The organism is Micromonospora sp. WMMD735, assembly GCF_049178995.1.
GTDB lineage: Bacteria > Actinomycetota > Actinomycetes > Mycobacteriales > Micromonosporaceae > Micromonospora > Micromonospora wenchangensis.
Genome location: NZ_JBMHMJ010000002.1, coordinates 1,444,849 through 2,367,594, shown reverse-complemented (window position 1 = coordinate 2,367,594; position 922,746 = coordinate 1,444,849). Strand labels below are relative to the sequence as shown.

Genomic DNA, 922,746 nt, shown 5'->3' with positions numbered 1-922,746 from the left:
CAGGACCTGTTGGGCTGGACGTACCAGGCCACCGCCGACGGCTGCACCGCGCTCGCCGACGGGGTTCCCGCCGCCGATCTGCGGTTCGGTCCTGCCCCGGCCCGCTGGTGGACTGTCTTCGGCGCCGCTGACGAGGCCACCGTCCGGGCCGCCGCCGGCGCAGCCGGCGCCCGGCTGACCGGCGACGAGGTGCACGACCCGCTGGGCGGGAGCTTCCGGCTACGCACCGCATCGGCCCCGGTGGCCCCGGGCCTCGGTCGGCCCTGCTGGTACGAGTACATGACGACCGACCCGGCCGGAGTGGACCGGTTCCACTCCGCCGCCCTGGGCCTGCGGTCCAGCGTGCCACCCGGTGCCCCCGACGACTCGTACGCCCTGCTCGTCGGCGACGTCGCGCCGGTCGCCGGCCGGCTCGCCACGCCTGCGCCGCTGGATACCCTGCTGCCCGCCGGCTGGATGGTCTATCTGGCCGTGACGGACCCGGACGACGTCGCCGAGCGGGCCCAGCGGGGCGGTGGCCGACTGCTGGTGCCACCGCGCGACGTGGTGACCGGTCGGGTCTGCGCGCTCGCCGACCCGGCGGGAGCCGTCTTCACCGTCATTCGACCGGCCCACACCGGTAGCTGACTGCCAGGCGCTCTCCCGCAGGTCGTCGTCACCCTGGCGTCCCGAGACCGGCACCGAGGCACGGCCGAACCCGGCATCTTGCCTTCAGGCATCAGCGGCCGCACCCCCACTCACCCGGGACGGAACTCGCTCAGTGCGGCGAGGCGACTCAGCTCGCGGCGGATGGTCAGGTTGTTGCGGCGCAGCAGGCGGTGCAACGCCTGACCGCACAGGTGGTCGTAGCGGATGTCCTCCGGTGAGATGCCGGCGATCTTGCCCAGGGCGAAGGCCGCAGCGGCATCCTCGTTACGACGGGCGTGGAGAAAAGCCAGTGGAATGAAGAACCGCGCCTGGCGGTCGGGCGGATAGTCGTCGGGGATGTCCACCTCTGCGGCCAGACGCATCGCCTCGGCGATGCGACCGAGACGGATCTCGGACTGCACGGCGCTGATGCCCACCTCGGTCATCCCGAACGGGATCATGTGGGGCTGCAGATCGTCCGGAACGTTCCGGGCGATGCGGCGGGCGTCCTGCAACAACTGGAAGCAACGCTCGACATCGAGGTCCGCCGCGGCAGCCTCCGCAGCCACCAGGAGCAGCGCTCCACGCAGCGACAGCAGATTGTCCGCCCGGGCGTCGCCGGGCGGTTCGTGGGCCGCCGCAGCGAGAGCCAGCCGCTGCGCCTCCTCGTAACACCCCTGCCGCAGGTAGCTCGACGCCCCGTGCCAGGCCGCAGCCAACAGCGATTCCCCGCCGACCCGCCCGGCGGCCACCAACGCCCGGTCGGCCATGATCCAGGCGAGCTGCTCCTCGTTCACCCGGGACAGGATCGTGCGCGCCAGATAGTGCACCGACAGCGCGGCAGCGATCGGATCGGCGGTGACCTCGGTACGCAGCCGCGCGGACGCGTCCTGGATCAGTTGGGGCAGCAGCAGGAAGGTCCGCTGGTAGCGGTTCGCGTGACCAGTCCAGATCCGCCAGGCTTCCTCGACCTCCCGCTCCAGGGAGACGACCTGCGGGCGGCGCTGCGCCTCGTCACCGAGAAGATCGGTGCCCACCGCACTGAGGATCGCCGCCCGGGTCCGCGCCACCGCGCTCGCCGGCCGCGATGTCCGTGACGCGTGCGCCTCGGCAAGACCGAGCTCCGTCAACAGGTCGCCGATGTCGAGAACGTCGCTGATGCGTATCGCGTATTCGATGCTGTCCAGGCGACGCTTGCCGTTTTCGATCTGCCGTAGCCACTCTTCACTGCGACCGATCAGGTCGGCTAACACCCGTCGGGACATTCCGCGTCTGCGTCGTGCCGAAGCTATCCGGTCGCCCACGGATGGCGGCTGCCTACCGGGCACGTTTCTCGGCCCCATCACGCTACGTTATCAGCCGTATAGAGCGACTCCCGGATAGTTCAGGGAGCTGACTGCCATTGCCGAAAAAACGCACAAACCTCAGCCATTGGTGGTCAACAGGCTGGAATTTCCATCGTGTTGCGGGGCACTGCGGATCAGGAGCTCCCGGTCGAATACCCGTGATCTGCAAGTCGCAAAGAAACCACCCCACCGCGCGGTCAGTTCAGCCTGTTAGGAGGATCTTGCCGGTGAGCCCGGCTCGTTGGGCATGGGCGACGGCCGCGACGACCTCGGTCAGGGCATACCGGCGTGTGACGGAAGACGGCAGTGTCCCGTCGAGAGCATCGGCAATGATGTGCCGGCCTATCCGGGCAATCTCGTCCGGCGGCATTCCGCCCAGGTAGTGAGGCAGCCAGAATCCCTCGACGGTAAGACCCCGGAAGATGAGGTGAGCCGGTGACACGGCGACCGGTTGACCGCAGAGCAGTCCGAAACTGACCATAAGACCGCCCGTGCGAAGACACCGCAGCGCGTCGGTTCCCGTTTCCCCGCCGACAGCGTCCAGCGCCGCAGAGGCACCGACGCCATGCGTCAGTGTGCCCACCACGGAAAGCAGATCCGCACGGCTGGTGTCGACAAGATGATCGGTCGACGGAAGACCCTCGACGTTCACCGGGCCGCTGCCGCGATGGGTGCTGACGGTATTGACCCCCTGTGCGTGCGCGAGATGCGCGATCATCCGTCCCACCGCGGACAGCCCGGCGGTCTGGACAAGCCACGCCCCGGGCGGGAGCGCGACGCGGTGCAGCAGCAGACGGGCGGTGAACGGATTGATCATCAGCTGCGCGCCGACATCGTCGTCGATGCCGTCAGGAAGCACCAGGACGTCGGCGGCGGGCACCACCACGCTTTCCTGCCAGGTGCCGAACGCCGAGACGGCAACCCTGGTGCCGGCGGCGAGACCGACGTCGGCGCCCGTGGCGTCGACGCGACCGACGCCCTCGAAGCCGGGAACGGCAGGAAGCACAGGACGTCGACCGTAAGCCCCGTTGATGTAGAGCAGGTCCGACGGATTGACCGGCCGGTGTGTCAACCGCACCCGGACCTCACCCGGCCCCGGTTGCGGCCGGGGAAGCTCGACCTGCCGGAGCACGGCCGCCGGCTCGCCGTGACGGCTGAACTGAATCGCGTACATCCGAGCCCCCCTGTTCCATCCGCGCCGATCCTCAGCGGTGACCGTCGCAGTGCCGGATGGCGTCGGACACGCTGTGGATGCCGCGGTGGAAGATGGTGTTGGCGAGCGTGTAGGCGGCACCGGCCCGGGACCGGGCGGACACCATGTGCGCGGGTTCGCCGCAACCTCCCGACGCGATGACCGGAACACCCGCGGCATCAACCACCGCCCTGGTGAAGCGGATGTCGTACCCCTGCTCGGTGGCGCCCTCCCGCTCCAGGCAGTTCGCCAGGATCGCGCCAACTCCGGCGGCCGACCAGGCCGCCACCCAGGACAGGGCGTCGATACCGGTGGCCCGCCGACCCCCGTCCACGTGCACCTGCCAACCGTCGCCGGCGCGGCGGCAGTTCATCACCGCCAGGACGCTGGCCGAACCGTGACGTCGTACCGCCCTCGACACGAGATCAGGTGAGTCCACGGTGGTGGTGCTCAGCGCCACCGCCGCAGCCCCGGCTCCGAGGACCGCCTCGACGTCGTGGTCGTCGCGGGCCCTACCGTTGTCGACGGACACCAGCAGCGAGCCGCCACCCCTGCACAGCTCCCGCAGCAGCGGCAGGAACCGGCTGTCGTCCCGCCAGCCGTCCTGGATGTCGAGGAAGATCTTCTCCGCCCCCTGAGAGCGGTACCGGTCGAGGATCTCGACCGGGTCGTCGCAGGCACGTCCGTCGTGCCACGCCGACGGGTTCGCCCTGCCACCGCGGATGTCAAGGCACGGAACGACGTACGGGTGGTCGTCGCTGGACCAGCGTATCCCGGTCATGCCTGCCGTCCCTGCTGGTCGTGGCCGACCTCCTCGGTGAGCATCCGTAGTCGGTGACTGGCGGGAGCGAGCCGGGCGGCGATGTCGATGGCACTGTTCACTGCTGTCTCCTGGGAGTCGATGTCGGCGAGGTGGTGTCCGGCGAACCAGATGCCGTCGCGGCCCTGGTGATCGGCCAGCACCCGGCGGCCGCGGACCGCCATGGCATCCGGATAGAGCTGTTCGAAGTCCGCGGTGGCCACCAGGCGCTCGGGCAACCGGGGCCGGTGGGTGAGCTGACTTCGGAAGACCCGGGCCCCGGTGATCGGCCCGTACCAGGCCGTCGAGTCGGCGTGTTCCCGGTAGACGGTCAGGTTGGAGGTGGACCACTGGTCCGCCCGTGCCGGCAGATAGACCGGATCGAGGTGCAGGCCGGTCGTCGAGGGCAGGTACCGGAAGCCGGCGAGAGCACGGCTGAGCCGATCGGTGTGGGGGAACTGCCGGATGAGCCGGAGGCAGCGCGGCGGTGGCACCGCCAGCACCACCTGGTCGGCCTGGTAGACCTGCCCGCCGGCGGTGCTCAGCGACCACCGCCGGTCACCGGACTCCATCCTGGTGATTTCCGACCCGGTGCGGATGGTCGTGGCCAGCAGGTCCACCGCGATCGCCCGGACGAGCCGCGCCAGACCACCGACCAGGTTCTGCCAGCCGACGGACCCACCCACAGCGGGCGCGGCGCTCCGCGCGAGCACGGCGGTGGCCGCCCGCCCGGACACCTGCCGGGCGTCGTCGATGCTGCATCCGTACAGCGCGGCGACCGGCGCGTACAGGACCGTTCTCTTCAACCCGTCACTGACGGGAAGCGGCTCGACGAGATCGGCGTAGCTCCTCTCCCAGGAGACCCCCTCGGTGTCCCAGGCGACCGCGGCCCGCGTCAGCAGGGCAAGTGCCTCCCCGGCGGCACCGAGGATCCCACTGCGCGTGCCGTCCGGCGTCACCAGCAGCGGGACGGGCATGTCCGGCACCTGGATCGTGACGGTCGTGGGTACCTCCACGACCTCCGCCGCCAGCCCCATGAGTTGGATCAGCCGTGCGTGGCGGGGAAACAGGGCGGCGGAGAAGTCCTGCGCACCCAGGTCGACAGCGCACTCCACACCGTGGTGGAGGGTCGTCGCCGACCTGACGTGACCCCCCAACTCGGCCTGCGCCTCCAACAGGGTGGTCTCGTGGTCGTGCTCCAACAGCCATGCGGTGGTCAGACCAGCCAGCCCGCCACCGACCACGACGATCCGCATGAGCCTGCCCCTTCCAGCGGTCAGGCCGCCGCCACCTCGGCCCAGAACAACCGCAGGTACTCGTCCATGAACCGTCCGGCCGCGACGGCGCACGCCGGATCGTCACCCCGGTCCAACGCGTCCTGCAGCGTCGACTGGGTCACGGCGTAGAAGTCGCTGATGTCCCCGGGCCGGTAGTACTCGACAACCTCTGCAGGCAATGCGATCCCGTCGCGCTCTGCACTGGCGACGATGGCGTCGCACACGCCGAAGTACGAGTCCATGTCCGACAGCAACGCCATGCAGATCTCCGCCTGGGTGCCGTGCAGCGCCAGCCAGGACACGTATCCGTTGAACGTGTTCTCCAGGGGCGTGGCGTACCGGCGGGAACGGTCCTGCTCGCTCACACCCAGCAGGTCGGCACAGCGGTGCAGCTTCGGCCCCGCCGCGATCACCATCGAGTAGAACGCCAGGAAGGTGTTCCCGGCCGGCGGCCGGGCGAACCGGCCCATCATCGCCGCGTACGCGCCGAGTTCGGCCCGGTGCGCGCGCAGTTCCGCGCAGATCTCCCGCTGGATCTGCGCGGTCGTGAGCGAGTCGGCGGCGGCGATCGCGAGCAGTTCGTTGGACGGGTCGGACGTGCGTAGCCGGACGATCTCCTCACGCAGGGACCCGGCGGTGGGCCCGACAACTTCGCGGTCCATCTGAATCACCTTCTCCTCGGGACATGGTGGCGGTCGACAGCCGCCAGAGCCGATCGGGCTGCCCGGCATCAGACAACCCGGCGGGACATGGGGGAGCAGGGCCGAGCACCGGATTCCCCGCGCGGGAGCGCGGATCCGGCGATGGCGGTCAACTCCCACGAGCGGTGCTCGCGTCGCCGACCGTCACCCCGGCGGGTCGGGGATGAACCCCACTCGCGCGAAGTAGTCGAGGTAACGGTCGAGCATGGCGGAATCGGTAGGGGGACAGGCCAACGGCAGGTCGGTGAGATCCCGCTCGGCGTGTGACCGGTCGAGCTCCGGAAACACGCGGCGCGTGTACAGCTCCTTCACGGTGAGGTCACGGCCCGTGGCCGGCAGGGTGAAGACCGGCACGAAGGCGGCGATGGGATGTCGTGGTTGCGCGTCGACGAAACCGACCAGTTCCTTGACCCACTGGTCGTAGCGGATGACGGTGATGCGGTGCCCCCGCGCCCGCATCCGGTCGACCATGTCCGACAAGCCTCCCGGCCGGGGATTGGTCAGGTGGTACGTCCGGCCCGCCGAATCAACGCTGCCGGTCAGGAAGGCGATCGCCGCCGCCAGGTAGTCGGCGGGCACGAAGTCGAGCGGCAGGTCGATCTCCGGCGCGCTGCCCATCTCCACGATCGCCTTGAACAGGGCGCAGATGGCCGCCTCCGTGTTCCAGGTCCCGGTACCGCTGTCACCGGTGATCTCGTACGGGCGGTGCACGACGACGGGTAGTCCTTCGGCCGCGGCCCGCCGCAGCAGCTGTTCGGCGACGAACTTGCTCTCCGGGTAGCCCATGGACAGCCGACCGAAATGCTCCAGGGGCTCGTCCTCACCGACCCGGCGGGCACCGGCGGAGCCGAAGCCGGCCAGCACGGCGATGGTCGACACGTAGTGCAACGGGACACCCCCACCGCTCATCGCGAACTCGACGAGGTTGCGCACGCCGTCGACATTCGTCGGGCGCAGCTCCTCGTACGGGTACACGAAGTTGACGTGCGCCGCGCTGTGGTGAATGGCGTCCACGGTGCCGGCGAGCTCCCGCCACCGCCCGTCGGACCAGCCGAAGTGACGTCGACGCAGATCGCCCGCGACCGCGATGACCCGCCCCGGCGGCAACGCGCCGGGGTGCCCGTACCGTCGCTGGGCGTCGCGGACCCGCGCGAGGGCATGGCCGTCGTCGTCCGCCCGGGCCAGGCAGACGACGTTCGCACCGGTGTGCCGCAGAATGCCACGCAGCAGGTACGAGCCGAAGAACCCGGTGGCGCCGGTCAGCAGGATCCGGCTCGGCGGACGCCGGGACGCAGCCACGCCCGCCCGCTCGTGCTGCCGCACCGTCGGGTGCAGGTACAGGTCGCGCTGCCACCGGTCGTCGGTGGGGTCCTCGACGTCCAGCGCGCCGTGCACGGCATCGGACACGGCGCCGGTGAACGAGGCGAGTCCCGGGTCGGCGAGCAGCCGGTGCAGCAACGGCCGGCTCTGCGCCAGATCGATCCCCAGGGCCGTCACGATCCGATTGACCAGTTGAGCGGCACGCAGCGAGTCCCCGCCCTGGCCGAAGAAGTCCTCGTCGGACGCCGGATCACCCTGCGGCAGGATCAGCGACCAGGCGTGCACCACCCGCGCCGCGACGTCCTCGCCGTCCGCACGCGCGGTCTCCCCGGTGGGAGGAGCAGCCACGGTGGCCAGGTGCCGCAGCCGGTCGAGGTCGACCTTGCCGGTCGGGGTCAGCGGCAACACGGGTAGCCGGTGCAACGCCGACGGGATGGCATACCTCGGCAGGTCACGGGCCAGGTGACGGCGGAGCCCGGCCCTGTCCGGGGCGGGATCGGTGCACGTGTAGTACGCCACGACGTGCCGACTGACCGCGTCCTCGACCGTGACCACCGCGCTGTCGATCACAGCCTCGTGCGCGTTCAGGACATGCCTGATCTCGTCGAGTTCCAGCCGGTTGCCGCGGACCTTCACCTGATCGTCCCGACGGCCCCGGAAGTGCAGCACACCGTCGTCGTCACGGCAGACGAGATCCCCCGTGCGGTAGAGCCGCTGCGCGACGCCATCGACGAGCACCGTCACGAACGAGCGGGCGGTCTGCCCGTCGTCGCCCAGGTAGCCGAGGGCCAGACCGTCGCCGCCGATGTGCAACTCGCCCACGACACCCGGCGGCACCGGCCTGCCCTCGGCGGAGAGAACCAGGCAGGAGGTGTTACCGATCGGCAGCCCGATGGGAACGTCCGGGGCGTCCTCGGCGACCGCGGCGATGGTGTGGGTGGTGGCGAAGACGGTGGCCTCGGTCGGGCCGTAACCGTTGACGAACCGGCCCGGCGGGCCGTGTCGCAGAATCTGCCGCACCAGCCGCGGATTCAGCGCCTCGCCCCCGGTGAGCAGATGCGGCACGCCGGCGAAGATCCCGGGCCGCTCGTGCGCGAGCTGATGCAGCAGCCCGGTGGTCAGGAAGACAGCCGTCGGCTCGTTCTCGCCCAGCCACCGCTGGAACCCCGCAGCCGACAACAGGGTTGCGTTGTCGACGATCAGGACGCTGGCACCGTTGAGCAGGGGCAGCCACAGCTCCAACGTCGCCGCGTCGAACGAGATCGTCGCGCCGTGCATCATCCGCTCGCCCGGGCCCAACTCCAGGAACAGATTGTCCACCGCCGTGCGCAGCACGGCGCGATGCGGAACGATCACCGCCTTCGGCCGTCCGGCGGTACCCGAGGTGAACATCAGATACGCGGGATCGGCGCCGGTGTGAGCCGGGCGCGTCGGGGTCACGGGTCGGTGCGCCGCGAGCACCGGGTAGTCGACGCAGCGCACCATGTCGCCCACGACGTCCCGGCTGCCGGGCAGCCGGACCGCCACGACCGGCCGGGCGATCTCGACCATGCGCGCCAGCCGTGCCGGTGGCAGCTGGTCGTCCAGCGGGAGGTACGCGGCACCCGACTTGAGAACGCCGAGCATCGCCGCACAGGCCTCCGGCGAACGGTGGCCGACCAGCCCGACCACGGATCCCCGGGTCACCCCCAGAGACGTCAACGCGGCACCGATCCGGTCGGCGGTCACCCGGAGCCGCTCGTACGTCCACCTGACGCCGCCCGCCCGCACCGCCTCCGCAGCCGGCGTCCGCCGGGCGGTCCGGTCGAACAGCCCGTCGACCGTCGTGGCCGCCGCACGAGTGGCCGTCACGTCGTCGACCGTGTGCCGACGTGGATGCCGGTCACTGTCGACAGGGCCGCCCGCCGGAGCGTCACCGGGGCTTGTCGCACCCGCCATCGTCCCGCTGGGAGCTTTATCGTCAGTGGACATCCGTCACCATCCGGTCGTTGGAGAAGTCGGTGTGCCCGTCAGCCGGGCGGCACGCCGTGCAGAACCGCGGCGTGGGGCCCGAGCGTCCGGGCCCGGCAGCACTGGCAGATGCCACGGTAGGAACGGACCGGCTCCCGGCCGGCACACCCGGTTGGACCCCGATACCGGGCAGGATTTGCTTCCAACGGGAATTGGTCCCTGCCACCGCAGCCGACACGTACCGTCGCAGCCACGGCCGGACCGGCATCGCCGCCCGCCGGTTACGGCACGACCACCTGGCAGCCCGACCTCCCGCCCCGACACCTCACCTGTCGTGGCCGTCGTCGACCTGCCCGACGCAGGGGAGGAACCAGTGACCCGGACACCGGTCGAGGTGGCGGGAATCGTCGGCCGACATCTCATCTACACCTACGCCAACGGATGGCAGTACGAGATGTACGTGAAGAACGCCACCACCATCGACTACCGGATCCACTCCGGGATGGTCGGCGGACGGTGGGTCAAGGACCAGAAGGTCGACCTGGCGTCCCTCGCACCCGACGTCTACGCAGTGTCGTGGACCGAGCCCACCGGCACGTCGGTGTGCGTCACCATCATGCCGGAGCGGCGGCGACTGCGCGGCGTCATCTTCTTCCCCAGCTGGGTACACGAACACCCGGAACGTACGGTGCTCTTCCAGAACGACCACCTGGAACGCATGCGTCGATACCGCGACGACGGACCGACGTACCCCGTACACGTCGTCGCCGAGTTCGCCGACATCACCTTCGTCGAATCCTGCGGCACCGACGACGACACCGTCATCGACCGCCCTCCCCACCAGCTTCCCGCCGGGTACGCCGACCGCCGCAACCCGTGAGGGGGAGCCATGGACGCGGAGAAGTCAGCGGCCTTCCTGCTCGACGAGGGCCTGAGATACGTGTTCTCCGGGGCCCTGCGGGTGGCCGCCCAGACCGGTGTCGCCGACCACCTCACCGACGGCCCCCGCACGGTCGAACACCTGGCCACCCGGACCGCCACCCAGGCCGACGGGCTACGCCGGGTGCTGAGACTCCTGGCCACCCGCGGCATATTCCACGAGGACGCGGCCGGCCGCTTCCACCTCACCCCGCTCGGCGAGGCGTTGCGCAGCGACTGCCCCACCTCCGTGCGGGAAGCCATGGTGTTCGTCACCAACCCCACCTTCTGGCAACCGGTCGGGCGGCTCGGCAGCGTCGTGAGCACCGGCGTGCCCGCCGTGGAACAGATCTTCGGACGGCCACTGTTCGACTACCTCGCCGCGAACCCCGAGGCCGCCGCGGAGTTCGACCCGGGGATGGCGCAGTACTCACAGCTGGAGAGTCGCGGCTTCGCCACCACCTACGACTTCGCCGACACCGGGGTGCTCGTCGACGTCGGCGGCGGCCGGGGACGCCTGCTGCTGGAGGTGCTCAGGAGGCACCCCGGCTGGCGCGGCGTGCTGTTCGACCAGCACCATGTGGTCGCCCGACACGAACTCGCCGCGCTGGGCGCCGACCACCGCTGGACGGCCGTCCCCGGCGACTTCTTCGACGAGGTGCCGACCGGCGGGGACGTCTACGCGTTGCAGTACATCCTGCACGACTGGGACGACGAGCGGTGCGTACGAATCCTGCGCAACTGCCGACGGGCCATGAACTCCGACGGCCGGGTGGTGGCACTGGACACCGTCCTGCCCGACGGTGACGCCGCCCATCCGGGCAAGAGCATCGACCTGGTCATCCTGGCCTCGTTCACCGGCCGGGAGCGAACCAGGGCGCAGTTCACCGCCCTGTTCGCGGCGGCCGGCCTCCGGCTGACCCGGGTCATCGCCAAACCGGAGCCGGGCTGGCTGTCGATCATCGAGGGCCGACCGCGCTGAGCGGTCGAGAAACGACCGGGCGGTCCTGGCCCGGGTCTGCTGGTGACCGTATGGGTCCCGGCCGCGCGTCGACCCCCCGGACACCGACGGCCCCAATCTCATGGCCTACTACGGGCGCGGGAGTCGGCCAGAACCTTCGTGGCCAACGGCACCTGGCAGACACCCACCCTCGTGCGCCTGCGTACCCGGTACCTCGTCGACGCCCCGAAATACCGGCAGTACCCCGGTTCCGCCCTGATGCCTCCGAGGAGCAAGCCGGGCGCCAGGACGTTCTCACGACCTTCGACGGCCTGCCGGCCACGACACACGAGACCTACCGCAAAGCGTACGAGCGCTGCAGACGCATGGTCGACATCTTCCACGCCGCCAACGTGTCCATGATGACCGGCACCGACGGGCAGGGCGCCACCCCGGGCCAGACGATGCGCCTGGAGTTCGGCGAGTGGGCGACCGCCGGGATTCCGGCGCTGGACGTCCTGCGCGCCGCCGCGACCGGTCCGGCGGCCTACCTCGGCCGGTCTGGCCGGATGGGCCGGATCGCGCCCGGGATGGATGCTGATTCCTGCTGCTGGACGCCGACCCGCTCACCGGATCAGCTGCGGACAACGGCTGCACGCGGCGCAGGGCAGGGGCGCTGTCGTGTCGAAACAAGTGTGCTGCCTTCCAGGACGGCTGCACAGCCCAGGCGGCTCTCCGGCCCGGGAGTGAACACGCGTCGATGTCGTTGGCCCAGCCGGCGCACCGGAATCCGCCGGGATGGTCGCGCCAGGCGGTGCCGGCCTGCCCGCAGCAACCAGCACCTGAAATCAGTGCGCCGTGTGGTGGTCCGCTGGACTGAGACGCGACCCCCTTTCCCAGCCCGGCGGGCCGCCGGTTCCTGAAGGGCGGCGACGAGGGTCACCATCACTGTCAGCCGCACCAGGACCCTGAGGGCGTCAGCGCGCCTCTTCGCACCGCGGGACGCCACAGTGAAGGCTACGGCAAGGCCAGCGATACCCCCACGAGTGCCCGCACCGTACGGGAACGCCGCCACCCCGTTCGGAGGACGACCTTGCCCCGTGCCGGGCGGGGCCGTAAGTTGCATTGATGATCCTGAGTGGGGGGCCGTGCCCCGACCCTCCTGGCAGCGCCGATCACGCAGGCCCACGACCCGAGGACCTCGGTGGGATCGCCTACCTGCGAGGGCTCACGAGACGCGGGTTCATCACGAGCGTCGCGCTCGCGGCGTCGGGGGTGTCGGCGGCCTTCGCGTTGCTGCCCGACACCGCTCGGGCCGCCGGCAGCTACCAGCGGCCGTGCGGGAACGTCCGGATCTCCAGTTCGTGGCAGGACCACCGCAACCGCACGCCGCCCTCGGGCGAGCCGGGCACCGACTACGCGGTCGGCGCTGGAACTCCCGTCGTGGCCGCGGCGAACGGCACGATCCGTCTCGTGAAGACCGACACCTCCACCGCGACCGGACGCGTGGTGGGGATGGCCCACGACGACGGCAACTACACCCGGCACCTGCACCTGTCGCGGATCGCCGTCGCCCCCGGCCAACGCGTGTCCCGGGGCCAGACGATCGCGTACTCCGGCTCCTCGGCGAACGGCAGCGAGTCCGGTGTGGGACCGCACGTGCACACCAGCCTGTGGCTGAACACCGGCGCTCCGACGAACTTCGGCGCGACCGTCGACTTCGAGAACCACGTCGGGGACGCCACCAACCCGAACCCACCGGACCAGGAGGTTGATGAAGTGTTCATCGCGAACGTGCGGGGCAGCTGGTATCTCGTCGTCCCACAGGGCAGTGCCAAGCCGCGGGCGGTGGTCCTCGGAGGCGACAGCAATGCCGCCGCCTCCGGCCTGCCCGTCCTGAACTTCACCTGGGATCCGTCGATCAACGCGCTCCGGGCGGCGGTCGACGGCATCGGTTGATCTCCACCGGCGTTCACCGGTCGCTCGGCCGAACGGGAGAGGTCGCCCGTGCGGTCCGCTCACCGGTCGAGGCCGGGGTGCACCACCGCCGGGTGATGGCGGCCCAGCGGATCATGGCTTCGGAGGTGGCCGTGGTTCTGGCTCAGGCGACGGTGGGCGGTGAGCCGGGCCGGGGGCACATCCGCCAGCCGGGGCGGGGCTCGCCGCGAACCGGGAACTGCCGGATCAACCTGCGGTCTGCGGGGCGGGGGAGAGGGGGTCGCTCATCAGTTCCTGGACCACCGCCCACAGGTGGCCGGCACTGGAGAACAGCGCGGGGTCGAGCACCTCGTCGCCGAAGTCGACACCGAACTCGTTCTCCAGCTCCGTCAGGAGCGCTGTCGCTCGCAACGAGTCCAGGCCCAGGTCGAGAAGCGGCTCCGCCGGGATGTCCTCGTCCACGGAGAGCGCCGCCAGGTAGCGGCGCAGGATCGCCTCGAACGACGCCGGCCAGGTGGTGGGTGACGACATCTAGGTCTCCGTTCCGGGCGGGGCCGCGTCGGCATGGTCGAGGAACCGTCGGGTCAGCGCCGGATAGTCGACCTTGCCGTTGCTGTTCGTGTCGATCGCCTCCACCGCGAGCCACCGCGTCGGCAACATGTACGGGGGCAACGTCCGGGCCAGTGCGGACCGTACCGCCGCGTGGTCCGGCGGCCGGTCGCCGGCGGCCACGTAGGCGAGGCCGATCTCGCGCCCGGCGGCCTCGGGGGAGTCCACCGCCACGATCGCGACGTCGGCGAACTCCGGCAGTTGCCGCGCGACCCGGGCGATCTCGTCCAGTTCGATCCGGTAGCCGCGGGACTTGATCTGCCGGTCACCGCGACCGTGGAAGTGGGCGAGCCCCTGCTCGTCGATGCTGGCCCGGTCCCCGGTGCGGTACCAGCGGGTGGTGTCGTCCCCCTCGACGGTGCCGAACGCCGCCGCCGTCTCCGCCGGGCTGCGCCAGTACCCCGGGCTGAGCCCGACCCCGGCGATGTGCAGGTCACCGACCACGCCGGCCGGCACCGGCCGCCGGTGTTCGTCGAACACCCCCAGGCGCTCACCTGGCAGCGCGGTGCCGATCGGCACCGCGGCACCCGACGCCGGCATCGACCCGACGTCGTGGTAGCTGCTCGCGACGGTGGTCTCGGTGGGCCCGTAGAGGTTGGTGAACCGGACGTGCGGCAGGTTCGCCATCCAGTGGCGTAGGCCGTCGACCGGAAAGACGTCCCCGCACCAGACCACCCGGCGCAGCTCCGGCATGTCCCGCACCACACCACGGTTGGCCATCGCCATGAGGACCGACGGCACGGACGACCACTGGGTCAGCCGCGAGTCCCGGATGAAGCGTGCCAGCAGGTCGGGTACGAGGTTGTAGTGCGCCGGCACCAGGTGCAGCGACGCGCCGGAGGCCACCGCCGAGTAGATGTCGAGCACGGAGAAGTCGAACGACAACGCCGAGTGGCAGGAGAGCCGGTCCGTGCTGGTCAGCCGGAAGTGCTCCCGTGCCCAGGAGGCCAGACACAGCACGCTCCCGTGCGTGATCGGCACTCCCTTCGGCGTTCCTGTCGAACCCGAGGTGAAGAGCAGGTACGCGAGGTCGGTGGGGTCCGGTCCGGTGGCCGGTGGTGTGGCCGGTGCGGCGGAGACCTCGGCCACCAGGACGTCCTGCGGTCGCCGCGCGTCCGGCGGCGGGTCGGTGAGCCAGACCGTCACCGCCGACGGATCGTCCCAGCACCGCCGGAGCAGACGGTGGGTGGTGGCATCCCCGATCAGGAACCGGGGCTCGGCCGCGACGATCCGGGGCCGCAACCGGGCCGGCGGGCTGGCGGTGTCCAGCGGAACGTAGACCCCACGGCATTTCAGGACCGCGAAGATGGCGCAGATCGCCGCGGCGGACCGGGGGAGCAGGAGGACGACCCGGTCGCCCGGCCGGAGCCCACGGGCCGCCAGGACGTGGGCGAGGCGGCTGCTCTCCCGATCCAGGTCGCCGTAGGTCAGCACACCGCCCTCGTCGACCACCGCCACGCTCGACGCGTCACGGTCGGCCTGTTCCCGGACGAGATCGACGAGGCTGCCAGGTGCCACGGCCCGTATCCCCATGTCGGGCTTCCCCTCCGAAACCTCGTAGTCGGTGCCGCCGACGAAAATTCCAGCCTTTCTACCACACGATCATTGCCGCACGAGGACGCAGATTCACGGTGAAAGGGCACCGAAGCAACTGCCCGGACTCCTGTTCGGACAGGCCCGCACGCCGACCGCTGCCGCCCGCGCCACCGGGCCCGGGAACCCTGCTTGACACCCGGCACCGGCTCGCCGATTCTCTAGGTGATCACTGGTCGATGCCGTTCCTCCGGTCGATCCCACTGCCGGCTGCCACCGGTGCGGCCCCGTGACGCAGGGTCGCCACGGGGAAAGGAGTCCCACGGTGACGGCCGTCCTCGACGAACAGCTCATCGACGACCGGGAAACCACCCCGGAGAGCCTGTACCTGCGCTGGGAGCGGCAGAACTGGTCCACCCAGGACCTGCCGATGGCCGCCGACCGACCGGCGTGGCAGGCGCTGCGACCCTTCCTCTACCAGGAACTCAAGGCCGCCCTCGTCGAACTCGCCGTCGGCGAGGTCGCCGTCGCCCGGCTGCTGACCCCCCTGGTGTACGCGGCACCCACCCAGGCCGCCCAGTTCTACCTCTCCAGCCAGCTCGTGGACGAGAGCCGGCACAGCATCTTCTTCCTCGGCTACCTCCGGGCGGTGGAAGGATCCACCGAGCCACCCCACGCGTACGCGCTGCGGTGCCGCGCGGAGGCCTCCGATGCCACAGTGGAACTGTTCGACGCGTACCTGCTGGAACAGACCGAACGGGTGCGGCGTGACCCGGACGACCGCGACGCCTGGTACGCCGCGGTGACCACCTACCACGTGGTGGCCGAGGGTGCGCTCGCGCTGGTCGTGCTCCGCTCGGTCGCCGAGGCGGTCCGCCGCTGCGGCCAGCTGCCCGTGCTGGCCGAGGGACTGCGCAACGTGATCCGCGACGAGTCCCGGCACGTCGGCTTCGGCGTCTGGGCGATGCGCCACGCGGTGGACAACGGCCGCGCCCAGCTCGTCGGCGACCAGGTCCTCGACGCCGTCCCGTACGTGGTGCACGTGCTGGTCGGCCCGGAGCGACGCAACCCGTCGGCGCTGCCGATGGTGGTCCGGGCCCGCGGCCGGCAACTGCGCGACCAGTGGGACACCGGCCGGGACGCGCTGCTGCGCCGCGTGCGCGCCACCGGTCTCGACGACGTCGACGCCCAGGTCACCGAGGTGTGGCGGGCCGCCGAGGAGCGGGCCGTCGCCGACTACGAGAACCGGCACGGCGTGCCGCATCCGATCCGGAGCCTGAACTGAGGAATCCGGAGCCCGAGCTGAGGAAACCGGAGCCCGAACTCAGGAAACCGGAGCCTGAACTGAGGAAAAGGGAGAAAGCCCGATGGCAGAGCCCGTCGAGGTGACGGTCCGCCAACTGGTGGCCAGCATGGCACCCCACCCGGCCGGGGACGTCACCGACGGCCAGCGACTCGTCGAGGACCTGCACTTCGACTCGCTCACGCTCATCGAGCTGGCCGTCGCGTTGGAGCGGCGGTTCGACCTGCCACCGATCTCCGACGACGAGGCGATGGACGTCGTCACGGTCGCCGACGTGGTGGCGCTGGTCAGCCAGGCAGCCGGATGACGACGCCGTGAGCCTGACCGGCTGGCTCAGCGAGCCGCGCACCGGCCACGGGCTACGGGTGGCCACCGACGCCGCCGGTTGGGCCCGGCACGACTTCCCCTCACTCGCCGCCGCCGCACTGAACGTGGCGGGACTGCTGCGCGGCACGGGACTGCGCCGGGGTGAGGTGGTCTCGCTCCTGCTGGTGTCCCCGGAGACGTTCCTGGCCGGCTTCTTCGGAACGCTGGCGGCCGGCGGGGTGGTCAACCCGATGCCGCCGCCCGCCGGGCTCGGCGCGGGTGCGGCGTACCCGGAGCAGTTGACCCACCTGATGCGGGTCGCCGGCACCCGCACCGTGCTCGTCGACCCGCACCTGGCCGGGACCGCCCGTAGCGCCGCAGCCGCCGCCGGTCTGGCGGTGACCGTGCTGACCGTCGCGGGCCCGGACCAGCCGGGCGACGCGGGGCCGGGCCGTCCCGTCGCACCTGCCGCCGACGACCCGACGCCACCGGCCGGGGACGAGGTGGCGCTGGTCCAGTTCACCTCCGGATCGTCGGGCCACCCCCGGGCGGTCGCGATCCGCGCCGACAACCTCCTGGCCAACATCACCGCGATCCGCCACTGGCTCGACATGGGCGCCGCCGACGTGACCGCCACCTGGCTGCCGACCTACCACGACATGGGACTGATCGGCTGCACCCTCGCTCCGGTGCTCAACCAGAGCGACATCCTCGCCATGCGCCCGGACCAGTTCGTCCGCTCACCCCGACGCTGGCTGTCCTGCTTCGGCGAACAGGGGGCGACGCTGACCGCCGCACCCACCTTCGGCTACGCCTACGCCGCCCGGCGGATCGGCCCGGACGAGCTGGCCGGGATGGACTTCAGCGGCTGGCGGGCCGCGATCGTCGGAGCCGAACGGGTCAGCCGGCGCACCCTGGAGTCGTTCGCGGCGCTGCTCGGCCCGTACGGGTTCCGCAGCCGCGCCTTCCTCCCCGCGTACGGGCTGGCCGAGAACACCCTCGTGGCGACCGGCCTGCACCTGGCCCCACCACCGGTGGCGCTGCGGGTCGCCGGTGAGCTGCGTCCCGGCGAACCGGTCGAGGTGACCGCCGTCGAGGAGGTCGGGACGGACCCGGCGGCCGACGACGACTGGTTGATCGGCTGCGGCGACGCCCGCGACGGCGTCGCGGTGACCGTCGTCGACGACGAGGGCAGTCCGCTGCCGCCCGGGGTCGTCGGGGAGATCGCGTTGACCGGCCGGTCGGTGGCCGCCGGATACCACGGGCCCGCCGCACCTGACGCCGCCTTCGCCGACGGCCGGCTGCGCACCGGCGACCACGGCTTCCTCCACGACGGCCAACTGTTCGTCCTCGGCCGGGCCGGCGACAGCCTCAAGGTACGCGGACGCAACCTCTACGCGGAGGACCTGGAGGCCCGCCTCGCCGGCGTCGACGGTCTCTCCCCGGAACGGGTCGTGGTCCTGGCCGGGTCCGCCGGCCACACACCCGTACTGCATGCGCTGATCCGGCAGCGGCCGGGTCCGTGGGCCGCGGAGGTCGCGCGGATACTCGGCCGGGAGGGCGGCCCCGGCGTACGGGTCCGGGTGCTCAGCGTGCCCGCGCCGGCAGTGGCGCGTACCACCAGCGGCAAACCACGACGGCGGCCCATGTTCCGCGCCGCCACGGACGGCTCCCTCCCCGGCGAGGTGCTCTACGACTCCGCCGGGCCCGCAGCGTGGCCGCGATGAGCGCCGTCACCGCGGCGCAGACCGACAGGTGGCTCGCCGCGCTGCGCCGCATCACCCTCGTCCCGCCGGCCCACCGCGAGTCCACCGTCGACCGGGCGGGCGCGCTGGGGCTGCTCCGGTGCCCCGCCGAGACGCTGGAGCTGCTGGTCGAGGCCGGGCTGCCGGTCACCGGCGCGGGCGACGAACGGCGGTTCTGCCACTACGACCTCATCAACCTGGGTCTCTACTCGGGAAGCGGGAACAGCCTGCCGGAGATCGGCTGGGAGTTCGCGTTCCGGTTCTCCCTGAAGCCCGCCGCCACCTGGACGGAACCGAGATCCTGGCGGATGACCGCGACGATGCGGTGTCCGGACGGCGGATGCGGCACCGACCCCGGCTGGCTGCTGCACCGACCGGTTCCGGAGCTGACCGGTGGCGCGGCCTCCGGCTGGGCCAGCGCCGCCGGGCCGGTGACCGTGACCGACGACGAGGTGCGGCTGCCGGCCGTACCCGACCTGGTCACCGTCGAACTGGACCTGGTCACCGCGGGCCGGGCGGACCGGATCGTCTCCCCCCGGCTGGCCCGGCTCTTCGCCGACATCCGGCACGGCGGGCCGCGCTTCCAGATGCTGCCGTCGAGTTGGCAGGTCGACCCGGACGACACGCTCGCCAACGGGGTGGTCGACTGCGTCTCCGCCAGCCTGTACCTCGAACGGGAGTGCCGGGCCATGGGGTACGAGGCGTACGCCCGAGGGGGTTGGCTGATCGGCATGATGGACCTCGACCACGCCTGGCTGGAGGTGCGCGACGACGACGGCCGGATCAAGGCGGTGGACCCGGTGATGGCGCTGCTGGCCCGCCTGCTTCCCGGCGACCGGACCGCCTTCGAGGAGTTCTGCATCGGCTCCAGCCTCAACCGGGTGTTGCCCTGCGCGTGCCGGGCGGAGGGTCCGATGGCGGTACACCACTGCGGGGGTCGGACCCGTCCGCTCGCGGTGGGCACCACCATCAAACCACTGCGGCCCGGCCGACCCCGGGCTGATGGACCACTGCCGTGACCGTCGGGTCCAGGGTTTACCGCACGGGCACCGAGGCCCGCTATCCGGCCATCACCCAACGGGGCACCCTGAAACCGACCCAGCTGGTGCACCTCCTCGACGAGGTCTCCGCCGGCTGGTGGCGAGAGACGGCCGGACTCGACCGCTGGTCCTACTTCGAACGGCACCGGGTCCGCGCCGTGGTGCGGTACGTGCAGGCGTACACCCCGCCGGTGCGGGTGCTGCCCGGAGCGCCGCTCGACGCCGAACTGGCCGTCACCCTCGGCGTTGACCGGCGTGGCTGGTACGGCGGGCACGACGAGCTGACCCTGCGCGCAGCCGACGGCACCGTGGTGGCGGTGTGGACCAGCCGGTGGACCTGGTTGGACGCCGGCGCCGGGGCACGACCCACACCGCGCACCGAGGCACCCCCGGGCTTCGGCGGCGACTCGCCGCTGCTGCCGGAGCTGCCGCGACGACCCCGCAGCGGCGGAACCGAGACGGCGGCTTTCACCTTCAGCGACCGGGAGACGGATCTGAACGACCACGTCTTCTTCGCGTGCTACCTGGAGCGCGGCGAGAACGCGCTGGCCGACGCGGGGGTGCCGGCCGGCCGCACCGACACCAGCCGGTGCTGGTACCTGCGACCGGCGCAGGCCGGTCAGTCGATCACACCGGCGGTCACCGAGACCGCCCATGGGCACGTCGTCGAGCTGCGCTTCGGCGCGGGCGGCTTCCCGGCGGCGGTCTGCGAGTACGCCAGCATCGGGCGGTGACCGAACCGAGCCCAGGCCGGTCGGGATCGGACCGGTGTCAGCCGCTCACCGCCGCCGAGAGCGTCGTCGTGCTCCTCCGGCCGCACCGGAGTCCAGCGACCGGAGGGCCTCGTGGTTGGGCCTGACCGCCGGACACCTCGGCGAGGACGTCGCACACCCCGGCGTCCACGTGGACGCCGGAACACGGGGACCCGCTGCGTGTGCTGTCGGGCCGGGCCGTGGCCGGCCGGCGTCGGTGGTGCGGGTTAGCATCGGCAACGGCATGATCGTGCGAGGTGCCCCGCGCACGCGGGGAGAATCGGGAAGCCGGTGTGAATCCGGCACGGGCCCGCCGCGGTGACCGGGGAGCGACCGTCCAGGCGCGAGGAGCGCAGCCACTGGCCCAAGGGCTGGGAAGGCGGACGGGTAGGCGTTGATCCGGGAGTCCGAAGACCGGCCTCGCGTCGAGCGCCCACCCGTCGGGGGTGGGCCGAGCGCAGCGGGAGCCTGCCTGTGGAACTCTACGACGCTATCCACCGCCGCCGGGACGTCCGGGCCGAGTTCACCGGGGAGCCGGTGCCGGCCGACACCCTGCACCGGATTCTCGACGCCGCGCACACCGCGCCCAGCGTCGGCAACTCGCAGCCGTGGGATTTCGTCCTGGTCCGGGACCCGGCCGTCCGTCGCCGGTTCCATCGGCACGTGCAGGCCGAGCGGGCGACGTTCGCCGCCACTCTGGACGGTGCGGCGGCCGAACGGTTCGCGCGTATCAAGATCGACGGGGTGCTGGAGTCGACGCTGTCGGTGGTCGTCACCTACGACCCACAGCGCGGCGGCCCGGCGGTGCTCGGGCGGCACGCCATCGCCGACGCGGGCCTCTACTCGGTCTGCCTGGCCATCCAGAACCTCTGGCTCGCCGCCACCGCCGAAGGGCTGGGCGTCGGGTGGGTGTCCTTCTACCGGGAGCCGTTCCTGGCCGAGCTACTGGGTGTGCCGGCCGGCATCCGGCCGGTGGCCTGGCTCTGCGTCGGGCCGGTCACCCACCTGGAGGCCGTGCCCGATCTGGAGCGACACGGGTGGCGGCGGCGCAGGCCCCTCACCGAGGCGGTCCACCACGACCGGTGGCTACGGCGGGGGACCGACCAACCGAACAGCTAATTCGGGTACGTCGATGCGACGGCTAGGCTGGCGTCGCACTGAGTCATCGCTCGGCTACGTTGGGAGGAGTTTCATGCGTACCACCGTCACGGTGCTGGCGGCGTCCGCGCTCGCCGCCCTGAGCCTCGCCGCCGCCGGCGCCACGCCGGTTCTCGCCGCCGCCCCGGCGCCCTTCTGCGAGTCCGGCGCGTCGCAGTTCTACTGCGACGCCAGCAGCACCGGCACGACGACCTGGAGCATCACCTGGTACTCCGGCAGTGTCGGCACCTTCACGACCGCCGGGCCGACCCTCTTCGCCACCTGCCCGGCCAGCAACCTCGGCCACCCCGTGCGGGCCAGCTACAGCTACGTCGACGGCGGCACCACCCAGTACAGCGGCACCACCCAGTTCATCTGCCGCAGCGGCTCCTGGCAGTAGGGCCGTCCGGCGTCCGGCGTACGCGTCACCCGCGCGTACGCCGGACGGGCTCATGCTGCGGCCGCAGCTACTCCGCGACCGCCGGACCCTCATGCCCGCGATGAGCATCGCACGGTGCTGGAACGAGGCCCGATGACAGCCGAGCCGGTCCGCGAGGGGAAGTACGCGCGCATCGAGCGGGAGCGGCGGTTCCTGCTGGCCGGACCGCCGCTGCCGGCCATGGTCACCGCCAGCCGTCGCATCACCGACCGGTACCTGGCCGGCACCCGACTGCGCCTCAGACGTTCCGAGAGCCTCACCGGCGGATCCCGCGAGTTCAAGCTCACCCAGAAGGTGCCCGCCGCCCGGCCGGGCCACATCCAGGGGCTGATCACGAACGTCTACCTGTCCCCGGCCGAGTACGAACTGCTCGCCCGCCTGCCCGCCGCGACGCTGTCCAAGACCCGCCTGAGCGTCCCACCGCTGGGCATCGACATCTTCGACCAGCCCCTGCACGGTCTGGTCCTGGCCGAGGCCGAGTTCACCACCGACGCGGCGGCACGCTCCTTCCTCCCACCACCGCAGATCGTCGCCGAGGTCACCGACGACCCCCGCTTCACCGGCGGCTCACTCGTCCACGCCAACCGCGAGGCCCTGCTCGGCTGGCTCGCCGGCTACGGCATCACGCCAGCCCCCACCACCCCGTGGACCGCCTGAACCCCCTCGACCACCGGCGCCGACGACTGCGCAGGTGCCCAATCCGCAGACGGTCCCGTGGGCGGTCGACGGCCGCGGTCCGACCGGACGTCGGTCACCGCCGGCTACCGCGCCGAGCGCGGCGAGCCGAGGTGACGAGGTGCGGCGGGTGGGGGAGTTGTTCCAGCGCTCCGCGCACGAGGGGCTGCGGTCTGCGGGGGTCTTCGCGGTGGGCATGGTGCAGCGGACGCAACGGGCGCAGGATCTCCGCGACGCGCCGGAGACGGTGAAGTTGCGGCAGTTCAACCTGGCCGCCGCGGTCCCCAGGCTGCTCGCTGCCTGTGCGGAGCACCAGGTCACCGTCACGGGGTAGCCATGGAGGTGGGCGTCGCCGCGACCTGACGGGCCGCATCCGGACAGGGGCGGTCCCGCTCGCGCCGGACTCACCCTTCCGACACAACCTGACCGTTCGAGGTCGGCAGCCCTTCCAGTTCGGCCCGCACCGTCGCGAGTGCGGTGTCGATGATGTCGCCGAGCCGGCGACCGTCGTCGGTGTCGAGCCATGCGGCGACGGACACGTACATCAGGGTTCCCGCCGTCTCGGCGAGCAGGTCGGCCCGGAGATGGTCGAGGCCGCGTGCGCGGAAGCCGTCCCGCATCACCTGGGCCAGCATCGCGCGCTTGTGCTGGTCGCGTTCACGCAGCCCCGGGTCGGACGCCACGATGGCGCGCCGCTGCCGCAGGTCGTCCTTGCGGCCTTCGAAATACGTCTCGGCGAGCGTGCGCAGGCCCGCGACGATGAACGTCAGCGGTTCGTCGGCGGGTGCCGTGGCCATGAGCTGCTTGGCGAAGGCGCCGATCTCGGCCTCGTCCGCGAAGAGCACCTCGCGCTTGTCGGCGAAGTGCCGGAAGAACGTGCGCGTCGTCAGTCCGGCCCGCGCGGTGATCGCCGGCACCGTGGTCGCGGCGAAGCCCTGCTCGGCGAAGAGTTCGAGCGCCGCCTGCCGCAGCCGCTCGCGGGCATCCGGTCGCCATCGGGCCATGATCCCAGTGTAGCCGTGATGACATCGCGTGTCGTCGGCGATATGGTGATGACACGGCGTGTCGTCACTGGGACGGCTGCCGCACCAGGGCGGAGCTGTGCCATGACCGACGTATGGATCCTCGGCGGCACCGGACGCAGCGGGCGCGCCATCGCGGCCGAACTGCGCCGACAGGGCATCGAGCCGATGCTGGTCGGCCGGGACGCCGAACGGCTCGAGGCCGCCGCCGGCGGGCTGCCGACGATCGTGGCCGGTACGGTCCGCGAGACCGCGGCCGCGATCCGCCGGGAGCGGCCGGCCGTGGTGGTCAACACCGTCGGACCGTTCATCGAGACGGCCCTGCCCCTGCTGGACGCGTGCCTCCCGACCGGCCACTACCTCGACCTCGCCAACGATCTGGCCGCGGTGTCGGCGGTCCTCGGCCGGCACGGCGAGTTGACGGCAGCGGGACGCACGGCCGTCACGGGAGCCGGCTTCGGCGTGACCGCCACCGAGAGCGTCGTGGTGAAGCTCTGCGAGGGGCGACCGACACCCCGGCGGGCCCGGGTCGACATGGTGCCCTCGTTGGCCACCGAGGACGGCGTCGTCGGCGACGCCCTCGCCGCCACGATCGTGGAGGGCATCCCCGGGGTCGAGGGCGGTGGGCGGTTCCAGGGCCGCCGGTACCGCGACGGACGACTCACCCCTGCCCCTCTCGCCGGCGACCCGATGAAACTGGTCCTGCCCGACGGGTCCACGGTGACCACCGCCGGCATGCCGCTGGGCGAGCTGATGGCCGCCCAGCGCGCCAGCGGCGCAGCGGACGTGCTCGCCGCATCGAGCGAGGCCCCGTCCTCCCCGGTCATGCGCGCGGTGCTGCCCGTGGCGACCGCCCTGCTCGCGATCGGCCCGGTGCGCGCCCTCCTGCGGCGACGGCTCGCCACGGTGCCGACCAGGGCCCGCCCGAAGCCCCGCGAGCACTCCTGGGGCCACGCGGTCGTCCAGTGGCCGGACGGCAGCAGCCGCGAGGGCTGGCTGCGGGTCGGCGAGGCCCAGTCCTGGACGGCTACGGTGCCCGCCGAGGTGGTCCGGCGGCTGCTCGACGGGCAGGGCAAACCGGGCGCGTACACGCCGGCGGCGCTGTTCGGGTCGACCCTCGCCGAGGCATGCGGCGGTACGTACCAGGTGCAGTGAACCCTGACGGGTCCCCGTGACCGGCCAGCCGCCGACCCGTCGTGCGCGGTCCGACGAGACCGCTCGTCCCGTGTCCGGTTGCATCCGGCTTCTGTCCGGCGTCGTACTGGCACCGGAGGCGGTCGGTCGTGAGGATGGGGGTGTGAGTTCACCGAAGCCTCTCGCCGGCCCCGGGTCCGCGCCGCAGCCGACCGTGGGCGGGCGGGTCGACCCGGCGGGCGGGGAGTCAGGCCTCCCGGCACCGCGCCCCGGCGGGTCCGCCCCGGATCGCCGCTATCTGCTCGACAACGCCCGGGTGGAGGCCGGCGAGCGGTTCACCTGGTTGGCTGAGCTGTTCGACGGTGTCACCCGCGGGCACGTCGACCGGCTCGGGATACGGGCGGGCTGGCGCTGCTGGGAGGTCGGCGCCGGTGGCCCCGGCATCCCGCAGGCGCTGGCGGCGGTCGTCGGATCCTCCGGTCACGTGCTGGCCACGGACATCGATCCCGCCTGGTTGGGCCCGCGAGGTGGGTACGAGGTGGTCCGGCACGACGTGAGCGCGGATCCGCCGCCGCAGCCGGGGACCTTCGACCTGGTGCACGCCCGGCTGGTGCTCGTCCACGTGGCCGACCGTGCCCGGGCGTTGGCGACGATGGTGGCCGCGTTGCGGCCCGGCGGTTGGCTTCTCGTCGAGGACGCCGACACCGAGTTGCAGCCGATGGCCTGCCTCGACGAGGTCGGCCCGGCTCAGCGGCGCGCCAACCGGCTACGCCGGGCGGTCCGGGAGTTGTTGACCCGTCGGGGCGCGGACCTGCGGTTCGGCCGTACCCTGCCGGGGGCGTTGCGGGCGGCCGGCCTGGTCGGTGTCGGCGCATCCGGCCACTTCCCGGTCGGCGGCGTGGCCTGCGACCGGCTGGAGACCGCGACGGTGCGGATGGTCCGCGCCGAGCTGCTCGCCGCGGGGTTGGCCACCGACGCCGAGATCGACGCCCACCTGGCCGCCGTCGGGGCCGGCGACCTCGACCTCACCCTCGCACCGCTCATCTCGGCCTGGGGACGCCGACCGGGGTAGTCCCACGGCGGCGCGGGTCAGGGTCGGACCTCGGGAAGCGGGACAGGTCCGTGCGGCGGGTCGGCCTGCCCGGATGCGGCCGGAAGGCGAAGGGTGAACACCGCTCCCGTCCCGGCGGCGCCGGAGACCGCCGAGGTGCCGCCGTGTGATTCGGCGATCTTGCGGACGATGGCGAGCCCGAGACCACTGCCGCCCGTTCGCCGGTTGCGGGACTTCTCGGCCCGCCAGAACCGTTCGAAGACGAGCTCACGCTGTTCCTCCGGAATCCCCGGCCCGGTGTCGGCTACGACGATCTCGACGTACGCTGCCCGGTGTCGGGCGGAGAGCGTGACCCGGCCGTCGGCGGGGGTGTGCCGGATCGCGTTGGTGATCAGGTTGCCGATGGCCTGCCGGAGCCGGATCGGATCGGCGTCGAGCGTGCCGGGTGCGGCATCGACGACCAGCGCGACCCCGGCGGACTCGGCGGCGGGAGCGAAGGCGTCCGCGACCTCGCGCAGCAGCCTGGGCAGCTCGACCTGTTGCCGGTGCAGTGTCAGCTCGCCCGCGTCGGCTGCGGCGAGATCCTGGAGGTCGTCGATGACGTGCTGGAGTAGGAGCGCCTCGTCCAGCAGCGAACTGACCAGGTCCACATCGAGTTCGACCACCCCGTCCTCGGCTGCCTCCAACCAGCCGCGGATGTTCGTCACCGGCGTACGCATCTCGTGGGCGATGTCGCCGACCATGTCGCGGCGCAGTTGCTCGACCCGGCACCGCTGTTCGGCCATCTCGTTGAACGCGGTGCCGAGCCGGGCGATCTCATCGCGTCCGGCGACCCGCACCCGTGCCGTGGTGTCGCCGTTGCGCATCCGCCCGGCCGCGGCGGTCAACGCGTGTAGTGGTCGGACCAGGCGTACCCCCACCAGCACCGTGACGCCGACCGCGACGAGCAGCACCACCCCGGCCACCCCGAAGATCCGCAACCGGTTGGCCGGGGTGAGGTCGAACGCGCCGACCGGCACCGGGGTACCCGGGTCGGTGACGAACAACAACACGGGTGGCGCGACGTGGCCGGCGATCTGGGTGCGTCGGGCCGCGGCGACACAACCGTCGACGTCGTCGCGTCGTTCGGCGGTGATCGGGCCGGACCCGGCCGGGGTCCACTGTCCGTCGAGGTCGGTTCGCACCGCCGGAATCCGCTGGCGGCCCAGGCAGGTGTTGACGAGGTCGTCGAGCTGGTCCAGCGCTTGTCGCTCGGTGGCGGTCGGCTCGGCCAACGCGTCGAACTCCCCGGCGCACCGCGCGTCGCTGATGACGGTGGCGCCTCGGGACACGATGCGGGGCCTGCCGCTGGGGGCGACGACGATCTCCGCGTCGGTCCGGACCGGAAGCAACCCTTCCGCCGCGGTCAGCGGGGCCGGTTCGAGCGGACCGTGCAGACAGTCCAGTGCCCGCACCGCCAATCTGCGCAGCGCGGTCCGTTCGGCGTCCGGGAGCTGGTACGGGCCGGTGGCCCGCGCGTCGATGCCGCCGGCTCCCGCCGTTCCCGCCAGATCGGTGTCGACGGCGAGCGGGTCGACGGTGGCGGAGGCCCGTTGCGGCAGGGCTCCCGCACCGGACGCGGCGAGCGGGGTGCGGTTGCGGTCGGTCAGGACGATCCGTCGCTCGGTGTCCGCCGCGAGGGACCGCACCAGTGGCGACACGCCTGTCCAGTCGTGGTGCGTCGCGGCGTGCCCGAGCAGGGCGTCGTAGATCCGCGCGTCGTCGGCGAGCGCCCGGCCGCGCTCCTGTTGCAGTGCCCGGGTCGTGTCACGTACGGCGAGCCAGGCGGTCGCCGAGATCGAGAGTACGGAGATGACCACGCTGAGGGCGAGCAGCCGGACCAGGAGGCTGCCGCGTCCGCACCACTCAGCCATCGGCGAGTTTGTATCCGATGCCGTATACGGTGAGCAGCCGTGCCGGGCGTCGCGGATCCGTCTCGATCTTCCGGCGCAGGTTCATCACGTGCACGTCGACCGTGCGGGCGGTGACGTACGAGTCGAGCCCGTGCAGCCGGCGGAGCAGTTGGTCGCGGCTGAACGCCCTGCCCGGCTCCGCAGCGAACGCGCTCAACAGGGCGAACTCGCCCGGGGTGCACACCACCGGGCTGCCCGCGACGGTGACCTCGTGGCGTACCGGATCAATGAGGAGGTCGCCCACCCGCAGCACCGGCGTGACAGGCAGCGCAGCCGCGGACCGGGTCCGGCGGAGCAGGGTGCGCACCCGCGCCGCCAGTTCCCGCGGGCTGTACGGCTTCGTCAGGTAGTCGTCGGCGCCCAGGTCCAGGCCCAGCAGCAGGTCGTCCTCGGTGCTGCGGGCGGTGACCATCAGCACCGGCACCTCCGAGTCCCGACGCAGGATGCGGCACACGTCGAGGCCGTCGACGCGCGGCATCATGACGTCCAGCACCAGCAGGTCCGGCGGACAGTGGCGGATCTCGTCCAGCGCGGCCCGGCCGTCGTGGACCACCGACACCCGGTGGCCCTCGTGCTCCAGATACCGCCGGAGCAGTTCGGCCTGCTTGGGGTCGTCCTCGGCGACGAGCACGTTCGCGTTCACGGCGGCGAGTCTAGGAGGCGTCAGAACATCGAAACAGGTGGAGAACGGGACCACTACCGGATCACCACAGGTTCCTGACAAGGGTTCGCCAGGATGTGGCACGTAACAGCCCCCGGTCCCCGTGAAGGAGAAAAGGTTGTCATTGCTGAAGGGCCTGGCCGCAGTGGCCCTGGTCGCCGCCGGCCTCGTGCCCACGTCACCCGCCCAGGCCAAGGACCGCACCTATCCGGTCAGGTCGCTCGACTACACCCTCGGCGACCGCGCGTTCACCGTCGCCGGTTTCCACACCGACGGCCCGGACTCGTCGACCCTGGCACCGATCGAGCTGACCGGCAACGTGCACTACCCGGCCGCCGGCAACGGGCCGTTCCCGCTGGTGGTGCTCTCGCACGGCTACTGGTCCACCTGCGCCGACCGGGCTGCCGACGCCGAGGCGGCCCGGATCGAGAAGGAGTCGCCGGCCGACTACTACGACGACCCGCGCTGGTTGGACGCCATCCACCGGCTCTGGCAGTGGCCCTGCGCGCCCGGTGTCGCCGCACTGCCCAGCTACCGGGGCTACGACTATCTCGCCCGACAGCTCGCCGCCCAGGGAATGGTCGTCGTCTCGATCAGCGCCAACGGGATCAACGCCGGCCAGATCGGCACCGAGGCCGACAACGCCCGCGCGAAGCTCATCAACAAGCATCTCGCGCTCTGGACCGAACTGGCCCGCACGGGCCGTGGTGCCCTGGCCGGCCACTTCAACGGCCCGACCCCGGACCTCAAAGGCAGGATCGACTTCTCCCGTACGGGGACACTCGGCCACTCACGCGGCGGCCGTGCGGTGGCCTGGCACGCCGCCGACGTCCACCGCGCCGACCTCCCGGCAGGCGTACGCGTGGCCGGCGTCCTCGCCCTCGCCGCCGCCGGCTCGGGCACCGCCACCAACCCCGGTTCCCCGGATGCCAAGCTCTACCGGGTGACCTCGGCACCGCTCGCGGTCTGGGTCGGCGGCTGCGACAGTGAGCAGGGTCTCGACTATGCGAAGCTGGCGATCGGCCACACGCGGAAGCCGGTCTACACCTGGCATGTCCGTGGCGCGAACCACAACTTCCTCAACACCCAGTGGTCTCCCGGGAGCGGGCAGGTCGGCGCCATCGACGACCAGGGCTTCGGTCCGGCACCGGGCTGGTGTGGCACCCCGACGTTCCCGGACTGGGACCCGGACAGCGGCACCCCCGAACCGCCGATCGAGTGGTCACACGTGACCCGCAAGCTGACCGAGACCGAACAGCGCCAGGTCAGCGCCGGATACGTCACCGCGTTCTTCCGTTCGGTGCTCCTGGGCGACCGGCAGGCCGAGGCGGTCGTCAGCGGCGGCGTCCACCCGTACGCCTCGTTCACCGTGGTCGACGCCGAGAAGATCGTCCCCCGACCCCGGCGGGGCCCGCGGTAGCGCCGCACGGCGGTGAAGCCCCCGTCGGTCACGACTGGTAGGTGGCGATGTCCAGGGCCGGGGCTTCCGTCGCCGACCGGGCGGGCTGCCGTATCGGCGGCCCGCCCTCGGCGAGGCCCTGCGCCGGATCACGTCGGCCTCACCCCCCGATCGGCGCGACGGTCCGCTCATCCACCGGGCACCACCACGGGGCCGGTCGGGTGGGGCGGTACGACTCGGGGAACACCGCTGGCGTGCCCGTCACCGGGTCGGGCACGATCGGCGGCGCAACCCGAACACGTCGGCGACGAGGTCCGGGGTGAGCACCGTCGACGGGTGACCGGTCGTGGCGACCCGGCCGTCGCGCAGCACCACCAGGTCGGTGGCGTAGCGGGCCGCCTGGTTGAGGTCGTGCAGGACGGCGACCACGGTCCGACCCCCGGCGAGCAGGTCGAGGACCTCGTACTGGTGGGCGATGTCGAGGTAGGTGGTGGTCACAACGTCCGGATGACCGACACCGAACTCGCCCAGTTCGCCACCCAGGTGTACAGCTCCATGCACCGGGCGATCCAGCCGTTCCACACCATCGCCGACGGCGACACGCTGTTTCGCCCTGACCACCGACGAGGTGGCGGTGCCCGCCCCGTCGCTGCGGCTGGGCACGGTCGCCGCCGAACTGGCCTGGGACGCCGTCCGCACCAGCGTCAACGCCGCCTGACGACGACCCCGCCCACGTCGCCCGGACGGTCAGACCGGGTTCAGTCGATTCCGTCGACCCCGCTGACGCTCTTGATCCAGCCGGCCAGGAAACCGGTGGGAACGGACAGTCCGCCCAGGGCGTCGTCGGAGTGGGTGAACACGGCCTGGACGCGGTTGTTCTGCCAGACCGCTGCCCCGGAGTCGCCGTCCAGGGGAACCCCGTCGAGTCCTTCCAACTCCAGTTCCGACCCGATGGATCGCTCGACCCGCAGGCTGCACACCCGCAGGGTCGATGCCGGTGGCCCGTTCGTCTCGGTCTGCCCCCAGCCGCGGATGGCTACGGTGACCCCGGTCTTGAGCAGAGCCGTGTCTCTGCTGTAAGGAACGACGAGATTGCTTTGGGTGACGTTCGACGCCAGATGCAGGACTGCCATGTCGTAGCCCTTCGGTGCCACCGCCGTGCCGTCCACGATGATGCGCTGACCGCTGCCGAGACGCTTGTCGCCCGCCTTGATCACGAGACGGCTGTTGTGGAGGCAGTGTGCCGCGGTGAGCACGTAGTGCACATGGATGAGCGAGCCGGTACAGCGGAAGTTGGCCCCTCCGTTGTTCCAGATCTGTACCTGCCCGTGCAGTGACGACGTGGTGGTGCCGCCGGTGATCGCCGATGCGGGGGTCTGCGGGCCGACCACCAGCACGGCTCCGCACAGCACGGCGAGAACAGCTCTCCGGAACGGCTTCACCGGCACTCCTCGGTGCATGTGGAAACAGCAGATTCGCGGCAGAAATCGGGAGACGCGGATGGTGTGACGTGCTGTTGTCCCACTACAGCAGGCACATCCCCGCCCGCCCGACGCGGTCCGGGCACTCTCTCTGCACCCCGATGAGCCGAACGGCCCGACCGGTGTCAGCATGCCCGATCCAGGCACTGTCCACAATCACCATCGCGACCCGACGCGCAACACGAGTGCTCCCGTCGCGGGAACCAGGCCGCGGGTTCCCGGCCGCCGTCGTCGCGGCCGGCCGGTGACGAAGGCCCGCGAGACGCGTCTGCGGGACTACCGTCGTTCCGTATGACCCGAAGGGGAGCGGAGATCACCGCGGAGCTGGTCCAGGAGTTGATTCGGGACCAACACCCCGACCTCGCCGGTCTTCCCGTTCGGCTGGCCGCACGCGGGTGGGACAACCAGATGTGGCGGCTCGGTGACGAGCTGGCCGTCCGGCTCCCTTGGGCGACCGACCGCGCGGACGCGCTGCTGCGCAAGGAATTCACCTGGCTGCCCACCCTGGCCCCGCACCTTCCGCTACCGGTCCCGGTGCCGCAGCGCATCGGCACACCGTCCGACCGCTTCCCCCGGTGCTGGCTCGTCACCACCTGGGTGCCGGGTGTCCCCGCCGACCGGCAACCCGTCACCCGGGCCACCGACGCGGCGCACTCCCTGGCCGCCTTCCTGACCGCACTGCACCAGCCTGCCCCCACCGGCGCTCCTAACGGCGGCAGTCGGGGCGGCCCGCTGACCGACCACACCGGGGGATTCACCGCAGCGCTCACCGACGCCACCGAACGGGGCCTGATCCCCGACCCGGACACCGTGCGCGCCGTCTGGCACGACGCCGTCACCGCCCCCGGCTGGACGGGCCCGTCGCTCTGGTTGCATGCCGACCTGCACCCGGCCAACGTCCTCACCACCGACGGCGCCCTCCGCGGCGTCATCGACTTCGGCGACCTCGGCACGGGCGACCCCGCCTACGACCTCGCCGCCGGGTGGCTCCTGTTACCCGACCACGGCATCGACCACTTCCTCGCCGCCTACCGGCCGACACCCGACCCCGCCACCATCCGCCGTGCCCGGGGATGGGCCCTGGCACGCGCCCTCGGCGGCATCCTGATCGGCGACGCCGGCGTCCACGGCCGCCCTGGCGGCAAACCGTCCTGGGGCCCTCCCGCTCAGGCCGCCGTGCGACGCCTCACCGCCACCACCGGTACTCCGCCGCCGGACCAGCGTCACGGGACGAAGCTGGCGTGGTAGGACGCCGCCATGTCCTCGCCGCCGTGCCCCTGCTCGGCCGCGCGCCGCAACCGTTGCGCACCGGCGGCCAGGACGTCGAGGCGTACCCCGTGGTCCTCGCCGGCCGCGACGATCAGCCGGGCGTCCTTCTCGGCGGTCTCCACCGCGAAGCTCGCCGGCGACAACCGGCCCTGCCGCACCAGGTCGGTCTTGGCGCGCAGGTAGCCCATGTCCAGCGGGCCGCCCTCGATCACCTCGAAGAAGCGGTCCGGGTCGACGCCGAGCGCCCCGGCCAACGCCAGCATCTCGACCGCGCCGTGGGTCACCGTCAGGACCCAACTGTTCGCCACCAGCTTCAACCGGGTGGCGTCGCCCCGCGCGCCGTCCTCAGCCAGCCACACCACCCGGGCCGCGATCGCGTCGAACACCGCGGTGAGCTTCTCCCGGCCGGTCTGCGGACCGGCGGCGAGCACGGTCAACCGGCCGGCCTCGGCGGGCTGCCGGGTGCCGAGCACGGGCGAGTCGTAGAACGCCACCCGGTGCTCGGCGGCGATCTCGGCGAGCCCGGCCGTGTCGGCCAGGCCCACGGTGGTGGTCTGCAGCCAGGCCGCGCCCGCCTTCAGCCCGGGTGCGGCCCGCCCGATCACCTCGCGGACGGTCGCCCCGTCGTACAGCATCGTGATGATCACGTCGGCGTCGCGTACGGCGTCGGCCGGGGTCTGCGCCACGGTCGCGCCGGTCCCCGCCGCCTTCTCCGGGGACCGGTTCCACACGCGGACGACGTGCCCGGCCCGGACGAGATTGCGGGCCATGGCGGCACCCATGATGCCCGCGCCCAGCACCCCCACGGTCAACTCATCGGTCATCGGTCCCTCCTCTCGCCCACGACCGACGGCCTGGGCAGGCTGGTGGTGAGCTGGTAGTCGGCCCCTCCTACTGCCGGTAGGTGGACAGGAAGGTGCGGATGCGCCCGATCGCGTCGTCGAGGACGTCGGTCGGGGCCAGGAACACCATGCGCAGGTGGTCCGGGGTGTCGATGTTGAAGCCGCTGCCGTGCGAGATCAGCAGATGCTGCTGCTCCAGCAGGTCGATCACGAGCTTCTCGTCGTCGTGGATCTTGTGGACGGCCGGGTCGAGGCGGGCGAAGAGGTAGAGCGCCCCCTCCGGCTTGACGCAGTCGACGCCGGGGATCGAGACGACCTCGCGCCAGGCGTGGTCGCGCTGTTCCAGCAGCCGCCCGCCGGGCCGGATCAGCTCGTCGATGCTCTGGTAGCCGCCGAGCGCGGTCTGGATGGCGTGCTGGGCCGGCACGTTCGGGCAGACCCGGAGGTTGGCCAGCAGTTGCAGCCCGTTCAGGTAGTCGGTGTCGGTGCCGGTGAACCCGCTGGTGGCGAGCCAGCCGGAGCGGAAGCCGGCGGCCCGGTAGACCTTCGACAGGCCGCCCATGCTGACCACCGGCACGTCCGGGGCGAGCGCCGCGAGGGTGTGGTGGGTGGCGCCGTCGTACACGATCCGGTCGTAGATCTCGTCGGCGAAGATCATCAGGCCGTGCCGGCGGGCCAGTTCGATCATGCCGAGCAGGGTCTGCTCCGAGTACACCGCGCCTGTCGGGTTGTTCGGGTTGATCACCACGAGGGCGCGGGTGCGTTCGGTGATCCGCGAGGCCAGGTGCTCCAGATCGGGCTGCCAGCCGGCGCTCTCGTCGCAGCGGTAGTGCACGGCCTGCCCGCCGCACAGGTTCACCGCGGCGGTCCAGAGCGGGTAGTCCGGGCTGGGCACCAGCACCTCGTCGCCGGAGTCGAGCAGCGCCTGCAACACCATCATGATCAGCTCGGAGACCCCGTTGCCGAGCAGCACGTCGTCCGGCTGGACGCCGGTCACGCCCAGGTTCTGGTACCGCTGGGCGACGGCGACCCGCGCCGAGTAGATGCCCCGGGCGTCGCTGTAGCCCTGCGCCTCGACGAGGTTCTGCACCACGTCGGCGACGATCGGGCCGGGAGTGGCCAGTCCCCAGGGCGCCGGGTTGCCCAGGTTCAGCTTGAGGATCCGGTGGCCGGCGGCCTCCATCTCCTGTGCCCGCCGCAGCACCGGCCCACGGATGTCGTACCGGACGCTCTTCAGCCGTTTGGCCTGCCGCATCGGACCTCCTTGCCCCACCCGGACACTTTGCCCCGGAAAGCACCCTAGTACGACCGCCGGAAGGGTGGCTGCTCCGGCCCACCACCGCAGCCCTCCGGGGTAACGGAGCGTAGCGGTGCCCGCACCGATATTCATGTACGATCGTCTATCTCATTCGTGCGAGGATGGGGATGCTTGTGCTGCTTTTTCGTCATCGGATTCGACCCGTACGGCGCACGACCGCCGGCATGGGACCCACGGCACCCGCCTGCCGGATCCGACCGTGACCGGCACCACCCCCTGATTCCGTCGGCGGCCCCGGTGGCCGCCGGGGAAACGCGCGTCGTCGTGCACCATTCCTGCGTGGCTACGGCCGGAACGGCAAGGTGGCAGAGACATGAAGGTCCTCGTGATCGGTGGTGGCCCGGCCGGGAGCACCGCGGCAACGGCGATGGCCCAGGCCGGCCTCGACGTGCGGCTCGTCGAGAGCGCGCACTTCCCGCGGTACCACGTGGGGGAGTCGCTCACCCCGTCGTGCCGGGTGGTGCTGGACGTCATCGGCATGTCGAAGACCCTCGACGACCACGGCTTCGTGAAGAAGAACGGAGGCGTCATTCACTGGGACGACGACCAGTGGACGTTCGACTGGCAGGCGCAGTCCGGGGTGCAGTCGTGGCAGGTCGACCGCAGCGAGTTCGACGCGCTGCTGCTGGAGCACGCCCGCCGCAACGGGGTCGCCGTCACCACCGGTGTCACCGGCCGGTCGGTGCGCTTCGCCGACGGCCGGCCGGTGGCCGTGGAGTGCTCCCCGGACGACGGCGAACCGTTCACCATCGACGACTTCGACTTCCTGGTCGACGCCACCGGACGCAACGGGCTGCTCAGCGCCCGGCACTTCGGCAACCGCGAGCCGCTGAACAACCTGCGCAACGTCGGCATCTGGGGCTACTGGACCGGGGCCACGCTGCTGCCCGACACGCCGTCCGGAGGGATCAACATCATCTCCTCGCCGGAGGGCTGGTACTGGGTGATCCCGATGGCCGGCGGGCGGATGAGCATCGGCTACGTCACCACCAAGGACGCCTTCGCGCGTGACCGTCACGAGCACCCGTCGTCGGACGACCTGTACCGGCACCTCATCGCGGCCTCGCCGACCATCACGAAGCTGACGGCAGAGGCCGAGTTCCTCGGCGTGACGAGGGTCGAGACCGACTACTCGTACATCGCCGACCAGTTCTGCGGGCCGGGTTACGCGATCGTCGGCGACGCGGCCTGCTTCCTGGACCCGCTGCTGTCCACCGGCGTGCACCTCGCGCTCTACAGCGCGTTGACCGCCGCCGCGTGCGTCGCCTCGGTGGACCGTGGCGAGGTCGACGAGACGGAGGCGCTGCGGTTCTTCGAGTTCGCCTACCGGCGCGCGTACATGCGGCTGTTCGCGCTGGTGACCATCATGTACGAGCGCTACCTGGGCAAGGACGGCTTCTTCCGCACCTCCGACCGGTTGATCGGCGACGAGCAGTCCGCGCAGCCGGACGCCGACGTCTCCTCCCGCTCCTTCGCCGAGATCATCGGTGGCCTGTCCGACCTGCGGGAGGCGGCCGACTCGTCCACCCGCGTCATCACCGACCGCCTGCGGGAGGAAGCGGTGCGGGCGCAACTGCAGGTGGTGCACGCACCCGGCTCCGACGGACCCGACTTCACCCCGGTCCGGGGCGACCCCCTGTCCGACGCGGAGTCGGCCGACTTCCGCCTCGTCACCAGTCCGCGACTCGGCCTCGAACGGGTGCGTGCGACACACCCCTGAACCCGGTCCGCCGCGCACCCCGGCCGCACGGCACCGGCCGGGGTCGCGGCGACGGGGTTGCCCCGGCCGTCCGGCCAGGGCAACCCTGCGGGAACCCGCCGACCTATCCGTCCAGCTGACCGGTGGCGACCAGCCGGCGGTACCAGTGGGCGCTGTCCTTCCAGCGGCGTTCCTGCGTGTCGTAGTCGACGTGGATGATGCCGAACCGTCGGTCGTAGCCGTAACCCCACTCGAAGTTGTCCAGCAGCGACCAGACGAAGTAGCCCCGCACGTCCACGCCCTGCGCGCGGGCGTCGGCCACCGCACCGATGTGCCGACGCAGGTAGTCGATCCGCCGGTCGTCGTGGATCCGCCCGTCGGCCGACACCACGTCGTCGAACGCCGCGCCGTTCTCGGTGATCATCAACGGCTGGCCCGGGTGGTCGCGCCCCAGCCGCACCAGCAGCTCGGTGAAGGCCGGCGGGTCGATGTTCCAGCCCATCGCCGTGTACGGGCCGGGCTGCGGCAGGAAGTCGACGTCCTCGGCACCCACCCACGGCGAGTGCACCGACGCCCCGTGCCCGTCGGCGGCCGAGCGGGCCGAGTGCCCGTCCCAGGCGCGCACCAGGGTGCTGGAGTAGTAGTTGACCCCGAGCACGTCCAGCGGCACCGCGATCAGCTTCTCGTCACCGGGGCGCACGAACGACCAGTCGGTGACGGCGGCGGTGTCGGCCAGCAGGTCGGTCGGGTACGCCCCGTCCAGCATCGGGCCGAGGAACGCCCGGTTCGCCAGCGCGTCGATCCGCCGGACCGCGTCGGCGTCGGCGGCCGACCCGGACGCGCCCCGCACGACGTGCAGGTTCAACGTCACCGACAGCTCGGCGCTCGGCGTCAGCTCCCGCACCACCCGCCCGGCCAGGCCGTGCGCCAGGTTCAGGTGGTGCACCGCCGCCAGCGCCGCCGCCGGTTCGGTGCGGCCGGGCGCGTGCACGCCGGAGCCGTACCCCAGGTAGGCCGAGCACCACGGTTCGTTGAGCGTCGTCCAGGTGTGCACCCGGTCCCCGAGCGCGCCGACGATCCCCGCCGCGTACTCCTCGAAACGCCGCGCCGTGTCCCGCACCGGCCACCCGCCGGCGTCCTCCAGCTCCTGCGGCAGGTCCCAGTGGTACATGGTCGCCACCGGCCGGATGCCGCGCTCCAGCAGACCGTCGACCAGCCGCGCGTAGAAGTCCAGGCCGGCGGGGTTGAACCGGCCGGAACCGCCCGGCTGCACCCGGGGCCAGGAGACCGAGAAACGGTACGCGCCCAGCCCCAGCTCGGCGAGGTGGTCCAGATCCTGCGGCCACCTGTGGTAGTGGTCGGCGGCCACGTCACCGGTGTCACCGTTCAACGTCCGCCCGGGGGTGTGGCTGTAGGTGTCCCAGATGGACGGACCCCGACCGTCCTCGGTGGCCGCACCCTCGATCTGGTACGCCGCCGTCGCCGACCCCCAGACGAAGCTCTCCGGGAAGTTGCGTGCCGTCATCGTCCCGCCCTCTCCGCGCCGACCACCGCGCAGTGGTACGCCGACGACTCACCCGACACCAGCTCGGCGGTCGCCAGCCCGCCCCGGAACCCCACCTCGAACCGCGCACCCGGCCCCCCGTCGGGCGACGGGATGCGCACCTGCTGCCGTTGCCCCTCCGCCGGAGCGTAGAGCCGCAGCTCCACCCCGTCGGCCCAGGCGTAGTCGGGCCGGTCGCAGCGCGCCCCGAACCCGATGACCGCGCCGGGCCGGGCGAGCACCGGCAGGCTGTCGTACCCGTGCTTCTCGGTCACCCAGGTCGGGCCGGTGAGCTGCGCCCCGGTGACCAGGTGGGTCCAGGTGCCGGCGGGCACGTAGAAGGTGACCTGCCCGTCGGCGCTGAGCACCGGCGCGACCAGCACGTCCGGGCCGAGCATGTACTGCCGGTCGAGATGCGCCACGGCCGGATCGTCCGGGAACTCCACGATCATCGGTCGCATCATCGGTATCCCGTCGCGGTGCGCCTCCTCGGCGGTCGCCGCCAGGTACGGCATGAGACCGAGCTTGAGCCGGGTGAAGTGGCGCAGCACCTCCACGGCCTGCTCGTCGTACGCCCACGGCACCCGGTACGAGCCGGAACCGTGCAGCCGCGAGTGCGACGACAGCAGGCCGAACGCGATCCACCGCTTGAACACCGCCGGGTCGGGGGTGCCCTCGAACCCGCCGATGTCGTGACTCCAGTAGCCGAAGCCGGACGACGCCAGGGACAGCCCGCCGCGCAGCGACTCGGCCATCGCGACGAACGTCGACTCGCAGTCGCCGCCCCAGTGCACCGGGAACTGCTGGCCGCCGGCGGTGGCCGAGCGGGCGAACAGCACCGCCTCGCCCTCGCCCCGCTCGGCCTCCAGCAGCTCGAAGACCGCCTTGTTGTAGAGGTAGGAGTAGTAGTTGTGCATCCGCTGCGGGTCCGACCCGTCGTGCCACACCACGTCGGTCGGGATGCGCTCCCCGAAGTCGGTCTTGAAACAGTCGACGCCCATGTCCAGCAGCGCGCGGAGCTTGTCGGTGAACCAGGCCACCGCGTCGGGGTTGGTGAAGTCGACCAGCGCCATGCCGGCCTGCCACTTGTCCCACTGCCACACCGACCCGTCCGGGTTGCGCACCAGGTAGCCGGCCTGGCGGCCCTCCTCGAACAGGTACGACCGCTGGGCGATGTACGGGTTGATCCACACGCACACCTTCAGGCCCCGCTCGTGCAGCCGGTGCAGCATGCCCTCCGGGTCGGGGAAGGTCGCCGGGTCCCAGACGAAATCCACCCAGTGGAACTGGCGCATCCAGAAGCAGTCGAAGTGGAACACCGACAGCGGCAGGTCCCGCTCGGCCATCCCGTCGACGAACTCGGTCACCGTCTTCTCGTCGTACGACGTGGTGAACGACGTGGACAGCCACAGCCCGTACGACCAGGCGGGTACCCGGGCCGGCCGGCCGGTCAGCGCGGTGTAGCGGCGCAGCACGTCCTTCGGGGTGGGCCCGTCGATGACGTGGTAGGTCAGCGACTGGCCCTCGACGCTGAACTGGGTCTGCGCGACGACCTCCGAGCCGACCTCGAACGACACGTGCTCCGGGTGGTCCACGAACACCCCGTAGCCGGCGCTGCTCAGATAGAACGGCACGTTCTTGTACGCCTGCTCGCTGGCGGTGCCGCCGTCGGCGTTCCAGATGTCGACCGTCTGCCCGTTCTTGACGAACGGGCCGAACCGCTCGCCCAGCCCGTACACCGTCTCGCCGACGCCGAGCGCGAGCCGTTCGTGCACGTACCGGCGTCCCTCGCCGTCGGTGACGATGCCGATGCTGCGGCCGGTGGACGCGGTGACCAGCCGGTCGCCGTGCTTGAACTCGACCCGCCAGCCGTCGACCAGCGCGACCCGCACGGTCAGTTCGCCGGTGGTCAGCGACGCGCTGATCCCGGTGATGTCGACGGTGACCGGGTGCGTGCCGTCGGTGGCCAGCCCGAAGCGGGGTTCGCGGGGCAGTCCGCCGCTGTGGTGGCCGATGGTCACCCCGACCACGCCGGGGGCGGGGGAGAAGAACCGGACGGTGACGACCGGCCGGTTGAGCGTGTCGCCCCGGCCGTTGATCTGACCGGCCGGCGCGAAGACGGTGAAACCGCGGTCGTCCGGTTCGACCGATTCGACAGTGCCGGGGCGCAGCACGCTGACCCCGGGGCGCAGTTGCCAGTACCCGTCGGTGAACTTCACTTCTCGGCTCCTGCCGTGATGCCGCGCGCCAGGGTGCGCTGGAAGATGAGGAAGAACAGGATGGCCGGCACCAGGCTGATCAGGGCGCCGGCGTTGGTGGTGGGGGCGTCCATCAGCCGGTCACCCTGCAACGACGCGAGGGCGACCGGAATGGTCTGGGTCTGGTTGTCGATCAGCATGACCAGCGGGATGAGGAACTCGTTCCAGGTCCAGATGAAGAAGAAGATGAGCAGCACGGCGAGGGTGGGCCGCAGGTTGGGGAAGACCACCCGCCACAGCACCGTCCACTTCCCGGCGCCGTCGAGCGCGGCGGCCTCCAGCAGCGCCCGGGGGAACGTGCCCAGCACCGAGGCCAGCAGGTACGTGCCGAACGCGCTCTGGATGACGGTGAAGATGATGATCACCGACAGTCGGGTGTTGTAGAGACCGATCTCCTTGGCGACGTAGTACAGCGGATAGATCAACGCCTCCTGCGGCAGCATGTTGGCCAGCAGGAACACCCCGACGATCCACAGCCGCCCCCGGACCCGGCCGATGCCCAGCGCGTACGCGTTGAGCAGCGACACGACGACGCCGAGCACCGCCACCGACCCGGCGATGAGCGCCGAGTTCCACAGCTTGAGCGGGAAGTTCACCTCCGACCAGTACGTCCGCAGACCCGTGGTGTAGAACTCCGACGGCCAGCTCAGCGGGCCGCCCGACGAGTAGTCCCCGGGCGACTTGAACGCGTTGAGCAGCATGAACGCGAACGGCACCAGCATGACCAGCGCGCCCACGGTGACCAGTGCGAGCACCACCCAGCGGCTGACGCCCCGGTGGTGGCGGTCGCGCACCTTCGTCCGGTGGACCGGGACCTTGGCGATCGTCACGGTCATCTCAGATCCCCCGGTCCCGGCGTTCGCTGCGGGCCTGTACGGCGATGAAGACCACGGCCACCACCACGATTATCACGGTGAGCACGGTGGAGATCGCCGAGCCGTAGCCGACCTGGAGCTTCTTGAAGAACGTGTAGTACGCGAAGTACGACGGCACGTTGGTGGCGTTCTCCGGGCCGCCCCGGGTCAGCGCGAAGATCGGCCCGAACACCTTCAGAGCGGCGATCGTGCAGGTCAGCGCCACCACGAAGGTCTCCGGCCGGATCTGCGGCAGGGTGATCGCCCCGAACCGGCGCAGCCAGTTCGCCCCGTCGACCTCGGCGGCCTCGTACAGCTCCGGGTCGACCCGCTGCAACGCCGCCATGAACACGACCACCGGGTAGCCGATCTGCACCCAGATCATCACCGCCATCACCGCCGGCAGCGCGGTGTCCGGGTCGCCCAGCCAGTCGTGGCGCAGCGCGCCGAGACCGACCGCGTCGAGCACACTGTTGAACGCGCCGTCGGGGCGCAGGATCCAGCCCCACACGATGCCGGCCACCACCACGGGCAGCACCTGCGGCAGGTAGAACGCGGCCCGCAGGGCCGCCGCCGTCCGGGGCCGGAACCGCCGCCCGACGACGTCGAAGAGCACCGAGGCGAGCAGCAGCCCGAGCAGCGTCGGCACCACCACCATCGCGACGATCATCGCCACGGTGTTGCGGAACGACGCCCAGAACACCTCGTCGTCCAGCAGCCGCCGGTAGTTGTCCAACCCGACGAAGGTGGGGTCACCGACGCCCGACCAGCGGGTCAGCGACAGGTAGCCGGTGCCGACCAGCGGCACGCCGATGACCAGGACGGACAGCACCGCCCCGGGGAGCAGGTAGAGCCAGTACGCCGCGTCGCGGCCGTCGCGTCGGCGGCGGCGCGGGGACGCGGGGGAGGGGGTGGGGGGCGTCGCCTGCGGTGTGCCGGCGACGGTGTCGGGGACTGTCATCCAGGATCCTTCCCGGCGGGCTGGGCGGGCGCGCCGGTCGTGCCGGTCGCGCCCGCCGCTCGCCGTGTCACTTGCCGGTGATCTCCTTGACGCCGTCGGCGTACGGCTTGGCGATCGTGTCGAGCACCTGGTCGGGGGACTTGGATCCGTTGATCAGCGCCTGGAACCCGCCGACCAGCACGTCGTAGTAGCCGGGCACCGGCCAGTCCGGGTAGAAGGCCAGACCGTCCTGCTTGCTGACCGTGTTGAAGTCCTCGATGAGCTTGCGGTCCTTCGGGTCGGTGATCTTCGCAGGGTCACCGGCCACCGGGATGCCACCGTTGTTGCCGATCAGGTCCTGGATCTCCGGGCGCAGGGTGATGTCGATGAAGTCGTACGCCAGGTTCTTGGCCTTGCTGTTGGTCGGGACGACCCAGAGGTTGCCGGACGAGCCGGCGGTGAGGGTGTTGCCCGGGAACAGGAAGGTGTCCCAGTTGGCCTTCATCTCGGCCTTGAACCGGCCGTACCACCAGCTGCCCGAAACGATCATCGGGGTCTTGCCCGCGATGAACGCGGTGCCCATGTCCTCGGCCTTGAGGCTCGCCGAGTCCTTGGCGACGTAGCCCTTGCGGACCCAGTCGGCGAAGGTGTCCGCGCCGTACTTCAGCGGGTCGGCGCGGAAGTCGACCGGGTTCTTGTAGAGCTGGTAGTCGTCGACGAACTGCCGGTCGGCCTTCGACAGGGCCAACTGGTAGAACAGCTGCCCGGCCGGGTACTCGGCGCCGGCCATACCCAGCGGGGTGATGCCCTTGCCGACGAAGGTGTCCATCGCGGCGGTCAGCTCCGCCATGGTGGTGGGCACGGTGACGCCGTTGCGGTCGAACAGGTCCTTGTTGTAGTAGACCGTGACGTACTCGCCGTAGTTCGGCACCCCGAACCAGTTGCCCGACCCCATCACGCCCTTGTCGCTGTACCGGGCGGTGGTCTGCAGGCTGGGGCTGAGCTTGCCGGCCCAGCCGCGCTTGTCGGCCTCGCCGCTGAGGTCGGTGAGCAGGCCCTGGGACGACAGCAGGCCGGCCGTCGCGTTGCCCTTGTTGTACTCCATGATGTCCGGGCCCTCGGACGAGTTGATGATCATGCCGGCGTTCTGTTGGATCTGCTCGAACGCCTTGCGCTCGAAGCGCACCTCGACGCCCGGGTGTTCGGTCTTGAAGATCTCGATGGCCTTTGCCCAGCCGACCCCCATCGCGCTGTTCTCGCCCTCGTAGTGCCAGAGCTTGAGGGTCGTGGCCCCGCTGTCGTCACCGCTGTCGCCGCCGCCGCACGCGGCCACGGTGGTCGTCGCGGTGGCCGCCAGGGCGATCGCGGCGACGATCCGGCGGAATCGCTGCATTGCTATCCTCCTCGTTGAGTATCGAGCCCGGTACTTCACTGGGTCCGTCGTCGCGTTGCCGCGCGGCGACGGGCCGTTTTACCTGGTCAACCCCCATCGGGGTGACGGCTTCGGGGTGCTGCGGTCGATCCCCGGATCTCCAGCGCGCACGGCAGCAACTGCTGGTGGCGCTCGTCGCCGGCCCCGTCCAGGTGGCGCACCAGCGCCTCGATCGCGATCCGGCCCATCGCCGAGCCGGGTGACGTCATCGCGGTCAGCGCCGGGGTGGCCAGCTCGGCGACCTGCGGCGAGGTGACCATCGAGACCACCGACACGTCGTCGGGCACGCTCAGCCCCCGAGCGGTCAACTCGCCGAGGATGCCGAAGATCGCCGTCTCGTTCATGGCCAGCACGGCCGTCAGGCCCGGCGCCCGCGCGACGGCGGCGGCCAGCGCGGCCCGCCCACCGGCGGCGCTGTCCTGCGCCGGGATCATGACCGGCTCCAGGCCGTGGCCGGTCATCGCCGTGACGAACGCGTCCCGGGTCCGCAGCGCCGGCCCGTAACCACTGGCCAGGGTCTCGGCCGAGTGGTTGACGTAGACGATCTGCCGGTGCCCCAGGCCGACCAGGTGCGCCACCGCCTCCCGCACCGTCTGCTCGAAGTCGATGTCGACGTAGGACAGGCCGTCGGTGTCCCCGGTCCGCCCGATCAGCACCAGCGGCACCCCGGCCTGCGCAAGGGCGTCGACCCGCTCGTCGACGAGCTGCACCTCCATCAGCACCACACCGTCGAACATCCGCTGGCTGGCCAGCCGGCGCAGCTCGTCGAGGTCGCCGCCCCCACCGACGGGCGACAGCACCAGGTGGTAGCCGACGGCGCTGGCCGCCGCGGCGGCCCCGGTGACGAACGCCGCCTCGGTCGCGCCGAGCCCGCGCTCGTCCATCGGCAGCAGCAGGCCCAGGATCCGGCTGCGCCGGCTGGCCAGGCCCCGGGCCATCGCGTTGGGCTGGTAGCCGAGCTGCGTCATCGCGGCGAGCACCTTGGCCCGGGTCGCCTGGGAGATCGGCCGGGCCCCGGTGAGGACGTAGGACACGGTGCTGACCGAGACCTGCGCCAGGCGGGCGACGTCGTGCATGGTGGCCATCGCGCACCTCCTGCGGCCAGGCGGGGGAACCGCACGTGAGTGATCGTCGAAGCGGTTCGACGAAGCGGTTCGACAGACGCTAAGCCCCCTGTTACGGCGACGTCAATAGCCGATGTCGAACGGGGGTCACCGCCCGGGCGGGGTGGACCGGCGCCGGGGCCGGCGGGCGCGCGGGGATATCCGGCATGATCCTGGTCCGCAGTAGGTGCCACACCCTGTCACCTACCGCTGCGACTCTTGTGCTCGAGCCAACCCCATCGGGAACAACCCCAAGGAGCCCTCATGGCCATCACCACGACCACGCACCTGAACTTCCGCGGCGACGCCCGCGCGGCGCTGGAGTTCTACCGGTCCGTCTTCGGCGGTCACCTCACCGTCGTCGCCTACCGCGACTTCGGCATGCCCGGCGACCTGCCCGACGCCGACCGGGTCGTCTTCGGCCAGGTCGCCGCCGACAACGGCTTCACGATCATGGCCTACGACGTCCCCGGCCCAGGGCCCGCCGTGGTACCGGCCACCACCACCCGCGAGCACGGCATGACCCTGACCGGTGAGCGGTTCTTCGTTTCCGTCCGCGGCGAAACCGCCGACGAGGTCGGCGCACTGTGGGACGGGCTCGCCGACGGCGCCGCCATCATCGAGCGGTTCGGCCCCTCCCCGTGGTCCCCGGGCTTCGGGATGCTGACCGACCGGTTCGGCGTCACCTGGATCCTCGACGTCGCCGTGGCCCACTCCCGTTGACCCCGCCCGTGGTCCGGGGCCGTCGAACCAGGCAGCCCCGGACCGTCCCCCGTCTTGGACGGGGCAGCACATGCGCCTGCTCCCTCGACCGCGCCGGCATCCAGGTTAGCGCCTCATCGAACGCTTCTGACCGTGCGGAGGTGCGGGCTGCTGCGGGCGGACGGGGCCGTCCGCATGCCTCCGGCTGATCGGTGGACCGTGCCGCACGGTCCACCGATCAGGGACGTCACTCGCCGAGGATGATGAGCACCTGTTGGCAGCGATCGAAGTAGACGCCGCCGGCGGGGACCTGCGCCCGGACCACCAGCGGATACGGGTCCGCCGACCGACCGCCCTTCTGTACGTGAACCTCAACATCGTTGAACCCGAACCGGTGGAGCCGATCCAGGGCGTCCTGCTCGGACATCTCCAGGACGCCCGGCACCTGCGCCGGTCCGCACAGGCCGGTAGAGGTGGCGAGAGGCTTGGCGGCTGCCGGCGCGCCGGCGAGCGAGGCGACGGCGAGGCCGACGACGGCGGCAGCGGTGGCGAGACGATGGATGACCGGACGCAGCATGGGCAACTCCCGAGGGTAGCGGAGCCGTCACTGCATCGATGGGCGTATTGATCGATGGCCCGGATCCGGGTGAACGCCCACATCATGGCCGAAAGGTGGATGCCCGGTCATCTGTTCGGCTCGGATCGTGGCTCACTGGCAGGCTGAAGGCACGTCCACCCAGGATCGTCCTGGGAGGTCGACGGCTGGTGACCGACCGGTTCGACGGGTACGTCCCTGTCGGCCAGGACCCGCTCGGAGCGGGTCCTGGGCGGCTGATGACCAGGCGGCAGCAGGGAAGGCGGCCGGAGCCGGGATGGTCGGGGCCGGCCGTCCGGGGTCGCGGCGTTCGACCTCGGCCGTCAGGCGGTGGGCGGAGCGGTGCTGTGCCGTACCGCGAGCGTCGTGGCCAGCTCGATCCCGGTCTGCGCGGGCCGCTCGCCCCGGCCCAGCGCGAGCACCATCTCGGTGGCGGTGACCGCCATCTGGCCCAGCGGCCGGTGGACCGTGGTCAGCGGCGGGTCCAACTGGGCGGCGACGGGCAGGTCGTCGAAGCCGATGACGCTGAGATCCTCCGGGATGCGCAGGCCGGCTGCCCGCGCAGCCTGGTAGACCCCCACCGCCTGCAGGTCGTTGCCGGTCACGACTGCGGTCGGCCGGTCCGGACGGGCCAGCAGGTCGCGGGCGGCCGACCGGCCGCCCTCCCGGGTCAGGTCCCCCCGGATCACGGGCGCCGGCTCCCCGGTGAGACCGGCCTCCTCCAGCGCGGACCGGTGGCCGTCGAAGCGCGCCCGGTAGGACAGCACGTGGTCGGGCCCGGTGACCGCCGCGATGCGGCGGTGCCCCAGGCCGAGCAGGTGCCGGGTGGCCGCCCGGCCGGCCGACCAGTTCGTCGCCCCGACGAACGGCACGTCCTCGGGCAGCTCGTGGGTGGGGTCGACGACCACGAAGGGGATCGCGTGCCGACGGAGCTGGTCCTGCGCGTCGGCGTCGAGCTGCGCGACGGCCACCACGCCGAGGGAACGTCGCGACACCGCGTGGTCGAGCCAGTACCGTCCCGGGTCGCCGCCGGGACCCGACCCGGACAGCACCACACCGAGCTGGTGCCGGCGGGCTACCTGCTGGACGCCCTGGATGATCTCGATGCCCGGCAGCTCCCCGCCCTGCCCGAGGACCAGCTCGATGGTGGTGCCGCCGGCCGGCGGAGCGGACTTGCGGTAGCCGTACTCGCTGATCAGCGACTCGACCCGGGCCCGGGTCCCGGGTGCCACCCCGGCCCGGCCGTTGATCACCTTCGACACGGTCGGCACGGACACGCCGGCCGTCCTGGCGATGTGCGAGATGGTCACCGGTCGCGGTGGGTCGGCTGCCGACCGCCTCGACATGCCCGGTCCCCTTCCTGCCGGCGCGCGGGTCCGACCGGCGCAAGCCGCCCCGGGCGGACGCCGGCCGTCGGGGCGAGCGTATCGGGTCCGACGCCCGGACCGCCGGTCGGCGCGAGAGGGGCAGGTGGGTGCGGTCCGCTGTGGTTCACCTCGCGGGACCGATCCGGCACCGTCATCAGCTCGGGCGATGGAAAGTTTCTGGCTTCGAGTCCGATACTTTCTATGCGCCAGCCCGCTCGTCATTGACGAACATCCATGTCAAGCGTAGTGTCCGCTGTGGAAATGTTTCTTGGCGGGGCCCATTTGCCGGTTCCGTGTCCCCGTTGCGAGAAAACCGGGCAGCGCGGCGAGCGACATGGAAGGGCCCGTCGGGACCAGTGCGGTCCCGCGCCACGGCCAGCGGTCGCGCCGGTGCCGACCCGCCTGTGGCGGGCGGTCGTCCGGGCGTACCCAATCCATCCCCCGAGAAGGGTCCCCATGAAGAACAGACGCCTCGCGATCTGGGCAACGATCGCTCTCCTCGCCGTCGGCGGTGTCGCGACGGGCGCGGTGGTGGCACCGGTCCACGGTGCGACCGCGGCAGCCGCGAACGACTCGTCAGGTGCGGCCGCCGGCGGCTGCGTCGCCGATCCCGCCCTGCGTGGCGCGACGAAGAGCACGCTCTACACCGTCACGGCGGACGCCACCCCGCTGTTCGTCGAGAAGATGACCAAGTACGCCCCGGAGATGCAGGTGCACTACGCGCACTGCTCGATGGCGGCGGCGGGAACCGCCCAGTTCTCGGTCACCGTCGCGGAGGGCTTCAGCTCGTACACCGTCAGTCCCAAGAGCCGGAAACTCGCCGTCGCCCGCACCGGCAACACGATCAGCTTCACCAGCGGTCCCAACTACCTGATCGTCCAGTTCGACGCCAAGGAACTGCTGTTCGTCCTGATCGACGCGCCCGAGGCGGACGCGCCACAGGTGGGCGACGCCGACGTCAAGAGCCTGGCCGACTACGGCGTCGACAACACCGGGGGGACGCTGGTCACCTCCAAGATCCAGAGCGCGATCAACGCCGCGTCCGGGGCGACCCGGAACATCCTGTACGTGCCGCCGGGCCGGTACCAGGTCGGTGAGCTGTGGATGAAGAGCAACATGACCCTCTACCTGGCCGCCGGAGCGGTCCTCTACGGCTCGAACCAGAAGGCGGACTTCAACACCGGCAGCGGCGGGGTGAACATCGAGGGCATGCAGCACGCCTCGCTGCGGATGTACCAGGTGCGCAACGCCAAGCTGCTGGGCCGTGGGGTCATCGACGGCAACGGCAAGTACCTGCGGGCCCAGGGCATCAACCTGGCCGTGCTGAAGATCGAGGAAAGCTCCGACATCCTGGTCGACGGCGTCACCGTCCGCGACTCCAGCTACTGGAACACCCTCGTCTACCGCAGCGACCGGGTCACCATCAGGAACTACAAGCTGATCAACTGCCGGCCGAACTCGGGGTACAACAACACCGACGGCGTGGACTTCGACGAGTCGACCAACAGCCTGCTGTCCAACGCGTTCCTCTACACGGGCGACGACAACATGGCGACCAAGAACGAGTTCGCCAGCGGCATCGTCAACACCAGGAACGTCGTCCACGAGCACGTCGTCTGCTACAGCAACTCCGCCTGCGCGAAGATCGGCACCAAGACCGAGGGAACGTCGATGGACGGGATCGTCTTCCGCGACATCGACGTGGTGAAGGCGGGACGCTCGATGGTGATCGACGCGGTCGACACCGCCGTCGTGTCCAACACCCGGTGGGAGGACGTCCGGGTCGAACAGACCGACAGCCTGATCGACCTCCAGGAGGACCGTCCGCCGTCCTGGCGGACGGTGAAGAACACCTCGACGATCCGCAACGCCTACTTCACCAACGTCTCGTCGGACGTGAAGAAGGTCGTCAACCTGCACGGGCGGTCCTCGACGGTCAACATCAGCGGTGTTCACTTCACCAACTTCACCGTCCAGGGGCGGCCGGTCACCAGCCAGACCGATGCGGACGCGAGCTGGAACATCAACTCGTACGTCTCGAACATCACCTTCACCACGACGCCGCCGACCACCCCGCCCCCCACGACGCCGCCCCCCACCACCCCGCCCCCGACGACGCCGCCGCCCACCACTCCGCCCCCCACCACTCCGCCCCCGACTACCACGCCGCCGCCGGGCCAGTCCGGTGACTGCGCGGTGGGCTACACGATGAACTCCTGGAACGACGGGTTCACCGCCAGCATCCGCATCACCAACCGTGGCACGTCGGCGATCGACGGGTGGACCCTGGCGTTCACCCTGCCCGCCGGGCAGACGCTCACCAACGGCTGGAACGCCACCTACACCGGCTCCAGCGGTCAGGTCTCCGCCCGCAACGTCTCGTACAACGCGACGCTGGCGGCCGGGGAGTCCACCGACATCGGCTTCCAGGCCACCCACACCGGCAACACCGGCCGGCCCGCCTCCTTCACCCTCAACGGGGTCAGCTGCGCCGTCTCCTGACCCGACCATTCCACCGGCCGGTGTGGCCGCCTCCCCTCGGGGTCGCGGTCACACCGGCCGTCCGTGTGCACGCGGGTCCCGTCGTCCACCCGGTCTCCCGTCCGGCCCGGTCGCCCCGACGGACGGCCCGGCCGCAAGCCCGACCCGGGACGCCTCCGTCAGGCGACGGTTACCCGTTGCGCCCGGTCGACTACTCCACAAGGTCCCTCCCGTCAGGTGGGACGACATTGCAAGCCTACTAATCCTATCGGCAGGATAGGAAATCGAGAGGCTGGCGTTGACGTGCTGGTCATTCGTCTGCCGGCGTCGAGGACGACGCGGCCCGCGTACCGAAGGATGGGATGTCGATGACCGTCACGCACCCCGTCGGCGTCGAGGAGGTCGTGCTCGGCGGCGGGCGGTCGCCCGCACCGCCGGACCGCCCACCCGTCACCGGCGTCGCCGCGCGCCTCACCCGGCCCCTGCCCGCGCTGCTGCTCGTCGGCCTGCTCGCGGCCGGCTGGCAGCTCATGGCACGCACCTCCGGCAGTGCCCTGATCCCCGGCCTCGGGGAGATCGCCCGCAACCTGGCCGACATCACCACCAGCGGCGCGCTCGCGGAGAACGTCCGGGTCACCCTCACCCGCGTCGTGCTCGGCTTCGCGGCGGCGTTCGTCGTCTCCGTCGCCGCCGGCATCGCGATGGGCCGCAGCGCGTGGCTGCGCCGCTTCCTGGAACCCGCCGTCCTCATCGGACTGGCCACCCCCGGACTGGTCAAGGCCCTGCTGTGCGTCATCTGGTTCGGGGTGAGCCTGCTCAACCCCGTCCTCACCGTCGCGCTCGCGGCAGCGCCCGCGCTGACCATCAACGTCGCCCAGGGCGTCCGCTCGGTCGACCCGGCGCTGAGCGAGATGGCCCACGTCTACCGGTTCGACGCGCTGACCCGACTGCGCTACGTGTGGCTGCCCGCCATCGTCCCCGACCTGTTCACCGGGGCGCGGCTGGGCATCGCGATGGCCTGGAAGGTCATCGTGCTGGTGGAGATCTTCGGCCTCGCCGACGGCGTCGGCTACCAGCTCAACCTGGAGTTCTCCCAGCACAACGTGGCCGGGGTGCTCGCCTGGACCGTCGCCTTCGCCCTGGTCATGGCCGCCATCGAGTACGGGCTGCTGCAGACCCTGGAACGCCGGGCGGTGCGCTGGCGGCGGGTGGCCCTGCGATGAGCGTCCGGATCAGCCTCGACGGCGTCGACAAGGCGTTCACCAGCCGGCGCACCGGCGAACGGCAGCAGATCTTCCGCGACTTCTCCCTCACCCTCGCCCCCGACGAACTGGTCGCCGTGGTCGGCGGCTCCGGCACCGGCAAGACCACCCTGATGCACCTGATCGCCGGCCTGGAACGCCCCGACGCGGGCACCGTCTCCACCGGCGGCGCACGACCCCGCCTCGGCATGGTGTTCCAGCAGCCCCGGCTGCTGGACTGGACCTCCGTCGAGACCAACGTGCGGCTCGCCGCCACGGCGGCCGGCGTCGACCCCGTCGAGGTCGCCCCGATCCTCGACGCCGTCGGCCTGACCGACTACGCCCGGTCGTACCCGTCGGTGCTCTCCGGCGGGCAACGCCAACGCGTGGCCGTGGCCCGCGCGTTCGTCGTCCGACCCGAGGTGCTGCTGCTCGACGAGCCGTTCAGCGCGCTGGACGAGCTGACCGCCCGCCGCCTGCGGCTGCTGCTGCAACAGCTCTGGCTGCGCACCCCGCGCACCGGCCTGCTGGTCACCCACAACGCGCTGGAGGCGGCGTTCCTCGCCGACCGGGTGGTGGTGCTCGGCGGACGCCCCGCCGAGGTGGTCGGGGAGTACCGCATCGACCGCCCCCGCCCCCGCAGCCCCGAGGACCCCGACCTGTTCGACGTGCACCGCCGCATCGTCGCCGCCCTCACCTGAACCCGCCCCACCCCTCGGCGCGGCCACCGGCCCGCCGCCATCACCCGCGCGCCGGGCACCCACCCCTGAACCACCCGGAAGGAACCCCCGTGTCCACGACACCCCTCACCCGACGCTCCCTGCTGCGCGCCGCCGGGCTTGTCGCCGGCAGTGCCGGCGCGGCCACCCTGCTCAGCGCCTGCGGCGTCGACGAGCCGGCCGCCGCCGGCACCCGCAGCGCCAAGGTGCAGCCCCGCAGCCCCGGCACGGCGGGGGCGATCCGCGATTCGGTGGCCGAGCAGTTCGGCCTGGAGGCCAAGCACGGGCTCCACCTCGACCGCAAGGCCGGCGGCGGCCCCGGCGCGGGACAGGAACAGCTGCTCACCGGCGTGCTCGACATCTACGCCTTCGGCCCGCTGGGCGCGACCGAGGTGAACACCAGCGGCCACGACGTGGTCATCGTCGGGCCGTCGCTGTGGAACCACGGCCGCTGGATCGTCCCCGCCGACAGCCCCTACCAGAGCATCGCCGACCTCAAGGGCAGGAAGGTCGGCGTGCAGCCGCCCAGCAGCGACACCTACCGGGCGGCGGCGCTGGCCGCAGCCGTCAACGGCATCCGCTTCGACCGCGAGTTCAAGCTGTTCACCGGGCAGCCCATCGCCAACCTCGCCCTGTACGAACGCGGCGACCTCGACGCGATCATCGCCATCGAACCCAACGCCACCCGCCTGGTCGGCTCCGGCAACCGGCAACTCGCCTCCGTCGACGAACTGTGGCGCACCGGCACCGGCGACAGCAGCCCGCTGTTCCTCAACGGCACCGCCGTGCGCCGCGACTGGCTGGCCGCCAACCGGGAGACCGCCAGGGCGTACGTCGACTTCACCCTGGAGGCCTGGCGACTGGTCAAGAAGGACCCGACCCTGATCGGGAGGTACCACGCCGACTACGGCGTCCCCGCCACCGAGAAGAAGGCCATCGAACTGCTGCCGGAACGGCTCGTCCCGGTCTACGCCGACGTGTGGGACGACACCGTCTTCGCCAACCTGGAGAAGCAGATCGACCTGGCCGTCGAGGTCGGCGTGCTGAAGAAGCGGGCCGCCAAGCCGGTGTACGAGAAGCTCTGAGCCGGCGATGTCCCTGCCCCGGCGCAGCCGCGCCGCCCTGCTGGTGTGCTGCGGGACGCTGTTCCTCGGCGTCCTCGACGGCGCGGCGTTGAACCTGGCCCTGCCGTCGGTGCACCGCGAACTGCGACTGGGCACGACCGAGTTGCAGTGGGTGGCGACCAGCAACGCGCTGGTGCGGGCCAGCCTCACCCTGCTCTGCGGGGCGGTCGCCGACCGGTACGGGCGGCGGCGGACGTTCCGGGTCGGGCTGCTGGTGTTCGCGGCGGGATCGGTGCTGTGCGGGGCGGCCCCGCACGCGCCCGCCCTGATCGCCGCCCGGGGCGTGCAGGGCGTCGGGGGAGCGTTGATGGCCCCGCCCGCCCTCGCCCTCATCGCCAACCTGTTCCCCGACGCGGTACGACGCGGCCGGGCGCTGGGCACCTGGAGCGCGACGGCCGGAGTGTCGGCCGCCTGCGGGCCCCTGGTCGGCGGGGTGCTGGTGCAGGCCGCCGGCTGGCGCAGCCTGTTCGCCGTGAGCGTCGGGGGCGCGGCGCTGCTGTACCTGGGCACCCGGCTGCTGCCACCGGGTCTCGTCGACGGCCCACCCCGCCGCCTCGACGCGCTGGGCAACACCCTGGCCGCCCTGGTCCTGGTGGGCTTCACGTTCGCGCTGATCGACGGCCCCAGCCGGGGCTGGCTGACCGGCCCGGTCCTGGTCGCGCTGGCCGTGGCGGTCGCCGCCGCCGTCGGCTACCTGCCGGCGGCCCGCCGCCGCCCCGACCCGGTGCTCGACCCGCGCCACCTGACGGTCCCCGCACTGCGCGGCGCGGTGCTCACCGCGGTCGTGGCCTACCTGACGCTTGGCGGTTTCAACTTCGTCAACACCTTCTACCTGCAACAGGTCCGCGGGTTCAGCCCGCTGGCCACCGGACTGCTCACCCTGCCCACCACCCTCGGCACGCTGGTGCTCGCCAACGTCTCCGGCCGGATCGTCGGCCGGCACGGCGGCCGGCTGCCCGCCACCGTCGGGCACCTGTCGTTCGTGGCGTCGATGACCCTGCTCGCCCTGACCGTCACCACCGACGCCGGCCTGGCCCCGCTGCTCGTCGGCTACCTCCTGCTCGGCGCCGGCATGGGCCTGGTCAACCCGCCGGCCACCAACACCGCCGTGAACAGCCTGCCCCGCGACCGGGCCGGGGTGGCCAGCGCCATCACCAGCGCCTCCCGCCAGATCGGCACCAACCTCGGCGTCGCCGTCCTCGGGGCGGTGGTGGTGTCGGTGCTGGCCCTGACCGGCCAGCCCACCGACGACGCCGCCCGGGTCGCCGCCGAGGCGCCCGACGACTTCACCACCGCCCTGCGCGTCGCGTACGGACTCGTCGCGGTCACCGCCGCGTCCTGCGCGTACGCGACGTGGCGGCTGTTCCGACCCCCGTCCGACCCGACCCCGGGAGGGGAGGTGGTGGGGACCGGGGACACCTCGACGGCAGCACCGACCGCCACACCCGCCCGATAACCACAGCACGACAACAGCACAGAAAGGACCACCACGGTGGCACTCACGAAGGTCAAAAGCGTCCGCAGCGGCGCCATCTTCACCCTGCCGTACCTCGTCGGCCTGGAGCACGGCTACTTCGCCGAGGAGGGCATCGACCTGGAACTGGTCGCCCCCGGCTCGTACGACGCGGTGCTCAAGCCGATCGAGGAACACGAGCTGGTCAGCTCGTTCGGTGGCATCTCCAAGCCGTTCGAGAGCGGCGACGTCTCCCTCTACCGGGCCTGCGAGTGGGGGCAGATCCGCCGCTCCCACGACAGCGGGCGCGGCGGCCAGATCATCGCCAAGCGGGCCTCGGTGGCCAGCCAGGCGATCTTCGTACGGCCCGACTCCGGCATCAAGCACCCGCAGGGCCTGGCCGGCAGGACCGTCGGCGTCAACTTCCACCACGGCTCGCACTACCTGGCCATCCAGTCCCTGGAGGGCTTCCTGGACCCCGACGAGATCAAGGTGGTGCACGCCGGCGGACCGGCCGAACGGTTCCGCAAGCTGCGCGACGGCGAGATCGACGCGGTGGCGCTGATGGAGCCGTGGACCACCGCCGCCGAGAAGCTCGGCTACGTGCTGATCACCGAGGCGTTCTACGTCGGCTCGGAGATCGCCAGCGCCGACGTCGACCCGGCGACCTTCGCCGCCGTCGACCGGGCCGTCCGCCGGGCCGTTGCGAAGATCAACGAGGACATCCGGCCGTACCTGCACCACTTCGTCGCCGAGGTGCCCGAGGACCTGGTGAAGCTGGAGCCGGCGGACTTCCGGCTGGGCCGGTTGCGCTACGTCGACCCGCAGCCGTACCCGGAGGCCGAGTTCGAGCGCACCTACCGGTGGATGGTGAAGTGGGGCCTGATCGCTCCCGAGTCGACGTTCACCTCCATCGTGGACAACCGGGTCGTCACGGTCTGACCCGGCTCGGGGCCGGCCCGGTCGACGACGGCCGGGCCGGCCCTTGGCTGCCTGCTCGGCGGGGCCGGCCCTTGGCTGCCTGCTCGGCGGGGCCGGCCCGTCGGTCGCCTCCGGTCAGCCCGGCGGCAGGTCGACCAGGCGGTGCAGGAGGCGGCGCAGCCGGGCGCGTTCGGCCGGGGTGAATCCGTTGAGCAGTTCGTCCTGGGCGGCGTCGACCAGGGCGTCCAGCTCGCGCATCCGGGCGGTTCCGGCGGCGGTTATGTGGACGACGTTGCGTCGGCGGTCCGCCGGGTCCGGCTCGCGGCGCAGCAGCCCCTCGGCCGCCATCGCGTTGAGGGTGTCGACGGCGTCGCCCCGGTCGATGCCGAGCCGGCGGCACAGGTCCGCCTGGCTGATGCCGCCGAACTCGTCGAGCGCGGCGAGGATGGCGTACCGCATCCGGTCGGCGGGCCGGTCCAGGTGCCGGGTGACGACCCGGTTGGCGCGGGCGGCCGCGTGGTGGAGCAGCCAGCTGGTCAGCCGCGGCAGCCGGGCCGGCGGCGCTCCCGGTGTCGGTTCGCTGCGCTCTGTCACCCACCCAGTGTACCTAAACGTTGGACCTCCAACGACTTTACCGATATCGTTGGAGGTCCAACAATTCTCGGGTCGGGGGTGGCGATGACGGCAGCCGGCGGGAACGCCGACCCGGCCGCCACGACGGGACGTGTCCCCACCACCGCCGTGCCGGCCTCGGTGTGGTGGCTCGCGGCCGTCCTCGCCTTGGGCTCGGTGCTCACCGGCATCGACACCTCGCTGGTCAACGTCGGCATCGAGGTCATCGGGCGCGACCTGGGTGCCTCGTTGACCGAGGCGCAATGGATCAACAGCGGCTACCTGCTGGCACTCGCCGCGACACTGCCGGTCTGCGGCTGGCTCAGCCGGCGGATCGGGCCCGGTCGGCTCTGGCTATGGTCGCTGGCCGGGTTCACGCTCACCTCCGCATCGTGCGCACTCGCCCGCAGCGCCGACACGCTCATCGTCGCCCGGGTGCTCCAGGGGCTCACCGGCGGACTGCTCATCCCCGCCGGAATGGCCATCCTCGGCCAGGCCGCCGGCCGGGAGCGGATGGGTCGGGTCATCGCCGTCGCCAGCGTCCCGTCGATCCTGGCCCCGGCCTTCGGGCCGATCATCGGCGCCCTGCTCGTCGACAACCTCTCCTGGCACTGGATGTTCCTGGTCAACGTGCCGATCGGGATCGTCGGACTGCTGCTGGCCCTGCGGGTGGTCCCACGCGGCGAGGCCGGCCGGGCCGGCCGGCTCGACCTGCCGGCCCTGCTGCTGGTCGCACTCGGGCTGCCGTTACTCACCTACGCCGTCACCCGGGCGATGGACCACGGCGAACTGCTCGCGCCGCCGGTGCTGGTGCCCCTGGTGGCCGCGCTCGTCGCGTTGGCGCTCTTCGTCCACCGGTCGCTGCGCGCCGACGAGCCGTTGATGGACCTACGCCTGGCCCGGGACCCCGTCTACGCCGCCGCGGCGGGCACCATCGTCTTCTCCGGTGCCGCCCTGTTCGGTGGGCTGATCGTGATGCCGCTCTACTTCCAACTCGGGACTGGCCGGGACATCGTCGACACCGGGCTGCTGCTGATGGCGTTCAGCCTCGGTGCCGCGGTGACCTTCCCCCTCGCCGGCCGGTTGGCCGACGAACACGGTGGCGGCGTCGTGGCCCTGGTCGGCCTGATGGTCGTCGTGGTCGGCACGATTCCGATGACGCTGCTGCCGGCCGACCCCGACCTGGTGCTCGTCGAGGCACTCCAGGTGGTCCGGGGTGTCGGTCTGGCGCTGGCCGGGTCACCCGTCGTCTCCGCCGCGCTGGCCCGGGTGCGGCCCGACCAGATATCGGACGCCAGTTCGCAGGTGAACACCCTGTCCCGGGTCGGCGGTGCGCTCGGCAGCGCGCTGTGCGCGGTGGTGCTTGCCGGCGCGCTGGCCGACGCCGGCTCCGACGCCGAGGTCGCCGCGGCCTTCCGGGTCACCTTCCGGTGGCTGACCGGCATGGCGCTGGTCGCTCTCGTCCTCGCCGCCCGGCTGCACCGGGCGCAGCGACGCGCCTGACGTGCACAGGCCCGGTGACCGGAACCCCACCGGGCACATCCTACCGATCAGGAGGTCATCTCATGCGTACCGCCATCATCATCGGCAGCACCCGACCGGGACGACGGGGCGCGGCGGTGGCCCGCTGGGTCCACCGGCTGGCCGCCGAGCGGGGCGACGCGGTCTACGAGGTCGTCGACCTGGCCGACCACGACCTGCCGCACCTCGACGAGCCGGTCCCGGCCGCCATGGGCCCCGAGCACTACACCGCCGCGCACACCCGCCGCTGGGCCGAGACCGTCGCTTCCTACGACGGGTACGTCTTCGTCACGCCGGAGTACAACCACTCCTGTCCCGGCGTGCTGAAGAACGCGATCGACTACCTCTACACCGAGTGGCACCACAAGTCGGCGGGTTTCGTCGGGTACGGCCTCAACGGCGGTGTCCGGGCCGTCGAGCACCTGCGGCTGGTGCTGGCCGAAGTGCACGTCGCCGACGTCCGCGACCAGGTCGGCCTGCACTGCTTCGCCGAGTTCGACGCCGACGGCGAGGTGCGGCCCACCGGCAACCAGGTGGACGTCCTGCACCGGATGCTCGACGAGGTGACGGCCTGGGGCGGTGCCCTGGCCACGGTGCGTCGGCGGTGACCGGCCGCCGGGGGACGGCGGCACACCCGCAGACTCCCGCTACGCGAGAACCAGCTGTCCGAGTTCCTGGGTGCATCGGGTGAGCGCGACGTAGAGGCCGTTCCATCCACGCGGCCCGGCGGCGATGCCCTGGGGGTCGACGAGGAGCGCCGCATCCCATTCCAGTCCCTTGGCCTGGACCGCGGTGAGCACCGGTACGTCACCCAGTACGGCGTGGAGTTCGGCGATGCGGTCGGCGGGGGCGATGACGCCCACCGTGCCGCCGTGCCACCGTTGCTGCAACTGCCGCACCGCCCGGGCAGCGGTGGCGGCAAGCTCCGCCGGGGCGACCGTGCGTATCCAGGGGTCGATGCCGCAGGAACGCACCGCCCGGGGCGGGGAGTTGTGGCTACCGGCCTGCTTCAGGACGGGCCCGGTGAGGTCCATGACCTCGCGCGGGGTGCGGTAACAGATGGTCAGTTCCGCCGCGGTCCACCGCTCGCCGAAAGCTGCCCCTACCGCCTGTGCCCAGGTGGTGTGCCGGTGCGCCGCCTCCGTCTGATCGATGTCGCCCACCGCCGTGACGGATCGGCTGGGACAACGCCGTAGCACCATCTGCCACTGCATCTCGGACAGCTCCTGCGCCTCGTCGATGACGACGTGGCCGTACACCCAGCCGCGCTGCCGGCGGGCGTGGTCGGCGACGAAATCGCCAGGCGGCGGCGGGGCCTCGGTTTCGCCCAGCAGGTCGGCGACGGCGTCGAGCAGGGGGATGTCGCTCGAAGCCCACGGTGCGGTGGGCTCGGTCGATACGGCGGTGATCTCCGCTGCGGACAACCGGGGAACGAAGCGGGCGAGCAGGGCGGGGTCGGTCAGGAGATTCCTCACCAGCTCTTCGGCGTCGAGGGTGGGCCACCAGGCCTCGACGAACCGGGCGATGGTCGCGTTCTCCCCGATCCGACCCCGGAGAATGTCGATCTCCTCCTCGGAGAGCAGCCCGTCGACGTCACTGCCGGTCGGCCCACCTCCGGGCCGGTGGTCCTGCTCCATGCTCCGGTCGACGCGGGCGAGGATGTCCTCGAAACCCTCCTCCATCGCGTGCATCAGCGCCTCGCGTCGGTCGACGACGGCTTCGGTCAGGAGGTGGTGCAGCTGCTCGGCGCACGCCTCGCGGGCCCGGTGATAGGGACGCCCCCGCACCGAGGCGAGTATCTGGGCGACCGTCCCGGCGGGAATGACGTAGAACTCGCCCTCCCAGCGCAGCTTCAACTCACGGGGCCGGGGGAACAGCGAGCCGACATAGTTCTCGAGCGCGGCCTGCCACAGGGCGCGGCCCTTGATCTCGGCGAGAGTGCGGCTCTCGTCGCGGCCCACGCGGATGTCGGGCAGCAGGGTGTCGCAGGTCGCCGAGACGACGGCGGTCTCACCGAGCGCGGGCAGCACCTGGGCGATGTACCGGAGGAAGCGCGGGGAGGGGCCGAGGACCAGGACCGCCTGGTCGGCCATTGTCGAGTGGGCGAACAGCAGATAGGCGACGCGGTGCAGGGCCACCACCGTCTTGCCGGTGCCGGGACCGCCCTGCACGATCAGCGGGCCCGTCGCCTCCGCCCGGATGATGTCGTCCTGTTCGCGTTGCAGCGTGGAGATCGCTGCCGACATGTGACCGGTGCGCCGCTGGTCCAGGGCGGCCAGCAGTGCGCCCTCACCGACGAGTTCCGCTGTCATGGTCCCGTCCAGCGGCTCGTCGTCCACCCCGACGACCACCGGTCCCGCCGTACGGATGTGCCGACGCCGTGCCTGCCCCTGCGGGTCGACAGCCGTCGCGGTGTAGAACGGCCGGGCCGCGGGAGCGCGCCAGTCCAGCAGCAGCGGCTCACCGTCCTCGTCGTCGTTGCGCAGGCCGACCCGGCCCACGTGTCGCACGGTGCCGTCAAGACCGTCGAGGCGGCCGAAGACCAACCGTTCCTGCGCCCGCCGCAGCTGCTCGTACTGCTGGCGGAGCATGCGCAGCCGCGCCCGTTCCAACACGTCCAGGGCAGCTGAGGAAAGCTCTGCCCGCAGGTGGTCGACGAGAGCGTCGCGCCTGGCCATGGCCGAGTCGAGAAACTCCTGTTCCTCGGCGACCGCGGATCGGCGCGCGGCGTCCGCTGCGGGGGAGGTTGACGTTCCACTGCGGGTAATTGCTGTGGTGACGTCAGTGATGCCATTGTCCAGAGCAGATTTCCGACGCATTCGCAGATCCTCGGACTGGTGCTTTCTCCTGCCACCCGACCGGCCGCAGGTATTCCGGCGACAAGCATAGGGTCGCTTTCTCCTCGTCGTGCCCCGATGCTGTCGACGGAGATGAGCGTCTCAATAGCTCGCAGTTCCTTGCCGATCGTGGCCCTGTCCCATCGTGGTGGGTCGTGCCGCCCCTTCCGGGGCGGACATCGGTGGCAAGCTCGCTGCGTGGGCGGGCGTCGACACCGTGGTGCGGGGCCCGCCGGGCCGGTTCGTCGCGACCCCATCGGCGCGGGCCGCCCGGGAGCGTCGGCGGGTGGGGAGGGTAGCGCCAGACGTTGACATGCCTCGATGTGTGCGTTAGCTTCGGGGAAAACACGAATGCAATGATCCCGACATTTTTGTCGATGTCGCGTCGGCATCACGCTGCCCGACGCCCGACCCAGGGAACTGTCGTGACCACTTCGCTCGGCTCCGTACAGAATGCGTCCACCCTCCGCCGGCTGGCGTCCGTCTGCCTGTCGGTCGTGCTGATGGCCGCCGGCATCGCCGGAGGATCACCGTCGGCGTCGACGGCCGCGCCCCGGGTGGCGGCGACCCCCACCACGCCACCCGCGTCCTACCCCGGCCCGGGCCGGGTCACCGGCGACGTCGGGGTGCACGACCCGACGATCGCGATCCGCCCCGGTGGCGGCTACCTGCTGGCGCACACCGGCGACAACATCGCGCTCAAGACCTCCAGTGACCGGATCGCGTTCCGCAACGCGGGAACGGTGTTCCCCGGCGGCGCACCGTGGACGACGACGTACACCGGGGGCAGCCGTAACCTGTGGGCACCGGACCTGACCTACCGCGACGGCCGGTACTGGCTGTACTACTCCGCCTCCACGTTCGGCTCCAACCGGTCGGCGATCTTCCTGGCCACCAGCACCACCGGCGCGTCGGGCAGTTGGACCAACCAGGGCCTGGTGATCGAGTCCCGCACGTCCGACAACTTCAACGCCATCGACCCGAACCTGGTGGTCGACGCCACCGGCAGGTGGTGGCTCAGCTTCGGGTCGTTCTGGTCCGGCATCAAGATGGTGGCGCTGAACCCGGCCACCGGGAAACGCTCCGACACGACCGTGCACAGCATCGCGGGACGCAACGGCGGCGCCATCGAGGCCCCGGTGATCGTCCGGCACGGCAACTACTACTACCTGTGGGTGTCGTTCGACCGCTGCTGCCAGGGTGCGGCGAGCACCTACCGGGTCATGGTGGGCAGGTCCACCTCGGTCACCGGCCCGTACGTCGACCGCAACGGGGTGGCGATGACCGCCGGCGGTGGCACCCAGGTGCTCGCCGGGCACGGCAGCATCCACGGACCCGGGCACCAGGCGGTGTTCACCGACACCGACGCCGAGGTCCTCGTCTACCACTACTACGCCGACAACGGCACGTCGCTGCTCGGCATCAACCTGCTCGGCTACGACACCGCCGGCTGGCCGTTCGTCTACTGACCGGGGCAGGGCTGCGACGAGATGTCGCCGTCCGCCCGCCGCACCGCCGCCGGGACGGCGTCCGCCACGGCGGCGGTGAGGCGGGCGGCGAGCGCGGCCACCGCGGCCCGCAGTTCGGGCCCCTCCTCGACGGTGAACCCGAACGGGACGGCGGCCAGCCACTCCCCGGCGTACATCCGGGTGTTGGTGGTGCTGCCGGTGAGCACGCAGCGCTCACCGGCGGGCTCCAGCCGGCCCATCGTGGGCCCGACCCAGGGGGCCACCCGTTCGTAGGACTCGTGGAACACCACCCGGGTCGGGTACTTCCACCCGGAGCCGAGGTGCGCCTCCAGGGTGGCGACGGGGTCGAGGTCGGCGGGTGGGGTGAACGGCTGCGGCAGGTGCCGCACCGCCCCGATCCGGTCGATCCGGTACGTGCGGACCGCGTCCGCCCGGTGCGAGTGGCACAGCAGGTACCAGCGGCCGTGACGCACCACCACCGCCCACGGATCGACCTCGGCCTCCCACGACGTACCGCTCTCGGTGGTGTAGCCGACGGCCACCCGGCGACGGTCGGCCACGGCCGTGACCAGCGCGCTCGTCGTGATCGGGTCGGCGTGCACCGCCCGCCGGTCGGCGGCGGCCGCCGCGTACGTGCGCAGCGCCGCCGCCTGCCGTCCGACGCTGTCGGGCAGCGCCCGGATGAGTTTGCTCAACGCGGCACCGACCAGCCCGTCGGCGTCGCTCGCGGCCGGCCGCCCGTCGAGCACGGCCATCACCAGGCCGAGGACCTGCTCCTGGGTGAACACGACGGCCGGCAGCCGCGCGCCCCGGCCGAGCCGGTAACCCCCGTAGGGCCCCCGGACGGACTCGACCGGGATGCCGGCCTCCCGGAGGACCCCGACGTAGCGGCGCGCGGCCCGCTCGGTCACGCCGAGGCCCGCGGCGAGCTGGGCGGCCGTGGTGCCGGGCCGGTCGCGCAGGATGTCGAGCGTCCGCAGGGCGCGGGCGGTGGGGCTGACGTTCTCCACGCCACGGACGGTACCGGAAGGAAAACGTCCGGAACCGGCTCTAGGTTGACCCCTATGACGGATGAACGGATCGTCCTCGTCGGTGGTCTCTGGCTCGACGCCCCGGTGTGGGACGGCGTGGTGGCCGAACTGGCGACGCGCGGCCGGCACGCGGTGGCGGTACGCCTGCCCGGCCAGGGGGACGGGAACACCACGGCGACGCTCGACGACCAGGTCGACGCGGTGCTGGCCGCCGTCGACGCGGCACCGGGCGGGTCGGTGGTGGTGGGGCACTCGGCCGCCTGCTCCCTGGCCTGGCTGGCCGCCGACGCCCGGCCCTCGACGGTGCGCAGGGTGGTGCTGATCGGCGGGTTCCCACCTGCCGACGGGGACTCCTACGCCGACTTCTTCCCGATCGAGGACGGCGTGATGCCCTTCCCCGGCTGGGCGCCCTTCGAGGGCCCGGACGCGGCCGACCTCGACGACCGGGCCCGGCGGGAGTTCGCCGCCGCCGCCGTCCCGGTGCCCGAGCGGGTCGCTCGGGGGACCGTGCGGCTGACCGACACCCGGCGCTACGAGGTGCCGGTCGTGCTGGTCTGCCCCGAGTTCTCCCCGGCCCAGGCGCAGGCCCTGATCGACGCCGGTGACCTGCCGGAACTCGCCAAGGCCCGGCACGTCGACCTGGTCGACATCGACTCCGGGCACTGGCCGATGCTCAGCCGGCCGGTCGAACTGGCCGGCCTCCTGGCCGGCCTCTGACGGGTCCGGCGCGCACCCGGCGGACCCTGCCGGCGCGACGGTGACCCGGCGGTACCGGGCGACGGTGAACGGGGGCGCACCGGTGCGGTCGGGTGACCGGTGCCCGGTGGGGCGCGCGGGAGCACCGCCGGGGCCGGCCCGCCCGGGGTCGCCGGCGTCGGTCGGCGGCCCCGCAGCGGCACCCCGTGGCGTGCCACCGGGCCGGCCGGTCGGGTGGTCAGGGCGTGGTGGTCGCCCCGGCGGCCTCGCGGATGAGGTCGACCAGCATGCCTGCCTCCGGGATGGCCACGGTGTGCGAACCGCCGGGCACCTCCACCGTCCGCCGGGAGCCGGCCCGCTCGGCCATGAACCGGTGGGCCGCCACCGGGATGTTGAGATCCTCGCTGCCGAACAGGAACCAGGACGGCAGCGACCGCCAGGCCGGCTCCCCGGACGGCTCGCCCAGCGCCGCCTCGGTGATCGGCCGCTGGGTCACCGCCATCACCGCGGCCTGCGCCGCCGTCGAGTCGGCGGCGAACTGCTGGTGGTAGCGGTCCTGCCGGATGTAGAGGTCGGTCGCCCCGTCGGGCAGCGTCACCGGGGCCAGCGTGTCGCCCAGGGTGCTGCCGGGGAACCGGCCGGCCAGGTCGGCGGCGCTCTCCCCGGCCAGGGGCGCGAACGCCCCGACGTAGACCAGCGCGGTGACGCCCGTGCCCGCCACCGGCACGTTGGAGATCACCATGCCGCCGTAGGAGTGGCCCACGAGCAGCACCGGCCCGTCGATCCCGGTGAGCACGGCGCGCAGGTAGTCGGCGTCGTGCCGGACACCGCGCAGCGGGTTGGCCACCGCCACCGCGGGACAGCCGTTGTCGACCAGGGCGGCGATCACCCCCGCCCAGCTCGCCGATTCGGCGAACGCGCCGTGGACGAGGACGACCGTCGGGGTGCCGGGCCGTGTGGTAGTGAGGGACATTGCCGGGTACCTCCGGACAGTGGCGTGGATGTCCGTTCCATTCTGCTGTCGTCGCCGCGCCACATCGTGCCCCGGGCGGCCGGCTCACCCGGCCGGGGTAACCGGGGCGGGCCGTCACGGCGACGGTCCGGGTACCGTGGCCGGCGAGTCGAGAGGAACGCCGCGTGCAGGATCAGCCCGAGCCGCTCACCGCGACCACGGTGGGGATCAATCCGGCAGCCCCGCCCAGCGGGACCGGCTGCGTCGAGTGCGAGTCGTCCGGTGGGTGGTGGTTCCACCTGCGTCGCTGTGCGGCCTGCGGCCACGTCGGGTGCTGCGACTCGTCGCCGGGCCAGCACGCGACGGCGCACGCCACCGGCGAGGGGCATCCGGTGGTGCAGAGTTTCGAACCGGGCGAGGACTGGTTCTGGGACTATCCGGCCGACCGGTTCCACCCGCAGGGCCCGGAGTTGGCCCCGCCGCACTCGCGTCCGTCCGACCAGCCGGCCCCCGGCCCCGAGGGCCGGGTACCGGAGGACTGGAAGCGTCGACTGCACTGACGGGCACGCCGGCGGGACGGCCCGTTTAGCCCGGTGACCTGCCGGGCAGGTCACTGCGGTGACCGCCGCCGACGAACCGCACACCATCGAGTTCCGGCGCTCCCGCAGGCGTCAGGTCGCCGTCCTGGCGGCGGGCCTGCCGACGGCGGTGCTGGTGGTGGCGGTGGTCAACCTGGCCACCGGTGACCCGTGGTGGGACGGGCTGTGGATCGCGGCGTGGATCCTGGCCTTCGGGCTCCTGCGCGGGGCGGCCCGTCCGTCGTCCACCGGTCACCAGCCCCGGCTGCCGCTGCGGCTCACCGCGGACCATATCGAGGTGACCGGGCCGGGGGAGCGCACCCTGGTCATCGGGTGGTCGAACGTCGCCCGCGCGGAGATCACGGGGCGGCTGTACCCGGTCCTGGTGGTCGAGCCGGCCGACCCGGACCGGACCGTCCCCCCGCTGGCCCGGTGGGAGTGGGCGGTCGCCGGGCAGAGCCGGCCGTACGAGATCCGGGTTCCACTGGTCTACCTGAGCCCCGGCCGTGACCGGCTGCGGCGCGAGCTGTCCCGTCGCCTGCCCGGCCCCGCCGCCGGCAGCCGGCCCGCCCCGTAGGGCCTGCCCCCGCGATCGCGGATCACCCGTCCACGGGAGACCCGACACCCGGCCACCGCACCGACCGCTCGGGTGCGCGGGTCGGTGCGGCGGCCGGGTCGGGGCGGGGCGTCAGACGGCAGTGCGGGACCACTGCTGGTTGGCGCCGGTGTTGCAGGTGTACTGCTTGAGCACCTGGCCGTCGGCGGTCGACGAGGCCGGCACGTCCACGCACTTGTTGCTGTGCCGGGCCCGCAGCTGGAAGTAGCTGCCGTTGGTGACCATCTGGAACTGCTGGTTGGTGCCGCTGCCGCAGGTGTACTGGATGAGTTCGGCACCGTCGGCGGTGGAGGCGCTGGTCACGTCGAGGCACTTTCCGCTGTGCCGGCTGACGATGCGCCAGTAGCCGCTGCCCGCGTCGACGAACTGCCACTGCTGCCAGGCGTTGCCGGCGTAGGTGTACTGGCCGACCCGCGCGCCGTTGTCGGTGTTCGGCTGCTGGACGTCCATCGCCTTGCCGCTGTGCCGCACGGTGAGCCGGTAGTACGTTCCGGTGCTCGGGGGCGGCGTGGTGGGGCCGTCGCCGACGGTGTCGCCCCACCCGTAGCGGACCCGGTCGGCCCCGGAGGGGTTGCGGATGCTCAGGTTGAGGTCGGTGCCGCTGCCGCTGAGCGCGTACATCGAGTACCAGTCGTAGCCGATGGTGCCGGGCTTGCCGCCGAGGGCGGGCCAGTAGGTGCCGCCCATCTGGTTGTCCCGCATCACCTGGGCCATGGCCCGGATGTGCCGGACGAAGTTGTCGGTGCTGTTGGCGTCGGCGTAGTTGCGGCCGTCGTTCATCGGCGCGCCCCACTCGGTGGCGACGGCGCGGGAGGCGCAGTTGCCCAGGCGGGTCTGGATGTGGCTGCGGAAGGCGTCGTAGCTCATCTCGCCGTAGAAGAACGCGTAGTGGTGGAAGGAGAGCAGCGTCGCGTTGAACCGGCTGTCGTTGCAGACGTCCCGCAGGTCCTGGCTGAAGCCGGTGCCGCCGATGAGCACCCGGCCGGGCACCGCCGAGGGGTGGGAGCTGAGCCAGTTCGCCGCGACGTTGCGCCAGTCCGCCGAGCTGTAACCGTGCGGCTCGTTCATCGGTTCGAAGTAGACGTTGGGGTTGGTGCCGTACGTGTTGGTCACCGTGGACCACATCGCGTTCCAGGCGGCGAGGTTGGTGATCCGGCCACCGGAGGCCGCGCCGTCCTCCCAGTACGCCAGGATGACCTTGAACCCGCGTGCGGTGGCGGCGTCGATGGCCCCCCGGTACGCCTCCCACCACGCCGTCCCGACGGTGTGCGTGTTGATCGGCAGCCGGACGGTGTTGACCCCCATGGTGGCGGCCATGTCGTCGTAGAGGGCGTTGGCCTTGGCCCGAACCGTCGCGTTGCTGTCGGAGGCGCTGAGGCCCTGCACGACGAGCGGGCCGGTGCTGAAGTTGTCGCCCAGCACGGCCCAGTTCATGCCACGGAACCCGCTGGTGGCGGCGGTGGCCGGGGACGACACGACGACCGCGCCGCCGACCATCGCGGTCGCCACGGCGGCCAGCGTGACCAGCAGCCGGCGGAGCGGACGGTGTCGCCGCGACGCCGCTGAGGGCGACGTGATCCGGGTCGGGGAGTGGTCGGTCACGTGATCGGGCCTCTCTGGTCGGGACATCGCGCCGAGATCGCTGTTAGCGCTAACATTGGTGCGTCGCGACCGGTGCCCTGATTGTTGCCTGCGTGTTGCAGACAAGTCTCAGCGATCGTTTCCGGGGTGTCAATAATCGACGAGCATCGTTTGATGTGGGGTGGTGTCATCGTCGGGCGGCACCCGGTCACGGTGGATCGACACGCCCTGGCGTGCTCGCGTCGTCGGCCCGCGACCTCGCCCCGCCCCGTCCCGACCGGCCGTGCGCCGACGGTGCCGCAGCTCCACCGGCAGACAGCCCACCGCCGTCGCGGCGGCGACGAGCAGCAGCACCACGGCGAGGTTGCGGCCGTACGGCAGCGGCAGCACCGAGGGGTCGTCCGGCGGCCGACCGAAGCCCAGCACCAGCGGCAGCGCCACGACGGTGAGCGCGGCGGCACCGATCGCCCCGGCCCGCACCACCGGCCGGTGCCGGCGCGGGACGAACCGGGCGAGCAGCGCCCCGACTGCCAGCACCCCGGCCATCCAGACGAGGTCGTGCCCGACCAGCACCCCGGCCAGGAACACCAGCACCCCCGCCGGGTCCAGCTCCGGGTCGGTCAGCGCGCCCGCCACGGCGTACCCGATGAGCAGGGTGCCGGCCGCGACGAGCGCCACCCGGGTCCTCACCCCGCCTCCCGCACGACGATCCGGCCGACCCACTTGGTCTGGAGCACGCCCGGCCGGTTCGGCGCGATCAACCGGGCCGGGTAACCGTGGTCGGCATGCAGGGGTTCCCCGCCTAGCCGCAACGCGATAAGCGTCGCCGGGTCACCCACGTGCGCCGGGCCGACCGTCGACGCCCGGTAGCGGCCGGCCGCCTCCAACGACTCGACGCGGACGCTCGCCCGGTCCGGGTCCGCCCCGACCAGCGCGACCAGGTCCCGCAGCCGCACCCCGGTCCACCGCCCCGTCGCGCTCCACCCCTCCACGCAGGCGATCGGCAGGTCGGCGGTGTGCTGCGGCAGGGCGTGCAGGGCGGCGAGATCCAACGCGACCCGCCCGCCCGGACCGTCGACCACCAGCCGGTGCGCCGGATCCCCGACGTCCACCCCGGCCCGGCGGGCGGTCCGGTTCACCGGCAGCCCCTGCGGGCCGACGTCCGGCCGGCGCGGGGCGAGCACCGCCAGGCCGGACAGCGGCCGGACGGTCTGCCCGACCGTGGTCAGGGTGATCAGTCCGGCCGCGGCGGCCACCCCGGCGAGCAGCCCGCGCCGGCTGAGCCGCTCCTGCGGCGACTCGACGTCCGGGCGGGCCAGCGCGGCCCGGACCGCCGGCAACTGCACCCCGATGTGCACCAGCAGCGCACCCACCACCAGCCACGCCACCCGGTAGTGCCCGGCGGTGAAGAAGAACGGCATCGGCGCGTACCAGCGGGCGACGTTCAACACCCCGCCGACCACCTCGAACAGGGCCGCGGCGACCAGCACACCGACGCTCGCGCGTTCGAGCGCGTGCGCGACCGACCGCACCGGCGGCCAGCGGAACAGGTGGTGGTAGACCGACCACAGCTTGGCCCCGAGCAGCGGCACCGTGGCCAGGCCGGTCGCCACGTGCAGCCCCTGGGTGAACCGGTAGAGCCCCACCGGCCGGGCCGGCCACCGCAACCAGCCCGGCGGATGCTGGATCAGGTGGCTGAGCAGCCCGGTGAGGAAACACACGGCGAACGCCACCCCGAGCGCGACGCCGAGCTGGCTGGTCAGCCGGGTCGACCGCAGCGGGGACCCGAACCGGTCGGGGGCCGCCGGCGGTGCCGACCACCGTCGGGCGGGCCGCCGCGGCACCACCGGCCGGCCGCTCACGCCGGACCGAGGGTGGCGAACCACCGGCCCGCCTCGGTCCAGGTGTCGCGCACCCGCAACGCCGTCTGTCCGGCCAGCGTCGACAGACCGTCCAGGGGTACGCAGGCCCAGGGCAACGGGCCGTCCGCACCGTCCGGCGTCCGCACCGTGGCCGTGCCGGACCAGGCCGGCGTGCCGGGTGGCGCGCACTCGACGTGCAGCCGACCGTCGGCGGCCAGCAGCCGGCGGCACCGGCGCAGCAGCCGGTCCGGGTCGCCGCCGATGCCCACGTTGCCGTCGGCCAGCAGCAGGTGCCGCCACCGCCCGGCCCCCGGCACCGGCCCGAACACGTCCCGGCGCAGGGCCACCGCGCCGCGCCGCCGGGCCAACCGGACGGCGGTGGCGCTGACGTCGATGCCGAGCGCGGGCCGCCCGGCGTCGATCAGCGCGCCGGTGAGCCGGCCCGGTCCACACCCGACGTCGAGGGTGGGTCCGGTGCAGCGGGCCAGCAGCGACGCGTCCCCGGCGACGGCGTCCCGGCACCAGAGCGCCGGGTCGAACCGCAGCACCCCGCCGCTGGGATGCCGGGCGGTGAACGCGGCGGGGACACCCGACGCGGCACGGTCGAACGCGGCGTCGAACAGCGCCACCGCGTTCATCAGGCCACCGCCGTGGGCGACGGGACGTCGACGGCGACCGCGCGGGCGAACCGGCTGCCCGGTGGGCACAGCGCCGCCACCGCGTGGGCGTCGACGGCGGTGTCCACGTCCCGCAGCCGGGGCAGCAGGTGCACCCGCAGGCCCCGGCGGCGCAACGCGGCCAGGGTGCGCGCGCCGGTGCTCGCCACTGAGGTGGGAACCGTCCGCAGCACCGTGGCGTGGCCGGGGTCGCGCAGCCCCAGCGTCCACCAGCCGCCGTCGTCCGCCGGCCCGAGCACCGCGTCCGGCCCGTCCGCCCGGCCGAGCAGGTCCCGCGCGGTGTCCAGGTGCGCGGCGGTGAGCTGCGGGGTGTCCATGCCGACCAGCAGGGTCGCCGCGCCCGCCGTACGGGTGTCGACGAACGCGTGGGCGAGCCGGTCGGCGAGCGGGCCACCGCGCTGGGCGAGCCGCGTCCAGCCCGGCGGGGCCGGCAGGTCACCGTCGACGACCAGCACCCGGGCGTCGACGGTGGCCGTGCCGACGGTGTCCAGGGTGTCGGCCAGGGCTGCCGCGGCGACCCGGGCGGCCTGCGCCGGGGTGCAGGGCGGGCAGAGCCGCGTCTTGACCCGGCCGGGCACCGGCGTCTTGGCCAGCACCAGCACCCGCAGGGCGGCCGGTGGACGGTGGGCGTTCACCGGGCCAGCACCGTGCCCATGTCCCGCACGGCGCGGGCGGTGCCGAGCACCGTGCCGGTCACCTTCGACCGGGTACCGGCCGCCCGGGGGTGGTAGTCGACGTCGACCTCCACCACCCGCCAGCCCGCCCGGCCGGCCGCGATCAGCAGCTCCAGCGGGTAACCGAAGCGGCGGTCGCGCAGCCCCAACGCCAGCAGGTCGTCGCGGCGGACGGCCCGGATCGGCCCGATGTCGTGCACGTCGAGGCCGGTGGTGCGGCGCAGCCGGTGGGCCAGCACCGCGTTGCCGACCCGGGCGTGCCACGGCCACACCCCACGTCCCGTCGGCCGACGCCGGCCGGTGCCCAGGTGCGCCGCGCCGGACCGGACCGGATCGGCCAGCCGGGGCAGCTGCGCCGGGTCGAACGACCCGTCGGCGTCCAGCACGCACACCACCCCGTCGACCGGGTCGGCCGCCAGCACCCCGGCGTGCACGGCCGCGCCGTACCCGGGCTCGGCCACGCTGATCACCTCGGCCCCGCAGGCCCGGGCCACCGCCGCCGACCCGTCGGTCGAGCCGTTGTCCACCACGATCGGCCGGTAGCCGGCCGGCATCCGGGCCAGCAGGTCGGGCAGGGCCGGGGCCTCGTCGCGGCAGGGAAGAACCACATCGGTCATGCAGCGGGACGCTAGGGCACCACCGGCCCGGAAATTCTTACCTGACGATGACGGAATCCCCGGCCGCCGCGCAGTTCTTACGAACCCCTGACGGCTGGTCGCGGCCGGCGTACGACGGCGGTCACCGGCCCTACCGTCGGCGGGTGACCCACGTACTCGTCACCGGCGGTGCCGGTTTCATCGGCACCCATGTGGTGACCGCCCTGCACGATGCCGGCCACCGGGTGACCGTGGTGGACTCCGGCCACCCCGGCGCGCACCGCGGACCGTTGCCGGACACCGTGGCGGGCGCACCGCTCGTCCGGCTCGACGTCCGGGACCGGCCGGCCCTCGCCGCCGTCCTGGCCGACGGGGTCGACGCGGTGGTGCACCAAGCCGCCATGGTGGGCCTCGGCGTCGACCTCGACGACCTGCCGGAGTACGTCGGCTGCAACGACCTCGGCACCGCCGTGCTGCTCGCCGCGATGGCCCGGGCGGGCGTGCACCGGCTGGTGCTGGCCAGCTCCATGGTGGTCTACGGCGAGGGCGCGTACGCCTGCGCCGGGCACGGTCCGGTGCGCCCCGCGCCGCGTACCGTCGCCGACCTGGCCGCCGGCCGGTACGAGCCGACCTGCCCGCGCTGCGCCGCCCCGCTCACCCCGGGGCTGGTCGACGAGGACGATCCGCTGGATCCGCGCAGCGTGTACGCCGCCAGCAAGGCCGCCCAGGAGCACCTGACCGCCGCGTGGGCGCGCCAGACCGGTGGCGCGGTGGTGGCGCTGCGGTACCACAACGTCTACGGGCCGGGGATGCCCCGCGACACCCCGTACAGCGGGGTCGCGGCGATCTTCCGGTCCGCGCTGCAGGCCGGCCGCGCGCCCCGGGTCTTCGAGGACGGCGGCCAGCGCCGCGACTTCGTCCACGTCCGCGACGTGGCGGCGGCCAACCTCGCCGCGCTGGACGCGACCGGCACCGGCACCGGCTGGCGGGCGTACAACGTGGCCTCCGGCCGGCCGGTCACCATCGCCGAGGTCGCCACGGAGCTGGCCCGCGCCGCCGACGGGCCGCCGCCGGTGGTCACCGGCGAGTTCCGGCTGGGCGACGTGCGGCACGTGGTCGCCTCGCCCGCCCGGGCGGAGACCGAACTCGGGTTCCGGGCCGCCGTGGGACTCGCCGAGGGGATCGCCGAGTTCGCCCACGCCCCACTGCGCGGTTGAGCGGCACCCCCGGCAACCGTCCGGCTCCGCCCGAGGGCGCAGGAGGACTCCGAACGGAGCCGGACGGTGGCCCGCGCCGTCGCCCGCCGCGTGCCGACGTGCTCGCCGCCGCTGCCGCCGTCGGCCTGTTCGCGGTGGCCGCCGTCACCGGCGGGGTGCTCTACCTGCTCGGCCACCCGGTGCACGCCAGCGCCGCGCCGCTGTTCGCGCAGTGGCTGCCGCACGTCGGCATCGGCACCCCGGCGGCGCTGCTGGTGGCCGCGCTGGTCTGCTGGCGCGGGCCGGCGGTGGCCGCCCGGCTGCCCTGGCGGCCGCTGCTCGCGCTCGGCTACCTCACCGCCGTGGCCTGGACGCTGTCGCTGGCCCTGGTCGACGGCTGGCACCGGGGCGTCGCCGGGCGGCTGACCACCCGCCACGAATACCTGCACGAGGTGCCCGGCGTCACCGACGTCCCCGCCATGCTGGCCGGCTTCGCCGGTCGGATCCTCGACGGGCAACCGGACTCCTGGACCACCCACGTCTCCGGCCACCCGCCGGGGGCGCTGCTCGTCTTCGTCGGGCTCGACCGGGCCGGGCTGTCCGGCGGGGGGTGGGCGGGGGCGCTGTGCATCCTGGTGGCGGGCCTCGTCGCCGTCGCCGTGCCGCACACCGTACGACTGCTCGGCACCGAGGCGGCGGCCCGCGCGGTGCTGCCGTTCGTGGTGCTGTTCCCCGGGGCGGTCTGGGCCGGGGTGTCGGCCGACGGGCTGTTCGCCGGGGTGACCGCCACCGGGATCGCCCTGCTGGCCCACGGCCTCACCCGGGGGCGTGCGGTGGCGGCCCTCGCCGGTGGGGCCCTGTTGGCGTCCGGCTGCTACCTGTCGTACGGGCTGGTGCTGATGGCTCCGCTCGCGCTGGCGGTCGTCGTGCTGGCCGGCCGGCACCGGCGCACCGTGGGGTGGGCGTTCGTCGGGGCGCTGCCGGTCGTCGCCGGGTTCACCGCCGCCGGGTTCTGGTGGCCCACCGGCTACCACCTGGTCGTCGAACGCTACTACCAGGGGATCGCCGCCGACCGGGCGTACGGCTACTGGGTCTGGGCCGACCTGGCGCTGGTCGTGGTGGCCGCCGGCCCGGTGGCGGCGGTGATCCTGCGGCGGGCGGTGCCGGCCGGCCGGCGGGCCCTCGCGGCGCGGCGGCCGGACGCGGAGCACGCCGCCTGGCTGCTGCCGCTCGCCGCCACCGTGATGATCGTCGCGGCGGACCTGTCCGGTTACAGCAAGGCCGAGGTGGAACGCATCTGGCTGCCCTTCACCGTCTGGCTGACAGCCGGCGCCGCCCTGATCCCCGCGGCCGACCGGCGCGGCTGGCTCGTGGTGCAGGCGGCGGTCGCGCTCACGGTCAACCACCTGCTCCTGACCACCTGGTAGCCCACCGCCTCCCCACCCTTCGACGACGCCGGGCACCCGCGGCGGCCGGTGACCCCGTCACCCGGCCGCCGCGTCCGGTTGTGCCCGGCCGGGTCGGGACTTCTTACCGAACCATGACGTACCCGGCCGACGGTGACCGTTGCCCACCCGCCGGGCCGTACCCCCGGCAGACAGCACATCACCGGAGCCGGTTTCCGGCTTGGAGGAGAATTCCGATGAACCGCAGACCCGACGGGACCCCGCTGGTCCACACCCGGCCGGCCCGGATCGCTCTGGCCGCGCTGGTGCTGGCGGCCACCGGTGCGCTCACCGTCACCTTCGTCTCCGGTGGCGGCCGGGGCACCGCGGACGCCGCCACCAGCCTGGACCAGTTCGTGCCGATCGAGAAGGTGCCGCCGAACGTGCGCGTCCCGCAGCCGGCGGCGGGCGCGTCGACCGGCCGGTTCACCGTGGACTGCGGCACGAACGGCAACGGCAAGTTCAGCCCGGACAACCCGGTGGCCCAACCCGGCATCCGCAACGGCGCGGAACACGTCCACGACTTCGTCGGCAACCTGGCGATCACCGCCAACTCCTCCAACGCCGACCTGGACGCCTCCGGCACCACCTGCCGCAACGGCGACAAGTCGTCCTACTTCTGGCCGGTGGTGCGCATCGACCGGAGCGTCCGCAACGACGACCAGGTGCGGCAGGCCCTCGCCCAGACCCAGCCGATGGTCGTCTGCCCCTCGGTCGGCAAGCGGCTGCGCGCCGTCCCCACCGGGGCCCGGGGCACCGTCGACCGGCTGCTCGCCGACCTGGACCGCCAGCAGGCCGCCGCGAACCAGCGGATGACCGCCAGCCGGGGCCGCATCGACGCCGCGTTCAACCGGGAGGTCACCGACACGTTGCGGGCCCGCCGCGCCGCGACGATCAGGCAGATCAGCAGCACGGTCACCGCCGCCGGCGGCAACCAGCCCGGCCTGGTCTCGCTGGTCGAGTGCGACGTCAGCTACGACGACATGCACGCCCGGATGCCCGCCGGCGCCCACCGCGCCAGCGTCACGGCGGCCCAGGCGGCCAACCCGCGCATCCAGTGCCCGACGGTGCGCGACAAGCTGCCAGGAGTCCCGGCCGGGGCGCTCGCCGAGGTGAACCGCAACCTCGACGAACTCGACAGGCAGCTATCCGAGGCCAACGAACGCCTCGTCACCAGCCGTGGCCAGGGCGGCCCGGCCTTCGTCGACAACGCCATCCTCGGCCCGCTGCGCGCCAAGCGGATCGCGGTGCTCGACCGGATCGCCATCGCGATCGGCAGGCAGGCCGCCCGCCCGCAGGGCCTCGACGCGTTCGCCACCTGCACCCTGGACCAGGCCCCCGGCACCCCGGGCAGCGCACCCACGACCGCTGCGCCTGCCACCGCCACCGCGCTGCCCGACCCGCAGGGTCCCGACCTGGAACTGCCCGGCAACACCGGCGGCATCGTCCGCCCGGCGCAGGTGCTGATCGAGTACCGCGGCAACCCCGCCAGCAAGGTGGTGCCGATGCCGAAGTTCCTCCGGGCGCTCACCGGTGACGCCAAGCCCACCAGCCGTGGCCCGGCCAACGCCCGCGCCACCTGGACCTGCTCGGGCTTCGCCGACCGGCTGGCCGACAAGTACCCGATCTGCCCCGCCGGCAGCCAGGTGCAGCGGGTGCACGACTTCCCCGGTTGCTGGGACGGCCGCAACGTCGACAGCGACAACCACCGCAACCACGTCGCGTTCGCCGACCGGGCCACCGGCGCCTGCCCGCAGGGCTTCCGGGCGATCCCGCAGCTGAGGATCACCGTCGGCTACGACATCCCCCGGGACGTGCAGCTCAAGGGCCAGTACGCCCTCGACTCGTTCCCGGAGGAGAACCACAACCCGTTCTCCGACCACAACGACTTCGTCAACGTCAACTCCGCCCAGACCATGCAGCGCATCGCCACCTGCATCAACAAGGGCAAAAACTGCTCCTGACCGTCGGGCCGCCCGGCACGGGGCCGCGCGACACCACCGCCACGCCGAGGGCGGTGGTGTCGCGCTGACCCGTGGCTGTCCCGGCTGGCCGGGACAGCCACGGGCCGGTCGGGCGGTCGGTTACGGGGTCACGGAGAGCAGGTGGGCGCGGTAGCCCTCCCCGTAGCTCTTGGTCGGGGTGCCGTTGTAGTCCTCGATGAGCACGTTGCCGCCGCTGCAACCCCACGGGTTCCAGGTCCACGCGGTGTAGCCCAGCCGCTTGCTGTCCAGCCAGGTCATCAACCTGTCGATGTAGTCGTGGGCGCAGGTGTCCTGGCCGATCTCCCCGGCGTGCACCGGCACCTGCGCGGCCACCGGCGCGATCTGGGTGTCCCAGCAGGTCTCGGTGACGCAGGCGTTGAAGTTGTACGAGTGCCAGGAGGCGACGATGTTGTTGCGCGGGTCGGTCGGCTTGTAGGCCAACCACTGGGTCAGGTCGTTGGTCCAGGTCAGACCGGGGACCAGCAGGACGTTGGTGGCCCCGGTGGCGCGGACGGCGTCGACCAGGCTCTGCATGCCGGCCACCGGGTACTCGATGCCGGTGCAGGTGCCGCCGTCACGCAGGCAGCGCCACGCGGCCGTCATGTCCGACCAGTTGTTGGCGGCGTCCGGGTACGGCTCGTTGAACAGGTCGAACAGCACCGCGTCGTTGCCCTTGAACGCGGTGGCGACCCCGGTCCAGAACTGGGGCGTGTACTGCCTGCTCGGCATCGGCTTCTGGCAGGTGGCGTTCACGTCGGTGCAGGCCGAGATGTTGCCGGTGTACTGGCCGTGGGTCCAGTGCAGGTCGAGGATCGGGTTGATCCCGTTGGCGACGAGCAGGTTCACGTACGCCTTGACCGCCTGCTGGTAGGCGGGGCCGCTGGGCGACCCGGACAGCCCGAGCCAGCAGTCCTCGTTGAGCGGGATGCGCACCGCGCGGATGTTCCAGGCCTTCATCGCGTCGACGGAGGCCTGGTCGACCGGCCCGCTGTCCCACATGCCCTTGCCCTGCACGCAGGCGAACTCGCCGCTGGCCCGGTTGACGCCGAGCAGGCGGTAGGTCGCCCCGGCGGCGGTCACCAGCCGGTTGCCCGACACCCGCAGGCTCGGCGCGGCCCCGCCCGGCGGCGGGGTGGTGGTCGGTGGCGGGGTGGTCGGCGGGGGAGTGGTGGGTGGCGGCGTGGTGGGCGGTGGGGTGGTCGGCGGCGGCGTCGTGGGCGGGGGTGTCGTCGGGCCGACCACGCCGGTGCAGGTCGTCCCGTTGAGTGCGAACGACGTGGGTACGGGGTTGGTCCCGTTCCACGCGCCGTTGAAGCCGATCGTGGTGGACGCGCCGGTGTTCAGCGCGCTGTTCCAGCTCATGCTGGCCGCCGACACCCGGGCGCCGGACTGCGACCAGGTGGCGCTCCAGCCCTGGGTGACCCGCTGGTCGGTGTCCGGGAAGTCGAACGTCAGCGTCCAGTCGGCCAGCGCCGAGCCGAGGTTGGTGATGGCGACGTTGCCGCTGAATCCGCCGTTCCACTGGCTCTGCACGGTGTAGGTGACGGCACAGCCCGAGGCGGCGGCCGAGGCGGGCAGGGTGGCCGCGGTCAGGCTGGCGGCCACCAGCGTGCCGGCGGCTGTCGCCGCCAGCAGGGCATGACGACGTGTCATGAAGCTCTCCTAGGCATAGAGGGGAGCGTCGATGGGAGCGCGCCTGCGAGCTTTCTTTATTCGCCTTACTAAGTCAAGCGCATCGATGCCGTTTCGACGGATCGCCAGGCGGAACGCATCCCCGTGCTACCGGGGCGGGCCGGTCGTGCCCCGGGCGACCACCGTCTCGGTTGCACACCAGCGCTGCGGCACCGATTCGCCGGCGACCAGCCGCAGCACCGCCTCACCGATCGACTCGCCGAACGAGTGCACGTCGAGGCTCATCGTGGTCAGCGCGGGCGACGCCAGCCGGCAGAGACTGGAGTCGTCCCAGGCGATCAGGCTGACGTCCCGGGGCACCCGGTGACCCCGCTCGGTGACCGCGTGCAGGCCCGCCACCGCCATCAGGTCGTTGTCGTAGATGATCGCGGTGGGCGGTTCGGGCCCGTCCAGCAACCCGGTGGTCAACCGCGCCCCCGACTCCGCCGAGTAGTCACCCGCCACCACCACGGCGTGCACGGCCGACTCCGCCGCCGCCGTCAGCATCGCGGCCGTACGGGTCCGGGTGTGCAGCAGCGCGTCCGGTCCGCTGATCCGGGCCACCCGCCGGTGCCCCAGGGCCACCAGGTGCGCCAGGGCCGCCCGCATCGACCCGGCGTCGTCCCGGCGTACCGCCGGGTTGTCGCCGGTGGGCTCACCCGCGACCACCACGGGCAGCCGCAGGTCCCGCAGCACCGCCGGCCGGCGGTCGTCGACCGACGGGTTCACCAGCACGACCGCGTCGACCAGCCGCTGTCGCGCCCACCGGCGGTACGCGGCGATCTCGGCGTCGTGGTGCGCGACGACGTGCAGCAGCACCGACCGGCCGTGCGCGGCCAGCCGCTCCTCGATGCCCGCGATGAACTCCATGAAGAACGGCTCGGTGCCGAGCAGGCGGGGTGGCCGGGCCAGCACCAGCCCCACCGCGCTCGTGCGCCACGTGTCGTCCATCGCGTACCCCCGGGTCCCTCAGCCTGCCGATTCGGTGAGCCGGACCCGCTGGCCGGCCACCTGCTCGGGTGGGCGTGGCCCGTGCCCCGGCGGGACCAGCTCGGATTCGAGGACCAGCGCGGCCGCGCCGACGGCCGAGGCCGTCGCGGCGGAACGGGAGAGCCGGACGTCGACGGTGTGCGTGCCCCGGGCGAAGCAGGCGCGCAGTTCGTGCCGGACGATCGGCAGGTACACCGACCCGGCGGTGGCCAGGCTCGGCCCGGTCAGCACGAGCACCTCCAGGTCCATCAGGTTCGCCAGCGTCCGGGCGGCGGTCCCGACGTGCCGGGCCGACCGCTCCAGCAACGCCAGCGCGTGCGGCTCGCCCCGGCGGGCGGCCCGGCTGATCGCGGCGAAGTCGGCGACCACCGAGGGCCGGCGGACGCCGGGGGTGAAACCCACCGCCCGTGCCGTCGCCGGCTCCGACCGGGCGGCGGCGACCACCGCGGCCGGCCCGGCCAGCGCCTCCACGCAGCCCCGCGCCCCGCACCAGCACCGGGGCCCGTCGGCCGACACGCACACGTGCCCCAACTCGCCGACGTTGCCGCTCGGCCCCCGGTAGGTGCTGCCGTTGATGACCAGCCCCGCGCCGATGCCGGTGCCCATGTAGAGGGCGGCGGCCGAGGCCGCCGTGCCGAACCCGCCCGTCCAGTGCTCGCCCAGCGCCGCCGCGGTCGCGTCGTTGTCCAGCGCCACCGGCAGGGCCGTCACCTGTTCCAGCGCCGCGCCCAGCGGGAACCCGTTCCACTGCCGCATGGCGGGGGCGAGCCCCACGTCCGGCGGGCCACCCATGCCCCGGGTCGCGTTGACCGGCCCGGGGAACACCAGGCCGACGCCGAGGATGCGGTCCCGCTCCACCCCGACCCCGTCGATCAGCGCGGCGATCTCGGTGGCGATCCGGGCGACCACCGCCGCCGGCTCCTGCGCGCCGGCCCCCGGGCGGGAGATCCGGGCCACCACCGTGCCGCCCAGGTTGGTCAGGGCGTACGTGATGACGCCGTGGTCCAGGTGGACGCCGACGGCGTACCGGGAGGCGTGGTTGAGCTGGAGCAGGACCCGCCGCTTGCCGCCTGTCGACTTGGCGTGGCCGGTCTCGACCACCAGGTCCTCGTTGATCAGCTTGCGGACCAGGGTGGAGATGGTCGGCGCGGTGAAGCCGGTGGCCCGGATCAGGCCGACCCGGCTGATCGTGCCGGCCGCGCGGATCGCGTCGAGAACGACCGACCTGCTGCTCACCTGGGGTTTGCTCGCTGCTGGTCCGCTCACTGCTTCTCTGCCAGGGGCTGTTAGGTCGGCGGACCAGAGTATACAAGTATCCCGATGGCACAGGTTCGTGGTCGAACCGGCCATGTCCGGTGGTCCGCACCCGGACCGGTGGGCCGGGTGGCTCAGCCGTCGGCGGCCGGTTCCGTCCCGAGGCACCCGAGCACCGTCGCGTCGTCGGTGGCGACCCCGTGCCGGGCCTCGGCCGCCCGGACCCGGCGGATGATCCCGCCCGGCCCGGCGGTGTCCAGCAGGCGCAGCAGGCCCGCCCAGTCGGTGAGCCCGAAGGTGTCCACGAGCCGGCTCGCCCCGTTGCTCAGCAGCGCCGCCACCGTCACCCCGGCCGCCGGGCAGTCGCCGGTGACCGCCTCGTCGACCACCCGTGGATCGTCCTTGGCCACCCAGAAACCGCCCGGAGCGTTGCGGTGCCCCCGCAGCTCGGCCAGCAACCGGCGGTGCTCCCCGCTGCCCTCGGCGACGCCCACCAGCCGCTGCTCGAAGGACCGGGCGATCACCACCTCGCGGGGGTCGTGGGCGACGAGCGGCCCGCCGGCCACCCGGCCGACGACCGCCACCGCGTCCCCGAGGACCAGGTGCTCGACCAGCCCGCCGGCGCACCGCAGCACGGCCACGGCCGCGTGCGGGCTGCTCGGGTGGGTGACGTCGCAGGTGCCCCGGTGCGCGTCGGTGACCTGCCCGATGCCCTCGGCCAGCACCGACCGCAGGCTCCCGCCCGTCGACAGCCCGCCCAGCAGCGCGCCGCCGAGCCGTCGGGCGTACCAGGCCACGCCGTGCCGGCAGACCTCGCCGGCCCCGGGGACGCCGCCCGCGCCGTCGACCAGCACCAGGCCGGCCGGCACCGCCCCGGCGAAATCCTCGTTGGTCCGCCCGGGGTGCCCCGCATCGGTCGCCAGCACCACCCGCACCCGCCGATCATCACACGGCCGGGCTTCACCCCGTGACGCCACAGTCGACGAGGATCTTCACCTCGCCACCGGCGGCGAGCGCCCGGAACGCCTCGGCCACCTCGGGCAACGGCACGACCCGGGTGATCAGCCGCCCGGCGGGCACCAGCCCGGCGTGCACCAGCCGGACGGCCTCGGTGTAGTCCTCCCGCTCGTACACCCGCACCCCGATCAGCTCCAGCTCGCGCCAGAAGACGCGGTGCAGGTCCACCTCCCGGGGGGTGGGGTGGATCGCCACGACGACCAGCCGGCCGCGTGCGGCGAGCAGGTCGGTCGCGGTACGGACCCCGGCGGCGGACCCGGACACCTCGAAGGCCACGGCCGCCCCGGCCCCACCGGTCGTCTCGTGCACGTGCCGGGCGACGTCGACCGTCGCCGGGTCGACGGTACGCAGCCCGAGTTCGGTGGCGAGGGCCCGACGGCGCGGGTCGGGTTCGAGCACCGTCACCTCGGCCCCCCGTGCCCGGGCGACCGTCCCGATGAGCAGGCCGACCGGCCCGGCACCGACGACCACCGCGTGTTCCCCGGCGGTCAGCCGGGACCGGCGTACGTCGTGCACGGCGACGGCGGTCGGCTCGATCAGCGCGGCATGGGTCAGCGGCAGGTCCGCCGGCAGCGGCACCACGATGCGTGCGGGCACCGTCCACGAACGCTGCATCGCGCCGGGGGAGTCGATGCCGACGAAGGTGAGCCGGTGGCAGATGTGGCTGTTGCCGGCCCGGCAGGCGGGGCAGTCGCCGCACCACTGCAGCGGCATCACGGTCACCGGGTCGCCCACCCGGTGCCCCTGCACCCCGGGACCCACCTCGGCGATGCGTCCGGACATCTCGTGGCCGATCACCGCCGGCGGCCGGACCCGCTGGTCCATCGCGCCGTGCGCCACGTGCAGGTCGGTGCCGCAGATCCCGGTGTACGCGACGTCGATGCGCACCTGGCCGGGGCCGGGCGGCACGACTGCGGTCCGCTCGACGACGAAGGTGTGGTCGCCGACGTAGTGCGCGCTGTGGTTCACGACTCCTCCTCGGACAGGTGCCAGACCTCCCGCATCGGCGCCCACCAGTGCCCCGAGCCGGGCTCGGCGACCGACTCCTGGCACGGGTCGGTCAACGTCCACCACTCCTGCGTGCGCGGGTCGGCGGCGATGCGCCGCTGGTCGGCGTCGTGGTCCTCGCCGACGTACTCGTAGTAGCCGAAGAGCAGGTCGCCGTGCAGGAAGATGCTGTAGTTGCGGATGTTCGCCGCGCGCAGCGTGCGTTCGACGTCGGGCCACACGGCGGCGTGCAGGCGCAGATAGGTCTCGCGCTGCTCCGGTCGGAGCCGGATCAACCAGCCGTAGCGCTGCACGTCACGCCCCTCCGGTACGGGTGGTGGCCGCCGGTCCACGGCGGCGGACCGTGGGACGGCCGCCGTCAGGGAAAACATCGGATGTCTCTATATTGGTGGGGGTCGCCGCCGGCCGCCTCAGCCGCAGCGGCCGGGACGACGCGCGACCGGCCGGCCGGAGGGGGACGTGATGGCACTGACCGACGACGCGATCGCCAAGATCCGGAGCATGGTCCAGAGCGGTGAACTGCCGCCGGGTGCCCGACTGCCCCCCGAGCCGCAGCTGGCCGAGCAGATGGGCCTGTCGCGCAGCGGGGTCCGGGAGGCGGTGAAGGTCCTCGAGTCGGCCCGGGTGCTCGACGTCCGCCGGGGCGACGGGACGTACGTCACCAGCCTCGCCCCCCGGCTGCTGCTGGAGGGGCTGGGGGTCGCGGTGGAGCTGCTGCGCGACGACACCCTGCTGGAGGTCATGGAGGTCCGGCGGCTGCTGGAACCGATGGCCACCGGGCTGGCGGCGCTGCGGATGACCGACGCCCAGCTCGACGACCTCGGCGGCATCCTGGAGGAGATGCGGGCGGCGGCCGACGACGCCGAGAAGCTGATCCGGTTCGACACGGCGTTCCACCACACCGTCGTCGCCACCACCGGCAACGAGACCCTCACCTCGCTGCTGGACGGGTTGTCCAGCCGTACCCTGCGGGCCCGGGTGTGGCGCGGGCTGATCGAGGGCAACGCGGCGCACACCACCATCGACGAGCACCACGCGATCTACCGCGCGCTGCGCTCGCGTGACCAACTGCTCGCCCAGGCGAGCGCGTTGATGCACGTCAACACCTCCGAGGCGTGGCTGCGGACGGTGCTGGCCGCCAAGGTGGGGGCCGCCTGACCCGGCCGGCCTCACGCGGGCCCCGCCGGGCGGGTCGCGCCGACCCGGTCGGCCAGGCCGTAGGTGCGTACGGCGGTGCCGGCGAAGATCTCCCGGTGTTCCCGCTCCGACAGCGGTGGCAGCGCCGCCGTCAACGCCCGCAGCACCCCGGGGTAGTCCGACCGGAGCAGGCAGACCGGCCAGTCCGAGCCGAACATCAGCCGCTGGGCGCCGAACTCGGCGACGGCCACCGCGACGAACGGGCGCAGGTCGTCAGGGGTCCACGTCGGGGCGGCCTCGGTGACCAGGCCGGACAGCTTCGCGGTGACGTTGGGGTTGGCGGCGAGGGCGGCCAGCGGGCCGCGCCAGCTCCGCAGCCCCACGTCGCCCTCGTCGATGCGGGGCTTGCCCAGGTGGTCCAGGACGAACCGCAACCCCGGCACCGCGCGGGCCGCCCGCGCCGCCGCCGGTAGCTGGTCGGCGCGGATCACCAGGTCGAACGCGAGCCCGGCGTCGGCGAGCGCGGCGAGCCCGCGCCGCACGTCGGGCCGGTCCAGGTAGTCCGGGTCCGGCTCGCCCTGCACCTGCGAGCGGACGCCGGCCAGGTACCCCCCGCCAGGTAGCTGGCGGTAACGGGCCACGGTGGCGGGCACGTCGTCGGCGGCGACGTCGAGCCAGGCCACCACCGCCAGGATCGGCGCGGTGTCGGCGGCGTAGCCGAGGAACTCGGCGGCCTCGTCGCGATGGCAGCGCCCGCCCTCGACCAGCACGGTGCCGGTGACCCCGGCGGCGGCGAGTTCGGCGGTCAGGTCCGCCGGGGTGAACGGCCGTCGGATGGTCGCCAGCCCGGGCGCGTCCAGCCAGGTGTACCCGCGTTCGGGTCGCCACAGGTGGTGGTGCGCGTCGATGATCACGGAGTCACCGGGGCCGGGGTCGCGGCGGCGGCGGCCCACTGCGGGCCGTCCGGGAACCGGTACGCGGCCAGGGACTCCGGCCGGATCTGCCCGCTCATGCCCGGCGCGGTGGGGGCCAGGTAGCGCCCGCCGGTGACCCGCACCGGGTCGACGAAGTGGTCGTGCAGGTGGTCGACGTACTCGATGGCCCGGTCCTCGGTGCTGCCGCTGACCGCGACGAAGTCGAACATCGCCAGGTGCTGCACCAGTTCGCACAGCCCCACCCCGCCGGCGTGCGGGCAGACCGGCACCCCGAACCGGGCGGCGAGCAGCAGGATCGCCAGGTTCTCGTTGACCCCGGCGACCCGGCAGGCGTCGATCTGCACCACGTCGACGGCGTCGGCCTGGAGCAGTTGCTTGAACACCACCGCGTTGTGCACGTGCTCGCCGGTGGCGACCCGGATCGGGCTGAGCGCCTTGCGGACGGCGGCGTGCCCGAGGACGTCGTCCGGCGACGTCGGCTCCTCGATCCAGTACGGGTCGAACGCGGCCAGCTCCCGCATCCACCCGATCGCCTCGGGCACGCCCCAGATCTGGTTGGCGTCGACCGCGAGGTGGACCTGCGGCCCGACGGCCTGCCGGGCGATGCCCATCCGGCGTACGTCGTCGGCCAGGTCACCGCCGACCTTGAGTTTGATCAGCCGGTAGCCGTCGCGGACGGCCTCCGCGCAGAGCCGGGCCAGCTTCTCGTCGTCGTAGCCCAACCATCCGGGCGTGGTGGTGTACGCGGGGTAGCCCTCGGCCAGCAGCCGCCGTTCCCGATCGGCCCGGCCGTCGGCGGCCCGCCGCAACAGGGTCAGCGCCTCGTCCTCGGTGAGGGCGTCGCGCAGGTAGCGGAAGTCGACCTGGGCGACGAGCTGTTCCGGGGTGAGGTCGGCCAGCAGCTTCCACAGCGGCTTGCCGGCCCGCCGGGCGGCGAGGTCCCACACCGCGTTGACCAGGCCACCGGCGGCCATGTGCACGACCCCCTTGGCCGGGCCGAGCCAGCGGATCTGGCTGTCGCCGACGAGCCGTCGCGCCAGCGCCCCGGGGTCGGCGGTCAGCTCGTCGACGGGTTGGCCGACGACCATCGCGGCCAGCGACCGTACGGCGGCGACCTGGATCTCGGTGCCGCGTCCCACGGTGAAGACCAGCCCGTGTCCCTCGTCGCCCGCCGACGTCCGCAGGACGACGTAGGCGGCCGAGTAGTCGGGGAACGGATTCATCGCGTCCGACCCGTCGCGGTGCACGGAGGTGGGGAAACGGACGTCGATCGTGTCTACCGCGGTGATGCGCTCAGTCAACGGAACTCCTGGTTGAGGGGATCGGGGGCGTCGGCGGCCCGCCTCGTGGGCGGGGCGCGCGGGGTCGGGCCGGCGGGGGCGGTTCAGGTCTGCGCCTTGCCGCCGGTGATGCGGGAGACCACCAGGGCGATCAGGATGACCGCGCCGTTGAGGAAGTTCGTCCACTGTGCGGGTACCCCGGCCAGGGCCAACACGTTGATGATCATGAAGAGCAGCAGGACGCCGGTGAACGCGCCGAAGACGCTGCCCCGGCCGCCGTTGAGGCTGACCCCGCCGATCACCGCCGCCGCGAACACCTGGAAGATCGCGCCGTCGCCCTGGGCCGCCGGCACCGCCGCCAGCCGGCCGCTGATCAGCAGGCCGGCCAGGGCGGCGAGCACGCTGGCCACGACCAGCGCGACCCACAGCACCCGGTCGGTGCGGATGCCGGCGGCGCGGGCCGCGTCGGCATTGCCGCCGATGGCGTACAGCGCGCGGCCGGCGCGGGTGTGGCCGAGCACCACGATCCCGGCGGCGAACAGCAGCAGCGACACCCAGATCGAGGCCGGCGCCCCGAGCCAGCTCGTCGAGCCGAGGTACGTCATCGAACCGGGCAGCGCGAAGAAGGTCTGCCCGCCGGAGATGCCGGTGAGCAGGCCGCGCAGGATGATCAGCATGCCCAGCGTCACGATGAAACCGTTGAGGCCGAACCGGACGATGAGCAGCCCGTTGAACGCCCCGACCAGCGCCCCGACCAGCAGCACCACCGGCACCGCCCAGGCGTCCGGGAGCAGGCCGAGCCCCAACCCCCGGGTCAGCTCCGGGTCGACGACCAGCCAGGCGGCGATGCCCGGGGCGAGCCCGAAGGTGCTCTCCAGCGACAGGTCCATCTTGCCGGTGATCAGCACGATGGTCTGGGCCAGCACGAGGATCGCGATCTCCGACATGCTCTGCAGCACGTTGAGGACGTTGTCGGTGCTGAGGAAGACCGGGCTGATGATCCACCCGACGATCGCCACCGCGACGATCGCCGGCACCAGCGCCAGGTCCCGCAGCCGGGCGACGGCCAGGTGCCGCGACGACGGGCGGGTCGGCGGGGGCACCGACGCCGGCACCGCGCCGGTGGACAGCGTGTCAGACATGGTGGAGGTCCACCCCTTCCATGGCGGCTACCAGATCGTTGTCGCTCCAGCCGTGCGCCATCTCGGCGACCACCCGGCCCTGGAACATCACCAGCACCCGGTCGCAGATGCGCAGGTCGTCCAGCTCGTCGGAGACCACCAGCACGGCGGTGCCCCGGCGGCGGACGTCCTCGACGACGCCGAGCAGGGTCTGCTTGGACCGCACGTCGACCCCGGCGGTGGGCGTGATCAGCACCAGCAGCCGCGGATCGTTGGCCAACGCCCGGCCCATCACGACCTTCTGCTGGTTGCCGCCGGACAGGTCGGCCACCGGCGTCTGCGGCCCGGACGCCTTGATCGTCAGCGCGGCGATGGTCTCCCGGGCCAGCGCGTCCCGGCGGGCCCGGGAGATGAGTCCGTGGCGCCCGATCCGCTGCGGCACGGTCATCGTGACGTTCTCCGCGATCGACAGTCCCGGCACCAGGCCCTCCCGGTGCCGGTCCTGCGGCACCAGCCCCACCCCGGCGGCGAGGGCGTCGGGCACGCTGCCCGGCCGCAGCACCCGGCCGGCGAGGGTGACCGACCCGGCCACCGGGCGGGTCAGACCGACGACGGCCTCGGCGACCTCGACCTTGCCGCTGCCGCCACCCCCGGCGATGCCGACCACCTCGCCCGCCCGGGCCCGCATCGACAGCCGGGCCCCGGACGCGGTGACCAGGTCCCGCACCGACAGCAGCACCGGCGCGTCGGACGCCGGCGGCCGGTGGTCGGCCTCCGGCATGCTCACGTCCTCCCCGGTCATCGCGGCGACCAGCGCCTGCCGGCTCAACCCGGCGACCGGGGCGGTGAGGATGTGCCGGGCGTCGCGGAAGACCGTCACCCGGTCGCACAGGTCGTAGATCTCCTGCAGGTGGTGGCTGATGAACAGGAACGTCACCCCCTGCGCCCGCAGGTCGCGGATCCGGGTGAACAGGCGGTCGATGCCGGCGGCGTCGAGCTGGGCGGTCGGCTCGTCGAGGACGATGAACCGGGCGCCGAAGGACAACGCGCGGGCGATCTCCACGAACTGCCGCTGCTCGACCGAGAGCGTCGCGGCCGGCTGCCGGACGTCGACGTCGACCGACCACTGCGCCAGCAGGTGCTGCGCCTCCCGCCGCAGGCTCGACCAGCGGATCAGGCCGGCGCGGGAGCGGTGGTGCCGGTTGAGGAACAGGTTCTCCGCCACGGTGAGGGTGGGAATGATCGTCGACTTCTGGTAGACGCAGGCCACCCGCCGCCGCCAGGCGTCCCGGTCGGCCAGCGGCGGTGCCGGCCGGCCGTCGAAGGCGACCGCCCCGCCGTCGGCGGCCTGCAGCCCGGTCAGGATGCCGACCAGCGTCGACTTGCCGGCGCCGTTGCGGCCGACCAGGGCGTGCGTCTCGCCGCGCCGGACCATGATCCCCGCCCCGGACAGGGCGAGCGTGGAGCCGAAGCGTTTGGTGACGTCGACCGCCTCGACGACCGGTGGGTCGTCGTCGCGGGGGTGGTGCGGGGCGGTGGTCATCCCTGCCGGCCCCACAGCGAGGGGTCGTCGTACTTCACCGTGGGCTGCCCGGCGACCGGTGCGCCGTCCAGGGTCACCAGGGGTGCCGGGAGTTGGTCCTCCAGCAGGCCGTCGCGCACCTGGATGATGGTGCTGCCGTGGTCGGTGGGGCCGGGCTGGAACGTCTTTCCCTCGATCGCCGCCTTGGCGTACTCCAGCCCGTAGCGGGCGTACAGGTCGGCGGGTTGGCTGACGGTGGCGTCGATCAGGCCGTCGCCGATGTTCTTCAGCTCCTCGGGGATGCCGTCGTTGGACACCACGAAGACGTGCTTCGGGTCGGTCGGCGGCACCTGCAGGCCACGCTGCTTGAGGATCTGCAGGGTGCCCGACAGCGCGAACGACGACTGCATGTAGACGCCCCGGATGTCCGGGTCGGACGCGAAGCGGGTCTGCAACTTCGACGCCGCGACGTCGGCCTTCCAGTCGGTCGCCTCCCCGAAGACCTTGATGCCGGGGAACTCCTTGGCCATGCACTCGTTGAACGCCTCGGTGCGGTCCCGGCCGTTGATCGAGTCCAGGCCGCCCTGGAGCATGACGACCTTGCCCCGGCCGCCGAGCTTGGTGCCCAGGAACTGGCAGGCCTTGGTCCCGTACGCCCGGTTGTCGGCGCGGACCACCATGAACACCGTGCCGGTGTCGGGCCGGGTGTCGATGGTGACCACCGGGATCTTGCGGCTCTCCAGTTGGGCCAGGGTCGGGGCGATCGCGGCGGTGTCCTGCGGGGCCATCACCACCCCCTTGACGCCCTGGCTCATGAAGGTCTGGGCGTTCGAGATGAGGTTCGCGATGTCGTTCTGCGAGTTGGTGGTCTTGAGGTCGATCCCCAACTGCCCGGCGGACTGCGGCACGTATTTGATGTAGGAGTTCCAGAAGTCGGTGTCCGAGCGGGGGTAGTCGACCCCGATGAGCGGCTTGCCGCCGCCCGTGCCGGTCCCGGCACCCCGGTCACCGCAGCCGGCGCTGAGGGCGACCGTCGCGCCGAGCAGCACCGTCAGCCCCGCGCTCACCAGACGTCCGTGGTTCATCGTGTTCGCTCCGTTTCTGCGGAAGTGCTCCGGCGGGCACGGCCGTCGCGTGGGGCGGCGGCCGTACGCCCGGACGGCGCACTGCGGGTCGGGCGTGCTGGAACCTTGCGCCGGCTGCCGGGTCGGGGGACGGCACACGGAAGGCTCCTCCCTGGGTGGGAGGTGGATGGTGCGACATGCACGGTCGAGACATCAGACGTTAGAGTTTCCATTGTGTAACGTCAATGCCCTGCAGGTGACTGCGGGGAGCGGCACGGGGCGGCCGGTCGGCGGGGTGGAGCCCCGATCGCGGCACCCAGACGTCCTACCAATGCCGCGTCCGGTCGGGCGGCCCCTGCCCGGCGTTGCGCCGCAGGTGGCGGCGGCCGGACGGCCCGTCGATCAACGTTAACATCGAAGCCTGTAGTTCTCTGCCGTGCCGGGTCGTCCGCGCCGGCCGGACCGTCGCGCGCCCGATCGAGCCGTGCGACGGGCGGCGGCCCGCCCGCACCCCGCCCGCCGCGCCCCCTCCCGATCCGAACAGCCGTGCGCCGACGCGCGCCGGTGCCGCCCCGGACGGCCGCCGCGCCCCGGATCTAAGAGATTTCCCATCTCCATTGGCAAGCATCGATTCCGATCGCCGCGCAGGGCGGCCGGTCAGAACAGGAGCGGCCCATGTCCGTACGACAGACCACCGACGACACCGCCAGCCACCCGGTCAGCACCCTCCCGGCCGGGCCGGACGGCTGGCGGTCAGCACTGCTGGACCACCTCCCACCGCGCGACCGGCGGCAGTTCCACCGGTTCGGCCAGGGCCCCCGGGTGCCCGCCCCCGACCTGCGCATCCACCAGGCGTTCGCCAGGTGGGCCGCCACCACCCCGGACGCCGTCGCCGCCGAGCACCTCGGGGTACGGATCGGCTACCGCGAACTGGACCGCCAGGCCAACCGGCTCGCCGCCCACCTCGTCGCCCTCGGCGTGCGCACCGGCGACACCGTGGGCGTGTTCACCAGCCGGTCCCTGCCGATGCTGGTGGGCATCCTGGCCACCCTCAAGGCCGGGGCGGCCTACGTCCCGCAGGACGTCCGGATCGCCCCCGCCGGGCAGTTGCGGCAGGTCGCCTCGACCGCCCGCTGCCGGGTGCTGCTGACCACGTCGGCGACCCTGGACGCGGTGCCGGCGTCGCCCGGTGTGCCCCGGCTCGCGGTCGACGAGATGATGGCCGAGCCGCTGCCCCCCGGCGGGTACCTCACCGCCCCCGTCCCGGACCGTCCGGTACGCGCCGACGACGGCTGCTACGTGCTGTTCACCTCCGGCACCACGGGCACCCCCAACGGCGTCACCGTCACCCACGGCAACGTCGCCAACATCCTGCTCACCGCCCCGGGCGACCTGGGGATACGGCCCGGCCGGACGGTCGCCCAACTGCTCAACGTCGCCTTCGACATGGCCGCCTGGGAGATCCTCGGCTGCCTCGCCAACGGCGGCACCCTGCTCGTGCGCGACCGGGACCTCACCGCCACCGCCGCCCGCGCCGACGTGGTGGTCGCCACCCCCTCGGTGCTCGCCCGGATCGACCCGGACCGGTGCGCCGGGGTGCGGGTGGTCGCGGTGGCGGGGGAGCCCTGCCCGCGTCCGCTGGCCGACCGGTGGGCCGCCGGCCGGATCTTCTACAACTGCTGCGGCCCGACCGAGACCACCATCGTCAACACCATGCACCGGCACCGGCCCGGTGCGCCGTTGACCATCGGCCGGCCGACCCCGAACAACACCGTCTACGTCCTCGACGACGACGGACGGCCCTGCCGCATCGGCGAGGTCGGCGAGATGTGGGCCGGTGGCGACTGCGTCTCCGCCGGCTACCTGGACAACGACGCGCTCAACACCGAGCGGTACGCCCCGGACCCGTTCCTCGGCGGCGGCCGGCTGATGTTCCGTACCCGCGACCGGGGCCGCTGGCGCGCCGACGGGGAACTGGAACATCTCGGCCGCACCGACGACCAGGTGAAGGTCCGGGGTTTCCGGGTGGAGCTGGACGCGGTCTCGACCGTGCTGGAGACGGTGCCGGGCTGCCGGCGCGCGGTCACCCTGCGGGTCACCGACCGGGACCTGGTCTCCTTCGTCGTCCCCGCGGAGCTGGACCCGCAGCGGTGCCGGGAGACGGTGGCCGCCGCGCTGCCCTACTACTGCGTGCCGGCGGCCGTGCACCCGCTGCCGGAGCTGCCGATGACCGGCCGGGGCAAGGTCGACCGGGACGCGTTGCACCGGCTCGCCCTCGACCTGCGGTGGCAGTTCGCCCACGTCGAGGAGGCGGCGGCGTGACCACCACCGGTCTGCGACCCGCGTCGACGCCGCCGCGCTCCGGCCCGGCGGGCCACCCCGACGACATGCTTCCCCCGCCGGTGTCGACGCTGCGCCGGGTCCTGGCCCATCCCCGGTTCATGCACCACCACCGGCTCGTCGCGGCGGTGCTCGCCGGCAACGCCGCGCTGCTGGCGTACGGGCTGTCCGCCGGCTGGTGGCACGGCCCCGGGGCCGCCGACACGTTGGGCGTCGCCGCGCTGGCGAACGTCGCGCTGGCCGTGCTGATCCGCCAGCAGTACGTGATCAACCTGCTGTTCCGGCTGGCCACCCGGGCACCCACCAGCTGGCCGCTGCGGGTGCGGGCCACGTTGGGCAAGGTCTACCACTTCGGCGGGCTGCACGTCGGCGCGGCGCTGGCCGGCACCGCCTGGTTCCTCGCCCAGCTCGGCGCGTTGGCCGTGCGCGGCGGCCCGGCGGGGGCGCTGGTCACCGGGTACGCGGCGGCCGCCCTGCTGCTGGCCGTCGTCGGCACCGCGCTGCCGCCGGTGCGCTCGCGCAGGCACGACCTGTTCGAGCGCACCCACCGCCTCGGCGGCTGGGCGGCCCTGCTGCTGCTCTGGGCGCAGGCCGGTTTCCTGGCCGGCGGGCCGGTCGCGCTGGCCACCTCCCCGCAGGGGTGGGTGCTCGCGGTGCTGACCGCCAGCATCGCCCTGCCCTGGCTGCGGCTGCGCCGGGTGCCGGTGGTGGTGCGGCGTCCGTCGTCGCACGTGGCGCTGGTCCACTTCGACCACGGGGTGACGCCGTTCCCCGGCTCGTCCACGGCGGTCAGCCGCAGCCCGCTGTGGGAGTGGCACTCCTTCGCCAACGTGCCGACGCCGGGCCGCAGCGGGTTCCGGTTGACCGTCAGCCGGGCCGGTGACTGGACCGGCCGGTTCGTCGACGACCCGCCGCGCCGGCTCTGGGTGAAGGGGATCAGCACCGCCGGGGTGGCCAACATCGAGACCCTGTTCCGCCGGGTGCTGTACGTGGCGACCGGCAGCGGGATCGGCCCGGTGCTGCCGCACCTGCTGGCCGGGCAGGTGCCGGCCCACCTGGTCTGGGTGGCCCGCCGGCACCGGGAGACCTTCGGCGACGACCTGGTCGACGAGATCCTCGCCCACCAGCCCGACGCGCTGCTGTGGGACACCGCCCGCGACGGCAAGCCCGACATGCTGCGGCTGGCCTGGCAGGCGTGCCGCCGGTACGACGCGGAGGCGGTCATCTGCATCTCGAACCGTCCGCTGACCTGGCAGGTGGTGCGGGGCATGGAGGAACGCGGGGTGCCCGCGTACGGCGCGATCTGGGATTCCTGAGGAGAGGGAGGCGACGATGAGGATCACCGTGGAGAAGGACGACCGGGTGGTGACGGTGCGGTTGTGCCGGCCCGAGGTGCGCAACGCGCTGGACACGGCGCTGCTGACCGAGCTGGTCGAGACGCTGCGACCGCTGGACCGCGACCCAGGGGTGGGCTGTTTCGTGCTCACCGGCTCCGACGAGGTCTTCGCGGCCGGGGCGGACATCCGGGAGATGGCCGGGAAGTCCTTCCTGGACGTGGCGTTGGACGACCACTTCGCCGGTTGGGACGCGTTCGCCGCGCTGCGTACCCCGAAGATCGCGGCGGTGGCCGGCTACGCCCTCGGCGGCGGCTGCGAGCTGGCGATGATGTGCGACCTGGTCTTCGCGGCGGACAACGCCCGGTTCGGGCAGCCGGAGCTGCGGCTGGGGGTGATGCCCGGCATCGGCGGCACCCAGCGGCTGACCCGGCTGATCGGTCCGGCGCGGGCGATGGACCTGGTGCTCACCGGGCGGCAGCTCGACGCGGCGCAGGCGTACCGGTGGGGCCTGGTGTCCCGGGTGGTGCCGACGGACCGGCTGCTGGCCGAGGCGAAGGCCGCGGCGGCGGTGGTGGCCGGGTATCCGAAGCTCGCGACGATGCTGGCCCGGGAGGCGGTCCGGCAGGCCGAGGAGGTCGGTGTGCAGGCCGGGGTGCTGTTCGAACGGCGGGCCTTCCACGCCCTGTTCGCCACCGAGGACCAGCGCGAGGGGATGGCCGCCTTCCTGGAGAAGCGTCCGGCCCGGTTCGCGGGGCGCTGAGCCGCCGCGCCGCCCGGGGCCCGTCGGGGTCCCGGGCGGCCGGCTCACAGCGCGCCGATCTGGTAGCCGAGGCCGTGCACGGTGCGCACCACCCCGTCGCCGAGCTTGCGGCGCAGGTAGTGCACGTACGTGTCGACGACCGCCTCGGTGCGGTCCGCGCCGAACACCCGCCCCCGGAGCTGGCTGCGGCTGTGCACCATCCGGGGGTGGCTGGCGAGCAGCCGGATCAGCTCGAACTCCCGGCCGCTGAGCGTCACCTCCCGCCCGTCGGGCAGCCGCACCCCGCGCTGGGCCAGGTCGAGCTGACCGGCCCCGATGGGGATCAGCTCGGCCCCGTCGAAGCGGCGGCGGGTCAGCGCCCGGACCCGGGCCATCAGCTCGGTCACCTCGAACGGTTTGGGCAGGTAGTCGTCGGCGCCCGCGTCGAGGCCCCGGATGCGTTCGTCGAGGTCGCCGAGCGCGCTGAGCATCAGCACCCGGGCGGCGACGGAGCGCCGCCGCAGCCGGATGAGCAGGTCGACCCCGTCGATGGCCGGCAGCCGCCGGTCCAACATGATCACCTGGTAGGGGCCGCGCAGCGCCAGGTGCAGGCCCCGCTGACCGTCGCGGGCCAGGTCGATCCGGTACCCCGCCCGGTGGAACAGCTCGACCAGCATGTCGGCCAGTTCCGCGTCGTCCTCGACGAGGAGCAACGGGCCGTGCGCCGGGGGTGACGGGTCGGTCATCCGTTCATGGTCGCACCGAAACGGCAGAAGGTTGACCGGTGGAATTTCTCGCCGGTCAGAATCTGCTGGTCGCGCGGTCCCCGCCCGCCCGGTCCCGGCCCGCCCACCAGCGCAGGGGCCACCGGCCACCGCCCGGGTCGCCGTCCGTCGGCGGACCACCGGCCCGCCCCCCGTCGCACACCGGCAGCCGTACGGTGAAGGTGGCGCCCGCCCCGGGCCGGCCGGTGGCGTCGATCGTGCCGCCGTGCGCGGTGACCACCTCGCGGACCAGCGCCAACCCGAGCCCGGACCGGCGGTCCCCGGCGTCGGGGCCCCGGTGGAACCGGTCGAAGATCCGGCCGGCGTGCCGGGGGTCGAACCCCCGGCCGGAGTCACTGACCACCAGCTCGACCCGGTCCGCGCCCGCCGGACGCAACCGCACCTGCACCCGCCCCCCGGCCGGGGTGTGGTGCAGGGCGTTCGCCAGCAGTTCCGCCACCACCCGGAGCAGCGCGGGCCCGACACCGCGCACCGGCACCGGGTGGTCCGCGCCGGTCACCCCGAGCGTCACCCCGAGGGCGGCGGCGCGCGGCGCGTCGGCCCCGATCGCCTCGACGACGAGCGCCGCGAGGTCGACAGTGGCCGGCGGCCCGGTCATCGCCGCCGGATCGGTCAACCGGGCCGACAGGAGCAACTCGTCGACGATCTCCCCGAGCCGTCGGGTGGTGTGCAGCAGCCGGTCCAGGTCCTGCCGGTCCGCGTCGTGCGCCGCGCCGGTCGTCCGCTGGGCCAGCAGTTGGGCCGCCGTGTGCACCCGGGTGATCGGGGCCCGCAGCTCGTGGCTCGCGTCGGCGACGAAGCGGCGTTGCCGGTCGAGCGCCTCGGTCAGCGGCAGCACCGACCGGCGGCGCAGCCGCAGGTCCGTCGCGGTCGCCGCGACCAGGACGGCCAGCGCGGCGGTCGACACCGCCCACAGCAGGTAGCGCCGTTCGGCGAGCTGGAAGCGGGCGTCGAAGACCACCTGGACGACCTCGCCGTCGCGCCACTGGGTCCGCACGTGGTAGACGGTGCCGTTGCGGGCGACCTGGCCGACCTGCGGGCGGCCGGTGCGGGCCACGGTGTGGACCGCCCCGTGCTCCGGGAACCCGGCCGGCGGCGCGCCGCCGTGACCGGTGTCGCTCGCGCCGCCGAAGATCCAGGTGCAGCCGGACGGGTCGGCCGGTCGGCCGTGCACCATCGCCCAGTCCAGCTCGTGGCGGATCCTGGCCTGCTGGACGTGCACCAGGGCGGCGTAGCCGACCCCGCCGGCCAGCGCCAGCAGGGCGACGACCAGCAGCCCGACGGCCAGCCCGGTGCGCGGCCGGGCGTGGGTCGCCCGTATCCGAGGCATCCGGCCGGGGTCACCGCCGGCGCGTCGGCCGGATGCGCCGGTCAGCGGCATCGCGCCGCCACCCCGTGCCCGCGGGTCCGACCTCGTCCGCCTGCCCGGCAACCGACCCGCATCCATCGAAGATGACACATCACGCACCGGATCGGAAGGGATCACCATCGCCTCCCGGATGCCGGGCCGGGCCGGCGTTCCCGGGACCGGGGACGCGAAGGGTGAACGTTAACACCCGGCCGGGAAGGTTGACCCGGCAACGGGTCGTACCCGGTGGTGGTGGGGTGGGCAGGTGCCCGGGGCGCGACTCTTGAGCGGCCCGAAACGCTCTGGTAACATCGCCGGATCTGAATGGAGCCCCTGCCGGTCCGTTCGCCCCCACCAAACCGATCATGCACCCGTTCGACCCGCACCGATCGATGTGAGCGTTCACACTTGCCGGTCGGCTCCGTTTCGACCACGGAGTGTCGGTCGGTCGGACCACCTGAGGCCCTCGGCGACCACGTCACCGGGGGCCGCCGCGCAGGGGCCACCCGTCCTTGAGAAGGAGCACCCCCATGCACCTCCCGACTGAGCATCCCGGCCCGGCTCTGCGCCGTCCCGGCCGACGGCGCTGGCTGCTGTCGGCGGCCACCGCGCTCGTGACCGCCCTGAGCGGCGGTGCCGTCGTCGCGGCCACCGCGACGGAAGCCGCCGCGGCCACGATCGACACCGGCGCGTCGTACGTGCTGGTCAACCGCAACAGCGGCAAGGCCCTCGACGTCTACAACCTGGCCACCAACGACGGGGCCCGGATCACCCAGTGGACCCGCAACGACGGCAGCCAGCAGCAGTGGCAGTTCGTCGACTCCGGTGGCGGCTACTACCGGTTGAAGTCGAAGCTGTCCGGCAAGGTGCTCGACGTGTCCGGCAAGTCGACCGCCGACGGCGGGTCGATCGTGCAGTGGACCGACAACAACGGCACCAACCAGCAGTTCAGCATCCAGGACATCGACGGCTACATCCAGCTGATCAACCGCAACAGCGGCAAGGCCATCGAGGTGCAGGGCGCGTCCACCGCCGACGGCGGCAACATCGTGCAGTACGCCGACTGGAACGGCACCAACCAGCAGTGGCAGCTCGTCAAGCTCGGTGGCACCACCCCGCCGCCCACGACCCCGCCGCCGAGCGGCAACTGCACGCTGCCGTCGTCGTACCGCTGGTCGTCGACCGGTCCGCTGGCGCAGCCGAAGGCCGGCTGGGCGTCGCTCAAGGACTTCACCATCGCCCCCTACCAGGGCAAGCAGTTGGTGTACGCCACCACCCACAGCAGTAGCGCCACCGGTGGCTGGGGTTCGATGAACTTCGGCCTGGTCGACAACCTCAACCAGCTCGCCACGGCCCCCCAGAACACCATGAGCCAGGGCACCGTCGCGCCGTCGCTGTTCTACTTCGCGCCGAAGAACATCTGGATCCTCGCCCACCAGTGGGGTCCGACGTCGTTCTCGTACCGCACGTCGACCAACCCGGCCAACGCCAACGGCTGGTCGGCCCCGCAGCCTCTGTCGACCGCGTCGATCACCGGTTCCACCACCGGCGTGATCGACCAGACGATCATCGGCGACGACCAGAACATGTACCTGTTCTTCGCCGGTGACAACGGCAAGATCTATCGCCAGATCATGCCGATCGGGAACTTCCCGGGCAGCTTCGGCTCCAACTACACGACCATCATGAGCGACACCTCGGAGAACATCTTCGAGGCGCCGCAGGTCTACAAGGTCGCGGGCCGCAACCAGTACCTGATGATCATCGAGGCCCGGACCAGCTCCTGGGAGCGCTACTTCCGCTCGTTCACGGCGACCAGCCTGGGCGGCACCTGGACGCCGAACGCGACGACCTACAACAACCCGTTCGCGGGCAAGGTCAACAGCGGTGCCACCTGGACCAACGACATCAGCCACGGCGAGCTGCTGCGTACCAGCGCGGACCAGACGAACACGATCGACCCGTGCAACCTGCAACTGCTCTACCAGGGCCGTTCGCCCAGCTCCGACGGCGTGGACTACGGCCTGCTGCCCTACCGGCCGGGCCTGCTCACCCGGCAGCGCTGAGAACGCGCACCGGCGGACCTCGGGGGCTCCTGAGGTCCGTCGGTGGCCCGGGACGGACCGGGCCGTCGGACCACCTGAACGGCATGTGCACCACCGATCGGCAGGGCCCGCACCTCGGGCCCTGCCGATCACCGTTTCCGCACCGGGGCCCGGGGCGGGGCAGTACCGACCTGTCGGCCGGGACCGTCAGGTGACGTCCACGACCGGCAGTCGCGTCAGGTGACCGCCCGGCGGTGATCCGACGTCCCGCTGACCACCGCGCCGGCCCGAGACCGGGACGGTCCGCCCACCGCCCAGGGTGGGCGGGGCCCCGACACGACCGCAGAGGGCCGGCTCCGACATCCGGAGCCGGCCCTCCCGGCCTACCGCCGCCGCGACGGCGGCGGACCGTGCGTCACACCTGGGTGAACCGCCACTGCTGGTTGCTGGCGCTGTGGCAGGTCCACTGCAACAGCCGCGCGCCGTCGGCGGTGGAAGCACCGTTGACGTCCAGGCAGAGCCCGCTCTGCACGTTGCGCACCGTGTAGACCCCGGCGGTCGTGGTCGCCGTCGCGGTGAACTTCTGCTGGTTGCCGTTGTTGCAGGTGGCCTGCTGGAGGAACGCACCCGCCGTGGTGGAACCGCCGATCACCTCGGCGCACTTGTTGCTGTGCACCGCCCTGAGGTAGACCGCGCCGTTGCCGGCGTCCACGGCCTGCCACTTCTGGTTGTTGCCGCCGGTGGCCGCCCACTGGGTGAGCTGCGCGCCGTCGGCGGTGGAGACGCCACTGACGTCCATCAGCTTGCCGCTGTGCAGCGCGGTGAGCGTCCAGGTCTTCCCCGCCACGCCGGTGCCGGTTCCGGTGCCGGGCTGGCCGACACCCGCCCCGCCGAAGGTGTGCGAGTCGAGGTCGAACCAGTTGTTCGTGCTGCCCTTGAACACCAGGTAGAGCGGGTGCGTCCCGGACAACGCGGCCACGTTCACCGGCGCGGTGGACTGGTAGTTGTTCCAGCCGCCGGTACTGGGCACCGGGGTGGTGGCCAGCAGCATGCCGGTCGGCGAGTCGGCCCGCAGCTCGATCGTGCCGCCACCGGACGGCGACGACAGCCGGTAGCTGACCGTCGAGATGCCCGACAGGCTCATCGGGTTGAACGCGATCCAGTCGTTGTTGGAGATGTCACCGACCCGCTTGGTGCTCTCCGCGGCGGCCTGGTCGACGACCCGGACGCCGGAGCTGCTGCTGAAGTACTCGGCCTGCTTGTGCTTGGGTTGCAGGATCGCCTGCGCCGTGCCGGTGAGCGGGGACGAGCCGCCCGGGCCACCGCTGTCGGTGTAGCGGGCGTTGAGCACGTAGAACAGGTTCGCGCCGTCGGGGTGCCCGCCGAGCAGGTCGGTGGAGATGGTGCCCGAGCAGCCCGGGTACTCGGTGGTCTCGTGGGCGTGGTCGTCGTGACCCAGCGCCGGGTTGACGACCACCTTGGTGCAGTCGACCGTGCCGCCGTCCGGATCGGTGACGCTGATCTGGTACGACACCTTGTCCCCGAAGGTGAGCATGCCACCGTTGGCCGGGGTGGTGATGGTGACCACCGGCGCGGAGTTGCCGACGGTGATCTGGACGTTGGCGAAGCCCGTCTTGCCGGTGTTGTCGGTGACCTTCAACTGCGCCGTGTAGTTGCCGTTGGTGGTGTAGACGTGCGACGGGTTGGCCGCCGTCGAGGTGGTGCCGTCACCGAACGTCCACTGGTAGCTCAGCGTGTTGCCCGGGTCCGGGTCGGTGGTGCCGGCGCTGCTGAACTGGACGTTGAGCGGGGCCAGACCGCTGGTGGGCGTACCGACGGCCTTGGCGATCGGCGACCGGCCGCCCTGGATGTAGTCGATCCGGTAGAGCCCGGAGTCGCTGTTGCCGCCACCGAAGTTGGTGCCCCACTCCAGCACGTAGAGCGAGCCGTCCTTGCCGAACTCCAGGTCCATCGGCTTGTTGAACCGGCCCCCGGGCAGGAACGTGTTGGTGCGGGTCACCGCCGTCGCGGAGTCGAAGTGGACCTCCTTGATGTAGCTGCGGGACCACTCGTAGAAGAAGTGCACGCCGTCGTAGTAGGGCGGGAACTTGGTGGCCGACGGGTTCGCCGGGTCGTACCGGTAGACCGGGCCGCCCATCGGGCCGGAGCCGCCGGAGCCCAGCTCCGGGAAGGTCGACGAGGTGCCGTAGCCGTACCACATGTTGGGTGCGACGACCGGCTTCAGGCTGGTCAGGCCGGTGTTGTTGGGGGAGTTGTTGACCGGGGCGTTGCAGTTGAACTTGGCGCCGACCACGCCGGTGTCCGGGTTGTACGGCGCGTAGGGCTGGTTGTCGCCGTGGCAGAACGGCCACCCGTAGTTGCCGGGCGACTTGATCACGTTGAGTTCGACCAGGCCCTCGGGGCCCCGGTTGGTGGTGGGCGGGTTGCGGTCCGGCCCGTAGTCGGCCAGGTAGACCCAGCCGTTGGCCGGGTCGATCGAGAACCGGAACGGGTTGCGGAAGCCCATCGCGTAGATCTCCGGCCGGGTCTGCGCCGTACCCTGGGGGTAGAGGTTGCCGCTCGGGACGGTGTAGCCGCCGGTGTCCGACGGGCGGATGCGCAGCAGCTTGCCCCGCAGGTCGTTGGTGTTGCCGGCGCTGCGGGCGGCGTCGAGGTTGGACTTGCCGGAGCGCCAGTCCAACGGCGCGTAGCCCTGCCAGTTGGGGTCGAGGTTCGGCGGGGTGTCGTCACCGGTGCCGATGTAGAGGTTGCCGTCCGGGCCGAAGTCGATGTAGCCGCCGGTGTGGCCGGGCTCGGGGAAGGTGCGGTCCCGGTACGCCGGGATGTCGATGATCCGCGCCTCGGTGGAGAGGTTGAGGGTGTCACCGGACAGCGTGTAGCGGGAGACGCGGTTGACGTCGGTGCTGCTGCTCGCCGGCGAGTGGTACAGGTACACGTAGCCGTTGGTGGCGAAGTTCGGGTCGATCGCCATGCCGGTGAGACCGTCCTCGCCGCCGGTGTAGACGCTCAGGGTGGCGGCGGTCACGGTGCTGTTGGTGCTCGGCTTGAAGATCTTGACCTGGCCGCCGCGCTGGACGTACATCACCCGGCCGTCGGGCAGCACGTTCAGCGCCATCGGGTCGACCGTGTTGTCGTCCAGGGTGCGCTTCTCGAAGTTGCCCCACACGGTGCCGCCGCAGTCGCCGGGCAGGTTGCCGGCGGCCCACTTCACGCCGCCGAGGACGTGGTTGCGGAAGTTCGTCTCGCTGTAGGAGTCGATCGCGTGGCCCATCGCGGTGGCCCACACCCGCCCGCCGGCGGCGCTGCGGCACCAGGAGATCGGGTGGTCCGGGCCCATCGCCCGGGACCCCGGGTTGTACGTCCGCTCGTCGGCGGTCACCAGCACGTGCACGTTGCCGCGCGGGTTGCTGTCGAAGTTGTACCACTCCTCGCTGCGGTTCCACCGGTCCGGCAGACCCGTCGTGGACGGGTGCTGCTTGTCGGCGACGATGGCGGTGCCGGGCAGCACGCCGGGGGAGTGCTCGGGCATGTGGGCGCCGCCGTTGAGGGTCTGGTCCCACCAGGGGTACTCGCCCTCGATGCCCATGTCCAGGGCGTTGTGGATGCCGACGATGCCCTTGCCGCTGGCGAGGTAACCCTCCACGGCCTGCCGTTGGGCGGCCGAGGTCCAGACCATGCCGGAGGTCTGGAACATGATGATCACGTCGAAGGTGGCGAGGTTGGCCGCGGTGAAGACGCTGGAGTCCTCGGTTTGCACCAGCTCGAAGTTGTTCGCTGCCGCCTGCTGCTGGAACATGCTGATCCCGGCGGGGATCGAGTCGTGCCGGTAGCCCACCGTCTTGGTGAACAGCAGGGCGCGGAAGGCCGGAGCCGCCGACGCGGGTGGTGCGAGGCCGAGCGACAGTAACAACCCGGCGATCATGCCGATGAGCAACGTGGTACGACGCATGCCGTCTCCTAGGTGTCGGCGGGAACTTCCGGTGGCGACCACGGCCCGCCCGCGCGTCCGGTGGACGCCGGGACGCGCAGCGGGCGCGGGCGTGCTGCCCGGGGTCGGCGTGCCGTCCGCCGCAACGGCCGTCCGCCCCGCATCACGTCACGCAGAGTGACGTCGGTGATGTGCTCGCCCGGTGGGCCGCGAGGCCAGGATGGGTCAGTCATCGATGACTGTCAATGGAAGGGGCAAGGTTCGATGTTTCGACGGTTCGACCGTGGGCGCGCGGCGACCCCCCGGCCCGGCATCGACGCCGCTCGGGTGCTCGAACCGGCGACCCGTGAAGATCGAGGATTGTGGACAGGCATCGAAACATCTATCTTCATACGTGTGATGTTTCGTCGATGTCAAGGAAAGTTTGCTCCTTGACGACGTAAGCGCTCACGAGCGACAGCGAAAGTTCACCGGCCGGCAGCTCGACCGTGCCGGACGCGGAACATCAACCACGCCGATGACTACTTACTGTGAGGGTTTCCGGGATGCCCGATCCGCCGCCGGCACCGCTGCTGACCCTGCGGGGCATCGGCAAGTCCTTCCTCGGGGTGCGTGTGCTCGACGGGGTAGACCTCGACGTCGCACCGGGCGAGGTGCACGCCGTCGTCGGGGAGAACGGGGCCGGCAAGTCCACCCTCATGAAGATCGTCTCCGGCGGGTACGCCCCGGACGCGGGCACCGTCGAGGTCGCCGGTGAGCGCCGGGTCTTCCGGGGCCCCCGTGACGCGCAGCGGGCCGGGATCGGCATCATCCACCAGGAGTTCAACCTGCTGCCGGAGCGCACCGTCGCCGAGAACGTCCACCTCGGGCACGAACCGGTCCGGCGCGGGCTGGTCGACCGGCGGGCGATGCGGGAACGCACCCGGGACCTGCTCGCCTCGATCGGGGAGGCCGACCTGGCCGCCGACACCCGGGTGGGGCGGCTCGGTGTCGCGCAGCAGCAGGTCGTCGAGATCGCCAAGGCGCTCGCCCTGGACGCCCGGCTGCTCATCATGGACGAACCCACCGCCGCCCTGGCCGACCACGAGGTCGAGCTGCTCTACGGACTGGTCCGCCGGCTCCAGCAGCGGGACATCGGCGTGCTGTACGTCTCGCACCGCCTCACCGAGGTCTTCGACCTGTCCGACCGGATCACGGTCCTCAAGGACGGCCGCCGCGTCACCACCGTCGCCACCGCCGACACCTGCACCGACGACCTCGTCCGGCACATGGTCGGCCGGGAACTGTCCAGCTACTACCCCGACCGGGCCGGCCCCGACGACCTCGGCCCGGTACGCCTGACCGTCCGGGGCGCGGGCAACCGGAAGCTACGCGCCGTCGATCTGGACCTGCGGGCTGGGGAGGTGCTCGGTGTCGGCGGCTTGCAGGGCTCCGGACGCTCGGCGCTGGCCCGTGCGCTGTTCGGCGTCTCCCCGTTCACCACCGGCGACGTGAGGCTGGACAGCCGGCCGGTGCGGCTGCGCTCGCCCCGTACCGCGATGCGGGCCGGCATCGCCTACGTCACCGAGGACCGTAAGGGGGAGGGGATCGTGCCCCGGCAGTCGGTGCTCGACAACGCGCTGCTCGCCGGGCGGGCCGTCTTCCCGGCCCGCTCCGGGCACGCCGCCCGCGCCCGCCGGGTCCGTGACCTGCTCGCCACCGTCGAGGTCCGTGCCGCCGGCGACGACCAGGAGATCCGTTTCCTGTCCGGTGGCAACCAGCAGAAGGTCGTGCTGGCCCGCTGGCTGGCGCTCGACCCCCGGGTGCTGCTGTTCGACGAGCCGACCCGGGGCATCGACGTGGGGGCGAAGTCGGCCATCCACGACCTCGTCCGCCGGCTGGCCCGCGACGGCGCGGCGGTGCTGATGATCTCGTCGGACCTGCCCGAGCTGCTGGGGATGAGCGACCGGATCGTCGTCATGCGCGACGGCCGGATCGCCGGCGAACTCCCCGCCGGCGCCACCGAGGAGGACGTCGTCGCCCTCGCCGTCGGCCACACCCCGCAGCCGCGAACGGAGATCGACCGGTGAGCGCGAGGAGCGCGTCGGGCGTGCTGTCGTTGCTGCCGGCCCGACGCCCCGTGCCGGGGGTGTTCGTGGCGCTGGCCCTGACCCTGGCGGTCGGCTGGCTGGTCGTCCTGGTCGACGGCGGGCAGCTGTTCAACCAGGCCACGACGGTGAGCCTGCTGCACGTCGCCGCCGGTCTCGGGCTCGTCGCCGTCGGTCAGACGCTTGTCATCCTCGGCGGGTCGCTGGACCTCTCGGTGGCGTACGTGATCAGTCTGAGCACCCTGGTCGCGGCCGAGACGATGAACGGCAGTGATGGCGCGCTGCTGCCGGCGGTCGGCCTGGCGCTCGCGGTCAGCGCCGGGGTCGGGCTGCTCAACGGGCTGCTCGTGACCCGGTTCCGGGTCAACGCGTTCATCGCCACCCTCGGCGTGGGGTTGCTGCTCAAGGGGTACCTCGACAGCAACTACGACGGACCGGCCGGGGCCACCTCGCCCGCGCTGGTGCAGTCGTTGGGCTACCAGCGGGTCGGTCCGGTGCCGTTGTCCTTCCTGCTGCTGCTGGCGTTGACCGGGGCCGTCTGGTTCGCGCTGTCGCGGACCCGCTTCGGGCACCACCTGGTCGCCGTCGGCGGTGATCCGGAGGTGGCCCGGCTCTCGGGGGTCCGCAACGACCGGGTCCTCGTCACCGCCCACGTGCTGTGCTCGCTGTGTGCCGGGCTCGCCGGGATCTACCTGGCCAGCCGGCTCGGTTCGGGTGCGCCCCGGGTGGGCACCGAGGGCCTCTACGACCTGGAGTCGATCGCGGCGGTGGTGATCGGCGGGACCGCGCTCGCCGGTGGGCGGGGCGGGGTCGTCGGCACGGTCGGTGGGGTGCTGCTGCTCGCCAGCATCGACGCGATCTTCAACCAGCTCGAGGTGGACGCCTTCTTCAAGCAGGTGATCCGGGGCGTCATCATCATCGCCGCGGTCGCCGTCTACGCCCGTCGGGCCCTGCGGAAGGCGGCGTCCTGACCATGCCGACCGTCGCGCGTCGTGCGCTGTCCCCGATCCGCCCACGGGTACGCCCCGGCGGGGTGCTGCCGATCCTGGCCCTCCTCGCGGTGCTGCTGGTGCTCGTCGGCATCCGGCAGCCCGACTTCCTCGACCCGCCGTCGCTGATGTCCTTCCTGGGCCGCTCGGCGCCGGTCATCCTGCTCGCCGCCGGCCAGTACTTCGTGATCGTCTCCGGTGAGTTCGACCTGTCGGTGGGTTCGCTGGTCACCGCGCAGGTGGTGGTGGCGGCCCGGCTGATCGACAGCGACCCGACCCGCACCTGGCCGGTGGTGCTGCTCCTGTTGGCCTTCGGCGCGCTGGTCGGGCTGGTCAACGGGCTGGTCACGACGCGGCTGCGGGTGCCGTCGTTCATCACCACCCTGGGCATGTTCCTGATCCTGGTCGGCGCGGTCTACCTGTGGTCCGACGGCGCGCCGAAGGGCGGGCTCTCCGAGGAGTTCCGCCGGTTCGGCCGGCGGGCGATCGAGGACGTGCCGCTGCTCGGCCGGGTGCCGTACGCGCTGCTGGTGTTGCTGGTCGTCGCGGCGCTCGCCGTGCTGCTGATGCGGTCGGACTTCGGCCGGACCCTGGTCGCCGTCGGCGACAACGCGCGCACCGCGCAGCTGAGCGGGGTACGCGTCTGGCGTACCCGGACGGTCGCCTTCGTCCTCAGCGGGCTCGCGGCGGCGGTGGCGGCGATCCTGCTCGGCGGCTACAGCGGGGTGTCGTTCCAGGCCGGGGCGGGCCTGGAGTTCGGGGCGATCACCGCGGTGGTGCTCGGTGGTGTCGCGCTGGGCGGGGGCCGCGGCTCGGTCGTCGGCGCGATGCTCGGCGCGCTCTCCCTGGAGCTGCTCTTCGCGCTGATGAACTTCTACGGCGTCTCCGGCGCCCTCAGGTCCACCGTCCAGGGCGCGATCATCCTGCTCGCCGTGGCGGTCTCGGCTACCCGTTCGTCGTCTCGATAAGGGGAAACATAGTGCGACGTTGCCTGGCGGCGCTGGCCGCCGTCACCCTGCTGTCCCTGACCGCCTGCGCCACCGACGAACCGGGCGGGGGGCCGGCGGGCGGTTCCACCTCGGCCGCCGGGTCGGGCACCGGGGAGCAGTCGAAGTTCTTCGTGCAGGCCGACTACGACGCCGAGTTGGCCCTGCTCGGCGCGACTCCGACCGGCCCGGCGGACAAGCCGTGGGAGCAGATGCTCAACCCGACCATGGTGGACACCGCGAAGTTCAAGAAGGCCGGGCCGCACAAGCTGTGCTTCTCCAACGCGGCGTTGAACAACCCGTGGCGGCAGGTCGGGTTCAAGACCATGCAGGCCGAGGTGGCCGCGCAGGGCAGCCGGATCAGCGAGTTCGTGCACGTCGACGCCGAGGGCAAGGACCAGAAGCAGATCGCCGACATCAACGACCTGCTCGGCAAGGGCTGCGACGCGCTGATCGTCTCGCCGAACACCACCGCCACGCTCACCCCGGCGGTCGAGGCGGCCTGCAAGGCGGGGCTGCCGGTGGTCGTCTTCGACCGTGGGGTCAGCACGAAGTGCCCGGTGACGTTCGTCAACCCGATCGGCGGCTACGGCTTCGGCCACGTCGGGGCGGAGTTCGTCAGCCAGCGGATGAAGCCGGGCGGCAAGGTCCTCGCCCTGCGCATCCTGCCCGGCGTCGACGTGCTGGAGACCCGCTGGTCGGCGGCGAAGGTGGCGTTCGACAAGGCGAAGGTCGACGTGGTGGGGGTCGAGTTCACCGACGGCGACCCGGCCAAGACCAAGAAGATCGTCGACGACTACCTCCAGCGGTACGGCACCATCGACGGCGTGTGGATGGACGCGGGCGCGGTCGCCGTCGCGGCGGTCGAGGCGTTCCAGGACGCGGGCAAGCCGGTGCCGCCGATCAACGGCGAGGACCAGCTCGACTTCCTGAAGGTCTGGAAGGACAAGGGCCTCACCGCGATCGCGCCGACGTACCCGACGTACCAGTGGCGTACGCCGGTCATCGCCGCGCTGCGCATCCTCGACGGGCAGCAGGTGGCCAACCCGTGGAAGCTGCCCCAGCCGACCATCACCCAGGAGAACCTGGACCGGTACCTCGACCCGGGCATGCCGCCGCTGCACTACGCGATGTGCGGCTGCACCGACCTGCCCGGTTACCCGCAGCGCTGGAAGTAGGCCCGGTGTACGCCTTCGGCGTGAACCCCTGGGTGTGGGCGTCACCCGTCGACGACGAGGCCCTCGCCACGCTGGTGCCGCGGATCGCGTCGTTCGGCTTCGACGCGGTGGAGCTGCCGATCGAGCAGCCTGGCGACTGGGACCCGGCCCGGACCCGGGACCTGCTGGCCGCGCACGGTCTGGTCGCGGCGGCGGTCTGCGCGGTCACCCCGCCGGGGCGGGAGCTGGTCGACGCCGCCCCGGCGGTGGTGGAGTCGACGCTCGACTACCTGCGGGGGTGCGTGGCGAGCGCGGCGGCGGTCGGCGCACCCTGTGTGGGCGGCCCGGTGTACGCCTCGGTCGGGCGTACCTGGCGGATGTCACCGGCGGCGCGGGCGGCCTGCCACGCGGACTTCCGGCGGGCCCTGGCACCGGTGGCCGAGCAGGCTGGCGAGTGCGGCGTGAGCATCGGGGTGGAGGCGCTGAACCGGTACGAGACGAGCGTGGTCAACACCGTCGCGCAGACGATCGAGCTGATCGACGGGTTGCCGTCGAGCGTCGGCATCATGATCGACACGTATCACATGAACATCGAGGAGTCCGATCCGTACGCGGCGCTCGCCGCCGCCGGCCCGTACGTCAAGCACGTCCAGGTCAGCGGCACCCATCGGGGTGCCCCGGGCTCGGACCACTTCGACTGGCCGCGGTTCTTCGCGGTGCTGGGGGCCACCGGCTACCGGGGTGCGGTCTGCATCGAGTCGTTCACGGGGGAGAACGACACGATCGCCACGGCGGCGGCGATCTGGCGTCCGCTGGCCCCCTCGCAGGACCGGCTCGCCACCGACGGTCTGCGGCACCTGCGGGCGGTCACGGCGGGCGTCCCCGCCGGGGGATAGGGCCTTCGGGGCGGCCCGTCGGGACGTCCCGTCGGGGTGGCGGGACCATCGTCCGGCCACCCCGACGTCCTGCCGGCGGCAGGACTCTCTGCCTTGTCTTGACAAGGCGGAGAGAGCCGCAGGACAGTCGTCATACCTATTGATACTCAACGATTTATGGCGGGGTGTGGCATGCGGAAATCGCTGACGGCGGTGGTCGCCGTCGTTGTTGCCCTGGTCGCGACGATGGCGGCGGTCTCGCACGCCGGTACGGCGAGCGCCGCCGCCGGGTGTCGGGTGGACTACGTCGTCACCAGCCAGTGGACCGGTGGCTTCCAGGCCGACCTCGCGGTCACCAACCTGGGCGCGCCGGTCAACGGCTGGACGCTACGGTTCGCGTTCCCCGCCGTCGACCAGCAGATCGCGCAGAGCTGGAGCGCCACCTGGGCCCAGACCGGCCAGCAGGTCAGCGCGACCAACCTCGGCTGGAACGCGGCCCTCGGCACCAACGGCTCGACGACCATCGGTTTCGTCGGCTCCTGGTTCCTCAGCAACCCCAAGCCGGCGGCGTTCACCCTCAACGGGGTCGCCTGCACCGGTGGGGTCCTGCCCAGCATGACACCGACCGGGCCGACCACCTCGCCGCCGGTCGCCGACTACCCGGCGATCGTCACCTGGATCAGCCCGGCCGCCGGGGCGGTCCACACCGCGCCGGGCCCCATCGCGCTGGCGGCGACCGCGACGGTGGGAGGCGGCCACTACATCACCTCGGTGTCGTTCCGGGTGAACGGCGTCACGGTGGCCCAGGGGACGAGGTCCGGCGGTGACCGGTTCGACGCGTCGTGGACGCCGCCGGTCGGGGCCCCCGGCACCGGCACCACCTACGTGCTGAACGTCTCCGCCGGCACCGACCAGTCGCTGTCCGGCGGTGCCCCGCCCCGCCTGATCACGGTGGTCACGCCCCCGACCAGCGGCGTCAACCAGCCGCCGGCCGTGGCGCTGAGCACCCCCGGCGGGCAGACGTACTTCCTCGAACCGACCACCGTCACGCTGGTCGCCGACGTCACCGACGCCGACGCCGGGGACGTGGTCGACCGGGTGGAGCTGTACCTCGGCGGGACCCGGGTGGCCGCGACGCCGACCCGCAGTGGACAGCGCTTCCAGTTCCAGCTCGACCTGGCGGCGGCCACCACGTCCACCTTCACCGTCCGGGCGTACGACACCCACGGCGGTGTCGGCATCTCCAACCCGCTGACCTTCACCATCCGCTAGTCCGGCGCGGCGTCCGCGCCCGGGAGGCACCCGGCCAGCGATGTCCTAGGATGCTTTAGGGGTCGTGCCCCGCGTCACCGGCGCGGGGCACGACCATGACCACGCGACCACACGGGAGTAGGGGTTCCGGATCGGGCCCCGCCCACTACCATGGGTGCTGCGCCGGAAGCGGCGCGGCGACGTTTCTGTTCTGGTGGCTCTTGTTTCGTTGGGTGGTGGTCGCGGTGGCGGTCGGTACGATTCTCAGCTTCGACGACGTGAAGGGGTACGGCTTCATCAGCCCGGAGGGCGGTGGTGAGGACGTCTTCGTGCACGCGAACGACTTCGGCGACCAGCGTCCGTCGGTCGCGCCCGGCATGCGGGTGGAGTTCGAGTCGGTGGAGGGCAACCGCGGGGTCAAGGCGCTCTACGCGCGCCTGCTCAACCCCGGTGCCCCGGTCGCGTCCCGCGCGGCGGCGTCCGCCGCGCCGACCGTGACCCGGCTGCCGGTGACCGACCGGGGCGACGACGAGGAGTGCGACGTCCTGACCGCGTTCACCTTCCGGTCCAACATCACCGACCTGCTGGTCGAGCAGGTGCCGACGCTCACCGGCGCCCAGATCAGCCAGATCCGGCAGCACCTCACGCAGTTCGCCCGTTCCCACGGGTGGATCGAGGACTGACCCCGTCCGGTGCGGGCCCACCCTGCGGTGGACCCGCACCGGCGTCAGCCGGCGGCGTAGGCGTACCGCGAGGTCCGCTCGGCGAGCCAGAGCCACCGACGCCGTACCTCGCCGCTGGTGGCCGCGACCATGCCGAGCGCGTCGGCGGACACGGCGGCCAGCGCCGCACCGGTCGCCGCCGGATCGTCGAGCAGCGCCGCGCCGTCGCGGAACGCCTCCGCCTCGGCCCCGCCGCCGAACCGGGGCGCGACCTCGTCACGCCAGAAGTCCGCCCAGGTCAGCTCCGGGTTCCAGGAGAACCGGGCGTACGCCAGGTAGCTGATCTCGTTGGTCGGGTGGTACGCGGACGGCTCGGCGAAGATGGTCAACCCGCGCATCCCGGCCGCCCCGGACCGACCGGCCATGTCGGCGTACATCTCGGGGACCCAGGAGTGGCGCTGCCGGTTCCACTGTGAACCGGCGTGGGTGCGCAGCACGTTCGTGGTGTGCGGGAGCCGCTCGACGTGCTCGGCGGTCAACCGGTCCCGCTGGTCGTACCAGAAGGCGCGGTTCACGCAGTACTGGTAGGCGACGTCGTCGGGCAGGTCGGCCAGGGGCTTCTGGGCGTCGAGGTCGAAGATGTTGTCCCAGTACACCTCGACGAGGTGGCGCAGCGGCACGCCGGCCGGGCCGGGTCGCCGGGCCGTCGCCAGCAGCGTCGGGTACACCGACCGCATCGCCTCGTACGACCAGGAGGTGCGCTCGCCCCCGGTGCGGGCGGCGCACCGGGCGCAGGCGCAACTGCCGTAGTCGCCGGTCTCGAAGTTGATCCCGCCCACCGGCAGGGTGTCGAGCAGCCAGTCGATGGCGTCGCGGTGCCAGGCCAGGTTGTCCGGCTGGGACGGGCAGGCCGCCATCATGTACTCGCTGGCCGGGAAGTGCAGGTCGCCGAACTCGTCGATGTCGAAGCCGACCTTCTTCGGCAACTCGGCGGCGAGGTCGGGGCGTTGCCGCAGCCAGGTGGCCAGGTTGTAGCGGTGCCGGCCGTCGAAGTAGATCCCGCCGTAGGCGTTGATCCCCACCCCGGCGATGATCCGCACACCCCGGGCGTTGGCGTACCCGCACAGGTCACGGGCCGCGGCGACGCCGCCGTGGGCGTCGCGCAGCAGCCCGTACACGACGATGCCGCCGATGCGTTCCCGGGAGCAGAAGTCGACCAGGCGGCGGTAGTCGGCGCCGAACGCGTCGGCGGACTTCGCGTACGGGTTGAGCGCGCCGATCTCCTGCTGACCGAGCTGACGGGTGTCCCAGTTGGTGGAGTGGTCCCAGGTCCACAGGGTGCGCAGCGGCAGCCCGGGGGCGCTCACCCTGCTGCCCACCGGCAGCCCGGCCGGGGTGGCGGCGGCGACCAGGGCGCGGGCGGCGTACACCAGGCCGGCGAACGGGTCGCCGACCAGCCGGATCTCGCCCTGTTCCGGCACCTCGACGCGGTGGCCGCCCTCGGGCAGCGTCGGGTCGGCGACGAACCGGACCGGCACCGCGTCGGCACCGCCCTCACCCCACGCCGCGCGGAGCAGGTCGGCGGCGAACGGGGCGTGCTCGTCGCCGAGCACCCGTACCCCGGAAAGCTGGCGGAACGACGTCATCATGACCTCCCGATGGTCGGTGCGGTGGCGGCCAGGTAGTCGACCACGTCGATCGCGGTCCACACCCCGTGCCGCCAGTAGGGGTCCTGTTCGAGGTGGGCGCGGGCGGCGGGCGCGTCGGCGGCCCGCAGCACCAGCACCGAGGCGCGCAGGTCGGCGCGGGCCCCGACGACGAGGGCGGTGCCGTCGGCGAGCAGGTCACGCATGTGCGCCAGGTGCGCGGCCCGGTACGGCTCCCGCCGGAGCGCGGCGTCGGCGGCGAAGGTGGCGGTGACCAGGTAGGTCGGTGTGAAGCGCAACTCCCCGGTGACGGTGTGGCTCACGTGTCGGCTCCGATCGCGCCGAGCAGCCGCTGCATGGCGACCCGGTAGACGGTCTGCGGGCGGCCCGCGCCGGTGCTGACGTGCACCCCGACCTCCTCGGCGAAGCCGGCCGCGCGCAGCGCGTTGAGCAGCCGGCGGGCCGAGCGGGCCTCCACCCCGTACGCGTCGGCGAGGCCCCGGGCGGTGATCTGGTCGGGGTCCATCTGGTGCAGCGCCTCCAGCAGCCGCCGGGTGGACAGCGGGCCGATCCGGAGCTGTTCGGAGACGCGCAGCATGCCCGGCCCGGTTTCGCGCAGCCGGGGACGCACGGTGGTCTGCCGGCTGGAGTGGACCTCCCCGTCGGGGAAGACCACGTGGGTGTCGCCGCTGTGCCGGCCCAGCGCGAGAGCCTTGCGGGCGTTGTCCTCGGCAGCGGCGATGGTGGTGCCGGCACCGAAACCGACGGCGTGTTCGACGTCGACGCCGCGCAGGGTGAGCAGGGAGGCGTGCCCGTCGCGGTGCCGGGCCAGGGCGCTCTCCACGGTGCCCCGGGTGGTGGTGATCAGCATCGTCCGGTCGTCGACGGTGGCGAGCCGGCCGCGCATCCGTTCGGCGTGTTCCAGCAGTGCCTCGCGGACCCGTAGCCGCTGCCGTTCGGCCTGGTACGGGTCCTGGGCCCGCTGGGTGGGGGCACCCAGGTCGACCATCATGACCGCGATCTGGGTGGCCCGGGACTGGCGTACCTCGGCGGCGAGCCAGGCCCGGCGCAGCGCGTCGCGGACCGACGCCCGGGTGTGCTCGACACGCCACACCGGCACCCCGCTGTCGGCGAGGTCCCGGTGCACCGCGCCGAGGCAGGTCAGGCACGCCTCGACCGCGCCTGAGGCGTACCGTTCCCGGTGGTAGGCGGTGATCTCGTCGAGGCCGGAGAAGAGCAGCCCGGACGAGTCGGCGATGGGCAGGATCTCGGTGGGCGGCTCGACCTCGATGTCGTGGTACGTCTCCCGGACGGTCTCCGCCTCGATGGTGTCGACGCTGACCCGGGGCAGTCGTCCGCCGGTGGCCAGCAGGATCCGGGACAGCGTGCGGTAGAGGTCGATGCCGGCGTGCCGGACGTAGTCGATCTCGGCGCGCAGTTCCCCGGTGGCCGTGGCGAAGGCGTACGGGATGCGCCCGGTGAACAGCAGCACCTGACACATCTCGTCGAGTTCGCGGGCCAGGTCGGGGGCCTGCTCCGGCCGGGTGTACGCGCGGGTGGTGATCGACTCCGCGCGGCCCTCCCCGGCCGCGACCTCCCGGACGAGCCGGATCGAGTCCTCCGGGCCGATGATGCCGATCACAATGCCTCCACGTGGTGTGCCGCTGCCCTGGTGGGTGGGGTGCTCAGCCGGTACAGACCGTGCCGGTGAGGCCGGCGCTCGCCGACGACGCCAGCAGGACCAGCGCCGAGGCGACGTCCTCGGGGCGGCCCAGCGCGGCCTCGACGGCGGCGATCCGTCCGCCGTCGGCGCCGTTGGCCCGTGCCTCGGTGAGCGACCGCCGCATCAGTGGCGTGTCGATGTCGCCGGGGCAGAGCGTGTGCACCCTGATCCCCTGTGGACCGAGTTGGCGGGCCAGTGTGAGCGCCAGACCGTGCAACCCTCCCTTGCTCGCGCCGTAGGGTACCGAGCCGGAGCCGGTCTGCACGCCCGCCTTCGAGCCGACCAGCACGAGCACCCCGCCGTGGGGGAGCAGGTGCCGGGTGGCGTGCTTGGCGACCAGGAACGGCCCGGTGAGGTTGACGGCGATGACCTGGGCCCAGAGCGCGACCGGTACGTCCCGGACGTCGAGGCCCTGCCCGCGCATCACCCCGGCGACGTGCAGCACGGCGTCGATCCCGCCGAGGTCGGCGGCGGCGGCGTCGAGCGCCGCGGCGACCTCGGTCTCGACGGTGACGTCCACCCGGTGCGCGTAGGCCCGGCCGCCGGTGGCGCGGGCCTGCCCGGCGGCGGTGTCCGCACCGGCGGCGTCGGCGTCGAGCACGGCGACCGCCGCGCCGGCCGCGGCGGCGGCGGTGACGGTGGCCCGGCCGATGCCGGACGCGCCGCCGACGACCACCACCCGCCGGCCGGCGAGCAGGCCGGCGGGTGCGGCACCGGTGCTCTGCGCGCCGGCCGGCGGGTGTCCGCCGGGTCTGCCGGTGGCGGCGGTTGGGACCGTGTCGTTCACGCCCGGACCGTCCGGCGGACGGCGTCGGCGACGGTCGCCGCCTCGGGCACCACGACCGCCTGGAGGGCGGGTGCGGCGGGCATCGGCACGTCCGGGGCGGCGACCCGGGCGATCGGGGCGCGCAGGTCGGTGAAGCACTCGGTGGCGGCGCGGGCGGCGATCTCCGCGCCGAAGCCGCCGGTCAGGTTCGCCTCGTGGGCGACGACCAGCCGGCCGGTGCGGGCCACCGACGTGGCGACGGTGTCGAAGTCGAGCGGGTTGAGCCAGCGCAGGTCGACCACCTCGACGTCGATGCCCTCCTCGGCGAGGGTGCCGGCGGCGTCGAGGGCGGCGGAGACCATCCGGGACCAGGCCACGACGGTGACGTCGGTGCCGGGGCGGACCACCCGGGCCCCGCCGACGGGCTCGACCGGGGCGTCGGTGCGGACCTGACCCCGGGTCGGATAGAGCATCCGGGCCTCGGCGACCACCACCGGGTCGTCGCTGACCACGGCGGTGCGCAGCATCTGGTACGCGTCGTCGGGGGTGGCCGGCAGGGCGACCCGCAGGCCGGGGGTGTGGGCGAAGTACGCCTCCGGGGAGTGCGAGTGCTGGGCGCACGCGCCGGGGGAGTAGCCCTGCTGCATCCGGATCACCAGCGGGGCCTTCCACCGGCCGGCGCTGGAGTAGTGGATGGTGGCGATCTGGTTGACGATCTGGTCCATCGCGACGAACGAGAAGTCGGCGTACATGATCTCGGCGATGGGGCGCAGTCCGGTCATGGCCGCGCCGAGGGCCATGCCGAGGAAGCCGGTCTCGGAGATCGGGGTGTCGAAGATCCGTTCCGAGCCGAACCGCTTGTGCAGCCCCTTGGTCGCGCCGAACGGCCCGCCGGGCAGTGCGACGTCCTCGCCGAAGTAGATGGTGTCGGTCCGGCTGTCCAGGGCCCAGGTGAGGGCGGCGTTGACGGCCTGGATGTAGCGCAGCGACTCAGACATAGACGTGCTCCTCGGCGGTCGCCGGGTCCGGGTGGGGGACGGCGCGGGCGGCGGTGACGGCGGCTTCGATCTCGGCGGCCACCTCGGCGTCGACGGCGTCGAGCCGGGCGGTCAGGTCGGCGTCGGCGGCCTGGCGGATGCGGGCCAGGGGTTCGCGTTGCCGGGCGGCGGCGATCTCGCCGGCCGGGCGGTAGTGCTGCGCGTCGCCGCTGTAGTGGCCGACGAGGCGTTCGGTCATCGCCTCCACGATGGACGGGCCGGAGCCCTCCCGGGCCCGGTCGACGGCCTCGGTGACCGCCTCGGCGACGGCGTCGGGGTCGTTGCCGTCGACCACCCGGGCGGGCAGGCCGTAGCCGGGGGCCCGTTCGGCGAGCTGCCGGACGCGCACCATGTCGGAGATCCGGGACATCTCGGAGTAGACGTTGTTCTCCACCACCAGCACCAGTGGCAGGTCGAGCACGGCGGCGAGGTTGAGCGCCTCGTGCACGTTGCCCTGGTTCATCGCGCCGTCACCGATGCTGACCACGCTGACCGCTCCGCTGCCGGTGCGCTGGGCGGTGAGCGCCGCGCCGGTGGCGATCGGCACCCCGGCGCCGACGATGGAGTTCTCGCCGACGAACCAGCGTCCCGGGTCGGACAGGTACGGCGAGGCCGCCCGTCCGCCGCACAGCGCGGAGTCGCGTCCCATCATCTCGGCGAACAGGCCGGCGAGGTCGACGCCGCGGGCGATCGCCCAGCCGTGGCCGCGGTAGGTGGCGGTGACGTGGTCGCCGTCGCGCAGCGCCCGGCACGCGCCGACCGGGATGGCCTCCTGGCCGTTGCACAGGTGGATCGAGCCCGGGATCTCGCCGGCGTCCTTGAGGGCGGTCAGCCGCTCCTCGAACCGGCGGATCCGGGCCATCAGCCGATAGTCGTCGAGCTGCCCCATCACACCCCCAGAGATAATTGAGCCCTATTCCGACTCGTTGGTTGAGGAGCCTAGACCAGCAGTCCAGGGCTATGGAAGAGTGCACAAGCAAGTTTGTGGCCGTTATTGGTCTCTAATTGGGGGAGTCGGCATGGAGATCGTCGAGGTGGAGTCGGCGGTACGCGGGGACGCGCACTTCGTCCAGGTACGCACGTCCGACGGACGGACCGGGGTGGGCCAGTCCGCGTGCTGGGGATACCCCGACGCGGTGCACGCCGTGGTCCAGACGTTCCGGCCGTACCTGCTCGGGGCCGACCCGGACCGGATCGAGCACCACTGGCACCACCTCTACCGGATGGGCCCGTTCCGGGGCTCGGTGCTCACCGCCGCCGTCTCCGCCGTCGACCTGGCGCTGTGGGACCTGCTGGGCAAGCGGCTCGGGGTGCCGGTGTGGCAGCTGCTCGGCGGCCGGGTCCGCGACCGCATCCGGCTGCACCTGCTGCTGCCCGGCACCGGCGCGCAGGCGCTCGCCGAACAGGCCGCCGCCGCGGTCGCCGACGGCTTCACCGCCGTGAAGTTCGACCCGCTGCCGGCCGCCTACGGCGACCTGTCCCAGGCCCGGCTGGTGGCCGAGACCGAGGCCACCACCGCCGCCGTCCGCGACACCGTCGGCCCGGACGTCGACCTGCTCATCGAGCTGCACCGCAAGCTCACCCCGTTGCAGGCGCAGGCGGTGGTGCCGGCGCTGGCCCGGCACCTGCCCCTGCTGGTCGAGGACCCGATCCAGATCGACAGCGTGAGCAGCCAGGCCGAGGTGGGCCGGCGGGCGCCGCAGGTGCCGATGGCCAACGGGGAACGGCTGCACACCATCTGGGAGTTCAAGGAACTGCTGGCCCAGGGCGGCGCGCAGTACGTCCGGCCCGACGTCGGCCTGGCCGGTGGGCTCAGCCACGCCCGTAAGATCGCCGCGCTGGCCGAGGCGCACCACGCGGCCGTGGTCACCCACAACTGCCTGGGTCCGCTGCTCACCATGGCCTCGGTGCAGCTCGACACGGTCATCCCGAACTTCGTCACCCAGGAGTACTCGCCACTGGACGACCAGCTCGCCGACGGTCCGGCGCGGGCCTGCGTCCGCCGCGAGGGCGGGTTCCTGCCGGTGCCGCAGGAGCCCGGCCTGGGCGTGACCCTCGACCTGACCGGGACCGGGCCGCTGGACCTGACCGGCCGGCCGCTGACCCGCATCCCGCTGCGCGCCGACGGTTCGGTGGCGTACGCGGTCTGACGGCGGGCACCGCGACGGCCCGGCGGGGACCTCCCCACCGGGCCGTCGCGGCAGGGTCGCGCCGCTCACGGCGGCGGCTGCCCCGGATGGTGGAACACCGGGTACGCCCACAGCGGCTCGCCGTCGGCGTCGGCGATCTCGGCGAACAGCTCCGACAGCGACGCCGTCCAGCGGGCCTGCACCGGCGAGGCGGCGGTCACCGCGCGGGCGTGCGCGAACCCCCGGCGGGTACGCAGCACGCAGATCAGCAGCAGGTCGTGCCGGTAGATGTGGTAGTCGTAGACGCCCGCCTCGTCGAGCAGCGCGGACAGCTCCGGCCACACCCGGGCGTGCCGCCGCTCGTACTCGGCCTGCGCGCCGGGGCGCAGCCGGTACAGGTGGCACACCTGCTCACCCGGCCCGGCCGCCCCGCTCACCGTCGCCCCCGCCGCAGCGGACCGGCCGGCGTCACCCGATTGCGCCCGGTGGGCGTCACCCGGCTGTGGCCGGCCGGCGTCACCCGGCTGCGCCCGGTGGGCGTCACTTGCCGGAGCCGGCGAGTGCGCCGGAGACGAGTTGCCGTTGGAAGACCAGGTAGACGATCAGCACCGGCAGCAGCGCCACGATCAGCCCGGCGCTGACCAGCGGCACCGACACGTCGTACTGGCCGCTGAGCAGGGAGACGCCGACCATCAGCGTCTTGCTGTCCGAGCCGCCCATGATGACCAGCGGCAGCAGCAGGTCGTTCCACATCCAGACGAAGTTGAAGATGGCCAGCGCCGCGATGGCCGGGGTGGCGATCGGGGCGAGCAGCCGGAACAGGATGGTCAGGTGTCCCGCGCCGTCGACCCGGGCCGCCTCGATCAGCTCGTCGGGCACCTGCTGGAAGTAGCCGGCGAGCTGGTAGGTGCCCAGCGGCAGCCCGAACGCCGCGTACGCCAGGATCAGGCCCTGGTACTGGCCGGACATGCCCAGGTCGAGCACCGTCTGGTACAGCGGGTAGATGATCGCCTGGCTGGGGATGGTCAGCGTCACGATGATCAGCAGGAAGACCACCTTCCCGCCCCGGAACCGCAGCTTGGTCACCGCGTACGCGACCAGCAGGGCGGCGAGCACCGACAGCACCAACCCGCCGAGCGTGGTGACCAGCGAGTTGAGCAGCAGCCGGGGCATGTCCATCCGGCGGAACGCCTCCAGGTAGTTCTCGAAGGTGATCCCGGCCGGCAGGCCCAGCGGGTCGTCGGCGAAACCGGACTGGGTCTTCACCGAGCTGACCACGGTGAACAGCAGCGGGTAGATCGCCGCGACGGCGACGACGACCAGCGCGAACGTCAACAGGTAGCGCCCGATCCGGGCGAAGTGGCGCGGGTTCATCGCGGCTTCCGGGTCCCCTCGGTGAACATGTGCCGGACGCTGAAGATGGACAGCACGGCGACGAAGACGAACAGGGCGATGCCGATGGCCGAGCCGTAGCCACGGTCCAGGAACTGGAAGGTGGTGAGGAAGACCAGGTACTCGGGGAGCATGGTGGCGTCCCCCGGGCCGCCCTGGGTCAGCGCGTAGATCAGCGGGAACAGCCAGATCAGCACGCCGGAGGCGCACAGCACGCTCCAGTACGCCACGGTCGGGCGCAGCATCGGCACGACCACCGACCACAGCCGCCGGAAGAACCCCGCCCCGTCCAGGTAGGCCGCCTCCAGGGTCTCCTCCGGGATGGTCGCCAGGCCGGCGAGGTAGGTCATCACGCCGAGCCCGAAGAAGCTCCACAGGGCGACCGCCACCAGCGAGAACAGTGCGCTGTAGCGGCCGTTGAGCCACTCGATCGCCAGCGGTTCCAGGCCGACGAAGCGCAGCAGGGCGTTCAGCGGCCCGTCGGGGGCGAGGATCTGCCGGAACATGATGCCGACCACGATCGGCGCGATGGTGTACGGCACGAAGTACACCGCCCGGAAGAACTTCCACCCGGGCGAGCGCTGGTGGATCAGCAGCGCCAGGATCAGCGGGAGCACGATCCACACCGGCAGGGTGGCCACCACCAGCAGCGCGTTGCGGAAGCTGGTGAGCACCATCGGGTCGTCGAACATCCGGGTGTAGTTGTCCGCCCCGGCGAACTCGCTGCCACCGAAGCCGCTGGACGACTCGAAGCTGGTGACCACCCCCCGGACCAGCGGCACCAGCTTGAACAGGACGGCCAGCACCACGGCCGGGAGCACCAGCGCGGCACCCAGCCACCACTCCCGGGCGTGCCCGGGACGTCGGCGGCGGGTCGGCGCGGGTGGGGCGTCGGTGGCCACCGGGTCCGACACCGGCGCGGTGGAGATCGTCATCAGGGTTCCTCTCCCCGGGTCGGGCGGGCGGGGCGACACGGTGCCGCCCCGCCCGCCGGTGGTTACTTGCCCTGCTTCTTCGTGGGGCTGCGCTCCAGCGCCTGCTGCATCTGGTCGGCCCACTTGTCCACGGTGAGCTGGCCGAGGGTGACCTGCTGCCAGCCCCGGGCCAGGGCGTCGGCCTCCGGGCCGGAGAGCATCACGCCGGCGTGCAGGGTCGGCTGGGCGACCAGTTCCTGGATCTTGAGGAAGGCCGGCGACGACGGCAGCAGCGCCTTGTCGACGGTCCTGTTCAGCGGCTGGCCCTTGCCGTACTTCACCCAGAGCTCGCCGTTCTCCTTACCGGCGAGCCAGCTGATGAACTCCAGCCCGGCCTGCTTCTTCTCGCTCCACTGGGTGACCCCGTAGACCGCGCCCTCGATGCCGGAGAACTTGCCGGCCAGCGGCGCGGCCGGGTCGATCGCCGGCCACCGGGTCACGCCGAGCTTGTCGTCGCCCAGGGCCTTGCCGAACGCCTCCCAGTTCACCGCGTCGGAGATGATGGTGCCGGCGAACGCGGCGTCGCCGCGCTGGAAGATGTCCGCGCCGTCGGGCAGCATGGTGATCGACGGGGCGTTCTTGTTGGCCCAGCCCTTGGTGGTGATCTCGGCCAGCTTGCCGAGCACCGACACCAGCTTCGGGTCCTTCCAGGACAGCTTCCCGGCGAGCAGCGCCCGGATGTCGTCCTCGGTGAGGTAGTTGCGGGCGATCTCCGGGAAGTCCCAGTACGCCGGGAAGGTGCCGGACAGGCCCAGCGCCAGGCAGGTCTTGCCGGCCTTCTTCACCGCCTCGCAGGCGGCCCCGAACTCGTCCCAGGTGGCCGGGGGCTGCTCCGGGTTCAACCCGGCGGCGGTCAGGACGGCCTTGTTGTAGTACAGGACGTTGCCCTGGTAGGAGAACGGCACCCCGTAGCAGGTCTTGCCGGTGTCGAAGCCCTCGCAGGCCCCGCTGTAGGTGACCAGGTCCTTGGTGATCTCGGCGGCCTTGTCACCCAACGGCACGTACGCGCCGCGCCTGTCGAACAGCTCCAGCCCGGCGTTGTTGGCCATCACGTCCGGCCCCGACTGCGAGGTGATGTACGGGCCCTGCACCTCGGGGTACTTGTCGAACGGGACGGACTGCATCTCCAGCTTGATGTCCGGGTGGCTGCCCTCGAAGCTGGTCTTGACCTGCTTCCAGTACTCGGCGCCACCCGGCTCCCAGGTCAGCACCTTGAGGGTGACCGGGCCGTCGGCGGCGTCGTCGCCACCGCATCCGGTCAGCAGGGCGGCGGCGGCCATGCCGGCGGCGAGGACGCCGGCCAATCTCCGTCGAAACATCGGTTAGCTCCTGTCACAGGTGGGGGGCTCAGGGGAGTCGGCGGACCGCGCCGCCGCTGTCGGCGCTGCCGGCCACGGCCTCGGCGACCTGCACCACGTGCAGTCCGTCGGCGAGTGGGACGACCGCCGTCGGTGCGGTGCCGTCGATCCGGCTCAGGAAGTGCCGCAGCTCGGCGGCGAGCGCGCCGCCGCCGTCGACCGGGGACAACAACCAGTCCGGTGCCTCGGTCGGCTCGCCCTGGACGAGCAGCGTGGGGTGGCCGAGGTCGACGTGGGCGACCCCGTCGGTGCCGTACACCTCGACCAGGTCCGAGGTGTGGTGGGGGGTGCTCTCGGGAAGCAGGTAACTGTTGCGGATCGACGACACGACGTCGTTGGCGTGTCGCAGCTCCGCCCACACCAGGACCGGGGTCGCCGATCCGGGTCGGGTCCGGGCCGCCGCGCGGACCTCGACCACCGGCGCTCCGGCGTACCAGAGGGCCAGGTCGATGTCGTGGACGGCGGTGAGCAGCGCGGGGTGTTCGCGCGGGAAGAGCCGGCTCAGGGTGCGGGGCCGGTCGCGGCGGGACGACACGGCGAGCACGTCGCCGAGCCGGCCGGCGCGAATCGCGTCGTGCAGGGCCCGGTGCGGCGGGCTGTGCCGCAGAATGTGCCCCGGCTGGCAGAGCACCCCGGTGCGTGCGGCGGTGTCGACGATGGCGGCGGCGTCGGCGACGGTGGTGGCGAGCGGCTTCTCCACCAGCACCGGCACCCCGGCGTCGAGCAGCGCCACGGCCACCGTCCGGTGCGCCGGGCCGGGCACGCAGACCGACGCGGCGTCCGGTGTGGTGTCGGCGAGCAGGGCGGCGACGTCGGCGTACGCCTGCGGCACCTGGTACTGCGCGGCCACCCGGGCGCGGGTCGCGGGGTCCGGCTCGACCAGGGCCGCCACCGGCACGCCGAGCGACCGGTACGCGGCCAGGTGCCGGACCCCGAACGCCCCGGCCCCGATCACGGCCACCGACGGGCGGCTCACGCCCCGACCGCCTCGACGGCGTCGGTCCGGTCACCCGGACCGGGCCGACCGGGCCCGGCGTCCCCGTGACCGTCGGGAGCGGCCAGCCGGCCGTCGAGCACCGCCCGGGTGAGCCGTTCCAGGGCGGCCACCCCGGCGCTGAGGCAGCGTTCGTCGACGTCGAAGGCACCGGAGTGCAGCGGTGCGCCGCCCTGCTCGCCGGTGACGCCGAGCTTGACGTACAGGCTGGGGCCGAGCGCGGCGAGCAGCGCGAAGTCGTCGGTGGTCAGTGGGGGCTCGGTCAGGTCGGCGACCCCGACCACCCCGGGCAGTTCGGCGCGGGCGAGCGCCACCAGGGCCGCCGCGTTGCGGACCGGGGGCATCTCGTTGGCCCAGGTGAACCGCAGCCCGAGGTCGAGCGCGGCGGCCTGCTGCCGGGCGATCCGCTCGATGACCTCCTTGAGCCGGGCGCGGGTGGCCTCGTCGTGGGTGCGCAGCGTGCCGGTGGCCTCGGCCCGCTCGGCGACCTGACTCTGGCTGGCCCCACCGGCGATCGTGCCGATGTTGAAGGCCACCAGCTCGTGCGGGTTGCGGGAGCGGGCCACCCCGGCGTGCAGCAGGTTGACGATGCCGGCGAGGCCGAGGATCGCGTCGCGACCCAGGGCCGGGGTGGCGGCGTGCGCGGCCCGGCCGGTCACCTCGAACCGGAAGGCGTCCTTGGCCGCCATCGCGGTCACCCGGTCCACCCCGATCGTCCCCACCGGCAGGTCCGGCCAGCAGTGCAGGCCGAGGACGGCGTCGAAGCGCCTGTCGCGCAGGGCCTCGTCGGCGAGCACCGCGGCGGCGCCGGAGGTCGCGCCGAACGGGATCTCCTCGGCCGGCTGGAACAGCACGGTCACCGAGCCCCGGGCGGGCGGGTCGGCGGCGAGCCGGGCGGCGACGCCTGCCATCACGGTCATGTGCACGTCGTGCCCGCAGGCGTGACAGACCCCCGGGTTGGTCGACGCCCAGGGCACCTGCTTGGCGTCCTGAACCGGATAGGCGTCCATATCGGCCCGAAGCAACACCGAGGGTCCCTCGGTACGTCCTTCGATCTCCGCGAGCAGGCCGGTGCCGGCGACGCCGGTGCGCACCCGGGCGATCGGCGCGAGCCGCCCGGCGAGCACGGTGGCGGTCTGCTGTTCAGTGAACCGCAGCTCGGGGTGCTGGTGGAGCTGCCGACGCAGCCGTACCAGATCGTCAACGTCCTCGTGCGCCTGCACCACGCGGTTCACTCCTCGCCTACGTCCGATAATCCGGACCTAATTGAGACAAGAACCTAAGCGAGGGGTCCTCCCGCGTCAATGGGCAGCTCAGAATCGGTTAGGGTCCGCCCATGGAACGCGCCGACGCCCACCTGCACCTGTTCGCCGACGGTTACCCCGGCCGGTACGGACGGTCACCGGCCGGCGGTGACGAACTCGCCGTCTACCGGACGTTGCGCCACGAACACGGCATCGCGCGGGCCCTCGTGGTCGGCTACGAGGGCGGCCCGGAGTTCACCGGCAACAACCGTCACCTCGCCCGGCTCGCCGCCGCGCACGACTGGATCGCCCCCCTGGCGTACGTTCCGGTCACCGGCGTCGACCCCGCCGGGCTGGACCGCATCCGGTCGGCGGGATTCGCCGGCCTCGCCGCGTACCTGCCGGACCCGGCCGCCGCCGGCACCTTCGCCGGGTGGCTGACCCGGACCGCCGCGACGCTCACCGGCACCGCGACGCTGCTCAGCCTCAACGCCCCACCCGAGGCCGCCGGACGGCTCGGCCGGGCGCTGGCCGCCCTCGACGGGTGCCCCGTGCTGTTCAGCCACCTCGGCCTGCCCGGCCGGCAGGCGACCGTGCCGGACCTCCCGGCCGCCGCCGACCGGCTCGCCCCGCTGACCGACCTGGCCCGGCTGCCCCACGTCGGGGTCAAGGTCTCCGGCCTGTACGCGGTCAGCGACCCCGCCGAGGGCTACCCGCACCCCGCCGCCCGGCCCTTCGTCGAGACGCTGCTGCACCACTTCGGCGCGCGCCGGCTCTACTGGGGTTCCGACTTCGCCCCCAGCCTCGACCACGTGTCCTTCGCCCAGACCCTGCACCCGGTCGGCCTCGACGGACTCTCCACCGCCGAGGCGGCCGACGTGTTCGGCGGCAACCTGCTGCGCGCCCTGGACGGCTGAGCGGGAGTCGACCGGCCCGGGGCGCGATGCGTCCGACCTGCGGGGCAGGAGGGCTCGGGCCCGCCGAGACACTTGACGTCATCGATGTCAGCGATAACGTACGGGGACCACCGCCACCCCGCCTCCACCACCCCGAGGTGACCCGTTGAAGCGTCGTACCCTGCTGTCCGCCACCGGCGCCGCCCTCGCCGGCGCGACCCTGCTGCGTCCCGCCACCGCGTCCGCCGCCCCCGGCGACGGCTACGTCATGGCCTACTTCACCGAGTCGCCGAACATGACCGCCGCCAACTACGGACTGCACCTCGCCGTCAGCACCGACGGCCTGAACTGGACCCCGCTCAACCAGAACCGCCCCGTCGCCACCCCGACGCTGGGCAGCCGGGGCCTGCGCGACCCGTTCGTCCTGCGCAGGCAGAACGGCGGCTTCGTGGTGCTCGCCACCGACCTCAACGGCACCGACTGGAACTACCAGAGCCAGTACCTGCACGTCTGGGACTCGGCCGACCTGCGCACCTTCACCGGCTACCGGCTGCTCAAGGTGCACTCCCTGGCCACCCACGCCTGGGCGCCCGAGGCGTACTGGGACCCCGGACGCGGGCAGTACGCGGTCGTCTACTCCGCCGTCACCGGCGGACGCAACGTGCTGATGGTCAACTACACCGGCGACTTCGTGACCGCGTCCGCGCCGCAGACGTTCTTCGACCCCGGCTACGACGCCATCGACGGCAGCTTCGTCAGCGTCAACGGGGTCAACTACATGTACTTCAAGAACAACACCAACAGCACCCTGCTCGGCACCCGCTCCACCAGCCTCGACCCGGGCAGCTTCAGCGTCCACACCGCCGCCATCGGCCCCGGCCGGGGAGTCGAGGCCCCGCAGATCGTCAAGTCCCACACCGCGAACACCTGGTACCTGTGGGGCGACACGTGGAGCCCCAACGGGCGGTTCTTCTGCTGGCAGACCAGCAACGTGGCGGGCGGGGCGTGGAGCCTGCTCAACGACCGGGCGTACACGCAGCCGTTGAACTCCAAGCACCCCGGGATCGCCCCGGTCACCGCGGCCGAACTCACCGCGCTCACCGCCGCCTGGGGGCTGCCCACCTGGAACCGGATCAAGTCGTACAACTTCCCCGACCGCTACGTGCGGCACGGCAACAACGTCGGACGCATCGACACGTACCCGTTCGAGCCGTACCAGGACCAACTGTGGACCCTGGTGCCCGGCCTGGCCGATCCGGCCGGGGTGTCGTTCCGCTCGGTGAACTACCCCGACCGCTACCTGCGCCACTACGACTACACGATCCGGCTGGCGGCCAACGACGGCACCAGCGCGTTCCGGGGCGACGCCACGTTCTACCGTACGGCCGGCCTCGCCGACTCCTCGTGGACGTCGTTCCGCTCGTACAACTTCCCCGACCGCTACCTGCGCCACTACGACTACCTGCTGCGCATCGACCCGCTCACCGGTGGCTCACCGGCCACCGACCGGCAGGACGCCACCTTCCGGATCGGCTACTGACCCACAGCCGGACCTGCGCACGGCACACCGGCGGACGCCGAACCCGCCCGTCGGTGCCGGCACGGCCGGTCCTATCCTGGCGCGATGTCGTACGCCGAACTCCGTGTCGACCAGTGGAACGACCGCTCCGAGGAGGCCGCCGGCCGCATCGCCCGGGAGATCGCGGCGCGGCACGACCTGACCCTGGTGGGCCTGCGGGACACCGGCTACGCGGGACGCCGGCACCGCACCGCACTGTTCGACCGGGGTGGGCTGGGGTTCGCGCTGGTGCCCGGTGGCCGGCCGACGCTCGGCTACGACGCGACGCGGTTCCACCCCGGCGCGGGCCAGGCGGCCAGCTACGCCGACAGCGCCGAGGAGTACGGCCTGCCGCCGCTGACCGAGTACGTCGACGCGATGACCTCGCCCGTGCGCGACGTCGACCTGCCGGCGATGCTGGTCGCGGTGGAGGCGTTCGAACCCGGCGAGATGCCGGTGCCGCCGGACGACCCGCGGGTCGGTGAACTCGTCGCGTCCCTCGACCACCGGGGCGACGGGGGGGCCACCGTGCGCTCCGCCGACGGGCTGACCGTCGAACTGGACGCGGCCGGCCGGGTGACCCGCGCGGTGCTGGTCGAGGAGTTCGACCACGACGAGGCGATGGCCGCCCTGGCCGACCTCGGCCTGCGGACCACCAGCCCGGACGAGTGGGAGTGGGCCTGCGGCGCGGGCGCGAGCACCCTGTTCCGCTGGGGCGACGACACCCCCGACGACTGCTACCCGGTCGAGCACGGCACCGGGCCGCACCGCACGCCGAACCTGTGGGGGCTGGCGATCGGCCAGGACCCCTACCGGTACGAGGTGACGACCGAGCCGACGGTGGTCTGCGGCGGTGACGGCGGCGTCGTCACCTGCGGCGGCAGCGGCTTCTTCCTCGGCTGGCTCACCCTCGCGACCGCCTACCGCGACGGGGACTTCGGCCGGTGGCTCGCCTCCGACGACGGGTACGCCGACGAGACCCTGACCCGGCCCGTCATCAGCCTGGACTGAGCGGCGGCGGTACCCGGTTACTCGCTCACCGCGGGGCGTACCGGCGTCGACGTGGAGTGCTCCACCCGACCCGCGCCCCGGCCCCGACGGTCGACGACCACGAGCAGCACGGCGACGGCCATCCCGACCGTCGCCAGCACCAGCGCCACGGTGTGCAGCGCCTCGGTGAAGTGCCCCCCGCGCAGGCCGGCGGGACTGGTGACGGCGATGAACGCCCCGGCCGCCGCGATGCTCATGTTCTCGGTGGACAGCCGGATCGTGTTGAACAGGCCGGCCGCCGCCCCCCGGCGACGCTCGTCCGCCTCGGCGACGGCCAGCCGGTCGATGTGCCCGGAGGGCAGCCCGGCACCCGCGCCGACGGCCAGCAGCGGCAACGCCATCGCGGGCAACGTGCTGTCCGACGACAGGGTCACCAGCCCCAGCGCGCCGAGCCCGCAGAGCACCACCGACGTGACCAGGACCGGGGTCACTCCGAGACTCCTGATCAGGATGCCGCCCACCGGCGGCAACGCGATCGTCGGGGCGGTGAGCACCAGCATCCAGGCACCCGCCTCGGTGGGGGACAGCCCCACCACGTTGATCAGGTACGACGGCAGGTAGACCAGGATCGGCACCAGCACCACCATCAACGTGCCCGCGGTGACCGCGATCGCCGTGTACCGGGGGTTGCGCAGCAGCGTCAGATCGGTCACCGGGTGCGCCACCCGGCGCTCCACGCCGACGAACAGCAGCAGGAGCACGACGGAGGCGGTGATGCCGCCCCACAGCAGCGGATGCGTCACCCCGAGCCGCGGGGCCTCGACCAGGGTCGCGATGCCGATCAGCGAGGCCCCGGTGAACAGCAGCGCCCCGGCCCAGTCGAACGGCGGGTGGGCCGACGGACGGCGCCCGGCGGCGGGCGGGCGTGCCGCCAGGGCGAGGCCGATCACCAGCGCGCCCACCATGGCGGGCACCCCGAACACGGCCGGCCAGCCCAATGTCTCCAACGCCAGACCGCTGAGCTGCGGCCCGAACGCCAGTCCCACACCGAGCAGGGTGCCCAGCAGGCCGAAGGCGCGGGCCTGGGCCCGACCGGTCAGCACGACCGACAGCAGCGCCACCCCGCCGGTCACGGTGGCTGCCGCACCGACGCCCGTGACGGCGCGGGTCAGGTTCAGCACCAGCACCGTCGGGGCGAACGCCGAGGCCGCGGAGGCGACCGCGAAGACCCCCACCCCCGACAGGAACACCCGGTAGGGACTCCACCGGTCGGTGACCGCGCCGCCCAGCACCAGGAACGCGGCGAAGGTCGCGTTGTAGGCGTTGACCACCCACTGTGCGGCGACCGTGCTGGTCTGGAGGTCGTGCTGGATGTCGGGCAGCGCGACCGACGCCCCGGTGATGGTCAGCGGGAGGATCGTGGTGGCCAGCAGCACGGCCACCGCGTGGACCTGTGCCCGGCGGTTCGGCCGGCCCCGGTGCGCCGTCGCCCCGGCGGAACCGGGGGTGGAGAGGTGACTAGACATGAAGTTCCGCCAGAGGTGTGGTCCACGGTGCCCAGGTTCCGTGGTGAGGCGATCAGGTCGGGAGGCGTCGCCGGCGACGCGGTGGGTCAACCCAGGATCAAGCGGAGTTCCTTGCGGTTGCCGATGCCGAGCTTCTTGTACACATGGGTCAGGTGTTGCTCCACCGTGCTGATCGTGATGCTGAGATCCCGGGCGATCATCTTGTTCTGCTTGCCCCGGCCGGCCAGGGTGGCGACCTTCAACTCGCTGTCGGTGAGCGTCGACAGGAACGCCACCGGCCGCCGCTCCAGCACGGTCACGGTAGCGTAGTCGCCCCCGTCGAAGTCGAGTGGTTCGGTCTGCAACCGGCGCAGGATCAGGAAGAAGTCGGGGCTCGACGAGAACCTGCTCAGCGTCGTGAGGACCGCCTCGCGGGCGCTGCTGAAGACCTCCCCGACGGTGTCGGTGGTCTGCGCGGCCCGGCTGCGGATCTCGTCGGCGCGGGCCTGGAGCGCCGCATCCACCAGGTGTACGGCGACGTCCTGCTCACCGAGCATCTGGTACCCGGCCGCCGCCGCCAGCCGCCACGGGAACAGATGCTCCAGCGCCATGCCCCACTCGGCCATGCTCCGCCCGCAGCTCATGAACCGGGTCACCGCCCCGCGCGGGTCCCCGGTGCCCAGGCAGAAGTGGCCGAAGCCGTGCCGGTACCAGAGGCTGTAGCTGGACTCGTCCATCAGCGCGGACGGGATGGTGCGCAGATGGTGCACCGCCGCGCCGATCCGGCCCAGGGTGAGGTTGCCCAGGACCACGGTCGCGAGCGGCTCGCCGATCCGGTGCGCCCAGCGCCTCGGCTGCATCATCCGCAGCGCCCGCTCACCCCACTCGACGCCGCCCTGCACGTCGCCGTCGAGCAGCGCGCAGACGGCGTGCAGGCTGGTGAGTCGGGCCCGCCACCCGATCGGGTTCTGCCCGCCGAGGCGCTGCCGGGCCGCCGCCGCGCAGCCGGCCGCGCTGGAGTCCCCGGACAGCAGCAGGATGCGGATCGCGCAGCTCACCAACCACTCGACGCCGGCCGGGATCTGGCCACTCTGGTTCTCCAGGTAGTCGCGCGCCATGCCGACGTGGTCCAGGCCGGGCCAGGCGGCGGTCATCGCGTTGACCAGCCCGAGGGTCATCAGCTGTTCACGGCTCATGTCCGCAAGGGACGTGCCGTGCCGGGACTCGCCGCAGGGATAGAGGTCGGTCAGCCGGTCGAGGGCACCGGGGAAATCGCAGGAGGCCAGCACCAGTGACTTCCACCTGTCGGATTCACGCGCCTCGGGGTGGTCGGCCAGCGGTTCGAGACTCGCCTCGATTCTCCGGAACATCCGGTCGTAACCACCGACCGGCCTGATCAGCCGCCTCGCGGAATCGACATCGGGCCGTAACCACGCCGCCGGGAACTCTTCCGGGTAATCGCCGAATAAGGGTTCGGTTGTCATTGGCCCCCCTGCCGTGCATGTCGTTCCGAATTGCGTGGCCCGCCCCTATGAAAGCACTCCTGTCTGTTCGACCGCCGCTCGTTATCCTGACGTGCCGACCGACGGTGCGGCCGTCAGCGGGAGATCCGCTCCTCTCCCGCGATGACGATCTCCGTGAAGGGGTACGGGGCGACCGGGTGCCCGGCGTTGACGATCCACGCCTCACCAGTGCGTCCCGTCGCGTACGCCCGCTCGGCGGCGGCGGCCACCTCCGCCGGTGTCACCAACCCGACACCCGCGCGCACGAGGGCGTCGCGCCGGTCGGCGAGCATGGGAGTGTCCACCGCGCCCGGACAGATCGCGTTGATCCGGATGTTGACCTGCCCGAGCGGGCCGGCGAGGGACCGGGCCAGCCCGACCACCGCGTGCTTGCTCGCCGAGTACAGCGCGTCCGGCGACGGGCGCAGGCCGGTGGTGCTGGCGGTGACCAGCACCGCGCCGCCGCCGCGCGCCCGCATCGGCGCGTACGCGGCCTGCACCCCGAACACGACGGAGTCGACGTTGGTACGCATCATCGCCCGGTACGCCTGCGGGTCGAACCCGTCACCGATCGCGGTGCCGGCGAGCACGCCCACGTTGAGGTGCACCAGGTCCAGCGCCCCGTACCGGGCCAGGGCCGCCTCGACGTACTCCTGGCAGCCGGCCGGGGTGGTGGCGTCGGCGTGCACGAAGAGCCCGTCGCACCCGTCGGCCACCGACCGCCCCCGCCCGGCGTCCCGGTCCACGATCACGACCCGCCAGCCCCGCGACCGGAAGCGGTGGGCCACTGCGGAGCCGATCCCGCCGGCTCCCGCAGTGACCACCAGGACCTGTCCGGTCACGGAGCCGCCACGCCCAGGACGTGGCTGAACACGTTGAGCGGGTCGTAGGCGGCCTTGGCCAGCTGCAGGCGCGGGTAGTTGTCGCCGTAGAACAACGTCGACCACGACACGCCCGAGGTGTTCTGGGTGCTGTCGAGGAAGTCGATGTCGGGCCAGTTGATGTACGACCCCTCGTTGCGGGCGTCCGGCGCGGGCACCCCGCCGGTCTCGGCGTACACGTCCCGGTAGAGCCCGCGCAGCCAGTCGATGTTCACCGCGTCGGCGCCCGGGTCGTCCCAGTAGCTGGTGAACGACGCGGCGATCACCGACGAGCGGTGCGCCGTCGCCGTCGCCGTCGGGGCCGTGGCGTTGATCGCCCCACCGTACGACAGCAGCGTCAGGCCCGCTGCCGGGTTGGTGTAGCCGCTCGCCGTGAGCCGGTCGAAGACCCGGCCCGCCTGCGTGTCGGTGTAACGCTGCTTCAGCAGGCCACCCTTGCTCTTGGAGCGCAGCGGGCCGGTGATGCCGAACGCGGCGGCCGTGGTCGGCAGGTTCAGCGTGGTGGTGAGCCACGGCCGGGTGCCGGTGTCGAGGATCGACGGCGTCGCGGTGACCCCGGCGGTGATCGCGCTGACGTACGAGCTGCGCAGGGTGTTGTTGCCGCTGACCGTGGGGTCGACCTGGGCGATGACCGACAGTCGGCCGTACTCGCTGCGGTTGGCGGTCAGCGCGGAGAACAGCTTGGTGCCGGTGGCCCCCGGGGCGCTGTTCAGCTCGTGCCAGGTGCCGTAGTTGGCCATGATCCGGACGAAGTCCGCCCGGGACACGTCGGCCCAGTTCCAGGTCAGGATGGTGTTGGCGACCGCGCCGGGCGGCGTCGGCAGCAGGGTGCTCGGGTTGGTGCCGGTGGCCGTGGCGCTGCGCAGCCAGAACCGGGTGACGATGCCGAAGTTGCCGCCCCCGCCGCCGGTGTGCGCCCACCACAGTTCGCGGTTCGGGTCCCCGGTGGCCCGGGTCGCCACGACGGACTTCGCCGTGCCGGTCGCGTCGACGATGACGACCTCGACCGCGTCGATGTAGTCGGCGACGATGCCGTGCTGGCGGGACAGCATGCCGAACCCGCCGCCGGTGGCGTGCCCGCCGATGCCGACGCTCTGGCAGGAGCCGCCGGGGACGGTGACCCCCCACCCCCAGTCCAGCCGCCGGTACAGGTCGCCGAGGGTGACCCCGCCCTGCACGCAGAAGGCGTTGCGGGTGGTGTCGAACGTGACCGACCGCATCTCGACCAGGTCGATGACGATCTTCGCCGCCGGGTCGTCGACGAAGTTCTCCAGGCAGTGCCCGCCGCTCCGGACCACCACCTTCTTGCCGGCCGTCACGGCCGCCTGCACCGCGGCGACGACCTGCTTGGTGGTGCTCACGATCCGCACCGACTCCGGGCTGCCCACGAAACGGCGGTTGAAGCCGCGCTGGAGGGCATCGGCGTAACGGCGGTCGGTGGGGCCGATCGTCACCGGCCCGGGAGTCTTCTGCCCGCCGGCCAGGGCGTCGACCTGGGCGGGTGCGGCGACCGCGTGGTCGCCGATCAGCGTGCTCGCACCTGCGCCGGCGATGACGGTGCCGACACCGGACATCAAGCGCCTACGGCTCAACCGGGACAAGCTTCCCCCTGGAATTGTTTGAATTGGGGTGGACGCCGCGCCCGAAGCGTCGAGACCCGGCGAGGGAACGTCAATGGGGCGCGCGGCGATGCGCTCGCCACCTGTCGAACGGACCGTAACTTTACTATGCGCATTTCACCGTCGCCAACGGTCGGACCGTTCGACAGAACCCCTAGATCCCCCCTAGGGAAATTGTGTCCTGGATCACCTGAGTCGACGCTAATGGATGTGCTGATCTGCACGTCAGGCCGCGTGAGGCATTACGAGAATGCCTGATCAGCGCAGTTCTGCCCGGGGTTGCCGGGAGTGCTCCCGGTCGTATGCCTCCTGCGCGTCGAGCATCTCGGCGAGGTGGTTCTGCGCCCACTCGACGGCCAGGTCGATGGCGGGCAACAGGGTCCGGCCCAGCTCGGTCAGGCCATAGTGGACGCTGCGGGGCGGGCCGGGCTGCTCCACCCGGGCGACGAAACCGTCGCGCTCCAGGCCGCGCAGCGCCGCGGTCAGCACCTTCGCCGTGACCGGGCCGATCTGCGCCCGGATGTCGGAGTACCGCATCGGTTCCTCCGCCAGCAGGGAGATCACCATCGCCGTCCACTTGTCGCCGATGTGGATCGGGGCGATGCCGGACGGGCAGACCGGATCGAAGCGCGAGGTGGAGTCCGTCACCGGTCCAGCCTAACGAGGTTTCCCGGAGGAAACCGTGGCGCTCGTTACCGTGGCACGCCGGTGCTGCTCGCCGGCGTACGGCCGGTACGGGCGGGCGGCATCCGGACCATCGGCATCGTGAGAAGGGACGACCAGTGACCAAGATCGTTGTGTTCGGTGCGGGCGGGAAGGCGGGCAGGGCGATCGTGGCCGAGGCCTCCAGCCGTGGGCACGAGGTGGTCGCGGTCGTCCGTGACACCGCCAGGTACACCGACCTCGCCGGCTCCGGCGTCGAGGTGGTCGCGGGTGACGTCACCGACCGGTCGCAGGTCGCCACCCTGGTCAAGGGCGCGGGTGCAGTGGTGAACGCCGTCGCGCCCGGCGCCGGGGACAGCATGGACACGTTCTTCACCGCTGCCGCGAACGCGCTCGTCGGTGCCGTCGCCGAGACCGGCGGGGGCCGCCTGGTGGCCATCGGCCTGTCGGCCTACCTCGACGCCGCACCCGGCATCCGGGTCATGGACACCCCCGGGTTCCCGGCGCAGTTCCAGGACTTCGCCAAGGCGCACGCGGCTGCGCTGGACGTGTTGCGGGAGGCACCGGCGACGGTCGAGTGGTCGGTGGTGGTGCCGGCGATGGAGTTCGACCCGGAGGGCGACCGCACCGGGACGTACCGCGCGGGCGACACCGGCATGCTGACCGACGCCGACGGCACCAGCCGCATCTCCTACCGCGACTTCGCCATCGCCGTCCTCGACGAGGCCGAGCAGGGCGCACACCCGCGCACGCACTTCGCCGTCGCCTACTGACCTCCGGTCCGGGCGTAGCGTCCTGACTGTTGGCCCGGAACGCCGCGTCCGGGCCGGCAGCGAATGGTAGAGCCGCAGCCGGGGCGTCGCCCGGCCGGCGGTGCGGGACGCGGGCCGGAGCCCGCCCGATCGGCTGCGCGGGATGGGTGCGGCGGCGGATCGGGCGGGTGGCCCCGAGTCACCCCGCGACCGGCCCGGGTCGGGCGTCCAGCACGGACGCGATCACGGTGCCGGCGCGGGACGCAGGTCGGGGCCCGGTTGCGGCCTCCGCCACCGGCTCCCGGTGCGAGGGACGGCCGGTGGCGGAGGCCGTGGCGCACGCCGTCGGTCACCCTCCCCACGCCCCGGACACCATGCCGGCAAGTCATCCGTGCATCCCGGTCGCCGGCCCCGGCCCGTGACCACCCCGGCCCGGTTGCGGGCGCTGAACGCCGGGAGGTTTCCCGCGGTGCTTTCCGTGCCGTGCCGGATTACCGCCGTGTCGACTGCCGGCGGACGTTTTCTCCTCCCGATTGTTCGGCGCCGCCGCACCCTGCGTGCCGAACAGAGAATTGTTTCCATCCGGGAGCGGTCGTGTTTCCTCCGTGGGCCCCATTGTGTGGGGGCTGGTGATCCACTGTCGAGCATATTCCCCCCGTGGTAATTGCACGTCGCGGGTTGGGTGGCGTGGGTCGATGTCCGACGATTGGTGAAACAATACGCGTCCGTTTGTGATCAGCGGCCGTGCCGTTGGTCGCGCGGCCCTCGACGGTGCGGTGCCGGCCACACCCGGACCGCCTCCGCTGCCGCTCCGAACCGACACCCCGGCGGCCTGCTATCCAATGCTTCGCAACGGTTCCGGCTCCGGCCTGTCGGTCGTCGGTCGTGCACCGGCCCGCCGGTGCTCGCCGGGCTGCAGGCGCTCCTCCGGCGGCGGGGCCGCCTGGTCAAGTCACTCGCCCGGTGACCGAAAAGCGACCACAATGCGTTGCCGATAAACATCGATTAAACGGGAAGTTGACGATTCTAGGGGAAACCTAGGGGTTGAAGCCGATCGATTGCTGATCGACTCTGGACGGGTCGTTGGCGGAGCGGATCGACGTCTCCTGTCGGTCACCTGCAATTCCCACACGCTTCGCGTCACCGCACCCACCGCGTCGACCCCGGGGGAAATACGTGGCTGCCCTGCACGGACACGAGTCGGTTGAATCCACGACGGACATCGCAATCACCGGCATCGCCTGCCGTTTCCCCGGAGCTCCGGACCCGACCCGATTCTGGGAACTGCTCGTGGCAGGCCGCAGCGCAGTCCGGGACGTCTCGGACCGCTGGCCCACCGCCACCGGGGCCGCCCGCTTCGGCGCCTTCCTGGCCGAGGTCGACACCTTCGACGCGCCCTTCTTCGACATCGGCGCCCGCGAGGCCGCACTGCTCGACCCCAGGCAACGCCTCCTGCTCGAACTCGGCTGGGAGGCACTGGAGGACGGCCGGCTGCCCGCCGACACGGTGGCCGGCACCCCGTTGGGCGTGTTCGTCGGCACCACCTGGGACGACTACGCCCAGGTGGTGCACCGCCACCGCAGCGCGCTGCGCTCCGGTCACGCGATGACCGGCCTGCACCGCAGCATGATCGCCAACCGGCTGTCGTACTTCCTGCGGGCCAGCGGGCCGAGCGTCACCGTCGACACCGGCCAGTCGTCCTCCCTGGTCGCCGTCCACCTGGCCTGCGCCAGCCTGCGCAGCGGCGAGTCGACGACCGCGCTCGCCGCCGGGGTGAGCCTGGCCCTGCTGCTGGAGAGCAGCCACATCTCCGACGACTGGGGTGGACTGTCTCCCGACGGTCGCTGCCACACCTTCGACGCCCGCGCCAACGGCTACGTCCGGGGCGAGGGCGGCGGCGCGGTCCTGCTCAAGCCCCTCGACCGGGCGCTGGCCGACGGCGACCGGATCTACTGCGTGATCCGGGGCAGCGCGGTCTCCGCCGGTGCGGGCGGCACCCCCACCACCCCCGACCCGGCCGCCCAGGAGGCGACGCTGCGCGCCGCGCACCGGCGCGCCGGCACCACCCCCGCCGACATCCAGTACGTCGAACTGCACGGCACCGGCACCCGGGTCGGTGACCCCGTCGAGGCCGCCGCGTTGGGCCGGGCGCTCGGCGACCCGGCCACGCCGCTGGCGGTCGGCTCGGTCAAGACCAACATCGGCCACCTGGAGGGTGCCGCCGGCATCGCTGGACTGATCAAGACCGCGCTGGCCGTACGGCACCGTCAGCTCCCCGCGAGCCTGCACTTCGCCAGCCCGAACCCCGACATCGACCTGCCCCGGCTCGGCCTGACGGTGGTCACCGACACGACGCCCTGGCCGCGCCCCGACCGGCCCCTGGTGGCCGGGGTCAGCTCGTTCGGCATGGGTGGGACGAACTGCCACGTGGTCCTCGGTGAGGCCGGCACCGACGTACCACCGGTTCCACCGGCGACGCCGCACCTGCCGGTCGTGGCCTGGCCGGTGTCCGCGAAGTCCGCCGCCGCCCGCGACGCCGCCGTGACCCGCCTGCGGGAGCACGACGCCGACCCGGCGGCGGTGGCCTGGTCCCTGGCCACCACCCGTGCGGAGCTGACCCACCGAGCCGTCGTGGTCGACGACCGGGTGGTCACCGGCCAGGCACGCGACACCGCCCTGGGATTCGTGTTCGCGGGCCAGGGTGCCCAACGGATCGGCATGGGACTGCGCCTGCACGCCGCCCATCCCGTCTTCGCCGCCGCGTTCGACGAGGTGTGCGCCCTGGCCCGGGTGGACCTGCGTACGGCGATCAGCACCGGCGACGGGCTCGACGCGACCGGCACCACCCAACCCGCCCTGTTCGCCGTCGAGGTGGCGCTCTTCCGGCTGCTGGAGTCGTGGGGCGTCCGCCCCGACGTGCTCGTCGGCCACTCGATCGGCGAGATCGCCGCCGCCCACGTCGCCGGGGTGCTCGACCTGCCGGACGCGGTACGGCTGGTGTCCGCGCGTGGCGAACTGATGCAGGCTCTGCCCGGGGGCGGGGCCATGGCCCACGTCCGCGCCGCCGACTCCGCCGTACGCCCGTTCCTGCGCGACGGCGTGGTCGTCGCTGCCGTCAACGGCCCCGACGCGACGGTGCTCGCCGGACCCGCCGGGCCGCTGCGCGACGTCACCGGGGAGATCATGCGGGCGACCCGGGCACGGGTACGGCAGCTACGGGTCAGCCACGCCTTCCACTCGCCGCTGATGGACCCGATGCGCGACCGGTTCCGCCGCGTCCTGTCGACGGTGACCTTCCGCCCGCCCACCCTGCCGGTCGTCTCCACCGTGACCGGCACGCCGGCCGAGCTGACCGACCCCGAACACTGGGTACGCCAGGTGCGCGAACCGGTCCTCTTCCACGCCGCCGTCACCTCGGCCACCGCCGCACACCACGTCGGCACCTGGCTGGAAATAGGGCCGGACGGCTCGCTGTCCACCCTGATCGACGGCGTCCCCACCCTGCGCGTCGACCACGACGAGGCCACCAGCCTGGTCACCGCCGCCGGCACGGTGTGGACCCGGGGCCACCCGGTGGACTGGCGGGCCCTGCTCGGCGGCTCCGGCCGGGTCGTCGACCTGCCCACGTACCCGTTCCAACGCACCCGGCACTGGGTGGGTGCCCGGCCGGAACCCACCCGTGCCGCCCGGCCGGCCACCGACCGTGACCTCACCACCGAGATCGAGGCCCTCGTCCGGCGGGTCCTCGGCGAGCGCGCCCCCGCCGTCATCGCACCCACCACGACGTTCCACGACCTGGGGTTCACCTCGCTGCTGGCGGTCGAGCTGCGTGACGAACTCGCCGCCGCCACCGGCCTGGTCCTCCCCGGCGGGCTGCTGTTCGACCATCCCACCCCCGCCGCGCTCGCCGAACGGCTCACGGTGCTGCTCGCCGACGGCAATCCCGTGGCGGAGGACGAGGCCGACGACGACACGTCGACCATGGTGGACGAACCAGTCGCCATCGTCGGCATGGCCTGTCGCTTCCCGGGCGGGGTGACGTCGCCGGAGGAACTGTGGACGCTGCTCGTCGACGGCACCGACGTCATCGGGGAGTTCCCGCAGGACCGGGGCTGGGATCTGACGGCGCTGCGGGACTCCGGCCGGCTCGGCACCGACTCGGGTGGGTTCCTCGCCGACGCCGCCGGGTTCGACGCCGCCTTCTTCGGCATCTCACCCCGTGAGGCGCTGGGCATGGACCCGCAGCAACGGCTGCTGCTGGAGGTCTCGTGGGAGGCGCTGGAACGCGCGGGAATCGCCCCGACCGCCCTGCGGAACAGCCGGGTCGGTGTCTTCGCCGGCGCGACCGGGGGCGACTACGGCCCCAGGATGCACGAGGCCCACCCCGATGCCGAGGGTTACCTGCTCACGGGCGTCAGCCCCAGTGTCGCCTCCGGTCGGATCGCGTACACCCTCGGGCTCACCGGGCCGGCGCTGACCGTCGACACGGCCTGCTCGTCGTCGCTGGTCGCCGTGCACCTGGCGGCGTCGGCGCTGCGCAACGGCGAGTGTTCGCTGGCGCTGGCCGGGGGCGTCACCGTCATGTCCACGCCGGGCATGTTCGTCGAGTTCAGCCGGCAGGGTGGGCTGTCGCCGGACGGCCGGTGCAAGGCGTACTCGGCCGCCGCGGACGGTACCGGGTGGGCCGAGGGCGCGGGGATGTTGGTGCTGGAGCGGCTGTCGGATGCGCGTCGTCTTGGTCATCGGGTGTTGGCGGTGGTGCGGGGTAGTGCGGTGAATTCGGATGGTGCGTCGAATGGTTTGACGGCGCCGAGTGGTCCGTCGCAGGAGCGGGTGATTCGTCGGGCGCTGGCGGTGGCGGGTGTGTCGGTCGACGAGGTGCAGGTGGTGGAGGGGCATGGGACGGGGACGCGGTTGGGTGATCCGATCGAGGCGGAGGCGCTGTTGGGGACGTATGGGCGGGGTCGTTCGGTGCCGTTGTGGTTGGGGTCGGTGAAGTCGAACCTTGGTCATACGCAGCATGCGGCGGGTGTTGCCGGGGTGTTGAAGGTGGTGTTGGGGATGCGGCACGGGGTGGTGCCGGGGTCGTTGCATGTGGGTGAGCCGTCGGGGTTGGTGGACTGGTCGTCGGGTGCGGTGGAGGTGGTGCGGGGGTCGCGGGAGTGGGTGGTGGCTGAGGGTGGGCGTCGGCGGGCGGGGGTGTCGTCGTTCGGGATCAGTGGGACGAACGCGCACGTGATCGTGGAGGAGCCGCCGGCGGAGATTGAGTTGCCGGCGGGCGGGGGTTCGCCTGCGGAGGTGACTGCCGCGCCGGTGGCGGTGACGCCGTGGCCGGTGTCGGCGCGGTCGGTTGCCGGGGTGGGGGAGCTGGTGGGGCGGTTGCGGTCGTTGGTGGCGGGGTCGGAGGGTCCGTCGGCGGTGGATGTGGGGTGGTCGTTGGCGTCGACGCGGTCGGTGTTCGCCGAGCGTGCGGTGCTGCTCGATGGTGTGGTGGTCGCGGATTCGGCGTCGCTGACCCCGGAGGTTCGGGGACTGGCCGCCGGTGATGGCTCGGCGAGCGTTCCGGGCTCCGGTCTGGGTGTGGTGTTCGGGGGTCAGGGTGGTCAGCGGGTGGGGATGGGTGCGGGGTTGTATCGGGTGTTTCCGGTGTTCGCGTCGGTGTTCGACGAGGTGTGTGACCTGTTGGGTGGGGACGTGCGGGAGGCGATTGCTTCGGGTGTGGGTCTGGATGGCACGGGCATCGCGCAGCGGGCGTTGTTTGCGGTGGAGGTGGCGTTGTTTCGGCTGGTGGAGTCGTGGGGTGTCCACCCGGCGGTTGTGGTGGGTCATTCGATTGGGGAGATTGCGGCGGCGCATGTGGCGGGGGTGTTGTCTCTTGCGGATGCGGTGAGGTTGGTGTCGGCGCGTGCTCGGTTGATGGCGGCGTTGCCGGTCGGGGGCGTGATGGTGTCGCTGCGTGCTTCGGCGGAGGCGGTGGGGCCGTTTCTGTCCGGTGGTGTGGTGGTGGCGGCGGTGAATGGTCCGTCGGCGGTGGTGATCGCGGGCCCTGAGCGGGAGACGCTGCGGGCGGCGGAGGCGGTGGCGGCCGGGTTGGGTGTTCGGCAGCGTCGGTTGTCGGTGGGTCATGCGTTTCATTCGCCGTTGATGGAGCCGATGCTTGACGAGTTCCGTGCGGTGGTGGAGGGCTTGTCGTTCCATCCGGCGCGGATTCCGGTGGTGTCGACGGTGACCGGTCAGGTCGGGGATCTTTCGGACCCGGATTACTGGGTGCGGCAGGTGCGCCAGCCGGTGCGGTTCCACGATGCGATCGAGGCGGCCGGTCCTCGGTCGTGGTGGGAGTTGAGCGCGGATGGTGGTTTGTCGTCCCTGTTGGCCGACGGTGTCCCGATGCTGCGTCCGGGTGTGGATGAGGCGGTCAGTGCTGTTACCGGGTTGGCGCAGGTGTGGGTGCGGGGGCATGAGGTCGACTGGCGGGCGTACTACGGCGGTGGGAGGGTCGTCGACCTGCCGACGTACCCGTTCCAACGGCAGCGCTACTGGCTCGACAACCAGCCGGCGATGGGGACCACCGGCACCCGGCACGGTCTGCTGTCCACCTCGGTCGACCTCGCCGACGACGCGGGAGTGCTGCTGACCGGCCGCGTCTCCACCCGCAGGCACCGCTGGCTCGCCGACCACGTCATCGACGGGCAGACGCTGCTGCCGGGCACCGCGTTCCTCGAGGCGGCGCTGCGCGCCGGCAGCGAGTGCGACTGTCCCCGCGTCGAGGACCTCACGCTGCTCACCCCGCTTCCGGTCACCGCCGCACCGGTCGCGCTCCAGGTGGCCGTCGGACCGCCGACCGTCGACGGTCACCGCACCGTCAGCGTGTACGCCCGCGCCGCCGACTCGGCCGACTGGACCCGGCACGCCACGGGCACCCTCACGCCCGCCCGGCCAGCCTCGACCACCCCGCGGCTGCCGGCCGACGCGGCGGAACTGGACCTGACCGACGTCTACGAATCCCTCGCCGCACACGGCTACCGCTACGGCCCGGCGTTCCAGGGACTCCGCCGCCTCTGGCGGACCCGGGACGGCCTGTTCGCCGAGGTCGAACTCGACGCCGGTGAGCCGGTGGAGCCGTACCTGCTGCATCCGGCCCTGCTCGACGGCGCGCTGCATCCGGCCCTGCCCGGCGTGGTCGACGACACCCGCCCGGCCGCGCTGCCGTTCGCCTGGTCCGGCGCCCAGGTGCACGCCACCGGCGTCCGTCGGCTCCGGGTGGCGTACACCTGGACGGGGCCGGAGACGCTGACGATGACGGCGGCAGCCGACGACGGCACCCTCGTCGCCGAGGTCGCCTCGCTGGGCTGGCGGCCGAGGAGCGCGGTGCGGCGTGGCGAGGTGCTGACCCGGGCGTGGGTGCCGGCACCGGCCCCCACCGGAGTGTCCCGGCCGGTCAGGGGCGTGGAGTTGGCCGCCCGGGACACGGACCAGGCTGCCGCCGCACACGCCGTCGCGGAGGACGTCCTCGACGAGATCCACGCCGCGCTCGCCACCGAAGACGGCCCCACCGTGGTCTTCACCGTCGCCGACGACGCCCCGGCCCTGGCCGTCGCCGCCGGGCTCGTCCGCAGCGCCCGCACCGAACACCCGGGCCGGTTCGTCCTCCTGCACCACGACACCGAGGTCGACGCGGCGGACCTGGCGCGGGTGGCCGCGCTCGACGAACCGGAGGTGCGCCTCACCGGTGGCGAGCCGACCGTGCCCCGGCTACACCGCGACGACAACGCCCCGAGCGCCCCGGTCGACCTCGGCGACGGCACCGTGCTGATCACCGGTGCCAGCGGCGCGCTCGGCACCGGGCTCGCCCGCCACCTGGTACGCGACCTGGGCGTACGGGGTCTGCTGCTGCTCAGCCGCCGGGGTGCCGACGCCCCCGGTGCCGCCGGACTCGCCGACGAACTGCGGGCGTACGGCGCGGTGGTGACCCTGGCGGCCTGCGACGCGGCCGACCCGGAGCAGCTCACCGCCGCGTTCTCCCTGATCCCCGCCGACCTGCCGCTCACCGCCGTGGTGCACGCGGCCGGTGTGCTCGACGACGGCCTCGTCGCCACCCTCACCCCCCGGGCGCTGCACGCCGTGCTACGCCCCAAGGTGGACGCGGCGTGGCACCTGCACCGGCTCACCGCCGACCTCGACCTCGCCGCGTTCGTGCTCTACTCGTCGATCTCCCAGCAGATCGGCGCGGCCGGTCAGGCCAGCTACGCCGCCGCCAACGCCTTCCTCGACGCGCTCGCCGCCCACCGGCACGCCGCCGGCCTGCCCGCCACCTCCCTGGCCTGGGGCCTGTGGGAGGCCGAGGGCGGCATGGCCGAGACGCTCGGCGCGGCCGACCTGGCCCGGATGGCCCGCAACGGGGTGGCCCCGCTGCGGCACGACGACGGTCTGGCCCTGTTCGACCGGGCCCTCGGACTGCCCGGTCCGCTGCTGGTCCCGATGCTGCTGGACACCGCCGGGCTGGCCACGGCGGACGACCCCACCACCCTGCCCGCCGTGTGGCGCGGCCTGCTCCGCCCCCGGGCCGCCCGCCCCCGCCCGGTCACCGACAGCAGGTCGCACCGCGACCTGGTGGAGGTGGTCCGCGCCGAGGTCGCCGCCGTCCTCGGCCACCCCGACCGGACGCGGGTCGGTGTGCAGGCCGCGCTCACCGACCTCGGTGTCGACTCGCTCACCTCCGTCGAGCTGCGCAACCGGCTCGCCTCGGTCACCGGGCTGACCCTGTCGGCGACGGTGGTGTTCGACCATCCCACGGTCGCGGCGCTCGCCGACCACCTGCGGGAACTGACCGGCGAGACCGGTACGGACGGCGCGGCCACCGGCACCGTCGCCGACGGCCACGACCCGATCGCCGTGATCGGCATGGCCTGCCGCTACCCCGGCGGGGTCGCCTCCCCGCAGGACCTGTGGCGGCTGGTTGCCGACGGCCGGGACGCCATCTCCGAGTTCCCGGTCAACCGTGACTGGCCGGAGGACCTCTACGATCCCGACCCCGGTCGTCCCGGGCACAGCTACGTCCGCGAGGGCGGCTTCCTGCACGGTGCCGACGAGTTCGACCCGGCGTTCTTCGGCATCTCGCCCCGCGAGGCGTTGGCGATGGACCCCCAGCAGCGGCTGCTGCTGGAGACGGCGTGGGAGGCGGTGGAACGCGCCCGCATCGACCCGTACTCGCTGCGGGGCACCACCACCGGCGTGTTCGCCGGGCAGATGTACCACGACTACGCGCCGCCGGTCGACGCGATGCCCGGCGACCTGGAGGGCATCCTGCTCACCGGCAACACCGGCAGCGTGCTCAGCGGCCGGCTGGCGTACGTGCTCGGGCTCACCGGGCCGGCCGTCACCGTCGACACGGCGTGCTCGTCGTCGCTGGTCGCCACCCACCTGGCCGTCCGGGCCCTGCGTGCCGGTGAGTGCTCGCTGGCCCTCGCCGGTGGGGTCACCGTCATGTCGACCCCCGGCACGTTCGTCGAGTTCAGCCGGCAGCGGGGTCTGTCGCCGGACGGGCGGTGCAAGTCCTTCTCGGCGGACGCCGACGGCACCGGCTGGGGCGAGGGCGTGGGCATGCTGCTGCTGGAACGGCTCTCCGACGCCCGCCGCCACGGGCACCCGGTGCTCGCCGTGCTGCGTGGGACGGCGGTCAACTCCGACGGCGCCTCCAACGGGCTGACCGCCCCCAACGGCCGCTCCCAGCGGGCGGTGATCCGGGCGGCGCTCGCCGACGCCGGACTGACCCCCGGCGACGTGGACGCGGTGGAGGCCCACGGCACCGGCACCCGCCTCGGCGACCCGATCGAGGCGGAGGCCGTCCTCGCCACCTACGGCCACGACCGCGTCGAACCGCTCTATCTCGGCTCGCTGAAATCCAACATCGGGCACACCCAGGCCGCCGCCGGCGTCGGCGGCATCATCAAGATGGTCGAGGCGATGCGTCACGGCACGCTGCCGGCGACCCTGCACGTCTCCGCGCCGTCGCCGTTCGTGGACTGGTCCGCAGGCGCGGTACGGCTGCTCACCACGCCCCGGGACTGGCCCGACACCGGCCGGGTGCGTCGCGCCGCCGTCTCCTCGTTCGGGATCAGCGGCACCAACGCGCACGTCGTCGTCGAGGCCGCCCCGCCGGAGCCGGCACCCACCACGCCCGACCCGGCCACCGCCCCGACGATGGTGCCGCTGGTGCTCTCCGCGGCGACGCCGGCCGGTCTGCGCGCCCGCGCGGACCAGCTCGCCGGCCTCCTCGACGGCGTGACCCCGGACGCCGACCTGGGCTGGTCGCTGGCGGCCACCCGCGCCCACCTGCCCGAACGGGCGGTCGTGCTGGCCGACCACACCACCGCCCTGCGTACCCTCGCCGGCCACGACCCGCAGCCCGGGACGGGCGGTGACGTCGACCCCGCCCTGGTGGTCGGCACGGCCGGCGACCACGGCGGCGTGGTGTTCGTCTTCCCCGGCCAGGGCGGCCAGTGGACGGGAATGGCCGCACCGCTGACGGCGCAGTCGCCGGTGTTCGCCGCGTCGATGCGGGCCTGCGCCGCCGCCCTGGCCCCGTACGTGGACTTCGACGTCACCGACCCGGACCTGGCCCTCGACCGGGTCGACGTGGTGCAGCCCGCGCTGTGGGCGGTGATGGTGTCGTTGGCCGCGCTGTGGCGTTCACTGGGGGTGGAACCCGACGCGGTCGTCGGACACTCGCAGGGCGAGATCGCCGCCGCCGTCGTCGCCGGTGCGCTCAGCCTCGACGACGGCGCCCGGGTGGTGGCGCTGCGCAGCCGGGCACTGCGGGACGTCACCGGCGGCGGGGGGATGCTCTCCGTCGCCCTGCCCGCCGAGGACGTCGCCGACCGGCTGGCCGGCCACGGCGGGCGGCTGTCCATCGCCGCGCTCAACGGGCCGCGCTCCACCGTCGTGGCCGGCGACGCCGACGCGCTCGCCGACCTGCACGCCCGCTTCGCCGCCGAGGCCGTCCGCTCCCGCATGGTCAACGTGGACTACGCCTCCCACTCGGCGCACATCGAACCCCTCGGCGCGTCGCTCACCGCGCTCCTCGCCGACGTCGCACCGAAGCCGCCCCGGGTGCCGCTGTACTCCACCGTCACCGGTCGGCTCCTCGACGAGCCGATGGACGCCGACTACTGGTACCGCAACCTGCGGCACACCGTGCTGTTCCACGACGCCGTCACCGAGCTGACCGGTCAGGGGCACGGCGTGTTCGTCGAGATCAGCCCGCACCCCGTGCTCGCCGTCGGGCTCACCGAGACGGCACCGGACGCCCGCGTCGCCGGGTCGCTGCGCCGAGACCGGGGCGGACTCGACCAGTTCCTCACCGCCGCCGCCACCGTCTACACCTGGGGGGTGCCGGTGGACCTCACCGCGCTGTTCCCCGACGCCCGGGGCGTGGACCTGCCCACCTACCCGTTCCAACGGGAGCGGTACTGGCTGACCCGGCGACCCCGCGGCGAGGTCTCCGGAGCGGGCCTCGACCCGGCGGCCCACCCGCTGCTCGGCGCGGTGACCGCGCTGCCCGACGGCACGGTCCTGTTCACCGGCAGTGTGTCCCGCCGCACCCAGCCCTGGCTGGCCGACCACGTCTTCTCCGGCACGGTGCTGGTGCCCGGCACCGCCCTGATGGAGCTGGCGCTGCGCGCCGGTGACGAGGTCGGCTGCGACGAACTGCGCGAACTGACCCTGGTCGCCCCGCTCGCCCTGCCCGACCGGGCACCCGTGCGGGTGCAGGTCCGGGTCGGCACGCCGGAGGCCGACGGCGTCCGGCAGGTCACCGTGCACGGGCGGGCCGCCGAGGACGACCCGTGGACGCTGCACGCCACCGGCAGCGTCGCGCCCGCCACCCCGCAGACCCCACCGTTCCCGCTGGTGTGGCCGCCCGTCGACACGGAGCCGGTCGACCTGGACGGCGTGTACGACCGGCTCGCCGGCCACGGCTACGACTACGGTCCGGCCTTCCGTGGCCTGCGCGCCGCGTGGACCGGTCCCGGCGGTGACGTCTACGCCGAGGTGGCGCTGCCCACCGGCGACGCCGACCGGTTCCTCGTCCACCCTGCGCTGCTCGACGCGGCGCTGCACCCGATGCTGCCGGGGGTGGTCGGTGAGCGGCCGGCGGGTCTGCCGTTCACCCTGTCGGGCGTGCGGGTGACCGCCAGCGGGGCGACCGCGCTGCGCGTGCACCTGTCGACGGGGGGCGGGGCGGACAACACCGCGCGGGTGGTCGCCGCCGACCCCGGTGGCACCGTCGTCGCGGTGCTCGACGCGGTCGTGCTGCGACCCGCCGCCGCGCCCGCGCCGACCCGTGACGCCCTCTACCGGGTGGAATGGACGCCGCTGGACCTACCCGCCGTCACACCGGCACCGGCCGGCACCGAGGCGCTCGTCGTCCGTCCGGCCGCCACCGGCGACGTCCCCGCCGACGTCCGGGCCACCCTGCGGCAGGTACGCGACGCCGTGCGGACCTGGCTCGCCGCCGAACACCCGCCCGCCGCGCGCCTCGTGGTGGTCACCACCGGTGCCGGCCCCACCGGCACCGACCTGCCCGCCGCCGCCGTCTGGGGGCTGCTGCGTACCGCCCAGACCGAGAACCCCGACCAGCTCGTCCTGCTCGACGTCGACGCCACGGCGACGGTCGACGACCTGCTCGGCCCGGTGCTGGCCAGCGGGGAACCGCAGGTGGCCGTCCGGTCCGGGGTCGCGTCCGTGCCCCGGCTGGCCGCCGCTTCGCCCGACCTGGTGCCGCTGCCCGGCGACGGGCCGCACCGGATGGTCGTCACCCGTCCCGGCACCCTGGACAGCCTGGCCTTCGAGCCCTGTCCGCAGGTGTGGCAGCCGCTGGGTCCCACCGAGGTCCGGGTCGCCGTCCGGGCCGGTGGCCTCAACTTCCGCGACGTCCTCATCGCCCTCGGGCTGGTCCCGCAGCAGCACGCGCTGATGGGTGCCGAGGGCGCGGGTGACGTCCTCGCCGTCGGGTCCGCCGTCACCGACCTCACCCCCGGCGACCGGGTGTTCGGCTACTTCGACGGCGCGTTCGCCCCGGTCGCCGTCGCCGACCGCCGGCTGCTGGCCCGGATGCCCGACGACTGGTCGTACGCCCGCGCGGCCACCGTGCCGGTGGTGTTCCTGACCGCCTACTACGGCCTGGTGGACCTCGGTCGCGTCGGCCCCGGTGACCGGGTGCTCGTCCACGCCGCCGCCGGTGGGGTGGGCATCGCCGCCGTGCAGCTCGCCCGCCACCTGGGGGCCGAGGTGTTCGGCACCGCCAGCCCCGGCAAGTGGGACACCCTGCGCGCGCTCGGCCTCGACGACGACCACATCGCCAACTCCCGCACCCTCGACTTCGCGGCGACGTTCCGCACCGCCACCGGCGGGCGCGGGATGGACGTGGTACTCAACTCGCTGGCCGACGACTTCGTCGACGCCTCGCTCGGCCTGCTCGCCGACGGGGGACGCTTCCTGGAGATGGGCAAGACCGACATCCGGGACCGCGCCGAGGTGCACGCCGCGTACCCCACCGTCGACTACCGGCCGTACGACCTGACGGCCCTCGCGGTCACCGCGCCCGACAGCGAGGGGGCCGAACCGGAGCGGCTCCGCGCGATCCTCACCGAGGTGCTCGACCTCTTCACCGCCGGGGTGCTCGCCCCACTGCCCGTCACCGTCTGGGACGTGCGCCGCGCCCGGGAGGCGTTCCGGGCACTGCAACAGGCCCGCACCATCGGCAAGGTCGTGCTCACCGTCCCGAAGCCGCTGGACCCGGCGGGCACCGTCCTGGTGACCGGGGCCACCGGCACCCTCGGCGGGCTCACCGCGCGGCACCTGGCCGCCACCCACGGCGTACGCGAGATGCTGCTGGTCAGCCGGCGCGGACCGGACGCTCCCGGCGCGGCCGAACTGGTCGCCGACCTGGCCGACCTGGGCGTGCGGGCCCGGGTGGTCGCCTGCGACGTCGCCGACCGTGACGCCCTCGCCGCGCTGCTCGCCGACATCCCCGCCGAGCACCCGCTGACCGCCGTGTTCCACACCGCCGGTGTTCTCGACGACGGGCTGTTCACCGCCCTGACCACGGCACAGTTCGACACGGTGCTGGCGGCCAAGGTGGACGCCGCCTGGCACCTGCACGAGTTGACCGCGCACCGGGACCTGTCCGCGTTCGTCCTGTTCTCCTCGTTCGCCGGGCTGCTGGGCACCCCGGGGCAGGCCAACTACGCCGCCGCCAACGGGTTCCTCGACGGTCTCGCCGCGCTGCGCCGCGCCGCCGGGCTGCCCGCCGTCTCCCTGGCCTGGGGACTGTGGGCGCAGGCCAGCGGCATGACCGGGCACCTGTCGGAGACGGACCTGGCCCGGATGGCCCGCGAAGGGCTGCGCCCCCTGGAAGCCGGGGAGGGGATGAGCCTGCTCGACGACAGTCTGGCCGCCGGCCTGCCCGTGGTCGCGCCCACCAAACTGGGCCTGCCCGCGCTGCGCGCCCAGGGTGACGCGCTGCCCGCCCTCCTCCGCGGCCTGGTCACCCGGACCTCCCGCCGGCAGACCGCCACCACCCAGGCGACGGCCGGCACCCTCGCCGACCGGCTCGCCCCGCTCACCGAGGCGGACCGGACGACCGCCCTGACCGACCTGGTCCGCGCCCAGGTGACCGCGGTGCTCGGCCACGGCGGCGACGGCGTCGTCGACCCCGACCGGGCCTTCCGCGACCTCGGCTTCGACTCCCTCACCGCCCTCGAACTGCGCAACCGGCTCGGCACCGCCACCGGGCTGCGCCTGGCCGCCGGGGTGGTCTTCGACCATCCCACCCTGACCGAACTGGTCACCCACCTGCGCGGCCAGTTGACCCTGGACACCCCGCCCCGACCGGACGGCAGTCCCACCGGCGTCCTGGCCGAACTGGACCGGCTGGAACAGGCGATGCGTCAACTCACCGACCGACCCACCGGTGCCGTCGCCGACCGGCTGCGGGACCTGCTGGCGATGTGCGGCCCGACCCCGGCGACCGTTCCCGACGTGGACCTGGACACCGCGACCGACGACGAACTGTTCGCGCTCGTCGACGAACAGAACTGACCCCCGACCCTGCCTGACTGGGAGTGGACTGACGTGGCGGACGAGGACAAACTGCGCGAGTACCTCCGACGGGCCATCGCCGACGCCCGTGAGGCGCGCGGCCGGCTGCGCGAATGGGAGGAACGCGCCACCGAGCCGATCGCCATCGTGGGCATGGCCTGCCGGTTCCCCGGCGGCGTACGCAGCCCGGAGGACCTGTGGCGGGTGGTCGCCGACGGGGTGGACGTGACCTCCGAGCTGCCCGCCGACCGGGGCTGGGACGTCGACCGGCTCTACCACCCCGACCCGGACCACCCCGGCACCACGTACACCCGCACCGGTGGTTTCCTGCACGACGCGGGGGACTTCGACGCCGAGTTCTTCGGCATCTCACCCCGTGAGGCGCTCGGGATGGACCCGCAGCAGCGGCTGCTGCTCGAACTGTCCTGGGAGGCGGTGGAACGGGCCGGCCTCGACCCGGCGACGCTGCGCGGCACCCCGACCGGCGTGTTCGTCGGGGCCACCGACCAGGACTACGGCCCCCGCCTGCACGAGGCTCCACCCGAGGTGCAGGGTCACCTGCTCACCGGCAACACCGCGAGTGTCGCCTCCGGCCGCGTCGCCTACCAGCTCGGGCTCACCGGCCCGGCGGTCACCATCGACACCGCCTGCTCGTCGTCGCTTGTCGCCCTGCACCTGGCGGTCCGCTCGCTGCTCGCCGGGGAGTGCGACCTCGCCCTCGCCGGTGGGGTGATGGTCATGTCCACCCCGGGCACGTTCGTCGAGTTCAGCCGGCAGCGGGGGATCGCCCCCGACGGCCGGTGCAAGGCGTTCTCGGCCGACGCCGACGGTGTCGGCTGGGGCGAGGGTGCCGGCCTGCTCCTGGTCGAGCGCCTGTCGGATGCGCGTCGGCAGGGGCATCGGGTGTTGGCGGTGGTGCGGGGTAGTGCGGTGAATTCGGATGGTGCGTCGAATGGTTTGACTGCGCCGAGTGGTCCGTCGCAGGAGCGGGTGATTCGTCGGGCGTTGGCGGTGGCGGGTGTGTCGGTGTCCGACGTGCAGGTGGTGGAGGGTCACGGCACCGGTACCCGGTTGGGTGATCCGATCGAGGCGGAAGCCCTGTTGGCGACGTATGGGCAGGGTCGCTCGGTGCCGTTGTGGTTGGGGTCGGTGAAGTCGAACCTTGGTCATACGCAGCATGCGGCGGGTGTTGCCGGGGTGTTGAAGGTGGTGTTGGCGATGCGGCACGGGGTGGTGCCCGGGTCGTTGCATGTGGGTGAGCCGTCGGGGTTGGTGGACTGGTCGTCGGGTGCGGTGGAGGTGGTGCGGGGGTCGCGGGAGTGGGTGGTGGCTGAGGGTGGTCGTCGGCGGGCGGGGGTGTCGTCGTTCGGGATCAGTGGGACGAACGCGCACGTGATCGTGGAGGAGCCGCCGCCGGTGGAGTCGGACGCTCCGGAGCCGGATGCGGTGGTGCCGGGTTCGTCGGTGCCGGTGGGGGTGACGCCGTGGCCGGTGTCGGCGCGGTCGGTTGCCGGAGTGCGGGAGTTGGTCGAGCGGTTGCCGTCGGCGGTGGCTGGGGTGTCGGGGGTGGATGTGGGGTGGTCGTTGGCGTCGACGCGGTCGGTGTTCGCCGAGCGGGCGGTGCTGCTCGACGGTGAGACTGTCGCGGATTCGGCGTCGCTGATCCCGGAGATCCGGGAACTGGCCGCAGGCGATGGTCCGGTGACGGTCCCAGCCGCCGGTCTGGGCCTGGTGTTCGGGGGGCAGGGTGGTCAGCGGGTGGGGATGGGTTCGGGTCTGTACCGGGCGTTCCCGGTGTTCGCGTCGGTGTTCGACGAGGTGTGTGACCTGTTGGGTGCGGATGTGCGGGAGGCGATCTCGTCCGGGGTTGGTCTGGAGGGGACGGGTGTTGCGCAGCGGGCGCTGTTTGCGGTGGAGGTGGCGTTGTTCCGGCTGGTCGAGTCGTGGGGTGTCCGCCCGGCGGTCCTGGTCGGCCACTCGATCGGGGAGATCGCCGCTGCACACGTCTCGGGGGTGCTGTCCCTTGAGGATGCGGTGACGTTGGTGTCGGCGCGGGCCCGTCTGATGGCCGCGCTACCCGCCGGGGGAGCGATGGTGTCGCTGCGGGCTTCGGTGGAGGCGGTGGAGCCGTTCCTGTCGGGTGATGTGGTCATCGCGGCGGTGAATGGTCGGTTGGCGGTGGTGATCGCCGGTCCGGAGCGGGAGACGCTGCGAGCGGCGGAGGCGGTGGCGACCGCGTTGGGGGTGCGACAGCGGCGGTTGTCGGTGGGTCACGCGTTCCATTCGCCGTTGATGGAGCCGATGTTGGATGAGTTCCGGTCGGTGGTGGAGGGGTTGTCGTTTCATCCGGCGCGGATTCCGGTGGTGTCGACCGTCACCGGGCAGGTCGAGGAGCTGGGGGACCCGGGGTACTGGGTGCGGCAGGTGCGCCAGCCGGTGCGGTTCTACGACGCGATCGAAGCGGCTGGTCCCCGTTCCTGGTGGGAACTCAGCCCGGACGGTGGTCTGTCGTCCCTGCTGGCCGACGGCATACCGATGCTCCGTCCGGATGCCGACGAGGCGGTCAGCGCGGTGACCGGGTTGGCGCAGGTGTGGATACGGGGTCACGACGTGGACTGGCGGGGGTACTACGGCGGTGGGCAGGTCGTCGACCTGCCGACGTACCCGTTCCAACGGCAGCGGTACTGGCTCGACGCCGTACGCCGTGGCGACGAGCCGTACCTGATCCAGGAAACCTGGCACAACGTCGACCTGCCGGCGGCCCCGACCCTCGACGGCGACTGGCGCATCGTCACCGACGGCACCGTCGACGCGCGCCCGTTCGCCGACCTGCTCACCGGGCACGGCGCCCGGGTCGAGGTCGCCGACGGCCCCGGCAGCACCCCGGTCACCGGCGTCCTCGCCCTCACCGCCGACCCGGTCCCGCTGCTCACCGCCGGCACCGGCCCGGTGTGGCAGGTCACCGGGGACGCCGCGACCATCGGCCGGGGCCGGGCCCTGGGCTGGACGTGGCCGGACACCTGGCGGGGCACCCTCGACCTGCCCGCCGACCCCGACCCGCACACCGGTGCCCTGCTGGTGGCCGCCCTCGCCGCCACCGGCCCGGTCACCGAGCACCTCGAACTGCGTCCCGGCGGGGCCCGCGCCCGCCGACTCACCGCGGTGCCCGCCGGCGGTCCCGAGTGGACGCCGCACGGCACGGTGCTGGTCACCGGCGACGGCCCGGGTGTCGACCTGCTCACCGACCTGCTCACCGCCGAGGGGGCGACGGTCCGCCGGGTGCACCCGGACGAGCTGCCCGCCGCGCTGGCCGGACCCGGGGTGACCGCCCTGGTGCACGCCGACCCGGGCGTCGACGCCGACGCCCTCGACCTCACCGGCGGGCCGGACACCGTCGTGCTGCTCACCCCGCTCGCCGGCGTCCTCGGCGCGCCCGACCTGCCGGCGGCGGGACAGCGGCACGCGGTCGCCGTCCACACCGCCCGTACGCTGGCCGCGCAGGGCCGGACCGCGAGCGTGGTGGCCTGGGTCGACCCGGCCGACCGGCCGGTGGCGGGGGTGGACGCCGCACCCGCCGACGCCGCCGTCGCCGCGCTGCGGCGCGCCGTCGGCGGCCGGCTGCCGGCCGTGGTGGTCGCCGCCCTCACCCCGGCCACCCTCGGCGTCGCCGACCTCCCCCCGGGCGTACGCGGCGTGCTCGGCGGGTACGTCGGTCCGCCGCCCGAGCCCACCGCCGGGCAGGCCGACCCCGCCGACCTGCTGCCCCTGGTACGTCGGGAGATCGCCGCCGCCCTGGGGCACCCGGACACCGACCGGGTCACCGCCGACCGGCCGCTGGGGGAACTGGGCATCGACTCGATGACCGCGGTGACCATCCGCAACCGCCTCGCCGTCGCCACCGGGATCGACCTGCACACCACCGTCGTGTTCGACCATCCCACCGCCCGTTCCCTGGCCGGGCACCTCGCCGCCGAGGCCGCCGGTACCCGCCCCGGCGACAGCGACGTCCCCACCACGGCGGCTCCGGACGAGCCGCTGGCGATCATCGGGATGGCCTGCCGGATGCCCGGCGGGGTGCGCACCCCCGAACAGCTCTGGCGGCTCGTGCTCGACGGCGTCGACGCCATCTCGTCGTTCCCCACCGACCGGGGCTGGGACCTCGCCAACCTGGTCCACCCTGACCCGGACCATCCCGGCACCAGCTACACCGACCAGGGCGGCTTCCTGACCGGGGTGGCCGAGTTCGACCCGGCGTTCTTCGGCATCTCCCGCCGGGAGGCGCTGGGCATGGACCCGCAGCAGCGGCTGCTGCTGGAAACGGCGTGGGAGGCCGTCGAACACGCCCGGATCACCCCCGAGTCGCTGCGCGGGACCCGGGTCGGGGTGTTCGCCGGCGGCAACGGCAACGACTACGCCACCACGATGACCCGCGTCCCGGACGGCGTCGACGGCTACCTGATGACCGGCAACGCGGCGAGTGTCGTCGCCGGCCGGATCGCCTACCTGTTCGGGCTGGTCGGCCCGGCGCTGACCGTCGACACCGCCTGCTCGTCGTCGCTGGTGGCGCTGCACCTGGCCGGACACGCGCTGCGCGCCGGGGAGTGCACGATGGCGCTGGTCGGCGGGGTCACCGTGATGTCGACCCCGGGCACGTTCGTCGAGTTCAGCAGGCAGCGGGGCCTGGCCCCCGACGGGCGGTGCAAGGCGTTCGGCGCGGACGCCGACGGCACCGGCTGGGCGGAGGGCGCGGGCATGCTGCTCGTCGAGCGACTCTCCGACGCTCACCGCCACGGCCACCGGATCCTCGCCGTGGTGCGGGGCTCCGCGGTCAACCAGGACGGGGCGTCGAACGGCCTCACCGCGCCGAACGGCCGCTCCCAGCAGGCCGTGATCACCGAGGCGCTGCGGACGGCCGGTGTCGCCGCCACCGACGTCGACCTGGTGGAGGCACACGGCACCGGCACCCGGCTCGGCGACCCGATCGAGGCCGAGGCGCTGCTGGCCACGTACGGGCAGGGGCGACCGGCCGACCGGCCGCTGTGGCTGGGTTCGCTGAAGTCCAACATCGGGCACACCCAGGCCGCCGCCGGGGTGGCCGGGATCATCAAACTCGTCCACGCCCTGCGCGACGGTGTACTGCCCCGGACGCTGCACGCCGACGAACCCACCCCGATGGTCGACTGGCGGCGCGGCGCGGTGGAACTGCTCCGCGAGCAACGCCCCTGGCCGGTAGGTGCGGGCCCGCGCCGCGCCGCGATCTCCTCCTTCGGGGCCAGTGGCACCAACGCCCACGTGATCGTCGAAGCCGCCCCGCCGACCGTCGACCCCACCCCCTCGGACCCGCCGACGGTCACCCCGTGGGTGGTGACCGGGCGGGACGAACGCGGCCTGCGCGCCGTCGCCGCCGAGCTGCTCACCGTCGCCGACCGGGTCGACCCGGCCGACCTCGGGTTCTCCCTGGCGACCACCCGCCAGCCACTGGAACGGCGGGCGGTCGTCACCGACACCGCCGGGCTGCGGGCACTGGCCGACGGGGACCTTCCGCTCGTCACGCCCGGCTCCGGCGACCTGGGATTCCTCTTCACCGGGCAGGGCGCGCAGCGGGCCGGCATGGGCCGTGGGCTGCGGGCCGCCTTCCCGGTCTTCGCCGACGCGTTCGCCGAGGTCTGCGCCGCCTGTGACGGGCACCTCGGCCGGTCGTTGGCCGACGTCGTCGACACCGGCGACGGCCTCGACGACACCACCGTCACCCAGCCCGCGATCTTCGCCGTCGAGGTCGCCCTGTTCCGGCTGCTGGAATCCTGGTCGCTGCGACCGGACGTGCTCGCCGGGCACTCCATCGGAGAGATCGCCGCCGCGCACGTCGCGGGCGTGCTCTCGCTGGCCGACGCGGCCACCCTGGTCACCGCGCGGGGCCGGCTGATGGGCGCGCTGCCGACCGGCGGTGTGATGGCCGCCGTCCGGGCCGCCGAGGCCGACGTGGTGCCGCTGCTCACCGCCGAGGTGGGCATCGCCGCCGTCAACGGACCCCGCTCCCTGGTGCTCTCCGGCACCGCGTCCGCCGTGGCCGCGGTGACCGACGCCCTCGGTGTGCCGGGCCGGCCGCTGACGGTCAGCCACGCGTTCCACTCGCCGCTGATGACACCCATGCTCGACGACTTCCGGGCCGTCGTGGACGGACTCGCCTTCCACCCGCCCCGGATTCCGGTGGTGTCCACGGTGACCGGTCGCCCCGCCGACCTGACCGACCCCGACCACTGGGTGGCCCACGTGTCCCGACCGGTGCGGTTCGCCGACGCGGTCGCCACCCTGCGCGACACCGGCGTCGACACCCTGCTGGAGGTCGGCCCGGACGCCGCGCTCACCCCGCTGACCGTCGACCTGCTGACCGGGGACGCCACGGTCACCGCGACGATGCGCCGGGACCGGGACGAGGCGGGCACCCTGGTCGCCGCCGTCGGCGAGGTGTTCGCCCGGGGGCACCGGGTGGACTGGGCGGCCTGCTACCGGGGCAGCGGCGCCCGCGTGGTCGACCTGCCCACCTACCCGTTCACCCGGGAACGGTTCTGGCTCACCGCCCGCCCCACCGGCGGCGTCGACGCCGCCGGCCTCACCGGCACCGACCACGGCCTGGTCGGGGCGCTCGTCGACCACGTCGACGACGACGGGCTGACCCTCACCGGCCGGATCTCCACCGCCACCCACCCGTGGCTCGCCGAGCATGCCGTGCTCGACACGGTGCTGCTGCCCGGCACGGCGTTCGTCGACCTGGCGGTCACCGCCGCCCGTCGCGTCGACTGCGCCGGTGTCGACGACGTCACCCTGGCCGCACCGCTGGTGCTGCCGGCGGGTGGGGCGGTCGACCTACGGGTCACCGTCGCCCCGCCCACCGCCGACGGCCGCCGGGCGGTCGCCGTCCGGTCCCGGCCGGCCGGTGGCACCGGCTGGACCACCCACGCCACCGGCACGCTCACCCCCGACGGCGGCCCGGTGGAGGCGCTGCGCCAGTGGCCGCCGCGCGACGCCACCGAGATCGACGTGTCGGCCGCGTACCCGCAACTCGCCGCCGCCGGCTACCGGTACGGCCCCACCTTCCAGGGGCTGCGCCGGGCCTGGCGACGGGGCTCCGAGGTGTACGCCGAGATCACCCTCCCCGAACCGGCCCGCCCCGACGCCGCCGGGTACGCCCTGCACCCCGCCCTGCTGGACGCGACCCTGCACGCGGTCATGCTCGACTCCCTCACCGCCGCCGAACCGAGCCTGCCGTTCGCGTGGAGCGGGGTCCGGGTGGTGCGCCCCGGCGGCACCGAACTGCGCGCCCGGTTCGTCCCGGTCGGCGAGTCCGCAGTGGCGGTGACCCTCGCCGACGGCACGGGCGAACCGGTCGCCGTCGCCGAACGGCTGGACTGGCGGCCGGTGTCCGCCGCCGCGCTGCGCCCCACCCACCACGAGTCGCTGTACCGGCTCGACTGGACGGAGATCGACGTCGGCGCGGCCGGGGACGACCCGCCGTCCTGGCAGCGCCCCGACGGCCCGGTCCACCTGGTGACCCTGGCCGGCCCGGACGGCACCGACACCGTCGCCCGGACGCACGCGGCCACCACCGCCGCGCTGCGCCTGGTCCAGGAGTGGCTGGCCGCCGACGACGACCGCACCCTCGTCGTGCTGACCACGCACGCCGTACCGACCGCCGGTGGTGAACCCCACGACCTGCCGCTGGCCGCCGCCCTCGGCCTGCTGCGCACCGCCGCCACCGAGAACCCGGGCCGGGTCGTGCTGGTCGACCTCGACGGGTCCGCCGCCGCCCGCCGGTTGCTGCCCGCCGTGGTCGCCGCCGCCGAACCCCAGGCCGTGGTACGCGGCGACCGGGTGCTGGTGCCCCGCCTGGTCCGGTTGGAGACCGTCGACGGGCCGGGCACCACCGTCGACCCGTCCGGCACCGTGCTGCTCACCGGCGGTACCGGCGGCATCGGCGCGGCCCTGGCCCGGCACCTGGTCCGCCGGCACGGCGTGACCCGGCTGCTGCTGACCAGCCGCCGGGGGCCGGACTCCGACGGTGCCGGGAAACTCGTCGCCGAGCTGGCCGAACTCGGCGCCGAGGCCACCGTCGTCGGCTGCGACACCGCCGACCGGGATGCCGTCGCCGCGCTGCTCGCCGGCATCCCCGACGAGCACCCGCTGACCGCCGTGGTGCACCTGGCCGGTGTCTCCGACGACGGGGTGCTCGACTCGCTGACCCCGCAGCGGGTCGACGCCGTGCTGCGGCCCAAGGTCGACGCGGTCTGGCACCTGCACGAGCTGACCGCCGGACTGGACCTGTCGGCGTTCGTGCTGTTCTCCTCGGCCGCGTCGGTGTTCGGGGCGCCGGGTCAGGGCAACTACGCCGCCGCGAACGCCTTCCTCGACGCGATGGTCCACCACCGCCGGGCCCGGGGGTTGACCGCGACCACCCTGTCCTGGGGGCTGTGGGAGGGCGTCGGCGGCATCACCGGGCACCTCACCGAGGCCGACTTCCGCCGGATGGCCCGCTCCGGCGTGGCCGCCATCCCGGTCGCCGACGGCCTCGACCTCCTGGACGCCGCGCTGGCCCAGCCCCGGGCCTGGGTGTTCCCGCTGCGCCTCGACCCGGCGGCGCTACGCGGCCAGGGCGAGGCGCTGCCCGCCGTGCTGCGCGGCCTCGCCCCCGCCACCCGGTCCGCCCCCGGACCCGTCACCCTGACCGTCGACCTGGCCGCCCTCCCGCCCCAGGAACGGGACCAGGTGCTGCTCGACCTGGTACGCGGCCAGGTCGCGGCGGTCGTCGGCCTCACCACCGGTGACGTCGACCCGGGCCGGCAGTTCCGGGACCTCGGCTACGACTCGCTGACCGCAGTGGACCTGCGTAACCGGCTCGGGACGGCGACCGGGCTGCGGCTGCCAGCCACTCTCGTCTTCGACCACCCCACCCCGGCCGAACTGGCCGCCTACCTGGGGGAGCGGTTCGCCGACGATGTCGCGGACACCGGCTCGGCGGTGCTCGGCGGGCTGGACCGGTTGCACGCCGAGGTGCTCGCCGCGGATCTGGCCGCGGCGGCGCGGGCGGCGGCGCGGGCCCGGCTGAAGGACATCCTCGCCCTGCTCGACGAACCCACCGCAGAGACGGGGGAGGGCGTCGACGCGGAACTCGCCGACGCCTCGGCGGAAGAGGTCTACGCCTTCGTCGACCGCGAACTCGGCATCTCCCTGGACTGACCCGACGGGCACACCGACCGACCCCACCTGACGACCAAGGGCGGAAGAGACCGACATGGCCGACGAGAAGCTGCTCGGATACTTCAAGAAGGTCAGCGCCGACCTGTACAAGGCCCGGCAGCGGCTGACCGAGCTGACCGAACGGGACCGGGAACCCATCGCCATCGTCGGGATGGCCTGCCGGTACCCGGGTGGCGTCGGCTCCCCGGAGGACCTGTGGGACCTGGTCGCCGAGGGCCGGGACGCCATTTCCGACTTCCCCACCGACCGGGGCTGGCCGGCGGACCTCTACGATCCCGACCCGGAACGGGCCGGCCACAGCTACGCCCACGAGGGTGGCTTCCTGCACGACGCCGCCGACTTCGACCCCGCCTTCTTCGGGATGAGCCCCCGGGAGGCGCTCGGCGTCGACCCGCAGCAGCGGCTGCTGCTGGAGATCACCTGGGAGGCGTTCGAACGGGCCGGCATCCTTCCCGCCTCGGTTCGTCGTACCCCGGTCGGGGTGTTCACCGGCATCATGTACGGCGACTACGGCCTGCGGGTGCGCGACGTCCCCGAGGAGTTCGAGGGTTACCTGCTGACCGGCAGTGCCGGCAGCGTCGCCTCCGGGCGGGTCGCGTACACCTTCGGCCTGACCGGCCCCGCCGTCACCGTCGACACCGCCTGCTCGTCGTCGCTGGTCGCCCTGCACCTCGCCGCCCGGTCGCTGCGTGCCGGGGAGTGCACGATGGCTCTCGCCGGTGGCGTCACCGTGATGGCGGGCCCCGGCACGTTCGTCGAGTTCAGCCGGCAGCGGGGACTGGCCCCGGACGGCCGGGCCAAGTCGTACTCGGCCGCCGCCGACGGGGTCGGCTGGGCCGAGGGTGCCGGCGTGCTGCTGCTGGAGAAACTCTCCGACGCCCACCGCCACGGCCACCCGGTGCTCGCCGTCGTCCGGGGCTCCGCGATCAACCAGGACGGCCCGTCCAACGGCCTCACCGCGCCCAACGGCCCCGCCCAGCGCGCGGTCATCCGGCAGGCCCTCGAATCCGCCGGCCTTACCCCGGCCGACGTGCAGGTGGTGGAGGGCCACGGCACCGGCACCCGGCTCGGCGACCCGATCGAGGCACAGGCGCTGTTGGCGACGTACGGGCAGGGTCGGTCGGTGCCGTTGTGGTTGGGGTCGGTGAAGTCGAACATCGGTCATGCGCAGGCGGCGGCGGGTGTCGCCGGGGTGATCAAGATGGTGTCGGCGATGCGGCACGGGGTGGTGCCGGGGTCGTTGCACGCCGACGAGCCGTCGGGGTTCGTGGACTGGTCGTCGGGCGCGGTGCGGGTGGCGACCGGGTCGCAGCCGTGGACGGTGGAGGGCCGGCGACGGGCCGGGGTGTCGTCGTTCGGGATCAGCGGCACGAACGCGCACGTCATCCTGGAGGAACCGCCCGTCGTGACGGACCCGCCGCCCGACGCCGGGGCACCTGCCGCCGCAGACCCGTCGGCCGGGAGCACCGGCGGGTCCGACCCCGTACCGGTGACGCCGTGGCCGGTGTCGGCGCGGACGGCCGCCGGGGTACGGGACCTCGTCGAGCGGCTCCGCACGGGGAGCGCCGCCGCCGATCGGACGGTGCCGGCGGCCGACGTCGGCTGGTCCCTGGCGTCGACCCGGACGGTGTTCGACGACCGTGCCGTGCTGCTCGACGGCGACGTCGTCGCGGATTCGGCCTCGGTGCCCCCGGAACTCCGCTGGTCGGCGACGGTCCCACCGGCAGGTGACGCCGAACCGTCGTCCCCGGCCGCGACGGATGCCGATCCCCGGGGGGTGCCCTCCGGTCTGGGTGTGGTGTTCGGGGGTCAGGGTGGTCAGCGGGTGGGGATGGGTGCGGGGTTGTATCGGGTGTTTCCGGTGTTCGCGTCGGTGTTCGACGAGGTGTGTGACCTGTTGGGTGGGGACGTGCGGGAGGCGATTGCTTCGGGTGTGGGTCTGGATGGCACGGGCATCGCGCAGCGGGCGTTGTTTGCGGTGGAGGTGGCGCTGTTCCGTCTGGTGGAGTCGTGGGGTGTCCACCCGGCGGTTGTGGTGGGTCATTCGATTGGGGAGATTGCGGCGGCGCATGTGGCGGGGGTGTTGTCTCTTGCGGATGCGGTGAGGTTGGTGTCGGCGCGTGCTCGGTTGATGGCGGCGTTGCCGGTCGGGAGCGTGATGGTGTCGCTGCGGGCATCCGCGCATGAGGTGGAGCCGTTTCTGTCCGGTGGTGTGGTGGTGGCGGCGGTAAATGGTCCGTCGGCGGTGGTGATCGCGGGCCCGGAACAGCCGACCTTGCAAGCGGCGGAGGCGGTGGCGACCACGCTGGGTGTCCGGCAGCGTCGGTTGTCGGTGGGTCATGCGTTTCATTCGCCGTTGATGGAGCCGATGCTCGACGAGTTCCGCACGGTGGTCGAGGGCTTGTCGTTCCATCCGGAACAGATTCCGGTGGTGTCGACGGTGACCGGGCAGGTCGGGGATCTGGCAGACCCGGAATACTGGGTGCGGCAGGTGCGCCAGCCGGTGCGGTTCCATGACGCGATCGAGGCGGCCGGTCCTCGCTCGTGGTGGGAACTCAGCGCGGACGGTGCTCTGTCGTCCCTGTTGGCCGACGGTGTCCCGATGCTGCGTCCGGGTGTGGATGAGGCGGTCAGTGCTGTCACCGGGTTGGCGCAGGTGTGGGTGCGGGGGTATGAGGTCGACTGGCGGGCGTACTACGGCGGTGGCAAGACCGTCGACCTGCCGACGTACCCGTTCCAACGGCAGCGGTACTGGCTCGACGCCGGGGACGGGCGGGGCGACGTGACCAGCGCCGGACTCCGGGCCACCGGGCATCCGCTACTCGGGGCGACGGTGGAACTGGCCGCCGGTGACGGCGTGCTACTCACCGGACGGGTGTCCCTGCGTACCCACCCGTGGTTGGCCGACCACGCGCTGCTCGACACCGTGCTCCTGCCCGGGACGGCCTTCGTGGACCTCGTCCTGAGGGCGGGCGACCACCTCGGTGTCAGCGTCGTCGACGAGCTGACCATCGCCGCGCCGCTGGTGCTCACCGAGGCACCCGTGGAGATCCAGGTGGCCGTCGGCGCGCCCGCCCCCGACGGCAGGCGACCGGTGTCCGTCCACTCGCGCCCGCACACCACCGGCGACGACCCCGCCTGGACCACCCACGCGGAGGGACAGTTGACCGCCGCGCCCCCCACCGCCCCCGCCGGGCAGGAGACCTGGCCGCCGCCCGGCAGCCGCGAGATCGACGTCACGCACGCCTACCCCCGCCTTGCCGAGGACGGCCACCGGTACGGCCCGGCGTTCCGTGGGCTGCGCCGGCTGTGGCAGCTCGACGACGAGATCCTCGCCGAGGTGAGCCTGCCCACCGACCGGCACGCCGACGCCGACGCGTTCGTGCTGCACCCCGCCCTGCTCGACGCCTGCCTGCACCCGCTGCTACGCGGCGTGCTCGACGACAGCCGCCCCGGCGGCCTGCCGTTCTCCTGGAACGACGTGCGGGTGCACCGCGGCGGCGCGACCACCCTGCGGGTCCGGCTGCGGGAACAGTCGAGCGACCGCCTCACCCTGACCGGCTACGACGAATCCGGTGCGCCGGTGGTCACCGTCGGCGGGCTGCTGTCCCGTCCCGTCTCCGCCGAGGCGCTGCGGTCCGCCGGGCAGCCCCGCCAGGAACACCTCTACGAGCGGGTGGCCGTGCCCGTGCCGGCCCCACCCGTCGACGCCCCGGTGCCGGCCTTCGACGCCGGGCCCGCCCCGGTGACCTGCCACCACCTGACCGTCGACCCCGGTCACCACGACCTGGCCCGCCGTACCCACGCCACCGTCGCCGCCGCCCTCACCCTGGTCCGCACCCTGCTGACCGACGGGTACGCCGACACCCGCGTCGTCGTCGCCGGTGACCGTGTCGCCGACGATCCCGCGCTGGCCGCCGCCTGGGGGCTGCTGCGCACCACGCAGACCGAGAACCCCGGACGGCTCGTCCTGGTCGACACCGACGACCCGGGCACGGTCGCCGCCGTCGCGGCGTCACTCGCCGCCGGTGACGAACCGGAGCTGAGCGTCCGGGCCGACGCCTGGACCGCCACCCGGCTGGCCCGGGTCACCGCCCCACCGGCCGAACCCGTTCACCTTCCCGGCCCGGTGCTGGTCACCGGTGGTACCGGCGGGCTGGGCGCGCTGCTCGCCCGCCACATGGTGACCGCCCACGGCGTACGCGAACTCGTGCTGGTCAGCCGTCGGGGCGCCGGAGCACCGGGCACGGGCGAGCTGGTGGCCGAGCTGACCGGCCTGGGTGCCACCGTCAGCGTCGCCGCCGTCGACGTGGCCGACCGGAACGATCTGGCCCGACTGCTCGACAGCCATCCCGTCCGTTCGGTGGTGCACACCGCCGGGGTGCTCGACGACGCGGTCGTCGGCGCGCTCACCGACGGGCAACTCACCCGGGTGCTGCGCCCCAAGGTGGACGCCGCCTGCCACCTGCACGAGCTGACCGTGGACCGGAACCTGGACGCGTTCGTCCTCTACTCGTCGTCGGCCGCCGTGTTCGGTGGCCCCGGGCAGGCCAACTACGCCGCCGCCAACGCGTTCCTCGACGCGCTCGCCGCCCACCGCCGGGCCCGGGGGTTGCCCGCGCTGTCGCTCGGTTGGGGACTGTGGCACCAGGACGGCGGCATCACCGCCGCGCTCACCACCGCCGACCGGGACCGGATCACCCGGGCGGGAATGATCCCGCTGGACCGGTCGGAGGGCATGGCCCTGTTCGACACCGCACTCACCCTGGCCGCCGCGACCGGCCACCCGCACCTCGTACCGATGCGGATGGACCTGCCGAGGATCACCGGTGAGCCACCGGCGGTGCTGCGGGGGCTGGTCCGTCGCCCGGCCCGGCGGGCCGTGGCGGCGGCCGACCCCACCGCCGTGTTCGCCGGGCTGCACGGCGCGGAACTCACCGCCGCTCTGCTCCAGGTGGTACGGGAACGCGTCGCGGGCGTGCTCGGCCACACCGGCGCGGAGGCGGTCCCCGCCGACCGGCCCTTCACCGAACTGGGCTTCGATTCGTTGACCGCCGTGGAACTGCGCAACGCGCTGTCGGCGGCGACCGGATTGCGCCTCCCGGCCGGGCTGGTGTTCGACCACCCCACCCCGTCGGCGGTCGCCGCCTGGCTGACCACGAAGATCGCCGGCACCCCCGCCCCCGCCCCGGTCGCCACCCCGACCCGTACCGACGACGACCCTGTCGTCATCGTCGGCATGGCCTGCCGGCTGCCCGGCGGGGTACGCAGCCCGGAGGACCTGTGGCGGGTGGTCGCCGAGGGCACCGACGCGATCGGCGACTTCCCGACCGACCGGGGCTGGGACCTGGACAACCTCTATCACCCCGACCCGGACCACCCCGGCACCACGTACGCCGCCCAGGGTGGCTTCGTCGACGGGATCGCCGACTTCGACCCGGCCCTGTTCGGCATCTCGCCCCGGGAGGCGTTGGCGATGGACCCGCAGCAGCGGCTGCTGCTGGAGACCTCGTGGGAGGCCTTCGAACGCGCCGGCATTCCACCCCTTGCCGCCCGGGGTTCGCGGACCGGTGTCTTCGTCGGGGTCAGCAGCCAGGACCACGGCTCGCTGCTCGCCACCGTGCCCGAGTTCGAGGGGCAACTGCTCACCGGCAGCGCCAACAGCGTCGCGTCCGGCCGGCTCGCCTACCACCTCGGCCTGGTCGGCCCGGTCCTCACCCTGGACACGGCGTGCTCGTCGTCGCTGGTGGCCCTGCACCTGGCGGCGAACGCCCTGCGCGCCGGGGAGTGCGACCTCGCCCTCGCCGGTGGTGCGCTGCTGATGTCCACCCCGACCCTGTTCGTCGAGTTCAGCCGGCAGGGTGGGCTGTCGCCGGACGGCCGGTGCAAGGCGTACTCGGCCGCCGCGGACGGCACCGGGTGGGCCGAGGGCGCCGGGATGCTGCTGCTGGAACGGCTGTCGGACGCCCGGCGGCACGGTCATCGGGTGTTGGCGGTGGTGCGGGGTAGTGCGGTGAATTCGGATGGTGCGTCGAATGGTTTGACGGCGCCGAGTGGTCCGTCGCAGGAGCGGGTGATTCGTCGGGCGTTGGCGGTGGCGGGCCTGTCGGTCGACGACGTGCAGGTGGTGGAGGGTCACGGCACCGGTACCCGGTTGGGTGATCCGATCGAGGCGGAAGCCCTGCTGGCGACGTACGGGCAGGGGCGTTCGGAGCCGTTGTGGTTGGGGTCGGTGAAGTCGAACATCGGCCACACGCAACACGCGGCCGGTGCCGCCGGGGTGATCAAGATGGTGTTGGCGATGCGGCACGGCATCGTCCCGGGGTCGTTGCACGCCGACGAGCCGTCGGGGTTCGTGGACTGGTCGTCGGGTGCGGTGGAGGTGGTGCGGGAGTCCCGGGAGTGGGCGGTCGCTGACGGTGGGCGTCGGCGGGCGGGGGTGTCGTCGTTCGGGATCAGTGGGACGAACGCGCACGTGATCGTGGAGGAGCCGCCGGTGGAGGCGGATGCGGGGGTGGTGGGTTCGCCGGTCCCAGTAGGGGTGACGCCGTGGCCGGTGTCGGCGCGGACCGCCGCCGGCGTGCGGGAACTGGTCGGGCAGCTCCACCCGATGACGGTCGGTTCGGAACACGGGACGGAGGCGGACGGCGGTCCGTCGACGCCGAGCGCCGCCGACGGTGATCCGCCGGAGTCGACCGTCGTCGGCGACGTTTCGGCGGCGGATGTGGGGTGGTCGTTGGCGTCGACGCGGTCGGTGTTCGCCGAGCGTGCGGTGCTGCTCGATGGTGTGGTGGTCGCGGATTCGGCGTCGCTGACCCCGGAGGTCCGGGCAATGACGTCGGATGGCGCTCCTGTTCCTGCGGGGTTGGGTGTGGTGTTCGGGGGTCAGGGTGGTCAGCGGGTGGGGATGGGTGCGGGGTTGTATCGGGTGTTTCCGGTGTTCGCGTCGGTGTTCGACGAGGTGTGCGCCTTGTTGGGTGGGGACGTGCGGGAGGCGATTGCTTCGGGTGTGGGTCTGGATGGCACGGGGGTGGCGCAGCGGGCGTTGTTTGCGGTGGAGGTGGCGTTGTTTCGGCTGGTGGAGTCGTGGGGTGTGCGGCCTGTGGTTTTGGTGGGTCATTCGATTGGGGAGATTGCGGCGGCGCATGTGGCGGGGGTGTTGTCTCTTGCGGATGCGGTGAGGTTGGTGTCGGCGCGTGCTCGGTTGATGGCGGCGTTGCCGGTCGGGGGCGTGATGGTGTCGCTGCGTGCTTCGGCGGAGGCGGTGGGGCCGTTTCTGTCCGGTGGTGTGGTGGTGGCGGCGGTAAATGGTCCGTCGGCGGTGGTGATCGCGGGCCCTGAGCGGGAGACGCTGCGGGCGGCGGAGGCGGTGGCGGCCGGGTTGGGTGTTCGGCAGCGTCGGTTGTCGGTGGGTCATGCGTTTCATTCGCCGTTGATGGAGCCGATGCTCGACGAGTTCCGCACGGTGGTCGAGGGCTTGTCGTTCCATCCGGAACAGATTCCGGTGGTGTCGACGGTGACCGGGCAGGTCGGGGATCTGGCAGACCCGGAATACTGGGTGCGGCAGGTGCGCCAGCCGGTGCGGTTCCATGACGCGATCGAGGCGGCCGGTCCTCGCTCGTGGTGGGAACTCAGCGCGGACGGTGCTCTGTCGTCCCTGTTGGCCGACGGTGTCCCGATGCTGCGTCCGGGTGTGGATGAGGCGGTCAGTGCTGTCACCGGGTTGGCGCAGGTGTGGGTGCGGGGGTATGAGGTCGACTGGCGGGCGTACTACGGCGGTGGGAGGGTCGTCGACCTGCCGACGTACCCGTTCCAACGGCAGCGGTACTGGCTGACCCCGGCAGCCCGCACCGACGTGGCGAGCATCGGGCTCGACACGGTGGAACACCCTCTGCTGGGTGCGGCGGTGGAGCTGTCCGACGACTCGTTCGTCCTCACCGGCGTACTCACCGCGACGGCGCTGGCCGAGGCCGGGCCGCACGTCGTCCTGGCGGAGGCGGCGCTGGCCGCTGCCCGGTACGCGGGCGTCACCGGCGTCACCGAACTCGTCCCCGAGCTGCCGCCCGAGCAGCCCGGCCCGCTGCGGGTCACCGTGGACGGTGCCGGCTTCACCATCGCCTCCCGACCCGACGGCACCTGGGTCGAACACGCGACCGGGCACCTGTCCGCCGAACCCGGCGACGGTGGCGCACTGCCTGCCGCCGCACTCCGGTCCGCCCTCGACGACCTCGCCCCCGCCCGGCCGGTCCGGTGGACGAACCTCACCGTGCACCGGGCCGACACCGCCGTGGACGTCGAGATCGTCCACCACGACTCCGGGCACGTCCGGATCGCCCTGGTCGACCATGACGGCACCGTCACCACGGAGGCCGAACTCGAACTCGGCGGCGGGACCGGCCCGTCCGTCGGCGACGCCCTGTTCCACCTGGAGGACCGGCGCGTCCCGACGCGGGAGACGAGCGGCGTACCGGGCGACTGGGCGGTGCTCGGCGACGACGAACCCGGGCTCCTCGACGGGCTGGACGGCCTGCGTCGGCACCGTACCCTCGCGGATCTGCTCGGCTCGCCGCGCGGCCGGCCGGACGTGCTGCTCCACCCGCTGACCTACCCGGACACCGGTGACCCGGCGGCGGATGCGCGCACCATGGCGCAGCGGGTGTTGAAGCTCGCCCAGCACTGGCTCCGCGACGAGGCGCTCGCCCCCTGTCGCCTGGTCTTCGTCGCCTCCGGAGTGGACCGGGACGTCGTGCTGGCCACCGCCTGGGGGCTGATCCGCTCGGCGATCAGCGAGTACCCGGACCGCTTCGGCCTGGTCACCCTCGACGGGGACCGCCGGTCGGCGCGGGCCTTCCCGCACGCCCTGCTCGCGGGCACCACCGAACTCGCCGTGACCGGCGGCGCGGTGACCACCCCCACCCTCGTCCGCAGCCGGGGCCTCGCCCCGGCACCGCGCCGGTGGACGGGCCCGGTGCTGATCACCGGCGGCACCGGGGGCCTGGGGGCGCTCGTCGCCCGGCACCTGGTCACCACCCATGGCGTACGCCGGCTGCTGCTGGTCAGCCGGCGGGGGCCGGCGGCCCCGGGCGCGGCGGAACTGCGCGCGGAGCTGCTCGACCGGGGCGCGGATGACGTCACCGTGGCCGCCTGCGACGTGACGGACCGGGACGCCCTCGCGAAGCTCCTCGTCGGAACCGACCCGGCACACCCGCTGCGCGCGGTGATCCACACCGCCGGGGTGCTCGACGACGGTGTGCTGCCCGCGTTGACCCCGGACCGCCTGGACGCGGTGCTGGCACCGAAGGTCGACGCCGCCTGGCACCTGCACGAGCTGACCCGGGACCTCGACCTCGACGCGTTCGTGCTGTACTCGTCGATCTCCGGGCTGCTCGGCCCGCCCGCGCAGGCCAACTACGCGGCGGGCAACTCCGGTCTGGACGCGCTGGCCCGGCTGCGCCGCCACCTCGGCCTGCCCGCCGTGTCGCTGGCCTGGGGGCTGTGGGCGCAGGACAGCGGCATGATCGGCACGCTGGACGCGCACGACCGGGAACGCGTCGCCCGGACCGGTGTGGTGCCGATGACCGAGGCCGAGGGCATGGCGCTGTTCGACCTGGCGCTGGCCCACGACCGGGCCGTGCAGGCGCCGGTCCGGCTCGACCCGGCCGCGCTGCGGACAGTCGACGCACCGCCCCCCGTGCTGCGCGCCCTGATCCGCACCCCCCGCCGTACGCCGGGAGAGCAGCAGCCGGTCGCCGACCGGCTCGCCGCGCTCGCCCCGGCCGACCGTCGCCAGGCGGTGCTGGACCTCGTCACCACCCAGGCGGCGAAGGTGCTCGGCCACGCCGACCCGGCCGAGGTGGACCCGGGCCGCCGTTTCGCCGACCTGGGCGTGGACTCGCTGGCCGCCACCCAGCTCCGCAACGCCGTCAGCACCGCCGCCGGTGTGCCCCTGCCGGCGGGGGTGGTGTTCGACCATCCCACCCCTGCGGCGCTCGCCGACTTCGTCTGCGGGCTGCGCTGGCCGGACCAGGAACGGGAGGACGGCTCGGCGATGGCCGCCCTCGACCGGCTGGAGGCCGCGCTGCGCACCGGGGACGGCGGCGACGACGAGGTGGTCGACCGGTTGGAACGGCTCCTGATCGAACTGCGTCCCCCCGCCGACTACGACGACCTGGACACCGACGACCTGGACACGATCCCGGTGGACCGCCTCTACGACATCATCGACCAGGGAACGGAGCTGTGATGGCCGAGGACAGCGCCAAGCTCGTGGAGTACCTGCGCAAGGCCACCACCGACCTGCGCCGGTCACGGGCCCGCGTCGCCCAACTGGAGAGCCGGCTCAGCGAACCGGTCGCGATCATCGGAATGGCGTGCCGGCTCCCCGGTGGGGTGAGCGGTCCGGAGGACCTGTGGCGGGTGGTCGCCGAGGGGGTCGACGCGGTCGGCGGCTTTCCGACCGACCGGGGCTGGGACCTCACCACCCTCTACCACCCCGACCCGGACCACCCCGGCACCACGTACGCCACCGGCGGTGCCTTCCTCGCGGACGTCGCCGGCTTCGACACCGACTTCTTCGGCATCTCCCCCCGGGAGGCGCTGGCGATGGACCCCCAGCAGCGGCTGCTGCTGGAAACCTCGTGGGAGGCGATCGAACACGCCCGTATCGACCCGGGCTCGCTCGCCGGCAGCCCGACCGGCGTGTTCGTCGGCACCATGTACCAGAACTACGCCTTCGGCGGTCAGGACGTGCCCGACGAACTCGAAGGGCTCCTGATCAGCGGCAGCGCCGGCAGCATCGTCTCCGGCCGGATCGCCTACCAGTTCGGGTTCACCGGGCCGGCGGTCACCCTCGACACCGCCTGCTCGTCGTCGCTGGTCGCCCTGCACCTGGCGGCGTCGGCGCTGCGCGCCGGGGAGTGCTCGCTGGCGCTCGCCGGTGGCGTGACGGTGATGCCCACCGCCGACCTGCTGGTGGAGTTCGCCAGGCAGCGTGGCCTGGCCCCGGACGGCCGGTGCAAGGCGTTCGCCGACACCGCCGACGGCGTCGGGTGGGGTGAGGGCGTGGGCCTGTTGCTGCTGGAACGGCTGTCGGACGCCCGGCGGCACGGCCATCGGGTGTTGGCGGTGGTGCGGGGTAGTGCGGTGAATTCGGATGGTGCGTCGAACGGCTTGACGGCGCCGAGTGGTCCGTCGCAGGAGCGGGTGATTCGTCGGGCGTTGGCGGTGGCGGGCCTGTCGGTCGACGACGTGCAGGTGGTGGAGGGTCACGGCACCGGTACCCGGTTGGGTGATCCGATCGAGGCGGAAGCCCTGTTGGCGACGTACGGGCAGGGGCGTTCGGAGCCGTTGTGGTTGGGGTCGGTGAAGTCGAACATCGGTCATGCGCAGGCGGCGGCGGGTGTCGCCGGGGTGATCAAGATGGTGTCGGCGATGCGGGCCGGGGTGGTGCCGGGGTCATTGCACGTGGCCGCGCCGTCGGGGTTCGTGGACTGGTCGTCAGGCTCGGTGGAGGTGGTGCGGAACTCGCGCGAGTGGACGGTGGCTGAGGGGGGTCGTCGGCGGGCGGGGGTGTCGTCGTTCGGAATCAGTGGCACGAACGCGCACGTGATCGTGGAGGAGCCGCCGGTGGAGGCGGATGCGGGGGTGGTGGGTTCGCCGGTCCCGGTAGGGGTGACGCCGTGGCCGGTGTCGGCGCGGTCGGTTGCCGGGGTGCGGGACCTGGTGGAGCGGTTGCGGTCGACGGTGGCGGGGGTGTCGACGGTGGATGTGGGGTGGTCGTTGGCGTCGACGCGGTCGGTGTTCGCCGAGCGTGCGGTGCTGCTCGACGGTGTGGTGGTCGCGGACGGGGCGTCGCTTGCTCCGGAGGTCCGTGCGTTGATGTCCGGTGCGGTTCCTGCTTGCGCGGTGGACCCGGTCGTGGGGTCGTCGGGTGGCGCGGCGTTGTCAGGGGCGGTGTCGTCGGGTGGGGTTTCCTCCGGTGGTGTTCCTGCGGGGTTGGGTGTGGTGTTCGGGGGTCAGGGTGGTCAGCGGGTGGGGATGGGTGCGGGGTTGTGTGGAGCGTTTCCGGTGTTCGCGTCGGTGTTCGACGAGGTGTGTGGCCTGTTGGGCGGGGACGTGCGGGAGGCGATCTCCTCTGGTGTGGGTCTGGATGGCACGGGGGTGGCGCAGCGGGCGTTGTTTGCGGTGGAGGTGGCGCTGTTTCGCCTGGTGGAGTCGTGGGGTGTGCGGCCTGCGGTTTTGGTAGGTCATTCGATTGGGGAGATAGCGGCGGCGCACGTGGCCGGGGTGTTGTCGTTGCCGGATGCGGTGAGGTTGGTGTCGGCGCGTGCTCGCCTGATGGCGGCGTTGCCGGTGGGTGGGGCGATGGTGTCGCTGCGGGCTTCGGCGGAGGCGGTGGGGCCGTTCCTGTCCGGTGGTGTGGTGGTGGCGGCGGTGAATGGTCCGTCGGCGGTGGTGATCGCCGGCCCGGAACAGCCGACCTTGCAAGCGGCGGAGGCGGTGGCGACCACGCTGGGTGTCCGGCAGCGTCGGCTGTCGGTGGGTCATGCGTTTCATTCGCCGTTGATGGAGCCGATGCTTGACGAGTTCCGTGCGGTGGTGGAGGGCTTGTCGTTTCATCCGGCGCGGATTCCGGTGGTGTCGACGGTGACCGGGCAGGTCGGGGATCTTTCGGACCCGGATTACTGGGTGCGGCAGGTGCGCCAGCCGGTGCGGTTCCACGATGCGATCGAGGCGGCCGGTCCTCGGTCGTGGTGGGAGTTGAGCGCGGACGGTGGTTTGTCGTCCCTGCTGGCTGACGGTATTCCGATGCTTCGTCCCACCGTCGACGAGGCGACGTCGGCGGTGACGGGGTTGGCGCAGGTGTGGGTGCGGGGCCATGACGTCGACTGGCGGGCCTACTACGGCGGCGGCACCGTGGTCGACCTGCCGACGTACCCGTTCCAACACCAGCGGTACTGGCTCGCCGCCGGTCCGGCGACGCCGCCGCTGTACGCGGTGCGGTGGACGCCGACGGACCTGCCCGCCGGGGAGGCGGCCGTGCTCGACTGCTCCGGCAGCAGCACCACCGAGGTGCTCGCGGTCCTCCAGCAGCGGCTCGCCGATCCCACCGGCGGTCGGCTCGTCGTCGGCTTCGACGGCACCGATCCGACGGCCGACGGGGTGGCCGGCCTGGTGCGTGCCGCCCGGACCGAGCATCCGGGCCGGGTGGCTCTCGTCGACCACGACGGCAGCCCGGCGTCGCTGGCGGCACTGCCGGCCGCAGCCGCCGCCGGCCACGACGAGGTCCGGTTGCGGGCCGGTGCCGCCAGCACTCCGGAGTTGACCCCCGCCACCACCGGACCCCGCCCGCCGGTCGACGGCACGGTCCTGGTGACCGGGGCGGCGGGTGCTCTCGGCAGCGCCGTCGCCCGGCACCTGGCCACCGCGTACGGCGTCCGCGACCTGGTGCTGCTCGGCCGCCGCGGTGCGCCGGACCTGGCCGCCGAACTGACCGCGCTCGGCGTCACCGCCACCTCGGTCGCCGGCGACGTCACCGACCCGGACGCGGTGGCCGCCGCGCTGCGCGGGCGCACCCTGTGCGGGGTGGTGCACGCGGCGGGCGTGCTCGCCGACGGGGTCCTGTCCGGGCTCACCCCCGACCAGCTCGACCGGGCCCGGCAGGCCAAGGTGACGGGCGCGCACGTCATCGACCGGCTCACCCGCGACACCGACCTGGCCTTCTTCGTGCTGTTCTCGTCGGTCGCCGGGCTGTTCGGGGCGGCCGGCCAGGCCGCGTACGCCGCCGCGAACAGCGCCCTTGACGCCCTCGCCGAGCGTCGCCGGGCGGCCGGCCTGCCGGCCACCTCGATCGCCTGGGGGCCGTGGTCCGGTGCGGGCATGACCGGGGACCTGGGCGTCGCCGGCCGGGCCCGGCTCGCCGCCGCCGGTCTCGCCCCGCTGCCGGTCCCCACCGGGCTGGCCCTCTTCGACGCGGCGCTGAGCAGCACCGAACCGGTGGTCGTCGCGGCGGCCCTGCACACCGCGACTCTCGACCCGGCCACCACCCCGGCCCTGCTCCGCACCCTGCTGCCGACGCGGGAACCCACGCCCCCGCCGGTGCTGGACCTGACCGGCCTGGATGCCCAGGGCCGTCGGCAGGCGGTCACCGACCTGGTCCGGGTCACCGCCGCCACCGTGCTGGGTCACCAGCCGGGCACGCTGGTGCCGGTGACGGGCGCCTTCCACGACCTCGGCTTCGACTCGCTGACGTCGGTGGACCTGCGCAACCGGCTGAGCGCGGCGACCGGGGTGCCCCTCGGCGTGGGTGCGGTGTTCGACCATCCCACCCCGGCGGCACTCGCCGCGTACCTGCTCACCCAGCTCGCCACCGCCACCGACACCGACCCGGAGGACGAGCGGATCCGCGCGACACTGCGCGCCCTCCCCGTGGACCGGCTGCGCCGCGCCGGCCTGCTGGACCGGCTGTTGGCCCTGGCCGTCGAGCCGCCACGACCGGACGAGCCGGCGGGGCCGACCGACAGCCCGGACGACCTCGACGCGCTCTCCGGTGAGGAACTGCTGGCGCTGGCCGCGCAGACGGTGGGGCAGCAGTGAGTGCCGGCACCGAACAGTACGTGGCGGCCCTGCGTAACGCGTTGCGCGAGGTCGACCGGCTGCGCGGGGAACTCGACCGGGCCACCACACCGGCCACCGAGCCGATCGCCGTGGTCGGGATGTCCTGCCGGTTCCCCGGTGGCGCGGACACCCCGGACCGGTTCTGGGACCTGCTCGACGAGGGCCGCGACGCGGTCGTCCCGTTCCCCACCGACCGGGGCTGGCCGTCGGACCTGCACGATCCGGACCCGGCCGCCCCGGGGCGCAGCTACGTCGACTCGGGGGGTTTCCTGCCCGACGTCGCCGGCTTCGACGCCGGTTTCTTCGGGGTGTCCCCCCGGGAGGCGTCGGCGATGGACCCGCAGCAGCGGATGCTGCTGGAGTTGGCCTGGACGGCGGTCGAGGACGCCCGCATCGACCCGGAGCGGCTGCGCGCCACCGAGACCGGGGTGTACGTGGGCACCAACGGCCAGGACTATCCGCTGCTGCTCGCGCACGCCGCCGGGGAGACCGAGGGTTTCCTGCTGACCGGTAATGCGGCGAGCGTCGCCTCCGGCCGGATCTCGTACGTGCTCGGGTTGACCGGGCCGTCGCTGACCGTGGACACCGCCTGCTCGTCGGCGCTGGTGGCGGTGCACCAGGCCGTCCGGGCGCTGCGCTGGGGCGAGGTGCCCCTGGCCCTGGTCGGCGCGGCGTCGGTGATGTCGACGCCCGTCGGGTTCACCGAGTTCAGCCGCCAGCGGGGATTGGCTGCCGACGGACGGTGCAAGGCGTTCTCCGCCGCCGCCGACGGGGTCGGCTGGGGTGAGGGCGGGGCGGTGCTGCTGCTGGAACGGCTCGGTGACGCCCTCGCCCACGGACGTACCGTGCACGCGGTGCTGCGCGGCAGCGCGGTCAACTCCGACGGGGCGTCCAACGGGTTGACCGCGCCGAACGGCCCCGCCCAGCGGCGGGTGATCGAACGGGCGCTCGCCGACGCCGGGCTCACCCCCGGCGACGTCGACGCCGTGGAGGCGCACGGCACCGGTACCCGGCTCGGCGACCCGATCGAGGCCGAGGCGATCCTGGCCAGCTACGGCCGGGGCCGGGACCGGCCACTGTGGCTGGGCTCGGTGAAGTCGAACCTCGGCCACACCCAGGCCGCCGCCGGCCTGGCCGGCCTGGTCAAGCTGGTGCTGGCGCTGCGGCACGGGCGGTTGCCGCGTACGCTGCACGCCGCGACCCCGACCACCGCGGTGCGCTGGGACGACTCCCCGGTGCGGCTGCTGACCGCCGCCCAGCCGTGGCCGCGCGGGCCGCGTCCGCGTCGGGCGGCGGTGTCGGCGTTCGGGATCAGCGGCACCAACGCCCACGTCGTCGTCGAGGAACCACCCGCGCCGGCCGCCGACGGGCCGGCGGTGACCCCGCTGCCCGCGGTACCGTGCCTGCTGTCCGCCGCCGACCCGCAGGCCCTGCGGGAGCAGGCCGGCCGGTTGGCGACGCTGGTGCGGGCCGACCCGACGCTCACCCCGGCGGGGCTCGGCCTGGCGTTGGCCACCGGGCGGGCGGCGCTGCGGCACCGGGCGTGCGTCACCGCGACCGACCGTGCCGGGCTGCTCGCCGGTCTCGCCGGGCTGGCCGATGCCGGGGTCGGCGCGGGCACGACCTGCGGCGGTGACCTCGCGGTCCTGTTCACCGGGCAGGGCACGCAGCGGGTCGGGATGGGCCTGGCGCTGGCCGAGCGGTTCCCCGCCTACGCGGAGGCGTTCGCCGAGGTCTGCGGGTACCTCGATCCGCTGCTGGACCGGCCGTTGGCCGACGCCGTCGCCGACGGGGCCGGGCTGGACGACACGGGCACCGCTCAGCCGGCGATCTTCGCGGTGGAGGTTGCCCTGTACCGGCTGCTGGCGTCGTACGGCCTCGCCCCGGCCGCCGTCGCGGGGCACTCCGTCGGCGAGCTGACCGCCGTGCACGTGGCGGGCGCGTTGTCGCTGGCCGACGCGGCCACCGTGGTCGCGGCGCGGGGCCGGCTGATGGCCGCGCTGCCGGCGGGCGGGGCGATGCTCGCCGTACGGGCCACCGAGGCGGAGGTGACCCCGCTGCTCGGCGACGACGTCGAGCTGGCCGCCGTCAACGGTCCCCGGGCGGTGGTGCTCTCCGGCACGGTCGACGGGGTGCAGCGGACCGCCCGGCTGCTGCGGGCGGGCGGGCACCGGTGCCGGCGGCTCGACGTCAGCCACGCCTTCCACTCCCGGCTGATGGAGCCGGCCCTGGCCGGGTTCGCCGACGTGGTGGCGGGGGTACGGTTCACCGCGCCCCGGGTGCCGGTGGTGTCCACCCTGACCGGGGCGGTGCTGACCGTCGAGGATCTGACCGGGCCGGGGCACTGGCTGGCGCACGCCCGCCGGCCGGTCCGGTTTCACGACGCCGTCCGCACCCTGGAACGGCGCGGGGTACGCACCTTCCTGGAGGTCGGACCGGCCCCGGCGTTGACCGCCACGGTGGTCGACTGCCTGCGCACGCCCACCGACGCGGCGGCCGTTCCCACGCTGCGTCCCGACGTGCCCGACCCGCTGGCGGTGCCGGTGGCGATGGGCGCGTTGCTGGTCCGGGGGCACCTGGACCGGGCGGCGGTGTTCGCCGGCACCCGCGCCGCCCCGGTGGCGCTGCCCGGCTACCCGTTCCAGCGGACCCGGTTCTGGCCCGACGCCCGGTTCACCGTCACCACCGGCGGCCCACCGCCGGTGACGTCGGCACCCCCGGCGACCACACCGGCTTCGGGTACGCTGCGTGACCTGGTGCTGCGGCACGTCGCGGCGGTGCTCGGCCACGGTACGGCTCCCGTCGACCCGCACCTTCCGCTGGCCGAACTGGGCCTGACCTCGCTCAGCGCGGTGGAACTGCGCGACCGGCTGGCCCAGGCCACCGGGCTGCCGGTCGGCACCGCCGACCTGCTCACCGCCGTCACCCCGGACGACCTCGCCGGCACCCTCGCCGGTCGGGTCGACGGCGACCCCGACGACGGCGCGGTGCGGGCGGCGTTCGCGGCGGCCTGCGCCCGGGGCGACGTACCCGCCGGGTTGGCCCTGCTCGCCGCTGCCGCGGACCGGGCGTTGGCCGACGGCACCACCGCCCCCGCGACGCCGCTGGTGTTCGCCGAGGGCGACGGCCCGTTGCTGGTCTGCCTGCCGAGCATGGTCGCCCCGGCCAGCCCCTACCAGTACGCCCGACTGCTGGCCTGCCTCGACCGGCCCGCCGTGGTGCTGCCGCTGCCCGGCTACCGGCTGGGGGAGGCGTTGCCGGCCACCCGCGCCGAGGTCGTCGACGCCCAGGTCGCGGCCCTGCGTACGCATCTCGGCGACCGGCCGTACGTGCTGGTCGGCTACTCCTCCGGGGGCTGGCTGGCGCACGCCGTCGCGGCGGCCCTGCACGACCTCGACCGGCCGCCCGGGCGGGTGGTGCTGGTGGACGTGCACGTCCCGGGCGGGTCCTGGTACACCGCGACGATGCCCACCCTGTTCACCCGGATGGCCGCCGACCGGGCCGTCACCGACCTGGTCACCGACCGGCAGTTGCTGGCGATGGGCCGGCACCTGGCGCTGTTCGCCGACTGGCGGCCGCAGCCGCTGGCCGTCCCCGTCACCCACCTGCGGGCCGCGGCGGCGCCGGGCGGCCGGGAACCGGGCTGGGCGGCCGACACCGAGTGGCGCACCGTGCCGGGCGACCACCTGGGCGTCCTCACCGGCGACGCCCCGACCACGGCCGCCGCGCTCGCCGACTGCCTGCGTCCGGACCCGACGAACACCCCACTGATCCCCTCACCGACAGGGCGGAGCCGATGACCATCGGACAGCAGGAAACCACGACCCCCCACCCGACGGACATGCTCACCGAGGAGTTCGCCCAGGACCCGTACCCGGGATTCGCCCGGCTGCGCGACAGCGGCACGGTGGACCGGTTCCGGCTCAAGACCTTCTCCACCGCCGTGTACGCCTGGCTGGTCACCCGGCACGCCGACGCGCGCCGGCTGCTGGCCGACCCGCGCCTGTCCAAGGACGCCGGTCGCATCGCCGCGGTGATCCGCGCCCAGGCCGTCGACCCGGACGAGCACGTCACCGACAACCCGCCGAGCATGCTGTTCAGCGACCCCCCCGACCACACCCGGCTGCGCCGGATCGTCGGCGGCGCGTTCACCGCCCGGCGGGTGCAGAGCCTGACCCCGGTGATCGAACGGTTCACCGACGCCGCGTTGGACCGGATCGTCGCGGGGGAGACGGTCGACTTCGTGACCGACGTCGCGCTGCCCGTGCCGATGGCGGTCATCGGCTCGCTGCTGGGCATCCCCGAGGAGGCGTTCGACGACTTCCGCCGGTGGAGCGCGGAACTCGGCAGCGTCGGCACCTCGCTTTCCGACAAGCAGCAGGTGATCGCCGACGCCTACGGCTACGTGCGGGACCTGATCGCGGTCAAGCGCACCGCACCCGCCGACGACCTGATCAGCGCGCTCATCGCCGCCGACGACGAGGGCGGCCGGCTGGCCACCGACGAGTTGCTGTCCACCGTGTTCCTGATGATGAACGCCGGCTACGAGACGACTGCGGCCATGCTCAGCAGCGCCGTGCTGCTGCTGCACCGGCAGCCGGAGCTGCGCGCGGAGCTGGCGGCCGATCCCGGGCGGGTGCCCGCCTTCGTGGAGGAGGTGCTGCGCTACGAGAGTCCGCTGAACCTGAGCACCATCCGGTTCACCGAGCAGGAGGTGACCGTCGGCGACACGGTCATCCCGGCCGGGGAGATCGTGTTCATCTCGCTGTGCGCGGCCAACCGCGACACCGACCGGTTCGCCGATCCCGACGCGGTGCGCCTCGACCGTGACGGGCACCTGGCGTTCGGGCACGGCATCCACCACTGCCTGGGCGCACCGCTGGCCCGGCTGGAGGGCCGGGTGGTGTTGCAGCGGCTGCTGGCCCGGCACCCGCACTGGCGGCTGGCCGTCGCCGACGACGAGGTCGCCTGGCGGCACAGTCTCCAGTTCCGCGCCATCGAGTCGCTGCCCGTGCGGTTCGGCTGACACCCCACCCACCACCCGAGCAGAGGGGACCCCCATGACCGACACCAGCCCGGTGGCGGCGTTCTTCGCCGCCTGCGACGCCGACGACCTGGATGCCGCCGCCGACTGTTTCGCCCCCGACGGGGTGTGGATCGTCGCCGCCGGCCCCGAGCCGGGCCACACCTACCACCGCAAGGAGATCCCCGGGTTCCTCGCCGAGATCATCGGCAAGCGCGACGAACTCGACGCCGCCGGTGCCCGCATGGTGTACGGCGACCGCATCGTCGTGGCGGACCGGGAGTTCCTGGAGTTCCGCTGCGAGTCCGCGACCGGCGAGGTGCTCGAACGGGGCGTGGACGTGTTCACGCTGCGTGACGGCAAGATCGTGGTCAAGGACGTCTTCCGCAAGGCCTGACCCCCACCACGGAAAAGAGGCGACCATGTACGACAACCTCCACGAGATCCTCACCTCGTTCGGCGCGGACATCGACTTCGAGAACCCCAAGCTCGGGCAGAGCGGGTGGTACAAGGCGGACCTGGTGGTCCCGGACGAGGGTCGGGTGGGCAGCGTCGACGGCGGGTACCGGCTGGTCCTGCACCGTGGGTCCGACGGGATGCCGATGGTGCACCTGTCGGAGACGCTGTCCTTCCCGCAGGGGGACGTGCACGTGCAGGCGTGGGCGGAGTTTCCCAACCTGAGCAACGGCAACTGGTTGTACTGCCCCGCGGTGGGGATCAGCGGGGAGCTGACCGGCCGGCAGGGCTTCCGCCAGTGGCGGCCGGTGGAGCTGGGCAAACTCGCCGAAGCCAAGGTGATCTTCTACACCAGCCCGACCTCGTGACGTCCGCGCGCCCGTTCCGGCCGGCCGCCGCGATCAGCCCTTCAACGGGTACGGGATGAAGGTGCTGCGGTTCTCGTCGAGGTCGAGCCGGCCGGTGATCGGCGCGGCGGCCCGCTGCGGGCAGGTCATCCGCTCGCAGGTCTTGCACCCCGGGCCGATCGAGGTGACGGCGTCGGCGTCGTACAGGTCGATGCCCCGGGAGTAGACCAGCCGGTCGGCGTGCCGGATCTCGCAGCCGAGCCCGATCGCGTAGACCTTGCCGGGCTGGTTGTAGCCGCCGTGGTGCCGGGTGATGGTGCGGGCGATCCACAGGTAGCGTTGCCCGTCGGGCATCGCGGCCACCTGCACCACCACCCGGCCGGGCGCGCCGAACGCCTCGTAGACGTTCCACAGCGGACAGGTGCCGCCGGTGAGTGAGAACGGGAAACCGGTGGCGGACTGGCGTTTGGACAGGTTGCCGGCCCGGTCGACCCGGACGAACGAGAACGGCACCCCGCGCGCCCGGGGCCGTTGCAGGGTGCTGAGCCGGTGGCAGACGGTCTCCCAGCCCATCGTGAAGTGCTGGGTGAGCAGGTCGATGTCGTACCGGTGCTGTTCGGCCGCCGCGAGGAACGGCCCGTACGGCAGGATCAGCGCGGCGGCGAAGTAGTTGGCCAGGCCGACCCGGGTGAGGATCTGGGTCTGCGGGTCGTCGAACCGTTCCTCCTCCACGATCTCGTCGATCACGTCGGCGTACTCCAGCAGGGCGATCTGCGCGGCCATCCGCATCGCCTCCTGCCCGGCCCGCAGCGACGTCGACAGGTGCAGGGTGCGGGTCTGCGGCCGGTAGCGGTGCAGCTCGTCGCCGAGCAGGGTGGCGTCGTCGCGGCGGACCTGCACGCCGTGCCGCTGGGCGAGCCGGTCCTGCAGCGTGGAGCGGACCTCGCCCCGACGCATCCCGATCGTCGCGGCGAGCCGTTCGGCCGCCTCGTCCAGATCCGGCACGTAGTTCTGCCGCCGGTAGAAGAACTCGGTCACCCGGTCGTGCGGGCTGCGTCCGACCGTCTCCCGGTCGCCCAGCAGTTCGGCGAGCTGCTCGTCGGCCTGCCGGTAGCGGCGGTGCAGGTCGAGGACGGCCTCGGCGACCTCCGGCAGCCGGGTGGCGAGTTCGGTGAGGTCGGCGACGCCGGGCCGGCCGGGCAGCGCCTCGCGCAGCCCGGCGACCAGCCGGGGGGTGTCCCGGGGGGCGAAGACCGTCGGGTCGACGCCGAACACCTCGGTGATGCGCATCAGCACCGGCACGGTCAGCGGCCGGGTGTCGTGCTCGATCTGGTTGAGGTAGCTGGGCGAGATGTTGAGCAGCCGGGCCAGCCGGGACTGGCTCAACGCGCGGTCCTCGCGCATCCGGCGCAGCCGGGCACCCGCGAAGGTCTTGCTCACCACGCTCACCTCCCTGCTGCTCTTTCAGCAGCCCAGCACCCCTTGGCAGAGTGCGAATATACCTGTTCGCAACTTCGCAGAACCGGGTGTGAACTTCTCAGAACTTGGCTTCTTCCGTCCCTCGACCACGCCCGCGACACCGTGTGACCGTGGGTGACACGCCGGCCGGGCGACGCGTTCGCACCGCCGGACGCCACGACGGCCGGTGCCGGCGTCACGACATCCGAGGAGACGAGATCATGCAGAACGACGTGGAGCGGTTGCGTACCGAGTGGGAGACCGACCCCCGCTGGCAGGGGGTGCGCCGCAGCTACCGCGCCGAGGACGTGGTCCGCCTGCGGGGGACCGTGCAGGAGGAGCACACCCTGGCCCGCCGTGGGGCGGAGCGGCTGTGGGAGCTGCTGCACACCGAGGACTACATCCACGCCCTGGGCGCGCTCACCGGCAACCAGGCCGTGCAGATGGTCCGGGCCGGACTCAAGGCCATCTACCTCTCCGGCTGGCAGGTGGCCGCCGACGCCAACCTCGCCGGACACACCTACCCCGACCAGAGCCTCTACCCCGCCAACTCGGTGCCCGCCGTGGTGCGCCGGATCAACAACGCGCTGCTGCGCGCCGGCCAGATCACCACCGCCGAGGGCGACGACGGCGGCGTCGACTGGCTCGCGCCGATCGTCGCCGACGCCGAGGCCGGCTTCGGTGGCCCGCTCAACGCCTACGAGCTGATGACCGCCATGATCGGGGCCGGCGCCGCCGGGGTGCACTGGGAGGACCAGCTCGCCGCCGAGAAGAAGTGCGGCCACCTGGGCGGCAAGGTGCTCGTCCCGACCGGCCAGCACGTGCGCACCCTGGAGGCGGCGCGACTCGCGGCCGACGTGGCCGGGGTGCCGTCGGTGGTGATCGCCCGCACCGACGCGCAGGCCGCCACGCTGCTCACCACCGACGTCGACGAGCGGGACCGGCCGTTCGTCACCGGCGAACGCACCGCCGAGGGGTTCTACCGGGTGCGCAACGGCATCGAGCCGTGCATCGCCCGGGGCCTGGCCTACGCCCCGCACGCCGACCTGCTGTGGATGGAGACCTCCACCCCCGACCTGGACGTCGCCCGCCGCTTCGCCGAGGCGATCAAGGCCGAGTACCCGGACCAGATCCTCGCCTACAACTGCTCGCCGTCGTTCAACTGGCGCAAGCACCTCGACGACTCGACCATCGCGAAGTTCCAGCGCGAACTCGGCCACCTGGGCTACCGGTTCCAGTTCATCACCCTGGCCGGCTTCCACGCCCTCAACTACTCGATGTTCGACCTGGCCCGGGGCTACGCCGCCGACGGCATGTCCGCCTACGTGGCGTTGCAGGAGCGGGAGTTCGCCGCCGAGTCGGCCGGCTACACCGCCGTCAAGCACCAGCGCGAGGTCGGCACCGGCTACTTCGACCTGATCAGCACCGTGCTCAACCCGGCCGCCGAGACCACCGCCCTGCGTGGCTCCACCGAAGAGGAGCAGTTCGCATGAGATACGAGATCATCGGCCGGCTGGCCGACCGGTTCGACGAGGTCCTCACCCCCGGGGCGCTGGAGTTCCTGGTGGCGCTGGACAGCGAGTTCGCCGCCCGCCGGGTGGCCCTGCTGGACACCCGCCGGGCCCGCCGGGACCGCTACGCCACCGGCCAGTTCCCCGACTTCCTGCCGGAGACCGCCGCGATCCGGGCCGACCCCGACTGGCGGGTGGCCCCGCCCGCACCGGGCCTCACCGACCGGCGGGTCGAGATCACCGGGCCGACCGACCGGAAGATGACAGTCAACGCGCTCAACTCCGGTGCCCGGGTGTGGCTCGCCGACTTCGAGGACGCCACCGCGCCGACCTGGCACAACGTCATCTCCGGTCAGCTCAACCTGATCGACGCCCTGGACCGGCGCATCGACTTCACCGACCCGCGTGGCAAGCGGTACGCCCTCGGTGCGCAGCTCGCCACGATCGTCGTCCGGCCGCGCGGCTGGCACCTGGTGGAGAAGGGCATCGTGGTGGACGGCCGGCCCATCTCGGCCAGCCTGGTCGACTTCGGGCTCTACCTGTTCCACTGTGCGCAGCGGCAGCTCGACGCGGGCGCCGGGCCGTACTTCTACCTGCCGAAGCTGGAGGGCCACCGGGAGGCGCGGTTGTGGAACGACATCTTCGTCTTCGCCCAGCAGCGCCTCGGCCTGCCCCGGGGCACCATCCGGGCGACCACGCTGATCGAGACGATCACCGCCGCCTTCGAGATGGAGGAGATCCTCTACGAGCTGCGGGAGCACTCGGCGGGGCTGAACGCCGGCCGGTGGGACTACATCTTCAGCGTGATCAAGAACTTCGGGCAGTGGAGCGACTTCGTCCTGCCCGACCGGTCCGAGGTCACCATGACGGTGCCGTTCATGCGGGCGTACACCGAGCTGCTGGTGGCGACCTGCCACCGGCGCGGGGCGCACGCGATCGGCGGGATGGCCGCGTTCATCCCGAGCCGGGACCCGCAGGTCAACGAGGTGGCCCTCGACCGGGTCCGGGCGGACAAGCGGCGTGAGGCCGGCGACGGGTTCGACGGCTCCTGGGTGGCCCACCCGGGCCTGGTCGACACCTGCCGCCGGGAGTTCGACGCGGTGCTCGGCGACCGCCCGCACCAGCTCGACCGGCTGCGCGACGACGTCACCGTCACCGCCGCCGACCTGCTCGCCGTCGACAAGACCCCCGGCCGGGTCACCACCGCCGGGGTGCGGGCCAACCTGGCCGTCGCGGTGCGCTACGTCGACGCGTGGCTCGGCGGCACCGGCGCGGTGGCGCTGGGCAATCTGATGGAGGACGCGGCCACCGCCGAGATCGCCCGGTGCCAGGTCTGGCAGTGGCTGCACCACGGCACCCCGCTGGCCGACGGCGGCTGCGTGACCGAGGACCTGGTCCGGTCGGTCCTCGCGGAGGAGTTGGCCGCCCTGGCCGCCGGACGCGACGGCGTCGACCGGGAACGGGCCGGCTGGGCGGCGCGGATCGTCGAGGAGACCGCCCTCGGCGAGGACCTTCCCGCGTTCTTCACCACCGGCGCGTACGCCCGGCACCTCGGCCCGGCCCGGCGTCCCGTGCCGGTGGGCTGACCCGTCACCGGGTGGCCGGGAGGGATCGACGACCTCTCCCGGCCCGGCGGCAGACGGCGGAGCGACGGCCGCCGCCCGCCGCCTGGACCGGACCCGGTGGGGCAGCAGGCGGTGCCGACCCGTGGGATCGTGGGCGGGTGTCCATCCCGGTCACGATCCCAGGGGGTTGGCGGATGAATCCGGTCGGGGCCGACGCGGTGACCGGGGGTGCGGCCGGTTGGCCCGACGGCACCTTCGCCAACCCGGTGCTGGCCGGCTTCCATCCCGACCCGAGCGTCTGCCGGGTCGGCGACGACTACTACCTGGCCTGTTCCAGCTTCGAGTACTTCCCCGGGGTGCCGCTGTTCCACAGCCGGGACCTGGTGCACTGGGAACAGATCGGCAACGTGCTCGACCGGCCCGGCCAGCTCACCCTGCCGGTCGACATGCCGTCGTCGGGCGGGGTGTACGCGCCGACCCTGCGCCACCACGACGGCCGGTTCTGGCTGATCGTCACCAACTGCGCGGACGGCGGCGGCACCCTGATCTGCACCGCCACCGACCCGGCCGGCCCCTGGTCGGACACGGTCCGGGTGCCCGGGATGGACGGCATCGACCCCGACCTCGCCTGGGACGCCGACGGCACCTGCTGGTGCACGTACGCCGGGATCGCCCAGGTGCGCCTCGACCCGGAGACCGGACGCACCGTCGGCCCGGTCCGGCGGCTGTGGTCCGGTGCCCCGGGCGCACAGGCCCCGGAGGCGCCGCACCTGTACCGGATCGGCGACCACTGGTACCTGCTGATCGCCGAGGGCGGCACCGAACGCGGGCACGCCGTCTCGATCGCCCGCGCGACGAGGCCCGACGGCCCGTACGAGCCGGGTCCGGCCAACCCGATCCTCACCCACCGGGGCACCCACCGGCCGATCCAGAACACCGGCCACGCCGACCTGGTGCAGGGGCCCGACGGGTCGTGGTGGCTGGTGCTGCTCGGGGTCCGCCCCGGCGGCGGCACCCCCGGCTGGCACGTGCTCGGGCGGGAGACGTTCCTGGCCCCGGTGACCTGGGTCGACGGGTGGCCGGTGGTCGGTGACCTCGCCCCGGTGATGCCCGCCCCGCCGTGGGCCGCGCACCCCGTGCCGCCGCCGCCCGTCCGCGACGACTTCGACGCCGACCTGCTGCACCCGCGCTGGGTCTCGGTGCGGTCCCGGCCGGCGGAGGTCTGGTCACTTGCCGAACGGCCCGGCTGGCTCACGTTGCGGGCCCGGGGCGCGTCCCCGGACGCGCCGGACGTCACGGTCGTCGGCCGCCGCCAGCAGCACCCGTCGTGCCGGGTCCGGACCGTGGTCGACCCGGGCGACGGGCACGGTGGTCTGGTGGTGCGCCTCGACGAGCGCCACCACTACGACATCGAGGCGGGCGGCGGCGAGGTACGAGTCGTCGCCCGGATCGGGTCGGTGCGCTCGACGCCGGCCACCCGGCCGGTCGGGGCCGGCCCGGTCCACCTGCGGATCGAGGTGCTCGCCCCGGCCCCCGGCGACTGGCACCCCGCCAAGGAACCCGACCTGCTCCGGCTCGGCGTCGAGCACCCGGACGGGACCTTCGACGTGCTGGCCGAACTCGACGGCAGGTACCTGTCCACCGAGGTTGCCGGCGGTTTCACCGGCCGGGTCATCGGCATGTACGCCGCCCGGGGCGCCGTCGCCTTCGACTGGTTCGACTACGAGCCGCGCTAGCCGCCCACGCCGGGCGTGCGCCGGGCCGCCGGTGCCGGGCGGACCGGGTTATCCTGGTCCGGTCGACCGGGCCGGGCCCGGTTCGACCCAGGCACGTGACAGTTCGACCAGGCAGCCAACAGTTCGACCAGGCAGGGAGTAGATCGTGGCAGGTGACGACGACATCTCCGGGTGAACACCCGGCTGCGGTGACCGACGGCGGATGACCGCCCCGTCGCGTCGCCCCTGTCGTCCTGCCCTGTTCGCCCCCGGGCAGCGCCCGCGCGCCCGGATCACCTGTCTCCGAGGTTCACCATGTCCGACAGTTTCGTCGTCTGCTCCCACCTGTCCTTCTCCTGGCCGGATGACACCCCGGTCGTCGAGGACCTGTCGTTCTCCCTTCCCGGCGGCCGCACCGGCCTGGTCGCGGCGAACGGCGCCGGCAAGTCCACCCTGCTGCGGCTCATCGTCGGCGAGTTGCGTCCCACCACGGGCAGCGTCACCGTCGAGGGGGTGCTGGGCTACCTGCCGCAGCACCTGCCCTTCGCGACGCGGCAGACCGTCGCCGAGGTGCTCGGGGTCGACCGGGTCGTCGCTGCGCTGCACGCCATCGAGGCGGGTGACGCCGCCGAGGAGCACTTCACCACCGTCGGCGACGACTGGGACGTCGAGGAGCGCAGCCGGCTCGCCCTCGACCGCCTCGGCCTGACCGGGGTGGCGTTGGACCGCCGGCTCGGCACCCTCAGCGGCGGCCAGGTGGTCTCCCTCGGCCTCGCCGCCGAGCTGCTCAAACGACCCGACGTGCTGCTGCTCGACGAGCCCACCAACAACCTCGACCGACCGGCGCGGGCGCGGCTGCTCGCCGTGCTGCGGTCCTGGCCGGGCACGCTGCTCGTGGTCAGCCACGACCGTGCGCTGCTGGACGAGATGGACCGCATCGCCGCCCTCGACCACGGCGGGATCCGCTGGTACGGAGGCAACTTCACCCACTACGAGCAGACGGTACGGGCCGAGCGGGAGGTCGCCGAGCGGCAGGTGCGCCAGGCCGAGCAGGACGTGAAGCGGCAGAAGCGGGAACTCCAGCAGGCCCGGGAGCGGGCGGCCCGCCGCGCTTCGACCGCCGCCCGGAACCTGTCCGACGCGGGGCTGCCCCGGATCGTCGCCGGCAACCTCAAGCGGGACGCGCAGGTGTCGGCGGGCCGGACCGACGACGTGCACACCGCCCGGGCCGCCGACGCCCAGGCCCGCCTGGACCAGGCGAGCGAGGCGGCCCGCCGCGACGACCAGCTCGTCCTGGACCTGCCCGACACGACGGTGCCCGCCGGTCGCACCGTCTTCGCCGGCCACGGCCTGCGGGCCGGCTACGCGGGCCGACAGGTGTTCGCCGGTGACGGGGTCGACCTGACCATCCGGGGTCCCGAACGGATCGCCCTGACCGGGCCCAACGGTGCGGGCAAGTCGACGCTGCTGCGGCTGGTCGGCGGCCGGCAGGAGGCGGACGCGGGCACCGTCGCGCGGGCGTCGGGGCGGGTGGCGTACCTGTCGCAGCGCCTCGACCTGCTCGATCCGGCCCGGACGGTCGCGGAGAACCTGGCCGGGTTCGCCCCGGCGCGGACCGAGGCGGAGCGGCTGAACCTGCTGGCCCGGTTCCTGTTCCGGGGTGCCCGCGTCCACCTGCCGGCCGGGGTGCTCTCCGGCGGTGAGCTGCTGCGCGCCACCCTGGCCTGCCTGTTGTTCGCCTCGCCGGCACCGCACCTGCTGCTGCTCGACGAGCCCACCAACAACCTGGACCTGGTCAGCGTGGCCCAGTTGGAGAGCGCGCTGCTGGCGTACCGGGGGGCGTTCGTGGTGGTCAGTCACGACGACCGGTTCCTGGCCGGGATCGCCGTGGACCGGTGGCTCCGGCTGGCCGACGGGCGGCTCACCGAGGCCGGACCCCCGCAGTGATCCGGCCCGCCGTGGTGCCCACCGCGACGGGGCAGAGATAGACGCTCGTGCATGGTAGAAAGGGGATGCACGCTACTGCTACGGGGAGGTAACTGTGCGTCACTTCATGCTGCGAACATTTCGCCGTCGTCCGGCCCGGTGGTCGCTGGCCGTTCCGGTGGTGGCCGCCTGTGCGGCGGCGACCCTGGCCGGCCCGCCGGCGGCGCAGGCCGGGCCGGGCTGTCCGGCGGGAGCGATCATGAACGTGGTCGCCCACCAGGACGACGACCTGCTCTTCCTCAGCCCGGACCTGCTGCACGACGTGCAGGCCAACAGGTGCGTCCGCACGGTGTTCGTCACGGCCGGCGACGCCGGTCGGGACAGCACCTACTGGACCGGTCGGGAGACCGGGGCGCGGGCGGCGTACGCCCAGATGGCCGGGGTGGCCGACAGTTGGACCCAGGCGGACGCCGGGATCAGCGGACATCCGATCCCGGTCTTCACGCTCACCGCCCGGCCCACCGTGTCGCTGGTCTTCCTCCGGCTGCCGGACGGCTATCCCGGCGGAACGGGGCACCCGAACACCGGCTCACAGAGCCTGCAGAAGCTCTGGCTCAACGGCATCTCGTCGATCACGTCGTTGGGCTCCGGCGCGTCCAGCTACAGCCGCGCCGGCCTGATCACCACCCTGGCCGGGCTGATGGCGGCCTACCAGCCGACCTCCGTCAACACCCAGGACCACGCGGGTGGGTTCGGCGACGGTGACCACAGCGACCACCACGGCGCGGCCTACTTCGCCCAGGCCGCCGAGCAGGCGTACGTCGGTTCGCCCACCTTCACCGGTTACCACGACTACAAGATCAAGAACTATCCGGCGAACCTGGGATCGACCGACGTCGCCGGCAAGTCCGCCGCCTTCTTCGCCTACGGCCAGTACGACGACGGGGCCTGCACCAGCCTGCCCACCTGCGCCGGCTACGACTACCCGGCCTTCCTCCAGCGGCAGTACAAGGTCCTCGGCCCCAACCTGGCCCGGACGGCCACCGTCACCGCGACCAGCCAGGACACCGGCAGCGGGCAGACGGCGGCCAAGGCCGTCGACGGGGTGGTCGCCGGCTGGCCCGACGACCCGACCCGGGAGTGGGCGACCGTCTACGGCGGCGTCGGCACCCAGCTCACCCTGAGCTGGCCGGGCCCGCGCACCGTCCGCCGGGTCGTCCTCTACGACCGGCCCAACCCCAACGACCAGATCACCGGCGGCACCCTGCTGTTCAGCGACGGCACCTCCACGGCCGTCGGCGCCCTGGACAACGGCGGCGGCCCGACGGAGATCATCCTCCCGGCGGCGAAGACGGTGACCAGCGTCAAGCTCACCGTCACCGGGGTCGGCGGCGGCACCGTCAACGTCGGCCTCGCCGAGATCGAGGTGTTCGGCAACGCCGGCCCCTGAGCGGACGGCCGGGGCCCGGTCCGGTGGTCGCGTGGGCGACCGCCGGACCGGCCGCGCCGGTCAGAAGTCGTCGTCGAAGGTGACGCTGCCGCTGACCCCCACCTGGTAGGCCGACACCCGACGCTCGAAGAAGTTCGACAGCTCCTGCACGTCCTGCAGGTCCATGAACGCGAACGGGTTCTGCGCGCCGTAGTGCGGCGCGATGCCGAGCTGGGCGAGCCGCCGGTCGGCGACGTGTTCCAGGTAGGCCCGCATGTCCGTGAGCGACAGCCCCGAGACGCCCTGGTCGAGCAGGTCCTCGGCGAACTGCACCTCGCACTCGACGGCCTCGGCGAGCATCTCGGTGACCTGTCGTTCCAGCTCGGCGTCGAACAGGTCCGGCTCCTCCCGCCGGGCGGTCTCCACCACGTCGAAGGCGAACGCCATGTGCATCGACTCGTCGCGGAACACCCAGTTGGTGCCCGACGCCAACCCGTTGAGCAGGCCCCTCGACCGCAGGAAGTAGACGTAGGCGAACGCGCCGTAGAAGAACAGCCCCTCGATGCAGGCGGCGAAGCAGATCAGGTTCAGCAGGAACGCCCGCCGGTCCGCCCGGGTCCGCAGCTCCCGCAGCTCGAAGACCGAGTCGATCCAGCGGAAGCAGAACTCGGCCTTGCGCCGGATCGACGGGATGTTCTCGATGGCGGCGAAGGCGGCGAACCGTTCCTGCTCGTCGGGGACGTACGTGTCGAGCAGGTTCAGGTAGAACTGCACGTGCACGGCTTCCTCGAACAGCTGCCGGGACAGGTAGAGCCGGCCCTCCGGGGAGTTGACGTGCTGATAGAGGTTGAGCACCAGGTTGTTGGCGACGATCGTGTCGCCGGTGGCGAAGAACGCCACCAGCCGGGACACCAGGTGCCGTTCGGCAGGCGACAGCCGTTCCAGGTCGGCCAGGTCGGCGTGCAGGTCGACCTCCTCCACCGTCCAGGTGTTGCGGATGGCGTCCTTGAACCTGTCGAAGAAGTGCGGGTAGCGCATCGGTCGCAGGGTGAGGTCCATGCCGGGGTCGAGCAGCAGCTGCCGCCCGGCGGTGCGGGGTTCGTCGACGGTGGTCACTGGCACGCCTCGCAGCTCTCGGGGTTCTCCAGGGAACAGGCCAGCGCCTCGGCATCGGCCGTGACGACCGGGGCGACGGTGACGGTGGCCTGCTGGATCCGGGTCGCCGGACGCGACCGCAGGTAGTAGGTGGTCTTCAGCCCGGACTTCCAGGCGTACAGGTACATCGAGGACAGCTTGCCGATGGTCGGCGCGCTGAGGAACAGGTTCAGCGACTGCGACTGGTCGACGTACGGCGCCCGCGCGGCGGCCAGGTCGATCAGTGCCCGCTGCGGCAGCTCCCACGCGGTGCGGAACAACTCCCGCACCTCGGCGGGCAGCTCCACGATGCCCTGCACCGACCCGTCGGCCCGCTTGATCCGGTCGCGGATCTCCGCCGTCCACAGTCCGCGCGCCTTCAGCTCGCGTACCAGATAGGTGTTGATCTGCAGAAACTCCCCGGACATGGTCTCGCGCTTGAACAGGTTGGACACCTGCGGCTCGATGCACTCGTAGCAGCCGGCGATCGAGGCGATCGTGGCGGTCGGGGCGATCGCCACCAGCAGCGAGTTGCGCAGGCCGTGCGCGGCGATCCGGGTGCGCAGCGCCGCCCAACGCGCGGTCTGGGTGGGCTCGGCCCCCCACAGGTCCGGGTGCAGGTCACCCCGGGCCGCCCGGGTTTCGGCGTACGCCGGGTGCGCGCCGAACCGTTCGGCGAGGCCGGTCGACGTCTCCAGGGCGGTCAGGAGGATCTCCTCCTGGACCCGGGTGGACAGCTCCCGGGCCCCGGCCGAGTCGAACGGCAGCCGCAGCGCGAACAACGCGTCCTGCAAACCCATCAGCCCCAGCCCGACCGGCCGCCAGCGCGGGTTCGACGCCGCCGCCTGCTCGGCCGGGTAGTAGTTGATGTCGATCACCCGGTCGAGGAACACCACCGCCGTCCGGACCGTCTCGCGCAACCTCTCCCAGTCGACGCCGTCGTCGGTGAGGTGCGCGCCGAGGTTGACCGAGCCGAGGTTGCACACCGCCGTCTCGGTGTCGCTGTTCACCTCCAGGATCTCGGTGCACAGGTTGGACAGGTGGATCGTGTTGCCCGGCACGCCGGTCTGGTTGGACAGCCGGTTCGCCGGGTCCTTGAACGTCATCCACCCGTTGCCGGTCTGCGCCAGGGTGCGCATCATCCGCCCGTACAGGTCGCGGGCCTTGACCGTGCGGACCGCCTTCTTCTCGGCGACCCGGTACGCGGCGTCGAACTCCTCGCCGTAGAGGTCGGGCAGCTCCGGGGCGTCCGACGGGTCGATCAGCGACCAGTCACCGTCGGCCTCGACCCGGCGCATGAACTCGTCGGGGATCCAGTTGGCCAGGTTAAGGTTGTGGGTGCGCCGCGCCTCCTCACCGGTGTTGTCCCGCAGCTCCAGGAACTCCTCGACGTCCGGGTGCCATGGCTCCAGGTAGACGCAGGCCGCCCCCTTGCGCCGGCCACCCTGGTTGACCGCCGCCACCCCGGCGTCGAGGGTCTTCAGGAACGGCACGATCCCGTTCGACCTGCCGTTGGTGCCCCGGATCAGCGCCCCCCGGCCGCGCACCCGCGTGAAGGAGATGCCGATGCCGCCGGAGAACTTGGACAGCTTCGCCACCTGGTGGTAGCGCTCGTAGATCGAGTCCAGTTCGTCGCGCGGCGAGTCGACCAGGAAACACGACGACATCTGGGTGTGCCGGGTGCCCGAGTTGAACAACGTCGGGGAACTCGGCAGGTAGGCCAGCGACGACATCAGCCGGTAGAACCCGACCGCCTCGTCGGGCGTGCCGGACAGCCCGCAGGCCACCCGCAGCAGCCAGTACTGCGGGGTCTCCACCACCAGCCGCGACTGCGGGTGCCGCAGCAGGTACCGGTCGGCCACCGTACGCAGCCCGAAGTACTCGAACCGCAGGTCACCGGCCGGGTCGACGGCGTCGTCGAGTCGGCGTGCGTGCCGGGCCACGAACGCGGCGGTGTCGTCGGCGATCAGGCCGAGGCCGTGGGCGTACCGGATGGACTCGCTGAACGAGGTCACCGCCTGCCCGCGTACCTCCTCGTCCACGTAGGCGGCCAGCAGCCGGGCCGCCAGTCGGGAGTACTGCGGTTCCGTGCCGATCAGCTCCGCCGCCGTCTGGATCGACAACTTGTCCAGCTCGGCCGTGGTCGCCCCGTCGTAGAGGCCGCTGATCGTCCTGGTGGCCACCCGCAGCGGGTCGACCTCGTCCAGGTCGGTGGTCCACCGGGCGACGGCCGTGACGATCCGGTTGACGTCCACCGGCTCGGTGTCGCCGTCGCGCTTGCGTACCCGCATCGCCGGCCGGCGTGGCTCCGCACCGTCGACGTCGGACGGTGGGCTCTGCGCTGTGCTCGTCATGACCTCTCCTCGCTGTCACCGATGGCCATCGGGACGCGGGAGGACGCCGACGGGCGCGGCGACGGCCGGCCCGGGTGCTGGCGTCGGTCGTCCCGCGCGACCTCCGACCGCCGTGCGCAGCAGCGCACGGCGCACTGGCAGGTCTTCGGACTCGCGGGCGTGACCGGGTCGGTCGCCTACTGGCCGTCGCTTCCCAGACCTCGCGGTCCAGTGCTCGATGACGGCGGTCGTTCCCACTTACCGCTGCGGGGCAGTCCCGGATTTCCACCGGGTTCCCTGTTGCCTCGACCGGACCACCGGGCCCGGCCGAACCAGCTGCGTGGCACACCATATATGGCGTGGATGGGGGAGAGGCAACACTAGATGTCGCGTCGGCGTGTCAGATAACTCTCATCCGACCGGCCGGTGGCCCGCAGTGACGCCAGCAGCCGCAGCGCGTCGGCGTCGGCGCTGCCGGGCTCGGCGGTGAAGACCAGCATGACCGGGCCGGGGTTGCCGGGCAGCGGGTAGGTGTCCCAGTCCAGGACGATGTCACCGACCTCGGGGACCTGGAAGGTCTTGGTGCCGCTGACCGACCCGCGCACGTCGTGCCGGGACCACAGCCGCCGGAACTCGGCGCTGCGGATGCTCAGCTCACCGACGACGGCGGTGGCCCGGGGGTGGGTGGGGTCCGTGGCGACAGCGGCGCGCATCATGCCGATGTAGTCCATGGCCTGCTGCTCCCAGGACGCGCAGCGCCGCAGTGGGGCAGCCGCCTCGTCGAACATCAGCAGCAGCATGTTGAGCCGGTCCGGCGGGTGGTCCGCCGGGTCGCCGAGCAGCGCCACCGCCCACGTGTTCCAGGCGAGCAGGTCCAGGTGCCGGCCGAGCACCACCGCCGGGGTGTCCAGCACCCGCAGCAGCCGCCTGGTGCTCTCCGGTACCCGTTCCGGGCCGTGGTCGACCCGGGCGGGCGGCGGCCGGCGGGCGGCGCGGGCCAGGGTGAACAGGTGCCGGCGTTCCGCGTCGTCGAGGCCGAGGGCGGCGGCGAGCCCGTCCAGCACGTCGTCGGACGGGCGCACCTCCCGGCCCTGCTCCATCCGCTGGTAGTAGTCGGTGCTCAACCCGGCCAGCAGCGCCAGCTCCTCGCGGCGCAGCCCGGTGACCCGGCGTCGCCCGCCCGGCTCCAGGCCGACGTCCCGGGGGTGCAACCGGGCGCGCCGGGCACGCAGGAAGTCACCGAGTTCACGGGCGTACGGACGGGTCATGCCGCCAGTGTGGCGCGGCCCGCACCGGCGTGGGTAGGTCTGCGGGACCTAGGTAACCGGGTACGACCGGTCCCGCCCGGCCGGGCCCTAGCGTCGGCGGTCCCACCCGACCGTCAGGGAGCAGCAGATGACCTGGACCGCCGACCACATCCCCGACCAGCACGGCCGTATCGCCGTCGTGACCGGCGCGAACTCCGGCCTCGGCCTGGTCACCGCCACCGCACTGGCCCGGCGGGGGGCGCGGGTCGTGCTCGCCGTGCGCGACACCGCCGCCGGCCGGCGGGCCGCCCACAGCATGGGCGGCGACGTCGAGGTACGCGAGCTGGACCTCGCCTCCCTCGCCTCGGTCCGGGAGTTCGCGGCGGCCCTGGCCGCCGACCGTCCGGTGCTCGACCTGCTGGTCAACAACGCCGGTGCGGTGCTGCTCGGGCCGCGCCGCACCAGCGTGGACGGCCACGAGCTGCACCTCGCCACCAACCTGCTGGGCCACTTCGCGCTGACCGGCCTGCTGCTGGGCAACCTGGCCGCGGCGCGGGCGGCCCGGGTGGTCAGCCTCAGCTCGATCACCCACCGCAACGCACACCTGGACTTCGCCGACCTGATGGTGGAGCGCGGCTACCGGGGTGCCGCCGCGTACGGCAGGTCCAAGCTCGCCACCACCGTCTTCGGCATCGAACTGGACCGCCGGCTGCGCGCCACCGGATCGCCGGTGCTCAGCGTGCTGGCCCACCCCGGTGTCACCCGCACCAACCTGACCCCCCGGGCCTGGTCCCACCAGGGCCGGCGGGGCCGGGTGATCGCCCGGCTCGGCCTGCTGGCCACCCAGCCGGTCGAGCAGGGTGCGCTGCCCCAACTGCGCGCCGCCACCGACCCGCAGGTCCACGGCGGCCAGTTCTTCGGCCCGGCCCGGTTCTTCCAGACCCGGGGGCCGGTCACCGAGGTACGGGCCAGCCGGGAGGCCACCGATCCCGCCGTCGGCCGGCGGCTGTGGACGGCGGCCGAGGAACTGACCGGCGTGCGCTGTCTCTGACGTAGGGCCGCACTAGCATGACTGCGGTCGGTGAGGGCGGCGGAGACGAGGCGACATGGGATGGCTCGGGCGGGTGCTGGGCGGCGGGGGCCGGCAGGTCCAGGACGATCCGGTCCGGCAGGCGGCGCTGTCGGCCGAGGTGCGGCAGCGGTTCGGCGCCCACCTGGCCGTCCGACCTGCCGAGCAGGTGGCGGCGATGGTCGGGCTGCTCGACGACGGCGACGGCCTGGCGGTGGCGGCCGGCATCGTCGGTGAGTTCGCCGACGCGGCCCACGCGGACCTGCTGGCCCAGACGACGGAGCTGTACCGGCGTACCGGGCACCGGTTCCCGGTGGACCGGCGCAACTACCGGCCGTTGTGGCGGGAGGCCGGTGGACGGCTGCACTGGCCGCTGTTCGCGCTGCCGGGCGGCCTGCACCCGTACGTGCACGTCGCCGCCGCCACCACGGTCGTCGGCACCCGGGCGGCGCAGTTCGTCCGGGCGACCGACCCCCATCCGCTGCTCGCCCGCCTGTTCGAGGTGCTCGACCTCACCACCTGCGGCTGGGAGTACGGCCGGGTACGGGTGGACCACGACGGGGCGTCGCTGGTCGGTCGGCTGATCTCGACCACCCGGGACGTCCGGGCGGCGATGAAGGAACCCCCGTCACTGCCGCCGTCGGTGCGGGAACTCATGCGTACCAACCGGACGGTCGACGTCTTCGACCTCACCGGCGACCGGGTGGTCGGCACGATCAACGTGGGCGGTGAACTGCGACCGGCCCTGCTCACCTGAGGTCGCCCGGGGTGGACGGCGTCCACCCCGGGCTGCCGGTCAGGCGACGCGGTGCGGGGCGAACCCGTTGGAGCAGTCGGCGATGGTGACGCTCTGCGAGAAGCGCAGCGCGTCCCGCCGGGCCCACCCGTTGATCCCGGTGCTGGTGTTGCGGACGAAGAACCAGAGGTCACCGGTCAGCGTGGCGCAGTGGACGTCGATGTTCTGGTTCGGGTACCCCTGGCCCCTGGGCTGGCAGTCCTGGTGCGGGTAGGCGCGGATGAAGGTCCCGTCGCCCCAGGAGATCCCGCCCCCGCTGTAGAGGTCCGGGTGCTGCCCGTGGCCGTCGCAGTGTGCGCTGGCCGGGCTGGCGGGTATCAGGGCCAGCACCGAGCCGCTCACGGCGAGGGTCAGCGCGGAGGCGACGGAGAGAATCTTGGATCGCATGGAAGTCCCCTGTCGATAGGTGACGATCACTGTCCACAGAGGATCGCACGGGTGGGGTGCGCCCGCACGGCGAACGGTCCGCACCCGGGCGACGCCGACCCGGCCCGACGGCCCCTCGTCAGGCGAAGAGCAGGTCCAACTGGTGGTCGAGGGCGGCGGTCGCCTGGGCCGGGGTGTACTGCCCGCCGAGCAGGTACACCCCCAGCCCCTCCACCAGAGCCAGCAGCCCCGCCGCGGCGTCCGACGCCGGTGCACGCGGCAGCAGCCCGGCGACGAACTCCACCAGTTGCGCGGTGTCCGGCCGCAGGCCGGGGGCCGCCGCCGGGTGCAGGGCGGTCCAGGACAGGAACGCCAACGCCACCCGCCCGTCCTCGCGCGCCGCCTCGTCCAGCGGCAGCAACGCCGCAAGCAGGGTGCGCAGCAGCAGCCGGGGCTGCGGGTCCGGCCCGAGCGCCGCGACCGCCGCCTCGACCCGGGCCCGACCCCGGTCACGGACGACGGACAGCGCGAAGGCCATCATCTCGTCCTTGGTGGTGAAGTAGTGCTGCACCATGCCGGCGGACACCCCCGCCTCGGCGGCCACGTGCCGCAGGCTCACCGCCTCCAGACCCCGGTCGGCGGCGACCCGCATGAGCGCGTCCGCGATCAGCGTGCGGCGTTGACGGGGATCGACCTTCCTGGGCATCGGGGCCTACCGTGCCGTCGTCACGGTGCCGGCCGCGCCGTCCACGGTGATCACCTGACCGGTGACGATCCGTGAGGTGGCGCCCGGCACGCTGATCACGGCCGGGATGCCGTACTCGCGGGCCACCGTGGGACCGTGCGCCATGATCGCGCCGGTCTCGGTGACCAGCGCCCCGGCGGTCAGGAACAGCGGCGTCCAGCCCGGGTCGGTGGTGGCGGTCACGAGGATCTCCCCGGGTTCGAGGTGCGCGGTGGCCGGGTCAGTGACCACCCGGGCCGGGCCGGTCACCCTACCCGTCGCCGCCCCCACGCCCCGCAGCAGTCCCACCCCGTCGGCGGGGGCCGGCAGGGTGCTCTCCACGTCGGTGCCGTCGGACAGCAGCGCCACCGGCACCACCCGGCGGCGCAGCTCGCGCCGGTGGGTCGCCCGGCGTCGCGCGACCAGCCCGGTCAGGTCGGCACCGTCGAGGGCCGCCTCGACCTCGTCGAGGGTGAGGAACATGACGTCGTCCGCCGCCGGGAACAGCGTCGCCCCGATGAGCAGCAACTGCTCGCGTACGGTCCGGAGCCGGTACAGCCCGGCGAACTTCCCGGCCTCCCGCAGCCCCGCCAGCCGTCGTGCCCGCCGCAGCAGGAAGATCGCGATCCGGCCCCGGACCGGGCGACGTCGGCGGACCCGGGCGGCCAGCTCGTCGAGCGCGGCCCCGGCGGCTGCGGCGGCCCCGGCGAACCGTCGGTCGGGTGCCTGCGTGGGGTCGGTCAGCCGCAGGTAGTTGGCGACGGCCGCGAAGACCGGGGTGGGGTCCTCGGCCCAGCGCGGCACACCGACGTCGGCCTCGGCGGCCGCCCGGTGGCCGTAGCGGGACAGGAAGGCGGACAGGCCGATGTCGGGGAGCGCGCCCCGCTGGTACCGGGCCGCCAGTTCGGCCGGTGGCGTGTCGAGGATCAGCTCGCGGTGCGGGCGGGCGGCGTCGGCCAGCGCCCACAGCGCGAGATCCATCTCGATGGTCACGTTGTGCGGGACGCCGCGCAGCACGGCGTGTATCTCGTCCTCGGCGGCGACCCCCTTGAGCAGGTGCGCGGGCAGCGCCGAGGCGAGCATCCCGGCCACGATCGGCCAGGTGATGTCGTCGGCGGCACCGCCGTCGCCGTCGCCGTGGTCGCGGACGAACCGCAGCCGCTCGTGGGCCGTCCGCAGGTGCGTGGGCGCCGCCGACTCGGCCCGTAGCCGGTCGACGGCCGCGACCAGCCGACGCCGTGCCGCGTCCGGTCGCGCCAGCGCCCGCAGGATGCCCCGCAGCGCCCGCAGCGCCGTGCCCAACGAGGCGTCCGCCGGGCGGCGGCGGGAGCCGTCGCCGGACGGTGCGAACCGGGGGTCGCGCAGGATGTGCTCCATCACCGCCTGGGCGCGTGGCCCGAAGTCGACGGCCATCAGCCGGACGAGCCGTCGGCGGCTGGCGGGCCGGCGGACCAGGTCGGTCAGGTCACCGTAGAGCCGCCCGCCGATGTCGACGATCTCCACCCGCATCCCGAGCGAGGCGACCATGGCGGCGATCATCGCGCGGAGCGTGGCCATGCCCATCGGGGTGACCGGTCGCAGCATCCCCTGCACGTTGCCGAACTCGACGTACACCCGCAGGTCGTCGGTCTGCGGCGGTGCCGGGAACAGCGTGCTGACCGGCCGCGACTGGAGCAACCACAGGGTCCCGTCGTGGTCGGTCGCCCACTCGACGTCCTGCGGCGTGCCGAAGTGCGCCTGCACCCGCCGGCCGGCGGCCCACAGCTCGCCCTGCCACCCGGGGTCCGCGCTGCCTGCCGGATCGGCCAGCACCACGCGCGTCACCTCGGTGCTGCCGTCGACGACCGTCGTGCCCGGCCCGACCTCGACGAGCATCTCGGTGCGGTTGCCGGTGACCGGGTTCGCCGTGTAGAGCACGCCGGCCCGGACCGGGGCGACCATCCGCTGCACCACCACCGCCATGCGCACGTCGGCGGGGTCGGTCCCGCGCGCTTCCCGGTAGGCCGCCGCCCGGCTGCCGTGCAGCGATTCCCAGCACGTGCCGATCGCCGCCAGCAGGTCCGCCTCGCCCTCGACGTCCAGCACCGTGTCGTGCTGACCCGCGAAGCTGGCGTCCGGCAGGTCCTCGTCCGTCGCGCTCGACCGCACCGCCACCGGCCCGCCGCCCAGCCGCGCGTACGCCGCCCGGACCTCGTCCTGTGGAACCACCCCGGCCCGGTGCGCCTCGGTGGTCACGCAGAAGCCCTCGGGCACCCGCTCGCCCGCGCGGATCAGCTCGCCGAGACCTGCCGCCTTGCCGCCGACCAGCGGGACCAGCCCGGCATGTGCCTCCGCCAGGGGGATCACCGACACCTGCGTCTCACTTTTGCAATACGACTGCATTGCAAAGAAGATACGCGGGTTGCAGTGCAACTGCAATGTAAAAAATCCGGCCGCACCCGGAACCAGCCGCCGGTGGGCGTGACTGACGGCTGCGGCGTTCAGCCCCGGGCCGGGACGACGATCGGCAGCCGGACGGTGAAGGTGCTACCCCGACCGAGGTCGCTCTCGACGCCGATCGTGCCGCCGTGCGCCTCGGCGAGCTTGCGGGCGATCGACAGCCCGAGCCCGCTGCCGCCGGTGCTGCGGGTGCGGGAGTCGTCGGCCCGCCAGAACCGGTCGAAGATCTTCGCCTGGTCGGCGGGGGCGATGCCGGTGCCGGTGTCGGACACGGCGATGGCGAGCTGGTCGTCGCGCACCTCTAGGCGCACGGTGACCGACCCGCCCGCCGGGGTGTGCCGTACCGCGTTGGCGACGATGTTGCCGACGATCTGGCGCAGCCGGGCCCCGTCGACCGCCATCTCCAGGTCGACGCCCACCGCGGTGCCCAGCCGGACCCCGGCCGCCTCGGCCGCGCCCCGGTGCGCCTCGACGACCTGCTCCAGCAGGTCGGCCACGAAGTACGGTTCGCGGTGGATTCGCAGGTCACCGGCGTCGGCGGCGGCCAGGTCACGCAGGTCGTCGATGATGTGCTGCAGCAGCAGCGCCTCGTCGAGCAGCAGGGTGAGCAGCTGCGTGTCGAGCTGCGCCAGACCGTCCTGCGCGGCCTCCAACCAGCTGCGCATGTTGGTCAACGGCGTCCGCAACTCGTGCGCCACGTCGCTGACCATGCTCCGGCGCAGCGCCTCGGTCTGCTCGCGCCGGGCGGCGAGATCGTTGAGCGCGGTGGCGAGCATGCCGATCTCGTCACGGGTGGTCACCGGAACCCGGGCCGGTTCGTCCATCGGCTGCCGGGTCGCGTCGGTGAGCGCCCGCAGCGGCCGGACCAGCCGCCGCCCGACCAGCACGGTGATCAGCACGGTGGCCACCAGCACCGCCCCGGTCACCTGGGCGATGCGGACCACGTTCGCCCGGGACAGGTTGAACACCGGCTCGGCGCCGCCCTGCGCCTCGTCGGTGACGAACAGCAACGCCGGTGGCGCCACGTACGCCCGGAGCTGGGCCGTCCGGGCCTGCTGCAGGCAGCCGGCGATCTGCCGGTCGAAGCGGGTGTCGCGGCTCGGTGCCGCGGTCCGGTCGGCGCGGATGTCGACCCGGGTCGGTGCGCCCAGCTCCCTGAGGCAGGTCTTGGTCAGGGTCTCCAACTGGGCGATTCCGGCGGCCTCGCTCGGCATCGGGCGGGTCAGCTCGTCGGGCAGGCAGAACCCGACGATGCCCCGGTCACTCGGGTCGCTCACCTGCACCGAGGCGCGGCCGGCCGGATCCACCACGACCCGCGCGTCCGCCCGGGACTCGGCGCGTACGCAGCCCAGCTGCCGCTCGGCCATCTCCCGGGTGGTGGTGCTCTCCCGCTTGGTCAGCCGGTACGGCCCGACCGCGCGCGGATCGACCCGCTCGGTCCCGCCGGTCAGGCCGAGGTCGACCTGCAACGGATCGACGGTCGCCGACGGCCGGGCGGTCTGCAGCGAGGGACCGTCCGGCGCGGAGTCGGCGATGACCTGGCGGTCCGGGGTCATCAGGGTGATCCGCCGTTCGAGCCGGTCGGCCCGCTCGGCGAGCACCGCGTCGACCCCGGCCCAGTCCCGGTGGGTCGCCGCGTGGTCCAGCAGCGTGTCGTAGATGCTCTTGTCGTCGGCGAGCGAGCGCCCCTGCTCCTGTTGGATCGCCCGGGTGGTCGACTGCACGGCCAGCCAGGTCGTCGCCAGGATCGCGCAGACCGCGACCAGCAGCGAGGTGGCCAGCAGCCGCACCACCAGGCTGCGGTGCAGGGGGACCCGCGGCTGCCGGGTCACGACGCGCCGGCGCTGAGCTTGTAGCCGACGCCGTAGACGGTGAGCAGCTGCTGGGGCCGGCGCGGGTTCGCCTCGATCTTGCGGCGCAGGTTCATCACGTGGACGTCGATGGTGCGTCCGGTCGACTCCCGGTCGACGCCCCGGGTGTGTTCGAGCAGTTGGACCCGGCTGAACACCCGGCCGGGCTGACGGATCATCGCGGCGAGGATGGCGAACTCACCGGCGGTGCAGTCGACCGTGGTGTCCCCGGCGGTGACCAGGCGTCGGGCCTCGTCGACGGTGAGCCGCCCGAGCCGGTGCACCGGCGACTCCTGGGGGGTCGTACGCACCCTCCGCAGCAGGGTGCGCACCCGGGCCACCAGCTCACGCGGGCTGTACGGCTTGGTCATGTAGTCGTCGGCGCCCAGGTCCAGCCCGCGCAGCAGGTCGTCCTCGGCGGACCGCGCGGTCAGCATCAGCACCGGCACGTCCGACTCCTGCCGCAGGATCCGGCAGACCTGCATGCCGTCCAGTTTCGGCAGCATCACGTCGAGCAGGAGAAGGTCGAACGCCTGCTCCCGGGCCTGACGCAGCGCCGTCTCGCCGTCGGCCACGACCGTCGCCCGGTGGCCCGCTGCGGTGAGGTAGCGGCGCAGCGCCTCGGCCTGCCGCGGATCGTCCTCCGCGAGCATCACGTGTGCGCACATGGTGGGGAATATAGAGCAGGTCAGAGGGGTCGCGGATCGGGCGCGAGGCGGTGACACCCGGCACCTCCCGGTCGGTGCGCAGCTCGGCGGGCGGGTGACGGGGAGATCCGACGATCGTGAGAAAAAGGTCATGTCCGGTCCTGACCGGTTCCTGACAAACCGGTGTCACGATCGCCCCGCGGGACGACCGTCGGCGGCGTCGCCCGGGTGGACGACGCCGCCGGGTGGCGCGGTCACTTCCGCTTCGCGGCGACCTCGCGCTCACACGCCGGGGAGTACTTCAGCCCCTTGGAGATCGACTCGGAGTCGTTGTTCTTGCCGCCGAAGGCCCAGCCCGTGCCGTCGGCGCCCACCTCGACGTAGCGGACACCCTTGTCCTTGAGGCACTTCACCACGTCCCGGGCGAAGTCCTTCGCCTCCGGGTTGGCCGGGTCGAACTCCCACGGCGGCAGCGGCATCAGGTGCTCACACGCCTCGGCCGCCCCGCTGGTCCCGTCCGCGCCGGTGCCGTCGCTGCGCCGCCTGGTGACGTCGACGCCGTGTTCGGTCAGGCACTTCATGTACGGCTTGAGGCGTTCCTTCTTGTCCTCCGGGGTGTCGTCGAGGCGTTCCCGTGGCCGCTCGTCCTGCGGCGTCGTCGCCGACGCGGCGGGGGTCGGCGCGCCGGTCCGCAGGGTGGCCACCTCCGCCCCACCGGTGCTACTGGCGGCGGGTGGGGCCTCCTCGGCGGTCGAGCACCCGCCGACCAGCAGTACGCCGCCGCACAACGCAGCCATCAGTTGCTTCCTCATCCTCACGCCTCCGGTCAGCTCTGCGGCGATCCCGCCGGGGCCCAGCATCACCGTCGACTGTCAGGAAGCTGTTTGCCGCGACGGGCCCGCCCGACGGGTGTCGTACCGGTGGGGGAGACTGCCGGGCATGACGGAACGGAGCGATCCGAAGGCGACACTGCTGCACTACCTCCAGACCACCCGCGACGACCTGGTGTGGAAGCTGGAAGGGCTCGACGAACGTGAGGCCCGGCTGCCCCGCACCGTCACCGGCAACAACCTGCTGGGCCTGCTCAAGCACTGCCTCAACGTCGAGGCCGGCTACTTCGGCCTCACCTTCGGCCGGCAGTTCCCCAGCCCCGGCGAACTGGTCCCCGAGCACGTGTACGACGAGGACCCGCAGGCGGACTGGTACGCGCGGGCGGACGAGACGAAGGACGGCCTGATCGACCTGTACCGCCGGGTGGCCGAGTTCGCCGACCGGACGATCGCCGAGTTGCCGCTCGACGCGCCGGGGCGGGTGCCATGGTGGCGGCCGGGGCACCAGGACGTGACCCTGCACCAGATCATCGTCCACGTGACCTGCGATCTCGCCCGGCACGCCGGCCACGCCGACATCCTGCGCGAGCAACACGACGCGACGGTCGGCTGGCGGCGGGAGAGCCCGCAGGTCATCGACCACCAGCAGCGGCTGGCGTACGTCGCCAAGCTGACCGCGCTCGCCGACCGGTTCGCCTGACCCGCCGACCGGCCCACCCCGGGGAGGGGGCCGTCCCGCCCGTCATCCCGTGGCGGCGAGCGTCGCCGGCCGGGCCGCCGCGGCCGGGTTGGGCCGCCGTCTGCGGATCAGCCACTCGGCGACGAGCAGGTTGAGCGTCCAGGCCGCACCCATGAGCAACGCCCGGGACAGTTCGGTCGTCGGCCCCACCACCAGCGCCCAGGTCGACAGCAGCACCCCCTGGGTGCCCGCGCCCTGGGCGATCGCGTAGCCCCGCATCATCCAGGCCCGGTGCTGGGGCAGCCGGCGTCGTCGGACGGCCACGAACCCGGCGGCGACGGCGACGAACATGCCGGCGGCGAACAGGTACCGCAGCACCATGAGCAGCGGGCCGTCACCGGGTGGCAGCGGATAGGTGGCGTTCATCCACCAACCGGACGCGGCCACCACCAGTCCACAGCCGACCAGGGCCCGGCCCGCCCGGCGGTGCCAGGCCCGGTGACGCCGCCGGAACCCCGGCGCGAACTGGAACGCCCCCAGCAGGCTGAACGTGACGGCGGCGGCGATGTGCAGCAGCACCGGGACCGGCGCGGCGAAGAAGCGTTCGTTGGCGGGGGTCACCTCGGCCCCACCGGCGAGGGCGGCCACCCGCAGCGCGCTGCCGAGGGTGGGCAGCGCGCTGAGCGCGATGAGCCCGGTGAGGAGGGGCCAGTCCCGTCGTCGCGTCGTCATGACCCGAGCATGGCGACCGGGGCCCGGCCGATTCATCGGTCCACGGGCCGCCGTCGTGCCGGCCGATGGTCGGGGTCGCCGACCGTACTTTCGGCGGCGTCCACCCTCGACCGTCCCCGCCGGGGCCACGCCACCGCCGGACGTCGGCTCAGCCGCCGCGCAGCCGGTCGGTCTCGTACGCCCACATCGCGACCTCGACCCGGTTACGGGCCCCCAGCTTCGCCATCAGGCTGGCGACGTGCGTCTTGACCGTGCTCAGCGTGATGTGCAGCTCGGCGGAGATCTCGGTGTTGGTGCGTCCCCGGGCCACCGCGCCCAGCACCTGCTCCTCCCGGTCGGTGAGCCGGTCGACCGGCTGGCGGGGCGGGGTGGCCGGACCGGCGTCGGCGAATGCCCGGAGCAGCCGGGTGGTGACCTGCGGCGCGATCAGCGCGTCCCCGGCGGCCGCCGCGTGGACGGCCTGGGTGAGCAGGGCCGGGCCGCAGTCCTTGAGCAGGAAGCCCCGGGCCCCGGCGCGCAGTGCGGCGTAGACGTACTCGTCGAGGTCGAAGGTCGTGATGACCACCACCGCCATCGGGTCAGCGACTCCCGGCCCGGCCAGCAGCCGGGTCGCCTCGATCCCGTCCACGCCGGGCATCCGGATGTCGAACAGGCACACGTCGGGGCGCAGCCGCCGGGCCAGCTCGACCGCCCGCTGCCCGGTGGCCGCCTCGCCGACCACCTCGACGTCGGGCTGGGCGGCGAGGATCATCGCCAGCCCGGTCCGCACGATCTCCTGGTCGTCGGCCACGAGCACCCGTACCCGGGTCCCGCCGTTCATGCCACGGCCCGGGGCAGCGCGGCGGTGACCGTCCACCCGTGGTCCTCCTCGGGGCCGGCGTCGAGCGAGCCGCCGAGCAGGTGGGCCCGTTCCCGCATCCCGACCAGCCCGTAGCCGTCGCGTCCGGGTGCCGGCGGGCCGACACCGTCGTCGTTGACCCGCAGCCGCACCGTGTCCTCGTCGGCCACCACCCGCACGGTGATCCGGGTCGCGTCCCGGGCGTGCCGGCGGGCGTTGGTGACCGACTCCCGGGCCAACCGGCAGATCGTGGCCGCCACCGGGGCCGGCAGGCCGTCCAGGTCGCCGACCAGGTCCACCTCGACGGCCGGCCCGTCACCGGTCCGGCCCGCCAACTGCCGCAGGTCGGCGATGCGGGGGCTCGGCAGCCGGTCGGCCGGCTCGTCGCGGCGCAGGGCCCGGACCAGGGCGCGCATCTCGGTCAGGGCCTGGCTCGCCTCCGTCTCGATCAGCCGCAACGCCTCGGCGGCGGCCGCGGGACGGGTCTCCAGCAGGGCCAGCCCGGCCTGGGCCCGCACGGCTATCGCGGACACGTGGTGGGCGACGGTGTCGTGCAGGTCGCGGGCCAGCCGTTCCCGCTCGCGCAGCGTCACCTGCTCGACCTCCCGTCGCCGGGCCCGTTCCCGCCAGCGCAGCGCGGCCCCGACCGCGAGTGCCGCCGCGACCACCCCGGCCCCGCCCAGGGCGTCGTCCGGGTCGAGGTGACCGACCACAGTGGACCAGATGATCTTCGCGGCGACGAGGGTCGCGCCGAATCCGGCCTCCCGCCCCGACCCCCAGCGGGTCAGCGCGAACACCGCCAGCAGCAGGTAGGCAAGCGTGTGCAGGCCGAGGTCGCCACCGACGACGACCTCGCCCACGGCGCAGACCGGGAAGGCGACGAGCGTCACGAGCAGCGGCCGGCTCCGCCGCCACAGCAGGACCGGGGCGAGACCGACGCCGGTCAGGACCGGCACGGCAGCCGGCTGCGGCAGGCTGCCCCACCGCAGGAGCCCCTCCATCAGCGCCGTCGCCGCGAGCAGGGCGACCAGCGTCGCGTCGCGCCACCCGTGCGGCGTCGGGCGCGCCGGGCGGGGCTCACGCCACCAGGATCGCAGCAGCTCGCGCACGGGGAAATCGTACGGGCGGCGGGCGTCCGTCAGGTGCCCCGGCGGCGCGGGTGGGCAGCGTCGCCGGGGTGCCTTCCCGGGTCAGCCGGCCGGCAGCGGGCGGGCGAGCGCGTTACGGACGGCGACGCCCGCCCGGCTCCCCGGGACCAGCCCCGACGCCACGAGGCCGGTGGTCCGCCCGCGCCGGTCGGTGCGGCGTCGGTGCTCGGCCTCGTAGCGGCGCAGGGCGGCGACGGGCTCGTGCCCGGCGAGGGCGACGGCCAGGGTACGGGCGCCGGCGATGGCCAGGCTCGACCCGTCGCCGAACAACGACACGGAGGCCGCCGCGTCGCCGAGCAGCGTCACCCGCCCGGTGGACCAGCACGGGAGCACCACCCGGGTGACCGTGTCGAAGTAGAGGTCGTCCGCCTGCCGGGCCCGGGCCAGCAACTCGGGGACCCGCCAGCCACGCTCCCGGGCGTACGCGTCGGTGAGGATCTGCCGGTGCCGGGCCGCGTCGGTGTGGTCGAAGTCGACGACGGCGGGGTGCCGGAAGATGAAGGCGACCCCCGCCTCGCCCCGGACCGGGTGGATCGCGACGAGCCGGCCCGGTGTGTTGTGCAGCAGGACGTCGTGGGGGTGCTCCGGTGCCTCGCCGAGCGGTGTGGTGGCCACGTAGAGGCCGAGGTGGCGCACGAGGTCGCGCTCCGGGCCGAAGGTGAGCCGGCGGACCGTCGAGTGCAGTCCGTCCGCGCCGACGACCAGGTCGAAGCGGCGGGGCGGGCCGGTGGCGAAGGTGACGTCCACCCCGTCGGGGTCCTGGTCGAGTCGGGTGACGGTGTCGTCGTACCGGAACTCGGCGTCGTCGCGGGCCGCGTCGTGCAGGATGCGGGCGAGGTCGGCGCGGGGCACCTCGATCTCCGCCGTGCCGGCCGGGCTGCGGGTGGCGGGCATCGCGATGCGGCGACCGGGCCGGCCCGTCGGGTCGACGATCCGCACGCCGGTGGCGTGGGTGGCCGCCGCCCGCAGGGTGTCCACCAGGCCCATCTGTTCGACAACCGGCAGGGCCGGGCCACGGACGTCGACCGGGTTGCCGCTGGACCGCTGTCCGGCCGCGCGTTCGACCACCGTGGGCCGCCATCCCGCGCGGGCCAGCCAGTAGGCGAGGGTCGGGCCGGCCACGCCGGCCCCGGAGATGAGAACGGTACGCACGACCCGAACTTTTCCGCACTCAGTGCAGAATTGCAATGAGTGCGTATTTGCGTCCGGTGCGCTAAGGTGTGCCGATGTCCCTCCGCGAGCGCAAACGGGCCCGTACCCGGCAGGCGCTGGTCGACGCCGCCGTCGACCTGTTCGGACGCCAGGGCTACGAGGCGACCACCATCGCCGAGATCGCCGCCGCCGCCGACGTCGGCACCCGCACCTTCTTCAGCTACTTCCCGAGCAAGGAGGATCTGCTCTTCCCGGAGGCCGACCGTCGGGTGCGCGTCGCGCTCGACGCCATCGCCGGCCGGTCGCCGGACGAGGAACCGGCCGAGGTGCTGTTGCGCGCGCTGCGGCAGGCGAACGACGAGAGCGGGGACATGACCGGTCCGCTCGCCGCACTGCGGATCCGGCTGACCATGGAGGTGCCCGCCGTCCGGGGCCGGGCCCTGCAACTGCAGTGGGAGAGTCAACGCGAGATCGCCAGGCAGCTCGCCGCCGCCTACCCCGACCGCCTCGACGAGGTGAGCGCCGCCGCCCTGGTCGGCGCGTTCGTCGGTGCGGCCACCGCCGCCCTGACCACACTCCTGGAGGACCCGCGACGCCGCGCCGACCCGGCCGCGGTCCGCGCGTCCCTCCAACAGGCCACCGAGGTCGCCCTGCGCCCGTGGACGCCCACGCCCTGAACCCCGGCCCCGGGGCGGCCGCGATCCACGGGACCGATCGTGTCGGCGGAGCCGAGTACGGTTCTCGATGCCCGGCCGGCACGCCCGGCGGGCGGCCCGTGGCCGGGGCGGTCTCGGCCGGCCCGGCCGGCGACGGACCGTGGAGGGAGCGAGCGTGACGCAGCGCAGAGCACTTGTGGTACGTGGTGGCTGGGAGGGACACCAGCCGGTCCGGGCGACGGAGTTGTTCCTGCCGTTCCTTGAGAACAACGGCTACTCCGTACGCGTCGAGGAGTCCACCGAGGTCTACGCCGACGCCGACGCGATGGCCGGCACCGACCTCGTCGTGCAGTGCATGACGATGGCGGAGATCACCGCCGACCAGGTGGCCGGCCTGTGCGCGGCGGTCGTCGCCGGTACGGGCCTGACCGGCTGGCACGGCGGCATCGTGGACGCGTTCCGCGCGTCGTCGGACTACCTGCACCTGGTGGGCGGCCAGTTCGCGACCCACCCGGGGCGGGAGCCCTGCGAGCGGCGCGGCGGCGAGGAGGACAACTTCCTCCCGCACACGGTGACGGTCACCGACCTCGGCCGCCAGCATCCGATCACCGCCGGGATCGCCGACTTCGAGCTGGTCACCGAGCAGTACTGGGTGCTGCACGACGACCTGGTCGACGTCCTGGCCACCACCGTCCACCCCACCCGGGACTGGCACCCCTGGCACCGGCCGGTCACCTCGCCGGCGATCTGGACCCGGCGCTGGGGCGCCGGCCGGGTCGTCGTGACGACCCCCGGGCACAGCCTCGACGTGCTGGAACACCCGTCCGTGCGGACCGTCATCGAGAGGGGCATGCTGTGGGCGACCCGCACCGCGTCGGCATCGTAGGGCTCGGGGTCATCTCCCGCGCCTATCTGGACACCCTGGCCCACCACCCCGAGCTGCGCGTCGTCGCGGTGGCCGACCTCGACGCCGACCGGTCGGCCGTGGCCGCCGCCACCCTCCCCGACGCCGCGGCGACGAGCGTCGCGGGCCTGCTCGACCACCCCGACGTGCAGACGGTGCTCAACCTCACCGTCCCCGCCGCCCACGTGGAGGTCTCGCTCGCCGCGATCGACGCCGGCAAGCACGTGTACGTCGAGAAGCCGCTCGCCGTGGAGCTGCCGCACGGTCGTACGGTCCTCGACCGGGCCGCCGCGGCCGGGGTACGGGTGGGCTGCGCGCCCGACACCGTCCTGGGCACCGGCACCCAGACGGCCCGCGCGGCGATCGACGACGGGCTGATCGGGCGACCGTTGGCCGCCTCGGCCGTCATGGTCACCCCCGGACACGAGCGGTGGCACCCCCACCCCGACTTCTACTACGCCCCCGGTGGCGGCCCGTTGCTGGACATGGGCCCCTACTACCTCTCGGCGCTGATCCACCTGCTCGGTCCGGTGCGCGCGGTGACCGGGGCGGCCAGCCGGCTGCGCCCGGAACGGGTCATCGGCACCGGCCCGCGCCTCGGCCAGCGCGTCCCCGTCCTGGTGGACACCCACGTGTCGGGCGTGCTCGAACACGACAGCGGGGTGCTGTCCACCATCACCACCAGTTTCGAGGGGGTGACCACGACTGCCGCGCCGATCGAGGTGCACGGGGAGACCGGCACCCTCGCCGTACCCGACCCGAACTACTTCGACGGTGAGGTCCGGCTGTGCCCACTCGGCGGCGACGGCTGGCAGGTGCTCGCGCCGTCGGCGGGCTACCGGGATGGCGCGCGGGGTCTCGGCCTGATCGACGCGATCCGGGCCGACGCCACCCGGGCCCCCCGGGCGGGCGGCGACCTGGCGTTGCACGTCCTCGACGCGATGACCGGGCTGCTGCGGTCGGCGGCCGAGGGCCGGCGGATCACGCTGGACACGACGGTGCGGCGACCGGCACCGGTGCCGCTCACCCCGGCCGGGCGGTGGCAGGGCGGCCGGAGGACGGAGGGGGAGGCTGTGGACGCCGGCTGACCGACGCGGCGCTGCCGGCCGCTGCTCCACGTCAGTCCCGGGGCAGCTCCCGGGCGAGGCAGACGGTGCCGTCCGGGCTGGCCACCGGCACCGGTCGGTAGCCCATCCGCTGGTAGAGGTCGATGTTGCGCCGGCTCCGGGTGCCGGTGAACAGCAGCATGCGGCGGCACTGCGGCCCGGCGGTCGCCTCGGCGGCGCGCAGCAACCACCGGCCCAGCCCCCTACCGCGCAGGTCGGGTACGACGGCGAGCCGCCCGAGGTGGCAGTCGGTGCCGTCGGTGCGGGTCCGCACCATGCCCAGCAGCCGACCGTCGCGCCAGAGGCCGATGGTGTGCCAGTCCGCCAGCCACTGGCGCACCTCCGGCACCGACTCGTGCAGCGGGGGGATGGCCAGGGTGTCGTTCACCAGTGCCTCCTCCGTCCAGCAGCAGCGTTGCAGCACGGTGACCTCGGGCGCGTCGTCGCCGGTCAGCCGCCGGGCGTAGGACCCGGGCAGCGGGCCGGGGGTGGCCCGGTCGCGGTCGCGCATCGGCCGCAGGGCGTGGGCGAGCCGGACCACCTCGTCCAGCAGGGCGGCACCGGCCGCGTCGCGGTCGGCGTCGGGCCGCAGCCGGCCGTCGCGGACGGCGTCGCCGATGCGGACGGCGACCGTGGTGCCCGTCGGGACCATGCGCAGGGCGGTCACCACCTGCTTGGCGTGTTCGACGGCGCGGGTGCCGGCCGAGGTGTGGCCGTAGCTGACGAAACCGATCGGCTTCCACGCCCACTCGGCACCGAGGTAGTCCAGCGCGTTCTTCAGCGTCGCCGGCATCCCGTGGTTGTACTCCGGGGTGACGGCGAGGAATCCGTCCGCCGCGTCGACTGTCGCGCTCCACCGGCGGGTGTGCTCGTGCCGGTGGACGCCCGACGACGGCGACTCCTCCTCGTCGAGGAACGGCAGGTCCAGGTCGCCGAGCGCCACCGGGACCACCTCGACGTCGAGTGCCGCCGCCCGGGGGGTGACCGCGTCGAGCAGCCACCGGCTCACGGCGGGACCGAGTGCGCCGGGACGGGTGGCGCAGGTCAGTGCGAGGACGCGGAGCGGTTTCGTTGACATGGAAACGAAGGCTAGATGCTAGATTGATTACATGTCAACAAAGTCGGGGTCGGTGCGGTGGTTGACGCCCGCCGAGGAACGGGCTTGGCGGGCCCTGCGACGGGTGATGGTCGCCGTCCAGGCCGGCACCGCGCACGACCTGGCGGCGATCGGCCTGTCCGAGGCCGACTACGAGGTGCTGAGCACCCTGTCGGAACAGCCCGCGCAGACCAGCACCCTCGGTGTGCAGGCCGACAAGATGGGCTGGTCGCGCAGCCGGCTGTCCCGGCACGCCAGCCGGATGGAAGCGCGCGGACTGCTGCGCCGCGCACCCGATCCGGCCGACGGCCGGGGCTGCCTGCTCGTGCTGACCGGGCAGGGGATGGCCGCCCTGCGCGACGCCGCACCGGTCCACGTCGAGTCGGTACGGCGGCACCTCGTCGACCGGCTCGCCCCGCAGGACCTCGTCGCCCTGGAACGGATCGCCGGTCGACTGGCGCAGCCCCGGCCCGACGACCCCGACGGGCCACCGCCGGCAGGAGCGGGCCGACCCTCGGAGGAGACCCCGGCGAACGGGGCCTAGAGCGGGAACCGGCCGTGTCGCCACTGCCACCAGCTCCGGATCAGCCCAGGGCGTCCTGCATCTGCCGCTCGAAGGTCGCCGGTATCTCCTTCTCCCCCCAGACGGCTGGGTACAGGTTGTCGATGATGACCGAGGAGACCCGGTAGTAGTTCGGTGTGATCGGGCGGGGCCGGGCCTGCTTGACCGCCTCGAGTAGTTGGTCGATGTACGGAATGGTCTGCGCCGCCGGTGACGAGTACGTCGATTCGGTGGTCGGCACGAACCGTCCGTCGAGCAGGAGCTTCTGCTGGATCTCGGCGCTGGTGAGGAACTTGATCAACTCGATCGACTGGGCCTTGTGCCGGCTCTTCGCGGCCACCGCCAGGTTCTGCCCACCCAGGATGCCGGGCCCGAACAACCTGCGTACCTCGGGCTCCGGCTGGATCTCGCCGAACCACACCGGCCAGTTGCGCATGGCGGCGACGGTCTTGTTCTGGAAGGCCCGCGTGGTTTTCGCCTCGGCGGAATCCGCCTTCAGGTCGTCGGGATAGTAGAGCAGGCCCGCCTTCACCTGACCCCGCACCACCGCCAACGCCTCTTCCCACTCGTCCTGGACGATCCTCGGGGAAGTGCCGTTCTCCTCCAACAGCTTCGGATTGACCGCCAGCAACTGCTCGAGGATGTTGACCACGAAAGCCTCGTCCCGGCCGAGTTGGATGGCGATCCGGGGCGGCACGGCGGGGTTGGCGGACAGCGCCCGGGGGAGATCCTCCGCCGTCTGCGGAGGTGTGGTGCCCGCCTGGAAGAACAGCAGACCGACATCCGAGTTGAATGGCAGGGCATACAGCGTGTTCTGCCAGTAGCAGGTCAGCAGCGGGTTACGGAGGAAGATCCGGAGCAGGTCCCCGGTGATCGGGTTGGGGATGTCCGGCGCTTTCGCATCCAGTGCGGCGAGCAGCGGCTGACCTTCCTCCGTGGTGGCTTCGGCGAATTCCGCCAGGTGCGCGGAGTCGAGATTCACGATGTCGATGGGCTCCGGCTCCCGGGGGTCGAGCAGGTTCTTGAACCGGCGACGTTGCGCATCGGTGTCGCCGTCGACCTCGACGATGCGTGCCCGGACGTCCGGGTGCCGACGGTTCCATTCGTCAACCGCCTGTTGCCGGGCACTGTTCCTGCTCTGGTCGATGCCGCTGGCGACGAGCAGTTCCTCCCCGGCCGGAAGTGGCGTGAGCTCGACCGCCGCCGGGTCCGCCGACGAGGTGGGCGTCGGTCCGGTCTCTTCCGGGAGGACCAGCATCGAGAGCGAGGTCATGACGACCCCCACGACCGTCGCCGCGGTGAGTGGGAGGAGGAGGGGCGACGACAGCCGTCGCGGTGGTCGCGTCGGCAGGTTCATGAGGTACTCCGGCGTCCGGCGGTGACGGGTCGGGGGCGAGGGGGTGCCATGCACGCGCCGGTGGTGAAGAAGGCCACGCAGGCCAGTACACCGGTGGCGATCCCGGCACGAAGCGCCCAGACCTCGGAGTGACCGGACCGCACGATCGCGGCGCAGGCGACGCCGACGACGAGTGACCACAGCAGCCCCCAGAACAGGTGCGGTAGCGTCACCTGCTGGCTGCGCGCGGCCGGTTCCGGTTCCGGCTCCGTGAGGCTGTCCAGCATCCCGGCGATGATCGTCGGATGGGCGTAGTTCTTGAAGATCGGCCTCCGTCCGGCGTATCCGTGGGCCTGTCTGGTCGGCAGTGGAAGGTTCTTGGCCTCCAGGCGTTCGTGGGTCCGCGCGGCGATCTCCTCGATGCTGACGAACGGCCCGGCATCCGGGACGCCGTCCTTGCCCAGCACGCCGACCAGCTCGTTGGTGAAGGCCGTGAGCCCGGTCGCGGAGTCGGCGCGGGCGGCCCGGTTCGGACCGGTGGCGGCGAGCACGAACGTGCCCTCGATGGCGAGGTGCCCGTTGAGGGGGCCCATGGCCCGGGTCGCGTTGCCGGCGTAGCAGCAGTCCAGCACCAGGATCTTGTTCGGGGCGCCGCAGTGGATGAGTGCGTCCCGTAGGTGCCGGTACTCCAGCGCCGTCGCCTGCCGGTCCTCGGCGGACCCGGAGTGGGTGAGGTACAGCTCGTCCGGACTCGTCGACGAGCAGAACCCGTGCCCGGCGTAGTAGACGAACAGGGTGCCGCGGCACTGGGCGCCGGCACTCTCGATGGTCGTCAGGATCTCGTCCGCCGATGCCGGGTTCATCACCGCCGTGCACCGTGCCGGCTCCAGACCCCACGGCACGTCCTGTAGCAGTGTCGACCCCAGCTTGGCCACGTTGGCGGAGACCCCGGGGAGGTTCCGGCCACGGTAGGAAGGGTGCCGGTAGACGGCGGTGCCGATGAGCACGGCGTGCGACAGGGTGGGATCGCCGACCGGATCCCGGTCAGCATTCGTCATCGTCGGTCTCCGGCGGCGGTTGCGGCGCGGGCTCGGCCGCCGGCAGTGGGCTTCGACCGGACGCATCCACCTGGTCGCCGTCGTCGCCGACGACGACGGTCTTTCCCTGGTGGACGATCGTGACCACGATATCGGGTCGGCCCCTGATCGCGCGTGCCTCCCGCCACGTCCTGACCGCCATGATCAGTTCGGCCAGCCCCAGCGTCGACTGGAGGATCACCAGCAGGGTGTCCAGGTCGCCGACGCCCATCCGGGTGCCGTCCGGATCATCCTGCGGTCGCAGCCGGGAGACCGGCCAACCGCCGCCGAGCAAGGCGTTACCCCGCAGCCAGCTGGCCAGCGCGTCGAGTTCCCGGTCCGCCCCGCGCCCGGAGATCCGAAGGCGCACGGAATCGCCCTGCTCGGTCTCCTGAATGTCGGACGTCGATGTGTTCGTGCCCATGGTGATCAGCTCCCGAAATGCCGATCTGTACGGATTGTTAACTTATCATCCCATCCTGGGTCAATCGGCGGCAGTGCGGTGTCCACAGAGGCTACCCGCCGTTCGGGGCGCGTTCTCGCGGTGTCGTCACCGATGCCCCCGGGAGGGAATGAGAAGTGGTGCCGGCCGATACGTCGGTGGCCCGAAGTGATGCCGCGTGAGCGTGACGACCGTCGCGCGCACCGGCGCGCCGCCGGCGTGGCGCGACGGTGCGTGGCGACCAGTACCCGCTGCGTGAGTCATCCAATCATCAAAGGGGGACGTTGCCGGCATGATCACGGATCACGGCCCGGGTCGCCGGGGAATGTCGCCAAGGGACTCCATGCCTCACGGATGCGTGACGATGTCGATGAGGATGCTTCCGTACCGGGTCGGAAATCCGACACCTCGCGACGGGAATGCGGTCGGTATTGAATGAAACAAATGAACGCCGACCCACAGCGCCGGGCGTCGGGACACCGCTACATCGGGAAGCGGCCGTGTCGCCAGTGCCAGTGGCCGCCGGCCGCCAGGTGGTCGATGATCGCGCGTTGCAGCACGGTCCGCCGGGGCAGCTGGTCGAGCGGCGTGCTGAGCGTACGGAAGGCGAACCGGCGCACCTCGACGTCGGCGTCCGGCCCGTCGGCCGCCACGTAGGGGAGCAGCTCGAACCGGCGCTGGAACCGGATGATGTTGGAATCCTCGGGGAGGTAGTCGCGCAACTGCGGGTCGAGCAGCCAGGAGCCGCAGGAGAACGTGGTGCGTTGCTCGTCGGGGAAGTGCCGGGGAAAGAACTCGCGAGCCTCGTCGAGCGACGCGTCGACCGCCTCCGGGCTCATCGGCCCCGCGTCGGGGACGTGCAGGCCGATGGTGGTGCCGGCCCGCTCGTGCTGGAGCCGGCCCAGCTCGTAGAGGCTGCCCCGGGCGTGCAGGGTCAGCCAGCTCTGCATGACCGGCCAGCCCTCGCCGTGCATCCGCCTGTCGATCGCCAGGTTACGTCCCAGGTCGGCGAGGGTCGCCCAGGTGACGCCGTCGGCGATGCCGTGCTCGCGGTGGTATCCGCGGACCACGTCGACCAGGGCGAGGTAGGCGTACACGTAAAGATGCCGCCAGGCGGGACCCCGGTCGCGGGGCAGCTCCGGGCCGGGCGACAGCCACTCGTGCCCGCCGAGGTCGGCGCGGACCAGGGCGGTCGAGCGGTCGAGCAGCCAGCGCAGCTCTGGCGTCCACAGGGGAGAGGCGTGGTCCGGCCAGCCGGCAATGATCTCGGCGGCGTCGTCCGGTCGTACCGCCAGCCGGTCGAGGAGCGCGGGCGCGTCGGCGCGGGCGGGCAGCGGGGCCGACGGCCGGTCACCGGCGAGCCGGTGCACCCGCTCGACCTCCTCGACGGGCACCCCGAGCCGGGCGGCCACGACATCCAGGTCCACCGGCCGATCCTACCGGCCGCCGCCCCGCTGCACGGCCCGCCGGGAGGTCAGCGGTGCACCGCACCGCGCGTACCACGAAGGTCGGGTGGGTCCAGCCGCCACCAGGACGGCAGGGGGAGCCGGTCGTGCACCCCCGAGCGTCGGCAGGCGTCAGCGGTGCTGCCCCGGGAGACCGGCCACAGGGCCCTTTCCTCGCCGACGTCGCGTCCTGCCCGCCCGGGTGAGCGTGGCGGCGGCGACGAGCAGGGCCACCACGAGCGCGCCGAGGACGGTCAGGCCGGCCACCCGGGCGGCCCGCGACGGGCCCGCAGCGGTCGGCACGGCGAGCGGCCCGGCCGCGACCGGCACCGGCGGGTCGCCCTGCCGGGGCGCCAGCGCGGCGACCGCCGCGTACGCGTCGAGGGTCCCACCGCCGACCGCCCGGTGTCCACGACGGCGACCACCACCCCGGCCCCCCGGGTCAACGGCCAGCTGGTCTGCGGGGCGAGCAGGCGCAGCACCCACGGTGCCTCCCGGACCGTCACCGGCGACGGCCCGACAGAGCGTCCCGCCGTCGCCGGCAGCGGAGGTGGCTCCCCGGCTGCGGCGGAACCGGCCGGCGGGGCGACGAGAACCCCGAGGCTGCCCACCATCCCGACGATGCCGGCGCGACGGCGGCCGACCCGACCGGTCACGGCAGCGCACCCCGCGTCGCCGTCGCCGGTTTACCCGGTGCCGCCGGCCCGTCCGGCTCCGGCGGCCACGCCGGCCCGGGTGGTACCGCCGGTGCGGCCGACCCGTACGCGACGGCGACCGGGTCCGCCGGGACGGCGGAGCCGACCGAACTGATGGCCGCGCTGCGGGTCGCGACCACGGCCGGGGCCGGGGTGGCGGTGGTCGGCGGATCGGTGGATCGGTGGACACCACCGACAAACGGGTGGTCACGGCGCTGCGCGCGGCGGTCACCCGGGCACCAGCGTGGTGGTGGCGGCGCGCCCGGCGACGGCGGCGAAGGGTGCCGCCCTGCCGCCGGGGGTGCTGCGGGTCGGCGCGGTGGGCCCGGACGACCGGCTGGCGGAGGTGCACCGGCCGGGGGAGGTCGACGTGGTGGCGCCGGGCGTGGACGTGGTGGGTCTCGGGATCGGCTCGGGCTGGTCGCCCTGGTCCGCTCCAGCGCACCCCGGTTGGACGCGGTCGAGGCGGCGGCCCGGATCACGGCCACGGCCGACGGCACGGCGTAACCGGCGGCCGGACCCGACCCGTGGCACGGCTGGGGCATGATCAACCAGGCGGCGGCGGTGAACGCCACCCCGGCCGGAGTCGCCACCACCGTTGAGCGCCGGAGTCCGGCCGGCACGATCACCGGGTTTGCCGGGTGCCGTTGATCGCGGCGCTGCCGGGGTGGGTGGTCCGGGTCGTCCGGCAGGTCGGCACGCCGCCGACCTGCCGGACGTCACCGGGTCGACCCGCTGTTCGCGGCTGTGGGGCTGCGCTGCGCCGCACTCCTCGCGCTCACCGGATGACGATGGTGTCGAGGTAGCCGGTCAGGTTGCGGCGGATCTCGGTCACCGAGTCCCCACCGAACTTCTCCACCGCGGCCTCCGCCAACACCAGCGCCACCATCGCCTCCGCCACCACCGCCGCCGCCGGCACCGCACACACGTCGCTGCGCTGGTTGATCGCCGTCGCCGGCTCCCCGGTCGTGACGTCGACCGTGGACAGGGCCCGGTTCAACGACGAGATCGGCTTCATCGCCGCCCGCACCCGCACCGCCTCACCCGTGGTGATCCCACCCTCCAACCCACCCGCCCGATCCGTCACCCGACGCACCCCGGTCACCGTCGGCACGATCTCGTCGTGCGCCTCCGACCCCCGCGACCGCGCCTGCAACCACCCGTCCCCGATCTCCACACCCTTGATCGCCTGAATCGACATCAACGCCGTCGCCAACCGGGCATCAAGCTTCCGATCCCACTGCACATGACTACCCAAACCCGGCGGCACCCCGTACGCAAGAACCTCCACCACCCCACCCAACGTGTCCGCAGCCTTCTTCGCCGCATCCACCTCCGCCACCATCCGCGCACTCGCCTCCGGATCGAGACACCGCAACGGGTCCGCGTCGATCCGCTCCGCGTCCTCCGGCGTCGGCCGCAAACCCGGCTTCACCGCCACCGACCCCAACTCCACCACGTGCGACACGATCTCGATGCCGAGGGCCTGCCTCACCAGCGCCTTCGCCACCGTCCCCACCGCCACCCGCGCAGCCGTCTCCCGCGCACTCGCCCGCTCCAGAATCGGCCGCGCATCGGTGTGACCGTACTTCTGCATGCCCGCCAGGTCGGCATGACCCGGACGCGGACGCGTCAACGGGGCGTTACGAGCCTGACTCGCCAACTCGTCCGCATCAACCGGATCAGCGGCCATCACCGTCCGCCACTTCGGCCACTCCGAATTACCCACCCGAATCGCCACCGGACTACCCAACGTCAACCCGTGCCGCACACCACCGACAACCTCGACCTCGTCCTGCTCGAACGCCATCCGCGCACCCCGGCCATACCCCAACCGACGACGCGCCAACTCACCCGCGATATCGGCAGTGCTCACCGCCACCCCGGCCGGCACCCCCTCCAACAACGCCACCAGAGCCGGACCATGCGATTCACCTGCAGTCAGCCAACGCAACACCGCGGTCACCCCCGTACGCCGGGCAGGGCGTGCGCCACCCCGGCGACGATCGGGGCCGGGGCGTCGGCGGGGGCCGGGTTCCCGAGGTCGGCCAGGTGGCGGGCGTGGGCGGCGGCGAGGTGACCCCCGGTCCGGGCGGTGCTGATCAGCACCGCCATGTTGGCCCGGGAGGACCGGCCCTGGGTGGCCGCGTCGACGGCGCGCATCAGGTACTTGGTGATGGCGTTGCCGCGTACCCCGTCGCGTCGGGCGGCCACCATCGCCTCCTCGATGGCCCGGTCGACCTCGGCGTCGTCGACGGCCTCCGCGGCGTCGACCGGGGTGGTGATCAGGAAGGAGCTGTGGTTGCCCAGGGCCCAGTGGTTCTCCACCGCGCGGGCGATGACCGTCGCGTCGTCGACCCGGCAGGGGCTGGGGATGCCGCTGGAAACGCAGTAGAAGGCCGGGAAGTCGGCGGAGCGGTAGGAGACCACTGGCACCGAGTGGGTCTCCAGGTACTCCATGGTCAACCCGAGGTCGAGGATCTTCTTGGCCCCGGCGCACACCACGGCCACCCGGGAGCGGGTGAACTGGATGAGGTCCGAGGAGATGTCCATGCTGGTCTCGGCGCCCCGGTGCACCCCGCCGATGCCGGCTGAGGCGAAGAACGCGATGCCGGCCAGGTCGGCGGCGATCAGCGAACTCGCCACGGTCAGCGCGCCCATGCCGCCCTGGGCGAGCGCCACCGGCAGGTCCCGGGCACTGACCTTGGGGATGCCCGGCGTGGAGGCGAACCGTTCGATGTCCGCCGCCGTCATGCCGACCCGGATCACCCCGTCGTCGACGGCGACCGTCGCCGGCACCGCACCGCCCTCCCGGACCGCGTCCTCCACCCGGTGCGCGGTGGCGGCGTTGTCCGGGTACCGCAGGCCGTGGGTGATCACGTTGGACTCCAACGCCACCACGGCCCGTCCCTCGGCGAGGGCGTCGGCGACCTCCTCACTCAACCGCACCTCGACGGTGGAGTGGACCTTGCGTGTCATGCTGGCTCCTCGGTCGGTCCGGTCCGGTGCGTCGGGACCGGTGTCGGGCAGGGCGGGTTCGGGCGGGGTCGGTGCGGGCCGGGATCGGCTCACTCCTCCAGGACCGACTCCAGCGCGACGGACACCGCGTCCTCGTCGCAGCCGAAGGCCCGGGTCATGGCGCGGGTGACGGCGGTCACCAGCCGGTTGTGCTGCTCGTCGGTGAGTGCGATCGGCAGGTGGGAGATGCTCACGTGCGGCCGGACCGGGCGACGCCGGGAGCGGGCGGGCAGCGCCGCCACCACCTGGTGGACCCCCGGTTCGCGCAGCACCCCGTAGTGGTCGGCGGCCAGGTCGACGACGACGGGGGAGAGGTTGCGGCGGGCGACGGCGGTGTCCAGGAAGGACTCCTGGTCGCCCCGGGTACGCAGTACCGTCACCGGGGCCCGCACCGGCCGTCGGGCGAGTTCGGCCTCGGTGTGCCGCAGCCCGTACGTGCGGGCCACGACCCGGGTGATCCGGCGGACCAGCGGCAGGTCCAGGGCGGGGAAGTGCCGCCTGACGAACGCGGCGAAGGTCTCCTCGTCCGTGACGGTGGCCAGGCACTCGTCGATCACCGGACCGGTGACCGTGCCGGCGAACACGGAGCACAGCACCGCCAGGTACGTCGGGTTGGCGAAGCTCGCCGGGCCGTCCGTGGCCGGGCCCTCCGGCACCCGGACCCGGGGTGACCCGGGGGCGATCAGAACGAGCTGGTCCACCTGCTCGCCGGCCTGCTCCAACTGGTACGCGGCCTCCACCGCGACCCGGGTGCCGAACGAGTAACCCCACAGCGTGTACGGGCCCCGGGGTTGCCGTTCCCGGATCGCCCGGATGTCCTCGGCCGCCATCCGGGAGATCGTCCGGTAGGGCTCCTCACCCGGGTTCACGCCGTACGCCTGTACGCCGTGGAAGGGACGCCCGGCGGTGCCGGCCAGCAGCCGCAGGTTCATCGGGTAGCCGCCGAGGCCCGGCCAGCAGTAGACGGAACGCCCCTCCCGGCCCCGCGCCAACGGCACCAGCCGGGATCTGCTCACCTGGTCCCGTTGCGCGACCCGTCGGGCGAGCTGGGCGACCGTCGGGTTGTCGAAGATGACCTGCATCGGCAGCGCCGCGCCGAACACCCGGTTGAGCCGGTTGATCAGGGCGACGGCGATCAGCGAGTTGCCGCCGCAGGCGAAGAAGTCGTCGTGGACGGACACGTCGTCCTGGCGGATCGCCTCGGCCCACAGGCGGGCGATGCGGTGCTCCAGGTCGGTGCGGGGCGCGACGAACGGCCGTTGCGGGCCGGGGTCGTCGGCGACCCGGGCGGCGAGCGCGGTGAGGTCGGTCTTGCCGTTGGCGGTCAACGGCATCCGGTCGAGGATCACCACCTTGTTGGGCAGCATGTAGTCCGGCAGCCGGCCGGCCAGGTCGTCGCGGATCAGCTCCGCCGGGCCCTTCATGTGGACGGCGTCCTCCTTCATTCCCCGACCGGCCACCTGGGCGGCGCTGACCCGCCCACCCACGGCGAAGTACGACGGCCCGTCGGGCAGCCCGTGCCGGCGCAGGATGCCCCGGATGCGGTGGGCCGACGGCAGGTCGTGGCCGGTGTCGGAGCTGTAGCCGGAGGACATGAAGCCGAAGCCGAGGTCGTTCATGGACAGTCGCTGCAGGGCGCGTCCCAGGTCGACGTAGCGTCGCCACCGGGTCGACGTCGTGCTGATCATGCTGATGCCGATCGCGGCCCGGTCGTACACCTGCTGGTTGATGGCGATGACGTGCTGGCGCTGCACGAGGGCGTCGTCGAGGCGGACCAGTTCGCCGCCGTGGTACCGGTACTGCCCGGCGGGCAGGTCGACGCCCCGGTCCGGGTGGACCTGGACGTACAGGTCGATCTCGTCGCAGGGTGGCGGGGCGTACGGCGTCACCGCGAAGCTGCCCAGGTAGAGGTCCTCGGCGGCGCAGTCGAGGTGCCGGATGGTCTGCGGCGCGTGGTCGGTGGCGGTGATGCCCAGCCCGTACCCGGGCAGGACCTGTTCCAGCAGGCCGACCAGGTGGCCGGTCTCGATCTCCAGGACCTCGCGGATGTTGTTCTGGTAGACCGGTTCGATGGCCCGGCGTCGGCCCACCAGGTGCAGCCGGACGGTCGGCTCGGGTCGGGGCGGGGCGGGGCTGATCAGGACCAGCTCGTGGGTCAGCGGGTGGTGGTAGTAGTAGCCGGACGGCTGCCCCCACAGTTGGTGCAGCTCCAGGTAGACCTGGGTGGCGTTGAGCGCCCCGGGTGAGGCGTAGCCGTACTTGGGCAGCAGTCGTTCGTCGCTGACGAACTGCCCGAGGTAGCGGACGATCTCCCCGAAGGTGGCCAGGTCGAGCTGCCCGAGCGGGCGCGGCGGCACCGGGCCGGGCGGGGCCGGGCGCAGCAGCGCCAGCAGGTCGGCGCGGGTGACCGGCGGGCCCTCGTAGAACCGGTACGTCTTGCGGGCGAACACCCGCCGTACCTGCTCCGCGGTGGGTTCGGCCCCGGGCAGCGCGAGCACCGGCCGCCCGGCCAGCTCCTGCGGGGTACGCACCCCGACGTGCGCCAACTGCGCTCGGACCTGGAGCCGGCTCTCCTTCGACCGGTGGTGGGCGCCGTGGCGGCCCTGGTCCATCAGCGCGGCCTCGCGCGGGTTGAGTTCGACGACGGCGAGCAGGTGCGGATGCCCCGTACGCGGATCGTCGCGGACCAGCACCCCCGCGTGCCGGACCCACTGGTGGGCCTCCACGGCGAGGCGCACCTCGTCGAGTTCGACCCGGAACCCGCGCAGCTTCACCTGGTTGTCGACCCGCCCGACGAACCGTACGGTGCCGTCGGCCTGCCAGGCGGCCAGGTCGCCGGTGCGGTAGAGCCGTTCCCCGGTGACCGGGTCGGGCACGAACCGTTGCGCGGTCAACGCCGGCCGGTGCAGGTAGCCCCGGGCGAGCTGGATGCCGCCGATGAGCAGTTCCCCCACGGCGTCCCCGGTGACCGGGGCGTCGTCGGCGTCGACGATGACGTAGCGCAGGCCGGTGACGGGTCGGCCGATCGACACGGACTGCCCGGTGGGGTCGAGCCCGGCCGGGTCGACGGTGAACGCCGAGGAGTTGATCGTGCACTCGGTGGGGCCGTAGAGGTTGACCAGCGTGGCCGGGTGTGCCTTGAGCACGTCGGCGGCCAGCGTGGTGGACAGCGCCTCGCCGCCGGTGAAGACCTGCCGCAGGCTGGTGCAGGTGCCGAGGCGCTCGGTGTCGACGAGCGCCCGCAGCAGGGTCGGTACGCACTGCAGGGCGGTCACGCCGTGCCGGCGGATGCTCGCGATGATGGCCTCGGGGTCGCGGTGCAGGCCGGGGGTGCCGGCGACGACGGTGCCGCCGCAGGCCGGGGCGAGGATCTCCCACTGCGCGGCGTCGAAGCTCATCGGGGTCTTCTGTAGGACGACGGCCTCGTCGAGCCGGTAGGTGTCGCGCAGCCAGCGCAGTTGGCTGACGATGCTGCGGTGCTCGATCATCACCCCCTTGGGTCGCCCGGTGCTGCCGGAGGTGTAGATGACGTAGGCCAGGTCGCGGGGGCGTGGCCGGTGGTCGGGCACGTCGGGTCCGGACGTGTCGTGCCAGGCGCTCAGCGGTACGACGGCGGTGTCGGGCGGGACCAGGTCGGTCAGCCGCTCGACGAGGTCGTCCTGGGCGACGACGAGGCGGATCCGGGCGTCGGCGGCCATGTAGCGCAGCCGCTCGTCGGGGTAGTCCGGGGCCAGCGGCAGGTAGGCCGCCGAGGCGTACAGGATGCCCCAGGCCCCGACGACGAGCCCGACGGACGGCTCGGCGAACAGGCCGACCCGGTCGTCGGGGCCGGCGCCGCGTTCGCGGAGCTGGGCGGCGAGGGCACGGGCCCGGCGGGCCAGTTCCCGGCGGGTGACGCCGTCCGGCCCGTGCCGGACGGCGACCGCGTCGGGGTCCGCCCGGACCTGCTCGTCGAGCAGGTCCGGCAGGGTGGCGGCGGGTGGGTGGTGGGCGTCTTCGCCCGGGTCGTGGGTGTCGGTGGTGGCGGGCGTGGTGCGCATGCTTCCCCCTGTGGTGGGTGACGCCTCACCGGCTGGTCAGCGCGGGTGACGCCACCGGCTCCGCGGCGGGTGGCGGTGCCGGCGGGGACGACCTGCGTTGGGCGAGGGCGACTGCGGCGACGATGACCAGGCCGCCGACGAGCTGGGTCAGGCTGAGCCGTTGGTCGAGGAAGGCGAAGCCCAGCAGGCTGGCGACGATCGGGCTGACCAGGCTGAGGAACGACGCGGCCAGGGCGGGCAGCCGTTCCAGGCCACGGAACCAGACGGCGTAGCCGAACAGCGAGCCGACGATCCCCAGGTAGGCCAGTCCGGCGAGGTTGGGGCCGGTGAGGTGGTCGGGCAGCCCCTCCATCAGCAGGGTGGTGGGGAGCAGGACGAGCCCGCCGGCGGTGAGCTGCCAGCCGGTGAACTGCAACACCCCCACCCCGGGCGGCCGGGCCCAGCGTTTGGTCAGCACGATCCCGCTGGCCATGCTGGCCGCACCGGCCAGGGCCGCGACGACGCCGAGCGGGTCGAGCGCGGCGGTCGGGCGCAGCACCAGCAGCGCGACCCCGGTCGCCCCGAGCAGGCACGCCACGACGTGCAGCGGACGGATCCGGTCACGCAGCAGCAGCGCCGCGAGGATCAGCACCAGCATCGGCTGGAACGACATGATCAGCGCGGCGACGCCGCCGGGCAGCCGGTAGGCGGCGACGAAGAGCAGCACGAAGAACAGGCCGATGTTGAGGGTGCCGAGCACCAGCGCCCGCCAGATCCACGTGCCGCGCGGCACCACCCGGCCGAGCGCCATCAGAGCGAGCCCGGCGGGCAGGGCGCGGGCCAGGGCGGCCAGGTAGGGCCGGCCCGGGGGCAGCAGTTCGGTGGTGACGAGGTACGTGCTGCCCCAGATCGCCGGGGCCAGCGCGGTGAGCCCGACGTCGCCGATTCCGCCGCGCCTCATCGGGGCTGGTCCGTGCCGAAGTAGCGGTCACCGAAGTCGCCGATGCCGGGCACCATGTAGGCGTCGGTGTTGAGGCGTTCCTCGATGGCAGAGGTGACGATCCGGACCCGGGGGTACCGGGCGTGGACGGCGCTGATGCCCTCCGGGGAGGAGAGCAGGGTGACGAAGACGATGTCCTCCTCGAACACCCCGTACTCGCGCAGCAGCCCGAGGGCGGCCAGCGCGGTGCCGCCGGTGGCGAGCATCGGGTCCAGCAGCAGCACCTGGGACGTGGCGATGTCCGGCGGCAGGGCCGCGTAGTGGAAGTGCGGCAGCTTCGTCGTCCGGTCCCGCTGGATCAGGATCTTGCCGATCCGGGTCTGCGGCAGCATGGCCCGCAGTTCGGACTCCATGCTCTCGCCCGCGCGGGCGATGGACACCCCGCAGACAGGCGCGGCCGGGCGCAGCCCGTGGTAGGTCTGCCCGACCGGGGTGCGCACCGGCGTGGGGACGACCGGGAGCAGGTCCAGGGCGGTGTCGAGGAGCAGCCGGAAGATCTGGGCGGAGGTCTGCACGAAGTCGGCCCGGGAGGCGTCGCGGTCCCGGATGACCGTGTGCAGCGCACGCAGCCGGTTGGTCTGCGGCAGCAGGTGCAGCCGGTCGGTCGCGGCGGGGGCGGTCACGGTGTGGGTGGTCACGGTGGGGTCGATGGCGGTGTCGGTCATGGTTCTCAGTCCTGTCCGGCGAGGTCGGCGAACGCCTGGCGGGCGGCGGTGACGAACCGGCGCACCTTGGCCCGGTCCTTGCGACGGTCGGGGCCCTCCAGGCCGGTGTGCGCGTCGACGGCGGCGGGGCGTACCGCCGCGATGGCCGCCGCCACGTTGTCGGGGTTCAGGCCACCGGCGAGCATCAGCGGCCGGGGGGCGATCCGGACCAGCTCGGCGCTGACCGACCAGTCGTGGGTCAGACCGGTCGCGCCCTTGGCCCCGGTGGCAGGGTTGAAGCTGTCGGTGATGTACATGTCGACCCACTCGGCGCTCTCGTCGACGATCTTGGTCAGCTCGTCGATGTTGTCCTCCTTGACCACCAGGCTCTTGAGGACGTAGAGGTCGGGGTCGATCCGGCGCAGCTTCTCCAGCTGGGCGGGCTCGACGTCGCCGTGCAACTGCACGGCGGTGACGCCGAGTTCGGCGCAGAACTGCCGGATCTCGTCGGCCTCGGTCAGGTAGGTGATCAGGACGCCCCGGTGCCGGGGCTGGATCGCCGCGACGATGGCCGCGGCGTCGGCCTCGGACAGGTCCTCGTTCTTCGCCGGCAGCCGCAGGGCGAACCCCAGCCAGTCGGCGCCCTCCGCGCAGATCAGGTCGGCCTCGTCCTGGTCGATGATCCCGGCCACCTGGATCAGTCCCTGCATCTGCTGCTCCCTCTCTGTGTGAAACGCCGGTCGGAATCTCCACCGACGGAAATCCCACGTATGCGTCGACCAATCCGGGGATCCGGGACGGACCCGGCCGCGGTCGACTCGACGAGAGAAACGTACGAAACGAACGGCACCGGGGGACAGGCCCATGTCCGGCCCCGCGTCGGTGCCACTTCCACCGATGGCCCCGCACCGACGACGAAGCGGCCCCACCTGCGCGCGGTGGAGCCGAAAAGGATTCGCCATGTCATTGTTTGAATTCTCGCGAACAATTCATGAATGGCGCCGCCCCGGTGAGCGTGAAACGGCCGCCGATGACGGGACACGCCGTCACGACGATGCCACGGAATTGCCCGGACCCCTTGCTATCACTGTGCCGAGGAGGTCCACCAGTGACAACGAGTTCCACACCCGCCGCGGTTTCCGTCTCCGCGGCCGACCCGCACCCGCGCCGGCGCATCGACCTGTGCGATACCCATCTGTCGTACGTCGACGTGGGGGCCGGCGACCCGATCGTGTTCCTGCACGGCAACCCCACGTCCTCGTACCTGTGGCGCAACGTCATCCCGGCGGTCCGCGACCTGGGCCGCTGCCTCGCCCCCGACCTGGTCGGGATGGGCGACTCCGGCCCGGCGTCCGACGGCGGCTACCGCTTCACCGACCAGGTGCGCCACCTCGACGCCTGGTTCGACGCCGTGGTGGGCGACCAGCCGGTCACGCTGGTGCTGCACGACTGGGGTTCGGCGCTGGGCTTCCACTGGGCGGCCCGGCACCCCGACCGGGTCCGGGCCGTCGCCTACATGGAGGCGATCGTCCAACCCCGCCGGTGGAGCGACTTCGAGGCCGGCCGCGACCAGCTCTTCCGCGCCATGCGCTCACCCGAGGGGGAACGCCTGGTGCTCGAGGAGAACTTCTTCGTCGAGGTGGTGCTGCCCCGCAGCGTGGTGCGCCCGCTGTCGGAGGCGGAGCTGGACCGCTACCGTCGGCCGTTCGGTGACCCCGACTCCCGGCGGCCCACCCTCGCCTTCCCCCGGGAGCTGCCCATCGAGGGCGAACCGGCGGACGTGACCGCCGTCGTCGAGGAGTACGGCCGCTGGCTGGCCGCCTCCCCGGTGCCGAAGCTGCTGGTGGTCGCCGAGCCGGGGGCGCTGCTGACCGGTCGGGCCCTGGCGTTCGCCCGGACCTTCCCGAACCAGCGCGAGGTCACCGTCACCGGCAGCCACTACGTGCAGGAGGACTCGCCGGACGAGATCGGCGCCGCCCTGCGGGACTTCGTCGCCGGCCGGTGAACGCGGCCGTGGGGCGGGCGGTCGGGGAACCGCCCGCCCCACGTGGCTGCTCAGGCCGCCGAGGTGGCCCGCTCCTCCTGCGGCGACTCGACCGTCGCCGACGAGGCGCTCAGCTCCCGCAGGATCGACTGCTCGGTGCGGGTCCGTGCCACGTCCAGCCCACCGTCCTCGTCGGTCAGCAGGAGCTGGGCGAACTGCGCGCGTACCTCGCGCTTGAGCACCTTGCCGGTGACCCCCAGCGGGATCTTGGTGTCCCCCTTGGAGATGACCGTCGCGGCCAGCTCGTGCCTGCCCGCCGCCCGCAGCGCCCGGTTGATCCGGGTCAGCAGCTCCTCGGCGGTGAGGTCCGACCCGTCGATCAGGCGCAGCGCGGCGATCGGGGCGAACGAGGTCGGCTCGACCGGGTCGACCACCCCGACGACGGCGCAGTCCACCACCGCCCGGCACGCCTTGAAGATCTCCTCCTCGAGGGTGAGGCTGTAGACCGGGCCGCGCCGCGTCGTGATCACGTCCGTGGTCCGGTCGTAGTGGTAGAACCGGCCCTTGTCGTCCTTGTAGCCGATGTCGCCGGTGAGCCAGTAGCCGTTGCGGATCGACTTGTGCGTCAACTCGTGGTTGCCCCAGTAGCCCAGGGTCACCGTCGGGGTGTGCACCGCCAGGTAGCCGACCTGGTTGGGGCCGAGCTCCCGACCGTCCTCGTCGAAGACGACCGCGTCCTCGACGATCGGCTCCGGGTAGCCGACACAACGGTTGTAGGCGTTGGTCTTGGGGCCGTGGATGTTGAGGAACAGGGCCATGCCCATCTCCGAGGCGCCCAACCCGTCGAGGTAGTGCGACCCCGGCCGCCAGGTGCCGTTCTCCCGGTGCCGGCCGAGCCGGACCAGCTCCCGCACGTGCGCCTCGTGCGAGGCGTCCGCCGTGCTGATCCAGGTCGTCACGTTCGACGCGGCGGACGGCTCCAGGCCGAGCGCGAGCATCTCGGTGAAGGTGATCGGGAAGCCCGTCACCACGCTGGGCTTCCACCACCGCATCGCCTCGGCCACCGTCGCCCCGTCCTGGGACTCCATGACCAGGGTGGGCAGGCCGATGAGGGTGGCCATCATCATGTAGCTGTAGCCCGACGAGTGCGAGGCCGGGAAGGCCAGCAGCATCTTGTCGTCCGGCCCCGACGGCAGCGTCATGATCCGGGGGCGCTTGCCGGCGAAGAACTGGCGGTGGCCGAACGTGGCGGCCTTCGGCATGCCGGTGGTGCCCGAGGAGTGCGAGATGAGCACCGGGTCGCGGTCGCCGTGCCGGTACGGGTAGACCCCGGGCAGCGGGCCGGCCGGCGGCGCGGCGTGCATCGCCTCCTGCGAGGCGGTGAACCGGAACGGACGCGCGTCGGCCATCCCGTTGAGCAGCGGGCCGAGCTTGTCCGCGTCGACCACCACGCCGACCGCGTCGAGCCGGGAGAGGTACTTGGCGGCGGTGTCGGGCACCATGTTCGGGTTGATCACGGCGGGGATCGCGCCGAGGCTGTTGAGCGCCAGGAAGTGCACGAAGCTCGCCATGCCGTTGCGGGTGAAGACCCCCACCCGGTCGCCGTGGGTGACCCCGGCGTTGTGGTACCACCTGGCGTACCGCTCGGTCTGGTCGCGCAGCGTCGCCAGGCTGTAGACGACCAGGTCGTCCGGGCCGCCGCCGGGCGGCAGGTGGTGGAACAGCGGGGCGTCGTGGTCCTGTCCCCGCTCCAGGGCGTGCCACAGGAAGTCACCCGCGCCGAGCTGACGGGTGGCCAGCAGCTCCAGCCGGGCCCGCAGCCCCCGGTGCGACCGCCCGAAGTGCATACGCGGGACCGATGCCAGATAACGCTGTAGTGACCTGAGCTTCATGGTGCCTCCTCGGTGCTTCGGTGCGGCCAGATGGCCTCGGGGTCGGGCAGGGGTTCGGTCAGCGCGTCGAGATGGGCGCGCCAGTCGTGCAACCGCCGCGCGTCGGCGGGGGCGGTCGGCTCTCCGTTGATCCGGGTCAGGACCCGGATTCCGTGCAGGGCACTGGTGATCCACACCTCGCTGTCGAGCAGCTCCGCCACGCTGGGCAGCCGGTGCCGTACCGGCGTCCCCAGCTCGGCGCAGCGGTCGAGCAGCAGCCGCCGGGTGACGCCGGGCAGGATCCGCCCGTCCTCCGGTGGGGTGTGCAGGACGCCCGACGACCACCAGTAGATGGTGCTGAACGCCCCCTCGCGGACCCGACCGTGCTCGTCGCAGAGCAGGGCCTCGTCGGCGTCCGCGTCGTGGGCGGCGGCTCTGATCTTCTCCAGCTCCTCGAAGTCCGGCCCCTTGAGGTGGGGCAGCCGCCGGGGGTCCGGATGCGGCCACACCCAGCCACGGGCCTCACCGACCCGGGGCGGGGCGGGCCGCAGCCGCAGGGCCAGCCGCTGGGTGGGAACCAGGTGCAGTTCGATGCGGGGAAACCACACCCCGGAACGGGGCAGCGCCGTGGTGACCGACGCCCCGAAGGACGCCACCCGGTGCGCCGAGACCCCGAACCGTCGTACGGCCGCGCCGAAGCGCTGCCAGTGCAGGCGGTACGCCCGGGCCCGGCCGTCGGTCAGGAGCCAGGAGTCGGCCACCACGGGGCGGTACCGACTATCCTCGATCCCTTCGCGGACCCCCGTCTCCCACAGCAGCAGGGGGACGGCCCGAGTCGCCGGCGGCATCTTCTTCTCCGATCCGTGGTGTGTCGCCGATTGGCTGGGCCGACCATAGGGCGGCCGTGAGGTCCCGCTCCAGAGCCACGTTGACGCCGTACTCCGGGCCACTTGTCGCCCGCCGGCTTTGGTCCCGTGCGAACCCCTGATGTGGCCCTGTACCGACCGTGGTCGGGTGCCTATCGTCGCTACCTACCGTGATCGCTGTTCACATTCGTCACCGTCCGTCGGCACGTCCGGCCCGGTGGGGGCGGGGGCACCGACCGCACGGACCGGCAGCCCGAGCCGCCGCGTTTCCAGCCAGACAGAGGGGAGTACGCCGTGACCGCCGTCATCGAACCCACTCAGGACACCTATCGGGTGGACGAGTTCGTCGAGGCCGCCCGAGCGAGGGCGGGAGTTCCGGACTTCGAGTTCGCGCACCTGGACGCCCTCGACCGGTTGCTGCGGTCGTTGGACGCCGAGGGCGGCCTGAACGAGGCCGGTCGCCGGTCGGTCCGGGGCGCCCTGGTCGCCGCGCTGGCCACCCAGGCCGCCGCGCACCGGGCCCGGGTGAAGAACCCGGAGATCGCCTCGGTCGAGATCAACCAGCCGGTGTTCATCACGGGCATGACCCGCAGTGGCACCACGCTGATGCACAACCTGCTCGGCCAGCACCCGGACCTGCGTTCCCCCGACCTGTGGGAGCTGATGGCGCCGGCGACCGACGACCGCGACGAGGCGACCCGGCAGGCGCTCGTGCAGGCCGCGGAGAACTTCTGCGTCGACTACTACACCGTCGCGCCGAAGCTGAAGCCGGTGCACCTGTGGGAGCCGCACCGCCCCGACGAGGACCACCGGCTGACCGCCCCCACGTTCAAGACGATGGCGTACGAGCTGCGCTACACGGTGCCCAGCTACGGCGAGTGGCTGCGGACCCAGGACCAGTACGACGCCTACGACTACCACCGGTACCTGATGCAGCACATCGTCTGGCGGGTACCCACCGACACCCTGGTCCTCAAGGACCCGTTCCACCTGTGGCGGGCCGACGCGCTCGCCCGCACCTACCCGGACGCCCGGCTGATCTACATGCACCGCGCCCCGAGCGTCACCATCCCCTCCACCTGCAGCCTCACCGAGATCATTCGACTCGCGCGCGCCGACCGGGTGGACCGCCTCGCGCTCGGTAAGCTCTGGACCGAGCGCTTCGCCGAGATGCTCGACCTGTTCGCGCGGGCCGAGCAGGAGCAGCTCGCCGGCACCCCGGTGCTCGACGTCGACTACCAGCGCCTGATGGCCGACCCGATCGCCGTGATGGCCGAGATCTGCGACTTCCTCGGTGCCCGCTGGGACGGCGAGGTCGAGAAGGCGTTCCGCGACTACCTCGCCGCGAACCGCAAGGACAAGCTCGGCAAGCACGTCTACCGGGCCGAGGACTACGGCCTGGACGCCGACGAGCTGGACGAGCGCTTCTCCGCATACCTGACGAAGTACCAGATCGGAGGACGGGCGTGAGCACCACGTCGGAGCCCACGGTGCTGCAGACGGTCACCGAGCAGGTCCGCGCCTTCGCCCGTACGGTCGACGGCGCCCCCACGGTCACCGTAGGCATCGTGACCCCGCTGTCCCTGCCGGGCGACCCGACGGCCGGCACGCTGACCGCACGCGGGGCCCTGATCGGCGCGGAGTACGTCCGCGACCACGGCGGCATCCGCGACGGCCTGCAGTTCGACTTCGTCGTCCGCGACGACCAGGAGACCGTCACCCTCGACGGCGGCACGATGCCCCGCTCGGCGGTCGGCGCGCTGGCGAAGGTCGCGATCGTCGACCGGGCGCTGGCCGTGCTCGGGCCCTGGCACCTGCGCTACACCGAGGAGGTCGCCGACCTCGCCGACCGGATCGGGGTGCCGCTGTTCATCGAGAACGCCCACCCCGAGGTCACCGCGCGCAAGCGCCGGGCGGTCTTCCGCACGTTCACCTCGATGGCCGAACGCGCCCCGGTGCTGATCCGGTTCGCCGCCGACCAGGGCTTCCGGCGGGTCGGTCTGATCCACGCCGACACGGTCTTCGGGCGCAGCGCCGCCGCGCTGCTCACCGCCGAGCTGAAGGCGGCCGAGGAGCCCATGGAGCTGTACTCCGTGGAGTTCGACCAGGAGTCGACGACGGACCTGCGTCCCCAGCTGCGCGAGATCCAGCAGTGGGGGCCGGACGTGGTGATCAACGTCGGGGTGGTGCGCACCAACCACCTCATCGTGCAGCAGGCGGCGGAGATCGGGCTGCTGCCGCAGGTGCCCATGCTGGCGCCGTTCCAGTGGCCGCTGCGGGCCCCTGACTACTGGAAGGCGCTCGGCGCGCACGGCCTGCACATGGTGTGGCCGGCCACCCAGTTCAGCCCGAACTGGTCGGGGCTGACCCCGATCGGCAGGTGGTTCGTGGACCGCTACCGCGACACGTACGGCACGATGCCGCCGGACACCGCCCTCAACGCCTTCACCGACATCACGATCATCGCGCAGGCCCTGCGGCAGGCGGACCGGGTCGGCCGGGAGGAGCTGATCGCCGCGCTGGAGAAGGGCACCTTCGACACCTGGCGTGGTCCGGTCAGCTTCACCCGCGGCGAGACCCACTGGCACCACAGCCCGCCTCCGGTGGTGCTGCAGCAGTACCAGGAGATCGACCAGGACATCTCCACCGTGCCGATCGTCTACCCGCCCGAGCTGCGTACCGCCGGGTACGTGCGGCCGGGCTCCTCGACCTGACCGGCCTGACCGGCCGACACCTGTGGGGAGACAACGCCATGGCGTTCACTTCGACCGCATCCGAAACCTCATCCGACCTGCGGATGTCCTACCTCGACGTGCTCGAGGCCGAGGCGGTGCACATCATCCGCGAGGTGGCGGGCACGCTGGAGCGTCCCGTCCTGCTGTTCAGCGGCGGTAAGGACTCCGCCGTCATGCTCCACCTGGCCCTCAAGGCGTTCCTGCCGGGCCAGCTGCCCTTCCCCGTACTGCACGTCGACACCGGGCACAACTTCCCCGAGGTGATCGAGTACCGCGACAAGGTCGTGGCGGAGCACCAGCTCACGCTGCGGGTGGCGCACGTGCAGGACTACATCGACGACGGCCGGCTCACCGAGCGGCCCGACGGCAGCCGCAACCCGTTGCAGACCGTCCCGCTGCTCGACGCCATCACCCAGCACCGCTTCGACGCCGTGTTCGGCGGCGGGCGGCGCGACGAGGAGAAGGCCCGGGCCAAGGAGCGGGTGTTCTCGCTGCGCGACGAGTTCGGGCAGTGGGACCCCCGCCAGCAGCGCCCCGAGCTGTGGAACCTGTACAACGGCCGGCACGATCCGGGCGGGCACGTACGGGTCTTCCCGCTGTCGAACTGGACCGAGCTCGACGTGTGGCACTACATCGCCCGGGAGGAGATCCCCCTGCCGGCCATCTACTTCGCCCACCAGCGTGAGGTCTTCCTGCGCAACGGGATGTGGCTGGCACCGGGGGAGTGGGGCGGTCCGCGCCGCGACGAGCAGGTGCAGGAACGCACCGTGCGGTACCGCACCGTCGGTGACATGTCCTGCACGGGCGCCCTGGAGTCGGGGGCCGCGACCATCGACGAGGTGATCGCCGAGATCAGTCTGTCCCGGATCACCGAGCGCGGTTCGAGCCGGGCCGACGACCGGATGTCCGACACCGCCATGGAGGACCGCAAGCGGGAGGGGTACTTCTAGTGACCACACTCAGCCTCGACACCACGCGCGACGGGGAGCTGCTGCGGCTCGCCACCGCGGGCAGCGTCGACGACGGAAAGTCCACCCTGGTGGGCCGACTGCTCTACGACTCCAAGTCGGTGCTGGCCGACCAGTTGGAGGCGGTCGAGTCCGCCAGCCGTGCCCGTGGCTACGGCCAGGCCGACCTCGCCCTGCTGACCGACGGGCTGCGGGCCGAACGCGAGCAGGGCATCACCATCGACGTCGCCTACCGCTACTTCGCCACCGGCAACCGCCGGTTCATCCTGGCCGACACCCCCGGGCACGTGCAGTACACCCGGAACATGGTCACCGGCGCGTCCACCGCGCACCTGGCCGTGATCCTGGTCGACGCCCGGCACGGCGTGGTGACCCAGACCCGGCGGCACACCGCGGTGGCCGCGCTGCTGCGCACCCCGCACGTGGTGCTGGCGGTCAACAAGATGGACCTGGTCGGTTTCGCCGAGGACCGGTTCGCCGAGATCGACGACGAGTTCCGCCGGCTGGCGGGTTCGCTCGGTGTCCCCGACGTGCGGTCCATCCCGTTGTCGGCGCTGCGCGGTGACAACGTCGTCGACGCCTCGACGGAGATGCCCTGGTACACCGGGCCGACCTTCCTGCAGCACCTGGAGCAGGTGGACCTCGACGAGGACCTGACCGCCCTGCCGGCCCGGCTGCCGGTGCAGTACGTCCTGCCCGACGGGTCGCTCGCCGGTCAGCTCGTCGCCGGCCAGCTCCGTCTCGGGCAGCAGGTCCTGGTCACGCCCGCCGGCCGGCCGGCGGTGGTCACCGCCCTCCAGCGGCTCGGCACGCCGATCGAGAACGCCCGCGCGGGCATGTCGATCAGCGTGAAGCTCGACGGGGCGGGCGAGGTGGGACGCGGCGACATGATCGTCGCGGCGGACCGGATCCCGACCACGACCCGGCAGGTCACCGCGACGCTGTGCCACGTCGCCGAGCGTCGGCTCGGTGAGGGCGCCCGGGTCCTCGTCCAGCACCAGACCCGGGTGGTCGAGGCGACGGTGGCGTCGATCGTCGACCGCCTCGACCTGGCCACCCTGGAGCACACCCCGAACTCCGACCCGCTGGTGGTCAACGACATCGCGACCGTGGTGCTGGACCTCGACGAGCCGATCGCCGCGGACCCGTACCGGCTCATCCGGGGCACCGGGTCGCTGCTGCTCATCGACCCCGCCGACGGGGCGACCCTCAGTGCCGGCCTGGTGGGTCCGGCTTTCCGATGAATCAACCGAAGGATGTACGACGGTGTCCGAAGTGAACCGAATCCTGGTGGACATGTTCGTCGACCCGGTGTGCCCGTGGGCGTGGCTGACGTCCCGGTGGCTGCTCGACGCCGAGCGGCAGCGCCCGATCGACGTGCGGTTCAAGATCATGAGCCTGTCCGCCCTCAACGAGGGACGTGCCGACATCGACGCGTTCTACCAGCGCAACATCGGACCGTGGCGGCGTCCGGTGCGGGTGCTGATGGCGACCGAGCAGCAGCACGGGCCGGACGCCGTCCGGTCGCTCTACGACGCCATGGGCACCCGCCGGCACGTCAAGGGCCAGTCCTACGGGCCGGCCCTGTACAAGGCGGCGCTCACCGAGTGCGGGCTGCCGGGCGAACTGGCCGACGCGGCGGACGACGCCGGGCTCGACGACGCGGTGCGCAAGAGCCACCAGGCGGGCATGCAGCCGGTCGGGCTGGACGTCGGTACCCCGACGATCCACGTGCACGTGCCCGGCGGCGACCCGGTGGCGCTGTTCGGCCCGGTGGTCACCCCCGCCCCGAAGGGCGAGGACGCCGCCCGGCTCTGGGACGGCTTCCTGCTGGTCGCCCAGACACCCGGGTTCTACGAGCTCAAGCGCAGCCGCACGAGTGGCCCGCAGACCCGCTGACGACCGGCCGGGGCGGTGCCATCGATGGGGATGGCACCGCCCCGGCATTTTCCGCACAGAAAGTGAACGTCCCGACATGCAGGAGCCGTCTGTGCCCAGGATCGGTGACGAGGTGGTCCGCCGCTACCTCGCCCGCCTGGACGAGCCCGGCCGGCCCAGGGTGAACCTGGCGACGCTGGTCCGGTTGCACGAGCGTCACGTCCGGCGGGTTCCGTACCACAATCTCGACATCCAGGTGGGGCTGCCCACCGACGTCGACCCGGCCGGCAACGCCGCGCGGCTGGCCGACGGCGACGCCGGCTACTGCTTCCACCTCAACGGCGCGTTCGCCGCCCTGCTGGCCGCGCTGGGGTTCGACGTGACCCTGCACCGGGGGCAGGTGAAGAAGGCGCCCGCCCTGCCCGACGGCGTGCAGTTCGCCAACCACCTGACCACGACCGTCCGGCTGGACGGCCGGCGCTGGTTCGTCGACGTCGGGCTCGGCGACGGGCTGCTGGGTCCGGTGCCGTTACGTCCCGGCGTGGTCCGGCATCCGCCGCTGACCTTCGCCTTCGCCGAGGCGGCGTGGGGGTGGCGGTTCACCCACGATCCCCGCGGGTCGTTCACGGTGATGGACTGGGAGGACCGGCCGGCGTGGCCGCAGGACTTCGTCGCCGCCCACCAGCTGCTCTCGACCGCGCCGAGTTCCACCTTCGTCCGCCGGTTCATCGTCACCAACCGGGGGTCGGGCGAGGTGGTGTGGTCGCTGGTCGACCGGCTGCTGACCCGCATCGACGGCGACGGCGTGCACCGGCGGGAGCTGACCACCTTCGACCAGTGGCGTCGGGAGTTGGAGGAGACGTTCCTCCTACGGCTCGACGACCGGCACACCGCCGGGCTGCGGCTGCTGTGGCAGCGGTTGCCGCAGCGTCCCGGCATCCCCACCGGCTGACCACCGCCGCAGGACAGGAGACGACATGCAGATCAGCACCGGCCCCGACGGCGTGCCGCGCTGCGGTTGGTGCACCGGCACCCCCGTCTACGTCGCCTACCACGACGACGAGTGGGGGCGTCCCGTGCACGGTGACGCCCCGCTCTTCGAACACCTGGCCCTGGAGGCGTTCCAGGCGGGGTTGTCGTGGTCGACGATCCTGCACAAGCGGGACGCCTTCCGGTCGGCCTTCGCCGGCTTCGACCCGGAGACGGTCGCCGGCTACACCGACGCCGACGTGGACCGGCTGCTCGCCACCGACGGCATCGTGCGTAACCGGGCCAAGATCGAGGCGACCATCGACAACGCCCGGCTCGTCGTCGCGCTGGCCGGCGGCCTCGACGCCCTGCTGTGGTCGTACGCGCCGGACACCGTCCGGCCCCGACCCCGCTCCACGTCGGAGGTGCCGGCCCGCACGCCCGAGTCGACGGCGATGGCGCGGGAGCTGAAGCGGCGCGGGTTCCGGTTCATTGGCCCGGTCGGCGCGTACGCCCTGATGCAGTCGACCGGGATGGTCGACGACCACCTGGTGGGCTGCCACCTGGCCGTGGACGGCTGAAACCGCTGCGGGTGCGGCCCCACCGTCGACGACGGTGGGGCCGCACCCGGTCGCATCCTCACGCCGCGACGCCCAGCAACCGCTGCATCGTCGGCAGGTCCCCGCGCAGCTCGGGGGTGGGGCACCGGTGGACGATCCGGCCCCGGACCATCACCGCCGCCTCCTCGGTCACCCCGAGGGCCAGGTGCAGGTCGTGCTCCACGAGCAGCAGCGTCAGCCCCTCCCGCACCACCGCCCGCAGCGCCTCGGCCACCTCGTCGACGACGATCGGCGCCAGCCCCTCGGACGGCTCGTCCATCAGGACCAGCCGCGGGTCGGTGGCCAGGGCCCGGCCGATGACGAGCATCTGCTGCTCCCCACCGGACAGTTGGCCGGCGAGATGCCGACGCCGCTGCGCCAGGCGGGGGAACAACTCGTAGACCCGCCCGGTCGGCCAGGTCCGGCCGCCGTGCCGGGTGGCCAGGGCCAGATGCTCGTGCACCGTCAGCGTCGGCCACACCCGCCGCCCCTGCGGCACCAGCGCCACCCCGGCGCGGGCGAGCCGGTCGGCCCGCCAGCCGGTGACGTCCCGCCCGTCCAGCAGCACCCGTCCGCCGGTGGGCCGCAGCAGCCCGGCGAGGGTGGACACGAGGGTGGTCTTGCCGACCCCGTTGCGGCCCAGCAGGGCCAGCGCCTGCCCGGCGGACAGGTCGAGATCCAGCCCGTGCAGCACCTGCCCCTGCCCGTAGCCGGCGGACAGCTCACGCACCACCAGATCCACCGTGCACCTCCTCCATCCGCCCGCCGAGGTACGCCTGCTGCACCTCGGGACTGCGCCGTACCTGCTCGGGCGTGCCGCTGCACAGCACGGTGCCGAGGTGCAGGACGCTGACCCGGGTGGCGACGTCGAAGACGACGTCCAGGTCGTGCTCGACGAACACGATCGTCACGGTGGGCGGCACGCCGCGCAGCAGCTCCACCAGCCCACCCCGTTCCTCGCCGGACATGCCGGCCGCCGGCTCGTCCAGCAGCAGCAGTTGCGGCCTCGCCGCGAGCGCCACCGCGATCTCCAGCCGCCGGCACTGGCTGTACGACAGCGCCGCCACCGGTACGTCGGCCCGGTCGTCGAGGCCGACCGAGGCGAGCGCGGCGGCCACCTCGGCGCGGCGGTGCCGGTCGGTGTGCCGGGCCAGCACCCGGCCACCGGTCAGCGCCAGGCTCACGTTCTGCGCGGCGGTGAGCGACCCCAGCAGGGTCGAGTGCTGGAAGCTGCGCCCGATGCCCGCGCGGGCCCGGCGGTGGACCGGCTCCCGGGTGACGTCGCGGCCCCGGTAGTGGACGGTGCCCTCGGACGGGCGTTCCTGGCCGGCGATCAGCTTGAGCAGGGTGCTCTTGCCGGCGCCGTTGGGCCCGATGAGCGCGTGCCGCTCCCCGGCGGCCACCGTCAGCCGCACCCCCCGCAGGACGCTCAGCGCGCCGTACCGGTGGTGGACGTCGTGGCAGCGGAGTACGTCGATCATGACGCGGCCCTCCTCAGCCGGATGTGGGCGATCCCCGTGGGCAGCAGGTAGACGACGAGCACGAACAGCAGCCCCAGGGCCAGTGGGCCGTGCCCGTCGAGGGTCGCGCCCAGCGAGTCCCGCACGACGATGACCAGGGCCGCGCCGAGGCAGGGCCCCCACCAGGAGCCGGTGCCCCCGATCACCACGGCCAGCAGGGCGAGCGCCGAGGTCTCGAAGCCGGCGTCGGCCGGGGTGACCAGCCGCTGCTGGGCGGCGAGGAGCCCGCCGGCCAGCCCGGCGACGGCACCGGCGAAGACGAACGCCCCGAGCTTCACCAGCGTGGTCCGGTAGCCCAGCGCCCGCATCCGGTCCTCGCTGTCGCGGATGCCCCGCAGCACCACCCCGGTGGCGGAGGTGGACGCCAGGCGCAGGGCGAGCAGCCCGACGAGGAAGAAGGCCAGCACGTACCAGTAGGTCGTCGCGGGCTGGTCGAGGACCAGCCCGGACAGCGTCGGCGCGGGTACGCCGTACAGGCCGTTCGAGCCGCCGGTGACCGATTCCCAGCTGTCGGCCGCCTGCTGGGTCAGCTCCCCGACCGCCAGGGTCAGCATGAGGAAGAAGACCCCGCTCGCCCGGACGGCGACCGCCCCGGCGACCAGCGCGACCAGGGCGGCGGCGGCCATCCCGAGCAGGAGCGCCGGCACGCCCGACGTGCCGTGCAGGGCGCTGAAGGCCGCCGCGTACGCGCCGACGCCGAAGAACGCGGCGTGCCCGAGCGACGGCAGCCCGACGACGCCGACCAGCAGGTTGAGGCTCGCCGCGAGCAACCCGAAGACGAGGATGCGGGTCAACGTCGTCGTCGCGTACGGGGCGAGGTAGAGCGGGGCGGCGGCCAGCAGCAGGATGCCGGCGGCCACGCCTGTCGCGGTGCGGACGGCGGGACGCAGCCGGGGGCGGGTGGCCGGGTGGGTCGTGGCCAGGGATGTCATCGTCGTCCTCCCGGGGCGAGGGTGAACAGGCCGCGCGGCCGGACGACGAGCACCGCCGCGAGCGTGCCGAAGAGCAGGAAGGAGGCCAGGCCGGGCAGCACCGCCCGGCCGACGGACTCGACCTGGCCGAACAGCAGCGCGGCGATCAGCGGCCCCCTGATGGAGCCGAGCCCGCCGACCACCACGACCACCAGGGCGAGCACCAGGATGGTGGTGTCCAGCCCGGGACGGGCGTGGTAGATGGGTGCGCCGAGCAGCCCGGCGAGGGTGGCCAGCACCGAACCCAGCACGAACACCCCACCGCGGACCAGGCGGGGGTCCACCCCGACGGCGGCGACCATGTCCCGGTCGCCGACGGTGGCGCGGAACAGCGCGCCGAGCGAGGTGCGCTCCACGGTCCAGTACACGGCGGCGGCGAGCAGGGCGGCGACCCCGACCAGGGCGAGCCGGTAGCTGGGGTAGCTCCAGCCGGCGACGGTCACGGTGCCGGCCAGGCCGGCCGGTGGTTCGGTGGCGCGGACGTCGTCGCCGAACAGCGCGGACAGCACGTCGGCGGCCACCAGGGCGATGCCGAGGGTGAGCAGCGCCTGTTCGAGGTGGGAGCGGCGGGACAGCGGCGCGGTCAGCAGGGACAGCAGGCCACCGGCGGCGGCCCCGAACACGACGACGGCGACGACCGCCCGGCCCAGCGACGGCCAGGTCTGCTGCTCACCGCCGATCCACCAGGCCAGGTAGGCGCCGGTGAGGAACAGCGCCCCGTGGGCGAGATTCAGCACGTCCATCATGCCGAAGATCAGGGACAGGCCGGCGGCGGTGATGAACAGCAGCAGCCCGATGGCCAGCCCGTTCACCATCGCGGTCAGCGCGATCTGCGCGGTGGGCATCGTGATGCTCCGTCCGCTGGCCCGGTCAGGCCTGCGGGTCGAGCGGACCGAGGTCCTCGACCACGCCGTTGACCGGTGCGCCGGCCCGGGTCTGCACCCGGCGCAGGTAGAAGTTCTGCCGGGGCGACTGCTCCACGAACGACCACGGGCCGCGCGGGCTGTCGGTGATGACGCCGACCGAGCCGAGCGCCCCGGCGAGGCTGTCGCCGTCGACGGCCTTCGCCTGCGCGATGGCGCGGGAGAGCACCTCGGCGGCGTCCCACGCCTGCACGGCGTAGGCGGTGGGGGCGGCGTCGTAGGCGGCGCGGAACGCCTTGCCGAACGCGGTGTTGGCGGGGTTGTCCAGTTCGGAGGTGTAGTGCAGCGTGGACAGCACCCCGTCGGCCGCCGCGCCCTGCGCGGTGAGCACCCCGCCCTCGACGAGGAACCCGGAGGCGTACAGCGGGATGGTGCGGGAGAGCCCGAACTGGGCGTACTGCTTGACGAAGGCCACCGACTCGGCCCCGCCGAAGAAGCAGAAGGTGCCCTGGGCGCCGGAGGACTGGATGCGGCTGAGGAACGGCTGGTAGTCCTGGGTCTTGCCGAACGGCGGCTGGCTCTGCCCGACGATGGTGCCCCCACCGGCCCGGTACGCGTCGCTGAACCCCTTGATCGCCTCGGCGCCGGCGACGTAGTCGGGGGCGATGGCGTAGACCCGGCGTACGCCGCTCGCGGCCAGGTGGCGTCCCATCGCGGCGGCGACCTGGGCGTTGGTGAACGAGGTGCGCCAGATGTAGGGGCTGCGGTTGGCGGCGGTGATGGCCCCGGCGCCCGCGTTGGCGATGACCAGCAGCCGGCGGGCGCTGGTGACGAGGTCCCGGACGCCGAGCGCGGTGGCCGAGCTGACGATGCCGACCAGCACGTCGACCCGGTCGTTCTGGAGCAGCTTCTGCACCGCCGGCACGCCGGTCTGCGGGCCCTCGCCCTCGTCGGCGACGACGGTGGTGACCCGGCGGCCGCCCAGCCGGCCGTCGTGCTGGCGCAGCCAGAGGTCCCAGCCCCGTTGGATGTCCACGCCCAGCGGGGTGTAGACCCCGGCCTGGGGGATGACGAGGCCGACCTTGACGGTGTTGCTGTCGCCGCCGCTGGCGGCGGTGGCGCCGAGGCTGCTGCCGCAGCCGGTGAGGCCGGCGACGCCGAGGCCGGCGGTGAGACCGAGGAATGTCCTGCGGTTGATTCCGGTCATGGCTTGACTCCCGAACGTATCGAGCAGGATGGGTGGCCTGAAGGTATGGCCGGCCGTCGGGGGCGGCCAGTGCCACATCGCCGCCCGGTCCGGAACCACTCGCCCCGCCGGCCGGGCCCGTTCCCCGACGGCGGCGATTGGCCCCGTCGGGCGGCGTCAAGTGGCCGTTTCCCGTACCGCCGGGCCGTGGCACGCTGCTGGACGCCGTCCGGTCCTGTCCGACCCTTCCCGGGTGCCGGCCGGCGCGTCCGCCCGGACGGCACCCGGCGTCGACCGTCTAATGGGCGGTGCGCCCCGCCGCGGGCGTCGTGCCCGCTGACCCGGAGGGAACCGACAATGCTGACACCCGAGCAGGTACGGGAGTTCGCCCTCGCCATGCCGGAGGCGGTGGAACAGGAGACGTGGGGTCACCCCACGTTCCGGGTGCGCGACCGCATCTTCGCCAGCACCTCCGCCGACGGCGTGGTGGCGATCATCCGGGCCTCCAAGGAGGAGCAGGCCGAGCTGATGGCGGCCGACCCGGACACCTACGACCCGGCGGACTACTTCGGCCGGTACGGCTGGGTCCGCGCCCAGCTCGCCTCGGCCGACCCGGACGAGATCCGGGAGCTGGTGGTGGAGGGTTGGCGGCGGGCGGCGCCGAAGCGCCTGGTGGCGCAGTACGACGGCACGCCCGCGCGGACCCCGGGGCGGTGACCGGGTGGCCGCGATCATCCTGGGCTGGAACCCGCAGCGGTGGAACGGGTGGACGCCGAGCTACGAGGCGTTGACGCCGGGGGTGTCCCCGCAGCGCACCCTGGCCGGGTCGTGGACGGTGGGTCGGCGGGTGAACATCCCGGTCGGCGCGGACGCCTGGCTGTTGCTGCAGGGCCGCCAGCGGGGGCTGGTCGGGCACGCCGTGGTGACCCGCGCCCCCTATCCCGGCCCGCACGACCGGGACCCGTCGGCGACGACGAACTACGTGGACGTGGCGTGGGACGGGCTGCTGCCGGTGGCGGAGCGGATCGTGCCGGAGGTGTTGAAGACGGAGGCGTCCGGGGTCGCCTGGGACTACGTGTTCAGCTCGGGCACCGGGGTGCCGGCCGCCGCCGAGGCGCAGGTCCACCAGCTCTGGCAGCGGTACGCCCTGGACTGATCCGTGGGGCCGGCCCCGGGGGTACGCGGTGCGCGTACCCCCGGGGCCGGCCCCACTGTCGTCACCGGCCGACCGGCACGGGTTCGGCGGTCAGCGCGGGCGTCTCGTCGCTCGACGCGGCGCGGGTGGCCAGCAGCGGTCCGGCCATCGCGGTGGTCACCAGGGCCATGATGACCATCATGGTGAACATCTGTCCGTCGAGGACGCCGAGGGAGACGCCGATGTTGAGCACGATCAGCTCGGTCAGTCCCCGGGTGTTCATGAGCACGCCCAGCCGGCGTGCCTGCGGCCAGGACAGGCCGAAGGCGCGGGCGGGCAGGGTCGCGCCGGCCATCTTGCCGACGCAGGCGACCAGGACGATGGCGGTGAGTTCGAGCAGGTTGGTCGGGCTCAGCGCGGCGATGTCGACGCTCAGCCCGGTGACGATGAAGAAGACCGGCAGCAGGACCAGGCCGATGTTCTCGAAGGGCACCCGGACGTGCTTGATCAGCGCCTCGGCGGGCTGGCGGGGCATGACGAACCCGAACGCGAACGCCCCGAAGATGGCGTGGATGCCGATCCAGGTGGTCGCGTAGGAGGACAGGAAGACGCCGGCGGCGGTGATGGCCGCGAGCTGGTAGGTGTTGGGGCCCACCCGGCGGATCAGGGCGGCCAGGCCGGGGCGGACGGCGAGGGCCATCACCGCGATGTACCCGGCGGACATGAGGACCACCTGGGCGAGGTCGGTGGCGTCGCGGGCGGTGGCGACCGCGGCGACCACCGCCAGGATGCACCAGGCCAGCACGTCGTCGATGGCGGCGCTGGCCAGTGCCAGCACGCCGACCCGGGTGTGGCTGAGTCGCCGGTCGCGCAGGATGCGGGCCAGGACGGGGAACGCGGTGATGGCCATGGCGGCGCCGAGGAAGAGCGCGAACGCCAGGAACGGCACGGGTTTGCCGGCGATCGTGGCGTGCCGGGGGTAGATGAGGTTGGCCAGGCCGACGCCGAGGGCGAAGGCGAGGGCGATGGAGCACACCGACACCGACAGGGTGAGGCTCTTGTGCCGGGAGACCACGCGCCTGTCGAACTCCCACCCGATGAGGAACATGAACAGCAGGAGGCCGACCTGCGAGATGGCCGACAGGTACGGCCGGGCGGCGGCGGGGAAGAGCAGGGCGGTCAGGTCGCCCGGGAGCAGGCCGAGCAGGCTGGGTCCCAGCGCGATGCCGGCGACGATCTCGCCGATCACCACGGGCTGCCCGAGCCGTCTGGCGATTCCGCCGAACAGGTGGGCTACCAGCAGGACGAGGGCGATGTCGGCCATCACGATTGCCACGGTGAGTTCGGCCGGGGTGGCTACGGACTTCATGAGATCTCCGGATCTGAGCGGGAGAGGGCTGGTCCGCCGGCCGGCGCCGTTAATGCGGGGCCTGCGCGGGCCACCGACCGTAGCAGCGGATTCTGCCGCCCGACATGTCCATGTCCGACGGATCGGGGGTGCCATTTGCCAGCCCGGTCGCGGTGTGCGGGGGGTTGGTGGGAAACGCGACCGGTGGGTGTTTCACCGCCGTTTACGGCCGGCTCTCCGCGCCGTCACCGGGTTGAATGCGGAAATCCGACTCGTAACTGGCGGGTCAGGTTGCCGACACCGGCCGGTTAACGCGAAATGATGCATTCCAGCGACCAATGCCGATGATGGACGTCTATAGCCGGGATTCTCCGAGGCCATTTGGTCACCTGCCGTGACGACATGCTCACGACACGACGTCAACGCTGGGCAGTGGACTGCCCAGTGGCACTGTCTGCGGCCAGGAAATGGCTCTGGTTGCCCCGCAAGTGGTGGGTTAGCCTTCCTGACGTTCCGTCCCTCCGGCGACACAGAGAGTGCAACCATGACACCTTCGTCAGCTTTCGGCGGTCATTGCGGCCGGTCCGGGGCGGCCCTGTCCGGTGCGCAGCGGGGGCGGGTCGAGAGGTGACCAGACTGCTGCATGTCAAAGCCACTCCGACGGGCCCGCGAAGCCGATCGGCCGCCGTCGCCGAGGCGTTTGTCGACGCATTCCTCGAGTGCCACCCGCAGGCGACCCTCGATGTGCTGGACCTTTCCGCGACCACCCTGCCCCCGGTGGGGGCGGTGGCGGTGGCGGCCAAGAAAAACGCCATCTCGGGTGCCACCGGCTCCGCCGATGAGGCGATGTCGTGGCAACAGACCCAGGAACTCGTACGCCGGTTCACCGACGCTGACCACTATCTGTTTTCCGTGCCGATGTGGAACTTCGGAATCCCCTACCTGCTCAAGCACTTCATTGATATCGTCACCCAGCCGGGGCTGACGTTCCGCCTCGATCCCCGACACGGTTACCAGGGCCTGCTCACCGGCCGCCGGGCCTGTGTCGTCTACACCAGCGGCGTCTACACCCCCGGGTGCCCGCCGGAGTTCGGCGTCGACTTCCAGTCGGCGTACCTCAACTACTGGCTGCGCACCATCGGCGTCGACCCGGTGATCGAGGTCGCGCTGCGGCCCACCGACTTCACCCGTTCCCTGGCCGCGGACCTCGAACGCGCCCGCGAGGACGCGCGCAAGGCCGCCCACACCATCTGACCACACCGCCGGCCGGCGACCCGTCGGCCCGTGCCACAGGAGGGAAGAAGCATGTCCGTCTGGTTCGTCACCGGCGCCTCACGGGGCTTCGGCCTGGAGATCGTCCGGCAGTTGCTGGAGCGCGGCGAACAGGTCGTCGCCACGGCGCGCAACACCAGCAGCCTGGCCGAACTGTCCTACCCCGACCGGCTGCTCGTGGTCCCGCTCGACGTCACCGACCAGTCCCAGGCCGACCGGGCGGTGCTCGCCGCGGTGGAGAGCTTCGGCGGCATCGACGTGCTGGTCAACAACGCCGGCCGGGGCCTGCTCGGGGCCGTCGAGGAGGCCACCGACGCCGAGACCCGGGCGGTGTTCGACACCAACGTGTTCGGCCTGCTGAACGTCACCCGCAGCGTGCTGCCCGTGCTGCGGCGCCAGCGCCGGGGCCGGATCATCAACATCAGCTCGGTCCTCGGCTTCAGCGCCAAGATGGGCTGGGGCGTCTACGCGGCGACGAAGTTCGCGGTGGAGGGGCTCAGCGAGGCGCTGCGGGTGGAGCTTGAGCCGGTCGGCGTCCAGGTGTGCCTGGTGGAGCCCGGCCTGTTCCGGACCGACTTCCTCGATCCTTCCTCGCTGCACTTCGCCGGCCGCGAGTTCCCGGAGTACGCCGAGACCTCCGGGCGGGTCCGCGCCTGGTCGGTCGGGCAGAACCACGCGCAGGCCGGCGACCCCGCGCGGGCGGCGGCGGCCATCATCGACCTCGGCCGCAACCCGCAACCGCCGTTCCGGCTCCCGCTCGGCGTGGACTCCGTGCAGCGCGTCGGCGAGAAGCTGACCGAGGTGGCGCAGGAGCTCGCGGCCACCCGCGAGATCGGGCTGTCGATGTCCTACCCGGAGCCCGCGGTCGCCGCCCACTGAGGCGGTCCGGCCCATCATCCACCAGACGATCGGCGAGGAGCGAGGATGAACACGTTGACCACGACGGCGGTGGCGTCGAGTCCCGTCGAGACCTTCGACGAGCGGCTCCGGCGGCTGCTGCGATGGCACTTCGACCCCCAGACCGGCTCGCCGTTCTGGCTGCGCCAGCGCGGGCTGCTCGACTTCGATCCGCTTCGCGACATCGACACCGCCGCCGACCTGGTGCGGTTCCCGGATCTCACCGACCAGCTGCGGCACGTCCCGGTCGGCGACCTGATCCCGCGCGGCCTGACCGGCACCGGTTTCCGGGTGTACGAGTCGGGCGGGACCAGTGGCGCGCCCAAGCGCATCGTCGACCGGGACTACCGGCGTCGGCTGCTCTCCTGGGCGATGCAGCGGCTGCGGGCGCACCACATCGCCGACCCCGCGCACTGGCTGCACCTCGGCCCGAGCGGGCCGCACGTCTTCGCCTACGACTGCGCCCGCTACGCCTCCCTGGGCAACGGCCTGTTCCACACCGTCGACTTCGACCCGCGCTGGGTCAAGAAGCTGGTGGCGGCAGGGGAGGCCGACACGGTCAAGCGGTACGTGCGGCACCTGCTGGACCAGGCGGCCGAGGTGCTGCGCTCGCAACCGGTCAAGGTGCTCAGCACGACGCCCCCGCTGATCGAGGCGATCTGCGCCGACCCGGAGCTGCACGCGGCCGTCGAGCGGAGCGTCGAGACGATCATCTGGGCCGGCACCTCGTTCAGCCCGGAGAGCCTGCGTCAGGTGGAGGAGGTGTTCTTCCCGGACACCACGATCGTGGGCATCTACGGCAACACCCTGATGGGTGTCGCCCCGCAGCGGCCCCGGCTTCCCGACGACCGGCACCTGTGCGTGTTCGAGCCGTACGCCGAGGCGGTCTGGATCGACGTGGTCGACGACGCCGGTGCGGTGGTCGACTACGGTCAGCGTGGCCGGGTCCGGCTGAGTCTGGTCAGCGACGAGATGTTCCTGCCCAACGTCATCGAGCGGGACACCGCCGTACGGGTGGAGCCCGTCGGCGACGCCACGGTCGACGGGCTGGCCGAGGTCGGCACCGTGGCCGAGGTGGGCGACGTCCGGGTGATCGAGGGGGTGTACTGAGTGGCCGGCATCGTGGTCGAGCCGATCGTCTGCGGCCGGCCGGTGGCGAGCCTCGACCGGGCCCCGCTGGCCGACGTCCGGGGCGACCTGCTGGGCGAGGTGGGGATGGCGCCACGGCTGATGGCCGTCGGTGCGGTGACCCGGGCCCGGCGGTCCGCCGACGGCACGCCGGTCGGGCACGACCTGCTGCTGCGGGCCGCCGACCTGTTCGCCACCGCCGACCTCGACGGGGAGACCCCGCAGGAGTACGAGCGGCGGGTCGCGCTCGCCGCCGGCCTGCCCCGGGTGACCGTCCGCAACGCCGTGGCCGACATCGTGCGCAGCCTCACCCACCTGCCGGCCACCACCCGGGCCGAGCTGCCCGGCACCCGGCTCGGCGACGGCTACGACACGGCCTGGGTGCCGGCCGGTCGGCTCTTCACGGCCGTGATGGCCAGCAACCACCCGGCCCCCAACGACTCGTGGCTGCACGCGCTGGCGCTGGGCTACAGCGTGCTGGTGCGCCCCGGCACCCGGGAGCCGTTCACCGCCCGCCGGCTGACCCTCGCCCTGCTCGCCGCCGGCCTGGCGGAGCACCGGATCTCCTTCCTGCCGTGCGAGCGCGCGGTGGGGGAGTACCTCCTGGAGGCCGCCGACCGGGGCATCGTGTACGGCGGCAGCGACGCCGTACGGCGGTGGGCCGACAGCGCGACGGTCACCACCCGGGGGCCGGGACGCAGCCGGGTCCTGCTCGACGGACCGCTGACCGACGACGTCCTCGACCACCTCACCGTCAGCGCGGCGCACGACGGCGGGACCCGGTGCAACAACATCTCCCTCGTGTTGACCACCGGTGACCCCCGGCAGGTCGCCGCAGCGCTCGCCGCCCGCTTCGACGCGCTGGCCAGCCCCGAGGTGTCGGCCCCCGACGCCACCCTGCCCGTGGTCGACGCCGCCCGCGCCGAGGGTCTGCGTCGGCAGCTCGCCGGGCTGACCGGGGGTGGGGCGGTGGTGCACACGGCGGCCGGCGCGGACCCGCTGGTGCGACTGCCCGACGGGTCGCACCGGCCGCTGCCCACCGTGCTGTCCACGGACGACCTGCGGCATCCGGCCGTGGGGACGGAGCTGCCGTTCCCGTTCGTCGTGGTGGCGCCCTGGCGGCGGGCGGACGGCACCGCCGCCCTCGGCGACGCGCTGGTGCTCAACCTGCTGACCGACGACGCCGACCTGCGGGCCGCGGTGGTGGCCGATCCGAGCGTCCGTAAGGTCACCTGCGGGCTGACCCTGCCCTGGGACAGCGCGCCCGGAATTCCCCACGAGGGCAACCTGTCGCTGTTCCTGCTGAAGGCCAAGGGCGTCGTGACGACCGGAACGAGGGATCATGCGTTGGCTTGAGGAGTTGCTCTCCGACAGGTGGTGGGCCACCGGTCAGGCGGTGCGGTTCCAGCTGCCCAACCAGAGCGAGTCGTCGATCACCTATGGCGACCTGCTGCGTCAGGCGGCGACGTTGGCCGGCCGGATCGGCGAGCCCGGTGACGGCGCGCAGACCCGGCTGGCCATCCTGACCATGGGCAGCGCGGAGGGGCTGGTCGCCCTGATCGCCGGCCTGATCGTCGGCGCGGTGGTGATCTCGACGCCCATCCAGACGCCGAGCCCCTGGTCGGCCGACCTGCTGGGGGACCCGGACGTGGTGCTGACCGACGCGACGGGCGCGGCGGTGTTGCAGTGTCACGAACGGCTGACCGGGGAGCGTCCGCGCTACCGGGTGCTCGACGTCGACCTGACCGAGCCGGCCAAGGCCAGCGTCCGGCCGGACATCTGCGCCGACCAGGACGACGTCTGCAAGATCGCCTATCTGGACCCGGGGCGCTCGCCGCTGGTGGTGGGGTTGACCGGGTTCGCTCTCGACTCCGCCGTCCGCCAGCCGGAACGCCGGCCGGTGTTCGCGGCGGGTGGGCTCGGCAGCCTCACCGGCCAACTGGCCACCTACCGGACGCTGGCCGCGGGGGGCGTGGTCGACCTGACCACCTCCCGCCCGGCGGGACGGTCCATTCTGGACTCCGCGATGCCGGTGACCCTGCCGCGCCGGCCGGATGACCGGGCGGCCGACTCCAGCACCACCTTTCCGTACATCGTGGACAACGCGGCCCAGTTGGACAAACTTGTGTCAGGAATCGTCCTACCGGCCGGGTCCGTCACGCTTCCGTCGGTAGCTAAGTTGTAGGCATGGTCATTTCCGTTTCTTGAGCCGCCTCGGTCGGGAGATGGATCGTCAGCGCGGCCGGGCCCACAGGTAATCCCGGCCGCGCCCGATCGGGCAAGGACAAATGCATGCCACGTGAGTCTCCCGCGCTGCCGGGAAGCGGTTTCCTCATCGACCGTCATTCAACGGCGCCGCTCTACCAACAGTTGTACGAACAGTTACGGTGGAGCATCGAGGCGGGTCAACTCACCCCGGGCACCCGACTGCCGGCCACCCGCACCCTGGCCAAGGAGTTGGGGGTTTCCCGCAACACCGTGCTGGTGGCCTACGACCGGCTGCTCGCCGAGGGCTACCTCGACGGCCGGGTGGGGTCCGGCACCCGGGTGGCCACCCGGCAGAGCGTGCGGGAGATGGAGTCCCAACTGCCCCGCCCGGCGACCAAGGCCCCCCTGCGGATCACCCGGGCCGCCCGCCGGATGGCCGAGGCGTCGGCCTACTTCACCCCGGCGCACGACCAGCTGCGCTACCCGGACCGGCCGTTCACCCTCGGCATGCCAGCCCTGGACCTCTTCCCGTCGAAGGTCTGGGGCCAGATCATGTTCAGCAAGTCGCACCAGCTCACCAGCGCCCTCTACACGCACCGCGACCCGGCCGGCTACTGGCCGCTGCGCAAGGGCATCGCGGCCATGCTGGGGCTGATGCGGGGCGTCCGGTGCACCCCGGAACAGGTGATCATCCAGCCGAGCGCCCAGATCGCCGTGCACGTGATGGCCCTGACCCTGCTGGAACCGGGGGAGAAGGTGCTCGTCGAGGACCCGGGCCTGCAGGCCATCCGGGGCGCCCTGCACTCCGCCGGCGCGGACACCTGCCCCGTCCCGGTCGACGCCGAGGGCATGTGCGTAGCGGTGGGCAAGGCCCGTCACCCGGACGCGCGGATGGCGGTGGTGACGCCCAACAACCAGTTCCCCCTGTCGGTGCGGATGTCCGCCGCCCGTCGGGCCGAGGTGCTCGCCTGGGCCCGCGACAACGACGCCTGGATCATCGAGGACGACTACGACGGCGAGTTCTGGGCGGAGAATCCCGGCCCGCCGCTGCACCAGGGCGACGAGGACGGGCGCGTCATCTATGTCGGGACCTTCAGCAAGGTGCTCTTCCCCGGGTTGTGCCTGGCCTATCTGGTGGTCCCCCCGGATCTGGTCGACATCGTCACCGAGGTGCAGCGGGCGACGGTCAACTCACTCAACATCCTCACCCAGGCGGCGCTCGCGGAGTTCATCGAGGCGAATCACCTCGCCCGGCACGTACGCCGAATGCGCGACGTCTACCGGGAACGCGGCGACATTCTCGTCGGCGCGTTGCGTGGCCGGCTGGGCGGGTTCGTCACGATCGACACCGCCCCACGGGGCACCCATCTGGTCGCCAGCCTGCCCGACACCGCCGACGAACAACGCCTGGCCCGGCTCGGTCGGGAGGCACGGTTGCGGGTCTATCCACTCTCGTCGTTCGGCGACGAACTCGAGGGGATCGGACGGGGCCTGGTCCTCGGTTACGCGGCCACCCCACCGGAGAAGATCCTCTCCGGCGTGACCCGCCTGACGACGGTTGTGGAGCAGTTCACCGGTCGTTCGCATTCGAACGGCCGGGCTGCATTGAGGAAGAGCGTATAAGTCGTTCCCGCCGGGCCAAAGGTCCATGTAGCCAAATAGTCAGGTGCCAATCCCAGTGGTACTAGCGAGATGGCGTACATGGCCCTGTGCCGATCGTCTCTTGCGCCTATACGGTCCGTACCGGATCGCGGCGCCTTCTTCGGTGACCGGGCCGCCCCGAAGAATACAGGGGGAGAGACTTATGCCATCGCCACAGCTTCTCGTACGGCGCCCCGAGGCGCCCACCACCGACAGCTGGAGCCCCGCCGGTTGGCGGACGCTGCCCATCGCGCAGCAGCCGACCTGGCCGGACCGGGACGAGCTCGACGCTGTCGCCGACTACCTGTCCGGCCTGCCCGCGCTGACCGAGGTCGCGGAGATCAGGCGGCTGAGGGAGGACATCGCCCGCGCCAGCGCGGGTGAGGCGTTCGTGCTTCAGGCCGGCGACTGCGCCGAGCCGCTCGGCATGGCCGCCACCACCTCGGCACGGGCCAAACACCGGGCCATCACGGCCCTCGGCGAGCGCCTGGCCCGCGAGCTGCGCCGCCCGACCATCGGCGTGGGGCGGCTCGCCGGCCAGTTCGCCAAGCCCCGCTCGGAGCCCTTCGAAGCGGTCGACGGCCACCTGCTGCCGGTGTTCCGCGGGCTGATGGTCAACGAGCCGGAAGCCACCGCCGCCGCCCGCCAGGCCGACCCGTACCGGCTGCTGTCCTGCTACTACACCGCCCGACAGGTGGTGGCGGAGCTGTCGGCGGCCGGTGGTGGCGTACGGACCAGCCACGAGGTGCTGATCCTCGAGTACGAGCAGGCACTGACCCGCCTCGACGAGGCCAGCGGCGAGTGGTTCCTACGCTCGACGCACCTGCCCTGGGTGGGTGAGCGCACCCGCGCGGTGGACGGCGCCCACCTGAACTTCCTGGCGGGACTGGGCAACCCGGTCGCGGTCAAGGTCGGCCCCGGCGCCACGGTCGACGAGGTGCTGCGGATCTGCGCCCTGCTCGACCCGCACCGCCGGCCCGGCCGGCTCACCCTGATCAGCCGGATGGGCCACCGCAAGATCGCCGACCACCTGCCGTCGCTGGTCCGGGCGGTGGCCGACGCCGGGCACCCGGTCGCCTGGATGTGCGACGCCATGCACGGCAACACCGTCCGCGGTGCCGGTGGGGTGAAGACCCGCCACCTGGACACCATCGTGGACGAGTTGACCACCTTCGTCGAGGTGCTGCGCAGCCAGGGCCGGGAGCCGGCGGGTCTGCACCTGGAGATCGCCGCGGACGACGTCACCGAGTGCGTCGGCGCGGGCGTGGTCGACGAGAGCCAGCTCGGTCGCGCCTACCGGTCGCTGTGCGACCCGCGGCTGAACCACGAGCAGGCCGACGCGGTCGTCGACGCGCTCGTCACCGCTATGCACCGCTGAACACCACCACAGTCCCCACACACCTCGTGACCCGAGCGGAGGAGGCATCAGTGCGTACCCTGCTGGTCGACAACTACGACTCCTACACCTACAACCTGTTCCAGCTCATCGCCGTGGTCAACGGCGTCGAGCCCACCGTCGTCCGCCACGACGACCCGGCCGTGGCCACCCTGGATCTGCGCCGGTTCGACAACGTGGTCATCTCGCCCGGACCCGGCCGACCCGACCGGGAGAAGGACTTCGGCTTCTCCGCACAGGTCATCGCGGAGTCCCCGGTGCCGGTGCTCGGCGTCTGCCTGGGCCACCAGGGCATCGCCTCGGGGCACGGCGCGGCCGTGCACTCCGCCCCCGTGCCCCGCCACGGGCACCTGGCGTCGATCACGCACGACGGTGACGGCCTGTTCGCCGGCATCCCGCAGCACTTCACCGCCGTGCGGTACCACTCGCTGTGCGTGTCGGACCTGCCCCCGGAACTGGTCGCCACCGCCTGGGCCGAGGACGGGGTGATCATGGGGCTGCGGCACGTCGACCGGCCGATGTGGGGGCTCCAGTTCCACCCCGAGTCGATCTGCACCGAGTACGGGCAGACCCTGCTCGGCAACTTCCGCGACCTGACCCGGGCCCACCAGGCCCGGGAGAGCATCCAGGTGGCCGCCCCGCCGCCCATCGCCGCGCCGACGCACCAACTGCACGTGCGCACCCTCGGCTGGGAGACCGACGCCGAGCAGGCGTTCACCAGGCTGTTCCGGGACTCGACCCACGCCTTCTGGCTGGACAGCGCCCGGGTCGAGGAGGGACTGTCCCGCTTCTCCTACCTCGGCGACGCCTCCGGGCCGCTGTCCGAGGTGGTCCGCTACGACGTCGGCACCGGCGCGGTCGAGGTCGCCACGGCGGCCGGCGCCCCGACCCGGGTGCCCGGCACCATCCTGTCCTACCTCCAGCAGCGGCTGGCCGGCATCCACCTCGACTCGTCGGCCCTGCCCACCGACCTGACCTGCGGCTACGTGGGCTACTTCGGCTACGAGCTGAAGGGCGACCTGGGCGCTGCCGGGCCACACCGCGCCGACACCCCGGACGCGTACTGGATCTTCGCCGACCGGTTCGTCGCGGTCGACCACCGGGACCGGCAGACCTACCTGGTGGCGCTCTCCGACGGCAGCGAGGGCAGCGACGACGCGGCGCGGGACTGGGTCGAGGCCGTCGCCGAGCAGCTCACCGCCATCCCCGAGGCGGGACCGGTCACCCCGCTCACCCCGCCGCCGGTCGACACCAGCTCGCTGGTCGCGTCGCTGGAGCGGGACCGGGAGCAGTACCTGGCCGACATCGCCGCCTGCAAGCAGGAACTGTTCGCCGGGGAGAGCTACGAGATCTGCCTGACCAACGGGCTGCGCCTGCCGCGCCCCCGCGACGGGTTCGCCTTCTACCGGGCCATGCGCCGGTACAACCCGGCGCCCTACTCGGCCTACCTGCGGCTGGGCGACATCGAGGTGGCCTGCTCCTCCCCGGAGCGCTTCCTGCGGCTGACCGCCGACCGGGTGGTCGAGACCAAGCCGATCAAGGGCACCGCGCCCCGGCACCCCGACCCGACGGTCGACGCGGCACTGCGCGACGAGCTGACCACCAGCGACAAGACCCGCGCCGAGAACCTGATGATCGTCGACCTGCTCCGCAACGACCTCGGCCGGGTGTGCGAGGTCGGCAGCGTCACCGTGCCCAAGCTGATGCAGACCGAGTCGTACGCGAGCGTGCACCAGCTCGTCTCGACCATCCGGGGCCGGCTGCGGGCCGAGGCCACCGCCGTCGACTGCGTCGAGGCGTGCTTCCCCGGCGGCTCGATGACCGGAGCGCCCAAGTTGCGGACGCTGGAGATCATCGACGGGCTGGAGACCACCGCCCGGGGCATCTACTCCGGTTCGCTGGGCTTCCTGAGCTGCAACGGCACCGCCGACCTCAACATCGTCATCCGTACCGCGGTGCTGTCCGGCGACGGCATGCGGGTCGGCGCGGGCGGGGCCATCATCCTCGACTCCGATCCGGAGGGGGAGTTCGACGAGATGCTGCTGAAGGCCGCCGCCCCGCTGCGCGCGCTGCTCAGCGGCGGCTACCGGGAGGACGTCGATGTCTACCAGTGATCCGCTGTCGGTGTGCATCGTCGGCATGGGGCCGCGTGGGCTCTGCGTGCTGGAGCGCCTGGTCAGCAACGCCGCCGCCGACCCCGACCGGCCGGTACGCGTCGACGTCGTCGACCCGTACCCGCCGGGGGCGGGCCGGGTGTGGCGGGCCGACCAGTCCGACCGGCTGCTGATGAACACCGTGGCCTCCCAGGTGACCGTGTTCCCCGACTCGACCGTGGAGCTGGCCGGCCTGCTCCGCGAGGGCCCCAGCCTCTACGAGTGGGCCCGGTTCCAGGTGCTGATGGGCGACCTCGGCCAGTTCCCGGCCGACGTCGCCGAGGAACTGCGCGCGGTGGGACCCGACACCTACTCCACCCGCCGGCTGTTCGGCCACTACCTGGCCTGGGTCTACCGGCGGGTGGTCGGTACCGCGCCGGACAACGTCACCGTCCGCGCCCACGCCACGGTCGCCGTCGCGCTGTGGGACGAGTCCGACGGCAAGCAGTGCGTGCAGTTGCAGACCGGCGACCGGCTCCCCGGCCTGGACGCGGTGGTGCTGGCCCAGGGCCACTACCCGGTCACCCCGACCCCGCAGGAGCAGACGCTCGCCGAGTTCGCCGTCGAGCGGGGGTTGACGTACATCCTGCCGGCCAACCCGGCCGACGTGGACCTGTCGATGGTGCGGCCCGGCGAGCCCACCCTGCTGCGCGGGCTCGGGCTCTGCTTCTTCGACTACCTGGCGCTGCTCACCGAGGGACGCGCCGGCCGCTACGTCCGCGCCGACGACGGCCGGCTGACCTACCTGCCGTCCGGGTTGGAACCGCAACTGCTGGCCGGCTCCCGCCGCGGCATCCCGTACCGGGCGCGGGGCCGCAACGAGAAGGGCGCACACGGGCGGCACGAGCCGCGGGTGCTCACCGTCGCACTGGTCGAGCGGCTGCGCGCGGCCCGGGACACCACCGCGATGGACTTCATGACCGACCTGTGGCCGCTGATCGCCAAGGAGGTGGAGACCGCCTTCTACGTGGCGGTGCTGCGCCGGGCCGGCTGCCGCGGCAAGGCCCGCCGGTTCGAGGCCGAGTACCTCCAGGTGCTCCGGGGCGACGCGCGGGAGGAGGAGATCCGCCGGCACTTCGGGATCACCGAGCGGTGGGACTGGGACGCGGTGCTGGACCCGGCCCGCGACGAGACCTTCACCGGGTCGGCGGCGTTGCAGGAGTGGATGCTGCGCTACCTCGACGAGGACGCCCGCACGGCGGAGGAGGGCAACGTCAGTGGCCCGCTCAAGGCGGCCATGGACGTCCTGCGTGACCTGCGCAACGAGGTCCGCCTCGCCGTCGACCACGGCGGTCTGCGGGGCGCCTCGCACCGCGAGCACCTGGACCGCTGGTACACCCCGATGAACGCCTTCCTCAGCATCGGCCCCCCGGCCCACCGGGTCGAGCAGCTGGCCGCGCTCATCCGCGCCGGTGTGCTGCGCATCGTCGGGGCCGAGATGCGGGTGACGCCGTGTCCCGAGCAGGCCGGGTTCCTCGTCGAGTCGCCCCGCACGCCGGAGAGCCCGGACGTGGTGACCGCCATGATCGAGGCGCGGCTGCCGGAGGTGGACCTGCGGCGTACCGCCGATCCGTTGCTCGGTTGGATGCTCGCGCACCGGTCCTGCGCGCCGCACGTGGTGCCCGACCGGGAGGCCGGGCCGCACGTCACCGGCGGGCTGGCGGTGACCGGCCGGCCGTTCCACCCGGTGTCGGCGGCCGGCGAGCGACACACCCGTCGCTTCGTGTTCGGGGTGCCCACGGAGGGTGCACACTGGGCCACCGCGGCGGGCGCGCGGCCGGGCGTCAACTCGGTGATGCTCGGCGACGCGGACGCGATCAGCCTGTCGGTGCTCGCCCTCACCGCGCAGGCGGCCACCACGACGGGAGCGGTGACGACATGACCGAAGGCTTCGACCACGGGCTGCTGAGCCCCAGCAGCGCCGACCGGGGCATCGAGAACGCCGTCCGGGACCGGGCGGTCCTGCAGGCGATGCTCGACGCGGAGGCCGCCCTGGTGCGGGCCCAGGCCCGGCTGGGGGTGGTGCCCGGGGAACACGCGGACACCATCACCGCCGTCGCCGACGCCCGCCGGATCGACCTCGACGCGGTGGCGCGCCGAGCGACCGAGACGGCGAACCCGGTGGTCGCGGTGGTCGCCGCGCTCACCGAGCTGGTCACGGCACTGGACCCGGCCGCCGCGGAGTACGTGCACCGCGGCTCCACCAGCCAGGACATCCTGGACACCGCGCTGATCCTGGTGGCGGAGCGGGCGTTGCGGGTGATCGACGCGGACCTGGCCGCGACCGCCGACGCGCTGGCCACCCTCGCCGACCGGCACCGGGGCACGCCACTTGCCGGTCGGACCCTGACCCAGCACGCCGTGCCGACCACGTTCGGCCTGAAGGCGGCGACCTGGCTCTCCGGCGTCCTCGACGCCCGGCAGGCGATCCACGCCCTGCTCGCCGACGGGCTGCCGGTGCAGCTCGGCGGGGCCGCCGGCACCCTCGGGGCGTACCTGGAGTTCGCCCGGCTGGCCGGGGACACCGACGACGGCTACGCCGAGAAACTGATCCACGCCTTCGCCGAGGAACTGTCCCTGGCCGAGCCGCACGCGCCCTGGCACACCGTGCGGACGCCCCTGCACGCCGTCGCGGGCGTGCTGGGCCTCATCACCGGCGTGCTCGGGGCGATGGCGGCGGACGTGCAGGTCATGGCGCGTACCGAGATCGGGGAGCTGGCCGAGCCGACCGGCCCGGGACGCGGGGTGTCCTCGGCGATGCCGCACAAACGCAACCCGGTGCTGGCGACCCGGATCCGGGCGGCGGCCACCCAGCTGCCGATGCTCGCCGCGACCGTCGCGCACTGCCTCGTCGCCGAGGACGAACGCCCCGGCGGGGCCTGGCACGCCGAGTGGCAGCCGTTCCGGGAGGCGTTGCGGCTGGCCGGTGGGGCCGCCGACGCGGCGGCCGAGCTGGCCGCGGGGCTGACGGTGTTCCCCGACCGGATGCGCGCCAACCTCGACCTCGCCGGGGAGTTCATGGCCTCGGAACGGTTGGCCGTGCGGCTCGCCCCACTGCTCGGCAAGGCGGTGGCGAAGGAACTGCTGACCACCCTGACCGGCCGGGCGGTGCAGACCGGGCAGCCGCTGCGCGACCTGGTGGCGGCCGACCCCCGGGTCACCGCCGTCCTCGATCCGGCCGAGGTCGCCACCCTGCTCGACCCGGCCGGCTACGTCGGTGCCGCCGACCTGCTGGTGGACCGGGTCCTGCACCGCCACCGGACGGTCGGCGCGCGGTCGGCCCTCACGACCGAGGGCCGGCGGCCGTGAGCGGGCCGGGCCCCCTGGCGCGTCCGGTCCTCGGTGCGCCGATGGCGGGGGGAGTCAGCACACCCGCCCTCGTCGCGGCCGTCGGCGACGCCGGGGGGCTCGGTTTCCTGGCCGCCGGCTATCTGCGCCCGGCGGACCTGGCGGCCGACATCGACCAGGTCCGCCGCAGCACCACCGCACCGTTCGGGGTCAACGTCTTCGTGCCGGAGTCCCGGCCGGTGGACCGGGCCGCCGTCGCCCGGTTCCGGCAGGCGTTGCTGCCCGAGGCGACCCACCGGGGGGTGACCCTGCCCGAACCGCCCGAGCGGGACACCGACCACTTCGCCGACAAGATCGAGGTGGTGCTGGCCGCGCGGGTGCCGGTGGTCAGCTTCACCTTCGGCTGCCCGTCCCGGGCGGTCGTCGACCGGCTGCACGCCGCCGGGTCACAGGTCGTCGTCACGGTCACCGACGTCGCGGAGGCGCGGGTGGCCGTCGCGGCCGGGGCCGACGCGCTCTGCGTGCAGAGCGCCGACGCCGGCGGGCACCGGGCGAGCTTCACCCCCGAACGCCGTCCCGACCCGCAGCCGGGCACGGCCGAACTGGTCGGCACGGTCCGGCGGGCCGTCGCGGTGCCGCTGATCGCCGCCGGGGGGATCACCGACCCGGCTCAGGTCGACGCGGTGGTCGCGGCCGGCGCGTCGGCGGTGCAGGTCGGCACCGCGCTGCTGCTGACCCCGCAGGCCGGCACCCATCCGGCGCACCGGGCCGCGCTGACCGAGCCCGGCCGGCCCGGCACCGTCGTCACCCGGGCCTTCTCGGGCCGGCCGGCGCGGGGGCTGCGCAACCGGTTCGTCGACTCCTTCGACGCGCTGGCCCCCGCCGCCTACCCGCAGGTCCACCACCTGACCAAACCGTTGCGCGTGGCGGCGGCGGCACGCGGCGACGCCGAGCACATGGCGCTCTGGGCCGGCACGGGCTACCGGTCCGCCCGGCCGGAGCCCGCCGGTCGGGTGGTCACCCGCCTCGCCGCCGCCGTGGCCGCCGCGACCCCACCGCACCCCGCACCCCGTTGACCAGCCGTACCCCCGAGGAGGATCCGATGCCGCACATCAACATCAAGTTTTTCCCGGTCGACCTGCACCGGGACACCGAGCAGCAGCTCGTCGACGAGCTGACCGAGGCGGTCACCAGCGCCTTCGGGTGCAGCCCGAACGTGGTGTCCATCGCCCTGGAACCGGTGGAGGAGCAGCGCTGGCAGGCGCAGGTCTACCAGCCGGAGATCGTCGAACGGCAGCACCTGCTGCGCAAGGTGCCCAACTACTGACGTCCCGGCCCCTGTAGGAGGTGGAGACCGCCATGGCGCAGCCGACCCGTACCCTCGCACCGAGACCGTTACCCAGCATCGCCGACGGCATCGACGACCTCGTCGGCAACACACCCCTGCTGCGCCTGCCCGTCGCGCACCGGGCACCCGGTGCCGAGGTGCTGGCGAAGCTGGAGTGCGCGAACCCGGCGGCCAGCGTGAAGGACCGCGCGGCGCTCTACATGCTCCGCGCGGCGGAGGCCGACGGGCGGCTGCGCCCCGGCGGCGTCGTGGTGGAGGCGACGTCGGGCAACACCGGCATCGCGTTGGCCGCCCTGTGCGCGGCGCGCGGGTACCGCTGCATCATCGTGCTGCCGGACAACGCCACCCCGGAGCGGATCGGCCTGCTGCGCCGGTTCGGCGCCGACGTGGTGCTGACCCCCCGCGAGGCGCGTTACCAGGGCGCGGTCGACAAGGCCGAGGAGATCTGCGCGATGACGCCGGGCGCGTGGTTCGTCCGGCAGCACGACAACGACGACAATCCCCGGGCCCACCGGGAGACCACCGGCCCGGAGATCTGGACCGACACCGGCGGCCGGGTCGACGTCCTGGTCTGCGGGGTCGGCACCGGCGGCACGCTCAGCGGCACCGCCGGCTACCTCAAGGAGCGCAACCCCGCGCTGCGGGCGGTCGCGGTGGAGCCGGCGGGTTCGCCGTTGCTGTCCGGGGGTACGGCCGGCACCCACGCCATCCCCGGTTTCAACGGCGGGTTCGTCGCCCCCACCACCGATCTGAGCCTGATCGACGAGGTCGTCACCGTCACCGACGAGGAGGCGGCGGACACGAGCAGCTGGCTGGCCCGCCGCGTCGGGGTCCTCGCCGGGGTGTCCTCCGGGGCGGCGACCCACGTGGCGCTGCGGGTGGCCCGTCGGCGCGACAGCGTCGACAAGCGGATCGTCGTCATCCTCCCCGACACCGGGGAGCGCTACCTGAGCATGTGGTCGGAGCGTCCGTGAGACGCCGGAGATTCGGAGGGGACGGTCCCGTGCGGACACTGCTACTCGTCGGTGGCGTCGACGACACCGCCGTCGCGGCGAAGGAACTCGGTCTGCGGGTGCTCCTGCTCCAGCACCCCACCAAGATCACCGAACGGCAGCGGCAGGTGGCCGACGTCGTGGAGGTGCTGGACTACACCGACTGGACGCTGACCGCGCCGGTCGTGACCCGGCTGCACCAGCGGTGGCGCATCGACCAGGTGGTCTCGCTGACCGAGCCGGGCCTGGACATCGCGGCCCGTGCCCGTGACCTGCTCGGCCTCGACGGCACCAGCTACCCGGTGTCCCGCCGGTTCCGGGACAAGCTCGCCATGCGCCGCCACCTGGTCAGCCGCGACGCCGAGGCGGTCGCGGCGGCACCCCTGCGCGACTTCGACGACCTGCGCGCCTTCGGTCTGCGGCACGGGTACCCGTTCGTGGTGAAGCCGACCGCCGCCACCGCCAGCATCGGGGTGTTCCGGGTCGACGACCCGTCCGGCCACGAGGCCGTGTGGGAGCAGGTGTGCCGGTTGCGGGGGACCCGCACCGACCGGGTGTCGACCCTGCTGGTGCTCGACGACTTCCTGATGGAGGAGTACGTCCACGGCCGGGAGTTCAGCGTCGAGACGTTCAGCTTCGCCGGCCGGCACGTGGTCGTCACGATCACCGAGAAGATGACCGACCCGGGCCACTTCGCCGAACTCGGCCACGCCGTGCCGGCCCGGTTGACCGAGGACGCCTGGGACCGGGTCGGCGAGTGCGTCGGCACCTTCCTCGACCACCTGGGCTTCACCGACGGCCCCTGCCACACCGAGGTCCGCCTCAGCGGCACCCGGGCCCGCATCATCGAGGGCCACCACCGCTACGGCGGCGACGCCATCCCCGAACTGGTCCGCGCCGTGTACGGCATCGACCTGGACCGGCTCGCCGTCGGCTGGCCGTTCCGCCTGGTCGACCCGTTGCCGGACAGCCCCGCGCCGCGGGGTGCGGGCTGTGTGCGTGCCGTCGTCGGCCCACCCGGTCGGGTGCTGTCCGTCGAGGGGGTGCAGGAGGCGGCCCGTCAGCCCGACGTCCTGGCGGTGCGGATCAGTGCCCGGCCCGGCGACGAGGTGCGCCCGCTGCGGGACAACTGGGACCGGCTCGGCCTGGTCGCCGTCACCGGCCCCACCGTCGTCGTCGCCGCGCAGCGGGGTGCGCGGCTCGTCGACGAGTTCATCCGCATCCGCATCCGCGACGACCGGGGTGCCGAGCACCTGGCCCGGGTCGCCGAGGTGCACCAGCTGACCGGGGCGGTGGGGTAGGTGAGCGTGCTGATCCTGCACCGCAATCCGCTGGAGCCGTTCCCGTACCGGGACTGGCTGGCCGACCACGACCAGCCGGCGGTGCTGCTCGCCGCCCGCGACAAGATCGAGTCCTTCGGCGAGCAGATCCCGACCGACACCCTCGGCCTGGCCCACCTGGAGGTGCTCGACCACTACGACCGGGACGTGGCGGCCCGCGCCACCGCGCTCGCCGCCCACCACCGGCCCCGGCACGTCGTCGCCCTGCACGAGGCGGACCTGGAACTCGCCGCCGAGCTGCGGGCACGCTTCGGGCTGCCGGGCCCCCGGCCCGCCGACATCCGGCCGTTCCGCGACAAGCTGCTGATGAAGCAGCGGGCGGTGGCCGCCGGCATCGAGGTGGCCCCGCACACCCTGGCGACCACGGCCGGGCAGGTACGGGCCTTCGCGGCCGACCACGGGTACCCGGTGGTGCTCAAGCAGCGGGCCGGCTACAACTCCGTCGGGTTGCGCATCGTGCGCTCCGCCGGGGAGCTGCCCGCCCATCTGGACGAGCTGTACCGCGACGGCGACCGCGACGACCTGCTCGTCGAGCGGTTCGTGCCCGGCCGGATGTGCCACGTCGACGGGTTCGTCCGGGCCGGCCGCACCGTGCTGGCCTGGCCGTCGCAGTACCAGTACGACCTCGCCTCGTTCGGCAGCGACCCCGGCCCGCGCATCGACGTCACCCTCGACCCGGACGACCCGCTCACCGGCCGGCTGCTCGACCTCGTCGACCGGGTGCTGGCCGCCCTCACCCGCTCACCCGGTGCGCTCACCGACCACGCCTTCCACGCGGAGGTGTTCCACACCCCCGACGACCGGCTGGTGCTCTGCGAGATCGCCTGCCGCAGCGGCGGGGCGAAGATCCGCGAGGTGTTCGAGGTGATGTTCGGCGTCAACCTGGCGGAGGCGGAGCTGCGGACCCAGTTGGGGCTGCCCGTACCGGCGCTGGACCGGCTCACCGGCGACGCCCGCCCGCGTCCGCGCAGCATGTCCGGCCAGATGCTGATGATGAAACGTCCCGGGCTGGTCCGCACGGTGCCCAGCCCGCCGACCGAGCCGTGGGTCCGCCGGTTCTGGTGCTGGGCCCGACCCGGGCAGGTGATCCCGCCGGCCGCCGGCTCGGCCGACTTCCTCACCGCCGCCGTCGCCGCCGCACCGACCCGGGTCGAGTGCGAGGCGCGGCTACGCCGGCTCGGCGACCGGGTCGCCGCGCAGATCCAGATCGGGGAGGCGTCGTGACCGGCCGGGGAGTCCAGGCCCGCTACATGGCGGCGATGGTGATCGACGCCACCGGCAGCGGCATGTACCTGCCGCTGTCGCTGATCTACTTCCAGCACAGCACCGGCCTGTCCGTGGGACGGGTCGGCGCGATCGTCAGCGCGGCGGCGGTGCTCGGCCTGATCGCCAACCCGCTGACCGGGGTGCTCGTCGACCGGTTCGGCGCACGGGCCGTGGTGGTGGGCGGCTACCTGCTGCGCGCCGCCGCCTTCGCCTGCTATCCCCTGGTCGACTCGGCGGGGCCGCTGTTCCTGGCCGTGCTGGTGGTGGCGTTCGGTGACGTGTCGTTCTCCCCGTCGGTGCACTCGCTGGTCGCGGAGATCGCCAGCGGCAGCGCCCGGGACAAGCTGATCGCCGCGCAACGGAGCCTGCGCAACGCCGGGCTCGGCGCGGGTGGTCTGCTGGCCGGGGCGGCGCTCACGGTGCGGGCCGACCGGGCGTTCACCGTGATCGTGCTGACCAGCGCGGTCGCCTTCACCGTCGCGGCCGGGCTGATCCGGGCGATCCCCGTGCACCGCCGGTCCGGCGGAACCCCCCGTACGACGCAGGGTCGGGGCTACCGGCTGGTGGCCCGCAACCGTCCGTTCCTCGCCCTCACCCTGCTCAACGTGCCGACCGCGTTCGGCTACATGGTGCTGGCGGTGAGCCTGCCCGTCTACGTGACGCTGCACCTGGGGCAGCCGGCCTCGCTCGTCGGCGCGCTCTACGCGGTGAACACCATCGGCATCGCGGTGGCGCAGATCCCGGTCACCCGGGCGTTGACCCGGTTCCGCCGGTCCCGGGCCGTGGCGGCCGGGGCCGGCGTGTTCGGGCTGTCGTTCGTGTCGTTCGCGGTGCTCGGCGCGACGGCCGGCGGCGCGGTGCTGCTGGCCGGCGTGTTCGCCGCGACCGCACTGTTCACCGTCGGGGAACTCCTGCACGGGGCGACCGCGTCCGCGCTGGTGGTCAACGCGGCCCCCGAGCAGACCCGGGGCCGGCACCTCGCCGTCTACCAGCTGTCCTGGGCGGTGCCGGCCGCGTTGGCGCCGGCGGTGCTGACCGCGCTGCTGTCGCTGTCGCCGACCGGCATGTGGCTCGTGCTGGCGGCCGGAGTGGTGGTGTCGGCCCTCGGCGTGCTGCGCCTCGAACCCCACCTGCCCCCGGCGGCGGTCCGGGCGCCGGCCGCGCCGCAGACGACCGACGGGCCGACCCCGCCGCCGTCCGGGGACACCGCCCCCGGCCCGTACGGCGGCGCGCCCGTCGCCGACCCACCCGGCGGTCCCTCCGCCGCTGATCCCCCCGGCGGCGCGTCCGTCGCCGACCCGCCCGGCGACGCGCCCGCCGCCGGTTCCTCCGACGGTCGCGCCGCCGGCCCCGTACGAGTCAGGGAGAGTCACTGATGGGTGTTGCCAGCTGGGTGGTCCTCACCGGCGACGATCCACGGCACGCGCCACCGGCAGCCGCCGGCCAGTGCGGCTGGGTGAGTCAGATCGCGCCCCTGGTCACCGAGTTCAGTCGGCCGGGGGACCTGGTGCTCGACCCGTTCGCCGGATGGGGGACCAGCCTCGTCGCGGCCTCGGTCACCGGCCGGCGCGGCATCGGCCTGGAGATCTCCCCGGACCGGGCCAAGCAGGCGGCGCGCCGTCTGGAGGCGTACCCCGGCCAGGTGATGATCTGCGGTGACGCCCGCCGGCCCCCGGTGCCCGACCGCAGCGTCGACTTCCTCGTCACCGACCTGCCCTACTTCGGCACCGCGCTCGACACCGACTCCCCGGTCGACGGCCAGTTCTACGCGCTGCGCGACTACTCCGCCTACCTGACCGCCCTCGACCACGCCTTCCACGCGTTGGCCCGGGTGCTCAAGCGGGGCGCGTACGCGGTCGTCGCGGTGCAGAACCGGCGGGTCGGCGACCGGTTCGTGCCGCTGGCGTGGGACGTCGGCCGGGTGCTCGGCGGTCACCTGACCCTCGGCGACGAGCGCATCCACCTCTATCCGCGCCCGGTCACCGAGGGGGACCCGATGGTCAACAACCGGGGGCACGAGTACCTGCTCGTCGCGCGGAAGCGGTAGCCGCCGCTCAGGAACCGGCACCCACGCCCAGGGCGCGCTTGTCCGGCTTGCCGCTCGGCCCCACCGGCACCCCGGCGATCACCTCGACGGTCGTCGGGACGGCGGCCGCGCCCAGGGCCGCCGCGACCCGGGCGCGCAGCCGGTCGACGTCCAGCGGGCAGCCGCCGGCCGGCACCACGTACGCGTGCACCGCCTCGCCGGTGACGTCGTCGGGGCGGCTGACCACGTACGCCTCGGCGACGGCGGGGTCGGTGGCGAGCACCCGCTCGATCGGACCGGCGTACACCAGGTTGGCGTTGACGATGATCACGTCCCGGGCCCGGCCGTACAGGTGCAGGTAGCCGTCGGCGTCCAACCGGGCCAGGTCGCGGGTGCGCACCCAGCCGTCGGTGAACACCTCGGCGGTCTCGGCCGGGTCGCCCCAGTAGGAGCCGGCCTGCGCCGGGGTCCGGACGAACAGTTCACCCTCGGTCGCCGGCCGGCCGTCGGCGTCCCGCACGGACAGGTCGACCACCGCCGGGGCGCGCCCGACCGAGGCGAGCCGGCGCGGGTCGGCCAGCAGCTCGGCCGGGGTGACCATCGCGATCATCCCGGTCTCGGTCTGCCCGTAGCCGTGGAAGACGACCGGGCCGAGCACGTCGAGCGCCTCGGCGAGCCGGGACGCGGTGAGCGGGGAACCGGAGACCACGAGCGCCCGCAGGCTGCCCAGGTCGACCGGGTCGGCGCGCTGGTCCCGGACGAGCTGGTGCAGCTTGCCGACGGTGATCACGCTCGCGGTGGCCCGGTGCCGGGTGATCATGCCGGGGAACCCGGGCGGGCGGGCGGCGACCAGGGTGCCCCCGGCGGCCAGGGTGAGGATGCCGTACTCCAGCATCACCTGGCTGCTCAGCGAGCCGAAGACCAGGTAGCGCCCCAGCCGGGGGGCGAGTTCGGCGATCGCCGGTGGCCACCGGTCGGGGTGGGCCGCCCAGGCCGCGCCCATCGCCGCGTACGTCTGGGCGCAGCCCTTGGGATGGCCGGTGCTGCCGCTGGTCCAGGTGATTCGGGCGACGTCGCCGGGCCGGCCGGCGGCGACCAGCGGGCTGCCGTCGTCGGTGGTCCCCGCCAGCGTGGCGAGCCGGGCGTCGTCGACGAGCAACGCGTCGTCGCTGGCGAGTAGCCGGTCGAGTTGCGCCGGGGTCAGCTCGGGCCGGATGCCGGACACCCGCGCGCCGACGGTGAACGCGGCGAGGACACCGGCGAGCGCCTCCGGGGTGACCCCGATCCGCAACGCCACCGCCCGTCCGGGCCCGATGTCGGCGGCCCGCAGCCCGCTGGCGATCCGCCGGACCAGGTCCGCCAGCTCGGCCGCGCCGACGATCCGGTCGCCGTCCTCGAAGACCGGCCGGTCGCCACCGGTGGTGAGCAGCCGCAGCACGGGCTGCGGCCACAGCTCACCACCGGCGGCGGTCCCGGACCGGTCGCGGTCCGCCGACCCGCGACCGGTCCGGTCGTGCCCGCCGTACCGGCCGGGCCCCGTGGCGCGATGGTCGGCGTCCGCCGCGCCACGGCCGTCGTGGTGGTGCTCAGCCGGCATCGGACAGGACGCCCTTGAGGAACAGCGCCAGGGGCTGCTGGTGCACGCCGGGCAGGTCCCAGTTGTTCTCCAGGTTCTCGGCGAGGTGGTGGGTGGCGACGACCTGCCCGCCCCGGTGCACCCGGACGACGGGGTGCAGGTAGCTGGCGTCGTGGGCGCGTTCGGCGTCGTTCTCGGCGATCCGGGGGACGGTGATGTCGAACGGGTCGACCTGGTCGTGGTCCGGGCCGTACTCCAGGGTGGTCACCACCGCGAACGGCTCGGGCCCCAGGCCGCCGTCGTGCAGGTGGGCCACCGGCACCTCCTCGTGGTAGCGCGCGACACCGTCGGCGATCACGACGACGTCGCCGAGGACGGTGAACTGCTGCCACAGCGCGGAGGTGCGGTTGATCCGGGCGATGATCGCGTCGGTGATCGCCTCCGGGGTGGCGTCCAGTGTGGTGGCCGGCCAGGGCGTGCCGTGGTACCGGGCGTCGAGCATCCGGTGCAGGGCGCGTACGCCGTACCGGAAACCGTGGATGAAGCCGTTGGTGGAGCGCTTGAAGTCGCGTTGCTGGGTGAGGGTGCCGGCGAAGAACAGGCCGGGCACGTTCACCGACTCGAAGCCGGAGGTCTGCTCGGGGAAGCGGTCGTTGATGACCAGCCGGGGCCGGGCCGACGGGTCGAAGATGTCCGCGTCGAACCGGAAGCCGGTGCACAGGATGATCCGGTCGTAGTCGATCTGCCGCAGCGACTCGCGGGTGCGGGCGTACCGGAAGTCGATGCGGTAACCGCCGTCGTCGCGGCGGGCGATCCGCTCGACGGTGCCGTCCAGGACCGCGTTCTGCGACTTGAGCTGGTAGGTGTCGAGGAAGTTGTTGTTCACCGCGCGCAGGTGCCCGACGTAGTGCGTCTGCCAGGCCAGCCGGATCGAGTGCGGTCCGGCGACGTGGATGACGGCGGCGGTCTCGACCAGGGCGTCGGCGGTCTCGAAGGCCGAGTTGCCCTTGCCGATGATCAGGACCCGCTGGTTGGTGAAGTCGTCCGGGTCGACGCTGACGGTGTCGTAGCGTTCGGCGAGTTCGACGCCCTCGATCGGCGGGACGTAGAGCTTCGAGACGCCGGTGGCCACGACGACCCGGCGGGCGGTCAGGGTGTCGTCGCCGGTCTGAACGGTGAACAGGTCACCGTCGCGGGCGATCCGGGTGACCCGGGTGTCGTAGCGGACCCGCAGCCCCTGCGCGAAGGCGGCGAGATAGCGCACCATGTCGTCGGCGTGGGGGAAGTAGCGCCGGCTGAAGTTGCGGAACAGCAGCGCCGGATCGTCGGTGAGCAGCGAGTTCCAGTCGGAGCGCAGGTTGAACTCCGGATCGTCGGACCCGGTCCAGACCTTGTTGATGGAGATCAACTGGCGGTGCCGCGGGTAGCGGCCGAAGAACGTGCCCGGCGCCGGCCCGGCCTCCAGCACCAGATGGTCGCGGCCGTCGCGCTCCAGCAGGGCGGCGAGTTGGAGCCCGGCCGGCCCGGCTCCGATGATCAGGTAGTCGAGCGTCATGCGGCGCACCGTATCGGCCCGATTTCAAAGCGTTCTGAGAATCGCTCTCTAGGGTCCGGTCGCATGACGACAGAGGTTGATCTCGCGGCACCGCTGCGGATCGCCGACCTGAGCGCCGCCCGCGACCCGGTCCGGGTCGTGGTCGGCACTCAGGTCCGCGACCGGGTCACCCGCACCCGCACCTTCCTGTCCGCGGTGCTCGGCGAGGACCGCGCGGTGTACGGCAGCACCACCGGCTTCGGCGCCCTCGTCGGGTACGCCGGCCGCGCCGACCTGCGCGACCAGGCCGACAACACCCTCGCCCACCTCGGCGCGGGCCACGGCCCGGATCTCGCCCCCGAGATCGTCCGGGCGACCGTGCTGGTCCGGGCCTGGTCGCTGGCCCGGGGCGCGTCCGGGGTGTCGCCGCACGTCGTCGACGCGTTGGCGGCGATGCTCGGGACCACCTTCGTGCCCGCCGTGCCGAGGTGGGGTTCGGTGGGCGCGAGCGGGGACCTGATCCCGCTGGGCGCGGCGGCCCAGGCGCTGCGCGGTCGCGGCCACGCCTACCTCGACGGGGTACGCCTGCCGGCCGCGCAGGCGCTGGAGAAGGCCGGCCTGACCCCGCTGCCGCTGGACGGACGGGACGCCCTGGCCCTGGTCAACGGCACCTCGCTGACCACCGCGGCGACGGCGCTGGCGTTGTCGGCCGTACGTGCCGCGCACCGGGCGGCGCAGGTGCTCACCTGCCTGCTGGCCGACCTGCTCGGCTGCGACCCGCAGTTCCTCGACGCCCGGCTGCTGCGCGCGTACGGGCACCCGGGCGCGATCGACGTGGGCGCGCGGATGCGGCAGGTCGGCGCGGGTCTGGTCGCGTCGGGCAGGCGTCCGTTGCAGGAGCCGTACAGCATCCGGTGCGCGCCGCAGCTGCTCGGCGCGGCCGAGGACGCGCTGCGCCACATCGACGGGGTGGTCACCGCCGACCTGGGCAGCGTCAGCGACAACCCGCTGTTCTTCCCCGACGACGACCTCGTGGTGCACGGCGGCAACTTCTTCGGCCAGCCGGCCGCGTTCGCCGCCGACCTGCTGTCGATGGTGGTGGCGCAGGTCGGCAACCTCGCCGAACGGCAACTCGACCTGCTCGTCGACCCGCACCGCAACGGTGGCCTGCCGCCGATGCTGGCCGCCGGCCCGGGTCAGCAGCACGGGCTGCAGGGGGTGCAGCTGGCCTCCACCGCGCTGATCGCCGAGATCCGCCGGGACACCATGCCGGCGAGCATGCAGAGCCTGCCGACCAACCTGCACAACCAGGACGTCATCCCGCTCGGCACCCAGGCCGCCCTGCGGGTCTTCGACCAGGCCGGGCTGCTGCGGCTGATCGTCGGCTCGTTGGCGCTGGGGCTGCGTCAGGCCGCGTACGTGGGGGCCCGGACGCCCACCGCTCCGGGCTGCGCCCGGGTGCTGGCGGCGCTGGTCGCGGCGATCCCCCCGATCGACCCGGACCGGCCGCTCGACGGCGACGTCCGGCGGGCCGCCGACGTGATGGACGCACTGGAACTCCCGTTGACCCCTCTCACCCTGGATGGCCCGTCGTGACCCTCGACTGTCTGATCATCGGAGCCGGCCCCGCCGGCCTGCAACTGGCCGCCCTGCTCGAGGCCGACGGCCGGCGCGACTACCTGGTGCTGGAGGGCGCGGACATCCCGGGCGCGTTCTTCGCCACCTACCCCCGGCACCGGCAACTGATCTCCATCAACAAGCCGCACACCGGCTCCGACGATCCGGAGTTCAACCTGCGGCTGGACTGGAACTCGCTGCTCAGCGACGATCCGGCGCTGCGGTTCACCAGGTACACCGAACGGTACTTCCCGGACGCCGACCAGATGGTCCGCTACCTGGCCGACTTCGCCGCGACGACCGGGGTGAAGGTGCGCTACGGCGCGCGGGTCACCTCCGTGTCCAAGGTGGACGGGGTTTTCGAGGTGCACGCGGGGGAGACCTTCCGGGCCCGGCGGGTGGTCGTCGCCACCGGCGTGTCCCGGCCGTACCTGCCGGACATTCCCGGGCTGGAGCTGGCGGAGCAGTACGCGGACATGCCCGTCGACCCGCGCGACTACCTCGACCAGAAGGTGCTGATCATCGGCAAGGGCAACTCCGCGTTCGAGACGGCGGACAGCCTGATGGAGACCACCACCCTGATCCACCTGGCCGGGCCCAGCTCGGTGCGGATGGCCTGGCGCACCCACTACGTCGGGCACCTGCGGGCGGTGAACAACAACTTCCTCGACACCTACCAGCTCAAGTCGGCCAACGCGATCCTGGACGGCACCGTCCGGCGGATCACCCGCGACGCCGACGGCTACACGGTGACGTTCGCGTTCTCCCGCGCCGACGAGGTGACCAAGGAGCTGCGCTACGACCGGGTGCTCGTCTGCACCGGGTTCGCCTTCGACGCGTCGATCTTCGACGAGTCGTGCCGGCCGGAACTGGCGATCCGGGACCGCTTCCCGGCCCAGACCGCGCAGTGGGAGTCGGTGAACGTGCCCGACCTGTTCTTCGCCGGCACCATCACCCAGCAGCGGGACTTCAAGCGCTCGACCAACGGGTTCATCCACGGTTTCCGGTACGCCGTGCGGGCCCTGCACCGGATCCTCGAACGCCGGTACGGGGACACGCCGTGGCCGGCGGAGAAGCTGGACGCGACCGGGGCGTCGATCGCCGACGCGATCATCGCCCGGGTCAACCGCACCTCCGCGCTGTGGCAGCAGTTCGACGTCCTCGCCGACGTGGTGACCGTCGCCGACGCCGACGCGCGCTACCACGAGGAGGTGCCGGTGGACTACTTCACCGAGACCGGCCTGCGCACCGCCGACCACGACTACTCCGACGCGTTCGTGGTCACCCTGGAGTACGGCCCGGAGCACGACCAGGTGGACCCGTTCGACGTGACGGTGAAACGGGTCGCGCAGGACGTCGTCGGTCAGGCCCACGACGCGGCGTACCTGCACCCGGTCGTGCGCCACCACCGGGACGGCCGGGTCGTCGCGACCCACCACCTGGCGGAGAACCTGGAGAACCGGTGGGACCGGCCACAGGTGCACGTGACGCCGCTCGTCGCCTTCGTCGACAGGTGCCTGCGCGGGGCCGGGGACTGACGTGCCGGCCCTCGACGAGGTGGCGCTGAACCTGGCGGACGTGGCCGCCGCCGCCCGCCGCCGCCTCGACCCGGTGCACTGGGACTTCTTCGCGGGCGGGGCGGGCGACGAACGGAGCCTGCGGGCCAACGAGGCGGCCTTCGCCCGGCGCTTCCTGCTGCCCCGGGTGCTGCGCGCCACCGGCGACCGGGACCTGCGGATCTCGCTGCTCGGCAACGAGGTCTCGATGCCGGTGCTGGTCGCGCCGACCGCGTTCCACCGGCTGGCCCACCCCGACGGCGAGCTGGCCACCGCCCGCGCCGCCGCCGAGGCCGGCACGGTCATGGTGGTGAGCATGGCGGCCACCCGGCCGGTCGAGCAGATCGCGGCGGCCGGCGGGACGCTGTGGTTCCAGCTCTATCCGCACACCGACGTGGAGTTCACCACCACCGTGGTCCGGCGGGCGGTGGCCGCCGGCTGCCGGGCCCTGGTCGTCACGGTCGACTCGCCCGTGTTCGGTCGGCGCGAGCGCGACCTGCGGCACGGATTCGTCGACCTGCCACCCGGCATGGTCTGCGAGAACATGCGTGACGCGAACGGCCGGGTCCGGGACGTCGAGATGAACGCCCGGGCGAGCTGGGAGCTGGTCGCCGTGCTGCGTCGGCTCACCACGGTGCCCATCCTGCTCAAGGGGGTGTTGCACCCCGAGGACGCCCGGCTGGCCGTCGAGCACGGGGTGGACGGGGTGGTGGTCTCCAACCACGGCGGCCGGCAACTCGACGGGGTGACGGCCACCCTGGACGCGTTGCCGGCCGTCGTGGCGGCCGTCGGCGGGCGGCTGCCGGTGCTGGTCGACGGCGGGCTGCGGCGCGGGGTCGACGTCCTTGTCGCGTTGGCGCTGGGGGCGACGGCCGTGCTGGTCGGCCGCCCGGTGCTGTGGGGGCTGGCGGCGGGCGGCGCGGCCGGGGTGCGGCACGTGCTCGACCTGTTGCGCGCCGACCTCGACCGGGCGTTGGCGCTGGTGGGCGTCGCGCGGCCGGGCGACCTGAGTGCCGACCTGGTCACCGTGGGAGCCCCGGCGTGAGCGCGCCGGTGCTGTGCGGCGTGCTGCTCGTGGCGGTGGTCGGCTGGACCCTGCCCCGGTGGCTGCCCCCGGCGGTGGTGCGGCTGCGGCAGTGGGTGTTCGCCCGGGTCAACGGCGAGGAGGGCATCCCGGTGCCCGGTCCGCTCGTCGACGTCGAGCACTTCGAGCGGCTGTACGCCGACCCGGCGGCCGACGGGCGCAGCCGGGGCGCCGGCCTGTCCGACCTGTTCTGGTACTGGCTGTCGCCCGGCCCGCACATGCACCAGGAGCACCTGGAGCCCGGGGAGCGGTACCGGGCGGTGGCGGGGGTGACCCGGCAGGTGCTCGCGCTGCGACCGCAGCGCGTCGACGCGCTCGCCACCGCCGCCACCCGGCGGGTGCTCGACGAGCTGCCGGCCGGGCGGGTCCACGTCCGGTTGCGGGACCTGATGATGCCGGTGTGGGCGGAGGTCTTCCACGAGCTGATCTTCGGTGAGGTGTGCCCGCCGCAGGTCCGGGCGCTGTACGTCGCCAACGCCACCGACGTGGTCGCCGCCCTCAAGTGCACCGGCCTGCGGCACCTGGACCGGCGGGACCCGTTGACCCGCTACCTGCGGGGGCGTCTCGAGGCGGGCACCTGCCCGGTGACGTTGCCACCGCCGTTCACCACCGAGGAGACGGCCTGGTACCTGCACGGCGCGTTCGGCACCACGGCGGTGGTGCAGATGTCCGAGGCGATGGCGCACGTGCTGCTGGCCCTGGCCGCCCGGCCGGACCTGCAGCGGGGCCTGGACGACGACGACGCGTTGGACCGGGTGGTCGACGAGACGCTGCGGGTGCACCCGCTTTTCGGCGTCGCGCACCGGATCACCTCCGCGCCGATCGGGTTGCCCTCCGGGGTCACCCTGCCCGCCGGGTCGGTGCTGCTCTTCAACTACCTGGCGTTCCAGCGCAGCGGGCCGGCCGGCGACGAGCGGTTCGACCCGGACCGGTGGCGCACGCTGCGTCGCCGTGACGCCCGGTTCATCCCGTACGGCGTCACCGCGAACCGGGCCTGCCCGGCGCGCGGGGTGGCGCCGGTGATGTTGCGCGCCGCGACCCGGGAGGTGCTGCGCCGGTACGCCCTGGCGTCCTCGGCCGCGCACAGCCGGTCGCTGCCCAGCCGGGGCCCGGCGTACCTGACCCCGGTCGGGGTGGCCGGCCCGGGGCGGCTGCGGCTGGCCGCGATGCGGTGGCGGGACCGCTGGGCCGACGTGGGTCGCAGCGTCCGGCAACTGGTGTTCGGCGCCTGGATGGTGGTCGACGCCCGGCGACAACGGTTGTGCACCACCTACTTCGAGGAGGCGGTCCGGTGACCCCCACGCAGTTGGCTCCACGGTTCTTCATCGCGGTCGCGGTGATCCTGATCTTCTGTAAGGCGGTGGCCTGGCTGCTCGGCAAGGTGGGGCAACCCGCCGTGGTCAGCGAGATGCTCGCCGGTGTGCTGTTGGGCCCGTCGCTGCTCGGCTTCGTGCTGCCGGACGTGAAGGACGCCCTGTTCCCGACCGCGCTGCTGCCGGTGCTGTACGTGGTGGGCCAGGTGGGCCTGGTGCTGTTCATGTTCCAGGCCGGGTACGCCTTCAGCGCCCACCGGGTGACCGGCCTGGTCGGCACCGCCGGGCTGGTGTCGCTGGCCGGGGTGACCGCGCCGCTGGTCCTGGGGGTGGGGCTGGTCCTGGTCACCGCGGACGCCGTGCCGATGCGGGCCGACGGGACGTCGATCGGGGTCTCGGCGGCGTTCGTCGGGGTGGCGTTGGCCATCACCGCCTTCCCGATGCTGGCCCGGATCATCACCGAACGCGGGCACGCCGGCACCCGGCACGGCACGCTGTCGCTGGCCAGCGGCGCGATCGACGACATGGCCGCGTGGATCATGCTGGCCGTGGTGCTGGCGTTCGCCTCCGGCCGGGCCGGGCCGGCGGTGGTCACCGCCGGTGGGGCGGTGCTGTTCGGGCTGGTGCTCTGGCTGGGCGGGCGGCGGGTGACCACCGTGCTGATGACCCGTCCCGGCCTCAACGACTCCGCCCGGGTGCTCGGCACGGTGGCCCTGCTCTTCCTGGTGGCCTGGTACACCGACGAGATCGGGCTGTACGCGGTGTTCGGCGCGTTCGCGGTCGGCGTGGTGATGCCCCACAACGCCAACACCGACCGGGTGGTGGACACCCTCACCCCGGTCGCCGCGACGGTCTTCCTGCCGCTGTTCTTCACCTATTCGGGGCTGCGGACGGAGTTCGGGCTGCTCGGCAGCCCGCCGGTGCTGCTGTTCGCGGCGGCCTGCGTGACGGCGGCGATCGTCGGGAAGTTCGGTGCCTGCTGGGCGGCGGCCCGGCTGCGGGGCGAGTCGCAGGGCGTCGCGCTGCGGGTGGGCGCGTTGATGAACGCCCGGGGTCTGATGCAGCTCATCGCGCTCAACGTCGGCCTGGAGGCGGGCATCGTGAACGCCTCGCTGTTCACCGTGCTGGTGCTGGTCGCCCTGATCACCACGATGATGACGACCCCGCTGCTGAGTTGGATCGAGCGCCGGGAGGCCCGTCGGGGCGACGGCGTCCGGCCACGGACACTCGCGACGGTGAAATGATAAAAAGATAGCTATCACTTTTTAGGCCCCCGCTGTGCGATCGTGGAGGCATGCACGGGGGAGGACCTAACCGGTTGCTGTTGGTCGAGGACGACGAGGAACTGGCCGACCTGCTCACCGAGACACTGAGCGGTGAGGGCTTCCTCGTCGACCGGGCCGCCGACGGCCAGCGTGGCCTGCACCTGGGGCTGACCCGCAGCTACGACGTGCTGGTCGTCGACCGGATGCTGCCGGCGCTGGACGGCCTCGACCTGGTCGCCCGGCTGCGGTCCCGGGCGGTCCCGACCCGGGCGCTGATGCTCACCGCGCTCGGTGGCGTCGGCGACCGGATCGCCGGGCTGGACGCCGGCGCCGACGACTACCTGGGCAAGCCGTTCGACCTGGACGAGTTGAGCGCCCGGGTCCGGGCGTTGTGCCGGCGCGGCGCGGAATCCACCACCGTGCTGCGCATCGGCACCGGGCGGCTCGACCTGACCTCGCACGACGTGGTGCTCGCCGACGGCACCCAGGTGGCGCTGTCCGCCCGGGAGTTCGAGCTGCTACGGGTGCTGGCGGCCCGGCCGAGCACCGTGCACTCCCGGGGTGAGCTGCGCCGCCGGGTCTTCGACGCGGCCGCCGCGACGTCGCTCGTGGACACCTACGTCTACTACCTGCGGCGCAAACTCGGCCGGTCGGTGATCCGGACCGTGCACGGACTCGGCTACCGACTCGGAGCGCTGTGATGGAGCTGGTGGAGCAGTCGATGGTACGCCGGGCCCGGCTGCGGATCGGGCTGCTGGTGGGGCTGGCCATCAGCGCCCTGCTGCTGCTGGCCGGCGGCCTCTCCTACGCCGTCCTGGTCCGCAGTCAGGAGGCGCAGATCCACCGGGAGCTGGCCTGGGGCGTCCAACACGCCACCATCCCCGGCCCGCCCGCGTGCAGCTGGGTGTTCCGGTACAACGGGCTCACCACCGACACCGGCTTCAACCCGCCACCGGCGGGCTTCCCGCTGACCGGGGCGTTGCGGTCGGTGGCCGCCTCCGGAACCACCGAGGTCACCACCGTCACCCGTAACGGCACCACCTACCACGTCCGTACCGAGTCCCGCAGCGACGGGGTGGTCGTGCAGGCGGTCTTCGACGCCCGGTTCCAGCTGTCCGACCGCCGGCACCTGCTGCTCGCGTTCAGCCTCGCCGCCACGGTCGGGTTGTTCGTCGCGGTGCTGACCGGCGCCCTGGTCGGGCGCCGGGCCGTCGCGCCGCTGGCGGAGGCGCTGACCCGGCAACGGCGGTTCATCGCCGACGCCAGCCACGAGCTGCGGACCCCGATCGCCCAGGTGCACATCCGGGCCCAGTTGATGGCGCGGCGGGCGCGGACCGGGGGCAGCACCACCAGTGTGGAGGATCTCGACAGGCTGATCGGCGGCACCCGCCGGCTGGGCGAGATCGTCGACGACCTGCTGCTCTCCGCCCAGCTCGCCGCCGCTCCCGCCGACCGCCGTCCGTACCCTCCGGTCGACCTGACCGCGCTCGTCTCGGCGGCCGTCGCCGCCGAGACGGAACGGGCCGCCGAGCGGCAGGTCACCCTCGCCGCCGACCTGCCCGACGGGCCGCTGCCGGTGCCGGGGGTCGCGTCGGCGCTGCGCCGGGTGGCCGGTGAGCTGCTGGCGAACGCGCTCGCCCACACCCCGCCCGGCGGCCGGATCGACGTGTCGTTGCGGGCCGGCGGCGACTACGTCGAGTTCGTGGTCGCCGACACCGGGGTCGGGTTCGACCAGGCCGACGCGCGGCGCATCTTCGACCGCTTCCACCGGGGCGGGGGTTCCGGGGAGCACCGGTTCGGGCTGGGGCTGGCCCTGCTCCAGGAGGTCGTGACGAGCCACCGGGGCACGATCGAGGCCGAGGGCCGGCCGAACCAGGGGGCGGCGTTCACCGTCCGCCTGCCCGCCACCCGGGCGTCCGAGGTGCCGGAGCGGACCTCGGGCATCCGCCGCCTGCGGGTACGCCAGCTCGTCGCCAGGTGAGCCACGTCGGGCCGCGACACCCGGGGCGGGAAAAATGTTCCGCCGCCGGTGTCGAGAACGGCAGGCCGGCTCCGTCCCCGGGGTGAACGCGGCCAGAATGGGGGTCGCGCCGGCACCGAGGAGAGACCCGATGGCGAAGTACCTGCTGCTCAAGCACTACCGGGGTGCCCCACCCGCGGTCAACGACGTCCCGATGGACCAGTGGACGCCCGAGGAGATCACCGCCCACGTGCAGTACATGAACGACTTCGCGGCCCGGCTGGAGGGCACCGGCGAGTTCGTCGACGGTCAGGCCCTCGCCCCCGAGGGGACGTTCGTCAGGTACGACGGGCCGGGGCGTCCGCCGGTGACCGACGGGCCGTTCGCCGAGACCAAGGACCTCGTCGCCGGGTGGATGGTGATCGACGTGGACAGCTACGACCGGGCCGTCGAGCTGGCCGGGGAGCTGTCCGCCGCGCCGGGGGCGGGTGGGAAGCCGATCCACGAGTGGCTGGAGCTGCGTCCGTTCCTGACCGCCCCGCCGACCGTCACCGACTGACGGTGGACGGTGACCTGCTGCGCCGGCTCACCCCGGAGGTGCTCGGGGTGCTCGTGCGGCGCGGGGCGGACTTCGCGGCGGCCGAGGACGCCGTGCAGGACGCGCTGGTCCGGGCGCTGGACGTCTGGCCGGCCGACCCGCCCCGGGACCCGAAGGGCTGGCTGGTCACCGTGGCCTGGCACCGGTTCCTCGACGCGACCCGGGCGGACGCCGCCCGTCGTCGGCGCGAGGACCTCGTCGTCGAGGAACCGGGGCCGGGGCCGACGTCGGGGGTGGACGACACCCTCCGGCTCTACTTCCTGTGCGCCCATCCGTCGCTGAGCCCGTCGTCGGCGGTCGCGTTGACCCTGCGCGCCGTCGGCGGGCTGACCACCCGCCAGATCGCCCGGGCCTACCTGGTGCCGGAGGCGACCATGGCGCAGCGGATCAGCCGCGCCAAGCGCACCGTGTCCGGCGTACGCCTCGACCGTCCCGGCGACGTCGCCACCGTGCTGCGGGTGCTCTACCTGGTCTTCAACGAGGGCTACTCCGGCGACGTCGACCTCGTGGCCGAGGCGGTCCGGCTCACCCGGCAGCTCGCCGCGATGGTGGATCATCCTGAGGTGGCCGGGCTGCTCGCCCTGATGCTGCTGCACGACGCCCGGCGCGCGGCCCGGACCACGCCCGACGGCGGGCTGGTCCCGCTCGCGGCGCAGGACCGCAGCCGGTGGGACACCGACGCGATCGCCGAGGGGGTGCGCATCCTGCAGGCGGCGCTGGCCCGGGACCGGCTGGGCGAGTTCCAGGCCCAGGCGGCCATCGCCGCGTTGCACGCCGACGCGCCCGTCGCCGCCGAGACCGACTGGGTGCAGATCGTCGAGTGGTACGACGAACTCGTGCGGCTGACCGACAGCCCGGTCGTCCGGCTCAACCGGGCGGTGGCCGTGGGGGAGGCCGACGGGGCACGGGCGGGGCTGGCGGCCCTCGCGGCGGTGGACCCGGCGGTGCCCCGCCACGCGGCGGTGACGGCGTACCTGCACGAGCGGGCCGGTGATCCGGCGACGGCGGCCCGGTGGTACGCCGAAGCCGCCCACCGGGCCGCCCACCTCGCCGAACGTGACCACCTGATCCGCCAGGCCGCCCGCCTCAACGCCCGTCCGCCCGGCTGAGTTCCGGTGCGCCCACCCGGCACCCGGGGCTGACGGCGGTGCCGTCGACCCGGGACGGGACCCTTTTCATTGATACCCTTGACTGCTCTCGGGGCGACCGCATTCGTGGGTGGCGCAGGGACGGGGGCCGGGCGATGACCGACTGTCGTACCCCTGGGGCGACCGCCGCGCCCCGGGCGGTGGCGGCGCTGGTCGCGTTCTCCCTCTCGGCGTTCTGCTACGTGGCCATGGAGACGTTGCCGGTGGGCATCCTGCCCCTGGTCGCCACCGACCTGGACGTGTCCGTGTCGCACGCGGGGCTGCTCGTCACCGGCTACGCGGTCACCGTCGCGGTCGTCTCGGTGCCGCTGACCCACGTCACCCGGCGGGTGCCGCGTCGCCGGCTGCTGGGTGTCATGCTGGGCGTGCTGGTGGTCGCCACGCTGGTGTCGGCCGCCGCCCGCGACTACCAGGTACTGCTCGGGACCCGGGTGGTCGTCGCGCTCACCCAGGCGCTGTTCTGGGCGGTGGTCGCGCCCGCCGCCGCCGGCATGTTCCCCGCCCGGGTACGCGGCCGGGTCACCTCCGTCGTGTTCGCCGGGGCGTCGCTCGGGCCGATGCTCGGCGTGCCGGCGGGCACCTGGCTGGGTCAGCAGTGGGGTTGGCGGTCGGCGTTCCTGGCCCTGGCCGCGCTGGCGCTGGCCGGGTTCGTGGCGATCGTGACGCTGATGCCGCCGGTCGCGGTCGGGGCGACGCACGCGTCGACCGGCACCACCCCGGACGCCCGCCGGTACGCGGTCGTCGTGGTGGCCACCGCGCTGTCGGTGGGGGGCCTGTTCACGGCGTTCACCTACACCGCCGTCTTCCTCACCGACGTCTCCGGGTTCGCCCCGGGCGCTCTCGGCCTGCTGCTGCTGATCCGGGGCCTCGCGGACTTCGCCGGCATCACCGCCGGGGGGATCGCGAGCGACCGCCACCAGCGGGTGGCGATGGTGACCCCGGTGCTGCTGCTGGTGGTGGCCCTGCTCGGGATGTTCCTGCTGGCCGGGTCGCCGGTGGCCACCGGGGTGCTGCTGGCCGTGTCCGGGTTCGCCATGGGCGCGTTGACCCCCGCCCTGCAGAACCGGGTGCTGGAGGTGGCCCCGGGCAGCGCCGACCTGGCGGCGGCCGGCAACTCCGCCGCCTTCAACGGCGGCATCGCCGGCGGGTCCCTGCTCGGCGCGGTGGTGCTGTCCCGGTCCGGGGTGCAGGGCACGGCGTTGGCGGGCGGACTGGTGGCTGCGGTGGCGCTGGTCGTCCTGCTGGCTGAGCCGCTGGTCGCCCGGGGCGGTGCGGCACGACGGGCCGTCCGGGGACGAGAATAGATCGTATTGCGAGATGGTGTCTCTGTTGACGTTGCGGTGGGCGTTGGTTAGCCTGGACCGATCATCGCCAGCCGCAGGAGAACGCCATGATCCGAGTTCCGCAAGGCTCTGGATTGCTGGTGCGCGGTTACGAGGAGCCGCTGCGGGTCCACCCGCCGCGGGAGGGCATGCGCCCCGGGACCGCCGCCGGGGACCCGCAGACCCCGTTCTGACGGATCGGCGCGCCGTCTCCCGACCGGGACACGGCGGACGCCCACGTCGTTGATCAGCCCGGTGGCGGCACCGCCCCCCGGGACACCGACCCGTTTCCGCAGAACCGAACCTCGGAGCGCATCATCATGACCACCGCAATCGATCTCGCCCCCATCTCCGGTCCGTCCGCCTGGCGCGGTGACGAGCTGCGTACCTCGACCGAGTGGGTCTACCAGCTCAGTGACGCCGAGCGCGCCGAGCTGGAGACCGTCGGCCGCCGGTTCGTCGCCGACAACCCCGACCTGCGTACGGTGACCGCCGCCGACTACCCGCTGCCGGCCTGCGCCGGCCTCAACGAGGAGTGCGCCCGCCAGCTCGACTCCGGACGCGGCTTCATCCTGGTCCGGGGCCTGCGCACGGAGGAGTACGGCGACACCCTCGCCGGGGCGATCTTCTTCCTGATGGGGCTGCACCTCGGCGTGCCGATGGGGCAGAACCAGATGGGTGACGTGCTCGACCACGTCATCGCCACCTCCAACAAGACCCTCGACGACCCGTCGGCGCTGCCGTCGCGGGTCCGCGACCGGCTGCCGTTCCACTCCGACAGCTCCGACGTGGTCGCGCTGATGTGCCTGCGGGCGGCCAAGGCCGGCGGGGCGAGCAGCCTGGTCAGCGGCACCACGATCTACAACGAGATCCTGCGCCGCCGGCCTGACCTCGCGCCGCTGCTGTTCGAGTCGTGGCACTGGGACTGGCACCGGCAGGACCCGGACGCTCCGGCCCGCACCTACACCTCGCCGATCTGCAGCTACGTCGACGGCGTGTTCAGCACCTACGCCGGCAGCTCGATGATCTTCTCGGCCCAGGACTACCCGGAGGTGCCCCGGCTCACCGAGGCGCAGATCGAGCTGCTGCACCTCTACGACGAGGTGTCCCAGGCCCCCGGCCTGGCCCTGGACATGGACTTCCAGCCCGGTGACGTGCAGTGGCTGCTGAACTACGCCGCCCTGCACTCGCGTACCGGTTACGTCGACTTCCCGGAGCCGGAGCGTCGCCGGCACCTGCTGCGGCTGTGGCTCAAGCGTGACGTCGGCCGGCCGCTGGTCAGCGGGTTCGGCAAGCACGTGGTGACCGAGCGCGGCAGCGAGATCGCGCCGGGCGGCCGGTTCCACATCGCCGAGGCGGTCGAGCCCAACTTCGAGTGGGGCAACTGACCCACCGGCCCCTCGTCAGGACGGCCCGCAGCGCCCCAGTGTCGTGGCGCGGCGGGCCGTCCGCGTGCGGGTCACCCGTACGGTCGTGCGGTCATGGTCACGGTCACGGTCACGGTCACGTCGCGGCGAGCGGCCGGACGTCGGCGTCCGGCGCTACCGCGCGGGCCGGGGTCCGGCGGTGCCGGCCGGCGTGCACGAGCAGCCAACCCAGCAGGACGACCTCGCCGACGAAGGTGACCCCGGCGACCTGCACCGGATAGTCGGCCGTGACCAGCGGCCCGGCCGAGTCGGCCAGGTAGCCCGCGCCGGCGACCGCCACCAGCGCCGCCACCCAGGTCGGCACGGTGTCCGACCGCCAGGCCAGCCATACGACCAGCAGCAGGTGGACGCCGAACAGCAGCAGCCCCAGGCTCCAGACCTGCTGGAAGTCGGCGAGCGCAGGGTACCCGTCGGCGCGCAGCCGGTCGGCCCCCGCACCGTCGCGCAGCAGGCCGGCGACGCCGGTCAGGTGGACGACCGCCACGGCGAGGACGACCGCGTAGCCGGTGCGGCACCACGCCGCGAGCAGGGCGACGGTGGGTTGGGCGTGGTCGAGGAACGCCCGCAGCGCCCAGCCGACCAGCACGTCGAGGCAGGCCACCGCGAACAGGGCGACGACGGCCAGGGTGAGCGCCGGGCGCTGGGCGGGCAGCCGGGCGACGGTGTCGGCCGCGTCGGCGGCGAGCAGCGGTTGCACCACGCCGAAGTTGGCCCACCCGGCGAGCACCGCCATCAGCAGCAGTCCCACCCCGGCGACCAGTGCCGCGCGGTGGGCGCGGGAGCCGTCCGGGCCCGCCCCGCCCGCTGCGGTGGCGGCGGTCCCGGCGGCGGTGGTCGGCGGGGTCACGGTGATGGCGGGCGAGTCGGTGGCCGGCGGGCCGGGCGAGGCGGCGGTGGCCGGCGCGAACCCCCGGACGAGCAGCAGCACGCCGAGGGCGATCTCGAACAGCCCGCCCGGGACGGCCAGCGCGACGCCGGTCCCCATCCCGGCCAGCTCGGCTGCCGCGCCGGCCGCCAGCAGCGCGTAGCCGGCGACGCCCCAGCCGGCGAACCACCGGGGCAGCCAGCGTCGCCGGGCCAGTGCCAGGCAGAACGGCAGGCTGCCCAGCCCCAGCGACAGCATGGCGAGCTGGTAGGCCAGCTCGGCGGCGCCGTCGCCGTAGCGGTCGCGCAGCACCAGGCCGGCGGCGAGCAGGAACGCCTCCGCGCCCCGGGCCGCCAGGTAGCCCCAGGCGACGCCGGGGTGCGGCCGGCGCAGCGCCCGGAAGGCCAGCACGCCGATGGCGGCCACCAGCACGGAGTTGGCCAGCACCAGCGCCACCCCGACCGGTCGTCCGGCGAGCGCGCTGCCGACGCCGTAGGCGACGAACGCCGACAGGAAGAACGCGCCGGCCCACCGACCGGCCACACGCAGGGACATCGTCGCCTCCCAGGTCTTCGTACTAAGTACGACTTACTTAGTACGGTACGGTGGGCGGTGCAGGCGGTCAACCGGGTGTCAGGGGAGCGACTGGTGGGCGAACCGGTGCGGCAGCTCAGCCGGGAACGGGTGCTGGGGGCCGCGGTCGCCATCGCCGACGCCGAAGGGCTCGGCGCGCTGACCATGCGCTCGCTCGCCGCCGCGCTGCACGCCAAGCCGATGTCGCTCTACCACTACATCCGCAACAAGGAGGAACTGCTCGACGCGCTCGTCGACGGGGTGTTCGCCGAGATCGACCTGCCCGTACCGGGCGGCGACTGGCGGGCCGAGGTGCGCCGCCGCTGCCTGTCGGCCCGTACCGTCCTGGCCCGGCACCCCTGGGCGCTGACCCTGATCGAGACCCGGACCAGCCCCGGCCCGGCCACCCTGCGCCACCACGACGCCATGCTCGGCGTCCTGCGGGGCGGAGGGTTCTCGCTGCCGATGACGGCCCACGCGTACGCGATCATCGACGCGTACGTGTTCGGGTTCGTGTTGCAGGAGGCGTCGCTGCCGTTCGACACCGGCGACGCCGCCACCGAGGTCGCCGACGCGATCATGGCGTCCTTCGCGGCGGGGGAGTACCCGCACCTGGTCGAGTTCGCGACCCGGCACGTGAACCAGCCCGGTTACCACTTCGGCGGGCAGTTCACCTTCGGCCTCGACCTGATCCTCGACGCGCTGGCGAACGCGGCGTGACGACCACCGGGGACGGACGTCCGGACGGGCCGGCCCCGGGACCCGGGCCGGCCCGTCCGGACAGGACCTACAGGTCCAGCACCAGGCGCTCCGAGCGGCACCGCCCGACGCAGATCATCATGCTGCGTCCGGCCGCACGCTCCTGCTCGGTCAGCAGCGAGTCGCGGTGCTCCGGCGTGCCGGCGAGCACCCGGGTCTCGCACGCGCCGCAGTAGCCCTTCTCGCAGTCGTAGGTCAGGCCCGGCACGACCTCACGCAGCACGTCGATCATGCGGCGGTCCCGGGGCACCCGCAGGGTCGCCCCGGTGCGCGCCAGGTGCACCTCGAACTCGGTGTTCGCCGCCGGGTCGAAGGCGACCTCCAGGTCGTCCCCGGCGGTGAACCGCTCGACGTGCAGCCGCTCCGACCGGCCGGTGGCGGCGCAGACCCGCTCCAACGCGTCGATCATGCCGGTCGGCCCGCAGCAGTAGACGGCCGTGTCCGGGCCGGTGGAGTCGAGCAGCGCCCCCAGGTCGGGCAGGCCCGCCTCGTCCTGCGGCAGCAGGGTCACCCGGTCACCGGCGAGCGCCGTCACCTCGTCGACGAAGGCCATCGAGGCCCGGCTGCGACCGCCGTACACCAGCCGGAACGGCACGCCCCGGCGGTCGGCCTCGCGGGCCATCGCCAGGATCGGGGTGATCCCGATGCCCCCGGCGAGGAAGAGGTAGTCGGGGGCGTCGACGAGCGGGAAGTGGTTGCGCGGGCCGCGCACCGCGAGGGTGACGCCCGCGCGGGCGAGCGCGTGCAGCTCCACCGAACCGCCCCGGCCGGCGGGCTCGCGCAGCGCCGCGATCCGGTAGTGCCGGGTGTCGTCCGGGTCGCCGCACAGCGAGTACTGCCGGACCCGTCCGGACGGTAGCCGCACCTCCAGGTGCGCGCCCGGCGCCCAGGGCGGCAGTTCCGCGCCGGTCGGGTCGGCCAGGCGTACCTCCAGCACCTCGTCGGTGGCGGTGGCGGTGGCCGCCATGACCAGCTCCCGGTCGCCGGTCAGGCTGGCGGTGGGCCGGGTCCCCGCCGCGTCGGCGTCGCGGCGGGGACCCGGGGTGAAGACGGCCGGGATCGCGTCCCAACCGCTCTGGTTGCCCCGGGTGGGATAGGCGACGAGCCCTTCCTCCACCACCCGGAAGTCGGGCAGCCGGGTGAGCACCTGCGTGATCATCTCGCGGAACATCAGCCGGGCCAGGTGCGCTCCGGCGCAGCGGTGGCTGCCGATGCCGAAGCTCAGGTGCCGGGCGGCGTCGCGGTCCAGCCGCAGCTGCTCGGGGTCGGGGAAGACGGCCGGGTCGTGGTTGGCCGCGACCCACGGGATCAGCACCCGCTCGCCGGCGGTGACCGGGCAGCCGCCGACCTCGGTGTCGGTGCGGACGGTGCGGGCCATCGACTGCGACGGGGCGAACACCCGCAGGAACTCGTCGGTGGCGGTGAGCAGCAGGTCGGGGGAGTCGATCAGGCGCTGCCGGTCCTCGGGGTGCCGGCTCAGGTGCACCAGGGTGGAGCCGGTCAGCGAGGTGGTGGTGTCCACCCCGCCCGCGATCAGCAGCCCGATGACCGAGACCAGCTCGTCGGCGTCGAACAGCTCCCCGTCGGGGCGGCGCTGGGCGGCCAGGTAGCTCACCGCGTCGCCGGTCGGGGCGGCCCGCCGCTCGACGATCAGCTCGCGGATGCGCTGGTCGAGGTAGGCCAGGCCGGCGGCTCCGCGGACGGCGCGTTCGCTGCCGGGCAGCGCGGCGAAGATGTCGTGGATCGGGCCGGCGAGCTTGGCCCAGTCGGATTCGGGGAAGCCCAGCCAGTCGAGGGTGACGGCGGCCGGCAGCGGGTTGGTCAGGTCGCGGACGAAGTCCACCGACCCCTCGGCGATGAACGCGTCCACCACGCGGGTGGTGTGCCGGGCGACCATCGGGGCCAGTTCGGCGACCGCGTCCTGGGTGAGCAGCGGGTTGATCAGGTCGCGGTAGCCGGTCGCGGCGGGCGGGTCCAGCTCGATCGGGTACTGCTCCAGGCCGGGGCCCCGGGGGATGACGATGGCGGTGCCGTCACCCCCGGCGGTGGCGCGGGCGGAGGAGAAGGTGTCGTCGTCGCGGGCGATCCGGACCACGTCGGCGTACCGGGTGGTGTAGACGAAACCGCCGTGCGCGTCGGTCCGGCCGACCGGGCAGGTCTGGCGGAACTCCCGGTAGTAGCCCACCGGGTCGGTGTTGCACTCGGCCGAGTGGTGGTCGAAGGGCGCGGGCCGGTCCTCGGTCGCGGTCGGCGCGGCGGCCGGTGCGGTGCGCTGCTGTTCGGTCATCGGGACGTGCTCCACAGGTGCGGGACGCTGCGCGGTGTTGCCCAGCCGCGCCACTGGGTGTGGGTCTGACACCAAGGGTAATGTCGCTCACATTGCGAGACAATGTTTCACGATGAGATACAGCGATGTCGATGGGGCGGTGCCGTCCCTGCTCAGAGCGTCAGGACGGCCTTGCCGACCTCGCCGGAGCGCAGCGCCGCCACCGCCTCGTTGATCTGCGCGAAGGGGAACCGGGTGATCAGGCGGTCCACCGGGAAGTTGCCGGCGGCGTGCAGGTCCAGCAGCCGCGGCAGGAACACCTGCGGCAGGCTGCTGCCCCCGATGATGCCGGTGATGCTGCGGCCGTTGAGCACGCTGCGCCACTCGAAGCTCATCTGCTCGCTCGGGCCGATCCCGACCACGCCGCACCGGCCGAGCGGGCCGAGCGACTCGACCGCGAGGCGCAGCACGTCCTCCCGGCCGGTGGTGTCGATCGCGACGTCGAAGCCGTGCGGGGCGATCGCGGTCAGCAGCTCGCGCGGGTCGCCGTCGGCGGAGTTCACCCCGTGGGTCGCGCCGAGCAGTCGGGCCGTGTCGAGCTTGCCGGCGTTGACGTCGACCGCCGCGACGACGGCGCAGCCGGCCACCCGGGCGGCCAGGATCGCCGCCACGCCCACCGCGCCCGCGCCGAAGACCACGAGCGAGGAGCCGACCTCCGGGCGCAGCACGTTGAGCACCGCGCCGGCCCCGGTGCCGAAACCGCAGCCGAACGGGCCGACCACGCCCAGGTCGACCTCCTTGCTGATCGGCACCACCGCGCGGGCCGGGGCGACGACGTGACTGGCGAACGACGACTGGCCCAGGAAGTGGCCGTTGACGGGCTGCCCGTCGCGGGAGAGCGCCGTGCTGCCGTCCGGTCGCCGGCCGGTGAAGTTGACCGCGTCGAACCGGCGGCAGTAGGCGGGGTTTCCGCCCCGGCACAGCGGGCAGTCGCCGCAGGAGGTGAAGCTCATCGCGACGTGGTCGCCCGGCGAGACGCCGGTGACCCGCTCGCCGACCTGCTCGACGACCCCGCTGCCCTCGTGGCCGAGCACCGCCGGGGTGGGGAAGAAGTTGGCGAACTCCAGGTCGGTGGCGCAGATCCCCACGCTGTGCACCCGGACCAGCACCTCGTCCGGCCCGGGGTCGGCGAGGTCGATCTGCTGGAGGGTGAAGGGCCCTCCCGCGTTCTCCAGCACCGCCGCTGTGATCCGCACGCGCCCTCCCTAGTGACTCACAAAGCGAGATTGCATCTTGACATGCGAAACGTGGAGGGTCAAGGATTCGCACATGGCTGACCTGGACATTCCCACCGCCCGCCAGCTCGTCGACGGCGACTGGACCCCCGCCGCCGACGGCGGTGAGCTACCGGTGCTCGATCCCGCCACCCGGGAGACCATCCAGTCGGTGGCCCGCGCCCGCGCGGTCGACGTCGACCACGCCGTCGCCGCCGCCCGCCGGGCCGCCCCCGGCTGGGCGGCCACCTCGCCCAGCGAGCGCGGCGCGATCCTGCGCCGCTGGGCCGCGCTGATCGGCGAGCACGTCGAGGAACTCGCCGCGTACGAGGCGCGTGACGTGGGCAAACCCCGCTCCGGCGGGCGGCTCAACATGTACATCACCCAGGGCATCGTCGATTACTTCGCCGGGGCCGCCGACAAGCTCACCGGCGTCACCCTGCCCACCCGTACGCCCGACTACTTCGGCTACACCCGGCCCGAGCCGTACGGCGTCTGCGCGGTGATCATCCCGTGGAACGTGCCGGCCGTGCTCACCGCCGCCAACGTCGCCCCGGCGCTGGCCGCCGGCAACACGGTGGTGCTGAAGCCCTCCGAGGTCGCGCCGTTGTCGCCGTTCGCGCTGGCCGAGCTGGGCCGCCGGGCGGGCCTGCCGCCGGGCGTGCTCAACGTGGTCACCGGGCTCGGCCCCGAGGCCGGGGTGGCGCTCACCGGACACGCCGACATCGACCACATCAGCTTCGTCGGCTCGACGGTGACCGGCCGGTCCGTCATGCGTGCCGCCGCGCAGCACCTCGTCCCGGTCAAGCTGGAGCTGGGGGGCAAGTCCCCGAACGTGGTCTTCGCCGACGCCGACCTGGACGCGGCGATCCCGGCGATCATCGCCTCGATCACCGAGAACGCCGGGCAGAACTGCTACGCCGGCTCCCGGCTGCTGGTCGAGGAGTCGATCCGGGCCGAGGTGGTCGAGCGGGTCGCCGCCGGGATGAAGGCCATCCGGACCGGCCCCTGGGACCAGGACCTGGACATGGGCCCGCTGGTCAGCCAGGCCCAGTACGAGCGGGTCCGGGGTTTCCTGGCCGAGGCCCCGGCCGCCGGGGCCCGGCTGGTCGTCGGCGGCGAGCCGGCCACCGCCGCGTTCGACGACGGCTGGTACGTCGCCCCGACCGTCTTCGACCAGGTCGACTCGGACATGCGGCTGGTCCGTGAGGAGGTCTTCGGCCCGGTGCTGGCGGTGCAGGGCTTCCGGGGCGTCGACGAGGCGGTGACCCTGATGAACAGCACCGACTTCGGCCTGCTGGCCTGCATCTGGACCAGTGACGTGTCGCGGGCGCTGCGGGTGGCCGGGCTGGTCCGCTCCGGGCAGGTCGCGGTCAACCAGTTCCACGACGCCGGGGTGATCGGCTTTCCGTTCAACATGCAGAAGGAGAGCGGCTTCAGCCGGGGCGGCGGCTACGCGGCGCTGCGCGAGTACACCCAGGAGAAGGCCGTCGCGGTCCGGCTGCTCGACCGACCGTCGGCGTGAGCCGATCGGGTGAGCTGGCGGCGGCCCGCCCCCGGCTGGCCGTCGCCGCCGCGCCGCCGCCGGCAGCGTTCGCCCAGTGGCTCGCCGAACTCGCGTTCGGCGGCGCCGGCTGGCCGGAGTTGCTGGCCGCGGTGGCGGAGCGGACCGGCACGGCCTGCCGGCTGGTGGCCGAGACGGGCGAACTGCTCGCCGACAGCGACGGCGCGGGCGGTCCCGGGCGCGACGCCGCGCCGGACGACGTCCGCCGCGCCCTGGCCGCCGGTCGGGCCGGCGGGGCGGGACCGCCGGGGGGCGCGCCGGCCACGGTCCGCTGCGCCGACGGGTGGGCCGGCCGGGCGGTGGCGGTCGGCGCGGGGCCCCGGCGGATCGGCGCGTTGCTGCTGGCCGAGCCGGTCTCGGCCGGGCAGTGGGAACTGGCGGCGGCGGCGACCACCGCGCTGTTGATCGAGGCGGTCCGGCACGAGTCGCCGCCGCCGGCCGTACGGGACGCCGCGACGGTGCTGCGGGCCCTGCGCGACGGCCCCGGCGGGCCGGCCGGATCGTCGTCGACGCCCCGGATGGGTGAGGCGGAACTGCTGCGGGCCGGCGCGGCGCACGGGTGGCGGCTGGACCAGCCGCACGCCGTGGCCGGGATCGCGTACACCGGGGAGCAGCAGCGCCGCTGGGCGTCCGCGCTGAGCTGGCTGGACCGGCCGGTGCTGGCCGAGGGGCGGCTGGCCTGGACCCTGCTGCACGGTGACGTGGAGCGCGAGGTGACCCGGCTGCGGGCCCGGCTGGACCAGATCGTCGGCCCCGGGCAGGTCCGGGTGGTCGCCGGGGCACTGGTGACCGGGCCGGCCCGGACGGCGGCCTCGTTCCGCGACGCGGACCGGCTGCTGCGGCTGCTGCTGCGGTCGGCGGACGAGCGGTCCGAGCTGCCGTTCGGGCAGGCCGGACTGGCGCAGGTCCTGCTGGCGGTGCCGGACGAGCGGCTGCGCTGGTTCGTGCACCGGCACCTGGGGCCGATCGCCCACCGCGACGACCTGCTGCGCACCCTGGACTGCTGGTTGGCGACCGGGGGCAGCCGGCAGGCGGTCAGCGAACGGCTGCACCTGCACCGCAACTCGGTGGGCTACCGGGTCGGCCTGATCAAGCGGCTGCTGGGGGTCGATCCGCTCGACCCGCGGACGGTCGCGGTGCTGCGTACGGCGCTCGTCGCGCGGGAGTTGCTGGCCGCGTCCGAGGCCGGTTGATCCCCTGGTGGGTGGCCTGTGAACAGCCTGGACGCCCGGCTTCGTTAACCGTTCCGCCTCTTTTGCGGCAAGCCGTTGACACGCCGCCGCCCCGCAGGCAGAGTACGACCCCAAGCAGCGAGAATCACAATGCAAGACGCCATATTGACTGGTAGACCACGGGGGAGGTTGCGATGCGGGCGATGGTCCAGACCGGTTTCGGCGGCGCCGAGGTGCTGAGCCTGCGGCACCTGCCCGACCCTGAGCCGGGCCCGGCCGACGTGGTCGTCCGGGTGCACACCGCCGCCGTCAACCGCCTCGACCTGCTCCAGCAGCGCACCGCCCTGCTCCCCGGCTTCGAGCTGCCCCACGTCGGCGGCATGGACGTCGCCGGCCAGGTCGACGCCGTCGGGCCGCAGGTCACCACGGTACGCCCCGGAGACCGGGTGCTGATCGACCCGACCATCGGCTGCGGAGCCTGCGCCACCTGCAAGAACGGCCAACCGGGCTACTGCGCGACGCTGGCCGTGGTCGGCGGGAACCGCCCCGGCGGGTTCGCCGAGTACGTCACCGTGCCGGCCACCGTCGTGCACCGGGTGCCCGCCCACGTCGACCTCGCCGAGGCCGCCGCGCTGCCCACCGCGTGGAGCCTCGGCTGGCACGCCGTGCACCGCGTCGGCGGGGTCCGCGCCGGGGAGTGGGTGCTGGTGCAGGCCGCCACGAGCGCGGTCAGCATCGCCGCCATCCAACTCGCCCGCCGGGCCGGCGCCCGGGTGCTCGCGGTGGCGCGGACCGAGGCCAAGCGGGCCGTCGCCGCCGACCTCGGCGCGGACGTGCTCGACCTCGACGGGCGCACCGCCGAGCGGGTGCTGGAGCACACCGACGGCCACGGCGTCGACCTGGCCGTCGACCACGTCGGCACCGCCACCTGGGCCACCTCGCTGGCCAGCCTGCGCACCGGCGGCCGGATCGTGCTGCTCGGCAACACCACAGGCGACCAGGTCAGCTTCTCCCTCTCCGACGTCTACCGGCGGGGGCTGCGGCTGCTCGGGGCCGGGGCGTACCGCCCGGCCGACTTCGCCGACATGCTCGACGCCTACTTCACCGGTGGCCTGCGGGTGCTGCGGGGCGCGGAGTACCCGCTGGCCGACCTGGCGCAGGCGTACGCCCGGCAGGAGTCCGGTGACCTCGTCGGCAAGATCCTCGTCCGGCCATGACCACCACCCCGACGGCGGCCACCGCCGACCCCCGCCCGGCCGACCTGCTGATCGTCGACGCCGAGATCGTCACCATGGCCCCCGACCGGGCGCTCGTCCCCGGCGGCACGATCGCCGTGGTCGACGGCCGGATCGCCGCGATCGGCCCGGCGGCGGCCCTGCGCGCGGCGTACCCGGGCAGCCCCGAACTCGACGCCACCGGCTGTGTGGTCGTCCCCGGCCTGGTCAACGCCCACCAGCACACCACCGCCGACCCGCTGGTGCGCAGCAGCATCCCCGACGACGTGCCGGCCCGGCAGGCCATCTTCGACTGGATCGTGCCGCTGCACGCCGCGGTCACCGGCGACGACGACGAACTGTCGGCCACCCTCACCGCCGTCGAGTCGCTCAGCTACGGGGTCACCACCCTGCTGGAGCCCGGCACGGTGGCGCACCCGCTGCGGGTCGCCGCCGGGCTGCGTACCGCCGGCATCCGGGCCCGGGTCGGCGGCTGGGGTTGGGACGCCGACGACGCGCCGTACGCCATGCCGGCCGCGGACACCCTCGCCGTGCAGGCCGACACCGTCGCCGCCCTGGCCGGCGACCCGCTGGTCACCGGCTGGATCACCCTGGTTGGGCACGACCTGGTCAGCGACGCGCTGTTCACCGGGGCGGCGGCGCTCGCCGAGCGGCTCGACGTGCCGATGACCTGGCACCTGTCACCCGGCCCCGAGGACGCCGCCGCCTACGCCGCCGCCGGCCGGGCCCGGCCCGTACGCCACCTGCGCGACCTCGGCGTGCTCGGCCCCCGGCTGCTGCTCGGCCACGCGGTGTGGCTCGACGACGCCGAGGTCGACGCGCTCGTCGAGACGGGCACCGCCGTCGCCTCCTGCCCGGGGGCCTACCTGCGGCTCGGTCAGGGCTACACCCGGGCCGGCCGGCACACCGCGCTGCACCGGGCCGGCGGCCGGCTCGCGCTGGGCTGCGACTCGCACAACGCCGGGGACACCCCCGACCTGTGGCGGGCCGCCCGACTCTTCGCCGGCCTGGAGCGGGACCGGGGCGTCCCCGACCCGCTGCGCGCCGACGAGGTCTTCGCCCTGGCCACCGTCGACGGCGCCGCCGCCGTCGGGCTCGGGGCGCTGACCGGCTCGATCGAGGTCGGCAAGGCCGCCGACCTGGTGCTGCTCGACACCCGGACCATCCCCTGGATTCCGCGCGGTGACCTGCCCACCCAGCTCGTCTGGGGCGCGGCCGGGCACACCGTCCGGGACGTTCTGGTCGACGGCCGGCTGGTGGTCCGCGACCGGCGGGTCACCACCGTCGACGTCGACGCCCTGCGCGAGGAGGCCGCCCAGCGTCGGGCCGCCCTGCTGCGCCGGGTCGGCATCGACATCCCCCCTCGCTGGCCCACCGTGCCAGCGACCGAGTACTCCGCGCGCCGGTCCGTGCCGGGCGGCGCGCCGACCCCACGTGAAGGGAAAGCACCATGACAATGAGGATTGGTCGGGGTCCGGCGGCGCTGCTCGCCGGGGCGCTGGGGTTCGCCCTGGTCGGTTGCGCGAGCAACGACGCGACCGCGCCGTCGGCGGGAGGGTCGGCCAGCAGCGGTACGGCCCCTGCCGGGCAGCCCGACGCCAACGGTGACGGCAAGGTCGTCATCGGCGTGCTCAGCCCCGGTGACATCAACGACAACGGCTACTACGAGAGCTTCGTCGTCGGTGCCGAGAAGTTCGCCACCGAGAAGGGTTGGCAGGTCATCAAGCGCGGCAACGTGCCGCCGACCGAGGCGCTCAGCGCCGCCCGCGCGCTGTGTCAGCAGGGCGTGGACATGGTGGCGCTCGGGGCCTCCGAGCTCAAGGACGCCATCCCGGCCTCCGAGGAGCCGGTCTGCGCCAAGACCTCCTGGTACGTGCCGTCGTCGGAGAACATCCCGCAGACGCCCCGGGTGACGCTGTCCAGCGACGACCCCAACCAGAGCATGCTCGCCGCCGGGTACGCCACCGGCCTGGTCATGCAGGCCAAGAACGCCACCAAGGCCGGCTTCGTCACCGGCATGGAGGCCGACTTCTCGGTCAACGCCGCCAAGGCGTACAAGGCCGGCATCCGGATGGTGGTGCCGAACGCGACCCTGGTGACCACCTACACGGGTGACTTCAACGACTCGGCGAAGGCCCGGGAGGCCGTCCAGGCGCAGATCAGCCAGGGCGTCAAGGTCGTCTACCCGTACCTGGGCGGGGCCACCGACGCGGCGGCCAAGCTGGCCAACACCGGCGGCGCGCTCACCCTGACCCCGGGCACCGACCGGTGCGACTCGACCGACCCGCGCTTCGACATCTCGGTCATCTTCGACCCGGGCGCGTACTTCGCCGCCGCGCTGGAGCTGTTCGCCAAGGGCGAGATGACCCTCGGCACCACCAAGAAGTGGGAGCTGGGCAAGGACCCGTACCCGGCCGTCAAGATCTGCAAGCCGACCCCGGAGCAGACCCAGAAGATGGACGCCTTCGTCGCCGACGTGGCCAGCGGCAAGACCGACACCGCCGCGACGGTCGCCAAGCTCGGCTCCTGACCCCCGCTGCCCGACGACCAACGAGGTGAAACGGACTGTGGACGTTGACGACCAGCTGACGCCGGCTCTCACCCTGCGCGGGGTCAGCAAGCGTTACGGTCCGGTCGTCGCCTGCGACGCCGTGGATCTCGCCGTACGACCCGGCGAGATCCACGGCCTGCTCGGCGAGAACGGGGCCGGAAAGTCGACCCTGATGAAGATCCTGCTCGGGTTGGTGCACCGCGACGCCGGCACCATCACGCGCGGCACCGAACCGGTCGAGATCGACAGTCCGCAGGTCGCCGCCGACCTCGGCCTGGGCATGGTGCACCAGCACTTCAGCCTGATCGAACCGCTCACCGTCTGGGAGAACGTCATCCTCGGCGACACCGGGCGGATCGACCGGGCGGCGGCCTGCGCCCAGGTCGAGGAGGTGTCCCGACGGTACGGGCTGCCCATCGACCCGCACGCCCGCATCGACCGGCTCTCCGCCGGGGAACGGCAGCGGGTCGAGCTGATCAAGTGCCTGCGCCGTGACCCGTCCATCCTGATCCTGGACGAGCCGACCTCGGTGCTCACCCAGGCCGAGTCGGCGGAGCTGTTCACCGTGCTGCGTCGGGTGGTGCAGGCGGAACGGCGGGCGGTCATCCTGATCAGCCACAAGCTCGCCGAGATCATGGCGGCCACCGACCGGGTGACCGTGCTGCGGCGCGGCGCGGTCGCGTTCCACGGCGCGACGAAGGACACCACCGCCCAGCAGCTCGCCCGGCAGATGGTCGGCCGGGAGGTGTCGTTGCAGTCCGAGAGCGCGGCGCTGGGCCTGCTACCCGTCGAGCGTCCCGAACCGGTCGAGGGCGTCGCCCCGGCGGCCGGGAACGCGACGACGTCGGAGCAGCCGGCGGCGCTGCGGCTGCGCGAGGTGACCCTGCTCGTCGGCGGCCTGCCGGTGCTGGACAAGCTCAGCCTCGACGTCGCCCCCGGCGAGATCGTCGGCCTGTACGGGGTCGAGGGCAACGGCCAGGCCACCGTCGGTGAGCTGCTGTCCGGGCTGCTCGTCCCCGACTCCGGCACCGTCGAACTCGACGGCCGGCCGGTCGACCTGGTCCGCCCCGGCGCGCTGCACACCGCCGGACTCGGCATCGTGCCCGAGGACCGGCACCACTCCGGCGTGGTGCTCGACATGAGCGTCGCCGAGAACCTGGTGATGAAGTCCCTCGCCGGGGTCACCGCACGCGGGGTGCTCAGCCGGCGGAAGATGCACCGGATCGCCCAGCGGCAGATGACCGAGTTCAACATCGTCGCGCCCTCGCCGGACACCCCGCTGCGCAGCCTCTCCGGCGGCAACCAGCAGCGGGTGGTGCTCGCCCGGGAGCTGTCCGCCGGGCCGAAGGCGCTGGTCGCCGCCCAACCCACCCACGGGCTGGACGTCGGCGCGATCGAAGACATGTACGTGCGGCTGCGGCAGGCCGCCGCGGAAGGGGTGGCGGTGTTGCTGATCTCCACGGAGCTGGAGGAGGTGATGGCCCTGGCCAACCGGATCGCGGTGATCTCCTCCGGCCGGATCGTCGGGGTGCTCCCCACCGCCGAGGCCACCGCCGAGCGGCTCGGCATGCTGGTCGGCGGGGTGAGTCACTGATGGCGACCCTCGGTATCGACGGCACCGGCCAGCGGCTGCTGCGCCGGCTCAACCCCGGCCCCGGCGGCTGGCAGGTCGGCCTCGCCACCGTCGCCACGGTGGGCGTCGCGCTCGGCCTGTCCGCCCTGCTGATCGCGGTCACCGGCGGCTCACCGACCGCCTCCACCAAGGCCCTCTACCAGGGCAGCATGGCCACCCCGGCGGCCTGGTCCACCTCCCTGCTGTACGTCGCGCCGCTGCTGCTGGTCGCCGTCGGGGCGTGCGTCAGCGCCCGCTCCGGCTTCTTCAACATCGGCCAGGAGGGGCAGGTGCTGATCGGCGCGCTCGCCGGCGCGTGGGTCGGCCTGCGGCTGGCCGTACCCGGACCGCTGCTGCTGGTCCTGGTGCTGCTCGCCTCGGTGGTCGGTGCCGGCGTCTGGGCCGGGCTCAGCGCACTGATGTACCGGTTCCGGGGCGTCAACGTCGTGGTCAGCACGATGCTGATGACGTTCCTCGCCCAGCAGCTCATCTCGTTCGCGGTGAACACCCCGTGGCTGCTCCAGGAGTCCCGGCTCGGCCGGGGCACGCTGTCCCCGCAGTCCAACCCGGTGCCCGAGAACGCCCGGCTCGCCTCCCTCGGTGACTACCCGAACCTCCAGCTCAACGGGGGTCTGGTGCTGGCCGTCGTGGTGGCGGTCGTGCTGGCGCTGGTGATGGCGCGTACCCGCTGGGGTTTCCGGTTGAAGATGGTCGGTCTCAACCCGGCGGCGGCCCGGCACGCGGGCGTGCGGGTCGGCGCCCTCGGCGGCATCGCTCTCGCGATCTCCGGTGCGCTGGCCGGCCTGGCCGGTGCGCTGCTGCTGACCAGCCCGGTCGGCACCAACCGGTTGCAGCCGGGGATGTCGCTCAACATCGGCTGGGACGGCCTGCTGGTCGCCCTGGTCGCCCGGAACAACCCGCTGCTGGCCATCCCGGTGGCGGTGCTGTTCGGCGTGCTGCGGGCCGGCGGCAGCTTCCTGGCCGCCACCGGCGTGCCGTCGTTCCTGGTCGACGTGGTCAAGGCGCTGCTGGTGCTGGCGTTCGTCGCACCGCCGGTGGTGATCGGCATGCTGCGCCGACGCCGCCTGGCCGACCAGCCGGCGACCCCGACCACCCCGACCACCCCGACCACCGCGGCGGCCTCGCCCGAGCCGACCGACCCGTCGGCCCCGGCCACCCCGACCGCGTCGGTGCCCGGCCCCCGCAGCACCGCGCCGGAACCGGCGGACCCCGGCGACGCCGGGACCGCCGGCACCAAGGACGCCATGGAAGGCAGGTTGGCATGAGCGCCGCCGACAACATCGCCACCATCCTCTCCAGCGGGGCCCGGCTCACCGTGCCCCTGGCCTTCGCCGCCTGCGGGGAGTACGTCGCCCAGCGCGCCGGCACCCTCAACATCTCCGTCGAGGCGATGATGCTCGGCGCGGCGTTCGGGTCGATCGCGGTCGCCAGCGCCACCGGCAGCGCCACCATCGGCCTGGTGGCCGGCGCGCTGGTCGGGGTCGCGGTGGCGTTCGTGCACGGCATCCTGTCGCACCGGGTGCAGATCAACACGTTCGTCGTCGGCCTGGTGCTCAACGCGCTGGTGCTCGGCCTGACCAGCTACCTGATCACGGTGAGCACGTTCACCGGCCACCAGGTCTGGCAGGTGGACATCCCGGTGCTGCGCGACATCCCGATCATCGGCCCGATGCTGTTCGTGCAACGCTGGCCGGTCTACCTGCTGCTGGCGGTGATCCCGCTGACCTGGTGGCTGGTCGAGCGCAGCCGGTGGGGGCTGGAGCTGCGGGCGGTGGGGGAGAACCCGCAGGCCGCCGACGTCAGCGGGATCGAGGTCAACAAGCGGCGGCGGCAGGCGCTGCTCTGGTGCGGGCTGCTCGCCGGGCTCGGCGGGGCGTACCTGGCCGTCGGCGAGGTCGGCTCGTTCAACCAGAACATGACCGCCGGCCGGGGCTACCTGGTCATCGCGGCGGTCATCTTCGGGGCCTGGCGGCTCGGCCGGACCCTGGTCGGCTGTGTCGTCTTCGGCCTCGCCGACGCGATGCGGCTGGCGCTGCCGGCGCTCGGGGTCACCATGAACTCGCAGCTGCTGATCGCCGCGCCCTACCTGCTGGCCCTGCTGGCGATGCTGGTGTTCGCCACCGCGCACCGCGAACCCCGGGCACTGGCCCAACCGTTCCAACGCGGCACCACCTGACGGGGGATTCCCCGACTCCGGTCCGCCCGCACGGCGCAGCGGCCACCCTCCTCCGGTGGCGGTCGCTGCGCCGTGTGGGTCCCGGGTCGGCAGCCGCCCGCCGTGGGGATCTCGTTTGCGCACGAGAACCCGGGGGCCCACGGGGCATACCATGACTTTTTGTCACGATCGGTCGTGACAGCGGGACACTTCCGCAGCGCCTCGCGCGCTTGATTGGCTGGTCAGGCATCACGGGAGTGATCCGGATGCGCCGCCGATCCGAAAGAAGAACCCATGCGAAAGCCCGTGCGAGTCGTGCTCACCACCCTCGGTGTCCTGATCGCCGTGCCGGTGCTCCTGCTCGCGACGACCGCCGTGGTCAACGTCGTGGCGACGCGCTCGGAAGCCTCCTCGATCACCCGGTACGGGCAACCCGTGCCCGTGGACGGTAAACGGATGAACGTGGTGGTCGCGGGCAGCGGTGCCGAGACGATCGTGCTGCTGCCCGGCCTCGGCACCGCCGCCCCCGCGCTCGACTTCCAGCCGCTGATCACGGAACTCCAGCGCACGTACCGGGTCGTCGCGGTCGAACCGTTCGGCACCGGCCTGAGCGACCCCGCCGACACCGACCGCACCGCCGCGAACATCACCCGGGAGGTGCACGAGGCGCTACGGCACCTCGGCATCGACCGGTACGTGCTGATGGGCCACTCGATCGCCGGCATCTACGCGGTGACCTACGCCGCCAGCTACCCCGACGAACTCGTCGCCTTCGTCGGCATCGACAGCAGCGTCCCCGACCAGCCCGGCTGGGACGACCCGATCCCCACCGGCGTGATCGTCGGCCTGAGCAGGCTCGGCGTCACCCGGGCGCTGGCGGCGGTCGCCGACGACCCGTACGCGGGCCTGCCCTACGACGAGCGGACCCGGGAACAGTTGCGGATGCTCACCGCGAAGAACACGGCCGCCCCGACCATGGTGAACGAGATGGAGCACGCCCCGGCGAACTTCGCCGCGGTCAGCGGGAAGACCTTCCCGAAGGGGCTGCCGGTCCTGCTGTTCGTCCGGTCGGAGGACCATGACGTGGCGGACTGGGTCGCCCTGCACGAGCAGCAGGCGGCGAGCGTCGACACCGGTCAGGTGGTCACCCTGGAGGGCGACCACTACCTGCACCACACCCTGTCGCCGGAGATCGCCCAGCGGACCAGGGCTTTCCTGGCGGCCCGGTCGCTACGCTGAGCCGGTGACGGACACCTGGCAGGGTGCGCCGCGAGTGGCCGCCGACCTGCGGGCGATGCGCCTGTTCACGGTGCTCTCGCTGGGGCTGGGCATGCTGATCGGTGGCGTCGTGCAGGTGCTGCTCGGCGTGGGGGTGGCAAGCGGCCCCCGGACGGTCGTCCTGCTGGTCGCGACGACCGCCGCCGTCCTGGCCGGGCTCGCCGCGATTCCCCTGCTGCTGCGGGGCCCCGACGAGGTGCCGCCCGGCCATCCGCTCGTCCTGGTGCTGCTGGCACTGTCCGGCGCGGTGTGGGTGCTGGCCGTCGTGCCGCCGTTCGCCGGCTGGGGGTGGGCGTTCACCCTGGCGATGGCGGGCGGGGTGCTCAGTTGTCTGGTCCGGGGCCGGTGGCGGGCGACGGTGATCCTCGGCTCCTGGGCCGTGATCGGTTTCGGCGGCCTGGTCGGCGTGCTGGCCCCGTCGCGCGTCGGGCCGCCGCCCGACGCGGCAGCCGACGCCATCGTGCTCGGCACCGTCGCGGTGTTCACGCTGCTGCCGCTGAGCGCGGTCTGGGTGCAGCAGGTGGTGCTGCGGCTGGAACACGCCCGCCGGCTCGCCTCCGACCTGGCGGTGGCGCGGGAGCGGCTCCGGTTCGCCGCCGACCTGCACGACATCCAGGGCCACCACCTCCAGGTGATCGCGTTGAAGAGTGAGCTGGCGGAGCGCCTGCTGACCGGCCAGCCCGGGCGGGCCGGTCGGGAGATCGCCGAGATCCGCCGGATCGCGCGGGTGGCCCTCGACGACACCCGCGCCGTGGTGAACGACTACCGCACCGTCACCGTGGCGACGGAGGCGCGCAACGCGGCGGCGGTGCTGCGGTCCGCCGGCATCCGCTGCACGGCACGCATCGACACGCCGGACCTGCCCGTCGCTCTCGGCGCGGTGTTCGCCGTCGCGATCAGGGAGGCGGTGACGAACGTGCTGCGGCACAGCAGGGCGACCGAGGCCACCATCGAACTCGTCCGCGTCGGCACCCCCGACCCCGCGCACCCCGGGGCCGACGCGGTGGAGTACCGGCTGACCGTCACCAACGACGCCGCCGGGGTGCCGCGCGGTGACGGCACGGGCCTGGCCGGCCTCGCCGACCGCGTCGCGGCCCAGCGCGGAACTGTCGAGACCACCCGCGAGGGGGAAACGTTCGTGCTGGTCGTCCGCATTCCCGCGCCGGATGCCGCAGGGCCTGCCCCACCGGAGCCCACCGCGCCGGGAAGACGACGGGGGACCGGCCGGTGATCCGGATCGTGATCGCCGACGACGAGGAACTCATCCGGGGCGCGCTCGTGGCGCTGCTCTCCCTGGAGGCCGACATCGAGGTCGTCGCGGACGTCGCCGACGGCGAGGCCGCCGTCGCCGCCGCCGTCGCCCACCGACCCGACCTGACCCTGCTCGACCTCGAAATGCCCGGACTCGACGGGGTCGACGCCGCCCGCCGGCTGCTGCGGCTCGTCGCGACGCAGGTGGTCATCGTCACCCGGCACGCCCGGCCGGGCACCCTGAAGCGGGCGCTGAACGCCGGGGTGCACGGCTTCGTGCCGAAGTCCACCCCGGCGGCGGAGCTGGCCAGGATCATCCGGTCGGTGGCCGCCGGGGAGCGCTACGTCGACGCGCGCCTGGCCGCGTCGGCGCTCACCGAGCAGGAGAGCCCGTTGACGCCGCGCGAGATCGACGTGCTGCGGCTGACCCGCGACGGCCTGCCCACCAAGCACATCGCGCGGCAGCTCGGCCTCGCCCACGGCACCGTCCGCAACCACATCTCGGCCGCGATGGCGAAACTGAACGTCGGTTCCCGCACCGACGCCGCCGCGATCGCCTGGGAACAGGGCTGGATCTGACCGCCCCGTCGACGCCTTTCGCCGGGTCGCGGGGACGCCCCGTCGACGCTTTCCGCCGGGTCGCGGGGACGCCCCGTCGACGCTTTCCGCAATTTCGCCGATGTGGCGGTATCAAAGTGACTTCGACCCCCCAACATCGGCGAAATTGGATCGATCCGAGCTGTTACCCGAAGGCCGGCGGGCGACGTCTCGGCGTGGAACAAGGGGTTATGCGGTGGCGGGATGGTCGGTAGCGTTGGCGTGACGGCGGCCGGTTGGTCGGCGGTGCATCCTGCACTGACGAGGAGGTCAGGGTGGATTCCTTGCCGGAGTTGACGTTCGGGCAGCGGTTGAAGGTCTACCGGGAGCGCTCCGGAAAAACCCGCGCGGTACTCGGTGGGCTGGTCGGCCGGAGCGCCGAGTGGGTCAAGGCGGTGGAGACCGATCGCATCCTGCCGCCGCGCATTCACATGCTGGATCGGATCGCTCGTGCCCTCAAGATCGACGTCTCTGTCCTCGCTGGCGAATTGGGCAACCGGTCAGCGGTTGTCAACGGTCCCGAGCATCCGGCGCTGGCGTCGGTGCGGGACGCGGTGAACCGCTTCGTGGTCCTCCCGGACGCCCCGGCTGAGTCGTTGTCCAGCCTGCGGGACCGGCTCGCGGCGGCGTGGCGGGCGCGTCATCAGGCATCCGATCACCGGACGGTGCTGGGTGCGTTGCTGCCTGGGCTGCTGCGGGATGTGCAGCACGCCGCTCTGGTGTGCGAAGGGGCGCAACGGCGACAGGCACAGGCGTTGTTGGCCGAGACGCTCGGACTGGTGCAGATGTTCCTCGCCTACCAGCCGGCTGCGGAGCTGATCTGGCGGGTCGCGGATCGGGCGATGGTGGCGGCACAGGAGTCGGGTGACTCCGAGGCGATCGCCCGTGCGGGATGGTTCCTGGGGCAGGTGCACCGCGATACCGGCGATTGGGATACCGCGATGGTGGTGACGCTGGACGTCATGTCGGCTCTGGAATCGCGGGTAGCCGAGGGAGGAACTGGTCTGCTGGCCCTGTGGGGAGCGCTGAACTTCGAGGCCGCGTACACCGCCGCTCGGGCGGGAGAGGAAGGCCGGGCGTGGCGGCACTGGGATCGGGCGGACCGGGTGGCGCAGCGCCTGCCCGAGGGTTATTACCAGCCGCAGACGTCGTTCTCCCGGGTCGTCATGGGCGCTCATGCGGTGACCGTGGCCGTGGAGTTGCAGAAATCCGGTGAGGCGGTGCGGCAGGCGCGCCGACATGAGGCGGCGGCGATTCCGTCGAGGCCACGCCGGGCGCGGCACCTGATCGAGGTCGCCCGGGCGTACTACGGGAAGGCCGACAGGGAGACGACCGTGGTGACGCTCCGGCAGGCTTACGAGTCAGCGCCGGAGACGATCCGCTTCAACGGGTACGCCCGCCAGATCACCCTGGACCTGCTCGATGGTCCACGGTCCACCCGAGACGAGGCCCGTGACCTCGCGGTGAAGGTCGGACTCGTCCCGTAGACCGAGGGTAGGAACCCTACCCGTTCCCCATCGTGACCTTGCGTAGCTTCTCCGGCACGGGATGTGGTGGGTGGTGCGGCTTCGCCTGCTCGCCACGTCTCCCGGCACGGGGGCGGAACCGTCCCTGTGACCCGGGCGCGGCGGTGGTGGCCTCTCGGTACGCCGTCGCGTCCTTGCGAAGGGGACGTAGGTGGGCGACGAAGAACGTGATCCGGGTGAGAGCCGGGGTGAGCGGATTCAGGCGGTCGAGCGGGAGGCGGCGCGGCGGCGGTTGCTCGCGCAGGCTGAGGCGGAGCGGATTCCGGTGGAGGAGACGACGCGGGCGGTGCCGGATCGGCGGTGGCGTCGTGGCGGGCGGTGAGTTGTTGCCGGTCGGTCGGCGGGTGGCGCACTGGCGGGGGCGGCGTGGGTTGTCGCAGCAGATGTTCGCCGATCGGTTGGGTAAGTCGAAGAGTTGGGTGGACAAGGTCGAGCGGGGTGTCCGGACGCTGGACAAGGTGTCCACGCTCCAGGACATCGCCGCTGTCCTGCGCATCGACCCGGGTGTGCTGCTCGGCCGGGACCTCCAGGCAGCGGACGTGTCCGGTCCGGTCGAGGGGGTCGCGCAGATCCGGGAAGCCCTGTCGACGTACGACGTCGTGGTGGGAAGGCCGTCAGCGCCGGGCCGGGTCGTGCCGGCGGATCGTCTGGGGCGGGACGTCGCCCACGCGTGGGTCGCCTTCCAGCATGCCCGCTATCCGCAGGTGACCGGGATGCTCCCGGGGTTGGTGGGTGGCGCGCAGCGTGCCCGTGCCGGTGATCCGGTCGGGGGCCGGCCGGTGCTGGTGGAGGTGTACCGGCTTGCCGCAGCGCTGCTGGTCAAGCTCGGTGAGGTGGATCTGGCGTGGTTGGCCGCCGATCGGGCGATGACCGCCGCAGTCGGTGAGGTGATGCCGGTTGCCGCCGCGACCGTGCAGCTCAGTCAGGTGTTGCGGGCGTCGGGGCGGGCACGGGTGGCCCGGTCGACGGCGCTGGCCGCCGCGTACCGGATCGCCCCGCCCGACCCCGGCGCTGCGTCCGCCCCGGAGTTGTCGCTGTGCGGGACGCTCGTCGTGCAGGCGGCGTTGGCCGCCGCCCGCGACGGCGACGACCGCGCCACGGCTGCGTTGCTCGACGAGGCCGCCGACATGGCCGCCCAGGTCGGCGACGGCCACGACCACCACCGGACCGGGTTCGGAGCGGTGGCGGTGGATCTGGCCCGGGTCACCGCCGCCCTCGACCTGGGCGAGGCGGGAGAAGCGGTGGCCTGGCACGAGAAGACCACCGCCCGCGACGGCTGGCGGTGGCTACCCGCGGAACACCGCGCCGGGCACCTGCTCGACGCCGCCCGCGCCTACCTGGACGCCGGTGATCCGGGCAACGCCTGCCGGGTCCTGGTCGCGGCCGAGCGTACCGCTCCCTGCGAGGTACGCCTGCGGCCCGCGGCCCGCGCGCTCCTCGCCCGGCTGGTCCGCGACCCGTACGCCCCCGCCACGATCATCCACCTCGCCGCCACCCTCCGGGTGACCTGACCACGACCGCGCCACCATTAGGCGCTGTTGTGCCGGTGTGGCGGTATCAGAGCGCTCCGATACCGCCACACCGGCACAACAGCGCCAACGAGCGCCAACGACGGCCGCCGACGGTCGACCTCAGGGGCGGCGGCGGAGGGTGGGGTCGGTCAGGGCGGGCAGCCGGTAGCCGGCGTCGGCCGGGTTGACGTCGTGGCCCGGCCGGACCAGCTCGTCGATCCGGTCGAGCACGTCGGCCGGCAGCCCGGCCGGCTCCCCGGCGGGTAGTTGGCTGCGCAACTGGGCGAGGGTACGCGGGCCGATGATGGCGCTGGTGACCGCCGGGTGGCTCAGCACGAACCCGAGCGCCAGGTCGATCAGCGTCAGGCCGCTCTCGTCGGCGAGGGTGGCCAGCCCGTCGACCAGGGCGAGCTTGCGGTCCCGGGCGGCGGCGTCGCGGAAGTCGAAGTGGTCGCCGTTGCGCCCGGCGCGGGAGTCCGCCGGTACGGCAGTCGACCGGTACTTGCCGGTCAGCCAGCCGCCGTTGAGCGGGCTGAACACCAGCACGCCGAGCCGGTACCGGGCGCTGGTGGGCAGGGCGGCGGCCTCGACGCCCCGGGTCAGGACCGAGTAGCCGAGCTGTTCGGTGGTGAAGCGTTCCCGCTGCCGGCGTTCGGCCACCCACTGTGCCTCGACGATCTGCTCGGCGGGGAACGCCGAGGTGCCGATCATCCGGACCTTGCCCTCCCGGACCAGGTCGGTCAGCGCGCCGAGGGTCTCGTCGACGTCGGTGAGCGGGTCGGGGCGGTGCACCTGGTAGAGGTCGATCCAGTCGGTGCCCAGCCGGCGCAGGCTGCCCTCGACCGCCTGCCTGATCCAGCGGCGGGAGTTGCCCCGGCGGTTGCGGTCGTCCCCCATCGGCTCGTGGAACTTGGTGGCCAGCACGACGTCGTCGCGCCGGCCGCGCAGCGCCCGGCCGAGGATCTCCTCGGACTCGCCGTGGGCGTACACGTCGGCGGTGTCGACCAGGTTGATCCCGGCGTCGAGCGCCTCGGCGACGATCCGGTGGCACTCCTGCTCGTCGGTGTTGCCCCAGGCGCCGAACATCATGGTGCCCAGGCAGAGGGTGCTCACCTCGACGCCGGTCCCGCCCAGTCTGCGGTACTGCATGATCCGATCGTCCTCCCGTACGCGATGTGCCCCCACGCTGGCACGCGGGCCGGCCGCCGGCACCGTCCCGGCGCGTCGAACCCGGCGTGCCGGCTTTGTGTCCCCGGCACATCGACCCGGCCGCCGAACAGTGAATAGGCTGGTGGACGCGATAGCGATGGACATTTCGGTACGGTGGAGGTAACAGTGGCGACCGGCCTGACCCAAGCCCGATGGACGCATGTGGCGTTGCCTACCGGCGACCTCGACAAGGCGATCTCGTTCTACACCACGCTCACCCCGCTGGTGGTCGTGGAGCGGTTCGCCGACGCCGACGGCGAGAGCGTCTGGCTCTCCAACGACAAGCAGGTCGAGACCCCGTTCGTGCTGGTGCTCGTCTCCTTCAACAAGGACAAGGGCGGCCAGCTCGGCCTGCTGCACCCGTTCGCGCACATCGGCATCGAGGTGCCGCAGCGGTCGGACGTCGACGAGATCGCCGGGCGGGCCCGTGAGCTGGGTTGCCTGCACTGGGAGCCGCGTCAGATGCCGCCGCCGGTCGGCTACATCTGCGCGCTCAAGGACCCCGACGGCAACGTCATCGAGATCTCCCACGACCAGCAGGTCTTCGACACCGTGCGGCGTCGGTGGGGGAGCTGACCGCAGCGTCCACCCGCGCCGCCGTGCAGCGGTACCTGGCGGCGCTGAACGCCCACGACGCCGATGCCGTGGCCGGCTGCGTGAGCGTCGACTTCGTCAACGAGCACACCGCCGCCCTCGGTCGGACGGTGGTCGGCCGGGCCCGCTACCGGGCCCGGCTCGACGGTTTCCTGGCCGAGTTCGTCGACCTGCGTTACGAGGTGGAGGAACTGCTCGCCGACGCCGACCGGGCGGCGGTGGCGTACCGGATGTCGTTCCGGCTGGCCTCGGCCGGCCGGGCCCCGGTGCGCATCCGTGGCGTGTTCCGGTTCCGGGTCGACGCCGACGGCCTGATCGCCCACCGGGTCGACTACTGGGACAGCGGCGAGGTCCACCGTCAGCTCGCGGGAGCACCCGAACCGCCGCCCGTCCCCGGTTCGGGGGCGGGCGGCCCGGCGTAGCCGGCTTCCGGATCCGGCGTGCGGTGGTGTCCGTGTCGCCGGATCCGGCCCGTGCTCGGTAGAGTTCGCCTTTCGGCGGACGGCGAGTGCGAGGTGGCGCGGTGACGGGCGGAGTCGACGAGTCGGCAGGTGACGCGCCGGCGATCCAGACCGTGCAGCGGGCCGCCACGATCCTCCAGGCGTTCTCCGTGGAGCGGCCCCGGCTCACCCTGGCCGAGCTGACCGCCGACCTGGCCATCAGCCGGGCCACCGCGCACCGGTACGCCCGCGCGCTGCGCGCGGCCAACCTGCTGCGCTTCGACACGGCCACCGCCACCTACACGCTGGGTCCGCAGGTGCTGGCGATGGAGGCCGCCGCCCGCGCGGCGCTGCCCATCGTCACCGCCGCCGAGCCGCACCTGGACCGGCTCACCCGGCTGACCAACCAGACCTCGGTGCTCAGTGTCTGGAACGGTGAGGCGCCGACGGTGGTCCGCTGCATGGACAACACCAGCGGTGACGTGCGGCTCAGTGTGCGCACCGGTTCGCCGTTGGATCTGCTCCGCTCGGCGCAGGGCCGGGTCTTCTGCGCCTACCTGTCGGCCGCCGAGGCGCCCGCGGTGGCCCGCCAGTTGCGGCTGTCGGCGGGCCTGCGGGCCGTCGTCGAGCAGGTCCGCCGGGACGGTTTCGCGGTCAACTCCCCGGAGGATTTCGGGGTACGCGTGCTGGCCGCGCCGGTGTTCGAGCGGACCCAGGTGGTGGCCGCCCTGGCCGTGCTGGGCACCAGCACGGCGCTGTCCGGCGCGGTGGAGGCCGCCGCGGCGGACAGCCTGCGGTTGGTGGCCCGGGAGTTGTCCGAGGCGCTCGGCGCGGGCTGACGCCCCGGCGGCCCGCCGTCAGTGGTGACCGTTGCCGTTGAGGTGCGGGTGGTGGCCGTTGCCGCCGCTGCCCAGCTCGGCGGTGACCAGGGCGGCGACGCGTTGCAGGGCGATGGCGAGCGGGCTGTCGGTGCCCTCGGGGACCGAGGTCGTGGTGCCGACGATGGCCATCGCGGCGATCAGGGTGCTGCCCCGGAAGATCGGCGCGGCGATGCTGCGGACCCCGTTGGCCGAGGGCGTGTTGGCCGAGATGCCGGTCCGCCGGATCTTCTCGACCTCCCGGCGCAGCTCTGCGGAGGCGGCGATCTCGGCGGCCAGCCCCGGGACGTCGGCCTCGGGGAGGAACGCGCAGAACACCCGACCCTGGGCGGATTCGGTGCGCGACAGCCGGGAGCCGGTCCGCACGCTGACCCGGATCACCCGGTCGGTGTTGTCGTCGGCGCGGACCACCACGGCGGTGTCGCCGTCCCAGACGCTGAGCACCACCGTCTCGTCGATCTCGCGGACGAGCTGTTGCATGCGCGGGCCGGCGATGCTGATCACCGGCATCGCCGCGCGGGCGGCGGCGGAGAGGGTCAGGATCTGCGGGCCGAGGGAGTAGAGTCCCTCCCGCTCGTCGTAGCGCAGCAGGTTGCTCTCCCGCAGCGCCTTGGTGTAGCGGTGCGCGGTGGCCTTGCTGGTGCCGAGGCTGGCGGTGAGTTCGTTGAGGCTCAGGCGCGGACGTGCCGCCGTGAACGCGTTGAGGATGACCGCCGCGCGCTGCACGGTCTGGATCGCCGGTGAGCTGGGGTCAGCGCTCTTGACCGGCGAAGGGGCATCGTCCGCCATCTGGATTCCTTTGTGCGCAGAGTGAGACAGTATCATGGCATATGACACGTCAGCCTGTCGATGCCTGCTGGTGGCGCAGCGCGATGTCCGCGTACAACCGGGCGAAACGCACCAGTTCCGACAGGGCGTACCGTTCCCGTCGCGGGTCGGCCGGATCGGGCGGTAACGCCGGCGGGCCCAGCCGTACGGTGGGCACCCCCCGGGCGCGCAGCACCACCCCGTCGGTCGACCCGGTCCACCCGCGCAGCGGCACCGGCGGCCGGCCGTACGCGGCGAGCCAGGCGGCGTCGGCGTGCCGGCAGATCGGCGCGGTGGGCGGGGTGGCCGCGGCCGGGTGCGCCGGATGGCCGGCCACCGCCAGCCCGCAGTCGGCCAGCGGGGTGTCACGCAGTCGCCGGGTGAGGGTGGCCCGCAGCGCGTCGGTGATCTGCGTCGGGTCGTCGCCGGGCACCGTGGTCAGGTAGAGGTGCAGGTCGACCACCCCGGGCAGCAGGTCGGGCTTGCCGGGCTGGCCGGCGCGGACCGCCCCGAGGCCCAGTTCCGCCCCGACCAGGGCGTCCGGGTCGGCCCGCCGGGCCAGATGGGCCCGGCGGAACTCCTCCAGCGCCTCGACGACCACGCCGAGGTGGGCGAGCAGCCCGCCGGGGGGTGTGGCGGTCTCCCGGAACAGTGCGGGGTGGAAGCCGCTGGACAGCCGTACCCGCAGGAACATCGCTCCCGGTTCGGCGGTGAGGATGCCCGGCGGGCTGGTCTTGGCCACGATCGCGGCGGCCGGTCGGGGCCGCCCGCGCAGGTGGTGCAGGACCCCGCCGGTGGTGGGGGCCGGCGCGACGCCGTCCTGCGGCCCGGCGGCGGGGTCGTCGCGGTGGGTGCCGGTGGCGGCGAGCAGCAGGGTCAGCCGGTGCGGCCGGTCGGCGGCCCGCAGGGCCTCGGCGGCGGCGGCGTAGCCGACCAGGGCGGCGGCTGCCGCCGCCCGCGCCACCGACAGGCCGAAGCCGCTGACCACCTCGCCGCCGGGGCCGGACAGTTCCAGCGCGGGGGCGGGGGAGTGCCGGCCGGTGATCGGGGCGTCGAAGTCGGTTCCGCCGGTCAGTGAGGTGTCCAGGTGCGAGTAGATCAGCAGTTCGGGGCGGTCGCCCAGGTCGGAGCCGCCGACCAGGTTGGCGCTGTCGGGCGTGGTCGCCGTGCGCTCCAGCGGGTCGACCCGCCAGGGCAGCTCCGGCCAGCGACCGGTGGCCCAGTCGGCGACCCGGTGCGCGGTGGCCCGCTCCCGACCGTACGGGCTGGGCTGGGCGGTGAGCGCGGCCAGGGCGTCGACCAGGGTGGCCTCGTCGACCGCCCGCGCGGCGGCGTGGCGCAGGGGCGCCGGTACCTCGTCGTCCATCCGCTCCCTCTCGCCAGCGTGACTTCATTCAAGATGACGTCTCGTATGTTGACATACTCTGGGCCGGGTCTCTAGCGTGGCCTGACACCAAACGACATCGCCCCGCATCCGGCGACGTCGCGGAACGGGCCCGGCACCCCGGATCGGCCAGTGCGCCCGGACCTGCCGCTGCGGCGCGGATGCGGCCGGCCGACCAAACCGCAGGAGGACCGATGACCTACGTGGTCACCGACGAATGTGTGGACGTACAGGATCGGTCCTGCGTCGAGGAATGCCCGGTGGACTGCATCTACGAGGGCGACCGGATGATGTACATCAACCCCGACGAGTGCGTCGACTGCGGGCGCTGCGAGCCGGTCTGCCCGGTCACCTCGATCTTCCACCTCGACGACCTCCCCGCCGACCGCGCCCGGTTCGGCCCGATCAACGCGGAGTTCTTCACCGAGATCGGCACCCCGGGCGGCGCCCGCAAGATCGGCCGGGTCGGCCACGACCACCCGGCCATCGCGGAAAGCGCCAGCTGATGGCCGAGCGGCACGAGGTCGATCTCGCGATCATCGGCGCCGGCCCGGCCGGCCTCTACGCCACCTACTACGCCGGTTTCCGGGGGATGAGCGTGGCGGTGATCGACTCGCTGCCGGAGGCCGGCGGGCAGATCGCCGCCCTCTACCCCGAGAAGGCGATCTACGACATCGCCGGGCTGCCCGCCGTGCGGGGTCAGGAACTCGTCGACGCCCTGCTCACCCAGGCCGCCACCGCCAAGCCGACGTTCCTGCTCGGGCAGAGCGCGACCGAGCTGACCTGCGCCGAGGACCACGTGCTGATCGGCACCGACACCGGCACCCAGGTCCGGGCGGCGGCCGTGCTGCTGACCGCCGGCATCGGCACCTTCACCCCCCGCGAACTGCCCGTCGGCAGCGACCACCTCGGCCGGGGCCTGCGCTACTTCGTCCCCCGGCTGGAGGAACTCGCCGGGCAGGAGGTCGTGGTGGTCGGCGGCGGCGACTCCGCCGTCGACTGGGCGCTGGCCCTGGAGCCGTACGCCAGCAGCGTCACCCTGGTGCACCGCCGCCCGCAGTTCCGCGCCCACGAACGCAGCGTCACCCAGCTGCACGAGTCGACCGTGCGGGTGCTCACCCCGTACGAGGTCAGCGGGATCGACGGGGAACAGCACGTCGAGGCCGTACACCTGACCGAGGTGCGCGGCGAGGGCCGGCAGACCCTGCCCGCCCAGGCGGTGGTCGCCGCGCTCGGTTTCATCGCCGACCTGAGCGCGATGGAACGCTGGGGGCTGGAGATGCGCCGCCGCTACGTCGCCGTGGACCGGTCGATGCGCACCAACCTGCCCCGGGTCTTCGCCGCCGGTGACATCACCGACTACGACGGCAAGGTACGGCTGATCTCGGTCGGCTTCGGTGAGGCCGCCGCCGCCGTCAACAACCTGGCCCCGCTGGTCAACCCGGCGCTCGGCACCGTCCCCGGCCACTCCTCGGACGCCGCATGACCGCCCCCGCGCCCACCGACGCGCACCTCGTCGTCACCCGGTACGGGCTGGGCCGGATCACCGGCGACGACGTCGAACTGCTCGACCTGCCCGCCCCGGACGTGCCCGCCCTGCTGCGCGCCGGCCGGGGGCTCGCCCCCGCCACCGAGGCCCGGGTCCGCCGCCGGCTGCCGCTGGAGACCCTCGTCGGCGACCTGCGCCCACCGATGGCGAGCACCCGCGCGGTGTGGGGCGTCGGGCTGAACTACCACTGCAAGGCCCGGACCACCGGCCGGGCCCTGCCCACCCAGCCGGTGCTCTACCTGAAGTCGCCAAGCGCCGGCTCCGGCCCGGGGGACACCGTGCCGCTGCCCGGCTCGGTGAGCAGCCAGCCCGACTACGAGGGCGAGGTCGCCCTGGTCGTCGGCGCGCGGATGCACCACACCCCGGCCGAGCGGGTCTGGGCGCACCTGGCCGCCGTCACGGCCGCCAACGACCTGACCGCCCGGGACGTGATGGCCGCCACGGGCAACCCCACCCTGGCCAAGAGCTTCCCCGGGTTCGGTGCCCTGGGCGCCTCCGTGCTCGGCCTGGGCGCGGTCGCCGACCGCGACGCCATCGGCGTCCGCACCACCGTCAACGGCGAGCTGCGCCAGCAGGCCAGCACCGCCGACCTGATCTTCCCGGTGCCCGACCTGCTCGCCTGGATCACCCGGTACGTGGTGCTGGAGCCGGGCGACGTGGTGCTCACCGGCACCCCGACCGGCACCGGCCAGGACCGGGGTTGCTTCCTGAGCCCCGGCGACCAGGTGGAGGTCACCGTCGCCGGGGTGCTGCCCCTGCGTACCCGGTTCCGTGCCGAGAGCCCGGACCACCCCGCGCCGGCCGCCGTCGACGCGTCGACCCACTCGCTTCGCACAGAGAGCCCGATGTCATGAGTGAGAATTCCGAGCGGTACGACCTGGTGCTGGCCGGTGGCCAGGTGTTCGACGGTCAGACCGGAGCAAGCCGGGTCGCCGACGTCGCGGTGACCGGCGACCGGGTGGCCCGGATCGCGCCCGACCTCGCCGCCGCCGCCGACCGGGTGATCGACTGCGCCGGGCAGTACGTGCTGCCCGGCCTGGTCGAGGCGCACACCCACATCTTCGCCGAGGTCTCCAAGGTCGGCGCGCCGCCGGACGAGGCGCACCTGCACCGGGGCGTCGTCGCCGCCTGCGACGCCGGCACCGTCGGCGCGTCCACCTTCGCCGCGTTCGAGAAGTACGTCGCCGCGCCGGCCCGGATGCGGCTGGTGAACTTCCTCAACGTCTCGGTCCTCGGCCTGATCGACTTCCGGTTCGGTGAGCTGATCAACCCCGGCACGCTGGTCCCCGAGGACGCCCTGGCGGTGGCCGAGGCGAACCCGCACCGGGTCCGCGGCTTCAAGATCCGGCTCTCCGAGGACGTCGTCGGGCTGGACTGGCGTCCGCTGCTCAAGCGTTCCCTGGCCCTCGCCGGCGAGGCCGGTCTGCCGCTGATGATCCACATCGGGGAGACGCCGGAGCCGCTGCCGGTGATCCTGCCGCTGCTGCGCCCCGGCGACGTGGTGGCGCACTGCTACACCGGCAAGCCGTACGGCATCCTCAACGACGGCGCCGTGCTGCCCGAGGTCCACGCCGCCCGCGAGCGCGGGGTGCTGTTCGAATCCGCCCACGGCAAGAGCAACCTCAGCTTCGCCGTCGCCCGCCCGGCGATCGAGCAGGGCTTCCTGCCCGACGTGGTCACCTCCGACACCAGCGCCCGCAACTGGCGCGGCCCGGTGTTCGACCTGGTCACCAGCATGGCCAAGCTGCGGGCGATGGGGATGACCCTGGAGCAGCTCGTGCCCCGGGTGACGACCGCGCCGGCCCGGCTGACCGGTCTGGACGCCGAGGGCTACGGCACCCTGGTCGAGGGCGGCCCGGCGCACGTCACCGTGCTGGCCGAGGCCGAGGAGGCGGTGCTGCCCGACGCCGCCGGCAACACGATCACCGCACCCCGGCTGGACCCGGCCGTGGTGCTGCTCGGCGGCGAGCAGGTGCCGACCGTGCCGTGGCGCGGGCTGCCCGCCACCGGGGCGTGAGGCCCTGATGTCCGCCGTCGGGCCGGTGTCCGGCGAGCCGGGGCCGGCGCAGCCGACCCCGTCGACCTCCGTCGGGCAGACCCCGTCGACACCCGTCGGGCAGACCCCGTCGACACCCGTCGGGCAGACGCCGCCGACGTCCGTCGGGCCGACCCCGCCGGCCGGGGTGCACGGCCACCGCGCCCGGCTGCGGGCGGCGCTGCGCGCCGGTGGGCAGCTCGCCGGCACCTTCGTTAAGCTCCCCGGGGCCGACGTGATCGCCCTGGCCGCCCGCTCGGGACTCGACTTCGTCGTGATCGACCTGGAGCACTCCGGCCTGGACGAGCGGACCGCCACCGACCAGCTCCGGCTCGCCGCCCTGGCCGGCCTGCCGGCGCTGGTGCGGGTGCCGGCCGTCGACCCCGGCCAGGTCAACCGGCTGCTGGAGGCCGGGGCCGTCGGGATCCAGTTGTCGACCGTGCGCCGCCGGGCCGACGTCGAGGCGCTGCGCTCGGCCAGCCGGTACGCCCCGCACGGGCGGCGCAGCATCAGCCTGGCGCACCCGTCGGCCGGGTACGGCGGCGACGGCCTGGACCGGTACCTCGCGGCCGAGGCCGGGCACCCGCCCGTACTGGTGGCCCAGATCGAGACGGCGACCACCGACGACCCGCTGCCCGCCCTGCTGGCCGGGGTGGACGTGGGCTTCGTCGGGACCACCGACCTGGCGGTGAGCCTGGGCCTTTCGACCACCGACGACCCGGGGCCGCTGTTGCGGCGCACCGGGGACATCGCCGCCGCGGCCCGCACGACCGGGACCCACCTCGGCGGCTGGGTGCCCGAGCGGTCCGCCGCGGCGCTGGACCGCTGTGGCCTGACCGACGCGCGCTACCTCGTCGTCGGCTCGGACCTGCACCTGCTCGGCACCGGCCTGCGTCGGCTCGCCGCACCCCTCTGACCCGCCCGAGAAGGGACGCGTTCACATGCTCAACCCGCAGCTCTACCGCACCTCGGTCAACTGGGACGACATCCCGGCCACCGACGTCCGGCCCGGGGTGCGCCGCAAGGTGTACGCCACCGACGAGGTCCTCTTCGCCTGGCACGAACTGGCTGTCGGGATGGACCTCAACCCGCACCACCACGACGACTTCGACCAGCTGGTGCTGATCCTCGGCGGCCGGTGCAACTACTACGTCGACGGCGTGCCGCACCCGATGGGGCCGGGCTCGATGCTGCTGGTGCCGCGCGGCGCGGAGCACTACATCGAACCGACCGAGGGCCCGTGCATCAACGTGGACGTCTTCGCCCCGCCCCGGGCGGACTTCCTGCCGCACGCCTGGCGCCCCGGGCAGGGCTGACCGGCGATGACCGACATCGTGGTGGTGGGCAGCCTCAACGTGGACGTGGTGGTGCCGCTGCACGAGCTGCCCGCCCCCGGGCAGACCGTGCTCGGCGCGGCCGACCACCGGCGGGCCGGCGGCGGCAAGGGCGCCAACCAGGCCGTCGCCGCCGCCCGGCTGGGTCGCCGGGTGGCGATGGTCGGCGCGGTCGGCATCGACGCCGACGGCGACTGGCTGCTCGGGCTGATCGCCGCCGAGGGGGTGGCCACCGAGGCGGTGCTGCGCGCCCCCCGGCCCACCGGGCAGGCGATCGTGCTGGTCACCGCCGACGGCGACAGCACCATCGCGGTCAGCTCGGGGGCGAACATGTGGCTCGCCGCCGAGCATCTCGGCCCGCTGCGTGACCTGCTCGGGTCGGCGCGGGCGGTGCTGCTGCAACAGGAGGTCGACGCGGCGGTGGTGGCCGAGGCGGTCCGGCTGGCCGAGGGGCTGGTGGTGCTCAACCCGGCACCGGCCCGCCCGGTCGACCCGGCGACCCTGGCCCGGGTCGACGTGCTGGTGCCCAACCGGGGTGAGTTGGCCGCCCTGGCCGGTGCGCCGCCGACGGACGCCGGGGTGGAGGGGCTGGCCGCGATGGCCCGGTCGCTGGGCACCCGGGGGCCGGTGGTGGTGACCCTCGGCGGTGACGGCGCGCTGGTGGTGACCACCGACCGGCAGTGGCTGATCCCGGCGGAGCGGGTCGACGCGGTCGACGCGACAGGCGCCGGGGACACCTTCTGCGCCGCGCTGGCCGACGCGCTGCTCGACGGCGCGGCGATCGACGAGGCGGCCCGGTGGGCGAGCCGGGCGGCAGCGGTGACGGTCACCCGGCCCGGGGCGATGGAGGCCGCACCCCGTCGCGTCGAGGTGCCCACGGCCGCCTGAACCCCGCCCTGCCACGCCGGCCGGCGCGTCCCTGCCCGGTCCGGCTGCCGCCGCAGCGTGCCAACCTGCCGCCCGTCGCCTGCTGCCTGTCGGCGACGGCGCGGCCCGGCTCCGGCCGGCTGCGCCCGCTGCCCCCGGCCCGTCCCGGTCGGGGGCAGCGGCGTGGCGGCGACCCCTGCGCGCGTCGGTGCGCCGCCCGGCTGCCGCCCGCCCCGGCCCGCGCGGCACATCGCCCCGGGCCGGGACGCGTCGTCGGTCAGAAGTGGGCGGGGAAGTCGGCCTTGCGGATCAGACAGTGGATGCCCTTCACCCCGTCGACGACCTGGCTCACCTCGAAGTCGGCGGCGGCGCTCAGGTAGGCCAGCGCGGTCTGCGGGGGCATGCCCTGGGTGCGGACGAGGAAGTCGACGGCGGCCCGGACGGCCCGCCGCATCGCCTCGTCGAGGTCGCTGTGCAGGCCGACCGGCAGCCAGTGGGTGGCGGTCTCGCCGAACGGCCCGTCGACGGCCCCGAGCAGGCCACCGGCCTGTGCCCGGGGGATCACCGACAGCCGCAGGGTGGCCCGCAGCGGTGCCTCCAGGGCGGTCAGCGCCACCTCGCCGTCGCCCTGGGCGTAGTGCGGGTCACCGGCGTAGAAGCCCGCCCCGGGCAGTTGTACCGGCAGGTAGAGAGCCGAGCCGACCTGCAACTCGTTGATGTCGAGGTTGCCGCCGAACGCGCCGGGCGGCACCGAGTGGACCGGCTCGTCGGTGTCCACGGCGACGCCCATCAACCCCAGGAAGGGGGCGAGCGGGAAGCGGGCCGCCCGGCCGTCGCCGTACGGCAGGGTGCCGAACAGCCGGCCGCCGTGGTGGATCACCTCGGTGAAGTGGCTGACGGTGCCGTACTCCCGGGGACCGTCGCCGTCCGGGCCGGTGTCGGTGGGGGTGAGCGGGTACTCCCCGGGCAGCGCGCCGTAGCCGTGCCGGCTGCTGATGAAGCCGTACGGGGCGCGGATCAGCAGGTCGAGCACCTCGATCCGGAGCAGGTCGCCGGGTTCGGCCCCGGCCACCGCGATCGGGCCGGTGACCACGTGCGGGCCGTCGGCGTCGTAGTCGTGGGCCACGTCGGAGGCGGCCAGGTCCCGGGCGTCGGTGAGCACCCGGTCGCTGGGCACGTCGAACTGCTTGAGGAAGCCGACCGGGTCGCGGCCCTGGTCCTCCAGGATGCCCTCGTGGCTGAGCGTGTCGATGGTCACGGTCTCGCCGGAGCCGACCCGGAGCACGGGTTCGTGCCGCCGGTCGGGCAACCGGCCCCACAGGCAGGTGTCGGGGGTGCTCGGCAGGTAGTGGGTTCCACCGATCGGGCCATCGTGCGGCTGGAGCATGACATCCTCCGGAAGGGGTGACACCGGCTGGCGGTGCGACGGGACGGCGCGGCCCGGTGCGGGGGCCGGCGGCCGGCGACGGGATGCGCGGGCCGCGTCCGAGGGCCGGCGATCGGGGTCGGGCGGATCGGCCGGGCCACGTCGGATGCAGGGGATCGTGACCGGCGAAGCAACCGTTGCGTGTTGCGTTCGTATTAACAGCGAGTAACCCGGTGCCGGAGTCTGCCCTGCTCTTGACAGTTGCCATGGCCGAGTAGCAGCATCGTGTAGCGAGATGCTGTCTCGCATGACGTAGAAGGCGGTGAGGTGATGGCGCAGCAGACGCCGGTACGTCCGCTCGGTGCCACCGGTGACGGCGCGATGATCGACGAGGACTGGGAGGCGCTGCGGTTCCGGGTGCACCGCTCGGCGTACCGCGACCCCGAGGTGTTCCGGGCCGAGGTCGACCGGATCTGGAATCACACCTGGCTCTATCTCGGCCACGAGACCGAGATCCCGAAGGCGGGTGACTTCAAGACCCGCACCCTCGGCGGTCGACCGCTGATCTTCTGCCGGGACGCCGGGGGCCAGGTGCGGGCGTTCTTCAACGCCTGCACCCACCGGGGCACCGTGCTGTGCCGGCACAGCGAGGGCAACACGAAGTTCTTCCAGTGCTTCTACCACGCCTGGGCGTTCAGCAACTCCGGCGAACTGGCCGCGCTGCCCGGCGACGACGCGTACCCCGACGATCCGGCCTTCCGGGCGTCGATGGCCCTGCGCCAGGTGCCCCGGCTCCAGATCCACGAGGGTTTCGTCTTCGTCGCCTTCGACCAGGACGTCCCCGACCTGCTGACCCACCTCGGGCCGGCCGCGCACTACATGTCGCTGACCGCGAAGATCGGCGAGCACGGCATGACCACCCTGCCGGGCGTGCAGCTCTACAGCGTGAAGGGCAACTGGAAGCTCGCCGTCGAGAACGCGATGGACGGCTACCACTTCGCCCCCACCCACAACACCTTCGTCGGCTACCTGCGGGAGACCGGCTTCGCCGTCACCGACGACGACCAGTACGCCTACGACCTCGGCGGCGGCCACGGGCTGCTCGTGCTCACCGGGCACAACGGCCGGATCGGGATGGTCTGGGAACCCCGCTTCGGCGACGAGGAGAAGGCCCGCACCGTCGCCAAGCGCCGCGAGCTGGAGGCCCGCCTCGGCCCCGAACTCGCCGCCGAGGTGGCCGACGCCAGCCGCATCCTGTTCGTCTTCCCCAACCTGCTGCTGTTCGACCTGGAGGCGCTGACCATCCGGCAGCTCGAACCGGTCGCCGCCGACCGCACCGACGTGCGGGCGTGGCAGTTCGTCGAGGTCGGCGAGCCGGAGTCGGTCCGCGCGCTGCGGATCAAGACGATGGTCAGCTTCGTCGGGCCGGGCGGCCTGGCCACCCCCGACGACATCGAGGCGTACGAGGCGGTGCAGCGCGGCATCACCGCGACCGCCGACTCGGTCGACCCCGCCCACGACTGGAGCGACATGTCGCGGGGCATGGCCAACGAGAAGCAGGGCAACCAGGGCCGCTCGATCGACGAGGGCGCGATGCGCAGCTTCTGGCGGCGCTGGGCCGAGGTGGTCGGGGCGGGCACCAGCGTGGCCGGCGACCCGCCGGCCGGTACGCCCGCCGCCGGACCCGCCACGGGGGGTGCGGGCAAGTGAGCGCGTCGACGACGGCAGGCAGCCGTGGGGGAGTGGTCAGTGTGGCATCGCGCGAGGTGACCCGGGCCGAGGTGGAGGAGTTCCTCTACCGGGAGGCGCAACTGCTCGACGAGTGGCGGCTCGACGAGTGGCTCACCCTCATCGAGCCGGGTGGCCGGCTGGAGGTCCCCACCACCGACTGGGCCGGCTGGGACGCCACCACCGCCGGGTACTTCGTGGCCGACGACTACGAGCTGATCCAGGCCCGGGTCAAGCGGCTCAAGAGCCGCAAGGCGCACGCCGAGAACCCGCACTCGCGGACCCACCGGATGGTCTCCAACGTGCTGCTGCTGGAGGCCGGCGCGGAGACCGTCTGGATCAGCGCCAACTTCATCATCCACCGGTACCGCGACAACGGCGCCTACACCTACGTGGGCCGCTACGAGCACGTGCTCAAGGTCGACCCGGACGGGCTGCGGTTCCGGCTGCGCCGGGCCGTGCCGGTGATGGAGTCGATGGACCCCGGCGCCCGACTCAGCTTCATCCTCTGAGCCGGCCGCCATGATCACCCACATGCTGGTCTTCCGGTTCCGCGACGACCTGCCGCCCGGCGCGGCCGAGTCCGTCCTGGCCGAGCTGGAGACCTTCCCGAGCCGCTATCCCGCGATGCGCAACTGGCGCAGCGGGGTCAACGTCAGCACCCGCGACACCAGCATGACCCACGGCTTCGTCGTGGAGTTCCCCACCGAGCAGGACCTGCTCGACTACCTGCACAGCGACTCGCACGAGCGGTTCGTCCGGGAACGCTGGCGGCCGGTCATCGAGCGTCAGGCCATCGTCAGTCTCCCCACCGCCGGGGACGCCCAGCCCATCGAGAGGGGTCACAGATGACCACCGAGGCCACCGCCCGCCGCCGTGGGCCCTACGGCATGGAGTACGCCCGGATCGAGGTGCCCGACCTCGCGGCCTCCATCGAGTTCCTTCAGTACCACGTCGGGCTGCAACTGGAGCAGCACGACGACGAGTACGCGTTCCTGCGCGCCGACCTCGAACACCACAGCATCGAGCTGGTCGCCGCGCCGCAGCGTACCGAGTCGTGGACCACGGCGGTCGGGTTCAGCGTCGAGAACGACGCCGTCCTGGACGACCTGCGGGAGCGGGTCACCGCCGCCGGGCACGAGGTGTTCGAGCTGGCCGACCGGGTCAAGGGCCTGGTCCAGCGGGGCTTCGCCGTGCGCGACCCCAACGGGCTGATCGTCGAGTTGTTCACCGAGTTCCAGGAGTACGCCGAGCCGCCGCTGATCGAGCTGCGCCCGCTGGACCTGGTGCACCCGTTCCTCGCCACCGACAAGTACGACGAGACGCTGGCGTTCTACACCAAGGTGCTCGGCTTCCTGGAGTCCGACCACGTCGGCGACGTCACGGTCTTCCTGCGCAGCGAGGACCGCTACCACCACAGCCTGGCGATCCAGCGCAACAACGAGTTCTACGTCGCGCACCTGTGCTTCATGATGAAGAGCTTCGACCACGTGATGCGCGGCCGGGCGCGGGCCCAGTACAAGCAGGTCCCGATCGCCTCCGACCTGGTCAACCACTCGGCGTCCACGTCGATCGCCTTCTACATGCACGACACCCGGCACGGCCCGCGCTACGAACTGTGCGACAGGCACCGGGTGTTCACCCCCGAGGAGCACGAGACCCACCGGGCCCGCCGGATGGCGGTCGACCCGCGCAACATCGACGTGTGGCGTCCCGCCGCCGACGACTGGGCGCGTTTCTGACCCGCGCCCCCGTCAGGACCGGCCGGCGGGGTGTCGTACCCGCCCGCCGGTGAGGGGTGCGAACGCGGGGTGGCCCGGTCAGGGGGCCACCCCGCCTCCCTGCTCCGCCGGGCCCGGCACGTCAGGTGTCCGGGCGTGTCCAGCCGCGTCCAGCATCCCCCTCCCCTCCCACCGCCCGTTGCGAGGATTGCCGTCCGGTCGGCCCATGGTCCGGCCGACGGGTCCTCTCGTGATGGGAGTGGTGAATGTCAGAACGTGTCATCAGCCGGCCGGACAGGAGAACACCGAGCCGTAGGTCCCTGCTCGCCGTGGCACTGGTCGCGGTGTCGTCGGTGGCCCTCGTCCCGACGGCCGCGGCGGCGGGGCCGGTCGACCGGCCGGCTCGCCCCGGGGGCGCGGCGGATCCGGCCCGCGCCGACGGCCGGGCCGCCCCGGCGTCCGCCGCTGCCGTCGCCGGGTCGGGCCGGGCGACCGGGGCGGCGGACATGGCCGAGGCGATCGCCGCGCAGCGGGGCATCAGCCGCGACGCCGCCGAGAAGCTGCTGCGCGCCGAGGACGCCCACGTACGGCTCGCCAACCGGTTGACCACCGAGCTGGGTGCCAGCTCGGGCGGGGCGTACCTGTCCGACGGCGCCCTCGTCGTCACCGTCACCGACGCCGCTGCCGCCGCGAAGGTGACCGCCGCCGGCGCGACGGCGCGCCTCGTCGCCCGGGGCGAACGGCAACTGCGCACCATCCAGCGGACGCTGGAGGCCGCAGCGAGTGAACCCGGCACGACGTGGGGGGTGGACCCGGCGACCAACCAGGTGGTGGTGAGCCTGCCGGCGTCGGGAGCGAAGAACGCCGTGCAACGCTCGGCGGCGCGCCGGTTCGGCACGGCGGTCCGGTTCGAGACCGGCACCGGCCCGATCCAGCCGAACGTCGGGATCTCCAGCGGGGACTCGTTGGGTGGCTGCTCGGCCGGCTTCACCGCCACCGACTACACCTTCAACTACATCATCACGGCCGGCCACTGCACCCAGGGCTACCCGCACTGGACGCTGCCCAACGGCCAGGACGTCGGGCCGTCGCTGGAGAGCAACTACCCGGAGAACGACTTCGGCCTCATCTGGATGAACGGTCCGTCGGTCTGGGCCACCGGCACCATCAACCTGTGGAACAACACCAGCCGCAGCATCCACGGCTGGGCGACGGCCGTGAGCGGGCTGTCGGTCTGCAACTCGGGCAGGACCACCGGGTTCAGGTGCGGCTCCGTGCTCAAGACCAACGTGACGGTCAACGGCGCGGGCGGCACCGTACGTCAGATGATCGAGACCAACATCTGCACCCTCGGCGGTGACAGTGGTGGGCCGCTCTTCGCCGGCAACACCGGGTACGGGCTGAACTCGCACGCCAACCGCAACGGCAGCCAGTGCAACTCCTCGCCGCGCACCTGGCACCAGCCGGTGGGAGAGGCGATCACCACGTACCAGGTCGTCATCTACGGTGCGCCGTGACGTGCGGCGACGAGCAGAGGAGTCAGCGATGAGAACCGCACTCACCCGGGCCGTACGCCTCACCGCCGCGGCCGTCGCGGCGACGACGGTGGCCCTCACCGTGGCCGTCAGCCCCGCCCAGGCGGACCTCTGGCAGCACACCGACGGGTTCGAGAGCAGCCCGGCGGCGGTGTGGGAGTTCCACCGCTCCGGTGCCGGCAGCGGTGCCTTCGAGCTGGGCGCGGGGAAGGCCCACTCCGGTGCGAACAACGCCATTCTCACGACGTCGGCCGGCGGCTGGTCCGGGGTGGGCAAGCTGCTCACCGTGCGGCCGCGTACCGCCGGGCACAACACCACCTGCGGCGGTGGGTTCTTCGTCCAGGCGGTCAGCGGGCCGGCGGTGCTCAACGTCGAGGTGATCGATCCGGCAAGCTGGACCTACCTCGCGCTGCGCACCGTCCGGATCACCGACACCGTCTGGCGACGGCACGACGTGGCGAGCTACGCCAACGGCCCGAGCCAGGTGTTCGTCCGGGTCTCCCTGCTCGGTGGCAGCGGCCCCGTACGGGTGGACGACATGGCGTTCCAGTGCACCTTCTTCAGTAACTGAGCAGGTCGACGACGGCGGGGCCGGCGCTCGTGGCGTCGGCCCCGCGACGCCCGCGGGCTGCGTCGCCGTGCCGGTGCGGGGCCGGAGGCCCTGTCGACGCGCCTCCCGGGCCGGTGCGGTGCGGGTTGTCGCGGCGTCGCCTCAGGGTAGCGGCACGACGTAGGAGTCGACCCGGGCGATCAGCCCGTCGCGGAAGGTGAACAGGTCGTTGAAGGCGAAGCGGAACGGCCCGTGGTCGACGCTGACTCCCCGGCCCTCGCCCGTGACGACGACGACCGGGCCGTCCTCGTGCACGCGGTGGACGTCGAGCGTCGGACTGCCGGTGAACGCGGGGTTCTCGATCTCCCCATCGAACTCCGTCCTGCCGTGGGTGCTCCGGTGACCGTGGATGACCCACTCGACGTCGTCGGTGAGGGTCGCGAGGATGCGCGGGTGGTCGCTCGTCCGGAACCCGGCGAAGTACTCCGCGACGAGGTCGCGTTGGGTCTGTGGCGTCATGGTTGCTCCGTCGTCACGTGGTCGGGTGCCGGCGTCGGGCCGGGCTGGCGCAGGTGTGCGGCGAGGGCGTCGAGGATCGCGGCGAGCCCGTCGACGGCCTGGGCGGTGCGTAGCTCGGGGGGAAGCCGTCGCTGGTGGACGGTGAGGTCCGTGCCGTCGGCGGCGGGGCGGAGGGTGACGCTCGTGCGTAGGCCGGTGGCCGGTTCGTCGAAGACGAGTTCGTGCGGTGCGGTGACGCGCACGTAGACGAACCGGAGCCGACGGGTGCGGCCGTCCGGCGCGCGGGTGTCGAGCGCGAACTCTCCGCCGGGGCGCAGGTCGACGGTCACCGACCCGGATGGCACGGTGGCGTGCGAGCCGCCCCAGAAGGCGGTGATGCCGGTCGGCGAGGTGAAGGCGGCCCAGACCCGTTCGGGCGGCGCGGCGAGCCGCCGTCGGGCGATCAGTTCGTCGCCCCGCAGGTGCGCGTCGGTCACCGGGCCGTCCCGTCGTCGGTGAGGTGGTGCTCCAGGGCGTCGAGCCGGTCGTTCCAGGTGCGCCGCTGCTCGTCGATCCAGGTGCCGAGCAGCGAGAGCTGATCGGTCCTGAGGCGGCAGGGGCGACGGGTGCCCTCGCGTCGCTGCTCGACCAGGCCGCAGCGGCGCAGCACCCCGACGTGGTGCGAGATCGCCTGTGGGGTCAGGTCGAACGGCGCGGCTAGCTGTCCCACCGTGGCGTCACCGTGGGCGAGGCGGGCCACCAGGGCGCGTCGGACCGGGTCACCGAGCGCGGCGAAGGCCGCGTCGAGATCCGGACCGGGTGCGACGGGTACGGGAGCGGGGGGCACAGCTCCACGATAACGGAAACAGTCGTTTGCGCAAGCGATCACTTGCTGATTGGTCGCCCGGGTGTCGCGGCGGGTACCCGGCGTCGTGCCGGCCGGGCGAGCAGCAGCACGATCGTGAGGACGGCGGCGGCGACCGGTAGTCCCCAGGGCCGCCGGGCCGCCGCCACGGTGAACGCGAGCGGCCGACCGGGCACCGCGATCCGGCCGTCCACCTCGTACCGGCCGAACGGGGCCGCGTCGGTGGGCACCGCGACGTGGTACTCCCGGGTCTGCCCGGCGGCGATGGTGCCCACCGCCGGGGCGGCCACGATGGTCCGGGCCCGGCCGGGCGGCCCGACGGTGAGCCGCAACGGCGGGTCGGTGACGTCCTCCGTGCCGGGGTTGTGCAGGGTGATCCGCACCGCGAGTTCGCCCGGCAGGCCGAACCACCCGCGCGGCCCGGACCGGTCGACGGCCCGCACCGTCACCAGGGTCAGCCCGGGCGGGGCGGTCGGCGCGGCGGCCGGGGCGGTCACCCCGGCCAGCGTCAGGTCGGCCACGGCGATGGCCGTGCCGGTCGGCGTCCGGACCCGCAGCACGCACGGGCAGGCCACCGGTGGGGCGGCCACCAGCACCGGCAGGGTGGCCCGGCCGGCCGGCGGCACCTGGCCGTGGGTGGCCGCCCCGGTTGCGCAGTCGAGCGCGCCGCGCCGGGCGGCGTTGCCGCACACCTCGGCCTGCACGGTGCCGGCGGGCCAGCCGTCGAGGCCGACCAGCACCCGCTGCCCGATGCGCAGCGTCCCCGCCGGCACGGTGACGCCGGGACCACCGCCCGCCGGGGTGCCGGCCGGGGCGGGTGCCCCCGGGGCCGGCGCCAGCGCGGCGGCCACGGCCAGCAGGGTGACGGCACGCAGCGGCCCGGTCATCGGGCGGGCGGGGCGTCGGGACGCGGGTCGGCACCCGGGGCCGGCCCGGTGGCGGCAGCCGGAGTCGGCCCGGTGGCGGCAGCCGGGGTCGGCCCGGTGGCGGCAGCGCCGGTCGCGGCGGAGACGGTTGCGGCCGGTCGCGGGGTGTCGGCCGGGTCCGGGGTGGACGGTCGACCGACGGCGGCCTTCCGTCGCCACCACCGTAGCCCGGCCCAGCCGGCCGCCCCGGCGAGCAGGGCCAGCAGCAGCCACGGCGGGGCCCACACCCCGGCGGTACGGACCACCGGCGGCAGCGCGGTGTCCGTGCTGGTGGCCGCGATGTCGACCTCGGCGGTCAACCGCAGCAGCGGTGGTACGCCGGTGATCCGCTCGGTGACGGTGAAGGTGGCCCCGGGCAGCAGCTCAGGCAGGTCGGTGGGGGCGGTGCGGGCCTGTTCCCGGCCGAACGGCGCGCGTACGGTCACCGTGCCGCTGCCGCCGACCCGGACGTTGCCGTCGTTGCGCAGCCGGTAGCGGACCACCAGGTCGCCGCCGCCGAAGGGGTTGACCGGGTTGTCGTAGGAGACGTCGACCGCCTCCACGGTGACGGCCGGCCGGACCGGGCCGGTGACCCGCAGGTAGACCCGGGCGGCGAGCCGCTGGTCGACCAGGACGCGCTGCCCGTCGGCGGTGGTCCGGACCCGGGCGACGGCACCGATCACCCCGCCGGTGTGGTCGCCCGGGGTGGCGTTGGCCGGCACGGTGAGCCGGAACGGGATGTCGACCCGCTTACCCGCCGGAATCGTCCATTCGCGCCGGTCGACCCTGATCCAGGAGCCCACGTCGGTGGCCGGCCGATCCGCCGGCAGCAGGGCGAACGCGCCGTCGGTGGAGGTGTAGGCGTCGGTGCCGTACACGTCGAAGGTGACCGGGCCGTCGCCGAGGTTGGTGACGCCGACGTGGTCGGTCAGGGTGCTGCCCGGGGCCAGGTCGTAGATGAAGTAGTTGCGCCCGGTCGGGCCCTTGGCGCTGGACGGCTGGACGGCCCAGCGCGCCGCGCCGGTCTCGGCGGCCCCGGCCGCCGGGCCGGGCGACGGGGCGGGCGCGGCGGGGGCCGGTGCGGGCGGGGCCGCCGCCACCAACAGCGCGGCGGCGAGCACGACGCTCGCCCGGATCAGGGTGGTACGCAGGGACATGCCGGGCTCCGGAGGGGTGATCGGGTCCGGTGGGACGGGTGGCGAGCCCGTCCCACCGGGGTGTTGCCGGATCAGGAGAGGGTGAGGGTCAGCACCGCGCTGTAGTCGCCCGCCGCAGCGGACGCCGGAACCCCGAGCTGGAGTTCGGCACCGCAGGTGAAGGTGCCGTTGCTCGCGCCGGTGGCCGAGGTGCACAGCGCACGTGCCGTGCCCAGGCCGGCACCGGGCGCGGCGGGCGCGCCCGGGGTGACCACGCCGGGGGTGCCGGCGAGGCCGTCGGTGCCGACGGCGGCGTTCGGCGTCCAGCCGAGGTTGTCCGCGGCGATGGTGCCGCCGGTGGCCGAGGCGAAGTCGGCGACCTGCCCGACCAGGCTCCAGCCGGCGTTGGTGCCGCGCAGGTCGGCCACGGTGGCGGCGTTGAGCGCCCCGGTGGTGACCTGCCCGTTGCTGACCGCCGGCAGGGCGACCGAGGAACCGGTCACGCCGAGGGTCAGCGCGCCACCGGTGACGGTGGTGGTGATCTGCTGGCTGGCGTCGCCGCCACCGGCCGGGGTGCGGCTGAACGTCACCGGGGTGAAGGTGTCCTGGCTCCGGTCGGCCGCGCCCCGGGCGGCGAAGGTGATCACATAACACTGGACCTTCGTGCAGTCCACGGATGTCCCGGTGCGGTCGGTGTAGACCGCGCTGATCGGCAGGGTGGTGCGGAACGTGCCGTCGGCGTTGAGCCGGTCGCGCGCCTCGGTCGGCTCGTTGGACTTGTTGACCCACTTGGTGACCTGGAGGACACCGGCGTTCGTCCAGTGCTCGTCGACCTTGCGGCCGAAGGAGACGTAGATCCCCGCCGCCCCGTTGGCCTCCGGGTCGAAACCGCTGCCGCTGACCGTGATCGTCGCCCCGGCCGGGTCGAGCCCGGTGGCCGGGGTGACGCCGACCGTCGGTGCGGCCGGTTCGCCGCCGCCACCGGTGGAGAGGGTGAACGACAGCGGGTCGAGCGCGGAGCCGGCGGAGTAGAAGCCGTTGAACGCCGAGGCTCCCTCGGCGGTCAGCGTCGCCGCCAGGTCGGTCGCGGTCACCGTGCCGCCGCTGCCACCGGGGTTGCCGTCGCTCGTGGTGACGGTGGCGATGGTGGCCTGGCGGACCGAGACCGGCTCGGCCGCCGTGGTGGTGAGGTCGACGTCCGCCTTGACGGCGGCGGTGCCACCGGTCACGACGACCGTCGGGTTGGCCAACGCGATGGTGAAGAAGTGCGCCGGGTACGAGAAGACGATCTTCCCGCCGTACCTGGCGTCGATGGCGCCGGTGCCGTCGTCGTACGTGCCGCCCTTCGCCGGGAAGGTGAAGGTGCCGTCGCTGTTGATGGTGGCGCCGTCGCTGGCGGCGATCGGCGGGTTGCCGTTGCCGGTGTTCACGTAGGCGCGGAACGACGCCTTGAAACCCCAGGTCAGGCTGCCGGAGTGGACCTCCGCCCCGGCGGCCTGCGCGGGGCCGACCCCGATGAGGACGGTCGACGCGCCGAGCAGGGCGACCGCCGCCCAGCGCGACCTGCGCCACCGGCCGGCATTGGTGCTGGATCTGACCATGCTGCTCCCTCTCTGGTACCCAATACGGACAGTGGTTGAGGTTAGGCAAACCTAACTACTGCGGCACCCGGCGAGCGGTTGAAGATCTTGGGCCGAAGAACCTCTTGTGAACAGCGGATCGGTCGCTTAGGTTAGGCAAACCTTAGCTACGGTCGGTGTGGCAGCCGGCCCGATCCGTCATGGGAGGAGCCTGATGCGGGCACTGCCTCGCGCCATTCTGACCACCATTCTGATCACTGTCAGTATCGGTGTGGGGTCGACGCCGGCCCACGCCGGCACCGGCCGGGGCCCCGCCGGGCAGACCCTCACCGCCACCCCCACCAGCGGGGTGGCCCGCACCGGGGCCACGGTGACCGTCACCGGCAGCGGATACGACGTCACCAAGGGCATCTACGTCGCCTTCTGCGTGGACAACGGGGCCGGCGTCGCCCCCAGCCCGTGCGGTGGCGGGGCCGACACCACCGGCAGCACCGGCGCGTCGCACTGGATCTCCTCCGACCCACCCTCCTACGGGGAGGGACTGGCCGCCCCGTACGGGCCGGGCGGCTCGTTCCGGGTGACCCTCACCGTGAACTCCCGCATCGGCACGGTCGACTGCACCGTCAGCCGCTGCGTGGTCGCCTCCCGCGCCGACCACACCCGCGCCGCCGACCGCTCCCAGGACGTCCGGGTACCGGTCACCTTCGCTGCCGCAGCGGTGGCCACGCCGACCCGTACCCAGGCCGTCGCCGCCCCGGCGACCACCGGCGGTGCCGCCCGGACCACCCCACCGGCGGCGGCCCCGGCCGGCGCGGCCGGCACGCCCACCGGTGGCGCACCGGCACCGACCGCCACCGCCGTCGCCCCCGCCGGCACCGGTGGAGCGGCCGGGCCGGTGGGCCCGGCCGACGCGGACGGGCAGGCGCAGGTGACCCGGGTCAGCGCCGCCTCCGACACCGGTCGCTGGTGGCTCGTGGCGCTGGTCGTGCCCCTGCTCGGGGCGGCCCTGCTCGCCGGCCTGCGCCGGCGTCGTCGACGCCGGGCCACGTCGTGACCCGGCGCGCGCTGCCGCTCGTCCTGGTGTTGCTCGCCGGGGCGCTGGTCGGCTGCACCGACCCGGCCGCCGAGGCCCGGCCGGGGACACCGGCCTCCTGCGGCCCGGTCACCGCCGCCGTGGGCGACACCGACGTCACCGGGTTGACCCCGCCGCCGGCCCCGGCCCTGCCGGTCACCGTCACCTCCACCGACGGCGTCGTCACCACGGTCGCCGACGCCACCCGCATCCTGCCGGTCAACCTCTACGGGTCGATCGCCGAGATCGTGTTCAGCCTCGGCCTGGGCGGCAACGTCGTCGGCCGGGACACCTCGACCACCTTCCCGGCCGCCGCCCACCTGCCGGTGGTCACCCCGGCCGGGCACGACCTGTCCGCCGAGGCGGTGCTCGCGCTGGCCCCCACGGTGATCCTCGCCGACGACAGCATCGGTCCACCCGAGACGCTGCGGCAGCTACGCGCCGCCGGCATCCCGGTGGTCCTGGTCGCCGCCGAACAGACCCTCGACGCCGTCCCCGGGCACGTACGGGCCGTCGCGGCGGCGCTCGGTGTCGGCGCGGCCGGCGACCGGCTGGTCACCCGGATCGAGGCCGACATCGCCGCCGCCCGCGCCGGTGCGCCCGCCGACGCCGCCCCCCGGGTCGCCTTCCTCTACCTGCGCGGCACCGCCGGGGTCTACCTGATCGGCGGGCGGGGCGCCGGCAGCGACGCCATGATCGAGGCCGCCGGGGGAGTGGACGCCGGCAGCGCGATCGGCCTGGCGAAGTTCCGCCCGCTGACCAGTGAAGGGCTGATCAACGCGGCCCCGGACGTGATCCTGGTGATGAGCGGTGGGCTGGAGTCCGTCGGCGGCGTCGACGGCCTGCTCAGGCTCCCCGGGGTGGGGCAGACCCCGGCCGGGGCCGCCCGCCGGGTCGTCGACATGGACGACGGCGTCCTGCTCACCTTCGGCACCCGCTCCGGGCAGGTGGTCCGGGCGCTGGCCGACGCGCTGCACTGCCGGGGCCCGCGATGACCGTCACCGGCACCCGCCCGGCCACCGGCGACACCGGGACCGGCCGCCCCCGCCGTCGGGTCCGGCGCGGACCGGTCCTGCTCACCGGGCTGACGGCCGGCCTGCTGCTGGTCGCCCTGGTCGCCGCCGGCCGGGGGCAGGTCGCCGTCGCCCCGGCGGAGGTGCTCGGCTCGGTGCTGCACCGCCTCGGCCTGGACCTCGGCCCCCGGCCCGCCGCCGTGCACGGTGAGAGCGCACTGTGGCTGGTCCGCTTCCCCCGGGTCGCGCTCGCCGCCGTCGTCGGTGCGGCGCTCGGCTGCGCCGGTGCGGTCATGCAGGGGGTGTTCGGCAACCCGCTGGCCGAACCGGGCGTCATCGGCGTCTCGGCCGGCGCGGCGGTCGGCGCGGCGCTGGCCATCGTCAGCGGCGTCACCGTCCTCGGCGGCTGGACGGTGCCCGCCGCCGCGTTCGCCGGTGGCCTCGCCACCACCTGGCTGGTCTACCTGCTGGCCCGCTCCGGCGGCCGGACCGAGGTGGTCACCCTGGTCCTCACCGGCGTCGCGGTCAACGCCGTGGCCGGTGCCGCCATCGGGCTGCTGATGTTCGTCGCCGACGAGTCGGGTGTGCAGGCCATCGCCTTCTGGAACCTGGGCAGCCTGGCGCAGGCCAACTGGTCGGCGGTCTCGCTGGCCGCGCCGTGCCTCGCGGTCGGGCTGCTCGCCACCCTCGCCGACGCCCGGCGGCTGGACCTGCTGGCCCTGGGCGAGCGGTCCGCCCGGCACCTCGGGGTCGACGTGGAACGGCTGCGGGTCCGGATGATCGTGGTCACCGCGCTGCTCGGCGCGGCGGCGGTCGCCTTCACCGGCATCATCAGCTTCGTCGGCCTGGTCGTGCCCCACCTGGTGCGGATGGTCGCCGGCCCCGGGCACCGGCTGCTGCTGCCGGCCAGCGCGCTCGGCGGCGCGATCGTGGTCGTCGCCGCCGACCTCGCCGCCCGTACCCTCGTGGACTATCAGGAACTACCGTTGGGGGTGCTCTCCGCCGTCGTGGGTGGACCCGCCTTCTTCTGGCTGCTGCGCCGCACCCGCGACCGCGCGGGAGGCTGGGCGTGAGCGGGCAGCCGGCGGGCACGCACGGTGGGAGGGCGTGGTGAGCGTACGGGAACGCCGGCGTCGGGGGCCGCTGCGGCTGCTCGGCCGCCGGTCGACGCCCCGGGTGCCGGCCCCCACCACGCCGGGTTCCACCCGGGTCCGGGCCACCGGGGTACGGGTCGAGCGGGCCGGCCGGCCGGTGCTCGACCGGGTCGACCTCGCCATCCGCGCCGGTGAACTGCACGCCCTGGTCGGCCCGAACGGGGCCGGCAAGTCCACCCTGCTGGCCGCCGTCAGCGGTGACCTGCCGCTCGCCGCCGGCACCGTCGAGGTCGACGGCCGGCCGCTGGCCGAGTGGTCGGCGGTGGAACTGGCGATGCGCCGCGCGGTGCTGACCCAGCGCAGCGCCCTGAGCTTCCCGTTCGCCGTGGCCGAGGTGGTCCGGATGGGCCGGGCGCCCTGGGCCGGCCGACCCGAGGAGGCCCACGACGACGCGGTGGTGGCCGAGACCATGCGCCGCTGTGACGTGATCCGGTTCGCCGCCCGGCCCTTCCCGTCACTGTCCGGTGGTGAGCAGGCCCGCGCCGCGCTGGCCCGGGTGCTGGCCCAGCGGGCCGGGGTGCTGCTGCTCGACGAACCGACCGCCGCCCTCGACCTGCACCACCAGGAGCTGGTCATGCGGATCGCCCGGGACCGTGCCGCCGCCGGGGACGCCGTCGTGGTGGTGCTGCACGACCTCGCCCTGGCCGGCGCGTACGCCGACCGGGTCACCCTGCTCGCCGACGGGCGGGTCCGGGCCGCCGGACCCCCCGACACGGTGCTGACCGCGCCCCTGCTCAGCGAGGTCTACCGGCACGACATCGAGGTCGTGCCGCACCCCGACACCCGCCTGCCGCTGGTCGTGCCCCGCCGTCGGGGCCCGGCCCGGAACACCTGCGTCACGGAGGAATAGATGGACACCCCACCCCTGCCGTTCTCGGCCCGGTTGCGGGCCGCTACCCAGGGCGCCCACGCCGCCGCCGAGGGCCAGCGTTACGTCACCGCCCTGGTCGCCGGTGAGCTGGACCTCGCCGGATACCTCGACCTGGTGGTCCAGCACCACGCCCTCTACCAGGCGTTGGAGTCGGCCGCCGAGGCGATGCGGTCCGACCCGGTCGCCGGGGGTTTCGTCGACGACGCGTTGACCCGGCTGCCGGCCCTGGAGGCGGACCTCACCGAGCTGGCCGGGCCGGACTGGGCGCTGCGCACCGCGCCGCAGCCGGCCACGGTGGCCTACGCCGACCGGATCCGGGCCGTGGCCGGCACCTCCCCGGTACGGTTCATCGCCCACCACTACACCCGCTACCTGGGTGACCTCTCCGGCGGGCTGTACATCGGGCGGGCGGTGGCCCGACGGTACGGGCTGACCGACGGGTCCGGGGTGGCCTTCTACGCCTTCGACCTGATCACCCGGCCGAAGGCGTACAAGGAGGCGTACCGGGCCCGGTTGGACGCGCTGGCGCTGAGCCCGGCCGACGAGGCGGCGCTGCTCGACGAGGTGCTGGTGGCGTACCGGCACAACACGGCGGTGTTCGCGGCCCTGGCCCGGCACGTGCCGGACGGCCCGGAGATCACGGAGGCGGTGGCGTGACCGGGCAGCCGTTCGACGCGGACACGGTGACGGCGGTCAGCCGGCACATGAACGACGACCACGCCGCGGACTCGCTGCTGATCTGCCGGACCCTCGGCGGCTGCCCGGACGCCACCCGGGCCCGGGTGACCGGGCTCGACGCCGACGGGATGGACTTCGCCGTCACGATCGACGACATCGAGGTGCCGGTGCGGCTGCCGTTCGCCCACCGGCTCACCGAGCGGGTCGAGATCCGCCGCGAGGTGGTCCGGATGTACGAGCAGGCGTGCGCCGCGCTCGGCGTCCCGCCCCGTGGTGCGGGCTGAAGCCCGGCGTCCCGCCCCGTGGTGCGGGCTGAAGCCCGGCGTCCCGCCCCGTGGGGCCGGCTGAACCCGCCGGCTCAGTCGCGGGTGAGCTGCTCCGGCAGCGGCTTGCTGTGCAGGATCACCAGCTCTCCGATGGCCCGGGTCAGGGCGACGTAGAGCCGGTTCATGCCCCGGGGTTCGGCGGCGACGATGTCGGCGGGTTCGACCAGCACCACCCGGTCGTACTCCAGGCCCTTGACCTGGCTGACCGGGACCGCGTGCAGGGCTTCGGCCAGGTGGTCGGGGGCGATGACGGTCCCGGTCTCCCCGGCCACCGCCGCGGCCAGGTCGTCGACCCGGCGGATCTCCAGGCTGCCGCCGGGCCGGAACGACCGGGTCGGGGCGATGCCGGGCGGCAGGGCGCGGGCCGCGAAGTCGGCGATGACCTCGGGCACCCGGTAACCGGTGGGCAGGTCCAGCGTCCGGGCGGTCCGCTTGCCGAGCCGTCGCACCAGCTCCGGCCACGAGCCGGCGGCCAGCGGGTGGGTCGCCTGACCGAGGTCACCCACGATGGTCATCGAGGCGTACTCGGCCCGGCGGGCGATCACCCGGCACTCCATCGGCGACAGGTCCTGCGCCTCGTCGAGGATGACGTGCTGGTAGGCGTCCGCGACGGGCTCCTCGGCCTCGGCCACCGGTAGCGGCTCGGCCAGCACCGGAACGTAACCCTCTTCGCCGTACGGGTCGACGCCGTCGACCCAGCCCACCACCTGGTGACCCTCCCGGAGGATGATCGCCGCCGCCCAGCGCTGGGCACCCCAGTGGCCGCTGTCCAGCGACTGCCCGGACTGCGCCATGGGGGTGGCCAGGCCGGGGGCGAAGAGCTGCCACCCGTCGGCGAGGCTCGGGCTCAGCACGAAGGTCTCCGCCAGCCGGATGCCGCTGCGCAGTTCCCGGCGCTGCCACTCGGGCTGGACCTCGGCGACCCGTGGCGGTCGGCCCAGGATCTCGGCCAGCTCGTCGAGCAGCGGGACGTCGTCCACCGACCACTCGCCCCGCTGGGCGGGCAGGACGTCCTGCGGGGTCAGGGTCGGCCACCAGGCGGTCAGGAAGGCGTCGGGGACCTCCCGGCCGGGCAGCAGTTCCGCCAGCACCGTCGCGGCCTGCGGCCGGGCGGCGTTGGGGGTGATCCCGGCGGCCTCGCACCGGCGGCGGACCTCCCGGCGGGCCCGCGCCAGGTCGTCGGCGTCGAGACCCCACAGCCGGTCCGGCACGTTCGGCGGGGTGTCCCAGGCCAGGTCGGTCAGCACCCGCACCATCCGCAGGTCACCCTTGGTGCGGGCCACCTCGGCGCGGTCCCGCCGGGTCGCCACGACACCGTCGAACAGCTCACCGACGGCGCGCAGGTGGACGCTGTCCTCGCCGAGGCCGGGCAGCACCCGCCCGATGTACTCGGTGAACACGGTGGACGGGCCGACCACCAGCACCCGGCCGTCGGCGTACCTGCCCCGGTCGCGGTAGAGCAGGTAGGCCGCCCGGTGCAGGGCCACCTGCGTCTTGCCGGTCCCCGGACCGCCGGTGATCAGGGTGACGCCGTGGGTCGGCGCGCGGATCGCCTCGTCCTGCTCGCGTTGGATGGTCGAGACGATGTCGCGCATGTGCGCGCCGCGTTCCCGGGTCAGCGACGCGAGCAGGGCACCCTCGCCGACCACCCCGTCGACGGGCGTGGCCGACAACACCTCGTCGTCGAGGCCGACCACGGTACGCCCGGCGCAGGTGATCACGCGGCGACGGGTCACCCCGAGCGGCTCGCCGGGGGTGGCCCGGTAGAACGGGGCGGCGGCGGGGGCCCGCCAGTCCACCACCAGCGGTTCCCGGTCGGCGTCGCGGACCCCCAACCGACCGATGCGGTACGTCTCGTCGTCGTCGTAGTCGAGCCGGCCGAAGACGATCCCCTCCTCCTGACCGTCGAGGTCGGACATCCGGCTGGCGGCGCCCAGCACCATGGCGTCCCGCTCGACCAGCCCGGTGGCCGGCCCGCCGCCGGCCCGCCGACGCCCCTCCTCGCCGAGCTGCCGGGCCTGCGCGCGCATGACCTCCAGGCGGGCGTACACCTGGTCGACCACCTGCTGTTCGATGGCGATCTGCCGGGTCGTCTCGGACACGGGCCCCCCGTTCTCCCGCCGGGCCCCGCAGCCCGGACCGGTCGAGAGTAGGCCCGGTACGGGGTGGCAGAAATCGTCATCCGGGACGATCCGGACGGCTTGACCGGCCTATATGATGAATGTGGCGCACCCGGGAGGACGACGTGATCCGGTGCCGGTCGGGGTCGCGGAACCGGCCGGACGGTCCTCCTCCCGGCGGGGTCGCGTCGCCTACGCTCGCTCTCGCGCCGGACCGGTGGCCGGGGAGCACCCCCGACCCGACGCGGTACGGCGTGCCGCCGCCCACCGTGGTGACCGGCGGTCACGGGTACCGGGCGGGAGGCTGGGCATGGTGGTCACGGGTGGTCCGCAGGGCGGAGTGGCGGTGCCGGCGGTCAACCGGCGCAGCGGCGTGGCGGCCACCGTCGGCGCGGTGGTGGCGGTGCTGCTCCTGGTCGCGCTCGCCCTGGCGGTGGCGCTGGTCGGGATGTTCCTGCCGATGGCGGCCGACGGCTGCGGCACCGAGGGCACCGAGGGCCTGCTGATCTGCGGGCCGGCCGGTCAGCTCGTGGTGCTGGGCGCTCCCACCGGGGGTGCCCTGCTCGGGGTGCTGCTCGCCCTCGTCGGCTTCCTGCCGATGCCGTTGCGGCACCGGCGGGCCCTGTTCATCGGCGTCGGCTACCTGGTGGTGCTCGGCGGGCTGGGGGTGGCCTTCCTGGTGGCGTTCAGCGGGTGGTGACGGGTCAGCGGGTCTTCTTCGTGGCCCGTTTGCGGGGCGGGGTCAACAGGTCGGCGATCGCGGCGATCGTGGACGGCACCGTGCGGTAGTACGCCCAGACCCCCCGCTTCTCGCGTTCGATCAGCCCGGCCTCGGTGAGGATCCGCAGGTGGTGGCTCACCGTCGGCTGGGACAGGCCGAGCGGCGCGGTGAGGTCGGTGACGGACGCCTCGCCCTGCGGGGCGGACTGGATGAGACTGAGCAGTCGTAGGCGGGCCGGGTCGGCGAATGCCTTCAGCACTCCCGCGAGCCGCTCCGCATCGGCGCGTTTGATCGGCTCGCCGGTCAACGGCGAGACAGCAGGCGTGTTCGTTTTCGCAGCTCCCACGTCCGCCATCATGGCAGCCGGAGTCGGGTCGGACCGGGGGATCGCCGATCGGCCGCCACGAATTTCGCGGATCGGGTGACAGCGGCCGGCGCGTCGGCCGACCCCGGCCGTGGCGGGACGGCGGGCTGCGGCCGGTGGACGGGATGCGCTCCCGCCCACCGGCCGCCGGGTTTCCCGCCGTCCCGCCGGGTCCCTGACCGACCCTGCGGTGACCCGGCCGGCCGTGATCAGCCCGGCCGTGGCCGGGTCGGTCAGCGGGCGGTGCAGGTGGGGGTGAGCCCGGATCCGCTGCCGTTGCCCTGGAAGCCGAACTCGGTGACCTGGCCGGGGGCGAGTTGGCCGTTGTAGTTGACGTTGGTGAAGCGGACCGTCCCGGTGCTGCCGCTGGCGGTGGCGTTCCAGGTGTTGGTGACGCTCGCGCCGCCGGGCAGGGTGGTGCTGACCGTCCAGCCGGTGGTGCCGGCGGAGCCGGCGGTCACCCGCAGGGAGGCGGTGAAGCCGCCGTTCCACTGGTTGACCGACACGGTCGCGGTGCATCCGCCACCGCCGGGCGGGGGCGTGGTCGGGGTCGCCGGGGGCGTGGTGGGGGTCGCGGGCGGGGTGGTGGTGGGCGGCGGGGTGGTGGGTGGCGTGGTGCCGTCGAACTGGGTGAAGAAGTTCCACACCACGGGCCGGGTCCAGGATTTCTCGCCGGGGGCGTACACGTCGGCGGTGCCGTCCACGGCGTTGGGGGCGTGTCCGCCGTCGAACGGGGCCCAGGCGACCGGGTAGCCCGCCCGGCAGCCCGAGTAGTAGGTGACGGTGTGGGTCAGGCTGCCCTGCGCCGGCTCCGGGGGGTTCTGCGGGGTGCAGCCGTTGTTGCGGACGAACCGGTCACGCAGCGACCGCCCGGTCGAGATGGGCAGCACGTTGTCCCGCAGGCCGTGGATGCCGATGTACGCGATCGGCTGGGTGCCGCCGTTGCAGCCACTGAGCTGCCCGCCGGAGTAGACCGCGACCGCGCGGAAGGCCGAGGCGCGGGCGCAGGCGATGGCGTAGCTCATCCCGCCGCCGTAGCTGAACCCCATGGCGAAGCGCTGGGTGGTCTCGACGCACAGGTTCGACTCGATCTGCCGCATCATGTCGTCGACGAAGGTCAGGTCCCGGTCGCCGCTGTTGGCCCAGCCGTTGCCGATGCCCTGCGGGGCGACGAAGATCGCGCTGTTGTTCGCCAGGGCGCGGATGCCGTAGTAGGACCAGGGGTAGCCGCTGGTGCCGCCCGAGTCGACCTCGGTGGCGGTGCCGCCGTTCCAGTGGAACGCGAAGATCAACCGGTAGGGGTGGTTGCGGTCGTAGTTGTCGGGGATCCGCAGGATGAAGGTGCGGTTCTGGCCACCGCTGGAGATGGTCCGGGTGCCGCTGGTCAGCGTCGGCGTCTTGCCGCATCCGGCGGTCGCCGCGAGCGGGGCGGCGTCCCCGGCCCAGGCGACCGGCCCGGTCCCGGTGGTGATCGCGGCGCCGCCCAGCGCGAGGGCGAGCGTCGCGACTGCCGCGACGACGCCGGCCACGAGTCGGTGTCTCGACATCAGGGGAACTCCTTCGACATCAGGGTGGTGGGGGCGCGACCGGCCTGCCCGACTCCGACGGTGGCGGCGACCCCGGCGGTGATCCCGGCCGTGCCGGTGGGGCCACCGGAGCGGGACAGGTGATCACATTAATCGATGAACGTAAACGTAATCCGTATGACGTATGATGTCAATAAACGGGTGGTCGGCGGTGCGCCTCCGGAGGGGGTCCGTGGTGCGCCGGTCCGGTGCCCGGCCGGGGGATGAGCCGGGGTGCTCGAACGCAGGGGCCGGTGACGCGGAACGGTCCGCGTCACCGGCCCCGCTGCCGTGGCCTGCCCGGCGTCAGCGGTTCACCAGGTCAGCGGCAGGGTGTTGACGAACCGGGTGAGCGCGCCGGCGATGAGCTGGTCGTCGCGGCGGGAAGGGTGCCAGTCGCAGCCGAGCTTGTCGAGCCCCAGTGCGTTGTCGTCGTAGTAGAGCGACCGGATCCGGGTGTCGCCCCGGCTGGCGCGGGTCTGCACGACCTGCTGCACGGAGCTGGCCAGCGCGGTGGTGGGGGACAGGTCGGGGTAGGTGAGCACGATGAACGTGTCGGGCCCGTACCGGCTGCGCAGCTTGTCGAGGAAGGCCAGATAGGCGCTGCGGAAGTCGGCCGCGAGCTGGTCGACGGTGGCCCACCGTTCGCCGGGGTTGAGGGCGGTGGAGAAGTCGTTGATGCCCAACCCGACCACCACCAGTTGCGGCTTCCAGGTGGCCGGTTTCTGCCATACCGTGCTGTTCCACAGGGCCTGTAGGTCGGTCTCGTAGTAGGTGCGGAAGTTGTCGGTGCCGCCACCGTTGTAGTTGCGCACCATGCCGAGCCCCGACCAGGCGGTGAGCTGGTAGTCGGCGTTCAGGCTCTGCGCGGTCAGGGCGCCGAAGGTGACGTCGGCGTTGGAGTTGCGGGTGACCCCGCCGTTGCCGGAACAGTCGCGGGTGGTCGACATGTTGCCGTAGCCGGCGGTCCACGAGTCACCGATGAACTCGATCTGCCGGCTGCGGGGTGCGGGTCGGGCCAGGATCGCCCCACCGGCGGCGGGGACGAGGCCACCGAACTCGCCGACGGCCCACGGGCTCTCGGTGCGCTTGACCAGTCGTACGGAGTGCTCGCGGTCGGCCAGGTCGCGGACCCAGTAGGTGGTCCGGCCCGGTGTGACCAGGGTGGCGACGGTCGCGCCGTCGACCTGCACGAGGTAGTCGTTCTGCGAGTCGTTGAGGACGATCCCGACCCCGGTGCCCCGGAACCGGCCCTCGAAGTAGATGCCGGGCCAGGTGTACTGCGCGCTGCCGCCGACCGCCCTGACCCGTCCCACCGTCGTCGTCTGGTCGAGCGCCCCCGTCACCGGCGGCGGCGTGGTCGGCGGTGGGGTGGTGGGCGGCGGTGTGGTCGGTGGCGGCGTGGTGGGCGGCGGCGTGGTCGGCGGTGCGGTGGTCGGCGGCGGCGTGGTGGTCGGTGGTGCGGTGGGCCCGGTGGTACGGCCGGTGCAGGGCACCCCGTTGAGGGCGAAGTCGACGGGCACCGGGTTCGCCGCGTTGTTCCAGGTCGCGCCGAAGCCGAACTGGGCGCTCGCCCCGGTGCCGAGGTTGGCGTTCCAGTCCACGTTGCCGACGGTGACCCGGCCGGCGGACTGGGTGGCCGTGCCGTTCCACCACTGGCTGATCACCTGCCCGGCGGTGAAGGTCCAGGTGAGCCGCCAGCCGGAGAGCGGGTCGCCGAGGTTGGTGACGTCGACGTTCGCGCCGAACCCGCCCGGCCACTGGTTCGTCACCGTGTAGGTGACCCGACACCCGGCCGCCGCCTGGGCGGGGACGGTGCCGACGAGGGCGGCGGTGGCGACGACGGTGGTGGCGGCGCACAGTGACACCGCAAGTCTGAGCCGGGAACGCATGGGTCCCATGGATGATCCTCCCGCAGGGGTGGGGCGGCGACGACTGTCGGCCGCGTCGACGGGGCGGCTCCGCCGGCGGGAGGGGTGGTCCCGGTCCGGGGGCGAATGGCCGCGTGGTGCTGGCGTGGTGTGCGGCGGACGGCGATGTGCCGTCGGCCGGCCCACTCCGGTCGTACGGTGTCCCTCGGCCCGCAGCCAGCCCGGCTCCGCTGCGGATTATCCCGTCCGGATTCGACCCCCGTCAATCGATGAGGTCGTCGGCCGGTCGGGCTCCGAGGGGTATGTAACGAGAGCTGTCTATATTGACGTCCGGCGTGGAAGAGCGCAGGATCGCGGCACCACCCCCGTGATCCGCCCTGGGAGGCGTCATGCCCCGTTCCCGCCGGCCGCTGCTGCGGACCGCCACCCGGATGCTCGCGTTCGCCGCCGCCACCGCCGGTGTGCTGGCCGCCGCCGCGCCCGCCAGCGCCGCCGTCCCCACCGGACGCTACGTCGCCCTCGGCGACTCGTACACGTCCGGCCCGTTGATCCCCACCCAGGTCGACCTGAACTGCCTGCGCTCCAACCGCAACTACCCGTCCCTGGTCGCCGCGTCCGCCGGCTCGTCGCCGTTGGTCGACGTGAGCTGCTCCGGGGCCACCACCGACGACATCCGCTACGGCGGCAACGGCTCGCTGGGCCGGCCACTGCCCCCGCAGCTCGACGCGGTCACCCCGGACACCACCCTGGTGACGGTGCAGATCGGCGGCAACGACATCGGCTTCTCCAGCATCATCAGCGACTGCGCGCAGGCGAGCTTCAGCAGCCCGCTCGGCTCGCCCTGCAAGAGCCTCTACACCGCCGGCGGCACCGACCAGTTGCAGGCCCGGATCACCGCCACCGCCCCGAAGGTCACCGCCGTCCTCCAGGCGGTCCGTCGGGCCGCGCCCGGGGCGCGGATCGTGGTGCTCGGCTACCCGGCGATCGTGCCGGACTCCGGGTACGGCTGCTGGCCGCTGGTGCCGATCGCCTACCAGGACGTGCCGTACCTGCGGGGTGTCGCCACGTCGCTCAACGCCATGCTGGCCGGTGCCGCCGCCGCGAACGACGCCGTCTACGCCGACGTCTACACCCCGTCGATCGGGCGGGACACCTGCAAGAGCAGTGGTACCCGGTGGGTGGAGGGCCTGGTGCCGGAGAACGCGGCGGCGCCCTTCCACCCCAACGCCCGGGGCGAGCAGGGCATGGCCACCGCGGTGCTGGCCACGCTGGACAACTGACCCGACCAGCCGTGGCGGGACCCCCGGTCATGTCGCGTCCCGATGCCGGGCCGATGTCATGACCGGGGGTCCCGTCGTTTCCGTCAACCCGGTCAGGCCACCGTGCAGGTCTGGCCGTTGAGGGTGAACGCGGTCGGCTTGGCGTTGCTGCCGGACCAGCTGGAGATGAACCCGAAGCCCACGCTGCCACCGGGGCTGAGCAGGCCGTTCCAGCCGGCGCTGCTGGCGGTGACCTGTGCGCCGTTCTGGGTGTAGGTGACCCCCCACGCCTGGTTGAGCTGCTGCCCGTCGGCGAACGACCAGCGCAGGCTCCAGCCGTTGACCGCCGTGGTGCCGGTGTTGCGGATCGTCACCTCGGCCTGGAACCCGTCCGGCCACTGGCTGGTGATCCCGTAGCTGACCTGGCAGGAAATGGCCGCCGGCGGCGGGGTGGTCGGAGCCGGCGTGGTCGGGGCCGGGGTCGTCGGAGCCGGGGTGGTCGGGGCCGGCGTGGTGGGAGTGACGGTCGGGGTGGGGGTGCTGGTCGCGCCGCTGACCCGGTAGACCACCGTCCCGTGACCCGGCACGCTGGCCGAGATGGCTCCGGAGGTGGTGCTGGTCGTGTTGGTCCACGCGTCACGCAGGGTGAACGAGCTGCCCGACAGCCCGATGGCGGCGGCGGTGGTGGTGATCGTCGTTGTGGAGCTGCCCTGGTTGAACAGGGCGACGGCGGTGTCGCCGTTGGCGAGTCGTTTGGCCAGGACCCGACGGGTGCCGTCGAAGGAGACCTGGCTGGCTTGGAGGGCGAGGGGGTCTTGGCTGATGGCGATGAGGTTGGCGTTTTTGAGGATGGTTTGGGTTGCGGTGTTCATGGTGCGGAGGTCGTTGCCGGCGATGAGGGGTGAGGCGAGGATGGCCCAGAGGGCGAAGTGGGAGCGCATTTCGGTGTCGGTCATGCCGCCGCGGCCGACTTCCATCATGTCCATGTCGTTGAAGGCGCCGGGTTTGGCGCGGGCGGCGAGGGGGACGGTGACGTCGATGATGTTTTGGATGCCCATGGGGTAGCCGTTGGTTTGGCCGCTGTTCCAGGTGTTGGTGATGTCTTCGGTGGTGCGCCACATGTTGGAGACGTCGCCCCAGTCGCGTTGGGGTCCGGTTTTGGAGTGGATGCTGTTGGAGTTGATGCTCAGGACGATGGGTCGGCCGGCGGCGGCGAGGCCGTCGCGCATTTTGGCGAAGGCGCGGACCTGGTCGTCGATGGTGCCGGTGGGTGAGCACCAGTCGTATTTGAGGTAGTCGACGCCCCAGTTGGCGAACTGGCGGGCGTCTTGTGCTTCGCGGCCTTGGCTGCCGGTGGCGCCGGGGTAGGAGTTGAAGTATTGGGCGCAGGTTTTGTCGAGGGGGGCTTGGTAGATGCCGAATTTGAGGCCGCGGGCGTGGATGTAGTCGCCGAGGGCTTTCATGCCGGAGGGGAAGCGGGTGGGGTCGCCCTGGAGGTTGCCGGCGGAGTCGCGGTTGGGGTTCATCCAGCAGTCGTCGACGACGACGTACTGGTAGCCGGCGTCTTTCATGCCGGAGCTGACCATGGCGTCGGTCATCTGCCGGATCAACGCCTCGTTGATGTTGCAGCCGAACGTGTTCCAGCTGTTCCACCCCATCGGCGGCGTCCGCGCCACACCGTTGTTCAGGGCCAGCGCCGGGGAGGTCCGCAGCGCCACCGCCGGGCCCGCCACCAGCAGCAGGCCCGCCGCCACGGCGGTCAACAGCCGACGGCTACGGGTAGATGGTCTTCTCATGCTCTTCCGTCCGTTTCACTCGGGGGTCCTGGGTGCCGGCAGGGGCGGGACGTGTCGTCGCCACCTCGGCCGGCCCGGGGGCACAGCGAGGTGGCGACGACACGCCCGGTGCCGGTCAGCTCGTGGTGCAGGTGAGGTTCGTCGGCGCGTTGTTGGTGCCGTTCACCGTGCCGATGAAGCCGAACGTGGTGGAGGCTCCGGCGGCCAGCGTCCCGTTGTAGTCGACGTTCTTCACGGTCACGTTCGCGCCGCTCTGGGTGTGCGAGCCGCCCCAGATCTGGCTGATGGTCTGCCCGTTGGGGAACGTCCAGGACACCGTCCAACCACGGATCGCGGTCGCGCCGGCGGTCACCGTGACCTCCGCCTGGAAGCCACCCGACCACGAGCCCGTCACCGCGTACGTCGCCCGGGCCCCCGAGGGTGCGGGGGAGCTGGTGGTCGGCACCGGCGTCGTCGGGACCGGGGTGGTCGGCGCCGGCGTCGTCGGGGTCGGCGTGGGGGTGGCGGTGGGCGTGGCGGTCGGCGTCGGGGTCGGCGTCACGCCCGGCCGGGCCGCCCGGTAGGTGTGCCCGGCCTGGACGGCGAACTGGACGACGTCGGTCTCCGGGCGGGTGGTGGCCGGCACGCTGCCGTCGGCGACGTCGGTGAGCGTGAAGCTGCCGGTGAACAGCCGTGACCGCACCCGCAGCGTGCCGTCGCGGTCGGCGCGGATGCCGATCTCGGTGGGCTGCCCGCTGCTCCACGCCACGCCGACGGTGTAGCCGCCACGCCCGCGCAGGCCCGCGACCTGCCCGGTGGGCCACGCGCTGGGCAGCGCGGGCAACACGTTCAGCTCACCGGTGTGGCTGTGCAGCAGCATCTCGGCGATGCCGGAGGTGGCGCCGAAGTTGCCGTCGATCTGGAACGGCGGGTGCAGGTCGAACATGTTCGGCGCGAGCCGGTCGGTGCGGACCAGGTCCTTGAACAGCTTGTGGGCGCGGGCACCGTCCTCCAGCCGGGCCCAGAAATTGATCTTCCAGGCGAGGGACCAGCCGGTCCCGTCGTCACCGCGCAGCTCCAGGGTCTTGCGGGCCGCCTCGTACAGGGCCGGGGTGCCCCGCTTGGTGATCTGGTTGCTGGGGTGCAGACCGTACAGGTGGGAGACGTGCCGGTGGTTCCGCTCGGTCTCCACCCAGTCGGCCAGCCACTCCTGCACGTTGCCCCGCGAACCGACCCGGGTCGGGGGGAGCCGGTCCTTGGCGGTACGCACCTGCGACCGGAACGTGCTGTCCACCCCCAGGATCTCGCTGGCGCGGGCCGCGGCGTCGAACAGGTCCCGCAGGATCTGGTTGTCCATCGTCGGCCCGGCGCAGACGCTGGCGTTGGAGTGGTGCGGCAGTTCCGGGGAGTTCGACGGGTTCGTCACCAGGTAGCCCAGCGACGGGTGGGCGACGAGCGTGTCGAGGAAGAACTGGGCGGCGCCCTTGAGCGCCGGGTAGTTGGTCTGGAGGAAACCCAGGTCACCGGTGAACAGGTAGTGGTCCCAGATCATCGTGCCCAGCCACGCGCCACCGGTCTGCCACATGCCCCACAGTGCACCGTCCACCACCGACGCGCCCCGCCAGGCGTCCGTGTTGTGGTGGGTGACCCAGCCGCCGGCGCCGTACTGCGCCTGGGCGACCCGGGCACCGGTTACCGTCAGGTCCTTGACCATGTCGAACACCGGCAGGAAACACTCGGACAGGTTGGTGGTGTCGGCCGGCCAGTAGTTCATCGGCAGGTTGGCGTTGATGGTGTACTTCGAGTCCCACTGCGGCGTCAGCGAGTCGTTCCAGATGCCCTGGAGGTTCGCCGGCTGGGTGCCCGGCCGCGAGGACGAGATCAGCAGGTACCGCCCGAACTGGAACAGCAGCGCGGCGAACTGCGGGTCGTTGCTGCTCGCGTGCTGCGCGAGCCGTACGTCGGTGGTCTGGTCGGCCGCGGCCGTACGACCCAGGTTGATGCTCACCCGGTTGAACAGCGCCTGGTAGTCGGCCAGGTGCCGGCTGCGCAACTGCTCGATGGCCACGCCCTTGGCGGCGTTGAGCCGGGTGCGGGCGATGCCCTGGTAGTCGCCGTTGACGGTGCGGTAGTTGACGTAGCTGGAGCCGATCGAGATCAGGATGGTGACGCTGGTGGCCCCGGAGACCCGCAGGGTGCCTCCGGAGCTGCTGACGGTGCCCCCGGTCACTGCGGCGTTGGCCAGGGCCAGGAAGCGGACCGAGCCGTTGACCCCCTCCTGGCTGCCGGAGATGCCGTCCAGCCCGATGGTGGCGGAGTCCGGGCTCGACACGGTGGTGCGCTGCGGGCTGTCGAACGTGGCGGAGAACGTGATCGCGTTGGCCCGGTCGGTGGTCAACCGCACCACGATCACCTGGTCGGGTGCGCTGGCGAACACCTCCCGCTGGTGCCGTACCCCGCCCAGCACGTAGGTCGTGGTGACCGTGGCGGTGGTGAGGTCGAGGGTGCGGACGTACTGGCTGGCCCCGCTGGCCGACCCGAACGCCAGCCGCAGGTTGCCCACGGTCTGGTACGCGAGCTGACCACCCGGGTTGCCCATCATCGTCTGGTTGATCAGGTCCTGCGCCGAGGTCCACTGGTCGGCGAAGACCCGTCGCCGGATCTCGGCCAGGTTGGCCGCGCCCCGGGTGTTGGCCGAGTCGTACGGGCCACCGGCCCAGACGGTGTCCTCGTTGAGCTGGAGCCGTTCGGTGTCGACGTTGCCGAACACCATCGCACCGAGCCGGCCGTTGCCGATCGGCAGCGCGCGCAGCCAGTCGGTGCCGGCTCCTTCGTCGTACCACAGGGCGAGGTCGTTCGCGGCCAGCACCTGCGGTGGTGCGGCCGAGCCGGCGCGGGCGGTGGCGGTCCAGGCGACCGGGACCAGCGCGGCGCCGGCCCCCACCGCTCCGGCCTTGAGGACGTTCCTTCGGGTCACTTCAGACATGTTCTCTCCCAGGGGGTGCGGATCAGAGCCGGGTGTGGAGGGGGAGGGCGACACTGGTGGCCGTCGCCGTGCACCAGGTGCGGGGGACACGGTCGACCGCCACCCGGCCCGGACCGGTGTTCCGATCGGCCGCAGCGGAAACCCTGCTGTTATCGCTAACAGGCGCGGCCCGTCGCGCCCTGACGTCGGTATCCATGACTACCGTGACGGCGCGTCGAGCTCCCGGCGGCGCACCATCTCGCCACATATGGACTCTCGTGGATTCCTTGGGCTCCGTCAAGATATGACGGCCATGTTGCGCGAATGTTCCTGACCCGGTCGGTGGGCCCGGGGCACCGTCCGTCCGCCGCGCCGAGCAGTGACCGCTCGGCGCAGCGGGGTGCCCGGACGGGTGGCGCGCCGAGGTGGGATGCCAGCTCAGGGCCGGTTCCGGCGGGACATGTCGGGGACGGTCCGCCGCCCGCACGGCATGGGGCGGCAGTGCCGGCCTTGAACCGGAAGGTGACCTTCCGTAGCATCCGGGATTGCGAAATGTTATCGCAAACATTTCTGAACCCGGATAGCCCGTGCCGGCACCGTCCACTGTGCCTGTGCCGTCGAGGAGGTGCGCGTGGTGTCCAGCGGAGCGTCCTACCGCAATCCGGTCGTCCCCGGATTCCACCCCGACCCGAGCGTCTGCCGGGTCGGCGCGGACTACTATCTGGTCTGCTCCAGCTTCGAGTACTTCCCGGGCGTGCCCCTGCTGCACAGTCGTGACCTGGTCACCTGGCGGCAGATCGGCAACATCCTGGACCGGCCCGGCCAGCTGGCGTTGCCCGCCGACACCGAGGCGTCCCGGGGCATCTTCGCCCCTACCCTGCGCCACCACGACGGCCGGTTCTGGCTGGTCACCACCAACGTCAGCCTGGGTCGGCACCTCATCGTCACCGCGCCGGAACCCACCGGCCCCTGGTCCGATCCGGTCTACTTCGACCTGCCGCACGTCGACCCCTCGCTGGCCTGGGACGACGACGGCACCTGCTGGCTGACCACCTCCGGCGTGGATGCCTACCGGATCGACCCGGAGGGCGGCCGGGTGCTGGAGGGGCCGCTGCCCCTGTGGTCGGGCACCGGCGGCCAGTACCCGGAGGCCCCGCACCTCTACCGGATCGACGGCTGGTGGTACCTGCTGCTCTCCGAGGGCGGCACGCACACCGGCCACGCGGTGTCGGTCGCCCGCTCCCGCAGCCCGCGTGGCCCGTTCACCCCCGCGCCGGCCAACCCGATCCTCACCCACCGGGGCACCGACCTTCCGGTGCAGGCCACCGGGCACGGCGACCTGGTCCAGGCGCTCGACGGCAGCTGGTGGCTGGTCCTGCTCGGCATCCGGGCCCGGGGCCAGTGGCCGCCCTACCACGTCCTCGGCCGGGAGACCTTCCTCGCCCCGGTGCGCTGGGTCGACGGCTGGCCGGTCGTCGACCCGGTCCGGGAGATCACCGCCGCGCCCCCCGGCAGCGCCCCGGCCGGTGCCGCCCCGGCCGGCCCGGACGCCTTCCGCGACGACTTCGACGCGACAGTCCTCGCGCCCGAGTGGATCTCGCCCCGTAGCCGGCCGGACGACTGCTGGTCGCTGACCGCCAGGCCGGGCTGGCTCACCCTGCACGCCGTGGGCGCGACCCTCGACCTCGCCGGTGCGACGATCGTGGCGCTGCGGCAGCGGTACCACGACAGCCGGACCAGCGTCCGGGTGGACCCGGGCACCGGCACCGCCGGGCTCACCATCCGCATCGACGAGGCGCACCACTACGACCTGGAGGTCCGGGCCGGCACCGTCCGGGTGATCGGCCGGGCCGGGCCGTTCCGACAGGTCTTCGCCACCCACGCCGTGCCGGACGGCCCGGTGGTGCTGACGATCGCCACCCGAACCCACGACCTCTACCCACCGACCGTGACCTCCGCCGCCGACCTGGTGGCCCGGACCGCGCCCCGGGGGGTGCGGGCGGCCGGCTGCGACATGGTCACCTTCGAGGTGGCGGGCCCGGCCGGTGCCGTCGTACTGGCCGAACTCGACGGACGCTACCTGTCCACCGAGGTCGCCGCCGGGTTCACCGGCCGGGTCGTCGGCATGTACGTCACCGGGGGCAGCGCGGCGTTCGACTGGTTCACCCACCGGCCGGTGGCGGCACCGCACTGAGCGGCAGCCGGCGCGGTCGGGGACCCTCGCCGGTGCCCGGGGCGGTCACGCCGGCGCACGTAGACTTCCCTGTGTGATCGAGGAAGGTCGACGTCGCCGCTCCCGCAAGCCCCGACGCGGCGACCTGCCCCTCGCCACGATCGCCGAACTCGCCGGGGTGTCCCCGCCGACGGTCTCCAAGGTGCTCAACGGCCGCCGGGGGGTGGGTGAGCAGACCCGGCAGCGGGTGGAGGCGCTGCTGCGCGACCACGGCTACCGCCGTCGACCGCCCGGGAGCGTGACGCCCTGCATCGAGGTGGTCTTCCACCAGATGCTCTCCTCGATCGCCATGCCGATCCTGCGCGGGGTGCAGGAGGTAGCCGGCCCCCGGGACCACACGGTCGGCTTCACCGACGTGCAGCACCGCCTGCGGGCCGGGCAACCCTGGGCGCAGGCGCTGCTGCTGCGCCAACCGGCCGCCGTGATCACGGTCTTCTCCCTGGTGACGGCCGAGGACGGGGCGAGCTTCGCCGCCGCCGGCATACCGCTGGTGGCCGTCGACCCGGTGGGCAACCTGTTCCCCGTCCCCGCCGTCGGGTCGGGCAACTGGAGCGGGGCGCTGTCGGCCACCCGCCATCTCGTCGACCTCGGCCACCGGCGGATCGGGGTGCTCACCGGCCCGGTCCGGGACCTGTCGGCGCGGGCCCGCCGCGACGGCTTCCGGGCCGCGCTGGACTACGCGGGCGTGCCGTTCGACGAGCGGCTCGAACGCAGCGGCGTGTTCACCTTCGAGGACGGCCTGCGGCTCGGCGTCGAGCTGCTCGCCGGGGCCACGCCGCCCACCGCCGTGGTCTGCGGCAACGACCTGCAGGCGCTGGGCGTCTACGCGGCGGCCCGGGAGGCCGGCCTGCGGATCCCCGACGACCTCAGCGTCGTCGGCTTCGACGACGTCGACGAGGCGGCCTGGCTGGCACCGCCGCTGACCACGGTGCGGCAGCCGTTCGGGGAGATCGGGGCCACCGCCGCCCGTCTGGCGCTGGCCCTGGCCGACGGCCAGCCACTCGTCCAGGACCGGTACGAGCTCGGCACGTCGCTGGTGGTGCGGGGCAGCACCGCGCCACCCCGTCGCCGCTGAGCCCACCCGTCCGCTTCCACCACCGCACCGGTCGCACTGCGTGAGTCATGCGTCACCCAGGGGAGGGACGTGTGCCGCCACGCCGGCCGTAAACTTGATTTGCTCCAGAACAGCGGACTATGGTCGACCCATGACGGCCGACCTCGAGGCACAGTTACGGGCGGCCTCGCTGCGCGTGACCCGGCCCCGACTGGCCGTGCTCGCCGCGCTGCGGGACCATCCGCACGTCGACACCGACACGGTGATCGCGCTGGTCCGGTCCGACCTGCCAACGGTCTCCCACCAGGCGGTCTACGACGTGCTGCGGGCGCTCACCGAGGCCGGCCTGGTGCGCCGCATCCAGCCGGGCCGGTCCACCGCGCGCTACGAGGCACGGGTGGGGGACAACCACCACCATGTCGTCTGCCGCTCCTGCGGCGTGATCGCCGACGTCGACTGCGCCGTCGGTCACGTGCCGTGTCTCACCGCCTCCGACGACCACGGGTTCGTGGTCGACGAGGCGGAGGTCGTCTACTGGGGCACCTGCCCCGACTGCGCGGCCGACCGCACCTCCCAGTGATCCACCAGTTCGGAAGGAAGTACATGAGCGACACCCAGGACAACGCCCCCGTCAGTGCGCAGGGCGTGGACCAGAAGGCGGCGGCCGGCTGTCCGGTCGCGCACGACTCGGTGACCGCGCAGGGTAGCGAGAGCGAGAACCCGGCGATCGACTCCCCGAAGCCGAAGACCGGAGGGCGTCCGCGTACCAACCGGGACTGGTGGCCCAACCAGCTCGACCTCTCGGTCCTGCACGCCCACTCGGCCAAGGGCAACCCGCTGGGGGAGGACTTCAGCTACGCCCGCGAGTTCGCCAAGCTCGACGTCGAGGCCCTCAAGCGGGACATCACCGAGGTGCTCACCACCTCGCAGGACTGGTGGCCGGCCGACTTCGGCCACTACGGCGGCCTGATGATCCGGATGAGCTGGCACGCCGCCGGCACGTACCGGATCGAGGACGGCCGCGGTGGCGCCGGTGACGGCGGGCAGCGGTTCGCGCCGCTGAACAGCTGGCCGGACAACGCCAACCTGGACAAGGCCCGCCGGCTGCTCTGGCCGGTCAAGCAGAAGTACGGCCAGCAGATCTCCTGGGCCGACCTGCTCGTGCTCGCCGGCAACGTGGCCCTGGAGTCGATGGGCTTCAAGACCTTCGGCTTCGGCTTCGGCCGGCCGGACGTGTGGGAGCCCGAGGAGATCTTCTGGGGTCCGGAGGACACCTGGCTCGGCGACGAGCGCTACGCCTCCGAGACCGAGATGTCGGCCGGCGTCGGGGCGACCGAGATGGGCCTCATCTACGTCAACCCGGAGGGTCCGCGTGGCAACGCCGACCCGCTCGCGGCGGCGCACTTCATCCGGGAGACCTTCCGCCGGATGGCGATGAACGACGAGGAGACCGTCGCGCTGATCGCCGGCGGGCACACCTTCGGCAAGACCCACGGCGCGGGCGTCGCCGACGACCACGTCGGCCCCGAGCCCGAGGGTGCCCCGCTGGAGGCGCAGGGCCTGGGCTGGCTGAGCACCCACGGCAGCGGCAAGGGCGGCGACACCATCACCAGCGGTCTGGAGGTCACCTGGACCGACCGGCCGACGCAGTGGAGCAACCGCTTCTTCGAGATCCTCTTCGGCTACGAGTGGGAGCTGACCACCAGCCCCGGTGGGGCCAAGCAGTGGGTCGCCAAGGACGCCGAGGCGATCATCCCGGACGCGCACGACCCGGCCAAGAAGCACAAGCCGACGATGCTCACCACCGACCTGTCGCTGCGCGTCGACCCGGCGTACGAGAAGATCTCGCGGCGCTTCCTGGAGCACCCCGACGAGTTCGCGCTGGCGTTCGCCAAGGCCTGGTACAAGCTGCTGCACCGCGACATGGGCCCGGTCAGCCGCTTCCTCGGCCCCTGGGTCGCCGAGCCGCAGCTCTGGCAGGACCCGGTGCCGGCCGTCGACCACGAGCTGGTCTCCGACGCCGACGTCGCCGCGCTCAAGGCGAAGGTGCTCGACTCCGGCCTGAGCACCGCACAGCTGGTCAGCACCGCCTGGGCCTCCGCCGCGAGCTTCCGGCACACCGACAAGCGCGGTGGCGCCAACGGCGCGCGGATCCGCCTCGAACCGCAGCGCAACTGGGAGGTCAACCAGCCCGAGCAGCTCGCGACGGTGCTGGCGACCCTGGAGGGGATCCAGCGCGAGTTCAACGACGCCGGTGGCGCGAAGATCTCGCTGGCCGACCTGATCGTGCTGGCCGGCTCGGCCGCCGTCGAGCAGGCCGCCCGGGCCGCGGGTGTCGAGGTGACCGTGCCGTTCCGGCCGGGCCGCACCGACGCCAGCCAGGAGCAGACCGACGTCGAGTCGTTCGCCGTGCTGGAGCCGCGCGCCGACGGGTTCCGCAACTACCTGCGTCCGGGTGAGAAGACCCAGCCGGAGGTGCTGCTCGTCGACCGGGCGTACATGCTCAACCTGACCGCGCCGGAGATGACCGTCCTCGTCGGCGGCCTGCGGGCCCTCGGCAACAACGTGGGCGGCACGACGCACGGCGTGCTCACCGACCGGCCGGGTGTGCTCAGCAACGACTTCTTCGCCAACCTGCTCTCCCCGGGCACCCGGTGGAAGGCGTCGGAGTCCGAGGAGCACGTCTACGAGATCCGGGACCTGGCCACCGACGAGGTGAAGTGGACCGCCACCGCGGTCGACCTCATCTTCGGGTCCAACTCCCAGCTGCGCGCCCTCGCCGAGGTCTACGCCAGCCAGGACGCGGGCGCCAAGTTCGTGACCGACTTCGTGGCGGCCTGGACGAAGGTCATGGAGCTGGACCGGTTCGACCTCTCCTGATCCGACCCCGCTGCGCGGGCCCCGGCCGACGGCCGGGGCCCGCACTGGTTCGGGGGAGGGGTGAACCCCACTTCATATTGGACAAAACGCCCATAAGCGTCCTATAGTGTCGTTCGTGCATTTCCTGGCAGCCCTGGTCAGTCCGCTGTTGCTCGTGGGCGGTGTGGCACCGCCCGGCGCGGCACCCGTCCCCCGCGTGCGGGCGATGGCGCTGGTGGTCGGGCTGGACATCACCGTGCCCCCCACGGCCAGCCTCGGCGCGGGCGTGCCCGGGGTCACCCTCAGCCGCTCGCTGGGCACCGTCACCGTGAACGACACCCGGACGACCAACCCGAACACCTGGACGGCCACCGTGTCCGCCACGGCGTTCATCACCGCCGGGGGTGGCGCGGGCAAGACCATCGCCACCACCCAGGTCTCCTACTGGTCGGGACCGGTGACCAAGCAGAACGGCGGTGGCACCAAGGTGCCGGGTCAGGCCACCGCCGCGCAGGCGGTGACATTGACCGTGCCGCGGGTCGCGTTCAGCAAGACCTCGGGCAACCAGCGCAACAGCGTGAGCTGGGCGCCCACCCTCCGGGTGGCGATCCCCGCTGCGGCGGTGACAGGCGTCTATACCGGCACCATCACGCACTCTGTCGCCTAATGAGTGATTCGCGCTGAATGCTCCCTATGTGCGCGTTCGATAATTAGCGTGGTGGGCATGAAGAAGCCATTGCTCGCCCTGGCCGCCGGGGCAGCGGTGCTCGCCGTAGCATCGCCCGCCGCCGCCGCCCCGTCGGGCGACACCACCGTCACCTTCACCGTGTCGACCGCCAACCTGGACATCACCGTCCCGCCGTCGGTGAACCTGGGCGCGTCCTTCGCCGGCTCCACCATCACCGGCTCGCTCGGCAACGTCACGGTCACCGACAACCGGGCGGCGCTCTCGGCGACCTGGACCGCGTCGGTGACCAGCACCGCGTTCACCACGGGTGGGGGTACCGGTCCGGAGACGATCCTGCCCAACCTGGTGGAGTACTGGTCCGGACCGGCGATCTCCACCACCGGCACCGGCACCTTCGTGCCCGGCCAGCCCACCTCGGCCGACGCGGTGACGCTGAACCTGCCCCGGACGACCTTCTCCAAGACCTCCGGCAGCGGCAACAACTCGGCCACCTGGAACCCCAGCCTCCGGATCACCCTGCCGCCGGCGGCCGTCGGCGGCCTCTACACGGGGACGGTGACCCATTCGGTGGCCTGACCGACTCCGTGCCGTTGTCCTGGCCGTCACCGTCCTGGTGACCGCCGGGACACCGGCGTCTGCCGCGTCGCCGTCGCCCCCGCCGAACCCGAGTTTCAGCGGCCCCGCCGCGGCGGTCGGCATCCGGCTGCTCGACGCCCCGGTGAACCGGCGCGACGACAGCCGCGCGCACAAGTACATCGTCGACCACGTCCATCCCGGGACGACCATCAAGCGGCGGATCGTGGTGCAGAACGTCTCGGAGATCGAGCGGAAGATCGCCGTCTACGCGGCCGCCGCCGAGATCGACCGCACCGGCTTCGTCTTCGCGCCCGACCGGACGCCCAACGAGCTGAGCAGTTGGATCACCGTCGACCAGGGCGAGGTGGAACTGGAGCCCGACGACGAGGCGGTGCTCACGGTGACCATCGTGGTGCCGGAGAAGGCCTCCGCCGGGGAGCGGTACGCGGTCATCTGGGCCGAGGTGTCCACCACCGACGGCGCGAACGTCCGCAACATCGGCCGGGCCGGCATCCGGGTGTACCTGTCGGTCGGGCCGGGCGGCGAACCCCCGTCGGGCTTCGAGGTGTCGGGGCTCACCGGTCACCGGGACGGCGACGGCGCGCCGGTGGTCACCGCCGAGGTGCGCAACACCGGGCAGCGGGCGCTGGACCTCGCCGGCCAGCTCCGCCTCACCGACGGCCCGGGCGGGCTGTCGGTCGGGCCGGTCCGCGCCGAGGCCGACACGCTCGCTCTCGGCGGCACCACCACCGTGCGGGTGCTGCTGGACCCGAGGCTGCCCGACGGGCCGTGGAGCGCCCGGCTCGACCTCGCCAGCGGCTGGACCAAGCGCACCGCGACCGGAACCGTCTCCTTCGGTGGATCGACGGCCGCCGCCGCGACCAGCAGGGACCGTTCCGGGCTGGTGCTCACCGGCGGGCTCGTCGCGTCGGCGGTGGTCCTGCTCCTGTTCACCGGGTTCGCCTTCCGTCGTCGGGGTCGTGCCCGGCATGCGCTGCCCGCCTGACCGGACGCTGCGAACAGCAGGAAAGTGCGTGGCACGCAATATTGCGTGCCACGCACTTTCCGCTATGCTGGGTGGGTGAGCGGGCTACGGGAGCGCAAGAAGGCGGAGACGCGGGCGGCGCTGAGCTGGGCGGCCATCCGGCTGACCGTCGCCCGGGGCTTCGACAACGTCCTGGTGGAGGACATCGCCCAGGCCGTGGGGGTGTCCCCGCGTACGTTCAACAACTACTTCTCCAGCAAGGCCGAGGCGATCGCCTTCCGGCACCTCGACCGCAGCCGGCAGGTCGCCGAGGCGCTGCGCCGACGGCCGGCCGACGAACCCCTGTGGACGGCGCTGATCGCGGCGACGCTGACCCGGTTCGCCCCCGGCCCGGAGGTCACCCGGTCGCCGCCTGGCGCCCACGCCGAATGGGTCGAGGGGCTCGCGGTGATGCTGGCCGAGCCGGCGTTGCAGGCGGAGATGCTGCGCGCGGGCGCGATCGCCGAGGCCGACCTGGCCGCGGCCGTCGCCGAACGCACCGGCACCGACCCCGACCGCGACCTCTATCCGCATCTCGTGGCGGCCAGCGTGAACGCCGCCGTGAACGCCGCGATCCGGCACTACCTGCGCGCCGATCCGCCCGTGGCGATGCAATACCTGCTCCCCGACGCGCTGACCCGGCTCGCCGCCGGCCTGCCGCCCCCCACGCCCCGCTGACCCGACCGCCGCCCGGTCCCACCGCGCCGCGCCGACCGTTCCCGCCGAACCGTGCAAGCCCGATCCACCGCGCCCACCCGCACCCCGTCGGGGTGCCCGGTCCTGCCCGTGCTCCGCCGCGCCCCGGCGGCGGTCCGCCATGCCCTCGAAAGGAACCCGCGATGATCGACGTCCTCATCGTCGGCGCCGGCCCCAATGGTCTCCTGCTCGCCGCCGAACTGGCCCTGGCCGGCGTCCGGCCCGTCGTCTGCGAACGGCTGTCCGCCCCCACCACCGAGCAGCGCGCCAACGGGCTGGTCGGTCAGGTGGTCCGGCTGCTCGACCGGCGCGGCCTGCACCACCGCCTCGTCGACGACCCGGGGCCGCCGCAGCCGTCGCCCGGGTTCGTCTTCGGGGCCCTGCCGCTGGACCTGCGGGCGGTGCCGGACAACCCGCTGTACCTGCTCCAGGCCCCGCAGAGGCACCTGGAACGGGTGCTCGCCGAGCGGGTCGCCGAAATGGGTGTGCAGGTCCGACGGGGACACGAGGTGACCGGCCTGACCCCGGGCGCGGACGACGTGCGGGTCGCCTTCGCCGACGGCACCACCGTGGGCTGCCGCTACCTGGTCGGCGCGGACGGCGGGCACAGCGTCGTACGCCGGCTGGCCGGGATCGGCTTCCCCGGCGTGTCCACCGACCGCACCGTCTCCCGTACCGCCCAGGTCAGCCTGCCCCCGGAGCTGGTCGACGCGGCGACCGGCGACCTCGTGGTGCCCGGATACGGCACCGTCGCGCCGTTCCGGCACACCCGCACCCCGCACGGGCTGATCGTGTGGGCCCCCTTCGCCGGGCGTCCGGTCACCCTCAGCACGATCGAGTGGCCCGGGTCGACACGGTTCGACGGGCCACTGACCCTCGCCGAGCTGCGCGCCAGCGTCGCCCGGGTGCTCGGGGCCGACGTGCCGATCGGTCCGCCGGCCGGCCCCGGTCCGCACCTGCTGCGCCGCCTGGTGGGCGGCAACACCCGGCTCGCCGAGCGGTACCGCGCCGGGCGGGTGCTGCTGCTCGGCGACGCCGCCCACGTCCACTCGGCGATCGGCGGGCCGGGGCTCAACCTCGGCCTGCAGGACGCGGTGAACCTGGGCTGGAAGCTGGCCGCCCAGGTGCGCGGCCGGGCCCCGAGCGGGCTGCTGGACTCCTACGAGGCGGAACGCCGTCCGGCTGCGGCGCGGGTCACCATGTCCACCCAGGCCCAGTCGGCGCTGATCGCCCCCGGCAGCGAGGTCACCGCGCTGCGGGTGCTCCTCGGTGAACTGCTCGACCGGCCGCAGAACGCGGCCCACGTCGCCGCCCTGCTGGCCGGGGCGGACGTCCGCTATCCGATGGGCGACGCCGACGGGCCGCTGGTCGGACGCTTCGCACCCGACCTGGTGTGGCACGGCGGCACCGGCCCGGTCCGGCTGGCCGAGCTGACCCGGACCGCCCGCCCGCTGCTGCTCGACCCCACCGGCGGTCACGCCGGAGCGGCCGGGCCGTGGCGGGACCGGGTCGACGTGCTCACCGGACGGTTCACGTCGGGCGGCGCGGCGGCCGACGCACCCGGCGACGACCTGCCGACCGCGCTGCTGCTGCGCCCGGACTGCCATGTGGCCTGGCAGTCCCCGACGGACCGGCCGGACGCCGACGGGTTGACCGCCGCGCTCGCCCGCTGGTTCGGCCCGCCGAGCGCCGACCGGGGGTGACGTGGTTCGGCCGGCCCGGCGGGGGAGGGGGCCGGGCCGGCCGACGCGGAGCGCGGGGTCAGTCCCGCTGGATGACCATCCCCGCGCCCACGGTGCGGTTGGTGGTCTCGTCGATGATGACGAAACCCCCTGTGGTGCGGTTGCGGTGGTAGTCGTCCACCAGCAACGGCACGGTGGTGCGCAGCCTGATCCGGCCGATCTCGTTGAGCGCCAGCGCGGTGCTGGTCTCGTCCCGGTGCAGGGTGTTGATGTCGAGCCGGTAGTGCAGCTCGCGGACGATGGCACGCGCCGAACGGGTGGTGTGCTTGACGACGTACCGGCCGCCGATCTCCAGCGGGCGGGTCTCGTCCATCCAGCAGACCATCGCCTCGATGTCCTGGGCGACGGTGGGCGTGTTGTTCGGCCGGCAGATCATGTCGCCCCGGGAGACGTCGATCTCGTCGTCGAGGCGGACGGTGACCGACATCGGGGGGAACGCCTCGTCGACGGGGCCGTCGGCGGTGTCGATGGCGGCGATCCGGCTGGTGAACCCCGACGGCAGGACCATCACCTCGTCGCCGGGCTTGAGCACGCCGGAGGCGACCTGCCCGGCGTAGCCCCGGTAGTCGGTGACCGTGGTCGACTGCGGGCGGATCACGTACTGCACCGGGAACCGGACGTCGACCAGGTTGCGGTCCGAGGCGATGTGCACGTGCTCCAGGTGGTGCAGCAGCGACGGCCCCTCGTACCAGGGCATGTTCTCCGACCGGGTGGCGATGTTGTCACCCTGGAGCGCCGACACCGGGATCACCGCGAGGTCGGGCACGTCGAGTTTCGCCGCGAAGGCGGTGAACTCGTCGGCGATGCGTTCGAAGACCTCCTGGGAGAAGTCGACCAGGTCCATCTTGTTGACGCACAGCACCAGGTGCGGCACCCGCAGCAGCGAGCACAGGAACGCGTGCCGCCGCGACTGCTCCACCAGTCCCTTACGGGCGTCCACCAGGACCAGGGTGAGGTCGGCGGTGGACGCGCCGGTGACCATGTTGCGGGTGTACTGGGTGTGCCCGGGGGTGTCGGCGATGATGAACTTGCGCCGGGGGGTGGCGAAGTACCGGTACGCGACGTCGATGGTGATGCCCTGTTCCCGTTCGGCGCGCAGGCCGTCGGTGAGCAACGCCAGGTTGGTGTACTCGTCGCCCCGGGCCGCGCTGACCGCCTCCACCGCGGCCAACTGGTCGGTGAACAACGACTTCGTGTCGTACAGCAACCGACCGATCAGGGTCGACTTGCCGTCGTCCACACTGCCCGCCGTGGCGAACCGCAACAGGTCCATCGGTCGGGCCTCGGCCGGGGAACCGGCCGGTGCCAGCATCTCGGTGCTCATCAGAAGTAGCCCTCCCGCTTGCGGTCCTCCATGGCGGCCTCGCTGACCCGGTCGTCGCCCCGGGTGGCACCCCGCTCGGTGATCCGGGTCGACGCGACCTCGTCGATCACCTTCTCCACCGTGTCGGCGTCGGAGCGGACGGCGGCGGTGCACGACGCGTCCCCGACGGTGCGGTACCGCACCCGGGCGGTGAAGGGTTCCTCGCCCGCGCGGGGGGTGAAGAACTCGTTGACGGCGTAGAGCATGCCGTCGCGTTCGATCACCTCACGGTCGTGCGCGTAGTAGATCGACGGCAACGGCACCCGCTCCCGGGCGATGTAGTGCCAGATGTCCAACTCGGTCCAGTTCGACAACGGGAACACCCGGATCGACTCACCCGGATGATGCCGACCGTTGTACAACGACCACAACTCCGGCCGCTGGTTCTTCGGATCCCACTGCCCGAACTCGTCCCGGAACGAGAACACCCGCTCCTTCGCCCGCGCCTTCTCCTCGTCCCGCCGCGCCCCACCGAACAACGCGTCGAACCGGTGCTTCTCCACCGCGTCCAACAACACAGGCGTCTGGATCCGGTTCCGCATCCCGTCACCCGACTCACGGACCAGGCCCCGGGTCAGCGCCTCCGGCACGCTCGCCACGATCAGGTGCAGGTTCAGCTCGCTCACCCGCTGGTCGCGGTAGTCGAGCACCTCCGGGAAGTTGTGCCCGGTGTCCACGTGCATCACCGGGAACGGGATGCCGGCCGGCGCGAACGCCTTCTGCGCCAGCCGCAACATCACGATCGAGTCCTTGCCGCCGGAGAAGAGCAGCACCGGCCGCTCCATCTCGGCGACCACCTCACGCATCACGAAGATGCTCTCCGCCTCCAACTCGTCGAGCTGGGAGACCTGGTACGCAGCCGATCCGCTGCTCATCGCGGGTCCTTTCCGGGGTGGGGGACGGGGGAACCGGAGGTGGCCGCCGTACCGGCCAGTTGCCGCCGCAGCGCGGCGAGCAGCGGCACGGCCAGCTCGCCGCGACAGACCAGCAGGTCCGGCAGCCGGGGGTCGGCCTCGTTGTAGGTCAGCGCGGAACCGTCGATGCGGGAGGCGTGGAACCCGGCGGCGGTGGCCACCGCCACCGGCGCGGCGGAGTCCCACTCGTACTGGCCGCCCGCGTGGATGTAGGCGTCCACGTCACCTGTCACCACCGCCGCGATCTTCGCCCCCGCCGAACCCATCGGCACCAGTTCCGCGCCGACCTCCCCGGCCAGCGCGGCCAGGAACGCGGGGGGACGGCTGCGGCTGGCGGCCAACCGGATCACCCCGTCGGGCGGGGGCGGCGCGGCAGGCAGCGCGTCGGCGACGTCGGTGGTCAGCACCCGGCCCTGCGCCGGCAGCGCGACCGCACCGGCGACCAGCCCGTGCGGGGTCGCCGCGTCGCGGGCCCAGAGCGCCACGTGCACCGCCCAGTCGGCGCGGCCCTGCTCGGAGAACTCCCGGGTGCCGTCCAACGGGTCGACGATCCACACCCGCCCGGCGGTCCGCCGGGACACCCCGTCGCCGGTGTCCACCAGCCGGGAACCCTCGTCCTCCTCGGAGAGCACCGCGTCGGCCGGGCGGCACCGGGCCAGCTCGGCCCGCAGGAGGTCGTGGGCGGCCCGGTCACCGGCGGCCTTCAACGCGGCGGGATCGGCGTGACCGTGGTCGGCGCGTACCCGTAGCAGCAGCTCACCGGCGTCGGCGGCGAGCCGGCGGGCGAGCGCCACGTCGGATTCGGCGATGGTGGGGTCAACCATGGCAACTCCTCGACCTGTCGGGTACGCGGACGGTGGGGGTGCGGGTGGTCACTGGATCGCCCGCCGGGTGAAGCAGCGGACGCTGACCCAGGTCAGGACGACGGCCACCCCGGTCAGCACGGTCAGGCACACCCACGCCGGCAGGTGCGGCACGCCGGGCAGCAGCGCCCCGCGCACCCCCTCCGAGACGTACGTCATCGGGTTGAGCGCGGTGACCACCTGGTACCAGGGCACCGACGACAGCCGGGGCCACGGGTAGTGGATGCAGCCGGTCCAGATGATCGGGGTGAGGATCACCGAGAAGGTCACGTTGATCCGCTGCACCGGCAGGGTGGTGGCCAGGCTCATCCCGATCGCCCCGCCGATCCACGCCCCGAGCAGCGCCACCACGAACGCCAGCGGCAGCCCCGCCGGCCGCCACGGCGCGGAACCGACCATCAGCGCGCCGAGCGGATAGATCAGCACGGCCGCGAGCAGCCCCCGGATGGTGGCGATCACCAGCTTGCCGATCGCGACGTACCCGGTCGGCAGGGGCGCCATCAACCGGTCCTCGATCTCCATGGTGAAGCCGAACTCCTTCACCAGCGGCAGGGCCACGCTCTGCAACGCGGTGGTGAGGGCGGCCAGGGCGATGATGCCGGGCAGGAACACGTCGGCGAAACCACGCCCGACGAGGCCCTGGCTGCCCAGCACGGTGTCGAAGACGAACAGCATGAACAGCGGCGTCAGTCCGACCTGGACCAGGATGACCCAGAGTTCCCGGCCGGTGACCATCAGGTCGCGGCGCAGCACCGCGGCGAACACCCGCCCGGTCCCGGGCCGGGAGGGTGGCGTGGCCGTCGGGCGCAGCGGGGTCGGGGTGTCGAGAGCGGTCACCTCGGTTGCCTTCCGGTGAGTTCGATGAAGACGTCCTCCAGGCTGGGTTCGCCGACGTCGACGGCGTTGACCGCCGCCGAGCGGGCGGTGAGCACGGTCACCGCCGGGCCGAGCAGCGTCGCGGGGTCGCCGGCCAGGTGCAGGCGGATGCGCAGCCGGCCGCGACCGCCGTTGCCGGCCGCCCCGCCGCCGCGCCCGAGCAGGCCCGCCCCGGCCAGGGCGGCCAGCCGGCCGGCGCCGGGCCGCCCACCACCGGCGGCGAGCGCGGCCAGCATCCCGGCCCCGCCGGCCCCGACCCCGGCCAGCCCGGCCGCGGCGCCGCCCGGCCGCCCACCGGCCGGCACGGTCGGCGTCGCCACCCGTTCCGCCTTGCGTACGCCGGGCAGCTCGCCCAGGGCGGCGCAGAGCGCGTCCGGGTCGTCCCCGCCGGCCGGGGTGACCGTGAGGTCGAGCAGCGCGTCCCCGGCCAGGCCCCGGACCAGGGCGGTCGGGGTGTCGAGGGTGAGCAGCCGGCCGTGGTCGACGATGCCGACCCGGTCGACCACCCGGGCCGCCTCGTTCATCGCGTGGGTGGTCAGCACGATCGCCACCCCCCGCTCGCGGAGTTGCCGCAGTTGCCCCCAGATCAGCAGCCGGGTCTGCGGGTCGAGGGCGTTGGTCGGCTCGTCGAGGAAGAGCACCGCCGGCTCGTGGGTCAGCGCGCGGGCGATCATCAACCGCTGCGCCATGCCGCCCGAGTACGCCTCGATCCGCCGGTCGGCCCGCTCGGTGAGGCCGAACCGCTCCAGCAGCTCCGCCGCGCGGGCGTGCGCCTCCCGTCGCCGTACCCCGTGGTAGGTGGCGTGGTAGACGAGGTTCTGCCGGGGGGTCAGCGCCCGGTCCAGGTTGTTGTGCTGGGGCACCACGGCCAGGTGGGCACGGGCGGCGGCCGGGTCCCGGCCCACGTCGACCCCGCAGACCACGGCCCGGCCCCCGGTGGCCCGCAACCGGGTGGTCAGGATGCCGACGGTGGTGGACTTGCCGGCCCCGTTCGGCCCGAACAGCCCGAAGATCTCGCCCGGCGTGACCGTGAACGACAGCCCGTCGACCGCGTTGGTGTCGGTGCGGGGGTAGCGCTTGACGAGGTTGTCGACCTCGACCACGGCCGGCCCGTCTCTGCTGGGCATCTCAACTCCTGTCCTGAGGGGGGTGCGGGTGCCGACGGGGCCGGCGGCGGTGCCGTCAGCCGCCGGAGGGCTGGGGGTGCGCGGCGAAGAACCGCCAGATGGTGTCGGTGGCGTTCAGCGCGGTGGAGGGGGGATCGAGGTTGAGCAGCTTCTCCGCCCGGGGCGGGTTGGGTCGGCCGCCGGGCCACTGGTGTCCGGCGTCGGCGACGGTGATCAGCTCGACGGCGCGGCCCTGGGCGCAGCTCGCGGTGGACCGGGTGACCGGCCCGTCGGTGGTGACCTTCGGCGCGCCGCAGGAGTCGATGCTGCGCCAGCGGGCGGCCAGCTCGGGGGTGGGCGGCCCGTCGATCTTCACCGGGTTGCGTCCGGTGCCGCCGTTGTCCCGCCGGCCGGGCCCGCCGCCGTACGGCATGGTCTGGTCCTGCTGGCCGTGGATGTGCAGCACCGACACCGGTTTCGGGTCGGCGCACCGCCCGGTGAGGGTGCTCGCCACCGCGCCGATCGCGGCGAAGGTGGTGGTGTCGCAGACCAGCTTGTAGGCCAGCAGTCCGCCGTTGGAGATCCCGGTGACGTACCGGCGGGCCGGGTCGACAGGCAGTTCCCGGCCGACCGTGGCGACCAGTTCGGTGATGAACGCGACGTCGTCGACGCCGTCGCGGGCGGGTGCCCCGCAGCACTGTGGGCCGATGGCCCAGGCCCGGTTGAGCCCGTCCGGGAAGAGCACCAGGAACCCGTCCCGGTCGGCCTGGCCGGTCCAGCCGTACGCCTGCTCGGCCTGCTCGCCGGTGCCGGCCGCGCCGTGCAGCATCACCACCAGCGGGACCGGCTTGCTCAGGTCGGCCGAGGCCGGCCGGTAGAGCCGGTAGCTGCGTTCCCGCCCGTCCACGGTGAGGGTGTGCGTGGAGCTGCCGACGGGGGTGTCCGTCGCCGGCCGGGTGGCGTCGGACGGTGCGCCGGACGCCGGGCCGGTGGGGGAGTCGGCCCGGTCGCGGCGGGGACTGCACCCGGCCGGGGCGGTCAGGGCGAGCAGCAGCGCGAGCGTTCCCGCGACCCGGGCCGTGGACCGGCCGGTGCGGTGCCGCCCGACTTCAGGGCGAAAAACGGTAAAAGGCATCATATCAATACTTTCGCCCGGGAATGTTCGAGCAACGTCAGGGACGCGCCAGGATCCGGCAAGGGGCGCGCGGCACCAGCCGCGCCGGAGCGGGCCGGGGCCACCGGCCCGGCGACGACGCTGTCGCCGGGCCGGCGTCCCGCCAGCTCAGAAGCCCCGCAGCCGGAGCAGCTCCCAACCACCCTCGGGCACGTCGTCCGTCGGGTCGGCCCGCAGGTTCATCGGGTTCGCCATGCCCAGGTAGAGCGTCGGGCCGTCGGCGACCATGTTGCGGATGCCGTAGTTCAGGTAGTTGCCCAACCCGGTGTTGTCCACCGTCGTCGCCGCCTTCGTCGGTGACGAGAAGGCGTACAGGTCACCGCCGTAGACCGCCTCCGGCAGGGCGCTCGCGCGCATCCCGGCCGCGTCCATCGGCGCACGGGCCAGGTCGTCGGCCAGCGCCGGTGACAGGCCCAGCTCGGCGGCGGTCTCCTTGCCCAGCTCCTTGGCCAGGTAGCTCCAGTCCATCGTGCCGACGTACAGCTTCCCGCCGGCCACCACCATCTTCCAGGTGTAGTTGTTGTACGGGTTGCCGAAACCGGGCGGGCCGAACTTCGGCGTCTGGTGCGTCGACTGCAACGCCCACGCCCCGGCCCCGTTGTTGGCCGCCGGGTCGTACGCGGGCAGCTCCGTCGCGCCGTACAGCAGGTCGACCTTCTCGAAATGCGAGCCGAAGTTGCGACCCCGGTAGATGCTGATCGACCGCTGGGTGTTCTGGATGGTGGCCTGCGCCGCCGCCTCGTCCGCCGGCGGGTAGGTCGCCATGTGCACCGTGGTCGCCTTCATCGGCACGTGCATCGTGCCCCAGTAGAGGAACCCGCCGTAGGAGGCCAGGCCGCCCAGGGCGTACGCGCGGGCCACCACCGGGTCCGGCTCGTACTCCGACACGTTCCACACCTGCTGCCAGCCGTCGGCGTCCTCCGGGTTCAACCCCGGGGCACCCGACGCGAGCGGCGGGCTCATCCAGACCGCCGCGATGCTCGGCGGCGGGGCGGCCGAACCGGCGGTCGGGCCGGCCAGCTCGGCGTCCGAACCCGGCCAGGTGGTCACGAACAGCCGCCCCTGGTGGACGGTGAGGTCGGCGGCCTGCGCCGGCAGGTTCGCCACCACCGTGAACGCGAACGGGTCGGACTTGCTGCCCGTCCAGCGCAGCACGTTGCCGCGCTCGCCACCGTTCGCGCCGACACCCACACCGGCGTACAGGGCGTCACCGGCCACCGTGAAGTGCCGGATGTTGCCGTACATCGGGAAGTTGCGGGAGCCGAGGAACGCTCCGGTGTCGGTGTCGAACGCGAACAGGTTGACGCTGGTGCCCAGCGCCGGGCCGCCCAGCAGGGCCACCCCGTTGAAGTTGCCGGCCGCCCGGATGCCCGCGGTGGTCTGCAACCGGTTGGCGTCCTCGGTGGAGGCCGCCTTCACCAGCTCGGTCTTCTCGACCAGCTTGTTGGCGCGGGTGTCGTAGGTGTACAGGCGCGGCTGCCGGTGGTCGCCGAGGATCGGCGGTAGCTGCGGGTTGCGCTTGGCGACCTGGCTCTCGCCGTACTCGCAGACCCAGTCGTCGTTGACCGTCGGCGTGGTGTTACGCAGGGCCCGGCCGCTGGTCAGGCAGTTGACGTTCGCTCCGGTGCCGAACCACAGCATCTTGCCGGCCCGGGTCATCCCCCACAGGTACGCCTGGTTGACCTTGGCCTTGCCGTCGGCGCACGGCGGCCCGGCCGGGTACGGCAGCCCGATCCCGGCGAAGCACTCGTCCGGCTGGGCCTTGGCGAGCAGTTGCGGGCTGCTCTGCTGCGCGCCGGCCGCGCTGGCCGCGCTGCCGGGGTCGGCGGCGTCGAGTGGCGCACCGAGCGCCGCCGAGGGAACCGCCAACACCGACCCGAGCCCGAGTACGGCGACGGCGGTCGACAACCGCCGTGCGGAGAACCGGAGTGGATTCACCAACAATCTCTCTTTCGCAGAAAGGCGGACACCCGTTCCCGGGCCCGGCAAACCGGACCCGGGACGGGCAGGGACACACAGGGACCGCTCAGACGGCGGCCGGCAACTTCCGGGGAGCCGGGGCGACGACCCGCGACGCCATCCGCTCGGCCCACCCGGACGGGTCGGGGAAGTCCAGGAACCGGCCGAGCCCGGTCAGCTCGGCCACCGGGTCGGCGACCAGGTCCTCGTAGGACATCCGCAGCAGGTGCTCCGGGGGCACGTCCCGCAGCGCCTGGTCGGCCTGGCTGCTCATGAACGCGCACAACCCGAGGTAGCGGCGCAGGTCCTGACCCCGCTCGCGCAGCGCGTCGGCGGTCAGCCGGTCCGGCAGGTACGGCTGGAGGTCCTCCGGCACGGTCTGGTCCGCGCCCACCCGGAACGGGTCCAGCCCGCACCGGCCGAGGAACTCCACCCGCAACTGGATGAGCTGGAACGACGAGTGCCGGCTCATCGACCGGGCGGTGTCCTCCCAGTTGCGGGTCAGGTAGACGACCTTGCAGTCCGGGAAGCCCCGCAGCAGGTACGGCGCCACGTGGCTGGAGCCGCCGGAGCGTTCCACCCACCGGGTCTTGCCGGTCAGCACGGCGAGCAGGTCGAGGAAGTCGTGGTGGTGCTGGGCCACCGTCTGGGTGCGGAACTGCGGCACCCGCTCGGCGAGCTGGTCGAACAACGCGTCCGGGTCGGCGGTCAGCTTCGACAGGGTGATCGCCAGGATGCGCGGCAGCTCGGTCAGCCGGTCGGCCCACCGGCCCGTGGCCGGGTAGCGGACCTCCTTCGGCGGCAGCCCGATCCGGAACAGGGTGGACAGCTCCGCCTTGGGGCTGGCCAGCACCGCCCAGTACTCGTCACCGGTGAGCACCTCGGCGCTGCGGGCCCACGGCGCGACCGACATGAAGAACTCCTGGGCCGACAGGGTGTCCGGCTCCTCGTGGATCAGGTCGGACAACAGCGTGGATCCGCACCGACCGTTGCTGATGATGATCGACCGGCCGGTGATCGGGGTGTCCATCGGAAGACCTCCTGGGTGTCGCGTCGTCATGCGGTGGTGGATTGGGTCACGTCGAGCGAGCAGTCCTCGGCGAGCCAGGCGAAGACCAGCCGGCGGACCTCCTCCGGCCGGTCGATCAGCACCGTGTGCCGCTGGTCGGGCAGCACCTCGACCCGGGTCTGCGGCAGCAGTTCGCGGACCGCCGGGGCCAGCTCCACCACCGCCGAGTCCCCGCCGTACAGGCAGAGCACCGGGCAGCCGATCGCGGCCAACGCCCCGGCGGGCGGCAGCGGGCTCGCCGGCAGCTCCTGCGCCAGCGTGGTGTCGGAGAGCATCCGCTGCGTCTCGGCGGCCCGCTGCGCGGCGACCCGGCCCCGCCGCACCCCGATCTCGGTGACCGCCCCGTCGCGGGGCAGCCTCGCGGCGACCCGGGCGAGCCGCTCCCGGACCCGCCGCATCCACTCCGGGGTCGGCGGCGCCGACTCGATCGTCACGATGCCGGCGACCCGCTCCGGGTGCCGGGCGGCGTACCCGAACGCGATGGTGCCGCCGAACGAGTTGCCCAGCAACAGCAGCGGACCGGTGACGTCCTGGGCGGCCAGCAGCCCCGCCAGGTCGTCGACGAAGTCGTCCAGGGCGTACCCGGTGGCGGGACGGTCGCTGCGCCCGTGGCCGCGCAGGTCGTACAGGACGGTCGGGAAACCGGCCCGGGACAACGGCTCGGCCAGGGTGAAGTACCAGCTCGCCATGGTGTCCGACGCCATCCCGTGGATCAGCACGGCGGTCGGCGTCGGCCCGGTCCGGCCGTCGGCGGCCGGACCGGGGGGATCGAGCCGCTGCGTGTGCAGCGTGATCCCGTTCGCCCGGACCATGGTCACCGGCTGCCCGCCCCGACCTCGTCGGCCTGCCCCAACGACTCGGCGATGTGCGTCACGAGCTGCCCGACCTTCAACTCCCGGACGGTCTCCAGGTCGAGCTTGGCGACGAAGTGGGCGAAGTTCACCGTGTCGCCGTAGCGGGACTGGAGCCGGCCGGCGAGCGCGACCACGTCGATGCTCTCCATGCCCAGGTCCTCGGAGAACGTGGTGTCCATGGTGACCACCTGGTCGTCCGCGAAGTCGCCCAGCACGGCGTCGATCATCTCGGTGAGGTCGGCGAGGATGGTGTCCTGGGCCGAGGGCATGGGCGTTGCTCCTTCTGCTGATCGGATGGGTTGGGCGGTGCTGCGTGCCGGGTGCCGGCTCACGGCCGGGACACCCCGGGCGGGGTGGCGGGGGCCGGCTCCGGCCCCCAGGTCCAGGCGACGACGTACCGGCGCGGCGGCAGGTCCTCGGGGTTGGCGACGTCACGGTGGCCGACCCGGTACGCCCGACCGCCGATCTCGACGGTCAGCCCCGAGTCGGTGGCCGAGTAGACCCGGAACCGGCGCGGCGAGCCGTCCAGCCCGGTGCCCTCGGCCTTGGCGACCGCTTCCTTGGCCGCCCAGAACCGGGTGAACCACAGCCGGCGGGCCTCGACGTTCCCGCCGGCCAGCGAGGCCAGCAGGGTCAACTCGGCCGGGGTGAGGGCGAAGGTGAGGGTGCTCTCCGGGTGGTCGGTGACCTCCGCGACGTCGATGCCGACTCCGGGTCCCCCGGGCACCGCGTCGGGTGCCCGGCGGCGGGCGATCGCCACCCCGATCTCCGCACAGTGCGCCAGGGAGACGTCGCAGTCGCCGAGCCCCCGACCGGGCCGTCCGCGTACCCAGGGCCGGCCGTCCGGGTCGTTGCCGACGGTCAGCTCGATCGGGTAGATGTCGGTGTGGCCGTCCTCCCACAGCCGGGCCCGGACCGCGTCCTTGGCGGCGATCCGACCCAGCATCCACTGCTTGCGGGTCTTGGCCGGCTGCCGCTCGTAGTCGGCGTAGGCGGCCCCGCCGAGGATGCCCCGGGCGGCCATGCCCCGGGTGACCAGGTCGGTCCAGCAGTCGAACGCCATCGTCCAGCCCTCGGGCTGCAACAGCGACATCGGGTGCCGCTCGGGGAACCGCTCCGCGACCCGGGCCTGCGGGTGGCTGTCGAACCGGCGGTCCGTCGCGCCCTCGATCTCCGACCACACCCGCCCCTGGTAGCTGAGCTGGGTGTCGGCGACGAGTTTCCCGTCGTCGATGGAGCGGACCCGGGCGACGCACTCGAACGCCCGGCCGGCCGGCGGCGGCGGCCCGTAGAACCGCACCTGACCGAGCCCCACCGGCAGCGCCACCGTGCGGAACGGCTGGGTGGTGATCAGCCAGTTGCCGATGAGCTGCAGGGCGTTGTCCAGTAGCGCCCCCGGTGGCACCGGCGCGGTGACGATGCCGCGTACGTGCATGTCGCCGAGCGCGTGCACCTCGGTCACGCCCTGGAACTGCGGCCCGTGGAACATCAGCCGCTCCGCGTACATCTCGGCGGCGCCGAGGGTCGGCGGGCGTTCGGTGGCCGGGTCGTGGGTCCAGACCGGCGGCGGCGGCGGGTACGCCGCGCCGACCTCGATCGTCGCCCGGGCGTACCCGGCGAAGGCGACCGAGTACCGGTTCTCCCCGGCGGTGCGGACCACGATCTCCACGTCGGTGGCCGGTTCGGCGATCAGCCACCTGTTGAACTTCGCGTCGTGCACCGCCACCACCGGGACGCCGGGCACGAGCTGCTCCACCGCTTCCATCATGTGCGCGACCAGGGCGGTCGCCGGCACCACCGGCCACCGGTCCTCCGGGTCCGGCCAGTCGTCGGGCTGCACGAAGAAGCAGTGGTCCAGCAGGTAGGGCATGGTGTCCAGGGAGATCCGCCTGGTGATCCGGCCGACCTCCGTACCGGCCGCGCCGGTCGGGCGGACCGCCGCGGGCGGCGTCGCCGGGGTGACTGTCGGCTTCGCCAGCGGCGCGGCGGCCGGGGTGGCGGGAGCTGCCGTCCTGGCGGGGGCGGTCGGCGTGACAGGCCGCGCCGGGGTCGTGGTGCCGGCGGTGGCCGCACCCCGGGTGTTCTCCTTGAGCAGGGCGGCGAGTTCGGCCGCCGCGCTGGAACCGCCGGCGAGCCGGTGCAGTGCGTCCAGCGCGGCCGCCGGGTCACCGGACGGCGCGGCGGCGGGCTTCGCCACCCCGGGCTGCCCGGCCACCCGCGCGGCGGGCACCGGCGTCGCGGCCGGCGCAGCGGTCGCCCTCGGCCCAGCGGCCGGTGCGCCGGTGACTGTCGGCCCGGGGGCCGGTGCGGCGGGCGTCGGTGCGACCGCCGGCCGGGCCACCGGCGGTGCTGCCGCGGCCGGGGTCGATCCGGCCCGGCCGGTGCCGGCGCCGACCGGACGGGCGACACCGTCGCCGACGCCCGGCGTGGCCGCCGAGCCGTCGGCGACGGTGACCCCGAGCAGGCCGGCGGCGTCCGCGCCGAGGCGGACCAGCGGCCCACCGAGGTCGAGCTTCACCCGGGGCCCGCGTCGCGCGGGCTTCGCCGGGCCGTCCGCACCGGCCGGGGTACGGCCGGACGTGGCCGCCGGTGCGGCGGTGCCCTGCGGGGACAGCGCGCCCAGGTCCGGCGACGCCCCCTCCACCCACAGGGCGGTGGCGACCCGGCGCAACTGGTTCAGCCCGCTGCGGTGCGCGGTGTTCACCGGCATCGCCAGGTGCTCGCGCCCGCGCAGGTTGTCCCCGACCAGCGAGGCGAGCTGCCCTGCGCCGACCTGGAGGAACACCCGGAACCCGGCGGCGTACATGGCTTCGACGGTCTGCCGGAACCAGACCGGCTCCATCATGTGCCGGACGAAGATCCGGTTGACCTCCTCCTCGTCGGCGGGGAACGGCGCGTGCAGGGTCGCCGACCACACCGGCATCCGGGTCGGGTGCACCTCCCAGCGGCCCAGGGCGGCACCGATCGAGGTGAGCCCGTCGGCGAAGGCGGGGGTGTGGAACGCCGACCGGAACGGCAGCTTCTGACACAGGATGTTGCGGGTACGCAGCGCCTCGACGAGGCGGTCGACCTGCGGCTCAGGGCCGTTGACCACCGACTGGGCCGGGGCGTTGTCGTGCGACAGCACCACCCCCGGGTAGTCGCCGAGCAGCGGGGCGACCCGGTCCGCGCCGGCCCCGACGGCCGCGAAGACGTACCCGGAGACCTCCACCGAGTCGGCGTTGAACAGGTCGAGGAACTCGTCCATCGCGGCGGTGCTGATCTGGCCGCTGACCGCGGCGGCGGTCCACTCGCCGATGCTGTGCCCGGCGACCGCGTCGGGTCGTACGTTCATCCGGGCCAGCGCCGTGTCGAGCAGCTTGCCCACCTCGATCAGGCCGGCGCCGTGCCGGCCCAGGTCGGCAGCGGACCACTCGCGGTCCGGCAGGCCGAAGTGGGCGGCCAGGTCGGCGGTCCGGGGGGCGAACTCCGCCTCCAGGCCGGGGAAGACGAAGGCGAGCTTGCCGGCCCCCGGGCCGAGCAGCGGCTGCGGGCTGAACCAGATGTCCCGCCCACCCCGCCACGCCTGCCCCCGGGCCACCGTCTTGCGGGCCACCGCGAGCAGCTTGTCCGTCGGGTTGACGATGCCCAGCCGGGTCTGCGGCGGAGCCTCCCCGCCGGAGCGGGCGGCCAGCTCGACGCCGATGCGGCGTACCTCCTGGTCGTCGCGGTCCAGCAGCTCGGCGAGCCCGGCTGGATCCGACGCGGCCAGCCAGAGCACCTGGTCCGGCTCGTCGACGACGGCCCGGCCGGCGGCCGGGGCGGTCAGCCCCACCACCGGCTCACCCACCGACACCGGGGCCTGCTCGATGATCAGGTGGGCGTTGATCCCGCCGAACCCGAACGCGTTGACGCCGGCCCGGCGCGGGCCGTCGCTCTCCCACGGCCGGGCGGTGTCGATCGGGGCGAACCGGGTCGCCGCCATCTCCTTGCGCGGCGTCTCGCAGTGCAGGGTGGGCGGCAGCACCCCCCGGTGCACCGCGAGCGCGGCCTTGATCAGGCCGGCCACGCCGGCGGCCGGCATGGTGTGCCCGATCATCGACTTCACCGAGCCGATCACCGGGCGCGGCCCACCGGTGTACGGGCCGAACACCTCCGCCACCGTGGTCAGCTCGGCGGCGTCCCCGGTCGGGGTGCCGGTGCCGTGCGCCTCCAGCAGCCCCAGCGCGTCCGGGGCGGTCGGGTCGAGCCCGGCGGACTCCCAGGCCCGGCGGATCGCCAGCACCTGACCGGAGACCGCCGGGTTGAACATGCTCGCCGACTTGCCGTCGCTGGACACTCCGCTGCCGCGGATCACCGCGTAGACCCGGTCGCCGTCGCGCACCGCGTCGGCGTACCGCTTGAGCACCACCACGCCGGTGCCCTCGCCGATCAGCAGCCCGTCGGCGGCGGCGTCGAACGGTCGGATCTCGCCCCGCCGCGACAACGCCCGCAGCTGGTTGAACACCGACCAGAAGCTGATGTCGTGCACGTGGTGCACGCCACCGGCGAGCACCGCGTCCAACCGGCCGTTGAGCAGTTCGGTGATGCCCTGGTCCACCGCGATCAGCGAGGAGGCGCAGGCGGCGTCGATGGTGTACGCCGGGCCGCGCAGGTCGAGCCGGTTGGCCACCCGGGAGGCGGCCAGGTTGGGCACCAGGCCGATCGTCCCCTCCGGCTGGTACGGCCCGAGCCGCTCGTCGAACTTCTTGCGCAGCAGCTCCAACCGGGCCGGGTCGACGTCGGGGATCAGCTCCCGCAGGATGCTGACCACCTGGCTGGACATCCGCACCCGCTGGGCGTAGCGGGCCTGGGCGGGGCTGAGGATGCCGCCCCGGCCGAGGATGACGCCGATCCGGTCGCGGGCCGGGAGCCGGTCGCCGCCGCCCGCGTCGTCGATCGCCGCGGCGGCCACCTCCAGCGTGATCAGCTGGTCCGGCTCGATGTCACCCACCGAGGCGGGCATCACCCCGAACCGCAGCGGCTCGAAGGTGGCGAACTCGTCGACGAACCCGCCGCGCCGGCAGTACATCCGGTCGGCCCGGTGGGACTGCTCCGGGTCGTAGAACTCCTCGTCCCAGCGGTGGGTGGGGACGTCGGTGATCGCGTCGACCCCACCGATCAGGTTGCGCCAGTAGCTCTCCAGGTCACCGGCGGAGGGCATCAGGGCGGCCATCCCCACGATCGCGATCTGGCCGGGCGCAGCGGCGCCGTTGTTCATCGGTTCCTCCGACGGATGGGGCGGGTGGGGGCGGGACGGCTCATCGACACCCTCACCACCCGGAGGCGGTGTAGACGACCGAGGTGACCGACGCGTCGGCCCAGGCCAGCTCGCGCAGCAGGGCCAGCGCGCCCTCCTCCGGGTCGATCAGGCCGATGCCGCGCCGGGCGTACTCGCGGCTCAGTTCGGCGGTGACCATGCCGCCGTGGCCGACACCGGGCGCCCACGGCCCCCAGTGGACGGTTACGGTGCGCACCCCGGTGCGGGCCGCGTACCGGGTGCCGATGGCGTCCAGGGCGTCGTTGGCCGCCGCGTAGTCGGCCTGCCCCCGGTTGCCGTAGGCGGCGGCGATGCTGCCGAAGAAGACCAGGAACCGCGGCGCGCCGGGCAGCGCGTCCAGGCCGGCCAGCAGCCCCCGGGCCCCGTCGACCTTGGTGTCGAAGACCCGGGTGAACGACGCCGGGTCCTTCTCGGCGATCAGCTTGTCCTCGATGATCCCGGCGGCGTAGACCACCCCGTCGAGGCGGCCGTACTCGGCGTGGATCGCGGCCAGCAGCGCGCCGGTCGCCGCCGCGTCCCGGACGTCCAGGGCGTGGTAGCGGACCTCGCCACCCAGCTCGGTCAGCTCGGCGATCGTGGCGGTCACCTCCCGGGCCGCCAGGACGGCCTGCGCGGTGCGGGAGATCTCGGCCGGCGAGGACAGCCCCCGCCGGGCCAGCACCCCGACCAGCGCGGCCCGGTCGGTGGCGGCGGCCAGTTCCGGGTCCTCCGGGCCGGACGGCAGCGGGGTACGGCCGACCAGCTCGATGCGGCAGCCGCTGGCCGAGGCGAGCGCCCGGGCGAACCACGGGGTGATCCCCCGCGCCCCACCGACCAGCACCACCACCGAGTCGCGTTCCAACCCGATCGCGGCGGCCTCGGACACCCCGTCGCCGGCCGGTCCGGCACCCCCGGCGGCCAGCGCGCCCAGCTCCACCGGGACCAGGTCGGCGACGTAGCGCCCGTCGCCACGCCGGGCGACGACCGGGGCGTCGGCGGCGGTGAGCAGTTCGTCGAGCAGTTGCCGGGCCAGCACGTCCGGCGTCGCCGCCGGGTCCACCGCCACGAACCGGGCGGTCAGCCCCGGGTACTCGCGGGCGATCGTGCGGAACAGGCCGGGCATGCCGTCGGCCGCGCCGGTGACGCCCTGCGCCCCGGCGGCGAGCAGCCAGCGTGGCCCGGTGGCCAGGGCCCGCTGCAGCAGCGGGAACACGGCGGGCAGCAGCGGCTCGTCGAGGTTGGTCAGTCCGTCGAGCACCAGCACGCCGTCGAAGCCCTGGTCGGCCTGCTCGCTGTCGAGGACCCCCAGCTGGCCGCCGGCGCCGTGCGCGCCGAGCAGCTCCGCCAGGTACGCCCCGACCGGCCCGCCCCCGGTGATCAGGAACCGCATCCCGGCGAGCGTGCCCGGATCGACGCGCTGTCCGGGCTGGACGCTCTCCCGGGCGACCAGCCGCTTCGGCGCGATCCCCACCCCGACCTCGGTCGGCGCGGGCGACGCGGCGGGTGCGGCGGCCGGCGCGGCGACGCTCGCCGTCGGGGCGGCGGGCACGGCTGCCGGCGCGGCGACGGTCACCGTCGCGGTGACGGTGGTGTTCATCTTCTGGTCGAGCCAGGTGACCATGGCGCGGACGGTGCGGGCCTTGACGAGGTCTTCGAGTTCGCTTTCGTCGCCTTCGACGCTGAGGGAGAGGCGTTGGGCGACCTCGCCGGCGACCTCGGCGCGTTTGATGGAGTCGATGGAGAGGTCGGCTTCGAGGTCGAGGTCGAGTTCGATGAGGTCGACGGGGTAGCCGGTGCGCTCGCTGATCACGGTGAGGATCGCCCGCTGGAACTCCGCGAGGCTGGCCCCGGCGGGCGCGGCCACGGCGGCGGCAGGGGCGGCGGGCGGTGCGGCCACGGCCGGCGGGGCAGCCGGTGCCGCCGCCGGGGCGGGGGCGAGCGCCAGCGGGCCGGTCGTGCTGGCCGAGACGTGGACGGTGCCGCTCATCTTCTGGTCGAGCCAGGTGACCATGGCGCGGACGGTGCGGGCCTTGACGAGGTCTTCGAGTTCGCTTTCGTCGCCTTCGACGCTGAGGGAGAGGCGTTGGGCGACCTCGCCGGCGACCTCGGCGCGTTTGATGGAGTCGATGGAGAGGTCGGCTTCGAGGTCGAGGTCGGGCTCGATGAGGTCGACGGGGTAGCCGGTGCGCTCGCTGATCACCGCCAGGATCGCCTGCTGGAAGTCCGCGGCGGTGACGCCGATCTGGTCGCCCGACGGCAGCGCGGCGGTCAGCGTGGCGGTGGTCGTGACGGTGCCGCTCATCTTCTCGTCGAGCCAGGTGACCATGGCGCGGACGGTGCGGGCCTTGACGAGGTCTTCGAGTTCGCTTTCGTCGCCTTCGACGCTGAGGGAGAGGCGTTGGGCGACCTCGCCGGCGACCTCGGCGCGTTTGATGGAGTCGATGGAGAGGTCGGCTTCGAGGTCGAGGTCGAGTTCGATGAGGTCGACGGGGTAGCCGGTGCGCTCGCTGATCACCGCCAGGATCGCCTGCTGGAACTCGGCGATCCCCGGCCCGGCCGGCGCGGCGACCGGGGCGACGGGAGCGGCGACCGCAGCGGGGGCGGCGACCGCAGCGGGGGCGGCGACCGGGGCGGGAGCGGCGACCGGGGCGGCGACCGGGCCGCCGACCGCGGGGGAGACCGGCATGACGTCCGGGGTGACCGGCCTCGGTCGGGCGACCGTCGGCGCCGGGGCGATGGCCAGCGCCGTGCCGCCGTTCGACCCGGTCACGGTGGGGGCCGGGGCGGGGCGCGGGGCGACGGCGGGCGTCGGGACCGGCGCGGCGGCGGGCAGCGACCGGGGGGCCGGAGCGGGCGTCGGCGTGGGCGCCGGTCCGGCGTACCCCTCGACCCGGTACGTCCCGGTGGGCTCCCCGCTCGGTCGGCCGCCCCCGTCACCGGGGTCACCGAGGAAGGCGAGCATCACGTCCCGCTGGGTGGCGATCATTTCCCGCGTGGTGCGCAGGTACTCGCTGAGCAGCTCGCCCCGGATGTCCCGGACGGCGGCCGGCGCGGGCTCGTCGACGGTCCGGACGTCCCGGACGGTCGACGGTGCGGGGCCGCTGACGGTGCCGGTGGCGGCGCCGGGGGTGGTGGCGGTGCCATTGGCAGGGGTCATCGACAACTCCTTGATCCGTCGGGGAGGGGTCATGCCACCGGGAAGGCAGTTGCCGTGCTGGTCCCGGACGAGTTGGCCGTCGACCGTCCAGAGCGGACGACGGTTCGGTGCGGTGGCGGTGGCGCCGTCCGCGACCCGACCGTGGAACAGCCAGTCGGTGCGGACCGGGGTGCCGGCGCAGGCGAGTTCGGCGACCGAGATCAGGAACCCGCGCAGGCCGTCGGCCGGGCCGCGTTCGCAGGCGACCGTCTGGTGCGGCCGGTCGCCGAGCACCGCCTGCACCAGCCGGCTGAGCACCTGGCCGGGGCCGACCTCGACGAAGAGGCGGGCGCCGGCGGCGTACATCGCCTCGATCTGCTCGACGAAGCGCACCGGCGCGCCGATCTGCTCGGCGAGGTGGTGGCGGACCTGGCCGGCGTCGCCGGAGTACGGGGCGGCGGTCAGGTTCGACCAGACCGGGATGCGCGGCTCGGTGATCGACCTTTCGGCGAGCACCTCGGCGAAGGTCTCCACCGCGCCGGCCACGACCGGGCTGTGGAAGGCGCAGGCCACCGGGATGGCGCGGGCGGACAGGCCGGCCTCCTTGAGTGCGACCACCGCCGACTGCACCTTCGCCGTCGGTCCGGAGACCACCACCTGCTGCGGGGCGTTCCGGTTGGCCAGCACCACCTCGCTGGTCAGACCGGCCCCGGCGAGCACCTGGGCGACCTGCTCGGCGCTGGCGGCGACCGCCGCCATGGTGCCCGGGTCCTCGCCGCAGGCGTCGAGGATGGCTGCCGCCCGCTGCCGGCTCAGGTCGAGCAGGGTGGCCGCGTCGAACGCCCCGGCGACGCAGAGCCCGACGAGTTCGCCGTAGCTGTGGCCGGCGGTCATGTCGGGTCGGACGCCGAGGCGGCGCAGCAGGTGGTCCACGGCGAGGCCACCGATGCCGAGCACCGGCTGGGCGGTACGGGTGTCGCGGACCCGGTCCTCCTGGGCGCGCCGGGAGTCCGGGTCGAACGCGGCCGGCGGGAAGAGCAGCTCCGCGGCGGCCTTGTCGAGTTCGAGGTAGTGCCGCAGCTCGGGGAAGGTGACGAAGAGTTCCCCGAGGGCGCCGGGGCGTTGGCTGCCCTGGCCGGGGAAGAGGAACGCCACCTGGCCGGGCCCGACCGGGTCGACCCCGGTCGGCTGGACCAGGCCCCGGACCGGGTCGTGCTCGCCGGCCAGCGCCCGGTGCAGCAGGGTCTCCAGTTCGGTCAGGTCGCGGGCGACCACCGCGACCTGGGTGGTCCCGGGCCGGTTGGCGGCCTTGGCGGCGACCGACGCGGCCAGCTCGGCCAGCCGACCCGACCGGGTGCCGGCCCCGTCCGCGGCCAGGCTCTCCAGCAGCTGCCGGACGCCCTGGTGGGCGGCGGCCCGGTCGGTGCCCCGGAAGCAGAACAGCTCGGCCGGCCAGATCCGCTGCGCGTGCCGCGGCTCCGGCGCGTTGGCGTAGGCGCTGAGCACGACGTGGAAGTTGGTGCCGCCGAAGCCGAACGCGCTGACCCCGGCGATCCGCTCGGCGGCCGGCACGGGCCACGGGCGGGCCTCGGTGAAGAACGCGAACGGGCTCTGCTGCGGGTGCCAGGCCGGGTTGGGTCGTTCCAGGTGGATGGTGGGTGGGCGGATGCCGTGGTAAAGGGCGAGCGTCGCCTTGATCAGGCCGGCCAGCCCGGCGGCGCACTTGGTGTGCCCGATCTGGGACTTCACCGAGCCGAGCGCGCAGCTGCCCGGTTCGGCGCCGGCCTCAACGAACATCCGGGTCAGCGTCTCCAGTTCGGTGCGGTCGCCGACCACGGTCCCGGTGCCGTGCGCCTCCACCAGCCCGACCTCGCGGGGGGAGATGCCGGTGCGGTGGTAGGCCCGGTCCAGGGCCCGCCGCTGCCCGTCGGGGCGCGGCGCGGTCAGGCCGAGGGCCCGCCCGTCGCTGGCCCCACCGAGCCCCTTGATCACGCCGTAGATCCGGTCACCGTCGCGTTCGGCGTCGGCCAGCCGCTTGAGTACGACGCACGCGACGCCCTCGCCGAGGGCGATCCCGTCACCGGTGCTGTCGAAGGGGCGGGACCGGCCGGTGGGGGACAGCGCGTGCGCCGAGGTGAACATCAGGTAGTCGTTGACCCCGTTGTGCAGGTCGGCGCCGCCGCAGATCATCAGGTCGCTGTCGCCGGCGACCAGTTCCTTGCAGGCGGCGTCCATCGCGGCCAGCGACGAGGCGCAGGCGGCGTCGATGGTGTAGTTCGGCCCGCCCAGGTCGAGCCGGTTGGCGACCCGGCCGGCGATCACGTTGGCCAGCACGCCGGGGAAGCTGTCCTCGGTGACCCGGGGCAGCAGCTCCTGCATCTGCTCGGGCACCTCACCGAGGTACGCCGGGAGCATGGTGCGCAGGGTCTGCGCGTGGCCCATGTCGCTGCCGGCCTCCGCGCCGAAGACCACGCCGGTGCGGGCGTGGTCCGCGCCGGGTGCGTCGTACGGGTAGCCGGCGTCGACCAGCGCCCGGTGGGAGACCTCCAGGGCGAGCAGCTGGGTCGGGTCGATGCTGCTCAACGCGGCCGGGGGGATGCCGTAGCCGATGGCGTCGAACGGGACCGGCTCGATGAACCCGCCCCACTTCGAGACGCTGATCCGGCCGGTCTGGCCCGGTCCGACCTCGGGGGCGTAGTAGTGCTCGGTGTCCCAGCGCTGCGCCGGGACCTCGGTGACGGTGTCGACGCCGCTGAGCACGGTGCGCCAGAAGCTGTCCAGGTCGGGCGAGCCGGGCAGCATGCAGGCCATCCCGACGATGGCGATGTCCAGCGGCGCGGGCGGCTCGTCGATCTCGACGGCCGGTGGCGTGAGCCGGGACCGCAGCGCGTCGAGCCGGTCGGCGTGGAAGCCGCGTACCGCGGTGGTGACGTCGTCGTGCAGCTCGGCGACGGTGGTGGCGCGGTCGCGCAGCACGGCCACCTGGCCGGCCATGAACAGCCCCTCGCTTGCCTGGACGCTCTCGTCGACGGCCTCGACGACGTCGCCGGAGCGGCGCAGGCCCTTGCTGGCGATTCGCAGCCGGCCGACGTTGAGCAGCTCCAGCTGCTCCCACACCTCGCGGTTCTCCGCCCCGGCACCCTCCAGTTGGGTGCGCAGCTGGTGGAAGTCGTCGACGAACGGGGTGTGCAGGCAGCGGGTGGCGTGCCCGGGAGCGGTCTCCAGCAGCGCCGTGTGCTCGGCGGTGAGCGCCTCACGCTGGAACAACGGCTGGACCGCGCCGTGGGTCACGGCCTCGGCGGTGAACAGGTAGGCGGTGCCCATCAGCACGCCGATCCGGGCGCCCCGGCGGGCCAGTGGCGCGGCCATCGTGGCCACCATCGCCGCCGAGCGGGCGTCGTGCACCCCACCGGCGAAGAAGATCTGCAGCTGGGCGCCGGCGGCGGGATCGGTGCCGAGGTAGTCGTCGAGCACCGCCAGTTGGGCCTCCCACAGCGGGAAGCTCGCCCGGGGCCCGACGTGCCCGCCGCATTCGGCGCCCTCGAAGATGAACTTGCGCGCGCCGGAGCGCAGGAACTGGCGCAGCAGGCCGGGGGAGGGCACGTGCAGGAAGGTGCTGATCCCCTGCTCCTCCAGGGCGCGGGCCTGCGGTGGGCGGCCACCGGCGATGATCGCGCAGGCGGGCCGGATCTCCTGGATGACCTCCAGTTGGGCGGCGCGCAGCTCCTCGGGGGCGAAACCGAGCACCCCGACGCCCCACGGGCGGTCGCCGAGCTGGGCGGCGGTCTCGGTGAGCATCCGGCGGCACTGGTCGGCGGAGTTGAGGGCGAGTGCGATGAACGGCAACGCGCCGCCGTCGGCGACGGCGGCGGCGAAGGAGGCCTCGTCGCTGACCCGGGTCATCGGGCCCTGGGCGACGGGCACCCGTACCCCGAGGGCCTCGGCCAGGGGGGCGTGCGGCTGGAGCAGGTCGGCGGCGTCGGGGCCGTCGACGGCGTCGAGCATCGCCGCGCGCATGCCGCGTACGGCGGCGGCGGTGTCGGGCCAGCGGTCGGCGAAGGCCGCCGCCAGCCAGCCGTCCTGGCCGACCGGGAGCAGTTCGCTGTCGCCCTGGTGCGGGCCGCCCCGGCGGATGCCCCGTACGCCGTCGCGCAGCACGGTCTCCGAGCCGTCCATCCGCCGGATGACGGCCTGCACGTCGGCCGGCAGCTCCGACTCGGGCATCAGGGCGAGCTGGGTGTCCAGCACCACGCCGGCCGCGCCACCGACCAGGCAGGCCCCGGCGGTGCGCGGACCGATCCCGCCGGCCACCCAGACCGGCAGGTCGAGGGTGTCGTCGGCGACGAGCTGCTGGAGCAGGACGAAGGAGCTGAGCTCGCCGACCCGGCCGCCGCCCTCCATCCCGCGGGCGATCAGCCCGTGCGCGCCGGCGGCCGCCGCGGCGTGGGCCTCCGCCCGGCTGGTCACCTCCACCAGCACCCGGTGGTGTCCGGTGATCTCGGCCAGCGGCCACGGGCTCGCCGGCTCGACCACGATCAGGTCCACCCGGCCGGCGGCGGCGCGGTCCACCTCGGCGGGGCTGGCCTGGCAGCCGGCCGGGACCCGGATGCCTATCGGGGCGGGCGACCAGCTCGCGGCGCGGGCGAGCGCCCGCAGCGACCAGTCGTCGCCGGTGGCCAGGTCGATGATGCCGCGTCCACCACCGACTGCGGTGGCGGCCGTGATCCGTGGGCCGGGTTCCAGGACGCCGACGGGGTTGACGACCAGGATCAGGTCACGTGTGTACGGTGCGCTACTCATCGGGCTCCCACTTCGGTCGCGACGGATCGCGTGCTGACTAGGGGATTTGCCGGCAGTGGGCCGGCGAGCGCGTACTGATTTGCCGCAGTAAATGTCGCGCTGCGTCACAATCTAACGTCGCCTAGTTACAGCCCGGTTAAATTCGCCGATCAGCGGGCATGGGATGAAGATTTCCTACCAAGGCTACCGGATATGCCGTCGGGTTAACCAGGCACGATGTTCTTCGATGCGACCCGGCTGCCACCAGATCGTGCCATCGATGCTTGTCCAGTCATTTGCAGTTTTATTTCCAAACTGTTTTCTGGTGACCCGTGAAGTCCCTGGTAGTGGAGATCGGAGCTTCCCGTATCCCACTATGTGGAACAGGTCTTGCCATCGATTGCGGTATACCTCAAAGATCCGTATCGGTATTCATGCCATCATTACCCATCGATTAGCTATGGCATTCGTGAGGCGAGGTGGGATTGGTTTTCGATCTTTAGACTCCCTGGTGGGGCGCGGATTGATTGCCTGCCGCGCGTCCGTCCCACCCACCGCCGCTGACCTCGGCGGTGACCGCCGACCGGGCGACGAAGCCCTGCAGGCGTCACCGATAACGGCTCTGGGCTGGCAAAACGCCACCCCATGACGACGGTTGACGTACTCCCTTAACGAACGTTTCACGCGCTGTCCGCCGGGTGGTCGTACCCACCGGCGGCACGCGCTCTGCGGGGGCGATTCCTCCGGCAGCACCGACCTCTGCACAGGCCGCGACCAGCCGGGACGGCCGTCATCGCGACGGTGATCCGCTCCGGCCGCGCAGGCCTTCCCAATTCCCTTCCTGATCGGCGGTAATTGTGCGTAGCCTGCTTCTTCTTGCCCTTGTCGGCCTTGGTGCGCAACTGGTCGACGGCAGTCTCGGGATGGCGTACGGCGTGACATCCACCACATTGTTGCTGGCTCTCAACACGGGTGCGGCGAGCGCTTCGGCGACCGTTCACCTGGCCGAGATCGGCACCACCCTCGTCTCCGGCGCCGCCCACTGGAGGTTCGGCAACGTCGACTGGACGGTGGTCCGTCGGGTCGGCGTGCCGGGTGCCATCGGGGCGTTCGCCGGGGCGACCTTCCTGTCCAGCCTCTCGACCGCGACCGCGGCCCCGATCATGTCGCTGATCCTGCTGACCCTCGGCCTCTACGTGCTGATCCGGTTCACCGTGGCCGGCCTGCCCCGCGACCGGGTCGGCCTGCCCCTGCGCAAGCGCTTCCTCGGCCCGCTCGGGCTCGTCGCCGGCTTCGTCGACGCGACCGGGGGCGGCGGCTGGGGGCCGGTCGGCACCCCGGCGATCCTGGCCAGCGGCCGGCTGGAACCCCGCCGGGTGATCGGCTCGATCGACACCAGCGAGTTCCTGGTGGCGGTCGCCGCCAGCCTGGGTTTCCTGGTCGGCATCGGCTCGGAGAACATCAACTTCGGCTGGGTGGGCGCGTTGCTGCTCGGCGGCATGATCGCCGCGCCGATCGCCGCGTGGCTGGTGCGAATGGTCCCGCCCCGGGTGCTCGGCTCCGCCGTCGGCGGGGTCATCGTGCTGACCAACATCCGCACCCTGCTGCGCAGCGAGTGGATCGGCGCCCCGGACGCCGTCCGGTACGCCTGCTATCTGGTCGTCGTGGTGCTCTGGGTGGCGGCGGTGACCTGGTCGCTGCGCCGGCACCTGGCCGACCGGCAGACGACGCCGGTCGCCGTCGGGCCGGAGAGCGGTGCCGGAGAGCCCGCCACCACGTCGAGCTGACCCCGGCGGCCGGCGGCTGCTCGACCTCCCGGGCCGGGAACAGGTCGACGAGCCGCCGGCCGCCGCTACCCGCCCGGCGTCCACCCCGGAACGCCGGGCGCGGGGCCGGCGGCCCGCACGTCAGGGGTGGCCTCAGGACGCGGCATGCTCGGTCTGGGCACGGATCTGCCGAAAGATCTCCTCCGGGCGCGCGGTCGGTGCGAAGTGGGTGAGGTGGACCATCCCGAGCGTGTGCCGGTCGGCCCAGGCGCAGACGTCGATCCGGATCCCCCGGCTGTGGGCGTACCCGCAGCGCGCGGAGCCGCCGAGCGGGCCCGGGGGGACCGGTTCCACGCCCGAGATCGCGCTGAGCCGGGTGAACACGAGGTCCAGGGTCCGCTCCGGATTGCCGACCGTGCCGGAGACCCCGCTGAGCAGGACGACCCGGTCGTCGCCGGGCCGGTACAGCCCGCGCTCGGCGGAGTGTTTCTCCCTGACCGGGATGTAGGCGGTGCCCAGTGCGCTGAGCGGCTCACCGTCGAGCAGCACCTTGAGCTGCCCCATGTTGTCCTGGGCGACCTGGGTCAGTCGCCGGTCGAGCGACTCGTGCCAGGTGCCCAGCACCGTCGCCGGTTTGTCCAGGCGCATGACGGCGGAGCTGGGGCTCGGTGCCGGTGTCGCGTCCGACCCCGGTTCGCCGGCCCCGACGCCGCCCGAACAGCCCGACACCATCGACAGGCCCGCGAGGATCAGCACGGCCCACCGCGCCGGGTGTCGTACGCCGGCGGTGGGTGTCGGCTCCGTCATGTGGCTCGCCCTCCGCAGCGGTGACGTCGGGCACGATAACGCAGGGGAACGTCCGTCGGGGGGCGGGGCGCGCTGCGTTCGCCCACCGCAGTCGGGGCGACGCGGCGGGGGCGGCTCTGCGGCACCGGGACGACCGGTGCGCTGATCTACGATCCTGGATGGCGTCAGCGGGACGCCCGATCGTGGAGGGGCAGCGGATGAAGCTGATGCGGGTGGGCCCGGCCGGCGCGGAACGGCCGGTGCTGTACGCCGACGGTCGGCACTACGACCTGTCCGCGCTCACCCCCGACATCGACGGCGCGTTCCTCGCCTCCGGTGGCCCCGACCGGGTCCGGGCGGCCCGCGACCTGCCGGAGCTGGACGTCACCGGGATGCGGGTCGGCCCCCCGGTGGCCCGCCCCGGCGTGGTGCTGTGCGTCGGGCAGAACTACGCCGCGCACGCCGCCGAGTCCGGTGCCACCCCGCCCGAGACCCCGATCGTCTTCTACAAGGCGCCCAACACCGTGGTCGGCCCGTACGACGAGGTGCTGGTGCCCCGGGGCGCCACCGCGACCGACTGGGAGGTGGAGCTGGCCGTGGTCATCGGCCGGCGGGCCCGCTACCTGGAGTCGCCCGCGCAGAGCCTGGCCCACGTCGCCGGCTACCTGGTCGCCAACGACGTGTCCGAACGCGACTTCCAACTGCGCGACTCCGGCGGCCAGTGGTCCAAGGGGAAGTCCTGCGAGACGTTCCAGCCGCTCGGCCCGTGGCTGGTCACCCCGGACGAGATCCCCGACGTGCAGGACCTCGGGCTGCGTTCCTGGGTCAACGGCGAGCCCCGGCAGGACTCGCGCACCGCCGACATGATCTTCGACGTGGCGTACCTGGTCTGGCACCTGTCGCAGTACACGGTCCTCGACCCGGGCGACGTGATCAACACCGGCACGCCCGAGGGGGTGGCCCTGTCCGGCCGGTTCCCCTACCTGCGCCCCGGTGACGTGGTGGAGGTCGAGGTGGACGGTCTGGGCCGGCAGCGGGTCACCATGGCGGCGGCCTGACCGGCGGTGGCCGAGTCGCCGGGCCGGCGGTGGCCGAGTCGCCGGGCCGGTGGTGGGCCGGCGTGGGCCGGGGGCCGCAGCCCCGGGTCAGCGGACCAGCCGCAGGCCGGACATGCCGCCGTCGACGGCCAGCGCGGTGCCGGTGGTCGCCCCGGAGACCGGGGAGGCCAGGAAGGCGACCGCCTGGGCCACCTCGTCGGCGGTGACCAGCCGGCCGGTGGGCTGCCGGGCGGCCAACCGACGCTTCTCCGTGGCCGGGTCCTGCGCCCCGGCGAGCAACCGGGCCACCCACGGGGTGTCCACCGTGCCCGGCGCCACCGTGCACACCCGGATGCCGTCGCCCACCAGGTCGGCGGCCATCGCCAGGCTGAGCGCGTGCACCGCGCCCTTGGTGGCCGAGTAGACGGCCCGGTCGACCAGGCCCGCCGTCGCGGCGATCGAGGTGATGCTGACGATGGCGGCGCTGGTCGAGCGGCGCAGGTGCGGCAGGGCCGCCCGGCAGGCGCGGGCCACCCCGACGACGTTGACGTCCAGACACCGGTGCCACTCGGCGTCGTCGGCGGCCTCCACCGCACCGACCGCGCTGACCGCCGCGCAGTTCACCAGCACGTCGAGACCGCCCAGGGTCGCCGCGACCCGGTCCATGGTCCGCTCCAGCGGAGCGGTGACGTCGGCGGTGAGCCGCAGGTGCGCCCCGCCGGCCCCGGGCTCCCGGTCGAGCACGGCGACCCGCGCCCCGCGGGCGGCCAGCAGGTCGGCGACCGCCGCGCCGATGCCCGAGCCGCCCCCGGTCACGGCGGCCACCAGGCCCTGGAAATCCGTCATCTCGGCACCTCGTCGACGGGCGGTGGAGGCCGGGGGACGCCCACCCGCGCCCGACGCCCACCGGGCCGGCACGCCGCGACGACCGACGGGCCACCGGCCCGTCCCGCCGGTGCGCAGGATGCCGCACCCCGCGCCGACTGCATAGATCATATAGAATCCGTCAATCACGTCCCGGCCGTGCGAGGGGGCCCGGCAACGGGGGGCACGGCAACGAGGGCACGGCAAGGTGGCCTGGCGAATGCCGGCGAGGGGCGCGGCGAGGGGGGCACGGTGCGCATCGCGTTGTTCGTCACCTGCCTCAACGACGCGTTCTTCCCCCGGGTCGGCATCGCCACCGTGACCCTGCTGGAGCGGCTCGGCCACACCGTCACCTTCCCCGCCGGGCAGAGTTGCTGCGGCCAGTTGCACGCCAACACCGGCCACCGGGCCCCGGCCCGCGACCTGGAACGGCACACCGAGGCGGCGTTCGCCGGCCACGACGTCGTCGTCTCGCCGTCCGGCTCCTGCGTGGCCCACCTGCGGGCGCACACCCGGCTGCCGGTGCACGAGCTGTCCGAGTTGCTGGTGGACGTGCTCGCGGTGACCGACGTGGGGGCCCGCTTCCCGTACCGGGTCACCTACCACCCGACCTGCCACGGGCTGCGGATGCTGCGGCTGGGCGACCGGCCGCTGCGGCTGCTCGCCGCCGTACGCGACCTGGAACTGCTGCCACTGCCCGAGCCGGAGCAGTGCTGCGGCTTCGGTGGCACCTTCGCGCTGAAGAACGCCGCCGTGTCCGGGGCGATGCTCGCCGACAAGTGCGCCCACGCGGTCGCCACCGGCGCCGACTACCTGGCCGCCGCCGACAGCTCGTGCCTGGCCCACATCGGTGGTGGCCTGGCCCGCCGACCCGACGCCCCGCGACCCGTCCACTACGCCGAGATCCTCGCCGCCACCGGCGGTCAGGCGATCGGATGACGCCCCCGCCGGGCCGGCACCTGCCCATCGTGGCGGCCACCCCGTTCCCCCGGGCGGCGGCCGGCGCGCTGCGCGACGCCCAGCTCCGGGCCACCCTGGGCCGGGCCACCCGCACCATCCGGGACAAGCGGGCCGCCGTGGTGGCCGAGGTGCCCGACTGGGAACGGCTGCGCGAGCGGGCGGCCCGGGTCAAGGACGACGTCATCGACCGGCTGCCCGAGCTGGTGGACCAGTTCGCGCGGGCGGCCACCGCCGCCGGGGCGACCGTGCACCACGCCGCGGACGCCGCCGCCGCCAACGCGCTGGTCACCGAGCTGGTCCGGACGCGGGGCGTCGACCGGGTGGTGAAGGTCAAGTCGATGGCGACCCAGGAGATCGGCCTCAACGAGGCGCTCGCCGCGGCGGGGGTCACGGCGGTGGAGACCGACCTGGCCGAGCTGATCGTGCAACTCGCCGACGACACCCCGTCGCACATCCTGGTGCCGGCGATCCACTACCACCGGGGGCAGATCCGCGAGCTGTTCGCCCGCCGGATGCCCGGCTTCACCGCCGACTCGGACGACCCGGCGGTGCTGGCCGGCGCCGCCCGGGAGTACCTGCGGCGGACGTTCCTGTCGGCCCGGGTCGCCATCTGCGGGGCCAACTTCGCGGTGGCGGAGACCGGTTCCCTGGTGGTCGTCGAGTCCGAGGGCAACGGGCGGATGTGCCTGACCCTGCCGGACACCCTGATCGCCGTGGTCGGGGTCGAGAAGCTGCTGCCCCGGTTCACCGACCTCGGTGACTTCCTGCGGCTGCTGCCGCGTTCGTCGACAGGTGAGCGGATGAACCCGTACACCTCGATCGTCACCGGGGTGACCCCCGGCGACGGGCCGCGCCGGCTGCACGTCGTGCTGCTGGACAACGGCCGCCGGCGGATCGCCGCGGACCCGGTGGGGCGGGCGGCGTTGCGCTGCATCCGCTGCTCGGCGTGCCTGAACGTCTGCCCGGTGTACGAGCGGGTCGGCGGCCACGCCTACGGCTCGGTCTACCCCGGACCGATCGGCGCGATCCTCTCGCCCCAGCTCACCGGGCAGGACGCCGGCCACAACGCGACCCTGCCGTACGCCTCGACGCTCTGCGGGGCCTGCTACGACGTCTGCCCCGTCAAGATCGACATTCCGGCGATCCTGGTGCACCTGCGCCAGACGGGGCCGAAGCCGGCCGCCGAACGCGCGGCGATGGCGTGGCTCGCCTGGACGATGCGCGACCGCCGGCGGTGGCGGGCGGCGCTGCGCACGGCGCGCTCCGGCGGCCGGCCGCTGCGGGTGCTGACCCGGCGGCACGGCGGGCGGCTGCGCCGGGCGCCGTGGCCACTGTCGGCGTGGACGGCGCACCGGGACGCCCCGCTGCCGGCCGGGGAGTCCTTCCGCGACTGGTGGCGGCGGACCCATGACTCCTGAGCTGAGCGCGCTCTTCGCCGCCCGCGCCGGTGACTACCGCGCCGGGGTGCACCCCTGCACCCCGGCGGAGCTGCCCGACCTGCTCGCCACCCTGCTCGCCGGGGCCACCGCCGTGGTGCTGCCGGCCGGGACACCGTCGGAGTGGACCGCCCGGCTGGGCCCGCCCACGCTGCCCGGGGACACGCTCACCGCCACCGAGCTGGACGCGCCCGGCCTGGCCGTGCTCACCGGCTGCGCGCTCGCCGTCGCCGAGACCGGCACGCTCGTCCTCGACGGGGGCCCGGCGCAGGGCCGCCGCCTGCTGACCCTGGTCCCCGACCACCACGTCTGCGTGGTCCGGGCCGCGCAGATCGTGGCCGACGTGCCCGACCTGGTCCGCGCCCTGCCCGACCCGACCCGCCCCGTCACGATGATCTCCGGGCCCTCCGCGACCAGCGACATCGAGCTGAGCCGGGTGGAGGGCGTGCACGGCCCGCGCCGCCTCGACATCGTCTGCCTGCCCCCGGCGTAACCGACCCACCCGTCGGCCCACCGTCGTTCCGGCCGGCGTGCGCACCCCGGCTACCCTCGCCGCCGTGGACGCTGTGGAGATCGAAGCACCCGTGGTCGCCGTCACCGTGTATCCGGACCGGGCCCGGGTCACCCGCCGGGCGAGCATCCGGCTGGCCGCCGGTGAGCACCGGCTCCGGATCGCCCCGCTGCCGTTGCGGCTGCGCCGCGACTCGCTGCGGACCGGGGGCGGGGGCGCGGCCACCGTCCTCGGCGTGGAGGTGAGCACCTGGCGGCAGGCCCGCAGCACCGACGCCCAGGTCGACGCGCTGACCCGGCGGGCCCGGGAACTGGCCGACGAACTCGCCGAGATCGACGACGCCACCGAGGTCGAGACGCAGCGGCAACAGTTCCTCACCCGACTGGCCGACCGGGCCGGCGGCACGTACGCCCGTACGCTGGCCGCCGGTGACGCCGCCGCAGCCGACGTGACGTCCTTCGCCGACGCGGTCGCCACCCAGCTCACCGACTCCCACCGCCGCCGACGCGGGCTGGCCCGGCGACGTGTCGACCTGACCGAGGAACTGGCGGCCGTGCAGCGGCAGGTGGCCGACGCGGGCGGCAAACGGGCACCGGACCGGCTGGCCGCCGACGTGACGGTCGCCGTGGACGCCGACGACACCACCGTGGACCTGGAGCTGACCTACCTGGTCGACGGGGCCCGCTGGCAGTCCTCCTACGACCTGCGGCTGGTCGGCGACGCCATGACGGTCACCTGGTCCGCCCTGGTCACCCAGGACACCGGTGAGGACTGGCCGGAGTGCGCGCTGCAGCTGTCCACCGCTCGCCCGGCGGCCGCCGCCGGCGTACCGGAGTTGTCGCCCTGGTACCTCGACCGGGTCCGGCCGGTGCCGGTGGCGCGGGCGGCGGCGAGCTTCGGAGCGCCACCGCCGCCCGCGCCCGCCGCGGCCCCGGCCGGCGGCGGTGGGGCGGCCCGCGCGGGCGGGCCACGGCCGCTGGTGCGCGACAGCGTCGCCGAGGTCGAGCAGGGCGTCACCGCCGCGACCTACCGCCCGGCCCGCCCGGTGGCGGTGCCCGCCGACGGCAGCGCCTACCGGGCCGTGATCGCCGTGCTGGACCTGCCGGTCCGCCTCGACCACGTGACCGTGCCGCTGCGGGCCGCCGAGGCGCACCTGCGGGCGACGGTCCGCAACACCTCCACGCACACCCTGCTGCCCGGCCCGGCGGCGGTGTTCCACGATACCGACTTCGTCGCCACCACCCGGCTGCCGATCTGGGCGCCCGGCGAGGAGACCGAGGTGGCGCTCGGAGTGGACGACCGGGTCCGGGTGGAACGCGAGCTGACCCGGCGCTCCGACACCCGGGCCGCGCTCGGCTCCACCCGGCGGCGGGACGTGGAGTACCGGATCAGCGTGGCCAACCACACGCCGCGACCGGCGACGGTGGAGGTCCGCGACCAGCTGCCGGTCTCCCGCGACGAGGCGGTGACCGTCCGGGAGGCCACCGTCGTCCCGCCGCCGGACGAGCGCACCGAGCTGGGCGAGCTGACCTGGCGGCTGCGGCTCGGGCCGGGGGAGGGCGGCGACATCACCCTCGGGTTCCGGGTCGAACTCGGCAAGGGCGTCGAGCTGGCCGGCTGGCGGGAGTGACCGCGTTCCCGCCGCGACCCGCCCGGCCGGCCGGGCGGGTCGCGGCGGTCACCCGACGGCCGTCACGGTGAGCGCGGCGACCGACGGGTGGGGCCGCCCCTGCGCGTCGTCGATCGCCACGGCCAGTCCGCCGGTGGCCCCCGGCCCGGTGGGGGTGACCACCCGCAGGGCCGGACCGCCGTCGACCCTGGCCACCGTCTCCCCGTCGCGCACGGTGACCGTGACCCGGTGCGTGGCGGCCGGGTCCACGACGGCCTCGGCGACCACCGTGCCGGCGCGCAGCACCGCCACCCGACCGTGGGCCACCCGGACCGAGACCGTGGCGTCGCCGTTCACCCCGACCAGCAGGGTGACGGTGCCGCCGTCGGCGCGCAGGCCGCGCACCGTGGCGTCGGCCGTGTAGCCGGTCCAGTCCGCGCTGGCGTACGCGAGCAGGGTGCCGTAGGCGCGGCGTGGGCTGTCGGCGGGGAACCGGCCGCCGGTCAGCGGGGACAGCTCGGTCATCGGCTCGCCGTGCTGGTCACGCCAGTCCCAGGGACGGGCGAACGGGTCGGTCACCACGGCGGGCAGAGCGGTGCGTTCGACGACCGCGCTGACCAGTTCGGCGGCGCTGGTCCGGGCGTACACCTCGGCCCGCTCGACCTGCCCGTCGGCGGCCGAGCGGCGGCTGCTCGGTTGCGGGGCGAGCGACTTGTTGGTCAGCGCGGCGACGAACCGCTCGGCGATCAGGTCGCGGCTGAAGGCCGCGGCCTCCGGGTCGGTCGTCGCGTCCCCGATCTCGGAGAACGGGTACGCGAACAACTGCGGGCGGGGCAGCCGGTGGGCGGTGAACGCGGCGAACATCGCGTCGAAGTCGGCGGTCAACCGCTGCCGGTAGCCGGCCAGGCTCTCGCGCGTGCCGGTGGCCGGCTCCCACCGCCGGTGGGTCAGCGGGGAACCGAGCCGCCCCGGCGCGGTCTGCACCCGGGTGTGCAGGTCGTGGGTGTGCGCCTGGAAGTCCCACCGGCCGGAGCGGCTCATCCGGTCGATCTCCGCCCAGCTCAGGTAGTACGGCCGGTGGGTGCCCACCTGCCCGGTGATCAGGTAGGAGGCGGCCACCATCCGGTGCCGTTCCAGGATCGGGTCGGCGTACGACCACAGGCCCCGGGTGCCGTCGTCGAAGGTGAGGTAGACCGACCGGGCCGGTATCTCGCCGCCGCGCAGGTAGTCGACGTACTGGGCCGAGGAGATCGTCCGGTAGCCGGCGGTGCGCAGGGCGGTGAGCTGGGCGTCGAACGCCTCCGGGGTGACCACGTAGTGCTCCCGGCCGGTCGGCTCGGTCGCCGCCGGGTCGTCGCCGTGCGGCCGGATGTCGTGGTACGCGACCACCACCGGCGCGGCCCGGTCCGGCAGCCGCGCGGCCGTCTCGGTGAAGCGGCGCAGGTCGGCGGGGTCGACCCGGGTGACCGGGGTGTCGTGCTGCCCGCTGACGTGGCGACGCAGGTCGTCGAGGTACCAGGACACCCCGAAGGGCGCCGCCACCACCAGCAGGGTGACCAGCGACAGCAGCCCGCCGAGCGCGCGTGGCCAGAGCCGGCTCACCGGAGCACCCCGCCCCGGGTGAACACCACCGCGTAGAGCAGCACCAGCGTCCCCGCCCCGGCGAGGGTGAGCGCCACCCGGGCCAGCCGGGTCAGCAACCGCCGCCCGGCGTTCACACCGTGCTCCGCGACCACACGCCGCGCCGGATCGTCCCCACCGACCAGGGCAGCAGCCAGGACAGCACGGCCGCGGAGAGCACGCTCATCAACGGCCGGTACGCCCAGCGCGGGTCACCCGGGTTGTCCAGCCGGTAGGCCAGCCCCCACGCGGTGCCCTTGAGCAGCACCCCGCACAGGTAGAGCAACGGCACCGCCCACCAGCCGCGCAGCGGCGCCCACACCAGGTGGGAGAAGGCCATCGCCGGGGCGAGCGCCACCCACAGCGCGTGTCCGTAGTAGAGCGCGGCCGGGCCGGGCCCCCGCCGCCACATGAACGTGCCGGTGAAGAACAGGTTCCGCACGTAGCTCTTCTTCCAGCGGGTCTGCTGGCGCAGGAAGGGCCGCAGCCGGGCCGGCACGGTCGTCCACACCTTCGCCGAGCGGACGTAGCCGACCCGCCAGGCGCGTGGCGGGTGGTCCTCGTCGCGGACGAACGGCGAGTCGGCGAAGCGCCGCTTGAGCCGGTCGCCGATCCAGCGTTGCCCCAGCACGTAGCCGGTGAGCTGGCGGTCGGTGGCGAACCGGAACTCGCCGCCGAGGAACCGGTCGGCCGCCCAGGCGGGCAGGTAGTTGAGCACCGCCTCCCGCCGGAACACCGCCAGCGGCCCGGAGACACAGGTGACCGCCCCGAACGACGCCTCGGCCGCCTTGGAGACCCGGAACTGGCCCTCGTACCAGACGTCCTGCACCCGGCTGAGCAGCGACTCGTCGGGGTTGAGCGCCCGGGCGTGGCCGCTGACCGCGCCGAGGTCCGGTCGCCGCAGCAGCGCCTCGACGCAGCGTCCCACCGCGTCCGGGGCGAGCACGCAGTCGGAGTCGGTGAAGGCGAGCACGTCGCCGGTGGCGTGCCGGGCGGCGTGCACCAGGGCCCGCTTCTTGCCGACGTTGCGGGGTAGGTGCAGCACGGTGACCGGGAGTTCGGCGGCGAGCCGGTCGAGCACCTGGGCGGTGCCGTCGGTGGAGCCGTCGTCGACCACGATCACCTGCAACGGGCGGTACCCGCTGCCGGTCATCGACCTGACGCACGCCTCGATGCCGTCGGCCTCGTCCTTCACCGCCACCAGCAGGCTGACCGTCGGGGACGGCGGCAGCGGCGGGAACGCGGCGTCGTGCCGGGGCTGCGCCGGGGCCTCGGCCGGGTCGACGTAGCGGGCGTAGGCCAGGTAGAACACGGCGACGGTGGCGGTGAGCACGGCGAAGCCGTAGAACGCCAGCAGCGGGGCGTACGGCAGCTGGGGCAGTTGGCGGGCCAGCAGCACGATCAGCGGGAGCAGCGCGAGCACGGTGAGCAGCCGGCGCAGGCCGCGCCGCACGGGGGCGGTCACCGGCATCAGAGGACCTCCCGCCGGGGCAGCCCGGCCAGCCGGTAGGTGGCGTCGAGCACCATCGGCTGCCCGCGCAGCCACGCCTCGTCCAGGCCGGACTGGCGGGTGTGCACGACCACCAGGTCCCACTCCCGATCGGCCGGGTCGGCGACCCGGTGCAGGAGTTGGCCGTCGGGGGTGCGGACCGTGTCGACCAGGTCGTCGACGAAGGCCACGTCCGCGCCGGCCCGGACCAGCTCACCGATGATCTCCAGGGCGGGGGACTCCCGGACGTCGGCCACCCCGGGCTTGTAGGTCACCCCGGCCAGCAGCACCCGGGCTCCGAACAGCGGGCGGCCGGCCCCGGCGAGCAGTTCCCGGACCCGGTCGACGACCCGTCGGGGGCGGGCGGCGATCCCCCGCATCGCGGTCTCGATCAGGGGCGCCTCGCGGCGCTGCCCACGGACCTGCCACAGCAGGTAGTGCGGGTCGCACGGGATGCAGTGCCCGCCCACCCCCGGGCCCGGCTGGAAGGCCATGAACCCGTACGGCTTGGTGTCCGCCCCGTCGATCACCTCGGTGACGTCCAGGTGCAGGTCCCGGCAGAGGTCGGCGAACTCGTTGGCCAGGGCGATGTTCACCGCCCGGAAGGTGTTCTCCAGCAGCTTGGTCATCTCGGCGGCCTCGGGGGAGCCGAGCCGGTGCACCAGCGGGGTGATCCGGGCCAGCGCGGCGGCGGCCCGCGCGGTGCACTCGCCGGTGGTGCCGCCGACCACCCGGGGGGTGAGTTCCTGCCGGTGCCGGTCGTTGCCGGGGTCGACCCGTTCCGGGGCGAACGCCACGAAGACCTCCTGCCCGACCCGCAGGCCCCGGGCGGCCAGCGGCTCGACCAGCAGCTCGCGGGTGGTGCCGACGTAGCTGGTGGAGGTGAGCACGATGGTCTGGCCGGGGCGGGCGTGGGCGACCACCGCCGCGCAGGCGGCCCGCAACGCGGTGAGGTCGGGGGCGAGGTGCCGGTCCACCGGGGTGGGCACGCAGATCAGCACCGTGTCGGCGTCGGCGATCTCGGCGACCGCGGTGGTGAGGCGCAGCGCCGGGTCGGTGGCCCGCAGCGTCTCGCGCAGCCGGTCCCGGTCGTCGTCGAGCAGGTCGGCCCGGTCGGCCCGGATGTCGTCGAGCCGGTCCGGGGAGATGTCCACCCCGGTGACCCGGGCACCGCCGGCGACCAGGGCCAGGCTGGTCGGCAGGCCCACGTAACCGAGGCCCACCACGGCGGTACGCGCACCGGGGCCGGCGGCGACGGCCGGCTCCGGCGGGGCGACGGGGGAGACGGGTGCGGTGGTCGGGACGTCGGCCCGGGCGGCGGGCAGGAGCTGCGACATGGTCGGTGGCCCTCACGGAAGGTGAACGGGGATGACCCCAGAGTGCCGATCCGGTCGCCCCGTCGACTGTCCGTCGAACAGTCGCCCGGCCGCAGAAAGGCTACGGCCGCCCCCTGTCCGTTCGGTCAGTTCTCGGCGTGGCCGCAGCCCTGACGCGTCGTTGTCGCCCCGGTGTCTGACTCACGGTGGTCCCAGCGGGCTCATCAACACCGCAGGTCACGGTGCTGTCGGCGGACGACGTCGAGTAAGAATCATCACTTGCGGTGAGCCGCCGGCCGTGCTCCACCGCCCCCTCCGGCCGGCCCAGCGGGCCGGGGTCGTGCCCCGGGGGCGGTGCCGCACGCCGGGGCGGTGCCGCCGGTCGCGGTCCGCGAAGCCTTGGCCGGTCGCGGGCGGGACGCGGTGCCGGGGCGCAGGGGTGCCGCGGTCCGCCGGACACCCGCTGGCACGCCCATCGATGGTCACCGACAGTGAAGTCATCGTGTCGTTGCCGGGCCGTCGCCGGGTGGCGGGACGACGCCCCGACTTTGTCGCCCGGGTGGGCTAGCCTCCGGTGTCTTCTTCCGTCGAGACGTGGGGTGTCCACATGGGATGGTCAGAGGTGTCGGGTGGCTACCAGGTCACTCTCCGCGACGGCGACGTCGTCGCCCGGAACGCGAAGGGGCGGGAACTGCGGTCCGTGCCGGCGTCCCTGCGCGACGATCCGACCGTGGTGGGGCTGCGGCAGCTCACCGAGTGGCTGGGCCGGCACGAGACCCAGTGCCGCACCGACATCGAACGCTGGATGGTGCGGTCGCTGCCGGTGCCGGTCGCGGTCCTGACCGAGGTGTGGCCGGACGAGGCGTGGCGCACCGCGCTCACCGACCTCGTCGTCGCCGTGCTCGACGACGACGGCCGGCGCGACCCGGACGGCGTGGGCCTGCTCCGCGAGGTGGGCGACGGCCAGGTCGGACTGGTCGACCTCGACGGCGACAGCGTCCGCCGCAGCGCGGACCGGGTCGTCATCCCCCACCCGGTCACCCTCGACGACCTCGACGACCTGCGGGAGTTCGCCGCCGAACTCCAGGTCCGACAGTCCGTCGACCAGCTCTTCCGGCAGACCTGGGTCCGGGGCGCGGACGTCGACGCGACGGCGACCCGCTACGGCGGCTACGCCGGCGGCCGGTACGACCAGCTACGGCACCTGACCGCCCGCGCGACGAAGCTCGGCTACCCGGTGCGCGGCGGTAACGCCGTCTGCCGGATCGTCGAGAACGGCGTCACCGTCGAGGCCCGTTCCTGGGTCGGCGCGGACGACCCGTACTACGAGACCGAGACCGGTGACCTCGTCTTCACCGACCGGCACGGCACCGCCCTGCCGCTGGGCGAGGTCGGCCCGGTGGCCTGGTCGGAGGGAACCCGGATGGCCGCCGCGCTGTACGCCGGCCGGGTCGTGGCAGCAGAGCAGGAGGAGGACCAGTGAGCGTCGACGCGACGGACCTGTTGGAGGCGGGCGCGGTGCTGCCCGTCGGCACGGTGGTGGCCAAGGACGACACCACCGACACCCTCACCGCCCGCCGGTACACCCACCCCGTCCTCGCCGGACGGACCGTGGTCCGGCTGGTCAGCGGCGCGCTCGGCGAGGCCGAGGACCTGTCCATGGAGTTCCTGGGCTTCGCCCGACCCGAGCGGGCGGCCCCGGTCGGCGTGGTCCGCCAGCAGGCGCTCGGCTTCCCGGCCTGGGCGCTGGTCAACGACCCCGCCAACGGCCACCACGCGCTCGCCCTGGTCAAGGAGATCGAGCGGCTGGCCCGCACGGCGCGCTCCCGGGTCGGCCCGGCCAAGGACGGCTTCAACGCCCTCGGCGAACGGCTGGCCCGGTCGGTGCCGCACTTCCTGCCGACGTTCTACGAGGAGGCCGGCCGGGCGTTCCTCGCCGCCGACAGCGTCACCCACGCGGCGACCATGTTCGGTAAGGCCCGTGACGCCGAACGCGCCTACGGGCTGACCATCGACGAGGACCGCCAGCACGCCGTGTTCCTGGAGTTCGCGCTGGCCGGGGCGTTGACCGCGAAGGCGCTCTCCGGCCACGCCCGGGACCTGGCGACCCGGCGCACGCCCGCCGACGCGTACGCGATGTTCCTGCGGCTGTGCGTGGAGCGCACCCTGGGCGGCCTGCCGCCGTACGCGGCGATGCACACCGACCTGCGTCGGCTGGCCCGCGCCGCCGGCCTCGACCCGGCCACCGAGGACGAGCGGGTGCTCGGCGAGCTGCTGGCCGCGCCGGCCCTGCACCGGGCCCCGGAGGCGTTCTGGACGGCCTACCGGCAGCCATTGGCCCGGCTCGCCACGGCCGACCCCGCGCTGCGCGGCCGGCTGCTCGGGCTCACCCCCCGCAACTGCGGCGACGACGTCTGGCTGGCGGTGCTGGAGGAGGCCGACGCCACCCGCGCGCTGACCGGGCCGGCGGGTGCCGTCCCCGCCGAGGCCGAGTCGCCCGACGGGCCCGCCGGCTGGCTGCGCCGCTTCGACGAGCACCGGGAACGCCGCTCGTGGCGGGTCCGCAAGCGGCACCCCGGGCTGCTCGCCCTGGTGGAGCGGATGGCGGGACGGCTCAAGGCCGACGGGGTGCCGGTCGCGCTCTGCCGCGCCCACGACGCCGTGGACCTCGACCTGCTCGACACCTGCCTGGCGCTGGGGGTGCCCGTCGCGGATCCGGACGGCGACGTCCGGCACCGGCTGGACAACTGGTTCTCCGACGACACCGACGGCCGGCGTGACCTGGTCGCCGTCGCCGCCGACCCCCGGTTCCTGCCGATGCTGGTCGAGGGCGTCGAACGGCGACTGCGCACCGGCGGACGGGACCTGCGCGACCCGACGCCCCGGGTACGGGAGATCGTCGCGGTGCCGGGCCTGCGGACCGCCCTGCGCAGCTGGCTGGACACCCTCGCCGACGCCGTCGGGCGGCAGGGGCTGCCGACGCTCGACCAGCACCTCGACCGGGTCGGCACCGTCGCCTGCCCGACCGGCTTCGCCGTCAACCCCGACGCGGTACGCCGGCTCGTCGACCACGACCTCGGCCCGGTCCTCGGCCGGACGCTGCGCTCCGGCCTGCTCGACGAGTACGGCTGGCCCGCCCTGGACACCGCCGCCGAACGGCTCACCGAGTCGACGTCGGACGTGCAGCTCACCGGGCAGTGGCCGAACCTGCTGCTGCTCACCGGCGACCTGGTGACGGTCATCGGGCCGGACGGGGTGGAGCAGGAACACCTGATGCGGATCCCGGCCGGGGAGAACCGGTACCGCTGGCGGCTGGTGCTGCGCCACGTCGACGGGCAACTGCTGGTCTGCTGGGACCGGGGCCGGGACCGGGCCGCCTACTGGAGCGGCACCCCGGACGACGTCTTCACCCTCGCCGACGACGCCTTCACCACCTACCCCCAGCTGTCGCTGCCGCTGCCCGGCGGCGGGCGCACCATGGGGCGGCGTCCGTTGCGGGTCGGCGACCGGGCCGAGCGGACCGGTGGCCGGGTCATCAGCGACGGCACCACCTACTGGCTGCGCGCCGCCGACAACCCGCTGGGCTGGCAGGAGTACGACCCGACGACGGGCGAGCGTGGACGGTTCTCCCGGCCGACGTTCTTCGAGGACGGCACCGTCGACGGTCGACCCCTCGACGCCGGCCTGTCCTGGCTGCGCCCCACCGCGTCGTCCGACAGCCCGCTGGGCCGCGCCGACGGGCTGGCCGGCTGGCGGGTGCGGCGCACGGCGGACGGCGGCTGGTCCGGCGAGGCCGTGAACGGGCGGTCCTTCACCCTGCCGGCGGGTGCCGCCGACGGCAGGCTCGCGGCGGCGGTGCGGTTCCCCGGCGCGGACACCACCTTCGGACTGCTGCACGGTGGCCGGGGCGCCAACGGCGACCTGCTGCTCTGCGCCGAGGACGGCTTCCTGCTCGGGCGCTACCCGTCCGGTGGTGAGCGGTCCGCGTTCGCCGCCGGCAGCCGGCTGGTGCCACCGGCGGAGTACTGGCACTTCCTGCGGCCCCGCGACGAGGCCGGCTCGGCGGCGCTGCGCGGCGTCACCGACGCGCAGGCCGGCGCCCTGCTGGCCGAGGCGGCCGGGCTGGACGCCGACCAGGTGCGTGCCCTGGTCGCCCGGCACCTGCCGCAGCTCACCGCGCCCGCCCTCGTCGCCGGGGTCGCCGGCCTCGTCACCCGGGCCGCCGAGCAGGTGACGCGGCTGCGGACGCTGGCCGCCGTGCTCGACGGCGAGCAGGACAACGCCCTGCCGGCGCAGGAGGCCCCGGCCGGTTCGCCGGCGGTCGACCGGCTGCTCTCCGAGGGGCTCGCCGGGCTGATCCAGTACTGCTACGCCGCGGAGGACAGCTCGCTGCGGCTGATCTCCCGCGCGGGTGCCGCGCTCACCGGCACCGACGCGACGCATGCGCGGGTGCAGCTGGACGGTGACCTCGACTGGTTCGACCTGCTGGGGGTGCTGCCGGCCGCGATGTACCGGGCGGTGGCCCCGATCTGCCTGTCCGAGGTCCGCGAGGCGCTGCTGACGTTGCTTGAGGTGTGCGCCCGTTCCGGGCTCCTGGCCCCGGGCAGCCGACTGCGGCGGGTCACCCTGGTCGCCGACGCCCACCAGCCGGTCGACCAGGTCCGGGGGCAGGTGCTGACCGAGGCCGGCCGGCGGTTGCTGGTGCTCGCCGTCGACACCGACGACCGTGAACTCGACGTGCTCGACTGGACGCCGACCGGACGGTTCTCGGCGGTGCCCGGCTTCCGGATCACCCGGGAGGAGATCCTGCCGACCGGTGACGTCACGCCGCAGCGGATCGACGAGTTCGTCCGGCTCGCCCGGGCCAACGAGCCGCTGGAGTGGCAGCCCGAGTGGGCCCGCACCCTGTCCGAGGCGGCGGGCATGAGCCACGCCGAGGCGGTGCTGCTGCTGGCGGGCCTGCCCCGGCTCGTGTGGGAGAGGGCCCCCGCCGAACTGCTGACCATTCTGGAACTGCCCGACCCGGCGGCCCCCGCCGCGGCGGCCCGGTTCTGGGGCACCGGCGGTCGCGGCCGGCAGGCCTTCGCCAACCTGCTCGGGCGGCTGATCCCCGAGGACCCGGCGCGGCTGTGGGTCGACGGGCCCCGACAGGATCTGATCGTGCAGGAGTGGGTGCGGCGGCACGGGCCACGGCGACCGGTGTCCGACGAGTTGATCGTCGGAGTGGACAAGGCCGAGGTGACCAGCCCGCTGCCGGCCTCGACGGTGCTGCACTGGGTCGCCAACGCGACCACCGGCCGGTGGCTGGCCGGGGCCGACACCGGCGTCGACGACGACGACGCGTTGATCGCGCTGACCAGGACGCTGCCGTGGCTGGCGTACCACCTGGCCGTCGACGACCCGATGCGGGCGGCGCTGCCGGTCGCCGCCGACCTGGCCCGGCAACGGCTGGCTGACCCTGGCTTCACCGTCTCCATCGGGCACGTCGACGGGGCCAAACTATCGGCGTTCACCGCCGCGTTCGGCCTGCCGGTGACGACCGGCCCGGCCGGCACCGAGGTCGGCCCGGTGCTGATTCCGCCGACCGACCGCTGGCACCGGGTCCGGTTGTACCCGTCCCGGCTGTCCGCAACGGACGATCCGGCGCTGGCCGTGCTGCGGGCCCGCCTCGACCACGTCAACGAGCAACTGCTCGCGGCGCTGCGGGCACTGCTCGGCGGCCAGCTCACCGAGGTGGTGTCGCACGTCGTCCCGGCGATGGACGACGGCTTCGCGCAGGACCCGACCCGCTCGGCCGCGGACCTGGTCACCACGGTCGCCACCACGCTCGGGCTGGGCGTCGACGCGGCGGCGCTGTACCTGCAACTGCTCGCCCTGCCCGACCCGACCGACCGCAACGTGGCCCGGTGGACCGGCTGGAAGCCGGCCCGGCTCAAGGCGGCCCGCGCCGAGCTGGCCGCGACCGGGCACGTCGTGGTGGCGAAGCGGCCCCGGGCCGGGCGGTCACTGTTCCTGCCCGGCGGCTGGTTGGCGCTCAAGGCACCGCTGCTGCCGCTGGAACGGTGGAAGCTCCCGCTGCTGATCGGGGGCGAGGGCGGCGTGACCGCCCTGGGCATCGTCTCCCCGGTGGCCCCGCCGCCCCGGCTGTTCGCGCTCGCCTGGGCCCGGCTGTGCGACGGCGACGCACCCCGCTTCGACGATCTCGTTACGGAAGGACGCCGATGACCACCACGACCACGCGTGCGGCCCGGCAGGTCCAGCCGGCCGAGCACGCGCACGCCGCCGAACTGGCGTTCCTCGCCGCGTACGACGACGGGCCCCGGCCGCCGGGCTGGCGGCTGACCCCGCGCGCGGTCGTCACGTTCATCGTCGGCAGCGGCGGCGTCGCGCTGGAACTGCCCCGGCAGGCCCGCCGCGACGACCTGCCCCGCACGCTGACCGTGGCGGCCAAGTTCGTCGGGGAACGGGCGCTCGTCGAACGCTGCGTCGTCACCCTCGCCGGGGAACGGGGCCTGCTGCTCGTCGGCGAACCGGGCACCGCGAAGTCGATGCTGTCGGAGCTGCTGTCCGCCGCGATCTGCGGCAGCAGCGAACTGGTCGTGCAGGGCACCGCCGGCACCACCGAGGACCAGCTCCGCTACGGCTGGAACTACGCGCTGCTGCTCGCGCACGGGCCGAGCGCCGCCGCGCTGGTGCCCTCGCCGATCCTGGCCGCGATGCGCACCGGCGCGGTGGCCCGGGTGGAGGAGATCACCCGCTGCCTGCCGGAGGTCCAGGACGCCCTGGTGTCCATCCTGTCCGACAGGCGGATCGCGGTGCCGGAGCTGTCCGGCACCGCCGACGCCACCGTCCCCGCCGCACCCGGGTTCACCCTGATCGCGACCGCCAACCTGCGCGACCGGGGGGTGTCGGAGATGTCGGCCGCGCTCAAGCGCCGGTTCAACTTCGAGACCGTCGGCCCGATCGGCGACCTGGCCCAGGAGATCGCCCTGGTGCAGCGGCAGGCCCGCGCCACGCTGGAGCGGGTGCACGCCCCGTTCGCCGTCGACGACGCCGTGCTGGAGGCGCTGGTCACCGCGTTCCGCGACCTGCGGGCCGGGCAGTCGGTCGAGGGCTGGGAGGTGGAGCGGCCGTCCACCGTGATGAGCACCGCCGAGGCGGTGGCGGTCGCGTCGTCGCTGGCGCTGGCGGCGGCCTACTTCCCCGGCGACCGGGACGTGGTGTCGCTGCTGCCGGGGCACCTGCTCGGCGTGGTCCGCAAGGACGACCCGGCCGACGGGGCCAAGCTGCTCGGCTACTGGGACGGCGCGGTGCGGCGACGGGCCGAGGACGGCGCACGCCTGTGGCGGCGACTGTGGGAACTGCGCGATGTCCTCACCGACTGACCCGCCCGTTCCCGCCACCGGGGAGCCGACGACGGTCGACCCCACGGTCGCGGTCGCCGCGCTGGCCGGGCACCGCCGCCCGTACCTGATCGGGGTACGGCACCACTCGCCCGCGCTGGCCGTGGCGCTGCCCCGGCTGCTGGCCGGATACCGGCCGGAGGTGCTGCTCCTGGAACTCCCGCCGGAGCTGGGGCAGTGGCTGCCGTGGCTCGCCGACCCGGCCACCGCCGCCCCGGTGGCGCTGGCCGGGGTCCTCGGTGACGGCGGCGGGCCGGCGTTCTACCCGTTCGCCGACTTCTCCCCGGAACTGGTCGCGGTGCGCTGGGCCGCCCGCAACGGGGTTCCGGTCGTACCGTGTGACCTGCCGCTGGCCGACCCGGCCTGGCGGGAGCGCGAGCCGGGTGCCGCCCCGACGCCGGGCCGGTCGTTCGCCGACGCGTTGCGCGCCGCCGGCAGCGGGCGGGCCGACGAGGACCTGTGGGACCGGTCGGTCGAGGCCCGCGCCCCGGGCGCCGACCCGGAGGCGGTACGCCGGGCGGCGCTCGCGGTCGGCTGGGCGCTGCGCGCCGACGCCGAGCGGGGGGCCGGGGTGTCCGCCCTGGACCTGCGCCGCGAGGCCCGGATGCGGCAGTGCCTGGCCGAGGCGGGGCAGCGGCGGGTCGCCGCCCTGGTCGGCGCGTTCCACGCTCCGGCGCTGCTGGCCGGGGAGGAGGCCCCGGTGTCGGTGGTCGGGCGGGAGGCCCCGGTGTCGGTGGTCGGGCGGGAGGCCCCGCCACCGGCCGGCCCGGCCGGCGCACCGGCGGCGGTGACCTCGCTGGTGCCGTACACGTTCGGGCTGCTGGACGCCCGGTCGGGCTATCCCGCCGGCATCCGCGACCCGCAGTGGCAGCAGTCGGTCCTCACCGCCGACGGCGACCCGGCGGCGGTCGAGTCGGCGACGACGGACGCCGTGGTGGCGGTCTGCGCGGCGATCCGCCGGGCCGGTCACCCGGCCGGCCCGGGGGAGGCCCGGGAGACCGTCCGGCTCGCGCTCGACCTGGCCCGGCTGCGCGGCCTGCCCGCGCCGGGCCGGGGTGAACTGGTCGAGGCGATCCAGAGCGTGCTGGCCCACGGCGAGGTGCTCGGCCGGGGCCGGGCCGTGGCGCACGCGATGGAACACGTGCTCGTCGGGGACCGGCGCGGCGTGCTGGCCCCCGGCACCCCCCGCTCCGGGTTGGCCCCGGCGGTCCGTGAGCTGCTGGCCGGGCTGCGGCTGCCCGGTGCCGGCGACCCGGCCAGGGAGCTGCGGCTGGACCCGCTGCGCTCCGCCCTGGACCGGCGGCGGGAGGTCACGCTGCACCGGCTCCAGGTCTGTGACGTCGCGTACGCCGAACAGGTCGGCGGTGCTGGCGTCGGCGGGGTGGACCCGGTCACCACCAGGTGGCGGGTGCAGTGGTCGCCCCGGACCGAGGCGACGATCGAGGTGGCCGGGCTGCGCGGGGTGACCCTCGGGCAGGCCGCCGATGGTGCGCTGGTGGAACGGCGGCGGCGGGAACGTGCCGAGGACGGCCCGACCGTCGCCGCCGTGATCACCGGCCTGGCGGACGCCGCGCGGTGCGACCTGACCGACCTGGCCGCCCGCCGGCTCGCCGAGGTGGCGGTCACCGTCCCGGCCGAGGGCACCCTCGGCGAGCTGGTCACCGCGTTGGCGTTGCTCGACCGGCTGCGTCTGGGGCACCTGCCGGGCGGTGCCGACCTGCCGCCGGACGAGCTGGGCCGGGTCGCCGAGACGCTGGAGAGTGCCGCGATCCGCCAGGTCGACGGGCTGGCCGGCGCGCAGGACGTGGCGGACGCCGAAGCGCTGGCCACGCTCGCCCAGCGGGCCGACGCCGCCGGAGCGGGGCTGCGGCTGGCCGACTGCCTGGCCCGGCTCGCCGCCCGGGGCACCCCGCTGATGGCCGCCGCCGCCGGGGCGGTCCGGGTGCTGCTGGGCCTGCGGGAACCCGCAGCCTTCGGGCGGCTCGTCGCGTCCTGGGTGGACACCGCGTCCACGCCCACCGGGCGGCAGCAGCTCCAGGGCCACCTGACCGGGCTGCTGGTCGTCGCCGAACCGCTGCTGCGGGCCAACGGCGAGGTGTTCGACGGGCTCCTGGAGCGGGTCGAGACCCTGCCCGACGAGGAGTTCCTCACCCGGCTGCCGGCGCTGCGCGCCGGCTTCCACGTGGTCAGCCCGGCCGGCCGGGACCGGCTGCTGGAGGTGGTCCGGGGACGGCTCGACGACGCCGGCCCGGACGCCGACGTCGCGGTGCTCGACGACCCGGACGCCCTGCTGGTCCGGCTGCGGGCCGACGCGGCGGGCCGCCTGGCGCTCGTGGCGCAGGGCCTGCTCGCCGCCGAGCCGGCGGACCCGTCGCCGGAGCCGGCGGCGGCCGCCGACGCGACGCGGCCGGCCACCCGGCGGGCCCCGGCCGGCGGGCTGTCGACCGTGGACCGGTGGCGGCTGGTGCTCGGGAGGGAGTCGACCCGGGTCGGGCCGCGCGCCCGCCGGTACGCCACCGCCCTCGACGAGCTGTACGGGGCCGGCCGGGGCGAGGGGGCGGCGGCCGAGGCGGCCGGCCGCGCCGGTCGGGAGGCGTCCTTCCCCGGCGTACGGGAGTGGGCGCAGGAACTGTCCGCCCTGTTCGGCCCGGGGGTACGCGAGGAGGTGCTGGCCCGGGCGGTGGAGGCGGGCCGGCTGGACGCGGTGACCGAGCTGGATCCGGCGGCGGTCCGCCCGTCGGTCGAGCTGCTCCGCGACGTGCTCACCCTCGCCGGTGGGCTGCCGGAGTCCACGGTGGCGCGGCTGCGCCCGCTGGTGGCCCGGATCGTGGCGGAGCTGACCCGGCAGTTGGCTGCCCGGCTGCGCCCGGCGCTGACCGGGTTGACCACCCCCCGCCCCACCTACCGGCCGGGCGGACCGCTGGACCTGCCCCGGACGCTGCGGGCCAACCTGGCCACCGCCCGCCGTGACGGGCAGGGCCGGGTGACGCTGGTGCCGGACCGGCCGGTGTTCCACACCCGGGCCCGGCGGGGGGTGGACTGGCGGCTGGTGCTCGTCGTCGACGTTTCCGGCTCGATGGAGGAGTCGGTGATCTGGTCGGCGCTCACCGCCGCCGTGCTGGCCGGCGTCCCGGCGCTCAGCACGCACTTCGTCGCCTTCTCCACCGAGGTGGTGGACCTCACCGAGCGGGTGGACGACCCGCTCGCCCTGCTGCTGGAGGTCAGCGTCGGCGGGGGCACGCACATCGCGGCCGGGCTGCGCTACGCCCGGTCCCTGGTCACCGTTCCGCAGCGGACGATGGTGGTGGTGATCAGCGACTTCGAGGAGGGGTACCCGATGGGTGGTCTGCTGGCCGAGACCCGGGCGTTGGTCGAGGCGGGCTGTCAGGTGCTGGGCTGCGCCAGCCTGGACGACACCGGCCGGCCCCGGTACTCGGTGGCGGCGGCGGGCCAACTGGTCGCGGCGGGGATGCCGGTGGCCGCGTTGAGCCCGTTGGAGCTGGCCCGGTGGGTCGGGGAGCAGGTGCGGCGGTGACCGGCCTGCCGCCGGTGACCGCGCCGGTGCTGGCCGAGGCGTTGGACGCGCTGCCCGCCCGGCTGCGCCGCAAGGTCGACGACGCGGTCGTCCGGGCCGGCGGCTGGCCGGTCACCGGCACGGCCGGTGAGGTGAGCGTCCAGGTCGACGAGGCGACCACGGTGACCCTGGTGACGGTCGACGGGGTGGTGCGCCGGGCCGCCGACGCCCGGTGCAGTTGCCTGCTCGCGCCGAACTGCCTGCACCGGATGGCGGTGCTCGCCCTGGCCCCGGTGGACGACGGGGTCCCCGTGGACGACGCGGACCCCGTGGGCGACGCGGCCCCGGTGGGCGACGCGGCCCGGCCGCCGGCCGCCGACCGGCCCGTCGGCCCGGCTGCCGCCACCGACCCGCCCGCCGGGGTGACCGGCGACGCGGTGGCGGACGGCGCCGGGTCACCCCCCGCGCCCACCGGACGGCAGCGGGCCGCCGCCGACGGACTGTGGCGGGTGGGCGTGGCGGTGCTCGCGGCGGGGACCGTCGGCTGCGGGGTGGTGCTGCGGACCGCCCTGCTGCGGGCGGTGCACGAGGCCCGGGCCAACGGCCTGCACCGGGCGGCGGCGTCCGGCACCCGGGTCGCGGCCGGGCTGCGGGCCGCCCGGGAGGGGGAACCCCAGCACCGGCTGGCCGACCTGACCGACGACCTGCGGGAGCTGCTGTCCGTGTCCCGCCAGCTGCGCGGGGACACCCCGGCAGGTGACCCGGGCGCGTTGCTGGGCACCGCCCGGCGGACCTACGACCCGCAGGCCGGCCTGCGACTGTACGGGCTCTGCACGGTCCCGGTGGTGGCCGATTCCGGGTACGCCGGGGTGGTCACCTACCTGGCCGACCGCGACGGTCGACTCTGGACGGTCGCCGATCTCGCCCCGGGGGACGTGGGCCGCGCCGCCGGGGCGGGCGACGCGACGGTGGCGGTGGGCGAGTCGGGGCTCAGCCACCGGCAGCTCACCCGGGCCGGGCTGGTGGTGTCCGGCGGCACCGCCTCGGAGTCGGGGCAGCTGGGTGCCGGCAAGGCGGTCCGGGCGGCGCGGGCCGCCGGGGTCGGCTGGGCCGACGAACCTCTCGCCGGGCTCTGGGCCCAGCCCCTGCCCGAGCAGGTCCGCCGGGCCTTCGGCGCGGTGGCCCTGCCGCTGCCGGAACGTCCCGCCGGTGCCGACCTGCTCTTTGTGACCGTACGGGTGCTGGGCGGGCACGAGCACACCGTGCTGGTCGGCACCGACGACGGGGTGGTCCTGACGCTGACCGTCGCCGACGAGCACGCCGCCCTGCCGCACCGGGCCAACCTGCGCCTGCTCGGGCAGGCGGTGGGGGCTCGGCTGCGCCTGGTGGGCCGCCTCGATCCGACCCGCCGGGCGACCGTGCAGGCGCTCGCCGTGGCACCGGTCGACGGCGACGGACCGGGGCTCACCCTGCCGCCGAGCTGGGCGGGTCACGCCGACCTCGGCTACGACCGGCTGCACGCGAGCCAGCTCAGGGCGGGCGACGGCGCGGTGGCGGTGGCACCGGACCGGCTACCGGATGCGGCCGTGCCGCGTCCCCGGCTCGGCGATCCCGCCCTGGGGCTGCTGCGCCGGCAGGTGGAGCGGGTCGTCTCGGGTGGCCGGGCGATCCAGGCGTTGGCCGACCCGACGGAGCGGACGCTGCGGCTGGCCCGTCTGGATCTCGGCGCGCACCTGCTCGCCGCGATGGGCTCGGCGGCCCGGGCCCGGCCCCGGGACGCCTTCGGGCGGCTCACCGACGACGACGGGCAGGCGTTCGCCGAGTCCTGGCTGGCGGTGGCGGTCTACGAGGAGGCGGCGTCCCGGGCGTCGGCGGAGGCGTCCTGGCTGCCCTGACCGTCCACGCCCGGGTGGCACCGTCAGCGGGTGTCGTCGGGCCCGGCGGCGGTCAGCAGCGCGACCAGGTCGTCGAGGGTGTCCAGGGGACGGCCCGGACCGTTCAGCTCGACCTCGACGTCGTACTCCGACTCGATCGCGTCGACCATCCGCAGCAGGCCGAGGGAGTCGACGCCGAGGGCGACCATCGAACCGCCGGTGAGCAGGTCGGTGGCCGCGACCTCACCCCCGGTGGCCTCGCTGACCAGGTCGGCGAGCCGCCCCCGCAGGTCGGTGGTGTCGGTGGTGTCCATCAGCACTCCTTCACGGACGGCCGGACGATTTCGGCGATCTCGGCGATGGTGGGGGTGTCGAAGAAGGCGTCCAGGGGCACCTCGACGCCGAGCCGTTGCTGGATGCGGCCACTGATCCGGGTGACCGTCAGGGAGTGGCCGCCCAGGTCGAACAGGTCCTCGTGCACGCCGATGTCGGGAATCCGCAGCACCTCCTGCCAGATCGTCCGCAACTGGGCCACCACCGGGTCGTCGTCGGCCGGGGGCGTCGGGGTGACGGCCGGGTGGACCGGGTCGGTGACCGGTGGCCGGGGGAGGTCCACGGCGAGATCCCGGGTGCCCAGGGCGGCCCGGTCGACCTTGCCGTTCGGGCTCGACGGCAGCCGGTCGAGCGGCACGAAGTCGGTGGGCAGCACGGCCGGCGGCAGGCTCGCCGCCAGGTGCCGGCGCAGCCCGGCCGGCTCGACGACGGCGCCGGCGCGGGGCACCAGGTAGGCGACGAGCCGGGGTTCGTCGGCGTCGGAGCGCAGCACCGTCGCCGCGTCGGCCACGTCCGGATGGTCGAGCAGCCGGGCGTCGATCTCGCCCAGCTCGACCCGGTGCCCCCGGATCTTGACCTGGTCGTCGGTGCGGCCGAGGAAGTCCAGCCGCCCGTCGGGCAGCCACCGGCAGCGGTCACCGGTGCGGTAGAGCAGCTGTCCGGGCTGCCCGAACGGGTCCGGCACGAACACCTCGGCGGTCAGGTCGGCGCGGCCCCGGTAGCCGGCGGCCAGCCCGTCGCCGGCCAGGTGCAGCTCGCCGGGCACCCCGATCGGCGTCGGCTGTCCCGTGGCGTCCAGCAGGTACGCCCGCACGTTCGGCAGCGGCCGTCCGATGGTGACCTCGTCGGCCTCGACGTCGGCCATCGTGGCGTACACCGTCGCCTCGGTGGGGCCGTACCCGTTGACCAGGCGGGCGGTACGGGCCCGCAGCTCGCGGGCCAGGGCGGGCGGCAGGGCCTCGCCGCCGGTGACGGCGACCAGCGGGGCCGGCGCGACCCCGGCGGCGTCCGGTCCGGGCGTGCCGAGGCCGGCCTCCAGCAGCACCCGCCAACCCGAGGGGGTGGCCTGGGCGTGGGTCACTCCGGCGGCGCGGACCAGCCGTAGCACGCCCGCACCGTCCAACGGGCCGACCGCCGAGGCGACGACCACCCGGCCGCCGGTGACCAGCGGCAGGAACACCTCCACGGTGGAGATGTCGAACGACAGCGAGGTCAGGTGCAGCCACCGGTGCGCGGGGCCGCTGCCCAGCAGGTCCCGGACGCCCAGCAGCAGGTTGGTCAGCGCGCCGTGCCGTACCGCGACGCCCTTGGGTCGGCCGGTCGAGCCGGAGGTGTAGAGCAGGTAGGCCAGGTCGTCGGCGGCCGGCGACCCGGCGGGGCCGGCCGGCGTCGGCACCGGCCCGGCGAGCAGCTCGACCCCGTCGAGGGCGAGGGTGGGCCGGGACAGCCCGCCCGCCGTCGGCGTCACCACCAGCGCGGGGTCGGCGTCGGCGAGGACGAGTTCCCGGCGGGCCGGCGGGTGCTGCGGGTCCACCGGCAGGTACGCCGCCCGGCAGCGCAGCACCGCCAGCAGGGTGACCACCGCCCGCCAGGACCGGTCCAGGGCGACCGCGACGATCGCCCCCGGCCCGACCCCGCGCTGCCGCAGCAGCCCGGCCAACCGGTCGGCGGCGGCGTCGAGCTGGGCGTAGCTGAGCGTCAGGTCGTCGTCGACCACGGCCGGCGCGTGCGGGTCGGCGGCGACCCGGGCGGCGAACAGGCCGGGCACGCTCGCCCCGGCGGGGTACGCCCGGCCGGTGTCGTTCCACTCCCGGGTGACCCGGTGGAGTTCGTCGGCGGGCAGCACCGGCAGCCGCGCCACCGGCCGGTCCGGGTCGGCGAGCGCGGCGGCGAGCAGGGTACGCAGGTGCGCGCCGATCCGGCGTACCGCGTCGGTCGGCACCGCCGCCGGGCTGTGCTGGAGGCTGACCGTGAGGCCGGTGGGGGCGTCCACGATCTGCACGTGCAGGGCGTTGCGGGCGGCACCGCCGAACAGCGTCCAGTCGACCTCACCGGCCACCCCGGGGAAGCTCGGCTCGCCGCCGCGTCGCCGGTAGCCGACGCTGACCGGGGTGAGCGCCGGGGCGGGGCGCAGGCCGGACACCACGTGGGCCAGTGGTACGGCCCGGTAGCGGTACACCTCGCGCAGCCGGTCCCGGACGGCGCGGGTGTGCGCCCGGAACGTGCCGTCGGCCGGCGCGACGGTGACCGGCAGTTCGTTGACGAACAACCCGATCCGGTCGGCCTGGTCCGGGGTACGGGTGGACAGCGCCACCCCGATCGGCAGGTCCCGGTTGCCGTACCGCCCGAGCAGGGCGTGCAGCGCGGCGAACAGCAGCTCGAAGCGGGTGACCCCGAGCGACCGGGCCACCGGGTCGATGCCGTCGACCACGTCGGCGGGCAGCGCCACCTCGACGGCGACGCCGGGCTCCGCGCCGGTGGGCAGCCGGCGCAGGCCGGGCAGCACCACGTCGCCGGGGCCGGACCAGTGCCGCGCCCAGAAGTCGCGGGCGGCGGGCAGGTCGGCGGCGATCCGCTGCTGCTCGGCCGCCGCGAGGCCGGCGTGGTCGGCTCCGGGCCACGGCTGTTCACCGGCCTGCCGGTGGGTGTCGGCCGGTCCCGGGGCGGGGTCGCGTGCCGGGTCGGTGGAGCGGGCGGCGGCGTACCCGGCGGCGAGGTCGGCGACCAGCACGTCCTTGGAGGTGCCGTCGAAGACCAGGTGGTGCGCGGTGACCAGTAGCAGGTGGTCGCCCGCCGCCCCGGTCAGCAGGGTGAACCGGGCCAGCGGGCCGGTCCGCAGGTCGTACGGTCGGGCGATCTCCTCGGCGACCCGCGCGTCGGTCAGCGCGCCGAGGGTGACGGCCGGGCGGGTGCCGGCCGGCGTCAACCGGGGGGTGCCGTCCTCGTCGGTGTCGATCCGGGTGGCCAGGGCGGGGTGCCGGGCGACCGTCGCCGCGCACGCCGCGACGAGGGCCGTCCGGTCCAGCTCCGCGCCGAACCGGATACCCACCGCCAGGTGGTACGCCGTGCCGGCGACCCCGGCCTGCTCGGTGAACCAGACGGCGTGCTGCGCGAAGGTCGCCTCGGCGGTGCCCACATGCTCTCCCATGGTCGTGCTGTCGGTGCGGGTGGTCATTTGTCGAACAGGGCGGTGAGCTGCCGTTTGAGCACCTTGCCGCCCTCGTTGCGGGGCAGCCGCGACAGCAGCAGCAGCCGGGCGGGCAGTTGGTGGTCGGCGAGCCGGTCGGCGAGGAAGCCGCGCAGTGCCGGCAGCGTCAGCCCGTCCGCGCCGGCCTGCGGCCGGGCCACGACGGCGGCGGCCACCGCCGACCCGAGCACCGGGTGCGGCACCCCCACCACGGCCACCTCGGCGACCAGCGGATGCTCGTGCAGCGCCGCCTCGACCTCGACGGTGGAGACCTTGAACGCGCCGGTCTTGATCACGTCCTGGTGCCGGTCGGTCAGGTAGAGGTAGCCGTCGGCGTCGATCCGGCCCACGTCGCCCATCCGCACCCAGCCGTCGCGGAAGGTGGCCCGGTTCGCCGCGTCGTCGCGGTAGTAGGCGCGCGGGTGCGGGGCGCGCAGCCACACGTCACCTGTCGTCCCGGCGGGCAGCGGGCGGCCGTCGGGGTCGGCGACCATGAGTTGCCCGCCGACCGGCCGGCCGACCGCGTCCGGCCGGGCCGGGTCGTAGATCATCGTGGTCTGCGCCGGGGCGGCCTCGGTGGAGGTGTAGTAGTTGACGATCGTGGCCTGCGGGAAGGCCGTGGCCAGCCGGGCCGCGACCGCCGGGGGCAGCGGCGCGGCGGTGGAGCCGATCAGCTGTACGCCGCTGGTGTCGCGGTCCCGCAGCGCGTCCGAGTCGAGCAGCTCGATGGCGATCGACGGGACCACGAACACCGTCCCGGTGCCGGGGGCGGCGACCAGCCGGGCGAACCGGACCGGGGTGAACCGGGGCAGGGTGAGCGCGGCGGCCTTCGCGGTCAACGCGTTGAGCAGCATCGTCTGCCCGGCGTTGGTGCCGATCGCGAAGGCGTGCAGGAACCGTTGCGAGTGGGCCAGGGCCAGCCGGCGCGGGTGGTGCGGCGCACCGGCGGTGAGGTTGGCGTGCCGGGCGGCCACCCCCTTGGGCCGGCCCGTGGTGCCCGAGGTGTAGAGGATCTGGGCGAGGTCGCCGGGGCGGGCGGCGGACGGGTCGCCGTCGTCGGGCCCGTCGGCGCGCAGCTCGGCGTCGCCGTACACCGCCACGCCGGGTGGGGCGGGCGGGGCGGGGGTGTCGTCACCGTGCACGACGGCGGTGGCCGCGCAGTGGGTCAGCGCGTAGCCGAGCTGCCCGGCGGCCGCCCGGTCGGACAGCGGCACCGCCACCCCGCCGGCCCACAGGACGCCGCAGTACGTCACCGCGTACCGGACCCAGTCGCGGGGGCCGAAGACCAGGCCGACCCGGTCACCGGGGCGCAGCCCCCGACGGCGCAGCGCGGCGGCGACGGCCCGCGCCCCGGCGGACCACCCGGCGAAGGTCAGCGTGGCCACCTGGTGCACCTCGACCGCCACCCGGTCGGGGTGCAGCCCGGTACGCCAGTCGAGCAGTTCCGGCAGCGTACGCGGCGGGGGCGTCCCGGCGGGGGTCGTGGTCACCGCGGCCCTCCCGCCGTCCCGACGCCCACCGGGGTCCGGTCGGCGGGGCCGGTCGTCCGGGTCCGGCGTTCCTCCAGGCCGACCAGGTCGTCCGGGGGCGCGTCGGGCACCTCGTCGTCGAACCGGGCCAGGGTGGGGGTGGCCAGCGACACCAGCGCGGTCAGCGCGATGCAGACCCCGAACAGCACGTAGAGCAGCCCGTGCCCCCGGCCCGGTCCGACCCCGAGCACCGCGCCGACGGTGCCGGCCAGCGCCCCGTCGGGCAGCAGCGTCGGCTCCACCACCCGGGCGGCGAACGGGGCGACGAGGCCCCAGCCCAGCGGCAGGGTGGACTGGGCGACCATCTGGTTGACCGCGAACACCCGGCCGTGCACCCGCGCCGGCACCTTGGTCTGGATGATCGTCTGGTAGACGCCGTTGACGATGCCCAGCGCCAGGTACATGCCGAACGCGCCGGCCCCGATGAGCAGTAGGTTGGGCCGCAGCCCGGTCAGCACGGCGGCCACCGCGATGCCGAGGGTGCCCAGCAGCACCGCCCGCATCCGGCGGTGCCGGGGGCCACCCCACAGCAGCATCACCAGGCCGCCGGTGGCCGCGCCGACCCCGCCGGTCAGCGCGACGCGGGACACGTCGGTGAGGTCGGCGAAGCCGAGCACCAGCGGGGAGAGCAGGAACAGCACCGGGAACAGGAAGAAGTTGAGCGCGGCGAAGAACGCCAGCATGGCGCGGAACTCCCGACGGCGCAGCGCGTAGCGCAGCCCGGCGACGATCTCGGTGCCGATGCCCTCGCGGCGTCGCAGGGCCAGCGTGCGGGGGAACCTGACGACCGCCAGCACCCCCACCGCGAACAGGTACGACGCCACGTCGACGAGCAGGATGCCGCGCAGCCCGACGGTCTCCAGCAGGGCGACGGCGAGCAGCGGCACGGTGAACTGGGTGAGGCCGACGGCGGTCTGGGTGAGGCCGTTGGCGTGGCCGAGGAAGCGTTTGGGCACCAGTTGCGGTACCGCCGAGACGAACGCGAGCCGTTGGAAGGCCAGCGCCACCGACAGCCAGCCGACCAGCGGATAGAAGTGCCACACCTGCACCCGGTCGGTGAACACCAGCCCGGCGAGCACCGCGTTGGCGCTGCCGGCGGCGAGCCCGGCGCACAGCAGCACCCGCCGCCGGCCGGTGCGGTCGATCAGCGCCCCGGCCAGCGGCGCGACCAGCAGACCGGGCAGCAGGCCGAGCACGGCGAACAGGGCGAACCGGGCGAGCGACCCGGTCTGCGTGTAGATCCACAGCGGGATTGCGAAGGTGGTCAGCGCGGTGCCCAGCCCGGAGACGACCTGACCGGCGGCGACCACGCCGAACCGGCGCAGGCTCGGTGGCGGGTCGCCGCGGTCCCGGTCGCCGTCGGCCGTCGGGTTCTGGCCGGTGCGGGAGACGGCGGCGAGCCGCCAGGGCGGTGGCGTGGCCGGCGCCCCGCCCGCGACAGGCCGGGGCGGGGCGTCGAGCCGCCGGTGCACGCCGGTGACGATCTCGGCCAGTTCGGCGGCCCGGTACTTCAGGAAGTAGTGCCCGCCCTCGTCGATCACGGCGAGGGCGGTGCGGTCACTGAGGAAGTGCCACTCCCGGTACCGCTCCTCGTGGTAGTCGGTGCTGCGGTCCCGCTCGCCGACCACGGAGACCACCGGCGCGCGCAGCGGGGTGACCCGCTGGCGCATCAGCGTGGTGAAGTAGTCCTCGCTGACCCGGGCGTCGTGCCGCATCGCCCGCACCAGGAACCGCACCTCGTCGGGGGCGAGCGAGCCGACGGCGGTGCCCTGCGCCTGCAACCAGGTGCGGTAGATCCGGTCGCTGCGCAGCCGCTCGGCCAGCCGCAGCCGCAGCAGCGGCGCGAGCGGCCCGTCGGCGGGCCGGGCGAACGGGAACACCGCGCCGAGGTACACCGCGAGCAGGTCCCGTCCGGCGGCCTCCAACCGGCGGGCGACCTCCACGGCCAGCGCCCCGCCGGGACCGCAGTGGCCGTACACGATCAGCGGGCCGGTGACCCGGCCCAGCACCTCCGCGACCACGCCGGCGGCGACGTCGGCGATCGGCGCGGGCTCGTCGGCGAGGCCGATGTCGTGTCCGGGTACGGCCACCGACAGCAGTCGGTACCCGGCCGGCAGCGCGTCGGCCAGCGGCTGGTAGACCACCGCGCTGCCCCCGCCGTACGGGACGCACAGCAGGGTGGCGACCCGGTCGGCGGCGGACACCGGCGGGGTCAGCTCGTGCAGCAGCCCGGCCCGGCCGGCGTCGGGCCCGGCGACCAGGTCCGCCAGTTCGCGTACGGTGCGGTGCCGGAACAGGTCCATCACGCTGACCGTCGGTGGGGGCCCGTCGACGACGGCGGGCAGTTCCCGGCGCAGCCGGGCCACCACCCGGGTGGCCAGCAGCGAGTGCCCGCCCAGGTCGAAGAAGTCGTCGGTGACGCCGACCTCGGGTACCCCGAGCACCGCCCGCCACACGTCGGCCACCAGCGTCTCCACCGGCCCGACCGGGGGCACCCGCTCGCCGGTCGGGCCGTCGTCGGTCGGCTCGGGCAGGGCCCGCCGGTCCACCTTCCCGTGCTCCTGCAACGGCAGCCGGTCCAGCACCACCCAGCGGGTGGGCACCATGTGCTCGGGCAGCCGCCCGGCGAGCAGGCGACGCCAGTGCGCCGGGTCCGACCCGCCCGCGTCGGGCGTCGCCTCCAGGTAGGCCACCAGCCGGTCGTCGCGCAGCAGCACCGCCGCCTGGCGTACCCCCGGGCAGTCCCGCAGGGCGGCCTCCACCTCGCCCAACTCGACCCGGTAACCACGGATCTTCACCTGGTGGTCGCGTCGGCCGAGGAAGACCAGTTCCCCGTCGGCCCGCCAGCGGGCCAGGTCGCCGGTGCGGTACAGCCGGGCCCCCGGCGGCCCGTACGGGTCGGGCACGAACCGGTCGGCGGTCAGGCCGGGCCGGCGCAGGTAGCCCCGGGCGAGCCGGTCCCCGCCCAGGTACACCTCGCCGGGCATGCCGACCGGCACCTGGCGCATCCGCTCGTCGAGCACGTGCACCGAGGCGTACGGCAGCGGCCGGCCGGTCGGCACCGGGCCGACCTGCGGCGCGTCGGCCGGCACCCGGTAGGTGGCCACGCCGACGGTGGCCTCGGTGGGCCCGTAGTGGTTGAACACCCGGGTCGGCCCGGCGGCGAGCGGGGCGATCCGCTCCAGGTCGGACGCCTCGCCGCCGAGGATCAGCGCGCGGGCCGGCAGCAGGTCCTCCGGTGCGGTGTCGGCGGTCAGCGCGGCCAGGTGCGACGGGGTGATCTTGAGGTAGTCGATCCGTTCGTCGCGCAGCCGGGTGGCCAGTTCGGCCCCGGTGCCCCGGCGGGGGAGCAGGTGCACCGCGCCGCCGGTGGCCAGCGCCAGGTAGAACACGGTGACGGCGAAGTCGAACGACATCGACTGCACCAGCCCGTACCGGGCGGCCGGGGCGACCGCGAACCGGTCCGCCACCCCGTCGAGGTAGCGCAGCACCGGCCGGTGCGGCACGGCCACCCCCTTCGGGGTGCCGGTCGAGCCGGAGGTGTAGATGACGTAGGCCAGGTGCCCGCCGCGCACGCCGGTCGCCGGTCGGTCGTCCGGCTGGGCGTCGACCTCGGCGGTGATCTCGTCCAGACAGGTCGCCGCCGTCCCGGCGGGCAGCCGGTCGCGCAGCCCGGTGCCGGTCAGCAGCACGGCCGGTCGGGCGTCGGCGAGCATCAGCCCCAGCCGGGCGGCGGGCTGCTCCGGGTCCAGCGGCAGGTACGCGCCGCCGGCCCGCAGCACCCCGAGCAGCGTCACGGCCAGCTCGACCGACTGCTCCAGCAGCACCCCGACGAGGCGGTCCGGGCCCACCCCCCGGGCCCGCAGCCAGTGGGCGAGCCGGTTGGCCCGTCGGTCCAGCTCCCGGTAGCCGATCCGGTCGGTGCCGCAGACCACGGCCGGCGCGTCGGTGCTCGCCGCGACGTGCGGGTCGATCAGGTCGGCCAGGGTGACCGCCGCCCCGGTGACCCCGGTGCCGGACGGCGGCACCCCGCCGGCCCGGTGCCCGGCGAGGGCCAGCAGCCGGTCCCGACCGGCCGGGTCGAGCAGGTCCAGGTCGACCACGGGCCGGTCCGGTTCGGCGACGGCGGCGCGCAGCAGGGTCCGGAAGCTCTCGGCCAGCCCGGCGACGGTGGCGGCGTCGAACAGGTCGGTGTGGTAGACGAACGTGCCACGCAGCCCGTCGGCGCTCTCCGCGACGTACAGCGCCAGGTCGAAGCGGGCGCTGGCCGCGTCGGTGCCGACCGGTTCGGCGTGCAGGCCGGTCGGCCACCGGTTGCCGCCCCGGGCGTAGTTCTGCAGGGCGAACAGCACCTGGAACACCGGGGCGCGGGCGACGTCCCGGGTGACGTTCAGCTCCTTGACCAGACGTTCGAACGGGATCTCCTGGTGGGCCAGGGCGCGCACCACGGTGCCCCGGTTGCGGCGCAGCAGGGTCGCGAAGCCCGGCTCGGCGGCGGTCGCCGGGTCCGGCGAGAGGTCGGCGCGCAGGGCCAGGGTGTTGACGAACAGGCCGACGAGGTTCTCCAGCTCGGGCGTCACCCGCCCGGCCACCGGGGAGCCGACGGCGAAGTCCCGCTGCCCGCTGTACCGGAACAGCACGGCCTGTAGCCCGGTGAGCAGGGTCATGTAGAGGGTGGCCCGGTGGGCGCGGCTCAGCCGGCGCAGCCCGTCGGTGAGGTCGGCGTCGACGGTGAACCGGTGGGTCGCGCCCGCGTAGGACTGCACGGCCGGTCGGGGCCGGTCGGTGGGCAGCTCCAGCGGCGGCACCCCGGCCAGCGCGCGGGTCCAGTGGGCGAACCCGTCACCGGTCGGCGGCCCGTCGAGCCGGTCCCGCTGCCAGCCGGCGTAGTCGACGTACCCGGTGGTCGGCGGTTCGGGCGGGTCGCCGCCGTCGCGCAGCGCGGCGTAGCCGGCGGCGATCTCGCCGAGCAGCAGGTCCAGCGACCAGCCGTCGCTGACGATGTGGTGCATCGCCAGGTGCAGCAGGTGCTCGGTGTCGGCCAGCCGCACGACGAGCACCCGCAGCAGCGGCGCGACGGCCAGGTCGAACGGGGTGTGCACGGAGTCGGCGACGAGGGTGTGGGCGGCGTCGGTGCCCGGCGCGTCGGTGACGGTCACCGGCACCCGTACCTCGGGCAGCACCGTCACCACGGGCTCCCCGTCGGCGCTCTCGGTGAACCGCATCCGCAGGCTGTCGTGCCGGGCGGCGGTGGCGTCGAGGGCGGCGCGCAGCAGGTCGACGTCGAACGCCCCGCGCAGCCGCACCGTCGCGTGGACGACGTAGGCGGCGGTGCCGGGGGAGAGCTGTTCGGTGAACCAGATCCGCTCCTGGGCGAATGACAGCCGGGGATTTCCGGCGGCCCGGGGGATGGTGGAATGCGGCGGGGCGGCCCGCGTCGGTACGTCAACGTTCGTCACGCGGCGCCTTACTCGAAACGGTGCGGGCAGTGGCCAGTAGTCTGCCCGGCGGGCCCGAACCGTCGGATCGGCTGATCGGTCCACTATGGAAAGGACCTTCGAGCGATTCGGTGACGGTCGGCGCGTCGTACGGTCGGGAATGCGATTCGCTGACGTGGTGGTGCCCGCGCAATGGGCGTCGGAGACGCTGCTGTCCGCCGAGTTCTCCGGCGACGGGGCCGGCTCCGCGCCGTTGACCTGGGCCCAGCAGGTGATGTGGCGGTCCCTCGCCCGGTACGGTTCCCACCACGTCTTCCTCAACCTGCGCCGCACCGTGCCGGTGTCCGCGCGGGCCGGGGCGGACCCCGCCGCCGTGGTCCGGGCGGTCGGCGCGCTGGTCGGCCGGCACGGTGCCCTGCGGACCCGGGTACGGGTCGTCGACGACGTGCCCCGCCAGGAGACGGCGGCGGCCGGAGTGCTGCCGCTGCTGGTCAGCCCCGGGGTCGACGACGGTGCGCAGGCCGCCCGGGAGGTCGCCGGCCGGTTCGGTGACGTCGCGTTCGACCACGCCGCCGAGTGGCCGTTGCGGGTCGCGCTGGTGACCGTCGGCGACCGGGTACGGCAGATCGTGGTGGTGTTCAGCCACTCCACGGTGGACGCGCACGCCGCCGAGGTGGTGCTGCGGGACCTACGGCTGCTCGTGCTGCGCGGTGCCCTGTCCACCCCGGTCGGCCCGCAGTCGGTCGACGTGGCCCGCGGGCAGCACGGGATCGACCAGGGTCGTTCGGCGCGGGCGGTCGGGCACTGGCTGCGGGAGTTCGACAGGCTGCCGCCGTCGCCGCTGCCCACGCCGGGTCCGGGGCTGACGCCGCCGTGGCGACGGGGCGTGCTGGTCTCCGCGGCCGTCGACACGGCCATCCGGTTGATCGCCGCCCGGCACCGGGTCAGCGGTTCCGCGGTACTGCTGGCCGGGGTGACGGCGATGGCCGCCGGCCACGGTCACCGGGAGCGCACCGGCATTTTCCCGATGGCCCACAATCGGTTTCGGGCCGGGTACGCGAATGCCGTCGCCAATCTCGGCCAGATCGGTTTCGGCGTGTTGGATCTGTCCGGTCGCCCCCATTTCGGGGAGCTGTTGTCCCGGGTGTGGCGGGTGTCCCTGGACGCGCTGCGGCACGCGTATTACGACCCGGTCGCGTTGCGGCTCGGATTCGAGCAACGGGGGGTCGACCCGGCGTCGGCGTTCCAGCCGTACCACTACTTCAACGACGTCCGGTTGCCGGTCGGCGGCGTCGACCGGTTGCCGGCGGTGACCCGGGAGGCGTTGCGGGCGGCCACGGCGGACAGCACGTTCGCCTGGACGGCGGGGCTCGACCGGGCGGCCTGGCACCTGCTGACCCACGTGGTGGACGAGCCGGCCGGGGTGGGCGTCACGCTCACCGTCGATACCCGGCAGCTTCCGCTGGAGACCGTCGAGCCGTTCCTGCGCGGCCTGGAGGACCTGCTGGTGCGGGCCGCCTTCGACGACGTCCCCTGGCCCTGGTCACCCTCCACCGCGACAGCGGCCGCTGAGCCGGTCGCCGCCGACGGGTCGACGTACGCCGAGTTCGCCGGGGGCCGGGCCGCGACCGCGCCGCTGACCTGGGGACAGCGGGCGATGTGGCGGACGGTGGCGGAGTTTCAGGCCCCCGCCGCGTACCGGGTCCTCACCCTGCCCCGCACCCTGGCGGTCTCGGCGCGGGCCGGGGTGGACGTGCCCCGGGCGGTGCGGGCGGTGGGTGCGCTGCTCGCCCGGCACGAGTCGCTGCGTACCCGGGTCCGCCCCTACGACGGGCAGTTGTGCCAGGAGGCGTCGGCGGCGGGGCGGCTGCCGGTGGGCGTGCACGCCGTATCCCGGCCGGTCGACGACCCGGACGGCGCGCGGGTCGCGGCGGAGCTGGCCGCGCGACTGGCCGGGTCGCCGTTCGACCACGCCGTCGAGTATCCGCTGCGGGTCGCGCTGGTCACCGTGGCCGACACGGTACGACAGGTCGTGCTGGTGTTCAGCCACTGCGCCGTCGACCTCCACGCGGCGGCCACCGTGCTGCGGGACCTGCGTCTGCTGCTGCTGCGCGGGGCGGTCGACGACCCGCCCGGTCTCCAGTCGCTGGACGTCGCCGGGCAGGAGCGCACGGTGCAGCGGCGGCGGTCGCAGCGGGCGGTGGCGTACTGGCTGCGGCAGTTCCCCGGCCTGCCGATGACCCTGGCCGACCCGGTCGGGGCCGGTCCGGGGCCCCGCTACCGGCAGGGCTCGCTGGTCTCCCCGGCGGTGCTGCACGCGTCCCGGCTGGTCGCCGCCCGGTACGGCGTCAGCACCTCCACCGCCCTGCTCGCCGCGACCGCCGCCGTGCTCTGCGGCGACACCGGGCAGGACGCCTGCGGCATCGTGGTGATGGCCAACAACCGGTTCCCACCCGGGTACGACCGGGCGGTCGCCACCCTGAACCAGATCGGGCTGTGCCGGCTCGACCTGACCGGGCGGCCCGACTTCGGCACCCTGCTGTCCCGGGCCGGGCGGGCGGGCCTGGACGCCTACCGGCACGCCTACTACGACCCGGTGGAGTTCGAGCGGGCGTTCACCGGGCGGGGCGACGACCACCGCAGCGTGCTGGCCCCGCTGTGCTACCTCAACGACACCCGGCTCGCCCCCGAGGCGCACCCGGGGGTGGCCGGACCGGACGAGGCGGCTCTGCGGGCGATGGTGGCACCGGACGCGGTGCGCTGGGTGGGGGAGCTGGACCGGTTCGCGTGGCGCTGCAGGGTACAGGTGCGCGACGCCCCCGGCGCGGTGGAGCTGGCCGTGACCGCCGACACCCGCTACCTGCCGGTCGAGCGGGCCGCGCGGCTGCTGACCGGTGTGGAGGCGCTGCTGGTCGAGGCCGCCTTCCACGGGGTGCCCTGGCCGTGGTCCCCGGCGGGGTGGGGGTGTCCCTGAGGCCCGGCGGGACACCCCCACCCCTTCGACCGGGGCGTCGCGGTCCATCGTCCGCGACGCCCCGGCCGGCTCAGGCCGGGCTGCCGGTGACCGTGCTCCCGGACTTCGTGATCCGGTACGTCTTCTGCGTGCCGCTCCAGAAGTGGAAGGTCAGCGTGACCGGGCCGTCGTTGACCTCGGCGAAGAACTCCGGCTTGAGCAGGATGGTGTTGGCGGTGTAGTCGGGCTGGAAGTGCGTCCAGAACTCCTTGTAGGAGGTCCAGTTGGCCGGCCCGGCGCCGCTGCCGTCGGCGTACTTCGCCTCCATGGTGGCCAGCTGGTCACCCCGGAACTGGGTGGGGACGGCGAACGAGGCGGTCGTCCCGCTGGCCGCCGACTGGGTCGGCGGGTCGTAGGAGATGATGCTGATCTGCCACGGCACGCCCTGGGAGAAGCGGGCCTCGATGGTGGCGTTGACCCCGGCGGCCCGGTTGCCGGCGAGTCGGGTCAGCGCCGACGCGGTCAGCGTCAGGGTGCTGCCCGAGACGGTGTAGTCGGTGCCGGCGACCAGGTTGGTGCCGCCCTGCCGCAGGCCCTGCAACGACGTGCCGTTGAGGTTGAGGGTGAGCGACCTGGCGGTGATGGTGCCGCTGCGCGGCAGGTAGACCTGGTCGGAGGAGGCGGTGGCCGAGCGGGTGGTCAGGTTCGCCTTCATCAGGTCGTAGATGCCCTGGTCGCGCCATTGCAGGGTGGTGCGGTTGAGGAACGAGCCGGCGTCCCAGAGCATGGTGGTGAGGTTGCGGGTGCGGGCGTGGTAGCCGACGGCCTCGAAGAACTTCAGCAGTTCACCGCGTTCGATGATGCCGGGGCGGGTGTAGTCGTAGCTGAGCAGCGCCCACTCCCCGATGATCACCGGGATGCCCCGGGCGACGAACGACGTGCGGGCCCGCTCGAAGGTGCCGACCAGGTCCTGTTCGACGTTGCTGTCGTAGCGGGTGCCCCCGGCGATGTTCACGCTGAACGGCCAGTACCCGTAGAAGTGGATGGTCGCGGCGATGTTGGGGTCGCGCAGCTGGCTGATCGTGGTGTTCAGCGCGTCCATCCGGGCCTGCTCGCCGCTGGTGTGCAGGGTGGGCAGCACCAGCAGCCGGGTGGCGTTGCCGCCGCCGGACTGGCGGATCAGGCGGACGAACGCCAGGTGCAGCTCCCGCAGCACCTCGTCGCCCTGGGCGTCGTCGGCGGTCCCGGTGAACTGCGGCTCGTTGATGTTCTCGAACACCAGCTTGGCCGAGTGGTCGCGGAAGGTGGTGGCGATCTGGGTCCACAGCGCGGTGTACCGGTTCATCACGGTGGTGCGGTCGCCGGGGTAGCCGTTGAGCCACTGCCACGAGTCGTGGTGCAGGTTGATCATCACGTAGAAGCCCTCGGCGAGCGACCAGTCGACCACCTGGCGGACCCGGGCCAACCAGACCGGGTCGATGGTGTACGTCGGGGCCGGCCCGGTGTGGTCGGTCCAGGTCACCGGGAGGCGGATGCTGCGGTAGCCCTGCGAACGCACCTGCCGCAGCAGGGCCTGGGTGGTCAGCGGGTTGCCCCACGCGGTCTCGTCGGGGATCGCGTCGAGGGTGTTGCCCAGGTTCCAGCCGGGCTGCATCGCGGCCACCGTCGCCATCGGGTCGCCACCGGGTGACGGCGACGGCGAGACCGTCGGGGAGGGGGAGACCGTCGGGGACGGCGGCGCGGTGGTGCCGGTCGGCGTCGGCGTGCTCACGCCCCCGGTGCAGGCGACCCCGTTGAGGGTGAACGAGGTCGGTACCGGGTTGCTGCCCGTCCACGACCCGTTGAAGCCGAAGGAGACGGTGCCGTTGGTGGCGATCGCCGCGTTGTAGCTGAGGTTCTTCGCGGTGACCTGGTCGCCTGCGGCGGTGGTCGTCGCGTTCCACGCCTGGGTGACGCGCTGGCCGGCCGGGAAGGTCCAGGCCAGGCTCCAGCCGTTGACTGCCTCGCCGAGGTTGGTGACCTGGACGTCGGCGGTGAAACCGCCCTGCCACTGGGCCGGCACGGTGTACGCCACCCGGCAGCCGGCGGCGGCCTGGGCGTTGCCGGTGACCATCAGGCCCGCCAGGAGCAGGGCGGCGAGGGTGCCGGCGAGCAGGCCGGCCCGCTGTCGCATGCGTCGGAGGTGCTGGGTACTCATCAGGGAACTCCTCGCCGGATGACACCGGTGGGTGGGGGTTGGTGGGACGTCGCCCCGGCCGGGTGGCCCCGGCCGGTCCGACGTCGACCGGGTCGGGGGGGTGCCACGGCGCGTCGTGCCGGCGCGACCGGGGGTCGGATGGCCGTCCGGCGGCCCGGCCGCAACGGGGCGGGTGTGGACGCTGCCCGGGGCGTCCACGGTGAGTGGCGAGGCTCCCGCCTGGAAACGATCGGAGATAGATCCCGGAAAGTTTCCGTCGCAGACCTTACAAGTATCGGTCGACGTGCGTCAATGACCTGCTCCGTTCACACCCTGGGGTCCACCCCGCAGCGATGACCTGCCGCTCGACCTAGCGCGCTCCCGGAGTGCTTTCGGTTCGCGAGGGAAAGTTTCTGTCCCGGCCGCACCCCGCACCCGGAGGGCGGACATCGATGGTCGGTTATCGTGGGTCCCCCTGAACGATGCCGGTGGTTGCTGCGGCCCGGTCGCGTGCGCAGCCCTCGGCGTGACCGGCAGCCACCGCCGGGGAGGAGGCCGGGTTGAGCCACGTCGAGTCGGGCGGACCGGGCGGCGACCTGGCGTCGCTCGCCGATCCCGGCAGACCCGTGACGATCGCGGCGATCGCCGCGTCCGCCGGTGTGTCGGTGCCGACCGTGTCGAAAGTGATCAACGGCCGGGCCGGCGTCGCGGCGGACACCCGGGCCCGGGTCGAGGCGGCGATCAGCCGGCACGGCTACCGCCGGGCCGCCCCGGTCACCCGCAGCAACATGATGGAACTGGTCTTCGACGAGATCGAGGACATGTGGGGCCTGGAGATCATCCGGGGGGTCGAGCGGGTGGCCCGGCAGCACCGTGTCGGCGTCGTCCTCACCGAGTTCGGGCCGCAGCGCAACGCGATCCGGTACTGGATCGACGACACCCTCGCCCGGCGGCCGGACTGCCTGGTCATGGTGGCCCAGCTGGACGCGGAACAGCACCGGCTGCTGCGGGCCCGGGGCATTCCGTTCGTGGTCTTCGACCCCACCACCGAGCTGCCAGAGGACGTCCCGTTCGTCGGCGCGACGAACTGGTCCGGCGGCCGGTCGGCCACCCGCCACCTGATCGGGCTCGGCCACCGGCGGATCGCGATGGTCGCCGGCCCGGAGGACGTCCTGTGCTGCCGGGCCCGGCTGGACGGCTACCGCTCCGCCCTGGAGGCCGCCGGGTTGCCGGTGGCGTCCGACCTGGTCCGGCACGCCGGCCTGACCGACGCCGACGGCCGCACCGCCGCCCTCGACCTGCTGCGTCGCCCCGACCGGCCGACGGCGGTGTGCACCGGCAACGACCTGCAGGCCGTCGGGGTCTACCAGGCCGCCCGCGCGCTCGGGCTGCGGATTCCCGCCGATCTCAGCGTGGTCGGCTTCGACGACCTGCCGGTGGCCACCCTGGTCGACCCGGCACTGACCACCGTGCACCAACCGCTGCGCGAGATGGCGGTCACCGCCACCGAACTGGCCCTCGCGCTCGGGCGGGGGGAGCCGGCCGGCCAGGTCCGCCTGGAACTGGCGACCACCCTGACCGTGCGCCACAGCACCGCGCCACCGCCGGCCTGACCGGTGGGGCCGGGTCGCCGTCGCCCGGGTCCACGACGGGCCCCGGCCGGCGCGGGGCGTCGCTCACAGCCCGGCGCAGGGGCGCTCGTCGAGCGTGCAGCCCTGGGGCGCCTTGGTGACCGGGTCGGCGGTGCGGACGTCGAAGCGGATGGCCTGCGTCCCGCCCGCCGCGACGGCCGGGCCGGTGAAGGTGACCGACTGCCCGTCCTGTCGCCAGTCGGCGCCGGTCACCTCCGCCGCAGAACTGCCCCGGGGCAGCGTGACGACGACCGTCCAACCGGTGGCCGGCGTCCCGCCCGGGTTGTCGACCACCACCTCCCCGGTGTACCCGAAGACCCGGGTCGACACCGTCGCGTACCGGGCGTCCAGCGGCGCCGCGACCGCCGGGGTCGGGGTGGGGGTCCGCGACGGGGTCGCCGACGGTGACCGGCTCGGCGGGGTGCTGCGCGACGGCGGGGCCGACGTCGGGCGTGCCGACACGACGGACCGCGACGGGCTCGGCGTGGCGGTCGGGCGCACCGGCGGCGCCACCGGGGCCGCCCCGGTCGGTTCCTCCCGCTCCGGCGGCAGCAGGGCCCAGCCGGCCAGCCCGAGCGCCAGCGCCGCCGTGCCCGACCCGACCACCACCCAACCGGTGGTACGGCCCCGGGTCGACGGCCGGGCCACGTCGGCCATCAGCGCCACCGGCAGTACGGCGGTCGGCGCGGCGCTGTCCCGCCGCAGGTCGACCTCGCGGAAGGCCAACCAGTCGAGCAGCGCGGGCAGGCGTCCGGCCAACGACTGCCGGTAGCACTCCTCGCGCCGCGCGCCCTGCCCGGCGGACCAGTCGCCCTGCTGCACGGTCTCCCGGACGGTCACCCGGCAGCCCTCGGCGGTGGTGGTGAGGACGCAGGTCACCTCGGTGTGCCGCGCCCCCTCGACACACCGCACCACGAGCAGCTCCGGCGCCCGCTGGCGCACGGCCGCGATCTCGACGTCGCCGTCGAAGCCGGGCAGCCCGGCGGTGCCCACCCGCCACCGGCCCGGCCGGTCGGGCACCGCCTCGGCCCCGGCGAACCAGCGGACCAGCAACGCCGGATCGGTCACCGCGCGCCAGACCCGGTCGGCGGGGTGCAGCAGGTCGACCTGTGCGCCGATCTCGATCACGGCGAGAGACTCTACGGGCCGCACGTCCCGTGGGTGAACCTGGTCGCCGCGATCGCACCAGCACACCGCGGTACGACTTGACGAAACACATGTTATCGCTCACAGTCGATGTCGAGGACCACCGCACCTGATGGCTCACCGGGCGAGCCGTGCTGGTCGAGCCTCGGATCGTGGCGTCCCCCCAGGGCATGTGGGACGTCGGGTCAGGATTTCCCATCAGCAGCTGCCGGCGACGGCGCGACCGGCCCCGAGCAGGGGCGGGACGACTCCGTCGACGGCCGGCCCGGTCTCCTCGAAGGAGGATCATGGCGCCCTTTTCGGGAGGCGCTGCGCCGTTGCCCGCAGCGGGTGATCCTCTCGCCGATCCGGGCTGTGGCCCCGGCGTCGAGGTCACCGAGGTCGACGGCCGGCACGGACCGCGACCGGGACACCGCCGACAGTCCCTCGTCCGGGCCGGGTACGGCGGCCACGATGGCGCGTCCTGGCCGACCGGACGACGGACCCCGCCGGCCGGCACGACCCACCGCACCGGGAACCGGGCACCTCAGTACCACCACCGCTGCACCCACCTCGAAAAGGATGCGACATGAGACCCAAGAGAGCCCTACTGGCCACGGCGACCCTCGCCGTGGCCGGCGCACTCACCGTCGGGATGACGTTGGCGATGGCCCCCGCGGCCAGCGCCGGGACGACCCTGCGGGCCGCGGCGGCCGAGAAGGGCCGCTACTTCGGCGCGGCGGTTGCGACGGGCAAGCTGTCCACCAGCACCTACACCACCATTCTCAACCGCGAGTTCAACTCGATCGTGGCCGAGAACGAGATGAAGTGGGACGCCACCGAGCCGCAGCAGGGCCGGTTCAACTACACCGGCGGCGACCGGATCGTCAGCCACGCCCAGGCCAACGGGATGAGCGTGCGTGGCCACGCGCTGCTCTGGCACCAGCAGGAGCCGGGCTGGGCGCAGGGCATGTCGGGCAGCGCGCTGCGCAGCGCGATGATCAACCACGTCACCCAGGTCGCCACCCACTTCCGCGGCAAGATCTACGCGTGGGACGTGGTGAACGAGGCGTTCGCCGACGGTGGCAGCGGTGGGCGTCGCGACTCGAACCTGCAGCGCACCGGCAACGACTGGATCGAGGCGGCGTTCCGGGCCGCCCGGGCCGCCGACCCGGGCGCGAAGCTCTGCTACAACGACTACAACACCGACGGCGTCAACGCGAAGTCGACGGGTGTCTACAACATGGTGCGGGACTTCAAGTCCCGGGGTGTGCCGATCGACTGCGTCGGCTTCCAGTCCCACCTGGGCACCACGATCCCGGGTGACTACCAGGCCAACCTCCAGCGCTTCGCCGACCTCGGCGTGGAGGTGCAGATCACCGAGCTGGACGTGATGACCGGCGGCAACCAGGCCAACATCTTCGGCACGGTCACCCGGTCCTGCATGGCCATCTCCCGGTGTGCCGGCATCACCGTGTGGGGGGTGCGCGACTGTGACTCGTGGCGCGGCTCCGACAACGCCCTGCTGTTCGACTGCAACGGCAACAAGAAGCCGGCGTACGACTCGGTGCTGAACGCGCTCAACGCCGGTCCGGGCATCCCGAACCCGACGACCACTCCGCCGAACCCGACCACCACGCCGCCGAACCCGACGACGCCCCCGCCGACGACTCCGCCGCCGGGTGGGTCGGGCTGTTCGGCGTCGGTGTCGTTGAATTCGTGGACCGGTGGTTTCGTGGCGACGGTGAAGGTGACCGCGGGTTCGTCGGGTACGCGTGGTTGGACGGTGAGCATGACGTTGCCGGGTGGGTCGAGTGTGACCGGTACGTGGTCGGCGACGGCCAGTGGTAGTTCCGGGACGGTGCGGTTCACGAATGTGGACTACAACGGTGCGCTCGGTGCGGGTCAGTCGACCGAGTTCGGTTTCCAGGGCAACGGCAGCGGGGCGGGGATGACCCCCACCTGCACCGCCAGCTGAGTACCGCCCCGGTCGAGCACCACCGTCAGTCCAGCACCACCGTCAGTCGAGTACCACCGTGAGTTGAGTATCACCGCCGCCGGCCCGACCCGGGTGTACCGGGTCGGGCCGGCGGTGCCTCTCCCACCCGCCGGCCGGCGCGACGCGCCCCGGCCGGACCACCGTCGGCCAGCCCCGGACCGGGCCAGTCCGGACCGTCGTCCCGCACGCCGGGACGGCCCGTCGTCCGTCGCTGACCACCGACTCCGACAGAGGAACCGCCGATGAAACCCCGACTCGCACTGCTGGCCGCCGCCCTGGCGACCGCCCTGGCCACCGTCACCGCCGTGGTCACGGCCCCCAACCCGGCGTCGGCCGCGACGCTGACCCAGGTGACCAACTTCGGCACCAACCCGACCAACCTGCAGATGCACCTGTACGTGCCCGACCGGGTGGCCGCCCGGCCGGCGTTGCTGCTGGCGCTGCACTACTGCACCGGCAGCGGCCCGGCGCTGCACACCGGCTACGGGCTCAGCTCGCTGGCCGACCGCTACGGCTACATCGTGATCTACCCGTCGGTGACCCGCAGCAGCAAGTGCTGGGACGTCTCCTCCCCGCAGGCGCTGCGGCGCAACGGGGGCAGCGACCCCGTGGGCCTCAAGTCGATGATCGACTACGTGCGGAACCGCTACCCGGTCGACGAGAACCGGATCGGCGTCGCCGGGTTCTCCTCCGGCGCGATGATGACCAACGTGATGGCGGGGGTCTACCCGGACGTGTTCAACGCCGGCGTCAGCTCCTCCGGCGTGCCGTTCGGCTGCTTCGCCACCACCAACGGCTCGGAGTGGAACAGCGACTGCTCCGGCGGGCGGATCGTGAAGACCCCGCAGCAGTGGGGTGACCTGGTCCGCAACGCCTACCCCGGCTACACCGGCAAGCGGCCCCGGATGCAGATCTGGCACGGCACCACCGACACCACGCTGAGCTACGTCAACTTCGGCGAGCAGGTCAAGCAGTGGACCAACGTGCTCGGTGTCTCGCAGACCCCCAGCTCCACCGACTACCCGCAGACCAGCGCCACCCGCACCCGCTACGGCGGCACCGGTGGCACGCCGCCGGTGGAGGCGATCAGCTTCCAGGGCTACGGGCACTCCATCCCGTTCGACGCCGCCCAGGCGGTCCGCTTCCTCGGCTTCGACAGCGCCAGCCCCACCACCCCGCCGCCGACCACCCCGCCGCCGACGACCCCGCCGCCGACCACTCCGCCGCCCACCACTCCGCCGCCGACGACTCCGCCGCCGGGTGGGTCGGGCTGTTCGGCGTCGGTGTCGTTGAATTCGTGGACCGGTGGTTTCGTGGCGACGGTGAAGGTGACCGCGGGTTCGTCGGGTACGCGTGGTTGGACGGTGAGCATGACGTTGCCGGGTGGGTCGAGTGTGACCGGTACGTGGTCGGCGACGGCCAGTGGTAGTTCCGGGACGGTGCGGTTCACGAATGTGGACTACAACGGTGCGCTCGGTGCGGGTCAGTCGACCGAGTTCGGTTTCCAGGGCAACGGCAGCGGGGCGGGGATGACCCCCACCTGCACCGCCAGCTGACCGACGCGACCGACGGCTCCGGGCGGCGCACCCCCCGCAGAGGTGCTCCGCCCGGAGCCCCGTCGCGCCCGGAACACTCCGGGCGACCACTGACGAGGCGCAGGGCCGGGGAGCGAACCCGGCCCTGCGCCTCTCCTCACCGGCGCAGGCGTCCCTGCCGCGTCACACCGGCGTCCGTCGCCACTGCTGGTTGCTGCCGGTGCCGCAGGTCCACTGCACGACCTGCACCCCGTCGGCCAGCCCGGCGTTGAGCACGGCGAGACACTTGTTGCTGTGCCGGGCCACCAGCTGCACCCAGCCGTCACCGACGTCCTGGAGCCGCCACTGCTGGTTGGTGCCCCCGTTGCAGGTCCACTGCACCACCCGGGCGCCGTCGGCGGTCGTGCCGGCGCCGCCGTAGACGTCCAGGCACTTGCCGCTGTTGACGCTCACCACCGTGGACCAGCCGCCGCCGGCCTCGGCGAACCGCCACCGCTGGTTGGCCTGACCGTTCGCGGCCCACTGCACGACGTTCGCGCCGTCGGTCGTGGCGGCGTTGCTGACGTCCAGCAGCTTCGCGCTGTGCCGGGCGGTCAGCGTCGCGGTCGTCGGGGTCGGGGTGTTGGTCTGCGGCGTCAGCCGGTAGAGCCCGGCACCGTGGGCGGGCAGCGACCGGCTGAACGTCCCCGTCGAGCTGCCCAGGGCCGCGCCGGACCACAGGTCGGTCGCGGTGGCCGAGCCGATGCCCAGCTCGGCGAGGTTCAGCGACACCGTGGCCGCAGCGCCCTCCCGGTTGAACAGCGCGACGTACCGGTCGGTGCTGTCCGGCACGTCGGCCACCCACACCTGCCGGGTGCCGCCGGTGAGCTGCCGGTTGTTGGCGCTGCGCTGGTCGACCGCGAGCACCGCGCTGTTGGTCATCAACGCCAGCTCCGCCGCCCGGTTCTCCACCAGGTTGCCGCCCCACATCAGCGGCGCCCGGTTGATCACCCAGAGCGACATGAGGGTGCGCTGCTCGTCCGCGCTGAGGTTCGAGTAGCGCGGCGAGCCGACCGGGCCGTACTTCGACAGCCGGCCGATCGGGATCATGTCCGGATCGGGCCAGGCCCCCGGCTTGCGGTACGGCGTCCAGTTGCGCAACTGGTCGAACAGCGCGTCCACCGACGACCAGTTGTCCCACAGGTCGTTGACGATCCGCCACATGTGCGCGTTGTTCTGCACGTGCGGGCCGGCGGACAGCGGTGTCGCCCCCGGCGACAGGCTCAGCACCATCGGCCGGCCGCTGCGCCCGATCGCCGTCCGGTAGCCCTCGACCTCCGCCTGCCGGTACGTCGGCGCGGCGATGTCGTCGATCTTCACGAAGTCGACGCCCCACGCGGCCAGCAACTGGAACACCGAGTCGAGGTACGCCTGCGCGCAGGGGTTGGACATGTCCAGCCCCCACATCAGGTTGAGCCAGGCCGCGCTGTTGCCCGCGTCGATCTGGTTGGCCCGGCACGAGGTGCCGAGGATCGGCACGTTGTCCGCGACCGCCTGCCGGGGGATGCCCCGCATCAGGTGTACGCCGAACTTCAGCCCCTGGGCGTGCACGTGGTCGGCCAGCGGCTTGAACCCGTTGTCGCCGGCCGCCGACGGGAACCGGGTGGTGTCGGGCAGCAGCCGCCCGTTGGCGTCCATCCGGAGCCGGGGTTGCAGGTTGGCGTCCTGGTTGGGGCTGCCGTTGTGCTGTCCGGGGAAGTACCAGGCCCAGTCGACGACGATGTACTGCCAGCCGTATTGGCGCAGGTTCGCGCCCATGTAGTCGGCGTTGGCCCGCACGTCGGCCTCGGTGACGCTCCAGTTGAACGAGTCGTAGCTGTTCCACCCCATCGGCGGGGTGTCGGCGACGCCGTTGTCCCACGCCTGCGCCGGTTGGGGCCCGGTGGCGCCGACCAGGCCCGTCACGAGCAGGAGGGCGGTGGCGAGCAGGACGGCCACCCGTCGGGTCGCCGCAGAAGTGACACGGTGCTGCATCGGACCTCCTCGGCCATCGGGGTCAGCGGTATCCGGCGGCGGTGATGTTGGCCTGCACCGCGTTCTCGGTGGCGTCCGACGGGTAGCCGGCGACCATCGCGCCCTCGTAGAACGTGCCGACGCTCTGGTTGGTGTTGTCGATGCAGCAGTCCCCGCCGCTGCCCAGGATGATCGCGCCCTGCTTGCGCATCGGGCTGTACCCGCGCGGCAGCGACCCGTCGTAGAGGGTGTAGAGGCTGCCGGACTGGGCGTTGCTGCCCTTGATGGCGAAGCGCGAGGTGCCGTTGTTCTTCAGGGTGGCGGTGACGAACTTGCTGGTGAACGCCCGCTGGTTGGAGTTCCACGAGCTGCTGCCGCCGGGGTAGAGGCCGTACTCCAGGTCGGCCTGCACCCACGGGCCGGAGCCGGAGCAGCCGCCGAACCAGCAACTGGTGCCGAAGTAGATCGCGTCCATCGCGCCCGCGCCGTCGGCCCGCCTGGTGGTCTCGCTGTTGCCGTAGTCGAAGCAGCAGCCGCTGTTGACGTGGGTGCCGCTGGTGACCATGTACATGCCCTCCGGCGCGGCACCGGTCGGCACCCCGGTCAGGTGACCGTCGCGCCAGTAGCTGCTCCTGCCGGGGATGAAGAGGGAGTAGACCTTGTCCCCGCCGACCGTCACCGACTCTCTGTTCGCGACCGCCGGTTGGACGGCGCCACCGACCCCGCCGGGGCCCTGGTAGCCGAGGTTGTTGCCGCGCCCGGACTGGTCGAAGATGATCGTGATGACGCAGGTGGTGTTCGCGCAGAAGCTGTCCTGGCTGGCGGCGTTGGCCCGCCCGCCCGGCGACAGCACCCCGATGTTGCGGGTGGTGTTGTCCGAGGACCTGCGCACCTGGTAGAGCGAGCCGTTGTAGGCCGCGTAGAGCGCCCGGGTGGTGCTGTGCGCCGCGATGCAGGCGGTGCCTCCGGCGGCGTAGATGTCACACGGTTGGCTGGTGGCGGGTGGCGGTGTGGTCGGCGGCGGTGTGGTGGGTGGCGGTGTGGTCGGCGGGGGTCCGGTGGTCGGGTTCACCCCGCCGGTGCAGGCGGTGCCGTTGAGGCTGAACGCGGTGGGCGCGGGGTTGCTGCCGGTCCACGCGCCGTTGAAGCCGAAGCTCGCGGTGCCGTTGGTGGGGATCGCGCCGTTGTAGCTGGCGTTGGTGACGGTGACCTGGGCACCGGCCTGGGTGTAGCTGCCGTTCCAGAGCTGGGTGATGGTCTGCCCGGCCGAGTAGCTCCAGGTCAGCCGCCACCCGTCCACCGCGTCGCCGAGGTTGGTGATGGTGACGTTGGCGCCGAAGCCGCCCTGCCAGGACGAGCTGACGGTGTAGGTCACCTGGCAGCCGCCGGCGGCGGCCGAGGCCGAGGTCTGGGTGGCGGCGGCGGTGACGAGCAGCAGGGCGGTGGCGGTGGCGGCGACCAGCGCCGGCCGCCGACGGAGGAGTCGGTTCTCTCGCACGGGATCTCCTGGTGGTGGAAGGACGGTGCGGTACGCCCCGGCGGGGTGGTGGACGGGTCACCCCCCGCCGCCGGGCGGGGCGACGGGGGGTGACCCGGCGGGTCAGGCGGTCACGCAGGTCGCGCCGTTGAGGGTGAACGTCGCGGGGGCGGCGGCGTTACCGGTGTGGGTGGCCTGGAAGCCGATCGTCGTCGACGCTCCCGGGGCCAGCGTGCCGTTGTAGCTGACGTTCGTGGCGGTGACCTGGCCGCTGCTCGGTGCGTAGCTGGCGTTCCAGCCACCGGTTATCACCTGCCCGGCGGGCAGGGTGAACCCCAGGGACCAGCCGGTGAGCGTCGTGCTCCCGGTGTTGACGATGGTGATGCTCGCGGTCAGCCCGTTGTTCCACGCGCTGATCGTGTCGGTGACCCGGCAGGGGCCCGACTGCGGCGACGACGTCGGTGTGGGCGTCGGGGTCGAGGTGGGGGTGACCGTCGGGGTCGGCGTCGGCGTGACCGTCGGGGTAGGGGTGGGGGTGACCGTGGGCGTGGGCGTGGGGGTCAGGGTGGGGGAGGGCGTCGGGGCGCTGCCGTCCAGGCCGAGGAAGGTGATGGCGTACGCGAGCTGGCCGGCCATCGGCAGTTGGTGCCCCACCCCGGCGATGCTGATCCCCTCGACCGGGGACTGCGGCCCCGTCCCGCCGTACCGGGTGCGGGTCCAGGACGACTGCGGGCGGTCGGTGACGGTGGGCGTGGTGCTCAACCCGTGCAGGTTGGTCCACTGCTTGATCTCTTCACCGAAGTTGGGGTAAGCCAGGGTGGTGTCCGTCGCGCCGTGCCACAGCTGCATCCGGGGATAGCGGCCGGTGTACCCGGGGAACATGGCGCGGGCCTGGTCGCCCCACTGCTGCGCCGTCTTGATCACGTTGCCGCCGGAGCACCTGCTGTTCCACAGTGAGCCGTCGGTGGTGGCGAAGCAGCCGGCCGGCACTCCGGAGAACGCCGACGCGGCGGAGAAGACGTCGGGGTACTGCGCCGCGAGCACGTTGGTCATCATCGCGCCGGAGGAGAAGCCGGAGACCACGATCCGCGCCGGGTCGACCGGGTAGCGCTGCCGGGCGTACGCGACCATGGACATGATCCCGGTCGAGTCGCCGCCACCGTTGCGGGTGAGCGCGGCGGGGGTGGAGACGTCGAAGCAGCTCCCGCTGCGGGTCGCCTCGGGCACCACGATCAGGTAGCCGTAACGGTCGGCGGCGGTCACGTAGTCGCGCCCGTTGCCGTTGAAGATGCCGCTGGCCGAGCCGCTGCAGTAGTGCACCAGCACCAGCAGCGCCGGGCGGGGCGCCAGGTTGTTCGGGGCGTACAGGTACATGTTGAGGTTGGTGGGATTGTTGCCGAATCCCGTCACTCTGGTCAGGGTCGCCGCGGTCGCGGGCTGTGCCGTCACCAGGACGGTGGCTGCCGCGACACCGAGGACGACGGCTGCCAGCGCGGCGCGCAGACTGCCCTTCATCGGTGGCCTTTCTTCCAGGGTGGGAGCGCCGCGCCGGGGGTTGGTGCGGGCGTCACGCCGGCGTCGGCCGGACCCGGGATCGAAGAAGGGTCGCCGGGTGGTCCGAGGTCGGTCCCGAGAATTGACGATTGTCGTTACGTTAACGTTAACAGTGACCGCTGTCCATAGCTGGGGGTCGCGACGCGGAACGGGCCCGGCCCGGTCGGCGCGGCCGGCGACCGCTGGTGGCGGAAGCCCCGTGGTGGTGACGACGGCGTGACCGGGCCGGTCACCGGGGTGCGGCGACGCTGTCCCGGGTGACCAGGGTGGGGGAGACGGTCCGCCGCAGGGTGTGGTCGACCCCCGCGTCGATCTGCGCGAGCAGCAGGTCGAGGCTGGCCTCCGCCACGGTGTCGAAGTCCGGCCGGACGGTGGTCAACGGCGGGATGAAGTACGCGGCGTCCGGCACGTCGTCGAAGCCGACCACGCTGACCTCCTCCGGCACCCGCCGACCGTGCTCGTGCAGCGCGTGCAGCACGCCCAGCGCGAGGTCGTCGTTGGCCGTGAAGATCGCGGTCACCTCCGGGCTGCGGGCCAGCATCTGCCCGCACCGGTACCCCGAGGCGGCGGACCAGTCGGCCTGCAGCACCGGCGGGATCTCCGCCCCCGCCGCCTGCAACGTCTCCCGCCACCCGGCGATCCGTCCGGCGCTGTCGAACCAGTCCGCCGGGCCCGAGACGTGCCAGACCGTACGGTGGCCGGCGTCGAGCAGGTGCCGGGTGGCCAGACGACCCCCCTCCACCTGGTCGATGGTGACCAGCGGCACCGGTCGCCGGGGATCGCCGTCCACGGTGACCAGCGGAATGTCGGTGGGCAGGCACTCCAGCGCCTCACCTGCCGATTCCACCGGCGCGATCACCACGATCCCGGCGACCCGGTGGGCGAGGTGCCGCTCGACCACGGCGGTGATGGAGGTGCGGTCCAGGTTGCGCACGCTGCCCACGCTGACCGCGAAACCCGCCTCGGCCGCGGCGAGTTCGAACGCGGACAGCAGGGAGGCCGGGCCGTAGAGGGTGGTGTTGAGCGCCACCACACCGAGCACCTGGGACCGCCCGGTGACCAGGGTGCGGGCCGCCCGGTTGGGCCGGTAGCCGAGTTCGGTGATCGCGGCCTGGACCCGTAGGCGGGTTTGTTCCCGCACGTGCGGATGACCATTGAGGACCCGCGACACGGTCTGGTGGGACACTCCGGCGAGGCGGGCCACGTCTCTCATCGCTGGAGCGCGCACAGTCATCCCACACCTCTCGGTCCGCCCCGCAGCCCGTTACCGGCGAAGCGGCCCAGCCCGGCGTCCGGGCAGGGACGACGGACACGAGGCATGGGCGCACACGCCGTGGACAACGCTGGATCAGCGAGAGTCTACGCGGCGTGTCGCCCCGGGTGGGTCGGTGACGCGACCGAGTATCGTCCGCGCGCCGTGATATTCGTCATCACGGATCGCGGGCGCTGTGCGAACTGGCGGTGACGGTGGCCTGGTCCCTCCCTGGGTCCTCGCTGGTGCCCGGCCCGCGTCTGCCGGGCCGGCCGACCTGTGGTGGAGCGTGTCCCCGATCGGGGTGGCGGGGGCGCGTCGACGGTGGTGGGACCGCGCCGCGACGACCTGCCGCATCGATCGAGTCGGATGCTACTCGAAACGGTTCGGTAACGACAAGGACAGGTTTCCGCGATCCGGTGCAGCCCGCCCCGGGCGGGTCAGTGGTCGTACGCGACGGCGGTGCTGTCCCGCACCACCAGCGTGGTCGCCAGCTCCACCCGGGTCTGGGCGAGGCTCTTGTCGGCGGCCAGGGTCAGCACCATCCGGGCCGCCGCGGCGCCCATCTCGACCAACGGCTGCCGCACCGAGGTCATCGGCGGTCCGCAGAACATGGTGTACGGGATGTCGTCGAAGCCGACCACGCTGAGGTCCCGGGGAATCCGCCGTTCGGCCAGCCGGGCCGCCTCGTAGACCCCGAGGGCCTGCAGGTCGTTGCCGCACACGATCGCCGTCGGGGCCGGGTCCTGCCGGAGCAGTTCCTGGCCGTGGTTGAGGCCGTCCTCGAAGGAGAACCAGTGGCCGTGGCGCAGCCAGCGCGCGGGTAGTCCGACGCCGGCCGCCTCCAGGGCCGCCCGCGCGCCGTCCAGCCGGGCCTTGGCGCAGAGCCGTTCGGTCGGTCCGGAGATCACCCCGATCCGACGGTGGCCGAGGTCGAGCAGGTGGCGGGCGGCCTCGAAGCCACCGCTCCAGTTGGTCGAGGTCACCGACGGGACGGAATGCAGCGGCGGCTCCCCGGTGGGGTCGAGGACCACCAGCGGGATCCCGCTCGCCGCCAGCAGGGCGTGTTGTTCGGAGGTGAAGCCGAGGTGGACCGCGATCACCCCGGTCGGGCGGCGGGCCAGCAGGTCGCGGGCCCAGAACCGCCCCTCCGAGACCTGCCGGCGGGCGTCGGTGAAGCCGACGGCGAACCGGTGCGCACCGGCGACCTGCTGCACCCCCTGCATGATCATCACTGCCAGGTTGCTCTGCATGCCGTAGAAGACCACCTCGACACTGGCGTGCGGGGTGCCCAGTTCCGGCCGGCGGTAGCCGTGTTCGCGCAGCAGCGCCTCCACCCGGGCGCGGGTCTCCGCCGCGACCCCCGAGCGGCCGTTGAGGACCTTCGACACGGTGGGGGGCGACACGTCCGCCAGCCGGGCGATGGTGGTCAGCGTGGGTTCGCCCCGTCTGCGGCCGCGCCGCTGCGGTCCCGTCGCCCGACCGGCCGGCGTGCCGGTCGCCGTGGTGGGTGCGGGGGCGGGCGCGCCGGGGGTGGGGTCGGCCGGGGCCGGGCGGACGTCGTCGGCCGGCGTGCGCGGTGCTGGCGGACGGCCGTGCTGTCGTCGTACCGTGTCGAGCAGTCGACTGCGGACGGATTCGGCGTGCCGCGCGGCGACCGGCCCGGCGGGCACCGTCTCGGTGAGGTAGCGCCGCCGCCCGGACACCGGGTCGATGCCGGCGTACACCCGCACCCGCAGGGAGCCGCTGGGCAGCTTCTCGATCTCACCACGGGCCCGTCGACCGGGCGTGGAGCCAACTGGCATGGAGCCATGGTATTCGATATCGGCGGTACCGGATGGCTCCATGATGGCTCCATGAGCGCGGCGTTCCCGCGTCCACCGGCCCGACGTCCGCCCGGTGCGCTCGGCCCGCCCGCCGTCGACCGTCGCCGCCCCGCCGCCGACTGTGGCGGGCCGGCCGTCGGCGGGCCGGCCGGATATTGATCGATGCATGCAAGTGGTTGAATAGCCCGAAACGCTTCCGTAACATGGGGGGCCATTGTTAGCGCTCACACCGGGTGGTCGAGCGGACGGCTTCCCGCGTCCGACGGGGCCCCGGCCGGGGCGGCGCCACTGATTGGAGACCTCGTGAAGCGACTCGTGCGAGCCCGGAGCTGGGGGCGGGCGGCAGCGGCCGGCCTGCTCCTGGCCGGCGTCCTGGTGGGCGTACGCGCCCCGATGGCGCAGGCGTTGGACAACGGTGTGGCGCGGACGCCGCCGATGGGGTGGAACAGCTGGAACACGTTCGGCTGCAACATCAACGAGGCGTTGATCCGGCAGATGACCGACGCCATGGTCAGCTCCGGCATGAAAGACGCCGGCTACCAGTACGTCGTCGTCGACGACTGCTGGATGAACCCCAACCGCGACTCCGCCGGCAACCTCCAGGGCGACCCCACCCGCTTCCCCTCCGGCATGAAAGCCCTCGGCGACTACATCCACGCCCGCGGCCTCAAATTCGGCATCTACCAAGCCCCCCTCGACAAAACCTGCGCCCAATACTTCAACTCCTACCCCGGCGCCACCGGCAGCCAAGGCCGCGAAGCACAAGACGCCCGCCAGTTCGCCAACTGGGGCGTCGACTACCTCAAATACGACTGGTGCTCACCCACCGGCACCATCGACGACCAGGTCCGCGCCTTCGCCAAAATGCGCGACGGCCTCGCCGCCGCCGGCCGACCCATCGTCCTGAGCATCAACTCCAACAGCATCCACTCCAAAACCGGACCCCAACGCGACTGGGGCGACGTCTCCAACATGTGGCGCACCACCGAAGACATCACCAACACCTGGAACAGCGGCCAAACCAACGGCTACCCCATGGGCATCCAAAACATCATCGACGTCACCGTCCCCCTCGCCGCCCGCGCCAAACCCGGCGCCTTCAACGACATGGACATGATGGAAGTCGGCCGCGGCGGCATGACCGACACCGAAATGCGCTCCCACTTCGCCCTCTGGGCCATCCTCGCCTCACCCCTCATCGCCGGCAACGACCTCCGCACCATGAACACCGCAACCCAAACCATCCTCAAAAACGCCAACCTCATCGCCATCAGCCAAGACCCCCTCGCCCTCCAAGCCAGCCAGGTCTCCTTCGACGGCACCCGCCGAATCCTCGCCAAACGACTCGCCAACGGCGACACCGCCGTCGCCCTGTTCAACCAGGGCAGCTCCACCACCACCATCACCACCACCGCCGCCGCCATCGGCAAGTCCGGGTCCTCCTTCACCCTGGTCGACGCCTGGACCAACGCCAGCACCACCAGCACCGGCACCATCTCGGCCAGCGTGCCGTCGCACGGCACGGTGGTCTACCGGGTCAGCGGCGGTGGGACCGCCCCGCCGACGACGCCGCCGCCGTCCACGGCGAACGCGCTGTCCAGCGTCTCCTCGGGGCGCTGCCTGGACGTGCCGCAGAGCAACACCGCCAACGGCACCCAGCCGGTGATCTGGGACTGCAACGGGGCGGCCAACCAGCGCTGGACGGCCAACGGCCAGACCCTCCAGGCCCTCGGCAAGTGCCTGGACGCGCCGCTCAACGCCACCGCCGGCGCCAAGGCCCAGATCTGGGACTGCAACGGCGGCACCAACCAGCAGTGGACGTTCAACTCCAACGGCACGATCAGCAACGTGCAGTCCGGCCTGTGCCTCGACGTGAACAACAACGGCACGGCCAACGGCACCACCGTGCTCCTGTGGACCTGCACCGGAGCGGCCAACCAGCGGTGGAACCGGATCTGACCGCGACGTCGAAGGCCACCCGGCACCCCGGGTGGCCGACGACCGGTGGTTGCCGGACCCGGACGGTGTGGTGCGGGCACCGTCCGGGCCCGGTCGTCCGACGCCCCGTCGACGTGGCGGTGGGCGTCGTCCCGCCCGGACGGACGACCGGGCGGTGGTCGGAGATCCTCAGCCGGCCGCGGTGGCGGCGGGCGTGCCGACCGGGGTCAGCCCGGTGGAGGCCCGGTAGCGGACCGGGATCGGGTCGGTCAGCGCGCCGACGAACTCCCCGTCGACGTGGTCGAGGAACCCGATCAGGGACCAGTCGCCGGTGGGGCCGGCGACCAGCCGGGGCGCGTACAGGTGCGGGTGCGGGAACGGGTGGGCCGCGGCGATGTCCCACGGGCCGCGTACGTCGTGCCCCTCGACCGCCCAGATCCGGTGGCCGTCGCGGCGGGTGCCGGCGGCGTCGGTGGAGAACAGCAGCAGGGGTTGCCCGTCCACGACGGCGACCTGCGGCACCTCCAGGTGCCCGAACCCGGCGGGCACCGACAGCGGCGGCTGCACGGTCCAGTGCAGCAGGTCCGGTGAGGTGGCGTGCCCGACGACGCCCCGGGCCTCGGTCGGGCCGGTGTTCACCCGGGCGGTGACGAGCATGTGCCATCCGTCGCCGTCCGGGTCGGGGAACACCCACGGGTCACGCCAGGCCTGCTCGTACCAGAGGTTCCGGTCGAGCAGCTCGTACCAGGTGGGGTCGGCCTCGACCAGCGGCCCGGTGCCGTGCCGGTGCCAGGTGGTCAGGTCGTCGGAGACGGCCAGGCCGATCCGCTGCACCAGCCCGTCCTCGGCCCGACCGACCCCGGTGTAGAACAGGTACCACCGCCCGTCCGGGCCGCGCACCGTGCACCCCGTCCAGGTCGCGAGGTCGTCCCAGCTCGGTGCGTCGGCCGGCACGATCGCGTCGGCGACGAGCTGCCAGGTGCGCAGGTCCGTGGAGACCGCATGGCCGATGGTGGCGCGGCGGTGCCGGCGGTGCGGGTCGTGCAGGGCGCGGGAGGCGCGCAGGAAGAACGCGTGCCACCGGTCGGTGTCGTCCCGGGCGTACCAGCTGTCCCACACCCAGTGGTCGGGTAGACGTAGCATGCCGGGGAAGCTAGCACTAAATCGTTTTAGCGGCCAGGTCGGCCCTCCTGCGACGACCCGCGCTGGCGTGGTCGACGGGCGGTGGGGGAGGGCTATCCCGCCGGGGCGGCCAGGGAGCGGCGGCGGCGCAGGGGCATGGGCACGAGCGACGGCGCGGCCCCACCGCCGTCGAGCAGGATCTCGACCGCCCGCCGACCCATCTGCTCGTGCGGCAGCGCGGTGGTGGACAGGCCGGGGCGCAACCAGGCGGCGATCGGGTCGTCGTCGAACGAGACCACCGAGATGTCGTCCGGGACGGTCAGCCCCGCCTCGGCGAGCGCCTGGTAGGCGCCGAAGGCCAGCCGGTCGTTCATGCAGATGATCGCGGTGGGTCGGGTCGGTCGGCCCAGCAGCGTCCGCATCGCGGCGTAGCCGTGTTCGGGCAGCCACTCGGCGCAGAAGCACTCGGTCAGCAGGTCGACCCCGGCGTCGTCGAGCGCCCGCTGGACGCCGCGCAGCCGGGCGCGTGCGGCGAGGGAGACCTCGGCGTCGTCCTCCTTGAGCCGGTTGCGGCCGATCAGCGCGATCCGGTCCCGGTGGCCGTGGTCGAGCAGGGCGGTGGTGACCGTACGGCCGGCCCGCTCGTCGTCGGGGAGCACGCAGGGCAGGTCGTCGGGGCTGGTGGCGTTGAGCAGCACCACCGGGCCGCCGAGGATGGCCGGGGGCACGGTCAGCCGGCGGGTGGCCATCGCGGCGTAGATCACGCCGTCGACCTGCCGGTCGAGCATCGCCTCGATGGCGTACTGCTCGAAGGTGGCGTCGCCCTGCGTCTCGGTGATGAGCAGCACGTGGTCCCGCTCCCGGGCGGCGTCGAGCGCGCCCCGGATGAGGCCGCCGGCGAACCGGGTGGTGGCGACGATGTCGGAGACGAACGCGATGGTGGCGGTCTTGCGGGTACGCAGGCTGCGGGCCGCCAGGTTGGGCCGGTAGCCGAGCTCCTCGGCGGCGGCGAAGACGCGCTGGTGCGCCTCGGCCGACAGCCGGGTGCCCTCCCGGCCGTTGAGGACCATCGACGCGGCGGTCTTGGACAGCCCGGCCCGCCGCGCGACGTCGGCCAGGGTTGCTCTGTTGCGGCCCATCAGTCCTCCGAATCGCCGGCGGCGTCGCGGCCGCCGCTCCCGCCCATCATGATGCGTGGTCCGGCCCGGCCCGGTGCCGGCGGTCACCCCGGGTGTGTGTCGGTCACCACCCGCGACGGCCGGTGGGGCGGGTGGCCGAGCGTGAACCGGATGTTTCCGGACCGTTGCCGTTTGGTCCTTGACAGCTCAGGTCGCCGCGCGCATGCTCTGCTAAATCAGTTTAGCGGCTACTTTTGGCAGGTCGGGCGGCACCCTCGGTGACCCTCGGCATGGTCATCGGTAACGACAACGCGTGCTACGGCGGCTCGCCGACGGCGACGTACTGTTGCGGCTGGTCACCCACCGTGACGACCCGCCGGCCCGGCCCGCACCGCGGCCGGGGCACGCACGGAAGAGTCGAGGAGTCCTCAATTGGCTACACCACTGGCAAGGTTCTCCCGCCGGACGGCGCTCCTGGCCCCCGTGCTGGCGTTGGGGCTGGCCGCCACGGCGTGCAGCGCCCCCGGGGCCGACGACGCGCCGCGCACCGGCGGCGACGCCACCGTCAGCACCGAGCTGGGCAGCGACCCGATCACCCTGGAGATGTACGCCGAGACCGGCTTCCCGCTGGCCAAGGCGCTGGCCGACGAGTTCACCAAGCAGCACCCGAACGTCAAGTTCAACATCCGTGAGGACCAGTTCACGGTCATCGTGGAGAACGCGCCCCGGGTGATGGCCTCGGACAACTCGCCCGACATCATCCGGCTCCCCACCATGGTCGACCTGGTCAAGGACGACCTGCTCAAGAACCTCGACCCCTACTTCGACGCGTACGGCTGGGACAAGTTCCCCGCCTCCCAACTGGTGCAGCTACGGGTCGGCGACGGCGGCACCACCCGGGGCACCGGGTCGCTGTGGGGGATGGGCCTCGGCTACAGCGTCACCGGGGTGTTCTACAACAAGAAGCTGGCCGAGCAGGTCGGGATGACCCAGCCGCCGGCCACCATCGCCGAGTTCGAGGAACTGCTGGCCAAGGCCAAGTCCGCCGGCGTGCAGCCGATCATGCAGTTCAACAAGAACACCGCGGGCATCAACTTCCCGCACCAGGCGTTGCAGAACCAGTTCGGCGACCCGGCCCAGGTGGCCGACTGGATCTTCCAGAAGCCGGGCGCGACGTTCGACACCCCGGCCGCGCTCAAGGCCACCCAGACCATCCAGAAGTGGGCCCAGGCCGGCTACTTCCCCAAGGACGCCAACGCGCTGGACTACGCGAGCATGGTGGGCGAGTTCCAGAAGAACAACGGCCTGTTCATGTTCAACGGTGACTGGGAGTCGGCCAACCTCGACAAGACGATGCCGGGCAACGTCGGCTTCTTCCTGTTCCCGACCGAGTCGGCCGGTGGCAAGCACGTGGCGATGTCCGCCCCGAACACCTTCGGCATCGGCGCCAAGGCCAAGAACCCCGACGCCGCCGCGTACTTCCTGAACTGGGCGCACACCAACGCCACCGCCCGCGAGATCGCCGTCAGGATCGGCGGCTCCAGCCCGGGTGGCCCGAGCGACCTGCCCGTGCCGGCCGCTGCCCCCGGCACCGTGCTGGCCGAGACGCTGAAGGCGTCGCAGCAGCTCGGTGAGGAGAACGGCGCGGTGGACTTCACCGCCAACGCCACCGGTGGCATCTTCGCCGCCGCGATCACACCCGAGATGCAGAAGCTGATCGCCGGTCAGCAGACCCCCGAGGGGTACGTGAAGGCGGTCCAGGCCGAGTACGCGAAGGAACTCTCCCGATGACGTCTGCCCTCGGCAGCGTACCGACCGGGCAGGGTGGGACGGCGCCGTCGCCGGACCGTCCCACCCGCCCGTCGCCCGCGCGGGCCCCCCGGAAACGGTGGGCCCGCGCGGGCGGGACGGGCTGGCTGTTCGTCCTGCCCGCCGTGCTGATGTACGCGGTGTTCGTGCTGCGCCCGCTCGCGCTGACCATCCAGTACTCGTTCTACGACTGGAACGGCATCGGGGTGGCCCGCTGGGCGGGGCTGGACAACTACCTCACCGTGTTCACCGACAGCGACCTGCTGAAGATCATCGGAAACGCGCTCGTCCTGATCGTCTTCTTCAGCTTCGTCCCGGTCGCGCTCGGCCTGCTGGTGGCGAGCCTGGTCCGCCGGATCACCACAGGCGTGTTCGGCACCGTCGTCCGCACGGTGCTGTTCCTGCCCCAGGTCATCCCGCTGGTCGCGGCGGGCATCGCGTGGAGCTGGCTGCTGTCGTCCAACGGGCTGGTCAACCAGGTGCTGCGCGCGGTCGGCCTGGGCGGGGTGGCCCGCGCCTGGCTCGGCGACTTCGACACCGCGCTGCCCGCCGTCGGCGTGATCGGCGCCTGGGTCCTGCTCGGCCTCTGCACGATCCTGCTGGTCACCGGCATGAGCAAGATCGACCCCGCGCTGTACGAGGCGGCCCGCCTCGACGGCGCCGGCCCGGTCCGCGAGTTCTTCGCCGTCACCCTGCCCAGCCTGCGGCAGGAGATCGGCGTCTGCCTCACGGTGACCATCATCGCCGCCCTGGCCAGCTTCGACATCGTCTACATCTCCACCAGCGGCGGCCCCGGCCTGCAGACCACCGTGCCCGGCCTGGAGATCTACCGGCTGGCCTTCTCGCAGCGTCAGGTCGGTCTCGCCTCGGCGCTGGCCGTCGTGCTGATGCTGCTGGTGGTGCTCTGCGTACTGCCGATCCAGCGACTGACCCGGGGGGACAAGTCATGAACCTCAGCCGGCGCGAGAACCTGACCGGCCGGGTCTTCCTGCTCGTCCTGGTCGTGGTCACCCTGCTGCCGTTCGTCAGCATGCTCTCCGCGGCGCTCCAGCCCCGGGGTACCGTGCCCAGCGGCCTGGCCTGGCCGTCGGACCCGCAGTGGGGCAACTTCGCCGACGCCTTCACAGTGGCGAACATGGGCGCGCTGCTGCGCTCCAGCCTGCTCATCGTGGCCGGGGTGGTGCCGGTCTCGGTGCTGATCGCCACCATGGCCGGCTTCGGGCTGGGCCAGCTCCGGGTCCCCGGTGGCCGGATCGTGTTCGCCCTGCTGCTGCTCGGCCTGACCCTGCCGTTCGAGGCGGTGGTCACTCCGCTGTACTACCAGATGCAGGATCTCGGCCTGCTCAACACCCGCTGGGCGATCATCCTGCCGCTGATCGGCCTCTACATGCCGTTCGCGGTGTTCTGGATGCGGGCCCACTTCAGCAACGTGCCGGTCGAGCTGTCCGAGGCGGCCCGGGTCGACGGCAGCAGCACCTGGCAGCTGTTCTGGCGGGTCCAGGTGCCGCTCGCCCGCCCGGCCATCGCGTCGCTGACCATCCTGATGTTCCTCTGGACGTGGAACCAGTTCCTGCTGGCCATCGTCCTGGTCGACGACCCGGCCAAGCGGACGATGGCGGGCGCGCTCGGGGCGTTCCAGGGGCAGTGGGGCACCGACCTGGTGCTGCTGTGCGCCGGCTCGCTGCTGATCCTGACCCCGACCCTGATCGTCTTCCTGATCTTCCAGCGTCAGTTCATCAAGGCCCTGATCCAGGGCTCTCTGAAGGGATAGCAGTGGCCCCGCAGATCCACGGCGACGTCGACGAACGGTACGGGCGGGTGGCCGACGTCTTCCGCGCCAACTTCACCGACCGGGGGGAGGTCGGCGCGGCGGTCACCGTCTACGTCGGCGGTCGCCGCGTCGTCGGCCTGTACGGCGGGACCGCCGACCCGCGCACCGGCCGGCCCTGGACGGCGCACACCCCGGTCGTCGTCTACTCCTGCACCAAGGGCATCCTGGCGATCTGCGCCTACCTGTTGGTGCAGCAGGGCCGACTCGACCTGGACGCGCCGGTCACCCGCTACTGGCCGGAGTTCGGCCAGCACGGCAAGGCCGACATCCCGGTGCGCTGGCTGCTCACCCACCAGTCCGGCCTGCCCGCGCTCGACTGCCCGTTGACCCTCGACGAGGTGCTCGCCTGGGACCCGGTGATCGCGGCGATCGAGGCCCAGGCCCCGCTGTGGCAGCCGGGCACCGCGCACAGCTACCACCCGATGACCTACGGCTGGCTTATCGGCGAGGTGATCCACCGGATCACCGGCCAGCTCCCCGGCGTGTTCTTCCGGGACGCCCTGGCCACGCCGCTGGGGCTGCGTACCTGGCTCGGGCTGCCGGTCGCCGAGCGCGACACGGTCGCCTGGAACATCGCCCCGCCGCCCGAGGCGGAGCCGTTCGTCGACCCGGTGGCCGACCGGGGGATCACCATGGGCGGCGCGTTCGCGTTCCCCGCCGACGACGCCGGCCTGGTCAGCTTCAACGACCCCGCCATCCAGGCCGCCGGCATCCCGGGCGCGGGCGCGGTGAGCACGGCCGACGGGCTGGCCCGCCTCTACGCCGCCTGCGTGTCGCCGGTGGCGGGACCGCCCGTGCTCGACCCGGCGTCGGTCGACGACGCGACCGTCGTACGGGCCCGGGGCCAGCAGCGGCACGGCCCGCCGGACACCGGCCAGCGCTGGGGCACCGGCTTCCTGCTGCACTCCCCGCCGGCCCGGCCGCTGCTGTCCGGGCGCAGCTTCGGCCACGACGGCGCGGGCGGCAACCTCGGCTTCGGCGACGACGCCCACCAGGTCGGCTTCGGCTACGTGGTGAACCAGATGCAGGGCACGGGTGACGAACGCGCCAACCTGCTGACCGCCGCGCTGCGGTCCTGCCTGGACGACTGACCGGCCGGACGCGACACCACGCGCCCCGGGCGTCCCGACGACGGGACACCCGGGGCGCGCTGCCGTCCGCCGTCGGGCCGACCCGGCGGCCGGGTCGTGCGCCGGGCCGGCGCGTCGGCGGCGACCGTCGGAACGGATCGGGCCCGCACGCGCGGGGTGGCCGGGCGGGACGAACGCCGCCGGGGTGCTCGGTGCAGCCGACCGGGAGGGCCCCGGTGACCAGCCCGGCCATGGTCCACGGCGGTGGCGCTGGCGCAGCTGTCGTAACAGGTCGGAAACCTGGCGTGACGATCCCGCCGGGGGCTGCGGCCCGGTGGTCGGACGCCGGGGGACGCGCGGCGAACCGGTTCGCTGGCCAGGGCCCCGGGGGTCGGTCGGACCCGGCGGACGGGTGAACGACGCGGTGGACCCCGTTACGAGACCGTGACGTCCGGATTTCCGAGGGACTGTTGACGGGGGCGATGTGAGCGCTAACACTACCCCGAAAGGTGACAGGTGGTCCCCGCAGTCGGCGGGAGTTCTGGAGAGGAGAAACCTGTGCGCAGGAAATTCCTGGTCGCGCTCGGCGGCGCGGCACTGGCGCTCAGCCTGGCCGCGTGCAGCGGCGGGGGCGCCGGCAGCGGCGGTGACACCAGCGACAAGAAGCCCGCCGACCTGACCATCGGCGTCTCCATGCCGACCCAGACCTCGGAGCGGTGGATCGCCGACGGCAAGGCGGTCAAGGAGAAGCTGGAGGCCAAGGGCTACAAGGTCGACCTCCAGTACGCCGGCGACGACATCCCCACCCAGTCCCAGCAGGTCGACCAGATGATCACCCAGGGCGCGGACGTCCTGATCATCGCGGCCATCGACGGCACCGCGCTCAGCGGCCAGTTGGACGCCGCCGCCGCCGCGAAGATCCCGGTCATCTCCTACGACCGGCTGCTGCTGGGCAACAAGAACGTCGACTTCTACGTCAGCTTCGACAACTACAAGGTCGGCGTCGCCCAGGCGACCGCCCTGCTGGTCGGCCTCGGCCTGCAGACCAAGGACGGCGGCAAGGGCACCGCGACCGGCCCCTTCAACGTCGAGCTGTTCGCCGGCTCGCTGGACGACAACAACACCCAGTACTTCTGGGGCGGGGCGATGGACACCCTCAAGCCGTTCATGGACAACGGCACGCTGAAGGTCAAGTCCGGCCAGACCCGCATCGAGCAGGCGGCGATCCTGCGCTGGCAGCAGGAGACCGCGCAGAAGCGGATGGAGGACCTGCTCACCTCCGGCTACAACGACGGCACCGTGGTCAACGGGGTGCTGTCGCCGTACGACGGCATCTCCCGGGGCATCATCACCGCCCTGCAGAACGCCGGCTACGGCAAGGGCGCCAAGAAGCTGCCCGTGGTGACCGGTCAGGACGCCGAGATCGCCTCGGTCAAGCTGATCAACGACGGGGTGCAGAGCTCGACCGTCTTCAAGGACACCCGACTGCTCGCCGAGCAGGCCGTGATCGCGGCCGAGGCGTTCCTGCAGGACAAGGAGCCGCAGGCCAACGACACCAAGACCTACAACAACAAGGTCAAGGTCGTCCCGTCGTACCTGCTGCCGATCGAGACCGTCTACAAGGACGACATCACCAAGGTGCTCGTCGACTCCGGTTACTGGTCGGCCGACGAGGTCGCCGCCGGTCAGGCCAAGAAGTAAGCCGGTCGTCGGGCGCGGCGGTCACCGGCCGCCGCGCCCGACGCATCGCAAGCCCGCCTCAGGCTTCGACGATCAGGACGCTGACCATGGACGACACCATCCTCGAGATGCGACGCATCACGAAGACCTTCCCCGGGGTGACCGCGCTGGCCGACGTCTCCCTCGCGGTGCGCCGGGGGGAGATCCACGCCATCTGCGGCGAGAACGGCGCCGGCAAGTCCACCCTGATGAAGGTGCTCTCCGGAGTGCACCCGACCGGGTCGTACGACGGCGAGATCGTGCTGGACGGCAGGCCGGTGCACTTCCGGGGCATCCGCGACAGCGAGTCCCAGGGCGTCGTCATCATCCACCAGGAACTCGCCCTGGTGCCGCACCTGTCGATCGCCGAGAACATCTTCCTGGGCAACGAGCGGCGCGGCCGGGGCGGCCTCATCGACTGGAACCGGGCCAACGCCGAGGCCGCCGACCTGCTGGCCTCGGTGGGTCTGCACGAGAACCCGGTCACCCCCGTCATCCAGCTCGGCGTCGGCAAGCAGCAGCTCGTCGAGATCGCCAAGGCGCTGTCCAAGAAGGTCCGGCTGCTCATCCTGGACGAGCCGACCGCCGCGCTCAACGACATCGACTCGGCCCACCTGCTCGACCTGCTGCGCCGGCTGCGCGACCGGGGCATCACCTGCATCCTGATCTCGCACAAGCTCAACGAGGTCACCGCGATCGCCGACGCGACCACGGTCATCCGGGACGGGCGCACCGTGGAGACGCTCTCCCTGGCCTCCGGCGAGGTCACCCAGGAGCGGATCATCCGGGGCATGGTCGGTCGGGACCTCGACAGCTTCTATCCCGACCGGGTCTCGTCGCCGGGGGAGGAGGTGCTGCGGATCGAGAACTGGAGCGTGCGCCACCCCACCCAGGACCGGCTCGTCGTCGACGACGTCAGCCTGGACGTCCGCGCCGGTGAGGTGGTCGGCATCGCCGGGCTGATGGGCGCCGGGCGCACCGAGCTGGCGATGAGCGTCTTCGGCCGGTCGTACGGCCGGGACGTGCGGGGCCGGCTGTTCGTGCGGGGCCGGGAGGTCCGGGCGCACAGTGTCGCCGAGGCCATCGAGCACGGCATCGCCTACGTCACCGAGGACCGCAAGCGCTTCGGTCTCAACCTCATCGACGACGTGCGGCGCAACGTCTCGGCCGCCGCGCTGGGCCGGCTGGCCCGCCTCGGCTGGGTCAACGGCAACGAGGAGATCAAGGTCGCCGAGCAGAGCCGACGCGACATGAACATCAAGACGACAAGCGTGATGGCCGTGGTGGGCAAGCTCTCCGGCGGCAACCAGCAGAAGGTCGTCCTGTCGAAGTGGCTGTTCACCAACCCGGACGTGCTGATCCTCGACGAGCCGACCCGGGGCATCGACGTCGGGGCGAAGTTCGAGATCTACACGATCGTCAACCGGCTCGTCGCCGCGGGCAAGGCGGTGATCCTGATCTCCTCGGAGCTGCCGGAGCTGCTCGGCATGTGCGACCGCATCTACACCCTCGCCGCCGGCCGGATCACCGGCCAGGTGCCGGTGGCCGAGGCGACCCAGGAGAACCTCATGGATCTGATGACGAAGGACAAGGAGCGCGTGGGATGACCAGCGTCAAGACCTCATCGCCGCCGTCCCCGCCGCCCACCGGGAAGAGCCCGGGCGTCGCCCTGCACGCCGGCACCAGCGACCTGCGCGCGCTGATCATGAACAACCTGCGGCAGAGCGGCATCTACGTCGCGCTGGTCGTCATCGTGGGGCTCTTCGCCGTGCTCACCGACGGGGTGTCGCTGAGCCCCGGCAACATCACCAACATCGTGCTCCAGTACTCCTACATCCTGGTGCTGGCGATCGGCATGGTGATCATCATCATCGGCGGGCACATCGACCTGTCGGTGGGTTCGGTGGTCGCGCTCACCGGGGCGGTCTCCGCCGTGCTGGTCATCCGGGAGGGCTTCCCCTGGTGGGTCGGCATCCTGGCCGCGCTGGCGGTGGGGGTCGCGGTCGGCGCGTGGCACGGCTTCTGGGTGGCGTACGCCGGCATCCCGGCCTTCATCGTGACGCTCGCCGGCATGCTGCTGTTCCGGGGTCTGACCCTGCGGGTGCTGGACAACATCTCGCTGTCCCCGTTCCCCGCCGACTACCAGCAGGTCGCGGCCGGGTTCCTCAACGGCCTGCTCGGTGGGGAGGGCTTCGACGCGTTCACCCTGCTGATCGGCGCGGTCGCGGTGGCCGGGTACGCGGTGAGCGGTTTCCGCACCCGGGTGGCCCGGGTGCGCTACCAGCAGCCGGTGGAGTCGTTCCCGCTGTTCGTGGCCCGGGTGGTGCTGGTGGGCGCGGTCATCATGTACTTCGCCTGGCAGTTGGCGCACGCCCGGGGCCTGCCGATCGTCCTGATCATCCTGGCCGCGCTGGTGCTGGTCTACGGCCTGCTCACCCGGCGTACGGTCTTCGGCCGGCAGGTCTACGCGATCGGCGGCAACCTGTCGGCGGCGATGCTGTCCGGCGTGAAGGTGCGGACGGTCAACTTCTGGATGTTCGTCAACATGGGCTTCCTGGCGGCCGTGGCCGGGGTGATCTACTCCTCGCGCTCCAACGGCGCCCAGCCCGCTGCGGGCAACATGTTCGAACTCGACGCGATCGCCGCCGCGTTCATCGGCGGGGCGGCGGTCACCGGCGGGGTCGGCACCGTGGTCGGCGCGATGGTCGGTGGTCTGATCATGGCGGTGATGAGCAACGGCATGCAGCTCATGGGCGTCGACCAGTCCATCCAGTCGGTGGTCAAGGGGCTGGTGCTGCTGGTCGCCGTGGCCTTCGACGTCTACAACAAGCGGCGCGCCGGCGCCTCCCGCTGACCGGCGACGCGGCACCCGCCCGCGTCGCACCCCCGCCCCGGACGCCCCGGGCCGGGTCGGACGATTCCGACCCGGCCCGGGGCGTCGGCATCTGCGCCCGTCGATCGTGTCCGGGTCGTTTCAGCTTGACGAGCATCATGTTATCGCTCACAGTCTATGAATAGCTGAAGCCGTTCCCGCAGCGGCTGGTCGGCATCCCCGACCCGTCGCTGTACCGCGTCGTGCGCCATCGCGGACGCGCCGCCGAGTGAACGTTGACATCGGCAGGCTTCGAACAATGCGACGACGGTGGCCCGCGTTCCCGGCGCGACCGTCGTCCCACCGTTCGTGAAGGAGGGTCATGGTAGCCATGGGTGAGGTGCCGATCGCGGTCCGGCGACGGCGCGGCTGGTGGTCGCGGGTCGTCGCCGCGCTGATGACGGTGCTGGTCGGCGGTGGTCTCGTCGTGGTCCAGTCGACCGGTGCCCAGGCGGCGACGGTGGACACCACCGCCTGGTACGTGCTGGTCAACCGCAACAGCGGCAAGGCGCTGGACGTGTACAACCGGGCCACCAACGACGGCGCGCGGATCACCCAGTGGACCCGCGGTGACGGCACCAACCAGCAGTGGCAGTTCGTCGACTCCGGCGGCGGCTACTACCGGCTGAAGTCCCGGAACTCGGGCAAGGTCCTCGACGTCTACAACTTCTCCACCGCCGACGGCGCGTCGATCGTGCAGTGGACCGACGGCAACGGCACCAACCAGCAGTTCCGGCTCGCCGACTCGGCCGACGGCTACGTCCGGCTGCTCAACCGCAACAGCGGCAAGGCGGTCGAGGTGCAGAACGCCTCCACCGCCGACGGCGGCAACATCGTCCAGTACGCCGACTGGGGCGGCACCAACCAGCAGTGGCAGCTCGTCCGGGTCGACGGCGGCACCACCCCGACCACGCCGCCGCCCACCACGCCACCGGCGAGCGGCTCGTACACCAACCCGGTGGTGTGGCAGGACTTCGCCGACGTCGACATCATCCGGGTCGGCGACGCGTTCTACCTGTCCGCCTCGACCATGCACTACTCGCCGGGCGCTCCCATCCTGCGCTCGTACGACCTGGTCAACTGGGAGTTCGCCGGGCACTCGGTGCCCCGGCTGGACTTCGGCACGAAGTACGACCTGAACGGCGCGCGGGCGTACGTCAACGGGATCTGGGCGTCGACGCTGAACTACCGCCCGAGCAACCGCACCTACTACTGGGCCGGCTGCATCGACTTCGCCAAGACCTACATCTACACGGCAGCCGCCGTCGACGGGGCCTGGAACCAGCACGCCACCATCAACAAGTGCTACTACGACGCCGGCATGCTGGTCGACGACAACGACACCATGTACGTCGCCTACGGCAACACCCAGATCAGCGTGGCGCAGCTGTCCGCCGACGGCAAGAGCGAGGTCCGCAGCCAGCAGGTCTTCTCCACCCCGTCGAGCGTGGGCACCCTGGAGGGGGCCCGGTTCTACAAGCGCAACGGCAGCTACTACATCTGGCTCACCCGGCCGGCCAACGGCCAGTACGTGCTGAAGTCGTCGAGCCCGTTCGGCCCGTACGAGATGCGGCAGGTGCTGCTCAACATGCCCGGCCCGATCTCCGGCGGCGGCGTGCCGCACCAGGGCGGTCTGGTGCAGACCCCGGCCGGCCAGTGGTACTACATGTCCTTCGTGGACGCCTACCCCGGCGGGCGGGTGCCCGCCCTGGCCCCGATCACCTGGACCGCCGACGGCTGGCCGCAGATCCAGACGGTCAACGGCGGCTGGGGCACGTCCTACCCGAACCCGCTGCCGACCCGACCGGTCAAGCCGCTGACCGGCACCGACACCTTCTCCGGCAGCACCTTGGGCCCGCAGTGGGAGTGGAACCACAACCCGGACAACAGCAAGTGGTCGGTCAACGACGGCCTGCGGTTGCAGACCGCCACGGTGACCAACGACCTCTACAGCGCCCGGAACACGGTCACCCACCGCATCCAGGGGCCGACCTCCACCGCCACCGTCGAACTCGACTACTCGGCCCTGCGCGACGGCGACCGGACCGGGCTGGCGGTGCTGCGCAACTCGTCGGCCTGGATCGGCGTCCGCCGGGACAACGGCGCCACCCGGGTGTCGATGACCAACAACCTCACCATGGACGGCAGTTGGCGGACCACCAACACCGGTACGGAGATCGCCTCCGCTCCGGTCAGTGGGGGACGCATCTGGCTACGGGCCACCGCCGACATCCGCCCCGGTTCCGGCCGGCAGGCCCGGTTCTCCTACAGCACCGACGGGGTCACCTTCACCGCGTTGGGCAACGCGCTGACCCTCGACAGCACCTGGCAGTTCTTCATGGGCTACCGGTTCGCCCTGTTCAACCACGCCACCCAGGCCCTCGGCGGCACCAGCACGATCCGTCAGTTCCAGCTCACCACCCCCTGACCCGACCCGGGTCACGGTAGCGGAGCAACCGGGCCGCCCGTACCGTCGGCACCGCTGCGCGGGCCGGTCGGTGCGGGCGGCCCGCCACGTCGGAGGGTGTCCGGGGCCGCCGGCCGGCACGCACACGACGGGGCCGCCCCCCGCACAGGGGCGGCCCCGTCCGTTGCACCGCCGGTTCCGCACCGTCTCGCCAGCGGTGCGGAACCGGCGGTGGTCCCTACTGGTTGGCGACGAACCGCCAGCGGTTGTCCGCGCTGCCGTTGTCGGAGTCCTGCACGGCCTGCGCGCCCTGGGCGGTCGAGCCGTTGAGGATGCCGAGCAGCTTCCCGCTGTTGACGTTGCGGATCTTGTAGGTGCCGTCGCCCTGGCTCAGCAGCGTCCACCGGTGGTCCGCGGTGCCGTTGTCCGCCCACTGCAGCACACGGGCGTTGTCGGCGGTGGACATGTTCTCCACGCCGAGGACCTTGCCGCTGTGCACGTTGCGGAACCGGACCGCGTCGCCGTCGGTCACCACCACCCAGTTGTGGTCGGCGGTGCCGGTGTCGCCCCACTGCAGGGCCAGCCCGCCGTCGGCGGTGGACATGTTCTGGATGCCGAGCACCAGGCCGCTGCCCACGTTGACGATCCGCGTGCTGCCGCCGGTGCTGCCGCCGCTGGCGCTCCAGTAGACGGTGTAGTTGAAGCCGTGGGCGTCGTAGAACGGTCCGAGGTTGACCGTGGACCCGTTCGCGGTCGCGGTGAACGCCAGGGTGCTGGTGCTCGTCCGGGTCACCGACGAAGTGTTCAACGACGGCAGGGCGCTCAGGCCGGTGTTACCGTAGTTGCCCGCCAGCACCGCCGGGCCGTACGTGAGGGCCACGACGTTGGCGTTGTCGTTGCTCGGTGCCACCACGACCTTCATCGGCAGCCGTACGGTGACGGTGTCGCCGGCCGCCCAGGTACGGGTGACCGTGGCGTAACTGCCGGGGTTGGTGGCGACGTTCTGCGTCTCGCCGTTGACGGCGACCGTCGCGCCGGTGGCCCAGGCCGGGATCCGCACCCGGATGCTCCACGAGCCGCTCATCGACCCGGAGAGGGTGAGCGTGCTGGTGTCGCTCGCCGGGTAGCTGGTGCTCTGGGTGACCGTGATCCCGCGCTGCGACCAGGTCAGCACCGACGGCACGAACAGGTTCACCGTCAGCGTGGTGTCGTTGTAGAAGTAGATCGAGTCCATCAGCTTGGTGTTCGCCTCGATACCGGTGCCCTGACAGCACCAGAACGAGTTGTAGTCGGTGCTCCAGGTGCCGCCGCCCCAGGCCGGGCCGACCCCCCGGCGGCCACCCGGCTTGAGCGGGGTGAAGTAGGTGACGTGGCCGTGGCCGTCGGCCGGGTTCTGCGCGCCGACGACGTGGTTGAGCAGGGCACGCTCGTAGAAGTCGAAGTACGCCACCCGGTTCGGGTCGAGCAGCCACAGCTCCCGGGTCAGCTTGAGCATGTTGTGGGTGTTGCAGTGCTCGCAGGTGTCGTTGGTCAGGTACCCGGCGATCGCGTTCGGCGGCCGGAAGTGCTCGGCCTGGCTGTTACCGCCGATGACGTAGGTGTGCGCGTTGACGGTCATGTTCCACGCGTTGCTGGCGATGTCCCGGTACCGGGTGGTGCCGGTCGCCTTGAACTCGCGTGCCGCGCCGATCCACTTGGGCACCTGGGTGTTGGCGTGCTTGCCGTTGAGCTGGTCGGAGTTGCTGGCGAGCGGGTTGAACACGCCCGCGTGGTCGAACCGCTGGGCGACGGTCAGCCAGCGCCCGTCGCCGGTGTGCTGGTAGATGTCGGTCAGCGCCTCGTTCATGCCGCCGAACTCGGTCTCCAGCATCGCCTGCATCTGGTTGTAGCTCAGTCGCGACGTGCGGGTGTCGACCCAGCCGGCCAGCGCCAGCAGCACCGAGCGGGCCTGCGTGTTGCCGATGTAGCGCCACACGTCGAGCAGCCCCATGAGGGTCTTGTGGATGCAGTAGTAGGGCACGTTGCCGTTGGACAGGGTCCGGGCCTCCAGCGCCGAGAAGTCCGACTCGGGGAAGCCGGACAGGTAGCCCGCGGTGAACCCGGCCGCGCCGTTGTTGGCCTGGCACTTGGCCAGCTCGGCCACCATGTAGTTGGCCTTGTCCCGGCAGGTGGTGTCGCCGAGCACCGCGTACGCCTGCGCCCACGCGGTGAGGAAGTGCCCCTGCATGTGGGTGCGGAACGGGAAGGACGGCGCGTCCCAGCCCCCGTTGGTCGCGGCCCCGTTGGTGCCCAGCCGGTGGTTGGCCCGGAAGTTGTAGAGCATCCGGTCGACGTCGACGAACCGCAGGTAGCTCAGCGTCCGGTTCTGGTTGTCCAGCAGCCGGCCGGCGGTCAGCCGGACCTGACCCAGCTCGAACGGGTACGCCGACACGCCCAGGTCGGCCCGGGCCGGGGGGACCACCAGCGCCGCGCCGGCCGGCGCGGACCCGAGCAGGGTGCCGCCTGCGGCGGAGGCGAGCGCGGTGGCGCCGGCGGCCTGGAGAAGTTGACGTCGGTTGAGGGACGGGAAGGACATGGGAACCTCCAGCGGACCGGATCACGGGCGAGCGCCCGTCCGGGTGGGTCGTACGGACGGTGGTGTCGGGTGGTGGGGTGCCGGCCCGCCCCGGTGGGGCGGAGCGGGCCGGCGCGACCGTCAGCCGCGTGACGCGGTCACGCGGGGGTGCAGGTCAGGTCGGTCGGTGGCTGGTTGCTGCCGGTGGTCGAGCTGATGTAGCCGACGGTGGTGGAGCCACCCGCCCCGAGCTGCCCGTTGTAGGCGGCGTTGGTCACGGTCACCTGGTTGCCCTGCTGGGTCAGGGTGCCGTTCCACGCCTGGGCCACCGTCTGCCCGCTGGGCAGGGCGAACGACACCCGCCAGCCGGTGATCGGGGTGGACCCGTTGGTGATGGTCAGCTTGCCCTCGAAGCCGCCCTGCCAGGTGTTGACCACGGTGTTGGTGGCCGCGCAGGCCGTCCCGGAGGGCGTCGTCGGAGCCGGCGTCGTCGGGGCCGGGGTCGTCGGGGTGGGGGTGGGGGTCGCGGTGGGCGTCGTGGTGGGCGTCGCGGTCGGGGTGGGCGTCGGGGTGGTGCCGCTGCCGTTGAACTGCCACCAGTTGACGTTGAACAGGGTGCCGCTGCCGCCGGTGAACCGCAGGTACATGTCGTGGGTGCCGGTCGCGCCGGACACCGGGCAGGAGACGGTCTGCCAGTTCTGCCAGCCGCCGGTGACCGGCACGGAGCAGCTCGCCACCCGGGTGCCGGTGGTGCTGTCCAGCCGGACCTCGATGGTGCCGCCGCTGCCGGCCGAGGCGACCCGGGCGTTGAAGGACGTCGCACCGGTGCCGAAGCCGACCCCCTTGACCTTGATGTAGTCGCCGTTCTCGATGAAGCCGACGTTCATCCCGCCCTCGGTGGACGCCTCGGTCTCGATGCCGGAGCCCCAGGCGATCGTCTCGGCCTCCTGCCGCACGTACGGGTTGAGCGTGCCGATCTGTGGCGCGCCGGTGCTGGTCATGTTGATCGTCGGGATGGTGCCGTTGGTGCCGTAGCTGAACTTTTCCACCGCGACCGACCGGGTGTAGCCGCCACCGCCGGGCAGCGCGCCGTTGTGGTAGAAGAAGTACGACCCGCCGTTGAAGTCGACGATCCCGGCGTGGTTGGTGAAGCTGCCGCCCTGTCGGGGCATGACCGTGCCCCGGTAGGTCCACGGCCCGGTGGGGCCGGGTGCCGTGGAGTAGCCGATGAACTCGCTGCAGCACTCGGCGGCGAACACGTTGTAGTAGGTCCCGTTGCGCTTGAAGACCCAGGGGCCCTCCTCGTAGAGGGTGGGCCGGGTGGCGTTGCCGGTCCGGGTGCCGAAGCCGGCGGTGGTCAGCGGGATCTTGGTGACGCTGCCGGAGTACGAGATCATGTCGGGGTTCAGCTTGACGTACCACAGGTTGGGGTTGCCCCAGTAGAGGTACGCCTGCCCGTCGTCGTCGATGAAGACGGTCGGGTCGATCTCGCCGTTGGCCGCCAGCGGGCGGCCGATGGCGTCCCGGAACGGGCCGGTGGGGCTGTCACTCACCGCCACCCCGATGGCCATCGAGTTGGTCGACTTCGCGGTCACCGGCACGTACCAGTAGAACTTGCCGTTGCGGGCGATGACCTGGCCCGCCCAGGCGTCCGCCTTCGCCCAGCTGAAGGTGGCGACGTTGAGCGGCGAGCCGTGGTCGGTCCAGTTGACCATGTCGGCGGAGGACCAGACCCGCCACTCCTTCATGGTGAACCAGGTCGAGCCGTCCTCGTCGTGGCCGGTGTAGAGGTACACCCGGCCGTTGTGCACCAGCGGGGCCGGGTCGGCGGTGTAGATGTGCTGGACGATGGGGTTGTCGGCCTTGGCGGTGCCGGCCGGGAGCAGGGTCGAGACCAGGAGCAGGGCCGCCAGCCAGGCGAGGGTGCGCCGCAGTCGGGTCAACGGTGGCAGTGCGGGTTTCACCAGTACCTCCCAGTGTGGGCGATGCGTGTTGAGGGCGTCGACGCGTCGGTGGCCTCCCCGGACTCCGTCGACACCCTGGCCGTCCGCCGGTGCGCCTGGACGTGTTCGAGCTGCCCGCCGTGCGGGTACGCCGGGTGTGGCGTCACGGCCCGATCGCGCTCCCTGCCGGGGACGGCTCTGCGGTCGGCGCGGTCGTGTCAGGACCCCACGGTGGCGGTGGACGATGTGCGCCGGGGGCTTCCGGGCGCGTCGAACCCTCGACCCGACCCGGCGGCGTGCAGCATCCACGGAGGTGCCCGGAGGTGTGCCACCGACGTTGCCCGTGTCCGCACTCGCTGCACCGACCGGTGCCGGTGGGCACAGCGCGGAAGCGTGCCCTTCGCTCCCGCGGCCGACGGTATCTTGTTATCGTTAACACTCGCAAGCCATTGATGTCCGTTGGTTGCGGAGCGCCATTTCCGGTCGTTGCCGCACGGTCCCGCCGGCAGCGGCGGTGCCGGCAGCGGTGATGCCGACAGCGGCGGGAACTGCACCGGCGAGATCTGCACCGGGCACGTCGGCGGTGCGGGCCGGTGGGCGGCCGATCCGGGTCGGTGGGTGGTCCGTCCGCCCCGGCGGGTCAGCGCACCAACCGCCCGGTGTCCGGTCCGCCGCGCCGGACCAGCCACGCCTCGGTGATGTGGGTGACCATGGCCTCGGCCGCGCCGTCCGGGTCGTGGGCCGCGATGCGCTCGTAGATCCGCCGGTGCCCCCGGTTGGACGCCACGCACAGCGCCCGCTCGGACCGGCCCATGTAGCGGGCGGTGTTGACCACCTGGCTCTCCAGCGACCGCACCACGCCCCGGGCGATCCGGTTGCCGGACGCCTGCATGATCACGTCGTGGAACGCCCGGTCGTGCTCGTGGTAGGCGACTTGGTCGTCGACCAACTCGTCCATCCGGTCGACCAGGGCGCGCAGCCGGTCGAGGGTGTCCTGGTCGGCCAGCCGGGCGGCGACGTTGGCCATGTCGGACTCCAGCACCCGTCGGGTGGCCACCAGGTCGTCGAGGATGGTCAGGCTGTCGTCCTCGGCGATGGTCGCGGCGAGCACGAGTTCGTCGAGCATGTCCCACATCGACGGTGGGGTGACGATGGTGCCGCTGCCCTGGCGGACCTGCACCAGGCCCTTCTCCTGGAGGATCTTGACCGCCTCCCGGACGACCGTGCGGCTGACCGAGAACGCCTCGCACAGTGCCGGCTCGGGGGGCAGTGGGGCGCCGGGCGGGTGAACTCCGCGTACGATGCGTTCCACCAGTTCCGCGGTGACCGCCGTGGCGAGGTTGGCCGGTCGTCGTGCCCAGCTCGGCGGCGCCGACGCGTTCAGGGTGACCTCTCGTGCCGTCATGTCCCCTCCAGTGACTCCCGCGGACCGCGCCACGACCTGACTGCCGCGAATTCTACGTCCCCCTGTTGACGTCATACGTCATACGAGTTACTTTCTCGTCAATTCATGCGTCTCGATCAGCGCTATCGACCGAGTTCGAAGGTGAGCAGCGATGAAGCAGCGAGCAGTGTGGTCGGCCGTCCTCGTCGCGACGCTGGCGCTGGCCGGCTGCGGGAGCGCCGGCGGGACGCGTTCCCCCTCCGGCGGGGCGGACGGGAAGCTGGTCGTCTGGGACTGGAAGTCCGGCGAGGCCTCCGCCGCGGCGTACCTGGAGAAGGCGAAGGCCGACTTCGCCCGTAAGCACCCGGGCGTCACCGTCGAGTTCGTCGCCCAGCCCTTCGAGCAGTACTACACGCTGCTCGGCACGGCGATCCAGGCCGGCAAGGGCCCGGACGTGATCCTGTTCAACGGCGGCGGCCAGATCCGGGACCGGACCGACGCGCTGCTGCCCCTCGACGAGTACCTGGCCGGGGACCGCCAGCGGCTCACCGGCTGGGAGGCGTTCAGCAAGGACGGCAAGACCTACGCCGGCCCGGTCACGTTGCAGGGCCACCCGATCTACTACAACCGGACCCTCTACGAGAAGGCCGGCCTCGACCCGGCCAAGCCCGCCACCACCTGGTCGACGTTCGTCGCCGACTGCGCCACCATCACCACCCGCACCGGCGCGAAGTGCTTCGCCCTGGGCAACAAGGAGGGCTTCGGCATCCAGTTCTTCCTCTCCGCCCTCGGCTCCGGCGTGCTCACCCCGCAGGAGTACGACGACTGGATCGCCGGCCGACGGAACTGGAACTCGCCGCACGTCAAGCGGATCTTCGCGCTCTGGAAGGAGACCCAGGACGCCAAGCTCAACAGCGACGGGGCGAACTCGACGGCGATGTTCAACGACTCGTTCGCCATCTTCCAGTCCGCCAAGGCCGCCCACGTCATCGGGCTGATGTCCGACGTCGGGCACTGGAAGGACTTCAGCGAGTTCCTCACCGCCGAGAAGCTCGGCGTGATGCGTGCCCCGGTCGTCGAACCCGGCGCCACCCCGAGCCTGCCCTACGACGGCGGCATCGGCTACGGGGTCGCCAGATGGACGAAGGACCCCAGGGTCGCCGCCGACCTGGTGCGCTCGCTCACCTCGACCGACGCGCTGAAGTCGTTCTACGCCGACGCCGGGGCGATCGCCGCCGACACCACCATCGACGTCTCCCAGGGCGGCCCGGCGGTGACCACCATCGTCGCCGACCTCAAGGCCGGCAAGCCCGCCCTGCACGTGGCGCTGTCCTCGAAGACCCTGGACCTGATGGGCCGGCTCTCCCAGCAACTGCTGAGCGGCTCGGTCACCGTCGACGAGGCGGTGAAGCAGCTGGCCGCCTCCGACCAGGCCGGCTGAGCCGTGCCGGTCGACGAGGTGACGCCGGCGGTCCGCCCGGCCCCCGCCGGCCCGCCGCGACGGGCCGCGTCGGGGGCGCGGGTCACCCCGCCTCGCGGTCGCGGCGGCCGGCGCTCCGAGCGCCTCGCCCCGTACGTGCTGCTGGCCCCGGCCCTGCTGATCCTGCTGCTGCTGCGGTTCTGGCCGCTGCTGCTGGGGGTGAACTTCTCGTTCACCGGCGACGGCGAGCGCGACGGGTCGGCGGTCGGGCTGGCCAACTACCTGGAGCTGGCGCGGGACCCGCTGTTCCTGGGCGCGCTGCGCAACGTCGGGCTGCTCGTGCTGCTGCTGCCGGTGGCGGTGGCGATCCCCGGCCTGCTGGCCACCTTCATCTACCTGCGGGTCCCCGGGCACCGGCTGTACCGCAGCGTCTACTTCTTCCCGGCCGTGCTGTCCCCGGTCATCGTCGGGGCCATCTTCAACCTCCTGCTCGCCTTCGACGGCCCGCTCAACGCCCTGCTCGGCGGGGTGGGCGTCGGGCCGGTGGACTGGCTGGGCGACCCGGACGTGGCGATGTTCGTGGTGGTCGGGGTGCACGTCTGGGCGACCTTCGGGATGGCGCTGGTGGTGTTCCTCGCCGGCTTCGCCACCCTGGACGCCTCCCTGCTGGACGCCGCCCGGGTGGACGGCGCGTCGTTGCCGCAGACCATCCGGCACGTGATCGTGCCCAGCCTCTCCCGCACCATCCAGTTCGTCGTCGTCACCACGATGATCGGGATGCTGACCTCCATGTTCGGTCTGCTCTACGTGATGACCAGCGGCGGCCCGGAGGGCTCCACCTACCTGCCGGAGTACTACATCTGGATCCAGCAGGGGCAGCTCAACCGGCCGGCGCTCGCCTCGGCCGCCTCGACGGTGCTCTTCCTCATCATGCTCGTGGTGGGGCTGGGGCAGATCAGCCTGCTCCGGCGGGCGGTGAGGGAGGCGTGATGTCCCACCTGCGGTGGGGGCGGTGGCTGCTCGCGCTTCCGATGGCCGTGCTGGCCCTGGCGACCGTCTACCCCCTGGCGTTCACCCTCAACGTGGCCATGAAGACCCGCCGCGAGTACGTCCTCGACCGGTTCTCCCTGGCCGACGCCCTACGCTTCGAGAACATCGGCGCGGCGTGGAACAGCGTGGGGATGGCCCGCTACCTGGCCAACTCGGTGGGCGTGGTGACGTCCTCGGTGCTCCTGCTGCTGCTCTTCGGCTCGATGGCCGGTTTCGCGTTGAGCCAGCTACGGTTCCGGGGCTCGTCGGTGCTCTTCCTGTGCTGCCTCGCGGCGCTGTTCGTGCCGTTCCAGGTGATCATGGTGCCGCTGGCCCGGGTCATGGCGGACGCCGGCCTGGTCGACACCTACCCGGGGCTCGTGCTGGCCTACGTGGCGCAGTTCCTGCCGTTCACGATCTTCCTGATGACCAGCTACTACAAGACCATCCCGACCGAGATCATCGACGCGGCCCGGATCGACGGCAACAGCGTCTACGGGGTCTACCGGCGGATCATGCTGCCGCTGGGCACCCCGGCGCTGCTGTCGGTCGGCATCCTCGACGCCCTGTTCTGCTGGAACGACGTGCTGATCGCGCTCCTGCTGATGCCCTCGGCCGAGCACCGCACGCTGATGGTCGGGGTCACCTCGCTGCGCGGCCAGTACTCCGACGACATCCCCACCTTCGCCTCCGGGGTGCTGATCGCCGCGGTGCCCGTCCTGGTGATCTACCTCTTCCTCCAGCGTCAGATCGCCGACGGTGTCGCCGCCGGCGCCACGAAGGGCTGACATGCGGATCACCGGATACCGGACCCTGACCACCGTGCAGGAGTGGGGGCGGCCCGTCGGCGACGCCAACGGCGTGTTCGCCGACGGGGTGACCGCCGTGCCGATCGTCCTGGTCGACACCGACGAGGGCATCACCGGCGTCGGCCTAGGACCGCACACCGACCTCGAACGGATCTTCGCCGCGATCGACGGGGAGGACCCCCGCGCGGTGACCACCCTCTACGACCGGATGCTGCGGCAGACCTTCAAGGCGGGCCACGCCGGCTCGGTGTTCGGCACCATCGGCGCGCTGGACACCGCGCTGTGGGACATCAAGGCCCAGGCGGCGGGGCAACCCCTGTGGCGGCTGCTCGGCGGACGCGACCGGCGGGTGCCCGCCTACGCCTCCGGCCTGGACATCGGCCTCGACGACGACGCGCTCGCCGCGGCGTACGCGGTCTACGCCCGGCACGGGCTGCGGGCCGCCAAGCTCAAGGGCGGCCTCGACATCGAGCGCGACCGGCACCGGCTGCACGTGGTCCGCGACGTGCTGACCGAGGCCGGTCGGGGGCAGCGGCCCGGCCTGATGCTCGACGTGAACGAGGCGTGGACCCGCAAGCAGGCCGTACGGCACGTGAGCGAACTCGAACGCACCCTGGACCTCGTCTGGATCGAGGAACCCGTCCGCCGGTGGGACGCCGAGGGTCTGGCCGTCGTCGGACGCGGCATCCGGGCGTCCGTCGCCACCGGGGAGAACCTCACCGGCCTGGAGCAGTACCGGCCGCTGATCGCCGCGGCGGCGGTCGACGTCGTGCAGATGGCCGCGGTGTGGGGGATCACCCACTTCCTGCGGGTGTCCGCCCTGGCGCACGCCTACGACCTGCCGGTCAGCCCGATCGGCAACCACCCCGTCGGCCTGCTGCACGCCGCCACGTCGGTGCCCAACCACATGGTCAGCGAGTTGCAGGACCTCCACCCGCCGGTCGGGATCACCCGCGACCTGCACGTCGAGGACGGTGCGTTCGTCCTCGGCGACTCCCCGGGGCTGGGCGTCACGGTCTGCGAGGAGGAGATCGGCAGGTACCCGCGCCGCTCCGACGTACCGACGCCGGACGGTCCCAACGTACGGCCGGAACGGGCCGGGCGTCGGTTGCTGGCCGTGGCCGATCCGGCCGTCACCCCGGCGGGCCGGTACGGCACCCCGCTGCCCGACGCCCCGACGTACCACCACCACGACGGCCTGCCGTCCGCCGTCCCGCACTGACCCGACCGCGAGGGAGCACGTATGAAGGCAGTGGTCTACCGCAGCGCCCGGCACCTGGAGGTGCAGCGGCGCGCGCCGGAGCCACCGGGGCCGGGCCAGCTGCGGATCGCGGTGGCCTACACCGGGATCTGCGGCACCGACCTGCACGTCTACCACGGGGACATGGACGCCCGGGTGGGCCCGCCGGCGGTGATCGGGCACGAGATGTCCGGCCGGGTGGCCGAGGTGGGTGAGGGTGTCACCGGCTTCGCCGTGGGCCAGCCGGTCACCGTGATGCCGACCCGGTTCTGCGGCCGGTGCGCCGCCTGCCGGCGGGGCAACGCGCACGTCTGCCACGCCATGGACTTCCTCGGGGTGGACTCGCCCGGCGCGATGCAGTCCTCCTGGACCGTCCCGGCCGACCTGGTGGTGCCGCTGCCCGACGACCTGCCCCTGGACCGGGCCGCCCTGGTCGAACCGGTCGCGGTGGCCGTGCACGACGTGCGGCGGGGCCGGGTGACCGACGCCGACCAGGTGGTGGTCGTCGGCGGTGGGCCGATCGGTGTGCTCGTCGCCACCGTCGCCCGGCACCGGGGCGCGCGGGTCCTGCTCGTCGAACCTGACCCGTTCCGCCGGTCGGTGGCCGCCGGGGTCGGGATCGACGCGGTCGACCCGGCCGGCACCGACGTGGTGGCGCTGGTCGACGAGCGTACCGACGGCGCGGGAGCGGACGTGGCCTTCGAGGTGTCCGGGTCCGCCGCCGGGGTCGGCACCGCCGTCGACGTGCTGACCACCCGGGGCCGGCTGGTCATGGTGGCGATCCATCCGCAGCCCCGGCCGGTGAACCTGCACCGGGTCTTCTGGCGCGAGTTGGAGCTGCTCGGCGCGCGGCTCTACCAGCGCGAGGACATGGTGGAGGCGGTCCGGCTGGTCGCCTCCGGTGTGGTGCCGGCCGGGCAGCTCATCTCCCGGGTGGTGCCCGTCGAGGCGGCGGCGTCGGCGTTCACCGCCCTGGAGGAGGGCGGCGGCGTGCTGAAGGTGCTGCTCGACTGGCAGGAGGCCGACCGATGAACGCCCTGTTCGACCTCTCCGGCCGCACGGCCGTGGTGACCGGCGCGCGCCGGGGCATCGGGCTGGCCATGGCCGAGGCGCTGGCCGTCGCCGGTGCCGACGTCGTCGGTGTCTCGGCGAACATGGAGGCCACCGGCAGCGAGGTGGAGCAGCGGGTACGCGCGGCGGGCCGCTCGTTCACCGCGCTGCGTACCGACCTGGCCGACCGGGCCGCGGTCCGCCGGCTCGTCGCCGACCTGCACGACCTCGGCCCGGTCGACATCCTGGTCAACAACGGCGGCACGATCGCCCGCACCCCGGCCGCCGAGCACCCCGACGAGATGTGGGACCACGTCATCGAGGTGAACCTGAGCAGCCAGTTCGTGTTGAGCCGGGAGATCGGCCGGGAGATGGTGGCCCGCGGACGAGGGAAGATCATTTTCACCGCGTCGCTGCTCAGCTTCCAGGGCGGCATCACCGTCCCCGGCTACGCCGCCGCGAAGTCCGGCCTCGCCGGGCTGACCAAGGCGCTGGCCAACGAGTGGGCGGCGCACGGGGTCAACGTCAACGCCATCGCCCCCGGCTACATCGCCACCGACAACACCCGGGCGCTACGCGAGGACCCGGAACGCGACCGGGCCATCCTGACCCGCATCCCGGCTGGCCGGTGGGGGGACGCCACCGACCTGGCCGGCGCGACGGTGTTCCTGGCCGCGCGTGCGTCGGACTACGTCAACGGCATCGTCCTGCCCGTCGACGGCGGATGGCTGGGCCGGTGAGCGCGCCACCCGGCACCGTCGACGCCCACCACCACCTCTGGGTGCGGGCCCGGCACCCGCAGCCCTGGATCGACCCGGCCACCATGGCCGCCACCGACGCCGACTTCACCCCGGACGACCTGGCCCGGGTCACCCGCGCCGCCGGGGTCACCGAGACCGTGCTGGTGCAGGCCAACTCCACCGAGGCCGAGACGGTGGACCTGCTGGGCGTCGCCGCCGACCACCCGCTCGTCCGGGGGGTCGTCGGCTGGCTGGACGTCACGACGCCGGACGTCGCCGACCGGCTGGCCCGGCTGCGGGCGGCCCGCGGTGGCCACCTGCTGGTCGGCGTCCGCTACAGCGTGCAGGACGAGCCCGACCCGGGGTTCCTGGACCGGGCCGACGTGCGGCGGGGGATCACCTCGGTGGGTGCCGCCGGTCTCGCCTTCGACCTGCTGGTCCGGCAGCACCAACTGGGCGCGGCCGGCCGGCTGGCCCGCGACCTGCCCGAGGTGCGGTTCGTCCTGGACCATCTCGGCAAGCCCGCCCTCGGCGGGACGGACCTCGACGACTGGGCCCGCCACCTGCGCGCCCTGGCCGCCCCGGCCAACACCACGGCGAAACTCTCCGGCCTGGTCACCGAGGTGCACCGGCCACCCTGGACACCGCAGGACCTGCGCCCGGCCGTCGAGCACGCCCTCGACGCGTTCGGTCCGGACCGGCTGATGTTCGGCTCCGACTGGCCGGTCTGCCTGCTCGCCAGCACGTACGACAGGTGGGTCGACACGCTCGCGGAGCTGCTGGACCCGCTGGGTGACGACGAGCGGGCGGCGATCTGGCGGCACACCGCCCGTCGGGTCTACCGGCCGGAGTCGTCGTGAGGACCCGTCCGCTGCCACGGCGGCCCTCGGTACGCCTCACCGCGCTGGGATTCGGCGCGGCACAGGCCGGCAACCTCTACCGGGCCACCACCGATGAGGAGTTCGCCGCCGCCGTCGACACCGCCTGGGCGGGTGGCCTGCGCTACTTCGACACCGCGCCGCACTACGGGCTCGGGCTGTCCGAACGGCGCATCGGCGCGGCGCTGCGTACCCGGCCGCGCGACGAGTACGTGGTGTCGACGAAGGTCGGCCGGCTGCTCGTACCGTCGCCGCAGGACGCGCACCGGCGCGACCCGGAAGGGTTCGACGTGCCCGCCGACCACCGGCGGGTCTGGGACTTCAGCCGCGACGGCGTGCTCCGCTCGCTGGAGTCCAGCCTGGCCCGCACCGGCCTGGACCGGGTGGACGTCGTCTACCTGCACGACCCCGACGACCACTGGGAACAGGCCGCCACCGAGGCGGTGCCCGCCCTGGTGGAGCTGCGCGACCAGGGCGTGGTGGGGGCCATCGGGGCCGGCATGAACCAGTCCCACCTGCTCACCCGGTTCGTCGAGGAGACCGACGTCGACGTGGTGATGTGCGCCGGCCGGTACACCCTGCTGGAACAGGGGGCGCTGGCCGACCTGCTGCCCGCCGCCGAGCGCCGGGGCGTCGGCGTGGTGGTCGCCGGGGTCTACAACTCCGGACTGTTGTCGCAGGACCGGCCCCCGGCCGACGCCACCTACAACTACCAGCAGGCCCCACCGGAGCTGATCGACCGGGCCCACCGGATCGCCGACGTCTGCCAGGCGTACGGCGTCACCCTGCCGCAGGCGGCGCTCGCCTTCGTCCGTTCCCATCCCGCCGTCGTCTCGACTGTCGTCGGCCTGCGTAACCGCGCGCAGGTCACGCAGACGCTGACCCGCGCGGACGCCGACGTCCCGGCGGCGCTGTGGCCGGCGCTGCGGGCCGCCGGGCTGCTCACCCCGGTCGCGGCATGATTCCACCGCGACGCCGGGCACCCCACCACCCCACCACGATTGGAGTCCCACCCGTGTCCGTCCCGACATCACCCGCCCGGCGCGGGCCGGTGCTGGCCGGCCTGGCCGCCACGGCGCTCGCCGCCACGGTCGCCGTGCTCGCCCCGGCCGGTCCCGCCCTCGCCGCCACCACCACCCTCTACGCGTCCCCCGCCGGCAGCGGCACCGCCTGCTCCACCAGCCAGCCCTGCTCGCTGACCGAGGCGCAGAACGCCGTCCGGTCCCGCACCGCCGGGATGTCCGGCGACATCGTCGTCGAGCTGGCCGACGGCGTCTACCGGCTGGCCGCGCCGCTGCGGTTCACCGCCGCCGACTCCGGCACCAACGGCTACACCGTGACCTGGCGGGCCGCCGCGTCGGCCCGCCCGCAGATCAGCGGGGCCCGTGCGGTCACCGGCTGGTCGCAGGTCGACGCCGGGAAGAACATCTGGCGGGCGAACGTGCCCGCCGGGCTCGACAGCCGGCAGCTCTACGTCAACGGGGCGGTCGCCACCCGGGCCCGCACCGCCGTGAACCGGGCCGACTTCACCTTCACCACCAGCGGCATGCGGTTCAGCAACGGCGCGCTGAGCTACCTCAACAACCTGGGCAACCAGAACCGGGTCGAGGTGGAGAGCGTCGGCTCGTTCACCGACCGGTACTCCCCGGTGCAGAGCATCAGCGGCAACTTCCTCACGATGCAGCAGCCGGCCTGGAACAACAACACGTTCGGCTTCGACACCCTGTCCAAGCCGCACCGCGCCGGCCCGTTCTACCTGGCCAACGCGTACGAGTTCCTGGACAGCCCGGGGGAGTGGTACCTGAACCCGGGCAGTGGGCAGCTCAACTACATCCCGCTGGCCGGGCAGAACATGAACAGCGTCAGCGTGGAGCTGCCGCAGTTGCAGTCCCTGGTCAACGTGGGCGGCACGTACGACGCCCCGGCGCACCACATCGCGTTCAGCGGGATCACCTTCACCGGCACCAGTTGGCTCGGCCCGAGCAGCAGCAACGGCTTCGCCGACCAGCAGACCGGCGCGCACATCACCGGCACCTGGGCCCGCCCCGCCGACGCGCTGACCTCCTGCCAGGAGGGCTGCCCGCTGTTCGAGGCGACCCGGCCGAACTGGAACCAGATGCCGGCCGCCGTGCAGGTCTCCGCCGCCAACACCATCACCTTCAGCGACTCCCAGTTCGTCAACCTCGGGCAGACCGCCATCGGCATCGGCAACGACGCCAACGCGCACGCCAGCGGGGTCGGCCTGGGGGCCAGCAACATCACCGTCACCCGTTCCGAGATCGCCCGCAGCTCGGCCGGCGGTGTGGTGGTCGGCGGGGTACGCGCCGACGCCCACCACCCGGGCGACCAGCGGATGACCAACCGGAACATCACCATCAGCAACAACCGGGTGCACGACCTCGGCCTGGAGTACCGGGGCGTGGTGTCGATCCTGACCACGTACGTCAACACCTCGTCGGTGTCGCACAACGAGGTCTACAACATGCCGTACACCGGGCTGTCGGTCGGGTACGGCTGGGGCGCCAACGACGCGGGTGGCAGCAACCACTACGCCAACCGTGGGCTGTACAACTACCAGCCGCGCTACTCGACCGCCACCACGGCGGCCAACAACCAGGTCGTCGGCAACTACGTGCACGACGTGATGCAGCAGATGACCGACGGCGGCTGCATCTACACGCTGTCGGCCAACCCGGGCGGCAGCATCACCGAGAACCACTGCCTGCGCACCAACGGCTGGTTCGGGCTCTACTTCGACGAGGGCTCCCGCTACTACACCGCCCGCAACAACGTCTTCGCCAACACCGGCACCTGGGCCACCGCCAACTACTGGTACGCCGAGAACATGGGCAACTTCACCGTCACCTCCAACTGGTCGACCAACAACAGCACCAACGTGACCAACGGTGACCGGGGCAACGTGGTCAACAACAACACGGTGGTCAGCAACAACAACTGGCCGTCGGGCGCGCAGACCGTGATGGCCAACGCGGGCGTGCAGGGCACGAGCAACCCACCGGCGCAGGGCGTGCAGATCGTCGGCGGGCAGTCCGGTCGGTGCGCCGAGATCGGCGGCTCCAGCACGACCAACGGCACCCAGGCCCAGCTCTGGGACTGCACCGGTGCGGCCAACCAGCGGTTCACCCAGACCACCGCCCGGCAGCTCATGGTCTACGGCACCAAGTGCCTGGACGCCTCCGGGCAGGGCACCGGCAACGGCACCCAGGTGGTGATCTGGGACTGCAACGGGCAGGCCAACCAGCAGTGGAACGTCAACGCCAACGGCACGATCACCGGCGTGCAGTCCGGCCTGTGCCTGGACGCCAACGGTGCCGGTACGGCCAACGGCACCAAGCTGATCCTCTGGGCCTGCAACGGCGGTACCAACCAGCAGTGGAGCCTGCGGAGCTGACCGGCCGACCGTCGGGGTGCGCGGGCCGCGCACCCCGACGGTCGTCGCCCCGGGTTCGTCGCCGCGCGGCGCGGCCGGTCAGGAGGTGTGCCGGCGGCAGCGGGCGAGTTCGGTGCGCAGCTCGCGACGCAGTGACCGGTCCAGGTCGGGCGCGGCGAGCGCGGCGGCGAAGTCCCGGGCGGCGGCGTCCCAGCGGCCGAGTCGGACCAGCGCGGTGCCCCGGTTGTAGCGGGGCACCGGCGCCGCCGACAGCGCGACCGCCCGGTCCAGGTCGGCCACGGCGTCGGTCACCGCACCCCGGTCGAACCGGACGGCGGCCCGGTTCGTCCACGCCTCGACCAGCTCCGGATCGCCGGCCAACGCGCGGCTGAACAACTCCTCGGCCCCGGTCGGGTCACCGCGCTCGGAGCGGATCAGCCCGAGCGTGCACAGCAGGGCCGGCTCCTGCGGGGCCCGCGCCAGCCCGGCCCGCGCCCCCGCCTCGGCGGCGTCGAGCGCACCCCGGCCGAGGTGCAGGTTGACCAGGGCGATCCGGGCGTCGAGGTGCCCCGGCTCGATGGCGAGCACCCGGTCCAGGTCGTCGCGCGCCCGCCCGGTGCGGCCCCGTTCCTGGTGCAGCACCGCCCGGTTGTAGTACGCCTCCGGCAGGTGCGGACCGAGCCGGATCGCGCTGCCGTAGTCCCGGATCGCGGCCCGGAGCCGTCCGGCGGCCCGGTGCAGGGCGGCCCGGTCCACGTAGTACTCACAGTTGTCGGGGTCGTGGCCGATCACCGTGTCGAGTTCGGCCAGGGCCCGTTGCGGGTCGCCCAGCGCCAGGTGGACCTGGGCCCGGTTGTGCCGCAGCCGGGCCACGTCCTGCGGGCGTTCGCCCGGTGCGAGTACCGCCGTCAGCCGGGCCAGCCCGTCGTCGATCAGGCGCAGCGCCCGTTCCGGTTCGCCCGCCCGGCTGTCCAGCAGGGCCATGCCCTGCTCGTAGAAGACGGTCGACAGCACCCGCTGCCGCGTGTCGGGCACCGTGCGGGCGAGCCGGAGCGCCTGCGCCAGCCAGTGCCGCGCCCGCGCCGGGTCCTGCGCGTCGGCGGGCAGGTGGCGCGCGTACAACATGGCGGTGGCGTACGCGGCCGACATGGTGATCTTCGGATCGTCGGTGACGGTCCGGGTCTCGTGGTAGAGGTCGAGCGCCTCGGTGGCCCGGTCCAGCGCCGCCAGGGCGGTGGCCAGGCCGGTGGTGAACGACCACCAGTGCGGCAGGTCGTCGTGCGGGGTGACCAGGGTGCGTCCGTGCCGGGCGGTGCGGGCCGCGTGATGGTAGAAGCCGGCGGCCAGGCTCTCGCCGAGGGCGGTGCGCAGGGCCGCCGGGCTCGGGCCGACCGCTGGCCGGGCCGGTCCGTCGTCGCACAGGGCCAGCCGCACCGGGTACGCCCCGAGTCGGCCGGCGAGCGTGTCCAGCAGTTCGCGGGTGGTCTCGTCGGCCGCACCGACGTGCGTGAACCGGAGCGTGACCGGGCGGCGCAGGGTGCCCGCCCAGGCCGCCACGAACTCGGTCGCGCCGTAGGCCAGGGCGGCGGTGCGTCGGGCGGGGTGGAACCTGATCGGCGCCTCGTCGGCGGCGGGGCGGGCCGTCGGGTCGAGCCGGGGCGCGATGGCCCGCAGTTCGGTGCGGTGCCGGGCGGCCAGTCGGGGGCGGTCGGCGGCGATCCGCTGGAGCAGGTCGGCGACCCCGGCGTACGGCCCGAGGTCACGGTGGCAGTCGTACCCCGGCGGCTCGTCGGTCACGGTCGGGCCGGTGCCGCCGAGGGCGGGCGCCCGGGGGCGCCCGCCCGGCCGGCAGTTACCAGCACCACTCGATCCAGAGCCGGCGGGCGCCGGACACCAGACGCAGTGCACTCGTACGACGGACGGTCATCTTCTTCATGGGCACCTCCGTGGTCGTCCACTCCGGACTGGGCAGAGCCTAAACCCGATCAAGGAAAATGCGAAGAGTGCTCGGGAACCTCCTTCCGGGATGGCCCGGCCGGTCACCGGGGAGTGCACCAGCGGCGTCAGCCGGAACCGGTGGGTGCGGCAGCGCCGCCGAGCCGGCGGTGGGCCGGCACCGCCCCTAGGATCGGTGTGGAGGTGGACGAGGCATGAGACTCGGACTGCACTACTGGAACTACTCGACCCCGACCGACCCGGCGGCGATCGCACCGACGCTGATCGAGACCGCGACGATCGCCGAGGAGGCCGGGGTCGCGTCGTTCACCGTGATGGACCACTACTTCCAGATGGAGGCGATGGCCCCGGCCGAGGAGCCGATGCTGGAGGCGTACACGACGCTGGGCTTCGTCGCGGCGCGGACCTCCCGGATGACGCTCGGTGTGCTGGTCACCGGCGTGATGTACCGCTACCCGGGGCTGCTCGCCAAGATCGTGACCACGCTGGACGTGCTCTCCGGCGGCCGGGCCCGGTTGGGTATCGGCGCGTCCTGGTACGAGCGTGAGCAGCGGGGCCTCGGGGTGCCTGTGGTTCCGGTGGCCGAGCGGTTCGAGCGGCTGGAGGAGACGCTGCTGATCTGCCGGCAGATGTGGAGCGACGACAACGGGCCGTTCGAGGGCCGGCACTACCGGCTGGCCGAGACGCTCAACTCGCCGCAACCGCTGCGACGTCCCCACCCGCCGGTCATGATCGGCGGCAGCGGCGAGAAGAAGACCCTGCTGCTGGTGGCCCGCTACGCCGACGCCTGCAACCTGTTCGGCAGCAGCCCGGCCGAGGTGGCGCACAAGCTGGACGTGCTGCGTGGGCACTGCGCCGCCGAGGGCCGCGACTACGACACCATCGACAAGACGGTCATCATGATCCGGCCGCCGCTGGCCGACGTGGACGCGTTCCTCGCCGAGGTGGCCGGGTACGCAGCGCTCGGGGTTACCGAGGTGCAGGTCACCCCGGACCGGCACCCGGTGGAGTTCACCCGACGGATCGCCGACGAGGTGCTGCCGAAGCTGACCACGATCGGCTGAAGGTCGGTCGACCCGGCCCGCCGCCGCGCTGCCGGCGATCCGGCCGGTATGCGCCGGTGTCGTCCGCCCGCCACCGGGCCGGCGGGCGGACGACCTGACGGTCACTGGCTGAGCCGGGCCACCTCGTCGGCGGTGAGCCGCAGCCCGGCCGGGGCCACGCTGCGCCCCGTCGCGGGGGTGGTCGGCGGGTCGACCGGCCGGCGCAGGTGCCAGTCGGTGACCGCCTGGTAGGCGGCGACCACCGACAACAACCGGTCCTCGCCGTACGGCAGGCCACCGAGGATGGTGCCGATCGGCAGGCCCGCGCCGGTGAAACCGATCGGGAAGCCGATCTCGGGCAGGCCGAGGATGTCGAACGGCACAGGGCCGGTCTGCACCACCACGTCGCAGTGCGCGAAGAGCTGGTCCAGCACCCGCTCCATCAGCAGCAGCTTGGCCCGCTGACCGGTGATGAACTCGCCGCCGCCCAGCAGCGCCCCCTGCAACCAGCCGGTCACCGACACCCCGAAACCCCGCAGGTCGGTACGCAGGTAGGGCAGGAAGGGCTCGGTGCGCTCGGGCAGCCGTACGTTGTTGAACGCGCTGCCGGTGAGCAGGTCCCACTCGTCGGGCAGCGGCACGTCGACGATGGTCGCGCCGGTGATCGCGGCGAGTTTCGCCAGGTACGCCTGCCGGGCCAGCGCGGTCTCCGAGGTGCCGGCGGTGAAGCCGGGCAGCACCCCGATCCGGGTCTTCCACCGCAGCTTGAGCTTGCCGCCCTGGTAGGTGGGGGTGGCCGCGTCGATCAGCTTGGGCACCGCGGGCAGGCCCTGGCTGCGCGGGTCGGCCGGGTCCTCACCGGCCATCGCGGTGAGCATGATGGCCGCGTCCTTGGCGTCGCGGGCCAGCGGGCCGGGGTGGTCGCGGGTGTAGCTGAGCGGGATGATCCCGTGCAGCGACACCCGTCCCATGGTCGGCTTGAGCCCGGTGAGGTTCTGCGCGTTGGACGGCGCGGTGATCGAGCCGCCGGTCTGGGTGCCGGTGCCGCAGGCGGCGAGCCGTCCGGCCACGGCGGTGGCGGTGCCCGTGGACGACCCGCCCGGGTCGGTGGCCGGGTTGGTGGGGGTCCAGGCGTTGACCGTGGTGACCACCCCGGCGGGGGTGGTGGCCCGGGTGGTGGCCAGCGGGCCCATCTGGGTCTTGCCCAGCACGATCGCCCCGCCGCCGGTGACCAGCCGGGTCACCGCCGTGGCGTCGTAGGGGGGCCGGAAGTCGGCGAACAGGTAGGAGCTGGCGGTGGTCGGCACCCCGGCGGTGTAGTAGTTGTCCTTGATGGCCAACGGGATGCCGTGCAGCGCGCCCCGGTGCGGCTTGCGGGCCATCGCGCGGGCCGCCTTGACCGCCTGCTCGGCGAGCACCAGGTTGAACGCCTGGTAGGTCGTCTCGTAGCGGCTGATCCGGGCCAGGTACGCCTCGACCAGCTTCTCCGGGGTGAGTTTCCCGGCCCGGATGAGCCAGGCGGCCTCGGCGACGGTCAGTTCGGTCGGGTCGGCCACCGCCTCCGGGCGCGGCTTGACGTAGGCGTTCGGCACGGCCAGCGCCGGGTTGTAGCGGCCGGGCGGGGCGACCGCCGCGCGGCTGACGCCGGCCGCCGAGGCGACGGCGGGCAGCCCGACGACGCCACCGACCGCCGAGGCGGTGGCCAGCGCGGCGGTCCGGGCGAGGAAGGCGCGACGGTCGACGCCGCGGTCGGCAGGTGCTGTGCTCATCACTTCCGCCATTCCGTGCTGATCGAGGGGTAGAGCATCGGCGCGGGCTGCTGGGACAGCGCCATGGCCACGGCGGGGTCGGTGCCGGCCGGGGCGGGCGGCTGATAGGCGGCGAGGGTGCCGACGGTGCCGCGGACGAAGGAGCGCAGCGAGGCCAGCACGGAGTCCCGGCCGGGGGAGCCGGTCTGCGGGTCGGCGGTGGTTCCGGGGGGAAGCTGGTCGAGGTCGATGCCGAGCGACGCGAGCCGGGCGCGGATGAGGACGTCCAGTTCCGCGTCGGTCGGTGGGGTGGGGGCCATGACGCTCCTTGAGGGGTGGGCGACGATGCCCCACTGTCGAGCCGGATCGTGTCACGGACGTGACATGTTGATCTCGGCATCGTGAAGCCACGCAGGTCAATGCCGTGATACGGGGCCTCCCGATGTGCGCCGATCGCGGTCCACGGTTGACGGACCGGGACGCGGCGCCGCCGTCCGGCGTCGCGCCTGTCGGGCGTGGGCGATGGGACGTAATAGAAATTGTTGCTTCTGGTGGGTCGATCGGTGAGACTGTCCCGGTGGCGGCGAACAGCAGGGTGACGATCGCGGCCCACGCCCTGGCCTGGCTGGAACTGGCCAGGCGTCGCGGCCGGCTGGTGCTCACCTCCGAGGAGGTGGCGGCGAGCATCAACACGAACGCCGTCATCGTCCGGCGCAGCCTCGGTGACCTGCACCGGGCTGGCCTGGTGACGGCCCGTCGCGGCAACGGCGCGGGCTTCTCCCTCGGGCGGCCGGCGGCGGAGATCACGTTGTCGGACGTCTGGCTCGCCGTCTCGCCGGAGCCGCTGCTCGCCCTGCATCCCGGCGTGCCCAACCTGGAGTGCCCGGTGGGACGCGGAATCCGCCCCGTCCTCACCGACCTGTACGGCGAGGCGACCGACTCGTTCCGGGAGTCGCTGGCCCGCTGGACCGTCGCCGACGTCCTGGAGAGGATCCTGTCGTGATCGTCGAACTGCGCTGCTACACGCTGCGTGCGGGGCGCCGCGACGAACTGGTCGAGCTGTTCGACCGCGAGTTCGTGGAAACCCAGGAGGAGCAGGGGATGGCCGTGCTGGGCCAGTTCCGTGACCTCGACCGTCCCGACCGGTTCGTGTGGTTGCGGGGCTTCACCGACATGTCCGCGCGCCGCAGGGGCCTGGCGGCCTTCTACTCCGGCCCGGTGTGGGCCCGGCACGGGCCGGCCGCGAACGCGACCATGCTCGACTCGGACGACGTGCTGCTGCTCCGGGAGATCGTCGCGGTGCCGACGTACGACCGCGACACCGCCGACCCCGGATCCCTTCTGTACGTGACGATCTGGCACGGGGCCGGCCCGCTCCCCGACCCCGTCCGGGTCCCGCCGGACACCCTGGCCGTGCTGGGGACCGAGTACGCTCCGAACGACTATCCCCGGCTCCCGGTCCGCGAGAACGTGCACGTGCTGGTGTGGCTGACCCGCGAACCGCTGCGGGTGGAAGTCCCCTCCGGGGTGACGCGGACCGAGCGGCACCGCCTCGGTCCCACCCGCCGCTCCCGCCTGTACTGACTCTCAACGGCGACGATCGATACCGCACCGGCCGGTCCGTCGGTGCCGCTGTTCTGATCCACGCAGGTCAGCGGCCATGTCGGCCGACATGTTCTTGACCCCGCAGGGGGTGAAAACTAGAGTCCACTCGGTTAACGTTAACAATGACGTAAATCGATTGAGACTTGCTCGTCGGTGTCGGGTCATGGTCGAACCCTCCCGGCGACACAGCAGGCCGGTGCCGTCCGGGCCCAGGTCACCGGGAAGCGCGTACCACCACCATCACCCAGGAGGACGAGGCATGACGCACGAGCAGAGCGAACCGGAGAGCGGCCGACGGCGGCTGAGCCGCAGGGCTGTCCTGACCACGATCGGGGCCGTGCCCGTCGCGGCGGCCACCGCGGCCCTGGGGGCCACGGGGGCCTCGGCCGCCCCGGCCAGCATCAACCTGTCGGCGTCCCGGCAGACGATCAAGGGCTACGGCGCGATGACCCACGCCGGCTGGATCGGCGACCTGACCGCCGCCCAGCGGGAGACGGCGTTCGGCACCGGTGAGGGCCGGCTCGGCTTCTCCGTGCTGCGCATCCCGGTCGGCGAGAGCCAGGCGGACTGGAGTCGTGACCTGGCCACGGCCAAGCGTGCGGCCGAACTCGGGGTGACCGTCTTCGCCTCGCCGTGGAACCCCCCGGCCAGCATGATCGAGACGTTCACCCGGGGCAGCCAGACCAACGCCAAGCGCCTGCGCGCCAGCTCCTACGCCGCGTACGCCCAGTACCTGAACGACTTCACCGTGTACATGCGCAACAACGGGGTGAACCTCTACGCGATCTCCGTGCAGAACGAGCCCGACTACGCCCACGACTGGACGTGGTGGACCTCCGGCGAGATCATCAAGTTCCTCAAGGAGAACTCCGGGGTGATCAGCACCCGGGTGATGGCGCCGGAATCGTTCCAGTACGTCAAGTCGATGTCGGACCCGATCCTCAACGACGCCACCGCGCTGGCCAACGTCGACATCATCGGAGCCCACCTCTACGGCACCTCGTACTCGAACTTCCCGTACCCGCTGTTCAAGCAGAAGGGGGCGGGCAAGGAACTGTGGATGACCGAGGTCTACTACCCGAACAGCAACGCGAACTCGGGTGACGCCTGGCCGGAGGCGCTCGACGTCGGCGAGCACATCCACCGGTCCATGGTCGACGCCGAGTTCCAGACGTACGTCTGGTGGTACCTGCGGCGCAGCTACGGCCCCATGCGCGAGGACGGCCAGATCAGCAAGCGGGGCGCGATCATGGCCCAGTACGCCCGGTTCGTGCGGCCCGGGTACGTCCGCGTCGACGCCACGGCCAACCCGGCGTCGAACGTCTACGTCTCGGCCTACCGGGGTGGCAACACCGTGGTCATCGTCGCGGTCAACAAGAACACCTCGGCGGTGAGCCAGCAGTTCACCCTCTCCGGCGCCACCGCGTCGGGCAGCGTGCAGAACTGGCTGACCGACGGTAGCCGCAACGTCGCCCCGCAGAGCGCGCTGACCATGTCCAACGGTTCGCTGACCGTCAACCTGCCCGCGCGCAGCGTGATGACGTTCGTGACCAGTGTCAACGGCACGACGCCGACCCCCACCCCGACCGTGACGCCCACGGGCACCCCGACCCCGACCCCGACGCCCACCCCCACCCCCACCCCCACCCCCACGGCGGGCGGCAGCGGACCCCGGGTCGGCTACACGATGAACAGCTGGGACTCCGGCTTCACCGCCAGCATCAGCATCACCAACACCGGCACCTCGACGATCGACGGCTGGACGTTGGTGTTCACCCTGCCGTCGGGCCAGTCCATCACGTCGGCCTGGAGCGCCACCATTTCGCCCACCAGCGGCCAGGTGAGCGCCCGCAACGTCAGCTACAACGGCACGATCGCCCCCGGCGCCACCGTCGAGATCGGCTTCCAGGCCAGCCACACCGGCAACACCGCCAAACCGACCGCCTTCACCCTCAACGGCATCCCCTGCACGGTCGCCTGACCGGTCGACCGGAGCGACCTCCGTACGGCCGCCGCGGACACCGCGGCGGCCGTACCCGTTGCGGGTGCTTGCTCCTCACGCGGCGTGAGGGCAGATAGTCGGTGCCGTGGACGAACACCTGACCGTGGGACGGGTGGCGGAACTGGCCGGGGTCACCGTCCGGACGCTGCACCACTACGACGAGATCGGCCTGCTGACGCCGTCCGCGCGGACGGCGGCGGGGCACCGCGCCTACGCGCCCGCCGACGTACGGCGGCTGCGCGAGGTGCTCGGCTACCGGCGACTCGGGTTCGGACTCCGGCAGATCGCGGACCTGGTGGACGATCCGGCGACCGACCCCGTCGCGCACCTGTGCCGGCTGCGCGGCCTGCTGACCGACCAGCGCGACCGGGCCGCCGCCCTGGTCGCGGCGATCGACCGGGAGTTGCAGGCGCGGGCGCTGGGGATCGCCACCACCCCAGAGGAGCAGCTACGGGTCTTCGGCGGCCGGTTGTACGACACCATCGGCAGCGCCTACCCGGCGACCCGGCGCACCGACCCCCGGATCGCCGCCCGCATCTGGGCGGCGTTGGGCGACGCCCGGACCGTGCTCAACGTCGGGGCCGGCACCGGCTCCTACGAACCCGGCGACCGCGCGGTGACGGCGGTGGAGCCGTCGGCGGTGATGCGGGCGCTGCGTCCGGCCGACGCCGCGCCGTGCGTGGCCGCCGCCGCGGGGGACCTGCCGTTCGCCGACGGGTCCTTCGACGCGGCGATGGCGGTCAGCACCGTGCACCACTGGCCGGACCCGGTCGCCGGGCTGCGGGAGATGCGCCGGGTGGCCCGGCGGGTGGTGGTGTTCACCTACGACGCCGACGGCACCGGCTGGCGGGAGCGGTTCTGGCTGACCCGCGACTACCTGCCGGAGTTCGCCGGCCTGCTGGTCGACTGGCCCCCGCTGGGCGAGCTGACCGCCGCGATCGGTGGGCGTGCCGAGCCGGTGGACGTCCCGTGGGACTGCGCCGACGGCCTGTTCGAGGCGTACTGGCGACGGCCTGAGGCGTACCTGGACGAGCGGGTGCGGCGCGCGGTGTCGGTGTGGACCCGGGTCGGGCCGCAGGCCGAACGGCGGGCCGTCGGGATGCTCCGGGAGGACCTGGCGTCGGGCCGGTGGACGCAACGCAACGGGGACCTGCTGGGTCGCGACACCGCGGAGCTGGGCCTGCGCCTGCTGGTGGCCTGAACAGCCCGGCCGGGGTCGCTCCGTGACGGGGCCGACGTGGGCAGGGCCGACGTGGGCAGGGCCGGGAGCTCCGCCGGATGACCGGACCGGCCGGGCCGCCGCCACGGTCAGCCCTGGCGGGTCGGTCGGATGGTCAGGTCGCCGATCTCGACGTCGTCGGGTTGGTCGACGGCGAAGGCGATCGCGCGGGCGACCGCGCCGGGGTCGAGTCCGATCTCGGCCATGGTCTGCTGCACCTCCCCGCGTACCGTGGGGTCGTCGATCGCCCGGTCGACGAACTCGGTGCGGACGTAACCGGGGGAGATCGAGGTTGTCCGCAGCGCTCCGCTGGTGCTCTCCTGCCGCAGGCCCTCCAGCAGGGTGCGCACCGCGTTCTTCGTCCCGGCGTACACCGCCTGGGTGGGAACGATCTTCAGGCCGGCGGTCGAGACGACCGTGACGAGGTGGCCGCCGCCCTGGCGGGTGAAGACGGGCAGGGCGGCGGCGATCCCGTGCAGGACGCCCTTGACGTTCACGTCGACCATCGCCGACCAGCCCTCGACGTCCAGCTCGGCGACGGTGCTGATCCTGCTGATCCCGGCGTTGCCCACCAGGACGTCCAGCCGGCCGAAACGTTCCACCGCGAGGGCGACCAGGGACCGCAGGTCGTCCGGGGCGGTGACGTCCACCCGGGTGGCGACCGCCGTGCCGCCCGCGGCCTCGATCTCGGCGACCAGGCGGTCGAGCCGGTCGGTGCGCCGGGCACCGAGGACGACCGACGCGCCGAGCGCGGCGAGGTGGCGGGCGGTCGCCGCGCCGATGCCGCTGCTGGCGCCGGTGATCGCGACGACCTTTCCGGGGATGGTCATGGTGCTCCTCGGGGTAGAGTGGACACATGTCCGGTTATCCCGACGAGCCTAGCGGACACGTGTCCGCTTCTGTCAAGGGCGCGGCGTTTCGCGCCGACGCGCGGCGCAACCGCGAACGCATCCTCCGCGCGGCCCGCGACCTGGTGCACGAACCGGGCGAGCTGAAGCTCAACGCGGTGGCGAAGGCCTGCGGCATCGGGCAGGGCACCCTGTACCGGCACTTTCCCACCCGGGAGGACCTGCTCGTCGAGGTGTACCGCCACGAGGTCGACGACCTGGTCGCGGCGGCCCCGCAACTGCTGGCCACCCACCCGCCGGTGGCGGCGTTGGCGGCCTGGTTCGACCGGGTGGCCGCCTACGCCCGGGTCAAGCGGGACGTGTTCGCCGCCGTCGAGGCGGCGACCTGGCGTGACCTCGCCGCGCACAGTCTCGGCCCGATCGGCGATGCGGTGGAACTGCTGCTCGCCGCCGGCCGCTCGGCCGGCAGCATCCGCGCCGACGTCGAGGCCCGGGACGTCATCGTCCTGATCGGTTGGCTCTCCCGACTGGACGACACCGAGCTGGACAGCCGAGGGCCGCGCCTGCTGGCCGTCCTCGTCGACGGCCTCCGCGCCCCCGACCGGATTGTCACCGGTAGCGGTTAGCCTGCCGTCATGGTCAGCGCCGAACTCGACGAGTTGGTCGTCCCCGACGCGGACGCGCTGCGCGCCTGGCTGTCGGCCCACCACGACACCTCACCAGGCGTCTGGCTCGCCCTGACCCGCAAGGGCGGCACGGTCACCACCCTGACCTGGCAGCAGGCGGTCGACGAGGGGTTGTGCTTCGGCTGGATCGACGGGCAGGCCCGCAAGCGGGACCAGGAGAGTTCCTGGATCAGGTTCACCCCCCGCCGGGCGCGCAGCATCTGGTCGCAACGCAACGTCGCCCACGTGGCCCGGCTGGAGGAACAGGGCCGGATGCAGCCCCCGGGACGGGCCGCGGTGGAGGCCGCCAAGGCGGACGGACGGTGGGCCGCGGCCTACGCCCCGCCGTCGGAGGTCGAGGTGCCCTCCGACCTGCTCGCCGCGGTCGCCGCCGACCCCGCCGCGCAGGCCATGTTCGACGTGCTCACCCGGACCAACCTGTTCGCGCTCGTGCACCGGCTCAACGCGGTGAAACGGGCGCAGACCCGGGAACGGAAGATCGCCGAGTTCGTCGCCATGCTGGCCCGCCACGAGACGCCCCACCCGCAGCGGGCCCGGCCACCACAGGCCCCGTGACCCGACGCGCCTACCGGGGTGGCGCGGGCCAGGCGTCGGCGCACAGGGCGTAGGTGTAGCCGTCCACCCAGCCCCGTTCGGCGTGCCACGAGTCGCCGACGCCGTGCTGCTCGCGGCGCATGCCGACCTTCTCCAGCACCCGTACCGAGGCGAGGTTGTCGGCGAAGCACCCGGCGGTGATCCGGCGGACGCCCAACCGGGTGAACGCGTACCCCACCATCGCGGTGACCGCCTCGGTGGCAAAGCCCCGGCCGCCGTGGGCCGGGTCGAAGATGTAGCCGAGCTGGGCCTCGGTGCGGGTCGGCATACCCGGCTGGCCCATCCCGTCCAGCACGTCGAGCGAGACCGTGCCGATCACCAGGCCGTCCAGGACGACCGCCCGGCTGTGGTCGTCGGGGTCGTCGGCGGCGCGCCGCCAGGCCGCCCGGAACGCCGCCGGCTCCACCTCGGTCCGCAGCAGCCAGTACGTCACCTCGGGCAGGTTGCGGTATTCGAGGATGCGGTCGACGTCGCCGTCACCCACCTGGCGCAGGCTCAGGCGGGGCGTACGCAGCGTGGTGCCGTCCATGCGGCCGGACTCTAACCCATCCCGGACGTCGCCCGCCGCCGTCGACGGCCCCGCCGCCGGTGGACGCTCGCACCCGCTGGTCTTTCGCCTCTGGCCACCCCGGTTCGCGGATCGCGACCGCCACGGTGGCGCGGACGCGGGGGATGTGGGACACCGGACCCGGGGGGTGTGCATTCCCCCTATAGTGCGGCATTGTCATACATCCGCCGGTCGGTGCCCAGCCGGGCGGCGTGATCACGGGAGGCACCGAATGGCGGGCTATCGGCCGCCGCTTCGCCGGCGGCCGGCGGCAGGACCCGCCATCGACGCCGATCCCGAGGTCAGGGTGCAGCCACCGCCCTGGCAGCGGTACACCATGACCGACCCCGACGAGGTGTGCGCCTTCTTCCGGGTCACCTTCGCCGACATCGACATCGTGCTGTCCGCACCCGGACCGGCGGGGGTCGAGCTGCGCGGCACGGGTGTCACGCTCGGCGGTGTCGCCGTGCACGGTCTGCGGTGCTCGGCGCACATCCGCACGGACGGCGTACGGGAGGACCTGGTCAACATCGTCCACCTGCGTCGTGGCCGACTCGCGGTGACCGACCGCCGGACGGTCGACCGGGTCGCGGTCGGCGGGGTGGTCGTCCTGCCGGTGGACCGCAGGGTCGAGGTGACGTGCGACGCCGTCGAGTCGTTCACCGTCGGAATCCCCACGGCGCTGGTCGACGAGGTCGCCCGGTCCCGGCACGGCGGGGGCCGGCGGGTGCGTTTCGAGGGCGTCCGCCCGGTCTCGGCCGGGCTGCAACGGCACTGGCTGGGGACGCTGGCGTACGTGCGGCAGGTGGTGCTGGCCGACGTCGACCTGGCGACCAACCCGCTGATCGTCGGGCAGGTCCGGCACCTGCTGGCGGCAGCGGTGCTGGCCGACTTCCCGAGCATCCCCGTGCCGCTTCAGCGGCGGGGGCCGGGCGTCGTCGCGCCGTCGGTGGTCCGTCGGGCGATGGACCATGTGGAGGCCCACCTCGACCGCTACGTGTCACTGGCGGAGCTGGCCGAGGCTGCCGGGGTGTCCCCCCGGGGCCTGCAGTACGCCTTCCGCCGGCACCAGGGCACCACCCCAGCCCGGTTCGCCCGGCGGGCCCGGCTGGACCGCGCCCACCGGGACCTGCGCGACGGTGACCCGACGGCGGGGGACACGGTCGCGGCGATCGCCGCCCGGTGGGGATTCGTCGACGCGAAGCGGTTCGCCACCGACTACCGCGCCGCCTACGGTCAGCCGCCCAGCCGTACCCTGCGGGGCTGACCGGGGCCTGGTCGACCGCCGCCGTGCGTCGGCCCGGCCCGGTGAGCTGCTCGCCCGGCGGGGTCGGTGGCGGTCGGGCGTGTTTGGATGATCCGGTGGAGTTCACCGTGACAGACGCGCCGGACCGGGAGCGGTTCGAGGCGCGCGACGAGACCGGGGCGCTGGCCGGACTGGTCACCTACCAGTTGACCGGTGCCATCATCGCCTACACGCACACCGAGGTCGACCCGGCGTTCGAGGGGCGGGGTATCGGCTCGACGCTGGCCCGCGCGGTCATGGACGACGCCCGCGCCCGGGGCCGCACGGTGGTGCCGATCTGCCCGTTCCTCGCCGACTGGCTGGGCCGGCACCCGGAGTACGCGGACATCGTGGCCCGCTCCACCCGCCGGATCAAGTAGCCCGGGGCCGCCGGGCTCCCGGGTGGTGAGCGGGCGGGTGCGCAGCGCATCGGCGGGCGGCGCATCCTTGACGGGGTCTGATTGTTGCGTTGACAATTCCAGCCTGTTAACGCTCACATGACGCCGAGGAATCCCCCCATGCCCTCAGCAGTTCCCCGGAACCACCACCCCACCCCCACCCCCCGCCGCACCCGCACGGTCGTCGCCGCCACCGTGCTCACCCTCCTCGCCGCGCTGGCCCCCGCCACCGCGGCCCCGGCCGCCGCCGACGACGTCACCGACGGTCTGCTCCTGCGCTACGACCTCGACCAGCGCACCGGCACCACCGTCGTCGACACCTCCGGCCGCGGCAACGACGGCACCCTGGTCGGCGGCGGCACCTGGACCGGCACCGACGGACTGCTGCTCGACGGCGTCGACGACCACGTCGAACTGCCCGACAACCTGCTGGCCGGTCGCTCCTCGCTCACCGTGGCCCTGGACGTCATGGTCGACCCGGCACAGCAGACCCCGTACTTCCTCTGGGGCCTGGGCAACCCGGCCACCTCCGCCGCCGGCACCGGCTACCTCTTCGCCAGCGGCGACTCCTTCCGCGCCGGCATCACCACCACCAACTGGGCCGGCGAGAAGGTCACCGGCACCGGCGGCAACCTGGCCCGGGGCGTGTGGAAGTCGGTCGTCTACACCCAGACCGGCACCACCGGGACCCTCTACGCCGACGGCGTGCAGGTGGCCCGCAACACCGCCGTCACCGTGGAACCCGGCGCGGTCGGCAACGGCGTCACCACCGTCAACAACCTGGGCCGGTCGAACTACGCCACCGACCGGTTCCTCAAGGGACGGGTGGCGAACTTCCGGATCTACGACCGCGCCCTCACCGCCGCCGAGGTCGCGGTGGTCGCGCAACCCGGTGAGTCCGACCAGACCCGGGCCGAGGCGGCCGCCGCCGCCCTGACCCTGGTGCACGCCGACGACGTCCGTGGCAACCTGACCATGCCCGCCACCGGCCGGTACGACGCGACGGTCCGCTGGCGCTCGGCCCGACCGGAGGTGGTCGCCGCCGACGGCGTCGTGCGTCGTCCCGCGAACGGCGCTGGCGACACGACGGTGCCGGTCACCGCCACGGTCACCGTCGGTGCCGCCACCGTCGAGCGGACCATCGCGCTGACCGTCCGCGAGCTGCCGGCCCCCGCACCGTACGCCGGCTACGCGTTCAGCTACTTCACCGGCAACTCGATCGCCGGGGAGAAGATCTACTTCGCCGCCAGCCGGGGTAACAACGCCCTGCAGTGGACGGAGGTCAACGGCGGCCAGCCGAAACTGGAGTCGACCCACGGCACCCTGGGCCTGCGCGACCCGTTCCTGATCCGCAGCCCGGAGGGGGACCGGTTCTTCCTGATCGCCACCGACCTGTCGATCGGCCGCAACGGCGACTGGGACGCCGCCCAGCGCCGGGGCAGCCGTTACCTGGAGGTGTGGGAGTCCACCGACCTGGTCAACTGGTCGGCGCAGCGGCACGTCGAGGTCTCCCCGCCGACCGCCGGCAACACCTGGGCGCCGGAGGCATACTGGGACGCCGAGCGCGGTGAGTACCTGGTCTTCTGGGCCTCGAAGCTGTTCGCCGAGAACGACCCGGACCACACCGGCAACACGTACAACCGGATGCTGGCCGCCACCACCCGCGACTTCGTCACGTTCAGCCCGGCGACGATCTGGCAGGACCGGGGCGAGTCGCGGATCGACTCCACGATGATCCGTGAGGGCGACACCTACTACCGGTTCACCAAGGACGAGGGCGGCGGCGGCACCGGCTGCTCGGACATCATCCAGGAGAGGTCCCCCTCGCTGACCGCCGTCGACCTGCCCGGCCGGCCGTCGTGGACGATGCTCGACTCGTGCATCGGCCGCGACGCCGGCACCTCCGCCGTGGAGGGACCCACCGTCTTCAAGGCCAACCCCGGTGACACCTCCGGCTCGCGGTACTACCTGTTCGTCGACGAGTACGGCGGCCGGGGTTACATCCCGCTGGGCACCGACGACCTGGCCAGGCCGAACTGGAAGGTGCCGGCGTCCTACCGGCTGCCGGCCAGCCCGCGGCACGGCACCGTCATCCCGGTCACCCGCGCCGAACTCGACGCGCTGACCGACGCCCCACCCCCGGTGGACGCCAACGCCGACGGGGTGGTGGCCCACTACCGGCTCGACCAGGCCAGCGGGGGCACGGTCACCGACGACTCCGGCAACGGCCACCACGCCACCCTGGCCGGTGACGCCCGCTGGGACTCGGGCAGCCTCACCCTCGGCGGCACCAACGGCCACGTCGACCTGCCCGACAACATCATGTCCGGGCTGGACGAGATCACCGTGTCGATGGACGTGAACATCGCCGCCGACCAGGCCACCCCGTACTTCGTCTGGGGGCTCGGCAACACCGACGCAGGCGGCGTCGGCAACGGCTACCTGTTCACCACCGGCAACGACTACCGGACCTCGATCAGCCTGGGCAACTGGACCGGCGAGCAGACCGTCACCGGCGGCCGGGCGTTGCCCCGGGGGGTGTGGAAGACCCTGACGTACACCCTGAACCGGGCCGGCACCGCGCGGATCTACCTGGACGGGGTGCGGGTGGCCGAGAAGACCGGGCTGACCGTCGCGCCCGGTGACATCGGCGGTGGCCGGACCACCGCCAACTACCTGGGCCGCTCCCAGTACGCCAGCGACCGCTACCTCAAGGGCCGCATCCGCGACTTCTCCCTCTACAACCGGGCGCTCAGCGACGCCGAGGTGGCCGCGTTGGGCAGCAACGGCACCAGCGTCGTCGCCGTCGAACTCGACAGCCTCAGGGTGCCGGCCATCGTGGACGCCGCCAGCGGCACGATCACCCTGCAGGTCCGGCCGGGCACCGACCTGACCAGCCTCGCCCCGCGCTACCTGGTCGCGCCCACCTCGACGGTCAGGCCCGCCGGGCCGCGCAACTACACCCGACCGGTGACGGTCACCGTCACCAGCGCCGCCGGGGCCAGCCGGGCCTGGACGGTGCGGGCGGTGCCGATGAACACCCCGGTGCTGCCCGGGTACAACGCCGACCCGAACATCGTCCGGTTCGGCGACACGTACTACATCTACGGCACCACCGACGGCTTCCCCGGCTGGGGCAGCTCGACGTTCACCGTGTGGTCGAGCCGCAACCTGGTCGACTGGACCGGCCACGACACCATCCTCGACCTCGGCCCGGACGTCAGCTGGGCGGACACCAACGCCTGGGCGCCGGCCGCGATCGAGAAGAACGGGAAGTACTACCTGTACTTCTCGGCCCAGCAGAACATCGGCGTCGCGGTGGCCGACTCGCCACTCGGGCCGTTCGTCGACCCGCTCGGCCGGCCCCTGGTGAGCAAGGCCGACTACGGCAACGCCCAGCAGATCGACCCGGCGGTGTTCACCGACGACGACGGGAAGAGCTACCTGTACTGGGGCAACGGCACCCCGTACGTGGTCCCGCTGAACGACGACATGATCTCCTACGACGTCGCCCGGCGGGTCCGGCTGACCGGGCTCACCGGTTTCCGCGAGGGCCTGTTCATGCACAAGCGCAACGGGGTGTACTACCTGTCCTGGTCGATCGACGACACCGGCAGCGAGAACTACCGGGTCGGCTACGGGACGGGCAGCAGCCCGCTCGGGCCGTTCACCAGCCGGGGGGAGATCCTCACCAAGGACCCGGCCCAGGGCATCCTGGGCACCGGCCACCACTCGATCGTCCAGGTGCCCGGCACCGACGACTGGTACGTGGCGTACCACCGGTTCGCCATCCCGGGCGGCGACGGCACCCACCGGGAGACCACCATCGACCGGCTGTACTTCGCCGACGACGGCACCATCGAACCGGTGGTGCCCACCCTGACCGGGGTGGAGCCGCTGCGCTACCGGGGCGGGCAGCCCCGACTGCGGATCACCGACCCCGGCGCCGACGGCTGGTACGGCGCGAACGCCGCCCTCACCCTGGCCCACGGCGGGTTGATCAGACTGGTCGAGTACCAGATCGACGGGGGCGGCTGGTTCCCGTACCGGGAGCCGGTGGCGCTGCCCGCCGGCCGGCACACGATCGAGTACCGGGCTCAGGGGGTCAACCTGCTCTGGAGCACACCCTGGGCGACGTCGGTGCAGGTGGACGGGGTGGCCCCGACCGCCGAGGCGAGCCTGGTCGACCGGGCGCTGGTGGTCACCGGCCGGGACGCCGACTCCGGGGTGGCCCGGGTCGAGTACCGGCTCGACGGTGGGGAGTGGACAACCTGGACCGGGCCGGTGCCACTGGACGACCGGGCGCACGGGGTCCGCTACCGCGCGGTCGACGTGGCCGGCAACGTCGGCGAGGTGGCCGTGCTGCGGGTGCCGGCCCTCCGGTAGCCGGCGACCGGACGCGCCGCCCGACCGTACGGTCGGGCGGCGCGTCCGCGTCCCGGGGTTCCGGCGGGGCACGATGCGACTCCGTCATCTCACATGCCGGTAGACGGGGTGAACGGGTGTCCGGCCGCCGGTCATTCGACTCATGTCGATGCGTCCGAAGTCCGTTCATGATGTCGGGCCCGCGCCCGGCGGATCTCCTCCGCGCCGGCCACCCAGCGCGCCGCCGTCGGACCGGCGGCCTCCCCGGCATCGGGCCCGGGGCCGTCGGCGCTGCGGGCGCCCGGCCCTGCGGCGTGGCCCGGTGGCGGCCCGGCGGCCACCGCAGCACGGTCGGCGAGCAGGCGCGACCAGCGGTGGACCTGCCCGGCCCAGGCGTCACCCGCCGGCAGCAGGTGCAGGCGGAAGCGGGGGTGTCGGCTCAACCAGCCTCGGACCACCGGGGCGTCGTGCAGCGTCGGATCGTCGGCGACCAGGTGCACCTCCAGATCGGCGGGCACCGCCTTGTCCACCGCCACCAGGAACCGCCGGTACGCCCCGGCACGCCGGTGCCGGTCCGGGGCGGCCTCGCCGGCGGCCACGAGCTGCTCCGGCCGGCGCGGGTCGATCACCGGCCGGTGTGCCGGCGGCGTCCCGTCGGCCGGTGGCCGGTCCGGGGCCGGCGCGGGGCCGGCCGGGTCGCCGGTCGTCGGTAGCTCGTCGCGGGGCACGGCGCACAGCGCCAGGGTCTGCCCCGAGGGCTGGCGGTAGAGCCCGACCAGGGCCACCACCGTGGCGACGAACCCCGGGTCGGTGGCCAGGGTGAGGCCGTCCTGGAGGTGGGGGCGCAGGTCGAACCGACGCCAGATCCGGCCGACCGTGGACGCGGACAGTCCGCTGTGGACGGCCATCGACGCCCGGGACCACCGTCGGGCCGGGGCCGGCGTGGCGGCGAGGGTGGCCGCCACCACCCGGTCCACCTGCTCGGGCCGGACCGAGCGGGGCCGGCCGGCACGTGGGTCGTCGGCGAGCCCCGGCAGCCGCGCGGCGGCGAACCGGGAACGCCATTTCCCGACCGTCGCGGGTGAAACGTTCAACCGGGCCGCGACCTCGATATTCGTGGCCCCCTCGGCGCAGGCCAAAACGATTCGGCAGCGAATGGCGAACGACTGCGTCGAGTGGGCCGCGCGGGCCCCCCTGGTGAGCTGTTCCCGTTCCTCGTCGGTGAGCACCAGCCTGGCCTTCGGCCGCCCCTTCCCCATGCCACGATCCTATCCGGATATGACATGGACTAATGGCGCACCGCGATGGTGGGAGCGGTCACGGTCGATTGCTCGGACGGTTGCCCTGGACGGTTCACGACGGGACTGAGTATGGTCCCGACGAGTCCCGGACTTGGGGGAAGGGGCCGCTACCGCAACGTTGCCGTGGCCCGTGTGGTGATCTGACATGGGGGGAACCGCTTCAGTGACCACGACCGATCTGCACGAGAACATGACGTCGATCTGCGCCGAAGTCCTCCACCGACCCACCGTCGGCCCCGACGACGACCTCGTCGAACTCGGCATGGACTCGGTGGGCGCGGTGGAGATCGTGACCCGGGTCGAGGCGGCGTACGGGGTGGACGTGGTGGACGTCATCTTCGACACTCCCACGGTCAACCGGCTCTGCGCGGTCGTGGAATCCGCCGCCGTCCGCGACGAGTCGCATGCCTAGTCCGCTGGCCGAGCCGAACCTCGCCGACACGGCGAACCTGCTGGACCTCGTCACCCAGGCCGCGGCGGCCTACGGGGACGACCCGTACCTGCTCCCGGCGGAGCCCGGTGGCCGCCAGATCAGCTTCACCGACGTGCTGACCTTCACCCGGGGCTGCGCGGCGCTGCTCGACGAGCACCGGGTGCCGCCGGGTGGCCGGGTGGCCGTGGTCCTGCACAACTCGTCGCTGGCCGCGCTGCTGTTCCTCGGCGTCATCGCCGCCGGGCGGATGCTGGTGCCGCTGAACCCGAAGTCCGGCCCGGCCGAACTGGACACCCTGCTCGCCCACGCCGACGTCGCGCTGGTGCTCGGCCCGTCGTCGACCGCCGCGAAGGCGTCGCCGGGCCGGCGCTGGCTGGCCGTGGACGATGCGGAGGGGTTCCTCACCGCGATCCTCGACCGGGGCGTCGCCTACCGGGGGGAGCTGGTCGCGCCCCCGGACGGCGGGGCGGCCGACGCCGAGATCGTCTACACCTCGGGGTCGACCGGCGCGGCCAAGGGCGTCGTGCTGTCCCACCGGGCCCTGCTGGCGAACTCGCTGGCGATGGTGCGGTGGGCCGACGCGGGCCGCGACGACGTCTTCCTCAACGTCATCCCGATGCTGCACGTCGGCGGGCAGGGCCTGCCCACGCTGACCCCGCTGTGGTCCGGGGGGCGGACGGTCTGCGTCCGCTCGGAGGTGGCGCTGGCCCGGTTCTGGAACTACGTGGACCGGCACCGCCCGACCTGGACCCTGGTGGTCAACGCCTACCTCGCGCACCTGGTCGAACGGCCGCAGCGACCGGTCGACAGCCGGCTCAAGGGTGTCCTCGCCGGCGGCTCGGCGCTCAGCCCCGACCTGATCCACCGGTTCGAGAGCACCTTCGGCATCCCGGTGTTCCAAGTGTACGGGATGACCGAGATGACCTCGCTGACCGTGGTGGAGCCCCGCGACCGGCAGCCGGGGGACCGGCGCAGCGCCGGCCTGCCGGTGCCGTTCGCCCGGGTCCGGGTCGTCGACGCAGACGGGCGGGACGTCGCGCCGGGGGAGAGCGGGGAGGTCCTGCTGAGCGGCCCGAGCATCTTCACCAGGTACGAGGCCGCGCCGGAGCTCACCGCCGGGCGGCTGGTCGACGGCTGGGTGCGCAGCGGCGACCTCGGCCACCTCGACGACCGTGGCGAGCTGACCATCGTGGACCGGATGGACAGCATGGTCATCGTCAGCGGCGAGAACGTCTATCCGGCCGAGATCGAGAACGTCGTGCCGCAGCTCGACGGGATCGCCGACGCGGTGGTCGCCGCGCTGCCGCACCCGGTGACCGGGGTGGAACTGGTGCTGGTCTACACCCTGCTGCCCGGTGCGGTCGCCCGGGAGGACGAATGGCGCGCGCTGTTGCTCAAGCAACTCAGCGCGTTCAAGGTGCCGCGCCGGTTCGTCCCTTTGGTGCAGCTCGGGGTCGACGGGTTTCCGCGTACCCCGCTCGGCAAGATCCAGCGGTCGGACGTGCGGCGGCTGGCGGTCACGAACCTGACCTGAGTCACCGTCGGTGACGGACGAGGAGGAACGGGGGATCTGCCAGGAGATTCGGTTCACCGGGGGCACCTGCGGGTCCGTCGTCGTACCGCAGGAGTGTCGGTGCCCCCTTTTCCGTTATTTGCGGGTGTGAATGCCAACAGGAGGCGAGCTGCGTTATGCCGGTGGAGATCTTTGACGACGAGGAAGTGGTGGTACGTACCCCCGACGAGCTGAAGCGCATGCCCCGGGGATACCAGAAGGCACTGATCAGCCAGATCATGATCAACACGGAGGGTGAACTCTCCGGCGGAGACGACTACACCATGATGTTCCTGCCGCTCGCGCCCAACGCCGAGGAACGTCAGGTGTGCGCGGAACGGGCCGCCGAGGAGTACGACCACTACAAGATCGGCAAGCGGGTGCTGGCCGAGATCGGCATCGACACCTCGCACATGGAGTCCCAGTCCATCGAGGAGCGTCGGCTCTTCGCCGACAAGCGGCTGCACCAGTGCACCACCTGGGCCGAGCGGGGAATCTACTCGTACATCGGCGAGGAGAGCGCCCTGATCATGATCAAGGAGTTCGCCCAGGGCAGCTACAAGCCGTGGGCGGACGCGGTCCGGACGATCATCCTGGACGAGAAGATCCACATCGCCCACGGCGCCCGGGTCTGCCGCAACCTCGCCGCCACCGACGAGGGCCGCGAGCAGCTGCAGGCCGCGCTGGACCGGCTCTGGCCGGTCTTCCGCGACCTGTTCGGCACCCCGGAGTCCGAACGGTCCAAGCGGGCGGTCCGCTACGGCCTGCGGCGCACCACCAACGGTGAGGCGTTGCAGCAGTGGGAGAACACCGTCATCCCCCGGATCCACGCGCTGGGGCTCGTCGTCCCCGCCGTGGCCACCTGAGAGGACGCCCCGCCCATGCCCACCCCCATCGCGATCAATCCCCGTCCGCTGTCCCGGCGGGAGGCCAAGGTCCGCCTGGCGTCCCTGCTGGCCGACCGGCCCGACCTGGCCGCGCGGTTGCAGGTCGTCCGGGACATGGGCCGCCGGGTCAGCGCGACCGAGGTGCACCTCACCACCACCTGCAACATCCGGTGCAAGGGGTGCTGGTACTTCGAGGGCGGCTTCGACGCGGCCGTCCCCGAGACCTCCGACCCGGCACTGATCTCCCGGTTCGTGGACTCGCTGGTGGCCAGGGGCGTCACCCAGGCGACCCTGATCGGCGGCGAGCCGACCCTGGTCCTGCCCCGGGTGGTGCCGTTCGTCGAGCGGCTGCCGTACGTGACCATCTCCACCAACGGCATCCGGCCGCTGCCGATGAGCGGCTTCGAGCAGGTGGCGGTCGCCATCAGCCTGTTCGGCGGCGGCCCGCTGGACGACGCGCTGCGCGGCTACCGGGTCAACGGCTCGTCGTTCTCCGGCCTCTTCGAGACCGCCCTCGGGCACTACCGCAACGACCCCCGGGTGATCTTCGTGTACGCCCTGTCCGAGGAGGGCCTGCAGTACGTCGAGCCGACCGTGCGGGCCATCCAGGACAACGGCAACCAGGTCACCTTCAACTTCTACTCCGCCCACGGCAGCGACCACGCCCTGCGGATCGAGAACGAGCAGCGCACCCTCGCCGAGGCGCTGCGGGTCAAGCAGGCGTATCCGGAGACGGTGGTCTGCCACCCGTACTTCATCGAGTCGCTGATCACCGGCCGCACCCACTGGGACGGCCAGTTCGGCTACGACGTCTGCCCCAGCATCAGCGTGGACCACCCGGACCACGCCGAGCGGATCCGCAACGGCAACCCGGTCCTGGACGGCTTCGCCGTCTACGGCGCCGACTACCAGACCCTCCAGTTCTGCTGCACCTCCGGCAACTGCGCCGACTGCCGGGACAGCCAGGGCGTCTACAGCTGGCTGCTGGTCAGCATGAACCGGTTCCTCGACGACACCGGTCGGCTGGAGACCTGGCTGGAGCTGGCCGAGAGCTACTGGCGTCAGTGGTACTGGGCGCAACGGCACCACACCAACTTCGCCCGTCGCGCCCCGTTGACGGCCTGACCGACCCCCCTGCGAGACAAGGAGCATCCGGATGTCTTCTCCATCGACCGAGATCACCGCCCCCGCCGTCGAGGAGCGCCTGCGCGCCGAACTGATCGACCTCGGTGTCGAGGACGACGCGATCAGCGCCGACGCCAAGTTCGACGCGCTGGACATCGACTCGCTCGACGTCGCCGACCTGATGGCCATGGTCGTCAAGGAGTACGGGGTGGAGATCCCGCGCAGCGAACTGGCGGACGTCACCATCGGTCAACTCGTCGAGCGGATCGTGGCGGGCGCGTCGAGTTGAGCTCGTTGCTGAGCCTGGACAAGCGCACCTACCTGGTCACCGGGGTCCTCAACAACGAGTCCATCGCCTGGCACGTGGCGGCGGCCCTGCAACGGGAGGGCTGCGAGGTCATCCTGACCTCGTACGGGCGGGTCGGCCGGATCACCCGCCGGGTGGCCGACCTGCTGCCGTCCCGCCCCGAGGTGCTCGAACTGGACGTGATGTCCGACGCGAGCGTCGACGCGCTGGCGGGGGCGATCGGCAGCCGCTGGGGGCAGCTCGACGGGGTGCTGCACAGCATCGCCGCCGCCCCGCCGGACGCGTTGGGGGCCGGGTTCGCCACCGCCGGGGCCGACGGGGTGCTCGACGGGTTCCGCGCGTCGGCGTACTCGTTGCAGCAGCTCACCTCCGCGCTGTCGCCGCTGTTGAGTCGGGCCCCCGGCGGCGGCGCGGTGGTCGGGCTGACCGTCGACTCGACCCGGGCGCTGCCCGGATACGGGTGGATGGGGGTCTACAAGTCGGCGCTGGAGGCGGTCTGCCGCTACCTGGCGCTGCACCTCGGCCCGGCCGGGATCAGGGTCAACCTGGTCGCCGCCGGGCCGGTCGAGACCGTGTCGGCGCGCGGGGTGCGCACCTTCTCCGCCCTGGCCGACCAGTACGAGCGGTGGGCGCCGCTGGGCTGGGACCGGGCCGACCCGGCCCGGGTGGTCGGGGCGGTGCTGTTCCTGCTGTCGGACCTGTCCCGGTACACCACCGGGCAGGTGGTGCACGCCGACGGCGGCATGCACGCCGTCTTCGGCGGCGTCCCGGCCCCCGGCCCGGCTGCCGCCCCCGGCCCCGCTGCGGGACCGGAGTCGGGCCCAGCTCCGGCGACACCGTCGCCACCAGACACCGCCGGCTGACACACACTGCGGGGAGGGACTGTGCGTCTCGTCATCAAGGGCACGGCCGAGCCACTCGTGGGCGAGTTCGACGTCCCGGCGTCGAAGTACCACGCGCACCGGGCGCTGATGCTCGCGTCGCTGGCCGACGGGACCAGTCGCATCCACGGGGCCTGCCACGCGGGCCACGTGCAGCACACCATCCGGGCGCTGCGGGACCTCGGCACGGCCGTCACCGTCGAGGGCGACGCGTTCGTGGTCCGTGGCGGCCGGTACCGGCCGGTGCGTCCGGAGGTCTCGGTCGGCAGCTCGGGCACCACGCTGTACTTCCTGACCGGGCTCGCCGCCCTGGCCGAAACCCCGGTCGGCATCACCGGGCAGAAGTACTTCCGGCGGCGGCCGATCCGCCCGCTGCTCGACGCCCTCGCGGGCATCGGAGTGCAGATCGCCTCCACCGGCGGGCTGCTGCCGATCCGGGTCGCCGCCCACCCGCCGACCGGGGGCCGGGTGCGGATCCCCGGCACGCTCTCCCAGTGGATCTCCAGCCTGTTGCTGGTCAGCCCGTTCGCCACCGGCCACACCGTGGTCGAGGTGGTGGGCGAGTTCAACGAGCGGTCCTACGTCGACCTCACCGTGGCGATGATGCGCCAGTTCGGCCTGCACGTGCAGGTCAGCGCGGACGGCCGCCGGTACGACATCGAGCCCGGCCAGCGGCCCACCCCGGCGGTGGTACGGCTGCCGCCGGACGTCGGCGCCGCCGCGTTCGGCCTGGCCGCGACCGCCCTGCACCCGTCCGACGTGCTGTTCCGGGGGCTGCCGGCGGTCCCCACCGGGGAGCTGGACCATCCGGAGGCGCACCTGCTGGACAGCCTCACCACGATGGGCGTGCCGCTGACCCGCGACCCGGCGACCGGCTGGATCAGGGTGCGCCACGACGGGCTGCGGCTGGCCCCGGTGCGGGTGGACTGCCGCGCGGTGCCCGACATGCTGCCGGTGCTCAGCGTCCTCGGCTCCCACGCGCACGGCACCACCGTGCTCGACCACGTGGCCCACGTACGGCTCAAGGAGTCCGACCGGGTGACGGCGATGCTGCAACTCAACCGGATGGGCGGCCGGCTGCGGCTCGACGGCGACCGGCTCGTCTGCGAGGGCGTCGGCCAGTTGCGGGAGGCCGACCTGTCCTCGTTCAACGACCACCGGGTGCTGATGGCGCTGGCGGTGGCCGCCTCCCGGGCCACCGGCGAGAGCCGGCTGACCTACCCGAACGCCCACCGGATCTCCTTCCCGCAGTTCCTCGACCAGATGAACGGCGTCGGCCTCAACATGTCGGTCGACCGGGCCCGCGCCCGCCGCCTGCCCCGCCCCGCCGACCCGGCAGCCGCCGACCTCCCGCCCGCCGGTCGACGTACGGCCGGCGCGTCGGTCACGTCGCCGGCCCGCTCCGCCGGACCGCCCGTGCCGACGGCCGCCCTGCCGACGCCTGCCGAACTGGCCGCCATCCCGGTGGCCGAACTGGTCCGTCGGCACGCCGACACGCGCGGCGACGACGAGGCCGTGGTCGAGGCGGCCTCACCCGGCCGGGCCGGCGCCACGCTGAGCTGGCGCGACCTGGACCGCGCCGCCGACCGGGCCGCGTCGCTGCTGCGGGAGCTGGGCGTCGGCCCCGGCGACGTGGTCGCCTGGCAGTTGCCCAACTGGTCGGAGTTCGTGGTGCTCACGCTGGCCGCCACCCGGATCGGGGCGGTCTGCTGCCCGCTGATGCCGTTCTTCCGGGAACGCGAGGTGAGCCGGCTGCTGCGCCGCTCCCGGGCCCGGGTGCTGGTGATCCCCGACCGGTTCCGGGGCCGCGCGCACCTGGCCGAGACCGCGGCGATGCTGACGGGCCCGGACGCCCCGGGCGTGGCCCACGTCCTCGTCGTCGCCGGCCACACCGTCTCCGACGGCACCGCCCCGTCGGACGGCACCGCCACCCCGGACGGCACCGCCACACTGCCGGCGGACACCACCGGCCCGCGCTGGCAGTGGTTCGGCCCGGCGCTGGCCCGGCAGCGGCCCGACGACGCCGCAGAGGCCACCGGCCGGCCCGACCCGGCGGCCCTGGCCCAGCTGATGTTCACCTCCGGCACGTCGGGCGAACCGAAGGGTGTGCTGCACCGCGCCGACACGCTGACCCGGGCCGCCGCCATGCAGGCCCGGCACCTCGGCCTCACCGCCGCCGACCGGCTGTTCATCCCGTCGCCGCTGGCCCACCAGACCGGCTTCCTCTACGGCATGTGGCTGGGGTTCACCATCGGCGCACCCGTGGTGCTGCAACCGATCTGGGACGGCCGGACCGCCCTGGAGACGTTGCACCACACCCGGGCCACCTTCGTCCAGGCGGCCACCCCCTTCCTCGCCGACCTCGTCGAGGCCGTGGAGTCGGGCGGGCAGCCGCCACCGGCGCTGCGGGTCTTCGTCGCCACCGGCGCGGCGGTGCCCCGCAACCTCGCCGAGCACGCCACCCGGACCCTCGGCGCGGCGGTCTGCGGGGCCTGGGGCTCCACCGAGTCGTGCCTCGGCACGCTCTCCGCGCCGACCGACGCGCCCGCGCACGCCTGGGGCACCGACGGGCGGGCACTGGAGGGGATCCGGATCAGGGTGACCGACGACGCCGGCAACCCGCTCGGCCCCGGCGTGGAGGGCAACTTCGAGGTCGCCGGGGACTGCCTGTTCGCCGGCTACCTCGACCGCCCGGACCTGACCGCGGCGGCGCTCACCCCGGACGGCTGGTACCGCAGCGGTGACCTGGCCACCATCGACGACGCCGGCTACCTGCGGATCACCGGCCGGGTGACCGATGTGATCAACCGGGGCGGCGAGAAGATCCCGGTGGCGGAGATGGAGCAGCTGCTGCACACCCACCCCGCCGTCCGCGAGGTGGCGATCGTGGCGATGCCCGACCCGCGCCTCGGCGAGCGGGCCTGCGCGTTCGTGGTGACCCGGGCGGAGCTGACCTTCGCCGGGATGCAGCGGTTCCTCGACGGCCACAAGGTCGCCAAGCAGTACTGGCCCGAGCGGCTGGAGACGGTGGCCGCGCTGCCCCGCAACGTGGTCGGCAAGGTGCAGAAGTTCGTGTTGCGTGACCAGATCAGCGCAACGATCGGCGAGGAGGCAGAGTGACCCAGGCCGATGGCACGTCGTTCGCGACGTTGGCCCGCGAGGTCGAGGCGTTCGTCCGGGGCCCCGGCGAGCAGTACGCGGCGGCGATCGAACGCGACCGCAGCGTCCCCGCGCAGCTCTGGACGGACCTGCGCGACCGGGGCTACCTGCGGCTCGCCGCGCCGGTCGACTACGGCGGGGCCGGCCTGTCCTTCACCCAGTACCTGCACCTGCTCGAACTCTTCTCGATGTCGCACGCGTCGCTGCGGATGATCGTGCACGTCTGCAACGGGGTGTGGCGCTCCATCGACCAGTTCGCCACCGACGAGCAGCGCAAGAAGTTCGTGCTGCCGCAGGTCGCCGGGGACCTGCGGGTCGCGTTCACGCTCACCGAACCGACCGCCGGCACCGGGGCCGACCTGCGCGCCAGCGTGGTACGCGACGGCGACACCTACCTGCTCAGCGGCGAGAAGCACCTGATCACCTTCGGGGTGAGCTGCGACTACTGGCTGCTGTTCGCCAGGCTCGACGGCAGCACCGGCAAGGACGGCACGGTCGCGCTGATGGTCGACCGGCACGTCGAGGGCGTCCGGGTCGAACCGATGCCCGACACCATGGGCGTACGCGGCACCGACCACGCGCACCTGTTCTTCGACCGGGCGCCGGTGCCGGTGGCCAACCGGCTCGGCGAGGAGGGCGACGGACTGGCCGTCGCGCTCGGCGGCTTCCTCACCCCGAGCCGGATCGGCGTGGCGATGACCTGCGTGGGGCTGGCCCGTCGGGCGCAGGAGCTGGCGGTCGAGCACGCCGGCAACCGGGTCACCTTCGGCAAACCGCTGACCGCCCGGCAGGCGGTGGCGTTCGCGCTCGCCGAGAACGCCGCCGACATCGAGGCCGCCCGGCAGCTCACCCTGCACGCCGCCCGCCGCTGGGAGGCGGGCCAGAGCGACGCCGGGGCGCTGTCCTCGATGGCCAAGCTGGTCGCGGTGGACATGCTGACCCGGGTCACCGACAAGGCGTTGCAGGCGCACGGCGGCATCGGCTACTGGGAGGGCAGCACCATCGAACGGGTCTACCGCGACGCCCGCGCGCAGCGCTTCGAGGAGGGCACCAACGAGATCCAGAAGACCGTGATCGCCCGGGAGATCCTGGCGGCCGGCCGGTGACCGCCTTCCAGGACCGCACCGCGCTGATCACCGGCAGCTCCCGGGGCATCGGCCGGGCGCTGGCGCTCACCCTGGCCCGGGGCGGCGGCTCGGTGGTGGTCAACTACAAGAAGAACGCCGAACTGGCCGAGCAGGTCCGCAAGGAGATCACGCAGCTCGGCGGGCGGGCCGTCGCCGTGGCCGCCGACATGGAGCAGCCCGAGGAGATCGAACGGCTCTTCGCGGTGGCCGCGCAGGAGTTCGGCACCCTCGACTACTTCGTGTGCAACGCGGCGGCCAGCTCCTTCAAGAACATCATGGACCTCAAGCCGCACCACCTCGACCGGTCGTACGCGATGAACATGCGCTCGTTCGTGCTCGGCGCGCAGCAGGCGGTGCGGCTGATGTCCGACGGCGGCCGGATCGTCGCGCTGTCCAGTTACGGCAGCATCCGCGCCTACCCGACGTACGCGAACCTGGGCGCGGCCAAGGCGGCGATCGAGTCGTGGGTGCGGTACATGGCCGTCGAGTTCGCCGACCGCGGCATCAACGTCAACGCGGTCAACGGCGGCATCATCGAGACCGAGTCGTCAGGCTACTTCTACGACGTGCCCGGCATGGCCCCGCTGTCCGGGGTGCTACCGCTGATCCCCAAGCAGCGGATGGGCACCGCCCAGGAGGTCGCCGACGTGATCGCCTTCCTGCTCTCCCCGGCCGCCGAGTACGTCACCGGGCAGACCCTGGTGGTCGACGGCGGCCTGTCGATCGTCTCACCGCCGTTCAGCCGGGACCTGAGTGGTCCGCTGGCATGACGGCCGGACTGGACAGGGTGCTGCGGCCCGGCCGGATCGGTCGGCTGGTGCTGCCGCACCGGATCGTGATGGGGGCGATGCACCTGGGCTGGGACCACCGGGACGACGGCGGTCGGACGCTGGCCGCGTTCTACCTGGCCCGGGTGCGCGGCGGCGCCGGGCTGATGGTCACCGGCGGCGCGGCGGTCAGCCCGGCCGGCGCTGACGTGCCGAGCGGCGGGGTGCTCGACGACACCGCCTTCCGGGACCGGCTGCGCCGGGTCGCGGGGGAGGTCGGCGCGGCCGGCGGCCTGCTCGCCCTCCAGCTCTTCCACGCTGGCCGGTACGCCCGACCGGCCACCGGCGGCCCGCACCCGGTCGCCCCGTCGGCGGTGCCCAGCCCGCTCTCCCGCCTCACCCCGGCCGCGCTGCCCGCCGACGCGGTCACCCGGATCGTCGAGGACTTCGCCCGGGGCGCGGCGCACGCCCGTGACCTCGGGTTCAGCGCCGTGGAGATCATGGGCTCCGAGGGGTACCTGATCGACCAGTTTCTCTCCCCGCTGACCAACCGGCGCGACGACGAGTGGGGTGGGGACCCGCAGCGCCGGATGCGGTTCGGGGTGGCCGTGGTGGCGGCGGTCCGCGCCGCCGTGGGCCCCGACTTCCCGGTCGTGATGCGGATGACCGGCGACGACCTGCTGCCCGACGGCACCGACCGGGACACCGTGACGGCGTACGCCCGCGCGCTGGCCGCCGCCGGGGCCGACGCCCTCAACGTCGGAGTCGGCTGGCACGAGTCGCCGGTGCCGACGGTGCAGGCCCTGGTGCCGCCGGGGCACTGGGTGCCGGTCGCGGCGGCGGTCAAGGCCGCGGTGGGCGCGCTGCCCGTGCTGGCCAGCAACCGGATCAACCGGCTCGCCCAGGCCGAGGCGGTCCTCGCCGGCACCCCGCTGGACCTGGTCTCGATGGCCCGGCCGTTCCTGGCCGACCCGGCCCTGGTGACGCGGAGCCGCCACGGCCGGCCGGTGAACGTCTGCGTGGCCTGCAACCAGGCGTGCATCGACAGGTCGCTGGTGGGGGCTGCGGTGTCCTGCATGGTCAACCCGCTCGTCGGCCGGGAGGCCGAGGCGGTGACGCCGGCCGGGTCGGCGCCGCACGTCCACCCGGCGGTGCGGGCCGGGTCGACGCCGGTGGACGGGCCACGGACGGTGGCCGTGGTCGGTGCCGGCCCCGCCGGGCTGCGGGCCGCCCACGACCTGGCCCTGGCCGGGCACCGGGTCACCGTCTACGAGGCCGACGGGGAGCCCGGCGGCCAGTTCCGGCTGGCCTGCCGGGTGCCGGGCAAGGCCGACTACGCCGAGACGATCCGGTTCCTCACCGCCGAACTGACCCGGCTCGGCGTGCGACTGCACACCGGACGGCGGATCACCGACGCCGACGAGGAGCTGCTGCGCCGCCACGACGGGGTGATCGTGGCCACCGGGGTGCTGCCGCGCCGCATCGACCTGCCCGGCGACGGGCTGCCGCACGTCCGCGACTACGGCTCGGCCTTCGCCGACGACGCACTCGGACGGCGGGTCGTCGTGATCGGCGGCGGCGGCATCGCCGTGGACCTCGCCCACCTGGCCAGCCAGCGTCCGGACCGGCAGGTCACCGTCCTGCTGCGCGGCGAACGGCTCGGCCCCCGGATGGGCCGCTCCACCCGCTGGGCGGTGCTGGCCGAGTTGCGCCGCCGAGCGGTCCAGGTGGTGCCGGGCGTGCGGGACCTGCGCGTCGACCCCGACGCCGTACGCCTGGTCGACGGTACCGGAGCGGACCGGTCGGTGCCCGCCGACACGGTGGTGGTCGCCGCCGGTCAACTGCCCGCCGACGCCCTGGTGCGCACCGTACGCCGGGCGGGGGTGTGGCACCGGGTGGTCGGCGGGGCCCGGGACACCAGCGGGCTGGACGCGGTCCGGGCGTTCGCCGAGGGCCACGACGCGGCGCTGGCGTTCCAGCGGACCGTGCGGACCCGGCGGGTAGAGGAGCCGGCATGACCGACGACGCGACGACGGCCGGCTCCGTGGCCGGGGTGGTCCGCCGGACCGCCGTGGACCGGTGGCGCATCGTCACCCTGCTGCCCCGGGCGGGCGTCCCGGCGGTGGCCGCCGCCGTGCTGGTCAACCTGCTGCTCGCCGCCGCGCCTGTGGTGTTCGTCGTCGCGACGAGCCGGATGATCGGCTGGCTGCCGCAGGCGGTCCGCGACGGCGTCGAGTCGCCGGCCTTCGGGCACCTGGTGACCGCGTTCGTGGTGGCCGCCGGGGCGCTCAGCGCCCAGCAGCTGCTGGCCCAGCTCCAGGTCACCACGGGTCTGCTGGTGCAGCGTCGGATCGACGGCGCGGTGGCCGACGAGCTGATGGCGGCCGCGCTGGGCAGCACCAGCACCGCCCCGCTGGAGGACCAGGCGCTGCTCGAACAGCTCACCGAGGCGTCCCGCGAGGTCGAGCACGGCATCCAGAGCCCGGGTGCGGCGGGTGCCGGGATGCTGGCCCTGCTCGCCCGCTACGGGCAGCTCCTCGGGTACGCGGTGGTCGTCGGGGCCGCCTTCGCCTGGGCGGCCGGGTTCGGCCTGCTGGTCGCCGTGCTCGCGTTCCGGCACGGTCAACGCGGCGGCCTGCGCCGCTACGCGGCGATCTACGGGGCGATCGTGGCCCGGGTCCGCCGGTTGACCTACTTCCGGGGCGTGGCGATGGGCCGGCCGGCCGCCAAGGAGATCCGCGTCTTCGGTCTGCTGCCGTGGCTGCGCGAGCAGTACCGGCAGGCGTACCTGGACTGGATGCGTCCGGTGTGGGCGCAGCGGCGACGGGTCTACCTGCGGCCGTACTTCCTCTACACCGCCGTCGGCCTGACGGTGCTCGTGGCGGTGCTCGCCGCGCTGGGGCTGGCCGGCGGGCAGGGCCGGGTGGGGCTGACCCAACTGGCGCTGGTGATCCAGGCGGTGCTGGCGGCGGTGCAGCTCGGCGAGTTCTATCCCGAGGCCGACGTGCAGACCCAGTTCGGCATGAACGCCTACCGGGCCGTCGGCGAGTTCCGGGCCGGGATGCGCGACCGGACGTCCCCCGGGGACGGCCCGGCCGACGACGACCCGACCGACGACGACCCGGTCCCGACGGCGACCGCCGTCGAGCCCGCCCCGACCCCGGCGGCGGACATCCGCTTCGAGGGGGTGTCGTTCCGCTACCCGCACCGCGCGACGCCGGTCTTCACGGACCTGGATCTCACCCTGCCGGCGGGGGCGTGCACCGCCATCGTCGGCCTCAACGGCGCGGGCAAGACGACGCTGGTCAAGCTGCTGGCCCGGCTGGCGCTGCCGGACGCGGGCCGGATCACCGTCGGCGGCCGGCCGATCGACGGGCTGCCGACGGCCCGCTGGCGACGCGACCTCGCCGTCATCTTCCAGGACTACCTGCGGTACGCCACGAGCGCGGCGGACAACATCGCGCTGGGGGCGATCCGGCACGCCGACGACCGGGACGGCATCCGGGCCGCCGCCGAGGCCGCCGGCATCCTCGCCACCCTCGACGCGCTACCGCGTGGGCTGGACACCCCGCTGAGCGGGCAGCTGCGCGACGGGGTGGACCTGTCCGGCGGGCAGTGGCAGCGGGTGGCCATCGCCCGGGCGCTGTTCGCCATCCGGCACGGCGCGTCGGTGCTGGTCCTCGACGAGCCGACGGCCAGCCTGGACGTCCGGGCCGAGGCCCGGTTCTTCGACGAGATCATCGCCGCCACCACGGGGGTCACCACCATCCTGATCTCGCACCGGTTCGCCACCGTCCGCCGGGCGGACCACATCGTCGTGCTGGCCGAGGGACGGGTGGTCGAGCAGGGCTCGCACGCGGAACTGCTCGACCGGGGCGGCCGGTACGCCCGGCTGTTCACCCTCCAGGCCGAACGCTTCGCCACCCCCGCCGCCGACACCCCGCCGGCCGACCGTCGCGACGCCGTCCCGTCGACCGGCCGTCCCGACGCCGGTGCGTCGGCGGGTGATCCCGGCACCGGTGCGCCGGTCGACGGTCCGGACGGCGGCGCGGTGGACGTCGGGTCGACGCGGAGCGTCAGGTGAACCGGGGCCTGCTCTCCGCCGGCTGGGCGCTGTGGCGTACGTCGCTGCGGCAGGACCGGCGCAAGGCGCTCACCGCGCTGGTCCTGGTCGTCGCGGGCGCGGTGGCGTGGCCGCTGGTGGCGGTGCTGCTGCGGGTGCTCTTCGACGCCGTCACCGCCGGTCGGCCCGTCGCCGCGAGCCTCGCCGGGGTGGGCGTGGCGGTCGGCCTGATCGCCGGGCTGACCCTCGGCCACTTCGCCCACATCGCCTACTTCGAACTCGCCGAACTCGACGTCCTGCACGTGCACCAGGAGCTGATGGACGCCACCAACGGCACGCCGGGGATGGCGCACTTCGAACGGTCCGAGTTCGCCGACAAGATCACCGTGCTGGAGGAGGACGTCGAGCAGCTCCGGGTCGGCCTGCAGGCCGTGCTGACCGGCGTGGGCCTGGCCGTGGCGATGACGTTGACGACGGTGGTGCTGGCCGTACTCCATCCACTGTTGTTGCTGTTGCCGCTGGCCGCCGTGCCCCCGCTGCTGGCCGGCCGGTGGGCGGAACGGATGGTGAACCGGGCCCGGGAGGCCGGTGCCGAGTCGACCCGTCGGGCGGCCAGGCTGTTCGGGCTGGCCACCGACGCCGCCGCCGGCAAGGAACTGCGCGTCTTCGGGCTCACCGGGGAGGTGCGGCGGCGGCACCGCGGCCACTGGCAGGACGCCACCCGCCGGTTGTGGCGGGCCCAGCTGGCGGCGAGCCTGGTCCGGATGACCGGGCAGTTGGCGTTCGCCGCCGGATACGTGCTGGCGGTGCTGCTGATCCTGCGTGACGCCGTCGCCGGCCGGCGCGGGGTGGGTGACGTCGTCCTGGTCGTCACCATCGCCGCCCAGGTCAACCAGCAGGTCGCCGCAGCGGTCGGGGTGTTGCAGGACCTCCAGCGGCTGCGCAGCGTCTACCGCCGGCTCGACGAGGTGCACGACCTGGTCCGCGTCGCCGACCGGCACCCGGCGCCCGGCGACCCGTCGCCCGGTCACACCGCCGGCGGGCCGACCATCGGTGTCGGGCCCGCCATCGCTCTCGGGTCGGCCATCGCTCTCGGGTCGGATGCCGACGTCGGGTCGACAGCCGCCTTCGGGTCGGTCGCCGTCGGTGCGCCGCCGGCCCGGCTGCGGGAGGGTATCCGGCTGGCCGGGGTCACGCTGCGCTACCCAGGCGGCGCGGAACCGGTGGTCACCGGTCTCGACCTGCACCTGCCGGCCGGTGCCACGGTCGCCGTGGTCGGCGAGAACGGCGCCGGCAAGACCACGGTGGTCAAGCTGCTCTGCGGCCTGCTGACGCCGACGTCCGGCCGGATCCTCGTCGACGGCGTCGAGTTGGCCGCGCTGTCCCTGCCGGCCTGGCGTGAGCGGATCGCCGCCGGCTTCCAGGACTTCGTCCGCTTCGAGCTGCCGGCCCGGCAGGCCGTGGGCGTCGGCGACCTGCCCCGCCGCGACGACGACGGGGCGGTACGCACGGCGCTGGGCCGGGCCGGCGCCGACGACCTGGTCGGGCAGCTCGACGAGGGACTCGACACCCCGCTGGGCCGCAGCCACACCGACGGGGCGGAGCTGTCCGGCGGCCAGTGGCAGAAGCTCGCCCTCGGCCGGGCGTTCATGCGTGACGACCCGCTGCTGGTGGTGCTGGACGAGCCGACCGCCGCGCTCGACGCGGAGGCCGAGTACGCCCTGTTCGCCCGCTACCGCGAGCAGGCCCGGGAGGTGGCCGCCCGGACCGGCGCGGTCAGCGTGTTCGTGTCCCACCGCTTCTCCACGGTGCAACTGGCCGACCTGATCGTGGTGCTCGCCGACGGTGGCGTCGCCGAGGCCGGCAGCCACGCCGACCTGCTCGCCGCCGGGGGTCGGTACGCCGAGATGTTCGAGATCCAGGCCAGGGCGTACCGGTGACCGGCCCCCAACGACTGCGGAGGACGATGCAGTGACCAGCGCGACCCGGACCGACGAGTTCGACCCCTTCTCGCCCGAGTCCATGGACGACCCGTACCCCGCCTACGCCGAGCTGCTGCGCGCCGATGAGCCGCTGTACCTGGCCCAGCGCGACATGTGGCTGGTGATCCGCTACGAGCACGTCCGGTTGGCGGCGAAGAACCACGCCGGCCTGTCCTCGGCCGACGGGATCGCCTACCACCGTTCGACGCTGCCGGTGCTCTTCGGGCTCGACCAGCCGGACCACACCCGGCTGCGCGCCCTGATCCGGCACGACTTCTCCCCGCGCGGGGTGCAGTTCTGGCGGCCGTTCATCGAGCGGGTCTGCGGCGACCTGCTCGACGAGGCCGTGGCCACCGGCGACATCGACCTCGTCCAGCAGGCGATCATCCTGCAACCGGTGAAGGTGATCACCACCATCGTCGGGGTGCCCGACGACAACCTCGCCAAGCTCAAGCTCACCGCCGGCGTGCTGGAGAGCTTCATCGCCAACGCGAAGGTCGGCGAGGACGCCCCGGATGACCCGGACGAGAACGCGCTGCGGTTGCAGGCCGCGAAGGCGGCGTTGTCGTCGGTCGCCGGCCTCTCCGGCTACCTGGGCAACCTGCTCACCCGGCGGCGCGACGAGCCGGCCCGCGACGACGTGGTGTCGAAGCTGTTCGCCGCCGCGGCCACCGGCGGGGTGACCGAGAACGAGATCCTCTGGCTGTGCCTCACCCTGCTGGTCGGCGGGCAGGAGACGATGACCCACTTCCTGGGCAACATGCTCGACGCGCTGCTCAACCACCCCGACCAGCTCCGCCTGGTCCGCGAGCGGCCGGAGCTGATCGGGCCGACGATCGAGGAGACCGCCCGGTTCTACCCGCCGGTGCAGAACGTCTTCCGCACCGCCACGACCGACGTGGTGGTCGGCAACACCACCATCCCGCAGGGCGCCCGGGTGGAGCTGTCGTTCGCCGCCGGCAACCGGGACCCGCGCAAGTTCCCCGACCCGAACGACTACCGGATCGACCGGGTGACCGACGGCCACCTCGGCTTCGGGGCGGGCATCCACACCTGCGTCGGCGCGCACCTGGCCCGCCTGCAGGCCACCACGTTCCTGCGGATGCTGCTCGAACGCACCGACGACATCGAACTCATCGGTGAGCTGGTCAAGGTCGCCAGTCCGGCGTTCCGGGGGCTCGACCACCTGCCGCTGCGGCTGACACCGAGGTCCTCCGGCCCGTTCGCGCGGGCGTAGCGGGTACGAGGACCGTGGAAAGGGGGGAACGGGTGACCGACACCGGCACCAGCGCGGGCACACTCAGCCTGACGTTCACCGGTCAGGGGGCCGGCACCGGGCCGCTGACCTGGGCACAGAGCGTCATGTGGGGGCCGATGCAGTGGTTCGGCAAGGAGGCGAACCAGTTCAACATCGGGCGGGCCCTGGTGCTGCCCGAACCGGTCGCCCCGGACCGGCTGACCGCCGTGCTGCGGCACCTGGTCGAGACGCACCAGACCCTGCGGACCCGGTACGTGAAGCGGGCCGACGGGCCCCGCCAGGAGGTCGCCGCCACCGGGACGTACGAGGTGGTGGCGGTCGCCGACCAGGGCGACCCGGCCCGGGTCGGTGACGAGCTGGTCGCCACGCTGACCGAGGCGGCGTTCGACCACGAGGCGCAGTGGCCGTTGCGGGTCGGCTGCGCCCGGGACCGGGCCGGCCGGATCAGCGCCGTCGCCCTCGTCGGCTCCCACCTGGCGTTCGACGGCTGGGCCTTCACCACCCTCACCGACGTGCTGCTCGACCGGCTCACCGGGGCGGACCCCGACGCGTCGCCGTCGGACGCGACCGCGCCGTCGGACCACACCGCGTCGTCGGCCGGCCGGGTGCCGCAGCCGTTGGCGCAGGCCGCCTTCCAGCAGTCGGCGGCCGGCCGGCAGACCAGCCGGCTGGGGCTGCGGCACTGGGAGCAGGGGCTGTCGGTCGCGCCGGCCTCCATGTTCGACCTGCCGACCACGCCGACCGGCGACCAGCCCATCGAACGGCACCTGCTGGACTCCACGGCGGTCACCGCGGCGGCGACCGCGCTGGCCACCCGGACCCGCACCTCGTTCTCGACGGTGCTGCTCGGCCTGACCACCCTGATCCTGAGCGCCTACAACGGGCACCGCACCGCCGTGTTCAAGCTGATCGCCGGCAACCGGCTGGACCGGGACAGCCGCGACCTGATCGCCCTGAACACCCTGGACGCCCTGCTGGTCCACCGGGTCGACGACGACGTCGACCTGCTCACCGCGATCCGGAACCTGCACCGGCCGGCGTTCGACGCGTACCGGCGGGCCCAGTGCGACCCGACCGAGGTGCGCCGGGTGGTCGAGCGGGTCGGCCGGCGGCGCGGGGTGGCGTTCGACCTGTCCGCCTACTTCAACAACGGGCACCGGGGCAGCGACTGGGCCACGCCCGACCCGGACCCGGGGCCGGACCGGCTCGCCGTGCTGCGCCGGGACTCCCGTTACTCCCGGCTGGAGCCGCTGTCCAGGAGCGACATGAGGTTCTACGTCGCCGCCAGCAACCTGGGCGACGGCCGGTGCCGGCTCGGCCTGCTGGTCGACACGGCGTACCTGCCGGGGGCGCTCGGCGAGACCATCATCCGGGGGATCGAGACGCTGCTGTGCGACGCGGTCACCGGGGAGGTGCGGGTCGCCGAGATCGCCGCGCGGATCGGCCTGACCCCGGCCCGCCGGGGGGCCGACTGGGTGTCCACCCCGACCGGCTGGGTCCGTCCGCAGGCGGTGGCGGACCTGGTCGGCGAGGTGGCCGGGGGTGCCCCCGCGGCGGCCCTCGTCGACCCGACGGGCGACGGCGGGGTGACGGTGTACGTGGCCGCCTCCGAGGGCTCGCCGCGGGAACTGCACCGGCGGGTCCTCGACGCGCTGCCCGGTCGGCCCGGGGTGGCCGCGCCGGCCGGGTACGTGATCTGCCGGTCCGCGCCGCCCGCCGGGGCCGGACCGGACGCCTGGCGGGACGCGCCGGTGCTCGCCCGGGGACCGGGCCGCGATGCGTAGGGCGGCAGGCGGGTCACCGGATGCCGTGGACGGATGCCGGGCGTCGATGGTGACTGATAGTGTTCTATCGGTCGTTCGGTGGCGGGAGAACGGAGCCGGGGCGCGATGCTGGGGGGCGACGGCGAGATGATGACCGACGACGTCGTCATCACCGGGATCGGCGCCGTCACGCCGCTCGGTCTCGACCGCGACAGCACCTGGCAGGCCCTGCTCGCCGGCAAGTCGGGCGTCGGCCCGGTCACCGCCTTCGACGCCGGCGCGCTGCCCACCCGGATCGCCGCCGAGGTGCGCGGCTTCGAGCCGGCCGAGCACTTCACCGGCAAGCAACTGCGGCGGATGGCCCGGTTCAGCCAGTTCGCGGTGGTCGCCTCGCGCGAGGCGGTCGCCGACGCCGGGCTCACCGTCGACGCCGGCAACGCCGCCCGGGTCGGCGTGGTGGTCAACGCCGCGGTCGCCGGCTTCGACACCGTCGAGGCCACCGTACGCGGGCTGCTCGCCCCCGACCCGACCGCGCCCCTGTCGCACTTCGTGCCGTCCTCGCTGACCAACATGCCGGCGTGCGAGGTGGCCATCGAGGTGGGCGCGCACGGGCCGGTCAACGCCAGCGCGCTGGCCTGCGCCAGTGGCGCGTACGCGCTGCTCGACGCCCGCCGGTTGATCCTGTCCGGGGAGGCCGACGTGGTCATCTGCGGCGGCACCGACGCGGCGATCACCCCGGCCATGTTCGCCGGCCTGGTGAGCATGGGGGCGATGTCCCAGCGCAACGACGACCCGACCGGCGCGAGCCGGCCCTTCGCCGCCGACCGGGACGGCTTCGTCTTCGGCGAGGGGGCGGTGATCCTGGTGCTGGAGTCCGCCGCGCACGCCCGTCGCCGGGGTGCCACCCCGTACGCGACCGTCGCCGGAGGCGCGTTGACCAGCGACGCCTTCCACGTCAGCGCCCCCCGCCCCGGCGGGGTGTTCGCCGCCGAGGCGATCCGGCAGGCGCTCGACCGGTCCGGCGTCCGCCCCGACGAGGTCGACTACATCTGCGCCCACGGCACCTCGACGAAGGCCAACGACCTGACCGAGACGGTCGCCATCCGGGCGGCCCTCGGGGCGGCGGCCGACCGGGTCGCCGTCAGCGCGCCCAAGTCGATGCTCGGGCACCTGATCGGCGCGGCGGGCGCCCTCGGCGCGATGGTGTGCGCCCTGGCGATCCGCGAGGGCGTCGTCCCGCCGACGGTCAACCTGCACCAGCCCGATCCCGACTGCGACCTGGACTACGTGCCCCACCAGGCCCGGGAGACGCCGGTGCGGGCGGCGCTCACCAACGCCTTCGGCTTCGGCGGGCAGAACTGCGTCGTCGTGTTCACCGATACCCCGTCGCGAGGAGAGTCCGGATGACCGCGCAGTTCCCGCTGATCCCCACCGACCACCCCACCCCGCCGCAGACCCGGGAGGAGATCCTCGCCGACCCGGGTTTCGGCCGCTACTTCACCGACCACATGGCCACCGCCGTGTGGTCGGCCGACGCCGGCTGGCACGACCACCGGGTGGGCGCGCTGGAGCCGTTCACCATGCACCCCGGCGCGGCGGTCCTGCACTACGCGCAGGAGATCCTCGAGGGGCTCAAGGCGTTCCGGCACGCCGACGGCAGCATCTGGCTGTTCCGCCCGGAGCTCAACGCGCGCCGGTTCGCCGCGTCGGCCCGCCGGATGGTCCTGCCGGAGCTGGACGAGGAGACCTTCGTCGAGAGCGTCGCCGCGCTGGTCCGCGCCGACGAGGCGTGGGTTCCGCCGTACGGCGGTGAGCAGAGCCTCTACCTGCGCCCGTTCATGTTCGCCTCGGAGGCGTTCCTCGGGGTGCGTCCCGCCCAGCACGTCACCTACTGCGTGCTGGCCTGCCCGGCCGGGTCGTACTTCCCCAACGGGGTCACCGGCGTCACGCTCTGGGTCAGCACCACCTACAGCCGGGCCTCGATCGGTGGCACGGGTGCGGCCAAGTGCGGCGGCAACTACGCGGCCAGCCTCGCCCCGCAGCGGGAGGCCCTCGGCCACGGCTGCGAGCAGGTGCTCTACCTGGGCGGCGAGGGGCGGCGCAGCATCGACGAGTCGGGCACCATGAACGTCTTCTTCGTCACCCGCGACCACCAGCTGCTCACCCCCGGCCTGGGCACCATCCTCGACGGGGTGACCCGCGACAGTGTGCTGACCCTCGCCGCCGAGCACGGGCTGGAGCCGGTGCAGCGCACCATCGACCTGGACGAGATGCGCACCGGGTTCGCCGACGGGTCGATGACCGAGGCGTTCGCGGCCGGTACGGCGGCGGTGATCACGCCGATCGTCGGGCTCAAGAGCGACGAGTTCGCCCTCACCATCGGCGACGGGGCACCGGGCAAGTACACCCAGCAGTTCCGGGAGCGGCTGCTCGACATCCAGACCGGCCGGGCCGCCGACCCCCACGGCTGGATGCGCCGGGTGCTGTAGTGCCCGCCCCGATCGCGGTCGTCGGGATGGCGGTCCGCGCGCCCGGCGGCGTGTCGAGCCCCGACGCGTACTGGTCGGCGCTCCTCGCCGGCCGGGACCTCACCGGCGAGCTGCCCGACGACCGCCGGGCCGGGTTCGGCACGCAGTGGGACGGCATGGTCACCCGGGGTGGCTACCTCGACGCCGTGTTCGACTTCGACGCGAAGTTCTTCGGCATCTCGCCCCGGGAGGCCCGGGTCCTCGACCCGCAGCACCGGCTGCTGCTGGAGGTGGTCTGGGAGGCGTTCGAGGACGCCGCGATCCCGGTCGCCAGCGTGGCCGGAGGCACCGGGGTCTTCGTCGGGGTGACCGGCCGGGACTACCGGCAGTGGCTGACCGGGGACCCGAACTCGTACTGGACGATCGGCAACGGGCACAGCTTCACCGCCGGGCGGGTCGCGTACACCCTGGGGTTGCAGGGGCCGGTGTTCGCGCTGGACACGGCCTGCTCGTCGTCGCTGGTGGCGGTGCACACGGCGGCGCGGGCGCTGTCGGCGGGTGACTGTGACGCGGCGGTCGCCGGCGGGGTCAACCTGATCCTCGCCCCGAGCACCACCCGGTCGGTGGCGCAGACCGGGGCGTTGTCGCCGGACGGCCGGTCGCGTCCGTTCGACGCCGACGCCAACGGGTTCGTCAGGGGTGAGGGCTGCGCGATGCTGCTGCTCAAGCGGCTGGCCGACGCGCAGCGCGACGGTGACCGGGTGCTCGCGGTGCTGCGCGGCACCGGGATCAACCACGACGGCCGGACGGCGACGTTCACCACGCCGAACGTGGCGGCCCAGGCCGGGTTGATCGACGCGGTGCTGGCCGCCGCCGGGATCACCCCCGGCGAGGTCGGCTACCACGAGGCACACGGCACCGGGACCCCGCTGGGTGACCCGGCCGAGATGTCGGCGGTCGCGGCGGCACTGGGCCGTGCCGACGGCCCGCCGCTGCACGTGGGTTCGGTGAAGGGCAACATCGGCCACACCGAGTCCGCCGCCGGGGTGCTCGGGCTGGTGAAGGCGGTGCTCTGCCTGCAGCGGCGCACGATCGCCCCGCAGGCCAACTTCCGCACCCTCAACCCGCGCATCGACCTCACCGGCACCGGCATCGAGATCCCGGTCGCCCCGGTCGACTGGGATGACCGGTTCGGGGCCTGCGCGTCGACCAGTTCGTACGGGATGAGCGGCACGAACGCCTTCGCGGTGCTGTCGCCCGCCCCGCCGGTGCCGCCGGCCGTGCCGCCGCCGGTGGACGGGTTCCCGGTGTCGGCGGCCACCGGGCCGGCGCTGGCCGCGTTGGCCCGCCGCTACGCCGACCGGTTGGCCGGCCTGCCGGCGGCGGACTTCCCGGCGTTCGCCGGCACCGCCGCCGGGGGACGGACCCGGCTGGCGCACGCGGTGTGGGTGCGGGCGTCCGGCCCGACGCAGGCGGCCGAGGCACTGACCGCGGTGGCCGCCGGCACGGACCACCCGGACGTACGGGTGCTCGGCGCGGACGATCCGCTGCCGTCGCCGAAGGGCCGGGTGGTGGCCCCGCTACCGACCTACCCGTGGCAGCGGCGCACCCACGTGGTGGATCGCCCGGACTGAGGGTCCCGCTGCCCCGGCCGCCGGATGGACCGGTGGGTCAGCTACCGGCCCGGACGGCCTGCTCGGCGCGCAGGGCCGCCCGGGTGGCCCGCGACGGCAGCGCGAAGTGCAGGGTGGACGCGGCCACCAGCGTGCCCCGACGGTCGCTGGCGCGGGCCTCCACCACCGCCGACCGGCTGGCCAGTTTGATCACCTCGGCGGTGACCCGCAGCTCGCCGGGCTCGGCGGGTTCGAGGAAGCTGATGCTGCTGTGCGCCAGCACCATCGCCGGCGCCGGGCCGATCAGCACGGTGACCGCGACGAAGCCGGTCAGGTCCATCGCCCAGAACATCGCCGGCCCGGAGATCGTGCCGTCGAGGCGGAGTTCGAGGCAGTCGGGGCCGGTCACCGAGACGACCCGCCCGTCGTCGACCGACTCCAGGCGCAGGCGCTCGGCGCCGGAGATGACCTCGGCGAGCCAGGCCCGCGCCTCATCGACCGACATCACAGCTCGGCTAGGCATGGACGCCACTATAGGCGAAGACCGGGTAGCGCTCCGTCCCTACCTGATCACCCTGGCGTACCGGATTCACCACCCGGACGCCCCGCCCGCCGGATCGTCCACCGTGGACCCGGCCGCCGGGCCGCCCGGGTTCGGACGGCCCGGCGGGCGGCGGTCACTCCAGTACGAACGTGGCCTCGGCGTTACCGGTGGCGTCGGTGACGGTCCGCAGGTAGAGCAGGCCGTTGCTGTGGCGCAGGTACTGGCCGGGATAGTTGACGGCCTCGTACGACACCCCGGCGGCGTTGGACAGGCCGGGTCGCTGCACGAAGCTGGCGTCGGCGCGGTACGTCGACGACGCGTCGTCCCGCTCGACCCACACCTCCCAGTTGCGGTGCCGCAGGTAGTAACCCGGGAAGTTGGTGGACTCCAGGGAGACCGTGGTGCCGCCGGCCAGGCCGGGCACCAGGCGGAACTGCGAGTCGGCGAGGTTGGTCACGTTCGCCTCCAGCCGGGCCCGGTACTCCCAGTGCCGGACGAACCGGTCGGGCAGGTTGTCCGACCGCAGCCGGACCGGGGTGGCCCCGTCGGGCACCGGGATGCCGAAGTTCGGGGTGCCGTCGGCGTTCCAGTAGACCTTCTGGATGCGGGTGCGCCGGTTGGGGTCGCGCAGCGGGTCACCGCTGATGTCCCGGTAGTTGCGGTCGTGGTAGACGAGGATGTCGCTCTGCCCGTCCTCGGAGACGGTGAACGAGTTGTGCCCCGGCCCCCACTGGCCGGTCGCGGCGTTGCTGGTGAAGACCGGCTGCGGCGACTTCACCCAGGAGGAGGCCCGGAGCAGGTCGCTGCCCGCCGAGGCGGTCAGCATCCCGAGGCAGTAGTTGGCGTCGGTCGCGCTCGCCGAGTAGGTCAGGAAGATCCTGCCGTTGCGTTGCAGCACGGTCGGTCCCTCGTTGACCTTCACCCCGCCGCGCATCTCCCAGTCCAGGGTGGGCACGGCGATCCGGGTGGGGGAGCCGCTGAGCGTCCACGGGTTCGCCATCCGGGCGATGTAGAGGTTGGAGTTGGTGGCGATGCCCGGCTCGGCCTGCGCCCAGATCAGGTAGCGCACCCCGTTGGTGACGAACGTCGACGCGTCCAGCGCGAAGGTCTCCCAGGGGGTACGGATCTGCCCCTTCTCGGCCCAGCTCGCGGTCAGCGGGTTCGCCCCGGTGCCCTCCAGGACGTACATCCGGATCGCCCAGACGTTGTCGGTGGCGCCGGCGGCGAAGTAGACGTACCAGCGGCCGTCGATGAAGTGGATCTCCGGGGCCCAGATGTGCGCGCCCATGATGCCGCTGGTGTGCCGCCGCCAGATGACGGTCTCCGGGGCGGTGGACAGGCCCTGGAGGGTGGTGGCCCGGCGCAGCACGATCCGGTCGTACTCGGGGGCGGTGGCGGTCATGTAGTAGTAGCCGTCGGTGTGCCGCACGATGTGCGGGTCGGCGCGCTGCGCGACCAGCGGGTTGCTGGCCCGCACGGCGGGGGCCGCCCCGGCCGGGGCGGCGGCGGTCAGCAGGCCGGCCAGCAGGGCCAGCACGAGCAGCGCCGCCGTCCGGGCCCGGCCGGGACGGCGGCCGGGCCGCGGGGCGGTGCGGGATGCGGTGGTGCGGGTGGCGGTGGTGGGCGGGACCGCCGACCGGGGGTCGGGTGAGGCGGACATGCGGTGCTCCTGTCGGGGGTGGGGGATACGCCTCGCCGGCCGACCACGGGGATGGTCGGCCGGCGAGGGGGACGGGTCCTACGACTTGGCCAGGTCGAACTTCCGGACGGTCACCGCGCCACCGAGGGAGCTGGTGGCGTAGTTGAACATGGCGAACCGGTAGCCCATGAAGAACTGCCAGGCGTTGTTGAGGGTGAACGCGGGGCCGAGCGAGGTGAAGTTCACCCCGTCGGTGCTGTACGAGAAGCGGGCCTGTCGACCCGAGCCGGGACTGATGTCGGCGTTGATCCGCAGCCAGATCTTACCGCCGGAGATGCCGGCCCCGGCGACCTCGGTGCCGGTGTTGGTGGTGTTCCAGTTGCTGTCCATGGTCAGGTTGTTGACCACGGCGACCCGGGTCGCGCCGTTGTCCCGCCGCACGCCGATCCAGGCCGACTGGTCGCGCAGCATCGCCAGGCCGCTGCGGTCACCGTCGCGCATGGTGGAGTAGTCGAGTTCGATGGTGGCGGTGGACCTCGGTCCCTGGATGCGGTGGGTCAGCGTGTTGCGCGCGGAGTAGAGGTCGTTGGTCACGGTCGCGGTCTGCAGCCGCAGCCCGTCGTTGACCGACCACTTCGAGTTGTCCGGGTTGTGGTTCCACTCGTACTGCGGGCCGAGTGTGGTGCCGGCGAAGGTGTCGGTGCCGATCATGGGTTTGACCTGGCGTGGTGGCCGGGGCACGTTCGGGTACGGGTACGAGCCGCCCCAGGCGTTGTTGACGAGCTGGATCACCGGCCAGCCGCTGGAGTTCCAGGTGACCGGGGCGAGCACCGGCACCCGGCCGCCGGGGTAGGCGTCCTGGAAGCCCATGTAGTACCAGTCGCCGTTCTGCGTCTGCACCAGACCACCCTGGTGCGGCACGCCGCCGCCGGAGATCGGTCCGGGCAGGTTCAGCAGCACCTGCTGCATCGTGTACGGCCCGAACGGGCTGGACGCCTTGAGGATGTACTGACCGTTGGCCGGCCGGGTCAGGAAGATGTAGTAGCTGCCGTTGCGCTTGTAGAACCGGGCCCCCTCCAGGGTGCCCACGCTCGACGGGGTGGTGAACACCTGCTGCGAGCGGACCTGGGTCTTCCCGTCGGCGGAGAGCTGGGCGACGCTGATGTTCGTGTTGCCGTACGCCACGTACATGGTGTCGTTGTCGTCGACGAGCAGACCCGCGTCGTAGTAGCAGCTGTTGAGGGTGGTGTGCCGGGTCCACGGCCCCTCGGCCGACGGCGCGGTGTAGATGTAGGTCTTGCTGAAGTCGACGCAACCGCCCCAGTAGAACGTCTTGTTGCTCTTGCGGTAGCCCAGGAACGACGCCCAGATCCCGTCGACGTACGCCCGGCCGCCGGACATGTCGTACTTCTGGCCGAAGTCCAGCTTGGGCACCGAGTGGCCGGCGAACTCCCAGTTGACCAGGTCGTAGGAGCGCAGCACCGGCGCGCCGGGGGAGTAGTGCATGGTCGACGCCGAGTAGTAGTAGGTGTCGTCGACCCGCAGGATGTCGATGTCGGCGAAGTCCTGCCAGATCACCGGGTTGCTGAAGGTGGACGACGGCGGCCACGGGCCCGTCGTGGGCGGCGGGGTGGTCGGCGGCGGCGTGGTCGGTGGGGGTGTGGTCGGCGGCGGCGTGGTGGGCGGGGGCGTGGTGGGCGGCGGCGTGGTGGGCGGCGGGGTGGTCGTGCCGCCGGTGCAGGTGGTGCCGTTGAGGGTGAAGCTCGTCGGCTTCGGGTTGCTGCCGTTCCACGAGCCGTTGAAGCCGAACGACACGGTGGCGCCGGTGCCGATCGTGGCGTTGTAGCTGACGTTGCGGGCGGTGACCTGCGCGCCGGACTGGGTGACGGCGGCGTTCCACGCCTGGGTGACCTGTTGCCCGGCCCCGTACGACCAGGTCAGGGTCCAGCCGTCGACCGGGTCGCCCAGGTTGGTGATGGCGACGTTCGCGCCGAAGCCGCCGCCCCACTCGGACGAGACGGTGTAGTCGACCGCGCAGCCGGCCGCCGCGGCCTGGGCCGGTAGGGCGACCGCCGTTGCGGCGGCGATCAGGCCGGCGGCCAGGAGCACCCGGCCCGGTCCTGTTCTGGTGAGTCGCATTCGGTACTCCTACTGGGGGTGGTGGGAGTCGGTGGTGGGAAGACGTCCGGCACCGGTGCGCACGCACACCGGTGCCGGACGGGTGGATCAGGCGACCGTGCAGGCGGTGCCGTTGAGGGTGAACGCGGTCGGCTTGGCCGCGTTGCCGGTGTGTTCGGCCTGGAAGCCGACGTCGACCGAGGTGTTCGGCGCGATCGTGCCGTTGTAGGAGACGTTGCGGGCGGTGACCGCCCCGCTGGTCGGCGTGTAGGTGGCGTTCCAGCTGCCGGTGATGGTCTGCCCGCCGGGCAGGGTGAACGCCAGCGCCCACCCGTTGACCGCCGTGCTGCTGGTGTTGGTGATGCTGATCGAGGCGGTCAGGCCGGAGTTCCAGGCGTTGACCGTGTACGCGACCCGGCAGCCCGCCGACGGCGGCGGGGTGGTGGGCGGGGGTGTGGTGGGCGGCGGCGTGGTCGGCGGTGGGGTGGTGGGCGGCGGCGTGGTGGGCGGGGCGGTGGTCGGCGGGGTGGTCGGCGTGTTGCCGCCGAGGCTGCCGGGCACCGCCCGCAGGGCGTTGTACCAGGTGGTGGCCATCTTGCGGTAGCCGGTGGCGTTGGGGTGGATGCCGTCGGCCAGGTCGCCCGTGCCCACCGCGCTGAACATGTCCACCAGGTGCACCCGCTTGCCGGCGTTGACCTTGCTCTGCACGATCCCGGGGATCGCCGCGTTGAACGTGCGGACCGCCGACTCGGTGCCGTTGCGCGGGATGATCGTGGCGACGAAGACGTCCGCGTTCGGTGCGGTGTTGGTGATCTTGTCGATCAGGGTGGAGAGCCGGGTCGGCGCGCCGGAGGCGTTGTACATGTCGTTGGTGCCGATGTGCAGCAGCACCGTGCGCGGGGTGGTGTTGCGCAGCCAGTTCACCACGTTGGCGTCGATCTGGGCGATGGTCCAGCCGGAGTGGCCCTCGTGGTCGTGGTCGCCGAGGTTGGACGGACCGTTGAACATCGAGCCGACGAAGTCGACCCGGTAGCCGTCGGCGACCATCCGCTGCCACAGCTCGATGCGGTAGCCACCGGGGACGTTGAAGCCGTCGGTGATCGAGTCGCCGAGGGGCATCACCCGGACCCCACCGTTGGACTCGGCGTTGGCGGGTGCGGTCACCACCGACCCGGTGGCGACGGCGGCCACCAGGGCGGCGGTGGCCAGGCCCAGCAGGCGCAGGCCGCGCCGCATGGTGGGCAGCCGTCGGCCGGCGGGTGCGGTACGGGCGGGGTGGGGGTGGTCGGACGGGGGTGGCCCGGCGTTCGGGCAGCTCGTGCCGCTCATGGAAACTCCCTGGGGTGGCGTGCGGAGCGCGGTGCGGACGTGCAGCACGGCGACCGTTGCGGGATGTCGCCGTCTCGTCCGGCTCGTGGACAAGGGGGTGTGCCGGCACGGGCCCGGACGTCGCCCGCGCGCACGGACCGACCGCCGGGTGCCCGGCGGATTGCCCTGGAGTTGACGGGCGGAGGTGCGCCACGCGCGTCGACCGGGAACCCGGACCGCGTCACCGGCGGTGGACGCCGTGTGTGCCGGTGGCCACCGACCCCGCAGGTGGAGGAACCCGGCGGGTGGACGAACCGGTGACCACGGCCGGAGCGTGCCCTGCGCTCCCGCCGCGATGCACCATATCGTGTTATCGCTAACATCGGCAACAGATCGGTGCGCGACGATGCCCGGGTGAACTACCGGCCGGTTTCCCGACGACACCGGATGGCGTGGACCGCCCTGACGCCGGGCGGCGTCCCGTCCGCCGGTCGGGCCGGTTTCCCCACCCGCGCGGCGTCGGTCACCGCCCGACGGTCACCGCGTCGGGTGGCCGGTGGCCGGGCGCAGCAGCGGGTCGAGCCAGCGCAGTTGCCGCTCGACCTGCCACGCCTCGCCGCCCTCGTGGCCGTTGAACGGGTAGGTGTGCAGCTCCCGGGGTGGTGTCCCCTCCCGGCCGTTGGCCGCGCCGTACTGGTTGTAGGCGGCGAAGCCGGTGCTCGGCGGGCAGACGTTGTCGCGCAGACCGATGCCGAAGTGCGCGGGCGCGGTGGCCCGCCGGGCGAAGGTCACCCCGTCGACATAGGACAGCGTGTGCCGGACGGCCTCCTCGACCTGCCGGTGCACCGACAGGTACCTGGCGATCTCGCCGTACGGGGCGGCGTCGGTCAACTCGATCCCGCGTTGGACGTCACAGAGGAACGGCGCGGTGCTCAGCAGCGCCGCGAGGTCGTCGCGCAGGCCGGCGACGGCCAGGGCGAGCCCGCCGCCCTGGCTGTTGCCGACGGCGGCCACCCGGGTCGGGTCCACCCCGGGCAGCGCGCGGACGGCGTCGACCGCGCGGACCGCGTCGGTGATCAGCCTGCGGTAGTGGTAGTCGTGCGGGGCGAGGATGCCCCAGGTGGCGGGCCACGGGCCGCCGGGCGCGCCGTGCGGGTCGGGGGTGTCGCCCGCGCCGTGCAGCCCGGCCTGGCCCCGGTTGTCCATCAGCAGGTGCGCGTACCCGGCCACCGGCCAGGTCAGCCGCTCGTGCGGCAGGCCCCGGCCGCGCCCGTAGCCGGCGTACTCGACCACGGCGGGCAGTGCCGTCCCGACCCCGGCCGGGCGGGTGTACCAGGCCCGCACCGGGTCACCGGCGAACCCGGCGAAGGTGACGTCCCAGGTGTCGACCAGCCGCAGGTCGGTCCGGTGTGGGCGCACGTCGACCAGCACCGGGCGCTCACGCGCCGCGACGAGGGTGTCCCGCCAGAACTGGTCGAAGTCGGCCGGTTCGACGACGGTCGGCGTGTACCGCCGCAGGTCCTCACTGGATGCCATGGGTTCCTCGGGTGCTCAGGGACGGGTGGTGGCGGGTGGGGCGGTGCTCTCCCGGACGACCAGCTCGGTCACCAGGTCGATCCGGCTGGTCGCCACCGTCGCGCCCCGGGCCAGCTCCAGCAGCATCTGGGTGGCGGTGCCGGCCATGTCCCGCAGGGGCTGGTGCACGGTGGTCAGCGGCGGGTCGGTCCAGCCGGCGACCGGCAGGTCGTCGTACCCGATCACCGAGAGGTCGTCGGGGACCCGCAGGCCGAGCCGGCGGGCGGCCCGGAGCACGCCGATGGCCTGCAGGTCCGAGCCGGCGAAGATCGCGGTCGGCCGGTCGGGCCCGGCGAGCAGTTCCAGGCCGTGGTCGTGCCCGCCGTCGACGTAGAAGCTGCCGTAGCGCACCAGGTCGGCGTCCAGGGGCAGGCCGATCTCGTCGTGGGCGGAGCGGAAGCCGGCGGCGCGGGCCTGGCTGCACAGCACGTCGCGGGGCCCGGAGATGACGGCGATCCGGCGGTGCCCCAGCTCCAGCAGGTGCCGGGTGGCCAGCAGGCCGCCGTTCCAGTTGTTGGAGCCGACCGTCGGCACGGACGCGGAGGTGGCGCTGTCGGTGTCGACGACCACGAACGGGATGCGGTGTTCGGCCAGCATGAGCTGCTGCGGCGGGGTCGGGTGGCAGAGCACGAAGAGCAGGCCCAGGGGACGCCTGGCGACCAGGGCGTCGAGCCGACGGGGCGCGGGCCGGTGGTCCCCGTCGAGCTGGGAGATGGCGATGCCCAGCCCGGCGGCGGAGGCCACCGCCTCGACCCCGCTCATGATCTCCATCGCCCAGCCGGAGTTGAACTCGTGGAAGACCAGGTCGATCTGGTCGATCCCGGGCGACTGCCGGCGGATGCGGCGACGGTACCGGTGGCGCTCCAGGCTCTCCTCGACCCGCGCCCGGGTCTCGGCGGCGACGTCCGCCCGCCCGTTGAGCACCTTCGAGACGGTCGCCACCGAAACGCCGACCTCCTCGGCGATGGTGGCGATCGTGGCCGAGGCCTGTGGGATGAGCGGGCGGGACGCGGTCATCGAAGCCTCACCAGGCACGTCCGAAAGTTTCGGAGAACTCTAGCACGTTCGGTTCGAAAGCGGGATTCGACAGTGCGGGCAGATTTTGACGGGGGTGAATGTACCTTCCGGGAAATACGCGGCCACATATCCCAATTGAGGCCCTTGACATGCGCCGGCAATGCCTCCTAAGTTGCCCGAAAAAGGTAACGCGCTGTTTACGAAATTTTCGATCCCCCCGCCGCCGCGTCGTGCCTGTCCGGCGGGCGCGGGTGGGGGAGCGTCGAAGGTGAGAGGTGTGGCATGAGAAGTCAGGTGCCCGTCGACGACGGCCCGGCACCCCGCGGAACCCAACCGTGGCGGGACCCCCGACGCTCACCCGCGCAACGGGCCGACGCACTGGTGCCGCTCATGTCGCTGGAGGAGAAGATCGCCCAACTCGTCGGCGTCTGGGTCGGCGCGGAAGCCTCCGGCGAGGGGGTCGCCCCGCACCAGGCCGACATGATCGACGGTGCGCCACCGTGGAGCACCATCATCCGGCACGGGCTCGGCCAGCTGACCCGCCCGTTCGGCACCGCACCCGTCGACCCCGTGGTCGGGGCCCGCTCGCTGGCCGCCTCCCAGGCGCAGATCGCCGCCGCGAGCCGGTTCGGCATCCCCGCCCAGGTGCACGAGGAGTGCCTCACCGGCTTCGCCGCCTGGCGGGCCACGGTCTACCCGACCCCGCTGGGCTGGGGCGCCTCCTTCGACCCGGAGCTGGTCGAGGAGATGGCCGGCCGGATCGGCCGCTCGATGCGGGCCGCCGGGGTCCACCAGGGACTCGCCCCGGTGCTCGACGTCACCCGTGACTACCGCTGGGGGCGTACCGAGGAGACCATCGGGGAGGACCCGTACCTGGTCGGGACCACCGGGGCGGCGTACGTGCGGGGCCTGGAACGCGCCGGCATCGTCGCCACCCTCAAACACTTCGCCGGCTACTCCGCCTCCCGGGGCGGGCGCAACCTCGCCCCGGTCTCGATGGGTCCCCGGGAACTGGCCGACGTCATCCTGCCGCCGTTCGAGATGGCCCTGCGCCTCGGCGGGGCCCGCTCCGTGATGAACTCGTACGCCGAGATCGACGGCCTGCCCGCCGCGGCCGACGAGGGGCTGCTGACCGGGCTGCTGCGCGACGAGTGGGGCTTCACCGGCACCGTCGTCGCCGACTACTTCGCGGTGCGCTTCCTGCAGACCCTGCACGGGGTGGCCGCCGACGCCGCCGACGCCGCCCGGCTCGCCCTGCGCGCCGGCATCGACGTGGAACTGCCCACCGTGGACGCGTTCGGCGAACCGCTGGTGGCGGCCGTGCGGGCCGGCGCGGTCGACGAGGCGCTGATCGACCGGGCGCTGCGCCGGGTGCTGATCCAGAAGATCGAACTCGGGCTGCTCGACGAGGACTGGCAGGAACTGCCCGAGGACGCGGCGAACCTGCGGCTCGACGACGAGACCAGCCGGGACGTCGCCCTGCGGCTGGCCCGCGAGTCGGTGGTGCTGCTGCGCAACGACGGCGTGCTGCCGCTGGCCCCCGGCCGGCGGGTCGCCCTGGTCGGCCCCGTCGCCGACGACCCGATGGCCCTGCTCGGTTGCTACTCCTTCCCCAACCACGTCGGGGTCCGCCACCCCGAGCACGGGCTGGGTCTGGAGATCCCGTCGCTGCGCGACGAACTCACCAGGCTGGTTCCCGGCCTCGTGCACGAGCCGGGCTGCGCGATCACCGGCGACGACACCTCGGGCATCGCGGCGGCGGTCACCGCCGCGGCGCAGGCCGACGTCTGCGTGCTCGCCGTCGGTGACCGCGCCGGCATGTTCGGCCGGGGCACCTCCGGCGAGGGCTGCGACGCGCCCGACCTGCGACTGCCCGGCGTCCAGGCCGACCTGGTCCGGGCCGTGCTCGACACCGGTACCCCGGTGGTGCTGGTGCTGATGACCGGCCGGCCCTACGCCCTCGGCCCCGACCACGAGCGCGCCGCGGCCGTCGTCCAGGCGTTCTTCCTCGGCCAGCGCGGCGGGCAGGCGCTCGCCGAGGTGCTCACCGGCGCGGTGAACCCGTCCGGCCGGCTGCCGGTCAGCGTTCCGCGCGACGCCGGGGGCCTGCCCGGCACCTACCTGACCCCGCCGCTGGGCCGCCGCTCCGAGGTGTCCTCGATCGACCCCACCCCGGCGTACCCGTTCGGCCACGGGCTGGGCTACACCACCTTCGCGTGGACCGACCCGGTGGTGCCGGGCGCCGGGGGGACCGGCGGGCCGCCGGCCTGGCCGGTCGACGGGGAGACGACGGTACGGATCACCGTGCGCAACACCGGCGACCGACCCGGCACCGAGGTGGTCCAGCTCTACCTGCACGACCCGGTCGCCCAGACCACCCGTCCCGTGGTCCGGCTGATCGGCTACGCCCGGGTGCCGCTCGACCCCGGCACGGCGGCGCAGGTCAGCTTCACCGTGCCCGCCGACGTCGCCTCGTTCACCGGGCGCGACGGTCGGCGCATCGTCGAACCCGGCGACGTCGAACTGCGCTTCGGCCGCTCCAGCGGCGACACCGCGGCGACCCTGCCGCTGCGCCTGACCGGTGCGCAACGGCAGGTCGGCGCGCGACGACACCTGCTCACGGCGGTACGCGTCGAGTCCGCCGGCACCGAGCCGCAGGCCGGATAGGAGGCCGAGGATGACATCCCAGACGCTACGGCCGCCGCCACCGGCCGCGGCGACGCCCGCCCCGGTCCGGCGTCGCCGCAACCCCTGGCGGCGGGCCCTGCGCCGGGACTGGCAGCTCTACTCGCTGGCCATCCTGCCGCTGCTGTTCTTCCTGGTCTTCCGGTACCTGCCGATGATCGGCAACGTGATCGCGTTCCGCCGGTTCAGCCCCGGCGGCAGCGTGTTCGGCGAGTACTGGGTGGGCCTGCGGTACTTCCGGCTGTTCCTGGCCGACCCGACCTTCTGGCAGGTGTTCACCAACACCCTGGTGCTGGGCACGCTGACCCTGCTGTTCTGCTTCCCGCTGCCGATCGTGCTGGCGCTGCTGCTCAACGAGGTCCGGGCCCGCAGGCTCAAGCGGTTCGTCCAGTCGGTGTCCTACCTGCCGCACTTCCTGTCCATCGTGATCGTGGCGGCGATGGTGATGCAGCTGCTGTCGATGGACGGCTCGGTCAACCAGCTGGTCCGGGCGCTCGGCGGGGACGGCGTGCCGTTCCTGCAGCAACCGGGATGGTTCCGCGCCGTCTACGTCTCCTCGGAGGTCTGGCAGACCGTCGGCTGGGGGACGATCCTCTATCTGGCGGCGCTCACCACCATCGACGAGAACCTGTACGAGGCGGCCCGCATCGACGGGGCCAACCGCTGGCGGCAGACCTGGCACGTCACGCTGCCCGGGATCCGGCCGACGATGGTGACGCTGCTGATCCTCAACATCGGCACCTTCATGGCCGTCGGGTTCGAGAAGATCCTGCTGCTGTACAACCCGCTGACCTACCCGACCGCCGACGTGATCTCCACGTACCTGTTCCGGCTGGGCTTCGAGTCCAGCAACTTCAGCTACGCCGCCGCGATCGGCCTGTTCGAGGCGGTGATCGGGTTGATCCTGGTGCTGAGCGCCAACACCATCTCCCGCCGTACGGTGGGGACGAGCCTGTGGTGACCGTGGCACCCGGCACGGCCGGCCCGAAGACCCCGGCGGCCCGCCCCGTGTCCCGCCGCCGCCGGGGCATCCGCCCGACCCGCGGCTACCGGGTCTTCCAGGCGGTCAACGCCGTGGTGCTGACCCTCGTGGTGGTCGTGACGCTCTACCCGTTCGTCAACATCGTGGCCCGGTCGCTCAGCGACGAGGCGCCGATCATCGCCGGCAAGGTCAACCTCGTCCCGCAGGGCTTCAACCTCACCGCCTACCGGCTGGTGATGTCCGACCCGATGTTCTGGACGAACTACCGCAACACCGTGGTCTACACCGTCGTCGCCACCGCGATCTCGATCGTGCTGACCACCTGCTACGCGTACGTGTTGTCCAAGCACCAGCTCAAGGGGCGGGGGGTGCTCGTCGGGATCGCCGTGTTCACCATGTTCTTCTCCGGCGGGCTGATCCCCAACTACGTGCTCATCACCAGCCTGGGCATGAAGAACAGCATCTGGGCGGTGGTCCTGCCCAACGCGATCAACGTGTTCAACCTGCTGGTGATGAAGGCGTTCTTCGAGAGCCTGCCGGTGGAGTTGGAGGAGGCCGCCGCCGTCGACGGGCTGAGCACGTACGGCACGCTGCTGCGGATCGTGCTGCCGCTGTCCAAGGCGATCATCGCCACGATGGTGCTGTTCTACGCGGTGTCCTTCTGGAACTCCTGGTTCACCGCGTTCCTCTACCTGGATCAGCAGGACCTGCTCCCGGTCACGGTCTACCTGCGCAACCTCATCGCCGGAGCGACCGGGGCGCAGTCCGCCGGCGGCGTCGCCGAGTCCGACGCGGTGCAGGCGGCGGCCACCATCCAGGCCGTGACCATCGTGCTCACCACCCTGCCGATCCTCGCGGTCTACCCCTTCATCCAGCGGTTCTTCGTGTCCGGCGTGATGCTCGGCGCGGTCAAGGGGTAGCCCGGCCGACCGCTGCACCCACTGCACCCCACACCCCACCTGATCGAAAGGACGAGCCATGTTCCACAGGACGTGGCGCCGCGTGGCGATAGCCACTGCCGGGCTGCTCACCCTCACCCTCGTCGGGGCCTGCTCCGACGACGCCCCGGACGCCAAGGACCTCGACGGCAACCGGGCCGGCGCGATGGCCGACTACGGGGTCGACAAGCAGTTCAAGGCCACCGAGCCGCTCTCCTTCCCCATCCTCTACAACAACCACCCCAACTACCCGCTCAAGGACGACTGGCTGTTCTGGTCGGAGCTGACCAAGCGGACCAACGTCAAGCTCGCCCCGGTGGCCGTGCCGCTGAGCGACTACGAGCAGAAGCGCAGCCTGCTCATCGGCGCGGGCGACGCCCCGCTGATCATCCCGAAGACCTACCACCCGTCGGAGAACGCCTTCGTCTCCTCGGGCGCGATCCTGCCGGTGAGCGACTACCTGGACCTGATGCCCAACCTCAAGGACAAGATCGCCAAGTGGAACCTCCAACCGGAGTTCGACACGCTGCGACAGTCCGACGGCAAGTTCTACCTGCTCCCCGGCCTGCACGAGAAGCCGTGGGCGGAGTACTCGATCGCGGTGCGCACCGACATCCTCCAGCAGCTCAACCTCCCGATCCCCAAGACCTGGGACGAGCTGTACACCGTGCTCAAGGCGATGAAGGCGCGCTACCCCGACTCGTACCCGTACTCGGACCGGTGGAGCAAGCCGAACCCGGGCGGGGAACTGCTGAGCATCGTCGGCGCCGCGCACGGCCTGCGGACCGGGTGGAGCTGGAACCCCGCCACCTGGGACCCGGCGGCGAAGAAGTTCGTCTACACCGGTGCCACCGAGCAGTACAAGCAGGTCATCGTCTACCTCAACAAGCTGGTGGCGGAGAAGCTGCTCGACCCGGAGAGCTTCACCCAGACCGATGAGCAGGCCCGGCAGAAGCTCGCCAACGGCAAGTCCTTCGTCATCGGCAGCAACGCCCAGACCCTGGTCAACGACTACCGCCCCGACCTGGCCAAGACCCTGCCGAACGCCAAGCTGACGAAGATCCCGCTGCTGGTCGGCCCGGCCGGCGAGATCAACCCGGCCAGCCGGCTGGAGAACGGCGTCATGATCTCCAAGAAGGCCCGGGACAGCAAGAACTTCGTGGCGATGATGCAGTTCATCGACTGGCTGTACTACTCCGACGCCGGCCAGGAGTTCGCCAAGTGGGGCGTCGAGGGCACCACCTTCACCAAGGACGCCGCCGGCAAGTACACCCTCAACCCCGACGTCGACATGATCGGGCTCAACCCCAAGGGCAGCAAGCACCTGCAGAAGGACTTCGGCTTCGGCAACGGGGTGTTCTCCTACGGCGGCAAGCTCGACCTGGTGCAGTCGTTCTTCTCCCCGGAGGAGATGGAGTTCCAGAAGGTGATGAACGCCCGCACGCCGCTGCCGGTGGACCCGCCGGCCCCGCTCACCGACTCCGAGCGGGAGCAGGCGTCGCTGTGGGAGACCCCGCTGAAGGACCACGTCATCCAGAACACGCTGAAGTTCATCCTCGGCCAGCGGCCCCTCACCGAGTGGGACGCCTACCTCGGCGAGCTGAAGGCCAAGAACGCCGACCAGTACATCGGCCTGGTCAACAAGGCGCACGAGCGGTTCGAGAAGGACAACGGCTGACCGACCCGGCCCGGCCGGAACCCGAGACGGGTTCCGGCCGGGCCGGGCACCGGACCGGCGAGCACCGGAGGACACCACGATGCGGATCACCGTTCCCGCCCGACCCGTGGGGCGGCTCACCGACGCCTGGCGGCGGTGTGTCGGCACGGGACGCTTCGAGTTGGCCCTGCGCCGCGACTACCAGGACTCGCTGGCCCTCATCCAGCAGGACATCGGGTTCCGGCACATCCGGGGGCACGGCCTGCTCAGTGACGGCGTGGGCGTCCACCGCCCCTACCACAACGGCGGCGAACGCCGGGTGCACCACTCCTTCACGTACGTCGACCAGGTCGTCGACGCCTACCTCGCCCTCGGCATCCGGCCGTTCGTGGAGCTGGGCTTCATGCCCGAGGGGCTGGCCTCCGGTGAGCAGACGGTGTTCTGGTGGCAGGGCAACGTCACCCCGCCCCGCTGCTTCAGGGAGTGGGGCGACCTGGTCCGCGCCACGGTGGCCCACCTGGTCGACCGGTACGGCCTCGACGAGGTGCGCGGCTGGCCGATCGAGGTGTGGAACGAGCCGAACCTGCCCGACTTCTGGCAGGACGCCGACCGGAACGCCTACCACCGCCTCTACGAGGTGACCGCGCACGCGGTCAAGGAGGTCGACGCCGGGTTGCAGGTCGGCGGACCGGCCATCTCGCCCGGCGCGGACGACTGGTGGGAGCCCTTCGCCGACTTCGTCACCACGCACGACGTGCCTGTCGACTTCGTCAGCCGGCACGCCTACACCTCCGGTCCCGCCCAGCACGTGCCGTTCGGCACCCACCAGACCCTGGCCCCGGCGTCGTCGCTGCTGGAACAGTTCGCCGCCCCGCGCCGGCACCTGTACGGCACCGCGCTGGCCGACCTGCCGGTGCACATCACGGAGTTCAACTCCTCCTACCGGCCGGACAACCCGATCCACGACACGGCCTTCCACGCGGCCTACCTCGCCCCGGTGCTGGCGGCCGGCGGCGACCTGGTCGACTCCTTCTCGTACTGGACGTTCAGCGACGTGTTCGAGGAGGTGGGGGTGCCGACCGCGCTGTTCCACGGCGGGTTCGGCCTGCTCACCCACCGCCAGATCAAGAAACCCACCTACCACCTGTACGCGTTCCTGGCCCGGCTCGGCGGCGACGTGCTCGCGCGGGGCGTCGACCACCTGGTCACCCGGCACCCCGACGGCCGGGTCGCCATCCTGGCCTGGGCCCCGGTGGACGTCACCGGCCTGCACCCGGTGCCCGACCGGCACCGGCTGGCCCTGTCGGTGCCGGTGGCCCCCGCCCCGACGACGGGCGGGGAGGTCACCTCGGCCTTCCTGCTCCGCTCCTCGGTCAACGAGGACGTCGGCAACGCCTGGACGGCCTGGAGCGAGATGGGCCGCCCCCGGTCCCCCCGCCCGGGGCAGCTCGACGCCCTGCGGGAGGCCGCGGAACCGGCCCGCTCGCACCGCGCCCTGCCGATCACCGCCGGCCGGGTCGACCTCGACCTCGACCTGGCCCGGCACGAGGTCACCCTCGTCGAGTTGGCCGCGGTCCGCGACGAGACCCCGCCGTGGTGGGACGAGGCGCGGCTGCTCGGCGGCCCCCCGGCGGCCGACCGGCAGGAGCGGTCGTGAGCGCGCAGACCTGGCGGGAGGTAGGCGACGGCCCGTTGTCGCGGGCCGCCGCCGCGGTGTACACCGTGCTCGTCGTCGGTTTCCTGCTGCTCCTCACCACCCTCCCCGGGCTGGTCCCGGTGCTGCTGCTGGGCCGTGACGCCAGCAACCTGCCGCTGGTGGCGCTCTGCCTGGTCCCGGTCGGTCCGGCCGTCTCCGCCGCCCTGTACGCCCTGCACCACCAACGCCCCGACCTGACCGACCTGCGGCCCGCCGCCCGGTTCCGGCAGGGTTACCGGGCCAACGTCGCGCAGGTGCTGCGGATCTGGGTGCCGCTGCTGCTCTGGCTGACCGTCATCGCGGTCAACCTCGCCCACCTGCCCGTCGCGGGCGTGCCCACCGGTTGGGCGGTGCCGCTGCTCGCGATCGGGGGCGCGCTCACCCTGGCCGGCGGCAACGCGCTGGTGATCGCCTCGCTGTTCACCTTCCGCACCCGCGACGTCCTCCGGCTGGCGCTGTACTTCCTGGTCCGTACGCCCACCGTCACCGTCGGCACCGCCCTGCTGCTGGCCGCCGCCGGGGCGCTCACCGTGCTCGTCTCCGAGGCGCTGCCGGTGCTGCTGGCCGGGCCGTTCGTCCTGGCGTACCTGCGGGTCGCCACCCCGATGACCGACCTCGTGCGGAAGGACTTCACCCGATGACCAGCCCCGCCACCGCCCCGGCCGCCGGCACCGCCACCGGAGCGGGGGAACCGTCGCCGCACCCGGCGTGGCTGCCGCCGGAGGCGTTCCGGGCGATCGGTGCCCGTCGGGTGCTGGTGCACGGCGACGGTCCGCTCGTCGACACGGTCCACGACGAGGTGGCCCGCGCCTGCGCGCGGCACGGCGGACGGGTGCAGCGGACCGTCGCCGGGCCGGTCGACCTGGTGCTCGCCCTGCGTGAGTCGGGACCGCTGCCCGAGGTGGTGCCGCCCGCCGCGACGGCGGCCCCGGGCCCCGACGGCGGATCGCCGGGCGACGAGGGCTTCCTGCTGGCCCGCTGCGACGGCGTCACGGTCGTGCTGGCCGACGCCCCGGTCGGACTGCTGTACGGGCTGTTCCACCTGGTCCGCCTCGGCGAGGCCGCCTTCACCGGGGAGCAGCCGGCGCGGGTGCATCTGCCGGTGCTGCGCCGCCGGATGCTCGACCACTGGGACAACGTGGCGGTGCACCCGGTGATGGGGCAGGTGGAGCGGGGCTACGCCGGGGGGTCGATCTTCTGGCGGGACGGCCGGCCACGCGGCGACCGGGAGCGGCTGCGGGCGTACGGGCGGCTGCTCGCCTCGATGGGGATCAACGCGATCTCGGTGAACAACGTCAACGTCGGCCCCACCGAGGCGCTGCTGCTCACCGACCGGCTCGACGACGTGGCCGAGATCGCCGACCTGCTGCGTCCGTACGGCGTCCGGGTGCACCTGTCGGTGACCTTCGCCGCCCCCGTCGTCCTCGGCGGCCTGTCCACCGCCGACCCGCTCGACGACGGGGTGCGCGACTGGTGGGAGAGCACCACCCGCCGGGTCTACGCGCGCATCCCCGACTTCGGCGGGTACGTGGTGAAGGCCGACTCGGAGGGGCAGCCCGGCCCGTTCAGCTACGGTCGCGACCACGCCGACGGGGCGAACGTGCTGGCCGGCGCGCTCGCCCCGCACGGGGGAGTGGTGCACTGGCGGGCGTTCGTCTACGACCACCGGCAGGACTGGCGGGACCGGACGACCGACCGGGCCCGTGCCGCGTACGACCACTTCGCCCCGCTGGACGGGCGGTTCGCCGACAACGTCGTGCTCCAGGTGAAGTTCGGCCCGGTCGACTTCCAGCCCCGCGAGCCGGTCTCGCCGGTGATCGCCGCCATGCCGGCCACCCGGCTGGCGGTCGAGTTGCAGGTGACCCAGGAGTACACCGGCCAGCAGTGGCACGCCTGCTACCTCGCCCCGTGGTGGCACGAGGTGCTGGCGTTCCGGCCGTGGGGGCCGGCGGAGCGCAGCGTCGCCGACGTGCTGGCCGACGTGCCCGGCCCGGGGCCGCGCCGGGGCGGCGACCTGGTGGCCGTGGCCAACGTGGGCGACGACCCGTTCTGGTGCGGGCATCCACTGGCCCAGGCCAACCTGTACGCCTTCGGCCGGCTGGCCTGGGACCCACGGCTCGACCCGGCGGCGCTCCTCGACGAGTGGATCGACCTGACCTTCCCGGCCTCGACGGTCGGCGACCCGGCGCTGGTCCGCGAGACGCTGCACGCCGTGCTGGACGACTCGTGGCGCACCTACGAGCGGTACACCGCCCCGCTGGGCGTCGGCTTCATGGTCAACCCGGCGGGCCACTACGGGCCGGGGGTCGACGGCTACGAGTACAGCCGGTGGGGCACCTACCACTTCGCCGACCGCGACGGCGTCGGGGTGGACCGGACCTGTGCGACCGGCACCGGGTTCGCCGGCCAGTACCCGCCGCCCTGGTCGCAGGTGTACGAGTCGCTGGAGCAGTGCCCGGACGAGCTGCTGCTCTTCTTCCACCACGTGCCGTACTCCCACGTGCTGCACAGCGGCAGCACGGTCATCCAGCACATCTACGACACCCACTTCGCGGGGGTGGAGGAGGTGGTGGCGATGCGGGACCGGTGGTCCCGGCTCGCCGGGATGATCGATCCGGCGGTGCACGAGCGGGTCACCGAGCGTCTCGCCGAGCAGCTGCGCTGCGCGACCGAGTGGCGGGACCAGGTCAACACGTACTTCTTCCGCAAGTCCGGGGTGCCCGACGCCCGGGGCCGCCGCATCCACTGACCCCGCGCCCGACCCGCCCCGGGGTGGCGTCGACGTCGGCCGGCGGAACCTGGCACGATCACGGGATGACCGGCCGATCCGCCCCCGACCAGCAGCTACGTGACCTGGCCCGGCTGCGCCGGGTGCGGGACCGCATCGACCGGGAGTACGCCCGGCCGCTGGACGTCGAGGCGCTCGCCCGGGGCGTGCACATGTCGGCGGGGCACCTGAGCCGGCAGTTCCGCCGTGCCTACGGCGAGTCACCGTACTCCTATCTGATGACCAGGCGTATCGAGCGGGCGATGGCGCTGCTGCGCCGGGGCGACCTCAGCGTCACCGAGGTCTGCTTCGCGGTCGGCTGCTCGTCGCTGGGCACCTTCAGCACCCGCTTCGCCGAGCTGGTCGGTATGCCGCCGAGCAGCTACCGGGCGCTGGCGGCGCAGGGGTCGGCCCAGTTGCCGCCGTGCCTGACCAGACAGGTGACCCGACCGGTCAGGAATCGAGAAGCACCCGCCCCGGTCATCACCTAGCGTGAGCGGCATGGATCTCACCATCGACACCTGCGTCCTGCCGCACGACGACCCGGACGCCTCGCTGGCCTTCTACCGCGACATCCTCGGCTTCGAGGTCCGCAACGACGTCGGTGGGGGGAAGATGCGCTGGATCACCGTCGGGCCGCCCGGCCAGCCCGGCACGTCGATCCTGCTGGCCCCGCCGGCGGTCGACCCGGGGGTCACCGACGAGGAACGCCGGACCATCGCCGAGATGATGGCCAAGGGCACCTACGGCTGGCTCATGCTGGCCACCCCCGACCTCGACGGCACCTTCGAGAAGGTGCAGGCCGGCGCCGCCGAGGTCGTCCAGGAGCCGATCGACCAGCCGTACGGGGTGCGCGACTGCGCCTTCCGCGACCCGGCCGGCAACCTGATCCGGGTCAAGGAGCTGCGCTGACCCCCGCCCGTCCGGTGGGGGCGGTCGGTCAGCAGTAGGTCCAGTCGCCCCACTGGTCGGTCGGTACGTTGCAGGTGCCGCCCCGGGCCCAGGTCCCGTTCGAGTAGTAGAAGTTGACGGTGACGAATCCGCGCCACCACCAGCCGTAGAGCTGACCGTAGCCGGACGAGTCGAGCGGGATCGAGGGGGAGTAGACCCAGTCGCCTGACTGGTTGTATCCCTCCAGGTAGGCGAACCCGTAGGCCGGGCCGCTGTAGTTGAACGCGATCTGCTGACCGTTGGAGCCGGCCACCGCAGGCGGGGCGGCGGCTGTCACGGCGGCCACCGTGACGGCCGTACCGACCGCGATCCTGCCGATTCTCGTCGGTATCCGCATGTTCCACCTCTTCTGGCCGGGGTGTCGACGTGGTTGGCGGCGGCCGCAGGGGCGCGGGCCGGGTCTCCTGCCGCCGGAGGGAGTGGCGGTGGCCGTCAGAAGCAGGAGGTCCAGTCCGAACCATTCTGCTCGGTCGGTACCCAGCAGGTACGGTCGTCCCGGCTGGTCCCGTCGGCGTAGTAGAAGTGCACGGTGACCCACCCCTTCCACCACCAGTCGTTCAACGCCCCGTAGCCGGTGGCACCGAGGTAGATCGACGGGGAGGTCACGTACTGCCCGTTGTTGTTGGTGCCCTCGAGGGTGGCGCGGCCCCAGGCGGGACCCCAGTCGAAGTAGACCTGTTGCCCGTTCGAGCCGGCCCGGGCCGGCGTCCCGGCGGACAGGCCGCCGGCCACACCCACACCCACCGCCACCGCGACGGTCGTGGCGAGAAGCCGCCCCGCGCCGGTCCGTGCTGTCGTCATGGCACCATCCTCACTCCACCGTGTCCATCCGTGTACGTACGGTAGACCTCGGCGGGTCGGATGCCCAGACGTCCCGGTCGTTCCCGCGGTCACCAGGGGTGGACGGTGCCGTCCTCCAGCCGGTTGACCGGCAGGTACGCCGGGGCGTACGGGTAACGGGCCGCCGCCTGCTCGTCGATGTCCACCCCGAGCCCGGGGGTCTCCGCCGGGTGCAGGTAGCCGTCGGCGTAGTGGTAGCCGTGCGGGAAGACCTCGTCGGTGGCGTCGGTGTGCCGCATGTACTCCTGCAGGCCGAAGTTGGGGATGGCCAGGTCGACGTGGAGGGCGGCGGCCATGCAGACCGGGGAGAGGTCGGTGGCCCCGTGCGAGCCGCTGCGCACGTGGTGCAGCGCGGCCAGGTCGAAGATGCGCCGCAGGTGGGTGATGCCACCGGCGTGCACCACCGTGGTGCGGATGTAGTCGACGAGCTGTTCCCGGATGAGCTGGGCGGCGTCCCAGATGGTGTTGAACACCTCGCCGACGGCGACCGGGGTGGTGGTGTGCTGCCGGATGAGCCGGAACCCCTCCGGCAACTCGGCGGGGACCGGGTCCTCCATCCAGGTCAGTGCGTACGGCTCCAGGCTCTTGCCGAGCCGGGCGGCCTCGATCGGGCTGAGCCGGTGGTGCACGTCGTGCAGCAGCCGTAGGGTGGGGCCGAACTCGTCGCGTACCCGGGCGAAGACCGTCGGGACGTGCGCCAGGTACCGCGCGGTGGACCAGGTGGCCTCGCTGGGCAGGGCCGCGTCGGCCGGCTCGTAGAACAGCTTGTCGGCGCTGACCCCGTAGGTCTTCGGCAGGCCCGGCACGCCGCACTGCACCCGGATCGCCCGGTAGCCGAGGTCCACGTAGCGGGCGACCTCGACCAGCACGTCCTCGACGGTCTCACCGTTGGCGTGCCCGTAGACGGTCACCCCGTCGCGGGACCGGCCGCCGAGCAGTTGGTAGACCGGCAGGCCGGCGACCTTGCCCTTGATGTCCCACAGCGCGGTGTCCACGGCGGCGATCGCGCTCATCGTCACCGGTCCGCGCCGCCAGTAGGCACCCTGGTAGAGGTACTGCCAGGTGTCCTCGATCCGGGCCGGGTCGCGCCCGATCAGCAGCGGCACGACGTGGTCGCGCAGGTAGGACGCGACGGCGAGTTCCCGGCCGTTGAGGGTGGCGTCCCCGACGCCGGTGACCCCCTCGTCGGTGACGATCTTCAGGGTGACGAAGTTGCGGCCCGGACAGGTCACGATGACCCGGGCGTCGACGATCCTCATACGGCCTCCTGCGGGTGGCGACGAAGGCCGTGTGGTCCGTCTCGGGCGGACGAGGGCCGTGTTCCGGCGCGCGGGCACGGCAGGTGGGCGCGACGACGCCGGTGGACCGGTCGTCGCCCGTCCGGCCCGGCTCCGGGCCCGCCGCGCGGTCGCCACGAAGTTTGGAACCGCCCGCGCGGGCGTGTCAAGGGTCGGCCCGACCGAACGGATGTGACCGCTCACCTTTTCGGCGTATGTCGGCTGTTCGATGGCTGGTCGGAGCGGTGATCGTGGATACCGTGCCGGGGCCGCTCAGGATGGTTACGGCAGTGTTACATGGATGCGCCTTGACGGATTCCATGTGAGCGCTAACACTTGCCCCCAACGATTGAACGGAGAACGGCATGGATGCAGGCGCGAAGCCGCAGGACCGGTACGTCGTCGGCGTCGACTACGGCACGCTGTCGGGTCGGGCGCTGGTGGTGCGGGTCGGCGACGGCGCCGAGCTGGGCACGGCGGTGCACGAGTACCGCCACGCGGTGATGGAGACGACGCTCGCCGCCGACGGCCAGCCCCTGCCCGCCGACTGGGCGCTGCAGGACCCGGACGACTACCGCGAGGTGCTGCGCCGGGCGGTGCCCGCCGCGCTCGCCGCGAGCGGCGTCGACCCGGCCCAGGTGGTCGCCATCGGCATCGACTTCACCGCCTGCACCGTGCTGCCCACCCTGGCCGACGGCACGCCGCTGTGCGAGCTGCCCGACCTGCGTACCCGCCCGCACGCCTGGGTGAAGCTGTGGAAGCACCACGCCGCCCAGCCGCAGGCCGACCGGATCAACGCGCTGGCCCACTCCCGGGGCGAGTCCTGGATCGGCCGCTACGGCGGCAAGATCTCCGCCGAGTGGCAGTACGCCAAGGGGCTGCAGCTGCTGGAGGAGGACCCGGAGATCTACGCCCGCGCCGAGCGCTGGATCGAGGCCGCCGACTGGATCGTCTGGCAGCTGTGCGGCGTCGAGACCCGTAACGTCTGCACCGCCGGTTACAAGGGGCTGCTCCAGGACGGCCACTACCCGTCCCCGGCGTACCTGTCCGCGCTGAACCCGGGCTTCGCCGACTTCGTCGCCAAGATCGACGGACCGCTGGCGCAGCTCGGCGCGCGGGCCGGTGGGCTCACCGCGCAGGCCGCCGCCTGGACCGGGCTGCCGGAGGGGATCGCGGTGGCCGTCGGCAACGTCGACGCCCACGTCACCGCCGCCGCCGCGCAGGCGCTGACCCCCGGCCGGCTGGTCGCCATCATGGGCACCTCCACCTGCCACGTGGTCAACGGTACCGAGCGGGCCGAGGTCGCCGGCATGTGCGGCGTGGTCGACGGCGGGATCAGCGCCGGCTCCTGGGGCTACGAGGCCGGCCAGAGCGGCGTCGGCGACATCTTCGGCTGGTACGTCAAGCACGCCGCCCCCGCCGGCTTCGACTCCCACGAGGCGCTGACCGAGGCCGCCGCGGCCCAACCCGTCGGCGCGCACGGCCTGGTCGCCCTGGACTGGTGGAACGGCAACCGCTCGCTGCTGGTCAACCACGACCTCAGCGGGGTGCTCGTCGGGCTCACCCTGGCCACCCGGCCACCGGACGTCTACCGCGCGCTGCTGGAGTCCACCGCGTTCGGCACCCGCATGATCATCGAGGCGTTCGCCGAGGCGGGCGTCCCGGTCGACGAGCTGATCGTGGCCGGCGGGCTGACCGGCAACAGCCTGCTGATGCAGATCTACGCCGACGTGACCCGGCGTCCGCTGGGCATCATCGGCTCGGCGCAGGGCCCGGCCCTGGGCTCGGCGATCCACGCGGCGGTCGCGGCCGGCGCGTACCCCGACGTGCCGACCGCCTCGGCGGCGATGGGCCGGGTCGACCGCGAGGTCTACCGGCCCGACCCGGAGCGCGCCGACGCCTACGACGCGCTCTACGCCGAGTACCGCCGGTTGCACGACCACTTCGGCCGGGGTGGCGACGACGTGCTGCTACGGCTGCGGGCGATCCGCAACGCCGCCCGCCGTCCGGCCGTCGCGCCCGCCGCCGAACCGACCACCGACCCCCTGGAGGTGCCGGCATGACCCTCGACCTCGACGCCGAGGTGGCCCGGCTGCGCGAGCAGGTGGCCACCCTGCACGGCGAGCTGGTGCGCTACAACCTGGTGGCCTGGACGGCCGGCAACGTCTCGGCCCGGGTGCCCGGCCGGGAACTGATGGTGATCAAGCCGAGCGGGGTGTCCTACGACGACCTGCGGCCCGACAACATGATCGTCTGCGACCTCGACGGGGTCGTGGTCGACGGCGACCTCTCGCCGTCCAGCGACACCGCCGCCCACGCCTACGTCTACCGGGCGATGCCCGAGGTCGGCGGCGTGGTGCACACCCACAGCGGGTACGCCACCGCCTGGGCCGCCTGCGGCGAGGCGATCCCGTGCCACCTCACCGCCCAGGCCGACGAGTTCGGCGGCGAGATCCCGGTCGGTCCGTTCGCGCTCATCGGCGGGGACGACATCGGCAAGGGCATCGTGGCGACCCTGTCCGGGCACCGCTCACCGGCGGTGCTGATGCGCAACCACGGCGTGTTCACCATCGGCCGGGACGCCCGCGCGGCGGTGAAGGCCGCCGTGATGTGCGAGGACGTGGCCCGCACCGCCCACCTGGCCCGGACGCTCGGCACCCCGGTGCCGATGGCCCAGGCCGACATCGACTCCCTCTACGACCGCTACCAGAACGTCTACGGGCAGTCGGGGCCGTAACGCCCGACCGCCCGTCCTCGCCACCGGCCCGCCCCGGCGGACCGGTCGATCCACCGCAACCCGATGCACCACCCCTGGAAGGTCCGGTCCGTCCGGCGTGCCGTGCCGGCCGGCCCTTCCGCGCACGCACCATCCCCCACCTCATCCCCGTACAAGGAGTCTTCACATGGCGAAGACCGGTATTACCCTCACCCGGCGCGGCCTCGGCGCGATGCTCGCCGTCGGCCTGCTGGCCGGCGGACTCGCCGGCTGCGGCAACAGCGACACTGGCGGCGACGGCGACAGCGGCAGCAGCGGCGGCGGCAACGGCAAGCTGGTCATCGGCTTCTCGCAGGTCGGTGCGGAGAGCGGCTGGCGCACGGCGAACACCAACTCGATCAAGGAGTCGGCCGCCGAGGCCGGCTACGAGCTGAAGTTCGACGACGCGCAGGGCAAGCAGGAGAACCAGATCAAGGCGATCCGCAACTTCATCCAGCAGAAGGTCGACGTGATCGCCTTCTCGCCGGTGGTCGAGTCGGGCTGGGACACCGTGCTCAAGGAGGCCAAGGACGCCAAGATCCCGGTGATCCTGACCGACCGGGCGGTGGACTCGGCCGACAAGAGCCTCTACAAGACCTTCATCGGCTCGGACTTCGTCAAGGAGGGCCGGCTCGCCGGCGAGTGGCTGGTCAAGGAGAAGTCGGCCGCGGCCGGTCCGGTGAACATCGTCGAGCTGCAGGGCACCACCGGTTCGGCGCCGGCCAACGACCGCAAGAAGGGCTTCGCCGAGGCGATCGCCGCCAACCCCAACCTGAAGGTCGTCGCCTCGCAGAGCGGTGACTTCACCCGGGCCGGCGGCAAGCAGGTCATGGAGCAGTTCCTCAAGGCCAACCCGAAGATCGACGTGCTTTTCGCGCACAACGACGACATGGGCCTGGGCGCGCTGGAGGCGATCACCGCGGCGGGCAAGACGCCCGGCAAGGACATCACCATCATCACCATCGACGCGGTCAAGGACGGCATGCAGGCGCTCGCCGACGGCAAGTTCAACTTCATCGCGGAGTGCAGCCCGCTGCTCGGCCCGCAGCTGATGGACCTGGCCAAGAAGGTCAAGGCCGGCGAGGAGGTCCCCGCCCGGGTCGAGACCGAGGAGACCACCTTCACCCAGGAGCAGGCCAAGGCGGCCCTGCCCAACCGGAAGTACTGATCCGACCGGAGGCCGCCGCGTTCGGCGCGGCGGCCTCCGCTTCCGAGGAAAGGTTCGGTGGGATGTCGGAGAGGCATCCGGTCCTGACGATGACCGCGATCAGCAAGATCTTCCCCGGGGTCCGCGCCCTCGACGGCGTCGACCTGCGGCTCTTTCCCGGTGAGGTGCACGCCCTGATGGGCGAGAACGGCGCCGGGAAGTCAACCCTCATCAAAGTGCTGACCGGCGTCTACGGCACCGATTCCGGCACCATCACCCTCGACGGCGCACAGGTCTCCTTCTCCGGCCCGATGCAGGCCACCGCCGCCGGGGTGAGCACCGTCTACCAGGAGGTCAACCTCCTGCCGAACCTGTCGGTCGCGGAGAACATCTACATCGGCCGGGAGCCGCGCCGCTTCGGCGCGGTCAACTGGCGCGAGATGCGCCGTGGGGCCAAGGACCTGCTCGCCCGCATCGACCTGGACATCGACGTCACCGAACTGCTCGGCAACTACTCGCTGGCCGTGCAGCAGATGGTCGCCATCGCCCGCGCCGTCGACATCCGGGCCCGGGTGCTGATCCTCGACGAGCCGACCTCCAGCCTGGACGCCGACGAGGTGGCCCAGCTGATGCGGATCATGCGGCAGCTGCGCGACGACGGCATCGCGATCATCTTCGTCACCCACTTCCTCGACCAGGTCTACGCGATCGCCGACCGGATCACCGTGCTGCGCAACGGCCGGCTCGTCGGCGAGTACCTGACCAGCGAACTGCCCCAGATCGCGCTGGTGGAGAAGATGATCGGCAAGGAGCTGGACGCCCTGGAACGCCTCGACGAGGCGACCAGCGGCGAGGACCGGGCGGCCCTGGAGTCGGGCACCCCGCTGGTGGCGGCCGACGGGCTCGGCAAGTCCGGTTCCGTCGCCCCGTTCAGCCTCACCATCCACCAGGGCGAGGTGGTCGGCCTGGCCGGTCTGCTCGGCTCGGGACGTACCGAGGTGGCCCGGTTGTTCTTCGGCGCGGACCGCGCCGACACCGGCCGGCTCGCCGTGGACGGCACCCCGGTGACGATCCGCAACCCGGTGGCCGCCATCGACCGGGACATCGCGTTCTGCTCCGAGAACCGCCGCACCGAGGGACTGGTCGGCGAGCTGTCGGTGCGGGAGAACATCATCCTCGCCATGCAGGCGGCCCGGGGCTGGCTACGGCCGCTGCCGCGCCGCCGCCAGGACGAACTGGTCCAGCACTGGATCACGGCGTTGAGCATCCGGCCGGCCGATCCGGAGATGCCGGTGCGCAACCTGTCCGGCGGCAACCAGCAGAAGGTGCTGCTGGCCCGCTGGCTGATCACCGAACCCCGGCTGCTGATCCTCGACGAACCGACCCGGGGCATCGACATCGGCGCTAAGACCGAGATCCAGCGCCTGGTCGCGCAGCTCTCCGACGGTGGGATGGCGGTGCTGTTCATCTCCGCCGAACTGGAGGAGGTGCTCCGGCTCAGCCACAAGGTCGCCGTCATGCGGGACCGGCAGCTGGTCACCGAGATCACCAACGACGACACCCTCGATGCCGCCCGCGTCATGCAGGTCATCGCCAGCGGCAGTTCCCAGGAAGGGTCGGTGCCGGCATGAGCACCGTACGGGCCCGCGCTGCGGGCGTCACCGGTCACCGGCTGTTCTGGCCGCTCGTGGTGCTGGTGCTGCTGCTGGTGGCGAACGCCGTCTACCGGCCGAGCTTCCTGTCGGTCGAGCTGAAGAACGGCCACCTCTACGGCAGCCTGATCGACATCGTCCGGCTCAGCGCCCCGCTGATCCTGGTCGCCCTGGGCATGTCCCTGGTGATCGCCACCGGCGGCATCGACCTGTCGGTGGGCGCGGTGGCGGCGGTCGCCGGCGCGGTCGCCTGCCTCTACATCAGCGAGCAGCCCGACCAGAACAGCCTGGGCGTGGTGCTCACCGCGGTGGCCCTCGGCTTCGGCGTCGCCCTGCTGCTCGGGGCGTGGAACGGCATCCTGGTCGCCGGGATCGGCATCCAACCGATCATCGCCACGCTGATCCTGATGGTGGCCGGCCGGGGGCTGGCCCAGTTGATCGCCGAGGGGCAGATCATCACCATCAACAGCGGGCCGTACAAGGTGATCGGGGTCGGGCACCTGCTGACCCTGCCGTTCGCCATCGTCATCGCCCTCGCGGTGACCGTGCTGGTGGCGGTGCTGACCCGGCGTACCGCGCTCGGCATGATCATCGAGTCGGTCGGCGGGAACGCCGAGGCCAGCCGGCTGGCCGGCATCCGCTCCCGCCGGATCACCTTCCTGGTGTACGTGGTGAGCGCCGCCTGCGCCGCCATCGCCGGGTTCATGATGACGGCGAACGTCTCCAGCGCCGACGGCAACGCGGTGGGCCTCTGGGTCGAGCTGGACGCCATCCTGGCCGTGGTCATCGGCGGCACCGCGCTGGCCGGCGGCCGGTTCTACCTCGGTGGCACCGTGGTCGGCGCGCTGCTCATCCAGACCCTGACCACCTCGGTCTACGCCATGAACATCGACCCGCAGACGTCCCTGCTGTTCAAGGCGGTCGTGGTGATCGTGGTCTGTCTCATCCAGGCCCCGGCCTTCCGGGCGCGGTTCCGCCGTCGGCGCAGCGTCCCGGTCACGCCGGTGGAGCCGGTCGGCACAGAGAAGGAGCAGGTTCCGGCATGACCACGACCCCGTTGGCCGCCCGTCCGGGCCGTGCCTGGTGGCGGGTGCCACCCCGGCACGTACCGGTGCTCGCCACCGCAGCCCTGCTGCTGGTGATGTACTCCATCGGCGTCTCCCAGTACCGCGCGTTCTCCAACATCCAGGTCGTCTTCAACGTCTTCATCGACAACGGCTTCCTGCTGGTCGTCGCGGTCGGGATGACCTTCGTGATCCTCACCGGCGGCATCGACCTGTCGGTCGGGTCGGTGGTGGCGATGACCGCGATGGTGTCGGCCTCGTTGCTGGGCAACGGGCTGCACCCCGCCGTGGTGCTGGTGATCGCGCTGCTGATCGGCCCGATCCTCGGGTTCGCGATGGGCTGTGTGATCCATTTCTTCGACATCCAACCCTTCATCGTCACCCTCGCCGGGATGTTCTTCGCCCGGGGCGTGTGCACCTGGATCAGCACCACCTCGATCCCGATCACCGACGGCTTCTGGACCAGCACCGCCCAGCACCGCATCCATCTCGGCGAGAACTTCGTCTCGGTCGGCGCGCTGATCGCCGTCGCGGTGGTGGCCGTGGCGGCGGCCGTGCTCGCGTACACCCGGCTGGGCCGCAACGTGTACGCCATCGGCGGCAACCAGCAGTCGGCGCTGCTGATGGGCCTGCCGGTGGGTCGTACGAAGATCGCGGTCTACACGATCAGCGGGCTCTGCTCGGCGATCGGCGGCATCCTGCTGTCCTTCTACACCCTGTCGGGTGCCCCGCTCATCGCGGTGGGCATGGAGCTGGACGTGATCGCGGCGGTCGTCATCGGCGGCACCCTGCTCACCGGCGGGTCCGGCTACATCTTCGGCACCCTGCTCGGGGTGCTGGTGCTCAGCATCATCCAGACGTTGATCACCTTCGACGGCACCCTCAACTCGTGGTGGACCAAGATCGTCATTGGTGGCCTGCTGTTCGTGTTCATCCTGCTCCAACGCCTCGTCGGCATCCGTACCAAGTAACCCTCGCCAGCCCCACCGGAAGGCAACGCCCATGACCAACCCATCCCCGGTCGCCGAGGTCTGGTTCCTCACCGGCAGCCAGGGCCTGTACGGCCCGGAGACCCTGCGCCAGGTGGCCGAGCAGTCCCGGCGGATCGCCGAACGACTCGACGCCGACCCGGCCGTCCCGGCCCGGGTGGTCTGGAAGCCGGTGCTGACCTCCAGCGCCGAGATCCTCGCCGTCTGCCGCGACGCCGCCGTACAGGGCGCGGTCGGGGTGATCGCCTGGATGCACACGTTCTCCCCGGCCAAGATGTGGATCTCCGGGTTGGACGCGCTGCGCACCCCGCTGCTGCACCTGCACACCCAGGCCAACGTGGAACTGCCCTGGTCCGAGATCGACATGGACTTCATGAACCTCAACCAGGCCGCCCACGGCGACCGGGAGTTCGGGTACGTCCAGACCCGGCTCGGTGTCGCCCGCAAGACCGTCGCCGGGCACGTCAGCGACCCCCGGGTCGCCGCCCGGATCGGCGCGTGGACCCGGGCCGCGATCGGGCACGCCGAGATGCGGTCGCTGCGGCTGGCCCGTTTCGGCGACAACATGCGCGACGTGGCGGTCACCGAGGGCGACAAGGTCGAGGCCGAGCTGCGCTTCGGCGTGTCGGTGAACACCTACGGGGTCAACGACCTGGTCGAGGCCGTCGACGCGGTCGCCGACGCCCGCATCGACGACCTGGTCAAGGAGTATGACGACAGCTACCGGCTGGTCGACGCGTTGCGTTCCGGTGGCGACCGGCACGACTCGCTGCGCTACGCCGCCCGGATCGAGGCGGGGCTGCGCGACTTCCTCGACGCCGGTGGGTTCCGCGCCTTCACCACCAACTTCGAGGACCTCGGCGGGCTGCGGCAGCTGCCCGGCCTCGCGGTGCAGCGGCTGATGGCCGACGGGTACGGCTTCGGCGGCGAGGGCGACTGGAAGACCTCGGTGCTGGTGCGCACGCTCAAGTCGATGTCCGTCGGCACCACCGGCGGCACCTCGTTCATGGAGGACTACACCTACGACCTCACCCCCGGCCGGGAACTGGTGCTCGGGGCGCACATGCTGGAGGTCTGCCCGACCATCGCGGCGGCCACCCCGAACGTCGAGATCCACCCGCTGGGCATCGGCGGCCGGGAGGACCCGGTCCGGTTGGTCTTCGACGCCCAGCCCGGCCCGGCCGTGGTGCTCGGCCTGGCCGACATGGGGGAGCGGTTCCGGCTGGTCGCCAACGAGATCGACGTGGTCGCGCCGCCGTACCCGCTGCCGAAGCTGCCGGTGGCGCGGGCGGTGTGGCGGCCCCGGCCGGACCTGGCCGCGTCGGCGGAGGCCTGGCTGACCGCCGGCGCCCCGCACCACACGGTGCTGTCCCAGGCCGTCGGCGTCGAGGAGCTGCACGACCTCGCCGAGATGGTCGGCACCGAGCTGGTCGTCATCGACGCCGACACGACCCCCCGCCGGTTCGCCGACGAGCTGCGCTGGAACCAGGCCTACTACCGCCTGGCCCGGGGTTTCTGAGCCGCCATGGGCCAGCAGCGGCCCGAACGCGCCGCGGTGATGAGCGACGTCGCGCAACTCGCCGGGGTGTCGCACCAGACCGTGTCCCGGGTGCTCAACAACCACCCGAGCGTTCGGCCGGAGACCCGGGAACGGGTGCTGCGTGCCGTGCACCAGCTCAACTACCGGCCCAATGCCCTGGCCCGGGGACTGGCGGGCCGCCGCTCCCGGGTCATCGGCGTGGTCAGCTTCGACACCATCCTGTTCGGGCCGGCGGCCACGCTGCTGGGCATCGAGCGGGCGGCCCGCGCCGCCGGGTACGGCATCAGCATCGTCACCCTGGAGCGGCTGGACCGGAGCGGGATGCGCTCGGCGATCGACGCGCTGACCGAGCAGTCGGTGGCCGGCGTCGTCGTCATCACCCCGATGATGACGGCGTCGGTCGCCGTGCACGGCCTGCCCACCGGGGTGCCCGCCGTGGTCGTCGAGGCCAGCGGGGAGCGCGGTGAACTCCCGAGCATCTCGGTCGACCAGGTGGCCGGGGCCCGACTGGCGGTCCGGCACCTGCTCGACCTCGGCCACGAGACGGTGTGGCACATCGCCGGTCCCCGGGACTGGCTGGAGGCCCGGGACCGGGTCGACGGCTGGCGGCAGACCCTGGAGCAGGCGGGCCGCCGCGTCCCACCGGTCATCGTCGGCGACTGGAGCCCCCGGGCCGGCTACGAGCTGGGGCAGTCCCTGGTGGAACGCCCCGACGTGACGGCGGTGTTCTGCGCCAACGACCACCAGGCGCTCGGCCTGCTGCGCGCCCTGCACCAGCGGGGCGCGCGGATTCCCGAGGACGTCAGCGTCGTCGGCTTCGACGACATCCCCGAGGCCGAGTACCTCTCCCCGCCGCTGACCACCGTGCGGCAGGACTTCGACGAGGTCGGCCGCCGGTGCGTGGCGGCCCTGCTGGAACTCTTCGACGGCACCGGCGCGGGCACCCCCCGCCCCCAGGTCGAGCCGGAGCTGGTCGTCCGCGCGAGCAGCGGCAACCGCCGCCCCTGACCCGCCCGCCCGCGTCGGCGGGCCCCTTCGGCTGCGCGGTGCCGCCCCGCGACCCGTACCCGGTGGTGACGGTGCGCCCCTGAGCCGCGCCGGTGGGTCGTCCCGGTGGCGTCAACGGGCGGCGACCCGGGTCGGCCCGCCGGTGACGGCGGGGTGACGTGCGCTGCGACAGGGTCGGACGGCGACGGCCGGTGCGGGTGTGCCGGCGGTCGGGACCCTCGTCTCGGGCAGGCCGTCAAGGGAGACCCCATGATCAGGACAATGCTCCGGGTCCGCGCGCGTCCCGGCGCCGAACAGCGCGTCCGGTCGGCGTGGCGGACGGCCGCGGCGCAGATCGGCGCACTGCCCGGCAACCTGCGCCGGGAGCTGTTCCTCGACGCCCACGACCCGCACACGTTCGTGCTCGCCACCGAGTGGGCCGACGACGACGCCCTGCGCGACTACGACAACGGCCCGGTGGCCGCCCGCCTCGCCGCCGCGCTGCGCGACGGGTGCGAGCCGACCACCGCCGACGACCACCGGGTGATGCGCGACGAGCCGGACGGGGACCCGACGATCCTGGTGGACGTCGAGGTCACCGTCCCGGCCGACCGGCTCGCCGAGTTCCACCGGGGCCACGCCGAGGTGACCGCCCGGATGGCCGGGGTCCCCGGCTATCTGCGCGAGGAACTGCTGCGCGAGCCCGACTCGGACGTCCACCACATCTTCGCCGAGTGGCGCTGCGCGGCGGAGTTCCACCGCTGGGTCGCCAATCCGGCCCACGCGCGGGAGGAGGCCGGGCCGATCGCGCCGTTCCTGCTCGACTTCCGCCGCCGACTGTTCCACCCCACGACCCGTCCCGGCGTCGACCGGGCAGCCAGCACCGGTAGGGAGACCGACGTGCACACGACAACTGACGTACTCATCGTCGGGGCGGGGCCGACCGGGCTGACCGCCGCCGTCGAACTGGCCCGGCGCGGCATCGACTGCCGGGTGGTGGACAGGTCGGTCGCCCCGCCCGGCCAGGCCGACAAGGCGATCGGCGTGCACTGCCGCACCATGGAGATCTGGGCCGAGCAGGGCATCGTGCGGGAGGCGATGGACGCCGGCAGTTGGCTGACCGGCAACGTGGTGTTCGTCAACGGCACGCAGACCCACCGGATGAGCTGGGAGCTGCCCGGCCTGCCGTACGCGCACCTGGGCCTGCCCCAGTACGAGACCGAGCGCATCCTCACCGAGCGGCTGGCCACCCTCGGCGTCCGGCCGCAGCGCGGCGCGGAACTGACCGGGTTCACCCAGGGCTCGGACGGCGTGCTGGCCACCCTCACCCTCGCCGACGGCAGCATCCGCACCGTCCGGGCCCAGTACCTGATCGGCGCCGACGGCGCGCACAGCCGGGTCCGTGACCTGCTCGGGTTGACGTTCTCCGGTGGGCTGGGCCGGTTTCCGCAGCTGTTCATGCTCGCCGACGTCGACGTGAACTGGGACATGCCCGACGGGCACCTGCTGCGGTTCCTGCACGAGACCGACGGGCAGATGGACGGCATGCTGGTCTGCGTTCCGCTGCGCGGACAGGGCCGGTACCGGATCGCGACCCTCGCGCCGCCCCGGTTCTTCGCCCAGACCGGCGGCCGGGACGCCCCGCCCGGGTTCAGCGAGGAGCTGGCCGAGCCGACCCTCGACGACGTGCAGGCGGCGCTGGACCGGTTGGCCCCGCCGGGCACCCGGGCGGCGAACCTGCGCTGGTCGTCGGTGTTCCGGATCAGCCACGGCATCGTCGACCGGTACGGCCACGGCCGGGTCTTCGTCGCCGGGGACGCGGCCCACCTGCACCCGCCGGCCGGGGGACAGGGGATGAACACCGGCATCCAGGACGCCTGGAACCTGGCCTGGAAGGTGGCGCTGGCGGTGCGCGGGATCGCCGCCCCCGGCCTGCTCGACAGCTACGAGGCCGAACGCCGCCCGGAGGGCGCGGAGATCGTCGGCCGCGCGGTACGGATGGCGTTCACCGACGAACTGGACCGCGCCGACCTGGAACGGCAGTTCCTCCAGGAGATGTCCATGTTGCTCAGCTACGCCGACAGTCCACTGGTCGGCGAGTGCGTCACCGACCCGGACGGGCTACGGGCCGGCCCGCGTCCCGGCGACCGCGCCCCCGACCTGGGCGGGTTGCGGCGGCGGGGGGTGGGGCATCCGCTGCGGCTGCGTGACCTGACCACCGGCCCCCGGCACACCCTGCTGCTCTACGCCGACGCCTCGGCCGACCCGGCGGCGCTGGCCGCCGTACCGGGGCTCTGCGCCGACGTCCGCGCCCTCACCCGGGGCGAGGTCGACGCGTACCTGCTGGTCAGCCCGGACGCCGAGGTGCCGGGGTCGCCCGCGCCGCCGGTGGTGGTCGACGCCGGGGGTGAGTTCCGCACCGGGTACGGGGTGACCGGCACCGCCCTGTACCTGATCCGCCCGGACGGGCACGTCGGCTTCCGCAGCCAGCCGATCGACGCCGACGCGCTGCGCAAGAACCTGCACCTCGTCTTCGGTGGTGCGCGATGACGCCCGTGCGCACGGTGCTCGCCATGCGTACCCGGGAGGGCTGCGCGGAGCGGTTCGAGGCGGAGTGGCTCTCGGCGGCGGAGCAGATCCGGCAGCTCGACGGGTGCCTGCGCCAGGACCTCGTCCGGGACGCCGACGACCCGCGCAGCTACCTGATCATCAGCGACTGGGCGGACCGGGAACGGTTGGACGCCTTCGGCCGCAGCGAGCACCGCGACCGGCTGCTGCGGGTGGTACGCGACCTGCGGGAATCCGCCGAACGACACACCTACCAGGTGCTGCACAGCATGCCCAGCGCGCCCGAGGAGACGAGATGACCGAGCCGCTGCCCGCCGCACAGCTCTACACCGAGCAGTTCGCCGTCGACCCCTACCCGTCCTTCGCCCGACTGCGCGTGGACGCGCCGGTCTGCCCGGTCAGCTCACCCCGGTTCGACTCGTACCTGCTGACCCGGTTCGACGACGCGCGTACGGCGCTGACCGACCCCCGGCTGTCCAAGAACCTCTACGGCCCCGGGCAGCACTACCTGCAGATCTTCGGCCCGAACTCCGAGGCGCTGAACCGGAACATGCTCAACTCGGACCCGCCGGAGCACACCCGGCTGCGCCGGCTGGTGTCGCAGGCGTTCGCACCCCGCCGGATCGAGGCGTTGCGCCCCCGGGTACGGCAGATCGTCGACGACCTGATCGACGGGTTCGTCGCGCAGGGCCGGGCCGAGCTGATGCACGACTTCGCGATCCCGCTGCCGATGGTGGTGATCTGCGAACTGCTCGGGGTGCCCCGGGCCGACCAGGACCGGGTGCTGGACTGGACCCAGGTGATCCGTACCTCCGGGTCGTCGCGGCGACCGCCGGCGCAGGAACGGGCGGCGGTCGGCGAGGCGCAGGTGCGGCTGCACCACTACCTGGCGGAGCTGGTGGCCGCCAAGCGGACCGCCCCGGCCGACGACATGATCAGCGCGTTGATCGACGCCTGCGACCAGGACGGCAGGCTGTCCGAGGCGGAACTGGTCACCACCACCTTCCTGCTGCTGTTCGCCGGGCACCAGACCACCGCCGACTTCCTGGGCAACGCGACGGTGGCCCTGCTGACCCACCCCGACCAGCTCGACCTGCTGCGCGACACCCCGGAGCTGCTGCCCTCGGCGATCGAGGAGCTGCTGCGCTTCGACGGCCCGCTGCCGGTGGCCAGCCCCCGGGTCGCCACCGAGGACGTCGAGTACGGCGGGGTGCGCATCCCGGCCGGGTCGATCGTCGGCGTGGCGCTCAACGCGGCCAACCACGATCCGGCGCACTTCGTCGACCCGGACCGGCTGGACCTGCGCCGGGTCCGGGGCCCGCACCTGGGTTTCGGTCACGGCGTGCACTACTGCCTCGGGGTGTCGCTGGCCCGGATGGAGGCCCAGATCGGCCTGGCGGCGCTGCTGCGCCGGCTGCCCGGGTTGCGCCTGGCCGTGCCGCCCGCCGAGCTGCGCCGGTTGCCGGCGGCGTCCCCGTTCCGGGGCCTGCTGGAGCTGCCGGTCCGATTCGCCCCCTCCGCCCCGCCGGTGTCGCACCCGCCGGCCAGTCGCCCCCGCCCCAGCGAGCCGACCCGTACCGCCTGATTCCCGAGGAGTTCCGATGACCTTCCGCAACGTGATCGTCTGTCGCATGGTGCCGGGCAGCGAGCAGACCGTCGCCGACGTGTTCGGGTACTACGACCGGACCACCCGCCCGCAGGACCTGGGCGTGGTCGGGCGGACCCTGCTGTCCTTCCACGGCCTCTACATCCACCTGATCGAGCGCGACGCCGACCCGAGGGTGACCGGGCAGACCCGGGGCCTGCCGGCCTTCCAGCAGATCGCCGAGCAGATCGCCCCGTACGTGACGCCCTACCCGAGGGACTGGAGGAACCCGTCGGACTCGGTGGCGAAGGAGTTCTACTCCTGGGCACCGGCCGAGCCGCCGGCCGCCGGGGGCGAGCCGACCCGGACGGTCATCGTGGCCCGGATCAAGCCGGGCGCGGAACCCACGGTGGCGCAGATCTTCGCCGAGTCCGACGCGGGCCCGCTGCCGGCCATGATGGGGGTGACCGGGCGGTGGCTGTACTCGATCGACGACGTCTACCTGCACGTGCTGGAGCGCGTCGGCGAACCGTTCGACGGCGCCGTCGAACAACGGCACGACCAGCCGGCGTTCGCCAAGATCATGGATGATCTCAGCCCGTACATCAGCCCGTTCGACCCGGACACCTGGGGCAGCCCGCTGGACGCGGTGGCGACGGAGTTCTACCGGTGGCGGGCCGAGGACTGAGCCGGTCGGCCGGCGGGGGCCCGCGTGGCGCGGGCCCCCGCCGGTGTGCCCGTCAGCCGGTGGGCAGGGTCGCCCAGCCCCGGTTGAAGGTCAGGCTGTCGTCGTCCGGCCGGTAGTTGCGCTCGATGTTGCCGGCCGCGTCCACCGAGAACCAGTGGACCTTGGTGCCGGCCGGGACGGTCAGCGTCTCGCCCCCCTCCCGGATGCCCGCCGAGGCGTACAGGGTGGAGGCGAACGTCGGCCGGCTGCCGTCGAGGGTGTAGAACACCGCCGCCGGCTCGCTGACGTCGAACCGGACGCTCACCGCGCCCTCGGTGGCGCTCGGCGTGACCGACATGGTGCTGGTCGGGCGCTTGCGGTCCTTGTCGTAGTCCCGGGCCACCCGCAGCAGCTCGACCAGGCCGTTGCTGAACTCCATGGTCTCCTGGTGCGCCTCCTCCCAGGTGGGCTGGAAGCTGGTGCCGACCTCGAAGTTCCAGGCGTAGATGCCGTACTTGTACCAGAGCATGTCGCCGGAGTTGCCTGCCGCCGAGTACAGCACGTCGGAGATCGGGCCGGTCCGCGCCGGGGTGACCGCCATGTTGCGGTGCCGCTTGATCGCGGTGAGGATGCGCGACGACGCGCCCCAGAAGAACGACTCGTCGGCCAGCGTCGGCCGGGGCGCGGAGATCCGGCCCGGGGTGGCGTACGCGCCTGGCGACCACATGAAGTAGTTGCCGGAGGAGTGCAGGTTCATCGAGAACTTCATGTTGGGCCGCTGGGCCAGCCAGTCGACGTTGCGGTTCTCCGGCTCGGACAGCTCACTCGGCCCCGCGTAGGTGTCACTGGTGCAGCTCGCCGACGCCCCCGAGTAGCCGTCGAAGAGGCTGTACTCGGTGTAGTTGCGGTTGTTGTCCACCCCCCACGAGTTGCGGGCCAGCGCGTCGGTGGCACCACCCGGGGCACAGTGGTTGGTCATGTTGCGCCGTTGCGAGGCGTAGTCGTAGAACGAGTAGTGCCCGCCGTCCGGGTTGATCGACGGCACGATCCAGATGTCCAGCGTGCGCAGCAGCTGCTTGGTGTTCTCGTCGGTGGCGTGGTTGCGCAGCAGCCGCTCGGCGGTCTCGATGGTGACCAGCGGCGGGACCCACTCCCGGGCGTGTTCCTGGGCGTAGGCCAGCACCCCGGTGCGGGAGCCGTCGCGGTACTTGCCGATCCGGATCGCGTACACCGGGTGCGGGTCGCGGGAGACCCCGGCCGGCGCCTTCAGGTTGTCCGTCAGCGGCGTCGACGCGACCGGCGCGACCACGCCCGCCCCGGCGTCCCCCCGATAGGTGTACGCCCTGACCAGCGCACCCGCCTCGGCGGTCAGCGCCGCGGCGACCTGGGCGGCGGTGCTGGTCACCGCCCCGGCGGCGTCGGTGGCCAGGCTGACCCGGATGGCCTTGCCGGTCACCGTGACCGTGAGCGGCCGGTCGGCCGCACCCGGGTCGGCCAGCTCGACGGTGATGTCGTTGCCGCCCTCGTGCCCCCAGGCGAGCGAGTCGACCGCGACCCGGGTGGCGGCGGTCCCACCGAGCACCACCTGCGCCTTGCGCCGGTATCCGTTGGTCTGGTATGGCAGCTTCACCACCTCGGCGAGCTGCGGGTAGGCGTCGGCCAGCCGCTTGATCCGGTCGTACAGCTCGGTCGGGGTGAGGTAGCTGGTGACGAAGTCCTTCTGGTAGCCGGGGCCCTCCGGGCTGTCGGCCGGGATCGGCAGCCACTCCTTCACCTCGGCGACCGCCACGTCACCGGTGGGGCTGGTGATCTGGATCCGCTGCGGCCGGGCGGTGACGGCGGCGGCACCCCGGTGGTAGAGGTAGACCCCGGCGTCGACGAACCGGCTGATGTTCTGGGTGCCGCCGGAGCCGATCTCGGTGCCGGGGCCGCTGTCGCGGGCCACGGTCAACGTGCTGGTGGAGGTCTGCCCCTGGGCCCACTTCGCCTCGACCGAGAGCACCTGGTTGGTGCCGGAGGTGTAGTAGTCGGCCCGGATGATCTTCACGTCGGAGGTGGCGGCGCTGCGTTCCAGGGTCGCCGTGTACGCCCGGTTCTCGGCCCGGTGGGCGGCGATCGTCGCCTCGCGTTCGCTGATCCGCTGCGCGGAGTCGGCGGCGTCGTGCAGCACCGCGCCGACCCGGTAGCCCATCCGCTTCAGCGCGGCGACCTCGGTCGGGGTGACCACGGCGTGCACCACGATGCCCGCCTCGGTGGGCGTGACGTGGTGGTCGAGGTCGACGCCGGTGGCGACCAGCGCGTCGAGCTGGGCCGTGCCGTCGACCGTCACCTCCACCACGTCGGCCTGCTCGTCGGCGGAGCGTTCGAGCACGGCCGGGGCGTCGGCCTCCCGGTCGGCCGGCGCGGCGGTGCCGGCGGTCGCCGGGCCGGCGAGCAGCAGCAGCGCCACGCCGGCGGCCGTCGCGGCGGGTAGCCGCCGCCAACGGCGGGGGAGTGCGGAACGGGACATCTCGGGCCACCTTTCTCGGGGTGCGAGACGGGCCGACGGCGCGCGGCAGCGCCCGCCGTCGGGCGGGGTGCGAAACGGGAAGGTCGGACGCCGACGGTCGCGCGACGGCGGGCGGCCGGCTCGCGACGTCGACCCGCCGACGACGGGACGTCTCCCGGCGGGTGGCGGCGACGGACCGGCGCCGATCCGGTCTGCGGGACGGGCGTGGGGGCGTACCTGGTTACGGTCGGTCGTGGGGGCGTTGCCGATCGGTGCGCCCATCCTGGCCGTACCCGCTCGGATCTGTCAATGATCTGTCCGGACGGACACGGGCTGTCACAGCACGGGTGGCGTGGGTGTCCTTTCCCGACGGTCCACGGGTGACCCCACGACGCCTCAGGACGCCGACCGGTAGTGGCCGGTGAGCCGGCCCAGCTTCATCGCCAGGTGCAGGCACAACCGTTCGTTGCCGTCCTTGAGGTCGGTGTCGGCGAGCTGCTCGACCCGTTGCAGCCGGTAGTAGAGGGTGGTCCGGTGCAGCCGCAGCTTCTCGGCGGTCGCGTGGGCGTTGCCGGCCAGGTCGAGGTACGCCTCCAGGGTCTCCAGCAGCACCTGGTGGGCGTCGTCGCGCAGCAGCCGCTCCAGCCCGGGGTGCACCCCGGCGACGTCGAGGTCCCGGCCGTCGAGCTGCGACAACACCCGGTAGATGCCCAGCCCGGCCCAGGAGACCACCGGACCCAGCGCCGGCAGTTGCACCCCCACCCGGGCCGCCTGCACCGCCTCCCGGTAGGACTGCACCGCGTCGACCAGCCCGGGACGGGGCTGACCGATCCCGGTCACCGTCCGCTCCACCGAGGACAACCCCCGGGTCGCCTGCCGCAGCACGTCGTCGAGATGCCCGGCGGCGGCCTGCGGGGTGGGCCGGCCGGCGATCCGGCCGCCGCAGATCAGCAGCACCCCGTGGTCCGGCCAGACCATGTGCAGCGACTCCCGGACGCCGAGCCACCGGCGGGTCGCCACCAGCGCCTGCTCCAGGGCGATCCGGGCCACCTCGTCGGGGTGCCGCCCGTCGGCGGGGGCGAGCTGGGCGACCACCGCCGTGGTCGTGCCGTCACCGGCGACCGTGCCCTCCTCCAGCAGCGCCCGGACGGCGTGCGCACGGGCCTGCGGGCTCTCGACCAGCAGCGTCCGGGTGGCCTCGGACTCCCGCTGCGAGGCCAGCTCACCGAGCAGGTTCTCCCGGTAGAGGGCCAGCGACAGGTCGGTGAACGCGCCGGTCGCGGTGGCGATGTCGGCGTCGGTCATCGACCCGTCGTCGTCGATGAACCAGACGAAGCCGAGCAGCAGGTCGTCGTGCCAGATCGGCACGCAGACCCGGGGGAGCAGGTCGAGGTCGACGTCGGCCGGGGTACGCACCGGCTCACGGGCGGTGAGCACGCCCATCCGACGGAACCAGGCGATCACCTCCGGGGTGGTCTGCCGGCGCAGGATCGACATCCGGCGTACCTCGTCCATCGGACCGTCGTGTTCGCTGTAGACGACCACCCGCTGCCGCCGGTCCTCGATGAGGGCGGGCCGCCCCACCCGCGCGGCGACGGCGTCGACTATGCGCTGAAGCTCACCGTGCATGGATCTCCCCTGGTTGGCTGGCGCGGCAGGGGGTGCGACAGCCTGCCCTACCCTGTGCGGCCGGTGGGCCTGTGCGCAAGGTCCACCGGGGATCTACCGACAAAAGGACGGCCCCCACGGCGACTGTTCCGGCAATTGTCCGAAGCACCGTGGTGATCGACGATCGTAAGGTTCCGGTGCGGTGGGCAGCGGGCCGCCGGCGCGCAGGAGGGAACGCCCGAGTGACAGCTGGTAGGCCCTGGCGGGGGGTGCTGGTCGCCGTCACCACGCCGTTCCGCGACGACCTCGGCGTCGACTTCGACCGGCTCCAGGAGCACGTGCGCTGGCTGGCCGAGGCGGGCTGCCACGGGGTGACCCCGTGCGCGTCGGTGGGGGAGTACCGGGCGCTGTCCGACGACGAGCGGACCGACGTGGTGCGGGCCACCGTGCAGGCCGCCCCGCCGGGCTGCGCGGTGCTGCCCGGGGTCGGCGGGTACGGCAGCCGGCAGTCCCGCCGCTGGGCGGAGCAGGCCGCCGCCGCCGGGGCGCACGGGGTGCTCGCCCCACCCCCGGACGGCTATCCCGCAGGCGACGCCGACGTGGTCGCCCACTACCGCGAGGTCACCGCCGTCGGCCTGCCGGTGGTGGCGCACAACGACCCGTACGACACCCGGGTGGATCTCACCCCGGAGCTGCTGGCCCGGGTCGCCGAGACCGACGGGATCGTCGCGGTCGAGGAGTTCTCCGGCGACGTACGGCGGGTGCACCGGATCCGGGACCTCTGCCCGCACGTGGACGTGCTGGCCGGCGCGGACGACGTGTTGCTGGAACTGGTGCTGTGCGGGGCCCGGGGCTGGGTGTCCGGCCTGTCCAACGCGTTGCCCCGGCCGGCCCTGCGCCTGTACGACCTGTGCGCCGCCGGTGACCTGGCCCGCGCGTTGCCGCTCTACGCCGAGCTGCACCCGGCCTTCGGCTGGGCTTCCCGGCCGGAGGCGGTGCAGGCCATCAAACTGGCGATGGACGCCGCCGGGCGGTTCGGTGGCCGCTGCCGCCCGCCGCGCGGTCCGCTGCCGCCACCGGCCGCCGCCCGGCTGCGCCGGGACCTGGTCCGGGCCCTGTCAGTCACCGTCGATCCGGTAACCGACGGTCGCCCCCGCTGAACCCGGCGACCGGACGTGACCCGCCGCCGGTCCTTCAGGTGTCGGAAGCCGCCGGGCCACCTGCCGACATCTGCACGGTGACCGGCCCCGGCCCGTCCTCCTAGATTCGCTGCGCGGCCCGGTGTGCGGGCGTCCCGGCAGCCACCCCACGGGACCCCGGTCGCCGGCGGCCGCGTCCCTCCCGACGAGAGGTGAACCCGTGCACCGTGTTCCCCGTAACACCCCCCGACTGCGGCGTCGCGTGCTGGCCGCGGTCCTGGCCGGCACGCTCGTGGTGACCGCCGCGACGCAGGCCGCCGCGGCCCCGGCCAACCCGGCCGGCGGCACCGCGCCGTTCCAGGTCCTCGACCCGCAGGCCTGGCAGAACCCCGACACCATGACCTGGGACGACTACCGGGCGGTGCCCGGCAAGAACTGGGCCGACCCGAGCGTGCGGGGCTCGCTGCGCAACTTCAAGATCGCCCTGGTGGCGCTCGACTATCCGGACCAGACGTTCGCGGTGTCCCAACGGGCCCGCTCGACGGTCTTCGGCAACCCCCAGTCGGTCGCGGCCAACATCCCCCGCGCCGACGTGCCGAAGTTCTACCAGGACTTCCTCAACACCCCGAACACCCTGAACAAGGGGCACACCCTGCACGAGTACTGGATGCAGGACTCCAACGGGCGCTACGGCGTGGACCTGGCCGGGTTCGGGCCGTACCAGCTGCCGGCGAAGTCCTACCAGTACGGGCTGGACAGCAGCTTCAACCCCGGCGCCTGCCCGAGCGGGGAGGCCTGCAACAAGAACATCCGCACCGACGGGCTGGGCGCGTGGCGGGCGGCGGTCGGTGACGAGGTCGCCAACCAGTACGAGCTGGTCTTCATCCTCAGCGCCGGGCAGGACGAGTCGTCCACCTGGCAGGAGTTCGGGCAGATGATCTTCCAGAACAAGGAGGACGTGCCGGACTCCTGGGGCCCGCCGGACCCGAACCTGCCGAACTGGGCCAAGACCCGTTACGTGGAGTGGACGTCCTGGAAGGCGGCGGCGACGCTGTGGCCCAACGCCGGTGGCGGCTCCTCCACCCAGGGGGAGAGTTCCGGCATGGGGGTGTACGCCCACGAGCTGACCCACCTGCTCGGCATCGGCGACAACTACAACAACCCGTACGGCGAGCCGTTACGGCGGGCGTACACCGGTATCTGGAGCATGATGTCGCGCGGGTCGTTCAACGGACCCGGTGGCCCGCACACCCGCTGGCAGATCCCGCCGACCAACGGCGGATCGATGGGCTCGCTGCACACGGTGCGGGACAAGCTCAAGATCGGCCTGCTCGGTGAGGAGCACGTGCTGCGGCTGTCCCGGGAGGCGCTGGCCTCGTCCGGGCTGGTCACCGCCCAGGTGACCGCCCGTGCGGTCGACGCCGGCCCGAAGGGGCTGACCGGCGTGAACATCGCCATGAACAAGGACCTCTCGCCGGCCTGCACGGTGGCCACGAACCCGCTGTGCGACGGCGGGAGCTTCAACAACTACACCGTCGAGGTCGTCGACCGGATGGGGGCGGACTCGTTCACCCCGGACCGGGGCGTGCTGCTGAGCAAGACCAAGAACGCCGACAGCGCGCCGTTCCAGTGGGTGGTGGACGCCAACCCGCAGGACATCGACATGATCGACTTCTACCGGCCGGACGGCACCCCGCAGAAGATCACCATGGGTGACTACCGGCAGCTCTCCGACGCGCTGTTCCACGCCGGGGCGGACACCGGCAGCCAGTACGAGTACGTCGACGAGGCCAACCGGCTGCACTTCTACGTCATCGACCTCAAGCGGGACGCGGCCGGCTCGCTGTCGTACACGGTGGCGGTGCGGTCGCTGGACGGCACCGGGGGCCCGAGCACCCACGGCGTGTCCCTCGGCAAGGGCGAGGTGACCAGCACCGGCAAGCCCACCAACCGGGGCGTGACCTGCTCGTTCGAGCTGACCAACAGCGGCACCTACTCCGCCGGCGGCCAGCAGCACCCGGAGGACGCGACCGCGTACCTGAAGTCGGACGTCTACCGGCTCTCGGCGGAGGTGGCCGGTAAGGGCTGGCGGACCTGGCTGCCCAACCCGCTGGCCACCGCCCAGTTCGGCAAGTCCACCACCGTGCGGGTGTCGGTGGGGGCCACCGCCGCCGCCGCGGACACCGGCTTCGTCAAGCTCACCGCGACCTCGGAGAGCGACCCGTCGAAGACGGTGACCAGGCAGTGCCGGGTGGAGAAGTCCTGACCGGAATCGACCGATGCCGTGGGTCCGTGGTGGCGCAGGCCGCCACGGACCCACGGCACGGGTGGGAGGAGACCACGTGCGGCTGACCACGAGCGCCCGCCACGGCGTCGGCGCGCTGGCGATCCTGCTGCTGGTCGGGGCCGCCGGCTGCGGTGACGCCGACGCCGGACCGGAGGCGGCCACCCCGACCACCGTCCGGGTCCTGGTCCGCGACATCAACATCCGGGCCGTGGGCGTGGACTGCGCCGGCACCGGACCGTACCTCTACTTCCACCACCGGGCGCCGTTCCGGGTGCTCGACCCCGACGGGGCGGCCCTGGTGACCGGGACGCTGCCGGCGGGCACGGCGGTGGCCGCGTTCGACGAGGACCTCGAGGTGGAACGGGTGCCGACCTACTGCGAGTTCGCGGTGCCGGTGCGGGTGCCGCAGCGCGCCGGGTACCGGCTGGAGGTGGCCGGCCGGCCCGCGCTCGACCTGACCCCGGACACCAGTGAGGGCCCGGCGCTGGTCGCGGTGGTGCCGGCGTGAGGCGGCTGCTCGCCCCGCTGCTGGCGGTGCTGGTGCTGGCCGGCTGCACCGCCAGCCCGGCCGACCGGCCCGCACCGGCGGCCCTCGCCGGGGGTGCCGCGACGTTGCCCGGACCGGTCCCCGCCGACCTCGCGCTGCGCCCGCCGCCAGGCGGCGCGCCGGCCGCCCCGGCGTTCACCGGTGGGCTGACCGACGGCACCCCGCTCACCGCCGCCCGGCTCTGGGCCGACCGCCCGGTGGTGTTCACCTTCTTCAGCTCCTGGTGCACCACCTGCGCCGACCGGCAGGACGCGCTGAGCGAGCTGGCCCGCCGGCACCGCGACCGGGTGGTCTTCGTCGGGGTGGCCGGCGCGGACCAGGCCGACGAGTTGCAGGACTACCTGCGGACGCACCGGGTGGAGTACCCCGTCGTGGTGGACGACCAGCAGACCATCTGGCGGTCGTACGCGGTGCGCGAGCCACCGGCGGTGGTGCTGGTCGCCAGGGGTGGCGCGTTGCTGCGCGGCTGGCCGGGCGGGCTGGACGCGGCGGCGCTGGAGCAGCGGCTCGGGGAGCTGGTGCTGGCCGGTCCCGGGTAGCGGACCGGGCTCCCCGCACGGCGGACCGACGCTCCGGTCGATGGTGGAGCGGTCGGGGGCGACGCGACGGGCGTGGTGTCGATTCGATTGCGGTCGACCCCGCGCCCCCGCGTCGCGTCCGCCTGTCCGCGTCCCATTGTCGTCGGTGTTCGTGCTGGTGAGGGACGGGGCATCGACCGGGGAGCCGATGGTGGGCGACCGTTCGGGCATCGGTTCTGACCATCAGGAACTTTTGTTCTCGCGAACAAAAGTTTCTCCGTCGGAGGTCTATCTTTAGCCGTCGGCCACCGTTAGTGTCCGGTTCACAGACGTAACACGGTTGACATCCCCCCTTGACCGAGCAGTCATCCACCGGGCCACGCGTATTCGGCGGCGCAGGTCCTTCGAACTCTCCCAGCAGGACTCGCACGTCTCAGTGGCCCGTCAGGGCCACCCTCGAAAGGTGGAACTTGTGAACGAGGATCAGCGCCGCATGGCCTCCGACCCCCAGTACCGCGCCCAGGTCACCCGCCGTAAGCTGCTGGCCGCGTCGGCCGGTGCCGCCGCCGTGCTCGGCGCGGCCGGCCTGCCGGTGCTCCAGACCAAGGGCCCGGCCCGCGCGGACGGCAAGTGGCAGGTCGACCCGCTCATCCCGGCGCAGAACCGGGGCATCATCCTCTACAGCGTCCGGGACCGCATCTCCGCCGCCCCGGACGACAGCGGCGTGCCCTACGGCTTCGAGCGGGTGCTCGCCAGCCTGGCCGAGATGGGCTACAAGGAGATCGAGTTCGCCGGCTACAACCAGCACACCTCGATCCTGGGCCGGCAGATCACCCCGACCGAGATCCGCAAGATCCTGGACGACAACGGGCTGGTCGCCAACGGCACCCACACGTCGATCAACGCGGCCACCTTCCAGCAGCAGCTGGACATCGCCGAGGAACTCGGCATGAAGAACATCGGCACCGGCAGCGACCCGACCAACAGCGCCTACCAGTCCGACTGGGACGCCGCCGCCGACCTGTGGAACGAGCTGGGCCGGCAGGCCAAGGAGCGCAAGATGCGCCTCTACACCCACAACCACGACGTGGCCTACTCGTTCCTGCTCGACAGCGGCCCGCTGGACGCCAACGGCAAGCCGACCCGCTCCTCCGGCGTGCGCCGGCTGGAGTACTTCTTCGCCAAGACCGACCCGAAGTACGTCTACTTCGAGTGCGACATCTACTGGGCGTACGTGGCCCGGTTCAAGCACACCAAGTACACCAACTCGGCCGGACAGCAGAAGACCTCGCTGTTCGACCCGATCCTGAACGTGGCCCGGCGCACCAAGCGGTTCCCGCTGTTCCACGCCAAGGACGGCAACCGCAACTCCGCCCTGGCCAACGGCTACGAGATGATCCCGCTCGGTGAGGGCGACATCAACTTCCAGCAGTTCTTCCAGACCATCGGCGAGTCCGACTTCCACCACGCCAACTGGGAGATGGACACCGCCCCCGGCGGTGCCGCCAACCCGGGCCAGTCGCTGGACTTCGCCCGGCTCAGCTACGCCAACATGGCCGACCTGACCATCTACCACCAGAGCTGACCCGCCCGGCGGCCGGCAGCCGGCCGCCGCCAGCGCACCGACCGGCGGTCGCACCACCGCCGGCGGCACCGGCGGTGGCGGTCGCGTCCCCCGACGCGACCGCCACCTCCCGGGCCCGCCCCGAGGAGTCCGGGCCGCCCGGCGGCCCCGGACACCACCGGGCGTGCCGCCCCGGCGGGCCCGTACCACCTGATCACCTCTTCCGACCCGTGACCCCGGGCCGCGCTGCCGCGCGCCCCGGCACGGGCCCCGGCCGTACGCAGCTCCCCGGTCGGCGAACCGCACGGGGTCGGGACGGCGTCGTCCCGTCCCCACCGGAGAGCGAGACGCGGCACCGCACCACCCGGGTGGCCCCGGCACCCGCCCGGAGCAGGCAGCACATCGTCCCCCACCGGAGGAACCAGATGGCAAGATCGGTACACCGATGGCTCGCCGCGATCGCAGGGGTCGGGATCGTCGTCCCGCTCGCCGCGACCGCTCCCGCGTTGGCCCAGCCGGCCCAGGACCCGACAAGCGTCCTGGTGTTCACCAAGACCGACGGTGAGCGTCACCCGTCGATCGACAAGGGCGTCAACGCGATCCGCACCCTGGGCAAGGGCAACGGCTTCACCGTCGACGTCACCCAGAACTCGACCGCCTTCTCCGACGACAACCTGGCCAGCTACGGCGCGGTCGTCTTCCTCAACACCACGGGCGACGTGCTCAACGGCGGCCAGGAGGCGGCCTTCGAACGCTACATCCGCAACGGCGGCGGCTACCTCGGCGTCCACGCCGCGGTCGAGGCCGAGCCGTCGTGGACGTTCTACCGCGACATCGTCGGCACCACCGCCGCCGGTACGGCGTCGAGCGGGGCGGCCACCATCGACGTGGCCGACCGGGCGCACCCGGCGAGCAAGCCGCTCGCCCGGCAGCTCACCCTCGACGACCAGTGGTACAACTTCACCACCAACGTCCGGGGCACCGCCCACGTGCTGGCCACGGTGGACGAGAAGAGCTTCACCGGCGGCACCATGGGCTACGACCACCCGATCTCCTGGTGCAAGGACTTCCAGGGCGGCCGGTCGTTCTACACCGGACTCGGTGACAGCGCCGACACGTACGCCAACTCGGCGTTCCGCAAGCACCTGCTCGGCGCGATCCAGTGGTCGGCCGGCATGGTCCAGGGCGACTGCGGCGCGACCGTCAAGGCCAACTACGAGAAGGTCATCCTCAACGACGAGCCGGGCGAGCCGATGACCCTGTCGGTGCTGCCCGACGGTCGGGTGCTGCACAACACCCGGGCCGGCGAGATCCGTCTCTACGACCCGAAGACCGGCGCGAGCCCGGTCATCACCACCATCCCGGTGTACCAGCACGACGAGGACGGCCTCCAGTCGGTCACCGTCGGCCCGGACTTCGCCACCGACAAGTGGGTGTACGTCTACTACGCGCCCAAGCTCGACACCCCGACCACCGACGCGCCGGTGACCAGCACCGACCCGAACGCGTGGGACGCCTACAAGGGGCACAACCAGCTGTCCCGCTTCAAGTGGGTCGAGGAGCCGACGCCGCACCTGGACCTGGCCAGCGAGCAGAAGATCATGAAGGTCGACACCGACCGGGGTGTCTGCTGCCACGTCGCCGGTGAGATCAAGTTCGACGGCAAGGGGCTGCTCTACCTGGTCACCGGCGACGACACCAACGCCGGTGGCTCGGACGGCTTCACCCCGATCAACGAGTCGCCGACCCAGGGGCCGGGCTACGACGCCCAGCGTTCCGCCGGCAACACCAACGACCTGCGGGGCAAGGTGCTGCGGATCAAGGTGAAGGCCGACGGGTCGTACAGCATCCCGGCCGGCAACCTGTTCCCCGAGGCCGAGGACCGCGACGACAAGACCCGCCCGGAGATCTTCCTGATGGGTCTGCGCAACCCGTTCCGCTTCGACGTGGACTCCCGGGGCTTCGTCTACATCGGTGACTACTCGCCGGACTCGCAGGTGCCGAACGCGGTCCGCGGCCCGGAGGGCACCGGCCGGTGGATCGCCGCCAACAAGGCGGGCAACTACGGCTGGCCGTACTGCTACTCGCCGACCCTGCCGTACATCGACTACGACTTCGTCACCAGGCAGTCCAAGGGCGCGTTCAACTGCGCCGCACCGGTGAACGACTCGCCGCGCAACACCGGCCGTCGGGTCCTCCCGCCGGTGCAGGACCCGCAGCTCAACTACACCTTCCGGGCGACCACCACCTGCGCCGAGGCGTACCTGAGCACCCCGCCCGGCACCTGTGAGTTCCAGTGGCCGGTGCTCGGCACCGGCGGCGTCGGCCCGATGGGCGGCCCGGTCTACAAGTACGACGCCGCGCTGGACTCCGCGACCAAGTTCCCGGAGTACTACCACGACGCGGTGGTCTTCGGGGAGTTCACCCGGGACAAGATCTTCATGATGCGCACCAACGGCAGCGGCAAGCTGGTCGGGGTGGAGCAGTTCCTGCCGGGCTTCGTCTTCGACAACCCGATGGACATGGAGTTCGGCCCGGACGGCAACCTCTACCTGTTGGAGTACGGCGACGGCTTCTTCCGGGCCAACCCGGACGCCGCGCTGTCGGTGATCCGCTACGCCAAGGGCACCCGCGCGCCGGTGGCGGAGCTGAAGGCCAGCCCGACCTCGGGTGCGGCGCCGCTGACCGTGCAGTTCTCCGCCGAGGGCTCCTACGACGCGGACCCGGGTGAGACCATCACCTACGCCTGGGACTTCGACGGCAACGGCACCACCGACTCGACCGACCGGGACGCGTCGCACACCTACACCACCGTCGGGGTGTACACCGCCAAGCTGACGGTCACCGACACCAGCGGCAAGACGGCGGTGCTCACCCGCGAGATCACCGTGGGCAACACCGCGCCCACCGTGAAGGTCACCTCGCCGCTGTCGGGCACCTTCTTCAACTGGGGTGACACCGTGCCGTGGACGGTCACCGTGACCGACCCCGAGGACGGCCCGATCGACTGCAGCCGGGTCACGGTCTCCTTCGTGCTCGGCCACGACACCCACGGCCACGGCATGAGCGACGCCAACGGCTGCTCGGGCTCGTTCGAGACCCCGGCCGACGGCGCCGACCACGCCGGTGGCTACCTGTACGGCGCGATCAGCGCCACCTACACCGACAAGGGCGCCAACGGCCAGCCGGCGCTGTCCTCGCTCGACCAGATCGTCCTGCAGACCTTCCGGCAGCAGGCCGAGTTCGCCCAGGTCCAGCAGGGTGTCACCCTGGCCAACACCACCGACGCCGGTGGCGGGCAGCACGTGGCCGGCATCGACAACGGTGACCACATCGCGCTCGACCCGATCAACCTGGGCGGGATCGACAAGATCACCTTCCGGTACGCCGGTGGCTCCACGGCCACCGCCGGAACCCCGCGCGGCATCGTCGAGCTGCGGCTCGACTCGCCGACCGGTGAGCTGGTGACCAGCGCGACGCTCAACGCGACCACCGGCACCAGCGCCTGGGCCAGCCAGACCTTCCCGGTCAGCCAGGCAGCCGGCACCCACGCGCTCTACCTGGTCTTCAAGCCCGTCTCCGGCGGACCCACGACCAGCCTGTTCAACCTCAACTGGGTGGAGTTCGGCGGCCCGACCTCCTGACGTCACCCTCCGGTCGCCGGGAGGACGGAGACTCCGTCCTCCCGGCGGCGTATCGGCACCCGGCGGTCACCGGCGGTCGACCGGTCGGCACCGCGGGTGTCCGACCTGGCCGGACGCCGGCGGTGGCCGGTCAGGTCTGACTGACCGGCCAGTGGCCGACCGGACGTCGATGATCTAGCGTCCCGTGCGCCGGGGGCCGCGCCACCGCCCCGGTGGTCAGCGAAAACGAGGGGGGACAGTGCCGTTCCGTAACGATGCCGTCGACCGGGGAGAGCAGCTGCTTCCCGACCGCACGGAGCCGAGCCTGACCCACCCGCCGGCCTGGCGTCCCCTGCGGGTGGCGATGATCGGCCAGAAGGGCGTGCCGGCCACCTACGGGGGGATCGAACGGCACGTCGAGGAGATGGCCAGCCGGCTGGCCGGACTCGGCCACGAGGTGACCGTCTACTGCCGGGACAGCTACGGCGCGGTGGAGACGACCCGGCACCGGGGCATCCGGCTGCGGCGGGCCCGCACCGTGCCCAGCAAGCACCTCGACGCCATCGTGCACTCGGCCACCTCGACCCTGGCGGCGCTGACCGAACGCCCCGACATCGTGCACTACCACGGCCTCGGCCCGGTACTGACCGCGCCGCTGGCCCGCTACGCCTCCCGCGCCCGGGTGGTGCTCACCGTGCACGGGCTGGACAACCAGCGCGACAAGTGGGGCCGGGCGGCGCGGGCCGTGCTCGGCACCGCGTACCGGCTCAGCGGTCACCTGCCCGACGCCCGGGTCACCGTGTCCCGGGGCCTCGCCGCGCACTACACCAGCCGGTTCGGCCGGCCCGCCCGCTACATCCCCAACGGCGTGGCCGCCCCCACCCACCGGCCGCCGGGCGAGTTGTCCCGCTTCGGCCTGCGCCCCGGCGGATACCTGCTGCTGGTCGGCCGGCTCGTCCCCGAGAAGGCCGCCGACCTGCTGGTGCGGGCGTTCCGACGACTCCCCACCGACCTGCGGCTGGCCATCGTCGGCGGCTCGGCGTTCACCGACGGCTACGTCGCCCGGCTCCGCGAGGCCGCCGGTGACGATCCACGCATCGTGTTCACCGACTTCGTCTACGGCGACGTGCTCGCCGGGCTGTACTCGCACGCCGCCGCCTTCGTCCAGCCGTCCCGCCTGGAGGGGTTGCCGCTGACCCTGCTGGAGGCCGCCTCGTACGGGCTGCCGGTGGTGGCCAGCGACATCGAACCCCACCGCGAGGTGCTCGACCGCGACGCGCCGGGGCAGCGGCTGTTCCGCGACGGCGACGTCGACGACCTGCTGCGGGCGCTGGGCACCGTGACCGCCGACCTGCCGGCCGAACGGGCCGGCGCGGCCCTGCTGCGCGACCGGGTGCTCGCCGAGTACAGCTGGGACGCCGCCGCCCGTGAGCTGGAGAGACTCTACTTCTCGCTGGCCCTGCGCGCCCCCGCCCCGGGGAACCGGACGTTGGGTCGCCCACGGTCGGCGTAACGGCCCATGTCCCCCGACCTCGGCGACCGTTAGATTAGGCCGTTCTTCCGGCCGTCGGCGGCGACCGGCAACAGTTCCCAGGAAACGAGTGGTCGGCGAGCGGTGGACGGACAGCGACACGGCACGGAGGGTGACCTCACCCTGCCCGACGGCGGGCGGCGACGGTGGGCCGCCGGTGATCCGACCGCCCGCCTGCTGACCGTGGGCGCGGCGCTGCTGTGCGCCGGGGTGGCGCTCGGCGTCGGCCTGACCGCGTCCGGTGGTGGCCGGGTCGGCGCGGTGCTGCCCCTGGTGGTCCTCGCCGGACTGGCCGTCGGGGTGCTCGCGCTCACCCGGTTCGCGGCGTACGTGCTGCTGATGCTGGCGGTCCGCTCCTGCGTCGACCTGTTCAAGCTCAGCGGCCCGACCGCCGGCCGGGCCGACGGCGCCGGGGCGACCCGGGCGATGGACCCGTCGACGATCCTCGCGGTGCTGTTCCTGCTCGCCGCCGGCCTCTGGCTCGCCGCCCAGCTCCGCCAGCGGGGCCGGCTGCGCGGCTCGCCGCTCGGCGTGGCGATGCTGCTGGTCGGGGCCACCTGCCTGGTCAGTGCGGCAGGTGCCGCCCAACCGGTGCCCAGCGCCCTGGAGGCGCTGCGCATCGGCACCGTGGTGGTGATGTTCGTGGTCCTGGAGCAGCTGATGCCGGACCTGCCGGCGGTCCGCCGGGTGCTGCTCGCCGCGTACGTCTCGCTGGCGCTGGCGGTCGGCTACACCGCCGTGCTGTCCCTGCTCGGCCACCCCCCGGCCGAGATCAAGGGGGACTTCACCCGGATCAGCGGCCCGTTCAGCCAGTCCACGACCTTCGGTCGCTACCTGATGTTCATGGTGATCTTCGGGTTCGGCATCCACCGCTACCTGAGCCGCCGGCTGCGGCTCGGCCTCGGCGTGCTGCTCGCCGCGTCGCTGCTGTTCCTGCTGCTCACCAACACCCGCAGCGCGATCCTCGGGGCAGGGCTGGGCCTGCTGGTGGTGGCGGTGCTGCACCGCAGCCGGCGGATGCTGGTGGCGCTCTGCCTGGTCGCGGTGGCCGGGGTGGCCCTGCTGCCGAGCGTGGCGCACCGCTTCGGGCAGCTCGCCGACAGCAGCGCCGTCGGCGGCGGCCCGACCGGCAACACCCTCGCCTGGCGGGTCGGCTACTGGTCGGAGATCGTGTCGCTGGCCAACCGCAACCCGGTCACCGGGATCGGCCCCAACATGACCAAGTTCGAGGCCGACGAGGCGAAGAAGCCGCACAACGACTTCCTGCGCGCGTACGTGGAGACCGGGCTGGCCGGGCTGCTGGCGTACCTGGCGATGATGGCGCTGTGCCTGCACACCGGGCTCAACGCGCTGCGCCGCGCCCCACCGGGCACGCTCGGCCGGGGCATCGCGATCGGGTTCCTGGGCTGCGCGGTCGCCTTCGTCGCGGTCAGCGCGGCATCCAACGTGATCTCGAACGTGGTCACCCTGTGGTATTTCGCGGCGTTCGCCGCGGCAGCCGGCGCGGTCGCCCGGGGGCTACCGGCCGAGCCGACCCGGGCGGCGACGCCCCGACCGGTGACGACCGCCCGGACCAACCGATGAAGGATCAAGCAGTGGGGAGCAGCAGGGTGGAGATCGTCGACTATCTGCGGGTCGCGCGGCGTCGGCTCTGGCTGCTGGTGGGCATTCCGCTGGTGGCCGGGGCGGCGGCCGCGCTGATCGTCCTGCTCGGCCCGCAGCAGTACGCGGCCACCTCGTACGTCGCCGCCCCCGCCCTGGTCGGCGGCAGCGCGGCCCAGCAGTACACCGGCACCCAGGCGGCCAACCAGTTCGCGGCGGCCTTCGCCGCGGCGGTGACCTCCCCGCAGGTGGTCGACCAGGTGGCCGCCGACACCGGGGTCTCCGCCGACGCGCTGCGCGACGGCCTGGCGGTCAAGCAGGTCGGGGCGAGCAGCCAGCTCACCGTCACCTACACCGCCACCGACCGGTCCACCGTCGCCTCGGTGCTCGCCGCGACCGGCAAGCGGGCCCTGGCCTTCCTGTTCGCCAGCCAGGTCGGCATCGCCACCGACGAGGTGAAGACGGCCACCGACGAGCTGACCACCGCCACCCGGGCGATCAACGACTGGGAGAAGGCCAACAAGGTCAGTCAGCCCGACAAGCTCTACCAGTCGACCCTGCAGGAGATCGCCAGCCTGCGGCAGCAGCAGTTGCAGATGCAGGCGGTCGGCAACACCCGGGGCGCCAACGCCGCCGCCGAGTCGATCAGCGCCGGGCAGAAGCGGCTCGACGGGCTCGGCCCGAAGCTGCCCGACTACCAGGCGCTGATCGCCCAACGCGACAGTGCCACCAGTGCGTTGGCCTCGGCCCGGCAGGGGCTGCAACAGGCCCGCGCCCAGTCGCAGGCCGCCGACCCGGAGAAGGTGACGAGCGTCGGCGAGGTGCAGCCGGTGTCCCGGGTCAGGGCGCTCGTCGCCCTGGTGCTGCCGGTGTCCGGTGCCGGCCTGCTGCTGGCCGTGCTGCTGGTGGCGGTGCTGGAGTGGCTGCCGCGCAGCCGCCGGTCCGGTCAGCGGCCGGCGGTCGGCCGGGCCGCCCCGGCGCTGACCGGTGGGCGGCGTGGCGGCGACGACACGGTGGTGCTGCCGGTCGTCACCTCGACCGTGCCCGAGCAGCACCGACGCCGGTAGGTGGTGGTGGCGCACGCGTCCGCGCAGGGCGACAGGCACGTCCGGGGGATGGCCCGCGGCGGCGGGCTCAACCTGCTCGGTGCCCTGCTCAGCCAGGCGGCGGTCTTCCTGATCATGCTGCTGCTGGCCCGGGTGCTGGGCATCCGGGAGGTCGGCCGGTACGCCCAGTGCTACGCGGTGCTGTCGCTGGCCGGGCTGCTGTCGCTGTCCGGGTTCCGGGCCGGCCTCACCCGGTTCGTGGCGGTGCACCTGGCCGACGACGACGCCCCGGCGCTGCGCGGCACCGTCCGGTTGGGACTGGCCGTCTCGGCCGGCTCGTCGGTCCTCCTCGCCGGGGCGCTGGCCTGGGGCGCACCCTGGCTGGCCGACCGGCTGCACGACCCGGGGCTGGTCACCGGGCTACGGCTGGTCGCGTTGACCCTGCCCGCCTCGACGGTCTGCGAGGCGGCGCTGGCGGCGACCCGGGGCTGGCGGACGCAGCGGCCGTTCACCTTCATCGGTCAGCTCTACGAGCCGGGCACCCGGCTGCTGCTCACCGCGCTCGCCCTGCTCACCGGGGCCGGGCTGACCGGCGCGTTCTGGGCGCTGGTGGTGGCCGGCTGGTCGGCCGCCCTGCTGGCCCTGCTGGCGCTGGCCCGGCTGGTCCGCCGGGTGCCGCCGGCCCGCCCGGTGCACCGGCCGGGGGAGCTGTTCCGCTTCTCCACGGTCAGCTGGGTGTCGTCGCTGTCGTCGACCGGGCTGATCTGGGTCGACACCCTGCTGCTGGGTTTCTTCGCCAACCCGGACATCGGCGTCTACAACGTCGCCACCCGGCTGGTCACCGTCGCCATCTTCGTGCTCGCCCCGGTCAACGCGGCGTTCGGCCCGTACCTGGCGCACCTCTACCACCGGGGGGACCTCGACGACGTCCGCCGGGTCTACGCGGTGGCAACCGGCTGGGTGGTGCGGCTGTCGCTGCCGGCGTTCGTGGCGCTGCTGGTCCTCCCCGGCGACCTGCTGCGGGTCTTCGGCGGCGAGGTCGCCACCGGCGCGGCGGTGACCGTGGTCCTCGCCCTCGGCCAGCTCGTCAACGCGGCCACCGGCCCGTGCGGCACGGTGCTGAACATGTCCGGCCGGGTGGCCCTCAACATGGCCGACAACCTGGTCGCCCTGGTGCTCAACGTGCTGCTCAACCTGTGGCTCATCCCCGCGTACGGGATCGTCGGCGCGGCGGCGGCGTGGAGCGCCTCGCTGATCGTGGTCAACATCGCCCGGGTGGTGCAGGTCCGCCACCTGACCGGCGCGCTGCCGTTCACCGTCGGGATGGCCAAGGGGCTCGCCGCCGGAGCCGCCGCGCTGGCCGCCGGGCTGCTGGTGCGCTGGCTGGTGCCGGGCTGGCCGTGGCGACCGGTCGCCGGGCTGACCGCGATCGTCGCCGTCTACCTGGGGACGGTGCTGGCGCTGGGGCTCAGCCGGGAGGATCTGATGGTGCTGCGTACCCTGGCCCGCCGACGCCGCCGCGGCGACCCGTCCGACGCCACCGGGGACGCCCCGGGCATCGTCCCGTCCGACGACGGCCCGCCGCCCTCCGGGGTGGGCGGGGGCGGCCGGGACACCTCCGGACGGGTGGTGTCGCGGTGAGCACGGGACCGCGCCGGGCCACCGTGGACCGGCTCCGTCGGGTGGTACGCGGCACCCGCGCCTGGTCCCGGGCGGCGCTGCCCGGCCGGGTCGGCGCGCTGCCCGACTTCCTGATCATCGGTGGGCAGCGGTGCGGCACCACCTCGCTGCACCACTACCTCGCCGCGCACCCCGACGTGCGGGCCGCCACCGGCAAGGAACTCCAGTTCTTCAGCCTGCACTTCGGCCGGGGAACCCGCTGGTACCGGGCGCACTTCCCGCCGGCCGCCCCGGGCCGGCACAGCTTCGAGGCCAGCCCCTACTACCTGTTCCACCCCGGCGTGCCGGCCCGGGTGGCGGCGACGCTGCCCGAGGCCCGGTTCGTGGCGCTGCTGCGCGACCCGGTCGAGCGGGCCTACTCGCACTACCTGCACACCCGGTCGTACGGGGTGGAGCCGTTGGGCTTCGCCGAGGCGCTCGCCGCCGAACCGGGGCGGCTGGCCGAGGCGCTGGTCGACGGGCCGGACACCCCGGCGGCACACCACGCGCTGCGTAACTTCTCCTACGCCGCCCGGGGCCGCTACGCCGAACAGCTCGACCGCTGGTACGCCCACCTGCCCGCCGACCGGCTGCACGTGATCCGCAGCGAGGACCTGTACGCCGACCCCGCCGGCACGTACGCCGGGGTGCTGCGGTTCCTCGGGCTGGCCCCGTTCACCCCGGCGGAGTTCGCCCGGCACACCCGGCGGACGGACAGCGGGCCGTCGCAGCTCACCCCGGCGCTGCGGGCCGACCTGGCCGCCGGGTTCGCCCCGCACAATGCCCGCCTGGCGGACCTGCTCGGCTGGTCGCGTACCTGGTGAGCGAGCGGCCCACCTCCCGTTGCCGGGGTGAATGCCGCCGCGCCAGCTTGCGGGACCATGAACAGATTGCGATCAAGTAGCCGACACGCCGAGACCAGTGCACCGAATCGCAATGTGATCATGGGAGCCCGACCCACCCGCCCGTGCCCGACCGCACCCCCCTGTGTCCCGACCGCATTGCCCCGGGCCCCACCGCACCTCGCACCGCAGCGGGTGCGGCGGGGGAGCCGGTCAGCGGATCGGGGCGAGGACCGCGTCCGGGGTGCCGGTGGCGCGCAGCAGCACCGGACTCGGTCCGATCGGCAGCGCGCCCGCGCGGGCGGCCGGGTCGGCACCGACCGGGCCCCCGGTCACCCCGCCCGTGGCCGGCAACGACACGGTGCCGGTGGAGGTCGACCAGACCACCAGGGTGCTCTCCGCGCCGCGCCGGAACGCCACCCCGGTCAGGCCCTTGGCGTTCACCGGTTCGACCGTCGCGTCCCGCGCCGCCGCCGCCAGGGCGGCCATCATCGCGCCGGCCTGCCGCTGGGTGCCGTCCGGGTCGAGCAGCCCGTAGCGGACCTCCGCGCCGGCCCGGTTGTTCGGGTTGTACGCCAGCGGCAGCCAGAGCACCTCACGGACGCCCCCCGCGACCAGCATGCTGACCACCTTGACCATCTCGTCGCCCCGGGCCGTCGCGTCGTCGTCGCCGTCCTTCCAGAACTGGCCGACCTCCCACGCCTGCACGGGCACCCCGGCCGGGGTTTCCGCCCGCAGGTAGTCCAGCAGCGCCGGCACCCCGGAGAAGTGCTCGTAGAAGTGCAGTTGCCGGACGTCGACCACCCGGTCGTCGAGCAGCTTCTCGGTGACCGCGAGGTAGGCCAGGTTGCGGGAGTTCTGCGCGTTGTCCAGCGCGGTACGCAACGCCGTCGGGTCGTTCACCGCCGGGATCAGCCGACCCCGGGTGCCGATCCGCCGCTGGAAGTACGCCTGGTAGGCGGCGACGGCCTGGTCGGACTGACCGGCGCGCAGCAGCCGGTCGGCGACCCCCATCCCGTACGCGACGCTGCTCATGCCCGAGTCGACCACCTTGGCCTGCGGGTCGGCCGCGCGGATCGCCTCGGCGGCGGCGGTGACCAGCCGGCGGTAGTCCTCGGGGCTGCCCGCCCAGTACTGCTGGGCGTTGACCTCGTTCTCGATGGCGTACTCGCGGACCCCGTACGGGGCGTACCGCTGCACCAGCGAGCGGACGAAGCTCTGGTAGGCGGCCAGGTCCTGCGGCATCGCCGACTCGGTCTTGTTGGCCTGGCCCCGGGTGAACTTCGCCGTCCCGCCGGTCGCCCAGCACACCCCGGTACGGATCTTCAGGTGCAGGGTGATGCCGAGCTTACGGCTGCGTTCGGCGATCTGGTCCACCGCCGAGAAGTCCGGGCTGCCCTGGGTCTTCTCGATGTCACACCAGCTCAGCTCGTGGTACGTCGCCGAGCCGGCGAGCTTCTCCAGGTAGGGGACGAACTGGTCGTGCCGGGAGAAGTCCCAGTGCGCGCCGAACGGGTTGCGGACCGGCGCACCGGCCGGCAGCGGCGTACCGCTGGCACCTGCCGACGGGGCGGCCGACGGCGCGGTCGCCGACGGGGCCGGCCCGGGGGCGGGATCGTCCGAACAGGCCGCCGAAGCGACCAGGGCGAACAGCACCGCCCCGGCGACCAGCATCCGCCGCCCGGCCCGGCGGGCCACCGGCGATCCGGCCCGGCGGTTCACCGGTAGCCCAGTTCGCGCAGGGTGGCACCGGAGAAGACCCGGACCAGCAGCCGCAGGAAAGGGTCCAGCTCGCGGCGGTAGGTGCCGACCCGCGAGCCGTAGATCGGGGCGTCGGTGCCGGCGGCGGCCCGCCGTCGCTCCGCCTCGGCGGTGTACTTGCCCGCCACGTCGTGCTGCTTGCCGTCGTAGTCGAGCACGCCTGCCTCCCAGGGTTCGCCGAGGAACTCGAACAGGCCCCGCATGGCCTTCTCCGGGTCGGTGACGGTCTCCTCGTAGCGCAGTTCGTGGTAGCGGTCGGCCGGCAGCCGGGCCCCGGCGGCGCGGGCGACGCGGATGTAGCGCGGCCACTTCACCACGCACTTCACCGCCGACCAGTAGCCGAACCGCTTGCGGTGCGACACCACCACGTCCCGGCCGTCCCGCACGACGTGCACGAACTGCGCGTCGGGGAAGACCTCGGCGAGGAAGTCGATGGACAGCGCGTACAGCGGGGTCTTGTCGGCCCAGCGGCTCTTGCCGCGGGACCGGGCGTAGTCGGCCTGGATGCCGCCGAAGAAGTCGGCGATGCGGGCCAGCCAGTACTCCCGGGGGAACCCGAAGCGGGCCAGCCGCTCCCAGTCCCGCCCGACGATGCGTTGCATGTCGGCCAGGAACCGGGTCTCCGGGCCGCAGCTCACCCGGGAGTGCGAGTCGAGCACCAGGCGCAGCATCGTGGTGCCGGAGCGCTGGCAGCCGACCAGGAAGATCGGCCCCTGCGGCCGGTCCGGCCGGGCGTCGGGCAGCGGGGTGTGCGGTTCAGCCACGGTCCACCGCCTCCTGCCGGCCGGCCGACGCGTCCAACCGGCCGGTCAGCTCGGTGCACAGCGCCCGCACCCGGTCGTCGATGTCCAGCCGGGGCCGCGCCGGGGTGCGCGCGCCGACGTGCGCGTGCAGCGCCGGGTCGTACGGCAGGTCGAGGAAGGCGCACAGCCGCCGGGTGTACCCCGCCGGGTCGGCGACCAGCGCGTCGTACGAGCAGAGCAGGGTGTCCGGCCGGTCGGCCAGCCCGAGGGAGAAGTACAACGCGTTGCGCACGTACCAGAACAGGGCGGCGGCGGTGTGCGGGGTCATCCGGTCGTAGTCGAAGCCGGCGACCAGCTCCCGGGTCGACGCGTCCAGCCGCTGCCCCTGCCAGCGGTCGGAGATGGTGCCGTCGGCGATGGCCCGCAACGCCCGCAGGTTGGCGTCGCCGAACTTCGCCACCTCGGAGCGGGCCCGGTCGTCGACGTCCCGGTACGCCCACAGCGCCCGCCCCGGCGCGACCCCGGGCAGGTCGAGCAGCTCGTCCACCCGGTGCGTGTCGCACAGCGGCTTGACCAGCACGTACCGGTGCCGGCTGCGGGTGACGACGGCGGCCAGCACCGGGTCGGGGCGCAGCCGGAAGCGGTGGAACACGGCCCGGTCGTTCTCGTTGCGGACCTCCACCGACGGGTCGGCGTCCAACCCCCGGGTCAGCATGTTGGTGCCGGAGCGTTGCAGCCCCACCAGGTAGACCGGGACGGCCCGGCCGGGCGGCCCGGGGTGGGCCCGTCGCCAGCGCCACTTCGCCAGCGCGGTGCGGGCCCGCTCGACCGGGTCGAGCCGGTCCTCCTCGATCAGCCGCCGGACGCCCTCGGTGCGTGCCCAGCGCAGGTGCCGGCGGACCCGTCGGGCGGTGTACGCCAGCGCCGAGGGTTCGTCGGGGTGGGGCACCGGGTCCTCCTCGGGCACGTCGGGCGGGGTGGGGCACACGGTACCGGCAGATCATCACGGCTGACCACGTGGCCGTGTGGTCAGCCGGCGATGGGCCGTGTGGCTACTTGGGGATCATGAGCTGGACTCACGACACCGGTGTTGCATACGGTGGGGCCCCTGGTCACCGCTGCTGTCCGGGGCGACCACCCCACCCCGCGACCCCCGACGGACCCCAGCAGCCATCTCCGGAGCAGGCCGATGCGTGTCCTCCACGTCAACAAGTTCCTCTACCGGCGCGGCGGCGCCGAGGGCTACCTGCTCGACGTCGCCGAGCTGCAGCGGGGCGACGGCGACGAGGTGGCGTTCTACGGCATGACCCACCCGGACAACGACGCGCCCACTCCGTACGCCAGGCACTTCCCGTCCCACGTGGAGCTGGACCCGACGCCACGCGGCGCGGGCGCCCGGGCGGCGGTCGCGGCCCGGATGATCTGGTCGCCGGCCAGCCGGCGGGGCCTGGCCCGGGTGCTCGACGAGTTCCGGCCCGACGTGGTCCACCTGCACAACATCTACCACCAGCTCTCCCCGTCGGTGCTGGCCGCGGTGCGGGCCGCCCGGGTGCCGGCGGTGATGACCCTGCACGACTACAAGCTGGCCTGCCCCAGCTACCAGATGCTCGACCGGGGAACGGTCTGCGACGCCTGCGTGACCGGCGGCCCGCTGCGCGCGGCCCGCCGCCGCTGCAAGGACGGTTCACTGGGGGCCAGCTCGCTGCTCGCCGTCGAGTCGTGGCTGCACCGCACCACCCGGGCGTACGGGCCGGTGCAGGCGTTCGTCAGCCCGAGCCGGTTCCTGGCCGACGTGATGCGTCGGGCCGGGGTCTTCCCCGACCGGATGCACGTGGTGTCGCACTTCGTCGACGTCGCCGCGACGGCGGTGAAGACGGCACCCGGGGGCCCGGTGGTCTTCGCCGGTCGGCTGGCCGCCGAGAAGGGCGTCGACGTGCTGATCGAGGCGCTCACCCGGCTGCCCGACGACGTCGTGCTGGAGGTCGCCGGGGACGGCCCGGCCCGCGACGGGCTGACCGAGCTGGCCCGGCGACGGGCCCCCGGCCGGGTCCGGTTCCACGGCCGGCTGGACAAGGCCCGGCTGCACGAGCTGGTCCGCTCGGCCACGGTGGTGGCGGTGCCGTCGCGGTGGAACGAGAACCAGCCGATGGCGGTGCTGGAGGCGTACGGCTGCGGGGTGCCGGTGGTCGCCTCCGACCTGGGCGGCCTGCCGGAGCTGGTGACCCCGGGGGTGGACGGCGAGGTGGTGCCCGCCGACGATCCGGCCGCGCTGGCCGCCGGGCTGCACCGGGTGCTGGCCGACCCGCAGCGGGCGTACCGGATGGGGCGGGCCGGGCGGGCGCGGGTGGAGCGGGACTTCTCCCCGCAGGCGCACCTGACCCGGCTGCGGGAGGTCTACGCGACCGCCGCCCGGACCGTGCGGGAGCCGGTGTGAACCCCCCGGTGCGGGTCCTCTACCTGGCCGGCAGCGGACGCAGCGGCAGCACCCTGGTCACCACCGTGCTGGGTCAGTACGACGGGGTCTTCGCCGCCGGGGAACTGCGCTACCTGTGGCAGCGCGGCGAGGTGGAGAACCGGCCCTGCGGCTGCGGCCGACCGCTGCGGGACTGCCCACTGTGGCAGCGGGTGCGCCGGGAGCTGCCGACCGACCGGGCCGCCGCGATCGCCGCCGGGCTGCGCGGCCGGCTGCGGATGCGCGGCCTGCCGGCGCTGCTGCGCCGGCACCGCCGTGGCGTCCGGCCGGTGCCCGCGCATCCCGACGACGCGGCGCTGGCCGACCTGTACGCCGCCGTGGCCCGGCACACCGGGGCCCGGGTGGTGGTCGACTCGTCGAAGCTGCCCCCGTACGGCGCGTTGCTCGGCGCGTTGCCCGGCGTCGAGCTGCGGGTGCTGCACCTGGTGCGCGACCCCCGGGCCACCGCGTTCTCCTGGCGTCGCCGCCGGGGGCTGGACGGCGACGCCGACCCCGAGCTGATGAGCCGACCGCCGGTGGCGAAGGCCGCCCTGCTCTGGCTGGTCTGGAACACCGTCACCGTCCGGCTGTGGGCCGACCGCGCCCCGGCGGGCTACCTGCGGGTGCGCTACGAGGACCTGACCGCCGACCCGGAGGCGACGCTGCGCCGGATCGCCGCGTTCGCCGGGGTGGACCCCGACGGCGGCCCGTTCACCGGCCCGGCGACGGTCCGGCTGACGCCGACGCACTCGGTGGCCGGCAACCCGTCGCGGCACCGGACCGGTCCGGTGCCGATCACCGCCGACGTGCAGTGGCGGCACAACCTGTCCCGCCGGTCGTACGCGCTGGTCACCGCGCTGACCGCGCCGGGGCTGCGCCGGTTCGGCTACCCGTGGCGGCGCGGCGGCCCGGGGCCCGGCCCGGCGGTGGGGTCCGGGCCGGCTGTGGTCTCCGGCCAGACGGTGGGGTCCGGGGGGTCGGCGCAGGTCCGGCAGTCGGCGGCGGCCGGGCACGAGGAGGGCTGAGCGATGTTGGCGGTGGTGGTGGGCACCGGGCGGTGCGGGTCGACCCTGGTGCAGGAGCTGTTGTCCCGGCATCCCGGGGTCGGGTTCGTCTCCGGGGTCGACGACAAGCTGTCCCGGCTCAACCTGGCCGGCCGGTTCAACGGCCCGCTGTACCGGCGCTCCGCGCCCCGCCCGGCGGGCATGACGTCGCTGCGGCACAGCCGCCGGCTGCTGGAGAAGGGTCGGCTGCGGGTCGCCCCGTCGGAGGCGTACCACCTGCTGGACCGGCACGTGCTGGCCGGTTTCTCCCGCCCGTGCCGGGACCTGAGCGCCGACGACCTGACCCCGTACCTGCGGCGGCGGCTGCGGGCCTTCTTCGACGCCCGGATCGAACGGCAGGGCTGCCGGCTGCTGCTGCACCACGTGACCGGGTGGCCGCGCACCGGGTTCCTGCGGGCCGGCTACCCGGAGCTGCGGGTGGTCAACGTGGTCCGCGACGGTCGGGCGGTGACCAACTCCTGGCTCCAGATGGGCTGGTGGGACGGCTGGCGCGGACCGGAGAACTGGTTCCTCGGGCCGCTGCCGACCGACCTGCAGCGGGAGTGGGAAGAATACGACAGGTCGTTCCCGGTGCTCGCCGCGCTGGGCTGGAAGATGCTGATGGACTCGTTCGCCGAGGCCCGCGCCGCGCACCCGGAGGGGCAGTGGCTCGACGTGCGCTACGAGGACCTGCTCGCCGACCCGCGCGCCGAGGTGGCCCGGATGCTCGACTTCCTCGGCCTGGACTGGTCACCGGCGTTCGAGAAGGGGTTCGGACGCTACCGGTTCCACGCCGGGCGGCAGGCCGCCTACCACGAGGAGTTGGGCGTGGCGCAGCTCGCCGCCGTGGAGCGGGTGCTGGACAAGCCGCTGCGCCAGTGGGGCTACCGGGGCTGACCGGGCCGGCACCCGCCACCCGGACGACGGGCGTCGTCGCGTCGGTGTCGTCGGAGCGGCGTGCGCAAAGTTCCTACAGGTGCAGGTGGTGATGCCGGTCGGTCGGCCCATAGCGTGCCGGGTCTCGGGACTCTCAAGGAGACTGCATGGCTGCAATGGGAACGCCCCTCCGCGCCGGGGTGGCCGTACTGTCCGCGGTGCTGCTCGCCGCCCTGGGCGCGGCGCCACGGGCGCAGGCGGCGTCGGACGAACCGGCGATCGTGGTCCAGGACGGGGTCACCCAGCCGGTGTTCGGCTACGCCGACGCCATCCGGGAACGCCTGTTCATCGACTCCACCTTCGACAGCGACAACGACGGTCTGCGCGACATCATCGCGTTCGACCTGATGCGACCGGCGGCCACCGCGAACGGGCTCAAGGTGCCGGTGATCATGGACGCCAGCCCCTACTACTCGACGGTCTGCCGGGGCAACGAGTCCGAGTGCAAGGCCGACCTGGACGGCGACGGCCTGCTCGACAAGTGGCCGCTGTTCTACGACAACTACTTCGTGCCGCGCGGCTACGCGGTGATCCTGCTGGACATGGTGGGCACCAACAACTCCACCGGCTGCCCCACCACCAACGCCAACCAGGACAACCTCAGCGCCAAGCAGGCGATCAACTGGCTCAACGGCCGGGCCACCGCGCGCAACGCCGCCGGTCAGGTGGTCACCGCCGACTGGCACAACGGCAAGTCGGGCATGATCGGCAAGTCGTACGACGGCTCGCTGGCCATGGCGACGGCGGTGACCGGCGTCAAGGGCCTGACCACGGTGGTGCCGATCAGCGGCCCCACCGAGTACTACGACTACGTACGCAGCAACGGGGTGGTCACCCGGGGCAACAGCTACGTGGCGTCGCTGGCCAACACGGTCACCAACCCGGAGCGGCGGGACTACTGCAAGCCGGTGCGCGACGCGATGGCCGCCGCCGACGGCGACGAGAGCGGTGACTACACCGCCTTCTGGAACGAGCGCAGCTACGTCAAGAAGGTCCCCAACATGACCGCCAGCGTGCTGCTCTACCACGGTCTCAACGACGACAACGTCCGCGCGGACCACTTCAGCAAGTTCTGGTACGCCCTGGCGGAGAACAACGTCCAGCGCAAGCTGTGGCTCTCCCAGGAGGGACACGTCGACCCGTTCGACTCGCGGCGTGCGGTGTGGGTGTCCACCCTGCACCGGTGGTTCGACTTCTGGCTGCACGGGGTCGCCAACGGCATCATGGACGAACCCCGGGTCGACCTGGAGCGGGCCGCCGACGTGTGGGAGACCCACGCCGACTGGCCGATCCCCGGCAAGGCCGACACCGAGGTGTTCCTCCAGCCCGGCAGCACCGGGGCCGGAGGGCTGAAGCTGGTGCCGACCGCCAAGCCGGCGACCGGCGCGTTCCAGGACAGCCGGACCCAGAGCCAGAACACCATGATCCTCAACCCGGACACGGTGCAGCCGAACCGGCTGGCGTTCCTGTCCGCGCCGCTGACCGCGCCCCTGCACATCTCGGGCACGCCGACGGTGCAGCTGCGGGCCTCGGCCGACCAGACCGACACCAACTTCGGGGCGATCCTGGTCGACTACGGCACCGACGAGCGGGTGGCGCACCGCGCCTCCGGTGAGGGGATCGTCACCCTGGCCACCGAGGACTGCTGGGGGTTGAACAGCCCGACCGACGACGGCTGCTACAAGCAGACCGCCAAGCGGGTCGCCACGGCCGACTACGAGCTGGTCACCAAGGGCATCATGGACGCCCAGAACCGGCAGTCGATCCGCACCGCCGTGCCGCTGGTAGTGGGGGAGTCGTACAACTTCACCTTCCCGCTGCTGCCGGAGGACTACGTGTTCAAGCCGGGCCACCGGATCGGCGTGATCATCGTGGCCAGCTACCCGCAGTACTCCAGCCAGGCGGACACCACCGCCGCGAACATCCAGGTCGCCCTGAAGAGCAGCAAGATCGTTCTTCCGGTGGTCGGCGGCACCCCCGCCGCCCACGCGGCAGGTCTCTGACCGCTCCCCGGGGTGGCCGCCGCAGCACCGCTGCGGCGGCCACCCCGCCCGGTCACCCCACCGTGCAGGGGGTGCCGTTGAGCACGAAACCGGTGGGCGGGACGTTCGGGCCGCTGTAGGCCCCGACGAAGCCGGCGGTGGTGCTGCCACCGGCGGCGATCCGCCGGTTGTCGTCGGTGGCGGCGACCGTCACGGTACGCCCGGTCTGCGTCCAGGTGGCGCTCCAGCCGCTGCTGACCTGCTGCCAACTCGTCGGCCAGGTCCAGGTCAGCGTCCAGCCGTCGACGGGGTTCGCCCCGTTGTTGACGATCTCGACGTTGCCGACCCAGCCGTTGCCCCAGTCGCTGGCGGTGCTGAGCCGGACGGTGCAGCCGCTGTCGGCCGGGCCGGCGGTGGTGAAGGTGACAGGCGACGACGACCAGGACACCTTCCCGGCGGTGTCCCGGGTCAGCACGTTGAGCGTGTACCGGGTGCCGGGGACGAGGTTGTCCACGGTGAACGAGGTGCCGGCCGTCTCGCCGAGCTGCTCGCTGACCGTGCCGTTCTGCCGGTACACCTCGTACTTGGCGATCGGGGTGCCCTTCGGCGGGGCCGGCGACCAGGAGATCGTCGCCGACCGGTCGGTCACCCCGCTCGCGGTCGGCTGCCCCGGCGGTGCCGGGTGCGCGGTGACCGGGGACGACGGCCGCAGCACCAACGTGGTCAGCGAGTACGCCGGCAGGGTCCGGCTGGCGGCGCTGCCCGACTGCCCGGTGACCACGCCGGACGCCCCGTTGGTCAGCGAGTACGTCGTCGGCGCGGCGTCCGACGGGGTGAAGCCGGCGTAGTCGATGGTGACCGGGTGCGCGTTGGCCGGGTCCTTGTTGACCAGCAGCACCGCGAGATCCCCGTCGGCCCGCCGCACGGCGTGCGCGGTGACCAGCGGCTCGTCGGTGGCGGCCCGGACGAACTGGTCACCCGGCCGGGCGAACAGGTTCATCATCGACAGTCCGTGGTACGGCGCGAACGGGGTGTTCAGCGGCGGCTCGCAGACCGAGTTGTCGGCGGTGCAGGTGCCGCTGGACAGCAGCCCGAAGTCGCCGTAGTCGGTCTGCCCGGCCACCTCGGTGACGGTGCCGATGCCGTTGTGCACGTTCCACCACTGGACCGTGAACACGCCGTTCTCCAGCAGGTCACTGTAGGCGTCGGCGAGGAACAGCGCGCCCGGCTGGGTGTTCTGGCCGGTGCCGACGTTCAGCTCGGTGAAGCTGATGCCGATCCGGGCGGCGTTCGGGCCCGCGTACCGGGCGAGCTGGTCGCGCAGCAGGTGGGCCGCCTCGTCGATGTGGGCCGTACGGGAAAGCGACTCGGCGGCGGTGCCACCCGGGTACCAGTGCACGTCCACGAAGTCGATCTTCGGGCCGGCGATGGAGAGCACGGTCCGGTTCCACGGGCCCGGGTCACTACCGGCGGTGATCCCGTCCGGCCAGTTGCCCGGCATGGTCAGCACCGCGCCGACCTTGATCGTGGGGTCGACCGCCTTCATCGCGTCGGCGTACTCGACCACCAGCCGGGCGTACTGGCTGGCGCTCTTGTCGGGGTGGTCGTCGGCCTCCCAGGCCGACCCGTAGTGCCCGTTGCCGTAGTTCTCGTTGCCGACCGTCCACCACTTCGCGCCGTACCCCTTGGTGACGTTGGCGTAGCGCACCCAGTCGGCGGCCTCGGCGGGGGAGCCGGTGCCGTAGTTCGCGATGATCATCGGCTGCGCGCCGACCCGCCGGGCGGCGGCCATGAACGTGTCGAAGTCGGTGTTCGGGGCGACGTACCCGCCGGGCGCGGTGTGGTCGCGCCAGTGGTAGATGTCGGCGTACGAGCCGCCCGGGTAGCGCATCATGCGCACACCGGCGGCCTTGAGCAGGTCCGACGTCTCGGCCGTGCCGAGCTGGGAGTCCCAGATGGCGTGGTTGACGCCCAACGCGGTGGCCGGCACGCCTGCCAGCCCGGCGTTGGCGTTGACGGTCACGGCCACCGGGTCGGCCGCCGCGTCGGCGGGCGACGGGCCGGTCACGGCGAGCCCACCGGTGGCGAGCAGCAGGCTCGCGGCGAGCGCCGTCGCGCGCCCCGGGCCGCGACGCGACGGTGGGGCGGAAACTCTGTTCATACGGGGTTCCTTCGGGGGTCACCACAGCACACCGCCCGGCCGGTCGGGGTTGCGTCGCCCACGAGGGCGTCGAGACGGCGGGCGGGACTGATGGACGGGAGTGCTGGCGTCGTTCCGTCGTGCTCGTCGCCGTCCCCCGGAAACCCAGCGGCTCCCGGTTGCCCTGGACGACTGTCAGCCCCACGCGTGGCACGTCATCGACGCATCAGAATCCCACGACGATCGTGGCGAATTCAAGGCGGCGGGCCCGGGTGGCGTCGTGTCGTGCCGCCGTCGGGCCCGGTCGCCCGGCCGGGACGGCTCACCGCCGGGCGGCCACCCTCGCCGCGACCCCGGCCGCCCGTACCACCGCCGCCATCCGGCGGGGCCGGGAGACGACCGCCGGCCGGGTACGCAGGCAGTCGCGCACCACGTCGGCGGCCCGCTCCACACTGAGCAGCATCGGCTTGACCGGCGACTTCGCCATCTTGGTGTCGACGAACCCGAACCGCACGACGGTCACCCGCACCCCGTGCGGGCGCAGCGCGCCCCGCAGCCCCACCAGGTACGACGTCAACCCGGCCTTGGCGGCGGCGTACCCGGGGGCCTGGGCCGACGGGGCGGCGTCGGCGAGGCTGGACAGGCCCACGAGGTGCCCACCGCCCCCGGCCACCATCGCCGGCACGACCACCTCCACGGTGCGCGCCGCACCGATCAGGTTGACCTCCAGCGCCCGGGTCTGCGCCGCCAGGTCACCGAGGTCGAAGAACTCACCGACCCCCGCCGCGTAGACGCACACGTCCACCCCGCCGAGCCGGTCGACCGCCCCGGCCAGCACGGTGCGGTAGGTGTCGCCGGTGACGTCGGCGACGTGGTGGGTGTACCCGGGGGCGGTCAGGTCGCTGCCGCTGCGGGACACCCCGGCGACCGTCCAGCCGGCCGTCACCAGTTGCCGGGTCAGGGCCAGCCCGACGCCGTCGCTGTTACCCACCACGATCGCCCGTCGCCCCTGCGCAGCCATGCCCCGGACTCTAGACATCACCGTCCGGCCCCGACGTGACGCCACCCCGCCCACCGGGTCGGTGGACGGGGTGGCGGGGGAGTGGCGACCGTCAGGGCTGGCCCTGGTAGACCTCGTCGTCGGCGCCCCGGACGAACAGCCGCACCAGACCGCCGTAGACGCTTCCCGCCGGGGCGGAGATCGTCGGGCCGGGACCGTCGACCGTGCTCCACGCCGACCACGCGCCGGAGTCCTGGAGGTACCAGGCGGTGCGCACGTCGTCGCCGCCGGTGCGGACGAAGACGTGCAGCCCGCCGCCGTAGACCAGGGCGGCCGGCGCGGACGCGGCACGGGCGGTGCCGGGCACGTCGCTCCACCCCGACCAGGTGCCGGACAGCGAGTACGTGTTGCTGCGCACGTTGCCGTTCGTGCCCCGGACGAAGACGTGCAGGTATCCGCCGTAGATGGCGGCGGACGGGGCCGAGTTGGCGCCGGTCGGGCCGGCGAGGGTGACCCAGCCGGACCAGGCGGCGGTGTCCAGCGTGTACTGGTTGGTGCGGACCTTGCCGTTCGCGCCCCTGACGAACAGGTGCAGTTGGCCGCCGTAGACGGCGGCGGACGGGGCCGAAGACGCGGACGTGGTGCCACCGACCGTGCTCCAGCCGGACCAGGTGCCGGTGTCCAGGGCGTACCGGTTGGTGCGGACCTTCTGGTCGGACTGCACGAACAGGTGCAGTTCCCCGCCGTAGACGGCCGCCGCCGGTGCCGAGGTCGCCATGGCGTCACCGGGGACGGTGGACCAGCCGGACCAGGAGTCGGGGTTGGTGTCGTACCGGTTGACCCGTACCTGCCCGTCGGGGCCCTGCACGAAGACGTGCAGCTCACCACCGTAGGTGGCGGTGGCCGGCGCGGAGCGGGCCTGCGCCGTGCCCGGCACCGGCGTCCAGCCCGCCGCGCGGGCGGCCGGGGGCCGGGCGGTCGCGGAGGTGACGCCCGTGGCGGGGCCCGCCGGGTGGCCGACCGCCGGCACGGCGGCGGCGGGCGTGGCGACGAGGGTGACCGCGCCCAGGCCGAGAGCGAACGCGGGCAACCGGTGCCGCACCAGTTTCATCGATAGACTCAGACGCATAGACGCTCCCTTGTGGACGCTCGGTGGTGACGACGGCACGGTCTGCTCGCGGCTGGTCCACCGGGCTGCGCACCACCGCCCGTCCCGGCGCGGCCGGCGACCCCGGCCCGCGACCCCGGGCGACCCCCCGTCACCGTCACCCTATCGATCCGCCCGTACCCCCACATCAACCGAACCACCCCACCCCACCCCGCCCGTCCGCGCGACGACCCGCCCGGCCGGACGGGGAGGGACAGCGGTGATCAAGAGCTTTGCGTCATCCGGATCGGCTCCGGTGACGCCAATCTCTTGATCACCGCCGGTGGCGGCACCTGTCAGACGACCGCGCAGGGGGAGCCGTTGAGGGTGAAGAAGGCCGGTTTCGCGGTGTTGCCGGTGTGGTTGGCCTGGAATCCGATGCTGACCGAGCCGCCCGGCGGGATCGAGGCGTTGTAGGAGACGTTGGTGGCGGTGACCGCTCCGCTGGTCGGCGAGTAGGTCGCGTTCCAGCCGCTGGTGATGGTCTGCCCGGCGGGGAGGGTGAACGCCAGGTTCCAGCCGTTGATCCCGGTGTCCCTGAGGGTGGTGATCGTGATCGCGGTGGTCAGGCCGGTGTTCCAGGCGTTCACGGTGTAGGCGACCCGGCACTCGGCCCCCGGACCCGGCGTGGTGGGCGTGGGCGGGAACGGCGTCGGCGGCGTGGTCGTCGGCACCGGCGGGGTCGTCGTGGGCGGCGGCGTGGTGGTGGGCGGCGGGGTCGTGGTGGGCGGCGGCGTGGTGGTCGGCGGTGGGGTCGTGGTCGGCGGGGCGTCCAGCCCGAAGAAGCGGATCGCCTGGGCGGCGTCGACCGGCAGGTTGTGCGTGACGCCCTGCATGCTGATCGCCTCGACCGGCGCGGTGCCGCCGCTACCGCCGTACCGGGTGCGGGTGTAGCCGGCCTGCGGGGTGTCGGTGAACGTCGGCGTCTGGCTCAGCCCCTGGACGTTCGTCCACTGCTTGACCTCCTCGCCGAAGTTCGGGTAGCGCAGCGTCTCGTCGTTGGTGCCGTGCCACAACTGCATCCGGGGCCGCTTGCCGGTGTACCCCGGGTAGGCGTTACGGACCAGGTCGCCCCACTGCTGCGCGGTCTTGGTGACCTGCCCGTTGGCGCACTGGCTGTTCCACTCCGAGCCGTCGGTGGTGGCGAAGCAGCCGAACGGCACCCCGGCGAAGGCCGCGCCCGCCGCGAACACGTCCGGATAGTCGCCGAGCAGCACGTTGGTCATCATCGCCCCGGACGAGGTGCCGGTGGCGAAGATCCGGTTCGGGTCGACGGCGTACCGGGACCGGACGTAGTCGACCATCGACTTGATGCCCACCGGGTCGCTGCCCCCGTCGCGGCGCAGCGCCTGCGGCGAGGAGACGTCGAAGCACTTGCTGCTGCGGGTCACCGACGGGTAGATGACGATGTAGCCGTACCGGTCGGCCAGGGCGGCGTACTGGGTGCCGGAGTAGAACGCGGGGCCGCTGCCGGTGCAGTAGTGCACCGCCACCAGCAGGCCCGGCCGGGCCGCCACGGTGTTCGGCACGTACAGATACATCTGCAGGTTGCTCGGGTTGGCCCCGAAGTTGGTCACCTGGGTCAGCGTCGCCGCCGAGGCGGGGGTGGGGGCGGCGATCGCGGCCAACGCGGTGAGCGCGGCGGCGACCAGGGCGGTGCCGAACAGTTTGATCCTGGATCTCATGGGACGGGTTCCTCCGGAGGCTCGCGGACGTGCGGCTGCGCCGATCGAGGCTGCCCGGCGCTCGATCGTGTCCGGCTCAGGAACATCCATGAGTATCGTTAGGCTGTCCCCGGCTTGGCAAGGTGGCCCGTGCCACCGGAACTTCCGGTTCCCGGGCAGCGTGGACACCGGCGTCCGGCGGGGCCGGCCCGGTGGATAATGACCCCCATGCGTGGTCCTGCGATGACGGACGTCGCCCGCCTCGCGGGAGTCTCCCACCAGACGGTCTCCCGGGTGCTCAACGACCACCCGAACGTGCGGGAACAGACCCGGGTGCGGGTCCGCGCGGCGATCGCCGAGCTGGGCTACCGGCCGAACCGCGCGGCGCGGGCACTGGTCACGGGCCGCTCCCAGTTGATCGGGGTGGTCGCCCAGAACAGCACCCTCTACGGCCCGGCGTCGCTGCTGGCCGCCCTGGAGCAGGCCGCCGCGTCGGCGGGGTTCGCGGTCAGCGTGGGCAGCGTCAGCACCCTCGACCGGCGGTCCATCTCCGCCGCCGTGGAGCGGCACCTCGACCACCGGGTCGCCGGCATCGTGGTGATCGCCCCGGTGGCCTCCGCCGACGAGGCGCTCGACCACCTGCCGCACGGCGTGCCGCTGGTCACCGTCGACGGCGATCCGGCCCGGGAGGCGGCACTGGTCACCGTCGACCAGGCGGCCGGGGCCGGGCTGGCCACCCGGCACCTGCTGGACGCCGGGCACCGCACGGTGTGGCACGTCTCCGGCCCGGCGGACTGGTTCGACAGCGCCGGGCGGGTCGAGGGCTGGCGGTCGGCGCTGCGGGCGGCCGGCGCGGAGGTGCCGCCGGTGCTGTCGGCCGACTGGAGCGCCGCGTCCGGCTACCGCTGTGGGCAGATGCTGGCCCGGATGCCGGAGGTGACGGCGATCTTCGCCGCCAACGACCACCTCGCGCTCGGGGTGCTGCGGGCGTTGAGCGAACGCGGGCGTCGGGTGCCGGACGAGATCAGCGTGGTCGGCTTCGACGACGTGCCGGAGGCGGCGTACTTCATCCCGCCGTTGACCACCGTGCGGCCGGACTTCGACGCGGTGGCCCGCGCCGGCCTGGCGATGCTGCTGCGGCAGATCGAGGCCGGCCCGGGGGTGGTGGAGCGGCACACCATCGCCCCGACCCTGGTCCACCGGGCCAGCGTCGCCGCCCCACCCACCTGACCCCGCCCACCCTCGCGGATTGACCCCGCCTCCGCGGTGTTGGCCCCGCCCTCGCGGGTTGGCCCCGCCTCCGCGGGTTGGCCCCGCCTCCGCGGGTGATCAAGAAGTTTGCGTCAACTTGAAGATCAAAGTTGACGCAAACCTCTTGATCGACGCGGTCCGGCGGGCGTCGGGGGCGGCGGTCCGGCGGGCGTCGGGGGTCGGGGGTCGGGGGAAGCCGGGTGGAACGGGGGCGGGGGTCAGGCCAGGGCGTCGAGCGCGGCGCGGTCCGCCGGGGTCAGCCGCAGCCGGGCGGCGGCCATGTTCTCCTCCAGGTGCCGTACCGAACTGGTGCCGGGAATGACCAGCACGGTCGGCGAGTAGGCCAGCAGCCAGGCGATGGCGACCTGCGCGCGGGTCGCGCCGTGCGCGTCGGCGATCCCGTCGACGGTACGGCGTTGCGCGGCGCTGACCTCGGGCCCGAACGGCAGCGGACGCCGCCCCTGCCGCGCACCGAGCAGCCCCGCCGCCAGCGGGAAGTACGGCACGAAGGCGATGCCCTCCTCGGCGCACCGCCGCAGCACGTCGAGGCAGTCCCGGTCGAGCAGGTGGAACCGGTTCTGCACGGCCGCGATCGGGATCGTCGCCCGAGCCTGGTCGAGCTGCCTGACGGTGACGCCACTGAGCCCGACGTCGCCGATCAGGCCCTCGTCGCGTAGCCGCACCATCATGGCGAACGACTCGGAGAACCGGACGTCGCCCGGACGCAGCAGCCCGTCCCCGCCGACGCGCAGGTAGACCAGTTCCAGCCGGTCCCGGCCCAACCGGCGCAGGTTCTCCTGCACCTGCCGGCGCAGTTGGTCGGGTGCCCCGGCGGGCACGAAGTCGCCCCACCTGTCGCGCTCCACCCCGATCTTGGTGCCGATCACCAGGTCGTCGGGGTACGGGTGCAGTGCCTCGCGGATCAGGTCGTTGGTCACGTGCGGGCCGTAGAAGTCGCTGGTGTCGAGATAGTTGACGCCCAGCTCGACCGCCCGGCGCAGCACCGCCAGTGCGCCCGCGTGGTCGTCCGGGGGGCCGAAGACGCCGGGGCCGGGCAGTTGCATGGTGCCGAAGCCCAACCGGTTGACGCTCAGCTCGTCGCCGAGCCGGAGCCGCCCGACCTCCGGCGCGAGCCTGTCCGACAGTGTCACCGCTGCTCCCCTCGGGGGACGCCACATCCCGCGACGCCCGCGTGCGCGGGCCGACCGGCGAGTCGTGCGCCCGCCTCCCGTCGGCCATCCTCGCGGACGACACGGACGCCGTCCCGCAGGTGGACACCGCGTGTCGTCGAGATGGTGACCCTGGGTGAGTGCGGGTGCGGCGTCGGCGACGGGTCAGCGCAGCGGGCGCGGCCCGAAGTCGAGTGCCCGGTCCACGCCGATGTGGAAGAACCAGCAGGCCGCCACGAGCGCCAGCGGTGTCCACCCGGTCGCGTCGAGCGCGTGCGCCAGGCCGTACCCGGCGAGCAGGACGAACGGGGCGACGTAGGTGTGCCCCAGGTTGTAGACGATCGCGCCGACGTGGTGGTCGACGGCGTAGCCGAGCATCGACAGGTCGAAGACGAGGAACAGGGCGAACAACCACCACCAGGCGAAGCCCGTCAGCACGACGAGGACGACGGCCGCCGCGGCGACGGCCGCGCCCTCGACGCGGTAGAGGACGGGCACCGGGGTGGCCGGTGGCGGGGTGCGGGCGGGCGGGACGGTCACCGGCCCTTCCAGTTCTCAAGGGCGGACACGACGCTCTCGACGGCCCGTTCGTAGCTGCGTTCCAGGTCGGCGGCGAGCGCGAACGCGCCGGCGGTCTCCAGGCTGACGAAGCCGTGCAGGACCGTACGCAGCAGCCGGGTGGCGTCGACCGCGTCGTCGCCGAGCAGCCGGTAGCCGACGAGCACCCGGTAGACCACCTGGACGGCGGCGTCGCTCACCCGCTGGTCCTCGGCGTCGTCGGGGTCGGGTGCCCGGACGGTCATCGGGTACTGCACCGGGTTCTGCCGGGCCCACCTGCGGTAGGCGGTGGCGAGGCTGCGGACCGCGTCGTCGCGGGCCCGGCCGACGCACGCCTCGGCGAGCGTCGCGGCCAGGTTCGCCTTGGCACGCAGCATGATGCCCCGGCGGAGTCCCGGGAGGCCGTCGACGTGCTTGTAGAGCGACGGGACGCGGACGCCGAGGCTCCCGGCGAGCGCGGCGAGGGTCAGCTCGTCCTGCGGGTGCGCTTCGAGCAGGTGCGCGCCGCGTGCGACGACCGTGTCGGTGGTGAGGCCGGCCCTAGGCACGGGTGGTGATCCGGGTGAGGAAGTCGAGCACCGCCGCGGTGGTCCGTCCGGGCTGTTGGGACTGCGGGTAGTGGCCGGCCTCGGGCACCATGACCACCTCGCCGCGCAGGGTCGCGCCGATCCATGCCGCCTCGGCCGCCGGGTCCGTGAAGTCGGGGTCGCGCTCACCCATGACGACCAGCACCGGGGTGTCGACCTCGGCCAGCCGTGCCTCGGCGGACCGGTGGTCGGTCTGCCGCGCGGTGCGGGAGAACGCCGTGCCGTAGCCGGGCTGGCGGAGCTTGGCGACGACGGCCGCCCGGTATTCGGCGAAGTCGGCGGGTTTGGCCCCGGCGTACAGGGTGGGCAGGTAGGCCTTCCAGACACCTGCCACCCAGAGCGGGGACGTCAGCACCCGCAAGAGGATCCGCATGCCGGGGGCCTGCCGGGGATTGCGGACGAACGGCCCGACGAGCACGAGCCCGCAGACCTGCCCGGGGTGCTCGGCGGCGACGATGACCCCGGCGCCGGCGGCCAGCGAGTTGCCCACGATGACGGCCGGCCGGCCGAGTTCGTCGATCAGGGCGCTGATGTCGGAGGCGGTCTCGGGGTCGCCGTAGGAGGTGAAGGTGGTGTCGCTGTCGCCGTGGCCGCGCAGGTCGGTGGTCGCCACCGTGTAGCCGGCGGCGACCAGGGCCGGGGCGAGGAACCGGTACGACGAGCGCAGCTCGGCCATGCCGGGGACGAGCACCACGAGGGGGCCTTCGCCCTGGAGGTCGTAGGCGACGCGGCCCTGCGGGCGGTGCAGGTAGCGGGTCGGTGGGTGGGTGCTGGGCCGGGAATCCGTCATGAAGCTAGCGTAGCTAGCCGAAAAGCTAATGCCAATAGCTTTGCTGGGGAAGGTGGCGGTCGGCACCCCAAGAGCGAAGCGTGGTTCAGCAACATCGAATAACCGGCATGCAGGCCGTGCTGGTTACTATTCCTCTGAGCAACTTTCAGGTTGCTCATCGTGCTGGGGGGAGGTGCGATGAGTCCCGGATGCGCGGCGACCCTCCCGGCCGGTACGGCCCGAGGTACCCGCCCTGCCCACGACACCACCGTCGTGCCGAGGGGCGGTCCCGGCCCCGTCGTCGCGGCTGCGTCGACGGCCACCACCTGCCGCGCTTCCCGGCATCCGCTGTTCACGGCGGTGCCGCCGCCGTTCACGTTCGGGCCGCCCGCTGCCGGGCGGCGGAGTCCCGCCGCGGGCGGCGTCCGGGGGTGGCCACCGGTACCCTGGGGGGACGGATGCGCATCTCAGATCTGGCCAGGATCAGTGGTGTTCCACTTCCGACGATCAAGTTCTACATCCGGGAGCGGCTGCTGCCGCCGGGCCGTCCCACCGCACGCAACCAGGCGGAGTACGGCGAGGAACACCTCGCCCGGCTCCGGCTGATCCGGGTACTGGCCGGCATCGGGCGACTGAGCCTGTCCTCGGTGCGCCGGGTGTTGGCCGCCCTCGACGACAGGTCACTGGCGTTGGGCGCGCAGTGCCGGGCCACCATCTGGGCTCTCTTCCCCGACCAGCCCGAGGAGGACGACACGCCGGACGTCGGGCCGGCCCGGGTCCAGGTCGACGCGTTCATCGACCGGCTCGGTTGGGAGGTCGACGTCGCCTCTCCGGGCCGCGACACCCTCGCCCACGTGCTGACCGCGTTGCAGCAACTGGACGCCGACTGTGACATCGAGCTGTTCAGCGAGCACGCCGAGAGCGCGGAGCGGATCGTGACGCACGAGTTCCAGTACGAGTCGGCGCACTCCGCCACCGCGATGGCGGTCTGGAACGTGCTGTCGGAAGTGGCCTTCGAGGCGATGCGCCGGATGGCGCAGGAGAGCTACCTGGCGCGCCGCTACGCCAGTCCCGCCGAACAGCCGGCCACCGCCTGAGCGCCGCTGGATGCCGGGCCGCCGGTCCGTGACGACGGTGCGCCGGCACCCGCCGGTCAGCCGGTGCGCGGCAGCGACGGCAGGTCGGCGGCGTGCACCACCGGTGGATCGAAGGTGCGCATGGGGCGCAGGGTGAGGTCGGCCCGGGCCGACCGGGCCGGGACGCCGACCGTCACCGGGCCATGGTGCCCGACCAGCAGCGGACGGACGCCGGTGGCCGGCCGGCGCCGGTGCGTCGCGTGGGCCAGCACGAACCAGGTGCCCGGGGGCACCGGACCCAGCAGGTACGGCCCGGGGCCGGGCAACACGGTGGAGCTGACCGGTCTGCCCTGCTGGATACGTTCCGGGAACAGCCCCACGAAGACCCAGTCGGGCGCCTCGCCGGGCAGCGCCCGGACCTGCCCGTGCACCGTCGGCCCGGTGGTCTCGGCCGGTTCGGTCCGGACCGGACCGGGCGGCCGGCCCGGGTCCTCCCGCCCGGTGGCGCGGCCGAGCCGCCGGAAGCTGGAGGGGGAGAGGCCCACGCTGTTGCTGAACCGGGCGCTGAACGTGCCGACACTGGCGTAGCCGACCTGGTGACTGATGTCCGTGACGCTCCACGAGGTGGCCAGCAACAGGTGCTTGGCGCGCTGGAATCGAATGGCCGAGAGAAAACGCCCCGGTGACACTCCGGTCACCCGGTGGAACACCCGGCAGAAGTGGTACTTGCTCAGCAGGGCGGTTCGCGCCATTTCGTCCACGCTGAATTGCTTTCCCAGATTCCGGTGCATTTCGGCGATGACCCGCCGGACCGCCCTGCTGCTGTGGTCTTCCATCGTGCCCCCGGCGAGCGTCATGGTGGGTGCTGGGCTGCAACGATGCAGCTTCCCGCCGGCTCCGCTGTCCCCCGGGGCGGTGACGGCAACTGGTGGACGGATGGCAGAAAAAGGGCTTTGCGGTTATTTCGAATCAGCTGGCCTCAATGCTAGGGCACCCTCAATGCATGGTCAACGGCGCGCAATGCGAATGGCGCTAACGGCTGCATTTTCCGGATGCGTACCCCTCGTCTTACCGGTGATGATTGCGGCCAAGGCCCGATGCGCCCGGCTCGGGACCGATGTCGGAAAAGCGATCCCGGGGGCCCACCCGTCGCCGGCCGTCGACTCGACCGTTGACCTGGGCAGCGAGGAACGTGCGCCCGGCCCGTCGCCGGGGCCGCGAGGAGAGACGTCCCGGAATGGGGAAGACGATGACCGACGACGCCGACGACGAGACCCGACCCGGGCCCGGTCGCCCCCGTACCGCTCCCCGCCCGGCGGGCGCGGACCGGCCGCCCTCCGCCCTTGACGCCTGGGGACGGGCGAACCGGCGCGGGCAGTGCGACTGGTCCGAGCCGGACGCCGAGCCGCACCTCATCCGCGGCCTGGACTGAACGGCCCCCGACCCCGCGGCCTGGACTGAACGGCCCCCCCGACCTCGCGGCGTCGACTGAACGGCCCCCGACCCTGCGGCGTCGGCCAGAACCGTCCCCGACCCCGCGCGTCGCCGTCAGCCGGTGGCCAGCGGCAGCCGGACGACGAACCGGCAGCCCTCGGCGACGTTGTGCACGTCCACCCGGCCGCCGTGCGCCTCGACCAGCCCGCGCACGATGGCCAGCCCCAACCCGCCGGAGCCGGCCGGGGACCCGTTGCCCGGGTGCGGGGTACGCGCCGGCTCGCCCCGGAACGCCACGTCGAACAGCCGGGGCAGGTCCGCCTCCGGGATGCCGCCGCAGGTGTCGGCGACGGCCAGCCAGGCGACGTCACCGTCGCGCCCGGCGTTGACCTGTACGGTGCCGTCGGCCGGCGTGTACCGCACCGCGTTGAGCAGCAGGTTGCCCACCACCCGGCTCAGTTCGGGTTCACTGGCGGCCACCGTGGGCCACCCGGAGGCGGCGGACACCAGCCGGATGCGGCGGGCGGCGGCCAACGGCGCGGCGCCGGCCAGTGCGTCGGAGACCACGTCACCCAGCGGCACCGCCGACAGCGACAGCCGCAGCGCCCCGGCGTTGATCCGGGACAGCTCGAACAGGTCGTCGACCAGCCGGGTCATCCGGTCGGTCTCCACCCGGATCCGGCGGTGGTACTCGTCGACCGTGTCCGGGTCGGCGACCACCCGGTCCTCCAGCGCCTCCGCCATCGCCCGCAGCCCGGCCAGCGGGGTCCGCAGGTCGTGCGAGACCCAGGCGACCAGGTCCCGCCGGCCCTTCTCGATCCGCCGCTCCCGGGCCCGCGCCTGGTCGGCCCAGACCGCCGCCGAGGCTAGCCGCCTGGCGAACAGCCAGCCGACCGCGAGGCTGACCAGCGCCGCCGCCGAGACGGTGATCAACACCACCTCCAGGTCGTGCGGGGAGAGGAACATCGCCTCGGCGATCACCGCCACCCCGGACACGACCGCGCTCACCGTCATGGCCAGCAGCACCGTGACGTGCACGGTGATGGACCGGCCGCGCAGCAGCCGTAGCACCCCCGCGCCGAGCAGCCCCACCCCGCCCGACGCGGCCAGGGCCGCCCCGAAGATCAGCGCCAGGTCAGTCATCGACCGGCTCGTACCGGTAGCCGACGCCCCAGACCGTGACGATACGGCGCGGGTTGGCCGGGTCGTCCTCGATCTTCTCCCGCAGCCGGCGTACGTGCACGGTCACCGTGGACTGGTCGCCGAACCGCCACCCCCAGACCCGTTCCAGCAGCTCGGCCCGGGACAGCGCCCGGGTGGGATGCTGCATCAGGTGGGCGAGCAGGTCGAACTCGCGCAGGGTCAGGGCCAGTTCCCGCCCGTGCAGCCGGGCCACCCGGGGGCCGGTCGACACGGTCAACCCGCCGTCGTCGAGCACCTGCGCCGCCGCCGTGACCGGCTCACCGCCGGCCCGGCGCAGCACCGAACGGACCCGCAGCACCAGCTCCCGGGGGGAGAACGGCTTGCTCAGGTAGTCGTCCGCGCCCAGTTGCAGGCCGAGGATCCGGTCCGCCTCGTCACCCCGGGCGGTCAACATCACGATGGGTACGCCGTCCGGCCGCTGCCGCAGCCGCCGGCACACCTCCAGCCCGTCGAGCACCGGCAGCATCACGTCCAGGACCACGAGCTGCGGTGGCGCGGCGGCCACGGCGGCGAGCGCGGCGGCCCCGTCCCCGACGTGGTCCACCTGGTAGCCGGCGTGCTCCAGATAGCGGCACACCACGTCGCTGACCGTCCGGTCGTCGTCGACCACCAGCACCCGCTGCGCCACCGGCACCTCCCTCTCGTGCCGGCCAGCGTAGCCCCGCGCACCCCGGCCGCGACCCGCCGGAAACCTTGCCAGGTGCTTACGGTCCGCGCGGCTCAGGCCGCCCGGCGGTCCCGGGCCTGCGCCCCGTACGGCTGCGCCGTGACCGGGCGGGGCTCGTCGAGGTCGTCGAGCCGCAACCGCCACCGGGACCGGCCGGTACGCCGGGGATGCGACGGGCCGGCCGGACGCGGACCCAGCCGGTACAGCAGCACCGTGATCAGGTAGCCGCCGACCAGGAACCCGTGGCTGACCAGCCGGGGCACCGCCACCTGCGCGGTGACCAGGTCGTTGACCGACAGCAGGACCAGGGTGGCGACGAAGGCGCTGAGCATCGGCAGCAACCCGGCCGGCGGGGTACGCCGCAGCGCGACGAAGAGGAAACCGGCGCCCACCGCCACGTTCCACGCCGCCGACTCGTGCCACAGGTGCTGCCCCGCCGGGTGCAGGTGTTCGGCGTTGACACCCTGACCCACCTGGGCCAGGCCGAGGGCGAGCTGGACCGCGCCGAGCAGGCCCAGCGCCACCCGCAACCCGGTGACCAGCCCACCGGGCCACCGCACGGCACGCCGGGGGGCCGGTGGCGGCACGGCGGCGAGGATCGACTCGGTCAGGTCGGGTGCCGTGGCCGTCACCACCCGGGTCCGGGCCCGCCGGGTCACCATCGCGGCGACCCCGTGCCAGGCGCGGCAGTCCGCGCAACCGTCGAGGTGCGCCTGCACCGCCACCCGCTCCTCGGCGGTCTCCTCACCGTCGAGCTGGGCCGACAGGATCTCCCGCCATGCTGCGCACCGCATCGGGCGATTGTCGCTCATCCCGGCACCCCGTCGGCGCAGCGCTCCGACAGGGCGTACCGCATCAGCACCACGTCGCCGATCTGGCGTACCTCGGCGAGCCGGGCCCGCCGGCCCGGATGCCACGGGAACGCGCCGTCACCGACGAACCGGGGGGCCCGCCGGTCGCCGACGAAGAACGGGGCGACCACGAGGTGCAGCTCGTCGGCGAGGCCGGCGGTGAGGAACTGGGCGTGCACCGACGCGCCGCCCTCCACCATCAACCGCCGCACCCCCCGGCCGGCCAGGTCGGCCAGCACCCGGGCCGGGTCCAACGGGTCACCCGCGTCGACCACGGTGGCCAGCCCGGACAGCAGCTCGGTGGTCTTGTCCACCGCCGGCCCGGCGCAGTAGACGATCTTCTCGGCGTCCCCCACGGTGAAGAACCGGGCCTGCGGGTCCAGCAACCCCCGGGCGGTCATCGTCACCTTCACCGGCGACGGCGGCAACCCGGCGGCCTGCCGGGCGGCCCGCAGCCGCGCCGAGCGGACCATCAGCCGGGGATCGTCGGCCCGGATCGTGCCCGCGCCGACCAGGATCGCGTCACAACCGGCCCGGACGGCGTCGATGCGCTCCATGTCCTCGGCGTTGGACAGCAGCAGCCGCTCCCCGGTGGCATCGTCGATGTAGCCGTCGATCGACGTGGCGCAGCTCAGCAGCACGTACGGCCGCCCGGTCGACGCCGGTACGGCGGTGGTCGTTGTCGCCGGTACGGCGGTGGTCGTTGTCGCCGGTACGGCGGTGGCCGCCGTCCCGGCCGGTACGACACCCATCTCAGTTCAACGACGGCAGGTCGACGGCCCGGGCGGCGGCCCGGCTGGCCTTCGCCGCCAGGTAGTCGGCGTTGGCGGGGGAGAGGAACACCCCGGTCGGCACCACCTCGGCGACCGCCACCCCGAGCCGGGTCAACTGCTCGGCCTTGTCCGGGTTGCTGCTCAGCAGCACCAGCTCCGGCACCCCGAGCACCGCCAGCATCTGCGCGGCGGCCCGGTAGTCCCGTTCGTCCTCGTCGTGCCCGAGCGCCACGTTCGCCTCGTAGGTGTCCAACCCGGCGTCCTGCAGGGCGTACGCGTCCAGCTTCGGGTAGAGGCCGATGCCGCGCCCCTCCTGGCGCAGGTAGAGCAGGAAACCCCCGGCGTCGGAGATCCGCTGCACCGCCTCGCGCAGCTGCGGGCCGCAGTCGCAGCGCTGGCTGCCGAAGACGTCCCCGGTGAGGCACTCGCTGTGCGGGCGGACCAGCGGCGCCGCCCCGCCCGCCGCGTGCCGGCGCAGCGCGCCCGCCCAGTCGCCCAGCCCGAACGCCAGGTGCTCCCGCCCGTCCACCAGCCCGTCGAAGGAGAAGACCCGCGCCGTGGTGGCGTACCCGTCGGGGAACCGCAGCGGGACCGTGACCTGTGTCCGGACCGTCGCGGCCGGCAGTGCGTCGTACATGTGTCTCCTCTGTCAGGCGCTGCCGGCCAGCCCGGCAGCGGGTACCGGTGAGGAACCACCCTGGCCTCCCACCGTACGGTCACCCGGTCGTCCGCGCAGCGCGGACGGGCGACCCCGCAGCACCAGCACGGCGGCGCCCGGCAGGGCCGCCACCAGCACCAGTGCTCCGTACACCAGGGCGGTCGCCACCCCCTCGGCGGCGCCCAGGCCGGCGGCCCCGAACGCCCAGGCGGCGACGCCCTCGCGCGGGCCGAAACCCGCCATGTTTGCGGGCAGGCCCATCGCCAACAATGCCAGCAGCGTCAGCGGCACCAGCACCGCCAGCGGCGCGGTGACCCCGGCCACCCGGGCCGCGAGCACGAACGTCGCCAGGTGGCAGCCGACCACCACCGTCGAGGTCAGCAGCACCCCCGGCCCGGTCCGCCGGCCCAGCAGCCCGGCCCGCACGTCGGCGACGGCGGCGCGCAGCGCGCGGGCCCGCCGCGACGGGCCCGACCGGGGCAGCGCCCGCACCAGCACCACCAGCACCAGGCCCACCGCCGCCGCCACCGCCGTCACCGTCGGCAGGTACGGCCGCACCGGCGACGGCAGCGCCAGCAGCAGCGCCACCGCCAGCACCACCTGGACGAGCTGCCCGGCGGTCCGTTCCCAGACCACCGCGCGCACGGCCCGGCCCAGGTCACCGGCCTCCCGGCCGTGCCGTACCGCCCGGTGCACGTCGCCGAGCACCCCGCCGGGCAGTGTCGCGTTGAGGAACACCGCCCGGTAGCAGTCGGCCACCGCCGTGCCCAGCGGCAGCCGGATGCCGAGCGCCTCGGCGACCAGCCGCCACCGCCACGCGCAGCCGACCGTGGCCAGCGCGCCCAGGGCCAGTGCGCCCAGCACCGCCGGGGCGTCGATCCGGCGCAGCCCGGCCAGGGCCGGACCGGTGCCCAGCCACCACAGCAGCACGCCGACCAGGGCCACCCCGCCCAGGTTGCTCAGCCAGGCCCAGGCGGTACGGGCGTGGGCGGGTGACGTGCCGGTGGCGTCGGATGACACGCGGTTCCTCCTCCGGAGATCCTGTCCCTTCTCACGTACCGGCCGGCGAACCGGTTCATTCCACCCCGGCGAGCAGGTCGTCGTGGCCGACGGTGACGGTGAGCCGACCGGCCGCCGCCTCGGCCCGCCGCCACCGGGCGTACCCGGCCGTCCGGTCGGCCAGGTCGGGACGCTGGGCCACGGCCGCCTCCAGCCAGCCGTCGAACCACTCCACGATCAGCTCCGCCTGCTGCGGCCCCAGCCGCCACGGGGTCGACCGCACGGTCACCGGCATGCCGTGCCTGGCGAACTCGGCGACGGTCACCCCGGCGGCGTCCGGGCCGAGCAGCACCCGGCCGTCGACGGTACGCCGCTGGTGGGCGTCGAAGGCGGCGGCGACCTCGGCGTCCAGCGGGTCGGCGGGGTCGAACCGGACCCGACCGACCACCGAGAGCACGAACAGGCTGGGGCAGCCGACGCCCGCGCAGGCGGCCACGATCCGGGCGATCTCGTCGGCGGTCAGCATGTCCAGCAGCGCCGACGCGGTGACCAGGTCGGCGTCGGCCAGGTCGGCGGGGGTCAGCCGGGTGATGTCGCCCTGGCGGGTGAGCACCCGCACCGGGCTGCCGTCGGCGGCCACCGGCACCGCCGCGCCGGCCCGCTCCAGCAGCCCCGGGTCCCGGTCGTGCAGCACCCAGCGCTGCGGGCCGGGCAGCAGCGGGGCCAGCCAGCGCAGCATCGACCCGGTGCCGCTGCCCAGGTCGTGCACCACCCACGGCCGGTCCCCGCGCAGCGACGTGACCGACGAGGACCCGGTCACGAGCAGGCCGGGCCCACCGGGGGTGGCCGCCGGCAGGCCGGGGCCGCCGGGGCCGGCCGCCGGGGCGGTGCCGGTGAGCCGGGCGCGGAGCAGGTCGACCAGCTCCCCGCTGCGGGCGTCGGCGTCGGCGGGTTCCCGCAGCCGCAGCCAGTCGGCGAACGGTTCGGTGGCGTATGCGGTCATGTCCTCACTCCGTCCAGCACCTGGGAGACGATCGTCACGGTGGCCGGCCAGCCGGGCAGGTCGGCCCGCCGGCCCCGGGCCGCGTGGCGCAGCCGGTCCCGCAGGTCGGCCGAGTGCAGCCAGCGGCGCAGGGCACCGGCCAGCGCCACCGGGTCGCCCGGCGGCACCAGCACCCCGGGCGCGGCACCGTCGCCGGCCCGGCCCAGCGCCTCGGGCACCCCGCCGACCGTGCTGCCCAGCACCGGGATCCCCCGGGCCAGGGCCTCGACCACCACCATCCCGTAGGTCTCGGCCCGCGACGGCAGGACCAGCAGATCCGCTCCCGCGTACGCCGCGTCCAGCGCCGGCCCGGTCACCGGTCCGTGCCAGCGCACCCGCCCGGCCAGCCCGTCCCGCTCGACCCGCCCCCGCAGCCCGGCCACGAAGGCTGGGTCACGGTCCAGCGCGCCCACGCAGTCCAGCGTCCACGGCCTGTCGACCAGCCCGGTCAACGCGTCGACCAGCACGTCGTACCCCTTGACCGGGGTGACCGCCGCGACGCACAGCAGTGCGGTGCCGGCGGCCGTGCCGGGGGCGACGTCGGCCGGGTCGACCCCCGGGGTGGCCACCGTCACCCGGGCCGGGTCGATCGGGTGCCGGGCCAGCAGCAGTTCCCGAGTCCAGCCGCTGGTGGTGACGAGCGCGTCGGCCAGCGGCAGGGCACGCGCCTCGGCGTCGTCGCCGAGCGGCATGTGCACCAGCACCACCTGGCGCAGCCGGCCGGCCTGCGCCGCCAGCAGCTCCGGCACGGTCGAGGCGACCAGCCCGTCGTAGAGCACCGGCACCCCGTCCGGCAGGGCCGCGAGCAGCCCGGCCAGCCGCGTCCGCGCCGCCTCGTCGGGGCGCGGCCAGTCCCCGGGTACGCCGTGCTCGTGCACCGTCCAGCCGGCCGCCCCGAGCCCGGCGCAGACCCGCCTGTCGTACGCGTTGCCGCCGCTGGGGGTGGCCGGGTCGTCGATGTCGCCGGGCAGGACGACGTGCACCGCCCGCACGGGCTACAACGACCGCTCGTAGCTGGCCCAGGCGATGTGCGACTCGTGCAGGGTGACCGTGATCCCGGCCAGTTCCCGGGCGCCCGCGCCCAGCCCACCGGCGTGCACCCGGTCGGCGAGCCGGTCGGCGATGGTCCGGCACAGCACCTCGGTGGTGGTGTTCTGCCCGGCGAACGCCGGCTCGTCGTCGAGGTTGCGGTACGTCAGGTCGGCCAGCACCGCCTTCAGCTCGTCGGTCGCCCGGCCGATGTCCACCACGATGCCGTCCTCGTCGAGTTCGGTGCGGCGGAAGGTGGCGTCGACGACGAAGGTCGCCCCGTGCAGCTTCTGCGCCGGCCCGAACACCTCCCCCCGGAAGCTGTGGGCGATCATGATGTGGTCCCGTACGGTCACGCTGAACACGGCGTCTCCTCGTCGTAGGTGATCAGATGGCACAGCGCGGGGAGGTTCCCCGAGGCCAGCCGGGCGAGCACGGCGGGTAGCTCCGCGAAGCGGGACCGCCCGGTCAGCAGCGCGTCGAACACCGGGTCGGCGAGCAGTTCCAGGGCGAGCGTCAGCCGGTCGGCGAAGTTCCGCCGGGACGCCCGCGCCGGGGAGACCGTGCCGACCTGGCTGCTGCGGATCGTCAACCGGCCGGCGTGGAACGCCCCGCCCAGCGACAGCTCCACCGGCCGGTCGCCGTACCAGCTCAACTCGACCACGGTGCCCTCCGGGGCGAGCAGGTCCAGGCTGCGCTGCAACCCGGCGGCCGTGGCGCTGGCGTGCACCACCAGGTCCCGGCCCCCGGTCGCCGCCTCGGGCACGGCGAAGTCGACGCCCAGCGCCGCGGCGACCGCCGCCCGCGCCGGATCGGCGTCGACCAGCTCCACCCGTACCCCGGGGAAGCGGGCCAGCAGGGCCGCCACGCTGCACCCCACCATCCCGCCGCCGACCACGCTGACCCGGTCGCCGACCAGCGGCGCGGCGTCCCACAGCGCGTTGACCGCCGTCTCCACCGTGCCGGCGAGCACCGCGCGGGCCGCCGGCACGTCGTCCGGCACCGGGGTCACCGCCGACGCCGGCACCACGTACGCGCTCTGGTGCGGGTGCAGACAGAACACCGTCCGTCCGCGCAGCGCCGCCGGCCCGGCCTCGACCACCCCGACGCTGAGGTAGCCGTACTTGACCGGGGCGGGGAAGTCGCCCTCCTGGAACGGGGCGCGCATCGCCGTGTACTGGCTCGGTGGCACACTGCCGGTGAACACCAGCGTCTCGGTGCCGCGGCTCACCCCGGAGTAGCGGCTGCGGACCAGCACCTCGTCGGGGCCGGGCGTGGGCAGGGTCACCGGCCGCAGCTCACCGACGCCGGGGGAGCGGAGCCAGAAGGCCCGGGCATCGTGGATCACGCGGGTTTTCTCCTCTTCTGCCGGCGGAACCGAACGAAACGGCCGCGTCCTGCGTACCCACTGCCGAGGTCGTCGATCATAAACACGGAGGCAGGGTGTCCAGGGTTCGAACCGGTCCGGTGCTCGGCCTGACCGCACAGACCGTCCTGCTGGCCGGGCTGGCCGCGACCGTCGGGCTCGACGTCGCCGGCTGGCTGGCCGGCCTCGGGTACGGCGTGGTCACCTGCGTCGCGTTGCAGCGCGGCCTGCGCCGCCGGGGCGTCGACCGGCTCGGGCCGGCCGACCGGGTGACGCTCACCCGGGGGGTGCTGGTCGGCGGGGTGACCGCCCTGGTCGTCACCGGTTTCTCCGGCCCGACCCCGCTTTCGGTGCTGGTGCCGATGACGGCGGTGGCGCTGGCCCTGGACGCGGTGGACGGCTGGGTGGCCCGACGCACCGGCACGGCCAGTTCGCTCGGCGCACGCTTCGACATGGAGGTCGACGCGTTCCTTATCCTGGTGCTCAGCGTCCAGGTGACGCCGGTGGTGGGACCGTGGGTGCTCGCCATCGGTGGCCTGCGGTACGCCTTCGTCGCCGCCGGCTGGCTGCTGCCCTGGATGCGGGGGACCCTGCCGCCGCGCTTCTGGCGCAAGGTGGTCGCCGCCACGCAGGGGGTGCTGCTGCTCGTCGTCGCCGCCGACGTGCTGGCCCGGCCGGTGACCGCCGTGCTGGCCGCGGTGGCGTTGGCGCTGCTGGTCGAGTCGTTCGGCCACGACGTCGGCTGGCTGTGGTGGCACCGGTCGACCCGGCCCACCCGGGTGGTCGCCCCGACGGCCGTCACGTCGGTCCCGGTCGCGCTGGTGCCGTCGGTCGTGGCGCTGCCGTCCGTACCGTCGGTGCGGCACCGGGCCGACCCGGTCACCGACCGGCAGTTCGTCGCCCACCAGCCGGTCTGAACCGGCCCACCGACCCGGCCGTGCGCCGGGGCCCTCCCCAGGAAGGACCATCCGGAGTGTCGTTGTTGTCACGCCTGCGTCGCCCGAGCACGGCAGCGGAGGAGGTCGGGCCAGCCGAGCCCGCCGGAGCCGACGGGCCCTGCGGTGCCGCCGCGCCTTCCGGGCCCGGCGGGCCTTCCGGGCCCGGCGGGCCTTCCGGGCCCGGCGGGCCTTCCGGGGCGGCCGGGCCGGACGCCGACGCCGATCCGTCGCCGACGGACGGGACGGACCGGGGACGCTGGCGTACGGTCGCCAGGCGGGTGACCACCGTGCTGGCCGGGCTGCTGGTCGTGGCGGTGCTGACCGCGCCGGGCCGGTTCGACCAGCTCACCCCGATGGCGTTCCTGCGGGTGCCGGTCGAGGCGCTGGTCGCCGCCGCCCTGCTGCTGGCGCTGCCCGACCGGGCCCGGCGACCGGTCGCGGTGACGGTCGGGGTGGCGCTGGGGCTGGTGGCCGTCGTCAAGGTGCTCGACCTGGGCATGTCGGCCAGCTTCGCCCGCCCGTTCGACCTGGTCCTCGACTGGGTGCTGCTGGACGACGGCTACGCCTTCGTCACCGACTCGGTGGGCTCCGGCGGCGCGGTCGCCGCCGCCGTCGCCCTGATCGCCCTGGTGCTCGCCCTGCTGGTGCTCACCACCCGGTCGGTGCTGCGGCTGACCCGGCTGACGACCGGGCACCGTCGGGCCGCCGTACGGGTGGTCGCCGGCCTGACCGCCGCCTGGGTGGCCGCCGCGACGCTCGGGGTGCCGGTCGCCGACTCCGGCACGGCGACCCTGGTCGGGCAGCACGTCGGCCAGGCCGGCGCGGGCCTGCGGGACCGCCGGGAGTTCGCCGACCAGGTGGCCCGGGACGCCTACCGGGACACCCCGGGCGACCAGCTGCTCACCGCGCTGCGCGGCAAGGACGTGGTGCTGGCCTTCGTGGAGAGCTACGGCCGGGACGCCGTCGAGGACCCGGAGTTCGCCGGTGGGGTCGGCGCGGTGCTCGACGGGGGCACGAAGCGGCTGGCCAAAGCCGGGTTCACCGCCCGTAGTGGCTTCCTCACCTCGCCCACCTTCGGCGGGGGGAGCTGGCTGGCCCACGACACGCTGCTGTCCGGGCTGTGGATCGACAACCAGCAGCGGCACGACAGCCTGCTGGCCAGCGACCGGCTGACCCTCAACAAGGCGTTCCGGCGGGCCGGCTGGCAGACCGTCGGGGTGATGCCGGCGGCCACCTCACCCTGGCCGGAGGGGGCGTTCTTCGGCTACGACCGCTACCACGACGCGGCGGGGCTGGACTACCGGGGCCCGCAGTTCAGCTACGCCCCGATGCCCGACCAGTACACCCTGGCGACCTTCCAGCGCCGGGAGCGGACCCCCGGCCACGCCCCGATCATGGCGCAGATCCCGCTGATCTCCAGCCACTCCCCGTGGGGGGCGATCCCCCGGATGCTCGACTGGGAGCACGTCGGCGACGGCTCGATCTACCGTCGGCCGACTTCGGTGGCGTTCAACCCGAAGGACGTGGTGGGGCGCAGCACCACCGAGGTGCGCACCGGCTACCGGCGGGCCATCGAGTACTCGCTGAACAGCCTGATCTCCTACGTCGAGACGTACGGCGACGACGACACCGTGCTGGTCTTCCTCGGTGACCACCAGCCGTCCCCGCTGGTCACCGGCCCGAACGCGAGCCGGGACGTGCCGATCACGGTGCTCGCCCGGGATCCGGCGGTGCTGGCCCGGGTGTCCGGCTGGGGCTGGCACGAGGGGCTGCGTCCCGGACCGGACGCCCCGGTGTGGCCGATGGACACGTTCCGCGACCGCTTCCTCGCCGCGTTCGGGCCGCAGCCACCCGCCCACGTCGCCGCGCCGCGCTGAGGTCCCGCGCCGACCCTCCGGTGACGCCTGACGGTCAGCGTTTGGCGGCCAACCGCACCGCGTTGCACACGTCGACCACGCCGGGCACCTGCCAGGCGACCTGACCGGCGAGCTGCCGGGCGTCGACGTCGGGGGCGATCCCGCCGAGGATCGCCACCCGGTTCTGCACGGTGACGGTGATCCGCCGGGCCCGCAGGCCGACCCCGCCGACGATCCGGTACGCCACCTCGGCGGCCAGCCGGACGTCCTCCCCGGGCGGGCCGGGCGGGTCGGGCTCGGGACGGAACCAGCTGTCGTCGGGCAACGGCCACGGCATCACCATGCCGTGCTCCTCTCCCGGGACCGTCCGGTCGCGGGGGACCGGGACCAGTCCACCGCCGCCCGGCGGGTGTCGAAGACCGGGAACACCCGGTCCAGCCGCATGGTGTGCAGCACGGTGCGGACGAACCGGGACGGCCCGGCGAGGCTGAGTTGCCTGTCACGCTGCCGGGCGTCCTGCCGGGCCCGGACCAGCTCCCCGAGCGCGGTGGAGTCGATCAGGTGCACCCGGGCCAGGTCCACCACCACGTGCCGGTCGGCCCCGACGGCCTCCGTCAGCGCGCCGTGCAGGACGTCGCCGGTGGCGAGGTCCAGGTCACCGGCGGCGGTGACGACCGCGACCTCGTCGAGGTGCTCGACGCCCAGCACGCCGAGCGGGTCGGCGCGGCGCGGGGCACGCGTGGGTGCCGGACCCGGTTCGGGGGCCAGTTCGCAGCGGGGGCAGCGGTGCGGCCCGGTGGCGAACGGCGACCCGGTCCAGCCCTGCTCGGCGACGAACGTCCAGACCACCTCGGCGTCGGGCAGGACGCAGGCCGGGCCGCTCGCCACCGCGCCGCAGCTGTCACAGATCAGCGTCATCAGCGGTTCGTCCGGTACGACGGTCATCGGATCTCCTCCTCGAGGACGGCCGTGGCGGTCCGGTGGTCGTGGCCCGGCGCGCGGTGGTCGACCGGAGACCCCGCGCGCCGGACCACGACCGGTTCCGGTGGGTCAGGGCTCGGTCCGGCCGCCGGCGGTGCCGACGACCAGCGCCACGGCGACCCCGGCCAGGCCGACCTGCACGATCAGCTGCCGTAGCGTGAAACCGTCGCTGTCGATGCCCACCAGCCGGCTGACGATGGTGCCGAGCAGTGCGGCGACCAGGCCGACGGCGAGGGTGAGCCAGAGCGGGACCTGCGTACGGCCTGCGACGACGAGCCGTCCCAGCGCGCCGATGACGAGCCCGACGACGACGGCGGCGACGATCCCGGGCACGCTCACCGGCTGTGCTCCCGGACCAGTTCCCGGGCGGGCTGCCGGTGGCCGGCGGACGGGACCTGCCCGCCGTCCACCCGCAGGGCCCGTGGGGTGGTGACCATCGGCAGCACCCGGGACACCCGGGCGGCGCTCAGCACGCGCAACGCCCGGGCGCTCGGGTCCCGCAGGGTCAGCACGCCACCGTGGCGGGCCAGTTCACGGTGCACGTCGAGCAGCAGCCCGATCGCGGCGGCGTCGAGATGCCGGCACTCGGACAGGTCCACCACCACGTGGGCCGGGCGCAGCGCGACGAGCCGGTCGAAGACCTGCCGGGACCGGGCCAGCGCGGCCAGGTCCAGGTCGTCGGTGACGCACACCTCCACCAGCGGTACGGTGCACTCCGGGCGGGACGCTCCCACGACTCGGCCTCCTTCCACGCTCACTGTCCGGCCCCAGCCTCCGGGGTGAGGTTGGCGACCGTTGCGCGGACGTATGTCAGTTGCGTGACAAATCCCGCGTTCGCCGTGCCCGGTTCGTCATCGTCGGCGCCTACCGGGCACCATTTCCCGATGGCGGGCGTACTGGTGATCGAGGACGACGACCGGATCCGTCTGGCGCTGCTGCTGGCCCTGGAGGACGAGGGCTACCTGGCGCGCGGGGCGGCCACGGCGGAGGAGGGGCTGCGGGCGCAGCGGCAGGAGACCGCCGACTACGTCCTGGTCGACCTGATGCTGCCCGGCCTGGACGGCTTCGAGTGCATCAGGCAGTTGCGCCGCGACGACGACGTGCCGATCGTGGTGGTCAGCGCCCGCGACGACACCCACGACATCGTCGCCGCGTTGGAGGCGGGCGCGGACGACTACCTGGTCAAGCCGGTCGCCATCAAGGAACTCTCGGCCCGGTTGCGGGCGTTGCGCCGCCGGGGCCGGACCGCCGTCGCACCGTCGGCGACGGTGCCGGTGCTGGTCTTCGGCGCGTTGGAGATCAGCCCGGAGGCCGGTGAGGTGCGCCGGTCGGGGCGGCCGGTGCCGGTGACCCGCACCGAGTTCCGGCTGCTCTGCGAGCTGGCCGAGCACGCCGGCCGGGTGCTGTCCCGCCAGCAGTTGCTCAGCCGGGTGTGGGGCTACGAGACGGGCGACGAGCGGCTGGTCGACGTACACGTGGGCCGGCTGCGGCAGAAGATCGAGGCCGATCCGGCGAACCCCCGGCACCTGGTCACCCTGCGGGGCCTCGGCTACAAGCTGCAACGATGAGGCGGCTCGGTCTGCGGGCCCGGGTCACCGCCGCGTTCGCGGTCGGGGCGCTGCTGCTGTCGGCGCTGATGGCGCTGATCTCGTACGAGCTGGTGCGCCGGTCGCTGCTCGACGAGCGGGAGCGCACGGCGCTGCGGGCGGCGTACTTCGACGCGGCGGTGGTCCGGGCCGGCCTGGACACCGACACCCCGGACGTCTACGAGGTGCTGCGCACCCTGGACACCGGGGGCAGCCGCCGGGCCCTGGTGCACCGCGACGGCCGCTGGTACGCCCGCACCGCCGACGAGGGGCCCTCGGGTGCGGTGCCGGCCGGGCTGATGGCGATGGTCGCCGACGGTGAACCGGCGGTGCAGCGGGTCCGGGTCGACGGGCAGCCGGCGCTGCTGGTCGGGGTGCCGCTGGCCGACTCGACCGGCTACTACGAGATCACCTCGCTGCGGGAGCTGGAGCAGACCTTCCAGGTGCTGGCGTTGGCGTTGACCGTGGTGGCGGTCACCGTGGCCGGCTCCGGCGCGGCGCTCGGCTGGTACGCCACCCGGCACGGGCTGCGGCCGTTGACGGCGGTGGCCGACGCCGCCGAGAAGATCGCGGCGGGGGACGTGACGGCCCGGCTCGCCCCCGGCACCGACCCGGACCTGGCCCGGCTCTCCACCTCGTTCAACCGGATGGCCGACCAGGTGGCGGTCCGCATCGAGCGGGACCGCCGGTTCGCCGCCGACGTCGCCCACGAGTTGCGCTCGCCGTTGCAGACGCTGTCGGCGGCGGCGAGTGTGCTCTCCCGCCGGCGGGACCGGTTGGACGACCGGACGGCCACCGCCGCCGGCCTGGTCAGCGAGGAGATCACCCGGTTCCAGCAGTTGGTCAACGACCTGATCGAGCTGGCCCGCAGCGACCGGCCGGCGCAGCGGGAGGAGGTCGACGTGGTGGCGCTGGCGCGGGACGTGTGCCGGGGGCGGGGCCTGCCCGGTTCCCTGGTGGAGGCCGGCCCGCCCGCGCCGGGACGCTGGTCGGTCGACCCCCGTCGGCTGGAGCAGTTGCTGGTCAACCTGCTGGACAACGCGGTCCGCTACGGCGGCGGCCCGGTCGCGGTGCGGCTGTGGCTCTCCGACGGCACGGGGGTGGTCGAGGTCGACGACGCCGGCCCGGGGGTGCCGGTGGCCGACCGGGAGGTGGTCTTCGACCGGTTCGTCCGGGGCCGGGCCGCGCACGACCGGGCCGGCGGCGACGGGACCGGCCTGGGCCTGGCGCTGGTCGCCCAGCACGCCGCCGCCCACGGTGGACGGGCCGGCGTGTCCGACCGGCCCGGCGGCGGCGCCCGGTTCCGGGTGGAGCTGCCGGGGAGTCGACCGTGATCCGCCGGCTGGTGCCCGGCCTGGTGGCGGTGCTGCTGCTGGCCGGCTGCGGGGTGCCGACCGACCAGCAGCCCCGGGCGGTGCAACCGCCGTTCGGCCCGCCCGCCGCCCCGGCCGCGAGCAGCGCCCCGGGCCAGGTCGAGCAGGCGTTCTGCCTGGTCCGCGGCGGCCAACTGGTGCGTACGGTCCGGCAGGTCGACGCGGCCGGCGGGGTGGACGGGCACCTGCGCCGCCTGCTCGCCGGCCCCACCCGGGCCGAACGGGCGGTCGGTTTCGGCACCGCCCTGCCCGGTGCGGTGCACGTGCTCGGCGCCCGGCTGGTCGACGGGCGGGCCCAGGTGGAGGTGGAACCGCCGGGGGAGGAGTCCGGACGCAGCGACGAGGTGCTCGCCTACGGGCAGATCGTCTGCACCCTGGACAGCCGTCCCGACGTCACCGGGGTGTCGTTCCTGCTGCGCGGCCGGCCGCTGGAGGTGCCCCGCGCCGACGGCTCGCTGTCGGCCGGGCCGCTGACCGCCGCCGACTACCCGGCGCTGACCGGCCCGGACTGACGTCCGCGCCGGGCCCGGGGCACGACCAGCGGGGTGCCCGTCTCCGGGTCCTCGACGATCCGGCAGGGCAGCCCGAACACCTCCTCGACGAGGGCGGCGGTGACCACCTCGCGCGGGTCGCCCTGGGCCACCACCCGGCCGTCGCGCATGGCGATCAGGTGGGTGGCCCAGCGGGCGGCGTGGTGCAGGTCGTGCAGCACCGCGACCAGGGTGCGGCCCTGCTCCTCGTGCAGCCGGGCGCACAGGACGAGCACCTCGATCTGGTGCGCGACGTCCAGGTAGGTCGTGGGCTCGTCGAGCAGCAGCAGGGAGGTCTGCTGGGCCAGCGCCATCGCGATCCAGACCCGCTGCCGCTGCCCGCCGGAGAGTTCGTCGACGGGCCGTGCGGCCAGCTCGGTGACGCCGGTGGCGGCCATCGACTCGGCCACCACCCGCTCGTCCTCGGTCGACCACTGCCGCAGCAGCCCCTGGTGCGGGTAGCGGCCCCGGGCGACCAGGTCGGCCACGGTGATGCCCTCCGGCGCGACCGACGACTGCGGCAGCAGGCCGAGGGTGCGGGCCACCTCCCGGGACCGCATCGTGTGGATGTCCCGGCCGTCGAGCAGCACGGTGCCGGCGGTCGGCCGCAGCGTCCGCGCCAGGGCCCGCAGCAGGGTGGACTTGCCGCAGGCGTTGGGGCCGATCACCACCGTGAACGACCGGTCGGGCACGGCCACCGTCAGGTCCCGGGCCACCACCCGCCGCTCGTAGGCCAGGGTCATCCCGACCCCGCCGAGTCGACTCGTCACCGCGTCCTCCTCAGATCCGTGCCGCGCGTCGGCGCGTGGCGAGCAGCCACACCAGGTAGGCCCCGCCGATCAAGCCGGTGACCACCCCGACGGGAAGTTGGTGGCCCTCGATGGTCCGCTGGGCGGCCAGGTCGGCGGCGAGCAGCAGCACCGCCCCGGTGGCGGCTGCGGCGGCCAGGTTCGGCCCGGGTGCCCGGGTGAGCCGGCGGGCCAGGTGCGGCGCGACCAGGGCCACGAAGGACACCGGCCCGGCGGCGGCCGCCGCCCCGGCGGCGAGCAGCACCGCCGCGCCGAGCAGCAGTTGCCGTACCAGCGACACCGGCACGCCGAGCGCGGTGGCGGTGTCGTCACCCAGTTCGATCAGGTTCAGTGCGCGGGCGGTGCCGGCCACCACCGGTGTCAGCAGCCCCAGCAGGCCGAGCAACGGAACGGCCTGTGCCCAGTCCCGCCCGTCGAGGCTGCCGGTGAGCCAGAGTACGGCCCGCGCCGCGTCCATGAGCGGGGCCCGGGTGAGCAGCCAGCCGTTGACACCGGTGAGGATCGCCGTGGTGCCGATGCCGACCAGCACCAGCCGGTAGCCGTGCACGCCGTGCCGACCGGCCACCGTCCACAGCAGCAGGCCGGTGGCGAGGCCGCCGAGCAGCGCCGCGCCGGACAGCAGCAGGGTGCCGCCGCCGGTCACCACCACGATCAGCGCGCCGGTCGACGCGCCCTGGGTGACGCCGAGCACGTCGGGGCTGCCCAACGGGTTGCGGACCAGTGACTGGAGGATCGCGCCGGACAGCGCCAGGGCGGCGCCGACGCCGAGCGCGGTCACCAGCCGGGGCAGCCGCAGTTCGCCGACGATGAAGTTCTCGGCGACGCTGCCGCCGCCGGTCAGTGTGCGCAGCACGTCGGCGGTGCTCATCGGATAGTCGCCGCCACCGATCGCGAGCACCCCGAGGACGACGGCCAGGGCGGCGGCGACCAGCCCGACGGTCACGCTGCGGCCGCGCCAGCGTACCGAGCGGGTGCCGATGCGGACCGCCCGTGCCAGCGGCCGGGCCGGCGGGTCGGCGGGTCGGGTGCGGTTCACCGACGGGCCACCAGACGCAGGAACAGCGGACCGCCGAGCACGGCGGTGACCAGGCCGACCTGGAGTTCCCCGGGCCGGCCGAGGACCCGGCCGAGCACGTCGGCACCGAGCAGCAGCACCGGGGCGAGCACCGCCGCGTACGGCAGCAACCAGCGCAGGTCCGGGCCGGTCAACGCGCGCACCAGGTGGGGGACGAGTAGGCCGACGAAGACGATCGGGCCGCAGGCGGCGGTGGCCGCGCCGCAGAGCAGGGTGACCGCGGTGACCGTACCGGCCCGGATCAGGGCGGGGCTGGCGCCCAGCGCGCGGGCCGCGTCGTCGCCCAGGGCCAGGGCGTTGAGCGGGCGGGCCCCGGCCAGCCCGACCAGCAAACCGGCCAGGATGAACGGGGCCACCGTGGCGACGGTGGTGAAGTCGGCGGTGGCCAGCGAACCGACCGTCCAGAACCGCAGCCGGTCCAGCGAGGCGGCGTCGAGCAGCATCACCGCGCTGACGAACGAGTAGAGCACCGCGTTGAGGGCGGCCCCGGCCAACGCGAGCCGTTCCGGGGTGGCCTGTCGGCCGCCGCCGACGGCGTGCACCGCCACCGTGACGACCACTGCTCCGAGCAGGGCGAACCAGATCCAGCCCCGGACCGTGGCGACGCCGAGCAGGGCGGTGGCGGTGGCCACGGCGGCGGACGCGCCGGCGTTGATGCCGAGCAGGCCCGGATCGGCGAGCGGGTTGCGGGTGAGCGCCTGCATGAGTGCGCCGGCCACGCCGAGGGCCGCGCCGGCGAGCAGCCCGAGCAGGGTCCGGGGCAGCCGCATCTGCTGCACCACCGCGTGTTCGGGGGAGCCGGGGGAGACCAGGCCGTGCCACACCTCGACGAGGGTGAGTTGCTTCGCGCCGACGGCGATGCTGAGCACCGTCACGGCGACGAGCAGCAACAGGCCCGCGCCGAGCCCGGCGGCCCGGACGCCGACGCGCCGACGGGTCGACGCCACGCCCGGTGCAGCGGTGGGTGAGGATAGGGTGGCGGACAGTGTCGGCTCCAGGGGGGCGAAAGAGCGGCGCACGCCGGTTTGACAGTGACTTAGGTTAGGTTAGCCTAACCCTGCTGTCGCGGATCGTCACGGTCCGGGCCTGACCGAAAGACGTCGTATGTTGCCTTCCTCGTCCTCCCCCCGCCTCTCCCGCCGGGGACTGCTCGCCGCCGGTGGCGGCGCCGCCCTGACCGCGCTCCTCGCCGCCTGCGGCGGAGGCGACGACCCGGCCGAGCCCGCCGGGAACGGCCCGGCCGGTCCGTGGAGTTTCACCGACGACCGCCAGCGCAAGGTCGAGGCGGCCAGCGCGCCGACCCGGGTGGTCGCCTTCACCGGGGTGGCCGCCGCGCTCGTCGACTTCGGACTCGACTCCGCGCTCGTCGGGGTGTTCGGCGAGACCACCCGCACCGACGGGTCCCGCGAGCCGCAGGCCGGCGACCTCGACGTCGACAAGGTCACCGTGCTGGGCAACGTCTGGGGCGAGTTCAACGTGGAGAAGTACGCCGCGCTGCGCCCCGAACTGCTGGTCACCCACATGTACGACCCGGACGCCCTCTGGTACGTCCCGGACGAGAGCCGCGACAAGATCCTCAAGCTCGCGCCGAGCGTGGCGATCACCACCGCGCGGACCCCGATGACCCGCCCGATCGAACGCTACGCCGAACTGGCCCGCTCGCTCGGCGCGGACCTGTCCGCCGCGAAGGTCACCGACGCCAAGACCCGCTTCGAGGCCGCCGCCGAGCAGGTGCGGGCGGCGGTCAAGGCCAACCCGGGCATCCGGGTGATGGCCTCCTCGGGCAGCCCCGACCTGTTCTACGTCTCCAACCCGAAGGTCAGCACCGACCTGATGTACTTCGCCGAGCTGGGCGTGGACATCGTGGTGCCGACCAAGCTGGAGGCGGGTGACTACTTCGAGGCGCTGAGCTGGGAGAACGCCAACAAGTTCCCGGCCGACCTGATCCTGCTCGACAACCGCTCCACCGCGTTGCAGCCCAAGGACCTCGCGGCCAAGCCCACCTGGGCGCAGCTCCCGGCCGTCAAGGCCAACCAGGTCACCCCGTGGGACGCGGTGCCCCGCTTCTCGTACGCGGGCGCGGCCCCGCTGCTGGAGAACCTGGCCACCGCGATCCGCTCCGCCAAGCGCCTCGGCTGACCGCCCGGCGACGGACGGTGGTGTCCCGGTGCCGGACACCACCGTCCGCCGGACCGGCGGTCGGGTCACATCTTCAGCAGCCCGCCGTTGCGGGTCCCGTCCTTCACCGCGATCAGGTTGGCCACCACGTACGGGATGTGGTGCGTCCGGTGGAACTCGCTGGGGAAGTACGTGGCCAGCCGGGACACCTGGAACCGGCACCGGATCTCCGGTACGAAGCGCGCGTACTGCCTGTCGGTGAAGTACCAGAACGAGTTCTCGTTGTAGAACGCGACGTGCGTCGGGTCCTGGTAGGCACCCCGACCGTCGGTGCTGGGCGTCAGCGAGAGCAGCATCCCGTTCGGGGCGAGCACCCGGTACAGCTCGTTGAATATCCCGATCTTGTCCGGTACGTGCTCCAGGAAGTCGACGGCCCGGATCACGCCGACGCTGTCGTCCGGCAGGTCGATCCCCTTCGTCACGTCACAGACCAGGTCCACACCGCTGGCCTCGCGGCGGTCCAGCCCGAGGAAACCCTCCGGCTTGTGGTGGGCCGCGCCCAGGTCCACCGCCAGCAACTCCTGCCGCTTGGCCCAGGCCAACGCGTTGAGCTGGACGTTGCGATCGTAGATCTCGATCGACCGCTGCTGGATGCGGGCGTTCAGCTCGGGATCCCGCTGGGTGTTGCGCGGGTGCATCCGTTGCAGGTAAAGGCACTTCGGAATGTGATGGAACCCGCCCGCCTGGTACAGCCGGCACATCAGGTCGAGGTCGTCGGCCACGTCGAGCGAACCGTCGTACCCGCCGACCTTCTCGTACACGTCCCGACGGAACGCCCGGACGTGGTTCGGCGCGTACCAGATGTAGCTGACGTTGTGCGGAGTCGGCGCCAGCGCGTGGGACGCCAACACGTCGCGCCCGTCGACCTGCTCGTCCCGGTAGCGCCAGCCGTGGGCGGCCGCGAACCGGGACTCGTCCCGGCCGCTGTCCTCACCGATCTGTGCGGTGTCACTGTAGACGAAACCCACTCCCGGGTACGCCTCGAAGGCCGCCACGACCTCCGCCAGGCAGTCGCTGGCCAGCAGGTCGTCGTGGTCGAACTCGACGAGGATCTCGCCGTACGCCTCGGCGCAGGCCTGCCGCTTCACCGCACCGACACCGACCAGGCTGTCGCGTACCAGGACGCGGACCCGCGGATCGCTCACCTCGGGACGCCAGCGGGCGCCCTGGTTGAGCACGACCACCCACTCCCAGTCCGGGTACGTCTGCGCCAGCAGGGACTGTAGGCACTCGTCCAGGAAACGGTTGTGGTTGCTGCCGGTGAAGACCGTGACGTGCGGTGCGCTCACCGACGATCACCTCGCCGGCTTCGACGGTTTCGCAGGCTTTGCCGGCTTCGGCGACCGGTACTGCACGGGCACCGCCGGGGCGAGCTTCGCATCGGCCCTGACCGCGGACGCGAACGCCACCCCGGCCCCCGCCGGATCGTTACGCCGGTCGAGCACCAGCCCGAGCCGCAGGTACGCCGTGGAGGCGCTCCGGTCGGCCTCGACGATCTTGCGGTACAGCAGGATCGCCTCGTCCGGATTCTGCTCCTCCAGCAGGATGGCCTTGTTGTACATGGCCGGCCGGTAGCTACCGTCGATCTCCAGGACCCTGTCGTAGGCGGTGACCGCCTCGGCCGTCGCACCCTGGGACTGGGCGAGGTAGCCGAGGTTGAACCAGGCGAACTTGTTGTCGGCCTGGATCGACAGCACCTTCTGGAACGTCTCCTTCGCCCTGTCGGTCTGCCCGGCCTGGCCCTGCTGGATACCCTGCTGCAGCAGGTCCGCCGGCTTCGGCGATGCGGGCGTCTGCGCGCCGTCACCGGACCCCTTGGACGCCGCCGGTGGCTCCTTGCCGTCGTCGCTGCACGCGGTCACGCCGGCCAGCAGCACCGCGCCGCAGGCGAGCGAGCCGAACACCTGTCGAATCTTCACTGTCTCTTCCTCTTCCTGCCGGTCGTCGTCATCGGTCTGGGCCTCAGGGCGTGACATCCGCGCAGACCACGTAGATCTCGCTGCCGGGCTCCGGCAGGAGCCACTGCCAACCCGTCGGTGTGGAACCGTCGGTCCCGGGGATCGGACGGCTCCCGGTGGGTGCCCCGTTGGCGTTGTAGAAACCACCGCTCAACGCGATGTCGCCCGGGTCGCAGCTGAGGTTCTGGGTACCGCCGAGCGCCGTACTCGCCTGGGTGTACACGTTGGAGAAGCCGGCACCGGCGACACCCTGTGGGCCCTGCGCCCCGGTGTCGCCCTGCGCGCCGGGCACCCCCTGGAACCCCTGTGCGCCCTGCGAGCCGGTGGTTCCCTGTGGCCCGGCGTCGCCCTGTGCACCGGTGACCCCTTGAAAACCCTGCGGGCCCTGCGCCCCGGTGTTGCCTTGGGGTCCAGCGTCACCCTGAGCGCCGGTGGTGCCTTGGAATCCCTGCGGGCCCTGTGCTCCGACATCACCCTGTGGCCCGGTGGCTCCCTGTGCGCCGGTGTCACCTTGGGTACCTTGGGCTCCGGTCACGCCTTGGAAGCCCTGTGCGCCGGTGTCGCCCTGTGCTCCGGTAGCGCCTTGGGGGCCGGGCTCGCCCTGGGTTCCCTGTGCCCCGGTCGTTCCTTGGAAGCCCTGTGGTCCTTGCGTGCCGGTGCCGCCTTGCGGGCCGGTGGCCCCCTGTGCTCCGGTGTCGCCTTGCGGGCCCTGTGCCCCGGTCGTTCCTTGGAAGCCTTGTGGTCCTTGTGCTCCGGTGTCGCCTTGCGGGCCGGTGGCCCCCTGTGCTCCGGTGTCGCCTTGCGGGCCTTGTGCTCCGGTGACGCCTTGGAACCCTTGTGGTCCTTGTGCTCCGGTGTCTCCTTGTGGTCCGGCGTCGCCCTGTGGGCCCTGTGCTCCGGTGTCTCCTTGTGGTCCGGCGTCGCCCTGTGTTCCCTGTGTTCCCTGTGGGCCCTGGGCTCCGGTGTCACCTTGGGCACCTTGGGCGCCGGTCACGCCTTGGAAGCCCTGTGGTCCTTGTGCGCCGGTGTCTCCTTGTGGTCCGGTAGCGCCTTGGGGGCCGGGCTCGCCCTGGGTTCCCTGTGCCCCTGAGTTCCCCCCGCTTTGATGGAGCGGTGGTTACCTGCTGCCGGCTGGTGCAGGGGTGGCGATAGGTGGTTCGGCTGGTGCGGTCTGGCGGCTATGCCAGGCGGCCTCGTACTCGTTCGGGCTGAGGTAGCCCAGTTCGCGTTGGATGCGGCGGGTGTTGTACCAGCCGTCGATGTAGGTGAAGATCGCGTTCTCGGCCTCGTCGCGGGTCCGCCATGAGGTGCGGTAGACGAGTTCGATCTTCAGGGTTGACCAGAAGTTCTCCATCAGCGCGTTGTCGTACGAGTCGCCGACGGAGCCCATCGACGGCAGGATCCCGTTGTCCTGCAAGCGTTCCGCGAAGCGGAACGACGTATAGTTCGACCCCCTGTCCGAGTGGTGGATCAACTGGCCGTCGCGGACGTCGCGGGACCAGATGCCGTATTCGACGGCGGCGAGGATCAGGTCGGTGTCGCAGCGGTCGGAGGTCTTCCACCCGACGATCCGGCGGGAGAACACGTCGCGGACCGCGGCGAGCCAGAACACGCCCTCGCCGCAGGGGATGCGGGTGGCGTCGGCGACCCAGAGCCGGTTCGGCCCGTCGGCGGTGAACTGCCGCCCGACCAGGTCCGGCGCCGGCGTGTGCCGAGGATCCTGCTTCGTGGAGCCGGCGCGCCAGCCTCGACGCAGGAACGCCCCCTGCCAACCCTGGCCGGTCATCAGCCGCTCGACGCGTTTGCGGCCCACGTAGATGCCGTCGCGGCGCAACTGCCGGTGGACCCGGTCCGCGCCGTAGGTGCGCCCGGAGGTCTCCCAGATCTCGTGGATGTTGGAGATCAGCCCCAGGTCGACCACGTCCCGGTCGCAGGGCTGCTCGGCCTGCTTGACCCACGCGTAGTAGGTCGAGGCGCCGATGTTCAGGACCCGTAGCAGGAGCGCGACCGCGAACTGGTCACGGTGTTCGTGGATGAACCTCATGACCGTCGCCGGGTCGGGTCGAGCTCCGCCGCGAAATACGCGCTCGCGGCCTTCAGGATCTCGTTCGCCCGCCGCAGCTCGGTGACTTCCCTACGCAGCCGGCGGTTCTCTTCCGCCATCTCGCTGGTCGGCCGGTCGTGACGCTCGTCGGCGTCAGCCTCGGCCTGACGGATCCAGTTCCGTAGTGCCTCGTGATGAACGCCGAGCTGCTCGGCCAGGCGCCGGATCACGGGCTTCGGGTCCGACTCGCGGTACAAGCGCACAGCGCGCTGACGCAGTTCGTCGGGGTACTTCTTCGGTGCTGCCACGGACAACTTCCTCCCCCACGGCCATCAGACCATGGTCAAGAAGCTCCATGAAAGCGGGGGTGGCTCACCCGGTGACGCCTTGGAAGCCCTGTGGTCCTTGTGCGCCGGTGTCTCCTTGTGGTCCGGTAGCGCCTTGGGGGCCGGGCTCGCCCTGGGTTCCCTGTGCCCCGGTCGTTCCTTGGAAGCCTTGTGGGCCTTGCGTGCCGGTGTCGCCTTGCGGGCCTTGTGCGCCGGTCAGCCCTTGGAAGCCCTGTGGGCCTTGTGCTCCGGTGGCACCCTGTGCGCCGGTGTCACCTTGGGCACCTTGGGCTCCGGTCACGCCTTGGGAGCCCTGCGTTCCCTGTGCGCCGGTGTCGCCCTGTGGTCCTTGGGCTCCGGCGTCGCCCTGCGCGCCGGTCGCACCCTGGAACCCCTGTGCGCCCTGGGCCCCGGCGTCGCCTTGCGCTCCAGTGGCTCCCTGAGGTCCGATGTCGCCTTGGGATCCCTGCGGGCCTTGCGCTCCGGTTTCACCCTGCGAGCCGGTGGTTCCCTGTGGCCCGGCGTCGCCCTGTGCACCGGTGACCCCTTGAAAGCCCTGCGGGCCCTGCGCCCCGGTGTCGCCTTGGGGTCCAGCGTCACCCTGAGCGCCGGTGGTGCCTTGGAATCCCTGCGGGCCCTGTGCTCCGACATCACCCTGTGGCCCGGTGGCTCCCTGTGGCCCGGTCGCGCCCTGTGCTCCGGTGTCTCCTTGTGGTCCGGTGTTGCCCTGTGTTCCCTGTGGGCCCTGGGCTCCGGTGGCACCCTGGGCTCCGGTGGCACCCTGTGCTCCGGTAGCGCCTTGGGGGCCGGGCTCGCCCTGGGTTCCCTGTGCCCCGGTCGTTCCTTGGAAGCCTTGTGGGCCTTGCGTGCCGGTGTCGCCCTGCGGGCCGGCGTCGCCCTGTGCGCCGGCGATGCCTTGGAATCCCTGCGGGCCCTGCGATCCGGGTTCGCCCTGTGTGCCGGCTGCGCCCTGGGCTCCGGTGTCTCCCTGCGGGCCTTGTGCGCCGGTGGTCCCCTGGAGACCTTGCGGCCCTTGTGGTCCGGTGTCGCCTGGTGTCCCCTGTGCCCCGGTAGCGCCCTGAGGACCCGGTTCGCCCTGGGCTCCCTGCACCCCGGCCACCCCTTGGAATCCCTGCGGGCCCTGCGCGCCGGCATCACCCTGTGGCCCGGCGTCGCCTTGTGCGCCGGTTGCCCCCTGGGACCCCTGGGCCCCCTGCGGCCCTGCTTCGCCCGGCACACCCTGTGCACCGGTTGCGCCTTGTGGGCCGGCGTCGCCCTGCGCACCCTGTAGGCCGGTGTCACCTTGGGCGCCTTGAGGACCGGTCGCTCCCTGGAAACCCTGCGGGCCCTGTGCTCCCGTGACGCCCTGCGGGCCCTGTGCGCCGGCATCTCCTTGTGCGCCGGTTGCGCCCTGCGGTCCTGTCGCACCCGGTGCACCCTGAGCGCCAGTTGCCCCCTGGAACCCCTGTGCGCCGGTGTCGCCCTGCGTACCCTGTGGGCCTTGTGTCCCGGGGTCGCCCTGCTCCCCGCTGGCACCCTGCGGGCCTTGTGCGCCGGTGTCGCCAGGTGTTCCCTGTGCGCCGCTCGTACCCTGGAACCCCTGCGCGCCCTGTGGGCCGGCTTCGCCCTGTGGGCCGGTCGCCCCCTGCGGTCCGGCGTCGCCCTGCGCTCCGCTGGCACCCTGGGTACCCTGCGGGCCGGTCAGCCCCTGGAAACCCTGCGGGCCTTGTGCGCCGGCCTCGCCCTGCGTACCGCTGGCACCCTGCGGTCCGGGGTCGCCCTGTGCGCCGGTGCTGCCCTGGAGACCCTGCGGGCCCTGCGCGCCGGTTTCACCCTGTGGTCCCGTTCCGCCCGGTGCTCCGGTAGCGCCCTGGAAGCCCTGTGCTCCTTGCGGTCCTGCGCCGCCCTGGGGTCCGGTGTCGCCCTGCGCGCCCTGGAATCCCTGTGCGCCCTGGAATCCCTGCGCCCCCTGGGTGCCGGTGCCGCCCTGCGCGCCGGTTGCCCCCTGCGGCCCGGTGCCACCCTGTACGCCCTGGCTCCCCTGTGCGCCGGTCGCGCCCTGGAACCCCTGGGCACCTTGTGGCCCGGTGTCACCCTGTGCTCCGGTCGCACCCTGGGCGCCAGGGTCGCCCTGTGCGCCGGCACTTCCCTGGAAGCCCTGGGGGCCCTGTGCTCCGGTGGCGCCCTGCGTGCCGGTCGCACCCTGCGCGCCGGTGGCGCCCCGGGGCCCGGCAGCTCCCTGGGTGCCCTGGGTTCCTTGACTGCCGGTCGCGCCCTGGAATCCCTGTGGGCCGATACGGCCTGGTGCACCCTGAGAGCCGGTCGCTCCCTGCGGGCCGGGTCGACCGGGCCGGCCGCGTCGACCGTGTTCACCCTGTGGTCCTTGGGCACCCTGCGGGCCCTGGCTGCCCTCCTGGTCGTGGCCGTGCCAGCCCGGCGGCTGCTCCTGGCACTGCCAGCCCTGCGGTCCGTACGGGGGAGCGTCGGAGCCGTCGGTCGAGCCTTCGTCCCTGGCGAGAGCGACGGCGTCCGGCCACGGGCGGGTGTTTCCGAGCGGCCCGGGGGTCCCGGCGCGGGTGGACGCGGTGTACGTGGTGTGGACGGTCTCGGCCGCCGATGCGGGACCGGCGCCGGTCGTCATGCCGGCCATCAACAGCACGGAACTCAGGCTGGAGGCTGCCCTGACGTGCTTGAGGCTGCTGAGTGCCTTCCCCTGTTTCTCCCCCACAGCCCCTCCACCAAGGATGACCGGCGCGACGCGCGCGCTGTCCTGCTGGTCACGTGATCCTCAGTGTAAAGCTATAAAGCGGACACAACAGACAATCAACTATAAATCGGCAATAAGGCATGAAAAACCTTCGATGCCGTATGGTGTCGGGTCCGAACGGGTTGCCGGCGACCGGCGGCTCGCGGCCATCGTGCCGGCGGCACGGGAACGGGCGTCCGACGTCCACCCGAACGGGTCGTCGCGCCCGGGGCCGGCTGATCGACGGCGGTCGTCCACATCGGCCAGGAGCACGACGGGAAAGGCCGGGCCCTGCGCAGGGAGAAGACAGGCCGCGTCCCCCTCACCGGCCCGGTGCGCCAGCCGCCGGGAGCGAGGGGGACGGCGATCGACGGGTCAGGCCGCCTCGACGGTACGCGTGCGCCGTGCGGGCCGGCCGGGCTGCTCCCGTACGGTGCGTCGGTCGTCGACGACGCCCGTCGTCACGTCGCCGGCCATGGTCAGCGCCCGGTGGGCGTTGCGCGCGGCGTCGCAGGGCCACTCTTGGTGTTCGCAGAGCAGGTTGTCGCAACGCCCGGCCTGGTCGGGATGGTGCGCGTCGATCACGTCGAGGGCCATCCGCCACAGGAGCGGATCGGTGACCCCGGCGGGAACGGCGGCTCGGGTATGTCGCTGCGGGCGGTCGGTGTCGGACACGGTCTCCCCCTTTGTCGGTACCGAAGAAGAGTCTCCACCCCGCGCGCAAGCGAAACCAACCGCCCCGGGTGGGGATGACCACCGCCACGCTGCGGAACTGTCCGACAGCGTGACCGTTCGTGCCCCCATTCCGGGTAAATCCGTGCCCCGGGTTCCGGGAAAAAGACGGTGGTTGCGGGCCGGCCGACCGGGGAGGATGCGGACATGCTGTTGATCGTCCCCGCCGACCCGCTGCGTCCCCGCCGACCGGACCCGCACTTCGCGCCGGAGGCACAGGCCGCCCGGGAGGCCGGGTACCAGGTCGCCGTCGTCGACCACGACGCCCTCGCGGCGGGGCGGGACGTCACCCGGGCGGTCGCCGGGGTGCCCGCCGCCGACGACGCGGTCTACCGGGGCTGGATGCTCTCCGCCGCCCGGTACGCCGGCTTCGCCGAGGCGCTGCGCGCCCGGCAGGTCACCCTGCGCACCGATCCCGACCGGTACCGCCGCGCCCACGAACTGCCCGGGTGGTACGCCGCGGCGGCGGCGCTCACCCCGCAGTCCCGCTGGACCGTCGGCGTCGACCGGACCGACTTCGACCGCATCCGTACCGCGCTGGGCAGCGGTCCGGCGGTGCTGCGGGACTGGACCAAATCCGCCAAGCACCACTGGCACGAGGCGTGTTTCGTGCCGGAGCTGGCCGACGGCGACGCCGCCTGGCGGGTCGCGACCCGGCTGCGCGAACTGCGTGACGACGACTTCGCCCGTGGTTTCGTGCTGCGTCGCTTCGAGCCCCTGGCCGGCGTCGAGATCCGCACCTGGTGGGTGGACGGCCGCTGCGTGCTCACCGGCCCGCACCCGGACACCCCGACGGAACTGCCCGACGTGCCGCTGGACCTCGGGCCGCTGGCCGCCGTGGTGACAGCGCTCGACCTGCCCTTCGTCACCGCCGACCTGGCGTGGCGCACCGACGGCCGGTGGCGGCTGGTGGAGATCGGCGACGGTCAGGTCAGCGACCGCCCGTCCACGATGGCCCCGCAGGCCCTGGTCGCCGCCCTCGGCTGAGCCGGGTCGGCGCGGGGCGGCCCGACCCCGCGGCCCGCCCAGCCGGTGGTGATCAACAGCAGGGCGACGAGGTAGGTGGTCATCACCCACAGCCCGTGGCCGGGCAGCCGGACGCCCGTCGCCTCGACCCCGATGAGCAGGTCGGACAGGAGGAACAGCGCGCCCCCGGTGGCCACCCGCCGGGACACCCCCCAGCCGGCGGCGGCCATCAGGGCCAACGCCAGGCTGTAGCCGAGCACCGGCAGCCGCAGATCACCCAACCGGCCCCAGAGCAGCGCGTTGCCCGCCGCCCACAGCGCCAGGTAGCCGGCCACGGCCGGCGCGGGTGGCCGCCGGTGCCGCAGGAACGCGGTCAGGAACGCCAGCTGGGTGCCGAGGAAGCACCCCATCCCGAGCAGGAACGCGGTGCTGCCGGGCACCAGCAGCGCCACGTCACCGGCGGCCGCGCAGACCAGCCCGGTCGCCACCGGGTCCCACCGCCGGCGTACGGCGAGCAGCCAGCCGAGCAGCAGCGGGGCGAGCAGCGGCTTGGCCGCCCACTGCACGGCCGGCGCGTCGAGGGCGACCCCGGTCAGCTCGACGGCGGCGGCCAGCCCGAACGCTGCCCGCCACCACCGGCCGGCCACGCCGGACACCGGCCGGCCCCGGTCGGGTCGCCGGGCGGCACGGGTGCCGCTCATCGGGCGGGCTGCCAGCCGGGACGGCCGAGGACGTGCCCGAGCCGGTGCCGCCACGAACCGGCCCGCCGGACGTCGGCCCAGATCGCGGCGTACTCGTGGGTGGCCACCCGTAGCGGGTTGTAGGTGCCGATGTTCGTCGTCAGCCCGTACCGGACGGCGGTGTCCTCGGGGGCGAAGCTGCCGAAGAGCCGGTCCCAGACGATCAGGATGCCGCCGTAGTTGCGGTCCAGGTACTCACGGTTCGCGCCATGGTGCACCCGGTGGTGCGACGGGGTGTTGAAGACCCACTCGACCGGTCGGGGCAGCCTGTCGATCCGCTCGGTGTGCAGGAAGAACTGGTACAGCAGGCTGACCGACTGCTGGAGGAAGATCATCCACGGTGGGATGCCGAGCAGCGCCAGCGGCAGCCAGAACGGCAGCGAGGTCATCGGCGTCCAGCTCTGCCGCAGCGCGGTGGACAGGTTGAAGTGCGTGCTGGAGTGGTGCACCACGTGGCTGGCCCAGAACAGGCGTACCTCGTGGTGGGTGCGGTGGAACCAGTAGTAGGCCAGGTCGTCGGCGACGAACAGCAGCACCCAGGTCCCGACGCTGGTGGGGGAGAGCTGCACCGGGGCGACCGTCCACAGCGCGACGTAGAGGCCGACGGTGAGCAGTTTCCACGGGAAGCCGATCAGTTGGCTGCCGGCGCCCATGGTGAGGCTGGTGGTGGTGTCCCGCAGCTCGTAGCCGCGTTCGTCGTCGTCCGGCGCGAACCGGTACGACCACGCCTCGACGGCGATGAGCAGCAGGAACGCCGGTACGGCGTAGAGCACGGCGGGGATCATGCGCGACGTTCCCTTCCGGGGGACGGGCGACGGGGGTGGACGCCCGGGACGGGTCGGCGGGTGGGGTGGTGCGGGTCGACCGGAGGGGGACGACGGGCCGGTCAGCCCGTCGGACTGGTGAGGGACGCGGTGAGCAGGGTGTGTGCCTCGGTGGCGGCGTCGTCGCCCCGGCCGTCGGCGATCGCGGCGGCCAGCCGGCGGTGCCCGGCGACGTCCAGCAGTTCGGCCGCGCGTCGGGCCGGCGGCACCTCGCCGACGGCCAGCGCCCCGGCCACCAGGCTGTTGAAGGAGAGCAGGTAGGCGGTGTTGCCGCTGCCGGTGACGATGTGCCGCCACAGCGCGATGTTCGCCTCGGCCATCGCGGACAGGTCGGGGGCGAGCGCGGCGAACCCCTCCACGGTGTCGACCACGACCCGGCGTACCGCCCCGGTGGCCCGCCCGGCGCAGCGCCGGGCCGCGTCGACCCCGACGCAGGCGCGCATCTCCAGCATGTCCCGGACCAGGTTCTCCACCGGCAGCACGTCACCGGACTGGGCGAGGGACAGGGCCAGGTCGAGGCCGGCGTGCACCCGCCAGTCCAGCACCCGGGTGACGCCGCCCTGGCTGATCCGCAGCAGCCCGAGCTGCTGCAGCCGGCGCAACGCCTCCCGTACGGCGTGCCGGTTGACGGCGAACGCGGCGGCGAGTTCGCGTTCCCCGGGCAGCGGGTCACCCGGGGCATGCCGTCCGCTGACGATGGCGTCGCGGAGTTGGCCGAAGACGTGGTCGGAGACGGAGCTGCGGGGCACCGGGACGAAGGTCACGGCAGCAGTCTGGCGGCGTACCAGTCAATTTGTCAACTGGTTGGACCAGTTGGTCGAAAGAAACGGCGGCCGGGTCGGGTGACCCGGCCGCCGTCCCGACGGGCCTCACCGGTGGCCGCTGCCGGATGCCCGGCAGCGGCCGTCCGGACCTCAGGCCCGGCCGCGCTCCCGGCGGTAGCGGCGGATCAGCGCCGCCGTGGAGGAGTCCACGTCGGCCAGGTCCGGCGCGTCCCCGGTCAGCTTCGGGGCGAGCTGGTTGGCCATCACCTTGCCCAGCTCCACCCCCCACTGGTCGAACGGGTTGATGTCCCAGACCGCGCCGCAGGTGAACACGATGTGCTCATAGAGCGCGATGAGCTGGCCCAGCGTCGACGGGGTGAGCTTCGGCGCGATGATCGAGGTGGTCGGGTGGTTGCCGGGCATCACCCGGTGCGGCACCACCTCGGCGGGCGTGCCCTCCGCCTCGACCTGCTCCTTCGTCCGGCCGAAGGCCAGCGCGGCGGTCTGCGCGAAGAAGTTCGACATGAACAGGTCGTGCATCTCGCCCAGGTCGTGGTTGGGCTGGCTGAACGCGATGAAGTCCGCCGGGATCAGCACGGTGCCCTGGTGGATGAGCTGGTAGAAGGCGTGCTGACCGTTGGTGCCCGGCTCGCCCCAGAAGATCTCCCCGGTCGGGTGGTCCACGGGCGTGCCGTCGAGGGTCACCGACTTGCCGTTGCTCTCCATGGTGAGCTGCTGCAGGTACGCCGGGAACCGGTGCAGGTACTGCGAGTACGGCAGCACCGCGTGGGTCTGCGCGCCGAGGAAGTCGACGTACCACACGTTGATCAGCCCGAGCAGCGCCGGCAGGTTCCGCTCCACCGGCGCGGTGCGGAAGTGCTCGTCGACGGCGTGGTAGCCGGCCAGCAGCTCGCGGAACCGGTCCGGCCCGACCGACAGCATCACCGACAGCCCGACCGCCGACGGCAACGAGTACCGGCCACCCACCCAGTCCCAGAAGCCGAACATGTTCTCCGGGTCGATGCCGAAGTCGGCCACCCGGCCCGCGTTGGTGCTCACCGCCACGAAGTGCTTCGCGATCGCCGCGTCGTCGGCGGCGTCCAGCCCCGACAGCAGCCACGTCTTGGCCTGCTCGGCGTTGGCCAGCGTCTCCTGCGTGGAGAAGGTCTTCGACACCACCACGAACAGGGTGGTCGCCGGGTCGAGGTCGTTGGTCTTGTCGTGGATGTCGGTCGGGTCGATGTTGGAGACGAACCGGCAGGCGATCCCGCCGTCCCGGTACGCCTTGAGCGCCTCGTACGCCATCACCGGCCCGAGGTCGGAACCGCCGATGCCGATGTTGACCACCGTGCTGATCCGCTCACCGGTGTGCCCGCGCCACTGCCCGGAGCGGACCCGCTCGCTGAACGCGGCCATCCGGTCCAGCACCCGGTGCACGTCGGCGACCACGTCCTGACCGTCCACGGTCAGCGCGGCGTCGCGCGGCAGCCGCAGCGCGGTGTGCAGCACGGCCCGGTCCTCGGTCGAGTTGATGTGCTCCCCGGCGAACATGGCGGCGATCCGGTCGGTCAGCCCGACCCGCCCGGCCAGCGCGGTGAGCAGCCCGACCGTCTCGTCGGTGACGAGGTTCTTGCTGTAGTCGACGTGCAGGTCGGCGACCTCGCCGGTGAGCCGCTCACCCCGTTGCCGGTCGGCCGCGAACAGCTCCCGCAGGTGGGCGCCGCGCATCGTCTCGGCGTGCTTGCGCAGCGCCTGCCATTCGTCGGTGGTGGTCACACTCGCAGCCATCGGGTCGATCTTCTCCTTCACGACGGTCGTCGGCGCGTGGTGCCGCCGACGGTTCGCGTCCCAGCCTGCCACCCGGGGCGCGGCCACGCGACGCGACCCGGCGCGGCGGGCGGCGCGGCGCGCCCCGCGACACGCCAATGCGACAGGTGTACGACACGCCGCCACGGCGAGACAGTCCGTCGTCGCTGACAGTAGGCTCGCCCGTGCCCCGCCCCCTTCGGCCCGGGAGGAACCATGGCGACGGTGACCGGTCCCCGCCGTGCGGCCGGCGCGGACGAGCCCGCCGAGCGCGCCGCCGACGACGCCGGGCTCGATCTGCCGGAGCTGGCCGACGGCGCCTGGATGCACCACGCCACCACGTTCGCGCACACCAGCTTCCGCGCGGTGGCCCGCCGGTTGCCCCGGCTGGTGCGCGAGGCCGTCGCGTTGGCCTGGGCCACCAGCCGGCGCGACACCCTCGCCGCGATCGGGCTGAACCTGGCCGCCGGGGTGATGACCACCCTCGGCCTGCTCGCCACCACCGGCGTCCTGCGGGAGTTGTTCGCCGCCGGCCCGACGCCGGACCGGGTCCGGGCCGCGCTGCCCGCGCTGGTGCTGGCCGCGGCGGCGGTGGCCGCCAAGGGCACCCTGACCGTCACCGCCGGCTGGGCGCAGGCCCGGCTGATCCCGCAGATCACCTACGCGGTGGAGCTGCGGCTGTTCGAGACCACCACGGCGGTCGAGCTGGCCGCCTTCGACGACGCCGGCTTCGCCGAGGAGATGGACCGGGTCCGCGACCGGGGCACGGCCGAGGCGGCGTCCATCGTCGACCACACGGTCAACCTGATCACCGGGGTGGTGGGCGTGCTGGCCACCGCTGCCGCGGTGACCGTGATCCAGCCGTTGCTGCTGCCGTGCCTGCTGCTCGCCGCGGTACCCGAGGCGGTCACCGCGGTCAGGATGGCCCGCCGGCAGTACCTGGACATGCTGGCCCGGATCAACAGGCGTCGCCGGATGTGGATGCTGGCCAACCTGATGGCCAACCGGCACACCGCCGCCGAGGTGCGGGCCTACCAGATGCGCGACTTCCTGCTCACCGAGTTCCGCCGGATGATGAGCGCCGAGACGGCCGCGCTGCTGCGGTTGGCCCGCGCACAGAGCCGGACCCGGGCCGTCGGGATGTCCATCGGCGGGGTCGCCGCCTTCGCGGTCTACGCCGTGCTCGGTGGGCTGCTGCTCGCCGGCCTGGTCGCGCTGGCCGCGGCGGCGACCGCCCTGCTCGCCCTCCAGTCGGCCCGCAGCAGCCTCGCCCTCGCCGTCTTCGCCACCAACAACCTCTACGAGGACGCCCTCTACTACCAGGACTACCGGGACTTCCTCGACCGGGCCGAGGGGCGCAGCGGCACCGTCCCGGGACGGCCCGCCACCGGGTTCGACACCATCGAGCTGGACCGGGTGAGCCTGCGCTACCCGGACACCGACGCCCCGGCCGTCGACGAGGTCAGCCTCACCGTCCGGCGGGGCGAAGTGGTCGCGCTGGTCGGGGAGAACGGCTCCGGCAAGACCACCCTGGCCAAGCTGATCGCCGGTCTCTACCGACCCACCGGCGGGGCGATCCGGTGGGACGGCGTCGACGTCGCCGAGCTGGACCCGGCGTCGACCGCCGCCCAGGTGGCGGTGATGACCCAGGAGTGGTGGAAGTTCCCGTTCACCGCCGCGCAGAACATCCGTATCGGCCGGTACGACCGGGCTCCGGACATGGCCGGGCCCACCGTCGAGGACGCCGCCCGGTCGGCCGCCGCGCACGACATGATCGCCGGGTTGCCGTTCGGCTACGACACCCTGCTGGCGCGGGAGTTCAAGAACGGCCACGACCTCTCCGGCGGGCAGTGGCAGCGGCTGGTGGCCGCCCGGGGCCTCTACCGCGACGCCCGGCTGCTGATCTGCGACGAGCCGTCGGCCGCCCTCGACGCCCGCGCCGAACACGCGCTCTTCGAGCAGTTGCGGCGGCGGCCCGACCGGACGGTCGTGCTGATCACCCACCGGCTGGCCAACGTCCGGCACGCCGACCAGATCTTCGTGATGGCCCGTGGTCGACTGGTGCAGCAGGGCGACCACGACACGTTGATGGCCGCCGACGGGCCCTACCGGGAGCTGTTCGAGTTGCAGGCGAGCGGCTACCTCGCCGCCACCGAGTAGCGGCGACGCCGGCGACGACACGGCCAAGGCATCGACGTTCATTGAACTCTTGGAGATGGTTCGATAGCGTCACCCTGGCAACCCCTCGACCTCGGCGGTGGCGGCTGAGCGACGACGCGGGCGGGTGTGGCCTCCGGGCGGACCACACCGCCTCCCCGGCCGGCCACCGCACCCGGGCGAAAGGTCGGGACGGTGCACCCCACCGTCGTGAAAGGCATCCGCCATGAACCACGTGTCCACCCGCGGCAGCGGGCGTCGGACCACACCACCGCGGCTGCGTGCCGCCCTGGTCTCGATCGCCACCGGCCTGGTCGCCGTCGGTACCACCGTCGCCCTCGCCTCCAGCGCCAGCGCCGGCACCACCCTCGGTGCCGCCGCCGCCGAGACGGGCCGCTACTTCGGCACCGCGGTGGCGGTGAACAGGCTCTCCGACTCCGGCTACGCCGGCATCCTGAACCGTGAGTTCACCTCGGTCACCGCCGAGAACGAGATGAAGTGGGACGCCACCGAGCCCAGCCCGAACCAGTTCAGCTACGCCGGCGGCGACAAGCTGGTCAGCCACGCCGAGGCCAACGGGATGCGGGTCCGCGGTCACGCGCTGGCCTGGCACCAGCAGCAACCGCGCTGGACGGCCGTCCTGTCCGGCGTGGCCCTGCGCAACGCCATGCTCAACCACGTCACCCAGGTCGCCACCCACTACCGGGGCAGGATCGACGCGTGGAACGTGGTGAACGAGGCGTTCGCCGACGGGGGCAGCGGTGGGCGTCGTGACTCCAACCTGCAGCGCACCGGTGACGACTGGATCGAGGCGGCGTTCCGGGCCGCCCGGGCCGCCGACCCGGGCGCGACGCTCTGCTACAACGACTACTACATCGACGGGCAGAACCCGAAGAGCAACGGCGTGTACGCCATGGTCCGGGACTTCAGGGCCCGGGGTGTGCCGATCGACTGTGTCGGCTTCCAGTCCCACTTCACCGCCCAGTCGCCGGTGCCGTCGGACTACCAGGCCAACCTCCAGCGTTTCGTCGACCTCGGCGTCGAGGTGCAGATCACCGAGCTGGACATCGAGGGCTCCGGCAGCCCCCAGGCCGACAGCTACTCCCGCGTGGTCCGCGCCTGCCTGGCGATCTCCCGCTGCACCGGCATCACCGTCTCCGGCATCCGGGACACCGACTCGTGGCGGTCCAGCGCCACGCCGCTGCTCTTCGACGGCAACGGCACCAAGAAGGCCGCGTACACCTCCACGCTGGACGCGCTCAACGCGGGCGGCACCACCGTCCCGCCGACCACGCCGCCGCCGACCACCACCCCACCGCCCACGACCACCCCGCCGCCTCCTACCACGAGCCCGCCGCCCGGTGACGGTGACTGCACCGCGTCGGTGTCGGTGAACTCCTGGTCCGGCGGCTTCGTGGCCACCGTCAAGGTCACCGCCGGCCCGGCCGGGCTCGACGGGTGGGTGGTCGACCTGATCCTGCCGTCGGGTGCCACCGTCACCACCGTGTGGAGCGCGCAGAACACCGGCACCTCCGGTGACGTCAGCTTCCGCAACCTCGGCTACAACAGCGCCGTCGGGGCGGGGGCCGGCACCGAATTCGGTTTCCAGGGCACCGGCAACGGCCCCACCGGCGCGGCGACCTGCGCCCGCCCCTGACCGGCCACCCGGCCGGCGGGTGCCGGGCAGTCCTGCGGTCGGCGGGCCGGGCGGGTGGCGGGCGGGTCAGACCGCCGTCACCGGATGCCGGACCACCCCGTCGAAGAGGTACCCGAGGTCGTTGACCCCGGCCCGGTCGGCCTGACCACGGCCCGTCACGTCCACCGCGCGGGCCCGCAGCGTCCACCGGCCGGCGGTCGGCGGACACCACCGCGTCGACCACCGCTGCCAGGGCCCACCCCGGTCCGCCCCGACCAGGGTGGCCGGTCGCCACCCGTCGCCCGTGTCGACCTCGACCCGGTCGATCGGGCCGGCCCCGGACCAGGACCGGCCGGTCAGCGTGGTCTCGACGCCGGCCGGCAGCCGGGCGTCCCAGGGCAGCTCGAACGCGCTCTTGACCGACTGGGTGTCGGCCGGCCCGCCGTCGGCCGGCTGGCCGGGACCGAACATCCGGTAGAGGCTGGTGTTCCACGGGGACAACAGCGGGGTGGTGGAGACCTCGATCGCGCCGACCCACTTGATCGAGGAGATGCCGATCCAGCCGGGCACCACCACCCGGACCGGGAAGCCGTGGTCCGCCGGCAGCGGCGCGCCGTTCATCTCGTACGCGAGCAGCACGTCGTCGAGGGCCTTGCCGATCGGCAGCGGACGGCGTACCCGGCCGAGATCGACGCCCCCGGTGACGTACGGCGGGTCGAGGCCCTCCGGCATCACGTCCACCGCGTCGGCGGTCAACCCGGCGTGCCGCAGCACGGTGGACAGCGGCACCCCGCGCCAGCGGGCCACCCCGACGCCCCCGAGCCGCCACTGCACCCCGGAGGCCGGGGTGTCCTGCTGGCTGGCGAAGAAGTGCCGCCCGTTGCCGGCGCACTCCACCAGGGCGGGCAGCTCGACGGCGGGCAGTGCGCGCAGGTCGGCGTAGCCGAACTCGACCGGGGCGTCCCGGGTCGGAGCGTCACGCAGGCCGTCGCCGTACAGCCGCAGCCGCCAGGTGTCGGCGTCGATGTGGGGGGTGTGGGTGTGGTTGCGCACGAAGAACCTGTCGTTCGGCACCACGTAGCCCTGGCCGGCCATCGCCTCCCAGCGCATCTCGGCGTTGCCGTCGCGGGGCGTGAGCAGCGCGGGGTCGAGCGGCTTGACGATGCCCGGGGCCACCCCGACCGGCCCGGCGGCGGGTGCGACGGGCTCCCGTGCGTCGTCGGCGGCGGCGAGGGCGCTCATCGCCGTGCCCAGCGTGACCAGGTCGGCGCGGGACACCCCGTCGGCGCGGGCCTGGCCGGCCAGCCACTGCCGGGCCCGGCGGGCGTCGTGGTCGGCCTCGTCGTACGACAGAACGGTGGACACCGGGGCTCCCTCGGCTCGGCGGCTGCAACTCCTATTGAATCAGTAGGAGTTGCGGCCGGGGAGAGCCACTGGCCGACCCGGGCCGGGGCCATTCGGTCAGATGGCGGCGGCCAGCGTCACCACCCCCGCCGCGACCAGCACCCCGGCCCACAGCCGGTCCACGTTGAACCAGGCCCGGCGCAGCACCCCGACCCCCAGCACCTCGTACACCAGCAGCGCGACGGTCGACGCGACGGCAAGCATCGCCACGGTGTGCGCCCCGGCGGCGGCCAGCCCGGTCAGCGCGCCGGCCGGTGCCGCCGCCAGGTGCCCGGCGTGCCCGCCGGCCGGCGGGTCGGCCAGCAGCACCGGCAGCAGCATCAACCCGGCACCGTGCGCCGACGACATCAGGAACGACCAGCCGGCCACCTGCGCCGCCGACAGCCGCATCCCGGCCCAGCGGAAGTGCCGCCGGGACAACAGCCGCCACAGCCCGAACCCGACCAGCACCGTCCCGCCGGCCACCGTCAGCGCGGTGCTGGCGGTGACCGAGCGGGTGGCGGAGACCAGCGCGGCGACCACCGCCACCGAGGCCAGGTGGCCCGCCGCGACCGGGGGCAGCGCGGCCAGCAGCGCCACCCGGCGACGCTCCTGCAACCCCCGGGCGACCGCGAGGAGCCACCCCATCGCCGGGTTCAACCCGTGGAACGCGCCGAGCGCCGCCACCGCCAGCAGGGTCCGCCCGGTCACGGGAAGCAGTACGAGTCGGAGCTGGCGTCGCCGCCCTGCAACCGGGTCTGGTGCACCCGCAGCCCCCGGAACTGCTCGCCGTGCGGGAAGAACCGCACGTCCGGGGTGAGCCCGCCGTGTTCCGGGTCGACGTCCAGCTTGGCGAGCCACGCGCCCACCCCGTCGGGATAGAACTGGTCGTCCCAGGAGCCGTAGAGCGAGTTGCTGACGTAGACCCGGCGGCCGTCCCGGCTGACCTCCACCATCTGCGGACCACCGGCCAAGGGCTCGTCCGGAGCGGCCGGGTGGGCCGTGCGGGCCACGATGCCGCCGAGGCGCACCGAGCCGACCAGCACCGGGTGGAACGGGTCGGTCACGTCGTATTGGCGCAGCTCCCCGGTGCCCCAGCAGGAGACGTAGAGGAACCGGTCGTCCACCGACAGGTCGATGTCGGTGACCAGCGGGGGGACCGCGCCGAACGGCTTGAGCAGGTCCGGCAGACCGGCCGGGTCGGCGGGCTCGGCGGGGATGTCGATCACCCGGGTCACCGCCCACGGCGCGTCCGCGCCGTCGCCGTCGCGGTGCCACAACCAGACCGACGCCGACAGGTCCTCGACGCTGATCACCACCCCGACGAAGCCGTACGACCGGGTCGGGTCGTGCGCGGGGCGCAGTTCGAGCGCCATCTGGTACTGGTCGCCGAGGTCGACCCGCTGCACGTGCCGGCGCTTGGCGAGGTCCCAGAAGTGGATCGCGTGCCCGTATTTCCGTCCCAGCAGCAGCTCGCCGACGATGCCGTCCTCGATCATCGACGGGGTGCCCCACTCGCTGGTGACCAGCACGTCCTGGGTGAGGTGCCACCACACGTCGTACGCCAGGAACTGCGGGCCCCGGTCGGCCTCCCACGCCCCACGGACGGCGAAGGTGGTGTGGTCGAGCACGGCGATGCCGCCCGGACCCTCGGCACCGTCGACGCCGCCGAGCGCCGACAGGTAGATGCCGTCCGGGCCACAGTGCACGGTGTGCGGGCGGGAGTAGCCGGACCTCTCGGCCAGCTCCTGCGCGCCGATCACCTTCACCAGCTGCGGTGCGCGCGGGTCCGGTCGGGTGTCGAACACGTGGATGCGCGACGACCGCAGCCCCGGCACGATCAGGTAACGCCGCTCGACGTGCGGGTGCGGTGCGGTCGGGCAGAGCGCGCTGCTGCACGCGTTCCAGCCGAAGTGGTGCAGCTCGTCGCCGGTGTACGGCAGATCCGTCCAGCCGACCACCCGGCCGTAGTCGGCGGACTCCGGATCGGTGTCGAGCACGACGATCGCGTCCGGCCGCTGCGCCGTACGGTCGAACGCCGCGACGTAGGCCAGCTTCTCGACGGGCGCGGTGGCCGCCTCGCGGGGGGAGGGGTAGAAACTCGGGTCGGGTGTCCAGCGGGTCATCGTCATCTCCGGGATCAGACGGCGGGTACGCCGAGGCGGTCGAGCAGCCGGCGACGCAACGCGCCGAAGGCGGGCTGTTCGGGGGAGCGGGCGGGGCGGTCGGCGGCGTGCCCGGCGGGGCCGAGGTCGACGGTGACCTCCTCGGCGACGACGCCCCCGTCGAGCAGCAGGATGCGGTCGGCGAGCAGCAGCGCCTCCTCGACGTCGTGGGTGACCAGCAGGGCGGCGAAGCCGTGCTCGGCGCGCAGCCGCCGCAGCAGGGACTGCATCCGCAGCCGGGTCAGCGCGTCGAGCGCCCCGAACGGCTCGTCGAGCAGCAGCAGGTCCGGCTCGCGGACGAGCGCGCGGGCCACCGCGACCCGCTGCGCCTGACCGCCGGAGAGTTCCGCCGGCCAGGCCCGGCGGCGGTCGGCCAGCCCCACCTCGGTCAGCGCCCGGTCCACCCGGGCCCGCACGTCGGGGCCGGTCAGCCCCAGCGCGACGTTGTCGCCGACCCGCTTCCAGGGCAGCAGCCGGTGTTCCTGGAAGACCACGGCGGCGGTGCCCCGCACCCGGGTCTCGCCGGTGGCGTCGGCGTCCAGGCCGGCGAGGATCCGCAGCAGGGTGCTCTTGCCGGAGCCGCTGCCGCCGAGCAGCGCCACCACCTCCCCGGCGGCGATGGCCAGGTCGACCCCGGCGAGCACCGACCGGCCGTCGAAGGCCCGCCGTACCCCGTGGGCGGTGAGCACCGCCGCGTCGCCCGCCCGGTCCGCCGCGTCGCCGGTCCCGTGCGTCGGGCCGGTCAGGTCGCCCGCAGGCCGCGTCGCCATGTCAGGGTCCTCCTCTCCAGGATCCGCAGGGCGAGGTCGGACAGCAGCCCGAGCAGCGCGTAGATGACCAGACCGAGCACCACCACGTCGGTCTGGCTGAACTCCCGGGCCTCCATCATCAGGAAACCGACGCCGGTCTGGGCGTTGACCTGCTCGCCGACGACGAGGCTGAGCCAGGCCGCCCCGATCGCCAGCCGCAGCCCGAGGAACAGCGACGGCAACGCCCCGGGCAGCACCACGTGCCGCAGCCGCGCGGCCGGTCCCAGGCCGCAGGTGCGGGCCGCCTCGACGAGCCGCTCGTCGATGTCCCGGATGCCGGCGTAGGTGTTGAAGTAGATCGGGAAGAACACCCCGAGCGCGACCAGGGTGATCTTCAACGACTCGCCGATCCCCACCCAGATGATCAGCAGTGGGACGAGCCCCAGGTGGGGCAGCATCCGGGCCATCTGCACCGGCGGGTCGACCAGGTCGTCACCGAGCCGGAGCAGGCCGGCGGCGGCACCGAGCACCAGCGCCAGCACCCCGCCGAGCAGCAGCCCGATGCCGGCCCGGGTGAGCGAGTCGAGCAGGTGGACGCCGAGGGTCCCGTCGCCGGCCAGCCGTACCCCGGTGGTGAGCACCCGGCTCGGTGCGGGCAGCTTGTCCGGGGCGAGCAGGCCGGCGCGGGCGGCGGCCTCCCATCCGGCGACGAGCAGGACCGGACTCACCAGTCGCCACCAGCGCCGCCCGGCCCGACGTCGCGGGCCCGCGTCGGGTGGGGCCGGGACGGCGGCCGGCGGCGCGGGGAGCACCACGGTGGTGCTCACTGGAACACCGCGCTGAACCGGTCGTCCACCCGACCGGCGATGTCGACCGGGCCGGGGACGAGGTCGAGGGTGGTGAAGCCGTCCGCGATGGCCTGGAGTTCGACGCCGACGGCGGGGGTGACCGGGGCCAACGGGCGGGCGCTGCGGGCCAGCGCCCGGGTGGTGACGTCCAACGGGATCTTCAGTTCGGGGGCGAGCACCGTGGCGCGTTCGGCCGGGTTGGCGATGCCCCAGTCGGTGACCTTCCGGTACGTGGTGAGGAAGGCGCGGACGTCGTCGGTGCGGTCCCGGACCACCTCGGGGGAGGCCAGCACGTACTCCCGGTTGCTGGCCAGGCCGGTGGCGTCGGCGAGCACCGTCACCCCGGGCTGCTCGGCGAGGGCGAAGTACGGGTCCCAGATGATCCAGGCGTCGACCTGGCCGTTGTCGAAAGCGGGCCGTCCCTCGGCCGGCTTGAGGTACTTGACGTTGATGTCCTTCAGCGTCATGTTGTTCGCCGCCAGCAGCCGGACCAGCAGCCAGTGCACGTTGCTGCCCTTGTTCAGCGCCACGGTCCGGCCGCGCAGGTCGGCGAAGGTCTTCAGGCCGCTGTTCTGCTTGACCAGCACCGCCTCGCCCTGCGGGATCGGGGCCGAGGTGCCGATCACCGAGAAGGGGATCTTCGCGGCGGCGGCGAAGATCGGAGGCGCCTCACCGACCTGTCCGATGTCGATCGCGCCGGCCTTGAGTGCCTCGGTCAGGGCCGGGCCGCTCTCGAACAGCGACCACTGCGCGTCGGGTGCGGCGTTGCGGGCCTTGACCAGGCTCAGCCCGCCGAAGCGTTGGTAGCCGATGCGCAGCGGGCCCTTGCCGGCCTGCGCGTCGGCGGCGTCGTCGGCGCAGCCGGTGACCCCGCCGACGGCGACCAGGGACAGGGCGGTGAACAGAGCGGTGGCCAGCCGGCGCAGGCTCCTCGGCGGGGTGGGCATGTCGGCTCCTCGGGAGTGGACGGTGTGCTCGCGACGCCGCAGGTCGGCGGCGCGCAGTAACCTACCAAGCCGATAGGTTTTATGGGTAGCCTGTCGTGGTCGTCGTCCCATCCCTCAGGAGGACCCCCGATGTCGCTGACCTTCCACTGGTTCCTGCCCACCTACGGCGACAGCCGCGACATCGTCGGCGGCGGCCACGGCGTCGCGGTCGGCACCGCCGGTGGGGCCCGCCCCGCCACCGTCGCCTACCTCGGGCAGATCGCCCGCAGCGCCGAGCAGCTCGGCTTCGTCGGCGCGCTCACCCCGACCGGGGCGTGGTGCGAGGACGCCTGGCTGGCCACCGCCATGCTGGCCGAGGTCACCGAACGGCTGAAGTTCCTGGTCGCGTTCCGCCCCGGGCTGCTCTCACCCACCCTCGCCGCCCAGATGGCCGCCACCTTCCAGCGCCTGTCCGGCGGCCGGCTGCTGCTCAACGTGGTCACCGGTGGGGAATCCACCGAGCAGCGCGCCTACGGCGACTTCCTCGACAAGGACGCCCGGTACGCCCGCACCGACGAGTTCCTGTACGTCGTGCGGTCACTGTGGCAGGGCGAAACCGTCGACCACGCCGGGGAACACCTGCGGGTCGAGGGCGCCCGGCTGGCCCGGCTGCCCGACCCGGTGCCCCCGGTCTACTTCGGTGGCTCGTCCACCGCCGCCGGCCCGGTGGCCGCCCGGCACAGCGACGTCTACCTGACCTGGGGCGAGCCGCCCGCCCAGGTGGCCGGCAAACTCGACCGGATCCGCGCCCTCGCCGCCGACGCCGGCCGGTCGCCGCGCTTCGGTATCCGGCTGCACGTCATCGCGAGGGACACCGCCGAGGCGGCGTGGGCGCAGGCCGGGCGGCTGCTCGACGGTATCGACGAGGCTGACATCCGGGCCGCCCAGGAGGGGCTGCGGCGCAGCGAGTCCGAGGGGCAGCGCCGGATGCTCGCCCTGCACGGCGGCAGCCGCGACGGGCTGGAGGTCGCCCCGAACCTCTGGGCCGGGGTGGGGCTTGTCCGGGGCGGGGCCGGCACCGCCCTGGTGGGCAGCCACACCGAGGTCGCCGACCGGATCACCGAGTACCACGCGCTCGGCATCGACGAGTTCATCCTCTCCGGCCACCCGCACCTGGAGGAGGCGTACTGGTTCGGCGAGGGGGTGCTGCCGATCCTGCGGGCCCGGGGCCTGTGGCGGCACCCGGCCGGTGAGCCGGCCCCCGACCCGACGCCGAGCGTCCCGTTCGCCCCGCAGCCCGCCCGGGTCTGACCACGGCGCGTCCGGCGGGCCCGGCACCTGCGGCGGGTCCGCGCCGGCCGGGCGCGGTGGGGTCAGTGCCGGCCGGCGAGGAAGTCGGCCAGCACCCGGGTGTGGGTCGAGAAGGCCAGCTCGACCGGCTCGGTGAGGACCAGCCACTCGGTGGCCTCCTCGGTCGGCGTCGACGGGGGCAGCTGCGCGGCCGGCCGCTCCGGCAGCGCTCCGAAGATCATCATGGTGCCGCCGTGCGGGGCGCCGTGCACCGCGAACAGCCGGGCCCGCTGCGCCTCGTCGACCAGCCCGGTCTCCTCGCGCAGTTCCCGCACCAGTGCCTCGGCCCACTCCTCGCCGTACTCGACGAAGCCGCCGGGCAGGGCGAGCTGGCCCCGGGCCGGCTCGATGTCCCGGCGTACCACCACCAGGCCGAGCCCGGCGTCGGTCCGCACCGGCAGCAGCGCCACCGCGACCGGGGTCGGGTTGCGCCACACCGTCTGCCCGCAGGCCGCGCAGAACCGGGGCCAGCCGGCGTCCGGCGGATAGGCCGCCCCGCAGTAGTGACAGTGCGCGTACGGCAGGACGGTCATGCCGCCGCACGCTACCGCCCCCGGGCCACCCGGCTCAGGGCAGGTCCGCCGTCGGCCCGGGGTCGGTCGGCCGGTCGTCGCGCAGGATCTCCCGGGCTTCCATCAGGGCGAAGCCGAGCAGGTTGAGCCCACGCCAGCGGGCCGGGTCCTCGGCGCGCGGGTCGTCGGGGGCCAGCCCGACCCCCCACACCCGGTCGACCGGGCTCGCCTCCACCAGCACCCGGTCCCCGGTGCCCAGCAGGTACGCCCGCAGGTCGGCGTGCTGGCCGAACTTGGCCAGGCTGCCGGCCAGCACGACGGCGTACCGCTCGGCCTCCCACACCGCCTGGTCGAACCCGCGGACCTGGCGGCCGACCGCCTTGGCCTGCTGCGGGTGGCCGGCGGCGAGCACCCGCTCCCCGGCCTCGGCGTCGTCGAACAGCAGCGCCTTGCGCCACATCATCCAGTGCTCGGCGGTGGGGAAACGCCGCCCGTCGACGGTGAACGACGCCGGCCACCACTGGCTCAGGCAGCTGCGCCCGACGGTGCCGTCCCGCTGCGGCCGGTGCCCCCAGAAGCACAGGTACCTCACCCGCCGCCCGGCGCGGTGCAGGGCCAGGACGTCGTGGGCGCGGCGCATCGACATGCCGTCCAGTCTGACCGTCGGCACCGACAACACGCACCCGGGTTTGCGCCGGGCCGGCGACCCGGCGCGACCCGTACCGTCAGGCCGGCGGCGCGCCGGTGTACGCGGCGATGGTGCGGGCGGCGGCGGCCCGGGCGGCCTGCGGGTCGGTGCCGCCGGCGATGTCGGCCTCGGCCCACGCCTCGCCGCTGAGCGTCATGAAGCGTCGTCCGTCCTCGGAGCCGATCCACTCGGCGGCCTGGTCGGGGGTGACGCCGCCACCGTCGGCGTCGAGGTGGCTGGCCAGCCCGAGCAGGCCGGAGTCCCAGCCGACGCCGACCGCGCCGGGGCCGTACTCGGTCCACCTGACGTCGTCGACGTGGGCGACGTGTTCCAGGGTGAACCGGGTCCGCTCGTCGCCCTCCGGGGTCAGGTGGACCTCGATCCAGCTGATCTCGTCGCCCATCTCCCAGGTGGCGGCGAAGCCCTTCGGCGGGTCGCAGCGCTGCACGACGCCACCGGCGTTGCCCTCGAACTGGTAGCGGCCGTGCAGCCGCAGGTCGCCTGAGATCGGCAGGAACCAGCGCGGGATGCGCTCCGCGTTGGTGCACGCGTCCCAGAGGTCGTCAAGCGTCGTCGGGTACGTCTGGCTGATGGTCAGCACCCGCGCCTCGCCCGCTTCGAGCGTGCGGCTGCCCACGGTGCGTCGTACCGCGCTGATCTGCTGGCTGGTCTCGATCATGAAGTGCTCCGGTGCTCGGTCGGATCGTCCGTCGTGGTGTGCGCCCGCCGTTCGCGCCGACCCCGGGCGATCTCGGTGGCCAGGGCGTCCAGGGCCGGCGTCCAGAACCGGCGGAACCCCTCCAGCCACCTGTCGACCTCCCGCAGCGGGGCGGGATCGACCGCGTAGAGCCGCCGGGCGCCCTGCGGGCGGACCGTGGCGAACCCGTTGTCCCGCAGCACCTTGAGGTGCTGCGAGACGGCGGGCTGGGTGATCCCGAACTCCTCCTGGATCACCGCACAGACCCCACCGGCGCTCCGCTCGCCCTGCGCGAGCAGTTCGAGGATGCGCCGACGTACCGGGTCGCCGAGGACGTCGAAGGCGTGCACGGTCCCCTTTGTATCAGGCATCGCTTATATAAGCAATCAACCCAGTCGAGCGGCGACGGCGGAGCGCAGCTCGGGCAACCGGTCGTGCAGCAGCCCCGGGCACTGGGTGCTGGCGAAGTCCTTGTGGCCGTAGATCTGGCTCGCCGGGATGGCGTACTGCTGGCAGGTGAACGCGCAGAACACCACCAGGCTGTCCCAGAGCGCCTGCGGCGGCTGCACGTCGACGTAGATCCCGTCGTTCTCGATGCCGATGGCCTGGCTGTTCTGCCCCACGCAGTGTGCGCCCTGCACCATCGTCTGGCCGTGCAGCAGCGCGTACAGGCTGCCGTGCCGGCCCTCGGTGAGGTGGCCGCCCCGGCTGTTGGTGAAGTGCTGCCCGGAGTCCAGCCAGCCGTTGCCGTCCATGTGCAGGTCCTGGATCTCCCGCGAGTTGGCGTACGCGTGGGCCAGGCTGTAGTCGGTCGAGTTCGGGAACGCCGTGTGGTGCACGATGATCTTGTTGGGTCGGCTCGCGACCACGCTCACCGGCGACGACGGCGGCCGGGCCCCCCAGGTGGCGCAGTTGGCGATCACCGGTTGGTCGACGCGGCCGAGGGCCACCCGGCCGCCGGCCGGCGTGCCGCCGGTGGTCAGGGCGCTGCCGTCGGTCGGCGTGCCGCCGGCGGTCAGGGTCGGGTCGACGGTGGAGTGGCCCGTCGCGGCGGCGCCTGCGGCGGATCCGCCGAACGGGGTCGGCGCGAGCGCCCCGGCGGTGCCGAGCAGGACCGCGCCGCGCAGCACGCTGCGCCGGGACACGGGTACGTTCATGGCGGGCTCCTCAGGGGTGGGGGAGGTGCCGACGGTCGACCGGCGTGACGACTCCGGGGTGGCCGGGATCGTTATCGGGCCGACCGGCGGCTGCGGTGCTCCGGTCGGGCTCAGCAGGGGCCGTTGCAGGCCAGCACCCGGAGTCGGTCGAGGGTGCCGTTCCACACGTTCTGGTCGCCCGGGAAGGTGCCCGACGACGCCCACTGCCAGAAGGAGTACGTGGCCCAGCCGGCCGGCAGCGTGCCCACCGTGCCGGCGTACCGGGCGAGCCAGAGCGGGTTGGTGGCGGCGAAGCCGCTGTAGTTGCCGGTGCAGGTGGTCCACCAGTCGGTGGTGGTGTAGATCGTCGCCCAGCGCCCGGTGCGGGCGTAGTACTGGTTGACGAAGGAGGCGATCCAGCTGCGCATCGCGCTCTGGCTCAGCCCGTAGCAGGTCGCGCCGTACGGGTTGTACTCGATGTCGAGCGCGCCGGGCAGCGTCCGGCCGTCCTTCGACCAGCCGCCGCCGTGGTCCACGAAGTAGTTGGCCTGGGTCGCGCCGGTCGTGGTGTCCGGCCGGGCGAAGTGGTACGAACCCCGGATCATCCCGGCGTTGTACGACCCGTTGTACTGCTGGGCGAAGTACGGGTTGGTGTAGTACGTGCCCTCGGTGGCCTTGACGTAGGCGAACCGGGCGCCGTTGTTCCAGGCGGCGGACCAGTTGACGTTGCCCTGGTAGCTGGAGACGTCCATGCCGGGCAGGCCGGCCGGGGCGGCGGTGGCCGGGGTGACGACGCCGAGGGTGGCGGCGACCATGGTGGCGGTCGCCAGCAGCGTGCCCGTGAGTGCACGGAGACGGTTCATCTTTCCTCCCTGGGGGATGCCGCGTGGTTACGGCGGGAGCGACGAAAGGAACTGTCAGGTATTAGGTCATGGTCGGAGATAGTTTTCAATAGATAGAATCAAGATTGTCGATTTATGTAGTGCTCGTGCCTCCGCCGGTCGGGAGGTGGGGGGTGCGTCAGGTGCCGGGACCGGCGAGCACCTCGGCCGCCGCCCGCTCGCCGGCCAGCACCGCGCCCTCCAGGTAACCGGCCCACCGGGTCGCCGTCTCGGTGCCCGCCCAGTGCACCCGCCCCACCGGCCGATGCAGCTCGGGACCGTGATCCCGCCACGAGCCGGGGGTCAGCGCCCCGCAGAAGCAGCCCCGGGTCCACTCGTCGGCCGACCAGTCGTACTCGACGAGGTCGTCAGGCTCCGCGGCGGCCGGGCCGACCAGCTCCACCAGCGCGGCCAGCACCGCCGCCCGTCGCCGCCCCGGCGACAGCCGGCGCAGCTCCCGGGCCTGCCGGCCGTAGCTGAACCCGGTCAGCACCCCACGCGTCGAGCCCGGCGTCGAGTTGTCCACCGTCTCGGTCAGTGGCCCGTCGGTCGACGTGGTCACCCCGGAACACCCGTCGGCCCGCCAGAACGGCGTCGGGTAGACCGCGTGCAGCTTCAACGCCGACCCCATCGGCATCCGCTGCGTCAACGCGTCGCGCAGGGCCGGCAGCGCCGGTGAGTACGCGATCCGGCCCGCCAGCGCCGGGGCCACCGCCACCACCGCGGCCTCCGCCCGGTACGCCCCCTCGTCGGTGTACGCCACCACCCCGTGACCGTCCTGGTGGATCGCCCGCACCGGCGCTGCGGACCGTACCGTCCCCGGTGGCAGCGCCGCCGCCATGCGCTCCGCCAGCAGGGCCGGCCCACCCACCAGTCGATCCTGCTGGGCGCCCCCGGCCATCCCCAGCAGCAGCCCGCTCCCGCCGCCGCTGCGCAGATAGAACAGCACCTGCAACAGCGACACCTCGTCCGGGTCCGCCGCCAGCAATCCGCCGGCGATCAGCCGGCCCACGTACCGGGCGGTCACCGGATCGGGCGCGGCGCTGGTCAACCAGCCGCCGAGGGTGAGTCGGTCCCACTCGTCCGCCCGCGCCGCCCGCCACGGGGTCGCCGGGTCCACCTCGGCGGAAAGGTCGTCGAGCAGGTTGACCGTCTGCCGGACCGACTCCGGCGGCAGTTCCCGCAGCCGCCCGTCCCAGCGCACCACCGACCGGCCCTGCGCGGCCGACGGGAACGTGGTCAGCCCGTGCTCGGCCACCAGGGCGGCCATCCGGTCCTGGGTCGGGCCGATCCACTGCGCGCCCAGGTCCAGCGCCGTGCCGTCGTCCAGCCGCCGGGTCGCCACCCGCCCCCCGACCCGATCCCGGGCCTCCAGCACCAGCACCCGCGCCCCACCCCGGCACAACGCCGCCGCCGCGGCGAGCCCCGAGAACCCCGCACCGACCACCACCACCCGCACCGACCGCGCATACCCCGCCCCTCGGGCTGGGCTGGGTCGGCCGCTACTCGGGCAGGCAGGGGCGGCAGGGCCGGGCCGGGTGGGGCCGGGCCGGGCCGGGTCGGTCGGGCTGAGCTGGGCAGGGCTGAGTCGGGGTCGGGCGGAGCGGGTGACGCGGGGCGCAGTCAGTCGCGCAGGGTGCGCAGGATGCGGGTGAGGTCGGCGTGGTCGGTGGGGGAGAGGTGGCCGAAGAAGCGTTCCGCCTCGGCGCTGCGGGCCGTCCGGATGGCCGCGCCGACCCGCGTACCCTCGTCGGTCGGCGCGACCAGGGTCGCCCGCCGGTCGGCCGGGTCGGGACGGCGCGCGACGAGCCCGCGTTCCTCCAGGCCGTCGACGACCTCGGTGGTGGAGCGGGGTGCGATGCGCAGGTGGTCGGCGAGGGCGCTGAGCCGCATCGCGCCGTGCCGGGTGAGCACCGCGAGGGCGCGGGCGTGGCCGGGGTTGACGTCCCAGGGTTCGAGGGTACGTCGGGACTGGTGGCGCAGCCGTCGGGCTACCGCCCAGAACAGCTCGGCGAGGCTCTCCTCGGCCGGGTCGGTGGGTGGCCCGGGGCAGCGTGCGGCCGGATCGGTTGGCGGTTCGGGTGTCGCGCCGGTCACCGGAATACGGTAGCAGGAGTCGCTGTTGTTCCCTCATGATGAGGTAACCTCAGCAAACGTCCCCCGAACGGAAGAAGGACCCCCTTGGACACCACGCATCCCCACCGGGAGGGCCGCGGCGGCGCCCCCCGGACCGTCAGCGCCGCCGAGAAGACCCAGGCCCGCGCCGTCTCGCTGCGCCGCATCGGCCGGCTGTTCACCGCGTACCGCGGGCAGTTGGCCGTGGTCACCGCGATCATCGTGGTGTCGTCGATCGTCGCGATGGCCTCGCCGTTCCTGCTGCGGGCGGTGATCGACCGCGCGCTGCCGGAACGCGACCTGACCCTGCTGGTCTGGCTGGTCGCCGGCATGATCGCCGTCGCGGCCGTGACCGCGGTGCTGGGCGTCGCGCAGACCTGGATCTCCACCCGGGTCGGGCAGCTGGTGATGCACCGGCTGCGCACCGACGTCTTCGCCCACCTGCACCGCCAGTCGATCGCGTTCTTCACCCGCACCCGCACCGGCGAGGTGCAGTCGCGGATCACCAACGACATCGGCGGCATGCAGACGGTGGTCACCTCCACCGCCACCTCGATCGCGTCCAACCTGACCACCGTGGTGGCCACGCTGGTCGCCATGGTGGCGCTGTCCTGGCGGCTCACCCTGGTCTCGCTGGTGGTGCTGCCGCCGGCCATCTGGCTGACCCGCCGGGTCGCCGCGATGCGCCGCGAGATCACCGCCCAGCGCCAGCGGGAGCTGGCCGACCTCAACGTCACCATCGAGGAGGGGCTGTCGATCAGCGGTGTACAGCTCAGCAAGACCCTCGGCGCGGGCGGCGCGCTGATCGACCGGTTCACCGCCAGCTCGGCCCGGCTGGTCGACCTGGAGCTGCGCTCGGAGCTGGCCGGCCGCTGGCGGATGGCCACCATGACGATCATCTTCGCCGCCATCCCGGCGGTGATCTACCTCGGCGCGGGGCTGCCCGGCACCGCCGGCACCCTCAGCATCGGCACCCTGGTCGCCTTCACCGCCCTCCAGGGTGGGCTGTTCCGGCCGCTGATGGGGCTGCTCAACGTGGGCGTCACCCTGACCGCATCGCTGGCGCTGTTCGCGCGGATCTTCGAATACCTCGACCTGCCGGTGGAGGTGGACGACCCGGCCCGGCCGGTCACCATCGACCCGGCCCGGGTGCGCGGGCACCTGCGCGTCGAGGACGTCACCTTCAGTTACCCGGGCAGCGACACCGCCGCCGTCGCCGGCATCAACCTCGACGTCCCGGCCGGCAGCAGCCTCGCCCTGGTCGGCGAGACCGGCTCCGGCAAGAGCACCCTCGCCGCCCTGGTCAGCCGGCTGCACGACCCGGACGCCGGCCGGATCACCATCGACGGCGTCGACCTGCGTGACCTGCGGCTGACCGACCTGGCCGCCGTCGTGGGCGTGGTCAGCCAGGAGACCTACCTGCTGCACACCACCATCCGGGAGAACCTGCGGTACGCGCGCCCCGACGCCACCGACGCCCAGTTGGAGGCCGCCGCCCGCGCCGCGCAGATCCACGACCTGATCGCCGCCCTGCCCGACGGGTACGACACGGTCGTCGGCTCCCGGGGCCACCGCTTCTCCGGCGGCGAGAAGCAACGCCTGGCGATCGCCCGTACGCTGCTGCGTGACCCCAGGGTGCTGGTGCTCGACGAGGCGACCAGCGCGCTGGACACCGAGACCGAACGCGCCGTGCAACGGGCCTTCGACACCCTCGCCGAGGGTCGTACGGTGATCACCATCGCGCACCGGCTCTCCACGGTGCGCCACGCCGACCAGATCGCGGTGCTCGACCACGGCCGGATCGTCGAGTCCGGCACCCACGAGGCGCTGCTGGCCCGCGCCGGCCGGTACGCCACCCTGGCCGGCTGACCAGGGGCGACCCCGGTGGGTGGAAAAACCCGATCTGCAAGACGTGAGTCGTCGATCGTCGGTGACTAGAGTGACGCCGTGCAAAGTGGTGTGCGGGCCCAGGTGCCGGTGCTGTACGTGGCGGACGCCGACTCGGCCCGACGGTTCTACGAGAACTTCGGCTACACCGAGATCCGGGCCGGCGGCGACGGTGGCTCACACTGGTCGTACCTGCGGTGCGGGGAGTTGACGCTGCTCCTGGCGGCGGTCACCCCGCGCCTGGTCACCGTCGAGTTGCCCCTGCTCGTCTACCTCTACGTCGACGACCTGACGGCGACCGCCGAACGGCTCACCGCCGCCGGGCACCCCGTCGAGAAGGCCGGCTACCCGGAGCACGCCCCGGGCGGCGAGTGCCGGGTCACCGACCCCGACGGCAACGTGGTCGCCTTCGGGCAGCGGCGGGCCGTACCGCAGCAGGAGCGTGACCCGCACGCGGGCGACGAGGCGCGGTTCTCGCTGATCCGGGAAGCCGCCGAGGCGGTCGGGCGGCGCGGCGGCGCACCCGCCCGGTGCCAGATCGGCGGCCGGCGCGGCGAGCCCTGCCCCGAACCGGCCGAGGTCAAGCTCGCCGACTCGTGGGGCGACACGGCGTGGGGCTGCATGGCGCACGCCGACGAGACGCTGCTGACCGCGCGCGGCGCTTTTCTCGCCACCGAGGACGGGTCGGGCCTCGGCCCGTTCCTGCGCGCCCGCCAGGCCCAGCCTCAGGAAACCTCCACCCCCTGACCCCACCCCGCATCGGCCTGCCGCCCCAACGTCGGCCCACCCTTGTTGATCAAGAGGTTTGCGTCAACTTCGATCTCCCCGTTGACGCGAACCTCTTGATCACCGGAGTGGGGATGACGCGAAACTCTTGATTACCCTTTCGTGGCGGTTTTGGGGGTGGGGACAGGGAGCCGTGGGGGGACCGGGTGCGTCGAAGGGGGTATGACGAGTTTTCGAGGTGTGTGGGCGGCGGTCGTGCCGGTGCTTCTGCTCACTGCTGCCTGTGCGGGGCAGGACGGGGCGGGCGTCGCGCCCGATGCGGCCCCGACTTCTCTTCCCGCCAACGTGCCGGTGCTGCGGATCGACCACACGGGCGGCTTCGTGCGGCCCGAAACGAACGTGACCCGGTTGCCGTCCGTCAGCGTCTATGCCGACGGCCGGGTGATCACGCAGGGGCCGACCGTCCTCAGTTATCCGGGGCCGGCACTGCCCAACCTCCAGGTCCGCACGATCAGCACGGCCGAGGTGGCGAAGCTGGTCGAACAGGCCCGCGCCGCCGGGGTGGGCAGCGCGGTCGACGTGGGCACCCCGTCGATCACCGACGTGACCACCACCCGGTTCACCATCCGGGGGACGGTCGGCAGCGAGCAGTTGGAGGTCTACGCCCTGGGCGAGGCGACCGGTCCCGAGGCCGGCCTGACCCCCGCCCAGCAGGCCGCCCGGGAGAAACTGCGGACCTTCGCCGACAAGCTGACCGACCCGGGGAACGCGGCGACGCAGCCGTACCAGCCGACCGCCATCGCGGCGGTGGCCGGGCCGTGGGTCGCCACCCCCGAGACGGCGAAGCAGCCCAGGATGGAGTGGCCCGGCCCGGTGCTTCCCGGGGCCAGCCTCGGTGAGGGCCTCGACCTGGGGTGCGTGACCGTCACCGGCGCTGCCGTGCAGCAGGTGATCGCCACCGCCGGCAAGGCCAATGCGGCGACCCCGTGGACCTCCGGTGGGAAGCGCTGGGCCGTCACCTTCCGCCCGCTACTGCCCGACGAGACCGACTGCGCCAGCCTCTCCGCTGGCCGTTGAGACACCGGGCGGTCGGCCCGTTCGCGGGCCGACCGCCCGGAGGGGCCACTCCCTGCGCCGGTACGGGTCACAGCTGTAGGGCTGGTTTCCCAGCTGTAGGGCGGGTTCCCACCCTCACCTGGTAGCTGCCAAGGCTGAGGCGGCACCCGCGGCGTTGCAACGCCTTCGGTTGGTGATCAACCACCCCGCTCGGCGATCTGCGAGCACCACCACGGCACCGCTACGACATCGCAGCGGTCACCCGCGACGGCGCTCCCGGCGTGAGGCACGGCGGTGAAGGGTCTGACCTGTCGGACCCCGCCGGCCAGACCTGGCACCTGTCCTGCCCGGAAGACAGCGGACCCCCGGTGCTCGGGCCGGCCGTCGGCGTGCTGGGGATCCCCGGGCCCTACCAGACGGGCGGGGTGGCCCGGGACGACAAGCGTCTGACTGCGTCTGTCAGCCCGTGGTGCTCCGTCCGGGAGTCCATCGCACCGAACTCCACAATGGACCAATCGGCCGATCCACGGACCTGGGCCGGACGGCTAGCGTCGGCTGTTCCCGGTGCCGGAGGAGACCTCGACGTGGCCAAACCCAACGGTGTTTTCTGCGTGGAGGGTGAATGGCACGCCGACCTCGCTGAACGCGGCTCGGTGCTACCCACGCTGGAACTCCTCGAACGGCTCGGGAGGCTCCGCTTCATCCACCGGGACACGGCCACGGCCGATGAACTGCGGTACTTCCTCGACAGCTGGCTGTCGTCGCGACGCTACGCAGCCTACGAAGTCGGCTTCTTCGCATCCCCCGGCACGCCGACCAGCCTGCAGCTTTCCGCAAGCACACGGTCGACCTGACCGACATCGCCGGTTGGATGTCCGGCCGGTGCGGGGGGAAGCGCCTCTACTTCGGAAGCCGCTCGATCCTGCGTGCGTCCGAGGCGTCCCTGAGGGCCTTCCTGACGGAGACCGGAGCCACGATGGTCTGCGGCTTCACGAAGCATCTCGACTGGGTCGAGTCGGTGGCGTTCGAGACGACGCTTCTGGAACGACTCGTCAACGGTCGTCGCGTGGACAGTGCCGAGACCCTGTTCAGATCCGCACGATGGGCGCCGATGGCCCGGCACCTCGGGTTCCGGGTGGTCTACCGACACGATGCCGACCGCAAGCCGTTCGTCTCGTCGGCCGGCTTCTCGGAAACTCCGGAATGAGTATCCATACCGGTACCACCTACGGGCGGTCGTGGGGCATCATCGATGTCCGAAGTCGACAGGAAAGACTCGACCACGTGCCGATCCACAGTGAATGACGGATATCTGACTGTCTGCTCGGACAAGGAGGTCAACGCCAGCCGATAAGGTCGCCTTCTGTGTCGACACGGTTTCACGCCGTGACCGCACGACGGGTCAGTTCCGGGGGTGTGCCATGGCGCCGAGCAAACGACAGGCTGTCCTGATCGGAGTCAACCACTGCGGAAACAACGTGCAGATGCCGGCGCTCAAATTCGCCGAGAGTGATGTGCAGGCACTCCGTCGTGTGCTCCTCGACGAGGACAACGGCACCTTTCAGGACGGTGACGTTGCACTGTTCACCGGAGTGAAGGCCACCTCGAAGAGCATCAAGGCGCACCTGCGCGACATCGCTGTCGAGTCCGAGCCATCGGATGTCCTACTGGTCTACTTCGCCGGGCACGCGTTGGTGCCGGACTGGAGCGACCAGCTCGACGCGTACCTGGTCACCGCCGATCTCGACCCGGAGTCCCTGCGTCGGGAACCGGAGAGCGGGCTGCGGATGTCGTTTCTCAAGCGGGACGTCTTCGAGGCGTTCGCGGGCACCTCGTTCCTCGTGCTCGACTGCTGCCAGGCGGGGATCTACGCCGATGCCGACCGGCGGCACGCTGCCGCGATGCAGACCTACCGCACCCACGTCGACCGGCACAGCGCACTGCTCGCCTGCCCCCGGGGGGCGGTCGCCCGGGAGAGCGAGGAGTACGGGCACGGTGTGCTGACCCACCACGTGCTGCGGGCGCTGCGGGGTGCGGCGGCGGACGAGTTGAAGCGGGTGTCGTTCGCGGACATGGCGGCGTTCGTGGCCGCACAGGGGATGGAACCGCCGCCGTCGCAGTGGGTGACGACGTGGGGACCGACCACCGTGCTGACCCAGCCACCGGTGTCCCGGCACGAGCGGCTGGCGTTGAACGCTCCGGCCAAACCGGGCACGACCCGCCCTTGCAAGAATCCCCTGGACGACCAGAGCAACTCGATCATGCAGTTGCTGGGCCGGATGTTCCGGGCCGAGAACCGGCCGTCACACCACAGCCAGCAGGGCGACCAGACCGAACGGGTGGAACTCCTGCGGTACGCCCTGGACGCCGAGTCGGTGGCGGTGGCGGAGTTCGTCGGCACCGACTGCAAGACGGTGAGCGCGACTCCCCGCTTCGACCGCGAACTGCTCCAGCCGATGCTGGATCTCGCCGCCGTCGAGGCCGGCCGGTACCGGACCACCATGCCGGGCCACATCATCTCGCACGGGCCACGGCGACGGATGCTCTGTGTCCCCGTGTCCCACTCCGACGAGCGGGTCGTCGCTCTCGTCGTGGTCGATCCCGCCCTGGCGCAGTTGGACATGGGGGAACCCCTGGCGGTGATGCTGCGCGCGGTCTGGGAATCCGACCTCTTCGGTGACCCGGTAGAGGCGGAGATGATCGTCCTGACGGCGCTGCGAACGGCGTACGGACGCCTGCCCGCCATGCTGTACGACTACGCGTTCAGCCTCTACCGGCAGCTGGTCTCGTCGATGACCATGGTGTTCCAGCCGGTGGTCGAGTTGGGTCTGCGTGCCGCCGGGGTGAGCATCCACAGTTTCGAGGCCCTGGCCCGCCGTAACGAACGGGAGAGCCGCGCGCCACTGCCGGCCCTGCGCATGGCGTATGACTGGGGTGACCGTTTCATCGTCGAACGCGACGCCCTGCTGGCCGCCAGGGCGATCCACTCGTATGCCGAGGCCGATGGCGTCGCGCAGTGGCAGGGGACCAAACCCCTGTCGGTCAACGTGGCGGTGCGTTCGTTGCTCAGCGACGCCTATCTGCACCAGGTGACCAAGGCACTGGCCGAGGCGAGGCTGTCGCCGCGCACGCTGACCCTGGAGATATCCGAGCAGGACGAGATCATTCCGGGTCCCGGCGAACTCTGGTGCCAGAAGCCGCTCGTGTACTTCCACCACCGGCTCACCGCGCTCACCCGTGACCTGCACATCAACTTCGCGGTCGATGACTTCGGGGTGGGTCACGCCTCGCTGGCCCGGATGGCGGAGCTGCGGCTCACCCAGATCAAGGTGGATCGGGAGATCCTGCACCATCCCCTGGCGGTGGACGAACTGGCGCTGGTGGCACGGGTGGCCCGGTACGCCAGCGACCAGGGGCACGCGCCCTCTCCGAGGACCGTCATCGTCGAGGGCTACGACGAGGAGGCGCCGGTGAGTCTCCAGCAGATCTACGACCTCGGCATCCACCACGTGCAGGGCTATTTCTCCGGCGCGCCGGCCTCGGGAAGCCTGCACCCACTCGACGCGGCCGTCCAGGAACGGATCGCGGCGCTTGCGAGGGGTGAGCAATGACCAGTGTGAAACTTCTGCTGCCGGCGGACGTGTTCGACGAGATCGACCTGCCCTACGAGGGAGTGCGTGATCTTTCCGCTCTCACCCTCGCGATCGAGGGGACCGCCGTGCTGGCTAATCTGGCCACCCTCGCCGGACTCCAGCCCCAGTTGGGTGCGCTGGTGGGTGCGATCCGCAACTGGCGACTGCGCGACGAACGGGCGACGGTGGTGCTGACCGTCAAGGGCCCCGGTGTCGATCTGCGGCTGGACCTGCCGCGCAACGTCAGTACCGCGGTGCTGCTGAAGCACCTGGAGCCGCTGTTCGAAGACGAGCGGTGAGATGACCGTCCACAGCGGATCAGTGAGATGAACGGCCGTTCGTCGGATGACCGGCCGATGCTCGTGCGATCCCATCGGATCGTCAACGTCGGGGGTGGGGACTTCGCCTTCACCGACCTCACCCGTACGGCGCTGGGTGGGGTGCAGAACCGGCAGTTCCGACTGTTCACCCCGGTCAAACGGGACAGGATGCGGCTGCCCACGTCGTTGCCCGAGTTCGCCGCGTTGCGGCACGTGGCCAACCTGTCGGACAGCCCGGTCACCGTCGCCGCCGAGTTGGGCGGCCACTGGAGCGAGCACAACCTGGCGGCCATCACCCACGTCGCCGCCTGCAACTTCCGCTGCGCGTACTGCTACGTCGACTTTCCCCACCTCGCCGGCCGGGACAGTTTCGTCACCACCGCCGAGCGGGTCGTCGAGGAGTTCGTCGAACTGCGGCACGCCGCGACTGACGCCGGGCGTCGACTGAGCCTACTGCGGCTCAGCGGGGGCGAGCCGTTGCTGGCACCCGGTCTCGTTCTCGGTGTCCACCGGGAGATGCGACAGCGGGGCCTGCTCGACGTCGCGGTGCTCAAGGTCGAGTCCAACCTCTCCGCCCTGCCGTACGCCTGGCAGGAGGGCAGGCTGTCGCTCGACGCGGACGAGCGGGCCGCCCTGCGCCGGATCAAGGTGCACGGCACCCTGCACTCCCCGCCGGGCGACGCCGCCTGGCCGATGATCCGGCGTGGTCTCGAGGTCGCCATCGAGTTGGGCTTCGACGTCTTCCCGGCGGTGGGTGCCAACGACTGGACGGTGGCACATCTGGAGTCCCTCTTCGAGGAACTGGCCGCGATCGACCCCGCATTGCCGAGACGGTTGGCGGTGCGTCCCTTCCATCTCGACTACCCGGTCCTCGCCGACCGACGGGGTCTTCCCGACCCGGGAGGTGAGTCGCCTTCGCTGATGTGGGAGCAGATTCTGCTCCGCGAACTCGGCGCGCGCTATCTGGATGTACCCAGACATTTGGTACATATTTCTAGCCCAAAACTCCCATAAAGGACAAATGGAGAATCTCATGATCAGTTCGGTGACGGTGTGCAGCAGCTCCAAGTTCTACGATCTGGCGCAGCGTGCCGCCGACACCCTGCGGGCGCGGGGGCTCACCGTCTACACCCCTCGATTCGACTACAACGAGGAACATGTCGTGGTCGGGGAGTCGGACAAGGCCCGGTTGACCCACGAGTTCCTCGCCAAGGTCGCCAGGTCCGACGCCGTCTATGTGATCACCAGCGGTGGCTACGCAGGGGTCAGTGTCTGCCTTGAGGTGGGCTACGCGCGCGCCCTCGACAAGGTGGTGCTCTGTTCGGAGGAGCCGACCGAGTTCGCCGTGCGGGCCCTGGTCGACGCCGTCGTGCCGGTCACCGAGATCGGTGAGAAGGTGCAGCAGATCGACCGGGCGCCACGGGACGGCGTTTCATGATCATCGCCGCCCCGGCCCCGTCGAGCCGACTGCACGCACCGGTCGCGGCCCTCGTCGAGGAGCTGTTCCCCGCCCTGGCCCAGGAACATCCCCGTAAGCTGTGGCACCGGTCCGCCGACCACGCGATCATCCGCTGCCGTGGCTTCGACGTGCCGCAACTGGTCGCCTCCGGCGCAGCTGACCTCGGCATCGGCGGCTATGACGCCTGTGTCGAATGGTCGTTGACACACGCGCGGCCGCTGTTCATGTGGGCGCTACCGCCGATCCGCACCTCCTTCGTCACCTTCTGCACGGTGGCAGGACGCGCGGTGCACACCCTCTGGACCGAGTACCCCGCGATCACCCGGGCATGGGCGGTGACCAGTCCCGCCCTGCGCGCCGCGCGGGTGGTGCCGTTGCACGGCTCGACGGAAGGGGTGATCAGGGCCGATCCCGGCGGGGGCGGGGTGCTCCTGGTCACCTCCGGCGAGACCCTGACGGCGAACGGGCTCGACCACGACGTACCCCTGCTGGCGACCGACGTGTGTCTCGTCGCTCGTACTCCACCCCTCACCGCGCCCGGCCCTCTCGACGTGTCGTCGCTACCGGCGCTGGACATGCCGAGCTTCTGCGCCGCCCCGGCGGGCGCGCCGTGACCGTGCCGTGCGTCGATGACGACGGCTGGGTGGACGTGGACCGTCCGGGTCACCTGGGAGCCCGGCGGCGCGACCGGATGGCGGCGTGGGAGACGGAGTTCGGCTCGGGACGATGGCGACTCGTCTGGCGCGTCGGCACGCTCGTCCACCCCTGGGAGGCCGCACTCTGCCTCTACGAGGACGCCTACCACCGGCGGCTCGACGACGATCCCGACCTGCGGCACCGGTTGGTCCGGACCGCCCGCGACGTTTACGACCGGGACCCGTCCGACGTGCTGTCGGGACTCGACTACGCCAGCCAGCGGGGTGCCGGCCACCATCTCCAGGACGTGGCCGTGCGTCGGGTCCTGGTCCGGCTCGGCACCTGGTTCGCCGGTGACCGGCTGGTGCGCCTGCGGCGTGGCGGCGGCGGCACGGCCGACGAGCCGGGCGGGAAGCTCGATTCGTCCGTGGTGCCGTTCCACCGGCCCGAGCTGATCGTCCGGCCGGAGCTGGACGGTTGGTGGGAGCGGGGCAGCGTGGAGTCGTTCTACCAGTCCAATCGAATACTCCAACGGCGGGGAACGGTGGCGGATGGAGATTGAGGCCCCGACCGTCGCCGCCGCCTGGCAGCAGGTCGTCGCGCTGTTCGCGCGCCAGCAGCCCACCAGGATCGCCACCCGGCACGGCGTGTCCTTCGACATCCCGGGCCTGACCGTCTGGCTGCGCAATCCGGCGGACCTCACCCCGCCACCGGGTTACCTGTATCCCGAGCTGATCAAGGACTACCGGGACCGGATCTTCGGTGACCAACGGCAGACATCGCTGCTGTACCAGCGGCTGCGGCGCTGGGCCGACGGTGACGGCCCGCCGATCGACCAGTTCGCGCAGGCGGTGGAGCAGCTGCGCCGCGACGAACACAGCCGGTCGGCGGTGTTCTCCCTCTGGCGTCCGGACGAGGATCTCGGTGGTCGGTTCCCGGTGTCGCCGGTCGGCGGCGCGATGCGCATCGTCGGCGACGACCTCGTGCTCTTCCTGACCGCACGCAGCGTCGACGTGTGGGTCGGCCTGGTACCGGAGCTGCTCACCTTCGCCCAGCTCGCCGCCGACGCCGCCCTGGAACTGGGCCTTACCGGCAGTCGTCTGTGCCACCACTCGTGGAGCGCCCACCTGTACGAGGTCGACTACCTCACGTACCTGGCGGGGTCGGCGTGAACCGGTCCCTCACGCTGCTGGACAGTGGAGTGATCGATGCCCGGACGATCGACAAGGTCCTCCAGTCGGTGCTCTTCTTCTCCGACCAGGTCGTGCTGCGGGCCTCCTTCGAGATCGCCGCGAGCCACCGGCAGCGGGCTGCCGAGATCAACCGTCGCGTCGACGAACTGCACGAGGCGGGCCTGCTGCGGCTCTGGGGGCACGAGTACGAGGTCGACGACGCCGGCCGGGTGCGGGTGGGACGTGGTGTACCGACCGGCAGACGGGCGGACCTGGTTCTCGCGCAGGGACGACTCCGCGAGAACCTGATCCGGATGGACGAGGTGATGCGGGGCATCCGCGAGGAGGCGTACCGTAGCGTGGCCGCCGGCCGCCCGGTCCTCAGACAGGGCGCGGCCGAGATCGTCAGCCTGCGCAACCACATGGCCTCATTGGTGATCTCGTCCGAACTCGAGCAGGACGGGCTGCTCGCCAACCCCGCCGTCGGCGCACAACTCGCCACCAGCGTGGCGCGGCCACCGGCGGAACGCTTCGACGCCGCCGTCGTGCGCAACGTCCTCGGGCAGCTTCAGCTCGGTTCGTTGGACCAGTTGACCGTCCCGCAGATCGTCGAGTCCCGCCGGTACCACGCCGACTTCCGTCGCCTGTTGGACGAGTCCCTGCTCGCGGTGTCCCAGGGCTACGACCCGGTGCTGACCCCGGAGGCGACGGCGCGGGAGATCGCCCGCCGGTACCGGGAGACGGTGGCCGAGTTCGCCCGCCCCCGGGTGGCGCACCAGGCCGTCGAGGAGGTCGTCTGGGACGTGCTCGGTGCGAGTGTGCCGGCCACCGTCGTCCTCAAATACGGACTCCGCGCCCTCACCTGGCGGCGGGCCGCCCAGCGGGCCCGTCCGTTCCTGCTGCTGATGCACCTGGAGCGGGCGTTGGGCGTACGGCGTTAACGCCGCACCACCTCGTCATCCACCTGGGCCGTCGCCCGCAGCGACGCCCGGTGCGCGGCACAGGCAGCGGCGATGGCCGGTAGGGCACCGTGGAGATCCGACGGCAGCAGCATCCGTAAGTGCCACAGGGCGACATCCACGTGATCGGGTCCGGCCCGGTCACTGTGGGACCGGGTTCCGTACGCCCACAACAGCACGAGCGCCAGCGCGAAGGCGGCGTCCGGATCGGCGTACCGCAGCGGCAACCAGGAGCGCACGGCCCCCGGGAGGACGAAGGTGCGCCCGGCGCGGCGGTCCTCCAGAAGCCGCTTCGACAGCACCGCGAACCCCGGGTCGACGGCGTCAGGGTCCAGCCGCCAGGCAAGGTGCGCCGTGCCGCCGAGCGTGGTCGCCGCGGCGATGAGCGCGGCACACTCCTGCCGGTCGAGTCGGCTGCAGCGCTGTCCGAACCTCATCGCCGGCCGACACCGGCGCCGGCCACCCCGTGCGGTCGCGGGCACCACGGATTCACCGAGGGTGACATGGGCGGAGCCTGTCACGCCGGCAGCGGTGAATCAACCGTGACACTTCCACCGTCCGGTGCCGCGTGTGGAACCGACTCCGCTGCGGGTGGACTTGTTTCCATAGGCAACCATCACTACATTGGGTCCGGGTGCCGCCGAGTTGCCGGGCGGCTGTTGGGCCTGAGCCGGGCTGTTGTCCACGTGCCGACACGGCGCGTCGACGCGCGAGCGACGTCACTGCTCCCGCGCCGTCGGTCCACACCGACGGCCAGCCGGAAGGACCCCTGTGAGGATCTCCCGTACCCGTATCACCGCCGTCGTGGCCGCCACCGCCACGGTGGCCGCGGCCGTCACCACCGTGCTCGCCGGCACCGCCTCGGCGGCCCAGGGCTGCCGGATCGACTACCAGCCCAACGAGTGGAGCGGCGGCTTCACCGCCAACGTCCGGGTCTCCCCGGGCGACACCGCCCTGAACGGTTGGACCGTCACCTGGTCCTACCCGGGCGGCCAGCGGATCACCGGCGGCTGGAACGCCACGGTCAGCCAGTCCGGTACGACGGTCACCGCCCGCAACGCCGCCTGGAACGGCAGCGTCCCGGCCGGCGGCTCCACCGAGTTCGGCGTCCAGGGCACCAGCACCTCGGGTTCCGCCGCGCCGACCGGGTTCACGCTCAACGGCGTACCGTGCAACGGCGCTCCGCCGCCGACCACCACCCCGCCGCCCACGACCCCGCCCCCCACGACGCCTCCGCCGACGACCCCGCCCCCGACCACGCCTCCGCCGACCACGCCACCCCCGACGACTCCGCCGCCCACCACCCCGCCTCCCACGACGCCGCCACCCACCACGCCGCCGCCGGCCGGGTGTGCCGGTGCGGTGCTCTGTGACGGCTTCGAGAACCAGACCGGCACGACGCCGTCCGGCGACTGGAGCGTGGTCAACCCGGACTGCTCCGGAACGGGCCGGGCCTCGGTGGACACGGCGACCACCCACAGCGGCGGCCGGTCGCTGCGCATCGACGGCGCGCAGGGCTACTGCAACCACGTCTTCGTGCGCTCCACCAGGGATCTCAGCGCGGTGGGCACCCTCCGGTACGGCCGGATCTGGCTGCGCCACACCACGGCACTGCCCACCCAGCACGTCACCATGATGGCCATGACCGACGCCGCCGACGGCAACAAGGACCTGCGGATGGGCGGCCAGAACGGCGCGTTGCAGTGGAACCGGGCCTCCGACGACGCGACCCTGCCCGAGCAGAGCCCGTCCGGGGTGGCGTTGAGCGTGCCGCTGCCCACCGGGCGCTGGACGTGCCTGGAGTTCATGGTCGACGGCAACCAGGGGCAGTTGCGCACCTGGCTCGACGGCACCGCCGTCACCGGGCTGACCGCCGACGGGGTGCCCACCCACGACATCGACAGCCAGTGGCTCAACCGCACCTGGCGTCCCCGGCTGACCGACCTGAAGCTGGGTTGGGAGAGCTACGGCGAGGGCGCGGACACCCTCTGGTACGACGACGTCGCCCTGGGCACCAGCCGGATCGGCTGCTGACCCCGACCGGGACCGGGCGGCCGACGGAGCCGCCCGGTCCCGGTCTGCGCCCACCGGGCATTTCAACAGTCGGTGGCGTGCCGATCATGGCGCGTTCATCCACGGTTGCGAGGCTGGCCTCTGGTCGGCGGGGTTCGCCTCCCGCCAGAATGTGGCTGATCGGGATAACCATCCCGATCGATGCATTCCTGTCGGCCCCCGCGATCCGGAGGACCCGTTGAGCACTCCCGCGAACCCCGTCACCCCCGCCACCGCCCCGACCCCGGGCACCCGGGCCCGCCGCCTGCCGGGCCTCCTCGCGCTGCTGACCGCCCTGGTCGCCGCGCTGCTCGTCGGGCCGTCCGTGGTGGCCCCGAGGCTGACCGACCCCGCGTCGGCGGCGGTCTACGGCTCCTGCACGATGTCCCGCTGCGCGGACGCCCGCACCGCCCGCTCCGGCTGGTCGGGCAAGGGTTTCCCGACCAGCCGGGGCTGGTACTCCTGGAGCGGTGGCCTGTCGAACTTCGCCGGCGGCCAGTTCCACAACTACGAGGGGCAGCTCCCCGCCGGCGCCACCTACTACGAGTACGACGTCTACCCGCGGGTCTCCGGCGCGGCGCGCGACGCGTACCGCATCGTGGTGAACAGGAGCAGCGGGGCGACCTGGTTCTCCCCCGACCACTACGCGAACTTCTACCGGATCTGACCGAGGACCACCCGGGGCGGGCCGGTCCGCCGGCCCGCCCCGTCGAGCAGGAGGATGCACCATGACCGGACAGCGCCAGCCGGGCTGGCTACGGGTGACCGACGAGGCCCGGCCGGCGGGGCACCCGACGCCGTCGGTCACCGTGGCCGGGGCGGCGGCCCGCACCCGCCCCGCGCTGTTCCACGCCCTCACCGACGCCCTCGGCCTGCCCGGCCACTTCGGCCGCAACTGGGACGCCCTCGCCGACGTGCTGGCCGACCGGCTCGACGCCGGCCCGCTCACCCTCGAGGTGACCGATGCCGGCCTGCTGCTGGCCGACGAGCCACCCGGTCAGCTCGGCACGCTGCTCGACGTGGTGGGTGGGGTGGCGGCCGGCGCCCGGGAGCCGGTCTGCCTGCTGCTGCGCGACACCCCGCAGCGGCTGCCCGACCTGCGGCACCGGCTGCACGCCGTTCTCGGTGGTGGCGGGGTGGCCGTCCCGCCCGGCGGCGCACTGCGCTGAGCGTCCGCGTCGCGCCGCCGGCCCGCGCACCCCGCTGGCCTACCGTCGCGGCAGGGGGCGGGGTCAGTTGGGGTGGTCGAGGATCGCGCTGAACCGCTCCTCGGCCAGGTCGAGCTGGGCGAAGATGTGCCGCTTCACCGGTGCCGACAGCGGGGTGTCCGGCCGGGCGATCAGCTCCCGGTAGACCGGCACCAGCGGCCGGTACTTCGCCGCCGAGCGGGCCACCTTCGGCCCGACGGCGTAGACCACGCCCACCCCGTTGTCGGTGAAGTCGGAGACCTTGATGACCCGGGCCCAGGGTTCCCGGTCCAGGCTGGCCGCGACGTGCTCACGGTACTGCACGTGCGGGTCGCGCTCTGGGTCGTACACCGGGTTGGTGACCGCGGCGACCAGCCGGGCCACCCGGTCGCCGAACCGGTCGGCCAGCGCGGCCAGTGCCGCCGCCGTCGGGTCGGCCGCCCCCGCGCCGGCCAGCTCGCCCGGGTGGTCCTCCACCGCGTCGTGCAGCAGCCCGGCGACGATCACGTCGGGGTCGCGCACCTGGTAGTGGTGCATCATCCGGATCGCCACCCGCAGCAGGTGATTGAGGTACGGTTCGCGGGAGCGCCGGTCGTGGCGGTGCAGCTCGGCGGCCAGGTCGAGAGCCTCGGTCAGCCGCTCCCGGTCGGCCGCGGCGAAGGCCGGCAACTCCAGCCGGAACCGGGCGAGCAGGCCCGGTTCGCCGTGCAGCTCGGTGATCGCGTGCATCGGCATGGTGGCGAGGTACGGCGGGAACTCCATCGCCTACTTATAGCCGATCTTCACTGTCGGTCCGACCCCGTCGTCGGGCATGTGACCACGTCATTTCCGGCCGGAAAGGTGCTTGACCAGGCGAACCGTCGTCCCGTCGGGGGTGCCGTCGAGCTGGGCCTCGTCCATCAGTCGGGCCATGATCAGTCGGCCCCGGCCCCGGTCGCCGCCCTGCGACGGGCCCGGTCGCCAGCCGCCGGTGTCGCGGATCTCGACCTCCAGCCGCCCGGCGCGCAGCCGGGCCGACACCGTGACGCTCGCCCCGGGCGCGAACCGGTAGCCGTGCTCGATGGCGTTGGCGCACGCCTCCCCGACGGCGATCAGCACCACCTCCACGTCCGCCTCGTCGACGCCCGCCCCGGTGAGCCACGCCCGCAGCGCCTCCCGGGCGGGGGAGAGCTGGGCCGGATCGGCGGCCAGCGCCGTCCGGAACGCCGACGGCGCACCGCCTTCACCGCTCGTGCCGGCCTGAGCTACCGGGTCTGCCAGTGGCGCGGTGCCGGCCTTCTCGACCGGGTCGACCTGCGGTGTGCCGGCGCGGGTTGCCGGGTCGGCGGGTGGCTCCGGGGTGCCGGCCCGCAGCGCCGTGCCGGTCGGGTCGTCCGTCGGACGGGGGCCGGCCGCCGGCTCGGGCCGGTCCGCGCCGACGTCGCGTCCACCGGCCACCCGGGTCCACCTCCCGCTGATCGTCGTCGTCCGGGGTCGGCAGCCCGACCGTACCCGGCCATTCTCCCTGTCCCGGCCCGCCGCCGGGCACCACCCCTGGGCAGGGGGCTCCCGGTCGGCCCGGTGGGGGTGCACCCCCGGCAGGCGTCGGGGGGCTACGAGGCCAGCCGCTCGCCGGGGTCGGGCACGGTGATCCCGCCGTCGGACTGGTTGATCTCCGACCAGACCGCGTCGAGGGAGAGGCCGAGGACGTCGGCGAGCACCGCGATGGTCGGGAACGCCGGGGTGGCCACCCGACCGGACTCGATCTTCCGCAGGGTCTCCGGGGACAGCCCGGCGGCCAGCGCGGTGCCGAGCATCGACCGTTGGCCCCGGGCGCGGCGCAGCAGGGCGCCGAGGCGTCGTCCGCGGGCGACCTCGGCGGGGGTGAGCGGCAACCTGACCATGGCTGCGATTCTAGTACCGGGATAACATGGCCGGGATACTTATTGGTGGTCCACGGAAGGCACCGCATGATCGAGATCCTGAACCCCACCGACGTGCGGCGCGCGCGGGACACCGGCGCGCTGGTCGCCGAGATCCTCCAGACGCTGAAGGGCCGCGTCGTGGTCGGCACCAACCTGCTGGAGATCGACGCGTGGGCGCAGCAGATGATCGTCGACGCCGGGGCGACGTCCTGCTACGTCGACTACGCGCCGTCCTTCGGCCGGGGCCCGTTCGGCCACTACATCTGCACCTCGGTCAACGACGCGGTGCTGCACGGACTGCCGTACGACCACCACCTCGCCGACGGCGACCTGCTCTCCCTCGACCTCGCCGTCTCCCTCGGCGGCGTGGTCGCCGACTCGGCGATCAGCTTCCTGGTGGGCGACACCCGCCCCCCGGAGAGCGTCGCGCTGATCGACGCCACCGAGCGGGCGCTGCGCGCCGGGATCGCCGCCGCCGGACCGGGCGCACGCGTCGGTGACCTCTCGCACGCCATCGGCACGGTCCTGCACGCGGCGGGATACCCGGTCAACACCGAGTTCGGCGGGCACGGCGTCGGGTCCACCATGCACCAGGACCCGCACGTGTCCAACACCGGCCGGCCCGGTCGCGGGTACCGGCTACGTCCCGGCCTGCTGCTGGCCCTGGAACCCTGGGTCATGGCCGACACCGCCACCCTCGTCACCGACGCCGACGGCTGGACGCTGCGCAGCGCCACCGGCTGCCGCACGGCACACAGCGAACACACGATCGCCATCACGCCCGAGGGCGCGGAGGTGCTCACCCTGCCGAGGTGACCCCGCGGTCGGGCCGCGCCGACGGACGGCACGGCCCGACGCAGGCGGCTCACAGCGGCAGTCGACCGGCCCCGGCGAACGGCCCCACCACCAGCGGCACCAGCGGCGCGGGCACCGCCTGCGGCGCGCGCAGGGCCGGCGTCCACCCGGCGTCGCCGCCCAGGTCCGGGTCGTGGGCCGCGTTGTAGGCGGCCACAAGGTCGACCGGGCGGGGCAGCGCGCCGGGCGCGTCCACCCAGTTGCCCCGGGTGGTGACGGCGGTGCCACCCCAGTCGTACAGCAGGTCGCCGGCGGCGATGCCGGCACCGAGGGTGAAGAAGTTGTTCTCCACGTACGCGGCGGACTGCACGCCCACCCCGATCGCGTACGCGAAGTCGTCGCCGGCCAGCCGGTACCAGTTGTTGTAGACGTCGACCTGGCCGAACCGGACCCGGGGCAGCCGCTGGAGCACCCGGTCGAACAGGTTGTGGTGCAGCGTCACCTTCAACCGGCCGACGTCCGGCCCGACGGTGTTGGACGAGCCGATCAGCATCAGCTTGTCCCGCCCGGTGAACCGGTTGTACGAGGCGGTCACCAGGCTGGCCGTGTGGGTGACGTCGAGCGACCCGTCGTGCACCTGGTAGGGCCGGCCGAAGTACACCGGCTGCCCGCTGTCCGGGTTGTCGCCGTCGGTGAAGGTGTTGTGGTCGACCCAGACGTGCTCGCTGCGGCGCACCGAGACCTGGTCGTACTGGGAGTTCCAGTTGCCTGTCGCGCCGTCGGTGGGGGACCAGGCCGGGAAGCAGTCCCGGGCGTCGTCGAAGGTCAGGTTGCGGACGATGACGTTGCTGGCCCCGTCGATCATCAGGGTCAGCCCGGTGAGGACCGCCCCGCCCCGGCCGACGATGGTGGTGTTGGGCCCGACGTTGATCTGCGTCTGCCGGGTCTGGTTGGCCACCGACCGCACCCGGGCGGCCTCCAGCGCCCCGGTCGGCGGCACCATGCCCCACACCGCCGGGTCGTACGCGGCCAGGTAGGCCGCCAGGCTGTACTCCGGGTCGGCCAGGTCGGCGCAGCCGAGCAGGTGGCCGTCGTCGGCGGTGAACCCGTCGACGGTGCCGTCCACGACGATCACCTTCGGGGTGGCGTTGCTCTTGTTGGTGGCGTTGTCGCCGCCCAGCGCCCGGACCAGGTCGGCCCGGCTGCGGACGAGGTGGACATGGTCCGGCGTTGCCGCCGCGCCGCCGGTGGTGCCGGGGCCCTCGGACGCCCAGCCGTCGCCGGCCGGCAGGGTCTGCCGGGCCACTCGCTCGACCGCCCGGGGTACCCCGTCGGCGGTCCGGCCGGGTGCGGCGTGTGCCGCCGTGCCCGAGGTCAGCAGGAGGGACAGGGCGACCAGGGCCGCCCCGGTGGTTCGTGGACGCATGGGAATCTCCGCAGGGTGGTGGTGGATGGTGCGTCAGTCGTCCAGCGCCGCCAGGGGGATCCGCACCGGCGGCACCGCCCACGGCACCGCCAGTTCCGACAGCAGCGCCCCCTGCCCGGCGGCCCGGCGCAGCGCCGCGTTGATCCCGGGCACCGTCACGACCCGTTGCGGCCCGCTGCCGGTGACCGTGACCAGGTCGCCGCCGAGCAGGGTCGGTTCGGGGGCCTGCCGCACCTGTTCCAGCACTGCGGTGAACGGCGCGGTGCGGGCCAGCGGGGCGATCAGCGGGGTGCCGGCCGGGTCGGCGCGGTGGGCGAGCAGGTTCTCCAGCAGCCCCCGCCGCCCCGGCACCTCCCGGGGGTGCGGGTCGCCGGGCAGCAGCAACCGGTCGGTCGGGTACTCCAGCACCGCCCGCCCGGCGGTGCCGGTGACGATCACCTCCCCGGCGACGAAGTCCTCCCCGGCCAGCGTCACCGCCGCCACGATCGGCGGCCCACCCGGGGTGACGATCCGCACCGTGGCGGTGTCGTCGACCTCGATCGGGCGGACCCGGTAGCGCTCCAGCTCGATGCGGGCCGGCCGTACCGGCACGCCGGTCACCGTCCGGGCGACCGCCAGGCACTGCATCACCGCGTGCGCCAGCGGGTTGGCCAACGCGCCGTCGAGCACCGGCCGGCCGTGCAGGCTGCGGCGGCCGGCCCACGGGGACCGCGCGTAGTAGCCGTCGGGGCGTTGCCAGCAGGCGACCGTGCCGATGCCGGTGACGGTGCCCAGCCGGCCCTGTTCGAGGGCGGCCGACAGCTGCGCCAGCGCCATCGAGCCGAGCGCCTGGAAACCGACCTGGCAGGCCCGGCCGGTCGCGGCCAGCGCCCCGGCCAGCGTCCGGTGCTCGGCGGTGGACAGCACCGGCGGCTTCTCCAGCAGCAGGTCGGCACCGGCGGCGAGGACGTCCAGGGCGATCGGCAGGTGGGTGTGCGGCGGGGTGCAGACGATCACCACGTCCGGGCGGGCGGCGGCGAGCATCTCCCGGTGGTCGGTGTGCACGGTGGTCCCGGGCGGGACCGGTGCGGCCGGCTCGTCCTCGATCGGCCGCACGTCGACCAGCGCCACCAACCGCAGCCGTCCCGCCGCGTGCAGCCCGGCGACGCTGCGCCGGTGCCAGCGGCCGTGCCCGTTCGCGCCGACGATCGCCACCCGGGGCACGGCCGTCGCGGCGGACCCGGCCGGAGCGTCCCGCGTGGTGGGCCCACCAACGGGGGCCGGCGGAACCGGGGCGGTCACGCCGCACCGGCCAGGACCGCCGCCACCCCGTGGGTACGCAGCGCGCCCAACCAACCGGTGACGTCGGTACGGAACCCGTCGTCGTCGGCGAGCGCGGCCGGGAAGACCTCCGACAGGGCGAACAGTGCCTCCACCGTGCCGGCGGGGGTGTCCCCGGCGGTGGCGAGCGCGGTGGTGATCCGGTCGGCCAGCGGGTCGTCGAGCGGCAGCACCGTGCCGTCGTCGGCCCGCCCGTCGAGGAACCGCAGCCAGGCCGCCACGACCAGCGCCGACCAGTACGCCGGTCGGCCCTGGGCACGCAGGTCGGCGGCGGTGTGCAGGACCCGCTGCGGCAGCTTCTGCGACCCGTCCATCGCCACCTGGAGGGTGCGGTGCCGGATCGCCGGGTTGGCGAACCGGGCCAGCACCTCGTCGCCGTACCCGACGACGGTCGTCCCCCCGGGCGGGGTGAAGCTCGCGGCCACGTCGTCGGCGACGAACCGGCGTAGCACGTCGGTCAGGCCGGGCAACGCCAGCGCGTCCGCGATCGTCTCGCAGCCGGCGACCGCCCCCAGGTAGGCCACCGCCGAGTGGACGCCGTTGAGGCCGCGCAGCTTCAGCCGCTCCCACGGGCCGGCGTCGGTGGTGAGCACCGCGCCGGCCCGCTCCCACCGGGGCCGTCCACCGGGGAAGTCGTCCTCGACGACCCACTGGAGGTACGGCTCGGCGGCCACCGCCGCCAGATCGGTGACCCCCAGCGCGGCGCGGGCGTCCGCCAGCGTCGCGGCGGTGCTGGCCGGGACGATCCGGTCCACCATCGTGCCGGGGAAGCTCACCTGCCCGGCGAGGGCGTCCTGGACGGCGTCCGGCACCCCGGCCAGCGCCAGCGACTGCTGCACCAGGCCGCGCAGCCGACGCCCGTTGGACGGCAGGTTGTCGCAGCTGACCAGCGCGATCGGCCCCGCCTGGGCGGCGGCGCGGGCGAGCAGCCCGCGCACCAGCAGGCCGGGGACGGTGACCGGGGGCCGGTCGGTGGTCAGGTCGAGGGTCAGCGCGTCGTCGGCCCGCAACGCCCCGGAGACCGGGTCGAGCCGGTACGCCTTCTCGGTCACCGTCAACGTCACCACCCGGATCGCCGGGTCGGCCAGCAGCGCCACCACCGCCGCCGGGTCGCTGGCCGCGTGCCGTACCCCGGCCAGCGCGCCGACCACCCGGGTCGCGGACCGGTCGGCGGCCAGTGTGGTGACGCTGAACAGGGCGTCCTGGGCGGCGAGCGCCTCGACCAGGTCGGTGCTGCGCGGGGCGACGCCGACGATGCCCCAGTCGCCGCCGGCCGCGTCGACCGCCGCCTCGGTGCAGACCGCCTGGTGGGCCCGGTGGAACGCGCCGAGTCCGAGGTGGACGATGCCGGCCGGCACGGTGCCCGGCCGGATCAGCGGTCGGCTCTGCTCGGGCAGCCGGCTCAGGGTGGCCAGGCCCAGCCGGTCGGTGCCCCCGTTCACCGCCACACCGGGCCGTCCGGGAACCGGAACCGCGCGATCGACTCGGGGCGCATGGTGGCGCTGTAGCCGGGGGCGGTGGGCAGCAGGTACCGGCCGCCCCGGGTGCGGACCGGGTCGACGAAGTGCTCGTGCAGGTGGTCGACGTACTCGACCATCCGCCCGTCCAGGCTGGTGCCGACCCGCAGGTAGTCGAAGATCGCCAGGTGCTGCACGTACTCGCAGAGGCCGACGCCACCGGCGTGCGGGCAGACCGGCACCCCGAACTTCGCGGCCAGCAGCAGTTCGGCCAGCACCTCGTTGACCCCGGCGACCCGGCAGGCGTCGATCTGCATCACCCCGATCGCCTCGGCCTGGAGCAGCTGCTTGAAGATCACCCGGTTGGCGGCGACCTCGCCGGTGGCGACCCGGCACCGGCCGTCGGTCGACGCGGTCACCGCGCGGGCGATCCGGGCGTGACCGAGGATGTCGTCGGCGTGCGTCGGCTCCTCGATCCAGTACGGGTCGACCTCGGCCAGCGCGGTCATGTTGGTGATCGCCTCGTCGACGTCCCACACCTGGTTGGCGTCCATCATCAGCAGCGCGTCCGGGCCGATCTCGGCCCGGATGATCCGGGCTCGGCGCAGGTCGTCGGCGGGCGGGCCGCCGACCTTCATCTTCATCGCCCGCCACCCCTGGGCGTACGCCTCGCGGGTCAGCGCCCGCACCTTGTCGTCCGGATACCCCAACCACCCCACCGAGGTGGTGTACGACGGGAACCCGTCCTGCTCCAGCACGGCGAGCCGCTCCGCAGCCCCCACCAGTCCCTTGTCGAGCAGGGTGGCCGCCTCGTCGGGGGTGATCGCGTCGGTGATGTGGTGGAAGTCGATGTTGGCGACCAGCTCGTCGGTGGACAGCTCGGCGAGGTAGCGCCACATCGGCTTGCCGGCCAGCTTGGCCCGCAGGTCCCAGACCGCGTTGACCAGCGCCCCGGCGGCCATGTGGATGACCCCCTTCTCCGGCCCCAGCCAGCGCAGCTGCACGTCGGCGGTCAGCGAGCGCCAGAACGCCACCGGTTCGGCCGCGATCTCGGCGACGGTGCGCCCCCGGACGTGGTGGGCGAGGGCCTCGATCGCCGCGCAGGTGATCTCGTTGCCCCGGCCGTTGGTGAAGGTGAACCCGGCGCCCGTCGGGCCGTCGTCGGTGCGCAGCTCGACGTAGCTGGCCGAGTAGTCACCCCGGTTGATCGCGTCGGAGCCGTCGCCGGCCGCCGCCGTCGGGAACCGGACGTCGTGCACGTCGACGGCGGTGATCGTGGTGCTCATGCGGACCCCTCGAACTTGAAGACCTTCTTGGGCAACCGGTACGCCAGGTCGACGACCGTCTCGGCGGCCTCGTCCTCGCTCAGCCGGTGCTCGGCGACGAGACGGGCCAGGAATCCGGCGTCGATCCGGCGGGCCACGTCGTGGCGGACCGGGATGGAGCAGAACGCGCGGGTGTCGTCGACGAACCCGGCGGTGTTGTAGAACCCGGCGGACTCGGTGACCGCCTCCCGGAACCGGCGCAGCACCTCCGGGGAGTCCAGGAACCACCAGGGCGCGCCGAGGTAGAGCGCGGCGTAGCCGCCGGCCAGCGGGGCCAGCTCCCGGGTGAAGGTGTACTCGTCGAGGGTGTAGAGCACCACCCGCAGGCGCGGGTCGTTTCCGTACGCGTCGAGCAGCGGGGCCAGCGCGTGCACGTACTCGGTGGCGTGCGGGACGTCCCCGCCGACGTCGCGGCCGTGGGAGGCGTACAACTGGCGGTTGTGGTTGCGCACCGCGCCCGGGTGCAGTTGCAGCACCAGCCCGTCGTCGAGCGACATCCGGGCGAACTCCACCAGCATGTGCGCCCGGAACGCCTCGGCGTCGGCGGCGTCGGCCAGCCCGCGCCGGCCCCGGTCGTAGAGCCGCGCCGCCTCGTCGGCGTCGAGCACCAGCGTCCGGGCGGTGGGGTGGCCGTGGTCGGAGGAGGTCGCGCCGGCCGCGACGAACGCCGCCCGGCGGGCCCGCAGCGCGTCCAGGTAGCCGGCGTAGGTGCCGGTGTCGACGCCGGCCACCTCGCCGAGCCGGGCCACGTTGTCGGCCCAGCCGTCGAACTCCATGTCGACGACGTTGTCGGGGCGGAAGGTGGTGACCACCCGGCCGCCCGGCCCGCCCCAGCCGTCGGCGGCGAGCTTGGCGTGCGCGGCGAGGTCGTCCAGCGGGGACTCGGTGGTGGCGAGCACCTCGATGCGGAACCTGGTGAACAGCGCCCGGGGCCGGAACTCCGGCTCCGCGAGCCGGGCGGCCAGCGCGTCGTAGACGGCGTCGGCGGTGGCCGGGGTGAGCGCGGTGTCCACCCCGAACACCTCGCTGAAGGTGCGTTCCAGCCACAGCCGCGACGGGGTGCCCCGGAACAGGTGCCAGTGCGCGGCGAAGCGCCGCCAGATGGTCCGGCCGTCGGTCTCCACCGGGCTGCCGTCGACGCTGGGCACGCCCAGTTCGGCCGGCGGCACCCCCTGGCTGAGCAGCATCCGGGTGAGGTAGTGGTCGGGCACGATCAGCAGCCGGGCCGGGTCCGGGAAGGGCCGGTCCTCGGCCAGCAGCGCCGGGTCGACGTGCCCGTGCGGCGAGATGATCGGCTGCGGGCCGGCGAGGGCGTACAGCTCGCGGGCGATGGCCCGGACGCCCGGGTCGGTCGGCAGGAGCAGGTCGGGAGAGGTCGGCACGTCGGAGGACTCCTCGGGTACGGGCGGAGGGTCGGCGGTTCGGGACGGGGTCGGCGGGGCCGACCCGGTCAGGGCAGGGTGAGCAGGTCGGCGACGCGGACCGGCGCGCCGGTGTCGAAGGAGCGGTTGGCGGCCAGCCCGGTGAGCAGGGCCAGCGCCCCGTCGCGGGCGGTGGCGGCCCGGCCCAGCGGGTCCGGCTCGCCACCGAAGATCACCCGGGTCATCCGGACGTCCGCGCCGCCGTGGCCCTGCCGGGTGTAGCCCTCGACCGGGATCCGGGTGGGCGGGGCCCAGAACGGGCGCAGGGTGAGGGTGGCCTCGCCGTGTTCGGCGGCGGCCTCGTCGCCGTGCAGGGCGGCCCCCTTGAGCGCACCGGCGGCGGCCGGGCTGACGAAGTCGCTCTCGGTGACCTCCAGTTCCAGGCGGCCCCGGCTGCCGTTGACCATCACCCGGTAGCCCTCCCAGGGGGCGTAGGCGGTGAGGTGGTAGGTCATCGTCGCGCCGGTGGAGTAGCGGGCCAGCACCGCCATGTCGTCCTCGATGGTGACCCCGGGGGCGAAGACGTTGCGGTCGCGCTGGTAGCCGTCCTCGGCCTCGGCGTCGAGGTACAGCTCGCGCAACCGGGGGTGGTCGGCCAGCCGCAGGGCGAACGGGTCGTCGGCGGCGGCGGGGGAGTCGTGCGCCCGGTCGTAGTCGCGGGCGTAGCCGTGCCGGCGGCCCTCGTCGCCGTAGAAGAACAGCCGGCCGGCGGCGTACACCTCGACCGGGGTGGCGTCGAGCCACCAGTTGACCAGGTCGAAGTGGTGGCTGGCCTTGTGCACCATCAGCCCGCCGGAGCTGGCCTTGTCCCGGTGCCAGCGGCGGAAGTAGTCCGCGCCGTGCCGCACGTCGAGCAGCCACTCGAAGTGCACCGAGCCGATCTCGCCGACCGCGCCGTCGGCGAGCAGCCTTCTGACCTGCTCGTGCAACGGGTTGTACCGGTAGTTGAAGGCGACGGTGACCTGCCGGCCGGTCTCGGCGACCGCGTCGAGGATGCGCCGGCAGCGCTCCGCGTCCACGGTCATCGGTTTCTCGGTGACCACGTCGCAGCCGGCCCGCAGGGCCGCCACGATGTACTCGTCGTGGGTGACGTCGACGCTGGTCACCAGCACCACGTCGACCCGTTCCTCGGCGAGCATGGTGGCGAAGTCGGCGGCCGGGTACGTCGGCACGGCCGGCTGGCCCAGCTCGGTCAGCCACCGGTTGTGCGCGTCCATCCGGGTCTGGTTGACGTCGGCGAAGGCGACCAGCTCGGCGGTGTCGGCGTGCGCGGTGACCAGGGCCCGGACGAACATCTCCGCCCGCGCCCCGGTGCCGACGAGGGCGTGCCGTCGGCGTGACGTGGCTGGTGGTGGCATCCGTGGACCTCCCGTGGCTGCAAAGGTTTGCAGTGAAGAAACCACGTCGGTGAAGAGCACGTCAACGATCGATGCCAATCCCGTGGCATAGATACCGTTTCATGCGCATAAGGGGGCATGGTAGGAGCGCCCCCGCAATCGACCTGCAACAAACTCCCGTTGACAGTGGAGCAACCGTTTGCATTAATTGGCGGCACCCACGTGACCCCGACCACACCATCGACGAGAGGGCCGCCCGTGCCAGCCACCATCCGCGACGTCGCGCGGGCCTCGGGCGTGCACATCTCCACGGTGTCCCGGACCTTCTCGGCACCGCACCTGGTCAACCCGGAGACCCGGGGCCGGGTGCTGGCCTGCGCCGAGGACCTCGGCTACCGACCCAACCGGGCCGCCCGCGCCCTGATCACCGGCCGGACCCACAACATCGGCCTGATCATCGCCGACATCGCCAACCCGTTCTTCCCGCCGCTGATCAAGGCGGCCGAGGGGCAGGCCCGGCACCGCGACTACCACGTCTTCGTGGCCGACACCAACGAGGACCCGGCCGCCGAGGAGGAGCTGGTCCACGCGCTGGCCAAGCAGGTCGACGGGGTGCTGCTGTGCAGCCCCCGGATGAGCAACGGCCTGATCGAGCAGGTCAGCCGGGAAGTTCCGGTGGTGGTGATAAACCGGCAGGTCACCGGCCTGCCCTGCGTGATGATGGACGTCGGCCAGGGGGCGCGCGCCGCGATCGAGCACCTGCTCGGCCTCGGCCACCGGCGGATCGCCCTGCTCGGCGGGCCGCGCGGCTCCTGGACCCACCAGCAGATGCGCCGGGCGGCCGGCGCCGCCGCCCGCTCCGGCGGGGCCGAGCTGACCGTGCTCGGGCCCAACCCGCCCACCGAGACCGGCGGCGGTGAGCTGGCCGCCCGGGTACGCGACAGCGGCGTCACCGCCGTGCTCGCCTACAACGACCTGATGGCGATCGGGCTGATCGAGGGGCTCGACCAGCTCGGCATCCGGGTACCGCAGGACGTCAGCGTGGTCGGCGTCGACGACATCGCGCTGAGCCGACTCACCCGCCCCAAGTTGACGACGGTGGCCACGCCAACCGCGGCCGCCGGCCGGACGGCCGTCGACATGCTGCTGCAACACGACTCCGACCCGCGCCCGCGCGGCGGGGGACGGGCAGCGGCCGTCGGCGACCGTCGTACCACCGCACAGGTAATGCTCCAGACCGAACTGGTCATTCGCGACTCGACCGGACCCGTACCCGGTCGATCCCGTCCCGGTTCCGATCCGGATGGCCCGGGTCCGCATCGCCTTGCGGACCCGGGCGGCCCGACCGTGACCACCGGTGGCGTCGTCGCCTCCTAACCCGAGGAGTGAGCGCATGCACCCCGCAACGTCCCCCACCGCCGGCACGCCGGCCGAACCGCACCACCGTACCCCCGTGCCCCGTCGTCGATTCCTGCGCGGCGTGCTCGCCACCGCTGTCGCCGTACCGCTGATGTTCGGCGCGGCGGCCTGCGGCGACGACTCCGCCGGTGACGACGGCCAGGTCAAGCTCTCCGTCTTCTGGTGGGGCGGTGAGGCGCGGGCCAAGCTCACCGAGGACGCCCTCGCCCTCTACACCAAGAAGCACCCGAACGTGACGTTCGAGAAGACCTGGCAGGCCAACCAGGGCTACTTCGACAAGCTGGCCACCCTCACCGCCGGCGGCAACCCGCCGGACCTGTTCCAGATCGACGACAACTACCTGGCCGAGTACGCCGGCCGCAGCACCGTGCTCGACCTCAAGAGCTACCAGGACTCCGGCAAGCTCGACGTGTCGAAGTTCCCCAAGAGCCTGCTGGAGTACGGCGTCGTCGACGGCAAGCTGGCCGGGGTGGCCGCCGGCGAGAACACCCAGGGCCTGGTCTACAACAAGACCCTGCTGACCAAGAACGGCCTCCCGGAGCCGACCACCGGCCAGAGCTGGGAGGAGCACATCGCCTGGGCCGAGCAGGTGGCCAGGAAGGCCAAGATCCCCGGCACCCAGGACCCGAGCGCCGACTACAAGGCGTTCTGGATCTGGCTGCGCCAGCAGGGCAAGGACCTCTACAACGGCAAGGACCTCGGGTTCACCGCCGAGGACGTGACCAAGTGGTTCACCCTGTGGAAGGGTGCCCGGGACCGGGGCGCCACCCCCACCGCCGACGTGATCCACGAGGGCAACGCCAGCGACGTGACCAAGCAGCTCGTGGTCACCGGCAAGGCCGCGACCTCCTGGGTCTGGGTCAACCAGATGCCCGACCTGAAGAAGAACACCAAGGACGAGCTGGGGGTGGTGGCCTACCCCGGTGACCCGAGCGCCCAGTGGGCCCGTGCGTCGATGTACTGGTCGGTGTTCAAGGGCAGCAAGCACCGGGACACCGCCGTCGACGTGATCAACTTCCTGGCCAACGACCCGGAGGCGGTGGCCCTGCTCGGCACCGACCGGGGCCTGCCGTCCAACATGGACCTGCGGGCCACGGTCAGCCAGACGGTGACCGACCCGGCGATGAAGCAGTCCATCCAGGTCGAGACCGAGCTGGCGCAGAAGTTCGGCCAGTCGCCGCAGGTGCCCATCAAGGGACACAGCAAGGTCAAGTCCGAGCTGGTCAAGGCCGCCGAGAACGTCCAGTACCAGCGCGCCACCCCGGAACAGGCCGCCGAGCAGTTCCTCGCCGCCTGCAAGTCCGCGATCGCCTGACCGGCACACCGCGGACGACGAAAGGAGCCGGACCCGTGGCCCTCACCACGGTGCCCGGCCGGACCGGACGCACCGGTCCCGCCCGCCCCCACGCCAAGCGGCGTCGGGGCGGGCGGGACCGGCACGCCGAAGGACTGGCGGGGTACGTATTCCTCTCGCCCTGGCTCATCGGACTGATGGGCGTCACGGCGATCCCCATGCTGCTCTCGCTCTGGCTGAGCTTCACCAACTACGACATCCTCACCCCGCTGTCCGAGGTGCAGTGGGTGGGCCTGGCCAACTACGAGCGGATGTTCACCGCCGACCCGTCGTACTGGCACGCGGTGCGGGTGACGGTGACCTTCGCCCTGGTGGCGGTGCCGCTGAAGCTGGCTGCCGCGCTCGGGGTGGCGCTGCTGCTCAACAGGGCGTGGCGGGGGGTGGGCCTGTTCCGGGCGCTGTTCTACCTGCCGTCCCTGCTCGGCGGCAGCGTCGCGCTGGCCATCGTCTGGGTCAACATGTTCAACCGGGACGGCGCGTTCAACTCGTTCCTCGCGCTGTTCGGCATCGAGGGGCTGCCCTGGGTCAGCGACCCGGACTGGGCGTTGCAGACCCTGATGGTGTTGGCCATCTGGCAGTTCGGCGCGCCCATGGTGATCTTCCTGGCCGGGTTGAAGCAGGTCCCCGGCGAGCTGTACGAGGCCGCCTCCGTCGACGGCGCCGGCCGGGTCCGCCAGTTCTGGCACGTCACCCTGCCGATGCTCTCCCCGGTCATCTTCTTCAACCTGGTGCTGGAGACCATCAACGGGTTCCAGGGCTTCACCGCCGCCTTCGTGCTCAGCAACGGCACCGGCGGGCCGGTCGACTCCACCCTGATGTACACCCTGAAGCTCTACATCTCGGGCTTCACCGACCTGGAGATGGGCTACGCCTCCGCGATGGCCTGGGTGTTCCTGCTCGCGATCGGCCTGATCACCGTGGTCTTCTTCAGCACCGGGCGGTTCTGGGTGCACTACTCCGACGGGGAGAAGTGATGGTGGCGGTGACCTCGACGGCGCGGCGGCCCGGCCGGCGGCAGGGCGGCCGGCAGGCCGTACGCCTGCTGGTGCTGATCGTGATCGTGGCGGTGGTGCTCTACCCGCTGCTGTGGATGGTGGGCACCTCGGTCAAGTCGCAGGAAGAGATCGTCAACAACATCGGCCTGCTGCCCGAGCGGTTCACCCCGGGCAACTACACCGCCGGGTGGGGCAACTTCGACCTCAGCTTCGGCACGTTCTTCCTCAACAGCGCCATGGTCAGCCTGTTGACCGTGGTCGGCAACGCGGTCTCCTGCCTGCTCGCCGCGTACGCCCTGGCCCGGTTGCGGTTCCGGCTGCGGGGGGTCTGGTTCGCCGTCATGATCGGCACCCTGCTGCTCCCCGGCCACGTGCTGATCGTGCCGCAGTACATCCTGTTCCGCAGCCTCGGCCTGGTCGGCGGGGACTGGCCCTACCTGCCGCTGCTCATCCCGCAGTTCCTGGCCACCGAGGCGTTCTTCGTGTTCCTCATGGTGCAGTTCATGCGGGGCATCCCGCGCGAACTCGACGAGGCCGCCAAGATCGACGGGGCCAGCCCGTACGGCATCTTCCGGCACGTCATCCTGCCGCTGAGCCGCCCGGCGCTGGTCACCACCGCGATCTTCTCGTTCATCTGGACCTGGAACGACTTCTTCCGGCAACTGGTCTTCCTGTCCAGCCTGGACGACTACACGGTGCCGGTGGCGCTGACCCTGTTCATCGACTCGACCAGCCAGAGCGCGGTCGGCCCGATGTTCGCCATGTCGGTGCTGTCGCTGCTGCCGGTGTTCCTGTTCTTCCTGGCCTTCCAGCGGATGCTGGTCGAGGGCATCAACACCAGCGGGTTGAAGGGATGACCGCCGCCCCGCTGGTGCAGGAGGACGCCGTACCGGCCCGCCGGGACTGGCGCGACACCCTGCGCGACGCCACCGACCTGGCACTGCTCGGGTTCGCCGTGACGCTGGCCGCGCTGCCGGTGCTCACCCTCGCCCCGGCCCTGGCCACCGCCAGCGCCGCCGTGCACGACCGGCTGACCCTCGGCGGTTGGCCCGACCTGCGTACCACGCTGTCCCGGTTCGGTCGGGCGCTGCCCGCCGGGCTGGTCGCCAGCGCCGTCGGGCTGGCCGTCGCCGTCGCGCTCGGCGTCGACCTGGTCGCGCTGGCCACCGGCCGGGTACCCGGTGGCGGCGTCGCGCTGGCCGGCACCGCAGTGGTCACCGCCGCCCTGGCCGGGTACGCCGGGCTGACCGTGGTGGCGGTCGGTCGAACCGGCGCGCGGGGTTGGCGGGCGGCGGCCCGGGTCGCCGCCCGCACCGGCCTGGCCCGGCCGGGGACCTGGGCGGCGGCCGGCGGGGTCTGCGCGGTGGCCGCTCTGTTGGGGATACTGGTCACCCCGGTGGCGGTGCCGATCCTGGCCGGCTACGCGCTGGCCGCCCTGCACGCGGTCGCCGCCCGCCGGCCCACCGCCCGGATGGAGGCACCGTGACCGGTCACCCCCGGCCCGTCCCGGCCGGCCCCGGCCCGACGCCGACCCGCGCCGCCCCGGAACCGGCCGACGACGGCCCCCGGCCGCACGTCGAGGAGGATCCCCGGCTGCGCCTCGGCGACGTCGAGGTGGCCCGGTACGTGGTGCGCCCCGACCTGGACCCCAAGCACGGACCCCGGCCCTACCTGCACCCGGTCCGGACCCTGGCCGGCACCCCGGTCACCGACGCCCTGCCCGCCGACCACGTCTGGCACCTCGGGGCGTCGCTGGCCGTGCAGGACGTCGACGGCACCAACCTGTGGGGCGGCCGGACGTACGTCCGGGACACCGGCTACACCTGGCGTGACGACCACGGCGTGATCGCGCACACGCACTGGCGGGAGCGCGCGCCGGACCGGCTGGCACACGCGTTGCAGTGGCGCGACCGGGCCGGCGGGGTGCTGCTCACCGAGCACCGCCGGCTCGCCGCGAGCCCGGTGACCCCGGACGCCTGGGCGCTCGACGTCGACTACACCCTCACCGCCCCGGCCGGGCGCGACGTCCACCTGGGCAGCCCCGCCACCAACGGGCGGCCCGGCGGGGCCGGCTACGGCGGTTTCTTCTGGCGGGCCGTCGCCGACGGTGAGCCGGTCACGTTCACCGCCGACGCCGACGGCGAGCAGGCCGCCAACGGCAGCGCCGCCCGCTGGGTCGCGCTCACCGGGGTCGCGCCGGGCGGTGGGGCGTACACCCTGGTCTTCACCGGGCTGGGGCTCGGCGACAGGTGGTTCGTGCGGACGGCGATGTATCCGGGGGTCTGCGTGGCCTTCGCCTTCGACCGGCCGGCGGTGGTGCCCGCCGGTGGCCGGCGCACCGGCCGGCACCGGGTGCTGGTCGCCGACGGGGTACGCGACCGGGCCGGCGTCACCGCCCTGCTCGCCGCCGCGGAACCGCAGTGACCGCCGCCGACCCGACCGGCGGGGCCGGGCCCGGCCCGGAGGTGGTCACCGTCGGCGAGTCGATGGTGGTGCTGAGCCCCGACCCGACCGGACCGCTGGACCGGGCCGACCGGCTGGGCGTCTCGGTCGGCGGCGCGGAGTCCAACGTGGCGTGCGCGCTCGCCGCCCTCGGCCACCGCACCGCCTGGGTCAGCCGGGTCGGCGACGACCCGTTCGGCCGGCGGGTCCGCCGGCACGTCGCCGCCACCGGCGTGGACACCGGCCTGGTCACCGTCGACCCGACCGCCCCGACCGGCGTCTACCTCAAGGACCCGACGCCCGACGGCACCGCCGTGCACTACTACCGGTCCGGGTCGGCGGCCTCCCGCCTGCACCCGGGGGTGCTCGACGAGCCGGCGCTGGCCGGGGCGCGGCTGCTGCACCTGTCCGGGGTGACCGCCGCCCTCTCGCCGTCCTGCGCGGCCCTGGTCCGCCGGGCGGTCACCGACCGGCCGCTGCCCGCCGCCCGGGTCACCTTCGACGTCAACCACCGGGCCCGGCTCTGGTCGGCGGCGACCGCCGCGCCGGTGCTGCGCGGGCTCGCCGACGCCGCCGACGTGGTCCTGGTCGGCCTCGACGAGGCGCACACCCTGTGGGGCGTCACCGCGCCGGCCGCCGTGCGGGACCTGCTGCCCGGCCCGGAACTGGTGGTGGTCAAGGACGCCGCCGTCGGGGTCACCGCGCTGCCCCGCGACGCGGCGGCCGTCTTCGTGCCGGCGCTGCGGGTGCCGGTGCACGAGCCGGTCGGGGCCGGCGACGCCTTCGCCGCCGGCCTCCTGTCGGGGCTGCTGCGCGGCCTCGACCTGGACCGCTGTCTGCGGCTCGGGCACCTCTGCGCGGCCCCCGCCCTGACCGTCGCCGGGGACACCGCCCCGCCGCCGCGGCGGGCGCTGGCCGATCGGCTCCTCGCACTGCCGGCGCGGGACTGGGCGAGCCTGGACCTGGTCGACGCCGGCCTGCTCCCCACCCCCGCCACCGGAAGGAACGGTCGATGACCGCGCACGACTTCGCACCCCTGTTCGGCACCGCACGGGTGATGGTGATCCTGCGGGACCTGCCGCCGACGGAGACCGTCCGACTCGCCGAACGGGCCTGGAACCTCGGCATCGACGTGGTCGAGGTGCCGATCCGCACCCCGGACGCGACGCTGTCCCTGCGGGCGGCGGTGGAGGCCGGCAAGGACCGGGGCCGCCGGGTCGGTGCCGGCACGGTGCGCACCCCCGCCCAGGTACGGCAGGCCGCCAGCGCCGGTGCGGCGTTCACCGTCGCCCCGGGGCTGGACCTGGCGGTGGCGGACGCGGCGGTCAGCTACGGCATTCCGCACCTGCCCGGGGTGGCCACCCCCACCGAGGCGCAGCTCGCGCTCGACCACGGGCTGATCTGGCTCAAGGCGTTCCCGGCGGCCAGCCTCGGTCCACAGTGGTTCAAGGCGATGGCCGGTCCGCTTCCGGAGCTGCGGTTCGTGGCGACCGGTGGGATCGACGCGGGCAACGCCGCCGACTTCCTGGCCGCCGGGGTGCGGGTGGTGGCGGTGGGTTCGGCGCTGTCCGACCCCCGGCAGATCGACCGGCTCGCCGAGCTGGCGACGACCCCCGCCTGAGCCGGTGCCGTCCCCGCCCACCCACCCGCCGCGCGGGCCGGTGCCGGCCGTCGGACCGTCGCTCCGAGGGTCGTCGGCCGTGCTGCCGGTCCGGCGGCCCGGTGCGGGCGGATCAGGCCGGGGCGGGGCCGAGGCTGTCCCGGACGACCAGGGTGGCCGGCAGCACCTCGACCCGGGACCGGTCGGCGGCCGGGCCCAGCGCCAGGGTCATCGCCCGTGCGCCCAGCTCCACCAGGGGCAACCGGACGGTGGTCAGCGCCGGGGTGACGTCGGCGGCGACCGGCATGTCGTCGAAGCCGACCACCGACACCTGCCCGGGGACCGGCACGCCCCGGGCGCGCAGCAGGGTCAGCGCGCCGACGGCCATCGAGTCGTTCAACGCCACCAGCGCGGTCAGTTTGGGGAAGGCGTCGAGCAGTTCACCGGCGGCGCGGGCGCCCCCGTCGCGGTCGAAGTCGGCGTACCTGACGCGCTCGGCGGGCAGCGGGTGGCCGCCCTCGGCGAGCGCGGCGCGCAGCCCGTCGAGCCGGTCGGTGATGGTGGTCAGCACCTGCGGGCCGGCGACCACCCCGATCCGGGTGTGCCCCCGGCGCAGCAGTTCCGCGCCGAGCAGCCGGCCGCCGTCGGTGTTGGCCGGCATCACCGCGTCGCCGGGATGTTCGTGCCGGCCGACCACCGCCACCCGGCCGCCGGTCGCCTCGTAGGCGGCCAGCTTCTCGGCGAGCCGGGCGGTGAAGGTGGCGTCGTGGTAGCCGGAGCCGGCCAGCACGATCGCGGCGACCTGCTGGGCGCGCAGCAGCTCCACGTACTCCAGCTCGCGTTCCGGGTCGCGGTAGCTGTTGCAGATGATGACCAGCCGGCCGTGGTCGGTGGCGACCCGTTGCAGCCCCCGGGTCAGCTCGGCGAAGTACGGGTCGGAGACGTCGTGCACCACCACGCCGACCACGCTGCGCTGCGGCCGGGCCAGCAGCTGGGCGTGCGCGTTGGGCACGTACCGCAGGTCGGCGACGGCCCGCAGCACCCGTTCGCGCAGCTCGTCGGCGACGGGCTTGCTGCTGCCGTTGATCACCCGGGAGGCGGTGGCGGGGGAGACCCCGGCGCGGCGGGCGACATCGGCAAGCGTCGCCATGGGCACCCCCGAAAGTGTCCGGGCCCGGTCGGGGCCGCACGGTAGCGGACAGGTTACCGCAACGGGCGGCGGCGGCCTCTTGCCCGTGGTGGGGCGGCCACCTAGGCTGCTAGGAAAGCGCTTACCTATGCGATGTGCAAAGGGGAAGGACGACCATGACCCGAAGGTCGATCGGCATCATCGTCAACGGCGTCACCGGTCGGATGGGCTACCGCCAGCACCTGGTCCGCTCCCTGCTCGCCCTGCGCGAGCAGGGCGGCCTGGCACTCGACGACGGCACCCGGATCTGGCCCGAGCCGATCCTGGTCGGCCGGGACGAGACCCGGCTGCGGGCGGTCGCGGAACGGCACGGCCTCACCGACTGGACCACCGACCTCGCCGCCGCCCTCGCCCGCGACGACGCGGAGATCTACTTCGACGCCCAGGTGACCCAGCAGCGGGAGAAGGCCATCCGGCAGGCCATCGACGCCGGCAAGCACATCTACACCGAGAAGCCGCTGGCCGAGTCCAGCGCCGGTGCGTGGGAGCTGGTCCGCGCCGCCGACGCCGCCGGCATCCGCACCGGCGTCGTGCAGGACAAGCTCTTCCTCCCGGGGCTGCGCAAGCTCAAGCGTCTGATCGACGGCGGGTTCTTCGGCCGCATCCTCTCCGTGCGGGGCGAGTTCGGCTACTGGGTCTTCGAGGGCGACTGGCAGCCCGCCCAGCGTCCCTCCTGGAACTACCGCGCCGAGGACGGCGGCGGCATCGTGATGGACATGTTCCCGCACTGGCAGTACGTGCTGGAGGAGCTGTTCGCCCCGGTCCGGGCGGTCACCTGCGTCGCCGCCACCCACGTCCCGCAGCGCGTCGACGAGGCCGGCCGGCCCTACCCGGCCACCGCCGACGACGCCGCGTACGGCATCTTCGAACTCGACGGCGGGATCATCGCCGCGCTCAACTCGTCCTGGGCCACCCGGGTGCACCGCGACGAACTGGTCGAGTTCCACGTCGACGGCACCGAGGGCAGCGCCGTCGCGGGACTGCGCCGCTGCCGGGTCCAGCACCGGGCGGTCACCCCCAAACCGGTGTGGAACCCGGACCTGCCCGCCACCGAGGACTTCCGGGCGCAGTGGACCGAGGTGCCCGACAACGAGGAGTTCGACAACGGATTCAAGGTGCAGTGGGAGGCGTTCCTGCGGCACGTCGTCACCGGCTCCCCGTTCACCTGGGACTTCCTGGCCGGCGCGCGCGGCGTGCAACTGGCCGAGCTGGGGCTGCGCTCGGCCCGGGAGGGCCGCCGGGTCGAGGTGCCGGAGCTGTCCCGGTGACCGCCGTCGTCCGGCTGCCCGACGGCGGCACCCACCGGCTGCGCGGGGGCGCGGGCCACGATCGTCCCACCGGTCCGTCCACCAGCAGAGTGGCGTACGCCGCCGCGCACGTCGTCGCCGACCCGCGCGCGGAGAACGTCCCGGGCGCCCCGGCCGCCGTCGACTGGGACACCACCCTCGCCTTCCGGCGGCACCTCTGGTCGTACGGGCTGGGGGTGGCCGAGGCGATGGACACCGCCCAGCGCGGCGCGGGCCTGGACTACCCGGCCACCCGGGAGCTGATCCGGCGCAGCGCCGCCGAGGCCCGCGCGGTCGGCGGCCGGATCGTCGCCGGGGTCGCCACCGACCAGCTCCCACCCGGCCCGGCCACGGTGCCCGAGGTGACCCGGGCGTACGCCGAGCAGCTCGCCGACGTCACCGCCGCCGGTGCCCGCCCGGTGCTGATGTGCAGCCGGCACCTGGCCGCCGCCGCCACCGGCCCCGACGACTACCTGCGGGTGTACGACGAACTGCTCACCGCCGCCGACCAGCCGGTGGTGCTGCACTGGCTCGGTGCCATGTTCGACCCGGCGCTGGCCGGCTACTGGGGCTCGACCGACCTCGACGAGGCCACCGGGACGGTGCTGCACCTGATCAAACAGCACCAGCACCGGATCGACGGGATCAAGGTGTCCCTGCTCGACGCCGACCGGGAGGTCGCGTTGCGCCGCAGCCTGCCCGCCGGGGTACGCCTCTACACCGGCGACGACTTCCACTACCCGGAGCTGATCCGGGGCGACGGACAGGGCCACTCCGACGCCCTGCTCGGTGTCTTCGCGGCCATCGCGCCGGCTGCCGCCGCCGCGCTGTCCGCCCTCGACGCCGGTGACCTGGACCGGTACGACGCGGTGTTCGCGCCGACCCTGCCGCTGGCCCGGCACCTGTTCGCCGCGCCCACCTGGTTCTACAAGACCGGCATCGTTTTCCTCGCCTGGCTGGCCGGGCACCAGGAGCACTTCACCATGCTGGCCGGGCAGCAGTCCGGCCGGTCCCCGGCCCACCTGGCCCGGCTGCTCGTCCTCGCCGACGCCGCCGGGCTGCTGCCCGACGCGGAGCTGGCCGCCGCGCGGGCCCGGGCGTACCTCACCGTGGCCGGGGTGGCCCAGTGACCGGGGTGGTGCCGGCGTCGGGGCTGGAACGGTTCTCGTTCAACCAGGCCACCGCCCAGCACTGGCCGCTTCAGGCGGCCGTCGCCGGCTGCGCGGCGGCCGGGGTGCCCGGCATCGGCCTGTGGCGGGAACCGGTCCAGGCGTACGGGCTCGACCGGGCGGCCCGGCTGGTCCGCGCCGCCGGACTGACCGTCACCTCACTGTGCCGGGGCGGGTTCTTCACCACCCCCGACTGGTGGGACGAGAACCGGCGGGCCATCGAGGAGGCGGCCACCCTCGGCACCCGGGAACTGGTGCTGGTCTCCGGTGGACTCCCCCCTGGCAGCCGCGACGTCGACGGGGCCCGCCGGCAGGTCGCCGACGCCGTCGCCGCGCTCGCCGACGAGGCCACCGCCGCCGGGGTGCGCCTCGCCATCGAACCGCTGCACCCGATGTTCAGCGCCGACCGGTGCGTGATCGCCACCCTCGGCCAGGCGCTCGACATCGCCGAACGGTTCGACCCCGCCGTGGTCGGCGTGGTGGTGGACACCTACCACGTCTGGTGGGACGACACGGTGTACGCGCAGATCGCCCGCGCCGGTGACCGGATCGCCGCGTTCCAGGCGGCGGACTGGGTGACCCCGCTGCCGGAGGGGGTGCTGCTCGGCCGGGCGCTGCCCGGTGAGGGCTGTGTGGAGCTGCGCCGGCTGCGCGAGGCGGTCGACGCCGCCGGGTACACCGGGCCGGTCGAGGTCGAGGTGTTCCAGGCGGCGCTCTGGTCCCGTCCCGGCCCGGACATCCTCGCCGCCACCATCGACGCCTACCTGACCCACGTGTCCTGACCGGGCCGTGAGCGGGACGGCTGCGGGACCCCGGGGCCCCGTCGTCATGGGGACCCAGTCGCCCGCCGGGCGGCGGGAGGGACGACACCCCTGCGGTGGACCGGTATGCCCCACCCCACCACCGCGCCGCCCCGGGGCCGCGCGGCGGGCGGGTCACCGGACGGTGGCGGTGGCGCGGACGGCCTTGACGACGGCGGGAACGGAGCCGACGAGCAGGACCAGGCCCCAGACGAGGGCCACGACGGCGAAGACCAGCGCGCCGACGTCGTCGAGGATGCTGACCAGGATCACCGGGACCAGCCGGTGCAGGAACTCCAGCACCACCGTGCCGACCAGGGTGGTCAGCGCCAGCAGGACGAGCCCCTTGTTCTGCAGGAACCGGGGCTGGGCGAGCAGCAGCAGCCCGGCCCAGACCAGCTTCAACGCCAGCACCAGGCCGAGCAGCAGGCTGGCCTCGCCGACCGGGAAGAAACCCCACAGCGCCAGGTAGGCCAGCGTGCCGAAGGGCACGGCCAGGAAGAGCGACACCATCACCGTCAGTTCCACGAAGACGGTCAGCAGCAGCACCAGCGACGCCAGGACCAGCAGGACCGCGAAGACCAGGGTGGCCACCCCCTGCACCCGGCCCTGCACCCGCTCGGAGAGCAGCAGGCTCAGGCAGAACAGGCCGGTGGTCCAGAGCGCCACCACGTCGACCAGCGCCAGGTAGCCGGTGCCCCGACCGGACGGCTCGCTGATCCGTCCCACCGCGCCGACGTCCACGCCCAGGTCCCGGGCGCCGGCCAGCAGCTCCCCGCCCGCGTCGCCGCCGCCGGTCAGCAGCGACGAGCCCAGTTCCAGCGCCACCACCAGCACCACCGCCAGCAGCGCCAACAGCAGGAACGGCCTGCGCAGCTCACCCATGCCGGGTCACCTCCCGGACCGGTGGCACCGCGACCCGGGGCACCGACAGGTGCCGGGTCACGAGGTGGCGATGGTGACGGTGCACCCGACACCTCCCGGGCAGCCCAGGCCGACCTCGGTGGCCCCGTCGAGGGCGATCGTCGCGACGGCGTCGCCCCCGTCGGCGGGCGTGACGTCGTCGCGTACGGTCAGGTCGGCGTCGCCGGGCGCGGGGGCGGTGACCGCGAAGGCCGCCCGGCTGCGCAGCACCAGGGTGCGCAGCCCGCCGGGGTCGTCCACCCGCAGCGCGCAGCCGCCGACGAAGGAGAGCACGTCCCCGGTACGGTCGCAGTCGGCCCGTACCGTCGCCGGGTCCACCGTGGTGGCGTCGCCACCGAGCCGGCCCAGCCAGCCCAGGGTGCCGGCGTCGGCCGGGTCACCGCGACCGGCGTGGCCCACCCCGAGCGCGCCGACGAACGCGGCGACCAGCAGCACGGCGACCGCCACCAGCAGCAGCTTCCGCCGGCCGCTCACGGTCGGCCCGTCGACGCGGGCAGCTCGGTGAACCGGACCAGGTCCACCCCGGCGAAGTACCGCTCGGTGCCCTGGGTCCGGCCGACCGCGACCAGGGTGAGGGTGTGCGGGCCCCGACCGAGCCGTACCGTGCCCACGTCCTCGACGTCACGCAGCGCCGGCTGCTTCGAGAAGCCGAGGAAGGTGCCGCCCACCTGCACCCCGTCGACCTGCCAGATGGTGTTGGCGTAGTCCGGCGCGGTGGTGCGGGACGCGGCGAACGACCAGGTGGCGTCCGCCGGCAGGGTGACGGTGAGACTGACCCGGTCACCCACCGCCAGCCCCTGCAGGAACAGTTGCCGGCCACCCGACCAGGTCAGCCCGCAGCAGTCCGGCTGTTCCACCACCGTCACCGCGGCACCCGCCGGTGACTCCGTCCTCGCCCCGGCGAGCAGGGTCTCCGCCTCCACCGTGACCACCCGGGCGGCGGGCGGCGGTGGGGCGGCGTCGGGACGGCTGAGCAGGTAACCGACCACCGCGCCGACCAGCACCACCAGCGCCACCGCCGCCGCGATCCACGGCCACGGGGCCCGTCGGGGCGGGGCGACCCCGGTGACCTCGTACGTCACCCGGCCGCTGGCGCGGGAACTCTCCTCCGGCGCGGTGTTCGCCGAGTAGGCGAAGCCCGTCATGTCGTACCGCCGGGGCGGGGTACCGGCCGGCACCGCCAGCCGGACCAGGAACGACACGGAGTTCTGCCCCGGCACCACCCGCTGCGGCTCGGCCACCGTGAACCAGGCCCGCTGGCTGCCCTCGCCCGGCGCGACATCGAAGACCACGGTGTCCGGCGCGCCGGCGGGATTGGAGACGGTGAAGGTCAGCTCGCCCCGGTTGGCCGGGTCGAGGGTGAACTGCTCGGCGGCGGCGACGACGGCCCATTCGGTGGTCATGACGGCTCCTCAGGCGACGGTCCGGGCGGAGGCGGGGGCGGGGGCCCCGGGGCGGGCACGGTGGCGCGGCCGACCGCCGGCCCGTACGGCACCGGCCCACCGTCGGCCTCGGCGGGTGGGGCGGCGGCGAGGACGACCTCGGCGGTCACCGCCGCCGGTTTCTCCGCCGCGACGATCCGGGTCACCACGGTCAGCAGCCCGGCCGCCGCCACCGGTACCCGGACGACCAGGTGGAACGGCCGGTCGGCCGGCTCGTCGAGGACGAACCCGGTGACCCCGGTGGCCAGTTCCAGCGCGGTCCGCATCCCGTACGGGGTGCCCCGCCAGCGGGCCAGCAGCGCGCCGTGCGCGACCAGGTCGCGTAGCCGGCCCACGGGCAGCGGCGGCGGGACGTCCGGCCGGGGCGGGCCGAGCACGTGGTCCATCGCCACCCAGCGGGTCAGGTAGCCGGCGAACCCGGCCGGCGTGCGGTACGGGTCGAACAGCACGTCCACGTCGGCGAGCAGCGCCTCGTCCGGGGCGTGCAGCGCCTCCATCACGTCCAGCAGGGCGGCCAGGACGCTGCCCGGCCCGGCGGCCCGCTGGTAGGCCGCCGGCAGCAGCCGTTCAATCGCGGCCCGGCGCATCGTGGCCCACCACCTCGATGTCGTGCTCGCCGGAGCAGAGCAGCCAGGTGTCGGGGACGGTCACCACGTCGGCGGTGGCCTGGTTGGCGCTGGCCGTCCAGTCGACGGCGTCGCCGCTGCGGTACACCCCGCGTTCGCCGCCGGCCAGGATCAGCCGGCTGCCCCCGCCCGTCCCGGTGACGCTGCCGGCGATCGCGTCCACCGGCACGAACCGGGTCCGGTCCCGCAGCGGCAGGCCGCAGTTGACCACCACCGGCTGCCACTGCGGCTGCGCGGCCAGGGTGTCGAGGCGGACCACCCCGCCGCTCTGCGTGGCGGCCACCGCCAGGGTGCCGACGAAGGCGAGGTCCCGGCAGGTGCCGCCGACCCAGCCGGCCTGCACCTGCTGCCACTTCACGTCGGACTCGAACAGCCGGGTGCGGTGGCAGCCCTGCCCCGGTTTCTTCGGGTCCGGTTCGCCCGCGCCCGCCCAGAGCAGGGTGGCCGGGCCGTCGTACTGCACGGCGAGGACCCGGTTGTCCACGTTGGCCAGGCCGACGTGGGTGAAGCTGCCGGGGCGGCCACCGGCGGTGGACAGGTACACCCCGAAACCCGCCTGCGCCGCGACCGCCACCCCCGGTGCGCCGCGCTCCGAGACGAACGACCGGACGGCGTAGAAGCCCCGGTCGGCGTCGGCCGGGTCGACCAGGATCTGCAACGGCACCGCGCCGGGCAGCAGGGACACCTCGTACAGGCCGGTGTCGGTGGCCAGCAGCAGCGCGCCCGCGCCGTCCCGGTCGATCCAGGCCAGGTCGGTGATCCGCGAGTCCAGGCCGGTCAGCGCCGTCCAGGTCTCGCCGAGGTCGGTGCTCAGGTGCACCCGGGAGCCGCCCGCCGTCCGGGTGGTCACCACCGCCACCGCGCCGGGGCGGGCCACCACGCCGGGACGCACCGGGGCCGGGGCGGGGGCGACCCGCACCACCGTCTCGTCGTCGTCGAATCGGCCCGCCGGTTCCCAGCCCACGCCCGCGTCGGACGAGCGGAACAGCACCGCGCCCCGGCCCGCGTACCAGGTGCCGGGCTGGTACCGGTCGACGGCGACGGCGCGGACCTGCGCGTCGGGGGCCTCGTCCACCACGAACCGGACCGACTCGACGTAGCGCACCCCCGGCTCGGCGTGCTCCAGCATCCGGTACACGTTGGACGCGCGCAGCGGCTCGCCGAACGCCCAGCCGGTCGGGTTCAGCGCGGTGGGCAGCGGGCTGAGCGTCAGGTGCAGCCGGTCGTGGATGCGCCGGCGGACCGCCTCGACGTCCTCCTCCGGCCGGACCACCACCCGGGCCCGGATCGACACCGCCTTGTACCGGGCCCAGCCGGCCCGGCAGCTCGTGCCCAACGCCCGACGTCGGTCCAGGTCGGCCTCCACCCGGCGGCGGGACTCCTCCACCTCGTGGGCGCGCAGCACCGCCACCGGCAGCCGGCCACCCGGGCGGGCCTCCGGCGGCACGTACGGCACCAGCACCACCTCGACCTCGCCGGGGCGGGCGAAACTGTAGACGGCGGCCCGGGTGAACGCCCGCGCCCGGGACACCCCGCCGGAGCCGGCGGCGAGGATCTCGAAGTCCCGGGCGGTGACCGCGCGTTGCTGGGCGAAGAACTCGTACGGGCCCCGGACCAGCGCCGAGTCGAGGCTTTCCAGCTCCCGTCCGCCACCTGCCGGTTCCGGGTTCTCCGCCCGTACCCCGGGCAGCGGGTCCCGCAGGGTGGTCAGGGTGCCGGCGGCGACGTTGCCGGCCCGGCCACCGCCGGCCCGGTACCACAGCCGCACCCGGGCCCCGGCCGGCGGCACCGCCGCGACGGTGACCGGCCCGCCGCCCGCCCGTGCGCCGTCCGGTCCCACGTCGGCCGGTCCTGGGCCGGGCGGGTCGGCGTCGGGCGGGCGCAGGTCCAGCGCCGGGGCGAAGGTGACCAGCCCCGAGCAGCGGTCCACCAGGTAGACCTTGGCCTGCGGGCCGACCCCGGCGAAGCTGTCCACCGGCCGCCACACCTCGTACGTCGCGCCCTCGTGTTCCCGGGCCACCGCGCCCAGCTCCACCGAGCCGGCCGGCACCTCCACCCCGAGCAGCAGGTCCCGTGCCTCGGCGGTACGTGTAAGCGGTGCCCGGGCGGCCCGCAGCGCCTGCCCCGGCTGGCCGGTGCCGACGCCCAGCAGCTCCGCCTCGACCGGTTCACAGTGGTGCATCCGGACGGTCACCTCGTCGGCGTCCGCCGGCAGCAGTGCCGGCTCGGTGGTGACGAAGACGACGGGCCTCGGGTCGAGGCCCCGGGCCGCCGCGACCCGGGTGCCGGCCGGGATCCGCACCGCCGCCCGGTCACCGCCGGTCCGGACGAACCGCACGTCGGCCCAGGCCGCCGTCGGCGCGTGCCGGGTGACCCCGAGCAGGTTCAGGAACTGCACGTACGCCTTCTCCGGCAACTGGTTCAGCCGGAAGATCATCACCTCGGTGAGGTGCGCGAACGCCTCCACCAGGGCGATACCCGGATCGTGCGCGGACAGGTCCGTCCAGCCGGGGCAGGACTGCCGGATGCGCTCCCGGGCCTCGGTGACCAGATCGAGGAAGGTGCGGTCGTCCAGGTGCGGCACGGGCAGCGTCATGACCGGTCCCCCTCGCCCCCGTCACCGGTCGACCGACCGGCGGCCCGGTGCGCGGGCGGGTCTACGTCGGCGGGGAGCAGGTCGACGGAGAGGACCAGCTGACCGGGGGAGAGGCTGGCCCGCACCCGGTAGTCCAACCGGATCACCAGCCGCCACGGGTCGCCCGGGTCGGGGCCGGCGTCCACGTCGATCACCTCGATCCGGGGCTCCCACCGGCGGATCGCCTGCCGCACGTAGTGGATGGCCAGCCCGGCGGTGGTGTCGTCGTTCGGCGCGAACACCAGCCGGTGCAGCCGGGAGCCGTACCCGGGGCGCATCAGCCGCTCGCCCGGCGTGGTGGACAGCAGCAGGTACAACGCCTGGCGTACCGTCTCGTCGCCGTCGGTCACCGCGAGCCCGCCGGTCGCGGTCAGTGCCAGGCCTCCGGCGCGGCCGGCGTCGAAGCCGGCCCCGACGAACCGCAACGCCCTCACCGGTCGGCCCCCACCAGGCGCTGCCGGGCGTCGTGCACGGTGTGCCGGACCAGGTTCGGCGGGGTGCCGTCGGTGAACCCGGCCAGGTGCGACAGGACGATCCGGTGCCCGTCGACCCGCAGCCAGTCGCTGTAGCCGACCCGCACCGCGAGGGTCCTCGCGCACGGTTTGACAGTCGGCCCGTAGTTGGGGCAGGCCACGATGTCCCGCCCGACGGGGTCGTCGTCGACCAGCACCGGCGTCCCGGCGACGGTCAGCCAGCCCTGCGACGCCCGGTTGGTGACCCGGCCGTCGTGGTCGCAGGCGATCAGCGAGTCGAGGGTGATCCAGCGCATCAGGCACCTCCGGAGTGGGCGCGGGCGAGCGAGCCGGCCTGTTGCCTGGCGGTCGCCTCGTCCTCGGTCGCGTCGGCGTGCAGGAAGTCGACGCTGCGGGCCCGCACCACCAGCGCCCGGCCCGGCGCGGAGAGCACCAGGTCGGTCGCGGCGTGCAGGGTGGTCAGCTCGGGGGTCAGCTCCAGGAAGCTGCCGGCGTCGGTGGCCAGCCGCAGCGTCCGCGCCGCGTCGTCGACCACGATGGTCTGACCGCTGCCGGTCCGCACCGACCAGCGGCCCGCGCGCCCGTCGGCCACCCCCGCGTCGTACGGGGTGACGGTGCCGAACAGCGAACCCAGCACCACCCCGGCGACCGGGTCACCGCCCGGCAGGGCCAGCAGCACCGTGTCGTCCGGGTCGGGCAGCGCCACGATGCCCTTGTCCCGGCCCGCCCCCGGGCAGAGCACGGCCAGCCAGCCGGCGTCCAGGTCGCCGTACCCGGGCAGCCGTACCCGGACCCGGCCGAGCCGCTCCGGGTCGTCGACGGCGGTGACCACCCCGAGGGTGACCACCGCCCCGCCGGCCGCGACGCGCGGCGGGGAGGGCGGCGGGGCGGTGGCGAACCGGGTGAGGTGGCCGCTGGCGTCGACGGTGTGCACCACCTCGGTGAGGACGTACACCCCGGCCAGGTCGTCGGTCACCCCGGCCAGCGCGACCCGGCGGCCGGGGCGCAACGCCGGGTCACCCTCGGCGACGCCCTCGGCGGTGACCAGCGCGGCCACCCGGTCGTCCAGGCCCGCCTGGGCGAGCGCGGCCAACTCGTCGTCGCCGCGGCCGGGCTGGTCCAGCACGGTCCGCACGCCGTCCGCGCCGACCGCCGCCGGGTCCGGCCGCAACGGCACCCGCCGGCCGCTGCGCGCGGCGTCGACCCGGTGCCCGAGCGGCTCGGCCCGCTGCGGGTGCCAGCCCAGCGCGGCACTGCCCCCGGCGGCCCGGTCCAGGTTGGCGGCCAACCGCACCGAGTGCAGCGTCCGGCCCAGGGTCAGCGGCACCGGCTCGCCGTGACCGTCCAACGTGACCAGCCGCACCCGGTCAGCCTCGACGGCCAGGTGCAGGCCGGCCCGGCCGGCCACCTCCCGCAGCAGCTCCAGGTCGCTGTGCCGGTGCTGGAGCAGCCGGTCCAACCGGGGCCCGTCGACCTCGGCGTCGACGGCGAGCCCCACCGCGCCGCACAGCTCCCGGGCCAGGTCGGCGGCGGTGACCGCCTCGAAGACCCGTAGCTGCTGCCGCTTGCGCAGCCGGTGCAGCAGGTCGTAGCCGAGCCAGCGGGACAGGGCGGTGCCGTCGGCGGCGTACTCCACCTCGACGCAGGTGACCTCCCCGGTGAACAGCAGGTCGTCGCCGAGCCGGACGGCCAGCGTCGCGCCGGTCGGCACCGCCGGGCCGGGACCGGGACCCCGCGCCGAAGCGCCCGGATCGGCTTCGTGCACCACCTCGCACTGGGTCGGCTGGTCGAGGCGGGCGGCCACCCGGACCGACCGGATCCGCCGGTCCGCCGCCCCGCCCAGCGGCACGCCGTCGAGGAACACCGACGGGCGGGCACTCACCGCACACCCCCGCCGGCCTGCTCCGGGCCGGTGCCGCCCGCGACTTCCACCGGGGACACCCCGGCGGGCCGCGGTGCGGTGGCCGGGGGTACCGCGAGGGCGGTGCCGGCCGGCACGGCGAACGGGTCGGTGATCCGGTTGTGCTCGGCGAGCAGCCGCCAGCGCAGCGGCGAGCCGAGCGCGTCGTGGGCGAGCAGGTCGAACCGGACCCCGGAGTAGCCGGGCGTGGCCGCACCGTCCCCGGCCGCCACCACCGCCTGCCCCGGGGGCGTCGCGGGCGGGGTGGCGGCGGCCAGTTCCTCGGCGAAGCCCTGCTGCGCCTCGTCGGCCGACTCGGCCACCCGCAGCAGCTTCATCCGCAGCCACGAGCGGCGGGGCGAGCCGGTACGGGTGAACACGTCGAACCGTTCGGCGACGGCCACCACCACCCCGGGCACGTTCCACGTCTTGCCCCAGACCAGCCGGACCAGCGGCGGACGCTGCCAGCCGTGCGCCACGGCGGAGTTCTCGGCCAGCATCCACAGCGGCCGGGTGAGGGTGCGCACGTCCCCGGGCCGGGTCGGCCCCTCCACCAGGTCGGTGTCGAAGAGCAGGTCCAGCACCAGTTCGGTCCGCCCGCCACCGGTGAAGGCCAGCGGGTCGTCGGCCAGCCCGATCCCGGTGAGCCGACCCTCGGCGCTGCCCCGCGGTCGTACCCCGGCGACCCTGGTGACCTGCACGGTCTGCGGATTGAGCAGGCAGTCGATCCGGACGCCGGACTCGTCGACCAGGAAGGCGACCCGTTCCATCAGTACCCCCGCTGTTCGGCGTCGAGCCGGGCGTACCGGGCGTCGTCGCGGGCGGTCCCCGTCGGCCGTCGCCACGCCCCGTCGTCGGGCAGCGCCGGCCACGGGTCGGCCCCCACCGGCCATCCGTGTGGTCCGGCCGCTCCCGCCCCGGTCGGGCCGGCAGCGGGCAGCGTCGGCCACGGGTCGCCGGCCGGGGTCGGGTCGTCGTCCGGCCAGCGGGTCGCGGTGGTCCGCCGGGTGACGGCCCCGCGCGCCCGTGCTCCGCCGTCGGGGACCGGGTGGGTTCCGCCGCCGCGCCGGCCGCCCGTGACCGGGCCGCCCGCCGGGCCGAAACCGGTGCCGTCCCTGTCAGCCGGGCCTCCGGTTGCCATGCCGGTGCCGTCCGCCGGCGCCGCGTCGGACGCCGTCCACCCGGTCCGTGGTCCGTGGTCCGGCCGTCGCCCGGCGTTGGCCCCGGCGTCCGTCGGACGCTCCGGTCGACCCGGGCCGGCGCGGTCCGGCCACCCCGGCGGGGCGAGGCCCGACCGGCTGGGGACGGGCGGCGGTACGTCGGACGTCGGCTGCCGCGCGCCGGCCGGCGGGTGCGTGCCCGGGTCCCGACCGGCGTCGGACGGTGGACCGTGCCCCACCCACGGGTATGGACCAGGTGCTTCTTGCTTCGCCGGCTGCGGGTCACGTCCCGTTCCCGGCCTGATCTCCGTCGCCGGTCCCGTACCGGCTCCCTCCGCCACCCACGGGCCGGCCTCCGCCCGGGGCCCCGGGTCGGGTTTCGTTCCCGGCTCCGGGCCGGCTCCCGTCGTCGGTGGGCGGGGCGGGGCGGTCCGTCGCAGGCCGGGTCGGAGCAGCCACCCGAGCCAGGCAAAAGCCGTCCACCCCGGACCGGGACGCGCCGCCGCCGGGCCGGGCCGGTCAACCGTTGCCGGGTCCGGGCCGTGGTCCGTCGACGGGTCCGGGTCGTGCGGCGGGCGCGCACGCTCGGCCGAGGGCGGGTGCGTCGATGTCCGGTCCGGGCCGGGTGCCGACGTCGGGTGCGCGCGGTGACCCGCCGGCCCGGCGGCCGGGGTGACGTCCGCCGGGCCGGCCGGTCGGGGGAGGGGGATGCCGGTCACCGGGCCCGCCGTCGGCGACGACCCCCACTGCCCGGTGGGCGGTGCGGGCGGCGGCACTGGGACCGACGGGTGCGTGGGGTACCGGTCGGCGGTGGGGGCACCGGTCCGCGACGGGTACGCCGGGGGCTCGGCGGACGCCGGGGTGTACTGCTCGCGTACCCCCGGGTGGGATGCGGGCGGCGGGTCGGCGGCCGGCGGCGGACCCGGCGGGTCGGTGGCGGCCGGCCCGACCAGGTCGTGCAGCAGGCCGGGGGCGTGCGTGGCGACCGTCCGCAGCCAGTGTTCCGGCGGCTGCCCCGGCCGGCGCGACACCGGGACCGGCCCGGCCCACCGTGTGGCGGGGTCGGTGATGGGGGTGGCCGGGTCGGCCGGGGCAGGGGCCATCGCGTCGGCGACGGCCCGCAGCCGGGTGGCCAGCCAGTCACGCGGTCGTGGACGCCGCGGCACTGCCGTCCTCCAACTCCAACCCCTCGTACGCGAGGGTCAGCGCCACGATCGCGATCTCCTGGGACAGGGTGTGCAGGTGCGCGCCACGCCACCGCATCGGCCACGCGTTGATCAGGTTCCAGCGCAGCACCTCGGCGGTGCCGGCGGCGTCGAGCAGCACCACCGACACGTTGCGGCGGCTCACCGTCCCGGTCGCCGCGCCGTGCACCCAGTCCCACAGCTCGCGCGACGGGGTGAGCCCGAAGTGCAGGGTCACCGGCGCGTAGTCGACCTGCCCCGGGACCGACCGCACCCGGTCGTTGCCGGCCTCCCGGTAGGCCAGCCGGCCGATCGTCATCTCCAAGCCGCTGACCTCGGTGAAGTGGCCGTTGGTGATGCCGTTGATGAGCAGCTTGAAGTGGTACGCCCGGTACGGGTCGACAGGTGCGCCCGGTTGCGGGGTGGCCGGGGTCGGCATGTCAGCCTCCGATCGTCTCGGTGTCGGTGCCGCCGGCCCACTGGCTCAGCTTGAACACCACGAACTCCGCCGGCTTGACCACCGCGATGCCGATGTGTGCGACCACCATCCCGGCGTCGCGGACGTCGACCGGGTTGGTCTCCTCGTCGCACTTGACGAAGAACGCCTCCTCGGGGGTGCGCCCCAGCAACGCCCCGTCGCGCCACACCCGGGTGAGGAACGCGCCGATGTCGCGGCGGATGGAGCGCCACAGCGAGTAGTCGTTGGGCTCGAACACCATCCACCGGGTGCCGCCCGCGATGGCCTGCTCGATGGAGATCGACAACCTGCGGACGTTGAGGTAGCGCCACTCGCTGGCCTCGGCGGCCAGGGTGCGGGCCCCCCACACCCGGATGCCCTCCCCGGCGAAGTACCTGATGACGTTGACCCCCTTGGGGTTGAGCACGTCGTGTTCCGAGCGGGTGACCAGGTACTCCAGGTCGACGGCACCGCGTACCGGCTCGTTGGCGGGGGCCTTGTGCACCCCGCGCAGCGCGTCGGTGCGGGCCCAGATGCCGGCCATGTGACCGCTCGGCGGGGTGAGCACCAGCTCGCCGGTGAGCGGGTCACGCACCCGCAGCCAGGGGAAGTAGTAGGTGCCGTAGTCGCACTGCCGGGCCCGGTGGGCGGTGCCGGTGTCGGGGTCGGCCGGCTCGCCGGCCTTGCCGTCGGCGGGCTTGCCGTCGCCGGCCTTGCCGGCGCGCGCGGGGGTGGCCACCCGGGTCAGCGTCGAGATGTCCTCGATGCCGGGCGGCGGGTCGCAGATCGCCACCATGGTGCGCAGCCGCTCGGCCATGCTCAGCAGCGCCTCGTGCGACACCGGGTCGTGGAAGCCGGGCGCGGCGAGGATGGCCACCTCGTCGATCGCCTCCACCAGTTGCAGCCCGGTGCGCCGCTGCCCGGTGCCGGTGAGCTGCCCGTCGGCGCCGACGTTGACCACCCAGCAGCGGCTGCCGCCGTTGTCGAGGAAGCCGAAGACCGCCCGGGCCAGCGGGGTGCTCTCCAGGTCGTCGCCGTCGGCGTACAGCCGGAGGAACTCCGACCAGCTGGTGACGGCCAGCGCCCGGTCGACGTGGGCGGTGCGGTTCGGTGCGACCCCGACGAACGCGGCGACGGCCATCCCGACCGGCCCGATCGGTCGGGCGGCGCTGGGCACCTCCTCGACGTAGATGCCGGGGGAGAAGTAGTGGGGCATCGGTCCTCCTGTACGGCCGGTCCGGCTCAGCGGGCCGGGGGTTCGCAGACGATGACGATGTCCGCGTCGGCCGGGTCGACCTCGGCGGTGAGGGTGCGGCCCCGGCCGACCAGGCGCAGCCGGACCGGCTGGTCGGGGTGCTCCGGGTCGTGCGGGACACCGGCGAGCCGGAACCGACCGCCCGCGTCGGTGTGGGTGGCGTACGGGGTGCCGACCAGTTCCACCCGCAGCGCCGCCAGGGGTTGCCGCTGCGGGCCGACCACCCGGCCGACGAGGTCACGCAGGTCCAGCCGGCGCAGCCGCAGCGGATGCAGCACCGGTGGCGCGACCGGCGGCGTGGACGTCACCTGGGCCGGCACGTCGACCAGCAGCGCCGGCCGGGGGGCGACGCCCAGCGTCACCCACAACGCCGGGTCACCGGCCTCCAGCACCAGCTCCGGTTCGCCGGCCGTGGCGGCGGCGGTCAGCACCCGGTCCAGCCCGGCCAGCGCGGCCGGGCCGGCGGCGGCGACCAGGTAGCGGATCGTGAACCGGTACGGCGCGGGCGTCCCGGTGCCCCGGGTCTGGCGGGCCGGCCGCAGGGCCAGCGGCCACAGGGTCAGCCCGACGCCCCCGTCGGCGGGCGGGCCGACCGGGACGTCCTCGCCGGCCGCCCCGGCCAGCCAGGCGGCCAGCCCGGCGGTGGCCGCCTCGACCGGTCCCGGCCCGTCGCCGGTCATCGCGGCGGCGTTCCCTGGATGCGGTACGCGATGGCCTCGTTCCACACGTGCGGGTAGACGCCGATCTCGAAGTACCTGGTGAACCGGTTGATGGGTGCGTTGGCGTGGTCGTGCCAGAGCAGCCACACCGGGGCGATGGTGAACAGCACGTAGTTGAGCGCCACCAGCGGCAGGTAGAGCGGCCCGAGCAGCCGGGCCTGGAGGATGTGCACGTCCTCGTGGCGTTGGATGCCGGGGCCGGCACCGGCGCAGACCGTGCCGATGGTGGTGGCGTAGCGCGGGGACACCCCCTCGACCAGGCTGACCCGGCAGCTGTGCTGCGAGGTGGGCCGGTCCAGCGAGTGGCCGACGACCAGGTGCAGGGCGAGGTAGAGCGCCCCGGCGGCGGTGTTCGGCAGGCTCCAGGTGTGGTCGACGACGAACAGGGCCACGCCCCGGGCGTCCGGGCCGTACACCCGGGCGGCGGCGACCGACCAGCCGAACGGGACCCCGATCAGCAGGCCGACGACCGCGCCGATCAGCAGGCCGACCGGACCACCGGTGGTCACCCCGAGCGCCGCCCCGCACAGGACGTGGACGGTGGCGCTGACGATTCCGTAGACCATGACACGCCTCCTCAGACCCAGGAGCGGACGAAGCGGGGCTCCCGCCCCTGGGCGAGCTGGCCGGGGGTGGCCCGGGTGGGCTGCCGGTTGCCGGACGGTAGCTGGTTGACGCCCAGCGCGGCGGAGAAGATGACCAGCCCGTTGAAGAACGCGATCAGCCACTTCTCGCCGCCCGCGTCGGTGGCGAACGCCGCGGTGGCGTACGACAGGAGCAGCGCCACGCCCAGGGCGATCCACTTGCGGGCCCTGTCGCTGTCCGGGCCGAGCAGGCCGCCGATGACGTTGGCGGTGAGCAGGGTGGCGGCGCTGGCACCGGCCACGGTGCCGAGGGCGGCCCAGGTGAAGAGATCGTTCACGGCGATCCCCCTTCGGATGGTGCGGGACGGGCGGGGGCGGCCGGGGCGGCGGCGGTGCCGCCCCGACGGCGCAGCAGGACGGCGGTGACCCCGCCGGCCAGCAGGAGCAGGACGAGGACCGCCCCGGCCACCGGCAGCCACGGGAAGCCACCCGGGTCGTCGGTGCCGCTCGCGGCGGCGGGGCTGGCCGACGGGGTGGGGCGCGGCGGGGCCTCGGCGACCGCCCGCAGTTCGGCCGGTTTGGGTTCGCTGGCGACGACCTTCCAGGTGACCGAGCGTCCGGTGATCGTGCCGTTGGAATCGATCACCCGGCCGGGAAAGGTCACCGAGATCTCGAACGACATGAGATGCAGGAACCGCTGCTGGTTCTGGGGATCCTGTTCGGCCACCTTCCCGCCGTATTTCTTGGGGTCGAGCGGCAGGCTGAACCGGTAGAGATCACCGTCGCGGACGAGCTTCACGCTCTCGCTGGTGAAGTTTTCCAGCGGGGTTTTCCGATAAGTGATCTGCGCGCCGTAGAAACGCTCGTCGTCGTAGACGGTCTCCTCGCCGGCGGGTAGGGCGGGAATGTTCTCCCGCAGTTCGGCGTAGGCGACCGCGAGGTTCTTGTTGCGGCTGCTGAGCACGGACTTCTCCGCGGTGAGCAGGAGCTGCCCGTCGACGGTGTCGTCGGCGTTGACGGTCAGCCCCAGGTTGAGCTGCATGCATCCGGCCAGCAGGGTCAGCAGGGCCAGACACGCCGTGAGCCGGGCCACCCTGCCGCGCCCGCGTCCGGTATTCATGGGCACATTGTGTGTGATCCACTTCACACCGGGCAGTCGGCGATCGGTCAGATGGCTGTCTCCGATCTTACCGATCCGCTTATCGGTCCGGCCGGCACGGATATGGTCCGCCGGTCGATATCCTGGAGGGTCGGCATCCATTACCGACCATTGTGGATGATCGCGGGAAACCCATTTCCGCGTCCGCTAGATCTGCGTTAAATCTCGGCGGCGACGGGTGCTGAACACGCCGGCCGCAGCCTGGGGACATGCATGCCGACGCCGAACAGGCAAGCCCGACCGAACCCCGCCGCCACGACCCACGACGGCCCCCTGCCCGCCCCCTCGCCGCCGCCGTCCGCACCCCCACCCCGGGTGCGACGCCGGGCATCCTCGCCACCGGTGCCTGCCTACCCGAGCAGGTGGTGACCAACGCGTCGCTGGCCGCGGCGCTCGGCGTCACGGCCGACTGGATCGTCGACCGGACCGGGGTCCACGAACGCCGCGCCGCCGCGCCCGGCGAGGCCACCTCCGACCTGGCCACCCACGCCGCGCGGCAGGCCCTCGACCGGGCCGGCGTCGACCCCGCCGACGTCGGCCTGATCATCCTGGGCACCTCGACCCCGGACCTGCCGCTGCCCGCCACCGCCTGCCGGGTGCAGGCCAACCTCGGCGCGTGGGGCGCGTACGCGATGGACCTGGACGCCGTCTGCACCGGCTTCCTCTACGCCCTGGACGTCGCCCACAAGATCATGCGGTGCGACCCGGCCATCCGGTACGCCGTGGTGATCGGCGCGGACACCTACTCGCGCATCCTCGACTACACCGACCGGCGCACCTCGGTGCTCTTCGGCGACGGCGCGGGCGCGGTGGTGCTGGGCCGCTCGGCCGCCGCCGCCGACATCGCCTACACCCGGCTGGGCAGCGACGGTCGGCAGCACGACCTGGTCCGGATCCCCGCCGGTGGCAGCCGCGCCCCGGCCAGCACCGCCACCGTCGCCCACGGCGGGCACCACTTCACGATGGACGGCCGGGCGGTACGCGCGTTCGCCGAACGCAAGCTGCCGGAACTCGTCGCCGACGCCACCGCCGCCTGCGGGCTGACCGTCGCCGACCTCGACCTGCTCGTCCCGCACCAGGCCAACGTGCGGCTGCTGCGCGAGGTGACCAAGGAACTCGGCTTCGTCGCCGACCAGGTGGCGATCAGCGGCACCCACTACGGCAACACCGGCGCCGCGTCCGTGCCGGTGACCCTCGACGCGGCGATCGACGCCGGCCGGGTCCGCCCCGGGGCCCGGGTCCTGCTCGCCGCCTTCGGCGGGGGGATGACCTGGGGAAGCGCCCTGATCACCTGGCCCGGCGGCACGGCCGGCCAACCGACCCACGAGGAGCCAACGGCATGAGCATCCTGTCCGACTACGCCAAGCGCACCCCCGGCTCGAAGGAACACTTCGCCCGCGCCGGCGCGATGATCCCGGCCGGGGCGACCCGCAGCCTCAACTCCTGGCCGCCGTACCCGGTCTACCTGGACCGGGGGGTCGGCGGCACGGTCTGGGACGTCGACGGCAACGCCTACCGCGACTTCCTGGCCAACTACACCGGCCTGCCGCTGGGCTACGCCGACCCGGACGTCACCGCCGCCATCCGGGAGCAGTTGCCGCACGGCACCTCGCACTCGTTCTCCCGCACCCTGGAGGCCGAGCTGGCGGGGCTGCTGGTGGCGCGGGTGCCGAGCCTGGAGCGGGTCCGGTTCACCGGCTCCGGCACCGAGGCGGTGATGTTCGCGCTGCGCCTGGCGCGGGCCCACACCGGTCGCCCGCTGGTCGCCAAGGCCGAGGGCGGCTACCACGGGACCACCGACGACGTCATGATCAGCGTACGGCCACCGGCCGACCTCGCCGGTGACGTCCGATCGCCCGCCTCCGTGCCGGAGATGCGCGGCATCCCCGCCTCCCGTACCCGGGAGACCCTGGTGGTGCCGTTCAACGACGTCGCCGCGTCGCAGCAGATCCTGCGCGCCCACGCCGACCGGGTGGCGGCGCTGGTGCTCGAACCGGTGCTCGGCGTCGGTGGGATGATCCCGGCCACCGCCGAGTACCTGACCGCGATGCGGGCCACCTGCGACGAACTGGGCATCCTGCTGGTCTTCGACGAGGTGATCACGCTGCGGCTGGCGCACGGCGGCGCGCAGCAGGCGTACGGCGTCACCCCCGACCTGACCACCATGGGCAAGATCATCGGTGGCGGGCTGCCGATCGGCGCGTACGGCGGCCGGGCCGACATCATGGGGTTGCTCGAACCCCGGGGCGGCACCGACGTCTACGACTCCCGCTCCGGCGGCCCGGCGCTCTACCAGGGCGGCACGTTCACCGGCAACGCGCTGAGCGTCGCCGCCGGCATCGTCACCCTCGGCAAGCTCGACGCCGCCACCATCGACGCGCTCAACCGCACCGGCGACCTGCTGCGCCGCGAGCTGACCGGGGTGTTCGCCGGCGCGCCGGTCGACGCCGTCGTCACCGGCGTCGGGTCGCTGTTCAACATCCACATCGGCCCGCGCCGGGTTGCGGTCTTCCGCGACGTGCGCGCCGTCGACGCCGCCCGCCAGCAGGCCTTCTTCCTGGGTCTGCTCAACCACGGCGTGATCGTCGCCCCCCGGGGCATGGGCTGCGTCACCACCTGCACCACCCCGGATGACGTCGCGGCCTTCACCGCCGCCGTCCGGCTCACCCTGCACGACATCACCGAGGCCGGCTGAGAGGGCACGACGATGCAGATCACCTGGACACAGGAGCAACACGCCCGCCGGGAGCGGTTCCGCCGCTTCGCGGCGACGACCGTCGCCCCCGGCACCGCCGAGCGTGACCGCGCCGGGGTCTTCGACTCCAAGTCCTGGCAGGCGCTGGCCGACGAGGGTTTCTGGACCGCCCACCTGCCCCGCGAGCACGGCGGTGACGGGGGCACCCTGTGGGACTTCCTGGCCGGGCTGGAAGGGCTCGCCCAGGGCGCGGACGACTCCGGTTTCGTACTGTCCGCCGTCGCCCACGCCGGCCTGCTGCACGTACTGTGCGAACACGGCACCCCCGAACAGCGTCGGCGGCTGCTCCCGGCGCTGGCCGGCGGCGCGGTGGGCGCCACCGCCGCCACCGAACCGGCCGGTGGCTCCCACGTCGCCGCCGTCGGCACCCGGGCCCGCGTGCACGGCGTCGACGACTGGCGACTCACCGGGCACAAGGCGCACATCACCAACGCGCCCGTCGCCGACCACCTGCTGATCGTCGGCCGGCTCGACGGCATCGGCCCCCGGGACATCACCCTGTTCGTGCTGGACCGCGACCGACCCGGCGTCGACACCGGCGTCGCCGAGGACCTGCTCGGCCAGCGGACCAGCCCCACCGGGCCGATCATCCTGGACGGGGTGCCGGTCGGCCCGGCCGACGTGGTCGGGCCACCCGGCGACGGGCTCGCCACCCTCTACTCGTTCCTGGCCTTCGACCGGCTCATGTACGGCGTCGTGGTCGCCGCCCAACTGGAGGCACTGCTCCCCGTGGTGCTGCGCCGCTGCGCCGAGCGCCGGGCGTTCGGCGTCCCCATCGGCGAGCACGAGTTCATCCAGGACAAGGTCGTCGGCATCCGGACCACCATCGAGTCGGCCCGGCACCTCGCCTACGCCGCCGCCGACGCGCTGGTCCGGGGCGACGACGCCTACAGCGCGCTCGCCTCCTGCGCCAAGCTGGCCGCCTCCGAGGGTGCGGTCCGGTCCACCGTCGAACTGGTCCAGATCTTCGGGCACGCCGGCTACGACCGTACCGGCGGCATCGAACGGCACCTGCGCGACGCCGTCGCCATCCGGATCGCCGGCGGCACCACGGAGATGCAGAAGAAGAACATCTACAAGGACGTGGTACGCCGCTACGCCACCCCGGTCGACGCGCCGGCGGTGCCGGCGTGACCGCCCCGACGGGCCCCGGCACCGTGGCCGTTCCGGCGGGTTCCGGCGGCGCTCCTGTTCCGTCGGGTTCCGGCGGCGCTCCTGTTCCGTCGGGTTCCGGTGGTGTGGCCGCTCCGACGGGTTCCGGTGGTGTGGCTGTTCCGGCGGGTTCCGGCGGTGTGGCCGCATCCGGTGCCGCGTCCGATCCGGCCGGTGCTGCCGGTGGGGCGGGCGCCGCCGGTGCGGGGCAGGGGCGGCGGGTCGAGGGGGAGCGGACCCGGGTGGTCCGCGAGGACGACTGCGCGACCCGGTGGGGCAACGAGGGCCTGATGGTCCTGTCCACCCCGGCCATGCTGGGCCTGATGGAACAGACCTGCGTGGAGGTGCTCGCCCCGGTGCTGTCGTCCGGCGAGATGACCGTCGGCGTCGGCGTGACGCTGACCCACGCGGCGGCGGCCGGTCGTGGTGAGCCGGTCACCTACCGGGTCGCCCTCACCGTGGCGGGCCGCGACGTCGACGTCGACTTCACCGTGGTCGGTCCGACCGGGACGGTGCTCGGTCACGGCTCCCACCGGCGTCGGATCGTCGACAGGGCGGCCTTCCTCCGCCGACTGGCACCCCCGACCGGCTAGCCCACCCGCCCCCGGGGGGCCCGGTCGGGCCCCCGGGGCACCCGTGCCCCCGCCCGCGCCGTCATGCGGTGATCAAGAGGTTCGCGTCACCGGCCACGGCATTTCCTGACGCAAACCTCTTGATCACCCGGGCGGGAGGATCACGTGGGCGGGGGCGGGGCAGGGGGAGGGGAGGGGAGGGGGCGGGTGGGGGTGGTGGAGCGGTGGGGTGGGTGGTGGGGTACCGAGCGTGTCGGTGGTGACTACTGTTCGTCCCCGGTGGACGGGTGGGAGGGGTGGTCGGGTGGCGACGTCGCGGGTGGACCTCTCGGGTCGGGCCGGCACGCCTTTGCGGGCGATCCTGCGGTCGCCCGGCTGGGTGGGCTGGGCGGTCGCCACCTTCGGGGCCCGGCTGCCGGTGGCGATGGCCCCGCTGGCACTGGTCTTCGCCGGCCGGGCGCTCAGCGACGGCTACCTGCTCAGCGGCCTGCTGGTCGGCGCGCACACCATCGGCGAGGCGGTCGCGGCACCCGCCGCCGGTGCGCTGATCGACAGGTGGAACCCGCGTCGCGTGCTGGCCGGGTGCCTGGCCGCCGAGGCGCTGCTGTTCCTGGCCGCCGCCGTGGTGGTCGGCACCGGTGGCGGCACGGCGCTGCTGGTCGTCCTCGTCGCGTTGGCCGGTGCGGTGCCGGCCGGCGCGCCGGGCGGTCTGCGGTCGATGCTCACCCACCTGGTCGACGTGGCCGTGCTGCCCCGGGCGCTGTCCCTGGACACGGTGCTCAACCAGGTCTGCTGGGGGCTCGGACCGGTGCTGGTCGGGGTGGCGGTCGCCGCCGTCTCGCCCGCCGCCGGTGTCGGCCTGGTCGCGCTGCCGGCCGCGATCGCCGCGGGGGCGGCCCTGCGCCTGCCCGATCCGGCGGCGGCCCGGCCCGCAGCCGGGCGCAGCCGGGTGCTGCCGGTGCTACGCCTGCTGGCCCGCACCCTGGCGTTGACCGCCGCGCTGCGGGTGCTGCTCGGGGTGCTGACGGTGGCGGCGGTGCCGCTGTTCACCGGCAGCGGGCAGGCGTCGCTCGCCGGGCTGGCCCTCGCCGCGTACGCGGTCGGGACCGGCCTCGGCAGCGTCCTGTACAGCCTGCGGAGCTGGCCGGGCGGCCACCAGCGGCAGGCCGACGTCGCCCTGCTGGTGCTCGGCCTGGTGGTCGCGTTCGCGGTGGTCGCGCGACCGCACGCCGTCGCGCTGCTGACGCTGTACGCCGTCGCCGGGTTCTTCGAGGGGCCGACCGTGCTGGCCCGGTCGCTGCACCTGGAACGGGTCCTGCCGCCCGACCGCCGGGCCACCGGCTTCTCCCTCCAGTACGCGGCGATCGGCTGGGGGTTCGCCGTGGGCAGCATGGTGCTGGCACCCCTGCTGACCCGCTGGGGCGCGGCCACCGTGGTCACCGGGGCGGGGCTGGCGGTGGCGGCGCTCGCCCTCGTGGCGACCCTCCTGCCCTCGCGCCCCGACCGGGTCCGGTGACCCGTCACCGGTACGCCGACCCCGACCATCCGGCCGCGGCGGGTCGGCGGGCGTCGGACGGCTCGCTGAGCGCCGGGTCGCCGTCGAGCACCCGACGGTGCAGCCGCTGCAACGCCGGCCCCGGCTCGATGCCCACGCCGTCGGCAAGGGTCTGACGGAGGTCGCGGTACACCGCGAGGGCGTCGGCCCGGCGGCCCACCTGGCACAGCGCCCGCATCTGCATGTCGCGCAGCCGTTCCCGCTCGGGGTGGAGGGTGACCAGCGCGGCCAGTTCCTCGACGGCTTCGTCGTACCAGCCGAGGCGCAGGTAGGCGTCGGCGCGCATCTCGATGGCGAGCAGCCGCCGTTCACCGAGCCGTCGGCTCTCGGCCAGGATCGAGGGGGACGGGTCGACGTCGGCGAGCGGGTCCCCCCGCCAGGCGGCCAACGCCTCGGACAGGGACCGCACCGCGTCGTCGAGCCGGCCCGCCGCGAAGGCGGCCCGGCCGCGCACCACGTTGGCGTCGAAGAGGTGACTGTCGACGTCGCCGCGTGCCAACCGCAGTTTGTAGCCACCCGGGCCGGTGATGATGGCCCGCCCCACCGACGGGGGCAGACTGCGCCGGAGACGGAAGACGTACTGCCGGATCAGATTGCCGGCCGAGGCGGGTGGTTCGTCGGGCCACACCTCTCTGGCCAGGCGTTCCACCGGGATGAGCACATTTCCGTTGACCGTCAGAACCGCCATCAGTTTGCGCTGCTTGGGAGCATTGATGCAGTAGTTCTGCCCGGGAAGTATCACAAATGTTCCGAGTATGCCGAACTTCACGAATCCCCCACGATGCGCGTGCCCCCGTACCGTCAGTGCCCACCACTGATTGAAGTTAATCGATCAATAATGACGGTGCCGCGCCATCTCCGTTCGGCCGCGCCGCTGCGGTAAGGAGCACATCGCGCTTGTGGCCGTGACGAAAGCGGTGTGAGATCAGCGGTGGGACGTCGGGCCCGGACGGGACATACCGGGCCGGGAGAACGGCCCGCACCAGGAAAGCCGGGCCGGGAAGGCCATGCCAGGGGAAGAGGACCGCGCGCCGTGAACACCGCCACCGAGAACCGAGCCGTCCCACCCCCGGTGGTACGGGCCGCCCGTACCGGGGTCGCGGTGGTCTTCGCCCTCAACGGCCTCGCGGTGGCGACCTGGTTCTCCCGGGTCCCGGCGGTCCGCGACGCGCTCGGCCTCAGCGCCGGCCGGCTCGGACTGCTGCTGCTGGCCATGTCCGGAGGCGCGGTGCTGGCGCTGACCAGTGCCGGACTGGTGACCCAGCGGCTCGGCCCGGCCCGCACCGTCGTCGCCTCGACCGTGCTGGTCGCGGTCGGCCTGGCCGGGGTCGGCATCGCCACCCCGCTCGGCTCGCTGCCAGGCGTCGCGGTCGGCCTGTTCGCCCTCGGCTACGGCTCCGGCACCTGCGACGTGGGCATGAACGTCGAAGGTGCGGCGGTGGAGAAACGGCTCGGCCGCACCATCCTGCCCCGCTTCCACGCCGCCTGGAGCCTCGGCTCGGTGGCCGGCGCCGGACTCGGCGCGGGCGCCGCCCGGCTCGCGGTGCCGATCACCGTGCACCTGGCCGTGCTGGCGGCCGTGGTGCTCGGCGGCACCCTGCTCGGGGCGCGGAACTTCCTGCCCGCCCTGCCCGCCTCCACCGCCGACGGCGCCGCGTCGGCCCGCCGGGGTGGCCTGCTCGCGGCCTGGCGGGAGCCGCGCACCCTGCTCATCGGCGCGCTGGTGCTGGTGATGGCGTTCACCGAGGGCAGCGCCAACGACTGGCTGGCGGTCGCCTTCGTCGACGGCTACGGGGTCAGCGAGGCCGCCGGGGCCGCCGTCTTCGGGGTGTTCGTCGCCGGCATGACCATCGGCCGGACCGCCGGCACCGTGGCCATCGACCGCTGGGGTCGGGTGCCGGTGCTGATCGGCACGATCCTGTTGGCCGCCGCCGGCTCCCTGCTGGCGGTGCTGGCCGGCTCCGGTCCGCTCGCCGTCGTCGGGGTGGTCCTCTGGGGGCTTGGCGCGTCGCTCGGGTTCCCGGTCGGGATGAGCGCCGCCGCCGACGACGAGGAGCACGCCCCCGCCCGGGTCAGCGTCGTCGCGGTGATCGGCTACACGTCGTTCCTGGCCAGCCCGCCGCTGCTGGGTCTGCTCGGGGACCACGTCGGCATCCTGCACGCCCTGCTGGTGGTGCCGGTGCTGCTGATTCCGACCCTGGCCCTGGTGCCGGCGACCCGTCCACCGGCCGGTGCCGCGCCGCAGACACCCGCCGGCCCGATACAGAAAACCTAACAGTCGTCGGCCCCGGCCGGTATCGGGTGCGCGGCCGTTACGCCGGGTCACCGCCGCTGGCTAGGGTCGCCGGATGCCAACCGAGATCACCGCCGCAGCGGCGGGCCGCTGGACCCTGGGCGACCGCACCGTGCACCGGATGGGCTTCGGCTCGATGCGGCTCACCGCCCACCCCGACCGGGACCGGGCGCTGCGCGTCCTGCGCCGGGCCGTCGAACTGGGCGTCGACCACATCGACACCGCCGCGTTCTACGTCTCACCGGGCGGCACCCTGAAGGTCGGCACCGGCTCCGCCCGGTACGCCACCGAACTGATCCGCGCCGCGCTCGCCCCGTACCCGGAAGGGCTGGTCGTCGCCACCAAGGTCGGCTTCCGGGACGACCCGACGACCGGCCTGCACGAGGAGGCCGGCCCGGCGCAGCTGCGCGCCCAGGTGGAGGAGAACCTGCGCCGGCTCGGCCGCGACCACCTCGACCTGGTCAACCTGCGGATCGTCAGGCGGCCCGCGCCGGACTCCGTGGCCGAACGTTTCGGCGCGCTGGCCGAGCTGCGCGACGCCGGCCTGATCCGGCACCTGGGTCTGTCCAACGTCCGCCTCGACCACCTCGACGAGGCGCAGACCGTCGCCCCGGTGGTCTGCGTGCAGAACAACTACGCCCTGGACAACCGCGGCGACCAGGACGCCATGGTCCGCGAGTGCGGTGCCCGGGGGATCGCCTACGTGCCGTTCTTTTCCCTGACCGGCGGCAACCGCGAAGGCGGGGCCCGCACCGACCACGGCGCGGCCGTACGCGCCGTCGCCCGCGCCCACGACGCCACCCCGCAGCAGGTACGTCTCGCCTGGACGCTGCACCAGGGCCCGCACGTGCTGGCCATCCCCGGCACCGGTGACCCGGCCCACCTCGCCGAGAACGTCGCGGCCGCCGCGCTGCGACTCACCCCCGACGAGCTGGCCGCGCTCGACCGGCGGTGAACGGGCCGCCCAGCCGGCTGTCACCGGGCTCGCAGCGCCCTTCCAGGTGGGGGTGCTCCACTGGAGGGACGCCGAGGAGAGGACGGGCAGATGGGCTGGTTCAGCCGACGGACCCGGGCTGACGAGGGTATCCCGACCAAGCTCGACCGGGAGGCCACCCGGGACGACCTGACCGCGTTGGCGGACTTCGTGGCCGCCCACCGGGGGGTGGAGTTCTATCTCGAACCCGAGACGACCGCCACCGACACCACGGTGGTGGCGATCGCGCACGACGGGGAGTGGATCCGCCGCCGCACCGGCTCCCCGCGTACGGCGGCGAAGCTGGCCCACCGGCACGCGGTGCCCCTCTACGAGGCGGCGAAGACCGGGTACCCGGAGCGGATGCGGGCCTGGAACCGGGCCCACCCCGAGCGTCGCCTCCGCTGATCCCGCAGCAACGCGTGAAGCGTGGCGGGGTTGTGGCCCCGTGGGATGTGGGTCCGTGGGATGTGGGTCCGTGGGGGTGCGGCCACGGCGGCGGGTGCGACCGCCGGCCGCCCCGGTCGCCTGCCGCTGCGGGGCAGGGGTGTGGGGTATGTCGTCGCGGGCCCTTTCGAGCTGATGACGGTGACGGATCGGCCCCGCCGGATGGGACGACCCGTACCGCCAGGTCGGGGGTGGCCGGGGTGGCGCGGCCCCGCGGTACCGGATGGGCCTGTGACCGGAGGGCCTGCGGCACCGGAGGAGGCGGCCCCGTGGCCCCGGGCCGGGGCCGTCGCCCTCAGGCCGCCCCGGCCCCGGGGTGTCGGGCGAGTGGCCGGCGCTACCCGGCGCGACAACTGTCCGGCCAGGTCGGCCGCGCCGGCCCCCGAGTCGTTGACGTCATCAGCTCGACAGCGTGCGAGAGAGGTGTCCCGGCCGACCAGGGCCGGGTCGCCCGGGGCCGGGCAGCCTGAGGGCGGCGGCCCGGCTCCGTGCCGCCCGGCTCCGTGCCGCCCGGCTCCGTGCCGCCCGGCTCCATGCCGCCCGGATCAGCTCCGTGCCGCCCAGTTCCGCGCCGGTCGGTCGCGGACGGTGGCCCTTCCCCGGGCGGGTGGCGGGCTCCCTCGGCGGATCGGTGGGTGCGCGGCACGGGACGCTGCGGGTCGACCGTCGGGAGGGGACCGGGCCCACCCGGGAACGTGGGCAGCGGCGGTCGCCGGCCTCGCCACGGGGGGCGATCGGTGCCCTCGCGGGGCCGGTGGCCGCCGTTGACCTCGGGGTGAGGAGTGTGGCAGCATTCGCGGCCTGACGGCAGTGAAGGAAGTCGGTGCGATTCCGACGCGGTCCCGCCACTGTCACCGGGGAGCGATCCCCCCTCGTGGGTCACGACCGTGCGTGCACGGTTGGAAGGCCGGGGGTGAGCGTCGATCCGGGAGCCAGGATACTTCGGCCGTCGGAGAACCCCAGGGCGTGGACACCCGAGGAGGACCCGATGACGCACAGCGTCACTGCCGACCCGATCACGGTCGGTGACTTCCGCATCACCGTAGAGCCCGCGCCGCCGCGTGCCCCCACCTCTCCCACCGTCGCCGGCCGTCGCCGGGGCGGTCGGCCTGCCACGTACCGCTGACGGCCGGTCCGGGGTGCCCCGCCGCCGGTGGGGTGCGTCGTACCTCCGCCGCCGCTGACCGGCGTCCCTCCCGCCCCGCTCGGCCCGGCCCCGTGGTCGAGCCGGACGTCACTCTCCGGAGCCGCACGTGCGCATCCTGCTGTTGTCCACCGCCGACACCGATCTGCTCGCCGCCCGCGCCAGCGCCGCCGACTACCGCCTCGCCAACCCCACCCGGGTCGACGTGGCCGCCGTGCCCGCCCTGCTCGACGGGGTCGACCTGGCCGTCGTACGGTTGCTCGGCGGGCGGCAGGCGTGGCCGGACGGCCTCGCGGCGGTGCTCGGCTCCGGCGTCCCCACGATCGTGCTCGGCGGCGAGGCGGTGCCCGACGCGGAGCTGATGGCGGCCTCCACGGTGGCCTCCGGGGTCGCCACCGAAGCGCTGTCCTACCTGGTGGAGGGGGGCGCGGACAACCTCGCCCAGCTCGCCCGGTTCCTCTCCGACACCGTCCTGCTCACCGGTGAGGGCTTCGACCCGCCCACCCCCACCCCGCCCTACGGCATCCTCGACCACCGCCGCCCGTCCACCCCGGTCGACGGGGCGGACCCGGTGGCCGGACCGGACGGGGGCGGGCGGCCCACGGTGGGGATCGTGTTCTACCGGGCGCACGCGCTGGCCGGCAACACCGGTTTCGTGCAGACCCTGGCCGACGCGGTCGACGCGGCCGGCGGCGAACCGCTGCCGATCTTCTGCGGATCGCTGCGCGGGCTCACCCCCGGCGACGGGCCGCTGGACCTCTTCGCCCGCTGCGACGCGCTCGTCGTCACCGTCCTCGCCGCCGGGGGGACGGTCGCCGCCGACGCCTCCGGCGGGGGCGACGAGGACGCCTGGGACGTCGGCGCGCTCGCCGCCCTCGACGTGCCGGTGATCCAGGCGCTGTGCCTGACCAGCACCCGGGAGCAGTGGGCTGCCAGCGACGCCGGACTGTCCCCGCTGGACGCGGCCATGCAGGTGGCCATCCCCGAGTTCGACGGTCGGATCGTCACCGTGCCGTTCTCGTTCAAGCGGATCGACGCCGACGGGCTGTCGGTCTACGCCGCCGACGCCGAGCGGGCCGCCCGGGTCGCCGGCATCGCCGTCCGGCAGGCCCGGCTGCGCCACCTGCCCAACGCCGGCAAGCGGGTGGCGATCGTGCTCAGCTCCTACCCGACGAAGCACTCCCGGGTCGGCAACGCCGTCGGCCTGGACACCCCCGCCTCGGCGGTCCGGCTGCTCGCCGCCCTCGCCGCCGACGGGTACCACCTCGGCGACGCGCCACCACCCACCGACGGGGACGCGCTGATCCACGCCCTGATCGCCGCCGGGGGCCACGACGTCGAGTGGCTCACCCCGGAACAGTTGGCCGCCGCCGAGGCCCGGGTGCCGGGGAAGACCTACCGGCGCTGGTTCGACCAGGTGCCGGTCGACCTGCGAGACCGGATGCGGGAACACTGGGGTGAGCCACCCGGCCAGCTCTACACCGACGCCGGGGACATCGTCCTGGCCGGGCTGCGGTTCGGCAACGTCACCCTGCTGATCCAGCCGCCGCGCGGCTTCGGCGAGAACCCGATCGCCATCTACCACGACCCCGACCTGCCGCCCAGCCACCACTACCTCGCCGCGTACCGGTGGCTGGCCGCGTCGGTCGACGACGGCGGGTTCGGCGCCGACGCGGTGGTGCACCTCGGCAAGCACGGCACGTGCGAGTGGCTGCCCGGCAAGGGCCTCGGCCTGGCCGCCGACTGCGCCCCCGACGCCGTCCTCGGTGACCTGCCGTTGGTCTACCCGTTCATCGTCAACGACCCCGGCGAGGGCACCCAGGCCAAGCGGCGGGCGCACGCCGTCGTGGTCGACCACCTGGTGCCCCCGATGGCCCGCGCCGAGACCTACGGCGAACTGGCGAAACTCGAACAGCTGCTGGACGAGTACGCCACCGTGCAGGCCCTCGACCCGGCGAAGGTGCCGGTGGTCCGGGGGCAGATCTGGGAGCTGGTGCGCGCCGCCGAACTCCACCACGACCTGCACACCGAGGCGATGCCCGCCGCCGACGACTTCGACGATTTCGTGCTGCACCTCGACGGCTACCTGTGCGAGGTCAAGGACGTGCAGATCCGCGACGGGCTGCACGTCCTGGCCGGGGTGCCCACCGGTGAGGCCCGGGTGAACCTCGTCCTGGCCGTGCTGCGCGCCCCGCAGGTGTGGGGCGGCAGCCGGGCCCTGCCGGGCCTGCGCCAGGCTCTCGCCGCCGGTTACGGCCTCGACGAGCAGGCGCTGCTCGCCGAGCCCGGGGCGCGGGTGGCGGTGCCGACGGCGTTGACCGACGTCGTCGACGGGCCGGCGGTCACCGCCGCCGACGCGGTGGACCTGATCGAGGCGCTGGCCCGGCGGCTCGTCCTCGGCATGGAGACCCTCGGCTGGGATCCCGACCGGGCCGACCCGGCGGTCGCGGAGGTGACCGGCGGGTCCTGCCCCGACGCCGCCGAGGTGCTGCGGTTCGCCGCCCGCGAGGTGGTGCCCCGGCTGGACCGCACCACCGACGAGATCACCCACACCCTCGGCGCGCTCGCCGGCCGGTTCGTGCCGCCCGGACCGTCCGGGTCGCCCACCCGGGGCCTGGTCAACGTGCTGCCCACCGGCCGCAACTTCTACTCCGTCGACCCGAAGGCGATCCCCAGCCGCAACGCCTGGGACGTCGGGGTGGCGCTGGCCGACTCGCTGCTCGCCCGCTACCTCGCCGACACCGGGGAGTACCCGCGGTCGGTCGGGCTGACCGTGTGGGGCACCAGCGCCATGCGTACCCAGGGCGACGACATCGCCGAGGTGCTGGCCCTGCTCGGCTGCCGGCCGGTGTGGGACGACCGGTCGCGGCGGGTCACCGGCGTCGAGGTGGTGCCGGTGGCGGAACTGGGCCGGCCCCGGGTCGACGTCACGGTCCGCATCTCCGGCTTCTTCCGGGACGCGTTCCCGCACGTCGTCGCCCTCCTCGACGACGCGGTACGGCTCGTCGCCGCCCTCGACGAGCCGGCCGGGGACAACTACCTGCGCGCGCACGTGGCCGCCGACCTCGCCACGCACGGCGACGAGCGGCGGGCCACCGCCCGCATCTTCGGCTCCAAGCCCGGGGCGTACGGGGCGGGACTGCTGCCGTTGATCGACGCCCGCAACTGGCGCACGGACGCCGACCTGGCCGAGGTGTACGCCGTCTGGGGCGGCTACGCCTACGGCCGGGGCCTGGACGGGCGGGAGGCGCGGGCCGACATGGAACGGTCCTTCGCCCGGATCGCGGTGGCGGCGAAGAACCAGGACACCCGCGAGCACGACATCGTCGACTCCGACGACTACTTCCAGTACCACGGCGGGATGGTGGCGATGGTGCGGCACCTGACCGGGACCGCCCCGGCCGCGTACGTGGGTGATTCGGCGATGCCGCACGACGTGCGTACCCGCACCCTCGGCGAGGAGACCCGGCGGGTGTTCCGGGCCCGGGTGGTCAACCCGAAGTGGATCGCGGCGATGCGCCGGCACGGCTACAAGGGCGCGTTCGAGCTGGCCGCCACCGTGGACTACCTGTTCGGCTACGACGCCACCGCCGGGGTCGTCGACGACTGGATGTACGAGCGCCTCGCCGAGGCGTACCTGTTCGACGGGCAGACCCGGGAGTTCCTGGAGCGGTCCAACCCGTGGGCGCTGCGCGGCATCACCGAACGGCTCCTGGAGGCCGCCGAACGCGGCCTGTGGGCCGCCCCCGACCCCACCACCCTGGACCGACTCCGGGAGACGTACCTGGCCACCGAGGGCGACCTGGAGGATCTCCAATGAGCGGTTTTCCCTTCTCGGCCGTGCTCGGGATGGACGACATGCGGCTGGCGCTGCTGCTCAACGCGGTCAGCCCGGCGATCGGCGGGGTGCTGGTGCGGGGCGAGAAGGGCACCGCCAAGTCCACCGCCGTGCGGGCCCTGGCCGCGCTGCTCCCGCCGGTGGACCGGGTCGCCGGGTGCCGGTTCGGCTGTGACCCGGCCGCCCCCGACCCGACCTGCCCGGACGGCCCCCACCCGGGTGCGGGCGGGCACGACGACCCGGCCGCCGCGCCGGTGGAGCGCCGGCCGGCCCGGCTGGTGGAGCTGCCGGTCGGTGCCGCCGAGGACCGGGTGGTCGGCTCGCTGGACCTGGAGAAGGCCCTCGCCGAGGGGGTACGCGCCTTCGAGCCGGGCCTGCTCGCCGCCGCCCACCGGGGGGTGCTCTACGTCGACGAGGTGAACCTGCTCCACGACCACCTGGTCGACCTGCTCCTGGACGCCGCCGCGATGGGCCGCTGCCACGTCGAACGGGAGGGCGTCTCGGTCAGTCACGCCGCCCGGTTCCTGCTGGTCGGCACGATGAACCCGGAGGAGGGTGAGCTGCGTCCGCAGCTGCTCGACCGGTTCGGGCTCACCGTCGAGGTGGCCGCGAGCCGCGACCCGGTCGTCCGGGTGGAGGTGGTGCGCCGCAGGCTCGCCGCCGACGCGGACCCGGCCGGGTTCGCCGCCCGGTGGGCCGCCGCCGACGCCGAGGTGGCCGCCCGGGTGGCCGCCGCCCGGGACCGGCTCGACGGGGTGCTGCTGCCCGACGCCGCGTTGCGGCAGATCGCCGAGGTGTGCGCCGCGTTCGACGTGGACGGGATGCGCGCCGACATCGTCACCGCCCGGACGGCCGTCGCGCACGCCGCCTGGCAGGGCCGGGACCGGGTGACCGCCGACGACGTCCGGGTCGCCGCCCGGCTCGCCCTGCCGCACCGCCGTCGCCGCGACCCGTTCGACACCCCGGGCCTGGACGAGAAGCGCCTCGACGAGGCGTTGCAGCGGGCCCGCGACGAGCACCCCGACGACGATCCGCCGGACACCGGGCCGGCCGGTCCGGGTGACCCGACCGGCGGGCCGGACGGTGCCGGCCCCGGTGGGCCGGGCGGCCCCTCGGCGGGCGGCCCCGGCGACGGGTCGGGCCCGCAGTCACCCGACGCCACCGGTGGGCCGCAGGACGCCGGTGGTCCGCTGGACCACGACGACCACCCGCGCGCCCGGACCGGTCCGGCCTCCCCACCGTCCGGGGACGACCGGTGGCCGGACCGCATCGACGACGGCGGACCGGCCGGCGACGACGGGCCGGACACCGGACACCGCGCCGACGGCCGGTCGGGACGCCCCGACGACGGGTCCGCCGAGCACGCCGGTGCCCGTCCCGGGCGACCCGGCCAGGACGGCACCACGAACCCGCGTGACCCGGCGGGCACCGGCTCGGTGGCCGTACCGCAGCGGGGGTTGACGGCCCGGTTGTTCACCGCGCCGGGGGTCGGCGACGGGGTGCCCGGCCGGCGGTCGCGGGCCCGGACCGGGCGCGGACGGACCACCGGGGCCCGGGTGCCCGCCGGCCGGCCGGCCGCGGTGCACCTGCCGGCGACCCTGCGCGCCGCCGCCCCGCACCAGGCCCGGCGGGGCCGGTGCGGCGGCCGGCTGCTGCTGCGCCCCGACGACCTGCGGGAGGCGGTCCGGGAGGGCCGCGAGGGCAACCTGGTGCTGTTCGTCGTCGACGCCAGCGGGTCGATGGGCGCGCGGCAGCGGATGTCGGCGGTCAAGGGTGCGGTGCTGGCCCTGCTCACCGACGCCTACCAGCGGCGGGACACGGTGGCGGTGGTCGCCTTCCGGGGTGCCGGCGCGCAGGTGCTGCTGCCGGCCACCTCCTCGGTGCTGGCCGCGTCGGCGCGGCTGGCCGAGCTGCCCACCGGCGGGCGTACCCCGCTGGCGGAAGGGTTGCTCGTCGCCGCCGACCTGCTGCGGGTGCAGCGGCTGCGGGACCCGCGGCGGCGTCCGCTGGTGCTGGTCGTCACCGACGGCCGGGCCACCGCCGGGCACCGGCCGCTGGAACGTTCGGCGCGCGCGGCGGCCGTGCTCGCCGCCACCGGCGCGCCCTGTGTCGTGGTGGACTGTGAGTCCGGCCCGGTGCGGCTGCACCTGGCCCACCGGCTGGCCGGTCAGCTCGGCGCGGCCCACCACCGCCTGGACACGGTCACCGCCGACCCGCTGGCCGGGCTCGCCACCGTCGGAGCGAATCGGAGCGTGCGCTGATGCCGCAGGGAAAGCCGGAACACGTCCCCGCCGACGGGTTGACCACCCGGCAGCGGCGGCACCGTCCGTTGACCATCGTGCACACCGGGCAGATGAAGGGGAAGTCGACGGCGGCGTTCGGGTTGGCGCTGCGGGCCTGGACGGCCGGGCTGCCGATCGGGGTGTTCCAGTTCGTCAAGAGCGCCAAGTGGCGGGTGGGTGAGGAGAACGCCTTCCGGGCCCTGGGCCAGGTGCACGCCGACACCGGGCAGGGCGCGCCGGTGGCCTGGCACAAGATGGGCGAGGGCTGGTCGTGGATCCAGCGCGGCGGCGACGCCGACCATGCCGCCGACGCCCTGGAGGGCTGGCGGCAGATCCAGCGTGACCTGGCCGCGCAGCGCTACGGCCTGTACGTCCTCGACGAGTTCACCTACCCGATGAAGTGGGGCTGGGTGGACGTCGACGAGGTGGTCGACACCCTCACCCACCGGCCCGGCTTCCAGCACGTGGTGATCACCGGCCGGGACGCCGACCCGCGGCTGGTCGAGGCGGCCGACCTGGTCGCCGAGCTGACCAAGGTCAAGCATCCGATGGACGCCGGCCAGAAGGGCCAGAAGGGCATCGAGTGGTGACCGGACCGACCCGCCGTACCGACCAGCGCCGCCCGCCGGGCAACGCGCCGGCCGGTCACCCGGGCGGTACCGCGCCGGCCGTGCCGCCGACCGGCCCGTGGGCGCTGCCCCGGCTGGTGGTCGCCGCCCCCGCCAGCGGGCACGGCAAGACCACCGTCGCCACCGGACTGCTCGCCGCGCTGCGCCGCCGGGGCCTCACGGTCAGCCCGCACAAGGTCGGCCCCGACTACATCGACCCCGGCTACCACGCGCTCGCCGCCGGCCGCCCCGGCCGCAACCTCGACCCGTGGCTGGTCGGGGAGGACCTGGTCGCCCCGCTGCTGCGGCACGGCGCCAGCCTGCCCACCCCCGCCGACGTCGCCGTGGTGGAGGGGGTGATGGGGCTGCACGACGGCGCGGTCGGCCGGGGCGGCTACGCGTCCACCGCGCACGTCGCCACGCTGATCGACGCGCCGGTGCTGCTGGTCCTGGACACCACCGCGCAGGGGCGGTCGGCCGCCGCGCTGGTGCTCGGCATGCGCGCCTTCGACCCGGCGGTCCGGGTCGCCGGGGTGATCCTCAACCGGGTCGGCTCGCCCCGGCACGAGACCCTGCTGCGCGACGCACTCGCCGAGGTGGGCGTACCGGTGCTGGGGGCGGTGACCCGGGCGGTCGAGGTGGCCGCGCCGGCCCGGCACCTGGGGCTGGTGCCGGTCGCCGAACGGGCACCGGAGTCACTGGCCGTCGTCGACGCGCTCGCCGGTCTCGTCGAGGCAACCGTCGACCTCGACGCCGTGCTCGACCTGGCGCGCAGCGCCCCACCGGTGACCGTGGACGCCTGGGACCCGGGCACCGCCGTCGGTGGCCCGGCCGGCGGGGACCGTCCGGTCGTCGCGGTCGCCGCCGGTGCCGCCTTCACCTTCTCGTACGCCGAGACGGCCGAACTGCTCACCGCCGCCGGCGCGACCGTGGCCCCGTTCGACCCGCTGCGTGACCCGGCCCTGCCCACCGGCACCCGGGCCGTGGTCATCGGTGGCGGTTTCCCCGAGGTGCACGTCGAGGCGTTGAGCGCCAACACCGGCCTGCGTGCCGAGTTGGCCGGCTTCGCCGGTCCGGTGGCCGCCGAGTGCGCCGGGCTGCTCTACCTCGGCCGCTCCCTGGACGGGGTGCCGATGTGCGGGCGGCTCGACCACCACGCCCGGATGTCCGGCCGGCTCACCCTCGGCTACCGCGACGCGGTCGCCGCCACCGACTCCCCGGTCCACGCCGCCGGTGAGCGGGTACGCGGCCACGAGTTCCACCGCACCGTCACCGACCCCGGGCACGGCGACCGGCCCGCCTGGCGGTGGGACGGTACCGACCACGGTTTCGTCACCGGGCAGGTGCACGCCTCCTACCTGCACACCCACTGGGCGGGTCACCCCCGGGCCGCCCGCCGGCTGGTCGAGGCGGCGGCCCGGTGACCGGCACCGGTGCGGGTCACCCGCCCGTCGCCGCCACCGCCACGCTGACCGGGGTGGGGGTCGGGCCGGGGGACCCGGAACTGCTCACCCTCAGGGCGGTCCGGGTGCTGACCGAGGCCGACCTGGTGGTCGTACCGGTGCTGGACCGGCTGGCGGCGGACCCGGCGACGCCCCCCGGCCGGGCCGAGACGACGGTCCTCGCGCACGTGCCGGCGGACCGGCTGCGCCGGCTGCCGTTCGCCCTCGAGGACCGGGGCGGGGTGACCGCGCGCCGGGAGGCCGCCTGGGACGCCGCCGCCCGCGCCGTCGTCGACGCGTTCGACGCCGGGGCCCGTTCGGTCGCGTTCGCCACCATCGGCGACCCCAACGTCTACTCCACCTTCACCTACCTGGCCGACGGCGTCCGCGCGCTGCGGCCGGCGGTACGGCTGAGCACCGTGCCCGGCGTCACCGCCATGCAGGAGCTGGCCGCCCGCAGCGGCGTCCCGCTGTGCCAGGGCCGGGAGCCGCTGACCCTGCTGCCGGCCACCGCCGGCGCGGCACCGGTCGCCGACGCCCTCGCCGGGCCCGGCACCGTGGTGGTCTACAAGGGCTGGCGACGGCACCGGGAACTCGTCGACGAGCTGCGCCGGCACGACCGGCTCGACGACGCCGTGCTCGGCTGCGGCCTCGGCCTGCCCGACGAGCGGATCGGGCCGGTCGGCCCGGACGACGAGCTGCCCTACCTGTCGACGCTGCTGGTCCCGGCCCGCCGGGACCGGCGGGGAGGAAAACTGTGACGTCCACCGGAAAGGTGTGGTTCGTGGGGGCCGGGCCCGGCGCCGCCGACCTGCTCACCCTGCGCGCGGCCCGGGTGATCGCCGACGCCGACGTGGTGATCTGGGCGGCCAGCCTGGTGCACGCCGACGTGCTGGCCCACGCCCGCCCCGACGCCGAGATCGTCGACTCGTCGCAGCTGCCCATCGAGGGGGTGCTGCCGCTGTACCGGCGGGCCGCCGCCGACGGGCTCACCGTGGCCCGGATCCATTCGGGCGACCCGGCGCTGTGGGGTGCGGTGCAGGAGCAGCTCGACCTGTGCCGGGCCCTCGACCTGGCCGTGGAGATCGTCCCCGGGGTGTCCTCGTTCACCGCCGTCGCCGCCATCGTCGGCCGGGAACTGACCATCCCCGAGGTGGCCCAGTCGGTGATCCTCACCCGGCTGGAGGGCGGCAAGACGCCGATGCCGGCGGGGGAGCGGGTCCGCGACTTCGCCCGGCACGGCACCACCATGGCGCTGTTCCTGTCCGCCGCCCGCGCCGGGCAGGCCCAGACCGAACTGCTCGCCGGCGGCTACCCGGCCGACACCCCGGTGGTGGTGGCCTACCAGGCGACCTGGCCGGACGAACTGGTGGTGCGGTGCGCCCTCGGCGACCTGGCGGCCACCGTCAAGGAGCACCGGTTGTGGAAGCACACCCTGTTCCTGGTCGGGCCGGCGCTCGCCGCCACCGGCACCCGGTCGCACCTCTACCACCCGGGGCACTTCCACACCTTCCGCCGGGCCGAGCCGGCCGCCCGCGCCGAGCTGCGCCGGTCCCGGGCCGCCGTGGAGGACGCCACCCCGTGACGTACGCCGAGCCGCCGCTGCGCGAGCCGGACCTGCCGCGTACCGCGAAGGTCCGGCCGGTGGCGTTGCGTACCGGCTGGACCACCGGCGCGTGCGCGACGGCGGCGGCGAAGGCGGCGGTGACCGCCCTGGTCACCGGCGTACCCCCGACGGAGGTGGAGATCGGGCTGCCCGCCGGCCGGCGGGTGACCTTCGCGGTGGCCCGCTGCGACCTGACCGCCCGGCCCGAACCGACGGCGGAGGCGGTGGTGGTCAAGGACGCCGGGGACGACCCGGACGTCACCCACGGCGCGCACCTCACCGCGACCGTCGGTTGGCGGCCCCGGCCCGGCCTGGAACTCGCCGGTGGGGACGGCGTCGGCACCGTCACCCGCCCCGGGCTCGGTCTCGCCGTCGGCGGGCCGGCCATCAACGACACCCCCCGCCGGATGATCGGCCGGGCCGTCGCCGAGGTGGTCGACCTGGCGGAGGTGGGTGTCCGGGTGGTGATCAGCGTCCCGGGCGGCGAGGTGATGGCCCGCAAGACCACCAACCGGCGGCTCGGCATCGTCGGCGGCATCTCCATCCTCGGCACCACCGGCATCGTCAGGCCGTTCTCCACCGCCTCCTGGCGGGCCAGCGTGGTGCAGGCGGTGCACGTGATGGCCGCCCAGGGGCAGCGGACCGTGGTGTTGTGCACCGGCGGGCGCACCGAACGGGCCGCCCGCGCGCTGCTGCCGGAGCTGCCGGAGGTGTGTTTCGTCGAGGTCGGCGACTTCACCGGCGCGGCCGTCACCGCCGCCGTCGGCGACGCGATGACCGGGGTGGTCTTCGTCGGGATGGCCGGCAAGCTGGCCAAACTCGCCGCCGGCATCCTGATGACCCACTACACCCGGTCGAAGGTGGACCTGTCCCTGCTCGGCGCGGTCACCGCCGAGGCCGGTGGTGACGCCGACCTGGTCGCGGCGGTGCTGGCGGCCAACACCGGCCGGCACGCCTACGAGCTGTGGGAGGCCGCCGGGCTGCTGCGCCCCGCCGGTGACCTGCTCTGCGAGCGGGTCCGCCAGGTGCTGCGCCGCTTCGCCGGGCCGGCGCTCACCGTCGACGTGGCGATGGTCGACTTCACCGGCGACCACCTGGTCGCCTCCTCCGGCCGGTGGCCGGCGTGACCGGGCCCGAGCCGGTGGTGGTGCTGGGGATGGACGCGGCCGGTCGGCCACTGCCGCCGCCGGCGCTCGCCGCCCTGGCCGGGGCCGGGCTGGTCGTCGGGGCGGCCCGGCACCTGGCCGCCGTGCCGGTGCCGGCCGGCGTCGACACCGTCACCCTCGGCCCGCTCGCCCCGGCGGTGGCACGGCTCGCCGCCGCGCACGCCGCCGGGGTTGCGGCCGTGGTGCTGGCCAGCGGCGACCCCGGCCTGTTCGGCGTGGTACGCCGGCTGCGCGCCGCCGCACTGCCGGTCCGGGTGCTGCCGGCGGTGTCCAGCGTGGCCGCCGCGTTCGCCCGCGCCGGGCTCGACTGGGACGGCGCGGTGGTGGTCACCGCCCACGGCCGGCAGTTGGGCCCCGCGCTCAACGCCTGCCGGGCGCTGCCCGCCGTCGCCGTGCTGACCGCGCCGGACGCCGGGGCGGCCGAGATCGGGGCCGGGCTGGCCGGCTGGTCCCGCCGCCTGCTGGTCGCCGAGCACCTCGGCACCCCCGCCGAGCGGGTCACCCGGGTCAGCCCCGAACAGGCCGCCGGTCGCCGTTGGGCCGACCCGCACGTCCTGCTCAGCCTCGCCGGTGCGGCCGACGACGCCGGTGCGACGCACCCCGGTCCGGGTGGTGCGGCCGGGTCCGGCGGTGGGGTCGGGCCGGTACGCGGCGACAACCAGCCGGCCGCCGCGCCGGCCGCCGGCTGGGCGCTGCCCGAGTCCGCGTACCGGCACCGGGACTCGATGATCACGAAGGCCGAGGTGCGGGCGCTGGCCGTCGCCCGGTTGCGGCCCCGGCTCGGTCGACTGGTCTGGGACGTCGGCGCGGGCAGCGGATCGGTGGGTATCGAGTGCGCGCTGCTCGGCGCGGCGGTGATCGCCGTGGAGCGGGAACCGACGGCACCGGTCGCCGACAACGCCGCCCGGCACGGCGTCGACGTCCGGGTGGTGACCGGTGACGCGCCGGCAGTCCTGGCCGGGCTGCCCGATCCGGATGCCGTCTTCGTCGGCGGTGGCGGGACCGACGTGCTGACCGCCGTCGCCGACCGCCGCCCCGACCGGGTGGTGGTCACCCTCGCCGCCCTGGACCGGGTCGCCCCGGCCGTGCACCTGCTGCGCGCCGCCGGCTACACGGTGACCGGCAGCCAACTCGCCGCCGCCCGCCTCGCCGACCTGCCCGGCGGGTCCGTCCGACTCGCGGCCACCAACCCGGTGGTCGTCCTCACCGGGGAGCGTCCGTGACCACCACCGCACCACACCGGCACCGGGACGCGCCCGGCACCGGCCCGCACCGGGTCGGGCTCGTCGCGGCCACCGCCGCCGGCCGCCGGCACGCCCGGACCCTGGCCGCCGCCTGGCCGCACGCCCGGCTGGTCGAGGCCGACGGGGTCGCCGACGCGCTGCGCACCGCGTGGACGACGTGCGACGCGGTGGTGGCGTTCCTCGCCACCGGTGCGGTGGTCCGGGTGCTGGCGCCGCTGCTCGGCGACAAGCGCACCGATCCGGCGGTGGTGGTGGTCGACGAGGCCGCCCGGCACGCCGTGGCCCTGCTCGGCGGGCACGCCGGGGGCGCGAACACGCTCGCCGCCGAGGTGGCCGCGGTGCTCGACGCCCGGCCGGTGGTCACCACCGCCACCGACGCGGTCGACCTGCCCGGCCTGGACACCCTCGGCTGGCCGGTCGAGGGGGCGGTGGCCGCGGTGTCCCGGGCGATCCTCGACGGCGAGCCGGTCCGGCTGGTCGCCGACGCGGTGTGGCCGCTGCCCGCCCTGCCGCCGAACGTCCATCTCGTGCCACCGGCCGCCGCGCCGTCTCCCGCCACGGAACACCCGCCCGTCGGCCCCGCGCCGGCAGCCGACCCGCAGGGCGGGTACCGGGTGCTGGTGACCGACCGGGTGGTGCCCATCGACGACCGGACCGTCGTGTTGCGGCCGCCGTCCCTGGTCGCCGGGGTCGGGTCCAGCCGGGGGGTGCCCGCCGCCGAGGTCGACGCGCTGCTGCACCGGGCGCTCGCCGACGCCGGCTTGAGCCCGGCCAGCCTGCGCTGCCTGGCCAGCGTCGACGTGAAGGCCGACGAGGAGGGCATCCGGGCCACCGCCGACGCGCTCGGCGTACCGCTGCGGACCTGGCCGGCGGCGGAGCTTTCGGCGGTGGACGTGCCGCACCCCAGCGAGGTGGTGCGGGCCGCCGTCGGCACGCCCAGCGTCGCCGAGGCGGCGGCGTTGCGCGACGGCGGCACCCTGCTGGTGCCCAAGACCGCCTCGGCGATGGCCACCGTGGCGGTCGCCCGGCACGCCCCGCGCGGCCGGCTGGCGATCGTCGGCCTGGGTCCCGGCGCGGCCGACCTGCGCACCCCGCGCGCCGTGGCCGAGTTGCGCCGGGCCGCCGTGGTCGTCGGCCTCGACCAGTACGTCGACCAGGTCCGTGACCTGCTGCGGCCGGGCACCCGGGTGCTGGCCAGCGGGCTCGGCGCGGAGGAGGAACGGGCCCGCAGCGCGGTCGCCGAGGCCACCGCCGGGCACGCCGTCGCGCTGGTCGGCTCCGGTGACGCCGGGGTGTACGCGATGGCCAGCCCCGCCCTGGAGTACGCCGACGAGCGGATCGACGTGGTCGGGGTGCCCGGGGTGACCGCCGCGCTGGCCGCCGCCGCGCTGCTCGGTGCGCCGATCGGCCACGACCACGTCTACCTGAGCCTGTCCGACCTGCACACCCCCTGGCCGGTGATCGAACGGCGGGTCGCCGCCGCCGCCGAGGCGGACCTGGTGGCGCTGCTGTACAACCCGCGCAGCCGGGCCCGGGACTGGCAGCTCGGCGCGGTGCTGGCGACGTTCGCCGCGCACCGCCCGCCGCAGACCCCGGTCGGGGTGGTCCGCAACGCCAGCCGCCCCGACGAGCAGGTCCACCTGGCCACCCTGGCCACCTTCGACCCGACCGTGGTCGACATGTACGGGCTGGTGGTGGTGGGCAGTTCGCAGACCCGGCTGGTCGGCGGGCGGATGGTCACCCCCCGGGGCTACCGGTGGCGCGGATGACCCCCGTCGTGCCGGTGCCCGGTCCGGCCGGGGTGCCGCCGCCGGTGGTGATCGACGCCTGCCAGGGCTGCGGGGCCTGCCTGCTGACCTGCCCCACCCACGCGATCCGCCCGGTGCCCGGTGGCCTGACCGTGCGCGCCGATCGCTGCACCGGCTGCCTGGAGTGTCTGGAGATCTGCCCGGTGGACGCGATCCGGGCCACCACCGACCGTCGAGGAGCACCATGACCAGCATCCACCCGGCCCGTCGCCGGCCCATCCCGGGAGGCGGGCGGTGAGAAGGGTCGTCCACCCCATCGAGCAGGAGTCGTACCGGATCCTGCGGGAACGGGTCGACCTGGGCGGCCTGCCGCCGCTGACCCGGGCGGTCGTCGAGCGGGTGGTGCACGCCAGCGCCGACCTCGACTACGTCACCGACCTGGTCTGCGACGAGGCGGCGCTGGCCGGCGGGCTGGCCGCGCTGCGCGCCGGGGCACCGATCGTCACCGACGTGGCGATGGTCGCCGCCGGGATCACCGGGGCCGGGCGGGAGATCGTCTGCCCCGTCGCCGAACCGGCCGCCGCCGCGCTGGCCCGGCAGACCGGCCTGACCCGGTCGGCGGCGGCGGTGCGGATCGCCCTGGACCGGGTCGGCCCGGGGGCGGTCTGGGTGGTCGGCTGCGCGCCGACCGCGCTCGTCGAACTGATCGCGGTGCACGCCGCCCCGGCGCTGGTGATCGGGTTGCCGGTGGGCTTCGTCGGGGCCGCCGAGTCCAAGGCGGCGTTGCGGGCCAGTGGCCTGCCGGCCGTGTCCAACATCGGCGAGAAGGGTGGCTCGGCGGTCGCCGCCGCCGCCCTCAACGCCCTGCTCTACCTGGAGGAAACATGACCGCACTGGTCATCGTCGGGCACGGCACGCGCAACGCGGCCGGGGTCGACCAGTTCGCCGCGCTCGTCGACCGGGTGCGGGACCGGGCGGGGGCCGCCGTCGGCGACGTCGAGGGCGGGTTCATCGAGCTGTCCCGGCCGCCGCTGACCGACGCGGTGACCGCGCTGGTGACGCGGGGGCACCGGGCGCTCGTCGCGTTGCCGCTGGTGCTCACGGCCGCTGGCCACGGCAAGGGCGACATCCCGGCCGCGATGGCCCGCGAGCAGGAACGCCACGCCGGCCTGACCTACCGGTACGGGCGACCGCTCGGCCCGCACCCGCTGCTGCACACCGTGCTGGAGCAGCGGATCGACGCGGCGCTGGCCGGGGCCGACCGGGCCGGCACCTGGGTGGCGTTGATCGGGCGGGGCGCCACCGACCCGGACGCCAACGCCGAGGTGGCCAAGGTGGCCCGGCTGCTGTGGGAGGGGCGCGGCTACGCCGGGGTGGAACCGGGATTCATCTCGCTGGCCGAGCCCTCGGTGCCGGCGGTGCTCGACCGGCTGCGCCGCCTCGGTGCCCGCCGGATCGTGGTCGCCCCGTACTTCCTGTTCGCCGGGGTGCTGCCGGACCGGATCGTGGCGCAGTCGCAGGCGTACGCCGCCGACCATCCCGACCTGGACGTCCGGGTCGCGGATCTGATCGGCGACTGCGACGCCCTGGCCGACCTGGTGCTGGAGCGGTACGCCGAGGCGCTGCGCGGGGACATCCGGATGAACTGCGACACCTGCGCCTACCGGGTGCTGATGCCGGGCTTCGCCGACAAGGTGGGCCGCCCGCAGACCCCGCACGACCACCCCGACGACCCGGTCGACGGCCACGGCCACCACGACCATCACGGCCACCACCACGACCACGGCCACCACGACCACCAGCACGACCACGGCCACCAGCACGACCACGCGCCCGGTCCGGGGCAGGCCGTGACCCCGGTCCGCTGAGCGCCGGTCAGCCGGCCAGCGCGCGGGCCAGGGCGAAGCCGAGGGTGGCCGCGCCCAGCCCGGCGACCACGCTGACCAGCACGTTGGCCAGCGCGGGCCGGCGGTCGCCGGCCCGCGCCAGCCGTACCGTCTCGTAGCCGAAGGTGGACCAGGTGGTCAGCGCGCCGCAGAAGCCGGTGCCGACCAGCGCGGTCACCGCCGGCCCGGCGGGCACCCCGGTCACCACGCCGAGCAGCAGCGACCCGGCGACGTTGACGGTCAGCGTCCCCCACGGGAACCGGGAGCCGTGCCGGGCCTGCACGGCCCGGTCGGTGAGGTAGCGCAGCGGCGCGCCCAGCGCCGCGCCGAGCGCGATCAGCAGCACGCTCACCGTCCCTCCCGCCGGCCGGGCCGCTCCGCCGCCGGGCCGGACCGGCCGGGCCCGCGTCCACCCCGGTCGGCCCCCGACCGGCGGCGGTCGGCGCGGTCCAGCAGCCCGCCGGCCAGGGCGTCACCGGCCGCGACGGCCGCGAGCCCACCGACCAGGGTGGCGACCAGGTAGGCCAGCGCCGTCCCGGCGGCCCCGGCGGCCAGCGCCCGGTGGACGTCCATCGCGTACGCGGAGAAGGTGGTGAACCCGCCGAGCACGCCCACCCCGAGCAGCGGCCGGACCAGCGGGCCGGCCCGTCGTCGGCCGAGCACCGCCATCAGCGCCCCGATCAGCAGGCACCCGGTGACGTTGACCGTGCAGGTGGACCAGGGGAAGCCGGTCGGGGAGTGCGGCAGGGCGGCCTGCACCCCGGCGCGGGCGAGCGCCCCGAGCGCCCCACCGGCGGCGATCACGCCCAGCACGGTGGCCGGGTGCGCGGCCAGCTCGCCCCGGTCGGCCGGGACCCGCAGGTCGACGTCCGGATCGACGCGCCGCGACGACGGTGACGTCATCGGGACCTCCCCACCAGCATCGCCGGGCACTGGCAGGGACCGTCGCCGCGTCCGCGCGGTTCTCCCGGTCGGGCCGGGACGGCGGGCCCCACCACCGACCCGTCCGCGAGCATAGCCCGGCCGGCCCGGGGGCCGTGGCCGGTGCCCACCGGCGCGTACGGTCGGCGGGGTGGCCGGCCCGGGTGCCGGTCGTCGTGCCACGACCGTCAGGAGGAGCAGTGCCGGACCGTAGCCCGTACCCCCGCGAAGCGGACCCCGCCGGGCGGGCCGGCGGCGCCGCGGTGCCGCCGGCCCGGACCGCGGCCCACGACATGTTCGACGCCGACGTGGCGTCGCGAGGGCTCGGCATCGAGCTGGTGCACGCCGCCGGTGGTACGGCGGTGGCCCGGATGCGGGTGACCGCCGGGATGGTCAACGGTCACCGGATCGGCCACGGCGGGTTCGTCTTCCTGCTCGCCGACACCGCCTTCGCGCTGGCCTGCAACACGCACGGCCCGGCCACCGTCGCGGCCGGCGGCGAGATCAGCTTCCTGCGCCCGGTCCGCGAGGGGGACCTGCTGACCGCGTCCGCCACCGAACGCGTCAGGTACGGCCGCAGCGGCATCTACGACGTCACCGTCACCCGCGACGGCGAGGTGGTGGCCGAGTTCCGGGGACGCAGCCGCACCCTCACCCGCCCCGCCGACGACTGACCCCGGGCCGGGTTTCGACAGGCGTCCGACGGGAAGAGGAGCCGGTACGGGAGCGGTCCGCTGTGCACCCTCCACGTGCGACGGTCATTGATTGCACTGGTTTCCGGGCTTACACACCACTTTGGTCGGGTTTTGTTGACATCGCCCCGCCCGGCAGAGAAGACTCGCCCTTCTGATCTGCCAGGCGACGAAGGGTGACCGAGTCCATGACCAGATCGAAGATCGTCGCGGCGGCGCTCGCCGTCGCCCTGACCGCGCTGGCCGGCTGCGACGCCGGAGAGAGCGTCGACGTCGACGGCGGGTCCACCGCCGGGGGATCGACAGGTGGCACGCTCACCGCCGCGATCGGCGGCGAACCCGACCAGCTCGACCCGCACAAGACGTCGGCCTACCACAGTTTCCAGGTGCTGGAGAACGTCTACGACACCCTGGTCGAGCCGGACGCCGACCTGAAGATGGGGCCCGCGCTGGCCACCAGGTGGACCACCAGCAGCGACCAGCTCACCTGGACCTTCACCCTCCGCGAGGGGGCCCGGTTCTCCGACGGGTCGCCGCTGACCGCACCGGACGTCGTCTACTCCTACCAGCGGATCATCAACGAGAAGCTGAACGCGGCGTACAAGTTCGCCACCGTCAAGACCGTGACCGCGCCCGACCCGGCCACGGTGGTGGTCACGCTGACCGCGCCCACCCCCAACCTGCTGGCCAACCTCGGCGGCTTCAAGGGCGTCGCGATCGTGCAGAAGGCCAACGTGGAGTCGGGCGCGATCACGACCCGGCCGGTGGGCAGCGGCCCGTTCACCGTCGCCTCCTATACCTCCGGCGACACCATCAAGCTGACCCGCAACGACGCCTACTGGGGGCCGAAACCGAAGATCGACGGCGTCACCTTCACCTTCGTCAAGGACCCGACGGTGGCCCTGCAGAACCTGCGCGGCGGCGAGGTGCAGTGGACCGACAACCTGCCACCCCAGCAGGTGCCGACCCTCAAGGAGGACGGCGCGCTGACCGTCGCCACCACCCCCTCGACCGACTACTGGTACCTCGCCCTCAACGAGGCACGCAAACCGTACGACGACGTGAACGTGCGCCGCGCCGTCGCGTTCGCGCTGGACCGGGAGGCGATCACCAAGGCCGCCAAGTTCGGCCAGGCCACCGCCAACCAGACCGCCATCCCCAAGGGCAGCTCCTGGTACTACGACTACGCGCCCTACCGGCACGACCCGGACCAGGCCCGGCAACTGCTCGGCGGGGCCGGCGTCAGCGGCCGCACCATGGACCTGATGGTCACCAGCGAGTACCCGGAGACGGTCACCGCCGCCCAGGTGATCGCCGCCCAGCTGAAGGACGTCGGGATCACCGTGAAGATCCGTACCCTGGACTTCGCCCAGTGGCTCGACGAGCAGGGCAAGGGCAACTTCGACGCCTTCCTGCTCGGCTGGCTGGGCAACATCGACCCGGACGAGTTCTACTACGCCCAGCACCGCACCGGCGGCACGTTCAACTTCCACAAGTACAGCAACCCCGCCGTCGACACCCTGCTCGACCAGGCCCGCACCCAGACCGACGAGGCCGTCCGCAAGCAGACGTACGAGCGGGCCGCGAAGCAGATCGTCGACGACGCCAGCTACGTCTACCTCTACAACCCGGACGTGGTGCAGGGCTGGTCCCGCAAGGTCGCCGGCTACCAGGTCCGCTCCGACCGGGCGATCCGGTTCCGCGACGTCGCCCTGAACCGCTGAGGGGGCGAGGTGGGACGCTTCGTCCTGCGGCGGCTGCTCCAGTCGGTCGTCGTCCTGCTCGGGGTGACCCTGGTGGTCTTCCTGCTGCTGCAACTGGTCCCCGGCGACCCGGTGCGGGTCTCCCTGGGCACCCGCTTCGACCAGCAGACCTACGACGCGCTACGGGAACGCTCCGGGCTGGACCGCCCGCTGGTGGTGCAGTACCTCAGCTACGTCGGCAACGCGCTCACCGGTGACCTCGGGGTGAGCTTCCGCAGCGGCCAGCCGGTCACCACGATCGTGTTGCAACGGCTGCCCGCGACCCTGTCCCTGGCGGTGACCGCCGTGCTGCTCGCCCTGCTCGTCGCCTTCCCGCTCGGGGTGCTCTCCGCGGTGCGCAGCGGTTCGTTCGTCGACCACGCCGCCCGGGTGTTCAGCCAGTTCGGCGTGTCCGTCCCCGACTTCTGGACGGGCATCATGGGCATCCTGCTCTTCGCCGGGGTGCTCGGCTGGCTGCCCCCGTCGGGGTACGTGGCGCTCACCGACGACCCGGTGGGCTGGGCGTCGCACGTCGCGTTGCCCGCCGCCGCCGTCGGCCTGGTCACCGCCTCCATCCTCACCCGGTTCATCCGTTCCTCGGTGCTGGAGGTGCTCGCCGAGGACTACGTCCGCACCGCCGAGGCCAAGGGGCTGCGCCCCCGGGTGGTGGTCGTGCGGCACGTGCTGCGCAACGCGCTGATCCCGGTGGTCACCGTGGTCGGGGTGCAGTTGGCCAGCCTCGTCGGTGGGGTGATCGTGATCGAGGTGCTGTTCGCCTGGCCGGGCGTCGGCCGGCTCACCTACGACGCCGTCCAGGCCCGGGACTACCCGGTGCTGCAGGGCGCGGTGCTCTTCGTGGCCACCCTGTTCCTGCTGACGAACCTGCTGGTGGACGTCCTCTACGCCCGCCTCGACCCGAGGATCACGCTGCGATGAGCGCCGGGGACCGGGCGACGCCCCCCGCCGCCCCGCCGGTCGACCCGGTCGACGACCGTCCGTCGGTGGCGGCCGTCGAGCCGGGCACCCTGCGCCGTGTGCTGACCGCGCTGTGGCATGACCCGCCGGCCGTCGCCGGCACGGTGGTGCTGCTGGTCCTGCTGGTCGTCGGGCTGGCCGGGCAGTGGCTCGCGCCGGCCGGGACCAACGACGTGGACGTCGAGGAGATGCTGCGCCCGCCCAGCGGCGCGCATCCGTTCGGCACCGACGAGCTGGGCCGTGACGTGCTCAGCCGGGTGCTGGTGGCGGCCCGGGTGTCGTTGCAGGTGGGCCTGGTCAGCGTCGGCATCGCCCTGGCCGTCGGGGTCACCGTCGGCCTGCTCGCCGGCTGGTACGGCGGTTGGACGGACAACGTCCTGATGCGCGGCATGGACGTGCTGTTCGCGTTCCCGGTGCTGCTGCTCGCCGTGGCGATCGTCGCGGTCCTCGGTCCGGGACTGGTCACCGCGATGACCGCCATCGGGGTGGTCTACACCCCGATCTTCGCGCGGGTGACCCGGGCCGGCGTGCTCGCCGTACGGGAGCAGGTGTTCGTCCGGGCCGCCGTCTCCATCGGCACCTCCGACCTGCGTATCCTGCGCCGGCACGTGCTGCCCAACATCGCCGCCCCGCTGATCGTGCAGACCTCGCTGTCGTTGGCCTTCGCGATCCTGTCCGAGGCGGCGCTGTCCTTCCTCGGGCTGGGTGTGCAGCCCCCCGCGCCGGCCTGGGGCCGGATGCTCTACGACGGGCGCGGTTTCGTCACCGACGCCTGGTGGCTGGGGTTCTTCCCCGGCGCGGCGATCTTCCTGACCGTGCTCGCGTTCAACCTGGTGGGTGACGCCCTGCGCGACGTGCTCGACCCCCGTCAGCTCACCGTCAGCGAAGCCCGCAGGAGCATCCGATGAGCGGGCCCGCCGTACCGTCGCCCCGGGTCGGCGGGGACGCGCCGGTGCTGGAGATCAGCGACCTGACGGTCACGCTGGGCACCCGCAACGGCCCGGCCCGCGCGGTCGCGGGCGTCGACTGGTCGGTGGCTCCCGGCGAGACCCTCGCCCTGGTCGGGGAGTCCGGCAGCGGCAAGAGCATGACGGTGCTCGCCGCCACCGGGCTGGCCCCGCGCTCCGCCACCGTCACCGGCCGGGTCCGGCTGCTCGGCCGGGAGCTGACCGGCATGTCGGAGCCGGACCGCCGCCGGTGGCGGGGCCGGCACGTCGGCTTCGTCTTCCAGGACCCGATGACCGCCCTCAATCCGGTGCTGACCGTCGGCCGGCAGGTCGCCGAGGCGTGCGAGGAACACCTCGGGATGAGTCGACGGCAGGCCCGCTCGCGCGCCGTCGAGCTGCTCGACCTGGTCGGGATCCCGGCACCCGGGCGTCGGGTGGACGCCCACCCGCACGAGTTCTCCGGCGGGATGCGGCAACGGGTCGTCATCGCGATGGCCCTGGCCTGCGAACCGGCCCTGCTCATCGCCGACGAGCCGACCACCGCGCTGGACGTCACCACCCAGGCGCAGATCGTCGACCTCGTCGCCGACCTGCGCCGCCGGCTCGGCACCGCGGTCGTCTGGATCACCCACGACCTTCCGGTGGTGGCCGGGATCGCCGACACCGTCGCGGTGATGTACGGGGGCCGGATCGTCGAGCAGGGCCCGGTCGACGCGGTCTTCGTCACCCCGGGGCACCCGTACACCCGGGCCCTGCTGGCGGCCCGGCCCCGGCCCGGCGCGGCGGGGGAGGACCTGGCCGCGATCCCCAGCGCGCCGCCCAGCCCGCTCGACCTGCCGCCCGGGTGCGCGTTCTGGCCGCGCTGCCCGGTGCGCGGGGACGCCCGCTGCGCCCACGAGCTGCCGCCGCTGGTCCCGATCGCCCCCGCCCACCGGGTCCGCACCTTCTGTCCCGCCCCCACCGCCGAGGCCCGGGACGGCGCGGCCGGGACCCGATCCACCGCCGACGACCCGGGCCAGCCCACCCCGGAGGACCGATGAGTACGGGAACGATCGCCGAACTCGACGACCTCACCGTCTGGTTCCCCAGCCCCGGTGGCCCACCGGTGCGGGCGGTGGACGGGGTGTCGCTCACCGTACGGTCGGGCGAGACGCTGGGCCTGGTGGGGGAGTCCGGCAGCGGCAAGTCCACCACCGGCCTGGCGCTGCTGCGGCTGGTGGCCCCGACCGGCGGCCGGGTCGTCGTCGGCGGGCAGGACGTCACCGGCTGGTCGCGTCGCCGCCTGCGCGGGCTGCGCCGCCGGGTGGCCATGGTGTTCCAGGACCCGCAGGCGTCGCTGGACCCGCGCCGCACCGTCGGCGCGAGCATCGCCGAACCGCTCGTCGTGCACCGGCTGGCCCGCTCGGCCGACGCCCGCCGGCACCGGGTCGCCGAACTGCTCGACCTGGTGGGCCTGCGGCCGGAGACGGCCAGCCGACACCCGCACGAGCTGTCCGGCGGCCAACGCCAGCGGGTCGGCATCGCCCGCGCGTTGGCCGGGGAACCCGACCTGATCGTCCTCGACGAACCGATCGCGTCGCTCGACCTGAGCGTGCAGGCACAGATCATGAACCTGCTGCGACGGCTGCAACGCGACCTCGGACTCACCTACCTGTTCATCGCGCACGACCTGGCCGCGGTGGAGCATCTCAGCGACCGGATCGCGGTGATGTACCTGGGCCGGATCGTGGAGACCGGCACCCCGGCGCAGCTCTGGCGGGAACCGGCGCACCCCTACACGGCGGCGTTGCTGTCGGCGGTTCCGGTGGCCGACCCCCGGGTGGAACGGCACCGGCGGCGGATCATCCTCACCGGTGACGTGCCCAGCCCGACCGATCCGCCGAGCGGCTGCCGGTTCCGTACCCGCTGCCCGCAGGCCCGGCCCGCCTGCGCCGAGACTGACCCGCCGCCGGTCGAGGTGGGTCCCGGCCACCGGGCCGCGTGCCTGTTCGCCGGGGAGGCGGTACGCGCCATGCGCGCCGACCCGCCCACCCCGGTCACCGACGGCGACGGGTCAGGCGGCGCGCGCCGGTAACGGTACGGCGGGACGCGGCAACCCCTCCCCGCGTCGTCGCCGGCCGGTCACCAGCCCGTGAGCAGCGGCGACACCGGACGGTCGGGCCGGCAGCGGCACGACGACGGCCAGTCGCCGGCCGGCCCCGCCCGGCCGGTCCGGCAGTGCCGCCGGACGTCCGGTCACGGCCGCCGCCCACCCGGGCCGCCCGCCGTTGTCGCCGGACTCCCGGCCCGGCTCGGGGCGCCGGGCGACCCCGGGCAGGGCCGTCGGCTGCCGGAATCCCCGGTCGGGTACCCCGTCACCCGTGGGCAGGCTGCGCAGGAGGTGCCCGCCCACCCGGGCGGCGACAGCAGCCGCCCGACCCGCCCCGGGCCACTGACCGGCGGACCCCACGCGGTGCGTCCCCGCCCGCTGACCGGGCCCGGCGTGGTGGGCCCCGCCGACCCGACCGGCGGACCCGACGCGGTGGACCGGTTCCGCCGCACGGGCGACCCCGGTGCGCCGGCCCGGGGCGGCCCGGTGCCCGGGTGCCACCCGCCCCGGGTCCCCGGCCCGGCGGGGCACCCCGACCGGGCGACGGACCCTGGCCCGTCCGGTCCCGCCGGCCTGCCGGACGGCCCCGGCCCGCGCGGCGGCCACCCCGGCCTGCGCGGCCACCCCGGCCTGTTCAGTAGTCCCGGCCTGCTCGGTACCCCCGGTCAGACCGGCGGATGCGGCCCGGCGGGCGAAGTCGGCGCGGACCGGGCGGGGCAGCCGGTCGGACGCGCAGCGGCGCAGGGCCGGGTCGGCCACCACCAGACCACCCCGGGTCGACGGCTGCAGGAGGCCGGCGTCGGTGAGCCGGCGCAGCGCCCCGGCGACCCGCTCCGGGGCCCAGTCGAGCAGCACCGCCACGGCCGGGGCGGTGACCGGGACGTCGAGCGTCGCGGCGGCCATCAGCACCGCCCGGTGTACGCCGTCGCACCGGTCCAGCCGGGCGGCGGCGCGGCGGCGCAGCGCCTCGGGCAGCGCCGGCTCCGCCCCGGCGTCGGCGGCGGGACCACCGTCCGTGCCGTGGCGGGGCATCGCCTCGACGTAGGCGGCGGCGTGGCCGGGCCGGCCGGCGACCAGCGGCAGCAGCCGGGTGGCTGCCCCGACCGGCTGGCCGGATCGGGCGAGCAGCCGGCGCAGCAACCGGCCGGTGTGGAGGGTGCCCAGCGGGGCCAGTTCGACCAGGTGCCGGCCGGCGGGCGCGGGCAGCGGGTCCGCCCGGTCCGGCCGGTGGGTGGCCAGCACCGCCAGCGGCAGGCCCCGGTCGGTCGCGGCGGCGAACAGCGCGTGCAGGAACCGTCCCAGCTCCGGGGCCGCCCGGTCCAGGTCGTCCACGCCGACCACCACCGGCCGGCGGGCGGCCAGGGCGAGCAGGACCCGGCGTACCGCCGCCGCACCGGCGACCGCCGACCGGTCCGGGGCGTCCAGCAGCGCGGCGAGCGCCGCCACGGTCGGCCCGACCTGGCCCGCCGGGACCAGCCCGTCGACCAGGGCGGCCAGCCGGGGGCGGACCGCGTCCGTCGGGCCGCCGTCGGGCAGCCCCGCCAGGTCCCGCAGCAGCTGCGCGACCGGCCCGAACACCTGCTCCGGGTACGGCGGGCAGTGCGCCACCACCCAGCGCACCGCCCGGCCGTCGACCTCGGGCAGCCGGTGGCGCAGCTCGGCCAGTACCCGGCTGCGGCCGATCCCGTCCGGGCCGGTGAGGGCCACCCACCGTGGACGATGCTCCCGGACCGCCCCGGTGAGCTGGTCCAGGGCGGTGGCGACCTCCCGGCGTCGACCGATCAGCGGGCCGTCGTGGCGGGCCGGCCGGTGGTGGGTCGGGCGGGTGACTCGCCAGACGTCGACAGGCAGCGCCTTGCCGGTGAGGCTGGCCGGGGCGAGGGCGTGCTGGTCGACCAGGCCGGCGGTGGCCCGGTGGGTGGCCGCGCAGACGACCACGCCGCCCGCCGGGGCGTACTCCTGGATGCGGGCGGCGGTGGTGAGGACCGCACCGGAGGCCATGCCGTGCCCGCCGTCACGGGCGGCGGCCAGGTCGACCACGGCCTCGCCGGTGGCGACACCCACCCGGACCCGCAGCGTCACCCCGCCGGGCAACGTCCGCCGGTCCAGCGCGGCCTGGATCTCCAGGGCCGCCCGCACCGCCCGGTAGCCGTCCAACCCGTCGGAGGTACGCGCCCCGAACAGCGCCATCACCGCGTCGCCGACGTACTTCTCCACCGTGCCCTGCCAGCGGCGCAGCACCCCGGCGACGGTGTCGAAGTAGGCGAACTGCACCGCCCGGACATCCTCCGGGTCGAGCCGTTCGGTCACCGCGGTCGACCCGACGATGTCGGCGAAGAGCACGGTCAGCGTGCGTCGTTCCTGCGGCACCGGCCAGGGCGTCGTGGTGGCGTCTTCCCGACCGGTACCGACCGTGGACAGCGGCATCCCACCCACCCCTCTCCCGCGCGGTGCTGCTGTTGTCGACGACGATCGGAGACTGTCACCACCGGGCTGACGGGGGATCTGCCGAACGACGTATGTCGGTCGGTCGCCACCTTTAGTCGCAATATCGACGCGAGAGGTACCAATGCCGGATCCAGCCCGTAGAACGGTGCGGGGACCTGTGACTAGGCTGCGGACATGGCCAGCGATGTGGACACCGCACCGCTCGTCGGCCGCGCCGACCAGCTGGCGGTGCTGCGCGCCGCGCTCCACGACGGGGTCGGCCCCGGGCAGACCGCCGCCGTCTTCGTCACCGGTGAGAGCGGGGTGGGCAAGACCCGGTTGCTCACCGAGGCCGCGGCGCGGCTGCGGGACGCGGGAGCGGTGGTGCTCACCGGCTCCTGCCTGGACATCGGCGACGCCTCCCCGCTGCATCCGGTGCTCCAGGCGTTACGCCGCTTCGACGCCGACCTCACCGCCGGCCAGGCCCGCACCTCCTCGGCGGTGCGTGGTCTGCTGCGGACGTTCGCCGAGGACAGCGGCGGCGCGGACAGCGCCGGGGCGCTGCTGGAACGGGTCTCCCGGGGGCTGAGCCTGATCGCCGAGGGGCGGCCGCTGGTGCTCGTCCTCGACGACCTGCAGTGGGTGGACCGGACCACCCGGCAACTCCTGCTCTATCTGCTCGCCGGCCTGGGCGACCTGCAACTGTCGGTGCTGGCGGCGGTCCGGGCCGAGTCGTTGCAGGGGGCCCACCCGCTGCGCCGGGTGCTCACCGAGCTGCGTCGGCTGCGGTCGGTGCGGGTGCTCGACCTGGGTCCCCTCGACCGCGCCGGCACCGACCTGCTGGCCGCCGAGATCGTCGGCGCGCCGCTCGCGCCGGAGGCCGCCGACCAGGTCTGGCAGCGCAGCGGCGGGAACCCGTTCGTGGTCGAGGAACTGGCCCGTGACCTGCGCGACGGCCGCGACGGGCTGTCCGACACGCTGCGCGAGATCTTCCTGTCCCGGGTGGACGCGCTGCCCCGGCACGCGCACGCCGCGGTGCACGCGGTGGCGGCGGGCGTCGAACCGGTCGAGCACTGGCTGCTGGCCGAGGTGCTCGGCCTGCCCGAGGCGGAACTCATCGACGCGTTGCGGGAGGCGGTCGCCCACCGGTTGCTCGTCGGCGCGGACGACGGCTACCGGCTGCGGCACCGGCTGGTCGCCGAGGTGCTCGCCCACGAGCTGCTGCCGGCGGAACGCGCCGGCCTGCACCGCCGCTACGCCGAGGCGCTCACCCGGGTCCCGGCGGAGCTGCACCAGGCCCGGTTGGCCCACCACTGGCGGCTGGCCGGGGAGCCCGGCCGGGCCCTGCCGGCGGCGATGGCCGCCGCCCGGGAGGCCGAACGGCTGCACGGTTTCGCCGAGGCGCACCGGCACTGGACGGCGGCGTTGCAGCTGGCCGCGACGCCGGTCACCGGGCCGGTGGACGCCCCACCCGAGGTGGACCGGGCGGTGCTGCTGGGGCGGGCCGCCGAGGCCGCCCACAAGAGCGGCGAGCACGCCCGCGCGTTGTCCCTGCTGGCCGAACTGACCGGGGGCGAGCCGCTCGACCCGTCCTGCGCGGTGCGCATCCAACGGGCCCGCTACCTGGCCGCCGCCGGTCGGTCCGCCCCCGCCGAGGCGGAGTACCGCAGCGTGCTGGAGGCCGCCGAGTGCACCGCCCGGGAACGGGCCAACGCCGCCGCCCGGCTGGCCGAGCTGCTGCTGCACCTGGGCCGGTACGCCGACGCCGGGCGACGCGCGCGGGAGGCCCTGGAACTGGCCGCGTCGGTCGACGGCAGCACCACGGAGGTGGTGCTGGCCAGCTCCGCGCTCGGCTTCAGCGAGGCGTTCCTGGAGGACCCGGACGCCGGGCTGGCCGTGGTGCGCCGGGCCCTGGAGACCGCCGAACGCTCCGGCGGCCCGGAGGACGTGGCCTGCGCGTACCTGCACCTGGCGGAGCTGCTGACCGGGCCGCTGAACATCCTGGAGGAGGGGGTGGTGGTGGCCCGCCGGGGTGCCGAGCGGGTCGCCGAGCTGGGCCTGGGCCGCACCTACGAGACCCGGTTGCTGGCGATCGCCACCAACGGGCTGTTCCGGGTCGGCCAGTGGGCGGAGGCGGAGAAGGTCGTCGCGGCGGCGCTGCGGCACCGCCCGTCCGGCGCCGACGCGGTCGAGTTGCTGCTGGCCCGCTGCCGGCTCTCCGTCGGGTACGGCGACGTCGAGGCCTCCGACCGGGACCTGGAGGCGGTGGCGACGATGCTCGCCGGCGGTGGCGCGCCCCGGCACGTCCTGCCGATGCTGATCCTGCGGGCCGGGCTGGCGATGTGGCAGGGCCGGCACGACGTGGCCCGGCAGGCCGTGCAGCGGGGCCTGACCGAGAGCCGCTCCGACGACGTGGTGCTGCTGGGCGCGCTGGCCTGGCACGGGTTGCGCGCGGAGGCGGAGGCGCACGCGAGCCGTACCGTGGCGGTCGACGAGACGGCCGTCCGCCGGCTGCGCGACGCGGTCGACCGGGTGGCGGCCAAGAGCGCGACGGCCGCCGGGCCGGTGCGGGTCAACGCCGACGGCTTCCTGGCGTTGTGCACGGCCGAGCTGAGCCGTCTCGACGGCCGGGGCGACCCGGACGCCTGGGCCCGGTCGGTGGCCGAGTGGGACAAGCGGAACCACCCCTACCCGGCCGCCTACTCCCGCCTGCGGCAGGCCGAGGCGTTGCTGGCCCGGCGCAGCCGCAGCAGCACGGCGACCAGCCTGCTGCGGCAGGCGCACGAGATGGCGTCGAGCCTGGGTGCGGTGCCGCTGACCAGCGAGATCCGGACGCTGGCCGGTCGGGCACGGGTGGAGCTGACCGGTCGGGCCCAGCCCGGCGCGGGGCGGGTCCCGGCGGCCCGCACGGGCGGTTCCCGGTCGTCGGGCACGGGTCGTGGCCGCGTCGTCGCGGCGGCGGAGACCGCCGCCACCCCACCGGGGGCCGACGAGTTGGCCCTGCTGACCGCGCGGGAACGGGAGGTGCTCGCGGCGGTCGCCGAGGGGCTGACCAACAAGGAGATCGGTCAGCGGCTGTTCATCAGCGAACGCACCATCGGCGTGCACGTGTCGCACATCTTCGACAAGCTCCAGGTGCGGACCAGGGTCCAGGCCAGCGCCATCCACCTGCGTAACCGGGGTGAGTGAGCGTAGGTCCGGCGCGGGCGAATACGTCGTTCTACTGATCCCCGTCGCGGCCGGCGCTGACAGGCTGTGCATCGGAAACGACGGCGCGGCGCTGCCCCGACCACTGTGGAGGAGACATGACGGAACCGGTCTGGGGGCCCGTCCACGCGGACATCGTCGATCTCCTCGCCGACCATCCGGAGGACGTCCCGGCGGTGGTCGATCACCTCACCAAGCTCCAGGACCTGCTGGTGCGGCTGCCGCCGCTGGAGCAGAGCTGCCCGCTCGCCGACTTCAACCGGCTCTACCTGACCATCACCAGCCGGGTGCTGGAGGGGCTCTACGACGACTACTTCGCCGACCCGGTGTTCCTGTCCCGGCTGGACGTGGAGTTCGCCGCCCGCTACTTCGACGCGATGCGGTTGTGGACCGAGTCCAGCCCGACCACCCCGCGCGCCTGGTCGTGCCTGTTCAAGCGGATGCGCGGGCCGGACGCCCGGCCGTTGCCGTCGGCGGCGGCGGGGGTGAACGCGCACATCAACTTCGACCTGCCGTTCGCCCTGGTGACCACGTTCGACCACCTGGAGTCCGAGCCGGTGGACGGCACCGAACAGCACCGCGACTACCTCAAGATCAACGATATCTTCGCCGACAAGATCCCGACGCTGCGGCGGGGTTACCTGGAGCGGTGGCAACTGCTCCTGGACATGCTCAACGGCGACATCGACGACTGGTACCAGGGCGAACTGGTCGAGTACACCAGGGACGTGGCCTGGCGCAACGCGCAGAAGATCTGGCGTTGCCGGCACGACCCGCAGGCCCGAGACTGCGAGCGCACCCGGCTGGACGACAATGCCGCGGCGCTCGGCCGGCTGCTGCTGTCACCGCTGGGGGCGTTCCTGCAGTAGCAGCCGGGACGGGGGGTCCCCGCGCCCCGGGAAACCGGGGCGCGGGGACGCGTCCGTTCCATCAGGATGACCGGATGAGTCCGATCGAGGAGCCGCTGCCCGGCAACGTCACCACCGGCGTGGTGCGGGTCGGTGACACCGTCCGCCGGCCGGTCGGCCCGTGGACCGACGCCGTCGACGCCCTGCTGACCCACCTGCACGCCGTCGGCTTCGACGGCGCGCCCCGACCGCTGGGCCGCGACGGGCAGGGCCGGCAGGTGCTGGAGTACGTGCCCGGGGAACCGGGCCACCCCTCGGGCCTGTACCCGACCGCGGAGCTGCCCTCGATCGGCCGGCTGCTGGCCGACCTGCACCGCGCCACCGCCGACTTCGTGCCACCCGAAGCGGCCCACTGGCAGGTGCCGATCCGCCCCGACGGCACGGACCTGATCTGCCACCACGACCCGGCGCCGTGGAACCTGGTCCGGGCCCCGCGCGGCTGGGTGCTGATCGACTGGGACGGCGCGGGCCCCGGCACCCGCCGCTGGGAGGTGGCGTACGCCGCGCAGGCCATGGCCGGGATGCGCCCCGACCGGCCGGTGCCCGAGTCGGCCCGCCGGCTGCGCGCCCTGGTAGACGGGTACGACCTGCCGGCGGCGCACCGTCCCGCGCTCGCCGCGACCCTGGGCCCCCGGGCGCGGGCGATGTACGACCTGCTGCGCGACGGCGCCCGGCGCGGCATCCAGCCCTGGGCCCGCATCCACGCCGAGGACGGCCCCTACTGGCGGGCCGTCGCCGAGCACCTGTCGGCCCACGTCGACGACTGGACCCGCGCCCTGGCGTGACCCCGCCGACGGGCGTGCACCCGGCCGAGGGGGTGTCGGACGGCCCGCCCGGGGTACCCGTCGGTCATGCCCGCACACCGGTTCGCGTTCCGCTTCGACCCGGCCTTCCGGGTGCCGTTGGCGCTGCTCGGCATCCGACCGCAGACCTGCGTCGTGCTGCTCGACGACGCGGAACTGGTGATCCGGTTCGGCCGGTGGCGGCTGCGGACCGGCCGGGCGAACGTGGTCGACGCCCAGCGCGGCGGCCCGTACCGCTGGTGGCGGGCCGTCGGGCCGCACCTGTCCCTGGCCGACCGGGGGGTCACCTTCGGCACCGGCACCACGGCCGGGGTGTGCCTGCGGTTCGGTACGCCGGTGCCGGGGCTGGCTCCCGGCCGGTGGCTGCGCCACCCGGCGGCCACCGTGACGGTGACCGACCCGGACGCCCTGCTGGCGGCCCTGCGCCGCACCCCGGCCGACGACCACCGTTTCGGCTGACGCCCGGCTTGCGCTGACGCCCGGCTTCCCCTGTTCCGGCCGGCCGGACCGCCTCCAGCGCCTACCGTCGGGGACAGGGGACACGAGGGCGGTCGGCGGATGGCGGACGGGCGGGACGGGACCCGGGGGCGGCGGACCCGGGAACGACGGGGGAGCGCGCCGCCGCCGGGGCACGGGCGAAAGTTGCGCGAGGCCCGGGACGCCGGCCAGGGGGAGCGCACCCGACCCGGGCCGGTGGGCCTGCCAGAGTGCGTGAACAGTCACGCCCGGCCGGCCCGGCCCGCCGGTGCGCTGCGCCGGTGGCTGTTCGCGTACCGGGTGCAGCCGGTCGGCCCGGAGAGTGAGGAGGGCAGCCAGCGTCGGCACCCCTGGTGGCAGGTGATGTGCCTGACCGGCGTCGACTACTTCTCGACCCTGTCCTACCTGCCGGGCATCGCGGCGCTGGCCGCCGGGGCGCTCTCCCCGTTGGCCACCCTGCTGATCGTGGCGCTGACCCTGCTCGGGATGCTGCCGATGTACCGGCGGGTGGCCCGGGAGAGCCCGCACGGGCAGGGCTCGGTGGCGATGCTGGAGCGACTGCTGCCGTTCTGGCGGGGCAAGATCTTCGTCCTGGTGCTGCTCGGTTTCGTCGCCACCTCGTGGATCATCACGATCACCCTCTCCGCCGCCGACGCCACGGTGCACCTGCTGGAGAACCCGTACCTGCCGTCGTCGGCGCCGCACTGCGACGGGCTGGCGGTGCTGGTGACGGTGGCGCTGCTGCTCGTCCTCGGCGGGGTGTTCCTGCTCGGGTTCAGCGAGGCGGTGCTGGTGGCCGTACCCCTGGTGGTGGTCTTCCTCGGTCTCAACGCGGTGATCGTGGCCGACGGCCTGGCCGGGATCGCCGCCGACCCGGGCGTCGTGCGGAACTGGACGGCGGCCCTGACCGCCGGGGGGTCCGGGGTGGGCGACCTGCTCGGCCCGGCGGTGCTGGCCTTCCCGCTGCTGGTCCTGGGCCTGTCCGGCTTCGAGACCGGGGTGAGCATGATGCCCCTGGTACGCGGGGCGGGCGAGGACCGCGAGCAGCGGCTGGCCGCGCGGATCCGCAACACCCGCCGACTGCTCACCGCCGCCGCGCTGATCATGTCGGTGTACCTGCTGACCACCACCTTCGTCACCACCGTGCTGATCCCGCCCCGGGAGTTCCAGCCCGGCGGGGCGGCGAACGGCCGGGCGTTGGCCTGGCTGGCCCACGCCCGGCTGGGGGAGGGGTTCGGCACGCTCTACGACGTCAGCAGCGTGCTGATCCTCTGGTTCGCCGGGGCGTCGGCGATGGCCGGCCTGATCAACATCGTGCCGCGCTACCTGCCGTCGTACGGGATGGCGCCGGAGTGGGGCCGGGCGGTCCGGCCGGTGGTGCTGGTCTACACCCTGATCAGCATCGTCATCACCGTCGCCTTCCGGGCCGACGTCAACGCCCAGGCCGGCGCGTACGCCACCGGCATCCTGGCGATGATGGTCTCCGGCGCGGTGGCGGTGACCATCGCGACCGTCCGGGCCCGGCACCGGTTCGCCGCGTCCGGCTTCGCGGTGCTCACCGCCGTGCTGCTGTACGCGCTGGTCGAGAACGTCATCGAGAAGCCCGACGGGCTCGCCATCTCCGGCATGTTCATCGCCGGCATCGTGGCGGTGTCGCTGGTCTCCCGGATCACCCGGACCACCGAGCTGCGCACCGAACGGATCGAGTTCGACGAGCCGGCCCGACGGTTCGTCACCGAGTCGCTGGCCCACGACGGCCGGCTGCACCTGATCGCCAACAAACGCGACACCGGCGCGCTCAAGGAGTACCGGGTCAAGGAACGGGCGCAGCGGAGCATGAATCCGGTGCCGGGCGCGTCCGACGTGCTCTTCCTGGAGATCGACGTGGTGGACCCGTCGGAGTTCAGCCAGGTGCTGTGGGTACACGGGGTCGAGGTGGGCGGCTTCCGGGTGCTGCGGGCCAGCAGCCCGGCGGTGCCGAACGCGATCGCCGCCATCCTGTTGGCGCTGCGCGACGGCACGGGGGTCCGCCCGCACGCCCACTTCGAGTGGTCCGAGGGCAACCCCATCGCCCACCTGCTGCGCTACCTGATCCTCGGCCGGGGCGACACCCCACCCGTGGTCCGCGAGATCATCCGCAAGAGCGAACCCGACCCCTCCCGCCGCCCCGGTATCCACGTAGGTGCCTAACCCACCCCCCAACCCCTCCCCTCCCCGCCCCTCCCCCCACCCCCGCTCTCCCGCGTGATCAAGAGGTTTGCGTCACGGATTCGCGCATTTCTGACGACAACCTCTTGATCACCGCACGGCGACCGTCGATGGGTGGGCGGGGGGAGTGCTGCGGGGTGGGTTCCTAGGATGGTTGGGGAGTGTGGGGTGGTGGGCGCGTCGCGGAACGAGGTGGGTGATCTGGAGCGGACATGACGCGGCCCGCGCCCCGAGGGGTGGGCGCGGGCCGGGGAGATGCGGCTTACTTGGACGGCTCGGGGAGCTTGCAGTCGATCTTCGGGTTGGCGCCGATGTAGTTGAGCGGCCCGGCCACGATGGTCACCAGGATGGTGCCGGCCTCGGCACAGTTGGTGTCGTCGTTCCCGTAATAGCCGCGCTGACCAGCGGCGATGGCGCCGATGACCAGCCAGATGACGACGATGACTCCGAGGATCGACGAACCGCGCATGGGGGTGCCTCCCGGCTTGTGTGATGTTCGAGGTGACGCCCATGTACCCAACGGCCGGGACCGGGTAAACGGTATTCCGGAACGGTCAGCGCGATGATGCCCAATTCACCGACGGCCGGCCGCCGCGTACCCCGGACGACGGGGGCCGGCGGCCACGCCTCGCACGTGTCCACCGGCCCCGTCGGTTCCCCAGGTCAGTCCTGACTGTCGCCGCCGGTCGGCGTCGGCAGCACCCGCTCGGCCTCGGCGCCCGCACCGGCCAGCACCTGCGCCTGCTGCGGCCAGGTGGCCAGGCTCGCGGTGGCACGCAGCCCGGCGGCGCGGATCGTCTCCCGCAGGCTCGTCTCGTCCAGCGCGGCGAGCTGCCGGTAGCTGCGGATGCCGGCAGCCTGGAGCGCGGCGGCCATCTTCGGGCCGACCCCCTGGATACGCCGGAAGTCGTCCGCCGGCTCGTCCTGCGCCGCCGCGACCGCCGCGACCGGGGCACCCGCCGAATCCGGGACACCGTCCACGGCCGGGGTGCTGTCCGCGATCGCGGGGCTGTCGGCCTCGGGGGTGCGCTGTGCCGGGATCACCGGCCCGGCGGCGACCGGGGCGTCGTCCACGTCGGCCGTACGCGGGGCGGTGTCCTCGGGCGTCCCGGCCGGCTCCGGGTCCGCCGGGGTCGGTTCCGGCAGGTCGGCCGCCGCGCTGTCCGGGGCGTCCTCGGCGGTGGCCCGGGGCGCGGGGACCGGCGCGGTGGTCTCGTCGGTGACGCTGCTCGCGGGCGCGTCGTCCGGGGTGGTACGGCCGGTCAGGTCGACCGTGGTGGGCTCGTCCGCGAGGTCCGGCAGCGGGACGGTCCGGTCGGCGGCGACCGTGCTGGAGGTGCCGTTGACGGCGACGTCCTCGACGGCGGAACCGCCGGACCCGGAGGTAGCGGAGGAGCCGGCGGCGGACGCGGAGAAGGTGGCTGCCTCGGCGGCAGAGGACTCGGACGAGACAGTCGACTCGGCGGCGACCGAGGACTCGGCGAGGGCAGGGGATTCGGCGAGGGCAGGGGATTCGGCGGAGGCAGGGGACCCGGCGGCAGTGGACCCGGACGAGGCGGACGACTCGGAGAGGGTGGCGGAGTCGGCAGGGACCGTGGTGTCAGGGGCGGCCGTCAGGTCGGGGGCGGCGGAGGATCCGGCCGAGCCGGCAACAGCGGCCGACCCGGTGGTGGCCGGGGCGAGGTGGTCGGGGTCCGGCGCGACGTGCGGGGCGGGTTCGTCGACGACGGCGGCGGGTGCCGGGGAGTCGTCGACCGTGGCGGCCGGACGCGGGGCGTCGATCGTGGCGGCGGCCTTCTCCTCGGGGGTGAGCCCGACGACCGGGTCACCCTCCACGATGGGCGCGGCGGTGGTCGGCTTCTGCCGTCCCCACAGCGCCCAGCCTCCGGCCAGGCCCACCAGCAGGGCCAGGATCACGACGAGCCACTGCCCGACAGTCGACGGCACGGCTACCTCCCTATTGCGTATGTCGTTGAAGTCGCGAGGAAAACGCGAGAACCCGCCGCAGCTTTGCACACGCGAATGTCGGACGACAGGGAGGACCACACCTCGTTGCGCAGGTGGAATGCCCGGTGTCGGGCGGTATCGACGTCACGACAGGGTGTCGTCGTCGGACGCCGGTGACGACCTGCGCCGCACCGGCGGTTCAGCGCAGCGGCTCCGGGCTGGGCGCGTCGGTGACGTCCCAGCTGTAGAAACAGCCGGCCGGCGCGTCCCGGGGCGACCGCCAGGTGGGCAGGTACGCCGATGTGTGGGCCGACAATCGTTCGTTGGTCCGCTGGTACAGCGGGTGCTGGCGGGCGGTGACCAGGGTGTCGACGTCCACCTCGGTGGTCTCCATCAGGTGTACGCACAGGTCGTGCAGGCGGTACAGGGAGCGGTGGCGCAGCCCGGTGAGTCCGGGTAGTTCGGTCGCGTCGGCTTCGGCGAAGATCTGGGCGACCCGCCCCTCCGCGCCGGGAATGATCCTGCTGACGATCACCAGACGGCTCATCGGACCCCTCTCGCCGGTGGCGCGCCCCGATCCGTCCAGGGCTCACGGTGGGTCCACCCTGGCGGTGGGGATGTCACCTGGTCGTCACGCCGTCCGGCCGGCTCGTGACGGCGGGCGGTCGGGGTGCGGCGGGTGGCCTGCCGGATCGGGGCGAGGGTCTCGTCGACCAGGGCGCACATCGCGGGGGAGGGTTCCAGACGCAGTTCCCGCATGAGCAGGTCCCGGTAGACGTAGAAGGCGTGCACCGCCTCGAACGCGTTGCCCTCGGCGAGGTGGATGCGTACCACCAGGCGGTGCGGGGTCTCCCGCAGCGGTTCGGCGGCCATCGCCTCCAGGGCGGCCTGTAACGCCTCGCCGTGCCGGCCCGCGTCGAGGTGGTCGACGGCGAGTTGTTCGAGCATGTGCAGCCGGAGTTGGCGTAGCCGTTCCCGGTCCAGCAGCACCCAGTCGTCGTACCAGCCGGGGAGCAGGTCGCGGCTGCCGGCGGCGAGCGCGTCGGCGGCGGCGCGCGGGTCGCCCCCGTCGCGGATGCGGGCGGCGGTGGCGACCAGGCCGTCCACGTCGAGCCGGACCGCCGGGTCGAGGCGGACGGTGTCCCCGCTGACCAGCAGCGGGCAGCAGGGGTCCTGGCGCAGCCGCCACAGGGCGGTCCGCAGGGACGACAGCGCCCGTTCCTCGGGCACCTCGGGCCAGAGCAGCCCGGCGAGGTTGCTGCGGGTGGCGCCGGGGCGCAGCCCGATCAGGGCGATGACGCGTTGCAGCCCCCGGGGGACCACCACGGGGGTGTCGCCGTGCAGCAGCCGGAACCCGCCGAGCAGGTGCAGACGTACCGGCGGGTCGGCCGGGACGTCGCTGGTCGGCGTGCTGGCATGACCGGTCACGGGCGCACCCCCCTGCACGGAAACCTGGGTCCAGATCGTCCGGTGTCCCGACGCGGTCCCCCGCGACGCCGTGGCCGGTTCACTGCGCGGCCGAGCCCGGCCGGCCGGCACGAACATTACCAATATGATTACTCTCGGTCAACGAAAGTGTAGGCATGGTGACCGGGGTCGAATCGCCTCTGATCTGCGAACCTCCATCATGATGGACAGCTCGCGCATAGCCGGTACACAGCCTGCGTCAACGCAACGTCACCACGAAGCGGGGCTGTTGCGGGCTGCGGTGTGACGCCCGGGTGACGGGTCCGGCGGAGGGTGGCGGCTACCGGGGTGAGTCGCCCGGTGGAGGAGGACCCGAGATGACCGTCACCCACGGCCGACCGCTGACCAGCGAGATCACCGAGATCCTGGTGACCCGCTGCGGTCTCGACGCCGACGCCGCTGCCCGCGCGCCCGCCGCCAGCCTGGAGGAGCTGGGCATGGACTCGCTGGCGCTGCTGGAACTGTCCGCCGTGGTCGCCGACCGCTGGCGGGTACGCATCCCCGAACAGGCCGGGCAGCTCAGCATCGCCGGCGTCGCCGACCTGGTGGCCGACGCCGGCCCGGCCGGGCACACCGAGAACAGCATCCTCATCGCCGCCCCGCTGGCGCTGGTGTGGGAGATCACCAACGACGTGGCGCGCTGGACGGACCTGTTCACCGAGTACGCGGTGGTGGAGATCCTGCACCGGGAGGGGGACACGGTGCGGTTCCGGCTCACCATGCACCCCGACGAGAACGGCGTGGCGTGGAGCTGGGTCAGCGAACGTACCGCCGACCCGACGACCTGGCAGGTGCGGGCCCGGAGGGTGGAGACCGGCCCGTTCGAGTACATGCGCATCCACTGGTACTACGACACCGAACCGGAGGGCACCCGGATGACCTGGGTGCAGGACTTCGCGATGAAGCCGACCGCCCCGGTGGACGACGTGGCGATGACCGAGCGGATCAACACCAACAGCCGGGTGCAACTGGCCGTGATCAAGGAGCGGATCGAGCGGGCGTACGCGGGAGGCGGCGATGAGTGAGGTCACCACCGGCCTGGTCGCCGCCCGGGACGTACCGGCCGACCGGCGGCGCGGCGGGGAGCTGCGGGTGCTGCTGGGCCCGCGCACCGTCGGCAGCACCTCGGGGTTCATGGGGGTGGTGACGGTGGCCCCCGGTGACCGGGTGGCCGAGCACTACCACCCGTACAGCGAGGAGTTCCTCTATCTCGTGCGCGGCGCGATCACCGTCGACCTGGACGACGAGCCGGTGCCGCTGGCCGCCGGGGAGGCGCTGTTCGTGCCGCGCAACGTGCGGCACCGGTTGCGCAACACCGGCGACGTCGCCGCCGAGGTGGTCTTCCACCTCGGCCCGCTCGCGCCCCGCCCGGAACTCGGCCACGTGGACACCGAACTGGTCGAGCAGCGGGGACCGTCGTGACCGGCCGGCGGGTGGTGGTGACCGGTGTCGGGGTGGTCGCCCCGGGCGGGGTCACCCGGGACCGGTTCTGGAAGACCCTCACCGAGGGGCGGACGGCCACCCGGCGGATCAGCTTCTTCGACCCGTCGCCGTACCGGTCGCAGATCGCCGCCGAGTGCGACTTCGACCCGGACGCCGCCGGGCTCACCCCGGCGCAGCGGCAACGCTCCGACCGGTACGTGCAGTTCGCGCTGGCCTGCGCGGCGGAGGCGCTGGCCGACAGCGGCCTGGAGCTGACCGACGCCGAGCGGGACGTCGCCGGGGTGGTGCTGGGCACCGCCGTCGGCGGCACCACCGCCCTGGAGCAGGAGTACGTCCGGGTCAGCGACGCGGGCCGGCACTGGCTGGTCGACCACGCCCTCGGTGGGCCGTACCTGTACCAGGCGCTGGTGCCGAGCAGCCTGGCCGCCGACGTGGCCTGCCGGCACGGGCTGCGCGGCCCGGCGCAGGTGGTCTCCACCGGCTGCACCTCCGGCATCGACGCCATCGGCTACGCCCACCAGCTCGTCGTCGACGGGGAGGCGGACGTCGTGCTGGCCGGCGCGGCCGACTCGCCGATCTCCCCGGTCACCGTCGCCTCGTTCGACGCGATCCGGGCGACCAGCCCGGACAACGACGACCCGGGGCACGCCAGCCGCCCGTTCGACGCGCACCGGCAGGGTTTCGTGCTCGCCGAGGGGGCGGCGGTGCTGGTGCTGGAGGAGTGGGAGCACGCCCGGCGGCGCGGCGCGCACGTCTACTGCGAGGTCGCCGGCTACGCCGGCCGCAGCAACGGCTTCCACATGACCGGGCTGCGGCCCGACGGGGTGGAGATGGGGTTGGCCATCGCGGCGGCGCTGCGGCAGGCCCGCCTCGACCCGTCGGCGGTCTCCTACGTCAGCGCGCACGGCTCGGGCACCCGGCAGAACGACAGGCACGAGACGGCGGCGTTCAAGCGGTCGCTGGGTCCCACGGCATACCAGGTGCCGGTGAGTTCGATCAAGTCGATGGTCGGGCACTCGTTGGGCGCGATCGGCGCCATCGAGATGGCCGCCTGCGCCCTGGCCATCGAGTACGGCGTGGTGCCGCCGACGGCCAACTGGACCACCCGGGACCCGGAGTGCGACCTGGACTACGTGCCGAACGTGGCCCGGGAGACCCCGGTGGACGTGGCGCTGTCGGTGGGCAGCGGGTTCGGCGGCTTCCAGTCCGCGATGCTGTTCCGTCGGCTGGCGGTGACGCGGTGACGCTCCCCGCCCCTGCCGGCAACCCCGCCCCCGGTGAGCGGGCGCGGGCGGTGGTGACCGGGATCGGGGTGGTCGCGCCCAGCGGCATCGGCGTCGACGCGCACTGGCGGACGGTGACCGGAGGTATCCGGCGGACCGGGCCGATCACCCTGTTCGACCCGACCGGCTACCCCACCCGGGTCGGTGGCGAGGTTCGCGGCTTCCATCCGGCGGCGTACGTGGACACCCGGCAGCTCGTGCAGACCGACCGCTGGACCCAGCTCGGGTTCGCCGCGACCGCGTTGGCGCTCGCCGACGCCGGCCTGCCCGCCCGCGCCCCCGACCCGTACGCCTGGGCGGTCACCCTGGCCAGCTCGTCGGGGGGGAACCTGTTCGGGCAGCGGGAGCTGCAACGGCTCTGGGGCGGGCCGAGCCGCACCGTCGGGGCGTACCAGTCGATCGCCTGGTTCTATGCGGCCAGCGTCGGGCAGTTGTCCATCCACCACCAGTTCAAGGGGCCGTCGGGGGTGCTGGTCGCCGAGGCCGCCGGAGGGCTGGACAGCCTGGCGCACGCGGTGCGCACCATCAGGCGGGGCACGTCGGTGGTGATCGCCGGGGCGACCGAGTGCCCGCTGAGCCCGTACGCGCTGGCCTGTCAGCTCCGCTCCGGGCTGCTCAGCGCCGTCGACGAGCCGGCGGCGGCGTACCGGCCGTTCGACCGGGCGGCCGGCGGGTACGTGCCCGCCGAGGGCGGTGCGGTCTTCGTGGTGGAGGAACGGGAGCACGCCCTGGCCCGGGGTGCCCGGGTCTACGGGGAGGTGACCGGTTGGGCGGCCACCCACGACGCGGTGCACACCGGTCCGGACACGGCCGGCGACCCGGCGACGTACGCGCGGGCGATGCGGCTGGCGTTGGCCCGCTCCGGCAGCACGCCCGACGAGGTGGACCTGGTCGTGCCCGACGCGCTGGGGGTGCCCCGGTACGACCGCAGCGAGGCGACGGCGCTGCGGACGGTCTTCGGTGACCGGCCGCCGCCGGTGAGCACCCACAAGTCGTTGACCGGCCGGGCCCACCAGGGTGGGTCGGCGCTGGACGTGGCGACCGCGCTGCTCGCCTTCCACCACGACACGCTGCCCGCCTCGGCCGGCCCGGTCGAGCCGGCCCCCGGCTGCGAGTTGGACTTCCTGCGTGCCCCGCGCCGGCCCGAGCACGGGGTGGCGTTGGTCTGCGCGCGTGGCTTCGACGGCTTCAACAGCGCCCTGGTGCTCCGGGGTGCCGCCCCGACGCCGAGGAGCGCCACCGACTGACCACTGTGCGTGACGCCCGTGTGGTGTGCCCGGCCGGCAGGGAGCTGCCCGCCGGGCACGCCCCTGTCCGCGTCCGGCGGGTCGTGGCGGCAGGGCGTCGACCGTCCATCGTGACCGGTGCTGACCTGGGCCGGGGCCCCGCCGGGTGGCCCGGGTCCCCATCGGAGCGTCGGGCACGGCGAAGCCGCCGGTGGTGTCGCGGACCGGCGTACGCGCCCGATCCTGCCCGGCCGATCGAGCGGCGGCAATCCGGCCGGCCGCCTTTTATGATCTAGCCATTCGCATCTAGTAATGGTCTTCCGGGCTGTCGTAGGGTGCCGTGAGCACGCCAAGAGACAACATTTATGGGCGCATTCGCCCGATTCTATGCTGGACGGTGGCCGGCGGTGACCATGTATCGCCCGACGGAAGATCCTGCGGCGCAAGACCCCGGTTGGGTGGACGACGTGTTGTTCGCCGGCCCTCCGACCGACGTTTGTCTCCGGCTGCCCGAGCCGGTGGACCGGGGCACCCTGCACCGCCTGGTCGTCGCGGCACAGGACCGGCTGCGCGAGGCGGGACTGCGCCCCGGCGGGGCCGTCGCGCTGCGCCTGCCGCCGTCGGTGTCCTATGTGGTCAACCTCCTGGCGACCTGGCGCAGCGGCGGTCAGGCGGTGCTGCTCGACCACCGGCTCACCGACCACGAGGTCGACCGGGCGCTGCGCCGGCTCACCCCGCAGGTGGTCGTCGCCCCGGCCCGGACCGGTGGTGGCGCGCTGAAGGTCTTCCTCGACGTCACCGAGAGCGTCACCCCGTACGCCGACCGACCGGCGGTCAGCGGGCACGCCGTGATCCAGCTCAGCTCCGGCTCCACCGGACCGTCCAAGGTGATCGGACGCACCGCCGCCGACCTGGTCGCCGAGGTGCACCGCTACACCCGCATCGACGGGGTGGCGCTGCCCGGCGAGCGGATCATCCTGCTGCCGTCCATGGTGCACGTGCTCGGGCTCGTCGGCGGACTGCTCTACGGCCTGCACGCCCACGTCGAGCTGGTCCCGCCGGAGCGGCTCGGCGGCGACGCCGTGCTGGCCGCGATCGCCGCCCAGGACACCCCGGCCACCGTGCTCGGCGTCCCGTTCCACATCGGCCTGCTCGCCTTCACCCGACCTGACCGGCCGCTGCCCCAGTTCAAGCGGATGACCACCGGCGGGGAACTGGTCCCGCCGGCCGTCGTGCGGGCGTTCACCGACCGGCACGGCGTGCCCCTGGGCAACATGTACGGGATGACCGAGGTCGGCGTCATCGGCACCGACCTGTACGGGCGGCACCGGCCCGCCATCACCCCCGCCCCCGGCATCGAGGTCCGCGAGTCCGACGGTGAGCTGCTGATCAGCTGCCCCGCGTCGCCGTACGTGGGGCTCAGCGACCCCACCCGCTGGGCCGACGGTTGGCTGCGTACCCGCGACGCCGGCACCGTCGACCCGGACTCTGGCCTGGTCACCGTCCGGGGCCGGCTCGACTCGCAGGTCTCCGTGGGGGGCCTCAAGGTCGACCTCACCGAGGTCGAGGCCACCCTCACCGGCCTGCCCGGGGTGGCCGCCGCCGTGGTCGCCTACGACGACGGGATCACCGCCTACGTACAGCCCGACGGCCCGCTGTCCGAGGAGGAGCTGGACAAGCTGCTCGCGGAGCGGCTGGCCGGCTACAAGCGTCCCCGCACCCTGCACCTGGTGGCGCAACTGCCGCGTACCACCACCGGCAAACTGGTCCGCTCGCTGGACGTGCTGCGGGCGGCGGTGCCATGACCGGTCCGCTCCACCCCGCCCCCGGCCGGTCCCCGTCGACCGCCGCCGGGGCGCCACCACCGCGTCACCACCGGCCGACCGTCGGCGGTACGCCCGAACCACTTCCGCACGGTGCCCCGACCGGGCACCGGCGACCCGCCCATCGAGAGAGGTAACCGTCATGCGAGACGAGGTCCGCACCTTCGTCATCGACCAGCTCCAGGACATGAACTACGACGTCGACGGGATCGACGACGACACCACCCTCGGCCCGTCCGGGGTGGACCTGGAGTCGCTCGCCCTGTCCGACCTGTCCGTCCGGGTGGAGGACCGCTACGGGCTGCGGTTCGCCGACGACGAGTCGGAGAAGCTGGCCCTGATGACGGTGGGGGAGTTCACCACCATGGTCGCCGACCGGGTCGCCGGGGCGACCACCGACAACCGCTGATGTCCGGTCAGCCCGACCTGGGGCGAGCTGACCTGGTGAGCATGCTCGCCGAACTGACCGGCAAACCCGTCGACCAGGTCCCGCACCGGGTCGGCTCGATGGAACTGGCCTGGCTGGTGCACCTCGTCGAACAGCGCTACGACACCCGGATGGACCTCACCGACGACCAGCTCGCCGGCATCCGCACCCTCGACGACGCCCTGGCCGTGTTCCACACCTGCCTCACCGCCTCCGCTGATGGTTGAGCGGAGCACCGTCACGATCTCCGGCACCTACGCCCTCAGCGCCTTCGGCAGGGGCGTGGACGCCCTGCTGGCCGGGGTCCTGTCCGGGGTGCCGGCGTTCCGACCGGTCCGCCGGTTCGACACCACCGGCCGCCGGGTGACCGTCGCGGCCACCCGCCCCGACGTGGCGACCCTGCCGCAGGAGCTGGCCGACGCCGTCGACGCCGCCTGCCGGGCGGCCGGGCTGGACCCGGCGCAGCGCCGGGCGTCGGCACTGCTCCTGGCCACCCACGGCGGGCCGGCGACCCTGCCCGGCCCGTACACCGACGACCGACCGGTCGCCGACACCGCCGACCCGTGGTGGGCCGGTGGCGAACGCGACGACGCCGGCCCCGCCTGGCCGGAGCTGCCCGCCCTGGCCGACCGGCTGGCCCGGCGGTGCGGGCTCGGCGGCCCGACCCGGGTCTACACCACCGCCTGCGTCTCGGCCAGCAACGCGGTCGCCGACGCCGCCGTCATGATCCGCCGGGGTGACACCGAGCGGGTCGTGGTGGCCGCCGGCTACCTGGTGGAACCGGACCAGTACGCGCTCTTCGACGCCGGCCGGGCGCTCGCCGCCGACGGGGCGGTCCGCCCGTTCAGCGCCGGTCGGCAGGGCCTGCTGCTCGGCGACGGGGTGGCCGCGGTGGTGCTGGAGTCCGCCGCCGCGCTGCACGGCCGCGGCGGTGAGCCGGTGGCGACGCTGGCCGGCTGGGGCCGGGCCGGCGACGCCCACCACCCCTGCCAACCCGATCCGCAGGGGGGCGGGCTGGCAGGGGCGATCGGCGCGGCGCTGGGCCGCGCCGGCCTGCCCGCCGGGGCGGTCGGCTACGTCAACGCCAACGCCACCGGCACCGGGTTCAGCGACGCCTCCGAGGCGGCGGCGCTGCGGCTGGCCCTGGGCGAGTGGGCCGGGCAGGTGCCGGTCAGCTCCACCAAGGCGCTGCACGGGCACGCGCTGGAGGCGTCCGGCCTGCTCGAACTGGTGGTCACCGTGGCGGCGCTGGGGCACGGGAAGCTGCCGGTCAACGCCGGCTGGCTCGGCCCCGACCCGGCCTGCCCGCTGGACGTGGTCACCGCCGCGCCCCGCCCGGTGACCAGCCGGTACGCCCTCAGCCTCAACGCTGCCTTCGGCGGTGCGAACACCGCCCTGCTGGTGGGTGCGCCGTGACCGGCACGCGCGGCCCGGGACCCGGGATCGTCCCGGGCCGTCCGGCCGGTCACGGCGCACCCCGGGTGCTGGCGCAGGCGCGCTGGCCGGAACCGGGCGACGGGCCACCACCGCCGCTGCCCGGGTTCCTGCACTCGCCGTTCGCGCCGCTGGTCGCGGCGGTGGCCGGGCGGTGCCTGGACCGCCGGCCCGGCGGTCCGCCGGCGGCCGGCACCCGGTGCGCGGTGGTGCTGGTCAGCGCCGCCGGTGACCGGCCCAGCGCCACGCACGTGCGCTCGACCGTCGCCGCCGGGGGGCGGGTCGGTCCACTGTTCTTCTTCCAGTCGGTGCCCAACAGCGTCGCCGGGCAGGTCGCCGCCCGGTGGGGGCTGACCGGGCCGGTGGTGTGCCTGAGCCCGACGGGTGACCCCCGGGCCGACGCCGTCGCCGAAGGGGAACTGCTGCTGTACGACGGCGACGCCGACGAGGCGTTGCTGGTCCTGATCGACGAGGCACCCGACGCGACGCCCACCGGCGCGGTCGCGGTGCTGCTGGGGGGAGGAGACAGTCAATGAGGACGAAGGGACTGCGGGGGGTGCTCGCCGCCGATGCGCAGCTCGGCGCGGGAAACGTGCTGGCCCGGGTGCTGGCCCACGGCGCTGACCCACAGGGGCCGGGGCTGACCTTCGACACCCCGGTCGACGGGCACCCCGCCGAGCAGCCGCTCACCCTGGGGCAGCTCGACGAGCGGGTCGCCGCGCGGGCGGCCTGGCTGCACGCCCGGGGGGTGCAGCCCCGCGACCCGGTGGCCGTCTGGGCCACCGCCGCCGCCGACATGGTGCTGAGCTTCCTGGCGCTGACCCGGCTCGGCGCGATCCCCGCGCTGATGAACGGCAAGCTGCGCCCCGAGATCGCCGCCGAGTACATCCGCCGGCTGCGCGGCGTCGGGGTGCTCGCCGACGCCGCGCACACCGACCTGCTGGCCGGGCACGACCTGGGCGTACCCCTGCTCGGCACCCCGGCGGAGGGCGGCGCCGGCGACCCGGCGCAGGCCCCGGCCGACTACCGGCACCACCCCGACGACCCGATCGTCATCACCCACACCTCCGGCACCACCGGGGTGCCCAAGGCGGTGCTGCACTCGCACGCCAGCCTCTTCGCCGCCACCCGGCACCTGCTGTCCATGCCGCAGGCGCAGGGCACCCGCCGCATCCTCAACGCGCTGCCCGCCCCGCACACCGCGACGGTGCTCATGGTCAACCAGGCGCTCGGCAACCGGGCGGAGATGTTCCTGCTCTCCGAGCAGGGCGGCGAACGGGTCCTCGACGCCATCCAGCGGTGGCGGCCCGACGGGGTCTTCGGCTTCTCGATGACCTGGGCCGAGCTGGCCCGCTTCGATCTCAGCGGGTACGACCTGGACTCGGTGCGGTTGTGGTTCAACACCGGCGACTGCTCGCACGAGCCGCACGTCCGCCGGCTCGTCGCGGTCGGCTCACGGGACGTGGTCACCCGGCAGGGCGTCACCCGGGTCCCCGGTTCCGTCTTCATCGACGGCCTCGGCTCCAGCGAGATGGGGCACTCGATGTTCCATATCACGCACACCACCGACACCGACCGGTACGGCCGCTGCGTTGGCCGGCCCTACCATTTCGCCAGGGTGGCCGTCCTCGACGCCGAGGGCAACGAGCTGCCCCCCGGCCAGGTGGGTTTCCTCGGCATCGACTCGCCGTCGCTGTTCCGGGGCTACTGGAACGACTCGGTGACCAGCTACCGGTTCCGGCTGCGCGGCTGGTACCTCACCGGTGACCTGGTCCACGCCGACGCCGACGGCCGCTACTACCACCTGGACCGGGCGGTCGACGCGGTGACGCTGCCCGACGGGCGGCGCTACTTCACCGCGTTGTCCGAGGAACGCGTCCTCGCCGCCTGCCCCGACGTCACCGACTGCACGGTGCTGATCGTCGCCGACGGTGACACGGTCACCACCGACGTGCTGCTGGAGCTGGCCGCCGGGGCCGACCCGACGGTCGACCGCACCGACACGATCCGGGCCGCCCTCGGCGCGGACGTGGGGGCGACCCTGCGCCGGGTGGTGCCGGTGAGCGCCGACGACATCCCGGTCACCGTCACCGGCAAGGTCCGCAAGGTGGCGCTGCGGGAACGCTACCTCGCCGAGTCGTCGTCATGACCGTCGTCATCACCGGCATGGGCCTGTTCAGCCCCGTCGGGCGGGGCGTGGCCGACACCTTCACCGCGTTGACCACCGGCCGGTCCGGGCTGGGTCGCCCGCCCGAGGGGCACCCGGCCCGGGAGTCGCTGGAGGTCGCCGGGGTGCTTCCGCCGATCGACCCGCGGACGGTCGCCACCGGCCCGGAGACCAAGGTGCTCGACCGGGTCGTGCTGTTCGCCCTGCTCACCGCCGCCGACGCGCTCGCCGACGCGGGCATCACGGTGGGTCGGGACGTCGACCCGGCGCGGATCGGCGTCGTCGTCGGCGGGGTCGGTGGCATGTCCACCCTGGAGCAGCAGGTGATCGCCCGCACCGAGCGGGGCCGGGCGGCGGTCAGCCCGTACCTGTTGACCGGCATCCTGCCGAACATGGCCTCGGCGCGGATCGCCATCGCCCACGGCATCCGCGGCTACAGCTCCTCGGTCGGCACGGCCTGCGCCTCCGGGGCCCAGGCGGTCGCCGACGCGGCCCGGCTGATCCGGGCCGGCGAGGCCGACGTGGTGCTCTGCGGGGCCAGCGAGGCGCCGCTCTTCCCGACCTTCGCCGACACCTTCGGCAACGCCCGCGCACTGGCCCGGGGCTGGGCCGACCCGACCGAGGCGAGCCGCCCGTTCGACAGGCGACGCAACGGGTTCGTGCTCGCCGAGGGTGCCGCCCTGCTGGTGCTGGAACGGGCGGAGCACGCCGCCGCCCGCGGCGTGCGCACCTACGCGGAGGTGGCCGGCTACGGCAGCACCACCGACGCGCACCACCCGACGATGCCCCGGCCCGACGGGGAGGGGGCGGCCGACTGCATGCGCGCCGCCCTCGCCCGGGCCGACGTCCCGCCGGCCGAGGTCGGCTACGTCAACGCCCACGGCACCGGCACCAAACTCGGTGACATCGCCGAGAGCACCGCGCTGGGCAAGGTCTTCGGGGTCGGCGGGGTGCCGGTCAGCTCCACCAAGGCGCTCACCGGGCACCTGCTCGGCGCGTCCGGCGTGGTGGAGGCGGCGGCCTGCGCGTTGGCACTGCGGGCCGGCCTGCTGCCGCCGACGTACCACCTGGACGACCCGGACCCGGACTGCCCGGCGGACCACGTCCGCGACGTGCCCCGGGCGAGCCGGGCCGAATTCGCGCTCACCAACTCCTTCGGATTCGGCGGGCAGAACGTCAGCCTGCTGCTGCGGCGCACCACCGGGGCTGGCGCCCGGCCCGCCGAGCCGGGGAGGTGATCGACGCTGCGACCCGGGCCGCACGCGCCCGGACGGCAGTCACGGGGGGACATGGGGAAGGGCTGGAGAGATGGATATTCGTGGAATAGACCACATTGAAATGTACGTGGGGGACGCCCGGCAGGCGGCCTTCTACTTCGGTACCGCCGTCGGTTTCACCCTGCTCGGGCAGGGCGGGCCGGAGACCGGGCTGGTCGGGCAGCGGTCCCTGCTGCTGGGGCAGGCCGACATCCGGATGGTGCTGACCACCGGCCTCACCGCCGAGCATCCGGCCTCGGGGTACGTGGCCCGGCACGGTGACGGGATCGCGGTCGTGGCGGTGGAGGTCGGCGACGCCGCCGGGGCGTACGCGGAGCTGGTCGCCCGGGGTGCGACGCCGGTGACCCCGCCGCGCACCTGGACCGGGGCGGACGCCGAGGTGGTGACCGCCGAGGTGGGCGGCTTCGGTGACGTGCTGCACCGGCTGGTGGAACGCCGGGGCGACCGGGCCGACTTCCTGCCCGGTGCGATCGAGGCGACCCCGGCCGGCGGGACCGACGACCGGCTGCTCGCCGAGATCGACCACCTGGCGGTCTGCGTGCCGCCCGGTCAGCTCGACGACACCGTGACGCTCTACGAGCGGGTCTTCGGCTTCGCGCAGATCTTCGAGGAGCACATCGAGGTCGCCGGTCAGGCGATGAACTCCAAGGTGGTGCAGGACGCCTCCGGGCGGGTCACCCTGGTGCTGCTGGAACCGGACGCCGGGCGGCGTCCCGGCCAGATCGACAAGTTCCTCAGTGAGCACCACGGGGCCGGGGTGCAGCACCTGGGGCTGCGCACCGACGACATCGTCGGCGCGGTCGGCGCGCTCGGCGCCCGCGGGGTGCGCTTCGCCGGCACCCCGGCGGCCTACTACGACGACCTGGAGCAGCGGGTCGGCAAGATCGACGCGCCGCTGGACCGGCTGCGGGACCTCAGCATCCTGGTCGACGCCGACCACGGCGGGCAGCTGCTGCAGATCTTCACCGAGTCGATGCACGTGCGGCGCACCCTCTTCCTCGAACTCATCGAGCGGCGAGGGGCACGCACCTTCGGCAGCGGCAACATCCGGGCCCTCTACGAGGCCAAGGAACGGGAGCTGGCCGTGGCGGGGGCGACCCCCGCCGTCGCGGCCGGCACGGCACGAGGAGCAGGTGCATGACCACGACACATCCGACGTTGACCGCCGAGGAGGAGGCGCTGCTCCCCTCGGCGGAGGACGTGCGCCACTACGCCGAGCACGGCTGGTACCTGTCCAAGAAGCTGCTCACCGACGACGAGGTGGACGCCCTGACCGCGGCCACCGACCGCTACTACGACGGCGAGCGGGACCGCACCCTGCCGGTGCGCCCGCCGAAGCTCGCCTACTGGGACCCGTCGAAGGGGCCGGTGCAGCGACACAACGACTACGTCCACTACGAGCACGACGGGATCGCCGCGATCCTGCGCAAGCCGCTGATCGGCGCGGTCGCCGCCCGGCTGGCCCGGGCCGACGAGATCCGGATCTTCCAGTCCACGCTGATCTACAAGCCGCCGATCTCCGGTGAGCCGTCCAACATCGTGCCCTGGCACTTCGACAAGCACTACTGGTCGTCCTCGTCGTCGGAGCGGATGCTGACCGCGTTCATCCCGTTCCACGACTGCGGCGAGGAGATGGGCACCATCACCATGGTCGACGGCTCCCACCGGTGGTCGGAGATCGGCGCGGACGACACCGTCGTACGGCACTTCGCCGAGCGGGACCGCGACCAGCTCGAGGAGATGCTGGCCGAGAACGCGGCGCACAACGGCGCACAGATCCGCAAGATCCCCATGGTGATCCCCAAGGGGCACATGAGTTTCCACCACTGCCGCACCTACCACGGCAGCGGTGCCAACGTCAGCGGACGCCCGCGCCGGGCGATCTCGCTGCACCTGCAGGACGGCGACAACGCCCACCGGGAGTTCCCGCTCTCGGACGGCAGCCTCGCCGCCTACAACCACGACGTGCTGGTCCGCCGCACCCCCGAGGGTCGGCCGGACTACGCCGACCCCGACTACTGCCCGGTCATCTGGCGCGACCGCGCCCAGCAGGAAGGCTAGAACATGTCACGGTACGACTGGGGCAAGACACACCCGGGCATCGAGCGGTTGGAGCAGGCGGTGACCGACCGCCGCGACGTGGTGGTCAAGCACCCCCTCTACGCCAACCTGGACACCCACGAGGCGCTGGTCACCTTCATGGAGCACCACGTCTTCGCGGTCTGGGACTTCATGTCCCTGCTGAAGTCGCTGCAGCGGCAGCTGACCTGCGTGACGGTGCCGTGGATCCCCACCGGGCCGACCGGCAGCCGCCGGCTGATCAACGACATCGTCATGGTCGAGGAGAGCGACGAACTCGGCGAGGGCTACATCAGCCACTTCGAGCTGTACGTGCGGGGGATGGGCGAGGCGGGCGCGGACACCACCGCCGTCGACCGGCTGGTCGACCTGTTGCGCGGCGGCACGTCGGTGACCGACGCACTGGTCGAGGCCGGGGTGCCCGAGGCGTCGCGGGCCTTCGCCGCCACCACCTGGAAGATCATCGAGTCGACCCCGGTGCACTGCCAGGCCGCCGCGTTCGCCTTCGGTCGGGAGGACCTGATCCCCGACATGTTCACCCAGGTCGTCGCGGTCAACGAGCGCAGCAACCGGCTGCACACCTTCGTCGACTACCTGGAGCGGCACATCGAGGTCGACGGCGAGCAGCACACCCCGATGGCGATGCAGATGCTCGCCGACCTGTGCGGCGACGACGACGTCAAGTGGCAGGAGTGCGCCGACACGGTCAACCTGGCGCTGGCCGCCCGTGCCCAGCTCTGGGACGACATCCTCGCCGCCGTCAAGGAGGGCCGCGACCGGTGACCGACGCCGACCCGGCCCGGCTCTACCGCACCGTACGGCTCATCCGCCGGTTCGAGGAGCGGGCCATCGCCCTGGTCCGCTCCGGGCACATCGTCGGCGGCATCCACCCCTACCTCGGTCAGGAGGGGATCGCCGCCGGCGTGTGCGCCGCGCTCGACGCGGGGGACCTGGTCACCGGCACCCACCGGGGGCACGGCCACGTGCTCGCCAAGGGTGCCGACCCGGCCCGGATGATGGCCGAACTGTGCGGCCGGGAAACCGGACTGAACCGGGGCCGGGGCGGCTCGATGCACGCCGCGGACCTCTCCCTCGGGGTGCTCGGCGCCAACGCGATCGTCGGGGCGTCCCCGGCGATCCTCACCGGCGCGGTGTGGGCCCACCGGCAGCGCGGGAACCCCGTGCTGGGGGCGAGCTTCTTCGGTGACGGTGCCGTCAACGAGGGGATGCTGCTGGAGGCGTTCAACCTGGCCGCGCTCTGGCGGGTGCCGGTGCTGCTGGTCTGCGAGAACAACGGCTACGCCACCACCATGCCGGTGGCCGGTGCGGTCGCCGGCACCATCACCGGGCGGGCCGAGGCGTTCGGCATCCGGGCCACCGTCGTCGACGGGCAGGACCCGGAGGCGGTCCGGCAGGTCACCGCCGCCGCCGTCGCGCGGATGCGCGACGGCGGCGGGCCGGAGCTGGTCGAGGCCCGCACCTACCGGTTCGACGCCCACCACACCTTCGAACACGCGGTACGCCTGCAGTACCGCACACCGCAGGAGGTGGCCGACGGCCGGTCCCGGGACCCGGTGGAGATCCAGGGTGCCCGGCTGTCCCCGGCCGACCGGGAGACGGTCGACGCCGAGGTGGAGGCGACCCTCGACGCGGCCGTCGCGTTCGCCCTGGCCGGCCCCGAACCGGACCCGGCCGGTGCGCTGGACCACCTGTACGCCAGTGGGCTGACCGCCCGGGGAGGCTCCTGAGATGCCGCGGCTGTCGTACCGCAAGGCGCTGACCCGGGCGCTGACCGACGAGATGACCCGGGACGAGTCGGTGTTCCTGCTCGGCGAGGACATCCGGGTGGGCGCGTCCAACGTCACCCCGGGCCTGCTCAAGCGGTTCGGGCCGGACCGGGTGCTGGACACCCCGCTGTCGGAGCAGGCGTTCACCAGCTTCGCCACCGGGGCGGCGCTGGCCGGGCTGCGGCCGGTGGTGGAGTTCCAGATCCCGTCCCTGCTGTTCCTGGTCTTCGAGCAGATCGTCAACCACGCGCACAAGTTCCCGATGATGACCGGCGGGCAGTGCTCGGTGCCGGTCACCTACCTGGTGCCCGGCTCCGGTTCCCGCACCGGCTGGGCGGGGCAGCACTCCGACCACCCGTACTCGCTGTTCGCGCACGTCGGGATCGTCACCGTGGTGCCGGCCACCCCGGCCGACGCGTACGGGCTGCTGGCCTCGGCGATCCGGCACGACGACCCGGTGGTGGTCTTCGCCCCGGCCGCCGCGCTGGAGGTCCGCGACGACGTCGACTTCGCCACCCTCGCCCCGGTGCCGCTGGGGCGTGGGGTGGTCCGCCGGGCCGGCGACGACGTCACCGTGGTCGCCGTCGGGCACCTGGTGCACGACGCGCTGGCCGTCGCCGAGGAGTTGGCCGACCAGGTGTCGGTGGAGGTGTTCGACCCGCGCACGATCTACCCGTTCGACCTCGACGGCCTGCTCGACTCGGTGTCCCGCACCGGCCGGCTGGTGGTCGTCGACGACTCCAACCGGTCCTGCGGCATCGCCGCCGAGATCATCACCTCGGTGCTGGAGCGGGTGCCGCTGGTCGCGCCGCCGCGCCGGGTCACCCGGCCGGACGGCGCGGTGCTGCCCTTCGCGCCGGTGCTCGACCGGGCCGTTCAGCCGGGCCGGGAGCAACTCACCGCCGCCATCCAACTGACCATGAAGGACAGATCATGACCGATCCGAACTACCCCTGGCCCGAGCCCGGTCAGGCGTGGCGCGAGCTGCCGGAGACGGCCCGTACGGCGATGGTGTCCAGCGGGGCCGCCGCCTGGCGGGAGATCTTCTACGGTTGCGCGACGTACAACAAGCAGTGGCGGCTGGCCCGGCCCCCGGTCATGCCGGCGGACGCGTTCCGCGAGCTGAACGAGGTCTGCGACCGGATCGCCCAGCTCATCCTGGACGCCTGCCGGCGGCGGGCCCGCACCGCCGGGGAACTGCGCGGGCTGCTCGGGGTGCCCGAGGGGGCGACCCGGCTGCTCGACGAGTCCGAGGAGCTGTCCGAGGAGCTGCTCGCCGCCTACCGGCCCGACGTGCTGATCTCCGGTGGGGTGCCGAGAATCGTCGAGTACAACATCGACAGCAGCCTGGGCGGCGGTTTCGACGCCGACACGGTGGTCCGCCGGTACGCGGCGCTCTACCGGGAGCAGGGCATCCTCGACGGGCTGCCGGTGCGGCCGGCCCCGTCCCTGCTGGACCAGCGGTTCGTGGCGATCCGCGACGGGCTGTCCCTGCCCGACGGGGCCCGGGTGGCGCTGCTGCTCGACTTCGACGCCGACTACCCCGGCCTGGAGACCCCTGACGACTTCATCAAGATCCTCTCTCCGCTGGTCGACCAGGCCCGCCGGTTCGGCATCGACCTGGTGATCGCCCCGGTCAGCGCGGCCACCCTGGACGACGCGAAGCGGCTGGTCGTCGGCGGCGCGCCGGTCGACGCGCTGTTCCGCCTCTTCGTGCCCAACCGGGTCACCCCGAGCAGCGGCCTGGACGCGGTGGCCGGGGCGCTGCACGCCGGCACCCTGCCGATGTTCGTCAGCACCGCCGCCTGGCTGCTCGGCAACAAGATCAACTTTGCCTGGCTCTACGAGGACCTGGACCTGCTCTCCGCCGACGACCAGGCCCTGATCCGCCGGTACGTGCCGCACACCGTGGCGTTCACCGCCGCCGAACTGGACCGGGCCCTGGCCGACCGGGAGAACCTGGTGGTCAAGCCGGCCGACGGCTCGGCCGGCCACGGGGTGCTCATCGGCCGCGAGATGGGCGACGCGGAGTGGGCCGAGGGCCTGCGCGCCGCCCTCGACCGGGGTGGCGACATCCTGCAGCGGTACTGGCCCGCCGACCGGGTGGAGATGGACTTCGTCCAGATCGAGACCGGCGAGACGGTCACCGCCGAGGTGCCCTACAGCATCGCCCCGTACCTGTTCGGCCGTACCGGCTCGGGGGCGCTGGCCCGGGTCGGCTTCCCCGGCTGCGACGAGGTCCTCAACCTGGCCCGGGGCGTCCTGCTCACCGGCATCCTCCTCACCGACTGACCCCGCCCCGCCCCGCCCTCCCGCCCCCGCCTCCCGCCCGCCCCGCCCCGGTGATCAAGAGGTTCGCGTCAACATTCCGCTGGCGGATGACGCGAACCTCTTGATCACCCGGCTCCGGCCGGGTGGCCGGCCTGCCGGCCGGGCGGGCGGGCGCAGGACCGGCCGGTGGGGTGGGTGTCAGGGGTGGTTGCCGAGGTGGACGCCGAGGCGGCGGATGGTCTCGGCGGCGGCGATGGCGTCGCTGCGGGCGCTGCCGTGCCGGCCGTCGCTGCTGTACATCGACGGGTCGGTGCCGGCCGGATGATCGGTCAGGTGCACGTGCAGCGCCCCCAACCGGTCGGCCAGCCGGCCGGTACGCGAGGAGAGCAGCCGCATCCGGGCGCCCAGTCCGGGCCGCAGCGCCGCCGGGACCGCCGGGCTGTGCGACACGTCGAACATGCCCACTGTGATCACGTCGGCCCCGGCGTCGCGCAGTGCCCCGACGATCGCGGTCAACTCGGTGTCCACCGCGTCCGGGTCGAACGCCGTCCGGAAGGCGTCGTTGCCGCCGCAGACCACCAGCGCCAGATCGGGGGAGAAGGCCAACGCCCGATCGAGCTGCCCGGCCCGGACCTGTTGCGCCCGCAGCCCGCGCCGACCCAGGTTCAGGTACGCCAAGCCGGGCCGTACCGCCGACAGTTCGGCGGCGATCCGGTCGGCCCACTGCACGTCCGGGTAGCCCTCGACCGGCTCGCACATGCCCTCGGCGACGCTGTCGCCGACCACCACGAACCGGTGCCACGGATGGTCACGGAGCAGCGCGGCACTCTCCCCCTCGCGCAGGCAGTACGGATCGGTGGCCTCGGTCAACGTCGATGACATGGCCGGGAATGTAGCCGACCGTGCGGATGTCGTCGATCACACCGACCCCTCGGATCGCCTGGTGGTCGTCCAGCTGCGCCGACCAGCGCCGGCACCGCATCGGCCGGGATCCCCGCCGTCGCCTCCCACGACGATCCACGCTGGTGCGGACCCGGGTGTCCGGCAACGCAGTGGCGACGCGGATGACACCAGCGCCGACCCGGGGCGTCTCAGCTGCCCCGGCAGGGCGCCTCGGCGGCCGTCCGGCCACAGGTGGCCAGGCTGCACCAGCGCCGCATCCCGGTGTCGTCGAGAAAGAGCCATCCGCAGCGTGGGTCCGGGCAGGCCCGGACGGTGAGCCGGCGCGGATCGGCGAGCAGTTCCGCGGCGCTCCACGCCGCCGCGTGCACCGGCAGTCGCAACCCGGTCGCCGGACCGGGCCACCACCGTCCCCGTCCGTCGGTCTCCCGGCGGAACACCAGCGTCCGGGCGGCCTGCTCGGCGTACCGGGCCACCGCGTCGAAGGCCGGTCCGTCGGCCGGGTCGGTGAGGCAGGCGTACAGCCGGGCCCGCAGCGTACGCACCTCGTCCAGGACCACCGCCGCGCCGGCCGGATCACGGCGGCCCAGCTCGATCAGCCGGCCCACGGTCGGGTCGTCGACCAGGCCGGCGTGCCCGGTCCACACCGCGAGCGTGCGGTAGCCGCGCAGCCATTCGGCCCCCGGCACCGGCGGTTCGTGTCGCCAACCGGCGAACGTGTTGCAGAGCTCCAGCGCCGGGTGCCCGCCGACGCCCCACGGCAACGCCTCGCCGCGCACCCGTACCTCGTAGACCGGCCGGTCCGCCCGGTCCAGCCGGTGGTCGGCCCGGAGGATTCCCCGGTGCACCTCCCGCAGCCGGACCCCCGGTTCGACCCCGATCTCCTCGACCAGGGTGCGCCGGGTGTGCCGGTACAGCACCAACGCGTCCGTCTGTCGGCCACCGCGGTACAGCGCGGTCATCAACGTCGCCACCAGTTCCTCCCGGCTCGGATGCCGGGCCACCAGCGGGGTCAGCTCGATGACCACCCGGGTGTGCTGGCCGAGCGCGAGCCGGGCCGCCGCCCGCAGTTCGACGCCGGTCAGCCGCAGGTCCTCGATCGGACCGGCCAGCCGGTCGCGTAGCTCGTCGTCGGCGGTGTCGGCGAGCAACGGCCCGTGCGGCAGGGCCAGCGCCCGGTCGAGCAGTCGCACCCGCTCGGCCGGGTCGGTGCTGCCACCTGCCCGGTGCACCAACCGGGCGAGTTCGGCCACGTCCACGGTGTGCCCGTCGTCGTGCACCAGGTAGCCGTCACCGCCGGTGGCGATCCGCACCCGGTACGGCCTCAGCGCGGCCCGCAACCGTCCGATGTAGGTGTGCACCGCGCTGCGGGCCGAGGCCGGCGGCCGGTCCGGCCAGAGCAGGTCGATGAGGCGGTCGGTGCCGACCAGGTGTCCCACGTCGAGCAGGAGCAGCCCGAGGAGGCACCGCTCCTGGCGGCGGACCCCGAGATCGACGACGATGCCCTCCTGGCGGGCCTGGAACGGGCCGAGCAGACGGAACTCCATGCCGCTGAGACCACCTGGCCGGCCCGATCGGTTGCCGCCGCCGTGGTCACCGACGCCCGGGACGACCACCGGTCACGGATCGTCCCCGGTGTTCCCGCCGTCGGCGTCGGCGACGTCGCCCGCCATCCGCGCACCGGGAGCGGTTCGGTGATCGTCCGGCTCGTCGGGGCAACCGTGGACGGTGTCCGGTGAGCCGGTGGTCAGCGGCCCGGCAGAAGGGGATCGTGCTCCTCCGCCGCCCCTGCCGGACAGGTCAGCCGGTGGTGAGGACGGCCGGTGACCCTGGACCGGACGACGACGAGGAGAACGGGAGTGCCCATGCGCTGGACGACGAGACTCGGTGCCGCCCTGACCGCGGTGACGCTGGCGGGGACCGTGCCGACCGCTGCGGCGGCGGCCGGCGGTCGCCCCACCGGGGGCTGGGTGCCGGCCCCCCAGGAGGAGTTCACCCTGCCGGCCGGGGCCCGCTGCGCGTTCGGCATCCGGGTGGCGGCCGAGGTCGACGAGGTCCGCAAGCTGGTGCTGACGACCGACCCGGACGGTTCGCCACGCCGGGAGCTGTACACCGGCGCGCTGATCGAGACGGTGACCAACACCGACACCGGGGCCGTCACCCGGGTGGACGCCAGCGGCACCTCCCTGGTCAGCTACGCCGTCGACGGCGCGATGACCTGGTACGTGACCGGCCCGGTGCTGCTCGGGTTCCGGGACGACGCCGGCTCGTTGCCGAAGGGGTTGTGGCTGATCGACGGTCAGTTCGTCGTCCGGTTCACCGCCGACTACGACAAGACCGTCACCATGCTGCACGGCACCACCCACAACGTCTGCGACGACCTGGACTGACGGTGGGGCTGGCCGTGGCGACCTGACCGTCAGACCTTGTCGACGGCCGTCGGTGGGGGTGCCGGCCGGCCCATCCGCAACGGCCCGGCGACCAGCGGTGTCACGGTCAGCACCGCGCACACCACCGCCATCACCAGCAGCGCCGGTCGCAGCCCGAGGGCCGCCACCGACCAGCCGCCGACCAGCGCCCCCACCGGCAACCCGACGAACGCCAGCGAGCCGGAGATCCCCAGCACCCGGGTCTGCAACGCGTCCGGTACCCGTTCGTAGAGGGCCGCGCCGAGCAGCGGGTTGACCGCCGCGATGCCGATCCCGGACAGGAACGTCACCACCAGCACCACCACCAGGTGGTCGGTCAGCGCGAGCACCAGCAGCCGGGGCGCACCGCTCAGCGCCGCCCCGGCCGCGAAGATCAGGGTCCGGGGCAGCCGGGGGCCGAGCATCGTGAAGACCACGTTGCCGAGCAGCGCGCCACCGCCGAACACCCCGAGCACCAGCCCGAACCCGGCCGGGTCGCCGAACTCGTCGCGGACCCACAGCGGCACCCACACGGCCGTGTTGGCGGCGGCGAACATGTTCAACGCGGAGACCACCACCAGCATGGTCAGCAGCACCCGGTCGGTGCGCAGGTAGCCGAAGCCGGTGCGCAACGCCTGGAAGTAGCCCTCCCGGGGCGCGGCGGGCGCGCCGCTCACGGGCGGGCGTACCAGCATCCCGACCAGCAGCGCGCAGACCGCGAAGGTGCCCGCGTCGATCCAGATCGCCCGGGTCACCCCGACCCAGTCGATGAGCAGACCGCCGATGACCGTGCCGAACAGCGCCACCCCGCGCGCCAGCCCGTCGTAGGCGGAGGTGAGGCGGATCAGCTCCACCCCGGCGCGCTGCGCGGCGGGCCGGAACATGACGTGCTTGACCCGGTCGCCGATGCCACGCAGTCCGCCGGCCACCGCGACGAGGGCGACTAGGGCCCCGAAACCGAGCCACGGGGCCAGCGCCACCACCGCGATCACGGCTGCGCTCGCCGCGTCCACCGTGATCGAGGTACGCCGGACCCCGAACCGGTCCGCCCACGGCGTCGCCAACGAGCTGGACAGCATGTACGGCAGGAACTCGGCCGCCGCGACGATGCCCATCTTGGCCGGGCTGCCGGTGGTGGTGAGCACCAGCCAGGGGATCGCGATCACCGAGATCCGGCTGCCCAGGTTGGAGATCAGGTCGGCGGCGACCAGGGTGACCAGTTCCCGCCGGGCGGCCCGCCGCTCGGGACCCGGCGGTGCGGCGAGCGACCCGCCTTCACCTGCCCCGGCACCTCCCGCTCCGGTGTCACCCGAAGCGGCGTCGGCCTGACCGGCGGCCGGTCCGGCACCGGGCGGGCCGCCGGCCGGCTGCCGGCCGGACACCCCGCCGGGAGCCCCGGTGGCGGCGTCGGGGCCGTCGGCCGGCCACCCGTCGGCGCCGGTGGCTGTCCGGGGGCCGGTGTCGGCGTCGGCGGTCACGACGGGCTGCCGACCGGATCGGCGGCAGCGCCGGCGGCGTACCGTTCGCGCAGCGCCCGCTTGTCCACCTTCGCCGACCGGTTCAGTGGCAGCGCGTCGACGAACTCCACCGCACCCGGCGCCCAGGTGTCGCTCAGTTCGGTGGTGACCAGGTCGATCAGCTCCGCCCCGGTCACCGTCGCCCCCGGCGTCGGCACCACGTACGCGTACGGCAGCTCCCCGGCGACCGGGTCGGGCACCCCGATCACCGCCGCCGCGCGGACCTGCGGATGCCCGGCGAGGACGTCCTCGATCGGCCGGGAGTAGATCGGCCAGCTGCGCTGCCGGGTGAGGATGCGGTCCTGCAACCGGTCGACCAGGTAGAGGAACCCGTCGTCGTCGAGGTGGCCGATGTCGCGGGTGCGTACCCAGTCGTCGACGAGCGTGTCGGCGGTCAGCTCGGGCTGGCCGTGGTAGCCGTGGAAGCTCAGTTTCGTCCGCACCCACACCTCACCGTCGGTGCCGGCCGGCAGCACCCGCCCGTCGGCGTCGCGGATCTCCACCGTCACGTCCCCGTACGGCCGGCCGCAGGAACCCAGCCGCTCCGGGTGCGCCGGGTCCTCGGTCAGGCCGGGCTGGGCGCAGATCACCACCGCCTCGCTGAGGCCGTACACGATGCGCAGGCACGGGCCGAACCGGGCGATGGCCTGGCGCAGCCGGGCGGGTGCGGCGGGTCCCGCGCCCACGTTGAACATGAACATGGCGGAGAAGTCCGCGCCGGGCAGGGCCGGATGGTCGAGCACCTCGTAGAGCATCGGCGGGGTGACGAACGTGGAGGTGAGCCGCTCGGCGTCCACGGTGGCGATGAACGCGGCCGGGTCCCACTGCTGACGCAGGAAGAGCACCCCGCCGGTGAACAGGTTGAACAGGGTGGTGATCTGCCCGCTGGCCAGCCACATCGGCGAGTGCGACAGGTGCCGCAACAGCGGGAACCCGGCAGCGCGGAAATCCGCCGCCAGGGCCAGCACCTGCCGGTAGAAGCTCTCCCGGTGGTGCACCAGCTTCGGGGTGCCGGTGGTGCCGCTGGTCTGCAGGAACGACTCCGGCGTCGGCACCCGCGCGGGCAGCTCGACCGGCGGGGCGTCGGCGGTCAGCTCGATGCCCAGCCGCAGCACCGGCACCCCGGGCAGCGAGGCGGCGATCCGGTCGCCCAGCCCGTCCGGGGCGTACGCGTGGTGCACGAACACGTCGGGGCGGGCCAGCCGGACGAACTCGTCGATCTCCCGCCGGGAGGTGACCGGGGCGATCCACATGCTCCGGCAGCCGAGCAGGTGCAGGGCGAGCTGCAGCAGCGGGCCCTCCACCGCGTTGCCGAGCATCACCAGCACCGCCGCGCCGGGGCGTACCCCGTGGCTGGTCAGGGCGTACGCCAGCCCGCGTACCTCGGCGGCGACCTGCGGGTAGGTCAGCCGGCGGCCGTCGCCGACCAGGGCCTCCCGGTCGTCGAACCCGGCGAACAGCGCCAGCGCGTCGTGCACGTAGGTGGTGGATCGGTCGACCCCGTCGGTCATCGCACAGCCCCCAGCTCGATGCGGCGGGTCGCCGGCGGCCCGGTGGGACCCGCCGTGGCGACCGGCCGGGTTGGCGTCCGAGCAGGTCACAGCCCGGCCCGCGACGGGGGTGCGCGCCATGGGCGACCGCACCGCCGCCGCTAGCGAGCCTAGGCCGGTGGCCTCGCCCGGTGACAGAGCCGAACGGCGGGTGACCGGCCATCATGGACTTTTGATCATGTCTATCGGGTTGATTGACGCCTGTCAGACGTCGCGGCTAGGTTTCTGGACCATCGTCCGGGCGGTGCCGTCAATGGGCGCCGGCCCTGGGCGGCCCAACATGGAGGTTCAATGTCGACCCCGAAGAGATGGCAGGTCATAGCGTCCGCGGCCGTGTTGCTGGTCGTGGGCGCCCCGGCGGTGGTGGCCAGCGCCGGTCCGTCCGACTCCGACACCGGCGGGGCAGCCGCCCGGGCGCAGTGGGCGGGTACGTGGGCCGCGGCGGTCACCCGCGGCAACACCGTCGGGCTGACGAACACCGGCCTGAACAACCAGAGCATCCGGATGACCGTGCGCACCACCGTGGGTGGGGAGCGGCTGCGGGTCCGGCTGAGCAACCTCTACGGTGAGCAGGCGGTGCAGGTGGGGCACGCCACCGTCGCCCGCCCGAACACCGCCACCCTGACCGACCGGTCGGACATCCTGCCCGGCAGCGTGCGGGAGCTGAAGTTCGGCGGTTCCACCTCGGCGACCATGAACAAGGGTGCCGAACTGCTCAGCGACCCGTTGACCTACGCGGTCGGCGAGCAGGAGGACCTGGTCGTCACCCTGCACTTCCCGGTGCTCACCGGGCCGGTCACGTTCCACGGCCAGTCCAAGGTCACCACCTTCATCGGGGCGAACGACCTGACCACCGCGGCCGACGGCGCCGGCTTCACCATCCGCCCGGACTGCTGCTGGATGTTCCTGTCCGGCATCGACGTGCTGCGCCAGCAGAGCCCCGGCGCGGTGGTGGTGCTCAGCGACTCGATCGGTGACGCCAACGGCAGCACCGTCAACGCCAACAAGCGCTGGCCGGAACTGCTCGCCGGGCGGCTGGTCGCCGCCCGTCCCGAGGTGCGTACCCCGGGGGTGCTCAACCTGAGCCTGGCCGGCAACCGGCTCAACCACGAGGGCACCGAGCCCGGCGCGGGCGGCTTCCCCGGCTACTACGAGCTGGGTCCGAACGCGCTGGCCCGGCTCAACGAGGACGTCTTCCCGCAGACCGGCGTGAAGACCCTGGTGACCCACCTCGGCATCAACGACATCTGGATGTCCGACGACTCCGCCGACCGGATCATCGCCTCGCTGCGGCAGATCAACAAGCAGGCCAAGGCGCGCGGCCTGCGCAGCCTCGCGGTCACCCTCACCCCGTACGAGGGGCACGGCAACCCGGGGGTGTGGACGCCCGAGAAGGAGACCACCCGGCAGGCGGTGAACACCTGGCTGCGCGGCCCGGGAGCGGCCGAGTTCGACGGGCTGCTCGACTTCGACGCGGTGCTGCGCGACCCGGCCCAGCCGAGCCGGCTGCTGCCCGCGTACGACGCCGGTGACCACATCCACCCGAACGACGCCGGAAACCAGGCGTTGGCGGACGCCGTACCCCTTCGACTGCTCGGTCTGTGACACCGGTGGGGCGGCGGGGAGGACCCGTCGCCCCCCGGTCATTTCCTGGGGAGGAAGCACCATCGTGGACGTCGACGAGATCCTGTCCGGTCTCTACAGCGAGGCCGGCCGGCAGGACCCCTATCCGTGGTACGCGGCCCTGCACGAACACGGGCCGATCAGCGTCATCCCGAACCGTCCGGAGCACAGCACGGTCAGCGCCGTGGCCGTCGGCTACGACCTGGTCGACCAGGTGCTGCGCGACCCGGAGTGGTACAAGCAACCCCCACCGGGCTGGGAGGAGCAGGAGATCCTGCGGACCTTCCAGTCGTCGATGATGTTCGTCAACCCGCCCGACCACGGCCGGATGCGGGGCGTGTTCTCCCGTACCTTCACCCCGCGCCGGCTCGGCGCGCTGGAACCGGTGATCGTCCGGGTGGTCGACACCCTGCTGGACCGGATGGCCGACACCGGGGCCGACGGCTCCGAGATCGACTTCGTCGCGGACTTCGCCTACCCGGTGCCGGCACTGGTGATGGCCGAGTTCATCGGCCTGCCCGAGAGCGAGCTGGCCTGGTACCGGCAACGGGTCGACTGGATCGACGAGTTCCTCGACGTGGCCGGCAAGACCCCGCAGCGGCTGGCGCTGGCCAACCAGGCCGCCGAGGAGCTGCGGGCACTCTACCGGGACCTGATCGGGCACCGCCGCCGCCAGCCGGGTGAGGATCTGATCTCCGGTCTGGTCGAGGCGCTGGACTCCGGCGAGGTCGACCTGACCGAGGAGGAGTTGATCAGCAACCTGATCGTGCTGTTCAACGCCAGCTTCGTCACCACCGTCTACATGTTCAGCAACGGCCTGCCGGTGCTGCTGGAGCACCCCGACACGGTGGCCGCGCTGCCCGGCGACGAGACCCTGGCCCAGGGCTGCGTCGACGAGGTGCTGCGGCTGCAGAGCCCGGTGCACTTCCTGGCCCGCGCCGCGCCCCGGGACACCGTGCTGGGCGGCGTGCCGGTCGCCCGGGACGAGAACGTCCTGCTGATCATCGCCGGGGCCAACCGGGACCCGCACCGCTTCCCCGGGCCGGACCGGTTCGACCCGCGCCGCGACGGCCCCCCGTCGCTGGCCTTCGGCGTCGGCCCGCACTTCTGCCTCGGCGCGGCCGTGTCCCGCCTGGAGGGTCGGCTCGGCCTGCCCCGGCTCTTCGCGCGGTTCCCCCGGCTCGCGGTCAGCCAGCCGGCCGACTACAGCGGGAGCCTGTTCCTGCGCGGCATCGACAAGCTCTTCGTCACCACCGGCGGATAGGAGCCCCATCCCATGTCCCTCGACCCCCAGGTGGTGGCCTACCGGGCCGCGCGGGCCGCCGCCGGCACGCCACCGCTGTACACCCAGACCCTCGCCGAGGCCCGCGCCGCCGACCTGGCCGCGATCCGGGCCGGTGGTGGTGACGTCGAGCCGGTCCACGAGGTACGCGACACGACCGTCCCCGGCCCCGGCGGGGACCTGCGGGTCCGGGTGTACCGGCCGGCCGGCGACGGCCCGCTGCCCACCCTGGTCTACTTCTTCGGCGGTGGCTGGACGCTGGGCAGCGTGGAGACCGCCGACGGGATCTGCCGCCGGCTCGCCAACGCCACCCCCTGCCAGGTGGTGACGGTCGGCTACCGGCTCGCCCCGGAGCACCCGTTCCCGGCGGCCGTGCTGGACTGCCACGCCGCCACCCGGTGGTTGGCCGGGCACGCCGCCGAGTTGGGCGTGGACCCGGACCGGCTGGTGGTGGGCGGCGACAGCGCCGGGGGCAACCTGGCGGCGGCGGTGACCCTGCTGGCCCGCGCCGAGGGCGGCCCCCGGCTGGCCGGTCAGTTGCTGGTCTACCCGAACACCGACCAGCGGGCCGCCCCCCGCCCCGCCGCCGACCAGGATCCGCTGCTGTTCAACAGGCACTCCGTGGACTGGTACCGGGGTCACTACCTGGCCGACCCGGCGGACGCCACCGACCCGCTGGCCTCGCCGCTGCTCGCCGACGACCTGTCCGGCCTGCCGCCGGCCCTGGTGGTCACCGCCGAGCACGACCCGTTGCGCGACGAGGGACAGCGGTACGCGCAGCGGCTGCGGGAGTCCGGCGTGCCGGTGCGGGCCACCTGCTATCCCGGCATGATCCACGGGTTCTTCGCCATGCCCGGGGTCTTCGACGCCGGCCGGCGCGCCCAGGACGAGGCCGCCGCCTTCCTGCGGGAGGTCTTCGGGCTGCCCACCCCGCCGGCCGACGCCCCCGTCACCGCCACGGTGGGGGACGAGCGGTGACCGTGCTCCCCCCTCCCGCCGGCCCGCCGGCCACCGTCGGACCGGACGCCGGGCCGCCGGACACCGCGCCGCCGGCCACCGTCGGGACGGGTGGGGACGGCGACCGGCCGCCGGTCAGCCTGGCCGACTTCGCCGAGCTGGCCCGGCGGACGCTCCCGCCCGGCGTCTGGGACTTCGTCGGCGGGGGCAGCGGGGTGGAGACCACGCTGGCCGCCAACCGGGCCGCCCTCGACCGGGTCGCCGTGCTGCCCCGGGTGCTGACCGGGGTGGAACGCCCGCGCACCCACGCGCCGCTGCTCGGCCGCGATCAGGCGATGCCGGTGGCGGTCGCGCCGATGGCGTACCAGCGGTTGCTGCACCCGGACGGCGAGCCGGCGCTGGCGGCGGCGGCCGGCGCGGCCGGGGTGCCCTACGTGCTGAGCACGCTGAGCAGCACCCCGGTCGAGGAGGTCACCGCCGCCACCGCCGGGCCGGTCTGGTTCCAGCTCTACTGGCTGCGTGACCGGGGGCTGGTCGCCGACCTGCTCGACCGGGCGCACACCGCCGGCTGTGCGGCGTTGATGGTCACCGTCGACGTGCCGGTGCTCGGCCGGCGGCTACGCGACGTGCGCAACGGCTTCGCGTTGCCGCCGGAGGTGACCGCCGCCAACCTGCCCGCCGGCCGGGACGACCTGGCCCATGCCGGCACCCCCGGCGTGTCGGCCATCGCCGCGCACACCGAGGCCGTCTTCGCTCCCGCCCTGACCTGGGCGGATCTGGCCTGGCTGCGGGAGCGCACCCGGCTGCCGCTGCTGGTCAAGGGGGTCCTCGACCCGCGTGACGCGGTCCGCGCCGCCGACGTCGGGGTGGACGCCGTGGTGGTCTCCAACCACGGCGGCCGGCAGCTCGACGGGGCGCCGGCCACCGCGACCATGCTGCCCGAGGTGGTCGCGGCCGTCGGCGAGCGGATCGAGGTGCTGCTGGACAGCGGGGTGCGGTCCGGCACGGACGTGCTGCGCGCGCTCGCCCTCGGCGCGTCCGGGGTGCTGCTGGGCCGCCCGATGCTGTGGGCGCTGGCGGCCGGCGGGCGGGCCGGCGCGCAGGCCGCTCTCGACCTGCTCGCCGTCGAGTTGCGCGACGCGTTGACCCTGACCGGCTGTGCCGACCCGGCGCAGGCCCGGCGGCTGCGTACCCTGACCGGAGGCTGACCCGTTGGAGCATCTGGTGGACCTGGACCTGGCGACCCTGCACCCGGCGGTCGACGACCCGGCGCTGAACTCGATGAACTTCCTCAACGAGGTGTCCCAGCACTGGCCCGACGCGGTGTCGCTGGCGGCCGGGCGGCCCTACGAGGAGTTCTTCGACGACGACGCGCCGGGGCGCTGGCTGGACCGGTTCCGCCGGCACCTCGCCGACGACCTCGGGCAGACGCCCGAGCAGGTCCGTCGCACCCTGTTCCAGTACGGCCGGACCAAGGGGATCATCCACCACCTGATCGCCCGCAACCTCGCCGTCGACGAGGACGTCCACGTCGACGACGAGGCGGTGGTGGTGACCGTCGGCTGCCAGGAGGCGATGCTGCTGGTGCTGCGGGCGTTGCGGGCCGGCCCGACCGACGTGCTGCTCGCCGTGGCCCCGACGTACGTGGGGTTGACCGGGGCGGCCCGGCTGGTGGACCTGCCGGTGCGGCCGGTGGCCGGTGGTCCGGCCGGGGTGGACCTGGCCGACCTGCGGGCGCAGGCGCACCGGGCCCGGGACGAGGGGTTACGGCCCCGGGCCTGCTACGTGATGCCCGACTTCGCCAACCCCTCCGGCACCAGCATCGGCCTGGCCGACCGGCAACGGCTGCTCGACCTGGCCGCCGAGGAGGACCTGCTGCTCATCGAGGACAACCCGTACGGGCTGTTCCCGGCGGGGGACGCCGACCGGGTGCCGACGCTCAAGGCGTTGGACACCCGACGGCGGGTGGTCTATCTCGGCTCGTTCGCCAAGACGGTGCTGCCCGGGGCGCGGATCGGCTACCTGGTGGCCGACCAGCGGGTCGGTGGGGTCGACGGTGCGGTGGGGTTGTTCGCCGACCAGCTCGCCAAGATCAAGAGCATGGTCTCGGTGAACACGTCGCCGCTGGCCCAGGCCGTCATCGGTGGGGCGCTGCTGGAGCACGGCTGTTCGCTGGTCGCCGCGAACCGGCGGGAACGGGCGGCGTACACCCGCAACCGGGACCATCTCCTCGCCGGCCTGCGGCGGCGTTTCCCGGCCGGGTCGCCGGTGCGCTGGAACTCCCCGGCCGGGGGGTTCTTCGTCGTGGTCACCGTCCCCTTCCCGGTGGACGACGCGCTGCTGCGCCGTTCCGCCGAGCGGTACGGGGTGCTCTGGACCCCGATGGCGCACTTCTACGACGACGGCCGCCCGGTCGACGCGTTGCGGCTGTCGGTCAGCGCCGTCACCCCGGCGCAGATCGACCTCGGTCTGGACCGGCTGGCCGCACTGATCACCGACGAGTTGACCCGTACCGCGGTCCCGGCCGGCTGACCGCCGCGTCCGCGGGCGGTGTCTGTCCGGTGGCACCCGACCCCCACCCGGTGTCGCCGAACCGCCACCCCCCGTGCTGTGCGGCGGTCGGGGCGGTGGCCATAATGGACGCATGGTCGCTTGGGAGTACGCCCTGTTGGTCCGCCGCTACCAGGGACAGGGACGCCAGTTCCACGTCTCGTTCGTCTGGTACGGCCCGGACGGCTCACGCACCGACGTCACGGCGTACGGCGACACCGCGATCGCCCACCTCAACCGGGTCGGCCGGGAAGGCTGGGAGCTGGTCTCCGCCGCCGAGGACGTCAACAACATCCAGGGCAGCACCGAGGTCCACCGCTACCACCTCAAGCGTCCCCTCACCTGATCCCGGCACCCGTCGGCTCCCCGTCGGTCGGGGGGTTCCGCCACCGGAACCCCCCGACCGGACGTGGAGCGGGCCGGGTCAGCCCAAGTCGACGGTGGGGTAGAGGGGGAAGCCGGCGAGCAGGTCGGTGGCCTGCTTGCCGACCGAGTCGGCGACCGCCGGGTCGAGCACGTACTTGGCCTTCGACGGGGTGCCGTCGGCGTTGGCACCCGGCGTGGTCTGGCTGAGCACGGTGTGGATCAGCTCGGCGGTGGCGTCCATCTCGGCGGTGCCGAGGCCCCGGGTGGTCAGCGCCGGGGTGCCGATCCGGATGCCTGAGGTGTACCAGGCGCCGTTGCGGTCCTGCGGGACGGCGTTGCGGTTGGTGACGATGCCCGAGTCGAGCAGCGCCTGCTCGGCCTGCCGGCCGGTCAGGCCGTAGCCGGAGACGTCGAGCAGCACCAGGTGGTTGTCGGTGCCGCCGGTGACCAGGGTGGTGCCCCGGCGCAGCAGCCCCTCGGCGAGGGCCTGGGCGTTGTCGACGATCCGCTGCGCGTAGTCGGCGAAGTCGGGCCGCCGCGCCTCGGCCAGCGCGACCGCCTTGGCCGCCATCACGTGCGGCAGCGGACCGCCGAGCACCATCGGGCAGCCCCGGTCGACCTGGTCGGCCAGCTCCGGGCCGCAGAGCACCATGCCGCCGCGCGGGCCGCGCAGCGACTTGTGGGTGGTGGTGGTGACGATGTGCGCGTGCGGCACCGGGTCGAAGTCGCCGGTGAAGACCTTCCCGGCGACCAGACCGGCGAAGTGCGCCATGTCGACCATGAAGGTCGCGCCGACCGAGTCGGCGATCTCCCGCATGATCCGGAAGTTCACCTTCCGGGGGTACGCCGAGTAGCCGGCGACCAGGATCAGCGGCTTGAACTCCCGGGCGGCCTCGGCGACCCGGTCGTAGTCGATCAGACCGGTGGCCGGGTCGGTGCCGTAGCTGCGCTGGTCGAACATCTTGCCGGAGATGTTCGGCCGGAAACCGTGGGTGAGGTGGCCGCCGGCGTCCAGCGACATGCCCAGCATCCGCTGGTTGCCCAGCTCGCGGCGCAGCGCGAACCAGTCCTCCTCGGTCAGGTCGTTGACCTGGCGTACCTGGGCCTTCTGCAAGGCGGGGGACTCGACCCGGTCGGCCAGGATCGCCCAGAAGGCGACCAGGTTGGCGTCGATGCCCGAGTGCGGCTGTACGTACGCGTGGCTGGCCCCGAACAGTTCCTTGGCGTGCTCGGCGGCGAGCGCCTCGACGGTGTCGACGTTCTGGCAGCCGGCGTAGAAACGACGGCCGACGGTGCCCTCGGCGTACTTGTCGCTGAACCAGTTGCCCATGGTCAGCAGGGTCGCCGGGGAGGCGTAGTTCTCGCTGGCGATCAGCTTCAGCGACTCACGCTGGTCGGTCAGCTCCGCGCCGATGGCGTCGGCCACCCGGGGTTCGACCGCCCGGATCACCTCGAGTGCGCTGCGGAAGGCGGTGGACTCGGCGTTGGGCGACATGCGACCTCCAGGTGACGTGCGGAAGGCCCAGGCGCTCGGCGTGCGTCCTCATGACGGGGCCGCTTCCCGATGGTGCTCCATCCCCACGCGCCAGTCACGGCCCGCCGACGATCCTACCGGGTGGCCGCTGGGGGCGTCCGGAGCACCTCCGGCGGGCAGGGTTGGCCGGCCCGATCCGGGGCAATGCAGGCAGCAGGGACATCCGGGCGGCGGAACCCACCGAGGACAGGAGCGGGCAGATGAGCGCACCCACCACCGGACGACCGCTGGCCGTCGTGACCGGGGCCTCCAGCGGCATCGGGTACGAGCTGGCCGGCGAGTTCGTCCGACACGGGTACGACGTGGTGATCGCCGCCGAGGACGCCGGCATCACCGAGGCGGCCGACCACCTGCGCCGCGACGGTCAAGCCGAGATCCGGCCCGTCCAGGTCGACCTGGCGACCTTCGACGGGGTGACGGCGCTGGTCGAGGCGGTGGACGCGACCGGCCGGCCGGTCGACGCACTGGCGGTCAACGCCGGCCGCGGCGCGGGCGGGGCCTTCGTCGGCGACACCGACCTGCGCGACGAGCTGAACATCATCGACGTCAACGTGACCTCGACCGTGCACCTGGCCAAGCGGATGCTGCCGGGGATGGTCGAACGGGGTGCCGGCCGGGTGCTGTTCACCTCGTCGATCGCGGCCACCATGCCCGGCCCCTACCAGGCGGTCTACAACGCCTCCAAGTCCTTCGTGCAGTCCTTCGCCGAGGCGCTGCGCAACGAGCTGAAGGAGACCGGGGTGACGGTGACCGCGCTGATGCCCGGCCCGACCGAGACGAAGTTCTTCGATCGTGCCGAGATGGGCGACACGAAGGTCGGCGCGGACGACAAGGACGACCCGGCGACGGTGGCCGCGCAGGGCTTCGCGGCGATGATGAAGGGCGAGGAGAAGGTGGTCGCCGGTTCGCTGAAGAACAAGGTCCAGGCGGCGGCGGCCCGGCTCACGCCGGACCGGCTCAAGGCCGAGCAGCACCGTCGGATGGCCGAACCCGGCTCCGCCGACTGACGACGACGGTGCTCCCCGCGCGCACCGCGCCGGGTGACCTTCTGCGTACGATCGGCGGATGCTGGGGGAGGACACCGAGGGCAGTCTGGTCGCGATCAGCGACCTGCACGTCGGGTACAAGGAGAATCGTGCCCTGGTCGAGGCGCTACGGCCCGCCTCGCCACGGGACTGGCTGATCGTCGCCGGTGACGTGGCGGACACCGTCGCCGACATCGAGTGGGCGCTCGGCACGCTCGCCGGGCGCTTCGACACCGTCATCTGGGCGCCGGGCAACCACGAACTGTGGACCCCGCCGGCCGACCCGGTGACCCTGCGCGGGGTGGAGCGCTACGAGCTGCTGGTACGGCGGTGCCGGGAGCTGGGCGTGGTCACCCCCGAGGACGACTACCGGGTGTGGCGGGGGCCGGGCGGCCCGGCGCTGGTGGCACCCCTGTTCCTGCTCTACGACTACAGCTGGCGACCGCCGGGGTTCGACACCCGGGAGGCGGCGCTGGCCGAGGCGTACCGGACCGGGATCGTCTGCACCGACGAGTTCATGCTGCACCCCGACCCGTACCCGAGCCGGCAGGAGTGGTGCGCGGCGCGGCTGGCGGAGACCGCCCGCCGCCTGGACGCCCGCGACCCGCAGTTGCCCACCGTGCTGGTCAACCACTGGCCGCTGGACCGCCACCCGACCGAGGTGCTGCGCTATCCGATCTTCGCGCAGTGGTGCGGGACGGAGGCGACCGCCGACTGGCACCGCCGGTTCGCCGCCACCACCGTGGTCTACGGGCACCTGCACATCCCCCGTACCACCTGGAAGGACGGGGTGCGGTTCGAGGAGGTCTCGGTGGGCTACCCCCGGGAGTGGCGTCAGCGCAGCGTGCCCCCCGGGCGGGTACGGCAGATCCTGCCCGCGCCCACCGGCACGCCGGCACCCCTCTGGTGAGCCACCGGCTCAGCCGGCGTGCAGGCGGGTGAGCAGCGCGTCGGTCACCGTGCCGAGGCGGCGGGCGGCGGCCGGATCGAGCGTCGCGGTCGACAGCGGAACGGGTCTGCCCCGGTCGCTGGCGGTCAGGGCGTCCGACGGTGGATCGTCGATCCATTCCACGACGGGACGGATCGACTTCCCGACCGGCCTGGCGACGACCGACGCCGCCCGGATCACCCCACGGACCACCGGCGGCATGGTGGACAGGTCGCCGCTGCGGGTGAAGCCGGGGTGGTAGAGCACGTACCGTGCCCGGGAGCCGGAGCGCTGCGCGAAGTCCACCCCGAGCAGGTCGTTCGCCCGCCCTGCCTGCAACTGCGCGTCGACCATGCCGTACCTCCGGGTGAGCTGGAGGTCGTCCCAGTGGATCGACCCCCTGGTGGTGCCGACGCCCGCCACGTTGACGATGACCGGCCGTTCGGCGGCGTCGAGCTGTTCGCGTAGACCGTGGCTGAGCAGGTAGCGGCTCAGGTAGTACAGCGCGAAGGTCTGCTCCAGGCCCTCGTCGGTGACCACCCGCCGGGGCGACTGCCGGTTGGCGAACAGGGCCAGTGCGTCCACCCTCGGCCACCGACCCCTGATGGTGTCGATGACCCGACGGGTCTGCGCCACCGAGCGCAGATCCGCCTGGAGGAAGTGCACCCGGCCGGAGAGCGCCCGCACGGCCCGCCCCTTCGCCGGGTTGCTGCCGATCGCGACGACCTCGTCGCCACGGCGGATCCGGGCCTCCAGTGTCGCCCGGCCCATGCCGTCGGTGCCGCCGCTGATGACGATGACCCGCATGCCGCCCCTCTCTCCCGCCCGGTGGCCCCCGTTCGGCACCGGACGTCGACCGTGGACCACGACCGGCACAATCCTTCGCGCAGGCCGGCGACAGCGGAAGAAGGCAGTCTCATGTCCGTACCGAACACGGATGTTCGTTCCCTGGTCGCGGCGGCCCTGCCGACGCCCGTCCCGGCCGACGAGTACGACGGCTGTCCGGTCACCGGGCTGCTGCGGCTGCTCAGTGACAAGTGGTCGATGCTGGTGCTGGTCCTGCTGGGCCGTCAGCCGTACCGCTTCAACGAGCTGCACCGGGCCATCGGCGGGATCAGCCAACGCATGCTGACCCGCACCCTGCGCGGCCTGGAGTCGGCCGGCCTGGTCCTGCGCGAGGTCCATCCCACCGTCCCGCCCAGCGTCGAGTACCGGCTCACCCCGCTCGGACGGAGCCTGCTCGGCCCGCTGTCCGGCCTCGCCGACTGGGCGGTCCGCCACGAGCCCGAACTCGCCGCCGCCCGCCGCCCGGTCACCGCCACGACGTCGTCCGGACCGCGCTGACCTGCCCCACGTGGGCCGCCACCGCAGGCACCCGCGCGGACCGCACCGGCCGACGCGGCGAGGGGCCCGACCGGATGGTCGGGCCCCTCGGACGTGACGCGGGTCGAACGTGCGGGTCAGGCGGTGGTGGCGTGCCGGGCGCTCCTGACCGCCTTCGGGTCGCTGGGGGAGCGGGGGGCGTCCGGGCGCAGCGCGATCATCCGCTCGCCGATCTCCTGGAGCGGGTTGCGGCCGAGCGCCTCCCGCACCTTCGGGAACCACTCCTGCTCCTCCTCCTCGATGTGGTGCTCGACGTTCTCGATCAGCACCGTGGTCTTGGCGACGAAGTGGTCGTCGGAGGCGTCCATCGCGGACAGTTCGGCGCAGAGCACGTCGGCGACGTGGTGCTCCTCGTACGACTCCAGGATGTCGTCCTCCAGGTCCGGCAGGAGCTTGCGGATCTCCGGGTACATCACCTCGTTCTCGAGGTAGGTGTGGGTGGTCAGGGCCGCCACGATCTCGTCGACCAGGGTGCGGCGGCGGCTGGCCGGCCCCTCCTGCGCCTTCTCGAACTCGCGGAAGAGGCGGCGCATCTCCTTGTGGTCCTCTTTGAGCAGGACGATGGCGTCGGTGGACACCGGTAGACCTCCTTGATCGGCTGACGACAATCCCGGTACCCCGGGACGAACTGCGCAAACGGATCGCGGCGGGCGAACGTCCGACCCGCTCAGACAGTGGCGATCGTGTGCGGGATCTCGTCGAGCAGTTCCCGGGCCAGGAACCCGATCCGGCCGAACCGGGGCACCAGCCGCTGTCCGCTCACCGCGTGCACCCACGCCGCCCAGCAGGCCGCCTGGGCCGGCTCCGCACCCCGGGAGAGCAGCCCGGCGAGCAGCCCCGCCCGCACGTCACCGCTGCCCGAGGTGCCCAGCCCGGCGTCGCCGCTCTCCTCCCGCCAGCACCGGCCGTCGGGGGTGGCGATGTGGCCGTACAGGGAGACCACCGCCTCGTACCGGCGGGCCAGCTCGCGGGACTCGGCGTCCAGGTCGTCGCCGGGGTCGCGGCCGAGCAGGTGCCGGGCCTCGGTGAGGTTCGGGGTCAGCACCACCTTCCGGTCCGCGCCGACCAGCAGGTCCGGTTCGTGGCTGAGCGCGCCCAGCGCGTACGCGTCGAAGACCAGTGCGGTGTGCGGCCCGGCCGCCGACAGCACCAGGCGCAGCAGGGCGCGGGTCTGGTCGATGTCGTTGAGGCCCGGCCCGACGGTGACCACGTCGGCCTGCTCGACCAGCGTGCCGAGCCGGTCGCCCGGGTCCCCGGCGACCGCGCCGTCGGCGGTCTCCGGCAGGCCGACCACCATCGCCTCGGGCACCTGGATGCTCAACGCGGCGGCGGTGGACTCGGCGGCGGCCAGTTGCAGCACCCCGGCACCGGCGCGCAGCGCGGCCACGCCGGCCAGCAGCACCGCGCCCGGGGTGAACCGGGAACCGCCGACTACCAGGACGGTGCCCCGGTTGTCCTTGCCGCCGGTCGGCACCGGCAGCGCCCATTCCCGCAGCAGTCCCGGGGTGATGACCCGGGTGTCAGACCGGTTCGGCATGGATCTCGTCCTCCGTGGTGGGTGGTGCGCCCTGCGCGTGCAGGTGGGTGACGTCGTTGAAAACCTGCGGAACGAGCCGGCCGGTGGCGTCGGCCGACCAGCCGGTCACCGAGCAGTTGGCGATCGCGTGCTCCCGGGTCAACCCCATCAGCTCCGCCTCGGTGAGCCCCTCCACCAGGTAGCGGAGCAGGAAGACCAGGGCGTCGTGCCCGAACAGCAGCACCCGCCGCCCCTGGTGGTCGCGGCGCAGGTCGCCGAGGAGGGTACGCAGCCGTAGCGCCACGTCGGTCCAGGATTCGCCGCCCGGCGGCCGGTAGTAGAACTTGCCGAGCCGCTGCCGCCGGGCCGCCTCGTCGGGGAACCGGCGGGCCACCCCGTGCCCGGTCAACCCGTCGAGGATGCCCAGCTCCCGGTCGCGCAACCGCTCGTCGACGCTGGCCGGGATCCCGGTGCCGGCCAGCGCCAGTTCCGCCGTCCGCGCCGCCCGCAGGTACGGCGAGACGACCGCCACGTCGGGACGCTGTCGCGCGGGCAGGCCGGCCAGCCACCGGGCGGTCGCCCGCGCCTGCTCCTCACCGGTGTCCGACAGTGGCACGTCGGCGTCGCGGTGGGTCAGGTCGATCAGTTCGGCGCCGGCCGCCTCGGCCGTCGACGCGGCGACGTTCGCGGTGCTCTCCCCGTGCCGGACGATCCACAGCGCCCCCAGTTCCGCCATGTCCCCATGCCTACCCCCACCCCACCCCCGGTAACCCCGCCCTCCGCCGCCGGCCCGGCCTGGCCGCGTCCGGCCCGCCCCTGCCGCGTCCGGCCGGCCGGCCTTTGTCAGCGAAGTAGCGGTATCCACGCCCCGGGATACCGCTGTTGCGGCGACATGGAGTCGATCATGCCGCCCTGGCCCCAGCCTCCGGCCCTCGCCGCCGTGGGCGGCCGGTCGGTCCGGGTGTGGGCTGGTGGGCGGGGTACTTCGCGATGTCGCCGACGTTGCGGTATCCGCGCGGCTGGATACCGCAATATCGGTGACGTGGAGTCGATCATGTGGGGTGATCGTCGGTCCGGGGAAGGAGCGTCGCCGGGGGATGGGTACCCTGCCCGCGTGGACGGTGGGGCGGACGGCGAACGGTTGGCGGCATCGCTCACCAGATGGCTGGACCGGCTCGAATTCGTCGACCTGGGCGTCGACGAGGTGACCGCGCGGCTCATCGACGCCGTGCTGGCCTGGGCCGCCGAGCAGGGCTGGCGGTCCTACCGTCGGGCGGCGAGCGTGCTGCCGCTGCCCCCACCGATGACCGACCGCCACTCGGTGCTGGACGTCGCGTGTGCCCGGCGCGACGGGCCGCCCGTGGTGATCGAGGTCGACCACACCGACCGGCGGCGTACCTGGGAGAAGCTCACGGCGGAGGCGGCCGCCGGCCGGGTCGCCCTGTGGGTGCGCTGGGGTCCGGGGCGGTTCGCCCTGCCGCCGGCCCCGATCCACCTGGTCACCTGCGAGGTGTCCCGGCACGCCGGCGCTCCGGGCGCGGGCCGCCGGCACAGCCGGACGACGGGTCCGGCCCGGCCGGCACCGGTCCACTCGGCCCGTGACGTCGACCCGGTCGTGGAGCCGCTGCCGCTGCCGCCGGCCGAATCCGGTTCCTGACCGGCCGACGGCTGGCCGCACCCCCGCCGTACCCTGTCGCGTGACGGGCAGCAGAGCAGGGGGTGCCCGGCCGGTCGGGGGTGGCTGGACCTACTCGAAGCGGGTCGGGTCGCCCGCGCCGTAGCGGACGATCTCCGGCTCGTCGGTGGAGAAGTCGATCACGGTGGTGGGCAGGGTGCCGCACTCGCCGGAGTCGATCACCGCGTCGATCGCGTGGTCGAGTCGTTCCTTGATCTCCCAACCCTGGGTCATCGGTTCGGTCTCCCCGGGCAGCAGCAGGGTGCTCGACACCAGCGGCTCACCCAGCGCCGCCAGCAGCGCCTGCGCGACCGGATGGTCGGGGATGCGTACCCCGACGGTCTTCTTCTTGGGGTGCAGCAGCCGACGCGGCACCTCCTTGGTGGCGGGCAGGATGAAGGTGTAGCTGCCCGGGGTGGCCGCCTTCAGCGACCGGAACACCGCATTGTTGATCTGCACGAACTGGCCGAGCTGCGCGAAGTCGCGACACACCAGCGTGAAGTGGTGCTTGCTGTCCAGGTGCCGGATCTCCCGGATCCGGTCGAGACCGTCCCGGTTGCCCAACTGGCAGCCGAGCGCGAAACACGAGTCCGTCGGGTAGGCGACCAGGCCGTCGCCGCGCAGCAGGTCGACCACCCGGCTGATCGTCCGGGGCTGCGGGTTCTCCGGGTGTACGTCGAGATAGATCGCCATGGCGGCGAGCCTAGCGGGGGCGTGGCGGCGGTCGCCGATGAGCCCGGAGCACGTCACGCGCCCACGTCAGCATGTGGCATCCACCGTCGCGGCACTGGAAGCACCGGCGCGGGGGTGGCGGCCCGTCCGGGGCCTCGGGGTGCTGGGCCAGCACCCGCTGCGCGGTCCAGACGACCAGAGCGGGCGTGACCGGTCCGTCGTCCATCGGCATGGGGGCCCCTCCCGGGTACGGGCAGCCGGGCATCGATCCCCGATCAGGTACCCGGACCGCTACCGGATGTGCCCCGTCAGCATCACCTGCAACGTGCACACCGTCAATGTTGGAAGTGGCAACGTGTGCACGGGGCACGTACATACGGTCGGAGCGTGAGACTCGTGGCCCTCTCCGACATCGCGGACATGCTCGGTGGCGTGTCGCGCACCAGGGCCACCGAGATCACCAACCGTCCGACCTTCCCGGCACCTATCGACACGGTGGCCAGCGGCAAGGTCCGCGTCTGGGACCGGGCAGCGGTGAACGCGTGGATCAGGCGGTACCGGCCGAACCAACCGCGTAGCGCAGACGACGACGAACGCTGAACGGCTCCGGGTGTCGGGGGTGGCCGTTACCGTGTGAGCGTGGCGACGGCGGCCGAGGAGATCCAGGTGGGGGAGCGGCTGGTCCGCGTCTCCAGCCCCGACAAGCCCTACTTTCCTGAGCGCGGGCTGACCAAGCGGGACGTGGTCGGCTACTTCCTCGCCGTCGGCGACGGCATCCTGCGCGCCCTGCGGGACCGCCCCACGATGCTGGAGCGCTGGCCGCGCGGCGTGTTCGCCGGGGCGAAGATCGGCACCCGGCAGGACAACCGGGGTGACGCCTTCTATCAGAAACGGCTTCCGGCCGGCGCTCCCGACTGGGTGCGCACCGCACACCTCACCTTCCCCAGTGGCCGTACCGCCGACGAGATCGCGCCGGGCGAGCTGGCGGTGGTGATCTGGGCGGCCAACCTCGGCACCCTGCGGTTCCACCCGTGGCCGGTGACGGCGGCCGACGTGGAGCGCCCCGACCAGCTCCGGATCGACCTGGACCCGCTGCCGGGTGTCGGCTTCGAGCAGGTGGTGCCGGTGGCGCACGAGGTCCGGGCGTTCCTCGCCGAGCTGGGCATGGTCGGCTACCCCAAGACCACCGGCGGGCGCGGCCTGCACGTCTACCTGTCCATCGAACCCCGGTGGAGCTTCGGGGAGTGCCGGCGGGCGGTGCTCGCCCTCGGCCACGAGCTGGCGCGGCGGCTGCCCGACCTGGTCACCACCACCTGGTGGCGGGAGCAGCGGGACCGGCCGGTCTTCATCGACTACAACCAGATGGCCCGCGACCACACGGTGACCTCGGCGTACTCGATCCGGCCCACCCCGGCGGCGCTGGTGTCGGCCCCGCTGGACTGGGCGGAGCTGGACGACGCCCGCCCGGAGGACTTCGACGTGCTGAGCATGCCGGCCCGGTTCGCCGAACGTGGCGACCCGCACGCCGGCCTGGACGGCGACCGCTTCTCACTGGAGCCGCTGCTGGCCCTGGCCGACCGCGCCGGCCTGGCCGCCCCACCGGAACGCTGACCCACCGCGCCGGCCTGGCCGGGGCGTCCGGGTGGGCGAGGCGGCGCAGTCCCGCCGGAACGCTGACCGACCGCGCCGGGCGGGCCGTCGCACCGGCCGGGCCGCCACTCAGGCCCAGGGGCTACCGGCCCCGTCGAACTCGTCGAAGACCAGCCAGGTGCGGGTGGACAGCACCCCGGCGATGCCCTGCACCCGGCTGAGCACCACGTCCCGCAGGGTGGCGTTGTCGGGCGCGCGGACCAGCGCCAGCACGTCGTGTTCCCCGCTGAGCAGCGCCACGTGCTCGATGTAGCGCACCCGGGCCAGCTCCGCCGACACCTCCCGCCAGGTGTTCTGCTGGATGGTCAACGAGATGTACGCCGAGGTGCCCAACCCGGCCGGCTCCGGCGCGACCAGTGCCCGGAAGCCGGTCACCACCCCGTCGCGTAGCAGCCGTTCCAGCCGGGCGTAGGCGTTGGTGCGCGACACGTGCACCCGTTCGGCGAGGGTGCGCACCGACATCCGCCCGTCGCGGACCAGTTCGGCGAGGATGCGCCGGTCCACCTCGTCCAGCGGCGTGGCCGAACGTCCCGTTCCGCCCGTCCCGGCCCCGGCGGGGGTGGTCTCCTGGCCCATCAGCAGCTCCTTGAAATGCCAATCGTCCCGCGTTGGGCGCGCATGTTGAGTCAATCATCCGACGGCTGGAGCATAGGGCCACCACACGTCCAGGAGGTCCCCGCCGTGACGACCACACCCCAGGCGGTCCGCAGGGCATCCCCGCGTACCCGTCGACCGGCCACCCCGGTCGCCCCCGAACCCACCGCCGGCCTGCTCCCGCAGACCGAGCCGGTCCGGCTGCTCGACCCCGACGGCACCCCGCTGCCACCCCGCGCCGACCTGCCCGAACCACCTGTCGAGACGCTGCGCGAGATGTACCGCCGGATGGTCGTCGGCCGGCGCTTCGACGCGCAGTCCACCGCCCTGACCAAGCAGGGCCGGCTCGCCGTCTACCCGTCCTCGCGCGGCCAGGAGGCGTGCCAGGTCGGCGCCGTGCTCGCGCTGCGCGACGACGACTGGGTCTTCCCCACCTACCGGGAGTCGATGGCGCTGACCGCCCGGGGCATCGATCCGGTCGAGGTGCTCACCCTGCTGCGCGGCGACTGGCACTGCGGGTACGACCCGACGGTGGTCCGCACCGCGCCGCAGTGCACCCCGCTGGCGACCCAGTGCGTGCACGCCGCCGGCCTGGCCTACGGCGAGTCCTACCAGGGGCGGGACACTGTCGCGCTGGCGTTCATCGGCGACGGCGCGACCAGCGAGGGCGACTTCCACGAGGGGCTCAACTTCGCCGCCGTGTTCAAGGCCCCGGTCGTCTACTTCGTGCAGAACAACAAGTACGCGATCAGCGTCCCGCTGTCCCGGCAGACGGCCGCGCCGAGCCTGGCCTACAAGGGCGTCGGCTACGGGGTGCCCAGCGAGCAGGTCGACGGCAACGACCCGGTGGCCGTCCTGGCGGTGCTCACCCGGGCGGTGGCGCACGCCCGCGCCGGGCACGGGCCGTACCTGGTGGAGGCGCACACCTACCGGATGGAGGCGCACACCAACGCCGACGACGCCACCCGCTACCGGGACCCCGACGAGGTCGAGGCGTGGCGGGACCGTGACCCGGTGGCCCGGCTGGAGGCGTACCTGCGCAGCCGGGGCGAGCTGGACGACGCGGCGGTCGCGCAGATCGCCGCCGAGGCCGAGGCGTACGCCGCCGACCTGCGGGAGCGGATGCACGCCCAGCCGGCCGTCGACCCGCTGAGCCTGTTCGAGCACGTCTACGCCGAGCCGACCCCGCAACTGGTCGAGCAGCGCGAGATGGTCCGGGCCGAGCTGGCCGCCGACGCGGAGGGGGACGCCTGATGGCCACCATGACCATGGCGAAGGCCCTCAACGCGGCGCTCGCCGACGCGATGCTCGACGACGAGCGGGTGCTCGTCTTCGGCGAGGACGTCGGGCAGCTCGGCGGGGTCTTCCGGATCACCGACGGGTTGCAGGCCCGGTTCGGTGACAAGCGCTGCTTTGACACCCCGCTCGCCGAGGCCGGCATCGTCGGCTTCGCCGTCGGCCTGGCCATGTCCGGGCTGCGGCCGGTGGTCGAGATGCAGTTCGACGCGTTCGCCTACCCGGCCTTCGAGCAGATCGCCTCGCACGTGGCGAAGCTGCGCAACCGCACCCGGGGCGCGCTGAGCGTGCCGATGGTCATCCGGGTGCCGTACGCGGGTGGCATCGGCGGGGTCGAGCACCACTGCGACTCGTCCGAGGCGTACTACGCGCACACCCCCGGGCTGAAGGTGGTCACCCCGGCGACGGTCGAGGACGCGTACTCGCTGTTGCGGGAGGCCATCGCCGACCCGGACCCGGTGGTGTTCCTGGAGCCGAAGAAGCTCTACTTCGCCAGCGGCGAGGCCGTGCTGCCGGCCCGGACCGCCCCGTTCGGCCGGGCCGTGGTGCGCCGTCCCGGCACCGACGCCACCCTGGTCGCGTACGGCCCGGCGGTGCCGGTGGCGCTGGAGGCCGCCGAAGCCGCCCGGGAGGACGGCTGGGACCTGGAGGTCGTCGACGTACGGACCATCGTGCCGTTCGACGACGCCACCGTCACCGCCTCGGTCCGCCGTACCGGCAGGTGCGTGGTGATCACCGAGGCGCAGGGCTTCGCCGGGGTCGGCGCGGAGATCGCCGCCCGGGTGCAGGAGCGCTGCTTCCACGCCCTGCACGCCCCGGTGCTGCGGGTCGCCGGGCTGGACATCCCCTATCCGGCCCCGATGCTGGAGCACACCCACCTGCCCGGGGTGGACCGGGTCCTCGACACCGTGGCCCGCCTCCAGTGGGACGACCGGCCCGACCCGCGCTGGCTGGTGCAGGGGAGCGCGGCGTGAGCGCCCGCGCCGCTACCGGCACCCGGGTCTTCCTCCTGCCCGACCTCGGCGAAGGGCTGAGCGAGGCCGAGATCGTCGAGTGGAAGGTCGCCGTCGGTGACGTGGTCACCGTGGACCAGAGCGTGGTGGAGGTGGAGACCGCCAAGGCCGTGGTCGACGTGCCCTGCCCGTACGCCGGGCGGGTGGTCGCCCTGCACGGCGCGGTCGGCGAGACGCGCCCGGTCGGTCAGCCGCTGATCACCGTCGCGCCGGCCGACGGCGGCGACGAGCCCGCCGGGCACGCCACCTACCGCGAGGAGGAGCGGGCCGGCTCCGGCAACGTCCTGATCGGGTACGGCACCGGCCACGGCGGCACCCGGCGGCGGCGACGCCCCCGGCTGACCCTGGCCCCGGAGCCGGCCGCCGCGCCCGTCGCGGAGCCGGCCGTCGGATCCGTCCCCGTCGGCACCGTCGGCCCGTCGTCCGCGCCGAGGGTCCCGGCCGGCGCGGGGACGGACACCCCGGCCACCGGGGCGTCCACCGACGGCGTCGTCCCGCCGGCCGGAGGCGGCACCGCGCCGGCCGGCGGGACGGCCCCCCTGGTCATCTCGCCGATCGTGCGCCGGCTCGCCCGCGAACACGGGCTCGACCTGGCCGGGCTGCGGGGCACCGGCCCCGGCGGCGTGATCCGTCGCGGCGACGTGGAGGCCGCCCTGACCACCGCCCCGCGGCGGCACCCGGGCGAACCGGACCGGCCCGCCGCCGTCGCGGCCCCGGCAGCGCACGTCGGGCCGGCTCCCGCCGACGCGTCCGACGTGGTCATCCCGCTGACCGGCATCCGCCGGGTCATCGCCGACAAGCTCTCCCGCAGCCGTCGGGAGATTCCCGAGGTCACCATCTGGGTGGACGCGGACGCCACCGCGTTGCTGGCCACCCGGGCGGCGATCAACGCGGCCACGCCGGACGCCCCGGTCAGCGTGCTGGCCCTGCTGGCCCGGATCTGCCTCAGCGGCCTGCGCCGGTTCCCGCAGCTCAACGCGCACGTCGACACGGAGGGGCAGCGCATCGTCCAGTCGGCCGGCGTGCACCTGGGCATCGCCGCGCAGACCGACCGGGGCCTGCTCGTGCCGGTGCTGCGCGACGCCCAGCGGCTGACCACCCGGGAGTTGGCCGCCGCGCTGGCGCAGACCACCGCCGACGCCCGCGCCGGCACGCTGCCACCGGCCCGGCTCACCGGCGGCACCTTCACCCTCAACAACTACGGCGTGTTCGGGGTGGACGGTTCCACCCCGATCATCAACCACCCGGAGGCGGCACTGCTCGGGGTGGGGCGGATCGTGGACAAGCCGTGGGTGGTCGACGGGCAGTTGGCGGTCCGCAAGGTGACCCAGCTCAGCCTCACCTTCGACCACCGGGTCTGCGACGGCGGGGTGGCCGGCGGGTTTCTGCGGCACGTCGCCGACTGCGTCGAACAGCCGGCGCTGCTGGTGGCGAACGTCTGAGCGGTACGCCCGGAGCCGGTCACCCTGGGCGGGGTGACCGGCTCCGGCGCGCTGCCCGGCGTTCGTCCGGTTCGGCGCGACGACCGTTCGGCGGGTGTTTTCCGGTCGGCGGGCCGGGAATCCGGCGCGGGTCACGGACGCGCCGTACCTCCGGTGGGCGCGCACCGCACTGCGCGCGCCCGGTCGCGGCCCTGCCGTGTCGGTCGTGGACGCACCGCCGAGAGGAGCCACCCGTGCCGTACCAGGGTCTGCCCGTCGCCGTGCGGGACCGCCGTCCCCCCGTCGCCGGGGCGCCGCTGTGGTGCAACGCCCACGACTACGGGTTGACCGGCGACGGGGTGACCAACGACCAACCCGCGCTGGCGGCCCTGGTGGACCGGCTCGGTGCCGGCTACGCGGCCGACGGCCGGGCCCGGGTGATCTGGTGCCCGCCGGGCATCTACTCCATCCGCGACGCCGGCACGGTGTGGCGCAGCGGGGTGTCGCTGATCGGCGCCGGCCCGGCCGCCACCCGGTTCCTGCTCAGCAACGAGGGCAACCGCAGCGACCCGACACCGTTGGCGTTCTGGACGGTGCTGCAGCACGGCGCGGACCGGGACCGGCACATCGCCGACTGCACCTTCGCCGACTTCGAGATCGACGGCTCCGGGGTGGCCATGGCCGAGTACAACTACCTGGCCAAGGGCCTCGGGTTGCAGTACGTCGTGCGCGGGGTGTTCCGCAACCTCTACATCCACCACACGGCGGCCAGTGGCCTGGGCTGCGACTTCCTCCAGGACACCCTGGTCGACGGGGTGGTGGTGGTCGGCTGCGGCCGGCTGGACAACGGCGAGCAGATGGGCGGCGCGGGCATCGGCATCGGCATCGGCGGCTGGGGCGACATGGAACGGCTCACCATCGCCAACTGCACCGCCCTGGCCAACGGCACCAACGGCATCTTCCTGGAACTCCAGAAGGACTACTGGACGCCGCCGCGCGGCTACCGGATCGTCGGCTGCCACAGCCAGGGCAACCGGTTCGGCATCTCGGACTGGGGTGCCGACGGGCTGATCGTCACCGGCTGCACGATGACCGGCAACCTGGAGGCCGGCTACGACGTGTCGGGCAACGGCACCTCGGGCGTCGCCGGCCGGGGCGGCCTGCTCACCGACTGCGTCATCGACGGCAACGTGGGCGACGGGATCAGCATGGGCAACACCCCGGGCCCGTACACGGTGCGGGGCAACCGGATCAGCGGCAACGGTGGTTACGGCTACCACCAGCACGACCTGGGTCGCGGCTACCCGCACCCGGCGCAGGACGTGGTGGTGGAGAGCAACGAGTTCTGGGGCAACGGCCTGGACGCGATCCGGGTGGACCGCCCGATGACCGACGCGATGCTGCTCGACAACCGCATCCGCAACAACGGCCGGCGGTGCGCCGAGGCGTCCCACGGCGGCGGCGAGTCGGTCCGGTACACCGAGCGGTCCCTGGTCGACCGCTCGGCGACCTGGGCGCAGGACAGCCACCGGGGCAAGGTGCTGCGGGTCGGCCGGCGGGTCGCGGTGGTCGCCACGAACACCGCCACCGAACTGCACCTCGCCCCGGTACGCCCCGACGCCTACAGCGGGTGGAGCGGGGACACTCCGCTGCCGGGCACCGCGTACGAGTTGCCGGCCGCGCCGCCGACCCGGGCCGGCATCGCGATCAACGCGGCGTTCGACTCGGCGACGGTGCGCGGCAACCGGATCTGGGACAACCACGACGAGCGCACCCAGACCCACGGCATGTGGATCACTGCCCGGGGCAGTTGCGTCGGCTGCCGGGTCGAGGACAACGACCTGGCCGGCAACGCGGTGGCGGCCCTGCGGCTGGACACCCCGCCGGTCGGCGGGCGGTGGCACCGTAACCACGGCGACCAGGACTGGGACTGACCGCCCGGGGTGTCCCGGCACGGCCGATCCCGGACATCGGCGGCACCGTGGCCGCCTGCCGCCCGCCGGGGTCGATAAGCCCGGCCCCGCCCGCCCGGTTCCCCGGAAAGCCCGACCCGCCCCGAGAAACGCTGTACAGAATGTGGCCAAGGGGACTGGAAACGGGGGATGGAATATGGACGTGAGGCGGCGATTGACGCTGATGGCGGTGACCATCGCGGCCACACCGTTGGTCCTCGGCGGGTGCACCGCCGAGCGGAAGCCGGCGGCCGGGGCGGCACCCGGCGCGGCGGCGGCCCCCACGGTGACGGTGACCCCCGCCGACCGGGCGAAGGACGTCCCGGTCAGCGCGGAGGTCGGCGCGACCGTGAGCAACGGCCGGGTGACCAGCGTCAAGCTCACCGACGACAAGGGCCGGGCGGTGGCCGGGGAGCCGCGGGAGGACGGGTCGAGCTGGGTGCCGGCGGCCCCGCTGGGCAACGGCCGGACCTACACCGCCGAGGTCACCGCGACCGGCGACGCGGGCCGGACCACCGTCGGGCGCACCACGTTCACCACGACCCCGACGAATACGAACCGGCAGGCGCTGACCAGCGTGCTCTATTTCGCCGGAAACCAGACGTACGGCACCGCGATGCCGGTGACGGTCGCGTTCGAACCGGCCATTCCGAAAGAGGCCAGGGCGGCCGTGCAGCGACGATTGTTCGTGAAGACCGATCCGCCCCAGCCGGGCACCTGGTCGTGGCTGGAGGACGGCAGTCAGGTCTACTACCGGGCCCCCGACTTCTGGCGCACCGGGACCACGATCAGCGTCCGCTCCGCACTGGAGGGGCTGCCCATCGGCAAGGAGTACGTCGGTGACGCCGACCGGCGGTCCACCTCGAGGATCGGCCGGCAGGTCGCCCTGGACATCGACAACGCCACCAAGCAGATGTCGGTCTTCCAGGACGGCAGGCTGGTCCGTCGGATCCCGGTCAGCCTCGGCAAGCCGAGCACCCCGAGTTCCAGCGGCAAGATGGTGATCATGGAGAAGCACCAGCAGACCCGCTTCGACACCCGGGGCGAGCCCGACGGCGGCTACGTGGTCGACGTCGAGGACGCCCAGCGCCTCACCTGGGGCGGCGAGTTCATCCACGCGGCCCCCTGGTCGGAGGGGGACCAGGGCTACACCAACGTCTCGCACGGCTGCGCCAACGTCTCCTCGTCCGCCGCCGACTGGCTGATGGGCATCACCCAGGTCGGTGACCTGGTGACCGTGAAGGGCACCGAGGTGCCGCTGCGGCCGGGCAACGGCTGGACCGCCTGGAACACGAGCTGGGCCGAGTTCGCCCGGGGCAGCGCGCTGCCCGTACCGCCGGGGTTGAAGCCGGCCCCCGCCACGAGCGCGCCGCACCCGGGGGCGGTCGCCGGTGGCTCGTCGCCGGCCCCCGCGCCGTCGGCCAGCGGCGGCTGACGCACCCGACCGCACCTGCGACGACCGGCCGTTCCGACGGCCGGTCGTCGCAGGTGCGACTCCACCCTGAGAAGGACTCGGGGTCGGCTCCGGGGCGACCCTGGGACTACCCCGAAACCCGCCCTGGGCAGGGCGGAAACGTCAGGGGTGGGGGCTAGATTCGGGGCATGACGCAGGCAGAGGACCGGTTCCACGTGCGGCTGCGGGTGGCCGACGACGTGGTCGAGGTGCGCGCGGTCGGTGAGATCGACATCGCCACCGTGGGCGCGTTCCGGGCCGCCCTCTGGGCCGCACCGGCCCGCCCGCTGCTCCGGCTCGACCTGTCCGGGGTCCAGTTGCTCTCCGCGGCCGGGGTACGGGCGCTGGTCGCCGCCCATCTCAGGGTCCGGGCCCGGGGCGGTGAGCTGGTGGTGGTCGACCCCGATCCGGTGGTCGCCCGGGTGCTGCGGGTCGGCGGCCTGCACCGCGTCATCGCCGTCCGGCACGGCGACGCCCCGGTCGGGGCCCTGTCCCGCCCGCTGGCCGCCTGCGCCTGACCATGTGCCCCGGCGACCGCCGGGGCGGCACCGGAGAGCTGGCGACCGGGGCGGCACCGGGGTCCGGCGGCCGGGCCGTGCGCCGTGGGGCCCGGCGGCCGGGCCGCGCCACGGAGTCCGCCGGTCGGGGCCGCCGGGCGGTGCCGCCGGGCGGTGCCGGCGACCCCGACCGGCGTCAGCGCACGCCGAGCAGGTCGACGACGAAGACCAGGGTCTCGTTCGGCTTGATCACGCCGCCCGCGCCCCGGCTGCCGTAACCCAGGTGCGGCGGGATGGTGAGCCGACGGCGACCGCCGACCTTCATCCCCACCACGCCCTGGTCCCAGCCGGCGATGACCTGACCGCCGCCGAGCGGGAACTCGAACGCCTCGCCCCGGTTCCAGGACGCGTCGAACTCGCGACCGGTGGAGTGGGACACCCCCACGTAGTGCACGTTGGCGAGCTGGCCGGGACGCGCCTCCGGGCCCTCCCCGACGGTGATGTCCTCGATCACCAGGTCGGCCGGGGCCGCACCCTCGATCGGGCCGATCTCCGGCTTGCCTGCCTGGGGCGTGTTCATCTGCTGTTCTCCTCTGTCGTCACCCGATCGTCCGGACGGTGTCGATCCTGCCCGATCGCGAGGGCGTCGGCTGCCGCGGGCCCCGCCGACCGGGCCCCGCGCGTCGCGGGACCCGGCCCGCGGGAGCCGCCGTACCCGCATCCCGCCCGCACGGGGTCGGGCGCAGACGCGGCAGGGGCGCCACCGTGGCGGTGGCGCCCCTGCCGGTCGGTCGACCACCCGGGTGGGTGGGACCGGTCACCTGAGCCAGCCGAACCGGCGGACCAGCGGGAGGGTGGCCCAGACCCGGCCGAGGCCGAGGGTGTTCCCCGCGCCGACCAGGGCGAGGCCGGCCAGCACCGCGGCGTAGATCAGGTGGTCGTCCATGAAGGGGTTGTTCGCGGGAGGCAGGACGGCGGTCCACATCAGCACCATGAGCAGGCCACCGGCGACGGCGGCGATCCGCATCCCGATGCCGAGCAGCAGGGCCACCCCGATGCCGGCCAGGCCGATCATGAACAGCCAGTCGGCCCAGGCCGCACCGGCGATGTCCTGGTAGATCCCCTGGAACGGACCCTTCGCGCCGAAGGCGAGGAAACCCTTGGTCGGGCTGCCGCCGTTGATCCAGGCGTTCTTCGCCGGGGTCTCGTGGCCGAGGCCGAACAGCTTGTCCAGGAAGGCCCAGAGGAAGATCCAGCCGAGGGCCAGCCGGGTTCCGGCCCAGACGTACCGGGCGGCCCGCTGGCGGGTGGTCTCGGTTCCGGCCACCGGTGCGATGGTCCTGGCGGTGGTGTTCCGCTCGATCGTCGCGGTCATGGTCTCCACGTCCCTTCTCTGCCTGGCACCGCACTTCCCGGTGGCAGTTACATTCCACGCCGGTCGGCGCGGTCCCGGCAGGGCCGACCGGTCCGTGCCGGGACGGGACCTAAGTCCCCTGGTACGGGCGCCCGAACGGGACCTTCGGCCTCGGGTCTACCGGTCCACCCGCCCCTGCCCGGCCGGTCGGCGCGGCCCTAGCGTCGGACGGGAGAACCGGGCGAGGAGGTCGTGATGAGGACGTGGCAGGTGGACGACGTGATGACCCGGGAGGTCGCCACGGTGGGGGAGGAGACCCCGTACCGGGTGATCGTCGACATGCTGATCCGCCGGGGCATCAGCGCGGTGCCGGTGGTGGACGACTTCCGTCGGGTGCTGGGGGTGGTGTCCGAGGCGGACCTGCTGCACAAGGTGGAGCACTCCGGGGCGCAGGAGGAACGTCGGGTGTTCGCCGGGCGGCGGCGTCGGGTGTCCCGGGAGAAGGCCGGGGCGCTGGTGGCGAAGGACCTGATGACTTCGCCGGCCGTCACCACCTTCCCGGGGGCGTCGCTGCCGGCGGCGGCCCGGCTGATGGACCGGGAGGCGGTCAAGCGGCTGCCCGTCCTGGACGACCTGGGCCGGCTGGTCGGCATCGTCACCCGCAGCGACCTGCTGCGGGTGCACCTGCGCACCGACGCCGAGATCCGGGAGGACGTGGTGCAGGAGGTGCTGCGCCGGGTGCTCGCCGTGCGGGACGGGCTGGTCACCGTGCAGGTCCGCGACGGCGCGGTGCGGTTGGACGGCCGGCTGGACCGGCGGACCGCCGCCGAACTGGCGGAGAAACTCGCCGGCCAGGTCAGCGGCGTGGTCCAGGTCACCAGCACCATCGGGTACGACGTGGACGACGCCGGACTGACCGAGCGGGGGATCACCCCGGTGGCCTGACCGGCCGACCCCGGGGCCCGCCCGGAGCCGACGGTCAGACCGGGGTGGCCAGTTGGGCGGCGAGCAGTCCCGGCGCTTCGGCCAGCGACGGGCCGTACCAGGTGAGGTGGCGGCCGGAGACCAGCGCGCAGGGGACGCCGGGGAAGGCGTCCGGCCCGTCGTCGGCGGTGAACGCGTACGGCTCGTCGGGGAGGACCACCAGGTCGGGCCGGCGGGCCCGCAGCGCGTCGAGGTCGGGACGCGGATAACGGTCCGGATCGTCGTCGTACACGTTGACCACGCCGAGCCGGCGCAGCACGTCCCCGGCGAAGGTGTCCCCGCCGAGCACCACCCACGGCCGCCGCCACACCGGCACCACGGCCCGCCGCACGGGGCCCGTGCCGGTGGGGGCGGCCCAGGCCCGGCGGGCGTCGAGCAGCCAGCCCGGCTCCCCGGTCACCCCCAGCGCGGCGAGCATCCCGGCCAGCTCGTCGAGGGCCTGCGGCACGGTCCGGGGGTAGGTGACCAGCACCGGAATCCCGGCCGCGGTGAGCGCGTCCGCGTCGGCACGGCGGTTCTCCTCCACGTTGAGCAGCACCAGGTCCGGCCGCAGTGCCCGGACCCGGTCCAGGTCGGGGTACTTGCTGCCGCCGACCCGGGCCACGTCCAACCCCGCCGGGTGCACGCACCAGTCGGTCGCGCCGACCAGCAGCTCCGGCGCGGTCACCGCCACCGCCTCGGTCAGCGACGGCACCAACGAGACCACCCGCACGTCGTCGTCCTCCCGTCCTCAGTGGGCGGCGCTGGCGACGGTCTCCCGGGCCACCGTCGCCACCGGGACACCCTCCCGGGCCGCCCACCCGACGGCGTGCCGCACCTCGGCCACCGGCAACGGCCGCCGGTCGGTCACGGTCACCGCCGTGTGCACCGCGAAGGACACGAACGGGTACGACCGGGCCAGCCCGGCCACGCAGTCGTGCACCTGACCGGCCACCGCCAACGCCTCCTCGCGGGTCAACGCCGGCAGCACCAGCAGGTACTCGTCGGCGGTGAGGCGGACGGCCCGGTCGACCGGGCGCAGCGGGGCGGTCAGCGCGGCGATCACGGCCTGAGCCTCGCGGGCGGCGCTGCGTCGCCCGAACCGTTCCGGGGCACCGGCCGGCTCACCGACGCGCACCCCGATCAGCGCCACCGGCAGGGTGCCGGCGGCGGTCACCCCGTCCATCCCGGTCCAGTGGCGCAGTGTCGGCTCGTCCACCAGCCCCGGCGGGCCGTCCCCCGGCTCGGCGTGCCGGCCCGGCCCGGCCCGGTGGGCGCGTTCCGCCCGGTCGGCCATCAGCCGCAACGCCGCCTCGGCCCGGCTCTCCCCGGGGGTGGCCGGCAGGTCCCGGACCCGGTGCAGCACCTGGTCGATCGCGGTCAGCGCGACCGGGGGGAGCCGGTCGCCGAGCTGGGTGCGCAGCCGGATCACCTCGTGCAGCGCCTCGTCGCGGCGGAACCCCCAGCGGCCGGCGAAGAGCCGCCCCTGTTCGAGGGTGTCGGCCGGCACCACCTCCCGGCGGTCCCGGGCCACCAGGCTCGCCCCGAACCGGGGGGTCAGCGCCACCACACTCCACTCGCGGGCCAGTTCCTCGGTGTCGTCGAGCGTCACCGGGTACGCCCCGGCGGGCAGCTCCGGCGGTGTCTGCCCGACCGACCCGACCACGGTGACCGTCGCGCCGGCCGCGATCCGGGCGTAGCGCTCCCGCTCCCGCAGGAAGTACGGCATCCGCTGGAACAGGGCGATCACCACCAGCGGGCCGTCCTCGGCGGTGGCCAGCGCCGACCGCTCGATGGCGTGGGAGACCGTGACGAGACTCCGCTTGGTCAACAGTTCCGGGGCCGGTCCGTCGTGCAGCACCCCGTGAGCGTAGAGATCGAGCCCGGGGCGCACCAACCGCCTGGTGCCGCGTCCGTCGCCCGAACCGGCGGGGCGGAGATCGCCCTCGACGTCCTAGACTCGGCCGGTCACTTTCGCCTGCCCCGGACGGACCGACCCGACGATGACGCGTACCGCCACCGACGACGACGCCCGGCTGCGGCCGGTACCGTCCGGTGTCGCGCCGCTGTTCGTCCGGGCCGGCCAGGCCGTGTACGCCGCCCGTCGGCTCGGTGACCTGGTGTCGCGGCGGCCGGCCGGGGTCACCGGGCACCAGTGGAGTTCCGCCCTGCGCGAGGAGTTCGACCACGTCGTCTGCGCGGCCGACACCGGTGTGCCGCTGTTCGCCCTGACCGTCGGCCCGACCGCGCCCCCGGGTTCGGCCGGGCAGCGGGCCGGGCGGATGGCCGCCGCGGTGTGCGCCGCCGTGGGCCTGCCGGTGCTGCGGATCGGCTCGCCGACGCTGCGGGCCGCCGGGCACGGCCGGCGCATCGTCACGTACGTCATCGACGCGCGCGCCTATGCCGCCGGGGCCGCACCGGACGGGTCGGACGACGCCCCGGTGGGTTTCCGGGACATCGTCGGCCGGCTGCCGGACGGGCGTACCGGGCCGGTCAACGATCTCGGCGCGTTGTCCCGGGCGGCGGCCGTCGAGGCGTACGTGTCGCGGCGGCTCAGCGATCCGATCGTGCGCGGGTTGCACGTGCGCTGGCGCGACGGGACGGCCGAGGGGTGGAGCTGGGTCGAGGTGCGTCCCGGCCGGTGCCTGGTGGAGCGGGTCACGGTGCACGAGGCGCGGCTGCACTGCGGGGTGGACCCGGGCCGGCTGGCCGAGGATCTCGCGGCGGTGGCGGTGGGTGAACGGCTGGCCGGGGCGGACGACGAGGAACCGGTCCTGCTCGACCGGGACGAGCTGCGCCGGCAGATCCGCGCCCTGCGGGACCGGCGTGACGAGTTGGCCGCCCCGTTCGCGTTCGAGCACCTCTGCGTGGACTGACCGCCGTCGAAACGGCCGGCCGCCGAGCGACCCGCCGTCATTTTCCGGCGACGGTTGGTGACATTGCGGCCCGCCCGGAAAACGGTCCGGGATTCCTCGATCCGCGTTGAACCTTCGCCGATGCCGGCCCGTACCTAAGCGGGAATGGACAGGATCTTCCCAGCCGCGCCACCCGACGCGGCGGACGGTGCGGAAAGGCATCGTCGGCCATCGACGTGCGACCGGAACGTCGCAGCGTCTCCGGCGGGGGTGACCGACCCGGAAAGGGTCGCCTCGTCGGGGGCGCGAGTCAGGTACCGGATCGAGAAGGAGAGCAATTCGATGCGCAGGTCCACAGGGGCACGCCGGTCTTCCGGTAACGCGCGGAGCAAGCGGCTGCTGGCGGCGGTCGGTGCGCTCGTCGTCTTCGGCGGTATCGCCGCCGTCACCCAGATCTCCTCGGCCGGGGACAAGCCGAGGCAGCAGACCCGCAACGTCTCGTCGGCCTGCGTCGCACCGAGCCCCGGTGCCACCTCGCCGAGCGGGCGCGGCAGCACCACCCAGACGTGGCAGAACGGCAGATGGGTCCGCAACCACTGGGGTGACGGGCAGATGTCCGTCGCCGAGTGCCAGGCCGTCAAGGCGGGCAACGCGCCGGTGACCACGCTGGCCTCGACGGTTGCCTGCCCGGAGGTCACCCCCCGGCTGCCGCAGATCCCGGCCCAGGCCAAGGCCGAGGTGGACAAGGAACTCGCCCTGCTCAAGACCCAGATCGACGACGCCAACAAGCGGTTGGCGGCCGAGGGGCGCAACGGCAAGGCGTTCATCGACAACGCCATCCTCGGCCCGCTGGCCGACAAGCGCCGGTCGGCGCTGAACCGGATCGCCACCGCGATCGGCCGCTTCGCCCAGCGCCCGCAGGGCTTGGAGCAGCTCGCCGGCTGCCAGGTGGCGGCCAACAACGGCGGCAACAACGGTGGTCAGAACGGCAACAACGGCGGCCAGAACGGCAACAACGGGAACAACGGCGGCCAGAACGGCAACAACGGCAACAACGGCGGCCAGAACAACAACGGCGGCAACAACGGCAACAACGGCAACGCCCTGGGCGTGCTGGCGAAGGACTGCGCCAACAGCCGGTTGCAGGCGCACGACGGCTTCCAGAACGGCAACCGGTGCGTCAGCACCGCGTTCGGCGAGGTGGGGGCGGCGGCCAACAACCCGTCGCTGCTGATCACGCAGTTCCCCAACCAGGTGCAGCGCAACCAGGCCTTCACCCTGAAGGTCTCCACCCGTAACCTGGTCCGCGACCGGTTCCTGGCGGCCGGCCAGGGCGGCTACTACCTGGAGAGTTCGGTGCTCAACGGTCAGGGCCTGACCCGCGGTCACTTCCACACCGCCTGCCGGATGCTCCAGAACACCAACCAGGCGCCCTCGAACCCGCAGGACGTGCCGGCGTTCTTCGTCGCCACCGAGGACGGCAAGGGCGGCAACCAGGCCGACGACGTGACCATCCAGATCCCGGGCCTGCCGCAGTCGGGTACGGCGCAGTGCGCGGTCTGGGCCGGCGACGGCTCGCACCGGGTGCCGATGATGGAGCGGGCCAACCAGACCCCCGCCTTCGACGTGGTGCGCATCCGGGTCAACTGACCCGACCGGCAACGACTGCGGGCCACCCCAGGATTCCCTGGGGTGGCCCGCAGTCGTTGCGTGCCCGCCGGTTCGCGTGCGGCGGGGCGGACAGCGTACCGGCGGATGTTTTCGGTGCGGGGTCGTGGGATGGAAATTGTGGACACGGCAAAAACGCCGGGGTCACGCTGGATATCCCAGCGTGACCCCGGCGTGTCCGTTCGTGATCCGGCCCGCTGTCAGCGGTTCTTCCACGCCTCCACGACCGAGACCGGGATGCGCCCGCGCTCGGAGATTTCGTGTCCGTTCTTGGTCGCCCATTCCCGGATGGCGCGGTTCTGCTCGCGATCCATTCCCGAGACGCCGGGCCGGGTGGGGCGCCGGGCCGGGCGACCGGCCTCGACGGCACCTCGGCCCATTCGACGGCCAGCGGTGATGTAGGCGTCGAGCGCCTTGCGCAGCACCCCCGCGTTCTCGTCGGAGAGGTCGATGGTGTACGCCGCCCCATCCAGGCTGAACTCGACGGTCCGATCGGCCTTTCCGCCGTCGAGGTCGTCGGTCAGAACGGTGATTACTTTCCTTGCCATCGCCATTACTCCCTGTGGTGATCGGGGTGTGCTAAGAGTTTGACGTATCTGACGGCAAATCCGCAACAATATGCCTCCCTTTCATTTGGCGGGTCGCGCCAATCCTGGGAAATCCGGGTGCGGCCAATGCTGGCCGGCGGTGACGGTGCGGCTGGGATGTGTCCTGAGTCACAGGTCGGAACACAGGGCACGGTTTGTGACTTGAGTGAGACACGCTCAACCTCAAGTGATGGCAGGTGCTCGATGGCAACCCTTCCGGTACTTCCCCTGACCGACGTCGTCCTGCTGCCCGGCATGGTCATCCCGGTGACCCTCGACCCGACCACCCAGGCCGCCGTCGACGCCGCCCGGGCCAGCGGCGACAAGACCCTGCTCGCCGTCCCCCGCATCGACGGCGAGTACGGCCCCGTCGGCACGATCGCCACCATCGAGAAGGTGGGCCGCCTTCCCGACGGTGAGCCCGCCGCCGTGGTGCGTGGCCTCGCCCGCGCCCGGATCGGCTCCGGCGTCCCCGGACCCGGCGCGGCCCTCTGGGTGGAGGCCACCCGGCTCGACGAACCCGCCCCCGCCGGCCGCGCCCGTGACCTGGCCCGCGAGTACCGCGCCCTGATGACCTCAGTGCTCCAGCAGCGGGGCGCCTGGCAGGTCATCGACGCGATGGAGCGGATGACCGACCTGTCCGAACTGGCCGACGCGGCCGGCTACGCGCCCTGGCTCAGCCTGGCGCAGAAGACCGAACTGCTCGCCGCCCAGGACGTCACCGCCCGGCTGGAACTGCTCGTCGGCTGGGTGAAGGACCACCTCGCCGAGCAGGAGGTCACCGAGCAGATCACCAGCGACGTGCGGGAGGGGCTGGAGAAATCCCAACGGGAGTTCCTGCTCCGCCAGCAGCTCGCCGCGATCCGCAAGGAACTCGGCGAGGACGAGCCGGACGGCTCCGCCGACTACCGCTCCCGGGTGGAGTCCGCCGACCTGCCGGACAAGGTCCGCGAGGCGGCGCTGCGCGAGGTCGGCAAGCTGGAGCGCGCCAGCGACGCCTCACCCGAGGCGGGCTGGATCAGGACCTGGCTGGACACGGTGCTGGAGATGCCGTGGAGCACGCGCACCGAGGACAACACCGACCTGACGGCGGCGCGGGCGGTGCTCGACGCCGACCACGCCGGCCTGGCCGACGTCAAGGACCGCATCCTGGAGTACCTGGCGGTGCGCAACCGGCGGGCCGAGCGCAACCTCGGGGTGGTCGGTGGACGCGGCTCCGGCGCGGTGCTCGCCCTCGCCGGCCCGCCCGGTGTCGGCAAGACCAGCCTCGGCGAGTCGGTCGCCCGGGCGCTGGGCCGCAACTTCGTCCGGGTCTCCCTCGGCGGCGTCCGCGACGAGGCCGAGATCCGCGGCCACCGGCGCACCTACGTCGGTGCGCTGCCCGGCCGGATCGTCCGCGCGCTGCGCGAGGCCGGCTCGATGAACCCGGTGGTGCTCCTCGACGAGGTCGACAAGCTCGCCGTCGGGTACGCCGGGGACCCGGCCGCCGCCCTGCTGGAGGTGCTCGACCCGGCCCAGAACCACACCTTCCGCGACCACTACCTCGAAGTCGACCTCGACCTGTCCGACGTGCTCTTCCTGGCCACCGCCAACGTGGTGGAGACCATCCCCGGCCCGCTGCTGGACCGGATGGAACTGGTCACCCTGGACGGGTACACCGAGGACGAGAAGGTCGCCATCGCCCGCGACCACCTGCTGCCCCGGCAGCTCCAGCGGGCCGGCCTGACCGCCGACGAGGTGACCGTCACCGACGAGGTGCTGGCGCTGATCGCCGGTGAGTACACCCGCGAGGCGGGCGTCCGGCAGCTCGAACGGGCCCTGGCCAAGATCCTGCGCAAGGTCGCCGTGGCCCTGGCCACCGACCCGACCCCGGTCCGGGTCGACACCGACACCCTGGCCCGCTACCTGGGCCGGCCGAAGTTCACCCCGGAGTCGGCCGAGCGGACGGCGGTGCCCGGCGTGGCCACCGGTCTCGCCGTCACCGGCGCCGGCGGCGACGTGCTCTTCATCGAGGCCACCAGCATGGACGGTGAGCCGGGACTGACCCTCACCGGGCAGCTCGGCGACGTGATGAAGGAGTCCGCCCACATCGCGCTGTCCTACCTGCGCGCCAACGGGCGGCGCTACGGCCTCGACCCGAACGTCCTGGCCGGACGCCGGATCCACCTGCACGTGCCGGCGGGTGCGGTGCCCAAGGACGGCCCCAGCGCCGGCATCACCATGGTCACCGCGCTGGCGTCCCTGGTGACCGGCCGACCGGTACGGCCCGAGTTCGGGATGACCGGCGAGGTGACACTGTCCGGGCGGGTACTGCCCATCGGCGGGGTGAAGCAGAAGCTGCTCGCCGCGCACCGGGCCGGCCTGACCGAGGTGATCATCCCGGCCCGCAACGAGCCCGACCTCGACGACCTGCCCACCGAGGTGCGCGAGGCGCTGACCGTGCACACCCTGGCCGACGTGGCCGACGTGCTCGCCCTGGCGTTGCGCCCGGCCGAGATCGACGCGGACACGCTCGGCGGTCGACCGGTCGGCGCCGCCTGACCGGAGCCCACCCACGGCCCCCGACGTCGCGCCCGGCGTCGGGGGCCGCTGCGGCCCCGTAATCTGGACCCCTCCCGTTTCCCGCATCCGCCACCGCCCGGTGGCACCCCCGGAGGCGACCACCCGTGAACATGTTCCTGTGGATCGTGCAGATCCTGCTCGCCGCGCTCTTCGCCGGCGCGGGACTGACCAAACTCATCCAGCCCAAGGAGAAGCTGCTCGACCGGATGGCATGGGTGCGGAACACCCCGCCGCTGCAGGTCAAGGCGCTCGGCGCGGCCGAGGTGCTGGCCGCGCTGGGGCTGGTCCTGCCCGGCCTCACCGGCATCGCCACGGTGCTCACCCCGCTGGCCGCCGTCGGGCTGGTGATCGTGATGGTCGGCGCGGTCGTGGTGCACGCCCGCGCCAAGGAGCACCAGGGCACCGCGATGACCGTGGTGCTGCTGGTCCTGGCGGCGATCGTCGCCTGGGGGCGGTTCGGGCCGTACCCGCTCTGACGAACGCGACCGGCCCGCGCCCCGTCGAGGGGAGGCGGGCCGGTGTCGCGTCCGGGTCAGCGTCCGTCGACGCCGCGGTCGCGGCGTACGGTCGCCTTGCGGCCCTTGATGGTGCTGTTGCGCAGCCCGGCGATCACCTCGTCGGCGACGCCCTGCGGCACCTCCACCAGCGAGAACCGGTCGGCGATCTCGATCGAGCCGATGTCCCGGCCGCTGACCCGGGTCTCCCCGGTGATCGCGCCGACCAGGTCCTGCGGGCGGACCCCGGCCCGGCGGCCCAGGCCGATGAAGACCTGCGCGGTGCCGCCCGTGCGGGGCCGGCCACCGCCGCGCCGGTCCCCGCCCCGGCTGTCGAACCCGGGCCGGGCCTCGCGGGGCGGGCGGACCGCCACCTGCGGGATCTCCTCCTCGTCGTCGGAGCCCGGCAGCGCCGCCTCGTGGGCCAGCTTGACCGCCGCCAGCGCCACCTCCATCAGGTCGAACTCGTCCGAGAGCGACTCGACGATCACCCGGAACGGGTCCAGGTCGTCCTCCAGCAGGCTCTCCCGCAGCGCCGCCTGGGTCAGCGCCAGCCGCCGGGTGCGCAGGTCGGCCACCGTCGGGATCTTGTCGATGGTGATCCGCTGGCCGGTGACCCGCTCGATGGTCTTGAGCATCCGGTGCTCCCGGGGCTCGGCCAGGGTGATCGCCACCCCCTCCCGGCCGGCCCGGCCCACCCGGCCGATCCGGTGCACGTACGACTCCGGCGCGGACGGCACGTCGTAGTTGACCACGTGGGTGAGCTGCTCGACGTCCAGCCCCCGGGCCGCCACGTCGGTGGCCACCAGCAGGTCGGCGGTACCGGCGCGCAGCCGCCCCATCACCCGGTCCCGCTGCTCCTGGCTCATCCCGCCGTGCAGCGCCTCGGCCCGGTAGCCCCGCCCGTTCATCGTCTCGGTGAGCCGGTCGACCTCCTCCCGGCTGCGGCAGAAGACGATCGCCGCCGTCGGGGACTCCACGTCCAGCACCCGGCCCAGCAGCGCCGGCTTGTGCGCCCGGCTGACGATGTAGGCGCTCTGCCGTACCCGGGGGGCCTCGCCGGCCACCGGCTGCTCCCGCCCGATCTGGATGCGCTCCGGGTCGGTCAGGTGCTGGCGGGCCAACCCGTCGATCCGGGCCGGCATGGTGGCCGAGAAGAGCACCGTCTGCCGCTGCGCGGGCGCGTGCTCCAGGATCGCCTCGATGTCCTCGGCGAAGCCCATGTCGAGCATCTCGTCGGCCTCGTCCAGCACCACCGTGGCCAGCGAACCCAACCGCAGGGTGCCCCGGGCGATGTGGTCCAACGCCCGGCCCGGGGTCGCCACCACCACGTCCACGCCCAGGTCCAGGGCGCGCAGCTGGCGGCCGATCGGCTGGCCGCCGTAGATCGGCAGCACCCGGGCGCCCAGGTCCTTGCCGTAGCGGTGGAACGCCTCGGAGACCTGCACGGCCAGTTCCCGGGTGGGCACCAGGACCAGCGACACCGGGTCACCGCCCTGACGGTCCTGCGGCATCCGCTGCAACAGGGGCAGGGCGAACGCGGCGGTCTTGCCCGTACCGGTGGCCGCCTGCCCGAGCAGGTCCCGTCCCGACAGCAGCAGGGGGATCGCCTCCCGCTGGATCGGGGTCGGCTCCTCGTAGCCGAGCGCGGCGAGGGCGCCCAGCAGCTCGGCGCGCAGCCCGAGATCCCCGAAGGCGGGCCCGCCGTCGGAGTCGTCGGGAGCGGAGAGGTCGGTCGGTGTGGGTGCGGAACTCATGACCAAAGTTTTCCATCACCCCGGTCGGGCCGTGCCGCCGACCGGCCCCACCGTGCCGACCGGCACAGCCGCGCCCGCCCGCCGGTTAGCCTGACGGGCGTGCGTACGGTGGAACTGCTCTGCTGCCCGGCGCTGGAGCGGACGGTGCGGGCCGCCTGGGACCGGCTGGCCGCGGCGGGGCTGCCGAGCCTGGCCCGGCACGGCCACCCGACGAACCGGCCGCACCTGACGCTGGCCGCCGTCGAGGCCTTCCCGCCCGGCGCGGCCGGCCGGCTCGCCGGTCTGTTCGCCACCGCGTTGCCGCTGCCGGTCACCCTGGAGCGGGTGACGGTGCTCGACGGTAGCGCGCCGCTGGTCTGGTTGGTCCGGCCCACGACGGCGCTGACCGCCCTGCACGCAGCCGTCTGGGCGGCCCTGGACGGCGCGGACGGGCGGCGGCCCTGGCACGCCCCGGGGAGCTGGGTGCCGCACCTGAGCCTCGCGTTGCGCTTCCGCGACCGCGACCGGCGGCTGGCCCGCGCGGTGGTCGGCGGCGACCGGCCGGAGGGCCGGTTCGTGGCGGCACGCAGCTACGACGGCGACACCCGGACCGTCCGGCCGTTGGGCGGTGACTTCCCGGCGGACTGACGGTGGTCTATGGTGGGCGGAGCGCTCCCGTCGACGGTCCATCCGACCGCCCGGCGGATCACTGCTGCGCCGGTCCGGTCGGATGGTCACTGCCATCCCCACCGGAAGAGGCCCCATGCCCCAGCATCCCCGACGGCGTCCGGTCGCGCTCGCGGCTGCCGCCCTGCTCGCCCTCGGCGGGCTCGCGGCCGTGCCGCAGCTCGCCTCCGCCGCCCCCGACCCCGGCTCACCGGTCAAGGTCAACCAGGTCGCCTACGTGCCAGGGCTGCCCAAGCAGGCCACCGTCGTGAACTCCGCGAACTCCCCGCTCGGCTGGACGCTGCGCAACGCCGGCGGCGCCACGGTCGCCTCCGGGCAGACCACGGTACGGGGCACCGACGCGCTCTCCGGAGACCCGGTGCACATCGCGGACTTCTCGGCCTACGACACCCCGGGCACCGGCTACGTGCTGTCGGTCGGCGGGAGCAACAGCTACCCGTTCGACATCTCCGCCGACCCGGTCCGCCGGCTGCGCGGCGACTCGCTGGCGTTCTTCTACCACCAGCGCAGCGGCACCCCGATCGACGCCCAGTACGTCGGTTCCCGCTACGCCCGCCCGGCCGGGCACGTCAACGTCGCCCCCAACCGGGGGGACAACAACGTGCCGTGCCGCACCTCCTGCGGTTACACCCTGGACGTGCGCGGTGGCTGGTACGACGCCGGTGACCAGGGCAAGTACGTGGTCAACGGCGGCCTGTCCACCTGGCAGCTGCAGAACATCTACGAGCGCACGCTGTACGTGAGCGGGGCGGACAGGTCCGCCGTCGCCGACGGCACGCTGGCCATCCCCGAGCGGTCCAACGGGGTGCCGGACGTCCTCGACGAGGCCCGCTGGGAGTTGGAGTTCCTGCTCAAGATGCAGGTGCCGGACGGCCGGACCAACGCCGGCATGGTCCACCACAAGATCCACGACCAGAACTGGACCGCCCTGCCCACCCGCCCCGAGCTGGACAGCGAGCCCCGGCTGCTCTCCCCGGTGAGCACCGCCGCCACCCTCAACATGGCGGCGGTGGCCGCCCAGGCGTCCCGGCTGTGGAAGCCGTTCGACGCCGCCTTCGCCTCCCGGGCCCTGGCCGCCGCCGAGAAGGCGTACACCGCGGCGAAGGCCAACCCGAACCGGCTCGCCCCCGCCACCGACAACACCGGCGGCGGCGCGTACGAGGACAACACCGTCAGCGACGAGTTCTACTGGGCCGCGGCCGAGCTGTACGCCACCACCGGCGCGACCGGCTACCGCAACGACCTGAGCAGCTCCCCGCACGCCCGGGGCGCGGGCTTCACCCGGGGCGCGTACGACTGGAGCTGGACGGCCGGCCTGGGCGACACCACCCTGGTGCTGGTGCCGACCGGCCTGCCCAGCGGCGACGTGAGCACGATCCGCTCGGCGATCGTCGGTTTCGCCGACCGGATGCTCGCCCAGATCGCCAACCAGGGCTACCCGGCCCCGGGCAGTGGCAACGGCACGTACTACTGGGGTTCCAACGGCGCGGTCGCCAACAACGCCAACGTGCTCGCCCTGGCCTACGACCTGACCCGCACGACGAAGTACCGCAACGGGGCCTTCGCCGCCTACGACTACCTGCTCGGCCGTAACCCGCTCAACCAGTCCTACGTGGCCGGGTACGGCGACAAGCCGGTGCGTAACCTGCACCACCGGTTCTGGGCCAACCAGAACGACGGCTCGCTGCCCACCGCGCCGCCCGGCTCGCTCTCCGGCGGCCCGAACAGCGAGTTGCAGGACCCGGTCGTGCAGGCCCAGCTCGGTGGCTGCAAGCCGCAGAAGTGCTTCATCGACGACATCGGGGCGTACTCGGTCAACGAGGTGGCGATCAACTGGAACGCGGCGCTGGCCTGGCTGGTGCACTGGGCGGCCGAGCAGGCCGGCACCGGCAGCGGCCCGGACCCGACGCCGACCCCCACGGTGACGCCGCCGCCGACCACCACGCCGCCCCCGCCCACCACCACGCCCCCGCCCACCACCACGCCCCCGCCCACCACCACGCCCCCGCCGACCACCACGCCGCCGCCGGCCGGTGGGTGCGCGGTGACGTACTCGGCGAACAGTTGGAGCACCGGCTTCACCGGCAGCGTCACGCTGGCCAACACCAGCGCGGCGGCCTGGTCGTCGTGGCGGTTGACCTTCCGGTTCACCGGTAACCAGCAGATCAGCCAGGGCTGGTCGGGCCGGTTCAGCCAGAGCGGCAGCGAGGTCACGGTGACCAACGAGAGCTACAACGGCGCGGTCGCGCCGAACGGCTCGGTCAACCTCGGCTTCAACGCCACCTACAGCGGCACCAACGCGACCCCGACCGGGTTCGCGGTGAACGGGACGGCCTGCACCCTGCGCTGACCCACCCGCACCGGGCCGCCCGTCGCACGTCGACGGGCGGCCCGGTCGCGGTCGGCCACCGGCCCCGGCCGGTGCGGGACCGGGCGACGCCGTCGGCCGCGTGTCGCCCTTCGGGGGGTGTGGGAGGAATGCTCGGTCTCCACCGGTTCACCACGGTTACGGTGCCCTCAGGTTCATCCGCACCGTGTCGCACCGGGAGAGGACCGACCATGCGCGTGCCCAGCCGAAGCCCCGGCCCCCAACCCGGCGTCACCCCGCCCGCCCCGGCCCGGCGGACGCCCGTCCCGACCCGTCCGGTGCGCCCGGCCGCCCCCGACCTCGACGCCTACCGGCAGGCGGTCGCCGAACTGCTGGTCGAGGTCGGCGCGCTCGCGGGGACCGCCGGCACCGCCGCCCGTCAGGTGCTGCTCGACCAGCGGCTGCGCGAACCGGCGATCGCCGACGTGCTCGACGCCACCGGGCAGGGGGTGCTGGGCGCCCGGGAGACCCTGCTGCTGGAACTGGCCCGCCACCAGCCCGACCGGCCCACCCCGGGCCCCGACCTGACCGCCCTGGTCCGGATCTACCTGCTGTCCCGCATCGACCTGATGTGGTGGCGGGACACGACGGCCCTGGCGACCGACGATCAGGCCGACACGCACCCCGACCTGATCGACCTGGAATGGCTGCGCCGCCGTGGTCTGCTCGGCTTCCGCTACCGGGAACAGCCGGCGAGCGTCCTGGGTCGGGGGGTGCGCGCCGTCCGGGGCCGGCTGACGCCGGAGACCGCCCCGCCCACCGCCGGGGTGCCGTTGCGCCGGACCCGCCGTGAGGTCGTCGCACTCCTCAACGACCTGGCCCGGGAGTTCGCCCGCTCCGCCCCGCCCGGCACCCCGCCGTTGTGGGTGACCAACCTGGCCCACAGCGCCGAACACCGGTACCGGCTGCGTCGGCTCGGCCAGCCGGCCATGCTGCCCAGCGGCCACTGCCTCGGCTGGGCGGTGGACGTGGAACTGGCCTGGTACGCCCGGTTCGGCGCGCGGGACGTGCTGGCCGAGATCCTGCTGGCCCGGCAGGCCGCCGGTGAACTGAACGTCATCGACGAGGGGCCCGACTGGCACGTCTGCCTGGCTCCGGCCGCCCGCGCCCGGCTGCGCTCGGCGTACGAGGCCGAGATGGGGATCTGACCGGCCGGACGACGGGCCGCCGCCGGGTCAGCCGGCGATCAGCAGGGCGAGCACCGCGGCGAGGGTGCCGAGCACCGCGACCACGGCACTGGTCGCCACGAACCGGCGCAGCGGCACGGTCACCCCGGCGGCCCGGCACCGCTCGAACCACAGCAGGGTCGCCAGGGACGCCCACGGCACCGCCAGCGGCCCCACGTTGGTGCCGATCAGCAGCGCCAGCAGCCGGGTTTCGTCACCGGGTGGGAGCACCGCCTCGCCGGCCAGGTAGGCGGGCAGGTTGTTGACCAGGTTGGCCAGCAGCGCCCCGGTGCCCCCGGCGCGCAGCGCCCCCGCCGTGCCACCGGCGTCCCCGAGCAGCACGGACACCAGGTCGTCCAGCCCGTGCCGGCCGAGGGTCTGCACCACCAGGAACAGGCCGGTCACGAAGACCAGCAGCCGCCAGGGCAGCAGCGCCGGGCGCAGGGTGCGCCGGGACCGGACCGCGAAACCGGCCACCACCAGCCCGGCGGCGACGGCGGCGGCCACCCCGATCTCCACCCCGACCAGGATGCCGGCGACGAACAGCAGGCAGCCGGCGACCGCCGTGCCGAACAGCAGCCGGTCGGCCGGCCGGTGCGGCGGGGGAGGGGTGAACCGGTCGACGTCGCGTCGGCCCCGCCGCCAGTGCCACAGCCACAACCCCGCCATGGTCACCCCGATCGCCGCGAGCTGCGGCAACGCCATCCGGGCCGCGTACGCCGCCGGAGCCAGCGCGATCCGGTCGGCGGCGAGCAGGTTGGTCAGGTTCGACACGGGCAGCAGCAGGCTCGCGGTGTTGGCCAGCCAGACGGTGGTCATCGCCAGCGGCCCCGGGGCGACGTCCAGCTTGCGGGCCAGCGCGATCATCACCGGGGTGAGCAGGACCGCGGTGGTGTCCAGGTTGAGGGCGATGGTGGTGAGCGAGGCGAACCCGACGCAGAGCAGGAACAGGCCGGCGAAGCTGCCCCGGGCGGTGATCGCCAGCCGGGTGGCCAGCACGTCGAACACCCCGGCGACGGCGGTCAGTTCAGCGAGCACCACCACCGCGCCGAGAAAGAGCAGCAGCGGCAGGATGCGGTGCAGGGTCGCCCCGGCGTCGGCCCGGGGGAGCAGGCCGGTGACCACCGCGCCGAGACCCAACAGGGCCAGCCCGATCGCCACCCGGTCCAGCGGGTGCAGCCGCGGCCTGCGGGGCCGCTCGGTCGGTACGGGCGGGGTCCCGCCGGCAGGTGTCACGGCGGATGATCCTCGCACAGCCGGCCCTGCTCCGACGCCGGTTGGCCGCAACTGCCCGCCCGGCGGCACCGTACCGACCGGCCCGACATCGACGTGCGCGGTTACGGCCACGGTGGACATCCCGACACGGCTGCCCTAGCGTTCAGGAGATATGCGCAGGATGCTGCTGGGGGCCGGACTGGCCCTGTCGCTCGTCGCCACCGGCTGTGCCCAGGCCACCCCGACGGATCGGGCCACCCCGACGGAGTCGACCCGGACCGGTCCGGCGTCGGCGTCCGCGAGCCCGCCGCGCGCCTCCCGGCAGGACCCGGAGCAGGCTCGACGGACGCTGGACAGCCTGCGCAAGGTCGACGACCTGCCGCTCTACGAGATGACCTACGTCGGCGGCTACGACCCGACGGTGGGCACCGACGCCCGGCCGGACACCGGCCCGTTCGGCTGTTCCCTCTTCGCCGCCTCCGGCGACCCGGCCCGGCCGCTGTTCGCCCGCAACTTCGACTGGGACGCCAACCCGGCGATGGTGCTGCGCACCGATCCCCCCGAGGGGTACGCCTCGGTCTCCCTGGTCGACCTGTCCTATCTCGGGGTGGGCCCGGACCCGACCGGCGACCGCCGGCTGCTCGACGCGCCGCTGCTGCCCTTCGACGGGATGAACGAGCGGGGGCTGGCCGTCGGACTGGCCGCCGACGACACCGCGACGGCGAAGCCGGTGCCGGGCCGGCCCACGGTCGGGTCGGTGCGCATCCTGCGGTTGGTGCTGGACCGGGCGGCCACGGTGGACGAGGCGGTGGCGCTGTTCGGCCGGCACAACCTCGACTTCGACGGCGGGCCGCCGCTGCACTACCTGCTCGCCGACGCGGGCGGCCGGTCGGCGGTGGTCGAGTTCGTCGACGGGACCATGCGGGTGCAGCGCGGGCAGGGGCGGTGGCAGGCCCTGACCAACGTGCCGGTGGTCGACGTACCCGAGCAGCAGCGTCGTCGCGACCACCGCTACGGCGTCCTGGCGACGGCGCTGGACGCGGCCGACGGCCGCGTGGACCCGGCGGCGGCGCTGCGGCTGCTGGGCCAGGTCCGGCAGGGGCACACCCGCTGGTCGGTGACGTACGGGCTGCGCGACGGCGAGGTCCGGCTGGTCACCGTGGCCGGTGGTGGGCAGGAACGCCGCTACCGGTTGCCGATCCGCTGACCCCTCGCACGACGGACGGCCCGGCCCCCCGACGTGCGGGGGCCGGGCCGTCGCCGGTCGGGACTACCAGCTCAGGTAGCCGGCCTGGGTCTGCGCGTTCAGCTCGGGCACCCGGACGAGGTCGGCCGTCCAGGTCCGCCAGTCGTTGAGCTTCAGCACGTCCAGGCCCTTCTGGATGTCGCTGGAGTAGATGTGCCCGTTGTAGTAGTACGTCGACCAGGCGCCGCCGGTGGTGAGCTGGGTGTCCGACAGCGGCCCGCGCTCCCAGAAGCCGATCTCCTTCGGGCGGGTCGAGTCGGTGAAGTCCCAGACCGAGACCCCGCCCTGGTACCACGCCTGCACCATGATGTCCTTGCCGAGGACGGGGATCAGCGAGCCGTTGTGGGCCACGCAGTTCTCGGTGTCGGCGTTGCTGCGGGGGATCTTGTAGTAGCTGCGGAAGACCATCGTGCGGGCGTCGCCCCGGCCGGTGATGTCGTAGACGGCGTCCGCGCCCCGGTTCGGGCCGACGACCTCGTTGCAGGTGGCCGCGCCGCCGCCGCCGAGTTCGTCGGTGAGCACCACCTTGGTTCCGGCGTTGTTGAACGTCGCCGAGTGCCAGAACGCGAAGTTGACCGTGTCCCGCACCCGGTTGATCACCCGGGGCGCCTCCCGGTTGCGGATGTCCAGCAGGACGCCGTCACCCATGCACGCGCCGGCGGCCAGGTCCTTGGCCGGGTAGGCGGTGATGTCGTGGCAGCCGGTGGTGGCCGAGGTCTGCCCGGGGACGCCCTCGTAGCCGCCGTCGGGGAAGAGGTTCGGGGTGGCCACCACGGCCGCCTCGGTGGGCCTGTGCACCGGGACCTTCACGATCGAGATCGAGTCGTGCGGCGGCTGGCAGTCGGGGAAGTCGGCCCGTGGGCTGTACGACGACACGTACAGGTAGACCGTCCTGCGGTCCTTGCCGGGGACGAGGGTGTGGGTGTGCGAGCCGCAGGCGGTCTCCACCGACTTGATGTAGCGCGGGTTGGCCTTGTCGCTGATGTCGAAGACCTTGATGCCCTCCCAGGACTCCTTCACCGTCGCCGGTTGGCTCGCGCTGGCGCACGAGTCGTCGGTGCGGGACGAGTCGGTGGAGAGGAAGAGCAGGTCGCCGTAGACCGAGATGTCGTTCTGCGAGCCGGGGCAGAGCACCTGCGACACGATCGTCGGGGCGCTGGGCCGGGCGATGTCGTAGATGACGAAGCCGTTGTAGTTGCCGACGAAGGCGTAGCGGCCCTGGAAGGCCATGTCGGTGCCGAGCGCGCTGGTGGTGTCGAACGGCGCCTGCTTGGGCAGGTTGGCGACCTGGCGCAGGTTGGGGCTGCTGGAGATCTCGTCGACGGCGAGGCCGGGGGCCGCCGGCGTCCCGCCCCGGGTCGCGGTGGCCGGTGCGGCGACGCCCGCCGGGCTGGTGGCGACGCTCGCCACCAGCAGGCCGGCGGCGACCACGCTGACGATCTTCAACTGCCGTGCTCGGGGCAGGGAGAACCTGATCATCGGCGGAACCCTTCGAAAGGGGACGATGCGTACCAGGCACCTTACCGGCCAGTGATGAGAGTTGATGTGAGCCGTATCACATCTATCGGTGGTAGTGAATGGATACGATCGCGGCGACCTCGACCGGAGGGGGGAGTCGCATGACCGGCCGACGTGGGCGCATCCTGCTCGCCGTCACAGTCGCCGTCACCGTCGCGGTGCCGGTCGGGCTGGCCCTGCGCCCCGACGGACCGCCGACCCCGACGACGTCCGCCCCCACGGCGACGCCGACCACGACCGGTTCGCCCGACACCCCCGGGGTGATCGTGCCCGGCCGGCCAGGAGAGCCCGCCGCGACCCGGCCCGCGCGGGAGGTCCGCGCCCCCGGCACACCCCGGTACAACACCCCCGACGTCTGGTTCGTGCGGATGATGATCCCGCACCACCAACAGGCCCTCCAGATGGCCGAGCTGGCCCCCGACCGGGCCGCCAGCGCCCAGGTCAAGGCGATCGCCGCCCGGATCAGGGGTACCCAGGAGCCGGAGCTCGGCCTGCTGCGCGGCTGGCTCGCCGCCCGGGGCCTGGCCGCCGGGGAGCCCGGCCACGACCACGGCCGGATGCCGGGCATGCAGTCCCCCGAGGCGCTGCGGCAGCTCGACGCCGCCCGGGGCGCCGCCTTCGACCGGCTCTTCGTCCAGCTGATGACCGCCCACCACGCCGGTGCGGTGACCATGGCCACCGAGCTCCTCTCCGCCGGTGCCGACCAGCAGCTCAACGAGTTCGCCAACGCGGTGGCGACCGAACAGACCGTCGAGATCGCCCGGCTCCGCGCGCTGGTCTGAACCCCGGTCGGCCGACGGACCCGCAGCCACCCCGCGCGGGGCACTACGCTCGGTCACCGTGAGCCGTACCCTGTTCGGTCGCCCGCTGCGCGGCGTCGCCTTCGACGTCGGCGTCAGCGTGCTGGTGGTGCTCTTCACCCTGGTCACGGCGGCCCAGCCCGGGGCGTGGACCCAGCCCGGCGGCTGGCCGTCCGCACTGGTCGGCCTGGCCATGGCGGTGGCCCTGCTGTTCCGGCGCGGCCACCCCTCACTGGTCGCGACGGTCGTCGCCGCACTGGCACTGGTCCAGGTGGTCGCCGGCTGGGGGCCGCTGGCCTACGACGTCGCCGTGCTCGTCGCCCTCTACAGCGTGGTCAAGTACGCCGACCGGCTCCGCGACGGCATGCTGGCCGGCGGCGTCGCCGCCGTCGGGGTGCTGCTGGCCGCCTCGCAGACCGTCTCCCAGGCCGCCTGGTGGGCCACCGCGCTCTACTTCGGCCTGATCACCGGCGGGGTGTGGCTGGCCGCGCTGAACGTCCGCACCCGTCGCCTCTACGTGCTCAGCCTGGAGGAGCGGGCCGCCACCCTGGAACGGGAACGGGAGGCCGAGGCCCGTGCGGCGGTGGTCGGCGAACGCGCCCGGATCGCCCGCGAGCTGCACGACGTGGTGGCGCACAGCATGGCGGTGATGATCGTGCAGGCCGACGGGGCCCGGCTGATGTTCGACCGGGACCCGGAGACCGCCCGGCACGCGGTCAAGGTGGTGGCCGACACCGGCCGGCAGGCCCTGGAGGAGATGCGCCGGCTCGTCGACGTGCTGCGGGAGCCCGACCCGCCGGAGACGACGGCCGGCCCCGGCGCGGACACCGCCGACACCGAACCGGAACGCCGCCGCGCCACCGTCGCCGAACTGCCCGCCCTGGTGGGTCGGTTCCGCGACGCCGGCCTGCTGGTCGGGTACCGGGCCGGGGAGGTGCCGGCCACCCTGCCGCCCGGGCTCGACCTGACCGTCTACCGGGTGGTGCAGGAGGCCCTGACCAACACCCTCAAACACGCCGGGGTCGGCGCGCACGCCACGGTCGTGCTCGGCGTCGACGACGGGCTGGTGGTCCGGGTGACCGACGACGGGCGCGGTCGCCCGCCGGCCCGGCCGGCCCCCTCCGGCGGGCACGGCCTGGTCGGCATGCGCGAGCGGGTCGGCGTGTACGACGGCCGCCTCACCGCCGGCCCCCGCACCGGTGGCGGGTGGCAGGTCGAGGTACGGCTGCCGCTACCGTCGACCCCGGAGGCGGAGGTGATCGCGGCATGACCGTACGAGTGGTGATCGTGGACGACCAGGCGCTGGTCCGGGCCGGCTTCCGGATGGTGCTCGACTCCCAACCCGACCTGACCGTGGTCGGCGAGGCGATCGACGGGGCGGACGCGCTGCGGGTGCTGGCCGGGGTCGAGGCCGACGTGGTGGTGATGGACCTGCGGATGCCGACCATGGACGGGGTGGAGGCGACCCGCCGGATCTGTGCCGCCTCCACCGACGGTCGGCCCCGGGTGCTGGTGCTCACCACGTTCGACACCGAGGCGGACGCGTTCGCCGCGCTGCGCGCCGGGGCCAGCGGGTTCCTGCTCAAGAACGTGCCGCCGGAGGAACTGCTGGCGGCGATCCGGGTGGTCGCCCAGGGGGACTCGGTGGTCGCCCCGTCGATCACCCGTCGGCTGCTCGACCGGTTCGCCGACCGGCTCGGCCCGGCACCCGCGCAGGATCCGCGACTGGCCCAGCTCACCGACCGGGAACGGGAGATCCTGCTGCTCGTGGCGCAGGGGCTGGCCAACGCCGAGATCGCCGCCCGGGTGCACGTCGCCGAGGCGACGGTGAAGACCCACGTCGGGCGGATCCTGGCCAAGCTCCAGCTCCGCGACCGGGTCCAGGTGGTGGTCCTGGCGTACGAGAGCGGCCTGGTCACCCCGGGCGGCTGAACCCGGGTACGACCTGGGTCGTACGGGTCACCCCGGTCGGGGTCGACCTGTGGCGCAGCCGGGTCGCGCGTGCGGGTGGACGCGGGTCGCCGGGGCGTTGCCTAGCGTCGGAGGGGTCCAGTGCCACGCCGACCGGGAGTCCCCATGTCCGTCCCTGCCGCCGTCCGTCCCGCGCCCCGCCCACCCGCCGAAGGCGGCCGACCCGCAGGTCCCCGGGCCGGGCGTAGCCGGTGGGGGCGGTGACCGGGATGTGGCGGTTGACCCTGCGTACGCTGCGCGCCGACGCGCTGCGTCTGCTGCTCTCCTCGGTGGCGATCGTGCTCGGTGTCGCCTTCGTCGCCGGCACGCTGATGCTCACCGACGGCATGCAGGCCGGGGCCTACGAGCGGGCCGGCGCCTTCGACAAGCACACCGACCTGGGCGTCTACGCCGACCGGACCGTCCTGCCGCCGTCCCTGGTCGACCGGGTGCGCACGGTCGACGGGGTGGCCGAGGCCGCCGGGGAGCTGACCGCCCTCGTCGGGGTGGTCGGCGTCGACGGCCGGCCGGTGCTCGGCGTCGGATTGCTCGCCGCGATCCCCACCGGACCCGCGTTGCGCTCCTACGACGTGGTCGCCGGCCGGCTGCCCGACCGCCCCGGCGAGGTGGTCCTCGACGCGTCCACGGCCGCCGCGCAGGGGTTCACGCTCGGCGGCCCGGTCGGCGTCGGCGGCGCGACCGGCGCGGCCCGCCCGTACACCCTGGTCGGCACGGTCGACGTGGCCGGAACCACGCGCGACGTCGGCGGCCCGTTCGTCGGGTTGGTGGGCGCGGACGCGCTGGCCGTCAGCGGACGACCGGGCTACGACCGGATCATGGTGGCCGCCGCGCCGGGAACGGCCGGCCCGGCCCTTTCCGAGCGGGTGGCCGCCGTGGTCGGTGGGGACGCCACGGTGAAGTCGCGGCAGCGCATCCTCGACGAGGCCGTCGAGGACGGGGTGCGCGACCTCGACCAGTTCCGTCTGGTGCTGCTCGTCTTCGCCGGGGTGGCGGTGGTGGTGGCGGGGTTCGTCATCGCCAACACCTTCGCCATCGTGCTCGCCCAGCGGACCCGGCGGACCGCGCTGCTGCGGCTGGTGGGGGCCCGTCGGGGCCAGGTCTTCCGGGCCGCCGTGCTGGAGGCCGCGGCGCTCGGGCTGGCCGGCTCGGCCCTCGGGGTCGCGCTCGGGGCCGGGCTGGCCACCGGGGCGGCGGCCCTCGTCCCCCGGCTCGACCTGCCGCTTCCCGCCGCCGGCCTGACGGTGACCGCCCGGACGGTCGGGATCAGCCTGCTGCTCGGCATCCTGGTGACCGTCGGGTCCGCGCTGCTGCCCGCCTGGCAGGGCACCCGGGTGCCGCCGGTGGCCGCCCTCGCCGACGCCGCCGGGCACCCGGCCCGGGGCGCCGGGCGGCTCCGGCTGACCCTCGGCGCGCTGGTCGGCGTCGCCGGCATCGCCGCGCTGGCCGGGGCCGCCGCCGTCGGGCAGATCGTCCTGGTCGCCGTGGGTGGGGTGCTGTCCTTCTTCGGGATGGTCATGTTCGGTCCGCTGCTGGTACCGGTGCTGGTCCGGTTGCTCGGCCGGCCGTTGCGGCAGGTGTTCGGGGCCACCGCCGCGCTCGCCGTCGCCAACGCGGCCCGCAACCCGCGCCGGGTGTCGGCGACCGCCACCGCCCTGGTGATCGGCATCGGGTTGGTCTCGGCGTTCGTGGTCGGCGCCGGCAGCGTCAAGGCGGGTATCGAGCGTGCGGTCGACGCCCGCATCGGCGTCGACTTCGTGGTCACCGGTGTCGGTGTCGAGCTGCCCGCCCCGCTCGCCGGGGAACTGGCCGCCCGGCCCGAGGTGGGGGTGGTGCACGAGCACCGCAACCGGGTCGTCGACGGTGTCGAGCTGCGGTCGGCGCACCCGGCGCTGGCCCGGCGTTCCCTCGACGCGGTCGACGCCGGGGACGTCGCGGAGCTGAAGCCGGGATCGGTGCTGGTGCACCGCGAACTGGCCGCCGCCCGGGGTTGGCGGGTGGGGTCGACGGTCACCGTCGCCGGGCGTCCGTTCCGGGTGGCCGCCGTGGTCGCCGCCGACGGCCCGACGTCGCAGGGGGTGCCCGCCGGGCACGTGGTCGACCTGGCCGACAGCGACTTCACCGCGCTCTACCCCGACGAACGCGGCCAACTTGCCGAGGTCGAGCCGGCCGACGGGGTGTCCGCCGCGCGGGCCCGCGCCGCCATCGAGACGGTGCTCGCCCGGTACCCGACGGTGAACCTGATGGACCAGGCGGCCTACAAGAAGATGCTCACCGGCACGGTGGACATGCTGCTCGCCTTCGTCACCGCGCTGCTCGGCCTGGCCGTGGTGATCGCCCTGGTCGGCGTCGCGAACACGCTCAGCCTCGCGGTGGTGGAACGGACCCGGGAGAACGCCGTGCTGCGTGCCCTGGGGTTGTCCCGGGGGCGGATGCGCCTGCTGCTGGCCATCGAGGCGGTGCTGACCGCCCTGGTCGGCGCGCTGCTGGGCACCGCGCTGGGGGTGGCGGTGAGTGCCGGCACGGTGGCCTTCGTCGCCCGGCTGGGTGGCGGCTTCACGCTGGTGCTGCCCTGGGGCCGGCTCGGCCTGACCCTCGCCGTGGCGGTGCTGGCCGCGCTGGCCGCCTCGGTGCTGCCGGCCCGGCGTGCCCTGGCCCGCCCGGTGGTCGAGGCGCTCGGCGAGCAGTGACCCCGGCCGTCGCCCCGCCGCCCGGCCTGCCCGCCGCCCGGCGGGGCGACGGTCAGAGCCGCTCCACCATCGCGCCCCGGCACCGGTCCCGGGTGTCGAAGACGTACCGGGCGTGCCGGGTGACCAGGTCGTAGTCGAAGCTGTCGTGGTCGGTGACCAGGACCACCGCATCGGCCGCCGCGACCTCCCGCGCGGTCAGGTCGACCACCACCACACCGCCGGGGATGTGCTGCGGCTCGGCGTACGGTTCCACCGCGTGCACGTCCGCGCCGAGCGCCTGCAACCGGCGGGCCACGTCGACGGCCGGCGAATCGCGCATGTCACCGGTGTTCTTCTTGTACGCCAGCCCGAGCAGCAGCAGCCGTGCCCCGTTGACCGGCCGGCCGATCCGGTTCAACCCGGCCATCACCCGCTGGGCCACGTGCTCGGGCATCTGGTGGTTGATGTCGTCGGCCAGCTCGATGAACCGGAAGGGCCGGCCCAGCGTGCGCTTGACCTGCCAGGACAGGTAACACGGGTCGATCGGCAGGCAGTGCCCGCCGACCCCCGGGCCGGGCCGGAACGGCATGAACCCGAACGGCTTGGACGAGGCGGCCTCGATGGCCTGCCAGGCGTCGATGCCGAGCTGGTGGGAGGCCATCGCCAGCTCGTTGATCAGCGCGATGTTGACCTGGCGGAAGGTGTTCTCGATCAGCTTGGTCAGCTCGGCCACCCGGGTGGAGTCCACCGGCACGGTCCGCTCGACCAGTCGCCGGTAGAAGCCGTCCACCCGCTCCAGCGACGCCGCGTCCACCCCGGACACCACCTTCGGGGTGTTCTCCAGCCGCCACGTCGGGTTGCCCGGGTCGATCCGCTCCGGGCTGTAGCCGAGGTGGAAGTCACCCGGGCTGCGCAGCCCGCTCGCCGCCTCCAGCAGTGGCCGGAGCAGGTCCTCGGTGGTCCCCGGGTAGGTGGTCGACTCCAGCACCACCGTGCAGCCGCGCCGTACGTACGGGCCGACGGCGGTACCGGCCTGCTCGACGAAGCTCAGGTCGGGGACCCCGTCGCGCAGCGGGGTGGGCACGGTGATCACGCAGATGTCGAAGCCCTCGGCGTCCGGGTACTCGGTGCTCGGCCGGTACCGTCCGCTGGCCAGGGCCCGACCCAGCCGGTCGGCCGGGATGTCCTCGACGAAGGACTCGCCGGAGGCCAGCCGCTTGACCCGGTCGGCGTCGACGTCCAACCCGACCACGTCCAGCCCGGCCTCGACGGCGCGCATGGCCAGCGGCAGTCCGACGTATCCCTGACCGATGACGACCAGCTTCTGTGCGTTCATCCGGGCTCCCTGCAAGCGTGTCCTTGCAGGGAGCCTAGATGGCGATATAGCGATCTACGTCCGTTTTGGTATTCCTGGGGTCTGCGGTGTTCCCGGTGCCGGGCGACGACCGGTCAGGTGCCGGCCGGCGGCGGGTTGTTGCCGCCCCCGCCGCCCGCCTCGGTCGTGGTCGCCGTCGGCTCGCCCGCGGTCGGTCCGGTGGTGGGCGTACCTGTCTGGGCGGGCTCGCTGGTGGCCGGCTCCGACGGGGTGGGCGGCGCGGAGTTCGTCGGCGGCGGCACGGACGAACCGTTCGGCAGTGGCGTCGGGCTGACCGACACCGACGGCGACGGCTTCTCGTACTGGTTGGTCGGCCGGGGTGGACGCGACGACTCGTCGGCGCCGGTCTCCTCGACCACCGCCGGGATCTCGGAGCGGTCGGTGGGGGCCACCGCCGGGCCGGTGCTGCGGATGTTGGGCACACCGCTGTCGAGCGACTTCGAGGCGCCCAACGCCGCACCGAGCGCGGTCAGGGCCACCAGCACCGCGGCCAGCGCGCCGACCAGGGAACCCCGGCGGCGCCGCCGCGACCCCGAGCCGACCACCGTCGTCGACGTCCCCGCCGGGCCGACCCGGGCGTGGTCGGCCCGGGACGGGTGGCGCAGCGGCGGCGTCACCAGTGCGGTGGCGGCGGTGTCGTCACCGGCGGCGGCGCGGGCGGCGGTGGCCATCTCGGCGCCGGTGGCGAAGCGGTCCGCCGGGTCCTTCTCCAGCGCCCGCGCCACCAGCGCCCGGACCGCCACCGGGATGTCGGCGGGCAGCTCCGGCGGCTCGTCGTCCAGGTGCCGCACGGCCACCTGGAGCGGGTTGTCCCCGGTGAACGGCGGCTGCCCGGTCAGGCAGCAGTACGCCACCGCGCCCAGGGCGTAGATGTCGGTGGCGGCCGACACGGGCCGGCCCGACGCCTGCTCGGGTGCCATGTAGAGGGCGGTGCCCGGCACCGCGTTCGTGCTGGTGATGCTCGTCACATTGGTGGAGCGGGCGACGCCGAAGTCGACCAGCACCACCGTGCCGTCCTCCTGCACCAGCAGGTTGCTCGGCTTGACGTCGCGGTGCACGATGCCGCCGGCATGCGCGGCGTGCAGGGCCTGGGCGGCCTGCGCCACGACCGACATCGTCTCGTCCACGTCCAGGTGGCCGGCGGACTCGATCCGCCGCGACAGCGGTTCGCCCTCGACGAACTCCATGACCAGGTAGTCGGCCCGGCCGCCGTCGTCGAGCCGGTCCTCACCGCAGTCGAAGACCTGCACGATGCCGGGGTGGCGCAGCGCCGCCATGATCCGCGCCTCGGCGCGGAACCGGGCGATGAAGTCGGGATCCGAGACGAGTGCCGGCAGCAGCACCTTCACCGCGACCTGGCGACCCAGAACCAGGTCGGTGGCCCGCCACACATCGCCCATGCCGCCGGTGGCGACACGTTCGTCCAGGCGGTAGCGACCGCTGAGCACGACCTCGGATGACAACACCCCCATACCGTACCCAGGGTCCTCCCGTCCGGCAGACGCCGATATCCCTTCGGGGTTCTCGCGGGAGGACCTGTCCAGGTCCCGGCGGGGGTCGGCCTGACGGTCGGTCACCGGTGGCCGTCGTGCGGTCACCGATGGTGCGTGGTGACGTCATGGGGGGTGGAGGGCGTGGCGGTAAGCGTCCGGAGGGTGATCGGTGTTACGCCGACGCGCCGCCAGCGAGATTGATCTATCTCACCTTTTCCGCCCCATCGACCGCTTGCCTGCGCCCTGCTCCGGCTCCTAGTGTTGCCCCCTCTGGCCCGTCCCGGTGCCGGTACCGCGCCCAGACCCGACGCCGTACTCTCCCGGCGGCGTACCAGACGGATCACCCGGCGTCGGGTGCGAGCGGGGCAGCGGGGGGGCTGAAGGTGCGCGAAGGGGTCCGCTGGTCGGGCCGGGGCGGCGGCGTGTCCGCCGGTCGCCGGCCCGGGTCGGTCGACGGGGTGGCCCGGCGGTGACCGACGACCTGACCGGGGCGGTCGCGGCGGCGCAGGCCGGCGACGAGGAGTCGTTCCGCGTCCTCTACCGCAGCCTCCAGCCGGGCCTGCTGCGCTATCTCACCGCGCTCGTCGGCGCGGACGCCGAGGATGTGGCCTCCGAGACCTGGTTGCAGATCGCCCGGGACCTGTCCCGCTTCACCGGCGGCGAGTTCCGCGCCTGGGCGGTGACGATCGCCCGGAACCGGGCCATGGACCACCTGCGCCGCCAGCGTCGCCGCCCGTCCCTGCCGGTTCCCGTCCAGGACCTCAGCGACCTCGCCGGCGACGCCGACACCGCCGAACGGGCCGGCGAGACGATCGGCACCGAGTCCGCGCTGGCGTTGATCTCCACCCTGCCGCCCCGGGAGGCCGAGGCGGTGCTGCTGCGGGCGGTGATGGGACTGGACGCGGAGACCGCCGGTCGGGTGCTCGGCCGGCGGCCGGGTGCGGTCCGCACGGCCGCGCACCGGGGGCTGCGCCGGCTGGCGGCCATGCTGGAACGCGGGGACGCTCCCCGTTCGTCCGACGACGAGCGGGTCGCCCCGCCCCGCCCCCGGCCGACGCCGCACGCGTCGCGGGCCGAGCCGGCGGACGGCTGACATGAGGGGAGACTGGATGAACCTCCGCCGGTCGGCCCGCTCCGGTCGGCCGGTGAGCCGGGCCGAGGCCGAGCGGCTGCTCGATTCGACCGGGCCGGGGACCGCGCCGTCCACCGACGATCCGCTCACCCGGTTGCTGGCCGCGGCCGCCGCACCGGCCCGGGTCGACGAGCTCGCCGGTGAGCAGGCGGCGCTGGCGGCGTTCCGGGCCGCCCGGGGCGCGGCGGCACCCGGGCCCGTCCCGGCCGGCCGACGGCGTCCCCGGCTGTCCACCGGCGTGGTGGCCTGGATCGCCGCGCTGGCCGCCACCGCCACCGCCGGGGTCGCCTTCGCCGCCGGGGCCCTCGACCGTCCCGCCGAGCCGACACCCGGACCCGTCCCGTCCGCCACCGCCACGCCCACCGGTGCCGACACCGACCGGCCGTCCCCGTACCGGTCCGAACCGCAGCGGCAGAGCCCGTCGCGGCGGCCCGGCGGCACCGTGCCCGGTGGCGGTCCCTCGGCGCCGCCCACGCCGCCCGGCCACACTGGGCCGGCGAACACCGGCAAACTGGTCGGGCAGTGCCGGGCCTACCTGGCCATGCCGCCCCCGCAGCGTGCGAAGGCGGTGACCAGGCCCGGGTACGCCGACCTGGTGGCCGCCGCCGGCGGGGCCGACCGGGTGGAGGCGTACTGCCGCACCCTGGTTCCGCAGCGCCCGTCGGCCAAGCCGTCCGCTGCCACCGGTGGTCCGGCCGGCCCCGGCGGGGGGCCCGGCCCCAAAAACTAGTCGAAAAGGCTTCACAATTATTTCTTCCCGTCGGGTCTGCGGGATCGGTCCCCGAGTCAGAAGATGGAGGACGGGACGGTCCCTGTCGGCCGTGCCCGCCGGCCGGCATGGTCGGACCCTGCGTCGGGAGGAAACCGTCTCGTGGTGACGTCGCCCGGGCTGGACCGGTCGACCGTGCTCGGCGAAGTCGCCGAGGCGGCCGGGCACCTGGCCCGCATCTGTTTCAAGACCGGCCCACCCACCCTCACCGGCGTCGAACTGGAATGGACCGTCCACGACGCCGCCGACCCCGCCCGGCCACTGGACCGGACGCGGCTCCGGGCGGCACTCGGGCCGCACAGCCCACCCACCCTGGACGACACCAGCCCGGCCCGCCCCCTGCGGCACGGCAGCACCGTGACCGTCGAGCCGGGCGGCCAGGTGGAGGTGTCCACCGCGCCGCGATCCTCGGTCGCCGCGCTCGTCTCGGCCACCCAGGCCGACATCGACGAACTTGACGCCCTGCTCGCCCGTGCCGGCCTGGTGCGCGGGCAGACCGGCATCGACCCGTGGCGGGACCCCCGCCCGGTGGTCGACACCCCGCGTTACCGCGCCATGCGCTGCGTCTTCGACCGGCGCGGCCCGGCCGGGCAGACCATGATGTACAGCACCGCCGGCCTCCAGGTCTGCCTCGACGTCGGCCAGGCCACCGGCCTGGCCGAGCGCTGGGCGGCGGTGCACGCGGTCGGGCCACCACTGGTGGCGGCCTTCGCCACCGCCGACCGGCACGCCGGTCGGGCCACCGGCTGGGCGTCCGCCCGGATGGCCGCCTGGCTGGACATCGACCCGGCCCGCACCGGCCCGGTCTGGTCGGCGCACCAGCCGGACCGGGACCCGGTCGCCGCCTGGACGCAGTACGTCCTCGCCGCGCCCCTGCTCTGTCTACGCCACGACGGCCCGGACTGGACACCCCCGCACGGGGTCACGTTCGCCGACTGGATAGCCGGGGCCCTGCCCGACCCACCCACCACCGACGACCTGGACTACCACGTCAGCACGCTCTTCCCACCGGTACGCCCGCGCGGCTACCTGGAGGTCCGCTACCTCGACGCCCAGCCCGGCCGGGACTGGACGCTCCCACTGGCCGTGCTGACCGCGCTGCTGGGCGACGAGCGGACGGTCCGGGCGGCCCGGACGATCGCCGCGCCGGTGGCCGACCGCTGGCGCACCGCCGCCCGGTGCGGGCTGGCCGACCCGGCCCTGGCCACGGCGGCCGTGGCCCTGCTCGACCTGGCCCGGGAGACGCTGCCGACGCTCGACCTGCCGACCGACACCCACGACGAGATCGACCGCGGGATCCGCCGACGGATCGCCGCAGCGCAGAGGGGAGACCGGTGACCACCACCGAGCAACCGGGCGCGCAGCCCGAGGCGTTGCGCAGCCGGATCGCCGCCGAACTGGCCCGGACCCGGGCCCGCACCGACGCGTTGACCAGCGCGGTGGACGACGAGGACCTGGTCCGGCAGCACTCGACACTGATGTCGCCGCTGGTCTGGGACCTCGCCCACGTGGGCAACCAGGAGGAACTGTGGCTGGTCCGGGACGTCGGCGGGCGGGAGCCGGTGCGGCGCGACATCGACGACCTGTACGACGCGTTCAAACAGCCCCGTAAGGACCGCCCCTCCCTGCCGTTGCTGCCCCCGACCGAGGCGCGGGCCTATGTGGCGACCGTGCGGGACAAGGTGCACGACCTGCTCGACGCGGTCCGGTTCTCCGAGCGGCCGCTGGTCGCCGACGGCTTCGTCTTCGGCATGATCGTGCAGCACGAGCAGCAGCACGACGAGACCATGCTCGCCACCCACCAGCTACGCTCCGGGCCGGCGGTGCTCGACGCGCCCCCGCCCCCCGAGCCCCGGGCCCGGGTCGCCGCCGAGGTGCTGGTGCCGGCGGGTCCGTTCACCATGGGCACCTCGACCGACCCGTGGGCGCTGGACAACGAACGCCCGGCGCACACCGTCGACCTGCCCGCGTACGTCATCGACGCCGCGCCGGTCACCAACGGCGCGTACCGGGAGTTCCTCGCCGACGGCGGGTACGACGACCCGCGCTGGTGGAGCGCGGCCGGTTGGCGGCACCGCACCGAGGCCGGGCTGACCGCGCCGATGCACTGGCGACGCGACGGCGACGGCTGGGCCTACCAGCGGTTCGGCCGGTGGGCCCCGGTACGCGACGACGAGCCGGTGGTGCACGTCTGCTGGCACGAGGCGCAGGCGTACGCGCGGTGGGCCGGCAAGCGGTTGCCGACCGAGGCGGAGTGGGAGAAGGCGGCCCGCTGGGACCCGGCGACCGGGCGCTCCCGGCGCTGGCCGTGGGGCGACGACGAGCCGACCGCCGAGCACGCCAACCTGGGGCAGCGGCACCTGTGGCCGGCGCCGGTCGGGGCCTATCCGGCGGGCGCCTCGCCGCTCGGCGTGCACCAGCTGATCGGCGACGTCTGGGAGTGGACGGCGAGCCCCTTCCACGGCCATCCCGGCTTCACCGTCTTCCCCTACCCGGAGTATTCGGAGGTGTTCTTCGGCGGCGACTACCGGGTGCTGCGTGGTGGCTCGTTCGGCACCGACCGGGCGGCCTGCCGGGGCACCTTCCGCAACTGGGACCACCCGATCCGTCGGCAGATCTTCAGCGGTTTCCGCTGCGCCCGGGACGCCCGGCCCGAGGAGGCCCACGGGTGAGAGGCGGTGTCGCCTGATGTGCCGGCACCTGGCGTACCTCGGCCCCCCGGTGACCCTGCGGTCGCTGCTCTACGACCCGCCGCACTCGCTGGTCCGGCAGTCCTGGGCCCCCCGGGACATGCGCGGCGGCGGCACGGTCAACGTCGACGGCTTCGGCGTCGGCTGGTACCCCGGCCCCCGCGGGACGGATGGCGGGGACGACGGTCGCGGCGGGGCCCCGGTGCGGTACCGCCGGGCCGGCCCGATCTGGTCCGACCCGACGCTGCCCGAGCTGGCGGCGGTGACCTGCTCCGGCGCGGTGCTGGCGGCGGTGCGCTCGGGCACGGTGGGCATGCCGGTGCAGGAGAGCGCCGCCGCGCCGTTCGCCGGGGGGCGGTGGTTGTTCAGCCACAACGGGGTGGTGCGTGGCTGGCCGGACTCGGTGGTCGGGCCGGCCGGCGGCCTGCCGGTGCGGGACCTGCTCACCCTCGACGCGCCGACCGACTCGGCGCTGCTGTGGGCGCTGGTCCGGCACCGGCTGCGGGCCGGCGCGTCACCGACCGAGGCGGTCGTCGCGACCGTCCGGGAGGTCGCCGCCGCGGCCCCGGGATCACGGCTGAACCTGCTGCTCACCGACGGCGTGTCGGTGGTGGCGAGCGTGTGGGGGCACGCGTTGTCGGTGCGCGCCGACGACGGTACGGCGCTGCTGGCCTCCGAGCCGGTGGACGACGCGCCCGGCTGGCGAGAGGTGCCCGACCGGCGGTGGGTCCGGGCGGGACCGGACGGCGTGCACGTCGGTGAGTTGGATTGACCGGACGGAACAGGACGTTTTCGGTGCAGGAGAGGACGACATGAGCGCGGAACCGCTGGAGATCTACCTGGAGGAACGGGACCTCGACCGGGCGTTGCGGTCCGACGTGCGGACCGGGCTGGCCGCCGACCCCAAGTGGCTGCCCCCGAAGTGGTTCTACGACGCCCGGGGCAGCGAGCTGTTCGAGGAGATCACCCGGCTGCCGGAGTACTACCCGACCCGGGCGGAACGGGCGGTGCTGGCCGAACGGGCGCCGGACATCGCGGCGGCGACCGGGGCGAAGACCCTGATCGAGTTGGGCTCCGGTTCGTCGGAGAAGACCCGGCTGCTGTTGGACGCGTTCACCCGGCACGGCGGGCTGGGCACCTTCGTGCCGCTGGACGTGTCGGTGAGCGCGCTGCGGCAGTCCACCGCGCAGATCGCCACGGACTATCCGGCGCTGCGGGTACGCGGCATCGTCGGGGACTTCACCCGCCAACTGGACCGGCTGCCGACCGGTGGTCGCCGGTTGGTGGTCTTCCTGGGCGGCACCATCGGCAACCTGGTGCCGGCCGAGCGGGCCGACTTCCTGGCCGCCATGCGCGCCGCCCTGGAGCCGGGCGACCACCTGCTCGTCGGCACCGACCTGGTCAAGGACCCGGCGGTGATCGTGCCGGCGTACGACGACGCGGCCGGGGTCACCGCCGAGTTCAACCGCAACGTGCTGCGGGTGATCAACCGGGAGTTGGCCGCCGACTTCGATCCGGACGCGTTCGCCCACGTCGCCCACTGGGACCCGGCGCAGGAGTGGATCGAGATGCGGCTGCGGGCCCGACGCCCGATGCGGGTCCGCGTCGACGCGCTCGACCTGACCGTCGAGTTCGCCGCCGACGAGGAACTGCGTACGGAGGTGTCGGCGAAGTTCCGGCAGGCGGGGATCGGCGCGGAGCTGACGGCGGCCGGATTCCTGCCGACGGAGTTCTGGACCGACCCGGCCGGCCTGTTCGGGGTCACCCTGGCCCGCGCCGCCTGACCGGCACCCGGCGGCCGACGGACGGGCCGGTGCCGGCCGGTCCGCCGGTGACGACACCGCCGGCCCGGTGTGTCGGGGCGTCGACGGGCACCTGCGGGGTGACCCGGCGCACCCGGCGCACCGGCCGGCCGGGCCGGTCGGTTAGGCTGGCAGGCGCGAAGGGGAGTAGCCCCCAATGTCGTGGTCGACACACTGGTGCGTTCCGCACCCGGCCACGCGGCCCCACCAGCGGTGGGGCGGGCGAGACCTTCGACTCGGGCTGTCAACACAGCCGGGTCGAGGTCGCCCCGTCACCTCCTCCCGGCCTGATCGGGAAGGTTCCTCATGGACGGTTTCCTCGTCGCGCTGGTCGTCAGCTTCGGCGTCATCTTCGTCGCCGAGCTGGGGGACAAATCCCAGCTCATGGCGCTCACGTTCGCCACCCGGTTCAAGACGGTCCCGGTGCTGATCGGCATCACCGTCGCCACCGCGATCGTGCACCTGGCCTCGGTGGCGATCGGCGTCGGCCTGAACGCGGCGCTGCCCACCGGCTGGATCTCGCTGGCCGCCGGCCTGGCGTTCCTCGGCTTCGGCGTCTGGACGCTGCGCGGCGACAAGCTCACCGAGGAGGAGAAGCGCAAGGCGGAGAAGACCGGCAAGTCCGCCATCTTCGCCGTCGGTGTCGCGTTCTTCCTGGCCGAACTGGGCGACAAGACGATGCTCGCCACCATCACCCTGGCCACCAAGTACGGCTGGTTCGGCACCTGGCTCGGTTCGACGCTGGGCATGGTGGCCGCCGACGCGTTGGCCATCCTGGTCGGCCGGCTGCTCGGCCGGCACCTGCCGGAGCGGACCATCCGGTACGGCGCGGCGGTGCTCTTCGCCATCTGCGGCCTGTGGCTGATCCTGGAGGCGGTGCGCGAGCTGTCCTGACCGTCGACTAGCCGGGGTGCGGGCGGGTAACGCCACCCGGTGAGCCTGGACGAGCTGCTGCGCCACGGCGACGCGGTCGTGGTGGGGGTCGTGGAGACCATCGGCGCGACCGTCATCGTCGTCGGCGCGCTCTGGGCGGCGCTGCGGTTCGTGGTCGAGGGGCTGCGGCACCGCAGCGCCGCCGTGTTCACCCCGATCCGGCTCTCCCTCGGCCGGTTCCTCACCCTCGGCCTGGAGTTCCAGCTGGCGGCGGACATCCTGCGGACCGCGGTGTCGCCGACCTTCGCCCAGCTGGGTCAGCTGGCCGCGATCGCCACGATCCGTACCGCGCTGAACGTCGTGCTGCGCCGGGAGATCGCCCAGGAGAAGCGGCAGGTGGACGCCGGTGACCGGGCGCACCCCGACCCGCAGCCGGCCCCGACCGGGGACGGCGGCGGGTCGTCCCGATGACCGGGGTCGCGGTGCTGCTCGCCACCGGGGTGAGCGCGCTCGCCCTCGGCGTCGGCGCGGTGACGCTACTGACCACCCGGTCGTGGCGGACCGCCCTGCGGGTCCTGCTCGACCTGCTGGTCGCCGCGGGTCTGCTCCGGCTGGCCGGCGGCCGGAGCTGGTCGGCGCTGGCGACGGCGGCGGCGGTCGTGGTGTTGCGCCACCTGCTCGGGGCCGGCCTGAACGCGGCGGCGTCCACCGCGCCGCCGACTACCGACCCCCGGACGTGGGTAAGCCGAGCACACCCCCACCGGGGGCCAGCAGGGCACGAACCGAACGTGACGGGAAGGATTCCCCTATGAGCCGGCACGACGAGCCGAACGAGTACGGCTTCGCGGGCGGGGCCACCGCGCCGCAGCCCCCACCCGGCGGCCGCCCCGACGAGCAGGACCGGGCCGAGGCGGTCGCGGTGCCGGGTGACGACCTGACCGGGTCGGTCACCGAGGCGCTGGAGGAGACCGAGCCGGACGGGCGGGACGACGACGCCGGGCGTCACCGCTGAGCGCAACCCGCCGTCCGCCCGGCGTGCCGCCGGGCGGACGGCGGGTTCAGCGTGGTGACGGCAGGGTGGACAGCCGGGCGGTGTCGTCGACCCGGACGAGGCGGTCATCGCAGCAGGCCGCCAGCCGTTTGACCAGCTCTTCCGGGTCGCCGTACGGGTCGAGCCCGGCCAGCTCCGCCGGGTCCAGCGCGGGGACCCGGACGTGGGAGATGAGCGGGTGCAGCGGCCGGCTGTCGATCTCGTCGACGCCGAACAGGTCCTCGTGCAACTTCTCCCCGGGGCGCAGGCCGGTGTAGACGATCTCGGGTGGCTGGGCCGCCTCGGCCGCCAGCCGCTGGGCCACCTCGGCGATGCGTACCGGTTCGCCCATGTCCAGCACCAGTGCCTCCCCGCCCCGGCCGACGACGGCGGCCTGGAGCACCAGGTGCACCGCCTCCTGCACGGTCATGAAGTACCGGGTCACGTCCGGGTGGGTCACGGTGATCGGCAGCCCGGCCCGGACCTGGGCCTGGAACGCGGTGAGCACCGAACCCCGGCTGCTGAGCACGTTGCCGAAGCGGACGCTGAGGAACGCCCCGCCGTACCGTTCGGCGTAGTGCGCGGTCAGCCGTTCGGTGATCCGCTTGGAGTAGCCGAGGACGCTGATCGGGTTGGCCGCCTTGTCGGTGGAGATGTTCACGAACTCGGCGACGTCGCGGCACGCCTCCAGCACGTTGAGCGTGCCCTGGACGTTGGTCTTGACCGCTTCGCCCGGGTGACGCTGCAACAGGGTGAGGTGTTTGAGGGCGGCGGCGTGGAAGACGATGTCGGGTCGGCGTTCGGCGATGATCCGGGCGATCCCGTCGGCGTCGCGGAGGTCGGCGAGGATCAGTTCCGGCCCGTCCAGCAGCGCCCGCCCGTGCAGGGACATCTGCAGCGCGTGCAGCGCCGACTCGTCCCGGTCGAGCATCATCAGCTCGCCGGGGTCGCAGCGGGCGATCTGCCGGCACAGCTCCGAGCCGATCGAGCCGCCCGCGCCGGTGACCAGCACCCGGCGTCCGGCGAGCCCGTTGCGCTCCACCGGTAGTTCGGCGACCCGCTGGGCTCGTCCGAGCAGGTCGGTGAGCTGTAGGTCGCGGACGGCGTGTGCGGTGACCGGGCGGTCCAGCAGCTCGCGTACGGGCGGCAGCACCTTGAACGCGGCGCCGGCCTGCAGGGTGCGGCTGCGTACGTCACGCATCAGCTCGGCGTCCGAGCCGTTGATCGAGAAGATCACCGTGGCGGCCCGGGTGGCGCGGACGGCCTGGATCAGTTGCTCCCGGCCGCCGAGCACCCGGAGCCCGGCCACCCGCAGCCCCTGCCGCTCGGGGTCGTCGTCGAGCAGCCCCACCGGGAGGTATCCGCTGGTCGGGTCGCCGAGCAGCACCCGGACGAGGCGTTCGCTGGCCGCGTCGACCCCGTAGATCAGGGTCCGGTCGGCCGAGCGGGCGGGCCGGGCGTCGCGGTCGCGTCGCCACCGGTAGGTGACCCGGCCGGCCCCCATCAGCAGCAACGCCACGGCGGCGCCGAGGATCGGCACGCTGGCCGGGATGGGTCGTTCGGCCATCGGCAGCAGCGCGGCCAGCGCCACGGCGGCGGCCAGCACGACGGTCCCGCCCAGGTCGCGGGCCTCGCCGACGCTGCCGACCGGGTGTCGGCCCCGGGCGGTGAACCGGACCTGTTCGAGCGCGGCGTGGATGACCGCGCACACGCCGGCGGCGCCGAGGGCCAGGGCGCACTGCCGGGGGGTGATGCCGAACTCGTACCGGGCCCAGGAGGCGACCAGAAAACCTGCGCACCAGGAGGCGGTGTCGAGCGTTAGCAAGGACAGGGCCTTCGCGCGTCGCGTGACCCAGTCGCGCCGCTGGCTGGGGTCGTCATCCGTCTGGGGGTCTACGTGGTTCATTGGCGTCCTCTGCGTTTTGTTCCGTGATTGCGAGGATTCGGCACTGGCGAGCGGTTTGCATCGTATACGTTGTTTCTGCACCGTAAAGGACTACTCGCTGCGTTTAGATACTCTCACGGCGTTATGGGAACCTAGGGAGACTTCGTGCTTTTTCACCAGCTGGCCGTTCCGCCGGAACGGAGGGCGTGATGGACGTCCGCACCTGCCTGCGCCTGGTCCGCCGACACTGGTGGATCGTCCTGGTCACGCTGATGCTGACGGTCGGCTCGGCGGCGCTGGTCACGGTCCGCACGGCGCCCCGTTACGTGGCCTCGGTGACGTTCTTCGTCACCGCCCCCAACCAGGGCGTGAGCAACGCCTACCAGGGCGAACTCTTCCTCCAGCAGCGGGTGAAGTCGTATGCCGACCTGCTGCGCAGCGACCGCCTGGCGCAGGCCGTGGTCGCCGACTCCGGCCTCGGCCTCACCGCCGACGACATCCAGCGCCGGGTCGCCACCTCCACCGAACCGGGCACCGTGCTGCTGCGGGCCAGCGTCACCGACACCGACCAGACCCGGGCCATGAAGGTAACCGAGGCCCTGTCGGCCAAGTTCGTCGAGCTGGTCAAGAAGATCGAGACCACGTCGGACGGCAAGGCCGGACCGACCCGGATCGAGGTGGTGGGCGGCCCCCGGGTCAGCGCCAGCCCGGTCTCCCCGCAGCCCAACCGCAACCTCGCCCTCGGCGTCCTGGTCGGGCTCCTGCTCGGCGTGGCGCTCGCCGTGCTGCGCGGCATGGTCGACGTACGGCTGCGTGACGCCGCCGGCCTGCAACGTGCCACCGGCAGCCCACTGCTCGGCGACATCCCGTTCGACCAGGCGGCCAAGGCGGCCCCGCTGATCGTCGGCGAGGCGGCGACGTCGGCCCGCGCGGAGGCGGTCCGCAAGCTGCGGACCAACCTGCGCTTCGTGGACGTGCACGAGCCGGCCCGGGTGATCGCGGTGACCAGCGCGCTGCAGGGGGAGGGGAAGACCACCCTGTCCTGCAACCTGGCGATCGCGCTGGCCGAGGCGGGCTGGCGGGTGCTGCTGGTCGACGCCGACCTGCGCCGCCCGAAGGTCGCCGACTATCTCGGCGTCGACGGCGGCGTCGGGCTCACCGACGTGCTCGTCGGCGACGTCCAGGTCGGTGACGTGGTGCAGCGCTGGGGCGACAAGTCCCTGCTGGTGCTGCCCAGCGGGTCGACCCCGCCGAACCCGAGCGAGCTGCTGGGGTCCAAGTCGATGGCCGACCTGCTCCTGTCGCTGCGCGAGTCCGCCGACATCGTGGTGATCGACACCGCGCCCCTGCTGGCCGTCACCGACGGCGTGGTGGTGGCCGTGCAGGCAGACGGCGCGTTGCTGGTCACCCAGCAGGGGCGTACCTCGCGCGCCCAGGCCGCCGCGGCGGCCCGGTCCCTGCACTCCGTGTCGGTACGGCTGCTCGGGTGTGTGCTCAACATGGCCAAGGTGGCCCGCGCGGACGCCTACCAGTACGAGGCGTACCGGATCGCCACCGCGTCGCCGGCGTCGGTGCCGGCCGACCGCGCCACCGCCGCGCACCGCGAGGACCAGGGGCTGCACCCGGCCAGCGACCGGACGCAGGAACTCACCCGGCTGCCGCGATGAGTGCCGCCGCGGGTCCGTCCGTCCGTCCCGCCCTGTCCGCCACGGGCGGGGCGGCGACGGCGGCCCGCGGGTCGGGGGCGGCGGTGCGCCGTCGCCCCCCGGCCCTCGACCGCGTCGGTCGACGACCCGTCGACAGAACGCGGAGGGGAGCGCGGCGATGAGGGTGGGAATCCTGTCGTACCACTTCCCGCCGGAACCGGCGTTCATCCCCGGCAGCCTCGCCGAGGAGCTGGCCCGGCGCGGACACGAGGTGCGGGTGCTGACCGGGTTCCCGGACTATCCCGGCGGCCACGTCTATCCCGGGTGGCGGCAGCGCTGGCGGCACGTGACCCACAGCGAGCGGTTGACCGTACGCCGGGTGCCCCGCTATGCGGGCGGCGACGCCTCGCCCACCGCCCGGATGGCCGGCTACCTCTCCTTCGCCGGCAGCGCGGCGCTCGCCGGACGGCGGTACCTGGCCGGCGTCGACGTGCTCTACGTCTTCCAGTTCCCCGCGACCAGCTTCGCCGCCGCCGGGCTGCTGCGGCTGCTCGGCCGGGTGCCCACCGTGCTGCACGTGCAGGATCTCTGGACCGGGGAGGTCGCGGCCGATCCGCAGCGGCCCGGCCGGATCACCACCACCATGCGCCGGGTGTTGCGGGCGGCCGACGCGGTGGCGGTCACCGCCCCCTCGATGCGGGACCTGGTGCTCGCCGACGGGGTCGCCGGGGACCGGGTGCGTACCGTGCCCAACTGGACCGACGAGCGGATCTTCCAACCGGTGCGCGCCGGCCGGGCCGCCCAGGCGCTGGTCCGTGGGGACGCGCGCTGCGTCGTCATGCACGCCGGCACGATCGGCGAACGGCAGGGCCTGGAGACCGCGGTCCGGGCGGCGGCGGCGCTGCGCGACCGGATGGATCTGGTGCTGGTCGGCTCCGGGGCGCAGGAGCGGCGGGTACGGGGCCTGGCCGGCGAACTCGGGGCCGGCAACGTACGGTTCCTCGACCGGCGGTCGCCGGGGGAGATGCCCGAGCTGTACGCCGCCGCCGACTACCAGCTGGTGACCCTGCGGGATCTGCCGGAACTGAACGGGACGGTGCCGAGCAAGGTGCAGTCCGCGCTGGCCTGTGCCGCCCCGCTGGTGGCCTCGGCCGGGGGCGACACCGCGGCGCTGGTGGAGCGGGCCCGGGCCGGGCTGTCCTGCCCGCCCGAGGACTGGGCCGCGCTGGCCGACCGGTTCTGGCTGGCCAGCACGATCCCACCGTCCGCGCGGGCGGAGATGGGGCGGCGGGGGCGGGAGACCTATCTGCGGGAGATGTCCCTGCGGGCCGGGGTGGACCGGATCGAGTCGCTGCTGCGGGACGTGGCGTCCCCCCGGGTGCCCGCCGGGCAATAACCGTGAACTAAAGCAAGTACGAAAATTCGGTAACAGCCTGACAGTGGCATTTGTCGTGCTACAAAGCTCATGAATGGTCATATCGCCCGAAAGGGAGAGCGGAGCGACGGGTGGCGGAGAGCGGTAGGTCGCGCAGCGGCCGACGGAGACTGCGGCGGCGGACCCGGCGACGGGTCCGCCGGGCCCTGCTGGTCTGCCTGGTCGTCGGGTCGGTGCTGTTCGGTGCCGCCGGCTGGGTGGGGTTCCGGGGCTGGCAGGCGCGCGCCCACCTGGTCAACGCGGCCGGGCTCGCCCGGGAGCTGAGCACCCAGGTGCTCGGCGGCGACCTCGACCGGGCCCAGCGCACCCTGGCGGCGTTGCAGGAGCAGGCCGGGGCTGCCCGGACCGCCACCGGGGACCCCGGGTGGGCGCTCGCCCGGCACGCCCCGTACGCCGGGGACGACGTCGCGGCCGTCCGGACCATCGCGGTGGCCATCGACGACCTGGCCCGGGAGGCGTTCCCGGCGCTGCTGCGCACCGACCTGACCACGCTGGTGCCGACCGAGGGGCGGCTGGACCTGGCCCGGCTGCGGGCCGCCTCGGCGGACCTGACCGCCGCCGACGCCGCGGTGCGCAGGTCCCGGGCCGGCCTCGACGCGGTACCCGCCGAGGACCTGGTCAGCCAGCTCGGCACGGCGTTGACCGAGTTGCGGGCGGAGATCGAGCGGCTGGCCGGGCTGACCGGAGCGGCGGAGCGGGGTGCCCGGGTGCTGCCCGCCCTGCTCGGCGCGGACGGGCCACGCAGCTACCTGCTGCTCTCGCAGAACCTCGCCGAACTGCGCGCGACCGGCGGCATGTTCGGCGCGTACGCGGTGATCCACGCCGACGACGGGCGGGTCCGGATGCGCGAGCAGGGCACCAGCGCCCAGTTCGGGCGGTTCACCCCCGCGCTGCGGGTGGACGAGGAGGTGCGTCGGCTCTACACCGACCTGCCGGGCATCTACCCGGCCGACGTCAACCTGAGCCCGAACTTCCCCGCTGCGGCGAAGCTCTACCGGGAGATGTACCGGCGGCACAGCGGCGTGACCGTCGACGGGGTGCTGACCGTCGACCCGGTGATGCTGTCCTACCTGCTCCAGGCCACCGGGCCGGTGCAGGTGCCCGGCGACGCCACCCTGGTCAGCAACCAGGTGGTGCGCACCCTGCTCAGCGACGCCTACCAGGGCCGCGACGACACCGGGCAGGACGCCTTCTTCGCCGCCTCGGCCTCCGCGGTGTTCGACGCCTTCCTCACGAAGAAGGTCAACCCAAGAGTGCTTTTGTCGGCTTTAGACCGCTCCATCACGGAAAGACGGATACTGTTCTGGAGTGCCCGATCCACGGAACAGCGGACGTTCGCCGACACCCGGCTCGCCGGTGCGCTCCCCGAACAGGAGACCACCCCGACCGTCGGGGTCTTCCTCAACGACGGCAGCGGCGCGAAGCTCGGCTACTACCTACGGCCGACGGCGACCCTCACCACCGGCGACTGCGCCGACGAGGGGCGGCGGCAGCTCAAGCTGCGCTTCACCCTGCATTCCTCGGCCCCCGACTCGGGTCTGGCCAAGTCGGTGCTCGGCCTCGGCCTGGCCGGCGACCCGTACACGGCCCGGACCCTGATCTCCGTCTACAGCCCGGCGGGCGGCACGGTGCTCAGCGCCCGGGTCGACGGAAAACCGACCTCGCTGGGCAGCGGGATCGAACGTCGCCGGCAGGTGGCTATCGCCACCGTGGACGTCGGTCCCGGCGCCACCCGGACCCTCGACGTGGACCTGCTGACCGGCAGGAACACCACCGGCACCGCCGAACTCTGGCACACACCGACCGCCACCCCATGGACCACCCAAGTAGTTCCCGCACCTAGCTGCAAACAGTAGGAGGAGACCATCATGCGGCTATCCCGCATTCTCATGGCGCTGACGGTCGGTCTGGCCATCGTGGCCGTGCCGACCGCCGCGGGGGCTGCTCAGCCGCAGCCACCCGCCGACAGCACGCCGCAGCCGCCACCGTACCCGCCCGTCACGCCCTCGCTGACGGCCAACCCGACGACCATCTTCCTCGGCGAGACGGTGGTGCTCACCGGCACCGGCTTCGGGCCGAACGAGATCGTCGACATCGACGTCACCGTGGCGCCCCTCGCCGCGGCCGTGCCGGGGCAGGCACCGGCCCGACGCAGCGACGGCACCACCGTCGCCATGGTGAAGGTGGACTACTCGCAGCCGCAGCCCGCGCCGCGGCACTTCACGGCGCAGACGGACGCGAACGGTAACTTCACCGTGAGCTACCGGCCGAGCGACGTCGGGCGGATCACCTTCACGGCGACCGGACGCACCTCGGGGCGTACGGCCAGCACGACGATCACCGTGCTGCCGAAGAAGAAGCCGCACCCGCACCTGCCGGTGACCGGTGACAACCTGAGCACGCCGCTGAAGGTCGGCGGCGGGCTGGTCGGCGCCGGTGTGGTGCTGATGCTCACCGCGTTCGGCTGGCGGCGTCGCCACCGGTTCGGCATGACCCGCTGACCCGGAATCCCTGCGGTACCCGGTGCCCGTCGGACCTTCCGGTCCGGCGGGCACCGACCGTTGCCGGTACGCCGCCGACCGCCCCCGGGCGCGGATCGTCACCCCCGTCCGGTTCACTGGACGGGTGGACGAGGTGATCTGGAACGCGGCCCGCGCCGCCCGCGCCTGGCTGGACGCCACCAACGGCACCGACCAGACCGAGCTGACCTGCCGCATCCTCAAGCTCAGCGAGGAGGCCGGGGAGGCCGCCGGAGCCTGGATCGGTGTGCTCGGCCAGAATCCCCGTAAGGGGGTCACCCACACCCGTGCGGAGGTGGCCGCCGAGTTGGCCGACGTGGTCTTAACCGCCCTGGTCGCCATCGAGAGCCTGGGCCTGGACGCCCGGTCGGTGGTGACCGCCTGCGCCGCGAAGGTCGAGTCCCGGATCACCCCCTGACGACCCGCCCGACCCCGATGGCCGATACCGCCCCGGCCCCGGCCCTGGCCCTGGCCCCAGTGCCGGTGCCGGTGCCGGTGCCGGTGCGACGATCGTCCGGTATCACCCGGTCCGACCGCTGTCGTCGTGACCGGCGGCACCCCCGGGCCGGAATCCCGACCCCGCCCCCGGCGTTACACCCTGCGTACGACCGCAGCAGCACCCCGGACCACCCGACGTCCCGGCCGCCGGCGGAATGACCCGGCACCGACGCTCGTTACACCCCCGGTACGACCGCAGCAGGCAGTACCCCGGCCGACCCCGCACCCCCCCCGGCGGGAATGACCCCGGACCCCCGGTCGTTACACCTGACCCCGGCACGAGCGGCCACCACCCCGGCCGGCAGGCCCCACCGGAACCCCCTCAGACTTTCCCCCCGTATGAGCGCCCCCGACGTGGTGCCCACGCCCCCTTCCGCTGCCCGTCCCCCCACGGGCACACCCAGCCCTCCACCGGCCGGGTCGGGGCGTCTACCCCCGAAGGAGCAACCCCATGAAGACCACCATCATGAACACCACCATCCTGCGTAAGAGCGTCCTCGGCATCGCCGGTCTCGCCGTCGCCGGAGGCATCGCCGCCGGCCCGCTCAACCACGACACCCCCACCATCGACACCCGCCCCGTCGCCACCGTCCAGGCCGACAAGCCCACCGTGGACACCACCAAGCTGATCCCGCACGGCGTGCAGGGCGAGCAGTCCCGCATCGACCTCAACGACGAGCAGACCAGCAACGCCAAGGCGATCATCGCCGCCACCAAGAAGGCCGGCATGGACGAACGCGCCGCCGTCGTGTCCATCGCGACCAGCCTGCAGGAGTCGAAGCTGGAGAACCTCGGCCACCTCGGTGACCGCAACGACCACGACTCGCAGGGCCTGTTCCAGCAGCGGCCGTCCAGCGGCTGGGGCACCGTGGAGCAGATCACCGACCCCGAGTACGCCACCCTGGCGTTCCTCAAGGGCCTCAAGCAGGTCGACGGCTGGCAGGACATGCCCCTGACCAAGGCCGCCCAGACCGTCCAGGTCTCCGCCTACCCCGACCACTACGCCCAGTGGGAACAGCAGGCCGCCGACCTCGTCGCCCAGCACTGGAACAGCTGACCCCCCTACGACACGACGGCCGGCACCCCCACGCGGGGTGCCGGCCATCGCCACGTCCACCCGTTCCTGCCGATGGTTCGGTGGCTGCCGGCGGATCGGCGGGCGGGCGGTGCGGTGCGGATCGTGGAGACTTCTTGCTGCCCCAGGCACCACAACTCTCCACACAGGGCCACGCGGTGATGCCGTCTGGCAGGGGCACCCGGGACCGCGCTGCCCTGGCGGACCTCGCCCAGCCCGCTGTCGCCGTAGCCGTCAGCGTGCGTCGGCCAGCCGGCTGCGTCGGCCGCCAGCCGCGTCGGCCAACCGGCCACAGCCGACCGACGGATCGATGGTGACGTGGGTCACCGGAGGGTGGGGAAGGAGTAGGTGGGGTGCCGCGTTGTGCGGGGTGTCGGTGTGTTCGGTGTCCCCGGGCCTCACCTGAAATGCCCTCGCGGAGTTCCGTTCGGCTGGAGCCGCGTCGCGCCACGCGCCGAGAGGCGACCCGCACATCGACACGCGCCGCCCCCGACCCGTCAGGGTCGGGGGCGGCGCGCTGTGCGCGCAGCGGGCAGAATCACGGGGTGGACTGGTCCAGCACGACCGGGGTGGTCACCCTGCCCAGCGGCGCGACCGTACGCGGGCGGCGGGTGGCCGACGCGGTGTCCCCGGCCGACTTCGCCCTGATCCTGGCACCCGGGCCGACCCCCGCCTGGGCGCACCGGCGCATCCGGTGGCCCGACTTCTGGTTGCCGACCGACCGGGTCGACGCCCTGGACGCCTTCCGTGAGGCGTTGCGCCGCGCCCACGCCGGCGACCGGGTGGAGGTGGCCTGCCGGGGCGGGATCGGCCGGACCGGCACCACCCTCGCCGCCCTGGCGATCCTCGACGGGGTGCCGGCCCGCGACGCCGTCCGGTGGGTCCGTGACCGCTACCATCCGAAGGCCGTCGAGACCCCCTGGCAGCGCGCCTGGCTGCGCCGGCTCCCCGACCACTGACCGGTGTCCCGACCGCGTCGGCCCGTCCCGACCGCGTCGGCCCGCCCCCGTCGGCGGCCGGCCACCGACGGGGGCGGGGGAGTGGCCCCGCTCAGCGGGAGGCGACGTACTCGCGCAGGTGTCGGGCGGTGAGGGTGTCACCGTGGGTGACCAGGTCGGCGGGGGTGCCGGTGAAGACGATCCGGCCGCCGTCGTGGCCGGCACCGGGGCCCAGGTCGACGATCCAGTCCGCGTGCGCCATCACCGCCTGGTGGTGCTCGATGACGATCACCGTGTTGCCGGCGTCGACCAGCCGGTCCAGCAGGGCGAGCAGTTGGTCCACGTCGGCCAGGTGCAGGCCGGTGGTCGGCTCGTCCAGGACGTAGGTGGCCGCCTTCTCGGCCATGTGCACGGCCAGCTTGAGCCGTTGACGTTCCCCGCCGGACAGGGTGGTCAGCGGCTGTCCCAGGGTCAGGTAGCCGAGGCCCACCTCGGTCAGCCGGTCCAGCACCACCCGGGCCGGGCCGGACGGGAAGAACTCCCGGGCCTCGGTCACCGACATGCCGAGCACCTCGCTGATGTTGCGGCCGCGCAGCGTGTAGGCCAGCACCTCGGGGGTGTACCGCCGCCCCTCGCACGCCTCGCAGACGCTGGCGACGGCCGCCATCGTCGCCAGGTCGGTGTAGACCAGCCCGATCCCCTTGCAGGTCGGGCAGGCACCCTCGGAGTTGGCGCTGAACAGCGCGGCCTTCACCCCGTTGGCGCGGGCGAACGCGGTGCGGATCGGGTCGAGCAGGCCCGTCCAGGTCGCCGGGTTGCTGCGTCGGGAACCCCGGATGGGGGACTGGTCGACCACCACGACGCCGTCGCGGCGGGGCAGCGACCCGTGGATCAGTGAACTCTTGCCCGAGCCGGCCACCCCGGTGACGACGGTGAGCACCCCCAGCGGCAGGTCGACGTCGACGTCGCGCAGGTTGTGCAGGTCGGCTCCCCGGATCGCCAGGTGGCCGGTGGGCCGGCGGAACGCCGTCCGCAGGGTCGCCCGGTGGTCGAGGTGCCGGCCGGTCAGGGTGTCGGAGCGGCGCAGCCCGGCGACGTCGCCGGTGTAGCAGATCCGCCCGCCGGCCGAGCCCGCGCCCGGACCCAGGTCGACGACGTGGTCGGCGATCGCGATCGTCTCCGGCTTGTGCTCGACGACGAGCACCGTGTTGCCCTTGTCGCGCAGCCGCAGCAGCAGGCCGTTCATCCGGGCGATGTCGTGCGGGTGCAGCCCCACCGTCGGCTCGTCGAAGACGTACGTCACGTCGGAGAGGCTGGACCCGAGGTGGCGGACCATCTTCACCCGCTGTGCCTCGCCCCCGGACAGGGTGCCGGACTCCCGGTCCAGGCTGAGGTAGCCCAGGCCGATCTCCACCATCGAGTCCAGGGTGTCGCGCAGGTCGGCCACCAGCGGGGCCACCGACGGCGCGTCGATCCCGCCGACGAACTCCGCCAGGTCGCTGATCTGCATGGCCGCGCACTCGGCGATGTTCCGGCCGGCGATCGTCGAGGACAGCGCCGCCGCGTTGAGCCGGGCCCCGCCGCAGGCGGCGCAGGTGGCGAAGGCGACCGCCCGGTCCACGAAGGCCCGGATGTGCGCCTGCATGGACTCCCGGTCCTTGGCCAGGTAGAGCCGGCGGACCTTCACCACCAGCCCCTCGTACGTCCAGCTGTTGGCGCCGACCTTGATCTTCGTGGCCGGCTTGTGCAGGAAGTCCTCCCACTGCTGCGGGGTGAAGTCCTGGAGCTTGACGTCCGGGTCGAACAGCCCGGACCCGACGATGGTCTGCCAGTACCAGGAGTCCACGGCGAAGTTCGGCACCAGGATCGCCCCGTCGTTGAGCGAGCGTTCCACGTCCACCATCGCCGACACGTCGAGGTCGGAGACGCGGCCCAGCCCCTCGCAGGTCGGGCACATCCCCTCGGCGAGGTTGAAGCTGAACGCACCGGCCCCGCCGACGTGCGGCTCACCGAGCCGGCTGAACAGGATCCGCAGCAGCGCGTACGCGTCGGTCGCGGTGCCGACGGTGGAGCGGGAGTTCGCCCCCATCCGCTCCTGGTCGACCACGATCGCCGGGGTCAGGTTCCGCAGCGAGTCGACGTCGGGGCGGGACAGGTTCGGCATGAACGACTGGAGGAAGGCGCTGTAGGTCTCGTTGATCAGGCGGCGGGACTCGGCGGCGACGGTGCCGAACACCAGGGAGGACTTCCCCGAGCCGGAGACCCCGGTGAAGACGGTGAGCCGTCGCTTGGGTATGTCGACGGAGACGCCGGTGAGGTTGTTCTCCCGGGCGCCCCGTACCTCGATCACGTCGTGGCGGTCGGCGGCGGACTGCGCTGGTTGCTCCATACCTTCGATTTTCTCATTCACGCTCATGTAGAGACTTTCTCCGTACTTCACGCGTCGGTCGACCGGCAATATGGCGGGAAGTCTCAAACCACGTGACAACCACTAGGGTGGGCGGGAACGCGAGCGGTGGGGAGAGGCCGGGTGACGGGGGAGCGACGGTGGCGGCTGGTCGACGTCGCGGCCAGCGCCGGCATCTCCACCCAGCAGGTGCGCAACTATCTGGCCGACGGGGTGCTGCCGCCGACCGACCGCACCCCGAGCGGCTACCGGATCTTCACCGACCGCCACGTCCGGGCCCTGGCGGTGGCCCGCCGGATGGCCGAGGGGCACGGCTGGGCGCGTACCCGGGAGGTGCTGGCGGCCGTGCACCGGGGTGAGCTGCCGGCGGCGCTCGCCGCGCTCGACGCCGGGCACGCCGAGCTGGACCGCGAGCGGGCCGAGATCGCCCGGGTGCTGGGCGCGTTCGAGACGGTGCTGGGCAGCCGGCCGGCGGCCGTGCCCCGCCGGGACGCCCGGATCGGCGAGGTGGCGGCCCAGGTGGGGGTGCGGACCTCGCAGCTGCGCCTGTGGGAGCAGCGCGGCCTGCTCCGCCCGCACCGGCAGCGGGGCACCGGCTACCGGGTGTACGACGTGGCCGAGGCGCGGGCGGCGCAGGTGGTGGCGCTGCTGCGCCGGGGCGGCTACCCGTTCGAGATCATCACGGCGGTCCTCGACGAGCTGCGCAGCACCGGCCGACCGGACCGGGTCCGGGCCGAACTCGCCCGGCGGGAGCAGGAGCTGAACCGGCGCAGCCTGCGCCGGCTGCGGGCCTCCGCCGCCCTGCACGACTACCTGGACGCCACCGGCACCTGAACCGGACGCCCCCGGGGATTGTGCCCGCCCGCTGCCTGGCGCGCACAGCCGGACGGCCCGGCGGAGGATCCGCCGGGCCGTCGGTGCGCAAGGGGTCAGTTCAGCCCGCAGGCGGCGAAGTTGTCGAGGTTGGGACGCTGTGCGCCGACGCGGTTGAAGGCGATCTCGATGCGGTCGAGGGCGGCCTGGCGCTTGTCCTTCAGGGGGCCGAGGATGGCGTTGTTGATGAAGTTGGCGCCGCCCTGGGGGTTGGCGGCCTGCTGGGCGAGGCGGGCGTTGGCCTCGCTGATCTGCTTGTCGAGGTTGGCCAGTTCGGCCTGGACGTTCGCGGCGGCCTGGGCCGGGACGGCGGGGATCTGCGGCGTCGGGCAGTTCACCGTCCGGGCGGCACCGGCGTTCCCGTTGCCCGCGTTGCCGTTCCCGTTGCCCGCGTTGCCGTTGCCGTTGCCCGCGTTCCCGTTCCCGGCACCCGCGTTGCCGTTGCCGGCGTTACCCGCACCCGCGCCGTTGAGCCCGCAGGCGGCGAAGTTGTCGAGGTTGGGACGCTGTGCGCCGACGCGGTTGAAGGCGATCTCGATGCGGTCGAGGGCGGCCTGGCGCTTGTCCTTCAGGGGGCCGAGGATGGCGTTGTTGATGAAGTTGGCGCCGCCCTGGGGGTTGGCGGCCTGCTGGGCGAGGCGGGCGTTGGCCTCGCTGATCTGCTTGTCGAGGTTGGCCAGTTCGGCCTGGACGTTCGCGGCGGCCTGGGCCGGGACGGCGGGGATCTGCGGCGTCGGGCAGTTCACCGTCTGGGCGGCGGCGGTGGTGTTGTTCCCGCCGGTGGCGGCGTTGCCGGCCTTGACGGAGCTGTTCAGCGCGCTGGCCACACCCGGGGCGTTCAGGCCGCAGGTGGCCAGGGCGTCCAGGTTGGGCCGCTGGGCGCCGGCCCGGTTGAAGTTGATCTCGATGCGGTCCAGCACCGCGACCCGCTTGCTCTTCAGCGGGCCGAGGATCGCGTTGTTGATGAAGTTCGCGCCGCCCTGCGGGTTGGCCGCCTGCTTCGCCAACCGCTCGTTCTGCCGGGCGATCTCCTCGTCCAGGTTGGCCAGTTCCCGCTCCACCCCGGCGGCGGCCGACGCGGGGACCGCCGGCAGCTTGTCCCGTACCGTCGGGCAGTTGACGGTCTGCGCGGCGGTGCTGCCGGTGTTCTCACCGGCGGAGGCGAGTTGCAGACCGCCGCCCAGCAGCAGCACCGCCAGGGCGCCCACTCCGCCGAGCTTGAGGACGGCATTCTTCCGCATTGGCCTGGCCATGTACCTCTCCTCTGATCTCCGGCGGGTCGCGACGGCGTGGCGTCCGGTGGCCCGACGGTGGCTGGGGTCAAGGCGGACCGGATGTCCGACGCCCGGCATTGGCGTCCGCCCCGATCCGTCCTTGCGGCGATGGATACGGGGACCGGCAGAAGATCGTTCAAGAATTCTCGTGAGCTTTCGGTCGCTCTCGGTGATCGACGAAGAAATGCCAGCTCAGTGGGGGTGGGAGCGGTTCCATCGCCGCGCGGAGGAGGCGATTTCAGCTACCTGCTGTCACCCAAGAGTGATCCAGGGTGAGGAGCGGGACTCCCGTCGGGTCGGTCGCGCCCCCTGGGGAACCCGGTTGCCGCCTCGGTAGGGTGCCTCACCATGAGAGCCCGGGTCCTGGCCGCCGGCGTCGCGGCCGTACTCCTCACCGGTGTGCCGGCCATCCCCGCCACCGCGGGCGGTGCGGTCCGCGCCGGGTCGGCCGCCGCCGTCGTGCCGTGCCCGAAGCTGCCCGCGCCGAAGGTGACCCGACCGCCCCGGCCCACGCCGCCCGCGGCCGTGCCCGAGCAGCAGCGGGTGGGGGGCGAGGCGCTGGCCACCCCCGGGCTGACCGTGCCGCCCGGTGCGCCCGCGCCGCCGCCGGTCACCGCGACCTCCTGGCTCGTCGCCGACCTGGACACCGGAGCGGTGCTCGGCGGCTGCGGCCCGCACGAGTACGGCACCCCGGCCAGCGTGCAGAAGCTGCTGCTGGCCGCCACCATGATGCCGAAGCTGAACCCGAAGCAGGTGGTCACGGTCACCCGCCCCGACCTGGACATCGAGCCGGGCAGTTCCGCCGTCGGCCTGCTCGACCGTGGCCGCTACCCGGTCGAGACCGTCTGGCTCGGCCTGCTGCTCCAGTCCGGCAACGACGCGGCCAACCTGCTGGCCCGCCTGGGTGCGGGCAGCGCCGCCGCCGGGGTCCGCGAGATGAACGCCGAGGCACGCCGGCTCGGGGCGTTGCAGACCCACGCGGTGACGCCGTCCGGGCTGGACGGTCCGGGCCAGTTCACCAGCGCGTACGACCTGGCGCTGATCGCCCGGGTCTGCTTCGCCGACCCCACCTTCCGCCGGTACGCCCTGACCGAACGCACCCAGATCCCGGCCCAGCCGGCGCTGCGCAAACCCGGCTTCCAGATCCAGAACGAGAACCAGCTCATCTACCGGTACCCGGGGGCGCTGGGCGGGAAGACCGGCTTCACCGACCTCGCCCGGCACACCTACGTCGGGGCCGCCGAGCGCGGTGGACGACGACTGGTGGTGACCCTGCTCGGGGCGGAGGCCCGCCCGGTACGCGGCTGGGAACAGGGGGCGCGGCTGCTCGACTGGGGCTTCGGCCTGCCCCGGGACGCCTCGGTGGGGCGACTGGTCGAGCCCGGTGAGCTGACCGACGCCAGCCCGTCGGCCCCACCGTCCGCCCCGGTGGCCGCCGCGCCGGCCGCTCCCCGCCCGACGCCTGGCGCACCGCAGTGGCTCGGCGGGGCGGTGGTCGGCGGGGCGGCCGGGCTGGTCGGCCTGCTGGCCGTCCTGCTCGCGGTCGGCCGTCGGCGGCGGACCCGCCGCCGGGTCCGGCGGCGGGTCGCCTGGGACTGACGGCGACCCGTCCCGCCGGGGAGCACCGGCGCGCGTCGGCGGTCACGACCCGCCGGGATCGGCCGGCGTCGACAACCGGTGCGAGCCTCCATAGACTCCGGTCGTTCCGGTACCCGTCGTCTCTCCGGTACCACGAGTCCAGGAGGACCATTCAGTGTCGAGTGAACCCCGACCGTCCGCCGCCGGGTCGCGCCCCCACGGCCGGCTGGCCCGCCTCGCCGGGGCGGCCCTGGCCTCGGCCGCGCTGGTCGTCGCCGGTGGCACCGCCGCCGTCGCCGCGCCCGCCGACGGGCCGACCGCCGCCCGGACCACGAAGGGGCCGTGCGCGTACACGTCCACGCCCGACGAGCCGCCGGCCCGGCCGGTGCCGCTGCCGCCCGACCCGCGTCGGACGCCCGACGACGGCACGGTCCGGGTCACCCTGCGCACCAGCCAGGGACCGATCGGGCTGACCCTGGACCGCGAGCAGGCCCCGTGCACCGTGCAGAGCTTCCTGCACCTGGCGCGGCACCGGTTCTACGACTGGACGCCCTGCCACCGGCTGACCGCGTATCCGACGCTGCAGGTGCTCCAGTGCGGCGACCCGTCCGGCACCGGGGAGGGCGGGCCGGGCTACCGCTACCGCGACGAGCTGCCCACCGACCTGCCGCCCGCGCCGACCGACCCCACCGGGGTGCGCCGGCTCTACGCCCGGGGCACGCTCGCCATGGCCAACGCCGGGCCCGACACCAACGGCAGCCAGTTCTTCCTGGTCCAGTCGGACTCGGCGCTGCGCCCCAACTACACCGTGTTCGGCAGCATCGACGCGGCCGGGCTGAAGACCCTGGACAAGATCGCCGCCGGTGGCATTGCGCCCACCCCCGAGGACCCCGCGCCGGTGGACGGCGCTCCGGCCCTGCCGGTGCAGATCCACCGCGCGATCCGGGGCCACTGAACGATGCCGGCCGGCCCGTCGCGGGCCGGCCGGGGGTGACATCGGGTGGGGGCGGCTGACCGCCCCCACCCGACGTCAGCCCTGCTCGCCTGCCGCCCGGGTCCGGTCGGCGTCCGCGTCGGCCGCGCCGACCGGCACACCGTCGCCGTCGCGGGCGGCGTCGGACAGGTCCACGTCCGCGCCGGCACGGGCGGCGTCGGCGCGGGCGTCGTCCGCACCCACCACGGGACGGGTGTCGACATCGTCGACGTCGACCAGGTCACCACCGGCCGCGAGGCCGATCGGGGCGTAACGGGGGTCGGTCATGGTCTCCTCCTTCACCGGGGCCTACCCTCCGCTACCCCCATCCACCCCCGTCGACACCTCCGGCCACCCGGCGGCATGCTAGCGGCCGGTCCGCACCCACCGGGTGGGATTCGCCGGATCGGCGGACCGGCGGGGCGGGCGTCACTACCTTCGTCAGCGTGAGAGTTCGGGGACGTACCGCCGCCGCCATCGCCGCCCTGCTGCTGTCGCCGGTCGTCGCACCCGCCGGTGCGGCGGACGCCGCCGGGGCGGTCACCACCGGCCCGTGCGCGCCGGTGCCGGCTGTGTCCCGGCCACCCCGACCCGTCCCGCCCCACGCCGACCCCGCCGCCCGCGTGGTCGGCGGCCCCGCCCTGGCCACCACGGGGCAGGTCCGACCGGCCGGGACACCCCGGCCGCCCGCCGTGCCGGCCGTCTCCTGGCTGGTCGCCGACCTGGACAGCGGCGACGTGCTCGGCGGCTGCGGCCCACACGAGTACGGCACCCCGGCCAGCGTGCAGAAGCTGCTGCTCGCCGCGACCGTGCTGCCGAAGCTCGACCCCCGCGAGACGGTCACCCTCACCCCCGGCGACCTCGACATCGAGCCGGGCAGCTCCGCCGTGGGCTTCGCCGAGGGCGGCCGGTACCGGATCGAGACCCTCTGGTTGGGCCTGCTGCTCAAGTCCGGCAACGAGGCGGCCAACGCGCTGGCCCGCCTCGGCGGCGGCCCCGACGGGCTGCCCGGTGGGCTGCGGGCGATGAACGAGCACGCCCGGCAGCTCGGCGCGTTGCAGACCCACGCGGTGACCGCGTCCGGGCTGGACGGTCCGGGCCAGTTCACCAGCGCGTACGACCTGGCGCTGATCGCCCGTGCCTGCTTCGCCGACGCCACCTTCCGCCGCTACGACACCACCCGGGAGACGATGATCCCCGCCCAGCCGGCGCTCGGCGAGAAGGCGTTCCCGATCCAGAACGACAACCAGCTGCTCGACCACTACCCGGGGGCGCTCGGCGGCAAGACCGGCTACACGGACCTGGCCCGGCACACCTACGTCGGGGCCGCCGAGCGGGGCGGCCGGCGGCTGGTGGTCACCCTGCTCGGCGCGGAGGTGCTCGACAGGCGGGGCTGGGAACAGGGCGCGGCCCTGCTCGACTGGGGGTTCGGCGTGCCCCGGGGCGCGGCGGTCGGCCGGCTGGTCAACCCGGGCGAGCTGACCGCCGGCCCGTCCGCGTCGGCCACCGCCACCCCGCCCGCGCTGGCCGCCGCCGGTGGGCCGGCCCGGCTCGACCCGGACGGTCACCCGTGGTCGCGTCCGCTGCTCGCGGTCTCCCTGGCCGCCGTCGTGGCCGGCCTCGCCGGGCTGCTGTTCGCCCTGCGGCACCGACCCCAGCCCGGACGCCGACGGCGGTGAGAGCCGGCGCGGACCACCCCCGACGGGTGCTGCTCCGGTTGCTGGTCGCGACGGCGGTGCTCGCGACGGCGGGCTGTGGCCGGCCGCCACAACCCGCGCCGGTGCCGAGCGTCGCCATGCCCACCCCGACCGGACCGCGCGCCCCCGCCGACGTGGTGCTGCTGTCCGAGGTCGACCCGAGCATCGTCGTGGACATCCGCTACGCCGGCCCGCACAACTTCGTCGGCCGCCCGGTGGACGGCTACGACGAGCCGCTGTGCCTGCTCACCCGGCCCGCCGCCGAGGCGCTGCGCCGGGTGCAGGACGCCGCCCGCGCCCAACGGCTGAGCCTGCGGGTGTACGACTGCTACCGGCCGCAGCGCGCCGCCGACGAGTTCGTCCGTTGGGCGAAGGACCCCGCCGCACAGCAGACGAAGGCGGAGTTCTATCCCCGGGTGGCCAAGTCGAGGCTGTTCGCCGACGGCTACCTCGGCGCGCCCACCGCGCACAGCCGGGGCAGCACCCTCGACCTGACCCTGGAGCCCCGCCCGGCCCCGCCCCGCGCCTCGTACGCCCCGGGCCAGCCGCTGGTGGCCTGCACCGACCCGGCCGACAGGCGGTTCGCCGACGGCACCCTCGACATGGGCACCGGATTCGACTGCTTCGACCCGCTCGCGCACACCGCCGACCCCCGGGTCACCGGTGCGGCCCGGGCCAACCGGGGCCTGCTGGAACGCCTGATGACCGAGGAGGGTTTCGTCAACTACGACCGGGAGTGGTGGCACTACCGGTACGCCGACGAGCCCTACCCCGACACCTACTTCGACTTCCCGGTGGCCCGCGCGTCCCTGCCCCGCTGACCGGCCCGGTCGCCGGCTCCGGGGTCGGGCCGCCCACCGCCGGTCGGGGTAACTGCGGTGGGTCGGCGGTGGCAGGCCGCTAGGCTGCCCGACGGCTCCCGGCCGCCCGCCCGGGGCGACCCCGTCCCGTGAAGGACCCGACATGACCACCGAACGGATCGGCCCGCCGCTGCGCGCCGGGGAGCGGGAGACGCTGCGTGCCTTCCTCGACTTCCACCGGGCCACCCTCGCGATGAAGTGCGAGGGCCTGACCGACGAGGAGCTGCGCCAGCGGGCCGTGCCGTCGTCGCAACTGACCCTGCTCGGCCTGCTGCGGCACCTCGCCGAGGTGGAACGCGCCTGGTTCCGTCGGGTGATCGACGCGCAGGACGTGCCGCTGCTCTGGTCGGAGGACGGCGACTACCAGCAGGCGTACGACCCGACGGGGTCGACCGGCGCGGAGGCGTTCGCGGCGTGGCAGCGGGAGGTGGAACACTCCCGGCGGATCGAGCGGGCGGCGGCCTCGCTCGACGTCACCGGCCACCAGGCGCGCTGGGGCGAGGACGTGTCGCTGCGCCTGGTGATGCTGCACATGATGCACGAGTACGCCCGCCACAACGGCCACGCCGACCTGCTGCTGGAGGCCGTCGACGGCAGCGTGGGCGTCTGACCCGCCGATCCGCCGCCCGGCCCCGGCCCGGCTCAGCCGGCGGCGGGTCGGGTGCGTAGCGGCAGCCAGGCCAGCACGTCGCGGATCGTGGCGTCCCAGTACGGCCAGTCGTGGTCGCCGGGGGAGAAGTCCACGGTCACCGGCACGCCCCGGTCCCGGGCCGCCGCGACGAAACGCTCGTTGTCGTCGTACAGGAAGTCCTCGGTGCCGCAGGCGACGTAGAGCGGGGGAGTGTCGGCCCCGGCCCGGCCCACCAGCGCCACGGTGTCGTCGTCGGGGCCGGCCGCCGGGACGTCGCCCCAGACGGTGTGCCAGACGTCCGGGTCGAGCGGACGGTCCGGGGCGTAGCGGCGGTGGGCGACGTTGAGCGCCCCGGACAGGCTGGCCGCGGCGGCGAACCGTTCCGGTTGCCGCAGCGCCCACTTCACCGCGCCGTAGCCGCCCATCGACAGCCCGGCGACGAAGGTGTCCTCCCGGCGGTCGGAGAGCCGGAAGAACGACCGGCAGACCCGGGGCAGCTCGTCGGTGAGGAACGTCCAGTACCGGTTGCCGTGCTTCTCGTCGGCATAGAAGCTGCGTCCGGCCTGGGGCATCACCACGGCCAGACCCAGGGCCGACACGTACCGCTCGATCGAGGTCTGGCGGGTCCAGGCGGTGTCGTCGTCGCTGAGCCCGTGCAACAGGTAGAGCACCGGCGGGCCCGCATCCGTGGGCGTCGGCCGTGCCGGGTCGGGTTGCGGCAGGATCACCGTCATCGACGTGCTCATGCCCAGGGCCTCGGAGTCGAACTCGCACCGCATCAACGCCATGGCCATGGACCGTACCGCCTGCCGGCCCTGCCGGACACGACATCGCCGCCGCCGGCCCGAGGCTGTCGCCGTGCCCACCGAGGCGGGCTGACCGGGCCGTCGGGGGAGCGGATATCCGGTTGCGGCGGTGCGGGTGTCCGCCTAGGTTCAACGGCAACGTCACACCGACCCACCGGGGAGCACACCGTGTCGCCGTACCTCAGCACCGGGACCACGCGGTTCACACCGCGCGGCGGCGTGCTGTTGCCAGCCGGCGAACGGGCCCGGGGTTGTCGGTGGCGATCGGGGTGGCGGCGCGGATAGCGCCGGCGCGACCTGCGCAGCCGCCCACCCCACCAGGGGACCGGGCGGCTTTTTCGATCCCCGACACCCGCCGAGGGGTGTAGCTCAACGGGTAGAGCACCGGATTCCAAACCCGACGGTCGCAGGTTCGAATCCTGTCACCCCTGCTCCCACGAACGAGGAGAACGACCATGGCATTCACCCCGCTGCCGGGCACGAAGGCGCCGGTACGGGTCTGGACCGACCCGTACGGCATCGAGCCGCAGGCCGCGCAGCAGTTGCGCAACATCGGCGCGCTGCCCTGGGTGCAGGGCGTCGCCGTGATGCCGGACGTGCACTTCGGCAAGGGCGCCACCGTCGGCTCGGTGATCGCGATGCGGCAGGCCGTCTCGCCGGCCGCCGTCGGGGTGGACATCGGCTGCGGGATGAGCGCGGTCCGCACCTCGCTCACCGCCGCCGACCTGCCCGACGACCTCGCGCCGCTGCGGTCGGCGATCGAGGCGGTCGTGCCGGTCGGCTTCGCCAAGCGGGACGACCCGGTCGACCCGCGTCGGGTGCGGGGCCTGGAGCAGCGCGGCTGGGACGACTTCTGGGCCCGGTTCGCCACCCTGGACCGCCGGGTGGCGCAGCTGGAGAGCCGGGCCCGGCACCAGCTCGGCACCCTCGGTGGGGGCAACCACTTCATCGAGGTCTGCGTCGAGCAGGACGGCCCGGACGCCGGGCAGGTCTGGCTGATGCTGCACTCCGGTTCCCGCAACATCGGTAAGGAGCTGGCCGAGCGGCACATCGGGGTGGCCCGCGCCCTGCTGCACAACGCCGACCTGCCCGACCGGGACCTGGCGGTGTTCCTCGCCGGCACCCCGGAGATGGACGCCTACCGGCGGGACCTGTGGTGGGCGCAGGAGTACGCGCGGCGCAACCGGGCGGTCATGCTGGCCCTGCTCTGCGGCGTGGTGCGGGACGCCTTCCCGCAGGTCAGCTACGGGGAGCCGATCTCCTGCCACCACAACTACGTGGCGGAGGAGCACTACGACGGGGTGGACGTGCTGGTGACCCGCAAGGGGGCGATCCGGGCCGGTCGGGGGGACCTGGGCATCATCCCGGGGTCGATGGGCACCGGGTCGTACATCGTGCGGGGCCGGGGGAACCCGGACGCGTACTGCTCGGCGTCGCACGGGGCCGGCCGGCGGATGTCGCGGGCGCAGGCGAAGCGGACGTACGACACCGCCGACCTGGTGCGGCAGACCGCCGGGGTGGAGTGCCGCAAGGACGCCGGGGTGGTCGACGAGATCCCCGGCGCGTACAAGGACATCACCGCGGTGATGGCCCAGCAGGACGACCTGGTCGAGGTGGTGGCCCACCTCAAGCAGGTGGTGTGTGTGAAGGGTTAGACCGGCCGACGCCCCCGGGCGTCGGCCGTGAGCCCCGGTGGCGCAGCGGACAGCGCGCCGGTCTACGAAACCGGAGAGCCCAGGTTCGAATCCTGGTCGGGGCACGGGCCACCGGGGTGGTCGGGCCGGGTGCGCTTCACGAGGCGTACTCGGTCGAGATCTCGGTGGCGTAGGTCTTCCACAGCGGTGCCATGGTCTCGGCGTTGACCGGCCGCCCGGAATCGATCATGGCCTTGAAGTCGCGGAAGTACTGCACGTACAGGTCCGGGGTGAACGTGTTCAGCATGACCGCGTTCCCCTCGCCGACGTTGGCGAACGTGTGCGGCGCTCCGGTCGGCACGATGACCCAGGTGCCCGGCCCGGCGTCGTACTGGTCCTCGCCGACGGTGAACCGGAACGTTCCCGCCAGCACGTAGAAGCCCTCGTCGTGCTGGGCGTGGCGGTGCTGCAACGGGCTCGGGGTGCCCGGCGGGATGGTGACCTCGGCGAATCCCAGCCGGTGCTCGGTGTGCTCGCCGTTCTCCAGGATCCGGATCTGCTGCGCCCCGCTGCCGAGGATCTCGCCCTCACCGGGGCGGACGATGTTCACCTTCGCCACGACTTCCTCCCATCGCTACTGCCGACCTTGGTGACCACCATCCTGTTCCTGGCCGGCGGTGCGCGTCTTGGTGGTCCGTGCACGGTTGTTGGCGATCAGCGCGCGGGCGTTGTAGCCGTACGTCGTCGTGAAGAGCTTGCTGAAATGGGCGGGGTCGGAGAATCCCCACCGGGCGGCCACGGCGGTGACCGTACGTCCGCCTGCGGCCAGCTCGGCCCGGCAGCGCTCCAGGCGGCGACGGCGGATCAGGGCCGCGACGGTGAGTGGCTGGTCCTCGAAGAGCTTGTGCAGCCGTCGTACGGAGATGTGGTGGGCGGCGGCGATGCCGGGCGGGGACAGGCCGGGATCGGCCAGCCGGGCCTCGATGTAGCCGGCGATCCGGTTCCGCAGCCGCTCGTCCGGGGCCGGTTGCTCGTCGCCCAGCGCGGCCTCCAGTGCGACCGCGATCAGCTCGACGACGGCCGCCGCCGACCGTATTGCCGCCGCCTCGCGCAGCCCGGTCGCCGACCGCGCCGACTCCCGGGCCAGCACCGACACGAGAGCACCCGGACCGTGACTGCCGTCGATGCGTACGCCGACGAGCCGGTCGATCTGCGCGGGCCGCATCCGCAGCTCCCGGCGTGGAACCAGGATGGTGACGTGCGCCGAGGCGGTGCTCTCGAACCGGAGAGCGCGCGTCGGATCGAGCAGCACCAGGTCGGCCGGCCCGAGTTCGGCGGTGCCCCGCCCCTGCTCGATCCGCGTCCGACCCCGGGTCATCACCTTGACCGCCAGGTTCCCGCCGTCGGAGGCGTCGCGTTCCCGCCCGACACACGCGCTCGCGGGCGTGTCGAGGCAGACCAGCCGCAGCGGCCCGAGGTCGCGGGTGGCTACCCGGCCCTGGAAGCCGGCCCCGGCCAGCCTGTTGACCAGCGGCGGAAACCCGCAGGCGACCAGCTCGTCCCGGAACGTCTCTCGATTGCCGACCACCGGTCAACGGTAACGGTGACCCGTGCGCCCGGACGCCCACACCACAGTGCCCGCACCGTGGGGTAACAGCGGGGCGACAACCGCCGGTGGGTGGTCGACCTTCGCGGTGCCCTGCTGTCAATCCAGCAGGCTGGAGTTCGTGGGGGAGCACCTGCACCACCACGTGTCGGCAGCAGGCGGGATGGGCCAATGTGGATCTGGTCAGCATGATCAGGGCGGCCGGTTCCGGGGACGTCGTGGCGTCCACGGGCAGAGCGGGTCCCTCGCTCTACCCGTCCGGCTGGCCGCCTGCTGCCGCAACGACAGCAGGCAATCGGGTACGTGTCCTGAACGGAGACCATTGTGCGTAAGCCATCGGCACTGCGGCGGGTGGCCCTCGCGGCCATGCTGTCCCTGACCCTCCTCGGCGGTGCCCTCGCCGTTCCCCAGCCGGCCTCGGCGATCATCGGGGGGTCGGCCGCCGGTCACCTGCGTGGACAGGTGCAGATCTTCGTCGACGTCAAGTACAGGTGTACCGGGACGCTGATCGCCCCCAACTGGGTGCTCACGGCGCGGCACTGTTTCGACAACTTCGGCGGCAACGTCAACAACGGCTTTGTCGTCGCGGGCGATCGCGAGTTGTTCCTGGGTAACATCATGCGGATCGCCGGGATCTACAAAAACCCCCAGTACGACGCGATGCTGCTCAACCTCTGGAACAACGTCCCGAACGCCAACCAGCTCATCGTGGGGTACGGGCTGGGCCTTGTCCCGAGAAACTTCAACGTCGCGATCAGCGGTTGGGGTACCACGACTCGCGGCGGGACCACCCCTGCCGACGAGCTGCGGATCTGCTCGATGACGGTGCGGAACAACTCCATGCACCACCCCTATGTGGGTGCCGGCAACTCTGCCTATGAGCTGGGCAACATCGGAACCGGGGTGATCGGTGCAGGAGATTCCGGAGCGGGCCTCTACTACGACGGTCGGATCTTCGGCATCGTCATCGCCGGTGACGAGGTGAACCTGGCGTGGGCGCTACAGATCAATTACATCTACGACTGGATCATGGATGTGAGCGGCATCGACCAGGCCAGCGTGTGGTGAGGTGAGCGGGCCGCCGGGCCGTCCACCTGGGGTCGTGACCCCGGACGGTCGCGGCCCGGCACGCCCGCCCGGGGCGGGCCCGGCTCCGTGGCCCGCCCCGGTCAGGGGCGGGCCAGCCCGATGGTGGCGGCGAGGCGGGCGACGTCTGCCGGGGTGGGGCCCGCGCGGAGCACGGCGGTCAGGGCGGCGCGGGCGGCGGGGCGGGTGCGGGTCTCACCGGGGGCGGTGCGGTCGGCGGTGAGCAGGGCCCGCCCGGCGGCGTCGGGGTCGCCCAGGTCGAGGTGGCTGCGGGTGATGTCGATGAGGTGGGCGGCGCGGTGTTCGGCGGGGAGCTGTCGCCAGCCGTCGTGTCCGGTGGCCCGGCGGTGCAGGGCCACGGCCCGGTGGTGGTCGCCGAGGTGGGTGGCGACCAGGGCACGGGCAAGGTCGACGCTGGTCGGGCCGAACGTGATGCCGTCCGGGTCGGGCGGCTCGTCGGCGGTGGCGAGCGGGGCGGCACGTTCGGTCAGGTCGTGGGCGGTGGCGGCGTCGCCATAGCTGGCGGCGGCGAGGGCGGCCTCGACCAGCAGCGCCCCGGTCAGGGCCAGCGCCGGCGGGTCGCCCTGCGCCGCCGCCGGGCCGAGCTGGCGTACGGCGGTGAGCGCGGCGGTCCTGGCCAGCCGGCCCCGCCGCAGCGCCCGGAGCACCTGCGCCAGGGTCACCGCCGCGCGACCGATCCGCACCTGGTCACCACGGGTGGCGGTGATCATGGCCCGGTCGGCGGCCAGCCAGGCCAGGTGGGCGTCCCCGAGCTTGATCAGCGTCTGGGCGGTGAGCCGGTGCACTCGCACCAGCAGGTCGAGGACGGGCGGGTCCACCGGGCCGGTGTGGCCGGCGTGCCGGCTGTCGGCGAGCAGGTCGGGCAGCATCCGCAGCACCTGGGGGTGCTGTCCGTTGCGGTACGCCGCCCAGGCGTACCCGGCCTGGTCGTCGAGCTGCCGCAGCAGCGGTCCGAGCGAGCTGGACGCCGGGGTGTCGTGCCGGGCCAGCGCCGCCCTGACCCGTTCCACTCCGGCTCCGACGTCGGTGGCCGGTGCCGGCGGGTTCCGCCCGGCGAGCAGGAGTTGCGGTGCGACGCCGAGCGCGCCGGCCACGGTGTCGATGACGGAGAGCCGATCAAGGGTACGCACCCCGCGTTCGACCTTGTCGACCCAGCTCTTCGACTTGCCGATCCGGTCGGCGAAGACCTGCTGGCTCATGCCCCGCCGCGCCCGTAGCTCGGCCATCCGGCGGCCGATCGCCGGCTCGTTTCCGGTGCGCTGCCGGCCGGGGCCGGTCACCGGTCGTGCCCCGGCACCGGCATGGTGTAGGTGGACCCGCCGCAGCGGGGACACCACCGGGACTTGACCCGGAACGCGAGCAGCCCGAGCAGGAAGCCCGGCACCAACCCCCCGAACAGGACCGACAGGACCTGGGAAATCATCTGCGCTCTCGCCTTCTGCCACGTCGGTCGGGAGGCGGGGTGACCATTGCGCCTGTCACTCGCTGTCCCCTAGGGTCTACTCGCAGTTAACGGTGATGCCGGGGTGCCCGGAAGCCGCGCCGGGCAGCGTTGGTGTTGAACGCGTGGAACGCAGTGCAACGGGGAAGGCCACCGATGGCAGTACGCCGACGCAACGAAAGACTGCTGGCCCTCGTTCGCGAGTGCCGGTGGTCGTACGACGCCTGCGCCGCAGCGGTACGTGCCGTCGCGCTGGAGAACGGTGGCGCCCTCCCGTCCTGTGACCGTTCCCATGTGGGGCACTGGGTCGCCGGAGTGAAGCCCACCGAGACGACCTCCCGCTATCTGGCCGAAGCGTTCTCCCGCCGGTTGGGCCGGGTCGTCGGTCCGGCCGATCTCGGGCTTGTTGTCGGCGATAGCCTGGACCCTGATCTGACCGGCCTGGATTGGTGGAGGCACGACCCGGCCACTGATCTCCTGACGCTCGGGAGAGCTGACGTGGAACGACGGGCGTTCGGATTCACTGCCCTGTACTCACTGGCTGCGCTTGCCGTTCCGCTGGACTCCTGGGAGGACATCGCGGATCGGGGTCGACGGGCGCGGGGCGGGGGCGCGGCGGTGGGTCGCCGCGAGATCGACGCCGTGCGCGACATGCTCGCGGTGTTCAGCAGGGCCGACGAGCGGTTCGGCGGCGGGCATGCGCGGCTCGCCGTGGTCCAGTACCTCACCTCCGACGTGGCCGGCTACCTCCAGGGCACCTTCGCGTCCGACCAGGATCGTCGGGCCATGTTCAGCGCCGCCGCCGAGTTGACCTATCTCGCGGGCTGGAAGGCGTTCGATTCGTCCCTGCACGGGGTGGCCCAGCGGTACTACCTCCAGTCGCTGCGGCTGGCCAACGAGGCGGACGATCGGGCGTTGGCCGGTTTCACGCTGCGGGCGATGGCGCATCAGGCTGTCGACCTGGGACACGGTGCGGAGGCGTTGCGACTCGCCACCTCGGCCCTCGCCTGGTCGAGGGGAAGGGCGACCCCGGCGGCGACCGCGCTGTTCACCGTTCTCACCGCCCGGGGGCACGCCGCGACGGGCGACCGGGCCAAGACGTCGGCGGCGCTTCGGGCCGCCGAGGTCCACCTCGCGAAGGCGGCCCCGGGCGACGAGCCGACCTGGATTCAGACCAGCGGTTTCACCACGACCTCGCTGGCGAGTCAGGCAGGCCAGGCGCTTCGCGACCTGGGTGACCTTCCCGCTGCGGAAACCGAGCTGCGCCGCTCGGTCGCCACCCGCGATACCGACGCGTACCGGCGGATCCACACCCTGACGTTGGCCAACCTCGCCGACGTCCAATGTGTCCGCGGACGGCTCCGTGAGGCGACCGAGAGTTGGAACGACGCTCTTGATTCGATGGTCGGCGTCCGGTCCGGCCGGGCCACCGTGGCCGTGAAGAACATACGTACCCGGCTCAGCAGCTTCGGCCCACGCCTGCCTGCGTTCGCGAAGCAACTCGACCAGCGGGCCGCAGCTCTCCTCGTCGCCCCTTGATGCCGCCCCGCTCGGCCATCCGCTCGCGCGGGCCTGCCGGCTGGTCGCCCACTCCACCTGCCAGCACGGGTGCGGGGACAACCGCGCCCATCGCACCCGGCACCCGACGCACGAGCCGTCGAGCCCGTGAGGGTGAACCGGGAGGACCATCTGCTCCGCACTGCTGGTCACCGCTCACCGTCCCCGGGCCGGTGGCCGTGCTCGATCGGAAGCCGGTGCCGGGCATGGCAGGGCAGGTCGGCTCCACACCGGCAGATGCGCCGCCATCGCCGAAGTCCGATACTCATCGTCATGTTGCCGACCCTCCGTCGTCACGACGCGGAGGACATCTGTTGATGTGCCTCGTCCCGCGTCCGGCTTCAGTGAGGTTCAGCGTTATGCCCAGCTTGCCGCCGATCCAGAGGGTGAGCGTCCGCTAACCGGGTGTTCTGTCCGCTGGCGGCTACCGCCTGGGTGCGTATTCCAGGCACGCGTCACGCAATGTTGCCGCCTCTGGTGCTCCCGACTGCTCTACCTTGACCAACAACTCCGCAGCCCGCCACCAGTTCGACGGCACCACCCGTCCCGACGTCACCGCCTGCGCGCCCAGCGCAGCCGCCTCGTCCGGCTGGCCGGCGGCGACCAGGGCGAGACCGAGGTCGAGGCGGGCCGACGCCGACCGGCGGGGCCGTGCTCCTCCGTCGCCGTGCGGGTCCAACTCGGTCAGCACCGTCCGCGCCACCTGCTCGGCACCGGGGTCACCCGCCCACGCCAACGTCGTGGCCGTGTAGGCGGCGGCCTTGGCGGGGTCGTAGCGATAGTGGTGCTCGGCCCGCTCAGGAACGGGCAGATTCGCCGTCAGTCGTTCCACCCGGTCCAACGCTCGCCGGGTCGCGCCGACATCGCCGATCCGTGCCCACGCGCGGGCCTCCTGAGCAGTCGCCTGAATGCGGGCGGAACTCCCCTTCGGAGCGATCCGCTGCGCTTGACGGGAGAGATCGAGTGCCGCCCGGTAGTCGCCTTGGATCAACACGTCCCAGGCTCGGGTTTCGAGGCACCATGCCCGGATCTCGGCATGTTCGGCATGTTCGGCAAGATCACGAGCGGCTCGTAGGTGGGCGACCGCAGCAGTCCGTTGCCTCAGGTCGATGTGCACTGTCGCCCGCAGCACCGTCAGCCAGCCACCGGCCACCAACAACCGCCGCTGCTGCGCAAGCGTCACCCGTCCGTCCAGCAGCCGCCCCACGTACGAGAGCTGCCGCCGCACCAACGGCAACAGATCCGCCGGGGTCATCGTCGGATACGAGCTGGCCAGATCGTCAACGCCCTGCTCGATCCGATCGAGCACGTCCCTGCTGACATCGCTGGCGGCGATCCTTGCCCGCAGCTCGCCGGCCTCGGCGGCGTGGTCGATGGGCTCATCCACCAACCGCGCAAGCACGCCCCCCGCGTCGAGGACCCGGTCCAGGTGGCGGGCTGTGTCGATCGTCGGAGCCTTGAGCCCCGCCTCCAACTCGTGCAGATGACTCTTGCTCCGATGAGCAAGCTGTCCCAGGGAGCGAAGCGACAAACCTCGCCGCTGCCGGAACTCACGCAGAGTTGCGCCAAATCGCGGATCGACGGACGAGGCCATAGTGCCGCTCCAAGATCACGAGGCCAGGCAGCCTTAACCGGCTGCCACCTCGTCGGACGGTACCCCGACACATCGTGCGCCGAAGCCCCGTGCTCGAAGGGTCCTGAGGAATCCAACCGGGGAGGGAGTGAGTCTCGCCACTGACCGGATCGTTATACCCGTAGCGTCCGAATGGCGCAGCTCGCCGTGCCCCAGAGGAGGTCCGACCATGCAATATCGTCTGCCTGTGCTGCTCGTTGCGCCGCTGCTTGCCGTGCTCGCCGCCTGCGGCACCGTCACCGCGCAGGCCGCGCCGCAGCCGATACCCTCGTCGCCCGCACCGGAGCAGTCGTACTGGCCAGGTCAGGAGGCGCTGATGGACGCCAGCAATCGGGTGGATGAGGTTGCCCCAGACCGGTGGCCAGCCGCGTACGCCGGCGTGGCCCTGGACTTGCCGGGCGGGCGCATGCTGGTCTACCGCGTGCCGACCGCCGGTATGGACGCGGCGGTACGCGCCTTGGTGCCGGCGGTGCTGGTCGACTTCGTCGATGCCACGTACTCGGCGGCGAAGCTTGAGGAATGGGCCGCCAAAGTTCGGGACGACCAGGCGTTCTGGCAGCACCGTGGGGTGACGGTGCACGGTGTCGGCACCGATTTCGGCAGGTGTGTGACGGTGGGCCTGGCCGACCCCCAGCGTGACGGCGGGAAGGTGGTTGCCCGCTACCCCAAGGCGGCGTTGTGCGTGGAGCAGGGGTATGCCTCAGACCCGCTTACGGCGAACTGAGCCGCCGCCTGCCCACCACCCGTCGCCGACCTGGCTCACCCCGCCCCCCGGTGTAGCCGCCAGGCGTCAGCTGCCGGACGTGGTTTCGCAGCACACGCGTTCGTCGGCGGCTGCGGGCGGGGTCGGTGCGGAGGTGCCGTACTGGTCGGAGTCGCCCTTGACCACGTACACCTCCCAGCGCTCGTCGCCGGGTCCGCGAACCCAGACCTTGTCCTGCACGGCGTAGCAGCAGGAGGTGTCGTTTTCGGTCAGGGTGATCAGCCCGGCCTCGGTGAGCCGGTCGGTGGCGGCGGTGACCTGCGCGCCGTCGAACACCTCGACGCCGAGGTGGTCGATCGCGGTGGCCTGGTCCGGGGTTCCTTCGAGCAGGACCAGCTTCAGCGGGGGCTCGGCGATGGCGAAGTTGGCGTAGCCGGGCCGCCGCTTGGCCGGCTCGGTGCCGAACAGCTTCGAGTAGAACGCGATCGACCCTTCCAGGTCGGAGACGCGCAGGGCGAGCTGGACGCGGGACATCCCACACCTCCTGTTGTTTAGATGGCTGTCTAGGCAGAGAATTGCACTCTGGTTCGATGCTTGTCAAACTAGACGGGTGTCGAGACAAGAACTGCCGGTCCTCGCCGACCCGTCGGCCTGCTGCGCGCCGATGGTCACCGAGGCCCTGACGGAGGACGCCGCCGCCGCTCTGGCGCGCGGCTTCAAGGCCCTCGGTGATCCGGTACGCCTGCGGCTGCTGTCCCTGATCGCCGCACGGGCCGGCGGCGAGGTGTGCGTGTGTGAGCTGACCGACGCGTTCACCCTGACCGGCCCGACGATCTCCCACCACCTGAAGGTGCTGCGCGAGGCCGGGCTGATCGACTGCCAGCGCCGGGGCACGTGGGTCTACTACTGGGTCGTCCCGGCCCGCCTCGCCGTCCTGTCCCAGCTCCTGGACGTCTCGGCCGCCGCCGCGTCGACCGGGCCGACCCGGTGACGCCCGACCCGCCGCACGCCGTGCTGCGGCGGGCGTCGGCGGAACTGGTCGGCACCGGGCTGCTCGTCACCGCCGTGGTCGGCTCCGGGATCGCCGCCACCCGACTGTCGCCGGGCGATGTGGGGCTGCAACTGCTGGAGAACAGCATCGCCACCGCGTTCGCCCTCGGCGCGTTGATCCTCATCTTCGGTCCGGTGTCCGGTGCCCACCTCAACCCCGCCGTGTCGCTCACCGACTGGTGGCAGGCCCGCCGTACGGGAGCCGGTCTGTCGACCCGTGATCTCGGCGCGTACGTCGTGGCTCAGGTGTTCGGTGCGGTCGGCGGCACGGTGCTGGCACACCTGATGTTCGGGCTGCCCGCCGTCACGATCTCCACCCGTCAGCGGGACGGGGGCGGACTGTGGTTGGCCGAGGTCGTCGCGACCGCCGGGCTCCTGCTGCTGATCGCCGCCCTCACCCGGGCCCGCCGGACCGCGTTCGCGCCGGCGGCGGTCGGGGCGTGGATCGGCGGCGCATACTGGTTCACCGCCTCCACCTCGTTCGCCAACCCGGCCGTCACGATCGGCCGCATGTTCACCGACACCTTCGCCGGCATCGCCCCCACCTCGGCGGCCGGGTTCGTCGCCGCGCAGCTCGCCGCCGTCGGGGTCGCGGTCGCCGCGATCACCTGGTGGTATCCGACCGTCCGACAGCGGGACGGGGCAGCGGTCGAGCTGACGCCGGCGCAGCCGGAGAGGGCCGTCTCATGACCGGCGTCCGGTCGCCCCGCCCCGATCTCGTGCCGATGACCGACGAGCACGCCCCGGCGGTGCTCGACATCTACCGGCACGGGATCGCCACCGGCGACGCCACCTTCGAGACCGAACCACCCACCTGGGCCCGGTTCACCGCCACCCGCCTGCCCGGACACCGCTGGGTCGCGGTCGACCACGCGGCGGCCGACCGCGTGCTCGGCTGGGTCGCGTGTACCCCGGTGTCCGACAGGTGCGTGTACGCCGGGGTCGTGGAGCACTCCGTCTACGTCCACCCCGACGCCCGGGGTCGGGGCGTCGGCCGGCTCCTGCTGCACCGGCTGATCGACTCCACCGAGCAGGCCGGCATCTGGACCATCCAGTCCGGGGTCTTCCCCGAGAACACCGCCAGCCTCGCCCTGCACCACGCCTGCGGCTTCCGCACCATCGGCGTGCGCGAACGCCTCGGCCGCCACCACGACCGGTGGCGCGACGTCGTCCTCATCGAACGCCGCAGCCCCACCATCACCTAGCCCCACCATCACCTGACCCGCAGCACCGAAAGAGGTCCACCCATGAGCACCCCGACCCGGCACACCACGCCATCGGTGCTGTTCGTCTGCGTCCACAACGCCGGCCGCTCCCAGATGGCCGCCGGCTGGCTGCGCCACCTCGCCGGGAACACCGTCGAGGTCCGCTCCGCCGGCTCCGCACCCGCCGACCACGTCAACCCCGTCGCGGTCGAAGCCATGCGCGAGGTCGGCATCGACATCACCGCCGAACGGCCGAAGATCCTCGACCGGGACACCGCCGAGGCCAGCGACGTGATCATCACGATGGGCTGCGGCGACACCTGTCCCGTCTTCCCCGGCAGACGCTACGAGGACTGGAAACTCACCGACCCGGCCGGCCAGCCGCTGTCCGTCGTGCGGGAGGTCCGCGACGAGATCCGCCAGCACGTCGCCCGGCTCCTCGACGGCCTGACCTGAGTGTTCAACCTGATCGACCTCGTCCACCGGCCCTAAATGGTTTGCCGGTGGTCGGCGGGCGTTGGGATGCTGCGGCCGACCGGGAGCGGGGAGGGGCCAGCATGCCGTCGGAGTCCGAGCCGGAAGTCCGTACCGTGGCCGGTGTCCTGCGTGGCTGCCGGGAGGCGGGCCGGGCGGTGTTCCGGGGCATCCCGTACGCCGAGCCGCCCGTCGGTGCCCTCCGGTTCGCCGCGCCGCAGCCGGTGAGCGGCTGGGACGGCGTACGTCAGGCGCTCGCCTTCGGTCCGCCGCCCCCGCAGCCCGGCGCATTCGGGACCGCCCCGCAAGCCACCGGCGACGACTGGCTGACGCTGAACGTCTGGACGCCGGAGCCGGACCCGGCGGCGGGGTTACCGGTCCTGGTGTGGATTCCCGGTGGCGGCTACCTCGTCGGCTGTTCGGGGCTCCCGGAGTACGACGGCGGGCACCTCGCCGGCGGCGGAACCGTGGTGGTGACGCTCAACTACCGTCTCGGCTTCGAGGGTTTCGGGCTGCTCGACGGGGCCCCGGCCAACCGGGGGCTGCTCGACCAGGTGGCTGCCCTGGAGTGGGTGCGGGACAACATCCGCGCCTTCGGCGGCGACCCCGACCGGGTGACGGTCTTCGGGCAGTCGGCCGGCGGCGGCTCGGTCGCCGCGCTGCTGGCCGTGCCGCGCGCCGCCGGGCTGTTCCGGCGGGCGGTCGCGCAGAGCGTCCCGGGGACGTTCCTCTCGCCCGGGCTGGCCGCCGACGTCACCGCCGCCTGCGCCGCCGAGCTGGGGGTACGACCGACCCTGGCCGACCTGTCGAGGGTCGCTGCGGACCGGCTGCCGGCCGTGGTGCAGGCGATCTCCGCCGGGATCGTCGGGTGGCGGGAACGGTGGGGACAGATCACCCACCGGCCGATCCCGTTCGCGCCGGTCGTCGACGGCGACGTGCTGCCGGCGACCCCGTGGCGGGCGCTGGCCGACGGTGCCGCCCGCGACGTCGACCTGCTCGTCGGGCACACCCGCGACGAGCACCGGCTGTTCAGCCTGCTCGACGGCGTGCTCGGCCAGGTCACGCCCGAGCAGAGCGGGACGGCGCTGAGGATGCTGGCCCCGGGCCCGGACGGTGCCCGCCGCTACCGGGAGGCGTTCCCCGACGCCACCGACGAGCAGCTGTACGAGCTGGTCAACGCCGACTGGCTGTTCCGGATGCCGAGCCTGCACCTGGCCGAGGCGCAGCTCGCCGGTGGCGGCCGGGCGCACCTCTACGAGCTGACCTGGCCGGCGCCGGGCCTGGGCGGTGGCCTCGGTGCCTGTCACGGTCTGGACGTGCCGCTGGTCTTCGGCAACCTGACCAGCGGTCAACCCGCCATGCTGATCGGTGATCCGCCCACCCCGGCGGCGCACGAGCTGTCCGGGCAGCTGCGCGGGGCGTGGACGGCGTTCGCCGCGACCGGCGACCCCGGGTGGCCGGCGTACGACGCGGGTCGCGGCACGCGCGTCTTCGACGAGCGGCCGGCGGTCGTCGCGTACCCGGAGGAGACCTCACGGTTGCTGTGGCGGGAACACACCTTCGCCGCGCTCCCGCTGCTGACCTGACCGTGGCCCGGCGGCGGCACCACCGGTGGCGGTGCGGGCGAACCGGTCGGCCAGCAGCGCGAACGCGTCGGTGAGCGGCGGCGGGCCGACGACGGTGACCGCGGCGTCGTACCGGGCGACGGCGGCGGCGAGGCTCACCCAGGACCACGACCCGAGGGTGAGCCGGCACCGGTCGGGGGCGACCTCCTCCACGAGGCCGTCGCGGGTGTACCGGGCCACGGTCGCCGCGGGCAGGTCGAGGAGCACGGTGCCCCGGCACGGCCAGTCCGCCGATCCGCCGCCCGACCCCCGGAACACCCCGGTGAGGTACGTGGCGACGTCCCCGCCGGGCAGGGCTCTCGGGGTGAAGCGCGGCCCGTGGGGCGGGCGCAGGGTGATCCGGTCGACGCGGAAGGTCCGCCAGTCGGCCCGGTCGAGGTCCCAGGCGACGAGGTACCACCTGCCGTCCCAGATGACGACGTGGTGCGGTTCGGCGTGCCGGGCCGGCCCGTCGGCGCTGTCGGGCCCGTAGTCGAAGCGCAGGATCTCGCGGGCCTGCACGGCGGCGCTGAGCGCCAGCAGCACCCCGCCGTCGACCGGCGCAGCCGGTGCGGTGGCGGGCCGGGCGACGGCGGTCACGCGCAGCGCCCCGACCCGCTGCCGCAGCCGGGTGGGCAGCACCTGCCGTACGGTCTGCAGCGCCCGTGCGGCGGCGTCCGCCAGCGCACCGTCCGCGCCGGTCGCCGCGACCTGGAGCGCGACGGTGAGGGCGACGGCCTGGTCGTCGTCGAACAGCAGGGGTGGCAGTTCGGTGCCGGCGTCGAGCCGGTAACCCCCGTCGGGGCCCTTGACGGCGGCGACCGGGTAGCCGAGTTCCCGCAGCCGGTCGACGTCGCGGCGCACGGTCCGCAGGCTGATGCCGAGGCGTTCGGCCAGCACCCCGCCGGGCCAGTCCCGACGGCTCTGCAACAGCGACAGCAGGGCGAGCAGTCGGGCGGACGTGGTCGGCATGGCTCTCATTCTGCCCGTGGTAGGTGCCACATCCTGGCCTCTACGATCGCGAATCGACGCCGGTCCGACCGCGACCCGGTCCGGGTCGGCGCGGTCGCCGACCCGGACCGCAGGGGTCATTCGGTACGCAGCCCGTCGGCGCGGGTGAGCCGCCACAGCAGCGGCATGCTCAGCCCGCTGATCGCCAGGACGGTCAGCGCGCCGAGCCCGACCGAGAAGCCGACCACCGGCCAGGCGACCGTGACGGGGGCCTGCACCATCCGCAGCAGGGCCGCGCCGAGGCCGAGCCCGAAGCCGACCGCCAGCACCAGCCCCACCCCGACCGGCAGGGCGGTCTGCCACAGCACGGACCAGCCGAGGGTGCTGCGTCGGGTGCCCACCGCCACCAGCATGGCCAGCAGGCGGCGGCGTTCCCGTAGCTGCTCCAGCGTGCCGACCAGCATGCTGGTGGCGATCAGCAGCAGGGTGACGACCGCGCCGATGGCCAGGCCGCGCTGGATGTCGGCGAACCGGGGCGACACGATGGTCGAGGACAGCACCGACACCGGCGTGGTCAGGTCGATCGCGGCGACGGCGTTACGGACGTGTTCGACCGCGTCGGGGGCGGCCGGGTCGAGCTGGAGGTAGACGGTCGAGCGCAGCGGACCGAGGGTCCGCGAGTCGACCGCACCGGGGGTCACCAGCACCGCGTTCTGCAGCCAGCCGGCCGGGTCGGGTCGGGCTGTCGCGGGCCGCGCCGTCGTGGGCACCCGCCACCGTGACCCGTCCTCGACGGTCAGCGTCGTGCCGGCGGGGACGACCGCCGGGTCACCCGGATCGGACACCAGGAACGTGTCCCCGTCCACGCACCGGTCGAGGTTGGCGAACTCGGCCAGCGCGGCGCAGTCGCCGACCCGGATCTCCACCGGTGGGCCGTCCGGCGCGCCGACGTTGGCCCCGGAGCTGAGGGTGCCGGTCGCGGCGGTCACCCCGTCGGCCCCGCCGAGCTGCCGCAGCACCCGGGTCAGGTCCGGCTGGTTCTGGAACTGCACCTGCACCTGCGCCCGGGAGGTGTCCTGCCCGCTGGCGGTGGTGAAGTCACCGGAGATCCCGGCGAAGAGCATCTGCAGGCCGATGGTGCCGGCGACGGCGACGGCGATGCCGTTGACCAGCCGGGCGGAGGTGGCGCTGTCGAGCTGCACCCGACGGACCGCCAGCTGCCAGGACACCGGGCCGCCGCGCAGTCGTCGGACCAGCAGGTCGGTCAGCCAGGGCAGCACGGTGACCGTGCCGATCAGCAGCAGCACCGCGCCGGCCGGCACCACCCAGCGGGTGACCCCGCCGTCGCCCTCGCGCAGACCGGCCACGGGCAGGAGCATGGCCAGGCCGACGGCGGGCAGCAGCAGCCGCCACCAGAGCCGGCGGCGGACCGGGGTGCTGCGCCGGGCGACCCCGAGCGGCTCCACCACGACCGCGCGCAACGCCAGCATCGCCACCAGCACGGCCAGTGCCGGCACGGCCAGCACGACGGCCAGCAGCAGCGCGGTGGGCGGCTGGATGTCGGCGGCGTACACGCTGATGTCGTAGAGGGTGACCAGCGGGACCAGTTGGCGACCGGCGAGCAGGAACCCGATGCCGACGACGACCCCGAGCAGGGCACCGGCGGCGGCCTCTCCGGCGGCGATCCGCCGGACCATGGTGGTGTCCGCGCCGACCAGGCGCAGTGCGGCGAGCCGCCGGTCGCGTCGCTCACCGCCGTAGCGCACGGCGGAGCCGAGGAACACCGCGATGGGCAGCAGCAGCACCACGAAGATGATCGCCACCAGCAGCATCAGCACCGGGCCGAGCCCCTCGCCGGGCAGCCCGCCGCCGAAGCTGTCCAGCCGGGTCGCCCCGGACGTGTCGGACAACCGGTCGTCACCCTGGTAGTAGGCCAGTTCGTTGGGGCCGGCGAGGCCCTCGTCGGCGATGGTCCCGGTGACCTTCGCGCCGCCCAGCCGGGGGGCGAACAGCGAGCCGTCGGGGGAGTCGAGCAGTCGGCGCAGGGCGGGGGAGACGACCACCTCACCGGGGGCGGGCAGGGCGGTCAGCCCCGGCGGGACGGGCGCGGCCGGACCCTCCGGCCGCAGCAGCCGGCCCCGCACCGGCCGGCCCCGGAACTCGGTGTCCAGCGCGTGGACCAGCAGGGTGCCGGGCCCGGCCGCGATCTGTTCGCCGAACCGCAGGTCGTCGCGGGCGTCGCCGCGCGCCTGCCGGGCGTCGAGCGCACCGGGCACGGCGGTGGCCAGCAGCAGCATGGCCACCCCGATGCCGACGCCGACGGCGGTGAGCAGCGCCCTGGTCCAGCCCTCCCGGCCGCCGGTGACGGCCATCCGGGCGCCCATCGCCAGGTCCGCGAGCGCGCCCCGGCCGGTCACGCCGCGACCTCCAGGTTCCGGGTCCGTCCGTCGCGCACCACGACCTCCCGGTCGGAGTACGCGGCCACCCGTGCCTCGTGGGTGACCAGGACCACCGCCGCCCCGGTGTCCCGGGCGGCCTCGGTGAGCAGCCGCATGACCCGTTCGCCGTTGAGCGAGTCCAGCGCGCCGGTCGGTTCGTCGGCGAAGATCACCCGGGGGCGGGTGACCAGCGCGCGGGCGACGGCGACGCGTTGCCCCTGGCCGCCGGAGACCTCGCCGGGGCGCTTGCCGGCCACCTCGGTGACCTCCAGCCGTTCCAGCCACTGCCCGGCCCGCTGCTCGGCCTCGCGGCGGGGGACGCGGGCCAGCCGCAGCGGCAGGGCGACGTTCTCCAGGCAGGTCAGCTCGGGCACCAGCTGGCCGAACTGGAAGACGAACCCGAAGGCCTCCCGGCGCAGGGCGCTGCGCTGGGCGTCGCTCATCGTCACCAGGTCCCGGCCGTCGAAGACGACCCGGCCCCGGTCGGGGCGGACGATCCCGGCCAGGCAGTGCAGCAGGGTGGACTTGCCGGAGCCGGACGAGCCGAGCACCGCCACCACCTCGCCCTCGTCGATGCGCAGCCCGGCGTCGACAAGTGCCACGGTCTCGCCGAAGCTGCGGTGCAGGCCCTCGGCGACCAGCAGCGGGGCGCTCATGCGCGCACCCGCGCGGCCAGCTCGTCGAGCCGGGCGGTGGTCAGTTCCAGCCAGCGCAAATCGGCCTCCAGGTGGAAGAGCGCGTGGTCGCAGATCAACTGTTCGGCGAAATCGCCGCCGCGCTTGCGCCGGGTCAGCTCCCGCATCAGGCGCAGGTGCTCGGCGCGCTGCACGTCGAGAAGTTCGGCCGCCTCGCGGCCGGTGAGCAGGGCGAGCACGACCTTGGTGTAGAGCACGCTCTGCAGGTAGGGCTCGGGCTGTTCCGGGCGGGCCAGCCACTGCGCCACGTCGGCGACGCCCGCCTCGGTGATGGCGTACCGCTTGCGGTCGGGGCCCTCACCGGGCTCGACCGCCTCCACCTCGACCAGGCCGCCGCGCAGCAGCCGGGACAGGGTCGCGTAGACCTGGCCGTAGGCGACCGGGCGGGAGTGGCCGAAGTGTTCGTCGTAGCGCCGTTTGATGTCGTAGCCGTGCCGGGGGGTCGCCTCCAGCAGGCCGAGGAAGGTCTGGCCGATGGACATGCGGCCGACTATACACACCGCGTATACGCTCGTTGTCTACACCCCGCGCCGACCCCGTCCCGACCGGTGTCCGGCGTCGTCACCCCCGGCGTCCGCGAATGTGACACCGTCCGACGCATTGACCCGCAGATTGATACATGTCAGTGTTTGCTTCCCCGGCGTTTCCGCCGCGATCCCACCCCCGGATCGCGGGTCTCCCGTCCACCCCCGGTCGCCTCCGACAGACGGGACGGTGACGCCTGGGCGGATGCCCCGCCGACCCCCATGAGGAGCTCGCATGAAGCGCAGAACCCTGGCGATCGCCGCCGTCACCGCGGTGACGCTCGCCCTGGCCGCGCCACCGGCCGCGGCCACCCCGACCGCCCGGCCGGCCACCGCCGCGCCGGCCGTCGCCGCGCTCGCCGCGCCGGACGTCCAGGTCGCCAACGTCCAGGCGCACCTGGCCCAGTTCCAGAGCATCGCCACCAGCAACGGCGGCAACCGCAGGGCCGGCTCGGCCGGCTACACCGCCTCGGTCGCGTACGTGAAGTCCAAGCTCCAGGCCGCCGGCTACACGGTCACCGAGCAGACCTGCACCACCTGCACCTACCGGGGCAACAACGTGATCGCCGAGTGGCCGCAGGGCCCCGCCGACGACGTGGTCATGTTCGGCGCGCACCTCGACGGCGTCGCCGCCGGACCGGGCATCAACGACAACGGCTCCGGCTCGTCGGTGCTGCTGGAGAACGCCCTGGTGCTGGCCCAGCAGAGCCCGACCATGACCAAGCGGGTCCGGTTCGCCTGGTGGAACGGCGAGGAGCAGGGCCTGCAGGGCTCCAAGTTCTACGTCAACTCCCTGACCACCGCCCAGAAGGGCTACATCAAGGGGTACTACAACTTCGACATGGTCGCCTCGACCAACGGCGGCTACTTCATCAACCGGGTCACCTCCACCACCGCCGCGCCGCTCAAGGCGTACTGGGACTCCCTCGGGCTGTCGCCGGAGGAGAACACCGAGGGCCAGGGCCGCTCCGACGACTACTCGTTCCAGCAGGCCGGCATCCCCACCTCGGGCTATGCGATGGGGGCCAGCGCCCGCAAGACCAGCTCCCAGGCCAGCAAGTGGGGCGGCACCGCCAACGCCGCGTACGACCCGTGCTACCACTCGTCCTGCGACACCACCAGCAACATCAACGCCACCGGGCTCAACCGCAGCGCCGACGGCGTCGCGTACGCCATCTGGGACCTCGCGGTCGGCGGCGGCACCCCGACCAACGACTTCTCGGTCGCGGTCAGCCCGACCTCGGGTGGCGTCGCCCGGGGCGGCTCCACCACCGCCACGGTCAGCACCGCCACCACCAGCGGCAGCGCCCAGACCGTCGCGCTGTCGGCCTCCGGCGCGCCCAGCGGCGTGAGCGTCGCGTTCAGCCCGTCGTCGGTCACCTCCGGCGGCTCGGCCACCATGACGGTCAGCGCGTCGTCGAGCGCCAGCCTCGGCACCTTCACGCTGACCGTGACCGGCACCGGCTCGGCCACCCGGACGGCCAGCTACACCCTGACCGTCACCGGCGGCACCGGGAGCTGCACCGGCGGGCAGGTCGTCGGCAACGGCGGCTTCGAGTCCGGCACCAGCCCGTGGACGGCCACCACCGGCGTCATCACCAACTCGTCCAGCCAGCCGGCCCGCACCGGCTCCTACAAGGCGTGGCTCAACGGCAACGGCAGCACCAGCACCGACACGCTGTCCCAGTCGGTGACCGTGCCGGCCGGCTGCTCCTCCTACACCCTCGCCTTCTACCTGCACATCGACACCGCCGAGCGGACCACCACCGTCGCGTACGACAAGCTGGTGGTCCAGGTCGGCAGCACCACGCTGGCGACGTACTCGAACCTCAACAAGGCCAGCGGCTACACGCTGCGCTCGTTCGACGTGGGCGCGTATGCCGGGCAGACGGTGACCCTCAAGTTCACCGGCACCGAGGACTCCTCGTTGCAGACCAGCTTCGTCATCGACGACGTGACGTTGCAGGCGAGCTGACCGACCCGGGTGGGGCGGCCCGTCCGCCCCACCCGGACCGTCATGACGGTAAATGTCGTACCCGGGGCGGACCATGGGGACATGGCTGCCCCCGCGCTGTCCCACCACAGTGGTCAACCGCGATCCGTGCCGCTGCGCGAGCTGCGTACCCGGCTGACCCAGCTGATCGCGATGGCCGAGCTGACCGACACGGTCACCCTGGTCACCCGCGACGGCGACCCCCGGCCGGTCGCCGCGATCGTGCCGGCCCCCGCCGCCCGCAGCGCCGCCCAGGCCCGCGCCGACGGTGAACGCCTCGCCACGGTGACGGCGGGTTGGGCCCGCCGGCTGGAGGAGTCGCACCGGCAGGGTGCCCTGCGGCACGCCGCCGAGCTGCGGGCCGTGACCGACGCCCTCGCCGAGGTCTGGGCCGCACTCGACCGGCACGTCCCGCCCGGCACCGATCCGGCCGTGGACCGCCTCCGCGCCGCCCACGCCGACCTACACCGCGACTGACCTCCGGCCCGACCTGCCTCCGGCCTGGCCTGCCTCCGGCCTGGCCTGCCTCCGGCCTGGCCTGCTTGCGGCCTGGCCTGCCTCCGGTCTTGCCTGCCTCCGGTCTTGCCTGCTTGCGGCCCGACGCCCGGGTCGGTCCCCACTCGCGCCATGCCGGCACGCCCGCCGCCAGACGCGTCGCGCCCCACCCCCACCGCGCCCTGCCCACCCCCGCCGCGCCTTGGCCGCACCCCACCCTGCCCCGGTCCACCTCGCCCCGGTGATCAAGAAGTTTGCGTCAATTGATCAAGAGGTTTGCGTCAACTTCGATCTTCACGTTGACGCAAACCTCTTGATCACCCGGAACAGGGAGCGGGGCCGGGAGCAGGGAGCGGGGTCGGGAGCAGGGAGCGGGGCTGGGGGACGGGGCCGGGGACGGGGCCGGGGACGGGGCCGGGGACGGTCAGCTGACCGGTGCGGGGGTTCGTGCCGGGCGATCGGGGGTGTCTGGTCGGTGTAGTGTGCGCCACGGGCCGCCGAGCAGCGGGGTGAGCACCACCAGCAGGTAGCAGCCGCCCACGGTGAGCAGGACGGGCGTGGTGCCGAAGCCGTCGACGGCCACCCCGGCGGCGAGCGCGCCCAGCGGGATGCCGGCCCAGCAGCCGGCCCCGATGACCCCGAACACCCGGGCCCGCAGGTGGGCCGGCACCCGTTCCAGCTCCACCGCGCCGAGCAGCGGGTTGATCGCCCCGGCGGCGAAGCCGGACAGGGCGAAGACCGTGACGATCCAGGGCACCGGTGGCGCGGCGGCCAGCGCCCAGAAGGGTGGCGCACCGGCGACGGCGAAGGCGGTGACGAAGGTGGCCCGGCGGGGCAGCCGGTGCCCGACCGCGCTGAACAGCAGCGACCCGACCAGCGCGCCGCCGCCCATCGCGCCGACCAGCAGGCCGAACGCGGTGGCCCCGCCGAGTTCCCGGTCGGCCACCACCGGCAGCAGCACGTTGCTCTTGGTCGCGTCGAAGAAGTTGGTCACCAGCACCAGCAGCACCACCGCCCGCAGCAGCGGCTCCCGGGTCAGGAACCGCACCCCGGCGGCGAACTCCCGCCAGTAGCCGCCGCCGGTCGGGTCGGTCGGCGTGGCCGGGCGCAGCGACCGGGGCACCAGCAGCGCCACGACCAGCGCCGAGACCGCGAAGGTGGCGGCGTCCAGGGCCAGCACGGGGAGCGCGCCGAGGGTGGCGACGAGCAGGCCGGCCACCGGGGCGCCGATCAGCCGGGCGCCCCGCTCGCTGGCCTCGTACCAGCCGACGGCCCGTTCCAGGGGCACCCCGGCGGCCGCGGCAGCCTCCGGCAGCAGGGCGTTGCGGGCGGTCTGTCCGGGGGTGTCGAGCAGGCCGCTGGCGAACACCAGCCCGAGCAGCGCCCAGAACGGCAGGCCGACGGTGGCATCGAGCAGCGGCACGGCCGCCACCGTCAGCCCGGAGACCACGTCGGCCAGGACACTGGCCCGCCGGTAGCCGATCCGGTCCACCAGCACCCCGCCGAGCGCGCCGCCGAGCACCACCGGCACGGTGGCTGCCGCCCCGGTCAGGCCGGTCGCGGCGGGCGACCCGGTGGTGGCGAGCACGTAGAGCGGCAGCGCGATCAGGGTGAGCATGTTGCCGGTGAGCGAGACCGTGTGACCGACCAGCAGGCCGACCAGCGGGGTACGGCGACGCGGCGTCACCGCGGGTCCCGGAAGGCGTGGTACATCAACGTCACCGTCTCGGCCCCCGGCCGGGCGGGATCGCTGCGGGCCTGCCAGCGGGCGGCCAACGTCTCCAGGTCGGCGCGCAGCTCGATCAGCTCGTCGCTGGTCAGGTGCAGCCAGGAGTCGGCGCTGGCGGTGCCGCGCACCCACTGCGGGTCGAGGGTCGCCTCGACGTCGAGGTAGTGGCCGAGGCGTTCGGCGTACCGGTCGAGCACGGCGCGGCGCAGCAGGTCGGACGCGGTCCGGCGTTCCGGGTCGGCCAGCATCTCGACCGGCTCCCAGGACGTCCGGGCGTGTGTCGCCCGCCACCAGCGTTCCCGGCGGTCGCGGGCGTGCTCGGGGGCCTCCTCGACGAAGCCGTGCTCGGCCAGCTTGCCCAGGTGGTAGCTGACCGAGCCGACCGCCTCGTCGATGGCGTCGCTGAGCATGCCCACGGTGCGCGGGCCCCGCACCCGCAGCTCGCCGAGCAGTCGCAAGCGGGTCGGGTGGGCCAGCGCGCGCATCGCCCGGGGGTCCGACAGGTGCCGGTCGGGTTTCTCCGTCATGTGCCCACCCTAGAAGCACAAGACATGAAGTACAAGAAGTCTTGTGTATTGCGGTGGCGCGCCGTGGCGGCCACGCGCTGCGGCGCGCGGACGCGGCGGGGAGAATGCGACGGAGCGACGGCTGACGCGGACCCGGCCGGGACCAGGAACAGGGGCGGTGCCGATGACCGAGCCGACGGTGACCACCGCAACCCAGCCGGCGGTGACCACCGCAACCCAGCCGGCGGTGACCAACGCAACCGGGCCGGCGGCGTCCACCGGGCCGGCGGCGTCCACCGGGCCAGGGGCGTCCGACCAGGCCGGGGCCGGGGGCGGGCCGTGACGTCCGGTCTGGCGCTGACCTTCGCCCTCGGCGCGGCGTTCGGCTACGGCGTCGGCTCGGTCCTGCAGGCCGTCGGGGCGCGACGCGGGGCCAGCACCCTGCGCGCCCTCGGCCACCCGCTCTACCTCGCCGGCCTGGCCTGCGACACACTGGCCTGGCTGGCCTCCCTGGTCGCCCTCCAGAAACTGCCCGTGTACGCGGTCCAGTCGGTCACCGCCGGCTCGCTGGCCGTCACCGTGGTCGTCGCCCGGACCGTGCTCGGCGCGCGACTGCGCCGCCGGGACACCGGGGCGATCCTGCTCACCGTCGCCGCCCTCACCGTCATCTCGCTGGCCGCCGGCCCCGAACCGCCGGTCACCGCGTCCACGGCGCTGCGGGCCGGCCTGGCCGGCGCGGCGGTGCTGACCGCGATCGCCGGTCTCGCCGCCCTGCGGGTCGCCCGGCCGATCGTCGCCGCCACCCTCGCCGGTCTCGCCTGGGGCATCACCGCGCTGTGCGCGCGGGCGCTCACCCCGCCATCCGACCCGCTGGGCCACCCCGGCGCGGCGGCCTGGGCCCTGCTGCGGGAGCCGGTCACCTGGGGACTGGTCATCTCCGGGGTGGCCGGGACGATCCTCTACGCGCACGCGCTGCGCCACGGGCAGGTCGGGCCGGTCACCGCCGTGCTCTGGGCGGTCGAGATCGTCGTCCCCTCGGTCGCCGGGGTGCTGCTGCTCGGCGACGGCGTCCGCGCCGGCTGGTTGCCCTGGGCGGTCCTGGCCACCCTGACCACCGTGGCCGCCGCGATCGTGCTCGCCAGCGCCCCGGGCACCGCCGACACCGCCGCGCCGGACGACCACGCCCCCGGCTGAGCCGCAGGGCACCCGGCGGACGTCGAGCGGGGTCAGCCCGCCCGGCGACCCTCCCCGGCCGGTCGCCGACCCTTGAGCCGGCGGCCCAACTCCCTGGCGATCTCCCGGTTCGCGTCGCGTTCGGCGAGCACCTGACGCTTGTCATACGAGCGGCGGCCTCGGGCCAGCCCGACCTCGACCTTGGCCCAGCCGTTGCTGAAGTACATCGACAGCGGCACCAGGGTCACCCCCGGGTCACGCAGCTTCTCCAGGATGCGGGCGATCTCCACCCGGTGCAGCAGCAGCTTGCGGGTCCGCCGGGGCTGGTGGTTGGTCCAGGTGCCGAAGCCGTACTCCGCGATGTGCAGGCCGTACAGCATGATCTCGCCGTCGCGTTCCTGGGCGAACGCGTCGACCAGCGACACCCGCTTCTCGCGCAGCGACTTCACCTCGGTGCCGACCAGCACGATGCCCGCCTCGTACGCCTTCAGGACGGTGTAGTCGTGCCGGGCCTTCCTGTTGACGGCGACCAGCGTGCGCTCCGCGTCCCGTGCCACGACGACCACCTCCGTCCGGATCTGCCAGCGGCGTACACCCTACCGCCGGTGCCGACCCGGCATCCGCGTGGCAGGATCGCCGCATGTCGGAGTGGGCGGCGATCGTGCCGGAGGACCGGGACTGGACCGGCGTCATCGACGGCGGGTGCGCCGAGTGCGGTTTCGTGCCGCAGCGGGCCGAGACCACCGGGGGGCGGCTGCGGGCCACCGTCCCGGTCTGGCGGGAGGTGCTGTCCCGACCCGACGCGACCCGGCGGCCCGCGCCGACCGTCTGGTCGCCGGTGGAGTACGCCTGCCACGTGCGGGACACCTGCCGGATCTTCCGGGGTCGGTTGGCGCTGATGCTCGACGAGGACGACCCGGTCTTCCCCAACTGGGACCAGGACGCCACCGCCGTCGAGGACGACTACTTCCACCAGTCACCGGCCCGGGTGGCCGGGGAACTCGCCGAACAGGCCGAGTCGACCGCCGCCGCGTTCGACGCCGTCACGCCTGGGCAGTGGGCCCGGCCGGGCCGGCGCAGCAACGGTTCGGTGTTCACCGTGGGCCGCTTCGCCGTCTACTTCCTGCACGACGTGGTGCACCACGTGCACGACGTCACCCGCCCGGCGACCACCCGCTGACCCCGCGCGCAGCCGCCCGGCCGGTAGGGTGCGCGGCCGTGACCGACGCCGACTTCCTCGCCGAGACCCGCGCCTCCTACGACACGATGGCCGCCGAGTACACCACCCGCAACCGTGGTGAGCTGGCCGCCCGCCCGGTCGAGCGGGCCATGCTCGCCGCGTTCGCCGAGACCGTGCTGACCGGCGGGGGCGGGCCGGTGCTGGAGGTCGGCTGCGGCCCCGGGCGGATCACCGGTCACCTGCGCGACCTCGGACTGGCCGTCACCGGGCTCGACCTGTCCCCGGGCATGCTGGCGCAGGGCCGGCTGGCCCATCCCGACCTGCGCTTCGTCGAGGCGTCCATGCTGGACCTGCCGGTGGCCGACGGCGTGCTGGCCGGGCTGGTCGCCTGGTACAGCGTCATCCACGTGCCCGACGAGTGGCTGCCCCGGGTGTTCGCCGAGTTCCACCGGGTCCTCGCCCCCGGCGGGCACGCCCTGCTCGCCTTCCAGGTCGGCGACGAGACGGTCCGCTACACCGAGGCGTGGGGCCACCCGGTGGCGCTGGCCTTCCGTCGCCGCCGCCCGGACCACGTGGCCGCGCTGCTGAGCGCCGCCGGACTGCCCGAGCAGGCCCGGATGTGCCGGGCGCCGCAGGAGTTCGCCGGTGCCATGGAACGCACCCCGCAGGCCAGCCTGCTGGTTCGTCGGGACGACGACCGGGCGTGACCGGGCCGCCACGGCACCTCGTATCCTGTTGCGCGGATCTGGCCCACCCGTACGAGGAGGTTGGTGTGAGCAGTCGGACCGAGACGCTGGAGTTCCAGGCGGAGACACGCCAGCTGCTGCAACTGATGGTGCATTCCATCTACTCGCACAAGGACGTCTTCCTGCGCGAGCTGATCTCCAACGCCTCCGACGCGTTGGACAAGCTCCGGCTGGAGTCGCTGGTCGACTCCGACCTCGACGTCGACACCTCTGACCTGCACATCGAGTTGGTCGCCGACCCGCAGGCCCGGACCCTGACGGTGCGGGACAACGGCATCGGCATGTCCCGCGAGGACGTCGTCTCGCTGATCGGCACCATCGCCCGCTCCGGCACCGCCGAGCTGTTGCGCAAGCTCAAGGAGTCGAAGGAGACCGCCGGCGGTGAGCTGATCGGCCAGTTCGGTGTCGGGTTCTACTCGACGTTCATGGTCGCCGACCGGGTCACCCTGCTGACCCGGCGGGCCGGGCAGGCCGAGGGCACCCGCTGGGAGTCCAGCGGCGAGGGCACGTACGTGGTGGAGACCGTCGACGACGCCCCGCAGGGCACCTCGGTCACCGTGCACCTCAAGCCCGCCGACGACGAGGACAACCTGCACGACTACGCCGACCTCGCCACGGTCCGGCAGATCGTCAAGCGGTACTCGGACTTCATCGCCTGGCCGATCCGCACCACCGTGCCGGGCGTCGACGGCGGCGAACCCACCGAGGAGACCCTCAACTCCCGCAAGGCGCTCTGGGCGCGACCGCGCGACGAGGTCGCCGAGGAGGAGTACCGGGACTTCTACCGGCACGTCAGCCACGACTGGACCGACCCGCTGGAGACCATCCACATGCGCGGGGAGGGCACCTTCGAGTACGAGGCGCTGCTGTTCCTGCCCGCGCACGCGCCGTACGACCTGTACCAGGCCGACGGCCGGCGCGGGGTGCAGCTGTACGTCAAGCGGGTGTTCGTGATGGACGACTGCGCCGCGCTGATGCCGAACTACCTGCGCTTCGTCAAGGGCGTGGTGGACGCCCACGACCTGTCGCTGAACATCTCCCGGGAGATCCTGCAGCAGGACCGGCAGATCCAGATCGTCCGCCGCCGGCTGGTCCGCAAGGTGCTCGCCACGGTCAAGGACATGCGCACCGGCAACCCGGAGAAGTTCGCCACCTTCTGGGGCGAGTTCGGCCGGGTGGTCAAGGAGGGTCTGCTGGAGGACCCGGACAACACCGAGACCATCCTCGAACTGCTGTCGGTGGCCTCGACCCACCACGACACCGAGCCCACCACGCTGGGCGGGTACGTGGAGCGGATGAAGGACGGCCAGACCGAGATCTACTACGCCACCGGCGAGAACCGCACCATGCTGGAGAACTCGCCGCACCTGGAGGCGTTCCGGGCCAAGGGTTTCGAGGTGCTGCTGCTCACCGACCCGGTCGACGAGGTGTGGGTGGAGCGGGTCGGCCAGTTCGACGGCAAGCCGCTGCGCTCCATCGCCAAGGGTCAGGTCGACCTGGAGACCGAGCAGGAACGCAAGGACACCGAGGTCGCCCGGGAGCAACAGAACAAGGAGTACGCCGAGCTGCTCACCTTCCTCGGCGGGGCGCTCGCCGACACGGTCAAGGAGGTCCGGCTCTCCTCCCGGCTGACCACCTCGCCCGCGTGCATCGTCGGCGACGCGCACGACATCACCCCGACCCTGGAGAAGATGTACCGGGCGATGGGGCAGGAACTGCCGCCGGTCAAGCGCATCCTCGAACTCAACCCGACCCACCCGCTGGTCACCGGCCTGCGCGTCGCCCACCAGCGGGGCGACGACAGCGCGGGGCTGACCGAGACCGCCGAGTTGCTCTACGGCACGGCGCTGCTCGCCGAGGGTGGCGACCTGGCCGACCCGGCCCGGTTCGCCCGGCTGCTCGCCGACCGGCTGGCCCGTACCCTCTGATCCGCCTCCGCTCCCGGCCGGGTCGACGCCCGGCCGGGAGCGGCGGGGCCTCGGTGGCCGTCCCCGGGTGACCGGGCCCGGGTGGGCCGGCGCTGACCCGGCGGTCGGTCGCCGTACCGGATAGGGTTACCCCAGGTGTGCCGGGAAGTCTGGTCGGCGGTGGATGACGCGATCCCTGCCGACGAGGAGTTTCCGTGACCAACGCCACCCGGCGACGCTCCAGCCTGTTCGCCCGCCGCTCCTGGGGCGAGACCAGCCGGATCTCGGCCATCCTCCGCCGGGAGACCGTCGGCGGGGCGCTGCTGCTCGGCGGGGCGCTCATCGCCCTGGTCTGGTCGAATTCCCCCTGGTCGGGCGCGTACCAGACGCTGCGGGACAGCACCGTCGGCCCGGCCGCGCTGCACCTCGACCTGAGCGTGGCGACCTGGGCCGCCGACGGTCTGCTCGCGGTGTTCTTCTTCGTCGCCGGCCTGGAACTCAAACGCGAGTTCGTCGCCGGTGACCTGCGCGACCCCCGGCGGGCGGCGGTGCCGGTGGCGGCGGCCGTCGGTGGGGTGATCGTGCCCGCCGTCCTGTACGCCCTGATCGCCGCCGGAGCGGGCGACGGCGCGGGCCGGGGCTGGGCCATCCCGACCGCCACCGACATCGCGTTCGCCCTGGCGGTGCTCGCGGTGGTGGGCCGTTTCCTGCCGTCGGCCCTGCGGACCTTCCTGCTCACCCTGGCGGTGGTCGACGACCTGCTCGCCATCACGATCATCGCGGTCTTCTACACCTCGGACCTGTCCGTCGCCCCGCTGCTGGGTGCGCTGCTGCCGCTCGCCGCGTTCGGGCTGCTGGTGCAGCGCCGGGTCCGCTCGTGGTGGCTGCTGCTGCCGTTGGCCGCCCTCACCTGGGTGCTGGTGCACGAATCGGGGGTGCACGCCACCGTGGCCGGCGTCCTGCTCGCCTTCACCGTGCCGGTGCTGCGCAGCGCCGCGGCCGGCGGCCCGGACGCCGGACCCGGCCTGGCCGAGCACTTCGAGCACCGGATACGGCCGATCTCCGCCGGCATCGCCGTGCCGGTCTTCGCGTTCCTCTCCGCCGGGGTCACCGTGGGAGGGCTCGCCGGGCTGGCCACCGCGTTGACCGACCGGGTCGCGGTGGGTATCGCCGTCGGCCTGGTCGTCGGCAAGCCGATCGGCATCCTGACCGCCACCTGGCTGGCGTCCCGGTTCACCCGGGCCGACCCCGACGAGGGCCTCAACTGGCTCGACGCGCTCGGGCTCGCGTTGCTGGGCGGGATCGGCTTCACCGTCTCGCTGCTGATCGGGGAGCTGGCCTTCGGGCTGGGCAGCGCCCGCGACGACCACGCCAAGGTGGCGGTGCTCGCCGGTTCGCTGGTGTCGGCCCTGCTGGCCAGCGTCATCCTGCGGGCCCGTAGCCGGGTCTACCGGCGGGTGCACGAGGCCGAGAGCGTCGACCTGGACCGCGACGGCGTACCGGACGTCTTCCAGCCGGAGCCGCCCCGACCCGCCGACGGACCGTCCGTCCCGAGGTGACCGCCGGCCCGGTGGTCAGGGCCCGACCGGGTACGCCCGGGTGTCGCCGTCCGCGACGCTCGCCCAGACCTGCTGCCCGGGGCGCAGCCGCAGGCCGGTGGCGGCGGCGGGGGTGAGGTCGGCGACGGTGTCGAGCACCCCGGTGAGCTGCACCCGCAGGTGGTCGCCGTGCCGGTGCACCCCGGTGACGGTCGCCGACCAGCCGGGTCGGGTGGTGTCGTCGGGGCGGTGCGGGTGCAGGCGCACGGCGGTGGGTGCGAAGACCACGAAGGCGTCGCCGTCGAGGCGGTCGGCGGTCGGCACCGCGAGCCCGTCGGCGAGCCGGACCCGCCGCCCGTCGGCCCGGCCCCGGTGCAGGTTCAGACCGACCAGCCGGGCCACGTAGTCGGTGCGCGGCCGGCCGGTGACCGAGGCCGGGTCGCCCTCCTGGACCACCCGGCCGTCCTCGACGACGACCAGTCGGTCGGCCAGCGCCAGCGCGTCCAGCGGGTCGTGGGTGACCAGCACGGCCGCCCCGGCGTGGTCGGTGAGGTGGCGGTGCAGTTGGGCGCGGGTGTCCAGCCGGGTCCGGGCGTCGAGCGCGGCCAGCGGCTCGTCGAGCAGCAGCAGGGCCGGGTGGACGGCGAGCGCGCGGGCCAGCGCCACCCGCTGGGCCTGCCCGCCGGAGAGCTGCCGGGGCCGCCGTCCGGCGTATCCGGCCAGGCCGACCCGGTCCAGCCACCGGTCGGCCCGTTCCCGGGCGGCCCGCCGGGGCAGGCCCTGCCGGCGCGGGCCGAAGGCCACGTTGTCCCGGGCGGTCAGGTGCGGGAAGAGCAGGTAGTCCTGGAACACCACGCCGACCGGTCGCCGCTCGGGTCGCACGAACGTCCGCCCGTCCGGGCGGTCCAGCTCCACCCCGTCGAGGCGTAGCCACCCGGCGTCGAGCGGCTGCAGCCCGGCCAGGGCGCGCAGCGCGGTGGTCTTGCCGGCGCCGTTCGGGCCGAGCAGCGCGACCACCTCCCCGGCGGCGACGTGCAGCCGGACGTCCAGCCGGAACCCGGCCCGGTCGACGACCAGGTGCCCGTCGAGCAGCGGCGGTGTCACGGGCCGCCGATCCACCGGTCGCGCAGCCCGGCGAGGATCACCACCGAGACGGTGAGCAGCACCAGGCTGAGCACCACGGCGGCCTCCAGGTCGGTCTCCAGGGCCAGGTAGACGGCGAGCGGCATGGTCTGGGTACGGCCCGGGTAGTTGCCGGCGAAGGTGATGGTCGCGCCGAACTCGCCGAGCGCGCGGGCCCAGCACAGCACCGCCCCGGCGGCGACGCCCGGGGCGACCAGCGGCAGGGTGACCCGGGTGAAGGTGGTCCACCGGCTCGCGCCCAGGGTGGCGGCGGCCTCCTCGTAGCGGTGGTCGACGCCGCGCAGCGCCCCCTCCACCGCGATGATCAGGAACGGCATCGCCACGAACGCCTCGGCGAGCACCACGCCGGTGGTGGTGAACGGCAGCGTGACGCCGAAGGTGGCGTCCAGCCAGCCGCCGACCGGCCCGCGCCGGCCGAAGACCAGCAGCAGCGCCACGCCGCCGACCACCGGCGGCAGCACCAGCGGCACGGTGACCAGCGCCCGGACCAGCCGCCGGCCGGGGAACTCCACCCGGGCCAGCAGCCAGGCCAGGGGTACGCCCAGCGCCAGGCAGAGCAGCGTGGCGAGGGTGGCGCACTGCACCGACAGCCGTAGCGCGGTGAGCACCCCGGGTGCGGTGAGGCGCGGTCCCAGCGACGTCCACGGGGTGCGCAACAGCAGGCCGCCCAGCGGCAGCACCAGGAACAGCAACCCCAGGGCGGCCGGTACGAGCAGCGCGACCGGCGCCCGTTGACCGGTGCCGCGTCGGCGGGTGGACGCGGTCACGGGCCTGCCGGCGGCTGGAATCCGGCGTCGGTGAGGACGGCCCGGCCGGGTGCGGAACGGACCAGCGCGACGAAGGCGCGGGCGGCGGTGGGGTTCGGCGCGTCGGTGAGCACCACGATCGGGTAGTCGTTGCCGGCACGGGCGGACTCGGGGAACTCGACGCCGTCGACCTCCCGGTCGGCCGCGCGGGCGTCGGTGCGGTAGACCAGCGCCGCGTCGACCTCGCCGAGTTTCACCTTGGCCAGTGCTCCCTTGACGTCCTGTTCGAGGGTGACCGGGGTGACCCGTACGCCGGCCGCGTCCAGGGCGGTGGTGGCCGCCGCCCCGCACGGCACCTGGGCGGCGCACAGCGCGACCTTCAACCCCGGCCGGGTCAGGTCGGCCAGGCCGGTGAGGCGCTGCGGGTTGCCCTGCGGCACGGCGATGACGAGCTGGTTGCGGGCGAAGACGGTGGGGGCGTCGGCGGCGTGCCCGGCGTCGGTGACGGTGGCCATGTTCCCAGGGGCGGCCGAGGCGAACACGTCGGCGGGCGCACCCTGGGTGATCTGGGTGGCCAGGGCGGAGCTGCCGGCGAAGTTGAAGGTGACCGTCGTGCCGGGGTGCTCGGCCTCGAACCGCCGGCCAAGGGTGGTGAACGACTCGGTCAGCGACGCGGCGGCGAAGACGGTCAACGTGCCGCGCGGTCCACCGTCGGCGGCCGGGGCGGTGGTTCCGGCCGCGCATCCGGCCAGGGCGAGGACTGCCGCGACGAGGGGGAGGACGACGGCGCGCCGGTGGCCGCCCGGCGGGTCGGCGGTAGGGGCGGGCGGTCCGCCGACGGGTCGGGTCACGGGTCGGTCCTCGTCCTGGTGGGGCCGGTGGGCGCGGGCCGCTCCACCACGACGGTGGTCGACTTGATGACGGCGACGGCCACCGAGCCGACCCGCAGGTCCAGTTCGTCGACGGCCTCGCGGCTCATCAGGGAGACGATCCGGAACGGCCCGGCCTGGATGTCGACCTGGGCCATCACGGTGTCCCGGACGACGGCGGTGACGATCCCGCGCAGCCGGTTGCGGGCCGAGGAGAACTCGGCGCCCTCGTCGGGGGCGGCGGACTGGGCGCGAACGAAGCCGGCCAGGTCCACGCCGTCGACGAGCCGGTGGCCGTGGGTGTCCCGCCGGGCGGGCAGCCGGCCGGCGTCCACCCAGCGCCGCACGGTGTCGGCGCTGACTCCGAGCAACTCGGCGGCCTCGCTGATCCGGAACACGCTCACCCGGTCACTCTAGCGACCCGCACCTGCCTAGTGAAAGGAGGTTCTGCCATCGCAGAAGCGAGCGTTGCTGCTTCCTCCAGCTCGCAGTCGCGGGTATTCGTGAGGGCCGGCCGACGTCGGTCCGGGCCGCAGTCGGAGTGGCGGGCGTCGGTCTGGCCGGCGTCGGGTCGGCGGGTGGAGCCGGGCCGGCCCCCGGGCGACCGGGGGAAGGCGGGTGGGGCGGACACGCCGACGGCCGGCCGTCGCGGGTGGCGACGACCGGCCGCTGCCGGCGGTGCGAGGGTCAGCTCAGGGTGAGCGCGGTGTCGTCCACCACGAAGGACGTCTGGAGGCTGCTGTCCTCCACCCCGCTGAACGAGATGGTGACGGTGCTGCCCGCCAGCGCGGACACGTCGAAGCTGCGCTGCACGTAGCCGCTGGCGGCGTTGACGTTGGAGTACGTCGCCAGGGTGGTGCTGCCGGCCTTGACGGTCAGCTTGTCGTACGCCGTGCTGCCCGACTCGGCCGTGTCGATGTGCAGCCAGAAGGACAGGGTGGCCCGGCAGCCGGCCGGGATGGTCACCGACTGGGTGACGGTGTCGGTGTGGGTCGAGCCGTACCCGTTGAGCCACGCCTTGTACGAGCCACCGTGCGCGGCCTGGCTGGCCGACGAGGTGATCACGCCCGAGGTGGCGGTCCAGCCGGTGCCGCCGGACTCGAAGCCGGGGTTGGTCAGCTTCTGGCCCGAGCAGCCGCCCGAGGTCGGGGTGGGCGTCGGGGTGGAGGTCGCCGTCGGGGTGGGCGTCGGGGTGCCGCCGGTGCAGGTCGGGTCGGCGGACTGCGCCGGCACGCTCACCGCGTCCCAGGCGGCCTTGACCGTGTTGAACTCGGTGCAGCTGCCCGGGTAGAGGGTCTTGGCGGCCTGCAACGTCCAGGTGCGGTACTTCAGGTACGACGAGGTGGTCGTCTTGAGCAGCATCGCGTTGTACATGATCTTGATGGCCTTCTGGATGCCGAGGCCGGTCACCGTGCTGCTGTTGCAGGTGGGGCTGGTCGGCTGCCCGTTGGTCGGGTTGCTGCCCATGGCCAGCAGGTAGAACCAGTGGTTGCCCGGACCGGCCGCCGCGTGCACCTCCTGGCTCGGGATGCTGCTGGAGTAGCAGTTCGCGTCGCCGAGCGCGGACGGGTTGTACATGTTGCGGATCGGGCCGCTGCCGACCAGGTTGATCTTCTCGCCGACGAGGAAGTCCGGCGCGTCGTAGGTGGACGGCTCGTTGGCGAACCACTCGGTGGCCGCGCCGAAGGTGTCGGCGACGAACTCCTGGGTGTTGCCCCGGGAGATGCCGCCGGGGGTGGTGTCGTCGATGCCGTGGCCGATCTCGTGGGCCACCACGTCGAGCGAGCCGATCCACTGCCCGGCGGTGTTCTTGCCGATCTGCACCTGCGAGCCGTCGTAGTAGGCGTTCTGGTCGTTGAGCCCGACGCGGATGGGCCACGCGCCACCGCTGCCGTTCGCGCCGTTGCGGCCCAACCACTGCGACAGCATCTTGTGCTCGGTCTGCGCCGAGAACAGGGCGTCGACGCAGCCGGTCTCCTTGTTGGTGCCGGTGCCGTTGCCCCAGACGTCGTCCGATCCGGAGAAGGTGGTGTTGTTCGCGGCGTCCTGGCAGCTCAGGTTGGTGGTGCTCGGGTCCTTCAGCGAGTAGGTGCTGCCCGACTGGGTGGTGTTCAGGGTGACCGGGCCGTTCCACGCGCCGGTGCCGGTGCCCCGCACCACGTGCTCCCGGGTGTCCAGCACCGCGCCGGTGGCGGCGTCCACGTCGACGGTCAGCCGGCTGGGGCCGTCCGCGCCGGTGCCGGTGACGGTGGTCTCCCAGGCCAGCGCGGGTCGGGTGCCGAGGGTGTGCACGACCAGCGTGGTGCCCTCGACGCCGCTGACCGTGCGCAGTCGGGCGCGGGCGGTCCGCTCGGCGGCGGCGGCGGTGAGCTTCGGGGTGATGGACAGGTTCCCGATGCTCTGCTGCTGGGCGACGGAGGCGTAGGTGACCTCGCCGGTGGCGGTGGTCGCCAGGACGAAGTCCCCGCCGACCACGCGCAGGCCCTTGTAGGTGCGTTCGTAGGGGACGTACTGGATGCCTTCGGAGGCGATGACCGGCCGCTGCACGAACGCGTCGTCGGCGCTGGCGTGCAGGTAGGCGGGACGGCTGGCGACCAGTGAGCTGGCCGCGCCGACGGCGGCGGCCCGGGCCTGGGCCGGGTCGGGGGCGGGGTGGGACGGCGCGGCCTGGACCGCCGCGGCGGTGCCCGCGGCGATCAGGCCGGCCGCGACCGCGCCGGAGAGCGCGACGAGGCGGGGTGAGAGCGTCAAGGGGATGCTCCTGTTCTCGGACGGCGTCGCGGTGCCCGGTGGGGTCGCGCGCCGATGCTGCGTGAGGCGTGGCCGCGACGGGTGGTCTCCGGGCTGCCGGCGGGCCCGGTGGGGGTGACTGTCCGTCGCGTGTCGCCGGGGGTTGGCGACTGCTGGAGGCACGATCACACGGGCAGGCACTCATATCAATGGGTTGACCCGGGCAACCATGCCTCCGGGCTGCCGAAACCCCTGTTGCCAGGTGGTGAACGACCCTCCGCCACCCCGGTCTGAACAGGTCATCCCCGTCGATCCCGGTCCCGCCGAGCGCCCCAGTTGCGGGTTTTCGCCGGAACGCGCGCCGGATGCGCATACACGCGCCGACCAGCGCTACGACGCCCTCGCCGGGGTCCGTCGTACCCGGCCCGGCGGGGCCCGTGCCCGGCTCGCGGGTGCGAACCGGACGGGCGTCGGTCGCCTACCATTCCGGCTGTGCCGGACATCGACGGATCCCTCGCCGCCGGGCAGGTCTGGCGGGGGCAGGGCGACTGGTCGCAGGCCGCCCGACGGGCCAAGCGACGGATCACCACCGGGCGGCGGGCGGTCGCCGCGCTGACCGCCGCCGCTGCCGTCGCCGGCACCGCGGCGGCCCGGCTGGCCCCGTCCGCGCCCACCGCCGGCCGGGTGCTGGCGTTCGTCGCCGCCGTGTCGCTGCTGCTGGTGCCGGTGCTCGGCCGCCGCGCCTCCCGCGACGCGGTGGCCGTCTGGACCCGGCTCCGGGCGGTCTCCGAGGCGTCCAAGGCGGAGCTGTACCGCTACCTCGCCCGGGTCGCCCCCTACGCCGGCGCCGACGCCGACGCCGTCCTGCTGCACCGCTACGGACTGCTCGTGGACGACGTCGGCGATCTGGTCGGGTACACCCTCGACGGCACCCCGGCCGACCGTCCGCTGCCCCCGGTCACCGGCCTGCCGAGCTACCTGACCGAACGGGTGCAGCGACAGGTCGACGGCTACTACCTGCCGGCGGCCCGGCAGGCCGCCCGCGCCGCCGCCCGGATCGGCCGGGCGGCGACCGCGTTGACCGTCCTGGCCGCCCTGCTCTCCGCCGTCGTCGGGGTGTTCGGCGACGCGCTCGGCCTGACCGCGTGGGTGCCGGTGGTCGCGGCGGTCACGACCGCGCTGATCGGCTACGGCACGGCCGAACGCTACGAACAACAGCACCTGGAGTACGCCCGGACGGCCGACCAGCTCACCCGGCTGCGACTGACCCGGGCCGCCGGGGCGGGCTGGACCGACGACGAGGCGTTCGTCACCGAGGCCGAGCGGATCATCGCCCAGTCCAACGCGGCGTGGATGGCCAAGATGATCGAGGATGATGGCGCTGCGCAGCAGTGACATGACGGGCTGTGGCGGATAGCATCATCGACATCCGTGATTGGTCGTCGACGTGGGCGGACAGCCGTCCACCTCCGACACAAGATGGGGGCCCGACGTGGACCGCACCCAACGCCCGTCCGATCCGTTCCCGACGCCGATGAGCGACGTGCGACGCACCCCGCTCGGTCAGATCCCGGTCGAGCGGGCCGTCGCCGTCGCCCGCATCGACGACCGCCGGGCCACCCACCCGACCCGGGTCGATGTCGCGTCCTTCAGCTCACACGTCTGACCCGGCCACCACGCCCCGCGTCCCGGTCACCCCGCTGCGCCAGTACGTCCTCAAGCTGACCAGCCGGTGTGACCTGGCGTGCGACCACTGCTACGTCTACGAACACCCCGACCAGTCGTGGCGTCGTCAACCCCGGCTGATGACGCCCGACACGGTCGAGGCCACCGCACGGCGGATCGCCGAACACGCCACCACCCACCGGCTCACCGCGGTCCGGGTGGTCCTGCACGGCGGGGAACCCCTGCTGGCCGGCGCGGCCCGGCTCGCCACCACCGCCACCACCCTGCGTCGGGCGATCGACCCGGTGACCCGGCTCGACCTGCGGATGCAGACCAACGGCGTGCTGCTCACCCCCGAGATCGCCGACGTCCTCGTCGCCCACGACGTCAGGGTGGGCGTCTCGCTGGACGGTGACCGGTCGGCCAACGACCGGCACCGCCGGTACGCCAACGGCGCGAGCAGCCACGACCAGGTGCGCCGGGCACTGGACCTGCTGCGTCGCCCCGCCTACCGCAGCTCCTACGCCGGGCTGCTGTGCACCGTCGACCTGGCCAACGACCCGCTGCGGGTCTACCAGGCGCTGCTCGCCGAGGAACCGCCCCGGATCGACTTCCTGCTGCCGCACGCCAACTGGGACCGGCCACCCGCCCGCCCCGACGGGGCCACCACCCCGTACGCGGACTGGCTGCTGACCATCCACCGGCGCTGGCTGGCCGACGGGCGGCCGGTGCCGATCCGGCTGCTGGAGTCCCTGCTGGCCACGGCCACCGGCGGCAGCACCGGCACCGAGGCGGTCGGGCTCGCCCCGGCGGACCTGGTCGTGGTGGAGACCGACGGCAGCTTCGAGCAGGTCGACTCGCTCAAGTCCGCCTTCCACGGCGCCGCCGCCACCGGCCTGGACGTGTTCCGGCATGCCGTCGACGAGGCGGCGGCCCATCCGGGCATCGCCGTGCGGCAGACCGGCCTGGCCGGCCTGTGCGCCACCTGCCGCTCCTGCCCGCTGGTACGCCGCTGCGGCGGGGGCCTGTTCGCCCACCGCTACCGCTCGGGCACCGGTTTCGACAACCCGTCGGCGTACTGCGCCGACCTGGCCGCGTTGATTCGGGCCACCGCCGTCCCCGCCGGGTCGCCGCAGCAGCCGCCGGTCGACACGTTGCCCCCCGCCGTCCTGGCCGACCTCGGCTCGGGCCGGGGCGGCCCGGGTTCGGTGGGTCAGCTCGCCGCCGTCCACCACGGCATCGCCCGCGCGTTGACGGTCGCCCTCAGCCCCGCCGCCACCGCCGACCCGGTCGCGGCGGCCGGCTGGCACCTCCTGGTGGCGCTGGACGTGTCCGCGCCCGACGCCGTCGACCACGTGCTCACCCACCCGTTCGTCAGGCGGTGGGCGCAGCGGTGCCGGGCCGGGGCGACCGGCGACCTGCCCCACCTCGCCGCCGTCGCCGCCGCGGCGGCGGTCCGGGCCGGCGTGGACGCCGAACTCGTGCTGCCGGTGCGGGCCGGCGCGGTGCACCTGCCGACCCTCGGCGCGATCATGGTGGACACCGACGCCGCGTCGGTGCCCGTCACGATCTCCGCCGGCGGCGTCGCGCTGCGGGCCGGCCGGCGACGCGTGCGGGTCCGGCCGGCCGTCGGACCCCACCCGGACCGGTGGCGGCCCACCCGGGCGGCCCACACCGGCGACGGGACCGTCCTGCTGGAGGACACCGACCCGTTCCGCGACTGCTTCGACCTGCCGGTGGCGGCCCGGCTCACCCCGGCGGTCGCCGACCGCTGGACGCGGCAGGTGCGTCGGGCGGTCGACCGCCTCGACACTGAGGCGCGCGGATACGCCCCCGGGGTACGCACCCTCCTGCGCACCGTGGTGCCGCTGCGGCCGGACCCGTCCGGCCGCTCCCGCAGCGCCGCCGCCCGGTCCGCGTTCGGCGCGGTCGCCGTCACCCCCGTCGCCGACGACGCCGCGCTGGCGGTGCTGCTCGTGCACGAGGTGCAACACCTCAAACTGGACGCCGTGCTCGACGTCTGCGAACTGTTCGACCCCGCCGACGCGCGAAGGCTGCGGGTGCCCTGGCGCGACGACCCCAGGCCGGTGGAAGGCGCGCTGCACGGCGTCTACGCCCACCTCGCCGTCGCCGACGTGTGGCGGCACCGCCCGGGAGCCGAGGCGGCGGCACACCACCGGCGCTACCGGGAATGGACCGACACGACGGTCGACGCACTGCTCGACCTCGGCAGCCTCACCGCCGACGGCGAGCGGTTCGTCCGGCGGATGCGCGCCACCCTGGACGGCTGGCGGTGAACGACAGGGCCACCCTCGCCGCCGACCTGCGGACGCTCGGACTACCCACCGGCGCGACCGTCCTGGTGCACTGCGCGCTGTCCCGGGTCCGGCCCGAGCCGGCCGGGCCGGCCACCCTCCTCGCCGCGCTGCGCGACACCCTCGGTGACCACGGCACGGTGGTCGTGCCGACGCAGACCGCCGGCAACTCGGTGACCTCACCGGCGTTCCGCGCCGCCACGGCGGGGATGACCCCGACCCAGGCCGCCGCCGTCGAGGCGACCATCGCGCCGTTCGACCCGGCGCACAGCCCGGCCCAGGGGATGGGGGCGTTCGCCGAACACGTCCGCCGGCAGGCCGACGCCCGGCGCAGCGCCCACCCGCAGACCTCCTTCGCCGCTCTCGGCCCGGCCGCCGCCACCCTGACCGCCCGGCACGACCTGGACTGCCACCTCGGCGACCGGTCCCCCCTGGGCGCGCTGTACGCCGCCGACGCCCTGGTCCTGCTGCTCGGCGTCGACTGGTCGGTGTGCACCGCGTTCCACCTCGCCGAGTACCGGTGCGCCCGGCCCGCACCGCACCGGGCGTACCGCTGCTACCTGCGTGACCCGCAGGGCCGCCGGGTCCGCCGGGACTTCCGCGCCCCGCACCTGGACGACGGCGACTTCCCGCGGATCGGGGCGGCCGTGGTGGCCGCCGGGGCGGTCCGCTCCGGGCCGGTGGGTGCCGCCGACGGTCACCGTGTACGGCTGCGCCGCGCGGTCGACCTCGCCCGGGGGTGGATGGATGCGCACCGACTGGCTTGAACGGGACAGCGCAGGGTTGGCAGCTGTCGATACTGTGGTCGGCCGGGAGCGGCGACGCCGGGCGGGAGCGGTAGGTGGTGGAGGAACAGTTCCGGGAGGACGAGAGCGCCCCCGTGTTCTTCCTCAGCTACGCCCGTACCCGCACCCGACCGCGGGCGGTCGCGCCCCCGCGGGACAACAACAAGAAGGTCTCCCAGCTCTTCGTCGACCTCTCCGACCACGTCGTCGAACTGCTCGGCCTCGGCCCGGGCCGCATGGCCGGCTTCATGGACCAGATGCTCGACGGAGGGCAGCTGTGGACCGACGATCTCGCCTTCGCCGCCGGCCACTGCCAGGTCTTCATCCCGCTCGTCTCGCCGCAGTACCTGCGCAGCCAGTGGTGCGCCCGGGAGTGGGACGCGTTCACCAGGCGGCGGGCCGTACCCCGCCCGGACGCCGAGCCGTCGGTGGGGGAGACGCCGGTGATCCCGGTCAACTGGTCGGTGGTGGACCGTCGACGGGTGCCCGAGGTCGTGTCGCGGCGACAGATGTTCACCCCCACCCGGTTACCCCCGGACATCGCCCCGCAGTACCACGAGGAGGGCATCTACGGCCTGCTCAGCCTCGGCAGCAACGGCAAGGACGCCTACGACGCGGTGGTCTGGCGGCTGGCCCAGCGGATCGCCCGCGCGTACCGCACGCACTGGGTCGAGCCGGCGGTCACGACCGACCTGCGGCAGCTGCGCGACCGGTTCGAGGAGGACGGGCATGACCTGGTCTGACCCCTCCCCGGCCGGGGTCCCCGGGCAGGAGACCTACTTCTTCCTCAGTTACGCGCACTCCGTCCCGCTGTCCGACGCCGCCCGGCCGGACACCGACTACTGGGTCGGCAAGTTCTTCCAGGACCTCGCCAGGTCGGTCCGGGAGCATCCCCGGCGCACCGTCGAGATCGAGGCGGGCTTCTTCGACGGCCAGGTCGTCCCCGGCGCCGACCTGCGCCGCACCCTCACCGATGCGTTGAGCCTCGCGCACGTGTTCGTGCCGCTCTACTCGCCGAACTACTTCCGCAACGCCTGGGCGCTGGGCGAACGCGACTCGTTCCGCAGCCGGCTGGCCCGGCTGCCGGCGGGACACGCCGACCGGCACGTGCTGCCGGTGCTGTGGATGCCGCTGCCGTCCTGGGAGGACCGCCCCGAGATCGTCCAGGCGCTGTCGGTGACCGACCACCCCGACGACCGCGCCGACTACGCCGACAACGGGCTGCGCGCGCTGTGCAAGCTCAGCGCCTACGGCCCGCAGTACCGGCGGCTACGCGACGCGCTGGCCGACCGGATCGTCACGGTGACCGAGCAGCAACCGCTCGCCCGCTCCCGGGCGGCGGCCCTGACCAGCCGGCCGGTCCCCGACGGTCCGGGCGCCGCGCTGGTCGTCACCACCCTCGCCGCCGACCGGGCCCGCTGGCGACCCTACGGCGACCAGCACCAGTTGGCGGTCGCCGACTACGTGGCCGCGACCGCCGAGCGGCTCGGTCTGCCCACCCGGGTGGTCGGGCTGGCCGAGGCCCGCGACCGGGCCCCGCACAGCCCGGCGGTGGTGCTGGTGGACGCCGGGGTCGGGGTCGAGGCCGCCCGCGCCGCGCTCGACGGGCTGCCGCAGTGGGTGGTCCCGCTCGTCATCGCCGCCGACCATGCGCGTGGCGAGCCGACACCCGAGGAGATCGCCGGTACCTTGCAGGACGCCCGGTTTCCCCGGGTGTTGCCGGTGCGCACCATCGACGAGTTCGAGCGCTGCGCGCCGCTGCTGGTCACCGAGGCGCGCAAACAGTTCCTCCGGCACGGGCCGGTCGATCCGCCGGAAGGCCCGCACGATCCGAAGCCGAGCCTGGGGCCGGTCGGACCGTTCGACGTACGGCGAGGGAAGGCAGAACGATGACTCCACCCCGCGACGGCCAGGTCGTCACCTTCTACTCGTACAAGGGTGGCACCGGTCGCACCATGGCGCTGGCGAACACCGCCTGGATCCTCGCCGCGAACGGCCACCGGGTGCTCGTCGCCGACTGGGACCTGGAATCCCCCGGCCTGCACCGGTTCTTCGCGCCGTTCCTCGACCCGGACCAGGTCGCCTCCACCGGCGGCGTGATGGACCTGATCCTGGAGTACGAGTGGGAGAACGCCCGCCGCCGGCAGGCCGGCGACGACTCCCGCCCCGGCGACTGGCACCGCCAGTACGCCCGGGTCCACAAGTACGCCTTCTCGGTGAGCTGGGAGTTCCCCGGCGGCGGCACCCTGGACCTGCTGCTCGCCGGCCGGCACAACCCCGACTACGCCACCAGCGTCACCGGGTTGAACTGGGACAACTTCTACAACCGGCTCGGCGGCGCGCAGTTCTTCGACGCGCTGCGGGCGGACATGAAGCGGCACTACGACTACACCCTGATCGACAGCCGCACCGGCATCAGCGACGTCGCCGAGATCTGCACCATCCACCTGCCCGACGTGCTGGTCGACTGCTTCACCCTCAGCGACCAGGGCATCGACGGGGCCGCCTCGGTCGCCACCCGGGTCCGCGGCTACGAGGGACGCCGCGCCCGCCGGGTGCTGCCGGTGCCGATGCGGGTCGACGAGGGGGAGAAGACCAAGACCGACGCCGGCCGGGCGTTGGCCATGCAACGCTTCACCGGGCTGCCCAGCGGCATGACCGAGCTGGAACGGCAGGACTACTGGCTCTCCGTCGAGGTCCCCTACCGGGCCTACTACGCCTACGAGGAGACCCTGGCGACGTTCGGCGACGTGCCGGGCAGCCGGGGGCTGCTGTCGGCGTACGAGGCGCTGACCCGGCACATCACCAACGGCACGGTCGCCGGGCTGCCCCGGATGGACGAGGGGCTGCGCCGGCAGACCTTCCAACGCTTCGAACGCAAACCGGTGATCGTCGACGAGTTGATCGTGCTGCGGTACGTGCCGGAGGACCAGGCGTGGGCGGAGTGGGTGCAGTCCGCGCTGCACGCCGCCGACCTGCGGGTGCTGGCCACCCCGCTGGGTGCCCCGGCGGCGGTGCCGGCCGGTACGGCCTCCCGCGAGCTGCACCTGGTGTCCCGCTCCTACCTGGCCGCCCGCCGGGCCCTCGGCGGTGCCACGGGCGTCCCGGCGCTCGCGCTGCACCTGGACGACACCACCCCGTCGGTGGACACTCCGCCGGGCAGTTGGGCGACCGTCTACGAGCGGGGTGCCGCGGCCGCCGCCGAGCAGGTGTGGGAGCTGGTCGGCCGGCCCACCGACGGGCGGGACCGGCCGGTGCCGGCGACCCGCTACCCGGGCGTCGAACCGCTCGTCTTCTACGCCCCGGCGCGCAACGTGCGGTTCACCGGCCGGGACCGGCTGCTGTTGACCCTCCGGGAGGAGCTGAGGACGGCGGCCCGGGAACGGGTCCCGGTGGCGCTGCGCGGCGGGGCCGGCATCGGCAAGACCCAGCTCGCCACCGAGTACGCCTACCGCTTCCACGGCGCGTACGACGTGATCTGGTGGGTGGAAGCCGACCCGGTGCAGTTCATCGACGTCCGCTTCGCCGACCTGGGCCGCCGGCTCAACCTGCCCGATCTGCAGAGCGTGCCGGACAACGCCCGGGCGGTGCGGGACTGGTTCAGCCACGGTGGCGGCCGGGGCGCCGACGAGCCGCCGCTGCGCTGGCTGATCGTCTTCGACAACGTCGACCAGTACGAGCACGTCCGGGACTACCTCCCCCAGGGCGAGGGGCACGTACTGGTCACCACCCGCAACCCGGACTGGGGTGACCTGGCCCGCGCGGTCGACGTGGACGCCTTCCAGCGCGGCGAGAGCGTCAGCCACCTGATCGGTCGGACCAGCCGCCGGGGCATGACCGTGGCCGAGGCCCAGCAGGTCGCCGAGGCGGTGGAGGACGTGCCGATCCTGGTGGCGCTGGCCGGCGCGTGGCTGGCGGAGAGCCCCGACTCGGTCGCCACGTACCTGGCCGGGTTGGCCCGTACCGGCCCGGACAGCGACGTGTGGGGCCGCTCCCTGGCCGGCCTGCGGCAGCAGTCCCCGGGCGCCTACCGGCTGCTGCAGCTCGGTTCGGTGCTCGCCCCCGACATCGCCCTCGACCTGCTCTACGGCGACCAGGTGGCGAAGGTCATCGCCCCGCACGACGAGCTGGTCGCCGCGCAGGTCGCCGACCGGGTCTCCGAGCGGGACATCGCCGCCGCGCTGGTCCAGCGGATCAACCGGCTCGCCCTGATCAAGGTGGACCTGCACGCCCAGCGGGTGCAGATCCACCGGCTGCTGCAGGCGGCGTTGCGGTCCCGGATGTCCGAGCAGGAACTGGCCGAGGTCAAGCACGACGTGCACCGCATCCTCGCCGGTTCCCGCCCCTCCGGCGAGGTGGACGACCCGGCCTTCCAGTCCGGCTACCGGCACCTGTGGCCGCACCTGGACGGGTCCGAGGCGGTGTCCTGCCACGACGACACGGTCCGGCAGTTGGTCATCGACCGGGTCCGGTACATCTTCCTCAACGGCGGTTTCGAACAGGGCGCACAGTACGCCCAGGACGCGGACAAGACCTGGACGACGATGCTGGAGGGGCTGTCCCCGGAGACCGGCGCCCACCGGTCGCTGCGCGTGCAACTGCTCAACCTGCGCTTCAACCGGGCCAACCTGCTGCGCAGCCTCGGCCAGTTCGACCAGGCCCTGACCCTCGACGAGGAGACCCTACGCCAGCAGGAGGAGCTGATCGGCGAGAGCCACCCGTACACCCTGATGACCGCCGGCGGGTACGCGGCGGACCTGCGGGCCCTCGGCCGCTACCAGAAGGCTCTGCAGCAGGATCTGCGAACCTACGAGGCGTCTGTGGAGGTGTTCGGGGAGGACCACCGGCGCACCCTGAACGCGGCCAACAACCTGGCCGCTTCCTACCGGCTCTCCGGCGACTTCGCCCGCGCGCTCGACATCGACCAGACGACCTACCGCAGACTGCGGGTCGTGCTCGGCCCGGAGCATCCCCGCACCCTGCTCTCGGCCAACAACTACGCGCGTGACCTGCGGGAGACCGGGGACTACCGCGCCTCGGTGGCGTTGCTGGGGGAGGTGGTCGAGGCGTACCGCCGCGTTTTCGGCGAGGATTTCCGCCCCGTGCTCACCGCGCAGGCGAACCTGGCGACGTCGCTGCGCAGCACCGGCCGGATCGCCGAGGCGGGCCGGCTGCTCGACGACGCCTACACCCGGCTGCGCTCCACCGTCGGGCCGACCAACCCGGACACGTTGCTGTGCCGGTTGAGCCGCACGGCCAACCTGATGCTCCAGGGACAGGGAGCGCAGGCCCGCTCGGAGTTGGAGGAGGTGCAGCAGACCCTCACCCGGGTGTTCGGGCCACGGCACCCCTACACGCTGGTGTGTGAACTCAACCGGGGGGTGGCCCTGTGGGACGCGGGGGCGCAGGAGGAGGCGTACGCGTTCACCGTGGCCGCCGCCGACGGGCTGCGGGAGGTGCTCGGACCCGAGCATCCGTTCAGCATGGGCGCGGACAACAACGCCGCCGTCTTCACCCTCCTCACCGGGCAGGCCGAGGAGGGACTCACCCGGTTGCAGGCCGTGGTGGCCCGGCTGACCGCGGTGCTGGGGGCCGACCACCCGGACACGCTACGCAGCCTCGGCAACGTGGAGACGGCCCGGCAGGCGGCCAGCGGGGGAGTGGTCAGCATCGGGCGGATGCGGCTGGCGGACCGGCTCGCCGACCGGATCGGGCAGGAACACCCGAGCGTGGTGGTGCTGCGCGACGGGCGGTACGTGCGGCGGGTCCTCGACCCGCATCCCTACTGACCGGGCTGGGCGCCGATGAGCACGTCAGAGCTCACCGGCGTCCCCGCTTCGCTCAGCCAGCGCAGGATGCGGGGCAGTTGTTGCATGGCGTCGAAATGGGCCGCGCCCGGCTGCACCTCGATCTCGGCGCCCGGAATCCGCTCGGCCAACCAGCGGCCGTGGCTGGCCGGGGCGAAGGTGTCCTCCGCGCCGTGCCACAGCCGCACCGGGGTGGCCCTGGTGTCGATCGCGTCGAGGTCGAACTTCCAGTTCCGACGCAACGCCAGCACGTCGTCGATCCAGCCGTACGGGCCGGTGCGCAACGCCTCCTGGTAGGTGTCGAAGATGATGCCGCGCAGCGCCGCGTCGTTGATCGCCCGGCGGTCGGGGAGACCCATCTGCGTCATCAGGTCCCGCAGCAGGAACCGGGGGTCCTCGGCGGCTCGGGCGGCCCGCTGCCGGATCTCCTCCACCACGGCGTCGGTGTCCGGTCGTTCGGCTCCGAAACCCCGTTGGTTGTCGGTGTTCATGCCGTCGAACCAGTCCAGGCCGGTGGCGTCCGAGGGGGCGAGGCTGACCAGCACCGCGACCCGGCTCACCCGCCCGTGCAGGCGTTCGTCGGCGGCGCAGGCCAGCGCGTGCGGTCCGCCACCGGAGCGGCCGGCGACCGCGAACCGGTCCAGGCCGAGCTGGTCGGCGATGGCCTCCACGTCCCGCGCGGCGTCGGCCACGTCCCGACCCTCGAACCGCTCGGAGTCGCCGTAACCGGGGCGGTCGTAGGCGATCAACCGGATGCCCATCCGGTAGAGCACGATGCCCCGGGGTTTCGGCCCCCGACGACTGCCGGGCGTGCCGTGCATCAGGAAGACGGGGAACCCGTCGGGAGCACCGGTCTCCTCGTACGCCACCCGCTTGTTGTCCGCGCGGTGGGCGTATCGCGGCCCAGGCTCACCTTCTCGGGTCACTACAGCCTGCCTTCCGGTGCCACTACCAGCAAATACTCGCAACCCGCATCGAGCGAAAACGATGTTTTCGTCGCCCCCGTTCAGCCTTTGAGCCTAACGGTCGGGCCCGCCACACCGCTATGGCGAGCCCGAACAACGGGCCGGATCTGTCGGAAACGACACCTGTCGGCCCGTCCGTTCGGAACGTCCGGACGAGTGGGCGGCGGCGTTCAGCAGGCCAGGGGTCGGATATCCGACGGCGCGTCGACCAGCGCGGCGCGCGGATCGGCATAGCGCCACTCCACCCGGTACTGCGCCCGCAACCGGGGCCGCGACACCACCCACTCGTACGCTATCCGCCCCTGCCGTTCCCGACCGTCCGGGCGCACCTCGGCGCTGCTCTCCGCGGTGAACGAGGTCTCGTTGCCCCAGACGGTGGGACCCGTCTCGGCCGGGAAGTCGAGCCGGATCACCAGGTTGCGGGTGGGCAGCCGGATGTCGCGTTGCAGCCAGTCGCCGAACTTCCACGCCGGCACCCGGTAGGAGTAGTCCACCACGGTGCGCTGGCCGGGATAGAGCGGCATCGGGGTGCCCCCGCCGTCGAGCAACAGCACGATCTTGAGGAAGGCGTCCCGGCTGCGCCCGACCCGCCACCGCATCGGCTCCGGTTGGTCGACGCCGATGGTCGCCCGGAAGTCGACCTCGTCGATGGTGAGCGGATGGCGACCGTGGAAGGCCGTCGACCGGGCCGGATCCTCGGGGAACCGGTCGATGTCGATCTGCACCGTGTGCCTGGTGATCGGCTCGGTGCCCACGCTGTGCAGCACCCGCCGGAACCGGCACTCGTACACCCCGTCGACGAGGGAGAGGCTGGCCTGCTCGTCCTCGATCACCAGATGCGACCCGGCCGGGGGCGGAACCGCGGTCGGGCCGAGCGGGGAGCGGCGGCCCCCGGCGCCACGGCTGTCGGCGAAGGCGACGTACTGCTGCCAGATCCGGTTGCCGCTGTCCAACACCAGCTCGACCCGCCGGGCGAACTCCTCGGTGGGTTGGTGCCGGCCGTTCTCGATGTGGCTGACGTACGACGGATCAAAACCGGTGCGTTCGGCCAGTTCCTTCTTGGACATGCCCCGCTGGTGACGCCAGTGGGTCAGTTCCCGCACGAAATCCGCCGCCGCATCGTCCTGTGTGGAGCTGCCCATGCCCCCGTCCTCGCTGTCGGGCCTCAAGTCTGTCCCACCCGTGGCGTCCGCGCCAGGGGTCCCCCCACCCGACTCCGCCCGGCGGCCCGCGCCCCGACCCGCCGGAGCCGCACCACGACGGCCGTCGGCGCAGGCGGCAGGATGACCGGTATGGACACCACCGTGCACCGCTACCTCGCGGACCTGGTCGGCACCGCCCGGGACGTGCTCGGGTCGGATCTGGTGGGCGCCTACGCCGCCGGATCGGTGGCGCTGGACGCGTACCAGCCGGGCCGCAGCGACGTGGACGTGGCGCTGGTCTGCCGGGACGCGCTACCCCGACCGACCCGGCGGGAACTGGTCACCCGGCTGCGGCACAAGGCACTGCCCTGCCCGGCACGCGGCCTCGAACTGGTCGTCTACACCCGTGCGGTGGCTGCCTCCGGCACCGGCGAACCGGGCTTCGAGGTGGAACTCAACACCGGGGCGGCGATGCCGTTGCGGGCCACCCTCGACCCGTCCGAACGGCCCGCCGCCGACGGCCGGTTCTGGTACGGCCTGGACCGCAGCATCCTGCACCAGCGGGGCCACCTGCTGACCGGCCCGCCGGCCGGTCAGGTCTTCGCCGACCTGTCCCCGGACGACCTGCGCACGCTGATGGTGGCGGCGCTACGCTGGTGGCTGGCCCGGCCCGTCCCACCCGGGGACGCCCCCGCCCCCGGCATGGAGGACGCGGTGCTGAACGCCTGCCGCGCGCTGGTCCGCCTCCGTGACGGCGACTGGCTGTCCAAGGTCGCCGCCGGCCGCCGGGCGATCGCCCTCGGCCACGACCCCGAACTGGTGCGTCGCTGCGTCGAGGCCCGTGCCGGCGGCCCGCCGCCGACCGCCGCCGCGGCCCGCGCCTTCCAACAGCGGGTGCTCGACGAGATCACCGCCGGCTGACCGCGCGACGCCGCCGGGCCGGCCGTCGGTGCCGCTCCGCCCTCCCACCGTGACCAGCCGCAGGGTTCGCACAGCCCGCGTTACCAGCCGGCCGGATCGTGTCGCCGTAGGCAGGCCGGGGACGGTCCCTGACGGACCGCCCCCGGCCGGGTCAGCGCCGCAACAGGGCGAAGACACCCCAGCCCAGGTACTCCCGCCGGTACCGGACGTACCGCAGCGGGTCCTCGGTCAGCTCCCGCCGGAACGCCCCGGCGAGCGCGTCGTCGGGATGCGCGTCCAGCCACTGGCGCAGGGTCAGCCAGTGCGCTGCGGCGTACCGGTCCCAACTGTCCTGGTCGGCGAGGACCATCTCGACCACGTCCCAGCCGTGCCCCTGCATGCGGCCGATCAGCCCGGGAAGATCGTCGAAGTCGTCCCGCACGGTGGCGTGGCACGCGGCGACGGTCTCCTGGTCCGGCGGCTCCCGCCGCCAGTACGGCTCCCCGACCAGCAGCATCCCGCCCGGACGCAGCGCCCGTGCCAGCAGGTCGATGGTGCCGGTGACACCCCCGCCGATCCAGGTCGCACCGATACAGGCGGCCACGTCGACCGGTACCGGATGGAGGTACCCGGCGGCGTCGTCGTGGACGAAACGGACCCGGTCGGCCACGCCGAGTGCTTCCGCCCGACGCCGGGCGGCGGCGGTGAACGCGGTGCTGATGTCGACACCGGTGCCCCGGACCCCGTGCGCGCGGGCCCAGGTACAGAGCAGCTCACCCTTGCCGCTGCACAGGTCGAGCAGGGTGTCGTCGGGACGCAGCCGGATCACCCGGCCCAGGGTGGCCAGCTTGTCGGCGTCGAACGGGTTGAGGATGCGAAGGTCGCCTTCGCGGATGACGAAACTACGGTCGAGATCCATGTCGATGACTCCGGAGGTGCGTGGACGGACGCGGAAAGCGGACGGTCGGCACACGGAGCACGGGCACGGGACACACCTCGTTCGCTGGTCGTGGAGACGGGGCCGTCAGGCTACGTCCCCACCGGCCCGGGGCACAGCGAATTCGCCCCGGGCCGGACCGCACGTCAGACGTTGGTCGGCACCCTGCCGGCGGGCGGTTCGGTGGCCGCCTCGACCGGTGGATCGGTGGCGGGGCGGGCCGCCACCGTCGGGTACTCGGCGGTCTCCCCGCCGCCGGCGGCAGCCGCCATCACGGCGGCGGCGGCCAGGTCGGCGACCCGCTTCGCCTCCCGCTGCACGCGGGCCCGGACGTCCTTGGCGTGCCGCTCCACACTCTCGGCGGCCTGCCGGGCCTCCTCCAACCGTCGGTTCTCGGCGGTCAGGTCGCGACGCACCTCCTCCAACCGCTGCCGGGAACGCGCCAACTCCCGCTCGGTGGTGTCACCCTCCTGCTGGATCTCGGCCAACTGCGCCCGGGCCGTCTCCAGCTCACCCTGCACCTCGGCGAGGGCCTTCTGCCGGTCGCCGATCTCCCGCTGCACCGTGGCGAGCTGCTCCTGGTGGCTGCTGGTCTGCTCGTCGGCCCGCTGGCGGACCTCGGTGGCGTACTGCTGCGCCTCGGCGATCAACGCGGCGATCTGCTGCTCGGCGGCGCTGTGCTGGTTGGTCAGTTCCCGTTCCGCCGCCGCCCGCTGCTCGGCCAGTTCCTGCTCGGCCGCGGCCCGCCGCTCGCCGACCTCCCGCTCCACCGTGGCCTGCCACTGGGCCAGCTCCTGCTGGCTCTGCGTCCGGGCCGCCTGGATCTCCTGCTGGATCTGGGTACGGGCCGCCTTGGTCAACGCCTCCGCGGCGGCCCTGGTCTGGGTGATCTGCTTCGCGGTCTGCTCGCTGATCCGCTTGGCCTCCTGCTGGGCCCGCTCGTGGGCGGACTCCCCCTCGGCCCGCAGCTTCTCGGCCCGTTCCCGGATCTCGGCCAGCTCGGCGTCGGCCGCCGTCCGCCGTTCCTCGTACGCCTTCTCCTGCTCGTCGCGGCGGGCGACCAGTTCCTCGTCCAGGTCCCGCAGCGCCTGGGCGGTCCGCTCCCGGGCCTCGAGCAGCGTCTTCTCCGCCTCACCCTGGAGCTGGTTCGCCCGCTGGGTGGCCGTGTCGGTGATCACCGCAGCCTGCTTCTCGGCCAGGGCGAGGATCTGGTCCACCATCGGCCCGAGATCACGGAAGGACGCCCGGTCCACCTGGACGGGACGCTGGCGCAACTCGGTCAGCTCCGCCTGCAACCGCTGGATGTGCGCGGTCAGGCCCTGGATCTGGCCGGCCGCCTGGACCCGCTCGGCGGTCAACGTCGACAGTGCGCCGTCCATCTGCTCGACGTACCGGTCCACCTGCCGCTTGTCGTAGCCCCGCAGCGCGAGTTCGAAGCTCGGCCGTGCCGACCCGTCGTCACGCGACGCGTACGATTCCTCCCCGGTGGACATATGGCGCCAGCCTCCGTACTCCTCGGTGATCCAGGTCCGCGGGCGACCCCACGCCCGCGATGGGGCGAAACACTACCGGCGGGCGGCGTCCCGGGCGACCGGGCCCCGGTGGGGTTCACGCACCGGTCCGGGCCGGCCAGCGGGTCCGGCGTACGTGATCGGGATCGGTGCCCGTCAGTCTCGTCGACGCCGCGGCAGCCGCGTGGCGGCGGCCATCGGTAGCCGTCTGCCGACCGGACGGTGCGCCCGAACCGTCGTCGGGCGGGTGACGAGGACAGTCACCTCGGGCCGGCGGTGTTCTCGGCGGACGGCACCAGGGGGTGCCACAGGTTCCAGCGGGAACCCGTATCCGAGGCTGATGATCACCGGGAACAGGACCCACCCGCCGGGGACGACGGCAGGCGCGGTCGGTCTCCAACACGAGAAGCCCTTCCGCGCAGGAGGGGGCCGCTGCGCGGCGGTGCAGCCGGTGGCGGCACGGATTCGGGACGTGGTCGTCGACGGTCGTCGCAGGTTCTGGCCGTTCGGCCGATCCGGGTCTCATCTCAGTGGTCTTTGCGCAGCTCAGCCGCGAACGTCGGGCGACCTGAACAGGCCGGTCGGGCGTGCCGGCATGTCATGTGACCGGAGACGCCCCCTGCGGATTTGACGATCATCTCGGCGGACGCGTAACTTTCTCTCCGTCAGCGCGGAACGGACGAAACAGGTCGAAAGGCCTGGAGGCCGGAGCGCGGTCACTGATCCCGGGTGGTGCTTCCGGATCGGCCCAGGGGGTCGATGCGGCGGGGCGAAACCGACCGGGTAGAGTGAGCGGCCGGCAGGGAATCGGGCGAGTACGCGGGAAACTGCGGCGGCCGTCCTGCGGGAATCCACGACATCGCCGGTGTGAGCCGGGTGTTTTCGTGGTGTGTGGAAAATGTGGTGGAAGTGGTGTGGATCGCTACAGAGCGGTTTGACATGGCGGATACCACCGGGTAACGTAGTAAAAGTGCCCGGCGCGGGAGCGCGGGGTGTGGTGCAGGGAAATGCCCCAGGTCGGGGGTTCTGCGGTTGCGGGGCTTCCGGGTGGTGTGTGGTTGTTCTTTGAGAACTCAACAGGGTGCTTGTAAAGCCAGTGCCAATTGTTTTATACCCCGGACTGGCCGAATCTTCGGGTTTGGTTGGTTGGGATTCCTTTGGCAACATTTGTTTGTTGTCGGGATTGCTGTTCAACAGGTTTTTGTTGGAGAGTTTGATCCTGGCTCAGGACGAACGCTGGCGGCGTGCTTAACACATGCAAGTCGAGCGGAAAGGCCCTTCGGGGTACTCGAGCGGCGAACGGGTGAGTAACACGTGAGTAACCTGCCCTAGGCTTTGGGATAACCCTCGGAAACGGGGGCTAATACCGGATATGACCTTTCCCCGCATGGGGTTTGGTGGAAAGTTTTTCGGCCTGGGATGGGCTCGCGGCCTATCAGCTTGTTGGTGGGGTGATGGCCTACCAAGGCGACGACGGGTAGCCGGCCTGAGAGGGCGACCGGCCACACTGGGACTGAGACACGGCCCAGACTCCTACGGGAGGCAGCAGTGGGGAATATTGCACAATGGGCGGAAGCCTGATGCAGCGACGCCGCGTGAGGGATGACGGCCTTCGGGTTGTAAACCTCTTTCAGCAGGGACGAAGCGTAAGTGACGGTACCTGCAGAAGAAGCACCGGCCAACTACGTGCCAGCAGCCGCGGTAAGACGTAGGGTGCGAGCGTTGTCCGGATTTATTGGGCGTAAAGAGCTCGTAGGCGGCTTGTCGCGTCGACCGTGAAAACTTGGGGCTCAACCCCAAGCCTGCGGTCGATACGGGCAGGCTAGAGTTCGGTAGGGGAGACTGGAATTCCTGGTGTAGCGGTGAAATGCGCAGATATCAGGAGGAACACCGGTGGCGAAGGCGGGTCTCTGGGCCGATACTGACGCTGAGGAGCGAAAGCGTGGGGAGCGAACAGGATTAGATACCCTGGTAGTCCACGCTGTAAACGTTGGGCGCTAGGTGTGGGGGGCCTCTCCGGTTCCCTGTGCCGCAGCTAACGCATTAAGCGCCCCGCCTGGGGAGTACGGCCGCAAGGCTAAAACTCAAAGGAATTGACGGGGGCCCGCACAAGCGGCGGAGCATGCGGATTAATTCGATGCAACGCGAAGAACCTTACCTGGGTTTGACATGGCCGCAAAACTTCCAGAGATGGGAGGTCCTTCGGGGGCGGTCACAGGTGGTGCATGGCTGTCGTCAGCTCGTGTCGTGAGATGTTGGGTTAAGTCCCGCAACGAGCGCAACCCTCGTTCGATGTTGCCAGCGCGTTATGGCGGGGACTCATCGAAGACTGCCGGGGTCAACTCGGAGGAAGGTGGGGATGACGTCAAGTCATCATGCCCCTTATGTCCAGGGCTTCACGCATGCTACAATGGCCGGTACAATGGGTTGCGATACCGTGAGGTGGAGCGAATCCCAAAAAGCCGGTCTCAGTTCGGATCGGGGTCTGCAACTCGACCCCGTGAAGTCGGAGTCGCTAGTAATCGCAGATCAGCAACGCTGCGGTGAATACGTTCCCGGGCCTTGTACACACCGCCCGTCACGTCACGAAAGTCGGCAACACCCGAAGCCGGTGGCCCAACCCTTGTGGAGGGAGCCGTCGAAGGTGGGGCTGGCGATTGGGACGAAGTCGTAACAAGGTAGCCGTACCGGAAGGTGCGGCTGGATCACCTCCTTTCTAAGGAGCACCATCCACCGAAAGGTGGCATGGAGCCCGCACTGCCCGAATGTGGTGGTGGGGTGCTCAGATGGCGGAGACACTGGCGAGCTTTCCTCTGGCAACGGCCGGGATACCTAGTACAGCCACTTCGGTGGTGGGAACGGTTCCTCCTGGTGCGGCTGGTTGGGGGCGTATAGCACCCTGTTGGGTCCTGAAGGAACAACCTCAGGTTGTTGTTTCAGTGCCTTGTGGTGGGCGGGAGCCTGCTGGAGGTTGCCAGGCATGGCCTGGTCTCGCATACCGGATTCTGTCTCTGCTTGTGGGCGGGGTGGGGTTGCTGGTGTGGGGCTTTGGGGTTGTGGGTTGGTTGTTTGTTGAGAATTGCACAGTGGACGCGAGCATCTTTGTGGTCAAGTTGTCAAGGGCGAACGGTGGATGCCTTGGCACCAGGAGCCGATGAAGGACGTGGGAGGCCGCGATAGGCCTGGGGGAGCTGTCAACCAAGCTGTGATCCCAGGGTGTCCGAATGGGGAAACCTGGCACCAGTCATGTGGTGTCACCCGCACCTGAACACATAGGGTGTGTGGGGGGAACGCGGGGAAGTGAAACATCTCAGTACCCGTAGGAAGAGAAAACAATTTAGTGATTCCGTGAGTAGTGGCGAGCGAAAGCGGATTGAGGCTAAACCGGTTGCGTGTGATACCTGTCAGGGGTTGCGTGGTCGGGGTTGTGGGACCCTGCTGAACAAGCTGACACTTGTTCGAGGAGTTATAAAGTCAGTGGCTAGCCGAATGGTGTGGAAAAGCCAACCGTAGTCGGTGAGAGTCCGGTAGGTGAAAGTTGCTGATCTTCTGTGGGTGTTCCCGAGTAGCGGCGGACTCCTGAAATCTGCCGTGAATCTGCCAGGACCACCTGGTAAGCCTAAATACTTCCTGGTGACCGATAGCGGACGAGTACCGTGAGGGAATGGTGAAAAGTACCCCGGGAGGGGAGTGAAATAGTACCTGAAACCGTTCGCCTACAATCCGTCGGAGCCTTGCGGGGTGACGGCGTGCCTTTTGAAGAATGAGCCTGCGAGTTAGTGGCATGTGGCGAGGTTAACCCGTGTGGGGGAGCCGTAGCGAAAGCGAGTCTGAAGAGGGCGTTTGAGTCGCATGTTCTAGACCCGAAGCGGAGTGATCTAGCCATGGGCAGGCTGAAGCGCGGGTAAGACCGCGTGGAGGGCCGAACCCACCAACGTTGAAAAGTTGGGGGATGACCTGTGGTTAGGGGTGAAAGGCCAATCAAACTCCGTGATAGCTGGTTCTCCCCGAAATGCATTTAGGTGCAGCGTCGTGTGTTTCTTGCCGGAGGTAGAGCACTGGATGGTCTAGGGGGCCTACAAGCTTACCGAAATCAGCCAAACTCCGAATGCCGGTAAGTGAGAGCGCGGCAGTGAGACTGCGGGGGATAAGCTTCGTAGTCGAGAGGGAAACAGCCCAGATCACCAGCTAAGGCCCCTAAGCGTGTGCTAAGTGGAAAAGGATGTGGGGTCGCATAGACAACCAGGAGGTTGGCTTAGAAGCAGCCACCCTTTAAAGAGTGCGTAATAGCTCACTGGTCAAGTGGTTCCGCGCCGACAATGTAGCGGGGCTCAAGCACACCGCCGAAGCTGTGGCATTCACATTTTAACCACGCGTACCCTTGATGGTGCGTGCAGGTGTGTGGATGGGTAGGGGAGCGTCGTGCCGGGGGTGAAGCAGCGGGGTGACCCAGTTGTGGACGCGGCACGAGTGAGAATGCAGGCATGAGTAGCGAAAGAAGGGTGAGAAACCCTTCCGCCGGATGACCAAGGGTTCCAGGGCCAGGCTAATCCGCCCTGGGTGAGTCGGGACCTAAGGCGAGGCCGAGAGGCGTAGTCGATGGACAACGGGTTGATATTCCCGTACCCGCGAAGGAGCGTCCCTGATGAACCTCGTTGTGCTAACCACCCGAACCAGCCGAGACCTTCGGGTTGAGGTTGGGGAGCGTGGGAACCTGGCGGGTAGTAGTCAAGCGATGGGGTGACGCAGGAAGGTAGCTGAGCCCGGCCGGTGGTTGTGCCGGGGTAAGCGTGTAGGCCGTGGTGTAGGTAAATCCGCACCGCATGGAGGCTGAGACGTGATGCCGAGCCGATTCAGGTGAAGTCAGTGATCCTATGCTGCCGAGAAAAGCCTCTAGCGAGTTTCGAGCGGCCCGTACCCCAAACCGACACAGGTGGTCAGGTAGAGAATACCGAGGCGATCGGGCGAACTGTGGTTAAGGAACTCGGCAAATTGCCCCCGTAACTTAGGGAGAAGGGGGGCCGGAGACGTGAAGCCCCGTGCGGGTGGAGCGTTGTATGGCCGCAGAGAGCAGGGGGAAGCGACTGTTTACTAAAAACACAGGTCCATGCGAAGAAGTAATTCGATGTATATGGACTGACGCCTGCCCGGTGCTGGAACGTTAAGGGGACCTGTTAGCTCTTTCGGGGGCGAAGCGGAGAACTTAAGCGCCAGTAAACGGCGGTGGTAACTATAACCATCCTAAGGTAGCGAAATTCCTTGTCGGGTAAGTTCCGACCTGCACGAATGGCGTAACGACTTCCCCACTGTCTCAACCACAGGCCCGGCGAAATTGCAGTACGAGTAAAGATGCTCGTTACGCGCGGCAGGACGGAAAGACCCCGGGACCTTTACTATAGCTTGACATTGGTATCTGAATGGACTTGTGTAGGATAGGTGGGAGCCGGTGAAACCTGTACGCCAGTATGGGTGGAGGCAATCTTGAAATACCACTCTGGTTGATTTGGGTATCTAACTTCGGACCGTTATCCGGTTCAGGGACAGTGTCTGGTGGGTAGTTTAACTGGGGCGGTTGCCTCCTAAAGGGTAACGGAGGCGCCCAAAGGTTCCCTCAGCCTGGTTGGCAATCAGGTGTTGAGTGCAAGTGCACAAGGGAGCTTGACTGTGAGACTGACAGGTCGAGCAGGGACGAAAGTCGGGACTAGTGATCCGGCACTTGCGTGTGGAAGCGGTGTCGCTCAACGGATAAAAGGTACCCCGGGGATAACAGGCTGATCTTCCCCAAGAGTCCATATCGACGGGATGGTTTGGCACCTCGATGTCGGCTCGTCGCATCCTGGGGCTGTAGCAGGTCCCAAGGGTTGGGCTGTTCGCCCATTAAAGCGGTACGCGAGCTGGGTTTAGAACGTCGTGAGACAGTTCGGTCCCTATCCGCCGTGCGCGTAGGATACTTGAGAAGGGCTGTCCCTAGTACGAGAGGACCGGGACGGACGAACCTCTGGTGTGCCAGTTGTCCCGCCAGGGGCACGGCTGGTTAGCTACGTTCGGAAGGGATAACCGCTGAAAGCATCTAAGCGGGAAGCCTGCTTCAAGATGAGGTATCCCACCCCACTTTGTGGGGGTAAGGCCCCCAGCTAGACGACTGGGTTGATAGGCCGGAAATGTAAGCTCGGTAACGGGTTGAGTTGACCGGTACTAATAGGCCGAGGACTTGATAACAAGGCTGCTACGCGTCCACTGTGCAACTCTGAACAAACACCAAACAACCCCCCACAGGGTGGTAGTGGTTTTTGTGGGTGTGTGTGTTGTTTGATATGTTCATAGTGTTACGGCGGTCATGGCGGAGGGGAAACGCCCGGTCACATTCCGAACCCGGAAGCTAAGCCCTCCAGCGCCGATGGTACTGCACTCGGGAGGGTGTGGGAGAGTAGGACACCGCCGGACAACCTTTCAGTTGAGGCCAACCCCACGGGGTTGGCCTCAACTGTTGTATCCGTCGGATCGGTGCTTTCCGGACGTCCGGCAGTCCGCCGGCTCGCTCTTTCCATCACATGATGCATTTCGACCGTTCTTCCGCTGGCCGGAAACGGGTCGTCATTCCGACAGTCGCGTCTGCCGCCGCCTCACTTTGGGAAAATGTGACGGATGGACGAACTGGCGAGCGGAAAACAGTCATCGTCGGGTCCGGACCGGGCGGCAGAAAACGATGAACCGACGATTCGTGTCGTCGTGGTGGGGCCGCCGGGACTGTTGCGTACCGCCCTCGCGGCGATCCTGGCCGCGGCTCCCGGATTCGAGCTGGCCGGCGAGAGCGATCCCGACCACCATCTGACGGATGGGGTCGTCACCCGGCGTCCCCACGTCGTCCTGGTCGACCTCGACGCGATCGAGGACCCCGCCGTGCTCGCCGGGCGATGGCATGCCCGGCTGCCGGAATGTGCGGTGGTGGTGTTGACCTCCCGGCGGACCGCCCGGGTGCTGCGCCGGGCCCTCGGGGCCCGGGCCCGGGGGATCATCGCCAAGGACGTTGCGCCCCAGGAACTCCTGGACCAGCTTCGTCTGGTCGCGGAGGGGCAGCGGATGATCGACCCGGTGACCGCCTTGGCCGCGCTGGACGCTGCGGTCAATCCCCTCAACGAGCGGGAGCGCGAGGTGACCGCCGCGGCCGCGCGGGGAATGTCCACCAAGGAGATCGCCGGTCACCTGCACCTGGCGCCGGGCACCGTCCGCAACCATCTGTCTGCGGTGCTCCGCAAGACCGGTGCCCGCAACCGGTGGGAAGCGGTGCAGCGGGCCCAGGATGCCGGGTGGATCTGACCACCCGTGGGAAGGGGTGTCGAACCAGTTACGGATTCAATAAGATTCCGAACCGTGCGTCATCGACCGCACACATTTCGTCAACACGGGCATCATCTCGGGAGTCGCTTATGGTTCGCACATTGCTCGCCCTCCAGGGCGGGCTGCTCCGGGGCGCCCTCGCCCAGCTGCTCGCCGCCGAACACGACATCGAGATCGTGGGCGAGGTGGACAGTCCCCACCACCTGCGAGCGGCGGTCCGGGCCGAGCGCCCCGACGTGGCCGTGGTCGAGTTCGACATGTTGACCGTGACGGAACTGGTCCGGCTGGCCACCCTGGGCGTCGCGGAGCCCGTCGTCGAAACCACTCCGGGTGCCGGAGGCGGGTCCCCCGCCCCGGCGCTCCGTTCCTCGACGGAGCCGACGAGCGCACCCGTGGGTTCTCTGCTGGTTCTCGTCGAACAGCGACGGGCCGGCCGGCTCGGGCCGGTGCTCGCCGAGCACGGCCACCGCATCGGCTTCCTCAGCCGCGACGTGCCACCCGGCCGGATCGTCGACGGGGTACGGCAGCTCGCCGAGGGACGGGTCGTCCTCGACCCCGATCTGGTGGTCGCCGCCCTCGAGGTCGCCGACAACCCGTTGACCAACCGGGAGCGGGAGGTGCTCGACGTGGTCGCCGAGGGGCACCCGGTCCAGGAGATCGCGCAACGGCTGGTGCTGTCGGCCGGCACGGTGCGCAACCACCTGTCGCGGATCATGGCGAAGACCGGAGCGCGGACCCGCTGGGAAGCGGTGCGGATCGCCCGGGAATCCGGCTGGCTGTGACCGGCACCCACCCGGTCCCGGCACCCGGCGTGCCCGCCGGCACCGACGCGGGGCCTGCCCCCGGGCTGCCCCCGGGCCCCGCCGCCGGTCGTGTCCCGACCTGAGTCCGGGCACCGCCTCGGGGCGTACCTCCGACGTGGATTGTCGCGGCTGAGGTTCGCGGCGACTAGGTACGGGCCGCCGCCGATGTCCCGTCCGACGCCGTCCAGAAGGTGGCGGTGTCCGACGGTTCCGTCTCACCGTAGCCGACCAGGGCGCGGTAGGCCGGCGAGCGGTCCAGCAGCCCCTGGTGGGTGTCCAGCAGCGCGGTCCGCCCGTCGAGCAGCAGGACCCGCCGTGCCCGCAGCGCCGAACTGACCCGGTGGGCGATCACCACCAGCGTGCCGGGCCGGGCGGCGAAAGCCGTCTCCAGCCGGGCCTCGGTGGCCGGGTCCAGGTGACAGGTCGCCTCGTCGAGGATGGTCAACGGGGCGGGGGAGAGCCAGGCCCGTAGCAACGCCACCTGCTGCCGCTCGCCGGCCGACAGGTCCGCCGGGCGCAGCGTCGCGTCGTACCCGCCGAGCCGGGTCAGCAACCCGGTCAGTCCCAGCCGGGCCGCCGCCCGGTCCACCACGTCGTCCGGCACACCGGGGGCCAGGTAGCCGAGGTTGTCGCGGAGCGTGCCGGTGAAGACGTACGCCTCCTGGGGGATGAGCACGCGCCGCTCGGCCAGTTCGCCGGGCGTCGCCCCGCCCACCGGTGACCCCCCGACGTGGACGGTGCCCGACTGGGGGTGCAGCACCCCGGCGATCAGCCCCGCCAGGGTCGACTTGCCGATCCCGCTGGCCCCGACGATCACCAGGTGGTCCCCGACGGGCACCTCGAGGTCGAGCCCGTCGAGCACCGGGTCGGCGTGCGGGCCGTACCGGAAGGTCACCCCGCGCAGCGACAACGCGGCCCCGGTCCGCTGCGGTGCGGTGCGGGGCCGCGACCCGGCCGGGTCACCGTCGGCCGCAGCGGCGGTACGCAGCAGCCGGTCCAGGGTGACGGCGAACCGGAGGCCACCGGCCGCGACCCCCTGCACCAGGCTGTGCAGCGCCGGCTGTACCCCCCGTGTGACGTAGACGAGCGCGCCCAGCAGCGCGCCCGGCCCCAGCCCCTGACGGACCAGCCACGGTGCGGCCAGCAGCAGCGCCGGCACCGGCAGCCAGCCGCCCAGCGCGAGGCTCAGGCTGCGGGTCGCCGCCATGGTGGCCAGCCGGCGCTCCACCCGGGCCTGCGCGTCGACGGACCCGCCGACCCACCCGGTGACCTGGTCGCGGGCGCCGCTGGCGGTGACGTCGCGGTGGCCGCTCACCGCGGTCACCACGGCCCGGCCGAGCTGCTCGTCGGCCAGCACGTACTCCCGCTGCCGGGCCACCATCACCGGCAGCGCCACGGCGAACAGCCCGAGACCGGCCAGCACCGGCACCGCGACCAGCAGCGCCACCGGGGCGGCCAGCGAGAACAGGCCGAGGACGGCGGCGCCGAGGGCGAACAGGAAGCCCCGCACCACCATCAGCAGGCCGGCGTAGGTGTCCCGGACCAGTTCCACCTGGTGGGTGAGCCGGGCCACCGCCGCGTCGTCGGCCCGGCCGCCGGCCGCGCCGGCCACCGCGCCGCGCACCACCCGGCGCAGCAGGTCGTCGCGGAACGGCTCCACCACCGCGCCGAGCAGCGCGTACGACCGGTTGGTGCCGGCCGCACCGACCAGCACCGCCAGCCCCAGCAGGGCCAGCCAGGCCAGCCCGACGCCCGGCCGGCCGGCCAGGAAGCCGCTGTCCACGGCCCGCGCGGTGAACAGCCCGGACAGGGCGGCCGGCAGCACCTCGGCGGCAGACCAGCCGGCCAACCGCCACAGCTGCGCCCGCCGGGCCCGCAGCGCGGCCCGGGTCACGCCGACGACAGTGGTCACGACCGGAACACCTCCCGGTAGTCGGGGTCGGCCCACAGCGTCAGGTGCGGGCCGACGGCACGGAGCCGCCCGTCGGCCACCCACGCGACCAGGTCCGCTCGGGCGGCCATGCCGAGCCGGTGGCTGACCACCACCCGGGTACGCCGGTCACCCGGCCCGGTCAGCGCCCGGGTCACCTGGTACTCGGTGGCGGTGTCCAGGCTGGACGTGGCGTCGTCGAGGATCAGCAGCCGTTCGGCGCGCAACGCGCGGGCCAGCCCGAGCCGTTGCCGTTCACCACCGGACATGGCGACCTCGGCCAGCGGGGTGTCGTACCGGTCGGGCAGCCGTTCGACGAAGTCGTGGATGGCGGCGGCGTGGGCCAGCGGTACCGGGTCCGCGCCGGCCCCGACGGCGGCGCCCACCGTGTCGCCGACGAGCACCGGACGTTCGAACCCGTAGCCGATCGCGGCGTGCAGGGCGGCCGGGGCCAGTTCCGGCAGCGGCACACCGTCCAGGAGCACCACCCCGTCGTCCGGGTCGCGCAACCGGCCGGCGACGGCGGCGAGCAGGGACTTGCCCGCACCGGAGGTGCCGACGACGACCAGCAGCGTGCCGCCGGGCACCCGCAGGTCCACCCGGTCGAGCAGGGCCCGGCCGTCGGCGTCGCGGACGGTGACGCCGCGTAGTTCCAGCGTGCCCGACCCGGACGCCAGCGGCCGGTCGCCGTACGGGCGGGCGGGTTCGGTGAGCACTTCGGCGGCCCGGCGGCAGCCGGCGCGTACCCGGACGGCGTTGTTGAGGGCGGCGACCACGGTGCCGAGGCCCGCGCCGAGGGCGGCGTACTGGATGGCGGCCAGCAGTTCCCCGGGGGTCAACCGGCCGGCGGTCAGCGACAACCCGCCGACGGCGACGATCGCGACCTGGAGCAGCGGGTTGAGCACCGCGCCCCGGGTGGCCGCGCCGGCGAGCACCGTCCAGGTCCGTGCCCCGTGCCGGTGCAGCGCGGCCAGCGGGGTCAGCACCCGTTCGACCTCCCGTTCCCCGGTGCCGGCGGCGGCGATGGTGCGCGCCCCGGCCAGTGCCTCCACCAGCCGCCCGGCGAGCTCGCCCTGGGCCTGCTGGTAGCCGGCGACGGCGGCGGAGGCGTCGGCGACGAAGCCACGCAGCAGCAGACCGAGCAGGAGCAGCCCCGTGACGAAGGTGACGCCGAGCCACGGGTCGATCAGGGTGAGCGCCACCAGGCTGCCCACCGGCGGCAGCGCCACGGTGGCGGCCGTGACCAGTGTCGGGGCGGCCTGACCGGCGTCGGCGACCTGGCCCACCACCCGTCCGGCGAGGTCGCCCACCGGGCGGCGGGCGGCGGTCTGCGGGGCGAGGGCGAACAGGTGCCGGACCAGGGTGTGCCGCAGGTGGGCCACCGACCGGGCGGTGGCCGCGCCGGTGCCGTAGTCCCGCACGACGCCGACGACGACCAGCAGCGCGATCAGCCCGACGACGGCGGCCAGCCACCGGTCGGGGGAGTCCTGCGGCGCGGTGCCGACGGCGGCGTCGACGGCCCGGCCCAGCACGGCCGGCAGGGCCAGCTCGGCGACCGTGCCGGCCACGGTGACCACCGCCAGCGTCGGGGTCCACCAGCCGGCCGCGCGGACGGCCCGCAGCAGGAGCCGGTCGGTCGGTGTCATCGCGTCCCCTCCCACGCCGCGCGGCCCCGGACCGGCAGGTGCCGGTCCGGGGCCATGCGATACCGGTCGATCAGTTGCAGGTGGTGACGCTCAGCGAGCTGTCGCCGCAGAGCAGGAGGCTGGCCTGGCTGCCGCCGCCGGTGCGCTCGGTGGCCGGCAGTTCCATCGCCTGGAGGTCGAGCAGAGCCATGGTCTTACCTCTTTCTGTAGGTGTTCGGTATGGATGTGTGCCTGTGTGAATCCGGTCGGGTCGTCGGGTCGACGACCGTCGGTTCAGTTGCAGGTGGTGACGCTCAGCGAGCTGTCGCCGCAGAGCAGGAGGCTGGCCTGGCTGCCGCCGCCGGTGCGCTCGGTGGCCGGCAGTTCCATCGCCTGGAGGTCGAGCAGAGCCATGGTCTTACCTCTTTCTGTAGGTGTTCGGTATGGATGTGTGCCTGTGTGAATCCGGTCGGGTCGTCGGGTCGACGACCGTCGGTTCAGTTGCAGGTGGTGACGCTCAGCGAGCTGTCGCCGCAGAGCAGCAGACTCGCCCGGCTACCACCGCCGGTGCGCTCGGCGGCCGGCAGCTCCATCCCCTGAAGGTCGAGCAGGGCCATGTCTTTCCTCCTTTCCACAGTCGTCGGGTCGGGTGGCCCCGGGGTGACCCCCGGGGAGCGGGTGGGCCGTCAGTCGGCCGGGGTGGGGTCGCCGGTCGGCGCCAGCAGCGGCAACCGGACCGGATCGGTGGGTCGGCTGGCGGCCACGGCGGCCAGCACGCCGGCGGTGCCGGTGGCCAGGTCCATCGAGAGCCGCAGCAGCTGGTCGCCGGGGAAGGCGGTGCCACCGGCGTACGGCAGGGCGTGCCAACCCAGCAGGCGGGCCTGGTCGTGGGCCACGTCGTACTCGCCCCGGGCGGCCAGGTAGGCCACGATGCCGGCGCGTCCGGCGAACAGCCCGGACTGGGCGTAGAACGGGAAGTCGGCGCAACGGCGGATCGCGTCGGCCTGCTCGCGCAGGGCCTCGTCGGGCCGGTGGCGCAGGTACCGGTCGAGCACCAGCCCCACCCCGACGCTGCCCTCCGCGAGGTACGGCATGGTCCGCCAGCCCTCGTTGACCTCCAGGTGCCCGTCGTCGCGGCGCACGCAGCGGCGCAGGTCCTGCCGCAGCGCGGTCTCGGCGTGGTCGAGCAGCCGCGCGTCGGGTTCCCGTTCGTGCCGGTGCAGCAGCATCAGCGCCACTCCCGCGCCGCCGCGCATCAGCCCGGCGTACGGGTGCCGGCCGCCGCTGACCTCGGCCACCGAGTCGACGTCGCCGAGCCGGTCGACGACCAGGTCGACGGCCTGTCGGGCGGCGGCCTCGTAGCGGTCCTCGCCGGTCAGCGTGGCGAAGTGGGTCAGGTTCAGCGCGATGCCGGGCAGCCCGCCCACCAGGTCGTTGCCGAGTTCCGTCCACGGTTCGCCGAGGCAGCGGTCGAGCAGCCGGCGGGCTTCGTCGCGGTGCCCGAGCAGGTCCAGCACGTACGCCACCCCGTGCAGCCCGTCGAAGAGGCCGAGTCGGCTGCCGGAGGCGGGTTCCCGGACCCGGTCGATCAACCAGTGCACGTGGTCGGGGTCGACGGGGGCGCCGGTGGCGTGCAGTGCCCAGAGCACCCCGGCCGCGCCGTGGGCGAGGTTCAGCCCGCCGTCGTTGCCGCTGAACTGCCGGATGTCACCGGGGAAGAGCCGGTCGTCGCGGTGCGGCGTGGCGCTGGCGGTGATCGCCCGGACCAGCCGGTCGCGCAGGCCCGGCCAGTCGTCCGGGTCGACCCGCACCACGTCCGGGTCCAGCCGGGTCGGTGCCGTCACGGCGGGGGTCGTCGGGATCGTCGGGTCGGCGGTGCCGGTGGCCGGTGGAGGACCGACGATCACCGCGACGGTCTCGTCGAGCACCGCCCGGTCGACCGGGAAGTGCTCGGCCACCAGGTCGGCCAGGTGCGCCGCCTTCTCCGGGGCCAGCCGCAGCATCGCGGTCAGCGGCAGGAACAGGGCGAGTCGCAGGCAGGCCAGGGCGTACCGGTCGACGTCGGGGCCGACCCGGTCGCGGGGCGCGGCGAACGCCTGGTTGCGCAGCGCCGGTCGGCTCGCCTCGGCGGCCGGGGCGGCGACCTCGAAGTCGATCAGGGTGACCGCGCCGTCGTCGCCGACCATGATGTTGAACATGTGCAGGTCGCCGTAGACGACGCCGTGCGCGTGGATGGCCTCGACCGCCTCGGCGACCTGCCGGTGCACGTCCAGCGCCCAACGGGTGTAGTCGGCGCGGTCGGCGTCCGGGTGCACCAGCGGGTAGCGCTGCACGACGACCTGGTTGAGCGGGCGGCCCTCGACGAACTCCAGGGCGAGGAACTCGTGCCCGCCGAAGCTGAACTCGTCGTGCACCCGCACCAGGTGCGGGACGTCGGCGAGTTGGCGCAGCACGGTGGCCTCCCGGTGCAGCCGGGTCACCGCGTCCGACCCGGTGGCGTCGAGGCCGGCGTACGGGCGGGCCTCCTTGAGCACCACCCGGGTGTCGGTCCGGGTGTCCCGCGCCTCGTACAGGCCGCCGCCGTTGGAGAAGTGGATGACCTTCTCGATCCGGTAGGGCAGCTCGGTGGTGCTGGCGGCGTTGCGGGCGGCCAGGTGCGGGCCGAGGAAGTCCGGCAGGGTCACCCAGTCGGGCAGGTGGAACACCGGGTCGCGGCGGTCGGGGACCAGGGTGCCGGTGGCGTCGGCGATGGCCGGCACCACCTGACCCTCGGGTGAGAGGCAGTAGCGGGCGGCGAAACCGCCGTAGCGCAGGTAGACCGGGCCGTCGCCGTAGCGCAGGTCGCTGAGGATGTAGGGCCCCTGCTCACCGTCGAGCAGCGCCGCCAGTTCCTTGGCGGTCAGCTCCAGTTCGGCGTCGTCACGGGGGTAGACGGTGACGAACTTGCCGCTGCCGCCGCGGCGGGCGTACTTGCTGTTGCGCATCAGCAGCATCCGGGGACCGCGCAGGTGCTTGAACGGGATGCCGCGCGGCTCGCAGTAGTCCATCACCCGGGTGAGGACCCGTTCGGCGTTGTCCAGCCGGGCCGAGACGTGGATCTTCCAGCCCTGAGGGGGCAGGGTGCCGCCGACCGGCGCGTGGATCAGCCAGTCGTCCTTGACCTCGCGTTCCCAGTCGGCCGGCTGCGGGCGGTCGGTGGCGTAGCCGATGCCGGTGGCGGTGGCGCTCGCGCTGGACAACGAGTCGTAGAAGAGCGGATCGACCGCGCAGTACGCGTCGTATCTGTCGTCCATCCCGGCTGCCTCCCATCCCCTGATCGGTTGATGTCAATCCTGCGATCGGCGGGCCGTCGAGCACAGTGCTATGCGTCATCGACCTACGGTGAGGATCCGGCCGGAAACTCGTGACAATGGCGGAGTTTGAAATCGTGAATACCGCATCACCTGCGGCTCGGCCCGGACGCCGGTCCCGCACGCACGACCGCCGTGCGCCGGGCGGTCTGCGGGGAGCCCCCATGAAAAGACCGCCGGCCGGCCGGGTCCACGACGGACCCGACCGGCCGGCGGTACGGGGAAGTACGGGCTAGCGGCGTTCGGCGTACGGGCGCCGGGCCAGACCGGCGTGCACCATCGTGGTCAGGGTGACGATGTCGTAGACCGGCACCCCGAGCCGGGCCTGGACCAGATGCGCGAACGGCACCAGGTCGGTGCACTCGATGACCACCGCCCCCAGGTCCGGCCCGGCCAGGACGTCCGCCCGGGCCACCACCTCGGCGGCCAACCGGTCGACGTCGAGGGCGTCGCGCCGACCCTCCAGCATGACCTCACGGAACTCCGGCGCGTCGGCCATCCCGGCGACCCGGATCGGCACGTCCTGCGCGCCGACCGCGGCCAGGTGCCGGCGGGTCAGCGCCGCCGCGTCGGCGGTCAGCACCCCGACCGTCCGGCCCGGACCGAGCATCCGGTGCACCATCGGCAGTTGCAGCAGGCTCGACGAGTGCAGCGGCACGTCCACGGCGGCGGCCAGCTCCGCCTGGAACAGCACCAGGAAACCGCACGCCCCGGTGATCGCGGCGACCCCGGCGCCCTGCAGGTCCCGGGCGGCCGTGACGAACGGCGTGAGCAGGGTCGGATCGGCCTCGCGGACCAGCCGCTGCGGGGTGGCCCCCTCGACGACCCGGTACACCACCGGGAAGTCGAACGTCGCCGGGTTGCGGATGTGGCCGGGGATCTTGTCGAAGCTGGTCTGCAGGCAGAGCACCCCGATCGTGGGGGCGCTCACCGGTGCCCCCGCCGGTGCCGGTCCACCGCGAACGTCGCCAGTGGCACGTCCGGTGGCGTCCCGGTGACGAGCTGGGCGAGCAGCCGCCCACCGGCCGGGGCGAGCCCCATCCCGATGTGCCCGTGCCCGGTCGCGACGCTGACGTTGCGGTACGACCCGAGCCGGCCGATCAGCGGCAGGCTGTCCGGGGTGCACGGCCGCAGCCCGCTCCACACCTGCACCCGGCCCCCCGTGTCGCACCCCGGCAGGTACGACCGCACGGTGCGCCGGATGCCGTCCACCCGACGTGGGGACACGCTGGTGTCCAGGCCGGTCAACTCCAGCGTCCCGGCCAGCCGTATCCGGTCGCCCAACGGCATGACGGCCACCTTCCCCTCACTGAGTAGAACCGGCAGGGTCGGGGTGGCCGGACCGGCGTCGACGGTCACCGCGTACCCCTTGGCGGGTTGCAGCAGCAGGCCGACGCCCAACTGCCTGGCGCACGCCACCGACCACACCCCGGCGGCGAGCACCACCTCACCGGGGCGCAGGTCGCCCCGGCTGGTACGGACGGCGCGGACCCGACGGTCCACGGTGTCGAAGCCGCGTACCTCGGTGTCGGTGAGGATCTCCACCCCGGCCGCCCGCAACAGCCGGGCGAAGGCGAGCAGGAACGCCGGGATGCGCAGCGCGGCGCCCTCCTCGTTGAGCAGCGCCCCGGCGACGGTGAACTCCACGCCCGGTTGCAGCCGGGCCAGCTCCGCCCGGTCCACGGTGCGCAGCGGCACCCCCCGGGCCACCGCCGCCGGCACCGACGCCCGCGCCGCCGCGTACCCCTCGGGCGTACGGCAGGCCAGCAGCATGCCGCGGGTGGTGAGGGTGCCGGCCAGGTCGTCGTGTGCGCACACCTCCCGCAGGATGGCCAGGCTGCGCTGCTTGAGGTCGAGCAGCACCTCGAAGCCGGCGCGGGCCTGCCGCTGCGTGCAGTGGCGGCGGAAGTGCCACAGCCAGGTCAGCAGCTCCCGGTCGAGCCGGGGCCGGACGTGGAACGGGCTGTCCGGGTGCAGCATCCAGCGCAGCCCCTTCGCCGGCACCCCCGGCTCGGCCAGCGGGGCGGCCCCCTGGGTGCCGACGAAACCGGTGTTGCCCGACGAACAGGCGGCCGGGTCGCCGACCTCGCCCCGGTCCACCACGGTCACGCTCAGCCCGGCCCGGCGCAGGAACCAGGCGCAGAACAGCCCGGCCACGCCCGCGCCGACGACCAGGACGTCGGGATCGGACCGTGCGGGTATGTCGTCCGGCCCGGCCGTCGTCGCCATGTCGACCCCCGCTACAGGGTGACGACGAAGAAACAGGTGGGCAGGTTGACCACGACCCGTTCCCAGATCTCGGCGCACAGCGCCCGACCCGGTTCGGCGAAGGTGCCCGGCGGTGGCTCGGCGAACCGGATCGTCGACCGGCCGGCGTCGAACAGCACCGCGCCGTGGCCGAAGTCGCCGACGATCGCGGTGCCCGGGTCGACCAGCCGGGTCCGGACGATGAAGACGCCGTTGTCCTCCACGTCGCGCATCAGGTGCCCCTCGCCGAGCAGCCGGTAGTAGTCGGCCGGGTTGATGATCAACCCGTCGGCGGTGCTGCCCATCTGCTCCACCTCGTTGCAGGCGGCCAGGATGGTCGACGCGAACGGCGCGGGGTCGGTGAGCCGGCCGAGCTGCGGCATGTTCAGCAGCCCGCCCTCGCCGCGCAGGATGGTGTGGTTCTCGGCGGTGGCCAGCCGCACCACCAGGCGGTAGTCGATGAACTGGGCGAAACCCACCGGGTCGGCCCACAGCTCGTCGGGCACCTGCACCCAGGCCCGGGTGGTCAGCAGCTCCGGGATGGGGGAGCGGTGGAAGTGGTTGGCGGCCTCCCGGCGCAGGTCCGCGCCGTCCACGACCGGGTCGCCGGGGCGCGGCGGGCTCTCGTGCCAGTAGAACTCCTGCGGCTCCCGGGACAGGTCCACCACCTTGAGCATGTTCCGCGACGGGTAGCGGGGCTTGCGCCGGGAGCTGGTCAGCGAGTCGGTGATGGTGACGTCGTAGTCGACGCTGGTGTCGAAACCGTCCTTGGCGAACGCCTCGACGAACAACCCGCCTGGCGACATCTGGGTCCTGCGTTCGGCGACGACCTCGGCGATCGTCCGCTTGACGGCGTCGGTGCGCTGCATGACTGCCCTCCTGGTCCTGAAGCTGGTACGCGGGTCGGTGCGGCCGGTCAGGCCGGCTTGCGGGCGACGAACATGCCCCAGCCGAACTCGCCCCGGTCGATCGCCGCCTGGATCTCGTCGCAGGAGGCGGCGAAGCCGAGGATCCACCGCCGGGCCGCCTCGTCGTCGCTCGCGGCGGCCCGCTGCCGGGCGGTCTCCCCGAGCACCCGGTACGTCTGCCGGATGTGCGTGTCGAGGCTGCGGGCGACGGTCACCTCGAACCCGGCCGCCGTCAACGCCTCCCGGTAGCCGTCGAGGGAGTAGCCGCTGCTCCATCGCACCCGGTCGTAGACGTGCCGGCGGGCCGCCGCGCCGACCTCGGCGACGGGTTGCAGGAAGTCGGTGACGGCCAGCGTCCCGCCGGGGGTGAGCACCCGGAACATCTCCGCGTGGCTGCGCGCCTTGTCCGGCACCAGGAACAGCGCGTCCTGGCTGACCACGTGGGTGAAGCTGCCGTCGGCGTACGGCATGGCGGTGGCCGAGCCGTGCCGGAAGGCGACCGGTAGGCCACCCCCGCGTTCGGCCAGTTTGGTCTGGGCGAAGCGGACCCGTTCGATGCTCAGGTCCAGCCCCTCGCCCCGGCAGCCGGTGTGCCCGGCCAGCCGCAGCAGGAAGTTGCCGCAGCCGCAGCCGACGTCCAGCACCGTCGAGGACGCGTCGATGCCGGCCTCGGCGGCGAGGATGTCCGACGTCCGGTCGGCCGCCGCCGGGTAGTCGGTGTCGTCGGCGTCGGCGAAGTAGCCGGTGTGCAGCACCCCCTCGCTGTCCCAGAAGCTGAGGTACGTCTGGGTGGTCTGGTCGAAGAACTCGGAGACGTCCCGTTCGGTGAACTGGCTGGTCGTGGACATGCGGCACTCCTTCGTGCGCGGGCGGGCGGGCGGGGGTGTGGGGGTGGGGTCAGGAGTAGGTGTCCCGGCCGACGCCGGTCAGGTGGGGCAGCTCCGGGCCGGTCGCGGCGGCCCCGCCGTCGATCAGGTGCACCCCGGCGGTGACGAAGGAGGCCCGCTCGCTGGCCAGGAAGGCGGCCACCGCGGCCACCTCGTCCGGCCGGGCCAGCCGGCCCACCGCGCTGTGGTGGCCCATCGCCGCCAGTTGGTCCTCCACGTCGCCGTCGGCGGCGAGCCGGGCGGCGGCGCGTTCCATCGGCGGGGTCCGCACCCCGCCCGGGGCGAGCACGTTGACGGTGATGCCGTCGCGGCCCACGTCGACGGCGAGGCCCTGGGCGAACCGGACCAGCGCCGCCCGGGTGACCCCGGAGAGCACCAGCGGCCCGATCGGCACGCAGGCGGTCTCGGAGGCGACGAAGAGCAGTCGTCCCCAGCCGGCGGCCCGCAGGTGCGGCAGTGCCGCCGTGGCCAGCGCCACCGCCGGCAGCAGCACCCGGTCCACGGCGGCCCGGTAGTCGTCGACGGCGAAGCCGCTGGCGGTGCCGACCGGCGGGCTGCCGCCCCCGGCCACCAGTACGTGCACCCCGCCCAGGTCGGCGGCGACCGCGTCGACCCAGTCGCGGGCCGCGTCGGGGTCGGTGAGGTCGACGCTGGTGGCGCTGACCCGACCGGTCGCCACCTGCGCCACCTCCCGTTGTGCGGCGGCCAGCCGCTGCGGGTCGCGTCCGCAGATCGCCACCTGGGCGCCCTCGGCGGCGAACTCCTTCGCGCAGGCCAACCCGATGCCGCTGGTGCCGCCCGCGACCAGGGCGACCCGCCCCTTCAGCCCGAGATCCACGCCCGTTACCTCCCGTTGTCCGATGTGCTGCCGACCGTCGCCGGGGCGGGGCCGGGGGAGCGGTAGCCGTAGCGGCCGAACAGCGGCCAGGCCAGCGCCGTCGCGGCCCACCGCCGGCGGGGCGACAAGGTGCGTCGCCAGCCGTCGTCGGAGTCCCGGATGAGCGTCGGTCCGGTGCGGAACCGGTCCGGGTTGCCGGTGACCGTGTGGTTGGTGTGCAGGTGCACGGTGCGCCCGCGCACCGGGTTGCCGGCCGGGTCGGCGGCGCAGAACCGCAGCAGCGCGTCGACGGTGCCGGCCGGGTCGGCGGTGAACTGCTCGTAACGCAGGAACATCGACCGGTCCGGGTACCGGCGGGTGATCGCGGCGGCGGCCCGGTTGAAACCGTGCCAGTAGCCGGTGCTGCGGGCGGCGGACATCGCGTAGACGTACTGCTTCGGCTCCCGCCACGAGTGCGCCACCGCCCGGGGGTCGCGGACCAGGTGCACGTAGTACGGCCGGATGCCGGGCAGGTGCGCCAGCAGCGCCGCCTCACCGGGGATCTTCGTGGTGTCCACGATCACCCGCGCCCCGGTCCGGTCGGCGATGCCGTGGTAGACCCGGCCCATCAGGTCGGCGTGCGCGCGGATCTCGTCGTCGTGCAGGCCGCGCCGCAGCACCCGCCAGGTGTGCCGGGTACGCACCCGGGACCACTGCCGCCGGATCACCGTCGCGGCGTGCGCGTCCGGGGAGGTCCCTGCGGGCCGGCCGATCGGCAGCACCGTCGACCAGATCGGGCAGCCGGTCAACGCCTCGCCGCAGCCGCACCGGTCGTTGACCCCCCGGCCGGTGGCGTTCTTCCACAGGAAGTGCAGCTCACCGACGTGGAAGAAGCCGGGCACCTCGTTGAGGACGTTGCCGATGATGGTGCTGCCGTTGCGGCACCAGCCGGTGATGCACAGGACGGTCAACGGCTCGCTCATCCGGCGGGTACCTCCGTGGGTGTAGTGGGGCGGCCGATGCGTACCGCCAGGGCCGCCGCGACCAGCGCGCAGGCCGCGCCGACGACGAAGACCGCCGGGTAGCCGAAGCCGGCGGCGACCAGGCCGGTGACCGGCCCCCACACCGCGAGCCCCAGGTCCCAGAACGAGGTGTACGCGCCGATCGCCGCGCCCTGCCGGGCCGGGTCGGTCCGGTCCATCACCATCAGCGCCAGCGACGGGTGCAGCAGCGAGAAGCCGACCCCCATGACCACGCTGCCGGCCACGGCCACCGGCAGGTTCGGGGCGACCGCGACGACCGCCAGCCCGACCGCCTCACCGACCCCGCACCAGGCGGCCACCCGACGCGGGCCGAGCCGGTCGGGCAGGTGCCCGATGACCAGCCGGGTGCCGGCGTAGACGGCGCTGAAACAGCTCAGCACCACCACCCCGTGCCCGATGTCGCGGGCGTCGAGGTGCAGCACCACGAACGCGGCGAGCCCGGCGTAACCGGCGGCCCCGAAGGTCAGCGCGATCCCGGGCAGCAGCGCCGGGCGCAGCAGCAGGCCGCCGCCACCGCCCGTCGGGGCGGTCCGGGGCGGCGTCGGCACCACGGCGACCAGGCCGGCGGCGAGCAGCGGCGCGGCCGCGCTGAGCACCCACACCGCGGTGAAGGAGACCTGTTGCAGGGTCGCGCCGAGGAACGTGCCGGCGGAGATGCCGCCCCACATGCTCACCCCGTACAGGCCGATGAGCTGGCCACGCCGGTGGTGCGGGGCCAGCGCCACCGTCCACACCGCACCGGCGGTGAACAGGGCGGCCTCACCGGCCCCGAGCAGCAGCCGCACGGCGACCAGCGCGGGCACGCCCAACGGCAGCAGGTAGAGCAGGCCCCCGGCGGCGACGACCAGCGCCCCGGTCAGCATCACCGTGCGGTGGCCGTACCGGTCGGCCAGCGCGCCGGCGACCGGACGGACCAGCAGCGCGGTCACCGCCGTCACGGTGACCACCAGGCCGACGGTGAAGTCCCCGGCGTCGTGCCGGTCACGCAGGAACGCCGGGAGCACCGGGATGACCGCGGTGAGCCCCAGGTAGCCGGCGAAGAGACCACCGAAGATGCCCACCATCGCCAGCCGGGGGACGGCGGTGTCCCGGGTCGGGGCGGTGGTCATGCCCGCACCGGCTCCACCCCGACGGCCGCCGGGAGCGACCCGTCCGGTGCCGTGCCGTCGGGCGTCCCCGCCGCGGCGGCGACCTTGCGGACCGCGCGGATCAGCTGGTCGCAGTCGTCGGGGGTCAGACTGGACGACAGTGGCACGTCGACCGTCTCGGCGAGCAGCCGGGCGGTGCGCGGCAGGGTGGCCCGAATCCGGGCCGGGTCGCGGTCGTCGTACACGAACCGCCAGTTCCAGAAGGCCCGCACGTTGAGGTCGTCGTCCGCGCCGATGTTGCGGGCGTCGATGCCCTCGGCGCGCAGGGCGCGGGTGAACCAGCCGGCGTCGCCGCCGGGCACCCGGAACACGAACGCCTCACCGAGGTACGCCCCGGGTGCGACCGGGTTGCGGATCGCGATCCCCGGCAGATCGGCCAGCGCGCCGCTGACCTGGGCGTAGTTGCGGTGGAACAGGGCCAGTCGCTGCGGCAGCCGGGTCAGTTCGGCGCGCAGCAGGGCGGCCCGGATCTCGTCCATCCGCAGGCTGAGCAGGGGCAGGTCCAGCCCGTCGACGGGCGGTTCGGTGCCGGGGAAGTGCCGCCGCAGCCGCCCCTCGTACGCCCCGGACAGCGCCACCGCCCGACCGAACAGGGTGCTGTCGTCGGTGACCAGGAAGCCGCCCTCGCCGCAGTTGAGCGCCTTGTCGGACTGGGTGCTGAACGCCCCGGCCACGCCGAACGTGCCGAGCTTGCGGCCGTGCAGTTCGGCGCCGAGCGCGGGCACCGCGTCCTCGATCAGCGGTACGCCCATCTCGGCGGCGAAGGCGGCCAGCGCGGCGACGTCGGCGGCGAAACCGCGCATGTGCACCACGAGGATCGCCTTGATCTCCGGTCGCCAGCGGCGGCGCAGGTCGTCGAGGTCCATCCGCAGGTCGTCGTCCACCTCGACCAGGAATGGTCGGCACCCGGCCAGCACAATGGCGCTCGGGGTGGCCACGAAAGTGAATCCCGGGCAGGCCACCAATGAACCGGGCGGAACGGCGGCACCCATGATCGCCAGGGCGAGCGCGGCGGTGCCACTGGATACGGCGAGGGCGTGCCGGGTACCGAAATAACGGCACAGTTCCGCCTCGAACTGCCCGCACTCCGTTTCCGCCTCGGTGCGATGGTCGTAACGGAAGTAGAGGTGGCTGCGGATAGCGCGTATCGCCGCTTCCTCATCGTCGGCGCAGACGTGTACCGCGCCTTTGTCGTAGGTGGGCCAGGGAGCGTGGCGGATCGGTGCGCCACCGTGCAGTGCAAGCTGTTCGTGCAGCTCAGCGCCGTGTGAAGCCGGCCGGGGCCGGGTCGGCGCGGGATCTTCGTCGTTCCCGTTCACCGGTGTGCTCCTGACTGCCTGCGGCAGTTTTCCCGACTGGGTCGACAGGGAATTGCGCACGGGGCATCCGCCTCGCGGGCAACCGCGTCGAAACGCCGGAACAACTACCAGATCCGACATGTGCGCGGGCCGGGAATCCGGTGAACAACATGATTGCCCTCGGGCTGCGGGTCGTCAACCATGTGCCGGGAATGATCGCAGACTTAACAAGCGTTGAGGCCAGTCGGCGGTGACCGTGGTGGCGCACAGTGACCATTACGAATGGCTGATGTCGGGCATTCCGCCGGGTCGCAACGCCCCGGCCTGCCGGTATGCGCCGTCGGTGGGGACCGGGCCTCCTACCGTGCGTGCGGGGCCGGTGCCCGACGTGCGCGGCACCGGGTCGAGGTACGGCGTGGCCCGGGTGCCGCCGACGGGTGGCACCCGGGCCGATGAGCCTGCCGGAGGCGACGTTCAGACGGTGTAGAGGACCTTCACGCCGGTGACGGTGGTCGCCGAGACGGCGGTGCCCCGGACGTTGGAGTTGAGGTTGCGCCAGCCGTTGTTGCTGGCCGCCTCGTGCACCAGGCCGCCGACCACGGTGTAGACGATCTTCACACCGTTGAAGCTGATCGCGGCCAGGGCGTCGGGGCTGACCCCGGAGATGCCGGAGTTGAGGTTGCGCCAGCCGTTGATGCTGTTCGCCTCGTGCACCCAGCCGCCGACGACCGTGTAGATGTACTTGACGCCGTCCATGCTGATCACGGCGAGGGCGTCGTCGCTGACGCCGGAGATGCCGGTCCACAGGTTGCGCCAGCCGTTGTTGCTGGCCGCCTCGTGCACCAGGCCGCCGACCACGGTGTAGATGATCTTCACACCGTTGTGGTTGATGGCGGCCAGGGCGTTGGGGCTGACCCCGGAGATGCCGGTGTTCAGGTTCTTCCAGCCGTTGGCGCTGGACGCCTCGTGGACCCAGCCGCCGACCACGGTGTAGATGTACTTCACGCCGCCCACGTTGATCACGGCGAGGGCGTTGTTGCTCACGTCGGAGATGCCGGTCCACAGGTTGCGCCAGCCGGTGTCGCTGGACGCCTCGTACACCAGGCCGTTGTTGACCGTGTAGAGCAGCTTGTTCGTGCCCATGACCATGGCCGCGGTGGCCGAGCCGGTGATGCTGTTGACCGGCAGCATCTGCCAGCCGCTGTGGCTGCCCGACTCGTACACCTGGCGGTTGGCGGCCTGGCCGCAGTTCTGGCTGGTCATGTTCCGGGCCGGGGAGGTGGGGCCGGAGATGTAGAGCGGGCCGGTCGACGGGCTGCCGTCGGAGGCGATGCCGGAGGGCACCCCGTTGAAGTACGACTCGGTCTTGACGCCGTCGCGTACCTGCTCGTAGTGCAGGTGCGGGCCGGTGGAGTTGCCGGTGCTGCCGACCCGGCCGAGCTGCTGGCCGGTCGACACCCCCTGGCCGGCGGCGACCATCGGCGTCTCGATCATGTGCAGGTAGAGCGTCCGCCACCCGCCGCCGTGTTCGATGATCACGTGCCAGCCGCCGCCGCTGCCCCAGCCGGCGAAGGAGACGGTGCCGCTGGCGGAGGCGAGGATCGGCCGGCCGTTGCTGGCCCCGCCGGTGAAGGTCAGGTCGATGTCGTAGTCGTCGTGACCGTAGTAGGTGGCCATCCGCCAGGTCTCGCCGCAGGGCACCGGCATCTGGAAGTTCGGCCGGGGCCCGGCGGCCCGGGCCGGGGTGGTCACGACGGCGGCGGCGCCCGCGAGCGCGAGCGCCGCGACGCCGGCGGTCGCGAGCATCAGTCGGGCGGCGGTGCGGAGCCGGGCGAGTGGACCCGTCATGCGCGGTTCCCTCCAAAGTGGATCACGGGTTGAAGGATGTCGATCCTACGGTCCCGAGGTCCGCCCGGAGGGCCCGCGTCGGTGCCGGATCAGCAGAGTGGTGCCTCTGCCGGCCGCCGTTCAGCCGGTGGCGACCGAGACGGCGACGGCCACCATGATCACGGCGATCGTCCCGTCGACGGCCCGCCACGCCGCCGGCCGGGCGAGCAGCGGCCCCAGCCGACGGGCACCGAAGCCCAACGCGGTGAACCAGGCCAGGCTCGCCGCCGCCGCGCCGGCACCGAACGCCCACCGGTTCGGGTCCCGGTGGGCGACCGTGCCGAGCAGCACCACCGTGTCGAGGTAGACGTGCGGGTTGAGGAACGTGAACGCCAGGCAGGCCAGCATCGTCGCCCGCAACGTGGCCGCAGGGCGGTCCGACGGGCTGAGGGCGGCGGGGCGCAGCGCGCGGCGGGCGGCCAGCAGCGCGTACCCGAGCAGGAACGCGACGCCACCCCAGCGGACGGCGACCAGGACGGCAGGCGTCGCGGTCAGCACCGCCCCCAGGCCGGCGATGCCGGCGGTCATCAGGGTGGCGTCGGCGGCCACGCAGATCGCCACCACCGGCAGCACGTGCTCCCGGCGTAGCCCCTGGCGCAGCACGAAGGCGTTCTGCGCCCCGATGGCGACGATCAGCGCGAGGGAGAAGCCGAAACCGGCGAGCACGGAACCCATGACGGCCACGCTAGGACGGCCGCCTCCTGCACTCCAGCTAAAGAATCTGCATCACCGTTAGAATCGCTTATGTCGCTCGACCCGGTCCAGCTGGCGACGTTCCAGGCCGTCGTCACCCACGGCAGCTTCGGCGCCGCCGCACGGGCGATGAACGTCACCCCGTCGGCGGTCAGCCAGCGCATTAAAGCCCTCGAACAGGCCGTCGGGCAGGTGCTCGTCCGCCGCACCCGGCCGTGCGTGCCGACCGCCGCCGGTGCCCCGCTGGTCCGCCTCGGCGGGCAGGTGGCGCTGCTGGAACAGGAGGCCCTCGACACGGCGCGCGGCACGCTGGGCGACGGCACCCGCACCCGGGTCGCCGTCGTGGTCAACGCCGACTCCCTCGCCGGCTGGTTCCTGCCGGCCCTGACCGCCGTGCCCGACGTGCTGGTCGACCTGCACACCGACGACGAGGGGCACACCGCGCGGCTGCTGCGCGACGGCACCGTGATGGCGGCGGTCACCACCGAACGCGTCGCCGTGCAGGGCTGCCGGGTGCTGCGCCTCGGCGCGATGCGCTACCTCGCCGTCGCCGCACCCACCCTGCACGCCGCATGCTTCGCCGACCGCGACCCCACCACCGTGTTCCCGACCGCGACGATGATCCGCTTCGACCGCAAGGACACCCTGCAACACCGCTTCGCCCGGGCGTTCACCCGCCGCGACATCGACCCGCCGACGCACTTCGTGCCGGGGACGGCCGCCTTCACCGAGGCGGTCCGGCTCGGCCTCGGCTGGGGCCTGCTCCCCGAAACCGTCGCCCGCCCCGACCTCGCGGCCGGCCGCC

Annotated in this window: 741 protein-coding genes, 2 tRNA genes, 3 rRNA genes, 8 pseudogenes and 4 riboswitches (2 of these 758 cut by a window edge); of the genes and pseudogenes, 432 read left to right on the top strand and 322 right to left on the bottom strand. The window is 73.4% G+C overall.

Annotation, left to right across the window (positions count from 1 at the left end; genetic code table 11):
• Nucleotides 1-627: the 3' portion of a VOC family protein gene (locus ACN268_RS10110; protein ID WP_421482912.1), read on the top strand. 81 nt of this gene lie to the left of the window's left edge; only the last 627 of its 708 coding nucleotides appear in the window; its start codon lies beyond the left edge, outside the window; its stop codon occupies nt 625-627.
• 110 nt (nt 628-737) lie between these two features.
• On the opposite strand, the gene ACN268_RS10105 is transcribed toward ACN268_RS10110, so the two are convergent.
• From ACN268_RS10105 to ACN268_RS10080, 6 genes are all read right to left on the bottom strand, one after another.
• Nucleotides 738-1,970, bottom strand: a complete 1,233-nt coding sequence (locus ACN268_RS10105; RefSeq protein WP_421408759.1) for a helix-turn-helix domain-containing protein — start codon at nt 1,968-1,970, stop codon at nt 738-740.
• Nucleotides 1,971-2,175: 205 nt separating this feature from the next.
• On the bottom strand, nt 2,176-3,147 hold the full coding sequence (locus tag ACN268_RS10100; protein WP_421482911.1) for a zinc-dependent alcohol dehydrogenase family protein: 972 nt from the start codon (nt 3,145-3,147) through the stop codon (nt 2,176-2,178).
• Nucleotides 3,148-3,178: 31 nt separating this feature from the next.
• Nucleotides 3,179-3,946 carry a HisA/HisF-related TIM barrel protein gene (locus tag ACN268_RS10095; RefSeq protein WP_421482910.1) on the bottom strand — a complete coding sequence of 256 codons (768 nt, stop codon included), beginning with the start codon at nt 3,944-3,946 and terminating at the stop codon, nt 3,179-3,181.
• Complete coding sequence (locus ACN268_RS10090; RefSeq protein ID WP_421482909.1) at nt 3,943-5,220, bottom strand: protoporphyrinogen/coproporphyrinogen oxidase; 1,278 nt, start codon at nt 5,218-5,220, stop codon at nt 3,943-3,945. Before ACN268_RS10090 ends, ACN268_RS10095 begins: the two co-directional genes overlap by 4 nt.
• Nucleotides 5,221-5,240: 20 nt before the next feature.
• Nucleotides 5,241-5,903, bottom strand: coding sequence for a hypothetical protein (locus ACN268_RS10085; protein WP_421482908.1), 663 nt, complete (start codon nt 5,901-5,903; stop codon nt 5,241-5,243).
• Nucleotides 5,904-6,086: 183 nt separating this feature from the next.
• Nucleotides 6,087-9,113 carry an amino acid adenylation domain-containing protein gene (locus ACN268_RS10080; protein ID WP_421482906.1) on the bottom strand — a complete coding sequence of 1,009 codons (3,027 nt, stop codon included), beginning with the start codon at nt 9,111-9,113 and terminating at the stop codon, nt 6,087-6,089.
• 472 nt (nt 9,114-9,585) lie between these two features.
• On the opposite strand from ACN268_RS10080, the gene ACN268_RS10075 reads away from it, so the two are divergent.
• The 4 genes from ACN268_RS10075 to ACN268_RS10060 all read left to right on the top strand — a co-directional run bounded on the left by ACN268_RS10075 (nt 9,586) and on the right by ACN268_RS10060 (nt 13,029).
• A complete protein-coding gene (locus ACN268_RS10075; RefSeq protein WP_421482905.1) occupies nt 9,586-10,092 on the top strand; it encodes a phenolic acid decarboxylase in 507 nt (168 codons plus the stop codon).
• Nucleotides 10,093-10,101: 9 nt separating this feature from the next.
• Nucleotides 10,102-11,112 (top strand): methyltransferase, encoded by a 1,011-nt coding sequence (locus ACN268_RS10070; protein WP_421482904.1) that lies wholly within the window; start codon nt 10,102-10,104, stop codon nt 11,110-11,112.
• Nucleotides 11,113-11,162: 50 nt separating this feature from the next.
• A complete protein-coding gene (locus ACN268_RS10065) occupies nt 11,163-11,993 on the top strand; it encodes an amidohydrolase family protein (RefSeq protein ID WP_421482902.1) in 831 nt (276 codons plus the stop codon).
• 352 nt (nt 11,994-12,345) lie between these two features.
• On the top strand, nt 12,346-13,029 hold the full coding sequence (locus tag ACN268_RS10060; protein ID WP_421482901.1) for a M23 family metallopeptidase: 684 nt from the start codon (nt 12,346-12,348) through the stop codon (nt 13,027-13,029).
• A gap of 225 nt (nt 13,030-13,254) precedes the next feature.
• Here the strand turns inward: ACN268_RS10060 and ACN268_RS10055 are convergent, their stop codons facing one another.
• Together ACN268_RS10055 and ACN268_RS10050 are read right to left on the bottom strand one after the other, a co-directional pair.
• Nucleotides 13,255-13,539 carry a phosphopantetheine-binding protein gene (locus tag ACN268_RS10055; protein WP_421482900.1) on the bottom strand — a complete coding sequence of 95 codons (285 nt, stop codon included), beginning with the start codon at nt 13,537-13,539 and terminating at the stop codon, nt 13,255-13,257.
• On the bottom strand, nt 13,540-15,135 hold the full coding sequence (locus ACN268_RS10050; RefSeq protein WP_421482899.1) for an amino acid adenylation domain-containing protein: 1,596 nt from the start codon (nt 15,133-15,135) through the stop codon (nt 13,540-13,542).
• Nucleotides 15,136-15,475: 340 nt separating this feature from the next.
• On the opposite strand from ACN268_RS10050, the gene ACN268_RS10045 reads away from it, so the two are divergent.
• From ACN268_RS10045 to ACN268_RS10005, 9 genes are all read left to right on the top strand, one after another.
• Complete coding sequence (locus ACN268_RS10045; protein WP_421482898.1) at nt 15,476-16,435, top strand: hypothetical protein; 960 nt, start codon at nt 15,476-15,478, stop codon at nt 16,433-16,435.
• 82 nt (nt 16,436-16,517) lie between these two features.
• A complete protein-coding gene (locus ACN268_RS10040; protein ID WP_204923467.1) occupies nt 16,518-16,760 on the top strand; it encodes an acyl carrier protein in 243 nt (80 codons plus the stop codon).
• A gap of 7 nt (nt 16,761-16,767) precedes the next feature.
• On the top strand, nt 16,768-18,486 hold the full coding sequence (locus ACN268_RS10035; RefSeq protein WP_421482897.1) for an AMP-binding protein: 1,719 nt from the start codon (nt 16,768-16,770) through the stop codon (nt 18,484-18,486).
• A complete protein-coding gene (locus ACN268_RS10030; protein ID WP_421482895.1) occupies nt 18,483-19,523 on the top strand; it encodes a hypothetical protein in 1,041 nt (346 codons plus the stop codon). Before ACN268_RS10035 ends, ACN268_RS10030 begins: the two co-directional genes overlap by 4 nt.
• Nucleotides 19,520-20,278, top strand: a complete 759-nt coding sequence (locus ACN268_RS10025; protein ID WP_421482894.1) for a hypothetical protein — start codon at nt 19,520-19,522, stop codon at nt 20,276-20,278. Before ACN268_RS10030 ends, ACN268_RS10025 begins: the two co-directional genes overlap by 4 nt.
• Before the next feature lie 256 nt (nt 20,279-20,534).
• Nucleotides 20,535-20,733: riboswitch (cobalamin riboswitch) on the top strand.
• 37 nt (nt 20,734-20,770) lie between these two features.
• A complete protein-coding gene (gene bluB / locus ACN268_RS10020; RefSeq protein ID WP_421482893.1) occupies nt 20,771-21,415 on the top strand; it encodes a 5,6-dimethylbenzimidazole synthase in 645 nt (214 codons plus the stop codon).
• Nucleotides 21,416-21,488: 73 nt separating this feature from the next.
• Nucleotides 21,489-21,833 (top strand): hypothetical protein, encoded by a 345-nt coding sequence (locus ACN268_RS10015; RefSeq protein WP_421482892.1) that lies wholly within the window; start codon nt 21,489-21,491, stop codon nt 21,831-21,833.
• A 132-nt stretch (nt 21,834-21,965) separates the two neighbouring features.
• Nucleotides 21,966-22,529: a hypothetical protein gene (locus ACN268_RS10010; RefSeq protein ID WP_421482891.1), complete on the top strand. Its 564-nt coding sequence runs from the start codon at nt 21,966-21,968 to the stop codon at nt 22,527-22,529.
• 148 nt (nt 22,530-22,677) lie between these two features.
• The gene (locus tag ACN268_RS10005) at nt 22,678-22,881 is read left to right on the top strand and encodes a hypothetical protein (protein WP_421482890.1); all 204 of its coding nucleotides are present in this window, start codon (nt 22,678-22,680) and stop codon (nt 22,879-22,881) included.
• A gap of 70 nt (nt 22,882-22,951) precedes the next feature.
• On the opposite strand, the gene ACN268_RS10000 is transcribed toward ACN268_RS10005, so the two are convergent.
• A complete protein-coding gene (locus ACN268_RS10000; protein ID WP_363657896.1) occupies nt 22,952-23,551 on the bottom strand; it encodes a TetR/AcrR family transcriptional regulator in 600 nt (199 codons plus the stop codon).
• 102 nt (nt 23,552-23,653) lie between these two features.
• On the opposite strand from ACN268_RS10000, the gene ACN268_RS09995 reads away from it, so the two are divergent.
• Entirely contained in the window at nt 23,654-24,724 is a 1,071-nt protein-coding gene (locus tag ACN268_RS09995; RefSeq protein WP_421482889.1) for a hypothetical protein, read from the top strand.
• Between the two features lie 142 nt (nt 24,725-24,866).
• The gene (locus tag ACN268_RS09990; RefSeq protein WP_421482888.1) at nt 24,867-25,775 is read left to right on the top strand and encodes a methyltransferase domain-containing protein; all 909 of its coding nucleotides are present in this window, start codon (nt 24,867-24,869) and stop codon (nt 25,773-25,775) included.
• A gap of 17 nt (nt 25,776-25,792) precedes the next feature.
• On the opposite strand, the gene ACN268_RS09985 is transcribed toward ACN268_RS09990, so the two are convergent.
• Nucleotides 25,793-27,667 carry a sensor histidine kinase gene (locus ACN268_RS09985; RefSeq protein WP_421482887.1) on the bottom strand — a complete coding sequence of 625 codons (1,875 nt, stop codon included), beginning with the start codon at nt 27,665-27,667 and terminating at the stop codon, nt 25,793-25,795.
• Complete coding sequence (locus tag ACN268_RS09980) at nt 27,660-28,349, bottom strand: response regulator transcription factor (protein WP_421482886.1); 690 nt, start codon at nt 28,347-28,349, stop codon at nt 27,660-27,662. Before ACN268_RS09980 ends, ACN268_RS09985 begins: the two co-directional genes overlap by 8 nt.
• A gap of 136 nt (nt 28,350-28,485) precedes the next feature.
• On the opposite strand from ACN268_RS09980, the gene ACN268_RS09975 reads away from it, so the two are divergent.
• Nucleotides 28,486-29,787 (top strand): hypothetical protein, encoded by a 1,302-nt coding sequence (locus tag ACN268_RS09975; RefSeq protein WP_421482885.1) that lies wholly within the window; start codon nt 28,486-28,488, stop codon nt 29,785-29,787.
• Nucleotides 29,788-29,926: 139 nt separating this feature from the next.
• Here ACN268_RS09975 and ACN268_RS09970 read toward each other — a convergent pair.
• A pseudogene (locus ACN268_RS09970) lies at nt 29,927-30,258 on the bottom strand (hypothetical protein); the annotation flags it as partial.
• Nucleotides 30,259-30,524: 266 nt separating this feature from the next.
• Nucleotides 30,525-31,208, bottom strand: coding sequence for a trypsin-like serine protease (locus ACN268_RS09965; RefSeq protein WP_421482884.1), 684 nt, complete (start codon nt 31,206-31,208; stop codon nt 30,525-30,527).
• Nucleotides 31,209-31,538: 330 nt separating this feature from the next.
• Here ACN268_RS09965 and ACN268_RS09960 point away from each other — a divergent pair, with 330 nt between their 5' ends.
• Nucleotides 31,539-32,495 carry an aminoglycoside phosphotransferase family protein gene (locus ACN268_RS09960; RefSeq protein ID WP_421482883.1) on the top strand — a complete coding sequence of 319 codons (957 nt, stop codon included), beginning with the start codon at nt 31,539-31,541 and terminating at the stop codon, nt 32,493-32,495.
• Here the strand turns inward: ACN268_RS09960 and ACN268_RS09955 are convergent.
• From ACN268_RS09955 to ACN268_RS09945, 3 genes and pseudogenes are all read right to left on the bottom strand, one after another.
• Nucleotides 32,471-32,800 carry an NAD-binding protein gene (locus ACN268_RS09955; RefSeq protein ID WP_363657950.1) on the bottom strand — a complete coding sequence of 110 codons (330 nt, stop codon included), beginning with the start codon at nt 32,798-32,800 and terminating at the stop codon, nt 32,471-32,473. The two genes, ACN268_RS09960 and ACN268_RS09955, sit on opposite strands and share 25 nt — an antisense overlap.
• An 81-nt stretch (nt 32,801-32,881) precedes the next feature.
• Nucleotides 32,882-33,343 (bottom strand): annotated as a pseudogene (locus ACN268_RS09950) (NAD(P)-dependent oxidoreductase); the annotation flags it as partial.
• Between the two features lie 64 nt (nt 33,344-33,407).
• Nucleotides 33,408-34,613, bottom strand: a complete 1,206-nt coding sequence (locus tag ACN268_RS09945) for a pyridoxal phosphate-dependent aminotransferase (protein WP_088645935.1) — start codon at nt 34,611-34,613, stop codon at nt 33,408-33,410.
• Nucleotides 34,614-34,989: 376 nt separating this feature from the next.
• On the opposite strand from ACN268_RS09945, the gene ACN268_RS09940 reads away from it, so the two are divergent.
• A complete protein-coding gene (locus tag ACN268_RS09940; protein ID WP_421482882.1) occupies nt 34,990-36,396 on the top strand; it encodes an NAD(P)/FAD-dependent oxidoreductase in 1,407 nt (468 codons plus the stop codon).
• Between the two features lie 103 nt (nt 36,397-36,499).
• On the opposite strand, the gene ACN268_RS09935 is transcribed toward ACN268_RS09940, so the two are convergent.
• The 6 genes from ACN268_RS09935 to ACN268_RS09910 all read right to left on the bottom strand — a co-directional run bounded on the left by ACN268_RS09935 (nt 36,500) and on the right by ACN268_RS09910 (nt 44,487).
• Nucleotides 36,500-37,900, bottom strand: coding sequence for a GH1 family beta-glucosidase (locus ACN268_RS09935; protein ID WP_421482881.1), 1,401 nt, complete (start codon nt 37,898-37,900; stop codon nt 36,500-36,502).
• A complete protein-coding gene (gene yicI, locus ACN268_RS09930; protein ID WP_421482880.1) occupies nt 37,897-40,137 on the bottom strand; it encodes an alpha-xylosidase in 2,241 nt (746 codons plus the stop codon). The genes ACN268_RS09935 and yicI overlap by 4 nt, the downstream gene beginning before the upstream one ends.
• Nucleotides 40,134-41,012 carry a carbohydrate ABC transporter permease gene (locus ACN268_RS09925; protein ID WP_421482878.1) on the bottom strand — a complete coding sequence of 293 codons (879 nt, stop codon included), beginning with the start codon at nt 41,010-41,012 and terminating at the stop codon, nt 40,134-40,136. The genes yicI and ACN268_RS09925 overlap by 4 nt, the downstream gene beginning before the upstream one ends.
• 1 nt (nt 41,013) lies before the next feature.
• Nucleotides 41,014-41,991: a carbohydrate ABC transporter permease gene (locus ACN268_RS09920; protein ID WP_421482877.1), complete on the bottom strand. Its 978-nt coding sequence runs from the start codon at nt 41,989-41,991 to the stop codon at nt 41,014-41,016.
• Nucleotides 41,992-42,058: 67 nt separating this feature from the next.
• Nucleotides 42,059-43,363 (bottom strand): ABC transporter substrate-binding protein, encoded by a 1,305-nt coding sequence (locus ACN268_RS09915; RefSeq protein WP_421482876.1) that lies wholly within the window; start codon nt 43,361-43,363, stop codon nt 42,059-42,061.
• An 86-nt stretch (nt 43,364-43,449) separates the two neighbouring features.
• On the bottom strand, nt 43,450-44,487 hold the full coding sequence (locus ACN268_RS09910) for a LacI family DNA-binding transcriptional regulator (protein ID WP_421482875.1): 1,038 nt from the start codon (nt 44,485-44,487) through the stop codon (nt 43,450-43,452).
• A 282-nt stretch (nt 44,488-44,769) separates the two neighbouring features.
• Here ACN268_RS09910 and ACN268_RS09905 point away from each other — a divergent pair, with 282 nt between their 5' ends.
• Entirely contained in the window at nt 44,770-45,228 is a 459-nt protein-coding gene (locus ACN268_RS09905) for a VOC family protein (protein WP_421482874.1), read from the top strand.
• Nucleotides 45,229-45,454: 226 nt separating this feature from the next.
• Here ACN268_RS09905 and ACN268_RS09900 read toward each other — a convergent pair whose 3' ends face one another.
• Together ACN268_RS09900 and ACN268_RS09895 are read right to left on the bottom strand one after the other, a co-directional pair.
• Entirely contained in the window at nt 45,455-45,790 is a 336-nt protein-coding gene (locus ACN268_RS09900) for a hypothetical protein (RefSeq protein ID WP_421482873.1), read from the bottom strand.
• A 335-nt stretch (nt 45,791-46,125) separates the two neighbouring features.
• Nucleotides 46,126-47,148: a LacI family DNA-binding transcriptional regulator gene (locus ACN268_RS09895; protein WP_421482872.1), complete on the bottom strand. Its 1,023-nt coding sequence runs from the start codon at nt 47,146-47,148 to the stop codon at nt 46,126-46,128.
• Between the two features lie 477 nt (nt 47,149-47,625).
• Between ACN268_RS09895 and ACN268_RS09890 the strand changes: the two genes are divergently transcribed.
• The 6 genes from ACN268_RS09890 (at nt 47,626) to ACN268_RS09865 (ending at nt 55,129) form a co-directional block, all read left to right on the top strand.
• Nucleotides 47,626-49,671 (top strand): cellulose binding domain-containing protein, encoded by a 2,046-nt coding sequence (locus tag ACN268_RS09890; RefSeq protein ID WP_421482871.1) that lies wholly within the window; start codon nt 47,626-47,628, stop codon nt 49,669-49,671.
• Nucleotides 49,672-50,018: 347 nt separating this feature from the next.
• On the top strand, nt 50,019-50,873 hold the full coding sequence (locus ACN268_RS09885) for an ABC transporter permease (RefSeq protein ID WP_421482870.1): 855 nt from the start codon (nt 50,019-50,021) through the stop codon (nt 50,871-50,873).
• On the top strand, nt 50,870-51,592 hold the full coding sequence (locus ACN268_RS09880) for an ABC transporter ATP-binding protein (RefSeq protein ID WP_421482869.1): 723 nt from the start codon (nt 50,870-50,872) through the stop codon (nt 51,590-51,592). Before ACN268_RS09885 ends, ACN268_RS09880 begins: the two co-directional genes overlap by 4 nt.
• 89 nt (nt 51,593-51,681) lie before the next feature.
• Complete coding sequence (locus tag ACN268_RS09875; protein WP_421482868.1) at nt 51,682-52,695, top strand: ABC transporter substrate-binding protein; 1,014 nt, start codon at nt 51,682-51,684, stop codon at nt 52,693-52,695.
• A 7-nt stretch (nt 52,696-52,702) separates the two neighbouring features.
• Nucleotides 52,703-54,190, top strand: coding sequence for an MFS transporter (locus tag ACN268_RS09870; protein ID WP_421482867.1), 1,488 nt, complete (start codon nt 52,703-52,705; stop codon nt 54,188-54,190).
• Between the two features lie 36 nt (nt 54,191-54,226).
• On the top strand, nt 54,227-55,129 hold the full coding sequence (locus ACN268_RS09865) for an ABC transporter substrate-binding protein (protein ID WP_421482866.1): 903 nt from the start codon (nt 54,227-54,229) through the stop codon (nt 55,127-55,129).
• A 114-nt stretch (nt 55,130-55,243) separates the two neighbouring features.
• Here ACN268_RS09865 and ACN268_RS09860 read toward each other — a convergent pair whose 3' ends face one another.
• On the bottom strand, nt 55,244-55,702 hold the full coding sequence (locus ACN268_RS09860) for a MarR family winged helix-turn-helix transcriptional regulator (RefSeq protein WP_421482865.1): 459 nt from the start codon (nt 55,700-55,702) through the stop codon (nt 55,244-55,246).
• An 84-nt stretch (nt 55,703-55,786) separates the two neighbouring features.
• Here ACN268_RS09860 and ACN268_RS09855 point away from each other — a divergent pair, with 84 nt between their 5' ends.
• Nucleotides 55,787-57,223 carry a DHA2 family efflux MFS transporter permease subunit gene (locus ACN268_RS09855; protein ID WP_421482864.1) on the top strand — a complete coding sequence of 479 codons (1,437 nt, stop codon included), beginning with the start codon at nt 55,787-55,789 and terminating at the stop codon, nt 57,221-57,223.
• A gap of 62 nt (nt 57,224-57,285) precedes the next feature.
• Nucleotides 57,286-57,849: an NADPH-dependent FMN reductase gene (locus ACN268_RS09850; RefSeq protein ID WP_357933201.1), complete on the top strand. Its 564-nt coding sequence runs from the start codon at nt 57,286-57,288 to the stop codon at nt 57,847-57,849.
• A gap of 39 nt (nt 57,850-57,888) precedes the next feature.
• Here ACN268_RS09850 and ACN268_RS09845 read toward each other — a convergent pair whose 3' ends face one another.
• Complete coding sequence (locus tag ACN268_RS09845; protein WP_421482863.1) at nt 57,889-59,919, bottom strand: HelD family protein; 2,031 nt, start codon at nt 59,917-59,919, stop codon at nt 57,889-57,891.
• A gap of 584 nt (nt 59,920-60,503) precedes the next feature.
• Between ACN268_RS09845 and ACN268_RS09840 the strand changes: the two genes are divergently transcribed.
• Complete coding sequence (locus ACN268_RS09840) at nt 60,504-61,547, top strand: arabinan endo-1,5-alpha-L-arabinosidase (protein WP_421482862.1); 1,044 nt, start codon at nt 60,504-60,506, stop codon at nt 61,545-61,547.
• Here ACN268_RS09840 and ACN268_RS09835 read toward each other — a convergent pair.
• Nucleotides 61,541-62,557 carry a helix-turn-helix transcriptional regulator gene (locus tag ACN268_RS09835; RefSeq protein WP_421482861.1) on the bottom strand — a complete coding sequence of 339 codons (1,017 nt, stop codon included), beginning with the start codon at nt 62,555-62,557 and terminating at the stop codon, nt 61,541-61,543. The two genes, ACN268_RS09840 and ACN268_RS09835, sit on opposite strands and share 7 nt — an antisense overlap.
• Nucleotides 62,558-62,611: 54 nt before the next feature.
• Here ACN268_RS09835 and ACN268_RS09830 point away from each other — a divergent pair, with 54 nt between their 5' ends.
• Entirely contained in the window at nt 62,612-63,295 is a 684-nt protein-coding gene (locus ACN268_RS09830) for an alpha/beta fold hydrolase (RefSeq protein ID WP_421482860.1), read from the top strand.
• A gap of 217 nt (nt 63,296-63,512) precedes the next feature.
• On the opposite strand, the gene ACN268_RS09825 is transcribed toward ACN268_RS09830, so the two are convergent.
• Nucleotides 63,513-64,247, bottom strand: a complete 735-nt coding sequence (locus ACN268_RS09825; protein ID WP_421482858.1) for an alpha/beta fold hydrolase — start codon at nt 64,245-64,247, stop codon at nt 63,513-63,515.
• Between the two features lie 164 nt (nt 64,248-64,411).
• Between ACN268_RS09825 and ACN268_RS09820 the strand changes: the two genes are divergently transcribed.
• Both ACN268_RS09820 and ACN268_RS09815 read left to right on the top strand, forming a co-directional pair.
• Entirely contained in the window at nt 64,412-64,786 is a 375-nt protein-coding gene (locus ACN268_RS09820) for a UBP-type zinc finger domain-containing protein (protein WP_421482857.1), read from the top strand.
• A 58-nt stretch (nt 64,787-64,844) separates the two neighbouring features.
• Entirely contained in the window at nt 64,845-65,381 is a 537-nt protein-coding gene (locus ACN268_RS09815) for a hypothetical protein (RefSeq protein ID WP_421482856.1), read from the top strand.
• 111 nt (nt 65,382-65,492) lie between these two features.
• Here the strand turns inward: ACN268_RS09815 and ACN268_RS09810 are convergent, their stop codons facing one another.
• The 6 genes from ACN268_RS09810 to ACN268_RS09785 form a co-directional block, all read right to left on the bottom strand.
• Nucleotides 65,493-67,022, bottom strand: a complete 1,530-nt coding sequence (locus ACN268_RS09810) for an RICIN domain-containing protein (protein ID WP_421482855.1) — start codon at nt 67,020-67,022, stop codon at nt 65,493-65,495.
• Nucleotides 67,023-67,151: 129 nt separating this feature from the next.
• Nucleotides 67,152-67,691: a hypothetical protein gene (locus ACN268_RS09805; protein WP_421482854.1), complete on the bottom strand. Its 540-nt coding sequence runs from the start codon at nt 67,689-67,691 to the stop codon at nt 67,152-67,154.
• Nucleotides 67,688-68,863, bottom strand: coding sequence for a molybdopterin-dependent oxidoreductase (locus tag ACN268_RS09800; protein WP_421482853.1), 1,176 nt, complete (start codon nt 68,861-68,863; stop codon nt 67,688-67,690). Before ACN268_RS09800 ends, ACN268_RS09805 begins: the two co-directional genes overlap by 4 nt.
• Complete coding sequence (locus ACN268_RS09795) at nt 68,860-69,501, bottom strand: methyltransferase domain-containing protein (protein WP_421482852.1); 642 nt, start codon at nt 69,499-69,501, stop codon at nt 68,860-68,862. The genes ACN268_RS09800 and ACN268_RS09795 overlap by 4 nt, the downstream gene beginning before the upstream one ends.
• Nucleotides 69,501-70,175: a TIGR04282 family arsenosugar biosynthesis glycosyltransferase gene (locus ACN268_RS09790; RefSeq protein ID WP_421482851.1), complete on the bottom strand. Its 675-nt coding sequence runs from the start codon at nt 70,173-70,175 to the stop codon at nt 69,501-69,503. Before ACN268_RS09790 ends, ACN268_RS09795 begins: the two co-directional genes overlap by 1 nt.
• Nucleotides 70,172-70,831: a glycosyltransferase family 2 protein gene (locus ACN268_RS09785; protein ID WP_088646821.1), complete on the bottom strand. Its 660-nt coding sequence runs from the start codon at nt 70,829-70,831 to the stop codon at nt 70,172-70,174. The genes ACN268_RS09790 and ACN268_RS09785 overlap by 4 nt, the downstream gene beginning before the upstream one ends.
• Before the next feature lie 143 nt (nt 70,832-70,974).
• On the opposite strand from ACN268_RS09785, the gene ACN268_RS09780 reads away from it, so the two are divergent.
• The 3 genes from ACN268_RS09780 to ACN268_RS09770 all read left to right on the top strand — a co-directional run bounded on the left by ACN268_RS09780 (nt 70,975) and on the right by ACN268_RS09770 (nt 75,415).
• Nucleotides 70,975-72,027, top strand: a complete 1,053-nt coding sequence (locus ACN268_RS09780) for an NAD-dependent epimerase/dehydratase family protein (RefSeq protein ID WP_421482849.1) — start codon at nt 70,975-70,977, stop codon at nt 72,025-72,027.
• Nucleotides 72,028-72,125: 98 nt separating this feature from the next.
• Entirely contained in the window at nt 72,126-73,433 is a 1,308-nt protein-coding gene (locus ACN268_RS09775; protein WP_421482848.1) for a hypothetical protein, read from the top strand.
• Between the two features lie 215 nt (nt 73,434-73,648).
• Nucleotides 73,649-75,415, top strand: coding sequence for a DUF1996 domain-containing protein (locus tag ACN268_RS09770; protein ID WP_421482846.1), 1,767 nt, complete (start codon nt 73,649-73,651; stop codon nt 75,413-75,415).
• A 120-nt stretch (nt 75,416-75,535) separates the two neighbouring features.
• On the opposite strand, the gene ACN268_RS09765 is transcribed toward ACN268_RS09770, so the two are convergent.
• The 6 genes from ACN268_RS09765 to ACN268_RS09740 all read right to left on the bottom strand — a co-directional run bounded on the left by ACN268_RS09765 (nt 75,536) and on the right by ACN268_RS09740 (nt 81,747).
• Nucleotides 75,536-77,089: a cellulase family glycosylhydrolase gene (locus ACN268_RS09765; protein ID WP_421482844.1), complete on the bottom strand. Its 1,554-nt coding sequence runs from the start codon at nt 77,087-77,089 to the stop codon at nt 75,536-75,538.
• 126 nt (nt 77,090-77,215) lie between these two features.
• Entirely contained in the window at nt 77,216-78,058 is an 843-nt protein-coding gene (locus ACN268_RS09760) for a LacI family DNA-binding transcriptional regulator (RefSeq protein WP_421482842.1), read from the bottom strand.
• Nucleotides 78,059-78,076: 18 nt separating this feature from the next.
• On the bottom strand, nt 78,077-79,333 hold the full coding sequence (locus ACN268_RS09755) for an ROK family protein (RefSeq protein ID WP_421482840.1): 1,257 nt from the start codon (nt 79,331-79,333) through the stop codon (nt 78,077-78,079).
• Between the two features lie 152 nt (nt 79,334-79,485).
• Nucleotides 79,486-80,286 carry a hypothetical protein gene (locus ACN268_RS09750; RefSeq protein WP_421482838.1) on the bottom strand — a complete coding sequence of 267 codons (801 nt, stop codon included), beginning with the start codon at nt 80,284-80,286 and terminating at the stop codon, nt 79,486-79,488.
• A gap of 25 nt (nt 80,287-80,311) precedes the next feature.
• On the bottom strand, nt 80,312-81,337 hold the full coding sequence (locus ACN268_RS09745) for a zinc-dependent alcohol dehydrogenase (RefSeq protein WP_421482836.1): 1,026 nt from the start codon (nt 81,335-81,337) through the stop codon (nt 80,312-80,314).
• Nucleotides 81,334-81,747, bottom strand: a complete 414-nt coding sequence (locus ACN268_RS09740; protein ID WP_421482834.1) for an L-rhamnose mutarotase — start codon at nt 81,745-81,747, stop codon at nt 81,334-81,336. Before ACN268_RS09740 ends, ACN268_RS09745 begins: the two co-directional genes overlap by 4 nt.
• A gap of 91 nt (nt 81,748-81,838) precedes the next feature.
• Here ACN268_RS09740 and ACN268_RS09735 point away from each other — a divergent pair, with 91 nt between their 5' ends.
• Nucleotides 81,839-82,534: a FadR/GntR family transcriptional regulator gene (locus tag ACN268_RS09735; protein ID WP_421482832.1), complete on the top strand. Its 696-nt coding sequence runs from the start codon at nt 81,839-81,841 to the stop codon at nt 82,532-82,534.
• A gap of 11 nt (nt 82,535-82,545) precedes the next feature.
• On the opposite strand, the gene ACN268_RS09730 is transcribed toward ACN268_RS09735, so the two are convergent.
• From ACN268_RS09730 to ACN268_RS09710, 5 genes are all read right to left on the bottom strand, one after another.
• The gene (locus tag ACN268_RS09730) at nt 82,546-83,427 is read right to left on the bottom strand and encodes an amidohydrolase family protein (RefSeq protein WP_421482830.1); all 882 of its coding nucleotides are present in this window, start codon (nt 83,425-83,427) and stop codon (nt 82,546-82,548) included.
• On the bottom strand, nt 83,424-84,749 hold the full coding sequence (locus ACN268_RS09725) for an enolase C-terminal domain-like protein (protein ID WP_421482828.1): 1,326 nt from the start codon (nt 84,747-84,749) through the stop codon (nt 83,424-83,426). The genes ACN268_RS09730 and ACN268_RS09725 overlap by 4 nt, the downstream gene beginning before the upstream one ends.
• 83 nt (nt 84,750-84,832) lie before the next feature.
• A complete protein-coding gene (locus ACN268_RS09720; RefSeq protein WP_421482826.1) occupies nt 84,833-85,870 on the bottom strand; it encodes an ABC transporter permease in 1,038 nt (345 codons plus the stop codon).
• Nucleotides 85,863-87,392, bottom strand: coding sequence for a sugar ABC transporter ATP-binding protein (locus tag ACN268_RS09715; protein WP_421482824.1), 1,530 nt, complete (start codon nt 87,390-87,392; stop codon nt 85,863-85,865). Before ACN268_RS09715 ends, ACN268_RS09720 begins: the two co-directional genes overlap by 8 nt.
• Nucleotides 87,389-88,456, bottom strand: coding sequence for a sugar ABC transporter substrate-binding protein (locus ACN268_RS09710; protein ID WP_421482822.1), 1,068 nt, complete (start codon nt 88,454-88,456; stop codon nt 87,389-87,391). The genes ACN268_RS09715 and ACN268_RS09710 overlap by 4 nt, the downstream gene beginning before the upstream one ends.
• A 654-nt stretch (nt 88,457-89,110) precedes the next feature.
• Here ACN268_RS09710 and ACN268_RS09705 point away from each other — a divergent pair.
• From ACN268_RS09705 to ACN268_RS09695, 3 genes are read left to right on the top strand one after another with little or no spacing between them, the layout of a single operon-like run.
• Nucleotides 89,111-90,757, top strand: coding sequence for an amino acid adenylation domain-containing protein (locus ACN268_RS09705; protein WP_421482821.1), 1,647 nt, complete (start codon nt 89,111-89,113; stop codon nt 90,755-90,757).
• Nucleotides 90,754-92,091 (top strand): hypothetical protein, encoded by a 1,338-nt coding sequence (locus ACN268_RS09700; protein WP_421482819.1) that lies wholly within the window; start codon nt 90,754-90,756, stop codon nt 92,089-92,091. Before ACN268_RS09705 ends, ACN268_RS09700 begins: the two co-directional genes overlap by 4 nt.
• A 16-nt stretch (nt 92,092-92,107) precedes the next feature.
• Nucleotides 92,108-92,872: an enoyl-CoA hydratase-related protein gene (locus tag ACN268_RS09695; RefSeq protein ID WP_421482818.1), complete on the top strand. Its 765-nt coding sequence runs from the start codon at nt 92,108-92,110 to the stop codon at nt 92,870-92,872.
• A 44-nt stretch (nt 92,873-92,916) separates the two neighbouring features.
• On the opposite strand, the gene ACN268_RS09690 is transcribed toward ACN268_RS09695, so the two are convergent.
• Both ACN268_RS09690 and ACN268_RS09685 read right to left on the bottom strand, forming a co-directional pair.
• Nucleotides 92,917-93,597, bottom strand: coding sequence for a response regulator transcription factor (locus tag ACN268_RS09690; RefSeq protein ID WP_421482816.1), 681 nt, complete (start codon nt 93,595-93,597; stop codon nt 92,917-92,919).
• A 55-nt stretch (nt 93,598-93,652) separates the two neighbouring features.
• Complete coding sequence (locus ACN268_RS09685; RefSeq protein ID WP_421482815.1) at nt 93,653-94,966, bottom strand: sensor histidine kinase; 1,314 nt, start codon at nt 94,964-94,966, stop codon at nt 93,653-93,655.
• A 548-nt stretch (nt 94,967-95,514) separates the two neighbouring features.
• Here ACN268_RS09685 and ACN268_RS09680 point away from each other — a divergent pair.
• Entirely contained in the window at nt 95,515-97,050 is a 1,536-nt protein-coding gene (locus ACN268_RS09680) for a non-reducing end alpha-L-arabinofuranosidase family hydrolase (protein WP_421482813.1), read from the top strand.
• A gap of 394 nt (nt 97,051-97,444) precedes the next feature.
• Here ACN268_RS09680 and ACN268_RS09675 read toward each other — a convergent pair whose 3' ends face one another.
• Nucleotides 97,445-100,999 carry a ThuA domain-containing protein gene (locus ACN268_RS09675; protein ID WP_421482812.1) on the bottom strand — a complete coding sequence of 1,185 codons (3,555 nt, stop codon included), beginning with the start codon at nt 100,997-100,999 and terminating at the stop codon, nt 97,445-97,447.
• Between the two features lie 524 nt (nt 101,000-101,523).
• Between ACN268_RS09675 and ACN268_RS09670 the strand changes: the two genes are divergently transcribed.
• The 7 genes from ACN268_RS09670 to ACN268_RS09640 all read left to right on the top strand — a co-directional run bounded on the left by ACN268_RS09670 (nt 101,524) and on the right by ACN268_RS09640 (nt 109,006).
• Nucleotides 101,524-103,047: a sugar ABC transporter ATP-binding protein gene (locus ACN268_RS09670; RefSeq protein ID WP_421482810.1), complete on the top strand. Its 1,524-nt coding sequence runs from the start codon at nt 101,524-101,526 to the stop codon at nt 103,045-103,047.
• On the top strand, nt 103,044-104,036 hold the full coding sequence (locus tag ACN268_RS09665) for an ABC transporter permease (protein WP_421482809.1): 993 nt from the start codon (nt 103,044-103,046) through the stop codon (nt 104,034-104,036). The genes ACN268_RS09670 and ACN268_RS09665 overlap by 4 nt, the downstream gene beginning before the upstream one ends.
• A 2-nt stretch (nt 104,037-104,038) precedes the next feature.
• Nucleotides 104,039-105,022: an ABC transporter permease gene (locus tag ACN268_RS09660; RefSeq protein WP_421482807.1), complete on the top strand. Its 984-nt coding sequence runs from the start codon at nt 104,039-104,041 to the stop codon at nt 105,020-105,022.
• Nucleotides 105,023-105,033: 11 nt separating this feature from the next.
• The gene (locus ACN268_RS09655; RefSeq protein ID WP_421482806.1) at nt 105,034-106,218 is read left to right on the top strand and encodes a substrate-binding domain-containing protein; all 1,185 of its coding nucleotides are present in this window, start codon (nt 105,034-105,036) and stop codon (nt 106,216-106,218) included.
• Between the two features lie 20 nt (nt 106,219-106,238).
• Complete coding sequence (locus tag ACN268_RS09650; RefSeq protein ID WP_421482805.1) at nt 106,239-107,093, top strand: sugar phosphate isomerase/epimerase family protein; 855 nt, start codon at nt 106,239-106,241, stop codon at nt 107,091-107,093.
• A gap of 171 nt (nt 107,094-107,264) precedes the next feature.
• The gene (locus ACN268_RS09645) at nt 107,265-108,344 is read left to right on the top strand and encodes a cellulose binding domain-containing protein (RefSeq protein ID WP_421482804.1); all 1,080 of its coding nucleotides are present in this window, start codon (nt 107,265-107,267) and stop codon (nt 108,342-108,344) included.
• 224 nt (nt 108,345-108,568) lie between these two features.
• Nucleotides 108,569-109,006 carry a cold-shock protein gene (locus ACN268_RS09640; protein ID WP_421482803.1) on the top strand — a complete coding sequence of 146 codons (438 nt, stop codon included), beginning with the start codon at nt 108,569-108,571 and terminating at the stop codon, nt 109,004-109,006.
• 44 nt (nt 109,007-109,050) lie between these two features.
• Here ACN268_RS09640 and ACN268_RS09635 read toward each other — a convergent pair whose 3' ends face one another.
• From ACN268_RS09635 to ACN268_RS09610, 6 genes are read right to left on the bottom strand one after another with little or no spacing between them, the layout of a single operon-like run.
• Nucleotides 109,051-110,634: a hypothetical protein gene (locus ACN268_RS09635; RefSeq protein ID WP_421482802.1), complete on the bottom strand. Its 1,584-nt coding sequence runs from the start codon at nt 110,632-110,634 to the stop codon at nt 109,051-109,053.
• Nucleotides 110,631-110,954 carry a YciI family protein gene (locus tag ACN268_RS09630; RefSeq protein ID WP_421482801.1) on the bottom strand — a complete coding sequence of 108 codons (324 nt, stop codon included), beginning with the start codon at nt 110,952-110,954 and terminating at the stop codon, nt 110,631-110,633. The genes ACN268_RS09635 and ACN268_RS09630 overlap by 4 nt, the downstream gene beginning before the upstream one ends.
• Entirely contained in the window at nt 110,951-112,273 is a 1,323-nt protein-coding gene (locus ACN268_RS09625; RefSeq protein ID WP_421482800.1) for a hypothetical protein, read from the bottom strand. The genes ACN268_RS09630 and ACN268_RS09625 overlap by 4 nt, the downstream gene beginning before the upstream one ends.
• 43 nt (nt 112,274-112,316) lie before the next feature.
• Nucleotides 112,317-113,141, bottom strand: coding sequence for an SDR family NAD(P)-dependent oxidoreductase (locus ACN268_RS09620; protein ID WP_421482799.1), 825 nt, complete (start codon nt 113,139-113,141; stop codon nt 112,317-112,319).
• Entirely contained in the window at nt 113,138-114,118 is a 981-nt protein-coding gene (locus tag ACN268_RS09615) for an alpha-ketoacid dehydrogenase subunit beta (RefSeq protein WP_357929504.1), read from the bottom strand. The genes ACN268_RS09620 and ACN268_RS09615 overlap by 4 nt, the downstream gene beginning before the upstream one ends.
• Nucleotides 114,111-115,046, bottom strand: coding sequence for a thiamine pyrophosphate-dependent dehydrogenase E1 component subunit alpha (locus ACN268_RS09610; protein WP_421482798.1), 936 nt, complete (start codon nt 115,044-115,046; stop codon nt 114,111-114,113). Before ACN268_RS09610 ends, ACN268_RS09615 begins: the two co-directional genes overlap by 8 nt.
• Nucleotides 115,047-115,176: 130 nt before the next feature.
• On the opposite strand from ACN268_RS09610, the gene ACN268_RS09605 reads away from it, so the two are divergent.
• Nucleotides 115,177-116,307 carry a mandelate racemase/muconate lactonizing enzyme family protein gene (locus ACN268_RS09605; RefSeq protein ID WP_421482797.1) on the top strand — a complete coding sequence of 377 codons (1,131 nt, stop codon included), beginning with the start codon at nt 115,177-115,179 and terminating at the stop codon, nt 116,305-116,307.
• A gap of 65 nt (nt 116,308-116,372) precedes the next feature.
• Here ACN268_RS09605 and ACN268_RS09600 read toward each other — a convergent pair whose 3' ends face one another.
• The 6 genes from ACN268_RS09600 to ACN268_RS09575 all read right to left on the bottom strand — a co-directional run bounded on the left by ACN268_RS09600 (nt 116,373) and on the right by ACN268_RS09575 (nt 122,230).
• The gene (locus ACN268_RS09600; protein ID WP_421482796.1) at nt 116,373-116,723 is read right to left on the bottom strand and encodes an L-rhamnose mutarotase; all 351 of its coding nucleotides are present in this window, start codon (nt 116,721-116,723) and stop codon (nt 116,373-116,375) included.
• A 103-nt stretch (nt 116,724-116,826) separates the two neighbouring features.
• Entirely contained in the window at nt 116,827-117,660 is an 834-nt protein-coding gene (locus ACN268_RS09595; protein WP_088644292.1) for a carbohydrate ABC transporter permease, read from the bottom strand.
• Nucleotides 117,657-118,613 carry a carbohydrate ABC transporter permease gene (locus ACN268_RS09590; RefSeq protein ID WP_421482795.1) on the bottom strand — a complete coding sequence of 319 codons (957 nt, stop codon included), beginning with the start codon at nt 118,611-118,613 and terminating at the stop codon, nt 117,657-117,659. Before ACN268_RS09590 ends, ACN268_RS09595 begins: the two co-directional genes overlap by 4 nt.
• Nucleotides 118,614-118,675: 62 nt before the next feature.
• A complete protein-coding gene (locus ACN268_RS09585; protein ID WP_421482794.1) occupies nt 118,676-119,971 on the bottom strand; it encodes an ABC transporter substrate-binding protein in 1,296 nt (431 codons plus the stop codon).
• Between the two features lie 28 nt (nt 119,972-119,999).
• Nucleotides 120,000-120,986: a Gfo/Idh/MocA family protein gene (locus ACN268_RS09580; RefSeq protein ID WP_421482792.1), complete on the bottom strand. Its 987-nt coding sequence runs from the start codon at nt 120,984-120,986 to the stop codon at nt 120,000-120,002.
• The gene (locus tag ACN268_RS09575; RefSeq protein WP_421482791.1) at nt 120,983-122,230 is read right to left on the bottom strand and encodes a M20 metallopeptidase family protein; all 1,248 of its coding nucleotides are present in this window, start codon (nt 122,228-122,230) and stop codon (nt 120,983-120,985) included. Before ACN268_RS09575 ends, ACN268_RS09580 begins: the two co-directional genes overlap by 4 nt.
• Before the next feature lie 110 nt (nt 122,231-122,340).
• Here ACN268_RS09575 and ACN268_RS09570 point away from each other — a divergent pair, with 110 nt between their 5' ends.
• The 3 genes from ACN268_RS09570 to ACN268_RS09560 all read left to right on the top strand — a co-directional run bounded on the left by ACN268_RS09570 (nt 122,341) and on the right by ACN268_RS09560 (nt 125,713).
• Nucleotides 122,341-123,165: an amidohydrolase family protein gene (locus ACN268_RS09570; protein WP_421482790.1), complete on the top strand. Its 825-nt coding sequence runs from the start codon at nt 122,341-122,343 to the stop codon at nt 123,163-123,165.
• Nucleotides 123,166-123,310: 145 nt separating this feature from the next.
• A complete protein-coding gene (locus tag ACN268_RS09565; RefSeq protein WP_421482789.1) occupies nt 123,311-124,684 on the top strand; it encodes a glycoside hydrolase family 43 protein in 1,374 nt (457 codons plus the stop codon).
• An 84-nt stretch (nt 124,685-124,768) separates the two neighbouring features.
• Entirely contained in the window at nt 124,769-125,713 is a 945-nt protein-coding gene (locus ACN268_RS09560; protein WP_421482788.1) for a hypothetical protein, read from the top strand.
• 17 nt (nt 125,714-125,730) lie between these two features.
• Here ACN268_RS09560 and ACN268_RS09555 read toward each other — a convergent pair whose 3' ends face one another.
• From ACN268_RS09555 to ACN268_RS09535, 5 genes are all read right to left on the bottom strand, one after another.
• Nucleotides 125,731-127,218: an MFS transporter gene (locus tag ACN268_RS09555; RefSeq protein WP_421482786.1), complete on the bottom strand. Its 1,488-nt coding sequence runs from the start codon at nt 127,216-127,218 to the stop codon at nt 125,731-125,733.
• A gap of 86 nt (nt 127,219-127,304) precedes the next feature.
• A complete protein-coding gene (locus ACN268_RS09550) occupies nt 127,305-128,567 on the bottom strand; it encodes a helix-turn-helix transcriptional regulator (protein ID WP_421482785.1) in 1,263 nt (420 codons plus the stop codon).
• A gap of 227 nt (nt 128,568-128,794) precedes the next feature.
• On the bottom strand, nt 128,795-129,541 hold the full coding sequence (locus ACN268_RS09545; RefSeq protein WP_421482784.1) for an SDR family NAD(P)-dependent oxidoreductase: 747 nt from the start codon (nt 129,539-129,541) through the stop codon (nt 128,795-128,797).
• Nucleotides 129,538-131,154, bottom strand: a complete 1,617-nt coding sequence (locus ACN268_RS09540; protein ID WP_421482783.1) for an FAD-binding protein — start codon at nt 131,152-131,154, stop codon at nt 129,538-129,540. The genes ACN268_RS09545 and ACN268_RS09540 overlap by 4 nt, the downstream gene beginning before the upstream one ends.
• A gap of 303 nt (nt 131,155-131,457) precedes the next feature.
• Nucleotides 131,458-131,847, bottom strand: coding sequence for a winged helix-turn-helix transcriptional regulator (locus ACN268_RS09535; protein WP_421482782.1), 390 nt, complete (start codon nt 131,845-131,847; stop codon nt 131,458-131,460).
• 134 nt (nt 131,848-131,981) lie between these two features.
• Between ACN268_RS09535 and ACN268_RS09530 the strand changes: the two genes are divergently transcribed.
• From ACN268_RS09530 to ACN268_RS09490, 9 genes and pseudogenes are all read left to right on the top strand, one after another.
• The gene (locus tag ACN268_RS09530; protein ID WP_421482781.1) at nt 131,982-132,635 is read left to right on the top strand and encodes an NAD(P)-dependent oxidoreductase; all 654 of its coding nucleotides are present in this window, start codon (nt 131,982-131,984) and stop codon (nt 132,633-132,635) included.
• 1,155 nt (nt 132,636-133,790) lie between these two features.
• Complete coding sequence (locus ACN268_RS09525) at nt 133,791-147,713, top strand: SDR family NAD(P)-dependent oxidoreductase (protein WP_421482780.1); 13,923 nt, start codon at nt 133,791-133,793, stop codon at nt 147,711-147,713.
• 33 nt (nt 147,714-147,746) lie between these two features.
• Nucleotides 147,747-156,944: pseudogene (locus tag ACN268_RS09520) on the top strand (type I polyketide synthase); the annotation flags it as partial.
• Nucleotides 156,945-156,999: 55 nt separating this feature from the next.
• The gene (locus tag ACN268_RS09515; protein ID WP_421482779.1) at nt 157,000-167,208 is read left to right on the top strand and encodes an SDR family NAD(P)-dependent oxidoreductase; all 10,209 of its coding nucleotides are present in this window, start codon (nt 157,000-157,002) and stop codon (nt 167,206-167,208) included.
• The gene (locus tag ACN268_RS09510) at nt 167,205-171,560 is read left to right on the top strand and encodes a type I polyketide synthase (RefSeq protein WP_421482778.1); all 4,356 of its coding nucleotides are present in this window, start codon (nt 167,205-167,207) and stop codon (nt 171,558-171,560) included. The genes ACN268_RS09515 and ACN268_RS09510 overlap by 4 nt, the downstream gene beginning before the upstream one ends.
• 98 nt (nt 171,561-171,658) lie before the next feature.
• A pseudogene (locus tag ACN268_RS09505) lies at nt 171,659-175,381 on the top strand (type I polyketide synthase); the annotation flags it as partial.
• A complete protein-coding gene (locus tag ACN268_RS09500; RefSeq protein ID WP_421482777.1) occupies nt 175,378-176,607 on the top strand; it encodes a cytochrome P450 family protein in 1,230 nt (409 codons plus the stop codon). The pseudogene ACN268_RS09505 and the gene ACN268_RS09500, both read left to right, overlap by 4 nt.
• Before the next feature lie 34 nt (nt 176,608-176,641).
• Complete coding sequence (locus tag ACN268_RS09495) at nt 176,642-177,001, top strand: nuclear transport factor 2 family protein (protein WP_421482776.1); 360 nt, start codon at nt 176,642-176,644, stop codon at nt 176,999-177,001.
• 25 nt (nt 177,002-177,026) lie between these two features.
• Nucleotides 177,027-177,428, top strand: coding sequence for an allene oxide cyclase barrel-like domain-containing protein (locus ACN268_RS09490; RefSeq protein WP_421482775.1), 402 nt, complete (start codon nt 177,027-177,029; stop codon nt 177,426-177,428).
• A gap of 33 nt (nt 177,429-177,461) precedes the next feature.
• On the opposite strand, the gene ACN268_RS09485 is transcribed toward ACN268_RS09490, so the two are convergent.
• Nucleotides 177,462-178,847 (bottom strand): short-chain fatty acyl-CoA regulator family protein, encoded by a 1,386-nt coding sequence (locus ACN268_RS09485; RefSeq protein ID WP_421482774.1) that lies wholly within the window; start codon nt 178,845-178,847, stop codon nt 177,462-177,464.
• A gap of 239 nt (nt 178,848-179,086) precedes the next feature.
• Here ACN268_RS09485 and aceA point away from each other — a divergent pair, with 239 nt between their 5' ends.
• From aceA to ACN268_RS09460, 5 genes are all read left to right on the top strand, one after another.
• Nucleotides 179,087-180,358, top strand: coding sequence for an isocitrate lyase (gene aceA / locus ACN268_RS09480; protein WP_421482773.1), 1,272 nt, complete (start codon nt 179,087-179,089; stop codon nt 180,356-180,358).
• Nucleotides 180,355-181,962: a malate synthase A gene (aceB, locus tag ACN268_RS09475; protein ID WP_421482772.1), complete on the top strand. Its 1,608-nt coding sequence runs from the start codon at nt 180,355-180,357 to the stop codon at nt 181,960-181,962. Before aceA ends, aceB begins: the two co-directional genes overlap by 4 nt.
• 173 nt (nt 181,963-182,135) lie before the next feature.
• A complete protein-coding gene (locus tag ACN268_RS09470; RefSeq protein ID WP_421482771.1) occupies nt 182,136-183,677 on the top strand; it encodes a glycoside hydrolase family 43 protein in 1,542 nt (513 codons plus the stop codon).
• Between the two features lie 294 nt (nt 183,678-183,971).
• The gene (locus ACN268_RS09465) at nt 183,972-185,603 is read left to right on the top strand and encodes an ABC-F family ATP-binding cassette domain-containing protein (protein ID WP_421482770.1); all 1,632 of its coding nucleotides are present in this window, start codon (nt 183,972-183,974) and stop codon (nt 185,601-185,603) included.
• Between the two features lie 106 nt (nt 185,604-185,709).
• Nucleotides 185,710-187,032 (top strand): PIG-L family deacetylase, encoded by a 1,323-nt coding sequence (locus ACN268_RS09460; RefSeq protein ID WP_421482769.1) that lies wholly within the window; start codon nt 185,710-185,712, stop codon nt 187,030-187,032.
• A 60-nt stretch (nt 187,033-187,092) separates the two neighbouring features.
• Here the strand turns inward: ACN268_RS09460 and ACN268_RS09455 are convergent, their stop codons facing one another.
• The 3 genes from ACN268_RS09455 to ACN268_RS09445 form a co-directional block, all read right to left on the bottom strand.
• A complete protein-coding gene (locus ACN268_RS09455) occupies nt 187,093-188,070 on the bottom strand; it encodes a ribonucleotide-diphosphate reductase subunit beta (protein WP_421486849.1) in 978 nt (325 codons plus the stop codon).
• Between the two features lie 53 nt (nt 188,071-188,123).
• Nucleotides 188,124-190,499 carry a ribonucleoside-diphosphate reductase subunit alpha gene (locus tag ACN268_RS09450; RefSeq protein WP_421482768.1) on the bottom strand — a complete coding sequence of 792 codons (2,376 nt, stop codon included), beginning with the start codon at nt 190,497-190,499 and terminating at the stop codon, nt 188,124-188,126.
• 119 nt (nt 190,500-190,618) lie between these two features.
• Nucleotides 190,619-190,831, bottom strand: a riboswitch (cobalamin riboswitch).
• Nucleotides 190,832-190,858: 27 nt separating this feature from the next.
• Complete coding sequence (locus ACN268_RS09445) at nt 190,859-191,746, bottom strand: helix-turn-helix transcriptional regulator (RefSeq protein ID WP_421482766.1); 888 nt, start codon at nt 191,744-191,746, stop codon at nt 190,859-190,861.
• A gap of 127 nt (nt 191,747-191,873) precedes the next feature.
• On the opposite strand from ACN268_RS09445, the gene ACN268_RS09440 reads away from it, so the two are divergent.
• On the top strand, nt 191,874-192,776 hold the full coding sequence (locus tag ACN268_RS09440) for an oxidoreductase (RefSeq protein ID WP_421482765.1): 903 nt from the start codon (nt 191,874-191,876) through the stop codon (nt 192,774-192,776).
• 55 nt (nt 192,777-192,831) lie between these two features.
• Entirely contained in the window at nt 192,832-193,551 is a 720-nt protein-coding gene (locus ACN268_RS09435) for a hypothetical protein (protein WP_421482764.1), read from the top strand.
• 39 nt (nt 193,552-193,590) lie between these two features.
• Here the strand turns inward: ACN268_RS09435 and ACN268_RS09430 are convergent, their stop codons facing one another.
• From ACN268_RS09430 to ACN268_RS09405, 6 genes are all read right to left on the bottom strand, one after another.
• The gene (locus ACN268_RS09430; protein ID WP_421482763.1) at nt 193,591-193,977 is read right to left on the bottom strand and encodes a hypothetical protein; all 387 of its coding nucleotides are present in this window, start codon (nt 193,975-193,977) and stop codon (nt 193,591-193,593) included.
• 118 nt (nt 193,978-194,095) lie between these two features.
• Nucleotides 194,096-194,662, bottom strand: a complete 567-nt coding sequence (locus tag ACN268_RS09425; RefSeq protein WP_421482762.1) for a TetR/AcrR family transcriptional regulator — start codon at nt 194,660-194,662, stop codon at nt 194,096-194,098.
• 6 nt (nt 194,663-194,668) lie between these two features.
• Nucleotides 194,669-197,032 carry a PEP/pyruvate-binding domain-containing protein gene (locus ACN268_RS09420; protein ID WP_421482761.1) on the bottom strand — a complete coding sequence of 788 codons (2,364 nt, stop codon included), beginning with the start codon at nt 197,030-197,032 and terminating at the stop codon, nt 194,669-194,671.
• A 128-nt stretch (nt 197,033-197,160) separates the two neighbouring features.
• Nucleotides 197,161-198,951 (bottom strand): sensor histidine kinase, encoded by a 1,791-nt coding sequence (locus tag ACN268_RS09415; protein ID WP_421482760.1) that lies wholly within the window; start codon nt 198,949-198,951, stop codon nt 197,161-197,163.
• Nucleotides 198,948-199,637, bottom strand: a complete 690-nt coding sequence (locus ACN268_RS09410; RefSeq protein WP_421482759.1) for a response regulator transcription factor — start codon at nt 199,635-199,637, stop codon at nt 198,948-198,950. The genes ACN268_RS09415 and ACN268_RS09410 overlap by 4 nt, the downstream gene beginning before the upstream one ends.
• A gap of 233 nt (nt 199,638-199,870) precedes the next feature.
• A complete protein-coding gene (locus ACN268_RS09405; protein WP_421482758.1) occupies nt 199,871-200,428 on the bottom strand; it encodes a hypothetical protein in 558 nt (185 codons plus the stop codon).
• 127 nt (nt 200,429-200,555) lie between these two features.
• On the opposite strand from ACN268_RS09405, the gene ACN268_RS09400 reads away from it, so the two are divergent.
• The gene (locus tag ACN268_RS09400; RefSeq protein ID WP_421482757.1) at nt 200,556-201,146 is read left to right on the top strand and encodes a DinB family protein; all 591 of its coding nucleotides are present in this window, start codon (nt 200,556-200,558) and stop codon (nt 201,144-201,146) included.
• Nucleotides 201,147-201,188: 42 nt separating this feature from the next.
• Here ACN268_RS09400 and ACN268_RS09395 read toward each other — a convergent pair whose 3' ends face one another.
• From ACN268_RS09395 to ACN268_RS09380, 4 genes are all read right to left on the bottom strand, one after another.
• Nucleotides 201,189-201,857 (bottom strand): DUF2306 domain-containing protein, encoded by a 669-nt coding sequence (locus tag ACN268_RS09395; protein ID WP_421482756.1) that lies wholly within the window; start codon nt 201,855-201,857, stop codon nt 201,189-201,191.
• Nucleotides 201,858-202,005: 148 nt separating this feature from the next.
• On the bottom strand, nt 202,006-202,677 hold the full coding sequence (locus ACN268_RS09390) for a response regulator transcription factor (protein WP_307826029.1): 672 nt from the start codon (nt 202,675-202,677) through the stop codon (nt 202,006-202,008).
• Entirely contained in the window at nt 202,674-203,804 is a 1,131-nt protein-coding gene (locus ACN268_RS09385) for a sensor histidine kinase (protein ID WP_421482755.1), read from the bottom strand. Before ACN268_RS09385 ends, ACN268_RS09390 begins: the two co-directional genes overlap by 4 nt.
• 81 nt (nt 203,805-203,885) lie before the next feature.
• Nucleotides 203,886-204,995, bottom strand: coding sequence for an FAD-dependent monooxygenase (locus tag ACN268_RS09380; protein ID WP_421482754.1), 1,110 nt, complete (start codon nt 204,993-204,995; stop codon nt 203,886-203,888).
• A 74-nt stretch (nt 204,996-205,069) separates the two neighbouring features.
• Here ACN268_RS09380 and ACN268_RS09375 point away from each other — a divergent pair, with 74 nt between their 5' ends.
• From ACN268_RS09375 to ACN268_RS09365, 3 genes are all read left to right on the top strand, one after another.
• On the top strand, nt 205,070-205,672 hold the full coding sequence (locus ACN268_RS09375; RefSeq protein WP_421482753.1) for a TetR/AcrR family transcriptional regulator: 603 nt from the start codon (nt 205,070-205,072) through the stop codon (nt 205,670-205,672).
• Nucleotides 205,673-205,826: 154 nt separating this feature from the next.
• Nucleotides 205,827-206,537: a ThuA domain-containing protein gene (locus ACN268_RS09370; RefSeq protein WP_421482752.1), complete on the top strand. Its 711-nt coding sequence runs from the start codon at nt 205,827-205,829 to the stop codon at nt 206,535-206,537.
• A complete protein-coding gene (locus tag ACN268_RS09365; RefSeq protein WP_421482750.1) occupies nt 206,507-207,643 on the top strand; it encodes a Gfo/Idh/MocA family protein in 1,137 nt (378 codons plus the stop codon). Before ACN268_RS09370 ends, ACN268_RS09365 begins: the two co-directional genes overlap by 31 nt.
• A 31-nt stretch (nt 207,644-207,674) precedes the next feature.
• Here the strand turns inward: ACN268_RS09365 and ACN268_RS09360 are convergent, their stop codons facing one another.
• Complete coding sequence (locus ACN268_RS09360; RefSeq protein WP_421482749.1) at nt 207,675-208,739, bottom strand: GNAT family N-acetyltransferase; 1,065 nt, start codon at nt 208,737-208,739, stop codon at nt 207,675-207,677.
• 31 nt (nt 208,740-208,770) lie between these two features.
• On the opposite strand from ACN268_RS09360, the gene ACN268_RS09355 reads away from it, so the two are divergent.
• Nucleotides 208,771-209,301 carry a MarR family winged helix-turn-helix transcriptional regulator gene (locus ACN268_RS09355; RefSeq protein WP_421482748.1) on the top strand — a complete coding sequence of 177 codons (531 nt, stop codon included), beginning with the start codon at nt 208,771-208,773 and terminating at the stop codon, nt 209,299-209,301.
• 40 nt (nt 209,302-209,341) lie between these two features.
• Here the strand turns inward: ACN268_RS09355 and ACN268_RS09350 are convergent, their stop codons facing one another.
• From ACN268_RS09350 to ACN268_RS09300, 11 genes are all read right to left on the bottom strand, one after another.
• Complete coding sequence (locus ACN268_RS09350) at nt 209,342-210,592, bottom strand: extracellular solute-binding protein (RefSeq protein ID WP_421482747.1); 1,251 nt, start codon at nt 210,590-210,592, stop codon at nt 209,342-209,344.
• A gap of 80 nt (nt 210,593-210,672) precedes the next feature.
• Nucleotides 210,673-211,713 (bottom strand): caspase family protein, encoded by a 1,041-nt coding sequence (locus ACN268_RS09345; RefSeq protein ID WP_421482746.1) that lies wholly within the window; start codon nt 211,711-211,713, stop codon nt 210,673-210,675.
• The gene (locus ACN268_RS09340; RefSeq protein ID WP_421482744.1) at nt 211,700-212,101 is read right to left on the bottom strand and encodes an effector-associated constant component EACC1; all 402 of its coding nucleotides are present in this window, start codon (nt 212,099-212,101) and stop codon (nt 211,700-211,702) included. Before ACN268_RS09340 ends, ACN268_RS09345 begins: the two co-directional genes overlap by 14 nt.
• 554 nt (nt 212,102-212,655) lie before the next feature.
• Nucleotides 212,656-213,600, bottom strand: a complete 945-nt coding sequence (locus ACN268_RS09335) for an acyltransferase domain-containing protein (RefSeq protein ID WP_421482743.1) — start codon at nt 213,598-213,600, stop codon at nt 212,656-212,658.
• A 150-nt stretch (nt 213,601-213,750) separates the two neighbouring features.
• A complete protein-coding gene (locus tag ACN268_RS09330) occupies nt 213,751-214,104 on the bottom strand; it encodes a hypothetical protein (protein WP_421482742.1) in 354 nt (117 codons plus the stop codon).
• A 987-nt stretch (nt 214,105-215,091) separates the two neighbouring features.
• Nucleotides 215,092-216,270 carry a chorismate synthase gene (aroC, locus tag ACN268_RS09325; protein ID WP_421482740.1) on the bottom strand — a complete coding sequence of 393 codons (1,179 nt, stop codon included), beginning with the start codon at nt 216,268-216,270 and terminating at the stop codon, nt 215,092-215,094.
• 5 nt (nt 216,271-216,275) lie between these two features.
• On the bottom strand, nt 216,276-217,292 hold the full coding sequence (locus ACN268_RS09320; RefSeq protein ID WP_421482739.1) for a pseudouridine-5'-phosphate glycosidase: 1,017 nt from the start codon (nt 217,290-217,292) through the stop codon (nt 216,276-216,278).
• 89 nt (nt 217,293-217,381) lie between these two features.
• The gene (locus ACN268_RS09315; RefSeq protein ID WP_421482738.1) at nt 217,382-221,371 is read right to left on the bottom strand and encodes an amino acid adenylation domain-containing protein; all 3,990 of its coding nucleotides are present in this window, start codon (nt 221,369-221,371) and stop codon (nt 217,382-217,384) included.
• Nucleotides 221,372-221,396: 25 nt separating this feature from the next.
• Entirely contained in the window at nt 221,397-222,311 is a 915-nt protein-coding gene (locus ACN268_RS09310) for an EamA family transporter (RefSeq protein WP_363655815.1), read from the bottom strand.
• Nucleotides 222,308-223,015, bottom strand: a complete 708-nt coding sequence (gene upp, locus ACN268_RS09305) for a uracil phosphoribosyltransferase (RefSeq protein ID WP_421482736.1) — start codon at nt 223,013-223,015, stop codon at nt 222,308-222,310. Before upp ends, ACN268_RS09310 begins: the two co-directional genes overlap by 4 nt.
• Before the next feature lie 5 nt (nt 223,016-223,020).
• Nucleotides 223,021-223,704, bottom strand: a complete 684-nt coding sequence (locus tag ACN268_RS09300; RefSeq protein ID WP_421482734.1) for a phosphoribosylanthranilate isomerase — start codon at nt 223,702-223,704, stop codon at nt 223,021-223,023.
• Between the two features lie 398 nt (nt 223,705-224,102).
• Between ACN268_RS09300 and ACN268_RS09295 the strand changes: the two genes are divergently transcribed.
• A complete protein-coding gene (locus tag ACN268_RS09295) occupies nt 224,103-224,999 on the top strand; it encodes a haloalkane dehalogenase (RefSeq protein WP_421482733.1) in 897 nt (298 codons plus the stop codon).
• A gap of 50 nt (nt 225,000-225,049) precedes the next feature.
• On the opposite strand, the gene ACN268_RS09290 is transcribed toward ACN268_RS09295, so the two are convergent.
• Nucleotides 225,050-226,870, bottom strand: coding sequence for a class I adenylate-forming enzyme family protein (locus ACN268_RS09290; protein WP_421482732.1), 1,821 nt, complete (start codon nt 226,868-226,870; stop codon nt 225,050-225,052).
• Nucleotides 226,867-227,697, bottom strand: a complete 831-nt coding sequence (locus tag ACN268_RS09285) for an aminotransferase class IV (RefSeq protein WP_421482731.1) — start codon at nt 227,695-227,697, stop codon at nt 226,867-226,869. The genes ACN268_RS09290 and ACN268_RS09285 overlap by 4 nt, the downstream gene beginning before the upstream one ends.
• 312 nt (nt 227,698-228,009) lie before the next feature.
• Here ACN268_RS09285 and ACN268_RS09280 point away from each other — a divergent pair, with 312 nt between their 5' ends.
• From ACN268_RS09280 to ACN268_RS09250, 7 genes are all read left to right on the top strand, one after another.
• The gene (locus tag ACN268_RS09280; protein WP_421482729.1) at nt 228,010-229,185 is read left to right on the top strand and encodes a sulfotransferase family protein; all 1,176 of its coding nucleotides are present in this window, start codon (nt 228,010-228,012) and stop codon (nt 229,183-229,185) included.
• Nucleotides 229,182-230,429: an ABC transporter substrate-binding protein gene (locus ACN268_RS09275; protein WP_421482728.1), complete on the top strand. Its 1,248-nt coding sequence runs from the start codon at nt 229,182-229,184 to the stop codon at nt 230,427-230,429. The genes ACN268_RS09280 and ACN268_RS09275 overlap by 4 nt, the downstream gene beginning before the upstream one ends.
• Before the next feature lie 38 nt (nt 230,430-230,467).
• Entirely contained in the window at nt 230,468-231,400 is a 933-nt protein-coding gene (cysD, locus tag ACN268_RS09270) for a sulfate adenylyltransferase subunit CysD (protein WP_357929352.1), read from the top strand.
• Nucleotides 231,400-232,662: a sulfate adenylyltransferase subunit 1 gene (locus ACN268_RS09265; RefSeq protein ID WP_421482727.1), complete on the top strand. Its 1,263-nt coding sequence runs from the start codon at nt 231,400-231,402 to the stop codon at nt 232,660-232,662. The genes cysD (ACN268_RS09270) and ACN268_RS09265 overlap by 1 nt, the downstream gene beginning before the upstream one ends.
• A gap of 52 nt (nt 232,663-232,714) precedes the next feature.
• The gene (locus tag ACN268_RS09260; protein ID WP_421486848.1) at nt 232,715-233,317 is read left to right on the top strand and encodes a disulfide bond formation protein DsbA; all 603 of its coding nucleotides are present in this window, start codon (nt 232,715-232,717) and stop codon (nt 233,315-233,317) included.
• A 76-nt stretch (nt 233,318-233,393) separates the two neighbouring features.
• Nucleotides 233,394-234,248: an arylamine N-acetyltransferase family protein gene (locus ACN268_RS09255; RefSeq protein WP_421482726.1), complete on the top strand. Its 855-nt coding sequence runs from the start codon at nt 233,394-233,396 to the stop codon at nt 234,246-234,248.
• A 25-nt stretch (nt 234,249-234,273) separates the two neighbouring features.
• A complete protein-coding gene (locus ACN268_RS09250) occupies nt 234,274-234,846 on the top strand; it encodes a DNA-3-methyladenine glycosylase I (RefSeq protein ID WP_421482725.1) in 573 nt (190 codons plus the stop codon).
• Nucleotides 234,847-234,904: 58 nt separating this feature from the next.
• On the opposite strand, the gene ACN268_RS09245 is transcribed toward ACN268_RS09250, so the two are convergent.
• Genes ACN268_RS09245 through ACN268_RS09225 form a run of 5 tightly spaced genes read right to left on the bottom strand, consistent with a single transcriptional unit; the run spans nt 234,905 to nt 239,425 of the window.
• Nucleotides 234,905-235,606 carry an ABC transporter ATP-binding protein gene (locus tag ACN268_RS09245; RefSeq protein WP_421482724.1) on the bottom strand — a complete coding sequence of 234 codons (702 nt, stop codon included), beginning with the start codon at nt 235,604-235,606 and terminating at the stop codon, nt 234,905-234,907.
• Nucleotides 235,587-236,345 carry an ABC transporter ATP-binding protein gene (locus ACN268_RS09240; RefSeq protein WP_421482723.1) on the bottom strand — a complete coding sequence of 253 codons (759 nt, stop codon included), beginning with the start codon at nt 236,343-236,345 and terminating at the stop codon, nt 235,587-235,589. The genes ACN268_RS09245 and ACN268_RS09240 overlap by 20 nt, the downstream gene beginning before the upstream one ends.
• On the bottom strand, nt 236,342-237,316 hold the full coding sequence (locus ACN268_RS09235; protein WP_421482722.1) for a branched-chain amino acid ABC transporter permease: 975 nt from the start codon (nt 237,314-237,316) through the stop codon (nt 236,342-236,344). Before ACN268_RS09235 ends, ACN268_RS09240 begins: the two co-directional genes overlap by 4 nt.
• The gene (locus tag ACN268_RS09230) at nt 237,313-238,200 is read right to left on the bottom strand and encodes a branched-chain amino acid ABC transporter permease (protein ID WP_088647215.1); all 888 of its coding nucleotides are present in this window, start codon (nt 238,198-238,200) and stop codon (nt 237,313-237,315) included. Before ACN268_RS09230 ends, ACN268_RS09235 begins: the two co-directional genes overlap by 4 nt.
• A gap of 25 nt (nt 238,201-238,225) precedes the next feature.
• Nucleotides 238,226-239,425, bottom strand: a complete 1,200-nt coding sequence (locus tag ACN268_RS09225) for an ABC transporter substrate-binding protein (protein WP_421482720.1) — start codon at nt 239,423-239,425, stop codon at nt 238,226-238,228.
• A 336-nt stretch (nt 239,426-239,761) separates the two neighbouring features.
• Between ACN268_RS09225 and ACN268_RS09220 the strand changes: the two genes are divergently transcribed.
• Together ACN268_RS09220 and ACN268_RS09215 are read left to right on the top strand one after the other, a co-directional pair.
• The gene (locus tag ACN268_RS09220; protein ID WP_204923256.1) at nt 239,762-240,121 is read left to right on the top strand and encodes an MmcQ/YjbR family DNA-binding protein; all 360 of its coding nucleotides are present in this window, start codon (nt 239,762-239,764) and stop codon (nt 240,119-240,121) included.
• 4 nt (nt 240,122-240,125) lie between these two features.
• Nucleotides 240,126-240,560: a hypothetical protein gene (locus ACN268_RS09215; protein WP_421482719.1), complete on the top strand. Its 435-nt coding sequence runs from the start codon at nt 240,126-240,128 to the stop codon at nt 240,558-240,560.
• A gap of 61 nt (nt 240,561-240,621) precedes the next feature.
• On the opposite strand, the gene ACN268_RS09210 is transcribed toward ACN268_RS09215, so the two are convergent.
• On the bottom strand, nt 240,622-241,908 hold the full coding sequence (locus ACN268_RS09210; RefSeq protein ID WP_421482718.1) for a cation:proton antiporter: 1,287 nt from the start codon (nt 241,906-241,908) through the stop codon (nt 240,622-240,624).
• Between the two features lie 381 nt (nt 241,909-242,289).
• On the opposite strand from ACN268_RS09210, the gene ACN268_RS09205 reads away from it, so the two are divergent.
• From ACN268_RS09205 to ACN268_RS09125, 17 genes are all read left to right on the top strand, one after another.
• Nucleotides 242,290-243,141: an FMN-dependent NADH-azoreductase gene (locus ACN268_RS09205; protein WP_421482717.1), complete on the top strand. Its 852-nt coding sequence runs from the start codon at nt 242,290-242,292 to the stop codon at nt 243,139-243,141.
• A gap of 51 nt (nt 243,142-243,192) precedes the next feature.
• On the top strand, nt 243,193-244,038 hold the full coding sequence (locus ACN268_RS09200; RefSeq protein WP_421482716.1) for an SDR family NAD(P)-dependent oxidoreductase: 846 nt from the start codon (nt 243,193-243,195) through the stop codon (nt 244,036-244,038).
• A 45-nt stretch (nt 244,039-244,083) separates the two neighbouring features.
• Nucleotides 244,084-245,166 carry a hypothetical protein gene (locus ACN268_RS09195; protein ID WP_421482715.1) on the top strand — a complete coding sequence of 361 codons (1,083 nt, stop codon included), beginning with the start codon at nt 244,084-244,086 and terminating at the stop codon, nt 245,164-245,166.
• A complete protein-coding gene (locus tag ACN268_RS09190) occupies nt 245,167-246,540 on the top strand; it encodes an aldehyde dehydrogenase family protein (protein WP_421482714.1) in 1,374 nt (457 codons plus the stop codon).
• A complete protein-coding gene (locus tag ACN268_RS09185; RefSeq protein ID WP_421482713.1) occupies nt 246,527-247,369 on the top strand; it encodes a hypothetical protein in 843 nt (280 codons plus the stop codon). The genes ACN268_RS09190 and ACN268_RS09185 overlap by 14 nt, the downstream gene beginning before the upstream one ends.
• Before the next feature lie 107 nt (nt 247,370-247,476).
• The gene (locus ACN268_RS09180) at nt 247,477-249,015 is read left to right on the top strand and encodes a PLP-dependent aminotransferase family protein (protein ID WP_421482712.1); all 1,539 of its coding nucleotides are present in this window, start codon (nt 247,477-247,479) and stop codon (nt 249,013-249,015) included.
• 181 nt (nt 249,016-249,196) lie between these two features.
• Entirely contained in the window at nt 249,197-250,411 is a 1,215-nt protein-coding gene (locus ACN268_RS09175; protein ID WP_421482710.1) for a 3-deoxy-7-phosphoheptulonate synthase, read from the top strand.
• A 50-nt stretch (nt 250,412-250,461) separates the two neighbouring features.
• Entirely contained in the window at nt 250,462-252,543 is a 2,082-nt protein-coding gene (gene pabB, locus ACN268_RS09170; RefSeq protein WP_421482709.1) for an aminodeoxychorismate synthase component I, read from the top strand.
• A complete protein-coding gene (locus ACN268_RS09165; RefSeq protein ID WP_421482708.1) occupies nt 252,530-254,464 on the top strand; it encodes an FAD/NAD(P)-binding protein in 1,935 nt (644 codons plus the stop codon). The genes pabB and ACN268_RS09165 overlap by 14 nt, the downstream gene beginning before the upstream one ends.
• On the top strand, nt 254,461-255,891 hold the full coding sequence (pcaB, locus tag ACN268_RS09160; RefSeq protein WP_421482706.1) for a 3-carboxy-cis,cis-muconate cycloisomerase: 1,431 nt from the start codon (nt 254,461-254,463) through the stop codon (nt 255,889-255,891). Before ACN268_RS09165 ends, pcaB begins: the two co-directional genes overlap by 4 nt.
• Complete coding sequence (locus ACN268_RS09155; RefSeq protein WP_421482705.1) at nt 255,888-256,946, top strand: nitronate monooxygenase; 1,059 nt, start codon at nt 255,888-255,890, stop codon at nt 256,944-256,946. Before pcaB ends, ACN268_RS09155 begins: the two co-directional genes overlap by 4 nt.
• 26 nt (nt 256,947-256,972) lie before the next feature.
• Nucleotides 256,973-257,197: a tautomerase family protein gene (locus tag ACN268_RS09150; RefSeq protein ID WP_421482704.1), complete on the top strand. Its 225-nt coding sequence runs from the start codon at nt 256,973-256,975 to the stop codon at nt 257,195-257,197.
• A 32-nt stretch (nt 257,198-257,229) separates the two neighbouring features.
• A complete protein-coding gene (gene cysK / locus ACN268_RS09145) occupies nt 257,230-258,192 on the top strand; it encodes a cysteine synthase A (RefSeq protein WP_421482703.1) in 963 nt (320 codons plus the stop codon).
• A gap of 29 nt (nt 258,193-258,221) precedes the next feature.
• Nucleotides 258,222-259,511, top strand: coding sequence for an ATP-grasp domain-containing protein (locus ACN268_RS09140; RefSeq protein WP_421482702.1), 1,290 nt, complete (start codon nt 258,222-258,224; stop codon nt 259,509-259,511).
• Nucleotides 259,512-260,774, top strand: a complete 1,263-nt coding sequence (locus ACN268_RS09135; protein WP_421482701.1) for an ATP-grasp domain-containing protein — start codon at nt 259,512-259,514, stop codon at nt 260,772-260,774.
• Nucleotides 260,771-262,192: an MFS transporter gene (locus tag ACN268_RS09130; protein ID WP_421482700.1), complete on the top strand. Its 1,422-nt coding sequence runs from the start codon at nt 260,771-260,773 to the stop codon at nt 262,190-262,192. Before ACN268_RS09135 ends, ACN268_RS09130 begins: the two co-directional genes overlap by 4 nt.
• Complete coding sequence (locus tag ACN268_RS09125) at nt 262,192-262,863, top strand: TRM11 family SAM-dependent methyltransferase (protein ID WP_421482699.1); 672 nt, start codon at nt 262,192-262,194, stop codon at nt 262,861-262,863. The genes ACN268_RS09130 and ACN268_RS09125 overlap by 1 nt, the downstream gene beginning before the upstream one ends.
• 7 nt (nt 262,864-262,870) lie before the next feature.
• Here ACN268_RS09125 and ACN268_RS09120 read toward each other — a convergent pair whose 3' ends face one another.
• Complete coding sequence (locus ACN268_RS09120; RefSeq protein WP_421482698.1) at nt 262,871-264,439, bottom strand: class I adenylate-forming enzyme family protein; 1,569 nt, start codon at nt 264,437-264,439, stop codon at nt 262,871-262,873.
• Nucleotides 264,429-265,973 carry an NAD(P)-binding domain-containing protein gene (locus ACN268_RS09115; protein WP_421482697.1) on the bottom strand — a complete coding sequence of 515 codons (1,545 nt, stop codon included), beginning with the start codon at nt 265,971-265,973 and terminating at the stop codon, nt 264,429-264,431. The genes ACN268_RS09120 and ACN268_RS09115 overlap by 11 nt, the downstream gene beginning before the upstream one ends.
• 63 nt (nt 265,974-266,036) lie before the next feature.
• Here ACN268_RS09115 and ACN268_RS09110 point away from each other — a divergent pair, with 63 nt between their 5' ends.
• The 12 genes from ACN268_RS09110 to ACN268_RS09055 all read left to right on the top strand — a co-directional run bounded on the left by ACN268_RS09110 (nt 266,037) and on the right by ACN268_RS09055 (nt 279,203).
• Nucleotides 266,037-267,548: an aromatic amino acid ammonia-lyase gene (locus ACN268_RS09110; RefSeq protein WP_421482696.1), complete on the top strand. Its 1,512-nt coding sequence runs from the start codon at nt 266,037-266,039 to the stop codon at nt 267,546-267,548.
• On the top strand, nt 267,545-269,107 hold the full coding sequence (locus ACN268_RS09105) for an FAD-dependent oxidoreductase (RefSeq protein ID WP_421482695.1): 1,563 nt from the start codon (nt 267,545-267,547) through the stop codon (nt 269,105-269,107). Before ACN268_RS09110 ends, ACN268_RS09105 begins: the two co-directional genes overlap by 4 nt.
• Before the next feature lies 1 nt (nt 269,108).
• Nucleotides 269,109-270,170 carry an alpha-hydroxy acid oxidase gene (locus tag ACN268_RS09100; protein ID WP_421482694.1) on the top strand — a complete coding sequence of 354 codons (1,062 nt, stop codon included), beginning with the start codon at nt 269,109-269,111 and terminating at the stop codon, nt 270,168-270,170.
• Nucleotides 270,167-271,504 (top strand): cytochrome P450, encoded by a 1,338-nt coding sequence (locus tag ACN268_RS09095; protein WP_421482693.1) that lies wholly within the window; start codon nt 270,167-270,169, stop codon nt 271,502-271,504. The genes ACN268_RS09100 and ACN268_RS09095 overlap by 4 nt, the downstream gene beginning before the upstream one ends.
• Nucleotides 271,501-272,766 carry a cation:proton antiporter gene (locus ACN268_RS09090; RefSeq protein ID WP_421482692.1) on the top strand — a complete coding sequence of 422 codons (1,266 nt, stop codon included), beginning with the start codon at nt 271,501-271,503 and terminating at the stop codon, nt 272,764-272,766. The genes ACN268_RS09095 and ACN268_RS09090 overlap by 4 nt, the downstream gene beginning before the upstream one ends.
• Before the next feature lie 74 nt (nt 272,767-272,840).
• Nucleotides 272,841-273,488 carry a response regulator transcription factor gene (locus tag ACN268_RS09085; RefSeq protein WP_363655882.1) on the top strand — a complete coding sequence of 216 codons (648 nt, stop codon included), beginning with the start codon at nt 272,841-272,843 and terminating at the stop codon, nt 273,486-273,488.
• Entirely contained in the window at nt 273,488-274,768 is a 1,281-nt protein-coding gene (locus ACN268_RS09080) for a sensor histidine kinase (RefSeq protein ID WP_421482691.1), read from the top strand. The genes ACN268_RS09085 and ACN268_RS09080 overlap by 1 nt, the downstream gene beginning before the upstream one ends.
• Before the next feature lie 130 nt (nt 274,769-274,898).
• Nucleotides 274,899-275,306, top strand: a complete 408-nt coding sequence (locus tag ACN268_RS09075; protein WP_204923229.1) for a YciI family protein — start codon at nt 274,899-274,901, stop codon at nt 275,304-275,306.
• 2 nt (nt 275,307-275,308) lie between these two features.
• A complete protein-coding gene (locus ACN268_RS09070; RefSeq protein ID WP_421482690.1) occupies nt 275,309-276,454 on the top strand; it encodes an RNA polymerase sigma factor in 1,146 nt (381 codons plus the stop codon).
• Between the two features lie 134 nt (nt 276,455-276,588).
• Nucleotides 276,589-277,797, top strand: coding sequence for an MFS transporter (locus ACN268_RS09065; RefSeq protein ID WP_421482689.1), 1,209 nt, complete (start codon nt 276,589-276,591; stop codon nt 277,795-277,797).
• Nucleotides 277,798-277,883: 86 nt separating this feature from the next.
• A complete protein-coding gene (locus tag ACN268_RS09060; protein WP_255554102.1) occupies nt 277,884-278,009 on the top strand; it encodes a hypothetical protein in 126 nt (41 codons plus the stop codon).
• 126 nt (nt 278,010-278,135) lie between these two features.
• Nucleotides 278,136-279,203 (top strand): TauD/TfdA family dioxygenase, encoded by a 1,068-nt coding sequence (locus ACN268_RS09055; RefSeq protein ID WP_204923226.1) that lies wholly within the window; start codon nt 278,136-278,138, stop codon nt 279,201-279,203.
• Nucleotides 279,204-279,318: 115 nt separating this feature from the next.
• On the opposite strand, the gene ACN268_RS09050 is transcribed toward ACN268_RS09055, so the two are convergent.
• The gene (locus ACN268_RS09050) at nt 279,319-280,662 is read right to left on the bottom strand and encodes a DUF4386 domain-containing protein (RefSeq protein WP_421482688.1); all 1,344 of its coding nucleotides are present in this window, start codon (nt 280,660-280,662) and stop codon (nt 279,319-279,321) included.
• A 93-nt stretch (nt 280,663-280,755) separates the two neighbouring features.
• On the opposite strand from ACN268_RS09050, the gene ACN268_RS09045 reads away from it, so the two are divergent.
• Complete coding sequence (locus ACN268_RS09045; protein ID WP_421482687.1) at nt 280,756-281,400, top strand: TetR/AcrR family transcriptional regulator; 645 nt, start codon at nt 280,756-280,758, stop codon at nt 281,398-281,400.
• A gap of 67 nt (nt 281,401-281,467) precedes the next feature.
• On the opposite strand, the gene ACN268_RS09040 is transcribed toward ACN268_RS09045, so the two are convergent.
• Nucleotides 281,468-283,798 carry a cytochrome P450 gene (locus ACN268_RS09040; RefSeq protein WP_421482685.1) on the bottom strand — a complete coding sequence of 777 codons (2,331 nt, stop codon included), beginning with the start codon at nt 283,796-283,798 and terminating at the stop codon, nt 281,468-281,470.
• A gap of 80 nt (nt 283,799-283,878) precedes the next feature.
• Nucleotides 283,879-284,961, bottom strand: coding sequence for an NAD(P)-dependent alcohol dehydrogenase (locus tag ACN268_RS09035; protein ID WP_421482684.1), 1,083 nt, complete (start codon nt 284,959-284,961; stop codon nt 283,879-283,881).
• Nucleotides 284,962-285,034: 73 nt separating this feature from the next.
• Here ACN268_RS09035 and ACN268_RS09030 point away from each other — a divergent pair, with 73 nt between their 5' ends.
• The 14 genes from ACN268_RS09030 (at nt 285,035) to ACN268_RS08965 (ending at nt 301,452) form a co-directional block, all read left to right on the top strand.
• Nucleotides 285,035-286,504 carry an aldehyde dehydrogenase family protein gene (locus ACN268_RS09030; RefSeq protein ID WP_421482683.1) on the top strand — a complete coding sequence of 490 codons (1,470 nt, stop codon included), beginning with the start codon at nt 285,035-285,037 and terminating at the stop codon, nt 286,502-286,504.
• Complete coding sequence (locus tag ACN268_RS09025) at nt 286,501-287,736, top strand: PucR family transcriptional regulator (protein WP_421482682.1); 1,236 nt, start codon at nt 286,501-286,503, stop codon at nt 287,734-287,736. The genes ACN268_RS09030 and ACN268_RS09025 overlap by 4 nt, the downstream gene beginning before the upstream one ends.
• Nucleotides 287,737-287,909: 173 nt before the next feature.
• Nucleotides 287,910-288,932 (top strand): alcohol dehydrogenase catalytic domain-containing protein, encoded by a 1,023-nt coding sequence (locus ACN268_RS09020; RefSeq protein WP_421482680.1) that lies wholly within the window; start codon nt 287,910-287,912, stop codon nt 288,930-288,932.
• Nucleotides 288,929-290,404: an amidohydrolase family protein gene (locus tag ACN268_RS09015; RefSeq protein WP_421482679.1), complete on the top strand. Its 1,476-nt coding sequence runs from the start codon at nt 288,929-288,931 to the stop codon at nt 290,402-290,404. Before ACN268_RS09020 ends, ACN268_RS09015 begins: the two co-directional genes overlap by 4 nt.
• Nucleotides 290,401-291,480, top strand: a complete 1,080-nt coding sequence (locus ACN268_RS09010; RefSeq protein ID WP_232377008.1) for a BMP family ABC transporter substrate-binding protein — start codon at nt 290,401-290,403, stop codon at nt 291,478-291,480. The genes ACN268_RS09015 and ACN268_RS09010 overlap by 4 nt, the downstream gene beginning before the upstream one ends.
• 37 nt (nt 291,481-291,517) lie before the next feature.
• Nucleotides 291,518-293,095: an ABC transporter ATP-binding protein gene (locus tag ACN268_RS09005; RefSeq protein ID WP_421482678.1), complete on the top strand. Its 1,578-nt coding sequence runs from the start codon at nt 291,518-291,520 to the stop codon at nt 293,093-293,095.
• Nucleotides 293,095-294,399 (top strand): ABC transporter permease, encoded by a 1,305-nt coding sequence (locus ACN268_RS09000; RefSeq protein ID WP_421482677.1) that lies wholly within the window; start codon nt 293,095-293,097, stop codon nt 294,397-294,399. The genes ACN268_RS09005 and ACN268_RS09000 overlap by 1 nt, the downstream gene beginning before the upstream one ends.
• Entirely contained in the window at nt 294,396-295,310 is a 915-nt protein-coding gene (locus ACN268_RS08995) for an ABC transporter permease (protein ID WP_421482676.1), read from the top strand. The genes ACN268_RS09000 and ACN268_RS08995 overlap by 4 nt, the downstream gene beginning before the upstream one ends.
• Nucleotides 295,311-295,583: 273 nt before the next feature.
• Nucleotides 295,584-296,528, top strand: coding sequence for an alpha/beta fold hydrolase (locus ACN268_RS08990; RefSeq protein WP_421482675.1), 945 nt, complete (start codon nt 295,584-295,586; stop codon nt 296,526-296,528).
• Between the two features lie 4 nt (nt 296,529-296,532).
• A complete protein-coding gene (locus ACN268_RS08985; RefSeq protein ID WP_421482674.1) occupies nt 296,533-297,798 on the top strand; it encodes a sensor histidine kinase in 1,266 nt (421 codons plus the stop codon).
• Complete coding sequence (locus tag ACN268_RS08980; RefSeq protein ID WP_421482673.1) at nt 297,795-298,397, top strand: response regulator transcription factor; 603 nt, start codon at nt 297,795-297,797, stop codon at nt 298,395-298,397. Before ACN268_RS08985 ends, ACN268_RS08980 begins: the two co-directional genes overlap by 4 nt.
• A gap of 293 nt (nt 298,398-298,690) precedes the next feature.
• Entirely contained in the window at nt 298,691-299,902 is a 1,212-nt protein-coding gene (locus tag ACN268_RS08975) for a helix-turn-helix domain-containing protein (protein WP_421482672.1), read from the top strand.
• Between the two features lie 190 nt (nt 299,903-300,092).
• On the top strand, nt 300,093-300,263 hold the full coding sequence (locus ACN268_RS08970; protein ID WP_232378610.1) for a hypothetical protein: 171 nt from the start codon (nt 300,093-300,095) through the stop codon (nt 300,261-300,263).
• Nucleotides 300,250-301,452, top strand: coding sequence for a helix-turn-helix domain-containing protein (locus tag ACN268_RS08965; protein ID WP_421482670.1), 1,203 nt, complete (start codon nt 300,250-300,252; stop codon nt 301,450-301,452). Before ACN268_RS08970 ends, ACN268_RS08965 begins: the two co-directional genes overlap by 14 nt.
• Before the next feature lie 120 nt (nt 301,453-301,572).
• Here ACN268_RS08965 and ACN268_RS08960 read toward each other — a convergent pair whose 3' ends face one another.
• Nucleotides 301,573-302,601, bottom strand: a complete 1,029-nt coding sequence (locus ACN268_RS08960; RefSeq protein WP_421482668.1) for an aldo/keto reductase — start codon at nt 302,599-302,601, stop codon at nt 301,573-301,575.
• Between the two features lie 174 nt (nt 302,602-302,775).
• Between ACN268_RS08960 and ACN268_RS08955 the strand changes: the two genes are divergently transcribed.
• From ACN268_RS08955 to ACN268_RS08945, 3 genes are all read left to right on the top strand, one after another.
• Nucleotides 302,776-303,237, top strand: a complete 462-nt coding sequence (locus tag ACN268_RS08955; RefSeq protein ID WP_067315529.1) for a VOC family protein — start codon at nt 302,776-302,778, stop codon at nt 303,235-303,237.
• Nucleotides 303,225-303,677, top strand: coding sequence for a nuclear transport factor 2 family protein (locus ACN268_RS08950; RefSeq protein WP_245855058.1), 453 nt, complete (start codon nt 303,225-303,227; stop codon nt 303,675-303,677). Before ACN268_RS08955 ends, ACN268_RS08950 begins: the two co-directional genes overlap by 13 nt.
• 101 nt (nt 303,678-303,778) lie before the next feature.
• Entirely contained in the window at nt 303,779-304,534 is a 756-nt protein-coding gene (locus ACN268_RS08945; protein ID WP_158224267.1) for an IclR family transcriptional regulator, read from the top strand.
• An 18-nt stretch (nt 304,535-304,552) separates the two neighbouring features.
• On the opposite strand, the gene ACN268_RS08940 is transcribed toward ACN268_RS08945, so the two are convergent.
• Both ACN268_RS08940 and ACN268_RS08935 read right to left on the bottom strand, forming a co-directional pair.
• Entirely contained in the window at nt 304,553-305,362 is an 810-nt protein-coding gene (locus ACN268_RS08940; RefSeq protein ID WP_421482667.1) for an IclR family transcriptional regulator, read from the bottom strand.
• A gap of 49 nt (nt 305,363-305,411) precedes the next feature.
• A complete protein-coding gene (locus ACN268_RS08935; RefSeq protein WP_421482666.1) occupies nt 305,412-306,746 on the bottom strand; it encodes a hypothetical protein in 1,335 nt (444 codons plus the stop codon).
• Between the two features lie 212 nt (nt 306,747-306,958).
• Here ACN268_RS08935 and fdxA point away from each other — a divergent pair, with 212 nt between their 5' ends.
• Genes fdxA through ACN268_RS08900 form a run of 7 tightly spaced genes read left to right on the top strand, consistent with a single transcriptional unit; the run spans nt 306,959 to nt 312,570 of the window.
• Entirely contained in the window at nt 306,959-307,270 is a 312-nt protein-coding gene (gene fdxA / locus ACN268_RS08930; protein WP_088647241.1) for a ferredoxin, read from the top strand.
• Nucleotides 307,270-308,250 (top strand): NAD(P)/FAD-dependent oxidoreductase, encoded by a 981-nt coding sequence (locus ACN268_RS08925; protein WP_421482665.1) that lies wholly within the window; start codon nt 307,270-307,272, stop codon nt 308,248-308,250. Before fdxA ends, ACN268_RS08925 begins: the two co-directional genes overlap by 1 nt.
• On the top strand, nt 308,247-309,167 hold the full coding sequence (locus ACN268_RS08920) for a fumarylacetoacetate hydrolase family protein (protein ID WP_421482664.1): 921 nt from the start codon (nt 308,247-308,249) through the stop codon (nt 309,165-309,167). Before ACN268_RS08925 ends, ACN268_RS08920 begins: the two co-directional genes overlap by 4 nt.
• Entirely contained in the window at nt 309,164-310,330 is a 1,167-nt protein-coding gene (locus ACN268_RS08915) for a hypothetical protein (protein ID WP_421482663.1), read from the top strand. Before ACN268_RS08920 ends, ACN268_RS08915 begins: the two co-directional genes overlap by 4 nt.
• A 7-nt stretch (nt 310,331-310,337) precedes the next feature.
• A complete protein-coding gene (locus tag ACN268_RS08910) occupies nt 310,338-311,264 on the top strand; it encodes an HpcH/HpaI aldolase family protein (protein ID WP_421482661.1) in 927 nt (308 codons plus the stop codon).
• 25 nt (nt 311,265-311,289) lie between these two features.
• Nucleotides 311,290-311,664 (top strand): cupin domain-containing protein, encoded by a 375-nt coding sequence (locus ACN268_RS08905; RefSeq protein WP_088647236.1) that lies wholly within the window; start codon nt 311,290-311,292, stop codon nt 311,662-311,664.
• A 6-nt stretch (nt 311,665-311,670) separates the two neighbouring features.
• Nucleotides 311,671-312,570, top strand: a complete 900-nt coding sequence (locus ACN268_RS08900) for a ribokinase (RefSeq protein WP_421482660.1) — start codon at nt 311,671-311,673, stop codon at nt 312,568-312,570.
• Between the two features lie 256 nt (nt 312,571-312,826).
• Here the strand turns inward: ACN268_RS08900 and ACN268_RS08895 are convergent, their stop codons facing one another.
• Nucleotides 312,827-313,936 carry an acetamidase/formamidase family protein gene (locus ACN268_RS08895; RefSeq protein ID WP_421482659.1) on the bottom strand — a complete coding sequence of 370 codons (1,110 nt, stop codon included), beginning with the start codon at nt 313,934-313,936 and terminating at the stop codon, nt 312,827-312,829.
• Nucleotides 313,937-314,245: 309 nt separating this feature from the next.
• On the opposite strand from ACN268_RS08895, the gene ACN268_RS08890 reads away from it, so the two are divergent.
• The 6 genes from ACN268_RS08890 to ACN268_RS08865 all read left to right on the top strand — a co-directional run bounded on the left by ACN268_RS08890 (nt 314,246) and on the right by ACN268_RS08865 (nt 319,470).
• Nucleotides 314,246-315,625 carry an aromatic ring-hydroxylating oxygenase subunit alpha gene (locus tag ACN268_RS08890; RefSeq protein ID WP_421482658.1) on the top strand — a complete coding sequence of 460 codons (1,380 nt, stop codon included), beginning with the start codon at nt 314,246-314,248 and terminating at the stop codon, nt 315,623-315,625.
• A 41-nt stretch (nt 315,626-315,666) separates the two neighbouring features.
• On the top strand, nt 315,667-316,155 hold the full coding sequence (locus tag ACN268_RS08885) for an aromatic-ring-hydroxylating dioxygenase subunit beta (protein ID WP_158224284.1): 489 nt from the start codon (nt 315,667-315,669) through the stop codon (nt 316,153-316,155).
• Between the two features lie 10 nt (nt 316,156-316,165).
• Complete coding sequence (locus ACN268_RS08880; RefSeq protein ID WP_088647650.1) at nt 316,166-316,495, top strand: Dabb family protein; 330 nt, start codon at nt 316,166-316,168, stop codon at nt 316,493-316,495.
• Complete coding sequence (locus tag ACN268_RS08875; RefSeq protein ID WP_088647651.1) at nt 316,492-317,385, top strand: VOC family protein; 894 nt, start codon at nt 316,492-316,494, stop codon at nt 317,383-317,385. Before ACN268_RS08880 ends, ACN268_RS08875 begins: the two co-directional genes overlap by 4 nt.
• A 245-nt stretch (nt 317,386-317,630) precedes the next feature.
• Nucleotides 317,631-318,881, top strand: a complete 1,251-nt coding sequence (locus ACN268_RS08870; protein ID WP_421482657.1) for a S1 family peptidase — start codon at nt 317,631-317,633, stop codon at nt 318,879-318,881.
• Nucleotides 318,882-318,909: 28 nt separating this feature from the next.
• Complete coding sequence (locus tag ACN268_RS08865; RefSeq protein WP_421482655.1) at nt 318,910-319,470, top strand: hypothetical protein; 561 nt, start codon at nt 318,910-318,912, stop codon at nt 319,468-319,470.
• Between the two features lie 141 nt (nt 319,471-319,611).
• Here ACN268_RS08865 and ACN268_RS08860 read toward each other — a convergent pair whose 3' ends face one another.
• The 6 genes from ACN268_RS08860 to ACN268_RS08835 form a co-directional block, all read right to left on the bottom strand.
• On the bottom strand, nt 319,612-319,968 hold the full coding sequence (locus ACN268_RS08860) for a nuclear transport factor 2 family protein (RefSeq protein WP_363658273.1): 357 nt from the start codon (nt 319,966-319,968) through the stop codon (nt 319,612-319,614).
• Entirely contained in the window at nt 319,965-320,444 is a 480-nt protein-coding gene (locus ACN268_RS08855; RefSeq protein ID WP_363658275.1) for an SRPBCC family protein, read from the bottom strand. The genes ACN268_RS08860 and ACN268_RS08855 overlap by 4 nt, the downstream gene beginning before the upstream one ends.
• Nucleotides 320,441-320,794, bottom strand: a complete 354-nt coding sequence (locus tag ACN268_RS08850; protein WP_363658277.1) for an ArsR/SmtB family transcription factor — start codon at nt 320,792-320,794, stop codon at nt 320,441-320,443. Before ACN268_RS08850 ends, ACN268_RS08855 begins: the two co-directional genes overlap by 4 nt.
• Nucleotides 320,795-320,832: 38 nt before the next feature.
• Nucleotides 320,833-321,699, bottom strand: coding sequence for a hypothetical protein (locus tag ACN268_RS08845; protein WP_421482654.1), 867 nt, complete (start codon nt 321,697-321,699; stop codon nt 320,833-320,835).
• Entirely contained in the window at nt 321,696-322,874 is a 1,179-nt protein-coding gene (locus ACN268_RS08840) for a WxL protein peptidoglycan domain-containing protein (protein ID WP_421482653.1), read from the bottom strand. The genes ACN268_RS08845 and ACN268_RS08840 overlap by 4 nt, the downstream gene beginning before the upstream one ends.
• A 71-nt stretch (nt 322,875-322,945) precedes the next feature.
• Complete coding sequence (locus ACN268_RS08835; RefSeq protein WP_421482652.1) at nt 322,946-324,454, bottom strand: HtaA domain-containing protein; 1,509 nt, start codon at nt 324,452-324,454, stop codon at nt 322,946-322,948.
• Nucleotides 324,455-324,647: 193 nt separating this feature from the next.
• On the opposite strand from ACN268_RS08835, the gene ACN268_RS08830 reads away from it, so the two are divergent.
• From ACN268_RS08830 to ACN268_RS08805, 6 genes are read left to right on the top strand one after another with little or no spacing between them, the layout of a single operon-like run.
• Nucleotides 324,648-325,487, top strand: a complete 840-nt coding sequence (locus tag ACN268_RS08830) for a hypothetical protein (protein WP_421482651.1) — start codon at nt 324,648-324,650, stop codon at nt 325,485-325,487.
• Nucleotides 325,484-326,500 (top strand): heme/hemin ABC transporter substrate-binding protein, encoded by a 1,017-nt coding sequence (locus ACN268_RS08825; RefSeq protein ID WP_421482650.1) that lies wholly within the window; start codon nt 325,484-325,486, stop codon nt 326,498-326,500. The genes ACN268_RS08830 and ACN268_RS08825 overlap by 4 nt, the downstream gene beginning before the upstream one ends.
• The gene (locus tag ACN268_RS08820; protein ID WP_421482648.1) at nt 326,497-327,591 is read left to right on the top strand and encodes a FecCD family ABC transporter permease; all 1,095 of its coding nucleotides are present in this window, start codon (nt 326,497-326,499) and stop codon (nt 327,589-327,591) included. The genes ACN268_RS08825 and ACN268_RS08820 overlap by 4 nt, the downstream gene beginning before the upstream one ends.
• 37 nt (nt 327,592-327,628) lie before the next feature.
• Nucleotides 327,629-328,522: a heme ABC transporter ATP-binding protein gene (locus tag ACN268_RS08815; protein ID WP_421482647.1), complete on the top strand. Its 894-nt coding sequence runs from the start codon at nt 327,629-327,631 to the stop codon at nt 328,520-328,522.
• Nucleotides 328,523-329,200, top strand: coding sequence for a heme oxygenase (biliverdin-producing) (locus tag ACN268_RS08810; RefSeq protein ID WP_421482646.1), 678 nt, complete (start codon nt 328,523-328,525; stop codon nt 329,198-329,200).
• Nucleotides 329,197-329,505, top strand: a complete 309-nt coding sequence (locus tag ACN268_RS08805) for a DUF2470 domain-containing protein (RefSeq protein WP_421482644.1) — start codon at nt 329,197-329,199, stop codon at nt 329,503-329,505. Before ACN268_RS08810 ends, ACN268_RS08805 begins: the two co-directional genes overlap by 4 nt.
• Before the next feature lie 74 nt (nt 329,506-329,579).
• Here ACN268_RS08805 and ACN268_RS08800 read toward each other — a convergent pair whose 3' ends face one another.
• Nucleotides 329,580-331,649 carry a HelD family protein gene (locus ACN268_RS08800; RefSeq protein ID WP_421482643.1) on the bottom strand — a complete coding sequence of 690 codons (2,070 nt, stop codon included), beginning with the start codon at nt 331,647-331,649 and terminating at the stop codon, nt 329,580-329,582.
• Nucleotides 331,650-331,977: 328 nt separating this feature from the next.
• On the opposite strand from ACN268_RS08800, the gene ACN268_RS08795 reads away from it, so the two are divergent.
• Entirely contained in the window at nt 331,978-332,367 is a 390-nt protein-coding gene (locus ACN268_RS08795) for a hypothetical protein (protein WP_421482642.1), read from the top strand.
• 4 nt (nt 332,368-332,371) lie between these two features.
• Here ACN268_RS08795 and ACN268_RS08790 read toward each other — a convergent pair whose 3' ends face one another.
• From ACN268_RS08790 to ACN268_RS08780, 3 genes are all read right to left on the bottom strand, one after another.
• Nucleotides 332,372-332,743: an ArsR/SmtB family transcription factor gene (locus tag ACN268_RS08790; RefSeq protein ID WP_088647720.1), complete on the bottom strand. Its 372-nt coding sequence runs from the start codon at nt 332,741-332,743 to the stop codon at nt 332,372-332,374.
• 242 nt (nt 332,744-332,985) lie between these two features.
• Nucleotides 332,986-334,299 (bottom strand): cellulose binding domain-containing protein, encoded by a 1,314-nt coding sequence (locus ACN268_RS08785; RefSeq protein ID WP_421482641.1) that lies wholly within the window; start codon nt 334,297-334,299, stop codon nt 332,986-332,988.
• Nucleotides 334,300-334,631: 332 nt separating this feature from the next.
• Complete coding sequence (locus ACN268_RS08780) at nt 334,632-336,218, bottom strand: cellulose binding domain-containing protein (protein WP_421482640.1); 1,587 nt, start codon at nt 336,216-336,218, stop codon at nt 334,632-334,634.
• A gap of 359 nt (nt 336,219-336,577) precedes the next feature.
• On the opposite strand from ACN268_RS08780, the gene ACN268_RS08775 reads away from it, so the two are divergent.
• Nucleotides 336,578-337,468: an SGNH/GDSL hydrolase family protein gene (locus tag ACN268_RS08775; protein ID WP_421482638.1), complete on the top strand. Its 891-nt coding sequence runs from the start codon at nt 336,578-336,580 to the stop codon at nt 337,466-337,468.
• A gap of 92 nt (nt 337,469-337,560) precedes the next feature.
• Here the strand turns inward: ACN268_RS08775 and ACN268_RS08770 are convergent, their stop codons facing one another.
• A complete protein-coding gene (locus ACN268_RS08770; protein WP_421482637.1) occupies nt 337,561-339,243 on the bottom strand; it encodes a cellulose binding domain-containing protein in 1,683 nt (560 codons plus the stop codon).
• Between the two features lie 115 nt (nt 339,244-339,358).
• Nucleotides 339,359-342,208, bottom strand: coding sequence for a glycosyl hydrolase family 95 catalytic domain-containing protein (locus tag ACN268_RS08765; RefSeq protein ID WP_421482636.1), 2,850 nt, complete (start codon nt 342,206-342,208; stop codon nt 339,359-339,361).
• A gap of 610 nt (nt 342,209-342,818) precedes the next feature.
• Between ACN268_RS08765 and ACN268_RS08760 the strand changes: the two genes are divergently transcribed.
• From ACN268_RS08760 to ACN268_RS08720, 9 genes are all read left to right on the top strand, one after another.
• On the top strand, nt 342,819-344,381 hold the full coding sequence (locus ACN268_RS08760; RefSeq protein ID WP_421482635.1) for a glycoside hydrolase family 43 protein: 1,563 nt from the start codon (nt 342,819-342,821) through the stop codon (nt 344,379-344,381).
• Between the two features lie 73 nt (nt 344,382-344,454).
• Entirely contained in the window at nt 344,455-345,495 is a 1,041-nt protein-coding gene (locus ACN268_RS08755) for a LacI family DNA-binding transcriptional regulator (protein WP_421482634.1), read from the top strand.
• A 130-nt stretch (nt 345,496-345,625) separates the two neighbouring features.
• Nucleotides 345,626-346,054 carry a Fur family transcriptional regulator gene (locus ACN268_RS08750; protein WP_421482633.1) on the top strand — a complete coding sequence of 143 codons (429 nt, stop codon included), beginning with the start codon at nt 345,626-345,628 and terminating at the stop codon, nt 346,052-346,054.
• A gap of 23 nt (nt 346,055-346,077) precedes the next feature.
• Nucleotides 346,078-348,354 carry a catalase/peroxidase HPI gene (katG, locus tag ACN268_RS08745; protein WP_421482632.1) on the top strand — a complete coding sequence of 759 codons (2,277 nt, stop codon included), beginning with the start codon at nt 346,078-346,080 and terminating at the stop codon, nt 348,352-348,354.
• A 115-nt stretch (nt 348,355-348,469) separates the two neighbouring features.
• A complete protein-coding gene (locus tag ACN268_RS08740) occupies nt 348,470-349,000 on the top strand; it encodes a hypothetical protein (RefSeq protein ID WP_421482630.1) in 531 nt (176 codons plus the stop codon).
• 57 nt (nt 349,001-349,057) lie between these two features.
• Entirely contained in the window at nt 349,058-349,597 is a 540-nt protein-coding gene (locus ACN268_RS08735; RefSeq protein ID WP_421482629.1) for a hypothetical protein, read from the top strand.
• Between the two features lie 37 nt (nt 349,598-349,634).
• Nucleotides 349,635-350,603 (top strand): hypothetical protein, encoded by a 969-nt coding sequence (locus tag ACN268_RS08730; RefSeq protein WP_421482628.1) that lies wholly within the window; start codon nt 349,635-349,637, stop codon nt 350,601-350,603.
• Nucleotides 350,604-350,678: 75 nt separating this feature from the next.
• Nucleotides 350,679-351,299, top strand: coding sequence for a TetR family transcriptional regulator (locus ACN268_RS08725; RefSeq protein ID WP_421482627.1), 621 nt, complete (start codon nt 350,679-350,681; stop codon nt 351,297-351,299).
• Nucleotides 351,300-351,460: 161 nt separating this feature from the next.
• A complete protein-coding gene (locus tag ACN268_RS08720) occupies nt 351,461-353,020 on the top strand; it encodes an FAD-dependent monooxygenase (RefSeq protein ID WP_421482626.1) in 1,560 nt (519 codons plus the stop codon).
• A 58-nt stretch (nt 353,021-353,078) separates the two neighbouring features.
• On the opposite strand, the gene ACN268_RS08715 is transcribed toward ACN268_RS08720, so the two are convergent.
• From ACN268_RS08715 to ACN268_RS08660, 12 genes are all read right to left on the bottom strand, one after another.
• Nucleotides 353,079-354,383: a sulfate adenylyltransferase subunit 1 gene (locus ACN268_RS08715; protein ID WP_421482625.1), complete on the bottom strand. Its 1,305-nt coding sequence runs from the start codon at nt 354,381-354,383 to the stop codon at nt 353,079-353,081.
• Entirely contained in the window at nt 354,383-355,297 is a 915-nt protein-coding gene (gene cysD, locus ACN268_RS08710; RefSeq protein ID WP_421482624.1) for a sulfate adenylyltransferase subunit CysD, read from the bottom strand. Before cysD (ACN268_RS08710) ends, ACN268_RS08715 begins: the two co-directional genes overlap by 1 nt.
• Nucleotides 355,294-356,160: a 3'(2'),5'-bisphosphate nucleotidase CysQ gene (locus ACN268_RS08705; RefSeq protein WP_421482623.1), complete on the bottom strand. Its 867-nt coding sequence runs from the start codon at nt 356,158-356,160 to the stop codon at nt 355,294-355,296. Before ACN268_RS08705 ends, cysD (ACN268_RS08710) begins: the two co-directional genes overlap by 4 nt.
• 48 nt (nt 356,161-356,208) lie before the next feature.
• Complete coding sequence (locus ACN268_RS08700; RefSeq protein WP_240762851.1) at nt 356,209-357,036, bottom strand: ABC transporter permease; 828 nt, start codon at nt 357,034-357,036, stop codon at nt 356,209-356,211.
• Nucleotides 357,033-358,202, bottom strand: a complete 1,170-nt coding sequence (locus ACN268_RS08695; RefSeq protein WP_421482622.1) for an ABC transporter ATP-binding protein — start codon at nt 358,200-358,202, stop codon at nt 357,033-357,035. The genes ACN268_RS08700 and ACN268_RS08695 overlap by 4 nt, the downstream gene beginning before the upstream one ends.
• A gap of 55 nt (nt 358,203-358,257) precedes the next feature.
• Nucleotides 358,258-359,319 carry an alpha/beta hydrolase family esterase gene (locus tag ACN268_RS08690; RefSeq protein WP_421482620.1) on the bottom strand — a complete coding sequence of 354 codons (1,062 nt, stop codon included), beginning with the start codon at nt 359,317-359,319 and terminating at the stop codon, nt 358,258-358,260.
• A 144-nt stretch (nt 359,320-359,463) separates the two neighbouring features.
• Entirely contained in the window at nt 359,464-361,293 is a 1,830-nt protein-coding gene (locus ACN268_RS08685) for a hypothetical protein (RefSeq protein WP_421486847.1), read from the bottom strand.
• An 88-nt stretch (nt 361,294-361,381) separates the two neighbouring features.
• On the bottom strand, nt 361,382-362,344 hold the full coding sequence (locus tag ACN268_RS08680; protein ID WP_421482619.1) for a sulfotransferase domain-containing protein: 963 nt from the start codon (nt 362,342-362,344) through the stop codon (nt 361,382-361,384).
• A 26-nt stretch (nt 362,345-362,370) separates the two neighbouring features.
• Nucleotides 362,371-363,195, bottom strand: coding sequence for an alpha/beta fold hydrolase (locus tag ACN268_RS08675; protein ID WP_420117642.1), 825 nt, complete (start codon nt 363,193-363,195; stop codon nt 362,371-362,373).
• Nucleotides 363,196-363,197: 2 nt separating this feature from the next.
• Complete coding sequence (locus tag ACN268_RS08670) at nt 363,198-363,506, bottom strand: acyl carrier protein (RefSeq protein ID WP_204923167.1); 309 nt, start codon at nt 363,504-363,506, stop codon at nt 363,198-363,200.
• A 59-nt stretch (nt 363,507-363,565) separates the two neighbouring features.
• Nucleotides 363,566-368,476 (bottom strand): beta-ketoacyl synthase N-terminal-like domain-containing protein, encoded by a 4,911-nt coding sequence (locus ACN268_RS08665; RefSeq protein WP_421482618.1) that lies wholly within the window; start codon nt 368,474-368,476, stop codon nt 363,566-363,568.
• Between the two features lie 52 nt (nt 368,477-368,528).
• On the bottom strand, nt 368,529-376,451 hold the full coding sequence (locus tag ACN268_RS08660; protein WP_421482617.1) for an SDR family NAD(P)-dependent oxidoreductase: 7,923 nt from the start codon (nt 376,449-376,451) through the stop codon (nt 368,529-368,531).
• A gap of 836 nt (nt 376,452-377,287) precedes the next feature.
• Between ACN268_RS08660 and ACN268_RS08655 the strand changes: the two genes are divergently transcribed.
• Nucleotides 377,288-378,217 carry a sulfite exporter TauE/SafE family protein gene (locus ACN268_RS08655; RefSeq protein WP_421482616.1) on the top strand — a complete coding sequence of 310 codons (930 nt, stop codon included), beginning with the start codon at nt 377,288-377,290 and terminating at the stop codon, nt 378,215-378,217.
• 132 nt (nt 378,218-378,349) lie between these two features.
• Here the strand turns inward: ACN268_RS08655 and ACN268_RS08650 are convergent, their stop codons facing one another.
• Nucleotides 378,350-379,003 (bottom strand): hypothetical protein, encoded by a 654-nt coding sequence (locus tag ACN268_RS08650; RefSeq protein WP_421482615.1) that lies wholly within the window; start codon nt 379,001-379,003, stop codon nt 378,350-378,352.
• Nucleotides 379,004-379,200: 197 nt separating this feature from the next.
• Between ACN268_RS08650 and ACN268_RS08645 the strand changes: the two genes are divergently transcribed.
• Nucleotides 379,201-380,040, top strand: coding sequence for a fumarylacetoacetate hydrolase family protein (locus ACN268_RS08645; protein WP_421486846.1), 840 nt, complete (start codon nt 379,201-379,203; stop codon nt 380,038-380,040).
• 87 nt (nt 380,041-380,127) lie between these two features.
• Here the strand turns inward: ACN268_RS08645 and ACN268_RS08640 are convergent, their stop codons facing one another.
• Nucleotides 380,128-380,865 carry an SDR family NAD(P)-dependent oxidoreductase gene (locus ACN268_RS08640; protein WP_421482614.1) on the bottom strand — a complete coding sequence of 246 codons (738 nt, stop codon included), beginning with the start codon at nt 380,863-380,865 and terminating at the stop codon, nt 380,128-380,130.
• A gap of 270 nt (nt 380,866-381,135) precedes the next feature.
• Here ACN268_RS08640 and ACN268_RS08635 point away from each other — a divergent pair, with 270 nt between their 5' ends.
• From ACN268_RS08635 to ACN268_RS08620, 4 genes are all read left to right on the top strand, one after another.
• Entirely contained in the window at nt 381,136-381,822 is a 687-nt protein-coding gene (locus ACN268_RS08635; protein WP_421482613.1) for a (Fe-S)-binding protein, read from the top strand.
• Entirely contained in the window at nt 381,819-383,261 is a 1,443-nt protein-coding gene (locus tag ACN268_RS08630; protein ID WP_421482612.1) for a lactate utilization protein B, read from the top strand. The genes ACN268_RS08635 and ACN268_RS08630 overlap by 4 nt, the downstream gene beginning before the upstream one ends.
• Complete coding sequence (locus ACN268_RS08625; RefSeq protein WP_421482611.1) at nt 383,251-383,772, top strand: LutC/YkgG family protein; 522 nt, start codon at nt 383,251-383,253, stop codon at nt 383,770-383,772. Before ACN268_RS08630 ends, ACN268_RS08625 begins: the two co-directional genes overlap by 11 nt.
• A 64-nt stretch (nt 383,773-383,836) precedes the next feature.
• Entirely contained in the window at nt 383,837-385,420 is a 1,584-nt protein-coding gene (locus ACN268_RS08620) for a DUF4139 domain-containing protein (RefSeq protein ID WP_421482610.1), read from the top strand.
• Between the two features lie 48 nt (nt 385,421-385,468).
• Here ACN268_RS08620 and ACN268_RS08615 read toward each other — a convergent pair whose 3' ends face one another.
• The 3 genes from ACN268_RS08615 to ACN268_RS08605 form a co-directional block, all read right to left on the bottom strand.
• Nucleotides 385,469-387,001 carry a polysaccharide deacetylase family protein gene (locus tag ACN268_RS08615; RefSeq protein WP_421482609.1) on the bottom strand — a complete coding sequence of 511 codons (1,533 nt, stop codon included), beginning with the start codon at nt 386,999-387,001 and terminating at the stop codon, nt 385,469-385,471.
• Between the two features lie 112 nt (nt 387,002-387,113).
• Complete coding sequence (locus tag ACN268_RS08610) at nt 387,114-388,484, bottom strand: glycosyltransferase family 2 protein (RefSeq protein ID WP_421482608.1); 1,371 nt, start codon at nt 388,482-388,484, stop codon at nt 387,114-387,116.
• Between the two features lie 5 nt (nt 388,485-388,489).
• Nucleotides 388,490-389,845, bottom strand: coding sequence for a nucleotide sugar dehydrogenase (locus tag ACN268_RS08605; RefSeq protein WP_421482607.1), 1,356 nt, complete (start codon nt 389,843-389,845; stop codon nt 388,490-388,492).
• 586 nt (nt 389,846-390,431) lie between these two features.
• On the opposite strand from ACN268_RS08605, the gene ACN268_RS08600 reads away from it, so the two are divergent.
• Genes ACN268_RS08600 through ACN268_RS08580 form a run of 5 tightly spaced genes read left to right on the top strand, consistent with a single transcriptional unit; the run spans nt 390,432 to nt 402,636 of the window.
• Complete coding sequence (locus ACN268_RS08600) at nt 390,432-391,307, top strand: DUF4132 domain-containing protein (protein WP_421482606.1); 876 nt, start codon at nt 390,432-390,434, stop codon at nt 391,305-391,307.
• Nucleotides 391,304-396,049: a hypothetical protein gene (locus tag ACN268_RS08595; RefSeq protein WP_421482605.1), complete on the top strand. Its 4,746-nt coding sequence runs from the start codon at nt 391,304-391,306 to the stop codon at nt 396,047-396,049. The genes ACN268_RS08600 and ACN268_RS08595 overlap by 4 nt, the downstream gene beginning before the upstream one ends.
• Complete coding sequence (locus ACN268_RS08590; protein ID WP_421482604.1) at nt 396,046-397,209, top strand: ATP-binding protein; 1,164 nt, start codon at nt 396,046-396,048, stop codon at nt 397,207-397,209. The genes ACN268_RS08595 and ACN268_RS08590 overlap by 4 nt, the downstream gene beginning before the upstream one ends.
• A complete protein-coding gene (locus ACN268_RS08585; protein WP_421482603.1) occupies nt 397,193-400,762 on the top strand; it encodes a vWA domain-containing protein in 3,570 nt (1,189 codons plus the stop codon). The genes ACN268_RS08590 and ACN268_RS08585 overlap by 17 nt, the downstream gene beginning before the upstream one ends.
• On the top strand, nt 400,759-402,636 hold the full coding sequence (locus ACN268_RS08580; protein ID WP_421482602.1) for a hypothetical protein: 1,878 nt from the start codon (nt 400,759-400,761) through the stop codon (nt 402,634-402,636). The genes ACN268_RS08585 and ACN268_RS08580 overlap by 4 nt, the downstream gene beginning before the upstream one ends.
• A 23-nt stretch (nt 402,637-402,659) precedes the next feature.
• Here the strand turns inward: ACN268_RS08580 and ACN268_RS08575 are convergent, their stop codons facing one another.
• The 4 genes from ACN268_RS08575 to ACN268_RS08560 are packed head-to-tail and all read right to left on the bottom strand — an operon-like array spanning nt 402,660 to nt 413,123.
• Nucleotides 402,660-402,929 carry a phosphopantetheine-binding protein gene (locus tag ACN268_RS08575; protein WP_421482601.1) on the bottom strand — a complete coding sequence of 90 codons (270 nt, stop codon included), beginning with the start codon at nt 402,927-402,929 and terminating at the stop codon, nt 402,660-402,662.
• Entirely contained in the window at nt 402,929-406,096 is a 3,168-nt protein-coding gene (locus tag ACN268_RS08570) for a non-ribosomal peptide synthetase (RefSeq protein ID WP_421482600.1), read from the bottom strand. Before ACN268_RS08570 ends, ACN268_RS08575 begins: the two co-directional genes overlap by 1 nt.
• Before the next feature lie 23 nt (nt 406,097-406,119).
• Complete coding sequence (locus ACN268_RS08565; RefSeq protein WP_421482599.1) at nt 406,120-407,625, bottom strand: AMP-binding protein; 1,506 nt, start codon at nt 407,623-407,625, stop codon at nt 406,120-406,122.
• Nucleotides 407,622-413,123 (bottom strand): amino acid adenylation domain-containing protein, encoded by a 5,502-nt coding sequence (locus ACN268_RS08560; RefSeq protein ID WP_421482598.1) that lies wholly within the window; start codon nt 413,121-413,123, stop codon nt 407,622-407,624. Before ACN268_RS08560 ends, ACN268_RS08565 begins: the two co-directional genes overlap by 4 nt.
• A 139-nt stretch (nt 413,124-413,262) precedes the next feature.
• Between ACN268_RS08560 and ACN268_RS08555 the strand changes: the two genes are divergently transcribed.
• Nucleotides 413,263-416,076, top strand: a complete 2,814-nt coding sequence (locus ACN268_RS08555; protein ID WP_421482597.1) for a condensation domain-containing protein — start codon at nt 413,263-413,265, stop codon at nt 416,074-416,076.
• A gap of 70 nt (nt 416,077-416,146) precedes the next feature.
• Here the strand turns inward: ACN268_RS08555 and ACN268_RS08550 are convergent, their stop codons facing one another.
• Complete coding sequence (locus ACN268_RS08550) at nt 416,147-418,252, bottom strand: cellulase family glycosylhydrolase (RefSeq protein ID WP_421482596.1); 2,106 nt, start codon at nt 418,250-418,252, stop codon at nt 416,147-416,149.
• A gap of 539 nt (nt 418,253-418,791) precedes the next feature.
• Between ACN268_RS08550 and ACN268_RS08545 the strand changes: the two genes are divergently transcribed.
• Nucleotides 418,792-419,844: a LacI family DNA-binding transcriptional regulator gene (locus ACN268_RS08545; protein WP_421482595.1), complete on the top strand. Its 1,053-nt coding sequence runs from the start codon at nt 418,792-418,794 to the stop codon at nt 419,842-419,844.
• 63 nt (nt 419,845-419,907) lie between these two features.
• Here the strand turns inward: ACN268_RS08545 and ACN268_RS08540 are convergent, their stop codons facing one another.
• The gene (locus ACN268_RS08540; RefSeq protein WP_421482594.1) at nt 419,908-420,990 is read right to left on the bottom strand and encodes an SRPBCC domain-containing protein; all 1,083 of its coding nucleotides are present in this window, start codon (nt 420,988-420,990) and stop codon (nt 419,908-419,910) included.
• 586 nt (nt 420,991-421,576) lie between these two features.
• Here ACN268_RS08540 and ACN268_RS08535 point away from each other — a divergent pair.
• On the top strand, nt 421,577-422,965 hold the full coding sequence (locus ACN268_RS08535) for an endo-1,4-beta-xylanase (RefSeq protein WP_421482593.1): 1,389 nt from the start codon (nt 421,577-421,579) through the stop codon (nt 422,963-422,965).
• Between the two features lie 263 nt (nt 422,966-423,228).
• Nucleotides 423,229-424,542: a PHB depolymerase family esterase gene (locus ACN268_RS08530; protein ID WP_421482592.1), complete on the top strand. Its 1,314-nt coding sequence runs from the start codon at nt 423,229-423,231 to the stop codon at nt 424,540-424,542.
• A gap of 162 nt (nt 424,543-424,704) precedes the next feature.
• Here the strand turns inward: ACN268_RS08530 and ACN268_RS08525 are convergent, their stop codons facing one another.
• From ACN268_RS08525 to ACN268_RS08505, 5 genes are all read right to left on the bottom strand, one after another.
• The gene (locus ACN268_RS08525) at nt 424,705-426,534 is read right to left on the bottom strand and encodes an RICIN domain-containing protein (protein ID WP_421482591.1); all 1,830 of its coding nucleotides are present in this window, start codon (nt 426,532-426,534) and stop codon (nt 424,705-424,707) included.
• A 22-nt stretch (nt 426,535-426,556) separates the two neighbouring features.
• Nucleotides 426,557-428,011, bottom strand: coding sequence for an arabinofuranosidase catalytic domain-containing protein (locus ACN268_RS08520; RefSeq protein WP_421482590.1), 1,455 nt, complete (start codon nt 428,009-428,011; stop codon nt 426,557-426,559).
• A gap of 102 nt (nt 428,012-428,113) precedes the next feature.
• Nucleotides 428,114-429,505 (bottom strand): PHB depolymerase family esterase, encoded by a 1,392-nt coding sequence (locus ACN268_RS08515; protein ID WP_421482589.1) that lies wholly within the window; start codon nt 429,503-429,505, stop codon nt 428,114-428,116.
• Between the two features lie 268 nt (nt 429,506-429,773).
• A complete protein-coding gene (locus tag ACN268_RS08510) occupies nt 429,774-430,757 on the bottom strand; it encodes a LacI family DNA-binding transcriptional regulator (protein WP_421482588.1) in 984 nt (327 codons plus the stop codon).
• Between the two features lie 479 nt (nt 430,758-431,236).
• Nucleotides 431,237-432,601, bottom strand: coding sequence for a LacI family DNA-binding transcriptional regulator (locus ACN268_RS08505; protein WP_421482587.1), 1,365 nt, complete (start codon nt 432,599-432,601; stop codon nt 431,237-431,239).
• Between the two features lie 51 nt (nt 432,602-432,652).
• Between ACN268_RS08505 and ACN268_RS08500 the strand changes: the two genes are divergently transcribed.
• Together ACN268_RS08500 and ACN268_RS08495 are read left to right on the top strand one after the other, a co-directional pair.
• The gene (locus ACN268_RS08500) at nt 432,653-432,781 is read left to right on the top strand and encodes a hypothetical protein (RefSeq protein WP_421482586.1); all 129 of its coding nucleotides are present in this window, start codon (nt 432,653-432,655) and stop codon (nt 432,779-432,781) included.
• 234 nt (nt 432,782-433,015) lie between these two features.
• Complete coding sequence (locus ACN268_RS08495) at nt 433,016-434,581, top strand: glycoside hydrolase family 27 protein (protein WP_421486845.1); 1,566 nt, start codon at nt 433,016-433,018, stop codon at nt 434,579-434,581.
• 168 nt (nt 434,582-434,749) lie between these two features.
• Here ACN268_RS08495 and ACN268_RS08490 read toward each other — a convergent pair whose 3' ends face one another.
• Together ACN268_RS08490 and ACN268_RS08485 are read right to left on the bottom strand one after the other, a co-directional pair.
• Nucleotides 434,750-435,703 (bottom strand): family 43 glycosylhydrolase, encoded by a 954-nt coding sequence (locus ACN268_RS08490; protein ID WP_421482585.1) that lies wholly within the window; start codon nt 435,701-435,703, stop codon nt 434,750-434,752.
• Between the two features lie 92 nt (nt 435,704-435,795).
• Nucleotides 435,796-436,821: a LacI family DNA-binding transcriptional regulator gene (locus tag ACN268_RS08485; RefSeq protein ID WP_421482583.1), complete on the bottom strand. Its 1,026-nt coding sequence runs from the start codon at nt 436,819-436,821 to the stop codon at nt 435,796-435,798.
• Nucleotides 436,822-437,232: 411 nt separating this feature from the next.
• Here ACN268_RS08485 and ACN268_RS08480 point away from each other — a divergent pair, with 411 nt between their 5' ends.
• The 8 genes from ACN268_RS08480 (at nt 437,233) to ACN268_RS08445 (ending at nt 448,529) form a co-directional block, all read left to right on the top strand.
• Nucleotides 437,233-438,591 (top strand): ABC transporter substrate-binding protein, encoded by a 1,359-nt coding sequence (locus ACN268_RS08480; RefSeq protein WP_421482582.1) that lies wholly within the window; start codon nt 437,233-437,235, stop codon nt 438,589-438,591.
• On the top strand, nt 438,588-439,559 hold the full coding sequence (locus ACN268_RS08475) for a carbohydrate ABC transporter permease (protein WP_421482581.1): 972 nt from the start codon (nt 438,588-438,590) through the stop codon (nt 439,557-439,559). Before ACN268_RS08480 ends, ACN268_RS08475 begins: the two co-directional genes overlap by 4 nt.
• Nucleotides 439,556-440,380, top strand: a complete 825-nt coding sequence (locus ACN268_RS08470; RefSeq protein ID WP_088646293.1) for a carbohydrate ABC transporter permease — start codon at nt 439,556-439,558, stop codon at nt 440,378-440,380. Before ACN268_RS08475 ends, ACN268_RS08470 begins: the two co-directional genes overlap by 4 nt.
• A 2-nt stretch (nt 440,381-440,382) precedes the next feature.
• Nucleotides 440,383-441,531, top strand: a complete 1,149-nt coding sequence (locus tag ACN268_RS08465) for a serine hydrolase domain-containing protein (protein ID WP_421482579.1) — start codon at nt 440,383-440,385, stop codon at nt 441,529-441,531.
• Between the two features lie 537 nt (nt 441,532-442,068).
• On the top strand, nt 442,069-443,211 hold the full coding sequence (chvE, locus tag ACN268_RS08460) for a multiple monosaccharide ABC transporter substrate-binding protein (RefSeq protein ID WP_363658662.1): 1,143 nt from the start codon (nt 442,069-442,071) through the stop codon (nt 443,209-443,211).
• An 86-nt stretch (nt 443,212-443,297) separates the two neighbouring features.
• Nucleotides 443,298-444,836 carry a multiple monosaccharide ABC transporter ATP-binding protein gene (mmsA, locus tag ACN268_RS08455; RefSeq protein WP_421482578.1) on the top strand — a complete coding sequence of 513 codons (1,539 nt, stop codon included), beginning with the start codon at nt 443,298-443,300 and terminating at the stop codon, nt 444,834-444,836.
• Nucleotides 444,833-446,083 (top strand): multiple monosaccharide ABC transporter permease, encoded by a 1,251-nt coding sequence (mmsB, locus tag ACN268_RS08450; protein ID WP_421482577.1) that lies wholly within the window; start codon nt 444,833-444,835, stop codon nt 446,081-446,083. Before mmsA ends, mmsB begins: the two co-directional genes overlap by 4 nt.
• Nucleotides 446,084-446,423: 340 nt before the next feature.
• Entirely contained in the window at nt 446,424-448,529 is a 2,106-nt protein-coding gene (locus ACN268_RS08445) for a family 43 glycosylhydrolase (protein WP_421482576.1), read from the top strand.
• A gap of 217 nt (nt 448,530-448,746) precedes the next feature.
• Here the strand turns inward: ACN268_RS08445 and ACN268_RS08440 are convergent, their stop codons facing one another.
• From ACN268_RS08440 to ACN268_RS08430, 3 genes are all read right to left on the bottom strand, one after another.
• Nucleotides 448,747-451,083, bottom strand: coding sequence for a beta-L-arabinofuranosidase domain-containing protein (locus tag ACN268_RS08440; protein ID WP_363791289.1), 2,337 nt, complete (start codon nt 451,081-451,083; stop codon nt 448,747-448,749).
• Nucleotides 451,084-451,220: 137 nt separating this feature from the next.
• Entirely contained in the window at nt 451,221-453,026 is a 1,806-nt protein-coding gene (locus ACN268_RS08435; protein WP_363791287.1) for a family 43 glycosylhydrolase, read from the bottom strand.
• Between the two features lie 619 nt (nt 453,027-453,645).
• Entirely contained in the window at nt 453,646-454,410 is a 765-nt protein-coding gene (locus ACN268_RS08430; RefSeq protein WP_421482575.1) for a FadR/GntR family transcriptional regulator, read from the bottom strand.
• A 151-nt stretch (nt 454,411-454,561) separates the two neighbouring features.
• Here ACN268_RS08430 and ACN268_RS08425 point away from each other — a divergent pair, with 151 nt between their 5' ends.
• Genes ACN268_RS08425 through ACN268_RS08385 form a run of 9 tightly spaced genes read left to right on the top strand, consistent with a single transcriptional unit; the run spans nt 454,562 to nt 464,967 of the window.
• Nucleotides 454,562-455,830 (top strand): ABC transporter substrate-binding protein, encoded by a 1,269-nt coding sequence (locus tag ACN268_RS08425; RefSeq protein ID WP_421482574.1) that lies wholly within the window; start codon nt 454,562-454,564, stop codon nt 455,828-455,830.
• A gap of 3 nt (nt 455,831-455,833) precedes the next feature.
• Nucleotides 455,834-456,799, top strand: a complete 966-nt coding sequence (locus tag ACN268_RS08420; protein ID WP_421482573.1) for a carbohydrate ABC transporter permease — start codon at nt 455,834-455,836, stop codon at nt 456,797-456,799.
• The gene (locus ACN268_RS08415) at nt 456,799-457,626 is read left to right on the top strand and encodes a carbohydrate ABC transporter permease (protein ID WP_421482572.1); all 828 of its coding nucleotides are present in this window, start codon (nt 456,799-456,801) and stop codon (nt 457,624-457,626) included. The genes ACN268_RS08420 and ACN268_RS08415 overlap by 1 nt, the downstream gene beginning before the upstream one ends.
• A 1-nt stretch (nt 457,627) precedes the next feature.
• Nucleotides 457,628-458,869, top strand: coding sequence for a mandelate racemase/muconate lactonizing enzyme family protein (locus ACN268_RS08410; RefSeq protein WP_421482571.1), 1,242 nt, complete (start codon nt 457,628-457,630; stop codon nt 458,867-458,869).
• A gap of 21 nt (nt 458,870-458,890) precedes the next feature.
• Nucleotides 458,891-459,919 carry a zinc-dependent alcohol dehydrogenase gene (locus ACN268_RS08405; RefSeq protein ID WP_421482570.1) on the top strand — a complete coding sequence of 343 codons (1,029 nt, stop codon included), beginning with the start codon at nt 458,891-458,893 and terminating at the stop codon, nt 459,917-459,919.
• Nucleotides 459,916-460,677, top strand: coding sequence for an SDR family NAD(P)-dependent oxidoreductase (locus ACN268_RS08400; protein WP_421482569.1), 762 nt, complete (start codon nt 459,916-459,918; stop codon nt 460,675-460,677). Before ACN268_RS08405 ends, ACN268_RS08400 begins: the two co-directional genes overlap by 4 nt.
• The gene (locus ACN268_RS08395) at nt 460,674-461,537 is read left to right on the top strand and encodes an amidohydrolase family protein (protein WP_421482568.1); all 864 of its coding nucleotides are present in this window, start codon (nt 460,674-460,676) and stop codon (nt 461,535-461,537) included. The genes ACN268_RS08400 and ACN268_RS08395 overlap by 4 nt, the downstream gene beginning before the upstream one ends.
• Nucleotides 461,534-462,517, top strand: a complete 984-nt coding sequence (locus ACN268_RS08390) for an aldo/keto reductase (RefSeq protein WP_421482567.1) — start codon at nt 461,534-461,536, stop codon at nt 462,515-462,517. Before ACN268_RS08395 ends, ACN268_RS08390 begins: the two co-directional genes overlap by 4 nt.
• Before the next feature lie 53 nt (nt 462,518-462,570).
• Nucleotides 462,571-464,967 carry an RICIN domain-containing protein gene (locus ACN268_RS08385; protein ID WP_421482566.1) on the top strand — a complete coding sequence of 799 codons (2,397 nt, stop codon included), beginning with the start codon at nt 462,571-462,573 and terminating at the stop codon, nt 464,965-464,967.
• Between the two features lie 78 nt (nt 464,968-465,045).
• On the opposite strand, the gene ACN268_RS08380 is transcribed toward ACN268_RS08385, so the two are convergent.
• On the bottom strand, nt 465,046-466,743 hold the full coding sequence (locus ACN268_RS08380; protein WP_421482565.1) for a tetratricopeptide repeat protein: 1,698 nt from the start codon (nt 466,741-466,743) through the stop codon (nt 465,046-465,048).
• 353 nt (nt 466,744-467,096) lie between these two features.
• On the opposite strand from ACN268_RS08380, the gene ACN268_RS08375 reads away from it, so the two are divergent.
• Nucleotides 467,097-467,966: an LLM class F420-dependent oxidoreductase gene (locus ACN268_RS08375; protein WP_421482564.1), complete on the top strand. Its 870-nt coding sequence runs from the start codon at nt 467,097-467,099 to the stop codon at nt 467,964-467,966.
• Nucleotides 467,967-468,067: 101 nt separating this feature from the next.
• Here ACN268_RS08375 and ACN268_RS08370 read toward each other — a convergent pair whose 3' ends face one another.
• Nucleotides 468,068-469,714: an amidase gene (locus tag ACN268_RS08370; protein WP_421482563.1), complete on the bottom strand. Its 1,647-nt coding sequence runs from the start codon at nt 469,712-469,714 to the stop codon at nt 468,068-468,070.
• Nucleotides 469,714-470,013, bottom strand: coding sequence for a hypothetical protein (locus ACN268_RS08365; protein WP_204923113.1), 300 nt, complete (start codon nt 470,011-470,013; stop codon nt 469,714-469,716). The genes ACN268_RS08370 and ACN268_RS08365 overlap by 1 nt, the downstream gene beginning before the upstream one ends.
• Nucleotides 470,014-470,270: 257 nt before the next feature.
• Between ACN268_RS08365 and ACN268_RS08360 the strand changes: the two genes are divergently transcribed.
• The 4 genes from ACN268_RS08360 (at nt 470,271) to ACN268_RS08345 (ending at nt 474,501) form a co-directional block, all read left to right on the top strand.
• Nucleotides 470,271-470,696, top strand: coding sequence for an Rrf2 family transcriptional regulator (locus tag ACN268_RS08360; protein WP_421482562.1), 426 nt, complete (start codon nt 470,271-470,273; stop codon nt 470,694-470,696).
• Nucleotides 470,693-471,277, top strand: a complete 585-nt coding sequence (locus ACN268_RS08355) for an NIPSNAP family protein (RefSeq protein WP_421482561.1) — start codon at nt 470,693-470,695, stop codon at nt 471,275-471,277. The genes ACN268_RS08360 and ACN268_RS08355 overlap by 4 nt, the downstream gene beginning before the upstream one ends.
• A 280-nt stretch (nt 471,278-471,557) precedes the next feature.
• Entirely contained in the window at nt 471,558-473,279 is a 1,722-nt protein-coding gene (locus ACN268_RS08350) for a cellulose binding domain-containing protein (RefSeq protein ID WP_421482560.1), read from the top strand.
• Between the two features lie 106 nt (nt 473,280-473,385).
• Complete coding sequence (locus ACN268_RS08345; protein ID WP_421482558.1) at nt 473,386-474,501, top strand: MerR family transcriptional regulator; 1,116 nt, start codon at nt 473,386-473,388, stop codon at nt 474,499-474,501.
• A 107-nt stretch (nt 474,502-474,608) separates the two neighbouring features.
• Here ACN268_RS08345 and ACN268_RS08340 read toward each other — a convergent pair whose 3' ends face one another.
• Nucleotides 474,609-475,349: an SDR family oxidoreductase gene (locus ACN268_RS08340; RefSeq protein WP_421482557.1), complete on the bottom strand. Its 741-nt coding sequence runs from the start codon at nt 475,347-475,349 to the stop codon at nt 474,609-474,611.
• Between the two features lie 59 nt (nt 475,350-475,408).
• On the opposite strand from ACN268_RS08340, the gene ACN268_RS08335 reads away from it, so the two are divergent.
• Together ACN268_RS08335 and ACN268_RS08330 are read left to right on the top strand one after the other, a co-directional pair.
• Complete coding sequence (locus ACN268_RS08335; RefSeq protein WP_421482556.1) at nt 475,409-475,993, top strand: TetR/AcrR family transcriptional regulator; 585 nt, start codon at nt 475,409-475,411, stop codon at nt 475,991-475,993.
• A 9-nt stretch (nt 475,994-476,002) separates the two neighbouring features.
• Complete coding sequence (locus tag ACN268_RS08330) at nt 476,003-476,608, top strand: YdeI/OmpD-associated family protein (RefSeq protein ID WP_421482555.1); 606 nt, start codon at nt 476,003-476,005, stop codon at nt 476,606-476,608.
• Nucleotides 476,609-476,618: 10 nt separating this feature from the next.
• Here ACN268_RS08330 and ACN268_RS08325 read toward each other — a convergent pair whose 3' ends face one another.
• On the bottom strand, nt 476,619-477,176 hold the full coding sequence (locus ACN268_RS08325; protein WP_421482554.1) for a GNAT family N-acetyltransferase: 558 nt from the start codon (nt 477,174-477,176) through the stop codon (nt 476,619-476,621).
• A 355-nt stretch (nt 477,177-477,531) separates the two neighbouring features.
• Here ACN268_RS08325 and ACN268_RS08320 point away from each other — a divergent pair, with 355 nt between their 5' ends.
• The 3 genes from ACN268_RS08320 (at nt 477,532) to ACN268_RS08310 (ending at nt 483,263) form a co-directional block, all read left to right on the top strand.
• Nucleotides 477,532-478,461 carry a helix-turn-helix domain-containing protein gene (locus ACN268_RS08320; protein ID WP_421482553.1) on the top strand — a complete coding sequence of 310 codons (930 nt, stop codon included), beginning with the start codon at nt 477,532-477,534 and terminating at the stop codon, nt 478,459-478,461.
• A 107-nt stretch (nt 478,462-478,568) separates the two neighbouring features.
• Complete coding sequence (locus ACN268_RS08315) at nt 478,569-478,859, top strand: GNAT family N-acetyltransferase (protein ID WP_421482552.1); 291 nt, start codon at nt 478,569-478,571, stop codon at nt 478,857-478,859.
• A 138-nt stretch (nt 478,860-478,997) separates the two neighbouring features.
• Nucleotides 478,998-483,263 (top strand): family 43 glycosylhydrolase, encoded by a 4,266-nt coding sequence (locus ACN268_RS08310; protein ID WP_421482551.1) that lies wholly within the window; start codon nt 478,998-479,000, stop codon nt 483,261-483,263.
• 140 nt (nt 483,264-483,403) lie between these two features.
• Here the strand turns inward: ACN268_RS08310 and ACN268_RS08305 are convergent, their stop codons facing one another.
• Nucleotides 483,404-484,501, bottom strand: a complete 1,098-nt coding sequence (locus tag ACN268_RS08305; RefSeq protein ID WP_421482550.1) for a helix-turn-helix domain-containing protein — start codon at nt 484,499-484,501, stop codon at nt 483,404-483,406.
• 205 nt (nt 484,502-484,706) lie between these two features.
• Between ACN268_RS08305 and ACN268_RS08300 the strand changes: the two genes are divergently transcribed.
• The 17 genes from ACN268_RS08300 (at nt 484,707) to ACN268_RS08220 (ending at nt 507,949) form a co-directional block, all read left to right on the top strand.
• The gene (locus ACN268_RS08300) at nt 484,707-484,955 is read left to right on the top strand and encodes an acyl carrier protein (RefSeq protein WP_204923103.1); all 249 of its coding nucleotides are present in this window, start codon (nt 484,707-484,709) and stop codon (nt 484,953-484,955) included.
• Nucleotides 484,948-486,510, top strand: a complete 1,563-nt coding sequence (locus ACN268_RS08295; RefSeq protein ID WP_421482549.1) for a class I adenylate-forming enzyme family protein — start codon at nt 484,948-484,950, stop codon at nt 486,508-486,510. The genes ACN268_RS08300 and ACN268_RS08295 overlap by 8 nt, the downstream gene beginning before the upstream one ends.
• A gap of 161 nt (nt 486,511-486,671) precedes the next feature.
• On the top strand, nt 486,672-487,394 hold the full coding sequence (locus tag ACN268_RS08290; RefSeq protein ID WP_421482548.1) for a Phenylacetic acid catabolic protein: 723 nt from the start codon (nt 486,672-486,674) through the stop codon (nt 487,392-487,394).
• A gap of 15 nt (nt 487,395-487,409) precedes the next feature.
• On the top strand, nt 487,410-488,540 hold the full coding sequence (locus ACN268_RS08285; RefSeq protein WP_420117020.1) for a 4Fe-4S cluster-binding domain-containing protein: 1,131 nt from the start codon (nt 487,410-487,412) through the stop codon (nt 488,538-488,540).
• Between the two features lie 31 nt (nt 488,541-488,571).
• The gene (locus ACN268_RS08280) at nt 488,572-488,829 is read left to right on the top strand and encodes an acyl carrier protein (protein WP_204923099.1); all 258 of its coding nucleotides are present in this window, start codon (nt 488,572-488,574) and stop codon (nt 488,827-488,829) included.
• Entirely contained in the window at nt 488,826-489,710 is an 885-nt protein-coding gene (locus ACN268_RS08275; protein ID WP_421482547.1) for an SDR family oxidoreductase, read from the top strand. Before ACN268_RS08280 ends, ACN268_RS08275 begins: the two co-directional genes overlap by 4 nt.
• 21 nt (nt 489,711-489,731) lie before the next feature.
• Complete coding sequence (aroA, locus tag ACN268_RS08270; protein WP_421482546.1) at nt 489,732-492,848, top strand: 3-phosphoshikimate 1-carboxyvinyltransferase; 3,117 nt, start codon at nt 489,732-489,734, stop codon at nt 492,846-492,848.
• On the top strand, nt 492,845-493,993 hold the full coding sequence (locus ACN268_RS08265; RefSeq protein ID WP_421482545.1) for an acyl-CoA dehydrogenase family protein: 1,149 nt from the start codon (nt 492,845-492,847) through the stop codon (nt 493,991-493,993). The genes aroA and ACN268_RS08265 overlap by 4 nt, the downstream gene beginning before the upstream one ends.
• Nucleotides 493,990-494,784 carry an SDR family oxidoreductase gene (locus tag ACN268_RS08260; protein WP_421482544.1) on the top strand — a complete coding sequence of 265 codons (795 nt, stop codon included), beginning with the start codon at nt 493,990-493,992 and terminating at the stop codon, nt 494,782-494,784. Before ACN268_RS08265 ends, ACN268_RS08260 begins: the two co-directional genes overlap by 4 nt.
• A complete protein-coding gene (locus ACN268_RS08255; RefSeq protein WP_421482543.1) occupies nt 494,781-496,799 on the top strand; it encodes an FAD-dependent oxidoreductase in 2,019 nt (672 codons plus the stop codon). Before ACN268_RS08260 ends, ACN268_RS08255 begins: the two co-directional genes overlap by 4 nt.
• Nucleotides 496,796-498,865: an ABC transporter ATP-binding protein gene (locus ACN268_RS08250; protein ID WP_421482542.1), complete on the top strand. Its 2,070-nt coding sequence runs from the start codon at nt 496,796-496,798 to the stop codon at nt 498,863-498,865. Before ACN268_RS08255 ends, ACN268_RS08250 begins: the two co-directional genes overlap by 4 nt.
• On the top strand, nt 498,862-500,784 hold the full coding sequence (locus ACN268_RS08245; RefSeq protein ID WP_421482541.1) for an ABC transporter ATP-binding protein: 1,923 nt from the start codon (nt 498,862-498,864) through the stop codon (nt 500,782-500,784). The genes ACN268_RS08250 and ACN268_RS08245 overlap by 4 nt, the downstream gene beginning before the upstream one ends.
• A 31-nt stretch (nt 500,785-500,815) precedes the next feature.
• Nucleotides 500,816-502,063 carry a cytochrome P450 gene (locus tag ACN268_RS08240; RefSeq protein ID WP_421482540.1) on the top strand — a complete coding sequence of 416 codons (1,248 nt, stop codon included), beginning with the start codon at nt 500,816-500,818 and terminating at the stop codon, nt 502,061-502,063.
• 32 nt (nt 502,064-502,095) lie between these two features.
• A complete protein-coding gene (locus tag ACN268_RS08235) occupies nt 502,096-503,868 on the top strand; it encodes a condensation domain-containing protein (protein ID WP_421482539.1) in 1,773 nt (590 codons plus the stop codon).
• 78 nt (nt 503,869-503,946) lie between these two features.
• Entirely contained in the window at nt 503,947-505,254 is a 1,308-nt protein-coding gene (fabF, locus tag ACN268_RS08230; RefSeq protein WP_421482538.1) for a beta-ketoacyl-ACP synthase II, read from the top strand.
• The gene (locus tag ACN268_RS08225) at nt 505,251-506,336 is read left to right on the top strand and encodes a branched-chain amino acid aminotransferase (RefSeq protein WP_421482537.1); all 1,086 of its coding nucleotides are present in this window, start codon (nt 505,251-505,253) and stop codon (nt 506,334-506,336) included. Before fabF ends, ACN268_RS08225 begins: the two co-directional genes overlap by 4 nt.
• Nucleotides 506,336-507,949, top strand: a complete 1,614-nt coding sequence (locus ACN268_RS08220; RefSeq protein WP_421482536.1) for a polyketide synthase — start codon at nt 506,336-506,338, stop codon at nt 507,947-507,949. The genes ACN268_RS08225 and ACN268_RS08220 overlap by 1 nt, the downstream gene beginning before the upstream one ends.
• A 37-nt stretch (nt 507,950-507,986) precedes the next feature.
• Here ACN268_RS08220 and ACN268_RS08215 read toward each other — a convergent pair whose 3' ends face one another.
• The 6 genes from ACN268_RS08215 to ACN268_RS08190 form a co-directional block, all read right to left on the bottom strand.
• Nucleotides 507,987-508,451: a PaaI family thioesterase gene (locus ACN268_RS08215; protein WP_421482535.1), complete on the bottom strand. Its 465-nt coding sequence runs from the start codon at nt 508,449-508,451 to the stop codon at nt 507,987-507,989.
• A gap of 154 nt (nt 508,452-508,605) precedes the next feature.
• Nucleotides 508,606-510,132: a family 43 glycosylhydrolase gene (locus tag ACN268_RS08210; RefSeq protein WP_421482534.1), complete on the bottom strand. Its 1,527-nt coding sequence runs from the start codon at nt 510,130-510,132 to the stop codon at nt 508,606-508,608.
• Nucleotides 510,133-510,210: 78 nt separating this feature from the next.
• Nucleotides 510,211-512,250 carry a family 43 glycosylhydrolase gene (locus ACN268_RS08205; RefSeq protein ID WP_421482533.1) on the bottom strand — a complete coding sequence of 680 codons (2,040 nt, stop codon included), beginning with the start codon at nt 512,248-512,250 and terminating at the stop codon, nt 510,211-510,213.
• A gap of 87 nt (nt 512,251-512,337) precedes the next feature.
• Complete coding sequence (locus ACN268_RS08200) at nt 512,338-513,465, bottom strand: cellulose binding domain-containing protein (protein WP_421486844.1); 1,128 nt, start codon at nt 513,463-513,465, stop codon at nt 512,338-512,340.
• 609 nt (nt 513,466-514,074) lie between these two features.
• Entirely contained in the window at nt 514,075-515,073 is a 999-nt protein-coding gene (locus ACN268_RS08195; RefSeq protein ID WP_421482531.1) for an acetylxylan esterase, read from the bottom strand.
• 15 nt (nt 515,074-515,088) lie between these two features.
• Nucleotides 515,089-516,129, bottom strand: a complete 1,041-nt coding sequence (locus ACN268_RS08190; protein ID WP_357935537.1) for a LacI family DNA-binding transcriptional regulator — start codon at nt 516,127-516,129, stop codon at nt 515,089-515,091.
• A gap of 282 nt (nt 516,130-516,411) precedes the next feature.
• On the opposite strand from ACN268_RS08190, the gene ACN268_RS08185 reads away from it, so the two are divergent.
• The 9 genes from ACN268_RS08185 (at nt 516,412) to ACN268_RS08145 (ending at nt 527,766) form a co-directional block, all read left to right on the top strand.
• Nucleotides 516,412-518,796, top strand: coding sequence for a glycoside hydrolase family 3 N-terminal domain-containing protein (locus ACN268_RS08185; RefSeq protein ID WP_421482530.1), 2,385 nt, complete (start codon nt 516,412-516,414; stop codon nt 518,794-518,796).
• 10 nt (nt 518,797-518,806) lie between these two features.
• The gene (locus ACN268_RS08180; RefSeq protein ID WP_421482529.1) at nt 518,807-519,775 is read left to right on the top strand and encodes an ABC transporter permease; all 969 of its coding nucleotides are present in this window, start codon (nt 518,807-518,809) and stop codon (nt 519,773-519,775) included.
• Entirely contained in the window at nt 519,772-520,716 is a 945-nt protein-coding gene (locus ACN268_RS08175; RefSeq protein ID WP_421482528.1) for a carbohydrate ABC transporter permease, read from the top strand. Before ACN268_RS08180 ends, ACN268_RS08175 begins: the two co-directional genes overlap by 4 nt.
• Nucleotides 520,717-520,798: 82 nt before the next feature.
• Nucleotides 520,799-522,412: an extracellular solute-binding protein gene (locus ACN268_RS08170; RefSeq protein ID WP_421482527.1), complete on the top strand. Its 1,614-nt coding sequence runs from the start codon at nt 520,799-520,801 to the stop codon at nt 522,410-522,412.
• 79 nt (nt 522,413-522,491) lie between these two features.
• Nucleotides 522,492-524,048: a GH39 family glycosyl hydrolase gene (locus ACN268_RS08165; RefSeq protein ID WP_421482526.1), complete on the top strand. Its 1,557-nt coding sequence runs from the start codon at nt 522,492-522,494 to the stop codon at nt 524,046-524,048.
• Nucleotides 524,045-524,728, top strand: a complete 684-nt coding sequence (locus ACN268_RS08160) for a hypothetical protein (RefSeq protein WP_421482525.1) — start codon at nt 524,045-524,047, stop codon at nt 524,726-524,728. Before ACN268_RS08165 ends, ACN268_RS08160 begins: the two co-directional genes overlap by 4 nt.
• Complete coding sequence (locus ACN268_RS08155) at nt 524,725-526,836, top strand: alpha-glucuronidase (protein WP_421482524.1); 2,112 nt, start codon at nt 524,725-524,727, stop codon at nt 526,834-526,836. Before ACN268_RS08160 ends, ACN268_RS08155 begins: the two co-directional genes overlap by 4 nt.
• Before the next feature lie 65 nt (nt 526,837-526,901).
• Nucleotides 526,902-527,345 carry a helix-turn-helix transcriptional regulator gene (locus ACN268_RS08150; protein ID WP_421482523.1) on the top strand — a complete coding sequence of 148 codons (444 nt, stop codon included), beginning with the start codon at nt 526,902-526,904 and terminating at the stop codon, nt 527,343-527,345.
• Nucleotides 527,346-527,355: 10 nt separating this feature from the next.
• Entirely contained in the window at nt 527,356-527,766 is a 411-nt protein-coding gene (locus tag ACN268_RS08145) for a VOC family protein (protein ID WP_421482522.1), read from the top strand.
• A 28-nt stretch (nt 527,767-527,794) separates the two neighbouring features.
• Here ACN268_RS08145 and ACN268_RS08140 read toward each other — a convergent pair whose 3' ends face one another.
• The 3 genes from ACN268_RS08140 to manD all read right to left on the bottom strand — a co-directional run bounded on the left by ACN268_RS08140 (nt 527,795) and on the right by manD (nt 529,904).
• Nucleotides 527,795-528,091 (bottom strand): hypothetical protein, encoded by a 297-nt coding sequence (locus tag ACN268_RS08140; RefSeq protein ID WP_421482521.1) that lies wholly within the window; start codon nt 528,089-528,091, stop codon nt 527,795-527,797.
• A 146-nt stretch (nt 528,092-528,237) separates the two neighbouring features.
• Nucleotides 528,238-528,606, bottom strand: a complete 369-nt coding sequence (locus ACN268_RS08135) for a hypothetical protein (RefSeq protein ID WP_421482520.1) — start codon at nt 528,604-528,606, stop codon at nt 528,238-528,240.
• Between the two features lie 89 nt (nt 528,607-528,695).
• On the bottom strand, nt 528,696-529,904 hold the full coding sequence (gene manD / locus ACN268_RS08130; RefSeq protein WP_421482519.1) for a D-mannonate dehydratase ManD: 1,209 nt from the start codon (nt 529,902-529,904) through the stop codon (nt 528,696-528,698).
• A gap of 383 nt (nt 529,905-530,287) precedes the next feature.
• On the opposite strand from manD, the gene araB reads away from it, so the two are divergent.
• The 12 genes from araB (at nt 530,288) to ACN268_RS08070 (ending at nt 544,897) form a co-directional block, all read left to right on the top strand.
• Nucleotides 530,288-531,985 (top strand): ribulokinase, encoded by a 1,698-nt coding sequence (gene araB, locus ACN268_RS08125; RefSeq protein ID WP_421482518.1) that lies wholly within the window; start codon nt 530,288-530,290, stop codon nt 531,983-531,985.
• Nucleotides 531,982-532,659, top strand: coding sequence for an L-ribulose-5-phosphate 4-epimerase (locus tag ACN268_RS08120; RefSeq protein ID WP_421482517.1), 678 nt, complete (start codon nt 531,982-531,984; stop codon nt 532,657-532,659). Before araB ends, ACN268_RS08120 begins: the two co-directional genes overlap by 4 nt.
• Nucleotides 532,660-532,825: 166 nt before the next feature.
• Nucleotides 532,826-533,845, top strand: a complete 1,020-nt coding sequence (locus tag ACN268_RS08115) for an ABC transporter substrate-binding protein (protein WP_421482516.1) — start codon at nt 532,826-532,828, stop codon at nt 533,843-533,845.
• A 62-nt stretch (nt 533,846-533,907) separates the two neighbouring features.
• A complete protein-coding gene (locus tag ACN268_RS08110; protein WP_421482515.1) occupies nt 533,908-535,455 on the top strand; it encodes a sugar ABC transporter ATP-binding protein in 1,548 nt (515 codons plus the stop codon).
• Nucleotides 535,452-536,522: an ABC transporter permease gene (locus ACN268_RS08105; protein WP_421482514.1), complete on the top strand. Its 1,071-nt coding sequence runs from the start codon at nt 535,452-535,454 to the stop codon at nt 536,520-536,522. Before ACN268_RS08110 ends, ACN268_RS08105 begins: the two co-directional genes overlap by 4 nt.
• Complete coding sequence (yjfF, locus tag ACN268_RS08100) at nt 536,519-537,511, top strand: galactofuranose ABC transporter, permease protein YjfF (protein WP_421482513.1); 993 nt, start codon at nt 536,519-536,521, stop codon at nt 537,509-537,511. The genes ACN268_RS08105 and yjfF overlap by 4 nt, the downstream gene beginning before the upstream one ends.
• A gap of 31 nt (nt 537,512-537,542) precedes the next feature.
• A complete protein-coding gene (gene araA / locus ACN268_RS08095) occupies nt 537,543-539,048 on the top strand; it encodes an L-arabinose isomerase (protein ID WP_421482512.1) in 1,506 nt (501 codons plus the stop codon).
• 6 nt (nt 539,049-539,054) lie between these two features.
• Nucleotides 539,055-540,077 carry a LacI family DNA-binding transcriptional regulator gene (locus tag ACN268_RS08090; RefSeq protein ID WP_232376994.1) on the top strand — a complete coding sequence of 341 codons (1,023 nt, stop codon included), beginning with the start codon at nt 539,055-539,057 and terminating at the stop codon, nt 540,075-540,077.
• A 249-nt stretch (nt 540,078-540,326) separates the two neighbouring features.
• Nucleotides 540,327-542,606, top strand: coding sequence for an FAD-dependent oxidoreductase (locus ACN268_RS08085; protein WP_421482511.1), 2,280 nt, complete (start codon nt 540,327-540,329; stop codon nt 542,604-542,606).
• Nucleotides 542,603-542,923 carry a putative quinol monooxygenase gene (locus ACN268_RS08080; RefSeq protein ID WP_088644175.1) on the top strand — a complete coding sequence of 107 codons (321 nt, stop codon included), beginning with the start codon at nt 542,603-542,605 and terminating at the stop codon, nt 542,921-542,923. The genes ACN268_RS08085 and ACN268_RS08080 overlap by 4 nt, the downstream gene beginning before the upstream one ends.
• A complete protein-coding gene (locus ACN268_RS08075) occupies nt 542,920-544,209 on the top strand; it encodes a cytochrome P450 family protein (protein WP_421482510.1) in 1,290 nt (429 codons plus the stop codon). The genes ACN268_RS08080 and ACN268_RS08075 overlap by 4 nt, the downstream gene beginning before the upstream one ends.
• A gap of 16 nt (nt 544,210-544,225) precedes the next feature.
• Nucleotides 544,226-544,897 carry a TcmI family type II polyketide cyclase gene (locus ACN268_RS08070; protein WP_421482509.1) on the top strand — a complete coding sequence of 224 codons (672 nt, stop codon included), beginning with the start codon at nt 544,226-544,228 and terminating at the stop codon, nt 544,895-544,897.
• A 52-nt stretch (nt 544,898-544,949) separates the two neighbouring features.
• Here the strand turns inward: ACN268_RS08070 and ACN268_RS08065 are convergent, their stop codons facing one another.
• Together ACN268_RS08065 and ACN268_RS08060 are read right to left on the bottom strand one after the other, a co-directional pair.
• Nucleotides 544,950-547,385, bottom strand: coding sequence for a M14 family metallopeptidase (locus ACN268_RS08065; protein ID WP_421482508.1), 2,436 nt, complete (start codon nt 547,383-547,385; stop codon nt 544,950-544,952).
• Nucleotides 547,386-547,760: 375 nt separating this feature from the next.
• On the bottom strand, nt 547,761-548,993 hold the full coding sequence (locus tag ACN268_RS08060; RefSeq protein ID WP_204923063.1) for a PucR family transcriptional regulator: 1,233 nt from the start codon (nt 548,991-548,993) through the stop codon (nt 547,761-547,763).
• A gap of 221 nt (nt 548,994-549,214) precedes the next feature.
• Here ACN268_RS08060 and ACN268_RS08055 point away from each other — a divergent pair, with 221 nt between their 5' ends.
• The 11 genes from ACN268_RS08055 to ACN268_RS08005 all read left to right on the top strand — a co-directional run bounded on the left by ACN268_RS08055 (nt 549,215) and on the right by ACN268_RS08005 (nt 565,312).
• Entirely contained in the window at nt 549,215-550,132 is a 918-nt protein-coding gene (locus ACN268_RS08055; RefSeq protein WP_421482507.1) for a dihydrodipicolinate synthase family protein, read from the top strand.
• Nucleotides 550,133-550,331: 199 nt separating this feature from the next.
• Nucleotides 550,332-552,377 (top strand): M6 family metalloprotease domain-containing protein, encoded by a 2,046-nt coding sequence (locus ACN268_RS08050; RefSeq protein ID WP_421482506.1) that lies wholly within the window; start codon nt 550,332-550,334, stop codon nt 552,375-552,377.
• Between the two features lie 76 nt (nt 552,378-552,453).
• Nucleotides 552,454-552,906: a hypothetical protein gene (locus tag ACN268_RS08045; protein ID WP_421482505.1), complete on the top strand. Its 453-nt coding sequence runs from the start codon at nt 552,454-552,456 to the stop codon at nt 552,904-552,906.
• The gene (locus tag ACN268_RS08040) at nt 552,903-553,484 is read left to right on the top strand and encodes a TlpA family protein disulfide reductase (RefSeq protein WP_421482504.1); all 582 of its coding nucleotides are present in this window, start codon (nt 552,903-552,905) and stop codon (nt 553,482-553,484) included. Before ACN268_RS08045 ends, ACN268_RS08040 begins: the two co-directional genes overlap by 4 nt.
• A 451-nt stretch (nt 553,485-553,935) precedes the next feature.
• On the top strand, nt 553,936-555,048 hold the full coding sequence (locus ACN268_RS08035; protein ID WP_421482503.1) for a sugar phosphate isomerase/epimerase family protein: 1,113 nt from the start codon (nt 553,936-553,938) through the stop codon (nt 555,046-555,048).
• Between the two features lie 404 nt (nt 555,049-555,452).
• Nucleotides 555,453-558,671: a ThuA domain-containing protein gene (locus ACN268_RS08030; RefSeq protein ID WP_421482501.1), complete on the top strand. Its 3,219-nt coding sequence runs from the start codon at nt 555,453-555,455 to the stop codon at nt 558,669-558,671.
• A gap of 238 nt (nt 558,672-558,909) precedes the next feature.
• Nucleotides 558,910-560,163 (top strand): glycosyltransferase family 4 protein, encoded by a 1,254-nt coding sequence (locus ACN268_RS08025; RefSeq protein WP_421482500.1) that lies wholly within the window; start codon nt 558,910-558,912, stop codon nt 560,161-560,163.
• Between the two features lie 102 nt (nt 560,164-560,265).
• Entirely contained in the window at nt 560,266-561,765 is a 1,500-nt protein-coding gene (locus ACN268_RS08020) for an O-antigen ligase family protein (protein ID WP_421482499.1), read from the top strand.
• Between the two features lie 11 nt (nt 561,766-561,776).
• Nucleotides 561,777-562,850: a Wzz/FepE/Etk N-terminal domain-containing protein gene (locus ACN268_RS08015; protein WP_421482498.1), complete on the top strand. Its 1,074-nt coding sequence runs from the start codon at nt 561,777-561,779 to the stop codon at nt 562,848-562,850.
• 6 nt (nt 562,851-562,856) lie between these two features.
• Nucleotides 562,857-564,470, top strand: a complete 1,614-nt coding sequence (locus ACN268_RS08010) for an oligosaccharide flippase family protein (RefSeq protein ID WP_421482497.1) — start codon at nt 562,857-562,859, stop codon at nt 564,468-564,470.
• Complete coding sequence (locus ACN268_RS08005; protein ID WP_421482496.1) at nt 564,467-565,312, top strand: sulfotransferase family protein; 846 nt, start codon at nt 564,467-564,469, stop codon at nt 565,310-565,312. Before ACN268_RS08010 ends, ACN268_RS08005 begins: the two co-directional genes overlap by 4 nt.
• A 231-nt stretch (nt 565,313-565,543) precedes the next feature.
• Here ACN268_RS08005 and ACN268_RS08000 read toward each other — a convergent pair whose 3' ends face one another.
• Genes ACN268_RS08000 through ACN268_RS07990 form a run of 3 tightly spaced genes read right to left on the bottom strand, consistent with a single transcriptional unit; the run spans nt 565,544 to nt 568,783 of the window.
• Nucleotides 565,544-567,028: a hypothetical protein gene (locus ACN268_RS08000; protein WP_421482495.1), complete on the bottom strand. Its 1,485-nt coding sequence runs from the start codon at nt 567,026-567,028 to the stop codon at nt 565,544-565,546.
• A gap of 20 nt (nt 567,029-567,048) precedes the next feature.
• Nucleotides 567,049-567,855, bottom strand: a complete 807-nt coding sequence (locus ACN268_RS07995) for a sulfotransferase family protein (protein ID WP_421482494.1) — start codon at nt 567,853-567,855, stop codon at nt 567,049-567,051.
• Nucleotides 567,848-568,783, bottom strand: coding sequence for a hypothetical protein (locus ACN268_RS07990; protein WP_421482493.1), 936 nt, complete (start codon nt 568,781-568,783; stop codon nt 567,848-567,850). The genes ACN268_RS07995 and ACN268_RS07990 overlap by 8 nt, the downstream gene beginning before the upstream one ends.
• Before the next feature lie 240 nt (nt 568,784-569,023).
• Here ACN268_RS07990 and ACN268_RS07985 point away from each other — a divergent pair, with 240 nt between their 5' ends.
• From ACN268_RS07985 to ACN268_RS07970, 4 genes are all read left to right on the top strand, one after another.
• Nucleotides 569,024-570,268: a glycosyltransferase gene (locus tag ACN268_RS07985; RefSeq protein ID WP_421482492.1), complete on the top strand. Its 1,245-nt coding sequence runs from the start codon at nt 569,024-569,026 to the stop codon at nt 570,266-570,268.
• Nucleotides 570,265-571,311 (top strand): sulfotransferase family protein, encoded by a 1,047-nt coding sequence (locus tag ACN268_RS07980; protein WP_421482491.1) that lies wholly within the window; start codon nt 570,265-570,267, stop codon nt 571,309-571,311. Before ACN268_RS07985 ends, ACN268_RS07980 begins: the two co-directional genes overlap by 4 nt.
• Nucleotides 571,312-571,314: 3 nt before the next feature.
• The gene (locus ACN268_RS07975; protein ID WP_421482490.1) at nt 571,315-572,226 is read left to right on the top strand and encodes a sulfotransferase family protein; all 912 of its coding nucleotides are present in this window, start codon (nt 571,315-571,317) and stop codon (nt 572,224-572,226) included.
• A gap of 146 nt (nt 572,227-572,372) precedes the next feature.
• Nucleotides 572,373-574,268, top strand: coding sequence for a CocE/NonD family hydrolase (locus ACN268_RS07970; RefSeq protein WP_421482489.1), 1,896 nt, complete (start codon nt 572,373-572,375; stop codon nt 574,266-574,268).
• Nucleotides 574,269-574,320: 52 nt separating this feature from the next.
• On the opposite strand, the gene ACN268_RS07965 is transcribed toward ACN268_RS07970, so the two are convergent.
• From ACN268_RS07965 to ACN268_RS07950, 4 genes are all read right to left on the bottom strand, one after another.
• Nucleotides 574,321-576,408, bottom strand: coding sequence for a cellulose binding domain-containing protein (locus ACN268_RS07965; protein ID WP_421482488.1), 2,088 nt, complete (start codon nt 576,406-576,408; stop codon nt 574,321-574,323).
• Between the two features lie 301 nt (nt 576,409-576,709).
• A complete protein-coding gene (locus ACN268_RS07960; RefSeq protein ID WP_421482487.1) occupies nt 576,710-577,408 on the bottom strand; it encodes an SDR family NAD(P)-dependent oxidoreductase in 699 nt (232 codons plus the stop codon).
• A 91-nt stretch (nt 577,409-577,499) separates the two neighbouring features.
• On the bottom strand, nt 577,500-578,516 hold the full coding sequence (locus ACN268_RS07955) for a hypothetical protein (RefSeq protein WP_421482486.1): 1,017 nt from the start codon (nt 578,514-578,516) through the stop codon (nt 577,500-577,502).
• A gap of 314 nt (nt 578,517-578,830) precedes the next feature.
• Nucleotides 578,831-580,219, bottom strand: a complete 1,389-nt coding sequence (locus tag ACN268_RS07950; protein ID WP_421482485.1) for a PHB depolymerase family esterase — start codon at nt 580,217-580,219, stop codon at nt 578,831-578,833.
• Nucleotides 580,220-580,426: 207 nt separating this feature from the next.
• On the opposite strand from ACN268_RS07950, the gene ACN268_RS07945 reads away from it, so the two are divergent.
• Nucleotides 580,427-581,428, top strand: coding sequence for a LacI family DNA-binding transcriptional regulator (locus tag ACN268_RS07945; RefSeq protein ID WP_421482484.1), 1,002 nt, complete (start codon nt 580,427-580,429; stop codon nt 581,426-581,428).
• Nucleotides 581,429-581,667: 239 nt separating this feature from the next.
• Here ACN268_RS07945 and ACN268_RS07940 read toward each other — a convergent pair whose 3' ends face one another.
• From ACN268_RS07940 to ACN268_RS07925, 4 genes are all read right to left on the bottom strand, one after another.
• The gene (locus tag ACN268_RS07940) at nt 581,668-582,600 is read right to left on the bottom strand and encodes an oxidoreductase (protein ID WP_421482483.1); all 933 of its coding nucleotides are present in this window, start codon (nt 582,598-582,600) and stop codon (nt 581,668-581,670) included.
• Nucleotides 582,601-582,783: 183 nt separating this feature from the next.
• A complete protein-coding gene (locus ACN268_RS07935; RefSeq protein WP_421482482.1) occupies nt 582,784-583,158 on the bottom strand; it encodes a DUF4260 family protein in 375 nt (124 codons plus the stop codon).
• Entirely contained in the window at nt 583,155-583,724 is a 570-nt protein-coding gene (locus ACN268_RS07930) for a TetR/AcrR family transcriptional regulator (RefSeq protein WP_421482481.1), read from the bottom strand. Before ACN268_RS07930 ends, ACN268_RS07935 begins: the two co-directional genes overlap by 4 nt.
• Nucleotides 583,717-584,553 carry an alpha/beta fold hydrolase gene (locus ACN268_RS07925; RefSeq protein WP_421482480.1) on the bottom strand — a complete coding sequence of 279 codons (837 nt, stop codon included), beginning with the start codon at nt 584,551-584,553 and terminating at the stop codon, nt 583,717-583,719. Before ACN268_RS07925 ends, ACN268_RS07930 begins: the two co-directional genes overlap by 8 nt.
• Before the next feature lie 437 nt (nt 584,554-584,990).
• Between ACN268_RS07925 and ACN268_RS07920 the strand changes: the two genes are divergently transcribed.
• Complete coding sequence (locus ACN268_RS07920; protein ID WP_421482479.1) at nt 584,991-585,629, top strand: MerR family transcriptional regulator; 639 nt, start codon at nt 584,991-584,993, stop codon at nt 585,627-585,629.
• Nucleotides 585,630-585,685: 56 nt separating this feature from the next.
• On the opposite strand, the gene ACN268_RS07915 is transcribed toward ACN268_RS07920, so the two are convergent.
• Nucleotides 585,686-586,444, bottom strand: a complete 759-nt coding sequence (locus ACN268_RS07915) for a helix-turn-helix domain-containing protein (protein WP_421486843.1) — start codon at nt 586,442-586,444, stop codon at nt 585,686-585,688.
• A 413-nt stretch (nt 586,445-586,857) separates the two neighbouring features.
• Between ACN268_RS07915 and ACN268_RS07910 the strand changes: the two genes are divergently transcribed.
• Nucleotides 586,858-587,040: a hypothetical protein gene (locus ACN268_RS07910; RefSeq protein ID WP_421482477.1), complete on the top strand. Its 183-nt coding sequence runs from the start codon at nt 586,858-586,860 to the stop codon at nt 587,038-587,040.
• A gap of 116 nt (nt 587,041-587,156) precedes the next feature.
• On the opposite strand, the gene ACN268_RS07905 is transcribed toward ACN268_RS07910, so the two are convergent.
• The 10 genes from ACN268_RS07905 to ACN268_RS07860 form a co-directional block, all read right to left on the bottom strand.
• Nucleotides 587,157-588,185, bottom strand: a complete 1,029-nt coding sequence (locus tag ACN268_RS07905) for a sensor histidine kinase (protein ID WP_421482476.1) — start codon at nt 588,183-588,185, stop codon at nt 587,157-587,159.
• Nucleotides 588,178-588,873: a response regulator transcription factor gene (locus tag ACN268_RS07900; RefSeq protein ID WP_363653442.1), complete on the bottom strand. Its 696-nt coding sequence runs from the start codon at nt 588,871-588,873 to the stop codon at nt 588,178-588,180. Before ACN268_RS07900 ends, ACN268_RS07905 begins: the two co-directional genes overlap by 8 nt.
• A gap of 92 nt (nt 588,874-588,965) precedes the next feature.
• The gene (locus ACN268_RS07895; protein ID WP_421486842.1) at nt 588,966-589,706 is read right to left on the bottom strand and encodes a zf-HC2 domain-containing protein; all 741 of its coding nucleotides are present in this window, start codon (nt 589,704-589,706) and stop codon (nt 588,966-588,968) included.
• A gap of 14 nt (nt 589,707-589,720) precedes the next feature.
• Nucleotides 589,721-590,515 carry a RibD family protein gene (locus ACN268_RS07890; protein ID WP_421482475.1) on the bottom strand — a complete coding sequence of 265 codons (795 nt, stop codon included), beginning with the start codon at nt 590,513-590,515 and terminating at the stop codon, nt 589,721-589,723.
• Between the two features lies 1 nt (nt 590,516).
• Nucleotides 590,517-591,173 (bottom strand): GTP cyclohydrolase II, encoded by a 657-nt coding sequence (locus ACN268_RS07885; RefSeq protein WP_363653448.1) that lies wholly within the window; start codon nt 591,171-591,173, stop codon nt 590,517-590,519.
• A 12-nt stretch (nt 591,174-591,185) separates the two neighbouring features.
• On the bottom strand, nt 591,186-592,214 hold the full coding sequence (locus ACN268_RS07880; protein WP_421482474.1) for a lysylphosphatidylglycerol synthase domain-containing protein: 1,029 nt from the start codon (nt 592,212-592,214) through the stop codon (nt 591,186-591,188).
• Nucleotides 592,215-592,269: 55 nt separating this feature from the next.
• Nucleotides 592,270-593,196 (bottom strand): class I SAM-dependent methyltransferase, encoded by a 927-nt coding sequence (locus tag ACN268_RS07875; RefSeq protein WP_421482473.1) that lies wholly within the window; start codon nt 593,194-593,196, stop codon nt 592,270-592,272.
• Nucleotides 593,193-594,227 carry a glycosyltransferase family 4 protein gene (locus ACN268_RS07870; RefSeq protein WP_421482472.1) on the bottom strand — a complete coding sequence of 345 codons (1,035 nt, stop codon included), beginning with the start codon at nt 594,225-594,227 and terminating at the stop codon, nt 593,193-593,195. The genes ACN268_RS07875 and ACN268_RS07870 overlap by 4 nt, the downstream gene beginning before the upstream one ends.
• A gap of 3 nt (nt 594,228-594,230) precedes the next feature.
• A complete protein-coding gene (locus ACN268_RS07865) occupies nt 594,231-594,629 on the bottom strand; it encodes a 6-pyruvoyl trahydropterin synthase family protein (protein ID WP_421482471.1) in 399 nt (132 codons plus the stop codon).
• Nucleotides 594,617-595,612, bottom strand: a complete 996-nt coding sequence (locus tag ACN268_RS07860) for a zinc-dependent alcohol dehydrogenase (protein WP_421482470.1) — start codon at nt 595,610-595,612, stop codon at nt 594,617-594,619. Before ACN268_RS07860 ends, ACN268_RS07865 begins: the two co-directional genes overlap by 13 nt.
• Nucleotides 595,613-595,707: 95 nt before the next feature.
• Between ACN268_RS07860 and ACN268_RS07855 the strand changes: the two genes are divergently transcribed.
• Nucleotides 595,708-596,547 carry a CDP-alcohol phosphatidyltransferase family protein gene (locus ACN268_RS07855; protein ID WP_421482469.1) on the top strand — a complete coding sequence of 280 codons (840 nt, stop codon included), beginning with the start codon at nt 595,708-595,710 and terminating at the stop codon, nt 596,545-596,547.
• 245 nt (nt 596,548-596,792) lie between these two features.
• Nucleotides 596,793-598,445, top strand: a pseudogene (locus tag ACN268_RS07850) (sulfatase-like hydrolase/transferase); the annotation flags it as partial.
• A gap of 34 nt (nt 598,446-598,479) precedes the next feature.
• Here ACN268_RS07850 and ACN268_RS07845 read toward each other — a convergent pair.
• From ACN268_RS07845 to ACN268_RS07830, 4 genes are all read right to left on the bottom strand, one after another.
• Nucleotides 598,480-598,767, bottom strand: coding sequence for a BON domain-containing protein (locus ACN268_RS07845; RefSeq protein WP_204923024.1), 288 nt, complete (start codon nt 598,765-598,767; stop codon nt 598,480-598,482).
• The gene (locus ACN268_RS07840) at nt 598,761-599,369 is read right to left on the bottom strand and encodes an STAS domain-containing protein (protein ID WP_421482467.1); all 609 of its coding nucleotides are present in this window, start codon (nt 599,367-599,369) and stop codon (nt 598,761-598,763) included. The genes ACN268_RS07845 and ACN268_RS07840 overlap by 7 nt, the downstream gene beginning before the upstream one ends.
• 105 nt (nt 599,370-599,474) lie before the next feature.
• Complete coding sequence (locus tag ACN268_RS07835; protein ID WP_204923022.1) at nt 599,475-599,744, bottom strand: GlsB/YeaQ/YmgE family stress response membrane protein; 270 nt, start codon at nt 599,742-599,744, stop codon at nt 599,475-599,477.
• Entirely contained in the window at nt 599,741-600,139 is a 399-nt protein-coding gene (locus ACN268_RS07830; protein WP_421482466.1) for an STAS domain-containing protein, read from the bottom strand. The genes ACN268_RS07835 and ACN268_RS07830 overlap by 4 nt, the downstream gene beginning before the upstream one ends.
• Nucleotides 600,140-600,289: 150 nt before the next feature.
• Between ACN268_RS07830 and ACN268_RS07825 the strand changes: the two genes are divergently transcribed.
• The 3 genes from ACN268_RS07825 to ACN268_RS07815 are packed head-to-tail and all read left to right on the top strand — an operon-like array spanning nt 600,290 to nt 602,876.
• Complete coding sequence (locus tag ACN268_RS07825; protein ID WP_421482465.1) at nt 600,290-600,973, top strand: response regulator transcription factor; 684 nt, start codon at nt 600,290-600,292, stop codon at nt 600,971-600,973.
• A complete protein-coding gene (locus tag ACN268_RS07820) occupies nt 600,970-602,325 on the top strand; it encodes a sensor histidine kinase (protein WP_421482464.1) in 1,356 nt (451 codons plus the stop codon). The genes ACN268_RS07825 and ACN268_RS07820 overlap by 4 nt, the downstream gene beginning before the upstream one ends.
• Entirely contained in the window at nt 602,322-602,876 is a 555-nt protein-coding gene (locus tag ACN268_RS07815; protein WP_421482463.1) for a GerMN domain-containing protein, read from the top strand. The genes ACN268_RS07820 and ACN268_RS07815 overlap by 4 nt, the downstream gene beginning before the upstream one ends.
• Here the strand turns inward: ACN268_RS07815 and ACN268_RS07810 are convergent.
• From ACN268_RS07810 to ACN268_RS07800, 3 genes are read right to left on the bottom strand one after another with little or no spacing between them, the layout of a single operon-like run.
• A complete protein-coding gene (locus ACN268_RS07810) occupies nt 602,849-603,637 on the bottom strand; it encodes an ABC transporter ATP-binding protein (protein ID WP_421486841.1) in 789 nt (262 codons plus the stop codon). The genes ACN268_RS07815 and ACN268_RS07810 overlap by 28 nt on opposite strands.
• Nucleotides 603,638-603,674: 37 nt before the next feature.
• A complete protein-coding gene (locus ACN268_RS07805) occupies nt 603,675-604,700 on the bottom strand; it encodes a FecCD family ABC transporter permease (protein WP_421486840.1) in 1,026 nt (341 codons plus the stop codon).
• Nucleotides 604,701-604,735: 35 nt separating this feature from the next.
• Nucleotides 604,736-605,725, bottom strand: coding sequence for a FecCD family ABC transporter permease (locus ACN268_RS07800; protein ID WP_421482462.1), 990 nt, complete (start codon nt 605,723-605,725; stop codon nt 604,736-604,738).
• 157 nt (nt 605,726-605,882) lie between these two features.
• Here ACN268_RS07800 and ACN268_RS07795 point away from each other — a divergent pair, with 157 nt between their 5' ends.
• Nucleotides 605,883-606,917 (top strand): ABC transporter substrate-binding protein, encoded by a 1,035-nt coding sequence (locus tag ACN268_RS07795; RefSeq protein ID WP_421482461.1) that lies wholly within the window; start codon nt 605,883-605,885, stop codon nt 606,915-606,917.
• Nucleotides 606,918-606,982: 65 nt separating this feature from the next.
• Here the strand turns inward: ACN268_RS07795 and ACN268_RS07790 are convergent, their stop codons facing one another.
• From ACN268_RS07790 to ACN268_RS07765, 6 genes are all read right to left on the bottom strand, one after another.
• Nucleotides 606,983-608,245: a glycosyltransferase gene (locus ACN268_RS07790; protein ID WP_421482460.1), complete on the bottom strand. Its 1,263-nt coding sequence runs from the start codon at nt 608,243-608,245 to the stop codon at nt 606,983-606,985.
• Nucleotides 608,246-608,251: 6 nt separating this feature from the next.
• Nucleotides 608,252-608,875, bottom strand: a complete 624-nt coding sequence (locus tag ACN268_RS07785; protein WP_421482459.1) for a tetratricopeptide repeat protein — start codon at nt 608,873-608,875, stop codon at nt 608,252-608,254.
• Between the two features lie 43 nt (nt 608,876-608,918).
• Nucleotides 608,919-609,206, bottom strand: coding sequence for a hypothetical protein (locus ACN268_RS07780; RefSeq protein ID WP_421482458.1), 288 nt, complete (start codon nt 609,204-609,206; stop codon nt 608,919-608,921).
• 825 nt (nt 609,207-610,031) lie between these two features.
• Complete coding sequence (locus ACN268_RS07775) at nt 610,032-610,958, bottom strand: IS3 family transposase (protein WP_421482457.1); 927 nt, start codon at nt 610,956-610,958, stop codon at nt 610,032-610,034.
• Nucleotides 610,955-611,266, bottom strand: coding sequence for a transposase (locus ACN268_RS07770; RefSeq protein WP_067308719.1), 312 nt, complete (start codon nt 611,264-611,266; stop codon nt 610,955-610,957). The genes ACN268_RS07775 and ACN268_RS07770 overlap by 4 nt, the downstream gene beginning before the upstream one ends.
• 3,139 nt (nt 611,267-614,405) lie before the next feature.
• Nucleotides 614,406-614,705, bottom strand: coding sequence for a hypothetical protein (locus tag ACN268_RS07765; RefSeq protein WP_421482456.1), 300 nt, complete (start codon nt 614,703-614,705; stop codon nt 614,406-614,408).
• Nucleotides 614,706-614,909: 204 nt separating this feature from the next.
• Here ACN268_RS07765 and ACN268_RS07760 point away from each other — a divergent pair, with 204 nt between their 5' ends.
• Nucleotides 614,910-615,749, top strand: a complete 840-nt coding sequence (locus tag ACN268_RS07760; protein WP_421482455.1) for an ATP-grasp domain-containing protein — start codon at nt 614,910-614,912, stop codon at nt 615,747-615,749.
• On the opposite strand, the gene ACN268_RS07755 is transcribed toward ACN268_RS07760, so the two are convergent.
• The 4 genes from ACN268_RS07755 to pgi form a co-directional block, all read right to left on the bottom strand.
• Nucleotides 615,689-616,429: a lysoplasmalogenase gene (locus ACN268_RS07755; protein WP_421482454.1), complete on the bottom strand. Its 741-nt coding sequence runs from the start codon at nt 616,427-616,429 to the stop codon at nt 615,689-615,691. The genes ACN268_RS07760 and ACN268_RS07755 overlap by 61 nt on opposite strands.
• Nucleotides 616,426-617,253, bottom strand: a complete 828-nt coding sequence (locus ACN268_RS07750) for a sterol desaturase family protein (RefSeq protein WP_204923012.1) — start codon at nt 617,251-617,253, stop codon at nt 616,426-616,428. Before ACN268_RS07750 ends, ACN268_RS07755 begins: the two co-directional genes overlap by 4 nt.
• Before the next feature lie 101 nt (nt 617,254-617,354).
• On the bottom strand, nt 617,355-618,056 hold the full coding sequence (locus ACN268_RS07745; protein ID WP_421482453.1) for a FadR/GntR family transcriptional regulator: 702 nt from the start codon (nt 618,054-618,056) through the stop codon (nt 617,355-617,357).
• Nucleotides 618,057-618,206: 150 nt separating this feature from the next.
• Nucleotides 618,207-619,844, bottom strand: a complete 1,638-nt coding sequence (gene pgi / locus ACN268_RS07740) for a glucose-6-phosphate isomerase (RefSeq protein WP_421482452.1) — start codon at nt 619,842-619,844, stop codon at nt 618,207-618,209.
• A 234-nt stretch (nt 619,845-620,078) separates the two neighbouring features.
• Between pgi and ACN268_RS07735 the strand changes: the two genes are divergently transcribed.
• Nucleotides 620,079-622,022: an ABC transporter ATP-binding protein gene (locus ACN268_RS07735; RefSeq protein WP_421482451.1), complete on the top strand. Its 1,944-nt coding sequence runs from the start codon at nt 620,079-620,081 to the stop codon at nt 622,020-622,022.
• 223 nt (nt 622,023-622,245) lie between these two features.
• Nucleotides 622,246-623,676, top strand: coding sequence for an endo-1,4-beta-xylanase (locus ACN268_RS07730; RefSeq protein ID WP_421482450.1), 1,431 nt, complete (start codon nt 622,246-622,248; stop codon nt 623,674-623,676).
• Between the two features lie 66 nt (nt 623,677-623,742).
• On the opposite strand, the gene ACN268_RS07725 is transcribed toward ACN268_RS07730, so the two are convergent.
• The 6 genes from ACN268_RS07725 to ACN268_RS07700 all read right to left on the bottom strand — a co-directional run bounded on the left by ACN268_RS07725 (nt 623,743) and on the right by ACN268_RS07700 (nt 629,747).
• The gene (locus ACN268_RS07725) at nt 623,743-625,020 is read right to left on the bottom strand and encodes a sulfite oxidase (RefSeq protein ID WP_421482449.1); all 1,278 of its coding nucleotides are present in this window, start codon (nt 625,018-625,020) and stop codon (nt 623,743-623,745) included.
• 96 nt (nt 625,021-625,116) lie between these two features.
• Nucleotides 625,117-625,749, bottom strand: coding sequence for a hypothetical protein (locus ACN268_RS07720; protein WP_421482448.1), 633 nt, complete (start codon nt 625,747-625,749; stop codon nt 625,117-625,119).
• Nucleotides 625,746-627,170, bottom strand: coding sequence for a selenium-binding family protein (locus ACN268_RS07715; RefSeq protein ID WP_421482447.1), 1,425 nt, complete (start codon nt 627,168-627,170; stop codon nt 625,746-625,748). The genes ACN268_RS07720 and ACN268_RS07715 overlap by 4 nt, the downstream gene beginning before the upstream one ends.
• Before the next feature lie 8 nt (nt 627,171-627,178).
• Nucleotides 627,179-627,973 carry an ABC transporter ATP-binding protein gene (locus ACN268_RS07710; RefSeq protein WP_421482446.1) on the bottom strand — a complete coding sequence of 265 codons (795 nt, stop codon included), beginning with the start codon at nt 627,971-627,973 and terminating at the stop codon, nt 627,179-627,181.
• Nucleotides 627,946-628,779, bottom strand: coding sequence for an ABC transporter permease (locus tag ACN268_RS07705; RefSeq protein WP_421482445.1), 834 nt, complete (start codon nt 628,777-628,779; stop codon nt 627,946-627,948). Before ACN268_RS07705 ends, ACN268_RS07710 begins: the two co-directional genes overlap by 28 nt.
• Complete coding sequence (locus tag ACN268_RS07700) at nt 628,776-629,747, bottom strand: aliphatic sulfonate ABC transporter substrate-binding protein (RefSeq protein WP_421482444.1); 972 nt, start codon at nt 629,745-629,747, stop codon at nt 628,776-628,778. Before ACN268_RS07700 ends, ACN268_RS07705 begins: the two co-directional genes overlap by 4 nt.
• Before the next feature lie 129 nt (nt 629,748-629,876).
• On the opposite strand from ACN268_RS07700, the gene ACN268_RS07695 reads away from it, so the two are divergent.
• Nucleotides 629,877-631,037, top strand: coding sequence for an LLM class flavin-dependent oxidoreductase (locus ACN268_RS07695; protein WP_421482443.1), 1,161 nt, complete (start codon nt 629,877-629,879; stop codon nt 631,035-631,037).
• 62 nt (nt 631,038-631,099) lie between these two features.
• On the opposite strand, the gene ACN268_RS07690 is transcribed toward ACN268_RS07695, so the two are convergent.
• From ACN268_RS07690 to ACN268_RS07655, 8 genes are all read right to left on the bottom strand, one after another.
• Complete coding sequence (locus tag ACN268_RS07690) at nt 631,100-631,609, bottom strand: NUDIX domain-containing protein (protein ID WP_421482442.1); 510 nt, start codon at nt 631,607-631,609, stop codon at nt 631,100-631,102.
• 34 nt (nt 631,610-631,643) lie between these two features.
• A complete protein-coding gene (locus tag ACN268_RS07685; protein WP_421482440.1) occupies nt 631,644-632,234 on the bottom strand; it encodes an NADAR family protein in 591 nt (196 codons plus the stop codon).
• Between the two features lie 79 nt (nt 632,235-632,313).
• Nucleotides 632,314-632,955: an SRPBCC family protein gene (locus ACN268_RS07680; RefSeq protein WP_421482439.1), complete on the bottom strand. Its 642-nt coding sequence runs from the start codon at nt 632,953-632,955 to the stop codon at nt 632,314-632,316.
• Nucleotides 632,952-633,323 carry an ArsR/SmtB family transcription factor gene (locus ACN268_RS07675; protein ID WP_204922997.1) on the bottom strand — a complete coding sequence of 124 codons (372 nt, stop codon included), beginning with the start codon at nt 633,321-633,323 and terminating at the stop codon, nt 632,952-632,954. Before ACN268_RS07675 ends, ACN268_RS07680 begins: the two co-directional genes overlap by 4 nt.
• 36 nt (nt 633,324-633,359) lie before the next feature.
• Nucleotides 633,360-634,130: a peptidoglycan recognition family protein gene (locus ACN268_RS07670; RefSeq protein WP_421482438.1), complete on the bottom strand. Its 771-nt coding sequence runs from the start codon at nt 634,128-634,130 to the stop codon at nt 633,360-633,362.
• 110 nt (nt 634,131-634,240) lie between these two features.
• Nucleotides 634,241-634,972 (bottom strand): lysozyme, encoded by a 732-nt coding sequence (locus ACN268_RS07665; RefSeq protein WP_421482437.1) that lies wholly within the window; start codon nt 634,970-634,972, stop codon nt 634,241-634,243.
• 157 nt (nt 634,973-635,129) lie between these two features.
• Nucleotides 635,130-636,449, bottom strand: a complete 1,320-nt coding sequence (locus tag ACN268_RS07660; RefSeq protein WP_421482436.1) for a flavin monoamine oxidase family protein — start codon at nt 636,447-636,449, stop codon at nt 635,130-635,132.
• A 164-nt stretch (nt 636,450-636,613) separates the two neighbouring features.
• Nucleotides 636,614-636,997, bottom strand: coding sequence for a MarR family winged helix-turn-helix transcriptional regulator (locus tag ACN268_RS07655; protein ID WP_421486839.1), 384 nt, complete (start codon nt 636,995-636,997; stop codon nt 636,614-636,616).
• 174 nt (nt 636,998-637,171) lie between these two features.
• Here ACN268_RS07655 and ACN268_RS07650 point away from each other — a divergent pair, with 174 nt between their 5' ends.
• The 12 genes and pseudogenes from ACN268_RS07650 (at nt 637,172) to ACN268_RS07595 (ending at nt 648,934) form a co-directional block, all read left to right on the top strand.
• Entirely contained in the window at nt 637,172-638,974 is a 1,803-nt protein-coding gene (locus tag ACN268_RS07650) for an ABC transporter ATP-binding protein (RefSeq protein ID WP_421482435.1), read from the top strand.
• 78 nt (nt 638,975-639,052) lie between these two features.
• Nucleotides 639,053-639,739, top strand: a complete 687-nt coding sequence (locus ACN268_RS07645; protein WP_421482434.1) for a VOC family protein — start codon at nt 639,053-639,055, stop codon at nt 639,737-639,739.
• 201 nt (nt 639,740-639,940) lie between these two features.
• On the top strand, nt 639,941-640,795 hold the full coding sequence (locus ACN268_RS07640) for a hypothetical protein (RefSeq protein ID WP_421482433.1): 855 nt from the start codon (nt 639,941-639,943) through the stop codon (nt 640,793-640,795).
• Between the two features lie 563 nt (nt 640,796-641,358).
• Nucleotides 641,359-641,981, top strand: a pseudogene (locus tag ACN268_RS07635) (DUF6642 family protein).
• 214 nt (nt 641,982-642,195) lie between these two features.
• Nucleotides 642,196-644,385, top strand: a complete 2,190-nt coding sequence (locus ACN268_RS07630; RefSeq protein WP_421482432.1) for an EAL domain-containing protein — start codon at nt 642,196-642,198, stop codon at nt 644,383-644,385.
• Complete coding sequence (locus tag ACN268_RS07625; RefSeq protein ID WP_421482430.1) at nt 644,382-644,705, top strand: hypothetical protein; 324 nt, start codon at nt 644,382-644,384, stop codon at nt 644,703-644,705. The genes ACN268_RS07630 and ACN268_RS07625 overlap by 4 nt, the downstream gene beginning before the upstream one ends.
• 57 nt (nt 644,706-644,762) lie before the next feature.
• Entirely contained in the window at nt 644,763-645,740 is a 978-nt protein-coding gene (locus tag ACN268_RS07620; RefSeq protein ID WP_421482429.1) for a hypothetical protein, read from the top strand.
• Between the two features lie 19 nt (nt 645,741-645,759).
• Nucleotides 645,760-646,164: a hypothetical protein gene (locus tag ACN268_RS07615; protein WP_421482428.1), complete on the top strand. Its 405-nt coding sequence runs from the start codon at nt 645,760-645,762 to the stop codon at nt 646,162-646,164.
• A complete protein-coding gene (locus ACN268_RS07610; protein WP_421482427.1) occupies nt 646,161-646,799 on the top strand; it encodes a hypothetical protein in 639 nt (212 codons plus the stop codon). Before ACN268_RS07615 ends, ACN268_RS07610 begins: the two co-directional genes overlap by 4 nt.
• Nucleotides 646,796-647,383, top strand: coding sequence for a hypothetical protein (locus tag ACN268_RS07605; protein WP_421482426.1), 588 nt, complete (start codon nt 646,796-646,798; stop codon nt 647,381-647,383). The genes ACN268_RS07610 and ACN268_RS07605 overlap by 4 nt, the downstream gene beginning before the upstream one ends.
• Complete coding sequence (locus ACN268_RS07600) at nt 647,373-647,993, top strand: thymidylate synthase (RefSeq protein WP_421482425.1); 621 nt, start codon at nt 647,373-647,375, stop codon at nt 647,991-647,993. Before ACN268_RS07605 ends, ACN268_RS07600 begins: the two co-directional genes overlap by 11 nt.
• The gene (locus ACN268_RS07595) at nt 647,990-648,934 is read left to right on the top strand and encodes a hypothetical protein (RefSeq protein WP_421482424.1); all 945 of its coding nucleotides are present in this window, start codon (nt 647,990-647,992) and stop codon (nt 648,932-648,934) included. Before ACN268_RS07600 ends, ACN268_RS07595 begins: the two co-directional genes overlap by 4 nt.
• On the opposite strand, the gene ACN268_RS07590 is transcribed toward ACN268_RS07595, so the two are convergent.
• Nucleotides 648,931-649,389: a hypothetical protein gene (locus ACN268_RS07590; RefSeq protein ID WP_421482422.1), complete on the bottom strand. Its 459-nt coding sequence runs from the start codon at nt 649,387-649,389 to the stop codon at nt 648,931-648,933. The two genes, ACN268_RS07595 and ACN268_RS07590, sit on opposite strands and share 4 nt — an antisense overlap.
• Nucleotides 649,390-649,723: 334 nt before the next feature.
• On the opposite strand from ACN268_RS07590, the gene ACN268_RS07585 reads away from it, so the two are divergent.
• From ACN268_RS07585 to ACN268_RS07575, 3 genes are all read left to right on the top strand, one after another.
• Entirely contained in the window at nt 649,724-650,986 is a 1,263-nt protein-coding gene (locus tag ACN268_RS07585; RefSeq protein WP_421482421.1) for a cellulose-binding domain-containing protein, read from the top strand.
• 217 nt (nt 650,987-651,203) lie between these two features.
• Nucleotides 651,204-651,671, top strand: a complete 468-nt coding sequence (locus tag ACN268_RS07580) for a ribonuclease domain-containing protein (protein ID WP_421482420.1) — start codon at nt 651,204-651,206, stop codon at nt 651,669-651,671.
• 61 nt (nt 651,672-651,732) lie between these two features.
• On the top strand, nt 651,733-652,173 hold the full coding sequence (locus ACN268_RS07575) for a barstar family protein (protein ID WP_421482419.1): 441 nt from the start codon (nt 651,733-651,735) through the stop codon (nt 652,171-652,173).
• A gap of 63 nt (nt 652,174-652,236) precedes the next feature.
• On the opposite strand, the gene ACN268_RS07570 is transcribed toward ACN268_RS07575, so the two are convergent.
• The 3 genes from ACN268_RS07570 to ACN268_RS07560 all read right to left on the bottom strand — a co-directional run bounded on the left by ACN268_RS07570 (nt 652,237) and on the right by ACN268_RS07560 (nt 654,074).
• Nucleotides 652,237-652,953 (bottom strand): HD domain-containing protein, encoded by a 717-nt coding sequence (locus ACN268_RS07570; RefSeq protein ID WP_421482418.1) that lies wholly within the window; start codon nt 652,951-652,953, stop codon nt 652,237-652,239.
• Between the two features lie 60 nt (nt 652,954-653,013).
• The gene (locus tag ACN268_RS07565; RefSeq protein ID WP_421482417.1) at nt 653,014-653,628 is read right to left on the bottom strand and encodes an ATP-binding protein; all 615 of its coding nucleotides are present in this window, start codon (nt 653,626-653,628) and stop codon (nt 653,014-653,016) included.
• Nucleotides 653,629-653,783: 155 nt separating this feature from the next.
• Complete coding sequence (locus ACN268_RS07560) at nt 653,784-654,074, bottom strand: helix-turn-helix domain-containing protein (protein ID WP_421482416.1); 291 nt, start codon at nt 654,072-654,074, stop codon at nt 653,784-653,786.
• A 66-nt stretch (nt 654,075-654,140) separates the two neighbouring features.
• Here ACN268_RS07560 and map point away from each other — a divergent pair, with 66 nt between their 5' ends.
• Nucleotides 654,141-654,911 carry a type I methionyl aminopeptidase gene (gene map, locus ACN268_RS07555; RefSeq protein WP_204922983.1) on the top strand — a complete coding sequence of 257 codons (771 nt, stop codon included), beginning with the start codon at nt 654,141-654,143 and terminating at the stop codon, nt 654,909-654,911.
• A gap of 49 nt (nt 654,912-654,960) precedes the next feature.
• Here the strand turns inward: map and ACN268_RS07550 are convergent, their stop codons facing one another.
• The 6 genes from ACN268_RS07550 to ACN268_RS07525 all read right to left on the bottom strand — a co-directional run bounded on the left by ACN268_RS07550 (nt 654,961) and on the right by ACN268_RS07525 (nt 663,197).
• Nucleotides 654,961-656,316: a pectate lyase family protein gene (locus tag ACN268_RS07550; RefSeq protein WP_421482415.1), complete on the bottom strand. Its 1,356-nt coding sequence runs from the start codon at nt 656,314-656,316 to the stop codon at nt 654,961-654,963.
• Nucleotides 656,317-656,349: 33 nt separating this feature from the next.
• The gene (locus ACN268_RS07545) at nt 656,350-657,597 is read right to left on the bottom strand and encodes a Gfo/Idh/MocA family protein (protein ID WP_421482414.1); all 1,248 of its coding nucleotides are present in this window, start codon (nt 657,595-657,597) and stop codon (nt 656,350-656,352) included.
• Nucleotides 657,594-659,084 carry a mannitol dehydrogenase family protein gene (locus tag ACN268_RS07540; RefSeq protein WP_421482413.1) on the bottom strand — a complete coding sequence of 497 codons (1,491 nt, stop codon included), beginning with the start codon at nt 659,082-659,084 and terminating at the stop codon, nt 657,594-657,596. Before ACN268_RS07540 ends, ACN268_RS07545 begins: the two co-directional genes overlap by 4 nt.
• Nucleotides 659,075-660,379: an enolase C-terminal domain-like protein gene (locus ACN268_RS07535; RefSeq protein WP_421482412.1), complete on the bottom strand. Its 1,305-nt coding sequence runs from the start codon at nt 660,377-660,379 to the stop codon at nt 659,075-659,077. The genes ACN268_RS07540 and ACN268_RS07535 overlap by 10 nt, the downstream gene beginning before the upstream one ends.
• The gene (gene uxaC, locus ACN268_RS07530; RefSeq protein WP_421482411.1) at nt 660,376-661,800 is read right to left on the bottom strand and encodes a glucuronate isomerase; all 1,425 of its coding nucleotides are present in this window, start codon (nt 661,798-661,800) and stop codon (nt 660,376-660,378) included. The genes ACN268_RS07535 and uxaC overlap by 4 nt, the downstream gene beginning before the upstream one ends.
• A 68-nt stretch (nt 661,801-661,868) precedes the next feature.
• A complete protein-coding gene (locus ACN268_RS07525) occupies nt 661,869-663,197 on the bottom strand; it encodes a Gfo/Idh/MocA family protein (protein WP_421482410.1) in 1,329 nt (442 codons plus the stop codon).
• A 237-nt stretch (nt 663,198-663,434) separates the two neighbouring features.
• Between ACN268_RS07525 and ACN268_RS07520 the strand changes: the two genes are divergently transcribed.
• From ACN268_RS07520 to ACN268_RS07485, 8 genes are read left to right on the top strand one after another with little or no spacing between them, the layout of a single operon-like run.
• Nucleotides 663,435-664,553 (top strand): LacI family DNA-binding transcriptional regulator, encoded by a 1,119-nt coding sequence (locus ACN268_RS07520; RefSeq protein ID WP_421482409.1) that lies wholly within the window; start codon nt 663,435-663,437, stop codon nt 664,551-664,553.
• A 16-nt stretch (nt 664,554-664,569) separates the two neighbouring features.
• Nucleotides 664,570-665,910: an ABC transporter substrate-binding protein gene (locus ACN268_RS07515; protein WP_421482408.1), complete on the top strand. Its 1,341-nt coding sequence runs from the start codon at nt 664,570-664,572 to the stop codon at nt 665,908-665,910.
• A 35-nt stretch (nt 665,911-665,945) separates the two neighbouring features.
• On the top strand, nt 665,946-666,923 hold the full coding sequence (locus ACN268_RS07510; protein WP_421482407.1) for a carbohydrate ABC transporter permease: 978 nt from the start codon (nt 665,946-665,948) through the stop codon (nt 666,921-666,923).
• Complete coding sequence (locus ACN268_RS07505; protein ID WP_363793172.1) at nt 666,923-667,801, top strand: carbohydrate ABC transporter permease; 879 nt, start codon at nt 666,923-666,925, stop codon at nt 667,799-667,801. The genes ACN268_RS07510 and ACN268_RS07505 overlap by 1 nt, the downstream gene beginning before the upstream one ends.
• Nucleotides 667,798-668,430 carry a hypothetical protein gene (locus tag ACN268_RS07500; RefSeq protein WP_421482406.1) on the top strand — a complete coding sequence of 211 codons (633 nt, stop codon included), beginning with the start codon at nt 667,798-667,800 and terminating at the stop codon, nt 668,428-668,430. Before ACN268_RS07505 ends, ACN268_RS07500 begins: the two co-directional genes overlap by 4 nt.
• Entirely contained in the window at nt 668,427-669,368 is a 942-nt protein-coding gene (locus ACN268_RS07495) for a PmoA family protein (protein ID WP_421482405.1), read from the top strand. Before ACN268_RS07500 ends, ACN268_RS07495 begins: the two co-directional genes overlap by 4 nt.
• Nucleotides 669,365-670,402 (top strand): sugar kinase, encoded by a 1,038-nt coding sequence (locus ACN268_RS07490; protein WP_421482404.1) that lies wholly within the window; start codon nt 669,365-669,367, stop codon nt 670,400-670,402. The genes ACN268_RS07495 and ACN268_RS07490 overlap by 4 nt, the downstream gene beginning before the upstream one ends.
• Complete coding sequence (locus ACN268_RS07485) at nt 670,399-671,007, top strand: bifunctional 4-hydroxy-2-oxoglutarate aldolase/2-dehydro-3-deoxy-phosphogluconate aldolase (protein WP_357930049.1); 609 nt, start codon at nt 670,399-670,401, stop codon at nt 671,005-671,007. The genes ACN268_RS07490 and ACN268_RS07485 overlap by 4 nt, the downstream gene beginning before the upstream one ends.
• Nucleotides 671,008-671,119: 112 nt before the next feature.
• Here the strand turns inward: ACN268_RS07485 and ACN268_RS07480 are convergent, their stop codons facing one another.
• Complete coding sequence (locus tag ACN268_RS07480) at nt 671,120-672,136, bottom strand: LacI family DNA-binding transcriptional regulator (RefSeq protein WP_421482403.1); 1,017 nt, start codon at nt 672,134-672,136, stop codon at nt 671,120-671,122.
• A gap of 155 nt (nt 672,137-672,291) precedes the next feature.
• Here ACN268_RS07480 and ACN268_RS07475 point away from each other — a divergent pair, with 155 nt between their 5' ends.
• Genes ACN268_RS07475 through ACN268_RS07465 form a run of 3 tightly spaced genes read left to right on the top strand, consistent with a single transcriptional unit; the run spans nt 672,292 to nt 675,412 of the window.
• Nucleotides 672,292-673,443 (top strand): Gfo/Idh/MocA family protein, encoded by a 1,152-nt coding sequence (locus tag ACN268_RS07475; protein ID WP_421482402.1) that lies wholly within the window; start codon nt 672,292-672,294, stop codon nt 673,441-673,443.
• Nucleotides 673,440-674,591: a dihydrodipicolinate synthase family protein gene (locus ACN268_RS07470; protein ID WP_421482401.1), complete on the top strand. Its 1,152-nt coding sequence runs from the start codon at nt 673,440-673,442 to the stop codon at nt 674,589-674,591. The genes ACN268_RS07475 and ACN268_RS07470 overlap by 4 nt, the downstream gene beginning before the upstream one ends.
• A gap of 5 nt (nt 674,592-674,596) precedes the next feature.
• Nucleotides 674,597-675,412: a sugar phosphate isomerase/epimerase family protein gene (locus ACN268_RS07465; protein ID WP_421486838.1), complete on the top strand. Its 816-nt coding sequence runs from the start codon at nt 674,597-674,599 to the stop codon at nt 675,410-675,412.
• A gap of 153 nt (nt 675,413-675,565) precedes the next feature.
• On the opposite strand, the gene ACN268_RS07460 is transcribed toward ACN268_RS07465, so the two are convergent.
• From ACN268_RS07460 to ACN268_RS07385, 16 genes are all read right to left on the bottom strand, one after another.
• Entirely contained in the window at nt 675,566-676,315 is a 750-nt protein-coding gene (locus ACN268_RS07460; RefSeq protein WP_421482400.1) for a hypothetical protein, read from the bottom strand.
• Between the two features lie 57 nt (nt 676,316-676,372).
• Nucleotides 676,373-676,828 carry a hypothetical protein gene (locus ACN268_RS07455; protein WP_421482399.1) on the bottom strand — a complete coding sequence of 152 codons (456 nt, stop codon included), beginning with the start codon at nt 676,826-676,828 and terminating at the stop codon, nt 676,373-676,375.
• Entirely contained in the window at nt 676,825-677,757 is a 933-nt protein-coding gene (locus ACN268_RS07450; RefSeq protein WP_421482398.1) for a hypothetical protein, read from the bottom strand. The genes ACN268_RS07455 and ACN268_RS07450 overlap by 4 nt, the downstream gene beginning before the upstream one ends.
• Nucleotides 677,754-678,383, bottom strand: coding sequence for a phage tail protein (locus tag ACN268_RS07445; RefSeq protein ID WP_421482396.1), 630 nt, complete (start codon nt 678,381-678,383; stop codon nt 677,754-677,756). The genes ACN268_RS07450 and ACN268_RS07445 overlap by 4 nt, the downstream gene beginning before the upstream one ends.
• A complete protein-coding gene (locus ACN268_RS07440) occupies nt 678,364-681,018 on the bottom strand; it encodes a putative baseplate assembly protein (RefSeq protein ID WP_421482395.1) in 2,655 nt (884 codons plus the stop codon). Before ACN268_RS07440 ends, ACN268_RS07445 begins: the two co-directional genes overlap by 20 nt.
• The gene (locus tag ACN268_RS07435) at nt 681,015-681,491 is read right to left on the bottom strand and encodes a GPW/gp25 family protein (protein ID WP_421482393.1); all 477 of its coding nucleotides are present in this window, start codon (nt 681,489-681,491) and stop codon (nt 681,015-681,017) included. Before ACN268_RS07435 ends, ACN268_RS07440 begins: the two co-directional genes overlap by 4 nt.
• Nucleotides 681,488-681,826 (bottom strand): hypothetical protein, encoded by a 339-nt coding sequence (locus tag ACN268_RS07430; RefSeq protein WP_402896025.1) that lies wholly within the window; start codon nt 681,824-681,826, stop codon nt 681,488-681,490. The genes ACN268_RS07435 and ACN268_RS07430 overlap by 4 nt, the downstream gene beginning before the upstream one ends.
• The gene (locus tag ACN268_RS07425) at nt 681,826-683,412 is read right to left on the bottom strand and encodes a phage baseplate assembly protein V (RefSeq protein ID WP_421482392.1); all 1,587 of its coding nucleotides are present in this window, start codon (nt 683,410-683,412) and stop codon (nt 681,826-681,828) included. Before ACN268_RS07425 ends, ACN268_RS07430 begins: the two co-directional genes overlap by 1 nt.
• On the bottom strand, nt 683,409-684,200 hold the full coding sequence (locus ACN268_RS07420) for a hypothetical protein (RefSeq protein ID WP_421482391.1): 792 nt from the start codon (nt 684,198-684,200) through the stop codon (nt 683,409-683,411). Before ACN268_RS07420 ends, ACN268_RS07425 begins: the two co-directional genes overlap by 4 nt.
• The gene (locus tag ACN268_RS07415) at nt 684,200-684,571 is read right to left on the bottom strand and encodes a hypothetical protein (protein WP_421482389.1); all 372 of its coding nucleotides are present in this window, start codon (nt 684,569-684,571) and stop codon (nt 684,200-684,202) included. The genes ACN268_RS07420 and ACN268_RS07415 overlap by 1 nt, the downstream gene beginning before the upstream one ends.
• A gap of 1,159 nt (nt 684,572-685,730) precedes the next feature.
• Nucleotides 685,731-686,213: a phage tail protein gene (locus tag ACN268_RS07410; protein ID WP_363794901.1), complete on the bottom strand. Its 483-nt coding sequence runs from the start codon at nt 686,211-686,213 to the stop codon at nt 685,731-685,733.
• Nucleotide 686,214: 1 nt separating this feature from the next.
• Entirely contained in the window at nt 686,215-687,447 is a 1,233-nt protein-coding gene (locus ACN268_RS07405; protein WP_421482388.1) for a phage tail sheath family protein, read from the bottom strand.
• A gap of 26 nt (nt 687,448-687,473) precedes the next feature.
• Nucleotides 687,474-688,166 carry a carboxypeptidase regulatory-like domain-containing protein gene (locus ACN268_RS07400; RefSeq protein ID WP_421482386.1) on the bottom strand — a complete coding sequence of 231 codons (693 nt, stop codon included), beginning with the start codon at nt 688,164-688,166 and terminating at the stop codon, nt 687,474-687,476.
• Nucleotides 688,163-688,771, bottom strand: coding sequence for a glycine zipper family protein (locus tag ACN268_RS07395; RefSeq protein ID WP_421482385.1), 609 nt, complete (start codon nt 688,769-688,771; stop codon nt 688,163-688,165). Before ACN268_RS07395 ends, ACN268_RS07400 begins: the two co-directional genes overlap by 4 nt.
• An 11-nt stretch (nt 688,772-688,782) precedes the next feature.
• Nucleotides 688,783-689,127 (bottom strand): hypothetical protein, encoded by a 345-nt coding sequence (locus ACN268_RS07390; protein ID WP_421482384.1) that lies wholly within the window; start codon nt 689,125-689,127, stop codon nt 688,783-688,785.
• Nucleotides 689,124-689,909, bottom strand: coding sequence for an LppM family (lipo)protein (locus ACN268_RS07385; protein WP_421482383.1), 786 nt, complete (start codon nt 689,907-689,909; stop codon nt 689,124-689,126). Before ACN268_RS07385 ends, ACN268_RS07390 begins: the two co-directional genes overlap by 4 nt.
• A gap of 248 nt (nt 689,910-690,157) precedes the next feature.
• Between ACN268_RS07385 and ACN268_RS07380 the strand changes: the two genes are divergently transcribed.
• The 5 genes from ACN268_RS07380 (at nt 690,158) to ACN268_RS07360 (ending at nt 695,943) form a co-directional block, all read left to right on the top strand.
• Nucleotides 690,158-691,291, top strand: coding sequence for a 3-oxoacyl-ACP synthase III family protein (locus ACN268_RS07380; protein WP_421482382.1), 1,134 nt, complete (start codon nt 690,158-690,160; stop codon nt 691,289-691,291).
• Complete coding sequence (locus ACN268_RS07375) at nt 691,288-692,643, top strand: aspartate aminotransferase family protein (protein WP_421482381.1); 1,356 nt, start codon at nt 691,288-691,290, stop codon at nt 692,641-692,643. Before ACN268_RS07380 ends, ACN268_RS07375 begins: the two co-directional genes overlap by 4 nt.
• Before the next feature lie 12 nt (nt 692,644-692,655).
• The gene (locus ACN268_RS07370) at nt 692,656-693,837 is read left to right on the top strand and encodes an acyl-CoA dehydrogenase family protein (protein WP_421482380.1); all 1,182 of its coding nucleotides are present in this window, start codon (nt 692,656-692,658) and stop codon (nt 693,835-693,837) included.
• Between the two features lie 158 nt (nt 693,838-693,995).
• Nucleotides 693,996-694,448, top strand: coding sequence for a thioesterase family protein (locus ACN268_RS07365; protein ID WP_363795424.1), 453 nt, complete (start codon nt 693,996-693,998; stop codon nt 694,446-694,448).
• Between the two features lie 283 nt (nt 694,449-694,731).
• Nucleotides 694,732-695,943, top strand: a complete 1,212-nt coding sequence (locus ACN268_RS07360) for an MFS transporter (protein ID WP_421482379.1) — start codon at nt 694,732-694,734, stop codon at nt 695,941-695,943.
• 4 nt (nt 695,944-695,947) lie between these two features.
• Here the strand turns inward: ACN268_RS07360 and ACN268_RS07355 are convergent, their stop codons facing one another.
• A complete protein-coding gene (locus tag ACN268_RS07355) occupies nt 695,948-696,724 on the bottom strand; it encodes an AfsR/SARP family transcriptional regulator (RefSeq protein ID WP_421482378.1) in 777 nt (258 codons plus the stop codon).
• Nucleotides 696,725-697,015: 291 nt separating this feature from the next.
• Here ACN268_RS07355 and ACN268_RS07350 point away from each other — a divergent pair, with 291 nt between their 5' ends.
• The 15 genes and pseudogenes from ACN268_RS07350 to ACN268_RS07280 form a co-directional block, all read left to right on the top strand.
• Complete coding sequence (locus ACN268_RS07350; protein ID WP_421482376.1) at nt 697,016-698,257, top strand: MFS transporter; 1,242 nt, start codon at nt 697,016-697,018, stop codon at nt 698,255-698,257.
• Between the two features lie 73 nt (nt 698,258-698,330).
• Nucleotides 698,331-699,230, top strand: a complete 900-nt coding sequence (locus tag ACN268_RS07345) for an aldo/keto reductase (RefSeq protein ID WP_421482375.1) — start codon at nt 698,331-698,333, stop codon at nt 699,228-699,230.
• A gap of 90 nt (nt 699,231-699,320) precedes the next feature.
• Nucleotides 699,321-699,656, top strand: coding sequence for a hypothetical protein (locus ACN268_RS07340; protein ID WP_088646738.1), 336 nt, complete (start codon nt 699,321-699,323; stop codon nt 699,654-699,656).
• Nucleotides 699,657-700,508: 852 nt separating this feature from the next.
• A riboswitch (cobalamin riboswitch) is annotated at nt 700,509-700,638 on the top strand.
• A 310-nt stretch (nt 700,639-700,948) separates the two neighbouring features.
• The gene (cobN, locus tag ACN268_RS07335; RefSeq protein ID WP_421482374.1) at nt 700,949-704,659 is read left to right on the top strand and encodes a cobaltochelatase subunit CobN; all 3,711 of its coding nucleotides are present in this window, start codon (nt 700,949-700,951) and stop codon (nt 704,657-704,659) included.
• Nucleotides 704,656-706,938: a VWA domain-containing protein gene (locus tag ACN268_RS07330; protein ID WP_421482373.1), complete on the top strand. Its 2,283-nt coding sequence runs from the start codon at nt 704,656-704,658 to the stop codon at nt 706,936-706,938. Before cobN ends, ACN268_RS07330 begins: the two co-directional genes overlap by 4 nt.
• Complete coding sequence (cobO, locus tag ACN268_RS07325) at nt 706,938-707,549, top strand: cob(I)yrinic acid a,c-diamide adenosyltransferase (RefSeq protein ID WP_145919775.1); 612 nt, start codon at nt 706,938-706,940, stop codon at nt 707,547-707,549. The genes ACN268_RS07330 and cobO overlap by 1 nt, the downstream gene beginning before the upstream one ends.
• An 80-nt stretch (nt 707,550-707,629) precedes the next feature.
• Nucleotides 707,630-708,991 (top strand): cobyrinate a,c-diamide synthase, encoded by a 1,362-nt coding sequence (locus tag ACN268_RS07320; RefSeq protein WP_421486837.1) that lies wholly within the window; start codon nt 707,630-707,632, stop codon nt 708,989-708,991.
• Nucleotides 708,988-709,770, top strand: coding sequence for a precorrin-2 C(20)-methyltransferase (gene cobI, locus ACN268_RS07315; protein ID WP_421482372.1), 783 nt, complete (start codon nt 708,988-708,990; stop codon nt 709,768-709,770). The genes ACN268_RS07320 and cobI overlap by 4 nt, the downstream gene beginning before the upstream one ends.
• Nucleotides 709,767-710,594, top strand: a complete 828-nt coding sequence (cobM, locus tag ACN268_RS07310) for a precorrin-4 C(11)-methyltransferase (protein WP_088646742.1) — start codon at nt 709,767-709,769, stop codon at nt 710,592-710,594. Before cobI ends, cobM begins: the two co-directional genes overlap by 4 nt.
• On the top strand, nt 710,591-711,742 hold the full coding sequence (locus tag ACN268_RS07305; RefSeq protein ID WP_421482371.1) for a cobalt-precorrin-5B (C(1))-methyltransferase: 1,152 nt from the start codon (nt 710,591-710,593) through the stop codon (nt 711,740-711,742). Before cobM ends, ACN268_RS07305 begins: the two co-directional genes overlap by 4 nt.
• Nucleotides 711,730-713,004: a precorrin-6y C5,15-methyltransferase (decarboxylating) subunit CbiE gene (gene cbiE / locus ACN268_RS07300; RefSeq protein ID WP_421482370.1), complete on the top strand. Its 1,275-nt coding sequence runs from the start codon at nt 711,730-711,732 to the stop codon at nt 713,002-713,004. The genes ACN268_RS07305 and cbiE overlap by 13 nt, the downstream gene beginning before the upstream one ends.
• Complete coding sequence (gene cobJ / locus ACN268_RS07295) at nt 713,001-714,794, top strand: precorrin-3B C(17)-methyltransferase (RefSeq protein ID WP_421482369.1); 1,794 nt, start codon at nt 713,001-713,003, stop codon at nt 714,792-714,794. The genes cbiE and cobJ overlap by 4 nt, the downstream gene beginning before the upstream one ends.
• Nucleotides 714,791-715,021 (top strand): 4Fe-4S binding protein, encoded by a 231-nt coding sequence (locus ACN268_RS07290; RefSeq protein WP_421482368.1) that lies wholly within the window; start codon nt 714,791-714,793, stop codon nt 715,019-715,021. Before cobJ ends, ACN268_RS07290 begins: the two co-directional genes overlap by 4 nt.
• 46 nt (nt 715,022-715,067) lie before the next feature.
• A complete protein-coding gene (locus ACN268_RS07285) occupies nt 715,068-715,661 on the top strand; it encodes a precorrin-8X methylmutase (protein WP_421482367.1) in 594 nt (197 codons plus the stop codon).
• A pseudogene (locus ACN268_RS07280) lies at nt 715,658-716,539 on the top strand (sirohydrochlorin chelatase); the annotation flags it as partial. The gene ACN268_RS07285 and the pseudogene ACN268_RS07280, both read left to right, overlap by 4 nt.
• Before the next feature lie 109 nt (nt 716,540-716,648).
• Here the strand turns inward: ACN268_RS07280 and crcB are convergent.
• Nucleotides 716,649-717,011 carry a fluoride efflux transporter CrcB gene (gene crcB / locus ACN268_RS07275; protein ID WP_421482366.1) on the bottom strand — a complete coding sequence of 121 codons (363 nt, stop codon included), beginning with the start codon at nt 717,009-717,011 and terminating at the stop codon, nt 716,649-716,651.
• Nucleotides 717,008-717,562 (bottom strand): FluC/FEX family fluoride channel, encoded by a 555-nt coding sequence (locus ACN268_RS07270; protein WP_421482365.1) that lies wholly within the window; start codon nt 717,560-717,562, stop codon nt 717,008-717,010. The genes crcB and ACN268_RS07270 overlap by 4 nt, the downstream gene beginning before the upstream one ends.
• A gap of 311 nt (nt 717,563-717,873) precedes the next feature.
• On the opposite strand from ACN268_RS07270, the gene paaI reads away from it, so the two are divergent.
• From paaI to ACN268_RS07240, 6 genes are all read left to right on the top strand, one after another.
• Nucleotides 717,874-718,254 (top strand): hydroxyphenylacetyl-CoA thioesterase PaaI, encoded by a 381-nt coding sequence (gene paaI, locus ACN268_RS07265; protein ID WP_421486836.1) that lies wholly within the window; start codon nt 717,874-717,876, stop codon nt 718,252-718,254.
• A gap of 206 nt (nt 718,255-718,460) precedes the next feature.
• Nucleotides 718,461-719,996: an ABC transporter substrate-binding protein gene (locus ACN268_RS07260; RefSeq protein ID WP_421482363.1), complete on the top strand. Its 1,536-nt coding sequence runs from the start codon at nt 718,461-718,463 to the stop codon at nt 719,994-719,996.
• Nucleotides 719,997-720,005: 9 nt separating this feature from the next.
• Nucleotides 720,006-720,950: an ABC transporter permease gene (locus ACN268_RS07255; protein WP_421482362.1), complete on the top strand. Its 945-nt coding sequence runs from the start codon at nt 720,006-720,008 to the stop codon at nt 720,948-720,950.
• Nucleotides 720,947-721,897, top strand: a complete 951-nt coding sequence (locus ACN268_RS07250) for an ABC transporter permease (RefSeq protein ID WP_421482360.1) — start codon at nt 720,947-720,949, stop codon at nt 721,895-721,897. Before ACN268_RS07255 ends, ACN268_RS07250 begins: the two co-directional genes overlap by 4 nt.
• Entirely contained in the window at nt 721,894-722,976 is a 1,083-nt protein-coding gene (locus ACN268_RS07245; RefSeq protein ID WP_421482359.1) for an ABC transporter ATP-binding protein, read from the top strand. Before ACN268_RS07250 ends, ACN268_RS07245 begins: the two co-directional genes overlap by 4 nt.
• Nucleotides 722,973-724,010, top strand: a complete 1,038-nt coding sequence (locus tag ACN268_RS07240; RefSeq protein WP_421482358.1) for an ABC transporter ATP-binding protein — start codon at nt 722,973-722,975, stop codon at nt 724,008-724,010. The genes ACN268_RS07245 and ACN268_RS07240 overlap by 4 nt, the downstream gene beginning before the upstream one ends.
• Here ACN268_RS07240 and ACN268_RS07235 read toward each other — a convergent pair.
• The gene (locus ACN268_RS07235) at nt 723,990-726,452 is read right to left on the bottom strand and encodes an AAA family ATPase (protein WP_421482356.1); all 2,463 of its coding nucleotides are present in this window, start codon (nt 726,450-726,452) and stop codon (nt 723,990-723,992) included. The two genes, ACN268_RS07240 and ACN268_RS07235, sit on opposite strands and share 21 nt — an antisense overlap.
• A gap of 195 nt (nt 726,453-726,647) precedes the next feature.
• Between ACN268_RS07235 and ACN268_RS07230 the strand changes: the two genes are divergently transcribed.
• The 5 genes from ACN268_RS07230 (at nt 726,648) to ACN268_RS07210 (ending at nt 734,037) form a co-directional block, all read left to right on the top strand.
• Nucleotides 726,648-729,641 (top strand): helix-turn-helix transcriptional regulator, encoded by a 2,994-nt coding sequence (locus ACN268_RS07230; protein ID WP_421482355.1) that lies wholly within the window; start codon nt 726,648-726,650, stop codon nt 729,639-729,641.
• A gap of 116 nt (nt 729,642-729,757) precedes the next feature.
• Nucleotides 729,758-730,528 (top strand): DUF5995 family protein, encoded by a 771-nt coding sequence (locus ACN268_RS07225; RefSeq protein ID WP_363653681.1) that lies wholly within the window; start codon nt 729,758-729,760, stop codon nt 730,526-730,528.
• 74 nt (nt 730,529-730,602) lie between these two features.
• Nucleotides 730,603-731,352 (top strand): phosphotransferase, encoded by a 750-nt coding sequence (locus ACN268_RS07220; RefSeq protein ID WP_421482354.1) that lies wholly within the window; start codon nt 730,603-730,605, stop codon nt 731,350-731,352.
• A 66-nt stretch (nt 731,353-731,418) separates the two neighbouring features.
• Nucleotides 731,419-731,829, top strand: a complete 411-nt coding sequence (locus ACN268_RS07215; RefSeq protein WP_421482353.1) for a hypothetical protein — start codon at nt 731,419-731,421, stop codon at nt 731,827-731,829.
• 99 nt (nt 731,830-731,928) lie between these two features.
• Entirely contained in the window at nt 731,929-734,037 is a 2,109-nt protein-coding gene (locus ACN268_RS07210) for an amino acid transporter (RefSeq protein ID WP_421482352.1), read from the top strand.
• A 280-nt stretch (nt 734,038-734,317) separates the two neighbouring features.
• Here the strand turns inward: ACN268_RS07210 and ACN268_RS07205 are convergent, their stop codons facing one another.
• From ACN268_RS07205 to ACN268_RS07190, 4 genes are all read right to left on the bottom strand, one after another.
• A complete protein-coding gene (locus tag ACN268_RS07205) occupies nt 734,318-734,524 on the bottom strand; it encodes a hypothetical protein (protein ID WP_145919792.1) in 207 nt (68 codons plus the stop codon).
• A gap of 194 nt (nt 734,525-734,718) precedes the next feature.
• Nucleotides 734,719-736,002, bottom strand: a complete 1,284-nt coding sequence (locus ACN268_RS07200; protein ID WP_421482350.1) for a hypothetical protein — start codon at nt 736,000-736,002, stop codon at nt 734,719-734,721.
• A gap of 199 nt (nt 736,003-736,201) precedes the next feature.
• On the bottom strand, nt 736,202-736,549 hold the full coding sequence (locus ACN268_RS07195) for a TcmI family type II polyketide cyclase (RefSeq protein WP_421482349.1): 348 nt from the start codon (nt 736,547-736,549) through the stop codon (nt 736,202-736,204).
• Nucleotides 736,546-737,430 carry an AfsR/SARP family transcriptional regulator gene (locus ACN268_RS07190; protein WP_421482347.1) on the bottom strand — a complete coding sequence of 295 codons (885 nt, stop codon included), beginning with the start codon at nt 737,428-737,430 and terminating at the stop codon, nt 736,546-736,548. Before ACN268_RS07190 ends, ACN268_RS07195 begins: the two co-directional genes overlap by 4 nt.
• Nucleotides 737,431-737,786: 356 nt before the next feature.
• Between ACN268_RS07190 and ACN268_RS07185 the strand changes: the two genes are divergently transcribed.
• The 17 genes from ACN268_RS07185 to ACN268_RS07105 all read left to right on the top strand — a co-directional run bounded on the left by ACN268_RS07185 (nt 737,787) and on the right by ACN268_RS07105 (nt 754,707).
• A complete protein-coding gene (locus ACN268_RS07185; protein WP_421482346.1) occupies nt 737,787-738,494 on the top strand; it encodes an SRPBCC family protein in 708 nt (235 codons plus the stop codon).
• On the top strand, nt 738,487-738,891 hold the full coding sequence (locus ACN268_RS07180) for a cupin domain-containing protein (RefSeq protein ID WP_204922925.1): 405 nt from the start codon (nt 738,487-738,489) through the stop codon (nt 738,889-738,891). Before ACN268_RS07185 ends, ACN268_RS07180 begins: the two co-directional genes overlap by 8 nt.
• Nucleotides 738,888-740,156 (top strand): beta-ketoacyl-[acyl-carrier-protein] synthase family protein, encoded by a 1,269-nt coding sequence (locus ACN268_RS07175; RefSeq protein ID WP_421482344.1) that lies wholly within the window; start codon nt 738,888-738,890, stop codon nt 740,154-740,156. The genes ACN268_RS07180 and ACN268_RS07175 overlap by 4 nt, the downstream gene beginning before the upstream one ends.
• Nucleotides 740,153-741,442, top strand: coding sequence for a beta-ketoacyl synthase N-terminal-like domain-containing protein (locus tag ACN268_RS07170; RefSeq protein ID WP_421482342.1), 1,290 nt, complete (start codon nt 740,153-740,155; stop codon nt 741,440-741,442). Before ACN268_RS07175 ends, ACN268_RS07170 begins: the two co-directional genes overlap by 4 nt.
• A gap of 392 nt (nt 741,443-741,834) precedes the next feature.
• The gene (locus tag ACN268_RS07165) at nt 741,835-743,226 is read left to right on the top strand and encodes a class I adenylate-forming enzyme family protein (RefSeq protein WP_421486835.1); all 1,392 of its coding nucleotides are present in this window, start codon (nt 741,835-741,837) and stop codon (nt 743,224-743,226) included.
• A 160-nt stretch (nt 743,227-743,386) separates the two neighbouring features.
• Nucleotides 743,387-743,653, top strand: a complete 267-nt coding sequence (locus ACN268_RS07160; protein ID WP_145919799.1) for an acyl carrier protein — start codon at nt 743,387-743,389, stop codon at nt 743,651-743,653.
• Nucleotides 743,653-743,898 (top strand): hypothetical protein, encoded by a 246-nt coding sequence (locus tag ACN268_RS07155; protein WP_088647750.1) that lies wholly within the window; start codon nt 743,653-743,655, stop codon nt 743,896-743,898. The genes ACN268_RS07160 and ACN268_RS07155 overlap by 1 nt, the downstream gene beginning before the upstream one ends.
• Nucleotides 743,891-745,087 (top strand): beta-ketoacyl-[acyl-carrier-protein] synthase family protein, encoded by a 1,197-nt coding sequence (locus tag ACN268_RS07150; protein ID WP_421482341.1) that lies wholly within the window; start codon nt 743,891-743,893, stop codon nt 745,085-745,087. Before ACN268_RS07155 ends, ACN268_RS07150 begins: the two co-directional genes overlap by 8 nt.
• 26 nt (nt 745,088-745,113) lie before the next feature.
• Nucleotides 745,114-745,641 (top strand): beta-ketoacyl synthase chain length factor, encoded by a 528-nt coding sequence (locus tag ACN268_RS07145; RefSeq protein ID WP_421486834.1) that lies wholly within the window; start codon nt 745,114-745,116, stop codon nt 745,639-745,641.
• Nucleotides 745,638-747,254, top strand: a complete 1,617-nt coding sequence (locus ACN268_RS07140; RefSeq protein ID WP_421482340.1) for a class I adenylate-forming enzyme family protein — start codon at nt 745,638-745,640, stop codon at nt 747,252-747,254. The genes ACN268_RS07145 and ACN268_RS07140 overlap by 4 nt, the downstream gene beginning before the upstream one ends.
• Nucleotides 747,251-748,510, top strand: coding sequence for a beta-ketoacyl-[acyl-carrier-protein] synthase family protein (locus ACN268_RS07135; RefSeq protein WP_421482339.1), 1,260 nt, complete (start codon nt 747,251-747,253; stop codon nt 748,508-748,510). The genes ACN268_RS07140 and ACN268_RS07135 overlap by 4 nt, the downstream gene beginning before the upstream one ends.
• A gap of 70 nt (nt 748,511-748,580) precedes the next feature.
• Entirely contained in the window at nt 748,581-749,690 is a 1,110-nt protein-coding gene (gene hppD / locus ACN268_RS07130) for a 4-hydroxyphenylpyruvate dioxygenase (RefSeq protein WP_421482338.1), read from the top strand.
• Entirely contained in the window at nt 749,687-750,610 is a 924-nt protein-coding gene (locus ACN268_RS07125) for a phytanoyl-CoA dioxygenase family protein (RefSeq protein WP_421482337.1), read from the top strand. The genes hppD and ACN268_RS07125 overlap by 4 nt, the downstream gene beginning before the upstream one ends.
• Nucleotides 750,611-750,613: 3 nt before the next feature.
• Nucleotides 750,614-751,411, top strand: a complete 798-nt coding sequence (locus ACN268_RS07120; protein ID WP_421482336.1) for a DUF3050 domain-containing protein — start codon at nt 750,614-750,616, stop codon at nt 751,409-751,411.
• Complete coding sequence (locus ACN268_RS07115; RefSeq protein ID WP_421482335.1) at nt 751,408-752,376, top strand: thiamine pyrophosphate-dependent dehydrogenase E1 component subunit alpha; 969 nt, start codon at nt 751,408-751,410, stop codon at nt 752,374-752,376. The genes ACN268_RS07120 and ACN268_RS07115 overlap by 4 nt, the downstream gene beginning before the upstream one ends.
• A 1-nt stretch (nt 752,377) precedes the next feature.
• Nucleotides 752,378-753,352: an alpha-ketoacid dehydrogenase subunit beta gene (locus ACN268_RS07110; RefSeq protein WP_208566502.1), complete on the top strand. Its 975-nt coding sequence runs from the start codon at nt 752,378-752,380 to the stop codon at nt 753,350-753,352.
• Nucleotides 753,349-754,707 carry a hypothetical protein gene (locus ACN268_RS07105; protein ID WP_421482334.1) on the top strand — a complete coding sequence of 453 codons (1,359 nt, stop codon included), beginning with the start codon at nt 753,349-753,351 and terminating at the stop codon, nt 754,705-754,707. The genes ACN268_RS07110 and ACN268_RS07105 overlap by 4 nt, the downstream gene beginning before the upstream one ends.
• A 177-nt stretch (nt 754,708-754,884) precedes the next feature.
• Here ACN268_RS07105 and ACN268_RS07100 read toward each other — a convergent pair whose 3' ends face one another.
• Complete coding sequence (locus ACN268_RS07100) at nt 754,885-755,568, bottom strand: SGNH/GDSL hydrolase family protein (RefSeq protein ID WP_363653713.1); 684 nt, start codon at nt 755,566-755,568, stop codon at nt 754,885-754,887.
• A gap of 209 nt (nt 755,569-755,777) precedes the next feature.
• A complete protein-coding gene (locus ACN268_RS07095; protein ID WP_421482333.1) occupies nt 755,778-757,133 on the bottom strand; it encodes a BTAD domain-containing putative transcriptional regulator in 1,356 nt (451 codons plus the stop codon).
• A gap of 318 nt (nt 757,134-757,451) precedes the next feature.
• Here ACN268_RS07095 and ACN268_RS07090 point away from each other — a divergent pair, with 318 nt between their 5' ends.
• Nucleotides 757,452-757,976 carry a hypothetical protein gene (locus ACN268_RS07090; protein ID WP_421482332.1) on the top strand — a complete coding sequence of 175 codons (525 nt, stop codon included), beginning with the start codon at nt 757,452-757,454 and terminating at the stop codon, nt 757,974-757,976.
• A 29-nt stretch (nt 757,977-758,005) separates the two neighbouring features.
• Here the strand turns inward: ACN268_RS07090 and ACN268_RS07085 are convergent, their stop codons facing one another.
• Together ACN268_RS07085 and ACN268_RS07080 are read right to left on the bottom strand one after the other, a co-directional pair.
• The gene (locus ACN268_RS07085; protein ID WP_421486833.1) at nt 758,006-759,214 is read right to left on the bottom strand and encodes an MFS transporter; all 1,209 of its coding nucleotides are present in this window, start codon (nt 759,212-759,214) and stop codon (nt 758,006-758,008) included.
• 254 nt (nt 759,215-759,468) lie between these two features.
• Nucleotides 759,469-761,022: a class I adenylate-forming enzyme family protein gene (locus ACN268_RS07080; protein ID WP_421482331.1), complete on the bottom strand. Its 1,554-nt coding sequence runs from the start codon at nt 761,020-761,022 to the stop codon at nt 759,469-759,471.
• 357 nt (nt 761,023-761,379) lie between these two features.
• On the opposite strand from ACN268_RS07080, the gene ACN268_RS07075 reads away from it, so the two are divergent.
• From ACN268_RS07075 to ACN268_RS07050, 6 genes are all read left to right on the top strand, one after another.
• The gene (locus ACN268_RS07075) at nt 761,380-762,666 is read left to right on the top strand and encodes an SGNH/GDSL hydrolase family protein (protein ID WP_421486832.1); all 1,287 of its coding nucleotides are present in this window, start codon (nt 761,380-761,382) and stop codon (nt 762,664-762,666) included.
• Nucleotides 762,667-762,727: 61 nt separating this feature from the next.
• A complete protein-coding gene (locus tag ACN268_RS07070) occupies nt 762,728-763,948 on the top strand; it encodes a cytochrome P450 (RefSeq protein ID WP_421486831.1) in 1,221 nt (406 codons plus the stop codon).
• A gap of 12 nt (nt 763,949-763,960) precedes the next feature.
• Complete coding sequence (locus ACN268_RS07065) at nt 763,961-764,944, top strand: alpha/beta hydrolase (protein WP_421482330.1); 984 nt, start codon at nt 763,961-763,963, stop codon at nt 764,942-764,944.
• Between the two features lie 119 nt (nt 764,945-765,063).
• Complete coding sequence (locus ACN268_RS07060; RefSeq protein WP_421486830.1) at nt 765,064-766,131, top strand: alpha-hydroxy acid oxidase; 1,068 nt, start codon at nt 765,064-765,066, stop codon at nt 766,129-766,131.
• Between the two features lie 4 nt (nt 766,132-766,135).
• Complete coding sequence (locus tag ACN268_RS07055) at nt 766,136-767,455, top strand: PLP-dependent aminotransferase family protein (protein WP_421482329.1); 1,320 nt, start codon at nt 766,136-766,138, stop codon at nt 767,453-767,455.
• Nucleotides 767,456-767,567: 112 nt separating this feature from the next.
• Nucleotides 767,568-767,819, top strand: coding sequence for a hypothetical protein (locus tag ACN268_RS07050; protein WP_088646644.1), 252 nt, complete (start codon nt 767,568-767,570; stop codon nt 767,817-767,819).
• Between the two features lie 78 nt (nt 767,820-767,897).
• Here ACN268_RS07050 and ACN268_RS07045 read toward each other — a convergent pair whose 3' ends face one another.
• On the bottom strand, nt 767,898-769,334 hold the full coding sequence (locus ACN268_RS07045; protein WP_421482328.1) for a glycine hydroxymethyltransferase: 1,437 nt from the start codon (nt 769,332-769,334) through the stop codon (nt 767,898-767,900).
• A gap of 18 nt (nt 769,335-769,352) precedes the next feature.
• A riboswitch (ZMP/ZTP riboswitch) is annotated at nt 769,353-769,442 on the bottom strand.
• Between the two features lie 131 nt (nt 769,443-769,573).
• On the opposite strand from ACN268_RS07045, the gene ACN268_RS07040 reads away from it, so the two are divergent.
• Entirely contained in the window at nt 769,574-770,380 is an 807-nt protein-coding gene (locus ACN268_RS07040) for an SDR family NAD(P)-dependent oxidoreductase (protein ID WP_421482327.1), read from the top strand.
• A gap of 58 nt (nt 770,381-770,438) precedes the next feature.
• On the top strand, nt 770,439-771,308 hold the full coding sequence (locus ACN268_RS07035) for a metallophosphoesterase family protein (RefSeq protein ID WP_421482325.1): 870 nt from the start codon (nt 770,439-770,441) through the stop codon (nt 771,306-771,308).
• 9 nt (nt 771,309-771,317) lie between these two features.
• Here ACN268_RS07035 and ACN268_RS07030 read toward each other — a convergent pair whose 3' ends face one another.
• On the bottom strand, nt 771,318-772,133 hold the full coding sequence (locus ACN268_RS07030; protein WP_421482324.1) for an SDR family NAD(P)-dependent oxidoreductase: 816 nt from the start codon (nt 772,131-772,133) through the stop codon (nt 771,318-771,320).
• A 111-nt stretch (nt 772,134-772,244) separates the two neighbouring features.
• On the opposite strand from ACN268_RS07030, the gene ACN268_RS07025 reads away from it, so the two are divergent.
• Nucleotides 772,245-772,670, top strand: a complete 426-nt coding sequence (locus tag ACN268_RS07025; protein ID WP_421482323.1) for a winged helix-turn-helix transcriptional regulator — start codon at nt 772,245-772,247, stop codon at nt 772,668-772,670.
• 116 nt (nt 772,671-772,786) lie between these two features.
• On the opposite strand, the gene ACN268_RS07020 is transcribed toward ACN268_RS07025, so the two are convergent.
• The 3 genes from ACN268_RS07020 to ACN268_RS07010 all read right to left on the bottom strand — a co-directional run bounded on the left by ACN268_RS07020 (nt 772,787) and on the right by ACN268_RS07010 (nt 774,961).
• A complete protein-coding gene (locus ACN268_RS07020; protein ID WP_421482322.1) occupies nt 772,787-773,287 on the bottom strand; it encodes a hemerythrin domain-containing protein in 501 nt (166 codons plus the stop codon).
• An 89-nt stretch (nt 773,288-773,376) separates the two neighbouring features.
• Complete coding sequence (locus tag ACN268_RS07015) at nt 773,377-774,246, bottom strand: NAD(P)H-hydrate dehydratase (protein WP_421482321.1); 870 nt, start codon at nt 774,244-774,246, stop codon at nt 773,377-773,379.
• Nucleotides 774,230-774,961 (bottom strand): histidine phosphatase family protein, encoded by a 732-nt coding sequence (locus ACN268_RS07010; protein WP_421482320.1) that lies wholly within the window; start codon nt 774,959-774,961, stop codon nt 774,230-774,232. The genes ACN268_RS07015 and ACN268_RS07010 overlap by 17 nt, the downstream gene beginning before the upstream one ends.
• A 378-nt stretch (nt 774,962-775,339) precedes the next feature.
• Between ACN268_RS07010 and ACN268_RS07005 the strand changes: the two genes are divergently transcribed.
• The gene (locus ACN268_RS07005) at nt 775,340-775,882 is read left to right on the top strand and encodes a hypothetical protein (RefSeq protein WP_421482319.1); all 543 of its coding nucleotides are present in this window, start codon (nt 775,340-775,342) and stop codon (nt 775,880-775,882) included.
• 90 nt (nt 775,883-775,972) lie between these two features.
• On the opposite strand, the gene ACN268_RS07000 is transcribed toward ACN268_RS07005, so the two are convergent.
• The gene (locus tag ACN268_RS07000) at nt 775,973-776,593 is read right to left on the bottom strand and encodes an L-threonylcarbamoyladenylate synthase (RefSeq protein WP_421482318.1); all 621 of its coding nucleotides are present in this window, start codon (nt 776,591-776,593) and stop codon (nt 775,973-775,975) included.
• 366 nt (nt 776,594-776,959) lie between these two features.
• On the opposite strand from ACN268_RS07000, the gene ACN268_RS06995 reads away from it, so the two are divergent.
• Nucleotides 776,960-777,172, top strand: coding sequence for a hypothetical protein (locus tag ACN268_RS06995; protein WP_421482316.1), 213 nt, complete (start codon nt 776,960-776,962; stop codon nt 777,170-777,172).
• A gap of 39 nt (nt 777,173-777,211) precedes the next feature.
• Entirely contained in the window at nt 777,212-778,183 is a 972-nt protein-coding gene (locus ACN268_RS06990) for a DNA polymerase domain-containing protein (RefSeq protein WP_421482315.1), read from the top strand.
• A gap of 108 nt (nt 778,184-778,291) precedes the next feature.
• Here the strand turns inward: ACN268_RS06990 and ACN268_RS06985 are convergent, their stop codons facing one another.
• On the bottom strand, nt 778,292-778,798 hold the full coding sequence (locus tag ACN268_RS06985) for an Lrp/AsnC family transcriptional regulator (protein ID WP_421482314.1): 507 nt from the start codon (nt 778,796-778,798) through the stop codon (nt 778,292-778,294).
• 72 nt (nt 778,799-778,870) lie between these two features.
• On the opposite strand from ACN268_RS06985, the gene pdhA reads away from it, so the two are divergent.
• The 6 genes from pdhA (at nt 778,871) to ACN268_RS06955 (ending at nt 786,469) form a co-directional block, all read left to right on the top strand.
• A complete protein-coding gene (pdhA, locus tag ACN268_RS06980) occupies nt 778,871-780,070 on the top strand; it encodes a pyruvate dehydrogenase (acetyl-transferring) E1 component subunit alpha (RefSeq protein ID WP_421486829.1) in 1,200 nt (399 codons plus the stop codon).
• Nucleotides 780,070-781,086: an alpha-ketoacid dehydrogenase subunit beta gene (locus ACN268_RS06975; protein WP_421482313.1), complete on the top strand. Its 1,017-nt coding sequence runs from the start codon at nt 780,070-780,072 to the stop codon at nt 781,084-781,086. Before pdhA ends, ACN268_RS06975 begins: the two co-directional genes overlap by 1 nt.
• Nucleotides 781,083-782,567, top strand: a complete 1,485-nt coding sequence (locus ACN268_RS06970) for a dihydrolipoamide acetyltransferase family protein (protein ID WP_421482312.1) — start codon at nt 781,083-781,085, stop codon at nt 782,565-782,567. The genes ACN268_RS06975 and ACN268_RS06970 overlap by 4 nt, the downstream gene beginning before the upstream one ends.
• A gap of 233 nt (nt 782,568-782,800) precedes the next feature.
• A complete protein-coding gene (locus ACN268_RS06965) occupies nt 782,801-784,480 on the top strand; it encodes a right-handed parallel beta-helix repeat-containing protein (protein WP_421482311.1) in 1,680 nt (559 codons plus the stop codon).
• Nucleotides 784,481-784,655: 175 nt separating this feature from the next.
• The gene (locus tag ACN268_RS06960; protein ID WP_421482310.1) at nt 784,656-785,933 is read left to right on the top strand and encodes an Ig-like domain-containing protein; all 1,278 of its coding nucleotides are present in this window, start codon (nt 784,656-784,658) and stop codon (nt 785,931-785,933) included.
• A 167-nt stretch (nt 785,934-786,100) separates the two neighbouring features.
• Entirely contained in the window at nt 786,101-786,469 is a 369-nt protein-coding gene (locus ACN268_RS06955) for an STAS domain-containing protein (RefSeq protein WP_421482309.1), read from the top strand.
• A 175-nt stretch (nt 786,470-786,644) separates the two neighbouring features.
• On the opposite strand, the gene ACN268_RS06950 is transcribed toward ACN268_RS06955, so the two are convergent.
• Nucleotides 786,645-787,028: an FKBP-type peptidyl-prolyl cis-trans isomerase gene (locus tag ACN268_RS06950; protein WP_088646491.1), complete on the bottom strand. Its 384-nt coding sequence runs from the start codon at nt 787,026-787,028 to the stop codon at nt 786,645-786,647.
• A 237-nt stretch (nt 787,029-787,265) separates the two neighbouring features.
• Complete coding sequence (locus ACN268_RS06945) at nt 787,266-787,832, bottom strand: hypothetical protein (protein ID WP_421482308.1); 567 nt, start codon at nt 787,830-787,832, stop codon at nt 787,266-787,268.
• A 225-nt stretch (nt 787,833-788,057) separates the two neighbouring features.
• Here ACN268_RS06945 and ACN268_RS06940 point away from each other — a divergent pair, with 225 nt between their 5' ends.
• Nucleotides 788,058-788,747, top strand: a complete 690-nt coding sequence (locus ACN268_RS06940) for a CBS domain-containing protein (RefSeq protein WP_421482307.1) — start codon at nt 788,058-788,060, stop codon at nt 788,745-788,747.
• A 34-nt stretch (nt 788,748-788,781) separates the two neighbouring features.
• Here the strand turns inward: ACN268_RS06940 and ACN268_RS06935 are convergent, their stop codons facing one another.
• Together ACN268_RS06935 and ACN268_RS06930 are read right to left on the bottom strand one after the other, a co-directional pair.
• Nucleotides 788,782-789,498, bottom strand: a complete 717-nt coding sequence (locus tag ACN268_RS06935) for a helical backbone metal receptor (RefSeq protein WP_421482306.1) — start codon at nt 789,496-789,498, stop codon at nt 788,782-788,784.
• 18 nt (nt 789,499-789,516) lie between these two features.
• Nucleotides 789,517-790,626 (bottom strand): DICT sensory domain-containing protein, encoded by a 1,110-nt coding sequence (locus ACN268_RS06930; RefSeq protein ID WP_421482305.1) that lies wholly within the window; start codon nt 790,624-790,626, stop codon nt 789,517-789,519.
• A 142-nt stretch (nt 790,627-790,768) separates the two neighbouring features.
• Between ACN268_RS06930 and ACN268_RS06925 the strand changes: the two genes are divergently transcribed.
• Both ACN268_RS06925 and ACN268_RS06920 read left to right on the top strand, forming a co-directional pair.
• The gene (locus ACN268_RS06925) at nt 790,769-791,641 is read left to right on the top strand and encodes a hypothetical protein (protein ID WP_421482304.1); all 873 of its coding nucleotides are present in this window, start codon (nt 790,769-790,771) and stop codon (nt 791,639-791,641) included.
• Nucleotides 791,642-791,962: 321 nt separating this feature from the next.
• Entirely contained in the window at nt 791,963-793,270 is a 1,308-nt protein-coding gene (locus tag ACN268_RS06920) for a hypothetical protein (RefSeq protein ID WP_420115493.1), read from the top strand.
• A 218-nt stretch (nt 793,271-793,488) separates the two neighbouring features.
• Here the strand turns inward: ACN268_RS06920 and ACN268_RS06915 are convergent, their stop codons facing one another.
• Complete coding sequence (locus ACN268_RS06915) at nt 793,489-793,836, bottom strand: histone-like nucleoid-structuring protein Lsr2 (protein WP_088646496.1); 348 nt, start codon at nt 793,834-793,836, stop codon at nt 793,489-793,491.
• Between the two features lie 243 nt (nt 793,837-794,079).
• On the opposite strand from ACN268_RS06915, the gene lon reads away from it, so the two are divergent.
• Nucleotides 794,080-796,416 carry an endopeptidase La gene (gene lon / locus ACN268_RS06910; protein ID WP_421482303.1) on the top strand — a complete coding sequence of 779 codons (2,337 nt, stop codon included), beginning with the start codon at nt 794,080-794,082 and terminating at the stop codon, nt 796,414-796,416.
• A gap of 131 nt (nt 796,417-796,547) precedes the next feature.
• Nucleotides 796,548-796,913 (top strand): DoxX family protein, encoded by a 366-nt coding sequence (locus ACN268_RS06905; RefSeq protein ID WP_421486828.1) that lies wholly within the window; start codon nt 796,548-796,550, stop codon nt 796,911-796,913.
• A 56-nt stretch (nt 796,914-796,969) separates the two neighbouring features.
• On the opposite strand, the gene ACN268_RS06900 is transcribed toward ACN268_RS06905, so the two are convergent.
• Nucleotides 796,970-798,688 (bottom strand): DEAD/DEAH box helicase, encoded by a 1,719-nt coding sequence (locus ACN268_RS06900; RefSeq protein ID WP_421482302.1) that lies wholly within the window; start codon nt 798,686-798,688, stop codon nt 796,970-796,972.
• A 99-nt stretch (nt 798,689-798,787) separates the two neighbouring features.
• Between ACN268_RS06900 and ACN268_RS06895 the strand changes: the two genes are divergently transcribed.
• From ACN268_RS06895 to ACN268_RS06885, 3 genes are all read left to right on the top strand, one after another.
• A complete protein-coding gene (locus tag ACN268_RS06895; protein ID WP_421482301.1) occupies nt 798,788-799,315 on the top strand; it encodes a 2'-5' RNA ligase family protein in 528 nt (175 codons plus the stop codon).
• 115 nt (nt 799,316-799,430) lie between these two features.
• Entirely contained in the window at nt 799,431-801,704 is a 2,274-nt protein-coding gene (locus ACN268_RS06890; protein WP_421482300.1) for a glycoside hydrolase family 9 protein, read from the top strand.
• Between the two features lie 209 nt (nt 801,705-801,913).
• Entirely contained in the window at nt 801,914-802,870 is a 957-nt protein-coding gene (locus ACN268_RS06885; RefSeq protein ID WP_421482299.1) for a hypothetical protein, read from the top strand.
• A 27-nt stretch (nt 802,871-802,897) separates the two neighbouring features.
• Here ACN268_RS06885 and ACN268_RS06880 read toward each other — a convergent pair whose 3' ends face one another.
• Nucleotides 802,898-804,124 (bottom strand): SLC13 family permease, encoded by a 1,227-nt coding sequence (locus ACN268_RS06880; RefSeq protein ID WP_421482298.1) that lies wholly within the window; start codon nt 804,122-804,124, stop codon nt 802,898-802,900.
• 151 nt (nt 804,125-804,275) lie between these two features.
• Between ACN268_RS06880 and ACN268_RS06875 the strand changes: the two genes are divergently transcribed.
• Nucleotides 804,276-805,310 (top strand): linear amide C-N hydrolase, encoded by a 1,035-nt coding sequence (locus ACN268_RS06875; RefSeq protein ID WP_421482297.1) that lies wholly within the window; start codon nt 804,276-804,278, stop codon nt 805,308-805,310.
• A 63-nt stretch (nt 805,311-805,373) separates the two neighbouring features.
• On the opposite strand, the gene ACN268_RS06870 is transcribed toward ACN268_RS06875, so the two are convergent.
• Complete coding sequence (locus ACN268_RS06870; protein ID WP_421482296.1) at nt 805,374-806,828, bottom strand: LVIVD repeat-containing protein; 1,455 nt, start codon at nt 806,826-806,828, stop codon at nt 805,374-805,376.
• 140 nt (nt 806,829-806,968) lie between these two features.
• Between ACN268_RS06870 and ACN268_RS06865 the strand changes: the two genes are divergently transcribed.
• The 4 genes from ACN268_RS06865 to ACN268_RS06850 all read left to right on the top strand — a co-directional run bounded on the left by ACN268_RS06865 (nt 806,969) and on the right by ACN268_RS06850 (nt 812,325).
• Nucleotides 806,969-807,649 (top strand): DUF305 domain-containing protein, encoded by a 681-nt coding sequence (locus tag ACN268_RS06865; protein WP_421482295.1) that lies wholly within the window; start codon nt 806,969-806,971, stop codon nt 807,647-807,649.
• A 58-nt stretch (nt 807,650-807,707) separates the two neighbouring features.
• The gene (locus ACN268_RS06860; RefSeq protein WP_421482294.1) at nt 807,708-808,937 is read left to right on the top strand and encodes a sensor histidine kinase; all 1,230 of its coding nucleotides are present in this window, start codon (nt 807,708-807,710) and stop codon (nt 808,935-808,937) included.
• Nucleotides 808,934-809,599: a response regulator gene (locus ACN268_RS06855; protein ID WP_421482293.1), complete on the top strand. Its 666-nt coding sequence runs from the start codon at nt 808,934-808,936 to the stop codon at nt 809,597-809,599. Before ACN268_RS06860 ends, ACN268_RS06855 begins: the two co-directional genes overlap by 4 nt.
• Nucleotides 809,600-809,847: 248 nt before the next feature.
• On the top strand, nt 809,848-812,325 hold the full coding sequence (locus ACN268_RS06850) for an ABC transporter permease (protein ID WP_421486827.1): 2,478 nt from the start codon (nt 809,848-809,850) through the stop codon (nt 812,323-812,325).
• 52 nt (nt 812,326-812,377) lie between these two features.
• Here the strand turns inward: ACN268_RS06850 and ACN268_RS06845 are convergent, their stop codons facing one another.
• Nucleotides 812,378-813,640 (bottom strand): nucleotide sugar dehydrogenase, encoded by a 1,263-nt coding sequence (locus ACN268_RS06845; RefSeq protein WP_421482292.1) that lies wholly within the window; start codon nt 813,638-813,640, stop codon nt 812,378-812,380.
• Nucleotides 813,641-813,753: 113 nt separating this feature from the next.
• Nucleotides 813,754-815,151: a protein kinase domain-containing protein gene (locus ACN268_RS06840; RefSeq protein ID WP_421482291.1), complete on the bottom strand. Its 1,398-nt coding sequence runs from the start codon at nt 815,149-815,151 to the stop codon at nt 813,754-813,756.
• 490 nt (nt 815,152-815,641) lie between these two features.
• Between ACN268_RS06840 and ACN268_RS06835 the strand changes: the two genes are divergently transcribed.
• The 10 genes from ACN268_RS06835 to ACN268_RS06790 all read left to right on the top strand — a co-directional run bounded on the left by ACN268_RS06835 (nt 815,642) and on the right by ACN268_RS06790 (nt 823,450).
• Nucleotides 815,642-816,265, top strand: a complete 624-nt coding sequence (locus tag ACN268_RS06835; RefSeq protein ID WP_421482290.1) for an RNA polymerase sigma factor — start codon at nt 815,642-815,644, stop codon at nt 816,263-816,265.
• Between the two features lie 16 nt (nt 816,266-816,281).
• Nucleotides 816,282-817,034, top strand: a complete 753-nt coding sequence (locus ACN268_RS06830; protein WP_421482289.1) for a hypothetical protein — start codon at nt 816,282-816,284, stop codon at nt 817,032-817,034.
• 141 nt (nt 817,035-817,175) lie between these two features.
• Nucleotides 817,176-818,411, top strand: coding sequence for an ergothioneine biosynthesis glutamate--cysteine ligase EgtA (egtA, locus tag ACN268_RS06825; protein ID WP_421482288.1), 1,236 nt, complete (start codon nt 817,176-817,178; stop codon nt 818,409-818,411).
• Nucleotides 818,408-819,745 carry an ergothioneine biosynthesis protein EgtB gene (gene egtB, locus ACN268_RS06820; RefSeq protein ID WP_421482287.1) on the top strand — a complete coding sequence of 446 codons (1,338 nt, stop codon included), beginning with the start codon at nt 818,408-818,410 and terminating at the stop codon, nt 819,743-819,745. The genes egtA and egtB overlap by 4 nt, the downstream gene beginning before the upstream one ends.
• 16 nt (nt 819,746-819,761) lie before the next feature.
• Nucleotides 819,762-820,535: an ergothioneine biosynthesis protein EgtC gene (egtC, locus tag ACN268_RS06815; RefSeq protein WP_421482286.1), complete on the top strand. Its 774-nt coding sequence runs from the start codon at nt 819,762-819,764 to the stop codon at nt 820,533-820,535.
• A 40-nt stretch (nt 820,536-820,575) separates the two neighbouring features.
• The gene (egtD, locus tag ACN268_RS06810) at nt 820,576-821,547 is read left to right on the top strand and encodes an L-histidine N(alpha)-methyltransferase (RefSeq protein WP_421482285.1); all 972 of its coding nucleotides are present in this window, start codon (nt 820,576-820,578) and stop codon (nt 821,545-821,547) included.
• 324 nt (nt 821,548-821,871) lie between these two features.
• Complete coding sequence (locus ACN268_RS06805) at nt 821,872-822,459, top strand: TMEM165/GDT1 family protein (RefSeq protein WP_088646466.1); 588 nt, start codon at nt 821,872-821,874, stop codon at nt 822,457-822,459.
• Nucleotides 822,460-822,498: 39 nt separating this feature from the next.
• Complete coding sequence (locus ACN268_RS06800; RefSeq protein ID WP_421482284.1) at nt 822,499-822,909, top strand: DUF1622 domain-containing protein; 411 nt, start codon at nt 822,499-822,501, stop codon at nt 822,907-822,909.
• On the top strand, nt 822,906-823,250 hold the full coding sequence (locus tag ACN268_RS06795; RefSeq protein WP_421482283.1) for a hypothetical protein: 345 nt from the start codon (nt 822,906-822,908) through the stop codon (nt 823,248-823,250). Before ACN268_RS06800 ends, ACN268_RS06795 begins: the two co-directional genes overlap by 4 nt.
• A complete protein-coding gene (locus tag ACN268_RS06790) occupies nt 823,247-823,450 on the top strand; it encodes a hypothetical protein (protein WP_204922861.1) in 204 nt (67 codons plus the stop codon). Before ACN268_RS06795 ends, ACN268_RS06790 begins: the two co-directional genes overlap by 4 nt.
• 46 nt (nt 823,451-823,496) lie before the next feature.
• Here ACN268_RS06790 and ACN268_RS06785 read toward each other — a convergent pair whose 3' ends face one another.
• Nucleotides 823,497-825,374, bottom strand: coding sequence for a polysaccharide biosynthesis protein (locus ACN268_RS06785; RefSeq protein WP_421482282.1), 1,878 nt, complete (start codon nt 825,372-825,374; stop codon nt 823,497-823,499).
• A gap of 188 nt (nt 825,375-825,562) precedes the next feature.
• On the opposite strand from ACN268_RS06785, the gene ACN268_RS06780 reads away from it, so the two are divergent.
• The 7 genes from ACN268_RS06780 (at nt 825,563) to ACN268_RS06750 (ending at nt 833,485) form a co-directional block, all read left to right on the top strand.
• Nucleotides 825,563-827,020, top strand: a complete 1,458-nt coding sequence (locus tag ACN268_RS06780) for a polysaccharide biosynthesis tyrosine autokinase (RefSeq protein ID WP_421482281.1) — start codon at nt 825,563-825,565, stop codon at nt 827,018-827,020.
• Between the two features lie 157 nt (nt 827,021-827,177).
• Nucleotides 827,178-828,395, top strand: a complete 1,218-nt coding sequence (locus tag ACN268_RS06775; RefSeq protein WP_421482279.1) for a glycosyltransferase family 4 protein — start codon at nt 827,178-827,180, stop codon at nt 828,393-828,395.
• A gap of 110 nt (nt 828,396-828,505) precedes the next feature.
• A complete protein-coding gene (locus ACN268_RS06770; protein WP_421482278.1) occupies nt 828,506-830,290 on the top strand; it encodes a DUF4012 domain-containing protein in 1,785 nt (594 codons plus the stop codon).
• Nucleotides 830,291-830,302: 12 nt separating this feature from the next.
• Complete coding sequence (locus tag ACN268_RS06765) at nt 830,303-830,935, top strand: hypothetical protein (protein WP_088646458.1); 633 nt, start codon at nt 830,303-830,305, stop codon at nt 830,933-830,935.
• A gap of 124 nt (nt 830,936-831,059) precedes the next feature.
• Nucleotides 831,060-831,371, top strand: coding sequence for a MazG-like family protein (locus tag ACN268_RS06760; RefSeq protein WP_421482277.1), 312 nt, complete (start codon nt 831,060-831,062; stop codon nt 831,369-831,371).
• Nucleotides 831,372-831,917: 546 nt separating this feature from the next.
• Nucleotides 831,918-832,508 carry a hypothetical protein gene (locus ACN268_RS06755; RefSeq protein WP_421486826.1) on the top strand — a complete coding sequence of 197 codons (591 nt, stop codon included), beginning with the start codon at nt 831,918-831,920 and terminating at the stop codon, nt 832,506-832,508.
• Nucleotides 832,509-833,071: 563 nt separating this feature from the next.
• Nucleotides 833,072-833,485: a protein-tyrosine phosphatase family protein gene (locus ACN268_RS06750; protein ID WP_421482276.1), complete on the top strand. Its 414-nt coding sequence runs from the start codon at nt 833,072-833,074 to the stop codon at nt 833,483-833,485.
• Between the two features lie 91 nt (nt 833,486-833,576).
• Here the strand turns inward: ACN268_RS06750 and ACN268_RS06745 are convergent, their stop codons facing one another.
• Nucleotides 833,577-835,853: an ATP-binding cassette domain-containing protein gene (locus tag ACN268_RS06745; protein WP_421482274.1), complete on the bottom strand. Its 2,277-nt coding sequence runs from the start codon at nt 835,851-835,853 to the stop codon at nt 833,577-833,579.
• A 141-nt stretch (nt 835,854-835,994) separates the two neighbouring features.
• On the opposite strand from ACN268_RS06745, the gene ACN268_RS06740 reads away from it, so the two are divergent.
• Nucleotides 835,995-836,705 carry a MerR family transcriptional regulator gene (locus ACN268_RS06740; RefSeq protein ID WP_421482273.1) on the top strand — a complete coding sequence of 237 codons (711 nt, stop codon included), beginning with the start codon at nt 835,995-835,997 and terminating at the stop codon, nt 836,703-836,705.
• Between the two features lie 95 nt (nt 836,706-836,800).
• Here ACN268_RS06740 and ACN268_RS06735 read toward each other — a convergent pair whose 3' ends face one another.
• On the bottom strand, nt 836,801-837,997 hold the full coding sequence (locus tag ACN268_RS06735) for a hypothetical protein (protein ID WP_421482272.1): 1,197 nt from the start codon (nt 837,995-837,997) through the stop codon (nt 836,801-836,803).
• A gap of 369 nt (nt 837,998-838,366) precedes the next feature.
• On the opposite strand from ACN268_RS06735, the gene ACN268_RS06730 reads away from it, so the two are divergent.
• Together ACN268_RS06730 and ACN268_RS06725 are read left to right on the top strand one after the other, a co-directional pair.
• The gene (locus tag ACN268_RS06730; protein ID WP_421482271.1) at nt 838,367-839,617 is read left to right on the top strand and encodes a D-alanyl-D-alanine carboxypeptidase family protein; all 1,251 of its coding nucleotides are present in this window, start codon (nt 838,367-838,369) and stop codon (nt 839,615-839,617) included.
• A gap of 154 nt (nt 839,618-839,771) precedes the next feature.
• Complete coding sequence (locus ACN268_RS06725; protein ID WP_421482270.1) at nt 839,772-840,551, top strand: peptidylprolyl isomerase; 780 nt, start codon at nt 839,772-839,774, stop codon at nt 840,549-840,551.
• A 75-nt stretch (nt 840,552-840,626) separates the two neighbouring features.
• Here the strand turns inward: ACN268_RS06725 and ACN268_RS06720 are convergent, their stop codons facing one another.
• Nucleotides 840,627-840,857 (bottom strand): hypothetical protein, encoded by a 231-nt coding sequence (locus ACN268_RS06720; protein WP_421482269.1) that lies wholly within the window; start codon nt 840,855-840,857, stop codon nt 840,627-840,629.
• A gap of 158 nt (nt 840,858-841,015) precedes the next feature.
• Between ACN268_RS06720 and ACN268_RS06715 the strand changes: the two genes are divergently transcribed.
• From ACN268_RS06715 to ACN268_RS06705, 3 genes are all read left to right on the top strand, one after another.
• Nucleotides 841,016-842,248 carry a D-alanyl-D-alanine carboxypeptidase family protein gene (locus ACN268_RS06715; RefSeq protein ID WP_421482268.1) on the top strand — a complete coding sequence of 411 codons (1,233 nt, stop codon included), beginning with the start codon at nt 841,016-841,018 and terminating at the stop codon, nt 842,246-842,248.
• Nucleotides 842,245-843,087, top strand: a complete 843-nt coding sequence (locus ACN268_RS06710) for a M15 family metallopeptidase (protein WP_421482267.1) — start codon at nt 842,245-842,247, stop codon at nt 843,085-843,087. Before ACN268_RS06715 ends, ACN268_RS06710 begins: the two co-directional genes overlap by 4 nt.
• A 142-nt stretch (nt 843,088-843,229) precedes the next feature.
• A complete protein-coding gene (locus tag ACN268_RS06705; protein WP_421482265.1) occupies nt 843,230-843,736 on the top strand; it encodes a DinB family protein in 507 nt (168 codons plus the stop codon).
• 32 nt (nt 843,737-843,768) lie between these two features.
• Here ACN268_RS06705 and ACN268_RS06700 read toward each other — a convergent pair whose 3' ends face one another.
• Nucleotides 843,769-844,545: an alpha/beta hydrolase gene (locus ACN268_RS06700; RefSeq protein ID WP_421482264.1), complete on the bottom strand. Its 777-nt coding sequence runs from the start codon at nt 844,543-844,545 to the stop codon at nt 843,769-843,771.
• Between the two features lie 376 nt (nt 844,546-844,921).
• Between ACN268_RS06700 and ACN268_RS06695 the strand changes: the two genes are divergently transcribed.
• The 3 genes from ACN268_RS06695 to ACN268_RS06685 all read left to right on the top strand — a co-directional run bounded on the left by ACN268_RS06695 (nt 844,922) and on the right by ACN268_RS06685 (nt 846,322).
• A tRNA-Trp gene (locus ACN268_RS06695) sits at nt 844,922-844,994 on the top strand.
• A gap of 24 nt (nt 844,995-845,018) precedes the next feature.
• Complete coding sequence (locus tag ACN268_RS06690; RefSeq protein ID WP_421482263.1) at nt 845,019-846,218, top strand: RtcB family protein; 1,200 nt, start codon at nt 845,019-845,021, stop codon at nt 846,216-846,218.
• 31 nt (nt 846,219-846,249) lie between these two features.
• A tRNA-Arg gene (locus ACN268_RS06685) sits at nt 846,250-846,322 on the top strand.
• 32 nt (nt 846,323-846,354) lie between these two features.
• Here ACN268_RS06685 and ACN268_RS06680 read toward each other — a convergent pair.
• Together ACN268_RS06680 and ACN268_RS06675 are read right to left on the bottom strand one after the other, a co-directional pair.
• Nucleotides 846,355-846,816 (bottom strand): cupin domain-containing protein, encoded by a 462-nt coding sequence (locus tag ACN268_RS06680; protein ID WP_421482261.1) that lies wholly within the window; start codon nt 846,814-846,816, stop codon nt 846,355-846,357.
• Nucleotides 846,817-846,831: 15 nt separating this feature from the next.
• Nucleotides 846,832-847,785 (bottom strand): helix-turn-helix domain-containing protein, encoded by a 954-nt coding sequence (locus tag ACN268_RS06675; RefSeq protein WP_421482260.1) that lies wholly within the window; start codon nt 847,783-847,785, stop codon nt 846,832-846,834.
• Between the two features lie 342 nt (nt 847,786-848,127).
• Here ACN268_RS06675 and ACN268_RS06670 point away from each other — a divergent pair, with 342 nt between their 5' ends.
• Nucleotides 848,128-848,871 carry a trypsin-like serine protease gene (locus tag ACN268_RS06670; protein ID WP_421482259.1) on the top strand — a complete coding sequence of 248 codons (744 nt, stop codon included), beginning with the start codon at nt 848,128-848,130 and terminating at the stop codon, nt 848,869-848,871.
• 101 nt (nt 848,872-848,972) lie between these two features.
• Here ACN268_RS06670 and ACN268_RS06665 read toward each other — a convergent pair whose 3' ends face one another.
• Nucleotides 848,973-850,190 carry a helix-turn-helix domain-containing protein gene (locus tag ACN268_RS06665; RefSeq protein ID WP_421482258.1) on the bottom strand — a complete coding sequence of 406 codons (1,218 nt, stop codon included), beginning with the start codon at nt 850,188-850,190 and terminating at the stop codon, nt 848,973-848,975.
• Nucleotides 850,187-850,333, bottom strand: coding sequence for a hypothetical protein (locus ACN268_RS06660; protein ID WP_421482257.1), 147 nt, complete (start codon nt 850,331-850,333; stop codon nt 850,187-850,189). Before ACN268_RS06660 ends, ACN268_RS06665 begins: the two co-directional genes overlap by 4 nt.
• Nucleotides 850,334-850,507: 174 nt before the next feature.
• Here ACN268_RS06660 and ACN268_RS06655 point away from each other — a divergent pair, with 174 nt between their 5' ends.
• Nucleotides 850,508-851,890 carry a Tat pathway signal protein gene (locus tag ACN268_RS06655; RefSeq protein WP_421487063.1) on the top strand — a complete coding sequence of 461 codons (1,383 nt, stop codon included), beginning with the start codon at nt 850,508-850,510 and terminating at the stop codon, nt 851,888-851,890.
• Between the two features lie 442 nt (nt 851,891-852,332).
• Here ACN268_RS06655 and ACN268_RS06650 read toward each other — a convergent pair whose 3' ends face one another.
• Nucleotides 852,333-853,502, bottom strand: a complete 1,170-nt coding sequence (locus tag ACN268_RS06650; protein ID WP_421482256.1) for a helix-turn-helix domain-containing protein — start codon at nt 853,500-853,502, stop codon at nt 852,333-852,335.
• Nucleotides 853,503-853,710: 208 nt separating this feature from the next.
• Here ACN268_RS06650 and ACN268_RS06645 point away from each other — a divergent pair, with 208 nt between their 5' ends.
• Entirely contained in the window at nt 853,711-854,265 is a 555-nt protein-coding gene (locus tag ACN268_RS06645) for a hypothetical protein (RefSeq protein WP_421482255.1), read from the top strand.
• Between the two features lie 66 nt (nt 854,266-854,331).
• On the opposite strand, the gene ACN268_RS06640 is transcribed toward ACN268_RS06645, so the two are convergent.
• The gene (locus ACN268_RS06640) at nt 854,332-854,778 is read right to left on the bottom strand and encodes an ArsI/CadI family heavy metal resistance metalloenzyme (protein ID WP_421482254.1); all 447 of its coding nucleotides are present in this window, start codon (nt 854,776-854,778) and stop codon (nt 854,332-854,334) included.
• 76 nt (nt 854,779-854,854) lie between these two features.
• Here ACN268_RS06640 and ACN268_RS06635 point away from each other — a divergent pair, with 76 nt between their 5' ends.
• From ACN268_RS06635 to ACN268_RS06615, 5 genes and pseudogenes are all read left to right on the top strand, one after another.
• Nucleotides 854,855-855,235 (top strand): ArsR/SmtB family transcription factor, encoded by a 381-nt coding sequence (locus tag ACN268_RS06635; protein WP_421482253.1) that lies wholly within the window; start codon nt 854,855-854,857, stop codon nt 855,233-855,235.
• Nucleotides 855,232-855,966: pseudogene (locus ACN268_RS06630) on the top strand (aquaporin); the annotation flags it as partial. The gene ACN268_RS06635 and the pseudogene ACN268_RS06630, both read left to right, overlap by 4 nt.
• 53 nt (nt 855,967-856,019) lie before the next feature.
• Nucleotides 856,020-856,499: a GNAT family N-acetyltransferase gene (locus tag ACN268_RS06625; RefSeq protein ID WP_421486825.1), complete on the top strand. Its 480-nt coding sequence runs from the start codon at nt 856,020-856,022 to the stop codon at nt 856,497-856,499.
• A gap of 42 nt (nt 856,500-856,541) precedes the next feature.
• Complete coding sequence (locus tag ACN268_RS06620; protein ID WP_421482252.1) at nt 856,542-856,955, top strand: arsenate reductase ArsC; 414 nt, start codon at nt 856,542-856,544, stop codon at nt 856,953-856,955.
• Nucleotides 856,956-857,056: 101 nt separating this feature from the next.
• Nucleotides 857,057-858,559, top strand: coding sequence for a carboxylesterase/lipase family protein (locus ACN268_RS06615; RefSeq protein ID WP_421482251.1), 1,503 nt, complete (start codon nt 857,057-857,059; stop codon nt 858,557-858,559).
• On the opposite strand, the gene ACN268_RS06610 is transcribed toward ACN268_RS06615, so the two are convergent.
• The 4 genes from ACN268_RS06610 to ACN268_RS06595 form a co-directional block, all read right to left on the bottom strand.
• Nucleotides 858,506-859,549, bottom strand: a complete 1,044-nt coding sequence (locus tag ACN268_RS06610) for a helix-turn-helix transcriptional regulator (RefSeq protein ID WP_421482250.1) — start codon at nt 859,547-859,549, stop codon at nt 858,506-858,508. The two genes, ACN268_RS06615 and ACN268_RS06610, sit on opposite strands and share 54 nt — an antisense overlap.
• A 116-nt stretch (nt 859,550-859,665) precedes the next feature.
• Nucleotides 859,666-861,945 carry an FtsX-like permease family protein gene (locus ACN268_RS06605; protein WP_421482249.1) on the bottom strand — a complete coding sequence of 760 codons (2,280 nt, stop codon included), beginning with the start codon at nt 861,943-861,945 and terminating at the stop codon, nt 859,666-859,668.
• On the bottom strand, nt 861,942-862,622 hold the full coding sequence (locus ACN268_RS06600; RefSeq protein ID WP_421482248.1) for an ABC transporter ATP-binding protein: 681 nt from the start codon (nt 862,620-862,622) through the stop codon (nt 861,942-861,944). The genes ACN268_RS06605 and ACN268_RS06600 overlap by 4 nt, the downstream gene beginning before the upstream one ends.
• The gene (locus ACN268_RS06595; protein WP_204928520.1) at nt 862,619-863,143 is read right to left on the bottom strand and encodes a PadR family transcriptional regulator; all 525 of its coding nucleotides are present in this window, start codon (nt 863,141-863,143) and stop codon (nt 862,619-862,621) included. The genes ACN268_RS06600 and ACN268_RS06595 overlap by 4 nt, the downstream gene beginning before the upstream one ends.
• A gap of 277 nt (nt 863,144-863,420) precedes the next feature.
• On the opposite strand from ACN268_RS06595, the gene ACN268_RS06590 reads away from it, so the two are divergent.
• Together ACN268_RS06590 and ACN268_RS06585 are read left to right on the top strand one after the other, a co-directional pair.
• Complete coding sequence (locus tag ACN268_RS06590) at nt 863,421-865,160, top strand: M28 family peptidase (protein WP_421482247.1); 1,740 nt, start codon at nt 863,421-863,423, stop codon at nt 865,158-865,160.
• Between the two features lie 81 nt (nt 865,161-865,241).
• Nucleotides 865,242-865,655, top strand: a complete 414-nt coding sequence (locus tag ACN268_RS06585) for a type II toxin-antitoxin system Phd/YefM family antitoxin (protein ID WP_421482246.1) — start codon at nt 865,242-865,244, stop codon at nt 865,653-865,655.
• 442 nt (nt 865,656-866,097) lie between these two features.
• Here ACN268_RS06585 and ACN268_RS06580 read toward each other — a convergent pair whose 3' ends face one another.
• A complete protein-coding gene (locus tag ACN268_RS06580; RefSeq protein WP_421482245.1) occupies nt 866,098-867,360 on the bottom strand; it encodes an MFS transporter in 1,263 nt (420 codons plus the stop codon).
• A complete protein-coding gene (locus tag ACN268_RS06575; protein WP_421482244.1) occupies nt 867,357-867,929 on the bottom strand; it encodes a helix-turn-helix domain-containing protein in 573 nt (190 codons plus the stop codon). Before ACN268_RS06575 ends, ACN268_RS06580 begins: the two co-directional genes overlap by 4 nt.
• A 163-nt stretch (nt 867,930-868,092) precedes the next feature.
• On the opposite strand from ACN268_RS06575, the gene ACN268_RS06570 reads away from it, so the two are divergent.
• Together ACN268_RS06570 and ACN268_RS06565 are read left to right on the top strand one after the other, a co-directional pair.
• A complete protein-coding gene (locus tag ACN268_RS06570) occupies nt 868,093-868,251 on the top strand; it encodes a hypothetical protein (RefSeq protein WP_421482243.1) in 159 nt (52 codons plus the stop codon).
• Complete coding sequence (locus ACN268_RS06565; protein WP_421482242.1) at nt 868,248-869,102, top strand: hypothetical protein; 855 nt, start codon at nt 868,248-868,250, stop codon at nt 869,100-869,102. Before ACN268_RS06570 ends, ACN268_RS06565 begins: the two co-directional genes overlap by 4 nt.
• A 32-nt stretch (nt 869,103-869,134) precedes the next feature.
• Here the strand turns inward: ACN268_RS06565 and smpB are convergent, their stop codons facing one another.
• Complete coding sequence (gene smpB / locus ACN268_RS06560) at nt 869,135-869,638, bottom strand: SsrA-binding protein SmpB (protein WP_421482241.1); 504 nt, start codon at nt 869,636-869,638, stop codon at nt 869,135-869,137.
• An 83-nt stretch (nt 869,639-869,721) separates the two neighbouring features.
• Between smpB and ACN268_RS06555 the strand changes: the two genes are divergently transcribed.
• From ACN268_RS06555 to nhaA, 4 genes are all read left to right on the top strand, one after another.
• Nucleotides 869,722-870,261, top strand: a complete 540-nt coding sequence (locus tag ACN268_RS06555; protein ID WP_421482240.1) for a DinB family protein — start codon at nt 869,722-869,724, stop codon at nt 870,259-870,261.
• Nucleotides 870,262-870,299: 38 nt separating this feature from the next.
• Nucleotides 870,300-870,968, top strand: coding sequence for a class I SAM-dependent DNA methyltransferase (locus ACN268_RS06550; RefSeq protein ID WP_421482239.1), 669 nt, complete (start codon nt 870,300-870,302; stop codon nt 870,966-870,968).
• 65 nt (nt 870,969-871,033) lie between these two features.
• Nucleotides 871,034-872,935 carry a molecular chaperone HtpG gene (gene htpG, locus ACN268_RS06545; protein WP_421482238.1) on the top strand — a complete coding sequence of 634 codons (1,902 nt, stop codon included), beginning with the start codon at nt 871,034-871,036 and terminating at the stop codon, nt 872,933-872,935.
• A 194-nt stretch (nt 872,936-873,129) separates the two neighbouring features.
• Nucleotides 873,130-874,473, top strand: a complete 1,344-nt coding sequence (gene nhaA / locus ACN268_RS06540; RefSeq protein WP_421482237.1) for a Na+/H+ antiporter NhaA — start codon at nt 873,130-873,132, stop codon at nt 874,471-874,473.
• A gap of 15 nt (nt 874,474-874,488) precedes the next feature.
• Here nhaA and ACN268_RS06535 read toward each other — a convergent pair whose 3' ends face one another.
• The 5 genes from ACN268_RS06535 to ACN268_RS06515 form a co-directional block, all read right to left on the bottom strand.
• Nucleotides 874,489-875,556 carry an ABC transporter ATP-binding protein gene (locus ACN268_RS06535; RefSeq protein WP_421482236.1) on the bottom strand — a complete coding sequence of 356 codons (1,068 nt, stop codon included), beginning with the start codon at nt 875,554-875,556 and terminating at the stop codon, nt 874,489-874,491.
• Nucleotides 875,553-876,383, bottom strand: a complete 831-nt coding sequence (modB, locus tag ACN268_RS06530) for a molybdate ABC transporter permease subunit (protein ID WP_421486824.1) — start codon at nt 876,381-876,383, stop codon at nt 875,553-875,555. Before modB ends, ACN268_RS06535 begins: the two co-directional genes overlap by 4 nt.
• Nucleotides 876,359-877,093: a molybdate ABC transporter substrate-binding protein gene (modA, locus tag ACN268_RS06525; RefSeq protein WP_421486823.1), complete on the bottom strand. Its 735-nt coding sequence runs from the start codon at nt 877,091-877,093 to the stop codon at nt 876,359-876,361. The genes modB and modA overlap by 25 nt, the downstream gene beginning before the upstream one ends.
• A gap of 95 nt (nt 877,094-877,188) precedes the next feature.
• Nucleotides 877,189-877,614 (bottom strand): TOBE domain-containing protein, encoded by a 426-nt coding sequence (locus ACN268_RS06520; RefSeq protein ID WP_420117035.1) that lies wholly within the window; start codon nt 877,612-877,614, stop codon nt 877,189-877,191.
• A 283-nt stretch (nt 877,615-877,897) separates the two neighbouring features.
• Entirely contained in the window at nt 877,898-879,961 is a 2,064-nt protein-coding gene (locus tag ACN268_RS06515) for a M4 family metallopeptidase (protein ID WP_421482235.1), read from the bottom strand.
• Nucleotides 879,962-880,432: 471 nt separating this feature from the next.
• Between ACN268_RS06515 and ACN268_RS06510 the strand changes: the two genes are divergently transcribed.
• The 7 genes from ACN268_RS06510 (at nt 880,433) to fxsT (ending at nt 890,494) form a co-directional block, all read left to right on the top strand.
• On the top strand, nt 880,433-881,335 hold the full coding sequence (locus tag ACN268_RS06510; protein ID WP_421482234.1) for a DUF4231 domain-containing protein: 903 nt from the start codon (nt 880,433-880,435) through the stop codon (nt 881,333-881,335).
• 139 nt (nt 881,336-881,474) lie between these two features.
• On the top strand, nt 881,475-881,606 hold the full coding sequence (locus ACN268_RS06505) for a hypothetical protein (protein ID WP_269757004.1): 132 nt from the start codon (nt 881,475-881,477) through the stop codon (nt 881,604-881,606).
• The gene (locus ACN268_RS06500) at nt 881,578-883,902 is read left to right on the top strand and encodes an FxsB family cyclophane-forming radical SAM/SPASM peptide maturase (protein ID WP_421482233.1); all 2,325 of its coding nucleotides are present in this window, start codon (nt 881,578-881,580) and stop codon (nt 883,900-883,902) included. Before ACN268_RS06505 ends, ACN268_RS06500 begins: the two co-directional genes overlap by 29 nt.
• Nucleotides 883,899-884,687: an aminoglycoside N(3)-acetyltransferase gene (locus tag ACN268_RS06495; RefSeq protein WP_421482232.1), complete on the top strand. Its 789-nt coding sequence runs from the start codon at nt 883,899-883,901 to the stop codon at nt 884,685-884,687. The genes ACN268_RS06500 and ACN268_RS06495 overlap by 4 nt, the downstream gene beginning before the upstream one ends.
• A 74-nt stretch (nt 884,688-884,761) precedes the next feature.
• Nucleotides 884,762-885,448, top strand: a complete 687-nt coding sequence (locus tag ACN268_RS06490) for a TIR-like protein FxsC (RefSeq protein ID WP_421482230.1) — start codon at nt 884,762-884,764, stop codon at nt 885,446-885,448.
• Complete coding sequence (locus ACN268_RS06485) at nt 885,435-886,598, top strand: TIR-like protein FxsC (protein WP_421482229.1); 1,164 nt, start codon at nt 885,435-885,437, stop codon at nt 886,596-886,598. Before ACN268_RS06490 ends, ACN268_RS06485 begins: the two co-directional genes overlap by 14 nt.
• Nucleotides 886,595-890,494, top strand: coding sequence for an FxSxx-COOH system tetratricopeptide repeat protein (gene fxsT, locus ACN268_RS06480; protein ID WP_421482228.1), 3,900 nt, complete (start codon nt 886,595-886,597; stop codon nt 890,492-890,494). Before ACN268_RS06485 ends, fxsT begins: the two co-directional genes overlap by 4 nt.
• Here fxsT and ACN268_RS06475 read toward each other — a convergent pair.
• Together ACN268_RS06475 and ACN268_RS06470 are read right to left on the bottom strand one after the other, a co-directional pair.
• The gene (locus ACN268_RS06475) at nt 890,488-891,438 is read right to left on the bottom strand and encodes an alpha/beta fold hydrolase (protein WP_421482227.1); all 951 of its coding nucleotides are present in this window, start codon (nt 891,436-891,438) and stop codon (nt 890,488-890,490) included. The two genes, fxsT and ACN268_RS06475, sit on opposite strands and share 7 nt — an antisense overlap.
• Before the next feature lie 209 nt (nt 891,439-891,647).
• Nucleotides 891,648-892,619: a helix-turn-helix domain-containing protein gene (locus ACN268_RS06470; protein ID WP_421482226.1), complete on the bottom strand. Its 972-nt coding sequence runs from the start codon at nt 892,617-892,619 to the stop codon at nt 891,648-891,650.
• A 150-nt stretch (nt 892,620-892,769) separates the two neighbouring features.
• Here ACN268_RS06470 and ACN268_RS06465 point away from each other — a divergent pair, with 150 nt between their 5' ends.
• A complete protein-coding gene (locus ACN268_RS06465; RefSeq protein ID WP_421482225.1) occupies nt 892,770-893,540 on the top strand; it encodes a nucleotidyltransferase domain-containing protein in 771 nt (256 codons plus the stop codon).
• 151 nt (nt 893,541-893,691) lie between these two features.
• Here the strand turns inward: ACN268_RS06465 and ACN268_RS06460 are convergent, their stop codons facing one another.
• A complete protein-coding gene (locus ACN268_RS06460; protein WP_421482224.1) occupies nt 893,692-894,438 on the bottom strand; it encodes an SAM-dependent methyltransferase in 747 nt (248 codons plus the stop codon).
• Nucleotides 894,439-894,602: 164 nt separating this feature from the next.
• Nucleotides 894,603-895,949, bottom strand: coding sequence for a DivIVA domain-containing protein (locus ACN268_RS06455; RefSeq protein WP_421482222.1), 1,347 nt, complete (start codon nt 895,947-895,949; stop codon nt 894,603-894,605).
• Nucleotides 895,950-897,168: 1,219 nt separating this feature from the next.
• Here ACN268_RS06455 and ACN268_RS06450 point away from each other — a divergent pair.
• The 5 genes from ACN268_RS06450 to ACN268_RS06430 all read left to right on the top strand — a co-directional run bounded on the left by ACN268_RS06450 (nt 897,169) and on the right by ACN268_RS06430 (nt 904,087).
• Nucleotides 897,169-898,683, top strand: a 16S ribosomal RNA gene (locus ACN268_RS06450).
• Nucleotides 898,684-899,073: 390 nt separating this feature from the next.
• Nucleotides 899,074-902,186: ribosomal RNA gene (locus ACN268_RS06445) — 23S ribosomal RNA — on the top strand.
• A 108-nt stretch (nt 902,187-902,294) separates the two neighbouring features.
• A 5S ribosomal RNA gene (gene rrf, locus ACN268_RS06440) occupies nt 902,295-902,411 on the top strand.
• The 16S, 23S and 5S rRNA genes sit together here, the layout of an rRNA operon.
• Nucleotides 902,412-902,696: 285 nt before the next feature.
• Nucleotides 902,697-903,284, top strand: a complete 588-nt coding sequence (locus tag ACN268_RS06435; protein ID WP_421482220.1) for a LuxR C-terminal-related transcriptional regulator — start codon at nt 902,697-902,699, stop codon at nt 903,282-903,284.
• A gap of 110 nt (nt 903,285-903,394) precedes the next feature.
• On the top strand, nt 903,395-904,087 hold the full coding sequence (locus tag ACN268_RS06430) for a response regulator transcription factor (protein ID WP_421482219.1): 693 nt from the start codon (nt 903,395-903,397) through the stop codon (nt 904,085-904,087).
• Nucleotides 904,088-904,253: 166 nt separating this feature from the next.
• Here ACN268_RS06430 and ACN268_RS06425 read toward each other — a convergent pair whose 3' ends face one another.
• The 16 genes from ACN268_RS06425 to ACN268_RS06350 form a co-directional block, all read right to left on the bottom strand.
• On the bottom strand, nt 904,254-906,020 hold the full coding sequence (locus ACN268_RS06425) for an ATP-binding cassette domain-containing protein (protein WP_421482218.1): 1,767 nt from the start codon (nt 906,018-906,020) through the stop codon (nt 904,254-904,256).
• The gene (locus ACN268_RS06420; RefSeq protein WP_421482217.1) at nt 906,017-907,684 is read right to left on the bottom strand and encodes an ABC transporter ATP-binding protein; all 1,668 of its coding nucleotides are present in this window, start codon (nt 907,682-907,684) and stop codon (nt 906,017-906,019) included. Before ACN268_RS06420 ends, ACN268_RS06425 begins: the two co-directional genes overlap by 4 nt.
• A gap of 70 nt (nt 907,685-907,754) precedes the next feature.
• Nucleotides 907,755-907,874 carry a SapB/AmfS family lanthipeptide gene (locus ACN268_RS06415; RefSeq protein ID WP_067312693.1) on the bottom strand — a complete coding sequence of 40 codons (120 nt, stop codon included), beginning with the start codon at nt 907,872-907,874 and terminating at the stop codon, nt 907,755-907,757.
• A gap of 83 nt (nt 907,875-907,957) precedes the next feature.
• The gene (locus ACN268_RS06410) at nt 907,958-908,077 is read right to left on the bottom strand and encodes a SapB/AmfS family lanthipeptide (protein WP_067312693.1); all 120 of its coding nucleotides are present in this window, start codon (nt 908,075-908,077) and stop codon (nt 907,958-907,960) included.
• A gap of 83 nt (nt 908,078-908,160) precedes the next feature.
• Nucleotides 908,161-908,280, bottom strand: coding sequence for a SapB/AmfS family lanthipeptide (locus tag ACN268_RS06405; RefSeq protein ID WP_088647629.1), 120 nt, complete (start codon nt 908,278-908,280; stop codon nt 908,161-908,163).
• 69 nt (nt 908,281-908,349) lie between these two features.
• A complete protein-coding gene (gene lanKC / locus ACN268_RS06400) occupies nt 908,350-910,956 on the bottom strand; it encodes a class III lanthionine synthetase LanKC (protein ID WP_421482216.1) in 2,607 nt (868 codons plus the stop codon).
• 289 nt (nt 910,957-911,245) lie between these two features.
• The gene (locus ACN268_RS06395) at nt 911,246-911,944 is read right to left on the bottom strand and encodes an aspartate/glutamate racemase family protein (protein ID WP_421482215.1); all 699 of its coding nucleotides are present in this window, start codon (nt 911,942-911,944) and stop codon (nt 911,246-911,248) included.
• On the bottom strand, nt 911,941-913,242 hold the full coding sequence (locus ACN268_RS06390; protein WP_421482214.1) for an NAD(P)/FAD-dependent oxidoreductase: 1,302 nt from the start codon (nt 913,240-913,242) through the stop codon (nt 911,941-911,943). The genes ACN268_RS06395 and ACN268_RS06390 overlap by 4 nt, the downstream gene beginning before the upstream one ends.
• A gap of 11 nt (nt 913,243-913,253) precedes the next feature.
• Nucleotides 913,254-914,129, bottom strand: a complete 876-nt coding sequence (locus tag ACN268_RS06385; protein ID WP_088647633.1) for a family 3 encapsulin nanocompartment shell protein — start codon at nt 914,127-914,129, stop codon at nt 913,254-913,256.
• Between the two features lie 47 nt (nt 914,130-914,176).
• Nucleotides 914,177-915,016: an SAM-dependent methyltransferase gene (locus ACN268_RS06380; RefSeq protein WP_421482213.1), complete on the bottom strand. Its 840-nt coding sequence runs from the start codon at nt 915,014-915,016 to the stop codon at nt 914,177-914,179.
• Between the two features lie 49 nt (nt 915,017-915,065).
• The gene (locus tag ACN268_RS06375) at nt 915,066-915,893 is read right to left on the bottom strand and encodes an SDR family NAD(P)-dependent oxidoreductase (protein ID WP_421482212.1); all 828 of its coding nucleotides are present in this window, start codon (nt 915,891-915,893) and stop codon (nt 915,066-915,068) included.
• Nucleotides 915,894-915,898: 5 nt separating this feature from the next.
• A complete protein-coding gene (locus ACN268_RS06370) occupies nt 915,899-916,855 on the bottom strand; it encodes a sulfotransferase (RefSeq protein ID WP_421482211.1) in 957 nt (318 codons plus the stop codon).
• Nucleotides 916,852-918,024, bottom strand: coding sequence for an MFS transporter (locus ACN268_RS06365; RefSeq protein WP_363795202.1), 1,173 nt, complete (start codon nt 918,022-918,024; stop codon nt 916,852-916,854). The genes ACN268_RS06370 and ACN268_RS06365 overlap by 4 nt, the downstream gene beginning before the upstream one ends.
• Nucleotides 918,021-919,382 carry a DegT/DnrJ/EryC1/StrS family aminotransferase gene (locus ACN268_RS06360; RefSeq protein ID WP_421482209.1) on the bottom strand — a complete coding sequence of 454 codons (1,362 nt, stop codon included), beginning with the start codon at nt 919,380-919,382 and terminating at the stop codon, nt 918,021-918,023. The genes ACN268_RS06365 and ACN268_RS06360 overlap by 4 nt, the downstream gene beginning before the upstream one ends.
• A 453-nt stretch (nt 919,383-919,835) precedes the next feature.
• The gene (locus ACN268_RS06355; RefSeq protein WP_421482208.1) at nt 919,836-921,209 is read right to left on the bottom strand and encodes a M23 family metallopeptidase; all 1,374 of its coding nucleotides are present in this window, start codon (nt 921,207-921,209) and stop codon (nt 919,836-919,838) included.
• Nucleotides 921,210-921,329: 120 nt separating this feature from the next.
• Nucleotides 921,330-921,923, bottom strand: a complete 594-nt coding sequence (locus ACN268_RS06350) for a LysE/ArgO family amino acid transporter (protein ID WP_421482207.1) — start codon at nt 921,921-921,923, stop codon at nt 921,330-921,332.
• Between the two features lie 69 nt (nt 921,924-921,992).
• Between ACN268_RS06350 and ACN268_RS06345 the strand changes: the two genes are divergently transcribed.
• Nucleotides 921,993-922,746: the 5' portion of a LysR family transcriptional regulator ArgP gene (locus ACN268_RS06345; RefSeq protein ID WP_421482206.1), read on the top strand. Its footprint extends 128 nt past the window's final position; only the first 754 of its 882 coding nucleotides appear in the window; its start codon is at nt 921,993-921,995; its stop codon lies off the right edge, out of view.

Coding starts and splice junctions, on each gene's coding strand:
- ACN268_RS08820 (WP_421482648.1), top strand. CDS start 326,497: ATGACCGTCACCGGCACCCGCCCGGCCACCGGCGACACCGGGACCGGC.
- ACN268_RS07910 (WP_421482477.1), top strand. CDS start 586,858: ATGACCGACGACGCCGACGACGAGACCCGACCCGGGCCCGGTCGCCCC.
- ACN268_RS08625 (WP_421482611.1), top strand. CDS start 383,251: ATGACTCCTGAGCTGAGCGCGCTCTTCGCCGCCCGCGCCGGTGACTAC.
- ACN268_RS09150 (WP_421482704.1), top strand. CDS start 256,973: ATGCCGCACATCAACATCAAGTTTTTCCCGGTCGACCTGCACCGGGAC.
- aceA (WP_421482773.1), top strand. CDS start 179,087: ATGCAGAACGACGTGGAGCGGTTGCGTACCGAGTGGGAGACCGACCCC.
- ACN268_RS08185 (WP_421482530.1), top strand. CDS start 516,412: ATGAGAAGTCAGGTGCCCGTCGACGACGGCCCGGCACCCCGCGGAACC.
- ACN268_RS10070 (WP_421482904.1), top strand. CDS start 10,102: ATGGACGCGGAGAAGTCAGCGGCCTTCCTGCTCGACGAGGGCCTGAGA.
- ACN268_RS06485 (WP_421482229.1), top strand. CDS start 885,435: ATGACCTGGTCTGACCCCTCCCCGGCCGGGGTCCCCGGGCAGGAGACC.
- ACN268_RS09030 (WP_421482683.1), top strand. CDS start 285,035: ATGGCTGACCTGGACATTCCCACCGCCCGCCAGCTCGTCGACGGCGAC.
- ACN268_RS08640 (WP_421482614.1), bottom strand. CDS start 380,865: ATGACGGATTTCCAGGGCCTGGTGGCCGCCGTGACCGGGGGCGGCTCG.
- ACN268_RS09795 (WP_421482852.1), bottom strand. CDS start 69,501: ATGAACGCGGTGGCGCTGTTCGACGCCGCGTTCGACCGTGCCGCGTCG.
- ACN268_RS08935 (WP_421482666.1), bottom strand. CDS start 306,746: ATGGACGACGAGGTACCGGCGCCCCTGCGCCACGCCGCCGCGCGGGCG.
- ACN268_RS06470 (WP_421482226.1), bottom strand. CDS start 892,619: ATGGGCAGCTCCACACAGGACGATGCGGCGGCGGATTTCGTGCGGGAA.
- ACN268_RS06915 (WP_088646496.1), bottom strand. CDS start 793,836: ATGGCAAGGAAAGTAATCACCGTTCTGACCGACGACCTCGACGGCGGA.
- ACN268_RS08470 (WP_088646293.1), top strand. CDS start 439,556: ATGAACCTCAGCCGGCGCGAGAACCTGACCGGCCGGGTCTTCCTGCTC.
- ACN268_RS07885 (WP_363653448.1), bottom strand. CDS start 591,173: ATGTACGACGCACTGCCGGCCGCGACGGTCCGGACACAGGTCACGGTC.
- ACN268_RS06575 (WP_421482244.1), bottom strand. CDS start 867,929: ATGACGGAGAAACCCGACCGGCACCTGTCGGACCCCCGGGCGATGCGC.
- ACN268_RS09445 (WP_421482766.1), bottom strand. CDS start 191,746: ATGACCCGTCCGTACGCCCGTGAACTCGGTGACTTCCTGCGTGCCCGG.
- ACN268_RS06645 (WP_421482255.1), top strand. CDS start 853,711: ATGCAATATCGTCTGCCTGTGCTGCTCGTTGCGCCGCTGCTTGCCGTG.
- ACN268_RS07905 (WP_421482476.1), bottom strand. CDS start 588,185: ATGACTGACCTGGCGCTGATCTTCGGGGCGGCCCTGGCCGCGTCGGGC.
- ACN268_RS07600 (WP_421482425.1), top strand. CDS start 647,373: ATGGAGATTGAGGCCCCGACCGTCGCCGCCGCCTGGCAGCAGGTCGTC.
- ACN268_RS09710 (WP_421482822.1), bottom strand. CDS start 88,456: ATGAACCACGGACGTCTGGTGAGCGCGGGGCTGACGGTGCTGCTCGGC.
- ACN268_RS08090 (WP_232376994.1), top strand. CDS start 539,055: ATGGGCCAGCAGCGGCCCGAACGCGCCGCGGTGATGAGCGACGTCGCG.
- ACN268_RS07735 (WP_421482451.1), top strand. CDS start 620,079: ATGGCGACGGTGACCGGTCCCCGCCGTGCGGCCGGCGCGGACGAGCCC.
- ACN268_RS07700 (WP_421482444.1), bottom strand. CDS start 629,747: ATGCCCACCCCGCCGAGGAGCCTGCGCCGGCTGGCCACCGCTCTGTTC.
- ACN268_RS06955 (WP_421482309.1), top strand. CDS start 786,101: ATGACGCAGGCAGAGGACCGGTTCCACGTGCGGCTGCGGGTGGCCGAC.
- yjfF (WP_421482513.1), top strand. CDS start 536,519: ATGACCACGACCCCGTTGGCCGCCCGTCCGGGCCGTGCCTGGTGGCGG.
- ACN268_RS07820 (WP_421482464.1), top strand. CDS start 600,970: ATGAGGCGGCTCGGTCTGCGGGCCCGGGTCACCGCCGCGTTCGCGGTC.
- ACN268_RS07400 (WP_421482386.1), bottom strand. CDS start 688,166: ATGACCGGCGACGGGCCGGGACCGGTCGAGGCGGCCACCGCCGGGCTG.
- ACN268_RS06870 (WP_421482296.1), bottom strand. CDS start 806,828: ATGATCAGGTTCTCCCTGCCCCGAGCACGGCAGTTGAAGATCGTCAGC.
- ACN268_RS08900 (WP_421482660.1), top strand. CDS start 311,671: ATGACCGACATCGTGGTGGTGGGCAGCCTCAACGTGGACGTGGTGGTG.
- ACN268_RS09000 (WP_421482677.1), top strand. CDS start 293,095: ATGGCGACCCTCGGTATCGACGGCACCGGCCAGCGGCTGCTGCGCCGG.
- ACN268_RS08910 (WP_421482661.1), top strand. CDS start 310,338: ATGTCCGCCGTCGGGCCGGTGTCCGGCGAGCCGGGGCCGGCGCAGCCG.
- ACN268_RS08205 (WP_421482533.1), bottom strand. CDS start 512,250: ATGCGACTCACCAGAACAGGACCGGGCCGGGTGCTCCTGGCCGCCGGC.
- ACN268_RS08765 (WP_421482636.1), bottom strand. CDS start 342,208: ATGTCTGAAGTGACCCGAAGGAACGTCCTCAAGGCCGGAGCGGTGGGG.
- ACN268_RS09550 (WP_421482785.1), bottom strand. CDS start 128,567: ATGTTCCGGAGAATCGAGGCGAGTCTCGAACCGCTGGCCGACCACCCC.
- ACN268_RS08720 (WP_421482626.1), top strand. CDS start 351,461: ATGATCGACGTCCTCATCGTCGGCGCCGGCCCCAATGGTCTCCTGCTC.
- ACN268_RS07430 (WP_402896025.1), bottom strand. CDS start 681,826: ATGCGCTGGATCACCCTCGACTCGCTGATCGCCTGCGACCACGACGGC.
- ACN268_RS07345 (WP_421482375.1), top strand. CDS start 698,331: ATGCCAACCGAGATCACCGCCGCAGCGGCGGGCCGCTGGACCCTGGGC.
- ACN268_RS07205 (WP_145919792.1), bottom strand. CDS start 734,524: ATGCGCGGTTCGTCGATCCTCGGAGTCATCGTCGTCATCTGGCTGGTC.
- ACN268_RS07955 (WP_421482486.1), bottom strand. CDS start 578,516: ATGCGTCTGAGTCTATCGATGAAACTGGTGCGGCACCGGTTGCCCGCG.
- ACN268_RS08785 (WP_421482641.1), bottom strand. CDS start 334,299: ATGTCGAGACACCGACTCGTGGCCGGCGTCGTCGCGGCAGTCGCGACG.
- ACN268_RS09885 (WP_421482870.1), top strand. CDS start 50,019: ATGACCGTCACGCACCCCGTCGGCGTCGAGGAGGTCGTGCTCGGCGGC.
- ACN268_RS08675 (WP_420117642.1), bottom strand. CDS start 363,195: ATGGTCCGGGCGAACGGGATCACGCTGCACACGCAGCGGCTCGATCCC.
- ACN268_RS06625 (WP_421486825.1), top strand. CDS start 856,020: ATGACCGACGAGCACGCCCCGGCGGTGCTCGACATCTACCGGCACGGG.
- ACN268_RS08915 (WP_421482663.1), top strand. CDS start 309,164: ATGAGTGAGAATTCCGAGCGGTACGACCTGGTGCTGGCCGGTGGCCAG.
- ACN268_RS07000 (WP_421482318.1), bottom strand. CDS start 776,593: ATGGCGATCTATCTCGACGTACACCCGGAGAACCCGCAGCCCCGGACG.
- ACN268_RS09110 (WP_421482696.1), top strand. CDS start 266,037: ATGACGACAGAGGTTGATCTCGCGGCACCGCTGCGGATCGCCGACCTG.
- ACN268_RS08665 (WP_421482618.1), bottom strand. CDS start 368,476: ATGAACAACGGCGCCGCTGCGCCCGGCCAGATCGCGATCGTGGGGATG.
- ACN268_RS08925 (WP_421482665.1), top strand. CDS start 307,270: ATGGCCGAGCGGCACGAGGTCGATCTCGCGATCATCGGCGCCGGCCCG.
- ACN268_RS08810 (WP_421482646.1), top strand. CDS start 328,523: ATGGACACCCCACCCCTGCCGTTCTCGGCCCGGTTGCGGGCCGCTACC.
- ACN268_RS07420 (WP_421482391.1), bottom strand. CDS start 684,200: ATGGAACGGGTCGCCTTCCTGGTCGACGAGTCCGGCGTCCGGATCGAC.
- ACN268_RS06730 (WP_421482271.1), top strand. CDS start 838,367: ATGAGAGCCCGGGTCCTGGCCGCCGGCGTCGCGGCCGTACTCCTCACC.
- ACN268_RS07525 (WP_421482410.1), bottom strand. CDS start 663,197: ATGCCACCACCAGCCACGTCACGCCGACGGCACGCCCTCGTCGGCACC.
- ACN268_RS09225 (WP_421482720.1), bottom strand. CDS start 239,425: ATGACCGGAATCAACCGCAGGACATTCCTCGGTCTCACCGCCGGCCTC.
- ACN268_RS06620 (WP_421482252.1), top strand. CDS start 856,542: ATGAGCACCCCGACCCGGCACACCACGCCATCGGTGCTGTTCGTCTGC.
- ACN268_RS10090 (WP_421482909.1), bottom strand. CDS start 5,220: ATGCGGATCGTCGTGGTCGGTGGCGGGCTGGCTGGTCTGACCACCGCA.
- ACN268_RS07475 (WP_421482402.1), top strand. CDS start 672,292: ATGACCCGAAGGTCGATCGGCATCATCGTCAACGGCGTCACCGGTCGG.
- ACN268_RS06900 (WP_421482302.1), bottom strand. CDS start 798,688: ATGAGTTCCGCACCCACACCGACCGACCTCTCCGCTCCCGACGACTCC.
- ACN268_RS06415 (WP_067312693.1), bottom strand. CDS start 907,874: ATGGCTCTGCTCGACCTCCAGGCGATGGAACTGCCGGCCACCGAGCGC.
- ACN268_RS09770 (WP_421482846.1), top strand. CDS start 73,649: ATGAACCGCAGACCCGACGGGACCCCGCTGGTCCACACCCGGCCGGCC.
- ACN268_RS07230 (WP_421482355.1), top strand. CDS start 726,648: ATGGCCAGCGATGTGGACACCGCACCGCTCGTCGGCCGCGCCGACCAG.
- ACN268_RS09680 (WP_421482813.1), top strand. CDS start 95,515: ATGCACCTCCCGACTGAGCATCCCGGCCCGGCTCTGCGCCGTCCCGGC.
- ACN268_RS09120 (WP_421482698.1), bottom strand. CDS start 264,439: ATGCCGGCTGAGCACCACCACGACGGCCGTGGCGCGGCGGACGCCGAC.
- ACN268_RS09075 (WP_204923229.1), top strand. CDS start 274,899: ATGGCGAAGTACCTGCTGCTCAAGCACTACCGGGGTGCCCCACCCGCG.
- ACN268_RS09960 (WP_421482883.1), top strand. CDS start 31,539: ATGACCCGAAGGGGAGCGGAGATCACCGCGGAGCTGGTCCAGGAGTTG.
- ACN268_RS09705 (WP_421482821.1), top strand. CDS start 89,111: ATGTCCGTACGACAGACCACCGACGACACCGCCAGCCACCCGGTCAGC.
- ACN268_RS08585 (WP_421482603.1), top strand. CDS start 397,193: ATGTCCTCACCGACTGACCCGCCCGTTCCCGCCACCGGGGAGCCGACG.
- ACN268_RS08750 (WP_421482633.1), top strand. CDS start 345,626: ATGACGGCCGACCTCGAGGCACAGTTACGGGCGGCCTCGCTGCGCGTG.
- ACN268_RS07450 (WP_421482398.1), bottom strand. CDS start 677,757: ATGACCACCGAATGGGCCGTCGTCGCCGCCGCCGAGCAGTTCACCCTC.
- ACN268_RS09660 (WP_421482807.1), top strand. CDS start 104,039: ATGCCGACCGTCGCGCGTCGTGCGCTGTCCCCGATCCGCCCACGGGTA.
- ACN268_RS06410 (WP_067312693.1), bottom strand. CDS start 908,077: ATGGCTCTGCTCGACCTCCAGGCGATGGAACTGCCGGCCACCGAGCGC.
- egtD (WP_421482285.1), top strand. CDS start 820,576: ATGAGCGCGGAACCGCTGGAGATCTACCTGGAGGAACGGGACCTCGAC.
- ACN268_RS06600 (WP_421482248.1), bottom strand. CDS start 862,622: ATGAGCGCCCCGCTGCTGGTCGCCGAGGGCCTGCACCGCAGCTTCGGC.
- ACN268_RS09890 (WP_421482871.1), top strand. CDS start 47,626: ATGAAGAACAGACGCCTCGCGATCTGGGCAACGATCGCTCTCCTCGCC.
- ACN268_RS07410 (WP_363794901.1), bottom strand. CDS start 686,213: ATGCCGACCCCGGCCACCCCGCAACCGGGCGCACCTGTCGACCCGTAC.
- ACN268_RS09590 (WP_421482795.1), bottom strand. CDS start 118,613: ATGACGATCTCCACCGCGCCGGTGTCGGACCCGGTGGCCACCGACGCC.
- ACN268_RS06615 (WP_421482251.1), top strand. CDS start 857,057: ATGCCGTCGGAGTCCGAGCCGGAAGTCCGTACCGTGGCCGGTGTCCTG.
- ACN268_RS06705 (WP_421482265.1), top strand. CDS start 843,230: ATGACCACCGAACGGATCGGCCCGCCGCTGCGCGCCGGGGAGCGGGAG.
- ACN268_RS07560 (WP_421482416.1), bottom strand. CDS start 654,074: ATGGTCAGGTTGCCGCTCACCCCCGCCGAGGTCGCCCGCGGACGACGC.
- ACN268_RS07035 (WP_421482325.1), top strand. CDS start 770,439: ATGCTGGGGGAGGACACCGAGGGCAGTCTGGTCGCGATCAGCGACCTG.
- ACN268_RS06845 (WP_421482292.1), bottom strand. CDS start 813,640: ATGAACGCACAGAAGCTGGTCGTCATCGGTCAGGGATACGTCGGACTG.
- ACN268_RS06460 (WP_421482224.1), bottom strand. CDS start 894,438: ATGGATCTCGACCGTAGTTTCGTCATCCGCGAAGGCGACCTTCGCATC.
- ACN268_RS07290 (WP_421482368.1), top strand. CDS start 714,791: ATGACCCCCGTCGTGCCGGTGCCCGGTCCGGCCGGGGTGCCGCCGCCG.
- ACN268_RS07090 (WP_421482332.1), top strand. CDS start 757,452: ATGCGCTGGACGACGAGACTCGGTGCCGCCCTGACCGCGGTGACGCTG.
- ACN268_RS09395 (WP_421482756.1), bottom strand. CDS start 201,857: ATGACGACGCGACGACGGGACTGGCCCCTCCTCACCGGGCTCATCGCG.
- ACN268_RS07965 (WP_421482488.1), bottom strand. CDS start 576,408: ATGAACAGAGTTTCCGCCCCACCGTCGCGTCGCGGCCCGGGGCGCGCG.
- ACN268_RS08555 (WP_421482597.1), top strand. CDS start 413,263: ATGCGATTCGCTGACGTGGTGGTGCCCGCGCAATGGGCGTCGGAGACG.
- ACN268_RS07505 (WP_363793172.1), top strand. CDS start 666,923: ATGGTGGCGGTGACCTCGACGGCGCGGCGGCCCGGCCGGCGGCAGGGC.
- ACN268_RS06775 (WP_421482279.1), top strand. CDS start 827,178: ATGAGGGTGGGAATCCTGTCGTACCACTTCCCGCCGGAACCGGCGTTC.
- ACN268_RS07155 (WP_088647750.1), top strand. CDS start 743,653: ATGTCCGGTCAGCCCGACCTGGGGCGAGCTGACCTGGTGAGCATGCTC.
- ACN268_RS08445 (WP_421482576.1), top strand. CDS start 446,424: ATGGTAGCCATGGGTGAGGTGCCGATCGCGGTCCGGCGACGGCGCGGC.
- ACN268_RS07095 (WP_421482333.1), bottom strand. CDS start 757,133: ATGGAGTTCCGTCTGCTCGGCCCGTTCCAGGCCCGCCAGGAGGGCATC.
- ACN268_RS09440 (WP_421482765.1), top strand. CDS start 191,874: ATGACCTGGACCGCCGACCACATCCCCGACCAGCACGGCCGTATCGCC.
- ACN268_RS06985 (WP_421482314.1), bottom strand. CDS start 778,798: ATGGGCCAGGAGACCACCCCCGCCGGGGCCGGGACGGGCGGAACGGGA.
- ACN268_RS06790 (WP_204922861.1), top strand. CDS start 823,247: ATGAGCCGGCACGACGAGCCGAACGAGTACGGCTTCGCGGGCGGGGCC.
- ACN268_RS08490 (WP_421482585.1), bottom strand. CDS start 435,703: ATGCTACGTCTACCCGACCACTGGGTGTGGGACAGCTGGTACGCCCGG.
- ACN268_RS07630 (WP_421482432.1), top strand. CDS start 642,196: ATGGCGCCGAGCAAACGACAGGCTGTCCTGATCGGAGTCAACCACTGC.
- cysD (WP_357929352.1), top strand. CDS start 230,468: ATGGCGTTCACTTCGACCGCATCCGAAACCTCATCCGACCTGCGGATG.
- cobO (WP_145919775.1), top strand. CDS start 706,938: ATGCCGCAGGGAAAGCCGGAACACGTCCCCGCCGACGGGTTGACCACC.
- ACN268_RS09220 (WP_204923256.1), top strand. CDS start 239,762: ATGCTGACACCCGAGCAGGTACGGGAGTTCGCCCTCGCCATGCCGGAG.
- ACN268_RS06765 (WP_088646458.1), top strand. CDS start 830,303: ATGCGGCTATCCCGCATTCTCATGGCGCTGACGGTCGGTCTGGCCATC.
- ACN268_RS08475 (WP_421482581.1), top strand. CDS start 438,588: ATGACGTCTGCCCTCGGCAGCGTACCGACCGGGCAGGGTGGGACGGCG.
- ACN268_RS09185 (WP_421482713.1), top strand. CDS start 246,527: ATGCGTTGGCTTGAGGAGTTGCTCTCCGACAGGTGGTGGGCCACCGGT.
- ACN268_RS09065 (WP_421482689.1), top strand. CDS start 276,589: ATGACCGACTGTCGTACCCCTGGGGCGACCGCCGCGCCCCGGGCGGTG.
- aceB (WP_421482772.1), top strand. CDS start 180,355: ATGAGATACGAGATCATCGGCCGGCTGGCCGACCGGTTCGACGAGGTC.
- ACN268_RS09760 (WP_421482842.1), bottom strand. CDS start 78,058: ATGGACGACACGTGGCGCACGAGCGCGGTGGGGCTGGTGCTGGCCCGG.
- ACN268_RS07125 (WP_421482337.1), top strand. CDS start 749,687: ATGACCACGACACATCCGACGTTGACCGCCGAGGAGGAGGCGCTGCTC.
- ACN268_RS07440 (WP_421482395.1), bottom strand. CDS start 681,018: ATGACGCTGCCCGTGCCGCACCTGGACGACCGCACCTTCCTCGATCTG.
- ACN268_RS07970 (WP_421482489.1), top strand. CDS start 572,373: ATGGCTGCAATGGGAACGCCCCTCCGCGCCGGGGTGGCCGTACTGTCC.
- ACN268_RS06960 (WP_421482310.1), top strand. CDS start 784,656: ATGGACGTGAGGCGGCGATTGACGCTGATGGCGGTGACCATCGCGGCC.
- ACN268_RS07590 (WP_421482422.1), bottom strand. CDS start 649,389: ATGAGGTTCGGACAGCGCTGCAGCCGACTCGACCGGCAGGAGTGTGCC.
- ACN268_RS08485 (WP_421482583.1), bottom strand. CDS start 436,821: ATGGGCCGCAACAGAGCAACCCTGGCCGACGTCGCGCGGCGGGCCGGG.
- ACN268_RS06595 (WP_204928520.1), bottom strand. CDS start 863,143: ATGTCCATCGGCCAGACCTTCCTCGGCCTGCTGGAGGCGACCCCCCGG.
- ACN268_RS06850 (WP_421486827.1), top strand. CDS start 809,848: ATGTGGCGGTTGACCCTGCGTACGCTGCGCGCCGACGCGCTGCGTCTG.
- ACN268_RS07370 (WP_421482380.1), top strand. CDS start 692,656: ATGCAGATCACCTGGACACAGGAGCAACACGCCCGCCGGGAGCGGTTC.
- ACN268_RS09785 (WP_088646821.1), bottom strand. CDS start 70,831: ATGACCGATGTGGTTCTTCCCTGCCGCGACGAGGCCCCGGCCCTGCCC.
- ACN268_RS10000 (WP_363657896.1), bottom strand. CDS start 23,551: ATGGCCCGATGGCGACCGGATGCCCGCGAGCGGCTGCGGCAGGCGGCG.
- ACN268_RS06840 (WP_421482291.1), bottom strand. CDS start 815,151: ATGGGGGTGTTGTCATCCGAGGTCGTGCTCAGCGGTCGCTACCGCCTG.
- ACN268_RS09515 (WP_421482779.1), top strand. CDS start 157,000: ATGGCCGACGAGAAGCTGCTCGGATACTTCAAGAAGGTCAGCGCCGAC.
- ACN268_RS06660 (WP_421482257.1), bottom strand. CDS start 850,333: ATGATTTCCCAGGTCCTGTCGGTCCTGTTCGGGGGGTTGGTGCCGGGC.
- ACN268_RS09165 (WP_421482708.1), top strand. CDS start 252,530: ATGTCTACCAGTGATCCGCTGTCGGTGTGCATCGTCGGCATGGGGCCG.
- ACN268_RS09910 (WP_421482875.1), bottom strand. CDS start 44,487: ATGGCCACCATGCACGACGTCGCCCGCCTGGCGCAGGTCTCGGTCAGC.
- ACN268_RS08530 (WP_421482592.1), top strand. CDS start 423,229: ATGAAACCCCGACTCGCACTGCTGGCCGCCGCCCTGGCGACCGCCCTG.
- ACN268_RS06650 (WP_421482256.1), bottom strand. CDS start 853,502: ATGGCCTCGTCCGTCGATCCGCGATTTGGCGCAACTCTGCGTGAGTTC.
- ACN268_RS06570 (WP_421482243.1), top strand. CDS start 868,093: ATGACCGAGCCGACGGTGACCACCGCAACCCAGCCGGCGGTGACCACC.
- ACN268_RS09460 (WP_421482769.1), top strand. CDS start 185,710: ATGCTGCGAACATTTCGCCGTCGTCCGGCCCGGTGGTCGCTGGCCGTT.
- ACN268_RS06735 (WP_421482272.1), bottom strand. CDS start 837,997: ATGGCCAGGCCAATGCGGAAGAATGCCGTCCTCAAGCTCGGCGGAGTG.
- ACN268_RS06640 (WP_421482254.1), bottom strand. CDS start 854,778: ATGTCCCGCGTCCAGCTCGCCCTGCGCGTCTCCGACCTGGAAGGGTCG.
- ACN268_RS07915 (WP_421486843.1), bottom strand. CDS start 586,444: ATGGAAGACCACAGCAGCAGGGCGGTCCGGCGGGTCATCGCCGAAATG.
- ACN268_RS06505 (WP_269757004.1), top strand. CDS start 881,475: ATGAGCGACGTGCGACGCACCCCGCTCGGTCAGATCCCGGTCGAGCGG.
- ACN268_RS07445 (WP_421482396.1), bottom strand. CDS start 678,383: ATGCGCCGGGCCGCGATTGAACGGCTGCTGCCGGCGGCCTACCAGCGG.
- ACN268_RS08180 (WP_421482529.1), top strand. CDS start 518,807: ATGACATCCCAGACGCTACGGCCGCCGCCACCGGCCGCGGCGACGCCC.
- katG (WP_421482632.1), top strand. CDS start 346,078: ATGAGCGACACCCAGGACAACGCCCCCGTCAGTGCGCAGGGCGTGGAC.
- araA (WP_421482512.1), top strand. CDS start 537,543: ATGACCAACCCATCCCCGGTCGCCGAGGTCTGGTTCCTCACCGGCAGC.
- ACN268_RS09320 (WP_421482739.1), bottom strand. CDS start 217,292: ATGACACGCAAGGTCCACTCCACCGTCGAGGTGCGGTTGAGTGAGGAG.
- ACN268_RS09430 (WP_421482763.1), bottom strand. CDS start 193,977: ATGCGATCCAAGATTCTCTCCGTCGCCTCCGCGCTGACCCTCGCCGTG.
- ACN268_RS08145 (WP_421482522.1), top strand. CDS start 527,356: ATGGATCTCACCATCGACACCTGCGTCCTGCCGCACGACGACCCGGAC.
- ACN268_RS07845 (WP_204923024.1), bottom strand. CDS start 598,767: ATGGTGATGCCGTGGCCGTTGCCCGACGACAGCTGGTTCCGTCCCGAG.
- ACN268_RS06555 (WP_421482240.1), top strand. CDS start 869,722: ATGTCGGAGTGGGCGGCGATCGTGCCGGAGGACCGGGACTGGACCGGC.
- ACN268_RS09940 (WP_421482882.1), top strand. CDS start 34,990: ATGAAGGTCCTCGTGATCGGTGGTGGCCCGGCCGGGAGCACCGCGGCA.
- ACN268_RS09645 (WP_421482804.1), top strand. CDS start 107,265: ATGCGGAAATCGCTGACGGCGGTGGTCGCCGTCGTTGTTGCCCTGGTC.
- ACN268_RS07945 (WP_421482484.1), top strand. CDS start 580,427: ATGCGTGGTCCTGCGATGACGGACGTCGCCCGCCTCGCGGGAGTCTCC.
- ACN268_RS09985 (WP_421482887.1), bottom strand. CDS start 27,667: ATGGCTGAGTGGTGCGGACGCGGCAGCCTCCTGGTCCGGCTGCTCGCC.
- ACN268_RS08255 (WP_421482543.1), top strand. CDS start 494,781: ATGACGGCCGGACTGGACAGGGTGCTGCGGCCCGGCCGGATCGGTCGG.
- ACN268_RS09345 (WP_421482746.1), bottom strand. CDS start 211,713: ATGACGAATGCTGACCGGGATCCGGTCGGCGATCCCACCCTGTCGCAC.
- ACN268_RS06700 (WP_421482264.1), bottom strand. CDS start 844,545: ATGGCGTTGATGCGGTGCGAGTTCGACTCCGAGGCCCTGGGCATGAGC.
- ACN268_RS08990 (WP_421482675.1), top strand. CDS start 295,584: ATGCGAAAGCCCGTGCGAGTCGTGCTCACCACCCTCGGTGTCCTGATC.
- ACN268_RS07515 (WP_421482408.1), top strand. CDS start 664,570: ATGCACCCCGCAACGTCCCCCACCGCCGGCACGCCGGCCGAACCGCAC.
- ACN268_RS07825 (WP_421482465.1), top strand. CDS start 600,290: ATGGCGGGCGTACTGGTGATCGAGGACGACGACCGGATCCGTCTGGCG.
- ACN268_RS07960 (WP_421482487.1), bottom strand. CDS start 577,408: ATGGCTGCGCAGGGGCGACGGGCGATCGTGGTGGGTAACAGCGACGGC.
- ACN268_RS06905 (WP_421486828.1), top strand. CDS start 796,548: ATGTTCCTGTGGATCGTGCAGATCCTGCTCGCCGCGCTCTTCGCCGGC.
- ACN268_RS07685 (WP_421482440.1), bottom strand. CDS start 632,234: ATGTCGATGCGCCGCGCCCACGACGTCCTGGCCCTGCACCGCGCCGGG.
- ACN268_RS09450 (WP_421482768.1), bottom strand. CDS start 190,499: ATGACGAGCACAGCGCAGAGCCCACCGTCCGACGTCGACGGTGCGGAG.
- pgi (WP_421482452.1), bottom strand. CDS start 619,844: ATGGCTGCGAGTGTGACCACCACCGACGAATGGCAGGCGCTGCGCAAG.
- ACN268_RS08605 (WP_421482607.1), bottom strand. CDS start 389,845: ATGTCGCAGCTCCTGCCCGCCGCCCGGGCCGACGTCCCGACCACCGCA.
- ACN268_RS08705 (WP_421482623.1), bottom strand. CDS start 356,160: ATGGTTGACCCCACCATCGCCGAATCCGACGTGGCGCTCGCCCGCCGG.
- ACN268_RS09020 (WP_421482680.1), top strand. CDS start 287,910: ATGCGGGCGATGGTCCAGACCGGTTTCGGCGGCGCCGAGGTGCTGAGC.
- ACN268_RS06920 (WP_420115493.1), top strand. CDS start 791,963: ATGCGCAGGTCCACAGGGGCACGCCGGTCTTCCGGTAACGCGCGGAGC.
- ACN268_RS07890 (WP_421482475.1), bottom strand. CDS start 590,515: ATGGGTGTCGTACCGGCCGGGACGGCGGCCACCGCCGTACCGGCGACA.
- fxsT (WP_421482228.1), top strand. CDS start 886,595: ATGACTCCACCCCGCGACGGCCAGGTCGTCACCTTCTACTCGTACAAG.
- ACN268_RS09870 (WP_421482867.1), top strand. CDS start 52,703: ATGTCCCTGCCCCGGCGCAGCCGCGCCGCCCTGCTGGTGTGCTGCGGG.
- ACN268_RS06590 (WP_421482247.1), top strand. CDS start 863,421: ATGAAGCGCAGAACCCTGGCGATCGCCGCCGTCACCGCGGTGACGCTC.
- ACN268_RS07065 (WP_421482330.1), top strand. CDS start 763,961: ATGTCCCTCGACCCCCAGGTGGTGGCCTACCGGGCCGCGCGGGCCGCC.
- ACN268_RS07615 (WP_421482428.1), top strand. CDS start 645,760: ATGATCAGTTCGGTGACGGTGTGCAGCAGCTCCAAGTTCTACGATCTG.
- ACN268_RS09300 (WP_421482734.1), bottom strand. CDS start 223,704: ATGCAGGGACTGATCCAGGTGGCCGGGATCATCGACCAGGACGAGGCC.
- ACN268_RS08535 (WP_421482593.1), top strand. CDS start 421,577: ATGAGACCCAAGAGAGCCCTACTGGCCACGGCGACCCTCGCCGTGGCC.
- ACN268_RS08920 (WP_421482664.1), top strand. CDS start 308,247: ATGACCGCCCCCGCGCCCACCGACGCGCACCTCGTCGTCACCCGGTAC.
- ACN268_RS07375 (WP_421482381.1), top strand. CDS start 691,288: ATGAGCATCCTGTCCGACTACGCCAAGCGCACCCCCGGCTCGAAGGAA.
- ACN268_RS07045 (WP_421482328.1), bottom strand. CDS start 769,334: ATGTCGCCCAACGCCGAGTCCACCGCCTTCCGCAGCGCACTCGAGGTG.
- ACN268_RS08325 (WP_421482554.1), bottom strand. CDS start 477,176: ATGGACGGCACCACGCTGCGTACGCCCCGCCTGAGCCTGCGCCAGGTG.
- ACN268_RS09685 (WP_421482815.1), bottom strand. CDS start 94,966: ATGCCTCGGATACGGGCGACCCACGCCCGGCCGCGCACCGGGCTGGCC.
- ACN268_RS10095 (WP_421482910.1), bottom strand. CDS start 3,946: ATGACCGGGATACGCTGGTCCAGCGACGACCACCCGTACGTCGTTCCG.
- ACN268_RS07575 (WP_421482419.1), top strand. CDS start 651,733: ATGACCGGACAGCGCCAGCCGGGCTGGCTACGGGTGACCGACGAGGCC.
- ACN268_RS08630 (WP_421482612.1), top strand. CDS start 381,819: ATGACGCCCCCGCCGGGCCGGCACCTGCCCATCGTGGCGGCCACCCCG.
- ACN268_RS09470 (WP_421482771.1), top strand. CDS start 182,136: ATGAATCCGGTCGGGGCCGACGCGGTGACCGGGGGTGCGGCCGGTTGG.
- ACN268_RS08590 (WP_421482604.1), top strand. CDS start 396,046: ATGACCACCACGACCACGCGTGCGGCCCGGCAGGTCCAGCCGGCCGAG.
- ACN268_RS06885 (WP_421482299.1), top strand. CDS start 801,914: ATGCGCGTGCCCAGCCGAAGCCCCGGCCCCCAACCCGGCGTCACCCCG.
- ACN268_RS09235 (WP_421482722.1), bottom strand. CDS start 237,316: ATGACATCCCTGGCCACGACCCACCCGGCCACCCGCCCCCGGCTGCGT.
- ACN268_RS07235 (WP_421482356.1), bottom strand. CDS start 726,452: ATGCCGCTGTCCACGGTCGGTACCGGTCGGGAAGACGCCACCACGACG.
- ACN268_RS09315 (WP_421482738.1), bottom strand. CDS start 221,371: ATGCGCACCACGCCCGCCACCACCGACACCCACGACCCGGGCGAAGAC.
- ACN268_RS07080 (WP_421482331.1), bottom strand. CDS start 761,022: ATGACCGACGGGGTCGACCGATCCACCACCTACGTGCACGACGCGCTG.
- ACN268_RS06500 (WP_421482233.1), top strand. CDS start 881,578: ATGTCGCGTCCTTCAGCTCACACGTCTGACCCGGCCACCACGCCCCGC.
- ACN268_RS06405 (WP_088647629.1), bottom strand. CDS start 908,280: ATGGCCCTGCTCGACCTTCAGGGGATGGAGCTGCCGGCCGCCGAGCGC.
- ACN268_RS08330 (WP_421482555.1), top strand. CDS start 476,003: ATGGTCAGCGCCGAACTCGACGAGTTGGTCGTCCCCGACGCGGACGCG.
- ACN268_RS09715 (WP_421482824.1), bottom strand. CDS start 87,392: ATGACCACCGCCCCGCACCACCCCCGCGACGACGACCCACCGGTCGTC.
- ACN268_RS07340 (WP_088646738.1), top strand. CDS start 699,321: ATGGGCTGGTTCAGCCGACGGACCCGGGCTGACGAGGGTATCCCGACC.
- ACN268_RS09410 (WP_421482759.1), bottom strand. CDS start 199,637: ATGTGCGCACACGTGATGCTCGCGGAGGACGATCCGCGGCAGGCCGAG.
- ACN268_RS08195 (WP_421482531.1), bottom strand. CDS start 515,073: ATGGCATCCAGTGAGGACCTGCGGCGGTACACGCCGACCGTCGTCGAA.
- ACN268_RS08410 (WP_421482571.1), top strand. CDS start 457,628: ATGCGGATCACCGGATACCGGACCCTGACCACCGTGCAGGAGTGGGGG.
- ACN268_RS08680 (WP_421482619.1), bottom strand. CDS start 362,344: ATGGACACCCCGATCACCGGCCGGTCGATCATCATCAGCAACGGTCGG.
- ACN268_RS09555 (WP_421482786.1), bottom strand. CDS start 127,218: ATGTCTAGTCACCTCTCCACCCCCGGTTCCGCCGGGGCGACGGCGCAC.
- ACN268_RS10085 (WP_421482908.1), bottom strand. CDS start 5,903: ATGGACCGCGAAGTTGTCGGGCCCACCGCCGGGTCCCTGCGTGAGGAG.
- ACN268_RS08110 (WP_421482515.1), top strand. CDS start 533,908: ATGTCGGAGAGGCATCCGGTCCTGACGATGACCGCGATCAGCAAGATC.
- ACN268_RS07245 (WP_421482359.1), top strand. CDS start 721,894: ATGAGCGGGCCCGCCGTACCGTCGCCCCGGGTCGGCGGGGACGCGCCG.
- ACN268_RS08285 (WP_420117020.1), top strand. CDS start 487,410: ATGCCCACCCCCATCGCGATCAATCCCCGTCCGCTGTCCCGGCGGGAG.
- ACN268_RS08370 (WP_421482563.1), bottom strand. CDS start 469,714: ATGAGCACAGCACCTGCCGACCGCGGCGTCGACCGTCGCGCCTTCCTC.
- ACN268_RS08870 (WP_421482657.1), top strand. CDS start 317,631: ATGTCAGAACGTGTCATCAGCCGGCCGGACAGGAGAACACCGAGCCGT.
- ACN268_RS10030 (WP_421482895.1), top strand. CDS start 18,483: ATGAGCGCCGTCACCGCGGCGCAGACCGACAGGTGGCTCGCCGCGCTG.
- ACN268_RS09015 (WP_421482679.1), top strand. CDS start 288,929: ATGACCACCACCCCGACGGCGGCCACCGCCGACCCCCGCCCGGCCGAC.
- ACN268_RS09205 (WP_421482717.1), top strand. CDS start 242,290: ATGCTCACGACACGACGTCAACGCTGGGCAGTGGACTGCCCAGTGGCA.
- ACN268_RS08080 (WP_088644175.1), top strand. CDS start 542,603: ATGACGCCCGTGCGCACGGTGCTCGCCATGCGTACCCGGGAGGGCTGC.
- ACN268_RS07730 (WP_421482450.1), top strand. CDS start 622,246: ATGAACCACGTGTCCACCCGCGGCAGCGGGCGTCGGACCACACCACCG.
- ACN268_RS09360 (WP_421482749.1), bottom strand. CDS start 208,739: ATGTCAACGAAACCGCTCCGCGTCCTCGCACTGACCTGCGCCACCCGT.
- ACN268_RS07755 (WP_421482454.1), bottom strand. CDS start 616,429: ATGAGCGGCACCCGTGCCGCCCGGCGACCCGACCGGGGCCGGCCGGTG.
- ACN268_RS08225 (WP_421482537.1), top strand. CDS start 505,251: ATGACCGCGCAGTTCCCGCTGATCCCCACCGACCACCCCACCCCGCCG.
- ACN268_RS09945 (WP_088645935.1), bottom strand. CDS start 34,613: ATGCGGCAGGCCAAACGGCTGAAGAGCGTCCGGTACGACATCCGTGGG.
- ACN268_RS09255 (WP_421482726.1), top strand. CDS start 233,394: ATGCAGGAGCCGTCTGTGCCCAGGATCGGTGACGAGGTGGTCCGCCGC.
- ACN268_RS09670 (WP_421482810.1), top strand. CDS start 101,524: ATGCCCGATCCGCCGCCGGCACCGCTGCTGACCCTGCGGGGCATCGGC.
- ACN268_RS08215 (WP_421482535.1), bottom strand. CDS start 508,451: ATGCCTAGCCGAGCTGTGATGTCGGTCGATGAGGCGCGGGCCTGGCTC.
- ACN268_RS08320 (WP_421482553.1), top strand. CDS start 477,532: ATGACCGACCCCGACGAGGTGTGCGCCTTCTTCCGGGTCACCTTCGCC.
- ACN268_RS09695 (WP_421482818.1), top strand. CDS start 92,108: ATGAGGATCACCGTGGAGAAGGACGACCGGGTGGTGACGGTGCGGTTG.
- ACN268_RS09675 (WP_421482812.1), bottom strand. CDS start 100,999: ATGCGTCGTACCACGTTGCTCATCGGCATGATCGCCGGGTTGTTACTG.
- ACN268_RS07485 (WP_357930049.1), top strand. CDS start 670,399: ATGACCGCGCACGACTTCGCACCCCTGTTCGGCACCGCACGGGTGATG.
- ACN268_RS10065 (WP_421482902.1), top strand. CDS start 11,163: ATGGGTCCCGGCCGCGCGTCGACCCCCCGGACACCGACGGCCCCAATC.
- ACN268_RS08790 (WP_088647720.1), bottom strand. CDS start 332,743: ATGGCGGACGTGGGAGCTGCGAAAACGAACACGCCTGCTGTCTCGCCG.
- ACN268_RS09390 (WP_307826029.1), bottom strand. CDS start 202,677: ATGAACGGCGGGACCCGGGTACGGGTGCTCGTGGCCGACGACCAGGAG.
- ACN268_RS08875 (WP_088647651.1), top strand. CDS start 316,492: ATGACCACCGAGGCCACCGCCCGCCGCCGTGGGCCCTACGGCATGGAG.
- ACN268_RS09895 (WP_421482872.1), bottom strand. CDS start 47,148: ATGTCGAGGCGGTCGGCAGCCGACCCACCGCGACCGGTGACCATCTCG.
- ACN268_RS10100 (WP_421482911.1), bottom strand. CDS start 3,147: ATGTACGCGATTCAGTTCAGCCGTCACGGCGAGCCGGCGGCCGTGCTC.
- ACN268_RS06745 (WP_421482274.1), bottom strand. CDS start 835,853: ATGGAGCAACCAGCGCAGTCCGCCGCCGACCGCCACGACGTGATCGAG.
- ACN268_RS08600 (WP_421482606.1), top strand. CDS start 390,432: ATGGGATGGTCAGAGGTGTCGGGTGGCTACCAGGTCACTCTCCGCGAC.
- ACN268_RS09825 (WP_421482858.1), bottom strand. CDS start 64,247: ATGTCCCTCACTACCACACGGCCCGGCACCCCGACGGTCGTCCTCGTC.
- mmsA (WP_421482578.1), top strand. CDS start 443,298: ATGGACGACACCATCCTCGAGATGCGACGCATCACGAAGACCTTCCCC.
- ACN268_RS07670 (WP_421482438.1), bottom strand. CDS start 634,130: ATGAACGTACCCGTGTCCCGGCGCAGCGTGCTGCGCGGCGCGGTCCTG.
- ACN268_RS09200 (WP_421482716.1), top strand. CDS start 243,193: ATGTCCGTCTGGTTCGTCACCGGCGCCTCACGGGGCTTCGGCCTGGAG.
- ACN268_RS09845 (WP_421482863.1), bottom strand. CDS start 59,919: ATGGCCAGGCGCGACGCTCTCGTCGACCACCTGCGGGCAGAGCTTTCC.
- araB (WP_421482518.1), top strand. CDS start 530,288: ATGGATGCAGGCGCGAAGCCGCAGGACCGGTACGTCGTCGGCGTCGAC.
- ACN268_RS09425 (WP_421482762.1), bottom strand. CDS start 194,662: ATGCCCAGGAAGGTCGATCCCCGTCAACGCCGCACGCTGATCGCGGAC.
- ACN268_RS07570 (WP_421482418.1), bottom strand. CDS start 652,953: ATGGAGTTCCCGCCGTACCTCGCCACCATGCCGATGCACGCGATCACC.
- ACN268_RS09880 (WP_421482869.1), top strand. CDS start 50,870: ATGAGCGTCCGGATCAGCCTCGACGGCGTCGACAAGGCGTTCACCAGC.
- ACN268_RS09690 (WP_421482816.1), bottom strand. CDS start 93,597: ATGACCGACCCGTCACCCCCGGCGCACGGCCCGTTGCTCCTCGTCGAG.
- ACN268_RS09615 (WP_357929504.1), bottom strand. CDS start 114,118: ATGTCTGAGTCGCTGCGCTACATCCAGGCCGTCAACGCCGCCCTCACC.
- ACN268_RS06950 (WP_088646491.1), bottom strand. CDS start 787,028: ATGAACACGCCCCAGGCAGGCAAGCCGGAGATCGGCCCGATCGAGGGT.
- paaI (WP_421486836.1), top strand. CDS start 717,874: ATGTTCGACGCCGACGTGGCGTCGCGAGGGCTCGGCATCGAGCTGGTG.
- ACN268_RS09375 (WP_421482753.1), top strand. CDS start 205,070: ATGTCCCTCCGCGAGCGCAAACGGGCCCGTACCCGGCAGGCGCTGGTC.
- ACN268_RS08505 (WP_421482587.1), bottom strand. CDS start 432,601: ATGCCAGTTGGCTCCACGCCCGGTCGACGGGCCCGTGGTGAGATCGAG.
- ACN268_RS09175 (WP_421482710.1), top strand. CDS start 249,197: ATGCCATCGCCACAGCTTCTCGTACGGCGCCCCGAGGCGCCCACCACC.
- ACN268_RS08305 (WP_421482550.1), bottom strand. CDS start 484,501: ATGGGGAAGGGGCGGCCGAAGGCCAGGCTGGTGCTCACCGACGAGGAA.
- ACN268_RS06350 (WP_421482207.1), bottom strand. CDS start 921,923: ATGGGTTCCGTGCTCGCCGGTTTCGGCTTCTCCCTCGCGCTGATCGTC.
- map (WP_204922983.1), top strand. CDS start 654,141: ATGATCGAGATCCTGAACCCCACCGACGTGCGGCGCGCGCGGGACACC.
- ACN268_RS09310 (WP_363655815.1), bottom strand. CDS start 222,311: ATGAGGCGCGGCGGAATCGGCGACGTCGGGCTCACCGCGCTGGCCCCG.
- ACN268_RS06785 (WP_421482282.1), bottom strand. CDS start 825,374: ATGAACCACGTAGACCCCCAGACGGATGACGACCCCAGCCAGCGGCGC.
- ACN268_RS06430 (WP_421482219.1), top strand. CDS start 903,395: ATGGTTCGCACATTGCTCGCCCTCCAGGGCGGGCTGCTCCGGGGCGCC.
- ACN268_RS08085 (WP_421482511.1), top strand. CDS start 540,327: ATGATCAGGACAATGCTCCGGGTCCGCGCGCGTCCCGGCGCCGAACAG.
- ACN268_RS07160 (WP_145919799.1), top strand. CDS start 743,387: ATGCGAGACGAGGTCCGCACCTTCGTCATCGACCAGCTCCAGGACATG.
- ACN268_RS07920 (WP_421482479.1), top strand. CDS start 584,991: ATGCGCATCTCAGATCTGGCCAGGATCAGTGGTGTTCCACTTCCGACG.
- ACN268_RS07185 (WP_421482346.1), top strand. CDS start 737,787: ATGACCGTCACCCACGGCCGACCGCTGACCAGCGAGATCACCGAGATC.
- ACN268_RS06655 (WP_421487063.1), top strand. CDS start 850,508: ATGGCAGTACGCCGACGCAACGAAAGACTGCTGGCCCTCGTTCGCGAG.
- ACN268_RS06420 (WP_421482217.1), bottom strand. CDS start 907,684: ATGACACCGACCGACCGGCTCCTGCTGCGGGCCGTCCGCGCGGCCGGC.
- ACN268_RS07500 (WP_421482406.1), top strand. CDS start 667,798: ATGACCGCCGCCCCGCTGGTGCAGGAGGACGCCGTACCGGCCCGCCGG.
- ACN268_RS09055 (WP_204923226.1), top strand. CDS start 278,136: ATGACCACCGCAATCGATCTCGCCCCCATCTCCGGTCCGTCCGCCTGG.
- ACN268_RS09570 (WP_421482790.1), top strand. CDS start 122,341: ATGGAACGCGCCGACGCCCACCTGCACCTGTTCGCCGACGGTTACCCC.
- ACN268_RS09635 (WP_421482802.1), bottom strand. CDS start 110,634: ATGATGACGTCGTTCCGCCAGCTTTCCGGGGTACGGGTGCTCGGCGAC.
- ACN268_RS07385 (WP_421482383.1), bottom strand. CDS start 689,909: ATGAATACCGGACGCGGGCGCGGCAGGGTGGCCCGGCTCACGGCGTGT.
- ACN268_RS08525 (WP_421482591.1), bottom strand. CDS start 426,534: ATGCAGCACCGTGTCACTTCTGCGGCGACCCGACGGGTGGCCGTCCTG.
- ACN268_RS07750 (WP_204923012.1), bottom strand. CDS start 617,253: ATGATCCCCGCCGTGCTCTACGCCGTACCGGCGTTCCTGCTGCTCATC.
- lanKC (WP_421482216.1), bottom strand. CDS start 910,956: ATGGACGACAGATACGACGCGTACTGCGCGGTCGATCCGCTCTTCTAC.
- ACN268_RS07480 (WP_421482403.1), bottom strand. CDS start 672,136: ATGGCGACGCTTGCCGATGTCGCCCGCCGCGCCGGGGTCTCCCCCGCC.
- ACN268_RS09610 (WP_421482798.1), bottom strand. CDS start 115,046: ATGGGGCAGCTCGACGACTATCGGCTGATGGCCCGGATCCGCCGGTTC.
- ACN268_RS07050 (WP_088646644.1), top strand. CDS start 767,568: ATGGTCGCTTGGGAGTACGCCCTGTTGGTCCGCCGCTACCAGGGACAG.
- ACN268_RS09920 (WP_421482877.1), bottom strand. CDS start 41,991: ATGACAGTCCCCGACACCGTCGCCGGCACACCGCAGGCGACGCCCCCC.
- ACN268_RS08295 (WP_421482549.1), top strand. CDS start 484,948: ATGCCTAGTCCGCTGGCCGAGCCGAACCTCGCCGACACGGCGAACCTG.
- ACN268_RS08510 (WP_421482588.1), bottom strand. CDS start 430,757: ATGAGAGACGTGGCCCGCCTCGCCGGAGTGTCCCACCAGACCGTGTCG.
- ACN268_RS06830 (WP_421482289.1), top strand. CDS start 816,282: ATGAACCTCCGCCGGTCGGCCCGCTCCGGTCGGCCGGTGAGCCGGGCC.
- ACN268_RS09240 (WP_421482723.1), bottom strand. CDS start 236,345: ATGATCGACGTACTCCGCTGCCACGACGTCCACCACCGGTACGGCGCG.
- ACN268_RS06585 (WP_421482246.1), top strand. CDS start 865,242: ATGGCTGCCCCCGCGCTGTCCCACCACAGTGGTCAACCGCGATCCGTG.
- ACN268_RS07270 (WP_421482365.1), bottom strand. CDS start 717,562: ATGACGTCACCGTCGTCGCGGCGCGTCGATCCGGACGTCGACCTGCGG.
- ACN268_RS09355 (WP_421482748.1), top strand. CDS start 208,771: ATGTCAACAAAGTCGGGGTCGGTGCGGTGGTTGACGCCCGCCGAGGAA.
- ACN268_RS09180 (WP_421482712.1), top strand. CDS start 247,477: ATGCCACGTGAGTCTCCCGCGCTGCCGGGAAGCGGTTTCCTCATCGAC.
- ACN268_RS06855 (WP_421482293.1), top strand. CDS start 808,934: ATGACCGTACGAGTGGTGATCGTGGACGACCAGGCGCTGGTCCGGGCC.
- ACN268_RS09595 (WP_088644292.1), bottom strand. CDS start 117,660: ATGAACCCGCGCCACTTCGCCCGGATCGGGCGCTACCTGTTGACGTTC.
- ACN268_RS09740 (WP_421482834.1), bottom strand. CDS start 81,747: ATGTTTTCCCTGACGGCGGCCGTCCCACGGTCCGCCGCCGTGGACCGG.
- ACN268_RS08060 (WP_204923063.1), bottom strand. CDS start 548,993: ATGCACGGTGAGCTTCAGCGCATAGTCGACGCCGTCGCCGCGCGGGTG.
- ACN268_RS08375 (WP_421482564.1), top strand. CDS start 467,097: ATGAGACTCGGACTGCACTACTGGAACTACTCGACCCCGACCGACCCG.
- ACN268_RS07795 (WP_421482461.1), top strand. CDS start 605,883: ATGTTGCCTTCCTCGTCCTCCCCCCGCCTCTCCCGCCGGGGACTGCTC.
- ACN268_RS08065 (WP_421482508.1), bottom strand. CDS start 547,385: ATGTCCCGTTCCGCACTCCCCCGCCGTTGGCGGCGGCTACCCGCCGCG.
- ACN268_RS06805 (WP_088646466.1), top strand. CDS start 821,872: ATGGACGGTTTCCTCGTCGCGCTGGTCGTCAGCTTCGGCGTCATCTTC.
- ACN268_RS08905 (WP_088647236.1), top strand. CDS start 311,290: ATGCTCAACCCGCAGCTCTACCGCACCTCGGTCAACTGGGACGACATC.
- ACN268_RS08365 (WP_204923113.1), bottom strand. CDS start 470,013: ATGGCCCCCACCCCACCGACCGACGCGGAACTGGACGTCCTCATCCGC.
- ACN268_RS08070 (WP_421482509.1), top strand. CDS start 544,226: ATGACCTTCCGCAACGTGATCGTCTGTCGCATGGTGCCGGGCAGCGAG.
- ACN268_RS07985 (WP_421482492.1), top strand. CDS start 569,024: ATGCGTGTCCTCCACGTCAACAAGTTCCTCTACCGGCGCGGCGGCGCC.
- ACN268_RS08155 (WP_421482524.1), top strand. CDS start 524,725: ATGACCAGCCCCGCCACCGCCCCGGCCGCCGGCACCGCCACCGGAGCG.
- ACN268_RS08200 (WP_421486844.1), bottom strand. CDS start 513,465: ATGCGGCGCGGCCTGCGCCTGCTGGGCCTGGCCACCGCCGCCCTGGTG.
- ACN268_RS07405 (WP_421482388.1), bottom strand. CDS start 687,447: ATGCCCCACTACTTCTCCCCCGGCATCTACGTCGAGGAGGTGCCCAGC.
- ACN268_RS09400 (WP_421482757.1), top strand. CDS start 200,556: ATGACGGAACGGAGCGATCCGAAGGCGACACTGCTGCACTACCTCCAG.
- ACN268_RS07110 (WP_208566502.1), top strand. CDS start 752,378: ATGCCGCGGCTGTCGTACCGCAAGGCGCTGACCCGGGCGCTGACCGAC.
- ACN268_RS08735 (WP_421482629.1), top strand. CDS start 349,058: ATGAAGAAGCCATTGCTCGCCCTGGCCGCCGGGGCAGCGGTGCTCGCC.
- ACN268_RS10055 (WP_421482900.1), bottom strand. CDS start 13,539: ATGTCGTCACCCACCACCTGGCCGGCGTCGTTCGAGGCGATCCTGCGC.
- ACN268_RS08690 (WP_421482620.1), bottom strand. CDS start 359,319: ATGATGCCTTTTACCGTTTTTCGCCCTGAAGTCGGGCGGCACCGCACC.
- cysK (WP_421482703.1), top strand. CDS start 257,230: ATGGCGCAGCCGACCCGTACCCTCGCACCGAGACCGTTACCCAGCATC.
- ACN268_RS09260 (WP_421486848.1), top strand. CDS start 232,715: ATGTTCGTCGACCCGGTGTGCCCGTGGGCGTGGCTGACGTCCCGGTGG.
- ACN268_RS08795 (WP_421482642.1), top strand. CDS start 331,978: ATGGTGGTCACGGGTGGTCCGCAGGGCGGAGTGGCGGTGCCGGCGGTC.
- ACN268_RS10015 (WP_421482892.1), top strand. CDS start 21,489: ATGCGTACCACCGTCACGGTGCTGGCGGCGTCCGCGCTCGCCGCCCTG.
- ACN268_RS08440 (WP_363791289.1), bottom strand. CDS start 451,083: ATGTCCTTCCCGTCCCTCAACCGACGTCAACTTCTCCAGGCCGCCGGC.
- ACN268_RS08310 (WP_421482551.1), top strand. CDS start 478,998: ATGCCCTCAGCAGTTCCCCGGAACCACCACCCCACCCCCACCCCCCGC.
- mmsB (WP_421482577.1), top strand. CDS start 444,833: ATGACCAGCGTCAAGACCTCATCGCCGCCGTCCCCGCCGCCCACCGGG.
- ACN268_RS08840 (WP_421482653.1), bottom strand. CDS start 322,874: ATGTCCCTGCGTACCACCCTGATCCGGGCGAGCGTCGTGCTCGCCGCC.
- ACN268_RS07925 (WP_421482480.1), bottom strand. CDS start 584,553: ATGACGGATTCCCGGCCCAGCACCCACCCACCGACCCGCTACCTGCAC.
- ACN268_RS08075 (WP_421482510.1), top strand. CDS start 542,920: ATGACCGAGCCGCTGCCCGCCGCACAGCTCTACACCGAGCAGTTCGCC.
- ACN268_RS09720 (WP_421482826.1), bottom strand. CDS start 85,870: ATGTCTGACACGCTGTCCACCGGCGCGGTGCCGGCGTCGGTGCCCCCG.
- ACN268_RS07180 (WP_204922925.1), top strand. CDS start 738,487: ATGAGTGAGGTCACCACCGGCCTGGTCGCCGCCCGGGACGTACCGGCC.
- ACN268_RS09010 (WP_232377008.1), top strand. CDS start 290,401: ATGACAATGAGGATTGGTCGGGGTCCGGCGGCGCTGCTCGCCGGGGCG.
- ACN268_RS07150 (WP_421482341.1), top strand. CDS start 743,891: ATGGTTGAGCGGAGCACCGTCACGATCTCCGGCACCTACGCCCTCAGC.
- ACN268_RS06875 (WP_421482297.1), top strand. CDS start 804,276: ATGCGCAGGATGCTGCTGGGGGCCGGACTGGCCCTGTCGCTCGTCGCC.
- ACN268_RS07715 (WP_421482447.1), bottom strand. CDS start 627,170: ATGACGATGACCCGCTGGACACCCGACCCGAGTTTCTACCCCTCCCCC.
- ACN268_RS07640 (WP_421482433.1), top strand. CDS start 639,941: ATGACGAGTTTTCGAGGTGTGTGGGCGGCGGTCGTGCCGGTGCTTCTG.
- manD (WP_421482519.1), bottom strand. CDS start 529,904: ATGAGGATCGTCGACGCCCGGGTCATCGTGACCTGTCCGGGCCGCAAC.
- ACN268_RS09115 (WP_421482697.1), bottom strand. CDS start 265,973: ATGACGCTCGACTACCTGATCATCGGAGCCGGGCCGGCCGGGCTCCAA.
- ACN268_RS08650 (WP_421482615.1), bottom strand. CDS start 379,003: ATGACGGAGCCGACACCCACCGCCGGCGTACGACACCCGGCGCGGTGG.
- ACN268_RS06465 (WP_421482225.1), top strand. CDS start 892,770: ATGGACACCACCGTGCACCGCTACCTCGCGGACCTGGTCGGCACCGCC.
- ACN268_RS08940 (WP_421482667.1), bottom strand. CDS start 305,362: ATGGCGGACGATGCCCCTTCGCCGGTCAAGAGCGCTGACCCCAGCTCA.
- ACN268_RS08120 (WP_421482517.1), top strand. CDS start 531,982: ATGACCCTCGACCTCGACGCCGAGGTGGCCCGGCTGCGCGAGCAGGTG.
- ACN268_RS07135 (WP_421482339.1), top strand. CDS start 747,251: ATGACCGTCGTCATCACCGGCATGGGCCTGTTCAGCCCCGTCGGGCGG.
- ACN268_RS09560 (WP_421482788.1), top strand. CDS start 124,769: ATGTCGTACGCCGAACTCCGTGTCGACCAGTGGAACGACCGCTCCGAG.
- ACN268_RS09605 (WP_421482797.1), top strand. CDS start 115,177: ATGGAGATCGTCGAGGTGGAGTCGGCGGTACGCGGGGACGCGCACTTC.
- ACN268_RS09915 (WP_421482876.1), bottom strand. CDS start 43,363: ATGCAGCGATTCCGCCGGATCGTCGCCGCGATCGCCCTGGCGGCCACC.
- ACN268_RS06975 (WP_421482313.1), top strand. CDS start 780,070: ATGGCCACCATGACCATGGCGAAGGCCCTCAACGCGGCGCTCGCCGAC.
- ACN268_RS07120 (WP_421482336.1), top strand. CDS start 750,614: ATGTCACGGTACGACTGGGGCAAGACACACCCGGGCATCGAGCGGTTG.
- ACN268_RS08150 (WP_421482523.1), top strand. CDS start 526,902: ATGACCGGCCGATCCGCCCCCGACCAGCAGCTACGTGACCTGGCCCGG.
- ACN268_RS08960 (WP_421482668.1), bottom strand. CDS start 302,601: ATGCAGTACCGCAGACTGGGCGGGACCGGCGTCGAGGTGAGCACCCTC.
- ACN268_RS07950 (WP_421482485.1), bottom strand. CDS start 580,219: ATGAGATCCAGGATCAAACTGTTCGGCACCGCCCTGGTCGCCGCCGCG.
- ACN268_RS07030 (WP_421482324.1), bottom strand. CDS start 772,133: ATGCGGGTCATCGTCATCAGCGGCGGCACCGACGGCATGGGCCGGGCG.
- ACN268_RS07330 (WP_421482373.1), top strand. CDS start 704,656: ATGAGCGGTTTTCCCTTCTCGGCCGTGCTCGGGATGGACGACATGCGG.
- ACN268_RS09405 (WP_421482758.1), bottom strand. CDS start 200,428: ATGAGGAAGCAACTGATGGCTGCGTTGTGCGGCGGCGTACTGCTGGTC.
- ACN268_RS09850 (WP_357933201.1), top strand. CDS start 57,286: ATGCGTACCGCCATCATCATCGGCAGCACCCGACCGGGACGACGGGGC.
- ACN268_RS07220 (WP_421482354.1), top strand. CDS start 730,603: ATGAGTCCGATCGAGGAGCCGCTGCCCGGCAACGTCACCACCGGCGTG.
- ACN268_RS07165 (WP_421486835.1), top strand. CDS start 741,835: ATGTATCGCCCGACGGAAGATCCTGCGGCGCAAGACCCCGGTTGGGTG.
- ACN268_RS09455 (WP_421486849.1), bottom strand. CDS start 188,070: ATGGACCTCACCCTGCGACCGATGCGCTACCCGCACTTCTTCGACAGG.
- ACN268_RS09735 (WP_421482832.1), top strand. CDS start 81,839: ATGGCACTGACCGACGACGCGATCGCCAAGATCCGGAGCATGGTCCAG.
- ACN268_RS08415 (WP_421482572.1), top strand. CDS start 456,799: ATGTCCCACCTGCGGTGGGGGCGGTGGCTGCTCGCGCTTCCGATGGCC.
- ACN268_RS10105 (WP_421408759.1), bottom strand. CDS start 1,970: ATGGGGCCGAGAAACGTGCCCGGTAGGCAGCCGCCATCCGTGGGCGAC.
- ACN268_RS06455 (WP_421482222.1), bottom strand. CDS start 895,949: ATGTCCACCGGGGAGGAATCGTACGCGTCGCGTGACGACGGGTCGGCA.
- ACN268_RS07395 (WP_421482385.1), bottom strand. CDS start 688,771: ATGGTCTACGGAATCGTCAGCGCCACCGTCCACGTCCTGTGCGGGGCG.
- ACN268_RS07840 (WP_421482467.1), bottom strand. CDS start 599,369: ATGACCGTCGTACCGGACGAACCGCTGATGACGCTGATCTGTGACAGC.
- ACN268_RS06610 (WP_421482250.1), bottom strand. CDS start 859,549: ATGCCGACCACGTCCGCCCGACTGCTCGCCCTGCTGTCGCTGTTGCAG.
- ACN268_RS07620 (WP_421482429.1), top strand. CDS start 644,763: ATGCTCGTGCGATCCCATCGGATCGTCAACGTCGGGGGTGGGGACTTC.
- ACN268_RS10010 (WP_421482891.1), top strand. CDS start 21,966: ATGACAGCCGAGCCGGTCCGCGAGGGGAAGTACGCGCGCATCGAGCGG.
- ACN268_RS07680 (WP_421482439.1), bottom strand. CDS start 632,955: ATGATCGAGACCAGCCAGCAGATCAGCGCGGTACGACGCACCGTGGGC.
- ACN268_RS08515 (WP_421482589.1), bottom strand. CDS start 429,505: ATGAAGGGCAGTCTGCGCGCCGCGCTGGCAGCCGTCGTCCTCGGTGTC.
- ACN268_RS08210 (WP_421482534.1), bottom strand. CDS start 510,132: ATGTCCGCCTCACCCGACCCCCGGTCGGCGGTCCCGCCCACCACCGCC.
- ACN268_RS07625 (WP_421482430.1), top strand. CDS start 644,382: ATGACCAGTGTGAAACTTCTGCTGCCGGCGGACGTGTTCGACGAGATC.
- ACN268_RS06755 (WP_421486826.1), top strand. CDS start 831,918: ATGAACACCACCATCCTGCGTAAGAGCGTCCTCGGCATCGCCGGTCTC.
- ACN268_RS07015 (WP_421482321.1), bottom strand. CDS start 774,246: ATGCCGAACCGGTCTGACACCCGGGTCATCACCCCGGGACTGCTGCGG.
- fdxA (WP_088647241.1), top strand. CDS start 306,959: ATGACCTACGTGGTCACCGACGAATGTGTGGACGTACAGGATCGGTCC.
- ACN268_RS08995 (WP_421482676.1), top strand. CDS start 294,396: ATGAGCGCCGCCGACAACATCGCCACCATCCTCTCCAGCGGGGCCCGG.
- ACN268_RS09495 (WP_421482776.1), top strand. CDS start 176,642: ATGACCGACACCAGCCCGGTGGCGGCGTTCTTCGCCGCCTGCGACGCC.
- ACN268_RS08865 (WP_421482655.1), top strand. CDS start 318,910: ATGAGAACCGCACTCACCCGGGCCGTACGCCTCACCGCCGCGGCCGTC.
- ACN268_RS08350 (WP_421482560.1), top strand. CDS start 471,558: ATGACGCACGAGCAGAGCGAACCGGAGAGCGGCCGACGGCGGCTGAGC.
- ACN268_RS08845 (WP_421482654.1), bottom strand. CDS start 321,699: ATGACCGGGCCGCTGCGTGCCGTCACCCTGCTGGCCGTGGCCGCCGCG.
- ACN268_RS08135 (WP_421482520.1), bottom strand. CDS start 528,606: ATGACGACAGCACGGACCGGCGCGGGGCGGCTTCTCGCCACGACCGTC.
- ACN268_RS09855 (WP_421482864.1), top strand. CDS start 55,787: ATGACGGCAGCCGGCGGGAACGCCGACCCGGCCGCCACGACGGGACGT.
- ACN268_RS07415 (WP_421482389.1), bottom strand. CDS start 684,571: ATGGCAACCGGAGGCCCGGCTGACAGGGACGGCACCGGTTTCGGCCCG.
- ACN268_RS08890 (WP_421482658.1), top strand. CDS start 314,246: ATGGCGCAGCAGACGCCGGTACGTCCGCTCGGTGCCACCGGTGACGGC.
- ACN268_RS09435 (WP_421482764.1), top strand. CDS start 192,832: ATGGGATGGCTCGGGCGGGTGCTGGGCGGCGGGGGCCGGCAGGTCCAG.
- ACN268_RS09290 (WP_421482732.1), bottom strand. CDS start 226,870: ATGAAGCTCAGGTCACTACAGCGTTATCTGGCATCGGTCCCGCGTATG.
- ACN268_RS09925 (WP_421482878.1), bottom strand. CDS start 41,012: ATGACCGTGACGATCGCCAAGGTCCCGGTCCACCGGACGAAGGTGCGC.
- ACN268_RS09050 (WP_421482688.1), bottom strand. CDS start 280,662: ATGTCCCTGCGTGTGGCCGGTCGGTGGGCCGGCGCGTTCTTCCTGTCG.
- ACN268_RS09490 (WP_421482775.1), top strand. CDS start 177,027: ATGTACGACAACCTCCACGAGATCCTCACCTCGTTCGGCGCGGACATC.
- ACN268_RS07100 (WP_363653713.1), bottom strand. CDS start 755,568: ATGTCATCGACGTTGACCGAGGCCACCGATCCGTACTGCCTGCGCGAG.
- ACN268_RS07140 (WP_421482340.1), top strand. CDS start 745,638: ATGAGGACGAAGGGACTGCGGGGGGTGCTCGCCGCCGATGCGCAGCTC.
- ACN268_RS08495 (WP_421486845.1), top strand. CDS start 433,016: ATGGCGCAGGCGTTGGACAACGGTGTGGCGCGGACGCCGCCGATGGGG.
- upp (WP_421482736.1), bottom strand. CDS start 223,015: ATGACCGACACCGCCATCGACCCCACCGTGACCACCCACACCGTGACC.
- ACN268_RS08550 (WP_421482596.1), bottom strand. CDS start 418,252: ATGAGTACCCAGCACCTCCGACGCATGCGACAGCGGGCCGGCCTGCTC.
- ACN268_RS09995 (WP_421482889.1), top strand. CDS start 23,654: ATGACCGACGTATGGATCCTCGGCGGCACCGGACGCAGCGGGCGCGCC.
- ACN268_RS09285 (WP_421482731.1), bottom strand. CDS start 227,697: ATGCCGCCGGCGACTCGGGCCGTCCCCCTGCTGCTGTGGGAGACGGGG.
- ACN268_RS07460 (WP_421482400.1), bottom strand. CDS start 676,315: ATGGGTGAGCTGCGCAGGCCGTTCCTGCTGTTGGCGCTGCTGGCGGTG.
- ACN268_RS07810 (WP_421486841.1), bottom strand. CDS start 603,637: ATGACCCTGGCCTACGAGCGGCGGGTGGTGGCCCGGGACCTGACGGTG.
- ACN268_RS07225 (WP_363653681.1), top strand. CDS start 729,758: ATGACGGAACCGGTCTGGGGGCCCGTCCACGCGGACATCGTCGATCTC.
- ACN268_RS07535 (WP_421482412.1), bottom strand. CDS start 660,379: ATGAGCACCACGATCACCGCCGTCGACGTGCACGACGTCCGGTTCCCG.
- ACN268_RS06380 (WP_421482213.1), bottom strand. CDS start 915,016: ATGTCCACGACCAGCCAGTTCACCGAACGGGACGTCTCCGAGTTCTTC.
- ACN268_RS09125 (WP_421482699.1), top strand. CDS start 262,192: ATGGGTGTTGCCAGCTGGGTGGTCCTCACCGGCGACGATCCACGGCAC.
- ACN268_RS07690 (WP_421482442.1), bottom strand. CDS start 631,609: ATGACCGTCCTGCCGTACGCGCACTGTCACTACTGCGGGGCGGCCTAT.
- ACN268_RS06720 (WP_421482269.1), bottom strand. CDS start 840,857: ATGACCGACCCCCGTTACGCCCCGATCGGCCTCGCGGCCGGTGGTGAC.
- ACN268_RS06390 (WP_421482214.1), bottom strand. CDS start 913,242: ATGGCGACGACGGCCGGGCCGGACGACATACCCGCACGGTCCGATCCC.
- ACN268_RS07210 (WP_421482352.1), top strand. CDS start 731,929: ATGGCGGACGGGCGGGACGGGACCCGGGGGCGGCGGACCCGGGAACGA.
- ACN268_RS07760 (WP_421482455.1), top strand. CDS start 614,910: ATGCTGTTGATCGTCCCCGCCGACCCGCTGCGTCCCCGCCGACCGGAC.
- ACN268_RS06385 (WP_088647633.1), bottom strand. CDS start 914,129: ATGCAGCGCACCGACGCCGTCAAGCGGACGATCGCCGAGGTCGTCGCC.
- ACN268_RS08340 (WP_421482557.1), bottom strand. CDS start 475,349: ATGACCATCCCCGGAAAGGTCGTCGCGATCACCGGCGCCAGCAGCGGC.
- ACN268_RS08405 (WP_421482570.1), top strand. CDS start 458,891: ATGAAGGCAGTGGTCTACCGCAGCGCCCGGCACCTGGAGGTGCAGCGG.
- ACN268_RS08715 (WP_421482625.1), bottom strand. CDS start 354,383: ATGAGCACCGAGATGCTGGCACCGGCCGGTTCCCCGGCCGAGGCCCGA.
- ACN268_RS08775 (WP_421482638.1), top strand. CDS start 336,578: ATGCCCCGTTCCCGCCGGCCGCTGCTGCGGACCGCCACCCGGATGCTC.
- egtC (WP_421482286.1), top strand. CDS start 819,762: ATGTGCCGGCACCTGGCGTACCTCGGCCCCCCGGTGACCCTGCGGTCG.
- ACN268_RS09585 (WP_421482794.1), bottom strand. CDS start 119,971: ATGTTTCGACGGAGATTGGCCGGCGTCCTCGCCGCCGGCATGGCCGCC.
- ACN268_RS07240 (WP_421482358.1), top strand. CDS start 722,973: ATGAGTACGGGAACGATCGCCGAACTCGACGACCTCACCGTCTGGTTC.
- ACN268_RS06780 (WP_421482281.1), top strand. CDS start 825,563: ATGGACGTCCGCACCTGCCTGCGCCTGGTCCGCCGACACTGGTGGATC.
- ACN268_RS09060 (WP_255554102.1), top strand. CDS start 277,884: ATGATCCGAGTTCCGCAAGGCTCTGGATTGCTGGTGCGCGGTTACGAG.
- ACN268_RS08780 (WP_421482640.1), bottom strand. CDS start 336,218: ATGGGACCCATGCGTTCCCGGCTCAGACTTGCGGTGTCACTGTGCGCC.
- ACN268_RS08645 (WP_421486846.1), top strand. CDS start 379,201: ATGAAGCTGATGCGGGTGGGCCCGGCCGGCGCGGAACGGCCGGTGCTG.
- ACN268_RS06925 (WP_421482304.1), top strand. CDS start 790,769: ATGACGCGTACCGCCACCGACGACGACGCCCGGCTGCGGCCGGTACCG.
- ACN268_RS09250 (WP_421482725.1), top strand. CDS start 234,274: ATGCAGATCAGCACCGGCCCCGACGGCGTGCCGCGCTGCGGTTGGTGC.
- ACN268_RS08400 (WP_421482569.1), top strand. CDS start 459,916: ATGAACGCCCTGTTCGACCTCTCCGGCCGCACGGCCGTGGTGACCGGC.
- ACN268_RS08030 (WP_421482501.1), top strand. CDS start 555,453: ATGGCAAGATCGGTACACCGATGGCTCGCCGCGATCGCAGGGGTCGGG.
- ACN268_RS07550 (WP_421482415.1), bottom strand. CDS start 656,316: ATGCGTCCACGAACCACCGGGGCGGCCCTGGTCGCCCTGTCCCTCCTG.
- ACN268_RS08660 (WP_421482617.1), bottom strand. CDS start 376,451: ATGAGTAGCGCACCGTACACACGTGACCTGATCCTGGTCGTCAACCCC.
- ACN268_RS09230 (WP_088647215.1), bottom strand. CDS start 238,200: ATGCCCACCGCGCAGATCGCGCTGACCGCGATGGTGAACGGGCTGGCC.
- ACN268_RS08430 (WP_421482575.1), bottom strand. CDS start 454,410: ATGACGGCACGAGAGGTCACCCTGAACGCGTCGGCGCCGCCGAGCTGG.
- ACN268_RS09765 (WP_421482844.1), bottom strand. CDS start 77,089: ATGACACGTCGTCATGCCCTGCTGGCGGCGACAGCCGCCGGCACGCTG.
- ACN268_RS07710 (WP_421482446.1), bottom strand. CDS start 627,973: ATGGCGACGCGGCCTGCGGGCGACCTGACCGGCCCGACGCACGGGACC.
- cysD (WP_421482624.1), bottom strand. CDS start 355,297: ATGAGCAGCGGATCGGCTGCGTACCAGGTCTCCCAGCTCGACGAGTTG.
- ACN268_RS07025 (WP_421482323.1), top strand. CDS start 772,245: ATGTCCGTACCGAACACGGATGTTCGTTCCCTGGTCGCGGCGGCCCTG.
- ACN268_RS07010 (WP_421482320.1), bottom strand. CDS start 774,961: ATGGCGGAACTGGGGGCGCTGTGGATCGTCCGGCACGGGGAGAGCACC.
- ACN268_RS09540 (WP_421482783.1), bottom strand. CDS start 131,154: ATGTCCGGTGTCGGCACCGTCATCGCCGGCGCAGGTGCGAGCACGCTG.
- ACN268_RS08860 (WP_363658273.1), bottom strand. CDS start 319,968: ATGACGCCACAGACCCAACGCGACCTCGTCGCGGAGTACTTCGCCGGG.
- ACN268_RS08835 (WP_421482652.1), bottom strand. CDS start 324,454: ATGGTCAGATCCAGCACCAATGCCGGCCGGTGGCGCAGGTCGCGCTGG.
- ACN268_RS10040 (WP_204923467.1), top strand. CDS start 16,518: ATGGCAGAGCCCGTCGAGGTGACGGTCCGCCAACTGGTGGCCAGCATG.
- ACN268_RS06365 (WP_363795202.1), bottom strand. CDS start 918,024: ATGACCACCGCCCCGACCCGGGACACCGCCGTCCCCCGGCTGGCGATG.
- ACN268_RS09935 (WP_421482881.1), bottom strand. CDS start 37,900: ATGACGGCACGCAACTTCCCGGAGAGCTTCGTCTGGGGGTCGGCGACG.
- ACN268_RS06795 (WP_421482283.1), top strand. CDS start 822,906: ATGACCGGGGTCGCGGTGCTGCTCGCCACCGGGGTGAGCGCGCTCGCC.
- ACN268_RS08570 (WP_421482600.1), bottom strand. CDS start 406,096: ATGGGAGAGCATGTGGGCACCGCCGAGGCGACCTTCGCGCAGCACGCC.
- ACN268_RS09195 (WP_421482715.1), top strand. CDS start 244,084: ATGAACACGTTGACCACGACGGCGGTGGCGTCGAGTCCCGTCGAGACC.
- ACN268_RS07775 (WP_421482457.1), bottom strand. CDS start 610,958: ATGAGGTTCATCCACGAACACCGTGACCAGTTCGCGGTCGCGCTCCTG.
- ACN268_RS07250 (WP_421482360.1), top strand. CDS start 720,947: ATGAGCGCCGGGGACCGGGCGACGCCCCCCGCCGCCCCGCCGGTCGAC.
- ACN268_RS08105 (WP_421482514.1), top strand. CDS start 535,452: ATGAGCACCGTACGGGCCCGCGCTGCGGGCGTCACCGGTCACCGGCTG.
- ACN268_RS07895 (WP_421486842.1), bottom strand. CDS start 589,706: ATGCGGTGCGCAGCATGGCGGGAGATCCTGTCGGCCCAGCTCGACGGT.
- ACN268_RS08190 (WP_357935537.1), bottom strand. CDS start 516,129: ATGACCGCGTCCCGCCCGCTCATCCCACAGGCCTCGGCCACGATCGCC.
- ACN268_RS09465 (WP_421482770.1), top strand. CDS start 183,972: ATGTCCGACAGTTTCGTCGTCTGCTCCCACCTGTCCTTCTCCTGGCCG.
- ACN268_RS08500 (WP_421482586.1), top strand. CDS start 432,653: ATGAGCGCGGCGTTCCCGCGTCCACCGGCCCGACGTCCGCCCGGTGCG.
- ACN268_RS09500 (WP_421482777.1), top strand. CDS start 175,378: ATGACCATCGGACAGCAGGAAACCACGACCCCCCACCCGACGGACATG.
- ACN268_RS06690 (WP_421482263.1), top strand. CDS start 845,019: ATGGCATTCACCCCGCTGCCGGGCACGAAGGCGCCGGTACGGGTCTGG.
- ACN268_RS09210 (WP_421482718.1), bottom strand. CDS start 241,908: ATGAAGTCCGTAGCCACCCCGGCCGAACTCACCGTGGCAATCGTGATG.
- ACN268_RS07195 (WP_421482349.1), bottom strand. CDS start 736,549: ATGAGCCGTCTGGTGATCGTCAGCAGGATCATTCCCGGCGCGGAGGGG.
- ACN268_RS08895 (WP_421482659.1), bottom strand. CDS start 313,936: ATGCTCCAGCCGCACGATGGCCCGATCGGTGGAACCCACTACCTGCCG.
- pcaB (WP_421482706.1), top strand. CDS start 254,461: ATGACCGAAGGCTTCGACCACGGGCTGCTGAGCCCCAGCAGCGCCGAC.
- hppD (WP_421482338.1), top strand. CDS start 748,581: ATGGATATTCGTGGAATAGACCACATTGAAATGTACGTGGGGGACGCC.
- ACN268_RS07695 (WP_421482443.1), top strand. CDS start 629,877: ATGTCGCTGACCTTCCACTGGTTCCTGCCCACCTACGGCGACAGCCGC.
- ACN268_RS08575 (WP_421482601.1), bottom strand. CDS start 402,929: ATGGACACCACCGACACCACCGACCTGCGGGGGCGGCTCGCCGACCTG.
- ACN268_RS07260 (WP_421482363.1), top strand. CDS start 718,461: ATGACCAGATCGAAGATCGTCGCGGCGGCGCTCGCCGTCGCCCTGACC.
- ACN268_RS07380 (WP_421482382.1), top strand. CDS start 690,158: ATGCATGCCGACGCCGAACAGGCAAGCCCGACCGAACCCCGCCGCCAC.
- ACN268_RS07610 (WP_421482427.1), top strand. CDS start 646,161: ATGATCATCGCCGCCCCGGCCCCGTCGAGCCGACTGCACGCACCGGTC.
- ACN268_RS08670 (WP_204923167.1), bottom strand. CDS start 363,506: ATGCCCTCGGCCCAGGACACCATCCTCGCCGACCTCACCGAGATGATC.
- ACN268_RS08695 (WP_421482622.1), bottom strand. CDS start 358,202: ATGCCCAGCAGAGACGGGCCGGCCGTGGTCGAGGTCGACAACCTCGTC.
- ACN268_RS08425 (WP_421482574.1), top strand. CDS start 454,562: ATGAAGCAGCGAGCAGTGTGGTCGGCCGTCCTCGTCGCGACGCTGGCG.
- ACN268_RS08830 (WP_421482651.1), top strand. CDS start 324,648: ATGCGGGCACTGCCTCGCGCCATTCTGACCACCATTCTGATCACTGTC.
- ACN268_RS06865 (WP_421482295.1), top strand. CDS start 806,969: ATGACCGGCCGACGTGGGCGCATCCTGCTCGCCGTCACAGTCGCCGTC.
- ACN268_RS06370 (WP_421482211.1), bottom strand. CDS start 916,855: ATGAGCGAGCCGTTGACCGTCCTGTGCATCACCGGCTGGTGCCGCAAC.
- ACN268_RS06940 (WP_421482307.1), top strand. CDS start 788,058: ATGAGGACGTGGCAGGTGGACGACGTGATGACCCGGGAGGTCGCCACG.
- ACN268_RS08165 (WP_421482526.1), top strand. CDS start 522,492: ATGCGGATCACCGTTCCCGCCCGACCCGTGGGGCGGCTCACCGACGCC.
- ACN268_RS08280 (WP_204923099.1), top strand. CDS start 488,572: ATGTCTTCTCCATCGACCGAGATCACCGCCCCCGCCGTCGAGGAGCGC.
- ACN268_RS07665 (WP_421482437.1), bottom strand. CDS start 634,972: ATGAACCGTCTCCGTGCACTCACGGGCACGCTGCTGGCGACCGCCACC.
- ACN268_RS08115 (WP_421482516.1), top strand. CDS start 532,826: ATGGCGAAGACCGGTATTACCCTCACCCGGCGCGGCCTCGGCGCGATG.
- ACN268_RS06355 (WP_421482208.1), bottom strand. CDS start 921,209: ATGACGGGTCCACTCGCCCGGCTCCGCACCGCCGCCCGACTGATGCTC.
- ACN268_RS09350 (WP_421482747.1), bottom strand. CDS start 210,592: ATGACCTCGCTCTCGATGCTGGTCCTCCCGGAAGAGACCGGACCGACG.
- ACN268_RS08880 (WP_088647650.1), top strand. CDS start 316,166: ATGATCACCCACATGCTGGTCTTCCGGTTCCGCGACGACCTGCCGCCC.
- ACN268_RS07975 (WP_421482490.1), top strand. CDS start 571,315: ATGTTGGCGGTGGTGGTGGGCACCGGGCGGTGCGGGTCGACCCTGGTG.
- ACN268_RS07875 (WP_421482473.1), bottom strand. CDS start 593,196: ATGACCGCATACGCCACCGAACCGTTCGCCGACTGGCTGCGGCTGCGG.
- lon (WP_421482303.1), top strand. CDS start 794,080: ATGGCAACCCTTCCGGTACTTCCCCTGACCGACGTCGTCCTGCTGCCC.
- ACN268_RS07215 (WP_421482353.1), top strand. CDS start 731,419: ATGCCCGCACACCGGTTCGCGTTCCGCTTCGACCCGGCCTTCCGGGTG.
- ACN268_RS07040 (WP_421482327.1), top strand. CDS start 769,574: ATGAGCGCACCCACCACCGGACGACCGCTGGCCGTCGTGACCGGGGCC.
- ACN268_RS09080 (WP_421482691.1), top strand. CDS start 273,488: ATGGAGCTGGTGGAGCAGTCGATGGTACGCCGGGCCCGGCTGCGGATC.
- ACN268_RS08250 (WP_421482542.1), top strand. CDS start 496,796: ATGACCGACGACGCGACGACGGCCGGCTCCGTGGCCGGGGTGGTCCGC.
- ACN268_RS09905 (WP_421482874.1), top strand. CDS start 44,770: ATGGCCATCACCACGACCACGCACCTGAACTTCCGCGGCGACGCCCGC.
- ACN268_RS07105 (WP_421482334.1), top strand. CDS start 753,349: ATGACCGATCCGAACTACCCCTGGCCCGAGCCCGGTCAGGCGTGGCGC.
- ACN268_RS09830 (WP_421482860.1), top strand. CDS start 62,612: ATGACGGATGAACGGATCGTCCTCGTCGGTGGTCTCTGGCTCGACGCC.
- ACN268_RS08770 (WP_421482637.1), bottom strand. CDS start 339,243: ATGAGAAGACCATCTACCCGTAGCCGTCGGCTGTTGACCGCCGTGGCG.
- ACN268_RS06890 (WP_421482300.1), top strand. CDS start 799,431: ATGCCCCAGCATCCCCGACGGCGTCCGGTCGCGCTCGCGGCTGCCGCC.